716 protein-coding genes, 3 tRNA genes, 2 other RNA genes, 13 pseudogenes and 1 riboswitch (1 of these 735 running past the window's edge) are annotated in these 922,746 nt (G+C 71.2%); of the genes and pseudogenes, 377 read left to right on the top strand and 357 right to left on the bottom strand.

Annotated elements, in window-relative coordinates; translation table 11 throughout:
• Window positions 1-780 carry the 5' portion of a deoxyribodipyrimidine photolyase gene (locus WME75_RS33785; protein ID WP_437479465.1) on the bottom strand. It extends 747 nt beyond the left edge of the window, so only the first 780 of its 1,527 coding nucleotides appear in the window; it begins with the start codon at window positions 778-780; its stop codon lies off the left edge, out of view.
• 260 nt (window positions 781-1,040) lie between these two features.
• On the opposite strand from WME75_RS33785, the gene WME75_RS33780 reads away from it, so the two are divergent.
• From WME75_RS33780 to WME75_RS33770, 3 genes are all read left to right on the top strand, one after another.
• Entirely contained in the window at window positions 1,041-2,240 is a 1,200-nt protein-coding gene (locus WME75_RS33780) for a hypothetical protein (protein ID WP_437479463.1), read from the top strand.
• The gene (locus WME75_RS33775; protein ID WP_437479461.1) at window positions 2,237-2,995 is read left to right on the top strand and encodes a ferritin-like domain-containing protein; all 759 of its coding nucleotides are present in this window, start codon (window positions 2,237-2,239) and stop codon (window positions 2,993-2,995) included. Before WME75_RS33780 ends, WME75_RS33775 begins: the two co-directional genes overlap by 4 nt.
• Before the next feature lie 149 nt (window positions 2,996-3,144).
• Window positions 3,145-5,259, top strand: coding sequence for a S9 family peptidase (locus WME75_RS33770; protein ID WP_437479459.1), 2,115 nt, complete (start codon window positions 3,145-3,147; stop codon window positions 5,257-5,259).
• 79 nt (window positions 5,260-5,338) lie between these two features.
• Here the strand turns inward: WME75_RS33770 and WME75_RS33765 are convergent, their stop codons facing one another.
• Window positions 5,339-5,800 carry a response regulator gene (locus WME75_RS33765; protein ID WP_437479457.1) on the bottom strand — a complete coding sequence of 154 codons (462 nt, stop codon included), beginning with the start codon at window positions 5,798-5,800 and terminating at the stop codon, window positions 5,339-5,341.
• Between the two features lie 167 nt (window positions 5,801-5,967).
• A complete protein-coding gene (locus WME75_RS33760; RefSeq protein ID WP_437479455.1) occupies window positions 5,968-6,753 on the bottom strand; it encodes a TerC family protein in 786 nt (261 codons plus the stop codon).
• 509 nt (window positions 6,754-7,262) lie between these two features.
• Here WME75_RS33760 and WME75_RS33755 point away from each other — a divergent pair.
• Together WME75_RS33755 and WME75_RS33750 are read left to right on the top strand one after the other, a co-directional pair.
• Complete coding sequence (locus WME75_RS33755; protein WP_437479453.1) at window positions 7,263-9,410, top strand: hypothetical protein; 2,148 nt, start codon at window positions 7,263-7,265, stop codon at window positions 9,408-9,410.
• 41 nt (window positions 9,411-9,451) lie between these two features.
• On the top strand, window positions 9,452-9,832 hold the full coding sequence (locus WME75_RS33750) for an STAS/SEC14 domain-containing protein (protein ID WP_437479451.1): 381 nt from the start codon (window positions 9,452-9,454) through the stop codon (window positions 9,830-9,832).
• A gap of 30 nt (window positions 9,833-9,862) precedes the next feature.
• On the opposite strand, the gene WME75_RS33745 is transcribed toward WME75_RS33750, so the two are convergent.
• Window positions 9,863-12,193 (bottom strand): Rv1355c family protein, encoded by a 2,331-nt coding sequence (locus WME75_RS33745; RefSeq protein ID WP_437479449.1) that lies wholly within the window; start codon window positions 12,191-12,193, stop codon window positions 9,863-9,865.
• 81 nt (window positions 12,194-12,274) lie between these two features.
• Window positions 12,275-12,703, bottom strand: coding sequence for a hypothetical protein (locus tag WME75_RS33740; protein ID WP_437479447.1), 429 nt, complete (start codon window positions 12,701-12,703; stop codon window positions 12,275-12,277).
• A gap of 586 nt (window positions 12,704-13,289) precedes the next feature.
• Here WME75_RS33740 and WME75_RS33735 point away from each other — a divergent pair.
• The 6 genes from WME75_RS33735 to WME75_RS33710 all read left to right on the top strand — a co-directional run bounded on the left by WME75_RS33735 (window position 13,290) and on the right by WME75_RS33710 (window position 21,578).
• The gene (locus WME75_RS33735) at window positions 13,290-14,738 is read left to right on the top strand and encodes a CoA-acylating methylmalonate-semialdehyde dehydrogenase (protein ID WP_437479445.1); all 1,449 of its coding nucleotides are present in this window, start codon (window positions 13,290-13,292) and stop codon (window positions 14,736-14,738) included.
• Entirely contained in the window at window positions 14,738-15,610 is an 873-nt protein-coding gene (locus WME75_RS33730) for a nitrilase-related carbon-nitrogen hydrolase (RefSeq protein WP_437479444.1), read from the top strand. Before WME75_RS33735 ends, WME75_RS33730 begins: the two co-directional genes overlap by 1 nt.
• 184 nt (window positions 15,611-15,794) lie before the next feature.
• The gene (gene hydA, locus WME75_RS33725) at window positions 15,795-17,198 is read left to right on the top strand and encodes a dihydropyrimidinase (RefSeq protein ID WP_437479442.1); all 1,404 of its coding nucleotides are present in this window, start codon (window positions 15,795-15,797) and stop codon (window positions 17,196-17,198) included.
• 30 nt (window positions 17,199-17,228) lie between these two features.
• Window positions 17,229-18,632 (top strand): FAD-dependent oxidoreductase, encoded by a 1,404-nt coding sequence (locus WME75_RS33720; protein ID WP_437479440.1) that lies wholly within the window; start codon window positions 17,229-17,231, stop codon window positions 18,630-18,632.
• 3 nt (window positions 18,633-18,635) lie between these two features.
• Window positions 18,636-20,024 carry an NAD-dependent dihydropyrimidine dehydrogenase subunit PreA gene (gene preA / locus WME75_RS33715; RefSeq protein WP_437479438.1) on the top strand — a complete coding sequence of 463 codons (1,389 nt, stop codon included), beginning with the start codon at window positions 18,636-18,638 and terminating at the stop codon, window positions 20,022-20,024.
• 84 nt (window positions 20,025-20,108) lie between these two features.
• Window positions 20,109-21,578: an NCS1 family nucleobase:cation symporter-1 gene (locus WME75_RS33710; protein ID WP_437479437.1), complete on the top strand. Its 1,470-nt coding sequence runs from the start codon at window positions 20,109-20,111 to the stop codon at window positions 21,576-21,578.
• A 28-nt stretch (window positions 21,579-21,606) separates the two neighbouring features.
• Here WME75_RS33710 and WME75_RS33705 read toward each other — a convergent pair whose 3' ends face one another.
• Window positions 21,607-25,275, bottom strand: a complete 3,669-nt coding sequence (locus WME75_RS33705) for a DNRLRE domain-containing protein (protein ID WP_437479435.1) — start codon at window positions 25,273-25,275, stop codon at window positions 21,607-21,609.
• A gap of 502 nt (window positions 25,276-25,777) precedes the next feature.
• Between WME75_RS33705 and WME75_RS33700 the strand changes: the two genes are divergently transcribed.
• Window positions 25,778-26,200, top strand: a complete 423-nt coding sequence (locus WME75_RS33700) for a hypothetical protein (RefSeq protein WP_437479433.1) — start codon at window positions 25,778-25,780, stop codon at window positions 26,198-26,200.
• A gap of 178 nt (window positions 26,201-26,378) precedes the next feature.
• Here the strand turns inward: WME75_RS33700 and WME75_RS33695 are convergent, their stop codons facing one another.
• Window positions 26,379-27,602 (bottom strand): hydroxymethylglutaryl-CoA synthase family protein, encoded by a 1,224-nt coding sequence (locus WME75_RS33695; protein WP_437479431.1) that lies wholly within the window; start codon window positions 27,600-27,602, stop codon window positions 26,379-26,381.
• Window positions 27,603-27,910: 308 nt separating this feature from the next.
• Here WME75_RS33695 and WME75_RS33690 point away from each other — a divergent pair, with 308 nt between their 5' ends.
• Window positions 27,911-29,206 carry a hypothetical protein gene (locus WME75_RS33690; RefSeq protein ID WP_437479429.1) on the top strand — a complete coding sequence of 432 codons (1,296 nt, stop codon included), beginning with the start codon at window positions 27,911-27,913 and terminating at the stop codon, window positions 29,204-29,206.
• Between the two features lie 147 nt (window positions 29,207-29,353).
• Here the strand turns inward: WME75_RS33690 and WME75_RS33685 are convergent, their stop codons facing one another.
• On the bottom strand, window positions 29,354-31,039 hold the full coding sequence (locus tag WME75_RS33685) for a formylglycine-generating enzyme family protein (RefSeq protein WP_437479427.1): 1,686 nt from the start codon (window positions 31,037-31,039) through the stop codon (window positions 29,354-29,356).
• Between the two features lie 209 nt (window positions 31,040-31,248).
• The gene (locus WME75_RS33680) at window positions 31,249-35,106 is read right to left on the bottom strand and encodes a serine/threonine-protein kinase (protein ID WP_437479425.1); all 3,858 of its coding nucleotides are present in this window, start codon (window positions 35,104-35,106) and stop codon (window positions 31,249-31,251) included.
• Window positions 35,107-35,308: 202 nt separating this feature from the next.
• On the opposite strand from WME75_RS33680, the gene WME75_RS33675 reads away from it, so the two are divergent.
• From WME75_RS33675 to WME75_RS33655, 5 genes are all read left to right on the top strand, one after another.
• Window positions 35,309-35,920: a Dps family protein gene (locus tag WME75_RS33675; protein WP_437479423.1), complete on the top strand. Its 612-nt coding sequence runs from the start codon at window positions 35,309-35,311 to the stop codon at window positions 35,918-35,920.
• Between the two features lie 190 nt (window positions 35,921-36,110).
• Window positions 36,111-36,848 carry an enoyl-CoA hydratase/isomerase family protein gene (locus WME75_RS33670; RefSeq protein WP_437479421.1) on the top strand — a complete coding sequence of 246 codons (738 nt, stop codon included), beginning with the start codon at window positions 36,111-36,113 and terminating at the stop codon, window positions 36,846-36,848.
• A 490-nt stretch (window positions 36,849-37,338) separates the two neighbouring features.
• Entirely contained in the window at window positions 37,339-37,737 is a 399-nt protein-coding gene (locus tag WME75_RS33665) for a hypothetical protein (RefSeq protein ID WP_437479419.1), read from the top strand.
• A gap of 14 nt (window positions 37,738-37,751) precedes the next feature.
• Window positions 37,752-38,432, top strand: a complete 681-nt coding sequence (locus WME75_RS33660) for a hypothetical protein (protein WP_437479417.1) — start codon at window positions 37,752-37,754, stop codon at window positions 38,430-38,432.
• A 173-nt stretch (window positions 38,433-38,605) separates the two neighbouring features.
• Window positions 38,606-39,076: an ATP-binding protein gene (locus tag WME75_RS33655; RefSeq protein ID WP_437494975.1), complete on the top strand. Its 471-nt coding sequence runs from the start codon at window positions 38,606-38,608 to the stop codon at window positions 39,074-39,076.
• On the opposite strand, the gene WME75_RS33650 is transcribed toward WME75_RS33655, so the two are convergent.
• The 4 genes from WME75_RS33650 to WME75_RS33635 form a co-directional block, all read right to left on the bottom strand.
• Window positions 38,991-39,719: a DUF4336 domain-containing protein gene (locus WME75_RS33650; protein ID WP_437479415.1), complete on the bottom strand. Its 729-nt coding sequence runs from the start codon at window positions 39,717-39,719 to the stop codon at window positions 38,991-38,993. The two genes, WME75_RS33655 and WME75_RS33650, sit on opposite strands and share 86 nt — an antisense overlap.
• Before the next feature lie 87 nt (window positions 39,720-39,806).
• Window positions 39,807-40,202, bottom strand: coding sequence for a GFA family protein (locus tag WME75_RS33645; RefSeq protein ID WP_437479413.1), 396 nt, complete (start codon window positions 40,200-40,202; stop codon window positions 39,807-39,809).
• 98 nt (window positions 40,203-40,300) lie between these two features.
• Window positions 40,301-40,735 (bottom strand): ADP-ribosylglycohydrolase family protein, encoded by a 435-nt coding sequence (locus WME75_RS33640; RefSeq protein WP_437479411.1) that lies wholly within the window; start codon window positions 40,733-40,735, stop codon window positions 40,301-40,303.
• Entirely contained in the window at window positions 40,726-41,205 is a 480-nt protein-coding gene (locus WME75_RS33635; protein WP_437479409.1) for a hypothetical protein, read from the bottom strand. Before WME75_RS33635 ends, WME75_RS33640 begins: the two co-directional genes overlap by 10 nt.
• A 26-nt stretch (window positions 41,206-41,231) precedes the next feature.
• On the opposite strand from WME75_RS33635, the gene WME75_RS33630 reads away from it, so the two are divergent.
• Complete coding sequence (locus tag WME75_RS33630; RefSeq protein WP_437495096.1) at window positions 41,232-41,396, top strand: hypothetical protein; 165 nt, start codon at window positions 41,232-41,234, stop codon at window positions 41,394-41,396.
• A 28-nt stretch (window positions 41,397-41,424) separates the two neighbouring features.
• Here WME75_RS33630 and WME75_RS33625 read toward each other — a convergent pair.
• Window positions 41,425-41,619 (bottom strand): annotated as a pseudogene (locus WME75_RS33625) (hypothetical protein); the annotation flags it as partial.
• A gap of 336 nt (window positions 41,620-41,955) precedes the next feature.
• Here WME75_RS33625 and WME75_RS33620 point away from each other — a divergent pair.
• From WME75_RS33620 to WME75_RS33610, 3 genes are all read left to right on the top strand, one after another.
• The gene (locus WME75_RS33620) at window positions 41,956-43,605 is read left to right on the top strand and encodes a ricin-type beta-trefoil lectin domain protein (RefSeq protein ID WP_437479407.1); all 1,650 of its coding nucleotides are present in this window, start codon (window positions 41,956-41,958) and stop codon (window positions 43,603-43,605) included.
• A gap of 78 nt (window positions 43,606-43,683) precedes the next feature.
• On the top strand, window positions 43,684-44,949 hold the full coding sequence (locus WME75_RS33615) for a trypsin-like serine protease (RefSeq protein ID WP_437479405.1): 1,266 nt from the start codon (window positions 43,684-43,686) through the stop codon (window positions 44,947-44,949).
• A 528-nt stretch (window positions 44,950-45,477) separates the two neighbouring features.
• Entirely contained in the window at window positions 45,478-49,383 is a 3,906-nt protein-coding gene (locus WME75_RS33610; RefSeq protein ID WP_437479403.1) for a protein kinase domain-containing protein, read from the top strand.
• A gap of 223 nt (window positions 49,384-49,606) precedes the next feature.
• On the opposite strand, the gene WME75_RS33605 is transcribed toward WME75_RS33610, so the two are convergent.
• On the bottom strand, window positions 49,607-49,753 hold the full coding sequence (locus tag WME75_RS33605; RefSeq protein ID WP_437479401.1) for a hypothetical protein: 147 nt from the start codon (window positions 49,751-49,753) through the stop codon (window positions 49,607-49,609).
• A gap of 479 nt (window positions 49,754-50,232) precedes the next feature.
• Between WME75_RS33605 and WME75_RS33600 the strand changes: the two genes are divergently transcribed.
• Window positions 50,233-51,762, top strand: coding sequence for a serine/threonine-protein kinase (locus WME75_RS33600; RefSeq protein ID WP_437479399.1), 1,530 nt, complete (start codon window positions 50,233-50,235; stop codon window positions 51,760-51,762).
• Window positions 51,763-51,772: 10 nt separating this feature from the next.
• Here WME75_RS33600 and WME75_RS33595 read toward each other — a convergent pair whose 3' ends face one another.
• On the bottom strand, window positions 51,773-52,711 hold the full coding sequence (locus WME75_RS33595; protein WP_437479397.1) for a PEGA domain-containing protein: 939 nt from the start codon (window positions 52,709-52,711) through the stop codon (window positions 51,773-51,775).
• Between the two features lie 242 nt (window positions 52,712-52,953).
• Between WME75_RS33595 and WME75_RS33590 the strand changes: the two genes are divergently transcribed.
• The 6 genes from WME75_RS33590 to WME75_RS33565 all read left to right on the top strand — a co-directional run bounded on the left by WME75_RS33590 (window position 52,954) and on the right by WME75_RS33565 (window position 61,317).
• Window positions 52,954-55,659 (top strand): hypothetical protein, encoded by a 2,706-nt coding sequence (locus WME75_RS33590; protein WP_437479396.1) that lies wholly within the window; start codon window positions 52,954-52,956, stop codon window positions 55,657-55,659.
• Window positions 55,660-55,976: 317 nt separating this feature from the next.
• On the top strand, window positions 55,977-57,398 hold the full coding sequence (locus WME75_RS33585; RefSeq protein WP_437479394.1) for an AAA family ATPase: 1,422 nt from the start codon (window positions 55,977-55,979) through the stop codon (window positions 57,396-57,398).
• A 153-nt stretch (window positions 57,399-57,551) separates the two neighbouring features.
• The gene (locus tag WME75_RS33580) at window positions 57,552-58,619 is read left to right on the top strand and encodes a hypothetical protein (RefSeq protein ID WP_437479392.1); all 1,068 of its coding nucleotides are present in this window, start codon (window positions 57,552-57,554) and stop codon (window positions 58,617-58,619) included.
• A gap of 57 nt (window positions 58,620-58,676) precedes the next feature.
• Window positions 58,677-59,249, top strand: coding sequence for an RNA polymerase sigma factor (locus WME75_RS33575; RefSeq protein ID WP_437479390.1), 573 nt, complete (start codon window positions 58,677-58,679; stop codon window positions 59,247-59,249).
• On the top strand, window positions 59,246-60,175 hold the full coding sequence (locus WME75_RS33570) for a hypothetical protein (RefSeq protein WP_437479388.1): 930 nt from the start codon (window positions 59,246-59,248) through the stop codon (window positions 60,173-60,175). The genes WME75_RS33575 and WME75_RS33570 overlap by 4 nt, the downstream gene beginning before the upstream one ends.
• A gap of 59 nt (window positions 60,176-60,234) precedes the next feature.
• On the top strand, window positions 60,235-61,317 hold the full coding sequence (locus WME75_RS33565; protein ID WP_437479386.1) for a hypothetical protein: 1,083 nt from the start codon (window positions 60,235-60,237) through the stop codon (window positions 61,315-61,317).
• A 268-nt stretch (window positions 61,318-61,585) separates the two neighbouring features.
• Here the strand turns inward: WME75_RS33565 and WME75_RS33560 are convergent, their stop codons facing one another.
• Together WME75_RS33560 and WME75_RS33555 are read right to left on the bottom strand one after the other, a co-directional pair.
• The gene (locus tag WME75_RS33560; RefSeq protein ID WP_437479384.1) at window positions 61,586-64,519 is read right to left on the bottom strand and encodes a Kelch repeat-containing protein; all 2,934 of its coding nucleotides are present in this window, start codon (window positions 64,517-64,519) and stop codon (window positions 61,586-61,588) included.
• A gap of 334 nt (window positions 64,520-64,853) precedes the next feature.
• Window positions 64,854-68,021: a DNRLRE domain-containing protein gene (locus tag WME75_RS33555; RefSeq protein ID WP_437479383.1), complete on the bottom strand. Its 3,168-nt coding sequence runs from the start codon at window positions 68,019-68,021 to the stop codon at window positions 64,854-64,856.
• Between the two features lie 470 nt (window positions 68,022-68,491).
• Here WME75_RS33555 and WME75_RS33550 point away from each other — a divergent pair, with 470 nt between their 5' ends.
• On the top strand, window positions 68,492-68,695 hold the full coding sequence (locus WME75_RS33550; protein WP_437479381.1) for a hypothetical protein: 204 nt from the start codon (window positions 68,492-68,494) through the stop codon (window positions 68,693-68,695).
• Window positions 68,696-68,758: 63 nt separating this feature from the next.
• Here the strand turns inward: WME75_RS33550 and WME75_RS33545 are convergent, their stop codons facing one another.
• The 7 genes from WME75_RS33545 to WME75_RS33515 all read right to left on the bottom strand — a co-directional run bounded on the left by WME75_RS33545 (window position 68,759) and on the right by WME75_RS33515 (window position 79,593).
• Complete coding sequence (locus WME75_RS33545) at window positions 68,759-69,835, bottom strand: hypothetical protein (protein ID WP_437479380.1); 1,077 nt, start codon at window positions 69,833-69,835, stop codon at window positions 68,759-68,761.
• Window positions 69,836-69,996: 161 nt separating this feature from the next.
• On the bottom strand, window positions 69,997-71,445 hold the full coding sequence (locus WME75_RS33540) for a serine/threonine protein kinase (RefSeq protein ID WP_437479378.1): 1,449 nt from the start codon (window positions 71,443-71,445) through the stop codon (window positions 69,997-69,999).
• Window positions 71,439-72,494, bottom strand: coding sequence for a hypothetical protein (locus tag WME75_RS33535; RefSeq protein ID WP_437479376.1), 1,056 nt, complete (start codon window positions 72,492-72,494; stop codon window positions 71,439-71,441). The genes WME75_RS33540 and WME75_RS33535 overlap by 7 nt, the downstream gene beginning before the upstream one ends.
• A gap of 128 nt (window positions 72,495-72,622) precedes the next feature.
• On the bottom strand, window positions 72,623-76,393 hold the full coding sequence (gene hrpA / locus WME75_RS33530) for an ATP-dependent RNA helicase HrpA (protein ID WP_437479374.1): 3,771 nt from the start codon (window positions 76,391-76,393) through the stop codon (window positions 72,623-72,625).
• Window positions 76,394-76,562: 169 nt separating this feature from the next.
• Complete coding sequence (locus WME75_RS33525) at window positions 76,563-76,790, bottom strand: hypothetical protein (protein ID WP_437479373.1); 228 nt, start codon at window positions 76,788-76,790, stop codon at window positions 76,563-76,565.
• 142 nt (window positions 76,791-76,932) lie between these two features.
• Window positions 76,933-78,138, bottom strand: a complete 1,206-nt coding sequence (locus WME75_RS33520; protein WP_437479371.1) for an alpha/beta hydrolase-fold protein — start codon at window positions 78,136-78,138, stop codon at window positions 76,933-76,935.
• 804 nt (window positions 78,139-78,942) lie between these two features.
• Window positions 78,943-79,593: a glycoside hydrolase family 11 protein gene (locus WME75_RS33515; protein WP_437479369.1), complete on the bottom strand. Its 651-nt coding sequence runs from the start codon at window positions 79,591-79,593 to the stop codon at window positions 78,943-78,945.
• Window positions 79,594-79,630: 37 nt separating this feature from the next.
• Here WME75_RS33515 and WME75_RS33510 point away from each other — a divergent pair, with 37 nt between their 5' ends.
• Both WME75_RS33510 and WME75_RS33505 read left to right on the top strand, forming a co-directional pair.
• Entirely contained in the window at window positions 79,631-79,924 is a 294-nt protein-coding gene (locus WME75_RS33510) for a hypothetical protein (protein ID WP_437479367.1), read from the top strand.
• 433 nt (window positions 79,925-80,357) lie between these two features.
• Window positions 80,358-80,585 carry a hypothetical protein gene (locus WME75_RS33505; RefSeq protein WP_437479365.1) on the top strand — a complete coding sequence of 76 codons (228 nt, stop codon included), beginning with the start codon at window positions 80,358-80,360 and terminating at the stop codon, window positions 80,583-80,585.
• Window positions 80,586-80,752: 167 nt separating this feature from the next.
• On the opposite strand, the gene WME75_RS33500 is transcribed toward WME75_RS33505, so the two are convergent.
• A complete protein-coding gene (locus WME75_RS33500; protein WP_437479363.1) occupies window positions 80,753-81,094 on the bottom strand; it encodes a BP74-related protein in 342 nt (113 codons plus the stop codon).
• 667 nt (window positions 81,095-81,761) lie between these two features.
• Here WME75_RS33500 and WME75_RS33495 point away from each other — a divergent pair.
• Window positions 81,762-82,214 (top strand): trypsin-like serine protease, encoded by a 453-nt coding sequence (locus tag WME75_RS33495; protein ID WP_437479362.1) that lies wholly within the window; start codon window positions 81,762-81,764, stop codon window positions 82,212-82,214.
• Here the strand turns inward: WME75_RS33495 and WME75_RS33490 are convergent.
• A complete protein-coding gene (locus WME75_RS33490; RefSeq protein WP_437495094.1) occupies window positions 82,190-82,321 on the bottom strand; it encodes a hypothetical protein in 132 nt (43 codons plus the stop codon). The two genes, WME75_RS33495 and WME75_RS33490, sit on opposite strands and share 25 nt — an antisense overlap.
• Here WME75_RS33490 and WME75_RS33485 point away from each other — a divergent pair.
• The 3 genes from WME75_RS33485 (at window position 82,313) to WME75_RS33475 (ending at window position 87,169) form a co-directional block, all read left to right on the top strand.
• Window positions 82,313-82,465: a hypothetical protein gene (locus WME75_RS33485; protein ID WP_437479360.1), complete on the top strand. Its 153-nt coding sequence runs from the start codon at window positions 82,313-82,315 to the stop codon at window positions 82,463-82,465. The genes WME75_RS33490 and WME75_RS33485 overlap by 9 nt on opposite strands.
• A gap of 169 nt (window positions 82,466-82,634) precedes the next feature.
• Window positions 82,635-86,579, top strand: coding sequence for a protein kinase domain-containing protein (locus WME75_RS33480; protein WP_437479358.1), 3,945 nt, complete (start codon window positions 82,635-82,637; stop codon window positions 86,577-86,579).
• Window positions 86,580-86,914: 335 nt separating this feature from the next.
• Entirely contained in the window at window positions 86,915-87,169 is a 255-nt protein-coding gene (locus WME75_RS33475; protein WP_437479356.1) for a hypothetical protein, read from the top strand.
• Window positions 87,170-87,202: 33 nt separating this feature from the next.
• On the opposite strand, the gene WME75_RS33470 is transcribed toward WME75_RS33475, so the two are convergent.
• The gene (locus WME75_RS33470; RefSeq protein ID WP_437479354.1) at window positions 87,203-88,849 is read right to left on the bottom strand and encodes a mechanosensitive ion channel family protein; all 1,647 of its coding nucleotides are present in this window, start codon (window positions 88,847-88,849) and stop codon (window positions 87,203-87,205) included.
• 278 nt (window positions 88,850-89,127) lie between these two features.
• On the opposite strand from WME75_RS33470, the pseudogene WME75_RS33465 reads away from it, so the two are divergent.
• The 7 genes and pseudogenes from WME75_RS33465 to WME75_RS33435 all read left to right on the top strand — a co-directional run.
• Window positions 89,128-89,352: pseudogene (locus WME75_RS33465) on the top strand (Uma2 family endonuclease); the annotation flags it as partial.
• A complete protein-coding gene (locus tag WME75_RS33460; protein WP_437479352.1) occupies window positions 89,340-89,741 on the top strand; it encodes a hypothetical protein in 402 nt (133 codons plus the stop codon). The pseudogene WME75_RS33465 and the gene WME75_RS33460, both read left to right, overlap by 13 nt.
• Before the next feature lie 721 nt (window positions 89,742-90,462).
• Window positions 90,463-91,062, top strand: a complete 600-nt coding sequence (locus WME75_RS33455; protein ID WP_437479350.1) for a hypothetical protein — start codon at window positions 90,463-90,465, stop codon at window positions 91,060-91,062.
• A 588-nt stretch (window positions 91,063-91,650) separates the two neighbouring features.
• Window positions 91,651-93,066, top strand: coding sequence for an SOS response-associated peptidase family protein (locus tag WME75_RS33450; RefSeq protein ID WP_437479348.1), 1,416 nt, complete (start codon window positions 91,651-91,653; stop codon window positions 93,064-93,066).
• Window positions 93,067-93,096: 30 nt separating this feature from the next.
• Window positions 93,097-93,354 carry a hypothetical protein gene (locus WME75_RS33445; protein ID WP_437479346.1) on the top strand — a complete coding sequence of 86 codons (258 nt, stop codon included), beginning with the start codon at window positions 93,097-93,099 and terminating at the stop codon, window positions 93,352-93,354.
• A gap of 397 nt (window positions 93,355-93,751) precedes the next feature.
• Window positions 93,752-94,699: a hypothetical protein gene (locus WME75_RS33440; RefSeq protein ID WP_437479345.1), complete on the top strand. Its 948-nt coding sequence runs from the start codon at window positions 93,752-93,754 to the stop codon at window positions 94,697-94,699.
• A gap of 157 nt (window positions 94,700-94,856) precedes the next feature.
• Entirely contained in the window at window positions 94,857-96,038 is a 1,182-nt protein-coding gene (locus WME75_RS33435; RefSeq protein ID WP_437479343.1) for a DUF4185 domain-containing protein, read from the top strand.
• 321 nt (window positions 96,039-96,359) lie between these two features.
• Here the strand turns inward: WME75_RS33435 and WME75_RS33430 are convergent, their stop codons facing one another.
• Entirely contained in the window at window positions 96,360-96,680 is a 321-nt protein-coding gene (locus tag WME75_RS33430; protein ID WP_437479341.1) for a hypothetical protein, read from the bottom strand.
• 216 nt (window positions 96,681-96,896) lie between these two features.
• Here WME75_RS33430 and WME75_RS33425 point away from each other — a divergent pair.
• A pseudogene (locus WME75_RS33425) lies at window positions 96,897-97,151 on the top strand (DUF2382 domain-containing protein); the annotation flags it as partial.
• A 40-nt stretch (window positions 97,152-97,191) separates the two neighbouring features.
• On the opposite strand, the pseudogene WME75_RS33420 reads toward WME75_RS33425, so the two are convergent.
• Window positions 97,192-97,357, bottom strand: a pseudogene (locus WME75_RS33420) (PLP-dependent aminotransferase family protein); the annotation flags it as partial.
• Window positions 97,358-97,814: 457 nt separating this feature from the next.
• A complete protein-coding gene (locus WME75_RS33415) occupies window positions 97,815-98,309 on the bottom strand; it encodes an N-acetyltransferase family protein (protein ID WP_437479340.1) in 495 nt (164 codons plus the stop codon).
• A 260-nt stretch (window positions 98,310-98,569) separates the two neighbouring features.
• Between WME75_RS33415 and tgt the strand changes: the two genes are divergently transcribed.
• Entirely contained in the window at window positions 98,570-99,721 is a 1,152-nt protein-coding gene (tgt, locus tag WME75_RS33410; RefSeq protein WP_437479338.1) for a tRNA guanosine(34) transglycosylase Tgt, read from the top strand.
• Window positions 99,718-100,608 (top strand): MnmC family methyltransferase, encoded by an 891-nt coding sequence (locus tag WME75_RS33405; RefSeq protein ID WP_437479336.1) that lies wholly within the window; start codon window positions 99,718-99,720, stop codon window positions 100,606-100,608. The genes tgt and WME75_RS33405 overlap by 4 nt, the downstream gene beginning before the upstream one ends.
• A gap of 380 nt (window positions 100,609-100,988) precedes the next feature.
• Here the strand turns inward: WME75_RS33405 and WME75_RS33400 are convergent, their stop codons facing one another.
• Window positions 100,989-101,462, bottom strand: a complete 474-nt coding sequence (locus WME75_RS33400) for a hypothetical protein (RefSeq protein ID WP_437495092.1) — start codon at window positions 101,460-101,462, stop codon at window positions 100,989-100,991.
• On the opposite strand from WME75_RS33400, the pseudogene WME75_RS33395 reads away from it, so the two are divergent.
• Window positions 101,397-101,678: pseudogene (locus WME75_RS33395) on the top strand (ABC transporter ATP-binding protein); the annotation flags it as partial. The gene WME75_RS33400 and the pseudogene WME75_RS33395 sit on opposite strands and share 66 nt — an antisense overlap.
• 92 nt (window positions 101,679-101,770) lie before the next feature.
• On the opposite strand, the gene WME75_RS33390 reads toward WME75_RS33395, so the two are convergent.
• Window positions 101,771-102,394 (bottom strand): hypothetical protein, encoded by a 624-nt coding sequence (locus tag WME75_RS33390; protein WP_437479335.1) that lies wholly within the window; start codon window positions 102,392-102,394, stop codon window positions 101,771-101,773.
• 1,173 nt (window positions 102,395-103,567) lie between these two features.
• Between WME75_RS33390 and WME75_RS33385 the strand changes: the two genes are divergently transcribed.
• On the top strand, window positions 103,568-103,873 hold the full coding sequence (locus tag WME75_RS33385; RefSeq protein ID WP_437479333.1) for a hypothetical protein: 306 nt from the start codon (window positions 103,568-103,570) through the stop codon (window positions 103,871-103,873).
• A 420-nt stretch (window positions 103,874-104,293) separates the two neighbouring features.
• Here WME75_RS33385 and WME75_RS33380 read toward each other — a convergent pair whose 3' ends face one another.
• Window positions 104,294-105,637: a Kelch repeat-containing protein gene (locus WME75_RS33380; protein ID WP_437479331.1), complete on the bottom strand. Its 1,344-nt coding sequence runs from the start codon at window positions 105,635-105,637 to the stop codon at window positions 104,294-104,296.
• Window positions 105,638-106,068: 431 nt separating this feature from the next.
• Between WME75_RS33380 and WME75_RS33375 the strand changes: the two genes are divergently transcribed.
• Window positions 106,069-106,851: an AAA family ATPase gene (locus WME75_RS33375; protein WP_437479330.1), complete on the top strand. Its 783-nt coding sequence runs from the start codon at window positions 106,069-106,071 to the stop codon at window positions 106,849-106,851.
• A 757-nt stretch (window positions 106,852-107,608) separates the two neighbouring features.
• Here WME75_RS33375 and WME75_RS33370 read toward each other — a convergent pair.
• The 14 genes from WME75_RS33370 to WME75_RS33305 all read right to left on the bottom strand — a co-directional run bounded on the left by WME75_RS33370 (window position 107,609) and on the right by WME75_RS33305 (window position 125,607).
• On the bottom strand, window positions 107,609-108,532 hold the full coding sequence (locus WME75_RS33370; protein ID WP_437479328.1) for a hypothetical protein: 924 nt from the start codon (window positions 108,530-108,532) through the stop codon (window positions 107,609-107,611).
• 487 nt (window positions 108,533-109,019) lie between these two features.
• Complete coding sequence (locus WME75_RS33365) at window positions 109,020-109,244, bottom strand: hypothetical protein (protein ID WP_437479326.1); 225 nt, start codon at window positions 109,242-109,244, stop codon at window positions 109,020-109,022.
• Window positions 109,245-109,270: 26 nt separating this feature from the next.
• On the bottom strand, window positions 109,271-110,491 hold the full coding sequence (locus WME75_RS33360; RefSeq protein ID WP_437479324.1) for a PAS domain-containing protein: 1,221 nt from the start codon (window positions 110,489-110,491) through the stop codon (window positions 109,271-109,273).
• A 134-nt stretch (window positions 110,492-110,625) separates the two neighbouring features.
• Window positions 110,626-111,840: a radical SAM protein gene (locus WME75_RS33355; protein ID WP_437479322.1), complete on the bottom strand. Its 1,215-nt coding sequence runs from the start codon at window positions 111,838-111,840 to the stop codon at window positions 110,626-110,628.
• A 9-nt stretch (window positions 111,841-111,849) separates the two neighbouring features.
• A complete protein-coding gene (locus tag WME75_RS33350) occupies window positions 111,850-112,317 on the bottom strand; it encodes a hypothetical protein (RefSeq protein ID WP_437479321.1) in 468 nt (155 codons plus the stop codon).
• 994 nt (window positions 112,318-113,311) lie between these two features.
• Window positions 113,312-113,437 (bottom strand): hypothetical protein, encoded by a 126-nt coding sequence (locus tag WME75_RS33345; protein WP_437479319.1) that lies wholly within the window; start codon window positions 113,435-113,437, stop codon window positions 113,312-113,314.
• A gap of 257 nt (window positions 113,438-113,694) precedes the next feature.
• A complete protein-coding gene (locus WME75_RS33340) occupies window positions 113,695-114,573 on the bottom strand; it encodes a hypothetical protein (protein WP_437479318.1) in 879 nt (292 codons plus the stop codon).
• A gap of 459 nt (window positions 114,574-115,032) precedes the next feature.
• Window positions 115,033-119,781 carry a sigma 54-interacting transcriptional regulator gene (locus WME75_RS33335; protein ID WP_437479316.1) on the bottom strand — a complete coding sequence of 1,583 codons (4,749 nt, stop codon included), beginning with the start codon at window positions 119,779-119,781 and terminating at the stop codon, window positions 115,033-115,035.
• Window positions 119,782-119,791: 10 nt separating this feature from the next.
• Complete coding sequence (locus tag WME75_RS33330) at window positions 119,792-121,234, bottom strand: hypothetical protein (RefSeq protein WP_437479314.1); 1,443 nt, start codon at window positions 121,232-121,234, stop codon at window positions 119,792-119,794.
• A gap of 51 nt (window positions 121,235-121,285) precedes the next feature.
• A complete protein-coding gene (locus tag WME75_RS33325) occupies window positions 121,286-121,480 on the bottom strand; it encodes a hypothetical protein (RefSeq protein ID WP_437479312.1) in 195 nt (64 codons plus the stop codon).
• A 765-nt stretch (window positions 121,481-122,245) separates the two neighbouring features.
• Entirely contained in the window at window positions 122,246-122,419 is a 174-nt protein-coding gene (locus WME75_RS33320; protein ID WP_437479310.1) for a hypothetical protein, read from the bottom strand.
• A 187-nt stretch (window positions 122,420-122,606) separates the two neighbouring features.
• Entirely contained in the window at window positions 122,607-123,299 is a 693-nt protein-coding gene (locus WME75_RS33315) for a hypothetical protein (RefSeq protein WP_437479308.1), read from the bottom strand.
• Window positions 123,296-124,234, bottom strand: coding sequence for a PEGA domain-containing protein (locus tag WME75_RS33310; RefSeq protein ID WP_437479306.1), 939 nt, complete (start codon window positions 124,232-124,234; stop codon window positions 123,296-123,298). Before WME75_RS33310 ends, WME75_RS33315 begins: the two co-directional genes overlap by 4 nt.
• Window positions 124,235-124,245: 11 nt before the next feature.
• Window positions 124,246-125,607 (bottom strand): serine/threonine-protein kinase, encoded by a 1,362-nt coding sequence (locus WME75_RS33305; protein WP_437479304.1) that lies wholly within the window; start codon window positions 125,605-125,607, stop codon window positions 124,246-124,248.
• Between the two features lie 716 nt (window positions 125,608-126,323).
• Between WME75_RS33305 and WME75_RS33300 the strand changes: the two genes are divergently transcribed.
• The 6 genes from WME75_RS33300 (at window position 126,324) to WME75_RS33275 (ending at window position 135,056) form a co-directional block, all read left to right on the top strand.
• Complete coding sequence (locus WME75_RS33300) at window positions 126,324-128,036, top strand: DUF1592 domain-containing protein (protein ID WP_437479302.1); 1,713 nt, start codon at window positions 126,324-126,326, stop codon at window positions 128,034-128,036.
• A complete protein-coding gene (locus tag WME75_RS33295; protein WP_437479300.1) occupies window positions 128,033-129,643 on the top strand; it encodes a DUF1552 domain-containing protein in 1,611 nt (536 codons plus the stop codon). The genes WME75_RS33300 and WME75_RS33295 overlap by 4 nt, the downstream gene beginning before the upstream one ends.
• Before the next feature lie 155 nt (window positions 129,644-129,798).
• Entirely contained in the window at window positions 129,799-130,446 is a 648-nt protein-coding gene (locus WME75_RS33290) for an Isoquinoline 1-oxidoreductase subunit (protein WP_437479299.1), read from the top strand.
• Window positions 130,443-130,901, top strand: coding sequence for a (2Fe-2S)-binding protein (locus WME75_RS33285; protein WP_437479297.1), 459 nt, complete (start codon window positions 130,443-130,445; stop codon window positions 130,899-130,901). The genes WME75_RS33290 and WME75_RS33285 overlap by 4 nt, the downstream gene beginning before the upstream one ends.
• A 2-nt stretch (window positions 130,902-130,903) precedes the next feature.
• The gene (locus tag WME75_RS33280; protein ID WP_437479296.1) at window positions 130,904-133,177 is read left to right on the top strand and encodes a molybdopterin cofactor-binding domain-containing protein; all 2,274 of its coding nucleotides are present in this window, start codon (window positions 130,904-130,906) and stop codon (window positions 133,175-133,177) included.
• A 676-nt stretch (window positions 133,178-133,853) separates the two neighbouring features.
• Entirely contained in the window at window positions 133,854-135,056 is a 1,203-nt protein-coding gene (locus WME75_RS33275; RefSeq protein WP_437479294.1) for a hypothetical protein, read from the top strand.
• A 160-nt stretch (window positions 135,057-135,216) separates the two neighbouring features.
• Here WME75_RS33275 and WME75_RS33270 read toward each other — a convergent pair whose 3' ends face one another.
• A complete protein-coding gene (locus tag WME75_RS33270) occupies window positions 135,217-135,672 on the bottom strand; it encodes a GNAT family N-acetyltransferase (protein ID WP_437479292.1) in 456 nt (151 codons plus the stop codon).
• A 203-nt stretch (window positions 135,673-135,875) separates the two neighbouring features.
• On the opposite strand from WME75_RS33270, the pseudogene WME75_RS33265 reads away from it, so the two are divergent.
• From WME75_RS33265 to WME75_RS33255, 3 genes and pseudogenes are all read left to right on the top strand, one after another.
• Window positions 135,876-136,088: pseudogene (locus WME75_RS33265) on the top strand (5-oxoproline transporter, DUF969 family subunit); the annotation flags it as partial.
• Window positions 136,085-136,818, top strand: a pseudogene (locus WME75_RS33260) (5-oxoproline transporter, DUF979 family subunit). The pseudogenes WME75_RS33265 and WME75_RS33260, both read left to right, overlap by 4 nt.
• Before the next feature lie 77 nt (window positions 136,819-136,895).
• On the top strand, window positions 136,896-137,915 hold the full coding sequence (locus WME75_RS33255; RefSeq protein WP_437479290.1) for a DUF2891 domain-containing protein: 1,020 nt from the start codon (window positions 136,896-136,898) through the stop codon (window positions 137,913-137,915).
• A 43-nt stretch (window positions 137,916-137,958) separates the two neighbouring features.
• Here WME75_RS33255 and WME75_RS33250 read toward each other — a convergent pair.
• The 4 genes from WME75_RS33250 to WME75_RS33235 all read right to left on the bottom strand — a co-directional run bounded on the left by WME75_RS33250 (window position 137,959) and on the right by WME75_RS33235 (window position 142,266).
• Window positions 137,959-138,033: transfer RNA gene (locus WME75_RS33250), tRNA-Gly, on the bottom strand.
• A gap of 219 nt (window positions 138,034-138,252) precedes the next feature.
• Window positions 138,253-139,329 (bottom strand): AraC family transcriptional regulator, encoded by a 1,077-nt coding sequence (locus WME75_RS33245; RefSeq protein ID WP_437479288.1) that lies wholly within the window; start codon window positions 139,327-139,329, stop codon window positions 138,253-138,255.
• Between the two features lie 103 nt (window positions 139,330-139,432).
• Window positions 139,433-140,728, bottom strand: coding sequence for a hypothetical protein (locus WME75_RS33240; protein WP_437479286.1), 1,296 nt, complete (start codon window positions 140,726-140,728; stop codon window positions 139,433-139,435).
• Between the two features lie 137 nt (window positions 140,729-140,865).
• Window positions 140,866-142,266 (bottom strand): hypothetical protein, encoded by a 1,401-nt coding sequence (locus WME75_RS33235; RefSeq protein WP_437479284.1) that lies wholly within the window; start codon window positions 142,264-142,266, stop codon window positions 140,866-140,868.
• 468 nt (window positions 142,267-142,734) lie between these two features.
• On the opposite strand from WME75_RS33235, the gene WME75_RS33230 reads away from it, so the two are divergent.
• Complete coding sequence (locus tag WME75_RS33230) at window positions 142,735-143,601, top strand: carotenoid oxygenase family protein (RefSeq protein WP_437479282.1); 867 nt, start codon at window positions 142,735-142,737, stop codon at window positions 143,599-143,601.
• 232 nt (window positions 143,602-143,833) lie between these two features.
• Here the strand turns inward: WME75_RS33230 and WME75_RS33225 are convergent, their stop codons facing one another.
• The 4 genes from WME75_RS33225 to WME75_RS33210 all read right to left on the bottom strand — a co-directional run bounded on the left by WME75_RS33225 (window position 143,834) and on the right by WME75_RS33210 (window position 147,370).
• Entirely contained in the window at window positions 143,834-145,036 is a 1,203-nt protein-coding gene (locus WME75_RS33225; RefSeq protein WP_437479280.1) for a phosphotransferase family protein, read from the bottom strand.
• 282 nt (window positions 145,037-145,318) lie between these two features.
• The gene (gene lspA, locus WME75_RS33220; RefSeq protein ID WP_437479278.1) at window positions 145,319-145,795 is read right to left on the bottom strand and encodes a signal peptidase II; all 477 of its coding nucleotides are present in this window, start codon (window positions 145,793-145,795) and stop codon (window positions 145,319-145,321) included.
• A gap of 96 nt (window positions 145,796-145,891) precedes the next feature.
• Window positions 145,892-146,107, bottom strand: coding sequence for a hypothetical protein (locus WME75_RS33215; protein ID WP_437479276.1), 216 nt, complete (start codon window positions 146,105-146,107; stop codon window positions 145,892-145,894).
• 339 nt (window positions 146,108-146,446) lie between these two features.
• On the bottom strand, window positions 146,447-147,370 hold the full coding sequence (locus WME75_RS33210; protein WP_437479274.1) for an RNA ligase family protein: 924 nt from the start codon (window positions 147,368-147,370) through the stop codon (window positions 146,447-146,449).
• Between the two features lie 95 nt (window positions 147,371-147,465).
• On the opposite strand from WME75_RS33210, the gene WME75_RS33205 reads away from it, so the two are divergent.
• Entirely contained in the window at window positions 147,466-149,388 is a 1,923-nt protein-coding gene (locus WME75_RS33205; RefSeq protein ID WP_437479272.1) for a response regulator, read from the top strand.
• 42 nt (window positions 149,389-149,430) lie between these two features.
• On the opposite strand, the gene WME75_RS33200 is transcribed toward WME75_RS33205, so the two are convergent.
• Both WME75_RS33200 and WME75_RS33195 read right to left on the bottom strand, forming a co-directional pair.
• The gene (locus WME75_RS33200; RefSeq protein ID WP_437479270.1) at window positions 149,431-150,696 is read right to left on the bottom strand and encodes a hypothetical protein; all 1,266 of its coding nucleotides are present in this window, start codon (window positions 150,694-150,696) and stop codon (window positions 149,431-149,433) included.
• 1,251 nt (window positions 150,697-151,947) lie between these two features.
• Window positions 151,948-152,475, bottom strand: a complete 528-nt coding sequence (locus WME75_RS33195; protein ID WP_437479269.1) for a hypothetical protein — start codon at window positions 152,473-152,475, stop codon at window positions 151,948-151,950.
• Window positions 152,476-152,827: 352 nt separating this feature from the next.
• Between WME75_RS33195 and WME75_RS33190 the strand changes: the two genes are divergently transcribed.
• Window positions 152,828-153,334, top strand: a complete 507-nt coding sequence (locus WME75_RS33190) for a DUF1993 domain-containing protein (protein WP_437479267.1) — start codon at window positions 152,828-152,830, stop codon at window positions 153,332-153,334.
• Window positions 153,335-153,368: 34 nt separating this feature from the next.
• Here WME75_RS33190 and WME75_RS33185 read toward each other — a convergent pair whose 3' ends face one another.
• Both WME75_RS33185 and WME75_RS33180 read right to left on the bottom strand, forming a co-directional pair.
• Entirely contained in the window at window positions 153,369-156,158 is a 2,790-nt protein-coding gene (locus WME75_RS33185) for a hypothetical protein (protein ID WP_437479265.1), read from the bottom strand.
• The gene (locus tag WME75_RS33180) at window positions 156,155-158,326 is read right to left on the bottom strand and encodes a hypothetical protein (RefSeq protein ID WP_437479263.1); all 2,172 of its coding nucleotides are present in this window, start codon (window positions 158,324-158,326) and stop codon (window positions 156,155-156,157) included. Before WME75_RS33180 ends, WME75_RS33185 begins: the two co-directional genes overlap by 4 nt.
• A 346-nt stretch (window positions 158,327-158,672) precedes the next feature.
• On the opposite strand from WME75_RS33180, the gene WME75_RS33175 reads away from it, so the two are divergent.
• Window positions 158,673-162,698: a chemotaxis protein CheB gene (locus tag WME75_RS33175; RefSeq protein ID WP_437479261.1), complete on the top strand. Its 4,026-nt coding sequence runs from the start codon at window positions 158,673-158,675 to the stop codon at window positions 162,696-162,698.
• A gap of 118 nt (window positions 162,699-162,816) precedes the next feature.
• Window positions 162,817-163,644 carry an SDR family oxidoreductase gene (locus WME75_RS33170; RefSeq protein WP_437479259.1) on the top strand — a complete coding sequence of 276 codons (828 nt, stop codon included), beginning with the start codon at window positions 162,817-162,819 and terminating at the stop codon, window positions 163,642-163,644.
• A gap of 90 nt (window positions 163,645-163,734) precedes the next feature.
• Here WME75_RS33170 and WME75_RS33165 read toward each other — a convergent pair whose 3' ends face one another.
• The 3 genes from WME75_RS33165 to WME75_RS33155 form a co-directional block, all read right to left on the bottom strand.
• The gene (locus WME75_RS33165) at window positions 163,735-164,052 is read right to left on the bottom strand and encodes a hypothetical protein (protein ID WP_437479257.1); all 318 of its coding nucleotides are present in this window, start codon (window positions 164,050-164,052) and stop codon (window positions 163,735-163,737) included.
• A 461-nt stretch (window positions 164,053-164,513) separates the two neighbouring features.
• Window positions 164,514-165,152 carry an NADPH-dependent F420 reductase gene (locus WME75_RS33160; protein ID WP_437479255.1) on the bottom strand — a complete coding sequence of 213 codons (639 nt, stop codon included), beginning with the start codon at window positions 165,150-165,152 and terminating at the stop codon, window positions 164,514-164,516.
• Between the two features lie 28 nt (window positions 165,153-165,180).
• Entirely contained in the window at window positions 165,181-166,035 is an 855-nt protein-coding gene (locus tag WME75_RS33155; RefSeq protein ID WP_437479253.1) for an inositol monophosphatase family protein, read from the bottom strand.
• A gap of 113 nt (window positions 166,036-166,148) precedes the next feature.
• Here WME75_RS33155 and WME75_RS33150 point away from each other — a divergent pair, with 113 nt between their 5' ends.
• Window positions 166,149-167,057 carry a LysR family transcriptional regulator gene (locus WME75_RS33150; RefSeq protein WP_437479252.1) on the top strand — a complete coding sequence of 303 codons (909 nt, stop codon included), beginning with the start codon at window positions 166,149-166,151 and terminating at the stop codon, window positions 167,055-167,057.
• 20 nt (window positions 167,058-167,077) lie between these two features.
• Here WME75_RS33150 and WME75_RS33145 read toward each other — a convergent pair whose 3' ends face one another.
• A complete protein-coding gene (locus WME75_RS33145; RefSeq protein ID WP_437479250.1) occupies window positions 167,078-167,338 on the bottom strand; it encodes a hypothetical protein in 261 nt (86 codons plus the stop codon).
• Between the two features lie 443 nt (window positions 167,339-167,781).
• On the opposite strand from WME75_RS33145, the gene WME75_RS33140 reads away from it, so the two are divergent.
• Entirely contained in the window at window positions 167,782-170,037 is a 2,256-nt protein-coding gene (locus WME75_RS33140; protein WP_437479248.1) for a prolyl oligopeptidase family serine peptidase, read from the top strand.
• 57 nt (window positions 170,038-170,094) lie between these two features.
• On the opposite strand, the gene WME75_RS33135 is transcribed toward WME75_RS33140, so the two are convergent.
• Window positions 170,095-171,456, bottom strand: coding sequence for a trypsin-like serine protease (locus WME75_RS33135; RefSeq protein WP_437479246.1), 1,362 nt, complete (start codon window positions 171,454-171,456; stop codon window positions 170,095-170,097).
• 632 nt (window positions 171,457-172,088) lie between these two features.
• Between WME75_RS33135 and WME75_RS33130 the strand changes: the two genes are divergently transcribed.
• The 16 genes from WME75_RS33130 to WME75_RS33055 all read left to right on the top strand — a co-directional run bounded on the left by WME75_RS33130 (window position 172,089) and on the right by WME75_RS33055 (window position 189,657).
• The gene (locus WME75_RS33130; RefSeq protein WP_437479244.1) at window positions 172,089-173,456 is read left to right on the top strand and encodes an ABC transporter substrate-binding protein; all 1,368 of its coding nucleotides are present in this window, start codon (window positions 172,089-172,091) and stop codon (window positions 173,454-173,456) included.
• Entirely contained in the window at window positions 173,456-174,454 is a 999-nt protein-coding gene (locus WME75_RS33125) for a carbohydrate ABC transporter permease (RefSeq protein ID WP_437479242.1), read from the top strand. The genes WME75_RS33130 and WME75_RS33125 overlap by 1 nt, the downstream gene beginning before the upstream one ends.
• Window positions 174,447-175,289: a carbohydrate ABC transporter permease gene (locus WME75_RS33120; protein WP_437479240.1), complete on the top strand. Its 843-nt coding sequence runs from the start codon at window positions 174,447-174,449 to the stop codon at window positions 175,287-175,289. The genes WME75_RS33125 and WME75_RS33120 overlap by 8 nt, the downstream gene beginning before the upstream one ends.
• Window positions 175,290-175,375: 86 nt before the next feature.
• Window positions 175,376-176,008, top strand: coding sequence for a DUF6151 family protein (locus WME75_RS33115; protein ID WP_437479238.1), 633 nt, complete (start codon window positions 175,376-175,378; stop codon window positions 176,006-176,008).
• A gap of 562 nt (window positions 176,009-176,570) precedes the next feature.
• Window positions 176,571-178,079, top strand: a complete 1,509-nt coding sequence (locus tag WME75_RS33110) for an amidohydrolase family protein (protein WP_437479236.1) — start codon at window positions 176,571-176,573, stop codon at window positions 178,077-178,079.
• Between the two features lie 147 nt (window positions 178,080-178,226).
• Window positions 178,227-179,744 carry a porin gene (locus tag WME75_RS33105; RefSeq protein WP_437479234.1) on the top strand — a complete coding sequence of 506 codons (1,518 nt, stop codon included), beginning with the start codon at window positions 178,227-178,229 and terminating at the stop codon, window positions 179,742-179,744.
• Window positions 179,745-179,786: 42 nt separating this feature from the next.
• Window positions 179,787-180,866 (top strand): ABC transporter substrate-binding protein, encoded by a 1,080-nt coding sequence (locus tag WME75_RS33100; protein WP_437479232.1) that lies wholly within the window; start codon window positions 179,787-179,789, stop codon window positions 180,864-180,866.
• Window positions 180,867-180,955: 89 nt separating this feature from the next.
• Entirely contained in the window at window positions 180,956-181,813 is an 858-nt protein-coding gene (locus WME75_RS33095) for an ABC transporter permease (RefSeq protein ID WP_437479230.1), read from the top strand.
• A 22-nt stretch (window positions 181,814-181,835) separates the two neighbouring features.
• The gene (locus WME75_RS33090) at window positions 181,836-182,618 is read left to right on the top strand and encodes an ABC transporter permease (RefSeq protein WP_437479228.1); all 783 of its coding nucleotides are present in this window, start codon (window positions 181,836-181,838) and stop codon (window positions 182,616-182,618) included.
• 18 nt (window positions 182,619-182,636) lie between these two features.
• Window positions 182,637-183,404 (top strand): ABC transporter ATP-binding protein, encoded by a 768-nt coding sequence (locus WME75_RS33085; protein ID WP_437479226.1) that lies wholly within the window; start codon window positions 182,637-182,639, stop codon window positions 183,402-183,404.
• 292 nt (window positions 183,405-183,696) lie between these two features.
• Window positions 183,697-184,848: a sigma-54 interaction domain-containing protein gene (locus WME75_RS33080; protein ID WP_437479225.1), complete on the top strand. Its 1,152-nt coding sequence runs from the start codon at window positions 183,697-183,699 to the stop codon at window positions 184,846-184,848.
• Between the two features lie 23 nt (window positions 184,849-184,871).
• Window positions 184,872-185,735: an ABC transporter ATP-binding protein gene (locus WME75_RS33075; protein ID WP_437479223.1), complete on the top strand. Its 864-nt coding sequence runs from the start codon at window positions 184,872-184,874 to the stop codon at window positions 185,733-185,735.
• Complete coding sequence (locus tag WME75_RS33070; RefSeq protein ID WP_437479221.1) at window positions 185,728-186,561, top strand: ABC transporter permease; 834 nt, start codon at window positions 185,728-185,730, stop codon at window positions 186,559-186,561. The genes WME75_RS33075 and WME75_RS33070 overlap by 8 nt, the downstream gene beginning before the upstream one ends.
• A gap of 73 nt (window positions 186,562-186,634) precedes the next feature.
• Window positions 186,635-187,564 carry an aldo/keto reductase gene (locus WME75_RS33065; RefSeq protein WP_437479219.1) on the top strand — a complete coding sequence of 310 codons (930 nt, stop codon included), beginning with the start codon at window positions 186,635-186,637 and terminating at the stop codon, window positions 187,562-187,564.
• Between the two features lie 228 nt (window positions 187,565-187,792).
• Window positions 187,793-188,608: a class I SAM-dependent methyltransferase gene (locus WME75_RS33060; protein WP_437479218.1), complete on the top strand. Its 816-nt coding sequence runs from the start codon at window positions 187,793-187,795 to the stop codon at window positions 188,606-188,608.
• A gap of 86 nt (window positions 188,609-188,694) precedes the next feature.
• Entirely contained in the window at window positions 188,695-189,657 is a 963-nt protein-coding gene (locus WME75_RS33055) for a TauD/TfdA dioxygenase family protein (protein WP_437479217.1), read from the top strand.
• A 237-nt stretch (window positions 189,658-189,894) separates the two neighbouring features.
• Here WME75_RS33055 and WME75_RS33050 read toward each other — a convergent pair whose 3' ends face one another.
• A complete protein-coding gene (locus WME75_RS33050) occupies window positions 189,895-191,073 on the bottom strand; it encodes a hypothetical protein (protein WP_437479215.1) in 1,179 nt (392 codons plus the stop codon).
• Window positions 191,074-191,464: 391 nt separating this feature from the next.
• Window positions 191,465-192,388, bottom strand: coding sequence for a hypothetical protein (locus WME75_RS33045; protein WP_437479214.1), 924 nt, complete (start codon window positions 192,386-192,388; stop codon window positions 191,465-191,467).
• Between the two features lie 364 nt (window positions 192,389-192,752).
• Between WME75_RS33045 and WME75_RS33040 the strand changes: the two genes are divergently transcribed.
• The 3 genes from WME75_RS33040 to WME75_RS33030 all read left to right on the top strand — a co-directional run bounded on the left by WME75_RS33040 (window position 192,753) and on the right by WME75_RS33030 (window position 197,190).
• The gene (locus WME75_RS33040; RefSeq protein ID WP_437479212.1) at window positions 192,753-193,691 is read left to right on the top strand and encodes a sulfurtransferase; all 939 of its coding nucleotides are present in this window, start codon (window positions 192,753-192,755) and stop codon (window positions 193,689-193,691) included.
• A gap of 653 nt (window positions 193,692-194,344) precedes the next feature.
• Window positions 194,345-195,883 carry a protein kinase domain-containing protein gene (locus WME75_RS33035; RefSeq protein ID WP_437479210.1) on the top strand — a complete coding sequence of 513 codons (1,539 nt, stop codon included), beginning with the start codon at window positions 194,345-194,347 and terminating at the stop codon, window positions 195,881-195,883.
• A 617-nt stretch (window positions 195,884-196,500) separates the two neighbouring features.
• Window positions 196,501-197,190: a GNAT family N-acetyltransferase gene (locus WME75_RS33030; protein WP_437479209.1), complete on the top strand. Its 690-nt coding sequence runs from the start codon at window positions 196,501-196,503 to the stop codon at window positions 197,188-197,190.
• Between the two features lie 41 nt (window positions 197,191-197,231).
• On the opposite strand, the gene WME75_RS33025 is transcribed toward WME75_RS33030, so the two are convergent.
• Window positions 197,232-198,314 carry an RNA polymerase sigma factor gene (locus tag WME75_RS33025; protein ID WP_437479207.1) on the bottom strand — a complete coding sequence of 361 codons (1,083 nt, stop codon included), beginning with the start codon at window positions 198,312-198,314 and terminating at the stop codon, window positions 197,232-197,234.
• A gap of 353 nt (window positions 198,315-198,667) precedes the next feature.
• Here WME75_RS33025 and WME75_RS33020 point away from each other — a divergent pair, with 353 nt between their 5' ends.
• From WME75_RS33020 to WME75_RS33010, 3 genes are read left to right on the top strand one after another with little or no spacing between them, the layout of a single operon-like run.
• Complete coding sequence (locus tag WME75_RS33020; protein WP_437479205.1) at window positions 198,668-199,645, top strand: PEGA domain-containing protein; 978 nt, start codon at window positions 198,668-198,670, stop codon at window positions 199,643-199,645.
• Between the two features lie 43 nt (window positions 199,646-199,688).
• Window positions 199,689-201,329 carry a hypothetical protein gene (locus WME75_RS33015; protein WP_437479203.1) on the top strand — a complete coding sequence of 547 codons (1,641 nt, stop codon included), beginning with the start codon at window positions 199,689-199,691 and terminating at the stop codon, window positions 201,327-201,329.
• Window positions 201,330-201,367: 38 nt separating this feature from the next.
• Window positions 201,368-202,909: a hypothetical protein gene (locus WME75_RS33010; protein WP_437479202.1), complete on the top strand. Its 1,542-nt coding sequence runs from the start codon at window positions 201,368-201,370 to the stop codon at window positions 202,907-202,909.
• A gap of 241 nt (window positions 202,910-203,150) precedes the next feature.
• On the opposite strand, the gene tnpA is transcribed toward WME75_RS33010, so the two are convergent.
• Entirely contained in the window at window positions 203,151-203,639 is a 489-nt protein-coding gene (gene tnpA, locus WME75_RS33005; RefSeq protein WP_437479200.1) for an IS66 family insertion sequence element accessory protein TnpA, read from the bottom strand.
• A 305-nt stretch (window positions 203,640-203,944) separates the two neighbouring features.
• Window positions 203,945-204,526, bottom strand: coding sequence for a hypothetical protein (locus tag WME75_RS33000; protein ID WP_437479198.1), 582 nt, complete (start codon window positions 204,524-204,526; stop codon window positions 203,945-203,947).
• Window positions 204,527-205,497: 971 nt separating this feature from the next.
• Here WME75_RS33000 and WME75_RS32995 point away from each other — a divergent pair.
• Entirely contained in the window at window positions 205,498-206,256 is a 759-nt protein-coding gene (locus WME75_RS32995) for a hypothetical protein (RefSeq protein WP_437479196.1), read from the top strand.
• Between the two features lie 877 nt (window positions 206,257-207,133).
• Here the strand turns inward: WME75_RS32995 and ssrA are convergent.
• Window positions 207,134-207,477, bottom strand: a transfer-messenger RNA (tmRNA) gene (gene ssrA, locus WME75_RS32990).
• A 476-nt stretch (window positions 207,478-207,953) separates the two neighbouring features.
• Here ssrA and WME75_RS32985 point away from each other — a divergent pair.
• Window positions 207,954-208,244 (top strand): oxidative damage protection protein, encoded by a 291-nt coding sequence (locus tag WME75_RS32985; RefSeq protein ID WP_437479194.1) that lies wholly within the window; start codon window positions 207,954-207,956, stop codon window positions 208,242-208,244.
• A gap of 118 nt (window positions 208,245-208,362) precedes the next feature.
• Here the strand turns inward: WME75_RS32985 and WME75_RS32980 are convergent, their stop codons facing one another.
• Window positions 208,363-209,109 (bottom strand): hypothetical protein, encoded by a 747-nt coding sequence (locus WME75_RS32980; RefSeq protein WP_437479192.1) that lies wholly within the window; start codon window positions 209,107-209,109, stop codon window positions 208,363-208,365.
• Between the two features lie 491 nt (window positions 209,110-209,600).
• On the opposite strand from WME75_RS32980, the gene WME75_RS32975 reads away from it, so the two are divergent.
• The gene (locus tag WME75_RS32975; protein ID WP_437479191.1) at window positions 209,601-210,692 is read left to right on the top strand and encodes an esterase/lipase family protein; all 1,092 of its coding nucleotides are present in this window, start codon (window positions 209,601-209,603) and stop codon (window positions 210,690-210,692) included.
• 50 nt (window positions 210,693-210,742) lie between these two features.
• Window positions 210,743-212,518 carry a hypothetical protein gene (locus WME75_RS32970; RefSeq protein ID WP_437479189.1) on the top strand — a complete coding sequence of 592 codons (1,776 nt, stop codon included), beginning with the start codon at window positions 210,743-210,745 and terminating at the stop codon, window positions 212,516-212,518.
• A gap of 15 nt (window positions 212,519-212,533) precedes the next feature.
• Here the strand turns inward: WME75_RS32970 and WME75_RS32965 are convergent, their stop codons facing one another.
• Complete coding sequence (locus tag WME75_RS32965; RefSeq protein WP_437479187.1) at window positions 212,534-213,976, bottom strand: BamA/TamA family outer membrane protein; 1,443 nt, start codon at window positions 213,974-213,976, stop codon at window positions 212,534-212,536.
• A gap of 238 nt (window positions 213,977-214,214) precedes the next feature.
• On the opposite strand from WME75_RS32965, the gene WME75_RS32960 reads away from it, so the two are divergent.
• The gene (locus WME75_RS32960) at window positions 214,215-215,837 is read left to right on the top strand and encodes an NTP/NDP exchange transporter (protein ID WP_437479185.1); all 1,623 of its coding nucleotides are present in this window, start codon (window positions 214,215-214,217) and stop codon (window positions 215,835-215,837) included.
• Window positions 215,838-215,889: 52 nt separating this feature from the next.
• On the opposite strand, the gene WME75_RS32955 is transcribed toward WME75_RS32960, so the two are convergent.
• From WME75_RS32955 to WME75_RS32945, 3 genes are all read right to left on the bottom strand, one after another.
• The gene (locus WME75_RS32955) at window positions 215,890-216,585 is read right to left on the bottom strand and encodes a hypothetical protein (protein WP_437479184.1); all 696 of its coding nucleotides are present in this window, start codon (window positions 216,583-216,585) and stop codon (window positions 215,890-215,892) included.
• 268 nt (window positions 216,586-216,853) lie between these two features.
• On the bottom strand, window positions 216,854-217,366 hold the full coding sequence (locus tag WME75_RS32950) for a hypothetical protein (protein WP_437479183.1): 513 nt from the start codon (window positions 217,364-217,366) through the stop codon (window positions 216,854-216,856).
• Window positions 217,363-217,767, bottom strand: a complete 405-nt coding sequence (locus WME75_RS32945) for a hypothetical protein (protein WP_437479182.1) — start codon at window positions 217,765-217,767, stop codon at window positions 217,363-217,365. Before WME75_RS32945 ends, WME75_RS32950 begins: the two co-directional genes overlap by 4 nt.
• Window positions 217,768-218,137: 370 nt before the next feature.
• Between WME75_RS32945 and WME75_RS32940 the strand changes: the two genes are divergently transcribed.
• Window positions 218,138-218,278 (top strand): hypothetical protein, encoded by a 141-nt coding sequence (locus WME75_RS32940; RefSeq protein WP_437479181.1) that lies wholly within the window; start codon window positions 218,138-218,140, stop codon window positions 218,276-218,278.
• On the opposite strand, the gene WME75_RS32935 is transcribed toward WME75_RS32940, so the two are convergent.
• On the bottom strand, window positions 218,271-218,786 hold the full coding sequence (locus WME75_RS32935) for a hypothetical protein (RefSeq protein WP_437479180.1): 516 nt from the start codon (window positions 218,784-218,786) through the stop codon (window positions 218,271-218,273). The two genes, WME75_RS32940 and WME75_RS32935, sit on opposite strands and share 8 nt — an antisense overlap.
• 620 nt (window positions 218,787-219,406) lie before the next feature.
• Between WME75_RS32935 and WME75_RS32930 the strand changes: the two genes are divergently transcribed.
• Window positions 219,407-220,639, top strand: coding sequence for a flavin-dependent oxidoreductase (locus WME75_RS32930; RefSeq protein ID WP_437494974.1), 1,233 nt, complete (start codon window positions 219,407-219,409; stop codon window positions 220,637-220,639).
• Window positions 220,640-220,665: 26 nt separating this feature from the next.
• Here the strand turns inward: WME75_RS32930 and WME75_RS32925 are convergent, their stop codons facing one another.
• The 5 genes from WME75_RS32925 to WME75_RS32905 form a co-directional block, all read right to left on the bottom strand.
• Complete coding sequence (locus tag WME75_RS32925) at window positions 220,666-222,213, bottom strand: GDSL-type esterase/lipase family protein (RefSeq protein ID WP_437479179.1); 1,548 nt, start codon at window positions 222,211-222,213, stop codon at window positions 220,666-220,668.
• 49 nt (window positions 222,214-222,262) lie between these two features.
• Window positions 222,263-223,795, bottom strand: coding sequence for an FHA domain-containing protein (locus tag WME75_RS32920; RefSeq protein ID WP_437479178.1), 1,533 nt, complete (start codon window positions 223,793-223,795; stop codon window positions 222,263-222,265).
• A gap of 397 nt (window positions 223,796-224,192) precedes the next feature.
• The gene (locus WME75_RS32915) at window positions 224,193-224,879 is read right to left on the bottom strand and encodes a TIGR00266 family protein (RefSeq protein WP_437479177.1); all 687 of its coding nucleotides are present in this window, start codon (window positions 224,877-224,879) and stop codon (window positions 224,193-224,195) included.
• A gap of 16 nt (window positions 224,880-224,895) precedes the next feature.
• Entirely contained in the window at window positions 224,896-225,564 is a 669-nt protein-coding gene (locus WME75_RS32910; RefSeq protein WP_437479176.1) for a TIGR00266 family protein, read from the bottom strand.
• 24 nt (window positions 225,565-225,588) lie between these two features.
• Window positions 225,589-226,287, bottom strand: coding sequence for a TIGR00266 family protein (locus WME75_RS32905; RefSeq protein WP_437479175.1), 699 nt, complete (start codon window positions 226,285-226,287; stop codon window positions 225,589-225,591).
• A 170-nt stretch (window positions 226,288-226,457) separates the two neighbouring features.
• Here WME75_RS32905 and WME75_RS32900 point away from each other — a divergent pair, with 170 nt between their 5' ends.
• Complete coding sequence (locus tag WME75_RS32900) at window positions 226,458-229,043, top strand: protein kinase domain-containing protein (RefSeq protein WP_437479174.1); 2,586 nt, start codon at window positions 226,458-226,460, stop codon at window positions 229,041-229,043.
• 54 nt (window positions 229,044-229,097) lie between these two features.
• Here WME75_RS32900 and WME75_RS32895 read toward each other — a convergent pair whose 3' ends face one another.
• The 3 genes from WME75_RS32895 to WME75_RS32885 all read right to left on the bottom strand — a co-directional run bounded on the left by WME75_RS32895 (window position 229,098) and on the right by WME75_RS32885 (window position 232,871).
• Window positions 229,098-229,619, bottom strand: coding sequence for a hypothetical protein (locus tag WME75_RS32895; RefSeq protein WP_437479173.1), 522 nt, complete (start codon window positions 229,617-229,619; stop codon window positions 229,098-229,100).
• A 9-nt stretch (window positions 229,620-229,628) separates the two neighbouring features.
• The gene (locus WME75_RS32890; protein ID WP_437479172.1) at window positions 229,629-231,605 is read right to left on the bottom strand and encodes an AarF/UbiB family protein; all 1,977 of its coding nucleotides are present in this window, start codon (window positions 231,603-231,605) and stop codon (window positions 229,629-229,631) included.
• A 123-nt stretch (window positions 231,606-231,728) separates the two neighbouring features.
• Window positions 231,729-232,871: a serine hydrolase domain-containing protein gene (locus WME75_RS32885; protein WP_437479171.1), complete on the bottom strand. Its 1,143-nt coding sequence runs from the start codon at window positions 232,869-232,871 to the stop codon at window positions 231,729-231,731.
• Between the two features lie 141 nt (window positions 232,872-233,012).
• On the opposite strand from WME75_RS32885, the gene WME75_RS32880 reads away from it, so the two are divergent.
• From WME75_RS32880 to WME75_RS32845, 8 genes are all read left to right on the top strand, one after another.
• Window positions 233,013-233,888: a protein-L-isoaspartate O-methyltransferase family protein gene (locus WME75_RS32880; protein ID WP_437479170.1), complete on the top strand. Its 876-nt coding sequence runs from the start codon at window positions 233,013-233,015 to the stop codon at window positions 233,886-233,888.
• A gap of 272 nt (window positions 233,889-234,160) precedes the next feature.
• The gene (locus tag WME75_RS32875) at window positions 234,161-235,303 is read left to right on the top strand and encodes an AAA family ATPase (protein ID WP_437479169.1); all 1,143 of its coding nucleotides are present in this window, start codon (window positions 234,161-234,163) and stop codon (window positions 235,301-235,303) included.
• On the top strand, window positions 235,300-236,061 hold the full coding sequence (locus WME75_RS32870; protein WP_437479168.1) for a hypothetical protein: 762 nt from the start codon (window positions 235,300-235,302) through the stop codon (window positions 236,059-236,061). The genes WME75_RS32875 and WME75_RS32870 overlap by 4 nt, the downstream gene beginning before the upstream one ends.
• A gap of 440 nt (window positions 236,062-236,501) precedes the next feature.
• Window positions 236,502-237,719: a type II secretion system F family protein gene (locus WME75_RS32865; RefSeq protein ID WP_437479167.1), complete on the top strand. Its 1,218-nt coding sequence runs from the start codon at window positions 236,502-236,504 to the stop codon at window positions 237,717-237,719.
• Window positions 237,719-239,182: a sensor histidine kinase gene (locus tag WME75_RS32860; protein ID WP_437479166.1), complete on the top strand. Its 1,464-nt coding sequence runs from the start codon at window positions 237,719-237,721 to the stop codon at window positions 239,180-239,182. The genes WME75_RS32865 and WME75_RS32860 overlap by 1 nt, the downstream gene beginning before the upstream one ends.
• A gap of 230 nt (window positions 239,183-239,412) precedes the next feature.
• Window positions 239,413-240,018, top strand: a complete 606-nt coding sequence (locus tag WME75_RS32855; protein ID WP_437479165.1) for an MlaC/ttg2D family ABC transporter substrate-binding protein — start codon at window positions 239,413-239,415, stop codon at window positions 240,016-240,018.
• An 86-nt stretch (window positions 240,019-240,104) separates the two neighbouring features.
• A complete protein-coding gene (locus tag WME75_RS32850; RefSeq protein WP_437479164.1) occupies window positions 240,105-242,663 on the top strand; it encodes a tetratricopeptide repeat protein in 2,559 nt (852 codons plus the stop codon).
• Window positions 242,664-242,770: 107 nt separating this feature from the next.
• A complete protein-coding gene (locus WME75_RS32845; RefSeq protein WP_437479163.1) occupies window positions 242,771-244,063 on the top strand; it encodes an aspartate kinase in 1,293 nt (430 codons plus the stop codon).
• A 13-nt stretch (window positions 244,064-244,076) separates the two neighbouring features.
• On the opposite strand, the gene WME75_RS32840 is transcribed toward WME75_RS32845, so the two are convergent.
• Window positions 244,077-245,759, bottom strand: coding sequence for a hypothetical protein (locus tag WME75_RS32840; protein WP_437479162.1), 1,683 nt, complete (start codon window positions 245,757-245,759; stop codon window positions 244,077-244,079).
• Between the two features lie 421 nt (window positions 245,760-246,180).
• On the opposite strand from WME75_RS32840, the gene WME75_RS32835 reads away from it, so the two are divergent.
• The 3 genes from WME75_RS32835 to WME75_RS32825 are packed head-to-tail and all read left to right on the top strand — an operon-like array spanning window position 246,181 to window position 247,749.
• Complete coding sequence (locus WME75_RS32835; RefSeq protein ID WP_437479161.1) at window positions 246,181-246,447, top strand: DUF4911 domain-containing protein; 267 nt, start codon at window positions 246,181-246,183, stop codon at window positions 246,445-246,447.
• A 7-nt stretch (window positions 246,448-246,454) separates the two neighbouring features.
• The gene (locus WME75_RS32830; protein ID WP_437479160.1) at window positions 246,455-247,189 is read left to right on the top strand and encodes a hypothetical protein; all 735 of its coding nucleotides are present in this window, start codon (window positions 246,455-246,457) and stop codon (window positions 247,187-247,189) included.
• Window positions 247,186-247,749, top strand: coding sequence for a TlpA family protein disulfide reductase (locus tag WME75_RS32825; protein WP_437479159.1), 564 nt, complete (start codon window positions 247,186-247,188; stop codon window positions 247,747-247,749). Before WME75_RS32830 ends, WME75_RS32825 begins: the two co-directional genes overlap by 4 nt.
• 59 nt (window positions 247,750-247,808) lie before the next feature.
• On the opposite strand, the gene WME75_RS32820 is transcribed toward WME75_RS32825, so the two are convergent.
• From WME75_RS32820 to WME75_RS32805, 4 genes are all read right to left on the bottom strand, one after another.
• On the bottom strand, window positions 247,809-248,651 hold the full coding sequence (locus WME75_RS32820) for an SHOCT domain-containing protein (protein ID WP_437479158.1): 843 nt from the start codon (window positions 248,649-248,651) through the stop codon (window positions 247,809-247,811).
• Window positions 248,652-248,753: 102 nt separating this feature from the next.
• Entirely contained in the window at window positions 248,754-250,031 is a 1,278-nt protein-coding gene (locus tag WME75_RS32815) for an aminotransferase class I/II-fold pyridoxal phosphate-dependent enzyme (RefSeq protein ID WP_437479157.1), read from the bottom strand.
• A gap of 98 nt (window positions 250,032-250,129) precedes the next feature.
• Window positions 250,130-252,058, bottom strand: a complete 1,929-nt coding sequence (locus WME75_RS32810) for a 2-hydroxyglutaryl-CoA dehydratase (RefSeq protein WP_437479156.1) — start codon at window positions 252,056-252,058, stop codon at window positions 250,130-250,132.
• Window positions 252,059-252,132: 74 nt separating this feature from the next.
• Window positions 252,133-255,741, bottom strand: a complete 3,609-nt coding sequence (locus WME75_RS32805) for a BadF/BadG/BcrA/BcrD ATPase family protein (RefSeq protein WP_437479155.1) — start codon at window positions 255,739-255,741, stop codon at window positions 252,133-252,135.
• A gap of 318 nt (window positions 255,742-256,059) precedes the next feature.
• On the opposite strand from WME75_RS32805, the gene WME75_RS32800 reads away from it, so the two are divergent.
• Window positions 256,060-256,767 carry a TetR/AcrR family transcriptional regulator gene (locus tag WME75_RS32800; RefSeq protein ID WP_437479154.1) on the top strand — a complete coding sequence of 236 codons (708 nt, stop codon included), beginning with the start codon at window positions 256,060-256,062 and terminating at the stop codon, window positions 256,765-256,767.
• Between the two features lie 12 nt (window positions 256,768-256,779).
• On the opposite strand, the gene WME75_RS32795 is transcribed toward WME75_RS32800, so the two are convergent.
• The gene (locus WME75_RS32795) at window positions 256,780-257,547 is read right to left on the bottom strand and encodes a glutamine amidotransferase (RefSeq protein ID WP_437479153.1); all 768 of its coding nucleotides are present in this window, start codon (window positions 257,545-257,547) and stop codon (window positions 256,780-256,782) included.
• 78 nt (window positions 257,548-257,625) lie between these two features.
• Between WME75_RS32795 and WME75_RS32790 the strand changes: the two genes are divergently transcribed.
• Together WME75_RS32790 and WME75_RS32785 are read left to right on the top strand one after the other, a co-directional pair.
• Window positions 257,626-258,273: a YkgJ family cysteine cluster protein gene (locus WME75_RS32790; protein ID WP_437479152.1), complete on the top strand. Its 648-nt coding sequence runs from the start codon at window positions 257,626-257,628 to the stop codon at window positions 258,271-258,273.
• 34 nt (window positions 258,274-258,307) lie between these two features.
• On the top strand, window positions 258,308-259,567 hold the full coding sequence (locus WME75_RS32785; RefSeq protein ID WP_437479151.1) for an MFS transporter: 1,260 nt from the start codon (window positions 258,308-258,310) through the stop codon (window positions 259,565-259,567).
• Here the strand turns inward: WME75_RS32785 and WME75_RS32780 are convergent.
• Complete coding sequence (locus tag WME75_RS32780) at window positions 259,543-261,993, bottom strand: SUMF1/EgtB/PvdO family nonheme iron enzyme (RefSeq protein WP_437479150.1); 2,451 nt, start codon at window positions 261,991-261,993, stop codon at window positions 259,543-259,545. The two genes, WME75_RS32785 and WME75_RS32780, sit on opposite strands and share 25 nt — an antisense overlap.
• 195 nt (window positions 261,994-262,188) lie before the next feature.
• Between WME75_RS32780 and WME75_RS32775 the strand changes: the two genes are divergently transcribed.
• The 4 genes from WME75_RS32775 (at window position 262,189) to WME75_RS32760 (ending at window position 266,771) form a co-directional block, all read left to right on the top strand.
• The gene (locus WME75_RS32775) at window positions 262,189-262,746 is read left to right on the top strand and encodes a DJ-1 family glyoxalase III (protein WP_437479149.1); all 558 of its coding nucleotides are present in this window, start codon (window positions 262,189-262,191) and stop codon (window positions 262,744-262,746) included.
• 127 nt (window positions 262,747-262,873) lie between these two features.
• Window positions 262,874-264,613: a carbon starvation CstA family protein gene (locus tag WME75_RS32770; protein WP_437479148.1), complete on the top strand. Its 1,740-nt coding sequence runs from the start codon at window positions 262,874-262,876 to the stop codon at window positions 264,611-264,613.
• A 126-nt stretch (window positions 264,614-264,739) separates the two neighbouring features.
• Window positions 264,740-266,263, top strand: coding sequence for an AlkA N-terminal domain-containing protein (locus WME75_RS32765; RefSeq protein WP_437479147.1), 1,524 nt, complete (start codon window positions 264,740-264,742; stop codon window positions 266,261-266,263).
• Window positions 266,244-266,771 carry a methylated-DNA--[protein]-cysteine S-methyltransferase gene (locus WME75_RS32760; protein ID WP_437479146.1) on the top strand — a complete coding sequence of 176 codons (528 nt, stop codon included), beginning with the start codon at window positions 266,244-266,246 and terminating at the stop codon, window positions 266,769-266,771. The genes WME75_RS32765 and WME75_RS32760 overlap by 20 nt, the downstream gene beginning before the upstream one ends.
• Here WME75_RS32760 and WME75_RS32755 read toward each other — a convergent pair.
• The 5 genes from WME75_RS32755 to WME75_RS32735 all read right to left on the bottom strand — a co-directional run bounded on the left by WME75_RS32755 (window position 266,736) and on the right by WME75_RS32735 (window position 272,005).
• Window positions 266,736-268,046: a MopE-related protein gene (locus tag WME75_RS32755; protein WP_437479145.1), complete on the bottom strand. Its 1,311-nt coding sequence runs from the start codon at window positions 268,044-268,046 to the stop codon at window positions 266,736-266,738. The genes WME75_RS32760 and WME75_RS32755 overlap by 36 nt on opposite strands.
• Before the next feature lie 98 nt (window positions 268,047-268,144).
• On the bottom strand, window positions 268,145-268,846 hold the full coding sequence (locus WME75_RS32750; protein WP_437479144.1) for a thioredoxin-like domain-containing protein: 702 nt from the start codon (window positions 268,844-268,846) through the stop codon (window positions 268,145-268,147).
• Window positions 268,843-269,541, bottom strand: a complete 699-nt coding sequence (locus WME75_RS32745) for a hypothetical protein (RefSeq protein WP_437479143.1) — start codon at window positions 269,539-269,541, stop codon at window positions 268,843-268,845. Before WME75_RS32745 ends, WME75_RS32750 begins: the two co-directional genes overlap by 4 nt.
• A gap of 7 nt (window positions 269,542-269,548) precedes the next feature.
• Window positions 269,549-270,877 (bottom strand): vitamin K epoxide reductase family protein, encoded by a 1,329-nt coding sequence (locus WME75_RS32740; RefSeq protein ID WP_437479142.1) that lies wholly within the window; start codon window positions 270,875-270,877, stop codon window positions 269,549-269,551.
• A gap of 138 nt (window positions 270,878-271,015) precedes the next feature.
• Window positions 271,016-272,005 carry an L-histidine N(alpha)-methyltransferase gene (locus tag WME75_RS32735; RefSeq protein WP_437479141.1) on the bottom strand — a complete coding sequence of 330 codons (990 nt, stop codon included), beginning with the start codon at window positions 272,003-272,005 and terminating at the stop codon, window positions 271,016-271,018.
• A gap of 192 nt (window positions 272,006-272,197) precedes the next feature.
• Here WME75_RS32735 and WME75_RS32730 point away from each other — a divergent pair, with 192 nt between their 5' ends.
• The 6 genes from WME75_RS32730 to WME75_RS32705 all read left to right on the top strand — a co-directional run bounded on the left by WME75_RS32730 (window position 272,198) and on the right by WME75_RS32705 (window position 278,399).
• Window positions 272,198-272,776: a hypothetical protein gene (locus WME75_RS32730; RefSeq protein ID WP_437479140.1), complete on the top strand. Its 579-nt coding sequence runs from the start codon at window positions 272,198-272,200 to the stop codon at window positions 272,774-272,776.
• Between the two features lie 110 nt (window positions 272,777-272,886).
• The gene (locus WME75_RS32725; protein WP_437479139.1) at window positions 272,887-273,438 is read left to right on the top strand and encodes a hypothetical protein; all 552 of its coding nucleotides are present in this window, start codon (window positions 272,887-272,889) and stop codon (window positions 273,436-273,438) included.
• Between the two features lie 76 nt (window positions 273,439-273,514).
• The gene (gene ygfZ, locus WME75_RS32720; RefSeq protein WP_437479138.1) at window positions 273,515-274,495 is read left to right on the top strand and encodes a CAF17-like 4Fe-4S cluster assembly/insertion protein YgfZ; all 981 of its coding nucleotides are present in this window, start codon (window positions 273,515-273,517) and stop codon (window positions 274,493-274,495) included.
• 557 nt (window positions 274,496-275,052) lie between these two features.
• On the top strand, window positions 275,053-275,607 hold the full coding sequence (locus WME75_RS32715) for a contractile injection system protein, VgrG/Pvc8 family (protein ID WP_437479137.1): 555 nt from the start codon (window positions 275,053-275,055) through the stop codon (window positions 275,605-275,607).
• Window positions 275,608-275,730: 123 nt separating this feature from the next.
• Entirely contained in the window at window positions 275,731-277,557 is a 1,827-nt protein-coding gene (locus tag WME75_RS32710; RefSeq protein WP_437479136.1) for a hypothetical protein, read from the top strand.
• Window positions 277,554-278,399, top strand: a complete 846-nt coding sequence (locus WME75_RS32705) for a hypothetical protein (RefSeq protein WP_437479135.1) — start codon at window positions 277,554-277,556, stop codon at window positions 278,397-278,399. Before WME75_RS32710 ends, WME75_RS32705 begins: the two co-directional genes overlap by 4 nt.
• Window positions 278,400-278,570: 171 nt before the next feature.
• On the opposite strand, the gene WME75_RS32700 is transcribed toward WME75_RS32705, so the two are convergent.
• The 3 genes from WME75_RS32700 to uppS form a co-directional block, all read right to left on the bottom strand.
• Window positions 278,571-279,896, bottom strand: coding sequence for a Glu/Leu/Phe/Val family dehydrogenase (locus tag WME75_RS32700; protein ID WP_437479134.1), 1,326 nt, complete (start codon window positions 279,894-279,896; stop codon window positions 278,571-278,573).
• A gap of 146 nt (window positions 279,897-280,042) precedes the next feature.
• Window positions 280,043-280,864, bottom strand: coding sequence for a phosphatidate cytidylyltransferase (locus WME75_RS32695; protein WP_437479133.1), 822 nt, complete (start codon window positions 280,862-280,864; stop codon window positions 280,043-280,045).
• A gap of 3 nt (window positions 280,865-280,867) precedes the next feature.
• A complete protein-coding gene (gene uppS / locus WME75_RS32690; RefSeq protein ID WP_437479132.1) occupies window positions 280,868-281,761 on the bottom strand; it encodes a polyprenyl diphosphate synthase in 894 nt (297 codons plus the stop codon).
• On the opposite strand from uppS, the gene WME75_RS32685 reads away from it, so the two are divergent.
• Both WME75_RS32685 and WME75_RS32680 read left to right on the top strand, forming a co-directional pair.
• Window positions 281,760-283,142 (top strand): 3-keto-5-aminohexanoate cleavage protein, encoded by a 1,383-nt coding sequence (locus WME75_RS32685; protein ID WP_437479131.1) that lies wholly within the window; start codon window positions 281,760-281,762, stop codon window positions 283,140-283,142. The two genes, uppS and WME75_RS32685, sit on opposite strands and share 2 nt — an antisense overlap.
• Complete coding sequence (locus tag WME75_RS32680) at window positions 283,139-285,880, top strand: hypothetical protein (protein ID WP_437479130.1); 2,742 nt, start codon at window positions 283,139-283,141, stop codon at window positions 285,878-285,880. The genes WME75_RS32685 and WME75_RS32680 overlap by 4 nt, the downstream gene beginning before the upstream one ends.
• Window positions 285,881-285,935: 55 nt before the next feature.
• Here WME75_RS32680 and WME75_RS32675 read toward each other — a convergent pair whose 3' ends face one another.
• Both WME75_RS32675 and WME75_RS32670 read right to left on the bottom strand, forming a co-directional pair.
• Complete coding sequence (locus WME75_RS32675) at window positions 285,936-286,925, bottom strand: sigma-70 family RNA polymerase sigma factor (RefSeq protein WP_437479129.1); 990 nt, start codon at window positions 286,923-286,925, stop codon at window positions 285,936-285,938.
• Between the two features lie 107 nt (window positions 286,926-287,032).
• Window positions 287,033-288,220, bottom strand: a complete 1,188-nt coding sequence (locus WME75_RS32670) for a DUF882 domain-containing protein (protein ID WP_437479128.1) — start codon at window positions 288,218-288,220, stop codon at window positions 287,033-287,035.
• A 293-nt stretch (window positions 288,221-288,513) separates the two neighbouring features.
• Between WME75_RS32670 and pilM the strand changes: the two genes are divergently transcribed.
• From pilM to WME75_RS32645, 5 genes are all read left to right on the top strand, one after another.
• On the top strand, window positions 288,514-289,575 hold the full coding sequence (pilM, locus tag WME75_RS32665; protein ID WP_437479127.1) for a type IV pilus assembly protein PilM: 1,062 nt from the start codon (window positions 288,514-288,516) through the stop codon (window positions 289,573-289,575).
• Window positions 289,572-290,216, top strand: a complete 645-nt coding sequence (locus WME75_RS32660) for a PilN domain-containing protein (protein WP_437479126.1) — start codon at window positions 289,572-289,574, stop codon at window positions 290,214-290,216. The genes pilM and WME75_RS32660 overlap by 4 nt, the downstream gene beginning before the upstream one ends.
• Window positions 290,216-290,854, top strand: a complete 639-nt coding sequence (locus WME75_RS32655) for a type 4a pilus biogenesis protein PilO (RefSeq protein WP_437479125.1) — start codon at window positions 290,216-290,218, stop codon at window positions 290,852-290,854. Before WME75_RS32660 ends, WME75_RS32655 begins: the two co-directional genes overlap by 1 nt.
• Window positions 290,851-291,492, top strand: coding sequence for a pilus assembly protein PilP (locus WME75_RS32650; protein ID WP_437479124.1), 642 nt, complete (start codon window positions 290,851-290,853; stop codon window positions 291,490-291,492). Before WME75_RS32655 ends, WME75_RS32650 begins: the two co-directional genes overlap by 4 nt.
• Before the next feature lie 151 nt (window positions 291,493-291,643).
• The gene (locus WME75_RS32645) at window positions 291,644-293,908 is read left to right on the top strand and encodes a type IV pilus secretin PilQ (RefSeq protein ID WP_437479123.1); all 2,265 of its coding nucleotides are present in this window, start codon (window positions 291,644-291,646) and stop codon (window positions 293,906-293,908) included.
• A 107-nt stretch (window positions 293,909-294,015) separates the two neighbouring features.
• Here WME75_RS32645 and WME75_RS32640 read toward each other — a convergent pair whose 3' ends face one another.
• Window positions 294,016-294,954, bottom strand: coding sequence for a LysR family transcriptional regulator (locus tag WME75_RS32640; RefSeq protein ID WP_437479122.1), 939 nt, complete (start codon window positions 294,952-294,954; stop codon window positions 294,016-294,018).
• Window positions 294,955-295,143: 189 nt separating this feature from the next.
• Here WME75_RS32640 and WME75_RS32635 point away from each other — a divergent pair, with 189 nt between their 5' ends.
• From WME75_RS32635 to WME75_RS32620, 4 genes are all read left to right on the top strand, one after another.
• Complete coding sequence (locus WME75_RS32635; RefSeq protein ID WP_437479121.1) at window positions 295,144-296,481, top strand: wax ester/triacylglycerol synthase domain-containing protein; 1,338 nt, start codon at window positions 295,144-295,146, stop codon at window positions 296,479-296,481.
• 11 nt (window positions 296,482-296,492) lie between these two features.
• Entirely contained in the window at window positions 296,493-298,358 is a 1,866-nt protein-coding gene (locus WME75_RS32630) for an NAD(P)/FAD-dependent oxidoreductase (protein WP_437479120.1), read from the top strand.
• 123 nt (window positions 298,359-298,481) lie between these two features.
• Window positions 298,482-299,120, top strand: a complete 639-nt coding sequence (locus WME75_RS32625) for a hypothetical protein (protein ID WP_437479119.1) — start codon at window positions 298,482-298,484, stop codon at window positions 299,118-299,120.
• A gap of 92 nt (window positions 299,121-299,212) precedes the next feature.
• Window positions 299,213-300,805: a peptide chain release factor 3 gene (locus tag WME75_RS32620; protein WP_437479118.1), complete on the top strand. Its 1,593-nt coding sequence runs from the start codon at window positions 299,213-299,215 to the stop codon at window positions 300,803-300,805.
• A gap of 134 nt (window positions 300,806-300,939) precedes the next feature.
• Here the strand turns inward: WME75_RS32620 and WME75_RS32615 are convergent, their stop codons facing one another.
• The 5 genes from WME75_RS32615 to WME75_RS32595 all read right to left on the bottom strand — a co-directional run bounded on the left by WME75_RS32615 (window position 300,940) and on the right by WME75_RS32595 (window position 306,850).
• A complete protein-coding gene (locus tag WME75_RS32615) occupies window positions 300,940-302,802 on the bottom strand; it encodes a DUF885 domain-containing protein (protein ID WP_437479117.1) in 1,863 nt (620 codons plus the stop codon).
• Between the two features lie 57 nt (window positions 302,803-302,859).
• Complete coding sequence (locus tag WME75_RS32610) at window positions 302,860-303,951, bottom strand: hypothetical protein (protein ID WP_437479116.1); 1,092 nt, start codon at window positions 303,949-303,951, stop codon at window positions 302,860-302,862.
• A gap of 152 nt (window positions 303,952-304,103) precedes the next feature.
• Window positions 304,104-304,757: a DNA-3-methyladenine glycosylase gene (locus tag WME75_RS32605; protein ID WP_437479115.1), complete on the bottom strand. Its 654-nt coding sequence runs from the start codon at window positions 304,755-304,757 to the stop codon at window positions 304,104-304,106.
• Window positions 304,758-304,813: 56 nt separating this feature from the next.
• A complete protein-coding gene (locus tag WME75_RS32600; protein ID WP_437479114.1) occupies window positions 304,814-305,281 on the bottom strand; it encodes a peroxiredoxin in 468 nt (155 codons plus the stop codon).
• Between the two features lie 93 nt (window positions 305,282-305,374).
• Window positions 305,375-306,850, bottom strand: a complete 1,476-nt coding sequence (locus WME75_RS32595) for a sigma-54-dependent transcriptional regulator (RefSeq protein WP_437479113.1) — start codon at window positions 306,848-306,850, stop codon at window positions 305,375-305,377.
• Window positions 306,851-307,087: 237 nt separating this feature from the next.
• On the opposite strand from WME75_RS32595, the gene frr reads away from it, so the two are divergent.
• Window positions 307,088-307,645, top strand: a complete 558-nt coding sequence (frr, locus tag WME75_RS32590; protein ID WP_437479112.1) for a ribosome recycling factor — start codon at window positions 307,088-307,090, stop codon at window positions 307,643-307,645.
• 407 nt (window positions 307,646-308,052) lie between these two features.
• Window positions 308,053-308,916, top strand: a complete 864-nt coding sequence (locus tag WME75_RS32585) for a Stp1/IreP family PP2C-type Ser/Thr phosphatase (protein ID WP_437479111.1) — start codon at window positions 308,053-308,055, stop codon at window positions 308,914-308,916.
• A gap of 53 nt (window positions 308,917-308,969) precedes the next feature.
• Here WME75_RS32585 and WME75_RS32580 read toward each other — a convergent pair whose 3' ends face one another.
• From WME75_RS32580 to WME75_RS32565, 4 genes are all read right to left on the bottom strand, one after another.
• The gene (locus WME75_RS32580) at window positions 308,970-309,536 is read right to left on the bottom strand and encodes a hypothetical protein (RefSeq protein WP_437479110.1); all 567 of its coding nucleotides are present in this window, start codon (window positions 309,534-309,536) and stop codon (window positions 308,970-308,972) included.
• Window positions 309,537-309,623: 87 nt separating this feature from the next.
• On the bottom strand, window positions 309,624-310,799 hold the full coding sequence (locus WME75_RS32575) for a cystathionine gamma-synthase (protein WP_437479109.1): 1,176 nt from the start codon (window positions 310,797-310,799) through the stop codon (window positions 309,624-309,626).
• Window positions 310,800-310,895: 96 nt separating this feature from the next.
• A complete protein-coding gene (locus WME75_RS32570) occupies window positions 310,896-311,756 on the bottom strand; it encodes a protein kinase domain-containing protein (RefSeq protein ID WP_437479108.1) in 861 nt (286 codons plus the stop codon).
• A gap of 6 nt (window positions 311,757-311,762) precedes the next feature.
• Complete coding sequence (locus WME75_RS32565) at window positions 311,763-312,674, bottom strand: hypothetical protein (RefSeq protein ID WP_437479107.1); 912 nt, start codon at window positions 312,672-312,674, stop codon at window positions 311,763-311,765.
• 209 nt (window positions 312,675-312,883) lie between these two features.
• Here WME75_RS32565 and WME75_RS32560 point away from each other — a divergent pair, with 209 nt between their 5' ends.
• The gene (locus tag WME75_RS32560; protein ID WP_437479106.1) at window positions 312,884-313,522 is read left to right on the top strand and encodes a hypothetical protein; all 639 of its coding nucleotides are present in this window, start codon (window positions 312,884-312,886) and stop codon (window positions 313,520-313,522) included.
• Window positions 313,523-313,539: 17 nt separating this feature from the next.
• Here the strand turns inward: WME75_RS32560 and WME75_RS32555 are convergent, their stop codons facing one another.
• Together WME75_RS32555 and WME75_RS32550 are read right to left on the bottom strand one after the other, a co-directional pair.
• On the bottom strand, window positions 313,540-313,974 hold the full coding sequence (locus WME75_RS32555; protein ID WP_437479105.1) for a YqaA family protein: 435 nt from the start codon (window positions 313,972-313,974) through the stop codon (window positions 313,540-313,542).
• Between the two features lie 155 nt (window positions 313,975-314,129).
• On the bottom strand, window positions 314,130-314,633 hold the full coding sequence (locus WME75_RS32550) for a response regulator (protein ID WP_437479104.1): 504 nt from the start codon (window positions 314,631-314,633) through the stop codon (window positions 314,130-314,132).
• Window positions 314,634-315,024: 391 nt separating this feature from the next.
• Between WME75_RS32550 and WME75_RS32545 the strand changes: the two genes are divergently transcribed.
• Window positions 315,025-315,306 (top strand): hypothetical protein, encoded by a 282-nt coding sequence (locus WME75_RS32545; protein WP_437479103.1) that lies wholly within the window; start codon window positions 315,025-315,027, stop codon window positions 315,304-315,306.
• 79 nt (window positions 315,307-315,385) lie between these two features.
• Here WME75_RS32545 and WME75_RS32540 read toward each other — a convergent pair whose 3' ends face one another.
• Complete coding sequence (locus WME75_RS32540) at window positions 315,386-316,768, bottom strand: hypothetical protein (RefSeq protein WP_437479102.1); 1,383 nt, start codon at window positions 316,766-316,768, stop codon at window positions 315,386-315,388.
• A gap of 222 nt (window positions 316,769-316,990) precedes the next feature.
• Between WME75_RS32540 and WME75_RS32535 the strand changes: the two genes are divergently transcribed.
• Window positions 316,991-317,581 (top strand): Uma2 family endonuclease, encoded by a 591-nt coding sequence (locus WME75_RS32535; RefSeq protein ID WP_437479101.1) that lies wholly within the window; start codon window positions 316,991-316,993, stop codon window positions 317,579-317,581.
• A gap of 63 nt (window positions 317,582-317,644) precedes the next feature.
• Here the strand turns inward: WME75_RS32535 and WME75_RS32530 are convergent.
• Window positions 317,645-317,720 (bottom strand) — tRNA-His (locus tag WME75_RS32530).
• Between the two features lie 169 nt (window positions 317,721-317,889).
• The gene (locus WME75_RS32525; RefSeq protein WP_437479100.1) at window positions 317,890-318,981 is read right to left on the bottom strand and encodes a histone deacetylase family protein; all 1,092 of its coding nucleotides are present in this window, start codon (window positions 318,979-318,981) and stop codon (window positions 317,890-317,892) included.
• 81 nt (window positions 318,982-319,062) lie between these two features.
• Between WME75_RS32525 and WME75_RS32520 the strand changes: the two genes are divergently transcribed.
• Window positions 319,063-320,511 (top strand): MXAN_5187 C-terminal domain-containing protein, encoded by a 1,449-nt coding sequence (locus tag WME75_RS32520; RefSeq protein ID WP_437479099.1) that lies wholly within the window; start codon window positions 319,063-319,065, stop codon window positions 320,509-320,511.
• Between the two features lie 66 nt (window positions 320,512-320,577).
• On the opposite strand, the gene WME75_RS32515 is transcribed toward WME75_RS32520, so the two are convergent.
• Complete coding sequence (locus WME75_RS32515) at window positions 320,578-321,756, bottom strand: hypothetical protein (protein WP_437479098.1); 1,179 nt, start codon at window positions 321,754-321,756, stop codon at window positions 320,578-320,580.
• A gap of 73 nt (window positions 321,757-321,829) precedes the next feature.
• Between WME75_RS32515 and WME75_RS32510 the strand changes: the two genes are divergently transcribed.
• From WME75_RS32510 to WME75_RS32495, 4 genes are all read left to right on the top strand, one after another.
• A complete protein-coding gene (locus WME75_RS32510) occupies window positions 321,830-322,810 on the top strand; it encodes a hypothetical protein (RefSeq protein ID WP_437479097.1) in 981 nt (326 codons plus the stop codon).
• Between the two features lie 142 nt (window positions 322,811-322,952).
• The gene (locus tag WME75_RS32505; RefSeq protein ID WP_437479096.1) at window positions 322,953-325,283 is read left to right on the top strand and encodes a transglycosylase SLT domain-containing protein; all 2,331 of its coding nucleotides are present in this window, start codon (window positions 322,953-322,955) and stop codon (window positions 325,281-325,283) included.
• 131 nt (window positions 325,284-325,414) lie between these two features.
• The gene (locus WME75_RS32500) at window positions 325,415-326,731 is read left to right on the top strand and encodes a hypothetical protein (RefSeq protein ID WP_437479095.1); all 1,317 of its coding nucleotides are present in this window, start codon (window positions 325,415-325,417) and stop codon (window positions 326,729-326,731) included.
• Window positions 326,732-326,871: 140 nt separating this feature from the next.
• Window positions 326,872-327,570 (top strand): DUF4230 domain-containing protein, encoded by a 699-nt coding sequence (locus WME75_RS32495; RefSeq protein ID WP_437479094.1) that lies wholly within the window; start codon window positions 326,872-326,874, stop codon window positions 327,568-327,570.
• Window positions 327,571-327,942: 372 nt separating this feature from the next.
• Here WME75_RS32495 and WME75_RS32490 read toward each other — a convergent pair.
• From WME75_RS32490 to WME75_RS32480, 3 genes and pseudogenes are all read right to left on the bottom strand, one after another.
• Window positions 327,943-328,059, bottom strand: a pseudogene (locus WME75_RS32490) (SAM-dependent methyltransferase); the annotation flags it as partial.
• A gap of 108 nt (window positions 328,060-328,167) precedes the next feature.
• Complete coding sequence (locus tag WME75_RS32485; RefSeq protein ID WP_437479093.1) at window positions 328,168-328,365, bottom strand: hypothetical protein; 198 nt, start codon at window positions 328,363-328,365, stop codon at window positions 328,168-328,170.
• Between the two features lie 419 nt (window positions 328,366-328,784).
• Window positions 328,785-329,339 carry a dihydrofolate reductase family protein gene (locus WME75_RS32480; RefSeq protein ID WP_437479092.1) on the bottom strand — a complete coding sequence of 185 codons (555 nt, stop codon included), beginning with the start codon at window positions 329,337-329,339 and terminating at the stop codon, window positions 328,785-328,787.
• A gap of 712 nt (window positions 329,340-330,051) precedes the next feature.
• Between WME75_RS32480 and WME75_RS32475 the strand changes: the two genes are divergently transcribed.
• Both WME75_RS32475 and WME75_RS32470 read left to right on the top strand, forming a co-directional pair.
• Window positions 330,052-330,870 carry a hypothetical protein gene (locus WME75_RS32475; RefSeq protein ID WP_437479091.1) on the top strand — a complete coding sequence of 273 codons (819 nt, stop codon included), beginning with the start codon at window positions 330,052-330,054 and terminating at the stop codon, window positions 330,868-330,870.
• A gap of 38 nt (window positions 330,871-330,908) precedes the next feature.
• Window positions 330,909-331,019 (top strand): annotated as a pseudogene (locus WME75_RS32470) (DUF2306 domain-containing protein); the annotation flags it as partial.
• Here WME75_RS32470 and WME75_RS32465 read toward each other — a convergent pair.
• A pseudogene (locus WME75_RS32465) lies at window positions 331,005-331,226 on the bottom strand (xylose isomerase); the annotation flags it as partial. The pseudogenes WME75_RS32470 and WME75_RS32465 sit on opposite strands and share 15 nt — an antisense overlap.
• A 181-nt stretch (window positions 331,227-331,407) precedes the next feature.
• Between WME75_RS32465 and WME75_RS32460 the strand changes: the two are divergent.
• Entirely contained in the window at window positions 331,408-332,115 is a 708-nt protein-coding gene (locus WME75_RS32460; RefSeq protein ID WP_437479090.1) for a transposase zinc-binding domain-containing protein, read from the top strand.
• On the top strand, window positions 332,066-332,470 hold the full coding sequence (locus tag WME75_RS32455; protein WP_437479089.1) for a transposase: 405 nt from the start codon (window positions 332,066-332,068) through the stop codon (window positions 332,468-332,470). Before WME75_RS32460 ends, WME75_RS32455 begins: the two co-directional genes overlap by 50 nt.
• A gap of 151 nt (window positions 332,471-332,621) precedes the next feature.
• Here the strand turns inward: WME75_RS32455 and WME75_RS32450 are convergent, their stop codons facing one another.
• A complete protein-coding gene (locus tag WME75_RS32450) occupies window positions 332,622-332,900 on the bottom strand; it encodes a hypothetical protein (protein WP_437479088.1) in 279 nt (92 codons plus the stop codon).
• Window positions 332,901-333,559: 659 nt separating this feature from the next.
• Here WME75_RS32450 and WME75_RS32445 point away from each other — a divergent pair.
• From WME75_RS32445 to WME75_RS32430, 4 genes are all read left to right on the top strand, one after another.
• A complete protein-coding gene (locus WME75_RS32445; RefSeq protein WP_437479087.1) occupies window positions 333,560-334,222 on the top strand; it encodes a hypothetical protein in 663 nt (220 codons plus the stop codon).
• Between the two features lie 107 nt (window positions 334,223-334,329).
• Window positions 334,330-334,818, top strand: a complete 489-nt coding sequence (locus WME75_RS32440) for an RNA polymerase sigma factor (RefSeq protein ID WP_437479086.1) — start codon at window positions 334,330-334,332, stop codon at window positions 334,816-334,818.
• Window positions 334,819-334,876: 58 nt separating this feature from the next.
• Window positions 334,877-335,224, top strand: a complete 348-nt coding sequence (locus tag WME75_RS32435) for a hypothetical protein (protein WP_437479085.1) — start codon at window positions 334,877-334,879, stop codon at window positions 335,222-335,224.
• Window positions 335,225-335,363: 139 nt separating this feature from the next.
• Window positions 335,364-335,525: a hypothetical protein gene (locus tag WME75_RS32430; protein WP_437479084.1), complete on the top strand. Its 162-nt coding sequence runs from the start codon at window positions 335,364-335,366 to the stop codon at window positions 335,523-335,525.
• Between the two features lie 196 nt (window positions 335,526-335,721).
• On the opposite strand, the gene WME75_RS32425 is transcribed toward WME75_RS32430, so the two are convergent.
• The 3 genes from WME75_RS32425 to WME75_RS32415 form a co-directional block, all read right to left on the bottom strand.
• The gene (locus WME75_RS32425; RefSeq protein ID WP_437494972.1) at window positions 335,722-337,218 is read right to left on the bottom strand and encodes a glycosyl hydrolase family 28-related protein; all 1,497 of its coding nucleotides are present in this window, start codon (window positions 337,216-337,218) and stop codon (window positions 335,722-335,724) included.
• Between the two features lie 889 nt (window positions 337,219-338,107).
• Window positions 338,108-338,503 (bottom strand): sensor histidine kinase, encoded by a 396-nt coding sequence (locus WME75_RS32420; RefSeq protein ID WP_437479083.1) that lies wholly within the window; start codon window positions 338,501-338,503, stop codon window positions 338,108-338,110.
• Window positions 338,452-338,649, bottom strand: coding sequence for a hypothetical protein (locus WME75_RS32415; RefSeq protein ID WP_437479082.1), 198 nt, complete (start codon window positions 338,647-338,649; stop codon window positions 338,452-338,454). The genes WME75_RS32420 and WME75_RS32415 overlap by 52 nt, the downstream gene beginning before the upstream one ends.
• A gap of 76 nt (window positions 338,650-338,725) precedes the next feature.
• Here WME75_RS32415 and WME75_RS32410 point away from each other — a divergent pair, with 76 nt between their 5' ends.
• Window positions 338,726-339,250, top strand: a complete 525-nt coding sequence (locus tag WME75_RS32410) for a hypothetical protein (protein ID WP_437479081.1) — start codon at window positions 338,726-338,728, stop codon at window positions 339,248-339,250.
• Here WME75_RS32410 and WME75_RS32405 read toward each other — a convergent pair.
• The 4 genes from WME75_RS32405 to WME75_RS32390 all read right to left on the bottom strand — a co-directional run bounded on the left by WME75_RS32405 (window position 339,210) and on the right by WME75_RS32390 (window position 342,765).
• Entirely contained in the window at window positions 339,210-340,514 is a 1,305-nt protein-coding gene (locus tag WME75_RS32405; RefSeq protein WP_437479080.1) for a peptidylglycine alpha-amidating monooxygenase, read from the bottom strand. The genes WME75_RS32410 and WME75_RS32405 overlap by 41 nt on opposite strands.
• 628 nt (window positions 340,515-341,142) lie before the next feature.
• The gene (locus WME75_RS32400; RefSeq protein WP_437479079.1) at window positions 341,143-341,283 is read right to left on the bottom strand and encodes a hypothetical protein; all 141 of its coding nucleotides are present in this window, start codon (window positions 341,281-341,283) and stop codon (window positions 341,143-341,145) included.
• A gap of 127 nt (window positions 341,284-341,410) precedes the next feature.
• Complete coding sequence (locus WME75_RS32395) at window positions 341,411-342,166, bottom strand: SDR family NAD(P)-dependent oxidoreductase (protein WP_437479078.1); 756 nt, start codon at window positions 342,164-342,166, stop codon at window positions 341,411-341,413.
• Window positions 342,154-342,765 (bottom strand): LamG-like jellyroll fold domain-containing protein, encoded by a 612-nt coding sequence (locus tag WME75_RS32390; protein WP_437479077.1) that lies wholly within the window; start codon window positions 342,763-342,765, stop codon window positions 342,154-342,156. The genes WME75_RS32395 and WME75_RS32390 overlap by 13 nt, the downstream gene beginning before the upstream one ends.
• Window positions 342,766-343,529: 764 nt before the next feature.
• On the opposite strand from WME75_RS32390, the gene WME75_RS32385 reads away from it, so the two are divergent.
• Window positions 343,530-346,067, top strand: a complete 2,538-nt coding sequence (locus WME75_RS32385; RefSeq protein ID WP_437479076.1) for an RTX toxin — start codon at window positions 343,530-343,532, stop codon at window positions 346,065-346,067.
• A 262-nt stretch (window positions 346,068-346,329) separates the two neighbouring features.
• Here WME75_RS32385 and WME75_RS32380 read toward each other — a convergent pair whose 3' ends face one another.
• Complete coding sequence (locus WME75_RS32380) at window positions 346,330-346,485, bottom strand: hypothetical protein (protein WP_437479075.1); 156 nt, start codon at window positions 346,483-346,485, stop codon at window positions 346,330-346,332.
• 29 nt (window positions 346,486-346,514) lie between these two features.
• On the opposite strand from WME75_RS32380, the gene WME75_RS32375 reads away from it, so the two are divergent.
• Both WME75_RS32375 and WME75_RS32370 read left to right on the top strand, forming a co-directional pair.
• On the top strand, window positions 346,515-346,703 hold the full coding sequence (locus WME75_RS32375; RefSeq protein ID WP_437479074.1) for a hypothetical protein: 189 nt from the start codon (window positions 346,515-346,517) through the stop codon (window positions 346,701-346,703).
• A 172-nt stretch (window positions 346,704-346,875) separates the two neighbouring features.
• On the top strand, window positions 346,876-347,232 hold the full coding sequence (locus tag WME75_RS32370) for a hypothetical protein (RefSeq protein WP_437479073.1): 357 nt from the start codon (window positions 346,876-346,878) through the stop codon (window positions 347,230-347,232).
• A gap of 60 nt (window positions 347,233-347,292) precedes the next feature.
• On the opposite strand, the gene WME75_RS32365 is transcribed toward WME75_RS32370, so the two are convergent.
• The gene (locus tag WME75_RS32365; protein ID WP_437479072.1) at window positions 347,293-348,633 is read right to left on the bottom strand and encodes a CotH kinase family protein; all 1,341 of its coding nucleotides are present in this window, start codon (window positions 348,631-348,633) and stop codon (window positions 347,293-347,295) included.
• Window positions 348,634-349,253: 620 nt separating this feature from the next.
• Between WME75_RS32365 and WME75_RS32360 the strand changes: the two genes are divergently transcribed.
• From WME75_RS32360 to WME75_RS32345, 4 genes are all read left to right on the top strand, one after another.
• On the top strand, window positions 349,254-350,132 hold the full coding sequence (locus WME75_RS32360; protein ID WP_437479071.1) for a hypothetical protein: 879 nt from the start codon (window positions 349,254-349,256) through the stop codon (window positions 350,130-350,132).
• Window positions 350,133-350,255: 123 nt separating this feature from the next.
• Window positions 350,256-350,735 carry a hypothetical protein gene (locus WME75_RS32355; protein WP_437479070.1) on the top strand — a complete coding sequence of 160 codons (480 nt, stop codon included), beginning with the start codon at window positions 350,256-350,258 and terminating at the stop codon, window positions 350,733-350,735.
• Window positions 350,736-351,136: 401 nt separating this feature from the next.
• Window positions 351,137-352,072, top strand: coding sequence for a glycosyl hydrolase family 18 protein (locus WME75_RS32350; protein ID WP_437479069.1), 936 nt, complete (start codon window positions 351,137-351,139; stop codon window positions 352,070-352,072).
• Window positions 352,073-352,209: 137 nt separating this feature from the next.
• Window positions 352,210-352,869: a DUF4360 domain-containing protein gene (locus WME75_RS32345; RefSeq protein ID WP_437479068.1), complete on the top strand. Its 660-nt coding sequence runs from the start codon at window positions 352,210-352,212 to the stop codon at window positions 352,867-352,869.
• A 517-nt stretch (window positions 352,870-353,386) separates the two neighbouring features.
• On the opposite strand, the gene WME75_RS32340 is transcribed toward WME75_RS32345, so the two are convergent.
• The 10 genes from WME75_RS32340 to WME75_RS32295 all read right to left on the bottom strand — a co-directional run bounded on the left by WME75_RS32340 (window position 353,387) and on the right by WME75_RS32295 (window position 380,612).
• Window positions 353,387-359,800, bottom strand: a complete 6,414-nt coding sequence (locus WME75_RS32340) for a toxin TcdB middle/N-terminal domain-containing protein (protein ID WP_437479067.1) — start codon at window positions 359,798-359,800, stop codon at window positions 353,387-353,389.
• 298 nt (window positions 359,801-360,098) lie between these two features.
• A complete protein-coding gene (locus WME75_RS32335; RefSeq protein WP_437479066.1) occupies window positions 360,099-366,521 on the bottom strand; it encodes a toxin TcdB middle/N-terminal domain-containing protein in 6,423 nt (2,140 codons plus the stop codon).
• Window positions 366,522-366,537: 16 nt separating this feature from the next.
• Complete coding sequence (locus WME75_RS32330) at window positions 366,538-367,650, bottom strand: hypothetical protein (protein WP_437479065.1); 1,113 nt, start codon at window positions 367,648-367,650, stop codon at window positions 366,538-366,540.
• Window positions 367,651-367,663: 13 nt separating this feature from the next.
• Window positions 367,664-369,958, bottom strand: coding sequence for a hypothetical protein (locus WME75_RS32325; protein WP_437479064.1), 2,295 nt, complete (start codon window positions 369,956-369,958; stop codon window positions 367,664-367,666).
• Window positions 369,959-369,978: 20 nt separating this feature from the next.
• Window positions 369,979-371,487, bottom strand: coding sequence for a hypothetical protein (locus WME75_RS32320; protein ID WP_437479063.1), 1,509 nt, complete (start codon window positions 371,485-371,487; stop codon window positions 369,979-369,981).
• A gap of 60 nt (window positions 371,488-371,547) precedes the next feature.
• Complete coding sequence (locus WME75_RS32315; RefSeq protein ID WP_437479062.1) at window positions 371,548-375,339, bottom strand: hypothetical protein; 3,792 nt, start codon at window positions 375,337-375,339, stop codon at window positions 371,548-371,550.
• Between the two features lie 29 nt (window positions 375,340-375,368).
• Window positions 375,369-376,754 carry a hypothetical protein gene (locus WME75_RS32310; RefSeq protein WP_437479061.1) on the bottom strand — a complete coding sequence of 462 codons (1,386 nt, stop codon included), beginning with the start codon at window positions 376,752-376,754 and terminating at the stop codon, window positions 375,369-375,371.
• Entirely contained in the window at window positions 376,751-377,941 is a 1,191-nt protein-coding gene (locus WME75_RS32305; protein WP_437479060.1) for a hypothetical protein, read from the bottom strand. Before WME75_RS32305 ends, WME75_RS32310 begins: the two co-directional genes overlap by 4 nt.
• A 25-nt stretch (window positions 377,942-377,966) precedes the next feature.
• Window positions 377,967-379,973 carry a hypothetical protein gene (locus WME75_RS32300; RefSeq protein WP_437479059.1) on the bottom strand — a complete coding sequence of 669 codons (2,007 nt, stop codon included), beginning with the start codon at window positions 379,971-379,973 and terminating at the stop codon, window positions 377,967-377,969.
• Between the two features lie 468 nt (window positions 379,974-380,441).
• A complete protein-coding gene (locus tag WME75_RS32295; RefSeq protein WP_437479058.1) occupies window positions 380,442-380,612 on the bottom strand; it encodes a hypothetical protein in 171 nt (56 codons plus the stop codon).
• Window positions 380,613-380,885: 273 nt separating this feature from the next.
• Between WME75_RS32295 and WME75_RS32290 the strand changes: the two genes are divergently transcribed.
• The 5 genes from WME75_RS32290 (at window position 380,886) to WME75_RS32270 (ending at window position 385,757) form a co-directional block, all read left to right on the top strand.
• Window positions 380,886-382,442, top strand: coding sequence for an MYXO-CTERM sorting domain-containing protein (locus WME75_RS32290; protein ID WP_437479057.1), 1,557 nt, complete (start codon window positions 380,886-380,888; stop codon window positions 382,440-382,442).
• Between the two features lie 103 nt (window positions 382,443-382,545).
• Window positions 382,546-383,235 carry a helix-turn-helix domain-containing protein gene (locus tag WME75_RS32285; protein ID WP_437479056.1) on the top strand — a complete coding sequence of 230 codons (690 nt, stop codon included), beginning with the start codon at window positions 382,546-382,548 and terminating at the stop codon, window positions 383,233-383,235.
• A 120-nt stretch (window positions 383,236-383,355) separates the two neighbouring features.
• Complete coding sequence (locus tag WME75_RS32280; protein WP_437479055.1) at window positions 383,356-384,516, top strand: epoxide hydrolase family protein; 1,161 nt, start codon at window positions 383,356-383,358, stop codon at window positions 384,514-384,516.
• Between the two features lie 366 nt (window positions 384,517-384,882).
• Window positions 384,883-385,290 (top strand): hypothetical protein, encoded by a 408-nt coding sequence (locus WME75_RS32275; RefSeq protein WP_437479054.1) that lies wholly within the window; start codon window positions 384,883-384,885, stop codon window positions 385,288-385,290.
• Window positions 385,287-385,757: an SRPBCC family protein gene (locus WME75_RS32270; RefSeq protein ID WP_437479053.1), complete on the top strand. Its 471-nt coding sequence runs from the start codon at window positions 385,287-385,289 to the stop codon at window positions 385,755-385,757. Before WME75_RS32275 ends, WME75_RS32270 begins: the two co-directional genes overlap by 4 nt.
• Here the strand turns inward: WME75_RS32270 and WME75_RS32265 are convergent.
• Window positions 385,643-386,002 carry an FHA domain-containing protein gene (locus WME75_RS32265; protein WP_437479052.1) on the bottom strand — a complete coding sequence of 120 codons (360 nt, stop codon included), beginning with the start codon at window positions 386,000-386,002 and terminating at the stop codon, window positions 385,643-385,645. The genes WME75_RS32270 and WME75_RS32265 overlap by 115 nt on opposite strands.
• Before the next feature lie 625 nt (window positions 386,003-386,627).
• Window positions 386,628-387,323, bottom strand: a complete 696-nt coding sequence (locus WME75_RS32260; RefSeq protein WP_437494970.1) for a TetR/AcrR family transcriptional regulator — start codon at window positions 387,321-387,323, stop codon at window positions 386,628-386,630.
• Window positions 387,324-387,406: 83 nt separating this feature from the next.
• Between WME75_RS32260 and WME75_RS32255 the strand changes: the two genes are divergently transcribed.
• Window positions 387,407-388,543, top strand: a complete 1,137-nt coding sequence (locus WME75_RS32255; protein WP_437479051.1) for an FAD-dependent oxidoreductase — start codon at window positions 387,407-387,409, stop codon at window positions 388,541-388,543.
• A gap of 91 nt (window positions 388,544-388,634) precedes the next feature.
• Here the strand turns inward: WME75_RS32255 and WME75_RS32250 are convergent, their stop codons facing one another.
• A complete protein-coding gene (locus WME75_RS32250; protein ID WP_437479050.1) occupies window positions 388,635-389,408 on the bottom strand; it encodes a glutathione S-transferase family protein in 774 nt (257 codons plus the stop codon).
• A 93-nt stretch (window positions 389,409-389,501) separates the two neighbouring features.
• Here WME75_RS32250 and WME75_RS32245 point away from each other — a divergent pair, with 93 nt between their 5' ends.
• From WME75_RS32245 to WME75_RS32230, 4 genes are read left to right on the top strand one after another with little or no spacing between them, the layout of a single operon-like run.
• Window positions 389,502-390,803, top strand: coding sequence for a DUF2169 family type VI secretion system accessory protein (locus tag WME75_RS32245; protein WP_437479049.1), 1,302 nt, complete (start codon window positions 389,502-389,504; stop codon window positions 390,801-390,803).
• Window positions 390,804-390,823: 20 nt separating this feature from the next.
• A complete protein-coding gene (locus tag WME75_RS32240) occupies window positions 390,824-391,177 on the top strand; it encodes a DUF4150 domain-containing protein (protein WP_437479048.1) in 354 nt (117 codons plus the stop codon).
• A gap of 4 nt (window positions 391,178-391,181) precedes the next feature.
• Window positions 391,182-392,015, top strand: a complete 834-nt coding sequence (locus WME75_RS32235; RefSeq protein ID WP_437479047.1) for a hypothetical protein — start codon at window positions 391,182-391,184, stop codon at window positions 392,013-392,015.
• Window positions 392,012-393,058 carry a hypothetical protein gene (locus WME75_RS32230; protein WP_437479046.1) on the top strand — a complete coding sequence of 349 codons (1,047 nt, stop codon included), beginning with the start codon at window positions 392,012-392,014 and terminating at the stop codon, window positions 393,056-393,058. Before WME75_RS32235 ends, WME75_RS32230 begins: the two co-directional genes overlap by 4 nt.
• Window positions 393,059-393,080: 22 nt before the next feature.
• Here the strand turns inward: WME75_RS32230 and WME75_RS32225 are convergent, their stop codons facing one another.
• Window positions 393,081-393,500, bottom strand: a complete 420-nt coding sequence (locus WME75_RS32225; protein WP_437479045.1) for a peptidase inhibitor family I36 protein — start codon at window positions 393,498-393,500, stop codon at window positions 393,081-393,083.
• 427 nt (window positions 393,501-393,927) lie between these two features.
• On the opposite strand from WME75_RS32225, the gene WME75_RS32220 reads away from it, so the two are divergent.
• Complete coding sequence (locus tag WME75_RS32220; protein ID WP_437479044.1) at window positions 393,928-397,701, top strand: protein kinase domain-containing protein; 3,774 nt, start codon at window positions 393,928-393,930, stop codon at window positions 397,699-397,701.
• Between the two features lie 124 nt (window positions 397,702-397,825).
• Here WME75_RS32220 and WME75_RS32215 read toward each other — a convergent pair whose 3' ends face one another.
• A complete protein-coding gene (locus WME75_RS32215) occupies window positions 397,826-398,794 on the bottom strand; it encodes an NAD-dependent epimerase/dehydratase family protein (protein ID WP_437479043.1) in 969 nt (322 codons plus the stop codon).
• A gap of 26 nt (window positions 398,795-398,820) precedes the next feature.
• On the opposite strand from WME75_RS32215, the gene WME75_RS32210 reads away from it, so the two are divergent.
• Window positions 398,821-399,837: a fatty acid desaturase family protein gene (locus WME75_RS32210; protein WP_437479042.1), complete on the top strand. Its 1,017-nt coding sequence runs from the start codon at window positions 398,821-398,823 to the stop codon at window positions 399,835-399,837.
• Between the two features lie 143 nt (window positions 399,838-399,980).
• Window positions 399,981-401,009 carry a glycoside hydrolase family 11 protein gene (locus WME75_RS32205; RefSeq protein WP_437494968.1) on the top strand — a complete coding sequence of 343 codons (1,029 nt, stop codon included), beginning with the start codon at window positions 399,981-399,983 and terminating at the stop codon, window positions 401,007-401,009.
• 249 nt (window positions 401,010-401,258) lie between these two features.
• On the opposite strand, the gene WME75_RS32200 is transcribed toward WME75_RS32205, so the two are convergent.
• From WME75_RS32200 to WME75_RS32175, 6 genes are all read right to left on the bottom strand, one after another.
• On the bottom strand, window positions 401,259-401,837 hold the full coding sequence (locus WME75_RS32200; protein ID WP_437479041.1) for a helix-turn-helix domain-containing protein: 579 nt from the start codon (window positions 401,835-401,837) through the stop codon (window positions 401,259-401,261).
• Window positions 401,838-402,303: 466 nt separating this feature from the next.
• Complete coding sequence (locus WME75_RS32195; RefSeq protein WP_437479040.1) at window positions 402,304-403,434, bottom strand: alpha/beta hydrolase family protein; 1,131 nt, start codon at window positions 403,432-403,434, stop codon at window positions 402,304-402,306.
• 261 nt (window positions 403,435-403,695) lie between these two features.
• Complete coding sequence (locus WME75_RS32190) at window positions 403,696-404,319, bottom strand: RNA polymerase sigma factor (RefSeq protein ID WP_437479039.1); 624 nt, start codon at window positions 404,317-404,319, stop codon at window positions 403,696-403,698.
• Window positions 404,320-404,429: 110 nt separating this feature from the next.
• Window positions 404,430-407,357, bottom strand: coding sequence for an FG-GAP-like repeat-containing protein (locus tag WME75_RS32185; RefSeq protein WP_437479038.1), 2,928 nt, complete (start codon window positions 407,355-407,357; stop codon window positions 404,430-404,432).
• A 171-nt stretch (window positions 407,358-407,528) separates the two neighbouring features.
• Window positions 407,529-408,155 (bottom strand): glutathione S-transferase family protein, encoded by a 627-nt coding sequence (locus WME75_RS32180; RefSeq protein WP_437479037.1) that lies wholly within the window; start codon window positions 408,153-408,155, stop codon window positions 407,529-407,531.
• A 162-nt stretch (window positions 408,156-408,317) separates the two neighbouring features.
• Window positions 408,318-408,665 (bottom strand): winged helix-turn-helix transcriptional regulator, encoded by a 348-nt coding sequence (locus WME75_RS32175; RefSeq protein WP_437479036.1) that lies wholly within the window; start codon window positions 408,663-408,665, stop codon window positions 408,318-408,320.
• Between the two features lie 111 nt (window positions 408,666-408,776).
• Here WME75_RS32175 and WME75_RS32170 point away from each other — a divergent pair, with 111 nt between their 5' ends.
• From WME75_RS32170 to WME75_RS32160, 3 genes are all read left to right on the top strand, one after another.
• Complete coding sequence (locus WME75_RS32170; protein ID WP_437479035.1) at window positions 408,777-409,649, top strand: NAD(P)-dependent oxidoreductase; 873 nt, start codon at window positions 408,777-408,779, stop codon at window positions 409,647-409,649.
• Window positions 409,646-410,536 (top strand): NAD(P)-dependent oxidoreductase, encoded by an 891-nt coding sequence (locus WME75_RS32165; RefSeq protein WP_437479034.1) that lies wholly within the window; start codon window positions 409,646-409,648, stop codon window positions 410,534-410,536. The genes WME75_RS32170 and WME75_RS32165 overlap by 4 nt, the downstream gene beginning before the upstream one ends.
• A 214-nt stretch (window positions 410,537-410,750) precedes the next feature.
• Window positions 410,751-412,037 (top strand): serine hydrolase domain-containing protein, encoded by a 1,287-nt coding sequence (locus tag WME75_RS32160; RefSeq protein ID WP_437479033.1) that lies wholly within the window; start codon window positions 410,751-410,753, stop codon window positions 412,035-412,037.
• A gap of 212 nt (window positions 412,038-412,249) precedes the next feature.
• Here WME75_RS32160 and WME75_RS32155 read toward each other — a convergent pair whose 3' ends face one another.
• A complete protein-coding gene (locus WME75_RS32155; protein ID WP_437479032.1) occupies window positions 412,250-413,005 on the bottom strand; it encodes an SDR family oxidoreductase in 756 nt (251 codons plus the stop codon).
• Window positions 413,006-413,115: 110 nt separating this feature from the next.
• On the opposite strand from WME75_RS32155, the gene WME75_RS32150 reads away from it, so the two are divergent.
• The 4 genes from WME75_RS32150 to WME75_RS32135 all read left to right on the top strand — a co-directional run bounded on the left by WME75_RS32150 (window position 413,116) and on the right by WME75_RS32135 (window position 418,379).
• Window positions 413,116-413,874 carry a helix-turn-helix domain-containing protein gene (locus WME75_RS32150; protein ID WP_437479031.1) on the top strand — a complete coding sequence of 253 codons (759 nt, stop codon included), beginning with the start codon at window positions 413,116-413,118 and terminating at the stop codon, window positions 413,872-413,874.
• Window positions 413,875-414,243: 369 nt separating this feature from the next.
• Window positions 414,244-414,915 carry a tyrosine-type recombinase/integrase gene (locus WME75_RS32145; protein ID WP_437479030.1) on the top strand — a complete coding sequence of 224 codons (672 nt, stop codon included), beginning with the start codon at window positions 414,244-414,246 and terminating at the stop codon, window positions 414,913-414,915.
• A gap of 403 nt (window positions 414,916-415,318) precedes the next feature.
• On the top strand, window positions 415,319-415,498 hold the full coding sequence (locus WME75_RS32140; protein WP_437479029.1) for a hypothetical protein: 180 nt from the start codon (window positions 415,319-415,321) through the stop codon (window positions 415,496-415,498).
• 979 nt (window positions 415,499-416,477) lie between these two features.
• A complete protein-coding gene (locus WME75_RS32135; RefSeq protein WP_437494966.1) occupies window positions 416,478-418,379 on the top strand; it encodes a hypothetical protein in 1,902 nt (633 codons plus the stop codon).
• Between the two features lie 45 nt (window positions 418,380-418,424).
• On the opposite strand, the gene WME75_RS32130 is transcribed toward WME75_RS32135, so the two are convergent.
• The 18 genes from WME75_RS32130 to WME75_RS32045 all read right to left on the bottom strand — a co-directional run bounded on the left by WME75_RS32130 (window position 418,425) and on the right by WME75_RS32045 (window position 449,115).
• Window positions 418,425-420,002 carry a DUF6119 family protein gene (locus WME75_RS32130; RefSeq protein WP_437479028.1) on the bottom strand — a complete coding sequence of 526 codons (1,578 nt, stop codon included), beginning with the start codon at window positions 420,000-420,002 and terminating at the stop codon, window positions 418,425-418,427.
• A 237-nt stretch (window positions 420,003-420,239) separates the two neighbouring features.
• Window positions 420,240-420,917 carry a DUF7002 family protein gene (locus WME75_RS32125; protein WP_437479027.1) on the bottom strand — a complete coding sequence of 226 codons (678 nt, stop codon included), beginning with the start codon at window positions 420,915-420,917 and terminating at the stop codon, window positions 420,240-420,242.
• A complete protein-coding gene (locus WME75_RS32120; RefSeq protein ID WP_437479026.1) occupies window positions 420,917-422,518 on the bottom strand; it encodes an adenylosuccinate synthetase in 1,602 nt (533 codons plus the stop codon). The genes WME75_RS32125 and WME75_RS32120 overlap by 1 nt, the downstream gene beginning before the upstream one ends.
• Window positions 422,519-422,620: 102 nt before the next feature.
• Window positions 422,621-423,610 (bottom strand): trypsin-like peptidase domain-containing protein, encoded by a 990-nt coding sequence (locus tag WME75_RS32115; RefSeq protein ID WP_437479025.1) that lies wholly within the window; start codon window positions 423,608-423,610, stop codon window positions 422,621-422,623.
• A gap of 66 nt (window positions 423,611-423,676) precedes the next feature.
• Window positions 423,677-427,291 carry an AAA family ATPase gene (locus WME75_RS32110; RefSeq protein WP_437479024.1) on the bottom strand — a complete coding sequence of 1,205 codons (3,615 nt, stop codon included), beginning with the start codon at window positions 427,289-427,291 and terminating at the stop codon, window positions 423,677-423,679.
• Window positions 427,292-427,367: 76 nt separating this feature from the next.
• Window positions 427,368-430,625 (bottom strand): AAA family ATPase, encoded by a 3,258-nt coding sequence (locus WME75_RS32105; protein WP_437479023.1) that lies wholly within the window; start codon window positions 430,623-430,625, stop codon window positions 427,368-427,370.
• Window positions 430,626-430,703: 78 nt separating this feature from the next.
• Complete coding sequence (locus tag WME75_RS32100; protein WP_437479022.1) at window positions 430,704-431,666, bottom strand: hypothetical protein; 963 nt, start codon at window positions 431,664-431,666, stop codon at window positions 430,704-430,706.
• Entirely contained in the window at window positions 431,663-432,436 is a 774-nt protein-coding gene (locus WME75_RS32095) for a TfuA-like protein (protein WP_437479021.1), read from the bottom strand. The genes WME75_RS32100 and WME75_RS32095 overlap by 4 nt, the downstream gene beginning before the upstream one ends.
• Complete coding sequence (locus WME75_RS32090; RefSeq protein ID WP_437479020.1) at window positions 432,433-433,707, bottom strand: YcaO-like family protein; 1,275 nt, start codon at window positions 433,705-433,707, stop codon at window positions 432,433-432,435. Before WME75_RS32090 ends, WME75_RS32095 begins: the two co-directional genes overlap by 4 nt.
• A 19-nt stretch (window positions 433,708-433,726) precedes the next feature.
• Window positions 433,727-434,377 (bottom strand): hypothetical protein, encoded by a 651-nt coding sequence (locus WME75_RS32085; RefSeq protein WP_437479019.1) that lies wholly within the window; start codon window positions 434,375-434,377, stop codon window positions 433,727-433,729.
• Window positions 434,378-434,509: 132 nt separating this feature from the next.
• Entirely contained in the window at window positions 434,510-437,995 is a 3,486-nt protein-coding gene (locus WME75_RS32080) for a serine/threonine-protein kinase (RefSeq protein WP_437479018.1), read from the bottom strand.
• A gap of 316 nt (window positions 437,996-438,311) precedes the next feature.
• Window positions 438,312-440,201: a sigma 54-interacting transcriptional regulator gene (locus tag WME75_RS32075; protein ID WP_437479017.1), complete on the bottom strand. Its 1,890-nt coding sequence runs from the start codon at window positions 440,199-440,201 to the stop codon at window positions 438,312-438,314.
• Between the two features lie 681 nt (window positions 440,202-440,882).
• Window positions 440,883-441,572 (bottom strand): contractile injection system protein, VgrG/Pvc8 family, encoded by a 690-nt coding sequence (locus tag WME75_RS32070; RefSeq protein ID WP_437479016.1) that lies wholly within the window; start codon window positions 441,570-441,572, stop codon window positions 440,883-440,885.
• Window positions 441,573-442,150: 578 nt separating this feature from the next.
• Window positions 442,151-443,113: a hypothetical protein gene (locus tag WME75_RS32065; protein WP_437479015.1), complete on the bottom strand. Its 963-nt coding sequence runs from the start codon at window positions 443,111-443,113 to the stop codon at window positions 442,151-442,153.
• A gap of 332 nt (window positions 443,114-443,445) precedes the next feature.
• Window positions 443,446-445,968, bottom strand: a complete 2,523-nt coding sequence (locus WME75_RS32060; RefSeq protein WP_437479014.1) for a DEAD/DEAH box helicase family protein — start codon at window positions 445,966-445,968, stop codon at window positions 443,446-443,448.
• 174 nt (window positions 445,969-446,142) lie between these two features.
• A complete protein-coding gene (locus WME75_RS32055) occupies window positions 446,143-446,739 on the bottom strand; it encodes a hypothetical protein (RefSeq protein WP_437479013.1) in 597 nt (198 codons plus the stop codon).
• A gap of 168 nt (window positions 446,740-446,907) precedes the next feature.
• The gene (locus tag WME75_RS32050; protein WP_437479012.1) at window positions 446,908-448,065 is read right to left on the bottom strand and encodes a hypothetical protein; all 1,158 of its coding nucleotides are present in this window, start codon (window positions 448,063-448,065) and stop codon (window positions 446,908-446,910) included.
• A 204-nt stretch (window positions 448,066-448,269) separates the two neighbouring features.
• A complete protein-coding gene (locus WME75_RS32045) occupies window positions 448,270-449,115 on the bottom strand; it encodes a hypothetical protein (RefSeq protein ID WP_437479011.1) in 846 nt (281 codons plus the stop codon).
• Window positions 449,116-450,319: 1,204 nt separating this feature from the next.
• Between WME75_RS32045 and WME75_RS32040 the strand changes: the two genes are divergently transcribed.
• From WME75_RS32040 to WME75_RS32025, 4 genes are all read left to right on the top strand, one after another.
• Complete coding sequence (locus tag WME75_RS32040; RefSeq protein ID WP_437479010.1) at window positions 450,320-450,691, top strand: tyrosine-type recombinase/integrase; 372 nt, start codon at window positions 450,320-450,322, stop codon at window positions 450,689-450,691.
• Window positions 450,688-450,969 (top strand): hypothetical protein, encoded by a 282-nt coding sequence (locus WME75_RS32035; protein WP_437479009.1) that lies wholly within the window; start codon window positions 450,688-450,690, stop codon window positions 450,967-450,969. The genes WME75_RS32040 and WME75_RS32035 overlap by 4 nt, the downstream gene beginning before the upstream one ends.
• A 111-nt stretch (window positions 450,970-451,080) precedes the next feature.
• Window positions 451,081-451,166, top strand: a tRNA-Leu gene (locus WME75_RS32030).
• 688 nt (window positions 451,167-451,854) lie between these two features.
• Window positions 451,855-452,055 carry a hypothetical protein gene (locus WME75_RS32025; RefSeq protein WP_437479008.1) on the top strand — a complete coding sequence of 67 codons (201 nt, stop codon included), beginning with the start codon at window positions 451,855-451,857 and terminating at the stop codon, window positions 452,053-452,055.
• Window positions 452,056-452,223: 168 nt separating this feature from the next.
• Here WME75_RS32025 and WME75_RS32020 read toward each other — a convergent pair whose 3' ends face one another.
• Window positions 452,224-452,571, bottom strand: coding sequence for a hypothetical protein (locus WME75_RS32020; protein WP_437479007.1), 348 nt, complete (start codon window positions 452,569-452,571; stop codon window positions 452,224-452,226).
• A gap of 107 nt (window positions 452,572-452,678) precedes the next feature.
• Complete coding sequence (gene hutH, locus WME75_RS32015) at window positions 452,679-454,259, bottom strand: histidine ammonia-lyase (protein WP_437479006.1); 1,581 nt, start codon at window positions 454,257-454,259, stop codon at window positions 452,679-452,681.
• A gap of 207 nt (window positions 454,260-454,466) precedes the next feature.
• Between hutH and WME75_RS32010 the strand changes: the two genes are divergently transcribed.
• Both WME75_RS32010 and WME75_RS32005 read left to right on the top strand, forming a co-directional pair.
• Entirely contained in the window at window positions 454,467-456,254 is a 1,788-nt protein-coding gene (locus tag WME75_RS32010) for a hypothetical protein (protein ID WP_437479005.1), read from the top strand.
• Between the two features lie 18 nt (window positions 456,255-456,272).
• Window positions 456,273-457,262: a D-cysteine desulfhydrase family protein gene (locus WME75_RS32005; RefSeq protein WP_437479004.1), complete on the top strand. Its 990-nt coding sequence runs from the start codon at window positions 456,273-456,275 to the stop codon at window positions 457,260-457,262.
• A 36-nt stretch (window positions 457,263-457,298) separates the two neighbouring features.
• Here the strand turns inward: WME75_RS32005 and WME75_RS32000 are convergent, their stop codons facing one another.
• Complete coding sequence (locus WME75_RS32000; protein WP_437479003.1) at window positions 457,299-458,075, bottom strand: NTP transferase domain-containing protein; 777 nt, start codon at window positions 458,073-458,075, stop codon at window positions 457,299-457,301.
• Window positions 458,076-458,218: 143 nt separating this feature from the next.
• Here WME75_RS32000 and WME75_RS31995 point away from each other — a divergent pair, with 143 nt between their 5' ends.
• Window positions 458,219-458,992 (top strand): acyl-CoA desaturase, encoded by a 774-nt coding sequence (locus WME75_RS31995; RefSeq protein WP_437479002.1) that lies wholly within the window; start codon window positions 458,219-458,221, stop codon window positions 458,990-458,992.
• A 46-nt stretch (window positions 458,993-459,038) separates the two neighbouring features.
• Here WME75_RS31995 and WME75_RS31990 read toward each other — a convergent pair whose 3' ends face one another.
• A complete protein-coding gene (locus tag WME75_RS31990) occupies window positions 459,039-460,133 on the bottom strand; it encodes a hypothetical protein (protein ID WP_437479001.1) in 1,095 nt (364 codons plus the stop codon).
• Between the two features lie 138 nt (window positions 460,134-460,271).
• Here WME75_RS31990 and WME75_RS31985 point away from each other — a divergent pair, with 138 nt between their 5' ends.
• On the top strand, window positions 460,272-461,189 hold the full coding sequence (locus tag WME75_RS31985; RefSeq protein WP_437479000.1) for a TIGR01777 family oxidoreductase: 918 nt from the start codon (window positions 460,272-460,274) through the stop codon (window positions 461,187-461,189).
• A 556-nt stretch (window positions 461,190-461,745) separates the two neighbouring features.
• On the opposite strand, the gene WME75_RS31980 is transcribed toward WME75_RS31985, so the two are convergent.
• Together WME75_RS31980 and WME75_RS31975 are read right to left on the bottom strand one after the other, a co-directional pair.
• Entirely contained in the window at window positions 461,746-463,617 is a 1,872-nt protein-coding gene (locus tag WME75_RS31980) for a HEAT repeat domain-containing protein (protein ID WP_437478999.1), read from the bottom strand.
• Between the two features lie 147 nt (window positions 463,618-463,764).
• The gene (locus WME75_RS31975; protein ID WP_437478998.1) at window positions 463,765-464,850 is read right to left on the bottom strand and encodes an acyltransferase family protein; all 1,086 of its coding nucleotides are present in this window, start codon (window positions 464,848-464,850) and stop codon (window positions 463,765-463,767) included.
• A gap of 340 nt (window positions 464,851-465,190) precedes the next feature.
• Between WME75_RS31975 and WME75_RS31970 the strand changes: the two genes are divergently transcribed.
• From WME75_RS31970 to WME75_RS31950, 5 genes are all read left to right on the top strand, one after another.
• Window positions 465,191-465,778 (top strand): thioredoxin family protein, encoded by a 588-nt coding sequence (locus tag WME75_RS31970; RefSeq protein WP_437478997.1) that lies wholly within the window; start codon window positions 465,191-465,193, stop codon window positions 465,776-465,778.
• Between the two features lie 326 nt (window positions 465,779-466,104).
• Window positions 466,105-466,404, top strand: a complete 300-nt coding sequence (locus WME75_RS31965) for a hypothetical protein (RefSeq protein WP_437478996.1) — start codon at window positions 466,105-466,107, stop codon at window positions 466,402-466,404.
• Window positions 466,370-466,612, top strand: coding sequence for a type II toxin-antitoxin system RelE family toxin (locus WME75_RS31960; protein WP_437478995.1), 243 nt, complete (start codon window positions 466,370-466,372; stop codon window positions 466,610-466,612). The genes WME75_RS31965 and WME75_RS31960 overlap by 35 nt, the downstream gene beginning before the upstream one ends.
• A gap of 446 nt (window positions 466,613-467,058) precedes the next feature.
• The gene (locus tag WME75_RS31955; protein ID WP_437478994.1) at window positions 467,059-467,931 is read left to right on the top strand and encodes an STAS domain-containing protein; all 873 of its coding nucleotides are present in this window, start codon (window positions 467,059-467,061) and stop codon (window positions 467,929-467,931) included.
• A gap of 34 nt (window positions 467,932-467,965) precedes the next feature.
• Entirely contained in the window at window positions 467,966-468,721 is a 756-nt protein-coding gene (locus WME75_RS31950) for an SAM-dependent methyltransferase (RefSeq protein ID WP_437478993.1), read from the top strand.
• A 9-nt stretch (window positions 468,722-468,730) separates the two neighbouring features.
• On the opposite strand, the gene WME75_RS31945 is transcribed toward WME75_RS31950, so the two are convergent.
• Window positions 468,731-469,045, bottom strand: a complete 315-nt coding sequence (locus tag WME75_RS31945) for a hypothetical protein (protein ID WP_437478992.1) — start codon at window positions 469,043-469,045, stop codon at window positions 468,731-468,733.
• An 89-nt stretch (window positions 469,046-469,134) separates the two neighbouring features.
• On the opposite strand from WME75_RS31945, the gene WME75_RS31940 reads away from it, so the two are divergent.
• The 4 genes from WME75_RS31940 to WME75_RS31925 are packed head-to-tail and all read left to right on the top strand — an operon-like array spanning window position 469,135 to window position 478,262.
• Complete coding sequence (locus tag WME75_RS31940) at window positions 469,135-471,621, top strand: type VI secretion system Vgr family protein (protein WP_437478991.1); 2,487 nt, start codon at window positions 469,135-469,137, stop codon at window positions 471,619-471,621.
• 19 nt (window positions 471,622-471,640) lie between these two features.
• Window positions 471,641-473,083: a hypothetical protein gene (locus tag WME75_RS31935; protein ID WP_437478990.1), complete on the top strand. Its 1,443-nt coding sequence runs from the start codon at window positions 471,641-471,643 to the stop codon at window positions 473,081-473,083.
• 2 nt (window positions 473,084-473,085) lie between these two features.
• A complete protein-coding gene (locus WME75_RS31930; RefSeq protein ID WP_437478989.1) occupies window positions 473,086-477,189 on the top strand; it encodes a nucleic acid/nucleotide deaminase domain-containing protein in 4,104 nt (1,367 codons plus the stop codon).
• Between the two features lie 14 nt (window positions 477,190-477,203).
• Window positions 477,204-478,262 carry a WD40 repeat domain-containing protein gene (locus WME75_RS31925; protein WP_437478988.1) on the top strand — a complete coding sequence of 353 codons (1,059 nt, stop codon included), beginning with the start codon at window positions 477,204-477,206 and terminating at the stop codon, window positions 478,260-478,262.
• Between the two features lie 29 nt (window positions 478,263-478,291).
• Here WME75_RS31925 and WME75_RS31920 read toward each other — a convergent pair whose 3' ends face one another.
• The 3 genes from WME75_RS31920 to WME75_RS31910 all read right to left on the bottom strand — a co-directional run bounded on the left by WME75_RS31920 (window position 478,292) and on the right by WME75_RS31910 (window position 484,023).
• Window positions 478,292-480,103: a DUF2169 domain-containing protein gene (locus tag WME75_RS31920; protein ID WP_437478987.1), complete on the bottom strand. Its 1,812-nt coding sequence runs from the start codon at window positions 480,101-480,103 to the stop codon at window positions 478,292-478,294.
• 207 nt (window positions 480,104-480,310) lie between these two features.
• On the bottom strand, window positions 480,311-481,798 hold the full coding sequence (locus tag WME75_RS31915) for a hypothetical protein (protein WP_437478986.1): 1,488 nt from the start codon (window positions 481,796-481,798) through the stop codon (window positions 480,311-480,313).
• Window positions 481,799-481,809: 11 nt separating this feature from the next.
• Window positions 481,810-484,023 carry an SUMF1/EgtB/PvdO family nonheme iron enzyme gene (locus tag WME75_RS31910; protein WP_437478985.1) on the bottom strand — a complete coding sequence of 738 codons (2,214 nt, stop codon included), beginning with the start codon at window positions 484,021-484,023 and terminating at the stop codon, window positions 481,810-481,812.
• A gap of 496 nt (window positions 484,024-484,519) precedes the next feature.
• Here WME75_RS31910 and WME75_RS31905 point away from each other — a divergent pair, with 496 nt between their 5' ends.
• From WME75_RS31905 to WME75_RS31895, 3 genes are all read left to right on the top strand, one after another.
• Window positions 484,520-485,944, top strand: a complete 1,425-nt coding sequence (locus WME75_RS31905; protein ID WP_437478984.1) for a porin — start codon at window positions 484,520-484,522, stop codon at window positions 485,942-485,944.
• 276 nt (window positions 485,945-486,220) lie between these two features.
• Window positions 486,221-487,048, top strand: coding sequence for a hypothetical protein (locus WME75_RS31900; RefSeq protein WP_437478983.1), 828 nt, complete (start codon window positions 486,221-486,223; stop codon window positions 487,046-487,048).
• Between the two features lie 876 nt (window positions 487,049-487,924).
• On the top strand, window positions 487,925-488,302 hold the full coding sequence (locus WME75_RS31895) for a hypothetical protein (RefSeq protein WP_437478982.1): 378 nt from the start codon (window positions 487,925-487,927) through the stop codon (window positions 488,300-488,302).
• 23 nt (window positions 488,303-488,325) lie between these two features.
• Here WME75_RS31895 and WME75_RS31890 read toward each other — a convergent pair whose 3' ends face one another.
• On the bottom strand, window positions 488,326-488,511 hold the full coding sequence (locus tag WME75_RS31890; protein WP_437478981.1) for a hypothetical protein: 186 nt from the start codon (window positions 488,509-488,511) through the stop codon (window positions 488,326-488,328).
• Between the two features lie 9 nt (window positions 488,512-488,520).
• The gene (locus WME75_RS31885; RefSeq protein WP_437478980.1) at window positions 488,521-488,658 is read right to left on the bottom strand and encodes a hypothetical protein; all 138 of its coding nucleotides are present in this window, start codon (window positions 488,656-488,658) and stop codon (window positions 488,521-488,523) included.
• A 293-nt stretch (window positions 488,659-488,951) separates the two neighbouring features.
• On the opposite strand from WME75_RS31885, the pseudogene WME75_RS31880 reads away from it, so the two are divergent.
• Window positions 488,952-489,632: pseudogene (locus WME75_RS31880) on the top strand (IS1 family transposase); the annotation flags it as partial.
• Between the two features lie 140 nt (window positions 489,633-489,772).
• Here the strand turns inward: WME75_RS31880 and istB are convergent.
• Both istB and WME75_RS31870 read right to left on the bottom strand, forming a co-directional pair.
• Window positions 489,773-490,546, bottom strand: coding sequence for an IS21-like element helper ATPase IstB (gene istB, locus WME75_RS31875; RefSeq protein ID WP_437478979.1), 774 nt, complete (start codon window positions 490,544-490,546; stop codon window positions 489,773-489,775).
• Window positions 490,539-490,937 (bottom strand): hypothetical protein, encoded by a 399-nt coding sequence (locus WME75_RS31870; RefSeq protein ID WP_437478978.1) that lies wholly within the window; start codon window positions 490,935-490,937, stop codon window positions 490,539-490,541. Before WME75_RS31870 ends, istB begins: the two co-directional genes overlap by 8 nt.
• 86 nt (window positions 490,938-491,023) lie before the next feature.
• On the opposite strand from WME75_RS31870, the gene WME75_RS31865 reads away from it, so the two are divergent.
• Window positions 491,024-491,287: a hypothetical protein gene (locus tag WME75_RS31865; RefSeq protein ID WP_437478977.1), complete on the top strand. Its 264-nt coding sequence runs from the start codon at window positions 491,024-491,026 to the stop codon at window positions 491,285-491,287.
• On the opposite strand, the gene WME75_RS31860 is transcribed toward WME75_RS31865, so the two are convergent.
• Window positions 491,265-492,056: a formylglycine-generating enzyme family protein gene (locus WME75_RS31860; RefSeq protein WP_437494964.1), complete on the bottom strand. Its 792-nt coding sequence runs from the start codon at window positions 492,054-492,056 to the stop codon at window positions 491,265-491,267. The two genes, WME75_RS31865 and WME75_RS31860, sit on opposite strands and share 23 nt — an antisense overlap.
• A gap of 606 nt (window positions 492,057-492,662) precedes the next feature.
• Window positions 492,663-493,848: pseudogene (locus tag WME75_RS31855) on the bottom strand (IS1 family transposase).
• Between the two features lie 294 nt (window positions 493,849-494,142).
• On the opposite strand from WME75_RS31855, the gene WME75_RS31850 reads away from it, so the two are divergent.
• Entirely contained in the window at window positions 494,143-494,475 is a 333-nt protein-coding gene (locus tag WME75_RS31850) for a hypothetical protein (RefSeq protein ID WP_437478976.1), read from the top strand.
• 25 nt (window positions 494,476-494,500) lie between these two features.
• On the opposite strand, the gene WME75_RS31845 is transcribed toward WME75_RS31850, so the two are convergent.
• Window positions 494,501-494,905, bottom strand: coding sequence for a DUF6232 family protein (locus tag WME75_RS31845; protein WP_437478975.1), 405 nt, complete (start codon window positions 494,903-494,905; stop codon window positions 494,501-494,503).
• 53 nt (window positions 494,906-494,958) lie between these two features.
• Between WME75_RS31845 and WME75_RS31840 the strand changes: the two genes are divergently transcribed.
• Window positions 494,959-495,183: a hypothetical protein gene (locus WME75_RS31840; protein ID WP_437478974.1), complete on the top strand. Its 225-nt coding sequence runs from the start codon at window positions 494,959-494,961 to the stop codon at window positions 495,181-495,183.
• Between the two features lie 14 nt (window positions 495,184-495,197).
• On the opposite strand, the gene WME75_RS31835 is transcribed toward WME75_RS31840, so the two are convergent.
• Both WME75_RS31835 and WME75_RS31830 read right to left on the bottom strand, forming a co-directional pair.
• Window positions 495,198-495,677, bottom strand: a complete 480-nt coding sequence (locus WME75_RS31835) for a hypothetical protein (RefSeq protein WP_437478973.1) — start codon at window positions 495,675-495,677, stop codon at window positions 495,198-495,200.
• A 33-nt stretch (window positions 495,678-495,710) separates the two neighbouring features.
• Complete coding sequence (locus WME75_RS31830; RefSeq protein ID WP_437478972.1) at window positions 495,711-496,346, bottom strand: hypothetical protein; 636 nt, start codon at window positions 496,344-496,346, stop codon at window positions 495,711-495,713.
• 516 nt (window positions 496,347-496,862) lie between these two features.
• Here WME75_RS31830 and WME75_RS31825 point away from each other — a divergent pair.
• Window positions 496,863-498,455, top strand: a complete 1,593-nt coding sequence (locus WME75_RS31825) for a hypothetical protein (RefSeq protein WP_437478971.1) — start codon at window positions 496,863-496,865, stop codon at window positions 498,453-498,455.
• A gap of 38 nt (window positions 498,456-498,493) precedes the next feature.
• On the top strand, window positions 498,494-500,035 hold the full coding sequence (locus WME75_RS31820; protein ID WP_437478970.1) for a hypothetical protein: 1,542 nt from the start codon (window positions 498,494-498,496) through the stop codon (window positions 500,033-500,035).
• Window positions 500,036-500,119: 84 nt separating this feature from the next.
• Here the strand turns inward: WME75_RS31820 and WME75_RS31815 are convergent, their stop codons facing one another.
• Window positions 500,120-501,124 carry a hypothetical protein gene (locus WME75_RS31815; protein WP_437478969.1) on the bottom strand — a complete coding sequence of 335 codons (1,005 nt, stop codon included), beginning with the start codon at window positions 501,122-501,124 and terminating at the stop codon, window positions 500,120-500,122.
• Window positions 501,125-501,761: 637 nt separating this feature from the next.
• Between WME75_RS31815 and WME75_RS31810 the strand changes: the two genes are divergently transcribed.
• Window positions 501,762-502,220 (top strand): VOC family protein, encoded by a 459-nt coding sequence (locus WME75_RS31810; protein WP_437478968.1) that lies wholly within the window; start codon window positions 501,762-501,764, stop codon window positions 502,218-502,220.
• A 48-nt stretch (window positions 502,221-502,268) separates the two neighbouring features.
• Here the strand turns inward: WME75_RS31810 and WME75_RS31805 are convergent, their stop codons facing one another.
• From WME75_RS31805 to WME75_RS31755, 11 genes are all read right to left on the bottom strand, one after another.
• Window positions 502,269-503,537: a lactonase family protein gene (locus WME75_RS31805; RefSeq protein WP_437478967.1), complete on the bottom strand. Its 1,269-nt coding sequence runs from the start codon at window positions 503,535-503,537 to the stop codon at window positions 502,269-502,271.
• A gap of 156 nt (window positions 503,538-503,693) precedes the next feature.
• Complete coding sequence (locus WME75_RS31800) at window positions 503,694-504,386, bottom strand: NrsF family protein (protein WP_437478966.1); 693 nt, start codon at window positions 504,384-504,386, stop codon at window positions 503,694-503,696.
• Complete coding sequence (locus WME75_RS31795; RefSeq protein WP_437478965.1) at window positions 504,376-505,089, bottom strand: RNA polymerase sigma factor; 714 nt, start codon at window positions 505,087-505,089, stop codon at window positions 504,376-504,378. Before WME75_RS31795 ends, WME75_RS31800 begins: the two co-directional genes overlap by 11 nt.
• 243 nt (window positions 505,090-505,332) lie before the next feature.
• Window positions 505,333-506,061: a hypothetical protein gene (locus tag WME75_RS31790; RefSeq protein ID WP_437478964.1), complete on the bottom strand. Its 729-nt coding sequence runs from the start codon at window positions 506,059-506,061 to the stop codon at window positions 505,333-505,335.
• A gap of 502 nt (window positions 506,062-506,563) precedes the next feature.
• Window positions 506,564-507,475: a hypothetical protein gene (locus WME75_RS31785; RefSeq protein ID WP_437478963.1), complete on the bottom strand. Its 912-nt coding sequence runs from the start codon at window positions 507,473-507,475 to the stop codon at window positions 506,564-506,566.
• The gene (locus WME75_RS31780; RefSeq protein ID WP_437478962.1) at window positions 507,472-508,011 is read right to left on the bottom strand and encodes an RNA polymerase sigma factor; all 540 of its coding nucleotides are present in this window, start codon (window positions 508,009-508,011) and stop codon (window positions 507,472-507,474) included. Before WME75_RS31780 ends, WME75_RS31785 begins: the two co-directional genes overlap by 4 nt.
• A gap of 92 nt (window positions 508,012-508,103) precedes the next feature.
• Window positions 508,104-509,168, bottom strand: coding sequence for a hypothetical protein (locus tag WME75_RS31775; protein ID WP_437478961.1), 1,065 nt, complete (start codon window positions 509,166-509,168; stop codon window positions 508,104-508,106).
• 58 nt (window positions 509,169-509,226) lie between these two features.
• Window positions 509,227-510,159, bottom strand: coding sequence for an HvfC/BufC N-terminal domain-containing protein (locus WME75_RS31770; RefSeq protein WP_437478960.1), 933 nt, complete (start codon window positions 510,157-510,159; stop codon window positions 509,227-509,229).
• The gene (locus WME75_RS31765; protein ID WP_437478959.1) at window positions 510,156-511,037 is read right to left on the bottom strand and encodes a DUF692 domain-containing protein; all 882 of its coding nucleotides are present in this window, start codon (window positions 511,035-511,037) and stop codon (window positions 510,156-510,158) included. Before WME75_RS31765 ends, WME75_RS31770 begins: the two co-directional genes overlap by 4 nt.
• 31 nt (window positions 511,038-511,068) lie before the next feature.
• On the bottom strand, window positions 511,069-511,473 hold the full coding sequence (locus WME75_RS31760) for a hypothetical protein (RefSeq protein ID WP_437478958.1): 405 nt from the start codon (window positions 511,471-511,473) through the stop codon (window positions 511,069-511,071).
• 156 nt (window positions 511,474-511,629) lie between these two features.
• Window positions 511,630-512,454, bottom strand: coding sequence for a hypothetical protein (locus tag WME75_RS31755; protein WP_437478957.1), 825 nt, complete (start codon window positions 512,452-512,454; stop codon window positions 511,630-511,632).
• A gap of 390 nt (window positions 512,455-512,844) precedes the next feature.
• On the opposite strand from WME75_RS31755, the gene WME75_RS31750 reads away from it, so the two are divergent.
• Both WME75_RS31750 and WME75_RS31745 read left to right on the top strand, forming a co-directional pair.
• Window positions 512,845-513,480 carry a hypothetical protein gene (locus tag WME75_RS31750; RefSeq protein WP_437478956.1) on the top strand — a complete coding sequence of 212 codons (636 nt, stop codon included), beginning with the start codon at window positions 512,845-512,847 and terminating at the stop codon, window positions 513,478-513,480.
• A gap of 407 nt (window positions 513,481-513,887) precedes the next feature.
• Window positions 513,888-514,262 (top strand): hypothetical protein, encoded by a 375-nt coding sequence (locus WME75_RS31745; RefSeq protein WP_437478955.1) that lies wholly within the window; start codon window positions 513,888-513,890, stop codon window positions 514,260-514,262.
• A gap of 44 nt (window positions 514,263-514,306) precedes the next feature.
• On the opposite strand, the gene WME75_RS31740 is transcribed toward WME75_RS31745, so the two are convergent.
• The 4 genes from WME75_RS31740 to WME75_RS31725 form a co-directional block, all read right to left on the bottom strand.
• Complete coding sequence (locus WME75_RS31740; protein WP_437478954.1) at window positions 514,307-514,564, bottom strand: hypothetical protein; 258 nt, start codon at window positions 514,562-514,564, stop codon at window positions 514,307-514,309.
• Between the two features lie 86 nt (window positions 514,565-514,650).
• The gene (locus WME75_RS31735; protein ID WP_437478953.1) at window positions 514,651-517,278 is read right to left on the bottom strand and encodes an ATP-binding protein; all 2,628 of its coding nucleotides are present in this window, start codon (window positions 517,276-517,278) and stop codon (window positions 514,651-514,653) included.
• Window positions 517,279-517,419: 141 nt separating this feature from the next.
• The gene (locus WME75_RS31730) at window positions 517,420-519,042 is read right to left on the bottom strand and encodes an ABC-F family ATP-binding cassette domain-containing protein (protein WP_437478952.1); all 1,623 of its coding nucleotides are present in this window, start codon (window positions 519,040-519,042) and stop codon (window positions 517,420-517,422) included.
• A gap of 542 nt (window positions 519,043-519,584) precedes the next feature.
• On the bottom strand, window positions 519,585-520,337 hold the full coding sequence (locus tag WME75_RS31725) for a hypothetical protein (protein ID WP_437478951.1): 753 nt from the start codon (window positions 520,335-520,337) through the stop codon (window positions 519,585-519,587).
• Between the two features lie 324 nt (window positions 520,338-520,661).
• On the opposite strand from WME75_RS31725, the gene WME75_RS31720 reads away from it, so the two are divergent.
• Both WME75_RS31720 and WME75_RS31715 read left to right on the top strand, forming a co-directional pair.
• Window positions 520,662-521,018 carry an arsenate reductase family protein gene (locus WME75_RS31720; protein WP_437478950.1) on the top strand — a complete coding sequence of 119 codons (357 nt, stop codon included), beginning with the start codon at window positions 520,662-520,664 and terminating at the stop codon, window positions 521,016-521,018.
• A 183-nt stretch (window positions 521,019-521,201) separates the two neighbouring features.
• A complete protein-coding gene (locus tag WME75_RS31715) occupies window positions 521,202-522,086 on the top strand; it encodes a hypothetical protein (RefSeq protein WP_437478949.1) in 885 nt (294 codons plus the stop codon).
• A gap of 129 nt (window positions 522,087-522,215) precedes the next feature.
• On the opposite strand, the gene WME75_RS31710 is transcribed toward WME75_RS31715, so the two are convergent.
• The 4 genes from WME75_RS31710 to WME75_RS31695 all read right to left on the bottom strand — a co-directional run bounded on the left by WME75_RS31710 (window position 522,216) and on the right by WME75_RS31695 (window position 528,221).
• Complete coding sequence (locus WME75_RS31710) at window positions 522,216-522,929, bottom strand: hypothetical protein (RefSeq protein WP_437478948.1); 714 nt, start codon at window positions 522,927-522,929, stop codon at window positions 522,216-522,218.
• Between the two features lie 253 nt (window positions 522,930-523,182).
• Window positions 523,183-524,271 carry a hypothetical protein gene (locus WME75_RS31705; protein ID WP_437494962.1) on the bottom strand — a complete coding sequence of 363 codons (1,089 nt, stop codon included), beginning with the start codon at window positions 524,269-524,271 and terminating at the stop codon, window positions 523,183-523,185.
• A 118-nt stretch (window positions 524,272-524,389) separates the two neighbouring features.
• Window positions 524,390-525,916, bottom strand: coding sequence for a protein kinase domain-containing protein (locus WME75_RS31700; protein ID WP_437478947.1), 1,527 nt, complete (start codon window positions 525,914-525,916; stop codon window positions 524,390-524,392).
• 256 nt (window positions 525,917-526,172) lie between these two features.
• Window positions 526,173-528,221 (bottom strand): hypothetical protein, encoded by a 2,049-nt coding sequence (locus WME75_RS31695; RefSeq protein ID WP_437478946.1) that lies wholly within the window; start codon window positions 528,219-528,221, stop codon window positions 526,173-526,175.
• Between the two features lie 255 nt (window positions 528,222-528,476).
• On the opposite strand from WME75_RS31695, the gene gndA reads away from it, so the two are divergent.
• The gene (gene gndA / locus WME75_RS31690; protein WP_437478945.1) at window positions 528,477-530,009 is read left to right on the top strand and encodes an NADP-dependent phosphogluconate dehydrogenase; all 1,533 of its coding nucleotides are present in this window, start codon (window positions 528,477-528,479) and stop codon (window positions 530,007-530,009) included.
• Window positions 530,010-530,136: 127 nt separating this feature from the next.
• On the opposite strand, the gene WME75_RS31685 is transcribed toward gndA, so the two are convergent.
• The 5 genes from WME75_RS31685 to WME75_RS31665 all read right to left on the bottom strand — a co-directional run bounded on the left by WME75_RS31685 (window position 530,137) and on the right by WME75_RS31665 (window position 538,506).
• Window positions 530,137-530,604, bottom strand: a complete 468-nt coding sequence (locus tag WME75_RS31685; RefSeq protein WP_437478944.1) for a hypothetical protein — start codon at window positions 530,602-530,604, stop codon at window positions 530,137-530,139.
• Between the two features lie 359 nt (window positions 530,605-530,963).
• Complete coding sequence (locus WME75_RS31680) at window positions 530,964-532,106, bottom strand: hexokinase family protein (protein ID WP_437478943.1); 1,143 nt, start codon at window positions 532,104-532,106, stop codon at window positions 530,964-530,966.
• Window positions 532,107-532,235: 129 nt separating this feature from the next.
• A complete protein-coding gene (locus WME75_RS31675) occupies window positions 532,236-533,432 on the bottom strand; it encodes an AgmX/PglI C-terminal domain-containing protein (RefSeq protein ID WP_437478942.1) in 1,197 nt (398 codons plus the stop codon).
• 202 nt (window positions 533,433-533,634) lie between these two features.
• The gene (locus WME75_RS31670) at window positions 533,635-534,060 is read right to left on the bottom strand and encodes a response regulator (RefSeq protein WP_437478941.1); all 426 of its coding nucleotides are present in this window, start codon (window positions 534,058-534,060) and stop codon (window positions 533,635-533,637) included.
• Between the two features lie 318 nt (window positions 534,061-534,378).
• Window positions 534,379-538,506 carry a chemotaxis protein CheB gene (locus tag WME75_RS31665; protein ID WP_437478940.1) on the bottom strand — a complete coding sequence of 1,376 codons (4,128 nt, stop codon included), beginning with the start codon at window positions 538,504-538,506 and terminating at the stop codon, window positions 534,379-534,381.
• Between the two features lie 260 nt (window positions 538,507-538,766).
• On the opposite strand from WME75_RS31665, the gene WME75_RS31660 reads away from it, so the two are divergent.
• Complete coding sequence (locus tag WME75_RS31660; protein ID WP_437478939.1) at window positions 538,767-539,438, top strand: hypothetical protein; 672 nt, start codon at window positions 538,767-538,769, stop codon at window positions 539,436-539,438.
• 35 nt (window positions 539,439-539,473) lie between these two features.
• On the opposite strand, the gene WME75_RS31655 is transcribed toward WME75_RS31660, so the two are convergent.
• Window positions 539,474-540,088, bottom strand: a complete 615-nt coding sequence (locus WME75_RS31655; protein ID WP_437478938.1) for a hypothetical protein — start codon at window positions 540,086-540,088, stop codon at window positions 539,474-539,476.
• A gap of 101 nt (window positions 540,089-540,189) precedes the next feature.
• Window positions 540,190-542,691 carry a M1 family aminopeptidase gene (locus tag WME75_RS31650; RefSeq protein WP_437478937.1) on the bottom strand — a complete coding sequence of 834 codons (2,502 nt, stop codon included), beginning with the start codon at window positions 542,689-542,691 and terminating at the stop codon, window positions 540,190-540,192.
• A gap of 304 nt (window positions 542,692-542,995) precedes the next feature.
• On the opposite strand from WME75_RS31650, the gene WME75_RS31645 reads away from it, so the two are divergent.
• Window positions 542,996-544,261 carry a hypothetical protein gene (locus WME75_RS31645; RefSeq protein WP_437478936.1) on the top strand — a complete coding sequence of 422 codons (1,266 nt, stop codon included), beginning with the start codon at window positions 542,996-542,998 and terminating at the stop codon, window positions 544,259-544,261.
• 11 nt (window positions 544,262-544,272) lie between these two features.
• Window positions 544,273-545,739, top strand: coding sequence for an OmpA family protein (locus tag WME75_RS31640; RefSeq protein WP_437478935.1), 1,467 nt, complete (start codon window positions 544,273-544,275; stop codon window positions 545,737-545,739).
• Between the two features lie 96 nt (window positions 545,740-545,835).
• On the opposite strand, the gene WME75_RS31635 is transcribed toward WME75_RS31640, so the two are convergent.
• From WME75_RS31635 to WME75_RS31610, 6 genes are all read right to left on the bottom strand, one after another.
• Window positions 545,836-546,888 (bottom strand): tetratricopeptide repeat protein, encoded by a 1,053-nt coding sequence (locus tag WME75_RS31635; protein ID WP_437478934.1) that lies wholly within the window; start codon window positions 546,886-546,888, stop codon window positions 545,836-545,838.
• Window positions 546,866-548,410 (bottom strand): protein kinase domain-containing protein, encoded by a 1,545-nt coding sequence (locus WME75_RS31630; RefSeq protein ID WP_437478933.1) that lies wholly within the window; start codon window positions 548,408-548,410, stop codon window positions 546,866-546,868. The genes WME75_RS31635 and WME75_RS31630 overlap by 23 nt, the downstream gene beginning before the upstream one ends.
• A 120-nt stretch (window positions 548,411-548,530) precedes the next feature.
• A complete protein-coding gene (locus WME75_RS31625; RefSeq protein WP_437478932.1) occupies window positions 548,531-549,574 on the bottom strand; it encodes a TOMM precursor leader peptide-binding protein in 1,044 nt (347 codons plus the stop codon).
• A 22-nt stretch (window positions 549,575-549,596) separates the two neighbouring features.
• Window positions 549,597-550,379, bottom strand: a complete 783-nt coding sequence (locus WME75_RS31620; protein WP_437478931.1) for a SagB/ThcOx family dehydrogenase — start codon at window positions 550,377-550,379, stop codon at window positions 549,597-549,599.
• 11 nt (window positions 550,380-550,390) lie between these two features.
• The gene (locus tag WME75_RS31615) at window positions 550,391-552,529 is read right to left on the bottom strand and encodes a TOMM precursor leader peptide-binding protein (protein ID WP_437478930.1); all 2,139 of its coding nucleotides are present in this window, start codon (window positions 552,527-552,529) and stop codon (window positions 550,391-550,393) included.
• A 1,047-nt stretch (window positions 552,530-553,576) separates the two neighbouring features.
• The gene (locus WME75_RS31610; RefSeq protein WP_437478929.1) at window positions 553,577-554,665 is read right to left on the bottom strand and encodes a serine/threonine-protein kinase; all 1,089 of its coding nucleotides are present in this window, start codon (window positions 554,663-554,665) and stop codon (window positions 553,577-553,579) included.
• An 868-nt stretch (window positions 554,666-555,533) separates the two neighbouring features.
• On the opposite strand from WME75_RS31610, the gene WME75_RS31605 reads away from it, so the two are divergent.
• The 3 genes from WME75_RS31605 (at window position 555,534) to WME75_RS31595 (ending at window position 558,836) form a co-directional block, all read left to right on the top strand.
• Complete coding sequence (locus WME75_RS31605) at window positions 555,534-556,778, top strand: hypothetical protein (RefSeq protein WP_437478928.1); 1,245 nt, start codon at window positions 555,534-555,536, stop codon at window positions 556,776-556,778.
• 46 nt (window positions 556,779-556,824) lie between these two features.
• Entirely contained in the window at window positions 556,825-557,460 is a 636-nt protein-coding gene (locus WME75_RS31600; RefSeq protein ID WP_437478927.1) for an MBL fold metallo-hydrolase, read from the top strand.
• 257 nt (window positions 557,461-557,717) lie between these two features.
• Window positions 557,718-558,836 (top strand): branched-chain amino acid aminotransferase, encoded by a 1,119-nt coding sequence (locus WME75_RS31595; protein WP_437478926.1) that lies wholly within the window; start codon window positions 557,718-557,720, stop codon window positions 558,834-558,836.
• 48 nt (window positions 558,837-558,884) lie between these two features.
• Here the strand turns inward: WME75_RS31595 and WME75_RS31590 are convergent, their stop codons facing one another.
• The 8 genes from WME75_RS31590 to WME75_RS31555 form a co-directional block, all read right to left on the bottom strand.
• Window positions 558,885-560,279 carry a sigma-54-dependent transcriptional regulator gene (locus WME75_RS31590; protein ID WP_437478925.1) on the bottom strand — a complete coding sequence of 465 codons (1,395 nt, stop codon included), beginning with the start codon at window positions 560,277-560,279 and terminating at the stop codon, window positions 558,885-558,887.
• A 188-nt stretch (window positions 560,280-560,467) separates the two neighbouring features.
• Window positions 560,468-560,896 carry a CBS domain-containing protein gene (locus WME75_RS31585; RefSeq protein WP_437478924.1) on the bottom strand — a complete coding sequence of 143 codons (429 nt, stop codon included), beginning with the start codon at window positions 560,894-560,896 and terminating at the stop codon, window positions 560,468-560,470.
• Between the two features lie 214 nt (window positions 560,897-561,110).
• Window positions 561,111-561,569 (bottom strand): response regulator, encoded by a 459-nt coding sequence (locus WME75_RS31580; protein ID WP_437478923.1) that lies wholly within the window; start codon window positions 561,567-561,569, stop codon window positions 561,111-561,113.
• A 68-nt stretch (window positions 561,570-561,637) separates the two neighbouring features.
• Complete coding sequence (locus tag WME75_RS31575; RefSeq protein WP_437478922.1) at window positions 561,638-563,263, bottom strand: protoglobin domain-containing protein; 1,626 nt, start codon at window positions 563,261-563,263, stop codon at window positions 561,638-561,640.
• Window positions 563,257-563,790, bottom strand: a complete 534-nt coding sequence (locus tag WME75_RS31570; protein ID WP_437478921.1) for an adenylyl-sulfate kinase — start codon at window positions 563,788-563,790, stop codon at window positions 563,257-563,259. The genes WME75_RS31575 and WME75_RS31570 overlap by 7 nt, the downstream gene beginning before the upstream one ends.
• Complete coding sequence (locus tag WME75_RS31565) at window positions 563,787-564,902, bottom strand: phosphotransferase (RefSeq protein WP_437478920.1); 1,116 nt, start codon at window positions 564,900-564,902, stop codon at window positions 563,787-563,789. Before WME75_RS31565 ends, WME75_RS31570 begins: the two co-directional genes overlap by 4 nt.
• A 404-nt stretch (window positions 564,903-565,306) precedes the next feature.
• Window positions 565,307-566,398, bottom strand: a complete 1,092-nt coding sequence (xylF, locus tag WME75_RS31560) for a D-xylose ABC transporter substrate-binding protein (RefSeq protein ID WP_437478919.1) — start codon at window positions 566,396-566,398, stop codon at window positions 565,307-565,309.
• Between the two features lie 75 nt (window positions 566,399-566,473).
• Window positions 566,474-568,129, bottom strand: a complete 1,656-nt coding sequence (locus WME75_RS31555) for a glycoside hydrolase 5 family protein (protein ID WP_437478918.1) — start codon at window positions 568,127-568,129, stop codon at window positions 566,474-566,476.
• Between the two features lie 441 nt (window positions 568,130-568,570).
• On the opposite strand from WME75_RS31555, the gene WME75_RS31550 reads away from it, so the two are divergent.
• The 3 genes from WME75_RS31550 to WME75_RS31540 all read left to right on the top strand — a co-directional run bounded on the left by WME75_RS31550 (window position 568,571) and on the right by WME75_RS31540 (window position 571,534).
• Window positions 568,571-569,614, top strand: coding sequence for a sterol desaturase family protein (locus WME75_RS31550; RefSeq protein ID WP_437478917.1), 1,044 nt, complete (start codon window positions 568,571-568,573; stop codon window positions 569,612-569,614).
• Between the two features lie 473 nt (window positions 569,615-570,087).
• Window positions 570,088-570,984 (top strand): helix-turn-helix domain-containing protein, encoded by an 897-nt coding sequence (locus tag WME75_RS31545; protein WP_437478916.1) that lies wholly within the window; start codon window positions 570,088-570,090, stop codon window positions 570,982-570,984.
• Between the two features lie 55 nt (window positions 570,985-571,039).
• Entirely contained in the window at window positions 571,040-571,534 is a 495-nt protein-coding gene (locus tag WME75_RS31540) for a VOC family protein (protein WP_437478915.1), read from the top strand.
• A gap of 94 nt (window positions 571,535-571,628) precedes the next feature.
• Here the strand turns inward: WME75_RS31540 and WME75_RS31535 are convergent, their stop codons facing one another.
• Window positions 571,629-572,159 carry a response regulator gene (locus tag WME75_RS31535; RefSeq protein WP_437478914.1) on the bottom strand — a complete coding sequence of 177 codons (531 nt, stop codon included), beginning with the start codon at window positions 572,157-572,159 and terminating at the stop codon, window positions 571,629-571,631.
• A gap of 761 nt (window positions 572,160-572,920) precedes the next feature.
• Here WME75_RS31535 and WME75_RS31530 point away from each other — a divergent pair.
• Complete coding sequence (locus WME75_RS31530; RefSeq protein WP_437478913.1) at window positions 572,921-574,144, top strand: hypothetical protein; 1,224 nt, start codon at window positions 572,921-572,923, stop codon at window positions 574,142-574,144.
• A complete protein-coding gene (locus WME75_RS31525; RefSeq protein WP_437478912.1) occupies window positions 574,141-574,899 on the top strand; it encodes a ferritin-like domain-containing protein in 759 nt (252 codons plus the stop codon). The genes WME75_RS31530 and WME75_RS31525 overlap by 4 nt, the downstream gene beginning before the upstream one ends.
• A gap of 161 nt (window positions 574,900-575,060) precedes the next feature.
• On the opposite strand, the gene WME75_RS31520 is transcribed toward WME75_RS31525, so the two are convergent.
• Window positions 575,061-575,906, bottom strand: a complete 846-nt coding sequence (locus WME75_RS31520) for a hypothetical protein (RefSeq protein ID WP_437478911.1) — start codon at window positions 575,904-575,906, stop codon at window positions 575,061-575,063.
• An 880-nt stretch (window positions 575,907-576,786) separates the two neighbouring features.
• Here WME75_RS31520 and WME75_RS31515 point away from each other — a divergent pair.
• Window positions 576,787-577,863 carry a hypothetical protein gene (locus tag WME75_RS31515; RefSeq protein WP_437478910.1) on the top strand — a complete coding sequence of 359 codons (1,077 nt, stop codon included), beginning with the start codon at window positions 576,787-576,789 and terminating at the stop codon, window positions 577,861-577,863.
• A 115-nt stretch (window positions 577,864-577,978) separates the two neighbouring features.
• Here WME75_RS31515 and WME75_RS31510 read toward each other — a convergent pair whose 3' ends face one another.
• The gene (locus tag WME75_RS31510; protein WP_437478909.1) at window positions 577,979-578,920 is read right to left on the bottom strand and encodes a hypothetical protein; all 942 of its coding nucleotides are present in this window, start codon (window positions 578,918-578,920) and stop codon (window positions 577,979-577,981) included.
• A 619-nt stretch (window positions 578,921-579,539) separates the two neighbouring features.
• Here WME75_RS31510 and WME75_RS31505 point away from each other — a divergent pair.
• From WME75_RS31505 to WME75_RS31480, 6 genes are all read left to right on the top strand, one after another.
• Window positions 579,540-580,940, top strand: coding sequence for an RNA polymerase sigma factor (locus WME75_RS31505; protein WP_437478908.1), 1,401 nt, complete (start codon window positions 579,540-579,542; stop codon window positions 580,938-580,940).
• Window positions 580,941-581,341: 401 nt separating this feature from the next.
• Window positions 581,342-581,914 carry an RNA polymerase sigma factor gene (locus WME75_RS31500; RefSeq protein ID WP_437478907.1) on the top strand — a complete coding sequence of 191 codons (573 nt, stop codon included), beginning with the start codon at window positions 581,342-581,344 and terminating at the stop codon, window positions 581,912-581,914.
• A 106-nt stretch (window positions 581,915-582,020) separates the two neighbouring features.
• Complete coding sequence (locus tag WME75_RS31495) at window positions 582,021-582,944, top strand: undecaprenyl-diphosphate phosphatase (protein WP_437478906.1); 924 nt, start codon at window positions 582,021-582,023, stop codon at window positions 582,942-582,944.
• A gap of 390 nt (window positions 582,945-583,334) precedes the next feature.
• Entirely contained in the window at window positions 583,335-583,727 is a 393-nt protein-coding gene (locus WME75_RS31490; RefSeq protein ID WP_437478905.1) for an RNA recognition motif domain-containing protein, read from the top strand.
• 106 nt (window positions 583,728-583,833) lie between these two features.
• Complete coding sequence (locus WME75_RS31485; RefSeq protein WP_437478904.1) at window positions 583,834-584,016, top strand: hypothetical protein; 183 nt, start codon at window positions 583,834-583,836, stop codon at window positions 584,014-584,016.
• Entirely contained in the window at window positions 584,013-584,375 is a 363-nt protein-coding gene (locus WME75_RS31480) for a hypothetical protein (protein ID WP_437478903.1), read from the top strand. The genes WME75_RS31485 and WME75_RS31480 overlap by 4 nt, the downstream gene beginning before the upstream one ends.
• A 301-nt stretch (window positions 584,376-584,676) precedes the next feature.
• On the opposite strand, the gene WME75_RS31475 is transcribed toward WME75_RS31480, so the two are convergent.
• Window positions 584,677-585,036 carry a hypothetical protein gene (locus WME75_RS31475; protein ID WP_437478902.1) on the bottom strand — a complete coding sequence of 120 codons (360 nt, stop codon included), beginning with the start codon at window positions 585,034-585,036 and terminating at the stop codon, window positions 584,677-584,679.
• Between the two features lie 416 nt (window positions 585,037-585,452).
• The gene (locus tag WME75_RS31470) at window positions 585,453-585,653 is read right to left on the bottom strand and encodes a hypothetical protein (RefSeq protein WP_437478901.1); all 201 of its coding nucleotides are present in this window, start codon (window positions 585,651-585,653) and stop codon (window positions 585,453-585,455) included.
• A 563-nt stretch (window positions 585,654-586,216) separates the two neighbouring features.
• Between WME75_RS31470 and WME75_RS31465 the strand changes: the two genes are divergently transcribed.
• The 4 genes from WME75_RS31465 to WME75_RS31450 all read left to right on the top strand — a co-directional run bounded on the left by WME75_RS31465 (window position 586,217) and on the right by WME75_RS31450 (window position 592,457).
• A complete protein-coding gene (locus WME75_RS31465) occupies window positions 586,217-587,290 on the top strand; it encodes a DUF72 domain-containing protein (RefSeq protein ID WP_437478900.1) in 1,074 nt (357 codons plus the stop codon).
• 138 nt (window positions 587,291-587,428) lie between these two features.
• Complete coding sequence (locus tag WME75_RS31460) at window positions 587,429-590,725, top strand: hypothetical protein (protein WP_437478899.1); 3,297 nt, start codon at window positions 587,429-587,431, stop codon at window positions 590,723-590,725.
• A gap of 68 nt (window positions 590,726-590,793) precedes the next feature.
• Complete coding sequence (locus WME75_RS31455; protein WP_437478898.1) at window positions 590,794-591,897, top strand: deoxyhypusine synthase family protein; 1,104 nt, start codon at window positions 590,794-590,796, stop codon at window positions 591,895-591,897.
• 14 nt (window positions 591,898-591,911) lie between these two features.
• Complete coding sequence (locus tag WME75_RS31450) at window positions 591,912-592,457, top strand: hypothetical protein (protein ID WP_437478897.1); 546 nt, start codon at window positions 591,912-591,914, stop codon at window positions 592,455-592,457.
• Window positions 592,458-592,469: 12 nt separating this feature from the next.
• Here WME75_RS31450 and WME75_RS31445 read toward each other — a convergent pair whose 3' ends face one another.
• From WME75_RS31445 to WME75_RS31430, 4 genes are read right to left on the bottom strand one after another with little or no spacing between them, the layout of a single operon-like run.
• Window positions 592,470-593,630, bottom strand: coding sequence for a homogentisate 1,2-dioxygenase (locus WME75_RS31445; RefSeq protein ID WP_437478896.1), 1,161 nt, complete (start codon window positions 593,628-593,630; stop codon window positions 592,470-592,472).
• Window positions 593,630-594,781, bottom strand: coding sequence for a 4-hydroxyphenylpyruvate dioxygenase family protein (locus WME75_RS31440; protein WP_437478895.1), 1,152 nt, complete (start codon window positions 594,779-594,781; stop codon window positions 593,630-593,632). The genes WME75_RS31445 and WME75_RS31440 overlap by 1 nt, the downstream gene beginning before the upstream one ends.
• 37 nt (window positions 594,782-594,818) lie before the next feature.
• On the bottom strand, window positions 594,819-595,493 hold the full coding sequence (gene maiA / locus WME75_RS31435; protein WP_437478894.1) for a maleylacetoacetate isomerase: 675 nt from the start codon (window positions 595,491-595,493) through the stop codon (window positions 594,819-594,821).
• On the bottom strand, window positions 595,490-596,467 hold the full coding sequence (locus WME75_RS31430) for a fumarylacetoacetate hydrolase family protein (RefSeq protein WP_437478893.1): 978 nt from the start codon (window positions 596,465-596,467) through the stop codon (window positions 595,490-595,492). The genes maiA and WME75_RS31430 overlap by 4 nt, the downstream gene beginning before the upstream one ends.
• A gap of 140 nt (window positions 596,468-596,607) precedes the next feature.
• Here WME75_RS31430 and WME75_RS31425 point away from each other — a divergent pair, with 140 nt between their 5' ends.
• Window positions 596,608-599,034 carry a substrate-binding domain-containing protein gene (locus WME75_RS31425; protein WP_437478892.1) on the top strand — a complete coding sequence of 809 codons (2,427 nt, stop codon included), beginning with the start codon at window positions 596,608-596,610 and terminating at the stop codon, window positions 599,032-599,034.
• Window positions 599,035-599,069: 35 nt separating this feature from the next.
• Here WME75_RS31425 and WME75_RS31420 read toward each other — a convergent pair whose 3' ends face one another.
• Both WME75_RS31420 and WME75_RS31415 read right to left on the bottom strand, forming a co-directional pair.
• On the bottom strand, window positions 599,070-599,423 hold the full coding sequence (locus WME75_RS31420; RefSeq protein ID WP_437478891.1) for a DUF1801 domain-containing protein: 354 nt from the start codon (window positions 599,421-599,423) through the stop codon (window positions 599,070-599,072).
• 199 nt (window positions 599,424-599,622) lie between these two features.
• The gene (locus tag WME75_RS31415; protein ID WP_437478890.1) at window positions 599,623-601,029 is read right to left on the bottom strand and encodes an NAD-dependent succinate-semialdehyde dehydrogenase; all 1,407 of its coding nucleotides are present in this window, start codon (window positions 601,027-601,029) and stop codon (window positions 599,623-599,625) included.
• A 237-nt stretch (window positions 601,030-601,266) separates the two neighbouring features.
• On the opposite strand from WME75_RS31415, the gene WME75_RS31410 reads away from it, so the two are divergent.
• Both WME75_RS31410 and WME75_RS31405 read left to right on the top strand, forming a co-directional pair.
• The gene (locus tag WME75_RS31410) at window positions 601,267-602,271 is read left to right on the top strand and encodes a hypothetical protein (RefSeq protein ID WP_437478889.1); all 1,005 of its coding nucleotides are present in this window, start codon (window positions 601,267-601,269) and stop codon (window positions 602,269-602,271) included.
• Window positions 602,268-603,023: a metallophosphoesterase family protein gene (locus WME75_RS31405; RefSeq protein WP_437478888.1), complete on the top strand. Its 756-nt coding sequence runs from the start codon at window positions 602,268-602,270 to the stop codon at window positions 603,021-603,023. Before WME75_RS31410 ends, WME75_RS31405 begins: the two co-directional genes overlap by 4 nt.
• A 39-nt stretch (window positions 603,024-603,062) precedes the next feature.
• Here the strand turns inward: WME75_RS31405 and WME75_RS31400 are convergent, their stop codons facing one another.
• Together WME75_RS31400 and WME75_RS31395 are read right to left on the bottom strand one after the other, a co-directional pair.
• The gene (locus WME75_RS31400) at window positions 603,063-603,884 is read right to left on the bottom strand and encodes an alpha/beta hydrolase (RefSeq protein WP_437478887.1); all 822 of its coding nucleotides are present in this window, start codon (window positions 603,882-603,884) and stop codon (window positions 603,063-603,065) included.
• A gap of 137 nt (window positions 603,885-604,021) precedes the next feature.
• Window positions 604,022-604,837 (bottom strand): metallophosphoesterase family protein, encoded by an 816-nt coding sequence (locus tag WME75_RS31395; protein ID WP_437478886.1) that lies wholly within the window; start codon window positions 604,835-604,837, stop codon window positions 604,022-604,024.
• A gap of 295 nt (window positions 604,838-605,132) precedes the next feature.
• Between WME75_RS31395 and WME75_RS31390 the strand changes: the two genes are divergently transcribed.
• Window positions 605,133-605,996 (top strand): reverse transcriptase domain-containing protein, encoded by an 864-nt coding sequence (locus WME75_RS31390; RefSeq protein WP_437478884.1) that lies wholly within the window; start codon window positions 605,133-605,135, stop codon window positions 605,994-605,996.
• Window positions 605,997-606,492: 496 nt separating this feature from the next.
• On the opposite strand, the gene WME75_RS31385 is transcribed toward WME75_RS31390, so the two are convergent.
• From WME75_RS31385 to WME75_RS31365, 5 genes are all read right to left on the bottom strand, one after another.
• Window positions 606,493-607,014, bottom strand: a complete 522-nt coding sequence (locus tag WME75_RS31385) for a hypothetical protein (RefSeq protein ID WP_437478882.1) — start codon at window positions 607,012-607,014, stop codon at window positions 606,493-606,495.
• Window positions 607,015-607,380: 366 nt separating this feature from the next.
• Window positions 607,381-607,929, bottom strand: coding sequence for a hypothetical protein (locus tag WME75_RS31380; protein ID WP_437478880.1), 549 nt, complete (start codon window positions 607,927-607,929; stop codon window positions 607,381-607,383).
• 143 nt (window positions 607,930-608,072) lie between these two features.
• Complete coding sequence (locus WME75_RS31375) at window positions 608,073-608,540, bottom strand: peroxiredoxin (protein ID WP_437478878.1); 468 nt, start codon at window positions 608,538-608,540, stop codon at window positions 608,073-608,075.
• 110 nt (window positions 608,541-608,650) lie between these two features.
• Window positions 608,651-609,859 carry a serine/threonine protein kinase gene (locus WME75_RS31370; RefSeq protein WP_437478876.1) on the bottom strand — a complete coding sequence of 403 codons (1,209 nt, stop codon included), beginning with the start codon at window positions 609,857-609,859 and terminating at the stop codon, window positions 608,651-608,653.
• A 106-nt stretch (window positions 609,860-609,965) separates the two neighbouring features.
• Window positions 609,966-611,405 carry a hypothetical protein gene (locus tag WME75_RS31365; protein WP_437478874.1) on the bottom strand — a complete coding sequence of 480 codons (1,440 nt, stop codon included), beginning with the start codon at window positions 611,403-611,405 and terminating at the stop codon, window positions 609,966-609,968.
• A gap of 132 nt (window positions 611,406-611,537) precedes the next feature.
• Here WME75_RS31365 and WME75_RS31360 point away from each other — a divergent pair, with 132 nt between their 5' ends.
• The gene (locus WME75_RS31360) at window positions 611,538-612,272 is read left to right on the top strand and encodes a hypothetical protein (protein ID WP_437478872.1); all 735 of its coding nucleotides are present in this window, start codon (window positions 611,538-611,540) and stop codon (window positions 612,270-612,272) included.
• A gap of 21 nt (window positions 612,273-612,293) precedes the next feature.
• Here the strand turns inward: WME75_RS31360 and WME75_RS31355 are convergent, their stop codons facing one another.
• The 4 genes from WME75_RS31355 to recA form a co-directional block, all read right to left on the bottom strand.
• The gene (locus tag WME75_RS31355) at window positions 612,294-613,265 is read right to left on the bottom strand and encodes an HDIG domain-containing metalloprotein (RefSeq protein ID WP_437478870.1); all 972 of its coding nucleotides are present in this window, start codon (window positions 613,263-613,265) and stop codon (window positions 612,294-612,296) included.
• Window positions 613,266-613,439: 174 nt separating this feature from the next.
• A complete protein-coding gene (locus WME75_RS31350) occupies window positions 613,440-614,180 on the bottom strand; it encodes a hypothetical protein (protein WP_437478868.1) in 741 nt (246 codons plus the stop codon).
• 443 nt (window positions 614,181-614,623) lie between these two features.
• Window positions 614,624-615,127 carry a SixA phosphatase family protein gene (locus WME75_RS31345; protein WP_437478866.1) on the bottom strand — a complete coding sequence of 168 codons (504 nt, stop codon included), beginning with the start codon at window positions 615,125-615,127 and terminating at the stop codon, window positions 614,624-614,626.
• A 16-nt stretch (window positions 615,128-615,143) separates the two neighbouring features.
• Window positions 615,144-616,328 (bottom strand): recombinase RecA, encoded by a 1,185-nt coding sequence (recA, locus tag WME75_RS31340; RefSeq protein WP_437478864.1) that lies wholly within the window; start codon window positions 616,326-616,328, stop codon window positions 615,144-615,146.
• Between the two features lie 363 nt (window positions 616,329-616,691).
• Between recA and WME75_RS31335 the strand changes: the two genes are divergently transcribed.
• Window positions 616,692-618,059, top strand: coding sequence for a serine/threonine-protein kinase (locus WME75_RS31335; protein ID WP_437478862.1), 1,368 nt, complete (start codon window positions 616,692-616,694; stop codon window positions 618,057-618,059).
• On the opposite strand, the gene WME75_RS31330 is transcribed toward WME75_RS31335, so the two are convergent.
• The 3 genes from WME75_RS31330 to WME75_RS31320 form a co-directional block, all read right to left on the bottom strand.
• Entirely contained in the window at window positions 618,007-620,121 is a 2,115-nt protein-coding gene (locus tag WME75_RS31330) for an ATP-binding domain-containing protein (RefSeq protein WP_437478860.1), read from the bottom strand. The genes WME75_RS31335 and WME75_RS31330 overlap by 53 nt on opposite strands.
• Before the next feature lie 85 nt (window positions 620,122-620,206).
• Window positions 620,207-620,821, bottom strand: coding sequence for a TetR/AcrR family transcriptional regulator (locus WME75_RS31325; protein WP_437478858.1), 615 nt, complete (start codon window positions 620,819-620,821; stop codon window positions 620,207-620,209).
• Between the two features lie 72 nt (window positions 620,822-620,893).
• Window positions 620,894-621,628: a tyrosine-protein phosphatase gene (locus WME75_RS31320; protein WP_437478856.1), complete on the bottom strand. Its 735-nt coding sequence runs from the start codon at window positions 621,626-621,628 to the stop codon at window positions 620,894-620,896.
• 71 nt (window positions 621,629-621,699) lie between these two features.
• Between WME75_RS31320 and WME75_RS31315 the strand changes: the two genes are divergently transcribed.
• Together WME75_RS31315 and WME75_RS31310 are read left to right on the top strand one after the other, a co-directional pair.
• A complete protein-coding gene (locus tag WME75_RS31315) occupies window positions 621,700-622,242 on the top strand; it encodes a hypothetical protein (protein ID WP_437478854.1) in 543 nt (180 codons plus the stop codon).
• Between the two features lie 124 nt (window positions 622,243-622,366).
• A complete protein-coding gene (locus WME75_RS31310; protein ID WP_437478852.1) occupies window positions 622,367-623,593 on the top strand; it encodes an ArsA family ATPase in 1,227 nt (408 codons plus the stop codon).
• 73 nt (window positions 623,594-623,666) lie between these two features.
• On the opposite strand, the gene der is transcribed toward WME75_RS31310, so the two are convergent.
• Together der and era are read right to left on the bottom strand one after the other, a co-directional pair.
• Window positions 623,667-625,697, bottom strand: coding sequence for a ribosome biogenesis GTPase Der (gene der / locus WME75_RS31305; protein WP_437478850.1), 2,031 nt, complete (start codon window positions 625,695-625,697; stop codon window positions 623,667-623,669).
• Window positions 625,694-626,626, bottom strand: coding sequence for a GTPase Era (era, locus tag WME75_RS31300; protein ID WP_437478848.1), 933 nt, complete (start codon window positions 626,624-626,626; stop codon window positions 625,694-625,696). The genes der and era overlap by 4 nt, the downstream gene beginning before the upstream one ends.
• A gap of 621 nt (window positions 626,627-627,247) precedes the next feature.
• Here era and WME75_RS31295 point away from each other — a divergent pair.
• Both WME75_RS31295 and WME75_RS31290 read left to right on the top strand, forming a co-directional pair.
• Window positions 627,248-629,962, top strand: coding sequence for a glycosyltransferase family 39 protein (locus tag WME75_RS31295; RefSeq protein WP_437478846.1), 2,715 nt, complete (start codon window positions 627,248-627,250; stop codon window positions 629,960-629,962).
• Window positions 629,963-630,130: 168 nt separating this feature from the next.
• Window positions 630,131-630,592, top strand: a complete 462-nt coding sequence (locus WME75_RS31290; RefSeq protein ID WP_437478844.1) for a TIGR02266 family protein — start codon at window positions 630,131-630,133, stop codon at window positions 630,590-630,592.
• Window positions 630,593-630,617: 25 nt separating this feature from the next.
• Here the strand turns inward: WME75_RS31290 and WME75_RS31285 are convergent, their stop codons facing one another.
• Window positions 630,618-631,619, bottom strand: coding sequence for a zf-HC2 domain-containing protein (locus WME75_RS31285; RefSeq protein ID WP_437478843.1), 1,002 nt, complete (start codon window positions 631,617-631,619; stop codon window positions 630,618-630,620).
• 19 nt (window positions 631,620-631,638) lie between these two features.
• On the bottom strand, window positions 631,639-632,259 hold the full coding sequence (locus tag WME75_RS31280) for an RNA polymerase sigma factor (protein ID WP_437478842.1): 621 nt from the start codon (window positions 632,257-632,259) through the stop codon (window positions 631,639-631,641).
• 493 nt (window positions 632,260-632,752) lie between these two features.
• Here WME75_RS31280 and WME75_RS31275 point away from each other — a divergent pair, with 493 nt between their 5' ends.
• The 10 genes from WME75_RS31275 to WME75_RS31230 all read left to right on the top strand — a co-directional run bounded on the left by WME75_RS31275 (window position 632,753) and on the right by WME75_RS31230 (window position 647,173).
• Window positions 632,753-633,640: a hypothetical protein gene (locus WME75_RS31275; protein ID WP_437478840.1), complete on the top strand. Its 888-nt coding sequence runs from the start codon at window positions 632,753-632,755 to the stop codon at window positions 633,638-633,640.
• A gap of 26 nt (window positions 633,641-633,666) precedes the next feature.
• A complete protein-coding gene (locus WME75_RS31270) occupies window positions 633,667-636,075 on the top strand; it encodes a tetratricopeptide repeat protein (RefSeq protein ID WP_437478838.1) in 2,409 nt (802 codons plus the stop codon).
• Complete coding sequence (locus tag WME75_RS31265; RefSeq protein ID WP_437478837.1) at window positions 636,072-640,469, top strand: tetratricopeptide repeat protein; 4,398 nt, start codon at window positions 636,072-636,074, stop codon at window positions 640,467-640,469. The genes WME75_RS31270 and WME75_RS31265 overlap by 4 nt, the downstream gene beginning before the upstream one ends.
• Window positions 640,466-641,821: a tetratricopeptide repeat protein gene (locus WME75_RS31260; RefSeq protein ID WP_437478835.1), complete on the top strand. Its 1,356-nt coding sequence runs from the start codon at window positions 640,466-640,468 to the stop codon at window positions 641,819-641,821. The genes WME75_RS31265 and WME75_RS31260 overlap by 4 nt, the downstream gene beginning before the upstream one ends.
• 14 nt (window positions 641,822-641,835) lie before the next feature.
• The gene (locus WME75_RS31255; protein WP_437478833.1) at window positions 641,836-642,084 is read left to right on the top strand and encodes a hypothetical protein; all 249 of its coding nucleotides are present in this window, start codon (window positions 641,836-641,838) and stop codon (window positions 642,082-642,084) included.
• A 49-nt stretch (window positions 642,085-642,133) separates the two neighbouring features.
• On the top strand, window positions 642,134-642,724 hold the full coding sequence (locus tag WME75_RS31250; RefSeq protein WP_437478831.1) for a hypothetical protein: 591 nt from the start codon (window positions 642,134-642,136) through the stop codon (window positions 642,722-642,724).
• 190 nt (window positions 642,725-642,914) lie between these two features.
• Window positions 642,915-644,363, top strand: a complete 1,449-nt coding sequence (locus WME75_RS31245) for an AgmX/PglI C-terminal domain-containing protein (protein ID WP_437478829.1) — start codon at window positions 642,915-642,917, stop codon at window positions 644,361-644,363.
• A 211-nt stretch (window positions 644,364-644,574) separates the two neighbouring features.
• Entirely contained in the window at window positions 644,575-645,150 is a 576-nt protein-coding gene (locus WME75_RS31240; RefSeq protein ID WP_437478827.1) for a hypothetical protein, read from the top strand.
• Between the two features lie 95 nt (window positions 645,151-645,245).
• Entirely contained in the window at window positions 645,246-646,580 is a 1,335-nt protein-coding gene (locus WME75_RS31235) for a hypothetical protein (protein WP_437478825.1), read from the top strand.
• Window positions 646,580-647,173, top strand: coding sequence for a polysaccharide biosynthesis/export family protein (locus WME75_RS31230; protein WP_437478824.1), 594 nt, complete (start codon window positions 646,580-646,582; stop codon window positions 647,171-647,173). Before WME75_RS31235 ends, WME75_RS31230 begins: the two co-directional genes overlap by 1 nt.
• A gap of 50 nt (window positions 647,174-647,223) precedes the next feature.
• On the opposite strand, the gene WME75_RS31225 is transcribed toward WME75_RS31230, so the two are convergent.
• Together WME75_RS31225 and WME75_RS31220 are read right to left on the bottom strand one after the other, a co-directional pair.
• Window positions 647,224-648,135: a PPC domain-containing DNA-binding protein gene (locus WME75_RS31225; RefSeq protein ID WP_437478822.1), complete on the bottom strand. Its 912-nt coding sequence runs from the start codon at window positions 648,133-648,135 to the stop codon at window positions 647,224-647,226.
• Complete coding sequence (locus tag WME75_RS31220) at window positions 648,132-650,153, bottom strand: OmpA family protein (RefSeq protein ID WP_437478820.1); 2,022 nt, start codon at window positions 650,151-650,153, stop codon at window positions 648,132-648,134. Before WME75_RS31220 ends, WME75_RS31225 begins: the two co-directional genes overlap by 4 nt.
• A 167-nt stretch (window positions 650,154-650,320) precedes the next feature.
• On the opposite strand from WME75_RS31220, the gene WME75_RS31215 reads away from it, so the two are divergent.
• The 3 genes from WME75_RS31215 to WME75_RS31205 all read left to right on the top strand — a co-directional run bounded on the left by WME75_RS31215 (window position 650,321) and on the right by WME75_RS31205 (window position 652,866).
• Entirely contained in the window at window positions 650,321-650,980 is a 660-nt protein-coding gene (locus tag WME75_RS31215; protein WP_437494960.1) for a Maf family protein, read from the top strand.
• A complete protein-coding gene (locus WME75_RS31210; RefSeq protein ID WP_437478818.1) occupies window positions 650,977-652,518 on the top strand; it encodes a hypothetical protein in 1,542 nt (513 codons plus the stop codon). Before WME75_RS31215 ends, WME75_RS31210 begins: the two co-directional genes overlap by 4 nt.
• An 84-nt stretch (window positions 652,519-652,602) precedes the next feature.
• Window positions 652,603-652,866 (top strand): hypothetical protein, encoded by a 264-nt coding sequence (locus tag WME75_RS31205; protein WP_437478816.1) that lies wholly within the window; start codon window positions 652,603-652,605, stop codon window positions 652,864-652,866.
• Here the strand turns inward: WME75_RS31205 and WME75_RS31200 are convergent.
• Both WME75_RS31200 and WME75_RS31195 read right to left on the bottom strand, forming a co-directional pair.
• Window positions 652,847-653,905: an RluA family pseudouridine synthase gene (locus WME75_RS31200; protein WP_437478814.1), complete on the bottom strand. Its 1,059-nt coding sequence runs from the start codon at window positions 653,903-653,905 to the stop codon at window positions 652,847-652,849. The two genes, WME75_RS31205 and WME75_RS31200, sit on opposite strands and share 20 nt — an antisense overlap.
• A gap of 54 nt (window positions 653,906-653,959) precedes the next feature.
• Window positions 653,960-654,520 carry an SMI1/KNR4 family protein gene (locus tag WME75_RS31195; RefSeq protein ID WP_437478812.1) on the bottom strand — a complete coding sequence of 187 codons (561 nt, stop codon included), beginning with the start codon at window positions 654,518-654,520 and terminating at the stop codon, window positions 653,960-653,962.
• A 729-nt stretch (window positions 654,521-655,249) separates the two neighbouring features.
• Between WME75_RS31195 and WME75_RS31190 the strand changes: the two genes are divergently transcribed.
• Both WME75_RS31190 and sixA read left to right on the top strand, forming a co-directional pair.
• Entirely contained in the window at window positions 655,250-657,202 is a 1,953-nt protein-coding gene (locus WME75_RS31190; RefSeq protein WP_437478810.1) for a MopE-related protein, read from the top strand.
• Window positions 657,203-657,282: 80 nt separating this feature from the next.
• A complete protein-coding gene (gene sixA / locus WME75_RS31185; RefSeq protein ID WP_437478808.1) occupies window positions 657,283-657,804 on the top strand; it encodes a phosphohistidine phosphatase SixA in 522 nt (173 codons plus the stop codon).
• Window positions 657,805-657,829: 25 nt separating this feature from the next.
• On the opposite strand, the gene WME75_RS31180 is transcribed toward sixA, so the two are convergent.
• A complete protein-coding gene (locus WME75_RS31180) occupies window positions 657,830-658,864 on the bottom strand; it encodes an AAA family ATPase (RefSeq protein ID WP_437478806.1) in 1,035 nt (344 codons plus the stop codon).
• A 129-nt stretch (window positions 658,865-658,993) separates the two neighbouring features.
• Here WME75_RS31180 and WME75_RS31175 point away from each other — a divergent pair, with 129 nt between their 5' ends.
• The gene (locus WME75_RS31175; RefSeq protein WP_437478804.1) at window positions 658,994-660,538 is read left to right on the top strand and encodes a flavohemoglobin expression-modulating QEGLA motif protein; all 1,545 of its coding nucleotides are present in this window, start codon (window positions 658,994-658,996) and stop codon (window positions 660,536-660,538) included.
• Window positions 660,539-660,597: 59 nt separating this feature from the next.
• On the opposite strand, the gene WME75_RS31170 is transcribed toward WME75_RS31175, so the two are convergent.
• Window positions 660,598-661,446, bottom strand: a complete 849-nt coding sequence (locus WME75_RS31170; protein ID WP_437478802.1) for an RNA polymerase sigma factor — start codon at window positions 661,444-661,446, stop codon at window positions 660,598-660,600.
• Between the two features lie 113 nt (window positions 661,447-661,559).
• Complete coding sequence (locus WME75_RS31165) at window positions 661,560-662,351, bottom strand: enoyl-CoA hydratase/isomerase family protein (RefSeq protein ID WP_437478800.1); 792 nt, start codon at window positions 662,349-662,351, stop codon at window positions 661,560-661,562.
• Window positions 662,352-662,434: 83 nt separating this feature from the next.
• On the opposite strand from WME75_RS31165, the gene WME75_RS31160 reads away from it, so the two are divergent.
• The 5 genes from WME75_RS31160 (at window position 662,435) to WME75_RS31140 (ending at window position 668,463) form a co-directional block, all read left to right on the top strand.
• A complete protein-coding gene (locus WME75_RS31160) occupies window positions 662,435-662,701 on the top strand; it encodes a phosphopantetheine-binding protein (RefSeq protein ID WP_433927994.1) in 267 nt (88 codons plus the stop codon).
• 25 nt (window positions 662,702-662,726) lie between these two features.
• Window positions 662,727-665,039, top strand: a complete 2,313-nt coding sequence (locus WME75_RS31155; protein WP_437478798.1) for a beta-ketoacyl synthase N-terminal-like domain-containing protein — start codon at window positions 662,727-662,729, stop codon at window positions 665,037-665,039.
• The gene (locus WME75_RS31150; RefSeq protein ID WP_437478796.1) at window positions 665,036-665,947 is read left to right on the top strand and encodes a hypothetical protein; all 912 of its coding nucleotides are present in this window, start codon (window positions 665,036-665,038) and stop codon (window positions 665,945-665,947) included. The genes WME75_RS31155 and WME75_RS31150 overlap by 4 nt, the downstream gene beginning before the upstream one ends.
• Window positions 665,944-667,854: a beta-ketoacyl synthase N-terminal-like domain-containing protein gene (locus tag WME75_RS31145; RefSeq protein ID WP_437478794.1), complete on the top strand. Its 1,911-nt coding sequence runs from the start codon at window positions 665,944-665,946 to the stop codon at window positions 667,852-667,854. The genes WME75_RS31150 and WME75_RS31145 overlap by 4 nt, the downstream gene beginning before the upstream one ends.
• A gap of 123 nt (window positions 667,855-667,977) precedes the next feature.
• On the top strand, window positions 667,978-668,463 hold the full coding sequence (locus tag WME75_RS31140; protein WP_437478792.1) for a hypothetical protein: 486 nt from the start codon (window positions 667,978-667,980) through the stop codon (window positions 668,461-668,463).
• Window positions 668,464-668,512: 49 nt separating this feature from the next.
• Here WME75_RS31140 and WME75_RS31135 read toward each other — a convergent pair whose 3' ends face one another.
• From WME75_RS31135 to asnS, 4 genes are all read right to left on the bottom strand, one after another.
• Window positions 668,513-669,427, bottom strand: coding sequence for a patatin-like phospholipase family protein (locus WME75_RS31135; RefSeq protein ID WP_437478790.1), 915 nt, complete (start codon window positions 669,425-669,427; stop codon window positions 668,513-668,515).
• Window positions 669,428-669,468: 41 nt separating this feature from the next.
• Complete coding sequence (locus WME75_RS31130; RefSeq protein ID WP_437478788.1) at window positions 669,469-670,167, bottom strand: hypothetical protein; 699 nt, start codon at window positions 670,165-670,167, stop codon at window positions 669,469-669,471.
• A gap of 28 nt (window positions 670,168-670,195) precedes the next feature.
• Window positions 670,196-670,933: a class II glutamine amidotransferase gene (locus WME75_RS31125; protein WP_437478787.1), complete on the bottom strand. Its 738-nt coding sequence runs from the start codon at window positions 670,931-670,933 to the stop codon at window positions 670,196-670,198.
• Window positions 670,934-671,681: 748 nt separating this feature from the next.
• Complete coding sequence (gene asnS, locus WME75_RS31120; RefSeq protein ID WP_437478785.1) at window positions 671,682-673,022, bottom strand: asparagine--tRNA ligase; 1,341 nt, start codon at window positions 673,020-673,022, stop codon at window positions 671,682-671,684.
• A 100-nt stretch (window positions 673,023-673,122) separates the two neighbouring features.
• Here asnS and WME75_RS31115 point away from each other — a divergent pair, with 100 nt between their 5' ends.
• Together WME75_RS31115 and WME75_RS31110 are read left to right on the top strand one after the other, a co-directional pair.
• Window positions 673,123-673,923: a PDZ domain-containing protein gene (locus WME75_RS31115; RefSeq protein WP_437478783.1), complete on the top strand. Its 801-nt coding sequence runs from the start codon at window positions 673,123-673,125 to the stop codon at window positions 673,921-673,923.
• A gap of 13 nt (window positions 673,924-673,936) precedes the next feature.
• Complete coding sequence (locus WME75_RS31110) at window positions 673,937-674,464, top strand: TrmH family RNA methyltransferase (RefSeq protein WP_437478781.1); 528 nt, start codon at window positions 673,937-673,939, stop codon at window positions 674,462-674,464.
• A gap of 40 nt (window positions 674,465-674,504) precedes the next feature.
• On the opposite strand, the gene WME75_RS31105 is transcribed toward WME75_RS31110, so the two are convergent.
• From WME75_RS31105 to groES, 3 genes are all read right to left on the bottom strand, one after another.
• Window positions 674,505-675,038 (bottom strand): GNAT family N-acetyltransferase, encoded by a 534-nt coding sequence (locus WME75_RS31105; protein ID WP_437478779.1) that lies wholly within the window; start codon window positions 675,036-675,038, stop codon window positions 674,505-674,507.
• Window positions 675,039-675,158: 120 nt separating this feature from the next.
• A complete protein-coding gene (groL, locus tag WME75_RS31100) occupies window positions 675,159-676,787 on the bottom strand; it encodes a chaperonin GroEL (RefSeq protein WP_437478777.1) in 1,629 nt (542 codons plus the stop codon).
• Between the two features lie 33 nt (window positions 676,788-676,820).
• Complete coding sequence (gene groES / locus WME75_RS31095; RefSeq protein ID WP_437478775.1) at window positions 676,821-677,111, bottom strand: co-chaperone GroES; 291 nt, start codon at window positions 677,109-677,111, stop codon at window positions 676,821-676,823.
• Between the two features lie 452 nt (window positions 677,112-677,563).
• Here groES and WME75_RS31090 point away from each other — a divergent pair, with 452 nt between their 5' ends.
• The 11 genes from WME75_RS31090 to WME75_RS31040 all read left to right on the top strand — a co-directional run bounded on the left by WME75_RS31090 (window position 677,564) and on the right by WME75_RS31040 (window position 692,867).
• Window positions 677,564-678,169, top strand: coding sequence for a hypothetical protein (locus WME75_RS31090; RefSeq protein ID WP_437478774.1), 606 nt, complete (start codon window positions 677,564-677,566; stop codon window positions 678,167-678,169).
• The gene (locus tag WME75_RS31085; protein ID WP_437478772.1) at window positions 678,169-678,834 is read left to right on the top strand and encodes a hypothetical protein; all 666 of its coding nucleotides are present in this window, start codon (window positions 678,169-678,171) and stop codon (window positions 678,832-678,834) included. The genes WME75_RS31090 and WME75_RS31085 overlap by 1 nt, the downstream gene beginning before the upstream one ends.
• Before the next feature lie 118 nt (window positions 678,835-678,952).
• Window positions 678,953-679,864 (top strand): response regulator transcription factor, encoded by a 912-nt coding sequence (locus tag WME75_RS31080; protein ID WP_437478770.1) that lies wholly within the window; start codon window positions 678,953-678,955, stop codon window positions 679,862-679,864.
• Window positions 679,865-680,197: 333 nt separating this feature from the next.
• Complete coding sequence (locus tag WME75_RS31075) at window positions 680,198-682,135, top strand: hypothetical protein (RefSeq protein ID WP_437478768.1); 1,938 nt, start codon at window positions 680,198-680,200, stop codon at window positions 682,133-682,135.
• 79 nt (window positions 682,136-682,214) lie between these two features.
• A complete protein-coding gene (locus WME75_RS31070) occupies window positions 682,215-683,219 on the top strand; it encodes an AAA family ATPase (protein ID WP_437478766.1) in 1,005 nt (334 codons plus the stop codon).
• An 18-nt stretch (window positions 683,220-683,237) separates the two neighbouring features.
• The gene (locus WME75_RS31065) at window positions 683,238-684,191 is read left to right on the top strand and encodes a DUF58 domain-containing protein (protein ID WP_437478764.1); all 954 of its coding nucleotides are present in this window, start codon (window positions 683,238-683,240) and stop codon (window positions 684,189-684,191) included.
• Between the two features lie 2 nt (window positions 684,192-684,193).
• Window positions 684,194-686,101, top strand: a complete 1,908-nt coding sequence (locus tag WME75_RS31060) for a vWA domain-containing protein (protein WP_437478762.1) — start codon at window positions 684,194-684,196, stop codon at window positions 686,099-686,101.
• Window positions 686,098-688,920, top strand: coding sequence for a VWA domain-containing protein (locus WME75_RS31055; protein WP_437478760.1), 2,823 nt, complete (start codon window positions 686,098-686,100; stop codon window positions 688,918-688,920). Before WME75_RS31060 ends, WME75_RS31055 begins: the two co-directional genes overlap by 4 nt.
• Window positions 688,921-689,111: 191 nt before the next feature.
• Window positions 689,112-690,086, top strand: a complete 975-nt coding sequence (locus tag WME75_RS31050; RefSeq protein ID WP_437478758.1) for a homocysteine S-methyltransferase family protein — start codon at window positions 689,112-689,114, stop codon at window positions 690,084-690,086.
• Window positions 690,087-690,146: 60 nt separating this feature from the next.
• Window positions 690,147-691,490 carry a glutamate--cysteine ligase gene (locus WME75_RS31045; protein ID WP_437478756.1) on the top strand — a complete coding sequence of 448 codons (1,344 nt, stop codon included), beginning with the start codon at window positions 690,147-690,149 and terminating at the stop codon, window positions 691,488-691,490.
• 63 nt (window positions 691,491-691,553) lie between these two features.
• Window positions 691,554-692,867 carry a hemolysin family protein gene (locus WME75_RS31040; RefSeq protein WP_437478754.1) on the top strand — a complete coding sequence of 438 codons (1,314 nt, stop codon included), beginning with the start codon at window positions 691,554-691,556 and terminating at the stop codon, window positions 692,865-692,867.
• A 1,715-nt stretch (window positions 692,868-694,582) separates the two neighbouring features.
• On the opposite strand, the gene WME75_RS31035 is transcribed toward WME75_RS31040, so the two are convergent.
• A complete protein-coding gene (locus WME75_RS31035; RefSeq protein WP_437478752.1) occupies window positions 694,583-696,493 on the bottom strand; it encodes a HEAT repeat domain-containing protein in 1,911 nt (636 codons plus the stop codon).
• 188 nt (window positions 696,494-696,681) lie between these two features.
• Here WME75_RS31035 and WME75_RS31030 point away from each other — a divergent pair, with 188 nt between their 5' ends.
• The 5 genes from WME75_RS31030 to WME75_RS31010 all read left to right on the top strand — a co-directional run bounded on the left by WME75_RS31030 (window position 696,682) and on the right by WME75_RS31010 (window position 702,108).
• The gene (locus WME75_RS31030; RefSeq protein WP_437478750.1) at window positions 696,682-697,626 is read left to right on the top strand and encodes an XdhC family protein; all 945 of its coding nucleotides are present in this window, start codon (window positions 696,682-696,684) and stop codon (window positions 697,624-697,626) included.
• A complete protein-coding gene (locus tag WME75_RS31025) occupies window positions 697,623-698,261 on the top strand; it encodes a nucleotidyltransferase family protein (protein ID WP_437478748.1) in 639 nt (212 codons plus the stop codon). Before WME75_RS31030 ends, WME75_RS31025 begins: the two co-directional genes overlap by 4 nt.
• A 93-nt stretch (window positions 698,262-698,354) precedes the next feature.
• Complete coding sequence (locus WME75_RS31020; RefSeq protein WP_437478746.1) at window positions 698,355-700,700, top strand: xanthine dehydrogenase family protein molybdopterin-binding subunit; 2,346 nt, start codon at window positions 698,355-698,357, stop codon at window positions 700,698-700,700.
• A complete protein-coding gene (locus WME75_RS31015; protein WP_437478744.1) occupies window positions 700,697-701,176 on the top strand; it encodes a (2Fe-2S)-binding protein in 480 nt (159 codons plus the stop codon). Before WME75_RS31020 ends, WME75_RS31015 begins: the two co-directional genes overlap by 4 nt.
• A complete protein-coding gene (locus WME75_RS31010; protein WP_437478743.1) occupies window positions 701,173-702,108 on the top strand; it encodes an FAD binding domain-containing protein in 936 nt (311 codons plus the stop codon). Before WME75_RS31015 ends, WME75_RS31010 begins: the two co-directional genes overlap by 4 nt.
• Here WME75_RS31010 and WME75_RS31005 read toward each other — a convergent pair whose 3' ends face one another.
• Both WME75_RS31005 and WME75_RS31000 read right to left on the bottom strand, forming a co-directional pair.
• On the bottom strand, window positions 702,109-702,312 hold the full coding sequence (locus WME75_RS31005) for a hypothetical protein (protein ID WP_437478741.1): 204 nt from the start codon (window positions 702,310-702,312) through the stop codon (window positions 702,109-702,111).
• A gap of 177 nt (window positions 702,313-702,489) precedes the next feature.
• Complete coding sequence (locus WME75_RS31000) at window positions 702,490-702,681, bottom strand: hypothetical protein (protein ID WP_437478739.1); 192 nt, start codon at window positions 702,679-702,681, stop codon at window positions 702,490-702,492.
• Window positions 702,682-702,843: 162 nt separating this feature from the next.
• Between WME75_RS31000 and WME75_RS30995 the strand changes: the two genes are divergently transcribed.
• On the top strand, window positions 702,844-704,898 hold the full coding sequence (locus tag WME75_RS30995; protein WP_437478737.1) for a TonB-dependent receptor family protein: 2,055 nt from the start codon (window positions 702,844-702,846) through the stop codon (window positions 704,896-704,898).
• An 18-nt stretch (window positions 704,899-704,916) separates the two neighbouring features.
• Here WME75_RS30995 and WME75_RS30990 read toward each other — a convergent pair whose 3' ends face one another.
• The 6 genes from WME75_RS30990 to hisF form a co-directional block, all read right to left on the bottom strand.
• On the bottom strand, window positions 704,917-706,440 hold the full coding sequence (locus WME75_RS30990) for an HTTM domain-containing protein (protein ID WP_437478735.1): 1,524 nt from the start codon (window positions 706,438-706,440) through the stop codon (window positions 704,917-704,919).
• The gene (locus WME75_RS30985) at window positions 706,427-707,878 is read right to left on the bottom strand and encodes an imelysin family protein (RefSeq protein WP_437478733.1); all 1,452 of its coding nucleotides are present in this window, start codon (window positions 707,876-707,878) and stop codon (window positions 706,427-706,429) included. The genes WME75_RS30990 and WME75_RS30985 overlap by 14 nt, the downstream gene beginning before the upstream one ends.
• Window positions 707,879-708,018: 140 nt before the next feature.
• On the bottom strand, window positions 708,019-709,545 hold the full coding sequence (locus tag WME75_RS30980; RefSeq protein WP_437478730.1) for a hypothetical protein: 1,527 nt from the start codon (window positions 709,543-709,545) through the stop codon (window positions 708,019-708,021).
• Between the two features lie 383 nt (window positions 709,546-709,928).
• Complete coding sequence (locus WME75_RS30975) at window positions 709,929-710,312, bottom strand: TerB family tellurite resistance protein (protein WP_437478727.1); 384 nt, start codon at window positions 710,310-710,312, stop codon at window positions 709,929-709,931.
• A gap of 33 nt (window positions 710,313-710,345) precedes the next feature.
• Window positions 710,346-712,718, bottom strand: coding sequence for a hypothetical protein (locus WME75_RS30970; protein ID WP_437478724.1), 2,373 nt, complete (start codon window positions 712,716-712,718; stop codon window positions 710,346-710,348).
• Entirely contained in the window at window positions 712,715-713,518 is an 804-nt protein-coding gene (hisF, locus tag WME75_RS30965) for an imidazole glycerol phosphate synthase subunit HisF (RefSeq protein ID WP_437478721.1), read from the bottom strand. Before hisF ends, WME75_RS30970 begins: the two co-directional genes overlap by 4 nt.
• Window positions 713,519-713,700: 182 nt before the next feature.
• Here hisF and WME75_RS30960 point away from each other — a divergent pair, with 182 nt between their 5' ends.
• Both WME75_RS30960 and WME75_RS30955 read left to right on the top strand, forming a co-directional pair.
• The gene (locus WME75_RS30960) at window positions 713,701-715,713 is read left to right on the top strand and encodes a zinc ribbon domain-containing protein (RefSeq protein WP_437478718.1); all 2,013 of its coding nucleotides are present in this window, start codon (window positions 713,701-713,703) and stop codon (window positions 715,711-715,713) included.
• On the top strand, window positions 715,710-716,972 hold the full coding sequence (locus WME75_RS30955) for a hypothetical protein (RefSeq protein WP_437478715.1): 1,263 nt from the start codon (window positions 715,710-715,712) through the stop codon (window positions 716,970-716,972). Before WME75_RS30960 ends, WME75_RS30955 begins: the two co-directional genes overlap by 4 nt.
• A gap of 90 nt (window positions 716,973-717,062) precedes the next feature.
• Here WME75_RS30955 and WME75_RS30950 read toward each other — a convergent pair whose 3' ends face one another.
• Window positions 717,063-719,342 (bottom strand): alkaline phosphatase D family protein, encoded by a 2,280-nt coding sequence (locus WME75_RS30950; RefSeq protein WP_437478712.1) that lies wholly within the window; start codon window positions 719,340-719,342, stop codon window positions 717,063-717,065.
• A gap of 213 nt (window positions 719,343-719,555) precedes the next feature.
• On the opposite strand from WME75_RS30950, the gene WME75_RS30945 reads away from it, so the two are divergent.
• From WME75_RS30945 to WME75_RS30935, 3 genes are all read left to right on the top strand, one after another.
• Window positions 719,556-720,989, top strand: coding sequence for a DUF6986 family protein (locus WME75_RS30945; protein ID WP_437478710.1), 1,434 nt, complete (start codon window positions 719,556-719,558; stop codon window positions 720,987-720,989).
• A gap of 62 nt (window positions 720,990-721,051) precedes the next feature.
• Window positions 721,052-721,393 (top strand): hydroxyisourate hydrolase, encoded by a 342-nt coding sequence (gene uraH, locus WME75_RS30940; protein ID WP_437478708.1) that lies wholly within the window; start codon window positions 721,052-721,054, stop codon window positions 721,391-721,393.
• 276 nt (window positions 721,394-721,669) lie between these two features.
• Window positions 721,670-722,857, top strand: coding sequence for a formylglycine-generating enzyme family protein (locus WME75_RS30935; protein WP_437478705.1), 1,188 nt, complete (start codon window positions 721,670-721,672; stop codon window positions 722,855-722,857).
• A gap of 272 nt (window positions 722,858-723,129) precedes the next feature.
• Here the strand turns inward: WME75_RS30935 and WME75_RS30930 are convergent, their stop codons facing one another.
• Entirely contained in the window at window positions 723,130-723,810 is a 681-nt protein-coding gene (locus WME75_RS30930; protein WP_437478702.1) for a TetR/AcrR family transcriptional regulator, read from the bottom strand.
• 277 nt (window positions 723,811-724,087) lie between these two features.
• Here WME75_RS30930 and WME75_RS30925 point away from each other — a divergent pair, with 277 nt between their 5' ends.
• Window positions 724,088-724,525 (top strand): CHRD domain-containing protein, encoded by a 438-nt coding sequence (locus WME75_RS30925; protein ID WP_437478700.1) that lies wholly within the window; start codon window positions 724,088-724,090, stop codon window positions 724,523-724,525.
• A 91-nt stretch (window positions 724,526-724,616) separates the two neighbouring features.
• Here the strand turns inward: WME75_RS30925 and WME75_RS30920 are convergent, their stop codons facing one another.
• Window positions 724,617-726,170 (bottom strand): allantoicase, encoded by a 1,554-nt coding sequence (locus WME75_RS30920; RefSeq protein WP_437478697.1) that lies wholly within the window; start codon window positions 726,168-726,170, stop codon window positions 724,617-724,619.
• Window positions 726,149-727,504, bottom strand: a complete 1,356-nt coding sequence (gene allB, locus WME75_RS30915; protein ID WP_437478694.1) for an allantoinase AllB — start codon at window positions 727,502-727,504, stop codon at window positions 726,149-726,151. The genes WME75_RS30920 and allB overlap by 22 nt, the downstream gene beginning before the upstream one ends.
• Window positions 727,505-727,598: 94 nt before the next feature.
• On the opposite strand from allB, the gene WME75_RS30910 reads away from it, so the two are divergent.
• From WME75_RS30910 to WME75_RS30900, 3 genes are read left to right on the top strand one after another with little or no spacing between them, the layout of a single operon-like run.
• Entirely contained in the window at window positions 727,599-728,486 is an 888-nt protein-coding gene (locus WME75_RS30910; RefSeq protein ID WP_437478691.1) for a DUF3025 domain-containing protein, read from the top strand.
• A gap of 11 nt (window positions 728,487-728,497) precedes the next feature.
• Entirely contained in the window at window positions 728,498-729,202 is a 705-nt protein-coding gene (locus WME75_RS30905) for a glutathione S-transferase family protein (RefSeq protein ID WP_437478688.1), read from the top strand.
• Window positions 729,203-729,204: 2 nt separating this feature from the next.
• Window positions 729,205-729,459: a hypothetical protein gene (locus WME75_RS30900; RefSeq protein ID WP_437478685.1), complete on the top strand. Its 255-nt coding sequence runs from the start codon at window positions 729,205-729,207 to the stop codon at window positions 729,457-729,459.
• On the opposite strand, the gene WME75_RS30895 is transcribed toward WME75_RS30900, so the two are convergent.
• The 5 genes from WME75_RS30895 to metH form a co-directional block, all read right to left on the bottom strand.
• Entirely contained in the window at window positions 729,429-730,235 is an 807-nt protein-coding gene (locus tag WME75_RS30895; RefSeq protein WP_437478682.1) for a class I SAM-dependent methyltransferase, read from the bottom strand. The genes WME75_RS30900 and WME75_RS30895 overlap by 31 nt on opposite strands.
• Before the next feature lie 136 nt (window positions 730,236-730,371).
• Window positions 730,372-731,130: a DUF2306 domain-containing protein gene (locus WME75_RS30890; protein ID WP_437478679.1), complete on the bottom strand. Its 759-nt coding sequence runs from the start codon at window positions 731,128-731,130 to the stop codon at window positions 730,372-730,374.
• A 99-nt stretch (window positions 731,131-731,229) separates the two neighbouring features.
• Window positions 731,230-731,886 carry a response regulator gene (locus tag WME75_RS30885; protein WP_437478676.1) on the bottom strand — a complete coding sequence of 219 codons (657 nt, stop codon included), beginning with the start codon at window positions 731,884-731,886 and terminating at the stop codon, window positions 731,230-731,232.
• Entirely contained in the window at window positions 731,883-733,040 is a 1,158-nt protein-coding gene (locus tag WME75_RS30880; protein WP_437478674.1) for a sensor histidine kinase, read from the bottom strand. Before WME75_RS30880 ends, WME75_RS30885 begins: the two co-directional genes overlap by 4 nt.
• Window positions 733,037-736,780: a methionine synthase gene (metH, locus tag WME75_RS30875; RefSeq protein WP_437478671.1), complete on the bottom strand. Its 3,744-nt coding sequence runs from the start codon at window positions 736,778-736,780 to the stop codon at window positions 733,037-733,039. The genes WME75_RS30880 and metH overlap by 4 nt, the downstream gene beginning before the upstream one ends.
• Before the next feature lie 396 nt (window positions 736,781-737,176).
• On the opposite strand from metH, the gene erpA reads away from it, so the two are divergent.
• Window positions 737,177-737,500, top strand: a complete 324-nt coding sequence (gene erpA / locus WME75_RS30870; protein WP_437478668.1) for an iron-sulfur cluster insertion protein ErpA — start codon at window positions 737,177-737,179, stop codon at window positions 737,498-737,500.
• A gap of 425 nt (window positions 737,501-737,925) precedes the next feature.
• Window positions 737,926-738,777: a sigma-70 family RNA polymerase sigma factor gene (locus WME75_RS30865; RefSeq protein WP_437478665.1), complete on the top strand. Its 852-nt coding sequence runs from the start codon at window positions 737,926-737,928 to the stop codon at window positions 738,775-738,777.
• Window positions 738,778-738,843: 66 nt separating this feature from the next.
• On the opposite strand, the gene rnpB is transcribed toward WME75_RS30865, so the two are convergent.
• Both rnpB and proC read right to left on the bottom strand, forming a co-directional pair.
• Window positions 738,844-739,263: RNase P RNA component class A (gene rnpB, locus WME75_RS30860), an RNA gene on the bottom strand.
• 76 nt (window positions 739,264-739,339) lie between these two features.
• Window positions 739,340-740,197, bottom strand: coding sequence for a pyrroline-5-carboxylate reductase (proC, locus tag WME75_RS30855; protein WP_437494958.1), 858 nt, complete (start codon window positions 740,195-740,197; stop codon window positions 739,340-739,342).
• A gap of 255 nt (window positions 740,198-740,452) precedes the next feature.
• On the opposite strand from proC, the gene WME75_RS30850 reads away from it, so the two are divergent.
• A complete protein-coding gene (locus WME75_RS30850) occupies window positions 740,453-741,937 on the top strand; it encodes a Do family serine endopeptidase (protein WP_437478662.1) in 1,485 nt (494 codons plus the stop codon).
• A 37-nt stretch (window positions 741,938-741,974) separates the two neighbouring features.
• On the opposite strand, the gene WME75_RS30845 is transcribed toward WME75_RS30850, so the two are convergent.
• Entirely contained in the window at window positions 741,975-743,219 is a 1,245-nt protein-coding gene (locus WME75_RS30845) for a lysylphosphatidylglycerol synthase transmembrane domain-containing protein (RefSeq protein WP_437478659.1), read from the bottom strand.
• A gap of 326 nt (window positions 743,220-743,545) precedes the next feature.
• On the opposite strand from WME75_RS30845, the gene WME75_RS30840 reads away from it, so the two are divergent.
• The gene (locus tag WME75_RS30840) at window positions 743,546-744,670 is read left to right on the top strand and encodes a 6-phosphofructokinase (RefSeq protein WP_437478657.1); all 1,125 of its coding nucleotides are present in this window, start codon (window positions 743,546-743,548) and stop codon (window positions 744,668-744,670) included.
• 205 nt (window positions 744,671-744,875) lie between these two features.
• Window positions 744,876-748,103: a response regulator gene (locus tag WME75_RS30835; RefSeq protein ID WP_437478655.1), complete on the top strand. Its 3,228-nt coding sequence runs from the start codon at window positions 744,876-744,878 to the stop codon at window positions 748,101-748,103.
• 33 nt (window positions 748,104-748,136) lie between these two features.
• Here the strand turns inward: WME75_RS30835 and WME75_RS30830 are convergent, their stop codons facing one another.
• The gene (locus tag WME75_RS30830; RefSeq protein ID WP_437478652.1) at window positions 748,137-748,601 is read right to left on the bottom strand and encodes a cytidine deaminase; all 465 of its coding nucleotides are present in this window, start codon (window positions 748,599-748,601) and stop codon (window positions 748,137-748,139) included.
• The gene (locus tag WME75_RS30825) at window positions 748,598-749,449 is read right to left on the bottom strand and encodes a purine-nucleoside phosphorylase (RefSeq protein ID WP_437478649.1); all 852 of its coding nucleotides are present in this window, start codon (window positions 749,447-749,449) and stop codon (window positions 748,598-748,600) included. Before WME75_RS30825 ends, WME75_RS30830 begins: the two co-directional genes overlap by 4 nt.
• Before the next feature lie 101 nt (window positions 749,450-749,550).
• Here WME75_RS30825 and WME75_RS30820 point away from each other — a divergent pair, with 101 nt between their 5' ends.
• The 3 genes from WME75_RS30820 (at window position 749,551) to WME75_RS30810 (ending at window position 752,513) form a co-directional block, all read left to right on the top strand.
• Complete coding sequence (locus WME75_RS30820; protein WP_437478646.1) at window positions 749,551-749,937, top strand: hypothetical protein; 387 nt, start codon at window positions 749,551-749,553, stop codon at window positions 749,935-749,937.
• Window positions 749,938-750,291: 354 nt separating this feature from the next.
• A complete protein-coding gene (locus tag WME75_RS30815) occupies window positions 750,292-751,221 on the top strand; it encodes an RNA polymerase sigma factor (RefSeq protein WP_437478643.1) in 930 nt (309 codons plus the stop codon).
• On the top strand, window positions 751,218-752,513 hold the full coding sequence (locus tag WME75_RS30810; protein ID WP_437478641.1) for a FecR domain-containing protein: 1,296 nt from the start codon (window positions 751,218-751,220) through the stop codon (window positions 752,511-752,513). Before WME75_RS30815 ends, WME75_RS30810 begins: the two co-directional genes overlap by 4 nt.
• A gap of 44 nt (window positions 752,514-752,557) precedes the next feature.
• Here WME75_RS30810 and WME75_RS30805 read toward each other — a convergent pair whose 3' ends face one another.
• Window positions 752,558-752,863 carry a PilZ domain-containing protein gene (locus WME75_RS30805; RefSeq protein WP_437478638.1) on the bottom strand — a complete coding sequence of 102 codons (306 nt, stop codon included), beginning with the start codon at window positions 752,861-752,863 and terminating at the stop codon, window positions 752,558-752,560.
• 73 nt (window positions 752,864-752,936) lie between these two features.
• On the opposite strand from WME75_RS30805, the gene WME75_RS30800 reads away from it, so the two are divergent.
• The gene (locus tag WME75_RS30800) at window positions 752,937-754,112 is read left to right on the top strand and encodes a hypothetical protein (protein WP_437478635.1); all 1,176 of its coding nucleotides are present in this window, start codon (window positions 752,937-752,939) and stop codon (window positions 754,110-754,112) included.
• 51 nt (window positions 754,113-754,163) lie between these two features.
• Here WME75_RS30800 and WME75_RS30795 read toward each other — a convergent pair whose 3' ends face one another.
• The 3 genes from WME75_RS30795 to WME75_RS30785 form a co-directional block, all read right to left on the bottom strand.
• Window positions 754,164-754,727: a hemerythrin domain-containing protein gene (locus WME75_RS30795; RefSeq protein ID WP_437478632.1), complete on the bottom strand. Its 564-nt coding sequence runs from the start codon at window positions 754,725-754,727 to the stop codon at window positions 754,164-754,166.
• Window positions 754,728-754,861: 134 nt separating this feature from the next.
• Window positions 754,862-757,105, bottom strand: coding sequence for a hypothetical protein (locus WME75_RS30790; RefSeq protein ID WP_437478630.1), 2,244 nt, complete (start codon window positions 757,103-757,105; stop codon window positions 754,862-754,864).
• Between the two features lie 61 nt (window positions 757,106-757,166).
• Window positions 757,167-757,571 carry a PilZ domain-containing protein gene (locus WME75_RS30785; RefSeq protein WP_437478627.1) on the bottom strand — a complete coding sequence of 135 codons (405 nt, stop codon included), beginning with the start codon at window positions 757,569-757,571 and terminating at the stop codon, window positions 757,167-757,169.
• Window positions 757,572-757,619: 48 nt separating this feature from the next.
• Between WME75_RS30785 and WME75_RS30780 the strand changes: the two genes are divergently transcribed.
• The 3 genes from WME75_RS30780 to WME75_RS30770 all read left to right on the top strand — a co-directional run bounded on the left by WME75_RS30780 (window position 757,620) and on the right by WME75_RS30770 (window position 761,459).
• Window positions 757,620-759,359 (top strand): class I adenylate-forming enzyme family protein, encoded by a 1,740-nt coding sequence (locus WME75_RS30780; RefSeq protein ID WP_437478624.1) that lies wholly within the window; start codon window positions 757,620-757,622, stop codon window positions 759,357-759,359.
• A gap of 52 nt (window positions 759,360-759,411) precedes the next feature.
• Complete coding sequence (gene dnaJ / locus WME75_RS30775) at window positions 759,412-760,512, top strand: molecular chaperone DnaJ (RefSeq protein ID WP_437478621.1); 1,101 nt, start codon at window positions 759,412-759,414, stop codon at window positions 760,510-760,512.
• A 101-nt stretch (window positions 760,513-760,613) separates the two neighbouring features.
• Entirely contained in the window at window positions 760,614-761,459 is an 846-nt protein-coding gene (locus tag WME75_RS30770; protein ID WP_437478618.1) for a pyruvate, water dikinase regulatory protein, read from the top strand.
• Between the two features lie 321 nt (window positions 761,460-761,780).
• On the opposite strand, the gene larE is transcribed toward WME75_RS30770, so the two are convergent.
• Entirely contained in the window at window positions 761,781-762,641 is an 861-nt protein-coding gene (gene larE, locus WME75_RS30765) for an ATP-dependent sacrificial sulfur transferase LarE (RefSeq protein ID WP_437478615.1), read from the bottom strand.
• Window positions 762,642-762,767: 126 nt separating this feature from the next.
• Here larE and WME75_RS30760 point away from each other — a divergent pair, with 126 nt between their 5' ends.
• The gene (locus WME75_RS30760; RefSeq protein ID WP_437478612.1) at window positions 762,768-763,580 is read left to right on the top strand and encodes an OmpA family protein; all 813 of its coding nucleotides are present in this window, start codon (window positions 762,768-762,770) and stop codon (window positions 763,578-763,580) included.
• A gap of 23 nt (window positions 763,581-763,603) precedes the next feature.
• Here WME75_RS30760 and WME75_RS30755 read toward each other — a convergent pair whose 3' ends face one another.
• Both WME75_RS30755 and WME75_RS30750 read right to left on the bottom strand, forming a co-directional pair.
• On the bottom strand, window positions 763,604-766,018 hold the full coding sequence (locus tag WME75_RS30755; protein ID WP_437478609.1) for a fused MFS/spermidine synthase: 2,415 nt from the start codon (window positions 766,016-766,018) through the stop codon (window positions 763,604-763,606).
• 195 nt (window positions 766,019-766,213) lie between these two features.
• Window positions 766,214-766,744, bottom strand: coding sequence for a hypothetical protein (locus WME75_RS30750; RefSeq protein WP_437478606.1), 531 nt, complete (start codon window positions 766,742-766,744; stop codon window positions 766,214-766,216).
• Between the two features lie 108 nt (window positions 766,745-766,852).
• Here WME75_RS30750 and WME75_RS30745 point away from each other — a divergent pair, with 108 nt between their 5' ends.
• Window positions 766,853-768,055 carry a M14 family zinc carboxypeptidase gene (locus tag WME75_RS30745; RefSeq protein ID WP_437478604.1) on the top strand — a complete coding sequence of 401 codons (1,203 nt, stop codon included), beginning with the start codon at window positions 766,853-766,855 and terminating at the stop codon, window positions 768,053-768,055.
• A 34-nt stretch (window positions 768,056-768,089) separates the two neighbouring features.
• On the opposite strand, the gene WME75_RS30740 is transcribed toward WME75_RS30745, so the two are convergent.
• The 3 genes from WME75_RS30740 to WME75_RS30730 form a co-directional block, all read right to left on the bottom strand.
• Entirely contained in the window at window positions 768,090-769,292 is a 1,203-nt protein-coding gene (locus WME75_RS30740) for an MFS transporter (RefSeq protein ID WP_437478601.1), read from the bottom strand.
• Window positions 769,293-769,481: 189 nt separating this feature from the next.
• Window positions 769,482-770,084, bottom strand: a complete 603-nt coding sequence (locus WME75_RS30735) for an N-acetyltransferase family protein (protein WP_437478598.1) — start codon at window positions 770,082-770,084, stop codon at window positions 769,482-769,484.
• A gap of 243 nt (window positions 770,085-770,327) precedes the next feature.
• Window positions 770,328-775,283: a hypothetical protein gene (locus tag WME75_RS30730; protein WP_437478595.1), complete on the bottom strand. Its 4,956-nt coding sequence runs from the start codon at window positions 775,281-775,283 to the stop codon at window positions 770,328-770,330.
• Window positions 775,284-775,770: 487 nt separating this feature from the next.
• Here WME75_RS30730 and WME75_RS30725 point away from each other — a divergent pair, with 487 nt between their 5' ends.
• Window positions 775,771-777,789 (top strand): serine/threonine protein kinase, encoded by a 2,019-nt coding sequence (locus tag WME75_RS30725; protein WP_437478592.1) that lies wholly within the window; start codon window positions 775,771-775,773, stop codon window positions 777,787-777,789.
• Window positions 777,790-777,856: 67 nt separating this feature from the next.
• On the opposite strand, the gene WME75_RS30720 is transcribed toward WME75_RS30725, so the two are convergent.
• Entirely contained in the window at window positions 777,857-778,966 is a 1,110-nt protein-coding gene (locus tag WME75_RS30720) for a THUMP domain-containing class I SAM-dependent RNA methyltransferase (protein ID WP_437478589.1), read from the bottom strand.
• A gap of 319 nt (window positions 778,967-779,285) precedes the next feature.
• Here WME75_RS30720 and WME75_RS30715 point away from each other — a divergent pair, with 319 nt between their 5' ends.
• Window positions 779,286-779,627 (top strand): SPW repeat domain-containing protein, encoded by a 342-nt coding sequence (locus tag WME75_RS30715; RefSeq protein WP_437478586.1) that lies wholly within the window; start codon window positions 779,286-779,288, stop codon window positions 779,625-779,627.
• 164 nt (window positions 779,628-779,791) lie between these two features.
• Entirely contained in the window at window positions 779,792-780,529 is a 738-nt protein-coding gene (locus WME75_RS30710) for a pyridoxine 5'-phosphate synthase (protein ID WP_437478583.1), read from the top strand.
• 131 nt (window positions 780,530-780,660) lie between these two features.
• Here WME75_RS30710 and WME75_RS30705 read toward each other — a convergent pair whose 3' ends face one another.
• Window positions 780,661-781,047 carry a fucose-binding lectin II gene (locus tag WME75_RS30705; protein ID WP_437478580.1) on the bottom strand — a complete coding sequence of 129 codons (387 nt, stop codon included), beginning with the start codon at window positions 781,045-781,047 and terminating at the stop codon, window positions 780,661-780,663.
• Between the two features lie 660 nt (window positions 781,048-781,707).
• On the opposite strand from WME75_RS30705, the gene WME75_RS30700 reads away from it, so the two are divergent.
• The gene (locus WME75_RS30700) at window positions 781,708-783,177 is read left to right on the top strand and encodes a glycosyl hydrolase family 8 (RefSeq protein ID WP_437478577.1); all 1,470 of its coding nucleotides are present in this window, start codon (window positions 781,708-781,710) and stop codon (window positions 783,175-783,177) included.
• A gap of 81 nt (window positions 783,178-783,258) precedes the next feature.
• Window positions 783,259-783,843 (top strand): hypothetical protein, encoded by a 585-nt coding sequence (locus WME75_RS30695; RefSeq protein ID WP_437478575.1) that lies wholly within the window; start codon window positions 783,259-783,261, stop codon window positions 783,841-783,843.
• 58 nt (window positions 783,844-783,901) lie between these two features.
• Here the strand turns inward: WME75_RS30695 and WME75_RS30690 are convergent, their stop codons facing one another.
• Entirely contained in the window at window positions 783,902-784,672 is a 771-nt protein-coding gene (locus tag WME75_RS30690) for an SDR family NAD(P)-dependent oxidoreductase (RefSeq protein ID WP_437478572.1), read from the bottom strand.
• A gap of 118 nt (window positions 784,673-784,790) precedes the next feature.
• Between WME75_RS30690 and WME75_RS30685 the strand changes: the two genes are divergently transcribed.
• The 7 genes from WME75_RS30685 to WME75_RS30655 all read left to right on the top strand — a co-directional run bounded on the left by WME75_RS30685 (window position 784,791) and on the right by WME75_RS30655 (window position 793,107).
• Window positions 784,791-785,702 carry a LysR family transcriptional regulator gene (locus WME75_RS30685; protein ID WP_437478570.1) on the top strand — a complete coding sequence of 304 codons (912 nt, stop codon included), beginning with the start codon at window positions 784,791-784,793 and terminating at the stop codon, window positions 785,700-785,702.
• Window positions 785,703-786,037: 335 nt separating this feature from the next.
• Window positions 786,038-787,462 carry a pectate lyase family protein gene (locus WME75_RS30680; protein ID WP_437478567.1) on the top strand — a complete coding sequence of 475 codons (1,425 nt, stop codon included), beginning with the start codon at window positions 786,038-786,040 and terminating at the stop codon, window positions 787,460-787,462.
• 170 nt (window positions 787,463-787,632) lie between these two features.
• Window positions 787,633-787,698: riboswitch (guanidine-III (ykkC-III) riboswitch) on the top strand.
• Window positions 787,699-787,719: 21 nt separating this feature from the next.
• On the top strand, window positions 787,720-788,037 hold the full coding sequence (gene sugE, locus WME75_RS30675) for a quaternary ammonium compound efflux SMR transporter SugE (protein ID WP_437478565.1): 318 nt from the start codon (window positions 787,720-787,722) through the stop codon (window positions 788,035-788,037).
• Window positions 788,038-788,095: 58 nt separating this feature from the next.
• Window positions 788,096-789,121 carry a dipeptidase gene (locus WME75_RS30670; RefSeq protein WP_437478562.1) on the top strand — a complete coding sequence of 342 codons (1,026 nt, stop codon included), beginning with the start codon at window positions 788,096-788,098 and terminating at the stop codon, window positions 789,119-789,121.
• Between the two features lie 80 nt (window positions 789,122-789,201).
• Window positions 789,202-789,966 carry a class I SAM-dependent methyltransferase gene (locus WME75_RS30665; RefSeq protein ID WP_437478559.1) on the top strand — a complete coding sequence of 255 codons (765 nt, stop codon included), beginning with the start codon at window positions 789,202-789,204 and terminating at the stop codon, window positions 789,964-789,966.
• Between the two features lie 48 nt (window positions 789,967-790,014).
• The gene (locus WME75_RS30660; RefSeq protein WP_437478556.1) at window positions 790,015-791,274 is read left to right on the top strand and encodes an NAD(P)/FAD-dependent oxidoreductase; all 1,260 of its coding nucleotides are present in this window, start codon (window positions 790,015-790,017) and stop codon (window positions 791,272-791,274) included.
• A 63-nt stretch (window positions 791,275-791,337) separates the two neighbouring features.
• Window positions 791,338-793,107, top strand: a complete 1,770-nt coding sequence (locus WME75_RS30655) for a serine/threonine protein kinase (RefSeq protein WP_437478553.1) — start codon at window positions 791,338-791,340, stop codon at window positions 793,105-793,107.
• A gap of 35 nt (window positions 793,108-793,142) precedes the next feature.
• Here WME75_RS30655 and WME75_RS30650 read toward each other — a convergent pair whose 3' ends face one another.
• From WME75_RS30650 to WME75_RS30640, 3 genes are read right to left on the bottom strand one after another with little or no spacing between them, the layout of a single operon-like run.
• Window positions 793,143-794,006 carry a hypothetical protein gene (locus WME75_RS30650; protein WP_437478551.1) on the bottom strand — a complete coding sequence of 288 codons (864 nt, stop codon included), beginning with the start codon at window positions 794,004-794,006 and terminating at the stop codon, window positions 793,143-793,145.
• A complete protein-coding gene (locus WME75_RS30645; RefSeq protein WP_437478548.1) occupies window positions 794,003-794,890 on the bottom strand; it encodes a hypothetical protein in 888 nt (295 codons plus the stop codon). Before WME75_RS30645 ends, WME75_RS30650 begins: the two co-directional genes overlap by 4 nt.
• A gap of 8 nt (window positions 794,891-794,898) precedes the next feature.
• Window positions 794,899-796,974, bottom strand: coding sequence for a TonB-dependent receptor (locus WME75_RS30640; protein WP_437478545.1), 2,076 nt, complete (start codon window positions 796,972-796,974; stop codon window positions 794,899-794,901).
• A 307-nt stretch (window positions 796,975-797,281) separates the two neighbouring features.
• Here WME75_RS30640 and WME75_RS30635 point away from each other — a divergent pair, with 307 nt between their 5' ends.
• The 8 genes from WME75_RS30635 to WME75_RS30600 all read left to right on the top strand — a co-directional run bounded on the left by WME75_RS30635 (window position 797,282) and on the right by WME75_RS30600 (window position 805,448).
• Window positions 797,282-798,265 carry an MbnP family copper-binding protein gene (locus WME75_RS30635; RefSeq protein ID WP_437478542.1) on the top strand — a complete coding sequence of 328 codons (984 nt, stop codon included), beginning with the start codon at window positions 797,282-797,284 and terminating at the stop codon, window positions 798,263-798,265.
• A 5-nt stretch (window positions 798,266-798,270) separates the two neighbouring features.
• Window positions 798,271-799,524 carry an MbnH family di-heme enzyme gene (locus WME75_RS30630; protein ID WP_437478539.1) on the top strand — a complete coding sequence of 418 codons (1,254 nt, stop codon included), beginning with the start codon at window positions 798,271-798,273 and terminating at the stop codon, window positions 799,522-799,524.
• Entirely contained in the window at window positions 799,521-800,219 is a 699-nt protein-coding gene (locus tag WME75_RS30625; RefSeq protein ID WP_437478536.1) for a hypothetical protein, read from the top strand. The genes WME75_RS30630 and WME75_RS30625 overlap by 4 nt, the downstream gene beginning before the upstream one ends.
• Window positions 800,220-800,554: 335 nt before the next feature.
• Window positions 800,555-801,145 (top strand): hypothetical protein, encoded by a 591-nt coding sequence (locus WME75_RS30620; RefSeq protein ID WP_437478533.1) that lies wholly within the window; start codon window positions 800,555-800,557, stop codon window positions 801,143-801,145.
• A gap of 88 nt (window positions 801,146-801,233) precedes the next feature.
• Complete coding sequence (locus tag WME75_RS30615) at window positions 801,234-802,973, top strand: OmpA family protein (protein ID WP_437478531.1); 1,740 nt, start codon at window positions 801,234-801,236, stop codon at window positions 802,971-802,973.
• Window positions 802,974-802,976: 3 nt separating this feature from the next.
• Entirely contained in the window at window positions 802,977-803,498 is a 522-nt protein-coding gene (locus WME75_RS30610) for a Rab family GTPase (protein ID WP_437478528.1), read from the top strand.
• Window positions 803,498-804,688, top strand: a complete 1,191-nt coding sequence (locus WME75_RS30605; RefSeq protein ID WP_437478526.1) for a sensor histidine kinase — start codon at window positions 803,498-803,500, stop codon at window positions 804,686-804,688. The genes WME75_RS30610 and WME75_RS30605 overlap by 1 nt, the downstream gene beginning before the upstream one ends.
• A 1-nt stretch (window position 804,689) precedes the next feature.
• Window positions 804,690-805,448 carry a response regulator gene (locus WME75_RS30600; protein ID WP_437478523.1) on the top strand — a complete coding sequence of 253 codons (759 nt, stop codon included), beginning with the start codon at window positions 804,690-804,692 and terminating at the stop codon, window positions 805,446-805,448.
• Window positions 805,449-805,475: 27 nt separating this feature from the next.
• On the opposite strand, the gene WME75_RS30595 is transcribed toward WME75_RS30600, so the two are convergent.
• The 6 genes and pseudogenes from WME75_RS30595 to WME75_RS30570 form a co-directional block, all read right to left on the bottom strand.
• Window positions 805,476-806,210: a high-affinity nickel-transport family protein gene (locus WME75_RS30595; RefSeq protein ID WP_437478520.1), complete on the bottom strand. Its 735-nt coding sequence runs from the start codon at window positions 806,208-806,210 to the stop codon at window positions 805,476-805,478.
• A 397-nt stretch (window positions 806,211-806,607) separates the two neighbouring features.
• The gene (locus WME75_RS30590; RefSeq protein ID WP_437478518.1) at window positions 806,608-806,943 is read right to left on the bottom strand and encodes a hypothetical protein; all 336 of its coding nucleotides are present in this window, start codon (window positions 806,941-806,943) and stop codon (window positions 806,608-806,610) included.
• Window positions 806,944-807,006: 63 nt separating this feature from the next.
• Window positions 807,007-809,727: a vWA domain-containing protein gene (locus WME75_RS30585; RefSeq protein WP_437478515.1), complete on the bottom strand. Its 2,721-nt coding sequence runs from the start codon at window positions 809,725-809,727 to the stop codon at window positions 807,007-807,009.
• Between the two features lie 202 nt (window positions 809,728-809,929).
• The gene (locus tag WME75_RS30580) at window positions 809,930-810,556 is read right to left on the bottom strand and encodes a JAB domain-containing protein (RefSeq protein ID WP_437478512.1); all 627 of its coding nucleotides are present in this window, start codon (window positions 810,554-810,556) and stop codon (window positions 809,930-809,932) included.
• Window positions 810,553-811,203: an RNA polymerase sigma factor gene (locus tag WME75_RS30575; protein WP_437478509.1), complete on the bottom strand. Its 651-nt coding sequence runs from the start codon at window positions 811,201-811,203 to the stop codon at window positions 810,553-810,555. The genes WME75_RS30580 and WME75_RS30575 overlap by 4 nt, the downstream gene beginning before the upstream one ends.
• A gap of 346 nt (window positions 811,204-811,549) precedes the next feature.
• Window positions 811,550-811,618, bottom strand: a pseudogene (locus WME75_RS30570) (hypothetical protein); the annotation flags it as partial.
• A 417-nt stretch (window positions 811,619-812,035) separates the two neighbouring features.
• Here WME75_RS30570 and WME75_RS30565 point away from each other — a divergent pair.
• The 4 genes from WME75_RS30565 to WME75_RS30550 all read left to right on the top strand — a co-directional run bounded on the left by WME75_RS30565 (window position 812,036) and on the right by WME75_RS30550 (window position 814,101).
• Entirely contained in the window at window positions 812,036-812,458 is a 423-nt protein-coding gene (locus WME75_RS30565) for a hypothetical protein (protein WP_434046782.1), read from the top strand.
• Window positions 812,448-812,876, top strand: a complete 429-nt coding sequence (locus WME75_RS30560) for an HNH endonuclease (RefSeq protein ID WP_437478507.1) — start codon at window positions 812,448-812,450, stop codon at window positions 812,874-812,876. Before WME75_RS30565 ends, WME75_RS30560 begins: the two co-directional genes overlap by 11 nt.
• Before the next feature lie 193 nt (window positions 812,877-813,069).
• A complete protein-coding gene (locus tag WME75_RS30555; protein WP_437478504.1) occupies window positions 813,070-813,621 on the top strand; it encodes a hypothetical protein in 552 nt (183 codons plus the stop codon).
• 96 nt (window positions 813,622-813,717) lie between these two features.
• Window positions 813,718-814,101, top strand: a complete 384-nt coding sequence (locus tag WME75_RS30550; protein WP_437478502.1) for a hypothetical protein — start codon at window positions 813,718-813,720, stop codon at window positions 814,099-814,101.
• Window positions 814,102-814,160: 59 nt separating this feature from the next.
• Here the strand turns inward: WME75_RS30550 and WME75_RS30545 are convergent, their stop codons facing one another.
• Window positions 814,161-815,027: a hypothetical protein gene (locus WME75_RS30545; RefSeq protein ID WP_437478499.1), complete on the bottom strand. Its 867-nt coding sequence runs from the start codon at window positions 815,025-815,027 to the stop codon at window positions 814,161-814,163.
• A 669-nt stretch (window positions 815,028-815,696) separates the two neighbouring features.
• On the opposite strand from WME75_RS30545, the gene WME75_RS30540 reads away from it, so the two are divergent.
• The 3 genes from WME75_RS30540 (at window position 815,697) to WME75_RS30530 (ending at window position 817,945) form a co-directional block, all read left to right on the top strand.
• Window positions 815,697-815,822, top strand: a complete 126-nt coding sequence (locus WME75_RS30540; RefSeq protein ID WP_437478496.1) for a hypothetical protein — start codon at window positions 815,697-815,699, stop codon at window positions 815,820-815,822.
• Between the two features lie 648 nt (window positions 815,823-816,470).
• Window positions 816,471-817,226 carry a hypothetical protein gene (locus WME75_RS30535; protein ID WP_437478493.1) on the top strand — a complete coding sequence of 252 codons (756 nt, stop codon included), beginning with the start codon at window positions 816,471-816,473 and terminating at the stop codon, window positions 817,224-817,226.
• Entirely contained in the window at window positions 817,223-817,945 is a 723-nt protein-coding gene (locus WME75_RS30530; protein ID WP_437478490.1) for a hypothetical protein, read from the top strand. Before WME75_RS30535 ends, WME75_RS30530 begins: the two co-directional genes overlap by 4 nt.
• A gap of 251 nt (window positions 817,946-818,196) precedes the next feature.
• Here the strand turns inward: WME75_RS30530 and WME75_RS30525 are convergent, their stop codons facing one another.
• Entirely contained in the window at window positions 818,197-818,340 is a 144-nt protein-coding gene (locus tag WME75_RS30525; RefSeq protein ID WP_437478487.1) for a hypothetical protein, read from the bottom strand.
• A 191-nt stretch (window positions 818,341-818,531) separates the two neighbouring features.
• Between WME75_RS30525 and WME75_RS30520 the strand changes: the two genes are divergently transcribed.
• The 4 genes from WME75_RS30520 (at window position 818,532) to WME75_RS30505 (ending at window position 822,436) form a co-directional block, all read left to right on the top strand.
• On the top strand, window positions 818,532-819,059 hold the full coding sequence (locus WME75_RS30520; RefSeq protein WP_437478484.1) for a hypothetical protein: 528 nt from the start codon (window positions 818,532-818,534) through the stop codon (window positions 819,057-819,059).
• A 221-nt stretch (window positions 819,060-819,280) separates the two neighbouring features.
• Window positions 819,281-820,318 carry a hypothetical protein gene (locus WME75_RS30515; RefSeq protein ID WP_437478481.1) on the top strand — a complete coding sequence of 346 codons (1,038 nt, stop codon included), beginning with the start codon at window positions 819,281-819,283 and terminating at the stop codon, window positions 820,316-820,318.
• Window positions 820,319-820,485: 167 nt separating this feature from the next.
• Complete coding sequence (locus WME75_RS30510) at window positions 820,486-821,544, top strand: hypothetical protein (RefSeq protein WP_437478479.1); 1,059 nt, start codon at window positions 820,486-820,488, stop codon at window positions 821,542-821,544.
• Between the two features lie 16 nt (window positions 821,545-821,560).
• Entirely contained in the window at window positions 821,561-822,436 is an 876-nt protein-coding gene (locus tag WME75_RS30505) for a hypothetical protein (RefSeq protein WP_437478476.1), read from the top strand.
• Window positions 822,437-822,744: 308 nt separating this feature from the next.
• On the opposite strand, the gene WME75_RS30500 is transcribed toward WME75_RS30505, so the two are convergent.
• The 6 genes from WME75_RS30500 to WME75_RS30475 all read right to left on the bottom strand — a co-directional run bounded on the left by WME75_RS30500 (window position 822,745) and on the right by WME75_RS30475 (window position 835,022).
• Entirely contained in the window at window positions 822,745-823,059 is a 315-nt protein-coding gene (locus WME75_RS30500) for a DUF6968 family protein (RefSeq protein WP_437478474.1), read from the bottom strand.
• Window positions 823,060-823,575: 516 nt separating this feature from the next.
• Window positions 823,576-827,220 (bottom strand): FG-GAP-like repeat-containing protein, encoded by a 3,645-nt coding sequence (locus WME75_RS30495; protein ID WP_437478471.1) that lies wholly within the window; start codon window positions 827,218-827,220, stop codon window positions 823,576-823,578.
• A gap of 134 nt (window positions 827,221-827,354) precedes the next feature.
• Window positions 827,355-828,914 (bottom strand): hypothetical protein, encoded by a 1,560-nt coding sequence (locus WME75_RS30490; protein ID WP_437478469.1) that lies wholly within the window; start codon window positions 828,912-828,914, stop codon window positions 827,355-827,357.
• 8 nt (window positions 828,915-828,922) lie between these two features.
• Window positions 828,923-831,547: a TonB-dependent receptor domain-containing protein gene (locus tag WME75_RS30485; protein WP_437478467.1), complete on the bottom strand. Its 2,625-nt coding sequence runs from the start codon at window positions 831,545-831,547 to the stop codon at window positions 828,923-828,925.
• Window positions 831,548-831,802: 255 nt separating this feature from the next.
• On the bottom strand, window positions 831,803-833,548 hold the full coding sequence (locus WME75_RS30480; RefSeq protein ID WP_437478465.1) for a serine/threonine protein kinase: 1,746 nt from the start codon (window positions 833,546-833,548) through the stop codon (window positions 831,803-831,805).
• 220 nt (window positions 833,549-833,768) lie between these two features.
• Complete coding sequence (locus tag WME75_RS30475) at window positions 833,769-835,022, bottom strand: hypothetical protein (RefSeq protein ID WP_437478463.1); 1,254 nt, start codon at window positions 835,020-835,022, stop codon at window positions 833,769-833,771.
• A 299-nt stretch (window positions 835,023-835,321) separates the two neighbouring features.
• Between WME75_RS30475 and WME75_RS30470 the strand changes: the two genes are divergently transcribed.
• From WME75_RS30470 to WME75_RS30460, 3 genes are read left to right on the top strand one after another with little or no spacing between them, the layout of a single operon-like run.
• Complete coding sequence (locus WME75_RS30470; protein ID WP_437478460.1) at window positions 835,322-837,007, top strand: protein kinase domain-containing protein; 1,686 nt, start codon at window positions 835,322-835,324, stop codon at window positions 837,005-837,007.
• Window positions 837,008-837,022: 15 nt separating this feature from the next.
• The gene (locus WME75_RS30465) at window positions 837,023-837,661 is read left to right on the top strand and encodes a hypothetical protein (protein ID WP_437478457.1); all 639 of its coding nucleotides are present in this window, start codon (window positions 837,023-837,025) and stop codon (window positions 837,659-837,661) included.
• Between the two features lie 12 nt (window positions 837,662-837,673).
• Complete coding sequence (locus tag WME75_RS30460) at window positions 837,674-839,488, top strand: hypothetical protein (RefSeq protein ID WP_437478454.1); 1,815 nt, start codon at window positions 837,674-837,676, stop codon at window positions 839,486-839,488.
• On the opposite strand, the gene WME75_RS30455 is transcribed toward WME75_RS30460, so the two are convergent.
• On the bottom strand, window positions 839,445-840,491 hold the full coding sequence (locus WME75_RS30455; protein WP_437478451.1) for an FG-GAP repeat domain-containing protein: 1,047 nt from the start codon (window positions 840,489-840,491) through the stop codon (window positions 839,445-839,447). The two genes, WME75_RS30460 and WME75_RS30455, sit on opposite strands and share 44 nt — an antisense overlap.
• A 28-nt stretch (window positions 840,492-840,519) precedes the next feature.
• On the opposite strand from WME75_RS30455, the gene WME75_RS30450 reads away from it, so the two are divergent.
• From WME75_RS30450 to rbfA, 7 genes are all read left to right on the top strand, one after another.
• Window positions 840,520-841,704: a phosphoglycerate dehydrogenase gene (locus WME75_RS30450; protein ID WP_437478449.1), complete on the top strand. Its 1,185-nt coding sequence runs from the start codon at window positions 840,520-840,522 to the stop codon at window positions 841,702-841,704.
• Between the two features lie 292 nt (window positions 841,705-841,996).
• Window positions 841,997-842,629 carry a ribosome maturation factor RimP gene (gene rimP / locus WME75_RS30445; protein WP_437478446.1) on the top strand — a complete coding sequence of 211 codons (633 nt, stop codon included), beginning with the start codon at window positions 841,997-841,999 and terminating at the stop codon, window positions 842,627-842,629.
• Between the two features lie 30 nt (window positions 842,630-842,659).
• A complete protein-coding gene (gene nusA / locus WME75_RS30440; protein ID WP_437478443.1) occupies window positions 842,660-844,303 on the top strand; it encodes a transcription termination factor NusA in 1,644 nt (547 codons plus the stop codon).
• A gap of 46 nt (window positions 844,304-844,349) precedes the next feature.
• Window positions 844,350-845,501, top strand: a complete 1,152-nt coding sequence (locus tag WME75_RS30435; RefSeq protein ID WP_437478440.1) for a DUF448 domain-containing protein — start codon at window positions 844,350-844,352, stop codon at window positions 845,499-845,501.
• A 15-nt stretch (window positions 845,502-845,516) separates the two neighbouring features.
• Window positions 845,517-848,612 (top strand): translation initiation factor IF-2, encoded by a 3,096-nt coding sequence (gene infB / locus WME75_RS30430; protein WP_437478438.1) that lies wholly within the window; start codon window positions 845,517-845,519, stop codon window positions 848,610-848,612.
• An 8-nt stretch (window positions 848,613-848,620) separates the two neighbouring features.
• The gene (locus WME75_RS30425; protein WP_437478435.1) at window positions 848,621-849,016 is read left to right on the top strand and encodes a DUF503 domain-containing protein; all 396 of its coding nucleotides are present in this window, start codon (window positions 848,621-848,623) and stop codon (window positions 849,014-849,016) included.
• Window positions 849,013-849,387: a 30S ribosome-binding factor RbfA gene (gene rbfA / locus WME75_RS30420; protein ID WP_437478432.1), complete on the top strand. Its 375-nt coding sequence runs from the start codon at window positions 849,013-849,015 to the stop codon at window positions 849,385-849,387. Before WME75_RS30425 ends, rbfA begins: the two co-directional genes overlap by 4 nt.
• Window positions 849,388-849,426: 39 nt before the next feature.
• On the opposite strand, the gene aat is transcribed toward rbfA, so the two are convergent.
• The 5 genes from aat to WME75_RS30395 form a co-directional block, all read right to left on the bottom strand.
• A complete protein-coding gene (gene aat / locus WME75_RS30415; protein ID WP_437478430.1) occupies window positions 849,427-850,149 on the bottom strand; it encodes a leucyl/phenylalanyl-tRNA--protein transferase in 723 nt (240 codons plus the stop codon).
• A 68-nt stretch (window positions 850,150-850,217) separates the two neighbouring features.
• Window positions 850,218-851,219 carry a glycosyltransferase gene (locus tag WME75_RS30410; protein WP_437478427.1) on the bottom strand — a complete coding sequence of 334 codons (1,002 nt, stop codon included), beginning with the start codon at window positions 851,217-851,219 and terminating at the stop codon, window positions 850,218-850,220.
• A 128-nt stretch (window positions 851,220-851,347) separates the two neighbouring features.
• Window positions 851,348-852,667, bottom strand: a complete 1,320-nt coding sequence (gene egtB, locus WME75_RS30405; protein WP_437478424.1) for an ergothioneine biosynthesis protein EgtB — start codon at window positions 852,665-852,667, stop codon at window positions 851,348-851,350.
• Between the two features lie 63 nt (window positions 852,668-852,730).
• Window positions 852,731-853,465, bottom strand: coding sequence for a hypothetical protein (locus WME75_RS30400; protein WP_437478423.1), 735 nt, complete (start codon window positions 853,463-853,465; stop codon window positions 852,731-852,733).
• 86 nt (window positions 853,466-853,551) lie between these two features.
• The gene (locus tag WME75_RS30395) at window positions 853,552-856,488 is read right to left on the bottom strand and encodes a carboxypeptidase regulatory-like domain-containing protein (RefSeq protein WP_437478420.1); all 2,937 of its coding nucleotides are present in this window, start codon (window positions 856,486-856,488) and stop codon (window positions 853,552-853,554) included.
• A 183-nt stretch (window positions 856,489-856,671) separates the two neighbouring features.
• On the opposite strand from WME75_RS30395, the gene WME75_RS30390 reads away from it, so the two are divergent.
• Window positions 856,672-858,096 carry a sigma-54-dependent transcriptional regulator gene (locus tag WME75_RS30390; RefSeq protein ID WP_437478418.1) on the top strand — a complete coding sequence of 475 codons (1,425 nt, stop codon included), beginning with the start codon at window positions 856,672-856,674 and terminating at the stop codon, window positions 858,094-858,096.
• The gene (locus tag WME75_RS30385; RefSeq protein WP_437478416.1) at window positions 858,093-859,097 is read left to right on the top strand and encodes an ATP-binding cassette domain-containing protein; all 1,005 of its coding nucleotides are present in this window, start codon (window positions 858,093-858,095) and stop codon (window positions 859,095-859,097) included. The genes WME75_RS30390 and WME75_RS30385 overlap by 4 nt, the downstream gene beginning before the upstream one ends.
• Before the next feature lie 173 nt (window positions 859,098-859,270).
• Here WME75_RS30385 and glmM read toward each other — a convergent pair whose 3' ends face one another.
• From glmM to WME75_RS30355, 6 genes are all read right to left on the bottom strand, one after another.
• Window positions 859,271-860,713, bottom strand: a complete 1,443-nt coding sequence (gene glmM, locus WME75_RS30380) for a phosphoglucosamine mutase (protein ID WP_437478413.1) — start codon at window positions 860,711-860,713, stop codon at window positions 859,271-859,273.
• Between the two features lie 168 nt (window positions 860,714-860,881).
• A complete protein-coding gene (locus tag WME75_RS30375) occupies window positions 860,882-861,934 on the bottom strand; it encodes an SDR family NAD(P)-dependent oxidoreductase (RefSeq protein WP_437478411.1) in 1,053 nt (350 codons plus the stop codon).
• A gap of 84 nt (window positions 861,935-862,018) precedes the next feature.
• Entirely contained in the window at window positions 862,019-863,341 is a 1,323-nt protein-coding gene (locus tag WME75_RS30370; RefSeq protein ID WP_437478408.1) for a bifunctional folylpolyglutamate synthase/dihydrofolate synthase, read from the bottom strand.
• The gene (accD, locus tag WME75_RS30365) at window positions 863,338-864,195 is read right to left on the bottom strand and encodes an acetyl-CoA carboxylase, carboxyltransferase subunit beta (protein ID WP_437478405.1); all 858 of its coding nucleotides are present in this window, start codon (window positions 864,193-864,195) and stop codon (window positions 863,338-863,340) included. The genes WME75_RS30370 and accD overlap by 4 nt, the downstream gene beginning before the upstream one ends.
• 10 nt (window positions 864,196-864,205) lie before the next feature.
• Complete coding sequence (locus WME75_RS30360; RefSeq protein ID WP_437478402.1) at window positions 864,206-864,871, bottom strand: CoA transferase subunit B; 666 nt, start codon at window positions 864,869-864,871, stop codon at window positions 864,206-864,208.
• A gap of 25 nt (window positions 864,872-864,896) precedes the next feature.
• Window positions 864,897-865,655 carry a CoA transferase subunit A gene (locus WME75_RS30355; RefSeq protein WP_437478399.1) on the bottom strand — a complete coding sequence of 253 codons (759 nt, stop codon included), beginning with the start codon at window positions 865,653-865,655 and terminating at the stop codon, window positions 864,897-864,899.
• A gap of 125 nt (window positions 865,656-865,780) precedes the next feature.
• Here WME75_RS30355 and WME75_RS30350 point away from each other — a divergent pair, with 125 nt between their 5' ends.
• Window positions 865,781-867,133 carry a penicillin-insensitive murein endopeptidase gene (locus WME75_RS30350; RefSeq protein WP_437478397.1) on the top strand — a complete coding sequence of 451 codons (1,353 nt, stop codon included), beginning with the start codon at window positions 865,781-865,783 and terminating at the stop codon, window positions 867,131-867,133.
• Window positions 867,134-867,279: 146 nt separating this feature from the next.
• Window positions 867,280-867,906 (top strand): hypothetical protein, encoded by a 627-nt coding sequence (locus WME75_RS30345; protein ID WP_437478394.1) that lies wholly within the window; start codon window positions 867,280-867,282, stop codon window positions 867,904-867,906.
• A 21-nt stretch (window positions 867,907-867,927) separates the two neighbouring features.
• On the opposite strand, the gene WME75_RS30340 is transcribed toward WME75_RS30345, so the two are convergent.
• On the bottom strand, window positions 867,928-869,061 hold the full coding sequence (locus WME75_RS30340) for a hypothetical protein (RefSeq protein ID WP_437478392.1): 1,134 nt from the start codon (window positions 869,059-869,061) through the stop codon (window positions 867,928-867,930).
• 113 nt (window positions 869,062-869,174) lie between these two features.
• Here WME75_RS30340 and WME75_RS30335 point away from each other — a divergent pair, with 113 nt between their 5' ends.
• Entirely contained in the window at window positions 869,175-872,045 is a 2,871-nt protein-coding gene (locus tag WME75_RS30335) for an ATP-binding protein (RefSeq protein ID WP_437478390.1), read from the top strand.
• 63 nt (window positions 872,046-872,108) lie between these two features.
• Entirely contained in the window at window positions 872,109-872,600 is a 492-nt protein-coding gene (locus tag WME75_RS30330; protein WP_437478387.1) for an acyl-CoA thioesterase, read from the top strand.
• 9 nt (window positions 872,601-872,609) lie between these two features.
• Here WME75_RS30330 and WME75_RS30325 read toward each other — a convergent pair whose 3' ends face one another.
• Together WME75_RS30325 and WME75_RS30320 are read right to left on the bottom strand one after the other, a co-directional pair.
• A complete protein-coding gene (locus tag WME75_RS30325; protein ID WP_437478384.1) occupies window positions 872,610-873,359 on the bottom strand; it encodes a M15 family metallopeptidase in 750 nt (249 codons plus the stop codon).
• A 160-nt stretch (window positions 873,360-873,519) separates the two neighbouring features.
• On the bottom strand, window positions 873,520-873,915 hold the full coding sequence (locus WME75_RS30320; RefSeq protein ID WP_437478381.1) for a VOC family protein: 396 nt from the start codon (window positions 873,913-873,915) through the stop codon (window positions 873,520-873,522).
• Between the two features lie 431 nt (window positions 873,916-874,346).
• Between WME75_RS30320 and WME75_RS30315 the strand changes: the two genes are divergently transcribed.
• From WME75_RS30315 to WME75_RS30305, 3 genes are all read left to right on the top strand, one after another.
• Window positions 874,347-875,018 carry a DUF2378 family protein gene (locus WME75_RS30315; RefSeq protein ID WP_437478378.1) on the top strand — a complete coding sequence of 224 codons (672 nt, stop codon included), beginning with the start codon at window positions 874,347-874,349 and terminating at the stop codon, window positions 875,016-875,018.
• Between the two features lie 345 nt (window positions 875,019-875,363).
• Window positions 875,364-875,807, top strand: coding sequence for a gamma-glutamylcyclotransferase family protein (locus WME75_RS30310; protein WP_437478375.1), 444 nt, complete (start codon window positions 875,364-875,366; stop codon window positions 875,805-875,807).
• 139 nt (window positions 875,808-875,946) lie between these two features.
• Window positions 875,947-877,731, top strand: coding sequence for an ATP-binding protein (locus WME75_RS30305; RefSeq protein WP_437478372.1), 1,785 nt, complete (start codon window positions 875,947-875,949; stop codon window positions 877,729-877,731).
• A gap of 93 nt (window positions 877,732-877,824) precedes the next feature.
• Here WME75_RS30305 and WME75_RS30300 read toward each other — a convergent pair whose 3' ends face one another.
• Window positions 877,825-878,856: an isocitrate/isopropylmalate dehydrogenase family protein gene (locus WME75_RS30300; protein ID WP_437478370.1), complete on the bottom strand. Its 1,032-nt coding sequence runs from the start codon at window positions 878,854-878,856 to the stop codon at window positions 877,825-877,827.
• A gap of 253 nt (window positions 878,857-879,109) precedes the next feature.
• On the opposite strand from WME75_RS30300, the gene WME75_RS30295 reads away from it, so the two are divergent.
• The gene (locus WME75_RS30295; RefSeq protein ID WP_437478367.1) at window positions 879,110-880,165 is read left to right on the top strand and encodes a serine/threonine-protein kinase; all 1,056 of its coding nucleotides are present in this window, start codon (window positions 879,110-879,112) and stop codon (window positions 880,163-880,165) included.
• Between the two features lie 61 nt (window positions 880,166-880,226).
• Here WME75_RS30295 and WME75_RS30290 read toward each other — a convergent pair whose 3' ends face one another.
• Entirely contained in the window at window positions 880,227-881,093 is an 867-nt protein-coding gene (locus WME75_RS30290) for an oxygenase MpaB family protein (protein WP_437478364.1), read from the bottom strand.
• A gap of 360 nt (window positions 881,094-881,453) precedes the next feature.
• Between WME75_RS30290 and WME75_RS30285 the strand changes: the two genes are divergently transcribed.
• From WME75_RS30285 to WME75_RS30240, 10 genes are all read left to right on the top strand, one after another.
• Window positions 881,454-881,798 (top strand): sigma-70 domain-containing protein, encoded by a 345-nt coding sequence (locus WME75_RS30285; protein ID WP_437478361.1) that lies wholly within the window; start codon window positions 881,454-881,456, stop codon window positions 881,796-881,798.
• A gap of 249 nt (window positions 881,799-882,047) precedes the next feature.
• Complete coding sequence (gene hpf / locus WME75_RS30280) at window positions 882,048-882,416, top strand: ribosome hibernation-promoting factor, HPF/YfiA family (RefSeq protein ID WP_437478358.1); 369 nt, start codon at window positions 882,048-882,050, stop codon at window positions 882,414-882,416.
• Window positions 882,417-882,828: 412 nt separating this feature from the next.
• On the top strand, window positions 882,829-883,308 hold the full coding sequence (locus tag WME75_RS30275) for a PTS sugar transporter subunit IIA (RefSeq protein WP_437478355.1): 480 nt from the start codon (window positions 882,829-882,831) through the stop codon (window positions 883,306-883,308).
• Window positions 883,305-884,600, top strand: coding sequence for an HPr(Ser) kinase/phosphatase (gene hprK, locus WME75_RS30270; RefSeq protein ID WP_437478352.1), 1,296 nt, complete (start codon window positions 883,305-883,307; stop codon window positions 884,598-884,600). The genes WME75_RS30275 and hprK overlap by 4 nt, the downstream gene beginning before the upstream one ends.
• A complete protein-coding gene (rapZ, locus tag WME75_RS30265; protein WP_437478350.1) occupies window positions 884,597-885,658 on the top strand; it encodes an RNase adapter RapZ in 1,062 nt (353 codons plus the stop codon). The genes hprK and rapZ overlap by 4 nt, the downstream gene beginning before the upstream one ends.
• Window positions 885,655-885,939 carry an HPr family phosphocarrier protein gene (locus WME75_RS30260; RefSeq protein ID WP_437478347.1) on the top strand — a complete coding sequence of 95 codons (285 nt, stop codon included), beginning with the start codon at window positions 885,655-885,657 and terminating at the stop codon, window positions 885,937-885,939. The genes rapZ and WME75_RS30260 overlap by 4 nt, the downstream gene beginning before the upstream one ends.
• Window positions 885,936-887,957, top strand: coding sequence for a phosphoenolpyruvate--protein phosphotransferase (gene ptsP, locus WME75_RS30255; RefSeq protein WP_437478345.1), 2,022 nt, complete (start codon window positions 885,936-885,938; stop codon window positions 887,955-887,957). The genes WME75_RS30260 and ptsP overlap by 4 nt, the downstream gene beginning before the upstream one ends.
• An 86-nt stretch (window positions 887,958-888,043) precedes the next feature.
• Window positions 888,044-890,335: a bifunctional metallophosphatase/5'-nucleotidase gene (locus tag WME75_RS30250; protein WP_437478342.1), complete on the top strand. Its 2,292-nt coding sequence runs from the start codon at window positions 888,044-888,046 to the stop codon at window positions 890,333-890,335.
• Window positions 890,332-891,777, top strand: a complete 1,446-nt coding sequence (locus WME75_RS30245; protein ID WP_437478339.1) for a hypothetical protein — start codon at window positions 890,332-890,334, stop codon at window positions 891,775-891,777. The genes WME75_RS30250 and WME75_RS30245 overlap by 4 nt, the downstream gene beginning before the upstream one ends.
• A gap of 73 nt (window positions 891,778-891,850) precedes the next feature.
• A complete protein-coding gene (locus tag WME75_RS30240) occupies window positions 891,851-893,770 on the top strand; it encodes a hypothetical protein (protein WP_437478337.1) in 1,920 nt (639 codons plus the stop codon).
• 21 nt (window positions 893,771-893,791) lie between these two features.
• Here the strand turns inward: WME75_RS30240 and WME75_RS30235 are convergent, their stop codons facing one another.
• Both WME75_RS30235 and WME75_RS30230 read right to left on the bottom strand, forming a co-directional pair.
• On the bottom strand, window positions 893,792-894,598 hold the full coding sequence (locus WME75_RS30235) for a helix-turn-helix domain-containing protein (protein WP_437478334.1): 807 nt from the start codon (window positions 894,596-894,598) through the stop codon (window positions 893,792-893,794).
• Between the two features lie 489 nt (window positions 894,599-895,087).
• On the bottom strand, window positions 895,088-896,776 hold the full coding sequence (locus tag WME75_RS30230; RefSeq protein ID WP_437478331.1) for an acyl-CoA dehydrogenase family protein: 1,689 nt from the start codon (window positions 896,774-896,776) through the stop codon (window positions 895,088-895,090).
• Between the two features lie 295 nt (window positions 896,777-897,071).
• Between WME75_RS30230 and WME75_RS30225 the strand changes: the two genes are divergently transcribed.
• The 9 genes from WME75_RS30225 (at window position 897,072) to WME75_RS30185 (ending at window position 905,014) form a co-directional block, all read left to right on the top strand.
• Entirely contained in the window at window positions 897,072-897,551 is a 480-nt protein-coding gene (locus WME75_RS30225) for an RrF2 family transcriptional regulator (protein ID WP_437478328.1), read from the top strand.
• A gap of 10 nt (window positions 897,552-897,561) precedes the next feature.
• A complete protein-coding gene (gene cysK, locus WME75_RS30220) occupies window positions 897,562-898,620 on the top strand; it encodes a cysteine synthase A (protein WP_437478326.1) in 1,059 nt (352 codons plus the stop codon).
• Window positions 898,617-899,597 (top strand): HesA/MoeB/ThiF family protein, encoded by a 981-nt coding sequence (locus WME75_RS30215; RefSeq protein ID WP_437478323.1) that lies wholly within the window; start codon window positions 898,617-898,619, stop codon window positions 899,595-899,597. The genes cysK and WME75_RS30215 overlap by 4 nt, the downstream gene beginning before the upstream one ends.
• The gene (locus WME75_RS30210) at window positions 899,590-899,868 is read left to right on the top strand and encodes a MoaD/ThiS family protein (RefSeq protein WP_061612430.1); all 279 of its coding nucleotides are present in this window, start codon (window positions 899,590-899,592) and stop codon (window positions 899,866-899,868) included. The genes WME75_RS30215 and WME75_RS30210 overlap by 8 nt, the downstream gene beginning before the upstream one ends.
• Before the next feature lies 1 nt (window position 899,869).
• Entirely contained in the window at window positions 899,870-900,229 is a 360-nt protein-coding gene (locus WME75_RS30205) for a hypothetical protein (protein WP_437478320.1), read from the top strand.
• Window positions 900,226-901,176, top strand: a complete 951-nt coding sequence (locus tag WME75_RS30200; protein WP_437478318.1) for a PLP-dependent cysteine synthase family protein — start codon at window positions 900,226-900,228, stop codon at window positions 901,174-901,176. The genes WME75_RS30205 and WME75_RS30200 overlap by 4 nt, the downstream gene beginning before the upstream one ends.
• Window positions 901,170-901,742, top strand: coding sequence for a Mov34/MPN/PAD-1 family protein (locus WME75_RS30195; protein ID WP_437478315.1), 573 nt, complete (start codon window positions 901,170-901,172; stop codon window positions 901,740-901,742). The genes WME75_RS30200 and WME75_RS30195 overlap by 7 nt, the downstream gene beginning before the upstream one ends.
• A gap of 124 nt (window positions 901,743-901,866) precedes the next feature.
• Window positions 901,867-903,612, top strand: coding sequence for a sulfate adenylyltransferase (gene sat, locus WME75_RS30190; protein WP_437478312.1), 1,746 nt, complete (start codon window positions 901,867-901,869; stop codon window positions 903,610-903,612).
• A gap of 10 nt (window positions 903,613-903,622) precedes the next feature.
• The gene (locus tag WME75_RS30185; protein ID WP_437478309.1) at window positions 903,623-905,014 is read left to right on the top strand and encodes a hypothetical protein; all 1,392 of its coding nucleotides are present in this window, start codon (window positions 903,623-903,625) and stop codon (window positions 905,012-905,014) included.
• Window positions 905,015-905,021: 7 nt separating this feature from the next.
• Here the strand turns inward: WME75_RS30185 and WME75_RS30180 are convergent, their stop codons facing one another.
• The 5 genes from WME75_RS30180 to WME75_RS30160 form a co-directional block, all read right to left on the bottom strand.
• Window positions 905,022-906,995, bottom strand: coding sequence for a serine/threonine protein kinase (locus WME75_RS30180; RefSeq protein ID WP_437478307.1), 1,974 nt, complete (start codon window positions 906,993-906,995; stop codon window positions 905,022-905,024).
• Window positions 906,996-907,401: 406 nt separating this feature from the next.
• The gene (gene trxA, locus WME75_RS30175; protein ID WP_437478304.1) at window positions 907,402-907,725 is read right to left on the bottom strand and encodes a thioredoxin; all 324 of its coding nucleotides are present in this window, start codon (window positions 907,723-907,725) and stop codon (window positions 907,402-907,404) included.
• 153 nt (window positions 907,726-907,878) lie between these two features.
• On the bottom strand, window positions 907,879-908,325 hold the full coding sequence (locus WME75_RS30170) for an Rrf2 family transcriptional regulator (RefSeq protein WP_437478301.1): 447 nt from the start codon (window positions 908,323-908,325) through the stop codon (window positions 907,879-907,881).
• 81 nt (window positions 908,326-908,406) lie between these two features.
• On the bottom strand, window positions 908,407-910,149 hold the full coding sequence (locus WME75_RS30165) for a hypothetical protein (RefSeq protein WP_437478299.1): 1,743 nt from the start codon (window positions 910,147-910,149) through the stop codon (window positions 908,407-908,409).
• Window positions 910,150-910,341: 192 nt separating this feature from the next.
• Window positions 910,342-911,790 (bottom strand): PLP-dependent aminotransferase family protein, encoded by a 1,449-nt coding sequence (locus tag WME75_RS30160; protein ID WP_437478296.1) that lies wholly within the window; start codon window positions 911,788-911,790, stop codon window positions 910,342-910,344.
• Between the two features lie 155 nt (window positions 911,791-911,945).
• Between WME75_RS30160 and yedA the strand changes: the two genes are divergently transcribed.
• The gene (yedA, locus tag WME75_RS30155; protein WP_437478293.1) at window positions 911,946-913,247 is read left to right on the top strand and encodes a drug/metabolite exporter YedA; all 1,302 of its coding nucleotides are present in this window, start codon (window positions 911,946-911,948) and stop codon (window positions 913,245-913,247) included.
• 48 nt (window positions 913,248-913,295) lie between these two features.
• Window positions 913,296-914,372 carry an SMP-30/gluconolactonase/LRE family protein gene (locus WME75_RS30150; RefSeq protein ID WP_437478290.1) on the top strand — a complete coding sequence of 359 codons (1,077 nt, stop codon included), beginning with the start codon at window positions 913,296-913,298 and terminating at the stop codon, window positions 914,370-914,372.
• Window positions 914,373-914,409: 37 nt separating this feature from the next.
• Here WME75_RS30150 and WME75_RS30145 read toward each other — a convergent pair whose 3' ends face one another.
• Window positions 914,410-914,697, bottom strand: a complete 288-nt coding sequence (locus WME75_RS30145; RefSeq protein ID WP_437478287.1) for a hypothetical protein — start codon at window positions 914,695-914,697, stop codon at window positions 914,410-914,412.
• A 331-nt stretch (window positions 914,698-915,028) separates the two neighbouring features.
• Here WME75_RS30145 and WME75_RS30140 point away from each other — a divergent pair, with 331 nt between their 5' ends.
• Window positions 915,029-917,338 (top strand): hypothetical protein, encoded by a 2,310-nt coding sequence (locus tag WME75_RS30140; RefSeq protein WP_437478284.1) that lies wholly within the window; start codon window positions 915,029-915,031, stop codon window positions 917,336-917,338.
• Window positions 917,339-917,408: 70 nt separating this feature from the next.
• Window positions 917,409-919,697 carry a M20/M25/M40 family metallo-hydrolase gene (locus WME75_RS30135; protein WP_437478281.1) on the top strand — a complete coding sequence of 763 codons (2,289 nt, stop codon included), beginning with the start codon at window positions 917,409-917,411 and terminating at the stop codon, window positions 919,695-919,697.
• 132 nt (window positions 919,698-919,829) lie between these two features.
• Here the strand turns inward: WME75_RS30135 and WME75_RS30130 are convergent, their stop codons facing one another.
• From WME75_RS30130 to WME75_RS30120, 3 genes are all read right to left on the bottom strand, one after another.
• Window positions 919,830-920,693: a fibro-slime domain-containing protein gene (locus tag WME75_RS30130; RefSeq protein WP_437478279.1), complete on the bottom strand. Its 864-nt coding sequence runs from the start codon at window positions 920,691-920,693 to the stop codon at window positions 919,830-919,832.
• A 183-nt stretch (window positions 920,694-920,876) separates the two neighbouring features.
• Window positions 920,877-921,950, bottom strand: coding sequence for a pyridoxal-phosphate dependent enzyme (locus tag WME75_RS30125; protein ID WP_437478276.1), 1,074 nt, complete (start codon window positions 921,948-921,950; stop codon window positions 920,877-920,879).
• A 47-nt stretch (window positions 921,951-921,997) separates the two neighbouring features.
• Window positions 921,998-922,459: a PaaI family thioesterase gene (locus WME75_RS30120; protein ID WP_437478274.1), complete on the bottom strand. Its 462-nt coding sequence runs from the start codon at window positions 922,457-922,459 to the stop codon at window positions 921,998-922,000.
• Between the last annotated feature and the right edge of the window lie 287 nt (window positions 922,460-922,746).

Below are 922,746 nucleotides of genomic sequence, written 5' to 3'. Positions count from 1 at the left end.
GTAGCGCGGGAGCCGCTCCGAGACGAAGCGCGCGAGCTCCTTGCCCGCCGTCTCCGGGCCGCCCCGGCGCGGCACCGGCGGGACGGCGTGATCGATGGGGAGCGCCGAGAGCGCGGCAGGGTCGCCCCCGAGCAGCGCCGGCGAGGCCGCGGGCCACCGCCGCGCGATCGCGCGGGGGAGGGGAGCCGCCGGTCGGAGCTTCGCCTTCCTCAGCGGATCGACCGCCGGCTGCGCGCCGAGGTGCTCGCCGATCACCCGGTGCCAGAAGATGCGGAACGAGCGCGCGGTCGTGAACACCCGATCGGCCGCGCGGATCGGCAAGAGGCCGTTCGAGTCCACCTGCTCCAGGCGGACCGGCACCTGCCGCGCCGCCGAGGCGACCATCCGGGGGAGAAAGAAGCACGGATAGTCGTCCGTCACCACCACGCACGCCCGCGCCGCGAGCGCGCCGAGCAGCCCCTTGCCGGCCCCCGCGGCGGGCTCGACATAGGGGTGAGCCATGACGCCCGCCGCCGCGAGGCGGCGCGCGTTGTCGGCCATGCCGTCGATCACGAAGCGATGGATCCTGTCGCTCGCCCACCGGTGGCCGCACCGGAGCGCCTCCAGCACGACGAGCGGCCGATCGAGCTCCATCGACCAGGCGACCGCGCGCTCCAGACCGAAATTGTACCTTGTCCGGCGACTCGCGATCATCCAGTAAAGGACGTAGTCGCCGTCCTCGCGGACTGGCATCGCGTTGCGGGTGCGGAGCCGGAGCTCGGGGACGCTGCTCGAGATCACGCGACCTCCTCCACGGCCGGCCCCGCCGGCGAAGGTGGATGGGTGCTCTAGCACAGCCCGACCAGGGCGCGCAGGACACCGCCTGGCAGGATCACCTGGAACTCGCAGGATCACCTGGAAGAGGCCGCGCGCGGGCCCGGCCTCTCGGGCGTCGCCCGCGCTTGCGCCGCAGGGAGGGCGGCCTCAAGTACCGCCGCAGCCGTCATCGCTCGGCGCACGAGGCCTCGGCGCACGAGCCCGACGCGCGAGGAGGGGGCAACATGGCGCTCGATATCCTGAAAGAGCGGGGGATACCGCTCGACCGCCAGTCGTTCAACTGGCGTGATCTCGTCCAGGTGCCGTTCAGCAAGCTCGACGACGACGCCTTCACCCGGGTCCGCGTCATCCTGATGAACGGTATCGAGCTCGAGAGCGTGCGGTTCCTGCACAGCTTCGCGCGCATGAACCGGGATCTGCGGCGCGTGCTCGCCCAGGTGCGGCGCGTCGACCACCACCAGACCACGGTGGTGAACTGGCTCAACCCGCCGGATCAATCGCCGCTGGAGACCACCATCGGATACGAGCAGGTCGCCATCGAGATCACCGCGCACGCGGCGCTCTCCGAGCCGGACCCGTACCTCGCGCAGGTCTATCGTTTCGGCATGCTCGAGGACTACGACCACCTGTATCGCTACTCGGCGCTCCTGGACCGCCTGCAAGGCAAGGACGCGAACAACATCCTGCAATCGTACACCGACGTGACGGTCGGCCGCCCGACCGCGGTGGAGCACCGCGCCCCCGAGGACGACGTGCGCGCGCCCTACGACCGCCGGACCGCGAGCGCGATCACGAAGCTCAACGCGCTCACCATCATGGCCGCCGAGCAGCAGACGCACAACTACTACGTCAACGTCGGTCCGTTCTTCGCGGACCCGGTGGCGCGGCTGCTCTACGCCGAGATCGCCTCGATCGAGGAGCAGCACGTCACCCAGTACGAGGCGATGATCGACCCCGAGGAGACCTGGCTCGAGAAGTGGGTCCTGCACGAGGCCAACGAGGTCTACAACTACTGGAGCTGCCTCCAGCAGGAGCAGAACACCCGCGTGAAGCGGATCTGGGAGCGGTTCCTCGATTACGAGCTCGGGCAGCTCCACGTGGCCATCGACCACTTCAACCGGATCGAGCGGCGCGACGCGGCCGAGATCCTGCCCGCCTCGCTCCCGGACCCGGTCTCGCACAAGAGCCACCGCCAGTTCGTGCGCGACGTGCTCTCCAGGGAGGTGCACCTGCGCGCCGTCGGCGAGGCCATCGTCGACCCGAACGTGGTTCCGGAGAGCGCCGCGACGCTCGCTTACCGGCAGCAGATGAACTCCGCCGGCTCGCCCTCCGAGATCGTGGCCGCGGGATACCAGTTCACGCCGGGCACCGAGCTCTCGCGGCGCGCCGAGAAGATCGACGGACAGAAGGAGGCGACGCCATGAAGCAGATCACGATCGGGACGAACACCACCGGTATCGCGACCTCGCCCATCGACAGCAAGGAGCTCATCGAGTTCGCGCAGGCGATCCCGCCGAGCTCCCCCGGGAGCGAGGCCGACGCCGCGGCGGTCAGGGGTGAGTACGCGCGGGAGTCGGGCACCGTCGGCAGCGTGCCGCCGCCGGTGAGCCTCAAGGGCGTGGTCAAGGCGGCCGGGGAGCTCATCCAGGGCAGGCCGCCCGCGCTCCTCATCGACAAGCTCGGCGAGCGCCTCCAGTTCGAGCGCTCGGGCACGCGCCTCTACGAGGCGCTGATCGCCAAGTACGACGCGGAGGGGAGCTTCGAGGGAGGCCCGACCCGCGCCGACCTCGAGGCGATCCGCGACGACGAGCTCCGGCACTTCGCGCTGCTGAAGCGCGCGATCGAGCGGCTCGGGGCCGATCCGACCGCGATGACGCCCAGCGCCGATATGATCGGCCTGGCGTCGGCCGGCGTGCTCTCGGTCGCCGTCGAGCCGAGGATCAACTTCGGGCAGAGCCTGCAGGCGCTGCTCGTCGCCGAGCTCACGGACAACGACAGCTGGCGGATGCTCATCGACCTGGCGACCGCGTACGGCCAGGACGAGATGGCCGCCGAGTTCCGCGTGGCCGAGCAGCACGAGATGCGCCACCTCGAGCTCGTGCGCGGGTGGCTGTCCTGCAAGCTCGCGCTGGACGCGCGCGGCGAGCCCACCACCACGACGCCGCAGCAAGCCGCCTGACGCCGGCCAGGCGTGCTCCCCGGGCGATCGGGGGCGGTGGGAGGGACGCGGCCGCCGTAGACCGGCCTCCGGGATCTGGGTATGACGCTCGGGGCGCGGGCGCGGCGCATGCGGGGTGCAGCCGGCGGCTCCGCGCCCCGGATGAACCCATGGACCGACCCCTGAAGCTCCGATCGCTGTTCCTGCTGCCCCTCATCGCGCCGCTCGCCTGCGGCGGCGCTCCGGCGCCCGCGCCCGCGCCGCCCCAGCAGGCCGCCGCGCCGACCCCGGCAGCCCCGGCCGCCGCGGCGCCGGCCGCGCCGGCGAAGGCCGCGCCGCGCGCCGACGCGACGCTCCTGCCGCGGAGCATGCTCTTCGGCAACCCCGATCGCGCGTCTCCCAAGATCAGCCCGGATGGCCAGCGGCTCGCGTTCCTCGCGCCCTCGGAGGGCGTGCTCAACGTGTGGGTCGGCCCGGCCGGCGATCCGGCGGCGGCCAGGCCGGTCACGAAGGAACAGAGCCGCGGCGTGCGCACCTTCCTGTTCCCCTACGCGAGCGACTACGTCCTCTATCGCCAGGACAAGGGCGGCGACGAGAACTGGCATATCTACGCCGTCGAGCTCAAGACCGGGCAGATCAAGGATCTCACGCCCTTCGAGGGCATCGCCGCGACGTTCGAGGGGGTGAGCTCGAAGATCCCGGACGAGATCCTGATCGGCATGAACGATCGGGACAAGAAGCTCCACGACCTCTACCGCGTCTCGGTCCGCACCGGCGAGCGCAAGCTCGTGCGGCAGAACGAGGGGTTCGCGGGGTTCGTCGCCGACGACGACTTCAAGGCGCGGCTCGCGGTGCGGATGACGGCCGACGGAGGCCAGGAGTACCTCGACCTCACCGGCAAGGAGCCGAAGCCCTTCGTCGCGTTCGGGCACGAGGACGCCGCCACGAGCGACGCGATCGGCTTCGACGCGACCGGCAAGACGCTCTATTTCCGGGACAGCCGCGGCCGCGACACCTCCGCGCTCGTCGCACTCGACCCGAGGACCGCGAAGCCCGCGGTGCTCGCCGAGGACGCGAAGGCCGACGTCAGCGCGGTGATCGTCCACCCGAGGACGGGCAAGGTGCAGGCGGCGGCCTCCGAGCACGAGCGCAAGCGCTGGCACGTGGTCGACAAGAGCCTCCAGCCGGACCTCGACGCCCTCCGCGCGGTGGCCGACGGCGAGCTCGACGTGCTGAGCCGCTCGCTCGACGACAAGCGCTGGACCGTCGGTTACACCGTCTCCGACGGCCCGGCCCGGTACTACCTCTACGAGCGCGGAACGAAGAAGGCGACGTTCCTCTTCACGAACCGGACGGCGCTCGAGTCGCAGCCGCTCGTGAAGATGCGGCCCGTGGTCATCAAGGCGCGCGACGGGCTCGAGCTCGTGAGCTACCTGTCGCTCCCGCGCGCCGCCGACCCCGACGGGGACGGCACGCCGGACCGGCCGCTCTCGACCGTGCTCCTCGTGCATGGCGGCCCCTGGGCGCGCAGCTCCTTCCGCCTCGATCCGATGCACCAGTGGCTCGCGAACCGCGGCTACGCCGTGCTGAGCGCCAACTTCCGGGGCTCGACGGGGTTCGGCAAGAGGTTCGTCAACGCGGGCGACCTGGAGTGGGCGGGCAAGATGCACGACGACCTGCTCGACGCGGTGGCGTGGTCGATCGCGCAGGGCATCGCCGACAAGGATCGCGTGGCGATCATGGGCGGCAGCTACGGCGGCTACGCGACGCTCGTCGGCCTGGCCTTCACGCCCGAGACCTTCGCCTGCGGCGTCGACATCGTCGGCCCGTCGAACCTCGTGACCCTGCTCGAGTCGATCCCGCCCTACTGGGCGCCGATGCTCGAGCTCTTCGCCAAGCGGGTCGGCGACCCCCGCACCGAGGCGGGCCGCGAGCTCCTGCGCCAGCGCTCGCCGCTCCACCGCGCCGACAAGATCATGCGGCCGCTCCTCATCGGCCAGGGCGCCAACGACCCGCGCGTGAAGCAGGCCGAGAGCGATCAGATCGTCAAGGCGATGAGCAGCAAGGGGATCCCGGTGACGTACGCGCTGTACCCCGACGAGGGCCACGGCTTCGCCCGCCCGGAGAACTCCATGTCGTTCAACGCGATCGCCGAGACCTTCCTCGCGCAGTGCCTCGGCGGCTCCTACGAGCCGATCGGCGGCGACTTCCAGGGGGCGAGCGTCACCGTCCCCGTCGGCGCCGACGTCGTCCACGGCCTCGCCGCGGCGCTCCCCCGGCCCTGATCCCCCGCCTTCCGCGGCCCGCCTGTGCTCGCGCGGCGGGCCGCGCCGCGCGCCGCCGCGTCCCCGGGGCCCCGCCCCGCTACGTCTGCTGCGTCGACGCGGCCCGCGCGCGCCGCCGCGCCCCGGGCTCGTTCACCGGGGGCATGCTCGAGAGGTCGTCGAGCGTCTCCAGCAGCTGCTCCAGGTCGAACGGCTTGTTGATGATCCGCGTCGCGTCCGGGTGGTTCGGGTCGATGCAGAAGCCGGGATCGCTGAGCGCGGTCACGAGCACGACCGGCACCGCTCTCCCCTCGGCCGCGAGCGTCTCCATGAGGCGCGGCCCGTCCAGGAACGGCATCACGCAGTCGAGGACGATGACGTCCGGCAGCGCCTGGGAGCGCAGCCGCTCCAGCGCCTCGAGGGGGTCGGTGTACCCCTCGACATCATACCCTTCTGCCAGCAGCACCTCTTCCAGCGTCTCGACGATGGCGTCGTCGTCGTCGACGATGACGATGCGCCGCCGCCTTCCCCTTGTTGCTACGTCTCCCTGCTCGTCGCTCACGCTCACCTCGGTGGAGAACCCCGGTGTCACTTCTGGGACCGGCTGCTGTCGCCGTCTACCCTCGGACACAGCGTCTGTGCGAATTGTTTACAGGCTCTCCCGGAGCTCGCTCCGGCGGCCCCGGCTCCGCCCTCCACCGGCGCTCCCGCGGGCGACCCCGAGCGGCCTCAGCTCCTCGGCGGGGCCTGTCCGGACGCCTGCAGGAGGTCCGGAGAGCTCCCCATCCTCGTGTGCAGCTGGACGGGCTTCTGGCGCAGCCGGAGGCGCATGTTGACGAGCTCGACGCTGAGCGAGAACGCCATGGCGAAGTAGATGTAGCCCTTGCTGATGTGCTGGCCCATGCCGTCGGCCACGAGCACCACGCCGATGAGCAGCAGGAAGCTCAGCGCGAGGATCTTCATGCTCGGGTGGCGCTGGATGAACGCGCCGATCGTGCCGGCGAAGACGAGCATCACGCCCACCGCGATGAACATGGCCACCATCATGATCGAGACGTGCTGCGCCATGCCGACCGCGGTGATGACCGAGTCGAGCGAAAAGACGATGTCGAGCAGCACGATCTGCGTGATGACGGAGGGGAACGACGCCCTGGCCTTCGTCTGCTGCTCGCTGGGCTCCTCGACCTCGAGCTTGTCGAACATCTCGTGGGTCGCCTTGGCGATCAGGAACAGACCGCCGCCGAGCAGGATCAGGTCACGCCCGCTGAAGTCGTGTCCGAGCAGGCTGAACAGGGTGGCCTTGAGCCCCATCACCCACGAGATCGCGAGCAGGAGGAGCAGCCGCATGCCGAGGGCGAGCAGGAGGCCGATGCGGCGGGCGAGCGGCTGCTGCTCCGGCGGCAGCCTCGCCGTCATGATGGAGAGGAAGACGATGTTGTCGATTCCAAGGACGATTTCCAGCGCGCTGAGCGTCGCGAGCGTGATCCAGCCATCGGCGTGCAGAAAGGCGCTCATGTCGGGCATCGGGGTGGCCCTTTGTAGCATGACGCGGTGCGAATGCCCGCGACGTCTCCTGTGCATCGCCCGCTCCCCGCGGGTTCCGGGGCGATCTTGCTTCCGCGTTCAGGGCGCGCGGGCGGGGCGCCGCGCGCAGGGTACGCAGGGTAAAAGCCAGCGTCGCTGTGGGCGCGCCCATCCAGGTGCCCATCCAGGTGATCGACGCTAGCCGACGCTAGCCGACGCTAGCCGACGCTAGCCGACGCTAGCCGACGCTAGCCGACGCTAGCCGACGCTAGCCGACGCGAGCGCCATGCGTCGCTTGACGCAGGTTGTTGACATCCGGTACAGATGTTATGGAAGTACGATCAAGTGGATCTGCCTCCTTCCTGGCTTCCAGGTGAGCTCCTGAGGGGTGTTGGCGAGCTCGCCGAGGGGTGCTGTGCCTCTTCGCCACACGGGCGAAGCGGCGTGGTCGCCTGTTCTCCACCTGGAACAGGTAGTCTCATGGCGAGGGGGACGACCTCGTGACGCTGGTTCCGAAGGTCGGATTCGGGCAGGAGGCGAGCTGGGCTGCCCGGGGCGGCGCTGACGGGTTATCGCTCGGGCGAGCGCTCTTTGGGGACGATGCGCCGGCCGAGGAGCCGGAGGCGTGCTGGCTGGACGGAGACGAGGTCTGGCTGCGTATCGAGGGGCTCGACCCGAGCTATCCGGTCGTCCTGCTCGGCGCGATGGGCGCCTGGATCGAGCCCGATTACCAGACCTCGTTCCCCTTCGGCAGCGTGGCCTCCGTGCGCCTGTACTTCCGCGGCGTCGAGATCGGCCCGCTCCCCGCCCTGCTGGTGCTGCAGTCGATGGGCCTGCGGGGCCCGCTCATCGGGCTCTCGTTCCAGGAGGTGTCCGCGCGCGCGAGCGGCCAGATCCGCGAGGCGCTGCGCGCCCTCGTCGACGCCGGCGCGGCGAAGGCCGCGGCCTCGAGCCTCTTCAGGTCCTCGGCCGCGGAGGCCGGGCACGTGCGCGAGGTCATCGACGACCCGCGGCGGGTGCGCGACATCCTGAGCGTCCTCCTGCGCAAGAAGGGCATCGTCCGCCGCGCCGCCGAGAGCGCGCCGTCGCTGTGCGTGATGCTCAGCGAGGTGGAGGTCGGGACGGTCCGCTGGTTCGGCATCGAGGGCTGGAGCGAGGCGGCGGCGGTCGAGATCGCCGGGCACAGCTCCGTCTTCCGTTTCAACATCCGGGCGGAGCAGGTGCGCCCGGGCGAGATCGTGTCCGCGCTGCCGGCGCGGGTGGAGCGCCTCCGCCGGAGCCTCCATGAGCGGGGCGTCGAGGTCGAGCTCACCGCGCGCTTCCTGCACCCCGACTGGCTCCACCTGCCGCCGGTCGAGGCCGAGGTGGTCGACGTGTCCTTCGCGAGCCTCAGGCTCGCGCTCGGGGAAGGGCAGCCGCCGCTGCACGCGAGGCTCAAGCTTGCGCTGGAGCTCCCGGACGGCGACGACGGGGTGATTCACCTGAAGGGCGAGGTCCGGTCGGTGTCCGCGGGCGAGGGCGCCGCCGCGCAGCTCTGCAGCGTGCAGGTCGTCGCCGCGAAGCGCGAGGACGAGCGGCGCTGGCTGCGGCTCGTGTCCCGCATCCTGCACGCGACCACCTACGGGGGGACGGCCTGGCAGGCGGAGTTCTGGGATCTCTTCGCCTCGTCGGGCTACTTCAACCTCTCCGGGCGGCGCCCGGAGAACTTCGAGGCCATGAGGCCGAGCCTCATGAGGATGGCGCAGCGGGCCGCGGCGGTGCCGCACCTCCTGCACAACGTCACCTGCCTCTCCGAGCACGGCATCGAGGGCAATTTCTCGGTGATGAAGCCTTACCACAGCACGTGGATGTTTCATCAGCTCGCAAAGCGGCCCAAGAGCGCCTCCAACCTGAGCTCCCGGCAGGTGCTCCGCGACATCTTCACGCGCTGCTGCGAGTACGCGCTGGCCGACCCGGAGTGCCGGTGGGTCATCGTCTACGCCGAGGCGCACGTCGCGTGGAACGAGCGGTCGTTCTTCGAGTTCGCCCGCAGGCACGAGGCGACAGGGCTCGTGCTGTCGCTGCCGTTCCGCCTGATGGGCGTCGATGTCCCGGCGCTGCCCCCCGAGCCCTCCTGGGCGGACGCCGCGCCGTTCGAGATCGGCGAGGCGACCCCGCCGGAGCAGGCGGCGCTCCTCGGCCAGCTGTGCGCGACGTCGCCGCGCATCTACGCGGAGGCGCTCGATCTCGTGCCGGGCAGGCTCGCGCTGGGCCCCTGCATCGAGCGCTGGCGCAGCGCGGGGCTCGAGCGGGATCGCGCGCTGCTCGTGGCGCGCCAGCGCGGCGAGCCGGTGGCGGCCGCCATCCTCGAGCTCGGCGAGCTCGGCACGAACCTCTTCCGGCTGCTCGACTCGGTCCGTCTCGTCCCCATGCGCCCCGGCGGGGACGCCGCCTTCGCCCCGCTGCTCGACGCCGCGTGCGGCTGGTTCCGGAGCCACGATCGGCCGTCGTTCATCTGCTTCGGCGAGCGCGGTAGGGTGAGCTACGAAGGGACTGCCGGACTGAACGACCTCGGCGAAGGGCGGCTGTGGATCATCGCGAGGGAGCTCATTCCGGAGTTCGCAGAGCATGTCTACCAGCTCACCGAGCCAAAGCCGCCGCCGCGCTAGCTCGGTTCAGGTCCCCATCCCAGCTCCCTCACCGAGGCGGCATGTACCGAATCAAGATCGACAAGATCAACGCCCTCATCGAGGTCACGTTGCAAGGCGTCGTGCGCACGGAAGAGGCGCACGCGTATGCCGTCGAGTACGCGAAGGCGCTCGGCTCGCTCTGCGGCCGGAAGATCCGCGTCCTCGTGGATTTCCGGGGGTTCTCCATCGCCTCCGAGGAGGCGACGGAGCTCCTCCGCGACATCAAGGCGACCTCGGCCGCGATGGGGGTGATCCGGACCGCCGAGCTGGTCCAGAGCGACCTCGCCGCGCTGCAGGCGGGCCGCATCGCCCGGGAAGCGGGCACCGCGGAGCTCGTGCGGGTCTTCAAGGACGAAGGCGCGGCGCGCAGCTGGCTCCTCGGCGACCGCGCGGCGCCGTGAGGCGGGCGGCCGCCGGGACGGCGGCCCGGGTCAGCGCGCGACGAGCACGTCCTCGGGGGGGCGCCGGAGCGAGCGCGTCGAGGGCGGCCCCGCGAGCGACAGGCGGAAGAGCAGGATCTCCGCCGTCGCGTCGGTGACGTCGAACAGCCGGACGTACCGCTCCCGGAGCTCCCTCGCGACCGCCGCGGTCTCCGGCTCCATCCCCTCGCCGCCGCCGCGGATGAGCCGCGCGAACAGGTAGGGCAGCGTCGCCATCGGGTAGACGGCGATCCCCAGCTGCGTCGCGGTGAGCCACGCCCGCTCGAGCGCCCTGCCGCCCTGGAAGTAGTCGGCGAGCCCGGCGCGCGGCAGGGTGATCAGCGCGACGGCCATCGCGCCGGTGATCGCCTTGCGCGCCGCCTTCTCCAGCGCCCTTCCGCCGCCCCAGCGCCGCACGAGCTCCATCGCGCGATAATCCCGGCAGATCCTGAACCCCGCGAGATCGGCCGGCGAGAGCTCGAACGCGCCGACGAAGAGGCCGTCCCGGCGCGCCTCCGCCTCCGCCTCGGTCCAGCGGATCTCCTTCATCAGGTCGGCGTGCGTGCTCTGCGCGAGCAGCCGGAGGCGATCGCCGGCGCCGATGAGCGCGGCGATCTCCTCGAGCGCCGCCGGCGCTTCGAGCAGCTGGAGGTCCGCCCCGGGGACGGACCGGACCGCCGCGGCGAGGGCGGCCCGGTGCTCGTCCGCGAGCGCCGCCCGCTGGCTCGGGCGCCGGTTCGTGTGCCGGAGCCCGATGGAGTCCGCGAGGCGATCCATCGCGTGGCCCTCGGCGCCGCTCACCGGCGCGCCGAAGAAGTCGAACGTCGCCGCCAGGTCCTCGCCGCCGAGCGGGAAGGGCGAGAGGCGCACGCTCAGCCCCTCGCGGTGCGCGGCGAGGACGACGTTCTCGGCGGCCGCGCCGAGCGCGACCACGCCGCCCGCCCCCTGGAAGTCGGCGAGCGAATCGGAGCGCGCCCGATCGTGGAACAGCCCGAGGCGGCGCGCCTCGTAGACCCAGAGCCAGGGCTGGCAGTTGCCGCCCGAGGGCGCCGCGATCCCGGCCGCGACGAGCCGCCGGAGCCGCTCCGGATCGAGCGGGACGGCGCCGGCCTCTCCGCCGGGCGGGAGCGCGAGCGACGCGGGATCGAGCGCCGGGCCGCGCGGCGCGGGCGACGCGCCCGGACCTCCGGCCGGCGCGCCCTCTGGACCGCTGATGATCTGCTCCAGGTCGACGTAGTACCGGCCCGACCGCACCGGCTCTCCCAGGACGAGCCGGCGCGCCGTGTCCGCGGCCGCCGCCCCGCCGTGGACGACCGCCGACCCGAGCTGCGGCCACGTGCTCACCGTCTGCTGCACCTCGATGAGCGTGGCGCCGAACCGCGTGGAGAGCGTGTCTTGCCCGATGATCTGCATCACATAAGGCACCTTGTCCTCCGTCGACAGGCCGCGGATGCGCTCGGGCCTGAGGTCGCCGACGAGCCCGTGGAGGATCGGCCGGTCCGGCTCCAGATCGAAGCGCTCGACGTCGATGAGCCCCCTGTCGCTCGTGTCCATCAGGACCGGTATGCGGTGCGCGCGCGCCCTGAAGCGGATCTCCAGCTTGATATCGAGGCTGTCGCACTCGTCCACGACGAGATCGAGCTTGCCTTCGCCCTCGTCCTCGCCCTCGTTCCTTCCAAGCAGGAAGCGATCCATGTTGTCCGGAGTGACCCCTTCGGAAAAGCACTTTACTTTGAAGAACGGGTCGAGCTCGGCGATGTCGCGCGCGGTGGCGACCACCTTGGGCACGTCGAGGTTGTGCACGCCGGTCCGGATCCGGTTCATGTTCGAGAGCTCGAGGTGGTCGAAGTCGGCGATGCGCAGCTCGCCGGCGCTCCGCTCGAGCGCGATGGTCAGCGCCACCGACTGGCCGACGGAGAGCCCGACGACGCCGATCCGCCGCCCGGCGAGCGTCTCCTGCTCTTCGGGGCTGATCTTGTACCTGTTGCGGTTGGTCCTGAGCTCGACGAACTCGGCCTCATCGAGCAGGTGCACGAGGCGGTGCGACCACGGGTAGTGGACCCACACGCCGTACGCCTCCCGCGGGGCGCCGCGGAGGTGCTCCTCGACGAGCCGCGCGATCTCGCGCTCCTCGAGGGTGCGGCTCGGGTGCCGCGTCTTGACCAGATCCGCGAGCTGCCGGTCGATCGCGTCGAAGACCTGGACGCGCGCGTCGTCGCGGAGCAGGCGCCCGAGCTCCTCGGCGTCCGCCCCGCGCGCCGGCCGGAAGAAGCGCGGCCGCGACTCGGTCGATTCTGCGTCTCGTCGCCGAGGAGAAGAGATGAGCTCTTGCCAGCTGGTCATGGCCACCGTGGTATCACGGTCGCTCCCGGCGCGTCGCGGCGCCGGGCGCCGGCGCCGCCGCGGCCCCACGAGAGCCCCGGATCAGCGCGGCGTGCGGGGCGCCCGGCCCTCGATCTCGAGCCGCATCCGCGCGACCTTGTGGTGCACCATGGCGGCTTCGGGCCCGCTGATGTCGAGATAGCGCAGGGCGCCCGCGATGTCGTTGCCCCGGAACGACCTGACCCTCGGGTTGAACCAGCTGAGCGCTATCGTGATCTGCCGGACGAGCAGCGCATCGGTGCAGATCGCCACCGTGAGCGTGTGGTTGCTTACAAAATCGTTGACGGACGCGCGCTGCTTCGCGTTGGGGCCCCCTCCGGCGGTCACCACCAGAGTCCTGGAGCAGGTGGGGGGGAGCGCCAGCACCGTCTGCATGTAGAGCTCCCAGTCCTCGTCGTTCGGCGGTTCCCTGCCGTGGACGGCGATGAGCACGTGCTCCGTCGTGTCGAACAGCATGGTGGGTAGGGTCATCGTCTCACCGAGCGCACGCAGAGCTTACGTCGTCGCGCCGCCGAGCCGCCAGTTCGCGCAGGCATCGTCCTCTGACATCGCCGGGCGGCCGATGACAGGGCCAGGGTTCGTGAGATCCATGGCGTTGCACCTAGGACGGTTCGATTGACGCAGCAACGCTCGGGAGCGACTTTCGACGCGGTGCTGGCGCCATGCGGCGCGCAGGTCTCGGCGCCGGGCTGCGCGCGTCGCCGTGCCGGATCGGCCTGGAGGGCCGCGGTCGATGACGCCGCCCGAACGGGGCGACGTCATCGACCGCGCGGCCGGACCAGGGCGTACCTGAGTTGTTTCGAATGGATTTCATGACGTGCTGCTGGGCAGTTGCACCGGGGGCTGTCAGCTACGCTGTGGTCTATACTACGGAATGTGCGTGGAGGGTCTTTCGCACGGCGGCTGCGGCGCGGGCACGTCGCACCGAGGCTTGACGGAGGACCCCCACCGCATGTAGCGCTCGATCGGTGGGTTGTATTGTCCAGCGGACAGGGCCGGCGCCCTGCTTGCTGCGGATGTCAATGGGACCACCTCGCCGGGGGAAAGGTGTTTCGCGATGCGCGTGCTCGAAAACTTCGTCGGCGGCGCCTGGTCTCGCTCTTCGGGGACGACGCACCTCGAGGTGAAGAACCCGGCCACCGGGGAATCTCTCGCGAAGGTCCCGCTCTCGACCGCGGCGGACGTCGACGCGGCGGTGAAGGCCGCGCAGGCGGCGTTCCCCGGCTGGAGCGCGACGCCGCCGGTGCAGCGGGCGCGCTACCTCTTCAAGATGCGCGAGGTCTTCGACGCCCACCGCGACGAGATCGCGGCCATCTGCACCTCCGAGCACGGCAAGACGCTGGTCGAGGCCAGGAACGACTTCGGCCGCGGCATCGAGAACATCGAGCACGCGGCCGGCATCCCGGCCCTCATGATGGGACAGGCCCTCGAGGACGTGGCGTCCGGGATCGACTGCCACACGGTCCGCCAGCCGCTCGGCGTCTTCGCGGCGATCACGCCGTTCAACTTCCCTCCGATGGTCCCGCTCTGGTTCCTGCCCTACGCGATCGCCACGGGGAACACCTTCGTCCTCAAGCCGTCGGAGCAGGTGCCGCTCTCGCAGCAGCGCATCTTCGAGCTGATCGAGCAGGTCGGGCTGCCGCCCGGGGTCGTGAGCCTGGTCCACGGCGGCCGCGACGTCGTGAACGCCTTCTGCGCGCACAGGGACATCGCGGGCGTCTCGTTCGTCGGCTCGTCGACGGTCGCGCGCCACGTGTACAGGAGCGCCGCCGAGGCGGGCAAGCGGGTCCAGGCGCTCGGCGGGGCGAAGAACTTCCTCGTGGTGATGCCGGACGCCGATCGGCTGAAGACGATCGGCAACATCGCCGAGTCGATCTATGGCTGCTCGGGCCAGCGGTGCCTGGCGGGCAGCGTCGTCGTGTGCGTCGGCGACGCATACGAGGCCGTGCGCGAGGGGCTCGTCCGCCACGCGAAGGCGATCGTGCTGGGCGACGGGGCGACGCAGGGCGTGACCATGGGCCCGGTGATCTCGGCGGCGCACCGGGACCGGGTGGTCTCGTACATCGCCAAGGGCGTGTCGGAGGGGGCGACGCTCCTCCTGGACGGCCGGGACGCGCAGGTCGAGGGGTATCCGGACGGCAACTGGGTCGGGCCCACGGTCTTCGACGACGTGCGGCCGGGGATGGTGATCGCGACCGAGGAGATCTTCGGCCCGGTCGCCTGCCTGATGCGCGCGAACGACCTCGACGAGGCGATCGCGATCGCGAACCGGAGCGAGTACGGCAATGCGGCGTCGATCTTCACGTCGAGCGGCCGCGCCGCGCGCGAGTTCCAGCACCGCGTCGCCGCCGGGATGGTCGGCGTGAACATCGGCGTCGCGGCGCCGATGGCCTTCTTCCCCTTCGGCGGCCAGAAGGGCAGCTTCTTCGGCGACCTGAAGGCGCACGGCCCGACGGCCATCGACTTCTACACGGAGCGCAAGATCGTCATCACGAGGTGGTTCTGATGGCACGAAACGTACTTGGCGGGCTCATCCAGTGCTCGACCCCGATCCACGACGAGGGCGCCTCGGTCCTCTCGATCCGGGACGCGATGTTCGAGAAGCACCTCCCGCTCATCGACGAGGCGGGGAAGAAGGGGGTGCAGATCCTCTGTTTGCAGGAGGTCTTCAACACGCCTTATTTCTGTCCCTCCCAGGACGCGATCTGGTGCGACGTGGCCGAGCCCGTCCCCGGCCCGACGGTCGAGCGGCTCGCCGCCTACGCCAAGAAGTACAAGATGGTGATGATCATCCCCATCTACGAGCGGGAGATGGCGGGCGTCTACTACAACACGGCGGCCGTGGTCGACGCCGACGGCACGTACCTCGGCAAGTACCGGAAGACGCATATCCCGCACACGAACGGGTTCTGGGAGAAGTTCTTCTTCAAGCCGGGGAATCTCGGATATCCCACGTTCCAGACGCGGTATGCGCGGATCGGCGTGTACATCTGTTACGATCGCCACTTCCCGGAGGGGGCGCGGCTGCTCGGCCTGAACGGCGCCGAGATCGTGTGGAACCCCTCGGCGACGGTCGCCGGGCTCTCCCAGTATCTCTGGAAGCTCGAGCAGCCCGCGCACGCCGTGGCCAACGGCTACTTCATCGCCGCCTCGAACCGCGTCGGCACCGAGGCGCCGTGGAACATCGGCAAGTTCTACGGCACGAGCTACTTCTGCGACCCGCGGGGCAGCTTCCTCGCGACAGGGAGCGAGGACAAGGACGAGCTCGTGGTCGCCGAGATGAACCTCGACCTGATCGAGGAGGTCCGGCGGACGTGGCAGTTCTACAGGGACCGCCGGCCCGAGAGCTACGGTGAGCTCACGAAGCAGCTGCCCTGAGGGCCCTCGGCCGCGGCGATGAGGACGGCGGCGCTGGCCGAGCCATGCGACGTCCACCGCGAAGGCACCAGCAGCGCCGGGGCGCTGGTCGCGGCCGGCACTCTCCCCCGGCGTTTCCCTCGCCATGGCGGCGCCGTCCCCCGGAGGGGACCCGCCGCCCGGCGCGCACCCGCGGAGGAGCAACATGGGCATCCTGATCAAGAACGGCGAGATCATCACAGCGAGCGACCGGTTCATCGGCGACGTCTACTGCGAGGACGGGAAGATCGCGGCCGTCGGCGCGGGGCTCGCGAAGGAGCGCGCGGGAGACACGGTGATCGACGCCTCGGGGCAGCTCGTCTTCCCGGGCGGGGTCGACGCCCACGTGCACATGGAGCTGCCGTTCATGGGGACGGAGAGCTCGGACGACTTCGAGACAGGCACCGCGGCGGGCGTGGCCGGGGGCACGACGTCGATCATCGATTTCGTGATCCCGAGCCGCGGTCAGCCGCTGCTCGACGGGCTCGCGATGTGGAACGAGAAGGCGAAGAAGGCGGTGTCCGATTACGCCTTTCACATGGCCGTCACCTGGTTCGGCGACGACACCCTGAAGGAGATGGCCGCCTGCACGCGCGAGCACGGCATCCCGTCGTTCAAGACCTTCATGGCCTACCGCGGGGCCATCGGCGTCGACGACCCGGAGCTCATCCAGGTGATGGAGGCCGCCAAGGGCCTCGGCGCGCTCGTGACCGTCCACGCCGAGCACGGCGACGCGGTCGTGGCGCTCCAGAAGAAGCTGCTGAAGCAGGGCAAGACCCACCCGCGGCACCACGCCGAGAGCCGGCCCCCGCCGATCGAGGGGGAGGCGACGGGGCGCGCGATCATGCTCGCCCGGGTGCTCGGCGAGCCGATCTACATCGTGCACCTCACCTGCAAGGAGGCGCTCGCCGCGGTCGCCGAGGCGCGGGGCCGCGGTCAGGTGGTCATGGCCGAGACGTGCCCTCAGTACCTCCTGCTCGACGACTCGGTCTACGACAAGCCCGGCTTCGAGGGCGCGGCCTACGTGATGAGCCCGCCGATCCGGCCGAAGGGCCACCAGGACGCGCTGTGGGCCGCGCTGTCGACGGGGCTCATCCAGACCGTGGCGACCGATCACTGTCCCTTCAACCAGGTCGGCCAGAAGGACATGGGCAAGGACGATTTCTCGCGGATCCCGAACGGCGCCGCCGGCATCGAGCACCGGCTGGCGCTGCTCTGGACCTACGGGGTGCTCGCGGGGCGGATCGACGTCCACCGCTTCGTCGATCTCTTCTCCACGCAGCCGGCCAAGATCTTCGGGCTGTACCCGCGCAAGGGCTCGATCGTGCCGGGCGGCGACGCGGATCTCGTGGTGTTCGACCCGAAGGGGACGAGCACGATCTCCGCCAAGACCCACCATCACCGGTGCGACCGGAGCATCTTCGAGGGCTTCGAGGTGAAGGGGAGGCCGACGCACGTCGTCGTGAACGGCCGGGTGCAGTGCTCGGACGGCAAGCTCGACGTGGAGCGCGGCGCCGGGCGCTACCTGCCGCGCCGGCTCAGCCCGACCCAGGGCTCCCGGGCCGCGTAGTCGAAACCGCAGGAGCGCACGAGCACGAGCATGACCCGAGCCCCGACCCGCCTCTCAGCCCTCCCGTCCGGCCGGATCGAAGAGCGATTCGAGGACAAGAGCCCGCGCTACACCGAGTCCGAGGCGATCGCCGAGGCGAACCGGTGTCTCTACTGCGTCGACGCGCCCTGCGTGAAGGCGTGCCCGACCTCCATCGATATCCCGAGCTTCATCCGGAAGATCGCGACGGGCCAGGTGAAGGGCGCCGCCCGCACCATCCTCACGGCCAACCTGCTCGGCCAGTCGTGCGGGCAGGCGTGCCCCGTGGAGGTGCTCTGCGCGGGCGACTGCGTCTACAAGGCGTGGGGGCGCGAGCCGATCGCGATCGGCCGCCTCCAGCGCCACGCCGTCGAGTCGGCGCTCGCGCGCGATCCGCGGCTCTTCCGGGCGAAGCCGCCCACGGGCCGGAGCGTCGCGCTCGTCGGCGCGGGGCCCGCGTCGATCGCCGCGGCGGGCTACCTCGCCCTCGAGGGGCACCGCGCCGTGATCTTCGAGCAGCGGTCGATCCCCGGCGGCCTGAACACGCTCGGGATCGCGCCCTACAAGATGAAGGGGGACGAGGCGCTCCGCGAGCTCTCCTGGGTGCTGTCGCTCGGGGACATCGAGCTCCGCACCGGCGTCTCGGTGGTCGAGCGGGCGACCGCGCCGGGGGAGGTCTCGGCGCGCGACCTGCTCGCCGAGCACGACGCGGTCTTCCTGGGGCTCGGCCTCGGCGCCGACGCGCGCCTCGGCATCCCCGGGGAGGACGGCGAGGGCGTGGTGGGCGCGACCGCGTTCATCGAGCGGCTCAAGGCCGATCCGCGCCTCGATCTCGCGGGCGTGCGGCGCGCGGCCGTCGTCGGCGGCGGCAACACGGCGCTCGACGTCGCGCACGAGCTCGCGCTGCTCGGGGTCGACGTGGCGATCGTGTACCGCCGCTCCGAGGCCGAGATGTCGGGCTACGCGCACGAGCTCGAGGGCGCGCGGATCGCCGGCGCGCGGCTCGTCGAGAACCGGGTGCCGGTCGAGGTGGTGCGCGAGGGCGGGCGGGTCGTCGCGCTGCGGGTCGCGCCCGCGGACGCGCGGCCGGCGGCGCAGGGCCCCGCGCCGGCGCCGGTCGACGAGGAGCTCGTGCCGGCCGACCTCGTCGCGGTCGCGATCGGGCAGAGCCGGGCGACGCGGATGGCGCTCGCGTTCGAGGGCGTGGCGCTCGACGCGCGGGGGCGCGTGGTGGTCGACCCGGCGACGCACCGCACGGGCAACCCGAAGGTCTACAGCGGCGGCGACTGCGTGAACGGCGGCAAAGAGGTCGTCAACGCGGTCGCCGAGGCGAAGATCGCCGCGCGCGCGATGCACGAAGCGATGATGACGCGGCCGGGCGACGCGACGCCCGGGACCGCACCGCAAGGGAGCTGAGCGATGGCCGACCTCTCTATCGACTTCGCCGGGATCAAGAGCCCGAACCCGTTCTGGCTCGCCTCGGCGCCGCCGACGAACACCGGCGATCAGGTCCGGCGCGCCTTCGACGCCGGCTGGGGCGGCGCCGTCTGGAAAACGCTCGGAAACCCGATTGTCAACGTGTCGAGCCGCTTCGGAGGCATCGATTACGGCACCATGCGGCTCATGGGGCTCAACAACGTCGAGCTCATCACCGACCGCCCGCTCGACGTGAACCTCCGGGAGATGCGCGAGGTCAAGCGGCGCTATCCGGGCCACGCGCTCATCGCCTCGCTCATGGTCGAGACGAAGGACGAGTGGCGCGAGATCATCCGCAAGGCCGAGGACACGGGCGCCGACGGGCTCGAGCTCAACTTCGGCTGCCCGCACGGGATGTGCGAGCGCGGCATGGGCTCGGCCGTCGGCAACGAGCCGGCGGTCCTGGAGGAGATCGCGCGGTGGGCCGTCGAGTTCGCGACGACGCCGGTCATCGTGAAGCTCACGCCCAACGTCGGCGACATCGTCGAGCCGGGCGAGGCGGTGCTCCGCTCGGGGGCGCACGGCGTCTCGCTGATCAACACGATCAAGTCGCTGATGGGCGTCGATCTGGAGCGGATGGTCCCGCTGCCGCGGGTCGGCGGGGCGTCGACCAACGGCGGCTACTGCGGGCCCGCGGTCAAGCCGATCGCGCTCCACCTCATGAGCCAGCTCGCGCGCCACCCCGAGATCGGCCGGCTGCCCATCTCGGGCATCGGCGGCATCTCGAGCGCCCGCGACGCGGCGGAGTTCATCGCGCTCGGCGCGACGAGCGTGCAGGTCTGCACCGCGGTGATGCACCACGGCTACCGCATCGTCGAGGAGATGATCGAGGGGCTCGGCGACTGGCTCGACGAGCACGGGATGCGCTCGGTGAGCGAGCTCCGGGGCAGGGCGGTCCCGCAGGTGCAGGAGTGGGGCGATCTCGACCTCTCGTACCGCGTGGTCGCGGACATCAGCGCCGAGAAGTGCATCGGGTGCCAGCTCTGTTACGTGGCCTGCATGGACGGGGCGCACCAGTGCATCCACCTGCCGGGGAGGACGGAGGCAGAGGCGCGCGCGGCGGGCCACACCCACCTCCCGAAGGTGATCCCGGATCGCGCCGTGACGGCGAACCCGAGCGGGGTCGCCGCGCCGTCGCGCGTCCCGTTCGTGGACGAAGAAGAGTGCATCGGCTGCAACCTGTGCGCGCTTGTGTGCCCGGTCTCCGGGTGCATCACGATGAGGGAGGTGCCTTCAGGCAGGCCGCCTGAGACGTGGAACGACCGTGTCCAGAAGGGGACAGACTTCGTGCCTGGCGGGCTGGAAGCCACCGCCCGCGCGCGGAGCTCATGATCCCGGGCTCCTGACCCGCCGGCCTGGAGCCCGCGACGATCGCGAACGCGCACGCGCCGGCGGAGTTGGCAGGGAGGAGCATCGATGTCGCTGACGAACGAAGATCTCGCGCCCACCCCGGAGGCGGCGCGCACCTGGAAGCTCGGGCATTTCGCGGCGCTCTGGGTCGGGATGGCCGTCTGCATCCCCACGTACACGATGGCCTCGGGGCTCATCGATCAGGGGATGAGCTGGCGGCAGGCGCTCGCGTGCGTGGCGCTCGGCAACGTCATCGTGCTGCTCCCGATGATCCTGAACGCCCACGCGGGCACCCGGTACGGCATCCCGTTTCCGGTGTTCGCCCGCGCGTCGTTCGGCGTGACGGGCGCGAACGTGCCGGCGGTGCTGCGCGCGCTGGTCGCCTGCGGGTGGTTCGGCATCCAGACGTGGCTCGGCGGGCAGGCGCTCTGGCAGCTCCTCGTCGCGCTCCTGCCCTCGGTGGAGGCGCCGCTCACCTCGGCGGCGTTCAAGGGGGTGATCGGCATCCACCCCGGCGAGCTCCTCGGCTTCGCCGTCTTCTGGGCGATCAACCTCCATTTCATCCTGAAGGGGACGGAGTCGATCAAGTTCCTCGAGGCGTGGGCGGCGCCGTTCCTCATCGTGATGGGCCTCGTGCTGCTCGGCTGGGCGTACGCCAGCGCGGGTGGGTTCGGCCCGATGCTGTCGCAGCCATCGAAGATCCCCGAGGGGCAGCTCCTCAGCGTGTTCGCGCCGAGCCTCACCGCGATGGTCGGGTTCTGGGCCACGCTCTCGCTGAACATCCCGGACTTCACGCGGTTCGCGCGCAGCCAGCGCGATCAGGCGATCGGCCAGGCGCTCGGCCTGCCGGCGACCATGGTGCTGTTCTCGTTCATCGGGGTCGCGGTCACCTCGGCCACGCCGGTGATCTTCGGGGAGCTCCTCTGGGATCCGGTGAAGCTGATGGCCCGGATCGGCGGTCCGTTCATCACGGTCCTCGCGATGGTGGGCCTGTCGGTCGCCACGCTGTCGACGAACCTGGCCGCCAACGTCGTCTCGCCGGCCAACGACTTCTCCAACCTCTCGCCCCACCGCATCTCGGCGAGGGCGGGCGGCGTGATCACGGCCGTCCTCGGCGCGGTGATCCTGCCGTGGAAGCTCATCGAGTCGTCGAAGGGGTACATCTTCACGTGGCTCGTCGGCTACTCCGCGCTCCTCGGCCCGATCGGCGGGATCCTCATCGCCGATTACTTCCTGCTCCGGAAGACGCAGCTCGACGTGGACGACCTGTACCGGCGCGGCGGAGCCTACGAGTACCAGGGCGGGGTGAACTGGCGGGCGATGGCGGCCCTCGCGATCGGCGTGCTCATCAACCTGCCCGGCTTCCTGGCCGAGGCGATCCCGTCGATGAAGGACGCCGTCCCGGAGGTGATGCGGTCGATCTACACGTATGCGTGGTTCGTGGGGTTCTTCGTCTCGGGAGGGCTCTACCTGCTGTTCTCGCTGGCCGGCCGCGCGGAGCCCGCCGCGGCGCGGCGGGCGTCGCCGGCGCGCTGAGGCGGGAGGGGCGCCGCGCGCGCTCGGGTCACGGGGCGAGCTTCACGACGAACGCGTCCCCGTTGTCGTACGTGCCGGCGCCGATCACGTTGCCGGCGCTGTCCACGGCCACATCGAGGATCCCGCCGTTGCTCATCTCGTCGATCGGGTCGACCGACCACAGCACGTCGCCCGAGGGCGAGAGCTTCGCGATCGCGCCGTTCGGGTTGATGATCGCATTGCCGGCCCCGTCGACGGCGACAGCATGGAGGTTGTAAAAGACGCCTTCCGGGCCGAGGCCGGTCGTGTCGACGCTCCACAGAGGCGCGCCCGAGGCGGAGAACCTCGTCACGGCGCCGCCGAAGGCGACGACAAGGTCGCCGGAGGGGGCCACGGCGACCTCGGCCGCCTGCGGCGTGCCGGAGACGATCTGGCTCCACACGTGCTGGCCGGCCGCATCGAACTTCGCCAGGTACATGCCGTCCTCCGCCGGCGAGCTCGTGAGCGGCCCGCCGCCGAGGTCGAGGATGCCGGCGTAACTGCCGAGCACGATGACGTTGCCGGCGCCGTCCACGGCGACGCTCCGGGGGCCGCTCTGGTACGGGGCCGTCGGGAAGGTCTTGGCCCAGATCGGCGCGCCCGCCCCGTCGAGCCGCGCGATCAGCAGCTCGCTGCCCGGCCCGCCGCCGAGCGTGCCGGTGCCGAGATCCACCGTGTCCCGGATGACCGCCGCGAGCGCGGCGCCCGAGCCGGCCCGGGCGACCTCGATGTGTTCGAGGCCGTCGAGCTGCGCGACGAGATTGCCTGACGCGGTGAACCTCCGCAGCTCGAAATCCGCGCCCGCGAGCAGCTCGCCGGACCCGGACTCTGCGACGCTCAGGTAGGCGCTGATGCCGGCCGGGCGCCTGTCCCACACGTAGCTCCCGGCGGCGTCGAGCTTCGCGAGGAACCCGCTCGTGTACAGGTCGACGGACGTCGGGTTGCCCTGCCCGGCGAAGTCGATCGGACCATAGGCGTAGCCGCCGAAGATCACGCTGTCCCCGCTGCCGACCGTGACGGTGTACGCGCGCATCCCCTCGCCCCAGCCGTTCTCGAAGAGCCTGCTCCAGAGGAGGGCGCCGGGGGCGCACGGCGCGCAGCTCGGACCCCCGCAGTCCACGGCGGACTCGGCGCCGTTCCGGATCCCGTCCTCGCAGGTGTCGTGGTAGCAGACCGTGAGCGCCGGCCGCTCGGCGGCGCTGCCGCTCTCGCTGCTCCGCAGGGTGCTCCGGGTGACCGCGGCCTCCTCGAGCAGCACGCCGTGGTTGTCGGCCGCGCCGCTCACCCAGGCCTGCGCGAGCGCGGTCACGTCGACGGTGCGGAAGCCGGTGGTGCCGCCGGTCCCGCCGGTGACGAAGGAGGCCTCGATCGCCGGATCGAAGTGGCCGCCGGCGCCGAAGCTGCTCCACGTGACGGTCGACTCCGACCAGGGGGCGGTGGCCCGGTGGACGCGCACGGCGCTGCTCTCGACCTTGTAGGTCTGGTAGAGCGACAGCGTCGCCGAGGCGATCTCCGCGCTCGCCGGGACGCCCGCGAGGTCGAACCGGAGGAGGCTCCGCCGGACGCCGCCCGTGCCGGTGCCCGTCGTGAGCGTGGTGCTCGCGCCGTCGTTCCAGGAAGGCGATACCTGCCAGATCGTCGCGTCGGCCACCCCGCCGTCCAGGCCGCGCCGGAAGGTCACGCACTGCGGGTCGCACGCGTCGCCGAGGCCGTCGGCGTCGCCGTCCACCTGCGAGGGGTTCGCGGCGGCAGGGCAGTTGTCCTGCGCGTCGACCACCCCGTCCCCGTCGCCGTCCTGCGCCATCTCGAACGCGTAGGCGGGTGAGCCCACGAGGACCGAGCTCCCCGACACGGCGACCGCTTTGCCGAAGCCGCCGAAGGTCGGGCCGCTGCCGGTGAGCTTGGCCTGCTCGGTCTCGATCCACTCGCCGGACGCCGGCGAGAAGACGTACGCAGCCCCCGCGTCCGGCTGGCCGAAGCGATCGGCCTGGATCGCGCCGGCGACCGCCACGTCGCCGGAGATCGCCACCGCCCCTCCCAGGCCGTCGCCGGTCGCGCCGTCGGTCCCGATCAGCCTGGAATCCTGGCTCCAGCCGCTGCCCACGCGGTCGAACACGTAGGCCATGCCGCGCCCGTGCTTGTACCAGGGCATCGTCGGGATGACGACGCCCGGCGCGCCCACGAGGATGCGCGAGCCCGAGATGGCGACCGAGCTGCCGAACCGATCGTACGGCCCCTCCGTCGGTTGCGCCGTGAGCTTGCGCACGTCGCCCCAGTCGCTCGCGTCGAACACGAACGCGGAGCCCACGCCGTCTTCCTCCTGCCACCACGCGTTCCCCGGCGCGCCAACGACCACCGTGCTGCCCGCGATCGCGACGGGCGGGGTTGTCCAGGTGTTCTCCCCGGCCGGGGTGGTGAGCTCGATCTCCTCGTTCCAGGCGCCGCCGCTCCGCGTGAACACGTGGACCGAGCTCGCGGCGGACAGGACGGCCCGGTCGCCGTCGACCGCGACGGCCGCGCCGATGCGGTCCGACACCCCGCCGCTCGCGACGAGCTTGGCCTGCTCGGACCACGCGCCCCCGCTTCGCACGAAGACGTAGGCGGCGCTCACGCCGCCGGCGTCCCAGGGGTCCCTGGGCGCCCCGACCACGACCGTGTCCGCGGAGACCGCGACGGAGCGCCCGAAGGTGCTGTAGCCCTCGCCCCCGTCGCTCGGGACGAGCCTGGCCTGCTGCGCCCAGGCGCCGCCGCTCTTCACGAACACGTACGCGGCGCTCCCGGGCGCCCCGACGACCGCGGTGTCGCCGGACATGGCGATCGCCTCGCCGCCCAGGTGGACCTGGCTCGATCCGTCGACCGCGATGAGCGCCGTCCGCTCCGAGGCGGCGAGCGGATCCACCGTCACCGGGTACGCGGCCCCGGCGGTGTCCACGCGCAGCGACAGCGTGCGCTCGTCGACGCCGAGCTCCATCCACGCGGGCAGCGCCCGCCCCGCGGCGTCGCTGGCGTGGAGGTCCGTGTACCGGAGCGCCACCGCGCCCGAGGCGTCGCGCAGCGCGACCCCCTCGCCCCCGCCGAGCGGCGTCGCGTGGAGCTCACCGCCCAGGGCGAGCTCGATCACGAGGTCCTGGTCCCCGGGCGCGCGGCAGGGCGGCGCCGCGGGCACGGTGAAGCCCTGCTCCAGCCCGAGCGGTCCGTTCACGTACCACTCCACGAGCGCCTCGCCCGGCGATGCGCCCTGCCGGCGGAGCTCCACGCGGTTGTTCGCGGCGCTCGGCGCCGCGCTCGGCACCTCGCGCAGATCGCCCGGGCACCCGTACCGGGCGGGGGCCATCGAGAAGCTCCACCGCCCCTCGCCGTCGTCCGGCGCGATCCGCACGCCCGACGCGCTGAAATCGGCCGTGAGCCGGTGCGCCGGGTTCGGCGCGCGCAGCCCGGGCTCCTTCCCGCCCAGAGACACCTCGCGGACCCGGTAGGTCTCGGGCGCGCTCGACTGCACGGCAGCGATATACGCCGCCCGCAGGTGCGCGGGCGCCGCTGCGGCTTCCGGCGCCGCGGGCGCTGCCGCCGCGCCGTCGACCGACGAGGAGGGGTCTCGCGACGCCTCCGTGGAGGCGCATCCCCCCACCATGGCGGCTGCCGCCATCACCTGTTCAATCCTCCCCATTCGATATCCCATGGGCTGGTTCTCCATCTGGCTGGCGCTCCCTCGCGCGCGCGCACCGGGCGCCGGAGCGTTTCGTGCGGAAGGGCAGCGAGCTCGCGGCGCATGCTCGCAAGGATCGCGCCCCCGACCCGGGATGCGCAGCGCCGCCGGCGTCTCACGCGCCCGACCGCGCCACGCCGACGCGATGACTCCTTCGCCGCTCGCTCCTGGCCGCTGGCCGGCCATGGACCGGCCGCGCGACGGGCGAGGGCCGCGCGACGGGCGGGGGCCGCGCGACGGGCGGGGCACGGGCAGGGGCCTCGCTCCGGGGCGGCGCGGACCCCTGGTGCCGGATCGCGAGCTTCGCAGCGCTGCGACCGATTCCATGACACGCGCGGCGGAGTGACCGGAACAAACAACAGAGAGGGCAGGTGCCCTCGCTGGAGGCATATGGTCACGAAACACGCACCGACGGAAATCCGGCTGAATCGCGGTCTCACGACGCGCGCCCTCGCGAAGAAAGGGCAGGCCGAGCATGTCGTCTGATCACGACGAGCGCGCCGAGCTGCTCGACGACCACCGTCCGGAGCTCGGGCGCTTGCTGCGGAGCCTGCCGCCGCGCGGCGGCGCCACCGCGTCGCTCTCCGGGTATCTCCTCTCCTTGCGCGAGCCGACAGGCTATCTCATCGCGATCGGCCTGCAGGAGCGCGACCCGGATCTCGAGCCCGAGCGCACGCTCCGCTCGGCCCTGGCCTCGGGCGTACGCGCGCCGGTCCTGGCCGGCGTGATGGCGCGCTCGGCGCTGGCCGAGATCATCGCCCCGCTGTCGCCCGTCACGCGGGCGGTCGCCGCGGAGCTGAAGAGAGCGGCCCCCTCCGGCACGCTGCGGGTCGTCGTCGCGGCGGCCGGCGGGGCGGAGCTCTTCACCGTGAAGGTCTCGGACCTGCCGGACGGCTGAGCCGCCCGCTGCACCGGCGCGCCGGCGCGTCCGGCGCTGGCTTCAGGGGTGGCCGGATCGGAACATGAAGGCGGGAGGGCGCGAACAAAAGATCCACGATCTTCCCGCCTTCATGTGAATCACGCCGGGGCAAATCGGGCCACCCCCTCGCTGCTTACTCGTCTTACTCGCGCGGCGCTCACTCGTTCGCGTAGATGCGCCGCTCGCTCGAGTCGAGCCCCAGGTACACGGCCCGGCGGTTCAGGCTCGCGCCCCCGCGCTCGGCGCCCTCCGGCGCCGGTCGCCGGTCGGCGGCCTCGTCGCTCTGGCGCAGCGCCTCGTACTCGGCGACGGAGGCGTGGCGACACCCGTCGAGCGGGGCGTCGATCGCGAGGTCGGCGACGAGCGCCGCGGCCTCCGGCCGGACCCTGCCCGCGAAGAACTCGGCGCAGCAGCCCGACCCGTAGCTGAACAGCCCGATGCGCCGCCCCTCCAGGACGCGCGCCTCGGCGTTGAGCAGGGACGCGAGCGCGAGGTACAGCGAGCCCGTGTAGATGTTGCCGATGCGCGCCGGCAGGTCGAGCGAGGGCTCCACCTCGACGGCGAAGCTCTCGTCGGCGGCCTGCTCGGTCAGGCCGTCGATCGTCCGCCGGTGGCGGTGGGCCTTGCGGGCCATCTTGCCGTAGGGGACGTGGTAGCAGGTGCGCGCGAGCGGCTCGCCGTCGCCCGCCAGGCGGCGCCACTCGCCGTAGGCCCCGGCGAGGGCGTCGAGGTAGCACTGCACCGAGAAATGGCCGTCGACGAGCGCCTCCTTGTGGTGGAGCGGCCGCCAGAAATCGTAGACGTCGCGCGCGTAGGTGCCGGTCTGGCCGACCTCGATCTCGAGGAGACGCGGGCGCTCGCGCACGAGCAGCGCCACCGCGCCGGCGCCCTGGGTCGGCTCGCCCGCCGAGCCGAGCGCGTAGCGGGCCACGTCCGAGCAGACGACGAGGGCGGCGCGGCCGCGGGCCGAGCCGGACGCGATCCAGTCCACCGCGTTGAGCAGGCCGGCGGTGCCCCCGAAGCAGGCGTGCTTGGCCTCGAAGACCCGGCACGCGCTCGGCAGCCCGAGCAGGCCGTGGAGGAAGGAGGCCGCCGGCTTCGCGTGGTCCACGGCGGTCTCGGTGCCCACGACGCAGAGCCCGATGTCCGCCGGGCTCGCGCCCGAGCGCTGGAACAGGCGGCGGGCCGCGTTGGCCCCGAGGGTGATCGGATCCTCCTCGGGCGCCGCGATCGCCATCCGGCGGGTGCCCAGGCCCGTCAGGTACTTGGACGGCGCGATGCCCCGGGCCTCGGCGAGCTCGCTGAGCTCGACGTAGCGGCGGGGGACGGCGAGGGCGATCGCATCGATGCCGATGGGAGGAAAGTCATGACGTAGGCTCATGCCTGCATCCTAGGGGAGCATTGTGCAGAGACCATCGAGCCCGCGCGGAAGCTCGGAGGAGCCGGGCGCGCGGCGCCACCCGGCGCCACCGCGCCGCGGCGCCGAGAACCGCGCACAACGACCCTCACTCGGCCGATGTCATGCGGAGCAGCCAGCGAGAAAAAATCGCGTTCGGGTCAAATTCATCACCACATCTCGTTGCAACTGTGCAATCTGTAATGGCGCGTTCTTGCGCCCTTGCGGTCGAGGTTCATGTGAAGCTCTCCCGGTCTACGATGTTGGTTCCGCTTCTTGGGTTGGGTGCTCTGATGATGACCGGCGCCGCGGGATGCTCCTGTAGCTCCGGAGCGGAAGGCGACGCAGGCGCGGCGGCCGGAGGGAGCGGCGGTGGGAGCGGTGGAGCGGGCGGCGGCGGCGGGGGCGGCGGGGGCACCGCCGGCGGCGGCGGCGAGGGCGGCGACGACATCGGCGCGGGCTCGGGGCAGAACACGGGAGGCGCCCCCCCGGTCACGCCGGACACGGCGTGCGTCGCCACGGTCGCCGAGGCCACGCTCACGAAGCGGCCGGTCGACATCGTGTTCGTCATCGACAACTCGCCCAGCATGGCGAACGAGATCATCAGCGTACAGAACAACATCAACGAGAGCTTCGCCGCGATCATCGGCGCGAGCGGCATCGACTACCGTGTCATCATGATCTCCGCGCACGGCACCGCGGGGGTCGACGACTCGATCTGTATCGGCGCCCCGCTCAGCGCGGCGAGCTGCGAACCGGTCCCGGCGGCGCCCGGGAACAACCCGCCCGTCTTCTACCATTACAGCCACGAGATCAGGAGCAACGACGCGCTCTGCGTCCTCCTCGGCAGCTACAACGGCGTCATGCCCGACCAGCACGGCGTCGCGCCGTCCGGGTGGTCCGAGTGGGTGCGCGAGGACTCGCTCAAGGTGATCACGGTGATCACCGACGATCACGTGGGCTGCCAGTCGACGCACCTCCCGCGCAACATCTATATCGACGACACGAGGCAGCCCCCCGACGAGGTCGCCGCCGACTTCGAGGAGCTGCTGTTCGGCCTGGATCCGGCGGTCTTCGGCGACGTCACCGCGCCCAATTACGTCTTCCATAGCATCGTCGGGCTCCTCGAGAACACGCCCGCCACCGACGCTTACGGGCCCGACAGCGACGTGGTCGAGGAGACGTGCGGCACCGCCGTCGCGCCCGGCACGGGCTACCAGACGCTCAGCAGGAGGACCGGCGGCCTCAGGTTCCCGCTCTGCCAGACGAGCTCCTATGACGTGGTGTTCCGGGCGATCGCGGAGGGCGTCATCACCGGCGCGGTGGTCGAGTGCGAGTTCGCCGTGCCGGACCCGCCGGTCGGGGAGGTCATCGATCTCTCGACCGTGGTCGTCCAGTACACGCCCGGCGACGGGAGCGAGCCGCAGTCGTTCGCTCAGGTGCCGAGCGCAGAGGCGTGCGCGGCGGGCTCCTTCTTCATCGAGGACGACATGATCAAGCTCTGCCCCGACGCGTGCCAGGCGGTCCAGGCCGACGCCGGGGCGGAGATCGACGTCCTCTACGGCTGCGACCCCGAAGCGGCGGATTGAGCTCCGCGGCCGGTCGGCGGCGCCGGCGAGCGCCGCCGCCGCGCGATCCGGGCGCGGGGCGCGGCGAGCGCCCCGAGCGCCCGGCGCAGGCGCAGCGCCCGGGCGATCGCCCGGCGCGCTGCCCTGCGTGCCTTCAGGCGCGAACGATCAGAGACAGCACCGGAAGCTGATGTTCGGATCGGTGTTGTCGCGCCGGGGAGCGGACAGGCTCGCATCGCACCTGGCCGCCTTGAACGACCCGTTCTCGATCTCCTCTGCGTCCCGCACGGAGGCCCGCGAGCCGCCGCGGACAAGGCAGTTACCCTCCGTGTCGCAGGAGTTCTCCCACTCGGCCGCGTTGCCGCTCATGTGATAGAGGCCCTTGGCGCCTCCCTCGCACGTCGAGATCGGCGGGATCGGGTTGGGAGCCACGGACTTCAGTGCGAAATTGCCGGTCGGATCGTCGACCTTGCACTTCGACTCATACACGTGGCCGTAGGGATATTCGTTCACTCCCTGGCCGGAGCACGCGTTGTACCACTCGTTCTGCTCGGCGTTCGCGAGCTCGGCGGGCGAGCTCGCTCCACCGCCGATCCTGCCGCAGAGGTGCTTGCCCCTGTAAGCGCAGTACACGTACGCGTCGCACCAGTCGACGTAGTTGATGGGCGTTCTCCCCTCGGTGTAGGGCCACCCGTTCGAGGGCTGGTAGATGTTCCCGGCGCACTCGGCCGGCAGGCCGGGGGGCACCGGGGGGCTCGCCTGCATGAAGACGTCGTACTCCTGCTTCGTCACCTCGTACTGATCGATGCAGTAGCTCCCGCCGCCCGCCACGGGCGCGATCACCATCCCCTGAGGGCAGGCGCAGGTACGGGTCGTGCCGTTGCAGAGCGACGTCGCGCAGTCGGTGCTGGCGGTGCACCCCTGCCCCGCAGGGCACCGGGTCCTGCACACCGTCCCGCCGCAGTCGATGTCGGTCTCTTTGCCGTTCTTCACCCCATCGCTGCAGTTCGCCGACAGGCAGACCTGCTCGGTGCAGACGAGGTCGCTGCAGTCGGTCGGGTTGGAGCACGCCTCGCCGGCCGCGCAGCCGGCGCAGAGGTCGCCGCAGTCGGTGCCGGTCTCGTTGCCGTTCTTCACCCCGTCGCTGCAGGTCGGCGGCAGGCACCTGCCGGCCACGCAGCTCAGCGACTCGCAATCCGAGCCCACCGCGCAGTCCTGGAGGTCCGCGCACGGCGGGCACGCCGGGTTGCCGCCGCGCGGTGAGGCGCCGCGGCCGCAGTCGGTGTCGGTCTCGTCGCCGTCGATCACGCCGTTATCGCACTGCGCCGCCGCGCACGTGGTCCCGGCGCTGCCGCCGCTACCCCCGCTCCCGGCGCTGCCGCCAGCGCCGGCGTCCTCCTCGCAGCGCCGTGAGACGCAGTCCGTGGGCCCAGCGCACGCCTGGCCGTCGAGGCAGGGAGGGCAGGAGCCGCCGCAATCGAGGTCGGACTCGCCGCTGTCCTTCACGCCGTTGGTACAGCTTGCCAAGGGCTCACCACCGCCCCCGCCGGCGCCGCCGCCCTGTCCGCCGGCGCCGCCGCCGCCCTGTCCACCGGCGCCGCCGCCGCCCTGTCCGCCGGCGCCGCCGCCGCCCTGTCCGCCGCCGCCATCGCCGCCCTGTCCGCCGGTGCCGCCGCCGTCGCCGCCCTGCCCGCCGGTGCCGCCTTGCCCACCGCCGTCCCCGCCGGCGCCGGTCGTGGGGCTGCCGGTGGGCAGGTTCCCCGACGTCGGAGGGCGGCGCTTATCCTCGCTGCTGCACGAGAGGGCCACGGCGATGGCTGCGAGAGGAATCAGAATGACAGACGACCGGATCATGGAGCGGCCTCCCTACGTTCAATCACGAGATCAGAGGAAAGGCGCTCAGCTTACCTGCGATGTCGGCTGTCCAGCGTGAGAAAAGGATTCCACCCGCCGTCGGGCGGAGACCACCGCCGACGAATACGTGCTCCCCGGCGCGTCGTGCCGGTCTCGTTGCGCAGGCTCGCTGACGCGCAGACGCGCAGACGCGCAGGCGCGCAGGCGCGTCAGCGAGCCGCCTCGTCGAGCCAGTCGTGCGCGAGCGCGAGGATCCGCGCGTGGTCGGGGACATCGCTCAGGAAGCGCTCGCGCCAGGCCGGATCGCTGATCCTCCCGGCCCGCACGAGCAGCCCATTGCGGGCCAGGGCGATGGCGCCCTTGGCCTCGGCCCGCTGGCCCGCCGCCGCCAGCGCCTCGGCGTGGACCAGGCGCACCAGAAAGCCCTCCTCGTCGCGGCGGCCGGACTCGAGCAGCGACAGCGCCTCCGTCGTGGCCGCGAGCGCCTCGCCGGCGCGCCCGAGCTCGAGCAGCGCGCGCGCGCGCGCCGCGATGGCCGCGGGGAGCCGCTCCGGCACCGCCCGCGCGAGCGCCTCGGCCGCCTGCGACTCCACCTCGGCGAGCGCGGGCTCGCCCGCGAGCAGCAGGACGCGCGCGAGCTGGAGCCGGCTCTCGCACTCCCGGCGCCGGTCGCCGCGGCGCTCCAGCGCCTCGATCGAGCTCCGCAGGGCCGCCTTGGCGGCGTCGACCTCGCCCGCGTGGGCGAGCGCGAGGCCGAGGTTCTGCAGCGCGTTCGGCACCCGGTCGTCGAGCGCCATCCGCTCCGCCTCCTCGAGCCCGGCGCGGAGGACCTCCGCCGCCGCCTCGAAGTACCCGAACTGCACGTAGCAGAGCCCCATGTTGAGCCGCGCCCGGCACGCCTCGCGGCGATCGCCGATGTCCTCGAACGCCGCGAGCGCCGCGCTCATGCTCGCGATGCAGGCGCTCGGATCGCCGTTGTGCTGCCGGAGCAGCCCGTGCAGGTAGAGCAGCTTCGCCTCGATCATGAGATCGGCGGCCGACGCGTCCTCCGTCGCCTGCTCGACCGCGTCGATCAGCGCGTCGACGCACGCGTAGCGGCCGCCGAGCAGGAGCACGATCGCCCCCTCGATCAGGCAGGCGTTCCTCGCGATGAGCGCGCCGGCGAGCGGCGCGGTGCCGAGGACGACCATCATCCAGCGCTCGACGCGCTCGTAGTGGCGCTGCTTGTGCCCCGCCCCGGCGAGCTGCGTGAACGCCGAGAACCACGCCACGGAGCCGGGCGCGAGGTGTCGCGTCGCCTCGATCCCGCGCTGCTCGGCGAGGGCGGCCTCCCCGCGCCAGAGCAGCGCCTCGGCCTCGACGAGGCGGAGCGCGCCCATCGCGGCCTCACCGGGCCCGCAGGCGATGCCGCGCTCGGCGCACGCGATCGCCGCGGCGAGGTCGTTGCCGCGCAGCGCCTTGTCGGCGGCGCGCAGGTACCACTCGGCGGCCTTCTCGGGCTCCTCGCCGCGCTCGAAATGCTCGGCGAGGACCCTCGGGTCGCCCTCGCCGGCCGCCTCGAGGAAGCTGCCCGCGAGCGCGTGGCCGATGCGCAGGTCGCGCGCGGTCAGCATGCCGTAGGCGGCCTCGCGCACGAGCGCGTGGCGGAAGCAGTACTCGGCGCCGTCCCGCTGCCGCCCCTCGCCCCGCCGCACGATCACCTCGCGCCGGAGCAGCTCCGAGAGGAGCGGCGCGATGTCGATGCTCCCGAGGAGCGCCGCGACGGCGCTCGACCGGAACGTCTCGCCGAAGATGCTCGCCGCCCTGAGCAGCCGCCGCGCCTCGGCGTCGAGCGTCTCCAGCCGCGCCTGCACCATGGCCACCACCGTCTCGGGCTGGCCCTCGCTCTTGCCCTCCGCGGCGGCGCGGATCTGCTCCTCGAGGAAGAACGCGTTGCCGTCCGCGCGCTCGACGAGCCTCGCCACGAGGTCGTGCCCCGCGTGCGCGCCGAGCGCCTCGCGCACGAGCCGCTCGCTCGCCCGGCGCGGGAGCGGCGTCAGGTGGAGCTCGTGCGCGAGCCGGCCCTCCCAGAGCCTCGGGAAGAGCCGGCGCACGTCGGGCCGCCCCAGCGCCAGCACGAGCAGCGGCATGTCCTTGAGCTGGCGCAGCGCCCCTTCCACCATCGTGACGGTGGGGAGATCGCCCCACTGCAGATCCTCGAGCACGAGGAGCACGGGCCCGGTGCGGCACGCCGCCCCGAGGAAGGCCTCCCAGGCGAGGCGGAGCTGGTCGCCCATCAGCACGGCGTCGCGCCGCGCGAGCCGGAGCTGCACGTCGTTCTCGTCGGGGAACGGCGCGCCGGCGAGCTCGCCGAGGAAGGGCGCGACGCGGGCGGCGTCGAGGTCCGCGTGCTGCGCCGCGCGGCGGCGGATCTTGCGCTGCCGCGCCTCGAGCGGCTCGCCGTCGGCGAGGCCGAGGGCGTGGCGGAGCGCGCTCGCGAGCAGGCCGAAGGCCGAGCCCGCGCCCATGGGGTCGCCCTGGCCGATCCAGACCTCGATCCGGTCGCCCCGCTCGCGGAGCTTGCGGATGAGCTCCTGGCGCAGGCGCGATTTGCCCATGCCCGCCTCGGCGGTCACGAGCACCGCGCCGGCGGCGCCCTCGTCGATGCAGCGGTCGACCTCCGCCACGAGCATCGCGAGCTCGCGCTCGCGGCCGACGTACGTGGTCGGCCGGCCGAGCAGCTGCGCGGTCCGCTCGTCGCGCGCCCTGTGGAGGACGCGGCCGGCGGCGTCCTCGGTGACGTCGAACCGGGCGCCGATGAGGGCCGCGGTCACCTCGTCGATGCGGACGCCCGCGAGGGGGAAGCGGCCTTCGTCGCCGGCGAGCATCTGGAAGGCGCGGTCGATGAGCTCGCCGACGGGCACGCGCGCCGAGAGCTCCGCCCGGCCGGTGGCGAGGGCGACGGGCGCGCCGGCGAGCAGCTCCTTCAGCGCGAGCGCGCACCGGGCGGCCCGCGCCGCGAGATCGGTCGGCGTGCCTGCGCCCGACAGCACGATGAGCGGCGAGCGGCCCTCGAGGAGCTCGAGCTCCCCGCGGTACTGCTCGGCCACGTCGTGCAGCTGCCAGAGCTGCGCCCGGCGCGGCTCCTCCGCCGCGTCGCCCTCGGCGGGGTGCTCGCGGGTGATCACGAGGCACATCACGCGCCGCTCGCCGGTGGTGAGCTCCACGGCCCGCGGCGGGAAGGAGCGGGGCCCGCCGACGCTGCTCTCGGGCCCGTCGATCGTGGCGAGCTCGGCCGCGACGGCGTCGCCGTCGGCCGGCCGATCTTGCGGGGATTTCGCGAGCATGCGGGCGACGAGGTCGTCGAGGGCCGCGGGGGTGCCGGGCCGGAGCTCGCGCACGCGGGGTGGGTCCTCGAGGAGGACCTTCATCAGCACGGCGAGCCCGGCGTTCCCCTGGAAGGCGGGGTGGCCAGTCAGGCAGCGGTAGAGGATGCACCCGAGCGCGAACACGTCGACGCGGGCGTCGGCGCTGAGCTCTCCGCGCGCCTGCTCCGGGGCCATGTACCCGGGCGTGCCCACGACGAGGCCGGCGGCCGTGAGCGGCTCGTCGGTGGCGGCGCGCGCGAGCCCGAAGTCGATGAGGCTCACGCGCTCGAGCGAGCCGCCTTCGAGGATCAGGTTGCTCGGCTTCAGGTCGCGGTGGACGAGGCCGAGCCTGTGGACGGCGCCGAGCGTCCTCGCGACGTGCAGGCCGAGCTCCAGGGTCTCCTCGAGGGTGAGCCCCTGGCGGGTGAGCCGCTCGGAGAGCGTCTCGCCGTCGAGCCATTGCATGGCGAGGTACGGCTGACCCCACGCGGTGGTGCCGTGCGCGACGTACTGCACGACGCCGGGGACGCGGGCCGCCGCGAGCGCCTGCGCCTCGCGCGTGAAGCGGCCGAGGTGCTGGGTGCCCTCGGTGGTCAGGAGCTTTATCGCGACGGCCTCGCCGGTCTCCTGATCGCGGCCCTGGTAGACGGCCCCCATCCCGCCGGAGGCGGCCAGGTGCTCGATGGCGAACCGGCCGTCTATGATGTCTCCTGCCTGCATCGCTCACCGAGGACCCCGGCGAGGGGCCTCACCGGCGGCCAGCCTGCCAGCGAGGCGAGCTCTGCGTCCAGTGCTCATTCCGGGTGAGGGCGGCCGGCGGGGTGAGCGCGGCAGGCGTGCACAGGCGGCCTCACGGCGCTCGTGGAGGGTTGCCACCCGGCGGTTCGGACGCGAAGAAGGCATGGTGGTGAGAGGAGCGATCATGGCGATCATGACTCAGGTGCGTGAGCAGACGACCGGGGACGGCAGGCCGGGGCCCGAGGCGCAACCCATCCTGCGCCAGCGCGGGGAGGAGATTCAGCCGTACGGGGCGCTGGCGCGCTATCCGCTCGGCCTGAGCGACGACGTGCGCGCGGCGAGCGTCAAGGCGCTCAATCAGATCCTGAGCGACACGATGGTGCTGCGCGACATGTACAAGAAGCACCACTGGCAGGTGTCGGGGGCGACCTTCTATTCGCTGCATCTGCTGCTCGACAAGCACTATGAAGAGCAGGCCAAGCTCGTCGACGACCTGGCCGAGCGGGCGCAGACGCTCGGCGGGATCGCGATCGCGATGCCGCACGACGTCGTGGAGATGACGAAGATCGAGCGGCCGCCGCGGGGGCGCGAGGAGGTGCCGGTGCAGATCTCGCGGCTGCTCGAGGCGCACGAGCAGATCTTGATCGAGGCGCGCGAGGCGGCGGGCAAGGCGGCCGAGGGCGGCGACGACGGGACGAACGACCTGCTCGTGAGCCAGATTGTCCGCGTCAACGAGATGCAGGTGTGGTTCCTGTCCGAGCACCTCGTGGACACGCCGCTCGTCCGGGCGCGGTAGGCGGCGGGGGCGATACCGCCGCTCCTCGCCGTGCGCCGCGTCCCGCGAAGAAACGGTGTACGCCGTGAGCGGGGGCACGCTCGTCCTCGGCTCGCGAGGGCGAGCGCCGCGCGAAGGGGTCGGCGGGTCGGTGGATCGCCGCCGGACGCGCGTTCTTGCGCCGAGATCGGCCGTGCGCGATGCTCGCGCCATGCAATTCATCGAGGTGCTCACCAGCGGCGGTATCGCCGAGGTCGTGTTGAACCGACCCAAGGTCAACGCAATGAACCACGCGGTGCTCCGCGAGATGACCGACGTCTTCCGGCGGCTCGCGGAGGACGACGCCGTGAGCGGCGTCCTCGTCCGCGGCGCTGGCAAATGCCTGTCGGCGGGGCTCGACCTGCGCGAGGTCGCGTCGCTCGAGCGAGAGGCGCTCGCGGGCTTCCTCGACGATTTCGACGCCGCCTTCGGCGCGGCGTTCCGCTTCCCGAAGCCCTTCGCCGCCGCCGTGCACGGCCACGCGATCGCGGGCGGCGCCGTGCTCGCGATGTGCGCTGACTTCATCGCGCTCGGCGCCGGCGACTACAAGATCGGGCTCCCCGAGCTCGTCGTGGGTATCCCCTTTCCGCGCGTCGCCTTCGAGATCGTCCGCGCCGCCTGTCCCACCCGCGCGTTCCGGAGGCTCGTCTTCGGGGCGGACCTCCATTCCCCCGCGGAGATCTTCGAGATGGGCGTCGGCGACGCGCTCTCCGCCGATCCGCTCGAGGACGCGCGCCGCTGGCTAACCAAGGCGTGCGGCCGCCCCGCCGCGGCGTTTCGCTTCGTCAAGGCGAGCCACCGCAACGAGGCGTGGGCGCGGATCGCCGCGACGCCGGCTGCCGAGCGAGAGGCCCTGATCGACGCGCTCGTCTCCGCCAGACAGGCGTTGACCGCGCCGCTCTTCGGGTGAGCTAGCGGGAGATCACCACGCCGCGCGGGGTGATCAGCGACCGTTCCTCCTGACTCCCGCGCTGCTACTCCTTCTCCCGCACCCCGCGCGCGGCTCGTTCGCGCGCCCGGCCTTCGTCGAGCCAGCATGGCGCCCGCCGCGGTGACCTGGTGCCTGCCACCGCTGACCGGGGCAGCGCCAACCCTCAGGGGACCGGACGGCCGGTTCGCCGGGTCCTTGCCTCAGCTCGTCCGGCTGTCTCGCGCGGACATAATTTGTGATCCAAATTACCTGTTGACGCCGCGATGCGGTGAGAAAACCGTTACCGCCTCCGAATGCATAGGGCGGCCGGCTCTCATTTGCGATCTAAATTACATCTTTCTGGAGTCGCGCGTCGGGCCCAGACACAGCGCCGCTCCCTGGGACGACAGCGACCCGCTCATGGCTAAGCGTTGCCGCTCGTCGCGAAGCGTGCGGGGCGCTAGCTGAGCTTGACCCCACAGGAGACTCGATGAAACGATCCGTTTCGCATGCTGTGGTGCTTGTGTTTGCTCTTTGCTCGATCGGTGCCAAGAAATGTGCTCCTAGCAGCGGGCAGCCCAGTCAATCTCCAAACAATCCATTCTGTTATATGGACCCACCGGTCGGTTGCGCCGCGTATTGTAAAGCCAAGGATACGGTCGAATTCACGCCTGCATGCAGCCATGTCTCGGCCGGTGACAGAGAGCTCTTATTTGAGCTCACCGTGATGAATCGCGTGTCTGAGGAATATGCTCAGGGGAACCAATTATGCCCTGAAGCCGATCTGTCGTTTTTCTTGACACCGTGTCACATCGACATCGTTCCGCAGGAGTGGCCGAATCAAGATCATGAGTTTTGCCAGTCTGTACCCCCAGGCTGCCCGCTGTAGCAGCGAAATCTTGCATGACAAATCATAGATTCATTGCGCTCGCCCTCGCTACCGGCATCGTCGGCGTCTTCATCGGACGCGCCGTGCCGCGCGATGCATCCATCGCCCAGGCGCTCGAGAGCGCATCACCGGTGCCGTCGTCTACAGCATCCTCGCCTTCGGTTGCGGCGCCTACCGGAGGTAGCTGCAAGACTGAACGCACCGAGCTCGCCTCGACCAAGGCGCAACTGGCTATCTGTATGGCGTTTGTCGAGCGGGGTCCAAAGACCGAACCGTCCGACGTTCAAGCGCGATCTGAGCCAGATGCCCCAGAGCTCGAATCCGCCGACCCGCAACATACGCCAAGCGCCGCAGAGATCCGGCGGAATCGCGAGCTTTTGGACAGCTATTCCGAGGCTGTCATTGTCCAGCACCCGGACGGGACGACCGGCGTCTATAAGCCAGATGAATGGCCGATCGATGGTGATGGAGTAATTGTCGCACGAAAGCTGCCGAGCGGGAACATCGGATGGTATGCCGGGCCCGATGCCGGGCCGCGTTCGGACCCTGCCGCGTTCCGGCAGCTCGATCTTCCAAAGATAGCTCCACCAGTCATCGTGCGCGAGCCAGACGGGACGCTCACAGTGAACGGGAAGCCCGGTGCACCTGCCTTGCAGCGCATATTTCCCGGAAAGCCGAGACCGGCAACGCAGTAGATGCGCAAGTCCAGACTCGATCGCGCCAGCAACGACGATCCTCGACGTCGCAGCCGCGCCAGAGCCGAGTCGTGGTCGCGTTGGACGAAGCCGCTTCGCGGCAGCTGTTGTCACATCCTGAGACGCCGTCGTAGCGACACCGCGAGCCGCGCCCGGAGCGAAGGGTCCCGCGGCTGCTCGCCGAGCTCGCCATCGCCCGTGCCGACGGCTCCTACGGGGCCACGCTGAGCCGCCTGGCCAAGCTCGACGTGCTGGTGCTCGATGACCTGCTCATCGCGCCGCTCAAAGACACCGAGCGGCGCGATCTGCTCGAAGTGTTGGAAGACCGGTATGACCAGCAATCGACCGTGGTGACCAGCCAGGTGCCGACGAAAACTTGGCACGAGATGCTTGCAAACCCCACCGTCGCCGACGCGATCTGTGATCGCTTGGTCCCCAACGCCGTGGGGATGAGGCGAACAAAGTCGTCGCGGTGCATCGAGCGCGCCAGGAGCGCGAGCGTTTTGAACGGGACGGTGGCGAATGTCGAGCGAGGCGCGAGGCCAGAGTATCACGATGCTAGAGCGTGGCGCTGGATTGCCTCAGGTGAGGAGGAACAGCGAAGTCCCAGGCTTCGGCGAGCTGTTGAACGGGTCGGTCCGTGATCGGATCGGCATGGGCCACGAGGATTCGCTGGAGTGGCAGCGCGCGCATCTGCGCAATTGATTCAGCCACCGCCGTGCTCGCACGAGTACGCATCCTGACGTCCGGGGGCGTCCTGACCTTTCCGTAGCGTCCCCAGATGCGTGCTGCAATTCGCCAAGTCCAGTGGTCGTGTGCGCAGGCGGATATGAGTAGATCTGCAGCAATCAGGGAGCCGCTGGCCGCGTGGAAGAAGACTGTCTCGTCAAGAAAAGGAACGCCCCTTAGCTGAATAGAGGTCAGCTCAGGGGTAGAGCGGGTATACGCGGGATCGTCCGTGCCCACGGTCAAGCTGACGTGCGGGTTGCGCGACTGGGCAGACTTCGGTCCGACGACAAGTGCGTTTGGGTATCGGGCGGAAGTAGCTGGAGTTTGTAGATGATGGAACCGATTGGGCACCACGATCCAACGCACCTCGCCGAGCGCATCGAGCGCCGCGCATACATCGTCGGTGGGTGTGCAGGGGCTATGAACCCAGAGGGCATCACCCGAGAGTCGAACGACGGTGGTCCTCGCTCGTAGGCGAACACCGCCGAACCATATCGGACGTTCGATGACCCAGATATTGTCTGGCACGACGACTTCGAGAACGCTGGGAGCTTCCATTGGGGTAGATTGCCCTTCTTTGATGGGCGGCATGACCCGGCTCGCCGGGGCATGTCCGCTCGATGGAGGGGTCAGGTGCCTGATTGCTCATGGGATGTGCTCGGCGTCGGGAGGGGGAATGACCCAGCTGTGCATTCGATCCTCGTAAACAGAGACGAGCGGCGCTGGAAAGCTTGGATCAGCGAACGCCCCAACAGGGATCGCCAAGTATTCTTCCATTCCCTCCGACTCGTAGTAGACGGTCGATCCGCAGCCTGGACAGAAGTGGAATTTGCTATGAGAGCCTTCGTCGCCCACGCGGACGTACTCAGACGAGGCGCCAGAGAGCGAGACGTCCTCGCGTCGAAACCTGGCTTGCTGCCCGAAGACGCTGCCAGTTCGGCGCTGACAGGCCAGGCAGTGGCAAATGGAGACACGCACAGGCTCGCCGGTAACTCGAGCCTTGAGCTGACCACAACTGCAGGAGGCGACACGGTCGGGCATGTGAACTCCCCTCGGGCACCTGACGCGTTACCGGTCTGCCGCGGGCGCGTAGCGCCCGCCGGCGGCACCGGCATGTTAGCAGAGACCGGCCCCGCTCGTCATTGCAGAAGAGAGATGAAGGGGTCGAGCACCGGAGCGAGCTGCGGAGCCTCCGGAAGCCTCGCGATGAGGCCCTCCGGGACTGGCCGTCCCGAGGTGGCGGCGACCTGGGCGGCGATGGCGGCGATCGTGTCGGTGTCACCGCCCAGAGAGACCGCCGTCGCGATCACCGACTCGAGGGGCTCCCTCGCGGTCGTCGCCGCGACGAACAACGCGATCGGCACGGCCTCGACCGCATCGCCGGAGCACCCGAAGCGATACGCCCGATCCCGTCGCGGCGCTCGCCCTTCGGCTAACGAGTGGCCGCGCTGCCGAGGGGAGCGAGGCTGCGCGGCCCTCGGATAGCAGCGGCTCGTTCGGTCGCCGCCCGCTCGAAGGGGCCCGGGCCTGGGTCGGGGGCTAGGAAGCCGGGTCAAGGTTGACGTTAATACCATCTTGTCGAAATATTATGTAATGTTTCTTGAAGAGTATTAACAATCTCTTCTTTTTTAATGTCGACGTGAAATACTTTGCCCACCTCGCTCCTGGGTTCATGTCTTTCGTCCCAGTAGGAAAAGATTATGTAGCTGCTATTTTGAGAGTGGACGTAGTAACAGCGCGCAGACATGGTGGTCAAGTCCAACGATAGAATCCTGTGCTGAGCTGCGTCAGCCATTTCAAATTGGATAAATAGCGATTCGTCGCTTGAATTTTTGTCAATGCTTACATGCGTATGGTTCTTCAGTTTCTCGATGTCATTTTTTAGATTATGGTAAAAAGTCGGCAAGTACACCACGTCGTCAACGCTGGTTATGTCTTTCCCGCCTAACCAGACCTTTATGTGCTGGTTCTGCTTCGACCCCTCCCAGTAATCGCCAATGTCGACGGCTAGTTTGGTCCTGTCGCCGATCAGACCCATCGTCATCGTCTCTACTCTATTAGGATTTTAGGTTGAAATCTCTCCCGGACCCCTGGCGCGCGGAACTGGGCGCCGAGCTCACGACCCCCGAGGAGACCCTGTTCAAGGCGGCGCCGGGCACGGAGGCCACGCCGCGATCCACGGCCCGCGGCAGCCGCTCCACGGCGTCGAGGCCGGGCGCTGGCGAGCGGTCGTGACGCAGAAGCCGGGCGGCACGGGGAAGCCGGCGGCCGCCAGCGCGCCGAGGTTGGCCCCCTTGCCGCCGACGCGCGGAAGGTCGCGCGCCCGTACCTGCGCGAAGGGGATGACCCACGAGGCGGGGGCCTGGTCGGCTTGCCCCGAGATCTCCCCGGAACGCGCTCCGGAAAAAAACGATATGCCGTGGTCGAATCCATGAAGGCCGGCCGGGCCCGGCCGCATTCAAAGGGCACAGGTGAACGATCGCGCAGAGGAGGGTCCCGGGACGGGCTCGCGCCCGAGCGGGGCATCGACGTGTCTCTCGAGGTCCTCCCGCAGGGAGACCTCCGCGTCCGACCGAGGACCGCGGCTGACCCAGCGCTGCAGCCCGGATGACCTCCGCGGTCGCGACGAGAGCGACCGCCGATGATCCGCGGCCAGCGCCACAGGCATCCATGGATGCCTCCGGGCTCGCCGGAGCGCCGCTCGGATCCGAGGGCCGGGACGACATGGCTGCGCGGAGGGCGGAGCTCTCTCGACCTCGGCGCGTCGCTCACCCGTCGAGGAGGACTCATGATCATGCGAAACAGGTTCGGTGTTCAGGCGATAGTTGGTCTCGGGCTCGCGCTCCTCCCGGGGTGCGTCGGAGAGCCCGGCGCGGACGGGGAGGACGCCGAGAGCTCCTTCGACGCGCGCACGGAGCTCGCGTTTCCCGGCGTGCGCGGCCGCGTCGAGGAGCGCATCGTCGATCTCCCCAGCCTGGGGCCGCAGAAGGTGGTTTACGAGCGGATCGGCGGCGTGGCGGTGTTCGAGGGCGATATCCTCCTCGACGAGCGGGGCCGGCAGGAGCGCTCGGCGGCGCGGCTCGACGGCGCCTCCCGGTGGCCGGGCGGGGTCGTGCCGTACACGATCGACCCGAGCCTTCTCAATCAGGCCCGGGTGAACGACGCCATCGCTCACGTGCAGTCCGTGACGCCGCTCCGGTTCACGCCCCGCACGACCGAGATCGCTTACGTGACGTTCCGGCCGAGCACCGGGTGCTCGTCCGTGGTGGGGCGGAGCGGCGGCCAGCAGTTCATCGGCCTGAGCGACAACTGTTTGACCGGCAGCACCATCCACGAGATCGGGCACGCCGTCGGCCTGTACCACGAGCAGGCGAGGGCCGATCGCGACGAGAAGGTCACGGTGCACTTCGAGAACATCCAGCCAGGCCACCAGAACAACTTCCTCACGCACCTCGATCGCAGCGACGGCGTGGACCTCGGGCCGTACGACCTCGGCTCGATCATGCACTACAGCGCCTTCGCGTTCTCCGCCAACGGCCAGCCCACGATCACGAAGAAGGACGGGTCGACCTTCACGTCGCAGCGCGCGGCGCTGTCGATCGGCGACATCAGGGCGCTGGAGGCGATGTACGGCCGCCGCGTGCGGCTCCGGACCGGGGTCGCCGCGGACCGCTGCCTCGGCGTGTCGAGCGGCAGCACGGAGGAGGGGGCGACGGTGCAGACCCAGGGCTGCCTCCGCACGAGCGCCCAGGAGTGGCTGCTCACGCCGAGCGGCGAGCTGCGGAGCAGCGTGGCCCCGGACCGCTGCCTCGACGTGTCGGGCGGCGACCCGACGCCCGGCGCGGGGGTGCAGACCTGGGGGTGCAACGGCACGGACGCCCAGAAGTGGACCCGGACCGCGAGCGGCGAGCTGCGGAGCGCGCTGGCCGCGGACCTCTGCCTCGACGTGGCCGGCGGCAGCACCGCGTCGGGCGCGCCCGTACAGACCGGGACCTGCAGCGGCTCGAACGCGCAGAAGTGGACCGACACCATCGAGATCCAGAGCGACCTGCACTCGAACCGCTGCCTCGACGTCGTCGGCGCCAGCTCGACCCCGGGGACCAACGTGGCCATTCTGTATTGCGAGAGGGGCAACGGGCAGCAGTGGTTCATCTCGCCGACCAGCGAGCTGCGGAGCGCCGTCGCCGACGACCGCTGCCTCGAGGTCGCCGCCACCACGGGCAACGACGTCCAGCCCGGCACCAACGTCCAGATCGGCGTGTGCAACGGCAGCAACGCCCAGCGGTGGCTCTGGACGCCGGATGGCGCGCTGCGGAGCTTCGTCAACAACGAGCGCTGCCTCGAGGTGAGCGGCGGCGCGATCGATTTCGGGACGAACGTCCAGATCGAGGAATGCAACGGCACGCGCGCGCAGCGCTGGATGAAGCCAGGCATCACTTTCTGAGGCGGCGAGAGGCATTGAGGTGCCGAGACGGCGAGAGGCATTGAGGTGCCGAGGCGGCGAGAGGCGGTGAGGTTCACGATGTCGGCAAGGCGCCTTCGGCCCCTGTCGCTCCTCGCCCTCGCCGCCCTCTCCGGCTGCGCTCCCCGGGACGCGCTCGAGGGCGCGGCGGAGCGCGTCGGCGAGCGTCGGGCCGCGATCCTCGGCGGCGCGCTCGATGCGGCGCGCGATTACGCGGTCGGCGTCGGGGACGAGGGCGGCGCCTTCTGCTCCGGCGTCCTCGTCGCGCGCCGCGTGGTGCTCACCGCCGCGCATTGCCTCGAGCCCGGCGCCGGGCCCGGCGGAGGGATCACCCGGATCTACTTCGGCGAGGATCTCCGCCCGGGCGCGGCGCCGCCGCCGGCGGTCGTCCGCGCGGTCGCGGCGGTGCGGCACCCGGGCTTCGACGAGGCGACCTTCTCCAGCGACCTCGCGATCCTCGAGCTCGCCGCCGCGGCGCCGGTCGCCCCGGCGCCGCTCCTGCGCGAGACCCTGGACGGCGGCCCGCGGTACGTGGGCCCGCGCCTCGCCTTCGTGGGGCACGGCATCGACGAGGCGGGCACCTCGCTCGCGCGCCGCGTCGCCGCGTTCCCGATCGCCGCCGTCGGGCCCGCGGACGACGTCGGCCTGGACACGGACAGCGGCCCCATCGACGCCACCCAGCTCTACGCGCGGAGCCCCGGCGCCAACACCTGCTTTGGCGACTCCGGCGGCCCCGTGCTGCTCGCGCGGGGGGGCGTCGAGCGCGTCGCCGGCGTGATCTCCTACGGCGACGCCCACTGCGAGATCGACGGCGTGAGCGCCCGCGCGGACGCCCCGGCGATCGAGGCGTTCATCCAGCCCGAGATCGACCGCATCGAGGCGGGCGACCCGTGCCGCGGCGACGGGATCTGCGACGCGTCGTGCGACGTCGGCCCGACCCTGACCGATCCGGACTGCGCAGAGGCGCATTGCGGCGAGGATGGGATCTGCGCGGTCGCGTGCGTCGATCCCGTCGATCCCGACTGCGCCGGCCCGGACCGCTGCGGCCCCGACGGGGCCTGCGACCCGGGTTGCCCGGACATCGACGCGGATTGCGTGCCCCCGCCGGACGGCGAGGCCGCGGCGGGCGGGCCTGAATCTGGCGCGCCCGGGCAGCCCGGAGGATGCGCGCTCCGACCGCCCGGCGGCGACGGCGAGGCCGCGCGCCGGCGGCGCGGATGGCTCGTCGTGGCGGCGCTCGGGGCGTGGGCGAGGCGGCGCTCGGGGCGTGGGCGAGGCGGCGCTCGGGGCGTGGGCGAGGCGGGGCGTCGTTCCGCTTGTGCTTGAACGCCTCGTCGCGTCCACAGGAGTCAGTGCATCGAGGCCGTCCTTGAGGTCGAGAGCGACCTCGACCGAGCCGTTGCTGCAGCGGCGCCGAGTCCCTTGTCGATAGAGCGCTGCCGGCGGCGCGCCTTGATCGCGGCCTCCTTCATGCCTTGCGCCTGCTGCTCGGTCGACTGAACTTGCAGCCGTAGGCCCTTGGCCGAAGCGGCCGCTGCGCTCTGCGCATCATAGACCGTGCCTCCTGGACAGCCTCAGAATGGACGGCGTGGGGCGCACCCGCCGGGCACATCGTCAAACCTCCCCTGGAACGTGGTCGAGCAGCCCCAGCACTCGAATCCTGTGCAGGCCCCATGATGGAACAGCCTGGTGCCGCCCACGGCCGACCTGTCGCGTCCAGCGTGCCTGGGCCGCCGCTGCTTCCGCCGACATGGCCCTTGCCCTGCCCGGGGAGGTCGCGCCGCTCGCGCCTGCGCGGTGACAGATTGCGCCGCTCCTTGCCCGGCGATCGGGCGTGGGTGATCCTTGGCGCGCATGCTTCCTGGCAGGCTGCTCGACGGCCGCTTCGAGATCTGCGAGCTCGCCGGCTCCGGCGGGATGGGCGTGGTCCACCGCGCCGTGGATCGCGCGACCGGCGCGGTCGTCGCGGTCAAGCTGATGCGCGACGTGAACGAGCGCGCGGCCGCGCGCTTCGCCCGGGAGGCCCGCGCGCTCGCCGGGCTCGAGCACCCCCACATCGTACGGTACGTGGCGCACGGGATGACGCCCACGGGCGAGCCGTTCCTCGCCATGGAGTGGCTCTCCGGCGAGAGCCTCGCGGCCCGCCTGTCGCGGCAGGGGCTGAGCGTCGAGGACAGCGTCGCCCTCGCGCGCGCCGTGGCCGGCGCGCTCGGCGCGGCGCACGCGCGCGGGATCGTGCACCGCGACGTCAAGCCCAGCAACCTCTTCCTGGTGGACGGGGCGGTCGACCAGGTCAAGGTGCTCGACTTCGGCATCGCGCAGCTGCCGGACGCCACGTCGCGGTTGACGCAGACGGCCGCGGTGGTGGGCACGCTGGGCTACATGGCGCCGGAGCAGGCGAGGGCAGAGCGGGAGACGATCGACGCGCGCGCCGATGTCTTCTCGCTCGGCTGCGTGCTCTTCGAGTGCCTGACCGGGCAGCGGGCGTTCCGGGCCCAGCACCCGGTCGCGCTCCTGTCGAAGCTGCTCCTCGTGGACCCGCCGCGGGCGGCGGAGCTGCGGCCCGGGGTGCCGCCGGCGCTCGACGAGTTCGTCGCGCGGATGCTGGCCAAGGATCCCGCGGCGCGCCTCGCCGACGGCGCGGCGGTCGCGCGCTGCCTGGACGCGCTCGGCGCCCTGGAGCGGAGCGGCGCCTCGCGGGGCCTCACGGCCGTCGAGGTCATCACCACCGGGGAGAAGCGGCTGACCTCGGTCGTGGCGGTCCGGCCGGCGCAGGCCTGTTTGCTCGGTACGACCGAGACCCTGTCGCTCGACGCGCCGTCGCCGAGCGCGCTCGGCGCGGTCCGCCACGCAGCCCTGCCGCTCGGCGCCCAGATCGAGGTGCTGGCGAGCGGCGTGGTGGTGGCCATGGTGGCGGGCGCGGGCAACGCGATCGACCAGGCGGCGCTGGTGGCGCGCTGCGCGCTGCGGATCCGGGCGTCGCTGCCCGGCGCGAGCGTCGTGCTTGTCACGGGGCGCAGCGAGGACACAGGGAGGTCGCCGCTCGGCGAGGTGCTGGAGCGGGCCGCCACGCTGCTGGAGGTGGTCGACGCGCGCGCCCGCGCCGCCGGCCCGCGCGGGCGTGTCGGCGTCGACGCGATGACCGAGGCCCTGCTCCAGGGGCGCTTCGATCTCGCGGAGCAGGACGGGCTCTTCTGGGTGGAGGCGGAGCGGGACGTCGGCGAGGGGGCGCGCCAGCTGCTCGGCAAGCCGAGCCCCTACGTCGGGCGCGACTGGGAGCTGCGCGGCCTGGTCGAGCTCGCCGAGGAGAGCTTCGCCGAGCGCCGCGCCGCGGCGGCGCTGGTGACCGCGGCGGCCGGCATGGGCAAATCCCGCCTGCGTCACGAGGTCGTCCAGGCGCTGCGCCGGCGCCACGCCGACCTGGACCTCGGCGTCGGCCGCGGGGACTCCATGGGCGCGGGCTCGGCCTTCGCGCTGCTCGCCGGTTCGGTGCGGAGCGCGCTCGGGATCGCGGCGGGCGAGCCGCTGGAGGCGCGGCGGGGGAAGCTCGCGCGGGCGCTCGCTCCGCTGCTCGCGGGCGAGGAGCGGCTGCGCGTGGCCGGGTTCCTGGGCGAGCTGCTCGGCGTCTCCGTCCCGGACGAGGACCGGCCGGTGCTGCGGGCCGCGCGGCAGAGCCCGGCGCTCCTGGCCGAGGGGATCCAGCGCGCGTACGTCGACTATGCGCGGGCCGTGACCGGCGCGCGCCCCATGCTCGTGGTGCTCGAGGATCTCCACTGGGGCGACGCGCCCTCGGCAAGAATCTTCGACCGGGCGCTGCGCGAGCTCGGCGACCGGCCCTACACGGTGCTCGCCTTTGCCCGGCCCGAGGTCCACGAGCTCTTCCCCCGTCTCTGGGCCGAGCGCGGGCTCTCGGAGCTCCGGCTGCGCGTGCTGCCCGCCCGGGCCGCCGAGCAGCTCGTGCGGAGCGCGGTCGGCGCGTCGATCGCGCCCGAGGAGGTCACCGCGCTCGTCCGGCGGGCCGAGGGCAACGCCTTCTACCTGGAAGAGCTCATCCGGGCCGTGGTCGAGGGACGCGGCGGCGCGCTGCCGGAGACGGTGCTCGGCATGGTGGAGGCGCGCTTCGCGGCGCTCGGGACCGAGGCGCGGCGGATCCTGCGCGCGGCGAGCCTCTTCGGGGAGGTTTCCTGGATGCGGGGCGTGCGCGCGCTGCTCGGCGCGGCGCCGCCGGGGGCGAGCCAGGCGGAAGCCTGGGCCGAGCTCTTCGAGCGCGAGATCCTGGAGCGCCGGTCGGGCGCGCACTTCGCCGGCGAGGAGGAGATCGCCTTCCGCCATGCGCTCCTGCGGGAGGCGGCCTACGCGATGCTCACCGAGCGCGACCGGGCGCTCGGCCATCGGATCGCCGGCGAGTGGCTGCTCGAGGCCGGCGAGCAGGACGCGATGGTGCTGGCCGAGCACTTCGTGCGGAGCGACGACAGGCCGCGTGCGGCCGAGCTCTACCTGCGCGCGGCCGCGCTGGCGCTGCGCGGCGCCGATCTGCCGGCGGTGCTCGCGCGGGTGCAGGCGGGGTTCGCCTGCGGGGCCGCGGGGGAGAGCCTCACCGCGCTCCACCTCGTCTGGATGGATGCGCTCATCTGGAGCAGCGCCTACGCCGAGGGCCGCGCGGCCGCGTTCCGGGCGCTCGAGATCGCCGCGCCCGGCAGCCGGCACGACCGGCATGCCGTGGCCGGCGCGCTGAGCTGCGTCGTGCATTTCGAGGACCGGCAGGTCGTCAAGGAGCTGCTCCAGCGCCTTCCGCCCGAGGAGCTCCCCACCGACGTCCACGGGGCAGCGGTCATCTCCCGGATCCTCGCCGCCCTGCTCTGGGAGGGGCTGCCGGAGCTGGCGGAGCCCTACTTGCGGCGGCTGTACGAGGACGTCGCCGGCGCCAGCGAGGGCGACCCGTATCTCGCGATCCGCATCCACGTGTGCCAGGGCCTGTGGCTCCGCCACGCGGCGCAAGACCCGTGGGGCGCGCTCGTCGCGTACCTGGCCGCGGTGCGCCGCATCGAGGAGGTCGGCGATCACCTCCTCGCCCTGATGGTGTCGTCGTTCCTCCCCTTCGTCCACATGGCGCTCGGCGCGCTCGACGCCGCCGACGAGCTCAACGAGCGCGTGCTCGCGTCGGAGGGCGCGGCCATCTTCGCCTCCTCGAGCTCGATGACGTTCCGGGTCCTCTCGCTCCTGGAGCGGCGGCGGCCAGCAGAGGCGCTCGAGCGGGCCGGCGCGCTGCTCCAGTATGCGTCGACGCGCGACGATCCCAGGCTGGCCGCGATGGCGCGCCATCTCCTCGTCGAGTGCCATCTCCTCCGGGGCGACCTCGCGGCGGCGGAGGCGGCGCACCGCGCGGCCGGGGACACGAGCCGGCTGGTGCCCAACGTGCACGCCATGCACCTCTCGTTGCTCTCCGAGCTCCGGCTCAGGCAGGGGCGGGCGGCGGAGGCCGTCGCGCTCGCCCGCGAGGCGCTCGCGTGGAACCGGCGCGCCTGCGCGGGCTTCGCGCCTCGCCAGGAGCTGCTCCCCGCGCTCCACGCCGAGGCGCTCCACGCGAGCGGCGACGTCGAGGCGGCCCGCGCCGTCCTCCGCGAGGCGCGCGCCCACCTGCTCGCCCGCTCGGCCAGGATCGGCGACCCCGTGCTCAGGAAGAGCTTTCTCGAGAACGTCTCCGCGAACGCCCGCACACTCGCCCTCTCCCGCGCGTGGCTGGACGACGCCTCGCCGTGATCGCGCCTGTCGAGGCGAGGGCGGTCGTTGCAGGGACGAGCAGGCGGTCGTCATCCGCGGCGTCGCGCGTGACCTTACGAGCGTTGGCGGCATCGGTCGAGTCCTGGCCACGCAGCGTAGGATCGCGAGCGTGCGTGGAAGATGCGTGTTGGTCGCGGTTCTCGCGTGTGCCCTGGCTGCCTGCTCGGAGTCGCCGCCCGACGACAGCGCGGGCGGCGGTGGCTCAGATCCAGCCGGCCTCGATCGCGCCGAGCGCGCCCCTGAGGCTCTCGAAGTCGGACAGAGCCGCGTTGTGGACACGGAGCCTCCGGCGCGGCGGCGTCGAGCTCGGCGACGTCAGGAAAGGGCGGAAGGTAGGTGCGGTGAGCACGAAGAGCTGGTGCCGTGACTGAGGCGCACCTGTCTCAACACAACAACACGGTCCACGCCCATCTCCTCGACGCCCTGCCCACGCCCGCGCGATCCAGGAGCTCAGCCAGGTACAATCAACGGTACGCGACGCCGGTGCCGGAGGCTGAAGGCCGCGGCTCATCGACGTTCCACCTCTCATGGAACCAGGTGGATCGCAGAAGGGGCGTTACCTCCACCCGTGCGTACAACGAGGCTGTACGATGGTAGGCGGATAAGAGAGGCTTGACTTTCGGAGAGCGTTTGGACTTCTTAGCGGAGTTTTTGCGGCAGCTGCCCGCCCGCGAAGCGCCGTCGCCAGCTGTCGGTAAATGTAAGGAAGTGGGGGGTATTGGTGCGATGGTCGCAATTTGTCTCCGCCGTGTTTCTTATCGCTAGGCACTCGCTGGGTGTGGCCGCACACTCGTACAGTCAGGGAACGCAGCAAGCCTTCCGAGTAGCGTGAATCCTGCGCCGAACGTCCTACCCAACTCCCCGGCCGAGCTCGGGCCCGGCTCCGTGTTGGGTCGTTACGAGCTGCTGCTGCCGATCGCAGCAGGCGGCATGGCCATGGTGTGGGCGGCGCGGCTGAAGGGGACGCGCGGCTTCCAGAAGATCGTCGCCGTCAAGACGATGCTGCCGACGCTGACCGAGGACGACCAGTTCGAGCGCATGTTCCTCGCGGAGGCGTCGCTCGCGTCACAGATCCGCCACCCGCACGTCGTCGAGATCCTCGATCTCGGCGAGCAGGACGGCGTGCTGTTCCTGGCGATGGAGTGGCTCGACGGCGTTCCGCTCAACCAGGTGATGAAGACCGCGAAGCGGCGGAACGGCATGCCGGTCCCCATCGCCGTGCGCATCGTGGCGCAGGCCTGCGCCGGTCTGCACGCCGCGCACGAGCTCAAGGACAAGAGCGGCGCGCTCGTCGGCCTTGTGCACCGCGACATCTCCCCGCAGAACATCCTCGTCACGTACGCCGGCGTGTCCAAGGTGGTGGACTTCGGCGTGGCCAAGGCCACCGCGCTCAACGACAGCACGACGCAGGCCGGCCAGCTCAAGGGCAAGGTGAGCTACATGGCGCCGGAGCAGGTGCGCGGCGAGGTGATCGACCGGCGCGTCGACGTGTTCGCGATGGGCATCGTGCTCTACGCGCTCACCACCGGCAAACACCCGTTCCGCAAGGAATCCGAGGGCGCGACGCTGTTCGCCATCTCGTCACCGGACCCGGTGCCGGCGCCGCACGAGTTCGAGCCCGACTACCCGGCGTCGCTCGAGGCGGTGCTGCTGCGCGCGCTCGAAAAAGAGCGCGACCAGCGCTACGCCACGGCCAACGAGCTGCTGCGCGCGCTCGACAAGGCGCTGCCGCCCAGCCAGCGAGCCACCGACGAGGACGTCGCCACGTTCATCCGCGAGCTGTTCGAGGAGCAGCAAGAGCAAACGCGCGTGGCCCTGTCCGAAGCGCTGGAGCGCGCCGACCGCAATCAGCTGAGCAACAACCTCGGCATCTCCGACGTGACCGGCACGGGTCACTCGGCGGTGAGCGCCTTCAGGACCGTCAACCTCCGCGCCGCGACCCAGGGCGAGGCCGGAAGGAGCACGCCCGACGACGAGATCCCGCCGTTCGCGCGCTCCAGGAACCGCGGGCTGCGCGCCGTCGTGATCCTCGGTCTCCTCGCCGCCGGCGTGCTCGCCGTCCTGCTGCTCCGGAGCGCCGACGCACCCGCCCCTCTTCCTTCCGTCGCCGCGCCCGCCGCGCCCGCCGTCCCAGCGCCCGCGCCTCCCGAGGCAGCGCCCCCTGCGACCGAGCCCGGCGCGCCCCCGGGCGAGCCCTCTGCCTCCGTCTCGGCCAGCGCAGCGCCGGCTCCGCTCCCGGTGTCACCCGCGAGCGTGCCGCCCCGCCGTCAGAACAAGCCCGTCGAGCCGAGCCGGGCGCCGAGCCCGACGCCGGATCCCGCGCCGCCCAAGTCGTGGAAGCACGATCCGGGGTTCTGACCCGACTCCCTCAGAAGGTTCCTGAGAGACGCGCGCCGAGCTCGGATCCGCCCGCCACGGGCACGAGCTGGAGCGAGGTCTTCTCGGGCTCTTTTGGCTTCTTCTTCTGAAGGAGCAAGATCGCGGTCGCCGTGCCGACCGCGGCGACGCCGACGCCGAGCGCCACCTGCGCGCCGTAGTGATAGAGCTTGAGGTCGTCGTAGCGTGACTCCATCGAGGGCGGGCACGACTTGCCGGCCGGGCCGCAGGCGTCTTCCAGATCCTGGAGCGCTCCCTGGCGGAGCACGAACAGCACCCCGGAGCCGATCAGGCTCGCGGCGCCGACGCCCCCGATGACGTACGGCACCACCTTGGACGGCGGCTTCTCCGGCAAGGCGCCCGCCTGGATCAGCAGCTCTTGCGGCAACGCCTCGAGCGTCACCTCGACGCGCGTCACCCCCTCTTTCAGCTCCACCGTCGCCTGAAACGGCTTGTAATTGGGAGCCTTGGCGGTGAGCGCGTGAGGCCCGGGATCGAGCGGCACCTCGACGCCGATGGATGCACCGCCGAGGGCGATGCCGTCGAGCGCCATGGCCGCGGAGGCCGCCCCTTTGCCGCGCACGATGACGAGCTTCGGGATCCGGGCACGCAGCCGGTCGATCGACTGCTCGACCTCGGCCCGGAAATCGGGCCCCACGGCGTCGGCCTCGGCGAGCGCCAGCTCGTAGCCACCGAGCGCGGCCACGAGCCGCCCCAGCTTCTCCTCGCACACGGCGATGTGGAAGCGAACCTGCGGCGTCATCCGCACCTGACCGACTTCGCGGAACTGCTGCAGGGCCGCGGCCCAGTTGCCCGCTTGCTCGAGCTCGGTCGCCTGCTGGAACTGCGCGCGAGCTCGCTTGAGCTCGTCGGCGTCCTGGGCGAGCGCGGGCGCCTCGAGCAGCAGCAGCACCGCTGCGACGCGGAGCATTCGTGGAAAATTCCTCACCGCTGCGACGCGGAACATTCGTGGAAAATTCCTCATGCGACGCTTGCCATAGTGAGCTTGCCATAGTGACTTGCCGCCTCCGCTCCTGTCAACGTGGCGGCGCGACGCCGCGCCGCGTCGTGGCCGGAGGTGCGAGCGTGCCGGCGGAGCTCCGCGCGCGGATGCTGACGCTGGCTCGATTTGTGGCCGCGAAATCCGCCAGCGAATGATACTTTTGTCGTTGCATGTCGACCCCGAGCTTTCTGCGTTGCTTCGCGCTGCTCCGCGCGTTCTCGGCCGCCGCGCTGACGGCGGGGATCTCCGCCGCTTCGTGCAGCGTGCCCGACTTCGAGTTCGCGCCGGGGCCCAACCCCAACCTGCCGGCGCACTGTACCGACGGCGCCCTCGACGGCTCGGAGTCGGACGTCGATTGCGGCGGGAGCTGCGAAAAGAAGTGCGTGACCGACCAGGGCTGCGACCGGGCCAGCGACTGCGAGAGCGGCGTGTGCCAGGAGGGCCTGTGCGTCGGGGCGACCTGCTCCGACGGCGTGCTCAACGGCACCGAGAGCGACGTGGACTGCGGCGCCGACTGCGAGGGCTGCGAGGACGGCGAGATTTGCCGCTCGAGCAGGGACTGCCTCAGCGACGATTGCATCGGCGGGGCGTGCGGCCCCACCTGCTCGGATGGCTACGCCAACTGCGATCGCCTGGCCGAGGGGGAGTGCGAGGTGAACGTGCGCGTCGACGCGGACAACTGCGGCGGCTGCGGTCAGGAGTGCGCGCTGCCGCGCGCGACGGCCGAGTGCCAGGGCGGCGCCTGCAAGGTCAAGGAGTGCGAAGCGCCCTACGCCGACTGCGACGGCGATCCCGAGAACGGCTGCGAGGTGGACACATCGACGAGCTCGAGCCACTGCGGCGGGTGCGACGAGCTGTGCCCGGCCGCGAACGGAGACGCCTATTGCGAGGCGTCGGAGTGCAACGTCGAGTGCGACAAGGGCTTCACCGACTGCAACGGCCTGGTCGGCGACGGCTGCGAGAGGGCGACCACCCGCGACGTGTTGAACTGCGGCGGGTGCGGCGTCGAGTGCGTGCCCACGGCGGGCGGCAGTCCCTGGTGCCGCGACGGCGTGTGCGGCGAGACGATTTGCCCGGCCGGCAGGGGCGACTGCAACGGCGACCCCGAAGACGGCTGCGAGGTGGATCTGGCCGCCGATCCGGAGAACTGCGTCACGTGCGGCGGCCTGTGCACGGTCGCCAACGGCACCGGCAAATGCACGGCCACCGGCTGCGCCATCGACAGCTGCGAGCAGGGCTTCGCCGACTGCGGCGGCGGCTACGACAACGGCTGCGAGACCAGCACGGAGACGAGCCTCGGCCACTGCGGCGGCTGCGGCGAGACGTGCACCATCGCCGGCGGCACCCCCAAGTGCGAGGGCGGCGCCTGCGAGGTGAGGACCTGCGACAGCGGGATGGGCGACTGCGACGGCAATCCGGACAACGGCTGCGAGACGAACGTCAACTCGAACCAGACCCACTGCGGCGCCTGCGCGGCCGCCGGCGGCGTCAACTGCAGCAACATCTACGCGAACGCCACCGCGACCTGCCAGAGCGGCAGCTGCACCTTCGTCGGCTGCAAGGCGGACTACGGCAACTGCAACAGCTCGGTGACCGACGGCTGCGAGGCCAACGTCAAGACCGACGAGGGGAACTGCGGCAACTGCGGCACCCAGTGCAACACAATCCACACCACCAGCAATCAGTGCCTCGACGGCACCTGCAACCCGGTGTGCACGAGCGCGCAGTACGACGAGTGCGGGGTACCGAAGAACGGCTGCAATATCGACCTCTGGAGCGACGAGAGCAACTGCCTCGGCTGCAACCTCGTGTGCCAGAGCGGGGCCAGCGCCCACGTCGCCAGCAATCAATGCGGCTCGTCGGGCTGCAGCCCGGTGTGCAGCGGTCTGTGGCGCAACTGCGACGGCAACGGAATGAACGGCTGCGAGAAGGACACCTCCGGCGACATCAACGCCTGCGGCGCTTGCAACACCCGGTGCCTCCAGGCGAACGCGAGCGCCACCGCCTGCACGGCCGGCACCTGCGTGCCCACCTGCAACCCGGGCTGGAAGGCTTGCGGCGACGCCCGCGCCGGCTGCACGACCCAGCTCGGCACCGCCAGCAACTGCGGCGACTGCGGCCACGTGTGCTCGGGGACGAGGACCATCTGCTCGAACGGCAACTGCGTCGTCTCGCCGGACATCGTCGTCGTCAACTCGAGCACGACCGGCACCTTGAGCACCATCGGGAACTCGGCGCCCCTCATCAACGTGAACCACGCCCTGCAGACGCCGCGGGACCACGATCGCATGATCCTTGTCGGGGTCGTCGCCTCCGAGAACTCGCTCGTGCCGGTGAGCGTCACCTACGACGGCACGCCGATGACGCTCTTCAACACGCAGCGGGTGTCGGGCGAGAACAACGCCGCGGCGCACATCTACTACCTCCTGGACAGCCAGCTTCCGGCCGCCACCGGCAACAAGCCCGTGGTGGTGCAGCTGGCGAACTCGAACACCTGGGGCGTGTACTTCGCCAACGTGGTGGAGCTGAAGGGCGTGCACCAGTCGAACCCGTTCGCGAGCGCCACCTCGACAGGCACCCACGTCAGCGCGACGGACTGCGGCGGCACGGCGTCCCGAGCGGTCAGCACCAACTTCAGCGCGACCGGCTCGTTCGTGTACACGGTGATGGCGGCGCGCGCCGCCAATGCCAGCCCCACCATCGGCCCCACCGCGGCGACCGCCACCATGAACCTGCGCCTGACCGAGCCGGCGACCATGGTCGCGCTGGCCGGCTACCTCGTGGCCAACTCCAACACAACCCTCTCGTGGACGATGGGCGCCTGCTGGAGCACCGCCGGCGTCGGCGTCGCCGTGCGGCGCGCCAACAGCGGCTGAGCGCCTCGGGGCGCTGCGCTCCGCGCGGCGGCTCGCGCGGAGCGGCCGGCGGCGAGCGCGGCGCGTCGAGCGACGGCGCGGCGGGCGCCTGTGGAATCACCGAGTTGTTGTCAACCGTCGAGACGCTTCGATTTCCTGAATCGCTGGATTGGAGCTCGCCCAGCGAGCTGCGACGTCCAATCTCAGCGCTCGCGAACGTCCAGATGCCACATCCTGCGGGGCTTTCTCAGCCAGTTCGATAGGCATGTTCCGCGACGACCGGCGGTCGTCTTCACCCGTTCGTGATAGCTTGTCCACCCCACGCCGGTGACAGGACCATGGCCAACGACAAGCCCCAGAACCCCACCCCTTCTCTCACCGATCTGATGGGCGCGATGGCGGCGGCCCAGGCCGCGCAGGAGCCGTTATTCCTCGGCCTCCTCCGCGGGCACTTCGGCGCCGACCCCCGCGCCCTCCCCGTCGTCGCCGAGGAGTTCCCGGCCTCGGACCACCCGAACTTCCAGCTCGCGATCGAGACCCACCTCCGCAACGGCGGGTTCACCTCCGAGCTGCTCGGGGTCTCCGGCGGCGATATGTTCCGGGGGGTGAGCCTCCCCGATCTCCTCTCGCCGCCCGCGGCGATGCCCGGGTTCGGCGGAGCGCCGCCCTCGCAGGGGCCCGTGCAGTACCGCAACGTCCGCCTCGACGAGGAGCGCGTCATCGCCTGCGTCGCCGGCGGCATCTACCTCTTCGGCCAGGGGGGCGACAGCTTCGCGCTGCTGGTGCGCGGCCCCGGCGACGCCGGGTTCCGGCGCAGCCAGCTCACCATCGAGGTGATGGCGGGGGACAACGAGCGCGCCCAGCGCCTCCTCGCCGAGCTCCGCGTCCTGATGCGCCGGCTCAACGTCTACCGCAGCCGCATCGTCACCCTGAGCGAGACCACGGACGGCTTCTCGCCCGGGACAAAGATCGAGCTCCAGAGCCTCCCGCGGATCGAGCGCGACGCGCTCATCCTGCCCGAAGCGCTGCTCGCGCGGCTCGAGCGGTCGACCATCGGCTTCTCCCGGCACAGAGAGACCCTGCTCGCCTCGGGGCGACATCTGAAGCGCGGGCTGCTCCTCTACGGGCCCCCGGGCACCGGCAAGACCCTGACCGCGATGTACCTGGCGGGCCAGATGCGGGAGCGCACCACCCTGCTCCTCACCGGGCTCGGGGTGAAGCTCCTCCGGGAGGCCTGCGCGATGGCGCGGTCGCTCCAGCCCTCGCTCGTGGTGCTCGAGGACGTCGATATCATCGCTCAGGACCGCGACAGCGCGGACTCGAGCTGCCGCTCTCCGCTGCTCTTCGATCTCCTGAACCAGATGGACGGCCTCGCGGAGGACACCGACGTGATCTTCCTCCTGACCACCAACCGCCCGCAGGCCCTGGAGCCGGCGCTGGCGACGCGGCCGGGGCGGATCGATCTCGCCGTGGAGATCCCGCTGCCGGACGCCGACTGCCGGCGGCAGCTGCTCGCGTTCTACGGGCGTGGCCTCGCGCTCAGGGGCGACGCTCTCGCGCCGCTCATCGCGCGGACCGAGGGGGTGAGCGCGGCATTCATCCGCGAGCTCCTGAGGCGCGCGGCGCTGTTCGCGGCCGACGCGGGGCGCGGCATCTCGGTCGGCGAGGAGCACCTCAGCGAGGCGCTGCACGAGCTCCTCGTCGACGGGGGGCCGCTCACCCGGAGCCTCCTCGGCGCTCAAGCCCACCGCCCCTCGTGATCACCCCCGGACGCCGAGCTCGGCGAACGGCAGCATCAGCTGCTCGGTAGAGACCATCTGGCTCTTGCGGCCGTACAGCTCACGCAGCGCGCTCGCGAGCAAACCGTGCGCCGTTCCTTGACGGTCTCGACGATCGCCTGAATAAGCTGCCGCATGAGATCCGCGGCGCTCGCGCTCCTCGTCGGGGCTGCGCTGGGCACCTTCAATCGTCCTGCCGATGCGGGACCGCGCACCTCGTCGCTCGCATGGGTGCGAATGCCTGGGGCCGAGTCGTGCGTTGACGCGCGGACGCTCGCGCTCGCCGTGGAGCGGCGGCTCGGGCGGGTCGCGTTCGTGCCGCCCACCCTCGGCGAGGTGGCCATCGAGGGGTGGATTGAGCGCTCGCAGGAGGCCGGCGTCTGGCGGGCGGCGATCCGCGTGTTCGGCGCGGGCGGGATGGCGATCGGATCGCGGGAGATCGAGGCCGATCAGGTCGATTGTCGGGCGATCGACGATCAGCTCGAGCTCGTGATCGCGTTGCTCGTCGACCCCGACGCCTCGCTCGTGCTCCCCCGCGCCGCCGGCAGCCCGGCCGCGAGCGCCGGCGGGGGAGCGCCGGGCGCGGGCACGGCGGTGCGGCCCGCCCCGCTACCCCCTGCCGCGAAGGCGGCCGCCGCGCTTCCGGCGTGTCCGCCGGCTCCAGCGGCGCCGAGCGCTTCCTGGCGGGTGAGAGGCGCGGTGGAGGCGGTGGGCGGGCTCGGGCTCGTGCCCGGGCCCGCGAGCGTCGGGGTCGGGGTGCGCGCGCACGCGATGCCGCCGCGCGGGCCGGGCTTCGAGCTGGGCGGCGTGCTCTGGGCGAGCCCCGACGTCCGCGCGGCGCCCGGATCGCCGGCGTTCTCGCTCGCCTACGGGAGGCTGTCCGTGTGCCCCATCGAGATCGTGCGCGGCGGGACGGCGCTCTCGGGCTGCGTCGGCGCGATGCTCGGATCACTGCGCGTCGAGGGGCCCGCGGTGCCGCGCAGGTTCCGCCACGAGCGGCTCGTGTTCGATCTGAGCCTCGACACGCGCGTGCGGCGGCGCTTCGTGGGGCCGCTGTTCGGGGCCGTCGGGCTCGGGATCGCGGTGCCGACCGTGCGGGACGTCTATTTTTACACCGACGCGGCGGGGGCGCGACACGATATCTTCCAGATGTCGCCGGTATCGGCGATCCTCGATCTCGGCCTCGGCCTCGAGGTGCCGTGACCGGGCCGCGCCGATTCTTTCAAAACGCGTCCGCCGCGCGTCCACTCACCCCAGCGCATGTCCCTGCTCGCCACCGCGCGCGAAGGCCGGCCGCGCGCGATCTCCGCGCCGGGAGGCCCGGTCCCGCCCTTCGAGCAGCTCTTCTTCGAACACGCGCCGTTCGTCTGGCGCGCGCTGCGGCGGCTCGGCGTCCATGAAGCCGACGCGGAGGACGTCTGTCAGGAGGTCTTCATGATCGTCCACCGACGCCTCGCAAACTTCGAGGGGCGATCCTCGGTCCAGACCTGGATCTACGGCATCTGCATCCGGGTCGCGGCCGACTACCGCAAGCGCGCCCACCGGCGCCGTGAGTCCACGCGCGCCGAGCTGCCCGACCAGGTAGCGCCCGAGGACCAGCACGGGGCGCTCCAGGACCATCAGGCGCGCGCGCTCCTCGACGCGTGCGTCCAGACGCTCGACGACGACAAGCGCGCGGTGTTCGTGCTCTTCGAGCTGGAGGAGCTGCCGATGACGGAGGTCGCCGAGGCGGTGGGGTGCCCGCTCCAGACGGCGTACGCGCGGCTCTACGCGGCGCGCCGGGTGGTCGAGGCCGCCCTGCGACGCGCCACGGCCGAGAGGAGGATGCCTTGAGCAAACCGAAGGATCCGCCGCGGCTCTTCGATGCGTCCTCGGACACGACCGACGCCGTGCGCGCCGTCCTGCGCGCGGGTCAGCGCGAGCTGCCCGGGTCTTCCGACCTTGCCCGCCTCGCCGCGCGTCTCCCGCTCGGGCCGCTCCCGCCGCCGGGCGCCTCGCCGCCGGGCGCCTCGCCGCCGGCCGGGGCGCCCCAGGTCGCTTCGCTGCCCCCGTCGCCTCCGCTCGCGCCCGGGCACCTCACCGCGGCCGCCGCGGGGCCTTCCGTGGCCTCCAGCGCGCTCCTCGGCGCGCTGCTCGGCCTCGGCGTCGTGGGCGGCGTGTGGTGGCGCGACGCCGCCACCGCGCCGCGCGACGCCGCGCCCAGCGCCATCGCGAGCGCCGCTTGGCCGAGCGTCGCCGCGCCCACGCCCACCCCCCCGCCGCCCGCGGAGCCCGGCCTCGACGGCGCTGGACACGCTCGATCGGAGGCCGGCCGTGGCGCGGCGCGTGAGCCCTCGAGCGCGACCGCGCCGCACGACGAGCTCCTCCCGCGCGCGGGCACCGCCGCGCCGCGCGCCGAGGAGGCGGCGATCCCCTCGCCGGGCGCGCCGAGCGGCGGGGCTCCCCCGAGCGCGAGCCCGCCTTCCGCCGGCGCCGCCGAGGAGGCGGAGACCGAGGTTCAGCTGCTCCATCGCGCGCAGGACGCGCTCGCCACCGACGCTGGTTCGGCCCTCGCGCTCACGGTCGAGCACGCGCGGCGCTTCCCCACCGGCGCGCTCGGTCAGGAGCGCGAGATCATCGCCATCCGCGCCCTGCTCGCCCTCGGCCGCGCGGGCGAGGCGCGCGCCCGCGCCGCGAGCCTGCTCGAGCGGTTCCCCGGCTCCGCGTACCGCGGCAGGCTCGAATCGCTCGGCCTCGAGGAACCATCTCCAAAAAATTGAGCCGATCTCTCCACGTACCCAGTGACCGCACGATGCGGTCCTTTCGATGGAGATGACCCATGTCGAATCGCTTCTCCTCGCGCGCCTCGCTGCCGCGGCGCGCCGCGAACCTCTTCCTTCTCGCTTCGCTTGCGGCGGCCTCGCCGCTCCTCGGCGGCTGCGGGATGGAGCTCCAGATTGGCGACGCGTCCAGCGAGGGGGGTGGTCCCGATACCGGGACGGGCACGGGCGGCTCCCCGCCGGGCACCACCGCGACGGGCACGGGCGGCTCCCCGACAGGCACCAGCGCTGTGGGGGGCGGCGGGGACACCACCGCGACGGGCATGGGCGGGACAGAGGTGATCCCGCCCGAGCTTTGCCAAGACTACGTGGAGACCAACCAAGGACAAGAGCTGCCGGCAGAAGAGGAGTGTCCGGAAATCGGGATGGCGCTGAAGGCCGCGCACGACACGGCCCTCCAGAGCGCGGAGCTCGCCGTCGCGCCGCTCGCAGGAACATGGGTGACCGGCAGCGGCCCCGCGCGCGTCGAGATCGTGCTCGACGCGAAGGGCCAGGGCACGCTCCTCTTCGGGGAACCGACGGACCTTCCTCCGATCTCCGACCCTGACGAACCTTACCTCACGAGCAGGGAGGACAACGACGCCGAAGATATCTTCGGGCTCCGGTACCTGAAGAAATACCCTGGTTTCAAGTACTCCGTCGTCGCCGAGAGCGGTCACGGCAGCGAGATGTCGTTTCACGTCTGGGTCATGGAAGTGTGGGAGGGCTGGTGCGCAGCGCAGACGCCCGTCCCCTCTCCGCACTCACACCACTGCTATGCCTGCATGTACGACGACGGGGTCTACAGCTTCGTCACCGGCGAGACGGGCTGCGAGGAACCGGCGGGCTGCTACGCGGGCCAATCCCTGGATGAAGAGAAGCGGGTGGATTGCGGTCGCGTCGAGCTCTGCGTCATGCCCTACAACAACGTGTGCAACTGCACCGCCGACGAATGCTTCGCCAATCTGGGAGGGGCCCCGGGCCAGCTCACCGTCTATCCCTACACCGTGACGCTCGATCCCGTCGACACGGCCATCCTCCGCCTCAAGAGCCTCTCGGAGCTCGAGGACAAAACAACCTACTATCTCGACAAGCAGCCGTAGGCCCGGCGCAAGGGGGGTCCACGCCGGGGGCGGCGGGTTTGAAGGGTGCGTAGTCGAGCTCGACAAGCCAGCGGCCGTAGCGGGCCGCTGTCGCAACCTCCCCCCGAGGCCGCGGCCAGGCCTGCGGGGCTCTCGAGGCGGGCCTCGGTCTCGGTGGGCGTGAGGCCGGTCGTGGCGTCGGGTCCGTCTTCAGGGCGTTGTAGGTGGCGAGGGAATGCGGCGTGAGGACGAGGGCGGCCACTGCGGGCCATGGCGGGCCTTCTGCGTTTCAGCGCCTGCGGCGGCGCGCGAGGACGGCGCCCAGCGCCACGAGGGCCGCGAAGCCGCGCCCGCTGTTAGCCGCGGATCCGCCGGCAGCGCGGCAGCCACCGCCCGGCTCTTCGCCGCCGCCGGTGCCGCTCACGCCACCCATACCGCCCTGACCGCCGGTGCCGCCGGTGCCGCCGGTGCCGCCGGTGCCGCCGGTGCCGCCGGTGCCGCCGGTGCCGCCGCCGGCCTCGCCCATTCCGCCGGAGCCGCCCATTCCACCGGCACCGGCGCCGCCTCCGCCGCCGCTTCCTCCCTCGCCACCGGTTCCGCCGGTTCCGCCGGAGCCGCCCATTCCACCGGCACCGGCGCCGCCTCCGCCGCCGCTTCCTCCCTCGCCACCGGTTCCGCCGGAATCGCCGGAGCCGCCCATTCCGCCGGCGCCGCCCGCGCCGCCGCTTCCGCCGCTGCCCTCCGGGGTGACGCCGCCCTCGTAAATCTCCGCGCTTCCGTGCGCCTCGGGGTCGCCGTCTCCGGACGAGCAACCTGCCCGTAACCCCCCGAAGACAAGGACGCGATTGCCATCGAGCAGCACGGACGACGGCGCGTCCCGTAGCCTGCTCAGGTTCTGCACCGTCGACCAGCCGTTCGTCACGGGGTTGTACACAGCGGCGCTGCGGAGGGCGCACTCGCTGCCGCCCGTCCACTCCTTGCCGCCCGCGATGAGCACCATTCCATTTCCGAGCAGCGTGGCCGTGTGACGTCGGCGCGCGACGTCCAGGGGCCCGGTCACGGTCCAGTCATTCGTCGCCGGGTCGTAGACCTGCGCGTGGGGGACGTTCGGCGCGCCCGTGACCAGCACCCGACCATCGCCGAGCAGCACCGCCGTGAAATCGGCGGGCGGCATGAGCAACGCCTGGGTGGGCGTCCAGGTATTCGTGGCCGGGTCATACCGATCGGCGCCGTCGCCGCTCACCACGAGCACGCTGCCGTCGAGCAGCCTCGTCGCCCTGTGCCCGGAATGCGCGAAGGTCAGCGTCCCGGCCGGGGAGAACGTCCCCGTGGCCGGGTCGTAAAGCTCCGCCGTCGCCGGGCTGCCCGCGCCGCCGCTCACAAGCACCTTCCCGTTGTGCAAGAAGACCGCAGAGTGCCCCGAGCGCGAGACGCCGAGCGAGCCCGTCGCAGCCCAGGATTTCGTCGCCGGATCGTAAAGCTCGGCGACCGCCGTCCCGCCGCCCACGACGAGGATACGATCGTCGGAGAGCCGCAAGGGCGCGACGCTCGGAGCGTGGTGCGCGACCATGGCGCCGGTGAGCGTCCAGGTATCGCTCGCCGGATCGTAGGCCTCGGCCGTCGACGGAGAATCACCGCCCACGACGAGGATCTCGCCGGTCGAGACCCGGATCGACGCGGGCTTGCGGCGCGCGTGCGAGAGCGGCGCGACGTCGCTCCAGGCGTTCGTCGCCGGATCGTAGAGGTTCGCGGACAGGGTATCGTTCCAGTCGTTGTCGTACCCGCCGGCCACGAGCACGCGGCCATCGGTGAGCTCGGCCCACGTGCCGTCGTGTCGCGGCACGGGCATGTCCCCGGCCGGCGTCCACGCGGGCAGGCAGCCGACCGGCGCATCCCCGACGCAAGCGCCCGCCTGGCAGACGCCGTTCGCCGTGCAGCCGTCGGCGCTGCCGCACACGGCGCCGCTCAGCGGCGTGCAGGTGCCATTCGCCGTCGCGCCCGCGCTCACCGCGCACGCGTCACACGAGCCCGCGTCACACGCGGCATCGCAGCAGACCCCGTCGACGCAGAAACCGCTCGCGCATTCGCCCGCGAAGAGGCAAGAATCGCCCGGGACCGCGAGGGTGAGCCGCTCGACGCTCGTGCTCCCGCCGCCGGCCACGAGCACCCGCCCGTCCGCGAGCGCCGTGGCGGTGTGGCCGCTCCGGCCCGAGTTCAGGTACTTGCCGAGCGACCACCTCCCGCTCGCCGGATCGTAGACCTCGGTGAGCGCGCCGCCGCCGGCGACAAGCACCCGGCCATCGGCGAGCGGCGTGGCCGTGTGCCTGTGGTGGGTGACGTTCATCGGCGTCGCGGGCGTCCAGGTATTGCTCGCCGGATCGTAGAGCGACGCGCTGCGGTTCGCGGAGGTGAACCCCTCACCGCCGTAATCGGTGTAACCGCCGGCGACGAGCACCTTGCCATTGCCGAGGAGCGTCGCGGTGTGCCCTTCCCGGTTCTGGATCGAGCCCGCGGCGGTCCACGTGCCCGTGGCCGGATCGTAGAGCTCCGCGCTGCCGATGGGCTCGCCGGAGGCGTCCACCCCGGCCACCACGAGGACCTTGCCGTTCGGCAGGAGCGTGGCCGTGTGGGAGGAGCGCACCAGCGCCATCGACCCCGCGGCGGTCCACGTATTCGTGACGGGATCGAAGATCTCGCTCGACCTCATCACCCACTCTTCGTACTCGCCGGCGGCCACGAGGATCCGGCCATCCGGCAGGAGCGTCGCTGTGTGGCGTTCGCGCGGCGCGAGGAGCGGCGCGGCGAGCGTCCACGTGCCCGTGGTGGGGTCGTAGATCTCGACGGCGTCGGTCACGCCGCCGGCCACGACGACCCGGCCGTCCGGAAGGAGCGTCGCGGTGTGGTCCGTGTGCGGCGTGCTCATCGGCGCGACGAGCGACCATGTCGTCGTGACGGGGTCGTACACCTCGGCCGTGGCGCTCGCTCCGCCCGCCACGAGGACCCTCCCGTCGAGCAAACGTGTCGCCGTGTGCCTGCTCCGGGCGACGTTCATCGGCGGCGCCGCGTCCCAGCGTGGCGCGGTGAGCGCGGCGGCGGCCGCGCCGATGCCGTGCTCCTTTGCGCGGCTTCGTGGGACATCGGTGCCAGTGCATCCGAGCGGCGCGGCGAGCGACGCGACGAGGAGGACGGGGGCGAGGCGGTGCAAGAATGAGGTTGAACGCACATCAGACGATAGCGGCCTCGGCGACTTGGCTGTCAACAAAAAGCGACCGCCGCGGCGGACAGGGAACCGTGGAGTTTCCGTCCGTATCAAGCCCCGCGGGGACGCCGCCTGGCGCGTGATCGTGGGCCCATCCGGTCCCCGCGCCCTCTCCAGTGCTGTGGCCGTGGGAGCTAGAGGCGCGCGGGGGAGGCGGTTCGCGCGCGGGAGTGGGACGCGGGGGGTCGATGAGCGGTCAGCTCACGCGATGCCGGCGGAGCGGGTCAGTGCGCAGGGCTTGGGTGCGAGAGGATGACGTGGCGCGCGTCCACCGCAGATCTCGCGGTCCTACTCCGGCTCATTCCGCGTCAGGACACGAATAGCCGATCTCCCAATCCTGCACCTGAACTCCGCCCGTGCCGTCGCTCGTCGGATTGAGCCTCACCTGGAGCTCCAGGTAATTCGCTTGCGCCTCCGGCAGCTCTCCGAGCAGGTCGGCGAGATCGACCGCGCACGGCGGCGTTGACGTCTCATCGCACAGCTGGGTGTCGCCGGGCGTAGCGTGGGCGGTGGCGGCGAGCGTCACGGTCGCGGCGTCGAGCGAGGCGAGGTCGTCTGCCGATCGCACGAAGAGCTCGACGCTCGAGTCATCCGGGGTGACCGTCCTGTAGGTGAGGTATTCCCACCGGGCCTTGGTCCCCGGCGGGCAGACGCCGTGGTAGCGCTCCCAGCTCGTGGTGATGGGCGTGACGCTCGCGGCCGCGCACGGGACGGCCGCGCGGACCTTCCCCGGGCTGTCGCGGAGATCGGCGCACGTCTGCGGGCAGAGCTTGACGCTCGTGTTCGTCGCGTCGGCGAAGTACCAGCCGCTGCCGCAACTGCCCAGCCCGGCGGGCCGGGGAGTGAGGGGGGTCTCGGTGCCGGCGCCGTCCACATGCACGACGGACACCGAGGTGGGATCCGCGACGCCGGCGAGGGGGACCGTCACGTCGCAGGGGAGCGCCTCTCCGCGGATCGAGACGAGCGCGTCGAGGAGGCTGCCTTGCAGCGTCGTGCCTGCGGTGAGGTTGTACGCCTGTCCGCCGCCGCGAGCGGCGATGTTGTTGATGATCTCCGCGTTCGAATTGCCGAAGCCCACCGCGTGCACGCGGACGCCGTGGTTCTCGAAGGCGTTTCCCGCCAGGTCCCCGATGTGGTTCGGGACGGTGTCGCAGTGCGACGGGACGCCGTCGGTCACGAACACGACCGCGACCTCCTCCTCGGGGTGGGCGGTCTTGTAGTTGATCGCCCAGGTCGTGGCGCCGTCGAGCGCCGGGTACATCGGCGTATCGCCGTAGGCCGTCGGGAAATTGATGAACGCCTGCAGGAGCTTGAGCTCTTGCTGATCTCCCATCATCGCGGATTGCTCGGTCAACCTGTCGGCTGCGGCGCCGTTGAACGGGACGAGCGGCAGCGCACAGCCCTCGCCGCCGGGGTCCGGGCATTCGGGGTTGTTGTCGCAAGGGCCGGGGTTGGCGTGCGGCCAGAACCGGAACGCGACGCCGAGCCCCGCCGACGCCGGATCGCGGAAGAACTCCCTGAGGGCCTCGCGCGCCGGGTTCCATCGGGAGCCGCTCACGTCGTCTCCCGACGAGTTCTGCACCATCGAGGTGGATCGATCGAGCGCCACGAACAGGGTGGCCGGCCTGATCAGCGAGACGCTGGCCGTGGCGATGCAGCCCGGCGACTCGCACATGGCCGATTGATAGATGCTCCCGTTGTTGGCGCACTGGCACTCGGCGATGTGCCCCGGGCCCGGCGGGTTGACGATGAGCTCCATGTCGTCGACGACGCCCGTGCAGCCGGCCACGCTGATGCACTCGCCCGGGGCGATCGGCTGCGCGGTCGTGCAGGCGAGGGTGCCGCCGCTCGGGCTGCAGGAGTCGAGGACCTGGCTCGGGGCCGAGGAGGGGAGCTGGCCCGCGCCCGCGGCGTAGCGGTGAATCGCGATGCCCGCGGGCGCCGGCGTGTTGCCGCGGTTGCAGACCGGGATCGTCCCGCCGCAGGGCACGCCGACCGTGAGATCCACGCCGGTGCATGCGGGGTTCGTCTGGTTCGGCAGGTAGCCCTTGCAGAGGCCTCGTTGCTGGTCCGGATCGGCGCTGCAGGTGGTGCCGCACAGCTGGTCTACGAGGCCGACGCACGTGGCGTCCCAGACCTGGGTCGGTGGGGCGCACGTCTTCCCAGGGCACTCGGTAGCCACGAGATCGACGCACTCTGAGCTCCAGGTCCCCGCGCACTTGCCGTCGGAAGTGACGCTTCCCGGCGGGCACACGCCGCTGGGCGGCCTGCAACGTCGCGGGGTGCCGGGCAGCACGATAGGGCAGGTGAAGCCCGTTCCGAAGACGGTCGCGCACTGCGCGGTCGACGTGCACCTGAAGTCGCAGCAGAGCGGGTTGGCCGCGCAGATATTGGCGATGCACGGGTCACCGCACGTCGCGGTCATGTGGGTCGCGACGCCGGGGGCATCCTCGCAGGCGTCATGCCCGCAGTCGGCCGGGATGGTCGTCTGGGTGCAGCAGTTCGGGTTCGCCTCGCAGACCTTCGCGACGCAGCCGCTGCAGGTCGACAGGAGCGAGAGGCCCGTCTCGCACGGATCGTGGGCGCACGCGCCCTGCGCGGGGTGCTCGCAGTACTGGTCGAACTGGCAATCCTCGCTGGTCGTGCAGGGCTGGTGCGTGCCCTGCCGCGCGACGCCCTCGGGTAGCTCGTTGACGTCCCCGACCGACCACGGGTACGTCGCCCCGGTCCCCGAGAGATCGATCGGGCTCCCGCCCGGCGGTCCGTCGTACGACTGGCCGTCGCAGGAGGGACACGAGCCGCCGCAGTCGACGCCCTTCTCGCCGCCGTTCTGGATCCCGTCGTCGCAAGTGACATAGCAGAGGTCGAGCTTCGGCCGGTCCTCGACGACCGACTTCTCGCTGCTCCGGAAGTCGGTCCTCTGGACCGGATCTTCCTCGATGAGGACGCCGTGATTCTCGGCCTCGCCGCTCACCCAGGCGCGCGCGAGCTCGGTGATATCGGACGAGCGGAAGCCGGAGCCCCCGCCGGAGGTGAACGACGCGGCGACCGCCGGGTCGATGGCCTCGCCGAAGCTCGCCCAGGTCACGGCCGACTCTTCCCAGGCGTCGGTGACGCGGTGGACGCGGACCGTGCTGTCGACCCCCTTGAAGGTCTGCGAGAGCGACAGGCTCGCCGACACGACCTCGGCTCCCGCGGGCAGGCCGGAGAGGTCGAACCGGAGCAGGCTGCGCCGGAGCCCACCGCCCGCGCTCGTCCCCGTGCTGAGCGTCACGCTCGCGCCGTCGTTCCAGCTGGGCGAGCTCTGCCAGAGCACGGCGTCGGCCACGCCTGCCGGCCCAGCGCCGCGCTGGACCGTCGTGCACACCTGTCCATCGGTCGAGAGCGCCCACGCCGCTCGAGCGACGCCCTCGGCGCCACCGCCGCCGGGATCGACCGCACACCCGGCCGCGAGGGCGCCCGTCACTCCGGCGCATAATAGTTGGAATCTCTTCGTCTTGTTTCTCATGTGGAGATTTCCCCTGACGTTCGTTGTGGTGAGCCGCGCCAAGCCTCGCCGGGCGCAAGGCCGGCGTCGTGGTGCCCCACGGTCACGAGCGGTCGTTCGAGGCGAGCGCGCGGCGTGAATTGCTGAAAAGGATCAGGACAGAGATCCGCTCATCGTCGCGCGGCCAGTGCAGACATGTCAACTCTCACGCACGTACGCGACCTGATCCTCGACACGCGCCTTGTCCCTCGGTGACCTGACACGCGCGGCATCCACGAACAGTCCGCGGGCCTACGCGTGGTCGAGGAAGGCCGGACCCTTTCTGACAAGCGCCGGTGGGCCATCTCTGGCGAGCGCCGAAGGATGCCGGAGCGGTAATGTTTTCCACGGGGCGTATGCGCAGGAAGCGCGGGGGGGGGCGCTCGGGTATCCGTGATAGCTTCGGCCTCATGGGGGTATCGATCATCGGGCGGCCCAGGTGCGACGGGCGCGGGCTTCGGCAGCGGCGCGGGCCGTCAGCGAGCTGGTTCCTCGCGGCGGCGCTCGTGACGGTCGCCGTCTACCTCGCCGGCCAGCTCGACGGCCCCGGCGACTTTGGCTTCGGACCCGTCGGCGGGCAGCGCGAGCTCGTCGTGGTGCGGCTGGTCAGGTAGCCGCGCAGGTCCCGCAGGCACCCAGGGTTCGCCGCGCGCACGCCGCGTCCCCAGGCCGCCAGCTCACCGGCACGGCGCGCAGGCGCCGCCGCAATCCACGCCGGCCTCGCCGCCGTTCATCACGCCGTCGATGCACGAAGCCTCCCGGCACATGCCCGCCCAGCAGGCGCCGCTCTCGCACTGCGTGCCCGTCCTGCATCCTTGAGCCGCCGGGCACAGCGGGCAGGGCAGCGCCCCACAGTCGACCCCCGTCTCATCCCCGTTCTGCGCGCCGTCCTCGCACGTCGGCGCCGCGCAGCGACCCGCGCGGCAGACCTTGCTCTCGCAATCGGTGCCCGCTCCGCAGGCCTCGCCGGCGATGCAGGGACGACACGGACCGCCGCAGTCCCTCGCGGTCTCCCCGAGCGCGAGATCGACACCATTGTTCGTGCAATGCGAGGGCACGCACATCACGCCGAAGCACGCCAGGCCGTTGGGACAGTCGTTCATGGTCACGTCGCCGTCAAAGCAAGCGACGCACGTGCCCGCATGGCACATCCTCTGTTGCTCGCCAGGACACACCGCACCTTCGGTCATCGGCACATTGACGGGCCCGCTGGCACCGCAGCTATCATACGTACACTGCTCGCCGTCGTCGTAGACGTCGGACGGGTCCCCGAGCACGATGAGCTCGCCCGTGACCGTGCACTCCATCCGCTGGCAGTCGCCCCTCCGCTGAGAGGCGATCGGCCCCGGGTTGATCTCGACGGTGCACGCGCCCTCGACGCACCGCCCGGCGCCGCACTCGCGGCTCGGCGGCCCCGGGCACTCGGCGTCGCTCTTGCAGCCGGCGTCGACACCCCCGTCGGGCCCCACGTCAGGAGCGCACCCCGCCGTGCCCGGAGCGCACTCGGCGCACGGCCTGCACGAGAGAGCGCAGTCCGGATCCTTCGCGGCGTCAGGAGAGCAACAGATCCCTTGGCCCGGATCGACACACTGGCAACGATCGCCGACACAGGTGGCTCCGGGGATGTCCTGGTACTTCGTGTGGCAATCGGCCTTGTTCTCGCAGTAGCCTCCCAGAGAGGGAGAATCTCCGGCACAAGAGCCCACGAGCCACGCGGCGCCGGCGAGCACCACGCGGCGAAATAGAGTGTGCATGCGAACAGAGCCTCCGGGCGCCCACCTTCGCTCGCCGGCAAAAGGGCCAGCGAGGGCCGCGGACTGCCCTCTACACGACTCCTCCTATACAGCACCGCAGTCGCAGAGGCGCGTAAGAAATCGACAGAAACCGCTGCTAAAATGTGGAAACTTTGCGGGCGTCAACGGAAAGTGTTGGAACGCGCATCGGGCCAGGTGGCCCCGCACGTGTACCAGTCCGCGTCGCACGGCGGCAGCGGCTCTCCCGGTCGCGGCGGCTCCGGCACCGGAGGAGGGGAGGGGGCCATGTCCTCGCCGCGCGCGCGGGGAGGCGCCGGCTTCGAGCGGAGGGGGCGCTCCCGCGTGACGGCGGCCACCGCCCGGGGATCGGGGGGCGCCGGCGCAGCCTGCGGGCTCACCACGATGACGCGCGGGAGCCGCGCGACGGCCGGGGGGCGGGCTGCCGACAGCGCGCCGGCATGGAGGCCGCCGAGGAGCGCCGCCGCGAGGACCAGCCCGCCTGCTCCCAGGGCGAGCGCGACGCGAATCCGCCCCTCGCGCGGTGAGCGGGCCGGCGGGGCTTGCTCCGGGGGCGCCGACGCAGGCTCCGGCGAGGCCGGGGAGGGGGCGTCGCGCGGCAGCTCGGTCGCGAGCCCGGGTGTCGGATCGGTCGGCGGCACGCGCGGCGTCTCGTCCGCGGCCGGCGGGCTCGCCGCGCCCGAGGACCGCGCCGGCCGCTCGGCCGGCCGCTCTGGCCGCTCCGACCCCACGCCGCGCGACGCCGGGCTCGCGCCGCGCACCCCGGAGCCGACGTCCTGCTTCACCTCGCCTCGCCAGCGACACCAGCCCTCGAGCGCGCCGTGCAGCGCCGCGATGAGCTCCGCCATGTCGCGGTACCGGGCGTCCGGGTGCCTCTCGGTCGCGCGCCTCACGACACCCGCGACCACCGGCGGCAAGGGGACGAAGGTATCGAGCGGCAGCGGCGTGGTGTGGAGCACGCAGCGGACGAGCTCCTCGGGCACGCGCTCCGCGAACGGCCGGCGCAGCCCGATGAGCTCGTAGAGCACGAGGCCCAGCGCGTGGACGTCGGTCCGCTCGTCCAGGACCGCGGGCTCCGCGAGCTGCTCGGGGGCGCGGTACATCGCGGCGCTCGCCGCGTCCGCCGCGCTCAGACCGAAGAGCTGCGCGAGACCCAGGCCGGCGAGCTTGAACGAGCCGTCGTCGAGCAGGATCAAGGTCTCCGGGCAGAGATCCCCGTGGAAGATCCCCGCGGCGTGCGCGGCCTTCAAGACCTCGGCGAACTCGGCGACCTGCGAGAGCGCCCACGGCGGCGTGATGTCCCTGGGGCGCTCCTCGAGGACGGCGCGCAACGACGGGCCGTCGCACCGCTCGACCGCCACCCAGCAGAACGAGCCCCGGAGGCCGCCGCCGAGGACCCGCGGGACCTCCTCGATGCGCTGGCTGACGGCGCGCAGCCGAGCGAGGTCGTCGCGGAACCCGCCGGGCACCGCCTCGCTCACGTGGAGCAGCGCGTCCCGGCCCTCGCGATCGACGGCGGCATAGACGTCCACAGGGCCGCGACCCTGCAGCCGCTCGACGATCCGGTACCCCAGGCCAGACCCGTCTACCACGTCGCCTCCAGGTGGAGCCGCGTCCCCATCGCGGTCAGCCTGGGGCCGCGGCTCCTCGGGTAAAGGGCGTAGATCAGCGTCCCAGCGGCCAGGAGCGCGCCGGCCGTCAGCGCGACCGCGGCGCGCTCCTCGGCGAGCTCCATCGCGCTGTAGGCGCGCTGCGCGCGCTGGAGCTCCAGGCCGGCGATCCGGTAGCCTCCGTGGTTGCGCTCGAGCAGGTCGTTGAACCTGCGCTCGTGCTCGCCCGACCTCGCGAGCTGCACCGCGCCGAGCGTGACGCACCCGGCGGACGCGACGGCGCCCAGGACGACGAGCCCCGGCGAAGGCCCAGCACCCGGCTCGACCGGCGCCGGTGGGCGCGGCGCCGGTGCGCGCGGCGCGCGCGGCGCCACCGGCGCGCGCGGCTCGGCCCGCGCCGGCGCGCCCGGCTCGGCCTGCGCCGGCGGGCGCGCCTCCGCCTGTCCGGTGTCCGTCGCCACAGTGAGATCGAGGACGACCTCGCGCGCTTCCCCCGCGCGCACCTCCACGGCGGCCTCCTTCGCCGCCTCGCCGAGCGCCGCTCGAACGCGGTGCGAGCCCGGCGCGACGAACACCGCGCGCCCGAGCGGCGCCCGCCCCACAGGCCGGTCGTCGACCGACAGCTCCGCGCCCCGGGGCACGGCGAAGGTCAGCGCGCCGACCGCCTGCGTCGCCCGCGCGAGGTCCAGCGCCCGGCTCTGGTGCCGCTCACGCGCGCCGGCGTCCGCCGGCGCCGGCGCCCTCTCCAGACACGCCGTGAGGAACTCGGCCGCTCTCGGCATGTCCCCGATCCGGAACGAGAGCTGCCCGACGTTGCACGCGGCCATCTCCGAGGGATCGAGCTGCCAGATCTGCAACCACATGTCCCGCGCCTCCGCCAGGCGGCCCTCCGCGACGGCCCGGTCCGCCGAGCGCTGGAGTCGACCCTGGGGCCCGCTCGAGGGGCCGTCCGCGCGACCGACGGAAGGCACGAGGACCAGCGCCAGCAGGAGCAACGACCGGACAAGCGCTCGCAGGACCGTGATGTTCACCAGGAGCTACATACCAAAAACAGATCCCACGGAGGGGAGCTCGCTGGGAATCACGGAAAACATCAGGCGAGTGGAAAACCGAGCCGCCTCAACGTAATGCTTCTTGATTCTCTCTGGCTCCGCCCCCGCTACCCCAGCAGTCGCTTCCATTGCTCCGAGAGCCGCTGCGTCGAGACCGGGACTGCCGCCTTCAGCTCGGGCGCGAAGAGCGACACCCGGAGCTCCTCTATCAGCCAGCGGAACGACTCCAGCTCTTCCGCGGGCACCCCCTTCTCGCGGAGCGCCTGCTGGTGCTTGAGGTAATCCTGCCAGAACGGCAGCACCTGCGCGGCCTTGGCCTGGTCCTTCTGCGGCCCGTTGGGCAGCCGCTCCAGCCGGATCTGGATGGCGCGCAGGTAGCGCGGCAGGTGCGCGAGCCGGTCGAGCGGGGCGCGCGAGAAGAGCCCGACCGGCAGCAGGAAGTCGACCTGCGTGCGCGCGTCGTCGAGCGACGGCCTCGGCGAGCCCGGCTTCCCCGTCATCGACCGGAGCATCGACTGCACGCGATCGAGCTCGACGCCGATGTCGCGCGCCAGCCCCGAGAGCCTCCCCAGCACGCCCTGCAGCGACCGCCGGCCCTCGTCGAGGCGCGCCTGGAACGCGGCCCGGGTCCTCGGGAACGACGCGGGATCGCCGAGCTGGAACGCCTCGTCGAGCGCGCGCAGCGCGATCTGCCGGGCGAGGCCCGGCTCGCCCGGAGCCACCCTGGCGCCGAGCCCGCTCACGGCCACGGCGCTGCGCAGCGGCTGCTCGATCTGGCTCATCTTGCTCCCGAGCTGCAGCAAGATGAGCCGCCGCAGCCCGGCGCGCGTGGCCTCGGCGGCCGCCGCCCTCGAGGCGAGCACGCGCACCGAGACGGAGGTCTCGTTGTCGACGAGCGCCGGATAGCCGAGCACCCTCTGTCCCCCGGCGTCCACCTGCACGCCCTCGGGCAGCGCGTCGATCGCGAACGACGTCAGCCCGTCCCGCTCCAGACCCGCCTTGCCGACCTTCGCCCAGGCCTCGCGCGCCCGGCCGGACAGGCGCTCTTTCAGCTCCCGCAGGCCGCGCCCCTCCCCGATCACCCGGCCGTCCTCGCCGAGCACGCGGAAGTAGAAGCGCAGGTAGGGCGGGAGATCCTCGGGCCGGAACGCGTCCGCCGGCACGCGCTCGCCGGTGCGGTCCTCGACGGCGCGCGCGAGCGCGGGCCGCATCGGGCCCTGGAACGGCCGCAGATCCGCCGCGATCTCCCGGGCGGTCTCCCGGAGAGGGGCCAGCGCCTTGCGGAGCGACTTCGGCAGCGACTCGAGCAGCAGGGTGATCTTCTCGGCGTGCCACCCGGGGATCGTCCACTCGAGCTCGTCCGGATCCGCCTGCGGCAGGAGCACGAGCGGCAGAGACAGCGAGACGCCGTCGTCGTCCTCGCCGGGATCGAAGCGGTAGGAGAGCGGCACGGCCGCGCCATGGAGGTCGAGCGCGTCAGGGAAGCGCTCGGGCGAGAGCTCGGCGGCCTCGTCGAGCAGGACGTCGGCGAGCGACAGGTGCAGCACCCGCGGGTCCTTCTCCTCGGCCTCCTTCCGCCACGCCTCGAACGTCTTGCCGCTGTAGACCCCCTCGGGCACGCGCCGGTCGAAGAAGAGCTCGAGCGCGTGCTCGTCGGCCAGCATCTCGCTCCGCCTCGCCTTGTCGCGCAGCCGACTGACCTCCTCGAAGAGCTGGCGGTTCGCCTCCATGAACGCCCCGCGCGTCGTGTATTCCTGCCGGACCAGCGCGTGGAGCAGGAAGATCCGGCGCGCCGACCTCGGATCGATCGGCCCGTAATCGACCCTGCGGTCCTTCGCGATCGGCAGGCCGTACAGCGTCACCTGCTCCCTGGCCATCACGGCCGCCGGCTTCGCGGCCCAGTGAGGATCGCCGTAGCTGCGCTTGCAGAGCGCCCCGGCCGCGGCCTCGATCCACGCGGGATCGAGGCCCGCCGCCGTCCGGGCGAAGAGCTGCGATGTCTCGACAAGCTCGGCGGCCATGATCCACGCGGGCGGCTTCCTGGCGAGTCCCGACGAGGGGTGGAGCTGGAAGCGGGTCTGTCGGGCGCCGAGATACACCCTGTTCTCCTGGTTCCACATGCCGATCCGGCTGAGCAGGCCGGGCAAAAGCGCGCGGTGGATGGCGTCGCCCTTCGCGGGCGTGCCGTTCGGCGAGAAGCCCATCTCCCGCGTGATGCGGCTGAGCTGCCGGTGCACGTCGACCCACTCGCGCATGCGGAGGTACGACACGAATTGATCGCGGCACGCCTTCCTCAGCTGGTTCTGGGTCAGCCGGCCCTGCGCGTCCTGATAGAAGCTCCACAGCTTCAGGAGCCCCACGAAGTCCGAGGTCTCGTCCTTGAACTTCCGGTGCGCGTCGTCGGCCTGCCTCTGCGCGGAGAGCGGCCGCTCCCGCGGGTCCTGCACCCCGAGCGCGGCGGCGATGATCAGCACCTCGGCGAGCGCCCCCTCGCCCTCGCCGCCGAGGACCATCCGGCCGAGCCGCGGGTCGAGCGGCAGCCGCGCGAGCTTCCGGCCGATGTCGGTGAGCGCGCCCGCGTCGTCGAGCGCGCCGAGCTCCTCGAGGACCCGGTAGCCCTCGTCCACGGCCCGCTTCGACGGGGCGTCGAGGAACGGGAAATCCTCGATGGCGCCGAGCCCGAGCGACTTCATCGTGAGGATGACGCCCGAGAGGCCGACGCGCAGGACCTCCGGATCGGTATAAGAAGGCCTCGCCTGGTAGTCCTGCTCGGCGTAGAGGCGGAAGCAGACGCCGCTCTGCACGCGGCCCGCGCGCCCCTTGCGCTGATCGGCGCTCGCGCGCGAGATGGGCTCGATCTGGAGCTGGGTGACGCCCGTGCGGGCGCTGTACCGGTTCACGCGGGCGAGCCCCGAGTCGACGACATACACGATGCCAGGAATGGTCAGCGAGGTCTCCGCCACGTTTGTCGCGAGCACGATCCGCCGCCCCGGCAGCGACTGGAACACGCGCTGCTGGTCGCCCTGAGGGAGCCGCCCGTAGAGCGGCAAGAGGGTCGTGTGCGGCAGGCCGTGGCGCTCCAGCTCGGCCATCGTGTCGTTGATCTCCCGCTCGCCGGGGAGGAAGACGAGGATATCCCCGCGCGGATCGATCGCGGTGATCTCCTCGACCGTGTTGGCGACCGCGTCGGCGATCTCCGCCTCGCCGCTCTCGGGGGGACGGTGGATGACCTCCACGGGGTACGTGCGGCCGGAGACCTCGATGACGGGCGCGCCGTCGAAGAAGGCCGCGAACCGGTCGGTCTCGAGCGTCGCGGAGCTGATGATGACGCGGAGATCCGGCCGCCTCGGCAAGAGGCGCTTGAGGTACCCGAGCAGGAAGTCGATGTTGAGGCTGCGCTCGTGGGCCTCGTCGATGATGAGCGTGTCGTAGTCCGAGAGCCGCGCGTCGCCCTGCATCTCGGCGAGGACGATGCCGTCGGTCATGTACTTGACGTAGGTGGTCGGGCTCGTCCTGTCCGAGAAGCGGATCTTGTAGCCGACCTCCTTGCCCAGCTCGACGCCGAGCTCCTTGGCGACCCGGGCGGCGACGCTCGTGGCGGCGATGCGGCGCGGCTGCGTGACGCCGATCCGGGCGGTGAGCCCGCGGCCCATGGCCAGGCAGATCTTCGGCAGCTGCGTGGTCTTGCCCGAGCCTGTCTCGCCCGCGACGATCACCACCTGGTGCGCCTCGATGGCCCGGGCGATGTCGTGCACCCGCGCCGAGATGGGCAGCTCCTCGGGAAACCGCACCGGGCTCGCGCTCGGGGGCGGGGGAGAGGTCCGGCCGCCGGGGGCGGCCGGCGCGGGGAATGGCTCTTGCGGAACGCGGGTGCTCACGGTGCGCGAGGGGGTAGCACCTCCCGCCGCGGCGCGCCGTTCGAAGCCGTGCGCTCGCCGCACCGCACGCCCTATCGAGGGACCCCTGCGGACGACGAGGGGGCGCATCGGCGTGCCGCGGGCACACGTCGCCCTCCGGGCGTTGGTCTGGCCCGGGATGCTCTTGCGGCTACGCGGCGTCCCCGAGCGCCTTGCGGCGCAGGACGGTGCTCTTCAACGCTCGGGGCTCCGGGTCGCCTACGGCGCCCTGCGCCCCGAACCCCCAGCAGGTCGGCCCCCGGTTGGGAAAGCGGCCTGGAACGTCGGTCGGCTCGCCGAGCGCGGTGAGGAAGCGGGCGATGCTGCTCGGCTCGGTGAGCAGGGCGACGAGCTTCAATCCCCGCAGGCTGCGATCCACCACCTTCGGGGAAAGCGACGCTAGCTCAACCAATTGTTCCAGGCATCCAAGGCGCCGCCTTCACGCGCTGTGCCCTCCACGGGCCCTCCATGGCGCATCCGCCGTCTTCCACGCTGTGCGAGCTCGAGCGACGCTCGGCCGCTCAGCCTCGATTCCGTCTTGCTCGCGCTCCGAAGAGGACGGCTCCGATTGCGGCAAGAAGGATCCCGAAGCGCGAAGGCGGCGCTCCGGGTTCGGACCCGGGGACCGAGCAGCCGCAGCCAGAGTCTTCCGTCGGAAGCGTATCTTCGTCGGTGCCGCCGCTCGCGCTGCTCGAAGCCTGCCCGCCAGTCGCTGCAGAACCGCCTGTCGTGACGGCACCACCTCCGGTCACGCCCCCGCCGTCTCCGCCTCCGTCCCCTGCACTACCGCCGTTGCCCACGGCGCCACCGGCCTCACCGGCGCCACCGCCGCCACCGGCCCCACCGGCCCCACCGCCGCCACCGCTGCCACCGCCGCCCGTCGCGTCCCTGTCGAGGAAAATGCGTTGGGCGAAGTTGTACAAGCTGCGGTTCCAGACGGTCTTGGTATGGCCTTCGTTCGGCTCGATCTGGTAAATATGGTCGACGTTGTTCTGATCCAGGAAGTCGTGATAATTTTTGCTATTGCCGATCAGGCCGTCTGTACTGCCGCAAGAGATGAAGATGAGCTTCACGTTGTCCTTGACCGCAGCTACATCCTTGATGGTCTGACTTGGCTGCTGGGTATTGGGCGCAGCCGAGTACGGTCCGATGTAATGGAATACATCGGTATTGGGGAACCCGAAGTTGAAGGTCTGCCCCCCGCCCATTGACAGGCCGGAGATGGCCCGCGAATCGGCGTCGGTGGCGGTGGAATAAGTCTCCTCGACCCAGGGGATCAGGTCGTTGAGCAGGACGTCCCCGAAGTTTGCGAAGCGCGCGAAATCGTCCCCTCCGTCCATCTTGCCGCTGGGCATCACGACGATCATGGGTTTGGCCATCTGCTTCGAGTACAGATGATCCATGATGTTGTCGGCATTGCCTTCGTCGCTCCCCTGGCCGAGCCAGGAGACCTCATTGCCGCCGATTCCATGATGCAGGTAAACGACAGGATATTTCTGGCTCGTCGAATACCCCGGCGGCGTATAGACCGACACCTTCCGCATTCCGTAGTTTCGGGTCGGATAGCTGACGGAGACGTCCACCTTCCCATGGGGAATGCTGGCGTCCCTGGCATCGAAACCCCTGGGCGGGACGGGAAGACCAGCGGGGTCGCTGGCATACACCGCGGCGGGGAGGACAGAGATGACCGAGAACGAAAGGACAGCAGGCCAGTTCTTCAAGGGCATGAGGACCTCCAACGTGCGTAAAAGTCAACCTCGAGTTCCGTGGCCCGCGCTAGTTCCATGGACCGCGCTACAAGTGTTTTGGCGCATTTTGCATTGTCACCGTGGTGTCCCAAGCAAGCGACACGTGCCGACGCACGGGTCGCGCGCCGCGCTGCAGCTGGCATGCAAAACTACGCCTCAGGCGTTCCGAGGAGCAACAGGGCGAGGAAATCCAAACGCGATCGAGGGGCTAGAGAATCCAAACGCGATTCGAATGTCAAGCGCCGCGTTGTGAACGTTCCCATCGTACAGCCACGCCGTACGTGCCGGTTGATACAGGAAACCTTACTCGATTCGCCTCTGCGCAGAGATCAGGTGCACCCGGTGTTTCTGCTCGACGAGGCCCATCTGCTGCACCCGGACATGATGGCGCACTTGCATGTCCTCTTGAATCATGAGTGGGACAGCGACGCCCGCGATGGTCACCGGCGGCTGGAACCCTACCGAGCGGCCGCAAGATGGCCATCATCCAGGCGGGGCGCAATCCCATCAGCCAATCGGCTCGGTGACAGGACGTTGGTCTGGCCCGGGATGTTCTTGCGGCTACGCGGCGTCCCCGAGCGCCTTGCGGCGCAGGAGTTGGCTCGGCCGGCTCGGGGCACGACCCTGCACGTGCCGGAGTGCTCGCAGCTCGCCCGCTGGCTCAATTGAGCATGGAACCAGCCGAAATGATCGTGGCGGGTAAGGGGGGCGTGTGCCTTCGTGGCGCTCTGGGCGTCAGCTAATCACCCACGAAGCGTTCAGGAGTGCCACATTCTCTTTCGATCAGGGCGTCTCGTCCCAGACGCGACCCGATGCAGTTCCATTGCTACCGGGGTTGAACACCTCGACGGCCATGACCTGATAGGTGGGATCGTCGCTCGCGTCCAGGTTGTTCATGTTCGGAACAATCCAGCCGGTGTCGGCCCATGCCTTCACGTGATCGGCGAATATGATTTTGTGGTCCTGTCCGAGGGCCTGCTGCTGAGCAGGCTTGCTCCAGTATTGGTAAAACGTGGTGCGACCATTGATAGAGGGCTGCTGCTGCCGCGTTGAGCGGTAAGTGGAATAATCAACCCCATTGCTCGTGAAGGTCTTGCCAGCGGTAGCGCCCTGGCTGGGATCATAAGTCCACCGTTGCAGAATGTAATACTCCACCAGGTGCGCCGCGTTTGAAGTGGGCATGCTCTTGTCGTACCCCCAGCCGTACAAGGTGATATAGCTCGCGCCGCTGTCGCTATTGAAGCGGTAGCCGATCACCCTTTTCTCATCTCCGTAATGCCATCCTGGACCACCGACATAGTTGTAGCCACCGCCCTGCCAGGTCACGCTGAATTCGCCATTCGGGTCCACAGTCAAAGATGTCGAGCCGCCATCTTTCCAGTGAGTGAAGAAAAAATCACCGACATGGCCCGTCGCGTGATTTGAAGTGATCACCGTTTTCTCAGTGTACCTCTGAGTGTAGGCTGAGAACTTGGACAGATCGGGGACGGGTGTAACCGGTGTATCGCCACCAGAAGAACTGGAGCTGCTCGAAGACGAACCGGAGCTGCTCGAAGACGAACTAGAGCTGCTCGAAGACGAACCGGAGCTGCTCGAAGATGAGCTGGAGCTGCTCGAAGATGAGCTGGAGCCGGAGCCGGAGCTGGAGGATGAAGAGCTGCCAGAAGACGATGAGCTGCTCGAGGACCCTGTGGTATCGGCATCATCGCCACAGCCTGCCAGCGCGACTGACGCGAACGCCAGTATGAACCAACGAGAGAATTGATTCTGCTTTGAATTTATCATAGATGTTTTCCAATGTTGCTTACTGGCGATTGTGATCATATGCACGAAGAGCACCGGCGCTGAGCGTTTCCCGAAGATGCGCACGAAGCGACTCGCCTGTCATGGACTCTCTGTCGCGCATTGAGACCAGGGAAGACAACGACGTTCGCATAGGGTCACATGGGATCACGTGATGTCATTCGCAGCGTCCGAAATCTTATTCGGATACCCATGCTATCTCTGGAAAATTATGTGGTCATTTGACTAAATTTATACACCATGGAGCGGCCGCGACACAACCCCATTTGCACGGTCTATTGTTTTATGGATCGCATTTCTCACCCGACGTTGGCACAGAGGGGGCGGAAAATGCCAGCAGGCTTGAGACAGGCTTCCTCATCCTGGACGAGATCTCCGAGAGGCTCGCGCCGCTCGTGGTGGACCAGCTCGTCGAGGCGCTGAGGTCGCTGTCGCAGGGCGGCATCAGGATGCTGATCGTGGAGCAGCGGCTCGCCGTGGCGGCGGCGCTCGCGCGGCGCCTCGCGGTCATGGTCAACGGGCGGATCGCGCTCGAGGCGACCTCGGCAGAGATGATGGCCGACGCCGAGGCGCAGCAGCGGTATCTGGGCGTGAGGGGGGATCGAGGGAAGAGCGCGCGCTGACGGGGCGCGCGCTCACCGCTGAAGCCGCGGACCGAGGTGCGCGTCGCCCTCGCGCGAGACGTCGTCGCGTCGAGGTTCAGCAGGACATCGAGCGGTCGAGCAATGCATGGCTCCGATGGTGATCTGCTGAGCGCTTCAGACGCTCCCTGCTGCGACAGGTCTATCGTCTATCCCACTTGCACTTCTCGAACCAGCTTGGAGTCCCATGGACACCAGTGGCAGCCAGGAAGGAACGCGCCGCATGCTTCGTCGAGGTGGTCCTCGACATATTGCATGTTGGCATCGCACACCTCGATCGCCATCGCGAAGAACCTGATCGTCGCAGGATCGAGATGAAACGACCACTTCGGGTTGTATTGCGCCGTTCTCTTGGTGATCCTCCCGTGGACATGCACCTCCATTTTCTCTTCGCCAGAGAGGATCCGGCGCGCATGAGCGATCTGTGCGGGGTCGGTGAGCTCGAAGATGAACTCCTGGTCCTGCCGCTGCATGAAGGCGAAGTAGGGCATGGCGTATCCTTTCGTGGATGGGCTGCTGTGCTGGGAATGTTCGCCAGGGACAGAACCTCGACGAACGATGTCGAACGGTACAACCGCCGGCCCGGTGCCCGCAATGGGACCTTGGTCCTACAGACGACGGCATGCGGAAGGCGGCTCTCGGGCTCCAGCAGCGGTCATGAGGACGCAGTCCGGGTTGCGGCGCTACATCGACAACAGCACCGCGAGGTGAGCAGGCCCGTGCGTATCGTCGAGCCCGCGGCTCGCCCGACCACGAACCCATCACCTCCCCGCGCACGCGCGGCAAGAAACGCGGCAAGAAGAACGCCGCGGCCGTGCCTTCGCGTGAAGGACGCCCGGGGCTCGTGGCATCCATCAGGTGACAATCGAGCGGCGACGCAGGATCCCGCCGACCCTCGAGGAGCGAGGCCGCCCGAGCTGAGGGCAGGTGCCCATCGCTGGCCCGCGGCGGCCGGCGGCGCTGGCTCGCACCCTCCTGGACTGTTCATGATGTTTGACAATTTAACGGAGATTACCATGAAAAAATACATCCTTGTTGTGGCGGCAGCGTGCCTTTCCGCGTGCACGGCAGAGGTGGATGACCTGCCCCCGAGCGAGACGGACGCCGCTTCCGCAGCCATCATCGGATGGCGAGATCGACGAGGGCGATCCGGCCGTGGTGAAGCTGCGAATTTACCTGGATCCATCGGGCCAATCCACGTCGGCCCGCGGCTGCACCGCTGCGCTCATCGCTCCGAAGGTGCTCCTGACCACGGCCCACTGCATGGACTTTCCGCACAGGACCAGCGGGCCGGTCGGCGAGGCCTTCCTCGGCACCACGGTCTCAGCAGCAGGGTACTGGGTGAACGTCAAAGAGGCCCATTACGACCACGAGTGGGACAAATCAAACAAGGGCGCCGGGCACGACATCGCGGTGGCCATCCTCGAGGAGCCGGTCTACATCGAGCCGCTGCCCTACAATCGCACGCCGATGACAGAGGCCATGGTCGGCGCGCCGGTCCGGCTGATCGGCTTCGGCCTGGACGACGAGGGATTTGACGACGTCAGCGAGCGATGGGGCTCCCCGGCGCGCGCCGGCCGCTCGGCTCAGAAGCCCATGCAGCTCGCGTAGTACGCCACGGTGGCCGGCCAATCGGAGAAGACGCCGCGGACGCCCACGTCGCGCGCGAGCACGTCGAGCATCACACATCGTGTCGCCGTCGTTGTCGCGTGGTGCATACCGAGCGCTTCCGCTTCTTCGCGCCGTGGCGCTGGGTGATGGATCCGTTCCTGCGTGAGTTCCACCCGAACGAGGGCGGCGCCGGAGCGACGGCAGAGGCCGTCGTCGGCTCCTACGGGTGGCCGCCGCCCCGGTCCTCGTGACGGCGCCGGCCGCCGGAGCGGCGCGCGGGGCCGCGGCGCGAGGCACACCTCGAGACGCACGCCGACAGAAAGTCGCGTCGCCTCGGAATGCCCGTCGTTCACCGCGATCTCCTGCGCGCGGCGCGCCCGCCTTGCCAGGGGATCGCGTGAAGGAGCATCCTGTGCGCGCATGCTGGCTGGCAGGTTGCTCGACGGCCGCTTCGAGCTCGCGGAAGTCGCCGGGGCCGGAGGGATGGGTACCGTCTACCGCGCCATCGATCGGGCGAGCGGCGCGGTCGTGGCGGTCAAGCTGCTGCGCAACGTGGACCCGCGCGCGCAGGCGCGCTTCGCCCGAGAGGCGCTGGCGCTCTCGCGGGCGCAGCACCCGCACATCGTGCGGTACGCGATGCACGGGGTGGCGCCGACGGGGGAGCCGTACCTCGCGATGGAGTGGCTGTCCGGCGAGAGCCTCGCGGACCGGCTGTCGCGGCAGCGGCTGAGCGTGGGGGAGTGCGTCGCCCTGGCGCGCGCGGTGGCCGACGCGCTCGGCGCGGCGCACGCGCGCGGGATCGTGCACCGCGATATCAAGCCCAGCAACCTCTTGCTGGTCGACGGCGCGCCCGAGAAGGTCAAGCTGCTCGACTTCGGCATCGCGCGCCTGTCGGACGCCACGGCGCCGTTGACCCAGACGGCCGTGGTGATAGGCACGCCCGGGTACATGGCGCCGGAGCAGGCGAGGGCGGAGCGCGAGGTGCTCGACGCGCGCGCCGACGTCTTCTCGCTCGGCTGCGTGCTCTTCGAGTGCTTGACCGGACAGAGGGCCTTCCGCGCGCAGCACGTGATGGCGCTCCTGTGGAAGCTGCTGCTGGAGGACCCGCCGCCGGCGAGGGAGCTGCGGCCCGATGTGCCGCCGGCGCTCGACGAGCTGCTCGCGTGCATGCTGGCCAAGGATCCCTCGGCGCGCCCGGCGGACGGCGCGGCCGTGGCGCGCCGCCTGGACGCGCTCGGTCCCCTGGAGGGGAGCGGCACCGCCCTGGGGAGTCCTCAGGTCGCGCCTCTGGGCGAGGTCATCACCCAGGGGGAGAGGCGGCTGACGTCGATCGTCGCGGTGCGGTCACCGCGTCCTTCTCTCTCCGGAACGACAGAGTCCCTGGAGCTGCACATGTCATCGCCGAGCACGCCCGCCGCGGTGCGCCGCGAGGTCCTGCCCCTCGGCGCGCAGGTGGAGGAGCTGGCCAACGGGGCGCTGGTGGCGATGGTGACGGGCGCGGGCAGCAGCGCGACGGACCAGGCGGCGCTCGTGGCGCGCTGCGCGCTGCGCATCCGCGAGCTGCTCCCCGGCGCGGCGGTCGTACTGGTGACGGGGCGGGGCGAGCCCACGGGGCGGCTGCCGCTCGGCGCGGTGCTGGAGCGAGCGGCCGCGCTGCTGGAGGAGGCCGACGCGCCTGACGGCGTGGACGGCCGGCACGAGGGCGTCCACATCGACGCGCTGACGCGGGCCCTGCTCGACGTGCGCTTCCATGTCGTGGAGCAGGACGGGCGCTGCTGGATCCAGCAGGAGCGAGAGATCGGCGAGGGGGCGCGCATGCTCCTCGGCAAGCCGAGCCCCTATGTCGGGCGCGAGCGGGAGCTGCGCAGCCTGCTCGAGCTCGTCGAGGAGAGCTTTACCGAGCGGCGCGCCGCGGCGGCGCTGGTGACCGCGGCGGCGGGGATGGGCAAATCGCGCCTGCGCCACGAGGTCGTCGAGGCGCTGCGGCAACGCCATCCCGACCTGGATCTCGGCATCGTCCGCGGGGACGCCATCGGCGCGGGCTCGGCCTTCGCGATGCTCGACGGGTCGCTGCGGGGCGCGCTCGGGATCGCGGCAGGCGAGCCCCTGGATGTGCGGCGGGAGAAGCTCGCGCGGGCCATCGAGCCGCTCTTCGCGGGCAAGGACCGGCTGCGGGTGGCCGGGTTCCTGGGCGAGCTGCTCGGCATCGCCCTGCTGGACGAGGAGCATCCGGCGCTGCGGGCCGCGCGACAGAGCCCGGCGCTGATGGCCGGGGCAATCGAGAGAGCGTACCTCGACTACGCGCGCGCCGTGGCAAGCGTGCGCCCCGTGCTCGTGGTGCTCGAGGACCTGCACTGGGGAGACGCGCCCTCGGTGAGGATCTTCGACCGGGCGCTGCGCGAGCTCGGCGACCGGCCCTACGCGGTGCTCGCCTTCGGCCGGCCCGAGGTCCACGAGCTGTTCCCCCGGCTCTGGGCCGAGCGCGGGCTCTCGGAGCTCCGGCTGCGCGAGCTGCCGGCCCGGGCGGCCGAGCAGCTGGTGCGGAGCGCGCTGGGCGCGTCGATCGAGCCCGGGCAGGTCTCCGCGCTCGTGCGGCAGGCCGGGGGGAATGCGTTCTATCTCGAGGAGCTCATCCGGGCGGTGGCCGAGGGGCGCGGCGGCGCATTGCCGGAGACGGTGCTGGGCATGGTGGAGGCGCGCCTCGCGGCGCTCGGCCCCGAGGCGAGGCGCGTGCTCCGCGCGGCGAGCGTCTTCGGGGAGGTCTCCTGGGCGCGGGGCGTGCGCGCGCTGCTCGGCGCCCTGGCGCCGGGGACGAGCGAACACGACGCGTTGGCCGAGCTGTTCGAGCGGGAGATCCTGGAGCGCCGGCCGACCTCCCGCTTCGCGGGCGAGGAGGAGGTCGGCTTCCGCCACGCGCTCTTGCGGGAGGGCGCCTACGCGATGCTCACGGAGGGCGACCGGGCGCTCGGCCACCGGCTCGCCGGCGCGTGGCTGCTTCAGGCCGGCGAGCAGGACCCGATGGTGCTGGCCGAGCACTTCGCGCAGGGAGGAGACGGCGCGCGGGCGGCCGAGCTGTACCTGCGCGCGGCCGAGCTGGCGCTGCGCGGCGCCGATCTACCGGCGGTGCTCGCGCGGGCGCAGAAGGGGATCGCTTGCGGGCCCGCGGGCGAGACGCTGGCCGCGCTCCATGTCCAGCGGATGCACGCCCTCGTCCTGAGCGACGACCACAAGGCGACTCACGCGTCGGCGCTCCTGGCGCTCGATGCCTCCACGCCGGGCAGCTACAACTCCTGGCGCGCCCTGACCGGCGCGCTGACCTGCGTCGCGAACTTAGATGATCGACGGGATGTCGAGGCGCTGCTCCCGCGGCTGAACCCAGAGGATCTCCCCGTCGACGTCCAGAACGCGGAGTTCGCTTGCCAGATCCTGCTCGTCCTGCTGTGGGAAGGGGCGCCAGCGCTGGCAGCGCGCTATATGCACTGGCTCGAGCGCGATCTCGCGCCAGCTCTCCAGGGCGATCCCTACGCCGAGGCGTGCGTCCAGATCGCCCGGGGCGCCTGGCTCTGCCAGGCAGCGCGAGACCCGTGGGGAGCGCTCAAAGCCCACCTCGCCGCCGTGCGGCTCCTCGACGCCCTCGGCCATCACCTGCACTCCCTCTTGACGTCGGCGTTCGTGATCCAGGACTACCTGTCGCTCGGCGCCCTCGACTTCGCCGAGCAGCACATCGAGCGCGTGCTCGCCTCCGAGGGCGCGCCCGCCTTCGTCGTGAGCGGCGCGATGACGTTCCGGATCGCCTCGCTCCTCGAGCGGCGAAGGCTCACCGAGGTGCTCGAGCTGACCGACGCGGCGCTCCGGCGGATAGCGGAGATGCACATAGCGCCCAGCCGGAGCTGGCTGATACGCCTGCTCCGCGCCGAGGCCCACCTCCTCCGGGACGAGCTCGCCGAGGCGGAGGAGGAGCTCCGTGCAGTGGGGGACCCGGACGCGCTGGTGCCGCTGGTCCGGGCTACGCATCTGTCGGTGAAGGCCAAGATTCGGATCCGGCAGCGGCGGGCAGGGGAGGCCGTCGCGTTCGCCCGCGAGGCGCTCGACTGGCACCGTCGCGCCGGCGCGGACTTCGCACCTATCCAGGAGCCGATCTCCGCGATCTACGCCGAGGCGCTCCACGCGAGCGGCGACGCCGAGGCGGCCCGCGAGGTCATCCGCGCGGCGCGAGACGAGCTGCTCGCCCGCGCCGACAGGATCGGCGATCCCGCGTTCAGGAGGGGCTTTCTGGAGAACGTCTCCGCCAACGCCCGCACGCTCGCGCTCGCCCGCGCATGGCTGGGGGAAGGCCCTTCGCCGGCGCCGCCCCAGGCCGAGTAGGCGGAGCGCTTCTCGTGCGCGATCCTTGCGTGGACCGCCTCCGGTGGGATTTCCGCTCCCCGCTTCCATGACGAGCGTCGATGATCAAAGCTCCCCGGCGCGAAATGCCCACGGTCAACCCGTGCGGCGACAAGGAGCCATCATGCGAAATCCGTTGTTCTTGGGCCTCAGCTGGAACGTCGGTCGGCTCACCGAGCGCGGTGAGGAAGCGGGCGATGTTGCTCGGCTCGGTGATCATGGCGACGAGCTTCACCGAGGAGCGCGACCGGCTGCGGGCGGTGGTCGCTGCCTCGCACACGGCCCGCCCGGGGAACGTGGCCGCGTAGTACTTCTCGGTGATCCTCGGCGAGACGTGGCAGGGCCGCTTCGATCAGGAGGACCTGAGGCCCGGAAAGCGCGTGCTCACCGCCGAGACGACGTTCGACGAGGCGGAGGCGTTCGCGCTGCTCGCGACGCACGCGCTCGACGCTGGGGTGGCCACGCGGTTCTTCGACGAGGAGACCCGGCTCTCGCGCGACATCCTGGCCGACGCGGCGGAGCGGATCCTCGCCGGGATGTTCCCCAAGGAGCCGCAGCCGGTGGAGACGTAGGCCCGCGCAGGGCGCCGACGGCGCGCCGACGGCTCACGCCGACGCGATCCCCCCCGTCGGGCCCGAGGCGCCCCGCGGCTCGCCCTCTCCCTCGAGCGCCACGCGCGCCCGCGGCAGGTACCGCCCGCCCTCCAGCGACGTCAGCCGCTTGATGAGCCCCTCGCGCACCGCGCAGCGCAGGTCCCAGAGCTTGCCCGACTCGGCGGCCGAGACCAGCGCCCGGAGCGCCAGGGTCTGCGCCGTCGCGTCGACCACGACGAGGCCCGCGACCTTCCCGTCCCAGTTCGCGTCGGCCGCGCACAGCCGCGCGACCTCCGCGCGCATCTCGTCGATCGGGACCGTGTAGTCGGCGTGGACAAAGACCGTGCCGAGCAGATCCGGCGATTCCTTCGTCCAGTTCTGGAACGGCTTCTCGAGGAAGTAGGTGATCGGCACGACGAGCCGGCGCAGATCCCAGACCTTCACGACCACGAACGTCAGCGTGATCTCCTCGATCCAGCCCCACTCCCCCTCGACGATCACGGTGTCGCCGATGCGGATCGGCTGCGAGAAGGAGAGCTGCAGGCCGGCGAGCAGCGTGGCGATCGACTTCTGCGCCGCGAAGCCGACGACCACGCCGGCGATGCCGGCGGAGGCGAGCAGCGAGACCCCGACCTTCCGGACCACGTCGAACTGGAGGAGCACGAGCGCGACGGCCACCACGCCCACGAGGGCGTTGGCGATGCGCCGCAGCATGGCGACGCGCGTCTTGCTGCCCCGCGCGAGCGCCATGTCCGTGACGCTCGCGGTCACGCGCTCGGTCACCGTGTCGCCGGCGAAGCGCACGAGGCGCGTCGTGAGCCACGCCGCGGCGGCGAGGAGGAGGGTCTGGAGGAGCGTGTCGACGACCTCCTGCGCGGGGGCGGCCAGGCGCAGCGGCCTGACGAGGCCGCTCGCGAGCGCCAGCGTCAAGAGCGCGCGCAGCGGCGTCCGGATCCCGTCGAGGAGCCGGTCGTCCCATTGCACCTCCGTCCGCCGCACGAGCCTGCCGACGGCGACGGAGACGAGGCGGCCAAGCAGCAGGCCGCCGAGCGACGACGCGGCGATCGCCGCCACGAGGCCGAGCCACTGCCAGGCGGCGAGCCCCAGGAAGCGCACCCGGGAGAGCACCGCCGGCAGCCGCTCGGCGATCGGCCCCGGACCGAACGCCTCGTGCAGCTCGGGCACGGCCGCGATCGTCGACCGCGAGACGAGCCAGAGCGGCGCGCCGCCCGGGCCGGCCGCGCGGCTCAGGACGATCGGGATCGCGGTGTCCCCGAGCGGGATGCGCCCGACCTCGTCGCGGCCGGGCCCGTCGGCCGGGTCGCCCTCGGGCTCGTCCGAGAGCTCCTCCCACGCGTTCCAGAGCCGCTGTTCGAGCACGAACGTGAGCTGCGCGGCGAGCTCGGGCCCGCGCTCCGCCTGCGCGGCGCGCGGGATGGCGGACAGGTCGAGCGCGTACGCCGCGACGTCGCGGCGCCCCTCGCGCGAGGCGTCGATAAGCAGCCGCAGCGCGCGCCGGGGCGTCGAGCGGTCCGCGTCCGCGGGCGCCGGCGGCAGGCCGTCCTGCGGCCCCGCGACCGCGCGCGTCGAGAACATGAGCATCGCGGTCAGCAGCGCGAGCAGCGCCGCCGCCGCGAGCCCCGATCGGGTTCGCTTCACTTCGTCGATCTCCGGGATCTGGTGCCGAGCACACGGCGGCGGGACACGTGCTCGTCCCGGGCCGAACCGGCCGGGATGCTTCGCGCAGATTGCTTTGAAGTCAAACAAACTCGAGCGCGGCGCGCGCCGGCGCCGGTCCGGCGGGACGGCGGCTCACGCCGTCTGCGGAGGTGCCTGAAGCGGCTGTACGCCCGGCGACGGCGCGGCCGGCGATCGCGCGGCCGGCGGCTGCGTGCCCTGGGGCTGCGCGCCCGAGCACGAGAGCGCCGTGATGATGGCCCACGACGGAGGACGTCGACCGCGACGAGAAGATGCCGATCTACGCGCGCGAGGGCGTGCGGCACGCGTGGCTCGTCGACCCCATCCAGCGGACGTTGGAGGTCTTCTCCCTCGTCCCGGGCCGGGGCTGGGGGCCCGCGGTGGTCCACCGCGATGCCGCGAGCGTGCGCGTCGAGCCGTTCGACGCCATCGAGCTCGATCGCTCGGCGCTGTGGGCCAAGTAGCGGCGGCGCTTCCGAGCACGATCGTGGAGTTCGGCCGCGCGGTCCCGGTCGCTGGCCTGCATCTTCGCCTCGAGGGGGGTCAGTTCGGCCGCGATGGCGTCGAGGGCGGCGCCGGCCTCCTCGTGCTCGGCGGTCGCCTGGCGCTGGCGCTCCTCCGCAGAGCGGATCGCCTGGAGGATGGCCAGGGCAGGGGGCGCGGCGGTGCGGGCGGCGAGGGCGCGCCGCTCGGCCTCGAGGGCGGCATGGTGGCGCCGCTCGGCTGCTTCGAGCTCTGCCTCGAGCCGCGCGCTCCGCCTCGTGCTCGGCCTGGGCGAGGGCGCGCCGGGCGTCCTCCTGGCGCCGATACGCGCGGTCGCACTGGAGCTGGCTGCGCGACACATCGCGCGTGATGCGCTGTCTTTCGACGTGTCGAGCCGAGGCGTGGGCTTGCTTGGCCCTTTTGAGCGACACGGGCTCTCTCACGCGCACTTCGGCGCGCCGGATGCCGCGTTGAAAGCCGGATGCGTCGAGATGGCCGCGACGCGCGGCCCCTCGCGCTCCAGCGCGTGAGTCGCGGCATCTTCTTCGCGCCGATCGCGACAGGCGCGAACCGCGCCATGGGTGAGCTCCGGGTCACGGGGAACGTGAACGGGCCCAAGGAGATTCCGGGTGATCAACGGAAATCCATGGAGCTCCAGAATCAGCAGATAGAAGAGGCAGTGACGGCGGCGGGCGCCGAGGGCATGGTCATCACGCCCTTCGGCGGAGGCAACGTGGCCTCTCTCGACAAGGGCGCAGGAAGACGCCGCGGCGGCGCAGGAAGACGCCGCGGCGGCACAGGAATCAAATTATTGTTGCGCAGGACACGCGCGAGGGTGCGCAGGAGGACGCCGCCAGCGGCGCAGGACCTGTGCGACTGTCACAAAGGACACCGAAGTAGCTGCGCAGGAGGGACGTCGGGGCTGCCCAGGAGGGCGCCACGGCCGTTGACGGGGCGTTTGCGTATCGACGGTACTCCGATCGCTGGTTGATCACGCGAAGCGCGCCCCCTTGACCTGGCGTGCGCCGCCGCGTAACCATCGCCTTCGGTGGCTCCCGAGTGGAGCGTGGGTTCTCTAGGAGGAGATGGTCATGCAGCTGTATTACTTGATCCCGCTCGTGTTCATGGCGGCCGCTTTCGCGTACTCGATGCACGTCCGCAAGAAGGCCATGGCCGAGGCCGCCAACATGACCCCGGAGCAGCTCGAGCAAACATTCAGCGACCTCTACGCCCCGTATTACGAGCTCCAGCCCGGCGAGCGCATCATTGGCAACTGGAGCGGAGTCGAGTACCAGGTGCCCGCCGGCACGGCCCGCCGCATCGCCGGCGGAGTCCTCAACGCCGCATCTGCCGCCACGATCGGCGTCTCCAGCTACGTTCCCAACGTCCACGTCGGCCTCACCAGCAGCGGCCGCGTCCTCGTCTCTCGCGAGTACAGCGACTTCGGCAAACGCGGCAACTACAAGCACCACGCCGCCCTCGATCAGGGCACCCGCGCCTTCAGCCAAGACGCGACGTATCCCGGCCAAGACATCGGCTCCCGCCCCGGCAACCCCTTCAACCCTCTCGTGAGCCTCGAGTTCATCCAGCTCCGTTCGCCGAGCGGCGACACCTACGAAGCGTGGCTGTCCCCGCAGGGCACCCGCCCCGGCCAGCACGGATTCAGCTCGATTTTGCAGTCGCTCGGTTGAGCGCAGCGAGCGGGGCGACGCTGACCAAACCACTCATCCCTGCCAGTTTGCAGCCTCATGGGGCCACCTGACGGCGTTTTTTGCAGGGTCATGGGGCCACCCGCGCGGGGGCGTGACCCAGTTTTTTGCAAGGTCATGGGGCCAGCTTCCGAGGTTTTTTGCAGCCTCATGGGGCCAGCTCGGGACGCCGCGGTCGGGATCTGAGACGGGTTCCTTCCGACGACGGCGCGGGTCGCCGTCGGAAGGAGCCCGATGCCCTACCGAGAGCTGATCATGGTTGACATCAAGGAAATGCTCCGCCGTCGTGCGGCGGGGCAGAGCGCGCGTCACGTCGCGCGCGAGACGCGGTTCGATCGCAAGACGGTCGGCAGGTACTTCGAGGCCGCAGCGACGTTGCCACGCCGCCCGCGCTCCCCACCTGCTCGTGCGCCCCATGCTGGCTGTTGCCACATCCCCAGAGCGATGCCGCCCCGAACCACACCCACCTCACCGATGTCATGCCGACCCAGCCGGGCAAAGGGCGTGCTCGTCCTGCACAGCCGGAAAAATGCCGCCGGCCGCAGCCAGCAGTGAACGCGCCGTCACAACGTGACGCACCGCCGGCACACCACTCGTCCACGCCACGCTGACGCTCGCGCGGAGGATCTCGAACACAAGCCATTGTGGCGTGGCGCGATCGAGCGCTATCGTTGCTTTGTGTCAGCGACCGGTTGGCGAGAGTTCAAGGCCGAGGGGAAGAACGAGGGTAAGAAGACGATGAGCCTCCGGGCTCACGCGACCGTCGTCGCGATGGCATGGCTGGCCGCGTGCAGCAGCGGCTCGAGCGAGCCGCCTCTGCCAGCGCCGTCGGGCGGGGCAAGCGGTATGTCGGCGGCCGGCGCCTCGTCCGCGGCAGGAGGCTCGAGCGGGAGCGCAGCACAAGCAGGTGCTGCGGGAGGGAGCGGCGGCGCTGCGGCTGTCGCGGGCTCGGCCGGCGTGGCCGGCACCCCGAACGCTGGCGGCGGCGCCGGAGCCGGTGGAGCGAGCGCGGGGGCGGGCGGCGCCGGCGCGTGCCCGGCGGGCTCGACGCAGCTGTCGCCGTGGCCCGGCAAGGCCGAGGTACGCACGCTCGACAGGGAGGACGCGTTCGAGCGCGATCTGAGCGGGCTGACCTACGAGGCGCCCGGAGTGCTGTGGGCGACCGACAACCTCTCCGCCAAGCTGTTTCGGTTGTTGAAGAGCGGAGGGAGCTACGCGCCGGACACGTCCAAGGACTGGGCCTCCGGCAAACGGCTGCACTACCCGAACGGCAAGGGCACGCCCGACGCGGAGGGCGTGACGTTCGCCGCCACGAGCGCCGCGGGCGTCTATGTGTGCGCCGAGCGCGACGCGGACGATTCGTCCGTGAGCCGGCCGTCCGTGTTGCGCTACGACGTGACGGCCGCCGGAGCGACGCTGACCGCGACTCACGAATGGAACCTCACCGCGCTCTTGCCCGAGGTCGACGCGAACGCGGGTCTGGAAGCGATCACTTGGGCGGCTGACAGCTTGCTCACGGCGCACCACTTCTTCGACGAGAGCAAGGCCCGAGCTTACGTCCCGAGCGACTACGGCGAGCACGGCGCCGGCCTGTTTCTGGTGGGCGTGGAGGAGACCGGCAAGGTGTACGCTTTCGCGCTGAACCACGAGAGCGGCGCGGCCACCTTGGTGGCCAGCCTCTCGACGCCGCTCGGGGGCGTGATGGGGCTCGAGCTCGACCGTGACACCGGGAGGTTGTGGGCTACCTGCGACGACACGTGCGACAACCAATCCGCCGTGCTCGGTATCGACGACGCGCTCGGGCGCTTCGTGCTGGAGCGGCGTTTCACGCACCCCGGCGGGCTGCCGGACTCCAACAACGAAGGCATCGCGCTCGCGCCGGACGCGGAGTGCAGCGGCGGCGTCAAGCCGTTCTTCTGGACCGACGACGCCGACGCCGACGGCTTTTCGGTGCGCGAAGGCTCGCTCGCTTGCGGTTGCCTCTAGAGTTGCCGGTCGTCGGGGCGCCTCGGGTCGGTGACTATTTGTTCCGGACGGGGCCGCGCCCATGCTCACCCCTGGAGCGTCGCGGAGCTCTCGCCGGAGAAGCGATCCGCGCTGCTCCCCGCGATCGTCGGCTTCTCGATGGAGATCACGCGGATCGAGGGCAAGCTCAAGCTGTCGCAGAACCGCCGCCCCGAGGATCGCGATGGCGCCATCGCCGGGCTGCGCGCGCGGGGCACGCCCGACGACCTCGCGCTCGCGGAACGGATGGAGCGCGCCCGCCCCCGCTGAGCCGTCAGGCTTCGCGCGCTTGCGACCTCCTCGCGGAGGCCGCTCCGCGCCGCCCTTCCAGCCCGCCGCGCTCACGGCGGAGCGGCGCTCGACGTGAGGCGGCGCTTCCTCGATGCGCGCCCGGGCAGCCCCCACGCCGGCCGCATGGAAGCGGGCGCCGGGATCTGCGCGCGACGAATTTGTGATCGCGGGGACGGAACCCGGAGATTGTACGGCCGGAGGCCTTGTCATGAGGCTCTTCATTCCTTGCCCCTGGAGCTTGCTTCCCGGCAGCGCGGTCGGGCTTCGAACTCATCGGATTCAGGAAATTTTCAACCTGCTCGGCGCTCCGGGTGGCGGTCGTGGAGGGGCGACTCCTCCACAGGTACGGGAGATATGAATGTTCAAAAAATTTAGAATGAACAAGGTGTTGGCAGGGATGGGCTTGTTGTCGGTCGGACTTGCGTCCTGCGGCGACCCGGTCGCAGGTGATGGACCGGCGGTCGTCGAGATGGAGCTCGATGAAGCTGAACAAGGGCTAGCGAATGGAACGCTTGTCTCGAATCGCTGGGCAGGCGGCATCGTTGATATTGGTTTCTGGAACGGGAGTCAGTGGGTCATGTCCGGCTGCAGCGGGCAGGTCGTGTCTCGTGATGCGATAGTGCTCGCCGCCCACTGTGTTCGTCGCTGGCTGACGCCGGATACGGCCAATCCGCCGAACGTCAACTACAATCCGCCGGATACCGGGACCACGTCGTTTGCGGCCTACCGAATGAACGAAGACGGCACCTGGACTTGCATCACGGATCCTGCCGGTGGTTGTCAATTGCAGGCAAGCTGGGCGGTGCCGTCGACGTACCTGGGCGTGTACCACACGGCGACGCAAGCATGGACCGGTGACAACGCGGATCGCGATGTCGCCACGCTGAATTTTGGCACGAACTTCGCGAACGTCGTGCAGAAGGACGCAGCCTATCTGAATTCAGGCGGTGACTCGACCATCGGGACCGCCTACGGCTACGCAGACTCGCCGGCGAGCGACGCCAGGCTTCGCGGGGGAAATTTCTCTGGTATTGCCTTGAGCGGCGGAGCCTACACAAAGACTGTCCCACAGGCCGACCCGCACCTGTGCGCCGGCGATTCGGGCGGGCCGCTGCGCTTCCTGACCAGCGCAGCGACCACTCCAGATAGCACCGTTCGTTCGGGTGTCCTCCTGGGAGTCAACTCCAAGGGAGGGTGTACCGGCGCCAATGTGGACAACATCTGGGCGCCGATCAACAGCAACCGTACCTTCATCGAGAACAACATCGGCCGGGCATGTGCCACCGTGGTTCAGAACGGTTGGAGCACCCGCGACTGCTGGTGAGCTTCGGAGCGCCCCGGCGACCGTTCGTCATCGACCGGTGTTCCTGGCGGGACTGTTCCGCGGGGGCGACGCTCCGAACCCCCAGTAGGGCGGCCCTCGGTGGGGTGAGCGGCCTGGAACGTCGGTCGGCTCACCGAGCGCGGTGAGGAAGCGGGCGATGTTGCTCGGCTCGGTGATCATGGCGACGAGGAGCGGTCCGCCGCCGTGCGATGATGGCGTCATGTGCGATGTACGCCGATCCATCACGCGCTGCCGTTCTGTCCCCATTGCCCTCGCGCTCCTGGCCTTGACGGCATGTGGAGGGGAGCCAGGGCCAGGCGTCGAGTCTGCCGAGGAGATCAGCGTCATCGAGAAGAGCTCGTGGATCGAAGGACGCGACGGTGGGGACAGCGGTGCCGTGTGGGGCAAGTCGGTCTGGGCCTACGGCGATACCGTGCTCACGACGGCCGACGAGGCCGGGACCAACTGGCACCACAACTCGTTCGACATCTCGGACGATCTCGACGCGTCGGACGGCATCGGCGGCTTCTCGTCGCCGTCCGACGGCGTCGGGGCGCCGGGGTATCTGATCGCGCCCACCGCTGTCGAGCAGGCGTTCAACGACGCTCACGCCGGCGAGGATTGTGCCGAGGCGCCGTGCGGCGCCCGCTGGGCGGTGTGGCCGGGCGCGCCGGTGTTCGATGCGGCGCGCGACCGGGCGCTGATCCCGTATGGCCTGATTTACGCCGAGCCGGGCGACTTCAACTTCCGCGGCGTGGGCCTGTCGTTCGCGATCTGGGAGCACCTCGACGAGGCGCCGGTGCGGCCGGTCGTGGACGCGAGCGCGGAGCACCCCGACCTGCTCTTCACGGAAGGCGAGCCCGGCTGGGGTGCCGGGGTGGTCACCCACGGCGACGACCTCTACACCTTCGCGTGCGACGGCGGCCTGTCCAAGCCGTGCCGCCTCGCGCGCGTGCCGCTCGAGACGCCCGTCGACCGAGGCGCCTTCCGCTACTTCGACGGCGGCGGCTGGAGCGATGACGCCGCCGATGCCGCCGAGCTGTTCGACGGCGCGCCCATCATGTCCGTCTCGTACTGTGAGCACCTCGCGGCGTGGCTCGCGGTCTACGCGCCCCCGTTCGACCATCGGATCGTGGCGCGCACCGCCCCCGACCTCACCGGCCCCTGGTCGGACGAGGCCACGCTGTATACGGCCCCCGAGGAGCACGCGCCGTACGACGCGGTTCACCACGCAGAGTACGAGGAGGACGGCGGCCGAGTGCAGTACGTCACGTACTCGCGGCCGACGAGCGGCTGGTTCGGGTCGGAGTTCGCGCTCGTCCGTGTCGTGCTCCAGTGACGGGCGGGCGCTCACCCGCAGCGTGCTGCAATTGAGCTCTGGTGCTGTACTTTGGGACGAAGCGCAGCACCACCAGGCGTCTAGCTGTCCGTGGCGATTCCGCTCCGGCACGTCGAACATGGTCGTTGGATCAGCGACAAGTCGCTCCAGGTACTGAACGTCCAGGTCTTCCGGCATGGGTCCCTGCGATCGATACAGCGTAGGAGTGTTCCCTCGCTCGCCCGACGTTTGGTTGTTCAGCTGCGGCCCGCCCCAGCGTAGCTCGGATGAGAGGCTGATGGCGTTCGCGGCGCGCGCTCTCGTCGCTCGCGACGGGGTAGCTCAGGGGACGGCCATCTTGCGAAGGCGACCTAGAGAACGAGAGCACAGGAGGGCCATGGTGCCGAACCCAACAAAACAGACACCAGCATCAGACCAGTTCTTGAGGTCGAATGCAGCGACTTGCACAAGCAAGAGATACGCGAAGGCGAGGTTGACCAGCGCCCAGGCAACGTTCACCGTCGGCGACGACAGCCCCTTGAAGGGCGGTGATGCGAATGGGCTCTGCAACGGTAGGCCGGACACGCCCGCGATCAGGTGAGGGAGCGCATTGGCGAAGAACGCCCCACCGAAGAAGTGCGCGGGATAGACATACCATGGCATGATAATCTCCTCGAGCTGTTCGAGCGGGGACTGCTATCGCGCCAAGAAGGTACCCTGTGGCGGCTTTCACATGCAAGGAGGAAGAGAAGGCCACCTCGGACAGCCGCGTGGCGAAGCCGTCCTCGCCAGCGGCTGGTTCGGCGGAGCATCGCGCCCACAGACCAGCGCGCTCCCGGTCAGGACGAGTGCCCCAGCACATGCGCGGCCCGCTCGGGGATGTCGCCCGCGCGCGCTTGCAGCGCGCGGAGCCGCTGTTCGGCGTGGGGCGCGAACATCCCCGTCGGGGCCGCGATCGACGAGGGCGAGGAGATCCGCGTGCCGCTCGCGGAAGAGGAGATCGTGGTCGGGAAGACCGTGCAGGAGGTCGGCCGGGTCCAGATCACGAAAGAGGTGATCACCGAGGAGAAGCAGGTCACCGTCCCCGTGTCGCGCGAGGTCGTGCACGTCCCCGTGAGCGAGGAGCGGCCGGCCGCAGCCGGCACCCTGTTCGAGGAGGGGTCGCTCAGCATTCATGGCGCCTCAGCTGGCCTTGCTCGACGCGCAGCGCCGGCGCTCGTTTCAGCAGAGTTCAGCAGAGAGGGCGTGGTCCGTGTCGAGAGCAGCTTGATGTCGACCCACGGCGGCGGCGCGCCGTAGCCCACCCGCCAGTTGGGCGCAAGGACCTTCGCAAGACGGCTGGAAGAAGGCGACGCTAGCTCAACACCTCATCCATGCATCGAAGCGGCCGCCTTCACCCTCGATGAAAGTGCGGTTCTGGATCGTCAGGCGCGGGATGTCTTCAGCGGTTATCGATGGAGACGCGGCGGCGTCGGGCGAGGGCTGCGCAAGCCTCCTGCTAGCATGGTCGCTGGCATCGTGCTGACCGCGGCCGGACCAACGGTGTGGATCGTCGGTGTGCTCTCGTCGACTTGCCGGAACGACAACCCGGATGCTTCGACGTCGTGCGGGCCGGGCGTGGGTGGAGCTTGGCTGTTCTTGGGCGGCGCCGTGTTGATTGGCACCGGGATACCGTTGATCGTGATCGGCGCCAAGCGCGTGCCCGCGACGCGCGTGTCCGTCGCACCTTGCGTGTCGCCTCGCAACGCTGGTTTGGCGCTGCGGCTCGACATGTCGCCGAGCCACTCGAACGCGGGCTCAGGGCCCGCGCGAGAGCCCCTTGCGTAGCTTCGTGCTGACGGGAGAGTAGCCGAGCGCCTGATAGAATGCGCGCGCCTCAGCGTTGAACTCGTAGACACCCAGCTCCAGCCACCTGGCACCGCGACCGAGCGCCCACTGCTCGGCTGCGCGAATGAGCGCGCGGCCCACACCTCGCCGGCGCCAGGAGCTCACCACGGCAATGCTATCCAGCACGCCCCAGCTTTGGTTGATGAACACCGCAAAGTCTGGCGCGCTCCGCATGATCACCGTTGCGGCGCCCGCAAGCTCCCCCGCGGCATCGGCAATCAAAACAATCGATCCCTCGTTCGCCAAAAGCTCGTCGAAGAACTCCCGAGGCCGCGGGTCCGCCTCAGGCTTCTGAAAAATCCAAGGCGCGTTCACGCGATGCAGCTCGTCCACTTGCGCAAGCAGGGCGGCCATGTCGCTGTAGTCACCCGGTGAAGCGCTGCGAACGACGAACGGCTCCGTCACGGCTGATCAGCCACTCCGCTGCTCAATCTACCGCCGCTGGATAGTGCCCGCATCCGGAAACCAGCCAGCGTGGTGTAGACAATATACCACAGCCGAGTGAACTTGTTGGATCTGTTGGTTTTTGTAGGCGGATCAGTGGATCCGTACTTTTGTACGTTATGTCAACTGCCGGTCGTTGGCGGAAAATTCTTGACAGGCTGGAATGTCTTTGCGAGGGCTATCCTCTCCGACTCCGGTGCTCGGCATACACTTCGCCGTCCATGTCCTTCCACTTCACGGTGCACGCAGTCGACCCGGGCTCACGCGCGCGTCGCGGCGCCCTCCTGACCCCGCACGGACGCGTCGAGACGCCGGCGTTCATGACCGTCGGTACGCGCGCGACGGTCACCGGCCTCTCACCTGCCGACCTCAAGGAGGTCGGCGCGCAGGTGGTGCTCGGCAACACGTACCACCTGATGCTCCGCCCCGGCGTGGAGCTGTTTCGCCGCATCGGCGGCATCCATCGCTTCATGGGCTGGAGCGGCCCGGTGCTCACCGACTCCGGCGGCTACCAGATCTTCTCGCTGCCGGGCGACCGGGTCATCACGGAGCAGGGCGCGCGGTTTCGCAGCTACACCGACCAGCGCGTGCACATGCTCTCGCCGGAGCGCTCCATCGAGGTGCAGACCGCCATCGGCGCCGACATCATGATGGTGCTCGACGTCTGCGTCGACGCGCGCTCCGACCTGACCACCACCCGCGACGCCATGGAGCGGACCCACCGGTGGGCGCTGCGCAGCCTCGCCTCGCGCACCGATTCTCCGCAGGCGCTCTTCGCCATCATGCAGGGCGGGATCTTCCCCGAGCTGCGCCGGGAGTCGGGCGCGTTCCTCACCGATCACCCGTTCGACGGCTTCGCGATCGGCGGCCTCGCCGTGGGCGACACCCGCGCCGAGCGGGAGGACGTCACGCGCATGGCCGCCGAGCTGCTCCCCGCCGATCGGCCGCGGTACCTCATGGGCGTGGGGACGCCCCCCGACCTCCTGAACGCGATGCTCGCCGGCGTCGACATGTTCGACTGCATCCTGCCGACCCACCTCGCCTGGCAGGGCACCGCGTTCACGTCGACGGGCCGGGTGAAGCTCACGCGCGCGTCGCACGCCGCCGAGGATCGACCGCTCGACGCGGACTGCGCCTGCGCGACGTGCAGCAGCTTCACGCGGTCCTACCTGCACCACCTCTTCAAGTGCGGCGAGCCGCTCGGCCCGCGGCTGCTGTCCATGCACAACCTCCACCATTATCTCTCCCTGATGGCCGAGGCGCGCGCTGCGATCGTCGCCGGCAACTTCGCCGCTCACGCCCGCGACAAGCTGGAGGCCATCGACCGGCACGAGCACAGCGGCCGCCGGATGGGCGCCGAGGCGACCGCGTGAGCGCCGGCGATCCGCGCTGCGAGGTGGTGACCACCCGCGGCGGCGCGCGGGCGATGCTCGACCGAAAGACCGGCGAGGTGATGCACCCCGTGGTCGGACCGTCGATCGAATCTGCGCGGCTGTACTGCGAGCCGGCCCGGCTGTCGGCCCGGCTCTCAGCGCCGGTCTCCGGCGCGCGCGCGGAGCCGCTCGTGCTGCTCGACGTGGGCCTCGGCGCCGGGTCCAACGCGAGCGCCGCGTGGCGGCTGTCCGAGGCGCTGCCGGCGAGCGCGCGACGGCTGGAGATCGTCAGCTTCGATCACAGCCTCGACGCGTTCGCGCTCGCGGCTCGTCCCGAGCACGCCGCCGACTTCGGGCTCGACGGCGCGGCCGGGCTCGCCGCCCGCGCGTTGCTCGCCGCCGGACACCACGAGACGGCGCGCTCGCGCTGGCGGCTGGTTCACGGCGAGCTGCCGGCGGCCCTCGACCTCGAGGCCGCGGCGGCGGCGGACGTGGCGTTCTGGGACCCGTTCTCGCCGCGCGCCAACCCCGACCTCTGGACGCTCGCGGCCTTCACAGCGCTGCGGCGCTGCTGCCGCGCGGGCGCGACCGTGCATACGTACAGCGGCGCGACCGCGACCCGCTCGGCGCTGCTGCTCGCGGGCTTCGCCGTGGGCGTGGGCGAGTCGACGGGAAAGAACAAGACAGCGACCTGCGCGGCGGTGGATCTCCGGGACCTCGCGCGCCCGCTCGATCGGCGGTGGATCGAGCGCCTCGGTCGCTCGTCGGCCGCGTTCCCTCCCGACGCGCCGGCTGACGCGCTGGCGCAGGTCGCGTCGCTCCCGCAGTTTCACGCGGCTCGACCGGAGGTCGAGGGGAGCTGCCTCTCGTCGAGAAGGCAGATGTGATCGACGCGCAAGGCAACGCCGTGGAGGAGGGAAAGGCGACCCCACCGATCACGCGGCTCTCCTCGACGAGCGCGCCGCGCAGGGTTGTCCCCCGCGCGGTGCCACCTCGCGACAGGCACTCTCGCACGGCACCGCCGTAGGGCCGAAAGGACACCGCTCCTCCGGCAGGAGTGGCTGTGCAGCTCGTCATCGATCATGTGACAATCGAGCTGGCGGTCTTGCTTTGCCACGCCTTTCGAGCGGATAGGACAAGCAAACGCGTTCCGCAAAGTCAAGATTCTCGGAGCCGTTCCTGACTCGTGCAGTCCGACGGTACGAGCTCATTGACAGAACGGGCCTTGTGCGTTCAGGCAGGTCTTCCACGCCTGAAACGCCTGGGATTACCGCGACGTAGCACCAAGCGGAAGGCATCCTACCGTATAGCTGTACCCTACTGGGAAGCCGGGAACCTCCGCGTGCTCGAGGATGCCGCCCACGACAGCCGCCCAGGACTCGAACGAGTCGAGGGTGCGTTTCCCTGGCGGTCGTCCTGCGGCGAGCCAGGCGCGAACGAGCACCAGAACCGCGCGCACCAGCCGCACGCGGTTCGTCTTCGTCCATTCGCGCAGCGGCGAGTGCTTGAAGCCCGTGCGCGCCCACGGCCGGTCCGTCTTGGCGTCGAGCCGCACGCGCACGCAGCGCCGTGCGATCTCGAGCGACAGGTGCGGGTTGTTCGCGGTGACGATCCACGTCGCGCGGTTCGGCAGGTCGATCATCCTCGTCTGGCCGAGGATGCGGTCGGACCGAGCATCCAGTACTCGCGCCAGTTCTCTCAGCAGCTCGGCCAGCTCGCGTCCGTCACGAACGTCCTTCAATCGGGTGTTGCCTCCGCAGATCGGGTGTTCGAGCTGCTCGACGAACAGGGCCAGTCGCCCGACGCCACCCCGCCCGCGGCCCTGCCGAAGGTCACCGGCGAGGTCCGGTTCGAGCACGTGACGTTCCGCTACAAGCCCGACGAGCCCCTGATCGAGGACCTCGACCTCACGATCATGCCAGGCCAGACGGTCGCGATCGTCGGCCCGACCGGCGCCGCCGGCCCGAGGTCGTCTTCGGGTGACGGCGGAGCGCCTGACGGCTCGGGCGGTTCAGCGTCGACGGTAGCGGGGGGAGGATCAGGTCCCGCTCAGTCGCCGAGCGAGCGCACCGTGCCGCTGTAGCTCACGCCGTGGATCGGCTCGAGGTCCGCGAACGACAGATCGAGCGAGCCTTCGCGGAATGTCCCGCGCAAGTCCGCCGTATCGGCGGCGACGCCGGGCACCACGCCCGAGATCGTGCCCGTGAACACGCCCTCGGTCGCGATCTTTCCGGCGATCGTCACGTTCACGACCCGACCGGCCGACGTGCACGTGGTCTGCCCCGAGACCGCGGCGACCTCGTCGTAGGCGACATCGTAGAAATTCAGGTCGAGATCGAAGGCGCTGGCGCAGGTGAAGTGGCCCGGCGCGCCGGTGCTGCCCTGAAGGCGGACCTGGTGCGGGAGGGCCGCGCAGCCCACCCGCTGGTGGGCCTGGTAGCGCTCCCGGGCTCGTTCCCAGCTCGGGACGACGATTCGCTTCGTGGCCTCGTTCGACAGGTCGTTGGGCTCTGTCGGCCGGGCGTCGACGTAGAAGCCGAACTCGTTGAGCTCGGGGATGTGCAGCGTCGAGCGGATCCCGGAGGGATACATGTTCTGCGAGCCGACGTAGAAGCCGGCGCCGTCGAGCATGTAGAACTTCGCGTGCGAGCCTGGCTGCGAGTGTTCCGGCATGTGATCGAAGAAGGCGACATGAACGCCGCCTTGACCGCCACCTTGACGTTCCAGCGGCTCCAATCGGTCCCCAGGCGCTCGGTCAGCTTGTTGTAGATATCGTCGACGCCGTGGCGCCCCGGGATGTCGAGCAAGCCGTACATGAACCGGATCACCGGCTTCTGCTCGTCAGGTAGGACTTCGCCCCGCGCCGGGGCGAGGTCGTGGTGCAGCTTGAGCAGCCGGTCAGGGAAGCCGTACTCCTCGTGGAAGTAGAGCGACGAGTGCGAGAACGCCCTCCGCGTCTTCAGCAGCTCATCGCCGACGGCAGCGAAGTAGTCCTTGAACGTGTCGGTGCTGTTGTCGATGGCGTAAAGCCAGTGCTTGGGGAACTGCGCGCAGGGGGCGAGCCGGTCCCTGACGCCGGGGACACCCACCATTGCCCAGCCGGCCGACGACAGCGGCTCGGATCGGCACCGCTTCTTGGGGAGCTCTTTGACCTCCGGCGCGGCGAGCTCTTTGACCTCCGGCGCGGCGAGCGCTTCGACCTCCGGCGCGGCGAGCGCGCCGACAGCTGCTCCGGAGCCTGCGTCAGGAGAGACGCAGCCCCCGGCGAGCACGGGGACGATGGACAGGGCCATCGCGGGCAGGCGGTGCGGATTGGATTTCTTCAAGGACGATTCCTTTCGATGGACGTGAGAGCATGCGTCGTACCAGCTCGTATCGGCTCGTCCCGGCGTGGGCCGCAGCTCGCCCCGTCTCGCGGGCGACGGCCATTCGATGCCGGCCGGCGCCGCTGCCGTCGCGCTGCGCCGGGAGCAAACATTGCTCGAAGGAGCGCGCGGAGAACGCAAGTCTTGCTCAGGTCGGCAAAGCTTGCCGGAGCGGGAGCTGGGTGCTGGGAGGTGATGACCCGACCCTCGTCATGGGTCGGACCAAGGGCGGCGTGGCATCGCTCCCCTGCAGCGCACGGGGTTCGGCGACCGATCTGGAAACGCGTTCCGCAAAGAACTCATCACGCTTTCTTCCGATCCTGCCGCTCGAGTCTTTGCGACACACCGAATGGCAGAAATGGGCGCGCCGGCTCTGGCTGCCATACGATCGGTACTGGATGGCTCGGCAGTCAATCCTTTCGGGCATTCGTACCGGAGCTACGGGGAGGTCTACCGATGCGCTCTGATCTCCGCCCGACTCATGGGAGCGCAAGCCATCAGTCTAGAGCCTCTCCTGCGCGACGCCGCTCGCGATTCAACCGGAATTTGCTCGGCAGAAGCGATCCAGGCCCTCCGATGCATCGGCTGGAAGGACGACGAGACTCTATCCGTGCTTGCTGAAGCGCTCGATCGAGACATGGACACGGCAGCCGAGGCCGTGATTGCGATCGAACACGCAGGAAAGGCCGATCATCCGGCGGTGGCGAACCGGCTGAGCTCATCTCCGCGCGCCAGGGAAATGATGGCCCGGTTTGGTCGCAGGAACCGCCCCTGGCCAACGGAATAGCGCCTTCGCGGCGACCGAGAGGCGCTCGCGAATAGGCAGGTGTTCGCTTTGTGCGGATAGGACAAGCAAACGCGTTCCGCAAAGTCAAGATTCTCGGAGCCGTTCCTGACTCGTGCAGTCCGACTGCACGAGCTCATTGACAGAACGGGCCTTGTGCGATCAGGCAGGTCTTCCACGCCTGAAACGCCTGGGATTACCGCGACGTAGCACCAAACGGAAGGCATCCTACCGTATAGCTGTACCCTACTGGCACCGGCCTCGAAATCCGCGGAAATCCGCGGAAGAAGCTCGCCCCCATGTCTGCCTCCGCCCCCGCTGCCGCTGCCGCTACCGCCTCCGCTTCCGTTTCCGCCTCCGCCCCCCGCGGCGCTGCCTCGTGCCCTCACGCGAGAATGGCACGCGGTCGATGCCGCGGAGATGTCAACGTCGACGGCGGCGAAGAAGGAGGCCGATGCCGACGAGCGCGAGCCATCCGGCATTCCCCGAGGAGCGCGCGGCGACCCCGCATTGCCCGCCACCGCCACCGGGAGGAATCTCCGCGCCGCCGCTTCCGCCTGCGCCGCCTGCGCCGCCCACGCCGCCCACTCCGCCCGCTCCGCCGGCACCGCCAGCTCCGCCTGCGCCACTGCCATCCACGCACACGCCGCCCGTGCAATCGCCGCTCGCGCATTCATCGCCGATGACACATGCAGCGTCGAGCGCGGCATTGCCGAGCGGGTAGAGCTCCACGCTCACCTTGGGTTCGGAGAACGCGTACGTCTGTCCGCCGGTCACGAGCAGACCGTGCCCTGGCACGAACGTGGCCGTGTGTCGCCAGCGGTTCCCTGCCATGGGCGGGAGCAAGGTCCATGTCCCGGTCACGGGATCGTACACCTCCACGGACGTGAGCGCCGTGCCGCTACCTGCGCCGACGCCGCCGGTGACAATCACGCGCCCGCTCGGGAGCGACGTCATCGTATGCCCCCACCTCGCCTCGTTCATGGGCGCGATATCGACCCACGTATTCGCGGCCGGATCATAGACCTCTGCCGTCGCCGTGCTCGGAGAGCCTCCCGCGACGAGCACGTCGCCAGACGGCAAGAGCGCGGCCGTGTGCCGCTGGCGGCTCGCGTGCATGGGCGAAACGACGGTCCACGTATCGGTCGCGGGGTCGTACACCTCGGCCTCGACCAAAGATATCTGAATATCGTCGCCTTCCTCCGTCGGGGCCCACGCCCGGCCGCCCGCGACGAGCACGAGCCCGGAAGGCAACGTCGTCGCCGTATGGCTCGCGCGGCCTTGATTCAGGCTTCGATCGAGGAGTGTTTGGCCCATGCGATCATAACGGAGCGAGCTCCTCCCCGTGTCGAAGTCCATAGTTCCGCCCGTGAGGAGCACATCGCCGTCCGGGAGCACGCTGAGCGTCACATCGTCGAGAAAGATCGAGGCGAGCAGGGGTTCTGCGACCCAGGTATCGCTCACGGGGTCATACGTGTAGGCCTGCTCGAGGTCGCGGACCACCCACAGGCCATCTGGGAGCAGAGCCCCTGTCGTGAAATACATTACAGGCGCGGGGTCTCGCGGCGTCCACGTCCCGGTGTCCAGATCGAGCGCCTCGAACGAGGAGCCATCCCCCGGCTCCAGGTTCGTGTGCCCGCCCGCGGCGACCACGCCAATACCCGAGAAAAAAGCCGCCGCATGACCGTGGCGTGTCACGGCCATGTCCGGCAGGCCCTGCCAGACCGAAGCGAGCGCAGAGGACGAAAGCGAAAGGCAAAGCGGCACGATGCAAGCAATAGGGGATCGACGAAGGTGCATAGCTCTCCTGCGTTTGTCGAGATACGTCCCCCGTCCCTGGTACGACGAGCAACGATCGTGCATGAGATCTGTGATGTCGTCAACATGGGAGCAAGCAAAGAGCGGGAGCTTCCCCCTGCTTTCCCCTCGATCTCCTGCTGCTCTCGCCGCCCATTCCCGGCTGCGCTCTCCTCTGCTCATGCCGCTCGTACCGGTCCGGCGGCATGCAATTCGAACATGGCGACCGCCACACCTGGCAAGGTCCATGGCCCATCCGGCACTCGACCTGTTCCCCTTCCTCAACAGCGGTACTCGATCAGATTCCGGTTGCCGCCTCCGCCTCCGCCTCCGCCTCCGCCCCCACGTTTGCCCCCGCACCCTCCTCCACCCCGCGCCGCGCCCGTATACCGTCCCGCCCGATGGCTCGCCGTCGCGCCTTCGCCCTCGCTCTTCTCGCCGCCACCTTCGTGGTAGCGCCCGCGCGCGTGGGCGAGCGCTCACCCGAGGACGGCGCCGCCGCGATCGGCTTCGCCCTTGCGCGCTGGGGTCTTGAGCTCGTGACGGTGGCCGAGGTCCGGCGGTGCGTGAGCCCGGCCAAGATCCTCGGCGACAGCGCCGTTGCCGGCTGGGCCACGCTGCGCCGGTGGGCGCGCATGTCGCGCAGCGACATCCGCGACATCTATCGCCAGCTCTGCCATGCGCTCGGCCTCAACCCCGCTGCGACCGCGGCGGCCGCCTTCTACGCTGTCAGCGCTCATGTCGAACCCCTGGGCCGTGAGCGCATCCACCCGGTTTTCCTGCTGGACGAGGCGCACCTGCTCCATCAGGACACGCTCGATCATCTTCACATCTTGTTGAACTACGAATGGGACAGCCGCGCGCTGCTGTCGCTAATCCTGGTAGGGCTCTCTGACCTCCAAGGCCGGCTTGAGCTGCGCAAGAACCGCTCGCTGTACTCGCGCATCGAGCGGCGTCTGTCGATTGGTGCGATGGTCCCCGACGACACCGGCGAGTACGTGCGGTTACGGATGAGCCGCGCCGGCGCCGACCGCGACGTCTTCACCGCGACGTCTTCACCGCGGACGCTCTCAGCCTGCTCCACGAGGCGGCTGGCTCAAGCCTGCGCGAGATCGACCGCATGGCCACCGCCGCGCTGCGCGAGGCGGCGCGGCGGAAGAAGAAGCTCGTCGAGCGCGACGTGATGGCGCGGCTCGTCGGCGACCTGGGGACGGACGGCAGCTGACGCGGACCGAGACGGCACGCGCCCCCTCGGCGCCGGCGGAGGAACCCCTCGCCGGCGCCGATATCGGCGGTCACGAACGATGATGGCGATCGTCAGGCGCCCTGCGGTGCGCGCCCGAACGATGGCCGTCGCGAGTCCTGAACGCAACCGAGCACGCCCGCGATGGCCGTCAATGAGCCTGCTCGGCGGAGCATAAGCCAGCCTGATCGTCAACAGCTCGGTGCGCGCGGCCCGCGACGTCGCGGCGGTGAAGAGGCACCGCAAGGAGCTGGATCACTCCACGAGCTCATTGAGAGAACGGGCCATATGCGATCAGGCAGGTCTTCCACGCCTGAAACGCCTGGGATTACCGCGACGTAGCACCAAGCGGCAGGCATCCTACCGTATGGCGGTACCCTACTGGCTCGCCGATCTTTAGAACGATCTCGCGACCTGGTTCACCTTCGACGCTATACCGACGAACGGCTATGACCTTGTATTTTTGTCGAGCCACCCGCGCAGGATAGCTAAATCGAGCTGCTCTCGCCGTTTGCGAACTGGAGCGTCGGGCCGAGCGGCCGGGGAGCCGCCCGGAAGAACGGTAAACCCGAGGGCGAGGCCGCAGCGCCTGTTCCGCCCGGCGCGCCCCTGCCGCCCGAGGGGCAGAGCGCCGGGCCGTCGCCGGCTGGCTCCGATATCGGAAGCAGGCCCGAACCGCCGCGCCGCGGCTTCCGTTCTCAGTCGTTGAGGACCTTCTGGATCTCGCGCACGCCGCGCCATTCCATGTACATGATGAATCGGATGTGGTTGAGGGGCTGAATCACGTCGTCCGTGCTCACGAGCTGGCGCTTCGTCGTCTGCAGCGCCGGGTCCCTGACCCACGTCGCCGCGGAGGCGGGGTCGTACTGGCCGTGGGCCTTCTTGATCAGCCCCTTCTCGAACAGCCACCGGAAGCCCGCTTCTTGCTCCAGGATCTCGGCGATCGCCGCGTCGTAGCTCGGGCCGACGGCCGGGTTGGAGGGGGGCACGTCCAGGTGGTCGTCGTTCTTGGGCGGGTCCTGGTGCCGCCGCAGCTTGTCGCGGACCACCCCACGGACCTGCGCCGTGACCGACGCCCAGTTCACGGCGACGGTCTTGTCGGCCGGCTGTCCATTGTTGACCTTCTCCTTGTAGCGGACATTGCCGCTCAGCAAGCTGATCGTCCGCTCGCGCCAGAAGATCCCCGCGCTCATGGAGAGCAGGTGGAGCACCGCGCGTCGTGTGTACTGGCTGTTCAGGGCGAGCCCGTCGGCGAGCTGAATCTGGATGTTGTCGCCGTCGCCCATGCCTGGCCTGCGCCAGTTGGCGGGGTTCGTGCCGTCGAGCACGTATTCCTCGGCGAGCACGTCGAAGATCGAACGGCTCCCGTTCCATGCCACGAGGAGGTTGCGCAGCTCGTGCTTCTTGATCCGCAGGTTGTGGATGCCTTTTTCGAGCGTGACCTTGCCGGCGCGGCTGTTCGTCCACATGTCGTCGATGTTGTAGGAGACGTCGCCGCTCCCGAGGTCGAAGTGGATGTTCGAGTGAGGGATCTTGGACCCCGCGACGATCCCCTTGCCGCCTTCGCGCGTCTGGTTGTTGTAGTCGGTGGCGGCGACGATGGTCAGATTCCTGAAGGACACGGCCTGTGCGGCCTGGATGACGGCGCCGCCCGGCCCGCGCAGGCCCGGGGCGGCGGCCCGTGGCTGGACGACGGTGGCGGGGTGAGGCGGCAAGTCGGGGGCGGCATTCGGTCCGGGGGACGCCCTCCGCTGCGCGACGGTGGCTGGATGGGGAGGCAGGGGAGGGGTCCCGGCCCACCGTGGAGCGGCCTTCTTCTGCGCCACGGTGGCGGGGTGTGGTGCGCCCGCGACCCGCGATGGGGAGCCTGTCCACGACGAAGATCTGGCCATGGTCGTTTGCCGAGCATCCCATGTGCGCCCCGGCCCTCCAACAATTCGGCGCGCTTGGGACGACCTCCTGCAGGCGGTCGAAGTGTAAGGATGGCCCTTTGATGCATGGATAAGTCGTAGATACAGCGTCAGGTTCCCAGGAGGGGGGCGGATCGCGTAGCGCGGAGCTTCTCCGCGAAGGCGCGGATGCTCGCCTGGCTCGCGAGATCCAGCGCCATCACCTCCACGTGGCCACGATCGCCGCGCAGATCCGCGAGACCCGCCGGCACCTCGCCACGCGCCCGCTGCCCTTCGTGATCAACGGCATGCCGACGGAGCTCCTGTGGCCGTCGAGCACCGCCGACGACGACGCGTGCCGGTTCCTCCGCGGCAAGGTCGTCGAGATCGCGCGTTCCTCGTCGCCGAAGCCGAAGCGAGCCCAGGGCCAATGCCGGTCAGTCAAGGGGCGCGCCATCGAGCCCCCTCTCCTCACTTCACCGGCGCGCCGCCGGCCTCGCCCGTCGCCGCCATGCGCCGCATGCAGAGCTTGAGGCCCGCGCGGAGGTTGCCCACCGTCGTGACGCCGGAGAGGTCGACGCCGAGCGTGATCATCGTCTGGGCGACGTTCGACCGGATCCCCGTGACGATCCCCTCCGCGCCGAGGAGCCGGATGGCGTCGATCATCTCGATGAGGTGCCGGGCCGTGTCCGTATCGACCGCATCGACGCCGGTGAGATCGAGGATCGCATACCGAGCGTCCTTGCTCACGATCGTCGAGAGCAGGTTGTCCATCACCTCGGAGAGCCGCAGGCTATCCACCACACCCACCATCGGGAGGGTCAGCACCTTGTCCCACACCTCGATGATGGGCGTCGAGAGATCGCGGATGACCTTCTGCTGCTTCTCGATGAGCTGCAGCTTCGCCCGGAGCTCGATCTCTTTCTGCCTCGCCTCGGAAGCGTTCAGGGTGACGCTGATCGCGCCGTCGGGCTCCCCGCGAGCGTCGTGAACCGGGAGATACCATGTCTCCCAGCTCGCGCCCTGCACGTCGGAGACGTCTCGCGCGGCTTCCCCTGCGAGCGCGCGGCGCATTCCCCACGAGGCCTCCATGTCGCTGCCGTACAGCTCGAGTATGTTCGCGCCGAGGAACTGCCCCGGCTTGACCCCGGCGGCCTCCGTCCCCTTGCCGTCATGGAACGTGAAGACACCCTCGCGATCGTACTTGCACACGACGATCGGCAAATGGTCGAGGATGGCCTGGAGGAGCTGCTGCGCCACCCCGGGCTCCGCCTCGGCCGGGGCCCGCGCCGAGGTGCCCTGCTCTTCGTCACGCCCGACGCTGCGCCCCACGTAGATCGCGCGGGCCGGCCGCCCGGACCCGTCGCGGAGGGGATGCTGAGCCCACGCGACGACGACCTCGCTCCCGTCCTTCCGCGCGCTCTCGCAGCGATGCGGCGCGCCGCTGCCGTCCTCGGCGAGGCGCCGGAAGGCCTCCCGGCCGCCGCGGCCCGACAGCGTGTCGAGCAGGCTCTGCCCAAGGACCTCCTCCGCCGTGTACCCGAAGAGGCGCTCTGCGGCCTCGCTCCATCCGGCGATCACCGGATCGCGGAGATCGCCGGAGGCCTCGATCAGCGCGAGCGGCGCCGCCTCCCCGCGCGCGGCGCGGGTCCCCGCCCCAGCCACCTCGACCGACTTCTCATCCCCCATCATGAAACCACTCTACCAAGCGCGTACGCCGCGCGTCGAGCGTCAGTTCACCCTCACCGCGAAGCAGGGTCAGCCATGAGGGCAACGAGCCCACGCCGGAGTTCATGGATGAGCGGCCCGCGACCTCCGCCGCCCGCTCAGGTCCAGGGCTCCTCCACGATATCGAAGCGCCCGAAGTCGTAGGGGCGGTCCGGCGCGCGCTCAGCGAGCGAGAGGCGCTCGCGGATGCCTCGTTTCCTGAGCTCCACCACCCGGTGGTAGCAGAACGGGTTGTTCCCCCGCCGCCCCAGCGTGCAGTGCGCCATCCACGAGCACCCGCCCTTGCACACCTCGGCGTAATAGCAGGTCCGGCAGAACCCCCAGAGCTCGTCGAGCGAGCGCTCCCGGGCGAAGCGCAGCGCCTCGCTGTGATCCCATATCTGCTCGAGCGATAAGTCGCGCACGTTCCCGCCCGTGTACGGCGCCGTCGGGAGCGAGGGGCAGCCCTTGATCGTCCCGTCGGACTCGATGCCGATGACGTCGACGCCCGCCTTGCACCCGCCCCAGTGCTGCACGGCGCCGCCGGGCCGCGAGCGCAGGATCACCTCGTGCGGCCCGAAGTAGCCGAGGTTGTTCCCGCAGACCACGTTGAACGGCACCTCGCCCCACGGCTCCTTCGCCGCCTCGACCTGGATCTCCGCGAGCGTGCGGAGGACTTCGACCACCATGGCCGGCTCGATGATCCACTCCGGCCTGTCCGCGGCCCGCCCCATGGGCACGGTGAGCTGCACCTGCCACGACTGGATCCCGTGGGCCCTGAGCTCGGCGCAGACCTCCCGCAGCATCAGGTGATTGAGCCGGTTGATCTGCGTGTTCCCGGTGGTCACGAGGCCCGCTTCCCGGGCCACGTCGAGCGCGTGGATGGCCGCCCGGTGACTCCCGAGGTTGCCGCGCAGCCGGTCATGGACGCTCGCCGGTCCGTCCACCGAGATGCCCACCGCCGAGAGCCCCGCCTCCTTGAGCGCCCGCGCGCGCGCCGCCGTCAGCGTCCGCCCTCCCGATTGCATGACGACGCGCAGCCCGAGATGGACCAGGAACCGGATGATCTCGTGGATATCGTGCCTGAGGTACGCCTCGCCCCCGATGAGCGCGACCTCGCGGCACCCGAGCCGGGCGAGCGCCCTGCCGACATCGAAGCACTCCTCGGTCGAGAGCTCGCTCGACCGCGCCGGCCCCGCGCGCGACCCGCAGTGGTCGCACGCCTGGTCGCATTTCATCGTGACCTCCCAGACGGCGTGAAGGGGAATGTGCCCCTCCCCGTCCTCGGGACGCCGCATCCGGATCGGGACCGGCGGACGACCGCGCGTCTCCACGGAGCTCACCTAGCTGCCGCCGCCCGCGGTGCCCGCGGCGCCGCCTGTGCCTCCGGCGCCGCCCGTGCCCGCGGCGCCACCGGTGCCGCCCGCGCCGTCTGCACCGGCGGCGGCCCCCTCACCGCCGCCGCCCAGGGATCCACCGAAGCCCCCGCCGACGCTGACCGCGGAGGTGTAGCCGGCGACGACCGAGACCGTCGTGTCGCTGGTCGTCACGATGCCGCCGGCACCCCCCAGACCGCCGCTGCCGTCGATACCGCCGCTGCTGTCGAAACCGTCGCTGCCGTCCAGGCTGCCGCCGGTGACATTCTCGGTGCAGGAGGCGGCCGCGAGGCCCATGAGCACCATCGCGGCGGGCGCGATGGGGCCGGTCCAGCCCGCCGGCAAGCGCAGGCGCGCGCCGCAGGTGAGACAGTGGGACTCCGAGGGCTTGGCGAGGTTGGCGCACGAAGGGCAAACAATAAGGCGAGACGTCATAAAGAACGATTATGAGATGTCGCGATCGGGCGTCAAGCAGCAATTTCAGCAGAGAGCGTGCACCCGAGAATGGATTCGGCGACGCCGGCGCGAGCGTCGGAATCCTGCTGGAGCAGGAGGGGCTGAGCGCGGCAGGAGGAGCTCGCAATGCCCCGGGCTCGGGGCGCCGCTCGGCCAGGCCAGGTGGATGGTCTCCTCGCAATACCCGGACTCGTCAGATGGGCGGAACTCTGTAGCGGAGCAGGGGGCAAGCGAACACGAGGCGCCGCCGGAGACGAGCGTGTGACGCGCTCTACGTGGTCGGCGAGCGGAATGCTCGCTTCGAGAAGCTCGGCATTCAGGAGCACGTCGTCGGGGCGAAGGGCAAGATGGGTCAATACGGCGTCTACAGGACCGCGTCCGGCTCGTCTCCGAGGCGTTCGAGCGTGCAGGGGTCTGCGTGGCCGCGGTGTCGGCAGGACGAGCGCGTCGCTTCGCCTCCGAGCAGGAGATCCTCGCGTCGCTGCTGGAGCAGCTCGGCGATCGCCGTCGGGCTCCCAGTACTTCTTCACGAACGCCGCGGCGGCCACGCCTCGCGCCCGGCGATATCGTACGGAATGTTCAGCGGGTTGTCGGTCCGCCCCGTCTCGGCGGCGACCTAGACGCAGCGCTCGAAGTCCTTCCCCTGCTTTGCCATGATGACTGCTGGACCCCTCCTCCTGCGTCCCGCGCCCCTCGGGGCACGGCGCGAAGCGTCGAGGATGAGCTCGTTCGTGGAGACGTTCAGCACGGAACAGCGCCTGGACGCGGGTGGGGGGACCCGGGAGGCGAGGCCGAGGGGTGGGATGTCCAGATGGGCCGGGGGATGTCCAGATGGGCCGGGGGGATGTCCAGATGAGCGGCCGGGATGTCCAGATGGGCGAGGGGGCTGTCCAGATGAGCCGGAGGGATGTCGAGATGAACTTCGAGTAGGGAACGGGTAGGAGCGCCGACGAGCAACCGGTCGAGAGATCGCTCAGCCCCGCTCCACCAGAAACAGAAGCTCCTTCGCCTTCGGATCGTCCGCCGCGAGCTCCTGCTCCCACATCCCCAGCGCCACAGGCCTCGCCCAGACGAGGCTGAGCCCCGCCTGGCCGCACATCGCCGCGACGTCCTCGCGCGTGTAGCGCCGGTCGGCCGTCCTGGCAGCGGTTCCTCGGGAGACACCTCACGCCATCTGGGCCATCGCCCCCGTCCTCTGGTATCCCCATCCTCGCGCCCCCCGGCGCGTAGGTAAAAGAAGCCGGATCGCTGCGCGAAGGACTCCCCTCGCAAGATCCATCGCCGCCGGGAGGTGGCATTCCCGGACGCGCACCGCGTCGCCGAGGAGCCAGCCTGCGCGGCAGGTGGCCCTGTGGATCACCGCGGGATGCCGCGGAGCTCCAGCGCGCCGCCCGGCGAGCGCGCCCCGAGCACCGTGATCGTCGCCGAGGCCGACGGCCCGAACAGCTCGAGGCCCGAGAGCCCGGGGACCTCGACCGCAGGCGCCGAGAGATCGGCCGGCCTCCGCCGTAAGGACGCCTCGCCGCCCACCTCAGGCCGCTCCACCCACTCGACGAGCTCGCCACGGACCGCGGGAAGCACGAACGGCGCGCTCGCGATCGCGATGCTCGCCGCCACGGCGTCGCCGCTCCCTGGCGCAACGATGTCTCCTATCCGCAGCTCGAACTGCTCGAACTTGGGCTCCGGATGAGCCGGCGCCCATTCGAGATAGGCTATCCTCTCGCCGGCGCCGAGCATCGGGAAGGCCTGTTTGCCCTCCCGGGCGCGCAGGGTGGCGCGCCTCGTACGTCGATCATAGACCACGATGTCCGCGAGATCGCGCGCGTCCTCGTCGAAGCGGCCGTCGGGATCCTCGGAGAAGTCGGCCAAGGCGACGTGCGTCGCCGAGATGTCCGGGAAGCGCTGCTGCCCCGGGCCGGACGCGATGCGGACCGCCTCCGCCTGGCCGGTCTCGTACAGGAAGACGTCCGTGTCGCCCGCCTCGTCCGCGGTCAGCCAGCCCGTCAGCACCACCGCGCCTCCCTCCACGCGCGGCTCGCCCGCATGATCGAACGGGCCGGGGATCGTACCGGTCTCGCCGCCCCGGCGCGCGCGCACCACGCGTGTTCCATTTTCCGTCGCCTCCCAGACCACGACATCGCCGGCGAGCGCAGGCCGGCGGGGCGCCTCGGCGGCGGGCGCGAGGAGGAGCTCTTCACCCGTGCCGAGATGACGCAGCTTCAGATCGCCGCTCACGTCGCCAGCCTCGGGCGCCGCGACGTAGACCAGCCAGCAGCCGTCGATCGCGTAGGGGGGAGCTCCGGGCGCCTGCGGGACGCCTGCGTGGACGTACGAGGCGGAGACCGCGACACCGTCGGCCGCAGAGGCGTCGCATGCAGCGGGTGACGGCGGCGTGGTGGGGGCGCCACCTCCGCCGTCCGGCAGGTGAGCCGGCGAGTCGTCGACGACCGCGGGCGAGCAGCCCGCGATGAACAGCGCGAGAGCGAGCCGGCCGCTCGATCCACGGCGAGAGCTCGGACCTCGAAGACGGCGACACGGGAAGATCGGAGGGACGATTCTTCCCGCCTCGCGGCCTCGATGGTGATCCTCCCTGGGCCTCGACGTGTTCAGTGCTCCGGAACCGCTGCCCTTCATAAAGAGTCCTCCGATGCTGTCTTTGCCTGCTTCTCTGTCAGCAGAGCGTTCACGAGGGATTCACTCCGCTTTCCTCTGCGACCCGGAGGGGGCGCGCATGCCGAGGCGCGTCATGCGCTTCTTCAGACCGTGGCGCGTGATGCCGAGACGCTCGGCCGCGCGGCTGATGTTCCCGCCGGTCTCCGCGAGCGCGCGCCGGATCGGCTCGCGCTCGTCGTCCTCGGCCAGCACGCGGAGCGCCTCGCCCGAGCTCCTCCGCCCCGCGGCCGGCGGCGGGACGGGACCGGCCGGCGGTCGGGCCGGGGCCGCGGGGCGCTCCGCGGCGGTGGGCGTCCGGCGCGCGCTCGCTCGCATCGCCCGCGGGAGGTGCTCGCGCTCGACGCGGCCCACGCCGAGCGCGGCCAGGCGCTGGACCACGTGCACGAGCTCCCGCACGTTGCCGGGCCACGAATAGGCATCGAGCGCCGCCAGCGCGCCCGGCGCGATCTCGATGGGGGCGCCCGTCCGAGCCAGATACCCGTTGAGCAGCAGCGGTACGTCGCCCTCCCGGTCGCGGAGCGGCGGGACGTGGATCTCGAGCGCGTTCACGCGGAAGAGCAGGTCCTGCCGGAACGCCCGCTCGGCGACCGCCTGCGCCAGATCCCGGTTCGTGGCCGCGACGATCCGCACGTCGAACGGCCGTTCGTCGTCGCTGCCCACCGGGCGATAGCGCCGTGACTCCAGCGCCCGCAGCAGCACCGCCTGCCGCGCGAGCGGCAGCTCCCCCAGCTCGTCGAGGAAGAGCGTGCCGCCCTCGGCCCGGGCGAGCAGGCCTGGACGCGCGCGCTCGGCCCCCGTGAACGAGGCCCGCGCGTGGCCGAAGAGCTCCGCCTCGAAGAGCGCGTCGGGTATGGCGCCGCAGTTGACGGCGACGAGCTCGCGCGAACGGCGCGGGCCGAGATCGTGGAGCGCGCGGGCGAAGAGCTCCTTGCCCGTGCCGGTCTCGCCCGTGAGGAGCACGGGCAGGTCGCTGTCGATGGCCGCGTCGAGGCGCGCGAGCGCCCGGCGCAGCGCGGCGCTCTGGCCCAGGATGTCGGGGAAGCTCCTCCGCAGCGGGGCCGCGGGCACGACGGTCGTCTCGGCGCGCCGGAGATCGGGCGCGGGTTCGGCGAGCGAGGCGAGGCCGGCAGGCGCCAGGCCTTCGCGGCGGGGTTCGTCCGGCGCTCCGGGGCGGGCGATGCGGCGGGGCTCGTCCGGCGCTCCGGGGCGGGCGAAGATCCGCAGGAAGAGCCCCGCGAGCGACGCCCAGCGAGCGGCCTGCGCCTCCGTGACGGCGTCGAAGCACGCCGGGCGGAACCGATGCTCGATCACGACGAGCGCGCGCAGAGCGCCGGGGAGCGCCGGACCTGGCGCGGCCGCGCCCGCCGCCAGGGCGCGCGCGCCCATCGAGGCGTGGTCCGCGCCGCCACGCAGCAGGAGCCGCGAGCCGCGGCCGCCCGGCGTCTCCACGTCGCGCTGGTAGTGGACGGACGCGGCCCGGCTCAGCGCAAGCTGCGCCAGGTCCGCCGTGATGCGCCGGGCCGCCTCGGCGATCTCCATCCCGTCGATGTCGGCGCCCCAGGCCGCGGCCACCCGTCCCTGCTCGTCGACCACGGCGAGCAGCGCGCGCTCCGCCCCCGACTGCTGCACGAGGGCGCGTGCGAGCCCGACTGCGGCCTCCGCGGCGCCCTCCGCGGCCGCGTTCGCGCCGTCGCCCGCGGCCGCCACCGACCCGAGCCATGCCCAGAGCGCGTCGTCCTCCCCGCTCGCCACCGCCGTCATGCCTCGGCCAGCATACGCGCCGCCTACCGCGGCCGGTGCGCCCTGCGCCGCCGCCGGTGCGCCCTGCGCCGGGCGGGCGCCGCCCCGCGCCGCCGCCGCGGCCGGCGCCCGCCGCACGCCCTGCCGCGCCGAGCGCAGCACGTCGAGCGCCTGCGCTTCCACCTCCGCGAGCATCGCCGCGCGGGCCCGCCGCGCGGCCCGGATCGCCCCCCGCGCCGCCCGCCGGGGCTCCGCCGGCAGCTTCGTGAGGGACACCTGCGCCTCCGCCACCAAGGCCCGCGCGTCCACCAGCGGGTCGCTCGCCCGCACGCCCGGCTCCAGCGCCGCGAGCGCCGCGAGCGCCCGCGGACCGTCGCCGTCGAGCAACGCCACGTTCGCCCGCGCGATCACCAGATCGGCCTGGATCGCCGCAGGGAGCGACGCCGCGAGCGCCCACGCCTCCTCGATGCAACGCTCCGCCGCGCGCGCGTCGCCGCGGCGCACCTCGATGTCCGCGCGCGCCGACAGGCACCAGCCGCGCCCCGCCACCTGACCCAGCGACCGCGCGAGCTGCATCGCCTCGTCGAGCGCGCGGAAGGCGTCCTCGTAACGCGACGCCTTCCCGAGCGCGATCCCCAGGTTCATCAGGCACGACCGCATCCCGGCTCGGTCCCCGAGGCTCCGCTTGACCGCGAGCGATGCCTCGAACGTCCGCACCGCGTCGTCCACCTGGCCGCGGTAGAGGGCGACGATGCCCGCGTTGTGGTGGAGCCGCGCCACCTCTTCCACATCGTCGGCGCGCTCGCCCGCCGAGGGCAGCTTCGCCAGCGCCCCCGCGAGCCACGCCTCCGCCTCGCCCCAGTCGGCGCGCATCAGCGCCACGAGCCCCAGCGTCGACAGCGCGAACGCCTCGGCCGCCCCTCCGCCGAGCCTCCGCGCCGCCGCGAGCGCCGCGAGCGCCTGCTCCTTCGCCGCCGTCGCGTCCCCATCCCGCGCGCGCTTCTCCGCCCGCCGCCGCAGCGCGAGCACGAGCACCCGCTCGTCCCGCTGCGCCGCCTCGTCGAGCCACGCCACGACCTGCGGGTGCGCCGCGCCCACGCCCGCGTCCCGCGTCAGCCGCTCGAGCCTGCACAGGAGCCCCGGGGTCCTCCGGTCCGCGTCCTCGCCGAGCGCGAGCAGCGCGTCGATCTCCTCCGACCGCAGGCCGGCCTCGCGCGCTTGCGCCGCGGCCCGCTCGTGGAGCTGCGCGCGGCAGGCTTTCGTGCACGGCGACGCCGCCGCCGAGAGGAGCGCCGACGCAGGCGCGCTGGGATCCGCGAGCAGCGCCGCGGCGACCTCCTCGGCGACCTCGGGCGTGGCGAGCGCCGCGGCGAGCTCCCTCGCCAGGGCCGGAGCGGAGAGCGTGTAGAGCGCGCCGGCCGCCTCCTCCCGCCTCGCGATCAGCGAACCCGCGAGCAGCTCGCCGAGGGCCCGCTCGCCGGAGGCGGCCGGCTGCCCGCCGCTGCGCACCGCCGCACGGCCGCCGCGCCCGAACCCGGGACGGCAGAGCGCCTCGGGCAGGGCGCCGCCCGCGATCGCGATGGCCGCGAGCGTCGCGCAGGCGTCGGCCGACAGCCCGCGCACACGCTCGATCGCCGTGTCCTCCGTGAGCGGCACGCGCCCGAGCGACGCGAAGAGCCACCCCGGGTTCTTCCCCGACGCCGCGGCGGCCTCTCGCAGGCGCGCCTCGTCGTCCACGCCGAGCGCGCGGCACAGCGCGCCGAAGCTCCTGTCGCTGAGCGGATCGAGCGCCACGCACTCCGCGCCCTCGGGCGCGCTCCGGACCGTCGCGACCACCTCGATCGCCGCGCCGCCGGGCGCCGCCGGCCGGCACCGGTACGCGTCGAGCGCGGCGCGGAGCTCGGCCGGGGCCTGGTCCAGGTCGTCCAGCAAGAGCAGGAGCGGCAGCCCATCGCCGGGCGGCGTCACGAACGGCGGCGCGCGCTCGGCGCCCCGGAAGAACGCGATGAGCCGCGGCAGGAGCGGGTCGGCCTCGCGCGGGAACGCCACGTACCGAGCGCTCCGCCCGCCGAGCAGCGCCCGCGTCACGAGCTCGCGGCCGAGGTGGCTCTTGCCGGCGCCGCTCGGTCCGGTGATGTAGCGCACGCGTCCTGAAGGCGCCTTTTGCAGCGCCTCGAGCTCGCGTTCCCGCCCGATGGGCGCGGGCGGCGCCCCGACGGCGATACCCGCCTCCGCGGCCGCGACGCCGAGCTGCCGGAGCACCTCGCGGGCCTCGGGGGGGCGGTCTCGCGGGTGCAGGGCGAGGAGCGCCTCGATCACCTCGGCCACGCTCGGCTGGACCCACGGGGCGGCGTCGCGCAGCGGGCGCCGCGCGCGCCAGGGCCCGGGCGGGTGGCTTGCGGCCGAGCACCACGCGAGCGCCCCCAGGCTGTAGAGGTCGGACGCGGGCGAAGGCGTGCCCCCGGCGAGCAGCTCGGGCGCCGCGAAGGCCGAGGTGAACGCAACGGCGCCGCCCGGCGCGCGCGCCCTCGACACCGCCGCCCCGAGGTCGAGGAGCACGGCTTCGGCGCCGCCCCCGCCGAGAGGCCGCATCCTGACGTGCGCCGGCTTGAGATCGCTGTGCACGAACCCCGCGTCGTGCAGGGCGGCGAGGGCCATCGCGACGCCGCCGAGCACGCGCGCGAGCCGCGCCGGGCGTTCGACGGCCGGAGCCCCCTGCACCCACGCCGCGGCGTCGTCGCCGGCCACGTACTCCTCGACGAGGAAGGGGACTCCCGTCCGCTCGTCCCGCCCGAGATCGTGCGCCCGCACCACGCCGGGGACGCGCAGGCGCGCGAGCAGCGCGAACTCGCCGAGCAGGGTGTCCTCGCGGAAGGCGCCCTGACGGAACACCTTCGCGACGAGCTCGCGCCCCCGCGCCTCGCGGTCGATCACGCGCCCCACGACGCCCTGCGCTCCGTGTCCGAGGATCTCGCCCGGCTCGTACCGAGCATGGGCAACGAAGGGCTCGCGCCGTGGGGCGTGCAGCATGGCGGAGAGGTTACTCGCGCGCGGCGCTCGCCGTCGCTCCGGCTGCGATGCGCGCGAGCAGGGGCTCGCCGTACGCGGGCTCGCCGAGGAGCGCGAGCGCGCGGCGGAGGCGCGGCTCGGCGAAGCGCTCGAGGTCGTCGAAGTGGCGCTCGGCCTCGCCGGCGGTGGACGGGTCTGCGAGCCGCCGCGCCGCGCCGACGTCGGCCGCCTCGGTCTCGGGGGAGAGCACCTCGACGCGGAGCATCATCACGCGCACGACGGCGTCGGGCGTGGGCTGGACGAGGAGCGGGATCGAGGCGTCGGTCCACGCCTGCGGGGCGAGGTAGAGCACCCGCACGCCCGGCGTCCGGAACCACTGGCGCTTCCAGGTGTTCACCATGGCGACGGCCTCGTCATGGTACAGGCCGGTCGCGTCGAGGGCGTCGATCACGCTCGCGCCGAGCGCCTCGACGAACTCGTCGAGGGGTGGAGCTCCCTCGAGCGAGGGGGCATGCTCGACGAGCGTGCCACCGCTGGCGATCCCCTCGGGATGCGCGACGAACGCGCCCGCCGAGGCGCCAACATGGAGGACGAAGGCGGTGCCGATCGCCTCGCCGAGGGTGTTCTCGGCGGAGATCGCCCCGTCGACACCGGCCGTCACGCGGACGGGCAGGTCGAAGTTGCCGAGCCCTCGATAGAACAGGAAGCGCTCGTGCTGGGGCGCCTCCGTCGCGCCGGGCACGCCTGCGATGCGGAGCGGGTTGGCGCCGACCTGGCGCGCGTGGGCCCACGTGAACCGATCGAGCGGCGCCTCGGGCAGGGGGATGTCGCTGTCGCGCTCGAGGATGTCTAACGCACCCCACTCGAGATAGCCGTTCGCGTTCGGGCTGTACATCTCTGAGCACATCGGCGAGCCAAAGGGGAACTCGGGGTCGAACGCCGGGTCCTCGTACGTCGTCACGCCGGCAACGGTGTTGGGCGCGAAGATGGGCGGGTAAAACTCGCGGACGGCGGGGTACCACTGCGTGAAGATCCCTTTGCGGAACGCGACCTGGACGAACGCGGTGAGCGGCTCCTCGGCGTAGAAGTAGGTGACCGGCGTCTCCATTTTCACGTTGACGCTCGTCGACGTCGCGCCATCGAGCGAGCCGGCTTCGAGCCGGTCATAGACGAAGGCGGGGAGGTCCTCCTCTTCGTGGTGCAGCCCCGGTTGAAGCGAGCCGTCGGAGCCGACGACCACGGTGTCGGTGCCCCATTCGTGGACGATGAAGCCCTTGCCAGGGTACGCGAGATCGGGCGCCGAGTTCACGCCGGGCGCCGGCTGCTGGTCGGGGACCTGGCCAGGGTGAGGCGCCGGGTCGGGCGGCGCGCCGTCGTTCGAGCTACCGCTGTCGGTCGTTCCGGCGCACGCGACGATCAGGGTGGAGAGGAAGAAGGGGAGCGTGAGGTGGCGGGACGTCGATGCGGTTACCATGGGAAAGCCTCCTGCCCGGTCCTGAAGCAGCTCTCGGGCCATCGCGCCAAGTCATTGAATTTCAATGGATTGTGAGCGTCGCGACGAGGCCGTTACCAGGGGATGTGGTAACTGGAACGGCGGGGTGACCAGGAGCTGGTAACCCGACCTGACGACGACCGGCAGCGATTCGCGATCTCCGGCGGACACCTCGGCATAACGGCCGCGGATGGTCATCACGGCCACCGCCACCCCGGCCGACAGCACCGCTGGGCGCGTAGGTAAAAGAAGCCGGATCGCTGCGCGAAGAAGTGTGGCGCGGCGAATCGAAGTGGCGGGACCGCGAGCGTCGCGACGCGTCGTTCATGGGTCGAAAGAGTGGGTCGAGCGTGGCGCAGAGCGTGCAAAGGGGCGCATCGGCGTGCCGCGGGCACACATCGCCCTCCGGGCGTTGGTCTGGCCCGGGATGTTCTTGCGGCGACGCGGCGTCCCCGAGCGCATTGCGGCGCAGGGCGGTGCTCTTCAACGCTCGGGGCTCCGGGTCGCCTGCGGCGCCCTGCGCCCCGAACCCCCAGTAGGGCGGCCCTCGGTTGGGTGAGCGGTCTGGAACGTCGGTCGGCTCACCGAGCGCGGTGAGGAAGCGGGCGATGTTGCTCGGCTCTGTCGATCGGCGGCTCGGTCGAGTCAGGGGGAGGCAGCCGGCAGCCCTCCTGGCAACGGAAACGGTCTGGAGGAGGCAGCCGGCAGCCCTCCTGGCAACGGAAACGGTCTGGAGGAGGCAGCCGGCAGCCCTCCTGGCAACGGAAACGGTCTGGGGGAGGCAGCCGGCAGCCCTCCTGGCAACGGAAACGGTCTGGGGGAGGCAGCCGGCAGCCCTCCTGGCAACGGAAACGGTCTGGGGGAGGCTGCTGGGCAGCCCTGCCGGCAACGGCAACGGTCGGCCGCGAACCGCCACACGCGGATGGCATGGTGCGTGCTGACACCAACAGCTACCAGGCGCCGTAACGAGAGCAGCACACCCCTGCGTGCCGGTCAGGACCCCAGCTGCGCCTGGCCCAGCCGCTCGTGCTCCGCAAAGGCCGGGCTCGCCACCGGCACGTCAACCCGCCGCGCGACCGGCTGAACGACGGGACTCGGAAAGGCCCCCTCCTGCGCCTCCGACGGAGCGCAGTTGAAGACGAGCCGCATCGGCAATGGGGCGGTCATCGCTCCCATCTCCCTTCGCTGCGCGCGTGACGCCACCCCGCCGCGCGCCGGGCACATGACACCTCATCGCCGCCCGCCTCCGCGGCGAGCGCTTCCCGCTCCCAGGGATCGGCTGCCCAGGCGAACGCACCGGCGGAGAGCAGGCAGACTCCCCCGCTTGCGGTGCCGTTCGCGAGGCAGGATCGAGCTAGTCGCCGTCCGCGCACGCCGGGTGGGGGCAGCGGCCTTCCAGGATGTCGCGGCACACCTTGTCGCGCGCCTTCTTGTCGACCGCGCCGAGCGCTGCGTAGATCTGCTGCGTGCTGCACCCGAGCGAGCCCTCGGCCGTGAGCGAGCCGCACGCGTCGAACACCTGCGGCGCCGGCAAGATCGCGCAGAGGGCCTCGCAGGCCACGATGTCCGCGAGCTCGCGCGGGCACATGGCCCCGTAGAGCGTGCACATCGCCTCGCACCGCCCGACGCACCCGGCGCCACCCGCCGGGCCGAGCGGCCCGGCCGAGGTGCAGCCGGCGGGATCGCCGCTCTCCACCGCGCGGCACCCGGCATAGCCCGCGGGCGACGGCATCGCCTCGCAGACAGCGCAGCACGCCTCGACCGACGGATACTGCGGCGTGAGCTCGCAGAGATCCATCGACCGGGCGCAGTGCGCCGAGCACGCGGCGATCTCGCACGGGCCCGTCTCCTGCGTTGGCGGAGCCCAGCGCTCCTGGCCTCCATCGCCGGCGTCGCCCGCGTCCCTCGCGGCGGCGTCGCCGTCGACACCGGTGCGCTCGGCCGAGGGACCGCCGCCCTCGCCGTCCGCGCCGGGCAGCGGGGCGACGACCTGACACCCGGAGACCCACGCGGCGAACGCGCAGGCGGCAGCGCGGCGCGCCCTCACAGCGTCCCTCGTACGCCGATGTAGCCCGGACCGACCGCCCAGGTGACGCTCGACGCCGGCGTCTTCGAGCGCTCCAGCCCGAGGGCGAGCCCCCCGACGGCCGCGCCGGCGAGGGCGAGGCCGAACCCCACGTTCGAGACCCACCCCACCGCGTTCGCGCTGCCTCGCGCGTCGTCGGAGCAGCCCGAGGCGCGCTGCCGGCACGCCTCCTCGAGGTCGCTCCTCGCGCTCAGGTAGGCCGCGCCCGCGCCGAGCCCCATGGCCAGCCCGGCGCCCGAGGCGACGAACCCGCCGATGGCCCACGCCGAGGCGCCGCCCGAGCGAGCCTCCGGGGTGAGGGCGACGTCGAGCGTCGTGACCTCCCGCTCCGGGACATAGACCCGCTGCCGGGCGCCCACATAGCCGTCGGCCTCGACCTCGACCCAGTGGTTGCCCGGATCGATCAGGGACCCCTCGGCGGAGGTCTTCACCTCCTGGCCGTCGACCTTGAGCCGGGCGCCGGCGGGGCTCGGCGTGAGCCTCACCTTCAGCCGGGGGATGCGGTCGTCGAGCTCGCTGCGCAGGGCGTCGGCGCGGCGCCGCGCCTGCGTGAACGGCCAGGGCTCTCCGGGGGGCGCGCGCGACGCGGTGATCGTCGACGCGAGCTCGCGCGCCTCGCTGAGCCGCCCGATCGCGGCGAGCGTCTTCGCCACCTCGATCGAGGTCGTGGGCACGCAGACGAGCCTCTCGGCGCGCTGGTAGGTGCGGAGCGCCTCCGCGTACTTCTTCTGGGCGAAGAGCTCGTCACCCATGTACACGAGCTCCCGGGCCTCGATCCGCGCCTTCTCGTCCGCCTCGCCGCCGGCGGCGGCGACCGCGTCCTCGCCGGCGAGCGCCGGTGAAGCCGCGACGATCAGGCCGGCGATCATCATCAGGGTCCTGGGCCCGGAGTGCATGCATTCCCCCGTCAGAATCCGAGATCGCGGCGCGGGCGCGTCCGCGTGGCCACCTGCTTGACGGGCGCCACGCGCGCCGCCTGCGCGGCGCCCGGCGCCGTGGGGGCGGGCGGCGCCGCGGCCTGCACCACGGCGGCAGGCTGCACGTCGGGCTGCGGCGCGCCGGCTGTGGCCTGCGGCGCCGTGGCCGGGGGCGGCGCGCCGGCTGCGGCCTGCGGCGCGCTCGTCGCGCACTCGGCCGCGGGCTCGGCGGCGAGGGCGGGGGGCGCCGACGGCCCGGCCCCGATCATGGCGAGCGACGCGGCCTGCGCCGTCGGCGCCGTCGTCCGGGTGACGCCGGCCCAGGCGAGGGTGCTGATCCCCATCACGGCGGCCGCCGCCACGGCCCAGGTGCGCGCCCGCGTCCGCTGCTGCGGCGAGGTGGCGCCGAGGGTGCCGAAGGGCATCAGCGTGGTGACGAGGGACGAGAAGCCTTCGCTCGACGTGAGGGTGTCGCGCGGGGGCATGAGCTCGGTCGGGCCGGGGGAGGGCCGCGCGTCGCGCGGGGCGGCGACGGCGGCGTCCAGCGCATCGAGGACGGCGCGGGCGCTCTGGGCGCGGCGCGCCGGGTCCGGCTCGAGCAGCGAGAGGACCCAGGCGTCGATCGCGGGCGGCAGGCCCGGCGCGAAGCGGGACGGCGGCGGGGGCGAACCGCGGTCGATCGCGACCGCCACCGCCGCGATGGTGGCCCCGCCGAAGGGGATCTGCCCGGTCAGGCAGAAGTAGGCCACGACGCCGAGGGCCCAGAGATCGCTGTGCGGCCCGACCCGCGCTCCGCCCGCCATCTGCTCCGGCGACATGAAGTGCGGCGTCCCCAGGATGGCGCCCGTGAGCGTGAGCCGCTCGGCCTCCTCGACGGTGTTCTTGGCGATGCCGAAGTCGAGCACCTTCACGAACGGCTCGCGCTCGCCCTCCACGAGGAAGATGTTCTCGGGCTTGATGTCGCGGTGAACGATGCCCGACTCGTGCGCCTTGGCCAGCGCAGCGCAGGTCTGGCGCAGGATGGAGACCGCCTCGTCGAGCGAGAGCCGCTGGCGCCGCTCGACGAGGTCCTGGAGCGTCTCGCCTTCGAGGTGCTCCATCAAGATGTACGGGACCCCCTGGTCGGTGAGCCCGAGGTCGAACACCCGCACCACATGCGGGCTCTGGATCCGGGCGGCGGCCTCCGCCTCGCGCCGGAGGCGGACGACGGCGAGCGGGTGATCGACGTAGATGTCGCGGAGGAACTTCACGGCGACCTGCGTCCTGAGCGCGGCGTGCTCGGCGAGCCAGACGCTCCCCATGCCGCCTTGACCGAGCGCGCGGAGGAGCCGGAGCTGCGAGCTCACCTGCATCCCGGGCAGCGGCCCGCGTTCCGAGCTCGACGGCGCGCTGTGGCGGATTGCCTCGGATGGGGCGATCAGGCACGGCGATGGCTGTGTGGGCTCACCCATTCCTACCGTGTTGCTCATGCGGGAGCCGGCTTGCATGCGGCGAGCCAGCGTCTCGCTTGAGGGGTTACGGGGGCATGAGCTGGCGTCGGCGTGGCGCACCGTGGCGTGGGGCCGCGCTGCGCAGAGCCCTCGTGACAGTTCGCTACACCAAGGGGGGCCGCGGAGGGCACCACGCCCCGTCGAAGGTGGCGCACCACAGCGCGCGTGAGTCCTTGAAACCCTGATGAAATCAATCGATCTCGCGGTCGCACACCCTCGTCGACTCACCCTCTCGAAGCTGATCGAACTCCGCACGATGCGCGTGTCGTCCGGGCAAAAAGCGCACGGAGCGCACGGAGCGCACGGAGCGCACGGAGCGCACGGAGGCGGAGTACGGCGCGCGGTTCGACAAGGCCGGCCCCAAGACGTCAAGACGTCTCGCCCGAGGGAATTTCGTGGCAGAAGCAAACTTGCGCCACCACGAAAATACGAGAAAAATAGTGATCTGCGGCCCATGGCAGGGCATTCTATGTCTGGGCGATGGCCGGTGTAAGCGCCCCCCGGATGAGGTGAGTGCTATGAACACGTGGGCGAGACGGTTCATCGTTCCTGCGCTGCTCACGACGAGTTGTGCAGCCATGTCCGGTTGCACCGCAATGATCGGCGGCGGAGACGACGTAGAGGGAAGCAGCGGGCCTGGCAGCGGGCCCGGCGGCGGGCCCGGCAGCGGGCCTGGCAGCGGGCCCGGCAGCGGAGCCGGCACCGGCGGGAGCGGATCGACGGGTGGCAACCCCGACGTCGAGCCGACGGTGTGCGTGCCGGGGGTCCCGCGAACGTCGGCGCTGCCGCGTCTGACGAGGGGGCAGTACGACAACACGATTCGCGATCTGGTCGGCATCGACAGCCAGCCGTCGTCGATGCTCGCGCCGGACGGCGTCGGGAGCGTCGATCAGCGCGCGTGGGATGGGTACAAAACCGCCGCAGCGACGGTGGCGGCGGCGGTCATGGCAGACCCCAGCGCGCGAGCCAGGACCATCCCCTGCACCCCGGACGCCGACGGCACCGCGTGCGCGCACCAGCTCATCGATACGCTGGGACGGCGCGCCTTCCGGCGCCCGCTCACCGACGAGGAGAGAGGGCTCTTCCAGGCCCTCTACGCCCGCCGCCAGGCGCTCACGCCGACCGGCTCGTTCGCCGACGGCGCCCAGCTGATCATCGAGGCGTTCTTGCTCTCGCCCTCCTTCCTGACGCGAGCCGAGATCAGCGAGAAGGCCGAGGGCGAGTACTTCGCGCTGAACAGCCACGAGGTGGCGTCGCGCCTCTCGTACCTGCTCTGGGGGAGCATGCCGGACGACGCGCTGTTCGCCGCAGCCGACGAGGACGCGCTGCTCACGCCGGAGCAGATCCTCGCGCAGGCGCAGCGAATGCTGGCGGATCCCAGGAGCCGCGCGATGGTCAAAGGCTTCCATGAGCACTACCTCCACATGGGGCCCGGCACGCGCTGGTCGGACATCCAGCGTGATCCGGCCGCCTTCCCGGACTTCGATGCTTCGATGGTCCCCCTTCTGTCGGAGGAGACCGAGCGCTTCGTCGAGCACGTGGTCTTCGACCAGGCCGGCACGTTCCAGGAGCTCGTCACCACGCCGGTGGGCTTCGTCAACGCCTCCCTGGCGCCGCTCTATGACCTGGATCCTGCGCAGTTCAACGGCGCGGAGCTCGTCCCGGTCGATCTCGACCCGGCGCAGCGTTCCGGCCTCTTCACTCGCCTGGGCTTCCTCGTGTCGCACTCGGGGTACGACCGGACGTCGCCCATCTTGCGCGGCGCGTTCTTGCAGAAAGAGATCCTCTGCGCGAACATCCTACCGCCACCACCGATGGTGGAAGGCACGCCGCTGCCCACGGATGACAACCTCACGACAAACCGCGCTCGCGTCGACGCACAGACGGCGGGAGACACCTGCAGGTTCTGCCATCACCCGTACATCAACCCGACGGGCTTCGCGCTCGAGGCGTACGACGCCGTGGGCGCCTACCAGCAGACGGAGTCGTTCTCCGGCGCGCCCATCGACACACGGGTGAGCGTCGACATGGGCGAAAACGTGGTGGAGCTCGATGGCCCCGTGGCGCTCTCCGAGGCCATCGCGAGCTCCCCGGAGGCGCACAGGTGCTACGTGCGGAAGTGGGTCTCGTTCGCCTACCAGCGCGAGCTCAACAACGAAGACTCCTGCACCGTGGACGAGCTGACCGCCAAGCTCACCCAGGGCGGCTACACCGTGCTCGACCTGATCGCAGACCTCACGCAAAGTCAGTCGTTCCGATATCGTGCACTGCAGACGGAGGTGGCGCCGTGAACCGAAGATTATTCCTGCGCGGAATTGGTGGCGCAGCGCTCGCGGTTCCCTTCTTGAATTCGCTCGTCCGCTCCGCGCGAGCGCAGGAAGCCCCGTCGCCGCGGCGCCTGGTGATCTTCTACACAAACAACGGTTGCCTGACGAACCGCTGGTTCCCGACGATCGAGAACGGGGCGGGAAGCGTCACCGCGGCGTCCCTGGAGACGGTGCAGGCGGATGGGAAGCCTCGAACCCTCGCCCCGCTCGCTCCCTACGCGGCGAAGCTGCTCTTCCCGCGCGGGCTCGCGATGCCCCTGAGCGGCTTCAACAACAAGGTGGACGGCGCGGTGCATTTCGATCCCCACGATCAGGGCATGGGCAGCAAGCTGACCTGCGCGCCCCTCGATCCTGCCGGGGAGCACTGGGCGCTGTCGCACTCGCTCGACCACGAGATCGCGCGCCGCTTCAACCAGGGCACCAACAAGATCCCGCTCGTGCTCTCCGTCGGCAATGCCTTCACGAACGTCAAGGGCATCGTGTCGTACTCGGCGTCGAATACGCCGTTCGCCCCCGTGACCAACGCGCGCACGGTGTACAGCAGCCTGACCGGGCTCTTCGCGAGCGGCTCCGAGACCGAGGCGGATCATCGCGTGGCCCGCGGCGAGAGCATCATCGATCTCGTGACCCATGATCTGGACGCCCTCAAGGCCCGGAAAATGAGCGGCGCCGATCGGAGGAAGGTCGATGACTGGCTCGCCCTGCTCCGCGAGACGGAGCAGCGGGTCCTCCCCTCGGCTTGCACCGCGGAGGCTGCAGCCGCGCTCGGCGTCACGGACGCTGCCCTCACGGCGGCGGGCTACCCCGCCCGCGGCGGCGGCTTCGGTAACAGCGAGGCGGTGTACACCCTGGGCAGCGAGATGATGATCCGCCTCATCGCCCTCACGATGATGTGCGACAATAACCGATCGATCGTGCTCCAGTGGCCGGGCTTCGTGACGTTCAAGTGGGACGGCATCAGCCACACCCACGATCATCACGGGCTCTCGCACCGGAACGGGAGCGCCGCCACCGGCGGCCAGTGCGTGAGCGGCGTCCTCGAGCAGATCCACGAGATCGACCGCTGGTACGCGGGCCGCTACGCCAAGCTGGTCAAGACCATCGACAGCATCGAGGAGGGGGGCGGCACCCTGCTCGACAACTCCGCGGTCATGTGGCTGCCGGAGCTCGCCGATGGCAACGCGCACAACACAAACAACTTGCCCATCGTGATCGCCGGCGGCGCCGGCGGTTACCTCAAGCAGGGCGTCGCGGTGAACCTCGCGGGCGGGAACCTCGCGGTGGGCAACAGCGAAGCCAGCTGCGCGGGCGGCGGGGAGGCCGAGAACAACAGCGGCAACACCGGCTCATCGGGCGGAACCGTCCCGTTGAACAAGCTCTATACGACCTTGATCAACGCGCTCGGCGCCGGGACACCCGACTGGATTCCGGTCGATCGCTTCGGCGTGTCGGATGCGGTCTCGGTCGGCTTCGGTGGCACCGCTCCGTCGTTCACCACGGATGGCGCAGGCAACGTCACCGACGGGCCAGGTATCAGCAACCCGGGTGAGCTCGACGCCATCAAGGCGTGACGGGCTGCTTCAGGTCCTCGGGGGGGGACCACCGCGCTGCGCGGCATGTACCCGATGCGGAGGCCCGTTGCTCCAGGGATCCGAGCGCCGCGGAGCGCCGGGGCCGGAGGAAGGGCTTGTGCGGCGCGCCGGAAACCAGCAGTCTAGGCGCCGCGATGCAGCCTCTCTCTCTCTGCTTCCTGGCGGGCGTCGGCCTCCTCGCCGCGGCGTGCGATGCCCCTCCCGCGGAGGCGCCCAGGCCGGTCCAACTCCCGCCCGTGCCCGCGGGCGAGCTCCGCAGTCCGGAGGCGTTCGCGTCGATCCGGGACGACGGCGCGCGCGCGGCCACGATCTTCCTCGAGGCGAGCAAGGTGCTGCTCCATCCGCGCTGCGTGAACTGCCATCCGCACGATGGCGTCCCGCGCCAGGGCGACGTCGGCGAGCGCCACAGCCCGCCGGTCGAGCGCGGTCCGGCCGATCGCGGGTTCGCGGCGATGGAGTGCACGTCGTGCCACCAGGCGCAGAACCTCGATTTCGCCCGCGTGCCCGGGGCGCCGGGCTGGCACCTCGCGCCGGCCGAGATGGCGTGGCTCGGCCGCTCGCCGGCGGCGATCTGCGCGCAGATCAAGGATCCGGCGCGCAACGGCAAGAAGACGCTCGCGCAGATCGTCGAGCACTCCGCGCACGACGAGCTCGTCGCGTGGGGCTGGGCGCCCGGGCATGGCCGCACGAAGGCGCCCGGCTCGCAGGCGGCCTTCGGCGCGCTCATCGACGCGTGGGTGAAGGCGGGCGCCGCGTGCCCGCCCGAGGAGTCCCGACCATGATCATCCTGAAGGTGAACGGCGCCGAGCAGAAGCTCGACGTGGATCCGGAGACGCCGCTGCTCTGGGTGCTGCGCGACGTGCTCGGCCTCACGGGGACCAAGTACGGCTGCGGCCAGGCGCTCTGCGGGGCGTGCGTCGTGCACCTCGACGGCGAGACCGTGCGCGCGTGCGTGACGCCGGTGAAGCGCGCGGCGGGCGGCTCGGTGACGACCATCGAGGGGCTCAGCCCGGCCGGCGATCACCCGCTGCAGCGCGCGTGGGTGGAGCTCGGCGTCCCGCAGTGCGGCTTCTGCCAGGCGGGGCAGATCATGAGCGCGGCCGCGCTCCTGCGGAAGAACCCGCGGCCGTCGAACGACGATATCGACAAGTCGCTCGCCGGCAACATCTGCCGGTGCGGCACGTACACGCGCATCCGCGCCGCGGTCCGCAAGGCCGCCGGCCTCCCCACGGAGTGAAGATGGAACAGCAACGCGTCGTCCTCCTCCGCCGCTCCTTCCTCGCGGGGCTCGGGCTCGCGGCGGGCGGGCTCGCGCTCGGGCTCGCCGCGGGCGACGCCGAGGCCGCGCCGCCCGCGCCGCTCGGGCCCACCGCGCTGCCGGCGCAGCCGGGGCTCCGGACCGGGGTGTTCCTCCACATCGCGACCGACGGCACGGTGTCGGTCGTCTGCCACCGGTCGGAGATGGGGCAGGGGATCCGCAGCTCGCTGCCGGTCCTCGTCGCCGACGAGCTCGGCGCCGACATGGCGCGGGTGAAGATCGTGCAGGGCGACGGCGACAAGGCCTACGGCGATCAGAACACCGACGGCTCGCGCAGCGTGCGCGACGGCTACGAGCCGATGCGCCGCGTGGGCGCGACGGCGCGCGCGATGCTCGTCGCTGTCGCGGCGAAGAAGTGGCGCGTGCCCGCCGCGGAGTGCGTGGCCGAGCAGCACGCGGTCCACCACGCGAAGTCGAAGCGCTCGCTCGACTTCCGCGAGCTCGTGGCCGACGCGGCGAAGCTCCCGGTCCCCGACGCGAAGACCGTCGCGCTCCGCCCCGTCTCGGAGCTGAAGCGCGTCGGCGGCCTGCTCCCGCTGCTCGACGGCCCGGCCATCGTGACGGGTGCGGCGCAGTTCGGCGCGGACGTGCGCCTGCCGGGCATGCTCACGGCGGTGATCGCGCGCCCGCCGGTCGTGGGGGGCAAGGTCGTGCGGTACGACGGCGCGCGCGCGCTGGCCGTCGCGGGCGTGAAGAAGCTCGTGGAGCTGCCGGGTCCGCAGGGCGGCGCGGTCGGGTTTCAGCCGCTCGGCGGCGTCGCGGTCGTGGCGGACACGACGTGGGCTGCGATGCGCGGCCGGGCGGCGCTGCAGATCGAGTGGGATCACGGCGCGAACGCGGCGTACGACTCGGCGACCTACCGCGAGGCGCTCTCGGGCGCGGCGCGCGCGCCGGGCAAGGTCGTGCGGAAGGTCGGCGACGTGGACGGGGCGCTCGCGAAGGCGGCGCGCACGCTCGAGGCCGAGTACTACGTGCCGCACCTGGCGCACGCCGCCATGGAGCCGCCCTCGGCGGTGGCGCGGGTCGACGCGAACGGCTGCGAGGTGTGGGCGCCGACGCAGAACCCCCAGGCGGCGCGCACCGAGGTGGCGCGGGCGCTCGGGGTCGACGAGGCCAAGGTCACCGTGCACGTGACGTTCCTCGGCGGCGGGTTCGGGCGGAAGTCCAAGCCGGACTATGTGGCCGAGGCGGCGCTGCTCGCGCGCGCCATGGGGACGCCGGTGCGGGTGCAGTGGACCCGCGAGGACGACGTGCAGAGCGGCTATTTCCACAGCGTGAGCGCGCAGTACCTCAAGGCGGGGCTCGACGCGGACGGCAAGGTGAGCGCCTGGCTGCACCGGACGGCGTTTCCGCCGATCCCGTCGACGTTCGACGGGAGGGTGAAGACCCCGAGCGACAACGAGCTCGGCCTCGGCGTGCTCGACCTCGCGCTCGCGGCCCCGAACGTCCGCGCCGAGGCCTGCGACGCGCCGGCGCACGTCCGGATCGGGTGGCTCCGGTCGGTGTGCAACATCTTCCACGCGTTCGCGGTGCAGAGCTTCATCGACGAGATCGCGCACGCGCGGCAGGCCGATCCGCGCGAGGTGCTGCTCGAGGTGCTCGGCCCTGCGCGCCACGCGACGCCGGCCGAGCTGGGTGTCCAGAAGGTCCCGAACTACGGGGCGCCGATCGAGCAGCACCCGGTCGACGTGGGCCGCCTGCGGCACGTGATCGAGCGGGTGACGGAGATCTCGGGGTGGAGCGCCGCGCGCAAGGCGGGCCGCGCGGTGGGCCTCGCCGCGCACCGGAGCTTCCTCACGTACGTGGCGGTCGTCGCCGCGGTGTCGAAGGACGCGCTCGGCAAGGTGCAGGTCGACGAGGTGTGGCTCGTCGCCGACGCGGGCACGGTCATCAACCTGGACCGCGCGCGCTCGCAGATGGAAGGCGCGGTGGTCTTCGGGATGAGCATCGCGCTCCACGGCGCCATCACGGTGAAGGGCGGCGCGGTCGAGCAGACGAACTTCCGCGACTACCCGGTGGTGCGGACCACGGAGGTGCCGCAGCGCATCCACGTGGAGATCGTGAAGAGCGACGCGCCGCCCGGGGGCGTCGGGGAGCCCGGGGTGCCGCCTGTGGCGCCGGCGATCGCGAACGCTGTGTTCGCCCTGACGAAGACGCGCGCGCGCGAGCTCCCGCTGCGGCGCCTGGGGCTGTGAGGGGGGGCGGGGGGATCGAGCCGGAGGGGGTCGAGGGAGGGCCGGGTGAATTCCCAGCAATCTGGTCCTCCCAGGCGGGCAACATCAGGGCGCTCGAGGAGCGCGGTGCGGACGTTCACGTGACCTGTCGATGACGCGGCCCTCGCCAGCCCACGCGACGGCGACCGCGCGACGGCGCGCTCCTGTTCAACCCGAGCATGACCTCCATCGCGCGCAGGAGAGGATCGACGATGCCGGGGGCGGGCGGCACCTGCCGAGCCGCTCATGCCGCGCCCAGAGCTCCGGCCAGGCGCTCGCCGGTTCCCGGCGGGCTGCTGCCTCGAACGCTTCCCGGATGATCTCCACGTCGCGCTTGTGGGCAGCCATGTTCTCCGGCGTCGCTGGCGGCCGCACCTCCACTCGGCGGACAGCACCCGCGAAACGCCCCGCCCGGCACCCCGCTGCCGCCGCCGACGGCGGCTCGCGGGGCGCTTCCCAACACGCAGCTCCGCAACGACATCAATGCCGGAAATGTGGCCGACGCGAACCGCGCAAATACGGCGAGGTACGCGGAGACGCTGGACCAGCAAGTGGCCGCTGGACAGATGTCACGGGCCGAGCGGGACCGACGCGTGGGGCGGGTCGGCGCCATGAACCCGGGCACGTACGATTACGTGAATGGCCAATGGCAGCAGCTATGACCTCATCGCTGGAACCACAGGTGCTCGACTTCCCCGCGCTCCCCGGCATCCCGTCCAGGGACCGCGAACGGCTCCGCTCGCGTTTCGCGGGGTGGAACGACAGCTACCTCGCTTGCACGGGCGCCCCCACCGTCGCCCGCGACGAGATCCTCGACGCCGTACGCGCGCGGGGTGGTGACGTGCCGCCTGCCTCGGAGTCGTGTGGCTCCTTCAGGTGGTACGAGGGCTCGGTGCTGGTCACCGAGAACCGGGATACGTGGTGCCTTCATGCGCGAAGCGCCGAGCAGCTCGTCCCCTGGCTCCGGGCTTTCGGTGAGCGGCAGCCTCGCAAGCCGATCTGGTTCCCTGCCTACTCGGCCGTGCTTGCCGAGAGCGAGCCGCTGGAAGGCGAGGGGCTGTTGTTCGATGACCGGGAGCCGGGCGTCGAGGGGGCCTTCCTGGTGCGCAACGGCAGCGCGGCAGTCCGCTACCGCCTCCCTGGCGGGGAGATGTCGCTGGGGCTCGACAAACGAGCGACAGCGCGCTTGCACGACCCGTGGCAGTCGTCGTTTGACGGCGTGCCCACGGTCCCGGCATTCGTGGTCATCAACGACGAGGGCTGCCCCGCTTTCCTCGCATGGCTGCATGCACAAGGACCGTCATCGTGCCTCGTCGATGCCGTCTCGGACGCGCTTGGCATCGGGCGTGGCATCCGGCGGTTCGATCGAGCCGCCATGTGTGGTCCCGTCCTCTGCCACGCAGAGTTCTTCGCGGGCGCCGCTTCCGCACAGGCGTTCGAATCGCCGCTCCTGCGATCCGGTGACCCCTGGCTTCCGGCGGGTGAGTCATCGCGGCTGCTCGTCGGCTACTGGGACATCGGGACATCGGAAGCGTTCCTCTACCTCGGTGAGGACCGCCGCATCTACCGTTACACGTTCGAGGACGACCTGTGGTCCGTCTCGGCGTCGAGCTACGCCGCCTACGTCGAGCGTATCCTTCGTTTCGACGCGAAGATCGCGGCCACGCACGCTTCAGACCTCCCGATCGTCGAGCTCTGCGAGCGTCTCGGGCTCGTTGTCGACCCGATCGGAACCGATGACTGGGCGACCCTGGCGGTCTCCAGCGACCTCATAGCGTTCCAGCGGCCCGGTGAGCGAGCGTTCTTGAAATGCTTCACCCCCCAGGCTGAGGCAAGGGCGCGCGCGCTCCTCTCGGGGTAGGTCGTCCGCGAGCGGCTGTTCCCGTACCCGCCGAGGATCCGGCCCGCCAGGCAGGAGGAGGACTGGCAGCGCGAGGCGGCGATGCTCCGCAACCTGCAGTCCCTGCCGGTGGAGATCGCGCCCGCGGGGGACAGGGCCCCCGGATGGGCGCGCCCCTCGGCTAAGAGTTCCCCGCCTTTCCCTGCTGGTAGATGTCCTTGACGTTGATCTCCATGAACCGGTCCGGCTTCTCGAGCGGCGTGAAGCCGAACTGCCGGTAGAGCCCGTGCGCGTCCGCGGTGGCGAGCAGCGTCCGCCGCAGCCGGAGGTGACCCAGGGCCTCGGCGACGTGGGCGATCAGCGCCTTGCCGTATCCCTGGCGCTGCTCCGCCTCGACGATGAACACGTCGGCCAGGTACGCGAACGTCGCGTGGTCGGTGATCACCCGGGCGAACCCGATCTGCGCTCCCGCCTTGTAGACGCCGAAGCAGAGCGAGCCCTGGATGGCCCGCTCGACCACCTCCCGGGGGATGCCCGTGCTCCAGTAGGCAGACGCGAGGAAGGCGTGGATCCGCTCGACGTCGAGGAGCGCCTTGTCCGACGAGATGACGATGTCTTCAGCTGCCTCATGCTCCACTGTGGCGATCCTCCGTTCAGCCTGCGCGCTCGGGGTCCTGGTCCCTGACGGCTCCTCCAGCGACCCGTGTGTCCGTCGCTCTCCGGGAAGGGCATCCGAGGGACCGCGCGGCGTCAAGAGGAGGCGCCGGCGCGCGGTCCGGAGCGCGCTCGATCCAGCGCGCGCCCGTGGATCTGGCTGGTCCTGCCGGTCATCGGTCTCCTGGAGAGGACATCTTCCTCGCCATCGCGTCGATCCTGCTCATCAAGGGCTTCCTCGAGCAGAACGGGATTTTCGTCGAGCCGCTCCAGCTGTCGGTCTGGGCCATCCCCACGGCGGTGCTGGCGCTCCTGATCCACGGGACACGGCTCCTCCTGCTCGACCGGCGGCTCCAGCGCGAGCTCGCCGGCGCGGACGCCGGGGTGGCGCGCGAATGATCACGCTCGATGTCGGCTACATCGCGGCGGGCCTGTTCTTCGTGGCGGCGGCCGCCCTGAGCGCGGTCGACCGCGAGAACCAGAAGCGCTGGAAGAACACCCTCTTCTGGGCTCTCCTGGCGGCGAGCTTCCTCTTCGGCTCGCGCTCGAGCCCGGGCAGGCCACGCTGATCTCGCTCGCCCTCGGCGTGGTGCTCGCGCTCGCGGTCTCGGTGGCGTGGCTGCGCCCGCCGCTGCTCGCGCCGCTGCAGGAAGGCCGGCGCCTGCTCGACACGGTGGGCTGGGCGGCGATCTTGCCCCAGATGCTGGCCGCGCTCGGCGTCGTGTTCGCGGCCGCGGGCGTCGGCGACGTGGTCGGCGGGCTGGCCGGGAGCGTGCTCCCGCTCGGCGGCCGCCTCGCCGCGGTGACGGCCTACACCGTCGGCATGGCGGTGTTCACGGTGATCATGGGGAACGCGTTCGCGGCGTTTCCGGTCATGACCGCGGCCGTGGGGCTGCCGCTGATCGTGCGCCGGCTCGGCGGCGACCCGGCGGTCATGAGCGCCATCGGCATGCTGTCCGGCTTCTGCGGGACGCTGATGACGCCCATGGCCGCCAACTTCAACATCGTGCCCGCGGCGCTGCTCGGGCTGCCCGACCGCGACGGCGTGATCAAGGCCCAGCTCCCCACCGCGCTGCTCCTGCTGATCGGGAACACGCTCCTCATGTACCTGCTCGTCTTCCGGCGCTGAGGCCGCGCCCGTTCACCGCGTCCGGGTGGCCATCGGCTCGTGGACGTGCTCGTCTTCGGGCGCCGAGGTCTCCACCCATGACGCACGTCCTGACACCGGACATCGCCTCGCATTTCGCCTCCATCGCGCTCGGGCACGTGACGCGGGAGTATCCGAACAAGCTCGATCACGTCATGGCCGGTCCCGAAGACGTGAAGGGGCCGCGCGACCTGCACCCCATCTTCTACGGCAGCTTCGACTGGCACTCGTGCGTGCACGGCCACTGGCTCCTCGCGCGGGTCCACCGCCTCTTCCCCGGCGCCCCCTGCGCGGCTGCGATCCGCGGGCTGCTCGACGCGCAGCTCACGGCCGAGAAGGTCGCCGTCGAGCTGGCCTATCTGCGGCGGCCGGCGAGCCGCGGCTTCGAGCGGCCCTATGGATGGGCGTGGCTGCTCCTGCTCGCGGCGGAGCTCGCGCGGTACGAGACCGACGAGGGCCGGCGGTGGTCGGCCGCGCTGGCCCCGCTGGGCGACGCGTTCGCCGAGCGGTTCGTCGAGCACCTGCCGAGGGCCACGTACCCGGTCCGCGCCGGCGCGCACACGAACAGCGCCTTCGCGGTGGCGCTCGCGCTGGAGTACGCCGCCGTGAAGGGCGATGAGCGGCTGTCGCGGCGCTGCGCCGAGGCCGCGCGGGCGTGGTATGGCCGCGACGCGGATTGCCAGGCGTGGGAGCCCTCGCAGGACGATTTCCTCTCGCCCGCGCTCATGGAGGCCGAGTGCATGCGCCGGGTCCTGTCCGGGCCGGAGTTCGGCGGCTGGTTCGCGCGGTTCCTGCCGCGCGCGGCAGCGGGCGAGCCCGCGGCGCTGTTCGAGCCGGCGACGGTCAGCGACCGGAGCGACGGCAAGATCGTCCACCTCGACGGGCTCAACCTGAGCCGCGCCTTCTGCTGGCGCTCGCTCGCCGCGGCCCTGCCCGGAGCGGATCCGGTGCGCGCCCGCGCCCTGGACGCGGCGGAGCGGCACCTCGACGCCAGCCTGCCGCACGTGGCCGGCGATTACATGGGCGAGCACTGGCTGGCGAGCTTCGCGCTGCTCGCGCTGGGCGCCGGGGCGGACTGACGCGCCCTGGGCATGCGCGGCGCGCATTGCAGCGTCTAGGTCGTGGAGCGGGAGACGGGATTTGAACCCGCGACGTCAACCTTGGCAAGGTTGCACTCTACCACTGAGTTACTCCCGCAAACGTCGAGCACAGAAACCGAGGGATCTGGAGATCCACTCATCTCGGCGCCTCTCGGAGAAGACCCCGAGTGCGCCGAGCCGTCGTCGGATGGCTGTCTCCGTCGAGGCGGCGGAGGAATATCAACCGGCGCCGCCGTAGTCAAGCGCCGAGATGCGTGGTCCTGGTGCGATCGTGCGTGCCGAACGGCACGAGCCCGCCCGGCCGGTTTGCACCTCGTCAATGTGGCGAGGACGGGCCGGGGCCGGGCGCGGCTCGGAGGCTCCCCCGCAGCTCGCGCGGAGCGCAGCCGAACCATCGCTGGCACGCGTGGCTGAACGCTGTCGCGTCCGCGAAGCCGAGCTGAAGCGCGACCGCGGTCACGCTGACCGTCGCCTTCCGGAGCAAGCTGCCGGCGCGCTCGCGGCGCACCTCGTCGACGAGGCGCCGGAAGCTCGTCCCCTCGGCCTCGAGGTGCCGGCGCAAGGTCCGCTCCGTCGTGCCGAGCGCGCGGGCCACGCGCGGGAGCGACAGGAGACCGCCGTCGGCGCTCGACAGCTCGCGGGCGATCGCGTGCCGGACGGCGTCCTCGCGCGACCGCGGCGCGAGCTGCTCCGAGAGCGCTCCTGCAGACTTGCACAGATACTCCCAGAGCGTCCGGTTCGCGGAGGGAGGCACCGCGTCGAGGAGCTCGCGACGGAAGGAGAGCCCGTCGTGCGGAGCGTCGAAGCTCACGGGGCAATCGAAGAACGCGCCGTGCCCGCCCCGGCGAGGCGGCGCGGGATGGCGGAAGGTCACCTCGATGGGCGTGAGATCCGCGCCGGCGAGCCGCCGCAGACACCCGAGGCCCTGCGCGACGGCCGTCTCGTTGGACAAGCGGTGCCCGAGGGTGAGCGGCCGCGCGCGGTACCATCGGAGGTGGACGCGCCTCGCGACCTCCGTCACCTCCCAGCGACCCGAGTCGGTGAGCAGCGCGCCATGGCGAGCGATGGTGTCGAGCGCGTCGCGCACCGACGGCGCGGTCATCAGCGCGAAGCCGAGCACGTGCAGGTCCTCGATGGCCGCCGCTTGCGCTACCCGGAGCGGCAACGAGGGGTCGTCGAGCGTCCGACCCAGATACGCCCACAGCTCGATCAGGTGATCGAACTCGATGCGTCGCCCCGGGTCCTCGGCGAGCGTCGGCGGCAGGCGCGCCGCGCGGCGCAGGGCGTCCGGCCGCACGCCGTCCCGCAGCGCCTGGTCGACGACACGCTGGACCACCCTCGCCACGACCGTCGGTTGGGGGCGCACCATGCGCTCGGCCCCAGCATGCAGCATGCCAGGACCGATGCTCTTCGTGGACGGCACCCCGTGCAGCGGGAGGCTTCGTGGGCGCGCCGGGCATGACGCGGCGATCAGGGCGTGCGCTGTTCGTGCGGGCTCAGGGGCTCGTGAAGCCCAGGATCCCGTGCCCCGCCACGACATAGACCGTGTTCGGGGGCCCTGGCTCGGGGTTCGTGGCGCTCGCCACGCCCTCGCGCATGAACGCGGTCCGGATGCGCGTGATGGAGGACGCCTGGTGCGCCTCCTGGAGCAGCCTCATCGCCTCGGCCGGTACCGTGAGCGAGCCGTCTCCCAGCGTGACGCACTGGATCTCGACCTGCTTGCCGGTGGGGGGCGGCATCGCGAACGGCGATGCTCCCTCGACGCTGCCGTCGGTGGTGGTGATGCGCACCAGCGTGCCCTGCGCGGCCCCGCAGCTCCCGCCTTCCCCGCCGCAGCTCAGGGTCATCGGCGTGCCGTCGAGCGGCACCGCGCCGAGGAGGGACTGCGACGCCTCGTCGAGCTGGAACTCTCCCCCTGCCGCGAGGGGGCCCAGATCGGGGAACTCGAAGGCCATCGCGCCACCGGGCTCGATGCCCACGACGACCTCATCGCCGCTCGCGATGGGATCGTTCGGGTTACCGGGGATGGGCCCTGCGCCGGCGAGCACGACGTGGTTGGCCGCGAACGCTTCCTCGGCGGCGCGCGGATTGACCACGACCGCGGTCTCGCTCGACTCGACGGCGACGATGGGGAACGCCCCGTTGTTCTCGCCCATCGCTGCGCCGTCCACGCGCAGCGTGCGACCCACGTCGGCCGCGGAGAACATCGCGCCGCTGATCACGTACGCTGCGGTGCCCATCTGCCCGGGGGTCACGCTCGTCTGGCCCGTTCCGCTGTGCGTCGGGCAGACGTAGCCGCTACCCTGGAAGCGGCAATCGAGCGAACCGCCCGCGAGCCCGGAGATCGTGATGACGCCCTGATCCGTGAGCGGCGAAGGCGGATCGTCTTGCACGTCGTAGACCCATCCCTTGCACCCGGTGAGCTGACCGGGCATCTCCTCGTAAGTGGGACGCTTCGCCGCGGTGAACAGGACCTGCACCGTGAGGCCGTGACCCGCCTGCGGCGCACCGAGGATGGAGACATCCTGGATGGAGATGATGCCACTGTGGGTCGGGGCGAGGCTGTCGCCTGCGCCGCCATCTCCCCCCGAGCCTCCGCTGCCACCCGAGCCTCCGCTGCCGCCCGAGCCTCCGCTGCCGCCCGAGCCTGCGCTGGCCGGCGTGCCGCCGCTCCCGTCGTGGTTGTCGTCGGTCGGATTTGCGCAGCATCCAGTGAAGGCGAAGGCCGTGGCGATGGCCACCGCGAGCCGATGGCTCCTCGGGTTTCGCGCGAGTCGCATTCGATCGATCATGAGGTACCTCCAAGCATCGTGACGAAGCGCGTCGACCGCTACCCGGTGGACGCGTGCAAGGAGGTTAGGCGTGCCGCCGCGGCTCCGCCTGGTCGCGCCGGCCACGAACCTGGTCGAAGCGGCCGGCCCATCCCGTATCAGCGGTACCCGAGGGCCTCCCGGAGCTTCGAGGTGTCGATGAAGCCCCGGAGCGGGTCCTTCGTCGCGTCGGTGGTGCGCTTGTTCTGGGCGACCCCCTGCCACTTTCCCTGAGGAACCTCGATCTCCTTGCGCTCGTCTGGGCTGAGCTCCGCCAGCGCCTCGTTCCAGCCGGCCTCGCCGTCGGCGTCGCGGAAATCGAAAGACTTGCCGTCCAGCGTCGTGAATCGGTAGTGCGGATGCTGCTGTTGCTTGTCCGACGGGGCGTAGATCGCCTCGAGCTCACAGGACGCGACGATGGATATATGGCCTCCGGATTTGCGGTTCGCCATGAAGATGTCTCCCGGCTTGGGCGCATACCCGTCCCCCGGCGCATGCCAGACGAGGAGGCCGGTGGGCGTACCTTGCGCGTTCTGGTCCTCGCGGAATGCTTCCAGCGAGAGACCCTTCGCATAGGCCTCGACCATGTTCAGGTTCGCTCCGGGCTTCCACGCGCCGTTGAGGGCTTCACGGTTGAGGAACTTGCCGAGCTCCGCGCTCGTGATCTTGTCCTCCGGCTCGCCACGCAAGGCCCAGGCTTTCCAGAACACCCAGGTCACGAAGTCGCCGCACCAGGAGTGAAAGTCATTGTAAATCTGGCTGAATTCCTCGCGAGCCCTGGCCTGGGCGAGCTTTTCTTCCATTCCTTCTTTCTTGAGCCGCTCGAACGCTGCGGCGTACTTCGCCTCTCGCTCCGCTGCCATCGCCTGGTGCCGTAGCGGGCACTTCCCGTTCGCCTTGACCCCAGGGAACGTGGGCAGTATGCCAGGGCACGCAGCGCCGCTCTGGCTGCCGTGTCGGTTCTCGGTGATCTCGAGGATGAGCGGGCTCCACTCGATGCTGTTGACGGCCTGCCAGGCGATGTCGACAAGCCAGTCCTTCGGGCTGATCACGGTGACCTGCCCTGTCCCCGTGGGCAGGTGGCTGTTCTTCCCCGGCTCCTCCGGCTGCTCGGCCTGCGGCTGTGCCTGCGCGGCCCCGCCGGGCGCATCGGCCTCCGGCGCCGCCTCCTGCTTGCGGTCCACGACGTAGGTAGCGTTCACGTTGCTGCCCACCTTCGGGCCTTGCACCTTGGTGATGATGTAGGCGCCGTCCGGTGTGGCGCCGTAGTCGTTGCCGCCGACGAAGGGGTTGTTCCAGTACACAGTCACCGATCCGCTCGGGCCGCGGTAGGTCACGCGGCCTTCGGTCCCGGTCATGACGCCGTCGGACTCGGCCGACCAGACCGCCGTCGCTCGGCACGCCGGCGGTGGTTCCCGGCCCGGGGTGAGGATCCCGTGGTCGAGCCGAGGAGGGCCCACGAACGTGAGCGGCTCGCCCGTATAGTTCACCAGCGTGCACAGTACGCTTCGCGTCGCCATACCCCTGTTCCCCTCCCTCGACGCCCGTCCGCCGTCAGCTCGAAGAGAGCGTCGCTGACTCGCAGTGTACCAGGAGACGGGGGGCGGCCTGCAAGGAGCGGCGCCACGTGAGCACGCATTCGGCGATCGAGCGCTCTGCGGGACTGGCGACCGGCGACCGGCTACCGGTGCGTCCAATGCTCGTCCGGTAGCCGCAGCCGGAGCAGCGGCTCTCTGGGCGGGGCCGGCAGGCCCGTCATGCCCGCGTCCGTCCGGCTCGTCGCCGCGATCCCGAGGGCGCTGTGCTGGCGGGGGCGGGTGGGGCCGCAGGAGGAGACTCCACAGGAGGCTCCGCCGGCCGCGGCTGGAGCCCCTCCATGAGCCAACCGCTGACCAGGCCCGCGAGCTGCGCCGCCTCGACGGGCTTGTCGTACCGTCCGAGCTGCCCCTGCGTCAGGAGCACGGCCAGGCCGTGCGCTCGGCGGCGCGATGACGGCTCATCCGAAGATCTGTCCGCGCACCGGCGAGCTCCTCTTCTTCTCTCAGGCGCCCTCGCGCCCGCATCTCACCTACCACCGCGCGGACGCCGCCGGCCGCGTGGTCCATCGCGCGGCGCTCGACGTCCCCGCGATGACGTTCATGCACGATTTCGCCATCACCGAACGATACGTCCTCTTCTACGTGCTCCCGGTGCTCCTCGGGGACGTGCGATCTCCTGTGCCGCTCCGGTGGGACGACGACTTCCCCGCGCGCATCGGTGTCCTGCCCCGCGACGGCGGCAACGAGGACATGCGATGGTTCGATGTCGCGCCCTGCACGATCAGCCACACGGTCAACGCGTTCGAGGACGGCGGCGCGATCGTGCTCGACGCGGTGCGCGCGCCGCGGATCATGGCGCCGCACGCGCTTCACCGGTTCACGTTCGACCTCTCCAGCGGCCGTGTCGCGGAGGCGGAGCTGGATCCGCGGTTCCTCGACTTCCCCCGCGTGCACCCGGCGGTCGTCGGCGCCCGCCATCGCCGCGCCTACACGACCGAGCTCTGCGACTTCGGCCCCGACGTCGGCTTCTCGCGAACCGTCGCGCGCCAGCACGATCTCGAGACAGGCGCCGCGGCCTTGCACGACGTCGGGGGCGACGCGATGCCCGGCGAGTGCGTCGTCGCCCCGCGGCCGGGGAGCGCAGCCGAGGACGACGCGTGGGTCCTCCTGTTCGTCCACCGTCGCGACGGCTCCGCGACCGAGCTCGTCGTCCTCGACGCGTCGAGGTTCGCGTCGCCTCCCGTGGCGCGCGTCCGCCTGCCGTGCCGCGTCCCGCTGGGGCTCCACGGCGAATGGCTCGCCGACGCGGCGGCCTAGCTCAATAGGTTGCGCCACCCGCCGGATACGCCGGGGAGAAAGCTGGAGGGACACGGAGTGCGGGAAGGAGAGAGAGCGCAAGGGCGCGAGGCGCGCAAGGGAACAGAGAAAAAATCTGTTCCCCTCTTCCCCTTGCACCCCTCTTCCCCTTGCGCCCCTCGCGCCCTTGCGGTCCTCTTTCCATTCTCTGATCTTCCATGGACTTTAACGTGTTCGGTGCTCTCTCGGTGCTCTACGGGCGCGAGCGCACCATCTCGGCTGTTCGCTCGAGCCACTCCAGCGGATCCCCGGCGTGGTAGGGGTGCTCCGACGGCTCGATGCCGTCGAGGAACTTGCGGAAGATGACCGCATGGCGGGCAGCGGCGACGGGGGCGAGCAGCTCGGCGGCGCGCTCGGGGTCGGAGCCCGGGACCGCGGCGCGCCACGCGCGGCTCCAGAGGCTCCGGATCGGGTCGATGTCGCCGGGCGGGATCCGCTGGAGGAACCCCGGCTGGTCGAGCAGAGGGTGCCCGATGCCGCTGTCGCCCCAGTCCAGCAGCGCGACAGACGTCGCGTCGCCGCGGGCGTTGCCGGGATGGAAGTCGCCGTGGACGAGCGTGTCGGGCAACCCGGTCTCGGCCAGGCGATCGAAGCGCTCGGGCAGGCCATCGACGAATCCGCCGAGGGTCGCCCGATCCCCGGCGCACAGCCCGGGCGTCCGGGCCACCACGCCGGCGATGAGCCGTGTCAGGGCTGGCGCGCGGAAGTCCGGCAGCCCCAGCGCCAGGAGGTCGCCGACCTGCCGGCTCGCGCCGTGCTGAAGGTCGACCAGCAGCGAGACCAGCCGCTCCAGGATCGGCAGCTCGGCGTGATAGAGATCCTCGCCCGGGATCTCCGGCATGAGGATCCGCCGGCCGTCGTGGCCGAGGAGCGCCGGTACGGGCCCGCCCGCGAGCCGCGCGATGAGGGCCCCCTCGTGCCCCAAGAACGGCGGGACGTGCTTCAGCCAGACCGTCTGGCCGCCGGCCCGGAGCCGCCACACGCTCGACAGGTTCCAGCTCCGGATCTGCTCGGCGGGCGCCGTCCGCGCGAAGCCCCGAGCGCGCAGGACCGAGTCCGCCCAGGCGAGGTCGTCTGAAGGCCCGCCCGGCCGAGCCCACGGCTGCCGGAGCGGGTGATCGTCGAGCGCCTCGCGCCAGGGCTCGACGCCGGGCGGCGGCGGCGCCTCGGTCTCCGCGAGGTAGGTGACGGCGCCGCCGTGGGGAACCGGGAGCTCGGCGGCGAGCATCCGGAGGACCGTCACCTCGATGCCGTGGCGCTCGCGAGCTCCCTCGATGACCGATTGGGTCTCCTGCCACCACGGCATCGCGACCGGATAGGGCGGCAGCGCGCCCAGGAGCTCTCCCGCCCTGGTGACGAGGACGAGTCGAACGAGGCGCGGCGGTTCGGTCGGCACCGGGCGATGATAGCGAAGGGCCGACGTGGGTCGAGAGCTCAGATCCGTGGCGGACGGCGGTGCTCCGCGAGAGGAGAATGAGCCGCCAAGGCGCCAAGGCGCCAAGGCGCCAAGGACGCCAAGGACGCCAGAAGCGTACTGGGGTCGAAATGAAACCGACGCCGCCAGCCGCGCCGGCGTACCATTCCTCTCTTCCCTCTCTCATGGCGTCCTGGCGCCTCGCTGTCCTCGGGCGAGGAGGCGCGCATTGCGCCCGGGAACGCCGCCTCGTGTCAACGGAGCTCAGGACACCTCGCGCGGCTCCCGGCGCGCACGCTTGAACATCACGATCCCGAGCAGGATCCCGCCCGCCACGAGGGCGATGTCGGCGACGTTGAACACCGGCCAGCGATGAACGTGGATGAAGTCGATGACGTACCCGCGGACGGCGCGATCGATCGCGTTCCCGATCGCGCCGGCGACGATGAGCGCGTACGCGGCCTGCTCGGCGAGCGAGGCGCGGCGGCTGTGCCACCAGCCCAGGATCACCCCGCCGAGGACGATCATCGAGCACGCGAAGAGGAACGCCACCTTGGCCGGCGACTGGATGCCCCGGAGCAGGCTGAAGGCCATGTCGCGGTTCTCGGCGTAGCGGAGGTCGAGCACCCCCGGCACGATCGACAGGGGCGCTCGCCGCTCGAGCGCGGCCTGCGCGACCGCCTTGGTCGCGTGATCGCACCCCACCAGGGCCATCGTGAACAGGATCAGGACCCAGCTCATCACGCGTCGCGCCATGGCCGCCGGAACGCAGGGTCGCGGCGGGTCATTCCCGCTCTCTCCAGAGAGGACGGTGTGGGATGAGCTCGTCATCGTACTTCACGGCCGGGGCGATCGGCTGAGGGCGGGTCGGCCCTCCAGGAAGACGCCGACGAGGACGCCGAGGTAAGCGCCGGCGTGGAGCCCCCAGCAGACGAGGTAGCGCGTGGCGGCGCCGGGGGACCACGCGCCGAGGCTCGCCTCGCGCACGCCGAACGGATCGAGCGCCGCCATGACGGCCGGGCAGAGCGCGAGCGCCCCGGCGAGCGCCGCCATGATCCTCGCCAGCCAGGCGCGCCACGAGAACCGGTCGCTGCGCGCGGCGCAGAGCCCGAGTGCAAGACCGAGATCGGGGTCGGCTCAACTCGCACCGTGGGGTCGGCATGCACGAGAGACCTCGCTGAGAGCGCCGGGGGAGCGCACGGCGACGCGGGCGCGGGATCTTCGGCGGAGGAATCAAAGCCGCGAGCCGGGCGATGAACTCCATTGGACTCATGACGCGGTGAGTGCGTCGTCGCCGAGGTGTCTTCAGCAAGTACGCAATGCGCCCATCGGGCAGGAGCTTTGGCGGTTCTTGTTCTCCTGTTCTTCTTCTCGTCCGAGCACCGCTCTCGTCTAGAGCTGCTGCCCCGCGATAGCCGCCCTGACGGCGCGCTCGAGCGCATCGCCGTCCTCGGGCGAGAGGGCGCTCATCGCGCCCGGGAACGCCGCATCGAGGTCCACGAGCACGTCGAGGGCCGCCTCCTCGTCGAGGGTCGCGCGGTCGTGGCGCCCGACCTTCGAGGCAGCGGAGGCCAGGCGCGGGCCGTTCGCGAGCCGCTCGCCCCAGCGGACCAGGGTGGGCAGATCGACCGGGCGCTCCGGATCCCACGGCGCGCTCTCGTCGAAGCGGTCCTCCCGCATCTCGGCGATCTTGCGCTTCAAGGCCATGTAGGCGCCGGCGGGCATGCGGACATCGGGCTTGGCGACCAGCCCCTCCGCGAGATTGGCCGGACCGAGCGGCGGCAGCCCCAGGACGGACGCGACGCGCGACGGGAAGCGCTCGGACAGGGCGGCGACCTCCGCCTTGCGCCCGCGGGCGAGGAGCGGGGGCATCATGAGCCCGGCGGCGGCGGCGACGGCGGCCGCCTCGCTGAAGGCGAGGAACGCGTCCTCGCCTTCAGCGACGGCGCGGAGCTCGAAGAGCGCCCACCGCAGGTCGGGCGCATACCAGACGCCGGTCTGCACCGGGATCACGCCGCCCGTGGGGACGTCCGGATGGGGGTAGCCGCCGCCGAAGAGCTCACCGTAGAGGACGAGCCGCTCCGCGCCGACCGCCGCGAACGCCGCGCGGGCGGCGTCCCGCAGCGACGCGCGGAGGAGTTGCCAGCCGAAGAAGGGGTCGTCGTCCCGGAGCCACTCCTTGCGCTTGCCGAAGCGGACACCGGCCGCGTCGACACCGATTACGAGCTGCGCGCCGTGGATCTTCTCGAGCGCGACCCACGTCGGGGCATCGCTCGCGCCGAGGCACGGCATCTTGGGGAAGGGGAGGAACTCCATTCCCGCCGACGATAGCGCCGATGGCGCCGCCGCGCGTGCGAGACGCTTGACTTCCGGGAAGGCCTTTGAGCTCCTTAGACCCAGGGGGGTCACTCATGTCCGCCGAATCCAGCCGGGCTCCGCCAGCGCCGTGCTTTCGCCTCCTGCTGATCGAGGACAGCGCCATCGCCGCCTCGATCGTGCAGAGCCACCTCGACGCCGTGCCGTGGCAGCGCGCCGAGCTCGCACACGCGGAGACGCTCGCGGCAGGGCTCGCGCGCGTGAAGGAAGGGTGGGATGTCGTTCTCCTCGATCTCTCCTTGCCCGACGGGGAGGGCCTCGAGGTGGTCGAGCGCGTCCGGGACGTGGATCCCCACGTGCCCATCGTGGTGCTGACGGGCCACGACGACGTCCGCCTCGCGGAGCGCGCGCTCGGCGCCTCGGTGCAGGATTACCTCGTGAAGCGCAGCCTCGACACCGACACGCTGTGGCGCGCCATCCGCTATGCGGTCAGCCGCCAGCAGCTCGTGACGCAGCTCGCGCGCACGATGGCGGAGGCCCGGGAGAACGAGGCCAATCTCCACCAGCTCATCGCCCGGAGCGCCGACGGGGTGATCGTGCTGGACCCCGGCGGCACAGTGCTGTTCGCGAACCCCGCTGCAGAGGCGCTGCTCGGCGAGGGGCGCCTCGTCGCCGGGCGGGGCTGCCCGGTGGCGCTGCTCGCCGGCGAGACGAGCCTGGAGCTCGGCGGGCACACGGTCTTCATCGATGTTCGCTGGGTCGACGTGGACTGGCAGGGGCGGCCCTCGCGCATGGCGCTCCTGCGCGACGTGACCGGGCGGCGCCGGGGGGAGGAGCTGAGGCTCCGGCTCGAGCGCAGCGAGCGGCTCGCCGCGGTCGGGCAGCTGGCGGCGGGCGTGGCCCACGAGATCAACAACCCGCTCGCCTACGTGGTGGCGAACCTCGAGCTGCTCGCCCGCGAGATACGGCGCCTGGCCGGCAAGGGGGTGGCCACCGAGCAGCTCGCCCAGCCGCTCGACGACGCCCGCCACGGCGCGGCGCGGGTGATGCACATCGTCCGGGATCTCGGGGTGTTCGCGCGCAGCGAGGCGAACGAGGCGATCGGGCCGACGGACGTCAACGCGGTGCTCGAGAGCGCGCTCAACATCGTCCACGCCCAGATGAAGCACCGCGCGCGCGTGGTGCGCGAGCTCGCCCCGGTCCCGCGCGTGGGCGGGGCGGAGGGGCGCCTCACGCAGGTGTTCGTGAACCTGCTGATCAACGCGGCGCAGTCCATCCGGGAGGGGCGCGTCGCCGACAACGCCGTCGAGGTGCGCACCCGCGAGCAGGGGCGCGAGGTCGTCGCGGAGATCGTGGACTCGGGCTGTGGCGTGGCCGAGGAGCACATCCACCGGCTGTTCGAGCCGTTCTTCACCACGAAGCGCGCGGGGGAGGGGACGGGGCTCGGGCTCGCGATCTGCCGGAGCATCGTCGAGTCGTGCGGCGGGACCATCGAGATCCGCAGCACGGCCGGCGTGGGCACCTGCGTCCGCGTCCGCCTGCCCGCCTGGACGAGCGCGGAGCCCGCGGCGCTGCCCGCGCCGGCGCGCGAGGAGGGGCCGACGCGGCGCGCCCGGATCCTCGTCGTGGACGACGAGCCGCTCATCCTGCGGGCGCTGCGGGGGCTCCTCGGGACATCCCACGAGGTCGTGTGCGTGTCCTCGGGCGCCCTGGCGCAAAGGACGCTCCGGCTGGATGCGGACTTCGATGTCGTGCTCTGCGACCTCGTGATGCAGGAAGGCACGGGGATCGAGCTCCACGAGTGGATCGAGGCGGAGCTGCCGGCGCTCGCGGACCGGGTGCTGTTCATGACCGGAGGCGGGACGAGCGAGGCGAGCAGGCGGTTCCTGGCAGCACACGGGGGCCGCGTGCTGCCGAAGCCGATCGATCCTGCGGAGCTGATCCGCCGCGTGGAGGCGCTGCTGCCGGCGAGAGCGGTGGAGCCGGCGAGGGCGGTGGAGCCGACGGGGGGGACGTAGCCGGGGCTCAGGGCAGGCGTTGTCCCGGGTCGCTGCTACGTATCAGGGCGGGCCCGCGGCGCCGTCCTGGATCCACTGCCGCAAGATCGCGAGCTCGTCCTGGCTGACGGTCGGCCCGGCCGCGCTGGGGGGCATCACGCCCGAGATGCACTGTGCCGTGGCGGACGGCACGCAGCCGGCGGTCTCCGCCGTGCCGGCGGCCTTGCGGTAGAGCCAGCTGTTCTCGGGATCGCCCGGGACGACGAGCTTGTACTGGCCGCCGTCGCGGGAGGGCTTGTTGACCAGACCGTCGACGATCTTCCTGGAGCTGATGTGGCCACCGAGGATCAGCTTCGCATTGGCGCCCGTCTCGCCGTGGCAGCCGGTGCACAGGTTCTTGTTGGTCGCGAAGATGGGCCGCACCTTCTCGTGGAAGAACCCTGATTCCACCGGCAAAGGCTCGTTGGGATTGTTGACGTCGTCGGGGTCCAGGTTCTGCTTGATGATCTTGATGTGGGTGTCCATCTCGCGGCACTGCGCGACGAGATCGTCCTTCAACTTCTGATCCGTCGGCTGCATCCCCTTGGCGATGCGATACTTCTCCCACACGTTGTCGATCCAGCCGTGGAGCTTCCAGAACATGTAGTTGTCGATGTTCGCTTCGGTGTTGTTCACGCCGTGCGTGATATTGCCCGGCCGCGCCCACTTGGCGTGCAGCACGAAGTGGAGGCCTACCCACGGCATGTTGGTCGCCCCCCTCAGCGCCTGACCCACGTTGCACTGGAGCCAGAAGCCGAGCGTGCCTTCGTCCGGGAACCTCGCGAGGTTCTCGGGCTTGTCGATCTCGTCGCCGATCCTCCCGGCTTCGAGGGCGGACGCATCCCAGTCCCGCCACGCGGAGCGCCACTGGGGCGGCACGTCTTCGGCCGAGGTCGGGAACTTGGTGAAGCCCGTGAACTGCTCGCTATGATTGGGCCAGAGCTGCTTCAGCGCCTGAATCATGTGGCGGTGAAACACAAGGAACTGGTAGCCGTCGCCTGGGGTCTGACAGTTCTGATCCGCCGGGATCAGCTGCTTGAAGTCGCAAATGCCGACCTTGCTCCCTCCACCGCCGAAGGGGCCATTGCAAGTGCGGACCGCGTGCCACTCGATGTGGGCCACCTGCCAGGAGTTGTCGTACATCCACTTCAGGACCTCCGGCTGCACGGTGGTATCAACGATGTTCGGATCGTTGTTGCCGGGCGGAAAGAAGTCCGCGGCGCCATCCTTCATCGTGGGGCTCGAGTCGGTCTCGTGGGGAGGGTAGCCGTACACGCAGTGGTCACTCATGTCTTCATGGTCGGCCGTGCCGCCACTGCCACCGACACCGGCCGAGCCCGAGCCGGAGCCCGCGCCGGAACCCGAGCCGGAGCCCGAGCCGGAACCCGAGCCGGAACCCGAGCCAGGGCCCGAACCCGGGCCGCCTGCTCCGCCTGTCGTCGCCCCGGGGCCACCGGCGCCGGCGCCGCCCTCCGCCGCGCCGCTCAACGAGTTGTCGTCTTCACCACCGCATGCGCTAAGTGCCAACGCGGTCAGTGCCACGAGAGTGGCCAGGCGTCGTCGGGATGTACGGCGGTCGGTTGCAGATGCGTGGTGCAGGTCGTTAAATAGCATATCGCTCTCGCAGGCCGGTTAAGCTCAGTCCGTCAGACACGTCCACCCCACAGCGGGCGGGCAGCCGCACTCTACCAGTGGTATACATGCGCCGTCAACAAGAACGTCTGGTGTTACGGTGCCTGTATATTTATCAATCATTGGGCGAGATCTCCTTGTTGGTGTTTACCTCCAGGAGCTCACCGGTGGCGCGATCCTCACCATGAAACTCTTTGAATCAGGACTGTAGACACCACCGTTGGTGCCTCCGGTGCCATCACTCGCCATCAGCCCGCCAGTGGCGGGGTTCCCCTCGCCGCCACGGCTAGTACCGCCAGTTGGGGGGGGCTCCCCCAGCAGCAGCAGCGGCGGCCCCTCCCGTGCCCACGCTTGCGCCGCCGCCAGACGCGGATGTCCCGCCCGCCGGGCTGGGCATCTGGGGATCCTCTGCCGATCGGCATGCGAATCGCATGAGGGAGAGACCCGCTGCCAAGACTGTCCAGTCCGCCGCGCCTAGGCGCGCGATTTTTGCCATGGGTCTTGAGCAATTCCCGCGATCGCGAATTTTGATCTCAAGATCAGCATCCTTTTCGCCTCCAGTACCACCTGCTCAACTCCGCTTCCCAGAATCCAGAGGGACTGATCGTTTCTGTCTTCGATGCGCCCAGGCACGTGGGTATCGAGCCCAGCAGGCAGTGGAGTGAAGGCCGCCCCTTCGATGCATGGATATTTGATGCAGATTCAATTTTCCAGGAGGGAGGCGGGCGCGTAGAGCAGCGCCACGCCCGGAGTGGCGGGCAGCGAGAGCGCCGCGACCTCGACCCGGAGCTCGGCGCGCAGCGCGGCGTCGACGTTAGAGAGCGGCTCGTCGAGAGCGAGAATGGACTGGAGAGCATCGAACTGAACGCCATGCGGACGCGGCGCCCCCCGAGCGCCGCGCCGCGGCGCTCACGTCCCGCCGCAGGCCTCGTGCTGCGCCTTGCACGCGTCCATCCCTGCCTGCTGCACGCAGGGCGCGCAGTTCGCCGTGATGCCCCCGCCGGCGCACTCCACCTCGCACTCGTCCGCGCACACGCCCGCCGCGCACACGCAGTCGATGAGCGCGTCCGTCTCCGGATCCTGCTGCGGATCCGTGTTCGGATCGCAGCCTTGCACGCACGCGCAGCAGAGGCCGTCGCCCATACAGCAGCCGTCGCCGCGCCCCGGGGGACAGATGCAGTCGCCGCCGTCCTCGCCCATGCACGCCCCGTAGGCGCTGCCGTCGGGGAGGCACGTCGCGACGCCCGGTCCGCCGACGGCGTGGCAGGTGCACGGCATCGTCGAGCCGGGAACGCACGACGTCCCGGTGGCCGAGCTGGCGCTCGTCGAGCTGGCGGTCGACCCGCCGCTCCCGGTCGGATCGGGATCGGTCGTCGTGGAGCCGCACGCGGCCGCGAACGCCGCCGAGATCAAGCAGATAACAAGATGATTCCGCATGACCATCTCCTATAGCGCGCCGCCGGAGCGGCCGTCGAGGAGCACCGCAAGAAGGCCGGAGCCCCGGTTCGTCAATAGGTTTTACATTACTTCACAGGTCCTCCGCTCGTCGGAGCGCCTGCGGGGCGCGCTCGCGGCGCCGGAGTACGTGGTTTCCGGCGGACGAGGGCGGCGCTGGAGCGCCCGGGAAGGCACAGGTGATTTCTGTGCGGCGGAGCGCTTGCCTAGACCGCGGGGCGACCACAAGGTTGGCGCCTGCGCGCGTCCCCGCCGGCGGTGCTCCCGCACCGCGCTCCCCGTGACGTACCCGGGGGCCGCGCTTTCCGCACCGTGCGATAGCAAGGAGATAAAGATGGCGATCTCGATGTATCAGGCTTCGATTCCCGTGTTCGTGAGGGCGCTCGGCAACCTGTCTGCGATCCTCAAGAAGGCCGCCGCATACGCCGAGGCGAAGAAGATCGAGCCGCGCGTCCTGCTCGACGCGCGCCTCGCCCCGGACATGCTCGCGCTCACGCGCCAGGTGCAGATCGTCAGCGACACGGTCAAGGGCTGTGGAGCGCGATTGACAGCCGTCGACGTGCCGAAGTACGAGGACAACGAGGCCAGCTTCGACGAGCTGCAGGCCCGCATCGCCAAGACGATCGAGTTCCTGAACAGCCTGCGGCCCGAGCAGTTCGACGGCTCCGAGGACCGCGAGATCACGATCCCCACGCGCGATCAGCCGCTGAAGTTCAAGGGCCAGACCTACCTGCTGCACTTCGCCCTGCCCAACCTCTATTTCCACGTGACGACCGCCTACGCGATCTTGCGACACAACGGGCTCGACATCGGCAAGATGGACTTCCTCGGCAAGCCCTGAGGGAGCGGCGGTCGCCCGCTGAGGAGAGCGCCGCTCACTGGGGCGGCGCTTCGAGGAACCACGTCGGCGAGATGTACCCCTCCGTCGTCGCCCCCGACATCGGCGCCGTGCAGTCGTCTGCCGCCGTCATCGCGGTGAGGGCGACGGCGTCCTCGTCGGGCGTCTTGCACTCGTCGTAACCGTACGGCGTGCCCACGCTGCCGGTGAAGAGCTTGCACTGCTCGTCGGAGAGCACCGTGTAGTGCAGGTGCGAGTTGTCCCGCGGCCCGACGACGAGATCACAGTCGAAATCCTTCGAGGACGTCGGGCACTCCACCCACTTGTCGGCGAAGTTGAGGTTGTGCAGGCGAGGGATATCGTTCCAGCGCACCACCTTCCCGAGCACGTCGTCGGTCGTCACCTCCTGTCGCGCCACGAGGTCCAGGCCCAGCCCGTCGACGTCGAGGTGGCCATAGAAGGAGCAGTAACGCTCTCCGGTCTCGGCCTTGGGCGGGTGCTCCACGAGCGCCACGCCGAGGTACTGCGACCTGTTGATGCCCTTCCAGAGGAGCCTGCCGTTGGCCACGGGATGCACCTCCGCGCCCGCCGTGCCGCCCGAGATGACGAGATCCTCGCCGAGGTGGCGGCCGCCGTAGTCATCGGCCACGACGCCGAACCCCCGGACCACGCGGCTGTCACGGAGGGGAGCGCTCCGCTTCCCGCCCCCGGGCCGCTTGCATGCGTCGCTCTCCGGGTCGTTCTTCTGGCAACCGAACGCGCAGTACTCCGCGCGATCGAAGCGGTATTCGCGCGACCATGAGCGCGTGCCCTGGCCATCGCCCTCGACGCCGTCGCACGGCTTCGTGACGGTCTTCCCATCCTCGACGCTCGTGCAGTACGCCTTGCAGAAATACAGCATGTTGGGGTCGCCGGCGGCGCGGCCGGCGAGGTTGTGCCCGCAGTACGCCGGGTTGTTCTCCGTGACGTTCTGGTTGCCGTTCAAGCATGGATCCCAGCTCTGCCCGAAGCTCGCGTCATCGCACGTGAGGCCCTCCGCGCTGGCGAAGTACTCGCAGACGGGGGTCTGCGCGCCGTACGGGTCGGGGCTGCAGACGCCGCAGGAGGTGCCGCAGGAGATCCCCGTGGCGCGCCAGCCGTCAGGGCGGTTCAGCCGGCGCTCGTCGCACGCGAGCACCTGCCCGCCCGGGCCGCAGATCTGCGAGCCCAGGCGGAGCGAGCGCGCGGGCACCGGGTTCCCCTGGTAGTCGACGGTCGGATCACACTCCGACGTGATGCTCGGAGTGGGCGTGGGATCCGGCATGCCGAACGGCTGCTGCTCCGACTGCCCGTCGCACCGGTCGCTGTTGCTCCCGACATCCCTGAGCCCGCAGCCGCTCGAACACTCCTCGTACGGGACGGGGCGCCCCACGACCGCCGCCGTGTCCCCCGCCGAGGGCGGGCACGTGTACGAGGCACCGAACTCGTAGGCGCAGCGATAGAGGGTTCCGACGCGGCCGGTGATCTCGTGCTGGCCGCAGAAGAGATGCTGGCAATCGTTGTACCCGTTGTTCCCACCGGGGATGTGGAAGTACTTGAGGTCGCGCTCCCGCTTGCACGACCGGTCCTCCGGTGGGCACGGCTTGCTCACCGGCAGGCACGACTCGTCGCAGCGGTCCCAGTCACGGAGCTTCGGCGCGTTCGCGGCGGACTGGTAGCCCGTCACTTCATGGTAGCGCACGGGCGGGATCTCCCGCACGGGCATGCACGCGCCGCTCCCGTTCCCCGCGCCGCAGCTGCGGTAGGGCACGGGGCGCGCGCCGGGGCCCGGGCAGGAATAGAGATGATCCGCCCGGCCACGGATGCGGAGGTCCTGCTCGCCCGCGTTGATGGCGAGGTCCTTGTTGGCGCGGCCGCCGAACACCTGCTCTCCGCAGAAGGTCTGGCCCGGCTCGACGCCCTTCCACTGGCCATCGTTGTCGCGGAACTCCACCGGACACCGGCCGAGCTCCGCGCCCGCCTCTCCCGTCGACTTGCCGGGCTCGCAGGGGAGGTTGAGGTCGATCCAGCCTTCCTCCCCGCACACCCAGCGGCTGCGGTTGCCGACGCCGAGGCCGCACACCTCCTCGCCGCAGGCCGTGATCGTGACCTCGCGGCCGGAGCTGTCCTGCACGCCGCGGCACGCCGGGCAGGCGCCTCGCGGCTGATTGCACGAGAGCCCGAGGCTGCGCCAGCCCTCGGCCGAGCACACCTGCCTCACGCCGGCGTTGCCGACGCCCGTGGGAAAGCAGAGGGTCATCCCGCAGTGGAGCGGGATGCGATCGCCCCCCGGGATGGGCGGGATCGGGCACGGGCACTCGCCGCTCGCCGCGCCGGTGCAGGCGCCGTCCTCGCAGCCGCCCGGGCAGATGCGCCACGAGAGCGGGATCTGCCCCGCGCCGGGACACTCGTAGAGCGCGGCCGGCTCGCCGTTGACCACGTCCTCGCCGCAGAACGTCCCGTTGGCCGTACACGCGAGCTCGCCGCACCGGTTCTCGGGATAGCTCCGCCACGTGTCGGCGGCGGTGTCGCCGTCGAGGCACTGATAGGCGATGAGGTCGCGCCCGCACGCGAAGGCGTCGCAGCGGGTCTGCTCGGGCGGGATCGGCTCGTCGTTGTAATAGAAGCCCGCGGCGCACTCGCACGCGTCGCTGTCGGCCTGCGGCCCGAGCGCCGGCGGCGCCAGGGCGCCCGCCGGCGGCTCCTGACTGCAGCCCACGCCGATCAGCCCTCCGCCCACGAGCAGGAGGGCGGCCGCGCCGCACAGGCGCGCGAGCGAGCGGCGGCCGGGTCGATGAGCGGGGCTCATTTGGCGATCCTCCGCAGGTCGCCCGCCTGGGTCGCCCAGTAGACGAACGCCTCGTCCACGGCGATCGCGATCGCGCCGACCTGCCCCACGGCGAGCGTGTCCACGTCGCCGCCCGCCTTGGACACCTTGCGCACCGAGCCGACGCGGTTGACCCAGTAGAGGGCCCCGCCGCCCTCCGGATCCACCGCGATCCCCGCCGGACCGGGCTGTCCGTCGGCGAGCGCCACGAGCCCGGCGCCGTCCTTGTCGAGCCGGAAGAGATAGCCGCTCGGCGTGCTCCAGAAGAGGTGCGCGGCGTCGACCGCGAGGTACTGCGGCGTCAGGTTGGTGCGCTCGAAATCCTGCGCCGACGCGATCTGACGCGGCTCGGAGCCGTCCTTGCGGAGCTTCATGACGGTGCCGTCCGACCAGGTCCAGTAGAGGTGATCGGCGTCGGCGGCGAGCGCGCCGCCCACATCGCCGGCGGCGCCGCTGATCTCGGCGGCGACCTGCCCGGCGAAGAGCGCCTCGGCGCGGTACAGGCCGCCCTGGGAGAGCGACGTGAACCAGACCGCGGCGCCGTCGCTGACGACGGCCCACGGGTCGGGCACGCTCGCGGTGACCGTGGCCGCGGCGCCGGAGGGCGGGAACCGGAGCACGCCGGTGGAGCCGGTGACGAACGCGCCGGCGCCCGTCAGGGCGATGCCCTCGAAGCGCTCGCTCCCGCACGCCGAGGCGCCCGGCGCCGCGCCGGTGGCGAGGCAGGTCGTCGCGCCGGACGCCTTGTCGACGCGGACGGCGATGCCGCCGGCGGGCTGGAAGCCGACGACGTAAACGGACGCGGCGTCGACCGCGAGCGCGGAGGGGACCGCGAGGCCCGAGGCGAGCTGGAGCGCGCCGGGGCCGCACGTCCCGTCCTCGCAGGCGCCGCCGGCGCAGCTGTTGCCGCAGGCGCCGCAGTTGAACGGATCGGAGGCGAGCTCGACCTCGCAGCCCGTCGAGGGCGCGCCGTCGCAGTCGGCGAAGCCCGCGTCGCACGCGAGCACGCACGCGCCCGCCTCGCAGGCGGCCGAGGCGTTCCTGTCGCTGCAGGCCTCGCCGCAGCCGCCGCAGTTGCCGGCGTCGCTCTCGAAATCGACCTCGCAGCCGGTCGCGGCGTCGCGATCGCAGTCGCCGAAGCCGAGGTCGCAGGCGAGCGAGCAGGCTCCGGCCGCGCAGGAGGGCACGGCGTGCTGGTCGCCGCACACGTTCCCGCAGAAGCCGCAGTTGTCCACGTCGCTCGATGTGTCGCCGCAGCCGCCGCCCGCGCCGCCGCCGCCGTCGCCGAGGCACAGGCCGGCGGCCCGGGCGGCGCCCTCGAACACCTCGCAGCGCGCGCGGCTCCCGGAGAGCGCGCTCAGATCGCACTCGTGGGCGAGCGTGGGCTCGAGCGTGCTGCAGCAGGTCTCGAGCAGCGCGTCGCACGCGGCCGCCGAGGGCGGCTCGCCGCCGCCGAGCGTGGGGCAGCGGCCCGCGTCCGAGGCGCCGCTCAGGTAGTCCAGGCAGAGGTCGGTGTCCGCCTCGGCGGCGAGGTCCTCGCAGCGCTCGCGCGGACCTCCGGGGAGCGAGGGGCAGCATCGGTCGGCGAGGTAGCTGCAGCTCTCGGCCGCGTGATCGACCCCCTCGCAGAAGCCGCTCGCCTGGGCGTCCCGCTCGAGGAAGCCGTGGCAGAGCCCCTCATTGCCGCGGAAGCCGGTGGCCTGACAGGCGGACCCGAGCTGCGCGGGCAACGACGCACAGCAGTCGTTCAGCAGGCCGGCGCAGCCCGGGCCGTAGGGGACGCCGTCCGGCGCGGCGGCGCCGCCGCCGCAGAACCCGGCCGCGCTGGCGCTGCCGGCATAGTCGTCGCACGCGGCGTCGTTCGCCGCGGCCGCCGCCGCGTCGCAGCTCGCCCGGAGCTCGGCCGGGAGCGAGGGACAGCAGGCCTCGCTCAGGTGGCCGCACCCGCTCTCGAGCCCCCCCGGCGCGCTGCCGCAGGCGCCGAGCGCGGTGCCCTCCTCGTTGCATTGCTGCGCGCCGAGCCCCCCGTCGGGGAGGAAGCACACGGAGCGCGCGCCCGGGGCGCAGAGCTGGTCATCACCGCAGCCGGGGCCGCCGTACGCGAGCGCCGACAGCACCACGAGACACACAGACAGGGAAGGTCGACGCATGGCTGGAGCGCACGATGCTCGCGGCGCGCGCTCGCCGTGTCAACGCTCGCCCTGTCAACGCTCGCGACGAGCGCTGTTCCTGGAGGCCCGGCGGAGCTGCGAGGTGCCCGCCCGGCGGCGTGACGTGGCGCGCGGCCGTCACTTCCTCGCTCGTGTTGGACATCGACTCCGCAAGACCACCACAGGTGGCGCACAGCGTGACATTTTGTCACACCTCGGACGCCCACGGGCCGCCCAAATTCCGAGGATTTGGCCCCGGTGAGCGCATTCGCGAGCGAACACAGCCTGGGCATGCTTGCTGCCGTTGAGGTCGGCTATGTCGACCGAACGCGATGTGCGCGACCCCATGACGACAAGACCCCGCGCAGCCCGGCCCGCCGTGGCGCCTTACGTGGTGGGGATCGGCGCCTCGGCGGGGGGGCTCGAGGCGCTCGAGCACTTCTTCGACAACATCCCGAAGGAGAGCGGGATGGCCTTCGTCGTGGTCCAGCACCTGTCGCCGGACTTCAAGAGCCTGATGGACGAGATCCTCGGGCGCCGCACCGAGCTGCCCATTCACCTCGTCGAGAACGGCATGCTCGTCGAGCCCGACCACATCTATCTGATCCCGCCGAAGAAGGAGATGATCATCGCCGGCGACCGCCTCCTCCTCAGCGAGCGGGATCGCGACCAGGAGCTCGCGCTGCCGATCGACGTGTTCTTTCGATCCCTCGCGCAGGACTGCGGCCCGCGGGCGATCGCCGTGATCCTCTCCGGGGGTGGGAGCGATGGCTCACGGGGGATCCGCGCGGTCCACGAGGCGGGCGGGCTGGTCGTCGTGCAGGACGTCGACAGCGCGCAGTTCGATGGGATGCCGAAGACCGCGCGTGACGCCGGCGTGGCCGACTGCGTCCTGCCTCCCCAGGACATGCCGCGCGTCCTCCTCGAGCACGTGAGGTCCGAGGGGCGCCGGCCGGAGCGGGACGCGGCCGGCGCCGATCAGGGGATGAGCGCGGTCTACACGATGCTCGAGGAGCAGTTCGGCATCGACTTCACGCACTACAAACCGAGCACGGTCACCCGGCGCATCGAGCGACGAATCCAGCTCGCGCATACGGACGATATCGAGCAGTACGTCAAGCGCCTGAAGAGCGAGTCGAGCGAGCTCGACGTGCTCTACCGTGACCTCCTCATCGGCGTGACGCGCTTCTTCCGGAACGAGGAGGCGTTCGACCGCCTCGAGCAGGAGGTGCTCCCCGAGCTCCTGCGCGCGGGGCCGCGCGACGCGCCGTTCCGCGTGTGGGTCGCCGGCTGCGCGACGGGCGAAGAGGTGTATTCGCTCGCCATCCTCCTCCACGAGCTCACGTCCCGGAGCGGCCACCGTCCGTTCAAGATCTTCGCGACCGACGTGCACCACGGATCGCTCGAGATCGCGACGCGCGGGATCTACGAGGAAGAGGCGGTGGTGAACGTCTCGCGCGAGCGCCTCGACCGGCACTTCATCCGGCGCGGGCGCAGCTACCAGATTGTCCCCGATCTGCGCCAGGCGGTCGTCTTCGCGCACCACAACGTGATCAAGGACGCGCCGTTCACGCGCGTCGACTTCATCAGCTGCCGTAACATGCTCATCTACCTTCAGCCGGCGGCGCAGCAGAAGGTCCTGAGCCTCTTTCACTTCGCGCTGAACCGCGGGGGCGTGGTCCTGCTCGGGCCCAGCGAGACCCCGGGGCACCTCGCGCACGACTTCGAGATCGTCGACAAGCAATGGCGGATCTACCGGAAGTACAGCGACCGGCGGATGCAGGTCGAGCCCCGCTTCCAGCCGGCGTCGACGAAGGGCCAGAGCGCCCCGCGCTCGGGGATCAACGCGCCCGTCGCGCGCCACCCGGTGTCGCACTTGCTCGGGACCTACGACGCGCTGCTCGACGAGTTCATGCCCCCGAGCCTCCTCGTCAACGACGCCGGCGAGCTCGTCCAGGCGTTCGGCGGCGCGAGCCGGTTCCTGAAGGTCAAGGATGGCAGACAGGGGCTCGACGCCTTCGAGATGCTGGATTGCGACCTCAAGATGGTGCTGACGGGGGGCCTGCAGCGCGTCATCAAGGAGCGCACGGCGATCGTGTTCAAGGGGGTGCAAGCGGAGGGCGGCGTCTACAAGATCACGATGCGCCGGGTCGAGAGCCGGCGAGGCACCTTGCCCCACGTCCTGATCACCTTCGACGCGCTCGAGGGGGCGCCGCGGCGGGCGGCGATCCCGGAGAAGGAGATCGACCTGGACGACGTCTCGCGCGAGCAGCTCGGCGCGCTCGAGGCGGAGCTCGGCTACACGAAGCAGACCTTGCAGGCGACGACCGAGCAGCTCGAGGCGAGCAACGAGGAGCTGCAGGCGGCGAACGAGGAGCTCCTCGCCTCCAACGAGGAGCTGCAGAGCACGAACGAGGAGCTCCAGAGCGTCAACGAGGAGCTCTACTCGGTGAACGCGGAGTACCAGCGGAAGATCGCCGATCTCACCGAGCTCGGAAACGACATGGAGAACCTCCTGTCGAGCACGGACATCGGCACCATCTTCCTCGACAAGGAGCTCAAGATCCGGAAATTCACGCCGCAGATCGCGGAGAGCTTCAACCTGCTCTTGCAGGACGTCGGCAGGCCGATCGAGACGTTCACGTATGCGGTCGACCACCCGGAGCTCACCGAGGATCTCAGGCGCGTGCTCGCGACGGGGGAGCGCGTGGAGCGCGAGCTGCGCGATCGGCACAATCGCTCGTTCTTTCTCCGCATCCTCCCCTACCGCGCCAAGGGCACCGTCGCGGGGGTCGTGCTCACGCTCATCGACGTGAGCGGCCTGAAGGCGGCGGAGGACGCGCTCTTCCACGAGCGCTATCTCCTGAACAGCCTGCTCGGCAGCGTGCCCGACGCGATCTACTTCAAGGACGCGCGCGGCCGGTTCATTCGCACGAACCACGCCATGGCCGAGCGCCTCGGCCTCTCGGATCCGCGCGAGGCCGCGGGCAAGACCGGCTTCGAGCTGCCGGGGCACCTGGCGGCGCTCGCCGTTCACCAGCAGGACGAGGTGGTGCTGCGGACCGGCGAGGCGCAGCATTACAAGCTGGAGAAGCGCGTGCGGCAGGATGGCGGCGTGGAGTGGGACCTCGTCACGCGGCTCCCGCTCATCGATGCCGCGCACCGCATCGTGGGTATCATCGGGATCTTCAGGAGCGTCACCGCGCAGAAGCGGTCGGAGGAGCAGATCAAGGACGCCGTCCGGAGGCGCGACGAGTTCCTCGCCATGCTGTCGCACGAGCTCCGCAACCCCCTCGGCGCGATCGTCCACGCCACGGCGCTGCTCAAGGAAGACTGCGCCGCGTCGAACGGCGCGTCCGGGCCCGACGAGAAGGTCTTCCAGATCCTCGAGCGTCAGTCCGCGCAGATGGCGCGCCTGCTCGACGATCTGCTGGAGGCGAGCCGCGTCACGCAGAACAAGATCGAGCTGCGAAAGCGCGTGCTCGACCTCGGCTCCGTGGTGAAGGACGCCGCCGACGCGGTGAAGAACCTCATGGACACGCGCGGCGTCGATTTCTCGGCGGTGGTCGATCCCGAGCCGATCTGGGTCGAGGGCGACCCCGCGCGGCTCCAGCAGGTTCACGTGAACCTGCTGAACAACGCTGCGAAGTACACCTCGCGGGGCGGTCATGTCACCCTGGAGGCCAGGCGCGTGGACGGACACGCCGTGGTCCGTGTGAAGGACGATGGCGTCGGGATCCCGAAGGAGATGCTCGACACCGTGTTCGAGCTCTTCGTGCAATCGAGCCGCACCCTGGACCGGTCGGCAGGAGGGCTCGGCGTGGGGCTCACGCTCGTCCGGGGCCTCGTCGAGAAGCACGGCGGCACCGTGAGCGCGCGGAGCGACGGGGAGGGCAAAGGCAGCGAGTTCGAGGTGCAGCTGCCGATCACCGAGCGGACGTCCGAGAAGGAGGCGACGCGCGGCTCGCACCTCAAGAAGTTCCCCAAAGGATCGCGGCTCGTCGTCGTGGAGGACAACGCCGACAGCCGCGAGGCGCTCTGCGCGCTCCTGGCGCGCGCCGGGTTCGAGTGCCATTCGACGGACCACGGGATCTCGGGGATCGAGCTCATGGACGAGGTGCTCCCGCACATCGCCATCGTGGACATCGGGCTGCCCGGGATCGACGGCCTCGAGTTCGCGCGCCGCGTGCGCGAGAAGCCCCAGCACAAGGACGTCTATCTGATCGCGCTCACCGGCTACGGGCAGCAGGGCGACCGCGAGAGGGCGCGCGGCGCCGGGTTCGACGAGCATCTCGTGAAGCCCGTCGATCTCGCCACGCTCAAGCGGCTGCTCGCCGACGGCGAGCCGATGGCCGGCGAGAGCCGCGCCTGACGCGCTCGCCCTGATGGGTGTTCTGGCAGGCGCTCCGGGGTTTACCCGCCCGGCGGCGTGAGGGTCAATCGGGCGGTCGGCCTTGCGCTGGCCGCCAGAACCTGAGAGAGAGAACGGGATGAACGGGAAGGTCTGCGTCGTCACCGGCGGCAACACGGGCATCGGCAAGGAGACGGCGCGTGGGCTGGCGCAGCGTGGCGCGACGGTGGTGCTGGCGTGCCGCGACGTGGGCAGGGCCGAGGCCGCGCGCGACGATATCGCGCGCACCACCGGCCGCGGGGACGTGGAGGTGATCGCGCTGGATCTCGGGAGCAAGGCGAGTATCCGGGCCTTCGGAGAGAAGCTCCGCGCGAAGCACGATCGACTCGATGTTCTGGTGAACAACGCGGGGGTGTGGCAGCGCTCGCGCAGCACGACGCAGGACGGGATCGAGGCGACGTTCGGGGTGAACCACGTGGGCACGTGGCTGCTCACGCAGGAGCTCCTGCCGCTGCTGAAGCGGAGCGCGCCGTCGCGGATCGTGGTCCTGTCGTCGGCTGTGCACTACCGCGGGCAGATGGGCTGGGACGATCTGCAGTTCGAGCGGCGGAAGTACAGCTCGTTTGCGGCCTACTGCCAGTCGAAGCTCGCGAACGTGCTCTTCACCAAGGCGCTCTCGCGGCGGCTCGAGGGCACCGGCGTCACGGTCAACGCGGTCCATCCGGGCGTGGTCGCGACGGAGCTCTCGCGCGATTACCCGAAGCTCGTCCTGAAGCTCCTCAGCCTGTTCATGCTCACGCCCGAGCAGGGCGCCGCGTGCTCGCTGCACGTCGCCACCGCGCCGGATCGCGCCGGGGTGACGGGGGAGTACTTCGAGAAGAGCCGCATCAAGCCGGCGGCGGCGGCGGCGCTCGACGAGGCCGCGCAGGAGCGGCTCTGGAAGCTCACGGAGGCGCTGGCGGGGTAGTCGCCGCCGCGCGCTGGCCGCCTGGTCGCGCCGGTACCGTGCACGGATCGACGGGCGCGTTCAGCCCACCGGACCGGTACCTCATCCGACCTACTCCAGATCGGAGGACGAGCAAACCTCCGTACCGCCGAGGTGAGCCACGCGGGCCATGCGCATGGTTATCCACGTGGCGAGGTCGATCGGCCCTTCGGCGAAGTAAGCGCCGTCAGCCCGCTCGATGGCCGAGAGCGGCACGCGCAGCAGCTCTCCCTGGGTCACCTCGCCGTCGGCGTTTCCATAGGCCGGATCGGTGTCCGCCCCGGCGATGGGGTCGAATCGAACCTCGGCCGCCGCCTCGTCCAGCCGGTCGAAGAAGAGATGGTCGCCGCGGATCGCGAGGTCGACCCGCTCGGTCGCGCCGGAGCCCACACGAAACGTGGCGCCCGAGCCCTCGCCAGCGCCCTCATCGAACCCTGGATGGCAGAAATCCTGGGCGTGTACGAGGCGAATCCGCCGAGCTGCCGGGTGAGGCGTCGCCGCGCGTAGAGCTCGACCCCGTAGCTCGATCCGAGGCTCCGGGGCACGTTCGCGAGATCATCGTAGTCATCGTCCCACTCGTGCGCCACGGCGCCCAGCGCGTCCGTCATGTCGAAATACGCGCTGTAGAATGCGGTCGCGCCGGCGGTGACTCTCTCGGGGAGAGCCGCCTCGATGCCAGCGCTCCCCTGAGCGCTCTTCTGGAGCCCACCGCGGAGGCCCGCCACCTCGATGACCCTATTCCGCGTCATCCCCCGGGTCCTTTAGCGCTGGCTGACGAATTCTCGCGCTCGGCCCTGCCGCGCAGGCGGTATGCGCTCAGGTGCGCCGATCGCCGCCGCTCCTCGTGACGTTCACCGGGCAAGCGCGAGGGCGAACGGGGCGAGCCCTCGCTTTCTCAGCACGGAGGCGACGAGCAAGACGACCGCCTCGGGCCCGCGCGCGGTCGCGATGTCTCCGAGATCTTCGATCCAGTCAGCCGGCCACCCCAGGTCGCCGAGCAGGCTTCCGACGACCGCCTTCGCGCCCTCGTCGTTGCCGGACAGGAATGCGGTCGGGCGGACGCGGAGGCTCGTGGGATCCGCCATGACGGTGAACAGCATGGTGTTCAGCGTCTTGACCACGGCCGTCTCCGGCAGCGCTCCCTGCAGGCGCTCGGCGACGCTGCCGTTCGGGTAGAGCAGGCTGCCGGGCAGGCCGTCCTGGCCACGCACCGTCGCATTGGAGATGTCGATCAAGATCTTCCCCTTCAGCTCATCACGGAGGGCGCCGAGCCGCTCGACGCTCGTCTCTCCGGGCGTCGCGTTGACGACGACCGCGGCCCGGCGCGCGGTCTCCGCCGGATCCCTGAGCTCGACGCGCGCTCCCGGCCATTTCTCTGCTGCTCGCGCGGGGTCCCTGGTGCCGATGGTGATGGCGTGCCCGGCGCTTGCAAGCTTGTTGGCCAGGACCGTGGCGACCCGGCCCGAGCCGAGGATTCCGATATTTTTCAAGACGCGCTCCATGTTCAGACCCCCTCTCTCAGCGAACGGTTGACAGGACGGCGACCGCGCCGGCGTGAAGCCGCGGCGCTGCAGCCAGGAAGTCGTCGCTGGCCAGGCTCCAGCGGTTACCGCGTGTGTCGGTGACCGCGCCCCCGGCCTCGGCGACGAGCAGCGCGCCCGCGACGAGCCCGGAGCGGAGCTGGCTGTACTGCCAGAAGACGTCCATCCGGCCTGCCGCGACCTGGACGAGCAGGAGGGTGGCCGGGACCGACACGCGCAGCACGAGCGCGCTCCCGAGCATCGCGGTGACGGACTGGCCGATCCGCCGGTACGTCTGCTCGTCCTCGCCGGGCTTCGCCTGGCCGGTCCCGACGTAGGCCGCGTCGAGCGCCGCCTTCGCCGACACGCGAAGTCTCCTGTTCCCCAGGGTTGCGCCTGCGCCCTTCCGGGCGGTGTACGTCTCGCCGCTCAGGGGCAGGTGCACGACCGCCAGCACCGGCTCGTTGTCGCGGACGAGGGTCGCCGTGACGCACCAGTCCGCCATCCCGTGAACGTGGTTGATGTTCCCCTCGACGGTGTCGGTGACCCACCACTCCCCTTCCGGGAGCGGCCCGCACGCGAACTCGTCCTCCACCCACCCGGCACCCGGGCGAGCGCGCGAGAGCGGCTCGCGGATCGCGTCGAGCGAGACCGCATCGCGCTCGCGGACCGCGGCGAGGACGTCCTCGCGGCTCTCGAGGCGAGGCTCTGTCGAGAAGCGGCCGACGAGCCGCTCGCCTGCCGCGGACAGCGCCGCGACGACCGCGGGCAGCAGGGACTCGTCCTCCTCGTGGCCCGCGCTTCGGTCCCGCCGCGTCGCGCGGTCGGTCATCGGCTCGGAATGTGTCGACATGAATCCTCCTGAGTCGAGCGGCTCGCGCGTCCTCGCGAGCCCTCGCTCGCAGAAGTAAACGCTGGACGACGTATGTCGTCCAATGCATAGTTGGTATGCGAAGGATTACCGCCATGCATGTGGATCTGAACCTGTTGACGGCCCTGGACGCGCTGCTCGAGGAGAGGAGCGTCAGCGCTGCCGCGGCCCGGCTGCACCTCTCTCAGCCCGCGATGAGCCGGACGCTGGGGCGCATCAGGGACGCCACGGGGGACCCGATCCTTGTGCGCACCGGGCGAACGATGGCGCTGACGCCGCGCGCGCTGGCCTTGCGGCAGGAGGTTCAGGCGATCGTCCAGCGGGCGCATGCGGTGTTCGCGCCCGAGCGGGAGCTCGACCTCCAGAAGCTCGACCGCACCTTCACCGTCCGCTGCCACGACGCGCTCATGTCGGCCCTCGGTACGCGGCTGCTGCTCGCGGTGCAGGAGCAGGCCCCTCATGTGCAGCTCCGGCTCCTGGGCGAGCCCACGGGAGATACCGATGACCTGCGTCACGGGCGCGTCGATCTCGAGATCGGCGCGGCGGAGCCCGCCCTCCCCGAGATCCGCGGGGAGCTTGTCGGCCAGGACTGCCTCGTCGTCGCCGTTCGCCGGGACCACCCGCTCGCGCGCGGCCGGCTCACCGCCAGGCGCTATGCCCAGGCGCTCCACGTCATCGTGTCACGCCGCGGTCGCCTGCGCGATCCCATCGACGACGCGCTCGAGGCCCTGGGGCTGCGGCGGCGCGTCGTCGCGGCAGCGCCCACGAGCGCGGCCGCCATCCATTTCGTTCAGGAGAGCGATCTCGTCGTCGTGCTGCCGGCGCGCGTCTGCGGCCCGACTCTGCGGACGGTGGGCCTCAGCGCCCTCCCGCTGCCGCTCGATGTGCCGGAGCTCCGGATCGTCCAGCTGTGGCACCAGCGCTACGAGAGCGACAAGGCACACGCGTGGCTGCGCGGGCACACGCGCGAGATCGTTCAGGCCATCTGTCGTGGAGAGCGGTAGCTCGGGAGCACAGGCTCTTTCTATTCGTCCTCATCCGCCGGCGGGGGCCGCTCGCCCGCGGCGACCTGGAGCTCGCGGACGATCGAGAGCAGGGCCGGACAGCAGAAGCGCTCGACCACCGACCCGTCGGTGGCGAGCTCGAAGGTCGGCGGCCCGCCGTGCATCGGGCAGGCCACGTCGGCGTACTTCGACTCGAGATCCTTCAGGACGCCGTCATCGACCTCGCGGACCTCGGCGTCTGCGGTCAGGGTCGCTCCTTCTTTCTCGTAGGTCGTCGTCATGCGGCGCACGCTAGCACGAAGAGCGCCGCGCCCCGCGCGCTGCCCGCGGCGCCTGGGCGACCTCTGCCATTGACGCCGTGACGCCGGCGCCCGCGCGGCCGGCCCAGACCGGCTCCAGCAACTCGCGCGATCCTGGCCGCGCCCCTCGCTGCGCCCGCAACCACGAGGAGACGAGGGACGAGCTCCCGAGATCGGGAGACAAAATAGCAGCGCCGCCGGGCGCCTCGGGGGGTAGCGGAGGCCGCCGGCGGTGCTGGCCGGGGGATAAGCACCGTCCGTACCAGGTCCATCCCTACGGATTTCCCCGCATTTTTGTCTCGGACACCGACGCTGCGGTTTCGATCCTGCGAGGGCGGCCTTGCACCGTTGCAGGACCGCGAGGCGCCCGCCCGCTGGACCGATTCTCGTTCGCGGCGGCCGTGGCCGCGGCTAGCTTCGACGGCATGAACCGCCTGCGCACGATCCCCGCCATCACCCTGGCGCTGCCGCTGCTCGCGGCGTGCAGCGCGCCTGCGCCGAGGCCGCCGGACGAGCCGGCCGCGGCCCCCACCGCCGCGGCCCCGCCGCCGCTCGCCGCGCCTGCCGCGCTCCCGGCAGGGGGAGCTCGCCTTCCGTACCCGCAGACCGCGAAGCGGCCGGTCACGAACGAGTACCATGGCACAAAGGTCGTCGACGACTACCAGTGGCTCGAGGACGCGAGCTCTCCCGAGGTCCAGCGCTGGATCGCGGAGCAGAACCGGCTCTCGCGCGGCTACCTCGACGCGCTGCCCGCGCGCGGCGCCGTCCGGGCGCGCGTGCAGGAGATCCTGTCGGCGACCTCGGCGAACTACTACGCGCTCGACGACGCCGGCGGGCAGCTCTTCGCGCTCAAGGACCAGCCGCCGAAGCAGCAGCCGTTCCTCGTGGTCCTGAGGTCGGCGAGCGAGCCCGCCTCCGAGCGGATCCTCGTCGACCCGGAGGTCGTCGACCCGAAAGGGCACACGACCATCGACTGGTTCGTCCCCTCGCGCGACGGCAAGAAGGTGGCTGTCTCGCTGTCCGAGGGCGGCACCGAGAACGGCACCGTGCGCGTCTACGACGTCGCGACAGGCAAGGAGACGGGCGACACAATCCCTTACGCGAGCAGCGGCACGGCGGGCGGCAGCCTCGCCTGGAGCGGCGACGGCAAGGGGTTCTATTTCACCCGCCACCCGCGCCCCGGCGAGCGCCCGCAGGAGGACATGGGCTTCTTCCAGCAGATCTACTTCCACAAGCTCGGCGCGCCGGAGAAGGAAGACAGGTACTCGCTCGGCAAGGAATTCCCCCGCATCGCCGAGGTGGAGCTCACGACGAGCGAGAGCGGCAGGCTCGTGCTCGCCAGCGTGCAGAACGGCGATGGCGGCGAGTACTGGCACTACCTCCTCGACGCCTCGGGCCAATGGACCCGCTTCGCCGACCTGCCCGACAAGATCATCCACGCCGGGTTCGGCGCCGACGACCGGCTCTACCTCCTGTCGCGCAAGGACGCGCCGCGCGGCAAGGTGGTGCGCCTCGCGCCGGGCAAGCTGGATCTCGCGAAGGCGGAGCTCGTGGTGCCCGAGAGCGAGGCGGTGATCCAGGGCTTCTTGCCCACGAGGGGGCGGCTCTACGTCCGGGATCTGCTCGGCGGCCCGTCGCAGGTCCGCGTCTTCGATCTGAAGGGCAAGGCGCTCGGGACCGTGCCGATCCCGCCGGTCTCGTCGGTGCGGCAGCTCGTGCGCGCGACCGGCGACGACCTGCTCTTCCGCGGGGTCAGCTACACAGAGCCCGCGGCCTGGTTCGCGTACTCGGCCAGGGACGGCAAGGTGACGAAGACGCCGCTCGCGATGACCGCCCCCGTCTCCTATGCCGACGTGGAGGTCGTCCGCGAGGCGTGCGCGTCGAAGGACGGGACCCAGGTGCCCATCAGCATCCTGCGCCGCAAGGACACGGCCCTCGACGGGACCGCGCCGGCGCTGCTCACCGGATACGGGGGTTACGGGCTCAGCGTATCTCCCGGGTTCAACCCGATCTGGCGGCTGTGGTTCGACCAGGGAGGGGTGTTCGCGGTCGCCAACCTGCGGGGCGGCGGTGAGTTCGGCGAGGCGTGGCACCGCGGGGGCAACCTGACGAAGAAGCAGAACGTCTTCGACGACTTCGCGGCGTGCGCGAAGCACCTCGTCGACCGGCGCATGACGAGCCCGGACCGGCTCGCGATCATGGGCGGCTCGAACGGCGGCCTGCTGATGGGCGCGCAGCTCACGCAGCACCCGGAGATGGTTAAGGCGGTGGTCTCGCACGTCGGCATCTACGACATGCTCCGGGTGGAGCTGACGCCGAACGGGGCGTTCAACGTGACCGAGTTCGGCACGGTCAAGGACCCGGAGCATTTCAAGGCGCTCCACGCCTACTCGCCGTACCATCACGTCAAGGACGGGACCGCGTACCCGGCCACGCTGCTCCTGACGGGCGCGAACGACGCGCGGGTGGACCCGTTCCATTCGCGGAAGATGGCGGCGCGGATGCAGGCGGCCACGTCGAGCTCGGCGCCCATCCTGCTCAGGGCGAGCGGCTCGACGGGCCACGGGATCGGGACGCCGCTCTCGGAGGAGATCGAGGAGCAAGCCGACGTGTTCGCGTTCCTCTTCAAGCAGCTCGGGCTCGATGCGCCGCCGGCGAAGGAGAAGGCGGCGCTCCGGTGATCGAGCGTCCGCGGCCGCCGGGGGGGCGGCCGCGGACCGGTCATGACGCGGCTCGCCTCACCAGGTGGTGAAGTAGGCCCACGCCGGGTCGCCGGCGGCGGCCTGGAAGCAGTAGCCGCCGTTCCGCTCGGCGGGCGGCGTGACGTTGCCGCCGTTGCAGGTCACGGCCGCGCCGTTGATCGCGAGCGAGCGCCCGTTGATGAAGTTACCGCAGTTGATGCCGCTCAGGTTCGCCGTGGTCTCGAAGCAGCGCGCGCCGGTGCCGAGATTGCCCGAGCTGTAGCCCGGGCCTGTGAACACGGTGGGGCTCGTGCACAGGTTGCTGCACGGCGCCGTCCCGGTGCTGGGCTGGCAGATCCCGGCCACGCAGTTCTGGCTCGTGCAGTCCGCGCCTGTGTTGCACGTATCGCCGTTCGCGCAGTCGGCCGTGCACGTGCCGCCGCAGTCGACGTCGGTCTCGGTGCCGTTCTGCACGCCGTCGGTGCAGGTCGGCGCGGTGCCGCCGTTGATCACGCTCACCCCGAGGGCCTGGAGCCACGACGTCACCGGGTAGCGCGCCCCGGTGTCGAGCCGCGTGTGCCAGTTGGTCTGCGAGGGAGCCGGGCCGCTCCAGCCGGACGGGAACGTGTAATAGGCATTGACGCCCACGACCACGAGATCGGTCGAGCTCTGGCGATAGAGCGGGCCGCCCGAGTCGCCGGGGCACAGGCTGGCGTAGCTCGTGCTGCTGGCGTAGCCCGGCGTGAGCACGTACGCCGCCGCGACGTCGTTGATGGCGGGGCCGGAGACGTAGGAGCCGGGGTGATTCAGGATCGAGGAAGGCGACGCGCTGAGGTTCTGGAGCTTGAAGAGGCCGCCGCCCGAGCCGCTCGGGTCCTCGCAGCCGTAGCCGGTCGCCACGACGGGATCTCCCACCGCGACCGGCGCCCCGTCCACCACGGCCGCCGGGATCGTCGGCGAGAGCTCGTTGACGACGACGAGCGCGAGGTCGGGCGTGTACCCCGGGTTCAGGACGTTGACCGCGCAATCGGTCGCTCCCCCCGACAGCGCGGCGGCGCAGTCCTCGATCCACTCCGGGTGGAGGTACGTCTGCTGGATCGTCAGGTTGACGTACGGCGAGAGCGGGGGCGTGTTGTCGGTGGTGACCGAGTACGAGCTGCCCGGCCCGTAGGCCGGGTGCACGGTGGCCGTGAACTCGTCATCCACGCAGTGAGCGGCGGTCAGGAAGTGCCGTGGCCCGACCTTCGCCACGGTGCACCCCGGGCCGGCGACCGTCGACGCATACTGCGATTCGAGGGCCGGCTGCCCCCCGATCAGCGCGTCGTCCGTCGCGGCGATCTCCTCGGAGGTCTCGCCGTAGCCCTCCACGCTGCAGGCGACAAGGCACAATGAGAGCAAAGCATATACAGGTGCGCGCACGGGTTGCTTCTCCTGTCGCTCCGAGGATCCCGATACCCCGCGCTTCGTCGCCCGCCTTGCGCCGCGTGCCCGTGGGGCTGCGATCTCCGTCTGTCGGGCGCGCGCTCGACGCGATGGACACGTGCCGTGTCTCGCTCTGCGAGGCGCGAACGTCAGCGGAGGACGCGTCCCGTCGGGGTCCCACGTCGAGCGCAAGGGGAGGCGCGGCTGTCCAGCGGGACCGCCCGCGCGAGGTCGCGTGGAATCGGCGCGACGACGGGTGTTTAAATCAGCCGCCAGCGTCCTTCCAGCTCGAAGGCAGCATGGACGTTATGCATCGCGTGCATGAGGTCGCCCGGTCGCCATGGCGGCGTCACACGGCCGGGAGCCGGAGGCGCGGCGCTCCCCCCGTGCCGCCGGCCACGCCCGCGAGCCCGGGTCGGGTGGGGCGCGCCGCCCGCTCCTGGCCGTTGACTCTGAACCGATTAAGTGCTCTGCTCGCGCGCTCTGTCGTGAGCCCGCGATCGGGCGCCGAGCGGCGGCTCGTCCCGCCGCGCTGCCCGTTGCAAGCCCCGCCGCGCAGGGGGTAGCCTGCCCGGGCTCGCGCGACCCGCGCGGCAGGGTGTGAATCTTCAGAGAGAGAGGGAGTCACCGTGAGGTCACGCACGATCGATGCCGTAGCCGCATTTGCCCTGTTCGCCCTCGGAGCCGCCGCGTGCGGCAAGAGCGGGGGCGACGCGCCGTCGTCGTCGTCGTCCTCGCCGTCAGGGTCGGCCGCGGCGGCTTCGCCGGGGGCCGCGCCGGTGATGCTGTCGTACTGGGCGAGCAACCAGGCGCCCAGCGTGGAAGACGACAAGAAGATCCTGCAGCCCGAGCTCGACAAGTTCGAGAAGCAGACCGGGATCAAGGTCAAGCTCGAGGTCATCCCCTGGTCGGACCTGCTCAACCGGATCCTCGGCGCCACAACGAGCGGCAAGGGCCCCGACGTCCTCAACATCGGCAACTCGTGGTCTGCGTCGCTCCAGGCGACCGGAGCGTTCCTGCCGTTCGACGACGCCGCGCTGGCCAAGATCGGCGGCAAGGACCGGTTCATCCCGGCGAGCATGTCGGCCACCGGCGCGCCGGGCCAGCCGCCCGCCTCGGTGCCGCTCTACGGGCTCGCTTACGGGCTCTTCTACAACAAGAAGATGTTCGCCGACGCGGGCGTCGAGAAGCCGCCGGCCACGTGGGCGGAGCTCATCACGGTCGGCAAGAAGCTGACCGACGCGAAGAGCGGCCGTTACGGCCTCGCCATCATGGGCGCGAGCTACAGCGAGAACGCCCATTTCGCGTTCATGTTCGGCCGCCAGCAGGGCGCCAAGATCTTCGACGGCAAGCAGGCGCGCTTCGACGACCCGGAGATGGTCACCGGCGTCAAGCAGTACATCGACCTGCTCAGCGTCCACAAGGTCGTGAACCCGAGCAACGCCGAGTACGTGAACGACACGCAGATCCTCAAGGACTTCGCCGGCGGCAAGGCGGCGATGCTCATGATCCAGAGCTACGCCGCCACGGCGATCGAGCAGAACGGCCTCCCCCGCGACGCCTACGGCGTGGCGCCGATGCCGCTGCCCGACCCGCTGCCCGCGAACGGCAAGCGGGTGAACAGCCACGTCGCCGGCATCAACCTCGCCGTCTTCGAGGACAGCAAGAACAAGGACGCTGCGCTCAAGCTCGTCGCCTTCATGACCAGCGCCGAGGAGCAGAAGATCCTGAACGCCGCCTTCAACTCCCTCCCGGTCGTGACGGAGGCCTACTCGGATGAGCGCTTCAAGACCGCGAACATCCAGGTGTTCCAGAAGGTGCTCGCCGACACGGCGGAGTCGATGCCGATGATCGAGGAGACGGCGCAGTTCGAGACGCTCGTGGGCACGGCCATGAAGGATCTCCTGGCCGAGGCCGCCTCCGGCAAGGCGGTGGACGAGGCCGCGATCCGCGCCAAGCTGACCAGGGCCAACCAGCAGATGGCGAGCGGCAAGTAATGCAGGAGGGCAGCGCGGGGGGCGCCGGGGGGGACGCGCCCGGGCTCGCCGGGGCGGCCACCGCGGCGCGCGGCGTCGCGAGGCCGCGGGTGGGCTCGCGCTGGCCGCGGGCGTTTCCGTACGTCCTCCTGCTGCCCGCGCTCGTCGCCGAGCTCGCCGTGCACATCGTCCCGATGTTCGTCGGGACGTGGATGAGCTTCCTCCAGCTCACGCAGCGCCATATCCGCCACTGGGGCAAGGCGCCGTTCGCGGGGCTCGCCAACTACCGCATCGCGGTCGACTTCAGCTCTCCTGTCGGCGTCGAGCTCCTGCGCTCCTTCGCGGTCACGGTCGCCGTCAGCGTCCTCGTGGTCGGCGGCTCGTGGCTCCTCGGGACGGCCGCCGCGGTCGCGCTGCAGAGGCCGTTCCGCGGCCGCTCGGCGCTGCGGACGCTGTTCCTCGTCCCGTTCGCGATGCCGATCTTCACCGGCGTCATCACGTGGAGCTTCATGCTCCAGCGCGACACGGGCATCGTGAACACGGTGCTCGTCGATCAGCTCGGCCTGGTCCAGGAACGCCCGTTCTGGCTGCTCGGCGACAACAGCTTCGTCAGCCTGGTGGTGGTGGCGATCTGGCGGACGTGGCCGTTCGCCTTCCTCACGGTGACGGCGGGCCTGCAGGCCATCCCGTCGGATCTCTACGAGGCGGCCAGCGTCGACGGCGCCGGCCCGTGGACGCGCTTCCGGTCGATCACGCTCCCGATGCTCCGCCCGGTCAACCAGGTGCTGCTGCTCGTCCTCTTCCTGTGGAGCTTCAACGACTTCACGACGCCGTACACGCTCTTCGGGCGGGCGGCGCCGCCAGAGGCCGACGTCATCGCGATCCACATCTACCAGGCGTCGTTCATCACCTGGAACTTCGGGCTGGGCTCGGCGATGTCCGTGCTCCTGGTCGGCTTTTTGCTCGTCGTCACGACAGGCTATCTCTTGATCACCGGCAGGAGCGCTCGCCATGCGTGAGGCTGCGTGGGTCGTCTGGTTGCGGCGCGCCGTGCTCGCGGCGCTCTCGGTCTTCACCGTCATCCCGCTCTACGTGATGCTGATCTCGGCGATCAAGCCGCTGCGCGACGTCCAGGGGCCCTTCACCTGGGTGCCGACGGAGGTCACGCTGCAGCCGTTCGTGGACATGTGGCGGACCGTGCCGCTCGCGCGGTACTTCGTGAACAGCGCGGTCGTCGCGGCCGCCGCGACGGTGCTCTCGGTGACGCTGGCGATCCTCGCCGGGTATGCGGTGAGCCGTTACCGCTTCTGGGGCCGGCGCGTGTTCCTTACCACCGTGCTGTCGACGCAGATGTTCCCCGGGATCCTGTTCTTGCTCCCGCTGTTTCTCCTCTTCGTCACGGTCGAGCGGGCCACCGGGCTCGAGCTGCACGGGACGCGGCTCGGCCTCATCCTCACGTACCTGACGTTCTCACTGCCGTTCTCGATCTGGCTCATCGCCGGGTATTTCGACACCATCCCGCGCGAGCTCGACGAGGCGGCGCTGGTGGACGGCGCCGGGCCGCTCACCGCGCTCCTCCGGGTCGTGCTCCCGGCGGCCAAGCCGGGCGTGGTCGCGGTCGCGATCTATGCCTTCATGACGGCGTGGGGAGAGGTCCTGTTCGCCTCGGTGCTCACCGGCGACGACGGCCGCACCCTGGCCGTGGGGCTGCAGGGGTATGCGACGCAGTCGAACATCTACTGGAACCAGGTGATGGCCGCCTCGGTGGTCGTCAGCGTGCCCGTGGTGGCCGGGTTTCTCCTGCTCCAGCGCTACCTCGTCCAGGGGCTCACCGCGGGCGCCGTGAAGACCTGACCGCTCGGGGCGTGCGTTCGCGTCGATCCAGGTCGGCCATGACCAGGAGCCAGGACAGCTCCGTCGAGACATGGTATGCGAGCCCCATGTCCAGAGACGTCGAGCTCCAGTGTCGTTGCGGGAAGGTCCATGGATGGGTGCGCGATGCCGCGCCGAGCACGGTGAACCGCGCCGTCTGCTACTGCAACGACTGTCAGGCATTCCTGCACCATCTCGGCCGCGCCGACCTGCTCGACGAGCACGGCGGCTCGGACATCGTGCAGGTCGCTCCTTCGTCGATGTCGTTCGACCGCGGCAGCGAGCTCATCACCGCCGTGCGCCTCACGCCGAAGGGCCTCTATCGCTGGTACGCGAGCTGTTGCAAGACGCCGCTCGGCAACACGCTCACGCCGCGGCTGCCGTTCGTCGGCATCGTCACCGCGCTGTTCCAGCAAGCGCCGAGCGCACGCCCGTGCGACGAGGTGTTCGGCGCGCCGCGCGGCGGGATCTTCGGCAAGTTCGCGGTCGGCGAGCCGCCGCCCGGGTCGGTGAAGCCGAACGTGCGCCTCCTCGCGCGCACGATCCGAACGCTGCTCGGCTGGAAGCTCCGCGGCAAGGCGTGGCCACACCCGTTCTTCGACCGCGCGAGCGGCCATCCGAAGCACCCGGTCACGGTGCTTTCCCCGGCCGAGCGCGACGCGCTGCGCCCGCTGTGCGGCCCGCGCCCCGCGCGCGGATGACGCGCCGGAACGCCGGGGGAGCCCTCGCGGCGCCGCCGGAGCCGACGTCCCAGGGGGACTGATCCGGCGTGATCGGATCCGATCGGACGACAACCTCCCTGACCTGAGGCGGCGGCCTCACGCTGAACGGACGAGCGGGATGCTGCTGCTGGCGCAGCACCCCGGAAGCACGGAGCTGCTGCTGGCGCAGCACCCGCTGCCCGCCTCATGGGCGTTTCGTCCGTTAAAACGGATCCGGGCCTTGGCACGCCGCCTGCTATCCCCTGCAAGCACCAGCTGAGCACGCGTCGGCGAGGAGCGCGACCCAGGCTTCGAGGGCTCGATCACGAGCGACGCGACGCCAGCCGCACCCGCTTGTCCTCTTTCGCAATCCCATGAAGCACCTGTTGGTTCGCCTCGCCGCCGTGTCGCTCGCGCTGATCCGCCTCGTGGACCGCTGTCCTCCGTACGGGACAGAGGGCAACCCGAGGTAGCCGGCGCTCCGGCTCGAGAGCTCACCTTACCAGGCCAAGCGAACGCGGCCCGGCAGTCCCGCCGGCGACCGCGCGAGGAGAATACCGTCATGGGAACCACGCAGTTGAAGAAGCCGTCGCGCTCGAGGGCGCTCCGCGCCAACCTCGATTACCCGGTCATCGACACCGACCTGCACACCATCGAGTTCGCGCCGATCCTGGAGGATTACATCGCGAAATACGGCGGTGCGAGCGCGGTCGACGAGTTCCGCGAGGCCATCAACCGCGGCTTCGGCTACCTGAGCAACGAGTGGTACGAGCTCTCGCCGGAGCAGCGCGCCGCCCGGCGCGCGACGCGCCCGCCGTGGTGGGCTCTCCCGACGAAGAACACCCTGGACCTCGCGACGGTGTCGCTGCCCCGGCTGCTCCACGAGCGCCTGGAGGAGTCCGGCACGGACTACGCCGTTCTGTTCCCGAACGTCTCCACCTTCGCCACCCACGTGGGCAAGCAGGATCTCCGTCGCGTGCTCGTCCGCGCGGTCAACCACTATCACGCCGACGTCTACCGGCCTTACGCCGACCGGCTCACCCCCGTCGCCGCCATCCCGCTGCACACCCCGGAGGAGGGCGTGGAGGAGCTCGAGTTCGCGGTCCACCAGCTCGGCCTGAAGGTCGCGCTCATCCCGGGCAACCTCCGCCGGCCCATCCGGGAGATCGCCGACAAGTATCCGTCGCGCCACCATCCCGACGTCGCGCGGCACGCGAACTGGCTGGACACGTTCGGCGTGGACAGCGAGCACAACTACGATCCGTTCTGGGCCAAGGCGGTCGCGCTCAAGACCGTGTTGACCACCCACTCCGCCGGGATGGGGTGGACGAGCCGCAGCTCGGTCACGAGCTACATGTACAACCACATCGGCCACTTCGCCTCTGCCTCGGAGGCGCTGGCGAAGTCGCTCTTCTTCAGCGGAGTGACGCGGCGATTCCCGGATCTTCGCGTCGGCTTCCTCGAGGGGGGCGCGGCCTGGGGCGCGACGCTCTACGCCGATCTCGTCGGCCACTGGGAGAAGCGCAACGGAAAGGCCGTTCAGAACTACAACCCCGATCATATCGACGCCAAGCTGCTCCATGCGCTGTACAAGGAGTATGGCGGCAAGGAGGTCGAGGCGCGCCTCGGCGACATCAACGCCGTCCTCGGCGGCGCGCTCGGCGTGTCGAACAACTCCCGGAGGCAGCCGCAGGATCCGCGCGCGCTCGACGACTTCGCGGCGGCGGGCATCGAGCGGATCGAGGACATCCGCGATCGCTACGTGCCGAACTTCTACTTTGGCTCGGAGGCGGACGACCCGACCATCGCGTACGCGTTCAACACCAAGGTGAACCCCCTCGGCGTGCAGCTCAACGCCTTCTGGGCGTCGGACAGCGGGCACTGGGATGTTCCCGACCTCACCGAGGTGCTCGCGGACACGTGGAGCCTCGTCGAGCGCGGGGCGCTGACGGAGGCGAACTTCCGCGACCTCGTGTTCACGCACCCGTACAGCTTCTTCGCCGGCAAGAATCCGGAGTTCTTCAAGGGCACCGCCGTGGAGCAGAAGCTCCAAAAGGAAAAGGCGGCCTGACAGGCCGGGCGCCGCGCCGGGCTCGCCCCCATGAGCCCCGCGCGGCGCTGACGCGGAGCCGAGCCTCGAGCTCCGCAGGGCCCTGGTAGACCCGCCTGCGACACTCCAATCATGCGTGACGATACAACGAGCTTTCGGGATCGATGGATGACAACGTTTGACCCTTCCAGAAGAGCCTCATGGGCGGCCCTCGCGTGCGGGCTCGTCCTCAGCGCGGGACGGGCGCACGCGCAGGGCGCCCCCGGCGCTGCGCAGCCGGCGCCGCCCGGCGCTGCACCCGCCGCGCCCGCCGCGCCCGGCGCAGCGCCCCCCGCACCCGCCGCACCCGCCGCAGCGCAGCCGGCTGCGCCCGGCGCGGGCTCCCCTCCGGGGGACGCCGCGGCGCCGCAGCCAGGCGCTGGCGCGGCGGCGGCGGAGCCCGCGGCCGAGATACCGGACTACGATCCCAACGAGGTGACGCAGGACGATCTGCGGGGGTTGAGCTCCGATGTAGAAAACTTCAAGTTTCAATGGCAGCGCGAGCGTGACCTGCACACCGCCCGCACGACCCGCGGACTCCTCATCGGAGGGGTCATCCAGACGCGCGTCGGGTGGAGCGATGAGCCCGTGAGCTCTGCGACCGTCAATGACCGCAGGGTGACGTTCAGCATCGGCGCGGCGCTCCTCTCGTTCAACGGCTCGCTCTATCGAGACTACGAGGAAGGGCGCAACCTGACCTACCAGCTGCGCTTCGGCGCCTCGCCGCAGCAGGCCACGAACAACAGCTTCCTCAACCTCCTCGACGCTCAGATCTCGTACTCTCCGGTCCCCACGATCAGCCCGGAAGAGTCCACCCTCCTGATCACCCTGGGGCAGCAGCTCTTGCCGTTCGGCCTGGAGGTGCCGGCCAACGAGGAGCTCAAGCCGGTCATCACGAACGCCCAGTTCACGAGTCGGCTGGGGCTCGCCCGGCGCGACATCGGGCTCATCGTCCGCGGCGACCTGTTCCCTCAGGTCGACTACGGCTACGACTACCGCGTCGGCACGCTGGCGTACGCGCTCGGCGTCATCGATGGGAACGGCCCCAACACGACCGACGACAACACCGAGAAGGACTTCATCGGGCGCCTCGCGTTCACCGTCCCGACCGACTACCACTCGTGGCTCCGGCAGATCACGCTGGGCGGGAGCGTCTATTTCGGCTGGCAGAACACGTTCCTCAAGGACGAGAAGAAGACGCTGTCGGGGAAGGGGATCAAGCGCCGGTACGGCGCCGATCTCTACTACAACCACTTCCCGTTCGGGATCACGTACGAGTTCATCTACGGCCAGGACGAGGTGACGCTCGGCACGACGGCCGAGGACCCGCGGAAGACCGAGCTGAAGAGCGTCGCGCACGTGGCGACGTTCTTCTACAGCTTCGGCGCGCAGTTCCTGAAGAGCATGAGGAACCAGGGGAGGTACGACGACTGGTGGCCGAAGACCTACCAGCCGTTCGTCCGCATCGACACGTTCGATCCGGACCTCGACCAGGCGAGGAGCCGCGTCGACACCTACACGCTCGGTCTCAACGTGTTCTTCGCGGAGACGTCGAAATTTCAGCTGAACTACAACAGGCGGAACGACCGCGCGGACACGCTCGGGGCGGGGAACGAGGTGCTCGCTCAGCTCCAGGGCGGCTTCTAGACACCATTTCGCCCGTAGACAGATGCAGGAAGAAGGCAGTTCATGAAAAGACTTATCACGATACTGAAGCTCGCTTTTGTGGTGTTCCTGGCGCTCCCGGCGGGCGCGGCCCTCGCGGACGCGCCGAAGGTCATCCGGATCGGGTTCGCCAGCGTCGGCGTCGGCAACCGGCCCGTCGTCGGCGGGAGCAGCCTGAGCGTTGTGCACGGGCGAGGGCTCCTCGAGGAGGAGTTCAAGCGCGACAACGTGAAGATCGAGTGGTCGTTCTTCCGGGGGGCTGGCCCCGCGGTGAACGAGGCCTATGCCAACGGCCTCCTCGACTTCGCGCTGCAAGGCGATCTCCCGTCGACCATCGGGAGGGCCGGAGGGCTGAAGACCAAGGTCCTCGCGGGGACGGCCATCCGGCAGCACACGTACCTGGCGGTGCCCGCCGACTCCCCGGTCACGTCGCTGGCCGACCTGAAGGGCAAGAAGGTCGCGATCTTCAAGGGGACGAACATCCAGCTCGCGATCGCGAAGATCCTCGCGGGGAGCGGGCTGACCGAGCGCGACCTGCGCGTCATCAACATGGACACCGCGACCGCCAAGGCGGCGCTGGCGACCAAGGACATCGACGCTGCGTTCGGTGGGGCCGACCTCCTGTCGCTCAGGGACCAGGGGATCGTGAAGATCGTCTACTCGACGAAGAGCCAGTCGCCGACGTTCCTCCGGAACGCTCACCTGATCGTCACCGAGGAGTTCGCGAACAAGTACCCGGACGCGACGAAGCGGGTGGTGAAGGTCCTCGTCCAGGCGGCCCACTGGGTCTCGGAGAACGAGAAGAACCCGGCCGCCGTCTACCAGCTGTGGTCGAAGTCCGGGGTGCCCTTCGCGAACTACAAGGAGGACCACACGGGCGAGTCGCTGAAGGTCCGCTCGAGCCCGCTCTTCGACGAGTTCCTGGTCGCCCGCTACAAGAGCGCCGTCGCCGACGCGAAGAAGTTCGGGCTCATCCGGAACACGTTCGACGTCGACGCGTGGATCGATCAGCGCTTCCTGAGGGAAGCGCTCAAGGAGCTGAACCTCGAGCGCTACTGGCCGGAGTTCGACGCGGGCGGCAACCTGAAGCGCCCCGGCAGCTGAGCTCCGCTCGCGCTTCAGAGCCGGATAGCCGAGCGCGACCGCCGCCGTGAGCCAGGCGGCGGTCGCGCCGTGAGAAAGGCACTCAAGAGATGACTCAGTCCACAGTTCACAGCGATCAGCCGGACATTGCGTACAACCTCGCGCCGTCGCGGGCGGCGCTCCCCGGCACGGCGGTCTCGCGGCTCGGGTCGAAGGCGGCGAGCGCGGCGCTCGGGCTCTGCCTCCCGGCGGCGCTCTTCGTCGCGTGGAGCGTGGCGGCGGAGCGCGAGCTCGTCCCGCCGCAGATCCTCCCCGCGCCGGGCGTCGTCTGGGCGACCCTCGTCGATCTCGTGCGCACGGGGGACCTGCCCAGCAACATCGCCATCAGCCTTGGACGCGTGCTCGCCGGGTTCGCCGCGGGCAGCGCCGCCGGCCTGCTGCTCGGCGTCGGCATGGGGCTCTCGCGGCGCGTCGAGGACTACCTGCATCCGACGTTCAAGGCGCTCAGCCAGGTGCCCGTGCTCGGCTGGCTACCGCTGCTCATGATGATCGTGGGCATCGGCGAGCCGCTCAAGCTGATCCTCATCGCGCAGGCGAGCCTCGTCCCGATCGCCCTGAACACGCTCCAGGGCATCCGCGGCGTGCCCCGCTCGTACTTCGAGGTCGCGCGGGTCTATCGGTTCTCGCGCGCGCAGCTGCTCCGCAAGGTGGTGCTCCCCTCGGCGGTCCCCTCGATCTTCGTCGGGATACGGTACGGGCTCACGCAAGCGTGGCTCGCGCTCGTGACCGTCGAGCTGCTCGCGTCGTCCGAGGGGCTCGGGTACCTGATCGTGTGGGGGCGGCAGCTCTTCCAGCTCGACCTCGTGCTCGCGTCGATCCTCGTCGTGGGCGTCGTCGGCCTCCTGCTCGACTCGGGGCTCGGGAAGATCGAGGCGCGCCTCCTCCACTGGCGCCGCGGGGCGGTGTGACCTCTCGCGAGGTGGTCCTATCATGAACTCAAAAGCTCACTTCTCCATCGGCGCGAGGGCGCGCCGGGGTCTGTCGCTCCCGATCGCCCTGCTCGCGGGCTGGACGCTCGCCTGCGCGTATGGCCTCGTCAATACTCACATCCTGGTCCCGCCGCAGGCGGTCTTCGCGGCCGCGAAGGCGCAGCTCGCGAGCGGCGGTCTGCTCGAACACCTGCAGGCGAGCCTCGCCCGGGATCTCGCCGGGTTCACCCTGGGTACGACGCTCGGCCTCCTGGTCGGCGGCGCGATGGGGCTGTCGCGCCTCGCCGACAGGCTGCTCGGCCCGAGCTTCCACGCCGCGAAGCAGGTGGCGCTGTTCGCGTGGATCCCGCTCATGTCCGTGTGGCTCGGGTCCGGCGAGGCCGCCAAGGTCGTCCTCATCGCGCTCGCGGCGTTCTACCCGGTGGTCGTGAACACCCACGAGGGGGTCCGGAGCGTCGGGATAGAGCACATCGAGATCGCCCGCGTGTTCAGGTTCTCGCGCTGGCAGGTCCTGCGCAAGGTCATCCTCCCGGCGGCCACGCCGTCGATCTTCGCGGGCGTCCAGCAGGCGCTCATCTACGCGTGGCTTGGCACCATCGGCGCCGAGTACCTGCTGGAGCCCGCTCCGGGGGTGGGCAACCTGATGACCGACGGACGCGAGCGGTTCGCCATGGACATCGTGCTGCTCGGGGTGCTCGTGACGGGCCTCGTCGGGTTCGGGCTGAACACCGTCGCCTCGGTCGTGGAGAGCCGCCTGCTCCGCTGGCGCGTCCGCAGCGTGTGACAATTCAAGGAGTCGATCATGAGTGAGCCCGAAGTCATCAGCATTCGAGATGTGAGCAAGAAATACGTCGTCAAGGACGAGGTGCTCCCGGTCCTGGACGGGCTGAACCTGACCATCGAGCCCGGCGAGTTCGTGAGCATCGTGGGCACGAGCGGGTGCGGCAAATCGACGCTCCTCAAGCTGGTCATCGGCCTCGACGACGACTACCAGGGCGAGATCCTCGTCGGCGGATCGCGCGTCCGGGGGACGAGCCTCGATCGGGGCATCGTGTTCCAGGAGCACCGGCTTTTCCCGTGGCTCACCATCGAGCAGAACGTGGCGCTCGGGCTGGAGAACTCGACGTTGTCGAGCGACGAGAAGGCGCGGGCCGTCAAGGAGCACATCGCCCTCGTGGGCCTGTCCGGCTTCGAGCGCGCCTATCCGCACCAGCTCTCCGGCGGGATGGCGCAGCGGGCGGCCATCGCCCGCGGGCTCGTCAACAGGCCGAGCATCCTGCTCCTCGACGAGCCGTTCGGCGCGCTCGACGCGCTCACGCGCACGAAGCTGCAGCAGGAGCTCCAGCGCATCTGGCAGCAGGAGGGGATCACCATGGTCCTCGTGACCCACGACGTGGAAGAGGCGGTGTTCCTGGGCGACAGGGTGGTCGTGCTCCAGCCGCGGCCGGGGCGCATCAAGCGCGTCGTCCCCGTCGGCGTCCCGCACCCGCGCGATCGGACGGACCACGCGCTGAAGACCCTCGCGGACGAGGTCCGCAGCTACATCCTCGAGACGCCGAGAGGCTCGTAGAAGCTCGGGCGAGGCAGCGAGCTGCCCGGCCTCGGGTGGCGCGCTTCCTGGTGATCGTCTGCCGATCGCCGCAATCTCCGACAGTACCAACAGATTCCATTGTCAATGTAATGCGGGGCGCTGCGCTGCGCGGAGGTGAGCGTCCACCGCGGGCAGCCGCCGTGCCGCGCCGGCCCCCGATTTTCCCGGCGGGCCGCGCAATCGCCTCACCGATGCGAGTTGTCGCTTGGCAAGACCGACTCATCCGTTATAATGGATACGCATCCGTTGGTGAAGTACACGGCGAACGTCTATGACAATACCGCTGCTTGCGCTCCCTCACGTCGGTTCCACTCCTCCTTCGGTCCGCGCGAGGGCATTCGTCTTCGAGGACCCGCGATCGCGGGAGCTGCTCGAACGCATCCACCAGCTCGCGCCGAGCGACGCGACGCTGCTGATCACGGGCGAGACAGGGACGGGGAAGGAGATCGTCGCCCGCCACATCCATGAGCTGAGCCGCCGGAACAAGGAGCCCTTCGTCACCGTGAACTGCGGTGCGTGGTCCGAATCGTTGATCGAGAGCGAGCTCTTCGGTCACGAGCGGGGCGCGTTCACCGGGGCGATCGGGGCCAAGGCGGGCTGGTTCGAGTCGGCGGACGGCGGCACGCTGTTCCTCGACGAGATCGGCGATCTGTCGCTGCCGCTGCAGGTGAAGCTGCTCCGGGTGCTGCAGGAGCGCGAGGTCGTGCGGCTCGGGTCGCGCCAGCCGATACCCATCGACGTGCGGCTCATCGCGGCGACCAACGTCAACCTGGAAGAGGCGGTTGTCGCGCGCAAATTCCGCGAGGATCTGTTCTATCGATTGAATGTCGCGACGCTCGCGCTCTCGCCTTTGCGCGAGCGGCCCGGCGACATCCTCGCGCTCGCGCGTTACTTCCTCGACCTGTACACGACCCGGCTCGGCTCCGGCCCCGTCACGCTCTCGCGGGAGGCCGCGGAGCGCCTCGTGGAGCACCCCTGGCCTGGCAACATCCGCGAGCTGGAGAACGCGATCCATCACGCCCTCCTTGTGTGCCACGGCAGCCGGATCGCCGTGGCCGATCTGCGGCTCTCGACGCTCCTGCCGAAGACGCCGGCGCCGCCGCCCGGCAATGCGCAGCGGAGCTCGCTGGAGGACGCGCTGCTCGACCTCTTCGACCAGAATGTCCCGAACCTCTACGAGCACGTCGAGGAGACGATCATCCGCGCCGCCTACCAGTACTGCGAGCGCAATCAGCTCCAGACTGCGAGGTTGCTCGGCATCAGCCGGAACGTGGTGCGCGCTCGCCTCGCCCAGTTCGGCGAGCTCGCGCGGCGCTCGCGCTCGTGCAGCCCCGCCCCTGGCGCATCCGCGTGCGGGGCGGGCGGCCCCCTCAACCACGCCGGCAAGATCGAGACGGGCGCCGCCGCGGCCGCGCATGGATGAGCTCAGCTCAGGTAGGAGGAAGCATGAGCAACAAGATCGAGTTTCACAACGTGAGCAAGACGTTCGCCGTCAAGGGGCCGTCGGGGTCGAAGGAGGGCGCGCGGTTCACGGCGATCGAGGACCTCTGCCTCGACGTGAGGGCGGGCGAGCTGATGGTCCTCGTCGGGCCGAGCGGTTGCGGTAAATCGACGCTGATCGACCTGCTCGGCGGGCTGTCCAAGCCGAGCAGCGGGAAGCTCCTGCTCGACGGCAAGCCCATCACGGGGCCGGCCCTCGACCGGGGGATCGTGTTCCAGCAATATGCGCTCTTCCCCTGGAGGACGGCGCTCGAGAACGTCGAGTTCGGCCTCGAGGCCAAGGGCGTCCCGGTGGGCCAGCGCCGGGACATCGCCCGCAGCTACCTGGATCTGGTGAGCCTCTCGGGCTTCGAGGATCGGCATCCACACGAGCTGTCGGGCGGCATGAAGCAGCGCGTGGCCATCGCCAGGAGCCTCGCCTACGACCCGGAGGTGCTGATGATGGACGAGCCGTTCGCGGCGCTCGACGCGCAGACGCGGGAGTCGCTGCAGGCCGAGCTGCTCCGTATCTGGGAGAGGTCGCGCAAGACGATCCTCTTCATCACGCACAGCATCGATGAGGCGGTGTTCCTCGGTCAGCGGGTCGCGGTCATGACCTCGCGGCCCGGCCGCGTGAAGCGGGTCATCGACATCCCGCAGGAGCTCCGGGGCTACGAGGACGCGCGGTCGACGCCGGAGTTTGGCCGGCTGCGCCACGAGATCTGGACGCTCCTGCGCGAGGAGGTGCTCAGGGCAGAGGAGCAGGAGCGGAGCAAGAAGCTCAAGCTCGCCGTGGAGAGCCGCGCTGTCGCGGTGGCGGTCAATGGCTAGCCTGGAACAATCGCTCGATCTGCGCGACGAGGCGCAGCCGACGCACCTCCTCTCCGACGTGGGGAGGTGGCTCGGCCGCGCCGCCGCCCGCTCCGGGATTCTGCTCCTCGTGGCCGCCATCTGGGAGACGGCGCCGCGGGTGGGCCTCGTGGAGCCGGCGTTCTTGCCGCCGCTCTCCGAGGTCCTGGCGACCGGGTGGCAGCTCCTCCAGAACGGGCAGCTCCTGAGCCACATCAAGGCGAGCCTGTCGCGCTCTCTGCTCGGCTTCACCCTCGCGATCGTGATGGGCGTGCCGCTCGGGCTCGCGATCGGGTGGTACAAGGGGGTGGCGGACGCCATCAACCCGCTGCTCGAGGTGCTGCGCAACACCGCGGCCCTCGCGCTCCTGCCGGTGTTCCTCCTCCTGCTCGGGATCGGCGAGGCGTCCAAGGTGTCGCTCGTGATCTACTCGTGCACGTGGCCGATCCTCCTCAACACGATCAGCGGGGTGCGCGGGGTCGACCCGCTGCTCATCAAGTCGGCGCGGACCATGGGGCTCTCGCCCATCCAGCTGTTCCGCAAGGTGATCCTGCCGGCGGCCGTCCCGACGATCTTCGTGGGCATCCGCCTCTCGGGCGCGTACTCCCTGCTCGTCCTCGTCGCGGCGGAGATGATCGGGGCCAAGGCCGGGCTCGGTTACCTCATCATCTACGCACAGTACAACTTCCAGATCCCGAGCATGTATGTCGGCATCCTGACGATCACCGCGCTCGGACTGGCGTTCAATCACCTGCTCATGCGCGTCGAGCGGCGCTTCACGTCGTGGAAGGTCGCTCCGAAGGAGTGAGCTTGCGGCCGCGCGGGCGTCCCGCGTCGGGGCGCCACAGGGCTCACCCCCGCACACAGAAAGAGAGGACCACGTGAATCGCATCATCCTGGGTCGGACCGGCCTGGAGGTCAGCGTGCTCGGTCTGGGCGCCGGCGGCGACAGCCGGCTCGGCGCCGGGCGCATCGCCGAGGCCGACTCGCTCCGGCTCGTCCATGCAGCCATCGAGCGGGGCGTGAGCTTCATCGACACGGCGGAGGCGTACGGGACCGAGGCGCTCCTCGGGAAGGCGCTCCGCGAGGTGCCGCGCGAGCGCGTGGTGCTCTCGACGAAGAAGACGACTCGCCTCGATGCGCCCGTGCGGCCCGAGGACGTTGTCTCGTCACTGCACGCGAGCCTGGAGCGGCTCGGTACGGACCACGTCGACGTCTATCATCTTCACGGCGTGCTCCCGCACCACTACGCCGACCTGCGCGAGCGGATCGTCCCTGTCCTCCTGCGCCTGCGCGAGCAGGGGAAGATCCGGTTCCTCGGCATCACGGAGGCGTTCGCCGCCGACCCGTCGCACGCGATGCTCGAGCAGGCGCTTCGAGACGACTTCTGGGACGTCGTGATGGTCGGGTTCAACCTCCTGAACCAGTCGGCGCGGACGAGCGTATTCCCGCTGACGCGGGCGAAGAACGTCGGCACGCTGATCATGTTCGCGGTCCGGCGCGCGCTGAGCCGACCCGAGCGGCTGAGAGAGCTGCTCGCCGACCTGGCAGAGCGGGGCAAGGTGTCGCCCGAGCTCGCCGCCGAGGGGCTGGACGGCCTCCTGGAGGGGGAGGACATCTCCTCGCTGCCGGACGCGGCGTACCGCTTTTGCAGAGACGAGCCAGGCGCTCACGTGATCCTGTCGGGGACGAGCAGCGTGGCGCACCTGCTGGAGAACGCGCGGTCGATCGACGCCCCGCCGCTGGCGGCGAGGGCCCGCGAGCGCCTCATCGAGGCGTTTGCGCGGGTCGACGACGTGTCGGGTCATTGAGGGGAGTGGCCCGCGGCAGGCGAGATGCGGCCTGCGCAGCATGAGCTGCTGACCGCGTGCTCATACCGCAGCAATCGGCGCGCGAAGCCCCCAAAAGATCGCGCGGAGACGCCTGGCACGGCGCGTGCGATAGCGGGGAGCGCGGAGCGAGGCGAGAGGGCGAAGACGCCGAGCAGGGCGTCGCCTCGCCGACAACGTCCCGAATAACCCCTTCACCTGGAGCATCCCATGAGCGGACTCAGTCTTTCCTTCGACACACCGCAGCTCGCCCAGCAATACGAGGTCCGCAGCGCCGAGCGGCAGTTCCTCCACGGCCAGCGGCTGATCGCCGAGCTCGGCGTCCGCGCGGGCGAGCACGTGCTCGACGTCGGGAGCGGCACCGGGCTGCTCGCGGAGCACGTGGCGGGCCTGGTGGGGCCGACCGGCAGGGTGCTCGGGATCGACCCGCTCCCCCTGCGGATCGAGATCGCCCAGCGCAAGGCGCGGCCGAACCTGTCGTTCCAGGTCGGGAACGCCTACGCGCTCGGCGAGCTCCCGGCGGGCAGCTTCGATGTCGTGTACCTCAACGCCGTCTTTCACTGGCTCCCCGAGAAGACGGAGCCGCTGAAGCAGATCCATCGCCTGCTCAAGCCGGGTGGCCGGCTCGGGATCACCACGGGCGCGAAGGACCAGCCGAACCGGCTGCAGAGCATCAAGAAGCAGGTGCTGTCGAGGGAGCCTTACGCCCGGTACCCGGAGGCCCAGGCCGGCACGCCCCACTGGGTCACGGCGCAGGAGCTGGCCGACCTGCTCAGCGGCGCCGGCTTCACCGCGCAGAGGATCGAGGCCCAGGCGAACGTCCACCATCAGCCCGACGGCAACACCGCCATCGCGTTCTCGCAGGCGAGCTCGTTCGGCAACTTCCTCGGGCACCTGCCCGAGTCGCTGCGGAGCCAGGCCATCGAGGACATCAAGCGCGAGCTCGAGGCCTTCCGGACGCCCGAGGGCATCCGGCTCGAGGGAAAGAGGCTCTTCGCCATCGCGCACAAGCCCGCGTCGCACTGAGCCGGCCTGTCCGTCTGCCGACGGCCGTCCCGCGACGCCATCCCAGTTTGTCCATCGGCCGAATGGCCACGAGGAGAGAGAGCCGCATGAGCGCCCAGGTCAATCCCACAAGCAATGTTCTCGAGATCGTGCCGGTCGCCGGCCGGATCGGCGCGGAGGTGCGCGGCGTGCGCCTCTCGGCTGATCTCGACGCCGCGACAGTGAGCGAGATCCGCAAGGCATGGCTCCGTTACAAGGTGATCTTCTTCCGGAACCAGCAGCACCTCGACGACGGAAGCCAGGAGTCGCTGACCGCGCTGTTCAGCGGCAAGCCCGTCGCGCACCCGACGGTCCCGGTCGTGGAGGGCACCGAGTTCATTCATGAGCTCGACTCGCGGTACGGCGGTCGCGCCAACTCCTGGCACACCGACGTGACGTTCGTCGACGCGTACCCGAAGGCATCGATCCTCCGGGCGCTCGTGGTCCCGCCGTACGGCGGCGACACGGTCTGGGCCAACACGGTGGCCGCGTACGAGGACCTCACGCCCGCGCTCCGCGAGCTCGCCGACAAGCTGTGGGCGGTCCATAGCAATCAGTACGACTACCAGTCGCGAAAGCCGAAGTCCTCGGCGGAGGACGTGCGCCGCTATCACGAGGTGTTCACGTCGACCGTCTACGAGACCGAGCACCCCGTTGTGCGCGTCCATCCGGAGACCGGGGAGCGCTCGCTGGTGCTCGGGCACTTCGTGAAGAACCTCGTCGGCGTCTCGTCCCATGACTCCGCGCACCTCTTCCAGGTGCTCCAGGAGCACGTGACGCGCCTCGAGAACACCGTGCGGTGGCGCTGGGCCGTGGGCGACGTGGCGGTCTGGGACAACCGCGCCACGCAGCACTATGCGATCAACGATTACGGCGACCAGCACCGCGTGGTGCGCCGGGTGACGGTGGACGGGGACGTGCCCGTCAGCGTCGACGGTCGGCGCAGCGCCACGCGCAGCAAGGCGCCGCGCGCTTCCTCGACGAAGCGCGAGAGCGCCGGCGCCTCGGCGGCGGCCTCGGCCGAGGTCTGAGACCTCGGCGCCCCGCAACAGCGCAGCGCGGCGCGGCGCGGCGCGGCGTCAGCCTGCAGCGAACATCGCATGCCCTGTTGTCGGGTCGTTGCAGGTCAGCGCCGGGTCGCCGAGGTGCGCGGCCGGCTTGTACCATGTGCGTGTCGATGCTGGCGATTGTCTCGCCCTGCTTGGCGGCGGGTTGACCTGGCTTCGGGGGCGGAGATCGCATCGTTCCTCGGTGCGCTCGCGTGGTGGCTACCGCTGCGTCGTGTTTGCGAAAGGCGCGGCCTCGGCCAGGCGGTGGGAGCGGAAGAGAGCGACCCGGAGATCCTTCCCATGCTGCCCGTGGAAGCCAACGACCCAGACGTCCGAGAGCGACCGCGCCGCGATGCTCGCCGGGATGTACGCGGCCTTCACCGCCGCATCGACGGGCATCGGTATCCGCACCCAGGCGCCGCCTCGCGGGAGGGCCCACACCTCCTGCACCTCGCGCGCTTCGGAATCGCCTGGCGGCCTGCCGACGATCACCAGCGTGCCATCCTCGCCTCGGTCGGCATCCAGGATGACCTCGACCGGCGGGGCAGGCATCTCCGTCACGGAGATTCCGTCGAAGCGGAGGAGCAGCGGCAGCCATGAGATAGCTCCAGGAGGAGGGCCGTACCGTGGCACCTCGCCGAGCGCGTGATTGCCGACGACGTAAACGTCGGTCGGAGTGTTCCCGAGCAGATGGCTGTAGTACAGCTCGAACTTCCTTTTTTTGCGCTGGATCTCGGGCGGTAATGGGAGGACCACCTCCGCCCGGTTCGGCGATCCCGGTCGGGACAGGGCGAGGCGGGCCGGGACTGGCTCGCCCTCCTTCATCTCTGCATGCACCTCGAGCACCAGCATGTCTCCCGAGGGCCAGCCCCGCGCGGCGGCGACCCCGTACTCCTTTTGCCCTGTCGCCTTGAACGAGAGACGTGGCGGTGTCTGCCCCTTGCAATCCAGCACCTTTTGGTATGCGACCCAAGCATTCTGGGCGCGCTCATCGTCCGCGAGCAAGCCAACCAGGCATCCTGTGCCCTGATCCCACAGACCTTGATACACATGGTTGATGTATTCGTCGTGTGGCGCCTCATCGACCTGTTCCCAGTGATCGCCGCGAAGCCGGAATGCACGATCGTAGTACATGTCGTAAGGACGACTCCATCTGTCGACGGCGCGCCAGACCAGCCATACCGCATCGGGCCAGCGCCCGAGGATCGTCCTCACGGTCCCTCCCGGATCTGAGCTTGTCGGAGGCAATCCCTCGCCGAGCTCTTCCGTCGTGCCCAGACGGTCATTCTGGACCAACGCGAAGGAAGTCCCCTTGCTCTCCAGCAGGATCTGCCCGCTCTCCAGAGGCCAGAGATTGGCCGTGCGCGCGGGCAGATCTGCGAACTTGTAAAACGACATGTCTGGCCGCCGGGGGGATGCCTCCGCTGCATCCGAGGCACCTGGCGCGATGCCGCCGCCGGGCACAGGGGAACGTGGAGCAGCCCCGCCAAAACCGCAGGAGATCTGCGTGCCAGCCAGCGTCGCAGCACCCAGCAGAACGCCTACCATGAGCCTGAATGAGCGCATGAGCTTGACTCCCTTCCCTCGGATCCTGACGCAGTACAACTAGCAACACCAGCGATCCATCCTCTGCCAGGTTGGCGTCTCCGATGTACGAACCCGGCGATGACGGAAGCGGTGTGAAGGCGCGCCGCTGGCGCTGCGGTCGGGTTCCAGCGGGAGGACGACATCGCGGGGCGGGATGGTCGGGGGCCCAACGCGGCCAATTCGTCGGCCTCTCCTGCGCCGCTCACCCGATCCGCGGCACCCCGCGGCTCCAGTACGTGTGAAACTGAGAGCAGTCGCGAAACCAGCGCAGGCTCATTTCGTGGTCGGTCTCGTTCGCGAACCATTTGCGGTTGAGCGGTCCGAACGTCCCCTTGGCCTCGTCGAGCGAGTCGCGAGCGACCAGCTGCAGCACGGCTCGTATCTCCTCGAAGAGCAGCGCCGCGTCCCATCGGTCTCTGAGCCTCGCGGGGCGCTTCATGTCGTCTTCGAAGACGCCGGCGATCCACTCCCTCATGGTGTAGTGACCGAGGAACGCCTGATAGAGCATGCTCGCGCCGCCGACCTTGAGCAGCACGAACGCATGACCCCAGGAGGGCATCACCTCCCCGATCGAGATATCCAATCTGAAGACACCGTCTCCCCGCTCCCAGGCTCGCTCGAGACCGCCCCAGTCGTCCCGGCGCCCATCACGCATGCTCGGACCCTCTTCTCCGGTGAGCACCTCGAACGCCGCCACAGCGTTCCCCGAGCACTGGTCTCCAGAGATGGTGTTGCTCCGCTGCAACATGGCGTCGGCATCAGCGATGGCCCGCAGGTCGGCGAGCGACGGACCGATGGCCACGTTTCCCAGCGGCACATAGGCAGGGGCTGGCCGGAACCGATCGGTGCAACTGCCGAACATGGCGTCGAGGATCCACCACCGCTGAGCGACGGCGGGCGCCGGCGCCGTCCGGCCGGCCGGTGCGCCCGCCGCGCGCCGCTGCTGAGCCACCGCGGCGGCGTGGGGTGGCCGCTGCTGGCTCACCGTGGCGGGGTGCGGCGCCTTCGGCTGCACCACCGTCGCCGGGTGCGGCGGCAGCCCCTTGCGTTGCACCACGGTCGCCGGGTGCGGCGGGCGCGCGCCTGCCCCCCGGCCGCCTCCGCCCCCTCGTGTGCCATGGCTCACCGGCGAGCTCCAACCATTGCCGCGTAACGCTGCCGGGCGGCGCCCCCTCGGGCCAAGTTCCCTTCTCCCTCTCCCCCTCCCGCAGCCCGGGCGAGCATCGGGAGCGGGGGAGGGCGGAGCGCGCTCTCATGGGATGGCGAGATGGCGGCGGCGCCCCTCTCTCGGCCGGGCGAGCCCGCTCGCCGCCGGAGAGCGCCACACCGCCGCGACCGATCAGGGTCGGATCGCCGAGAGGGAGCCGCTCGATGAGCTCGTCCGCGCGGGCGGCTCTCGTCCGGATACGGCGGATGCGGCAAGCGCCGCGTCGGGCTCGTCCTCTGCGCCGCGCCGGCGCGGAACGCCGGTTGCTCTCCGCAGGTCCGCCATGAAGAGCGCATCCCGAAGAGCCACCCTGATCGCGGCTGCCCTCGGGCTGTCCGGCTGCGTGACGCGCGCCGAGGCCCTGGAGACCAGCGCCAGCGCGCCCCAGCCAGGAGCGAGCCTCCTCCGGTCGCCGGCCTGGGTCGCGGCGCACCTGGATGATCCGAGCGTCGTCGTGATCCACGTCGACCGCGATCGCCGCACGTACGACCGGGAGCACATCCCCGGCGCGCGCTTCCTGTCGGTCGACGCCCTGGCGATCGATCGGGACGTCCCCAACGAGCTGCCTCCGCTCGCGGAGGTGAAGGCCGCCTTCGAGCGCGCCGGGGTCGTCGATGGTTCCCAGGTGGTGCTCTATGGCGGGATGGACGGCCTCGCGCCCGCCCGCGCGTTCTTCGCGCTCGACGTCATCGGGCATGGCCATCGGGCCGCCCTGCTCGACGGGAGCCTCGGTGCCTGGCGGGCCGAGGGCCATCCCATCTCGTCGGAGGCCGCGGAGCCTCGGCCGGGCACGCTGACGAGCAAGCCGGAGCCCGAGCGCGTCGTGGACGCGGACTGGGTGGCTGCCCACCTCGACGATCCCGGCGTGGTGCTCGTGGACGCGCGCCCGCCAGACGAGTTCCGCGGCGAAGCAGGGAATGGGGACGTCGCGCGCCGCGGTCACATCCCGACGGCCCAGAACCTCTTCTGGCGCGACTTCTTCGTCGATCGCGACGCGCGTCGCCTGCGCCCCGCCGGCGAGCTGCGCGCGATGTTCGAACGGGCCGGGGCACGCGAGGATCGCACCGTGGTCGTCTATTGTCGCACCGGCATGCAATCGTCGTTCGCCTATTTCGTATCCCGCTACCTGGGCTACCGGACAAGGATGTACGACGGCTCGTACGTCGACTGGAGTCGACGCGAGCACCTGCCCGTCGAGCGCGGGCCGGCGCGGGGCACCTGAGGCGACGGCGGTGGGGCGCGGCGCAGACAGCTCCAGCACCCTCGTCGTCGTGCTCGGGACTTCGATACCTGCCTCGCCGGACCGTCGCCTCGCCATCGCGAGGCCACTCTACGCACTCGGCTTCCTTCCACAAGGATGCTCCGGAACGCGGTCCGCGGAGCGCCTACATCTCCCTGAGTCCTCCCATTCACCTTGCGTCATTGGATGCACGGCCAATTTGCGTCATCGAACGCGCGGAGTGCTTTCAAGCCCGCACTCCTGCGAGGCGAGGTCAGCCGCTTCTTCCTGAACATCAGCGCGCTCGACACCGGCGCGGTCCTGGGCAGCGGCGCCGCCCAGGTCGAGGCACACGTCAGGCTGCACGCCGTCGATCGCTCTCCGCCTGGCCGAGCACGGAGCGGCGCGGGCGCGAGCTCGGAGCGGCCCCGCTCCGCCGCTGCGGCCGCAGCGGTCGAGGCGCACGTCGGCCAACGCGGGGCCGTGGCGCGCATACTCGCCGCATTACGTCTGGCCGTCCAAGCCGTACCGTCCTTGCTCGACATGCAACATACACTTGACTGTGTCCTGGTACGGCCATAATCTCGCCCGGGATTCAAGCACCGACCGTTTTCGCGGCTCAGGGCGCGACGCCCCGACCAATGGCAGGCAGCGTCATGGACGCCGGCACATATGTCACGCCCACACTTCGACTCGTTCGGCCGCTCGGCAAGGGGGCGATGGGGAGCGTGTGGGTGGCACACCACCTCAGGCTAGAGACCGAGGTCGCGATCAAGTTCGTGTCGGAGCCGCTCGCGCGAGACAGTCAATTCGTGGAGCGGTTCCGGCGCGAAGCCATGGCTGCGGCGAGGATCAAAGGCCCGAACGTCGCCCAGGTCTTCGACCATGGTGTTACTAAGGAGGGGATTTCCTTCACCGTCATGGAGCTCCTCGAGGGGGAGGACCTCCGCACGCGCATTGCCCGTCAGGGGCGGATCGATCCCAGCGAACTTCGCGTGATCGTTCACCATGTCGCGAAGGCGCTGACGCGAGCCCACCATCTCGGCATCGTCCACCGCGACATCAAGCCGGACAACATCTTTCTCACGGAGAGTGATGGCGAACTCCTCGTCAAGGTGCTCGACTTCGGCGTAGCTAAGGTCGGGGTGGACGACGTCACGATGACTGCCACCGGCGCGATCATGGGCACGCCGCTCTACATGAGTCCGGAGCAGTTCCTGAGCACCAAGAACGTCGACTTCCGGACAGACCTCTGGTCGCTCGGTGCAGTCGCGTATCGTGCCCTCACAGGCCACCTTCCGTTTCCCGGCGAGACCATGGCCGCCGTCACGCTCGCGGTGCATACCGCGCCGGTTCCCAGGGCGTGCGCGGTCCGGACCGACCTTCCCCCGGACATCGACGCCTGGTTCGCGAAGGCGTTGTGCCGCGAACCAGCCGGCAGGTTCGCGTCCGCCAAGCAGATGGCTGAGGCGCTGGACCAGGTAATGCGCGGGAGCCGCGCTTCCCTGCCGAGCTTGTCACCGATGGAGGGTGCGAGCGGCACCGTGCGGCTCGAGAAGATTGCTCTTCCAACGAGCACCTCGTTGAACGGCGTGGCCGCTACCAGGGCACGAACGGAGCCGGACACGACACGTGCCGGTGCTCATCGGCGCAACGCCTGGATTCTGGCCACCACCGCTGCGCTCATCACCCTTGGAGCAGTCATGATCGGTCTCCACAGTTGGCTGGTCAGCATCGCGTCTTCGCCCGCACCAGCGATTCATACAGCCGAACGCTCGCAGCCTGCCCTCGTTCCGTCTATGCAGATAGCGACTGCACCAAGCGCGGAAGCCTCGCCCCATGCCTCCGCCAGCGAAACGGCGCCGCGAGCCGAGTTGCCCGGCTCCCAGCTGCTCCCCCAAGCTGCAGTGCCGCTATCCGCTACGGCAGGATCACCACCGATCCTGGGAGGCCAGATCGCGAAGCCAGGCTCGAGGGCACCTGCCGGCCCCGCGCGAAGCTCCGCGCCACCGAACGCTTCGGCATCTGCTGCGGCTCCGGCCACAGCGTCCTCGGCTGCCGAAGCGTTGACAGTGGCGCCCTTCCCGCCGGCAAGCTCGCAGGCGTCGCCGACGTCTCCCGCGCCGTCACCTGCTAAGCCGGCATCCTCCCCGCGACCCGTGCCCACGATGCCGTTTCACCCAGACGGCATCTGAGATGGACTCACGATGATAACTGGTGCACTGCGGTTGGTTACGACGCTGTTCCTGAGCGCGGTGCTCGCGCTCGCCCCCTTGCACGCGAGCACCTAGCCCTCGATCAAGCGCTTGGCGACCCTCGAAATGGAATCCGTCCTGTAGACCGCATCCTCGCGTGGTGCGCGCCGTCTCCGTAGATTCGCGACGCGATGCGAGAGCAAGAGCGGTCTGCGGCGAAGGGTGGCTGGGCCCAGCAGCGAGCGGAGGAAACGGCGGTCGACGCCGAGGTCGCCGCCCGCGTGCACGTCGCCCGCAGGCGCGCTGCGGCGAAGCCGCGTGCCGCCGATGGGGCAACTGCCTGCCCCGGGCGACGCGAGCGCCCGGAGGCGGTGACCTTCCCGCCTCCTCAGCCGATCAGCTCGTCGCCTCCACCACGCCCGAAACGATCTCGGTGACCCTGGGGGGTGACGAACGACTCACCCAGCGCTCGGGCTGTCCGGAATTCCGCGGTTTGCAGCGAGCGCCAGCATCCAGAGCTCTGGCAGTGCCGCGTCGGTGACCGGCTGCGGAGCCTTTCCTGACCGCTTCGACCCGTGTACGCTGTCAACGGCGGTCGTCGGAGCGAGGGGCGATTCATGCAGGTACGCAGCTATCGGCCGAGCGATCACCAGGCGTTGCTGGCCCTGTTCGCTCGCGCTGGCGAGGGCTCGCCCACCGCCACCCTCTGGCAGCATCCGGCGTCGGAGGCCGCCCTCTACCTCGAGCCGTACCTGCAAACCGACCCGGACTCGGTCTTCCTCGCCGTCATTGACGACGTGCCGGTCGGCTATCTCACCGGTTGTGTGGACAGCAGCGCGTTTCCGAACGCGACGGAGCGAATGACCCAGGTGATCAAGGAGTACCGGTTGATCATGAGGCGTGGCCCGGCGCGCTTCTTCGCCCGCAGCATGGTCGATCTGGTCTCGGCCAGGCAGCGGCGGGTCCCGACGGCTGCCGAGGGGTCCTCCGACCCGCGCTGGCCGGCCCATCTGCACATCAACGTCGCGCCCGAGGCCCGCGGCAGCGGCGCCGGACGGGCGCTGATGGAGGCCTGGTTCGACCGGCTGCGTGCCCATCGCGTCCCCGGTTGTTATCTGCAAACGGTGGTGCAGAACGAGCCCGCGATCGGGTTCTTCGGGCGGATGGGCTTCACCAGGCACGGTCCGACGCCCGAGATCCCCGGCCTGCGTTACCGGGGTGCGCGGGTGCACCAGCAGACGATGGTGCGTACGTTCAGCGCTGGTGAGAGCTCGGCCGGTTCGGCCAGCTCCACGGCGGTGCCGTAGGCGCGGCCGCCAGTCGTTGCTGTCGATGGGCAACCGACGATTCAGCGAAGCTGCCTGAGCAGCGTTTCGCGTTCGCGGGCGAGACGGCCTCGCGGGAATTCCCGCGCGTGGCCCTCGAGCAGCCGGCGCGCCTCGAGGTCGGCGAGGGCGTTGTGCGCGTCCAGCGCGCTCCGGGCGTCGAGGATCAGGCTCCATTCGCGCTGGCTGACCGTGCGGCGGGCGGCGCTCCCCGGCGCGGAGGAACGAGGAGCGGTCGTGATCGACGGCGCGGGCGTCTGGTGGACGGCGGCATCCGTGCGCAGGTCGGCCCGGGACGTCGGCGGTGAGACGTCGCGCGCGGCCGGCGCGACGTGCGCCGCGACGGAGCTCGCGCCGCCCTCCTGGGCGGACGCGGCTCCCTCCTGCTCCACCTGCGCCGTCCCCGGAGCGCGTACCGCCGCGGGCAACCGCCACGGCTCAAAGCTCGGCGAGACCCAGGAGACGAGCGTGCCGATCAAAACGACGAACGCGCCCTGCGCCATGATCCGGAGGCCCAGGCGGCGCAGCGTGGCCGGCCACGACGCGCGACGGTGCAGCCCGAACACCAGCGGCACGCACGCGTCCCCATCCCGTCCGCGCGCACGTTCCTCGGCGAGCCAGCGGCGCTTCTCGACTTTCAACCGCTCGAGGGCCCGGCGGTGTTGCGTCTTCACGGCCTCCGTCGTGAGCCCCAGCTCGGCGGCGATCTGAGCGAGCGGGATCCCCTCGAGGTCGTGCTGGATCAGCAGGTGCCGGTACTTCGGATCCACGCGGCCGATGAGGTAGCGCGTGCGCGCGGCCCGCTGCCGCCGGCGGAGCAGCTCCTCGGGGTTCGGGAGCTCGTCTCGCATCTCGCTCTGGTCGAACGACGTCAGGACCTCGCCTCGACGGCGCGCCCTGCGCACGTGGTCGCGCGCCTGGTTTGCAGCGATCGCGACGCGATAGGCCGCCGAGTCCCCACTCAGCTCGATCCGCGGGTCCGCTTCCAGCCCGCGAAGCAGCGCGTCCTGCGCGACGTCCTCGGCGTAGCGCGCAGGGACCCCGAGACGCCGAGCGATGCGCCGGAAGAGCTCGAAGCTGCTGGAAAGGCTCACGGGCTTATCCACGCCGGTAGCACGTCTGAGCCGCCCCCTCGGGGTCAGCAAAATGCACGGACGGGACTACTTTGGTGCGATAATGTGGTTAAATGTAACCAGGCCCCGGCTGGCTACAAGATGACCTGCACACGGAGTGAACGGATACTTTCCGCCATCCACCAAAAAATTCTCACCCAAAGCGCTGTTCGCCAGCGATTGGGTCTCGGTTGACGTCGTGCGCCAGGCGCAAGTAGGGTCCCTGCATGCGTTGCGGCGGGCACCTGCTCTTCATTTTTCTTTCGCTTGGCGCCTCAGCGGGCTTGGCCAGCGCAGCCGACGCGGAGGGACAGCCTTCGACCCAGGCACGAGCCGCTGATTCGGCGATGAAGGACCTTGTTCGCCGTGCTCGGAAGGCGCGGAACTTGGGGAAGTGGAACGAGGCCTATGACGCCTACAAGGCGGCCTTCGACGCCGCAGAGGCGGTGCCCAGCGCGATTCGAGAGCGCGCGGAGCTCGCCGGCGAGCTCGGCCTCTGCGCGCTCGCGCTCCGCAAGTACCGTGAGGCGGCGGAGCACCTGACCTGGAGCCTTGAGCAGGGCCATGCGCTCACCGACGAGGTCCGGATACGATTCGAAGCCGGACAGGCGAAGGCAGCGTTTTACCTCATCCGAGTCCTGCTGTCCGTCGATCCGCCGGACGCCGAGGTGTTCATCGACGGCAAAGCCATCGGTAGGACCGCACGGACTTACAAGCTGTTCCTCGATCCCGGACGACACATGGTGCGGGCCCGGGCGCCTGGCAGTGAAGACGCGCTGCACGTGGTCAGCGCCGACGCGGGCTCGGAGCTCGAGATCGCCATGCAGCTGCCGCGCCTGGCGGTGAGCAGCGCCAAGGAAGCGCCGGCGGCCCCGGCGGCGGTGAGCGCTTTGCCCGCTGCGCGCCCGCAGGCCACGAGCCCGTGGGCATCCTGGCCGGGGACGCTTCGCATCACCGGCATCGGCTTGACCGCGGCGACAGCATCGCTCGGCGCGGTGTTCATGGTCCGCGCGAGCACGGCGGATGGAGACCTCGAGGAGCGGAACAAGGAGCTCGACGCGGCGGGGGTCTCGCCGGGGGTGTGTCGGGAACCGCCCAAACCGGCGACGTGCGCCGAGCTGACGCGCCTCCGACGAGAGCGCGACCTCTTCGCCGGGCTCGGCACGGCGATGGTGGTGACGAGCGGCGTCGTCGGCGCCGCGACCCTGGCTTCGTTCTTCACGGACTTCTCTTTTCTGCGGGCCGAACCCACGAAAACGCGGATCGCGTTGACGCCGACGGTGACGCCGGCACAGGTTGGCCTCGTGGTCTACGGCGCGTGGTAACGTGGTAATCAGAGAGCAGAGAGCTGATCAGGGGAGCAAGGACATGCCTCGACCCGAATTGCGACGAATGGGGCTGCTGCTCACCGTGGCTACCCTCTCCACGGGCGGCGCGGGCGGCCTCTCCGGGTGCGGTTACGACGATAGCTGCTATGATGAACGCGTCTGCCTCTCGCTGTCTAAATCTCCCTGTGATGGTGACCCAGCGACGGCGCCGGCGCTGGACGAATGCGGGGTGTTCGTCAGCCGGTCGACGGGTGACGACAGGAGCCCTGGCACGAAGAGCGCGCCGGTGAGGACCTTGCAACACGCGATCGGGCTCGCCGCGAGCGGCCGGGGCGACGGCGAGGCGCCGAGCCGGCGCGTGTATGCGTGCGATGGGTCGTTCGTGGAGGAGGTCACCCTGCCTTCCGGAGTCGACATCTGGGGGAGCCGTCGCTGTGATGACGGCGATGATTGGTCGTACGAAGGGTCGTTCGGCGGACCGAATGCGTCGACCGTCATCGTGCCGCCCGAGGGGATCCCGATGCGGGTCCTCGGCGGGGGCGATGCGGTCATCGCAGGGAACGACGCGACGTCCGTGATCTTCGGCGTGCGCGCCGTGGCGGCGGACGCCTCGGCCAGCGACGGGAAGTCGTCGATCGCGATGATCTTGAGCCGGGGAGCGCGGGCGATCGTGAGGGACAGCATGATCGTCGCAGGCGACGGCAAGGAGGGGGAGCCGGGAGAGGACGCGTCCACCGAACGGGCGACGGAAGGCGAGCAGGGGAACCACGGCGCGGACGCCTGCACAACGGACTTCGTGACGGGCGCCCTCCCGGTCGTGACGGTGTGCGACGACGGTATCGAGTCCATCGGCGGATACGGCGGCGACGGTGCGCTTGACGTCGGCGGCGATGGCGCTCCGGGACAGCCGGGGCTCGCGGAGAATCCGGAGGGCAACGGCCTTGGAGGCGTCGGCGCGAACATCACGAGATGCGGCGAAGGGAGCAGCGGTGCCGCCGGTGCTTCCGCCGGTCGTGCGGCCGGCGCGGTGGGTCCTGGTCACCTCAGCATCGACGGATGGGTCGGCGTGCGAGGTGCAGACGGGAAGAAGGGCGGCATTGGCCATGGCGGCGGCGGCGGCGGTGGCAGCAAGGGGCGAGGCGACATGGGCTCGTGCCACACGGGTCGACCGCAAGGGGGTGCGTCGGGCGGCTCGGGAGGCAGCGGTGGCTGCGGCGGTCTGGGAGGCAAAGGCGGCCGCCATGGCGGGGCGAGCATCGGCATCATTGCGCTGGAGGGCGCCGAGTTGACGGTCGAGGCCAGCGACGTGCTCACTGGCAACGGCGGCCACGGTGGGGTTGGCGGAACCGGGCAATGGGGAGGTCGAGGCGCTGGAGGTGGCCGCGGCGGGTCTCATCCGTTTGACACGCTGTGGCCCGCCTGTCATGGCGGTTGGGGCGGCGACGGCGGTCGCGGGGGCGATGCCGGCGGCGGCTCCGGTGGGCATTCGCTCGGCATTGCATCGGTGGGCGCAACGGTCACCCTTGGCCAACACGCGAGCGTTAGTCACGGAAACGGCGGAAGCGGTGGTCCCGCAGGGAACGCGACCCCGGACGATGACGATGACGAGGGCGAGGGAGCTCCGGGATTTGCCTACTTCTGGTATCGGTTCGATGCACCCGACCCGGCGCCGCCTCAATGAACGGCTCTTGTGCAGGCGACTCACGGCAGGAGACATTTATGAGAATCACGGCCGCCACTGCCTTGTTCATCATCCTATCGCCATGGGCCATCGGCTGCGGCACGGCTCCGAACGTACCAGATGATGGCGGGACACCGTGCTCCGCCTCGTCATGCCCAGACGAGGCGCCGCCCGAGTCGGTCTGCCTTGAGCACCTGGCCGCCGATATCCTCGACGATGGCTGCGGCGTGTTCGTTGCCGGAATTGCGGGGAGCGGCGACGATGCCAACCCTGGCACGAAGGCCAAGCCTATCTTCTCCGTTCAATACGCCATCGATCTCGCGCGTCGCGGACGAGGCCGCGTGTTCATCTGCAGCGACGGGTTTGCCGGCAACGTGAGGCTACCCTCCGGCGTGGATCTCTTTGGGGGCTTCAACTGTTGGCATTGGGGACGCGCCAATAGTGGCAAGGTGTCCACCCTTCAGGTGATAACGAACTCCGACCCCTTGATAATCGTTGAACCGGCGAGCTCGAGCGATACGGGTGCCGCCGACGGCGTATCGACGATCGCCAACATCCGTATGCGGTCGAATGGTCCGATCTCGATGCTGATTCAGTCCGGCACCGTGGTGGAGATCCTCCGAAGCGAGATTTTCGCTTCCAACGCATGGGGAGGCCGCGACGGGGAGGAATGGCCCTGGCCGAATCAGGCGTCGGCGGGGCCTGACGGGCAGTATGGCGGGCACGCGTGCTCGGCGGCCACGGTCCCTGGTGGAGCGGCGGCGGTGAACCGGTGCGACGGCGGAATGCCGAGCATCAGCGGCAAAGGTGGCGACGGGCTGCCCGATGGCGCGGAAGACGGGGAGACCGGCTCGCCCGTCCCGGCGTCGGACCCCACGAACACAGGACGCGGTGGACGTGCGGAGCAGGACAACCTCGGCTGTGATCAGGGGTCCCCCGGGAGCGCTGGAGCCCTGGGAACGGTGGGCGCGATCGGCGAGGGCATCGGGCGAATCAGCGAGACAGGCTGGGAAGGGGGCAAGGCCGGCGACGGCGGCAGGGGCATGCCGGGCCAGGGCGGCGGCGGAGGTGGCGGTCAGCGAGGCGGATTCGCGCTGTGCGGCGTGGCCACCAAGGGAGGCGCCGGCGGCGGCTCGGGAGGCGCTGGCGGTTGCGGCGGCAGGGGCGGCCGAGGGGGCGAAAACGGGTACCCGACGATCGGCATCGTCGCGCTTCATGCCAAGGTGACGGTGCGCGATAGTCTCATCACCAGCCTCGAAGCAGGCCCAGGCGGCGACGGTGGGCCCCCCGAGGATGGCGGTGAAGGCGGCCGAGGCGCGCCGGGCGGCTCCTTCGGCGACGGCATGTGGTCCTGCCAGGGGGCCAATGGTGGCACCGGTGGCCCCGGCGGCTACGGCGGTCCCGGGCGCGGCGGCGACTCGATCGGCATCGCCTACCTCGACGAGGACCAGCTCAAGCTCGAGGGGGTCACGTACGAGCTGGGACCGCCGGGCAAGGGCGGCACGAGCTGGGATTGGTCTGACGAGATGGTCACGGGGCAGGACGGCAACAAGGTCGAGACGCTGCGTTTCCCTGAATAGGATGGGCGAGCGGGCGCGACAGGCAAGCACGGGCAACGCCTGAGGCCCTGGGCAGCGGCGCGATTCGTGTACGCAACGCTGACCCCGTGGGCGAGCTCGGGGCCGTCGAGGGGTTCGAGCGCGGCGCGGCGTCGAGGCACTGAGGCACTGCGGCGCGAGCTCGTCGAGCGCGTCGGCGTCACCGATACCTGCCCACGCTTGCGGGTAACGCTGGCGTGCGGGCGACGTCGTGCATCTATAGCTAGAGTGGAGCCTCCTCGAGATCGTCGTCAGCGCTCCGGAGAGCGGGTCCTGTCGCAGCACCTCGCGCACGACGGCAGCGAGACCATCGAGCGAGCGGCGCAAGTCGAGCGGCTCGGTGGCAACGTAGATCGAGACGCGGCCAGGGATCATCGCGCCCCCCGAGCGCACGAATCACGCGCGCTAGCGTAACCTCATCGAACGACGGCGGGACGCGGACGACCGCGCCGTCCGGCAAGACGATCTCCAGCGGTGCGCCCGAGGAGGGCGCCGTCGCCTCCGTGGAGGCTACCACTACCGGGAGGAATGAAGGCAGCTTCGCCGCGTCCGAGCGCTGTCGGTACTCGCTCCGCTTCATCCCCAGTCGCCGGCTCCAGGAGTAGAGCGTACCTGGGCTGACCCCCTCCTGCTCTGCGAACACGCGGGCTGAGTGCCCGCTCTTATGCCAGCGCGCCCCTCGATCGCGCCAGGTGCGTGTGCTCTCGTCCATCGATACCTCCGGCTCGGGGTTTTACGCAGCGCCGGCGCTCCAGGAAAGCATGCGGGTCGCCGAACGGATACCCGAACGCGCGCGGCCTTTTCCCCCTCGGCCGAACGAACGCGTTTCCCCGCGCCGTTCCCACTCGCGGCCTGAGCGCCATTTTAGCGACTCCTTCGCCACCTGCCGTCTCGTCATCGCCCACGTGCTGACCCGCTGGCTACCCCGGTGCCCCAGCTGCCACCATCGACACGCCGAGGTCCCCAGGCTCCAGTCCCTCCGGCTGTGACACAGTGGTGCTAGCGCTTCCTACCCGCTCAGCAATCGCCATCGCTCGCTTTCATGATTGTGACAGCTACCGGGCGGGCGGCCCCGACCTTCTCTTTGTCCTTCTTGCGGGCAGGGGCTTCGATGCACCTGTAGTAGATCTCGCTCAGCCCCCAATGGTTCTGCCGCACGAATGTGAGCACGATCTTCCGCCGCTCGTCGCAGTGGTTGTTGTAGTACACGGTGGTGGAGATATTGCCGTCACCCCACGAAATGTTGATCCTTTTTCCGCGCGGCGAGGCGCACTTGGCGGACTTCCGGTGAACATTGTCGGCCGACGCGACCTCGTCGGCCAGAGCTTCCGTTTCCAGGTGACTCACCGGGGTACAGGTCTCGCCCTCCGCCGCAGGTTCGCTCGAGATCTCCTCCGCGCCCTGCGCATCCTCGTCGGCCTCGGCCAGGGAGTCTTCGGTGACGTCCGCGCTCCCCAGGCTCATGCCGCTCTCCCCCGTCTCCGCGCTCACCTCCGGCGCTTCAGCGCCTTCGATGGGTTCGGCGCCGGAGCAACCGCCGATCAGCGCTAGCCCTGCGACGAGCGTGGATGAGAACACGGCCGATAAAATCCTTTTCATATCTCCCTCCCTATAAGAGCCTCACAGGGCGGCGAACTCGGCCAAAGGGCCGCGATTCTCATCGCGCCCAGGAGTGCGCCATCGAGCTCTGACACGATGAACATGGCGAAAGGGCGACATACGTCAACCGCCGCGCGGCGCATCACTGCCCCCGGCGCCTGCCGATTGCGGGCTGCTCTGCCGGGGCTTCGCGCGGCTCCGGTGCGAGAGCCGACCCGCTCCTTCTCGAGGGGCTTCAGCGGGCCCCGCAGCGGCCCGACCCGAGTGCCCATCAGCTCCAGGGCCGCTGAGATGGCGCGCGGCAGGTCGTGCGCGACGATGAACCGGAGGAAAGGCAGCTGGCGGTAGAAGGACCGCCGGGCGGCGTCGAGGTCGCCGCGGGTTGTCAACGCTCATCGAAAACCGCGCAATTCTGGGCGAGCCCGATCTGGAGGGGTTGAGAATCCGGAGTCCTGAGCGTCCGCCGGCGGCATCCGTCTGCCCCTCGCGTGCCCTCCACACTCCGGAGGGCGGAGCGTGGGTCAAGGGCGCGTAGCGCCGAGCTCGCGAGGGGACTCTTGACGCACGCGAGCACTCCGGCGCCTGCCTCCCGCGAGGGGCAGACGGCCTCGGGCTGTCCAAATTTCTGCGGGTCCTCAAGTTCGGCAACAGATACCGTCCCGTGTCAAGAGCAGGCCGCTCGGTAGCCCGCCTTCGCCAGCCGTACCGCCTCCGTCTTGAACTCGGGCGTGAACGCCCTCCTCCTTCTCCGTCCCATCCCTGCCTCCTGGTGCCTCCGGGGGTGTCCACGGAAGCGGGGGAGGACCACTAGCTAGAGCGGACCGTTGATGGGCACTGGATCTTCTCGAAATAAGCCCGGCGGGTCGCAGTAGTGCAAGCGCAGAGAGACGACTGAGGCGACATTGCGTCCACAGCGGATGCATCGACGCCTTCTTGACTACGGAGGCGCAAGAGGACGACGCTTGACCGCCATGGCAGGCTTGAAGTGGTCGCACGTGTCCGTGCTCCTGGGTGGGATTGCGATTTCCGGATCGGGCGGCTGTGCGTGGCTGATCGGCGCGGACTGGTCCAGCTATGGACCGGCCGGAGGGGCGGGCGATGACGCCGGCAGCACCGCAAGCGCTAGCGGCAGCGTAGAGCATGGGACCGGGGCTGGTGGAACCGGCGGTTCAGCGCAGGGCAGCGGCGGCACGGGCGGAGCGGGAGCGGGCAGCACCGGCGGCACAGATGGCGCTGGCGGCGCTGGCGGCACGGCCGGCGCTGGCGGCACGGCCGGCGCTGGCGGCACGGCCGGCGATATCTCTTACCAGATCCCCTGTGGGAGCGGCAACGTGGCTGTCGGCGTCCACGGCCGGAGCGGCGGCTCGATTGACCGTATTGGCCTGATCTGCGCGCCGCTCGCCAGCGACGGCACCCTGGGCACCGCGTTCCAGACCGTGACCGCCGGCGGCGACGGCGGCTCACCCGGCAACGTGATCTGCCCGGCGAGCCAGGTCCTGGTCGGGATCAACATCTGGGTCAACTCCCTGGTTTACCGGATCGAGCTGCTGTGCCAGACGATCGACGAGTGGAAGCTGAGCGACAGCAACCTCAATGTCGTCCCTGGCATCGGCACCGTCCACGGCACAGGTTACGCGGTCAAGTGCGCGGTGGGGACCGCCGTCGCTGAGATCATCGGCGACGCCGACCAGCTTGTACACTCCGTGAATACAAAGTGTCGCATGATATAACGGGCCATTCTCATTCCGGGGCTGCGGCTCTCGTGAGAGCGCCTCATAGAATCGGACCGAGCCAGCGATAGGAGACGCGAGCCGGCCAAGACTGCGAGTGCGGAGGACAACATCTCTGCAGCCACCCGACCTCGGCGCCGAGTACGAAACCGAACGCATCGCGCGCTGGGCGTACCATGCCGTCCAAAAGGCAGCAATGCGAATGCCTCATTCGCTCTTCACATCACCCCTCACGTCACGTAGCCGGCTCGATCATGACCTTGCGCCTGCGCTTCGTCCTCGTGGCCATACGTTGGGCGGTGTAGGCGCGTCGGCGCTGCCGAGCGTTAGCTCTGCCAACAGCGACAGTGCTCCTATCCTTACCAAGGTAGATGACAACGAGACGACCATTCCGCTGACGTCGCAGGCAGCTGCGGCGGAGCCTTCTGCTCGCGCGACCGGGCACCGCGTTCAGAGCGGTCTCTCTGGTCCTCGCTGCCGCTCCCGCTACCCTCATAGCTACCCCGCTCTGCAAGGGCAGCGGAGATGCCGTCCCGTGTCAAGAGGGCATGCGCTCGGCAGGGGGTCGCCGGCAGGGCGGAAGGGGTGGACCGCAGGACGGGAACCCTATGGTCATTCATATCCCCATGTGTAGCGCCCGCTCGCTCGGCCTCCGGGCTGCGCCAGCACGCAGACTCGGACCCGGGGTTCGCCCCGCCGGCCTGGTGCCCGCCGTGGAGCTTCGTGGAGCCCCGTACCCTGGCGTCACCCGCCGCGCCCGCTCCCGGCGGTGGTCCCGCCTACGTCCGGCTGCGCAGCAATCCACCCCTGCTGAAATCTATCAGGTCACACGCAGGGCACACAAAAGAAAAAAGACACGGTTCTCACCGTGTCTTTTTAGTGGAGGCGCCGGGAATCGAACCCGGGTCCGCAAGGCATCCAGTCTACCTTCGTTCACGTGCGTAGTCGCCTTACGCTGACGACGGCGTTCGTAGATTCGGCTACGACCTATCCCTCACTGAATCTCGGTCGCGTTATCGAGGGCATCCTCACGCGGCCCAGCCCTGTGGTTGACACCCTTAGAGTACTAGGACGACCTTCTCTTCGGATGGCTTAGCGGTTCTTAGGCCGCAACAGCGTATGCGTTGTCGTTCGCAATTGTACGTCCCGCTTGATAGGCGGAGCAGGAGCCGCCAGCACGCAGACAGACCTTCAGTCCCCACGTCGAAGCCGATCGCCCCCTCGTGGTTCGTTCAGACGGACCAAACATTGCTAGAAACTGCGCTGCCGTCAACCCCTCCGCGCCCCTCGGCGTCAGATCGCTCCGCCGCTGAGCGCGCTTCGCGTCCGCCGTCGGCCGTCCGCCGTCGACCGTCGATCCGCGGTTCTCCGGTTTTGCCGGCTCGGTTCGGGCGCTTCCAGCCAGCACGGCTCGTTCTCGGCTGCGTTTTTGCCTGCGTCCCGGCTCCACCGTGCTCCCGGTCCGCTCCCCGGCGAGCTCCTCGCGCCTGCCTCCGGACACGCCCGGTCCGCTCCCCCCACGCCGGTCGCACCCGCCGCTCCCGCCGCTCCCCCCACGCCGGTCGCACCCGCCGCTCCTCCCCACTCCGGCCGCCCCCGCTTCTTCCTGCCGACCTCGCCTGCCTGCCTGCTTCTCTCGACGGCTCCCCCTGGCTCGGCTAAGAAGCCCGCGAAAAGGAAAAGGAGACGGGCAACTTATGGCGAGGATGGTCCAGTGCGTGAAGCTCGGCCGTGAGGCGGAGGGGCTGGAGAAGCCGCCGCTCAAGGGCGAGGTGGGCAAGCGGATTTTCGACAACGTCTCCAAGGAGGCGTGGCGGATGTGGCTGGAGCACTCGAAGATGCTGATCAACGAGTACCGCCTCGATCTCATCTCCGAGGCCGGCCAGCGGCTCTGGATGACCGAGCTCGACAAGTACTTCTTCAGCGGCGGCAACGATGCCCCGCAGCTCCCGCCCGACTACGTGGCGCCCAAGGACAAGCAGGAGTAGCCGCTCCCCGCCGGCCCTGTCGCCGGCGGCGTTCCCGTCACCTGCCGGCTGCGGTCCTGCGCCCCGGCCCCCCTCCTCCGCACCGCCCGCCCCCCGGATCACCCCCCCCGCTCGCCTCTCACGGCAGCGACCCGGGTGCCGGCAGCGCTCCGCCGCCGCGCACGAACTCGATCAGCGCTGCGCCCATCTGCTTGTCGACCTTCTCGCACTTCGCGCTGACCGCCCCCATCGTCGCGCCCTTGCACTCCTTCCGCCGCTCGGTGACCACCTTGCCGACCTTCTCGTCGGCCTGGAACGCGTCGCGCGTCTTCTGATCGAGGCTCTTCCACGGGATCGGCGCGAACTTCGGCTTCGGCGGGACGTGCAGCCGGACCTCCTCCGTCATCAGCGACGCGCAGGTCCCGTCCCAGCGCAGGACGTCGTAGCCGCCCCCGGCGCCGCTCACGACCATGCCGCCCGTGTCGGGCACCCGCTGATAGAGGATCAGCACCTCCTCATCGAAGAGCAGCTTGTCGTTCGATGACGATCCGCCGGAGGCGTTCCATGCCTCGGTATCGCGGGTGAGGTACCCGCGCGTGAACGGCGTCCCCTTGGCGAACAGGTTGAGCGCCACGTCCGGATAGAACCCGCCGCAGAGCCGCTTCACGAACGCCGACGGCGGCAAGCACATCTTGTCCCGCTGCTCGCACGTCGTCGGGACCTGCTTCGATGCATCCGCCGCCGCGTCCTCCTCCTTCTTCCCGTCCCCTTCCTCCGCCGCCTCGCCGCCCGACGCCGCGGCCGGCGTCGCCGCCATCTCGGCGTCCGCAGGATCCGGTTCCGACGGAGGAGGCGTCGCGCCGCCGCAAGCGACCAGGGAACCCATCAGAACAAGCGCAAAAGAGCTCTGGACAGATCGCATGGCCCACGAACCTACCGGAGCCGGCGCGCCCCTCCGCATGGAAAAATAACATCACCCCGCGACGCAATGCGCCAGCGCATCCTCGAAGCCCCATGGCGCAATGCAGGAAACCCGCGCCCCCGTTCACAACGCAATGCGCCAGTCGTCTCGACGGCCTCCTCGGCGCCCTCGGCACCCTCGGCGCCCTCGACGCCCTCGACGTTCTCGTCCGTCTCGATCGTCGCTCTCGATCGTCGCTCTCCATCTCCGGTCTCGCCATACCCTCTCGCCATACCCTCTCAAATGGTTCAGTTTTCCGACAGTACTTGACATCAGAGCCTCATCAGCAGAGCCTGAGCTGATTCCGGCAGGAGGTGGTCGTGCTGGATCTTTCTTCATCCGCACTCTCATCATCGCGTATTGGCGGTTCGCGTAAGTGGAAGTCTCACACGGACGCTCGTCCAAGGGGACGACGGGTGTCCGCTGGTCTCTGGAGGTGTGCGACACTCGCATCCTGTGCGCTCCTCGCCGGCTGCGGCGCGGCCGAGGAGCAGTTCGATCCGTGGGGCACCGGCGAGGAGGTGATCACGGGGGCGGGCGGCAGCTCCGCCTCGGGCGGCTGGGAGAGCGCCGCGGAGGGCGCGGGCCCGGGCAGCGGCGGCGGCGGCTGGCCGTCGTCAGGGAAGCTCGGGCCGCCTTATCCCATCGTGCTCGCCCACGGCTTCTTCGGATTCGAGGACTTCGCGGGCGCGGGATACGTCAGCTACTTCTACAACCTCAAGCACTCCCTCGGTGAGGGCGGCGAGGTCGTCTTCACGCCCTCGGTCGATCCGTTCAACAGCTCCACGTACCGCGGCGCCCAGCTGCTCGCGCGGATCGAGCACATCCTCGCCGAGACGGGCCACGAGAAGGTGAATCTCATCGCCCACTCGCAGGGAGGCCTCGACGCCCGCGTTGTCGCGCACGAGCGGCCCGATCTCGTCGCCTCCGTCGTGACCGTCGCCACGCCTCATCTCGGCTCGAAGGTCGCCGACATCGCGCTCCAGCTCGTCGCCCACGAGCGGCTGCAGGACGTCCTCGACGATCTCCTCAATGCCATCGGGGCGCCGCTCTACGATCAGATAGGCAACGAGACGAGCGTCTTCACGTCGCTCGAGCAGTTCTCGACGCCCGGCATCGCGGAGTTCAACGCGAAGTACACCGACGCGCCCGGGGTGTTCTATGCCTCCTTCGGCGGCCGGACCGACCGCGCGCTCGGCGGCCGCGACTGCACCACGCTCGTCCCGGCGCCCTTCGTCGCGCAGTTCGACGACGGCCTCGATCCGGTGCACCCGCTGCTCTCGTTGACCGAGACGATCCTCGACGGCGGCTTCGGCGAGTCGTTTCCGAACGACGGCCTTGTGCGCGCGCGGGACGCGCGGTGGGGCCACTTCTGGGGCTGTCTGCCGGCCGACCATTTCGACGAGATCGGCCAGCTCTTCGGACAGAGCCCGGGCGACGGGAACCCCTGGCTCTATACCGACTTCTACCGCGCCGTGATCGAGCGGCTCCGGCAAGAAGGCTTCTGACGAGCGAAAGCCGCCCCGAACGGCGCCCCGTCCAGTACCCTTCCCGGCCGATGCTCAAGGCGCCGCTCACCTGCTCGCTCCCGCTGCTCGCCCTGCTCAGCGCGGCCTGCAGCGGCGACGTGCGCCGGTTTCCCCTGCGCGATCCGGTCTGGCGCGACGCCGACCTGAACCCCGTCTCGGTGCCCTGCAGCCCCGATCCCGAGGCGCTCAGGGACGATCCGCAGCACCGCCTCTGCACGCCTGCGCCGTACGAGTCGTCGTTCGCGTGGGACGCGGCCGACAACCTCGTCTTCCGGCCGGTGACGCGCTTCTTCGCCGTGGATCCGGGAGGGGAGGCCGTCAACGTCAACAGCCTCGACGAGGTGCCGGACTCGAGCTGGTTCACGAACCGGATCGGGAAGCAGCCGCTCTCCGCCGAGGAGCTCGTGCGCGGGCCGTGCGGCGACAGGACGCTGGACGACGAGGCGCCGGATGGCTCCTGGGTCATCGACATGGGCAAGCCGAACGGCGCGAACCCCGGCTTCCGGATCAAGGTCGAGGGGATCGGCAAGTTCATGCTCAAGGCCGATCCATCGGAACAGCCCGAGCGGGCCACCGGCGCCACGGCGATCGCGGCGCGCCTCTACCACGCCGCCGGCTTCTGGGCGCCGTGCGACTCGGTGGTCTACCTGAAGCCGTCGGTCCTGAAGCTCTCGCCCGGGCTCACCGTGACCGACAACAGCGGGACCACGAGGCCCTTCGACCAGGCGGCGCTCGACGGCGTGCTCGCCAAGGCCTCGAAGCGAGGGGACCGGGTGCGCATGGTCGCCTCGCGCTGGCTGCCGGGCCGCGCCCTCGGGCCCTTCAAGTACGAGGGGACCCGGGAGGACGACCCGAACGACGTCATCCCGCACGAGGACCGGCGCGACCTGCGCGGGGGGCGCCTGCTCGCCGCGTGGCTCAACCACTTCGACTCGCGCGAGCAGAACTCGATGGATGTCTGGCTCGCCGAGGACGGCGACGACAAGGACGCATCGCCGGGCCACGTGCGGCACTACGCCATCGATCTCGGCGACTGCTTCGGCAGCGAGTGGGAGTGGGAGGACATCTCGAAGCGCCTCGGCCACGCCTACTACTTCGACGTCGAGTACGCGCTCCTCGACTTCGCCACGCTCGGCATCCCCGAGCGGCCGTGGGACCGAGCGACCCGCGACCCCCAGGGCGACATCTTCGGCTTCTTCAGCGATCGCGACTTCCGGCCGGAGGACTGGCGCGGCGGCTACCCCAACCCGGCCTTCGCGCGCATGACCGAGCTCGACGGCGCCTGGGCCGCCCGGGCGCTCGCCCGCTTCACGCCGGAGCTCATCGAGGCGGCGGTGCGGACCGGCGACTTCACCGCCCCGCGGCACACAGCGTTCCTGATCGACAAGCTCATCCAGCGCAAGCGCGCGATCCTGGCGCGTTACCTCACGCGCCTGTCGCCGATCGCCGACGTCGCCCTGGCCTCGCCGGCGGAGCTGTGCGGCGTCGACCTCGCGCGGCGCACCGGCGTCGCGCGCGCGCAAGACCTCCGCTACGAGGCCGCGATGTACGCCGGCGAGGTGCTCTCCCCGCGCGCGGGGCCGGTCGTGCGCCCCTCGCCGGACGGCCGCGTGTGCCTCTCGCTCCCGCACATCGCCACGGACGGCGGCGCCCCCGACGACGCGCCCTCGCGCTACGCCATCGTCGACCTCCTGAACGGGCAGGCGCCCGGCCCGCTGCGCGCCCACCTCTACGATCTCGGCCCGCGCCGCGGCTACAAGCTCGTCGGCATCGAGCGTCCAGACGAGGCCGATCCGCCCGACTGAGCTCCCCCCCGCCGTTCAGAACCCGTGGCTGGCGCCGATCATGAGGCGCAGCTCCTGCAGACTGGCGCCCTGCTCGAACGTCTCGGTCGCCGAGCCGATCAGGAAGTCGAAGGAGTGGTCGCGCGAATCGCTCGTGCGCAGGCCGAGCACGAACGACATGCGCAGAAGGTCGAGATCGAAGTCGCGGAGGTGCTCGCTGAACACGTTGCCCGCGGCGACCTGCACCGTGCCGTCGACGAACGCCCAGACCGGGTAACGGTACTCGAGCGTCGCCGCGGCGGCGCTCCGCCCGCGGAGGCGCCCCTCGCGGAACCCATGCATCGGCGCGCCGCCGCCGAGCTCGACGAGCTCGGTGAAAGGGACCTCGGCGGGGCCGAGCGGGTCCGCGAAGGCCGCCGAGAGGGCGAGGCTCACGATGCGGTCGTGCCCGGTGAGATCGACGAACCCGCCCAGCGTGCCGCCGTAGCGGAGCCACCGGCTCTGCAGCGGTCGCTCCAGGTCGGCGGCGTGCTCCCCGGAGAGCTCCAGCCGGACGCCGTGGCCCCGCTCGGGGCGCGGCCGCCGCGAGTCGAGGGCGGCCTGGGCCCCGATCCGGTAGGCCGTGTACCCCGTGTCGAACGAGGGGGGCAGCGGGTAGCGGCCGTTCGCGACCCGCCAGCCGACCGTCGGCCCGCAGCAGATGTCGTCGAAATCGACGGTCTTCGCGCCGGTGTACGCCTCGACGAAGCTGAACGCGTCGAAACCGACGTGGACCGTCGCGCTCCCCTCGACGCTGCGGGCGCTGTAGCGGGCCCAGTCGCGCCCCACGGACCTCGGGCCGATCCCCGCGAACAGCCAGTCAGGCCGGGCGTCCGCCTCGCCGCGGAGCTTCACGTGCGCGCGCCCGTCGAGCGGGATGCGGTCGGCGATCGTGAGCCTCAGCCAGTCGTCCCCGCCGGTCGCCGCGTGCACGCGGAGCTCGTTGCCGGGGAAGAACAGGTCGTCATAGAAGATGTAAACACCGACGCTCTCGCGAAAGCCGAAATCGAGGAGCGCTGTGGGGACGATGCCAATGGTGTCGTTGGGCCCGAAGGTGAAGATGTCCTTGAGCTCCTCGATCCACTCGCCCTGCTCCGCCGCGACCGTGAGATAGCCGAGCGGCCGCCGGACCAGGTACTCGCTGACGAGGTAGGCGGGGAAGAACGCGACGCGCGGCACCCAGAGCAGCGCGTCGCCGGCGCTCGCCCCCTCGTCCGGACGACCATCGTAGTCCGGCAGAGCACGCTTCGCGCTGGGCGCCTGCTCCCGCGGCGCCGCGGCGGGAGATCGCCCCGGCGGGGTCGGCGCAGCGCCCCCCGCCTGCGGCGCGGCCAGCGCCTCGGCGCACAGCGACAGCACGGCGCAGCTCGCGAGCGCGGCCGTGCGCCGCCGCCAACCCGGGCTGAGCGCGCGCGTCCATCCCTTCTCGTTCGTGCCCAATCCGCCCGTCTCTCGCACGTCGCCACGCGGGAGCCTAGCGGAGTTCCCGGCCCGCGAGACTTTTGTCCGCGCCACGCGCGCGCCTGTCGAACGCCGAACCCCCCTGTACGGCGCTTCACACGGCCGGCGCCGAGAGGGATGTTGCCGGCCGGGACCAGGCTCGATAGCCTCCCGCGTTCGGGCATCGGTCCTGTTCCGGTGCCGCCTGAACGGCGGTCTACCCGGGATGGAGCGGCGCGTGGCGAGCACAGGCGAGAACGAGACACGATCCCGAGGGGGGCTTCACAGGCTCCTCTCCATCTTCGCCGAGGTGAAGCCGCGCGAGGTCTTCAGCGTCCTCGTCCTGACGCTGAACGTCTTCCTCCTGCTCACGGGCTATTACCTCCTCAAGGTGGTCCGCGAGCCGCTGATCCTCGCGGGCGGCGGGCTCGAGATCGGCGGACAGCGGCTCGACCTCGACGGTCCAGAGGTGAAGGCCTACGCGGCGGCGGGCCAGGCGCTGCTCCTCGTCGGCGTGGTCCGCGTCTACGGCGCCATGGCCAGGCGCTTCGGGCGCATGCAGCTCACCACCGCGCTGACGCTCTTCTTCGCCGGCAACCTCGTCCTCTTCTTCTTCCTCGCGCGCCTCGGCGTCCCCCTCGGGGTGCCGTTCTATCTGTGGGTGGGCTGCTTCAACCTCACGGTGATCGCGCAGTTCTGGTCGTTCGCCAACGATATCTACACCCCCGAGCAGGGCAAACGGCTCTTCGCGATCGTCGGTATCGGGAGCTCGCTCGGCGCCATGCTCGGCGCGCAGATCGCGAAGCGCGTCTACGTGCCCATCGGCCCCTACAACATGATGCTCCTCGCGGCGGGCGTGCTGCTCGTCTGCCTGTGGCTCACGCACATCGTCCATCGCAACGACCTCGCGCGCCTCGGCGGCGAGGAGGCCAGGGCCGACGCGCCGCCCGGAGGCGCGGCCGGCGGCTTCAAGATCATCGCGCGCGACCGCTATCTCCTCCTCATCGCCGGCCTGACGCTCGTCCTCAACTGGGTGAACTCGACAGGCGAGTACATCCTCGATCGCACCCTGATCGAGTCCGCCACGAGCGCGCTCAGCCCGGAGAGCGCGCCGCGCGCCGCAGACGAGGGGGAGCCGGCCCCCGCCGGGGCCGAGGGCGCAGACCCGGGCGCGCCGCTCGCGGCGGGCGCCCCGGTCTACCTCGTCGATCCGGAGGCGTCGCGCCTGCTGGAGGGGAAGGTCACCGCCGTCAAGGGCGGGGTGTTCGACGTCGAGGCCGGCGGCAAGGTCGTCGAGGGCGCCGGGAAGGGGCTCGTCCACCCGCGCACCGAGAAGGGGAAAAAGGCGGCGCTCGGCGCGATCATCGGCACCTTCAAGGGCGATTTCTTCTACTGGGTGAACACCTTCGGCGTCATCCTGCAGCTCTTCCTTGTCTCGCGCATCTTCAAGTACCTCGGCGTGCGGTTCGCCCTGTTCCTCCTCCCGGCCATCGCCGTCCTCGGCTACGCGTCTCTCGCCGTCCTGCCCGCGCTCGCCGTCGTGCGCGTCGCGAAGATCGCCGAGAACAGCACCGATTACTCGGTCCAGAACACGGCGCGGCAGGCGCTCTTCCTGCCGGTCGGCCGCGACGCGAAGTACAGCGCCAAGGCCGCCATCGACACCTTCGTCGTCCGCGCGGGCGACGTGCTCGCCGCCGTCGGGGTGATCGTCGGCCAGGTGCTCGCGCTCTCCATCCGCCACTTCGCGATGGTCAACATCGTGCTCGCGCTCGTGTGGCTCGGCGTCGTGATCGGCATCGCCCGGGAGCACAAGCGGCGCACCGCGGACGAGCCGGACGCCGAGGGCCTGAAGGCCGCGTAGCTCCCCCGGCGGGACTGTTCCGCGGCGCCGAACCGTCAGGGCTGAAGCGGATCTACGCGGCCTTCGCCGGCCTCGGGTTCAGCTGGAGGAAGCGGCGCTGGTAGGCGTACGAGCGAAAGCGGATCTGCAGCGGCGGCTCGTTGCCGCTCTTGATCTCGAGCTTCGCGCCGTCGTCGTGCTCGGCGCAGTGCGGGATGCGCAGCGTGTAGCTCGTGCCGCCGCCGGTGCGCACCGCGATGCTCCCGAGCGCGAGCCCGGCCGCGGCGACGGCCACGTTGGTCCCGGTCTGGCCGTCGTCCGCCTTCGCCTCGATGCCGCGAGTCGCCGGCTTCGCGCACACGCAGCAGCCTTCCGGCCAGCGGATCGTCTCGCTCGTCACCGGCACCGGAAAGCCCGGCTGCGGGTGGACGTAGTCGCCGGCGAGCACGGTGAGGACGCGCTTGTCGACGAGGTACGCGGCCTGGCACTTGTCGCAGAACGCCGGGTCGTCGGTGTGGTTGAGCTCGATCTCCGCGAGCGTCGCCTGGCAGCGCGGGCACGTCGCGGTGCCGGCCAGGTCCCTGGCGACAAGGAGCGACCCGAACGCGAACACCGCGAACCCGATGCCGCCGACCAGACAGAGCAGCCACAGCGGACCGGAGCGGTCGATCATCGCGCGGAAACAGAGGAACGAGAGGCCGGCGAGCACCGCCGTGATGACGGCGTACTTGATGGTGGAGCCGGTGTTGCGGGTGACGGTGGACGTCATGAGCGCGACCTTAGCGCCGGTCGACCCGCGAGCGCGCGCCGAACGCTGTCGCGGAAAGAGGGTAGGGGGTAGAGGGTACGAGGGCAGCGCTTCCAAACGCCTTCCGGCGGTCCAGTACCATCCTGCCCCACATGCCCGTTGACGTGATGCCCGGAGCGCGACGCCGTCTCGATGCGCCGGAAGCATGCACGAATTCGGTAAGTTGGCGGGTCCGATGGGGCCAGGAGGGCGTCGGAGTACGGGTCGCACGCGCAAACTGATCGGTGCTCTAGCCCTGAGCTTTTGCGGCAAGGGTCTCGAGTGGCTGCCTGAGTGCGCCGTATGCCTCGTCGGGAGTGGTATGGGCGAGCTCCTGGTGGAACCCTCCGTGTGCCAGTCGATTGCGTTCGTCACGAATTCGATTAATCTGACCCAACAACGATTCCGAGAAGCTCTGCGGCTCGAGGACGCGATACATCACTAGCCATGTTGAGATCGCGTCCGGCAGCGTTTCTGCAACTTGCTTCTTCGACATCCCGCTGCGCTTGGCGATGTACTCGAAGAAGCCATCCTTGAAGTCCGCCTCGAACCCTGCAAACAGTCGCATGAGGGCTACTCGGTACAGGTCCTCGCGCTCCTCCTTGAGCCGCGCCTTCCGCTCGCCCTTCTTGAAGCGCAACAGGTCGCCAAGCAGCGCTCGTAAGTGAGTCTGCTGGTCATGCTCTTCACTGAGTTCCTGGATATGTTTCAGTCGAGAAAGCTGGGTATCGTACCATGCTTTAGCCTTGTCGAGGTGATTCATCGTAGAAGCTCTGCGAGAACTTCGTCGCGGAAGGTTTCCTCGGTCAGAGGCTCGAGCGGGCCGTGAACCCCCTCCCAGGAATACATCCATCCGGACGCGCCAACATATTCCAAGAGGGCGGCGCGCGCGCCCGAGCTAACCTCGACCTGAGGTCGTCGCCCCGCTAGAAACGACCGCGGCTGCACGGTCACTTGGTCGTCTTTGAAGTGGATTGTTATCGCCGGTAGATTGAGACGTTTGTCGATGTGCTGCACGAGCACGCTCCACTCCTGTACCGATAGCGGCAACCCCTCCACCCACTTGCTGATGTCGCCCATCAGCGTTGTCACGACCTTCTTGAATTCCTCGAGGTCGGTCGCCTTCTCTTCCCCACGCTGTTTTAGAACGTCTTTCAGGCTCATTGATGCCATGTACCATGTTCCGGTCGGCGATGCCAGATCACGCGGCCAGAGTCCGCGCCCGGACGCCTTCGCGCCGGAACCACGTCAAGGGTCCTCTGCTGCGGGAGACGCAATGGGCTGCACAACATCGCATTGCAGCTGCCGTGGCCATCGGTCGCTCGCTCCCTCTGGACCACGCAGCTGAATGCGGGGACGTTGGGCGGGCGGAGCGGCGCGGGACGCCGGGGGGGCGACCCCATCGACGTCGCCAGGGATCGGGGACACTTCGTCGCGCCCGTCCTCCGCGCCGCCGGGAAGAGCACAGAGAGTATGCCGAGGTCGTCCGCTTGAACGACATGCTCAGCCTCCTCAAGCTTCAGGCAGAGGAGGTATGGCCCCTGCGCGCGGCCTCGTGAAGCTGCCGAGCAACACGCGTGAGCTGGTCCAGCGGCGCGCCCAGGGGGCATGCGAGTACTGCCACCTTCCGCAGGACGCATCCATCTTGCCCCACCAGGTAGACCACATCATCTGAAAGCAACATCGTGGTTCGGATGATGTCCACAACCTGTGTCTATGCAGCGTTCGCTGCAGCCTGAAGAAGGGGCCGAATATCGCGTCGATCGACCCCGAGAGCAGTAGGCGAACGACCCGCGCTCATCGAGGTGGTAGGCGGAGACGTCGCGGTCGATCTTCCGCCCGCCGGCGCTCGTGAACATGCGCCGGGGAAAGACGCGCACGCGGGCCTGCGCGGCGCCGGGGAGCAGCTCGAAGCGGCCGGCGCTGAAGCCATGGGGGCGGGTCACGCCGCGGCCGCCGGGGCCGTGGTGCTCCTCGAGACCGAAGAGGGAGGCGCCCTGCAGGGCGTGACGCGCGTGGCCGCCGCCGTGGGCGGTCGAGGTGGCGGTGCCCTCGTGCATGTGGCCGAAGAAGTGGGCGGCGAAGCGACCGGCCGGGTCGACCTCCTGGTGGAACTCCTGGCGTGCCTGCGGGTGGAGCCACTCGGGCGGGTGGTGGGTGAGCAGCGCTGGTGGTGGCTCCACCCGTCACGAGCACGCGGCCGTCGAGCAGCAGCGCGGCGCGGTGCCCGTCGCGCGCCGAATGTATCGACGAAGCCCAGGCCCACCGGGGGCACGGTCCCTGGTGGAACGCTGCTCAGCGGCCCGTCGGGCTCGGTGCTCCCCGGAGGAGGGGACTACCAGCTCCTCGGAACGAGCACGGTGCTGGATGCCAGATACGTGCTGTCCTCGATCCGACGGCGAGGTCATCGTGGTAAGGAGCTGTGGACCGCTCGGCGCGCTCGTGCCGGTCTTCGAGGCGCGCGCGGACGGCCCCTGCTCATCCTCGACACGAAGGAGTGCGTGAGCTCCGACCCGGGGTTCGCGTCGCGCGGGTGAGCCTCACCTTCCACGAGCGCCAATAGAACAAGGAGTCTGCAGGAACACCGGCGCCTGGCGCGGTCACAGACCGTGCGCTGTCACGGCATATATCCATGTCTCCGGTACACCATGTGGCGGCGCAGCACGGATGCTCGACCACGAGAATGGATATTTCAATGCACGACGGCTGCGATGATGACCCTCCGCGGCCGCCGTACCAGCGATCGAGAGGGCAAAGGCTTCAACAAGGGGCGGCGTCGAGCCGCGTATCCACGGGAGGACTTATGCAAGTGATCGTTGCGGGCGCCGGGATCGGCGGCCTGGCCGCGGCTCTGGCGCTGCACGCCTCGGGTCATGAGGTGACGGTGTTCGAGGCGGCGTCCAGCATCCTGCCGCTCGGGGTCGGTATCAACCTCCTGCCCCACGCCGTGGAGGTGCTGGGCGAGCTGGGCCTGCTCGAGGCCCTGTTGGCCCACGGGGTGGCGACCCGCGAGCTTGTCTATTTCAACCGCTTCGGTCAGCGCATCTGGGGCGAGCCGCGCGGCCGCTTCGCCGGGCATGCCGCGCCGCAGATCTCCCTGCACCGCGGCGTCCTGCAGGGCGTGCTGTTCGACGCCGCCGTCGAGCGGCTGGGCCCTGACCGGGTGATCTGCGATCGGCGCCTCTCGGGCCATCATGAAGAGGGCGAAGGCCGCATCGAGGCGCTCTTCCTCGATCGCGCGGGCGCGGCGTGGAAGGTTCCCGCCGACCTCCTGATCTGCGCCGACGGCATCCACTCGGCGGCGCGCGCCGGCCTCTATCCGGACGAGGGGCCGCCGATCTACGGCGGTCGCATGCTGTGGCGGGCGACCAGCCTGGCGGCGCCCTTCCTCACCGGCGCCAGCATGATCATTGCCGGGCATCAGGACCAGAAGTTCGTCGCGTATCCCATTTCCCCACCGGAGCCGGACGGCCGCCAGAGGATCAACTGGGCCGCCGATCTCGCGGTCGCCAGGAACCTGCGACGGGAGGACTGGAACCGGCTGGGCGACCCCGCCGACTTCCTGCCCAGGTTCGAGGCCTGGCGCTTCGGCTGGCTGGATGTGCCCGGCCTGATCCGGAGCGCCGAGGCGATCTACGAGTTCCCGCTTGTCGACCGCGATCCCCTGCCGCGCTGGAGCCATGGGCGCATGACGCTGCTGGGCGACGCCGCCCATCCCATGTATCCGAACGGCTCCAACGGGGCGAGCCAGGCCATCCTGGACGCCCGCGCCCTGGTCGGCGCGCTCGCCGCCCATGCCGATCCGGTGGAAGCGCTGGCCGCCTACGAGGCCGAGCGCCTGCCCCCCACCGCCGCCATCGTCGCCGCCAATCGCCGCAACGGTCCGGAGCAGGCCCTGCAGATCGCCTACGAGCGCGCGCCCGACGGCTTCGACCGTATCGAGGACGTCTTCGCCCCCGGCGAGCTGGAGGCCATCGCCGCCCGCTACAGGGTGCTGACCGGCCTGAAGGGCGCCTCGGAGCCCCTCGTGCGCTGACGGATCTCCGACGTACCGAACCCGCGTCAGGGCCGGCCCGCGGCCGCGCTCACCTTCCAGGCCTCGTAGGCCTCCATCAAGGCCAGGTACAGCCAGCGGCCGATGACCTCGGCCCCCGCGCCCGACGGGTGCGCGAGATCGGCGCCGCCGAGCCCCCGCTGGACCCAGACCCCCATCGACCCGGAGCCCCCCATCGCGCCGAACGTGTCGAAGTAGCCGCAGCCGACCTGCGCGGCCACCCGGCGCTGGATCGCCGCGAGCTTCGGGATCACCGGGCGGCTCCTGTAGACCTCGCCCTTCTTGTCGGCGCGGTCCATCGGGCCCACCAGCATGCACGACGACCCGGGCAGCGCCGCCGTCACCTGCTCGAGCACCGCCTTCATCGTCGACTCGACCTGATCGAGCGGGAACAGCTCGCCGTCCTCGCTCTCGTTCATGCCGTAGTGGAACACCGTCAAGGACGGGCTCCGCGCGCGCAGCTGCTCGGCGAAGTGCGCGTCGTCGCTCTTGTCGAGGAAGCGGATGCGGCAGCCCTGGATGCCGATCGCGTCGAGCACCACCCCCGGCTCGTCCCGCTCCATCCAGACGCCGAACGCGCGCACCCCCGGGCCGTGCGCCCGCACCTCGATCCCGTGCGGCCCGTCGGGCACCTCGTAGGTCGCGATCGCCGAGCCGGCCTCGGCGGCCCGGGTGTCGATCATCTCCCGGCTCTCGCCGTCGATCTTGATCTCCATCCGCCCCCCCTCGGGGTGCTTCAGGTAATCGACGGCGAACCGCGAGACCGCGCGCCCGTAGGTCCCGGTCTCCGCGGTGGCGAAGCGCGAGAACACCCCCGCGCCCTGCGAGCGGAACGACACGCCCCCGAGCCCGTAGAGCCCGTCCTTGGCGAAGGGGCCCACGACGCGGCTCACCTGCCAGCCGGGGACCGCGAGGCGAACAACGTCGTTGTGGAAATATCCAGGCCATGCGTTGGCCATCAGCATGAACCCGTGGCCCGCGTCGCCGAAGCGCTTCTGCAGCTTGCGCCGCAGCGTCGACGTCACGAAGTCGCTCGCCACGATGGAGTCGCCGAAGTAGGTGATGCGCGCGATCGAGCCCGGCGCCTTGCGCTCCACGGCGGCGAGCGCGCGGAAGAACGGCGTCATCGCCTTGCCGCTCGGGTCCTCGATCGGGCGCGGCGGCTTCCCCTCGGAGGCGACCGCGGCCGGCAAGAGCTCTGCGGCGGCGGCCGGCAGCGCGACCTCCTCGGGCTGGCGCAGCTCGGCCTGCTCGGTGGTCTCCGTGACGAGCGTCGTCTCCCCGATCGATGCCACGGGCGCCGGCGCCGGGACCACGACGAGCCCCTCGCCCTCGGGCAGCGGCGTGAGCAGCCGCAGCCGCGACAGGCCCGGGTGCGCGTAGGGCAACAGCACGAGCAGCGCGAGCGTCGCCAGCGCCCCGGCCGCCGACGAGACGAGCCCATTGCGCGGCGAACCCACCGGCGCGCCGCCCGCTGGAGGAGCGTCGCGCCCGCCGGGCGGAGGCATGTCATGGACGGCCGGCTCGTGGGCGCTTGTGCTGCTCGTGGAGGTCATCGACGCGCGCGGACGGGAGAGGGAGGCGCTCTGCGGCGACACGCCCCGCTCAGGGGGACGCATCCCGATCGGGAGGAGGCGGGCGCTTCTCCAGCTTGTCCAGGGCCGCGGACGCCCTGTCGCGGCAGCTCATGTCGCCCTGGTGGATGCAGATCGCGCGCAGCAGCTTGATCTCGCTGGCCGACGCGCGCCCGCCCCAGACCCTCGGCTCGAGCGCCTTTCGCTGCGCCGGGTACGCGGTCGAGTCGAGGGAAGAGCTCGCCTGCGGGGCGCCCGCGTCGGCGACCCTGGGCGTCGAGGCCGGCGGCGCGGGCGCGGGCGAGGGCGTGTGCTGCGGGGACCAGGACGTCGTCTGCGGGCTGCTCTGCTGCGGCGCGGGCTCCGGCTCGGGCGGCGCTTCGGGGTCGACCTGCCGCCGCATCTCGGCCACCCGCGCGCGGAGCGCCGTCGGGACGCTCGTCGTCTTCGCGATCTCGTTGAGCAGCGTGAGCTTCTCGTCCTTCGTCCCGGCCCGCTCGACCTGCTGGAACATCCCCTCCGCCCAGCGCTCCTCGATCTCCCGGAAGCGCTGCGTCTCCCGGACCGGCGCCGTCTCGGCGATCTCCTGCAGCTTCCGGTGCGCGGCGTCGATGTTCCCCGCGCGGAAGTGCTCCTGCGCCGCGTCGAGGATCTGCGCGTCGTTCCCCCCGAGCTCCGGCGCCGCGGGCCGCGCCTCCGGCTCGAGCGCCTCCGGCCCCTGCGAGCGGGCGCGGGTGACCGCGACCACGGCGAGGATGAGGATCACGACGACCGCAAGGAGGATCCCCATCGCCTTGCTCGTCCCGCCGAGCGAACGGGACGACGGCGTCGCAGCGGCCACGCTCCCGTACGACCCCGGCGCGGCCGTCGAGCCGGAAGCGCCGTCCGGCCCGGCGCGAAAGATCTTGCCGGCGGCGACGAAGCGGAGCCGCACGTCGCCGAGCTCGAGCGCGTCGCCCGCCTCGAGCAGGCCGCGCTTCAGCTCGACGCCGTTGATGCGCACGCCGTTCGCGCTCTGCTTGTCGACGACCTCGTAGCGGCCGTTGCCCAGGCTGATGAGCTCGGCGTGCAGGCGGCTCACCGAGCTGTGGTTGATCGAGATCGTCGCGTCCTCGGAGCGCCCGATCGTGAACCGCTCGCCGTCGAGCGGGAACTCGGCGCCGGGGGTCGGGCCGACGACCATGACGAGCCGGTTGGGGCGGGTGTGGAGCGGCAGGTGCGCCGTGCTGCGGCTGCCGGGCGGCGGCGTCGGGCTCGTCACCGCGGACGAGAGCGCCTCATCGACGATCTCGATGCGGTAGTCGCCGAGCTGCACGAGGTCGCCGTGGCGCAGGTGCTGCTCGCCGGTGACCCGCCCGCCGTTGACGTACGTGCCGTTGTAGCTGTCGAGATCGCGGATGACCCAGCCCTGGCCGTTCTTGGCCAGCGACGCGTGCTGCCGCGAGACGTTGCGGTCGGTCAGCCGGATCGAGTTCGACTCTCCGCGCCCGAGCGCATACTCCTCATGGGCGAGGGGGAGCCCCGTCTGTTTCCCCTCGTCATCCTCGATCGTCAGCTTCCACATAGCGGGTTCGGGGCATTCAGGCGAAGCCAGGCTCGCTCCGCGAGCGCCTGTCGATCCGTGGCATCCACCGCTCGCCGTGCGAGCCTCCTCAGCGAGGCCCGCCTACTTTAGCGAGTCCGCCTCCGGGAAGGCAACGACGGCGCACCACCCCATGGCGGGCGGCCCGGACCGCAACGTCCCACCGGCCGCCGGCCAGCCAGCGCCGGGCAAGCACCGGGCGGGCCAGCCTGCCGGCGCGGCCGCCGGGGCGCGCGTCCCCGCGCGGCGAGCCGCCCGCAGCCCGCCGGCGGGACGCGGCGGCGCCGGGGCCGCGCGCAGCCGCAGCGGAAGATCGCGGCCGTCTGGCGATCCGCCGGCCATCCGCCCCGGGTCCGCGGCCTCCGTGATGCGCAGCGGGCTAATGGCTGCCTCCCACGGGCCGGAACGGGTGGAGGAACGCCGAGAGCGCCCCCGGGTTCCGGGTCTGCAGCCAGAGCCGCCCGTGCCCCTGGAACTCGCAGACGAGCCCCTCGCCGGACAGGAACAGGCCCTTCAGGCCGGCCAGCTTGCGCACCTGATACCGCAGGCCCTCGGTGAACGCGAGCAGGTGTGTGTTGTCGCAGAGATATCCCTCGTGCTGGCGGCCGACGTCGATCGCGTGGATACCGCCGTAGCTCGAGAACCAGATCAGGCCCTCGCCGTAGGCCCGGAGCAGCGACAGGCCGCCGGCGAAGAAGCCCTTGGCCCCCTGCCACTTCGCGTCGAGCGTGATGCCGGGCGAGGAGGCGAGATAGGCGCCCGACTGGAGGAAGACCTCCATCCCCGAGCGCAGGACGATGCGCTCGATCGACCCCTCGGGCGCCGGCGCGAGCCGCATCGACTGCATGGGCGCCGTCGCGGTGAAGGTGTTCTGGAAGAGGCTCTCTCCCGCCGTCAGCCTGCGCTTGACCGCGCTGGCGAGCCCCCCTTGCACGCTCGTCTTCATGTCGATGGCCGCGTCGCGCGCCACCATCGCGCCGCTCTCGGCGATGATCTGCTCGCCGGCGTGCTCGAAGGTCACGTGGAGGACGCCGAACTCGGGGTTGTCTCGGATCTCGTCGCGCACGCCGTCCCCTGGATCTCTAGGGTTGCCGCGGGGCGAGCCGCGCGCCGATCGCCGCGCCGTACCTGCCGGCGTTGCGCGACTGGACCCACAGGCTGCCGTGCCCCTCGACGTGGCAGACGAGGCCCTCGCCCGAGAGCCACGTGCCGAGCCACGTCGGCGTGCTCTTGCCGATCCGGCAGGAGAGCGTCGACTCCCACGCTGCGAGGTGGCCCGTGTCGACGACGACGTGGCCTCTCACCGGGAGCTCCTCGAGCGCGCCGAAGGCGCCGATGATCATCTGACCTCGCCCCGCCGTCTCGAGGGCGAAGAGCCCCGCTCCCGAGAAGAAGCCGCGCAGGCCGCCCGAGCGCGTCTTCACCTCGACCTCGGGGCTCGACGCGACATAGGCGCTGCTCTGGACGCACCATTGCCTGTCGCCCACCTCGAGCACCGTCATGTCCCCGGAGAGCGGCGTCGCCAACAGCACCTCTCCGCCGCCGCCCTCCGCGGCGAACGCGTTCCGGTAGAGCGACTCTCCGGCCAGCATCCGCTTCAGGCCCGACATGATGCCGCCCGCCTGCGTCTCCATCCGCACGTGGGTCGACATGCCCACGAGCGCGCCGCTCTCGGCGATCACGCGCTCGCCCGGCGCGAGCCAGCACTGCGCGAGGGCCTGGGAGGGACGGTAGAGGAGATTCACCTGCATCGGACGTCGGTCTCCGTCGCCCGCTCAGGGCGGGAGCAGCGGCGCGAGCCAGCCCACGAGCGCGTCGGCGCTGCGCGACTGGATCAGCACGCGGCCGCGGCCGGTGAACTCGCACACGACGCCTTCGCCCGAGACCATGAGGCCCATCAGCCCGCCGCCGGGGCTCCTGAGCTCGAGCGCGAGGGACGCGTCGAACCCGACGAGGTGCCCGCCGTCCACGAGGAGCGACCCGTCGCAGACGAGCTCCTCGATCGCGCCGTAGCTCGTGATCCAGAGATCGCCGACACCGGAGGCCTCGATGAAGAACACGCCCTCGCGCGCGAGCACGGCGCGCAGCCCACCCCAGCGCACCCTCACGTCGATGTCGCCCGCGCTCGCGAGGTACGAGCCCGCGCTGAAGAGCATCGTCTCCCCCTGGAGGGGGACGTGCCTCACGCGGCCGCTGAGCGGCGGGGCGAGCCACACCCACCCGCCGCCCTCGGGCGCCTCGATGTGGTTCACGAAGAACGTCTCGCCGCCCGAGAGCTTCCGGAGCAGCGCGATGACGAAGGCCTTGAGCCGCCCGAGGAGCCCGGCCCCGCGGCCCGCGTTGAGCCGGACCACCGTCCGCAGGCTCGGCGAGCGCGCGACCATCGCGCCCGCCTCCGCGAGCAGCGCCTCGCCCGGATCGAGGGTGACCTCCAGCAGCGAGGACGACGGCTCATGCTTGGTGCGATGCTGCATTCGTCCACCCGCGGGGCACGTACATATAACGGACCCACGCCGGAAGCGGAAGCGGGAAGGAAGCGGGAAGAAGGTGTGTCGAGGTGAGCGGGATGCGGCGTATTTCATGTTTTCTGTCCAGCCGCTCGCTCGCGCTGACTTCTACCCTTCGCCGTGGGTAGACTGAGCGCGTGAGCGACAGGCGACTTACGGCCTCCGAGCCGACGTCCCGCGCGGAGCCGCGCAGCGAGAGCCAGAGCTCCGGCTTCGTCGCCGCGCCCCAGCGCATCGCCGGGCGCTACGAGATCCTCGGCCTGCTCGGCACCGGCGGCATGGGCAGCGTCTACCGCGTCCGCGACGTGGAGCTCGACGAGGTGGTCGCCCTCAAGATGCTGCGGCGCGATCTGGCGAGCTCGGCCGGGATGATCGAGCGCTTCCGGCAGGAGGTGAAGCTCGCGCGGCGCGTGACGCACCGGAACGTCGCGCGGACGTTCGACTTCGGCGACCACGAGGGCGAGAAGTTCCTCACGATGGAGTGCGTCGAGGGCGAGTCGCTGCACAGCGTCCTCGCGCGGACCGGCCCGATGCCGGCGCAGCAGGCCATCGGCATCGGCTGCTCGCTCTGCGATGGGCTCGGCGCCGCGCACGCGGCGGGCATCGTGCACCGCGACCTCAAGCCCGAGAACGTGCTCCTCGACAGGGGCGGGCGGGTCGTCATCACCGACTTCGGCATCGCCCGCACCTCGTCCGGGCCGAGCGCCGGCGAGTCGGCGGGCTTCGTGCTCGGCTCCCCCGCGTACATGTCGCCGGAGCAGCTGACGGGCGAGCCCGACATCGACGCGCGCACCGACATCTACGCGCTCGGCATGATCCTCTTCGAGTGCCTGACCCACCGCCGCGCGTGGCCGGGCGCCGGCGCGATCGCCGCCGCCATGTCCCGGCTGCGGTCCCCGCCGCCCGACCCGCGCTCCGTCCGTCCGGACGTGCCCCTCGTCGTCGCGGACGTCGTCCTGAGGTGCATGGCGATCCGGCGCGAGGACCGCTACGCCAGCGCGGCCGAGGCCCACCGCTCGCTGCTGCTCGCGCGCTCGCGGGTGTCGATCGCCCCGCAGCCGGCGCAGTCGCTCGTCTCGGTCATCGCCGCGTCGTCGGCCACGGCCGCGCCGACCGCGCCGCAGCCCGTCGAGCAGAGCCCGACCCGGGTCGCCGCGTCGGCCGAGGCGATCACCGCGCCGCAGCCGCGGCTCGTGTCGCCCGCGCTCTCGGCGCCTGTGCTCACGCCCGCGCCGGCGCCCTCGTCCGCGTCCTCGCCGGCGCTGAAGACCGTCGCCGTGCTCCCGTTCCGCAACGGCGGCGCCCCGGACGACGACTACCTCGCCGACGGCTTCACCGAGGAGCTCACCGACACCCTCTCGATGACCGCGGGCCTCAAGGTGCGGCCGCACGCCGCGGTGTCCCGGGTGCGGCTCGACAACCGCGACCCGCGGGACATCGGCCGCGAGCTCGGCGTGCAGGTCGTCGTCGAGGGATCGATCCGCCGCACCGGCGGCGCCGGCCACGGGCTCGACGGGCCGCGCTCGCAGCCTGCGGCGCCGCACTCGCGGCCGGGGCCGCGCCTCGCGCCCGGCGTGCGCGTGACCGCGCGCGTCATCAGCGTCGAGGACGGGTTCCAGCTCTGGGCGAAGCGGTTCGACAGCGCGCCCGAGGCGCTGCTCGAGGTGAGCGACGAGGCGGCGAGCGCCATCGCCGGGGCGCTCACCGTCGACGCGGCCAGCCGCGACCGCGAGGCGCCGAGCGACCCGCGCGCGATCGACCTGTACCTGCGCGCGCGCCACCAGCTGCGGCACCTCTGGTACGGCGACGCCGCGCCGGCCGTGGCGCTCTTCGAGGAGGCGCTGTCCTTCTCGCCGAACGACCCGAACATCCTGTCCGGCTACGCCGTCGCCTCGGCGCGGCTGATGGCCGCGCGGGGCGACGGCAGGGCGCAGCTCGCGAAGGCGCAGCAGGCCGCCGAGCGCGCGATCGCGCAGGCCCCCTCGCTCGGCGAGCCGTGGGTGGCGCTCGCGACGGTCCGCTTCAGCGCGACCGACCCCGTCGGCGCCGTGCCGGCGCTGCGCAAGGCGCTCCAGTGCGCGCCGAGCCTGGCCAAGGCGCACGAGCTGCTCGGCCGCATCCTCCTCGAGGCGGGGCTCGTCAACGAGGCGGTCTTCCGGCTCGAGACCGCGCTGTCGCTCGACCCGGGCGAGCTGTTCCCGCGCTGGGAGCTCGCGCGCGGCCGCGCGCTGCTGGGCGACTGGGCCGCCGCCGGCGCGCTGCTCGATCTGCCGGCCGAGGACCCGTCGAGCCGCTTTCACAAGGCGATCATGCGCGCTCGGTTCGGGCTGTGGCACCGCGCTCCGTTCGTCATCGACGAGCTGCCGCACGGGATGGAGAACGTCCCCGTCCAGTACGCGCGCCTCTACCGCGACGTGCTCGCGACGTCGCGGCTGTCGGACGAGCAGCGGGCGTTCCTGCGCTCGACGGCGGACGGCTCCGAGCCGGGCAGCCGCCTGCGCCCGCTCTTCCTCCAGATGTACGCCGAGATCCTCGCCTTCCTCGGCGAGGACGACGCGCTCTTCCGCACGCTCGCGAGCGCGGTGGAGGCGGGGCTCTTCGACGCCCTCTGGATGCAGCGCTGCGCGGTGCTCGACCGCGCGCGGGCCGACGCGCGCTTCGCCCCGCTCCGCGCGCGGGTCGAGGAGCGCGCCGCGGCGGTCATCGCCGCGTTCAAGGCCTGAGCGCCCATCGCCGCGTTCAAGGCCTGAGCGCCGCGACGACGGGGCGCGCGGCGCTCAGCTCCTGCGCGCGTTCTTGGCGTTCCTGGAGATGGCGGGCATCAGCACGTCGCCCTCCACGTGCCCGCAGACGTCGAGGACGGTGCGCCCCTCCGCGTCGCGCCCGGGTCGCTCCCGCGTGTAGCGCTCCGCCGGGGCGGCGAGCACCACCCCGACGTCGCGCGCCGCGCCCGTGAGCTCGGCCGCCAGCGCCTCCTCGATGAGCCGGACCCGCGCGCCGCTCGTCGTGCCGGCGGGGATGGCGATGGCCACCGAGCCCAGGACGAACCCCTCGCGCGCGAGCAGCCCGTGCGGCGAGCCGGTCGTCTCCGCGAGCTTCAGCGCCACGCGCGCCATCTCCAGGCGGTCCCGCGCGGCGGCGAGCGACGCCGCGCCGCGGCGCAGGATCTCGTGCGCGCCGTGCGCCCGATCGCCGCGGTGCTCCTCGGCGAGCTCCGCGTTCGCCGCCCTGATCCGCGTGACCTCGGCCTCGGCGGCCGCGACCTCGGCCTCGTACTGCGACAGATCGATCGAGCTCATGGCGTGTCGTCAACCTCGGTTCGTGAACAGGATGCTCCCAGCGAGCAGCGCCCCGGCCGCCGCGGCGCCGTAGAGGCAATAGCGCGCGAGCGCCGCGTGGCCAGCCAGGTAGAGCTGAAGCCCCGCGAAGCCCGCGGCGATCGCGAGCGCCGCGTAGACGAGCTGGCGCACCCCCGTATAGACCAGCGACGCGGCCTGGGCGAGGCCCCGGACCTTCACCTCGGCCTCGCCGCGGTTGGCGCGCGTGAGGTACTTGCGCAGGTCGTCCGGGATCGTCAGCGCCTTGATCCCCATGTCCTTCGCCGCCTCGAGGGCGATCTGGGCCCAGTCGCGGCTGCCGAGGACGAAGTCCTGCAGGTACGGGCGCACGACATCCATGGGGTTGAGGTCGGGATCGAGCTGCGTGCAGACCCCGGTGAGCAGGAGGAGGGTGCGCTCGAGCAGCACGAAGTCGCGCGGCACGTGGAACGCGGCGGAGAGCTCCTTCAGGCCGATGTTCATGCGCCTGAGGTCGATCAGGCTCTCGATGCCCTTCTGCGGATCGAGCTTGATGTCCTTCAGGTTGAACGACTCGAGCTTCACCTCGTCCTGGAAGCGCTGGTGGAAGAACTCGACGACCTTCTCGCTGATGTCGACGGCGTCGCGCCGCGAGAAGAAGCGCATCTTGCGCAGCGCCTTGATGATCCCCTCGGTGTCGCGGCGGATCACGGCCTCGAGGAACTCGGGGATGCCCTCGCGCATCTCCTGGGAGAGCTCGGCGACCGCGCCGAAGTCGAGCAGGATGAGCTCCCCGCGCGGCCCGACCAGCATGTTCCCCGGGTGCGGATCCGCGTGGTAGACGCCGTCGATGAAGATCTGCTGGCAGAAGACCTGCACGATGTGCCGGGCGAGCGCCTTGCGGTCGATGCCGTGCGCGTCGAGCGCCGCGACGTCGCCCACCTTGATGCCCTCGACGAACGTCGTCGTCATCACGCGCCGCGTGCAGTAGGGCTCGATCGGCCTGGGGAACTGGACCTGCGGTTGCTTCGCGAAGTTGTCGGCGATGCGCACGATGTTCCTGGCCTCGCGCACGAAGTCGAGCTCCTCCAGGATCATCGAGCGGATCTGGTGGTAGTAGGCGTCGAGCCCCTGCACGGGGACGAACTTCGCGACGATCGCCATGATGCGGCGGATGGTGAGCAGGTCGAGGCGGACGATCTCGTCGATGTCGCGGTGCTGCACCTTCACGGCGACGCGCGTGCCGTCCATGAGCCACGCCTCGTGCACCTGGCCGAGCGAGGCGCTCGCGAGCGGCTCCTTGTGGAAGCGGGCGAAGACCTTGTCGATGGGGCGCCCGAGCTCCTCGGCGATGCGCTGCTCGATCTCCTCGTAGGGCCGCGGCGGCACCTGGTCCTGCAGCCCCTCGAGCCCCGCGCGCAGCGTCGTGGGGAGGAAGTTCGCCATGATGCTGAGCATCTGGCCGACCTTGATGAAGAGGCCCTGGAGCTCGACGATCGTGCGCTCGATGCGCCGAGCGTTGCTCGCGTGGACCTCGTCCACGCGGCTCTGCGCCCACGCGTCGCCGAAGAGGCGGCGCAGGAAGAAGAACCAGAGGTAGCTCGCGATGACGGTGAACGTCGTCAGGTAGGCGCGGATGAAGCGGCCGCTCTGCGCGGCGTTCTGCCGGAGCGAGCGGGGCTGCGCTTCGGGGCGCTGCGACGGATGGAGCGCCGCGGGCGGCGGAGCAGCGCCTGAGCTGTCGGGCGGCCTCGGCGCGCTGTCGGGCGGCCTCGGCGCTCTGACTGCGCCGCTGGACGGCAACGTAGCGTCCGCGTCGTCGAGCGGCCTCGGCGCGCTGTCGGCGCTGCCGAGCGGCCTCGGCGCGCTGTCGGGCTCGAGCTCCACCGCGCCGGGGCGCAGCTCGCCGGGCGCGCGCGCGGGCTCGGCGGGCGAGCGGAGCGACCCGGAGGACGGGCCCAGCGGTTCGGAGGCGGCGCCGTGTGACACCGCGGCAGCCTAGCATCGCTCGGCGTCAGCCCGCGAAAACGCGGGCTCGATGCGGCGCGCCATCGCCTCCTCGCGTCTCCTCGCGTCTCTTCGCGTCATCGCGCGCGCCATCGCCTCCTCGCGTCATCGCGCGCGCGCCATGGCCTCCGCGATCGCATCGTAGACGGCGGGTCGCGCGCGTCGGATCGCGTCGGATGCGCGCGTCGGGTGGACGCGGTTCGTGAGCAGCACGCCGACGAGCTCGGCGTCCGGGTCGATCCAGAGGCTCGTCCCGGTGAAGCCGAGGTGGCCGAAGGTCCGCGGGCCGAAGCGGGCGCCGGCGCTCGGCCTCTCGCCGCTCTTGCCGTCGAACCCGGCGCGCAGCGACCCGCCCGGGCGCGGCTCGATCAGCCGCCGGACCTCGTCGCGCGAGAGCCACTCTGGCCGCTCGCCCGCGAGCGCCTCGAGCAGCGCGACCCCGAGCCTCGCCACGGACATCGCGTCGCCGAAGAGGCCCGCGTGCCCGGCCATCCCGTCGCGCGCGATCGTCCAGGCGTTGTCGTCGTGCACCGCGCCGCGGATCACTCCCCCGCGGAACCCCACGTCCTCGGTGGGGACGACGCGCTCGTCGAACCGCGGATCGTGGCGCCGGAGCCGGCTCGGCGACGCGACCGCGAGCCCGAGGGGGCCTGTCACCTCGCGCGCGACGATCTCGTCGAGCTCGGCCTCGCCGCGCCGCGCGACCGCGGCGCCGAGGAGCAGGTAGCCGAGGTCGCTGTACACCGGCGGGAACCCGCCGTCGGGAGGATCGCCCGCGCACGCCGCGCGGCGCTCGTCCGCGCAGGCGAGCAGCGCCTGGAGCGGATCGATCGGCGCGCTGTCGCCGGGCGGGTGGAGCGGGCGGTGCGCCTCGAGCCCGGCCCGGTGCGCGGCGAGGAGCTCGAGCGGCACGCGCGCCGATCGCGTGCCCGCGAGCTCGGGGAGCACCTCCCCGAGCGGCTCGTCGAGCCTCATCCTGCCGGCGCGAACGAGCCGGGCGAACGCGAGCGCGGTGAACGGCTTCGTCACCGACGCGAGATCGAAGATCGCGTCGCCCGTCGCTGCCGGCGGCGTCGCGCCGCGCGCGCCGGCCGGCGGGCTGTCCTCGAACCACAGCCGTCCTGCGGCGCCGGATCCGTACCGGACATCGTTTCGCGTGCGCACCGCGGCGGCGACGCAGGCGCAGGGCGCGGCGCGGTGCTCTTCGATCGCGATCGCGGCGATCGGCGTGAGATCGGCGAGGGCCATGGCCGAGGATGAAGAGGCTCGTGCGCCCTTGTCAAACGAGCTCTGGCGGTGGGCCGGATGGGCCCGGAGAAACGCGGAACGATCCCCGGCAGGTCCCCGAAATATCGAGCGGTGCGGTCGGTCCTGCTTCAGGATCTCGCCGTGGCTTCTCCCCCGAGCATCGACTCCCGCGCCGCCGTTGCGCCGCTTGTTGCGCTCGCGGCGAGGTACGACGATCGCCGCCCCGATCGCTGGGCACAGGTCCCCGAGCCGCTCGACGCCGCCATCGCGCAGGACGTCGAGCTCGCCGAGGCCGGGCGCGTCGCGCGAGCGCCGCTCGTGACCGAGCTCGCGCGCCGCTTCGAGTTCCCTGCGCGCTACCTCGACGCGATCCTGCTCGTGCCGCGCGAGCGCTTCGTCCTGCCGGAGGACGTGGCGGCCTCTGCGGACGACACGCCGTTGCCGCTCGACCGTGCCGGGCACGCGACCGTGAGCGCGCCGCACGCGTACCTGCTCACGTACAGCCTGCTCGGCCTCGTGCCGGGCGATCATGTGCTCGAGCTGGGCACGGGCACCGGCTACGGGGCGGCGCTCGCGCGGCGCATCCTGGGCCCGACCGGGCACGTCACCTCGATCGAGATCGATCCTGCCCTGCACGCGCGCGCGGCGCGGCTCCTCGGCGCGCGGCCGGATCGCCGGGGCGACGACGAGGCGCTCGCGAGCAGCAGCGCCGGCCCTTCCGACGAGGGCGCGAGCGTCGCGCTGCTGTGCGGCGACGGGCGCTCGCTCGCCGAGCGGGCGCTCGCGTGCGGCCGGACGCCGCCCTCGGAGCGCCCGTGGAAGGTCGCGGTGACCTACGCGCTGACCGAGCCGCCGGCCGCGCTCGAGGAGCGGCTGGCCGACGGCGGCGTCCTTGTCGCGCCGGTCGGCGCGTGGGAGGGCCACCAGGAGCTCATGCGCGTCGAGCGCCGGCAGGGCGCGCTCCTCCGCGAGGTGCACGGCGCGGTCCGCTACGTGGCGGAGCGCGGGCAGCCCTAGCTTCGCGGGTCAGAAATCCTGCCAGGAATCTGCCTCGCGAGCGGAGAGAGATTTCAACGCAAAGTCGCCAAGAACGCAAAGTCGCAAAAATGAACGAGATTTGTTCTTATTGCGCCTTTGCGCCTTTGCGTTGAAATCTCTCTCCGGATCCCTGGCCGGACTCCTGGTAGGTGGAACTCGCTTCGCTTCGGCCGGCGCCGGGGTCCGTGGCGGTGGAGAGGGAGACGGGGGCTCCTGTACCCGGCGCTGATCGCGGAGTAAGGGAAGCGGCGATGCTCGCGGAAGCAAATTTCAAGAATTTCAAGCTGCTTCGAGACGTGAGGCTGCCCCTCGGTCGGCTCAACGTGCTGGTCGGCCCGAACGCCGTGGGCAAGAGCACCGTGCTGGAGGGGATGCACTACCTGCTCCAGCTTGCCTCCGCGAAGCTCGGGTCCGCGAGCACCCGTCCGGGCTCGCTCTTCTTGGGCAGACGCGCGGTGGAAGACCTTGTCGCGAAGCCGGACGCCACCGAGCTCGAGCTGGAGACCGTCCTGGCGGACGGCAGGCGGTTCGGTCTTCGCGCAGGGGCCGCGAAGGAGGAGCCGGAACCTGAGTGGTTGCACCTGTGGTTCGGCAAGGAAGGGCAGCAGACGGAGCTCTCTCTGCCCTGCGACGACCAGGAGGAAGAACGGCTCTTCTTTCGAGGTCCCCGCGAGGCGAAGCTCGGATCGGTCGTCCGGCTCAAGCTGCACGCCGAGACGCTCGCCGCGGAGCACTACTCTGAAGAGGAGATCCCAGGCGTCGGACACGACGGTGAGGGTCTGGCTTCCGTGTTGCAATACCTGCAGGGGCTACGTGACGGAACCCTGGAAGCGATCGAACGGGATCTGGCGACCATCGTCCCCGGCGCGCGGCGTATCCGCGCGCTCCCCGCCCGCGTCCGGCGCCGGGAGAAGCAACGGATCTCCGTCGGTGGCCAGGACTTCTGGGCCGATCAGTCGCGCGAGGTCACCGGCGCCCGCTTCGAGATCGAGTGGGAAGGGCTGGGGTGGGTGCCGGCCGGTCAGCTCTCCGAGGGGACGCTGCTCGCCCTCGGCCTCATCACGGTCGTGCGCTTCGACGCGCCGCGCCTCGTCCTGCTCGACGATCTGGACAAGGCGCTGCACCCCGTTGCGCAGCGCAGGCTCGTCGCGCACCTCCGTGGCGTGCTCGACGCGACGCCTCACCTGCAGATCGTGGCGACGAGCCACTCGCCGTTCCTCCTGGACGAGCTGCGTATGGACGAGGTCCTCGTGATGAGCCGCGGCCGTGAAGGGGGCTCGGCCCTGCGCCGGCTCGACGAGCACCCGACATCGCAAAAGCGCGGCGGATATCTCCGGCCGGGGGAGCTGTGGAGCCTCGTCGGCGAGGGATGGGTGAGCGAGGGACGAGAGTGAGCGCTGTTGGCATCGGGATCGCTGCCGAGGGCGCCGGTGATACACGGATCCTCGAGCAGCTCGTGGATCGCATGCTCATCGACGGGATCGGGTGGGTAAGAGAGACCTTCGAGGCGTGCCAGGGATCGACGGCTGATCCTCTTTCAGCGTGCCGGATTTGGCGAGGCGTGGAGGGCTCAGGCTGGCTCGACCTCCACCGCGCCTCGGATCTCGCCCGCGAGCGCGGGCTCCGCATCTACGGCAGCTTCGCGGGGGATCCGGGGGAGGCCGATGCGCGGATGCACCGAGCCGCGCTCCTGCTCTTCGCAGAGGAGGCCGAGCCCCCTGTAGCCGTGGTGATCGCGCGCGATCTGGACGGCAGAGCGGAGCGCGCCGAGGGCTTTGCGCAGGCGGTAGCGGCCGGGAGCTGGCCGTTCGAAGCCGTCATCGGCGCCCTTGCGCAGCCCGAGATCGAAGCCTGGCTGATCGCAGCGTGGATCCCCGAGGACGACTCGGAGCGTGAGCGGCTCGCCGCCCTCCGCGGCGAGCTCCACTTCGACCCCTGCGCGAAGCCGGAGCGGCTCACCTCGAAGAACCCCGCGGATCGCAAGGACGCGAAGCGGGTCCTCACGGTGCTGACGAGCGCGGGGCGAGGTGCGGACGCGCGCTGGGCCGACGTTCCCGTCGAGCGCCTCGAAGCCAACGGCGTGGCGTGCGGCCTCGCACGCTTCGTGCGCGAGGTGCAGGAGCGTCTCGTGCCGGTCGTGCAGCGCGGCTGAGGCGTCGCCCTTGACCTCGTGGCGATCGTCGGGCTTCCGACCCGGTGCTGCGATGTCTCGACCACGGGGCCGTCGCCCTCCCTGGTCGCATTGAGGGCTGTGTTGTCCAGATGGCCCACCTCGATGTCCAGATGGCCCACCTCGATGTCCAGATGGCCCACCTCGATGTCCAGATGGCCCACCTCGATGTCCAGATGGCCCATCCCCCTGTCCAGACGACGCGCTTCCGCGTCCTGGTGGCACACCTTTCAGGCGCGAACTGCTACGATGTGTGCCATCCGCTCACGTCGGGGCGCACCGAGCGCCGTGCCGGATCAGAGAACGCCCCACCGTCTTTGACCCTGGACCGCCCGGAACTTTATCCTGGCGTTCCCGGAGGCGGGACCGCCCCGGCGCGTCGGCTCGGACCGCCGTGGACCAGGGAGAAGACCGGAAGCACTATGGCGGAGTTCGTTTGGGAGGCGCGCGGCCGCTCCGGAGAGATCCGGAAGGGCACGATGGAGGCCGAGAACGAGGCGGCGGTGCAGAACCGGCTGCGCGCTCAGCAGCTGAGCCCGACCCGGGTCAAGAAGAAGGGGGCGCGGTTCAGCTTCAACCTGAGCCTCGGCTCGGGGGTCGAGGCCAAGGACCTCGTCAAGTTCATCCGCCAGTTCGCGACGATGATCGACGCCGGCCTCCCGCTGGTCCAGTGCCTCGAGATCCTGTCGAACCAGGAGCCGAACAAGGTCTTCCAGGCGGCGCTGCGGGACATCAAGAACACGGTCGAGCAGGGCGCCACGTTCAGCGACGCGCTCCGGCGCCACCCCAAGATCTTCGACGACCTGTTCGTCAACCTCGTCCAGGCCGGCGAGGTGGGCGGCATCCTCGACAGCATCCTGAACCGGCTCGCGATCTACATCGAGAAGCGCGTCAAGCTCGCGCGCCAGGTGCGCGGCGCGCTCGCGTATCCGATCGCCGTCATCCTGATCATGATCGTCGTCATGGTCGTGCTGATGTCGTTCGTCATCCCGTCCTTCGAGACGATGTTCGCCGAGTTCGGGGCGAAGGACGCGCTCCCGCAGCTCACGAAGATCGTCATCGCGACCTCGAAGGGGTTCGTCACCTACCTCCCGCTCATCGTCGTGCTGACCGTGGCCGGGGTCGTCGGCGCCACCTACTTCTACCGCTCGCCGGCCGGCAAGCGGATGGTGCACCGCCTCGTGCTCCGGCTCCCGATCCTCGGCCCGGTCATGCAGAAGATCGCCGTGGCGCGGTTCTCGCGCACGCTCGGCACGCTGCTCGGCTCCGGCGTGCCGATCCTCGACGCGCTCGACATCGTCGCGAAGACGGCCGGCAACGTCGTCGTCGAGGAGGGCCTCATGTACTCGCGCCAGAAGATCTCGGAGGGGAAGAACATGGCCGAGCCGCTCGGCGAGATGCAGGTCTTCCCCGGCATGGTCGTGCAGATGGTCGCGGTCGGCGAGCAGACCGGCGCGCTCGACACGATGCTGAACAAGATCGCCGACTTCTACGAGGAGGAGGTCGACGTCGCCGTCTCCGCGCTGACGTCGCTGCTCGAGCCGCTCCTCATGGTCATCGTCGGCGGCATGGTCGGCGTCGTGCTCATCTCGATGTACCTGCCGATCTTCGATCTCGCCGGCAAGATCAAGGCGGAGTGATGCCGCCCTCGGCCTCGCCGGCGAGCCCGGGCGGCGAGGCCCTCGCGCGGCGAGACCGGATCGAGGCCGGGCCGTCGATCGACGCCCGCGGCTCGCCCGACGCCCGCGGCTCGCCGGTCGCGACGCCGCTCCCGTCCGGCGCTCCCGGCGGCGCCGAGACGCCGCTCGCGAGCCGGCTCACCTGGCTCATCGCGCTGCGCCTCGCGGTGCTCACGGTCTTCCTCGTCGTGACCGCGGCGGTGTACCTCCGCGGCTTCACCCCCGGGGGCTTCTCCAGCATCGTCGCGCTCGTGACGGTCGCCGCGGCGTACGGCGTCTCGGGGATCTACGCGGTGTTCCTGCGCATGAAGCGCGCCCTCCGCGCGATCGCCAGGGCGCAGCTCGTGACCGACCAGATCACCTGGACCGCGCTCGTGTACATCACCGGCGGGGCCACGAGCGGCGCCACGTCGCTCTACGGCCTCACCTGCCTGACCGGGGCGATCCTGCTCGGGCTCCCCGGCGCGATCGTCGCCGCCGCGTCGGGGGCGGCCGCGTACCTCCTGCTGTGCGCCGCGCTCGGGCTGCAGCTGCTCGGCGTACCGCCGGACCAGCCCTCCGGCGCGTACGTGACGCAGTGGGACGAGCTCCGGTACCCCATGTTCGTCAACCTGCTCGCGATCGTGGTGGTCACGCTGCTCGCGAGCTACCTGGCGGAGCGGCTGCGCGCGACCGGCGGCCGGCTCGTGCAGGCCACGGCGCGAGCGGAGCAGGCCGAGCGGCTCGCGGCGCTGGGCCGCCTCGCCGCGGGGCTGGCCCACGAGATCCGCAACCCGCTCGGCTCGATCGCGGGATCGATCGAGCTCCTGCGCACGGGCGGGACGCTCTCCGACGAGGACCGGAAGCTCTGCGAGATCGTCGAGCGCGAGACGGCGCGCCTGAACGACCTCGTGGGCGACATGCTCGATCTGTCGCGCCCGCGGGTGCCGGCGCTCGAGGCCGTGGACCTCTCGGCGACGGCCCGCGACGTCGTCGTGCTCGCCGCGCGCTCGGGCCGCGGCGGCGACGTCGAGGTCCGCTTCGAGGGGCCGCCGTCCGCCCCCGTGATCGCCGACGCCGCCCAGATGCGCCAGGTCGTCTGGAACCTCGTGCGGAACGCGATCCAGGCGAGCTCGGCGGGGGCGGGCGTGACCGTGCGCCTCTGGCGCGACCCGAGCGCCTGGCTCCTGGAGATCCGCGACCAGGGGCGAGGCATCCCCGCGGCCGCCCGCGACAGCCTCTTCGATGCGTTCTTCACGACCCGCACGCACGGCATGGGCATCGGCCTGGCCGTGGTGAAGCGGATCCTCGACGATCACGGCTTCGCCATCGAGGTCGACAGCCGCGAGGGCGAGGGCGCCGCGTTCCGGGTCCGGGTCCCGGACCGGCCGCCGGCGGCCGGGGAGCGGGAGGTGGCCGCGGAGCCCGCCCCCGCGCGTGAATAGCCGGCGGAGATCGTCGTCTGCCCCTGGAGCGCGGCCCAGCGCCGGCGGATTGCCGTGTCGTTTCGCGGCGTTCATGGAGAGCAGGACAGGACGTCACCGGGCCGCCGTGGCCCTCGTCCGACGTGGCAGGCCGCTTGCCTCGTACTACGTAGAGGGCGCGGCCCCAGGGCGCGCCGTACAAGCGACGCGAGGCTCGCTCGCAGCCCGCAGGCACAGAAGGAGAACCCTACGTGACACGCACGATGACCCATCTCTTCGCGGCGGCGTTCTCGCTGCTCGCGCTCACGCTCGGCCCGGTGGGCCTCGCGAACGCCGGGCCGGCGACGGACGTCGTCAAGGCCAAGCAGACGGTCCTGTTCGACCTCCTGAAGAAGGGAGGGGGCGAGAGCCAGAAGCAGGTCGGCTCGGTCTTCGACGAGATGCTCGACTACTCGGCGCTGGCGGAGAGCTCGCTCGGCAGCGAGTGGGCGGCCCGGACCGACGCCGAGAAGAAGCAGTTCAGCGATCTGCTCAAGCAGCTCGTCCGCAGGTCCTACGAGCGCAACCTGAAGAAGACGCTCGGCTTCAACATCGAGTACACAGGCGAGACCGAGAGCGGCGGCGTCATGACGGTCAAGACGAAGGCCGTCTCCAGGACGAACGCGCGCGAGGAGCCGGTCGAGATCGCCTTCAAGCTCTCCCAGAAGGGCGGCACCTGGCTCGTGCGGGACATCGTCACCGAGGGCGTCAGCCTGGTGGGGAGCTACCGCGCCCAGTTCACGAAGATCATCAAGAAGGATGGGTTCCCCGCGCTCATCCAGAAAATGAAGGACAAGCTCGCCAAGGGCGATCTCTGAGCGCCCGTTCCGTCACGCCGCGCTTCGTCCGGCGTGATCGCCGCTAACTCGCCTGGATCGCCGCAGGGTTGATACCCTTGGCGGGTATGGCTGCTGGACAGAGGCGCGGCCGGCCGGCGCGCGCGCTGGGCCTGGCGCCGTCGCTCCGCGCGCTCGCGCCCGGCGGCGGTGCGGCCCCGCGCCCGCCCGATGACCGCCCCGTCCTCCGGCTCGCCGTCAGCAAGGGGGCGCTCGCGATCGAGCTCGGGGAGCCGTTCGCGCTCGGTCCGCTCCGCGTCACCGAGCTCGTCGTGCGGCTCGCCGGGATCCGGTTTCCCGTCGACCTCTCCGGCGGGGTCGCGCGCTTCCGGCACCGGCGCGGCCAGCTCGCGCGGCTCGCCGTCGAGGCGCAGGGGACCGAGCTCGCCGGCTGGGCCGCGCCGCGGCTCCGCGGCTTCCTCGGCGACGGCACGCCGCAGCTGATCATCGCGCCCATCGAGGAGGGCGCGCTCGTCGCGCTGCGGTCGGGCGAGACGGCGCTCGCGTTCGACGTCGCCGTCGCGCCCGGTGAGCGCGCGCTCAGGCTCCTGCCGGAGCGCGCGCGCGGCGTCGGCCTCGGGGCGCCGCCGCACGCGCTCGCGCTCCAGGCGCTCTCGATGATGGCGGGCGCGCACGGCCGCATCGTCGAGGGCGCGATCGTGCTGGACGCCGCGGTCGAGCGGATCGTCCGCCTGCTCCTGCCCGCCGCCGGCGCGAGGGCGCCCGACGTGGCCGGGGTGCAGTGGACGGCGGTCGTCGCGGAGGCGGGCCGCTTCCGCGCCGAGGGCGCGCTCGACGCGGCGCCGCCGGCGCTGGGCGACCGGGCGCTCCGGGCGCTCGAGGTGGCCGAGCTCGCGGGCGTCGCCGACGAGCTCGCGCTCGCGGGCGGCCTCGACGACGCGCGCCGCGCCTACCTCGCCGCGCTGGAGCGCGCCCCGCGGCACCCCGAGATCTCCTCGCGCCTCGCCTGGATCGACCTCGTGATCGGCGAGCGCGCCGAGGGGGCGCTCTCGACCGTCGTCGACGCCATGCCCGCCGTGGACGCCGGCCTCCTCGGCGGCGCGCTCCTCGAGGCGGTCGGCGATCGCGACGGCGCCTTCTCGGCGCTCGCGCGCGCCGCGCACGCGGAGCCGTACGGCCCGCTCGCCGCGCTCGCGTGGCTGCGCGCGGCGCGGCTCGCGGACGCCCTCGACGTGCGCCTCGACGCGCTGAACCTCGGCGTCGCGCGCGCGCCCGGGATCGAGGCGCTGCGCTGGGCGCGGCTCGCGGCGCGGCTCGACGTCGCCGACGTGCGCGGCGCGCTCGCCGACGCCGAGCACCTCGAGGCCTCGGCGCGCGGGGCCGAGGCGCGCCACGCCGTCTCGCGCGGGGCCGCGGAGGCCTTCCTCGCGCGGGGCCACGCGGCCGACGCGCGGGTGCTCTTCGAGCGGGCGCTCCGTTACGCCCCGGAGAGCCCCGACGTCGTCGCGGGCCTCGGGCGCTCGCTGCGGGCGGCCGGGGAGGGGAGGCGCGCGCTCGACCTGCTCGCCCGGGCGCGCGCGCTCGCCGCGCGCAGCGGGGCGCCCGCCGGCGCGCTCGACCTGGAGCTCGGCCGCGGCCTCGCCGAGATCGCCGGGGATCTCCCCGCGGCGGTCGCGCGCGTGCGGGCCATCCCGCCCGGCGCGCCGGAGGCGCTGGAGGCGCGGCTGCTCGAGGGCCGCTGGTGCGCCGAGCTCGGCGATCTCGGGGGAGCGTCGGTCGCGCTCGGGCGGCTGCGCGACGCGGTGGAGCTCGCGTTGCAGGGCCGCGCCGCCGGCGACACCGGAGCCGCCCGCGCCGCGGGCTCGCTGCTCGACGGCGGCCCCGCCGCCGTCGCGGCCATGCTCGCCGAGGCCGCCGAGATCGAGGAGCGCTCCCGGGGGGATCTCCTCGCCGCGCAGCGCCACCTCGGCCTCGCGCTGCGCCTCCGCCCGCGCGACCCGGCCATCACCGCCGCCTTCCGCCGCGTCTCGGGCGAGCTGGCGCCGCCGATCGCGCCCCCGCCAGCGGCGCCGTCGAGCCCGGCCCGGCGGCCCCGCGCGACCGAGCAGCGGATCGAGGTCCACGTCGCTGTGCCGCGCCGGCGCACGCTCCCGCCCGAGCCCGTGGTGATCGCCCCGGCGCCCCCTCCGTCGCCGCCGATCGCGCCTGCCCGTGTCGCCCGGGCGCCGGCTGTCGCCGCGCCGATCGCGCCGGGCGACTCCGGGCTCCTCGACGAGATGCCCACGCTCGACGGCAGCGACACCGCGACCGACATGGCGCCCGTCCCGAACAGCGTCACGCTCGCGGAGGGGCAGGTGCCGCTGGCCCGCGCGTTCGGCGTCGACGACGAGCTCCTGGCCGAGCGGCTCGCGGATCGGGTCCGCGCCGATCCCACCGACCAGGCCGTGGCGATGGCGCTCGCCGACGTGCTGGAGCGGCTCGGCCGCGATCTCGATCTCCTGGCCCTGCTCTCCGCGCGCCTGGAGGAGGGGGACGAGGCCGCCCGTCTGGAGGTCGCGCCGCGGCGGCGCGACGTGCTCGCGCGGCTCGCCAGGAGGGCGCGGGCCGAGGGGCGCGACTCCGAGGCGGAGCTCTACGAGATGCTGCTCCACAGCGAGCTCACCTGACGGCGTCAGCGCGGAGCTCGCCCGGCGCCGCCGCGCGCTTGGCCCGCGCTCCGCGCCCGTGATAGCCGGATCTCCTGCGCAGCGCGCGCTGCGCCTGGAGGTGCAGCATGGCCGAGCCCGAGCAGCCGCCGAACCGCGTCCAGCAGGAGGGCTCGCCGTGCGCGTCGGGCGCCTCGCCCGCGAAGCCCGGCCGTCCGATCATCGTGCAGAAGTACGGCGGCTCGTCCGTCGCCGACGTCGACAGGATCGGCCAGGTCGCCGAGCGCGTCGTCGCCGCGAAGCGCGCCGGCAACGACGTCGTGGTCGTGGTCAGCGCGATGGGCAAGACGACCGACGGCCTGCTCGCCCTCGCCCGGCAGGCGGCGAGCGCGGGCGCGGCCGCGGATCCTCCCCGGCGCGAGCTCGACATGCTGCTCTCGACGGGCGAGCGCGTCTCGATGGCGCTCCTCTCGATCGCCATCCAGGCCCGGGGCTTCGAGGCGATCTCGTTCACGGGCTCCCAGTCCGGCATCCTCACGAACGATCGCCACTTCGACGCCCGCATCATCGAGGTCCGCCCGTTCCGGATCGAGGACGAGCTCGCGCGTGGCCGCATCGTGATCGTCGCCGGCTACCAGGGGATGAGCTACCGCCGCGAGATCACGACGCTCGGCCGCGGCGGCTCCGACACCACGGCGGTGGCGCTCGCGGCGGCGCTGGGCGCCGAGCGCTGCGAGATCTACAGCGACGTCGACGGCGTGTACTCGGCCGACCCCCGGGTCGTCCCGGACGCGCGTCACCTGCCCGAGCTCGACTGCGCGGTCCTCCAGGAGATGGCCGAGTGCGGCGCGAAGGTCGTCTGCGCCCAGGCGGTCGAGTGGGCGCGGCGCTCCGGCGTCGCCCTCACTGCGCGCTCGACCTTCGACGCCGGTCCCGGCGCGCGGGAGACGGTGGTGCGCCGCTTCGCGCCGGGCTCGGCGTCCTCGACGCTCTCGGCGCGCGCGATCGTCGCCGAGGGCAACGTCGTCCTCGCGCGGGCTCACGGCGGGCTCCGGCTCGACGAGCTCCTCCGCGCGGCCGGTGAGCTCGGGCTGGGCTTCCGTGATCTCTCCTTCGGCCACGGCGGCGGGGCGTTCGTGCTCCCGCTCCTCAACGTGCCCGACTGGCAGGGCGCGAGGCGAAGGCTCGCCGCGCTGCTGCCGTCGATCGAGCTCGTCGAGGGCCTCTCGGCCGTCAGCGTCGTCGGCGACGGCCTCACCGCGACAGCGGAGCCGCTGGCCCGCTTCGTCGAGGTCCTCGGCCGCGCCGGCATCGCCTCCCGGCTCACGGTGGCCGGCCCCCTGCGCCTCGGCGCCCTCGTCGACGCCGCGGACGCCGCGCCCGCGCAGCGCCTGCTCCACGCGTCGTTCGTCGAGGCCTGAGCCCCGCGCTACGCTAGTGCTTGCGCTGCCGCGTGAGCGCGACGAGCCCTGCCCAGCAGGCGACCCAGACCACCTCGCGCGACGGGTCCCACGCGATCGCCGCCGGACCGACGGACGCGGCGTCCTCCTCGGCCGCGCCGTGGGGCGTCGCCCCGATCTCGGCGACCACCGTGGGGGCGGCGTTCGACGGCACGTGGACAAGCTGCGCCCGGCGCTCGCCCTCGCGGGCGACGAGCGCGAGCAGCGGCGAGCCCTTGGGGTCGCCCGCGAAGGCGAGCGCGACGACCGCGGGGAGGCCCTCGAGCACGCGGAAGTTCTCGCCCCCGTCGCGCGACACGCACAGGAGCCCCGCGCCCGACAGCGCGATCGAGCGCCCGCCCGCCGCCGCCGCGAGCTGGCCGTCGTCGGCCTCCGCCGCGCGCCGCGCCGCCCCGGACAGCGGCACGACAGGCGAGCCCTCGTCGTCGCCGCGGAGCCGCTCGAGCTGCGGGCCCCCGGCCGCGATCGTGAGCGCCACGATCACGCCTTCGCTCGCGCTCATCCGGAGCACGCCGTCCCGCAGCGCGGGCCCGGGCGACAGCGACGGGGCGCCCCGCGACGGCGAGGCGTCGCGGCGCGGCGAGCCAGGGGGCACGGCGGAGCCGGTCTCCGGCGGGACGGCGACCGCGCCGGTCGCGGGCGACCACAGCGTCTTGCCGGCCAGCACCCAGAGCCGCCCCGGCGTCGTCGCGAGCGTCACCGGCGCCCCGCCCGACCCCCACGCGCCGAGCGGGCTCGCGGTCTTCCCCCGGTCGTCGCTCAGGAGCAGGTTGCCGCGGCGCGTGGCGATGAGGAGCGCGCTGTCCGACAGCGCGATCGACGACGCCGACGTATCGACGCCGGCGCGGCGCGCCGACAGCGCTCCCGCGTCGACCACGAGCACGGTCCCGCGATCGCCGCCCGCCCGGTCCGCGCGGCGCGAGCGGCCTGCCGCGCGCGGGGCCGGCTCGTTCGCCAGCGCGGGCTCGGCGCCGGCGCCCCCGGCGACGACGGAGCCGCCGGCCACCGCGAGCGTGCTGCACGGGACCGCGGCCCCGGCGCCCTCGACGACGGTCCACGGCAGCGCGTCCCAGACCGGGGCCGGGTCGTCCGCGAGGTCGGGCAGCTCCGCGAGCAGATCCTCGCCCTCGTAGGTGCCGTCCTGGTCCGCGTCGAGCGCGGGCAGCTCGCCCTCGTCGACGTCGTCCGACGGATCCTCTCCCGTCCCTTCCGCGCCGCCGTCGTCGCCGTGCCCCTCGCCGTCGTCGAGATCGTCGTGCTCGGCGTCGTCGTGCTCGGCGGCCTCGTCGGACAGCCACGAGCCCGCGTCGGCGTCCGCGATCCCCTCGTGGAGCGCCCCCACGTCGACGCCCTCTTCCGCGGGCTCGTCCTCCCCGCTCGCGCCGTCGTCCACGGCGAGCTCGACGCCTACCTCGAGGTCGTTCGCGTTCGCGTCGTCGAGCCCGTGCTCCGCGTCGTCGAGCGTCTGCAGGAGCTCCTCGAAGCTCTCGTCGCCCGCCTCCTCCTCCTCGTGTCCGAGCGGCGGCAGGTCGATCAGCTTGTGGTCGTGCTCGTCGTGCTCGCGCTCATCCTCGTCGATCGCGGTCTTCGGCTGCGGCGCCGGGCACGTCTCGCGGCGCGGCTCCGTTCGCTCGCTGCAGGCTCGTGAAGCTGACATCGGCGGGAGTGTAGCGCCCCTCGCGGCGCTTTCGCCCCTCGCGGCGCTTTCACCCCGCGCGGCGCTTCCTCCACGCGCTCCGTCGCCCTCCGGAGCCCGCCTGCCGCGGCGCGCGGAGCGCCACCGCCGCCCGACTCCGGCCCGTGCCCCGCCGCGCCCCGAGCTCGGCTCGTTCGAAGGTGAGCGCCCCGACGATCTCGCGAAGCGTTTCGGTTGGCTCGAGAGCGGCTCGGGGTCCGCGGATCGAGGGACGACCGCGGCCTCTTGACGCGGCGAGGGCCCTGGTCATCCCCGCCCTGTATGCCCGCTGGATCCCTCCGGCGAGCGGTGCTTAGCTCCGCCGTCGATGGGCCGGCGCGACAGCAATTCAAGCCGAGTCGCCCCCGCGTCTCCGGCCGATGGACACTCTTCGGTGGCGGGCGTGGGGCCGCTCGGGCCCGCTCGCGGCCCGCTCTCGATCGCGGAGGCGAGCGTCGGCATGCTGGTCCAGGATGTCCTGGTCCACCCAGCGGACGTCGTGTTCGTGAAGGGCATCGTCGAGGCGAGCGAAGGCATCGCGCTCCTGTTCGCGGAGCGCGGCGGTGAGATCACCCTCGCGGCGCCGCTCGGTCGGGGCGACGAGTTCGCCGAGCTCCTGCGCGATCTGGAGCAGGACGTCGGCGCGCGGCGCCGCGGCGCGCAACGCTGAGGCGGGCATGACGGAGCACCGCGATCCGAGCTCGGTCGATCTCGTCCAGGACGCCTCGCTGGATGTCGCTGCTCACGACGGCGCGGCGCAGGGCCTGCCGGCGTCCTCGAGCGCGCTGCTCGATCCGCGCATCCTCGCCGCCTGGCGGGAGTGGCTGGCCGCGCTCGCGACGGACGCCGAGGCTGCCATCGCCGCGGCGCACGTGTACGGCGAGCTCGGCCCCGAGGCGCGCGAGGCGTGGCTCGACGTGCTCGCGGAGGACGCACCCAAGCTGCAGGTCCCGACGGTCGCGATCTACGCGCCGCTGCTGTCGGTCGAGAGCGACGCGGCGCGTCGCGAGCGGATCGAGATCGCGATCGCGATGGGCGAGGAGGACGGGGAGCTCGCCCCGCGTCCGGCCGGGGGCTTCGCGCTGCGCGGCATCGCCGCGGGGGGCGATCGGGTGGTGGCGCTCGTGACGCCGCTCTACCTGCGCTTCGTGCGGGTGCTCTGGTGTCGTTACCTCCCCGAGGACGGCATCGCCTGGGCGCGGCACGACCCGATCGTCCGGGCCGAAGAGGCGCCCGGCCCCGGGATGCTGCTCGACGGCGCGCAGATCGAGGTGACGCCGATCAAGCTGGTCATCGAGGAGCTGTGCCATGCGATCCTCGCGCAGCAGCGCAAGGGGGCCGAGCTCCCGCCGTCGCTGCAGCTCTGCGCCGATCTCTTCGACGCGCACCTGGAGGGGGATCCGCTGCCATGAGGTCGCTGGCGCCAGTCTGCTTGCCGCTCGTTCTGCTCGCGAGCGGCTGCGCCGGCGGGGGGGACGCGGTCCGGGAGCCCGCGGCGGCGCCGCAGGTCGCGGCGGCGGCCCCGGCGCGTGGCCCGGTGCGGAGCTTCTCGTACGAGACGCTCGACGGGGGCGAGCTCTCCACCGCGTCGCTTGCGCGCAGGTTCAGCGTGATCGCCTTCGTCGCGACCTACGACGTGGCGTCTCAGGTGGAGGCGCGGTTCCTCGCGGGGCTGTTCCGCGATCACACGCCGCGCATCAACGCGGCGCTCCTCGTCCTCGAGGCGCCCGAGAACCGGCCGCTCGTCGAGGCGTTCGTCGCCACGCTCAAGCTCCCGTACCCGGTTGCGCTCGCGGACGCCCCGACGATCGCCGGGGAGGGGCCTTTCGCCGGGCTACACCACGTGCCGAGCGTCGTCATCCTCGACCCCGAGGGGCGGGAGGCGTTCCGACACGTAGGTCTCATCACCCAGGAAGCGCTCGAGGAGGTCCTCCGCGGGCTGGAGCGCGAGGACGCGCGGTTCGCGAGGTAGGTTCCTTCTCGCCTTCTTCTTTCTCGCCCTCGGCGATCGCGCGTCTCGCGGGCTCGCGTTCAGAGCCTGTTCAGGAGATCCGTCTTCTTCGCAGCAAACTCCTGCTCGGTGAGGATCCCCTTCTGCCGCAGGTCCGCGAGCCGCTCGATGGCAGCGAAGATGTCCGCCTCCGGAGCCGACGAGGAGCGGGGCAGGGCGGCGTCGGCCTGCGCCGGAGCGGGCGCCTGCGCGGGGGCAGCGCTCGGCGCCTGCTGCACGGCGAGGTCGCCGGAGATGATCGGCAAGCTCAGCACGCTCACCACGCCGTACTGGCTCGTGAACGTGACCGACGACCCCGACCCTTGCTGCTGCGACACACCGCTGATCTGATGATCGAGCGTGTCATAGACGCTGACTCGCCCGTTGACATCGACCGCCACGCGGCGCGCTCCGGGGAAATAGGCATACCGGATGTTGTTCTGCGACCCGCTGGAGCTCGGCACGCCGAGCTCCCCGGGCCACCAGCTGCCCGAGCCGCCCCCCGACGCCGGAACGAACAGGCTGACCGGCGAGCCCCCGAAGCCGCCGCTGCCACCCTGCTGCTGCTGCTGCCCTCCGTGCGTCTGGGACTGATAGCTCGCAGGCGCCGGAGCGAACGGCTGGTTCGCCAGGAGACTCGACAGCTCGGCACACAGGCCCTCCACCTTGGCCTTGAGGGAGCTGTTGAACATGTCCCCGATCATGGTCATGCCGCCCTGCATCCACTGCCCTCCACCGCCCAGCTCGGGGTGGTAGAACTGCGCCATCGTTCCATGACCGTTCACGAGCGCCTGCAGGAGCGTCATCACCGCGTCGGTGCTGACGAAATAGCGCTGTGACAGGTCGGAGACTCTCCGCTGACCTTCGGGGGTAAGTTGCTGCATGATGAGGCGCTCCAGGAGGAAGCGGCGAGCCTGGCACGGGGGTCCGCCGCTCGCAACGCGCGCGAGCGGCAAGGAAGATGGCGATGAGGGGGATAAGGGCGCTCAGCCAGCGAGCTTGCGCACGCTCGCGAGCTGGACACAGACCGTGACAACGTCCATGGCGACGCGGATCTGATCGAGCGGCGGCATCGACGGCGCGATCCGGATGTTGCGATCGCGAGGATCGCGGCCGTACGGGTACGTCGCCCCGGCGCCGGTGAGCTTCACGCCCGCCTTGCTGGCCAGACGCACGACCTCCTTCGCGCAGCCGTCGAGGGTGTCGAGGCTGGCGAAGTAACCGCCGCGCGGCGAGGTCCAGCTGGCGATGCCCTTGCCGCCGAGCTCGCGCTCGAAGCTGCTCGTCACCGCCTCGAACTTGGGCCGCAGGAGCTCGGCGTGGCGCTGCATGTGGCTCAGCAAGCCCTTGTAGTCCTTGAAGAACCGCACGTGCCGCAGCTGGTTCACCTTGTCCGGGCCGATGGTCTGGATGGCGAGGTGCTTCTTCGCGTCCGCCACGTTCGCGGGGCTCGACGCCATGGCCGCGATGCCGCTGCCCGCGTACGAGATCTTCGACGTCGAGGCGAAGACGAACGGCCGGTTGGGGTTGCCCGCGGACTGACACGCCGATACGATGTCCGCGAGCCGATCGCCCTCGGCGTAGAGGTCGTGGACCGCGTAGGCGTTGTCCCAGAACAGGCGGAAATCCGCGGCCGCCGTCTTCATGCTGGCGAGCCGGCGGACGACCTCGGGAGCGTACGTGGCGCCGGTCGGGTTGCTGTACTTGGGGACGCACCACATGCCCTTGATGGCCGCGTCCTCGGCGACCAGCCGCTCGACCTGATCCATGTCCGGGCCGGCGTCGTTCAGATCGACCGTGATCATCTCGATGCCGTGGTGCTCGCAGATCGCAAAGTGACGATCGTAGCCGGGGCTCGGGCACAGGAACTTGACCTTCGGCTGCTTCGACCAGGCGCCGTTCCCGTCGGGCACGCCGTGGACGAGCGCGCGGACCACCGCGTCGTGCATCATGGTCAGGCTGCTGTTGCCGCCGACGATGACCTGCGCCGAGGGCACCTCGAGCAGCTCGGCGAAGAGGGCCTTCATCTCGGGCAGCCCGTCGAGGCCGCCGTAATTGCGCGTATCCGAGCCGTCCGAGGCGACGAGATCGCTCGCGTCGGGCAGGCCGAGCATGCCGTTGGCGAGGTCGAGCTGCTCGGACGACGGCTTGCCGCGCGTCATGTCGAGCTTGAGGCCCCGGGCTTCAAAGGCAGCATAACGTGCCTCGAGCTCCCGGGTGAGCGAGGCAAGAGCCTCGGGGGACAACGAACGCAGTTCAGTCATGGCGGGCGATGTCTAGCAGAATTTCGCCGCCGCGTCGCGACCCGAGTGGATCCGGAGAAGCCGAGGTGACCGCCGGGCCGAGCCCGGCGGCGTCCACCTCACTCGGCCGCGATGGCCTCCCCGCTGTAGGCCGCGGGGCTCACCTCGGGGTTGTTCTCGAAGTACGCCTTGCCGGCCAGGCGCTTGACGAGCGGCTTGAAGCGCTCCGAGGCCTTGCCGCCGAGGATGTCACGGAGGAGCGCGACGTCCTCGCGCGCCTTGGAGAGCGTCTCCGGGTTCGTCAGGAACGCCCTGGCGGCGTTCGCCTTCGCCGGCGCGGACATCACCGCCTCGCGGAGCGCCCCCGCCGCCGCCTTGGCCTTCACCACGGCGCGCTCGGCCGCCGACTGCTTGATGAGCGGCGCCACCTCGTAGACAAGGTTGGCGGCCGACCCGGCGACCCGGTGCGGCGCGTGGTGGAGCGGGCTCGCGTACTTCGGGTTCTTCTCGAGGAACGCGCGCACCTCGGCCTCCGTGACGCCCGTCTCCTCGTAGACGCGGGCGAGCTCCTGCTCGGCCAGGATGCGCGCCTTGAACATGTACATCTGCACGCGGGAGTAGAAGTTCGTCGCGCCGTCGCCGCTCGTCTCGACCGCGCAGAAGATCGTGCCGGGGTAGCGCGACGTGATCAGCGACTGGACGCCGTCGGAGACGCCCGACGAGGGCATGCACCCGAACGGCTTCACGCTCACCGTGACGTGCGCCTTCCCCTTCACGGCGTTCACGATGAGCTTGCCGACCTCCATGTGCCCCTCGCCGCCGCGGAGGTCGTTCGAGTAGTAGTCCTTCGCCACCTCCGCCACGAGATCCATGTCCGGAAGGTGGTAGTCGAGCAGGCCGAGCGGCAGCGCGAACGCCTGGAATCCGACGCGGAGCGCCCCCTCGGCGAGGCGCATCGTCGCGAGGCGCTTGGCGACGCCGAACTCGTCCAGGCTGGCGAGGCCGTAGTTGCCCTCGTCGGCGCCGCGCAGGTCGCGCCGCTCGCGGGTGTCGCGGGCGCACTCCCAGATGTTGTAGAGGAGCCACGCGGTCGTGAGCTGGATGTCGTTCTCGCCGCCCTCGCTCTCGAGGAACTTCTGAAGGGCGTAGTTGCCGTCGCCCTCGGTCGTCATCGCCCAGAACTCGCCGATGATCGACGTCTTCGCCTTGGGCCGGAGCTTGTCCACCCGGACGCCCTCGAACTCCTTGCGCGCGTCGTAGAGCGCCCGGAAGATGTTCGTCTGCTCGAAGAGGGCCTTGTAGAGGATGCGCTTCGCGCTCTCCATCGCGCGGTTCGTCGCGCCGGCCTCGATCTCGTAAGGCCGGATGCGGTAGCCGAGCGCGTTCAGCGTGTCGCCGCACACGATGGCCTTGATGATCGCGATGAAGAAGGCAGGGTTCATCTCGAGGCCGACGTCATCGCCCGTCGCCTGCGAGAGGCCGCCCGTCTGCTGGAAGAGCATCACCCGGAAGCCGTCGAAGCCGGCGTCGCGGAGCGCCTTCCGGTACTCGGTCACGTACATGCCGAACCGACACGGCCCGCAGGCGCCCGCCGTCAGGAACACGTAGTTCTTGATGATGTCCTCGGTCGACATCCCCTGCTTGTCGCGCAGGTCGATGAGGTGCTTCACGAGGCCGCCGACGGTGAAGTACGTCGGGTTGCACTGCCCGCGATTGCCGAACTCCTTGCCCGTCTGGAGCCCGGCGTTGTCGCTCATCCCGAAGTAGGTGACGTTGTAGCCGAGGCCCTTCAGCGCGCCCTCGCACAGGAAGTCCTGCGCGGCGGTGAGGCCGCTGATGAGGAGCGTCACGTTGTCGCGCTCCTTCTTCGTCATCTTCGGCTTGAGCATGCCGTCGACCCACTGCCGCCGCTCGGCCTTGATCCCGAGCCGCTCGCGCTCGGCCTCCTCGAACGCCCGGAGCTCCGCCTCGATGTCGATGTCCGTCTTGCTGGATCTCGTCTCGCCCACGAGAGGAAGGCGCGTCTTCTGCGTGATCGTCTGTTCCATGGCGTGGCTTCCCTTCACTTGGATGCTGGAAGGGGGCCGGCCGCGCCGCCCCCCCCTCGACCTCGGTCGTGTCTTCAGGCTTCCAAGGGGACGACGGTCCCGTCGGACTGCTTCTTCTTGAGCTGCACGAGCCCCGTCTTCGGCACCTCGGGCGGAGACACCGGCGCGACGTAGCTCCTCACCTTGTCGGCGAGCGCCGCGATCTCCCGCTCGAGCGTGGGATCCGTGATCTTGCGCGCCGCCTGCTGCTCCCGCTTCACCTGGAGCAGCTCGAGGCGCTTCTCGTCGATGCGCTGGACGAGCTGCGCCTTCTTCTTCGCCGAGTCCTCGAGCGCCTCCTCGTGCAGCTTGAGGCTGTGCGCGTAGGTCTTCACGCGGATCTTGATCGAGCCGCCCGGCTTGTTCGCGTCGATGTCGTGCAGCGCGGCGTACGGGGTGGCGCTCGAGGTCACGATGCTGTCGATGATGCCGTACGTCGGCGCGTCATGGCCGCACTTGAAGCTCGAGAGGTCGAGCAGCACGACGTTCGGATGGCGGGCGGCGAACTTGACCGCCCAGACCTTCTGCGCGCTGTTCGCCGAGTAGTTCTCCGGCCAGACGTCGTTGATGTCGAGCGGGTGCTGGCCCGTCGCGATCTCGTCCTTGAAGTACCGCGCGAGGTAATCCATGTCGCGCGGGATCGACCGCACCGAGAGGACCGGATAGCCGAGCACCTGGAACTCCTCCGGGATCCCGTGGTTGAGGCCCGGATCGGAGTGGTACGGCCGCCCGACCATCAGGATGGCGACGCGGTTCTCGGCCTCGACCGTCTCGAGGATCGCCCGCCCCTTGTCCTGCAGATCGCGCTCGAACTGCGAGAGCGCCCGCATCCCCTCGCGGTGCGCGTGATCGCTCTCGTCCTCGGTGATGCCGAGCCGCGGGCCCCATGTCTCGAACATCCGGCGCGCCGTCAGCGTCATCTCGGAGAACGTGAGCGCCGGATCGAGGTACTCGATCCCGCGCGTCTTGAAGAAGTCGACCTCCTTCGTGAACGCCGCCTTCATGACATCCGGCACGCCCGCGACGATGGGGCAGCTCGTCTTGTCCATCACCCCCTCGCCGAAGCTCGGCACGTGCGTGAGGATGGGGAAGAAGATGTAATTGAGCTTCTTCTCGTCCGTGTGGTGGTGGAAGAGGAGATTGTGGACGTGGGCCTGCGCCACCTTGGAGGGGAAGCACGGATCGATGGAGCCGTACTTGCCGCCCTCGACCCACATCTCCTCGCTCGTCGCGTCGCTGAAGACGACGTTCTGCTTCGGGACGCCGAGCGCCTCGAAGTAGGACCGGTAATACGGGCCCGTCGAGTAGATGTTGAGGACGCGCGGGATGCCGATGCGGACGCGGCGGAGGCGCTCGCGCGTCTCGGGGCCGCTCCGCAGGAACGGGCGCGTCGTCTCCACGCGGCGGATGCCGAGGAAGCCCTTCTTGACGACAACGTCCTTCACCGGCGCCCCGCCCTCGGGCAGCGGCGCCGTGTCGTAGAAGTGGCGGAAGGCGAGCTTCGACTCGTAGTCGACGAGGTTCGGGAACTGCTTCGCGATCTTCTTCCGCTCGGCGACCAGCGCGAGCATCGCCTGCTCGCTCTCGACCGTGCCCTTCTCGCACGAGAAGCCCGAGATGTAGCGGCTCGTCGAGCCGTCAGGCCGCGTCGTGTCGATGAACGTCCGCTTGCACTCGTTCGGGCAGAAGTGACAGACGGTCTCCGCGTCGTTCTTCGTCGTGTACTCGAGGGCGATCGCCGCATCGATGCCGATGAACGTCGACCGGCCCCTGCGCTTCACGACCCGGAGCGTCTCGAACGCGGCGCCGAGCGCGCCGGCCTCGCCGGTGTGCGGGTGGACGAACACCTCGGCGCCGGGGACGCGCTCCTTGATGTAGTCGACCTGCGCCTTGACCGCGGCGAGGTTGTACTGCGTGCCGCCCTGGAGCACGTAGCGCGTGCCGAGCGCCGCGAGCCGCGGGATCTGCACGACGTACTGCCACACGTTCTTCGGCAGCACCTGGGCGAGGCCGGCGAGCAGCTCCTCCTTCGAGAAGCCCTCCTTCTGGAAGTTCACCCGGTCGGTGTCGAGGAAGACGGCGCAGCCGTAGCTGAACTTCGGCGCGAGCTCGGCGCCGAACGCCGTGTCGGCGTACTCGGTCACCTTCAGGCCGAACTGGTCGGCCATCGCCTGGAGCAGCATGCCGTTGCCCGCAGAGCACGAGTTGGAGAGGCGGAAGTTCGCGATATCGCCGTTCTTCATGAACAGGACCTTGATGTCCTGTCCGCCGATATCGCAGATGACGTCCACGTCGCCGAAGAACTTCACCGCGCTCATCATGTGGGCGACGGTCTCGACGATGTTGACGTCGGCCCGCATGCACTCCTGGAGCACGTCGGCCGCGTACCCGGTGCCGCCGAACCCGATCACCTCGAGCGTCGCGCCCTCGTCGAGCACGTACTGCCGGAGCTGGGCGAGGAGCTCCTTCGCGTCCTGGATCGGGTTGCCCTTCGAGAGCTGGTAGGCCTTGCAGACGATGCCCCCGTCCTCGTCGATGAGCACCGCCTTCGACGAGGTGGAGCCGCCGTCGAGGCCGATGACCCCGCGCACGACCTGGCCGGGGGTGAGCTTCATCGGCGTGAACCGCGGGATGCTGTAGAGCTTGCGGAACTCGTCGACCTCGTTCCGGGTCTTCACGAGCGGCGGGCCCGCGCTCTCGCCGAGCCGGGCCTTCCTGCCGTTCGTCATGTACTCGATGAGCCCCGCCTTGCCGGCGTAGAGGCCGACCTCCGCGGCCTCCTTGAGCCCGTAAACACAGGCGCCGAACGCCGCGTAGTACTGCGCGTTCTCCGGGACGAAGATCGTCTCCTCGACCGGCTGGTCCTTCGGCCAAGCGTAGCCGCGCTCGTCCCAGGTCTCGGGGATCCGCTTGCGCCAGCACTCCTGGAGGAAGGGAAGGTAGGTGTTGGGGCCGCCGAGCAGGAGGACCTTGTGCTTCAACGTCGAGCCGCGCGTCAGCACCGACAGGTTCTGGAGGACGATCGCGTCGGCGAGCGAGCAGAGGATCTCCGTCGGGGGGATACCGCTCTTCACGAGGTTCACGATGTCCGTCTCGGCGAAGACTCCGCACTTCGCGGCGACGTGGTGGAGCTTCGAGTCGTCGAAGTGGATCTTGACCACCTCGCTCGACGGCAGGCCCACCTTGATCATGCACTTGTCGATGGTGGCGCCCGTGCCGGAGGCGCACTTGTCGTTCATCGACGGGGCGGCGGTCTTGTCGCCCGTCTTGGCGTCCCGCTGGAAGATGATGATCTTCGCGTCCTGCCCGCCGAGCTCGATGACGCTGCCCACGTCCGGGTGCAGGTTCTCGACCGCGAGGGTGACCGCGTTGACCTCCTGGACGAACTTGGCGCCGAGGCCGGCGCAGAGGGGCGCCGCGCCGGAGCCCGTCATGAACACCCGCCAGCGCTCCCGGGGCGAGGCAGGGAACGACGCCTCGATCACCTCGAGGAGCTCCGCCACCTTCTCCGGCTGCTTCGTCTGGTGCCGCTGGTAGTCGCTCCAGAGAATCTCGAGCGTCTGCGGATCGAGCACGACCGCCTTCACGGTCGTCGAGCCGACATCGATGCCGACCACGACCGGATCCTGGATCTGCCTTCCCATCGGAGCTCCTCCCACCGCCGTCGCCGGTCACCAGCGTCCGACTGACTGGCTGGTCAGTCGTGATGGCTACAACGAGATGCCCCGAAAATCAAATGATTCGGTGTGTCTCGGCCGGGTCTGGAGATCGCGGAACGCGGTTTTCCGGGGATCTGCGTCCAGGGTGCACGATTTCGTCGCTGGGCTCGGCACGGCATCCTGCGCAAAGCGTCCGCCTGCCTCCGATCTTTCCAGGCGCTTTTCGGGCGGCCCGTCCGCGCGACGGCGGTGGGAGACATCGAACCCCAGGTGACGGGCCGGTGATGGTAAAGCGACCGACCCATGAACAAGTCCGAGCGCCGCCAAGCCCTCCTCCGCGCGGCGCGCACCGTGTTTTCCGAGAAGGGGTATCACGAGGCGAAGGTCGATGACATCGTCGCGCTCGCGAAGGTCGCGAAGGGGACGTTCTACCTCTACTTCCCGGACAAGCGCTCGGTGTTCGGCGAGCTCGTGGGCGGGCTGTTCTCGCGCCTCGGCGGCGCCATCCTGCGCGTGGATCCGTCGGCGGACGTGGAGGCGCAGATCAAGCACAATATCCGCGCGATCGTGGCCGTCCTGCTCGACGATTCGGCGCTGACGAGCATCCTCCTGTCGCACGCGGCGGGGCTCGACCCGGCGTTCGTCAAGGAGCTGCGCGCCTTCCGGCAGGAGGTGAAGCTCTTGCTGGAACGGAGCCTCGCGGAGGGGCAGCGGCTCGGCATCATCGAGCCGGGAGACACCGAGCTCTACGCGACGTTCACGATCGGCGCGCTGAAGGAGGTGCTCTTCGAGAACGCCCTCGAGGACCAGGCCCGCCCGCGCGAGCGGATCGTCACGGCGCTCTACGATCTCCTGCGGCGCGGCTACCTCCGGATGGACGCCGCGCCCGGGCAGCCGGCGCCGCGCGGGGAGGGCGAGCGCGGGGCGCCCGCGCCGGAGGACGCGGCGCCCGCGCGGGCGGAGCGGTCGAGCCCGCCGCGCGCCCGCCGCGCCAGGCCGAAGGGGGACTGACCGGCGCGTCAGTCAGGGCCGTGACGATGCCGGTCCGGTGGACGGCGTACGGCCGAGGCGCGGCGCGACGATGTGCGCGATGAAGTTGAGCAGGGTCCGGGTGCCGAGCTGATCCGGCGAGATGCGGGCGAGGAGCGCCGGGACGTCGAGGCCCTCGGCCTGCAAGACCTCGCGGCGCCAGGCGATGTAGCCGGCGATGACGTCGTGGTCCATCTCGGGGTGGAACTGCACGCCGTAGCAGGTGTTCGTGAAGCGGATGACCTGGTGGTCGTCGAGCCCGGTGAACGCGAGGCTGCAGGCGCCCTCGGGCAGCGCGCCGACCGTGTCGATGTGGGTGGCGTGGGTCTCGAAGCTCGACGGGAGCCCGTCGAAAATGACGTCGTCGGCGCGGCGCTGGACGCGGATCCGGCCGATCTCGCGGCCGCGCGGGTTCCGGATGACCTCGCCGCCGAGGGCCTGGGCGAGGATCTGGTGGCCGAAGCAGATGCCGAACGTGGGGGCGCCGGCGCGGACGACGTCGCGCAGCCACGCCTCGCAGCGGAGCATCCAGGGCTCGCGGTGGGGGACGTTGGCCGAGGAGCCGGTGAGGACGAAGGCGGCGGTCCCGGGGGCGTCGGGCGCGGGGAGGTCGCCCGCGCGGGCGTCGAAGGTGGCGTATCCGCCGCGCCACGCGGCGCCGATCGTCTGCTCGATCAGGGCCGCGAAGTCGCCGCGCCGCTCGAGGACCGGGGGCACGGGCTCACCGGTCTTGACGATGACGATCTTCTTCGGATGTCCCACCCTTTCAACATAGCAGAGCGGCCGGCGGGCGAGAGCGGGACTTGGCAGCGCGGGGCCGGGGCGCGAAGATGCTCCCCGATGTCCTCCTATGTCGTGCCGCGCCCGGTGTGGCGGCGGTTTCGCCCGCGTTTCCTGCCCCGCGCCGCCGCGCACGTGAGGGCCGGCGGACACGCGGCCATCGTGCTGCCGGACGAGCGGGTCGATCTCCTCCTCTCCGTCGACGCGCAGGGGAAGCTGACCGAGCTCGGGCTGTGGTCGCTCCTGTCGATCGAGCAGCAGCGCTTCCGGCGCGTGAGCGAGGGCCCGGCCCTGGGGCTCGCGACGGCGCGGGTGAAGCGGGAGTACGAGGGCTCGGTCCTCGACTGGTGCGAGCGCGACAGCGTGCACCCCGGGGCGATCCGCGAGGTGGCGCTCGACTGCCTCGCGTGCGGGGCGTGCTGCCACGACGCGCACGTGGTGCTCGACGACGTGGACCTGTCGCGCTTTCGGGACGCCGGGCGGGGCGACCTCACGGCGCGCGCCTACGTGCGGCGGGCGCGCGACGGGAAGATCACGCTGCGCTTCGCGGCGAGCGGGCGGTGCCAGCACCTCGGCGAGGACCTGCGCTGCGCGATCTACGAGCTCAGGCCGGACAACTGCCGTGCGTTCGTGGTGGGGAGCGAAGCGTGCCTGTCGGCGCGCGAGGAGACGCTCGGGCTACGGGACGGGGCGCCGGTGGAGCGGTGAGCGGCGAGATCCCCGCACGGGCCGCGGTCTCGTGATGGCAGCGCGCGACGTGGAGACCTCCAGGGAGGACGGGCAGCGGACGCCCGCCGCGCGGCTCAGGGCGCAGCGCATCGCCGGGCTCCTGATCTTCCTCGCGAACGGCTTCTGCATCGGCACGTGGGTGACGCGCATCCCCGACTTCAAGCGGGCGCTCGCGCTGAGCGAGGCGACCCTGGGCAACGTGCTGCTCGCGCCGGCGCTCGGCGCGTTCGTGGGGATGCCGATGGCCGGGTGGCTCGTCGCGCGCCTGGGGAGCCGGGCGGTGGCGGTGTCCTCCGGCGCGGCGTTCGCGGTCAGCCTGTTCGGGCTGGCGCTCGCGCGGACGCCGGTCGAGCTGTTCCTGGCGCTGACGTTCTTCGGCGTCTCGAACGGCGTGATGGACGTGTCGATGAACGCCAACGCCGCCGAGGTGGAGCTCGCGTGGGGGCGGCCGATCATGTCGTCGTTCCACGCGCTCTACAGCGTCGGGGGGCTCGCCGGCGCGGCGGTCGGCGGGGGGCTCGCGCACGCGGGGGTGGCGCCGGCCGCGCACCTCTCCCTCGCGGCGGTGGCGGCGCTGCTCCTCGTCGGGCTGCTCTCGGCCTGGGTGCGGCCCGGCGTCCCGGCGCGGGAGCCGCCGGGGAACCCCTTCGCGCTGCCGCCCCGCGCGATGTGGCCGCTCTGCGCGATCGCCTTCCTGTGCATGTTCGGCGAGGGCGCGATGGCCGACTGGAGCGCGGTGTACCTGCGCGACACGCTCGGCACGTCGGCGGCCTTCGCGGCGACGGGGTTCGCGGCCTTCTCGGTGGCGATGGCGGCGGGCCGCTTCCTCGGCGACGGGGTGAGCACCCGGCTCGGCCCGGTCGCGGTGGTGCGGGGCGGGGCCGTCCTCGTGACGCTGGGGCTCGCCGCGGCGCTGCTGATCGGCCGTCCGATGGCCGGCCTGCTCGGGTTCGCGAGCGTGGGGCTCGGGCTCTCGTGCGTCGTCCCGACGGTCTTCAGCGCGGCCGCGCGCACCGGCCCCACGGGCACCTCCATCGCGGCCGTCGCGACGTTCGGGTACCTGGCGTTCCTCGGCGGTCCGCCCGTGGTCGGCCACATCGCCGCGGCCACGAGCCTCCCTGTGGCGCTGTCGCTCATCGTGGTCGGGGCGCTCGCCATCGTGCTGCTCGCCGGGGCCGCGGGCGGCCCGGCGCCCGCGCCGCGCCTCGCCGGGGCCGCGGGCGATCCGCCGCCCGCGTCACGCGGCGATCACGGGGCCGGCGCGTCCTCCTGAGCCGGGGCGGCCTCGGGCGCCGGGGCGGCCTCCGGCGCCGGAACATCCATGGCGCAGCGGAAGCCGATCCAGGCGTGCGCCGTCACGGGCGCCGCGGCGGTGCGGTACGTGGTGGAGAGCTTCTCGGGGCCGTCCAGGAAGTTCGCGCCGCGCACCACCTTGAGCGGGAAGGACGGGTCGCCCTGCGGATCCTCGCCGCCGGGCGGCGGAAAGACGAGGCCGTCCGAGACCCACTCGGACACGTTGCCGGCGAGATCGTAGACGCCCTCGGGCGTGCGATCGCTCGGGTGGGCGCCGGACGCGCAGGTCGCGACCTCGGTGCCGCGCGCGAGGCAGGCCTCGTTGCGGTCGTAGCAGGCGCGCTCGCAGGTCGGCGCGTCGTCGCCCCAGACGAAGGCCCGGCCCGCCGCGCCGCGCGCCGCGACCTCCCACTCCGCCTCTGTGGGCAGCCGCCGGCCCCGGAAGCGGCAGTAGCTCTCGGCCTGGGAGTAGTCGACGCAGTTGATCGGGTGCCCGGTCGCGTTGCGAGGCTCGTTGCAGCGACGCGACCACAGGTCGGCCTCCTTCTGGTCCTCGGACGCCGCCGGCGCCAGCGCGCCGGGCAGGAGCTCGGGGGTCAGCGAGACGTGATCCGCCGTGGAGCACATGCGCTGCTGCATGCAGGCGCGGTAGGCGCGGACGGTCACCTCGTTGCGATCGATGTAGAACCCGCGGGTGAGCGTCACCTGGCGGGCCTCGCCCGCGGCGCCGATCGTGGTCGTGAGCGGCCCGATGAAGACCATGTCGGCCGGCGGCGCCGTCACGGCGGCGGGCACGGCGGCCGACGCCGCCGCCGAGGCGCTCTCCGCGGGCGCAGCGGTGGCGATCGCCGGCGCCGCGCCCGCGGGGGCCGCCGCGGCGCGCCCGGTGGGCGACGCCTTCGCCGGGGCGCGCGCGGCAGGCGCCCGCGCCGGCTTCTTGCCGTCGGGCGCCTGCGTCAGGAAGTACGCCGCCGCGCCGGCGCCGCCGAGCAGGAGCGTCGCGAGGAGCCAGGGCAGCGCCGCGCGCGCAGGGCTGCGGCGGTGCTGCGGCGGGGCGACGGGCGGCGCGGCGTGCGGCGGCTCGCCCGCCGCGGGCGGTGGGGGCGGGGCGGCGCCGGGCGGCGGGGGCGGCGGGCGGGCCGCGGGGTAGGCGGCGGGCGCGACCGTCTCGATCATGGAGTCGTCGACCTGCGCGGTCCGGGAGCCCCCCGTCGCCAGCGCGGCAGCCGCGGCAGCCGCGCCGGCCGCGCCGCCCGTCGGATGCCCGCTCGCGCCGTGGCTCACCTTGACCACGGCGGGCCGCGCCGGGGCGGGCGCGAGCGCGTCGGCGAGCATCGTCGGCTCGATCGGCAAGCCGGCGTGTCCGGTCGCGAGGCCGAGCCCGCGCGAGGCCGCGTACTCCGCGGTCGACAGCCCGCCCGCGTGCTCCGCGCCCGGGGCGTCGAGCCCCGCGCCCGACCCGGCGCGCTCGCCGCGCGCCGCGGCCGACAGCGCGTCCCAGAACTCGCCCGCGTTCGTGAAGCGGTGCTTGGGCTCGATGGAGAGCGCCCTGTCGAGCACGCGCTCGATCGCCTCCGGCGCGTCCGGGAGCCCGCGCGCGCGCAGCGTCGGGCGCACCGCCGGGTCGGCCGAGGCGATGTAGAGCTGCGTGGGGTCGTCCCCCTCGAGCGCGCGCTTGCCGCTCACGAGCTCGACGAAGATGAGCGCGAGCGCGAACACGTCGGTCCAGGGGCCGGTCGCGCCGCGGGCCCTGTTGAACTGCTCGGGCGCCCCGTAGCGCGGCGTGAACGCGCTCGGCCCCTGCCGGGTCGCCGCGAGCGCCTCGGTGAACGTGGGGTGGTCGGCCAGCACCTTCGCGATGCCGAAGTCGAGCACCTTCAGCGTCCGCACCCCGCCGACGTCGGTGAGGAACAGGTTGGCCGGCTTCACGTCGCGGTGCGCGACCTTGTGCGCGTGCGCGACGGCGAGCGCGCGCGCGGCCGGCGCGAGCAGCTGGATCGCCTCGGCGATCGACATGCCGAACTCCCCCCGGTCGCGCCGGTCCCGGAGGTGCTGCCCGAGCGTCTGGCCCTCCAGCCACTCCAGCACGAGGTAGGGCACCCACACGCCGGCCTGGGTCGTGAACGCGCCGACGTCGAGCGCCTGCACGATGCCCGAGGTGGCCCGCGACAGCCGGTGCAAGATCCGCCCCTCGCCCCGCAGCGTCTCGAGCAGCGCGTCGCGCTGCTCGGCGTCGAGCGAGGTCGGCATCTTCAGGCACTTGATCGCGATGAGCTCGCCAAATCCCTCGTGAACCCCGCGGTAGACGACGCCGAACCCGCCATCGCCGATGACGGCCGCGACGCGGTACTTCCCCTCGATGGTCTGCCCCGAGAGGCCGAAAGGATCGTCGGACGGCTCCACCATGCCCCGCTCCTAGCGCGTCGCCGTTCGCAGGCAAAGGGGCTTCGGCGCCGCCTGCCCAGGTTCTCTGTTCCCTCTGCTTCCCTCTGCTTCCCTCTGCTTCCCTCTGCTTCCCTCCGCTTCCCTCTGCTTCTTCCCTCTGCATTCCCTCGTCACGTCCGCTTGCATCCGGTGGCTCGCGGCGCCATGGCGGCGCTCATGAAGACACCGCGAGCGCTCGTGATCCTGGCCGAGGGAGCTGAGGAGATGGAGACGACCATCCTTGTCGACGTCCTCCGCCGCGCCGAGGTCGAGGTCGTCCTCGCCGGGCTGGACGGCCCGGGGCCGGTGCGCTGCAGCCGCGGCGTGCGCCTCGTGCCGGACGCGGAGCTCTCGGCGGTGGCGGGCGACTTCGACGTCGTGGTCCTCCCGGGCGGCAAGGGCGGGGCCGACCGTCTGGCCGGCTCGCCGGCCGTCGGCGAGCGCCTCCGCGCGCAGGCGCAGGCGGGCCGCCTCGTGGCGGCGATCTGCGCGGCGCCGATCGCGCTCGCGGCGCACGGGCTCTTCCAGGGGAAGAAGATGGCGTGCCACCCGTCCGTGAACGACGTGGTGTCGGCGCACGGCGCGCTCGTCGCGAGCCCGGTCGTCGAGGACGGGCAGCTCGTGACAAGCCAGGGGCCCGGCACCGCGATGGCGTTCTCGCTCGCGCTCGTCGCGCGGCTCCGCGGCGAGGAGGTCGCCGCGAAGGTGCGCGCGCCGCTGATGCTGCCGTCCTGAGCCTGCGCCGTCCAGGAGGGCCCCGCGCTCGCGTCCCGGAGCGGCGCGCGTCCCCCCTCGCCGCCCCTCGGGGTTCGGACCGTTTGCAGGATCACAGCGGCGCGCGGTTGGACTTATACTCCGCCGCGTGCTGCCGCTGCTCGCCCTGACCGTCATCGTCGTGCTGTGCCTTGGCTACCGCTTCTACGGGAGGCTCGTCGCGCGCAACTACGCGCTCGACGACGACGCGGTGACGCCCGCGGTCAAGGTGAACGACGGCGAGGACTACGTGCCCACGAAGCCGTTCTACCTCTTCGGGCAGCACTTCAGCGCCATCGCCGCCGCGGGGCCGATCGCCGGCCCGATCCTCGCCGGACAGGCGTTCGGGTGGCTCCCGTGCGTGCTCTGGATCGCGATCGGCGTCGTGTTCATCGGCGCGGTGCACGACTTCTCCGCGCTCATCGCGAGCGTCCGCCACGAGGCCGAGAGCGTCGCCGAGATCGCGAAGCGGCACATCGGCCGGCGCGCCTGGCTGTCGATGATGATCTTCATCTGGCTGGCGCTCTCCTACGTGATCGTCGCCTTCACGGACATCACGGCGAGCACCTTTGTCGGCAAGACCGAGGAGTTCGAGGGAGGCACGTTCCAGTTCAACCCCGGCGGCGCCGTGGCGGCGGCGAGCATCGCCTACCTCGGCCTCTCCCTCACCATGGGCGTGGTCCAGCGGTACCTCAGGCCGCCGCTCTGGCTCACCACCCTGCTCTTCGTCCCCGCGACGCTCGCCGTCGTCTGGCTCGGCACGAAGATCTCGACCTCGTTCGTGCTGCCGGTCGACAACCCGCAGCGCGCGTTCGGCCTCATCATCCTCGTCTACTGCTTCCTGGCCTCGCTCCTGCCGGTCTGGCTGCTCCTCCAGCCGCGCGGCTACCTGGGCGGGTTCGTCCTCTACATCGCGCTCGCGGTCGGCGTGATCGGGATCTTCTTCGGGAACCTCCGGTACCCGGGGGAGTTCGAGCTGCGGCAGCCCGCGTTCACGACGTGGGACGCCGGCGGCGCGACGGGCATGCTCTTCCCGTTCCTGTTCGTCACCATCGCCTGCGGCGCCTGCTCCGGCTTCCACGGGCTCGTCTGCTCGGGGACGACGTCGAAGCAGATCTCGAAGGAGACGCACACCCACTCCGTGGGCTACGGCGCGATGCTGGCCGAGGCGTTCGTCGCGCTCATCGCGCTCGCGACGCTCGTCATCGTGGCGCAGGGGACGAAGCTGGGCGGCCCGGGCAAGATCTACGGCGACGGGATCGGCAAATTCCTCACCGTGATCATCGGCAAGGAGCACTTCCTCTTCGCCGCGACGTTCGGCGCGATGGCGTTCTCCACCTTCGTGTTCGACACGCTGGACGTCTCGACGCGCCTCAGCCGCTACATCCTCGAGGAGCTGTTCCACTGGAAGGGGAGGGCGCTGTCCGCGGCCGCGACCGCGCTCTCGCTGGCGCCGCCCACGCTGTTCATCATGACCGCGCGCCCGCCCGCGCCCGGCGTGCGGCCCGCGTACCTCGACTTCTGGACGCTGTTCGGCACGAGCAACCAGCTGCTCGCGGCGCTGACGCTCCTCTCGGTCACGGTCTGGCTGCACTGCGAGAAGCGGCGCATCTGGTACACGGCGATCCCGATGGTGTTCGTCATGACGATCACCCTGTGGGCCCTCATCCTGCAGGTGCGGAGCGCGCTCGTCACCGTGCGGGCCGAGGGGCTCACGCTGAGCGCGACGACGCTGAACGGCCTCGTGGGGCTCGCGCTGATCGGGCTCGCGGTGTCGCTGATGGTCGAGGCGGTGAAGGCCCTGAAGAACGGCCCGGCCGTCGAGCCGGCGCCCGGCCCGGCGCGCTGAGGGGGCTGGGTCGCGGATCGGGAGCGGCGGGCAGCCGGGGGGCGATCGGGAGCGGCCGGTACCGTCCGCTCTCCCAGGTCCGAAAAGCGCCAGAGGCGCGGCGGCGCCTGCGCTACGACGCTTTGCATGCGGCTCGACGAAGACGCTTGTTATCGCGCGATCGAGACCCGCGACCTCCGCTTCGACGGTCGCTTCTTCACGGGCGTGCAGTCGACGGGCATCTACTGTCGCCCGATCTGCCCGGCGCGGACGCCGAAGCGGGAGCGCTGCGTCTTCTTCCCCTCGGCGGCCGCCGCGCAGGAGGCCGGCTACCGCCCGTGCCTGCGTTGCCGCCCCGAGGCCTCGCCCGGGACGCCCGCGTGGCTCGGCACCTCGGCCGTCGTCTCGCGGGCGCTGCGGCTCATCGCGGAGGGCGCGCTCGACGACGCGGACGCCCCGGAGCTCGCGGCGCGGCTCGGCGTGGGCGAGCGCCACCTGAGGCGGCTCTTCCTGCGGCACATCGGCGCCTCCCCGCTCGCGGTGGCGCAGACGCGGCGCCTGCTCTTCGCGAAGAAGCTCCTCGACGAGACCGCGCTCTCCATGACCGAGGTGGCGCTCTCGTCGGGGTTCTCGAGCGTCCGCCGCTTCAACGACGCGATCCGCGCCACCTACGCGCGGACGCCGCGCGAGCTGCGGCAAGCTGCGTCGCGGCGGGGCGGCGGCGCGGCGCGAGCGGACGCCAGCGCGCCGGACATCGCGCTCCGCCTCCCGTTCCGCCCGCCGCTCGACTGGGACGCCCTCGCCGGCTTCCTCGGCGCCCGCGCCATCCCGGGCGTGGAGTCGGCGGGCCCCGGCGCGTACCGCCGCACGGTGCGCGTCGCCGGCGGGCACGGCGTCGTCGAGGTGCGCCCGGTGCCCGGCGAGGCCTGCCTCCTCGCGCGGCTGCGGCTGCCCGGCACCGAGGGGCTGATCCACTGCGCCGAGCGCCTGCGGCGGCTCTTCGACCTCGGCGCCGATCCCGACGCGATCGCGGCGCACCTCGGGGCCGACCCGCAGCTCGCCCCCCGGGTCGCGGCGCTGCCGGGGGTGCGCGTGCCGGGCGCGTGGGACGGCTTCGAGCTCGCGGTGCGGGCGATCCTGGGCCAGCAGGTGAGCGTGCGCGCCGCCACGCAGCTCTCGGGCCGCCTTGTCGAGCGGCACGGCGAGCCGCTCTCGCTGCCCGGCGGCCCGTCCGAGGGCGCCGAGGGCCTCCGCCTCGTCTTCCCGACGCCCGAGGCGCTCGCCGCGGCCGACCTCTCGGACCTCGGCGTGCCGCGGGCGCGCGCGGCGGCGATCACCTCGCTCGCGGCGCACGTGGCGCGCGGCGAGGTCGCGCTCGACGCCTCGCGCGGCCTGGAGGAGACCGTGCGCGCGCTCTGCCGCGTGCCGGGCGTCGGCGAGTGGACCGCCCAGTACGTCGCGATGCGGGCGCTGCGCGAGCCGGACGCGTTCCCGGCCACCGATCTCGGCCTGCGGCGCGCGCTCGGCGGCGTCTCCGGCGCGGATCTCCTGGCGATGGCGGAGGCGTGGCGCCCGTGGCGCGCCTACGCGGCGATGCTCTTGTGGATGGCGGACGCGCGGGGCGCGCGGCCCGCGGAGAGGGAGGTATCGAATGGATCTCTTGCTGGATGAGATCGAGTCGCCGCTCGGGGTCATGCTCCTCGCGGCCGGGGGCGGCATGGTCCACGGGCTCGAGTTCGCGGATAACGGGCCCCGCCTCCGCGCCTCGCTGGAAGCGCGGTACGGCGCGGTCACGCTGCGCAGCGCCGCCGATCCTCACGGCTTCTCCGGCCGGCTGAGGGCCTACTGGCGGGGCGATCTCGGCGCGCTCTCGGGCGTCCCGGTCGAGCCCGGCGGCACGCCGTTTCAGCGCCGCGTCTGGGCGGAGGTCCAGCGCATCCTCCCGGGCGCGACGCGCGCCTACGGCGAGGTCGCGGCGTCCCTGGGGCAGCCGTCGGCGTCACGCGCCGTGGGCCTGGCCAACGGTCGGAACCCGGTCTGTCTGGTCATCCCTTGCCATCGCGTCGTGGGCGCCCGCGGGGACCTCACGGGCTACGCGGGCGGCCTCCCGCGCAAGCGGTGGCTGCTCGCGCACGAGGGCGCCTCAGGGAAAACAGGAGCGCGGCTCCTCCGCTCGTAGGAAGAAGCCGCAGTCTGTCGCGTCGGAGCAGCGATAGTACTCGTCGAGCTCCACGGCGCATCGGTCCTCGCACGCGCTGTCGAGGGTCCCGCCGCAGCGCTCCTCGATGCAGCAATACGCCGCAGACAGGCTCGGCTGGCAGCTCCGCGCCGCGCAGGCCTGGACCTGATAGTCGACGCAGCCGGCGCAGTCGACCCATACCCCGTCGAACATGCGAGGAATCGTGGTGTCCGCTTCGAAGCAGTCGTCGACGCACGAGCTCACCGTGCACGCGTCGATGCACGGCAGCGTGTCGGCCGAGCACCGCGGGAGGTGCGTGTCCGGCAGCGGCTCGGACGGCTCCGCGCACGCCTTCGCGGCGCACGTGCCGCCCGGCCCGCACTCGCCGAGATCGCCTCTGCAGCTCACGCCGCCGCAGCAGGGCTCGCCGACCCCGCCGCACGCCGTGCAGACGCCGTCGATGCAGTCGTTCGCGCCGCACGACTCGCCGCACGCGCCGCAGTGGAGCTCGTCCTCGGAGAGGTCGACGCACGTGGACCCGCACAGCGCGAGGCCCTCCGCGCACGTGCACTGCCCGCCCACGCAGGTCGTGACCCCGGGACACGAGCGCCCGCAGGCGCCGCAGTTCTCCGGATCGGACTGCACGTCGATGCAGTGAAACCCCGAGGCGGTCACGAGCGGACAGTAACCCTGCCCGGCCGGGCACTCGCAGCGCCCGCTCACGCAGCGCGCGTCCTCGGCGCCGCAGAGGGCGCTGCCCTCGCCCTCGTCGGCCGCGCCGTTGCAGTTGTTGTCGGCGCCGTCGCACAGCTCGCCGAACGTCGGGGCGTTCCGTGGATCGTCGTCGTCGCAGTCCGCGCCGCCGCAGATCACGGGCAGCGCGTCGTCCCCATCGCCGTCCAGCCCCTCGAAGACGCACTGCCGGAGCGAGTCGTCGCAGCGCTCTTCCTGGGTGCACGGATCCGCATCCACGCAGTCGGCCGGCGTCGCGCACGCCTTCTCGTTGACGCAGCCACCCCTCGCCCGATCACAGCGCCCGCCCGGACAGCGGGTGTCGTCCGCCACCGACTCGCACCGACCGCCGGAGCAGCGGTCGACGGTGCAGGGGACGCCGTCCGCGCAGTCCTTTGCGCTCTCGCAGGGCTCCCCTGACCCCTGCTGCGGTTGCTGCGGCGCGCCGCCGTCACAGCTCGCGAAGAGGAGCGCCGTCGACGCGATCAGCGAGGAAAGGCGAAAGAGAAAGGCGACAGGATGTCTTGGCAGGGACGTTCTCACGAGGGCGCTTCTTCGAGCATAAGCGCGATCGCGACTGTCCAACAAGCCGCGCGAGCGGCGCTTTCTTGCTCTCCGGCCGCCTCGAAGAGAGCCGCTGCCTACTTCTTCGCCCCGAGCAGCGCCGCGAGGGTCGGATAGTCGCTGTCCTCCACGGCCCCCTGGATCACGCACGTCACCTGTCCGCCCGGCGCCGCGAGCGCGTGGATCGGCAGCTCGGTCGTCTCCTTCACGCCGAGCGCCCGCAGCCACCCCGCCCGCTGGGGCCCGTCGGGCAGCCAGTACGAGGCGCGCACCCCGGTGCCCGGCTGCGCCTCCAGGAACCGCGACAGCTGCCGCTCGTCGTCGTCGATCGAGATGAACGCCAGATCGACGAGCACGCCGGCCGCCCGCAGCTTCTGCTGCCACGCGAGCAGCCGCGGCATCTCCTCCAGGCACGGCTTGCACCACGCCGCCCAGAAGTTCACCCACACCCACTTGCCGACGCCGAACCCGATGTTCGCCGGCAGCGGCTCCGCGCCCTGGGCCGCGACCGCCGTGAGCCCGCCCGACGAGGGCGCCGGCCGCGGCGACTGCCCCGCGCACAGCAGCCGCGGCGCCGCCGGCGCCGCCGGCGCGGCCGCGCTCGCGGGCGCCCTGGCGCTCGCCGTCGCGGCCGCGCCCGGCGCCGTCACCGCGTTGCTCCGCCCCTGGCCGGGCGTCGGGGGCAGCGGCAGATCCGCCTTCTCCCCGTCGCACCCGCCCGCGAGCCCCGCGGCCACGGCGAGCGCGACGAGCGCGAAGCTCCTCCTGACGGCGCTCACAGCTGGCAGTCCACCCAGGAGACGAACGCGCTCCGGTTGATGGCCTCTGCCGTACATGCCTTGTTCTTGCGCGAGACGTTCCATTGGCAGTATTCCGCGCCGAGCTGGGCAAACTCGTTCCCGAGCCACAGCATCCCGACCTTCTTGTCCAGGTCCTGGTCCTTGAACTTGTCCGAGATGTCGAAGAGCACGCTGTTCGCGCGCTTGTGCGACAGCGTCCGGTTGAACTCCGGCGTCCCCGTCTTCGACGCCCGGGCGACGATGAAGAAGTAGCGCGCCCCGCGCCGATCGAGCCACATCTCCTCGACCATCTTCCTCGAGTCGTCGTCGAGCTTCTCCGAGGCGTCGTCGAACATGACGACCCCGCCGCGCGTCTTCAGCGGCGTGAAGAGCGCGTTGAAGTCGTCGTCGCTGATCGACGCGAGCGTCTTCACGTCGGCCGGCTGGCACCCGCGCCGCGCCTCGGCCCCGACCAGGCCGCACGCGTTGAGCACCCGCTGCAGCACCGTCTTGAACGCCGGCGTGCAGTACGGCGCCTCGGCGTCGTTGGCGATGGCCACCGCCGGCCTCACCGCCGCGGCCACCCCCGTCTTCAGGCGCTGCGAAGCGGCCTGCACCTCCCCGTGCACCGTCACGCCGGACGCGACAAGCATCGCGCACCCCGCCACGATCCCGATGATCCCTGCGCCTCTCATGACCACCTCACCTCGTCCGGAGGGCCGGCGCGAGCTGCCTTATGGCATACGACAGCCCGATGTCCGTGTCCTCGTCACAGAGCCGCGTCGTGCCCAGGAACATCTGCGGCGTCGAGACAGGGAGCTTGTTGTCCACGATGTAGCGGAGCATCCGGTTCAGCCGCAGCGCCGTCTCCTTCGAGTCCATGCACGCGTCGAGCCCCGGCCAGCGCTGCCGGATCGCCGCCTGCACGTTGGCTGTGCCGGCCCCCGCCTTCGCCCCCTCGAGCAGATCCTCCTGGTTGTCGTAGGCCCACTCGAGCACATCCATCGCCCGGTGATCGCTGCAGAGGATGGCCTTGGAGAGCAGGCACGCGCCCGGGTGCACCGGCCGGTCGAGCATCCAGTTGCACTCGCTGTCCAGCGGGAACAGCACAAGCGTCGTGTCGAGCTTCTCGAACACCCCTTCGGACACGAGCCGCTGGTGGAACGCCTTGCACGTCGGGCAGAGCGGATCGACGAAGATCGTCGCCGGCTGCACCGCGCCCGGCGGCTTCACGTGGAGCAGCGCGCCGTTCGGCTCGGTCGGCCTCTCCAGCTTGCCGCAGCCGGTCAGGTAGCGCGCGTAGCTCGGCAGCGCGCTCGCGTAGAGCAGCGCCGGCGTCACCGTGCACACGCCGAGCGCGACGAGCCACCCCGGCAGGAGCAGCTTCGAGCCCATGCGGCGCGCGGGCGCGGGGGCCGCCCTGCCCGGCCCGTCGACGCCCAGGGGCGCCATGGGCACCGTGGGCCCCACCCCGGCCGCCCCGGCCGGGCGCGGCGCCGCGCTGGACCAGGCCGCGGCGCGCGCCGCCCTGCGGTCCTCGACGAACGCCCAGATGCCGCCGGCCGCGAGCAGCGCCGACGAGACGTACATGCCGACGCACGTCTTGCAGAACACCCCGAGGCGCAGCGCCGAGATGAGCGCCATCAGGATCGACACGGCGAGCGGCGTCAGGCCCGCGACGAACAGGAAGTGCGCCGAGCGCCGCGGCGCGTGCTGGCCCGAGAGCAGCACGTAGAGCGCGAACGCCGCGAAGAACGCGAACGCGCCCAGCGCGAACAGCGAGATCGGGATACCGCCCCAGAAGCTCTCGCGGAACAGCGCGGAGTAGGGGCTGTACATGGCCACGCGGCACGCGGTGTCGGCGCCCGCCTGCGCGTCGAGGCCGGGAATGAAGCTGCAGTGCAGATCGTGGACCTGCCGGTCGAGGTGCCGGATGTAGTCGAACGTCGACGAGGCGCTGAACGCCAGTCCCAGCAACGACCCGCAGAGCGCGAGCGCAGCAGGCCCGCGAGGACTACGACTGCCTGACATGACCGAGTGGATTACGCGACGCCGGGCAACGCGTCAAATTAGGATGCCTGTGCGTACGGCCATTTCCTGATGGCGCATGACGCGCGGCGCGCCGTGTCGCGATCCCGCCGGACGGCGCGCCGCGCTGAGCCTGCTGGCTCATCGGCTCCCCGCGCGCTCCTCGGCGAGGAGCAGCGTCGTCGAGAACCGCCCGATCGGCTCGATCCACTGCTTGGAACAGCGGAAGCCCGCGCGCTCCCCCATGCGCACGACGTCGTCCGGCTCGTACTTGTACGAGCTCTCCGTCCAGATGGATTCGCCCTCCTCGAAGGCGACCTCGAGGTCGAGCGCGCCCACGCGGATCGACTGCCGCCGGCGGCTGACGAGGTGCATCTCGACGCGCGAGCCCTGCGCGTTCCACGTCGCGCGGTGATCGAACGAGCGGAGGTCGAACGTCGCGCCGAGCTCCCGGTTCATGCGCGCGAGCAGGTTCTTGTTGAAGGCGGAGGTCACGCCGAGCGGATCATCGTACGCGAGCACCAGATCCGCCGCGGGCTTCACGAGGTCGGCGCCGAGCAGCAGCCCGTCCCCGGCGCGGAGCGAGGCGCGCAGCGCCGCGAGGAACGCCGCCGCGGTCGCCGGGGCCAGGTTGCCGATGTTCGAGCCGAGGAACAGCACGAGGACGGCGCCCTCGCCGCCCCGCGCGTCGATCGCGCGCCGCGCCGTCGCGCGGGACAGGCCTTCCTCGTACCTCGCCCGGTGGGCCGAGGTCTCCACGCGCGGCAGGCGGCCCAGGGTCCGGCGCGAGAGGTCGAGCGCCGTCTCCGACACGTCCACGAGGTGTACGCTGAGGCGAGGCACCCGCTTGCAGAGCGGGGCCGCCAGCAAGGCGAGCTTCTCCCCGCTGCCACAGCCGAGCTCGACGATCGAGGCGCCGGCCCCGAACGGCGCGACCATCTCCTCGGCGTGCCGCTCGAGCAGCGCCCCCTCCGCGCGCGTCAGCGGATACCACGGGAGCTGACAGATCGCCTCGAAGAGGTGCGAGCCGAGCGCATCGTAGAAATACTCCGGCGAGAGGTGCTTCGGCGACGCCTTCAGGCCCGCCCGGACATCCGCCATGAAGCGGTCGAGGGAGTCTGTCGTGTGCATCACAGAACCTTAGCCGCAGACCTTCGATAGAGCGCCTGGAAATCCCTGGAGCTCCAACGATTTCCAGCGGCACCCCCCCTTGGTCCATTCCGATGAGCCGCCGAATTTTCTCCGGCTCGTGACGACCGTTGCCCACGCGATCGGCCGCTGCTAGGGAGCTGCCTCGGGGATCCGGGATCCCGGAGCCAACCGATGACGACCTCTGCACCCGGCGCGGCGAGCGGCGCGCCCCCTCCTGTGAAGCTGGGTCCGTTCGACGCCGAGTTCCTCGCGGACCTGCCCTACGACCCCTCGGTCCTCTTCTTCGACGAGCTCCTCGAGGTGGACGCCGGGAAGAGCCTGGTGCGCTGTCGCATGCCGACCGACCGGCCGATGCCGCTCGTCGACGCGCAGCGGGCGCACCCGCTGCTGCACCCGCGCCACGTCGCCGGCGCGATCTTGGTGCACGCGACGGGGATGCTCGGCTTCGTGCACGCCTACCACCTGCTCGGCCTGCGGCACCGCGAGGGCTGGATCGGCTATGGCACAAACATCCACCGGGTGGTCTTTCGCAAGCTGGTCCAGCCGGGCGCGCCCATCGAGGCGACGTGCGTGGCGACGCGCTCCCGGCTCGGCGAGAAGCGGCACATGATCCGCTATGCGTTCGAGTTCCGGCACGAAGACCGCGTCTGCTACGAGGGCGATCAGACGGCGGTGTGGATGCGCGCGCAGGACGTTCCAGCCATGAATTCCCGACCCGCGCTCGAGGAGATCGAGCGATCCCTCGCTTGACCCGCGCGTTCGGCTCGTCTACCGGCCCTCCCATGCCGGATTTCGATGCGGGATCGATCGTCCCGTCCACACGCGATCTTCTCCAGGTGATCTCCACCCGTAGAAAGAACATGGCTCTGGTCGGGCTCGTCGGCTCGGAATCGCCCGCGGAGGATGCGCTGCGGCTCCATGAGCTCAACATCTCTGCCCTCGCGTTTGCCGAGGCGGGGCCCGCCATGCAGGGGGCTGCGCGCGCGACGAGGACCGTGCCGTCGCTCTGCCTGTCCCGGGTGGGTGATCGCGACGGCGCGCTCGCGGCGCGCTACCACGGGGCGGACGGGGTCTGCATCGACGCGCTCTTGCCGCTCGACGAGTGGGACCGCCTCGCGAAGGGGGCGAGGACGATGCGCATGCTGCCGCTCGCCCTGGCCGAGAGCCCGGAGGGGGTCGAGGCCGCCGCGAAGGTCGGCGCGCGCGCGATCCTGGTCCGGGGCGCCACGGCGGAGGCGGTGATCGCGTCGATCGCGTCGCTCCCGAGGGCGCTCACCGTCGTCGCCGAGGTGCTCTCGGCCGACGCCGACGCGCTCCGCCGCCTCGCGGGTCACGTCGACGCGGTGATCGTGCCGCCGGCCGTCCACACGTCGGCCCAGTTCCCGGCGCTCGTCGCCGAGGTCGATCCCTGAGCGCGGGCGGAGCGGCCGCCGAAATGTCGGGCTGCCCCTCGACGCCCCGGGCTCCCGCCTCCACGATCTGGCTCTGATGAACAACGCCCACGAACTGGACGAGCAGCGGCACGCGCTCCGCGAAGGGGCGCTCGTGCAGGCCATGCCCGAGCTCGGGACGCTGATCGTCACCGGCTCGGACCGGCAGACCTGGTTGAACGGCCTGGTCACCTGCGATCTCGCCCCGCAGAAGCCGCTGCCCGCCGGGGCGAAGGTCCCGCCCCCCGCGGGCGGGGCGTACGGGCTCAACGTGGTGAAGACCGGGAAGATCTTCGCCGAGGTGTGGCTCGTGATCGCGGAGGACCGCATCTACGTCGGCGCGCTGCGGGATCGCATCGAGGCGCTGCGCGAGAGCTTCGAGCGCTACCTCATCATGGAGGACGCCGAGCTCGCGGACGCCTCCGGCGAGCACGCCTGGGTCTTCGCGCACGGCCCGCGGGCGGCCGATCTCTCCGTGGCCGGGCGCGCGGCCGGCGCGGACGCCGCGATCGTCGACTGGACCGGCCTCGGGGGTGCGCTCTTCGTCGCGCCCCGGCAGGCCGAGGACGCCGTGCTCGCGGCGCTCCTCCAGGCCCCGGGCGAGGCGGGCCCCGTCCTGCCCGCGACGTCGGCGGCGTGGGAGGTGCTCCGGGTCGAGAACAATGTCCCGCGGTTCGGCGTCGACTTCGACGACCAGAACTTCCCGCAGGAGGCCTCGCTCGAGGAGCGCGCCGTCTCGTTCAACAAGGGCTGCTACCTGGGGCAGGAGACGGTGTTCATGCTCCAGATGCGCGGCCACGCCAAGAAGCGGCTCGTGCAGCTCGCCGTCGAGGGGGAAGGCGACGTGCCCGCGGGCGCCGAGATCGCGCTGCCCGACGGCGCCGCCGTGGGCGCCGTCACGAGCCAGGTCAAGGATCCGCGCGGGCAGCGGGTGCTCGCGCTCGGCTACGTCAAGTACAAGCACGCCCTCCAGGGCACGGCGCTCCGGGTCGCCGGCCGTGCGGCCGAGATCACGCGCGCCCCCGCCGCGAAGCCCTAAGACGAGCGGCGCGGCGCCAGGGCGGTAGTTTCCGGCAAGCAGGGGGCGACCGGGCGCGTGTAGGCCGCGTGAGCGGACGGATCCGCCGACGCCCTCGTTCGCGGCGCCGGGGTTCCCCGGTCGCTCGTGTTCCTGGTGCTTCCTCGGGCTGCCCTTGCAGCTCACCATGTGCGCGCGCGCGAAGCTTGGTTCGCCCGGCATGCGCACCTCTCCGAGCGGCCGAGGTCATGGCAACGCGGCAACGGCGAGTGTTCCCCCCGGGAAGGCTGGAGAGCACATCCCGCACGCTGCTCATTGTGTATGACAGAATTAAATTCTCATTCCGATGAGAAAAAAATGCCCATGGAAAGCCTTTGCCCCACAAAAAAATTTGCTGCGTGAATGAGAATTATATTCGTGAATTTGCAATGCAAAGAAACTTCGCTGACAAGCATGCTGGGCTCTCTTGACATGGATCGTCCTCTTGATACGGTCGTGGCGTTCGGCGTTCCCTGGCAGACGGGGAGAGGCGCGGAGGGCTCGCGATGGCTCAGCGTTCCGTTCGCCTGGAGTCAACCGTGTTGGCCGGCGTCCCCTTCGTCTTGTGCAGGACGCGGCCCTCGATCGACGGCCATGGCCTGTATCGTTATGACGTCGAGCTCGCGGTGGACGATCCGGCGAGCCTGCGCGGCCGTGCGATCTGGAAGAGCCGCGCGACGCTCGTATTCGTGGTGAACGGGGAGGAGTCCTTCGTGCAGGGAATGATCGCGGAGCTCTCGCAGGTCCAGCATGCGGACCGCGGCAGCATCAGCCTTCATTTCGCCCTCGTTCCGCGTGTCTGGCAGATGACCCGGGCGCCTGCGAGGGGGACGTTCCTTGACCTCACCGTCCCCGCGCTCATCGTCCAGAAGCTGCAAGCCGCCGGGTTCGCGGAGGGCGACGACTTCGTCCTGCGCTTGAAGCGTGAGCACCAGCCGCGCGAGCGCATGGTCCAGCACGACCGCAGCGACTTCGACTTCATCCAAGAGCTATGCAGGAGCGCCGGGCTGTCCCTCTCCTTCGCGCACGGCGACGGACGCGACGTGCTCGTCATCTCGGACACGGAGGGTGCTCAGGGCTCGCGCGGCCCTTGACTTCCACGGGCTGCGTCGGGGTCCGCCGGGGTCGGTTTGAAATCACGACACCGCCTCGTGTATGTTCGGCCACGTGCTGACCATCACCGCCCGGCCTCGCCGCGCCCGAGGCCCTTCCTCGCCATGAGCGCCGACGTGGGCTCGCGCATCGAGATCCCCGGGCCGATGTCCGCGGCGTTCCACCGCCTCTCGCGTGGCTTTCTGCCGGGTTCGGTGCTGCAACGCGAGCTCATCGAGCTCCGGGCGGTGGGCTCGGAGCGGAGCCTCATCCCGAGGAGGCTCCGTGTGGAAGGCGACATGCTCCTCGTCACGGCCGAGGTTGACAGCCCGGACGTCTCGTTGCGCGGCACCGTGCTGGAGGACCTGCGCGGCCTTCACCTGGAGGGGACCTGCGAGGACGGCACCCGGTTCTCCGCGCGCGTAGCGGCCATGCTGTCCCTGGAGTGGAGGACGGCGCGCATCGTCCGCGCGGTGCTCTCGTGCGACGACTGGACCATCGACAGGCCCGCGGCCAGGCCGATGCTCTGGCAGGGGATCACTGACGCGGAGCTGCATTCCGGCCGCGGCAACCTCCGCCTGACCACTGCAGAAGGACACGTTTCAGAGGACGATCACTGCCTCCGGGGGCAGCTCTATACCTACTACCTGATCCGTCAGCAGCGCGATCGCCGCGATGTCCGCTGGCTCCTCGCCGTGGATCCGCGGGGCGCGACGGAGCTTGACCGCGACGTGTTCCGCCGCGACCTGAGGAGCATCGCGTTCTGCTTCGGACGTCCATTTCGCGTCGGCGTGCTTCACGGACTGCGCGAGGACGGCGGGCCGGCAGGCCTCGTCAAGATCGGCGCTGAGGAGCACCTCTCAGGGCGCCGCCGCGCGCTGTCTCCCGTCCCGCAGAGGCAGGGCGCCGCTGAGGCTTCATGGCCAGTGGCCTTGTTCGAGGCCATCTCGAGCTACATCGCGCGCCCCGGCGCGCGCGAGGCCGCGCTCGCAGAGGCGCTCGCGAGCTTCGTCGAAGCGCTCCACGAGACCTCGGCTGACGGCGCTGCGCTCAAGCTGCTGCGCGGGGCGCTCGCGGCCGCGAAGCTCGTGCTCGACGGCAAGGCCGTCCGGGCAGCGGACAGGAAGCGCTGGAAGAGCTGCGTGCAGCACGACGACATGATCAAGGCGCAGGGCAGGGCCGCGCTCTCGAACGAGCTGCTCGACGCGCTGCGGCGCACAGAGCGAGCGCGGGCGAGCGCCTTGATCAGCGCTGCCTTCTCCGCTGTCGGACTGACCTTGCTGCGAGAGATGGATGAAGCGATCCTCTCCGCCGCGAGCAGCGTCCTCGGAGAGGACGACGTGGCGCGACCGGACGAGAGGTGCACGGCGATCCTTGGGTCCGTCCTGGTAGCGCTGGTGGCGAAGGCCGTGGGGTACGAGGGACCGATCTGCGGATGGGAGAGGTCGCCCTCCGAGGATTCCTGTGATCCCGCCGGCGCGTGGTGGCGTGTGAGGACGAGCGCTGGCGATCTTGTCGGGCGCTTCTCCGCGGATGCCCCGGGGCACACGGGCCCGCGCGACGTGCGCGCGCTGTGGCCTCACGTCAGCGAGTCGATGGTGCCCATCGAGGGGCCCATCGCGACGATCGCCTCCTTCGCGGAGGGGCTGGAGGCGAGGACCGACGGCCTGGTCATCGCGAGCGTCAAGCCGCTCGGTCACGTCCCGGGGGAGCCTGCCGCGTTCGATTTCGTCCTCGCGCCGGTGGGCAAACCCAGGTCGGAAGTTCGGCTCCTCGCGATCCGCGAGATCGGGAAAGGGGAGATCCGGATCACGGACTGGGACAGCGAAGAGCACGTGCTGAGCGAGGAGGAGCAGATCGTTACTTTCCTGGGTGAGCTCGCGCAGCGCAAGAACACGCTCGAGCTCGTGCGGCGGCTCCGGGCCGCTGCGCGGGAGCCGCCGGAGCCGTGAGGAGCCGGCCGTATACCGCCCTTCAGTGGAACATGGGCATCTACCATGATCCTGAGCTCTCCGAGCGCGTCCGGCTCTCGCGGCTCTCCGTCTTCAGGACGCTGATCGCCATGTACGCTCCGAGCTTTGTGGCGCTCCAGGAGGCACCCGACGATCTCGGGCAGCTCGAGCTCGGCCCCAGGTATCGGGTCATCTCGGACCTGAGTGGCATCACGACCGCGGTCCTCCAGCCGGCGTGGAGGGTGCGTGATCACGGCACGATGGAGGGCTGGAGGGGGCTCGTCGTCAAGGTCGATCCTCTCGCCGGGGGGCTCGGCCTCTGGCTGTGGAACCTGCACCTGCCGATCCTTTTCAAGGACTCCGAGGAGCGGCGGACCCTCTCGCGGTGCGAGCCGCGCGATGATCTCCGCAGGTTCAGGGCGCGCGATCCCGGCCGGGGTGAGATCGTGCTCGGCGACTTCAACCTGGAGCCCCACGACCTCGCGATGGTGGGCCGCGATGGCTTCTACGCGCGAAGCTGCCCTGAATGGGTGCTGTCGAGGGCGAGCCGGCGAGACATCTCGTATCGGCCTCTCTACAACGCGACGCCGACACCCTCCGCCTCGCAGCGCGACGACCCGCCCTACGGGAGCTACTACCGCGACAAGAGCAAGGACGGCGCGGGGCCCTGGTCCAGGCCGGATCAGGTGCTGATGTCGGCCGAGCTCTTGCTTTGCGGCGATCTGAGGGTGACGCTCTTGCCGTGGGCGGGCGGGACGGACCTCTGCGATCAAAAGCATCGGCGTCCCGATCCGAAGGTAGGCTCGGACCACCTCCCTCTGCTCATCGAGTTCATGGCCTAGGGTGTCGCCCACGGCACCGGGACACGGACACCCGTGTCCCGGAAGGGCAGCTCCGTGTCCCGGAAGGGCGGTTCCGTGTCCCGGAAGGGCAGCTCCCGCTCCCCGCCCCGGAATCCTCCGCCCCACCCCGCTCCGCGGCTCAGCCGCGCGCGGCCCGCGCCGCGCCCCGGCTCACGGGAAGATCTCGCGCTCGCCGTACACGGCGGCGAGCCGCTGAAGCGCCACGGCGTAGGCGGCGAGGCGCAGCGTGCACTTCTTCTGCCGCGCCATCTCGGTCACCTCGCGGTAGGCCCGCTTCATCGCCTTCTCGAGCCGGGCGTCGACCTCCTCAAGCGTCCACGTCTCGGAGCGCTTGTTCTGCACCCACTCGTAGTAGCTCACCGTGACGCCGCCCGAGTTGGCGAGGACGTCCGGCAGGATGTCGATCCCGCGCTCCAGGAGGACCTTCTCCCCCTCGGGCGAGCACGGCCCGTTCGCGCCCTCGGCCACGAGCCGGACCTGCAGCCAGCTCGCCTCCTCCACGCCGACCTGGTTCTCCAGGGCCGCCGGGATGAAGATGTCCGCCTTGAGCCGGAAGAACTCCTCGCGGCTGATCGGCTTGCCGGCCGGGTAGCCCGCGATCGAGCGGTGCTTCTTCACGTAGTCCTGCAGCTTGTGCGGATTGAACCCCTCCGGATTGTAGAGATACCCGGTGTGGTCGCCGACCGCGATCGTCGAGGCGCCGAGCTTCGACAGGAGCACGGCCGTGTTCGAGCCGACGTTGCCGAACCCCTGCACGAGCAGCGTCGCGCCGCCGAGGTTCACGTCGTTGTCCTCGGCCCACTCGGTGATGCAGTGGACGACCCCCTGTCCCGTGGCCTTCTCTCGACCGTACGTGCCGCCCGACGCCACCGGCTTGCCCGTCACGACGCCCTTCACCGCCTGCTTGAAGAGCTGTCCGACGGTGTTCATGTACGTGTCCATCGCCCACGCCATGGTCTTCGCGTCGGTGCCGACGTCGGGAGCAGGGATGTCCGTCTCCGGGCCGATGTTCGAGCCGAGCGCATGGAAGAAGCGGCGCGTGATGCGCTGGAGCTCGGCGCGCGACACCTCGTTCGGGTTGAACTTGATGCCTCCCTTGCCGCCGCCGAGCGGCAGGTTCATGAGCGCGCACTTCCACGTCATCATCGCGGCGAGCGCCTTGAGGTCGTCGAGCGACACCGTCTCGTGATAGCGAACGCCCCCCTTGAACGGCCCGAGGAGGTTGTTGTGCTGGATCCGGTAACCCTTGAAGAGCCGGATGCTGCCGTCATCCATCCGCACGGGGAAATTGACGATGACCTCGTTCTTGGGCTGGCTCAAGATCGTGGTGATGTAACCCGGCAGCTCGATCAGGCGGGCGGCCTCGTCGAGATAACCCTGGATGACTTTGAAGAACTCGTATTTGTGCTTCGGGCCCGGCGCAGGAGGCGTGCTCACCGACGCCGTCGTGACCTTGGTACTGACTTGATCTTCCATGGCTCTGTAACTTTCTAGTGCGCCGCGCCCACCATTTCAATGCCGGTGGGCGCAATCATGCGCTGCGTCATCGCGACTCCAGACGGCCGGGACAATGCGTCAGCCTGGCAGTGCGCGATGCGGCGCCGCGCGACGCGAGGCGCCGTTCATGATCGCGACCACAGGACGTACAGATACGTGAGGGTCCCGGTGACGAGCAGGGCGTCGACCCGGTCGAGGATGCCGCCGTGGCCGGGCACGATCCCGCCAGAGTCCTTGATGCCGAAGGACCGCTTGAACAGGGACTCCCCGAGGTCCCCCGCCTGACCGAGGCCGCCCGCGACGATCGCGAGCGCGACGGCGTCGACGAGCGGCAGCGACCGGAGGAACCAGACGTGGGCGAGGAGCGCGCCGAGCACCGCGAACAGCAGGCCGCCGAGGGCGCCGGCGACGGTCTTCTTGGGGCTCACCGCCTCGTAGAGCTTGCGCCGGCCGAGGAAGCGGCCGGCGAAGTAGGCGCCCGTGTCGGAGAACCAGGAGAGCAGCAGCGCCAGCACCACGAACGAAGGGCCGTCGGCGCCGGCGTCGCGCCGGAGGAGCGCCAGCGCGCCGAGCCCGCCGCCCACGTAGAGCGGGCCGAAGGTCATCGCCAGCACGCGCAGCGCCGCGGTGCGCATCTCGCCGAGGCGCACGAGCGTGACGAGCATCGCGACGAGCGGGAGCAGGAAGATCAGCGCGAGGAGCGCGCCCGGCGAGCCCCCGAAGCGCCAGAGCACGCCGACGACGGCGAGGGTGAGCGCGACGCCGGCGACGCGCGACGCGCGGTCGTCGGCGTGCGTCATCGCGAAGAACTCGAGCGCGCCGATGGCCGCGGCGGCCGCGATGAGCGCGGCCCACCCCCAGCTCGGGCCGAGGTAGAGCAGCGAGAGGAGGATCGGAGCGGCCACGATCGCGGTGATGATCCGCATCGTGAGGTTGGAAGCAGCCAAGCGTCAGACTCCCGTTCGTGAACCGTTGTGAGAGGCGAGATCGAGCGCGCGCCACGGCCGTCCCGCGCCGAGCGCGCCCTTCGCGCGGGCCGCCTCGCCCTCGCCGCCGCCCTCCGCCCCTTCCGCGGGCTCGTCGGCGTTGTCGTGCAGCTGGTAGGCCGCGATGGCCGCGAAGAGGTCGTCCTCGGTGAAGTCCGGCCACAGCCGCTCCGTGAACGACAGCTCGGCGTACGCGGCCCCGTAGAGCAGGAAGTTGGAGAGCCGCTGCTCGCCGCCGGTGCGGATGATGAGATCCGGCTCGCCCACGCTCAGGCTCGGCAGCCGCGCGGCGAGCAGCGCCCCGTCGATCGTCTCCGGATCGAGCCTGCCGGCGACCGCCTCCATCGCGAGCTCGCGCGCCGCGGCGGCGATCTCCTCGCGCGCCCCGTAGGACAGCGCCAGCGCGAGCGTCATCTGCCGGTTCGTGGCGGACGCCTTCCGGAGCGGGTCGAGCACGTCGCGCACGGCCTCGGGGAGCCGGCTGATGTCGCCGATCGCGACCAGGCGGATGTCGTTCTCGAGGATCTCGCCGCGCTCGGTCATCAGGAACTCGCGCAAGAGGCCCATGAGCGCGTCGACCTCGTTCTGAGGCCGCGCCCAGTTCTGCTCGCTGAACGCGTACAGCGTCAGCGCCTCGACGCCGAGCCTCCGGCAGACGCGCACGATCCGCCGCACGGCGGCGCTGCCGGCCTTGTGCCCGGCCTCGCGCGGCTCGCCGCGCAGCTCCGCCCAGCGGCCGTTGCCATCCATGATGATTCCGACGTGGCGCGGGAGATTTCTGGCTTCTACGAGGTTCATCGGCAGGGGGAGTTTCCCTTGTTGACTAACGACTGTCGACTGTTGAGTCTTCACGCCCATGAGCACTGGGGTTGGTCTCACGATCACGCTGCGCGTCAGGATGGGCGCGCACGACGCACATTACGCGGGGGAGCTGTGCGATGGCGCGCGTATTCTCGCGCTCTTCGGTGACGTCGCCACCGAGCTCCTCATCCGTCTGGACGGCGACGAGGGGCTCTTCCGTGCGTACGAGGCGGTCGAGTTCCTTGCTCCGGTCCGAGCAGGCGACTTCATCGAGGCGACCGGGGTGGTCACGAAGGTCGGCGCCACGTCGCGCGCGATGGCCTTCGAGGCGCGCAAGGTCGTCGCCAGCGTCCGCGAAGCCGGGGTAGCGCCCTCGGCGGCGGACGCGCTGGCCGAGCCGATCATCGTTTGCCGGGCGCTCGGCACCTGTGTCGTCCCGAAGGAGCTTCAGCGAAGGCCGCGCCTCGTCCTGCCGGCGCTGTCGGCGCCGCCCCCGGACCACGCGCAGCTCCCGGAGCCGCGGCCGATCATCACGCCGCCCCCCCGGATCATCGTCACGCCGCTGCAGAGCGCCCTGATCCTGACGGCGGCGATCGTCGGCGCCGAGACGACCCGGGCGCAGACGCCGCACCTGCCGGTCACGGCGCGCGAGCTCGCCGACGAGGCGGCGCGCTGCCGCGACGCGGGCGCCGCGGTGGTCCACCTGCACGTCAGGAACCCGGACGGGACGCCGAGCCAGTCGCGCGCGCTCTTCGCCGAGGCGATCGCCGCCATCCAGGAGACGACGGACGTCATCGTCCAGACGTCGACCGGCGGCGCCGTCGGGATGAGCGTCGACGAGCGCGCCCAGCCGCTGCTCTGCAACCCCGAGATGGCCACCTTGAACTGCGGCACGCTCAACTTCGGCGACGGGATCTTCGACAACACCCGGCCGCTCATCCGGGACATGGCAGCCCGGATCCGCGCGGCGGGGAGCATCCCCGAGCTCGAGTGCTATGAGGTCGGCCATATTCATGAGGCGCTCAGCTTGCTCGCCGAGGGGCTCCTCGCCGAGCCGCTCCACTTCCAGTTCGTGCTGGGGGTGCCCGGCGGCATCGCGGCGCGCGAGGACGTGCTCCGGTTCATGATCAGCCAGATCCCGCGAGGCTCCAGCTGGGGAGTCGCCGCCGTCGGCCGCCACCAGCGCCCGATGACCGAGCTCGCCATGCAGCTCGGCGGGCACGCGCGGGTGGGGCTGGAGGACAACATCTACCTGGACAGGGGCGTGCTCGCCGAGGGGAGCGCGCCGCTCGTCGCGCGCGCCGCCGCCTTCGCGCGGAGCATCGGCCGAGAGGTGGTCGATCCGGACCGCGCGCGCCAGCTCCTCGGGATCGGACCGCGCGCCGCGGCGACCCAGGCCGGCGCGGCTGCAGGGGGGAGCGCGCTCGCGCAGGAATGACCGAACGGCCGCTCTCCACATGGGTCGATCACCTCCGGGGCCGGCTCCCGATCGCGCTCGGCGTCGCCCTGCTCGGGGCGGTCGCGCGGCTCTCGACGCCGTCCCCGCCGGCGCGGACCGCCGACGCCATCGCCGGGATGCTCGGGGAGGCGATCGGCGGCGCTGTCAGCCCCGACGATTTCGTCTGGGAGGAGCGCGGCGGGTTCCTCTCCGACGCGCTGCTGGGCCGCCGGGTGCTGTTCCTGGGCGTCCCGCGGCCGCCGGCCGGTGAGCCCGCGGCGGACGGGAAGCCCGCGGCGGACGGGAAGCCCGCGGCGGACGGGCGCGGCGCCGCCGACCTGTACCGCGCGCGCGTGCGGCTCACCCGCTCCGGCCGGCCGGTGAGCCTCGGCGGCGTCCACAACCTGACCGAGACGCCCCTCGGCGACGATCGCAGCCTGGTCGCCCGCGGCCGCCGCGTCGCGGTGACCACCTCCGCCTTCGGCGTCGTGCAGGGGATCTCGCTGCTGGATCTCGGCGGCGGCGCGCCCCCGGGGCCTCGGCCCCTCGGCGAGCGGCTCCGCGCGGCCGTCGACGGTTGGCTCGAGACCGGGAGCGTGGACGGCGCGTCGCGCAGCGAGATCGTCTTCGAGAGCCCGCCCGCGTCGGCGCGGCTCGATCTCGTCGACGAGGGCCTGGTGATGGCCCTCGGACCCGAGGCGGTGCCGGCGGCGCTCAACGCCGCCACCGGCGAGGTCGACACGGGCGGGCGCGATGCGTTCGGCGCCCGCGTGCACCACGTCCCGCGCCGCGTGCCGTCGTTCCTGGAGCTCGCCGGGCCGTCCGCCGGGCGCCTGCTCGGTCCGGGGGCAGCCGCCGCGGTCGAGCGGCTCGCGCTCGCCGCGGACCGCGCCGCGGCGGGCCTCCGCGCCGAGCCGGCCGCCGCGTACCTGACCTACGGCGCCGCGTCGCCGGAGCCCGCGCCGGAGGGGTGGCCCTCGCTCTGGCCGCCGCCCAAGGTGCTGCCGGCGGTCGAGCCCCCGCTCCCGGGGGAGGGAGACTGGGTGCTCGTGGCGCCCTCGCTCCCGCGCGTGCTCCCCGGCATCGAGGGCGACCCGCAGCGCCCGTCCAGCCCCTTCGCCGCGACGACGATCCGCCCGGATCCGCAGCGGGAGCAGGTGCGCGTCCACCTGTTCGCGATCGACACGCGGCACATCAAGCTCACCCTGCAGGCCGGCTTCGAGGCGCCCAGTCCGACCGTCGGTCCGCACGGCACGGGGCAGCTCCCCGACGCCTCGACGCTCCGTGGAGCCATCGGCCTCGGCGTCGGGCGGCACGACCCGGCCGCGCCCCCCGCCGGGGCGGAGGCGCTCGGCATGGTCGTCGTCGGCCGCGCGCTCGTGCCGCCGCGCGACGGCGCGGCGACGCTCGCGGTCGACCTCTCGGGCCGGCCGTACTTCGGCGCCTGGCCGTCGGGCGGCGACGTCGATCGCGTGCCCTGGGCGCTCTGGCAGCGCCCGCCGGCCGCGAGCCCCCGCGAGCTCGGCGACGCGGGTGGCAAGCGCTTTCCCTGGGCGCTCTGGCAGGGCCCTTCCCTCTTCGAGGCGGCGAGCCCCGCGGCCGCGCTCGCCGCCCTCGCCGGCCCCCTCGCGGAGCGCGCCCCGGCCGACGCGACGCTCTCGCCCGGCGACGGCGACGACCTCGTCGTCGAGCGCTCGGCGCTGTGCATGACCGATCGCGGCCTCGTGGTCCACGCGTGGAGCAGCGCCGCCGACGCGGCCGCGATCAGGGCGGCGCTCGAGCGCGCGCGGTGCCTCGCCGGCGTCTCGCTGGGCCGGGCGCCGGAGCCCCTCGGGGTCGCCTTCCTGAGCCGCCAGCAGGACGGCAGCTTGACCGCGGAGCGCCTCGCGCCGGCGATGTCGCTCGCGCCGTCGGCGCACGTCGCGTCGGCCTCCCCGCGGCCCTTCCTCTACTTCGAGTCGCGCTCGGCGGACGGCCCGCCGGCGCCCGATCTATCGCTCCCGGGCGAGCGCGTCGGCTGGACCGCGGACAGCGGCGCGCAGCCGCCGCCGGCGTGGAGCCCGGCCGTGTACGCCGCCGACACCGTGCACCTCGGCGCGCAGGTCCGCGTCCACGCCCTCGCTCCGGATCGGTTCCTCTTCCGCCTCCGCGCCGGCTCCCGAGAGATCTCGCCGCGGAGCGCGCCGAAGCTCGACGCCGACGTGCCGGCCGACGAGCGGCCGCGCGTCATGGCGGCGATCGGCGTCGGCACCGGCCGGCGGCGCGGCCCGCGCGGGCTCGCCGTGGACGGCACCGTCGGGCTCCGCTTCCGGGGCGAGGGGGGCTTGCTGCTGGTCCGCCGCGGCCGCGTCGAGATCCGCCCGGCCGGCGGCGTCGAGGTCGCGCCGGGCACGGACGCGACCGAGCTGCCGCTCACCGCCGACGAGGGCAGGCTGCGGCCCGAGGCGCGCGAGATCGGCACCATGCGCCGGCGCAGCGCCGCCTGTGTGCTCGAGGACGGGACGTTCCTCGTGGCCACGACGACGTTCGACAGCGACGAGGCGACGACCGAGGCGCTGCTCGACCTCGGCTGCGCGCGCGTGGTCGCCCTCGATCGCGGCGCGCACCGCAACGCGTTCGTGCACCGCGCCTCCGGCGACCCCGCGCTGCAGCAGGCCTACGAGGAGACCGCGCTCTTCGCGGTCGGCCTCGCGATGCCCGGCCGGGCGCGGTGGCTCATGGAGGGGGCGCGCCCCTGATCGGCGGCGGTCGGGTCGGGCGGCGGTCGGGTCGGGCGGCGGTCGGGCGCGGCGGTCAGGCGTGGGACAGCATGCCGCGCAGCATCCCGAGCGCGCGCGTGTGCAGCTGCGACACGCGCGGCTCGCCGACCCCGAGCTCGGCGCCGATGTCCTTCAGCTTGGCCCCCTCGAAGTAGTACATGCCGATCACGCGCCGCTCCCGCTCGGGGAGCTGCGCGATGGCGAAGGACAGGGCACGCCGGGTCGCCTGCGCCGCGATCACCTCGATCGGGTCGTCGCCGCCGGACATGTGCGCCGACTCCTCCGTGGGCGTCACCTCGCTCAGGCTCACGAAGACGGTCGTTCCGCCGACCTTGCCGGCCGCCTCGGCCTCGACCGCCTCGCGCGCCCGCCTCGAGAGCCAGTCCTGCGCGCGGAGCTCGTCGACGATCGCGCCACGGATCCGGAGCTTCGCGTAGCCGGCGAACGTCTCGCCGTCGCTGCCGCCGTTCTTGCGGAGCGAGTCGACGAGCCCGAGCATCCCTGCGCTGAGCAGATCGTCGCGCTGCACGTTGGGCGGCAGGTGCCGCGACACCTGGCGCACAAGCTTGCGGACGAGCGGGAAGTACCCCTTCAGCACCTCCGGACGGAGCGGCGCGCCCGGCGGCTCGCGGCGCTGCAACCCGCTCGCGCAGGCCGCCTGGGTACAGCACGGCGGGCAGCTCGCGCCGCTGTCCGGCTCCGCGGCGGGCCACCCCTCCTCGTACGCGCAGGGGGACGGGGTCTCCGCAGATTCCCAGATGTCGTGCGCGCAGCTTGACGTGACCTCTACGGACTCCCACGCATCGCGCGCCGCGACGGGCTCCTGCGCCGCGGCGCCAGGCACAGCGTCCAGCGCGTCGAGGTCGACCGCGCCGGGCGCCTCGATCAGCGCGCGATCACACGTGACGACCGGGCACGTCGTGCCCAGGATGACCGGCTGGACAAACTCTTCCCCGTCACAGCACGGGGGGAGTGGCCTGGGAGGAGCAAACTCCTCCCGCTGCAGTCGGGTCGATTGCTGCACGTGAGGTGGATTGGTGCCACAACTCTCGCAGCGTGCAAGGTAGAGCCGTGCAATTGTGTCTGGTGCGGATGTTCAGTGTGTGGAAACTAGCCAGCGACCTGGGCAGCTCACTTTCCCGTCGCTGACGTGGCAGGAGCCGGGGTGGGTGTTCCTGCACCCACGCTCTTCGGCGGCGCGCTACCGCTGCGCCCCGCGTCCGAATTTGCCCCTGTAGTATTCGATGGTTGCGCCGGAGTGGCGCGGGGCTCACCTGACCCATACACCTCCTCCTCCGCCGAGACGGGGACATCGCGCGCTGCCTCGTCGGCCGCGACAGAGCCCTTGGCGCCCTCGTAGCGCGGCGCCTCTCCAGGCCTCGAGTAATCCACCCAGTAGACCTTGTCTGATCGGACGTCCAGGTGAACAAAAGTCGAGTTGGGATAATATCCGACACCCGCGTTGCGAAAACCGCGGCAGAAATCGCGGACCACGGTGTTGGGCACGCCCTCGACCATGAAGTCGACCGCGCGACCGAAGTTGTGGTTGGAGTGCGGGGTGTACTGGGTCGGAGAGTAGGGGCGATAACCGCTGACGACGCGGACGGTCCTGCCGCCGAAGTGGTCGCTGACCATGCCGATCAGCGTGGCCAGGCGCGGATCGATGGGAATCGAGGCGGTGGGGGACGCGCGCATCAGCCGGCTCAGCTTGGGGAGGGCCTTGGGGACGAGGCGCCCTTTCGGCGTGAGCACCCGGAGCTCGAGCCGCTCGGCGCCGCGCACCAGGCGGACCCATCCGGGGCGCTTGGGCCGCTGGGTGTAACGCTTGTTCGGCGGCAGCGACCGGGCATCTGCCTTCGCGTCCTGCTTCATCGACCCCTTGCCGAGGGGACGGGTCTCGGCGACCCGCTGCTTGGCGCTGGCGCCGCGGCCCCGCTCCGGCTCGTTGCGCAGCGAGGCCGCCGCCCGGCCGGGCGTGGCCCGCGTGGAGCGCGCGACGGGCTTGCCCCGCTCGGGGATCACGAGGACGAGGCCCGGGTGGATCCGCTGGCCAGGCTTGAGCCCGTTCGCCTCGCGGAGCGCGTCGACCGTGATCCGGTAGCGCTTCGCGATCTTGCCGAGCGTCTGGCCGGCGTAGACCGTGTGCTGGCCGTCCTCGGCGCGCTCGGCGAGCGCCGCGCCGGGGGCGGCGCTCAGGAGAAAGGCCGCCGCGAGGGCGGCGACCATGGACCGCAGGCGCGACGGCCGCGGGCGGGGCTCCATCGCGGTCCCGGAACGGAGGCCGCCGGTGCCGCACAAACGGGAGATCTCCGGATGCATGAGGGGACTCTGACCTGACCTCATCCGTGCCCGACGACCGAGCCCCGGACGGTGCTACCCTGGGCTGGCGCGCGCCTGCCGGCTCGACCGGCGGCGCCGTGCCGCATATCGAGCTTCGATAGGCGGGCGAGAGGCAAGCGTAAAGCGGTTTTTTGCCCCGCGATCGGCTGGGGTGCGAAGCTTCGCCAGAAGCGGCCAGAAGCGATCAGAGGGGATCGGGCGCCCGGGAGACCGGGCAACGCGGCCCGGCCTCCCTTTCTTCATCGAGGCGGGCGCGGATCAGGACGGACGGGATGTCGGAAGGCAAGAACTTGATCGGGGTCGACATCGGATCGAGCGCGATCAAGATCGCTCAGATCAAGGAAGGCCGTAAGGGCTACGGCCTCGTGCGGCTCGGTTACGCGCCGCTCGCACCGCAGGCCATCGTCGATGGCCATGTGATGAACGCGCAGGCCATCGTCGAGGCGCTCGGCCGCGCCTTCTCGGAGGCCAGGATCCGCCAGCGCGAGATCGCGCTCAGCATCAGCGGTCAGGCGGTCATCATCCGCAAGATCACGGTGCCGCTCATGACCGCCGCCGAGCTGGACGAGCAGATCCAGTGGGAGGCCGAGCAGCACATCCCCTTCGACATCAAGGACGTGCACGTCGACTACGAGGTGCTGCGCCGCCGCCCCGAGGCCGGGCAGATGGACCTCTTGCTCGTCGCCGCGAAGCGCGACGAGATCAACGACTACACCCAGATCGCCAGGAACGCGAAGCTCAAGCCCATGGTGGTCGACATCGACGCGTTCACCGTCCAGAACCTGTTCGAGGTGAACCGCGGCGTCCCGCCGGACCAGACGTTCGCGATCATCAACGTCGGCGCGAGCCTCGCGTCGATCAACATCGTGTCGCGCGGCGCGAGCGCGTTCACCCGCGACATCGGCAACGGCGGCAACTACATCACCGAGCAGATCCAGCGGAAGCTCGGGATCAGCTTCGAGCAGGCCGAGGAGTTCAAGTGCGCCAGCGTGACCTCGGGCCCGGGCGGCGTGCCCGCCCAGGTCATCGAGACCATCGAGCAGGTGTGCGACTCCATCGCCGGGGAGATCCAGCGCTCGCTCGACTTCTTCCTGGCCACGAGCGGTGAGGGCGACATGCACCGCATCTACCTGACCGGCGGCTCGTCCAACCTGCCGGCGCTGCCCGCCGCGATCGGGCGGCGCGCCCGGGTCGCCGTCGAGCTGATCCAGCCGATGGAGCGCATCACCGTGGAAGCGAAGGAAGTCAACCAGGAGCTGCTCCGGCTCCGGGCGGCGCAGTTCTGCGTCTCGCTCGGGCTCGCGATGCGCAAGGACCGGGAGAAGCGCTCGTGATTCGCGTCAACCTGCTCCCGCAGCGGCGCGGCGCGCGCGGGGCCGCTCCCCAGGCGAGCCAGCGGTGGCTGCTCGTCACGCTCGGCGTCGTGATCCTCGAGATCGTCGCGCTCTTCCTCTTCCACCAGACGAAGGTCGAGGAGCTCGGGGAGCAGACGCGGAAGAACTCGGTGCTCCAGAGCCAGATCCAGGACATCCGCACGCTCGTCGCGAACCACGAGGAGATCAAGAAATCCCTCGAGGTCCTCCGCGCGCGCGAGGACGCGATCGCGAAGCTCCAGGCGGCGCGCAGCGGGCCGACGGCGGTGCTGCTCGAGCTCGCGCAGCTGCTCACGAACGGCAAGGGACCGACCGCCGACCCGGACAAGCTCGCGCAGCTCCGCAAGGAGAACCCGCTCGCCGTCTACAACCCCTCCTGGGACAGCCGGCGGCTGTGGCTCTCGAGCTACATCGAGTCCGATCGGACCGTCCGCGTCGAGGGGCTCGCGCGCGACGGCACCGACGTCTACGAGCTCGCCCAGCGGCTCAAGCTGTCGTCGTACTTCCACGACGTGCAGCTGCTGCCGGGGAAGAAGGAGAACGAGAAGGCGTCGCGGCTCGAGCTCGTCTCGTTCGCGCTGCAGCTGAAGGTGAGGTACTGATGGCCACGAAGCCCCAGCCCGTGCAGGCCGGCTCGGCGCTCGACCGGCTGCCGCCGCTCGCGAAGGTCGGCGTCGGCGCGCTCTTCGCGGCGCTCGTCGGCATCCTGTACTTCGTCGGCTTCTACGCCGAGGTGGACTCGCAGATCGAGAGCGCCGTCCAGAGGCAGCAGTCGCTCCAGGCGGAGCTCACCAAGGCGCAAGCGTCGAAGGCCGCCTACCAGAAGGACCTCGACGAGAAGACCCGCCGCGAGCAGCTGAGCCGCGAGCAGAAGAAGATCCTCCCGGACGAGTCCGAGACGCCGGCCTTCCTCTCCGCGATCCAGGGCGTCGCGACCGTCTCCGGCGTCAACCTGACGTCATGGAGCCCCACCGACGAGGTCGCGCAGGAGTTCTTCTCCAAGGTGCCGATGAAGCTGACGCTCTCCGGCAAGTTCCACCAGGTGGCGAAGTTCTTCCACGGTGTGGGGCAGCTCGACCGCATCATCAACCTCGAGGAGGTCCAGATCAAGGAGCCGAAGGTCGTGGGGTCCGACGTGGAGGTCGAGGTGGAGTGCCTCGCGACCGCGTTCCGCGCCGTGCGCGCGGGGGAGACCCCGACGAGCGGCGTGAAGCGGCGCGGCCCCGGAGGTGTGCGGTGAACGCCGGCCGGATGCTGCTGCTCGCCCTCGGGGCGATCACCGCCGCGGCCCTCTCGCTCACGGGGTGCGAGGACGAGCCGGTCGTCACCTCCAGCCAGACGGGCGCGAAGGCCAAGCCGCAGGCCAGCGCGTCGCCGCCGCGCACCCCCGCGTCCGCCGCCGCGGACGCCGGCGTGCCCGAGCTGCCGCCGCTGCCGCTCCGGGAGTTCCAGGAGGCCGATTTCTCCGAGAGCGACCGGAGCCGCGACCCGTTCCGGAGCTTCGAGTCGCTCTTCGCGACGCAGGTCCGGGGGCGGGTGACGATCCAGCGGCAGGTCCTCGTGGATCGCTTCGCGCTCGACGAGCTCAAGCTGGTCGGCGTCGTCTCGCGCGCGCCCGCCCGCGCGCTGCTCACCGATCCGACGGGGCTCGGGTGGGTGGTGAAGGTGGGCGACTTCGTCGGCAAGGCCGAGATCGTGCACGCCGGCGGCCCCACGGGCGTCGACGTGGCCGTGAACTGGCGCGTCGATCGGATCCGCGACTCCGACCTCGTCTTCATCCGCGAGGACCCGTCGCACCCGGAGATCCCGCCGACCACGCGCGTGATCGCGCTGAGGCCGCTCGGCGAGGCGAACGAGCCGACCTTCGGCTCGCCCTGACCGCCACGAATTGGGCCCGGCCAGGGCACCCGAAGTAGCTTCCCGGCAGCGTGACGCAGATCTCGCGTCACCGCGAAGCGGGAGTGCAATGAAGAGCAATCGAGACTATCGCCCGAGGCGGGGCGCGCTTCGCCGTGCTGCGGCACTCGGGATGATGTTGACCCTCGGCGCTCCTGCGGGAGACGCAGACGCGGCCGCCCCGATCCAGGTCAGCGACGTCAGGCTCACGGCGCCCTCAGAGGGCAGGGCCGAGATCGTGGTCGCGACGAGCGGGGCGCCGCGCTTCTCGGCGCGCGTGGCAGACGGCGGCAAGCGGCTCCTCGTCGACCTGGAGGGCGCGGAGTCGTCGGCGGGGGCCCCCGGCGCGATCACGGACGGCAACGCGATCGTGGCGGGGGTGATGACCCAGGGGTTCGGCAAGGCGGCGCAGCGCACCACGCGGGTGCTCGTGCAGCTCGCGCGCCCGGCGGCTTACCGGATCCGCGCCGAGCAGGGCGCGCTCGTGATCGAGCTCGCCGCCGCCGACGCGACCGCGCCCATGGCGGCGCGGGCCCCGGCCTCGCCCCAGGCGGCGGCGCCGGCGCGCGAGCCGGCGACGATCACCGACGTGCGCTTCGAGCACCAGGCGACGCTCGATCGGGTCATCATCGAGCTCTCGTCGATCCCGAGCTACCGCGAGTCGACCGGCAGGGCCGGCCGCCGCGTCATCGAGCTCAGCGGCGTCCGGCTGCCCGACGCCCTCCAGCGCAAGCTCGACGTCGGCGCCTTCGGCGGCCCGGTGCGGGCGATCTCGACGTTCCGGCGCAACAGCGACGGCTCCAGGGTGGTCGTCGAGGTCGAGCAGGCCGAGGGCGCCGCGGGCGCGCTGGCGCGCGAGGGCAACGCGCTCGTGCTCAGCGTCGCGAAGGGGGCGCTGCCCTCGACCCTCTCGGGGATCGGCGTCGACGGGGGCGCGGCGCGGCGGACCCGCACGGTCGCGCGCGAGGAGCTCCCGGGCGCCGGGGCGCCGGAGATCGAGACCTCGTTCGAAGGTGCCGCGAGCAGCCAGGAGTCGCTCGTCGAGCCGGACCAGGCCGGCGCCTTCACGCCGGCGCTCGCCGGGCAGCAGCGGCGGTTCACGGGGCGGCGCATCGACCTCGACCTGAAGGACGCGGACATCCACAACGTCCTCCGGCTGATCTCCGACGTGGGGCGGGTCAACATCGTGACCGCCGACAACGTGAGCGGGACGGTCACCATCCGGATGCGCAACGTCCCGTGGGACCAGGCGCTCGAGACGGTGCTCCAGGCCAAGGGCCTCGGGGTGGTCCGGCAGGGCAACATGATCCGCGTCGCCCCGATCGCCGATCTCAACAAGGAGCGGGAGCTCGCGATCGCGCGGCGCAAGAGCGAGCTCCAGCTCGCGCCGATCGAGACGCGGCTCATCCCGATCAACTACGCGGACGCGAAGGACCTCCAGGATCGCTCGAAGGACATGCTCTCGCCGCGCGGCTCGCTCGCGGTCGACGAGCGGACCAACGTGCTCATCGCGCGCGACGTCGCGGGCAACCTGAACCAGATCGAGGAGCTCGTCCGCTCGCTCGACACGCAGACGCCGCAGGTGCTGATCGAGGCGCGGGTGGTGGAGGCGACGAGCCGCTACGTGCGCGACATCGGCATCCAGTGGGGCGGCGACGGGACGTTCAGCGCGGCGACCGGCAACCCGACGGGGCTCGTGTTCCCCTCGGCGATCGGCGTCGCCGGCGGCGCGACCGACTCGAACACCCCGACCGGCGGCCTCTCGCCGTTCGCGAGCCAGGTCGCGAACCCGAACTTCGCGGTGAACCTGCCGGCCATCGTCGGCGCCGGGCAGGGCGGCGCGCTCGGCTTCACGCTCGGCTCGATCAACAACACCGTCAACCTCGGCGTCCGGCTCTCCGCGGCCGAGGCCAGCGGCATGCTGCGGATCATCTCGAGCCCGCGCATCCTCACGCTCGACAACCGGGAGGCGCGGATCAGCCAGGGCACGCTGATCCCGTTCTCGCAGATCAGCGCCCAGGGCGTGCAGACGACGTTCCAGGAGGCCAAGCTCCAGCTGCTCGTCAAGCCGCACGTCACGTCGGACGGCAGCGTCGCGATGCACGTGAAGATCAACCGCGACGAGCCCGACTTCAACCAGACCTCGGCCCGCGGCGATCCCACCATCCTGAAGCGCGAGGCGGAGACCGACCTCCTGATCATGGACGGGCACACGGCGGTGATCGGCGGGATCTTCACCCGCAACACCGGCCGGAACCTCGACCAGGTGCCGTTCTTCGGGGACATCCCCGTCCTCGGCCTGCTCTTCCAGCGGCGCCGCGCGAGCGACACCCGGAGCGAGCTCGTCATCTTCCTCACGCCGCGCATCGTGAACCGCGCCGAGGCCCTCGGTCGCTAGCGCTCCCGCCGCCGCGCGTTCGCCGCGGCGCGCGGTTCCACGTCAGAGTTCCCCGTCAGCGTTCCCCGTCAGCGTTCCCCGTCAGAGTTCCCCGTCAGAGTTCCCCGTCAGACGCGCTTCCGCCGGGCCGCCTCCCGCATCGTCGGGACGGCGGCCGTCACGACGTCGCGCAGCCATGCCCGCGCGGGGTCGTCCTCGGTCCGGCCGTTCCAGGCCATCGCGATCTCGATGGGCGGCAGCTCGAACGGCAGGTCGAAGGTGCGGAGCGGCAGCAGGCTCGAGAACGCCCTGCCGAGGCGCGTGGCCACGGTGGCCACGAGGTCCGACGCCGTGACGACGTGCGGCAGGAGGAACACGTGCGGCACCACCATGGCCTCGCGCCGCGCGATGCCGCGCGCCGCGATGAGGTCGTCCGCGGCCCCGTCGTGGGCGCCGTGCCGGGGGGCGACGACGTGCCCGAGGGCGGCGTAGCTCTGGAGGTCGACGCGCCCGCGCGCCGTCGGGTGGCTCGCGCGCGCGAGCCCGGCGAAGCGATCGTCGAAGAGCGCCGCGCGGCGCAGGCCGGACGGGAGGGTGTCCTCCGGAAAGACGCCGATCGCGAGATCGATCTCGCCGTTCCGGAGCGCGTCGACGGCGCGGGCGTCGAGGGGGAGCAGGTGGAGCGCGAGCTTCGGTCCGCCCTCCGCGAGCGCCGCGTTGAGCTGCGGCAGGAGCAGGAGCTCCACGTACTCGGTCGTGGCGATCCGGAAGGTGCGCCCGCTCGTCGCCGGGTCGAAGGCCGGCCTCGTCCCGCCGAAGAGGCTCGCGAGATCGTGCAGGATCGCCGCGACCTGCGGGGTCATCGCCTCGGCGCGCGAGGTGAGCGCCATCTGCCGGCCGACCCGGACGAGCAGCGGGTCGGAGAAGAGCTCGCGCAGCCGCGTCAGCGCGTGGCTCATGGCGGGCTGGCTGAGCCCCACCCGGCGGGCCGCGAGGGTCACGCTGCGCTCCTGGAGCAAGGCGTCGAGCGCGATGACGAGGTTGACGTCGATCGCCGATAGATTCACCCGTGGAATATAGAATCAAATGTATATCCACAGGATGGATACTTACGTTTTCTTGCGCGCGGGGTGTGCCGGAGCGCACGGGCGGCCCGGAACGTGCGCGGCCCGGCGCCTGCGGGCGCTGTCGTGCGGCCGGGGTGGCTGCTAGGGTCGCCCGCGGCTCCACCTGACCGGCGGCGCCCCGCGGAGACCATGACATCGACCGTTCTGCTCGGGGGGATCGACCACTTCCACCTCATGAACGATCGCGCCATGCGATCGCGTGGCCAGGCGGGCAACCACTGCCTGTTCGTGCTCGAGCTCGACGGTCGCCTCGACCTCGGCCGGCTCGCGGCGCGCCTCGATCGCGCGACGCGGGCGCTGCCCGAGCTGCGCTTCCGGCTCGACAACAGCGTGCTCGGGCGGGTGGGGCGGCCCCGCTGGGTGGTCGATCACCACCGGCGCGCCCCCGAGCCGCGCCTCCACGAGGTCGCCGGCGAGCGCGAGCGCGCGGCGCGCATCGAGGCGCTGCTCGCCGACCGGACCTCGGGCGAGCGGCCGTGGGCGCTCGACGTCGTGCGCGGGGCGGGCGGCGGCGATACGGTCGTGCTCCGCCACCACCATGCGCTGACGGACGGCAGGGGCGCGGATCGGCTCGTCGCGTGGCTCGGCTCGGGCAGCGGCGACGCGCCGGACGACCCGCCGCTGCGGCAGGAGCGGCACGACGCCCCCGAGCGCCTCCTCGCGGCGATGGACCGCGACGAGCGGCTCGCGCTGGCGCGCGCGTACAAGGCCCACGTGCTGGCGCTCGGCCGCGCGCCCATCCTGTCGCTCGCGCGCGCCTGTCCGGGGGTGCGGGCCGCGACCTCCCGCGTCGTCCGGCTCACGCTCTCGGCGGAGGAGACCCGCGCCTTCGATCTCCGGGTGCGGCAGCGCGCGCGGCTCGCCGAATCGAGCCTCCTCTTGATCGCGGCGACGCGGCTCGCCGATCGCGCGCTCGTGGCCCGCGGCTTCGCCCCGCCGCACCACGTGGTCCCGCTGCCCCTCTCGCTCGACGCCAAGGCGGGCGCGCGGCGGCTGTTCGGCAATCACCTCACGATGGTCCTGCTCTCGCTCGGCCGCGACGAGCTCCACGACGACGCCCGCGCGGTGGCCCGCCTGGCCGAGCAGCAGCGCGCGATGGTGCGCGACCGGCTCGATCTCGGCATGGTCGCCGCGCTCGATCTGGCCCGCTGGCTCCCCGGGCCGGTCTACCGCTGGCTCGGCGACCAGCCGTTCCATGGCGAGCTCGCCTCGCTGATCGTCTCGAACCCCGGCGCGGTGACGGTGGACCGGTTCGCGGGGCTGCCCGTGCGCTCGGCGTACCCGCTGCCTGCGGTCGTCACGCCGCCGGGCTTCCAGGTCATCTTCAGCCGCTTCGGCGGGCGCCTCTCGGCGTCGATCGTCCACGGCGACGGGCTGCTCCGCCCGGACGAGGCGGCGGCGATGCCGGGCGCGCTCCGCGCCGAGCTGCTCGGAGAGCCCGGGCCGCCGGCCCGCGGCGGGGTATAAGGGCCGGCGTCATGCGCACGTTCGACGTCGTCATCATCGGCAGCGGCATCGCCGGCGGCTTCCTCGCGCGGCAGCTCCGCCTCGCTCGCCCCGACCTCGGGGTCCTCGTGCTCGAGGCCGCCGCGGCGATGAAAGACTACAAGGTCGGGGAGAGCACGGTGGAGGTCGCGGCGAACTACATGATTCGCCGGCTGAACCTCGGCACGTACCTGTATCAGCACCAGCTGCCCAAGAACGGGCTCCGCTTCTTCTTCGATTCGCCGGGCAAGGATCTCCCGCTCCCCCGGATGAGCGAGATCGGCTCCGACCACATGCCGTTCCACCCGAGCTTCCAGCTCGAGCGCGCGCGGCTGGAGCGCGATCTCGTCGCGATGAACCGCGCGGCGGGCGCCGAGGTCGAGCTCGGCGCCAAGGTGGTCGACGTCGCGATCGACGGCCGCGGGCGGCACAGGGTGGTCTACGAGCAGGGCGGCGAGCGGCGCGAGGTCGCCTGCCGCTGGGTGTGCGACGCCTCCGGTCGGCGGCACGTGCTCCTCCGCAAGCTCGGCGTGAAGGTGCACAAGGAGACGCGGCTCAACACGGCGGCCGCGTGGGGGCGCTACCGCGGCGTCGCGGGGCTCGATGCGGTCACCGACGCGGCGTGGCGGTCGCGGGCGCGGTACACGTCGCGCCACCTGTCGACGAACCACTTCATGTACGACGGGTACTGGATCTGGTTCATCCCGCTCGCCGGAGACCTGGAGGGGACCGCGAACGCGGATCCCCGACCCGCGTTGATGAGCGTGGGGGTGGTCTTCGACAAGGACCGGATCGGCGAGGGGAACGCGCCGGCCGGCGCGCTGCCCGGGCCGCGCACGCGCGCCGACTTCGAGCGCTTCCTGGGCGCCCACCGCGCCGTGCGCGAGCTGCTCGAGGGGGCGGAGCTGGAGGACTTCCAGAGCTATGCGCACCTGCCGTACCACGCGGATCGGTACTTCTCGACCGACCGTTACGCCGTCACCGGCGAGGCGGGCGCGTTCACCGATCCGTTCTACAGCCCCGGCTCCGATTTCATCGCGACCGCCAACGAGTTCATCACGCAGATGATCCTCGCCGACGTGGGCGGCGACCGGTCCGGGTTCGAGGAGAGGGTGGGGGCGTACGACGCGTACTACCGCTTCAAGTACGACAGCACGCTCCGGCTCTACGAGCGCATGTATCCGGTGTTCGGCAGCTTCGAGCTCTACCGGCTGAAGTACCTGCTCGATTTCAACAACTACTACAACCTCGTCGCCTGGCCGTTCATGGCCGACCGTGTGACGGACGTGGGCTGGATCCGGGAGGAGCTCCGGTTCACCGATCTCGTGCTGCGGGCCCTCTCGACGATGGGCGAGCATTTCGCGTCGCTGGCGTCTGACCTGCGCGCGCGGGGCGAGTACTTCGCGCAGAACGAGGGGCGCTTCGCCAACGGGCTGAACGGCGTCGCGCAGCTGGAGACGCGGCTCGGTCCGGCGATCGACGAGCGGTTCCGGCGCGAGCAGGTCGACCGGGCCTACGGGAGCGTGTTCGCGGCGCTCGTCGAGCGGCGGCTCGCCGAGCGGGGCCTGTCCGATCGCGCGCCTCTCGTCTCGGAGCTCAAGCTCCCGCAGGTGCTCATGTTCCGGGACATCACGCCCGACCGGCTCGCGCGTCTCCTCGAGCGCATCGGCGAGCGGATGACCAGGGAGCTCCGCGGCGAGTTCCCGGACGCCGGGGTCGAGCGGGTGGAGCTCGGGCCCGGCGGCGAGGTCTCGGTGACAGGTCCCGCCGCGGGGACCGAGGCGCACGCGGAGGTCCTCGCCCGCGCCCGGGCGCTCTGGGACACCTCGGCGGGCTCGCTCGCGCAGATCGCCCTCTGATCCGGGACAAAAAAGCGCCGTTTCCGCTGTACGCGCGCCCGTTCCGCAGTATCACAGCGGCCGATGAGGTGGCGAGCAGCAGGTGGGCGTCTGGGTCAGTGGCTGGTCTCCTTGGCGCTCTCGATGAGCGCCATCGGCGCCTGCGTCGGCGCGGCGACCGAAGGCGGCGCGCAGGCCGCGTCGCCGCAGGATCCGCCGGCGCAGGGGTGGATCACCGCCGCGACGCCTGACGCGGATGCCGGCCCGCGGTGTCCGCACGGCGCGCTGGAGGACCCGCACCGTGGCTTCGTGCGGTGTCTCGAGCCGGGCGAGGCGGACGCCGGCTGGCTGCCGCCGTCCCCGCAGCCCGAGCCCCCTCCGGACGACGCCGGCGCCCCGCCGCCCGACGGCGGCCCCATCGACGGCGGCGCCCCTGACGCCTCGATCGTCTCGGCCCCGCCTCCTCTCGTGGAGGTCAAGGAGCCCGAGTTCATGAACGGCGACGTCCCGAACGTGGCCAAGCGGCTGGAGAAGGTCTCCCCCGAGCTGGCGAAGTGCGTCGCCGATCATGGCGGCCTCTCCGGCGTGACGGGCACCATCAAGCTCCAGTTCCTTGTCCGCGTCCGGGGCCGAGCCGAGGGCGTCGAGATCCTCGATTCCCGTGGCGTGACCCCCGACGCTCAGCGCTGCATCCGTCAGTTCCTCAAGAACCGGCACATCGGCACCCCCAGCGCCGACCCCGTGGGCGTCACCGTCACCCTCTCCCTCCGCGCCCCCAGATAGCGCCCCCACCCCCTCCCGCCCCGGGTCCGTCGCCCGTCGGGTTGACGCAGCCCTCCCGGACTCTATCCTGCCGCGCCGCTGTGCCCGATCCCATGCTCACCCGCGAGATCGCCCGCCGAAAGACGTTCGCGATCATTTCCCACCCCGACGCTGGCAAGACCACGCTCACCGAGAAGCTCCTGCTGTACGGAGGCGCGATCCAGCTCGCCGGCGCCGTGAAGGCGAAGAAGGCGCGGGCCCACGCGGTCAGCGACTGGATGGAGATGGAGCGCGAGCGCGGCATCTCGATCTCCACCAGCGTCCTCCAGTTCCCTTACAAGGGCCGCCTGCTGAGCCTGGTCGATACGCCCGGCCACGCCGATTTCAGCGAGGACACGTACCGCGCGCTCATGGCGACCGACGCGGCCATCATGATCCTCGACTGCGCGAAGGGCGTCGAGGTGCAGACGAAGAAGCTCTTCCGCGTCTGCAAGCTCCGGCAGATGCCGATCTTCACCTTCGTCAACAAGCTCGACCGCCCCGGGCGCGACCCGTTCGAGCTCATCGGCGAGGTCGAGGAGGTCCTCGGCATCGGCGTCTACCCGGTCACCTGGCCCATCTCGGTGGGCGGCAAGTTCCGCGGCGTGTACCACCGCGAGCGCAAGCAGGTGTTCCTCTTCGAGCTCGTCGCGCACGGCGCCGAGATCGCCCCGATGGAGGTCGTGTCGCTCGACGCGCCCGAGCTCGTCGAGGTGCTCGAGGAGGAGGGGGCGCGCCAGCTGCGCGAGGACATCGAGCTCATCGACGCCGCCGGCGACGCGCTCGATCGCGACAAGCTCGCCCGCGGCGAGGTCACGCCGATGTTCTTCGGCAGCGCCATCACCAACTTCGGTCTGCCGCAGTTCCTGGACGCCTTCATCGAGCTCATGCCCCCGCCCGCGCCGCGCGGCAGCGACAAGGGCCCCATCGCCCCGGACGACGACCGCTTCACCGCGTTCGTCTTCAAGATCCAGGCGAACATGGACCGGGCCCACCGCGACCGGATCGCGTTCCTCCGCGTCTGCTCCGGCCGCTACGAGCGCGGGATGAAGGTGCACCACGTGCGCCTCGGCCGCGACATCCGGCTCACCAACCCGGTGCAGTTCATGGCCCAGGAGCGCACGCTCGTGGACGACGGCTTCGCGGGCGACATCATCGGCGTCTTCGACCCCGGGCTGTTCCTCATCGGTGACACCCTGTGCAGCGGCCCGCCTGTGAAGTACGCCGCGCTGCCGCAGTTCCCGCCGGAGCAGTTCGCCCGCGTCCTCATGATCGACCCCATGAAGCGCAAGCAGCTCAAGAAGGGGCTCGATCAGCTCGCGCAGGAGGGCTCGGTGCAGCTCTTCCGGCCGCCGGAGGGGCGGGAGGGCGAGGCCATCCTCGGGGTCGTGGGCGAGCTCCAGTTCGACGTCGTGAAGCACCGGCTCGCGGCCGAATACGGCGTCGACGCCCGGCTCGAGCGGCTCTCGTTCAGCCTGGCCCGCTGGGTCGAGGGCGAGCCGGTGCCCCTCGCCGAGCTCGAGTCGAGCCTCTACGGCTACGGCGCCCGCGACGTGCACGGCAACGCCGTCGTGCTCTTCAAGGGCGAATGGCAGCTCGACGCCTGCGCCAAGGCGTTCCCCAAGACGCGCTTCGTGGAGCTAGGCGGCTCGATCAGCCCGGTCTGAGCGGCGCGCGCCCGCTTCGGATACGGGCCCACCTCGACGTTTTCGGTGCTCGGCGTACGAGAGTACGCCTGCGCGCCGAAAACGCCGATCTGGGCCCGTCTCCTGTGCGGGTGCGTGCCGCTCGGAGCGGCGCGCTACTGCGAGAGGAGCGCCTTGAGGTGGCGCACGGACGGCGAGCCGTGGCTGAGCAGGCGGTCGTGGTAGGCGCGCTCCGAGAAGCCGGGCTTGGCCTGGTGCTCGGCGCGCAGGCGCATCATCTCGGTGAAGCCGTGGAAGTACGTGGTGAGCTGCGCGCTCGTGAGCCGGGCGCGCCGCCACTTGCCGACGGCCTCGCCCTCCTCCTGGAACGCGTCCTTCGTCATGAGCGCGAGCGCCTCCTTCTCGTCCATCGCGCCCGCGTGCACCCCGTGGTCGATGATGGCGTTCGCCGCCATGCGCAGCACCATCTTCTGGCGCTGCATCCGCACCTTCGGGCCGCCAAAGCCGTGGTGGGCCATCAGCCACTCGGTGTAGACCGCCCACCCCTCGACGAACGGGCCGCTCGAGAAGACCGCGCGGAGCTTCGAGGGGAACTCGTTGTTGTGCATGAGCTGCAGGAAGTGCCCCGGCATCGCCTCGTGGATGGTGAGGTCGGCGAGCATGCTCGTGTTGTACTCGCGGTAGAACGAGTCGACGCGCGCCTTCGGCCAGTCCTTCGGCGTCGGCGCGATCGCGAAGAACGTCTCCTGCTTCGCCTCGAGCGGGCCGGACGCGTCGCAGTAGGCGATCGCGACGCCGCGGCGGTACTCCGGCATCTCGATCACCCGGCAGGGCTCGTCCGGGACGCGCACGAGGTCGCGCTTGCGGACGAAGTCGGTCGCCTCCGCGAGCAGCTTCTCCGACGCCTTCACGATGGTGGCGTTCGTCGGGCGATCGGCCGCGATCGCGTCGAGGACCCTCCGGATCGCCGCCATCTTCTCGTCCTGCGTCTCGACCCGCGGGAACGGCTGCTTCCCGAAGAGCTCCGGCCAGAGCTCCCTCGAGGTCTCCAGCATCTCGGCGTGCGTCGCCGCGAGCAGCGCGCGGGCGCCCGTCACCACGCCGTCGATGTCGACGGACGCGTCGTCCAGCGCGAAGCGGAGCTTCCCCTCGAATCGCGCGCGGCCCAGCCGGAAGTCGCCGTCGCTCCGCGGGAGCAGGTCCTTCTCGAGGAACGCCTGGAAGCCCTCGAGCGCCGCGGCGGCGGCCTTCGCGGCCGCGTCGAGCTCGGCCTTCTGCGCCGGCGCGGACGCGAACAGCGCCGGGAGCTCGGCCTTGCAGAGCGCGATGAGCCCCTTGTTCTGCGCGATCGCCGTCTCGGTGTGGATGCGCGGCGGCGCCGCCGTGAGGCGCTGCTGCGCGCTCCGGACGAGCGCGGGGATGCCCGAGAGGCGGCCGCCGAGGCTCCGCAGGCGCTCCTCGAGCGGCGCGAAGCTCCTCGTGATCAGCGGGTCGAGCCCGTCGCCGATGAGGCCGGCGGTGACCATCGGGTTCCACGTCGCCTCGCGGAGCTCGTCGATCGCGAACAGCCAGGAGCGCAGCTGGTTCTCGATCATCGCCGCGTCGACGCGGCTCTGGAGGCCGAGCTGCTCCAGGGGCAGTGCCCGGAGCTCGGACAGCGCGGCCTCGATCGTGCGCCGGCGCGCCGCCTCGCCCTGCTCGGTGACGTCCGGCCACGCGCCGTCGTACCGGTGGTCTCCCGCCTCGGTGGCGCGGACCGGCTCGTCGCGCAGGTACTCCTCGAGCACGCGCGTCGACAGCGCCGCGAGCGCCCGCTCGGCGCCCGCCTCCGCGCCCGCGGCGCCGGGCGGCGCGTCGACCGCGCTCACGACGGGCCCCTTCGCCCCGGGCTGCGCGGGCGGCGCGACCGTGGGCTCGGCCGACCCGCACGCGCAGAGCAGCGCGACGAGCAGGGGAAGGCCGCCACGGTGCGACCTCTGGACGGTGGAGAGCTCATCGAGGAGACCATGGTGTCGCACCTGCGCCTTCTAGCGAAAGCCCGCGGAGAAGGGAACGCGCCCCGGGAAGCGACGGCCTCACGGCGGGCTGCCGAGCGCGGCCTTCGCGAGGCTCACGATCGCGTCCATGTCGGTCTGCACCGCGTCGAGCAGCAGGCCGAGCGCGAGCCGCAGCTGCTTCGAGTTCGGGTGCCGGAGGATGCGCGCCACGCTCTCGGCCGCCAGCTCGCTCAGATCGCGCTCCACGTAGCGAACGATGTGGGCGCTCGACAGCGCGAGGCCCGGGAAGGCGGTGCGGCAGAGCGCGTCGACCAGCTCGCCCACGAGGCCCGGCGCGATGGCCGCGGTGCTCAGCGCCATCCGGGCCTTCTGCGCGCTGATCGTGCACGACTCGGTGCGCAGCTGGCTGATCACGGGCGAGCCGAGCGCCGCGTGCCAGCGAGAGAGCTCGGCGGCCCGGCTCGCCTCGAACTCGCCCGGCGGCGCCTCGGAGACCGGCAGGAGCGCCGCCAGGTGATCGGCCGAGCCGGGGTCGATCGCGACGCGGCGCACGATGATCAGGTCGTGCGCCCGCAGACATCCGAGGAGCAGCCGCGCTGACGCGTCGCGCAGGAGCGGCGCGAGCGCGGCGGCGATCACCGTGGGGGGCGAGCCGATGAGCCCCGGGCTCGACCCCCGCCCGTTGCCCGCCCCCGCGCCGCGGAGGCGGTACGCGCCCGAGCTCGGCGGTGAGCGCACGCTGTGGGGAGGGGGGATGCTCGACGGCGGGTTGGGGTCGACGACCGGCGATGCGCCGGGCACCGGCCCGAAGCCGCGGCTGCTCGGCGGCGCCGCGCTGGTGGGCCGGCCGGCGCCGCCCGCCGGCGGCCGGCTCGACGGCGCCTCCTGGAAGAGCGGCGGCACCGGGGTCGGCCCGCTGCGCCGCGACTGCGTGGTGCGCTCGGCCACGACGTGCAGGGCCGCGAGCTCGATCGCGCGCAGCGCCGGGACGCCGCGCGGCGCGCGGGCCGCGATCGTCGCGGCGAGCTCTGCCTCCCTGCCGAGGAGCGGCGCCTGCTCGCCGGTCTCGCGCAGCAGGTTTCCGGCGAGCTGCGCGCACCGCTCCGCGGCCCTCTCGGCGGCGCTCTGCGTCTGCGGATCCTTGAAATAGAGCGTTAACTTTCCCCTCACGGTCTCGCGGCGCATGGCTGCCGTGACGACCTGCGAAGCGCTCTCGACGTCGGCAGGTTCGCGGCTCCCGAAAGGCCAGAATCCCATGCGGCCATTCTCGCGCGATCCGTGGCCCGGGCGCGAGCGCTTCGAGCGCGCGCCCTCACGCCCGCTCAGTGGCGAGGCGGAACCGATACATAGCGATTGCCGCGCTCGTAGAAGCGCCACGGTTTCTTCGCCCACACACCTGCGTAGTCCACGTTGATGCGAGGCGACCTGCCGATGGGCCCAGCCGCGCCGGGGAGCAGCGAGAGCTGGGCTCCGCAGACATCCATCCCGTAGGCGGAGCGGTCGAGCCCCAGGGCCTTGCAGAGCTTACCAGGGCCGTTGGTCAGCTCGACCCGCCCGGGCGCGACGCCCCGCCGGCGGCTCATGAGCGTGAGCCCCAGCACGGGCTCGATGGCGCGCACGAGCACCACGTGCGGCTCCCCCTCCGAGGCCACGACGAGGTTGAACGCCCAGTGCATGCCGTAAAGCATGAACATATAGGCGTGGCCCGCCGGGCCGAACATGACCTCCGTCCGCACGGTCCGTCGCCCTCCGGCGCTGTGCGCGGCGAGATCTTCCGGGCCGCGGTAGGCCTCGGTCTCGACGATCCGTCCGGCGGCGATGCCCTCGGGGCTCCTGTGGACGAGCACCTTGCCGATGCACGCCCGCGCGACGAGGAGCGGGGGTCGAGCGTAGAAGTCGCGCGGCAGCGGCGCCGCTCCTTCGAGGAGCGCGGCGACTCCGTCGCGGGGCGTGTGAGGCTCGGGCGTGGGGCGCATGGCGGGCTCTCGGCTCTCCGGCGGGGCGTCCGGCGCGCGGGGCGAGCGCGCCCCGCTCAGGGGGGGCGCGCCGCCCGGAAGCGCTCGTCGATGAACGAGAGCACGTCGTCGCGGTGCTTCGTGGCCCGGAGCTCGTGATGGAACACCGCCGCGATGCGCATGCCGGGCTCGATGACGTAGGTGACCCGCCGGGCGACGCCGAGGATCGGCCAGAGGACGCCGTAGGCGCGGCTCACGCTGCGGTCGTCGTCGGCGATCATCGGGAAAGGGACCTTGTTCGACCCGGCGAACCTGCACTGCGTCCTGTGATCATCGGTGCTGATGCCGACGATGCTCGCCCCGGCGAGCACGAGCTCGGCGTGGTTGTCGCGGAACTGCCGGGTCTCGACGGTGCATCCGGGCGTGAACGCCTTCGGGAAGAAGAACACGACCGTGCAGAGCCCGCCCTGCCCGGACAGCACGAAGCGCTGGCCGTCCGTCGCCAGCTTGTCGATCTCCGGCGCGAGCTCACCGACCTTCAGCATGTCGCCGCAATCTGCCGCAAGTCGCCGCCCGCGTCGACAGGCGAGGCGGCGCGGCGCGCTGACGCCGCGCCGCCGCGCTCCGCCCGCGCGACGTCACGTGTCGATGCCGAGCCGCTTCAGCCGGTAATAGAGGGTCGTGCGCTGCATGCTGAACTGCCGCGCGACCTCCGCCTTGTTCCCTCCGCAGCGCTCGAGGGCGGCGAGGAGCTCCCGCCGCTCGATGTCGTCGAGCTGCGAGCTCAGGTCGAGCTTCGGCCGCGACGACGACGGCGAGGCGAGCGCCTTTCCGGTCGCGTCCGCCTCCGGGTCCGCGGCCTTCGGCGCGCGGGCGGGCGGCTCGGCCGGCTGGGGGCGCGCGGTGAACGCGAGGTGCTCGGGCAGGATCACGTCGCCGCGGGAGAGGATGGCGGCTCGCTCGACCACGTTCTCCAGCTCGCGCGTGTTCCCCGGCCACGCATAGGCCGTGAGCTTCGCGATCGCCTCGTCCGAGAGCGCCGTGGCCGCGCGCGCGTTGCGGCGCGCGACCTTGCGCAGGAAGTGCTCGGCGAGGGCGAGGATGTCCTCGCGCCGCTCCCGGAGCGGCGGCAGCCGCAGCGGGAACACCGAGAGCCGGGAGACGAGCTCGGGCAGCACGCCCGCGCGCGCCCACGCCTCCTCGATGCCGGGCGTGAGCGACAGCACGACGCGCACGTCGACGCGGGTGGTCTCGGTCGACCCGAGCCGCTCGACCTCGCCGTCGGTGAGCACGCGCAGCAGCCGCGCCTGGAGCGAGGGCGTGAGCGGCGCCGGCTCGTCGAGGTAGATCGTCCCCCGGTGGGCGAGCTCGAGCCGGCCTGCTCGCTCGGCGAACGCGCCGTCGAAGGCGCCTCGCCGCCAGCCGAACAGCTCGCGCTCGAGCGCGTCGCCCCGGAACGCGGCGCACGTCACCTTGACGAACGGCTGCTCTTCCCGCGGGGAGCCCACGTGGATCGCCCGGGCGACGACCTCCTTCTCCGCCCCCTCCTCGCCCTCGATCAGCACGTGCGTCGCGGCCTTCGCCACCTCGCCGATCCGGGCGGCGACCTCGCGCATGGCGCCGCTCTCGCCGGCGATCTCCCCGAAATCGATCGGGTCCCGCTGCTCGCGCTCGAGGTAGCCGGCGTAGTGCGCGAGCTGCTCGCGCAGCCGCCGGTTCTCCCGGAGGGTCGCGACCCCGCCGATCGCCTGCCGGAGGATGACGGCGAGCTCCTTCGAGTTCCAGGGCTTCTGGACGTAGCGGTCGACCGCGCCCGAGTTGACCGCATCGATGAGCACCGCCATGTCGGCGTGGGCGGTGAGCAGCACGCCCGCGGCGTCCGGCCGCCGCTCCTTCGCCTGCTTGAGGAACTCGATACCGCTCATCCCCGGCATCCGCTGATCCGCGACGATCACCGCAGGATCGAGCCGATCGAGGAGCGAGAGGGCCTCGGCGCCGCCCAGCGCATAGTGGAGCTTGAACGACTTCCTGAAGGCGAACCGGAACGCATCGAGGTTGTCCTGCTCGTCGTCGACGACGAGGACGTCGAAGCTGTTCCAGTCCAGATCGCGCATCGGGTCGCCCTGCCTCCCAGAGTTACTACAGCTCGGCGCGACCGTGACAGCCGAGGTGGCGCGCCCGGCCGCGCGCGCCTGCGCCGCGCCCGGACGGGGGCGAGCGTTCGTCCGACCGCGACGCCGGCGGCACCGGGGCGGATTGATTTCTCCGCCGGCCCAGAAATACGCGGTAAGCTCCGCGCCCGCCCGCGAAGAGGGCGGGCTGGGCGAGCCCCCCACGGAGGAAGCCGGATCATGCTCGAGGACGTCATCAAGGAGCTGCGCGAAGGGATCGACAAGGCCATCGAAGCTCTCCGGCGAGACCTGTCGAAGGTGCGCACCGGGCGCGCGAACGCGGCCATGCTCGACGGCATCCGCGTCGATTACTACGGCGTGCCGACGCCGCTCGTGCAGATGGCCACCGTGTCCGTGCCGGAGCCGCGGCTCATCACGGTCAAGCCCTGGGAGAAGAACCAGGTGAAGGCGGTCGACAAGGCGATCCGGGAGAGCGACCTCGGGCTGAACCCCCAGGTCGACGCGGATCTCATCCGGCTCCCGATCCCGCCGCTGACCGAGGAGCGGCGCCGCGAGATGGTGAAGCTGACGAAGAAGAACGGAGAGGACTGTAAAGTTGCCATCCGGAAGCATCGTCGGGACGCCAACGAGATGATCGACGCCCTCGAAAAGGACGGCGAGGTCAGCGGAGACGAGGCCGACCGCTCGAAGAAGAAGGTCGAGGACGCGGTGGCCGAGGGGACGAGGCAGGTCGACGCGGTGATCGCCGCCAAGGAAAAGGACATCCTGGACGTGTGAGCGGGGTCCGCGGCAGCGTGGCGCCGGCCACCGAGCTCGAAGACCGAGGGGCGGTGGCGGCGCGTGCGGCTCGTGCGACGCGTGCGCCTCGTTGAACACGCCCCGGAGGCGCCTCGCCGTGCTGTCGGCGCGCGACCCGAGGCTGTGCCGGGACCAAGGCCCGGGCCGACAATAAAGCGTTCAATGAAAAAGAGGCTTGCGGTCCCCCCGGTTCGAGTCGGTAGGATCAGGAAGGTCGGCGAGTGGACTTTGGTGGACTTTGGTGGACTTTGGGTGGAAGACGCCCATTGCGGTGCGAGAGGCCCTGCTTGACAGGTTTTCGGTAGCATGAAACGGTTGGTGTTCGAAGCCGAAGGCCCGGAGCCGTCTCAAGGATTCCCGAGGTTATGCGAGCGATCGCTTCAGGAATGACGGACGTTGGTCTCCAACGCGACCACAACGAGGACAGCTACGCCGTCCTGTCGGAGTACGATCTGTTCATCGTCGCGGACGGCATGGGGGGCCACCGCGCGGGGGACGTAGCCAGCAGGCTGGCGACCGAGTCGATCGCGGACTTCTTCCGGTCCACGTCGCGGGAGGACGCCACCTGGCCGTTCCACTTCGACACGAGCCTGTCGGAGGAGGAGAACCGGCTCCAGGCGGGCATCCGCGTGGCCAACCGCCAGATCTTCGAGCGCAGCATCCGGTCGCGCGACTGCGCCGGGATGGGCACGACGATCGTGGGGGCGCTCTTCTCGAAGAAGAAGAACCGCATCTACGTCGGCCATGTCGGCGACAGCCGCGCGTACCGCGTCCGCAAGGGCTCGATCAGCCAGCTCACGCGCGATCACTCGCTGTTCAACGACTACATCATGGCGATGCCCGAGCTCACCGAGGAGCAGCGGGCCGAGCTCCCGCGCAACGTCATCACCCGCGCGCTCGGGATGAACGACAGCGTCGCCGTGGATCTGATCAACGACGAGCCGCAGCCCGGCGACGTCTACCTGCTCTGCTCCGACGGCCTGAGCGGGATGCTCTCGGACGACCAGATCCTCCAGATCGTGAGCTCGACCGTGGAGGTGCCGGAGATGTGCCGCCGGCTCATCGCCAAGGCCAACGAGAACGGCGGCGAGGACAACATCACGGCGCTCGTGATCCGGATCGACGAGCAGGACGAGGCCGCGCTCCCGAACAGCGCGACCCTCGGCCCGCCCGCCGACTCGCAGCAGGTCAACCTGGGCGAGCGCTCGACGGTCCCGGCGGCGTCGAGCTCGCGCTCCCAGAAGAGCTGACGCCCGGGGCGCGCGGTCAGCGCGCTGTCAGCACCCCGGGCGTCCCGGTCGGCTCAGGCCCCGCAGCTGTCGAAGGCCAGGGTGCCCAGCCTGATCTCGCAGGTATCCCGGCCGCCCTTCACGGCCGTGCACTCGAAGGCGACCCAGATCTTGCCTGCGTCGACCCCCTGATCGCTCCCGGGGTCGAACCAGAACGTGCACTGTTCCTCCGTCGTGGAGGTGAAGGCGATGCCGCTCGTCTTCGCCGACGAGAAGCTGACGCTGCCGGTGGCGGGCATCTCCTTCGTCGCGGTGGGGCTGATGCCGTCGATCTTGACGCGGATCTCCGTGGCGGTGGCGCTGTTCTTGGCCTTCCCCGTGACGTCGAAGGTGCCCGATCCGGTCACGGAGCAGTCGACCGTGGCGCCTTCCTCGCCGTCGGCGAGCATCCGGGTCTTCTGGTCGGCGGTGACGTCGCCGAGGAGCTCCGAGTGCCCTGACACGTTGCAGGCGCTGCCTGGGTCGACGAAATTCAGGGAGTAGGCGCCGCGCGGGATAGGCGCCTCGGCGTCGCTGCAGCCGAGGCCGAGCAGGGGTAGGAGACCGAGCACGGGCACGAAGCCGAGGCGGGCGAGACTCATGGCAAGCTCCGGTGGTAGATGGCGGCCCCGAGGCCGCACCTCGCTTCTATCGTACTCGGGGGTCCGCGATCAAACGGCGGCCGCGCCTCACGCGTGCGCGTCCCCCAGCGCCTGCGCGATGTCGTTCCAGAGGTCCTCGCTGGCCTCCAGGCCGACCGAGAGCCGGAGGAGGCCGTCGGCGATGCCGAGCGCCTCCCGCGCCGCCGCGGGCACGGAGGCGTGGGTCATGAGGGCGGGGTGCTCGGCGAGCGACTCGACGCCGCCGAGGCTCTCGGCGCAGGAGAAGATCGCGAGCCGCTCGAGGAACCGCGAGGCGACGGGCAGGCCGCCGCGCACGACGAGCGAGATCATCGCGCCGGGCGCGAGCATCTGCCGCGCGGCGAGCGCGTGGCCGGCGTGCGTGGGCAGGCCGGGGTAGTGCACCGCCTGGACGGCGGGGTGCTCGGCGAGCTTCGCGGCGATGAGCGCGGCCGACGCGCACTGCTGGCGCACGCGCACGCCGAGCGTCTTGATCCCGCGGAGCACCATGTAGCAATCGAACGGGCTCGGCACGGCGCCGAGCGCGTTCTGCAGGAACCCGATCCGCTCGGCGAGCGCGTCCTCCGAGGTGATGAGCGCGCCGCCGACGACGTCCGAGTGCCCGTTCAGGTACTTCGTTGTCGAGTGCGCCACGACGTGGGCGCCGAGGTCGAGCGGCCGCTGGAGCACCGGCGTGGCGAACGTGTTGTCGACCACGAGCAGCGCCCCGTGCGCGCGCGCGATCCCGGCGATCCCGGCGATGTCGGAGATCTTGAGCATGGGGTTCGTCGGGGTCTCGATCCAGATCATCCGCGTGGCCGGGGTGAGGGCCCTGCGGACGACGTCGAGGTCGCTCATGTCGACCGAGGTCGAGCCGATGCCCATCGGCCGCATGACCTTGTCGAAGAGCCGGAAGGTGCCGCCGTAGACGTCGTCACCCGAGAGCACGTGATCTCCGGGCCGGAGCGTGTGGAGCAGGGTGGCGGTCGCCGCCGAGCCGCTGCCGAAGGCGAAGCCGTGGCGCCCTCCCTCGAGCGCGGCGAGGCACGTCTCGAGCGCCTTGCGGGTGGGGTTGCCGCTGCGCGAGTACTCGAACCCCTTGTGATCGCCCGGCCGCTCCTGCGCGAAGGTGCTCGCGAGGACGATCGGCGTCATGACCGCGCCGCTCGTCGGATCCGGCGGCTGTCCGGCGTGGATGGCGAGCGTGTCGAGGGCGAGCCTGTCGTGACCTAGGTGGGGCTTCATGCGAGCGAGACTTATCCCATGGGCCGCGTGCGTCCACTCCTGGCGGGCACGAGGGCCGGGCGCGCGCGGGGTCCTCCCCCGCTGCCGCGGGCGGAGCTAGCCCCGCGGAGCGCCTGCGTCGAAGGCGTCGAGCAGCGCCCGCGCGCTCTCCACGCGGCGCGCTGGATCGTGATCGAGCGCGCGAACGAGCGCGCGGCGCTGCCCCGGCGAGAGCGCCTCCGCCGCGGCGAGCGCCTCGAGGCGGAGGCCCGACTCGCCGATCTCGACGAGCATCGCGGCCTGCTCGCGCGCGCGCGTGAGCGGCGCGCCGGTGGCGAAGGCGACGAGGGTCGCCGCCATCGCGTAGACGTCGCCGCGCGCGGTCGGCGGCGATTCGCCGCGGGCGATCTCGGGGGCAACGAACGGGAGGGTGCCCCGGTCGGCGGTCTCGAGATCCGGATCCATGCCGCGGAACCGCGCGGCGCCGAGATCGACGAGGCCGATGTCGCCGAGCGGACCGAGCAGCACGTGATCGGGGCCGAGATCGCCGTGGACGAAGCCGAGCGGCCCCCCGGCGTCCTCGATCTCCTGGAGCTCGGCGAGGGTCTCGATCGCGGCCCGGACGACGTGGACGACGAGCGAGGCGGGCGGCGGCCGGCCGCGGCCGCGCCATCCGTCGAGCACGTCGCGCAGGGAGGCGCCCTCGCGCCGGCTCTCGAGGAGGAAGGGGCCGTGGCGGTCGGCGCCGACGCGCGCGAGCGCGGGCAGGGCAGGGTGCCGGGCGAGAGAGAGCGCCTTCGCCTCGCGGACCATGGCGGCCCGCCCGGCGTGCTCGTGGAGGACGCGGGGGACGAGGCGCTTGCACACGAGCGCGGGACCGCGCGGCGGGCCTCCGAGCCGGACCAGCGCCACGTCGAACGTGGCGCCCGCGCCGAGGTGCTCGACGAGCTCGGTGCCGTCGGGAGCGGGGTAGGGCATGGGCCCTCAGCCGCCCTCTCCCTGCGCCGGGGCCAGCTCGTCGCACTCGCGGAGCCACCGCAGCGCCTCGTCCGCGCCGTCGCTGCCGCGCATCGCGAGCGTCCACCGCGCGTCGCGCCAGCGCGCCGCGAGCTCGGCCCAGCGCGCCGGCGCGCCTTCGCGCGCGGAGAGGGCGGCGATCCGGTCATCGAGGCTCTGGAACGGAAACACCGGGTTGCCGAGCCCGAACCGCGCCTGCGTCCAGTGGACCACGCCGATGAGGAGGCCATACCGGCAGCGGCGGGTCGCCTCGTTCACGCCCACCACCGGCGATCTCCAGTCGAGGTGGATGTCATCGAGCTCCGGCAGCCGCGGCTCGCGCTTGCCCACGCAGACGTGCACCGCCTCCTGATCGGGCCGGTGCACCTCGCGCCAGCTGTCCGCGTCGAGCGGCTCGCCGCCCCGGAGGAGCGAGCGGATGCTCCCCGCGAGGGCGCCGAGCAGCGCGCCTCGCTGGTGCTCGATCCCCCCGAGGATCGTGTCGCGCGCCATGCGGCGGCCGCCCGTCCCCGCGAACTGGCCGTCGAGGCGTTCGCGCATCGCCGCCGGCTCGGCGTAGACCACCTTGAATCCCGCGCTCCCGCCGACCCACACGTTGCGCAGATACCTGATCTGCGCCCACAGCCCGAGCGTAGGGTCGATGTCGCGAAACCGCTCGAAGACGCGCGCAACGACGTTGACGCACGTCGGCCCGAGCCGGGTGAGCGCCTCGCCGAGGTCGCGGGGCGCGGGGGCGCCCCAGAACGCGTTGTCCAGGTTGAGCTCCGCCCCGGGGCTGCCGGCGAGCCGGTCGGCGAGGCTCCGCTCCAGCGCCTCGCGCAGCGGGCCTTCCAGCCAGGCGAGGTGCGGGCCCGCCCCTGCGTCGCGTGAGCCGGTCATGCGAACATCGTATCCCCCGGGCGCGCCGGGCGCGATGGCGCGGCGAGCTCGCCGGCGAGCGCTGCGCCGCGGCTGCCTGTGGGATGGCGACGCACCTGCACGGGGGGAGGGAGGTGGCCAACTTTTCTTCGCGTCATGCGGCATATCTCTGCGTTCCGCGCGAACGTGCTAGAAGTCTTGAGAACGGCATGGATCCCAAGATCTTGGAGATGCTCTTCATCGCTGTTAGCAACGGCGTCGCCCTCTTCATCGGCGCTTACCTGGCGCGCAGATCGGCCGATCTCAGCGCGGAGCGGCGGGCCGAGCACGAGGAGAGGGCGGAGCTCAAGAGACAGCGGCGGGAAGCGCTCCTGGTGCGACTGGCCCTCCAGCGGCGCGCGCTCGACGACTACGCGCGGACGATCGTCCGGTGGTCCTCGGCGCCTGCGGCCGGGGCGCCGCGCTCGAGGGAGGAGGACCTCGCGGCGGACCAGGAGTCCATCGCGATGTACGCGCACATGGCCAACGCGTTCGGGAGTCGCCAGTTCGCCGAGCAGGCCGCCGCGACGCTGCACGCGGTGCGCGCCGGCCGGGGCAATGCCCAGGTCTTCCCGTTCTCCGTGCAGATCGCCTCCGCCTGCTACCAGGAGATGATCCGGGCGATCTCCGAGCTCGAGAAGGAGATCGGCCTGCCGGCGCCGCGGTCGCCCGCGCGGCCGTTCCTCCCGGACGAGGAGCTCGCGAAGGAGGCGACTCGGCTGTTCTCCAGGAACGTCGTCGAGCGCTCCGGGATCGATCTCGGCATGGTCGATCAGATCCTGGAGCGCGTCCGGGTGAACCCGTCCGAGGAGACGGACAGCCCCAGATAGGGCTCACGCCTCCGGCGTCACTGGCTCCATCCCAGCCGGATGAGGGCGTAGAAGACCAGGAGGCGAGGCACCCGGAACAGCACCATAAGGAAGAAGTACCGCGGCGGGATCCGGTACAGCCCCGACATGTAGCAGAGCATCGAGAAGGGGATCGGCGAGAGGCTCCCGACGGCGATCGCCCAGTACCCGTAACGGTCGAAGAGCCGGTCTATCCTGGGCCGCGTCCGCTCCAGGCGCGCGGCGAAGATGCGGAGACGCGCGAGGTGGCCGGCGAGGCGGTACCCCGTGCAGCCGGCGAGGAGCGAGGCCGCCGAGATCGTGATCATGGGCGCGACCTGCGAGCCTCCCGAGGAGATCGCCGTCAGCATGTAGAACTGCGGCGGGATCGGGAAGGAGAACGCATCGGCGAGGTAGGTGCCGACGAACATCCCGGCGAGGCCGAAGCGCTGCACGAACCCGCGGCCGAGCGCGTCGAGCTGGTCGCGCGCGAGGTGCGCCGCGAGCGCGATGAGCGCGAAGAGCGCGCCCAGGCTGAGCGCCAGCTGGACCAGCGTGCGCCACAGATCTCGCCGCTCGTCGCGCCGGCGCGGCCCGCTCGTCTGCGGCGTCAGACCGCCTCCTGCCGGCGGCGCTGGAGCCGCTCGATGATCCGCCTGCTGCGGAGCGTGCTCTGAAAGATCCGCGTCGCCTTCTCGAGGGCGTCGAGGAGCCTCTGCGCCGCGCCGTGCTTGTCGACGTAGGCGAACGGCCGGTGCGCGTGGATGACCTCGAACGAGTCCTTCTCGTCCTGATACGCCGAATAGAAGATCACGGGCACTTCCGGCTGCACCTTCCGGATCTGGTCGCAGACCCAGAAGCCGTCCTGCCCCGACATCCGCACATCGATGATCACGGCGCAGGTATCCTCGGTGAACGCGGCGACCCCGTCCAGGGCCGAGGTGCACACGACGAGGTGATATCGCTCCGAGAGGAGGGCGCCGAGCGGCTGCCAGAGGCTCCTGTCCTCGTCGACCACGAGCACGAGAGGGAGCCGCGTGGACTCGGGCTTCTCGCGATCCGGCCGCTGGGCTGGGTCGGCCTCGAGCAGGGTATCGGATTCCTTGGAGGACATTCGGCCTGGGACGTGGAGGCGCGTCGGGGCGCCCATGCCACGATGTACCACGTCCTGCGCATCGAGCCAGCGCTGCGGTGCGGCGAGGTTTCCATGCGCGCGCGTTGCCGGGCGCGCGCGTTGCCGGGCGCGCGCGTTGCCGGGCGCGCGCGTTGCCGGGCGCGCGCGTTGCCGGGCGCGCGCGTTGCCGGGCGCGCGCGCCGTGGGCGGCGGTCTGGGATTCGTCTATGCTGGGCGCGGCGGCGTGGCCTCATGGTGAGGCCTGCAGGCCTGTTGCGGAGCGCTGCGATCGTGCCGGGTCGAGCGCTCGTCTTCTCGTGCGCTGACCGGGGCTGCCGGCCGGCAGCCGGTCGCTCGCCGGGAAGAGCCCTACAACCGAGATGAGCTGCCCATGAAGAACGCAGGACTCCGATCGATTCCCCTCGTCATCGCCGCCGCTCTCGGCCTCTCTGCCGCGGTCGCCGCCGGGTGCAAGGGAGAAGAGAGCTTGCACGCGTGCAGTGAGCTCTGCAAGCACCGCATCCTCTGCGCGGAGGAGCAAGAGGCACCGCCGCCGAGCCAGACCACCTGTGAGACCGCGTGCCTCGGCATGGAGGGAGCCGATCTCGTGGAACGAACCGAGGCGTGCGTGAACGAAGCGTCCTGTGATTATGTCGCGTGCGCGGACCCCTGAGCCCGTCGCGCGCCCGCGCGGGAGGCGGGGCGCGCCGCGCCTCCCGGCCGGATAGCGGGCGCGAGGATGTCCGGCGCGATCACGGCTCGGCGTCGCACTCGGGCGCGTCGCGGAGCTTGCCCGAGGTGTGCGGTCCGTCGAAGCGCAGGAGCTCGAGATCGACCAGATCGAGGCTCTTGAACGTCAGGTCCAGCGGGCCGACCGACACGCCGGCTTCCGCCTCGGCGTAGGCGCGCACGCCGCCGTCGACCCGCGCGTCGTACGAGCAGTAGGGCGGCGCGGTCTCCGCGCTGACGCGCGCATACGCCTGGACTCCGATGTTCGGACCGAGGATGCCGTAGAGGCGCGCTCGGAGCTCGGCGCCGGCGCTCACCTTGCCGGACGCCGTGATCGGGCCGGGCGCCCCGATCGAGGCTGTCCCCGAGGCCGAGCACGAGGGCTCCCAGATCGTGCGCCACGTCTCGTTCTTGTACTCGACCCCGGCCCTGAGCTCGGCGGTCGTCTGCGCCTCGGCCACCACCTCGGCGGCCGTGAAGGACAGCCCCACATCGGCCTTCGCCCTCGGCACGACGTTCGTCGTGACGACGATGGGCACGGGGCCCACCCAGAACGTCAGCGTCGGCAGCGGCACGCTGGGGACGCCCCCGGCGAGCTCGAGGAGATCGACGGTGCAGCGCCCCGTGATCGTGCCGGCGCCGTGGAGCTCGGCGCTCACGTCGAGCCTGCCCGACGCGACGAAGCGGAGCTGCTTCAGCTCCGGCACCGGGTTGACGGTGCCCCGCGGGCCGACGTGGACCTCGAAGTCGAGCACCGGAGAGAGCTCGGCCGTGACGTCGAGCGCCGCCGTCCCGTGCGCGCTGACCCCGCACGAGGCCGGGAGCGAGGCCGAGGAGAGCTCGAACAGCTTCATCGAGGCGCCGGACGAGATCTTCAGGGCTTCCGCCTGGCTCGCGATCTGCTCGCCGTCCTCCACGCCGATCTCGCGAGCGCGCGCGAGGTGCTCGTCGATGGCCTGCGCGTACTCGCGCGCGTCGTAGTGGACGTGGAAATGCCCTTCGGTGATGAACTCCGTGAGGTCGGCGGGCGTCGTCTCGAGCGCGACCCGCGCCGCGTCGAGCACGCGGACGCGCACGACGCGGGCGAGGTAGCCGCCGCCCTGCGTGCCGCCGAGCACGTCGCCCGCCGCGAACGGCGGCAGGCTGCCGTCGTGGGTGATGACGAGCTCGTGATCCCCGAGCTCCGCCGCGACGAACCCCGGCTCCTTCTCGGGGACGCGGGCGCGCTCGGACAGCTTGAGCGGCTGGACGACATCGACAGCGCCGGGGGCCGGCAGCTCGGCAGGATCTGCGACATCGCCCGGCGGGGCGGCGCACGCCGCGAGCCCGGGCGCGGAGGCCGCGAGGAAGACGGCAGAGAGGAGGCGCGCGGCCAGCGCGCGGCTCCCAGGGAGAGTGGTTTTCATGCGCGCCGACGCTACGCAGGTACTGTGGCGAACGGGTTACAGAGGCGAGACTTGCTGTCTCCGGGAGAGGGGATAATGGCTCACCGCGATGGGGGGATATCCATGAATCGAGCTCTGCGGTCTGCCAGATAGAGAGGCACCCGGCGGCCGGCTCCTCGGCGCCCTCCCCACCGCCCGCCGCCTCGCCTTGCCCCGCCGTGCGTCCCCGGGCAGGCTCCGGTCATGGGCCAGCCCGCCGAGAAGCCGCGCCGCGCCACGGTCGCCGACCTGGAGGCCGTCCCGCCGAACAAGGTGGCGGAGCTCGTCGGCGGCCAGCTGCACGTGATGCCCCGGCCAGCGCCGCGCCATGCGAACGCGAGCGCCGCCCTCATCATGGAGATCGGCGGCCCGTTCCATCGCGGTCGCGGCGGCCCAGGCGGCTGGTGGATCCTCAACGAGCCCGAGTTGCACTTCCCGGACCCGGCGGCGCCCGGCGAAGCAGAGGCGATCGTGCCGGATGTCGCTGGCTGGCGTCGCGAGCGCATGCCCGAGCTGCCCGAGACGGCCTACTTCGCGCTCGCCCCGGACTGGATCTGCGAGGTCTTGAGCCCGTCGACGGCGGCCTTCGACCGCAACGAGAAGATGCCGATCTACGCGCGCGAGGGCGTGCGGCACGCGTGGCTCGTCGACCCGATCGCACGGACGCTCGAGGTCTTCTCGCTCGGCCCGGGCCGGGGCTGGGAGCGCGGCCCCGTCCACCGCGACGCGGCGCGGGTTCGGGTAGAGCCCTTCGACGCCGTCGAGCTCGACCTCTCGGTGCTCTGGTCGACGTAGCGAAGGGGAACCCCGACGAGAGCGGCCTGACGGGGTTCGCTAACGATTTCGGGCTGTTCTACCTGGGGTGAGTAACGGGAATCGAACCCGCGACAACTGGAGCCACAATCCAGTGCTCTACCAACTGAGCTATACCCACCGTTCTTCACGGCCCGAGGGCTGCGAAGGCCTGGCAGAATACTCAGCCCCGCGCAGAGTGCAATCGGGTAAACGCTCCGCGCGTCGCTCTTTCCCTCCGGCGGCCTCCGGCGGCCTCCGGCGCCCGGAGGATTTGCGCCCCCCCGCCCGCCCCCCCGGACGCCTCCCGCTCAGAGCGTCGCCCACCGGCGCAGCGCGACCCGGCGGGCGCGGTCGAGGTCCGCGCGGTGGCGCGTCGAGATCGGCGCGCGCTGCGCCGGCGGCCCGGCCGCGCCGGTCGGCTCGTCCGCCGTCTCGCGGCCGGACGCCGCGAGCAGCGCCGCCGTGAGCGAGCTCTCGAGGGCGGCCAGGTCGTAGCCGCCCTCCAGGAAGATCGCGAGCCGCCCCCCCGCCTTCGCCTTCGCCATCGCCGCGAGCCGGCGACCCATCGCCGCGTAGGCCGAGCGCGACAGCTTCATCGCCGCCATCGGATCGCGCTCGTGCGCGTCGAACCCGGCCGAGACAAGGATGAGCTCGGGCGCGTACTCGTCGAGCACCGGCAGGACGAGCTCGTCGAACGCCGCCTCGTAGACCGCATCCGTCGCCCCGTCGGACAGCGGCACGTTCACCGTGTAGCCGGAGCCCTCGCCGCCGCCGAGCTCCTCGGCGGCGCCGGTGCCGGGATAGAACGGCCACTGGTGCAGCGAGCAGAACAGCACCCGCGGGTCGTCCCAGAAGATGTCCTGCGTGCCGTTGCCGTGGTGCACGTCGAAGTCGATCACCGCCACCCGCGAGAGCCCGCTGTTCAACGCGGCCCTCGCCGCCACGGCGACGTTGTTCAGGAGGCAGAAGCCCATGCCCGCGTCGCGCGTCGCGTGGTGGCCGGGCGGCCGCAGCAGCGCGACCCCGAGCCGGCCGGGGCCGGCGAGCACCGCCTCGACAAGCGCCACCGCGGCGCCGGCGCCGCGCCTCGCCGCGTCGACCGAGCGCGGGACGACGTACGTGTCGGGGTCGAGCGCCGCGTAGTGCCCGCTGACCCGACCCAGCGACTCCAGGTACCGGGGGGCGTGGACCCGGGCGAGCTCTTCCTCGGTGGCGTCGCGCGTCGCGACGCTCTCGAGCGAGAGGCCGGACGCCGCGCAGCGCTCGATCGCCCGCCGGGCGGCCTCGAGGCGCTCCGGGCGCTCTGGGTGGGCGCCGCGCGCGCGATGTTGTTCAAACAGCGCGTCGTCGACGACGTAGAGGCGCGGGGCCTCGGAGTGCGGCTGATTCAAGTGCACCATGAGCTGGGTGGAGAGTTGTAGCAGCGCCGCAGCGGATGGTAGCGTGCCCTGGGCCCCGGAAAGAAGGAGTGGAGACGCAGGATGCGCGGAAAGATCATCGCAGTCTTCGCCGTGATTGTCCTCATGGTCGGAGGGCTCTCGTACGCCCTCACGCGCGCCTCCCTCGGGGAGATCGGGCGTCCGGGCGAGGCGTCGCGCGCGCTCGCGGCCGCCATGGCGCAGCTTCAGGTGGACGGCCTCGTGCTGGAGCGGTGGCTCGCCTCCCACGCGAGCGACCCGAAGCTGCGCGAGCCGTTCAACGCCGGCACCGCCCCGGCCCGCGCCGAGGCGGCCACGAGCGCCGCCAACGCCATCCGGGAGGCGGTCGCCGCCTCGCCCGAGCTGGCCAGGACCCCGCCCTCTCTCGTGGTCCTGGTGGACACGAAGGGCGTGGTGCTCGGGCGGAACGCCTCGGCGCTCATGCGCGGGGACAACCTCGGCGCCGTCTACCCGTCGCTGAAGCGCGCGATCGAGCAGGGCGTGACCGGCTCGGACGTGTGGGTGAGCCGGGCGCGCAACGAGCAGCTGCTCGCGTCGTACGCGCCGATCCGCAATGACGCCGGGCAGATCATCGGCGCCGTCGCGGTGGGCACCGCGCTGAACGACGAGCGGCTGACCAACGCGAGCGAGCGCACGAGCGGGCGGCTGCTCGTGGTCGCGATGCAGTCGGGCGACGGGCTCGACGTGGTGGCGAAGTCGCGCGACGCCCGGCCGCAGCTCGTCGCGGCGCTCACGGCGTCGCCGGCGAAGGACAGCGCCCTCCAGGCGCTGAGCTCCGGGCGGTCGATCGACATCAGCGGGCTCTCCGGCGAGTACAGCGCGGTCGGGCACGCGCTCGACGGGTACGGCGACGGGCGGCGGGCGGTGCTCCTCAGCATCGCGCAGCTCCAGACGCCGGGGCTCGCCAGCTCGCTGCTCTGGCCGCTGCTCGGCGTCACCGCGCTCGGGCTCGTGCTCGTCGTGATCGCCGCCTACTTCCTGGACGCGTACATCTCGCAGCCGGTCTCCGAGATCGAGGACGGCCTGCTCGCGATCATGAACGGCCGGACCGACCTCCGGTTCGAGATCGAGCACGCCGAGCTCGGCGGGCTCGTGTTCCGGCTGAACTCGCTCCTGAACCAGCTGCTCGGCGTGCAGGAGGACGAGACCGACGCCGAGGGGCGCCCGTCGCGCGCGCCCACGTCGGCGTCGTTCCGCGACGCCCTCGACGTCGACGAGCGGATGGCCGCGCTGTCCCCCGGCGAGATCCCGGCCGACGCCAAGGCGCTCCTCGAGGAGCCGGAGGACGCCTACTACGCGCGCATCTTCGCCGAGTACATCGCCGCGAAGAGGTCGCTCGGCGACCCGGTGGATCACATCACCCGCGACGCGTTCGTCGCCCGCCTCAAGTCGAGCGAGCTCGAGCTCGGGCAGAAGCACGGCAAGCCCATGCGCTACAAGATCGAGGTCCGCGGCAAGGAGATCGTGCTCCTCGCCGTGCCGCTCGCCTGACGCGCGCGGCGCCCGGACCCGGGGGCCAGGGGAGAGGCGGCGCGCGCAGCGCCGCCGCCGCGCGGCTCAGTGCAGCACGGCGTCCGGGCCCTCGTGCAGCTCGACGCGCCCCGACGAGGGCTCGCGGCGGAGGGCGATCACGTCGGAGAGCTCGCAGCCGAGCGCGATCGCGGGCGACGACGTCGTGACGATCCACTGCACGTTGGGCAGCGCCGCGCGCAGGCGCGCGGTGAGCGATCGCTGGCGGTGCACCGGCTGCTGCGCCTCGATGTCGTCGATCAGCACCACCCCCTCGGCGAGCCGCGGATCGCCGGTCGGGTGCGCGGAGGCGAGCGCGCGGAGCGCCAGCGCGCCGAACGCGATGGTGTGCCGCGCGCTCCGCCCGAGCTCGTCGAAATCGACGCGCTGGCCGTCCGCGCGCTCGAAGAGCGGCTCGAGCCGGAGCGGATCGACGCCCGCGTACGTCACGTCGTGGCCCTCGAGCAGCGCCTCGAGCACGTCCTTGAGCGCGCGCTCGAGCGCGCCGAGCCGCTCTCCTTGTGCGTCCGCTCGCGCGGGAGGCCGCGCCTCCGGCTGGCTCTTCGCGCGGTCGCGGGCGATCGCGGCCGCGACGGGGATGAACGAGAGGACCTGCTTCGTCTCGCGGGCGAGATCGGTGCGCGTCGCGTCGTCGAAGCTCGCCGCCGCGCGCACGTCGTAGCGGAGGACGCTGCGCTCGGGCGTCGTCAGCAGGATCGACGTGCGGGAGAACCAGCGCGCGCCCGAGAGCGCCACGAGGACAAAGCCCCCCTCCGCCGCGCGCCGCTCGAACAGCGCCTGCTCCCTCCGCCGCACGAGCGCCGCGTCCTCGGGCTCGTCGAGGCGCGCGTTCGGGCTCGCGACGCGCAGCGGGTGCGCGCGCGCCGGGTCGTCCGTGCCGAGCATCCAGTCGGTGACGACGAGCGGGGGCGAGCCGTCGTCTCCGCGCGATCTCAGCTGTGCGACCGCGTACCCGGGCCGCGTCGACGCGATCGCCGACAGGATCGAGGTCTTGCCCACGCCGTCTCCGCCGAAGAGGACCACGAGCCGGCGGGGCGCGCCGGCGGCGTCCTCGAAGGAGAGCGACAGGTCATCGAACGGGCCGACATGGGCGAGGCGGACGCGGGAGAGCAGCACCGCCCGCGAAGTTATCACCGCCTCGCGCGCGGGGTCGCGCGGGGTGGGGTGGGGTGGGGTGACGACGGCAGCGCCCGCCTGCGCCATCATCCATCCCGCCATCCCGCGCGCGGGGCGCGCCCGCGCATCCGGTGGCGCGCGGCGGCGCGGCAGCCTAGAGTCGTTGTCCGGGGTCGTCACCGTGCTGCGCAAGCTGCCTCCGCCGGATTTCCGCTACGTGGGGCTCCATCCGGGGCCCGGCTCGCCCGGCGCGCTCGCCGCGGCGGGGACCGCGGGGCTCGCGGGGGCCTCCGCGGCGATGTGGAGCGCCGGGAGCCAGGCGCTCTCGCTGGGGCTCATGGCGATGGGGAGCGCGCTCGGCGTGCTCGCGCTGGCCCGCGCCGAGCAGCGCCTCCGGGTCCAGCGCGGCGCGCGCGAGGTGGCGATGGCCGTCGTGCCCTGGGGGATCCTCGTCGACCCGGACACCGAGCCGCGGGTGCTGCGGTGGCCCGCCGTGAAGCGGGTGAGCGTCGACGTCTCGCACACGATGCGCGGCGGGACGCCGGCCGTCGTGTCGAGCCTCGTGACGGTGCACACCGCGCGCGACGTGCTGGCCGGCCGCGCCGCGGGCGCGGTGGATCTCGATCGGCTCCTCGCCAACCTCGAGGGCTATGCGCAGGAGGCGGCGCGGCCCGTCGCCGGCGACATCGACGGGCTGACGGTGCTCGGCGACGGCGTGACCGAGCCGATCGCCGCGGCGCTGCTGCAGGCGGCGGACGGCGTCTGCGCGACGAGCCGCGGCGCCGCGCAGCTCGTGCTCCCGGGGGGCGGCTACCGCACGGCGGCGGCGCGCGCGGCGGCGCCCGAGACGATCGCGGTGCTGCGCTCGGCGCTGTCGTGGAGCTACGACTGCCCCGCCGATCCGCGGCCGCTGGCGGCGATCCTCGCGGGGGTGCTCGGGGCCACGGAGCTCGTGCCCGAGCTCCTGCGGCTCGCGAGCTCGCCGCACCCGGTGGTCGCCGCGTTCGGCAAGGCCGCGGCGCTCCGCCTCGGTGCGCCGCCGAACCGCGCCGGCTCGCTCGACGAGGTCGAGGCCTTCCTGTTCGAGGAGGACGTCGAGATCGGAAAGCGGTGGATCGCGTCGGGCCCGACACTTTGTTTGTGACCTCGGGCCGAAGCTTGCTAGCTAGAGGGGTCGGCAGCGCGAGCGCTGCGGTGCGAGCGGCCTGCGCGCGGAGGCCGTCGTCCCGCGGGGCCCGGTCCTCGAGGCGCGCTGCCGGTGGGGCGTCCACCGCGCCGGGTCGGCTATGAAACGGGCTCCGTCGCCATCGAAGCCGTCGCGGGAGGCGCGCCGCCGGCTGGCCGCCGCGTGTCTCCTCGGCACCTCGCTCGTCGCGTGCGCCGAGCACCATGCGTCCGGGCCGCCGCCTTCGCAGAGCACCGCGCGCGCCGCGCCCTCGGCCGCGCCGCCTGCCGCGGCCGCCGTCGCGCCGCTCGCGCCGCTCACCCCGCTCATGCCCGACGGCGCGTGGGTCGAGGCGGTGCGGCTCGAGCGCTGGGCCGAGGCGGCGGAGCGGCTCGACGCGCTGCCGATGGCGCAGCGGGCGCTGCCCGCGATGAAGTACGCGCGGGCGCGCGTCGCGTTCGAGCGCGGGAATCACGGCAAGACGGTGGAGCTGCTCCACGGCCTGGAGCAGGAGCTGCCGCTGCTCGCCCGCGAGGTGGCGCGCTACCGCGCGGAGGCGGCGTTCGAGGTGGGGCCGTTCCTCGCGGCGGCGGCGCACTTCGAGGCCTCGAGCGCCGCGCCCGGCCTCGCGCGCGCGGCGATCGCCTACATGAAGGGCGGCGATCTCCAGCAGGCCCGCGCGCTCGCCGATCGGGCCGTGACGGCGGCGCAGCGCGCGCGGAGGTCGCGCGACGAGGCGGCGGCGCGGCTCTCGCGGGCGCGCGTCCAGCTCGGCGTGCGCGACGCCGCCGAGCGGCCTCAGGACGAGGGCGGCGCGAAGGCGGCGGCGGCGGCGCTCGCGCTCGCGCTCGCCGACCTCCGGTGGATCGTGAAGAACGCTCCGTCGTCGCCCGACGGGCGCGAGGCCGCGGCGCTCCTCGCCGCGATGCCGGGGCAGCTCTCGCAGGAGGACCGGCTCCAGAAGGTCGACGCCATGGTCGCCGGGGGCAGCGCGGCCGAGGCGATCGCCGAGCTCGACAAGCTCTCGGGCGTGCCGGCGTCGGAGCTCCGCCACCGCAGGGCCACGGCGCTGTACCAGGCGCGCGACTACGCGGGCGCGGCCGAGGCGTTCCTCAAGGTCGCGGCCTCGCCCTCGGCGCGCCAGGCGGAGCAGCTGCACCTCGCGGCGCGCTCGCTCTCGCGGCTCCACCGCGAGGCCGAGGCGATCGAGCGGCACCTCGCGGTCGCGCGCAGGTTCCGGAAGACCCGCTGGGGCGAGCTCTCGAGCCTGCTGTCCGCGCGCCTCCTCATGCAGGTCGGCCGTTACGCGGAGGCGGTCGCGCAGTACGGCCGGTTCATCGCCGCCTACCCGCGGAGCGAGCGTCGCGGCGACGCCGTCTACGAGCGCGCGCTCGCGACGCTCTCGACGAGCGGCGCCGCGCGGGCGCGCCAGCCGCTGGAGCAGCTCGCGCGCGGCGCGCGCGCGGTCGACGCGGCGAGGCTGCGCGAGCTCGCGGGGCTGGCGGCGCTGCGCGGCGGCGATCGCGCCGGCGCGGTGCGGCTCTGGACGCAGGTGATGAAGGAGCAGCCGCTCTCGTGGGGCGCGCTGCTCGCGCGCTCGCGCCTCGCGGCCGTGGGCGCGCCCATGCCGCCGCTGCTCGTCCCGGGGTCGCTCCCGGACGCGCCGCCTGCGGAGGTGAAGCTGCCGCCGGCCGCGGCGCTGCTCGCGTCGATGGGGCTCGACCGCGACGCGGAGAGCTACCTCGCCGACAACGAGCGCGAGGTGACGGCGGCCTATGCGGGGCAGGAGAGCGAGGCGCTCTGCAGGATGTACGGCATGCTCTCGCCCGCGAAGCGTCGCTACCGGGTGGGCACGCAGGCGGTCTCCGCCGCGGCGCTCCAGCGCGCGCCTTCGGGGGCCGATCGCTGGACGTGGGAGTGCGTCTATCCGGAGCCGTACGTCGGCGAGGTGCGCGCGCTCGAGGCGCAGCACGGGCTGCCGAAGGGCCTCGTTCACGCGCTGATGCGCCAGGAGAGCGCGTTCGATCCCGTCGTGGTGAGCCCTGCGAGCGCGGTCGGGCTGATGCAGCTCATGCCGGCGACGGCGCGGAAGGCGGCGGGCGAGCTCTCGCTCGGCTTCGAGCTCGGGCAGCTCAAGAGCGCGCCGATCAACCTGCGCCTCGGCGGCTTCTACATCGGCAAGCTGCTCCGGACGTTCGAGGGCAGCCTGCCGCTCGCGACGGCGGGGTACAACGCCGGCCCGAAGGCCGTGTCGCACTGGCTCGAGGGGAGCATCGACCGGGACACCGACGTGTGGGTGGCGCGGATCCCGTATGACGAGACGCGCGGCTACGTGGGCCGTGTCCTCTCGAACCTGGCGCGATATCAGTGGCTGGACGGCGGGGATGCGGCCGTGGGGATGCTCCCGCTCACGCTCCCTGCGGACGCGCGCGCTCCGGCGGACGCGTACTGAGGGCGGCCGCCGCCGCGGCGGCGCACGGGTGCTTCTTGCGTTGGCTTGCGTTGGAATCGCGCTGTGCGCTTGAACTTGCGGGCGGGGGAGCTCACCGTGATGGGGTGGCAGGGACCGCTGGAAGGGACGGCGTGTTCAAGCGTTGCGGGGTGCTCATCCAGCCCTACGCGGACGCGCGCTTCGTCGGCCGGATGCTCATGTCGGCGCTCGCCTGGCTGCTTGTCGTCTTCTCGGTCGCCTCGCTCGTCGAGCCCATCGCCGGCCCGCTGGCGACGGTGCTCCTGACGCCGTTCGTGCTGCTCGGCTTGCTGCTCGCGCTGCTCTGCGTCGCGTGCATGCTGTACACGCCGATCGCCTGGCTCTGGGCGGCGGTGGGCTCGTCCGGCGCGTCGGTCGTCCGGGTGAGCAACGCGCTGTGGATCGAGCGTCCTGGCGATCGGAGGTCGTTCTCGCTCCTCTCGCTCACGCGCGCGGGGCTCTCGAGCTCCGGTGGCGAGGTCACCTTGAGGACCGACGACGGCGATGTCATCCGCGTGCGCGTCGACGACCCGGTCGACGCGGAGCGGCTGGTCGGCGCGATCGCCGCCGGGCGGGCGCGGGGCACGTGGAGCGCTCGGCTGTATGACGACGTGTCGCCGCTGCTCCGGCGCCGTCTGTTCGTCGGGGTCGCGACGCTCGTGTCCCTGATCTGCTGGGCGGTGCTCGATTTCGACCTGGCGCTCTCGCTCGGCGTGATCACGGGCGGCTCGGCGTGGGCGCTCGCGGCGCTGCTCAGGGAGGGCTCTGCGCGCCGCGTGCTCGTGGCGGGCAGCGACGGGCTCTCGCTCCGGGACGAGGCCGGCGAGCGTTTTGTCTCGTTCGGTTGCATCGAGCGGGTCGACGAGACCGCGCTCGGGGTCGAGCTCTTGCTCACGGGGGGTGAGGAGCTCCCGCTCACCCTCGTGTCGCCGCAGCTGCTGCGCGACCCCAGCGAGACGGGGCTCAGCATGGTGCTCGCCGAGCGGCGCCGCGAGCACCTGCTCGCGTTGCTGCGCGAGCGGAGCGGGTGCGGCGCGCGCGAGGTGGGGCGCGCCGGCGCGCTCCTCGAGCGCCGCGGCCTGCCTGCGCCGGCCTGGCGGGCGGCGCTGCACCGCCTCCTGAGCGAGGCCGGCGCCGATTACCGGACGGCGAAGCTCACGCGGGAGCAGGCGTTCGCGGTGCTCGAGGACGGCGGCGCGCCGGCCGAGCTCCGCATCGGCGCCGCGCTCGCGCTCTCGTCGTCGCGCGACGTCCAGACGGCGGAGCGGCTGCGGATCGCGGCCGAGGGCTGCGCGAACCGCGACGTGCGGCTCGCCATCGAGCAGGCGGCCGAGGGCGAGATCGACGACGGGATGCTCGAGCAGGCGCTCTCATCCTCGGCCGCGCGGCCGGTGATGTCCGCGCCGCGGTGCGTGACGCGGGCGGCGTGAGGCCGGCAGGTCGATTCTTCTCGCCTTCCGGCCTTCGTGTTCTCAGAACTCTGTCCCGAGGACGCGCGGCTCCTCGGGTCTGTGTCCAGCCGAGCTGCCGTGGGCGCGTGCGCGCCTGTGGTCCTCCGAGGTAGCCCCCGATGGAAGGCCCGCTCCAGGATCCTTACGCTTCGGTCGCCGTTCACGCGCCCCGCCCCCCCGCGCAGGCCGGCCGCGCCGCGCGGATCGCGCTGCTCGTCGTCGCGTCGCTCGCGTCGATCGGGTTCGGCGCGCTCGTCGTGGCGCCGCGCCTCCGCGCGCCCGCGCCGGAGAGCGGCGTGGTCGTGCGGCCGTCTCCTGCGATCCTCGTCGCGATCCGCGACCTGTCGCGGCTCGAGACCACGGAGGTGCACGTCGAGAAGGTCGTGGATCTGGCCGACCGCCAGAGCCGCCTGTTCGGCCTTGTGCAGGCCAGCGACGCCCTCCTGCTCGTCGCGGTGGGTCACGTCACGATCGGCGTCGATCTCGCGCGGCTCGGCGAGGACGACATCGCGATGGATCCGGAGACCGGCGTCGCGCGGATGACGCTGCCGGCGCCGGAGGTCTTCTCGACGCGGCTCGACGAGGACGGGACGTACGTCTACACGCGGTCGACGAGCTTGCTCGCGCGGCGCAACGAGCAGCTCGAGTCGCGGGCCCGGAAGGAGGCGACGGAGGCGATCGAGAAGGCCGCGCTCGAGGGGGACGTGATGGTGCGCGCGAGGGCGCAGGCCGAGCGGCAGCTCACGGCGCTCGCGACCCAGCTCGGGGCGAAGCGGGTGGACATCCGCTGGCGCGAGGTGGGCGTCGGGGGGGACTGACGGGGCTGACGGGGACTGACGCCGCGGCGGGTGCGACCCATCTTTTCTTGGAGGCACGTCCACCGGGAGATGGGTGCGACCCATCTTTTGTTGGAGGCACGTCCACCGGGAGACGGGTGCGACCCATCTTTTCTTGGAGGCACGTCCACCGGGAGATGGGTGCGACCCATCTTTTTTTGGAGGCACGTCCACCGGGAGATGGGTGCGACCCATCTTTTCTTGGAGGCACGTCCACCGGGAGATGGGTGCGACCCATCTTTTGTTGGAGGCACGTCCACCGGGAGATGGGTGCGACCCATCTTTTGTTGGAGGCACGTCCACCGGGAGATGGGTGCGACCCATCTTTTCTTGGAGGCACGTCCACCGGGAGATGGGTGCGACCCATCTTTTTTTGACCCACTCGGGCGCGCCGTCAAGGCCCTCGACGGACCGGCGAAGCTGGCTGTAGGCCTCGAAGAATCCGGGATCGTCGTAGATGTTCCGGGTCACGGCGCATGCCTCCGTGAACCATGCAGATAGCCGGCCCGAGCTTCGCCGCCGCCGGTTTTCGGGGGCGTCAGGCAGGTGGTTCGGGGTCGCGCTTCGGGATGGACCAGCTCAACGCAGCCCTCTCTCCCGTTCCCAGCGCTCCTGCGCCGTGATCGCGTCCTCTGCGGCACGGACACCCGAGACGAAGAGCTCCGCGTCCGCAGGGTCGTCCAGGTTCACGCCTAACCCGAGCAGCACGGCGCGGTGGCGCCGCGGGACGGTGCGGAGGATCTCGGCCGCGGAGCGGGGATAGCGGGCGGAAGGCACTCCGCGAGCCTACCAGACGTTGCGGGCAAACTGCGCGGTCACGCGACTGGGTCGAGCCTGGCTCAAGCTGACGAGAGCGCGTCCAGGCGAACGGTGTGAGCGCGCCACCGCGCGGCTGGGTAGCCGCGTGGTCGCTGTACGGGCGTGAGCGGTAGGCATCCGGGTGACAGGCGTCGCGCTACATGGTGCCAGAGCAGAATGGTGCCAGAGCAGGCAGCACGGCCGCGGCGTCGAGATGGACGCCGGCGAGCTCGGGACCCTCGATGTCCGTCTGGCTGATCGCGGAGCGGCCGCGTCGATATCCACTCGGGTCAGGAACGGCTCCGAGAATCTTGATTTTACGGAACGCGTTTGCTTGTCCTATCCGCAGCTCGATCCTCGCCAAGGCGCAGCGACGAGGACCGCCCGGCCTGATCGGGTCATCCCTCTTTGCGGCGGTAATGCAGCGCGACCTGGCCGGACTTCATGCGGCTCGTCGAGACGAGCTCGAGGCGCCGCGAGGGCTCCAGGCCCTGAAACAAGGTTGGCCCGTGGCCGGCGAGGACGGGGTGGACGACGAGACGGTACTCATCGATCAGCCCCAGCCGTTCGAGCGCCGTCGAGAGCGTGGGACTGCCCACTAGCACGCCTTGCGGGGTCTTCTCCTTCAGCTGCGTTACGGCCTCACGCAAATCCCCCTCGACGCGGAAGGTGTTGTTCCACGGGAAGTCGCGGCGCGAGGCCGAGACCACATACTTCGGCTTGGCCTCCAGCTTGCGCGCCCACTCCCGCATCGCGCGTGGCGCGTTCTCGTCGCGCGCCACCGCCGGCCAGGCGCTCTCCATGAGCTCGTACGTGACGCGCCCCCACAGCATCGCCCCGGCTGCGTCCATCAGCTGCGTGAAGTAGTCGTGCAGCTCGTCGTCCGCGATCCCCTCGCGATGGTCGCAGCACCCGTCCAGCGTCACGTTGAGTCCGAAGGTCAAGAGGCCCATGGCGCCGATGTACCACGGCGGAGCGGGCGGCGGCAGACTTCCGGTCGCTGGCGCTCAAGCGACGCGACTCGGCAGCGGGATGTGGGATCGCGACATCCCGCACGACATCCCGCAAGGAAAGCCGAGCAACGGCGGGGGCTTTCGGCGACTGCGGGATGTTGCGGGATATTTTCTCCTCCCCTTACGGGCGCGCACGCACGCACGCGCGCTCAGTAGGGTACAGCTATACGGTAGGATGCCTTTCGCTTGGTGCTACGTCGCGGTAATCCCAGGCGTTTCAGGCGTGGAAGACCTGCCCCATCGCATAAGGCCCGTTCTGTCGATGAGCTCGTATAGTCGGACTGCACGAGTCAGGAACGGCTCCGAGAATCTTGCCTTTGCGGAACGCGTTTGCTTGTCCTATCCGCCTCCCGGGCTGGTGATCCTGGGGCCGTACGACGGCAGGTGACGCTGCGCCGTCGCGCGCCCAGGCTCGCGCGGCTCGATGCCGCCGCTTGTTCGGGACGCGCGACGGGGGCATTCCGGCGCGGACGGAGGTAATCGAGGTCGTTGCAGGTCGCCGTCGCCTCGAGCGCCGTTGCGGGCTTGACGCTTCCGAGAGGTTTCGATTTCCTCCTCTCTCATGAATGGTGTGAATTCAGCTCCCGGAACTGCCGGCGAAGGCGCAAGAATCCGACGGTCGGCTCGATCGTGGCTCGACCGGCTGACGTCGATGGCCGCGGTGTCGTTGCTCGTCGCGTGCGGTTCGGGCGATGGGAACAGCGCCAGCGCGGGCGACACGGTCACGGGGGGCTCGGGCGGCGCAACGAGCGGGGCCTCTCACGGTCCGTCGGGAGGTCTGGGCGGAGGCGGCGACGGCGGCGGGGCGGGGGAGGGCGGCTCGGGCGGAGACTCGGACCCTGGCGCGACGTCGGGCGCTTCTGCCGGGGGCGCAGGGGGGGCCGGAGAGGGCGGCGCTGGAGATTGCGAGAGCGGCCCGGAGGCGCTCGAGGGCAGCGTCCATCAAGGCGATCTGCTCATCGCGTCGGACGCGGACGCCCTCGCGGCGCGCGCTTACTCCACGATCAACGGCACGATTTCGGTCAGCCCCGACTTCGCCGGAACGCTCGACTTGCCCAGCTTGCTCGACGTGGGCGGTATCCGGGCCGAGGGCAGTGCCTCGAGCGGGGAGCTGGTCACGGCGCAGATCAAGGCGATCCGCATGCCGAACCTGGTGCGTGTTCGCGGTACGTTGTGGATCTATCTGGCGTTCGAGCTGCTGGAAGCCGACTTTCGCAAGATCGAGGCCGTCGACGAGCGGCTCTGGATCCATCGAAACACGGAGCTCGCGGCGCTGCGGCTCGATGCCTTGCGCAGCGTAGGCGAGGACGTACAGATCACCGACAACTTCAAGCTCCAGGCATGCGCCCTCGAGATGATCGAAGCCAACCTGCGCGCGGCCGGCACCACCACCAGCATGAACATCTCCGGAGGCGTCCAGGAGACCGGCTGTGAATGCAGGCTCGTCTGCGGACAGGGGCTCTGCCTGTAACTCTTCGCTGCGCCACTTCCCGTCGTGCTGCACATTTTATCGGCCTGGGCGAGGGGACTCAGGTGCTGACCCACATGCCGTGGGTGCTGCTCTTCGGCGCGCCGGGCGAGGGCGACAGAGCGCTCCTGATGGGCGCCGGCTGGGTGATCAAGGATGAGCATCACCTCGACCGTCTCGTTGATGTTGTAGGGGAGCTGATCGGTGTCCCACGCGTTCTGGTAGTCGCCGCGGTTGGCGTCGATGCTGCCGAGCATGCCGTTGTCCGCGGCCACCTGCATCTCGTGGTCCATGGTGTGGCCGGCGAGCGTCGCGTGGTTCGTCTCGAGGTTGAGCTTGAAGTCCTTGTCCAGGCCGTGCCAGTAGGGCACAGCTATACGGTAGGATGCCTTTCGCTTGGTGCTACGTCGCGGTAATCCCAGGCATTTCAGGCGTGGAAGACCTGCCTGATCGCACAAGGCCCGTTCTGTCAATGAGCTCGTACAGTCGGACTGCACGAGTCAGGAACGGCTCCGAGAATCTTGCCTTTGCGGAACGCGTTTGCTTGTCCTATCCGCTGCGCGGTGCGGCGACGAGATGCTCGTGGCCTATTCGTGCAAGTGCCGCGGCGCGTGCCCGAGCTGCTCGGCGCGGCGAATGTGCGGGAGCGCGGCGCACTTGGTCGACCACGTGCTGCCCGACGTGCCGCTCCGGCAGTGGGTGCTCACGGCGCCCTATGAAGTGCGTCGGGTGCTCGCGCTGCGGCCTGACGCGCTCACCGCGCAGAACCGCTTCTTCGTCGAGGAGATCGCGCGGTGGCAGAAGCAACGCGCGGCGGCGTTCGGGGTGCAGGGCGGGGAGACCGGGGCGGTCACGTTCGTCCAGCGGTTCGATTCCATGCTCCGGTGTTTCGTGCACCTGCACGTCGTGGCGGTCGACGGCGTCTTCACGAAGGCGGACGACGGCGCGCTCGTCTTTCACGAAGGGCGGGCGCCGTCGCACGAGGAGATCGCGCACGTAGCGGCGCGCGTCGAGAAGCGGATGGTGCGGTGGCTCCGGCGAAGGAAGCTCATCGACGAGCGACCCGCCGAGGAGCGCTCGAACGAGCCACGCGAGGTCGAGCCGCTCGAAGCGTGCATGCAGATGGGGCTCTTCGACGGTGTGTTCCTGCGACTCGGCGACGGCGGCGCGCAGCTCGGGAGCGACGACGACGAGCCGCATGCGCCACGAGGCAAGGTGCCGTGGCGGAGGTCGGTGGCTTCAACGTGAATGCGGGTATCACGGTGCGCGCCGACGATGCGAGGGACGCGAGCGACTCTGCCGCTACGGTGCGCGTCCGCCGTTCAGTTTGGAGCGACTGTCGCTCCTGCCGGACGGCCGTGTGGCGTATCGGTTGAGAAGGCCGAGGCGCAACGGGGCGACGCACCTGGTGATGACGGCCCGTTTGCTTCGCCGCGTGTACCTCGAAGATGTCCTCGCCTGCCCTTGTGGCGGTCGGCGTCGGGTGATCGCGGACCTTCACGATCCCGAGGTGGTGACCGCTATCTTGGTCCACCTGGGGCTGCCGACCGAGGGGCCGGCCGTGGCCCGAGCGCGCGACCCAACGGGGTGCGAGGCAGCGTGACGCGAGCGCGAGGAAGGGGGCGAAGGGGACGTGTGCCCGCCGGAGGCCACACGCCGCCAGCGCTGCGCCTGGAGCGGGCAAGCTGCCGCGGTCCGTGCATCGGCGGCGGAGCGCCGACGGGGGGCTCCGCAGCAGATCGCCCTTGGATGTCCTAGCCGCTCGCCGAGTCCTCACCCCGTCGTGGGCGCGAGCGTCGCCCGGCGCAGCGGGCGCGGCACCGCGAGCTCCGCCGGGGGGCGCTCTGGGGGCGCTGCCCTGCCCAGGTCGAGACGCACCTCGAGCGCGGCGGCGCCATCCTGCCCAGGTCGAGCGGCACCGCGAGCCGCATCGCGAGCTCGAGCACGAGGGCGGCGAGGGATGACCCTCCCTGCCCCGGCGGCGGGGCGCTCGCCGTCATCCGGACGTCGCCCGTGTGCACGAGGACCGGCACGACGGCGGCACCTCCCTGCCCCCGGCGGCGGGCAGCGAGGCGGACGGGGCGAGCGGCACCGCGAGCGCTCCGGTGCTCCGCCGGGGAGCGCGGCGGCGAGGAGGCGAGCTACGCCTCGAGAGCGAGCGGCGCTTACGGACGCGCCCGATTTCGTCTCGCGAAATCGACACCCACCGGCCGGAAGCCCTGGTAGCCTTCCGCGCTCGGCCGGCTGCCCGCCGGCGGCGCCGTCACGGCGAGGCCTCGCTCGAGCGCGACTTCCCGCTTGACGCTGCGCCGGTCCCTCGCGCGGGCGCGCGTGCCACAGGCGGATCCATCGGGCCAAGAAAGCGGACGACATCCACGGGCCGGCCCTGGTAGCCTCGCGGCCATGCTCGCCATAGAACCGCCTGATCCCCACATCGTCTCCCATTGGTTCGCGCAGTTCCTGGCCGTGTTCGGCTTCGGGCTGGGCCTCGTGCGCCGCACCGTGAGGCGCACGCGCTCCTGATCCACCTCTCCTCCGGCCGGTGATCCGGCAGCCGCCCGAATCGCTCTCCCCTCGCCGTCGCCGCTGATCAGCGCCGGGTTTTTGGACGCCGTGGGCAGCCAAGTAGCCTCGCCCGCATGTTGCTTCACATGTCCGGCCGGGTGCCTGCGGCGGGGCGGGAGCGCGGGCCATGAACCTCGTGCTCCTGGCCTACGCGGCGACCGCAGCGGCGGCCGCGCTCGCGTGGGCCATCGCCCGTCGGAAGCCTGATCACCGGCCCATCGCCTGGCTCCTCACCCTCTACCTGTTCGTGAACCTTGGCCGGCGCGCCCTGCGGGAGCTCGTCATCGCGCCCGCGCGCGACGCGATGCGGGCGCAGGGCCTTGAACCCGCGGCCATTCCCTTCACGGGTTGGGAGCGCGTAGCGGTCGATGTCGACGGCGCGCTGTTCATCGCCTGGCCCGCCGGCGTCGCCGCGCTCGCGATCTGGATCTTCGCCAAGCGCAGGCCATTGGGTGTCTTGCTGGCCTACGCGGCCGCCCTGGCCTTCATGGTGGCGACCTACCCACGCGGCGCAGACCTGCAGCGCTTCTACCTGGCCGTCGAGCTCGCGGCGATGTGCGCGTCGCTCGGCTGTCTCCTCATCTGGTTCCGGTCGCGTGAGCCGCTGTCGCTCCGCGCGCTTGCGGCCGGCATCATCGTCTCTGTTGAGCTCGCGATGGTCACGGGTGGACCCTACCGCGGCAACATCTTCCTGACCTGGCAGAGAGCCCAACAAATCCTCATCGTGATGTTCATGGCCCTTATCGCGGTACACGTGGCGAGCATATGGCGATCTCGGGATTCGACGTAGCGCTGTGTCATCTTGTCCTCTTTGCGCTCGCGGCCATCTACCGATCGGGGCGGGACTTTGCCGCAAGGCGCATCACCCCCGCCGAGCTCGTCGGACAAGCGCGCCTCGTGCGAGGCCTCATCGCCCGCGCCCTTCGAGGGAAGGCGACGAGGGAGGACGTCAAAGACCTCGCGCAAGACGTGCTCCTCGCAGCGTGGGAAGCCTCGGAGCAGGATCGCTACTGCCCCGATCCGGACGTGCAGCCGTCGCGCGCGCTGGCGTGCTGGCTCCGGAGGCTGGCCTATCACCATGTCAGCCATCACCTCGAGTCTGCTCGGGTGCGGCGCGAGGAGGTCGTTGCAGATCCGCCGGTGGCCGCGCACTCGCGGCCGGACGTCGAGCAAGCCGTCGAGCGCCAGGAGATGCGCGTCGCCCTGCTCGAGGCGCTGCGCCAGCTGCCCGAGCACGAGAGCGCGGTGATCATGGCCCACGACCTCTACGAAATGTCGATGGATGAAGCGGCGGAGCAGCAAGACGCGCCCCGCAGCACGGCCTACAAGTGGCGTGCTCGCGGGATCGATGCGCTGACACGGGCGCTCCGCCCGCGGCGAGGGTGAGCGGCGGCGGCACCGCCATGCCCTGCCCAGGCGAGGGCGACCGGCAGGGCGGCACCTCGTGCCCGAGATCGGGGAGGGCGACGCCGGCCAGATCGGCGAGCGCGTGCTCGACAGCGACACCGGGGGCGCGGGCGGCGGCACCTCCCTGCCCCACGGCGAGCTCGTGTTCGACGTCCTGCCCTGCGATGCCCATGGGGCGACCGGCGGCACCGGCGACCGGCACCGGCGGCGAGGGCGTGCGCGCTCAAGATCGGCGACCGGCGACCCCCACCGGGGGCGAGCGCTGGCCAGGGCGGGCGGCGACGGGGCGAGCCCCGGCGAGGGCGACGCCAACGAGGGCGACCCCTGCCAGGGCGGCCGCGTGCCCCACCGCGAGCTCGTGCTCGCGCTCGCCGGCGAGCTGTAGCTCGTGCCGCGCGACCCGGGGGCGACATCGGCGACGGCGACGCCGGGCGAGATCGGTGGCACCGGCGGCGCTGCCCTGCCCAAGGCGGGTGTACCGGCTCACGTCTTCACGGCTTGTCGTCCGGATACACTGGCACGACGTGCTGCAGGGCCGCTGGGCGGCGGCGATGCTGCTGAAGAACGCGCGCAACGACGCGCTGGCGCGGCGCGAGTACGAGGACCTGCTGGAGCTGTCGGTGCGGCTCGGGGATCCGCTGCTGGAGAAGGACGCGCGCGCGTGGCTCGACCGCACGGAGCGGTGAGGGGCGGCGGGGCGGGCGGGTGGGGGCCGAGTGACGCTGCGTGTGCTCGGACGTTTCCAGGAGAGCGTCCGGGGTGACACGACGTGTGCCAGGACGTTGGGGCTGCCCGCCCGCGTCGAGCGCTCGCAGCAGGAGCCCGGGGCGTCAGACCTCCCGCCGGGGCTTGATGACGCGCAGAACCCGTGGACTGCTCGACTCAATCATAAGGACAATCCCCTATCTCTGGCTCGGACGTGGTGGTCGCGATCACGCCCGACACGACGTTGCCCACCGGGTAGAAGAGCGTATCCTCCGGGCCCGCCCTCCAGCACATCTGTTGGACGGACTTGCCCTGCACCTCGCCCTCCTCGGTACAAACCGCGACCTCGCCGCCGAGGACGGTGACGTCGCTGGCCTCGATCCTGATACCCGCGTTGTTGGTACCCGACCCGAACTTGAGATGGTTGTCGAAGACGAGCGGGTCCTCCAGGAGTACGTCGCCGATCCGGAACGTGCTGGCGGGCAGCGACCCCTTCGCGGTCAGGTACATGCCGTAAGATCCGTTGCCCCAGGCCCAGACGTCCTTCATCTCGACGTCCGTGCCCGCCTGGATGTTCACGCCATAGTACTGGTTGTAAGCGGACTTGACCCTATAGAACCGGATCCCCGTCGGGACGTAGCCCGGCGTGGCGCTCGCCAGCACGACGCCGGAGCCGGCGTTGTGGTGAAAGTAGGTGTTCTCGATCCGGATGTCTGCGGGCACCGCGACTGGGGCGTTGAGCGGCGCCTGAGTGAAGATTTGTACTCCGTGCCCACCATTGGCCCATGATCCACTGGCAGGATGAATCTGGTTGTGGTGGATCTCGCAGTTCCTCACGGTCACGTTGGCGGCGATGATCTTGAGCGCGGTGGCTCCGACCGGACCGTTGATGTTCTTGAGCTCGCAGTTCTCCACTTCGATCGACGGCGTGCCATGCAGGGCGGCGTCCGACGCCAGGTAGATGCCGCCCTTCGGTACGCCGTCCACGATGACATTGCGGATCGCGCCCCCGGATCCCACGGCGAACGTGATGCCATCCAGGTTGGACGGCTTGCAGGAAGGCAGCTCTTCCACGAGGGGCTCGTATCGCATGATGACGTTCTCCACCAGGCAGTCCGAGCATTTGTTGACGTGAATGCCGCTGTTGGCCCTCGACCGTGGACCGTCCGTGAGCGCGACCTGGAAATTGCGAATCCAGACCTCGTTGAGGACCTCGGGGATGGTGTCGTCCGCCCTGAGGGCCGTGTCGACCTGGATTACCCCGGGAAATTGCTCCGGATTGCAGGGGACCGCCACCAGGGTCGCGGTGTCGGGATCGCCAGAGACGGCGTCCGCGGACAGCTCCGGTCCCGTGAGGGTCAGATCGTCGTAATGAGGTCTGATCGGAGTGCGCACCACGTATCGCCCGGCAGGGAAATAGACGGTGCGCCTCAGGGTCGAGAGCGACGCTGCGCATTCGATGGCCGTCGCGATGCCCGGGCTGTCGTCGACGGTGCAGCTATCGTCGACGTCGGGGTCGGCAGAGAACGGCCATTCCGCCGGCCTCTCCAGGTAGGGCAGGACATTCACTACACCATTCAAATAGTCGACGGACCCCGGCTTACAGCAGTCCTCCTCATCATCGTCATCCTCATCATCCTCATCATAACCACAGCCGTTGTGCCTTTCATGCACCTCCAAGGTCCCCGGGCACTTCTGGGTCGTGGTGACAGGCGAAGTGCAACACTTCTGTTCGCATGTGGAGGGCGCCTCGTTGGGCTCCGCGCAGGGAGAGCACGTGACCGTGGGGCAGAAAGGTCCCTCGCACGTCGGCGATATCGGAGGAACACCAGTACATCCAACTCCAGTGAAAGAATCTCCTTCGAACGGCCCTTCTTCTTCGTCGTGGTGGCTGCACATTGCCTCGTACGTGGTGCTTTCCACCGTGGGAGGGTCGTAGCCCCAGGGGGCCGGAGGCGGGTCCGCCCCGGCTGGGGCGGAGGCGAGCGCGAGCAAGGCTCCGGCGCAGATCGTTGCAAGCCGCTGCGTCAAGCGCATAGGTCCTTTGGTTCCTTGATGAGGGTCGTACGGTTATCGTCAACATCACGGCAGGGAGCACCGACGAGCCGGTGCACGGCGACCGTGCGCCGCGACCATGCCGCGGTGCATGGGCGGATGGCCCTGGCATGAGCAGGCGGCACCCCAGGCCGTGGCGCGCGCTTCGCGGCGCGCAGACCATCCAAGGTCGGCTTATTTCTGTCCTCTGGCATCGCCCGGAGGGCTCGTCTGGCAACGATGATGCCATCCGACGCGGCCTGGCATCGCGGCGGTGCCCGGCGCATGAGCGTAAAGCCCGCGAGGCAAGGGCCGCCGCGAACCCAGCCTGAGAGCACGGTTCCAGCGCGGCAGCGCGCTGCCGATGTCTCATGTCACGTGACATGTCACGCTGCCGATGTCTCATGTCACGTGACATGTCACGGTAGGCGCTGCCGGTCTTTCTGCTGAACCGGGGCGACTTCCCGCAGCAGCGCTGGCGCGTCCTCGCGCCGCCTGCGGAGCGGCCGGGTCGCAGCCTCCCGGAAGGTCACGCGCTGGCGCTGGAGCCGACGTCGGCCGCGCGCGCCGCCTCGGCGCTCGCCTTGGGCAGCTCGAACCAGAAGACGCTCCCCTCGCCGACGACGGTGCGGAGCCCCACGCGGCCGCCGTGCGCCTCGGTCAGGCGCTTGACGGTCGCGAGGCCCAGGCCCAGACCCGGCACTCGAGCGCCTTGCGCTCGGACGTGAGGCTCGAACACCAGCTGCTCGACGGCTGGCGCGATGCCAGGCCCCGTGTCCTCCACCTCGATCCGCACAGCATCTCTGTCGTCGAGCACCCGGACGACGACGCGACAGGTCGCCGCGTCGCCGAGGTACTTGAGCGCGTTGCGGATCAGGTTGGCGAGGATGCTGTCAGCACGCCGGGGCTCGCGGCCACCGCGCACGGGGCGAAGGGGTCGACGCGGAGCTCCGCGCCGAGCTCCACCGCGACAGGGACGAGCTCGACCATGAGGTCGTCGATCACGGGGCGCACCTCGGCGCGCGCGCCCGGCTCCGGCCTCGCGCCCGCGCGAGCGAACCCCAGGAGCATGACGCCTGTCTCTTTCTTGGCCCGCGTTGCAGGGCTGATTCCTCCGCCGAGATTTTCGCTGCTGAGGCTCAGCGGCGTGCTCGGGCCGAACGCGCCGTGGCGCGCCGCCGTCGTGGTGTACGGCCGCGGAGGCGTTGCGGCGGCGAAGGCAGCCCACGACGCCCCGAAGCGGAAGAGGCGCAAGGGCAAGGAGAAGGAGGACGGCAACGCGGCGGCGAGCCTCGTCGATGGGGGCGCGAGGCGTGACGAGGTGCCCGAGGAGGGCGACGTGCCGCGCTGGAGCCCAGGCAGGACCCGCCTCGGCAGCGGCGTGGTGCAGGTCGTCGGCGCGCGGTTCGACTGGGCCCGTTTGCTTCGCCGCGTGTACCTCGAAGATGTCCTCGCCTGCCCTTGTGGCGGTCGGCGTCGGGTGATCGCGGACCTTCACGATCCCGAGGTGGTGACCGCTATCTTGGTCCACCTGGGGCTGCCGACCGAGGGGCCGGCCGTGGCCCGAGCGCTCTCACCGAACGGCGCGCGCCTCCGCTCGGGCACAGGCCGCGCGTCTTGCACGAGCTGGTCTATTTTGTCGTCACACAGGACGCGTCGTCCGTCGGAGTAGTCAACTCTATCTCTTGAGACGGATAGTACATCACGAAATTATAACACATCTCATCCTCCGTCCGCTCCCCGAATTCCACGGCCCTGTTGCCCGGGTTGTCCCACGCGCAACGCGTCCTCACGGTGTCGCCGCCTCGAAGGATAGTATCGTTGTCGTACCAGATCTGGTTGTCGAAGTCCCACGGATCGGCGAGCCCCAGGTTGCTCGGCTCGCTGCCGTCCGTGGGCACCGTGTTGCTCGACAGGTGCTTGCCGAGATCGTGCATGTGCGGCATAACACCGATGACCGAAATCGCCCCCATATCCCGCGGGAACTGGTAATCGCAGCTCACGTCGAGCGAGCCGTGAGGCGGGATGTCGATGTCTTCTGTGCCGAACGAGAAGATGCCGGCGTCGTTGGGGCGGAGCTCCGTCGTCGTGCAGACGTTGAAGCCGGTGCTGTCTTGCTGCCCGTCGAGGCCCTTGATGTTGCTGTAGTGCACCTGGACTACGAAGTGTGCCGTGCCTTCCAGCGGGAAGCCCGCCTCTAGCGGCAGCTCCGTGGCCTCGCCGCCGGGCGCCCAGACGGACAAAAGAGCCCCCTGGATGTCGCCCCCCTCACAGGGCGTGGGCGTCGAGGGAGACGCCTCATCCGCCTTGAAGAGCAGGATATGGTGTACAATGGTGCTGTTGTCGATCTGGGGTGCGATCCCGACGAGGTGTCGTTTCTGGCCGATCTCTACATCGACCCCATAACACATATACTGGTCCTGGACGTCCTTCGGCATGACGTAAGGCGCGGACGGCGCTAGCAGGATATCCGGTGTGCAGCTCAGGGTCGGAGGGTCGATGGTTCCGCCGCCGCCCGGGTCGACGCACGTGTCTTTACCGGCCGGCATGCCGGCGGCGATCCATTGATCGAAGATCGCGAGCTCCGCGGCGGTCAGGCGCTCGTTTGGGGGCGGAGGCATGGGGCGCGCGGTGTCGCGGGCGCGTGCGGCGACGAGCTCGTAGACCTTCTTGTTGGGATCGCTCACCGCGGGCGCGAGCAGATCGCTCCGGTCGACCAGCGGGAACGCCGCGCCGAACATCGGGGACGCCCCGTGACAGGTCTGGCACTTCGTGGAGAGGATCTTGTCGACGTCGCACGGCAGCGCTTCCGCGTTGCCGTTCTCCGGACCGGAGCCGGATGAGCCGCTGCTGCCCTTCTCGGCGTCGCTGCACGCGACGACCACGAGAGCGGACAGGAAGGGCAGCGCCGAGAACAAATAACGACTACGATTCATGCGAGCTCCTCGGGGAAAAGTGCGACCTGAATCGGCGTTCGAGGGTATCGAGCGCTGATCTGCAGCTTTTTGAAAGGGCGGTCGAAGACCGAGATTCCGAAAAACGCCGTCGAGTCGGGTGGAAGAAGAACGCGCGCCGCGAGCTCCCGAGAACAGCGGGAGACCTGGCGCGTGAGAGCACCGGCGACCCAGGTCTACGGACGGGCCGGCGACCTGGCGTCGGTGCTACTTCGCTGAGTGCCCGCCCGCTCTGAGATCGTTCAACGGTGCGCTCACGCGGAAGGTATCGAGGCGCTCGCGTGCCAGGAGGCGCGGTGCCGTCTGGTCAAAGCTCGGCTGCGGACCAGGGTCGCGCGCGGGGATCCATCTACGGGGCGCGTCCGAGCCCGCTGCTGAGGCGCAGCGGCGTGCTCGGGCCGAACGCGCCGTGGCGCGCCGCCAGTAGGGTACAGCTATACGGTAGGATGCCTTCCGCTTGGTGCTACGTCGCGGTAATCCCAGGCGTTTCAGGCGTGGAAGGCCTGCCTGGTCGCATAAGGCCCGTTCTGTCGATGAGCTCGTACAGTCGGACTGCACGAGTCAGGAACGGCTCCGAGAATCTTGACTTTGCGGAGCGCGTTTGCTTGTCCTATCCGCCCGACGCGGTGGTGGAGTGGCCGCGGTACTCCGCCGCGCGCACCAGCTGGTACTGGATGGGCTGGTGCGACAGCGCCTGAGCCTCCGACTGCACGGGCGCCCAGGCCTCCGACGGCTCGGCGTCCGTCGCCATTTCGGTGGCGCAGCCGCACGCGAGAATGACCTATGCGAGGCTCGCGCCGGCGATCTGCCTCGTGGTTGCGAACATGGTACCTCCTCGAGTTGGTTGCCCCGGCCGGGGCATCGGTCATGGGAATGGCTCAGGCGCAGGTGTAGCCGCCGTCGACGAGCAGCTCGGTGCCGGTGATGTACGAGGCGCCGTCGGAGAGCAGGAAGACCACCGGCCTGGCGAGCTCCTCCGGCCGGGCATAGCGCTTCATGGGCGTGGCCGCCGCGAATCCCTGGAGCATCTGCTTGCCCTGCTCGGCGTGCGGATCCCAGATCTCCGTCTCCACCGGCCCGGGGCACACCGCGTTCACCCGGATCCCCTCCGCCGCGTGGTCCAGCGCCGCCGCCTTGGTCAGGCCGATGATGCCGAATTTCGTGGTCACGTAGACGCCGAACCCGGGCGCCCCGACCTTGCCGCCGATCGAGGAGCAGTTCACGATGCTCCCGCCCTGCCGCTTCAGCTCCGGGATCTGGTACTTCATGGACAGGAAGATGGAGCGCAGGTTCAGGTCCAGGACCTTCTGGTAGCTCTCGGAGGAGATGGCATCCAGCGTCCCCAGGGCGTCCAGCGCCCCGGCGTTGTTGAACGCGCCGTCCAGCCTCCCGTGCTCGCGCACCGTCCGGGCCACGAGGTTCTCGATGTCCTTCTCCTGCGTGACGTCGGTCCGCACGAATGTCGCCGTGCCGCCCTGATCGCGGATCCGGGCCACGAGCGCCGCGCCGACCTCCTCCCGGCGCGCGGCCAGCACGACGGACGCCCCCTCCCTGGCCGCCTCAATGGCCGTCGCCGCCCCGATGCCCGAGGTGGCGCCCGTGATGATGATCACCTTGTTCTTCAACAATGCCATGATGACATCCTTCCGATGTGGCCCGGTATGCCCGCAGCTCCAGCGGGAGGGCTGGCTATCCCCGGGTGAGGGAGCGGCGGCGCGAGGCGCCGCCGCTGATCAGGGTTGGGTGACGGACAAATCGTCGAAGTACGCGGCGAGCCCGTGGTGGAGAGCTCCAGGTTCCCGTCGACGTAGAGCTCGAGGCTGGTCCCCTCGACGAGCGCCTCGAAGGTGTGCCACGTCCCCGGGGTCAGGGTGAGCGACTTGCTCACCGAGGACACCACCACGTCGTTGTCGCGCACCGCGATCTCCAGCTCGCCCGTGCTCTTGTACATGAAGGTGTAGCGGTCCAGCGTGTGGATGTTGTAGCGGGCGTTGAGCCCCACGCTGCCCGCGCCGGACCAGCTCGGAATCTTGATCCGGGCCTCGACGCTCGAGTCCTTCCAGTTGACCGCCTGGGGGAAGAGCTTGGCGTTCGAGTTGCTGTACGAATACGTGAGCACCTTGTTGGCGCCGTCGGTCGCCACGGTGAAGCCGGCGTACGACTGGTCCCAGCCGTTCAGGTTGCCGTCCTCGAAGTTGTCGCTGAAGGTCACGAACGGCTCGGCCTCGAACACGACGTCGCGGAAGTAGTTGCTGCTCTGGTACGTCTGGGTGGGCCGGGCGCCGGCCGAGGTGCTGTAGACGCCGCTGCCGACGAAGGTGACCAGGTTGCGGTTGTTGATGGCGAATTGAAGCCGCCGTTCGTGGCAGCGTACCAGCGTTCGCTGCTGTTCGACACCGAGACGGTGTAGGTCATGTTGGCCTGAACCCGGAGCGGCGTGGGGAGCGTGAGCGGATAGGACAAGCAAACGCGCTCCGCAAAGTCAAGATTCTCGGAGCCGTTCCTGACTCGTGCAGTCCGACTGTACGAGCTCATCGACAGAACGGGCCTTATGCGACCAGGCAGCTGCGATGACACGTGCGACAACCAATCCGCCGTGTTCGGTATCGACGACGCGCTCGGGCGCTGGGTCGGACCTCACATGTCACGGTGCGAGCGTGACATGTCACGGTGCGAGCGTGACATGTCACGGTGCGGGCGTGACATCCCACACCCGGCGGACAGCGCCTCGGCCGGTGCTAACGCCAGAACCGGGCTGAGCGACCGCTTGCGAGCCTTGGCGCGAGGATTGCCACGCGATGGCCCCGGCGCCTCGTCACCACCGGCGAGGAGCCTCGTAGGACGCTCGCGGGCAGCGACAGCGCGATCGGCAGGACGCCGCAGCGCGGACGTGCAGCGTCGAGCGGCCTGCGGATCCAGCTCTCGCGGCGGTCGCGTTCTTGGGTGTCAAACAAGGTAATTTAACGATCTATGTTGAACCACGTTCCTAGAAGAGGCTTGACTTCGTGCCTGCGCGCGAGGGGCGGCGAGCGTCTCTCGACCCTGGCCGCGCTGAACGTCCTGGCGCTGTTCTTCCTCGGGTGTGTCGGCGAGATGCCGAGAGAGCCGGAAGCGGACAGCAGCGAGCTCACCGCGGTCTCGCAAGGTCTCCGCGACGACGACGCGCCGATCAACGCCATCCCCGACGACACCATCCTGACCGCCGGCGCCGGGCACGCCTGCGCGCTGAGACCGGACAGCACCGTGCATTGCTGGGGGAACAATGACCACGGCCAGGCGACGGCTCCCGAGGGCACGTTCGTCCAGATCAGCGCCAGTTGGCACCACACCTGCGGCGTGAGGACAGATGGGATCGTGGACTGCTGGGGGTGGAACTTTATCGGCGAAGCGGACGATCCCCCGGGCGTGTTCCTCCAGGTCAGCGCCGGTTCATCCCACACCTGCGGGGTGAGGACGGACGGCACGGTTCACTGCTGGGGGAACAACGCCCACGGCCGCGCGACCGCTCCCACCGGCACCTTCACGCAGGTCAGCGCGGGCGGCGAGTTCACCTGCGGGGTGATGACGAGCGGCTCGCTCTCGTGCTGGGGGGCCAACGACGTCGGACAGACCATCGAGCCTACGGGCTTGTGGGTCCAGGTCAGCGCCGGCTCGAAGCACGTCTGCGCGCTGGAGTATGACGCCTCGGTGCGCTGCTGGGGGGACAACAGCTATAACCAGCACGCGGAGTCTGCAAGCAGCTTCTTCCAGATCAACTCGGGCTACAACAACACTTGCGGGGTGAGAACGAACGGCACGGTGGCCTGCTGGGGGTCTAACAACGAGGGCGGCGCGACGGACCCCCCGGGTGGTTTCACCCAGATCAGCACACACGCCGGCATGACGTGCGGCTTGAAGGCGGACGGCTCGGTGGACTGCTGGGGTTCACTTTCAGTTGACCCGAGCCCGCAAGCCTTCGGTCCCGTCGCTGTCTCTGCGGGGGGCGCGCACACCTGCGGGTTGAGGACGAACGGCACGGTGGTCTGCTGGGGCAGCAACACCTATGCCCAGTCCACGGAACCGAGCGACGCCTACCGGCAGATCAGCGCCGGCTCTTACCACACGTGCGGCGTGCGGCAGGACGGCTCGGTCAACTGCTGGGGGGACAACACCACAAATCAGTCCACGGATCCCCCGGGCACCTTCGTCCAGGTCAGCGCGGGCTACTACCACAGCTGCGGAGTCAAGACGGGATGGGGCTCTGTGGACTGCTGGGGGCTCAACGGAGACGGCCAGGCTGAGGACCAGACCGTCGAGTTCACCCAGGTCAGTGCCGGCGGCTTCCATACCTGCGGAGTGAGGCACAACGGCAACGTGCTCTGCTGGGGGCGCAACGGAGAAGGCCAGGGCACGGACCCGCCGGGCACTTTCACCCAGATCGGCTCGGGCATGTACCACAGCTGCGGGCTGAAGACAGACGGCACGATAGGATGCTGGGGGCGCAACACAGAAAACCAGTCCTCGCCGCCGTACGGCACCTTCACGCAGATCAGCATCGGCAATTACTACGGCTGCGGGCTGAGGGTGGGCGGCACGGTGACGTGCTGGGGAAGTAATACCTCCGGCCAGTCGTCACCGCCCAGCGGGATCTTCCTCCAGATCAACGCCGGCGCCACGCACGCCTGTGGCATCACGGCGGACGGGCGTGTGGCCTGCTGGGGAGATAACTACGCGCAGAAGGCCGCGCCGCAGACGGACACGTTCACGCAAATCAGCGCGGGTCTCGACCATGGCTGCGGGGTGAAGACGGATGGCACGAGCTACTGCTGGGGGCGCAACGATTACGGGAAGGCCACGCTGCCTGCCGGCCTCACGCCGCCCCCGAGCTTCACCCAGTTCAGCGCGGGCAACCTTCACTCCTGCGGGCTGACGTCCAACAACAAGGTGTACTGCTGGGGCGATAATAACTGGAACCAGGCCACCAATCCGCCTGGAGACTATGCTCAGATCGATTCGGGCTCGTTTCACAACTGCGGCGTGAAGACGGACGGCACCGTGCACTGCTGGGGAAGCAACGGCAGCGGAATGGCCACGGCTCCGTCGGGGACCTTCACCCAGGTCAGCGCGGGCTGGAGCAACTCGTGCGGGGTGAGGACGGGCGGGGCGGTGGACTGCTGGGGAAGCAACAGCAACGGAATGGCCACGGACCCGCCGGGGACCTTCACCCAGGTCAGCACGGGCTGGTACCACTCGTGCGGGCTGAGGAGCGACGGCACGGTCGACTGCTGGGGGAGCAACGCTGCTGGCCAGGCCGCGGAGCCCGCGGGCACCTTCATCCGGATCGGCGCGGGTAGAGATCACACCTGCGGGCTGAAGGCGAACGGCACGGTCGATTGCTGGGGGAGCAATTCGTACGGCCAGTCCATCGACCCCACGGGCACCTTTGTCGAGATCAGCGTGGGTACCAACTTCAACTGCGGGCTGAAGACGGATGGTACGGTGTACTGCTGGGGGGATCACGACCACGGCCAGCTCTGGCTCTCAATGGCACATTAGACCCTCTCCACGGCTGCAGTCGACGCTCCTCGGAAGGCGCGTGAAATTGGGCAGGCCGACCCCTGGGTCCCCGGGCCCGAGGCGGGGCGAGCGCGGAGGATCTATATCGTCCGCCACATCCGCGGTCAGGGGGTCACGACCCCGATGCTCGAGCACCTCATGCACGCGACGATGATCCTCTCCGATCGCATCGTGGTACTGGACGATGGCAAGCCCATCGCCGAGGGGAAGCCGCGGGAGGTCGCCGGCGGATAGCACCTCTTCATCGTTTTCTCCCCTGATTGTTCGACCACCAGCACGCGAGCAGCACCATCGGCAACGCCAGCAGGTCGCGTGAGCCCCGTAGGCTGAGGAAGCTCACGAGCTCGGGCTCGGTGAGCGCGACGCCGTCGACCCGGGCCGCCAGGAGGTCGCTCACGAGATCGTCCCGCGCCGCGGCGCGGCGCGATGACCTCCAGGAGGTACTGCTCGAGCTCGACGATGGTGGCGCGGATGCCCGGCCTCATCTCCGGCGTGGCCGCGGCGGTGGCGACGACGTCCGCGGTCCAGCGCTGGAAATGGGCGCGCAGCGCCGGGTCGAGGCCGAGGAGTTCGGCGATGGCCGCCGCCGGGATGGGCATCGCGAGCTCGGCGTAGAAGTCGAGCTCGCGCCAGGGGCGGGGTGACGATTCCGTGATCCCGGCGCTCGGCGCCGAACATGGCGCCGGGAGACCACGATCAGCGCGAGCGGAGCCGGCCACCCTGCTCGCGCGAGGTGGACATCTCACCACGTCGCGCTCCTGCGAGCGCTCATCAAGGAGGAATCGCCATGCGCAACATTCTTGTCTTCGTGTTCGTGCTCGTCGTTGGATGCGGCGGTGATGATCAGGCCGCCGGCAAGGTCGCCTGCGAGCTCAGGTCCTCCAACGCGAGCGGTGTGACGGTCCATAGCTGCGGCGAGATCGAGACCGACGACATCGGCGAGCAGGAAAGCCAATGCAAAGATTCCGCAGACCTCGAGGCCACGCTCGTCGATAGCTGCTCCACGGACGACGTGCTGGGTACCTGCGTCCTCACCCGCGGCGAGGAGACGATGACGATGTACTATTACCGTGCGGAAGGGTTCACGGAGGAGGCCGCGAGGCTGATCTGCGAGGCAATGAACGGCACCTGGACAGCGCGCTGACCGGAGGCGGTGTCAGAGCGCCCTGAGGCGCCGAGGCGCTCCGCGCGCGCGGCGGACCCCTCAGTCGCCGCGCTCCGCGCGGGCCGCGTCGTCGAGGAGGCGCTCCATGCGGCTGCGCATCTCCGATAGTTCCCGCGTGAGGCTCGCGACGTCCTCGTCCCACGTGAACAGGGGGAGCCCGCGCGCTTCTTGCGCGAGGGAAGGGCGAATCAGCTCGGCGTAGCGGTCCACCTGCTCCTCGAGCCGCCCTTCGCGGAACGGGCCCTCGAGCAGGTCCCGGACCGCGCTCCGGTAGCCTGCGAGGTCCTGGTTCAGGGCGCTGAACAGCACGTCGCAGCCGGGCGCGCGCACGTGCGAGCTGCCATCCAGGACCGCGATGTCTTCGTCGCACGGGTCCGGCGTCTCCGTCCAGTGAGGCACCGTGCCGAAGTAGCGCCGGCTCCACACGCTCATGGTGTTGTCGAGATCCCACGGGACGAGGCGGAACCTGCCCGACGAGGGCTCTTCATAGACGAAGTAGTTGTGGTTTGCTGCGGAGCCCTCCTCGTCGACGTAGAAGGTCGTGACCCCGTCCCAGTTCAGGATGGCGTCGTCGACCGCCATGTAGCGGTGCAGCTCCTCGACATCCATCCGCGTCGACAGGGCGGCGAGGCGCTCCGCACCCTCGGTGGACGCGAGCTCCTCCGCGAACGCGCTGAAACGATCGTGCTTGGCCTTTTCTTCGTTCGTCGCGATCTTCTCGGCGTAGTAATCGGGGTCGACCGTGACCGGCCAGGCCGCCTCGTGGAGGCTGCCGTCCGGATCCTCGGGAAACTGGTTCTCCGTGAAGCGGCCGTCGGCGTCCTCCACCATCGAGAAGAGGCCCAGCGGCTCGCCGTTCACGTACAGCGTGGCCCACGCGCTCCTCGGGGCGACCACGCCCATGTCCCTGTAGAGATCGTAGCCGAGCCGCTCGTGGAGCTTCGTGGGGTCGCGAATCATGGAATGGAAGTTCAGGCGCTTCTGTCGGTAGAAGCGCTTTCCGTCGACGTACTCGTCGAACCTCACCTTCATGCTGAGCTTCGGGCAGGGGAGCCTTTGCGGCTCCTCGAAACACAGCTCGAGGCTGCCGTAGCCGCCCTTGAAGCGCGGGCCCACGAGGCCCAGGCTGCTCTCTTTATAGCAAGCCTCCGCCTCGACGTACTCCTCATCGAGCGCGTTCGCCTGGAGCTCCGCCCAGGTCTCGTCGCGAAGTCGGAAGTCGAAGCGCGCGACGTCGATGGCTGCGTACAGCGCGTTCGGGTCGCCGTCGGCCACCGCGGCGTTCGGCGGATAGCACGGCAGCGTCGCTCCCCGCCCGCCGTTATCGGCCGCTTCGTCCCCGCAGCCCGCGCCCAGCGTGGAGAGCGCCAGCGCGAGCAATCATGTTGCCGCGCGGCGTGCAATAGCGAGGCTGTCGCCGTCTCGCGGTGAGACGCTCGTGGCGAACGGCGTGTGTCGAGGGAGCTCGTGGCGGAGGCGTGGAGGTCCCCGTTCGGAGTGGCCATGGCAGAGGTGTCGCGGTCGGCACGCCCCGCACATTCCGCGGGCACCCAAAATGGTAGCTTGGTCCGGCGGGGGCCTCTGGCCTCTTTCGCAGAAGATATCTTACGTTACCTGTCCTTGACCGTGCGATGCGCCTCGCATTTCCTTCCCGCTCACGGCGAGGGTCGAGGAGCACGACGGCGGCTTCGACGACTCGTGGAACCTCGTCGGAGAGAAGACGCTCGTCTTCGGCCCCGACGAGCACTGGGGAATCGGCGCACATCGCATCGGGCTCGAGAGCGACGAAGGCAAAGTCGAAGTGCTGCTGCAAATCACCCGCGAGACGCTGCCCATCGCCGCAGACGCAGGACAACCGACGTAAGCGACCGAGGTGTGGCGCCCCGTTCACGCGTCGCGTCTCGCGCCACGATTTAGGCGGAAAATTCGCATGGATCGGGGAGGTACGAGCTTTGCTTCCCACCGCCGTCATGAGTCACTGCTTTCGTTCGCTGGTTCTCGTGGGGGCTCCTTTCATCTTCGTCGCGGGCTGCGGCGGATCGGACGGCGACACGATCGCCGAGCCCACCGCGGCGCCGGCAACCCCGTCGACTCCGGCGGAGGTAGACACCACCTATGAACAGATCGGGCGCGGCTGCGGCGACAACGGCTCCCTCGTTCGCTCGCTGACGCACGTCCCCGCGCTCACCACCAACAACCTCTGGATCGCCCCAGACAACGACGCCGCCGGCCTGGCCGCGTCCAAGAACGACAATGCCTGGGGAGCGAGCGTGGGCGTCTACGAGCTCGGGTTCGAGTCGAGCGGGGGCAACATGGAGAGCCGCTCCGCCGAGCAGGCCGCACGATGCGACGCGGTCAGCGAGATCTTCGACCCCGCCGGGGACGGTGCGCGGCAACGCTTCCTCAACGTCCTCGTCTACGCCGGCGATCACCCGCACGCCGAGGCGATGCCCGCCGAGGGTCTCCCCGCCGCGGTCGAGGCGCCGGTCCGCCTGAAGGGCTATCTGGACGTGGCCGCGGGCACGCGCGAGGAGATCGAAGACGGCGTCGTGTACCGGGACGCGCAGCACCAGTACCTGCCCATCTACGTTCGCTGCGAGGAGCCCATGAAGATCACCTACGAGGAGCGCCTGTTTTCGCGCGAGGAGGTCGAGGCGCTGAAGATCGACACCCGCATCTGTCGCCCCGTCGCCGAGGACGGCTACGGCTGCCTCTTCGAGCGCCCGCAGCCGATCGAGGGTGCGTGCACGTTCGTGGCGGCCGACGCGAAGTACGTGGCGACGAGCGGCGAGGAGCACAACATATCGCTCGGTGGCCGAATCGAGCGCGGCGAACAGCTCAGCTACAAGATCACGGTCGACCGCTTCGCCTTCCGCTGAACGAGGGTCCTCGGTCAGGGAGCGTAACGTCGGAGCGCGTGCACGTGCACCGGGATGCGCTCGAGGGCGCACCGACGAGAAAGCTTCACCCTTGATGTGCGCGAGGGCGGGGTGTCCCAGCGCGTGATCGAAGAGGCGGCGCCACGGCGCGATGCCGGCGACAGCGGCGTGACCAGCGACCAGTTCACCCAGCATAACGGCAATGCGTTGTGGCACATCCCCGACGTGGTGGTCGACAGCCCCTCCGTCGATAGCTTCAGCCCAGTAGTGTACAGCCATACGGTAGGATGCCTTCCGCTTGGTGCTACGTCGCGGTACGCGCCGGCCATGGAAGGCTCGGAGGAGATCGTGACGGACCCGGGCCTCTGCGACCCGCAGGCAGACATCGCGGCCGGCAGGCTCACCGGGTCCGGGATCAACCCCGATCTCGAGGAGCAGGTCACCTGCGATCCCGAGATCGCGCCCTGCGTGCTCAAGGAGCTGCCGGAAGCGCTGCGCCAAGGCCGCTCATCGGCACGCCACCCCGGCGACCGCCGCGCTTCGTACCTCCAGCGTCAACACCGCGTCACCCAGGTAAATCCGTGGTCCCGCGACCACGGATGATTTCGTCGCGGCAGGAAATACCACGCCTCGGTACATGGTTAACCCGTTCGTAACCGCATCATCACGCGGCGGACAAGCGAACGGGCTGAACACGCCCTGATCAAATAATCTGAAGGGCTGGTCCCCGTCGCGCCATCAAGTCCATGAGCTGCCCGGATCCGGGAGGCGAGCTGTCCTGTGTGCTCTGGGCCGATGTGCGAAAGGGTTCTACCATGCTGCATAATTCTATCTTCACTGCTGCCAGAATGTCTTTTCTCCTTGTCGCCATCGCCGCGGGCGGAATCGGATGTTTCGATTCCGGGTCGTCGCAGGGCGAGGCCGATGTAGGGCACAACGAATCTGCCGTGTGCGCTGGCTCTCCGGAATGGCAGGAAGGGCAATGGTACGAGGAGGGTACCATTGTGAATTACCAGGGATCGGCCTACATCGCCGAGCACGGCAATCCCGGCTATATCCCGACGGTCAGCACGTACTTCTGGGACCCGCACCCCGGCTGCACTGACACCCCCGAGCCCGGCGCGGTCGGCGCGCTCCCCGCGAAGGTCGTCGCCGGCTACTACCCCAACTGGACGCCGTCGCCCGTCCGCATCCGCGACATCAACAGCAATTACAACCTCATCTACCTCTTCGCCGCGCATCCCGTGGGAGGGCAGCCCGGCACCACCGGCGCCGTCACCTGGACGCCGCCGGGCGACGGCATGGGAGCGGCGACGCACCTCAAGGAGGACATCCAGTACGCCCGGACGACCCAGGATCGCAGGATCATCCTGTCCATCGGCGGCGCCGGCCAGGGAATGAGCTTCCCGGACCGCGGGAAGTCGCAGACGTTCGTCGACAGCGTGGTCGGCATCTACAACGATCTGGGTGGGTTCGACGGGATCGACTGGAACACCTTCGAGGCCAACCAGAACCCCGACACCGAGGAGATGATCTGGATCAGCCTGGAGCTGAAGCGGCGCTTCCCCGGCTTCATCATCACCGCGCCTCCGGCGCCCTGGAACCAGCGCGACAAGGATTTCTGCAAGGTGATGGTGGACGCCGGCGCCATGGACTACGCCGCCCCGCAGTACTACGACGGTCCCGACCTCGACCAGCAGTCCTACATCGTGGACAACGTGGACCAGTGGGTCCGGCTGCTCGGTCCCACGCACGTCGTCGTGGGCTTCGGGATCTGGGACGCGGAGCACTACATGTCGATCGACGAGGCGATCCCCACGTGGAACGAGGTCGAGGGCAACCACCCGACGCTCCGCGGGGCGTTCGACTGGCAGATCCACACCGACGAGAGCCAGGGGTGGCCGTTCGCCGACCGCATCGGGCCTCTGGTCACGGACTGAAGCGACGCCGCGCGGCCCCTCCGGGGGTAACTCGTGCGTGACAATCTCCTACGGTCTGCGGGCGACGTGTGTCGCACGAATCGATAGCTCAGAGCTGCATGTCGCGCCGGCTTGTCCGGTCACCATGAGAGGACGTTATGAGACGATTTCAACTTGCCAACGAGCTTTTAAACCGTCATGTTCGGTCGTGTCTTGCGATGCTGCTTTGCTCCTCCCTGTGCGTCGCGTGCGCCGACACCTCCGACGAAGTCGAGATAGTGGAGAGCCAGCCGGCCGCCCTCGACGACGGCGACGTGCCTGACCCGAGCCAGGTCTCGATCAAGGCAACTGCCTCCGGCTGCGGAACTATGAATACGCAGGTCGGGGCTATCAACACGGAATACGCACTCACGTTCGATGACGCTCGCGGGGGCCGCGACGACTTTGGCACATACGACGTCGCTTGTGACGTCGAGGTCACCTATACGTTTCCAGCGGGCTACACGTTCGATGCGCCGTCCTTGGATGTGTTTGGTGACGTGTATACCGAAGACGCAGCTGTCGTCACGGTTCAAGCAAGCCAATCACTGGCCGGCACGGCCAGCGTCTCCAAGACGTTTGAGAACATCGACACGGACGTCGAAGGGGTGTTCGAGCTGCTCTCTATGCCTGCCGGGGGACAAGCGGGCAGCGCCCCGTGTGGTGCCACCTCGGCTACGGTCAACGTGCAACTCCGCGCCACGGTCGGTGGCACGGGAAGAGCGTCCGTCGAGTTTAACTATATGGATGGGCTGATCCCCTGGCGCCGCTGTCAATGAACCGACCCAGGGCCTGCCGTCGCGTCAACCGCTCGCGCTGTCTTGTCACCCTGCAATCAGGCCGCGCTCAAGTCCCAGCGAAAACCCTTCCCGGGAAGCACGCCAGTAGGGTGCGGCTATACGGTAGGATCCGCGCTGCGTTCTCCTACGAGGACCGCCCGGGGCGACAGGCGAATTGAAACCGCCAGAAAGAGCGGAGTTCGATCCACCGAGGCGCCAGGCTCCTCGCGCGCCTTTGGACGAGCTCCCGCAGGCTGTGGCGTGGAGGCGGACACTTCGATCTGTGTGTAAGCTGTTGATATGGCGTCGCTTTTCCAGGGGGCGTGCCGCGACCACCCTCCAGGGCGTGTCGTGGGGAGCGGGGTCCGCGATCCGTCGCACGGCCCGAGGCCGGCCCGCACGGCCGGGCGCCAGCGAGCTCGCGCTCGCCAGCGCCGCTGTCGATGGGAACGCCGGCACCCACGCTGCGCGGCACGGGCCCCCTCGATAGCGACCTCGGCCGCCATGAAGAACCCAGCTATTCGCCGTTCGTGCTGGTGGCGGCCCTGAGAATGGCGTCCCAGCTCCGGCGGCCGTTCGGTCGCGGATCGACGCTGGCGCCGAGCGACGCGTCTCTGGCCCCTTGATTGCGCTGCCCGAGCGACGCGAACCTCCTCGCGACGCGCAACGTCCGCTCGACCCAACGCAACGGGCCGGAAGTCGCGCGGGCGCTCCTCTCCCTGGTCTCACTCAGGTTCCGCTGAGGCCGCGCCTGCGTCGACAACTGGAGCCGCGCTTGCGTCGACGATGCGCCAGCCTCGGTGGTGCGATCCATCGCAGCCTCCGGCCCGTTCATTGGCCAATTCGTAGGTTCGGCGCCGTGCTTGAGCTCGAAAATCGCGTGCTGGATGTAGTTGTGGAGCCATCTCCTCAGGAATGAGCCCACCTTGCTGGGCCCGCGGGGCGCTCGCATGGGTTTGCTCAGGGTCTGGCGCCGCGCCACCGCCGATGAGCTGGTCGGCGAGCTCTTCGCGAGGCCCGACTCGTCGATGAAGGTCAGGGGGTCGTGCGCCGCGTAGGCGTACGCATGGCACTCGAGCAAGCGCGTCACGCAGAGCTCGGGCTCCACGAGCGCGTACGGGTCCGGCGTCGCGAAGCTCGCGAGCGACGGGACGTACTCGCGCGCCCCCATGTGCACGAGCCCCGTGTCGGGATCGCGCAGCTGCCCCGTGAACCCGAACACCATCTCGGTGCTGTCGAGCCCGGACGACCTGTCCTCGATGCCCTGAGCGAGCGCGCCAAACGGCGTCGGATCGGCCGAGAGGACCGCCTCGCCGCGCTCGTCGACCACGCGCCGCACCACCCCGAGCTGGTCGTCGACGAGCCCGAAGACGCGCGTCTCGTTCACGAGGAGGGCGACGCGCCGATCCTCGAGGCGCACGAGGCTCTGGCGCTCCACCCCGTCGTCGCGCGTGGTCCGCGTGGGGTACACGACGAGCGACGCTGGGACTTCGCGGTCCCCTTCGCGACGGAGCGCGCGCCTGGAGATCCGCTCGCCGAACGCGTCGTACCCGTAAACGACGGCCCCGCCGTCGACCTCGACGCGCCTGAGCCGCCCCCAGGGGTCGTACGCGGCGCGGCGGAACGGCCCGAAGGAGACGAGCCGCCCGAGCTCGTCCAGCTCGCCATGGCCCCCGTCCGGCAGCGGCAGCACGTCGCGCCCTGCCTCACCGACGAAGGGGTGCGCCTCCGTCCCCTCGCCGAACGCGTCGACCTGGCCGGACGGCGTGTACCCGTAGGTGTGGGCCACGCCTGGGGCGACCGCCCCGAGGAGCTCACCGCGCGCGCTGTACGTGTACGAGGTGACGCGAGGAGCGTGGCCGCCGACGTCGCCGGCGCGGGGGGCGGCGTCCCGCGCCGCGACGATGCGCCCGTCCGCGCGGCGGTCGAAGGTCACGTCCTGCAGGGCCCCTCGATCGCACGGAGCCGGGCCGTCGCCCGCGCACGCGCCGAGATGCGTGAGCTGCCCCGAGCTCGGGTCATGGCCGACTTGACGGTGCAGGCGGGCGGACGGGACGCGGTAGCCCGCGAGCTCGCCGCGGGCGTCATAAGCGATGTCCGCGAGGAGCGGGACGGCCGCGCGCCCGCCGGCCGACCACGCGATCGACGAGGGGGCGCCACCCGGGGTGCGCGCGAACTCGAGCGTGTTGCCGAACGGATCGCGGTACGAGGCGAGCGTGCCGTCGAGGCCGTACGAGAGCCGCTCGTCGTAGGCGCGGCGCGTATCGTCGGCCTCGAAGGTCGTGCGCCGGCCCGTGACGCGACCGTCGCGCCCGTACTCGAACGCCGTGTACAGGCGGTGCCCGCCCACGCGATCGATCACCGTCGCGCCGACGAGGCGTCCCACGAGCGCGGGCTCTTGCGGTTCGCCGTCGCGCGCGTCGTAGGCGAGCTCGATCTCATCCCAGCCCTCCGGGCGCGAGGAGGACGACGCGAACAGGGTGCTTGTGCGGTCGAGCGCGTCGTAGGTCGCCTCGATGCTCTCCGAGGCCGTGAACGCGCGATCCCAGGTGCGCTGCTCGATCACGCGCCCGCGCGCGTCGCGGATCCACATCCGCGTGATGCCGCCCGGCAGCGACGTCATCGCGATGTCGCCAGCCGAGTCGTAGGCCACGCGGCGCGGCGCCGCGGAGCCCGCGAGCACGATCGCGCGCAGGCCCCCGCGCTCGTCCCGCTCGTAGCGATGCACCTGTCCGAGCTCGTCGACGATCGCGTGGACCTCGTCCCCCTCGCGCGCGATCGTGAGGCGCGTCTCGACCGCTGCTCCCTGTCCTGCGCCGAGGTCCCTCTCGACGCGCTGGCCCCACGGCTCGTGGGCGATGCGCGTGACGAGGCGCGCCGCGTCGGTGCTGGCCACGACGCGCCCGAGCCCGTCGTAGACGGTGCTCGTCCCGCGCGCCGCGCCCTCGGGCGGCGAGGGAAAGCGCCCCTCGTCAAAGGCCGTGCCGATGCCCACCTCGCTGGAATACGGGAGCGCTTCGAAGACGCGGTCGCCGCGGCGCCCGTGGCGGGCGAACGAGACGATGCGTTCGCCCCCCGCCTCGTGCGCCACCGCCTCGCCGAGGACGAGGCCGTCGGCGCGGAAAGCGACGAGGCGCTCCACGAGCGCGCCGTCTGCCGCCGCCGCTGCGCGCCGCTCCGCGAGGCGAAGGAGCGCGGGGCCCTTGTCGCGCGCGTCCCGGTACGAATACCTCGCCTCCGCACCGCTGGAGCGCGCCACGCGTACAGGGCGATGGAGGGCGTCGCGCTCGGTGAGCTCCACGTCGCCCTGCGGCGTCCGGACATGCGTGGGCAGTAAGCTCCGCGCCGGGACGACCCCCTCGGCCTGCGGGGCGAGCGTCGTCAGCGCGCATCCCGCCGTGCCGTAGCAGGTGTGCGTGGCGTGGCCGAGGGCATTCCGCGTCTCGACCAGCATGACGCCGGTCGCGTCGTAGACGCTCGTGTCCAGGGGCCCGAGCGCGTCCGAGGTCTCCACCACATTGCCGAAGACGTCGTACCGGGCGACCTGCACTCGCGCGCGCGGCGCCTCCAGCGGCGCACGCACCGCGGCGGGCAGTGCGGCGAGCGCCTCTGCGTCGACGAGGAGAGGCTGGGTCGTGCGGATCGGCAGCGGAACGTCAGGGCCATATTCATAGGATGTCCTCCCCAGCACCCGCCCCGACGGCCCCGCGAGCAGCGACTGCTCCCGCACCGCCGTGAGCACGCCGCGCGCCTCCCAGCCCGCGTCGTACGCGAAGGTGCTCACGTAGCGCCGCGCCGGTACCTCCGTCCCGCTCGGCCCGGCGAGCGCGGGCGCCGAGTCCTCCTGGCGGACGAGCCGGTTGTAGGTCGTGTCGTACGTGAAGGTCTGCGTCACGGTCGCCGCCTCCGCGCACGGCCCCGCGGCGCACGCGGGCGGGCAGCCCGCCCCGCTGCACTGCGTGTCCCGCGCGCTCGTCCGCCGCAAGAATACCGGCGTCTTCGGCCCGGGCGCCGGTGGCACCAGGGTCCAGGTCTCCTCGCGCACCCCGAGCAGCGCCTCGACCTCGTAGGGCTCCTCGCTCCAGGTCTCCGCCGTGTGCGACACCCCCTCGATGCCGCTCGGCCACATGCCCGCGCCCGCCGCGATCCGCGCGGCCTGCGCGCCCGAGAGCCGCGGGTGAAAGACCTCCTCGGTGCGCAGCTTGCCGGCGAAGAACCGCCTCACTTGCGCAGCCGCCGAGGAGACCTGGTAAGCGCGCCGGCGAACGACGCTCGCCGAGCTGTCGTCGCCCACATCGAGCTCCTCGCATTGCCCGAAGCCCGCGAAGTTGCGCTCTCGCTCGTTGAAGTAGGGCGCGTGGTACTGAAACTGCTGCGCCCGCGGCGGCTCTGCCCCCACCGCCGTCAGCTGCCGCTTCACGACCGTCACCGGATACGGCAGCGCCCGCACCCGCGCGTCGTCCCGGCCGAAGCGGCGGGCGTCGCGGATCAACTCATCCGTGCTCGTCGCGTACTGCACCGCGTGTCTGAGCCCAGGGCCCTCCTCCGCCTCCGACAAGAGGTCAGGGCCGATCAGGTTCTTCACCCCGTCTCGGTTGAAATCGATGACCTTGATCCGGCCTCCGCCCGCGTTCGGCTCATAGACGAGGATCTCCTCCGCGCCGTCGGCGTCGATGTCCAGGACCCGGGTGTTCCACTTGTTCTCCGGATCGACGGACACCCCTTCGTCCAGCGGCACCCGCCGCTCGGCGGCGAAGCCCTCCTCCCCTCGTCCGAGCCACACGCCGAGCTCGTTGGCCGCCGCCGTCACGTTGACCAGGTCCATGTCCCCGTCGCCGTTGACGTCGATCAGCCACATCGCGTTGATGTTCTGGCTCGCCGAGAGCCCAGGGACCGACACGAAGCGGCCCTGCGCGCACACCGGATCGTTCGCGCTCGGGTCCCCGAACAAGAGCGATCCGGTCGCGAGCTTCGCCACCGACGACGAGCCTGCTGCGTACGCGGTCACCTTCCCCTGGTTCTCGTAGACGCAGATGCCCTTCTCTCCGGCTCCGCTCGACCGGATCACCGCAAGGTCGATCAGCCCGTCGCCGTTTGCGTCCAGGAAGCGATAGGCCGGGTTGTCGAGCTCCGTCCCCGCCCCTTGCCGGTACGGGAAGGTCAGCTCCTTCAGCGCCTTGAACGACAACGCGCTGGCGCTCGGCTGCGTCACGTTGATGAACGCCGTCCACGTGCTGTCCGTCGACCCGGCCACCGTCGTCAACAGGTCCGCCTTGCCGTCGGCGTTCAGGTCGACGGCCTGCGTCCGGCCGCGCGCGAACCGCGAGAGCTCGACATCGACCAACGTCGAGCTCGGCGCCGCGGCGAACGGTCGCGTCCGGTCCCCACGGCCCGCATGGTGCGCGAGCTCCGTTCGCGTGCCCGACGCCGTCGCCTGCACGAGGTCCGTTCGACCGTCGCCGTCGAAGTCGCCGGGGAGGAACACGCCCGTCGCCTGCGCCGCTGCGTCGAACCGCGGAACGTCGCTCCGCGACACCCCGCCGACGGTCCGCTCCACCGTGAGCGGCGCGCCGCTGGTCGTGAACAGGCTCGCCTCGGCGAGATCACCGCTGTTGTACGACGGCACGCTGGTCGCCTCGCGCGCCGAATACCGCACGATGTCCGCGAGGCCATCCGAGTTGATGTCCATCAGCTCCGAGCCGCCGCTCGGACCGAAGCCGGAGACGTCCGGCACGTCCATGTCATAGACCAGCTCGTGGCCGGAGAGGTCGTCGGCTGCCCACGCCGTGTAGCGGAACCGGATCAGCGGCTCGGCCGGCGTCGGCCGATCGAACGGCGCTTCGCTGCGCCCGAACCGGTACACGCCCAGCAGCTTGCTCTCGCTGCTGAGGGCGGCCGCCGTGCGCTGCCAGTCCGACTCGAAGTCTTCGCTCGCCAGCGCCTGACAATCCGCGTGCGTCACCACCTCCGGGCCGCCCTCGCCGTGCACCGCGTGCACGAAGCACCACGTGTACATCGGCTCGCCGTCGAAGCTCGCCGTCAGCTTCGTGTAAAGCTGCCCCGGCCCCTGCGGATAGCCCATCAGATGGCTCACCCGTCCTTCGGTCCGCGGCACCGACTCCAGCGTGTACACCGAGCGTCCCCCGGCGAACCGCACGCTCCTGAGGTACGAGCGCTCGCCTTCCTTCGTGTACTCGTACGACACCGCGTCGCCCGTCGGCGAGATGGCGCGGATGAGCGGCCACCGCGTCGGGAAGAACCCCTGCGCGACCGCCACCCCCTCCGCGACGCTCGCGTCCTCGCTGTAGATCTCCCGCCGGCCGTCCGGATACACCACCTCGAATCCGGTGAACGCCACGCTCTGCAGCGCGCCCGACGCATCGCGCATCGCCACGGTCCCGCCTTGCGGATACCGGTAGAGCCGGACGGTCGTCTCCGCGGCGTCGAGCCGGTATTCGATTTTCGTCTTGCCGCTCACCGTCTCCTTCTTCACCCAGACCAGACGCTCGGCGCCCAGCGACAGGCGCGCCGTCACATCCTGCGTGTCCGCCTCGCGGCCCCGGTACGGCACCCCCAGGTCCGTCGTCATCTGGATCGAGGGCACGCTCAGGCTGAACCCCACGCCGAACCCTTGCGAGAGGTCGGCGGGCGCTTGCGCATACGACAGCGCCACCCCCGCATCGGAGGATACGCGCCTCGGCAGCACCGGAAACGAGAGGCTCGCCGAGAGCTCACCGCGATCCGGCGAGACCGTGACGCCGAGCCCGAGCTGCGGCCCAAGCGCCGAGACATCGCTGGGCGACCCGCCCGCTGACGACGCCTGGCGCGACAGCTCCTCCTCGGAGCTCGTGACGTCGTCCCCGGGAACGTTGCCCCCGCATGCGGCCAGCGCGAAGGGGAGGCCAAGAGACCACAAGATTCTTCGTTTCATCGTGCGTCATCCATCGAGGTGTGCCCCCGGCACGCGCTCGGCATGAGGGGCAGGAAAGCACGAGGCGGATCCGATGCATCGGACTTGACCCTTCTGACAGGCGCGTCCGAGTGACCCGATCCGCCGTCGTGCTCACGCTGGCATCACCGCCTACGACGAGGACCTGCGAGCGGTATTGATGTCAAAAGGACCAGCACCGGTACCGGTCGTACGAATCGCGCGATGCGGCGCGCCGGACCCGGGGCAGGGGGGAGCTCTCGGCTCCCCCCTGGCGATACGACCCAGGCGCGTGATGCGCTCACTCGAACGGATTGCTCGAGTCGACATTCGGCTCGGGGAGGCGCTGCGCGAATGCGTAAGACAGCCACCCTCGGATACGCGGATCGACGCTCGCTATGCTGCGAGACACCGTATCGAAGTTTTGAATCTCTGAGCGGAATATCTCCACCTCTGCGTGCTGTGCTTGGACGTGCGCGCCCAGCGTCGTTGTGTTGTACAGGCGACTACGGAAGTCGGGATTGGTTTGCGTTTCCCGAGCAAGCAGCGCAGCCGGCCTGTCGGAGACACCATACGGGTGGAGCGTGTCGAGCAATTGATTCACCTGTCTCACGGCAGAGGCATAGTTTCCGTCGACCGCCAGAACTGACAGTTGTCGATCGAGCTCTGCGCGGATCTGGGAGTTCCACCCATTCGATGGAGCGTGCGAGGTCGTGCTCGAAGAAGCCGCCCCCGACCCGGAGTGCGACGTCCCCTCCGTCTGCTGGTGATTCGTCGACGACTGGCCGTGCTGGCGGTGGTGCGACCGGTGGTGGCGCGACGAGCGGTGTTGGCTGCTCTCTCCATTGCCCATGAGACCGGCTTCATCGGTGAAGTTGACCGGATCGTGCCCCACGTACGTGTACGGGTGGCACTCCAGCAGGCGGTCCACGCAGAACTCCGGTCGCATGAGCGCATACGGATCGGGGGTCGCGAAGCTCGCCAGCGTCGAGACATACTCGCGTGCGCCCATGTGCACGAGCCCCGTGTCAGGGTCGCGCAGCTGGCCGGTGAAGCCAAGGACCATCTCGGTGCTGGCAAGCCCCGATGACGCGTCACGGATACCCTGCGCGAGCGTCCCGAACGGCGTCGGGTCGGCCGAGAGGACCATCTCGCCACGCTCGTCGACCACGCGCCGCACGGCCCCGAGCTGATCGTCGACGAGCGCGAGCACGCGCGCCTCGTTGACGACGAGCGCGACGCGCCGCTTGTCGAGGCGCACGAGGCTCTGGCGCTCCACCCCATCGTCGCGTGTCGTCTGCGTGGGATAGACGACGAGCGACTCCGGGATCTCGCGCTCTCCCTCGCGGCGGAGCGAGCGCCTCGAGACCCGATCGCCGGCGACTTCATAGCCGTAAACGATGGCCCCGCCGTCGACCTCGACGCGACGGAGCCGCCCCCAGGGGTCGTACTCGGCGCGGCGGAACGACCCGAACGCGGCGAGGCGCCCGAACTCGTCCACTTCGCCAGGGCTCCCCTCCGGAAGCGGCAGCCCGCCGCCCGCGACATCGACGCTGAACGGGCGCGCCTCCGCCGCCTCGCCCAGGGCGTCGACCTGGCCGGACGGCGTATACTTGTAGGTGTGCGCCGCGCCTGCCACGACAGCCCCGGTGAGCTCGCCTCGCGCGCTGTACTCATACGACGCGACATCCGATGCGTCTCGCGCGGCGATGATGCGCCCGTCCGCGCGACGGTCGTAGGTGATATCCTGGAGCGCTCCGCTCGCGCACGACGCCTCGCCCGCGCACGCCTTGAGCTGCACGAGCTGCCCCGAGCCCGCGTCATAGCCGAGCTGCCGGTGAAGCCGCGCTTGCGGGATACGGTAGCTCGCGAGATCGCCGCGCGCGTTGTACGTGATGTCCGCGAGGAGCGGAACGGCCGCGCGCCCGCCAGCGGACCACGCGATCGACGAAGGAGCCCCCGATGGAGTGCGCTCGAAGGTGAACTCACTGCCAAACGGATCACGGTACGAGGCAAGCGTCCCGTCGAGGTCGTACGTGAACCGCTCTTCGTACTCGCGGCGCGCGTCCTCGGCTTCGAAGGTCACCCGCCGGCCCGTGAGCTGACCATCGCGGTCGTAGGCGAAGGCCTCATGCACGCGGTGCCCGTCCACGCGATCCAGGATCGTCGCCTCGCCGAGGCGCCCGATGAGCTCGGGGCGCGCCTCATCCCCGTCGCGACCGTCGTAGGTGAGCTCGATCTCGTCCCAGCCATCCGGGCGCGACGACGACGACGTGAAGACAGAGATCGGGCGATCGAGCGCGTCATAGGTCGTCGCGATGCTCTCCGAGACCCTGGACGCGCGGTCCCAGGTGCGCTGATCGGTCACGCGCCCGCGCGCGTCACGGATCCACAGCCGCGTGAGGCCGCCGGGGAGCGACGTCATCACGACGCTCCCGGCCGAGTCGTAGGCCACGCGGCGCGGCGCCCCGGAGCCCGCGAGCACGATGGCGCGCAGACGCCCGCGCTCGTCCCGCTCGTAACGATGCCCGTGCCCGAGCTCGTCGACGATCGCGTAGATCTCGTTGTTGCGCGCGACCTCGCGCCGCGTCTCGCGGCCCGCTCCGTGCCCTGCGCCGAGGTCCCGCTCGATCTGTCGGCCCCAGGGCTCCATGGCGACGCGCGTCACCAGACCCGTCGCGTCCGTGCGGGTCGTTCGGCGCCCGAGCCCGTCGTAGACCGAGGTCTCCCCGCGCGCCGCGCCCTCGGGCGGCGAAGGGAAGCGACCCGCGTCGAACGCCTCGCCAACGGACATTTCGCTGGAGTAAGGGAGCGCGTCGAAGGTCAGCTCGCCGCGGCGCCCGTGGCGGGTGAACGAGACGATGCGTGCGCCCCCCGCCTCGTGCGCCACCGCCTCGCCGAGGACGAGGCCGTCAGCGCGGAAGGCGGCGAGGCGCTCGACGGGGGGGCGCCCCGCCTCCGCGCCTTTCACGACGATGCGGACCAGCGCGGGGGTTTGCGCGCCGGCGTCGCGGTGAGCGTAGCGGCTCTCTGCGCCGCTGGAGCGCGCCACGCGCACGACACGATGGCGAGCGTCATACTCGTTGAGCGTCACGTCGCCCTGCGGCGTCCGGTGATGTGTGGGGAAGATGCTCCGCGCCGGGACGACGCCCTCGGCCTGCGGGGCGAGCGTCGTCAGCGCGCAGCCCGTCGTGCCGTAGCAATACTGCGTCGCGTGACCGAGCGCGTTCCGCGTCTCGAGCAGGAAGACGCCGGTCGGGTCATAGATGTTCGTGCTCAGGAGCCCGTGCGCATCCGAGCTCTCCACCGCGTTGCCGAACGCGTCGTAGCGGTACGCCTTCACCTGCGTGCGCGGCGCCTCCAGCGGCGCCCGCACCGCGGCGGGCAATGCGGCGAGCGCCTCCGCCTCGATGAGGAGGGGCTGGGTCGAGCGGACCGGCAGCGGATGGTCGGCTCCATACTCGTAGGACGTCTTGTCCAGCACCCGCCCCGACGACCCCGAGAGCAGCGCGATTTCCCGTCGCGCCGTGAGCACGCCGCGCGCCTCCCAGCCCGCGTCGTACGCGAAGGTGTTCACGTGACGCCGCGCCGGCACCTCCGTCCCGTTCGGCCCGGCGACCGCGGACGCCGACTCCTCCTGGCGGACGAGCCGGTTGTAGGTCGTGTCGTACGTGAAGGTCTGCGTCACGGTCGCCGCCTCCGCGCACGGCCCCGCGGCGCACGCGGGCGGGCAGCCCGCCCCGCCGCAATGCGCGTCCCGCAGGCTCGCCTGCTGCAGAAACGCCGGCGTCTTCGGCCCGGGCGCCGGTGGCACCAGGGCCCATTTCTCCTCGTGCACCGCGAGCAGCGCCTCGACCTCGTAGGGCTGCTCGCTCCAGGTCTCCGCCGTGTGCGACACCCCCTCGATGCCGCTCGGCCACATGCCCGCGCTCGCCGCGATCCGCGCGGCCTGCGCGCCCGAGAGCCGCGGGTGGAACGACTCCTCGGTGCGCAGCTTGCCGGCGAAGAACCGCCTCACTTGCGCAGCCGCCGAGGAGACCTGGTAAGCGCGCCGGCGAACGACGCTGGCCGAGCTGTCGTCGCCCACATCGAGCTCCTCGCACTTACCGAAGCCCGCGAAGTTGCGCTCTCGCTCGTTGAAGTAGGGCGCGTGGTACTGAAACTCCTGCACCCGCGGCGGCTCTGCCCCCACCGCCGTCAGCTGCCGCTTCACGACCGTCACCGGATACGGCAGCGCCCGCACCCGCGCGTCGTCCCGGCCGAAGCGGCGGGCGTCGCGGATCAACTCATCCGTGCTCGTCGCGTACTGCACCGCGTGCCTGAGCCCCGGGCCCTCCTCCGCCTCCGACAAGAGGTCAGGGCCGATCAGGTTCTTCACCCCGTCTCGGTTGAAGTCGATGACCTTGATCCGGCCTCCGCCCGCGTTCGGCTCGTAGACGAGGATCTCCTGCATGCCGTCGGCGTCGATGTCCAGGACCCGGGTGTTCCACTTGTTCTCCGGATCGACGGACACCCCTTCGTCCAGCGGCATCCGCCGCTCGGCGGCGAAGCCCTTCTCCCCTTGTCCGAGCCACACGCCGAGCTCGTTGGCCGCCGCCGTCACGTTGACCAGGTCCATGTCCCCGTCGCCGTTGACGTCGATCAGCCACATCGCGTTGATGTTCTGGCTCGCCGAGAGCCCAGGGACCGACACGAAGCGGCCCTGCGCGCACACCGGGTCGTTCGCGCTCGGGTCCCCGAACAGGAGCGATCCGGTCGCGAGCTTCGCCGCCGAGGATGAGCCTGCCGGATACGCCGCCACCTTGCCCTGGTTCTCGTAGACACAGATGCCCTTCTCTCCGGCTCCGCTCGACCGGATCACCGCAAAGTCGGTCAGTCCATCGCCGTTTGCGTCCAGGAAGCGATAGGCCGGGTTGTCGAGCTCCGTCCCCGCTCCCTGCCGGTACGGGAAGGTCAACCCCACGAGCGGCTTGAACGACAGCGCGGCGGCGCCCGGCTCCGTCACGTTGATGAACGCCGTCCAGGTGCTGTCCGTCGACCCGGCCACCGTCGTCAACAGGTCCGCCTTGCCGTCGGCGTTCAGGTCGACGGCCTGCGTCCGGCCGCGCGCGAACCGCGAGAGCTCGACATCGACCAACGTCGAGCTCGGCGCCGCGGCGAACGGTCGCGTCCGGTCCCCACGGCCCGCATGGTGCGCGAGCTCCGTTCGCGTGCCCGACGCCGTCGCCTGTACGAGGTCCGTTCGACCGTCGCCGTCGAAGTCGCCGGGGAGGAACACGCCCGTCGCCTGCGCCGCTGCGTCGAACCGCGGAACGTCGCTCCGCGACACCCCGCCGACGGTCCGCTCCACCGTGAGCGGCGCGCCGCGGGTCGTGAACAGGCTCGCCTCGGCGAGATCACCGCTGTTGTACGACGGCACGCTGGTCGCCTCGCGCGCCGAATACCGCACGATGTCCGCGAGGCCATCCGAGTTGATGTCCATCAGCTCCGAGCCGCCGCTCGGACCGAAGCCGGAGACGTCCGGCACGTCCATGTCATAGACCAGCTCGTGGCCGGAGAGGTCGTCGGCTGCCCACGCCGTGTAGCGGAACCGGATCAGCGGCTCGGCCGGCGTCGGCCGATCGAACGGCGCTTCGCTGCGCCCGAACCGGTACACCCCCAGCAGCTTGCTCTCACTGCTGAGGGCGGCCGCGGTGCGCTGCCGGTCCGACTCGAAGTCTTCGCTCGCCAGCGCCTGACAATCGGCGTGCGTCACGATCTCCGGGCCGCCCTCGCCGTGCACCGCGTGCACGAAGCACCACGTGTACATCGGCTCGCCGTCGAAGCTCGCCGTCAGCTTCGTGTAAAGCTGCCCCGGCCCCTGCGGGTAACCGATCAAGTGGCTCACCCGCCCTTCGGTCCGCGGCACCGACTCCAGCGTATACACCGAGCGTCCCCCGGCGAACCGCACGCTCCTGAGGTACGAGCGCTCGCCCGCCTTCGTGTACTCGTACGACACCGCGTCGCCCGTCGGCGAGATGGCGTGCACGAGCGGCCACCGCGTCGGGGAGAAAGATGATGCGCCCGCCACCCCCTCCGCGACGCTCGCGTCCTCGCTGTAGATCTCCCGCCGGCCGTCCGGATACACCACCTCGAACCCGGTGAACGCCACGCTCTGCAGCGCGCCCGACGCGTCGCGCATCGCCACGGCCCCGCCTTGCGGATACCGGTAGAGCCGGACGGTCGTCTCCGAGGCGTCGAGCCGGTATCCGATCCTCGTCTTGCCGCTCACCGTCTCCGTCTTCTCCCAGATCAGACGCTCGGCGCCCAGCGACAGGCGTGCCGTCACATCCTGCGAGTTGCTCAGGCGAGCACGGTAGGGCACGCCCCAGTCGGTCGTCATCTGGATCGACGGCACGCTCAGGCTGAACCCCACGCCAAACCCCTGCGAGAGGTCGGCGGCCACGGCCCCATACGACAGCGCGACCCCCACTCTGGAGGATGCGCGTGACGGCAAGGCGGGAAACGGAAGGCTCGCCGAGAGCTCACCGCGATCCGGCGAGACCGTGACGCCGAGCGCCGGTCGCGCCCCCAGCGCCGACAGATCGCTGGGCGATGGGGCCGTCGACGACGGCTGGCTCGAGAGCTCCTCCCCGGAGCTCGTCACGTCGTCCTCTGGTAGGTTACCTCCGCACGCGATCAGCACGAATGCTAAGCCGCCAGGCCATAAACTTCTTCGCTTCATCGCCAATTCACTCCTTTCAACGAGTAACCGCCAAGACCTTCTCGACGAGCGCCCGCGCGGCGCCCTCCGCGCCGATGCGCCCATCGGCAAACTCCGCCCAGAGGGGAGCGAGGGCCGTCTCCGCGGCGCGCACGCTCGCCCGATCCATCGAGACCGCGGGTGCGCGCAGCGCGCTCTCCTGCTCCACCTGCTCGGGCGCCCTGGCGTCCGCGCCGCCCTCGGCCCCGCCCGGCGGCTCCGACAGCGGCACCTTCCCGAGGGCGGCGAAGACGCGCTTCTGCCCGTCGCCGCGGAGATAGGCGATGATGCCGACCGCCGCGCTCGCCTCGCGATCCTTCAGCGCCGGCGCGCGCTGCACGCCGTACGTGCGCCGCACGCCCCTGAGCGGCGGCCCCCCGCGCGCGAGCGACGGCAGCGGCGCCACGCCGAGGCGCTCGCCGAGCGCGCGCCGGAGCTCGGGGATCCGCCACTCGCCGAGGATCGCGAACGGCGCCTGCCCCTCCACGAGCAAGCGCGCCGCGCAGCCCGACGCGCACGCGTGAGGCGAGAGGCCGTACGTGAAGCGCAGATCACCGAGGAGCGCGAAGGCGTCCTGCGCGATCGTCTCTGCTGCCTGGGACGGCGCCTCAGGCCAGAAGACGTCCGAGAAGAACGGGAGCAGGTGATAGGCCTCCTCGGGGAGCGCGAGGCCATACGCCACCTCCCCCTTCGCCTTCATCGAGAGCGCCTGCGCCACGAGATCCGGAAAGCTCGCCGGCGGCTCGGCGACGCGGCTGCGGTCGTACGCGAGCACCGCATAGTCCGCGGCGAAGAGCGGTGCGACGGCGCCCGCCTCCGCGGGCTCGAAAGGACGCAGGACGAGGTGCGCGCCGCGGGCCCCCGCGAAGCTCTCCTCTGCCGCGAGGGGCCTGTAGGTCACGCGCACGCGCACGCCCGGCTGCCCCTTCAGGTAAGGCTGGAGGAGGTCCTCGACGCGCGCCCCGAAGTCAGCGCTCACCGACTGCGCGAGCTCGAGATCGACCCCTCGATCGATCTCGGCGCGGCGCAGCACGACGTACGCGAGCGACAGCGCGAGCGACACGATCCCCACCGCCGCGGCCGCGGCGACGATTCTCTTTCTCTTCGTCATGGTCCTTCTCGCCTTATTCGCCCGTGGGATCCCACAGCGTCGCCGATTCAAAGGTGCAGGCGCCCTGCCTCAGGCCATACGTGATCTCGTCGAACTCCGGCCTGTCGAAGGTGATCCTCGCCGTCCCTCCCGAGAGCCGCGAGGGACAGCGGAGCACGTGTCCGAAGTTGACGACCTGGGTGTTCACGAAGTTGAGCTGGCCTCTGCCCGCCACCGAGAGCATGACCGACTCACGATCGAAGTAGCCGGGAGCGCTCGTGAACGTGCTGTCGACCGCGAGGAGCCCATCCTCGGTCCACGTCGCGCGGTCGTCGCTCCACGCCACCGCCATGGGCCCTGACACGTGCATCCCGACGACGAACGCCTGCACATCGGCGCTGAGCGTCAGCGCGCGGAAGTTCGAGACCGAGCCCCCGATCCACTCCCCCCGGAGATCCACGAGGTCATCCGCCGTGAGCCCAGGCTGGGCGAGCGACTCGATGGTATGGGCCCCGGCGACCGGCCACGAAACAATGGATACGCGTGCCCGGTCGGCCGACACCCCATCGGTGAAGGCGCGCACGCTCGAGCTGTGGAGCGCGAGCGTGCCTCCCGAGAACACGATGCCTTTGTAGAACACCGGCGCGGTGTCGCCGCCGATGACCACGTCGCGGACCCGCAGGACGAGCCCTCGCGCAGGGCTGCCCGTCGCCTGCACGGCCACGCGCGCGAGCGGCGCCGGCGGGCCCGCGGTGCTCCCGGTGGGGGCGCGCGACACGAGCCGGAGATGCTCGAGATCGATCGTCAGATCCCCCTGCACCTGGACGGCCGGCTGCGCTTCGGTGCACGCCGTGCTCGATCCGAAGCCGCAGGTCGGTTGCGCCACGCTGATGATCGAGCCCTCCGGCTCGCCGACCATGCGCACCCTGCGCATCCTCGCGGGGAGCGCCGCCGCGTCCAGGGTGAACGGCGGCCGGCTCAACGTGGCGCGCTTGCCCACGCGGACCTCCAGGGCCTCGGCGTCCACGGCGCAGTTCCGCGTCAGGGTGGCGACGGTCGTGGTCGACAGGTCTGCGCCCTCGCGGAGCGTGACCGAGCACGTGCGGTCCGGCACGAGGCATGGAAGCGAGACCAGCGGCGGCGCCGTGTCCCCGCTCTTGCCGGCGTTGTAGGCTGCGATGAGCCGCGCCAGCCACGTCCCGCCGCCGTCGTGGCCCGCGAGGCCGAAATGGCGCTCCCAGGTCTCGCCCGCGGTGCAGATGGGCAGATCCAGGACGACGCCGCCGAGCGGCGCGCGCCGGCTCGTCGTCCCGTTGAGCTCGAGGCGGTCCGTATAGCCCTTTCGCTCCGCGTCCAAGCACCCGCCCGTGCTCGGATCGAGCGAGCCGCTCTCGCACTCGAGATAGCCGTCCCTCAGGACCTTGTGCGCCGGGACCCAGTCCGCCGCGCCACACAGCGACAGGCACACGTCGAAGAACGGCATGTCGGGCCGGATCTCTTCGTCTTCCGGGACGACGTTCGTCGACTCCCACGAGCTCGGCACGGCAAGGAGCTTCCGGAGGTCGCCGAGCGCCTTGGCGCGCCCGGCGTCGGTGAGGTCGTTGTAGGGCTGTCCGTCGAGCGACTCGACGAAGAACGACGTATTCCCCTTCTTGACGAGCACCATCCACCGGAACTCCACGCTCGGCAACCAGGCCGAGTGAACCTCCCAGCCGTCGTAGGGCTCGGCCGCGCGCTCGTTCGCGCACGAGAGCTGGATCGGCGTGGCGCCCGGCTCGGGCGTCCAGCCGGGGCTCCCCAGAGGAGGGGCGGGCGCGCGCCGCGCGCGCTCGGCGATCCCGAGGTGCTTCATCAGCCCCCCGCAGCGGTTGGGGATGACGAGATAGCGCCCGGGCCCGCTCGCGGGGGGCTCGCCATCGAGCCGGTACTCGAGGCGCGACAGGCCCTGCGTCCTCGGCTCCGCGTAGACATTCGCATCCGCGGCGATCCGATCCGGACACGCGATCATCGGCGCCGTCGCGTCGATGACGACGTCGGTCCTCTCGGCGATCGCGCTCCGCCTCACGCCGAGGAGCTCGCGCACGACGCGCTCTTCGAGGCACCCCTCCAGGCGGAGCAGGATCGTCGTCCCGTCATCCTGCGGCAGCTCGGCGGCATACCGCATCTCCGAGCCCGCCGCGCCGAGCGCGCGGTAGCGAAACAGCGTCGGCTTGGCGGCCGCGAGGGCATGCTCGCTCTGTATCACCAGCTCGCCCGCATCTCCGCCCGCATCTCCGCACGCGCTCGCAACGACCGGAACGAGCGCCCATAACCATCTTCGCGTCATCATCTTGGCCTCGCTCCGTAACATCACGGGTGGAACTCGCTCATGCAGGTGTCGACCGCCCTCGCGTTCATCGCCGTGTTGGAGACGTACGACGCCGGGAGCCCCGCGCCCGTGCACAGCGCGGCGGCCGTCCGCGTGCCGGCGACGACGGTCCCAGCGACGTCGGCCGCGCAGAGCGCGTTCACGTCCTTCACCGGGCGGCCGGCGACCGCGTCGGTCTGGTTGCAGGCGTTCGTGAAGAACGTCCGGTTGCGGTTCCGGATCTCGCAGAAGTAGATGCTGCACTGCCGCTTCAGGGTGTCGTTCTCCACCGCGCTCCGGTTGGCGAGGAGCGCCATGTCGCGCTTCATGAGATCGAGCTTCTGCAAGAGGGTCATCTCGTTCGGGACCGCCGGCAGCTCGGCGCGCGCGAGCATGTCGCGCAGGCCCTCATGGCTCCTCTGCAGCTCGACGCGGACGTCCTTGCCCTGGTGCTCGTAGAGACCGCTGACCCAGCGATCGACGAAATCGAGGACCTTCTGGCTCCGCAGCACCGCGCGCTCGTACCCATCGTGAAGGCCCGCCACGGCCGAGGGGAGCGGCCCCGAGCAGAGCCCCGTGGTCTCGCTCCCAGGGAGGCAGAACATCGAGGCCATCCCCTCGTAGGAGGTGACGAGGAGGTCCTTCTTTCGCACGAGGCCGTCGAGGAGCGCCGCCGAGTCCCGGAGCGAGCTGTCGGCCATATCGATCTTGCGCGCCAGCATCGCCTTGAGCGGCGGAATCGCCCTGTCGCCGGGCGGGGCGTCCTCCGTCGCGCTGCCGAAATAATCCGTGAGGATGTCGCGGGAGACGGTCTCCGCCGCCGCGTCGATGGCCGCCGGCGAGGGCGACGACACGACACCGCACGTGGCGTCGTACCCCCCGTGCAGGTGCTCCGCGTAGCACTGCGCCATGCTCTCGGCGTGCCCCGTCAGGCTGAAGTCCGAGGTGTCGTAGCTCATCTCGAGCCCCTCCCACCGCACGCGCGTGAAGCTCGCCTTGGCCATGCCCCGGTGCATGCAGAACGCCTCGCGGGGAGCGAGCCTCGTGGTGAGCTCGGCCTGATACCGATCTTCGAGCTGCGCGAGCTTGCGGCAGTGGAGGAGCCCCTCGAGCAGCGCCGCCGTGTTCCTCTGCGACGGGAGCAGGCCGACCGTCGCGGCCTTCTCGAGCTCGTGGAGGCCGTGGTCGACGTCGCCGTCCCGACGATGCGCCTCGCACACGCCGTTCAGGAAGTGCACCGGCGCGCGCGGCCCCACCTTGATCTTCTGATCCCCATCGACTCTCTCGAGGGGATAACCCTGCCGCGGGAGCGCGTCCCACCGCGACGGATCGCATGGACCGGACCAGAGCTGCGCCCGGAGGTGCGTCTTCCGCTCCTGCAGGTCGCAGGACGCGAGGTTGCGCGAGCACTCGTCGTCCTCCTGGGCCGCCGCCATCCTCGCCCCCGGGAGCGTCGCGAACACCGCCGCGACGACCAGCGGGATGTAGGACGCCAAATCCTGTCGAACCATCGGCCAGACTCCTTCTCTCATCAGATGAAACGCATCAGCTCGCCGGACTGCGCATGGAGGTCAGCGCACCGGCTTGCGCACGAAGATGAACCCGAGCTTCAACGACGGAGCACCCTGACTCAGGCAGCGCACCAGGTTCTCGTCCGCGGTGATCTCGTACGTCCCCACGAGCGGATGGCCCACGAACGGATACGCGTTCTGGATCAGGCCGTCGGTCAGGCGCCGCTCGAGCCCCTCCGCGGTGTACGGGCCGCGACGGAAGCGGAGGTACTCGTCGTTCATGAGATCCATGTCCGAGCCGCCGTACACCGGGATCAACGCCGTGACCGGCCGCTTCACCACGAGGCTCGGCACGATCTCGCTGCTGTCTCTCGACAGGCGCGAGAAGACGGTGCCAAACCCGAGGTGGGTTATCTGCATCTGCTGAGAGCGGCACGACGTGCTCGAGATCCCGGCCAGCACGTGCACGAGGCGCATCGGCTCGCTCTCGTTCATCGTCATCTCGTCCCAGAGGACGAAGTTGCCGAGGTTCCGGCTATCCTCCTGCGAGGCAGCGAAGGGCGAGATCTCGAAGCGCGCGCGTCCATTCTCGAGGAGCTCGGATACGAACCCGCTCGTCTTCTCCAGCGTGAATTCGGCCACGCTGCCGGCCATCGTCTCGGTGCTCCAGGCGAGCGAAGAGGGCCGGCAGACCTCGCTCGTGCCGACCGTCCCGCAGTCGCTGAGGAACGAATCCAGCTCGGCCGCCGTCCCGATGAACGTCCTGTCCGGAGACAGGTGCCCGACGTCGCCGGCGAAGTCGCTCAGCACGTTGTAGCGGTTCCGATAGAGATTGTAGGTGAAATTGACGTTCTCGACCACGCGGCGCTTGGCCTCGAGGAACTCGCTCGCTCCCCGCGTGAGCTCCGCCTGCATGTTCTCGAAGTCCCAGAAGAGGACCTCGGCGGCGTGGTTCACGGGCGCCATCTCGACGAGCCCCATGATGCGAGCGCGGCTCGCCAGCACCGCGTCGCGCATCTCCCGCTCGATAGCCAGCAGCTCGTGCTCGAGATCTTTCGCCTCTTCCACCATCCGGATCTGCCGGCGGAGGTCGTCGATCTGGACGAAGGTCGCCGCCCTCTCGTCCTCGATGACCGACGTGAGGAACGCCATCTGACCCTCCGAGATGTTGATGGTGTTCTGCCGGATCTTCTCCCGGATGTCGTTCAGCACCTCGCGTGTCGCGTCGTAGTGCCCCTCCAGATCGTGCACCTTCCCCTGGTAGTGGCTGATCCGACCGATCTGCGCCTCGATCGACGACCGCATGGCGAGGAGGTTCCGCTTGTCCTGCTGGATCTTGCTCACCTCGATGTCGAGCTCCCCGAGCGCGAGGGTGAGCCGCTGGATCTCGATCTGGGCCTGCTCGCGCACGTTCTCCTGCTCGTCGATGTCGAAGTCGACGAGCGCCGACTCGTCCGACTTGGTCTGGAGATCGGCCACGAGCGCCGCGCGGTCGGCCTGCAGCTTGGCGACCGTCGCCGCGATCTCTGCCCGGTCCAGCCTGCACTGGATCGCGTGCAGCTTCTCCTCGCCGGTGATCTCGACGACCTCCTTGTCGAGCTGCGCGAGCTGGACCGAGATCTCGGCGAGGGCCCGCTTCTTTGTCCACTCTTCGATGAGCCTGTGGATGTCGAGGGCCGCGATCTCCCTCCTGAGCTCCTCGACCCGAACATCGAGCTCGTGCCTCTCCTGCGCGATCATCTCCTCGAACTGCAGCTCTCCGAACTGCCAATCGTAGACCTGCGCAGCCGTGTCGGCCGCGACCTTCGCCGCCGCCGCCGCCGCCTCGACGATGCGGAACGTCTTGACGGGGAATATGCCCATGATGCCCGTGTCGCCGTCCGGGATGGCCGCGAGGACGGCCGCCGTGGCCGAGAGCGCGAGCGCGGTCCCCTTCACCGCATCAAGGCTGTTTTGTTCGGCCATCGCGTCGTCGAGCGCGCGCATGCGGGTCTTGATCTGATTGATCGTCGTTTGCCACATATCGCGCTGGTGGTCGTAGATCTTGAGGTTCTGCTTGTAGAGCTCCTCTGCGACCCGCTTCAGGTTCTCGTCCTTCGTGGAGCAGCTCGTGCCAGAGCCGTCGATGCATGCCCTGATCTTGTCGATCTCCTCCTTGGTCTTGGTGGAGAGCTCCTTGCGCGCCATACAGATCTCATCGAGGAGCGCCGGCTTGGGCGTCTCGATGGACGGCGGATTCGTGCACGAGGCGCCGGAGATCGGATCGGTGAACCCTTGCGCCGCCCCGGTGTAGAACGCGAGCTCGGCGTCGACCGAGCAGATCTGGTGCACGACGGGGACGCGCATCGATTCAAACACCGTCTCCTGCGAGCTCCGTAGCCGGCTCGTGATGATCTCGGAGCCATCGATGCGCTTCTGCTCGAGCGCGATCTGTCGGTCGATCTGCGCCTTTCGGTTGTCGACGAGCTCGAGCTCCTTGTCGTCGGACGCGATACGGTTCGAGAGCTCGTCGATCTGCAGCTCGAGGCCGTCGCGCTGCATCTCGAAGTTGAAGGCGGCGAGCGTCATGTCGATGTTGAACTGGATCTCGGCTATCTGCTCGCGCACCGCGTCCTGGTCGAGCGCGAGGAGATCCTGCTCGCGCTGGCCCCTCAGGAGCACGATCTGGTTCTGGAGCTCCTTCGTCTCGCGCTTCAAGGCGAGCTCGAGCACGCGGATCCTCTGCTCGAGCTCGAACGTCGATATATCGCTCTGGAGCGCGCTCAGCTTCTGCTGCACGTTGTTCTTGAGCTGCTCGGCCATGTCCTGGATCTGCGCCACCTTGTACACCTCGAGCTCGATAGCCCGAGAATGCTGCAGGTTGGCCATGTCGAACTTCTGGTTCTGAAGATCGGTGTATTTCCGCGCCCACGCCTCGAGCATGTTCTGGATGTTCAGGTCCTGCTGCTCGATCGCGGCCTCCTGCAGCCGCAGCTGCTGGCCGAGCCGCTCGATGCTGACGAGCGGGAGATCCTCGGGATCGATGTTGATGTACAGATAGCCTTTGCGCACCGAGTCGAGGCGGAGCGTCACGTCCTTCTCGACCGTGGCGAGCGTCGCGAGCTCGGCGGTGAAGAGGTCCCGATCGGGGAGCGAGTACCTGGCCTCGAGGACGAGCCAGAACGCTTGATCGTAATACGTGGACGCCTTGTAGTACTCGCTCCCTTTGTCCCCGTCCGCCGCGGGCGCGTCGCCGAGCGCCTCGCCGACCAGGTAGCTCATGTGGTCGAGCCGCGCGACGGACGCCTCGCGGTACCAGACGTCGCCCGCCGCCACGAGCAGCTTTGCCTTGAGCCCCTGGAGCTGCGCCATCGCCTTGAGATATCGGTTGAAGGCGATGTTCTTCTGCTCCTCGCCCGTCCCCGAGCTCGTCTGCCGCGGCAGGCGCGCGATCCCCTGCTCCACGATCTCGAGCCCCTTCGTGGCCTGCGTGAGGAGCTCTGCGGGGCTCGTCAGCGCGTCGTCGGGCGTCCCGCCCCCTTTCGCGTTGAGGAGCGGCAGCCCCGTGGCGCGGAAGCGATAGACGTTCGCGCGCTGGTAATAGCACTCGACGTCACAGACGCGCACCGTCATGGACTCGGGGCACGTCCCCCTCGCGCCGACGAGCGCTTCGAGATCGCCGAAGCTGTCCTCGAGGAGCGCCATGTTCGCGCGGTACTGCGCGATCTTGAGCTCCGAGACGAGGCGCCCCACCTCCGCGCGGACCGCGGCCTCGTTCGAGGGGACGCACTCGATCTCCTGCGCCTCCTGCGCGCGGGCGGGCGAAGGCAGCAGCAAGATGCCAAGGGCGAATGAAGACAGCAGTCGTTTCATGCGTTGCTCCAACAAGCTTTGCCGCGGGACTAAAGGCTATTGATGTACCCGATATAAGCCTTCGAGAGCCCCGAGACTCTCTCGACGAAGGCCATCTGGGTCGGGTCGCTCGCGCCCGCCGCGTCCTTGAGCGCGCCGTACGCGCGCGCCGCCTCGGTCAGACAGGCGTCGACGCGTCCGGCGTAATCGGCGAAGTTCTCCGGCGTGAGCGCGTCGGGGATCGTCGCGCACGCGCCGAGCCTCTCCTGGGTCGCCCAGTCGAGCCCGGGCGTATGCGCGATCGCGCGGAGGGTCTCCACCACGGCGCCGAGGAGCGCCGCGTGGCGCTCGAGCGTGGCGCGCGCCGCCGCCACGTCGGCGTCGACCCCGGCGGCGCTGGCGTTGTTGCGGATGCGATCGATCTCGCCGCGCTTCGCGCGGAGGCGCGAGATGAGCGGCTGTCCCGGCGGCGTCGTGGCCGGCGCCCGCTCCAGGCCGAGCGTGTCGCGCTCCACGAACTCGTAGAGCGAAGCCGTGTCCTCTACGGTCTTCTTGAGCAGGAAGATCTCGCGCGTCGGGAGCTCCACGGCCGAGTCCCGGAGGGCCGCCGCGTACTGCCGCTCTTTCTCGGCGAGGCTCTGCGACGTCGCGTCGATCTCCGCCTCCACGCGCAGGCGTATCCGCTGGTCGATGCCGGCGCGGACCATCGACTCGACCTCGGCTTTGCGCACCGCCTTGCGCATCGCGCAGAGGTTCGCCGGGATCTGATCGGCGAAGGGCCCGGCGTGGAACGTCCGGGCCTCGTCGAGGAGGGTCTCCCAGCCGGCGCGAACCGGTACGGGGAGGCCGAAGTCGGCGCCGAACCCGACATAGCGCGCGTGCTCGATCGCCCGCTGGTACGACAGGCACTTCTCCTCCCGCGTCTGCCCTTCGAGGTACGCGAGGCTATGGGCCACGAAGAGCTCGAGGTGCGCGGTGTTCGCCATCTGCAGGACCTCGTCGCTCCGGCCCGCCGCGGCGCCTTCGGGCTCGCGGTAGCTCCGGAGCGCCCCGACGAGGAGCTCGAGGAGCGCGACGCGGCGGTGGAGGTCGCGCGCCGTCTCCGGCGCGACGCCGGCGATGGGCAGGAGGCGCACGGTCGTGGAGGATCCGGTGACCTCCTCGATCGGCATGACGTCTTCCTCGATGATGCCGCCGCCCGAGCTGCCGCCGCCCGACGCGGGCGGGCGCAGCTCGTTCGAGGCGAAGGAGAGGAGCGCCGTATCGAGCGGCCGCCCCGCGGTCGCCCGGCGAAACGCCTCGTCGACATCGATGAACGACGGCACCTCGATCGCCGGGCCGCTCGGGGTCGGGAGCGAGGCTGCGTGCGAGGCGAGCGACGCGAGCGCCGAGAGCGGCACGATGGCCAGGACGACATGCCAAGCGCGCTTCTTCACGGCGTCCTCCTGCAGTACCAGGCCGGCCTCGAGGCATTGCAGTACCTCGCCATCCCTTCCTGCCAGAGCGTCTCGACGTGCGCGGCTGTCCGCGCGAGCTCGTCCCGGTTAGGCTTCGAGAGGGCGTCGTTCAGCGCGGCCCTGCCGGTCTGCTCGGGCGCCTCCATCGCCGTCCAGAAGTTCGTGGCCAGGATCAACGACGTCGAGACATCCCTGAGCTCAATCACCGTTCGTTCCTTGCGGCTCACGTAATCCTCCATCGACATGCCGCCGATCGCGGCGATGATCTCCGCCTCGATGACCGCGATCTCTCCACGCTTCTCCGGCGATATGAGATCCGTGAAGTGGGTCTTCTTGGCGCCGATCGTGCCGAGGATCTGCGATTTCCACGTCGCGTCGTACACGAAGCTGGGGAACGACTCGTCACCCCCGACGGGCTGCTCTGCCACCTTGACCGCACCGGCTCCGAAGAGGCCGTTGATGCGGTCGCGGATCCCGAAGAGGTATTGCCGCCCCACGTCGACCTCTGTCAGGTTGAGGCCGTAGCGCGTCTCCACGCTGGACGCCGTCGCCACGAACGCCTTCATCTGGTCGCCGAGCTGCGTCATCTTCTCGCCGAAGCCATCGCGGAGCGCGTCCGGCCCCGACGTCTTGTAGAAGAGCCCCCGCAGGCGCTCCACCGCGTACCGCCGGCCGTAGCGCTCCAGGCTGGCCGGCGTGTGCGACGAGTCCTCGCACCCTTTCACCGACTTGAGGGCCGCCATCATCTTGGTCGCGTGGTACGAGTACTTCATGTCGTCGGACGTGCCGAACGAGTGCTGCTCGCGGTAGAGCACCTGCTGCTCGGTCAGGAACGCCTCGAGGAGCTCGCTGGCGCGGACCGCGGCGTGGCACCGGAGGCTGTCGGCGCCCGTCCGGTTCGACAGCCCGAAGTAGGCCGTCCCGAGGAAGTACCGCTCCTGCGGCGTGAGCCCGAGGCTCTCCACCTCGATGAGATCGACGATCTCCTGGTAGTTCCCGCGAGCGGCGAGCATCTCGTAACAGAGGCGCTTGTTCTGCGTGAACACCGACCCTTCCGAGGCCGCCGCCCCGCACGCCGGAGGCGGGGCGATGGCGGCGTGCGCGGCGCCGGCCGAGCCGACGACGCAAGCGGCGCCGGCGACGATGCTTAGATAGCGGATCTTCATGATGTTACTCCCATCGGGGCGGGCGTCAGCGCTCTCTGCGGCAACCCGAGGCATCGGCCCCAGGGTTGCCGCCGGTCTCCACGAGGCAGATGACGGAGGCGTAGTTCGCGGGGATCCAGCCATCACGGATCATCGCCGCGATGTAGTCCGCCCAGCTCGCGTCTCCGACGCACGATCTGCCGCTCCTGTGGCAGGCGCGCGAGGTGACGTTCTCGATCTCGTAGAAGCAGCCGCTGGCGCGATCAGAGCACTTCTTGAGATATTTCGCGTGCTCCGCCTCCAGTGAGCGTCGCGTATAGTTCTTGTCCTTGTTGGCGGGCTCGTAGAACTCGCTGATCCACCACGCGACCCCTTCAGGCGCGGGGCACGCGCCGACGGTCACGGGCGTCTGCCCGCATCCGAAGGCCCAATCGTAGCTCGCGTTGAGCTCGTCACGCGACGGGGGCGTCGCGTTCACCACGCGGTCGTTCACCCACCTGTAGAGTCCGTACCGGGACGCCTGATCTGCGCTTTCGTTGATCTCGTTCGTGAAGTACGTCCGCTCCTCGCCGAAGACACGCCCGCCGTCCAGGTTCGTGCGGCGCGGGTTGCTCCTCTTCCCGTTGCCGACGGCGCGACCGAGGATGTCGTTGAGCGGGTCGGTGAGGCCGGCGGCGACGCCGAAGGCGAGCGACGCCATCGTCTGGGCCTCGGCCTCTCTCGGGTCGCCCGTGCCGCTGTGCAGCTCCTCGTAGAGCGACGTCGTGCTCTCAAGCTCTCCGTCGCTCGGCTCCCGCCCGAACACCCAGAAAAAGAGCTGCGCCATCCTGGCGCGCCCGGGGCCCCAGCACCCGACCTCCAGCATCCGCGACTGGCTGGCCGGGGCGTTCGGGTCGACGAAGAGATACGGCACGGCCGCCCTCGGGATCGACTGCGCCGCCGGCGCCCCTTCGGCGAAGAAGCTCGCCGCCCTCGGGCACGTGAAGCGAACCAGCGATTTGCCGCCGTCGAGCTGAAGATAGCGCGCCGAGGGCGACTGGTCGGCGGTCTGGAAGATCTTCACGCTCCTGTCGCAGGCGAGGTGCGGCTGCCGGTCGGGATCCGAGGCGGTGAAGCGCGGGTCGCTCGTCGAGAGCTCCTCGAGCGTCGCGGCGGGGTCGAAGCCGAAGGCCTGCTTCATCATGTCTGCGTTCGAGCCGCAGTTGATCGCGTAGCCCTTCCCGCCGGCGATCAGGTAGGGCGTCACGCGCGTCCTGATCCCGGTGAACGGGTAGCGGACCAGGTAGAGCTCCGCCTCGGCGGTGTAGCTCTTCTCGCTCGGCTGCTGCGGGAGATCGCGGCGTGCCCGCGGGAGCGCTCGCCCGGTGATCGAGTGGCAGTTGATCTCCCGCGCGGCGATCTCCTGCGCCTTCCAGACGTCGAGGACGGCGCGGTTGATGGGGATGCTCACCTGTTCGAGGTTGCTGCCGTCCGCCTTCGTCCACGAGAGCGCCGAGAGCACGTTGCTGCAGCCGACGCTGTAGATCGTCCCGGGGTCGTCGCGGAGACGGAGGTAGTACTCGGCCTCGCCCTTCCCCAGATCGGCGTCGACGCGCCGGTAGACCTGGAAGATTTGCTGGCGCGTGACGTTGGGATCTGCGTCGCAGCGCAGCGTATGGATGGGGACTTGCCCGCCCGCGTCGCGTTCGATCTGCGCCTTCATGGCGTCAAACGAGTCGTAGAACGCGGCCTGGTTGAGGTCGAGGGTCCGCGGATACCCGAAGCCCTCCAGCAGCGGCCCGTAGTTCGAGCCGCAGCCGATCTGGAACACCACGTTGGGCTTGTTGTCTTTGAAGCTCACGACGACCGGCACTTCTCGCGGCAGGTCATCTGCGAGGTCCGGATTGTCGTAGACGAGGACCTCGGTCACGTTCGCCCCGATGATCGCCGGCGCGGCCGTGCCCGTGATCGACTCATCTACCAGGGACTGCGCCTCGGTGGCGCAGCCAGACACCCAGCCCAGCGAGGCGGCCGCCAGCGCCGCCACGCACCGTTGTTGTACGATCTTCACCACGTCCACCGCCTTTTCGTCCTACCCCGGAGCGTCGGACTGACCGGCGCAATCCGAGCCGATGCCCGATCGCGCGGAGCCGATCGATTCCAGATTCTAATTATCTATAATTATTCTACGTAAATGCACTATGAGCGCCTCTCAGAACCTCCCGTCGCCGGGTAGCCGAGGGCTGCCTGGCGACGGGAGGTTTCAAGAGGCGTTCTAAATGAACGTGTGGACCCTGCGAGCGCGGCGCGAACTCCAGGTTGTTGCTTCGCGTCGACGGCGTCGACGCCCCGCGGGCATGGATTCGCCGAGTAGAATTAGAGTAAAGTTACGCCTGAGCTCGCTGATGGCGCGCTCCCCGCCGCCCGATTCGGGGAGCTCTGCGCACTTCATGCCGCCACGGGGAGTGACCCTTCAGATATTTTCAGATTATTTTTCTGTGACGTCCCGACCCGTTCGCTTACCCGCCACCCGAGCGTCGCTCTACCCACGCGATCCGCGCACCATGCGGAGCGGACGCGTGGCCTGCGCCGCGCTGGCCATGCCGAGGACCGTGACGGCGGCCGAGAGCGATGCGAGCCCCTTCACGAGCGCGCCGGTCACCCCTCGCGCGCAGCTCCCGCGATAGAATTTTTCATACCGGGCGGCGGTCATGAGGGTGATGACGCTGCACGCCGTGGTCGGAGAGGTGGAAATTGGTAAAGGCGGAAATCATCAACGGCCGCCGGCGGCCTCAGGATGCCGCTCTGTGGCGGGAAATCGACACCGGCCTACCCGACTGGCTGTCGACGGACAGCCGATACGTCAGCGAATCTGCCTGAGCAGCGCTTCGCGCTCCCGAACGCGAGCGGCACGCAGGCGTCCCCATCCCGTCCTCGCGCACGTTCCTCGGCAATCCAGCGGCGCTTCTCCGCTTCCTACCGCTCGATGGCCCGGCGGTGTTGCGTCTTCACCGCCTCCGTCGTGAGGCCGAGCTCGGCGGCGATCTGGGCGACCACCGGCTTCGGGCGGGCGCGTGTGGCTGACCCGGGCGGAGCCACGGCAGCGTCGGCCTCCCAGCTCGCGGTGCTGGACGCCTTCGACGGCGTCTCCTGCGCGGCCGCAGGCACCGAGGCCGCGCCGATCGTCGTGCGCGCCGCCGAGCCGCTCGGCGTGATCCTCGAGCTGTCGGGCCTCGAAGGCTTCAAGGTCAGCGGCCCGAACTGGCACTTCGAAGACCTCGACATCCGCGGCGTCTGCGCCGACGACTCGGACTGCGAGCATGCCTTCCACGTGTTCGGCGCTGCCAGCCGCTTCACCCTCCGCCGCTCGAAGGTGCGGGACTTCAACGCCCAGCTCAAGATCAACGCCGCGCAGGTGGACGGCGTCTGGACGGCCCCCGACGACGGGCTGATCGAGCGATCGGAGCTGTTCGACACCCACCCGCGCAGGACCAGCAATCCCGTCACCAAGATCAACATCGACGGCGGCAAGCGCTGGAGCGTGCGCGACAGCTACCTGCACGACTTCCAGAAAGACGGCGGCGACGCTGTCAGCTACGGCGCGTTCATGAAGAGCGGCGGCTCGGACGGGCTCTTCGAGCGCAACCTCGTCGTCTGCACCACCAGCGGCTCGCCGGACGGGGTGCGCATCGGGCTGTCGTTCGGCGGCGGCGGCACGGGGGCGCAGTACTGCGCCCCGACCTACGACCCCGACGTGCCCTGCGAGGTCGAGCACACCGGCGGAACGATGCGGAACAACATCATCGCGAGCTGCTCGGACGTCGGGATCTATTTGAACCGCGCGACGGACACGCGGCTCCATTTCAATACGCTGATCGCGACGAGCGGGATCGACTTCCGCTTCGCGACGATCAGCGGCGTCGCGCGCGGCAACGTGCTCACGGGCAAGATCCGCGACCGCGACGGGCGCACGCATCAGGAGAGTGACAACCTGGCCGAGGTAGGACTCGCGACGTTTCAAACGTGGTACGAAAATCCAGGTCTCGGCGACCTGCACCTCAAAGGGGATGTGGCGTCGCTCGTCGGCCAAGCGCCCGCCGAGGCCGCGGTGACCGACGACTACTGCGCGCGCGGGCGGCCGGGCAGCGGGAGCTTCACGCTCGGCGCGCTCGAACATTCGCTCGGCGACTGCGCGACGGTGCCACCGCCGGGGCCCTCCGGTGAAGGGGGCGCGGGCGGCGGCACCACCGGCTCGGGCGGGATGGGCAGCGGCACCGGATCTGCGGGTGGGATGGGCAGCGGCACCGGATCCGCGGGCGGGGGTGAGGCGGGCGGCACAGGCGGCACGGGCGTGGGCGCAGGCAGCGGCAGCGGCAGCGGCGCGGCCGGCGGGGGTGGCGACGCCTCCAGTGACGGCGAGGGCTGCGGCTGCCGTGTCACGGGCGTCGGCGGGGATGACATCCTTGGCCTCCTGACGGCGGTCCTCGCCGCGTTCGCCCTCCGGCGACGACAGGCCTCCTCATCGCGGAGCGACGCCAGTTAGGCAGCTGGGGTCGGACCGAGCCGTCCGCCCGCGCCCGGCGTAGGAATTCCCCTTGCGGCGCGGGTCGCGCCATACTGCGCAGCATGACGAAGGGAAGCTGCCCATGAGGACCACGCGCTCCATCCGCGGCAGCGACCATGCGCTGGTGCAGCGGATCACGCACGTCGCCTATGGCGACGACACGCAGGACCAGTCCCTGCCCGACGGCTGCTGGGACCTGGTGTTCATGAAGCACCGCGGCCGGCTGCAGGTGCTGCATACCGGTCTGATCACGCACCCGGTGACGCTGGGCTACGAGACCGGCGACGAGTACCTGAGCATCGCCTTCCGGCCAGGCGTGTTCATGCCGGGGGTGCCGGCGATGGGCATGCTGGACCAGGGCGTGCTGCGCCCGCTGGCGAACCCGCGCTCGTTCCTGCTGGGGCCGCAAGCCTTCGAGGTGCCCGACTTCGAGAACGCCGACGATCTGGTGGCACGCATCATCGGAGCCGGCCTGCTGGTGGCGGACCCGGTGGTGTTCCGCGTGCTGCAAGGCGATCCCGCCGGCACCAGCCTGCGCTCGGTGCAGCGCCGGTTCCTGAGCGCCACCGGTCTCACGGCGAAGCAGCTGTCACAGATCCACCGTGCGCAGGCGGCGCTGCAGCAGCTGATGCATGGCGATGCGCCGGCCGACGTGGCTGCCGCCTGCGGCTACGCCGACCAGGCGCACCTGGGCAATTCGCTGAAGCGGATCATGGGCAGGACGCCCGGCGAAGTGGTGCGTGCTGCGGCCCGGCCCGGGCCTAGGCGCTGAGGGCCCAGACGGTCCGTCGAGGCCTGAGCCTGTCGTTTTCTTCCAAGACCGGGCCCACCCCGGTGGATACGGTGGCGCCGCCGGCTCGCACCGGCGATATCGACCAACCCGAGGGCCCCCATGCACCGCGACTCCGAGATCCACCCCTTCCGCATCGACATTCCGCAAGCCGACATCGACGACCTGCGCGAACGCCTGGAGCGCACGCGCTGGCCGGCGCAACTGCCGGGCGGCGACTGGGTGAGGGGCGTGCCGGTGGCCTACCTGCAGCGGCTGGCCGCGCACTGGCAGCACAAGTACGACTGGCGACGCTGCGAGGCCCACCTGAACAGCCGCCCGCAGTTCACCACCCGGATCGATGGCCAGACGATCCATTTCGTGCACCTGCGCTCGCCCGAGCCGGACGCGCAGCCCCTGTTGTTGCTGCACGGCTGGCCCGGCAGCTTTGCCGAGTTCGACCGCGTGGTGGACGCGCTGTCCGACCCGCGCCGCCACGGCGGCGACCCCTCGCAGGCTTTCCACCTGGTGATCCCGTCGATCCCGGGTCACGGGTTCTCGATGCCGCTGGCCGACGCCGGCTGGAACCACGGCCGCTGTGCCCGTGCGTTGGCGGCGCTGATGCAGCGCCTGGGCTACACACGCTACGGCGTGCAAGGCGGCGACGTGGGCGCGTTCATCGCGGTGGAGCTGGGCCGCATCGACAGCGAGCATGTCAGAGGCCTGCACTGCAATGCGCTGGTGACGTTTCCATCCGGCGACCCCGCCGAGCTGGAAGGCCTGACGGCCTCGGAGCAGCAGCGCCTGGACCGGCTGCAGAACTTCCGCGACCGGATGATGGGCTTCGCGCAGATCCAGGGCACGCGGCCGCAGACGCTCAGCTACGGGCTGCACGATTCGCCGGTGGGCCAGCTGGCCTGGATCGTCGAGAAGTTCAAGGAATGGACCGATCCCGCGGCCGCGCTGCCGGAGGATGCGGTGGGCCTGGACGCGCTGCTGGACAACGTGAGCCTGTACTGGTTCACCGGTACCAGCGGCCCCTCGGCCAACCTGTACTATGAAGCCTTCAACGACCCGTCCGCCTGGGCGCCCAGGCCGCGCGGCACCGTGCCCATGGCCGTGGCCGTGTCGCTGACGCAGGACGTGGCGGTGCGCCGGCTGGCCGAACGCGACCACCACATCGTGCGCTGGACCGAGCTGGCGCGCGGCGGGCATTTCCTGGCGACGGAGACGCCCATGGCGCTGGCCGTCGATCTGCGGGAGTTCTTCGGTTCGCTGTCCTAAGGGCCAGCCTGTCCACACGACTTGCGCGCCCACGCCGGCGGGGGGAGCCGGGCCGCCGGCCTGCCATCACGGCTGCGCGTCGAACCCGAACGCCATCGGCTCCCACGTCGGGTCGCGTGCGGGTGCTGCCATTCGCGGGTCTGAGGGGAGGTTGCTCGGTCTCGTTTCCTGGCTCGGCATCGGAGTCACTGCGTGTCTGCGTGCGAGCCGAGTCCGGAACTACTGACACGATGAAGCCCTGCGGCTTTTCACGTTGCGGGTTACGAAGTAGTTCGGATTGAGCGACGCCGCAGCCAGCTGCTCGGCGGTGCTTTGCTTCAACGTGTGCGCCCGGCCGAGATCGACCCTGAAAGTAATCCGGCCTGATTGGTCGGCTTGAACCAGGTGCCCAACAATGCGGCGGGCGTTACTTTCACCCACTCGTTCGGCTGGAAGAGCGGCGGCGTCGTCGTGATGGAGGTCCGCCCGGAGCCGGTAATCTGCAATCTCGTGATCGAGGCACCGCGCACGTTGAGAAACTCCATGCGCGGCTTCACGGGCGTCTGCGCGGGCTTCGTGGCGCGGCTTCAGGCCGAAGGCGCACTGGCCGACGAATGGTCGGCGTCGGGTGTGGCGGACTTCTTGGCCACCATCCTGTCGATCGGGAACTGGCAGGAGCTCATCGAGGAGCGGAGCTGGTCCCGGCCGCGCTACGTCCACGCGATGCGTCGGAGCGTGGAGCAGAGCCTGCTCAGGCCGATGGAGATCAAGACGGCACCGAGGAGGCGCTCGTGAGCGGCGCGCAGCCGGAGCTTTTGGCGCAGGGCTCGGTGGAGATCGGCCGGCCCCTGCACGAAACGTTCGCGTACGTGTTCAACATGGAGAACTTCCCGGCTTGGTTCCCGGGCGTCGCAGCCATGCGTGAGCTCGACACGCTGGACCACGGGCAGGTCGGCAAGCGCTACCGGGAGACCGTGCGCATGCCCTTCGGGCGCACCGGCACGATCGACATCGAGGTGAAGGAGGCGCGCGTCGGGGAGCGTCTGATGACCGAAAGTGAGGGCTTCCTCTTGCCCCGCATGAGTGTGGATTTCGCGGCGCTCTCCGACGACGAGACGCGCGTCGAGTGGCGCATGGTCAGCCGCGATCAGCGGTGGTGGTTTCGCTGGCTTGTGGTCCCACTCCTGCGCCGCGTGATGCGCGGCCGAGCGCGCGACGGACTGCGTAAGCTGCGCGAGAACCTGGAGCGCGAGCCGTCGTGAATGGTGCCGACGTTCGAGCGCACGATCGCGACGACGTGAGCGCTGACGTCTCCCAGAATGGCGTCGCCGCCTGGCGCGAGCATGGTGGGCGCGGTGATCCGCTCGCAGTTCACCCAGGTGCCGTTGGTGGAGTCGAGGTCCTCGACGAGGACGTGGTCGTCGACGAGCGTGAACCGCGCGTGCAGGTGGGAAATCCGCTTATCGGGGATGCGCAGACCCGCGGGCGCGCGCCGGCCGACGACCATCCTCGGCTGGCCAGGGTCGAGCCGCATCGCTTCGACACCGCCGCGATGAAAAAACAAGACGGAGACGCCGTGCGGCCGCGGGCGCGCGGGCGGCCCATCCCCGCCGCCCGGGAGCCTCTCGGTGCTCGTGTCGTTCCGTCCGTCGTCGTGCCGCTGGTCGGCCATGGCTGCTCCCATCGCGAAGAAGAGTAGAGGCGCAACCCGCCCGACGTCGATGCTCAACATGCCCGATGGGCTCCCCGCCGCGCTCGCCTCCGGCGGCGATGCTCTGCCCACCCTATCCTCCACTGCGGGCCCTCTCTCGAAGGCGTCCCAGGCGTGGGCGCGACCAGCGGCGCGGCGAGGCCGGCCTTCTGTGCGAACACTCCGGAGCGGGCGCCGATCCGATCGATGAGCGCGCCGAGCGCGGCTTGCACCGCGGCGTCGGCTCCGTGGAGCCTGTCGAGACGGCGCATCCAGCGCAGCGGCGGCAGCGCAGGCCCGGCGCATCCTTATTCTGGGACCGCACTGGCTACGTGATTGTGGCGAAGTAGCCGCGCATGTCCGCGTTGTCGTTGGCGACGATGCGCGTCTTCGCGCCCTCGGAGGTTTCACCGACCGGCGCTTGCATCGCGACGTCCGCGGCTTACTCCGAGCCCGCGATTCCGGCGAGGATCAGGTCGATCCCGGCGAGGAACTCTTTGCGGTCGTCGTGGCCGGGGAGGTGGGCGGCGACGTTTCGCGTGAACGGGTACTCACGGGCGTCGAGCTCCCGCCACCGCGCCGCTGCCGCATCGAGGAAGTCGACGCGGTTCGTCGACGGCGCGAGCTCGCGGCGCGCGAACTGGCTCGCCATGGCGTTCTGGATGCTCACGCCGATGACGTAGCCGAGCAGCGTCGACGCCGCGGTGAACTGGGCGCTCCCGCGAACGCCCAGCGCCTCGACTTGGCGGCCGAGGCGTTCGTAGATCCGCAGCATCGCCGTCTCCCACGGAGCGCGTGAGAGCTGCGCACCCACCCACGGATGCGCCTCGATCGCGTCGAACACGCCGAGCGCGATGCCATGGATCGCTTCGTGCGGCTTGGTCGAGCCGCGCACTTCGCCCATCGTGCGCGCGACCACGGCGTCGGTCGCGGCGACGAGGAGCTCGCTCTTGTTCGTGACGTGCCAGTAGATTGCGCCCGGGCCCGTCGCCAGGCTCGTCGCGAGCGCGCGGAACGTCAGCCCATCCTCACCGTCCGCGTCCAGCAGCGCGATCGCCGCTTCGACGATCCGCTCGCGCGAGAGCGCGTCCTCGCGGCGTCTCTCGCGTTCCGGCCCTCGCGTCGCCTTCTTCGCCAAGGCTCCATCTTGACAGTTCTGGAGCGGCGTTCCAAGTAAATGAGTGGAACGGTGTTCCACGCTGAAGACTGAGAGGAATCACGATGACTTCTATCACCATCATTGGCGCCGGACCGGGCGGGCTCACCCTCGCACGCGTCCTCCACGTCCACGGAATCCGGGCGACCGTGTACGAGGCGGACGCCTCCGCCGAGGCGCGTACCCAAGGCGGGATGCTCGACATCCACGACTACAACGGCCAGCTCGCGCTCAAGGCCGCCGGCCTCTTCGACGAGTTCCGCCGCATCGTCCACGAAGGCGGTGAGGCGATGCGCATGGTCGATCCGCAGGGCACGGTCCTCCTCGACCAGCCGGACGACGGCACCGGCATTCGCCCCGAGGTGCTCCGCGGCGACCTCCGGCGCATCCTCCTCGACTCACTCCCGCCTGACGCCGTGCAATGGGGCCGCAAGCTCACGGGCGTGCGCGCGCTCGGCGACGGAAAGCACGAGCTCACCTTCGCGGACGGGTCGACCGTGACCACCGGCCTCGTCGTCGGCGCCGACGGCGCGTGGTCGAAGATTCGGCCACTCCTCTCCGACGTGAAGCCCGAATACGTCGGCACCGCCTACATCGAGACGTACCTGCTCGACGCCGACGCGCGGCATTCCGCCAGCGCCAAGCTCGTCGGCGGGGGCGCGTTCTACGCGCTCACGCCCGGCAAAGGCATCATCACGCACCGCGAAACGAACGGCGTCCTCCACACCTACGTCGCGCTCACGAAGCCAAAGGCGTGGATCGAGAGCATCGACTTCACCGACCCGAAGACGGCGCGGGCGCGCGTCGCCGCGGAGTTCGAAGGCTGGGCCCCGGCCCTGACCGCGCTCATCACCGACGGCGAGACCGATCCGGTCCCGCGCATCATCCACAAGCTCCCCGCCGGGCATCGCTGGGATCGCGTGCCCGGCGTGACACTCCTCGGCGACGCCGCGCACCTGAGCCTGCCCGACGGGGAAGGCGCAAACCTCGCGATGTACGACGGCGCGGAGCTCGGCAAGGCCATCGCCGCGCACCCGGATGACCTCGAAGCCGCGCTCGCCGAATACGAAGAAGAGATGTTCGTTCGTGGAGCGAAGGCCGCTCCCGAAGCCGCGGCGACCTTCGAGCTTTGCTTCGGCGAAACCGCCCCGCACGGCCTCATCGCATTTCTGTCGGGCGGGGAAGCGCGGTCGAGCGGCTGAGATGTGTAGCTGCCGTCGAAGCGCTGTTAGAGCACCGATCCGTTTGATTTTGTGATAATTGGGGGCGCTTCGATCGAAGGCTCCTATGCCATCAGATCTCGATCGGCCAGCCGAGGTGGCGCTCGTACATCCGGCTCCGGTGCTCGACGAGCGCGCGCGGCACCGCGTCGCCGATCGCCTCGCACGCGGTCCCGAAGGCCTGGCGGAGCAAGGGCTGCAGACGGGGGCAGTCGCTCTCCGGGATCGGGCAGAGCGGGGTCAGGAAGGTGGCGGCGTAGACGTCGAGCGCATTCGGTCGGTCGCCGTCGAGGTAGTCGCGGCCTCCGTCGAGGCGGGCGGCGAGGGCGGAGAGCGTGGTGACGATGCGGGCGCGCACGCGGTCGACGTCGCTCGCGGGGGAGTAGCCGTAGCGCGCCGCGAGGTAGTGCGCGACGGGCAGCGGAAAGCCGCGCTTGCCCCCGCTCGTCATCGAGGCGTGGATCATGAGGAGGCGCGCGTTCCAGCCGAGGCCCTCCTCGCCCGCGATCTCGTGCAGCAGGCCGACGATGCGGACGCGGTGATCGAGGTCGTCGGGGAGCAGGGCGCCCGGCGGGCCGAGGCGGGCGGCGAGGGTCGCGATTGCGGCCCAGTGGACGCGCGGGGGCTCGTCGTCGTGGAAGACGGCGGGCACGTTGTCGGCGCGCATCCACGCCGCGAGCTCCGCGTCGTCCCGCGAGGACCGCACCACGCGCACCGGCACGCCCTGAAGCCGGAACAGCCCCTTCGCGGCCTCCGACCAGGGGCTCGGGACCATCCCCGACGCGACAACGCGGACGCCGCGGGCCGCCTTCGCGGTCGCGACGTCGACGAACTCGATAGGATTCATGCGCCCGATGCTGCCCCCAAGCGGCCTCGCCTTTCAAGCCGCACCGGCCGATTCCACGCCGATCCCCGCCGCGAGTCCCCGCTGCGAGCGGCCTTGCTCCGCTCCGAAGCGGTCGGGTATCCTGCCGCGGCCGCGATGGAGCTCGAGAACCGCACTCCGTTTTCTGCGCTGGAGTACGACGTCGTCGACCCTCGGGGCGACGAATCGCACGTCGTCGTCGCGCGCGGCAGCTACGCGCTGCGCGCCGCGCCGAAGGCGGGCGAGAGCGACGGCGCGAGGATCACCCACGTTGCCGCCATCACCGAGGGTGAGCTCGTATTCTCGGATGTGGTCCACGGCGAGATCAACCGCAGCAGCGTCAAGTACGAGAGCGATCTCGCGCAGAGCAAGCCGAGGTGCGACGTCATCGTGATCGGCTCAGCGCACGCTCCGGCCGGCGAGGCTGTGGCGCGCGTGGACGTGCGAGCCCGCATCCGGCGCCTGGCCGCGATCGCCGACCTGGCGGAGGCCGGCACGCTGCTGGATCACCACCTGGCCGTCCGCGGGGCGCGGGCGTTCGAGCGCAAGGACGATGGATGGGCGCTGACGGATCCGGAGCCCTTCGTGGCGCTGCCGCTGCGCTACGAGCACGCCTTCGGCGGCCAGCTCAAGGTGTACGCCGAGGACGAGGCCGCGAAGCGGGTCGACGACGCGCACCGGCTGAGCGAGGAGGCGCGCCGGGCGCACCCGGAGGCGGACGCTGCCCCGGTGGCGCACGCGACCTGCGCGTACAATCCGTTCGGCGTCGGCTTCCTCGAGGGCTGGTACGCCGACGCGGTCGAGGTGAAGCGCTGGCCGGCCCCGCAGATCGAGGCGCCCGGCGCCGAGATCACGGCGGAGATCTTCGCGCGGATGGTGGCGGGCGAGGTGCGCGCCGGCGAGGTGCCGGAGCTGTCGCCGCGCGGGGTCGGCGTCATCGCCAAGCCCTGGCAGCCGCGGCTGAAGCTGGCCGGCACCTTCGATGCTCGCTGGCTCGCCGAGCGCTGGCCGTACATGCCGCCCGACTTCGACATGGCCTACTGGAACGGCGCGCACCCCGACATGCAGTGCGACTACCTGTTTGGCGGCGAGCTCGCGGAGCTGTGGAACCTGCTGCCGTCGAGCGCGCCGGGCGTGGCGCCCGAGACCGCGGGCACCGCCTGCCGCTTCCACGTGCCCGAGGCCGCCGTGGTCGTCCGGCTCACCGGCAAGGACGACGCGGTGAGCTTCGCCGCCGTGCCCATCGATACGGTCATCGTCGACCTCGAGCAGATGCGCCTGTCGCTCGTGTGGCGCGCGCGCATCCCGGCGTCGCTCGAGGTCGAGGGCATGAGCCTCCTGGCGCTCGGGTACATGAAACAGACGGGCGCGGCCTAGTCGAAGCACGGAGGAAGAACATGCCGATCGGAGCTCGAAAGGACAGCAGCTTCTACGCGGTGACCCTCGCCCCGGACGTGTGCTTGACCCCGGTGGGCGGCGCGATGGTGCCGGTCCCGTACATGCTCTACGCCAGCTTCGACAGCAGCATGAAGTGCATCGAGCACGTGAACCTCAACGGCAAGCCCACCTACGTCTACGATCACAGCCTGGCGCCGACCGTTCAGGGCGACGAGCCCGGCACCGGCGGAGGCGTCAAGTCGGGCGTGAACCAGGGCAAGGTGTGGTCGCACGAGGCGTCGACGAACGTCCGCGCCGACGGCCGGCGCATCGTGCGCAGGGGCGATCGCTGCTGGATGAACGTGAAGGCCTGACGCCGTGGCCCTCCCTCCCAGCGCGCAGATCGACGCCTCCGTTCGGGGCGAGACGCCCGGCGACGGCAACCCAGCCGCCAACGCGCTCGGGCGCGTCTACACGACGCAGAGAGAGGGAACGCAGGTGGCGTTCCTCGACGAGGAGCTCGCCAGGCAGCTCGCGGCGGAGGCCGCCAGGAGGGCGGCGCCGGGCGCCTTGTCCACCCTCGGCCCGGCGGCCGGCGGAGCGGCCGTCGGCGCGGGGGCGTGGGGCGCCATCGCCGGCGGCATCGGCCTGATCGGCATCTCGCGGACCCGTGCCCTCACCGAGGACGCGCTCACCGATCCGTCTCAGCGGCCGATGCGCACGCCCTTCCTGGGCCTGGACATGGGCCTCGGCCCCCGCGCGTCGCCGAGGCTCGACACAAACGTCCGGGTCACGCATCCCCGGTGCATCGTGGGGCGGCACGGCGAGCTCAAGAATATCTGCAAGCTGCTGCCGGGCGAGGGCTCCCAGTCGCACCACATCGTCCCCGACGAGTTCGTGCGATCGGGCACGCGCAACGGCTCCCAGTACCGGATCCTCTCCGAGGACGACGGCGCCGCCATCTGCATCCCCGGAAACGCCTTCATCAAGGGCACGCTGCACAACGCCATCCACGCGGACCTGAACAGCCTCCTCAACAACAAGGTCGCCGCTGGCCTGTCGACCGACGGCACCCTCCCGCTCTCCGACGTAATAGGATCGGCGCTCCGCGTGACCATCGCGTACAAGCCGGAGTGTACTGCCCAGATCCTCCGCGAGGTGACCAGGGCGTTTCAAGGGATCGACACCACCCAGCGAGTGAAGATCAGATGAACTCGAGCGGCGCGGATCCCCGAGCAACGCCGGACGATCCCGGCGACACCCCGATGACGATCACGGGCGCGCTCGCCCTGAGCGCCTCCAGCGTCTATCTCTCGGCGACCTTCGCCACGCCGGGCGATTATACCCCGCATACAAGGCTCTTCCTGTACGACGAGGGCGGCGCCCCGCCGTGGACGGCGCACGATGCCGGCTTCTTCACGGTCGGGCTGGAGCAGCATGCCGCCCCCGGGGAAGATCTCACGCTGTTCGCGCTCTCCCTGGACGGCGAGGTCGAGCTCCTGCCTGCGCGGGGCGCGGTGATCGAGCAGATCCCGGAGGCCGGGCTCTACGGGCCGACGTCGAAGGGATACGGTTTCCTCACGGCGCTGCGCCGCGTCGGCGATCGCCTGTTCGCCTGCGGGAGCGCGGGGCAGGTGTACCGGAGGCTCGGTCCCGGCCGCTGGGCGCACGCGGACGCGGGCCTCCTCCAGGCGCCCGGCGTGGACTTCAAGGATCTCGTGCGGCCCATCGACCTCCAGGGGCCGGCGGAGGACGACATCTACCTGGCCGCGCAGCAGCTCGGCCCGCTCGGGCTCGAAGGGAGCCTGTATCACCTAAGCGGCCCGCGGTGGCGCCGCCTCGAGGCGCCGCCGAGCGGCGGGCTCAACGCGGTTCACGTCGAGAGCGCGCAGCGCATCTGGGTGTGCGGGCACGAGGGAGCGCTGCTCGTCGGCAATCACCGTGACGGCTTCCGGAGCGTGTCGAGGGAGAGGAGCCCGCACCTCTTCCACGCCGTCGCCATGTACCAGGAGACCCTCTATCTCGGGTCGAACTACGGTCTCTTCCGCTACGACCTCGAGCGCCGGCGCGCCGTGCGGGTGCGCACCGGCCTCGAGCAGGAGCTGCGCTACATCCACACGATCGAACAGGCCGGCGGCGTCCTCTGGTGCGTCGGCCCCACGGACATCGCGCGCTTCGACGGCGAGACGTGGACCCGCGTCCATGCCCCGGAGGCGCCGAAGGGAACGACAGCTCCGAGCTCAAGCTCGACGTGATGGACTTCGCCCGATCATGGCGTCAGAAGACGTAGACGCTCTTCGGGATGAACGGCAGCGGGCTCAGGCCGCTCTCCGCGTAGATGGGATACGGATAGCCGATGCAGTCCTCGTTCTGGAACATCGCGGCGCCGACGCCGTTGGTGTTGTAGGCAGAGTGTGCCTTTCCCTCCCAGCCGTGCTCCGGAAGGTTGACGCACGTGCCCACCTGCGGGTTCAGCGCCCGGACGTTGAAGATTTCCCCGCCGTAGCCCTCCTCCTCGAAGAGGCAGAGGACGCCGTCGAAGGGGCAGGGAATGGGGTCCTCCTCCTGCGCCGAGGCCACCTCGGGAAGCAGCAGGCCTGCCCCCGCGAGGAGGCCGACGCCCACCAGGGCACGCAAGCCCAGGGAGCGGGACGGAGTGAAACGACGGAGGTTCTGAGCGCGATCGAGCCAGTGCATGTGGTTTCCTCCTCCTGCCCACCCATGGGCAGGTACTGCGGAGGCACCAAGCACGGAGGCTATTCACGCATTCCCGGCCTTCGACTGCTGTGGACAGGATGTGACATAAAAGGCACGCGGGGTCGCATGTCCCTGGAAATATCTTATCCTCCCGGATGACGGTTTCATGGACATGGAAGTTCTCCGCAAAGACTCACCATGTATGCCAGAAGGAGCGGCGGGTGGACTTCTGGAGGCTCATCGGCGGAGCCCGCGAAGCGCACGGTCAACATGAAGGGAGCATGAAGGGAGCGAACTACCGCGGTAACGAGTCGCACCGGTGACAACGTCCTCGGGGGCGAAACCACCCCTCACACCCGCGCTCGCGCCGGCGGAGCCTGACTCGTCAAGCGCGCCCGCGGTATGCTCCTCCCCCAGGAGCCCCTGCTTGTCCCGCGAAGGCCACCGATCCGAGCCATCCTCCGGCGTCACGGACGACGCCGACAGCCTCTCGTGCGGCGGCTCCACCGCTTCCTCGCCGTCCCTCGCGTTCCTCCGCCAGATCGCCCGCGTGCCCGAGGTCGTCCCCGTCGCCTCCCTCGACGCCGACGAGAGCGGCGCCTTCCTCGCCGCCGGTGAAGATCCGCCGCGCTTCGCGCTCCGCCGGCGCCTCGGGAGCGGCGGGTTCGGCACCGTGTACGAGGCCTTCGACGGAAAGCGCGGCGCGCTCGTCGCGCTCAAGGTGCTGCGGCGCCCGGACGCCAGGGCCATCTACCTGTTCAAGCAGGAGTTTCGCGCGCTGGCCGGGATCGTCCACCCGCGCCTGGTCCGGCTCTACGAGCTGCACCGGGACGACGCGCGCTGGTTCTTCACCCTGGAGCTCGTCTCGGGCACGGACGTGATCACCCACGTGCGCGGCGAGGAAGGCCCGGACGAGGCGCGCCTGCGCGCGGCCTTCCGGGAGATCGCCGAGGGGCTCTCGTTCCTGCACGACGCGGGCAAGCTCCACCGCGACATCAAGCCGTCGAACGTGATGGTCGACGCGGCCGGCGCCGTGAAGGTCCTCGACTTCGGGCTCATCGCCGATCTCGACGCCCCCACGGCGCCCGTGCGGGCGGGGACACCGAGGTACATGGCGCCGGAGCAGGCAGCGGGGCTCGCGATCGGGCCGGCCGCCGACATGTACGCCGTCGGCGTGATGCTCCACCAGGCGCTCACCGGCCGCCTGCCGGCGCAAGGCGGCGCAACACCCGCGCCGCGACCGGCCGCGACGGCTCTGCCCGAGGATCTCGACCGCCTCTGCCGCGAGCTCCTGGCGCACGACCCCGCGCTCCGACCCACGGCCCGCGAGGTCGCGGCGCGGCTCCTCGGCCAGGCCGCCGGCGCGCCGATCGCGCGACCCCCGGCGCCGGCGGCTCCCTTCGTGGGGCGCGCGGCCGAGCTGGGGCGGCTCCACGCAGCCCTCGACGAGGCGCGCGCGGGGCGCACGGTGGTCGCGCTGCTCCGCGGATCGTCGGGGATCGGAAAGAGCGCGCTCTTGCAGCGGTTCCTGGAGTCGGCGGGAGGCGGGCCCCCGGCCGTCAGGCTCGCGGGGCGCTGCTTTCAGCAGGAGTCGGTGCCGTACAAGGCGCTGGACGGCGTCGTCGACGAGCTCGGCCGGCTCCTCGCCCGCGCGGCGCCGGAGGACCTCGCCTTGTGGCTGCCCGACGACGTTGTCGAGCTCGGGCGCGTCTTTCCGGTGCTCCGGGAGGTGCCGGCGATCGCGGCGGCCGCGCCGCGCGAGGGGGCGGCGCCGGACGCCGCGGAGCGCAGGCGCCGGGCCTTCGCCGCGCTGCGCGGGCTGTGCGCGCGCCTCGGCCGCGCGCGCACGCTGGTGCTCGCGGTCGACGATCTCCAGTGGGGCGACCTCGACAGCGTCGCGCTGCTCGTCGAGCTGATGCGCCCTCCCGCGGCGCCGCCTTTGCTCTTCATCGGCTCGTACCGCGTGGAGGAGGCCGCCACGAGCCCCGTCCTCCGCGCGCTGCTCGCGGCGCTGCGCGAAGGCCTCGCGGCGGACGTGCGCGTGCACGAGATCGACGTCGGCGAGCTGCCCCCCGCCGACGCCGTGGCGCTCGCGGGCGCGCTGCTCGCGGGCGCGGGCGCGTCAGGCGGCGCGGCGGCGCGGATCGCGGCGGAGGCGCACCGCAGCCCGCTCTTCATCACCGAGCTCGCGCGCCTCGCGGGCGAGAGCGGCCCTCCGGGCGGCGGCGCCGCGCCCGACCTGTCCGCGTTGCTCGCGGGGCGCATCCGGCGGCTCCCCGCGCCGGCGCGGCGGCTGCTCGAGGTGGTCGCGGTGGCGGGGCAGCCGATCGCGCGGCGGACCGCGGCGCGCGCGGCGGAGGTGAAGGGCGAGGCGCTGGACGAGCCCGAGGCGCTCTCGCGGCTCGTCGCCGCGCAGGTCGTGCGCGTGCGGGAGGCGCACGACCGCGAGGAGCTCCTGCCGTACCACGACCGTGTCGGCGAGGCCGTGCTCGCCGCGCTGCCGCACGCCCATCGCCGCGAGCACCACCTTCGCCTCGCGCGCGCGCTGCGGGGTGAAGGCGGCGCCGAGCCGTCCCTGCTCGTGCACCACCTCCGCGGGGCCGGGCTCGACGCGGAGGCCGCGGCCTGCGCCATCGAGGCGGCCGCGCAGGCGCAGGCGGCCCTCGCCTTCGATCAGGCGGCGCGCTTCGCGCGCGAGGCCCTCGCGCTGGGCGAGCGTGACGCCGCCGTCGCCCGCGACGCCCGCCTCGCGCTCGCCTCCGCGCTGGCGAGCGCCGGCCGATCGCGCGAGGCGGCGGAGGCACACCTCGATCTCGCGTCGCGCGAGCCGCCGCGCGAGGCGCTCTCCCACCGGCGGCAGGCGATGCAGCTGCTCCTCGCGGGCGGCTACGTGGACGAAGGGCTGTCGGTGCTCGACGGCGTCCTTTCGGAGCTGGGGCTCTCCAGGCCGGCGTCGACGCTCGAGGCGCTCGCGCAGACGGCCGCCCTGCGCGCGCGGCTGTGGGCCCGTGGCCTCGCGTTCCGCGAGCGCGCGGAGCGCGAGATCCCCGACCGGGACCTGTTCGCCATGGACGCCTGCCACTCGGCCGCGAGCCTCGCCGTGGCGGCGCCCGTCCAGAGCGCGCCGTTCGCGGCGAGGCACCTGCTCCTCGCGCTGGACGCCGGCGAGCCGCACCGCCTCGCGCAGGCGCTCACCCGCGAGGCGATCCATGCCGCGGTCCGCGGCGGCCGGCGCGACGATGGCCGGCGCGCCGCCGCCTTGCTGGCGCTCCTCGAGCAGGTGGCCGCGCGCTCGCCGCGCCCGGAGACGCGCCATTTTCACCGGATGGCCGGGGGCGTGGCCGCGTTCGTCCGCGGGGAGCTCGAGCGCGCCGAGCTGCTCCTGCGGCAGAGCAGCGCGGCGCTCGGGGCGCACGGCGGCGACGGCGGGAGCGCCGCCAGCTTCGCGCACGCGCTGCTGGCGACGGTGCTCTGGCTCCAGGGCAAGATCCCCGGCCTCGCCGCGACAACGGCCGATCGCCTCGCCGAGGCGCGCGAGCGCGGCAACCGCTACCGCGAGACGATGATCCGCCTCAACGGCGCGTACCTGCTCGACCTCGCCGCCGATCGGCCGGCCTCGGCGCGCGCCACGGTGGACGCCGCCATGGAGCGCTGGTCGCGCGCCGGCTACCACCTCCAGCACTTCCGCGAGGTCCTCGCCCGCGGGCGGATCGCGCTCTACGAGGGCGACGCGGCCGCGGCCCTGCGCTTCGTCCTGGCAGGGACGCCGCCTCTCATCGGCTCCGGCATGGTCGCGATCCCGGTGGTGCGGGGCGAGCTCCACTACCTGCGCGCCCTCGCGTCGCTCGCGGTCGCCGCGCGCGGCGGCGCCCGGTCGATCGCCTTGCGCGTCTTCGCCCTCGCCGACGCGCGCGCGCTCGATCGGCGCGACGTCTGGTGGGGCCCGCCCGTGGCCGCGATGATCCGGGCCAGCGTCGCCGGGCAGCGCGGCCGCGCGATCGAGGCGGCCGAGCGCATGCGCGGCGCCGAGACCGCGCTCGACCGGCAGGGCGCCGCCCTCGTGGCGGCCGCCGCGCGCCGCGTGCGGGGGACCTGGCTCGGCGGCGACGAGGGGCGCGCGCTCGTCGCCTCGGCGGACGCGTGGATGGAGGCCCGCGGCGTGCGGCGCCCCGCGCGCCTCGCCGTCACGCTGGCGGGGTAGCGTAGGTGGTGGCCGGGTTTGAGCATGAAGGCGGGAAGGCGCGAAGAGAAGCTCCATGATCTTCCCGTCTTCCCGCCATCATGTGAATCACTCCGGGGCAAATCCGCTGGCAGCCACGCTCTTCTCACATGCGCGCCCGAACCCAGGCCCAGGTCCGGGCCAGGCACGGCTCGAGCGGCGAGACGCGGTAGCCGAGCTCCGCTTCGGCGCGCTGCGACGAGTAGCGCCGGTCGCGCGACGAGATCTCGGCGAGCTCGGGCGTGAACTCCGGCTCCTTGCCGGTGAGCGCCCCGCGGATCAGCGCGAGCCTGCCGTACCAGCGCAGCAGGGACGGGGAGAGGACGCGGGCTTTCGCGGGGCGCCCAAGGATCGTCGCGATCCGCTGATAGAGCTCCTGGAAGGTCAACAGGTGGCCGCCGAGCACGTAGCGCTCGCCAGGGCGTCCGCGGACGAGCGCCGAGAGGTGCCCCGCGACAACGTCTTCGATCGTCGCGACCGTCGTGGCTCCAGGCGGACAGCCGAGCGGCCCCCCGCGCGCTACCTGAAGCAGCATGCGGCTCGCGTTCATGTGGACGTCCTGCTCGCCGAACGTGATCCCTGGGTTGACCGAGAGCCCCTCGATGCGCGGCTCGGTGCGGACCATGGCCTCGGCCTGCGTCTTTGTGTCGAAGTAGCCGATCCCGGCGGACTGCCAGTTGTACGGCGTCTCTTCGTCTCCCGGCGCGGCGGAGGTCACGAACCCGAGCGTGGCGATCGAGCTCGTGAAGAGGAAGCGCCGCACGGAAGCCTCGATCGCCGCGTCGAGGAGCGCCCGCGTGCCGAGCACGTTCACGCGATGGAGCTCGTCGCGCCGCGGCGCCCAGTACGAGACGACGCCGGCTGTGTGCACGACGGCCTCCATGCCGCGCACGGCCCGCCCGAGCGATCCGGCGTCGCCGAGATCCCCGAGCACGACCTCGACCGCGGGTCCGAGAGCCTCCGCCCGCTCGGCGGGGCGTCGGACCAGGCAGCGGACCGCATGCCCCTCGGCGGCGAGCGCGCGCACCAGGTGCGAGCCGATCATCCCGGTGCTGCCTGTCACGAGAACCCTCACGAGACCCTCTCCGCTGGAGGACCGCGATGAAGCACCCGGAATGGCTGCGGCAGGCCATCGCCGCTGGGCGAGAGCTGCACTCTACTCGACAACCTCGGATCCGGCACAACGCGATCAACCTCCTGAGCCTCGCCGCGCTGATTTGCGGCGGTGGGCTTGTGGGGGCAGCGAGCGAGAGCGTGCCTGTCTGGCTCTACGTGCCCATCGGCAGCCTGCTCCTCGGCTGCATGCTCTTCGGCCTGTTCATCCTCGTGATCCACGAGTGCAGCCACGAGATGTTCGTGCTCCTCGCCGATCCCAGGCGCTCGCGCGCGCTCAACCACCGGATCGGGTGGCTCTTCGGCGTGATGCTCTTCACGGACTACGAGAACCACTGGGAGAAGGGCCACCTCCCGCACCACCTCCACCCCACCGACCCAGATCGCGACCCGCAGAACCCCGACCCGCTCGATGGCCGGCGGCTCCTCGCGCGGATGCGCTGGCTGTTGCTCCCGGGCGGCGCGCTCGCGCTGAACCCCTCGCGCCGCTACCCGGTCAGCCTGCCGCGCCTCGGCGCAGGGCTCGCGATCTGGGTCGGCCTCGGTGCGCTCGGCGTCAAGCTCGCGGGCTTCCAGGTGCCCGTCGTGATGGTCCTTTCGTTCAACGTCACCGCGCTGCTCAACCTCATCAAGATCGCCCAGGAGCACGGCTCGGGGCTCTCCCGCGAGGCCGATCCCTATCTGCGTACGCGGACGTATTTCTACGCAACGTCGATCCTGACCTCCCCCTTCAACATCAACTACCACTTCGAGCACCACGCGAGCTTCGGCGTGCCCTGGTACGCGCTCCCGGCGTTCCACCGGCGCGTGATCGAGCTCATGCCGAGCGAGCTCCACGCGTACTACGTGACCCGCGGCTTTCGCGCGTTCTGTGCCCAGCTCGCCGGCCGGCGCCCGCTCCCGCCCGCCGAGCTGCGGTCGCTGACCCATGCCCGTCGCACGATAGGGCGTGACAGGAGCGCCGGCCCTCGAGCGATCGACGCCGCGCGGGGGCGACGATTGTGAGGTGAGCGGGGACCTTGATCCTCACTCGGCAGTGTCGGGCGCGACGAAGTGAAGTGGATGTTTGCGCGGGTCTGGAAACTTCTGCCCGATGCACCAACCCGACGACGAGCCATCCTTCAAACGGTTCGCCTCGCTTGATCAAAATGTGCAGACCCTGGCATGCTCCGACCATGAAGCTTCTCGTTCCGTCCCCCTGGTCGCTGGGTACTCTCGTCGCTTGCCTGGCTGGCGCGGCCTTCACGGGCTGTGCCGGCTCCGGGGAGGTGAAGGACGAAGCCGGGAGCGGCGGATCGATCGCAGGATCCACCGGCGGGAGCGGAAGCGGTGGCCCACCGGGCGCCGGGGGCGCGGGCGCTAGCCCGGCTACCGGTGGCGTCACGGGGAGTGGCGGCGCGAGCAGCAGCGGTGGGCTCCCTGGCGCGGGCGGCGCGACGGGTGGAGGTGGCTCCACCGGCGACGGCGGCGGCGGCGGGTCCACGGGCGCCGGCGCGGACACCTGCCCGCCAGCGACACCCCTGACCGGAGGCATGGAGTATTGCTCGAACAGCCGAGGCAATGCGGGCAGAGGTTACGGTTATGAGCTCTGGGCGGAAGGAGGCGGGTCGGGCTGCATGACCGTGCACGGCGTCGACGCCACGTTCAGCGCGGAATGGAACAACGTCGAGGATTTCCTGGCGCGCGTCGGGCTCGACTTCAACCAAACCCAGAAGCACACCCAGATCGGCACTTTCTCGGCGGAGTTCGCGCACACAAAGACGGAGGAGGCCGGCGGCTTCACGTACATCGGCATCTACGGCTGGACCGTCAACCCGCTGCGCGAGTTCTACATCCTCGACGACTGGGGGAGCCAGAAGCCGGGAGGGTTTTCTTCCGACGGGACGCCGCGGGACGAGGTGGGCACGCTCACTGCCGATGGCGAGACCTACGACGTGTGGAAGAAAACCCGCGTGAACAAGCCGGCCATCACGGGTTCGAGTGAAACGTTCGATCAGTACTTCAGCATCCGGCGGACGGCTCGCACGTGCGGCACCATCTCCGTCTCCGAACACTTCACCCAGTGGGAAGCGCTCGGCCTTCCCCTGGGGAATCTGCACGAGGTCAAGCTGTTGCTCGAGGCCCAGTCCAACAGCGGGACAGTCAAGTTCACGACGGCGAAGGTCGTCGTGGATTGAGCGGGCAGGAGACGACGATCCAGCTGTACTTCAGCTGAAACTTGTCGTCTCGAGCGCGGGGCGAGTCCTACGCGCCAGCCCGGACATCACGGTGCGGAACCGCGCATTGCCCCGGCGGGTGGGGTCGAGCGCCCTGTTCGCCCCGGCCATGGAGAACAGCTCGACGGTGGGTTCGAGCGCGTGCTGCGCCGTGAAGGCCAGCCTCTGCGTCGTCTCGCAGATCCAGGGACGAACTCGGGGAACGCTGTGCTAGGCGGCCGCGCTCCCGCGGCCGGCTGCGCCGTTTCGCCCTTCGGTGAGCTTCGCTTCGTGCTTTGCGACCCACTTGCGGAGCCGCTGCGACAGCGGTGACCGTCCGTTTTCGTAGTTGGCGACAGAGCTGCGCGCGAGGCCGAGCTTTTCGCCGAGCTCGGCCTGCGAGAGTCCGAGCTTCTCGCGAAGCATCTTCAGCGCCGTCGAGCCCGTCGCCGCTTGCGCGCGCGCCGGTGCGCTCGGAGCCGGTGCGCTCGGAGGGGGAGGCGGCACGACCTCGATCGCGCGCCCGGCCCGCTGCGCGCGCTCAGCCACCACCGGCGGCGACTCGGTGCGGGCGCCTACCGAAGCGGTGCGCCGCGCGACGGGCGCTCGGACGCTCCTCGCGCTCCCCGCAAACTTCTCGCCGCAAAACGGGCAGTAGTCGAACGCGAGGAGCTTGCCCGAGTCGGTGCGGAGCTCGACTCCCTGGATCGAAGCTGGAAGCCCTTGCGCGCGGCGCTCCTCGCTCGACCACCCGTACACGAGCGTGAGCCCGGGCTCCTCTTGATTCACCGGCAGATCGGTCTGACTCATCCGAAGGCAGACCGTCCTGCCATCGCGTGTGCACTGTCGTCCGATCATGGGCATTGTCGTCTCCTCGTTCGAAGGGGGTGCGGGCGCAGGGCATACCCGGTCGAACTTTTGCGCAGTACTGTTCACCTGTCAAGGTGGAACAACGGAGCGCGAGCGCGCGAGGCGCAGCCTGGGCGAGGAGGAGGCGATGATGTAGGACAAGCCGCGCCGCGCGCGCGCCTGTCAGCGCCCGACGGTCCTGCTCCCGCTCGCGGTCGTGCCAGCTTGCGGCCTCATGGGGCCAGCCCGTGAAGGGCGGGGGCGGCCCCCTGGCCCGATGACCCTGCAACGGGGGGCCCCATGACCCTGCGACGTGGCAAACAGCTTATCCACGCATCGACGGGCGCGTTCACGCCACGGCTCGCGGGGCCCGCCTTGCCGGTCAAACCGCCCTGCTCCTCGGAGCAAGGCGGTTTGGCGATCCACTCTAAAGCAGATTGGCAGAAGAGATATTCCAGCTTCTGTCGCTGCAGAAGCGGCAGCTCGCGCCGACGAGCATGCCCTTGCCGGTGGCCGATTCGTCGCCCTTGAGCCACCAGTTGAGCCACGCCAGGTTGACTTGAGTGAACTCGCCGCCGTTCCGAGCCCACAGATCGCCCCCGTGATCCGCGCCTACCTTGGCGAACATCATGACCGGGATATCACCCAAGGCGGCGATGTTCTCGAAGTCTCTCGCGCCGTTCTCGTCCGCGCCCAGGCTATCCTCGGTGCCGGTGACGATCAACACGGGCGTATGAATCGAGTCGTAGAATGCCTGATTCGCCGAGAAAGAGCCGCTGCTCGTGTGTCCCCAGGTCGTCATTCTGGGATCTGCAGCGGTCCCCGCCGCCATCAAGCCGCCGCAGGAGAAGCCGTTCGAGGCGACCTTCGTGGCTTCGATACGCTGGTAGTAGGCGCTGCAAGGCTTCCCGTTCTCGGCGATCACCCAGTCGATGTAGGCGAGCAGCACGTCGCCTCCGCCCCCGAGCTCGCGGTTGGGCTCCGTGTTTCCCGGTGTCCCGTCCGCCACCACGAAGTAGCCGTGCGAGGCAATCTCGGCCATGGCCGCCTCAGTCGCGAACCCGTCTCGCGAACATCCGCCCTGCCCCCAGACGAAGATCGGATACCTGGCGTCTTTACCGAGATCCGCCGGACGAAATATGGTGCCCTGGTTGATGCCCGGGTCTGAATTCGTCTCGACGACCACCTCATGAGGGCCGCTCCCCGACATGTTTTGACGAGCCGATTGTGACTCGGTGCACGTGCCGGTAAAGCCGCCGCCGCCGCCGCCCGAGCCTCCGTTCCCGCCCGCCATTTCCCCGCCGCCGGCAGGCGCTCCTCCGCCCGAGCCGGAGGGCTCAGACCCTCCGGTCGTGCTCTGTGAGCCACCCGAGCCCGTAGGCAGAGGCCCCCCGGTGGCGCCCGCCTGCTCGCCGCCCGAGCCGCTCACGCTCCCTCCTGTGGCCGCCGGGGCTCCGCCGCTTCCCCCGAGGTTGCCGTCGTCAATTGAGCCGCCGCAAGCGCCGACAATCATGCCCAGCGCGGCCCAGGTGAAAGCCCAACTCGATTTGGTTTTCATAGCGACTCCATACGGACCCCGGCGGCACGCCGTCGATCGCCCAAGCAAAAGGATGCCCTTTCCGGCCAATGTGAGCGTTCACATGTTGGATGTCAATTCCAATCGACCGGCCTGCGGCTGTCCTCGATCCCGAGGGAGGACGAGGCTGGCGGGTCTCCTTTGGAGCGCCGCGTCGAGCGAGGGATGAAAATCTCGACTGTTTCCGGCGACCGCTCGTCATCGACCGGTGTTTCCGGCGAGATTTCTGACACGTGAAGCCAGTCACCCCTCGCCGAACAGCCCCGCGCGCCGGCCCGCCTCGACGAGCTGATCTTTCACCGTCTGGAAGCGCTTGCGCAGCCGCTGCGCCTCCCGCTTCAGCGCGACCTCGTCCACCACCGCCTCTTCATCGAGCATGACCCGCGCCACGTCCTTCCACTCCAGCCCCTTGTCGAGGCGCAGCACGAGCAATATCCGATCGTCCGGCGGCAGCGCCTCGCGCAGCTCCATGAGCTTGTCCTTCGCGTCGGTGCGCAGGTAGGGCCGCGTCTCGGTGCGCACCTGCTGCTCGATCGCGCTCAGCTCCGTCGTCCCGACCGAGGGGCGCACGCGCCTGTCGCGGGCGCGCCTGTCGCGGGCGTGGTTCTTCGCCGCGTTCCGCGCGATCGTATAAGCGAAGGTGCGTAACGAGCACTCCCACGCGAAGGTCGGCAGCCCGCGCAGGATGCGCTCGCACCACAGCGAGAAGACGTCGTCGGGGTCCTCCTCGCGGCGGAGGAGCGCGGTCAAAAAGCCGAGGATCTCGGGCCCGTAGCCGCGGATGGCGAGCTCGGCGGCCCGCGTGACGGCGCCGCTCTCGCAGTGCTCGCGGACCTCGCGCTCGAGGTGCTCTCGATCGACGGACATCGTGGCGCCGAGGATATCATCGTCCGCCGACCCTCCGCGGTCGACGAGCCCGCCGCCGTGCGACGGCGCTCATCGTGATCGGGATCGACGCCTCGACCGTGGACACCGCTTCACGGCGCGAGCGCGCACCAGAGGCCGTCCGACGCGCGGCCGCACAGATCGGCGCGGCCGTCGCCGTCGACGTCGCCGAGCTGCACCGTCGCCCCGTACCGCGCGGGGAGCCACCCCTGGGCATCGCCGAAGGCGCCGAGCGAAGCGGGGCGCGCCGCGCCGAAATCGAGGCGGTTCGACATGGCGCACAGCGCGCCGGAGGTGCCGCGGCCACAGAGGTCGGCGTCGCCGTCGCCGTCGACGTCGCCGAGGCCGAGGCTCCCCCAGTGGCCCGGCGCCGCGTCGAACTCGGACGCGTCGCCGTAATCGGGCGCGCCGCCGCGGCTGTACGACCAGACGTGCGGCCGCACGAACCCGGGGCCGGAAGCGCTCGCCACGGCGCACACAACGCCCGACGGCCCGCGGCCGCAGGCGTCCGCCGCGCCGTCGCCATCGATGTCGCCGAGCTGGAGCGTGGCGCCGTAACGCTCCGGCAGCCAGCCGTTCGCGTCGGACATCTCGGCGAGCCAGAGCGTCGCCGCCCCGAAGCTCCCGGCGCTCGTGTTGATCGCGCAGCGCACCCCGTCGGCGCCGCGGCCGCACACGTCGGCGTGGCCGTCGGCGTCCACGTCGGCGAGGTGGATCGAGCGGTAATGGCTCGGTGCGTCGGCGAATCCCTCCGCGTCGGAGAAGCTGTATGTCCACCAGACGCCGCCGGAGGTCACGAAGGCGTCGCCGGCGGCGTTCGCGACCTGGCAGAGGATGCCGTGGATACCGCGGCCGCAGACGTCGGCCTTGCCGTCGCCGTCGATGTCGGCGAGCTGGATCGTGTTGCCGTATCTCGCGGGCTGCCAGCCGTTCGCGTCGGAGAACTCCGTCGTGTACCGCTGCGCGGGGAGGAACCCGCCTGCGCCGTTGCTGCGCGCGCAATACACGCCGTCGGCGCGCCGCACGCACGCGTCGGCCTTGCCGTCGCCGTTCACGTCGCCGAGCCGGACCGTGCGGGTGGTGGACTCGCTCGTGCCGATCTGGGCGTCCGAGAAATCGTTGCCGGACGACCAGCGCGTGGGCGCCGAGAGCTGAATCGCGAACCGCTGTGCCTCGCCGCCATTGCAGTCGATCATCTGCACCGGCGCGCCGTTCGCGGTGTTGCCGCCGGCGACCGCGAGGCACCTCCCCTGGAGGCCGCGGATCTGGCCGCCGTCCAGCATCGTCCACCCCTGGCCCGCGGTCTCGGCGCAGTTCTCGAGCACCACGAGGGCGCCGTTCGCGGTGTTGCCGCCGGCGACGCCGAGGCAGCGCCCGCCGATGCCGCCGATGCGGCTCTCCGCGACGGTCCATGGCTGCGCCGAGGCCGTGGAGCAATCGGCGAGGACCACGGGCGCGCCGTTCGACGTGCCGACGGCAGCGAGGCATTTGCCCCCGGGCGCGCCGAGGCGGCCCGAGACGCCCGCGATGGCCGATCCCACGTACCGGCGCCGCGCCCAGGCGCGATAGTCCGGCTTGTCCGGGTCGCAGGTGGTCCCGGTGCCGCACGCGCTCATGTCCGTGCAGGTGAACCGGTCGCATTGCGCATACCACCGGAATGCGTCCCAGGTGATGTCGAACTCGGCGTCGGCGACGTTCGCCTGCTCGTTGGAGATGTCGTAGCCCCGGTAGGTCTGGAGCGCGTGCCCGGCGGCGTAGGCCTGGTGCGCGGCGAACGCGAACATCGATGTATAGTAATGGTCGGTGTGGTCGCCGGCGTGGCCGTGGTCGCTGTTCAGCGTGCCGACGCGGCTCGCGCGGTAATCGAGCATCAGGCGCGAGAGGACGGCGATGAGCTCCTCGCGGGTGTAATCGACGGGGACCTCGCCGGCGGGGTCATCGTCGGTGCGGTCGACGCGCGGCACGGTCGGTGCGCCCCCATTCCAGAGGTCGCTCAGGAGCGCGGTGTCCGGGGACGAGGGGAGCCGCAGGAACACGAGCCCGACGCGGCCGGCGCTCCCGTCGAGCGCGCAGCGCACGAGCTCCTTGTCCAGCACCGCGGCCTCGGCGCAGCTCCAGCCATTGGCGAGGCCAGCCATCGCCGCATAGGCGGCCTTCATCCCGGCCTCCCGCTCGTCCATGACGGGCAGGCCATTGCCGCCGAGGCCCGCGGTGACGTAGACGGTCTGCACGAAATTCCCTGCCTGGATCGAATCCGCGATATCGGGGTTCATGAAGAGCAGATCGTCGTCCTGGTGCGCGACGACGTAGAGATCGCGCTCGGGCGCGGCGAGCGCCTCCCGGGCCGTTGTGGCGACGCTCTCGCGCTCCACGAAGAAGATGTTCTGGGCGTCGCTCTGCCCGGAATAGAGGCTGTCCAGCGTTGTGTCGGTGAGCGTGCGGACGACGGCGGGCGGCGCCCCCGGATCGATGCGGCGACCGGCGCCGGAGCCGGCCCAGATGCTCACGGTGGCGCCGTGACGGCCGCTCGCATTGGCGGGGCCGAAGACGTACCGCGCGAGCCATGTCTGCTGCGTGGTCCCGGCGATGGCGCTCGTCGGGCCGGCGCCGTCGACGAGCAGGCCCGCGGGGCTCGACGTGTCGAAATGGAGGCCGTGGTGCTGGTGGGCGGTCGTCCAGGAGCTGACGCCCATGGGCACGTGGTACGCGTAGCCGGCGGACGGCGCGGCCATGCGCCCGGTGACGGCGATCCACCGGGTGGCGTGCGCGGCCGACAGCGGGGCCGCGAACCGGCGCCGCCAGTAGCCGTAGGTCTGCGCGAGCTCGCCGCCCGCCCGCGCGAAGGGCCAATCGTCCGTCCAGCCGACGGCGCCGCCCGCCTCGCCGTCGTGCTCGTCGTAAGCGAGGATCTCGGCGCGCGCGCTGGCCGGGGCGGCCGCCCCGGCCAGCAGGGCGCCCAGCGCCGTCAGGGTCCGCGCCGCCTTGGTCCACAGGTGTGCTCTCGGATCGATGCGAGTCATGGCTCTGCTCCTCGGGTGAGGCCGGCCCTCCGCCGGCGTTCCTCGAGGCAGACCCGCGCCGGCGCGGGTGTGAACAGAAATCCACCGGCGAGGCGTCGTTCACAGAGACCTCAAGCCCGCAAATGCTGCCGGCGATGGCGAAGGGGCCCGCGTGGCGCGGGCGAAGGCGACCTACCTGGCCGCGAGGCTCGCCACGGCCTGTGCGATACGCGGCGGTGCGCTGGGGCGAGCGTACATTCGCTCCATGTAAGAGATGAGCTTGGGGCAATCGCCCAGCAGCTTGACCTCGTTTCCCCAGTCGAGCGTGTAGGCGAGCACGAAGTCGGCGACGGTGACGCCGTCGCCCACAACGAACTGGCGGCCCTGCATGTGCCCCTCGAGCACCGCGGCCATCTCTTTGAACTCGCGGCCGGCGAGGTCGACCTCGGAAGGCAGGCGCAGCGCCTCGGGGTAGAGCGACGTGTGACTGACGATGCGCTGGAGCGGCTGCTCGAGCTCGGTCACGGTGAACAAAAGCCAGCGGTCGACCTCGGCCCGCTGCCGTAGATCGGTGGGCAAAAGGCGCTTTTGCGGGTACTTCTCCGCGAGATAGAGCGCGATCGCCACCGACTCGGTGACCACGAAGTCTCCGTCGACGAGCGCGGGCACCTTGCCGACGGGGTTGATCTTGCGAAATTCGGGGCGGTGATGATCGCCCGCGACGAGGTTGACTTCGATGGCTTCGAAGTCGACCCCCAGCTCCTGCAGCGTCCAGCGGGCACGAATGGATCGCGTCGGCGCAAATTCGTACAGTTTCATCGTCGGTGCTCCTGTCGAGGTGGGTGCCCCAGGCTTCGAGGCACGTTCCCCTTGAGACCGGGGCGGCGGCGAAAACTCATCGGTCGCCCTCGTTTTTTTTAGACGCGGCTTCCGGGAAGTCGGCGGCGATCTCCGAGCCCTCTTGCCCAGATCCCGGCGGGATCATCGCTGGCCGGCCTCGAGGCGCTTCACCCGCTCGGCGCCCCAGTCGCCCAGCGGGCGGAGGGCTTCATTGAGCGTGCGGCCGTGCTCGGTGAGCGAGTACTCGACCTTGGGTGGCACCTCGCGGTACACCTCGCGATGGACAAGTCCGTCCTCCTCCATCTCGCGCAGGTGCTGGATGAGCATCTTCTCGCTGACGCCCGGCAGGCCACTCTTCAGCTCGCCGAAGCGGCGGGTGCCGTAATTGTTCAGCTCCCACAGGATCAGCGATTTCCACTTGCCTGACACCACGTCCATCGCGGCGTCGATACCGCAGATGTACGGACCACGTCTCGCTGTCGTTGCCATCGAGCTCCTCTGTGTCATGACTGCGTCCGCTCGATCCTTACCAAAAGGTGTGTATCCAACAAAAAAGTAGGTACTTGTCAGCTCGGGGGTGCGAGCAAAGGATGGCTTGCCATGAGCAACGACACCACCCCGACTACGGTGCTCGGCCTCGGCGCGATGGGTTCCGCTCTCGCTGCCGCGCTGATCGACGCCGGGCACCCCACCACCGTCTGGAACCGCTCTCCCGCCAGGGCACGGCCCCTCGTCGCTCGCGGCGCTGCCGCAGCGGGCTCCGCCGAGGCTGCCGTCTTCGCCAGCCCCCTCATCGTCGCCTGCCTGTTCGATCACGCCTCGGTCCACGAGGTGCTCGGCCCGACCGCAGGGAGCCTGCGCGGGCGCACCCTCGTGAACCTCACAACCAGCACACCGAACCAGGCTCGTGAGCTGGCGGCGTGGTCGGCGTCCCATGGCATCGACTACCTCGATGGCGGGATCATGGCCGTCCCCGAGATGATCGGCGGCCCGGGTTCGGCGATCCTCTACAGCGGCTCGCAGACCGCGTTCGACGCACACCGGGCGCTGCTCGACCTGTGGGGTGAGAGCACCTACTTTGGGGCCGACGCCGGCATGGCCTCGCTCTACGACTTGGCGATGCTCGCCGGCATGTACGCGATGTTCGCCGGCTTCCTGCACGGCGCGGCGATGGTCGGCTCCGAGGGGGTGTCGGCGAGCGAGTTCGCCGCCCGCGCCACCCCGTTCCTTGCCGCCATGACGGGCGCGTTCGCCGGGTTCGCCGCCACCATCGACGCCAAGGACTACGCGGGCGAGGGTCAGCAAAGTCTGGAGTTCTCCGACCTCACCAAGCTCGTCTCGGCGAGCACCGAGCAGGGCGTGAGCGCCGAGGTGCTGCAACCGGTGCACCAGATGATCCGCCGCCAGATCGCCGCCGGGCACGGCAAGGAAGGCTTCGCCCGCATCTTCGAAGAACTGAGGAGCACCCGATGAACGCATCTCACGATCTCGCCCCGGTGACCGTCATCGGCCTCGGCCCGATGGGTCGAGCGATGGTGACCACGCTGATGAACGCCGGGCACCCCGTGACGGTATGGAACCGCACGCCGAGCCGCGCCGATGAGCTCGTCACTGCGGGAGCCACGCTGGCGCCCACGCCGGCCGACGCCGTTGTGGCCAGCGAGCTGATCCTCCTCAGCCTCACCGACTACCCGGCGATGTACGACATCCTCGGTGGTTTCACCGGCGCGCTGGCCGGCAAAGTGCTCGTCAACCTCAGCTCCGATACACCGGGGGCCTCGCGTGAGGCCACGGCGTGGGCCGCCGAGCACGGCGCCAGCTTCCTGACCGGCGGCGTGATGGTGCCCGCCCCGATGGTCGGCACCGAGGCCGCGTATGTGTACTACAGCGGTCCAGAGGCGCTGCTCCGGGAGCACGACTCGGTGCTCCGACTCCTCGGCGCACCGCGCTACGTCGGCGAGGATCCCGGTCTGGCCCAGCTGTGGTACCAAGCGCAGCTGACCGTCTTCCTCACCGCGCTGTCGGGACTCCTCCAGGCGGCGGCGCTGGTGAGCGCGGCGGGCGTGCCGGTGGGCGACTTCTTGCCCGACGCGTTCGACACGTTCACCGGCATCCCGGTGATGATGGAAGGCGGGCACGAGCTGGCCAAGAGCCTGGAGACCGGCGTGCACCCCGGCGACCTGAGCACCGTGCGGATGATGGGCGCCACCGCCGATCACATCGTGCGCACCAGCGAGACGCTCGGCATCGACCTCGAGGTGCCCAAGGCGGTCAAATCGCACTACGACAGGGCGATCGCCGCCGGGCGCGGCACCGACAACTGGACCGCCCTCTACGAGGTAATCAAGTCCCTGCGCTGACCCCATGAAACGAAGCGGTCAGCGGTCGCCGCCCGGCAAGCCCGTGCGGGTCCTCCGACGTTGCTGATGTTGTGGTAGCGCGGCGTACCTTGGCCACCCAGCGGCGATCGTCTCGGCACCGATGATTTTTTCGGGCGCGGGCAGTCAGTGCTTTCGCAAGGGACAGGCGTCCCCGCTCGGAGAGGCATCGATGATGATGAGAAGGAGAGAGTTCATGGGAGTTCTGGGCAGCATCGTGGCGCCGGCCTGTGGGGGGGACGTGGAGCGAGAGGAGGCGCGGCCAGGGCAGAGCGGAGGGGCCGGCGCGGGGCCGGCTGCCGCGCTGGCGCCCGTGCGCGAGGTGATGGGGGCAGAGGTCGCGGCGGGGCAGATGCCGGGAGCGGTCTGGCTGATTGCGCGCGGCGGCGACGTGCACGCGGACGCGGTGGGCGTGACCGAGATCGGCGGCAGCACACCCATGCGGCGGGACACGATTTTCCGGATCGCCTCGATGACGAAGGCGGTCACCGCGACGGCGGTGATGATGCTCGTCGAGGAAGGCAAGCTCGACCTCGACTCCCCCGTCGACCGCTGGTTGCCGGAGCTCGCGAACCGGAGGGTGCTGGCACGCATCGATGGTCCGATCGACGAGACGGTGCCCGCTGAGCGGCCGATCACGGTGCGCGACCTGATGACGTTCACCATGGGCTTTGGACTCCTGTTCGATGCTTCGTCGCCGATCCAGCGTGCCATCGACGAGCTCCAGCTCGTCAACGGGGAGCCGGTACCGATGACGCCGCACGGGCCAGACGAGTGGATCCGGCGGCTCGGGACGCTGCCGTCGATGCATCAGCCGGGCGCGCAGTGGATGTACAACACGGGGAGCCTGGTGCAGGGGGTGCTCGTGCGGCGCGTGGCCGACAAGGATTTCGATGTGTTCGTGCGCGAGCGCATCCTCGCGCCGCTCGGGATGCGGGACACCGACTTCCACGTGCCGGCGGACAAGCTCGATCGGTTCGCCGGCTGCGGTCACTTCACCGACCCGGAGACGATGGCGAAGACGCGCATGGATCGCGACGGGGCCGAGAGCGCCTACGCCAGCCCGCCCGTGTTCCCTTCGGGCGCTGCCGGGCTCGTGTCGACGGTGGACGACTACCTCCTGTTTGCGCGCATGCTCACGAACAGCGGCGTGCACGAGGGCCGGCGGATCTTGAGCGCCGCCTCGGTGCGCGAGATGACGACCGATCATCTCACACCGGCCCAGAAAGCGGCGTCTTCATTTTTCCCGGGCTTCTTCGAGACGCATGGCTGGGGTCATGGGATGGCCGTGCTCACCGCGCCGGACGCCGTCTCGGAGGTGCCTGGGCGCTATGGATGGGACGGCGGGTTCGGGACGTCCTGGATCAATGATCCGAGCCGCGAGCTAATCGGGATAGTGATGACACAATCCTCCGATTTTCTGTTCTCGGGAGCTCTCGAACGCTTCTGGCGCAGCGTCTACGTCGCCACCCCATCGAGGTGAGGCGCGGCCCTCCAGGTTCAGAGACTCGCGAGCGCGCGCGACCGATCGGCCCACGAGCGCTTCGTGACGTCCGCGTCGGGCGCGATCGACTCGAATCCGTGCGGCGCTCCTGGGTGCACATGCAGCTCCGACGATATGCCCGCGCCCGCGAGCTTGCGCCGGATCGATCTATCGTGTCATCGAGACCTCGTTGCCGGCGCGCGCTCGTCTCCTCACCAGGGGATCGGGCCTGTGTCGTCCGAGAAGGTGCCAGTCGGTCCGTCGGGACCGAGCAGCGCGAGCCGCACCGGCTCGCGCGCGCCTTCGGCGACGGTGCGCGCTCCGCTGTGGTTGTTGAGATCGGTCGCGACGTAGCCGGGGCACACCGCGTTGACCTTGATCGCGGTGCCGGCGAGCTCCTGCGCGAACGCGATCGTCACCGCGTTGAGCGCGCTCTTCGACGGGCTGTACGCGACGCCGCCGACGCCGCGGACCGGAGTGGCGGGATCGCTGATCCAGGTCATCGAGCCGAGGCGGCTCGACACGTTGACGATTCGCCCGGCCGGCGCCTCGCGGAGGAGCGACAGCATCGCCTGGGTCACGGCGATCACTCCGAACACGTTGGTATCGAACACTTCGCGGACGTCGGCGAGCGAGGCCACGCTCGGCCTCCCGCTCTGGGCGATCTCGTCGACCGTGACCCCGCTCTGCGCTCCGCCTTTGGCGATGCCAGCGTTGTTGACGAGGACGTCGAGCCGGCCGAGCTCGCGACGGATCCGCGCTGCGGCGGCGGCGATCGAGTCGGCGTTCGTGACGTCGAGCGCGATCGCGCGAGCATCGCCGGTGATCTGCTTCGCCGCGGCCTCGCCGCGCGCGAGGTCGCGCGAGCCGACGAGCACGGTGTGGCCGCGCGCCGCGAGCTCCTTCGCGATCGCGTGGCCGATACCTTTGTTGGCCCCGGTGACCAGGGCGACGGGTCTGTCTTGCATATCCCCTGGCTAGAGATCTCCGCGGGCGCTGCCTTGGTGATTCTTGGCCGGTCGAGAGGGCGGCCAAGAATGCCCAAGCCGAGGGGGCGCGTCGGTCATAAGATGGGGGCGTGGCGACCCGTGCCGACCTCGTTGCTGTCCCCGTGCCCGGCGTGCGCGTTACGCGCTGGTCGACCGACGAGCTCTACGCCGGCATGAAGGAGATGTACGCGATCGCTCGCGTCGAGGTTGGGCGCCTGGAGTGGTGGAGCCGCGGAAAGGTGTGGAGGTGCGGCCCGGGCTCGTTGCAGATCCTGCAACCCGGCGACGTGCACCGCGACATCTCGCGCGACGGCCCGGGCACGGGCCAGTGCGTCGCGTTCTCGGCGCAGCTTGTCGAGAGCGTGATCGGCAAGGTCTGCGTCCTTCCACTGCTCGCCGCCGGTGACGAGCGGGGCGCGGCGTTCCACCGCCTGCATCACGCGGTGCGCGCCGGCGCCGATCGTCTCGAGCTCGAGGTCGCGGTTGCCGAGGCGATCGGCGCGCTCGCGGCGGTGGGTGACGCGCAGTGCGAGTACACGCGACCGGTGCGCCGCGCGATCGAGCTCCTGCGAGGGCAGCTCGCCGAGCCGGTGACGCTCGACGACCTCGCTGCGCACGCGGGCCTCGAAAAGTTCCACCTGTGCCGCGCGTTTCGCGCGCAGGTCGGCATGTCTCCGTACGCGTACCTGACGCGGCTGCGGATCATGCGCGCGAAGGAGATGCTCGTCGCCGGCGTGAGGCCGCGCGACATCGCCCCGCAGGTCGGCCTCTACGACCAGAGCCAGCTCAACCGGCACTTCCGGCGCATCGTCGGCACGACGCCAGGCCAGTACGCGCGCGGCGTCTAGAGCGGGGCTGCGATCGCCTCACGCTCCTCGTCGGTGATCTCTTGCTCTCGACCACGGGCGCGAACTCGGCGGCGGAGCGGGGATAGCGGGCGAAAGGTACCTTGCGAGCATACCAGACGTTGCGGGTAGACGTTGTAAACGAGAGGTACACTAAAGGGCTGCTCGTCATCACCCAGCTCCCGTGCATGAGAGCCGTCCTCGGCTGCCCGTCTTTCGGGTGCAACAGCGGAATCCTCAACAGGACAACCGGTCTTCCTCCTTGAGAACTCCGGGCGGCTAAGCCGCAGCTCCATGCACATCAGCTGTCGGCCGGTCAGCGAGCACCTCGCAGCGAACCCGCCCCAACTGCCGGCATGGCACCCAAGGCGCGTGTCCGCGACGCCGCAGGCTCCGGGGTCGACGACGGTCCGGTCGCGCCGTCACATCGCGCAGCTCCAGCACCGGCTCATGGCGATGGCCGTCTTCCCCTGCCGGCTCCTCGCGACGAACCCGCTCCCCCGCGGCTTTCTCCCGAAGCTCGGCGCCGCGAAGGCGAAGGCATGCCTCTACCCCGACGAGGGCGCGCGCCTGCTGGCCAGCACCGCGATCCCGCTGTGGTGGCGCGTCCTCTGGGGCCTCTTGAACCGCGAGGGCCCACGCATCAGCGAGGCGGCGCGCCTGCAGGTGCAGGACGTCGATCTCGATCGCGACGCCCTGCGCCTCGAGAAGAACAAGACGAACGACCCCCGCGCGTGGGCGCTGTTCCCCGGCGTACCGCAGGCGCTGCGCGCCTGGCTCGCGCTCCGCGGCAACCCGGCGCCCTCCGCGCCGCTCTTCATCGACGAGGACGGCGCTCTCTTCAGCCTCGAGCACGCCGCCGAGCGGCTCCGCGCCACCTCCAGCTCGCCGGCATGGGCCGCCCGGAGCTCGTCGAGGCCATGGACGAGCGGCAGCAAGTGCGCGCGCACGACACGCGCGCGACCGGCATCCCCGTCGCCCTCGCGAACCGCCGGAGCGAGACCCGGCACGCCGACCGGCCCCGGCATCGGGGCTCCGTCGTGACCCGAGGTACCGCCGAGCCGCCAGGACGTTTGCAGAGCTGGGCCTTGGCGAGCTAGCTTCCCTCGCCGAGGCGATCCCCCAGCTCGCCGGGAGCGTCACAGGAGGCGGCACAGAAGAGGGAGAGGGCGGGGCGCCAGAGACAAAAATAGAAGCAAAATCAAACATTTGTCCCCGTGGCGAAATGGCAGACGCGGTGGATTTAAAAGGCGCTCTGGGGCGGGGGAACGGGGGCGAAGCGGGATAATTGCCGGGGAAATCGGAGGGGGGTGGCGACGGATCGACGCGGTTGGAGCGGGGGTGTGACGATTCAGAGGGGGCGCGTGGCGATTCGATCGGGGGGAGTGATGCGGGGGGAGAGCGGGGCGGAGAAGGGGCGGGGGCGAGGGGGGCGTCGGTGAGGGCGATGCTGCTTGTGCAGCTCGGGGAGGGGCTGGCGGCAGCTGTTGCGGCAGGCGATGTTGAGACGGCGCGCGTCGCGCACGAGGCGATCGGGCGGCTGCTCGGAGGGCCGACGTCACCGCAGGGCGAGGCCGCGGCCGAAGTGCTCGACCTGGCCCGGGAGCGTGAGCGGAGGGGACGATGAGATCCGGCGCGGCCTTGAATGCGGGGGCATCGCGATCAGATGCCGTGCCGCCAAGCGGTTACGAGGAGGAGTTCCGGATGAAGCGCCACGACTCCATAATTGGTGTCGTCGTTCGCATGTGAGCGCTCGAACATCGGAATCAACATACGTCGCGCTGCCACGGGCAACCTCTTGAGATGCCGAGCAGGCGTGTACAGCCCTCAGCATCCTCATGCCAGGGGCCACGAGGAACTCGGACGAGCGCGGCGGCTTCCAGGCGTTCAGGACGCGGATCTTGTCGTACGGGAGACCGAGTGCATCGCGGACCGAGGTGATGGGGAGGCTCTCGCCAGGGGGGCGAGCGGCGGAGAGGCCGTCGAAACGGAGTCGAGCAGGGTGGGGACAGGTCGACCAGTGCAGGAAGGGGCCTACCACGGCGAAGGGGCCGCTCGGGGCAGCTGGTGCGCGATGGTGGGAGTCTATCGCCTACCAGTGGCGCGGCTGCCGGAGCGAGGCGCGCGTGGCCGAGCTTGGGAAGGTTAGCGGCGGTGGGCGGCGGGTGGGGTCGGTCCCGCTGGCGTCCACCCGGTCGAACTCAGGGGCGCCTCCGCGCCGAGGAGCCTAGCCCGCGACCTCGACCGCCCGGCAGGGTCGCCGAACCAGGAACACGCGGCGGAGAGGATCGAAAAGAGGGTCGGGGCGACGACGCCCATGTGGCGGGCCGCGGTGATGTCGACGGCGAGGGCGTCGGCGCTCCCCGTTCGTCTTATTCCCTTCGCGGACTGAGCGGCAACGAACTCTCCGCCCGCGCGCTCCTGCCCGGCGGTCATCCACGGCTTGGTTCTATCACCTCGTGAAGCTCTGAGCGTGGGTTACAAACTCGTCCTGAGTGCGGTATAGTTCGGCTACTCACGGGATACGAGGAGGCTAGGGCCAGGTGCCGCGTGGAGTTCTTTCCTGTTCTGGAGGTGCGCGGGGCGGCGACGAAGCCGGCGACGTGATGCTGCCCTACGGGATGGCGCCAGATGGCCGACTCTTGCACATCTCGGAGGTGAGCTCAGGGCTCGGCTGCGGCTGCGTTTGCCCAGCTTGCAGGGGCCCGCTGGTCGCCAATAAAGGTACGAAGAAGACGCATCACTTTGCTCATCATTCGATCCGTGACTGCGTCGAGGCCTACGAGACGATGCTGCACCTGCTTGCGAAGCAGGTGATCGCCGAGAGAAAACTGGTGATGCTGCCCGCGGTTCAGGCCGAGTACAAAGGCCTCCGTTCGGCCGTGCATCCCGGGAAGGAGTTCAGGCCCGACGAAGTCGTCGTCGAGGTGTGGCTGAAGGGCATGCGCCCTGACGTGGTCGCCCGGATCACCCGAAAAGGGCAGACCAAGGAGCTCCTCATCGAGGTCGCGGTCACGCACTTTTGCGAGTCCGAGAAGATCGGCTTGATCCGTGCGCGCAGGATGGCGGGCATCGAGATAGACCTCTCCAGAATGCCCCGGAACGTCTCTCGTAAGGAGATGGAGGACGCCATCATCGCCTCCGCTCCTCGCAGGTGGTTGTTCAACAACGTCCAGGAGCAGAGGGTCGAGCAGCTGCGCGCCGAGTTCGAACGCAGCGTCGCGGAGGAACGCGAGCGCGAGCAGAGGATACGTCGCCTCCTCGATGCGCAGGCGAGGGAGCTCGTTGCGTACTTCCGCGAGACCGCGGCTGCGCTGCCACGACGGAGGGCACCGGCTGAACAGAAGCACATCGACCGCGTCCACAGCGCCGGGCTGGCGGGGCTCGTCGGAGTCGAGCTCGCGGGGGGCGCTTGCTTCGCCGTCGTGAGCGAGGCGTGGCAGTCGTTCCTCTTGGACCGGTTCATCCTTGGCGATAAATCCCTGTTCGATACCGTTCTCACCAGTGCGGAAGCGTTGAGCCTTTTGCGACGCCGCGGCCTCGTGCATCCCCGGTTTGTCAGGCCGATCAGCGATAACCTAGCCAAGGCTACCCGCGCTCTGGAACCCGGGTTTCAGTCTCCCGAAGAGGTCGTTAAAGCCTATCTCGGCTCTCTCACCGAGCGGCACATCCTGCGGCAGCAGCGTTACGGGTGGTCTCGCGACACGTCGGCTGCGCAGGAGGCCCAGAAGCGCCTGCGCAAGATCGACGATGGACTTCTCCGCGTGGCCGAGCTCAAAAGGCAGCTGAACGTGCTGCGCTCGCTTCCAAGCGGGTGCTGGGTAGACGTGAGATGGTGGCTGCAGACCGCACATCACGGCCTCGAAAAATCACCTGCCGCGCTGGCGATGGCCGGCGGATGGGCTTACGACTCACTGATCGAGCACCTCGATCGGCTGAAGCGGATGAACGAGGCAGGCGCTCCCGTAGAGAAGAACCTCCTGGGTCTACCGCTCGAAGAGCAGCAGGAGCTGCGCCGCGAAGAGCATCGCCTCGCGCAAAAGGCGGCTCGCCTCGCGGCAGAGGAGAGGGCGAGGAAAGCTGCCGAAGAGAGGCGTGAGGTGGAGGCGCTGAGGAGGAGCGCGCTCATCAAACACGTGATCGACGCACTCGGAGATATGGACGGTGCAGCTTGGCTGGAGCGACCACTGCGTTCGCTGGGCAATGCTGCGATCAGCGCCCTGGGAGGACTAAGTGAGGAGCAGGACCGCTCGGCCCGTCTCGAGCTCCTGACGGAGCAGGAGCGCCGGTCCGCTGTGGCGCACCAGAAGGCGGATATCCAGACCCTCCAAGACGAGCTGCGCAACGAGGCGATCATATACCGAGATCCGCGCTGGGCCGATCACTGGATGAACGCGATTAACCGAGGACTCGACAGCAGGCGCCCGAAGGACGTCTGTGTCGATGCCGCCGGACTGGCGAAATGTCGAGCAGCGCTCAAGCAGGAAGGTCGGAGGAGACGAGCATAGCGGCGATCAGGGCCGCGATGCTCGTTCCGCCGCTCTAGACTAGGGTCACGGTACGTCAATTCTCAGTAACGAAACCTTGTAGCTCATTCGCCGCAAGATTCTTGCTGCGTTTGCGAGGTTGAGCTGGCTCAGGAATGGGAGAGATGCGGGCCAGGTGGCCGTGCGCTTGGTGATGACGGCGTATACGACCTCGAACGACGCGGCGTTGAACGTGGGAGCTGCGAGCAGGGCGGCATGGGCGGGGTGGCCTGTCAGCAGCGAGACGATCTCCTTGCGGTACCTATCGTCCCAGAAAAGCGCCTCGGCTGAGGCGACGCCTTGCGAGAACAGGTGGCTGAGCGTCGAGGACCGGTTCTTCCTCTTCACGTGCACGAGCTGTCCACTGAGCGTGAGAAGGTCGCAGCATTCGATCGGAGCGTTGGCGCCAGTCACTCTCTTGTTCCCCCGATCGAGGAGCGCGATGTCCTTCATCGTGGCGGAGACGCGCTTGTTGTAGTCATTCTCCACCTCGTTCGGATTCGCTGCGGGCAGCTTCAGCCCGGAACCGGGAATTTGCTTTATGTCGCTCTCTATCTGACGCGCGTAGCTTTGCTCGATGACGTACCACTCTCCGGCTGATAGCGCGTAAAGATCATCCCTGTGTGCCGTCTCGTACACCAGCGCGTCATACACGGACCATTTCTCTCGAGTGACGTCGGCGTCGGCGTACTTTATTCCTATGCGATCTTTCCTCAGTTTGTTGATGGAGAGCGCGCCGATGTCTATCGTGTCGAGGTAGTGCGCGAGCTCCAAGTCCGGGTGATCGTCCGCGTGGCCCTCGGTAGAGTAATTGAAGGCCGCGAACCGATCCCATTCGATGGGCTTCGGGGCGGCGAGGTAAGCGCTCTTCGAGGTGCCAGCGCGTAGATCCTGGACTAGTAGCTGGTCGAGCTCGTCTCCTAAGTTGGAGTCGCGAATCTTCCGAACGTGATCGATGAATGCGAACTCTTTGAGATAGTCCTTCTTGCCATACTCATGGAGCAGCCGGTCGCACTTGGCGCCGAGGCCGGTGAACTCGATCTCCGCGTTGAGAGCGAGGGCGTCGCCTCCTGTGACCTGCCTGCCGATGTTTGCGTCTCTCGGCCGACCGGTGACGGATCGCATGAGATCCCGGGTGATGTCCACTCCGAACGTCGACAAACGAGAGCCCGTGCTTGCTTGACGTCTCGTGTGCAACGTCAGGTCTTCCATGGTGTGCATGTCGACGCTGCGAAGCGCGTCGGGGTCGACTGCGTTGAGGGCCACCTTTAGACCGAAATCTCGCTCGATGAGCTCCTGGCGCAGCAGGTTGCTCCCATATCCGAAGCTTATCGCGAAGAACCGGCTGCTGGTCTCCACGATCAGCACCGCCGACGAGAATGCGTTGACCAGGGAGAGGGGTGACACGACCCCTTCGTTGAGCAGGTCGACCCAGGCGGGCGGCTTGTGTGAAGGAACGGCGGGGAGGAATAGGGAGCCTTTGAAGCCGATGTTCTTCTTAAGGGGGTGTTTGGTCAGCGACGTCGGATCTCGAAATGCGTCTTTGGCGGCGGCCATGCTGGGCTTGAGAAGTCTGATGTTCATTGGGCGGACCTTCGTTTTCATGGCGCTGATCCTTGCCGTCCGGCGTTGGGAGCTGCGTGCTTCGTCCGCTGCATTGGTGGTGAGGGGCAGCGTGTGCTACGGTAGCTTCTTTTCATATTTTTGCATCGCGTGGGTTTTGATGAATGTGTTTAGCGGTCCGGGGGCGGTGACGATCGCATCCCGGGACAAAAAGACGTGCATCGCATCCCACTCGTGCAGCTCCAGTACGACGCACTTTCCCAGAGGCTTGCCCGCGAGCTACTTCTTAACCGCAGCCATCGACAACACCGACGGGGGGCGTCCGCCGCCAGTCTCCTCGACGTGCAAGACGACGTCGCGAATGTCCGGGACCGAGTATTCCACGGTGAGCTCGACGGCAGGCTCAAGGCGGCGCATCCTTCTTGATTCGAAGGGGTACTCCGAGAGCGGAAGAAAGGTGTCGCGTCCGCGAGGGTGGGGATAGGGTCTCGTGTTTCCGCTGTTCATCGGCGAGAGCCGCACGCGATGCCCGTGACGCTCGAGGAGCCGCGCTGTATCGATCGTGAGCACTGTCTGTCGTTTGTCACGATATTCTACAGCTTCGAGCAGGCGCTTGAGCCTCTTCTCGGTCAGCCAGAAGAAGACCATTCCATTCAGAAGCCGGTACCACTCGGCCGGTGAGAGGCTGCCCCCAAGGGCGCGCCGGAGCGCTTTGTCGCTCATGGGCTTCTGGTCTCGTATGACCGCCGCCCCGTGCATCGGGTGCGTGATCGTGAGCGATCCGGGCCGGTGCGTGGACTCGATGGCGTCTCGGTCCGGTCCACGAACCTCGAAGAGGTCCAGGAGCGCGCTTGTGCTCAGCAGCCCGTTGCGCATGATCCCAGGCCAGCTTCCGGCCTCGGCCATGTGATAGAGGCGAGGGTAGTGCATCGCGAGTGTTTCGCGGGTCACTCCCATCACCACCTCCTCCGGTCGACGATGCCGCGCAAGTGGAACCTAGTTGTGATGAGCGATACGGGCGCTGATGTCACGCGCTCAACCTCGTCGATGAAGCGGATGGTTTCCGGTGTGAGTTGCTCGAAGCGATGGGCGTTCTTGTTTGCGATATGGATGTAGTCGACGAAGGTCAGCGCGATGTCGGTCGGTCCGTTGAGGCTTGCCGCGCTCCGCAGAAGGGCCCAGTCGAACTCGCCCACGCGCCGGTTGCGCTTCGTCGTCGAGGTCTTCTCAGCCTTTCGCAATTCCTCGACGTCGATGCCGGAGCGCCTCGCGATCTCGTCCCAGTCAAGCTCGCCTACCAGCGTTCCGGATGTCCCGCCGCTCGGGTTCTGTACCCGGATGGGATAGGTTCGGCAGACCATGATCGTCTTGCGTACCCGGCTCGGAGCGATGCCAGCCTCGGCGAGGCAGCCGCTCACCGTCGTATCACGTGAGGTGACGAATGGGTACTGGCCGTGGTGCAGGCTCAGGCCCGTGCCCTGGGTCCCTTCAAGCAGTATCCGGCTGGCCGAAGAGAACGCGTCATCCAGGACCTCCCGCGTCGGCCGGATGTAAGGCGCAAGTTCCGGCACGTCGAGAGCGCGACGGACCGGCGGGGCCGCCGCCGTCCGCAGGACCTTGCGCGATGTTGCCGCCCCCACGCCTCGTCCGGTCGAGCCGATCGAGCCCGTGAGCTTCTCTGCCTCGAACGTGATGTCTGCCGCCTCGATGACCATGGCCTGCGGATCGATGAAGAGCCGGCCCTGTGGCACCCGGCAGTCCGCGATCTCTTTGCGCAGCGTATTCACATCGAGCGTGGCGCCGGGACCGAGCACGAGTTTCGCCTCGGAGCGCCGGGTGCCCGAGGGGAGTAGGTGGAAGGTATACGGCTCCGGCTCCTCGTACACGGTGTGCCCTGCGTTCGGCCCGCCAACCCGGACGAGGAGATCGTACTCGGGCGCGAGATACGACGCGATGTGCCCCTTGCCCTCGCTGCCGTACTGACCGCCCACGATCACGTCGACGACCTGCTCAACGCCTCGGCCGTAGAGCCCGAGGTGGCTCGCGACGCGGACGAAGACGTCCTCAGGAGAACTCCGCGCGGTGTCAATCACGACATCGGCGATGTCTTTGAGCTTCTCGATCCCGCTCTCTGTCGCGTTGGCGCGCACCTCGTTGTAGGACGTGAACTCTTTCACCGCACGGTTTCGGTCTCGGTACCGCTGCGCGAGAATGCCGTCGGAGGCCGTGAGGTGCACGTGCGTAGTACGGAGGCCAAACGCCCTCCGAATGGCGTCGACCTGAGCCTCGATGCGCACCGCGTCCACGACCACCGTCACGTTCTCCCCAAGCTGCGAAACCGACCTGGTCAGCGCCTCGGCGACCCACAGCCCGCCAGTCTCGCGATCCAGCCGCTCTCCGGCCTCCTGGAGCGCGCCCCGCTCCGCCGCCGTCCCCGCCATCGCGTGGATGAGATCGCGGGTCTTGAGCCGCTTGAACCGGTACCGGTTCACCAGGGCATCGCTGAGCGTCGTCTTGCCGGACGCTACAGGCCCCGAGAGAAGGATAACTCGATTCATTATCGTGTACCTCCTGAAGGAAGATCGATTGCGAGCTTCATTGAATTTTACCTCGCGGATGAAGCTTTCTGGTCTGGCTCGGCAGCTGATGAGCTCCGTACCTCAACGGCACCTGCGGAGCACATCCACCACCCGATCGACATGGATCCCTTCATTGCGGAAGAAGCGGTCCTCGGTTCCTGGCTCGAGGAGCCATCCGCCGCTGTGATGCAGCGCGACGAGCTCCCAGTGCTTGTTGAAGACGGGCGAGCCGGATGAGCCGGGCAGCGTGTCGGTCAGGTACTGCACGCGGCCCTCGCCCACGTAAACAACCAGGTTGTGGAAGAACGAGAGCTGCTTCTGATCGCCGCCGGGGTGCTGGATGATGTTGACCCGTTCGCCGACTTCGACCCGGGCCGGCTGGAGCGCGATCGTCCCCCAGTGTGCGGAGGGCTCGCCCGCGACCTTGACGATCGTGCAGTCGTCGTCGCTGGAGGTCACGAAGAAGGCGTCGGGGTCGAAGCACAACTCCACCGGTTCTGCGTCGCGGTCCTCGACCGTCTTCTGGTAGTTGAACTGGACGGTGGCGTCGGCAGCGGCGTCTCGGTCCCCGAGGATGTGGTGATTGGTGACCAGGAGGTCACCGGGGATGAGAAAGCCCGTTCCGAGCGAGCCGTCGGAGACCTTGACGCGCGCGACCGCCTGCTCTCGGCGTGTGCCGATCTGGAGGAAGTTCACCGGGACGAGCGCGCTCTGGGCGCCGAGGATCTTCTCCAGCGCCCGACCGCCGCTGCCCCGCCACGGAAGCGAGGTGATGCTCGGCCCTTCGGCGTAGCGCACCGCGGCGCCCTCGCGCAAGCGCCTGAGGATCTCGTCCTCGGGGTACTCCTCGATGGCGCGGTCGAGCACCGCGAAGACCCACCGCGCGCCCCGCTTCTGCGCCTCGTCGAGGACGCTGTGCCAGGTGAGGTCCGCTCGGTTGTGGAAGGCGATGCGGGTCGCGTCAAGCTTGATATCAGCGAGGAACCGGCGCACCTCGGCGTCGGACGGGTATTTCCACGAAAGAGCCTCTCGCAAGGTGCGTATCGCTTCGGGGGAAAGAGCCTGGTTCATCATCTCCTCGTTCTCCGGTGGAGCACGCCGGCGTCGTCGCCGCGTTCAAGCCGCAACGTGCGTCTCTCAGCGAGCGAGCTCTAGGAGATCGTCGTCGTCGGGGTATTCTCTCAGCGCGCAACGCACGATATCTGCGAGGCGATGCTGTTTTTTTGCCTCCTCGAGGATGGCGTCCCAGATGTCGATGATGCTCCCGGAAATCTTAACCAGAAGCAGGCTGATTCCCGCCTCCCTGGCGATGCGCCGCGCGGTGTGCTCGGTGTCGTAGAGCGCAGCGAGCGTGTCTCGGAGGCGGAATCTGTCGCTGTCGGACAACGTGGGTCGCCGCCTCTCGCTCCTTCTCGCGCGGGGGTCGACAACGGCCAGGCCGTCGACGATCATCCAGAGGTTGCCCTCCTCGTCCCCGGCGCAGAGCAGCCCGGAGCACGCTGCGACGCACCGGAACCACGAGGTCCCGACCAGAGTTCCCAGAGGCCGCCCCGTTTCCAGGCTGAAGGCCCGCACCGTCTCGTCCTCGGCTGCCGTGAACACGCGCGCGCCGTCGGGCGAGACGGTGCAGCCGAACACTCGCCGGGTGTGACAGGGGATCTGGCGCACATAGCCAAAGCTCGGCAGCTCGCGCACCTCGATCTGGCCGTCGGCGCGGGCGAGCACCGCGCGCCCGCCGTCCGGCGTTATCGCTCCGGCGAGGAGCCCGCCCGTGAGGCGGATCGACGAGGGGGCACGTGAGGGGTCGGTGAGGTGCCAGAGCTTCACCGCGCCGTCTCGAGAGAACGACAACAGCCGCTTTCCGTCGGGGGTCAGCGCGATGCCGTTGATCTGCCCATCGTGCGCGCCGAGCTGCGAGGGCTGGTCGAGCGCCGCATCGGAGCGGATCCAGAGCGCGCCGTCGTGGGAGGCGGTGATCATCCGTCCGTCGGGCAGGAACGCGCAGCCACTCACCAGCTTCTGGTGCGCTTTGGCGGTCTCCACGCGCACTTCGGCGCGCTCGAGATCCACGTGGAATAGCAGCACGCCGCCGTCCCGCGCGCCGGCGAGCACGCGACGCCCATCGGGGGAGATCGCGCAGGCAGTCACCAGGTCGGCGTGCCCCGTCAGCGTGGCGCGGCACACGCCGGTCGCGGTGTCCCAGAGCTTGAGCAGCCGGTCCTCGGATGCCGAGACCGCGAGCCGGCCGTCGAGGGTCACCGCGGCCGCGGTGACCGGCGCGGCGTGCCCGTCTTGGGCCATGAGGCTCTCCGGACCTCCGAGCTCCCACAGCCTGGCCGAGCGGTCGTGCGACGCGGAGAGCATCCGGCGGCCGTCCGACGTCGCGGCGCACGCGGACACCGCGTTCGCGTGCGCCGCGAGGCGCAGGATGCGGCGCTCGGCGGCGAGATCCCAGACGGCGATCGCGCCGTCTGCCATCCCGCAGAGCAGGTGGCCACCCCACGGGAGGATCGCGAGCGCGTCCACGCGGCCCTGTCCCGAGCCGACGCGCTGGAGGCATTGGCCGAGGGCGAGATCCCAGCGCGAGAGCGTGCCGTCTCCGCTCGCGGCGAGCACCTGCTCGCCGCCCGGCATCAGGGCAAGCGCGGTGAACCAACCCTGCTCCGAGGCTGCCGGCGAAGGCGAGCGCGCCTCGCCCGTCGGGGAGAGCTCAAACAGGCACTCTCGGGACGCGAGGTCCCAGACGCGCACCGAGGCGTCCCGCGAGCCGGAGATGAGCTGACCCGCGGGGGTCGTGATGCACACAGTCACGTAATCGCCGTGACCCTCCAGCGTGCCGATGATCTGGAGCGAGCCTCTATCCCAGAGCGTGAGGGCGCCGTTGTCCGAGCCGATCACGAGCGTCTGGCCGTCGTGGCTGATCGCGCAGGTCGTGGCCCAACGACCGCGGTTGTCGAGCACGCCGATGCAGCTGCCTGTCGCGAGGTCCCAGAGCCGCGCCGTCATGTCGACGGACGTCGACAGTGCGAGCTTGCCGTCCGGCGTGAGCGCGCAGCCGGTGAGCTCGTCGCTATGTCCTTGCATCGTCGCGAGCACCTCGCCGGACACGAGCGCCCAGTAGCGCAGCGAGCGATCGGCCGAGGCCGACACGGCGCAGCGGCCGTCCGGGCTCACGACGCATGCGACGATCGCCTTGGTCGGCTCGCAGAACGTGCGCAGGGGCGTCGGTCCGAGACGCACCCCGTGCAGAAGGCGCAGCGGGGGCAGGTTCCCCTCGAAGTGGAGCATGCGCGCGATCTCCTCGGAGGGCCATCCGGCGCAGCGCAGGCGGTTGTAGAGCAGCGAGGGGAGCAGCCCCTGATCGCGGTAGGCGGACAGCCGGGTCGCCTCCGCGCGCACCGCGGCGAGCACGGCTGTGAGATCGAAGGTCGCGCTGCCTTCCGAGGCGCCGATGACCGCCTCCAGATCCCGCTCGATGGAGGTGACGTCGAGCTCGCGGCACTTCGCGTCCAGATAGCCGACGTCGACGCACAGGCGCTGCGCGCCGTCCACGTCGCCCGCTTCGATTCGGTGCATCACCGCATGCCGGAGGGCGTAGCGCCGTCCGGCCGGGTCTCCCTCGTCGGGCGGCCACGCCGCGAGCCCTCCGAGCAGGTGCAGGTGATGATTACGGATCACCCGCTCTCCGAGCTCGTTGACGAAGACCTCGCGCACGTGCTCGTGACGCAGCCGATAGCCGAACTGGCTGTGGTCGTGCCAGTGCGCCGGCTCCTTGCGCAGCAGGTGAAACGTGGCGCGCAGGAACTCGTCGCCTGCGGCGATCGTCGGATCGCTGCCGAGCAGCTCGCCGAAGACGTGCGGCGGGAGCGCCTCGCGTGCGGCGCAGGCGAGGCCGAGGCCCTTGAGGATCAGCCTGCGTCGCGCTTCGTCCAAGTCGCGGAGCTCGTCGAATATCTGGCGGAGAAAGGGGGTGAGCCCCTGCATGATGCGCGCCGCTGTGCGTTGCGCCAGCGGCTGGCCGGCGAGCCAGTCGCAGATCCCGCTCGCGTACAGCATGTTTCCTCGCGCGCTGCGCACGATAACGTCGATGAGCGAGGCGTCGAACGGCGCGGCGAGCGAGCGCGAGCGCTGCTCGCAGATGGCTCGGCACACGGCATCGTTGGAGGGCGCCCACTCCTCGTCGTCGAGGTCGAGCGTGCGCGCGTGCTCGAGGACGCCGGGCCAGTCGTGCCGGCGGTACATCGGCCGCGAGGCGCCGAGGAGCACGACGCCCTTTGGCGGCACGCGCGGCAAGAAGCGCGGCAAGAGGCTCTTGCCGCTTCGGTCCTTCGCCGCCTCGTCGAGCCCGTCGATGACGACGACGAGCCTGTCGCCGCGAGGCACGAGGTGGCGCTTCGAGACGCGCCGCAAGAGCTCCCCGAGCCGGGTCTCCGCGGGCTGCTCGGCATCCGCCAGCTCCGGGTGGATCCGCTCGATCTGCGCGCAGAGGTTGTGCGCCACCGCGTCGGGTCGATCCCAGTCGTCGTGATCACGCCGGATGAAATGGTGCGGCGTGTGCGGGGGCAACAGGTCCAGAAGGCGATTGATGATGGCGCTCTTGCCGGCGCCGGCGCTCCCCAGGAAGAGCACCCACCCGCCACGCGGCGCGCTCTCCTCGATCAGCCAGAGAAGCCTCTCGACCACGTTGTCGCGCCCGAGCAGCTCGCCATGCCTGGATCGCTCTTCTTCGAAATCGCTGATTGCGCTGCTCACTGTGTCACTCCTCGCGCCGATCGACACCGATGAATCCAACGATAAAAACGTGCGCCTCGCCGTCGCCCGCACCGGCTCAGCGGGCGGCGTCGCGCGGGCGGCGCCTCGCGAGCTTCAGGATCTCGCTCTCTGGCACCTGCTCGGCGCGGAGCAGCGGGACATCCCTCTTGAAGGCCGTCACCCGTCCGTCCTGGAGCAGATGAAACTCGCCTGCTTCCTGGCCGGGGATGCGGGCGCTGACGTCGACCCGGGCGTCGCTCAGGAGCGGCTTCATCTTGTCGAGCGCCGTCTGCTGGGTCACCCGACCAACGAACCAGCTCCGGAGATTGTCACGACACCTGTAGTCGAGGTCGCCCGGGCTCTGGGTCGCCAGCAGGACACCAAGGCCGCCGGAGCGCGCGCGGCGCAGGAGGTTCTCCATGGGCGCCTTGGTCGCTGGTTGCGACTGCGCCGGCAGGTACATGTCGGCCTCGTCAAGCAGCACCACCGCGCGCAGGTGGGGCGACGGCGCGCGGCCCACCCAGCGGCTCAGCGCGAGCAGGAGCTGCGCGACCCAGAAGAGGACACGCGCGCTGTCGCCCAGGAACTTCGTGCTGACGATGCTGAGCCGCGTCTTCCCAGGCTGCGCGTGAGGCCCGAGACCGAAGAGCAGCTCGACGTCGAGCGCCTCGCCGTCCATAGAGAGCAGGTCCGAGGTGTTCAGCTTGAGCACCTCGAGGTCGTGCACAAGGTCCTTGAACAGCCGTGTGTCGAGCCGCCCGAGGGTAGCGACGAGGGCCGGGTCCTCGTTCGCGATGAGCTCGATCAACGACGCGACGTCGAGCTTGCGCGAGGCGCCGTGCGCGGCGAAGAGCTGGAAGGCCTGGACGAGGACGGTACGAAGACCCTTGTCCTTGCGCGTCTGCTTGTAGCCGAGCATGTCGCCGAGGGCGTGCGCCGCATAGCCGGCGGCCTGATCGCGCTCGAGATCCGGGAGCGCCTCGATGCCGCTCGGCATCAGCGAGAGCCCGAGCTGGCGGCCGCCGGGGTGGCCCGGCGTGAAGAGGGCGACGTCGAGCCGCTCCGCGAACGCCTGCCGCCGCACGTCGAGCGCCGCCTCCGGGGGCGCGCGGGTGAAGAGCGTCTGGCGCGCATAGCCGCAGAGATCCCCCTTGCGGTCGATGAGGATGGCGGGAACGCCGTGGAGCAGGAGCTGCTCGATCAGATTCAGCGCCAGCGTGGTCTTCCCGCTCCCGGTGCTGCCAAGGAACGCGGCGTGCGCCGTGAGCTGCCCGGCGTCGAGCGTCAGCTTGTGGGAGACGAGCTCCCCCGTCGTGCCGAGCGCGAGGGAGAGGGCCTCCCGCGGCGCCGCTCCGTCAGCGCTGCCTGGCGTCGCGTCGCCGGTACCGGCGGCCGGGGACGGCGCGCCCGGGCTCGCAGGCGACGAATCGAAGGTCGACGGCGCGGCTCCCCGCGACCGAGGCGCCGGGGTGGACGGTGGGAGCTCCTGCTCGAAGCGGTCGAGGCGGTCGAGATCCAGCACGTGGATGAGCGGTAAGAGACGCGAGATGTGGTTCTCTTCCCTGAGCCAATCGCGGAAATGCTCGCGTCGCGCGTGGGTCTCGTGGAATCTGTGGAACGCGGCCAGCGTGCGCTGATCGCTCTCCTCGAAGACCGCCTTGCGGCCGCCGTTCTTGAGGATCTCGGCGAGCACCGAGTGCACCTGCGTGTTCGGATTGCGCGGGAACTCGCCGCAGCGGAGCAGCGCGAGGGTCCGGCGCCCGGCCCGCTTGCGCGCATTCTCGAACTGGATTCGAAGCCCGCCGCCCTGGGGTGCCTGGTTGCAGACCACGACGAGGATCTCCTCGACGACGCGAGTCGCTCCGCCCGGGAGCGGGACCCGGATGTCGATCTCGATCGCTTTGTCGCGTGGCCGAGCATCGAAACGAATGCCACTCTCGATCTCCTCGGCGCAATGGTTCACCGCCCACCCAAAGAGGGCGGCGATCTCGGCGTCGTCCCCGGACGGGTCGTCCTCGAACTGCGCCAGGAAGTCGTTCCACTCCTGCTCGATCTTCTCCTTGGCCGCGCGGATGTCTTGATCCGCGGGTGCCCGGGGCCGTGCGCTGGGAGGAGCGCTCGTGCCCCACTGCGCCACGATCCGGCGGGCGTCGATGCACGCATCCCGAAAGATCTGGCACTCGTTGAGCGCCGCGCGGACGCTCATCCCCGAGAGCTGCTCCACGAACTCTCGGGGGATGGGGTAGAGGGGATCGGCCGCGCCGTCCGCCGGCGCATGCCCCGCCGTCTCGTACAGGTAGGCGAGGCGTTTCTGGATGATCTGCTCAACCTCCTCCTTGCTTCTCTCCGCGACCAGAAGAGCAGGCGCCGGGTCGCGCTCGACCCGATCGAGCGTCGACCGGGTGAGGCGGACGCGCATCGTGTCGTAGTAGTCCTTGAGGCAGGCGATCACGATGATTGACGAGGGCACCTGATCCGCGACCGCGCAGAGCGAGGACATCACCCGCCGGAACAGGGACTCGGCATCGTTGACACGGTACGCGTCCTCGAACTGGTCGACGCAGAGGACCAGAGCGCGGGAGTCGCACGCCCACATCAATCGGCCGAGCTCCTCGACGACGCGCTGGGCGTCCTCGTCCTCGCGCTTCGGCGATAGACCCCCGAGGAGCTTCTGTTCCCGCTCCGAGAGCAGCTCGCAGCGCAGGTACTTCACGACCCGCTTCTTCAGCGCCGGATCTTGCCGCTGCAGATAGAGCAGGGCGCGGATGAGATCCAGGTCGAGGTCGGCGTAGCGGGGGTGCCTGATGAGCCTGTCGGCGGTGCGCTCGACGAGATCGACGACCTCGTCCTCGTCCAGGTCCTCGCGCTCATTTAAGGAGCGGATCGACTCCGGATCACCGCACCTCGCCGCGACCGCGTTGGAGAGCCGGAGCAGCCCCGAGCCGGTCCCCAGCGCCTCGTAGTAGGTCTGGTCGAGCGAGTCGACGAGGTTGCTCACCAGGTAACGGCTATAGCTCGTGACCGACGTGGTCATCTGCATATACCCGACGAAGCCGAGCCCGTTGAGGTGAACGTGGTTTCGGAAAGCGCGCACGAGGTGCGTCTTTCCGCTGCCGGACTCGCCGAGTAGCAGGAGGATTCGGCCCGCATCGAGGCCCGGCGGGGTCGTCACCTGGGTGAGCAGCCGCTGGAAGGCCGTGCGGGCCTCATCATGTACGGAATCGACGTCGAACGGATCCTCGCGCCAGATCTGCCCGCGGTGCTCCACGGAGTGGAACACTTCTTTCTTCGCTGTCGACAGGAACACGTCGAGCAGGGCGTCCTGCTTCGTCATGGTGCACCCCTTCTCCCTCTTGCTCGTCGACGCCGGCGGTGCGCGCCCTGCGCGCGCACCTCGCCGGCGCTCCCCACGTCAGATGCGCACGAAATGGAACGTCGTGCTGAGATACCGGGTCTCCGAGGCGTCGACGTCGGCCGGATCCATGGCCTCGACCAGGTCGGCGCGGTTGAGCGCCAGGAGCCCACGGCGATGCGCGGAGACCAGCCGGGCCTTGAACGCGTCAGCGTCGCCGGTCGCGACGCCGTCCTCGGCGAGGCGCCGGAGCACGTGCGAGATGAAGACCTTGTTGTCCCCGAACCGCCCGCTCTTAGACGCCTGCGCCGCCTCGAGCACGCGCGCGGCGAAGGCAGATTCGTCCGCGGGCAGGGGGGCTGCCTGCGGAGCGAGCAGGCCGCGCGCTTCCGTGCCGAGGGCCGACGCCTTTCTCACGAGCAGGTCGATCGCCTGCTTCAATGTCCCCTGAGGAGGCGCGTCGGCCTGACGGCTCAGCAGGACCCGCATGCCTGCCTCCAGCGTGAAGGGATCTGCCGTCGTGACGCCGATGGCGCTCCAGGCGACCGCGCCGAGCACGCGTGAGAGCGATGGGGCCTGGCCAAGATTGAGGTGGAAGGCGCTGGCGAGGCGCGTCGCGATGCTCGTGGCCTCCACGGTGGGCATGTCAACGGCGATCTCCCTCTGGCCCCTCGCCGCTGACGTCTCCTCGTCGAGCATTCGGGCCGCTACGAGATCCTTGATCTCCGGCCAGGCTACCTTTTTGTGGTGCGCCAGGCGGAGGGTCGCGCGGATGGCCCTTTGACCGTCGCCGGTGATCTGATAGGCAGATCTCCTCACGCGTATGGCGAAACCGGATTGCACGAAGTCGATGAGTTCGTTCTCAATGAGTCGGGTCGTGTCGTTTTGACCTCGCCTACCTTTGAAAAGAAACATCAGCATCTGGGCGATCTCGTGCGGGGTGAAACCCTTGAGGCTGCAGAGGAGCCGGCCGAGGACGTAGGTGCCCAGGCCGGAGAGGGCGACATGTTCGCTGGAGCTCATCGGCCTACCTCCATCGCCCTCGCGGTGGGCTTCGCGGCGCGGCGGTCCACGCGCTCGCGGATCAGTTCCCACGCGTCGGTCGGCTCGAAGTGATAGCGCACCTGCTTCGGCTCGACGGCACCCGTGAAGTGACCGCGCAGGACCTCCAGGAGCGCCAGCGCGTCGGCGCGCTTCTGGTCCACCCGGCCATCCCGCAGGAACTCCCGCAGCGCCGCGGTCTGCTCGCGCGGCACGCCCTCCTCTTCGGCGCGCCGCAGGAGAATCGGATAGCAGCGGTCCGGGTAGAACAGCTGCTGGGCCAGCGCCTCCAGCGGCTCGCGCGTTGCGCCCGGGATCACGCTGGCTCGCTCGGCGGCGCGCAAGGTGGCGCGGATGTTCACCAGCGCCTCGCTCAGCGGGCGATAACCGTCCTCTGCGGGCGCGTGGGCCACGGCGACCTCGTCGTCGGCGTCGAGATCGCCGCGCGCGTACGCCTCGTAGATGGCGCCCACGCCCTCCATGCCGAAGAGCGAGAGCTCGGCGGCGCGCAGCGCCCCCATGCTCGACGCGCCGAGGACGTGGACTCCCTGCGCCATCGCCCAGAGGATCTCCTTGTGGGACACGGACGGGACGCGCTCGAAGTAACCGTCGATGAGGCCGATGGCGACGGGTCTGTTCAGCGCCGCGCGGTAGATATCGCCCTGGGCCGCGGGCGGCAGGAAGATGGCGTCGATCTGCTGCTGGCCCTCCGCTGCCGGGAGGGTGGGACCTGTGAAGATGCAAAGGTTCATGGTCTGCGCTCCGAAAGGCGCCGCTGCGCGCGCGCGCCGGGTATGTAACCGGGGACATCGTCGAGCGGCTCGAGGCCCGGGATGACCACGCGCACCACCGGGATCTCGAGCTCAGGGCGGGTGAGGTCGACAGCGACGATCTGGTGGAGCCCCGCCGTGCGCAGGCGTTCGATTTCCCAGGCGACGTCGTCGTCGAAGGTTTCGCCCGCGTAATCGGGCGCGTCGTCGAAGCCGCGCTGGGGCGGCTCGCCCGCGTGCTCCTCCAGGAAGCGGCTTGCCGCTCGGAGATCGTCGTCGGGCCCGTTGCCGCGGGCGCGGACGTCGTCGCGCACGCCGGTGACGACGGTGAGCCGGCTCTGCGCCGCCTCGGTGATCGCGCGCAGTAGCGCCACGCCGCGGGCGGGGTGACAGCCGAAGCCGACCATCGGCGCGATAGGCCGGTGCAAGTTGGGCGCGCGGTCGACGAGCGTGCAGCAGAAGGCCGGAACGTCAATATCGGATGTGATTTCCCAAACAAATGCGCGCACGTCGGCGCGCTCCACCTGTTCCAAGAGGGCGCGGCATGTCGGATCGTCCACCGTGGACAGGTCGACCCGGGTGCGGCGCTGCTGGTCCCGGCTCGAGAGCTTCCAGAGCGTGGCTGCATCGCGCTCGATGAGCTCGCAGATCGCGTGACTCACGGCCTCGATTGGGTGGTTGCCGGAGGCGAGCCCGTTCGAGCTCATCACGAAGGCTCCGCTCGCGGCGAGCAACGGCAGCGCGTAGTCCGTATGGACGACCTCGAACGGGACCCAGGTGGGCGCGCCCGTCACGAGATCCAGGCCAGCCACCCAGAAGAGGCGGAGATGTTCATGGAAGTCGACGACGGACAGGCGCGGCAGATTGTGAACGTCGAGGAGGCGGTGGCGGTGGCGGAGCTCGCTGACGGTGCCGAGCTTGAGCGGGAGCTGGATGTGCTCGGCGTGCCATTGCTCGATCGACTCCATCACGCCAGAGGCGCGCGCGGCGGCCAGCGTCGAGCCCTTGCCTTGCGAGACCGCGATCGATCGCGCGTTGGGGCGGATGACCATGACCACCGGCACACCGAGCGTGTCGAGGCCGGTGACGTCGGCGATCCGTGTGATGCCCATCGCGGGCAGGAGAGGCCGGACCCTCTCCACCGTCTCATCGGGAGAGACGAGGCGGTGGGTGCCCGCGAGATAGTGCTTGGGCACCGGCGGCGGAGGGCCTGATCGCTGCTCGGCGCTGGCGCGGTTCGTGGAGGTGGTCATGGAAGCCCCGGCTCTCCGCTCAGCGCTTGAAGCGCGACAGGTTGAGGACGTAGCAGTTGATCCCGACGGGGACGGCTGTCGGCTGCGCGAAGTCCGGGGGCAGCCGCTCGCCCGTAGGGTCGGGGCTCATGGAGAGGAAGTTCTTGCGGTGCAGTCCCTCGAGCAAGAGCAAGACCTCTTTGGTCGTCTCGACGAACCCGGGTCTCAAGGAGGGATTCAGGACGAAGCGTCCCCACGATTGGCAGTGGACGACGTAGTAGTCGCCCTCGCGGGTCTCGAAGGTTTCGCCGCTCTCTGCGCGGATCGTGCCTTTCTTGGCGCAGATGACCAGATCATAAGCGGCGAGCCCTCGCGCGCTGCTCAGCTTCGCGCGCGCCTCCTGGACGACGAGATCGTCGCAGGCCGTCTCGGGGAGGTTCTTGATGTTCTTTTCGCATATGACATAGACACCGACGTCGCCCTGGAGAAACTGCACGAATGCTCCAGGCTTGCCGGTCTCCTTGAGGGAGGCGACCTTGGCGCGAATTTCGGGTGGGATATCGCACTCGTTCCAGCGGTTATCTGCGCTCGCCCACGCGCTGGACTCCAGTTGGTAAACGGGGTTCGACTCGCGATCGATGGTGAAGACAAGGCCTCTTTGATCGTTGATGCACTGGATCTCGTCGGACATGGCTCGGCTCCGTTCTCGTTTTGTCATCGCAACTTCACACGCGGTGTGCGCGAGCGCGGACCGGGCGCGGACGGGGGCCGCGCGGCGGGCCTCGGCGCGCCGTCAAGAAAACCGGTTGAGTCGAGGGTCAGCTCACGTGTAGCCGCCGTGGCGGGCGCCGTGGAGCGCCAGCGCGAGCGGCCGGCAAGCGCGGGCCTCGCGGCCTGCTGCGAAGGCGCGAGCTGCCGTGTCGAGCAGCTTGGTGAGCCGCCCCGGCAAGCGTTGCTGCCGCGGGTCGAGCACCGCACGTACCTGCGCGATGGCGCCCTCCAGGCGACCACGCGCGAGCTCCACCCGGCAGAGCGGCAGTCTGGCCAACCACTCGAAGGGGTAGACGAGGGGGAGCGGCTCCCAGCAGGCGAGAGCCTCCCGGCCTGCCTCCTCCGCCCGCGCGAGGTCGCCGCGCTGGAGCGCGCACCACGCGAGGGTGCCCAGGGCGGCTCCGGCGTACTCGCGGACGTTCTCAGCCCTTGCCAGCTTCAAGGTCCGCTTGGCCAGGTTCTCGGCACCCTCGACGAGGTTCCGCCTGCGCTGGATGACCGTGAGATAGGTCAGGCAGCGCGTCATGACCTCGAGGTCGCCGCTCCGCTCCGCGATCGGAAGCGCGTCGCGCATCTCGGCTTCGGCCTCGTCGGGATCGCCGTACAGCATGCGGACGATCGCGAGGCTGCAGCGAGCGGCCAGGGCCCAGTGGCCTTCGGGCGGCGCGTCCGCGGCGTGGTACGCCGCGACGCACTCGTCGGCGTAGCGCAGCGTATCGGCGGACGCGACGAACCGATCGCGCTGGATGCCCCGCTGCGTCAGCGCGTGGAGGTAGTGGGCGCGGTGCAGCGGTGTCCCCCTCTGCTCCAGCACGGGGCGGACGGTCTCGATGAGGGCGTCCAGCCGGGCGAGATCGGCGAGCCAATAATGCACGGAGATGCGATCCAGATGGATCTGGATCCACTCGTTCCACCACGTCTGGGCCTCGCCTGAGGCTCGCTCGGTTTGCTCACCGAGGGCGGTCTCCGCCTGCCCATAGCACTCGAGCGCCCTGGCGTGCTGGTGGTGCATCTCCCAGGTCTTGCCGACCTTGCGGTGGAGCCGAGCGTGGTCGACGCGGGAAGTGGCCGAGCCGAGCGCCGCGCCGTAGGCATCGCGGGCCTCTGCCTGATGCCCGATGAGCCCGAGCACGTCGCCCAGCCCCTCGTGGAGGTCGGCGAGCGCTGCGGGCGCGACGCCAGCGGTCGAGAGGGCGTCGATGGCCAAGCGGTAGAAGCGGACGGCGTCGCGGTTCGCATAGACCTCGGCGGCGCGCTGCGCGGCCTGCGCGAAGTGCGCGCCGGCCTTGCCGTGGAGGCCTGCTCCCGCGAAGTGGTGCGCGAGCACCGGCGCCTGGGCGCCGCGCGCCTCGAGCGCCTCGCCGGCGCGCCGGTGCAGCGCGGCCCGCGCTCCCGGGTCGAGCCGGCTGTAGACCTTCTCGCGCAGCTTGTCGTGCACAAAGCGCAGCCGTGCTGTCTCCGTCTCCTCGAGGATTCGCCGCGCCCGGAGTTCCGCAACTGCCCTGGTGGCTGCGTCTTGTCCGCGTGGGCCTGCGAAGAGGAGCTCGTCGTCGAGCTCCTGTCCCAGCACCGCCGCCCACGCCGCGACCTCACGCGCCTCCGCATCGAGCAGGTCGAGCCGCCGTCCGAGCAGCTCGTCCAGCGTGTCCGGGATCTGGAGGGACGCGAGCGCCGCGGCGCCGCGCCCCTTGAAAGAGAAGCTGCCGCCCTGGTCCCGCTGGAGTTCCCCTGCGTCGAGGGCCGCGCGAAGGTACTCGGCGACGAAGAAGGGGTTGCCGTTCGCGTTGCAGATGAGCGCGTCGAGCACGGTCCGGGGCGGCATGCTCGGCGAGAGCATGCCCACGACCATGTCCTCGATGTCGCGAGCGGCCAGCTTGTCGAGCCGGATCGAGGTGGCCCCCGGGACGTGCGCGATATCCTCGAGCTCCGGGCGCGTCTCCTCCATCCGGTAGGTGCCGATGATCAGCACGCCACCGCGCTCGTCGGGCTCGGCTCGGGCAAACGCATCGAGCAGGGCCAGGGTGAGATCATCGGCCCACTGCAGGTCGTCCAGGAGAAGGCAGAGCGGCCTCGCCTCGGCCAGCGCCCGAAGGGTCTCCCGCAGCGCGGAGACGACACGCTTCCGCGCCTGCGAGGGCGGCAGGGGCGCCGGCTCCGACGGGCACCCGAGCGCTCGCAGCTCTGGCACGTAGGCTGCGAGCACCTCGCGGCGCCCGCCGAAGAGCCGGTCTGCTTCGGCCTCGGATGCGCGCGCTTGATCGACCGCGGCCAAGAGCGTCGTACGCAGCGGTTGCAGCGGGGCGGCCATCGCCGCCGTCGCACCCGCCTCGCCGGCCCCAGGCGCAACGCACAGGCCCGAGAACACCCGGAGCGGCAGGCCCTTCGCCAAGACGGTGCGGCTCACCTCCCGCACGAGCCGCGTCTTGCCCGAGCCGCTCTCCCCGCGCACCAGCGCGATGCCGCCTCGCCGCTCGGAGGCGGCGCGCTGGGCCAGCACCTGCAGCTTGCAGACGGCATCGGTGCGGCCTGCGAGCACGGGCCGGTACAGGTACACGCGCGGCGGCGGACCGTCGTCGCGCTCGGCCGCCGCGCCCAGCGCGACGAGCTTTGTGGCGACGTCGGCGGCGTACTGGACCCGACGCTGTGGATTCTTCGCCATGAGCGCGAGGATGAGGTCGTCGAGTGCTGCGGGGAGGGCCGTGACAAGAGCCGAGGGGCGCTGAGGCGGGGCGGAGCGGTGCTGCTCGCAAAGGGACGAGGCGTCGCCAAGGAAGGGAGTTCGTCCCGTCACGCACTCGTAGAGGATGCAGCCGAGCGCGTAGAGATCGGCGCGCGCGTCGACCGGTTCCCCCTGGAGCTGCTCCGGGGCCGTGTAGGCCAAACTGCCGGCGAGCGGATCCACGTCGAGCTCCTCGCGGCCGGCGCCGCCGAAGTGAACAGCGATCCCCAGGTCGACGAGGACAGGGCGTCCGTCGTCCTGGAGGACGATGTTCGCGGGCTTGAGATCGCGGTGCACCAGGCCCTCGCCATGCAGGTAGGCGAGCGGCGCGCAAAGGCGACGGAGCAGCGTGAGCATCGGGCCGAGCGGGCGCGCGTCCGCGCTCGCTACGGGCCCATCGGTGCGCAGGCGGACGCTGGCCGCAACGGACCCCGAGGCTTGCGCGGGAACGGTGATCGCCGCCCCCATGCCGGCGTCCTTCGGAAAGGCAGCCGCGATGTGATCCCGGAGCGTGCCGCCCCGGAGGAGCGGCATCGCGACCCAGGGCACCCCGCCGGTGACATCCTCGTCGAGGAAGCGAACGATGCCAGGGTGGTTCAAGCGGCGGAGCACCCGCGTCTCACGGCGTATCGCGGCGAGGTGGTCGGCGTCGTTCACGCCGCGCACCGTCTTGATGGCCACTTCCTCGCCTGTCAGGGCGTGTGCGGCGCGGAAGACGACGCCCATGCCGCCTCTGCCGAGGTGTTCGATGATCCGGTACGGGCCGAGCTGGCGAGGCTCGTCCGGTGCGTCGCTGGCTGTTCCCTGCTTGTCGCTCATCCGAGAGCAGGAGGCTACCGCAGCTTCGACGCCGGCCTGGGGTCCTATCCTCCGGGGAGACCTCGCGGCAGACGCGAGCCCTTGGAGGCATTCCCCCTCAGGTCTCCTCTGCGGCATCGTCGTGCTGCCTTCGCTCTTCGCGCTCACGTCGCGGACACTCAGCACGTTGCATGCCGAGCCAGGCGCGTCGCGGATCCCTGCGAAAATCCGCATCGTTGCTCATCGCCTGCGCGGGGCGCTGGCCAAGGTTCGCCACCGGCGGGCCAAGGTTCGCCACCGACGGGCCAAGGTTCGCCACCCGGTCGCCAACGATGGCCTATCGCTTCGGGAGCTTGATGCCGAAAACCTTGATCTTGTGCCTCAGCGTACCGCGCGGGATTCCGAGTCGCTCCGCCGCTCTCATCACATTCCCCCCCGTCTTTAGGAGCGCATCCTTGATGAGCTGTGCTTCCGTACGATCCCGCTCTGACCGGAGTTTGCCGCCGGTCGTTTGTTTCTCGGCGAGATCCGGCTGCAGAACTGCCATAGGGGCACCTTCGGCTCCCGCCGGTAGGGCGTTCGCGAGCAGACGCGGCGGCAGATCCTCCAGCTGGATTTGATCGCCCTCGGCCAACACGACGGCGTGATCGATGGCGTTGCGGAGATCGCGTACGTTCCCCGGCCAGCTGTACGCGCGGAGCAGCGCCATCGCCTCGGGGGCGATGCCACGCACGCTGCGGCCGTTGTCATTGTTCGCGCGTTTCAGGAAGCGCTCCACAAACGCCTCAATTTCATCAGACCGCTCGCGCAGAGGACGCATCTCCAGCTCAATCGTGTTCAGCCGAAAAATTAGATCCCCGCGAAACTGGCCGTCCTCGACCATCGCCTTAAGGTCGCGGTGCGTGGCCGAGATGACCCGCACGTCGATTTTCGTCTCTTGGGTCGCGCCGACCCGGCGGATGCTGCGCGTTTCGAGCGTTCGGAGCAGCGTCTTCTGCACTTCCGGGTCTAGCTCGCCGACCTCGTCGAGGAACAATGTCCCTTTGTCAGCTGCCTCGAAATAGCCTAGCTTTGACTGATCAGCACCGGTAAAAGCGCCCTTTTCGTGGCCGAAGAGCTCGCTCTCGACGATGTTGCTAGGGATAGCGCCGCAGTTTACTGCGACGAAGGGCTTGCCTGAGCGCGGACCGCGCTCATGGAGAAAGCGCGCGAGCACCTCTTTGCCCGCACCGGTCTCGCCCTTGATATGTACGGGAACGCGCGCCGAGGCCACGCGCTGGGCCTTGCTGAACAGCTCTTGCTGAGACGCGCCGATGATCGGGGCGTCGAAGATGTCCACGTCCCCCTCCGACCTTCGGCTGGTCGACGCATCAACGACGGGACGCTCCAGGGTCGCGCGGCCCGCCGCCTCGCGTGCTCGGTCGACGAGCTTCTGTGCCGAGCTTCCGGCTTTTTTGTAGACGGCCAAGCCGACGCGGCGAACTCCGCCTTGACCGGCGCCGTAGGCGACCCCGCTTGCCATCCGAACGGCGTCCTCCGCGCTCGCCTCGGGTAGCAGGATCAGCGCGGTATCCGGCCTGCACAGATGCACACGATCAACAGCCCGCAGATTCGCCGGGAGCTGCATGGCCCACGATCCGGACCTGGCGCGGGCTATCTCCGTTTCGCCAGGGCGGACTGCAAAGATCGCAAAACTTCGGTTCAAGCACTGCGCACGCGCGAGCTCCACGTCGAGCTCCCGATAGAAGGCCGCTTCGCCCAGCACAATCGGCGTGGCGACGGGACCGAGAGCGACGACATGAGCGCTGACGTTTCCGAGCATGGCCTCGCCGCCCGGCGTGAGGATGGCAGGCCTGTCGATCCGCTCGCGGTTCACCCAGGTTCCGTTCGTGGAGTCGAGGTCCTCGACGAGGACGTAGCCGTCGACAAGCGTGAACCGCGCATGCGGCTGGGAAATGATGGGGTCGGGGATGCACAGATCCGCGGGCGCGCGCCGGCCGATGACCATCGACGGCTGGTCAGGCTCGATCCGCATCGCTTCGACACCACCGCGATGGCAAAACAAGACGGAGACGCCGCGCGGCCGCGGTCGTGAGGGCGGCCCATCCCCGCCGCCCGGGAGCTTCTCGGTGCTCGTGTCGTTCCGTCCGTCGTCGTGCCGCTGGTCGTCCATGGCTGCCCCCATCGCGAAGATTAGACGCGCAACCGGCCCGACGTCGACGCTCAAGATGACCGACGGGCCCCCCGCCGCGCTCGCCTCCGGCGGTGATGCTCTGCCCGCCCTATCCTCCGCTGCAACAGGATTTCTCCGCGCTGCTCCGACATGGAATCCGCGAACAGCGCTCCCCCTCGGACCCGGCGGAGCGGGTGGACACGTCGCGGCGGGGAGGCAGCAGGCCCACACGGCGGGCGAACCGCACGGAACTGCCGAGCGCGCCGGCGGCATGGCGCGACGCGTCCCGTCTGTCCTCGATCGGATCGCTTCCTGGCAGCACCACGGCGCTGTGCTGTCCGCGGCGCCGGCACGTTTCCTCGACCGAGAGAGGCCGGGCGAAAAGAAGGCGACGGAGCCCGCGACGCTGTCGCCGGCCCCGTGATCGCGGAGCGCCTTCTCGGGCGCGGGCGGCGCATCTACCAGCGCGAGGCCCCTGCGGCGCATGGCGCGGGCGAGTCGCGGCCCGATCAGCACCCGCACGCCGGGCCTGGCGTCGTAGGCATCGGCGGAGCGTTCTCGCGTCGATCCTCGACGGTGCTGATGATTGTGTCGGCGGTGGCGAATTGCTCGCCGCACCGAGCGATGCTGGGGCAGGTGAGCCCGGCGCGTAGGACAGCGCGGCGCCCGGGCGGTTTGCTTCCAGCAGTGACCGACGTCAACTACTCTGGCTCTCTCGCACTTTTGCGGAAAGGTTCAGTTGAGCCGGCTCGCCACCTCTGGGATCCGCGAACAAACCGATGGAAGAGGCCGGCTGCTCTCGCGTCGTGTGCAGCAAAAGTGCGGGAGAGCCGAAGTTACTGTCGCTTGACAAGGCGCATCGCTCAGGACGAGCCGGCTCAGCTCGACTCCCGCGCGCCCGCTGTCCTCGCCGTGTGCGAAGCAGAACGAGATGCCCGCCTCTTCGAGCAAGCGGCTCAGGAAGGCGAAGTCGGTCTCGCCGTACTGGACGCGGTACTCGTACGCCGGATATTTCGCCCCGAGGAGGACATCCGGCTGGATCTCCCACTCGCCAAGGATCCGGAGAACGATGTCCGGGATCGTGAGGTGCTGAAAGATGCGGCTGCTGCTCCGGAGCGTCGTACGGAACAGCCAGGGCACGATGTGCAGCCGGTAGGTGGAGAGCCCCGTCGGCTCGGCCTTCACCTGCTCCATGTCAGCGCCCAGGCCGGCCCAGACCGGCGCTGGCGAGAGGGGGTGCGCCGTACCCGACTCGGCCTTGAAAGCAGCGGCCTTGCCGACGATGCTGTCGAAGTCGAGATCGTCACGTTCGGAGGCGGCCAGCACGCAGACCTCGAAGAGCGATGACATCCGCTCCCGGACCGAAAAGCGGCGCACGGAGAGCGACGCTTCCTTCGAGGCGAACGAGAGGGAGAGGTTCGGCATGATCTCGGCGCAAAGGATAGAGCCCGCCGCACGAGACCGGCAATTTGCCGGGATCGGCCGTGCCCGAGCGCCATGACGTGGGCGCCCCGTTGAGAATCAAGCTGGTTGATGCTATCTCGCTCGGGCTCGTTGATGGTCATCGCGCCGGTGAGCGGGCCTCGGTCGCGCGCATGATGGTTAGCCCATCGCCGGCCTGAGGTGCCGGGGTGCTCGGACGCGCCAAGGGTTCCCTCGCAGGATTCGGCGGCTGCGCACCGGCGGGCGCGTCGCGTGGGCGATGGGAGGACGGAGCCTCTGGCGGGGGGGCCGGACACCGGATGGGCGATGGCCATCGCACGCGTGAGCGAACCATCGTCCTACCTGAGCGGGCAGGGGGCTCCACCGATCATTCACCGGTAGCGCTAACAGCCTGGCACGACCGAATCGACAGGGCCCCGGAGCTGGTCGCGAACTCCGAACGGGGCCGCTCGTGAAGAATTTGCGACCGAGTCGCGCATGTCGTGCATCTCTCCGCAAGCCGGCCCCGGCGACAGTCGCGCCAAGACGCGAGTGTTCGTGTCCGCCGAACGGATGGGGCCTCACCCGCGGCGCGGAGCGCTGCCGGGTGCAGGCCCTTGTTGGGCAGGCTTCCTCCCAACAAGGATGGATCTATCGCAATATGGACGGTACGCCTTCCACCAGATTCCCCCGTTCTCATGTGGCGTCAGCTGCAGCGATATCACTTGAAGCGGCTTCGGAATCCCGAGCCATTCCATGACTACCGCCGCCTTTGCGATCATGTCTGATGCCCCCTGATCTGTGCCGCGATGGTACTCCAAGATAGCCGCTGCGAGTAAATCGGGCACTGAAAGGAAGTCACGAAGCGCGGATGTGCCGAGAGCTGCTTCAGTGGTGATCTCAACAATCCGTTTAAACCCCGAATACTTTTCAATAATTGCGGGCAGCAGGCGGCTCGCAGATGTTCGTCGAAGCGTTCCATCGAGGATGTCATCATTGTCACAAATCCATCGTAAGTCGCTTCGCCCGCCAGTGAGTAGCGCATGCATGAACCCTATGATGTGCATCGTCCGTAAGGCGTCCTCGAGCAGTCGTCCTCCACTTCGTGTCTCCGACCAGTCGCCGAACCCCGAGTCGGCGATCTCTCTGAGAATATCGAGGCGTTCCTGCGGAGTGTTGACCTTGAACGCGGACACCACGTCGATATCGGCGACGAGGATCACCACTACCCCTCGCAACCTACCAAGCATCCGAAGCCATTCATCGAGCACACGCCAGCGTCTCTCGTCGCGGAGGGACTTGTACTCAAATCGCCGTCCGTCCTGGAGACCGTGCTCTTTACGGAATCTCCGAATGGTCTTCGTGAGGCTTGTGGCAGCCTTCTCAGAGGTGAACAACAGCACGGAGGTTGCCCAGCGGCCGGACGCTCTTGCGGAGAAGTCCGAAAAGACCATCAGCTTCTTCGTGCGCGACTCATCCAAAATCCGGAAGTGCTCGGTCCGGCGAGCTGCTTCAATGCCCTCCAGGAGCCCCTTGACGAACATGGGTAGCTCATCTTCCGGGGGTAATGTTCCAGGAAGGCGCACGAGTTCACTTGTAGTTCGTACTCGGACACCGGCCCCGGCAGGGTTTGCGAGCTTGGCGAGGACGCTGCCAATCACTGGTAGCCGCATCTTTGGTCCTAGTTATAGACGAACTGACGGCGCGAAGCAACGCTCTCTCTCCCTCAAGGCACAGGCATCTGCGCGGCTCCGGAACTCGCGAGCTGCTCAACGACTCGCAATCAGCCGCGGGGCGTGCAGCCGCGCGAGGCGCGGCTGCACGGATCGCCGGCTGCATTGCGGAGTTGAGAGCCGATGGATGCCGTCGAGATCGCCTACTTCGTGAGAACCTTGGTGTATGTACCGGAAAATTGATTAGCTGCGAGTTTGTGAGCCATCAACAGTTGCCCAACCTCCTCCGCGGTCCAGAGGATGGGCTCCTTCTGAACCAGGGCTGCAACAAATCGATCGAGATTATCGACGAGGAGCGTCAAGCCTTCGGGCGTGATGACTCTCGTTCCTTCCGGGAAGTACGCGTCGCGCTCCATTTGCGTCTTGCGTGCCACGACGATCGGAAAGCCAAGCCGTTCGGCGTAGACCTCCTGGAACCATTCCATAGAGGAAAGAAGTTGCCCACCGTCCACCTTAGGCAATTTGTCCTGCCGATCATTCTTGGCCTCAATGATCCAAGAGAATTCAGGCCAATCCCACAGGTCATCAGGGCCTCGCCGATAGGTCTTTTCAGGGCGAGTACCATTTGCACCAAAAATCGCCGCCACATCCATGAGCGCCTCCTCCAGAACGCGAGGCTTCGCGTCGAATGACAGGCCAGCCTTCAGTTCGGCGAGCGCAGCAATTGCCCCATTGGGATGATCGAATGCGCTGTACCAAGCGAGGACAACGTTGCCGACAGTGGCACCACCCTTAGCTTTTTTGATAGATACTCCACCGGGTGGAGTGCACATGTCGTTATTGTACTCGAACGCAGCGACTTGAACTTTGAGGCCCTCAGCCGGATCATAAGAGTACGCGTAGTTCGCCTTTCGCTGCAGAAGCCAGCCCACCTGCTCCGGCGGCGGCTTCAACGTGTTGATGGCTGCACCGAGAATCGAGACGGCCTTGCGTGCCGCATTCGACATGGCGGCACGCTGAGCCGCCTGCTCGGCGGCGGCCACTCCAATCTGCTGAGCGTCAGGCTTGTCTGCGGTCTTCGAAATCTTCTTCTTAACTTGCTTCTCGTAAAAGCCCTTCCAGCCAGAATATCGATTCAGACATTGAAGAGCCGTCTCGTGCACGACCACGTGGGCACCGCGCTTGTCATACTTGGCCATGGTGGTCAGCTTCTCAGACGCCTTGAGTTGCTCCCTTGTGGAAGAGCCCATGAGTTCAACAACGTCTCGCTTCGCGAGAAAGTGCACGAGGTCCGGTCCCGTCAACACGACGACGGCGTAGTCTACTTGTGAACGAACGGCCCGTCCCATTCCCTGTTCGACTCGATAGATCCAACGCCGGTATGCCCCACCCGTTCTCCCCGCAGTCTTGCGATCCAGGTCCTCGGTAATGCCCTGACCGACGGGCATTCCGTCAAGAACAAGGATCCGGCACGACTCGTCGGGTAGATCCACACCGTCATACCGCTGAGCGAATGCGGCGAAGGAAAGCGTTCCAGCGCGGAGGCGTTCGACTGATGCGCCCACTTCGTCGCCGATGGCGACGGTGGCTCCGACTGTCTCCCAAACCTTCGCGATCTTCTCGCTGGGGGTCAGCACGACGACCCGATAGCTTGAAGCCAAGCCTTTGCACCATTCCATCACCCACTTCCGGTCGAGCCTCGGATCGATCAATGATGGGGCGAGAACCATACGTTCGCCAACGCCTTCATCTGAAGGCGCCACGATGGGGGTCGTTGCCGCATCCGGATCGCATCCCAGTTCGCGCACCAGTGCAGAATCATCAGACAACGTTGCCGACATGAATAGGCGATGCGAAGCCTGCGCATACGGTTTCGCGAACTGTACGGCCGGTACGTCCGGAAGGATCTCCACGGCGTTGCCCGAGATAACACAGCGACACCAACGCAGACAGTCGCGAAGGTACCCCCACTTGAAGAGCAGGGCCTTCTTTTCTCCCTTAGCGCTCGCTTCGAGCTGATATCGCTGTTCGAGGATCGGCCGCAGCTGATCGACGATGGGTGCCCACAGCCAGAACGGTACCTCCAAAACGGCTTGGTCGTCTTCCTGTTCGATCCCTTCCCACACTCCAGGTTGATTTCCCTTACAGGGTGCCTTGAGAACGGCGAACACGTTCTTGTACAACTCAGCGTGGTCAACTCGACCGATCCGAATGGTAAACGCGTCGCGCACCTCCTGAATCCCAGAATGGGCGTCGTCGAGAACGATCGCCTCCGGCACGATATTGACATCGTTGCGATCGAAGGTGGTCTTGGCATTGAATAGCTTATCGTACGTGCAGACGATGATCGCCTTGCCCGCCGTTGCGTCCGGATCAGGATGAGACTGTTTGGGCGGGTAGTACGACGCCTTGATGGATAGGTTGTCAGCCTCGCGAAGCACCTGGTGGACCAGTTGCGTCGTAGGGCACAAATAGACAACCGGTCGACCCGTTCGCAGCATATGAGAGTAGAGAAAGACCAAGGCGACGGTGGTCTTCCCGTACCCAGTGCTCATCTTGAGCACCAGGTCGCGTTTCTGGAGTTGTTCCGTCAGGCCAACGAGCGCCTCCTTTTGCGGGTCCCGCGGAGTAACGTGTGATGCCTTTCGATCGAGAGAGCCGAAGAGTGCCTTGAGATCGGAAACGTCAGGCTTCGAATCGTCATCAGTGTAGGTGCTAAAGTCCATGTCTTCCTCCAAGGCCCACCATCGGGTCGTTTGTGCCGGCTGTGGTTCTGGCTCGCGGCGGCTCGGTCGCATGGCTCGGCTGTCCAACGACCTGCGGGTGTGCTGAGGGGCGCCGTGCCGAGCGCAGCGAGGCTCGGCGCACCGTCAGCACCAGCCGCTTGTTGGGCGGCTGCGTCACGTTCGATCAACCTTGATGCCAACCTCCATTGCCGTCTGAGCAACGATGGCGAGCATCGGCTCCTTCAGCTCATCCGGCGGCACGAGACGGCGCAGGCGTCTCCAGTCACCGCGCCGAGTCGACATCGCGTGGAGAAGGTCACGTCGTCGAAGCCACTCGTCGACCTTGCTCTTCAGGAGCTTTTCCACCTCCTTCGTTGCTGAACGCGTGAGGGTACGGTCGTTCGTGAGATCGAGAACGAGGGCGAGCTTGAGGCACTCTCGATAGGTGTGCCCAAACTGGTCTTTGCGGGTTCGGTGCAGATGGTCAGCGTCCTGTCTTCGTCGTCGGAGGAAGCCATCCTGAAACTTCCCGGGTTTTAGAGAGGCTCCGTGTGGGTCGATAAGCAGCATGCCTTCGCCTCCACGCGCGAAGTTTCGGTTCTTGTCGTACACCGGCAGCGCTGCGTCATTTTCGAAGTACTGAACGTAGAGGCCGTGGCCAATGCCACAGACCCAGGGCTCGAAATGCGCCGTGATCGCAGATCCACTGCTACTCCACGGAATCTGTGGATTCAAGAGCGCTTGGGTTAGGTCATAGATCATCGGCGCCATTACTTTCGCATCGACGTCCGCGCTTAGTGTACCCGCGGTCGGCCGGCGCTGCCGCCCAACGGCCAGGCTTGTGCCGCAAGCGTGTGCGCGCAGCGCATCCGCTCGTCGGAACCAAGCGCTGGTTAGCCGGCGCAGTTGAAAGTCTATGAAAATACTTTGAAGTATTCGTCATAATACAACCAGGTCAACGGGACGAAAGAACTCGATAGGGCCGGTCACTGTGCCGTCTGCAAGCCACGTCAGCTGACTCGGCCTTGATTGGTCAAAGTCAAGGACAGGCAGTTCATTCAAACGCGGCCAGTCGCCACGGACAGCAGCAGAGAGTCCCTGAGCCACGTCAAGCTTCAAACCGACGAAAGGCGCGTGACCTTGGCCGAGTTCGAACGTGTCATGTGCCCAACCATTTTTCACCAGCTTGGGCGGGCGGTGGCCGGCACGCAACATGTACCCACCAATAAAGCGCACCCCATCCAGCGGCGGCACAAGACACTCCCACGCCACCACTTGAAACACGAGCTCATCGGGCATCACGAAACCATGGCTCAGGGCGGCAGAAAGCAGAGGAAGGTCCAACTTTGACATTACTCTGCCATAGTGTATTGCGATTGCTCCCCTATGAAGCCCTGCGTCCCGTTGTGGCTCGTAGTCGCGCTCACCGATCGTGGGTGGGTCTTCAAGATAGATGGCACTGCGCGTCGAGGCGCGATTTTCTACTGTAGCGAAGCGCGTTCCGGCAATAAAAGTCTTCAGCCGAAGCGTCCCTGCATGCTGGTCTACAACTCGAATGCGGCCGAGCTGAGCTCGCCACTCAGAAAACTCTGCGCTATCGAAGGAGATCGCGGAGAACCGACCCTTTGCCTCGGCGATGCAGGGCCGGTCCACCTTCCTTGCGCACAGATAATCTGGGACGTCACCTTTGACTACACGCCGGATCGACATGCCGCCAAAGGCGGGATGCGTTGGCTTGTCGAGCACGTCTCGCATGTGGGCAAAATAGACCATGCCAAAGTGGTCATGAAGAATCCATCGACAAAATGCCTGTCCCAGTTCTGTAGAAATCGCGTGTTTTCGCGTCGTGCTCGCATCGGAAATGAAGGTACCGAAGCGAAAGTCCGGGCACTCGCAACTCAGCAGTTGGGCGTACTCAAAACATGTTGGGTCCGGATCCGGCGGCGCAGCGCCGTAGCCATCGAAGAAGTAGTGATGGTAGAGCCTTCCAAGGTCAACTGGCACAGCAGTCGCGGGCGTATTCGACGCAGGCGAATCTCTGAGACCGGCCGGGACCTGGCTGACGTCCTTAAGATGAATTGAGATTGTTCGCTGCATGCTCAGAGTTCCAAAGCCACATGGTTGTGAGCGACGCCCGGCTGCTAACGGGCGTCACGATCCGTCGGAGTCGAAGGAAGAGGACGGTGCCTTGCGGAAATGCAATGCGTCGCTTCGTCCGTAGCCATGGCGTGATGCAGATAATTTCGGCTAACGGCCCGTCCATCTGCTGCCGCGCGAAACGAGGTCAGCAGTATGGGCTTGTTAGGCATCTCTGTTCGCCGTGAGTCGCCTCTGCCGCCGACATACCAATGATAGCGCCCAGCAAAGTTCAAGAAAATGGTACGAGATCTCTTTTAGCTGGTCCCAGGAAATGGGACCAAGTGTCTCGCGGACACCGCGACGGTTCTGGTTTGCGAAAGTTACTGTGAGGTTCACGAGATCGAAGTCGGTCTGGCTGTGAGCTACTGAATTTCGAATGATCCTGACGTGGTCCGATAGAATCGAGAGCGGCACATCGTGAGAGTCGCGGCATGCCCTCATCAGGGCACCAAGTTCATCCGGTGCAACAGCGTCGGTTCGACCCCGAACACGATAGGATACCTTCAGAGCGCACTTCAATATGGGCTTGTACCAGTTCTCAGCCGTATTTTTCAGAACATCGGACAGGACGCGGGTCCGCCGCTCGAAGCTTGCTGATGGGTCGGGCTGCGTCGCTTCGATCAGCGCCGCCCGCAGAATGCCCATGTCGAAGTTGAGTGCCGTCGAGATGAGCTCGTTAATCACTTGAGGAGAGGAGCCTTCTACGCCGCGCCGAAAGAAGTTAAACAAGTCGTGTGCGGAAGGGAAATAGTCGAAGTCATTACTCGGCGGATGAGGGATCTCAAGCGCGATCTCTAGAAGATGACGCACGAAGTCGGCCGACAGTTCCGGCTGAGCGTGCATCTGTGTAATCTCGCGGCGAAGAGAGCTCGGCTCTACGATTGCCATCTGTTTGTAAAGTTCGGCCTGCCGACGAACGCGTTCCGCAAAAATGGGATCTTGCTCGCTCAGGGAACGCAGCGCCGCAGCGATGCGAACGAAAGCTTCGATAGGATCGTAGTCGGCCATAGGGGACTCCATCATCGTCTGCCTAACGTCGCAATCAGCTGTGACGCACGTCCTATCTCTGTGGTCCAGCATCTGGGCCGCGACCTGTTGCTGCCCATCTTCGTATTCCAGCGGATGAGCCGCATCTCCCAGCAGCCTATCTCCGTATCCCAGGAGATAGGCCCGGACCCTCGCGACATCCGGAGAGAGATAGGCCGCCGGTGCATAACCACGCATTCCCCTCGTTAGGTCGCCGACGCCCCAGCTGATCGCGCCACAAGATCCGTGCCGATGGTACCGCACACCGCGCGACCGGGATCCGGTCGAAGCATCCTCCAGTCGCCTCATCTTGCGCACTCCCACTCCGATGGTTGATTCCGGGAGTTCTGCCTCGCTTGTTCCGGAGCGTCTGGCTGGATGATCGACCTGGCTGGGGATGGCGGCCCTGGACGCGCGCGGCTCGCCACGGCTGGGCGCCCGCGCGCCCTGCGTTGCCGGTCTCATGGGGGCCCATCGAGTTTGAGGGGGCGCGTGCGCTCGGCCGGCCCGTCGATCCGCAGCCAGCGCGTGCTTGAGGATGCGGTCAAGGCCCTCCTCGATCGCGGCCAGCTGGGCGTCATCAGGCTCCGGGTCCGCGGATCGTCGTTTCTGCGTGGACGGCCGATAGATCCAATCCCACCCCTCGTGCCCCTCCTGCGCATCGTAGGGAGGTAGCGTAGCCGACGGCCAACCCGACATGTCAAGCCTTCGGTAGGAGTCGATAAGGCGACTCGATCGACGCACTGTTGCGACGCGTCGTAGGCGGCGGCGACTCCGGAGGTGGCGAGGTCAGCAGCGGAGGGCCGATGCCCTTCGGCAACGGGGCGGCATCGCCTCGTTGGCGCTTGAGGAGAGCCCCAAGCCTTAGCAACGGCCCGAGGGGCGCCCTCTTGCGCCGTCGCCGTGTGCTCCGACGTGATCCGAACGGCCGTTCGGACCCGATCCGAGCGGTCGTTCCGACGGCACCCGGGCAGATGTTCAGGTGACCCGAGCGGTCGTTCTGGTGACGCCCGAGCACCGGTACCGGAGACCCGGGCAGCTGCCCCGACGACACTCGGGCGGTGCGACGGCGCACGTGACCGCGCTCGCGGCATAGTGAGACTGTCCGCGCAAGCGGGGGAGGACCACGCTCCCGCCGATGCCGCCCGCGTCGCGCCGTCACATCGCGCAGCTCCTGCACCGGCTCATGGCGATGGCCGTCTTCCCGTGCCGTCTCCTCGCGGCGAACCCGCTGCCCCGCGGCTTCCTCCCAAAGCTTGGCCCCACGAAGGCGAAGGCGTGCCTCTACCCCGACGAGGGCGCGCGCCTGATGGCCTGCACCGCGATCCCGCTGTGTTGGCGCGTCCTCTGGGGCTTCCTAAACCGCGAGGGCCCACGCATCAGCGAGGCGGCGCGCCTGCAGGTGCAGGGCGTCGACCTTGATCGCGGCGTGCTGCGCCTCGAGAAGAACAAGACGAACGATCCGCGCGCATGGGCGCTGTCGCCCGGCGTGCCGCAGGCGTTGCGCGCATGGCTCGCGCTCCGCGGCAACCGGGCCACCTCCGCGCCGCTTTCGTGAACGAGGACGGGGAGCGCTTCAGCGTCGAGCACGCGGCCGAGCGGTTCCGCGCCCACCTCAAGCTTGCCGGCATCGACCGCCCCGAGCTCTTCGAGGACTCCGACGAGCGCCAGCAGGTCCGCGCCCACGACACGCGCTCGACCTTCATCCCCGTCGCCTTCGCGAACCGCCGGAGCGAGACCCGGATCGCCGACCGGCCCCGGCACCGGGGCTCCGTCGTGACCCGAGGTGCCGCCGAGGCCCCAGGACGTTTGCAGAGCTGGGCCTTGGCGAGCTAGCTTCCCTCGCCGAGGCGATCCCCGAGCTCGCCGGAAGCGTCACAGGAGACGGCACAGAAGAGGGAGGGGGCGGGGCGTCAGAGACAAAAACAAAAATAAAATCAGCATCTTGGCCCCGTGGCGAAAAGGCAGACGCGGTGGATTTAAAATCCGCGGCCCTCTTGGGCGTGCCGGTTCGAGTCCGGCCGGGGCTACCACGCGAATTCGTTGGCTTTCTTGGATGGTGCCCCCGTGGCACGTCGCCCCCGATGAGCCGTTGCCGCCCTTTCCCGCCGCCCTTTCGGCGCGGAGCTCCGGGATCGCGGCGTCGAGCGGGGCGAGCTCTCCGAGGCCGAGCTCGCCTGCCGTCCTCGCGTCGCGTCGCGTCCGCCAGGCTCATGGCCATCTTGCAGCTTCGTCGCAATCCCTTCTCTCCTCTCTCCTCTCTCCTCTCTCCTCTCCCTCCCTGCCAGGGGCGCTCGGCCGGGACCCCACCGGACACGCCCTCTGCTGCCGCTCACGGCACCTCACACCCTCCGCTGCTGCGGAGCGCTTCCCCCTCACCCTCTCTGCGGTGAGCTCGTGACCTTGCCCTGACATCATGCGTCACGACGGGCGGGAACGACGACCGGGGACCGAGCGGCAGCGGCGGATCCACCTCCCGCGGCAGCAGCTGACCTGAGCTGCTTGCCCGCCTCGATGCCCGCCTCGATGCCCGCCTCGAACGGGACCGGGTCGCTCTAGGTCGCTCTGTGTCCCTCGTGGCGCTGACGTGCCCGAGACGCCGCGCCCCCGTCACGGGCTGATGGCGCCTGTCACGGTCGAAGCCACGCCGGCGCGCAGCCGTGCCCTGTCTCCTCTGGGCTCGACAAACCAAGTCGACTCTAGTAATGGGAGCGCCACTACATGGATCTGGATATCGATTGTCTGCGCGAGGCGAAGCTAGAGAACGTCGAACGTCTTGCACACGCGCTGGGGGTCAAGCTGCCCGAGCACAAGCGGCATGACAGGCGTGCTTACAACCGCGAGCTCATCCGCATGGTGATGCAGGGCATCCGGCGCGACGCCGAGCGGTCCCGCGGCCGCAGGTTTTTCGGTCGCAGCTGACGATTCCACCCCTGCGGTGCGTTCCTCGAAGCGCGCCGGCCGGCAGCCCGTTCCTGCCCGCCTCCGCTCCCAGCGTCTCCGCTCCCAGCGGCCCCGTCCCTGCCGCCCCCGCTCCCGGCGCCCCCGCCCGGACGCCTCGCCTTCGCCCCCGCCCTCGCCCCCAGCCCCCTACCGTCCCTGAGGCTTGCTCCGCACGGCCAGCCGGCTCCCCGTGACGCGGCTCCGCGCCGCCAGCAGGAGCGGCGCCGCCGGCGTCAGCGGATCGACAAGGTCGTTCACCTGGAGCATCGCCTTGTCCGTCACCTTCCACGCCGTCGAGTGACCCGACACCCCCTGCTGGGGCGACCCCGCCAGGTCCAGCGCTCGGCTCAGCTCCCGGCCCACCCGCTCGATGCGCGCGAGCTGCTCCCGCGACGCCCCCCCGTCCTTCGCCGCCGCGTAGATCGCCCGCACCACGCCGAGCAGATCTCGAACCGCATCGAATGGAAATGGCGGGGTGCTGACCGGAATGGGCACTGAGCCAATGTACAGCAACTCGCCCTGCGATGGAGCATTTGCATTCCGATGAGTCGCATCAGATTTCCACAGGATCGTCTCAGTTGTAATTATAACAACAGAAATAATCAGTTGAGCGAACCCACCGCCTCCTCCACCGCGGCGATGAGCGCGCCGCTCCGGATGAGCTCGGTGGCCGCCGCGATGTCCAGGTAGAGGGGACGGTCCTCGAGGAGCTCCGGCACCACGCGACGGATGGCGGCGTGGGCGGCGGCCACCCCCGCGCTCGGGCGGAGCGGGCGCCGCTGGTCCACCCCCTGCGCCGCCGTGATGAGCTCGATCGCCAGCGAGCTGCGGACGTTCTCGATCACCTGGGAGAGCTTCCGGGCGCTGATGCTGCCCATGCTCACGTGGTCCTCGCGGCCGGCGCTCGAGGGGATCGAGTCGACGCTCGCCGGGTGGCAGAGCACCTTGTTCTCGCTGACCAGCGAGGCGCTCGCCACCTGGGCGATCATGAACCCCGAGTGCAGCCCGCTGCGCGGCGCGAGGAACGGCGTGAGGCCGGTCGAGAGCGCAGGGTTGACCAGCTGCTCGACCCGCCGCTCGCTGATGTTCGCGAGCTCGGCCGCCGCCATCGCGGCGAGATCCAGGGCCAGCGCGACCGGCTGCCCGTGGAAGTTGCCGCCCGAGAGCAGCTCGGCGCCCCCCTCGCCGAGGAACACCGTCGGGTTGTCCGTGACGCTGTTCACCTCCCGGGTCAGCACCTCGGTGGCCCAGGCGAGCGCGTCGCGCGTCGCGCCGTGCACCTGGGGCATGCAGCGGAGCGAGTAGGCGTCCTGCACCCTCGGGCAGTCGGCGTGGCTCTGCATGATCTCGCTGCCCCCGAGCAGCGTGCGCAGGTTGCCGGCCGTGCCGGCCTGGCCCGGGTGCGGGCGCACGCGCATGAGCCGCTCGTCGAACGGCCGCTTCGAGCCCATCAGCGCCTCGAGGCTCACCGCGCCGGCGATGTCGGCGACCGTGCAGAGCGCGGCCGCGTCCCGCAGCGCGAGCGCGCCGAGCGCGGTCATGTACTGGGTCCCGTTGATCAGCGCGAGCCCCTCCTTCGCCGCGAGCGCGAGCGGCGCGACGCCGGCCTTCGCCAGCGCCACCGCGCTCGGCATGAGCTGCCCCTCGAAGCGCGCCTCCCCCTCGCCGATGAGCGAGAGCGCGAGGTGCGCGAGCGGCGCGAGATCGCCCGACGCGCCGACCGAGCCCTGGGCCGGGATGCGCGGGCACACGCCGCGCTCGATCAGGGCGGCGAGCAGGTCGAGCACCTCCGTGCGCACCCCCGAGTGCCCCAGCGCGATCACCTGCGCGCGCAGGACGATCATCGCGCGCACCTCGGCCTCGCCGAGATCGGGCCCCACCCCGCAGGCGTGGCTCCGCACGAGGTTCCGCTGGAGCGCCCGGATGTCGTGATCGGCGATGCGCGTCTCCGCGAGCGCGCCGAAGCCGGTGTTGATCCCGTACACCGCAGGCGCGGCGTCGCCCGCCGCCACGATCGCGTCGATCGCCCGGCGCGAGGCCTCGGCGCGCTCGCGCGCCTCGGCGCAGATCGCCACCGGACGGCCGCGTCGCGCGACGTCCTCGAGATCCGCGAGCGAGAGGGGGCGGCCCAGGAGCAACGGAGAGGGAGCGACAGCGGCGGCGCGCGGTGTGGAGAGGGTCACGGGGACGCACGCTAGAGCGGTGGATGCCTCGAGAAAAGCCGCCCGAGCGGCGATCCGCGGCGCCGCTCGACCGCTCGCCGGCGGCCAGCGGGGCCTCGGCAGCGCCCCGGCTGGAAAGCGCAGAATCCAGTGCCCTGCGGGGATCGATCCGCCTATCCTCGCCGGCGCGTTCCCGGCCGCGCGCCGGCGCGCGGTTGCTTGCTTCCGATGCGCTTCACCCTTGCCCTCCTCGCCCCCCTTGCGTTTGCTGTCGCGCTCGCCTCGCCAAGCGCCGCTCAGCCCGTCGATGACGCGAGCGCAGACGCCGCCAGCGCGGAGGACGCGAGCGCAGACGCCGCCAGCGCGGAGGACGCGGACGGCGCCAGCAGCGCGGGGTCGGGCGCGCCGCCGTCCGCGCCGTCCGCCGACCGCTTCGATCAGCGGCTCGTCCTGGACACCGGCCGCTCGCCGCCGCCCCCGCCGGACCCGACCCGGTCGACGTTCTCGCTCCAGGGCGAGTACCAGCTCCGCTACCGCGCCATGAGCGATCTCCGGCTCCGGGCGCCGCGCCGCTCGGCGCCGGGCGCGACGACGCTCGGGCAGAACCAGTACATCGCTCACTGGCTACGCCTCTCGCCGCGCTTCCACTACAAGGACAAGGCGTCCATCGTCGCGCAGATCGACGTCGTCCGCGGGCTCATCGCCGGCGACGTCACGCAACACGTCGAGCAGGTGCGCGACGCGCGCGCCTCCCTCGCCTGGTACGAGGTGCACCCGCGCTACCTCTACCTGGAGCTGCCGTCGTCCGTCGGCGTCTTCCGGCTGGGCCAGCAGGGCGCGCACTGGGGGATGGGGCTCGTCGCCAACGACGGAGAGCGCGCGACCCTCTTCGGAGACTACGAGCGCGGATCGCTCGTCCAGCGCGTCCTCTTCGCGGCGACGCCGATGGGCCCGACCGGCCCGCTCCTCGTGACGATCGCGGGCGACCTCGTGTTCGAGGACAGCGCGGCCGACCTGCTCGGAAACGACGTCGAGGGGCAGGACGAAGGCGAGGGCGATCGCGCGCTCCAGGCGGTCGTGTCGGCGCTCTGGCGCGAGCGGCGCGGCGAGGTCGGGATCTACGGCGCCCTGCGGCAGCAGGCCCGCGAGCGCCGCGCGAAGACGAGCCCGGCCCGGTCCACCGAGACGCTCGCCTCGGCCGTGATCGACGTGACCGGCAAGTTCGACGCGCCGGTGCCGGGGGGCGGCGCCCACGTCTACGGCGAGATCGAGGCCGCGGTGATCCTGGGCTCGACGTCGTTCATCCCGCGCGGGCCCGCGCCGCCCTCGGGCGCGGCGGCAGGGCGCGCGCCCGTGGCCGTGCGCTCGATCGGCGGCGCGGCGACGCTCGGGGCCGTGCACGTCGCGGGCCGCGGTCGGCGGCCGGCCGATCGATGGGGGCGCGTCGTCACGGAGATCGAGGCCGGCTACGCGTCGGGCGACGACGACCCCAGGGACGGCGTGTCGCGGCGGTTCACCTTCGACCCGAGCCACAACGTCGGGCTCCTCCTGTTCGACCAGGTGCTCGCCTGGAAGACCGCGCGCTCGGCCACGATCGCCGAGCGGGAGCTCTTCGCCGCGTCCCCCGAGCCCGGGATCCGGTCGCTGCCCTCCAAGGGAGGCGTGTTCGGCGCCGCCTACGTGAACCCGCGGGTCATCGTGCGGCCGGCGCGCTGGCTCGACCTGAAGGCAGGGGCGATCATCGCCGAGGCGACGACCGATCTCGTCGACCCGCACAGCACCCCCCGGGCGGGCGGCCACCTCGCCAACTACGACGGCGGCCCCCCGCGCCGCCGCGATCTCGGCGTCGAGCTCGACCTCGGCGTCGACGCGCGCATCGCGATGGGCAGGCTCGTCACCATCCAGTTCGGCACCGAGGCCGGCGTCCTCTTCCCCGGCGGCGCGTTCGACGACGCCTCCGGCACGGAGCTCGCCGACCAGTACCTGCTCACGCTCAAGCTGGGCGTGATCCATTGACCGCATGGGAGAGAAACGATGCGCAAACGACTCGCGCTGAGCCACCTTCCGACCCCGATCCAGCGCCCGCAGCGGCTCGCCGAGGCGCTCGGCGTCGACCTTTACGTGAAGCGCGACGACATGACGGCGGGCGCGGAGGCCGGCAACAAGATCCGCAAGCTCGAGTACCTGCTCGCCGCCGCGCGCGAAGAGGGCGCCGACTGCGTGCTCACCTGCGGCGGCCTGCAGTCGAACCACGCGCGCGCGACCGCGCTGCTCTGCGCCTCGCTCGGCCTGCGCTCGGTGCTGTTCCTGCGCACCGCCGAGCCGTCGGCCGGGGCGCCGCTCCAGGGCAACACGCTGCTCGACCGGCTCGCCGGCGCCGAGATCCGGCTGATCTCGCCCGAGGCGTACCGGGGCCGTGACGCCGTGATGGCCGAGGCGGCCGCCGAGCTCCGCGCGGCGGGCGGCCGGCCGTACGTGATCCCCGAGGGCGGCTCGAACGGCCTCGGCGCGCTCGGCTACGTGCGCGCGATGGAGGAGATCCGCAAGCAGCTCGACCTCGGCCTCGCGGGGGGCAAGCCGTTCGACGTCATCGTGCACGCGTGCGGCTCGGGCGGGACGGCGGCGGGCACGGCGCTCGGCGCGGCCCGCTACGAGGTGGCCGGCGAGGTGCGCGCGATGGCGGTGTGCGAGGACAGGGCCACGTTCGCGCGCATCGCGGTCCAGATCATGGACGACGCGCGCGCGCTCGATCCGCGCCTCGGCGCGCCCGCCCACCTCGTGATCGACGACTCCGCGAGGGGGCCGGCCTACGCCGTCTCCACGCCGGAGCAACGGGCGCGGATCCTGAAGGTGGCGCGGCTGTCGGGGCTCATCCTCGACCCGGTGTACACGGGCAAGGCGTTCTCCGGGCTCTGGGACATGGCCGAGCGGGGCGAGCTCTCGGGCAAGCGGGTGCTCTTCCTGCACACCGGCGGCCTGCCCGGCCTCCTCGCGCAAGGCGCCGACTTCGCCGACGCCTTCTAGGGCGGCGCGAGCCGCCGCGCGCGCGCAGCGGCCGCTTCAGGTCGCGCCGCGCCACCACGCGTCGGCCAGCGACGCGTCTTCCAGGGTGTCGATCTCCATGTAGCCGCCGTGCGTGTCGATCTTGTGGAGGGCCGCGCCGGACTCGAGCATGTGCTGGAGCAGATCGATGAGGTAGGCGCGCCGGAACGAGCGCCCCTCGCGGAACTCCGGCCGCTCCGAGAAGGCGGCGCGCGCGGCGTCGAAGGCGGTCAAGAACTGCGCGGCGCCCCGCGCGGAGAGCTTCATCACCCCGATGAACTCGCCCGCCGCGGCCTCCGGCGGGATGCGGCGCGAGAGCTCCACGACGCGATCCGCGCTGGCCGCGTCGGCGCGGAGCTTCTCCGCGTCGGTCTCCGGGTGCTGCGAGCGGCCCACGTAGCGGCGCCGCCAGTCCGTGTCGCAGGCGAGCGTGATGTCGTGCGGAGAGCGCACGAGATCCGCCACGATCTCGGGCCGATAGACGATGTCCGCGTACGTCGAGACGAAGCCGCCCTCGAGGTGCTCGCGCGCGCAGAGCAGCGACAGCAGGATGTTGTTCTGCTCCCAGTCGCGGTTCTCGACGTACGTCAGATCCGGGTAGGCAGCCCGGATCACGTCGGCCTTGTAGCCGCAGACGAACACGACATCCGACCGCTTGAAGCCGCCCGCCGCGAGCGCGTCGAGGATGCTGTCGAGCATCGGGCGGCCAAGGATCGGAACCAGCGTCTTCGGCAGCTCTTCGGTCAGGTGACGCAGCCGGCTGCCCCGGCCCGCACCGATGATCACGGCCTTCACGACGCCGCCGTTACCACGAACGGGCCCGGGAGAGCCCAGGGACGTCGAAAGCAACCCGAAAACACGCGGGATCCAGGCCCCCGTTACGGAAACGTGACGGTGCCCTGACCCCTCCCCGCCGAGCGCCGGGATACGACCGGAGCATGGAGATCGCGATCGTTCTCATCGCCCACTCTACGTTTTCGGTCTTTTTCCAGACCTTCTTCCTGCACCGGTACGCCTCGCATCGGATGTTCACGATGTCGAAGCGGTGGGAGCGGACTTTTCACTTCCTGACCTACCTCACGCAGGGCTCGTCGTACCTGGTTCCGTGGGTTTACGCGATCTTGCACCGCATGCACCACGCCTACAGCGACACGCCGAAGGATCCGCACTCGCCGCGGTACTACTCGGGGGTCGTCTCGATGATGCTGGACACCGCGAAGCGCTACGACGCGATCTACGAGGGCAAGGCCGACGTGGAGCCGCGCTTCCTCGGCGGCTACCCGGAGTGGCCGACGCTCGATCGCATCGGCAACTCGTGGATCAGCCGCCTCGCGTGGGGCACGGGGTACACGCTCCTCTACGTGGCCTTCGCCTCGCACTGGTGGCAGTTCCTGTTCCTCCCGCTCCACTGGACCATGGGCCCGCTGCACGGGGCGATCGTCAACTGGTGCGGCCACCGCTACGGCTACCGCAACTTCAACAGCGACGACGACTCGCGCAACACGCTGGTCCTCGACGTCGTGACGCTCGGCGAGCTCTTCCAGAACAACCACCACAAGTACGCGATGAGCCCGAACTTCGCGGTGCGGTGGTTCGAGATCGACCCGGCCTACCAGGTCATCCGCGTGCTCGGCTGGGTGGGCATCCTCCAGATGTCGGACAAGCGCCAGATCGCCCGGCTCGAGCCCGAGACCGCGCGGGCCGAAGGGTAGGGGCGCGCCGGCCGCGCCGGCCCCCCGCGCGCGGCCCCCCTCGACGCTACGTGAACAGCAGCCGGAACGCGCCGGGGACGTCCTTCGGCCCGAGCTGATCCTTGCGCTTGTTGAACTCCGGAAGACAGGCCTGATAGGCCGCGTCCACCCGCAGATCGCTCCCATCCCAGCCCGGGCGCCAGATCTCCATCGTCTCGCCCGCGAGATCGATGACGTCCTTGAACTGCCCGCGCTCCTTCAGGATCTGCGTGCTGAGCCCGAACATCAGCAGCCCCCCCGGGATCGCCCCGAGCGCCGTCGTCGCCAGCGCCGGATAGCAGATGCGCGCTGTCCGCACCCCGAACCGCTCCTGGATCTCCGCCATCGTCTTGCGCTGCAGCTGCTTCGCGCCGGCGAGCGGGCCCATCGCGTAGACCGGATCGTCGCTCGGGTAGTCGTAGTCGCAGAACGACACGACGCTCTCGCCCTTCGCGAGCAGCCCCGCCGCGGCGAGCGGCTCGGCCCACAGGAGCGACGAGGTGCCCATGAACTTGTTCGTCCGCTCGATGTCCGCCTCGTTCGCGACGTCCACCTCGACGAGCCCGAGCTTGCGGACGTTCTCGGGGCGCGAGAAATCAGGCACCTGGAGCACCGCATCGAACGCGACGTCGAGGTCCTTCACCTTCGTCGGCCCGTGCTCCGCGTAGCGCTTCATCGCGCCGGCCGCGATGCCGTTCACGAGGTGCACCGCCCGATACCGCTCCTTCAGCGCGGCGACCACCTCGTCGATCACCTGCGGCTTCGTGGCGTCGCTGTTCCAGAAGCGCGCCGTGAGCCCCTCGGCCTCCGCCGCGTCCGTGATCGCCTTCACGTGGTGCGGGCCGATCTGCATCTTCTCGCTGTCGAAGTGCACGGCGAAGACGGCGGCCCGCTCCCCGAAGAGCAGCTGCAGCGCGAGCGCCCGGGTCATGCCGTTCGAGCCGCCCAGGATCAGCACCGCCGCGTCCGGGGCGATCTTCGCGCCGGCCGGGCGGATGCGGGCGCGGTGCGCCGCGAGCTGCTCGGTCGCCACGCGCGCGCCGTGCTCGGCCAGCGCCCCGACGAGCGAGCGGCGATCCAGGCCGCCGAGAGGAAGCTTCTTGAAGGTCTCTAGGTCATCCATCACGTCCGGCGTCTTACCGTCTCCCGCGCTCCGCGTCACGACTGGACAGCTGCCGCCTGTCCGGCGCGCCTCCGTCGTGGCGCCCGAGGCGCCCGAAGGGAAGCCCCGCCTCCGTCCGAGCCGTGATAGAACGAGCTCGTGAAGACGGTTCTTGTCACCGGCGGCAGCGGGTTTATCGGTCGTGCTCTCGTGAAGGAGCTGCTCGCGCGGGGGGATCGGGTGACGGTGCTGACGCGCGACGTGGGGCGGACGCAGGCGACGCTGCCCGGGGCGCGCGTCGTGTCGTGGAGCCCCTACAGCGCGGGGCCGTGGTTCGAGGAGCTCGACGGGGTGGACGGGGTCATCCACCTCGCGGGCGAGTCGATCACCAAGCGCTGGACCGAGGACGCGCGGCGCGAGATCGTGAACAGCCGCGTCGACACGACCCGCCTCATGGGCGAGGCGATCGGCAAGGCCAGGCGCAAGCCGGCCGTGTTCCTCTGCGCCTCCGCGGTCGGCTATTACGGCCCGCAGCCGGGCGAGAAGGTGCTCGACGAGGGCGCCCCGCCCGGGGAGGGCTTCCTCGCCGACGTCGTGGTCCGCTGGGAAGAGTCGGCCCGCGCCGTCGAGGAGCAGCACGGCGTCCGCTCGGTGCAGCTGCGGATCGGCGTGGTGATCGGCGAGGGCGGCGGCGCGCTCGAGAAGATGATCGCCCCCTTCAGGTTCTTCTTGGGCGGGCCGATCGGCGACGGCAAGCAGGTGATCTCGTGGATCCACTGCGACGACGTCGTGGCGATGACCCTGCTCGCCCTGGACAGCGACGCGGTGCGGGGCCCCTTCAACGTGACCGCGCCGCACGCGGCGACCGGCGAGGAGGTCGCGCAGGCGATCGGCGCCGTGCTCCGCCGGCCGTCGTGGCTCCGGGTGCCCGAGGCGGTGGTGAAGCTCGGGATGGGCGACGCGGCCGAGATCGTCACCACCGGGCAGCGCGTCCATCCCAGGCGGGCGGAGGAGCTCGGCTACACGTTCCGCCACGCCCGCCTTGTGCCTGCGCTCGAGTCGATCTTCCGCCGCTGAGCCCCGCTCGCCGCCCGCGCGCGCCGCGCTCGAGCCGATCGTCGGCCGCCGAGCGCCCGCGGCGGAGCCGGCGCGCGTGCGCCCCGGCGGCGCCGTGTCTGCCAGGGCAGCTGGGCGCCGCGCGACGGCGCCCAGCTGCTGCCCACGCAAGAAGAGCCGCCGGTGGCGCGCTGAGAAGTCGACCGTTGTCGAGCAGCGCACCACCGGGAGCCCGGACGGCGGTTTCCCAGCGCTCCCCCAAGCGCTCCGTCCGCTTCAATGCTTACGACATTACGCGCCGAGCGGCTCTCGGGATGAGTTGGATTGGCGCGTGCAGGGTATCCCGACTGGAAGGTGCCGTGCACCCCCCCATCGCGACGCCAGACACAAAGTCGTTAGGGGAATCCCCTTGCCGCGGCGCACAATCGCGGGGTTACTCGTCTGATCCGCTTTCCAGCGCATGAGCGGGGGTGGGGACCGGGCGCAGTCTGCTGTTGACGTCCGGACAGGCCACCACCCCGGCGCTGTCCGGCGCGGGGAGCCGGCGACCGGTGGGCGCGCAGGCGCGCTTGTGCGCTCACGGGCTGATGCCGCGACTCTGGAGGATCTCGCGCACCACCAGTTGCGCGGAGCCTGGCAGCTCGGCGAGCGAGGCGCGGGCGAGCTCCACGAATTTCATGCCGCGCGCGCGCTTCAGCGCCTCGACGGCCGCGGCGCGCTCCTCGGCGCCCTCGTGCTGGAGGATGCCGAGGAGCATCTCGCCGGCCTCGAGGGTGTCTATCTTCGCGATCGCGCGCACGGCGCTGGCGCGGACGGCGGGCGCCTGCGACTCGCGGTAGATGCGGGCGAGCGGCTCGAAGGCGTGGGCGAAGCGGAGCTCCTCGAGCGCGCGCGCGGCCTCGTGGAGCACGGTGGGGTCGGGGTCCACGAGCGCGTCGCGGAGCGTGATGAACGTGCGCTTGTAGAGGAAGCGGGAGAGGGCGCGGACCACGGCCACCCGGATCTTCGGCTCGGGGCGGCGGAACAGGTGCTCGAGCGGCGAGAGGATCGTGTAGAGCTCGACCGTCGCCAGCTGCTCGGCGAGGCTGATGAGCTGCTGCGCGGGCGACCGCTGCGCCGGGGCGGCCTCGGGCGTCGCGCCCTCCACGGCGAGCGCGGTCAGCCGGGCGAGCATGGCGCGGCGGCGGGTGACCTCGGACCACTGCGCCGGGTCGAGGACGATGTCGCCGCACGCCTGGCTGGCGCTGCCGGCCTGCTCCCACTCGACGAGATCGATGTGCCAGACGTCGGGGAAGCCGAGCTCGTGGCGGAGGTGCGCCGGCAGCGGCGACGCGTCGATCGGCAGGTCCTGCGCGCTCACGTAGCGGCCGCCGGCGCGGGCGTAGTGCTTCTTCCGGGTCTCCGCGAGCGGCAGCTGCGTGAGGGCGCGATAGAGGGTGCCGACCTTGCTGTACTGCCCCGCCTCGCCGAGCGCGATCACGGCGGCGAGCAGCGCGTTCTCGGCGATCTCGGGCGGGGCGGCGCGCTTCTGCGAGACGGCGGACACCTCTTGCCAGAGGCGGGCCTGCGTGAGCACGGCGAAGTTGGCGACGGCGGTGAGGCCCTCTTTCCGGGCGTACGTGGCCATCTCGCGGGCGAGCGTGGCGGCGGCGGAGATCTCGCCCTGCTTCTCGGCCGCGGCGACCGCCTCCTCGTAGGACTGGAGCGCGTAGTAGCGCAGGTGGTCCTCGCGCAGGATGCGGATGACGTTCACGTAGCCCTCGAGGACGTGCTCGAAGGCGCGGCTCTCGCGGCCGACGGCGATGAGGACCTGGTAGCAGTCGAAGGCGCGCTCGCGCTGGCCGATGGTCTCGTAACGGTCGGCGGCCTCCTCGAGCAGGTGGACGGAGGCGAAGACGGCCTCGCGCGCGGCCGCGGCGTCGCCGGTGCGGAGCGAGGTGCGGGCGAGGTTGAAGCGGGCGAGGCCGGCGGCGTAGAGATCGCTGCCCGACGAGGAGAGCAGCTGGGCGAGGCGCGACCAGAGGGCGCGGGCGCGGGCGAAGTCCTGGCCGCGCTCGCGGGCGATGGCGGCCTGCGCGACGAGGCCGGCGGCCTCGTACTCGTCGGCGGCGCGGGCGTGGAGCCGTTTCTGCCGCTCGGGGTCCTGCTCGCGCTCGGCCCAGGCGAGCAGGGTGCGCGCGCGGTCGATGGGCGGGACGTGCGCGATGAGGGGCCGCTGGCTGTGCTCGCTGCCCGCGTACCAGGCCACGGTGAGGGCGCTCCTTGGTTCGCCCAGCCGGACCAGCACGTCGCGGAGCTCGTCCGTCATGGCGACGTAGTCGTCCTCGCGGGCGATTGTGTGCTGGAGGGCGCTGAAGAGCGCGTCGCGCGCGCGGGGCAGATCGCTCCTGGCCAGCGCGGAGCGGGCCTCGTCGCGGAGCTCGTGCAGGGGGCGGACGCCTTGGGTCATGCGGGGAGCGAGCGTAGTACACCACGGCAGCGGCCGCTGGAGGGGGCGGCGCGCGCGGGCAGGAGCGCGGGAAGCGCGTGGGAAGACGGAGCGCGGGCGCCGCTCCCCGGGGTGAGCGCGGCGCTCGATCCTGCCTGCCCGCGCGCCTCAGACCTTGAGGAAGATGCCCCTGCGGTGGAGGGGGTAGAGGAGCGCGAGCCACAGGGCGACCACCGTGAGCGCGAAGGCGAGGGAGGCGTTCAGCGGCGAGAGCCACGGCGCGAAGAGGCGCGCGTAGAGGAGCTGGAGCGCGCTCGTGCTCGCGCCGTCGTCTCCGGTCACGCTCGAGTGATAGAGCAGGCGCCACATCATGGTCGAGCCCACGTAGGCCGCGATGGGGTTCGCGCCGAAGATCAGGAACGGGGCGCCCCATCGCCGCCATTGCTTCACGTCCACGATCCACATGCAGGCGGCGAGGACGACCGCGGCCACGCCGGCGGTGAACAGCGCGAACGAGCTCGAGTACACGCCGCGGTTCCACGCGAACCACTGGCCCCAGACGAGGCCCAGCGCGATCGCCGCGGCGCCGGCGGCGAGGAGCCCGGCGACGCGCGTGCGGAGCCCCGCGGTCGAGGTGAGCCAGCGGCCGCCGAGGCCCCCCAGCATCACCGTCATCGCCGCGGGGACGGTGGCGAGGATGCCCATCGCGTCCCACCCCTTGGGCGCGATGTGGGCTCCGAGGAAATACCGATCCACCCGGGCCGTCAGCGTCTGGAGCGGGTCGTCGAGCGGATAGAGCCGCAGGAGGAGCCAGTAGCCGATCAGGGCCGCGGCGATGATGCCCGCCTGCTGCCGCGCCGTCGTCTTGAGGCTGACGAGCGCCGCGAGCACGTACGCGAGGCCGATGCGCTGGAGAACGCCCGGGATGCGCAGCTGCGTGAGGCGCCCTTCGGGGTAGAACGGGAACGCCGAGAGGAACAGCCCGAGGAGGACGAAGATCGCGCCGCGCCTGACGACCTGGAGGACGATCTCCCCGTCGGTCGCCCCGCGCGCGCGGCGGGCCGACATGGAAATGTGCAGGGTCACACCGATGATGAACAGGAAGCAAGGAAATATCGTGTCTGCGGGGGTGCAGCCATCCCAGTACGAGTGGACAAGGGGCGGGTAGACGGCCGGAAAGCTGTCCTGGAAATTGACGAGGAGCATCGCGAAGATCGTCATCCCGCGAAAGATGTCCAGCGATTGGAGTCGCATCCGATGAATGTAGTGCGCGTGGACCAATGAGGCACGAGAGCGTCTGTTTATAGTGCGTTCTCGTGCGTTCTCGTGCGCTGTCCGTCAGCCGTCTCGCGGAGGTGTGCATTCGTCCCGGGCTGTCTGGCGTGCCCGGTTGTCCGGGGGCTCATGGCGTCGGCGCGCCTGCCTGGGGTTGCCCGCCCGCCGCCTGCGGCTCGGCGCGGCCGCGGCCGGCGGCCGGCGGCCGAGCCGCAGGCGGCGGGGGCGGGGAGCGGCGACGCCCGTGCGCGCGGCGCGGGCGTTCCTGCCCTCCCGCGTGGTAGGGTGCGCTCCGTTACAGCGAGAGGAGAATCCTGTCATGGCACGCACACCGTCCACGATGCTTGAGCTGGGCACCCCGGCGCCCGATTTCAGGCTGCCGGACTTCAACGGAAAGCAGGTTGCGCTGTCGGATTTCACCGGGGAGCGGGCGCTCCTCGTGATGTTCATCTGCAATCATTGTCCGTTCGTCAAACACGTCCGCCACGAGCTCGCCAGGCTGCGGCGCGATTATCGCCCCGAGGAGGTGGCCATCGTGGCCATCAACCCGAACGACATCGCTGCCTATCCGGCGGACAACGCCGAGGCGATGGCGAGGGAGGCGCGCGAGGTCGGCTATACGTTCCCGTACCTCCTCGACGAGTCGCAGCAGGTGGCCAAGGCCTATCGGGCGGCCTGCACGCCGGACTTCTACCTGTTCGGCCCCGATCGCCGGCTTGTCTATCGCGGTCAGCTCGACGACAGCCGTCCTGGCAACGACGTCCCGGTGACTGGCCGCGACCTCCGCGCCGCCATCGACGCGGTGCTCGCGTCGGCGCCCGTCCCCTCGGATCAGCGCCCGAGCATCGGTTGCAACATCAAGTGGAAGCCCGGCCAGGAGCCGGCGTATTACGGTCAACAACCCTAGGCATCACGGGATGCTGGAGCCGAGGCCTACCGGCCTGCTCGGCGGGGCAGGCCCGCGTCCGTGCCCCGCCGCCGCTCCGCCGCCGAGATCCTTCGCTCGGTCCCGCCGCGCGACCGCGCCGTACTGCTTCGGCTCGGCCTGGACTTGAACGACCCCGCGGACGCGGCGCTCTTCGTCGGGGGCGTCCGAGCTGCCGACATGGCGATCGCGGAGCAGGAGCGCTGCGAGCGGGAGCAGCTCGGCCGAAGCGCATTCCCTTCAGCTGTCGGCATTTTCCACGCCGAACGCCGTCGATCCGACGAGGGTGCCGTAGTAACCTCTCGGACATGAGCCCGCGACGAGATAGCACCGCCCCCGCTCGGCAGCCGGTCATCCCCGAGAACGACCCGGTGTGGCAGGCGTTCCTCCACGCGCCCGTCGATGACGAGCCGCTCACGGTGGAGGAGCGCATGGCGATGGCGGAGGGGGCTGCCGGGCCGATGATCCCCGGCGAAGTGGCGACGGCTGAACTCAGGAAGCGGGCGGAGGCCGAAGGCGCCGGTGCCGAGTTCGACGAGATCTACGCGCGCGCGCGCCGACTCGACGCCCTCGATGAGCTGGGAGGTCGAGTGGACCCCATCCGGTAGCGTCTCGCTGCGCCAGATTCACTGGCTTGACGCCGGCAGGGTCGATGCGGCTGTGCAGCTCTTCGCGGCGACAGGCGAGGGCAACGTCCGCCACGTCCCCGCTGACCCTACCGGCGTCATGCGCCTGCGTGTCGGGCGGTATCGCGTCCTCGCCACGCTCGACCCCTGGGACGGCGTGATGCGCGTCTGGTGGGTGTACCGGCTGTAGCGCCCGTTCGCCGATAGGGCGGCGCGAGCGCTGTGGGATGCGCGTCGCTCCGAGCGCCAGAACGGCAGTCGGTCGCCTCCCGATGCTGGTAGCCTGGTTGCATCGGAGACGGAGCCCTCGCTCATGCCAGATCCGTCCCTGCAAGCCGCGCTGCGGGCCCACCGGGTGCCGTGGTTGCGCCGCTGCACGCCGCGTTTGTCATGGAGCACAGACGGCCAGGATACTGGTATGTAGAGAGACGGCACGGGGGCGTGAGGCCGCATCTCGGTAGGGGGAGCGCCTTGCGAAGTCACGACATTCGTCTGCATGACGAGCAGATCGCGGCATGGCGCCGAGATCCGCTCCAGTCTGGCGCACAGACAAGCTTGCGCGGCCCAAGGGTGATCTATTTCTCTACTTCGTGAGCATTCATACGACATGGCCAAGGCCAGGGAAGCGGAGGTCCTATGCAGAGCTGGATCGACCCGGAGCGCCAGGCGCTGGCGAAGAGCGCCGCGAAGGTGCTCAAGGACAACGTCGTGCACAACCGCAGCGGCCTCCCGCCGTTCCGGTTGCCGCAGGTCGCGCAGCAGCTCCTGGACGCGCTGTTCCAGTTCATGTCCGCCGGCGACACGGCGCCCGTCCTGTCGCTCGGGCACAAGCTCGGGCAGCAGGGGCTCGGGCTGCGCGCCCTCCTCGGGCTGAGCCGCGCTCTTCTGCGCCAGGTGCTGGCGCGCCTGCCCGGAAACGCGCCCGGAGCGCTGGAGGAGGCGGCGCGCGTGAACGACTACCTCACGCTGCTCGTGGACGCGGTGGCGGAGCAGGAGAGGCGCGAGATCGGCGTCCAGCGCGACGAGATGCAGCTCGCGCTCGAGCGCGCGATACAGAACCGCGAGCGCGAGCTGCGCCGCGTGATCCTGGAGCTCTCGACGCCGATCATGCCGGTGTACGACCACATCCTGGTGCTGCCGCTCATCGGAAAGCTCGATACAGAGCGAGCGAGCAGGATCACCGAGTGCCTGTTGCGTGACGTGGTGGACCGGCAAGCGCGCACCGCGATCCTCGACGTGACCGGCGTGCCGGCGATGGACGCGGAGGCCATCGACGCGCTCGTGCGCACCGCGCGCGCGGTCGACCTCCTCGGCGCTCACCCGGTGCTGGTCGGCATCCGCCCCGAGATAGCCCGTGCGCTGAGCGAGCAGGGCGCCCACCTCGCGGGCATCGTGGTCCTGGCCAACCTTCAAAGCGGTATCGTCTATGCGCTGCGGCGCGAGGGGCTCGAAGTGTGCGCCAGTCCGCTCGCGCAGCGCGGGGCTGCTCGCCTGTCCCGCGGCCGCTGACGAGCGCACCGCGACATCGCTCTAGGAGGGGACCATGGAGATCGACACCACAAAGCCGCATATCGGTCGGGTTTACGACTACGTCCTCGGAGGACACCACAATTACGAGGTCGATCGCCGCGCTGCCACGGAGATCATGAAGCTCGTGCCGACCTATCCGAAGTGGGCGAAGCTCAACCGCTGGTTCATCCAGCTCGTGGGACAGCAATGGTCCGAGGCGGGTATCACGAGCGTGCTCGACGTCGGCTCGGGGCTACCGACGCAGGGCCACCTCAACGACTATCTGCCCGAGGCGCGCATCCTGTTTTCGGACATCGACCCGGTGAGCGTGATCTACGGCGAGGAGATCCTCGCTGACAAGCCGAACATGCGCTACCTCCAGGCCGATCTGCGAGATCCGTCGCCGCTCCTCGCGGCCGCGGCGCAGTTCTTCGGCGCAGACCGCCGCATCGCGCTCGGATGCATCGGTATCATGTACATGATGGACGAGGAGAGCTCGCGCGACCTCCTGCGGAAGATGCACGCGTTCTGCGCCCCTGGCAGCGTGCTGGCCCTCAGCTTCCTCGTGCCACGCGGCGCCTCCGCGGCGCACCACCTGAACAGCGCAGGGGCCCTCGCCGGGATCAAGGTCTACCCGCGCACGCCCGAGGAGATGGCGGCGCTCATCAAGCCATGGAAGGTGCATGCGTGCCGGCCCCTCGCGGCGTGGCTCGACCTCGAGGACTTCCTGACCCAGGAGGAGTACGAGTCGAGCCCGTTCGACATGCTGGGCCTGATCGCGCACCACTGAACGTGGATTTCACGCCCAGGGGAGCACGAGCAGAACGAACGCTTCAACGGTGTCGTCAAGGGCCATCAGCGCAAATGCAGCGCCCAGGGACTTCTGAAGGCGCTTGATGACTACGAACGCCGTCGGAAAGCTGAGGACAAGAACGAGCGGGAGCAGGTCCGTAAGAGCCCGCCGAGGATCGCAATTGCCTCGCGTTCTGCTGCGACACGCCCCTCGTCTCGACTGGATCGGGGCGCCGGCGGCCTTCCGACGAGCGCCGCCCGGCAGCCCCTCACGGACAATGCACGGGTTCAGCTTGACGAGCGCGCAGCAATCGTTTTTCATGGGTCGAATCACCGGACCGATGCCCGGGGGAAGCATCCGGTCCGCCCGACGTCCTGCTGCCCTCATGAGCCCCGAGGAGTGGACCCGCCGTGAGCAGTACGGATTTCACCTTTGCCTGGGAGGGCGCCTCCGGCGTGGAGGGGCCCTGGAGCCACCTGCGCGTCGCTGCATTCCGCGGCTTCGAGTCCATCTCGATCCTTTACCGCTACGAGATCTCCTGCCTGGCCCGCGAGCCGGCGCCCGAGGTCGACCCTGGCGAGCTCATCGGCGCGAGCGCGACGCTGCGGGTCTCGACCTTCACGACCCCGGCGTACCGGGTCGTGCACGGGATCGTGGTCGAGGCCGAGGAGCTCGGCCAGGTGCATGACGGAGTGCTCTACCGCCTCGTGATGATGCCCCCGATCGCGCGAGCGCTGCACCGGACGCGCTGCCGCATCTTCCTCGAAAAGACCACGCGGCAGATCATCGAGGCGGTGCTCCAGGGCGATCCTGACCTCTCGCTGGCCGGGGGCGCTTCGGTGCAACCTGACGGAGGCGATGACACCGCGTTCACGCCAGCGCGCGAGCTCTTCATCTGGCGTGTCATGGACGCGGCGCGCATCGATAACGTCGCCACACGTCCCTACTGCGTGCAGTACAACGAGAGCGACTTCGCTTTCGTGTCCCGCCTCCTGGAGGAGGAGGGCATTTCCTACCACTTCGAGAACGGCGACGGCACGTGCTTGCTCGTGCTGTCGGACAGCGATGGGGGCCGCGCGCGCCTCGATCCCTTCATGCCGGTCGGCCCCGGCCTCTCTGGCCGGTCCGTCTCCTCGATGAAGCTTGGAGCGCGCCTGCGGCCTCGCAAGGTCTCCCTGGTCGACTACAACTGGAAGCAGCCCGCGCTCGACATGTCGGTGCTGGTCCCCGGCAGGCCATCGGCGGTGGATCTGGTCGATCACGAGTATCCGGGCCGCTACACCGAGGCGCCGACCATGGGTCAGCCGCTCGCCGCTGCGAAGCTGGAGCGGCTCGGCGTCGAGGCCAGCTATGCGGTCGGCGAGGGGACGTGCCGGACGCTCGCAGCGGGCAGCGTCTTCGAGCTCGATAACGTGCAACCGCGGCATGAGGGCGAGTATCTGGTCACAAGGATCGAGGCGCAGGGCGAGCAGCAGGGCGTCCTGTCGCCGGGCATGGTCGCCGCCATGCCAGCGATGGGCGTTCCCTACGCCGTGAGGTTCGAGTGCGCGCGGCGCGGGAAGAAGGGCGCCGTCTCCGAGTCGGGCTTTCGACCGGCGCGCATGACGCCGCAGCCGCGGATCCAGGGATCGCAGACGGCGTTCGTCACGTCCGAGCCCGGCTTCAAGGGGGCGGAGATTCACGTGGGAGGGCCGCCAGGCGCGGAGATTGGCTGCGTCCGGGTGAAGTTTCACTGGGACCAGGATACGGCGCGGCACGCAAAGGAGCCGACATCGTGCTGGGTGCGCGTCAACCAGGTCTTCGCGGGCGTCGGGGAAGGCGCGGTGTTCCACCCGCGCGTGGGGGTCGAGGTGATCGTCGACTTCGAGGAGGGCGACCCCGACAGGCCCATCATCGTGGGTCGCGTGTACAACGGGAAGAACCGGCCCCCCGGAGGGGCGCCCACGGTGAGCACATTCAAGACGATGTCGAGCCCGGCGACGGGGGCGTTCAACGAACTCACGTTCGACGACACCGCAGGCAAAGAGCAGATCAAGATGCACACGCCGTACAACTGGGACTCGGATGCCGGAAACGATCGGACCGAGAAGGTCGGCAACAACAGCGCCTCGACGGTCGGCGTCGACAGGAACGAGAGCACCGGGGCGAACCGGAGCACGATGGTCGGCGCGAACAACACGGAGGTCGTCGGCGCGAACGAGTCGGTGATCGTCGGCGCGAATCGGAGCGTGGCGGTCGGCTCCAACCAGAGCAGCACGATAGGGTCCAGCCAGAGCACGAGCGTCGGCGTGGACCAGACCACCGAGGTCGGAAGCAACCAGAAGCTGAAGGTCGGCGCCGACCAGACCGTCGACGTCGGAGCCAACCAGACCACCACCGTGGGCGCGGATCAGACGCTCGCGGTCCACGCCAACCGCACGGAGACCGTACACGGCGATCACAGCGAGGCCGTGCAGGGAAGCCACACCGAGCGCGTGAGCGGCGACGGCGAGCGGACCGTCGGAGGAAACCAGAAGACCCACGTCGTGGGCAACGTCGACGAGACGGTCGATGGGAGTCGTTCTGTCACGGTCCGCGGGACGATGAACCACGACGTGGACGGCGACGTGATCGTGACGGCCAAGGCAGCGATGACGCAGCGTGTGGCGGCCGCATACACCGTCGAGGCCAGCGGCGACGGCAAGATCGACGCCGGCGGCAAGCTCGATCTGCTCGCGGGTGCGGACGGGACCCTCCAGGGCGCGAACGTCTCGGTGACCGCGCAGGGGGAGATCGTGCTCTCGGCCGGCGGGGCAGCCATCAAGATCAGCGGAGCCGGCGTGGAGATCAGCGGCCCCTCGGTCAAGGCGACCGGCGGCTTCGTGGACATCAGCGGCGGTGTCGTGAAGATCAATTGAGCCGCGGAGCGAACGCGCGATGCAATCCATATCCGATGCGCTCAGCTGTTTGCACGACGATGCCGCGTGGTTCACTCGTGCGCGCGAGCTGCGGCTGCTCGTCGTCCGCACGTCCGGCGACCTCCGCGGCGCCGTCCTCGACCTGCTTCCCGGGTTCGAATTTCACGCGGACAACCGGAGCCCCTGGATCGTCCTCGACGACGCGAGGGTCGGGGAGGACGCCGGCTGGATGGCCCGTTCGAACCGGCTCGCGGCGGCGTGGGAACGACGGCGCGAAGCCTACGCGCGCGACGGGATCGAGGTCGGAGCGGTCCCGCTCCCCGCGACTGCCTCGTTGAGGCAATCTGCCACCGCCGGACCGAGCCCGTACCTCTCCGTCTTCGAGCTCATGACGGGCGCCGTGCTGCGCGCCTCGCGTGAACCCCTGCGGGGGCTCGTGCTCGTCGTGGCTCCGACGATCGTCGACGACGCGAGGGCGCTCGACGAGGAGGTCGCGCGGCTGCTCGCTGCGCGCGAGCTGGCGGCGTGTCGCATCGTCCTCGTGCTCGATCTGGACGAGCCTCCGCCGAGGCGAGCGATGGCGGTCGCCGGACCGCTCGCCGTCGAGACCCGCTGCGCTGTCGAGCCTCGGCAAAAGCAGGCGGATTTCACGGCGTTCCTGGCGTCGGCGCCCGACGGCGCGCGCGCCTCCGGGGGCGTCGTCGGGCCGCGCGGCGTGGCGCCGCCGAGGCGTGTCGACGCTCCCCCCGAGCTCCCGCGCGAGCAGCGCGATGCACTCCTGCGCGGCGCGGGGATCAACCCCGCGTTCGTCGACGAGTCGGCTCGCTTCCGCGATCAGATCCTCGGCGCGGCCCTGGCCATGCAGCAGGGGCGTGGCCCTGACGCCATCGCGCAGCAGCGGAGCGCGTGCGACCTGGCGGCCAGCCTCGATCTTGCCGTGGTCGAGGTGATTTGCCGCGTCACCCTGGCGAGCTATCTATCGGCGCTCGGCCGCCCCGAGGCTGCGGTCGACGAGCTCGAGCGGGCCGTGAGCGTCGCGCGCGCGCACCGGCTCCCGCAGCAGGAGAGCCAGGCGCTGCTCGCGCTGGGGCTCGTCCATGCCCTCGGGCAGCGGTTCACGGACGCGGCCCGCGCGTACGTGAATGCGGCGCGGACCGCGGAGGCAGCCGGCTCGCCCCTCCTTGCCATCGAGGGCTGGCGGCTCGCAGGGCAGCTCGGGCTCCTCATCAACGCGGAGGAACAGGCCATCGACTGCCTGAAGGAGGCCGTCCGGGTGGCTGCAGACAGCGAGCCAGACGTCGCGCAGCTATCGAGCGGCCCCGAGGCGGCGCGTCGCCTCGCTGCGCTCTGCCGCGCGCGGGGGTGGCGCGTCCAGGCTGCGTCCCTGGAGGAGCAGGCAGATCGCCTCGAGAGGGGCCGAACCACAGCCAGCCCGACGTCCGTCGGGACATCCGGAGGTTGAGCATGCTGGCCAGCAGCTTCTTCGACCTGGTCCTCGGCCTGGACATCCATTTCGAGATGGTGCCCACGCCGGCGCCGCTGCCGTTGCCCATTCCCAATCCGTTCACGGGCATCATCTTCGACCCGATGGGGCTCGCCGCCGGCCTCGTGCTGGGCAACCTCGTGGGCGCCGTCTGTGGCGCACCGCCGACGGGCCCCGTCGTCTACTGGGGCTTTTTCCCTGCGACCAACACGGGCACGGAAGCGATCCACATCCCTGGCCACATTCTCTTCCCGCCTGGTGTCGCGTGGGCGCCGTTCCCGAAGACGCCGAAGCCCGTGATCCACCCTGGTGAGGTCCCGGCGCCTGCCCTCCCCATCAAGCCCGAGAACGACGCCATCTGCGTCTTCGGCTCGAAGACCGTGACCGTGATGGGCTCGAACGCCGTGCGGTTCGGCGACATCTTGCTGAGCTGCTCCGAGCCGATCCGGCTGCCGTCGTCCATCGTGCTCGCGATCCCCAAGGGAGCGCCGATCCTCATCGGCGGCCCGCCGTCGCTCGACCTCATGTCCGCGGTCATGGCCTCGCTGCGCACTCGCTTCGTCAGCGATTCGCTCCATGCCCTTGTCAGCCGGCTCCGCCCGAGCCGGTTTCGCAATTTCCTGCACCGCGCGGTGTGCTTCTTCACTGGTCACCCCGTCGATGTAGCGTCTGGCAAGGTCCTCACGGAGGCGGTGGACGCCGAGCTCGGCGGACCGATGCCGCTCCGCATCGAGCGGATCTATTCTTCCGCGTGCGCCTCACGGCGTGGCCCCTTGGGCTACGGATGGAGCCTCTCTCTGGATCAAGCGATCTGGACCGAGCGCGGCAAGGTGGTCCTGCTCGCTGAAGACGGCCGGGAGATCGAGTTCGACACGTTCGACCACCCTGGTCACACGCTGCCCCCCGGCGAGGCGGTATACCATCCCATCGAGCGGCTGAGCCTGCGCTGCCTGGGCGGTAGCCGCTGGGAGCTCGAGGCCCGGGACGGGACCGTGCGCGAGTTCGCCCCGGTGCCGGGGCGCCCGGAGGCGAGGGCCGCCTTGCAGCGGATACGCTCGCGGTGTCGCAACCACGAGATCCTTCTCGCATACGACGCCAGAGGGCGACTCGAGTGGGTGCGAGACTCGGCGGGGCGGCTCGTCGGATTGGAGCACGATGACGAGGACCGCCTGGTCGCTCTGAACCTGCCGCTCCCGCGCGGCCGCGGCTTCGCGGCGCACCGGCGGTACCGCTACGACGGCCAGGGTGACCTGGTCGCGGTCAGCGACGCGCTCGGCCACCAGTGGCTCTTCGAATACGTGACGCACCTGCTCGTGCGTGAGGCGGATCGCAACCGCCTGTCGTTCTATTTCGCCTACGACGGGCTCGGCGACGACGCCTTCTGCGTTCGCACCTGGGGAGACGACGGGATCTACGACCATCGTCTCCAGTACGACAAGCGCGGGCGGGTGACCGTCGTGACCGATTCGCTCGGGAACACGACCCGTTACTACATGAACGTCGTCGGCCTGGTGACGAAGGTCGTCGACCCGCTCGGTGGAACGACTGAGTATCAGGTCGATCCCATCACGCTACAGCGCACCAGGGAGGTCGATCCTGCAGGCGTCGCCATCGAACGTCGCTACGACGATCGCGGGAACCTCGTCGAGCTCGGCGACGGGGCGGGCTCGAAGGTGCAGCTGGAGTACAACCGTGGCGATCGACCCGTCCGTGCAGTCGACGCCCTGGGCGGTGAGTGGCGGTGGGAGTACGACGAGGACGGCAACCTCGTGCGTCGCGTGAATCCTCTGGGCGAGGCGACGCACCTGACCTGGGACCGTGGCTTGCTGGTGGCGCTGGCGCTCCCGGATCGCCGCAAGATCCACGTCGAATACGATGAGCGCAAGGAGATCTGCGAGGTACGCTCGAGCGGCGGCGGGAAGAGCACGTGCGAGCGCGACGAGCGGGGGCGCCTGATCTCCGCGTGCGATCCCCGTGGCGCCGTCGTGACGACGTCCTACGATGCCGAAGGGCGCGCGCTCGAGCGGCGAACCCGGAGCGGCGCCGTGCAGCGACATCGGTACGATCCCGAGGGTCACCTCGTCGAGATCGACAGCGACACGCGGCGGGTGAAGCTCGAGTACGGTCACTTCCACCGCCTCGTTCGACGGAGGGAAGGCGGCGGGGAGATCAGCTTTCGCTATGACAGCGAAGGTCACCTGCTGGCGGCCCGGAACGAGTTCGGGGAGCAGTACCTGTTCACCTACGATGCAAGCGGCAACGTCGCGACAGAGACGCGCTTCAGCGGCGCGACATGGCGCTACCGCCGCGACGCCGCCGGACGCGTGAGCGCCCTCGTCGACCCGACGGGGCTCACGTCCACGATGACCTACGACGCCGCGGGGCGCCTCGCCCGGGTCGGCCACGGCGACGGCACGTTTCTCGAGTTCCGTTACCGCGTCGATGGCGAGCTCGAGTGGGCCAGGAACGAGCACTCCGAGACGTCGTGCCACCGCGACGCCATGGGACGTATACTCGCCGAGGCGCAGCCAGCCGGACGCGTCGTGTCCACGTATCTCCCCGGTGGCGCGCGGCATCGAATCGAGTCCTCGCTCGGCGCCAGGTGCACCATCGTCCACGAGGCTGGGCTGGGTGCGCGCGCGCTTCACCTGGGTGATGGAGCGTCGCCTGAGGCGGTCATCGCCTTCACCCGGGATCCCATGGGAGCAGAGCTATCCCGCACCCTGCCAGGAGGCATCGAGCTACGGTGGGACCGTGACATCGCGGGGCGGCCGCTCGCGAGACGGACATCCCGGGTCGACGGCGGCGCCGAGCGTCTCGACGCCCGCGCTTACCGGTGGCGAGGCGAGGACCAGATCGCCGCGATCGTGGACGAGGCTCGTGGGGTACGCACATTCGAGTATGATGGTGCAGGCCGTCTGCTGAACGAACGCTCGCCCCGGGGCGACGTCGCGCGACCTGTCCGGAGCTTCACCGCGGATGCGTTCGCCAGGGAGCCAGGCTCTGCGCGCTTCGGGCCCGGCAGCCGGGTCACCGAGCGCGCGGGCGTTAAATACACCTACGATGCGGCTGGCCGCCTGCAAACGAAGGAGCGTGACGGCCTGCGGTGGTCGTTTCACTGGAACGGGCACGGTCTGCTCCGACGCGTTGAGCTGCCGGACGGGCGGGCAGCGCTCTTCGAGTACGATGCGTTCGCACGGCGGACGGCGAAGCGGATCCTCCGGCGCGGGGGCTCGGGAGAGGAGGTGGTCGACTCGGAGACACGGTTCCTGTGGGACGGCCATACCCTGCTCCATGAGATCACGAGCGATCACGGCACGACGACCTGGTACTGGGAGCCGGGACAGTTCGCGCCGGTCGCCCGCGAGCGTCATGGCCAAGTATGGAGTGTGATCCCCGATCACCTGGGCGCCCCGACGACCCTGTTCGACGGCAGGGGCGTCCAGGTATGGGCTGCCGAAGCGGACACAGTCGGACGGGCCGCCGTCGAGCGGGGATCCCCGGAGGACTGCCCCTGGCGGTGGCCCGGGCAATACGAGGACCCGGAAACCGGCCTGTATTACAACCGCTTCCGCTACTACGATCCCGACGCGGGGAGCTACGTCTCCCCCGATCCCCTGGGTCTACTCGCCGGGACGGGGGAGTATGCTTATGCTCCCGACAGCCTGGTGTGGTTCGACCCGCTCGGTCTGATCGTGCTGAAGCAAGCTCCGTACGACGACCACCCCTTGTTCGGCGCTGTCAGTGAGTTCATCCAGGGGAAGAGCCGGAGCGACCTTCGCGGTCGTAACGTCGCTGCCGTGCTGCTCGACGACGGAACGGTCATTGTGCGCGCCAGCGAGGGGGGCGGCAATCACGCCGAGCGGGTGCTCATGGGTTTGTCGGAGGTGGACGCGGCGAAGGTCGTGGCCGTTTACACGGAGCGGGCCCCTTGCACGGGCCGCATCAACTGCCACGATCTGCTGGACTCGAACCTGGGCGCGGATGTGCCGGTGTACTACACGCACGAGATGATCCGAGGTCAGGAAGGCAAGACCGCTCAGCAGATCGAGGCAGACCGCAACCAATTTTGTCGAGGAGGGTAGGGCCTGTGCGCGTCGTGACCGATGTCAAGATCGGCAGTCCAGTGCGCTGCGTGCGCTTCGACGCGTCCGGTCGGTACCTCGCGGTGCTGCCCGCCTCGACCGACAACGTGGCCGTCTTCGAGCTCGACGGCACGACGCTTCGCCCCCGGGGCCATCTCTCGACCGCCATCGCCGTCGATGTTCCCATGGCCACCCTGGCCTTCCACCCGCGCGACCCGATCGTCGCGCTCGCGAGTCAGGACCGGCTGCTGGGATTGTGGGACGTCGCCCGCGCGACCTCAGCCGCAGCGCTGGGCGATTTGCAGCAGGCGGATGCGACCCGGGAGCGCGGGTACTGGGGCCTGAGCTTCTCGGCGGACGGCCAGTTCGTGGAGTCGCACTCCCTGGGGCGCGGGGTCGGGGAGCGATTCGACTGGGCGACCGGGCAAAGGACGTCCACCAGGTTCGGCCCTGGGGGGCCGATGGCATTGCACTCCGAGGGGCGCATCCTCGCTGTCTGCAGCGTCGCGGAGATGGCGACGACCACCTGGTTCGCCGAGTGGCTGGCGAGCGGTGTCCGGTGGTACTCGGCGGAGCTCGTGTGCTGGTTTCCGGTGACGCGCGTCGTCTTCGGGCCGGGTGCCGTGGCGTTCGTCGGCGGCTCGGGCGCGACGGCGGTGCAGGTCCACGATTTCCCCTCATGCGACGTCCGCTTCGTCACAGAGCTCGATCCGAATCCGGACGACGTGGAGTTCCCCTGGGGCGTGAGCGAGGCGCTCGCCTTCACTCCGGGCGGGGAGCGCCTCTTTGCTCCCGGCGCATCAGGCGAGGTACTGGCGCTGGACGCCTCGACGGGCGCGCGCCAGACCACATGGCAAGCTCACGCGGGCCTCGTCACGACCCTGGACGTGCACCCCCACGCGCCGCTCGTCGTCTCTGGCGGCGCGGATGGAGTGGTGGCTCTCGCCCACGACCCAGGGCTCGCCTGGACGCGACGGGCGAACCCTGGCGAGTCGGACGCGTTCATCTCCCGGTTCGCCCCGCTGTTGGGCAACGAGCCGAACCGAGGCCCGTGCACGGTCATCGAGCCCTGAAAGCCGGCAGCACTCCATCGAGACGCCGCTCAGCCCATTCTCGCCGCTCGTAGCGCGTCTGGCGCCTTGCCCGCCATCCTCGTGTCCTCCGCCACTCTCCTCGTCCAGCACCGCACGATGGGCATCAGCGCTGGCCTCTGGATCCGCAGCGCATCCAGCGCTGCGTCCGCCTTCCCTCTCTCGAGGCCCACGACGATCCGCAGGTACTCTTCCATCGTGATCGGCCCGCGAAAGGCCTCGACGCGCGCCAGGTAGGCGTCGTCGTACGCCCTGCGCAGCGCCTGCTTTCCGGCTCCGGCCTCCTCCGCGATCGCCGCGCGCCACCGCCGCTCGTTCTCGCGCCACGCGCGCTCGCCGAGTCCATGTGCCTCCAGCACCCCGGCGCGCTCCGCGCGTCCCTCGGCGATCTCTGCTGCGATCGCTGCGCACTGCTCGATCGAGAGCTCCACCTGCGTCGGTTCAGGCGCCGCCGCAGGCGCCTCGGAGGCAGGTCTCTCTGCGACCGCGACGCCTGGTTTGCTCGCGAGGACCGCCACCTCGGCCCCCGCCAAGGGTCCGAGCATCGGCGGCTTCTTCACGACCCGACCTGCAGCTGCCTGTATCTCTTCGACCATGGCCGGCGGAGGTACGTCGACGTGCGCGCGCGCCACGGGGCCGAGCGCGCCGCGCGCGTGGTCATCCAGCGGTGAGGCAGGAGTCTCCGTCGCGCGCGGTAGCTCCTGCCGGAACGGCATCACTGGCTCGAGCGTCGTCTGGACGTCCGCATACCGCAAGAAGGTCGTGCCCGTGCCCGCGTCCTCCTCGCTGTCGGTCGGCCACGGTGCCCGGGATGCATGCCGTTCCTCGTCAGGGCTCACGGATGCGTCGTCGAGGCTTGCTGGCACAAAAGGGAGCGCCGGTCTCGCGCTTCGCTGCGCTTGAAGCGGCATCATCGTCATGGCGACCCCCTCGCTCGAGGGCTCGGTGGAAGCACCGGAGACGACCGCGTCCCCGCCTTCTGCGCCTAGCTTGCCCATGAGGAACGGCGGCGCCGGCGCGGCCAGGGACAGCGTCGAGCACGCTTCCTCGTCGTCGCTCTCCGCCGTCACGGCTACGCGCCCGTCCTCCCCGGCGTGCGCGAGCACCACCACGCCGCGCCAGACCAGCATCGCCAGCCCTCGATCGGCGTCGATGGTCAGCGTGTCGCAGCGCAGCCGCAGCTCCTGCGGGGCCGTGTTCTTTCGCTGCACGAGCGCCCTGGGCACGACGCGCGAGAGGCGCGTCGCCAGGCGCGCATGTCTCGGGTGCAGGAGCTCGATCACCATCGGTTCGTCGCCCGCGAGCTCCGGGAGCTGCTGATCCATGGAGGCCGCGTTGAAGAACGCGCCGTCCACGTCCTCGGGCAGCGGCTGCGTGTTCCACGCCCGATGATCCCATGTCGCAGCGTGGCGCCCGAGCATCGCGGTACGCGCGGATCGTTTCGGCGCGATCGGGCCGAGTCCGAGCAGGTCTGCTTCCGCCCGCTCCGCGCGAACCTCGACCGCCTTCTCGAGTCGTCCAACGACGAGCCGCGCCACGGCCGCGTGCGTAGAGGGTCCACGAGGCGCGTGCGTGTGCCCGACCACGAGGACGTCAACCCTCCGCTTGAACGGCGCGAGATCGTTCGCAGCGCGTATCCGCGAGGGATCGTCGTCCCTGTAGACGTCGTCCTCCCACGGCGGTTCCTGCTCGGCGGCGAGCGCCGATGTCCCTGGATGAAGCTCGTAAGTGGCTTTGCACACCACGGTGAGCGCGTGCGCGCCCGGGCGTGGCTGCCAGGGCACACTGGACACGCGGAGCGGGCAGAGCGAGACGACGTCCATGTGCGGTGAAGGCTAGCAGCTAGCCCGCGCCGATTGCGGCCGGGTGGTCGGCGGGCGACGCTCTCGCGATCGCGTCCGCTGTCGTCGCGCTCCGCGGAGAGGAGGGCAAGCTCGGTGGTGCGGCGATGCGCGCGCCGCTGCCGCTCGCACAGCTCCTCGCTGCGGTAGAGCCGGAACAGCGCCGGCAAGCACCACGTCTCGTGGAACCTAGCTCGGCGGGGCCCCCGGGCGCCGCGCGGCGGGGCCTCCCTCCTCGGGCCGGTCCTGCCGGTCTTTCTCCCCGAGGATCGCCTTGGCCGCGCTCGTCCTCGCCGCCCCGCTCGCCACCGTCGCGTGGTCGACCACCCAGTGTGCGTCCAGGAGGTCCAGGTACTCGAGGTCGAGCTGCCCCCCGGAAGGCAGCATGAACACCGCCGAGATGTGCGCGTGATGGAGCACCGCCTGCACCATCTCCCGCGGGATGTAGAGCGCCGCGTGCGTGAAGAGGTGCACGACCGGCGTGCGCGGGTCGTGGTGCCGCGTCAGATCGAGGTCCGTCGCGAGCTCGGCGAACACGCGCGCCGGGTTCCTGCCGCGCTCCCCCTTGAACGACAGCAGGTGCGCCGTGGGGAGCTGGCCGTTCTTCGCGCGGTGGAGCTCGTAGAGGCGCGCGTCGAAGAAGCGGAACGCCACGTCCTCGCCCTCGAGCAGCAGCCGCTTGCCCGTGGCGATCGCCATCCCGCGGGCGAACGTCTGGCGGTCGCCGCGCATCGAGGCCGACGCGTCGATGAGCAGATAGTGGATGCGCCGCTGCTCGTCCCGGCTCTGCTCCCGGGCGAAATAGAGCACCTCGTTGTCCGCGATCCGGCGCGCGAGCTCCACGTCGTCCCAGGCGAGCTCCGTCAGCACCATGCTGTCGATCGAGCCGCGCGTCCCGAGCCCCGAGTAGCCGTGCGCCGCCGTCGTGCCCGCCGCCGGGCGCGTCTTCGTCTCGAGCACGCTCGGCAAGATCTCCAGCGAGAAGTTCACGATGTCGTTCGCCTCGGGCGACGAGAGCGCCGCGAGCAGGTCGACCTGGGCGAGCGCCCCGGCCGACGCCTCCGAGCCCAGCATGCCGAACAGGCGCAGCGTCTCGATGTCGAGCGCGTCCGACATCGTGAGCACGTAGAGCCGCGAGACCTCGAGCGCCTCCAGCGCCCGCTGCTCGAACTCGCGCCGCGCCGACAGGAACAGGCCGCGGAGCTGCGGCTCGATCCCGTCGAACAGCGCCGCGTCCGCGGGGAGCATCGCGCGGTAGGCCGGCGCCGCGTGGGTGCGCGCCGCGACCGCGCTGAAGAGCCGCGAGAGCACCACCGTCACGAGGTCGTCGCTCATCCGGAGCTGCGCCGCGCAGCGCGAGGCCTCGCTCTCGGCGAGCTCCCGGAGCACCGCCCGGTACCCGTCCAGGATGCGCTCGGCGTCGCGGAGCCGGCCCGCGAGCTCCCTCGCGTCGCAGCGCGGGCCGATCTCGATCTGCTCGCGCGGCGTCGAGAAGAGCAGGCCCGCGTCGTGCACCAGCGCGAACGGCAGCACCACCCCGAGCCGCTCCAGGCTCTGGTGCCAGCGGATCGCGCGCAGCGCGAGCGACGAGCTCAGGGGCCGGACCTGCGAGAACGCGAGCGTGCCGAGCGGGCCGGCGATCGAGGGGTTCGCGAGCTGCGAGGCGGGGACCGGCACGGCGGGTTCGCCTACAGGTTCGTCACGCAGCGGAGGCCGATGCCCGGCGCGCTCGCCGTCGCGAGCTGGTGGTAGCGGAACGCCGGGTTGAGCCAGAGCGAGACGCCGCCGTTGTAGCCGCCGCCCCGGATCGCCTTGCGATCGCCGGCCGGCGCCCCCTTCGGGTTCACCTGCTCCTCGTCCTTGTAGGTCTCGAACCAGTCGGCGGTCCACTCCCAGACGTTGCCGACGACGTCGTCGGCGCCGAACCTCGTCTTGCCCTTCGGGAACGAGCCGACCGGCGCCGTGCCGAAGAAGCCGTCGTCGCCCTCGTACATGCGCGTGCTCGGCGTGAGCCCGCGCGCCTTCTCCCACGCCGTGCACTCGGTGCCGCACGCGTTCATGAAGGTCCGATCGCCGGGCGCGTCGCCCCAGGGGAACTTGCGCCCGTCGGAGCCGCGCGCCGCGTACTCCCACTCGGCCTCGGTCGGCAGGCGCTTGCCGTGGACGTCGCAGTAGGCGTCCGCGAGGCTCCACGGCACGCAGTTGATCGGGTGCTTCTCGAGCTCGGGCTTGCCGAAGGTGCAGAGCTCGGCGAGGGCCGTGAGCGTCTTCTCGTGCTCGGCGTCGGACACCCCGTCCGCTCTCGGGAAGTCGGGCGTGGACGGCGGCCGCTTGCACTCCCCCTTGTCCGAGCACGCCTTGTAGTCGCCCGCGGTCACCTCGTGGATGTCGATGCAGAACGTGTCGAGCGTCACCTTGTGCGCCGGCTGCCACAGCTTGAACGCCGGCTCGTCGGAGCCCATGAAGAACTTGCCGCCCGGGACCAGCACCATGCCGGAAGGGCACTCGGTCCGCCGCGCGGGCAGCGCCGCCGGCGCGGCCGCGGCGCTCGCCGTCGGGGCCGCCGCGGCGGACGCGGTGGCGACCGGATCGATGCGCGACGCCTCCGGCGCGGGCGGCTCGGAGCGGAGCAGGCTCCAGGCGATCGCGCCGCCGGCCGCGAGCGCGATCGCGCCGCCGCCGAGCGCCAGCGCGCCCCTCGACCTCGGCGCCGCCGTCGCCGACGACCGCTGCGTCGACGCGTCGTTCGCGGTGCCGCTCGTGGTGCTCGGGCCGACCGCGGCGACCGTCGGCGACGTGGCCGCGCGCAGGGACCCCGGCGCCGTGGAGGGCGCCGCCATGGTCGGCGCGATCTGCGGCCAGGACATCCGCGGGGCGGAGCCGCGGGCCGCCGTCGCCCCGGAGGGGGGCGCGAGCGAGCCGCCGCCCGTGGCGAGCGCCCAGCCCGGATTGTCGGGGAAGACGGCCTGGTGCAGCGCCGCCCAGAAGCGGCCCATGGTGGGGAAGCGTTCCGCCGGCGCGACGGCGAGCGCCTTCGCGAAGACCGCCTCGACCTCGTCGCTGACCGTGAGCCCCAGGGTCCGCGGGGTCGGCCGGCGCGACGGATCGCGGCTCGCGACGGCGAGCTGGAGATAGTCGTCGCCTTGCAGCGCCGGCGCTCCGCCCAGCATCACCTCGACCATGATGAGCGCCATCGCGAACACGTCGGTCCAGGGCCCGGTCGCCCCGTGGGTGCGGCTGAACTGCTCGGGGGCGCCGTAGCTCGGGGTGAACGCGGTGATGTCCTTGCCGGTGTGGGCGAGCGCCGTCGCCGCCGCCGCGTGCTCGGCCATCACCTTGGCGATGCCGAAATCGAGCACCTTCACGAAGGTGGAGGCGTCGCGCGGCGGGCCGATGACGAACAGGTTCGCCGGCTTGATGTCGCGGTGCGCGATGCTCCGCGAGTGCACGAGCTCGAGCGCGATCGCCGCCGACTCGAGCAGCGCGACCATCGCGTACAGATCGCGCGGCGGCGCGTCCTGGGTCGTCTCCTCGTGGAGGACCCGGTCGAGCGGCTTACCGTCGAGCCACTCGAGGACCATGTAGGGCAGCCATTGCCCGTCGGGCGCGTTGAACGTGCCGATGTCGCGCGCCTGGACGATGGCGGCCGATCGGCTGGAGAGCTCTGCCATGAGCTTGCCCTCCTGGATGAACGCCTGGAGCAGCTGCTCGCGCTGCTCGGCCGGCGCGTCCGCGAGGAGCGTGAAGCACTTGAGGGCGACGGGCTGCTTCCAGATGATGTGCTCGGCCCTGTAGACGACGCTGAAGCCGCCTTCGCCGACGGCTTGCTCGATCCTGTACTTGTCGGCGATCAGGCTGCCGGCGATGTGGAGCGGATCGCTGCGGTCCGGGTTCTGGCTCATGAGCTCTCTACGCGCCGCGACGGGGCGCCGATCGGAGCGCCTCGTGCGTGGTCGGGGCCATCTTAGTGGCCCCGCGGTCGGTTGGAACTCTTTCGCGCGATCCGGCGTCCGCGCCGCCCCGGCGCCGCCCTCCACCGCCGCGCCCGGCGACTGCCGGCGAGCGCTGCCGGAGACGGTCCTCGGTGTCCGGCATGACGGATGTTTGAAGCAGGTGTTGGCGCGTACATTCCTGCGTTTTGGCGCTGCTAGTGCCATCTTCAGGATGTCTTGACAGCCTCGACCGTCCGTTATATTGGACAAGGACACGGTGGCTCCCTGCTGGCGTCGCTGATCCCAGCGGGGCGCTCGTGGCTGCTGTCCGGTGTCTGCGCGTGTGGCGTGAAGCGCAGGCCTGGGAGCGAGGGTCCGCCGCCTGCGAGGGCGTGGTGCGCCTTCGCGCCGGCGGCCTGTGCCGGCTGGACGCGCAGCAGAGGGTCTGATCCGAGGATAAAGACGCTTGAAATCGATCAACCGAACGAAGTCGCACACGGTCCGCGCGGCGGCAGCGCTCTCGCTCTTCGCCGCCGCGCTCCCCTTCCAGGCGTCGGCTCAGGAGCCCTCGGCGCCGCCACCGGCACAGGCGGCTGCGCCGGCGCCTCCGGCGGCGCAGGAGGCCGGCGCGGCGGCTGCTGTCGAGCAGCTGAGTCGCCGGGTCGCGGAGCTCGAGCAGCAGCAGCGCGCGCTGGAGGAGCGCCTCGCCGCGGAGCGCCGGGCGGCCGCCGAGAAGGAGGCGGCTGCCGGGCAGAAGCGGGAGGCGAAGGACAAGGGCGGCGGCGTCAAGGTGACGGCGGCCCCCGGAAAGGGCTTCACCGTCAGGGCGGCGGATGACAGCTTCTCGTCCACGATCCGGGCCCGCGTGCAGATCCGCGAGACCCTCACGCACACGGCGGAGGACGACACAAACGAGATCAACATCAAGACGGTGCGCCTCACGACGAGCGGTCATGTCGTCTCGCCCGACCTGAAGTACAACGTGCAGCTCGCCTTTGGCGGCAACGATTTCGAGAAGGACAGCGCCTCTCCGGTCTTCGACGCCTTCGTCGAGTACACGGGGATCCGCGATCTCAACGTGCGAGTCGGCCAGTTCTTCGTCCCGTTCGACCGGGCGCGGACCACGCGGGAGTTCACGCTCCAGCTCGTCGATCGCCAGATCGCCGTCCGCGAGCTGACCCTCGATCGCGACGTCGGTCTGATGCTCTCGTCGCCCGATCTCTTCGGCCTCGGAGGCCGGATCTCCTACAATCTCTTCGTGGGCGGCGGCGAGGGGCGCAACCGCTTCGGCGGCCAGAAGCACGGCCCGCTGTTGGCCGCGCGGCTCTCGTTCCGCCCGTTCGGCGCCTTCGACGACGACCAGGAGGGCGACCTCTCGCGCGAGGCGAGGCCCCGGCTCGCGATCGGCGTCGCGGGCGCCTACAACCACCAGACGAACCGCCAGAACAGCACCTACGGCACGACGCTCTCGCTCGGCGCGGCCGACTACCTGCATGGCGCGGCCGATCTCGTCTTCAAGTACGCCGGCTTCTCGCTCTCGGCCGAGGCGGTCGCGCGCCACGCCGAGAGGGACTCCTTCGAGGGTGAGATCGACGGCGCGCCCGCGCGGCAGTGGACCCGGTCGGGCTACGGCTACTTCGTCCAGTCGGGCTTCCTGCTGACCGAGCGGGTCGAGGTCGCCGCGCGATGGGACCAGATCTTCGCCGAGCGCGGCACCGATCCGAAGCTCGTCGAGCTCGTCGACACGCAGGGAAAGCAGGTCGGCGGCGGGCTCAACTACTACCTGAACGGCTATGCCCTGAAGCTCCAGGGCGACTATTTCTACATCTTCGGCAAAGACGCCTCCGAGGGCCGCCACGTCGGTCGCCTCCAGCTCGACGCCACGTTCTGAAGGGGGGAAGGGCCGCGCCTGGGGAGCGCGGTCTCCGGAGGCCTGGAGAGCTCGGCGCGTCGCGCTCGTGGCGACTTGCGCGCTGGCCTGTGCGCGGCCAGGCCGGCCTGGTCTGGCCGGCCAAGACAGGCCGGTCCAGGTCGGTCCAGGCCTGGTCAGAGGCATGCACGGGGCATTGGAGAGCGCGAAACCCGAGGTGTCGCGCGTGGCTCCGTTCTTGCCATGGCGCGCCTTCCCGGCGCAAACGATTGTGCCGTTTCAGGGAAGGAGTTCACCATGGCCCGTTCATTCACCTCCCAGGATCTCGTCGCGCTCCCGCGCCTCAACGCCGCCGAGTCGGTCGTGCTCGCCACGGAGCTCATCACGGTGGCTGACGCCAGGGAGCGGCGGCTCAAGCCGAAGAAGCTCCCGGAGGCGATCGGGCGCTCGAAAGGGCGCCTGGTCGCCGCGGTCGCCACGCTCGAGGCGCTCACCCGGCCGCAGGGGGGCGACCCGGTGGAGACGAAGACAAAGCCGAAGGCCGATCGTCTCCTCGACGGCGCGTGGAGCGCGACGTTCGACTGGCTCGGAGGCTGGTGCAAGCTCCCGCCGGAGCGGAACCCGAGCCTCGATGAGGCGAAGGATCTCTTCAAGATCCTTTACCCGGACGGCCTCTCGTTCACCCGGCTCCCGTACAAGCTCGAATGGAAGGAGTCGAAGGCGCGCCTCGACGCGCTCCGCGGCGCGCGGCACGACAGGACGTTCAAGAAGCTCGGCGGCGAGGGGTTCCTCGCGCACCTGGAGGAGGCGCACGAGGCCTACGGCCGGGCCCTGCACATCACCGCGCCGAAGCCCGAGAGCGCTCCGACCGGCGACGTGCGCGCCGCGTTCATGGCCACGCTCGCCGGGCTTCGCGACTATGCGACCCGCGTCGCCGCGCACGCGGACCCGGACGTGCCCGGCAGCGAGGAGGTCAGCGCGGCGCTGCTCGAGCCGCTCGCGGCGTGGCAATCGCGGCCGGTGGGCTCGAACAGCGGCGCCAGCGATGTCCCCGAGACGCAAGCCGAGCCTGCCGCGCCGCCGGAAGCGGAAGCGGAAGATGAGCCCCTGGCCGATCCGGCGTGAGTCGTGCCTGAAACTGTGATTCGGCTCACGTTGTCATAAAAAGTCAAGCAATCTTCATAAGATCCATCTCCGCGGACCAGGACGCGTTGTGGTCGTGGGCGAGCGCGCTCGCGATGGACCAGGACGCGTTGTGGTCGTGGGCGAGCGCGCTCGCGAGGGGACCAGGACGCGTTGTGGTCGTGGGCGAGCGCGCTCGCGGGGGGACCAGGACGCGTTGTGGTCGTGGGCGAGCGCGCTCGTGAGGGGACCAGGACGCGTTGTGGTCGTGGGCGAGCGCGCTCGTGAGGGGACCAGGACGCGTTGTGGTCGCGGTCGAGCGCGCTCGCGAGGGGACCAGGACGCGTTGCGGTCGCGGGCGGGCGCGCTGGTAGTGGTCAATTTTGACCAACCGGCCCGCCGCAACCTTGACGACTGGACGCCGAAAGGGTGGTCAGATCTTGATCCATGACAGGACTGTCATGTGGCGCGCCGTGAGGCGGTCGGGCAGACCGCTCCGGCATGCCCCTGTACGGCACACCGTACAGTAACAGTGTACGCGTATGCGTAGACTGGGCACGACCCGTGCCAAGAGGCCCACCTACTTGGGTTCGCTCGATGGCGCTAGCGCAAGTGGATTTTTGATACGTCGTGACGTATATGCAGTTGTAGACACTAGCCAAGAGGTAGATCATGGACGGCAGCACGAGGACGGCGGCCACAGGCCAACGACGGGACAGTGCGACTAGCGCTGTGGAGGACTCCCCTGAACGACGTCGTCCGCGCAACCACGCCGCGATCGCTCGCCTAGATGCCATGTTCGCCGCTGCACCTCCGGAGTGGCAGGAGTTCTTCGACGAGCTTGACCGGCGCGATCCGAAAATGAGATAGCGCGCATGGATGCTGGAACTCGAGGAGTTGCATGATCTCTGCGACCAGGCCGAGTCCCGGTCGAAGTCTCCATGGGATAAGTACCCGTCCAGTGCAGACCTCCGCAGATGCATCGACGAGTCGGAGAATCTAGCCGGCTTTGCGCCCACGGTTACGGAAGAGGTCGCGGCGCTGTTCTTCGCTCTCAGCTTCAACGCGGGCCTGCTAGGCGATGCCGCCGGTCAGTTGCCGGGTCGCGCGTTCTACCAGCAGGCAGGCGTAAACGGCATGTATTTGATGCGAGCCGATTTCAAGCGGCTCCGCGACATGCAGGACGAGATCGCCGCTGGGGATAAGACCTGGGAGCAGGTGCGCGACTGGTTTGAGGCCCATCTCCGCGCTCGCTAACCTCACCGAGCGCAGGGTACTGCTCAATTTTGAGCAATGGTCACTTCGTCGTCCTGTCGGTCGATTACATGCCCGAGTTCAACGCGTAGCACCGTCTCTTCCTCCATATCACACCCGTCCCGCTTCATGAGCTCGATGTGCGCCAGGTGCGCCTCCGGGATGACCTGCATGGACAGGTCGTCGCCATCCTCTCGCAGGCAGACGTCCACCTCGCCGCACTAGGCGACGCGCTCCACGCTCACCACCATCCCCGCGCGCTCCGCAAGGACGAAAGAGCCCACGGCGGGCACTTCCGAGAGGTGCAGCCGCTTGGTGATGGCGCGACCGCCGTTCTCCAGGATGAGCCGTACGCGCATGCCGCGACCCTACCACGCGCACCGCGCGGGCCGCTGGCGCTCGCGACCCACGACGCGAAAACGCCGTCAACAGGCTGTAATCGCGCATGCGGGCTAGGACATCCACTGTTCGAGCCACACCGAAACGCCGAGAAAACAAGTCGTTTAGTGCTATCTTGCAGGGTACTTAGCAAAGCGCCCTGCCCCCGGCTGGAACCCGGAGACAGGGCTGCAACACACCCTGTGTGTGGCCCGCAGAGCGCTCGTCGCAAGGCGCAGCATGGGCCGGCCGAGGGAGAGAGGCAAGCCCCTGCATGGCACACGTGCTGCCCATGGCGAAGCGCGTCGAGGTCGTCGCACATCTCGTTGAAGGCGCGGGCATCCGGCCCACGTCGAGGCTAACCAGCGTGAGCCAGCCGGCGATTCTGTCGCTGCTCCTCCGCGTGGGCGAAGGCTGCGAGCGGCTGCACAATCGACTCGTGCGCGACGTCGACTGCCGCACGGTCCAGGTCGACGAAATCTGGTCGTACGTGCAGAAGAAGCAGGCGCGCTTTCAGCCGGCCGACTCGCCCGACGTGGGTGAGGCATACACCTTCGTCGGCATGGCGAACGCGGCGAAGCTCGTGATCGCCTACCGCGTCGGCAAGCGCGACGAGGAGAACACCAGCGCGTTCATCAAGGACCTCCGGGCTTGACTGGTGAGCGTCCCGCAGCTCTACAGCGACGGCTGGGCGCCGTACGTCGCCGCGGTCGGCGCGTCGTTCCCGGGCTCGGCCGACTACGCCCAGGTCATCAAGCGCTACAACCGCAAGGCCCGCAAGGACGACGATCACCGCTACGAGCCGCCGTGAGACCCCTTCATCACGAAGATGCCCGTCTTCGGCGTACCCGACATGAAGCGCGCCAGCACGAGCCACATCGAGCGGCAGAACCTTACGATCCAGATGCACATCCGCCGCTTCACCCGGCTCTGCAACGGCTTCAGCAAGCGCCTGTAGCCGGCCATCGTGATCCGTAGAATTTGTCGATCTCCTGAGCCACGAGATCGAGCCGGGCGCGGCGAGCGCAGGCGGCCACGGACACGAGGCCGCGGTAGCGGACCAGCCTGCCCCCGCGGCGGGAGGTGGTGGACGCGTCAGCCGTTGTCGGTGCGAGGCAGCGGGGAGCGGCTGGGGGAGCGGCGGAGAGAGGACTTCTGACGCCAGGAATCGGCGTCGATGTCGAGCGTATGACAGTGCTGGGCGAAGCGGTCGACGAGGGCGTCGAGGCAGGAAGCATCCTTGAAGACCGACGTCCACTGCTTGTAGGCGAGATTGGTCGTGAGCACGATCGGCTTGTGCTCGTGGCGACGGCTGACGATGTGGAAGAAGAGATCCGCGGCGCGAGCGTCGCAGGGCACATAACCGAGCTCGTCGAGGATCAACAGATCCAAGGATGTGTAGCGGCGGAGACGCCGCTCGACGGCTGGGAGCGACTCCTGGCGCATCAGATCGGCGAGCGCCGCCGGAAGCGTGGAGAACAGGACCGTATGGCCACACGCGAGCGCGCGCAGGCCGAGGTTCTGGGAGAGCGTGGTCTTGCCGACGCCCGCCGGGCCGCGGAAGAGCACATTCTCACCTCGGCGCAGAAACTCGAGCGTGGAGTAGAGGTGCTCGTAAAGCTCGCGATCGATGGCCCGGGGGTGGTTCCAGTCGAATCGATCGAGGCCCTTGGGTGATCCCAGCTTTGCGTGTTTTGCGCGCCGCGCCAGGTTGCGGGCTTCGCGCTCGCGCTGCTCGATGGCGGCCAGCCCCTCGAGAAGCTCGGTGGGGGAAAGCTTGCTCTTCTGGGCATGGATGAGCAGCGCGTCCAGGGCCTCTTTTGGCACGCGAAGACCGAGGCGCGACAGGCCCTCGTGCAGATCACTCATCGTAATCTCCAAGGTCGTGTGGGATCACGTCGCGCTCACGGACGTGATCGCCGAAGTGGATCGCAGCGGGCGGTCCGACGGGACCTCGACGGCGCTGCTCACAGAGGATCGCCAGGGCACCGGGGTCGTGGGTGCCGCGTGCGATCATCTCCGCGACGGCCTCGGTCGTGATCGAGGGGCCGTAAGCGTCGAGCAGTTGCAGCGTCCGCGCGGCGAGGCTGCCGACGTTGCGACCGGCGTCAAACCAGCGCGCGAGGAGGACTTCGGCGCCGGGGACCTCGACGCGCAGCCGGTCGCGGCTCTTACATCCCCCGTCCATTCTGTCCCTCTCCCGCACCGTTCTGAGGGGTTTCCCCGCTGAAAAGTCGTATGATCTGAGGATCTTAGACAAAAACGTCCCGCCTCCGGTTGCGACCCGGAAGCGAGGCGGCAGAAGCCGAGCGGTGCGACCCGTCCGACGACCCGGGAGAGCTGATCGTGGAGCGCCTGCTTGTGCGACACCGCCTAGTCTGGATCGTCGATGATCCACTAGCAAGCCGCGATCACTCGGCCTCGCCGAACAAGCTCAGCTGCACCATCCTGCGCGGCCCCGGCGCAGGCGGCGGCTCCGGCGACGCCTCGACGAGCGCCACGGGCCGCGGCTGCGAAGCGGAGGGCGCCGACGGCGCGGACCCGCGCGGGATCACCCTGAACCAGCCCCGACGACTCAGCGCGTGGCCTACAGGCTTCTCGCGCATCTGACCCCGGCACTCGCGTAGCGGTTCGACGGATTACCATCGCTGCGAAAGTACGATAATAGATACGACGCAGCATCACCGTAAGCCCCGCTCCGGAGCACCCGGCTTGACGCGCCTGATATGGTAGCACAGTCCGTGCAGGCGTCGGTGTAGTCCCCATACCCGTCCAATCCCCATTCCCATAGACTACCCGCGAGGTCCGCTTGCCCCCACCTCCCATCTCCCTTCGGCGACCGCGACCCGACGGGTTGGATATCGTTTAACATACAGTCGTTGGACCCATCCACCTCGCCTCTGCAGTAATGCGCCGCATAGCTGGAATCGATCGTGGCCGATTCGGGCGGAATTGACCACGGATATACGCGTTGCTCGGGCCCTCCGGCCGCTGCGTAGTTCCACTCGGCTTCCGTGGGCAACCGGCCCCCATCCCACGCGCAAAGTGCGAAGGCGACGTACCAGCTCATGCAGTTCATCGGCCGATGCTCACGATCTGCCGCTTCATCCGTCCACATCTGGTACGTGTCGTGGCACTTCGCCGCAGCCACCAACGCGGCAGCGTCCGCAGGCAGGTTGCTGTCCCAGTCCGGATCCCACCCGCTTCCATCGATTCTTGGATGCGCGCCTGCCCCAGCCGCAGGCCGGCTTTCGGGATGCACCTCGACGAACCTACGAAACCGACCCACCGTCACCTCGAACCGATCCAGGAGGAAGCTGCTTACCGTCGCCGGATATGCAGGGTCGTTGCTCCGGTTGAAGCTGCCACCGGGAACCATCGCGGTCGCGCAGCAGCTCTCATTGCCCAAAGGACCGCACGTCGGAGGTAATCCATTACAGCTCGGCGGGGTCGTGCACACCCCTGCACTACATACGGGCGCTGCCGCCGGACAAGGCTCCGCGTCCGCCCACGCTCCGCGCTCATCGCACCGCTGGGCACGGTTCTCCGAGCAGCGCGTCTCTTCCGGGCCGCACTCCCCGGTGCACGTCCCATCCACGCACGTCTGCCCGGCGCACGCTTCCCCGCTCTCCCACCGCCCATCTGCACAGCGCTGAGGCGTGTTCTCGGAGCATCTCTTCTCGTCAGGAGAGCACTCGGCGCCGCCCGCGCCGCCACCGGTTCCCGCCAAGCCTCCAGCCCCACCGCTGCCGCCAGCGCTTCCGGCGCCTCCGCCGCCGCTGCTGGTGGCGCCCGACGATGTGTCGCGTCCTCCCGCGCCTCCGCCGGACGTGTCGCGCTCGACGTCATGGATGCCGAGGATGGCTTGGCAACCGAGCGCCAGACAGGCGGCGCACGCGAAGCCAAAGGGGGCAAGCAGCGGCAAGCGCTGTTCATAGAGTAGGGCCATGACCGCCATTTTACGACATTGTGTCCAGCAATTCACCTACCTCGATGACGGTGCGGGTGACGGCGGATCCACGAACAGCGACAGCTGCACCTGCGTTCTCGGCTTCGGACGCCACGCGAACAGGTCGAGCTGGCGGGAGGGCTCGCCCGGAACTGCGGCAGGCTCGACGGCAGACGGCGCCGCTGGTGCTGCGACGGGCGCGAGGGCCGGCGGAGGGACCGCCACCGGGGCTGGCGCCACGGGCGGGGGCTGCGGATCAGTGGGCGCTGACGGGGCTGACCCGCCCGAGACGAGGCGGAGCCACCCACTGCCCCCTGGGAGCTCTCGCGCTGGCGCAGGCTCCTCACCAGGGCGCGGCTCCAACTTGAGCGGCTGCGCTACGGGCGGCGCCGTCTCCTCCTCCGCGAGGGCCGCCGTGACGAACTCGGCGAGGGTCCACGGGCGCTCTGCCAAGCCCGCCGCAACGGCCGGGGTGGTGCCGAGCGTGCCGTGCGTGCGTGTAGGAGGCGATCCCCAGGCCGATCGCGGCGCGGTGCCCGCGAATCGTCTTTGAGAACGCCAGGCACAGCCGGCGCGTGCGGCCGACCGTGTGGCGCGTGGTCAGGTTGAAGCGCTCGACGAAACTCGTGCTCATGAGTTCGTCCTTGGGTGCGCCGAAGACGGGTGTCTTGGTGACGAAGACATCCCTGCTAGGCTCGTACCGATGATCGGGCGAGCGCTGCGGCCCGCCGCGGTAGTTTTTGACGCATTGGGCGTAGTCCGCCGAGCCGCGGAAGTTTGCGAACATCGCTTCGATGTACGGCTGCCAGCCGTCGCTCGTGACGTGCGGGACTACCGTGAGCTGCGCGCGAAGGTCTTTGACGAACGTCTCTGTGCTCTCGCCGTCGCGCTTGCCAACGTGGTAGGAGATCGCCAGCTTCGTGTTCGCGTCCAGCGCGACGTAGAGGTACGCGTCGCCATGCTCGGCGGCGTCCTTCGCGGTCACGCGCGCCTGTTTCTTCTGCGCATAGCTCCACATCTCGTCCATCCGGATCACATGCGCCGCTAGATTCCGCACCTTGCGGCTGTGGAGCCGGATGCAGCCCTCGCCGAGGCGCAGGGCGAAGTCCAGCACGGTCCCCCGCGCCACCTCGACCATGCGTGCGGTGGCGCGCAGGGAGTTGCCTTCTACCAGGGCGGACGCGATGCGGACGCGCGTCTCCAGCAGGAGCGGTGCGGGCATGACGGGCCTTGTCTCTCTCCCCGGGCCGGCCCATGCTCGCGGTGCGACGCGCGCTCTGTGGGCCACCACAGGGTGTGTTGCAGCCCCGCTCTCAGGTGCGAACTGAGGGCGGGGCGCTTTGCTAAGTATTCGCGAAAGATAGCACCGAACGCCTATGTTTCTCGGCGTTTCCGTGTGGCTCGGACGCGCGATGTCCTAGCCCGCATGCGCGATTACAGCCTGTTTGACGGCTCTTTCGCGCTTTCGGTTGCTGGCGCGCGCGGGCTCTCGATGCGCTCGTGGTAGGGTCGCAGCATGCGCGTGCGGCTCATCCTGGAGAACGGCGGTCACGCCATCACCAAGCGGCTGCACCTCTCGGAGGTGCCCGCCGTGGGCTCTTTCCTCCTTGCGGAGCGCGCGCGGATGGTGGTGAGCGTGGAGATCCATGCGGAGCGCGGAGAGGCGGACGTCTACCTGCGCGAGGACGCCGACGACCTCTTGATGCAGGTGATCCCGGAGGCTCACCTAGCCCACATCGAACTCATGAAGCGGTACGGGTGGGACGTGGAGGAGGAGGCCGCGCTGAGGGCATGGCTCATGCTCCGGATCGACCGTCAAGACGAGGACGAGCCGGCCGACCAGAACTGACTGTTGCCCGCATCCACAACCCACATCAGCGCCGCATGACGATCACCTGCGTGAGCGCTCCCGCGATCTTGGCCACGGCCGCCATGTCCGTGGACACGAGCGCGCGGACCTGCCCCCCAGACGTGCCGATGCTCACCGCGTACTGGGCTTTCAAGACCAGGACGTATGCAGCGACCATGGCGGCACCCACAAGCAACTGTAGAACCCCTAGCGTCGATGCGCCGCCTCCGCTCGACGAAGCGCCGATGCCAACGCACGACACGCCACACAAGGCCACGACCACACCCCAGATGAGTAGACGCGTGCTCTTGGGGATGGCTACCGTGGTGACGCTTGTAATCTGAGACATTGCGTACGTCGAAGTCCCCACGACGAACCTCGTGGATGTCACCAGAGTTCCACCGTCGCTATACAACGTGAGTTCGTCCATGCGCCTCCCTCTACCCCGGCCAGACGTCGGAGAAAAGTGACGAGTATCACGGGATGCGACCACGCTGCAACCGTGCCCTGTGGCCGCTGTCGCGCCACGTCGCGCAGATGTATGCCCATGCGAGCGCACAGGCGCTGCTCAACCGTCGGCCGCGCGCGCTCGTCGCGTCAGATTCGCTTCAGTGGATGCAGGTGTCCGGGATGCGCCTGGCGAGCGTCCGGAACGCGGGTGGCACCGATGTGGTTCCGGACACAACCGACGTGAGCCCGGACACGTGACCGCATCGAGTGGCTCAAACGCCGATTTCGAGTGGCCCAGATGCGAGGTTCGCGGGGCTATTCGGGCCACCACCTGCGCGCTCGCGGGGGGACCAGGATGCGTTGTGGTCGCGGGCCACGTGGAGAGCGACCCCCTTCGGTCGCATGTCGGGGATCGTGATGGCCGTCAGGGAGCCGCTGCCCTCATGGATGATGCACTTGGCCATTGTCTCCTGCTGGCCGGAGCTGGGCAGGGATGCATCACAGCGCCGCGTCACGCCGTCCAGCTCCACCTTGAACTGATAGTGACCGGGCGCGGTCAGTCCGGGCTCGAGCTTGATTTCTAGCTCATCGCGGCAAGCGGCTTCCGTGCACCTCTCGGTGCCTCCGGTCCGGCACGAAGCCAGCCCGATGAAGATGATGGCGGTCGTAGCGCGACGGATCTTTCGCGCCGAGGCCCGCGACCGCCGGCGGACCGCGCGGAGCCTGTGGTAGCACTCGTGGAGTGCTACCACGGCTCATCCTGGAGACCGGCGGGGGGAGCGCACTTACGGGCAGTTGCCGCTCGGACAGAGGTTGCAGGTGACGCTGATGCCGCCCGCGGAATCGTCGACCCTGCATTGGCCACAGCCCGGGCTGGCACATTCGCAGGTGACGGGGCCCGTTCCGCAGGGATTGGGAATGCACTCCCCCCAGAAGGCGCCGCCCGAGTAGACCGAGCAGATCTCGCCGGGCATGCACTCCTCGCTGATGGCACAGAGGAACGTGCTGCAGGGGCGCGTCTCGACCGTCCACCTCGATGCCATGCAGGTCGCGACCGTACGCTGGCCGTCTTCGCAGTCGCCATAGAAACAGGACCCGCCTTGCGTCGGGCACTCCGCCGCCGGCACAGGAATGGTCTCCGGGCACTGCGCGGTGAGTGGAGCTGCGCCGGTGCCGCTGGTGGTCGTGCCAGCGGTCTCCGAGCCTCCGGTCGTCGAGCCGCCGGTGCTCGCGCCGCCCGAGCCAGCGCCGCCGTCATCCAAACCACCGCCGGATCCAGACGTCGCTCCTGCGCCCGCGGCTCCGATGCCCCCCGATCCGCTTTCGGCGTTACGGCTCTCTCCGCCACAGCCCGACAGCGCGGCGAGCACCAGCATCAGCAAAAAACTATTACGAACGTGGACGAGCGCAGCTCTTGACATGGGCGCATGTATTGGCAAACAGTGTGCCGGGCGCCCAATTCGCGGAAATTGGAGCAGGTTGTGCCACTCCTGCTACGGCCGACCGGATCGAGGTGCCCGGGAACGACGATGTCGTGGCACACTCGAGCGCTGCGCGTGACGGTTTCTTTGAGCACGGTGGGAAAGACCCATGCTCGAGACGATGGTGGCCAAAATTTGCCAGGGATTGTTCGTGCCCCCTGGCGTCGCTTCAGATTCGCTTCAGTAGAGCGGGGGGTCCGGGATGCGCCGCGCGAGTATCCGGAATGCGGGTGGCGCCGATGTGGATCCGGACATCACCCGTCCGGTCGCGATGGACCAGGACGCGTTGTGGTCGCGGGCGAGGGCGGTCGCGAGGGGACCAGGAAGGTCCCCCCGATCCCCGGGGGACCGCCGATAGCTTTACGGCATCAAGCGATATTTTCTCGCGCAAAAGGGCCGGTTCTTGCAGATTTATGCCGCTTGACGCTGTGCGGCGGCGGTACGTAGCGTCCGTGCATGCGTTCCCTTGCGCGCGCTCTCTCACTTCTTGTCTTCTCGTCGAGCGGCGCGGGTGGGCTCTCCGGCTGTATGTACCCGGAGGACTGCTGGGACGAGCGGATGTGCCTCGCACCCCCGGCGTCGCCCTGTGACGGGCTCGAGCCCAGCGTGGGTCCCGTGATGGATGAGTGCGGCGTGTTTGTCCGCTCCAGCGCTCCCGGGGATGCCCCGCGCACGGGCACGCGGTTCGAGCCGTTCAGCTCGTTGCAGCAGGCGATCGTGGAGGCGCAAGCGCGAGGCCTGCGCCACGTCTACGTCTGTGGCGAGACGTTCGAGGAAGAGGTGACCCTGATCTCGGGTGTCCACCTCTGGGGCGGCCGTCGCTGTGATGACGGCGACTGGTCGTACGGGGCGTCGTTCGAGGGGGCCGGGCGGTTGACCACCATCGCGCCGGGGCCGGTGGGGATCCCGGTGCGGGTCGTCGAGGGAGGAGGCGCGGCGTCGGTGATCTTCGGCGTGCGCGTCGTGGCGGCGGACGCCTCGGCGAGCGATGGGAGGTCGTCGATCGCGATGATCCTGAGCCAGGGGGCGAGGGCGATCGTGCGAGGGAGCGAGATCATCGCGGGCAACGGCAAGGACGGGGAGCCGGGAGCGGACGCCGCCCGCGACCCGGCGAAGGACGGGGTGAAGGGGAACAACGGCGCGGACGCCTGCACGGCGGACGTCGTGACGGGCGCCCTGACGGTGGCGACCGTGTGCGACGACGGCATCGAATCGACGGGCGGATACGGAGGTGACGGCGGCGTCGACGAGGGGCGCGATGGCGCTCCGGGGCAACCCGAGCCGGCGGAGAATCCGGTGGGCAACGGCCTTGCAGGGACCGGCGCGGGCAGCACGCCGTGCACACCGGGAGAACCGGGCGCAGGCGGTGTCGACGCCGGGCGCGCTGCGGGCGCCGTCGGCGCAGGCTACCTCGGGCTCGATGGCTGGATCGGCGTCCGGGGCGAGGACGGGCGAAAGGGCGGCGTCGGCCAGGGAGGGGGCGGCGGTGGCGGCAGCAAGGCCCGAGGGAACATGGTCACGTGTCGAGCCGGTAGCCCCGAGGGCGGCGCGGCCGGCGGCTCTGGAGGGAGCGGCGGTTGCGGTGGCCTGGGCGGCAAGGGGGGCGGATATGGCGGATCGAGCATCGGCATCGTCGCGTTGTACGGTAGCGCGGTGACGCTCGAGGCGACGGGGGTCACCACGGGCAACGGCGGCAACGGCGGGGTCGGCGGAACGGGTCAACCGGGCGGCGGTGGTGCGTGGGGCGGCCACGGGGGAACGCCCCCTCCTGGCAGCAGTGCCATGTGGCCCGCGTGCCCCGGCGGACACGGAGGCGACGGCGGTCGCGGCGGCGACGCCGGCGGCGGCATCGGCGGTTCCTCCTACGGCGTTGCGTCCGCCGGCGCCTCCGTGACCTTCGGGCCGGGCGCCACCGCACACACGGGAGCGCATGGCGACGGCGGCACCGCAGGCAATGCATCTTCTGGCCATAACGTGGGCCAAGGCCAGGATGGCGATGCCATGCCCTACCGTCAGTTCGATGTGCCGGATCCAGGACCACCGAGTTAAAGGGCCGTGTGCGCGGCACGCGGTGTCGAGCGAGAACCATGCGCATTCCCCGAGCGACCTGTCCGTTTCTCGTCCTCCCGATCCTCGTGGCCGGGTGCGGCACCGCCCCTGTCACAGGCGACGCTGGCGGAGCACCGTGCGACGGCGCCTCGTCGTGCCAGGATGCGGCACCGCCGGAGTCCGTCTGTCTCGAGCGCCTCTCCGCCGGTGTACTGGAGAATGGATGCGGCGTGTTCGTGGCCGGCGTCTTCGGCAGCGGCGATGATGCGAACCCCGGCACCAAGGAGAAGCCGGTGCGCACGCTCCAGCGCGGCGTCGAGCTCGCGCGCACCGGGCGAGGGCGCGTGTTTGCGTGCACCGATGGCTTCTTCGGCCCCCTCACGTTGATCTCCGGCGTGGATCTCATCGGGGGGTTCTATTGCCTGGATTGGATGCGCATACCTGATACGGTCACTCTCCTTCAGGACGAACGACCGGACGATGTTCTCCTCACCGTCGAACCGGCGAGCGCGGGGGACACGGGCGCAGCGGACGGGGTCTCGACGATCGTCGACGTGAAGTTCTCTGCGAGCAGCTCCCTCGCGATCCTGGCTCGATCCAACACCGCGGTGGAGATCACCCGGAGCTCGATTCGCGCCGCTCGCGGATGGGTGGGCGAGGATGGCGAGCCGTGGCGCGGGCTGAATCGCGCAGCAGATGGCGCGCACGGCATGTACGGCGGGGACGCGTGCTCCGCGGAGACCGTGGCCGGCGGGGCTGCCGTGGTGAACCCGTGCGACGGCGGGATCCCGAGTGTTGGCGGCAAGGGCGGTGATGGACTGCCCAGCGGCGCCGAGGACGGGGCCGACGGCGAGCCGACCCCGGCCCCCAACCCGCGGAGCCACGGACAGGGAGGACGCGGGAACGCGGCAGACGTCGGCTGCACGGACGGGCACTTCGGGATCTATGGCACGCCAGGCACCCCCGGGGCGGCGGGCGCGGGCCTCGGGCGCATCAGCGAGGCTGGCTGGACAGGAGACAAGGCCGGCGACGGCGGCCGGGGCATGCCGGGCCAGGGCGGCGGCGGGGGCGGCGGCCGTCGGGGCGGGCTCGGCGTGTGCGACGTGGCCTCCAGGGGAGGCGCCGGAGGCGGATCGGGCGGGGCCGGCGGCTGCGGCGGCCGAGGCGGACGAGGCGGCGAGAACGGCCATCCGGTGATCGGTGTCGTCGCGCTGCACGCCAGGGTGACCGTGCGCGACAGCGTGATCGAGACGGTCCACGGCGGCCCGGGCGGCGATGGCGGGCCGCCCGAGCAAGGCGGCAGGCCCGGCCGAGGCGCGCCGGGAGGTGCGCTGGGCGATGGCACGTACGGCTGTGACGGGGGCAATGGGGGCGACGGCGGTCTCGGCGGCTACGGCGGCCCAGGGCGCGGCGGCGACTCGATCGGCATCGCCTACCTCGACGAGGACCAGCTCACGGTGGAGGGCGTCACCTTCGTGCTGGGACCGCCCGGCGTGGGCGGGATCAGCTGGGATCAGGCCGGCAACATGACGACGGGAGCGGACGGCGTCGCCGTGGAGACGCTTCGCTTTCCTGAATAGGCGGAGACGAGCTGAGGCGCTCCCCCTGGCGCGCGCGATCGAGATCGTCCTCGGCTCGCTCTCGGACGCGACGGAGATGTGCGCTCACGGGTTCCAGCGCATCAAGGCCTCGACGCCGTCCGCGAGCCTGTCGTGCTGCTGCCTCCGGAGGACCGAGACCAGCGCGGCGGCGAGCGGTTCTGGGGCGACGATCGGTCCGGCGAGCTCGTTCATCCAGACTGCCATGATGTCGCACGGATCGCGATCGATGACGGCGCCCCGCAGCAGCAATGCGATGGTGTCCGCGAGCTCCCCGCGTCCTTCGACGCGGAGCTGAGCGACAAGGTCGGCCGCGAGCCGTGCCGGGTCGACGATCGGCCCGGCAATACCGCGCGCCCAGAACATCATGAGCGAGCCTGCGAGCACGTCGCGGCCCTCGGAGCGAAGCTTGGTGACGAGCGCACAGGCCAGGACGCCCGCGGGGTGGGTGCGGCCGAGCGCGTCGGCGAGGGCCCAGCGGGCAGCGACATCGGGCGGGGGCTCGTGCTTCGTCGCCGGTACGGGCGGCTGGCCCGGAGCCGGCGCTCCTGTTTCGCTGCGCTCCTGTTCTTCGTAGGCATAGGTCGCCCTCGAGATGGCATCCGCGAGGTCGCGGCGCCCATCGGCGCAAAGCCGCTCTCTCAGCGCCACCCGGAGGTCGAGCGACAGGGTGTTCTCGACCAGGCTCGCCATCTCGTGGTGCCCGCGGGCGCGGTGCGCGGCGGCCGTCTGGCTCCTGACGGCGATCTTTCCTTGAACCTCGTTGAGCCAGAGCATCGGGTCGGCGTCGATCGGACCGCCGCCCAGCAACGACACGATCGCGTCCGCGAGCTCGCCTCGCCGGTCGACGCGCAACTTTCCCACCAGGGCCGTGGCGAAGCGTCCCGAGTCGCAGATCGGGCCCGTGGTCTCCTGCCTCTCGCTGTGCCGGATGAGCCCTGGTAGACCCTCGCGCTCGTCGAGGGAAAGCCTCACCTGAAGCGCGTGGCTCAGGACGTGCCAGACGTGGGTGCCGGCGAGCTCGTCGCCGACCGCGGCAACGGTCGCGCGCTCGGTCGATTCAGTGGGCATGACCATGAGTTCCTGCTTCGGTTCCGACGTGTCCCACCGTCCATGCTCGGCGACCTCGAACGTCCGCCAAGCGCTCGCGTTCATGGGGCGTCTCCGGCGAACGGAGGGGCCCCGACGCCGACGTCTTTCGCGCCGCTGGGCGGCGCGCGGTCTGTCGAGTCGGCGCCGAGAGCGCCCGGGCTCGGGCACAGCGCCTGACAGGCGTCGTCCAGGCACGAGGCTGCCTCCGTGAAGACCCGATCGGCGGGGCCGCAGTTCTCGGGCAGGGTGCAGATAGAGACTGGGTTGTCACCGGCCAGGCAGTCGACAAGGCAAACACAGCGAGCATCACCGGCGCACGTGTCGTACTCGTTGCAGCACGAGGTCTTTGCGCAGCTCACGCAATTGTTGTGAGTGGGCATACGTGTGGATGACGCTTGCGTCAAGGAGCACTGGGCGATGGGGGCAGCGGAGAGCCATGGGTGAGATGACGGGGACGCGACCGGCGCCGACCGAGAAGGCGGGCTCACCGGCATCCAAGGCGCGCAGGTAAATTTCTTCCAATACGTCGGCGGCGCGATCCTCTAGGCAGGAAGGCGACATCCGTCGTTCCCCAGGGAACGATGGCGATGCGATTCGAGCACCAAGGAGCGCGACGATGACGAAGAGCCAGGTACCCCCCATCCCCGAAGGTCAGACGTGCTTTCCCTACCTGAGCGCGCGCAACGCCGTGGAGGCGATCGATTTCTACAAGCGCGCTTTCGGCGCGCGCGAGGACTGGCGCGTCACGATGCCCGATGGGCGGATCGGCCACGCCGAGCTGTCGATCGGTCGAGCCCGGTTCTTCCTGTCGGATGAGTATCCCGAGCTCGGCGCCGTCAGCCCCGAGACGCTGAAGGGCACCAGCGCGAGCATCGTCGTTTACGTGGAGGACGTGGACGCGCTCGCCGCGCAGGCCGCCGCGGCGGGCGCGACGATCGAGCGCCCGCCGCAGGATCAGCCGTTCGGAGACAGGATGGCCTGGCTCCGCGATCCGTACGGCCATCGCTGGGGCCTCGCGCACCGGATCGAGGACCTCTCCCTGGAAGAGAAGCAGAGGCGCGTCGCGGCGATGTAGCGAAGCCCCCGGAGGGCCCGGGAACGTGCCCAGGGGAGGGCGCCCCGGTCACCGGCCAAGCTCGGTCACGATCCCGACATAGGTGGGCGCGGGGACCTCCGTGACCCGGCCGGTCGGCTCGAGGGCGCCCGTCGCGTCGTCCACGTGAAACGCGACGATGTTCCCCGAATCCTGGTTCGCGACGAGCAGCAGCTTGCCTGTCTTCGCGATCTGGAAATGGCGCGGCGTCTTGCCCCGCGTCGGCGCGTGGCCGGCGGGCGTGAGCGTGCCCCGCTCGGGATCAACCGCGAAGATAGCGATGCTGTCGTGCCCCCGGTTCGACCCGTAAACGAACTTGCCCGACGGGGACACCTGGATCTCGGCGCACGTGTTCTCCTCGCCGCTCACGCCGTCGGGGAGCGTCGAGACGGTGTCGAGGGCGGACAGCGTCCCGCGCGACGGATCGTAGCTCAAGGTGGTAATCGAGTCGGCGGACTCGTTGATCACGTAGGCGAACCGGCCGTTCGGGTGGAATTCGAGGTGCCGGGGCGCCGTGCCCGCGGAGAACGAGAGCGCCGGCGGGTCGTTCGGCTCCATCCGGCCCGTCTCCGCGTCGAAGGTGAGCTGGGCTATCGCGTTGCTCCCGAGGTTCGTGACGAAGGCGAACCTGTTGGCCGGATCGGTCACGGCGTGGTGCGACCTCGTCCGGCGCCCGAAGGACACCTCGGAGGCCGCCTGGCCGAGCGCGCCCTCCTGGCCGACAGGGAGCACCGCCGCCGTCCCGCCGCCGTAGTTGGCGACAAGGACGAAGCGCCCGGACCGATCCGTGGACAGGTGAGCAGGGCCCCGGCCCTTCGACGAGATCCGGTTGATGAGCTCGAGCGTCCCGTCCTGCGGGTGGATCCGGAACGCGCTGACCGCCCCCGACATCTCCCCGTCCACCTCGCTCAGCTCGTTCACCGCGAAGAGGCGCTGGCGCGCGGGATCGACGGCGAGGAAGGTCGGGTTCATCTCGGCGTCGAGCGGGCCCTGCACGGCCGAGAGCGCGCCGTCGGCGTCGTCCAGGCGAAAGACGAAGATGCCCTCGTGGCCCCCGACGTACACCAGGGGCGCGCCGGTGGGCTGCGCGCCGCCGCCGCCGCCGGTGCCGCCGCCGGTGCTGCTCGCGCTGTTGCCGTGGCTGCCGGTGCCGGTGCTTGTCGTGCCGTTGCCTTGGCTCATGCTGTCACCGCCGCTCCCGGAGGTGCCCGTCGTCGCGCCGTTGTTCGCGGTCCCGGCACCGGATCGGCCGCATCCGAGCCACAGTCCGGCCGCCAGGCAGAGGAGGGTGCGCTGCATCGTTCGATCCACGTTCACCTGGACCTGGGTTATCCCCGGACCGCGCCGCGGGGCAAGCGCCACGGCGCTCCCCGTCGCGACGCGGGGCGAGGCGTGCTCGGCCGATGCGCCCCGCGCGGCGCTTTCCGGGGAGGGCGTACGATGCGGCGCGGCGCTTCAGGCGCGCCCGCGCAGCGCCCCGGCGGCGGCGCCGAGGAGCGCGCCGGCCGCGATCGGGAGGCCGTGGGCGACGGCGACGTGGAGGAGATCGTCGAGCGCGCAGTGGGCCTCGAGGCCAACCACCACCCCGAGGCCGCACAGGGACCCGATCGCGGCGCCGCGCCACGCCGGCGCCGAGAGGAACGAGCGGCGCAGCACGAGCGCCGCCAGCGCGAACGGCACGAGCGCCGTGCAGAGGGCGCTCGCGACGCACCGGAGGTGCAGCTCCAGAGGCACCGGCGGGTCGGCCACGCCCGACCTCACGACGGCCGCGGCCAGGAACCCGACCGGCACCGCGACGGCGAGCGCCTGGATCGCCCTCACGCTCGCCGGCAGCCCCCGGGCGCGCGGCCTCAGCGCGAGCAGCAGGCCGAGGCCCGAGAGCACCGCCGCGACGGCGAGCGGGACGGCCACCCGGGGAGACCCGAGGTCGTCGCGGAGGCCCTCGCCCCAGCTGAAGAGCAGGATCCAGGCGAGCCCGGCCAGGGTCGCGCTCAGGGCGCGGCGCTCGCGCGCCGGGCGCGTCAGCGACGGCTCGGCCGGCGCCTCGGCCGGCGCCTCGGCCAGGGCGGGCGGCGGGCGCGCGGCGAGGTGGGCCGCGGGATCCGGGATGTCCTCGATCCCCCTCAGCAGGTCGTGCTCATTCGCCATCGGCACCTCCCCGGACGCCCGCCTGCCCCTTGCCACGGCGGCCGCTCCGCTCCGGCCTCGCGGCCGCGGGCCTGTCGCCCTTCTCCATGCCCTTCTCTACGCTCTTGTTCTCTACGCTCCTGCCGGCGCCTCGTTCCGCCTCGGGCCGCCGCTTGAGCTCCTCGAGCGCGGCGCGCAGCGCCTCGTAGGCGCGGAATGCGCGGAGCTTCACCGCGGTCGCGGTCGTCCCCAGGACCGCCGCGGCGTCCTGCACGCTCAGCCCCTCGTACCGGAGCAGGATGAACGCCTCGCGCTGCGACGCCGGGAGGCACAAGAGCACGCGCTCGACCGCCCGCGCCGTCTCGGAGGCGATCGCGACCGCCTCGCCGTCGGCGCCGTGCGCGTCCGGCGGCTCCGCGCCCGGATCGCTCGGGAGGCGCTCGGTATTGCGGTGCTTCTGGGCGCGCGCGTGGTCGAGGTAGGCGTTCCGGGCGATGGCGTACGCCCACGGCGCGACGGCGCCGCCCCGGGCGAAGGTCGATCGGGCGCGGTGCATCCGCAGGAACGTCTCCTGCGTCAGGTCGCCCGCGAGCGTCTCGGAGCCGCACATGCGGGTGAGATACGCGAGGAGGCGCGCCGAGAGCGCGCGGTGCAGCTCCGGGAACGCGCGCGCGTCGCCGCACGCGTACCGGTCCATGGCTGCATTGAGAGCGGGCTCATCCATGACGGCTCCGCCGGTATACACCCTCCGCGCGGTGGCGCGTAGCGCGGTGCGCGAGAGGCCAGGAGAGCCGTCGCGCTCGGTCCGTCGTCGGCCACGCGCAGGTCGCCCGGATCCACCAGCACCTCGCGACGGCGACATGCCTGCCCGACGTTTGCCCGGGCGTTCGAGGCCTCGATGGCCGCTCGGGCCTGGCCGCTCAGGCTCCTCTCGCGCTCGCGGGCCGGCGCGCATTCCGCGCGCGGCTCAGCGGCATCGAGCTGCGGTGTGTTCGCCGTTGGCGTTGAAATGGAGGGTATCGGTGCCGCTCAGCCGGAGCACGACCTCCGCGGCGTCGATGCTCACGATCTCGAGCGTGCCGGACACGAAGTCGCCCTCGCCCGACCAGCAGCCGCCTCCGCTGTCGGGGCTGCTCGCAACGTAGTACGACCACACCTCCGGCGCGCTCAGATCGATGATGCCGGGCACCTGCAGCGCAGGGGGAATGCTGATGCCCAGCTGCCAGTCGCCGCAGCGGGGGCCACTGGATAGCTCCGCGCAGGAGCTCACCGGGACGCCGATGGCGAAGAAGAGATCGTACGGATCGGTGCCCGGCCCGCCGCCCACGGAGGCACTGCTCCCGGAGTCGTTCGGCTGTTCGCCGGGGGTGTCAATTCTGAAGAACGCGATCGCGCCGACTGTCGGCGCAGAGCCGCCCCCGCCGGAGCCGACCGCAACGTTGCTCCCCGAGGTGGAGCCGCCCCCGCCGGCCCCGACCGCAACGCTGCTCCCCGAGGTGGAGATGAAGCCGCCGGAGCTGACCGCAACGCTGGTCACCGAGGTGGAGGTGACGCCGCCGTCGGCGCCGCCGCTGCCGGCGGACGACTCGACCACTCCGGCGGCGCCATGGGACCCGACCTCTTGATCGCCGCTGCCGCTGTCATCGCCGACCTGCACCCGGGCGGTGCATCCGGCGGCGAAGGTCTGGAGCATCATGAGCCCGAAAAACAAGGAAATGGATGTGTCCACGAGATGTCGCATTCATATCTCCCCGGGCTTGTAAGCGCAGCCCGTCGTCACTCGATGAATGGCGTCAATCGTATGTTTTTATGATCCCCCGATCGATTTCTCGTCCGGGTGCGACGGTGGCTCTGCGCGAGGCGGAGGCGGTGGCGCCGCGCGAGGCAGCAGCAGCGAGAAGGACGAGCCGCAGCGCCGCGCGAAAGCGGCCGGCGGCGCTGCCGCGGGCAGCGGGGCGCGGTGTGGACGCCGCTGACGTCGATCTCGAAGGTGCATGTCCCCTCGATCCTGATCACGAGCTCCAGTGCATCGACACTCACGATCTCGATCGTGCCTCGGATGAAGCGGCCTCCGCCGCCAGGAGAGCAGTCGCCTCCTCCGACGTCGGGGGGCGGCAACGCTCGTGGATCGAGATCTCGAGAGATCCACCGCCTTTCGCCCCGACCTCGCTGCGGCCATGGCGGCCCGCTGCCTCCTGTCAGCGCTGCTCGCCTCTCAGCTCCGGAACGAGGATCTCGAGCCTGCGGCGGTAGGCAGAGCTCGGGTGCTCCGCAATGAAACGGTGCGCGCGAGCGAGCGCCTCGCCGCCGCGGCCGAGCGCCTTCAGGGCGCCGACCGCGATCACTTCGCGCTCCTGGGCGAGCGCGCCGCCCGGGAAGCGCCCGCGGTGGGCGTCGGCGAGCGCGAGCGCCTCCGCAGGGCGCGCCGCGAGCGCCTCCTGCGCGCGCTGCAGCAGGCCGAGCTCCGTCTCCGCGTCGGGCAGCGCCGAGCCGCCCGCCGCCGGCGCGCCGGTCGTCGAGGCGGACGCGCGCGCGGGCAGCGGCGCGCTCGCTGGCTCCGGAGCAGGCGCGCGGGGCGGCTCCGGAGCAGGCGCGCGCGGCGCCGTCGCAGGGGGCGCTTCCGCGGGCATCTCCGGCGCTTCCGCGGCAGGCGCTGCCGCGGCCCCCCTCGGCGTTGCGGTCGCGACCACCGCGGCCCCTGTCGGCGCGAGCGGCGCGGGCGGCGGCTGCGAGCGCGACGGCATGAGCCACACCGCCCCGACGAGGACGACGCCCAGCGCAGCGCCGACCGCCAGGCCGGAGAGCACCGACGGCGGTGCGCCAGCCCCCGCCGCGGCGATCCCTGCCGGAGCGAGCGCCGCCGGCGCGCCCGCGCCACCGCCGATCGCCGGCGCGCCCGCGCCGCCGCCCTCCGCCGGGCCGCCGCCCTCCGCCGGGCCGCCGGGGTCCTTGCCGCCTCCCGGTCCGCCCGGCAGGCGGAGCGGCAACCGCGCCGCGAGCCGCGCGAGCTGCGCCTTGTCCGGCGCGTCGCGCCGGGCCGCTTCGAGGGCCACGCCGAGCGCGTCCGGGCCGCCGCCCGAACCGCTCATCTTGCGAGGATCGCCGCTCATACGCTGCTCCCCTCGGTCATCCGCGCGGCCCCGGCCCGCGGCGCGCCGAGCTCGTGCCGGCGCATCGCCGCCTCGATCTGCGCCCGCGCCGCGCGCAGCCGCGAGTACGCCGTCTGCAGCGGGCACCCCGCCGCCTTCGCGATCTCCGCCATCGGCAGCTGCTCGATCTCGTGCAGGACGAACACGGCGCGCTTGTCGTCGTCGAGCTGATCGAGCGCCGCGTCGAGCCGGTCGAGCGCGCGGCGGCGATCGAGGGTCTCGTCCTGCGGCGCCGCCATGACCTGCTCGGGGACGGTGTCGGCCACCTCTTCGCGCCTCCGGTGCGGGCGCCTCCGGTACTCCGACGCGAGCCGCAGGCAGATGCCGTAGAGCCACGTGCGCAGCGCCGAGCTGCCGTCGAAGGTGTCGAGCTTCCGATGGACCATGAGGAAGACTTCCTGGCAGACGTCCTCGACGTCGGCCTCGCCGACGCCGAGCCTTCGCAGCACGCGCCACACGTACGCCGCGTTCTCTTCGAAGATCTCCTCCAGGGTCATCGCGCGAGGCCGGGGCCCAAGGAAGGCCGGCTCCAGCCCTTCATGGCCGCAAGGACGAGTTTTTATGAAAGAAAAGCGATGCCGAGCGTCGATCAGGGGAAATCGACGCCGAGCAGGACGTCCGCCGTCCCGGCGAGCGGCGCCATCTGGAAGACCTCGCGGCTCCGGCCCTGCCCATCGATGTAGTAGAAGGTGTCTCGCACGAGCGGCACGATCAGCCCGAGGCCGCCGCCGGCGGTGAGCGGGCCGATGAGCCGCCGGGAGAGACGAACGTCGAGCGTGCCGCCCGCGGTCAGGCGCTCGTCGGTCCGGTCGACGCCGAACCCGATGCCGTTGACGCGGAGCGCGCCGAGGCGGGCGCCCGCACACGCGGAGAGCCGCGTGGCGCTCCCGATCGAGACGGGGCACACGGACACGAACCCCTCGCCCCAGGAGAAGCGCGTCGTGAAGGCGCCGGCTGTCGTTTCGTTCGGGGCCCAGACCGCCCCCCCGACCTCGAACGACCAGGACCCGGGCGGCGTGAGGCGCGCGCGGATCACGGCGGCGACGCCGGGCGCGGGCAGGAGGCCGAGCCCGAAGAGCGGACCGGCCCCGACCTCGATGCGCCACGGCGCCGGCGGCGGAGGCGGAGGCGCCGGCGGGGGGGCCGGCGGGGGGGCCGGGATCAGGATGCGCTGCACGATGACCTGCGGCGGCGGCGGCGAGGGCGCGGGCGATGGCGTCGGAGGCGGCGCCGGCGTGGCCAGAGGAGGCGGCGCGCTCGGGGACAGCTTCGCGCTGGGGTCGATCATGAGCGCGATGGCCAGGGCGAGCTCGTCGTCGATCGCCCTGCAGCGCGGCGACGTCGTGGCGATCTCGCGCGTCCCGAGCAGCGCGTCTTCCGCATCGGCGACCGCGATCACCGCGCGCCACCCGCCGGAGCCGCCCGGCTCGATGCGCCCCTCGATCGTGAGGTCGGCCCGGGCGGCCGAGACGAGCGCCGCGCGCCCGAGGCGCGCCTCCACCGCCTGCGCGAGCGCGCGCGTCCCGACGCACGCCTCGGCGCCAGCGAGCCGGACCCAGCTCAGCGATGCCGTCTGCTCCCCGGAGGACGCGCGCGCGGGGCGCGCCGCTGCGATGAGCGCCGCAGCGACGAGCGAGAAGAGTGTGCGCTGCATCGACCGATCGACGTCCTCCGAGCATGCGTTACCCCCGGCCAGCGCCGCGGGGCAAGCGTCACGGCGCGGCGGTGCCGAGGAGCGCCCCGCGCTCGGCGAGGTCGCTCAGGAGGGCGGCGGTGCTCTCCAGCACCGGGCCGTCGACAGGGCGGCCCAGCGCAGCGCAGCCCTCGACCACAGCGTCCCGGAGCGCGGCGCCCGCGAGGAGGCGGCCGAGGATCTCGGCCGCGAGGGGCGTGAGCTCCAGGAAGCGGACCTCGTGCCCGGCGTCGCGGTACACGAGCAGGCGCGTCGGCTCGCGCGCCGGCACGTCGCGCGCCGACTCGCCGCCTTCCAGCCTGTGGACCGCGTGCTCGTAGCGCACGAGCGCCGCGGCCCGCTGGAAGCGCACGCCCCGGTCGAGCGAGAGCTCCTCGCGGGAGGCCGGCGCGCCCCGCGCGTCCGCTGCGTCCGGCGCGTCCGCTGCGTCCGCTGCGTCCGGCGCGTCGGCCTCCTCCTCGTCCGGCTCGGCGAACGACGCCGCGAAGGCGGCGAGCTCATGGCGCGCGAGATCCGCGAGGTAGGCGGGCACCTCCGGGTCCTCGGCCCAGCGCGGCGCCGCGAAGCCCACGAACTCGAAGGCGACGTCGCGGAGGTAGCGCGAGCGGGGCAGCTCCACGTCGAGGAAGCGCGCCGCGTCCGCCTCGAACCGGGCGCCGAGGCGCGCCGCGGTCCGCGGGATCCCGGCGCGGATCGCGCCTGTCAGCCCGCGGCGGATCAGGCTCCGGTAGAGCAGCAGCCGCTTCGGCGGGAGCGCGGCCATCGCCTCGAGGTCCGGCCCCTCGAGCCCGGCGCGGGCGAGCCACGCGCGCGGATCGGCCGCGATCGCCTCGCCGTCCGGCGCGCTCACGCTCTGCTGGAGCGCCCGCTGCAGCGCCGCGAGCTCCGGCGGCGGCTCGTTCAGCGCCGCGCGCGCCGCGCTCACGCCCGCGTCTCCGCGCGCCGCGCTCACGCCCGCGCCTCGCGCGCCGCGAGCCCGCGCCGGTACGCCGCGTCGACCTCGGCGAGCTCCGCGAGCAGGGCATCGAGCGGCGGCACGTCGTTGTCGCGCTCCAGCACCACCGGCACCGGCCCGGTCCGCGCGACCGCGCGGGCGAGCAGGTCGAGCACGGGCTCGATGACCGGCGCGCCGTGCGTGTCGACGAGGACCTCCGCGTCGTCGCGCCATTCGTGCCCGGCCACGTGCATCGAGACGACCCGTGCGGGTGGAATTTTCTCCAGGTACGCGGCCGGGTCGAAGCCGTGGTTCCGGGCGTTGACGTAGACGTTGTTCACGTCGAGCAGGAGCCCGCAGCCGGCGCGCTCGAGCACCTCGACGAGGAAGTCGGCCTCGTCGAGCGAGGCGCGGCCCGGGACCAGGTAGGTGGTGATGTTCTCGATCGCCATCGGGCGCTCGAGCCGATCCGCCGTCTCGCGGATGCGGGCGGCGGCGTGGGCGGCGGCCGCGGAGGTGAGCGGGAGCGGCAGGAGGTCGTGGAGGAACCTGCCGTCCACGCCGGAGAAGCACAGGTGATCGCTGTGGAAGGGAGGATCGAGCCGATCGACGAACCCCCGCAGCGCGCGCAGGTAGCCGTCGTCGAGCGGGTCGACCCCGCCGACCGACAGGGTGAGCCCGTGCGTCAGGATCGCGCGGTGCTCGCGGACGCGCTCGATCGCGGCGGGGAAGTAGCCGCCGCGGCGCATGTAGTTCTCGGGGGAGAGCTCGAAGAAGGGGACGGGCAGCGCCGCCCCGCGCGCGCCCTCGCCGGGCGCATCGAGCGCCGTGAGCACCTCGTCGAGGAACTCCCATCGGAGCCCGAGGCCGACGCCGGTGAGCGCGCTGCCGGTCATGGGGGGGCGGGGCGGGCAGGGCCGATCGGGATCAGCCGCAGGTGCCCTGGCCGCAGCCCGCGTGGCCGGCCTTCTTGGCGCCCGCCTTCTTCGCGGCGGGCTTGGCCGGGGCGGCGGTCGGCGTGGGCGGGACGGGCGCCGGGGTGGCCGTCGGGGCGACCAGCGGCGCCGTCGCGGCGGACTGCACGTCGCTCGCGGGCGCCGGCGCCGGGGCTTCCGGCGCGGCCGGGGCCGCGGGGACGTTCGCGCCCGCGGCGGCGTCGCCGGAGGTGGTCTCGGCCGGCGCGGGCTCGGCCGGCGCGACCGGGGTCGCCTCCTGCTCGGCGGGGACCTCGGTCGCGTTGACCGGCGCCTGCGCGCCGCCACAGCCGCTCATCAGCATGGCACCCGCGCTCAGCGCGGCGAGCGTCTCGTAAATGCTCTTCTTCGACAGCATCGTGTGGCTCCTCTGGTTCTCGTCATCGACGGGCCTGCACCCCCTACGGGCGCGGCGTGATCCGGTTTCCCGGCGGCGTCCGGAGCGCCATGTCTCTCAGACCCGCCACGGCGCCGCAACGGCTCACTGGGGGCTCGCCGGCGGCGCGCGCGGCGCTCACCGCGCGGCGCCGCCCGCGGGCGCAGCGCCGGCGGTCGCGGTGAGCTCCAGCGACACCATCGCCTCTTTGGCGACCTTGGGCGACAGCACCTCGAGCGTCTTCTGGGCGAGCTTGCCGAACGCCTCGCGCGGGCGGACGTCGTGCTCGGCCAGGCCGACCGAGAACGGCTTCGCCGTCTTCACGGTGACGGCGGCGGGCCTGTCGCCCTCGTACCTGAACGTGGCGATGAGCTCCACGGTCCTCGGGGTCTGCCGCTGGTGCAGCAGGAGATCGCCCGACGCGGTGACGGTCACCGTCCGCTCCGCGCCGGACAGCTTCGAGAGGTCCTTCTCGCCGGCGGTCGAGATCGACCGGATCGCGAACTGGGCCTTCTCGTTCTTCGCTCGGACGTCGTCGGGCGTGTCCTTCGAGATCTCGAGCCAGGTGCGCGCGTGCTCGTTCTGCAGGTCGCTCTTCTTCTCCTCGCCGGGCTTGCCGTCGTCGCCCACGGCGGTCTGGAAGAGCTCGAGCGTGGCGAGGTCGACCGTGATGAGGCCTGTCGTCCTCGTGATGTCGGCGGGATCGACCTGCAATGTTCCCCCGGCGGCGCCCTCGATCCGCCCGCGGATCTTCTCCCGCGGCGCGTCCATCGCGAGCTCGAGCTTGCTGCCCGGCCTGTCGATCGCGAAGGCCGCCGCGGCGGGCGCCTTCGGCTCCGGCGCCTTGAGCTCGGTCGCGGCGGGCGCGAGGGGCGGCGGCGGCTCCCCCTGGCATGCGGCCGCGCCCGACCCGACGGCCGCGAGCACGAGGAGGAGCAGGGGCCTTGTTCGCATCGTCGTCATGATCGTCTCCTGGATTCCATCGGTTGATGCGCGGTCGCCCCGGTCGCGTGGCGCTCTCCACTTGAACAGGATGGCAGGAGGACGGGAAGGAGGATCGGGGCTGCCCGTCCCCCCATCCGCTCGCGCGATGTGGCCGTCGATCCGAGCTGGTTCGAGGCCGCAGGCGGCGTCCGATCCGGGCGAGCGGCCGCTGGAGCGCGCCGCGCTTCACTTCCACGTACGGGTTACGTGCGAGCGGCGGCGCGGTTTCGCCGGCGGGCGCGGCCGCGCGAGGGCGGGCGTGTGGCGCGGGGTGGGGCCGCCGGGCCCGCGCTGCACAGCCGCGTGTGGCCTGCGGTGTGCACGAGGCGGTCGTCGACGACGGAACCGGTCTACCGGGGGAGAACAGCAATGAGCACGCAACGATTCGCGGCGCCGGCCTTGGCCGCCGCCGCCATGATGGCGCTCGCCGGCGCGGCGGAAGCGCAGGGGGCGGCGCGACCGGAACAGCGCGATCGGCCGTTGGGCAACGTCCCTCCGGCGGATCAGCCGCTCATCCGGCGCATCCCCGAGCCCTCGATCGCGGTCGAGGGCGGCTTCGGCATGCTGGGCTACCTGGGCGGCACCGCGGGCGTCGGGCCCACCTGGAACGTGCGCGTGACCGGGAGCATGTCGCCGCGGGTGGCCGTCGAGGGGAACTACATCGGCTCGGTGAACCAGCGAGCGACGCTGGGGAGGTCGCTCGTGATGACCTCGCTCGATGCGGGGCTGCGCTACAACGTCTTGCGCGCCGACGAGGCGATCGTGCAGCCGTTCGTTGTCGCGGGGGTGGGTTACACGGGCTGGGCGGGCGAGGGCGGCGACGCGTTCGCGGTGTCGGTGCCGCTCACCGCGGGGGTGGAGCGGCTTGTCACGCGCAACGTCAAGCTGGGCGCCCGGCTCAACTTCCGCCCTGCCTTCTTCGACGACCTGACCGTCCGCGGCGCGGCGAGCCAGACGGGCGGAGACAGCTGGGCGCTGCTCGCGCACGGCGGCGGCGCGTTCTGACCGGGGTTGGGGCGGCTCGACCGGGGTTGAGGCGACCCGACCGGGGTTGAGGCGACCCGACCGGGGTTGAGGCAGCCCGACCGGGGTTGAGGCGACCCGACCGGGGTTGAGGCAGCCAGGCGGCCCGACCGGGTTGAGGCAGCCCGACCGGGGTTGAGGCGGCCAGGCGGCCCGACCGGGGTTGGGGCGGCCCGACCGGGGTTGGGGCGGCCCGACCGGGGTTGAGGCGACCCGACCGGGGTTGAGGCGGGCGGACGGCTCAGCTCGTTCCGACCGTGGTTGAGGTGCGCGGGCAGCCGGCAAAAGCGCCCGGACGACGTCATTCCGTGGAGTAGTCTGCCGGGCGCGCCGGGCGGCGACCTGCCTTTCGGGTTCCCGGCTCGACCTCACCCACGGAGAACGACCGCATGAACACGCGCAGCAGCTCGCCCCGCCGGGGCCTGCTCTTCCTCTTCACGGGGCTCACGCTCGCCGGGAGCGCCGCCTGCACGCCCCGGCAGCAGGCCACCCAGGGGACGTCGACAACAGCGACCGACCCGACACCGGAGAGCGACTGCTCGGTCGGGCCGCTCCTTACATGCCCCAAGGGGCAGCTCGACGGCTGCGCCAACGGGACCACCCCGGTGCACCGGTGCGTGGAGGCGGGGCCGGGGAAGTGCCTCGACATCCGGGCGGCGCTCGTGAAGTGCCAGGAAAACGAGATCCTGACCCACGAAGGCTGCCCCGAGCCCGCCTACATGCAGCGGTGCGCGCCCAGGCCGACACAGCAGCAGCAGCCGTGAGCCGGCGGCCGCCGCGAACCGAGGCTTCGCTAAAATATATGTAATTACGAAGGTTTGCGGCCAGAATTCCCCGCGGGGAGCTTCGTGTCCGAGACGACCGCCCCCCCCTCGTACACGCCGGCGCCGCCCTCGCTGCCCCAGGTCTCGACCTCGCCGGGGGGAGCGTCCTCCCGCTCCCCGGACGACGTGATCGGCCCGCGGACGCCGGGGACGTCCGCCTGCGGGTGGGGCCGCTTCTCCTCGCTGACCTCGCGCGCGGCCCGCGGCGTGCCCAGCTGGTCGTGCGTTGTCTCGTCTCCCATGTTTCCTCCTTCCGGAGGCCTCTGGGGCCGGCGCGCGCGATCGTCCACTCCTCCGCGGAGGCCGTGCCGGCGCGCTCGCCGCGGGCTCACCCCCCGGCGGCGCGACCCGCCGCCGGCCGCTCCTGCCCGGCGGCGCGACCCGCCGCCGGCTCAGCCTCGGCGTTCCCCACGGGGATCGTGAACCGGAAGGTGGTCCCCACGCCCACGCGGCTCTCCACGTGGATGGTCCCCCCGTGCGCGACAACGAGCTCCCGGGCGATGGCCAGCCCGAGCCCGGTGCCCTTGTAGCCGTTCCGCTGGCCGCGCCAGAACCGCTCGAAGAGATAGGGCAGCTCGTCCTCCGGGATCCCCGGCCCCGTGTCCGCCACCGAGAAGAGGACGTGCTCCTGCCGATGCTCGCACCGCACCGTGACCGACCCCTGGGCGCCCGTCACCTTGACCGCGTTGCTCAGGAGGTTCGAGAGCACCTGGAGCACGCGATCGCGATCGCACACGACGAGCGGGACGTCCTCCGTCGACGACACGACGCCCAGGTGGATCCCCTTCTCCTGAGCCTGCGGCTCGAACGTCTCGACCGCCTCCCGGCCGATCTCCCGCGGGTCCTGCGGCTGCCGGCGCAGCGCCAGCCGGCCGGCGCGGAGGCTCGCGAAGTCGAGCAGGTCGTGGAGCAGCCGATCCATCCGGTGCGCCGAGCGCTGGATCGCCTGGATCGCCTTCGAATCGCCCGTGTCCCCGCGCACCGCCGCGCGCTTGGTCATCACGGCGGCCGCGGTGATGATCGCGCTCAGGGGGTTCCTGAGGTCGTGGGACACCGTGGCGAGCACGTTGTCCCGGAGCTCGATGGCGCGCTGCGCGGCCTCGTAGACCCGGGCGTTGTCCGCGGCGAGCGCCGCCCGCTGCGCCAGATCGTGCGCGACCGCGAGGTCCGCCTCGTCGTAGATCCGGCCGGACTCCGCGGTCGCCAGGGTGATGCAGCCGAACGTGCGGCCCCGCGCGACCATCGGGACCACCATGGCCGACGTGATCCCGAGCTCGCCGACGAGCCGGCGGAAGGCGGCGTGCTCGCCGAGCGAGGCGAGCAGCGGGTGCGACAGGTCCCGGACGAGCTCCGGGCGCTCGATGCAGGGGGCCTTCTCCATCAGCGCGGCGAGCCCCGGAGGCGGATCCACCTCGCGGAAGAGCGCGCGCGCCCTCCGGACCGCCTCCGGGTCCGCGTGCGTCACCGTGATCCGCCGCGCCGCCTCGAGCTCCGGGAGCGTCTGGATGATGCACCAGTCCGCGAGCTCGGGGACCGTGAGGCGGCCGAGCCGGTCGAGCGTGCCCTGGAGATCGAGGCTGTCGCTCAGGGCGGCGCTCGCGGCGGCGAGGAAGCGCTGCCCCTGCTCGGCGCGCGTGCGCTCGGTGATGTCGAAGAAGGTCACGACCCCCGCCGAGACGCGCCCGCCCGGATCCCGGACCGGCGACGAGCGCACGAGGATCCGGCCCCAGGTGCCGTCGCCGCGGAGCAGGTCGATCTCCTCGTCGTTCACGACCTCGCCCGTCGTGACGGTGCGCGCGAGCGGCCACTCCCACGTCTCGTACGGCTTGCCCGACCGCGGGTGGAAACCCCGGTAGCGGTTGTAGCCCTCGACGCTCTGGATGCCGGCGAGCGACCCCCGGAAGATCGCCGTGGCCTGCTGGTTCGTGAGCAGGACGCGCCCCGTCTCCCGCTCGCCGATGATGAGCCCCGCCGGCATCTGCTCGACCACGGTCGCGAGCAGCGCGCGGGCGTCGTCCGCCTGGTGCCGCGACGCGCGCTCCTTCGCGACGAGCTGCGCCTGCACGATGATCCCGGTCGCCCGGCTGGTCATCGTGCGGAGCATCAGCAGGTCCTCGTCCGAGAACTCCTTAGCGCTGCGGGAGCCGAGGATCGCGACGCCGATCGGATGCCCCTGGTGGAGCAGCGGCACCCCGTGGACGGCGCGCAGCCCCCTCGACCGGATCTCCCGCGCCGTCACGGGCAAGGTCGGGAGCGCGGCGTCGAGCGAGGTGGGCCCGCGCAGCGCGAGGACCGCCCGGGCGAGCTCCCGCGTCGCCTCGAGCGGCGGGCCGAGCAGCGGCCCGTCGTCGAGGCCGGCGGTCGCGTGCACCTCGAGGCTGTCCGCGTCCCCGAGCAGGACGATCGCCACGTCCACGGCGGCCGCCGCCTCCCGCGTGGCCCGGATGAGCGCGTTCAGGAAGGTGTCCAGGTCGCTGCTGCCGAGGGCGGCCGCCGAGATCACGTCGAGCGCCTGGAGCAGGCGCACGCGCGCCTCCTGGTAGCGCGACACGGCGTCCGCGATCGCCTCGTCGATCGCCGCGTTCAGCTGGATCAGCTCGCGCCCGCCGTCCCCGCCGCCGTCCCGCTCCCACATCTCCAGGATCACGGCGCGGAGCGCCGCGTATTCCATCACCACGTCGGCGAGGTCGTACCCGTGGGCCAGCCGGCTCAGCGCGTGATACCCGGGCATGTCCTGGAGCTTCCGGTCGACCGCGGCCCCCGTGCTCGCGCTGCCCGTGACCTCGGCGATGTAGGCGAGGACGTGCGGGACATGGTCGATCAACATCGGATCCGACAGCCGCCGCGCCGGGCTCGTCGCGCGGACTCGCTGTTTCCATGCCTCCAGGACCGCGTCGCGGTGGCGCTGGATGAAGCCGGAGAGCCGCTCTGGGCTCGGTCTACCGAGCTGATCCATCTAGGCCCTTACGATAGCGCGAAACCTTGAGCGTGTGTTCACCTCGCGCCGCGCGGTGAATGGAGCCGACGAGCGGGAGTCTGGCTCAGGTGCAGCCCGCATGGCCGGGCGCGCCCCGCGCGGCCATGCGCGAGGTCCCCGTCAGCTCCGGATGCCTGGCGCCTCGTGTCCGCTCTGGGCGACATACTCCAGGTATCCGCCGCCGTAGACGCGCGGTCCCTCGGGCACGAGCTCGAGGACGCGGTTCGACAGCGAGGCGAGGAAGCGGCGATCGTGCGAGACGAACAGCATGGTGCCCTCGAACGAGGCGAGCGCCCCGACGAGCATCTCCTTGGTCGCCATATCGAGGTGGTTTGTCGGCTCGTCGAGGACGAGGAAATTCGGCGGATCGTAGAGCATGATCGCGAGCACGAGGCGCGCCTTCTCGCCGCCGGACAGGATGCGACAGGGCTTTTCGATGTCGTCGCCGGAGAAGCCGAATGCGCCGGCGAGCGTGCGGAGCGAGCCGATGGAGGCCTGGGGGAAGCTCGCGACGATGGACTCCCAGACGGAGCGGGTCGGGTCGAGGAGCTCCATCGCGTGCTGCGCGAAGTACCCCATCTTGACGCTCGCGCCGACGCTCACCTCGCCGGCGTCCGGCGCGGAGGTCCCCGCGACGAGCTTGAGGAGGGTGGACTTGCCGGCGCCGTTCACGCCCATGACGCACCAGCGCTCGCGGCGGCGGATCAGGAGATCGAGCCCGTCGTAGATGGGGCGGCCTCCGAACGATTTCCTGACCCCGTCGAGGCGCGCCACGTCGTCGCCCGAGCGCGGCGCGGGCTTGAACTCGAAGCGGATGGTCTTCCGGCGCTTCGGCGGCTCGACCTTGTCGATCTTCTCGAGCTTCTTCACGCGCGACTGGACCTGCGCCGCCTTGGCGGCCTGCGCCTTGAAGCGCTCGATGAAGCGCATCTCCTTCGCGAGCATCGCCTGCTGGCGCTCGTACTGGGCCTCGGCCTGCTGCTCGTTGATGGCGCGCTGCTGCTCGTAGAACTCGTAATTGCCCGAGTAGCTGGTGAGCTCGCCGCCGTCGATCTCGATGATCTTCGTGACGATGCGGTTCATGAACTCGCGATCGTGCGAGGTCATGACGAGCGCGCCTGGATACTGCTTCAGGTACCCTTCGAGCCAGATGATCGACTCGATGTCGAGGTGGTTGGTCGGCTCGTCGAGCAGGAGCGCGTCAGGCCGCATGAGGAGGATGCGCGCGAGCGCGACGCGCATCTTCCAGCCGCCCGAGAGGGCGCCGACGTCGCCGTCCATCGTGGCCTGGCTGAAGCCGAGGCCGGCGAGGATCTCGCGCGCCTTGGCGTCGAGCGCGTAGCCGCCGAGCTCCTCGTAGCGGGCCTGCGCCTGCCCGAAGCGCTCGATCAGGCTTTCCATCTCGTCCATGCGCTCGGGGTCGGCGAGCGCGGCCTCGAGGTCGCGGAGCTCCGCGGCGACGGTGGAGACCGGGCCGGCGCCGTCCATGGTCTCGGCGACGGCGCTCCTGCCCTTCATCTCGCCGACATCCTGGCTGAAGTAGCCGATGGTGACGCCGCGGTCGATCGCGACCTGGCCGCCGTCGGGCGCCTCCTCCTTGGTGATCATCCGGAAGATCGTCGTCTTGCCGGAGCCGTTCGGCCCGACCAGGCCGATCTTCTCGCCGCGGTTCACCGCCGCGGAGGCCTCGAGGAAGAGGATCTGCTTACCGTGCTGCTTGCTGATAGAATCGAGGCGGATCACGAGGGTCGCTGCCGCGGGGGGGCGGCTCCTTTCCGCGCACGTATACCAGACGGCCCGTCGCGCGATGTGGCAATTCTTGCGCCCTGCGCGGCGGCCTGGGCGCGCCGCCGAGCCCTGATCGAGCCGCGTCGATCTGCGCTTTGCTCGCTGCCGGACCGAGGTCTTTGCTTATGAGAGCTAGGTCCTCTCTCCGGCTATGGGGAATCTTTCCAGCGCAGCCCTTGGCTGTGGCGCGGCTGCATTTCTCCTGCATTTCCTCGGAGGGTGACGGCGCTTCGGGCGGCTCGACCGGCGGCGGGGCGCCACGGTTGTAATCGGCAGCACAGGCGCAAGCGGCGCGACGGGCGGCGCCATGGAGAGCGGGAGCAGCGGCGTTGGGAGCGGCGGAGGCGACAGCGGCGGGCAAGCTTGCTCGCGATCTGCGCCCGACGCCGCTTCGCTCTTGCGGATCGCCGGCACGAGCGCCTCGGAGCCCCACGGAAGGGCTCGAACGACGCGCAGGAGCGCACGCCGCCCGACGCATCAGCTGTCAGGTTTGCTGTTCACTCGAGGGACCAAATCGGATCGACTTCGACCCGGAGACTCGTGCGCGTGTAGGCAGAGCAGCCATCTGCGAGGGCGCAGTAGTATGCCCGCGCCGCGACTCGAATCTTGTGCACTCCATCAACGCGCGGTAGCGTGCCCGAGGAGTCATAGCTGCAAGAGGTCCCGCTCCAGACACCATCCTGGACATGGGTGTAGATGGTGGGGTCGGTCGTGGTGCTGGTAGGCCAGACATACGTGCCCGTCAACAGGTGCGACCGCTCGCAGTCGATCTCGTTCGTGATGTCGTCGAAATGACTGCCGTCCAGAAACCGAGGATAGGCCCGGAGCGCTTGGTTGGGGCTTGTGGGTAGATTCGTGTACTCCACGATGTACTGGTAAGGACAACCCACTGGGTTGTAAGTCCAATCCGGGCTCGCTTGCGCGCCGACGGTCGAGCGGGTGATCCCGTTCTGGTCGCCTGAGCTCGACAGCCCGACGGTTGCGCATGCCGCCTCGCCGAGCGCCAGCTGACTCTCGCCGATAGCGTCGCTCTCATCGCCGGACAGGCCCGGCCCGTGCGGTTCGCCTTCGACGCAGCCGACGGCAAGCGCGGATATCGTTGCCAGAGCAATCGAAAGAAGATGTCTCATGGGTTCTCTCAAGGGTTCGAGGATACTGCGATCAAGGCGATCGATCTCTTCAGAAGACGGAGCGCGCGCCGCATCTTGCAGCGATCGTGCCGAACCCATGGTGCCAGGAACGCTGACCATGGGCCCGGCCACGCCTCGACGGTCAATGAGAGAATCCCGCCAGATCGCCGCACGCGAAGGGACTAGCGCTTCACGGGCAGTTCGAGGAGCGCACGGTGCTCGTCGCCCTGCAGCCGTGACATGTCACGCTCGGGCGTGACATGTCACGGGACATGTCACGCTTGGGCGTGACATGTCACGGGAGCTCACGTCGCCCTGCCGAGGGTACCGTTCTCTCGTGGAGCTCGCGGCGAGCAGTGATTCTCCGGGCTCGGCGTCATCCCAGCAGGCCGCCCGGGCCCGTCGGGGCTTGCCTCCCCACGGCGGAGACGGCAGAAGCCCGCCATGAGCAAGGTTCAGATCCTCTCCTATGCCGGCTGCAGCACCTGCAAGAAGGCGCTGAAGTGGCTCGGCGAGCGCGGCGTGGACGTCGCCGTCCGGCCCATCGTCGACGAGCCCCCGACGGCCGAGGAGCTCGCCCGGTGGGTCCCGGCCAGCGGGCTCCCGGTGCGCCGGTGGCTCAACACGAGCGGGCAGAGCTACCGCGCGCTCGGCAAGGCGCGGGTGGACGCCGCGAGCGACGCGGAGGTCGCGCGGTGGCTCACCGAGGATGGGAAGCTCGTCAAGCGGCCCGTGCTGGTGAAGGGCAACCGGGTGCTGGTGGGCTTTCGCGAGGACGACTACGCCGCGCTGTTCGGTTGAGCCGGCGCCGCTCCCCTGCGGGCCCCGGATGCGCGGCAGCGCGCCGCCGGGGGATCTGCGGCGACCGGCTCCTCGGGGGCAGGGCGGCGGCAGGCGGTAGCGAGGCGCCCCGGCCATGTCTCCCATTTCATTTGGGCGGTCACCGTCCTACCCTCGTCCATAAAAGATGTCGGGAAGACTGCCATGAGAAGGAAGACAGGGCTGTTTTTCGTTGGGTGCGCCGGCGCATGTGCCATCGCGATGCTCGGGCTCGGATGCGCGCAGATCTTCGGCTTCGACAAGAGCTACTACGACACCGTGGGCGGGGCCGCCGGGGCCGGCGGCGCAGGAGGCGGTGACGGCGGGGGCGCGACCGCAAGCAGCGGCGCCGGGGGCGCGACCGCCAGCAGCGGCGCCGGGGGAGGGGGCGCTGGGGGCGGCGGTGCGGATCCGGAGTGTGAGGTCCTCGAGGTGTTGCCGGGGGAGAGCCTGGACCTGTCGATCATCGACGACATGGAAGACGAGGACCTCTGGATCCTCGACGGGGACGGCCCAGCCCCTCGGGAAGGGATCTGGTTCATGGACCACGACGAGTCCGAGGACGGGATCCACGAGCCTGTCAACGAGCCTGACCTGATGACCCCCCTCGACCCTCCGCGCGGCGATAGCCTCGTGGCCCTGCACACGAGCGCCAATAACGGCTTCCGTGTCTGGGGAGCCGGTGTCGCCGTCTATTTGTACCACGATGACTACGGCGATGCCTCCGAGTACCGTGGCATCACCTTCTGGGCCCGCGCCGCGGAGGGCTCGTCCAGGAGGCTGAAGGTGATGTTCGTCGAGCGGCAGACCCGTCATACAGGGGGCATCTGCGACAACGCGAACGACAGATGCAACGACCATTTCCACAAGCGCGTCGTGCTGGCGGACGACTGGAAGCGTTTCAAGATTCCAGCGAAGTGCCTCGAACAGGAAGGGTTCGGTCAGCAGTTCGACGCGCCCGCCATGGATCAGCTCTGGGGTTTCTATTTCAGCTTCGATCCGAGGCAGGCGTTCGATATCTGGGTCGACGACGTCGCCTTCTACCGGTAGGCGCAGATCTCGACGGGCTGACCCGTGCTGGTGATGGGGACCGGATGCTGGTGGGCCCTCGCGAGGACGACCGCCCCGCGCTGACGCCGGGGAGGCGCCGCGCGAGGGGGGAAGAGGGCCGGGGGCGCGTCAGGGCGCCGAGGTGAAGCGGCCTTCCCGGACCTGGCTCAGCTCGAACGAGCTCTCCGGGTCCAGGACCTTGTCCGTCGTGCCGCCGCGCGTGCGGCTGATCACGACGTCCACATCGCAGCTCTCGGGCTCCTGCGAGCTCGTCGGGTCCAGCTCGCCCGCCTTGATGGTGTACGTCCCCGTGTCGCCCCCCACATCGAACGTCTTGGAGAAGATGCAGTCGCCGTCCACGCGGATCACCATGTCGTCCCCCGAGGCGCTCGGCGACCACGCGATCGTGAGGTCCTCGGCGCGCGAGACCGGCTCCTTGGGCAGCGCCTCGAGCTCGAACGGGTCGGGGAGCGTCCCGGCGTTGTCCGGCGCGTCGTCGTCGTCCTCGCGGTCGAGCCGCACCGTGAACTCGGTGCCTCCCTCTCCGACGTCGAAGTCGGCCACATAGACCCCGGCGCTCTCGGAGCGCATCTCGACCTCCTCGTCGTCCGCCGTCGCCGAGATCCGGTCTCCCGCGCTCAGGATGACGTACGTGTTGCTCTCGTCGCCGCCTGCCTTGAGGATGGCCTTCAGGCTCGTCGACGACGCGCTCTCGGCGGTCGCCTCCAGGGTCGCCGAGATCCCTCCAGTGCGGATCTGCTTCGAGTCGAGCGTCTCCGTGCAGCCCGCGAGCAACCCGGAGGCGGCGAGCCCGAACATGGCCATCGTGGTCTTCGTGATCATGAGTTGTCCTTTCCTCATCGCCAACTACCACCCGGGCACGCGGGCCTGTAGTTTTTTATGGATACTATATCCGATCGCGTCCCACGACGAGGCGCACGATTTCGACGAGTCGGGGAGATCCCGTCATGGATTCGCCGTGCACCGCCTGTGGCAACGTGAGCGCGAGGACACGTGAGCGCGCGCAGCGCGAGCGGCGCCGTGGGCGCGCAGCGCTACCGGGCGTACGCGCCGGCGGCGACGGGCGCGGGCTGGCTCACCACCGGCCGTGGACCGCGACGCCGCCGCCGTTCGGTCCGGCGAGCAGCGACCAGCTCACCGCGCCGGCCCTCGGGCGGGGTGCGGCGCTGGCTCGCGAGCGGGCCGCCGCGGCCGCCCGCGGGCCGGGCGGGGACGGCTCCGTCAGAAAGAGCAGCACCGCCGCGCCCGCCAGCACCGCCCCGGCGCTGAAGCCGATCGTGCTCACCTCCCCGAGGTCCTTCGCGCGCTCGCCGGCGGCCTTCCCTTCGGGGCTGCATATCGCCGCGCCGGGGCGGTCGCGGTCGTTCTTGCACGCCTTGGCCGCGCGGCTGCTCTCGTCGAGCGCCATCCATCCGGTCACCGACCCGAGGACCAGCCCGCTCACGGCGAGCCCGCCCGCCACGTAGGTCACGACACGGCGGCCGCTGGGCCCGGACGCCTCCGTGGACGGAGCGGGTCCCTCGATGGGCTTCACGGGCGGCCCGACGACCTGGCTGGGCGGCCGATCCATCGGCCTCGCGCGCGGCGGCTCCTCGACGGGGAGCTTCACCTCGAGCTCGATCGTCCTCGACGCGGACTTGTCGATCGTGAAACGCGCCTCGTGCACGGGCCCCCCTGGCGCCCTCGTCGTCACGACGTGCTCTCCCGGGTTGACGGGGAGCGCGATACCGAGGGAAGGCCGCTCCAGGGTGATGCCGTCGCGCTGCACGACCGTGCCCGCGGGCGCGCCGCTCGGCAGCGACAGCGTGAGTTGCGGCACGAGCGGCGCGAGCCCGTTGCGCTGCTCGAGCGCGACCTTGTAGCGCTCGTGCTGCTGGAGCTTCTCGGCTTCCGACATGCGGGAATACAGCGCCAGATAATCGTTGTAGCGCGCAACGGCGGTGGCGATGCGCCCCCACCGGGCCTCGCACTCGGCGAGCGTGAACAGCCGCCCTGCGCGAGGATCGAGCCGATAGCTCTCGGCGAGGGCGGGGCAGCCCGCCGGATATCGGCCCGCCAGCATGTCCGCGAGACCGCGGTTGAAGAGCGACTCGGCCACGGCGATGGCGTCGGGTTGCGCGCTGGCCGGAGCGATGAGGGCGATGCTCAGCAATCCGCTCAACACGGGCGCAGGCCAGACGAATCGCATTGGTGGAGCAGGAGATATCATCCCCGGGTTCGCCCCAGGCAAGAAAAGCACCGCTCTGCTGCCGCTGCATCCGGCCGCCGCAGAGGCCGCGACGTCAGTCCGCCGAGTAGAGCGACTCCCGGGGCCTGGCCGAGGAGGAAGCGGATGGCTCCGCGGCCGGCGTGGGGCCGTGCCCCGCGTCGGGCGAAGGCGCTGCGCCGGGCGAAGGCGCCGCGCCCGGCGAAGGCGCCGCGCCCGGCGAATGCGCTGCGGCGGGCGAGGGCGCTGCGCCGGGCGGCGGCATCGAGGCCCTCGCGCTCGCGGACGCCGCTGCGGGGGCGGGCGTCCGGTCGCCGTCCTCGCGCGACGCGGAGGCTTTCGTCGCGGGCGTCACGAGGCCGGGCGCTCCAGGCGTCCCGGAGGCCTCGGGGAGAGCGGGAGCCGGCCCGGCCCAGGTCGGCGCGGGGGTCGGCGAGGCGGCTGCAGCCACCGCCGCCGGCACGTCCTCCGCAGCGCCGGGAGCAGGGGGCACACCCCCGCGCAGCGAGGCCAGCGCGATGGCGCCTCCGCCGGCCAGGGCGAGGGCCGCGGCAGCGATCGCGGACCGGCCCCGCGGCCTCGCGGCGACGACGATCCTGGTCTCCACGCCCGTGCTGGAGGACTGGGCGGCCGCAGGCACCGACGACGCGGGCCCCTGGCCCCCACGCGGGTCCGGCGTGTCCACCCTGGACAGGAGCGACGAGCTCATCGGCGCGGGCACGATGTCGAAGATCTCGGCGAGCGCCGCCACGGCGGCCGATGCGGTCGAAAAGCGCGCCGTCGGGTCGCGCGCCGTCGCCTTCGTGAACCACGCGTCGAAGGCCGGGGGCAGCGTCACCCCGTCGGCCTCCGCGCGCGCACACGGGGGCTCCTGCGGGCCGTACATTGCGATCACCGCGAACGCGAGCGTGTTGCTGAACTCCCGCATGTCGTTCAGCCAGTAGGCCTTGCCGACGAGGAGCGTGTACGCGATCATGCCGAGGGCGAAGAGGTCGGCGGCCTTCGAGATCGACGCGCCGCTGAACTGCTCGGGCGCCATGTAGAGCGGCGTCCCGAGGGCCGCGGTCGTCGCCGAGTCGAGCGACGTCTCGGCGACGAGCTTGGCAATGCCGAAGTCGAGCACCTTGATGCGGAGCTCGTCGTCGTCGTCGCTCGCCGCCAGGAAGAGGTTCGCCGGCTTGAGATCGCGGTGGACGACCCCGGCGGCGTGCGTCTTGTCGAGGGCGACCGCCGTCTGGCGCAGGTAGGCGATGACCTCCGCCGGCGACAGGCGCCCGGCGCGGCGGAGGCGCTTGTTGAGCTCCTCGCCGCGGAGCAGCTCCATGACGAGGAACGGCATGCCGGTCTCCTCGTCGATCCCCGCGTCGAACACCTCGACGATGTGCTCGGTCGCGATGCGGGCGGCGATGCGCGCCTCGAGCTTGAACCGGGCGTGAAATTCGGGGTTATCGGCGAGGTGGGGGTGCATCACCTTGAGCGCCCGCCGCCGCTCCGTCTCGACGTGCACGACCTCGTAGACCGCGCCCATCGCGCCGGTCGCGATGCTGCGCACGATGCGGTACCTGCCTGCGAACAGCCTCCCCTCGTTGAAGTTCAGCGACATGGGTCCACCGCGTCGAACGAGCTTACACCTGAGGTCGGACGGCTGCACTCAGGAACTGAACGTCGCAGGCCTCCCTACAGCGACGGCGAGGTGTGGGGGCTGCGCGTTCGACCAGCGCTGTCTGCGCTGTCTGCGCTGTCTGCGTGTTTACGCAATCTGCGCCTTTCGCGATGCGTTGTCGAGGCTCGTTGTCGGCGCCGGCCGTGACCGCGCGACATTCCTCGATAGACAGGCTCAGGGCGACGGCAGATCCAGCTCAGAGCACGAGCACCGCGAGCAGCCGGGGCCCGTGGAACAGGTCGAAGCCGCCGATATCGAGCTTGCGGCCGACCGTGTAGGTCGTCTCGTCTCCGCGTCTCGTCGCGTGGATGCTGGACACGATGCCCTGGCCGATCGCCTCGACGTTGTAGGACAGCTCGGTCAGCAGGCGGAGCCGGCTGAGGTTCGAGGTCAGCCGGAGCCGGAGCCCCAGGGACAGGTTGCCGGAGAGCGCGATCATCGTCGCCTCGTCGGCCTCGGGCGCGCCGCCCGGGACCGCGGGATCCGCCGGGAAGGCGTAGCGCACCGGTCCGGCGCCGCCGTAGAGGCCGAGGTCGCCGAACGGCGCGAGCCGCGGCCACTCGCCGTTGCCCATCCGCAGGCTGAAGCCGCCCTGGTAGAAGCGCGACGTCACGCTCTGGGCAGGGCTCTGCCGCTCGAAGACGTAGACGTCGCCCGTGCCCGGATCCCGCTCGCGGAGCGCATAGAAGATGCGCGGGAGCTTGTAATCCATGTACCGGAAGCCGACGAGCAGCTCCTCGAGATAGAGATCGTCCGCGGCCTCCGGGAAGAGCTTCGTCACGTCGAAGCCGACGTCCACCTGGCGGACCAGGAGCTGGAATGGCGCGCTCGCCACGGCGCCGGCGTCCCGCCCGGTCACCGGATCGACGGCGAGCTCGGTCACGTTCCCGGCGGTGAACCGCGCGATCTTGAGGCTCGTGCTGATGCCGGCGAGGTCGGCGCCGATGTCGAAGACGTCGCTCGCGAAGCCGTTCAGGCCGATCAGCCTGCCGAGCGAGTTATCGTACGCGATGTCGCCCCCCGACGAGAACAGCCGGTCGGTCTTGAACCCGGCGTTGAGGCGCGCGGCGTTGCGCACGTGCTCGAAGTCGTACGTGAGCAGCGCCCGCCCGCCGACCATGAGCACGGGATCGACGTCGTAGGCGAGCCGCCGCGTCCTGCCCCGGTAATCGTTGATGCCGCCGGAGGAGCTCGGGCTCGCGAGCTGGTGGAAGAAGAGGAGCTCGACGTCGCTCTTCAGCTGCAGGTGGACGGCGTCGAGGCTGATCGCCCTGCCCTGATCGAGCAGGCTCTCCTGCATCTCGAAGCCCGCCGTGTCCTCGAGCGGCGTCCGCGCCGGCACGGCGAGCGCCTCGGCGCAGGCGGAGAGCGCCTCGCGCTGCTCCTCGAGGACCCTGGAGAGCGCCTCCGCGCGCGCCACGGTGGCCCCGTAGCCGGGCTCGCCCCGCGCGACGCGCCGGGCCTGCTTCACGACGTAGGGCGCCACGGTGAGCGCCTCGGTGTGCATCCGCAGGAGGAACGACGTGACGCGGAGGGCGTCGCGCGCGAGGGTCGCGGCGGGCTCCTGCCCCGCGCTCGCCGCGCGGAGCGTGGCGGCGGCGCCCGCGATGTCCCGCTGCGCTCCGGCGAGCGCCCGCCGCCGCGCGGCGGCCCTCCCCTTCGCGGCGGCGATCTCGGGCGTGTCGGGGGCGCCGAGGGGCCTTCCGGCCGAGAGCCGCTCGACGTTCCGCTCCTCGGCGGCGAGCGCCCGCGCGTGCTCGGCGAGCGCCTGCCACGCGGCCGGCAGGCGGCTCGCGGCGCTCTCCCCGGACGCGGACGCGGGCGCCGCGAGCGCGGCGAGCGCGTCGAAGAGCCGCGCGAACGCGGGCGGCGCCGGCCGGGGCGCCGCCGCGCGAGCGAGCGCCTCGTCGAGCTTCACGCGGTAGAGCTTTGCGAGCGGGACCTCGTGCTCCCCGTCGTACGGCGCCGCTTCCTCGAAGCGCTCGCGGAGCCGCTCGCCCTCGTCGTCGTCGAGGCGGAGCGCCGCGACCCACGTGTCTCCCGGGGAGTAGGGCGTGTTCGCGAGGGCCTCGTCGGCCAGCCAGGCCGCGCGCTCCAGATCGGCCGCGCGGTCGTCGATGATCGCGCGGCGGGCGTCCTCGTTGGCGAAGGCGCGCGCCGCGCGGACGTTGTACGTGGCGGGGCCGCAGGCCGAGGCTGCGGCCGCGGCAAGGAGGAGGCCTACGAGCGCCGGGCCCGGTCGCACTGGCGCGAGCCTACCACGGCGCGCGAGCGCGGCTCCACGCCGGCGGCGCGGCGTCCAGCGCGAGCGCATGCGGCGGCCGGTCGTGAGCGCACTGGACGCCGCGCCGCCGGCCTGCTCAGAATGCGCGGCCGTGGCTGCCAGCCGACCCAACGAGATTGACGGCGCGCGGACCGAGGCCTTGCTGAGCCCTCCGATGCGCGCAAGACAAGCGGTCGCTGACGGAGCATGAGCAACGCGTGAAGGAGAAGAACCGGGATGAATGATGCCACATCCAGCTGCGACATCGGCATGATCGGCCTGGCCGTCATGGGCGAGAACGTCGCGCTCAACATGGCCGACCACGGGTTCAAGGTGGCCGTGTACAACCGCACGGTGCAGGTCGCGAAGGACTTCGTCGCGAGGAACCCGAGCACCCCCGGCGGCCTTGTCTACTGCGAGACGCTGAAGGACTTCGTCCGCGCCCTGAAGAAGCCGCGCAAGGCGGTGATCCTGGTCAAGGCCGGTCCGCCGGTGGACATGGTGGTCAAGCAGCTCCTCGAGGCGGGCGTCGAGCCGGACGACATTGTCGTCGACCTGGGCAACTCGCTCTGGACCGACACCATCCGTCGCGAGCAGGAGTACGCGAAGCAGTGCAAGTTCTTCGGCTCGGGCGTCTCCGGCGGCGAGGTGGGGGCGCGCTTCGGCCCCTCGCTGATGCCCGGCGGCGACCCCGGGTCCTGGAAGCACCTGGAGCCGATCTGGCGCGCGATCGCCGCCAAGGTGGACCCTGCGACCGGCAAGCCGCTCGAGGACGCGTCCCCTGGCAAGCCGGTGGAGGGCGGCGTGCCGTGCACGGCGTACATCGGGCCGAACGGCGCGGGCCATTACGTGAAGATGGTCCACAACGGCATCGAGTACATCGACATGCAGCTCATCTGCGAGGCGTACACGCTCCTCGACGGGCTGCTCGGGATGTCGAAGGACGAGATGTCTCGGGTCTTCGCCGAGTGGAACAGCGGCGATCTCGACTCGTACCTCATCCAGATCACCGCCGATATCCTCCAGCAGAAGGATCCTGTCCAGAAGGACAAGCCGTTCGTCGATTTCGTCCTCGACACGGCGGGGCAGAAGGGCACGGGCAAGTGGACGAGCAGCAATGCGCTCGATATGGGCATTCCCGCGAACGCCATCGCCGAGGCGGTGTTTGCCCGTTGCCTGTCGGCGCTGAAGGACGAGCGTGTCGAGGCCTCGAAGCAGCTCGTCGGACCGACCCCGACCCCGGTCAAGGACCGGCAGGGGACGATCACGGCGATCCGCGACGCGCTGTATTGCTCGAAGATCTGCGCCTACGCCCAGGGGTTCCAGCTCATGGCGGCGGCCCAGGCGGAGTACAAGTGGAAGCTTGATTTCGGCACGATCGCGAGCATCTGGCGCGGCGGCTGCATCATCCGCGCCCGGTTCCTCCAGAAGATCACGGAGGCGTACACGCGCAATCCTGGCCTGACGAACCTCCTGCTCGATCCGTACTTCAACGATCAGATCAAGCTGGGTCAGTCCAACTGGCGCAAGGTGGTCTCGATCGCCGCGCAGAACGGCGTCTGGGCGCCTGCGTTCATGTCGGCCCTGTCGTACTACGACGGTTACCGCGCGGCCCATCTGCCCGCGAACCTCCTGCAGGCGCAGCGCGACTACTTCGGCGCCCACACCTACGAGCGCACGGACCAGCCGCGCGGCAAGTCCTTCCACCTCGACTGGCCGCATCCCTCCCGTCCTCAGCTCGAGATCAAGGGGACCGGCGGCGGGCACTGACCTTCGCCGGCTCCGCACTCCCCTCCTGATAGCGCAGGGCTGAGCAGGTCCAGCCGAGCCGGCCGGACCTCCCCCCTCGGGCCGGGCCTCCAGGAGGGGGCCCAGGGCCCTCCGAGAGGAGCACCCTTCAGGTGAGGCTGATCCGCGGCCGCAGGTTCCGCTCGCGCAGGAACGGCTCGAGGTCGTCCGTGACGTCGAGCTGCACCCCGGCCAGGCTCATCGCGGCCGCGATCGTCTGGATCCCCATGCGCCCAAGCTTGTTCATCTCGGGCGGCGGGCGGACCACGATGTGCTCGATCTTGTCGCGCACGCTGAGCCCCCACTGCGTCAAGACCACGCGCGCCTCGGTCTCGTATCGCACCATGAGCGCCATGTCGTAGATGAAGTACGCCCGCTCCCCCGGGCGCATGACGCCCACGAGCTTCTGGTACGCGTCGACCGAGATGAACCGCGCCAGGTCGCCTGTCGCCGCCGTCTCCCGCAGGAGCTGCACGACCATGCCCGACGGCTGCGTGATCCACACGCCGACGCTCCCGCTGTCGTCGAGCAGGTGCGGCTGCCTTCGGAACGCGAGTCTGCGGTTCGACGGGAGCATGTCTCTAACGACAATAGCCATTCCGGCTGCCAGGGCCCGCCCGCGACGACCGGAGACGTCCCGCCGGTCCATCCGGTCCGGCAACGCCGAAGCATGCTGCTGTTCCACACATCACCGGCCGAGCTCCTCCGACGGGGTCAACGCTGCGCCATGGTGGTCCCAAACGGCGGATACGGCCAGAAATGTGCGATCCTGCCGCCACAGGATGCCCGAGGCACGGTCGCGCCGCCAGGCCGGACGCAGCGGTCGCTCTGGACAGACAAGCGGAAATCCTGGAAATCTGTACGCTTCGCGCCGCCGGCAGCCCGTTCAGGCTTCGCGCTGCGGGTTCCGGCGCGCTCCTCGCCGCGCGCGGCCGATCAGGCGAACAGCGCGGCGCAGGCCGACCCGATCAGGTTGACATGGTCGAGCCGGGCGATCCGCGGCTCGACGCGCGCGCCGACGAGGGAGCGCAGCGTCTCCTGGACCCGCGGCGCGTAGCGGGGGTCGCCCCAGAACAGGCTGCCCTCCGCGAGGATGCCGATCCCCGGGGGGCTCTCGAGCACGTCGGCGACCGCCGCGAGCGCCGAGGCCACGAGGTCGGCCGAGCGCTGGAGCAGGTCGCCGGCGACCCGCCCCGCGTCCCCCGCGCCCTCGTCGCGGAGCCGCACGAGATCGGCGGAGCTCGTCAGGGGGGCATGGTCCGGGCACAGCCGCGCGAAGAGCCGCGGCAGGTAGGCCCCGGACACCGCCTTCTCGAAGCGCTGGGCCCCCGGGTTCTCCGAGCTCGCGTCGACCTCCGCGTCGAAGGGCTGGAGGTGCGGAGGGTTGAAGTTGCCGTTCTCCAGGTTGACCGCCATCGGCGCGACGAAGTGCCCCGTCTTGAGCTTCGGGATGCGGCCGGCGGGGAAGAACGTGGCCATGTTGGTCCCCGTCCCCACGATGAGCCCGATGAACGCCGCCGCCTGCGACCCGCCGTGCGCGAAGGCGCCCCCGAGCAGGCTCGCCACCGTGTCGTTCAGCACCCGGACCGGGCCAGGCCGGAGCCTCCGCGCGCCGAGCGCCCGGCCGAGCCGCTCGCCCACGCACGTGCCCTCGACCCCCGCGACCTGGACGCCCTTGGTCCAGCGGAGCAGCCGCGCATCGAGCGACGGCAGCGTCTCCGAGGGATACGAGAAGCAGTACCCCACCGGCAGCCCGTGCACCGCGCCGAGGCGCTCGACAAGCTCCGCCTGCACATCGAAGAAGGCGTCGCCCGCGACCTCCGGTCCGCCCGGGAACTTCGCCGGCTCGGGCCCCGCGACGATGCGCGACACGCCGCCCGGCAGGAGCTCCACGACCGCGGCGCGCAGGTTCGTGCCGCCGGCATCGACCACCACGGCGCGGCCCGTCATCCCGTCCGGCGGCGGCGCGAGGTAAGCCGGGAGCGCGGCGATCTCGGTGCCGGGCGTGGAGAGGCCGAAGACGATGCGGGCCGCGAGCGTGCGGCGGATGTCCTGGAGCTCGGTGAGCGAGAGCTTCATCAGGGAAATGCTTACCCTCTGGCCCCTGAGAAGGAAATAACTTTGCACGTCAGGCCGCGAGCATGCTTGGCGCCGGCCCCGCTCGGACGGTAGATGTTCACCGCCTCGCCGCGGCGATTGCGCTCTGCGTCACCTGGCGGACGTGGCCGAAGGGCGGTTGTCGTCCACACCGAAGACGACGGGATAGACCACCGTGGCGACGCCCTTGCGGTCCGCGGGGGAGGGGAATCGGAGGCCGCGGAAGACGTCGAGCACGCAGCCGACGACCTTGGGGTCGTGGAGCGGCGGAGCGGTCGACGAAGGCGCCGATGCGCCGGGCGAGGGGAGCGCGATGAGGAGGGGCGCGTCCGCGGGGGGGTGATCGGCGTCCCCCGCGTACGTCACCTTCCCCTGGCCATCGACGGCGAGGTGGACGGGAATGCGCCCTTGGAGCTTCGGGTTCTGGCGAAGGCCCTTTTCGTAGCAAGCGCGCATCGCGCCGAAGTTCTCCTGGACGACGCGCCGCACGACCTGGGGTGGAATGTGGGCTTTGCCCTTGATCGGATCATAGGGGTTGCTCTTGCAACGGCCGACGATGCTCCGGACGACCTTCCCGTCCTGATCGAGCTCCCGCTCCAGCCCGGCGCGGCTGACGCCGGCCTTCTTGCGGTCGCGCGCGACGAGGGACGCCCGGAATTTGCGGACCGTGGCGCCGGTCCGGGCGAAGCTCTCCCGGAGCTCCTTGGCCGCCTGGGCGAGCTTCGGATCCGAGGCCTGCACCGCGGGCGTGCGGGCCCAGAGGTCGAGCCGGTCCGCGATCCGCCGGAGCACGTCGGGCGGCGTGCTCAGATCGGATTGCCGGAGCACCTCGATCATCCGTGAGGCCTTCTGTACCTCCGGCCCGAGCGCCTTGCAGTCGGCCTCGAGCGAGCGGGCGGCGCGTCCCTTGTCGGCCGAGCGGACGGGCGTTCGCTCCTTGTCGGCCGAGCGGACGGGCGTTCGCTCCTTGTCGGCCGAGCGGACGGGCGTTCGCTCCTTGTCGGACAGGGGAATCGGGGCGCGCTCCTTCGGGGCGTCAGGCGCGCTGTCGCGGGCGCGCTCGCTTCCAGGCAAGCGCAGGGCGGCGCGCTCCTTCTCCTCGGGCGCGCGGAGGGGGGCCTCCTCGGGCGAGGGCAGGGCGGCCTCCTCGGGCGAGGGCAGGGCGGCGCGCGTCTCTCCGAGCGAGCCGTGCAGGGCGGCGCTCCGGACGTGCGCGGGACCCGCGTCGGCTGCCGGCTCTCTCCGCGACGCCGCCCCGCAGCCCAGCAGGGCATGAACTCCGACGAGGACGAGCAGCGCGCTTCGCATCGGTTCCTCCGAGGTGCGTCGGACGTACGGTCCGCCGTTTTGATACAGTACACCGGTCCGAACAACCGCTGCACGCGAAAGCTGCACGCGAAACGGCGGCGCCCTTCCGGAAAGTGCGGCAGGCGGGGCAGCGCGTCCCCCTCACACTCCCGCACCTCGCGCACCTCGCGCACCTCGCGAGGCCCGCCCCGGAGCGCGCGGCTCAGTACGGCGAGGAGCGCGTGCGGTCCGCCTTGTCCGGCTCGGGGGACGGGGCCTTCGACGAGGCGGCGATGAGCTCGCGGATGCTGCGCTCCAGCTGCTCTATCCTGATCGGCTTGCTCAGGAACATCGCGTTCTCCACCTGGCGGAGGCTCTCCTGGATGGCCGGGTCGCGCGTGCCGGTGAGCAGGATGATCGGGAGGTCGGTGCGGACCTTCCGGACCATGGAGACCAGCGTCAATCCATTGATGTCGGGTAAGTAATAGTCCGTGACCAGGACGTCGGCCTGCAGGATGAGCGCCCGGTTCTCGAGGGCATCCCTGCCGTGGAGAAAGCAGTGCACGTGATGGCCGTCGAGCGTGAGGATGTCCTGCCACCCTTCACACAGCTCCTCGCTGTCCTCGACGATGATGATGTTCAGGAGCATGCTCCCACCACCGCATGGGCCCGCGTGCCAACATGCACGCAGGACATTCACGACGGATTAGCAGCTCGTGCGACGGACGTCGAGGTTTCCAGTCCCAGGGGCGCGCCCTGGTCGAAGCGCCGAAGCGCGGGCCGTCTCCGGCGCTCCGAGCAGACGTAAGCGCAGGCGTAAGGCTCGACCTTACATGAAGTCATGTATTCTACGCAAAACGCCCGCCGATTCAAGGGGGCCGGCCCCGGGAACGAAGCCCGGGGCGCCGCTCGGCGGCCCGCCCGCGCCTGCGGCGACCCCAGGTACGCACCAGGTGCGCGGGCGGCCTCAAGCTTGCTTCCGGGGCAGCTCCAGCTCGAAGCAGGTATTCTTGTGCTCCGTGACGAGCTTCAGATCGCCTCCGTGGTGCTGCGCGATGTTCCGCGAGAGGCTGAGGCCGAGTCCGGTGCCGTGCTCTTCCTTCTTCGTCGTGAAGAACGGGGTCATGATCTTCTCCGCGAGCGCGGGATCGATCCCCTTTCCGCTGTCGATCAAGCGCACGTAGACCTTGTCCTCCGAGGAGCGCGCCTCGATCCGGATCCATCGCTCCCGGAGCGCCGAGATGGCGTCGACCGCGTTGTTGATCAGGTTGATGAGGATCTGCACGATCTGGACGGGGTAGCAGTCGATGACGAGCTCCTCCCGCGGTAGATCGAAGCTCAGCTGAACGCTCGCCGGCTGGAGCCGGAAGCCGCTGACGCGGACGGCTTCCCGGATCAGCTCCTGGACGTTGTGAGGGCGGAGCTTCTCGGACTCCATCCGGGTGATGGACTTGAGTCCGGAGATCACGTTGGTGATGTTCTCGACCATGCCGTCGATGTCGGTCGCGAGGCGGGCGAGGCGCTCCTTCTCCAGCTGTCCCCGCTCCGCGAGCCTCTTCAGGAGATCGGTCTTCGTGGTGATCACGTTGAGCGGCGTGTTGATCTCGTGGGAGATCCCGGCCGCGACCTCGCCGAGCGACGCGAGCTTGCTGAACTTCGAGAGCTCCTCCTGCTGGGAGAGGATGACCCGCTGCGCCTGGACCCGCTGCGTGATGTCGAAGATCAGGAGGATGAGGTAGCTCGGCTCCTCCGCGCCGAAGCTGACGGTGGCGCTCCGGAGCTCGATCCAGAGCTCGCCGCCCGTCCGCTCTGCCAGGTTGATGGTGAACGACGCGAGCGGCTTCTGGCGGGCCGCCTCCGAGACATCGGCGATGCGCGGCGACCCCGCGCCGCGAAGGACGACGCCGAGCAGCGCGTCGAGCGCGAGGCCGTGGAGCTCGGCCTCGCCCCTGCCGACCTTGTCGGCGAACTCATTCGAAGCGAAGGTCACCCGGTAGAGCCCCTCGTCCGACTCGAGGATCGCGAGGCCCGCGTTGGACGCGGAGACGACCTTCTTGAAGACCTCGAGGTGCTGCTCGTGGAGCACCCGCTCCGTGATGTCGAGCGCGATCGTGCAGACGGACTGGGCGTTGCGCCTGTCGTCGAGCAGGGGGAACTTCGACGACAGCCAGTAACGGAGCCTGCCGCCCACATGCAGGCTCTCCTCCAGCCACGTGGGCGACCGGCTCTTCAGCACCTCGAAATCGCGCTCCCGCAGCGCGCTGCCGGCCCTCTGGCCGAACAGCTCCTCGTCCGTCCTCCCCAGCACGTCCTTCTCGGCGCGCCCGAGGACGTCGCAGAAGCGCTGGTTGACGTAGACGTAGGCGCCGATCGAGTCCTTCATGGTCACGAGCGCCGGCGTGTTGTCGAGGATGGCGGAGAGCCGCTCCTTGCTGACCCTGCTCTGGGTCAGCGCGTGCACGAGCTCGGTGTTGTCGACGAAGCTCACGACGGCCCCGTCCACCTCGCCCTTCGGCCCCTGGATGAGCTGGATGCGCGCCTCGAAGTGCCGGTCGAGGACCTCCAGCTGGAGCCTCATCGGCCGCCGCTCGCGCGCGCTCTCGATGATCATCTCGAGGACGGGATCGACGTTGATGTGCGCGAGGGCGGCGCGGACGTGCTGGCCGCGATCCACCTCCGAGATGCGGAACAGGTGGCGGGAGGCGGGGTTGTAGTCGGTCAGGCGGAGGTTCTTGTCGATGACGAGGAGGGGATAGGCGATCACGTTCTGGATCGCGACGAGCCGCTGGTTGAGCGTCATGAGCTCGGACGACTTGACGTTGATCTCCTGGTTCAGCGTCGTCAGCTCCTCGTTCGCCGACTGGAGCTCCTCGTTCGTGGTCTCCAGCTCCTCGTTGGTGGACTGGAGCTCCTCGTTGGACGACTGGAGCTCCTCGTTGAGGGCCTGGAGCTCCTCGCTCGCGGTGTCGTGCTCCTCGACGAGGGTCTGGAGGTGCTCCCGCGTCGCCGCGAGCTCCTGCTCGAGCCGCCGGATCTGCTCCCCCGGCGCGAGGCGGGAGGCGCTCGCGGGCGCCTTGACGGGGCGGGGCGGGGCGTGCGGCGCGTGGCTGAAGCGGATGATGAACTCGGTCCGGCCGTCGGACGGGAGCGGCACGACGGTGAGCTGGAGCCTCGTCTCCTCGCGGTCGACGACGAACGCGTGCCGCTGGTCCCCCTTCGCGGCGTGACCCGACCGCCCGGCCCGGTGGAGCAGCGCGGTGAGCTCGATCGCCACGTCGGGCGGGAGCAGCTTCTGGATCGAGACGGTGGGCTCGCCCTTGGGGAAGTTCAGGTACCGGTTGGCGTTCCCGAACACGTGCCGCACCCGGTGGTCGTCGTCGACAAGGACCGAGTCCGGGGCGAAGCCGTTCACCATGGCGTTGAAGAGATCGATGGCCGTGGTGGACTGGCGATCCTTCGTGATGAGCGCGCTCTCGCGGTTGAACTCCTGCCTCGAGTACGACCGCGGGAGGTCGCCCTTCCTGGCGGACCGGACGAAGATCTTCGCGTTCTTGTCCGCGAGCTCGAACAGATCGCCCACGGTCGTCGCCGCCTCGGATTTGCCGAGGAAGAGCGCGCCCTGGTCGTCCATCGCGAAATGGAACGTCTTGAGCGTGTGATCCTGCAGGTGGGGGTTGAAATAGATGAGGACGTTGCGGCACGAGACGAGATCCAGCTTGAGAAAGGGCGGATCCTGGGCGACGTCGTGGCGCGCGAAGACGATGGCGTCGCGGATGTAGTCCTTGATCCTGAACGACGGGTCCTGCTCGTCGAAGTATCTGGACCGCAGCCGGGAGGGGATGTCGGCGACCGAGGCCTTCTGATAGAGCCCCTTGCGCGCGACGGACATCGCCTGCTCGTCGATGTCCGTCGCGAAGATCTGGACGTTGAGCTGCTTGTTCGCCTTCGCGAGCGCCTCGAACACGAGGATGGCGATCGAGTACGCCTCCTCGCCCGTGGCGCATCCGACGACCCAGGCGCGGAAGCTGTCGCCCGGCCGCTTCCGGTCGATCCGCTCCGCGATGGCGGCCGCGAGGGCCCTGAACGAGGGCTCGTCGCGGAAGAACGACGTCACCGAGATCAGGATGTCCTGGAAGAGGATCCTGCCCTCCTCGGGGCGCACGCGGAGGTAGTCGGCGTAGGCCTCGATGGACTCGCAGCGCGTGGCGATGACGCGCCGCTCGATCCGCCGGCGGACGGTGGTCTGCTTGTACTGGGCGAAGTTGACCCGGCTCGCCTTCTCCAGGAAGGTGAGGATGCTGTGATAAGGATCCTGCTGGCTCAGGCTGAGCTGCCTGAGCGAGGCGTCCGGCTGGTCGGAGCGGCCGGCGAGCTCGTTGAATTGGCTGAGCTGATTGGCCATCTCCTCCAGGCCGAGCTCGAGGTCGACGGCGCCGGTCTGCTTCGCGGCGCGCGGCATCCCGTCGTACTTGGCCGACTCGGGGGTCTGGCAGAGGGTGACCCCGCCCGCGGCCTTGATGGCGCGGACGCCCTGCGCGCCGTCGGACCCCGTCCCCGAGAGGACGACGCCGATGGCGTTCTCGCCGTAGTGCTCGGCGATCGACCTGAAGAACAGGTCGACCGAGGGCTTCGGGCCGACCTTTGTCTCGGGCTGCCGCAGGAGGAGGACGCGGCCGTCGGCCACCACGTCGGCGTTGGGCGGGGTCACATAGACCGTGTTCGCGCAGAGGACCTCGCCCTCGGAGACCTCTTTGACGCTCAGGGCGGTGGAGTGGCTGATGATCTCGACGAGCCGACTCCGATGCTGCGGCGCGAGGTGCTGCACGATGACGAGGCTCATCCGGTCGGCGGCCTTCAGGCCACCTATCAGGATCCTGAGCGCCTCGAGGCCGCCCGCGGAGGAGCCGATCCCGACGACATAGGTGGGGCTCGCATGGACGAGCGGCTCGCGGGGGGGCGGCGCTCCGGTGTTCGCCGCGCTCTCGGCGACCGGGCCAGGCGTACGAACATCCAGCCTGGGTGTGACCTGCGCAGTCGCTGGCTTCTTCTTCCTGCTCGATGGCCGCCTGGCGCGGGTGCTGTTCTTCGTGCTCATGGACAACAACAGACCGCGAGGGGATCGGGGTCGCGAGGATACCGGACGCGGGCGTAGGGGGCCATCCGGTACCACGCTGCCCGGGCCGGCGCAGGGGGGCCGCAGGCGCCGGCGCGCCCGCGACACGCCCGTGGCGGCGGCGCCGCTCGGCCGGGATCGCGCGCCGGGCGAGAGCGGGGGCTGCCGCGCGGGCCGGGGATCGTGCAGGATGCAGGGCGCCTCACGCGGACGGACGCAAGGGGCGGTCGAGAGTGCACAACGTGAACAAGCGCGAGAAGAACGGCCGCGGCGGGGGCGGGAAGGACGATCACGGCAAGGGCGGGGGCGAGCTCGCCGAGGCGGCGCGCGCGCTCGAGCGCGAGCTCATCCGCTTCGAGGAGCTCGCGGAGTCGGCGCGGAGGCTGCCCCTCGACACGCGCAAGGGGCTCGAGCGCGCCGCGAGGTCGACGACCGAGGCCGCGGAGGCGCAGCAGCGCGTGAGCGTGGCGCTCGGGTCGCTCATCGCGGCGATCGCCGCGGCGCGGGATCGCCACGAGGCGACGGCGACGGGGCTCGCGGGGCGCGGCGAGGAGATCAAGCGGCGGGCAGAGCAGCTCGGGGAGCTGTTCCAGCGCTTCGCGGCGCTCGGCGAGGAGGGGCGGAACATCAACCAGCTGGTCCAGGAGGCCGCGGCGCGCCAGCGCGAGGCGACGAGCCCCGAGCAGATCGGGGAGGTGGTGGCCGCCATGGACGAGGTCGAAGGGCGCATGGGGCGCCTCGCGGACGAGGCGCGCGGGCTGGCTCAGGCGGCGACGGAGGCGGGGATCGTGGACCTCGCGGAGCAGGCGGACGGGATGCGGCAGCAGGTGACCGCGATGCGGAACAAGGTGGGGCTCCTGAGAAAGGGGATGATCGCGCGGCTGTCGGGGACGGGCGGGGCGGGGCCGAACTAGGGAGCGGCGGATACGCCTTTGGGAAGTGAGGGGGGCTAGGACGACGGGGACCGACAGAGCGTGAAATAATGATCGAGCGACTTCTCACCCTTGAACGCGGCGCCGATGGACACGTCCTTTGAAACCCGGCGCATGAAGTCGCGCGTTCCGTTGTAGACAAAGAATTGGAGGCCTTTGCCGTTGGGAACGACCGGGGGCCAGCCGTCGGGCACGGGGCCGTCCGGGACCTGGAAATAATCGATCACGACCGCGCCGCGCTCCTGCCACGCCAGATTGCCCGCCGTCGGGAGCGCGACGAAGAAGCCAGGGCCAATCCAGGAGCGCGTGAACCCCTCGTTGTAACCAAAGAGCCGCGCGCTGCCGTCCTCGGGCAAGGCAAAGCGCTTCTCGAAGAAGCGGAGCAGGGACGGGAGAGGAAGACTGTTCCTGCCCTTGTGATGAACTGCAACACGACGCGGGGTGCCGTCCGGGACGAAGAAGTCGAGCGTGAGCGGGGGGGCGTGGAGCGCGGCGGTGTAGAGCGACCGCTGATCCGCGCGGGTCGTGGTCGACAGGGCGTGGAGGCGCTCGTCGTGCGTCAAGCCATCCAGGTGCTCCGCGAGGCGAGCTACCGGGGCGTTCTGGCGAAGAAGTTGGATGAGCTCCGACATGGGCAGAGGAGCCTAGCAGCGTTCCGCTTCGGCGCAGGCGGCCAGCCTCGCCTTGAAACGAGGCCGGCCGGGCGAGGCGCCATGTCGCGGCGAGCGATGCCTCAGCCGCAGTCGGAGGGAGTACGCAGCAAGGCCGCGGCGAGATCCGTCAAGTCGGCGCCGTCGAGACCCGCGGCGAAGCGGCGGAACGCCTGCTCGTCACCGCCCGTCAACGCATGGGCCGCGCAGACGGCGCGGGGGTGGACCGAGCGGGCCGCGGGCGCGCGGAGCACCCGAGTCAGGCCCTCCAGCGCCTCCTCGTTGCCTGCCGCCGTGGGCGCGGCAGAGGCCACCACGGCGCCAAGATCCGCGGTGAGGACATCGGAGACGTCGGTCCCGCGGAGCACGCCGGCGAAGAAGGCGCGCCACGCGGGGAGGGCGGCAGGGTCGAGCCCCTCCAGGTACGCCGCGAGGTGCCGGAGCGCGAGCACGCGCGCGCGCACCGAGCTCGACGCCAGCGCGACCTGGCCCCACGTGCGGAGCGCCGCGTCGGGCGGCAACCTGAACTTGGACAGGTACTGGAGCCGCGCGTCCGAGACGCCGCCGGTCGCGAGCCCGGTCCGCAGCGCGGACCAGTCGTCGGCGAACAGATCCTCGGGCGAGACGACGCTGCTGCACGCCGCGTAGCTGTCGACGTAGTCGAGCCCGTAGCTGTAGGGAGCCCCGGCGAAGATGCCGGTGAGCACGCTCGACCACGCGCCGCGGACCTCGACGTCGAGGCCCGGCGCGCTCGCGGCGTCGCACGCGGCGGCGAGCGCGACGGCCCGGGCCGCCTCGGCGTCGAGGCCGACCACGAACGCCTCGAGCTGCTCGGGCGCGAGCCCCGCGGGCAGGCCGCCCTGGAGCGCGGCGAGCTGGTGCGCGCCGCCGACGTCGAGGAAGCGCGAGACCGCGTCGGGATCCGACGGCATGCGGCGCGGGGCGAGCGTCGCGGCGTAGGCGTCGAGATCGCGCTCGGTGCTCAGGAAGGCCCACTCGGGGTGGCGATCCAGCGGATCGACGACGAGGAGCTCGGAAGGCGCCCCGGGCGCGACCTCGACGCGCTCGGCGGGCGCGAGCGTCTGCACGCGGGTGAGGCCGTCCCCGGCCACCCAGGCGAGCTCCAGCGGGGCGACGAGCGCGCCGTCCGGGTCGTGCAGCGTCACGAACGCCCCGCCGGAGGCCGCGGGCTCGACCGTGAGCCAGGGAAGCGCCCTGGCCGCGACCGCGCGCCGCGCGCGGGCCAGCGCCTCCGGGCCGAGCGCCGGCGCGAAGGCGTCGAGGAACTCGTCCGTGCCGATCGTCCCGAAGCGGTGCTCCTCGAGCACCCCGCGGAGCGCCGACCAGAAGGCGTCCTCGCCGGTGAGGCTGCGGATCTGGGTGAGCAGCCAGGCGGCGCGGCCGTAGGGGCCGCTCGTGTACTTCTCGCCCGGCGCGAGCGATGGATCGCGGACGGCATCGCCCGCGTGGGGGCCGAGCTCGTCGCCGTTCAGCGTCCCCGCGCCGCTCTCGTCCGTGTAGGCGCGGACGCCCTCCTGCTCGAGCAGCGTCGCCATGCCCTCCTTGATCCAGAGGTCGTCCCAGGTCTCCACCGTCACCAGGTCGCCGAACCACTGGTGCGCGAGCTCGTGCGTCGTGAGCAGGAGATCCGAGGCGAGCGCAGGCTCCGTGCTCCGCTCCTCGCGCTGGAAGCTGATGCTCGCGTGCTCGATCCCGCCCACCGAGAAGTCCGGCAGGAGCACGAGCGCGTACTTCTCGAACGGGTACGGCACGAGCAGCTCCTCGAAGCGGCCGATGGCGCGCGCGATCTCGTCCAGCATCTTGCCGTGATCGCCGGGCAGCCCGCGGCGGCGCCAGATCGCGATGGGGAGGTCCCCCTTCGCCCCGCGCTCGACCTCGAAATCGCCGATCGCGAACGCCATGAGGTAAGGCGGCAGCGGATAGGCGGTCTCGTAACGGACGAGGCGGCCCGAGGCCCCGAGGTCCTCGTCGCTCACGAGATCGCCGTTCGCGATCAGCGACTCGCCGCCGTCGACCCGCATCGCGACCGAGAACAAGGCCCGGTCCGAGGGCGCGTTGTGACACGGCATCCACCGCGACGCCCCGAGCGGCTCCGACACCGTGTAGACGGCGCGCACGGCGACGGGATCGCCCATGCGCGCCGGCACCGCGCGGAGCGCGTCGCCGGAGAGCGCCTCGTAGTCGATCTCGATCGCGATCGGCTCGCCGCGCGTCGCCTCGGGCACGCTCGAGAGATCGACCGCGAGCGCCGCGCGCGTCGGATCGAGCTCGTGCGGGAGGGCGCCGCCGTCCCTCTGCCGGACCTCCTTCACCTCGGCGACGGCGCTGTCGAGCACGACGACGCGCGGGCCGTCGCCGGTGACCGACAGCGTGAGGCCCAGCGTCGCGACGAGGCGGCCCCGCTCCCAGTCGAACTCGCCCCGGAGATCGTATCGCTCGACGTCGAACGCGCTCCCCTCGAGCGGCGCCGGGCCTTCCCCCGAGCACGCCGCGACGAGCGATCCAAGCAGCAGGCAGGCCACCCGGAACGCTCCGGGGCGGTGTTTCTGGACAGTGCAGTGCATCCGGTCTCCTTCGATCGGAAGAGGCGCTTCATCTCGCCCGCCGGAGGCCGCAGCCCGGTAACCCGAGCCCAGACAGGCGCAGCGACGCGTAACTGACCTATGGACAGTTACAGAACCCGCGCCCGCGGCCAAGCGGAGGTGACGCGCCGGAGATCGCGGCGTGGAGGGCCAGCGTTGAAAAAGCAGGGCGCTCGGTTGCGTGCGCCACGGCGCGCGCACCCTTGCGTACCCTGGGCGCAGCGCGTCTGCGTTTCGCCGTTCATTTGCAAGGGTTGCAGCGACCTATGCGAGGATGCTGCCCGCCATGGCACATCATCGAGAGGGGTGGAGGAGGGGGCGTCGGCTGGCCGCGCCCCTGGCTGTGAGCGCGGCGCTCGCCGTCGCGCTCGTTCCGAAGAGCTCGTCGGCTCAGACGTGGACCGGCGGGCGGACGACGCCGGTGCTCGACGAGATCGTCGCGATCGACAGGACCGGGGAGCCGCGCTGGCCCTACGGCGACGAGGACGTCGCCGAGGACGGCGCGGCGACGTTCGCGGAGCCGGAGCAGTCGATCGATTTCCGCACCGCCTACGCGGTCGCCGACGCCGGGCGGCTCTGGGTGCGCGCCTACGTGTCGGGGACGACCGCGATCGGCGCCCAGACGACGCTCTTCGTGTTCATCGACGCCGACAAGAACCGGGGGACCGGCGGCACGGCGAGGGCGCCCGAGATCGACCCGAAGTTCACGGCCGATGCGTCGATGGGCGGCTACGAGTACGTGCTCGGCGTGAAGGGCGACGGCACGCTCTCGGACGTCTGGAGGTTCGTGGAGCCGCCGGGGAGCTACGAGCGCGTCACGGTCACCGACATGCAGGTGGCCACCGAGGCAAGGACGGACGTCGATCCCCTGTTGCTCGGCGACGCGACGCGGGCATACGTGCAGGGCTCCATCGATCTCGCCATCGTGGGCGTCAGCGTGGCGTGCGCGGCGAACCTGTACTTCCGGTCGGTGAACGACGCCGCGGAAATCGGGCCGGGCGATCTCGACATCGGCCTCTCCGCCTCGTGCGTGGCCGACGACGGGGACGGCGACCGCGTGCCCGACGTGATCGTCCCGTCGTCCGGCTGCACCCGCGATGCGGACTGCGCCGGCGCGGGCGTGTGCGTCGCAGGCGACTGCGTGCTGCCGGTGTCGTGCGTCGACGACACCGACTGCGCCGGGGACGAGGACTGCTCGCCGGATCACCGGTGCATCCCCGCGCCGTCGGGCAGCTGCACGTCGAACGTCGATTGCGGCGGCCTCGTGTGCGTGGGCGGGCAGTGCAGCCCGTGCTCGCTCGGCGGCGACAGTTGCGGCCCGGACGCGCGCTGCGCGCCGACCGGGCGCTGCGTCGACGGCGCTGCGTCGAGCGGCGCGGGCGGGCCCGGCGAGCCGGATTTGCTCGAGGGCGATGCGGTCCAGGGCGGCGCCTGCGCTTGCACGACGGGGCCCGCGCCCCTCGGCGGCGGCGCCCTCTCGCTGCTCGCCGCCGGCGGGCTCGCGCTCGCCTGGCGCAGACGTCCCCGCCGCGGACCGGGGGCTGGCCGATGAAGAGGAGACCCATGCGCGCACGGACCACCGCCGCCACCACCTGCACGATCTTCACGATCCTCGCCGCCGCGACGGGCGCGTCGGCGCAGGAGACCGACATCGACATCGAGCGCTTCAAGCCCGCCGTCACGCACGACGCCTTCGTGGTCACCGAGGGCTCCGGCGTCCGGGAGCCCGAGGACCCCTGGGAGTTCGGGCTGCTGCTGAACTACGCGCGCAACCCGCTCATCGTCGCGACGGGCGACGGGGACCTGCGGACCCAGATCGTGAGCGGCCGCCTGGGCGCCGATCTCATGGCCTCGGTCACCATCGCCGAGCCGTTCGCGCTCGGCCTCGACATCCCGTTCTTCCTCTTCCAGTCGGGGGAGGGCTCGCCGTCGTTCGGGGGCATCGGCGACATCCGGCTCGTGCCGAAGCTGCGCATCCTCGACGACCGCGACTCCATCGGCCTCGGCCTCGTGGCCGAGCTGCGCGTGCCCACGCACACCGGCGATTTCTCGGGCGGCGCGCGCAACGTGGTGTTCTGGCCGCGCATCATCCTCGATCACCGGTTCGCGCCCGGCCTGCGGTTCGGCGTCAACGCGGGCGTCGCGATCCGCGAGCGGACGGCGTACGCGAACGTCGAGGCGGGGAGCGAGCTGACCTACGCGGCGGCCCTCGGTTACCGCTTCGGCGGCATCGACGGGAAGGTCGAGATCGGCGCCGAGGCGAACGGCGGCATCGGCTTCACCGCGGACGACCTGAAGGAAGAGGAGACGCCGCTCGAGGCGCTCGGCTACGTGAAGATCAACCCGAGCGAGGAGTGGGAGATCGTCGCGGGCCCGGGCATCGGCGTGCTGGCCGGCTACGGCGTGCCGATCTTCCGCGCGTTCGCGGGGGTGAAGTACACGCCGACCTCGCACGACCGCGACAGCGACGGGGTCGACGACGAGCGCGACCAGTGCCCCGACGTGCCCGAGGATCGCGACGCCGACTACGACAGCGACGGCTGCCCCGAGGAGGACGCCGACGACGATCAGGACGGCGTGGCGAACGCGGATGACGAGTGCCCGGACGAGAAGGAGACGATCAACGGCGTCGAGGACGACGACGGCTGCCCGGACAAGGGCGAACCGCAGGTCACGTACGAGCAGGGCCAGATCGTGATGCGGAATACCGTCCGCTTCCGGACCGGGTCGGCCGAGCTCGAGCCGGAGTCGTACAGGACCCTCGACCAGGTGGCGCTCGTCATGAAGGCGAACCCCGAGGTCGAGCGATTGCGGATCGAGGGGCACACCGACGAGACCGGCACGCGCGAGCTGAACCTCCGGCTGAGCCAGGAGCGCGCGGACACGGTCCGGAAGTACCTTATCCAGAAGGGCGTCAGCCCTGGCCGGCTCACGGCGGAGGGCTTCGGCCCGGACAAGCCGCTCGCGGAGGGCGACGACGACGCGAGCCGGGCGAAGAACCGCCGCGTGGAGTTCGTGGTCGAGAACTGAGGCGGGCTCCTCCTCGCGCGCGCGCTCTTCCACGAGGGCGCCGCGCGGGCGGCCGCCGCGCGTCAGACGCGCGTCAGAGGCGACCGCTGCCGCCCGTCAGAAGCGGCCCTGGATCCCCAGGCCGCCTCCGGTGGTCCCGACGGCGGGCGTGACCATGATCCGCGCCGCCGCGGGCTCGGCGTCGCCGAGCGACGTCACGAACAGCGCGACGCCGGCCGCGAGCCCGACCCCGCCGACCACGAAGCCGATGTTGGACAGCGTCGCCGCGCTCCTGGCGTCGCCGACCAGCGCCACGCCCTGATCGTCGCAGAGCGTCGCGGTCCGGCAGTGGTCGTCCTGGGCCCGGCCCCACCGCGCGCTGGCGATGAGCCCGAAGATCGAGCCGGTCACGACGCCCGCGACGCCGACGCCGCCGGCCACGAAGGCGAGGGTGCGGCGGGTGCTCGCGCCGTCATCGCCGTCGCCGCCCGCGACCGGCCGGAGCGGCGCCCCGGGCGCCGGCGCGGATGGCCCTCCGGGCTGCAGCGGGGCCGCCGCGGTCGCCCCGGCCGCCGCGGGGTCGTCCTCGAGCGGCGGGACCGCCACCGTGACGACCTTGCCGGGGCCGGCGGTCTGCGCCTCCACCGAGAACGGCTTCTTGCCGGGCGCGGTCGCCTCGATGCGGTGCGTGCCCGGGTCGACCGGGAGCGGCGCGCTCCACGCGCCGGCGTCGAGGACCGCGCCGTTGCGCCGCACGACGAGCCCGTCGGCCGGCGCGCTCACCGCGATGGCGAGGCGCTCGAGCCGCTTCTCCAGATCGGCCGCGCGGCGCGCCGCCTTCGCCTCGCGGTCGGCCTGGCCAGCCCGGCTCGCCATGTCCGCGGCCTCGCGGAACGCGGCCCAGGCGCTCGCGGTCCGGCCGAGCCGCTCGAGGCAGTCCGCCAGGTTCCACTGGGTGCCGTAGCCCGGGTCGAGCCGCTGGCTCGCCGCGAACTTGGGGCACGCCTCGACGAGCTTGCCCTGCGCGACGAGATCGCGCCCCTGGCGGAAGAGCGCCTCGGCCGCGGCGGCCTGATCCGCCGAGGGCTCCGCGCGGGCGACGCCCGCGGAGAGCGACAGGAGCGCGGCGACACACCACGCGACGCGGCTATTTCCTCGATGTCTCGTCATCATCATTCCTCGGGGGCCTGGGAGTCGACGGCGGCCTGGCCGCGGGCGGCCTCGGCGCGGGCGGGCGCGCGAGGGCGCCCGCGCTCGCCGACGCAGCGACGCGCGCGGTCGCCGAGGGCGGCGCCTCGGGCGTCGATGACGCCGCGGCCGGCGCGTCCCCCGGCGCCGGCGCGTCGGCGCGCGGCGGCTCGGCCTCGGCGCGAGGCGCCGGCCTCGTCTCGGCGCCCGCGGACGGCGGCGGCGGCTCGGCCTCGGCGCGCGGGGGCTCCGGGGCGGCCGAGGGGGCGGCCGGGGGCGACCCGCTGCGCACCGCGAGGTAGACGCCGGCCCCGCCCGCGATCGCGGCGGCCAGCACGCCGCCGGCGACCAGGGCGATGGGCGCGCGCGACGCCGGGCGCTCGCTGCGGCTCGACAGCCCCATGCTCGTGGCGGGCGCCGTGCCCGACAGCGCGTGCGGCCCGGCCGGCGCGCCCGACAGGCGGGGCGGGCCCGACGCGGTGTCGAACGGCGCGCCCGACAGGCGCGGCGGGGTCGACGCGGCGTCGAACGGCGCGCCCGACAGGCGCGGCGGTCCCGAGGAGGCCCCGAACGGCGCGGCGGCCCCGAACGGCGCCCGCGACGCGCGCACGGCGGCGTCGAGCGGCACGAGCATCGCCTCGACGATCGCCTCGCCGTGCGGCAGGAACGCGCGCAGCGCCGCCGCGAGCTCGCCGGCGCTCGCGGTGCGGCCGGCCGGATCGATGATCAGCGTCCGGTGCACAACGTGGGCGACCTCCGGCGGCACCCACGGCGCGATCTCCTGGATCCAGCGCACGGGGGTCGTGCAGATGGCCAGGACGAGCTCGCCGAGGCCGGTCAGGTGCTGGTTGGGACGCTGCCCCGACAGGGCGTGGTACAGGCTGATCCCGAGCGACCAGAGGTCCGAGCGCGCGTCGATGGCGCCGCTGCCGCGCGCCTGCTCGGGCGACATGTAGAGGGGCGAGCCGAGCAGCGCGCCGCTCTTCGTCATCCCGCCGTTGCCGAGGCTCTGGTCGGTCATCTTGGCGACGCCGAAGTCGAGCAGCTTGACGATGCGCTGGCCGCCCTGCTTCCGCGCGAGGAACAGGTTCGCCGGCTTGATGTCGCGGTGGACGACGCCGGCCTCGTGCGCGCGCTCGAGCCCGAGGCACGCCTGCAGGCCGATGCGCAGCGCGAGATCGACCGGCAGCGGGCCGAGCCGCTCGATGAGCGCCTGCACGTCCTCGCCGTCGAGGAACTCCATCGCGATGTACGGCGAGCCGGTCTCGCGGTCGCGCCCGGTGTCGAACACCTGCGCGATGTGCTCCGACTCGACCGCGCCGACCGCGCGCGCCTCGCGCTGGAAGCGGCGGAGGAGCTCGTCGTCGGCGGCCTGGCCGAGGATGACCTTCACCGCGACGCGGCGGCCGGTGCCGGTGTGCCGCGCCTCGTAGACGGCGCCCATGCCGCCCTGGCCGAGCAGCCGGAGCATCGCGTAGCGGTCGTCGAGGACTCGACCGATCATGACGGGAGGCCCGGAGCGTCGGCGACGGCCGCCTTGGCGAGCGCGTCGGCGGAGCGTGAGGCGGCGGCTTGGGGGCGAGCCCTCTTCACGGCTGCAGGCTAGAGCACCTCCGCCCCCGCGTCATCCCTCGCCGCAGCACCTGCACCACGGCAGCCTCACGAGCGTGTGGCGCGACGTCTCGAAGGTCGAGAGGTCCTGGATCAGGAGCCGGCCCCCGAGCCTCGAGGGCGTGTACGCCGAGAGCACCTTGAGGGCCTCCATGGCCACGAGCTGGCCGAGCAGCTGCCCCATCGCGCCGGCGTGGGGCGCGGGCTCGGCCCGGAGGGCCGCCGCGGGCAGGGGGCTCAGCGCCTCGGCCATCGCGCAGACCCGGCAGGCCGTCTCGCCCGGGAACACGAGGGGGCCGAGGACGGCCGTCGCCCCCGCGAGGTGCGCGAAGAGCGAGGTGATCCGCGCGCGATGGCCGAACTGCGCGACGCGCGAGAGGAGCTCCGCGTCGTCGCCGCGCACCGCCGCGACGAGGAGGTGGGGGCGCTCGTCGGGCGCGAGGAGGTCGTCCGAGAGGAGCGCGGCGGCGGGGCTCTCGTCCACCCGGCACAGCGGCGCGCGCTCGCGGATCAGCGCCGCCACGGCGCCGCGGCGGGGCGCGCCGAGCGCCGCTTGCCCCCGCGCCTGGACGACCGCGACGTCGCGCGGGTCGATCGCGCCGCCGCGCGCGTCGATCAGGCGCAGCGCCGAGACCCCCGCCGCCGCGAGCGCGAGGGCGGCCGCGGCGCCCCAGGGCTCCGGGCCCACGACGAGCACGCGCGCGCTCGCGATCCGCTGGGCCGCCTGCTCCGGGGCCGAGGACCACCTGCGCAGGAACTCGCCTTGCCCGCGGAGGCGCTCGCGATCGACGGACGGCGGCGCGTCGGGCGCCGGCTCGACAAGCCCGCGCGCCTCGAGCAGGTCGAGGAACGCGGTCACGCTCCGCGGCGAGTAGTCGGCGAGCGCCTCGACGAGCGCCTCGCGGTCGCGCGACCCGTCGAGCAGCGGCGCCATCCGCTCGAGGAACGCGCCCACGTCCGCGCCGGTGAGCTGGAAGCTGCCGAGATCGGAGCGGAGGATGACGCCCACGTCCGTGGGCGTGATGCTGGCCGAGCGGCTGAGTCGAATGCTGGGCATGGTGCTCTCCGACGATCCCTGTTCAGGCCTGCTGGGCCCCGGTCCGGCCCTCTGCCGGCGCGGGCTGACCGATGCAGACGAGGTACATGGCGTCCTCCTCGGCGGGGAGCGCCAGGAAGCGCTTGAGCTCCTCGTCGTAGAAGCCGCCGATCGCCACCGGGCCGAGGCCCATGGCCGTCGCGACGAGATAGAGGTTCTGGCCGAGGTGCCCCGCGTCGAGCCACAGGAAGCGATAGCCGCGCTGGCCGTACTTCCACATCGTGCGGAACGGGACCGCCGTGATGACGACCACGACGTTGGCGTTCAGGACCATGTCCTGGTCCACGGCCAGCTCGGCGAGCGCCGCGTGGGTGACGCCCTCCCGGCGGAGCTCGAGCTCGTGCGCGCGCGCGTCGTAGTGGTGCAGGCCGTCCGGGACCCCCTCGACGGCCTGCGTCGCCACGTAGATCTCGAGCGGGTACCGGGCGCCGGCCGAGGGAGCGGGGCGATCGTGGCTCCACTCTCCCTCGATTTTTCGCATGCCACTGACGCCGTAGCTCGCGTGGAGGAGCCGCCCGAGCGTCGCCGCCGGCATCGGCCCGAGGGCGAAATCGCGGACCGATCGCCGCCGCTCCAGCACCGCGCCGAGCGGGGCGTCGATCGAGAAATCGCGCCCGGGCAGCGGCGTGCGCGTGGAGCCGGCGTACGTGCGGAAGCGGAGCGGCTGGAGATCCTTGTCGAACGGCGGCTCGATCCCCCGCGATCTCACGTGGGAGGACTGGAGATGATAGAGCCGCGCGACGTCCGCCTCTTTGCTCCTTGCCATGGTGTCCTCTCTCAGGCCATCGGGTGAGGGTCAGGGTTGATCCCGCGGGGGGCCATCGCGCGGAGGCGCGGATTGCCGAGCCGCGCGCGCTCGTGGCCGAAGTGGATCTGTTGGAAGTCGGGCCCGAGGGCCCGGGCGACGCGGAAGGGGGTCGGCGCGAGATCGGGCGACGTCACGTCCACGATCGCGATGCGCAGCCCCGCGGCCTCCACGCGCCGGGCGAGCTCGGACAGCGAGACCTCCTCGGGCTCCTCCAGCTCGGCGGCGGTCACCGTCCCTCCGCGGCGGAGGAAGTCGAAGGCCGCGGCGCGGCTCGGGGGAATGTAATAGACCGCGTGATCCTCGAGCGAGCGCACGTCCTCCGGCCGCTCGGGGACGGCGACCGCCTCGCCCGTCATGAGACGGAAGACGTAATGGCCTATCTGTCCCTGCTCCAGGATGGCTTTCCTGATCGCGGTGAGGGGGCTCAGGTGGGCGGAGACCGAGACCACCGCGCCGGGCCAGCGCTTGCCGTCGCCGTAGCCCACGCACATGACCACGGGCACCGCGATGCCGGCGTCGAGGAGGTACAGCTCGATCCGGGCGCCGCGCTCCTCGAGCTGCCGGGCGATCTCGTGCACCTCGCGGTCGACCGTGTCGTCGGGCAAGATCCGCTGCCCCGGCCGGCGAGCGAGCCACGAGATCATGAACGCGTCGCGCTCGATGAGCTCGAGCGCGGCGCCCATCGACGCGGCCTCGAGCGTCGCGCCGGCGGCGAGCCCGTTCGAGGTCACCTCGCAGAAGGTGTCGGGCCCTGCGCAGTAATTGTAGTAGGTCGGGAGCGCCGGCACGTACACGGGTGCGTGGGTGTCCAGCCAGCGCCCCACGGCCCACGCGATGGGCGTGGCCGGATCGAGCCGCGCGAAGGGGAACTCGGGCCTCGCGTACTGCTCGTCGGCGTAGAGGCTGAGCCGCTCCGGAGCGATGAAGTCGCCCTTCATCTCGGCGACCGGGGCGCGGAGCAGCGCCTGCTCGTCGAAGATCCCGGCGGAGTAGCGCTCGACCGCCTCGCCGGTCGCCCGGACCAGGGCCTCGACGGCCGTGAGGCCCTTTCCGGTGCCGACCTGCCGCTCCTCGCCGCGGTGAGCGTGCTCCGAGCCGTCGGTGAAGTCGCTGAGGACGGCCATGGCCGTGACGGGCGCTTCGGGGGCGAGCGCCGGGCTCGTCGCGCTCAGGGCGAGGTGCTGGACGATGCCGACCCGCGCGTCGACGATGCCGGCGAGCATCCGCCGGAGCGCCGCCGGGTCGCGCGCGTCGCGGAGGTGCACGCGCGGGCGCCTCCGCGCGCTCCCCCTGCGCAGGGCGCTTTCGGCGCCGCCGCAGACCGGGCACCAGGGCATCTGCAGGACGGCGTGGAACGACGCCTCCAGGTCGATCAGGTCCTGGACCAGGAAGCGCCCCGCGAGCGGCGAAGCGACTCGGGTGACGAGCAGATCGAGGGCCGCGAGCGCGACGGCGTGGCCCAGGAGCGCCGGCACCGGCGCGAGGTAGGTGCGCGCGCGGCGCCCTGGGCGCCCGGCGAGGAGCGACGCCTGGAGCGCGTGATCCGCCTCGGGTTGAGCGCTGGTGGCGAGCCTCCGGAGACGGCAGCAGTCCCAGCACGCTGTATGGCCCGGCACGACGGCCGGGCCGATCACGGCCTCGAGCCCCTCGAGGTGCGCGCTGAGCGAGACGACGGAGGCCTCGTGAGCGAAGCGGGCGACGCCCTGAAGGACGAGGAGATCATCGCCCGGGACGCACGCGAGGATCAGGTCCCATCGGGTGTCCTCCAGGGCGAGCGGCCGACCGGCCTCGGCGATCAGCGTCCCCGGCGTGACCGCGCAGCCGGGAGCGAGCCGCGACAGCGCGACCGAGAGCGAAGCCGCGCGATCCTCCCCGAGATCCCCCTCGGTGAAGGGGCCGAGATCGTCCGCCGTGACCTCCCTGTCGTCGAGGACGTGGAGCGCGCCGACGCCGGCGGACGCGAGCTCGGTGGCCGCGACGGCGCCCCACGGCTCGAGCCCGACCACGAGGACACGCGAACGCGCGAGCTTCTCGTGCGCCTCCGCCGGCGCGGCGGTCCCCCCGAGCGACGAAGCGGCGATCGATGCGCTGGGCAGTTGGATGGTCACCCGAGATCTCCAGGAAAGGGCAGCGCGGCGGCGTCTCGACCGGCGCCGCGCTGCACCTTCGGTAAACAGGTTCAACAGGTTCAACCCTGGCATTCGCGGAGCGGCGCCCCGACAAGCAAAGGAGAGGGGAACCTCGCGCGCGGCTGGCGCGCGAGCTCGCGTGATCGTGGCGAGCCCAGGAAGACGGGAAGATGCTTTTGGGGTCCCCCGCGCTCCTCGCCTTTCCCGGGAGCTCGATAGCTCGGCCTCGCCGGCCTTCGGGCTAACTTCAGCGTTACCTGTGGCCGCACCTGTGGCCGCCGCAGTTGTGGCCGCCGCAGCGGTGGCCGCCGCAGCGGTGACCGCCGCAGTTGTGGCCGCCGCAGCGGTGGCCGCCGCAGTTGTGGCCGCCGCAGCTACAATTGCAGCTCCAACCACAGCTCCAGCCGCAGTTACAGCTACAGTTGTAGCTGGCCGGATTCGCTATTTCCATTTCCTCCAGCCTGCTCGACAAATCGTCGATGGCATTGCGGAGCTCCTTTATCGATACATCCAGGTCCTTCGGCGCGCCATTTTCGTTGTTCGAATCACTCATCGCAGAGCCTCCCACGAGTAGGTGAGGCACGCAAAGGGTGTTCGTCAATCCGATGGCTCATTGCCTGACGACGGAAGTCGAGGTGATTCCCTGTCATCCAGGCCCGTCGGGGTCGTGGGCCGCTGATGAATCTGCGGGTCAATCGCGGTGCTCGGGAGAGAGGGATTTGAACTGTAAAGGCGCCAAGGACGCCAGGGAGAAAATAGTCTCGGCTCTCTTGGTGTCCTCGGCGTCTTGCGTTTTTCTCGTCCGGGCCGCCGTGCCAGATTTTGGCGAGCTCGCCTGTGATCCGGAGCGACCACGCGCGCGGGCCGCAGCGCCGAGAGGGGCGCCCGGGACGGAGCGCTTACCTCGCATCCACCCCGCTCGCGGGCCGCGGCGCCGCGGAGGGCTCCTCGGCGCTCGCCGCGGCCGAGATCACGTGTTCTGGCTGCTCCGTGCTCGAGAGAGGTACGGTGTTCGCCGGCGCGCGCTCAGCGCGACACGAGCAGCCAGGCGATCACGCTCCCCAGCGTGAAGAACAGGATGCCAGCGCCGGCGAGCACGGCGCGCGACGTCCGCCGCTCGATGAAGCTGGCGGCCGCCCGGAGGCTGGCCGGAGCGGCGATGCCGAGGCTGCTGTCCCGCGCGCCCACCTTCTGCATGGCGGCGTCGAGCGCCACGAGCACCGCGCGCGCGTGGGGGAAGCGGTGATCCGGATCCTTGGCGAGCAGGCGCATCACGACCGCCTCGAGCGCGGGCGGGACGACGATGCCGGGGGAGCGCTCGGCGATCGGCGGCGGCTCGGTCGATCGGTGCTGCGCGAACAGCGCCGAGGGCTCGACCGCCGTGAAGGGGTGCTGGCCCGCGAGCATCTCGTAGAGGATGATGCCGAGCGCGTAGAGATCGGCCCGCCGGTCGACCGAGCGCATGCCGAGCGCCGCCTCGGGCGCCATGTACGCCATCGTGCCGAGCAGCACCCCGGCGTTCGTGAGCGAGCGGCGCGAGCCCTCGTCCGTGAACGAGAACTGCTCGATCGGGACCTTGGCGAGGCCGAAGTCGATGAGCTGGACGCGCTCCTCCGGCCCGTCGAGGACCATGATGTTGAGCGGCTTCACGTCCCTGTGCACGATCCCGAAATCGTGCGCCGCGTTCAGCGCCGTCGCGATCTGGCGCGCGATGTTCGCCGCGCGCGGCGGGGGGATGGGGCCCTGGTCGATGAGCTTGCGCAGCGTGATGCCGCGGATGAACTCCATCACCATGAACCACGCGCCGTCGTCGAGCTGGTTGATCTCGTAGACCGCCGCGACGTTGGGGTGGAAGATGTGGCGGCCGGCGATGGCCTCGCGCTCGAACCGCTCGATGAGCTCCGGCAGCTCCTCGGCGTCCGGGTGGAGCACCTTGACGGCCACGTCCTCGCCGGTCGCGAGCTTCGTGGCCCTGAAGACGGCGGCGATGCCGCCCATCGCGATGAGCTCCTCGATACGGTACCGGTGGAGGAGCGTGCGCCCGATGAGCGTCATGGCCCGCTCGTGCGCCGCGGAGCTCGCCTGACCACCCGCGAGGACCATGGGCCCGGTCATGCGGCGGCGCCTCCAGGCCGAGCCCCTCGCGCGCAGGCCGCGCCGCCGCGCAGGGCGGGCACAGCCGCGCCGCGCCCACAAGGCGTCTCGCGGTGGAACGGCCGTTCCACCCTTGCTGACATCATACGCTCACGCACCGGGCGTTCCGAGGGTAGCGCCCCTCCGTGCCCAGCGCCATCGCCACGGTTCGGCGCTCGCGCGGGGGCGCTTCCCGCCCGCGCGCCGAGGCTGGAGCTCACGGAGCACGGGTGAGCCGCGCCTCCCGAGCGAGCCCGGGAACGGCAGCGCTCGCCGCCCTCGGCGGGGGCTGCCCGCGGATCGTCGTGCCCTCGTCGCCACGCGCCCGGGATTCGACCGCTCCGCCGTGACGGAGAATCGCCGGGCTGCGCCGTCTCCTGCTCTGAAGGCACAGGCGCATCGTGCCTCCGGCCGGACAGCGCGCCAGGAGCCCTCATGGCCTGTGGCCCGCGGCGGCGCGAACAAGGAGAGACGCTGGAAGAGACGCTGGATACGAGATGCGGAGTCGCGCCCGCACCCCCGTTGAGAGAGGCCCCATTGCGCGCCGGGCGGCGCCCGCCCGTCGCCGGCGGAGCGCGACCACCTCTCGGCAGATCCCGCGACCTCGCCGGAGCTCCGGCCCCGCGCGCCGGCCGGACGGCCGAGCCGGCTCTGGCGGGCGTGCGCCCGCTGTTCTGCCACGAGCAGCCCACATCGGCGCCCGTCGTGCGTGGACGAACGCCGTTTGAGCAACACGCCAAGTTCGCAGATGCGTTTTCTCGACGGGCTCGTGTAGCCTGTATTCGTGGAGGTTTCCATGCAGAGCACAATGCGTCGCACCGTTCTCCTCGCGCTCTTCTCCGGACTTTCCGTGGCAGCTTGCTCCTCTCCCGATGCGTCGAGCCTCTTCGCTACCGGCGGCTCCGGACCGGGGAGCGCGACCTCCGCGAGCGGAGGCGAGGGCGGCGCCCCGGGCGACGGGGGCGCGGCGGGCGTGGGCGGCGACGGCGGCGGGGGCGAGGCGGGCGCGGGCGCGGGCGCGGGCGCGGGCGCGGGTACCGGGGGCGCCGGCGCGGGGCCCGTCATCGTCGACGAGCCGCCGGTGTGCGGCGATGTCTACGTCGACTGCGACGCGGACGAGGAGCACAGCTGTGAGATCAACGTGACGAACGACGCCCTCCACTGCGGCACGTGCCCCGTCGTGTGTGACGGTATCTGCCGGGCCGGCGTCTGCGCCGGCACCACAACCCACGTCTCCGGCCAGCAAGATCCGCTGTACATCGCGGTCTCCCGCGGCACCGTGTTCTGGACCAACGGGGAGCAGGGCGTCGTCAGGCAGTGGTCGCCCGGCGAGGCCGTCGCGATCAACCTCGCCATCGATCAGCCGGAGCCGGCCGACATCAAGGCCGACGACACCCACGTCTTCTGGGCCAACCAGGGTCGGAGCGGCATGAACGACGGCCAGGTGATGAGGGCGCGCATCGGCGGCGAGGAGGCGCCGATCGCCCTCGCCGCAGCGCAGGCCGCCCCGTTCGGCGTCGCGCTCGACGACGAGTTCGTCTACTGGACGAACCGCGAGCGCGGCGGCTCCGTGGTCCGCGCGCGAAAGGACTCGGACGGCAATGGACCGTTCGTCACCATCTCGAACCGCGGGGGGACGACCCACGCCCTCGCGGTCGACGCGACCCATGTCTACTGGACGGTCCGCGACGAGATCGGCCGGGTGATGTCCGCGCCCAAGGACTCCACGGGCGAGGGTCCGTTCAACGAGCTGGCGACCGAGCAAGGCGAGGTGCGCGAGATCGCGATCGACGCGACGCACGTGTACTGGACGACCAGCAGGACCGGCACGGTCATGCGCGTGGCCAAGACCGGAGGAGAGCCGCCGGCGATCATCATGGAGCAGGAGAACCCGAGGGGCATCGTCGCCGACGCGACGGGCGTCTACTGGACCGACCCGACGTCGCCGCACATCATGCGGATGCTGCCGAACGGCATCATCGGGGCCTTCGCCGCCAGGGAGCTGTCGCCCTTCGGCATCGCCCTCGACGCGAACCGCGTCTACTGGACCAACGGGCTCGGCATGGGCGGCACCATCGTGAGCGCCCCGAAGTAGAGGTCGCGCGTGGAGGCCGGGGCGCGGCGTGCTACAAGCCCGCCCCGTGCTGCTCGAGACGTTCGCCGTCGGTCCGCTGGGTTGCAACTGCTCGATCGTCGTCGACCCGGCCAGCAAGGCCGCGGTCGTCATCGACCCCGGGGGCGATTTCGACAAGATCCGCGCGCGCCTCGAGCGGGCCGGGGCGACGGTCGCGGCCATCGTGCACACGCACACCCATATCGATCACGTCGGCGCCACCGCGCCTCTCCAGCGCTGGTCGGGCGCCGCGGCGCGCATCCACGAGGCCGATCGCTTCCTCTATGATCTGCTCCCCGACCAGGCGGCGCTCCTCGGCATCGCGCTGCCGGAGCGCTGCGAGCTCGACGGCGACCTGAACGACGGCGCGGTCGTGAAGGCCGGCGGGCTCGATCTGCACGTGCTCCACACGCCGGGGCACACGCCGGGCAGCGTGTCGTTCCTGGCCCTCTCGACGACGGGCGCGGTGGCGTTCACGGGGGACACCCTGTTCCGGCGCAGCGTCGGCAGGACCGACCTCTGGGGAGGCGACGCGCAGGCGCTCTTCACATCCATCCGGGGCAAGCTGCTCACGCTCGACCCGTCGACCCGGGTGGTGACCGGACACGGCCCCTCCACGACCATCGGTGAGGAACGCGACACAAACCCTTATTTGCGTGCGTGATCCGCCGCCGGCCGATCGCGCTGTCGCTGGGGCGAAGACGTGTAAAGCGGGAACGCTGGAACTGGAACTGGAACTGGAAGAAGAGCCCCGGCATCTTCGCGCCTTCCCGCCTTGAACAGCCCGCGCGCCGGCGCCGCTTTCTCGCGAGAAAGTGCTTGCATCCTGGCAGGATTCTTCCGAAAAATGCCGCACGACGAGAGCGCGCACCGGCTCCCTTGAGCCGGATCGATCGCCGTCCGTCGCGGAAGTCGAGCACGATGAGCACCGAAAGCGCGTCCGCCACGAAGGTCGATCTCGAGATCCTCCCCACGCAGCACCCTCTCGGCGACGCGGAGCGCGCGCAGCGCATGCAGAACCCTGGCTTCGGGCGCGTGTTCACGGAGCACATGGTCGTGATCCCGTACGCCGCGGACAGGGGCTGGCTCCGGGGGCAGCTCAAGCCGTACGCGCCGCTCACGCTGGATCCCGCGGCCATGGTGCTGCACTACGGTCAGGCGATCTTCGAGGGGTTCAAGGCGTACCGCCAGCCGGACGGGCGCATCAGGACGTTCCGGCCGGAGGCGAACGCGCACCGCTTCAACAGCTCTGCCCGGCGGCTCGCGATGCCGGAGATGCCGGTCCCGCTGTTCGTGAGCTCCGTCGACGCCCTGATCCGCCAGGATCGCGCGTGGGTGCCCGCGGCGGTGGGCGAGAGCCTGTATATCCGACCGCTGATGTTCGCGACCGAGGTGGCGCTCGGGGTGAGGTCGTCACGCGAGTACGATTTCCTGGTGATCGCGTCTCCCGCGGCCGCGTATTTCCCCCAGGGCGTGAAGCCGGTGACGGTCTGGATCTCGGAGGATTTCGTCAGGGCGGCGCCGGGCGGCACGGGCGCGGCCAAGTTCGCCGGCAACTACGCCGCGAGCCTGCTCGCGCAGATGAACGCCGCGGCGGAGGGCTGCGCGCAGGTGGTCTGGCTCGATGCGGTGCATCGCAAGGTCGTCGAGGAGATGGGGGGAATGAACATCTTCTTCGTCTACGAGGAGGGCGGGCGCACGGTGCTCGTGACGCCCGAGCTGACAGGCACGCTCCTCCCGGGCATCACCCGCGACAGCATCATCCAGCTCGCCCGGGATTTCGGCTATGGCGCGGAGGAGCGCAGGGTCACCTTCGACGAGTGGCGCGCGGCGGTGCGCGAGGGCCGCATGACCGAGGCGTTCGCGTGCGGCACGGCCGCGGTCATCACGCCGATCGGCGCCGTGAAGTCCCGAGAGGAGAGCTTCGCCATCCACAACAACGAGACGGGGCCGGTGGCGGCGCGCTTCCGCGAGGCGCTGCTCAACATCCAGCACGGCCTCGCCCCCGACCGGCACGGCTGGATGCACGACGTGGTCTGACGAGGATCCCGCGCGGGCGTCGCGCGGCGCGGGCTCCTCGCGCGGCGCCTACTCCGTGGCCGGCGATCGCTTGGATTTCGCCGTCAGGCCGTACTCGTGCAGGCGGTACTGGATGGTGCGTATGCTGATGTCGAGGAGCTCGGCCGCGCGCGTCGTCGAGCCGTTCGTCGCCTCGAGCGTCGACAGGATCGCATAGCGCTCGATCTCCGCCATGGTGGCGCCCGGGACCCGCAGGGCTCCCTTGGCGACCGGCGCCGCGTCGATGGGGAGGTGCTCCGCGTCGATGCGCGTCTCGTCGCAGAGCACGACGGCCCGCTCGATCGCGTTCTCGAGCTCGCGCACGTTCCCCGGCCACCGGTGCGCGATGAGCTTCGCCCGCGCCTCATCGGTGAACCCCTCGATCTTGCGGTGGTTCTCCGCGGCGAACCGGCGGAGGAAGTGATTCGCGAGGAGCAGCACGTCGGTGTCGCGGACGCGCAGCGGAGGCATGTCGATGTGGACGACGTTGAGCCGGTAGTAGAGGTCCTCCCGGAAGTGGCCCTCCTGCACGGCCGCCGCGAGATCGCGGTTCGTGGCCGCGATGAGCCGCACGTCGACCGACACGGTGTCGTTCCCGCCGACGCGCTCGAACTTCCGCTCCTGGAGCACGCGGAGCAGCTTCACCTGCGTCGACGGCGCGATCTCCCCGACCTCGTCGAGGAAGAGCGTCCCGCCGTGCGCCTGCTCGAACCGCCCGATGCGCCGCTTGTCGGCGCCGGTGAACGCGCCGCGCTCGTGGCCGAACAGCTCGCTCTCGAGCAGCGACTCCGCGAGCGCCGCGCAGTGCAGCGTCACGAACGGGCCCTTGACGCGCGGGCCCTTCGCGTGGATGGCGCGCGCGAGCTCCCCCTTGCCGGTGCCGCTCTCGCCGGTGATGAGCACCGTCGCCCGCGCGCCCGCCACCTGCCGGGCCATCCGGTAGACCTTCTGCATCGCCGGGCTCGTCCCGATGAGCCCCTCCACGCCCTCGCCCTCGCGCTCGCGCAGCTGCCGGCGGAGGTTCTCCGCCTCGACCCGGAGCGCGCTCCGCTCGAGGGCGCGCTCGAGAGAGAGGAGGAGCGCGTCGAAGTCGACCGGCTTCGTCAGGTAGTCCTCGGCCCCGGCCCGCATCGCCTGCACCGCCGAGCTCACGTCGCCGAACGCGGTGACGACGATCACCGGCAGCGATGGGTCCTGCTCGCGGAGCTTCCCGAGCAGCGTCACGCCATCCATGTTCGGCATCTTCAGATCGGTGACCACGACGTCCGGCGGCCGCTCCGCCGCGACCTCGAGCGCCTCGACGCCGTCCGCCGCTGCGTCGACGGCGTAGCCCTCCTGTCGCAGGAGCTTCTCCAGCCCCGAGCGCGCGCTCGCCTCGTCGTCCACGACGAGCACCCTCGAGCCCTGCCTCTTCTCAGCGTTCATGTCGTCCCTTCCGAAGACCGCCAGAGGATACCGCGCCGCGGTCGATGGAGGCGCGTCGCGGCTCTCCTCCGGCTGCGGCGCGCCTCCGTCGGCGACGGCGCGGCAGGCAAGCACCGCCCGGAGGGTGGCGCAAGGGCCGCGGGGCGAGCGGCGCGTCGCGTGGGTCTGCTGGAGAGGACGAGGCGCCGTCAGCGGCTCTCGGTTGCGTCGACGTTGTCGCGGATGCCGGCGCCGAGGTCCGCCAGCTCCGCGGCGAGCATCACGGTGAGATCGTCGGCCGTGACGATGCCGGTCACGTTGCCGTTGTGACGGACGATCGGCAGCCGCCGGACGCCGCGATCGCGCATCAGGCGGAGCGCCGTCTCGATGCTGTCGGTCTGCTGGAGCGTCGTGGGATCGTACGTCACGATCTCGGACACGAGCGTCTTCCCGGGGTCGCGCGCGTCGGCCATCACCCGCATCACGAGATCGCGATCGGTGAGGATGCCAATGGCGCGCGCGCCCTGCGTGACGACGACGCAGCCCACGCGGAAGTCGCGCATCCTGCGCGCGACGTCGATTGCGGTCTCGGTGAGCTCTGCGCACACGGCGCCATGTTCAAATCGGCACAGGGACATGCCCGGACCTTGTGCACGAGGCGCGCCACGCCGGCCCCCGCCCGGCTCCCTGCCCCCTGCGTCGCGCGCCTGCGTCGACGGCGCGCCGCAGGCCCGGGATCCATGGCGGAGAGAGGCCGCGCCGCGGCCTGCCCGCCGGCCGCGGCGGGGTGACGGATCGCAGCGGTTGCACGGGGGCGCAAGCCGTTCGCCCGGGCGGGCGCTCGCCGGGGGCTCAGGCCGGGATCGGGGACGGGAGCGGACCGGGGGCCGCAGCGCTCGGCTGCGCGCGCGCGGCGCTGGAGGACACCGCCTCCACGCTGGAGCGCAGCTCGGCGCTCAGGGCGGAGTAGTCCACCGGCTTTGTGTGCACCACCGCCTCGGGGACGAGCCCTCGCCCGAGCCGCGCCACGAGCTCGGGGTAGCCGGTGAGCACGAAGAGCGGGAGATCCGGCCGGAGCGACCGCGCGAAGCGCGCCACCGCGATGCCGTCGGCGTGGGGCATGCGGAAGTCGGTCACCAGGATGTCGGGGACCGGCGTCCGCGCGAGCCGCGCGATCGCGAAGGCGCCGTCGGTGGCCAGCTCCACCCGGAAGCCGTCGTCCTCGAGCAGGCGCGCGAGCAGGCGAGCGGTGCGGATGTCGTCATCCACGAGGAGGATCAGCGGCTCTTCGATGATGCTGCGTGGTTCCACGCCGGGCGATCTACCAACTTGCGTGCCAGCGCCGGCGTGCGGCCCGCGCGCCGCGGACGGCGGGGAGCTCAGCCGGAGAGGCGGATCGGCAGCGTCACGCGAAACAGCGTCTTCCCCGGGCGGCTCTGGAAATCGAGGGTCCCGTCGTGATCGGTGATGATGCGGTGTGCGATGGCCAGGCCGAGCCCGGTGCCGTCCGGCTTCGTCGAGTAGAACGGGTCGAAGATCGGCGCGTCCGGGCTCGCGACCCCGGGGCCGTCGTCCTCCACCTCGAGGAGCACGTGGCGCGGCTTCCGGCGCGCGCGGAGGGTGACGGTGCCGCCTCCGGCCGCCCCCGCCGCCTCCATCGCGTTGCGGAGGAGGTTCAGCAGGACCTGCTCGATCCTGGCGGGATCGAGGTCGAGCACCATGTCGGTCGAGGGCAGATCGACCTTCACCTCGGCGTGCGCGCCGGCGCCGTCGCCGTCCGACGCCACGGCGACGCGCGCCGCCCGCTCGCAGAGCGAGACGACCGACGTCGGCTTCACGACCAGCGGCCTCGGCCGGGCGAAGTCCAGGAACTCGCTCACAAGCTCCGACAGGCGGCGGATCTCGTCGCGGACGACCTGGATGGCCTCCACGGTGTCCGGGTCGTTCATGCCGGCGCGCGCGAGCCCCCGCTCGAGGAAGGTCACGTGCAGCTGCGCGCCGTTGAGCGGGTTCCTGATCTCGTGCGCGAGGCCGGCCGCGAGCGTCCCCACCGCGGCGAGCTTCTCGCTCTGACGCACGCGCGCGGCGAGCGCGTTCTCGTCGGTCGTGTCCTGGCCGATGGCGAACAGCACCACCTCGTCATCCGCCGCGGAGGGGGCGTACGCGAGCTGCCATCGCACGTCGCGGATCTTGCCGGCGCGCGTGCGGAGGCTGCTCTCCAGGAGATCGGCGCCGGCGCGGCGGCCCGCGGCGACGTCCTCCACGAGCGCGCCGTGATCCGCGCGGAGCTCCTCGGGCAGGAGCATCTCGACGAACGGCATCCCGAGGATGTCCTCGCGTCCGAGCCCCGTGATCCGCTCGGCCTCGCGGTTGAAGAGCCGCACGACCGCGTGCGCGTCGAGGCCCACGACCAGGACGCGCGCGAGCTCGACCGCGCTCTTGTACCGGTGCTCCGTGCGCGCGAGCGTGCGGCCGACCTCCTCCCGGTCCAGGCGCTCCGCGCGCTGCGCGCGCGCGAGGAAGTCGTCCCGGTACGTCTCCAGCATGATGGCGAGCTCGAGATCGAGCACCTTGCTCACCGCGGATCGGACCGGGATCGCCTCCGCGCCGAGCGCGCCCTGGGCGATCTCGTAGAACGCGAGCCGGATGAGCGTCATCGCCGTGAACATGTACCGCTGGGGCAGGCCGACCCGGACGTGGATCCGCCCGATCTTCGCGGTCTCGTCGAAGTACGCGCCGTCGTAGGGCCCGGTGCAGATCCGCGTCATCCAGCGGACGAGCGATCGCTTGAGGCGCTCGACCTGCTCCTCGCCGGTGAAGACCTCGTGCGCGCCCTCGTGCTCGCGGATGCGATCGTAGAACTCGTCCGCGATGCGGGGGAAGTGCGGCGCCGCGTGCGCGCGAAAGGCGGCCAGCCAGCCTGCGTCCTCGTCCTCGAAGCGAACGTAGCGCTTGATCTCGTCGAAGAGCGTCTCGTGCGCGGGCACGGCGCGGGAGCCTACCATGAGCGCGCTTCCGCGGCGGCGGACCACGATCTCGCGCGCTCCAGGATCGCCCCGAGCGCCGCTTCATCCTCGCCGCCGCGCGCGACGATCTCCGGCGAGGGCGGCGCCTCGTAGTCGGGGCCTGCGCCGGGGAGCGCGTCGATCTCGCCGGCGCCGGCCGCCCGGTAGAGCCCCTTCGGATCGCGCTCGCGGCAGACCCCGGGAGGGACATCCATGTACACCTCGACGAGCCGCGGCGCGAGCGCGCGGGCGCGCTCCCGGTAGGCGCGGCGGTGCGCGGTCGCCGCCACGATCACGAGCGGCCCCTGGCGCGCGATCAGCGCCGCGAGCCGCGCGAGGGTCTCGTAGAAATCGTCGCGCTCTCGCGGCGCATACCCGGGCCGCGGGACGAGCGCGTCGCGCACCTCGTCGCCGTCGAGCAGGCAGCTCGCCCGGCCCTCGCCGAGGAGCTCGCGGTGCACCCGCGCGGCCAGGGTGGATTTGCCCGACGCGGGGAGCCCCGTGATCCAGACGACGCCGCCGCTCACGCGAAGAGCCTCTCGGCGTCGGCCGGATCGAAGCGCGGGGCGTCGAGGGCGCGCTCCACGAGGCCGAGCAGGGCGTCCCTCGCGCTCGCCGTGACCGCGGGGTACCAGCCGGGGTTGGCCAGCACGAGCGCGCGCCACGCGAGGAACGGCGCCGCCACGTCGAGCACGCCCGCGGAGCCGCTCCAGCCGAGGTAGACGTCCCAGAACCGCTCCCACAGCGCGCGGAAGCCGCCCTGCCACGCGCCGGGCGCGCCCAGCGCGAAGAAGACGTAGTTGATGGCGAGGCAGGTGACGTCGTCCGCGGGGTCGCCCTGGGACCCGCGGCTCGTGTCGAGCAGCGTGAGCTGCGACGCCTCGTTGAACACGATGTTGAACGGGTGGAAATCGCCGTGCGTGCGCGCGAGCCGCTGATCCCGGCCGCGGAGCTTCCAGCGCCATTCCACGCAGCGCCGCTCGATGGCCTGGAGCCGGGCGGGCGGCGCGCCGGGCACGTCGTCCGGGTAGCCGTCGATGATACCGAAGATGCCCTCGCCGTGGCCCACGAGGTCGCGCACCGCGCGGCGGTAGCTGCCCGGCTGCGCGCCCTTCGCGCCGTGGAGCGCGACGAGGTAGTTGGCGAGCGCCTCGCAGCGCCTCCGATCCTCCGGGCGCGCGCGGCGCTCCTTCGCGATCCGCCGCAGGTCCGCGGCGTAGACGTCGCCCTCGGCGTACGTGGTCAGGACGTAGAACTCGCCCGCGTCTCGCAGGGACAGGAAGCGCCCGTCGCGGGTCAGCGAGCCGACGTCCACGACCTCCACGTGCGCCGGGATCGACCCGAAGGTGTCGAACGCGAGCAGCATCTCCGCCGCGCGATCCGACCGCCTGTCGTGTCCGAACGCGTTGGCGGTCGACGTGTGCAGGACCAGCCTCTGCGTCGAGCCGTCGGGCCTCACCACCGTGATCCGCCGGGGGACGCCGTAGCCGGCGGCCTTCTCGGTCAGGTCGTTGCCCGGGCCGCCGTCCGGTCCCAGGGTGGTGACGTCCTCGACCCGCGCGTCCGGCAACACCGCCTCCACGAGCTGGCGGACCTGGCGTGAGGGATCGGATTCAGGCAGGGTCTGCGGGGCGTTCATGGTCTCCTCGGGCGTGCGGGCGTCGTGGCCTGGGCGCGATCTGCGAGAGACTTGCGAGAGTCGGGCCACGTACCTGACGAGCCCGGTCGCGCTGCGCCGCGGTCACCGCCGGGCCCGGCGCCGACCGGGATCCACAGGGGCGGCCGCGCGTCGGCCCGGCCGCGGTGCGCTTGCAGAACCTGCGTCGCCGCGCGAGGCGTGCGCCGCGCCGCAGCGCTCGGGTGCAGCTCGGCGTACGGGCGAAGCTCCGGATTCGCGAGCGTGCATGACCACGAGGAGGAATCCGGACTTGCCGGACCCTCAGCGCGACGGGCGTGATTGTGTCCTGGGAGGGAGCGCGGCCGCCGCCGGCGAGCGCGGCGGCGGGGGCGCCTGCCGGGCGGCGCGGCCCGGCCTGAGGGCGACTACTTGCCCGTCGCGGGCCACTGGTCCTTGGGGAGGTCCTTGTAGACGTCCTCGACCTTGTGGAACCCGTCCGCGATCACCGTGGACGCGAGGTTGTCCTTGTCCACGGCGACCGGCGTGATGAGCACGCTCGGGACGTCCTTCTTCCCGTTGTTGACCGTCTGCGTCTTCTCGCCGACGGGCTCCTTCTTCGCCAGCTTGACGGCGAGCTCGGCGGCCTTCTCGGCGAGCGCCTTGAGCGGCTTGTAGACGGTCATGCTCTGGGTGCCGGCCGCGATGCGCTGGCAGGCGGCGAGCTCGGCGTCCTGCCCCGAGACGACGACCTTGCCGGCGAGCTTCTGCTCGCCGAGGGCCTGGACCGCCGCGCCCGCGAGCCCGTCGTTCGAGGCGACGACCGCCGTGACGTTGTTGTTGTTCTTTGTGAGGGCGTTCTCGGTGATCTTGAGCCCCTCGACCGGCTGCCAGTCCTTGGCCCACTGGTCCGCAACGACCTTGATGTCCCCCTTGTCGATGAGCGGCTTCAGGATGTTCATCTGCCCATCGCGGAAGAGCTTCGCGTTGTTGTCGGTGGGGGAGCCGCCGATGAGGACGTAGCTCCCCTTCGGCTGCTTCTTCACGAGGTAGTCGGCCTGGAGCTCGCCCACGCGGACGTTGTCGAAGGACACGTAGAGATCGAGGTCCGAGTCGAGGATCAGCCGGTCGTAGGCGATGACGGGCACGCCCTGCTTGTGCGCCGACTCGACGATGGTGGCCGACGTCTTGGCGTTGTGGGGCACGACCACGAGCACGTCGACGCCCTGCGTGAGCAGGTTCTCTGCCTGCGAGTTCTGCAGGGCGTCGTCGCTGTTCGCGGACTGGACGAGCACCTGCGCCCCGAGCTGCTCGGCCTTCGCCTTGAACAGGTCGCGGTCGCGCTGCCACCGCTCTTCCTTGAGGGTATCCATCGAGAAGCCGATGGTGATCTTCTTCTTCTCCGGACCCTTGGCGTCCGCGGTCTTTGCGGCTTTGTCCTCGGTCTTGGCCGCGCCCGGCTCGCCTTCGGAGGCCGGCTTCGAGCAGCCGGCCGAGAACGTGAGAGAGAGCAGCGCCATGAGAAAGGTGGAGCGACGAATCAAGGTGACCTCCGAGTCAGATGATGAGAAATGTGGGCTGTGTTGGGGCCGGAGCTACTCGATCGCACTGATGTTATCGGCGTAGCTCATGATGACGTTCAGCGTTTCCGTGTCGTTGTCGTACACCGAGTACCACCCCTGCAGCTCGTGGGGCGGATCGCCGATGTAGTCGTTTCCGAGGAGCCAGTACTCGTTGTCGTCGTCCGACGGCCTTCCGGTCCCGCCCCAGGCCCAGAAGTTGACGCCGGCGAGCTCTGCGTTGTTGACGACGGCGTCGAAGACGGACGAGTAGTACTCGTTCCTCTTGGCGACGGGCGACCCGACCGGCTCGGACTTGTCGTCCCGCGCGAGGCCGAACTCCTCGACGACGATTGGCTTGTTCAGCGCCTTGGCGTGCGCGATCTGCAGCTCGATGTACTCGTCGCTCTTGGTGATGGCCGACCGGAGCGACCTGTCGGCGGAGCTGTCGATCGGGAGCGACGGGTCGTACCACTCCCAGTTCTCCGGCCAGACGTGGAAGGTGAGGTAATCGATGCCGGGCACGTTGTGGAAGTCCCGGAAGTCGCTGTTGGCGTAGTCGCCCCAGTTGTAGGAGAGGTCGCCCTCCGAGCCGATGGAGACGAGGTGGTTCGGGTCGATGTCCTTGATGAACTTCGCGTTCCTCTCGACCCAGAGCTTGAAGAGCGGGCCCCAGCCCTTGAAGGAGCGCGGCTCGTTCCCGAGCTGCCACGCCATGATCCCCGGGTGATCCTTGAGCTTCTCGATCACGACCTTGGCCCGGCTGAAGTAGAACTCCTGGGCCTTCTTGTTGCAAAAGAAGAGGCTGGAGAGGTCCATCTGGTCGGGCCAGGGGTTCGTGGCCGGGTCGAGGGTGCCCGAGTGCGGGATCGCCCACTCGTTGATGGCGACGGCCTGGCAGTCCTCGCCGGTGCCCTCCTCGAACCGGATCGAGCCGGCGAACGGCACGTGGTGGCCGGCCTCGAGCAGATCGGCGCCCGTCTCGGGGTGGGTCAGGCCGACCTGGTACGCGCCGAAGTCCTCTCCGCAGGAGGAGTCGGCCTCGTCGTGGGCCCACTTCATGTACTGGGGCATCCCGCCGGACCAGTGCCAGAAGTCGTTCAGGGTCATGACCGCCTTCATGCCGCGGCTGTGGATCTCGTCGAGCACCGTCGCCAGGTTGTCCGCGAACGTCTCGAGCTCCGGATCCGCGCACGGCTCGTTGGACGACGCGGGGTAGATCCGCTGCGGGCCGTACTGCTGGTCGTTCTGCTGCGCCTCGGGGATGTCGCCCTCGCTGAGCGCCATGAGCCGGAGGTTCATGACGCCATGGGCCTCGAGGATGTCGAGCTCGAGGCGCAGGCGCTCGAGGCTGATGTAGGGAGCTGACCAGAAATTCGTGCCCATGTACTTGTACGGTTTCCCGTCGAGCGTGAGCATACTCCCATCGGCGCGGACGTAGCACTTTTCGGGTTGCTCGGCGCAGTCGAGCGGCTCGCCGCCGCCGGTTCCGTCCCCGCCGCCGCCGGTGGCGTCGCTGCCGCCGCCGCCGGTGGCGTCGCTGCCGCCGCCGCCGCCGGTGGCGTCGTTGCCGCCGGACCCGCCGGTGCCGCCGGTGCCGCCGGTGCCGCCGGTGGGCCTGGGGTCCGTCGTGTCGGAGGTGCACGCGGCGAGGGAGAGCAAACCCAAAGCGAGCAAGAAGGTCTTGTTCATGGTCGGTTCCTTATCTGGTACGAGGTTCGTTCCTCAAGAGTGGTTGAGCTCTGCCGCCTGGAGCCCACGGCCGGCGTGGGGCGACGTGCCGGGCTGTCGCGTCGCCGTCGTGGTGATCGTGTTGCCGTGGCCACAGCGAGCTCCCCGGTTTTCGCGCCGATGCAAATCTCCACGCGGGGTGTCACCCTCGCACCGGTGCGCGTCGTGGCAGACCACTTAAACGGTTCAGCGTCAACAGAGAAGAGCGTGTGCGGCAGCGCCGCTTTGGCTCGTACGCGCGGTGCTCGGCGGGGTGGCAGAGCCCCCGCAGGCGCGAGGGTGGCGCGTGGCGAGGCGAGGTCGGCCGGTGGGATGCGTCACCGGGCGTGCCGGGGGCGTTGAGGCTAGAATGGGTGAGCGTGAGCTCAGCCGCTGCGCGGTGGCTCCGCGGAGGACGGGGGCATGTCTCCGACGTTGATCCTGTTTGCGGTGCCGGCTTTTTTCGCGCTCATCGGCATCGAGCTCTGGCTCTGCCGCCGCCGCGGGCGGCGCGATTACCGCTTCTCGGACGCGCTCGCCAACCTCTCGTGCGGGGTCGGGCAGCAGGCCATCGTCTCCGTCGTGAGCGGCGGCGTGCTCGTCTATCTCTTCCTCTTCGAGCATGCCGCGCTCGTGCGGCTGTCGCCGGGCGCGTTGTCGAGCTGGCTGGCCTGCTTCGTCGCGGTCGACTTCTGCTATTACTGGGCGCACCGCGCGAGCCACCGGGTGAATTTCCTGTGGGCGGCGCACGCGGTCCACCACCAGAGCGAGGACTACAATCTCTCGGTCGCGCTGCGCCAGAGCTGGCTCCAGCGGGCGTTCTTCTGGCCGTTCTTCTGGCCGCTCGCTCTGCTCGGCTTTCCGCCGGGGATGCTCGTCACGACCTATACGTTGAACATCCTGTACCAGTTCTGGATCCACACGCAGCTCGTCGGCCGCCTTGGTCCGCTGGAGTGGGTGCTGAACACGCCGTCTCATCACCGGGTGCACCACGGCGTCGACCCCGAGTATCTCGACAGGAATCACGGCGGCGTGCTCATCGTCTGGGATCGGCTGTTCGGCACCTTCCGTGCGGAGAAGGCGCCCCCGCGGTACGGCGTGGTCCAGCCGCTCGCGAGCTTCAGCGCGCTGCGCGCGAACGTCGACCCGTGGCGGAAGCTTGTGCGCATGGCGGCGGCGGAGCCGCGCCTCTCTGGCAAGCTGCTCGTCTGGCTCCGTCCGCCGGACTTTCGGTCCGGGGTGGCCCTACCCGAGGAGGGCCCGCTGCGCACCGACCCGGGCTACGTCCTGCACGACGTGGAGCGCCCCCCCGCGGTGCGCGCGCTCGCGGTGGCGCTCTTCCTGGCGGCGCTGCTCGGCGCGATCGCGTTCCTCGACGCGGCGCCGGGCCTCGCCGCAGGCCCGCTGTGGGCGGGGGCGGCGGTCCTCCTCGCCGCGCTCGCCGCCGTCGGCGCGCTGCTCGATTAGAGCGGCGGGCACCCGCTGCGGATACGAGCCCATCTCGACGTTTTCGGTGCTCAGCGCACTGGAGTGCGCTTCCGCGCCGAAAACGCCGATCTGGGCCCGTCTCCTGTGCGGGTGCCCGCCGCTCTGGGCCGCATGTGCGAGCGACGTCGGAGCGCAGCGGGAGAGCGCCGGGCAGCTCGGAGAGAGGTGTCGGGGGCGTGACGTCGTCGGGGGCGTGACGTGATGTCTGCGGTTCTGAGTCGTGGCTGCCAGCCTGGCGCGCGGGGGAGCGTGACTGAATGGGATTGCCGACTTCCCGCGATCGATCCCGTGGATGCGGCGGCTCGGCGCGCGGCTCGCGCGGGCGCTCCGCGGCGAGGACGGTAGCGCCGCGGAACGCCCGCGCGGCCTTCGAAGGGCAGCTCGGCGGCCATGCTCCATCGTCGAGGAGTTGATGCTCCTCAAAGAGGCCCGTCCTCCGCTCCTCTCGTGGCATGCTGCCTCCCACGGGCCGCCCCATGCGCTTCGTCACGTACGCCCCGCCTCCACCGCTCGGCCGCTTCGTCCGCCTGCTCTGGTACTACGCCGCCCCCGAGCTCCCCGACCTGCTCGAGCGCGTGCTCCCCACCGGCGCCATGAGCCTCCTCATCAACCTCGCCGAGGACGAGCTGCGCTGGTACGAGGCCGCGCCTGCCACCCCCGCCGGCGCCACCGCCGCCACCGCCGCCACCGCCGCCGCCCGCTGCCACCGCCTCTCCGGCATCGCCGTCTGCGGCGCCCACGCCGAGCACTTCGCGATCGACACGGCCGAGCAGCGCGCGATCGTCGGCGCCGAGCTCACGCCGGGCGGCGCCTCCCCGTTCTTCGGCCCGGACACCGAGCCGCTCAGCGGCGCCCATGTCTCGCTCGACGCGCTCTGGGGCCGCGAGGCCGCCCTCGTCCGCGAGCGCGTCCTCGAGGCGAGGACCCCCGACGCCAGGCTCCGCGCGCTCGAGGCCGCGCTCACGGCGCGGCTCCTCCGCCGCCCCGCGCGCCCGCTCGCGCGCGACCCCGCGGTCGACTTCGCGCTCGCCGCGTTCGCCGACCCGTCCCGCGCGACCACCGTGGCCGACGTGACAGGGCAGCTCGGGATGAGCTCGAAGCGGTTCATCCGCAGCTTCACCGAGCAGGTCGGCCTCACCCCGAAGCGCTACTGCCGCGTGCAGCGCTTCCAGCAGGCGATCTCGGCGATCGCGCGCGACGAGCGCATCTCGTGGGCGGGCGTCGCAGCCGCGTGCGGCTACTACGACCAGGCGCACTTCATCCACGACTTCCGCGCGTTCGCGGGCCTCACCCCGACCGAGTACGTCGCGAGGCGGCGCGAGCGGAACCACGTCCCGCTCGACGGCTGATCCGGCCGGCACGTTTTTACAATACCCGCTCGGGCCGCGTGGGCATCCTCCGCCCATGACCCAGCGACCTCACCCCATCGCCCCGCCCCCGTACCACACCGTCGTGCCGCACCTCGTCGTCGCCGGCGCGACGGACGCCATCGCGTTCTACAAGAAGGCGTTCGGCGCGACCGAGAAGATGCGCCTCGCCGACCCGAAGCTCGGCGGCGCCATCGTCTGCGCCGAGCTCGTCCTCGGCGACTCGGTCGTCAGCGTCGCGGACGAGGCCCCCCAGTGGAACGCCCGCGGCCCGAAGGCGCTCGGCGGCTCGCCCATCGTCATCACGCTGAACGTCGAGGACCCCGACGCCGTCGCCGCGCGCGCCGTCGAGGCGGGGGCCAAGATCATCTACCCGATCGACGACCAGTTTTACGGCCGGCGCGAAGGCAGGATCGAGGACCCGTTCGGGCACCAGTGGATCCTCTCGGCCGTCATCGAGGACGTCTCCGTCGAGGAGATGCAGGTGCGCATGGCGAGGTGGTGGGACGAGAAGGGCCCGAGCGGCGCCTGAGCCGCGCGGCCTCCTCCCGGGCCGCCCCGCCGCCGATTCGCCGATTCGCCGCACGCGCCCCTGCGGGCCGCGGCGCGTACCGCGGCCCGCGGGCTCACCGGGCCGGCCGTCGCAGGGCGCGGGACGAGAGCGCGGCGGCCCGCGACGGCTCCGGCTCCTGCAGACCGAGCGCGGCACCGCGCGTCACGCGGGCCTCGAACCTCGTGGATCTCGGCGCCCGCGACGACGACTCCGGCGCCGCCCCGGCGTCGGAGCCGTCGCACGAGATGAGCTCGCCCCCGGGGTCGGTCGGCGTGAGCGAGTCCGCCATCGAGTGAACCGAGCGCTTCATCTCGGTGAGGCGCGCCAGCTGGAGGACGATCGCCATCAGCCGCTCAGGATGGAACGGCTTGAGCAGCACATGGAGAACACCCGCCTCCTTCGAGCGCGCGTACTCCTCGGCCCCGGTGATCAGGAGACAGCTCGTGTAAACGGGCATGCTCGTGACCTTCCGGAGGAGCTCGTCTCCCTTCATTCCAATCATCATGAGATCGGCGCAGACCAGGTGGAACTCCTTCGTTTCGAGCAGCGCGAGCGCCTGCTCCGCCGACGTACATTCCACGACGTCGACATCCGTGGAGAGCACCGCAGAGATGCTGCTCAGCGCTTGCTCATCATCCTCGACAACGAGGACGCAGTATCTCCTCCGGGACGATGAGCATACGGCGCCTCTGTGTTGACCCTCCGAAGAGGTGCGATGAGCTCTTACGGTCGATGACACGGTGGCTGCCTCCTGCGACGATCGCGGGTCCGCGTCCTGTGCCGCTGGTCGCGGAGGAGCGCGAGCGCGCTTGCGTGGTGGTGAGCGCCTGCCCGGCGCCCCCCGCGCCGACGGCCTCTGCTTTGGAGATCTACACGACCCGGTTTGTTGGAGTCAACACCGCAACACGCCCTCTCAACAGGCCAGCACGGAGATCTCGAGTTCCGTTCGGCCTGCGTGAACTGGGGTATTCCAGGTAGCCGGGACGTCAGGGATGTAACGTGAACGAACGGGCTCATCGCGGCTGCGGAAGCGCGCCTCGGGCTCGCGACCGCGGATGCACGATAATTAACAAATGTCCGATGTTCGAATCTTCACAGTGAGGTACGTCTCTACCCTCATGGAGCCTGCCAGTCGTGCGCGCCCCGGACCTCCGCTGAGCCCGTCAGGCAAGGAGCGCGGGGCGATTTTGCGACAGCTGTGGCCGAGTGCCCCATCCGGCGCTCGCCTGTCGTGGACAGGGCAGGCGCCTGCGTGGAGCGCGCTTTGCAAAGGCGCGGTAAGGCGCGGTAAAGGCGCGGTAAAGGCGCGGTAAAGGCGCGGTAAAGGCGCGGTAAAGGCGCGGCGCCAGGGGACTGGAGGTCAATGTGGCACTTGATTTGTTGAACGAGCGGGGCACACCGCTAGACAAGCAGCAGTTCGACTGGCGGGAGCTGGTCAGCATCCCGTCCAGCAAGCTGAACGATGACGCGTTCACCCGCGTCCGGATCATCTTGATGAACGGCATCGAGTCCGAGGCCGTGCGCTTCTCGCACGCCTGTGCTCGCATGAACGGCGCGCTCCAGCAGGAGCTCGCCCGCATCCGCCGGATCGAGCACCACCAGCAGACGATGGTGAACTGGCTCCTGCCGGGCGACCTGTCCGTGCTCGAGACGACCATCGGGTTCGAGCAGGTGGCGATCGAGGTCACCGCGGCGGTCGCGATGAACGAGCCCGACGAGTACCTGGCCCAGGTCTACCGGTTCGGGATGCTCGAGGACTTCGACCACCTGTATCGCTACTCGGCGCTGATGGATCGCGTGCACGGCAAGGACTCGAACAACATCCTGCAGTGCTACACGGACATCTGCCCCGGCAGGCCCACGAGCGTCGAGCACCGTCACCCCGACGACGACCTGCGCGCCCCCTACGACCGGAGGACGGCGACGCCGCTCACCAAGCTGCACGCGCTCACGATCATGGCGTCCGAGCATCAGACGCACGACTACTACATGAACGTCGGACCGACGTTCGCCGATCCCATGGCCCGGCAGCTCTACGCGGAGATCGCCTCCATCGAGGAGCAGCACGTCACGCAGTACGAGTCGATCATCGATCCCGGCGAGAGCTGGCTCGAGAAGTGGCTCCTGCACGAGGCGACCGAGGTCTACACTTACTACAGCTGTGCGAAGGCCGAGTCGAACCCCCGGATCAAGGCCCTCTGGGAGCGGTTCGTCGACTACGAGCTCGGGCAGCTGCACCACGTCCGCCGCCTCTTCGAGCGGATCGAGAACAGGGACTCGGCGGAGCTCCTGCCGGCGGAGCTGCCCGATCCCATCGAGTTCAGGAGCCACCGCGAGTTCGTGCGTCGCGTCCTCCAGGGTGAGGTGCACCTGCGCGCCGTCGGCGAGAGCATCGTGGATCCCGCGCAGGTGCCGGAGTCCCCGCAGACGCTCGCCTACCGCGAGCGGATCAACAGGAGCGGATCGCCGTCCGAGGCGGTCGCCGCGGGGTACGTGTGGGTCCCCGGGACGGAGCTCGCGGTGCAGGCGGGTCCCGTCAAGGGAGCGAACGGCAACGGCGCCAGGCGTGTTCAAGTGAGGTCAGCATGAAGACCGAGACGACCGCGGGGATGAACCGCACCGGGATGGACATGTCACCGATGGATTCGAAGGAGGTCGTCGTGGGAGCGACGATCCTGCCGCCGAGCAGCGTGGGCGACGACTCGGCCATCGCCACCCTCATCGCCCACTACGCGCGGCGGGAAGAGCGGGTCGGGACCATGCCTCCTCCCGGCACGCTCAAGGGGGCCGTGAAGACGGCCATTCACGCGCTGAAGGGCGACGCGCCGCTGGTCCTGCTCGACAAGCTGGGCGAGCGCCTCGCCTTCGAGCGGGCGGGGAGCCGGCTATGGAAAGGGGTGCTCTCGAAGTTCGACGCGCTCGGGTCGTTCGAGGGCGGCCCGACGCGCGCGGAGATCGAGCAGATCACCGGGGACGAGGCGGAGCATTTCCTCCTGGTCGCCTCCGTGATCCGGATGCTGGGCGCGGATCCCACGGCCGAGACGCCGCTCGCCGACGTCCACGGGGTCGCCTCGTGTGGCCTGATCAAGGTCGTCACGGATCCGAGGACCAACCTGGCCGACGCGCTGGAGGCGATGCTGATCGCCGAGCTCACGGACAACGACGCGTGGGACGTGCTCATCGGCATGTGCCAGGGGCTCAACGACCCGCAGGTCCTGGCGCAGTTCCAGGCGGCGCGCGCCGCCGAGGCGCGCCACCTCACGATGGTGCGCTCCTGGGTCAAGGCGTCGGTGCTCGCCCGGGGCAGGGGGGATGGCGCGCCGAGCGGCACGACCGCGAGCTGAGCCGAGCTGCTTCAATGCACGCCTGATCCAGGCCCGCGCGCCCGCCTTCCCGCCTTCCCGCCTTCCTGCTCAAACAGGACCACGACCCGAATCTGGCCCTGCTTGCCCAGGTCCTCGAGCGCCTCGATGACGGCCCGCTCGGATCGTCGGGAGGGTCCGTGTCAGACCGGCGCGCTCAGCGCTCCGCCGCCGTCGGTGCCCGTCCCTGGCGTCCCCGGCGCTACCGGCGCCCCCGGTCCTGCCGGCGCGGCCGGCGCGCTGGTCGCCGCCTCGCCCTTGGCGCCGCCCTGCCCCCGCCGGGCGCCGGCCTCGCGGTGCGCGTCGAGCGGGCGGAGGGCTTTCCGGACGGCCTCGATCGTCGCGGGCTCGTCCTCGTCGACCATGCCGACCACCTTGGTCGCATAGCTCACGATGGCGGACTGGATGGCGCGCATGACGGTGGCGAGGTTCGATGTCGCGGCGACTTCCTTCTGCAGCCTGTCTCGCACCATCACGTCGTAGCGCGGCAGGACGTTGCCGATCTGCTCGAGGAACTCGGGCCCGGCGATCGCATCGATCTCCGGCTGGAGATCCGCTTCCTGGATGTGCTCGACGATGGAGGTCATGACGGTGTTCTGCACGGAGTACTCGGCGGTGAGGAACGATAACCCGTCGTCACCGAAGAGCTCCTTGACGAGCTCCCCGGCGCGCCGCGCCTGCGGGTAACGCTCGGCGGGGAGCATCGAGGTCGCGATGAGGCGCATGCGCAGCGCCCCGAAGCTGCCGTCGGCCTCGCGGTCGAGCCCCCGCACGTCCTCCTCGGACAGGGCGCCGTTCTCGCGGCGGCGCGCGGTGAGCGCCTTCTGGCCTGCCTCCCCGGCGGCCTTCAGCTTCGTGCATGCCTTGGCGACGTTCTCCGGCGCCGCCTCGGGACAGGCTGCGACCAGCGCGTGGGCGAGGGTCACGCCGTTGGCGATGTTGATGACGGGAGCGCGAACATAGATGGAAGCATCGAACGTGGGATCCATGGTCGCATGGTATGAACGATGGTATCCCCGAGTCCAGCGCACCGGCCGTCGGCAATGTGCTCTCGGCGCCATGGCACGTGCGGATGGAGGCGGGCGGGTGGATGCCGGGGAGCCTTCACGAGGAGGGGAAGAGGAAGAGAATCATTGATGTCTTTCGCCCCTGCAGGTCCGTCTCCCTGTTCGGAATGCGGCGACCGCCGGCGCGGGCGGGGGAGGGGGAGGGCCGCGCGACGGTGAGCCCTGCCCGGGGGCCGTCCGGGGTTCCCGGACGGGTCGTCGTCCCGTCGGCGATGCCCGGAGGGTTCCCGGACGGGTCGCCGTCCCGTCGGCGATGCCCGGAGGGTTCCCGGACGGGTCGCCGTCCCGTCGGCGATGCCCGGAGGGTTCCCGGACGGGTCGCCGTCCCGTCGGCGATGCCCGGAGGGTTCCCGGACGGGTCGCCGTCCCGTCGGCGATGCCCGGAGGGTTCCCGGGCGGGTCGCCGTCCCGTCGGCGATGCCCGGAGGGTTCCCGGACGGGTCGCCGTCCGGCCCGGAGACACCCCCGGGCTTCCGGGATCGGGTCGCCGTCGTGCTGGCGCAGGCCGATCGGGTTCTTTCCAGGGGTCGGCGACCTGTTTGAGAGGCCGGTGGGCTTTCCGGAACGGGGGATCGACCCGTTCCGCAGACCTCGAGGTCTTCAGCTCCCGTCAGGGTGGGCGCGGCGGGTGGCTCCGGCGCGGAAAAGTCCGTTGTCGGATCCCGGTCGTGTTCCGTAATTCCATTCGGTGCAGGGCGCAGCCGATCGTGACCCCTCGGCGCTGGCCTGCATCCGGTACCTGACGCTCGAGCGGAGTCCCTTGCGCTATCCACGTCTGAACGCCATCGGGTGCAGTCTTGCCGTGTCCCTGGTGCTGGCGGCGCCCCCGGCCCAGGGTCAGGCCCCGACGGGCGGCGCGCGGCTGTCCTATACGCGCGGCCCCGGCGCGGAGGGGTGCGCCGACGAGCAGGCGCTCCGGGACGTCATCGCCGCGCAGCTCGGCGGGACCGACCCGTTCGTGGACGGCGGCGGCCGGCAGGTCGAGGTGGTCCTTCGGCGCAAGGGACGCCATTTCCTGGGAGAGATCGCGCTGCTCGACAGCGACGGCCGGCGGCTCGGCGGCCAGGAGCTCACGAGCGCGACCTGCGGGGCGCTCGTGGAGGACGTCGGCACCGCCCTCGCCATCGTGCTGCGCCCTGTGCGATCGGCGCGGGAGCCGGCCCCGTCGCCCCCGGCACCTCCGGCGCCGGCGTCTCCGGCGCCCCCAGCATCGGCGCTATCGGCTCCGGCGCCGCCGGAAGCAGCCTCCGTACCAGCGCCGAAAGACGCCTCTCCGCGCGTGCCGGCTCCGGCGCCGCCGTGCCCGCCCGCCGCTCCGGCGCGGCCCGTGGAGCGCCGCAGCCCCGCGCCGGCCTGGCCACGGTTTCAGATCGGCGTGGGGGCGCCGCCGGCCTGGCCACGGTTTCAGATCAGCGTGGGGGCGCTGATCGCCGGCGGGTTCGCGCCGGCCCCGGCGGTCGGGTTCTCGGGGGTCGTTGGCGCCCGGTGGGAGGCGTTCTCGCTCTCGCTGGAGGGACGCATCCATTTGCCGGTCGCCGCCCAGCTCGACGGTGGGGCGCTCTTGGAGGTGTCCTGGCTCGGTGGCTCGATCGTCCCCTGCGGGCACGTGGCTTGGTTCTTCGGCTGTGGCCTCGCCACCGCAGGCCGCGTGCGGCACGCCGGCACGGTCAATCTCATGGGGGAGATGGCACTGCCCTATGCAGAGCTCGGGCTCCGCACAGGCCTGGAGGTGCCGATCTCGCCCCGTCTTGCCGCGCAGCTCAGCGGCGAGCTTTTCACCCACGTGATCCGCCCGATCATGCACATCTCCGGCGCTCCGAGCTGGTCCGCAACCGCGATCTCCGCGGCAGGCGATCTGCGCCTCGTCGCTTCGTTCTGAGCTGGATGCGATCTTTCAACGAGCGTGGCGCGCTCGCCGGGAGCGTCGCGCTCGCTGGAAGCATGGGAGCAAGGCGGCGCGTGGACGCAGCCGTGAGCACCCAGGTCGGCCTGCTTCAGGTGGGTACCGGCTCAGGTACCGACGCAGGGCGGCAGCAGAACGTCGCCGCGCCGAGCAGCGCGACGCCGCCCGTTGGTTCGCCGCCCGTTGGCTGGCATGCACCGGGATCGCGCTGGACCACGCTCGCTGATTTGCTCCCGAGCGCCGTGCCGGGGACGATGCCAACGCAGATCGGAGCCTCGGAGCTCACCACCACGCTGACGACGAGCTGCGAGCACGCCTCAGTGCTGAACGCCGACGCCAGGATGCTGCACGTGCCTCCGATGGGTTCCGAGCAGCCACAGGGAGCGCAGCCGCGCGTGTCCTCGACCCCTGCGTGGAAGACGTGCCGGTCCGGGTAGGTCGCCGGGCAGTCCTGCTCTTCTTCGTGGTGGATGCACGTCAGGAACCCCTCGGGCGGCGCGCCCTCGCCGGTCGGCGGCGACGGCGTGCACGTCATCCCCGGATCGGCGCACGGGGCGACCACGGTGCCGGTGCACGCCCGGGCGAGGAGCGCGAAGCTCCCGCCGGGCTCGGGCTCTCCTGGTTCCTCCGGCGCCTCGGCGCTCCTCGCCGCGCAGCTTCCGGGGAGCACGCGCGGTGGCGGGATCTCGAGCGATTGCGCGCACAGGGCGCCGTCGCACACCTGCCCGGCCCCGATCACGTTCGTGGAGGTGCACGCGCCGTCCCACCCGTCCGGTGCCGCGAACGAGGTCTCGGCGGCGCCGGGCCTACCGCAAGGAAAGCTCGCGTGCGCCCGCCATCCGGCCGGCAGCTCGCACGAGGCGTCCGGCGCGTCGCACAGGCAGGCCGGGCACGCGCGCGGCGGTGGCGCCGTGAAGTCCGCATGGCCCTCGTAGCCGATGCTGGGCGCGGCGGCGGGGCAGTCGGGCGCCTGGTCCGGCGGGCCGATCCAGAGCAGCACCGGCTCGGACCAGCCGAGCGGCTCTCTCGGCACGCACTGTTCTGGGCAGAGCTCCGGCTGGGCAGGGTCGAACCCGGGGGCCGTGGCGGTGTCGGTCTCGGTGTCAGCGCCGGCGTCGGCGCAGTCGTCGCCCGCGTCCGGGCCGGCATCCCCGCACGCGGCCGCGTCGGTCCCGGCATCATAACAGGCACCACCGGGATCCGTGGCACCTGGGAAGGTCGGATCCTGACAAACGACCTCTAACCCGTATCCATGGACCTCGCACCCGCCAGCCAGGGCCCCCAGGCCAAGCGACGCGGCGCCCCATGCTGCCACGACCGCGTGCTTCATGCGCCGAGTCATCCTGCTCATCGTCCCATCTCCTTGCCGCGCTCGCGGCCACATCGACCGGAGCCACCCGACGCGATCGCGCGCCAGGAGACCATGAGGCGAGCCTCGTGAGAAGACCTCAGCCCACGAGAACCTGGTCGCATGGCATTGCGGAATCCGATCGATGTTTCTCAGGCTCACTGCCCGACAGGGCCATGTCCCGTCCTTGCCGGCGCCGGGCGTCGGGCGGGAGCCCCATCGTGGCAGGGCCAGGCCTCCGATTTTTTTCTACCCCGCGGACGATTCCGCCACAACCCGGCCCATCTCGGCGGAATAAGTATTGATGACGGACTCTCGACCCCGCCAGCCTCCGCCGCCTCCCGCCGCTGACGCCACCCCCGAACCGGCGGCAGCGCCGCCACGGCCGTCCTTCGAGGAGGTTTACACGGGCCTGCTCGGGTATGTCCTCCGGGTGCTCTGGCGGATGGGGGTCCCGGCGCGGAACCTCCGCGATGTGGCCCAGGACGTGTTCCTGGTCGTCCACCGCCGCTTCGGGGACTACGACCCTCGCTTCTCCATGAAGGCGTGGGTGGCGAGCATCGCGTCGCACCTCGCCCTGCGGCACCTGCGGCTGTCCAGGAACCGGCGGGAGCTGCTCGCGCGCTCCGAGGCCGAGCGCGTCGACGCCGCGGATCCGGCGGGCGACGCGGAGGCGCTGCTCGCGCAGGCGGAGGCGCAGCGCGTCGTCCGCGCGCTCGTCCAGCGCATCCAGGACGACCGGCGTCTCGTGTTCATCCTGTACGAGATCGAGGGCGTCCCGATGCGCGAGATCGCCGAGGCGCTCCAGATCCCGGAGAACACCGCCTGGGATCGGCTGCGGCGGGCCCGCAAGGAGCTCGCGGCCGCGGTCCGGCGGCTGAGCGCCCGCGACCGCGACGCGCTCGGCGTGCTCGGCGCCCGGCTCGCGCTGGCGCCGCTCGCCCTGGCCGACAGGCCGCTCCTGCAAGAGCTCGGGGATGTCCGGCTCGACCTGCCGGAAAACCTCGGCGATTCGCTGTGGGCAGAGCTTCAGGCGCTGCTCGCCACCGGGGCCGGCGAGGGGGACACGCCGGCCAGCGAGGCGGTGCAGGCCTTGCCGCGCCTGGATGGCGCAGCGGAGGCGCTCCCCGGGTGGGTGGCGCGCCACGCCCCGGCGCGCTTCGCGCGGGCGGGTATCGAGATCACGCGGGCCAAGCTCGTCGCGGCGAGCACAGCGTTGTTCATGGCCGGAGCCGGCACCGGCGCCGCCGCCGCACGCCACGCGGCCTTGCCGCGCGCTGCCCCGCCGCCGGAGGTCGCCCTCCTTCGCGGCGACACGCTCGCAGCCGTCCCGATCGGCTCCGGCGCGACAGTCGCGCTCGATGACGTGCCGGCGGCTCCTCCCCGGGCGGCGCCGGCGTCGCCGGCCGCGACGAGCGCGCAGACGGTCGTCGCGCCGATGGACACGGACCTGGCCTTGATCCAGCGCGCCATCGCCGCGCTGGGGACGGGGAAGGCGACCGCGGCGCTCGATGCGCTCGACCGCCACGCGCGGAGCCACCCGGGCAGCCCGAGAGCGCAGCAGCGCGAGACCCTGGCGATCCAGGCCCTCGCCCGAGCCGGCCGGCGCGCCGAGGCCGCAGCCCGCGCCGCCCGGTTCCGCGAAACCTTCCCTGGCAGCGCGTACCTGCCCGCCATCGAGGACGCACTCGATGATCGGTGGTGAGGAGCGGGACGCTCCCCCCGCGACGGCCCGCGGGCTCGCCTGACGCGCTGGCCGAAGTATGGCCTCGTGCAGACTCGTGCCCTCGCCTCCACGGAGACATGGCAGATGTGGAAGGAATGACCCTCGCGACCGAGACGGAGGCAGTCGTGCAGATTCACATCAAGCTCTCGCGACGGAACGGGCCGCAAAGGCCCTGTGCGCCGGGTCGATTTCGCAGCGACATGCAGGCCTGTCCGGGAACCCGCGGGCATGCAGACGCCGTTCAGCAGACAGGATTGGATCACCGGGGTTGCGCTTGGCCGCGTGTTCCTGCATGCCGCCAGCGCAGACCGCTCCGAGGAACGGTCCGTTGCCCGCAGCCCCCCGCCGGTCGCCCGAGCCCCGGTGTGCCGGAGCTCCCGGTGAGCCGTCGCAAGCGCGGCGCTCCGCCCGCTCCGCCGCTCTCGACGCCGCTGCGCCCTGCGGTCTCCCCATCCCTTGACGCTCTCGTCGCGGAGCGACGCCTCATCGCGGCCAGGCTCATTGCGTGCGGCGTCCCCGCGCGCGATCGCGAGGACCTGCTCCAGATCGTGCTCATCGCCGCCTGGGAAGCCATCCAGTCGGGCAGGTACCGCCCCGATCCGCGGGCCGCTCCGCGGCGCGCGCTCCAGTCGTGGCTGCATGGCATCACGTGGCGACAGGCGGGCCATCACCTGGGGCGCGCCTGCGTCCGCCGCGAGATTCCGGTCGACGAGCCGCGCGCGCTGGTCGATGAGGGCAGCATCGACCCGGAAGGCAGGCTCCTGGCCCGCGCCGCGCTCGATGCCCTCGCCGAGCTGTCCGCCCGCCATCGCGAGCTCCTCCGCGTCGCGGCCGGCCCTCGGACCCTCGCCGCCCACGCCAGGGCGCATGGCCTGAGCCCCGCCACGGCCGCCAGCAGGCTGCGGCTCGCCAGGAGCGCGCTCGCTGGCCGGATCGCGCGCCGGAGCTGGTGAGCCAGGGCTCCACCCTCACGCCGGCCTCCGGCGCTCGCCGCCACGCCGGTCGATCCTCTGCGCGCTCTCGATCCGCCGCGCCCGGGGTGCGGTTAGACTCCGCGCAATGTTCTGGTTCGATGCCGTCCTGCTCGGGGTCCTCGAGGGCCTGACCGAGTTCCTCCCCGTCTCGTCCACCGGTCATCTCATCCTGCTCGGCGCGTGGCTCGGTCACCAGAGCGAGGCGGCGAAGACGCTCGATATCGTGATCCAGCTCGGCGCGGTCCTCGCCGTCGTCGTCTATTTCCGCGAGCGCCTCGCCGCCACCGTGCGCGGCGTCTTCCGCCGCGACCCCGACAGCCTCCGTCTCGCGCTCGCCCTCGCGGTCGCCTTCATCCCGGCCGCGGTGGTCGGCCTGCTCTTCCACAAGGCCATCAAGGCGTACCTCTTCGGTCCGGGCCCCGTGGCGGTCGCGCTCATCGCCGGCGGCCTCCTGATGATCGGCGTCGAGTCCGCCCGCCGGCGCCGGCCCGACCAGGGCGCTCCCCGCGTCGAGGACGTCACGCTGCGGCGCGCGCTCGCGATCGGCGTCGCGCAGTGCTTCTCGCTCTGGCCCGGCGCGTCGCGCTCGATGGCCACCATCGTCGGCGGCCAGCTCTCGGGCCTCAGCACCGCCGCGGCCGCCGAGTTCTCGTTCCTCCTCGCCATCCCGACGCTCGGCGCCGCGACCGTCTTCGACCTCGCCCAGAATGGCCGCGCCCTCTTCGAAGCGCCCGGCGGCGCTGCGGCCCTCGTCATCGGGCTCGCCGTCTCGTTCGTGGTCGCCCTGCTCGTGATCGCGGTCTTCCTTCGCTACCTCAAGCGCTACGGCCTCGCGCCGTTCGGCTGGTACCGCATCGCGCTCGGCGCCGTCGTCGTGTGGCTCTGGTTCGCGAGCCGCACCGCCCCGGTCGACGTCGGCGCCGCCGCGGCCGAGCCCGCACCGCGCGGGAACGTCGCGACCGCAGAGGACGGCCTCGCCCGCGCCGACGATCCCCCGAGCCGTCCGTAAGCGAACAGCCAGCGGGCCGAGCGGAACCGAGCGGAACCGAGCGGAACCGAGCGGAACCGAGCGGAACCGAGCGGAACCGAGCTCAACCAAGCGCTCGCAGCGCCGGAAGCAGGCTCCGCGACGGAAGACGGAACGGCCTGCTTGCGAAAGACGTCGCGTCGGGCTAGGATGCTCCTCCTCACGAACGTCCCTGGCCCTCGATACGACGCTTTCCCTCTTCCCTCCTTCGTGAGGGAGACTGCAGCTCGCTCGGACGACTGGACGACGCACCGTGTGACCGCGCGGGGGTTCCGCGCGGCACGTCTCCGTTCGATCCGATACGGCTTCGTCGGATGGCAGGCCGAGAGCGCCGCATGGCGCACCAGAAAGCCGTAAAAAAAGCAGGATGGCATGGGAAATCGTCTCTACGTTGGAAACCTTTCGTTCAGCACCACCCGCGAGACCCTCGAGTCCGCGTTCGCCGCAGCCGGCGAGGTCCGTGAGGTCGCGATGCCGACCGACCGCGAGACCGGGCAGCCGCGCGGCTTCGCGTTCGTGACCATGGGCTCTGCCCAGGCCGCGAACAGCGCCATCTCGCAGCTGAACGGCGCCGTCCTCGACGGTCGCGCGCTCAAGGTCAACGAGGCGCAGGAGCGCCCGGCGCGCAGCTTCGGCGGCGGCGGCGGCGGTGGTGGCTTCGGCGGCGGTGGCGGCGGTGGCGGCTACGGCGGCGGCGGTGGTGGTGGCGGCCGCGGTGGCTACGGCGGCGGTGGCGGCGGCCGCGGCGGTCGCGACCGGTACTGATCACCGGCGCGGCGCGGCGGAGCTCGTGCGCCGCCGCGCCTGCGCCTTCAATGCGCCATAGGGCGCTGAAGAACGCGCCCGAAGGCGCCGAAAGGCCTGGTTCCGCATGCAGAAGCAGGGAGCATTGAAGCGGCAAAAGGAACGCGCGCGCCAAGAAAAGCAGCGCGAGAAAGACGCGAACCGCGTCGCACGCCGCAAGGAAAAGGGCCCCGGCGACAACGGTTCACCGGGAGAGGATCCGGACATTGCGGGGATCATCCCGGGGCCTCAGCCTCCGGTCGTAGAGTGAAACGCGTCGCGCCGAGCCAGGGCGCCGAGAGCGCCCCGTCCGAGCCAGAGACTGATCCGGAAAACTCGGCGCAGACCACCGCAAGGCGACGGTTCATCGAGCAGAGCGCGACCACGCTGGGACAGGCGTGGGCCAAGCAGTGGCGTCAAGACCTTCATCGCGAAGGCCGCCCCGCTGCTGGCGGATGGCCAGGCACGCTGCGCGAAGCGCGGACTCAGGTAGAGATCAACCTCCCGAGCGAGCTGCTGCACCGCAAGATGCCCGCCATCACCGGCGTGGAGCGTGAGCTCGCCGCCCGGACCGCGTACGCAAGCGCACGGAACGAGTGGCGCAGACACCTCGAGCCCGAGACGCCGTAACGTAACATCACCGCTCTCGATCGGTGCACCGGCTTCATCCGGTGCAACGACTCAGAAAAGAAGACCGCCAGGACGCCAAGGGAACCAAGAAGGTCTCTTCTTGGGGCCTCGGCGGTTCATTCTTCTTCGTTCAAGCACCGCTCTGGCCCGGGTACAGACGGTACAGACGGCCCGCAACGTCGATCGCCGGGGCTCGGGCCGCTCGCGGCGTCCGTCGAGCAATGGCCTCATCACCCGAGACACGCCATCAGGTGATGGCGTGATGACGGGGCGATAGACGAGACGCTCGCCCCCCCAGCCTCTACGCCTCGGGGCCCGACCGGTACGTGGCCGTGGCGACGTAGTGGAGGACCCTGGAGCAGAACTCGCCACCACAGCTCCCCCGACAGGCGCATTCACCCTCGAAGCGCGCCGCGCGCGAGGCGAGGGCGTTCAGGACCTCTCGTGTCACGTCGTAGCCGCCGTTGTCGCAGGAAGAGTACGAGCACGGCATTTCGAACAGCGCATGGGCGTGCTCCACGACGACACGACGGATGTACTGCGTATCGTTCGTGAGTCCGTTGGGGCGGCTCTCGCGGATCTCCAGGTTCAAGCTCGTCAGATCCGGCACCTTCTGAAGGAGCTTGCCTGCCGCCTGTTCGCGCTTCCCGCGGAGGAGCATGCGCTCCTCCCGCTCGATATTCCTGCGACGATTCGCTGAATACATCTACCACCTCGGTCGCGCAGGAATGCACCAAGCCCCTGCCCTTGTACAGTATAGCGCAGTCGACGGCGCGGTGCATGCACAATCTGGGCTCTCCTGGATGGCGCCGATCGGCCACGAGAGGGCGTAACGGGAGAGCGCCTGCATCGAAGTCACATCAGCTGAGGACAGCCAATCACAGGCCAGCACGCCGCGCTGGCCGGCGGGCGCGAGGGGATGTGCAGAAGAGCTCGACGCGGATGCGCTGGACGTGGAGAGGAGCGCAGGATCGCGCGCGGCGAGCTCCTCCATTCCGTGCCGAGCGCGCCTCGTACCGAGGTCGGCGTCGCCGCTCGTTCCTCCCGTGCTTCCGTGCTTCGGTGCTCCCGCGCGGCTCAGTCCTCCTCGCTCATGACGAGCCGCTCCAGCTCGGTGAGGTTGACCCTCGCGGCCCTCAGCTTGGTGAACGCCTCCTGGACGACCTCGCTGACGGCCATCTTGTCGGCGCGCGGCGCGACCTGTATCTCCGCGAGGGCCTGCTCGAGGTTGCCCTCCGCATCGGTGATCTCCTGCTTCGCCGTCGTTAACTTTTCCAAGAGAGTTTTCTTCAGCATCGGCTTGCGCCCTTTCGACTAGCTGCGCGCTTCCAGGAGCACCTCGCCGCGAGGTGCGGCGAGGCAGGGCAGCGATTGCCCTTGGGTCCGGGGAGCAAGGCAGCATAGGCGAAGGCCCGGCGGAAGGGGACCAAAGCTCGCGCTCGCCGCGCCGGAGGAGCGGCGCGCCGCCGGCGACCGCGGCCGGCGCGGCGACCCGAACCGGCTGCCGCTGCGGCCCGTCGCAGGCGGCGGTCGCGGGACGGCTCGGCTCGGTCCGCCGGGCGGGGACGGCGACGCCCGCCGCGCAGGGGCCGCCCGCCGGCGGCTTCGTCGCGGCTCCCTCGTGAACCACAGGCGCCCTGCGACCCGCTCGCGACCCCGCCGAGCGCCCGCAGAACGTGTGAGAACTCCCCGATGTCGACGGAATGTGCCGAGGGCGGCGAGCGGGCGCGGGCGGTTGCACAGGAGGCGAGAGCGGACCGTCCAAAGACACGTTGACCCTTCGCCATCTCTTCCCGGAGAGCGCTTCCGTCGATGCGAAGAAGCCTTAGAGTGTTCTCGAGATGCACGAAGCAGCCCTGCGCGACCCGCCGCGGTCGCCTTCAGAGGAGACTCCACACGAGGACGAGGAGCGGCTCGCGCGCGCCATCGCCCTCGCGGCGTGCGCGCCTGTGCCCGCCCGCCTCGATCGCGTCTTGGCCGGGACCGCCGGGTGGACCGATCCCACCCTGGTGAAGAGCCGGCGATTCTACCCGAAGGGCGTGTCGAGCCCGGAGCAACGGCTCAAGTTCTACGCGTCCCAGTTCCCGGTCGTCGAGGTCAACTCGACCTATTACGCCCTCCCCCGCCCGGCGATGGTGGAGCAGTGGGTCCAGCGGACGGCGCCCGATTTCGTGCTCAACATGAAGGCGTTCGCGCCGCTCACCCAGCACCCGGTGGAGCCCGCCCGCCTCCCCGCGGACGTCCAGCGCGCCCTGCCGGCAGGGCTCGTCGACAGGCGGCGCCTCTATCCCGGCGACCTGCCGGCCGAGACCATGGACGTGCTCTGGGAGCGCTTCCGGCAAGCGCTCGATCCGCTGCGACAGGCGCGAAAGCTCGGGTACGTGCTCTTCCAGTTCCCTCCGTGGTTCACGGCGACGCGCGGTAACGTGCGGGTCATCGAGGACTGCCGCGGCCGCATGGACGGGATCCCGTTCGCCGTCGAGCTCCGGCATGCGTCGTGGGGGGCGCCCGATCGCATCGAGCGCGTCGTCGACTTCCTGCGAGATCTCGGCGCCTTCTATGTCGTCGTCGACGAGCCGCAGGGCAAGGAGAACAGCATGCCTCCCACCCCGCTCGTCGCCGATGCGCGCCTCGCCGTGGTGCGCTTTCATGGCCGGCGCGCGGAGACCTGGGACGCCTCGGTCAGCGTGAACGAGAAGTTCAGGTACGTTTACGACCCCGCAGAGCTCGATCCGTGGGCCGGGACCGTCGCGCGGCTCTCCCAGGAGGCGGAGCGGGTACACGCGATCTTCAATAACTGCGTGTCCGACTACGCCGTGCTCGGGGCCAAGGGGCTCGTGGCGCTCCTCGCCCGCAGGGCCGAGTCGCCGGACAGCGAGGCTGCCCCGGTCCAGGCCGCCTCGACCGTCCACTGAGCCTCCGTCGCCCCCGCAGCGTCCGTGGACACCCCGCATCCGGTGAACGCCGGTGGCCGCTCGCCGAGACCGCCGCGCGGGCGCCTGCGGCCGGTCGCGGCGTCGCCACGGCCGCGGATCACGGTAGGCTCCGCCGCGATGATGCAGCCCAGAGCGGCGGGCGCTCCCCGCCTCGCAGCTCCCCCGCGCCGGTCTCGGCGAGCGGCCGCGCTCCTCGCGGCGCTCGCGCTCGCCCGCTGCGGGGGCGCGCCGCCCCGACCCGCGCCGCCGCAGGAGCGCCGCGCGCCCGCGTCGGCGCACCCCCCGCGGCCGGCGCCGGGGCTCCTGCGCGCCCGCTGGGTCGACGCGAGCGGCGCGACCGCGGTCGGTCCCCGGGTCGCCGGCGGCACCATGGCCCTGCTCGGCGGCCGGCGCTTCCTCGTCGGGAGCGACGGCGCAGCTCGGCCGGAGACCGCGGCCTGCCCCGAGCCCCTGATCGAGCTCGCCCTCGTGCCGTCCGCCGCCGGCCCGCGGCTCGTCGGGCGCGGGGTCCACGGCGTCTACCGGTTCGATGATCCGCTCGGCGCGCCCGCGCTCCTCGCCCGGTCCGAGACCGAGCTCCTGCGCCTGGGCGGCGGGCCCGCCGTCGTCGCGGTGTGGGACGCCGCCTCAGATCTGCCGAGCTTTCTCGACATCGAGACGGGGCAGCCGCGCGCGCTGCCGGGCTTGCCCGCGCTGCCGCTCCGCGCCGTCGCGTTCCGGGATCCCCGGCAGGGGGCCGGGCTCTTCGAGGCGGCAGGGCTCGCGGTCACGGCCGACGGCGGCGCGTCGTGGCGCCCCGTCGCCCCGGCGCTGCGCGACGACGGCCAGGAGGCAGACCCCGCGGCCCTGCTCCACATCGCCGGCCTGCGGCTGCGCGGCGACGAGCTGCTCGCCGTGACGCACGGCGCGGCCGCGCCGCCCGGGCAGCGCGAGGCACGGATCCTTGTCGCCGAGGCGCGGCTCGCGCCGGCCGGCGGCGCGCCCGAGCCCGGCGCCGGCTCCCCGCTGCTCCGCTGGATCCGCGCGACCGGACGCCACCCGCTCGAGGCCGCGATCGCGAGCGGCGCGGCGTGGACGGGCCCCGCGATCACGGCGAGCCACGGCCTCCTCGCGCGCGTGGACCTCGCCTCGGGCGCGCTGCACGAGGTCGCCCCCGTGGGCCGCGGCGACCGGTGGCTGAACGCCTGCGGCGTCGGTCGCGCGGGGCGCTCGGCGTGGGTGGCCTGCGCGCTCGGCGAGGAGGGAGCCGACAGGCGTCACGATCCGTTCGGCGTGCTCCAGGTCACGGCCGCCGGCGCCCTTGGCGGCGTGCCCCCGGTCCTGCTGCGGAGCGGGGAGGCCGAGCTGCGCGTGTCGCCGAGCGGCGGCGCCATGCTGCTCGCGCCGTGCGACGCGGACGAGGAGGGCAGCGCGTGCGTGCGCCAGCCGAGCGGGCAATGGATCACGGTCCGCCCGGGCACCGACATCCACTGGCGCGGCGCCGGGCCGCTCGCCGATGGCCGGATCGCGATCGTGCGCGGCCTCTGGAACAGCGACGTGGCGCCGCGCGAGGACGCCGCGCCCCGCGGGGAGCCCGCGCCGCGCGGCGGCCAGGGCCGCGAGGGCGCCGCGGCCGGCGCCCACGTCGCGGTGATCGACGCCCGCGGCAGGGAGGCGCCGCTGATCCCGCTCCGCTGGCTGCGCGACGGGGGCGGCGACATCCACGTGGTCAGCCCGATCGAGGAGGGGCACGACGGCGCCCTGTCGTTCGTTGTGGCCGACGAGGCCGGCGAGCTCACCGCGGTGGTCCTGCCCCCCGGCGGCGAGGCGTCGCGGGCTCGCCTGGCCGGCGCCGCGCACGCCCTGATCCACGGCGGCCATGGCGTCGCCGTCGGGGAGGGGAAGGTGCTCGCGTCGGCCGACGCCGGCCGCTCGTGGGCGCCCATCGAGGTCCCGCCCCGCGCCCTGGATGCGGCCGCCCAGCTCGGCGATCTGCTCGCCGAGCCCGGGGTGCTGGCCGTCAACGAGGTCGGCCTGAAGATCGACGCCCACCTGCGCGTCGGCTGGGGGCCGGCGTTGCCAGCGCAGGGGGCGCCCGCCGCCGGGCCGGCGCTCGAGGCCGCGCCGCTCCTGCCGCACCGCCCGCCGCCGGCGCCGGGGCTCCCGGAGCGCGCGCTCGCCTGCACGACGCAGCCGGGCCCGCCGCCCGCGCCGCCGGGCGTGCCGCCGCCGAGCAGCGCGCAGGAGGCGCTCGCGCTGCTCGCGAGCGACGCGAAGCCCGCGCCCACGGGGCAGCGGCACGTCTCGTCGGTGAGCGATCGGCGCTGGGGCCTGCTCTCCACCGTCGCCGTGCTCGAGGCGCGCGCGCCCGACGGCGCGGCCAGGAGCGCCGGCCCGGGGGGCGGCGCCGCCGCGGCGCCGCGCGTGACGTGGACGCTGCGCTGGCTCGACCCCACGGAGCTCCAGGCCAGGGTCCGCTCGTGGACGGGCCCCGCGCCCGAGGGCGTCGGCCGGGACGCGATCCTCACGCGGTTCGCGGCGTCCGGCGACCGGCTCGTCTTCGGGGTGCGCGCCCCGGGCCGCGACCTGCTGATCCGGGCGAGGCCCGGCCGCGGCCCCGAGGTCGTCGAGGTGCCGCAGGAGCTGATGCCCGAGGCGGAGGTCGCCTTCAGCGAGGCGCCGGACGGGCCCATGGCGTGGCTCCGCGGCACGTCGCTCATCGCCTGGCAATCCGGCGACGCCCCGCGGCCGATCGCCTCGCTCGCGAGCCGCGGCGCGCGCGCGCTCGGGCAGCCGACGAGCGCCGGCGTGCCGCTGCTGCTCGGCTTCCGCGACCTGACCCTCGGCCGCACGGTGCCGATCCCGCCCGCGGAGAAGACCCAGCCGGCAGCGCCCGCGCAGCGAGGCGCGCAGGCAGCGCCCGCGCCGGGAGCACCTCCGGAGAAGAGCGCGCCGGCAGCGCCCGCAAAGGTCCCGCCGCTCCTGCCGCTCGACGGCTGGGAGATCGCCCCGAATGTCCGCACCGAGCTCACCCGCCTGCCGGCGTGCCCCGCGCGCCCGCGCGGCGCGCGCTTCGTGCTCGACCGCGCGAGCGCCTCCGTGGCCATCGACGGTCACGGCGCGATCGCGAGCACGGTTGTCTATGACGTTCGTGTGTCAGGCCATGACGCTTGCGTGGCGAAGGTCGCCGCGCTGATCGATGTCGATCGCCGGACCGAAGGCGAGCCCAGCGCCGGCGCCGGCGAGATCGCGTTCGTCCGCGCCGATCTCGCGGCCCGGCGCGCCGAAGGTGGCGAGCGCGGGATCGGGGAAGGCGTTGGCAGGGGCGGAGGAGCGGTCCGCGGAACAGCACGCGGGACAGCGCGCGGAACAGCACGCGGAACAGCACGCGAGACAGCGCGCCGCCTCGCGTGCTCCCTGCCTGTCCGGCCCTGAAGCGCCGCTGCTGCGAGGACCTTCGTGCTCGACGCCCCACCCCCAGGGCGGTTATATGTTCGCGCGCCATGTCCTCTCCGAAACACCCGAGCTCCTCGCACCGACATCTCGGCGATGGGGTCGAAGACAAGCTCGTCCCGCTCGAGGCGCTCGACCCGCTGAAGATCGGGTCGTTCGACGACCTGCTCCGCGCGATGAGCCGGACCGCGTTCGGCGGCCGCGCGCTCGGCGAGGCGTGCGACGTGCTCGAGGCGATGGTGCGCGACGAGGACTGCCTCGTCGTGGCGACCTTCTCCGGCGCCATGACGGTCGCCAAGATGGGCGTCGTCATCGTCCGGATGATCGAGGCCGGCATGATCGATTGCGTCATCAGCACCGGAGCGCTCATGGCGCACGGGCTGAGCGAGGCGGTCGGCCTGACCCACTACAAGGCGAACCCGGGCATCTCGGACGAGACGTACTTCGACAAGGGGTACAACCGGGTCTACGACACGCTCGAGATGGAGAAGAACCTCAACGCCATCGAGGTCTTCGTCCGGAAAGAGCTCGACCAGCTGGACCCCGGGTCGCCCTGGTCGAGCGAGATCATCTGCCGCCAGCTCGGCAAGGCGCTGGCCGAGATGGGCGACTCGCCCGGCGTGCTCCGGAGCGCGTACCTCCGCGACGTCCCCGTCTACGTGCCGGCCTTCACCGACAGCGAGATGGGCCTCGACGTGGCGACGTGGATGCTGCGCAAGGTGAAGGCGCAGCACGGCGACAAGCCCGACTTCGACGTGTGGCGCGAGGCCGTGCCGCCCTCGTACAACCCGTTCCTCGACCTCCTGAGCTACGCCCGCCTGGTCCGCACGAAGAAGCGCCTCGGCATCTTCACCATCGGCGGCGGCGTCCCGCGCAACTGGGCCCAGCAGGTCGCGCCGTTCTACGACATCGTGGGCGATCGCCTCGGGATCGAGGTCGAGCACCCGCGGTTCCAGTACGGCGTCCGCATCTGCCCCGAGCCCGTGCACTGGGGCGGCCTCTCCGGCTGCACCTACTCCGAGGGCGTGAGCTGGGGGAAGTTCACCCCGCCGCGCGAGGGCGGCCGCTTCTCCGAGGTGTACGCCGACGCGACGGTCGCCTGGCCGCTCCTCGTGCGCGCCCTCCTCGAGCGGCTCGGCAAGATGCCGAAATAGCGGAGCGGGCCAGCGTGCTTCCCGCCACACCCCGCCCGCCGCGCCTCCTCGAGGTGCTCCTCTCCCTGGTCGCCGCCGGCGGCGCGCTCCTGTCCGCCGGCTGCCCCTCGCAGGAGGAGCGCGCGTGCGATCTCCTCTGCGACTGCACCGGCTGCAGCGAGGCGCGGTACCTCGACTGCGTCGACAAGACGGAGACCGCGAAGACGGCCGCGGCGGAGGCGAGCTGCCCCGCCGCCTTCGACGAGTACCTGGCCTGCCTCGAGGAAGAGAGCGAGTGCAAGGACGATGCGTTCTCCTCGGACGTCTGCGAGGACCAGGACAGGAGCCTCCGCCAGTGCGGCGTCTTCGTCTTCCGCACCGCCTGCGAGCACGCCGAGGACCACCTCGTGGCGTGCGGGCAGGGGGGCTTCTTCGCGCCCGGCGCCGAGGCGTGCTCCGAGCAGATCGCGTGCAACGCCGAGTGCATCCTCAGCGTGTCCTGCGACGGGGTGAACGGGACCAGTTTCGACGAGGTCCAGCGCTTCAACGAGTGCAATAACCTCTGCTTCCAGGGTCGCTGATCGCCTGGGCCCTCAGGGGCCCGCGATGAAGCTGTCCTGGTAGCCCGGGTCCTCCACCTCGAGCGCGGCCGGGGTGGCCGCGAGCGGGCGGAGCGTGTCGAGCATGACGGCGAGCTCGCTCGTCTCGCGGCTCCCGAGGCTCGCCTCGTACGCGCCGGGGTGCGGCCCGTGCGGGACGCCGGCCGGGTGGTGCGAGATGCTGCCGGGGCCGACGCCGCGGCGCGAGGTGAAGTTGCCGCGGCAGTAAAACAGGAGCTCGTCGCAGTCGACGGACGAGTGAGGGTAAGGGCAGGGGATCGCCTCCGGGTGGAAGTCGACAGGGCGCGGCACGAAGCTGCAGATGAGGGCGCCCCGCGCCGCGAACGTCCCGTGCCAGTCCGGCGGCAGGTGCACGAGCCCGACGCGCGCCTGGAAGCTCTGGATCGGGAACGCGAACGGGTACACCGTCCCGTCCCAGCCGACGACGTCGAGCGGCGAGCGCTCGCAGGCGAAGCCGTGGAACGCGCCGCCGCGCTTCACGACGAGCGCGCGGATGCCCTCGTCGAGGGGGCCGACGAACGTGGGCCGCCGGAAATCGCGGTGGGAGTAGGGCGCGTCCATCCGCAGCTGGCCGACCTCGTTGCGCCATTTGCGCGGGAGGTGGATGTCCGCCGCCTCGATCGAGAGCCACAGCTGGGGCGCGGCGTCCGGGAGGAAGCGGTGGAAGAGCCCCTTCGGGACGACGACGTAGTCGTCCTGCTCGAAGCGGAGATCGCCGAGCATCGTGCGCAGGACGCCGCCGCCGCGGAAGACGAAGAGCAGCTCGTCGGCGTCCGCGTTCGCGAAGTACACCGGATCGTCGTCGTCCGGCTGGGCGATCCCGATCACCACGTCGTCGTTGAAGAGCAGCGGCACGCGGCAGTCGATCGCGGGCCCGCCCCGGCGCGGCAGGTCCTGCGACCGGTAGTGCCGCTTCGCGAGCGGGCGCGCCGGCGCGGCGACCGGCAGCGCGAAGCCGTGCGCGGCGCGCGCGACCCGGTGCTCGTGCGGCCGGCGCTCGTGGTAGGCGATCGTGTAGGGGCCGTCGAAGCCCTCCCGCGTCAGGCACTCCTCGTAGCGGAGCTCCCCCGCCTCGCTCCGGAGGGCGATGTGGTGCTTGCGCGGGACGCTCCCGGCGACGACGCGATCGAGCATCAGCCGCGCCCCTCCCCTTTCTGCTGCCGCTCGATGCTCTCGAACAGCGCCCGGAAGTTGCCGGCGCCGAAGCCGCGGTCCCCCTTGCGCTGGATGAGCTCGAAGAAGAACGGCCCGGCGTCGGGATCGCGGTGCGTGCCCGACGACTCCTTGAGGAAGATCTGGAGCAGGTAGGACCTCTCGCCGTCGCCGTCGACAAGCACCTCGAGCTCTCGCAGCGCCGCCACATCCTCGTCGAGCTGCCCGACGCCGAGCTGCTGCAGGCGCTCGGGCAGCAGGTCGTAGTAGGCGGCCGGGGTCGGCATGAACTCCACGCCGCGCGCGCGCATCGCCCGCACGGCCGCGAGGAGGTCGTCCACGGCGAGCGCCACGTGCTGCACCCCGTCGCCGCGGTGCTCCTCGTTGAAGACGTTGATCTGCGAGCTCTTGAAGTAGGGCCGGTAGGGCTCGTTGTTCGCGAACTTCACGCCCGAGGCCGGGTCCCACATCACGGCCGATCGCAGGCCCGAGCCGTGGCCGGCGCCCTTCGCGACGTCGTCCGTGTGGAACGCGATCTTCCAGAACGGCTCGAGCCCGAGCACGTGTTCCATCCAGAGCAGGGCGGGCGCCATCGTCTGGAAGTTCGAGGTGATGTGATCGAACCGGGCGATCCCGAAGCGGTTCTCGCCGCCGCGCGGCGCGTCGTGGGCCACGCAGCCGGGGAACAGCGCCGGGTAGCCGTGCCGCTCCACGAAGCGGAAGGTGGTGTCGCCGAACGGCGTCGTGATCGAGAACGACGCGAACGTGCCGCTCCCCTCCGCCGCCCGGTGGATCTCGTCGATCGGCGTGCCCCCGCGGCCTTCGAGCAGCCGGAAGGCGCGGTCCACGTCCTCCACCTCGAAGATGATCGTGCCCACCCCGTCGGGGTGCTTGCGCAGGTAGCGCCACGCGCGCCCGCCCTCGCCGAGCGGCTGCGAGCAGACGATGGCGCACTCGCCGGCCTGGAAGACGACCGACCGCTGCGCCGCCGCCGCCGTGAGCTCCGGCGAGCTCGCGGCGATCTCCTGGAAGTCGAGCTTGTCCGTGTAGAACCTGCGGCTCCGCTCCAGGTCGCGCACGTAGTAGTGCAGCGCCTCCACCCGCTTGATGCCGATCGACTCCACCTTGGCCATCCGGTCCTCCGTCGCGAGGGGGTACGCAGGGAGCGAGCTACGCGCCCGCGGCGACCGCGTCGGCCTGGCGGTCGGCGTGGGCGGCCTGGAAGGCGGGCAGCGCCATGCATGCCGCCTCGATCCGCGTGAGGGTCGAGAGCGGCGCGAGGTCGACCCCGTGGCGTCGCGCATTGTAAAGCTGGGGCACGAGGAACACGTCCGCCACCGTGACCTGATCGCCGACGCAGAACTGGCCGCAGAGCTCGACCGCCGCGGCCTGGAATGCGGCGAGCCCCGACGCGATGAAGCGCCTCGCGAACGCCTTCTCGTCACCGCCGAGCTCGCTCTGCACGTATTTCAGGGTGGCGGTGTTCTGCATCGGCTGCGTGCCGGAGTTGACCATCTCGACGAGCTGCCGCGCCTTGGCGCGCAGGTACGGATCCGCGGGCAGGAGCGGCGGCGCGGGGAACAGCTCCTCGAGCAGCTCGATGATCGCCACCGACTGCGACACGCGCCGGACGGCGCCGCCCTGCTCGAACTCGAGCAGCGGCACCTGCGCCATCGGGTTCTTGGCCCGGTAGTCGTCGCGGAGCTGCTCGCCGCCGTCCCGGACGAGGTTCACCGGCCGGTACGCGTGCGGGGCGCCCTTGTGGGCGAGGGCGATGCGCACGCGCCAGCTGCACGAGCTGCGCCAGTAGCCGTAGAGCGTGAGCCCCTGGATCGCGGCGCTCATCCGGCCACCACCCGCTGCGCGATGCGCCCGAACAGGCTCTCGCTCGAGCGACTCAGCATCTCGATCATGATCGTGTCTCCTGGCTTCATGAAAGGCGTCCTCGCCGCGCCGTGCGAGAGGATCTCGAGCATGCGCTGCTCGGCCAGGCACGACACGCCGCGCGCCGGATCCCGGTTCGAGACGGTGCCGCTGCCGAGGAGGGTCCCGGCCGTGAAGCTGCGGGTCCTGGCGACGTGCTCGACAAGATCGAAGAACGAGAAGTGCATCTCCGGGCCGGCCTCGGGATCGCCGATGAGCGCGCCGTTGTAGGTCGAGCGGAGCCGCAGGTGGACGCGCCCGTCGCGGAGGGCGTCGCCGAGCTCGTCCGGCGTGATCGCGAACGGGGAGAACGCCGTGGCGGGCTTCGAGCAGAAGAACCCGAACCCCTTCGCGAGCTCGGCGGGCACGAGGTTGCGCAGCGTCACGTCGTTGGCCAGCAGGAAGAGGCGGATGTGCCGCTCGGCCTCGTCACGGCGCGTGCCCTGCGGGGTGTCGCCGAGGACGACGCAGACCTCGGCCTCGAAATCGAGGCCCCACGCCTCGTCGCGCAGGACGATGTCGTCGGTCGGCCCGAGGAGGACGCCGGAGCCGCCCTGGTACACGAGCGGATCGGTCGTGAGCGTCTCGGGGGGCTCGGCGCCGCGCGCCTTGCGCACGAGCTCGATGTGGTGGACGTAGGCGGATCCGTCGATCCACTCGTACGCGCGGGGCAGGGGCGCGGCGAGCTCTTCCATGACGAGCGGGGCCACCGCCGCGTCGCCGCGCTCGATGTCGTCGGCGATGCGGCGGAGCGAGGGCTCGGCGCGCTCCCAGTCGTCGAGCGCGGCCTGGAGCGTCGGGAAGGCGGCGCCGGCCGGCGCACAGGCGAGGCCGTCGCGGCGGACGACGACGAGCGTACCATCGCGGCCGGGGCCGCGGAGAGAGGCGAGCTTCATGCGGGGGCGAGCTCCTCGTGGCGTTACGGTGGTCTCATCGTCTTCGCTTGACAAGCACGACGCGGCTCACGCCTGCTAGCGCTCGTGCTCTCTTGCGCCGTGCGCAACGTGCGACCGGGTGACCGGCTGAACGGATCTGCATGAATACCGGACTCGATGTTTTCTCGACGCTCCACCACCTGGTGCAGCGCGCCATCGCCAGCCTCCCCGGCGCGCAGCGTGGCAGCCTGCTGGTGCGCGCTGGACGGCGGCTCGTGTACAGCGCGTCCGTGGGGCTCGATGGCATCCTGCCGGGCCGGGTGCACATGCCGTCGGACGGCGGGCTGCTGAGCGCGTCGGCGCCGTTCGGCCCCGCCGCGGCGCCCGAGGCGGCGCGCGGCCCGTGCCTCGTCCCCGCGGCCGTGTGGTACCGGGCGCACCTGCCCGAGGTCGCGCAGCGGCCCGGCTGGCCTCCGGAGGGGGCCCACGTGCAGGTCGTGCCGGTGCACCTGTTCGGCGCGCCGGGCGCCTACTTCGCGCTGGAGCAGCCGGACGACGCGCCGCTGTCGGGCCCTTACCGCGCGCTCGTGGAGTCGGTCGCGGAGAGCGCGGGCGCCGCGCTCGAGCGGCGCGGCCTGTTCGAGGAGAAGGCGCAGGTCGCGCAGGAGCTGCGGCTGCTCGAGGAGGTGCTGAGCTCCGTCGCCGAGTCGGTCGATCTCCTCGAGCTCATCGAGACGCTCGCGGACGGGATCAGGAGCGTGCAGACGGGCCCGCGCTGGGGCACGATCGACCTCGCCATCCTGGAGGACGCGGGGCGAGGCTCCGCGGCGGATGCGCGGCGGACGCTGCGCCTCTACCGGGCTCCCCGCCGGCCCATGACGGCGTACTGGAACAACGTGCGCGACGGCGTGCAGGCCGCGGGGCGGGACCTGCGGGTCGCGGTGGGGTTCAGGAGCGGGGTGGGCGCCGATCCCGCGTCCCAGGAGGCGCTGTTCGAGGAAGGGCTCCGCCGGGGCGTGAAGGGGATCGCCGTCGCCCCCATCGATCCGGTCGCGCTCGAGCCGCTCATCCGCCGCGCGGTCGCGGCGGGGGTCGCGGTGGTCGCGATCGACTCGCCGACCGTGGAGGGCAGCGCGGCCCCGGTCTACATCGGGACCGACAACCGGGTCGCCGGCAGGCTCGCGGGCGAGATGATGCAGCGGCTCTTGCCGCAGGGCGGGCAGGTCGTCGCCCAGGCGCCCTCGTTCGCCGTGTCCAACGCCAGCGAGCGCCTCGAGGGCTTCCGCGAGGCCGTCGCCGCTTCGGCGACCCGCCTCGACGCGCCCCTGGAGAACCATTTCGACCCCGCCCGCGGGATCGAGCTCGCCCTCTCCACGCTGCGCGACAAGCCCGGGATCGCCGGCGCCTTCGGGGTGTGCAGCGAGAACGGCCCGAGCTTCGGCACGGCGTCGATGACGCTCGGCAGGGCCGGAGACCTCAAGATCCTCGCCTTCGATCTCATCACGTCCACGGTCGCCATGCTCCAGGACGGCGTGATCCACGCCGCGATCGTGCAGCGCGAGTACGACATGGGGTACCGCTGCGTGCAGGTGCTCTACGAGATGGCCACGCGGGGCGCCGAGGCGGCGCTCTCGGAGCTGCCGGCGTCGCGCTTCATCGACACGGGCGTCGACGTCGTGACCGTCGAGCGCACGCCGTTCTCGGTGGCGCTCTCGGATCACCTCGCCATGAGCTCTGCCCGCCGGGTCGCGAACCGCAGGCTGGGCGCGGCGAGCCGCGCGCGAGCGCTCGAGTTTCTGGTGATCGGCATGGCCGAGCGCGAGAGCCTCGTCGACGACGAGCGCGCGCCGGTCGTGGACGACTCCCTGGTGGGCCGGGTGATGAGCTCGTGCTGCTCGCTCGTCATCGACACCGCGTCGAGCGAGTACCAGCACTTCAGCGATGTCGTCGAGGCCCGCTGGAACGGCGCGCGCACGCTGGTCGGCGTGCCGCTGCTCTCCCGGGACGCGGTCCTCGGGGTCCTCGTCCTGAGCAGCCCGCAGCCCGACGCGTGCTCGGCGAACGACCTGGCGCTGCTCGAGCGCGTGGCCTCGGTGGCGGCCGTCGTGCTCGAGAACGCGCGGCTGCTCTCGCGGATCAAGGAGCGCACGAGGGAGCTCGAGTCGCTGAGCAGCCGCCAGGTGGCGCTCCTCGACACGATCGCCGTGATGTCGAGCCCGGTCGTGCCGATCGCGCCCGGCGTCCTCGTCATGCCGATCGTCGGCGCGCTGGACGCAACGCGCTCCGGCCGCTTCATCGAGGCGATGCTGAAGGAGATCTCCGAGCACCAGGCGCGCGTCGTGATCATCGACGTCACCGGCATGGCGGTCGTCGACGCGAGCGCGGCGAGCCACCTCGTGCAGGCGGCGCGCGCCGCCGCCATGCTCGGGTCCGAGGTGGTGCTCGTCGGGATCGCGCCCGAGGCGGCGCGGCTCATGGTGGAGCAGGGGCTCGATCTCGGGGACATCGTCACCCGCTCCACCCTGGAGCTTGGGTTCTCGTACGCGCTCGGCAAGACCGGCGGGCGGGTCGTCTACCGTCGCTCCTGAGCCCCGTCGCTCCCGAGCCGCGGGGCCCCGCGCGATCAGCGGTCCCGGTGGAGCGCGATGGCGGTCGCGACAAGCGCGGCGATCTTGGAGACGTCCAGGTCCTTGGCGGAGCGGATATGGACGTTCCTGGCCGGCTTGGGGTTGCCGGTGAGCACGCGGTTCGGATCGGGCAGCTCGGCGCCGTGCTCGAAGCCGAGGTTCACGCCGAAGCGCTGCGGGGCGAGCCAGCAGATCTGGTGCTCGTGCCCGTCGCCCATCCGGAAGCTGATGATCCGCCACCCTGGATAGACGTGCTCGTGCACGTCGGGGATGACGCGGAGGAGCAGCTTGCGCACGCGCAAGGTCAGCTGCTGCGCTGCGGGTGGGTACTCGCTCAGCAGAGCGGCCACGGCCGGATCTTCCGACACAATCGCCCACGCTAGGTCCACGCCCACGGGGACGCAACCGGCTGCGCGTGGCGACGCGACGTTCCGGTTCGGGCGCTCTCTTCCTCCTGTCAGGCTCCTGTCAGGTCAGCGCAGGCCAGGTCAGGCGCACGCGCTCGCTGTGGGATGGGTCACTCGGTCACTCGGTCACTCGGTCACTCGGTCACTCGGGCGCGGGCACGCCTCGCTGGCGTTCGTCCTTGGCGATCCAGACGGTCTTGATGTTCACGAACTCGCGCAGGCCGTAGGACGAGAGCTCGCGGCCGTGGCCGGACATCTTGATCCCGCCGAACGGCAGCCGCGGGTCGGACACGACCATCCCGTTGATGAACACCTGGCCGGCGTCGAGCTCGTCGATGAGGCGCTCGCGCTCCTGCGGGTCGCGGGTCCAGGCGCTCGCCCCGAGGCCGAATCGGGTGGCGTTCGCGATGTAGATGGCCTCATCGATGTCGGCGACGCGGATGACGGCGGCGACCGGGCCGAAGAGCTCATCGTCGGCGGCGGGGGAGGGGCTCCGGACGTCGGTGAGCACGGTCGGCGGGAAGTAGTTGCCCGGGCCTCTCAGCCGCTTGCCGCCGGTGAGGAGGAGCGCGCCCGCGGCCACCGACGCCCGCACCTGCTCCTCGAGCTCCGTGACGATCTGCGCCGTGGCGAGCGGCCCGACGTCGACCGACGGATCCATCGGATCGCCCACCCGGAGGCGCCGCATGGCCGCGACGAAGCGCTGCTCGAACTCCGGAACGATCGACTCGTGCACGATGAAGCGCTTCGCCGCGATGCAGGACTGCCCGTTGTTGATGATGCGCGCCTTGATCGCGGTCCCGACGGCGGCGTTGAGATCGGCGCTCGGGAGGACGATGAACGGATCGCTGCCGCCGAGCTCCAGCACCACCTTCTTGAGGTGCTTCCCCGCGTGGGCGCCGACGCTGCGCCCCGCGTTCTCGCTGCCGGTGAGCGTCGCGGCCACGACGCGCGGGTCGGCGAGCAGGCGCGGCACCGCGTCGGTCCCGATGAGCAGCGCCTGGAAGACCCCTTCCGGGAAGCCGGCCCGGCGGAGGATGTCCTCGATGGCGAGCGCGCAGCGGGGGACGTTCGCGGCGTGCTTGAGGAGGCCGACGTTGCCGGCGATGAGCGCCGGCGCGGCGAAGCGGAAGACCTGCCAGAACGGGAAGTTCCACGGCATGATGGCGAGCACCGGGCCGAGCGGGTGGAACGCCACGTAGCTCCTGTCGGCGTCGGTCGCGACCTCTTCGGGGGCGAGCAGGCGCTCGGCGTTGTCGGCGTAGTAGCGGCACACGGTCGCGCACTTCTGGGCCTCGGCGATGGCGGAGCCGATGGTCTTGCCCATCTCGACCGTCATGAGCTGCCCGAGCTGCTCCTTCTCCCCTTCCAGGATCTCGGCCGCCCGGCGCAGCTTCTGGGCGCGGTCGGCGACCGGGGTCTGCCGGAAGCTGCGGAACGCGGCGTGCGCGCGCGCCACCTTCTGCTCCAGCGCCGCCGACGAGAGGGGCTCGAAGGTTTCAAGCGTCTCTCCCGTCGCTGGATTGATCGTCGCGATGGCCGTGTTCACGGATGTGCCTCCTCTTCGAGCTCCGGGGGCCGCGCCCTGTCTCCTGCCTGCGCAGGGCGCGCCGAGCGATCCCGGCAGGCGAGCTTGAGCCAGACCTGCCTCTCCTTGCAATGGTCAGCGAGGACGAGCCCGCCTATGTTCCCGTTCCCGCGGTTTTCGTCCCTCCGCCGCAGCTCGCGGTCGCATGGGGGCGGAGGGGGGTCGCCATCGCACGTTCTGTTCATTACGCAGAGCGGGATGGCCCGCAGCGGATCCCCTGCCGTTGACGACGCGGAGCGCGCGGTCTCTGCCCGGGCGATGCGGGCCGGCGAGCGCGCGACGCTCCCTCCGCCGACCGTCGACGATGCCGCCGGCCCGCTATCCCGTGCGGGCGAGCTGGAGGTGAGGGTCAAGGCGCTGGAGTCGCTCCTGTGCGCCGGTGTGCCGTTCATGGTGGCGGGGGCGTATGCCTTCTTTGCGTACACCGGCATCTTCCGCGACACGAAGGATCTCGACGTGATGCTGCACGAGCGGGAGGTGCCGGCGGCGTTCAGGGCGCTCGAGCGGGCCGGCTTCCAGACGGAGGTGCTCGATCCGCGGTGGATCGCGAAGGCGTATGCCGGCGACAGGTTCATCGATCTCATCTTCTCGTCGAGCAACGGCCTGGGCGTGGTGGATTGCGGCTGGTTCGAGCACGCGCGTCCGGCGACGATCCTGGGGCACAGCTGTTTGATCGCGCCGGTCGAGGAGATCATCTTCACGAAGGCGTTCGTGGACGAGCGGGAGCGGTACGACGGGGCCGACGTGAACCACCTCATCTACGCGTGCGGCGACGAGATGGACTGGGAGCGGCTCCTCGGCCGGTTCGGCCCGCACTGGGAGGTCCTGTTCGCGCACCTCACGCTCTACCGTTTCGTCTATCCCGGCGCGCGGAGCCGGGTGCCCGAGTGGCTCGTCGAGGAGCTCTGCCGGCGCACGCTGGAGCAGTCGCGGGCGGGCGACGCGCCGCACCGGGTCTGTCGGGGGAACCTGATCAGCCGGCGGCAGTACATCCATGATTACGAGAAGCTCGGGCTCATGGCTGCGCCCGCCGGGCCCGAGCCCGAGGTGATGCGGGGGGCGCTGTGCCGGAAGCGCCGGCCGCCCGCGGCGGCGCGGCGGCCCCTCGGCAAGGGGGTGCCGATCCGCGAGGGGGCTCCGGGCGGCGCGGAGCGTCTGGGGGCGGAGGTCGAGGCGGCGCGGCTCCGCAAGCCGGGATCATGAGCGCCGGGGCCGGCGGGAACGGGGACCGCGGGGACCACGGCAAGCGGCGCGTCGCGGCGGCCTCGGACCTGCACTGCCGGCCGGAGCACGGCGCAAGGATGCGCGAGCTCGTGAAGGCGGTGAACGCGGAGGCCGAGGTGCTCGTCCTGTGCGGCGATCTCACCGATCGCGGCCATCCCGAGGAGGCGAAGGTGCTGGCCGACGCGCTCTCCGGGCTGTCGGTGCCGTGCGCCGCCGTGCTCGGCAACCACGACCTCGACCGCGGCGCGGGCGCCGAGGTCTCGAGGCTCCTGGGCGACGCGGGCGTCGAGGTGCTCGACGGGGATCACCTGATCCTGCGCGACGACCTCGGCGTTGCCGGCGTGAAGGGGTTCATGGGCGGGTTCGGGAACGCGACGCTGCAGGCGTTCGGCGAGGGCCCGCTCAAGGCCTTCGTCCAGGAGGCCGTGACCGAGGCGCTGAAGCTCGAGGCGGCGCTCTCGCAGCTCGACAGCGACAAGCGGATCGTGATCATGCATTACACGCCGATCCTGGAGACGACCGTCGGCGAGAACGTGGAGATAAGGCCTTTCCTTGGGACGAGCCGGCTTGTCGCGCCGATCGATCTGTACGGCGCCGACGTGGTCTTCCATGGCCACGCGCACCACGGGGCGCTCGAGGGGCGCACGCCGAAGGGGACTCCGGTCTACAACGTGGCCATGCCGCTGCTCAGGAAGCTGACGGGTAAGTCGTTTCTGCTGTTCGAGGTGTAGCGGGCGAGCGCCGCTCGGTGGTTCTGCGCCGCGCTTCTGTCAGTGCTTCTGCAGGAAGGCCCGTATCGCTCCGAAATAGGCAGACGCGAAGTTGAGGATATCGTTGTGCCCGGCGCCGTCGATGAGGTGCAGGGCTTTTCTGTCGTGGGGGACGGCGGCGTGGTTCTCGCGGGCGTGGTCCGGCGGGAGCAGCGTATCGCGCGCGCCGTGCAGGAAGAGGACCGGGATGTCGACCTGTCTCAGGAGCTCCGGGTTCGAGAAGCGGCGGTGCGCCTCGTCGCGCAGATCGCCGAGGTCGATCTCGAAGAGGGCGAGCAGGTGCCGCACATCGCTGAACCCGCTCTCGAGGACGAGCGCGCGGTAGGCGTCGCCGCGGTGCGCGGCGATGCGCGACGCCGGGGAGCTGCCGAGCGATCGGCCGAAGAGCAGCGGCTTCGGCGGCCGGTCGAGGCCTGCGGCGCGGCTCGTCTCGGCGAGCTCGCGCTCGAAGAACTCGGAGACCTTCAAGGGATCTTCATGGAGCGAGCGCAGCGTCGGCTGCCCTCCGCTCCAGCCGTAGCCGCGGTAATCGACGATGAAGAGGTTGAGCCCGATGTCCTGCCAGGCCTCGGCGAGGTCGTCGTAGTCGGGGACGGTCTCGCCATTGCCGTGGAAGGCGAGCACCGTCGGGTTGTCCGGGGCGGATAGGTGCCAGCGCGCGCCGAGCGTCACCCCGGGGGCGACGGGGATATCGTAGTCCGTCGCGCTGGCGGGTGGGCTCGTTCTCACCTGCGTGGGATAGAAGACGTCGGCGGCGCGAGGGTTTGCGTCGAGCGCGCGAAGGAGCTCGTCGAGCTGGCTATCGGGGTCGTTCGTCGGCATGGCTCACCGTTCTGCCGAGGTCGGCGGGGGCAGTGCGCGCGCAGGATACGTCGGATGGGGGTAGGAAGGCACCTGGGATGGACGCCCGCGAGGGTGGCGAGGCGGCAGGAAGGCGGGGTGCACGGCGCGATGATAGTCTATACGGTCGCGATGATGCCTTGCACCGCGGGCTCGCCGTACTCGGCGCCGCCGGTGCGCACGACGAGGTTCGGGAGGATCTCCGCCACGCCGGCGCCGTGGGTGTGGCCGCAGAGCACCTCGATCTGCCGCTCCGGGTGCCGCTCGGCGGCCTCGCGGATCGCCTCCCCTGTGGCCTTGCAGGTGAAGTGGGGGAGCCAATCGTCGTTGGAGATCTGGCCTTCGTGCCAGCAGGCCTCCTTGAACGGGGGGACGTGCGTTGCGACGATGACGCGCCGGTACCGCTCGAGGGCCAGGGGCAGGACGCGACGCAGGTACGCCGCGGCCTCATCGCCGAGGCGGTGCAAGGCCTCTCTCCGGCGGCGCCGGTCGAGGGAGGCGAGCTCCTGGATGAGCACGTAATCGTTGAGCTCCACGGGCGATCTCTCGTAGTTGCCGAGGCGGGCGTCGGCCCAGCCGTCGTGGCCGACGAGGGCGGTGTCCGGGCCGAGCTCGACGTGGGGAATCGACGGGAGCCACCTGAGCCAGGGGGAGGTGGCCGAGAGCTCGGCGGCCGTGGCGCGCACGGCGGCGATGCTCCCGCGGTAGAAATCGTGGTTCCCGAGGACGAAGTAGAGCGGGCGCTCGATGGCCTGGGCGACGGTCTCGAGGAGGGGGCCGAGGCTCGCGGCTTCGGCGATGTCGCCGGTGAAGAGGACGGCATCGGAGGCCGTCGCGGCGAGGGTGGAGCAGAAGGCGGCGAGCTCCTTGCGGGAGAGGAAGTTGAGGTGGACGTCGGTCGCCCAGGCGAGGCGGAGCGGGGTCGGCGCGGCCATGAGGGCAGGATAGGCGGGGAGGCGAGGGGGAGCCAGCGAGGTGGTGCGAGCTCCCATCCCCCGTTCCACGTTGCGGCTAGAACGCCGATCACATTGAAATTCCGCTAAAATCGACTCATGGGAAGAGGACCGCAAGGACGGATGCGCCGGTCAAGACCGGCATGAGGGAGCAGGTGAGCAACGAGGAGCAGCACCAGCAAATCGAGCAAGTCCTGCCCCGGGAGGAGTCCACCCCTGGGAAGGCCAACCCTTGCGCAGCGTGGGGCGACCCACGAGGCGAAGCGTAGGGGGACGAGTGAGCGGGCCGGGTGACGTGCGGCTGCTGATGAAGTGGCTGCACGCAGGCGTCATGGAGGGAGGCGAGCTACGTGAGGTGAAGGAAGGAGTGCCGCAGGGCGGGAGCATCAGCCCGCTGCTTGCGAACGCCTACCTTCACTATGCGTTCGACCTGTGGGTCAACCAGTGGAGGAAGCGGCACGCGCGCGGAGAGGTGTACATCGTGCGCTACGCCGACGATCTCGCGATGACCTTCCAGTACGAGCAGGACGCGCGCGCGATGCGGGAGGCCTTGGCCTCCCGGCTCGCGAAGTTCGGCCTGGAGCTGCATCCGGAGAAGACCCGGGTGATTCGGTTCGGGAGATTCGCCCGGCAGGACGCCGAGCGCGACGGGCGCCCACGCCCTGAGACGTTCGACTTCCTGGGGTTCACGCACATCGCCGGCGTAAGCCGGCGAGGCGAGTTCCAGCTGAAGCGTCGTACCTCGCGGAAGAAACGGAACGCCAAGCTGGCGAGCCTGCGCGAAGAAATGCGCGAGCGTCGGCATGAGCCCGTGCGAGCCCAGCACGCATGGCTCTCCAGCGTGCTCGAAGGGCACTTCCGGTACTACGGGGTGCCCACAAACTACCGGGCGTTGCAGCAGTTTCGGGAACGCGTGCGCGCAAGCTGGCACCGCCAGCTTCAGCGGAGAAGCCAGCGCGCGCACTGGTCCCGGCAGCAACGAACGGGGTTCGAGCAGCGGTTCCCTCTCCTGCAGCCCCGCATCCATCATCCCTGGCCGGCTCTACCGCGAGCCAGTCCGTCGACCCGAGGTGGGAGCCCGGTGCGGGAAATCCGCTCGCCGGGTTCTGTCCGGGGGGCGGTCCGGGTTGACCGAAGGTAGGTCAGCACGGGCCGTCCCTACCGGGACCAAGGGGCGCAAGGGGGAGAAGAATATAATTCTATCTCTGTTCCCTTGCGCCTCTCGCGCCCTTGCGGTCTCTCGTCTGACTGGGTGCCGTGCCCTTCCAGCGTGCTCCTCGGCGGCTCCGACGGGCGCCACAATCTGTTGAATTTAGCTGAATTTTAACCTGTTCGACGTTCTAGCTGCGCGCCGCTGCCGATGGCTGCGCGCCGCTGCCGATCCTGTGCGCTCATGGCGTCATGGCCCGTATGTGGACCGGCCGATGGCGCCCGCGGAGCGGGAAATCGTCACGCGCGTGGCCGTCGAGCGGCATGTCGGTCCGGGTGCGGTGACCGGCATCGGGGTTTCGATGGGTGGGGCGTCCTGAGCGAGGGTACGGTGAGCTTGTGGCCCGCGCTCGACGAACTCCAGGATCGCCGGCAGGGCGAGCGCGCGGGCGGCCCTCGGACGGACGGCTCAGCCGCGCGAACGGCCGCTACACATCGCCGTCCACCGGCGCCGCGGGCCGCTCGACAGGCTTCTTGTCCGCGGGCTGCTCGACGGGCTTCTTGCGCCGCCCGATCGCGAAGAAGTCGACCGCGGGCTTGAGGGAGCGCTCGAGCTTCGCGTCCGCGGCGGCCATCCGGGAGAGCGTGGTGTAATAGGCCGTCGCGGCCCACCATGCCTCGCTCTGGGCCTGCAGGATGGTGTCGGCGATCCGCTGGGAGAGGTCGTCGAGCGCGGCCTGGAGCGGCTTCATGCGCTCGATCAGGAGCAGATCGGCCTTCATCCCTTCCACGTTGATCTTGGGGAGCGCGACGCCGTTCGCGTCGGCCAGCTCCCCGACGAGCCTCGCGATCGGCTCGCCGCCGGTGCGCATCTTCGTCGTGGCCTTGCGCTCGTCCCCTGTGAGCTCGACGGTGAACGCCTTCACCTTGCCCTCGATCGACGACAGCTGCTCGACCAGCCCCTGGATCACCTTCTCCGACGGTACGACGTTTCCTACCTTGTTCTGCACGCGAAAACCTCCCGCTTGAAAGGGGAGACCGTACGGGGACCGAGCGAGCTCGTCAAAGCGAGAGCAAGCTCCCGACGCTACGCGGTAAGTCCGCGTCCAACCCTTGGTTTTTCGGAGTTGTATGCGCCGGTGGCGGAGTCGCCTGCGCCGGCGTCGGAGTCGCCTCTGGCGCTGCCTCGGAAGGCCGACACGCGGGCGGAGCAGACCGAGACGCCCGCAGAGCAGACCGAGACGCCCGCGGAGAACGCTCCGAGGGCGACGAACAGCAGCGAGGGACAGGCGCGGTGCGGTTCGAGCGGCGCAGATGCCGCCGATGCTCGCGCGGCGCGAACATCGAGGACCTCGCCCCCCGAGGCCTCCCGCCGGCTACTCTTCGCTGTCCCCGTCCACCGCCGGCACGAGCTCGATGTCGATCTCCTGAGGAACGGAGTCCTCGCAGTCCTCGCTCATGACGGGCGTGAGCGTCTGCTCGAAGTCCTCATAGCCTGTCCCCGAGATCTCCACCTGCGTCACCCCTGCTGTCCACAGCTCGCAGACGAGCGCCTCCAGCGCGTCCGGAGGCGGCTTCGCGCGATCGACGGCGCACACGAGGTTGGCCTCGTCGAGCGTCTTCCAGGTGGTCGGGTCGTTCAGGACGAAGGTCGGCTCCTCCGCTGCGCTCCACGCGACGTGAACGGTGGTGTTCGGCGGGACGGGGGCGCCTTTCGCGCGCACGGTGATGGTGAACATCGCCTCTCGCGGCCCCATCGGGCAGCCATCGGCGCCGCCCATGCCCGAGCCGCCGCCGGCCCCGCCGACTCCGGGGTCCTTGCAGGCGCCCACGGAGGCGGCGGTCGCGAGCGCCGCCGCGGCGAGCGCCGCGAAAGCCGTGAGCGATACGACTCGACCTGGCGTGAAGGGAAGGCGTGCAGCCACAAAGGCGACAGGGTAGGGGGGCAACGCTGGCAAATCCAGCGGGAGCAGGCTTTGCGCAGGACGCCCCGCTCACCTCCCGGATTCCCGGACTCCCGGATTGCCGGATCCCCGGCCCCCGGGACGCGCCGCGGGCGCCTTGCAGCTCAGCCCTGGGCCTTGAGCTCCGCGATGTCCTGGAGGAGCGTCTGCTCGTGCCCCTCGGGCTTCACCTTCAGGTAGGTCTTCCGCAGCGCGCCCTGCGGATCGACGACGAACGTCGTCCGGTCCCAGTACAGGTTGCCTTTCCACTCGCTCTGCCCGACGCCTGCGGCCTTGAGGAGCTCGTGATTCGTGTCGGCGAGCAGATCGATGGTGAACGCGAACTTGTCGCAGAAGCTCTTGTGCGACGCGACGTCGTCCGCGCTGACGCCGACCACGGTGACATTGGCCTTGTCGAAGTCCTCTTTGGAGGCGGTGAACGACTTGCCCTGGATGGTGCAACCCGGCGTGTCGTCCTTCGGATAGAAGTAGACGACGAGCCATTTGCCCGCGAAGTCCTCGAGCTTCACGGTCTTGCCGTCCTGGTTCGGCAGGGCGAAGCTCGGGAACGGCTTTCCAATCTCGACGCTCATCTTCTCTTTACCTTTGCTGTGGGCCGGAGGAAGGCTCCTCCTGGCCGGTGGCCGCTCGTGGGACGATGGAGCGGTGCGGCGCGGGTGTCAACGTCGCTGCCCGCGCGGGATCAGCGCGGGATGAGCCCCCGGAACCAGGCCGCCACCGACGAGGACGACTCGTCCTGGTGGAGCGAGTCCGGTCCTTCCAGCTCGTCGGCGAGCCCGCCGAGCGGCGCCTCGCTGCGCGGGGGCGAGGAGCTCGGGTGCGCGTGCCCGTGCGTCAGGCCCGTGGCGCCGTCCAGGGTGGGCAGCAGGCTGAGGCCGCTGCCGCCCGCGGTCGGATCCTTCGTGAGCGACTTGAACTCGAGGAGCATCAGGTCGATGAGCTCGGCGATCTTCTGCGTCCCGTCGATCGTCCGCGCCGGCCCGCCCTTCGTGCGCTCCACGAGCGCGGCGACGTCGTCCTCGCTCACCGGGCGGCCGTAGCGGTAGAGGAAGCGGGTGAGGTCGCGCCCGAGGTCGCGCGCGTTGCGGTAGCGAGCCCCCGGATCGCGGGCGAGCGCGCGGCGGATGATCTGCTCCAGCTCGCGCGGCACCTCGCTGTTGACCTGCTGGAGCGACGGGACCACCGCGTCGCGCACCAGCCGCACCGTGATGTAGTCCGAGTCGCCGAGGAAGAGCCGGCGCCCGGCGAGCATCTCCCAGAGGATGATCCCGAGCGCGAAGATGTCGACGCGCTGGTCGACGCCCTGCTCGAGCACCGTCTCGGGCGCCAGGTAGCCGAACTTCCCCTTGATGATGCCCGCGTCGCTCTCGGCGAGCTGGCTCGACGCCTTCGCGAGCCCGAAGTCCACGATCTTCACCTCGCCGTAGCGGGTGATGAGCACGTTGGCGGGGGTGATGTCCCGGTGCACGATCTGGAGCGGCTTTCCGTCCGCGGTCGCGAGATCGTGCGCGTAGGCGAGGCCCTGGCACATCTTCGCGGCCATGAACGCGGCGACCTCGACGTTCATCGGCCGGCCGACCTTCTTCTGGTGCTCGAGGAGGGCCCTCAGGTCGGCGCCGTCCACGTACTCCATGACGATGAAGTAGGTGCCGTCGCCGACGCCGATGTCGAACACCGACACGACGTTCGAGTGCGAGAGGTGCGCCGAGAGGCGCGCCTCGTCGAGGAACATCGCGATGAACTGCTCCTTCTTGCTGAGCTGCGGCAAGACGCGCTTGATCGCGACCTGCTTCTTGAACCCTTCGATCCCCGCGCTCTCGGCGACGAAGACCTCCGCCATGCCGCCGGAGGCGAGGCGCTTGATGACCCGGTAACGCTGCTGCTCGGACATGCCCTGTCTGTCGTCCTCCCGCCCCGTCCCGTCTGCCTGCCCAGTCTAGCGGCTCGGGCCCCCGCAGCGGATGAAAACCATGCGGTGCCGCCTCGCGCCTGCCGGGTCAACGGAACGTGGCGAGCGCCGCAACCGCCGCGAAGGAGAGCCCGACGAGCGCGGCGAGCGCGAGCACCGACACGAGCGGCTCCGCCCGCACGGCGGCGAGCAGCCGGCCGCGATCTTCCCTGGACAGCGGTGCCCCGTCGGTTCCGTCCTCGCCCTCGCCGCCCGACGCGGCGGCGAGGTGGGCCTCGAGGCGCCGCCGCGCGGTCCGGGATCGCAGCGCGAGCAGCATCATCTGTGCGATCCCGGCGGCGCCGAGCACCAGGAGGCCTGCGCGCCGCGCCTGCGAGGCGCGGCCCTGCTCGCGCGCCTCGGCTGCCGGCATCCCGTCCGCGAGCAGCGCCACGCGCCGCGGCAGGGCCGGGCCTGCGGCTGGCGAGAGCGGCCAGGCCACCGTCCCCGCGCCCTGCTCGTAGGGGTCGCTCGCGACGACCGCCCAGCCCGCTGCGCCGGGCGAAGGCCCCTCCGGGAGCGCCAGCGTCCCCGAGAAGAAGCCTGCGCCGTCGGCCGCGAGCGGGACGACCGCCCCGAGCAGGCGGCCGTGCGCGCCTCCGATCGAGACGTAGGCGCGCGGCCTCGGCGCCGGGGAGGTGAGCCGGAGCTGCGGCCGCTCGCCCGCGAGCCCGGCCGGGTCGAGCCAGATCGCGCCCGGGATCACGGGCAGCCTCCCTTCCCAGGTGCCGCTCGTCCCCCGTGACCCCGGCGGCCCCGGCGCCGCGCTCCCCGGGCGCGTCGCGCGCAGCGTGAGCTCGACGGCGTGCGCCAGCGGCCTGATCGTGAGCTCCGCGGCGCCGCGCGCATCGGCCGCGAGCTGCACCGGCCCGCTGCCCTGCCCCTCGAGATCCGCCCCGACGGCGCTCGCCTCCACGCGCGCCCCCGGCACCGGCGCTCCGTTCTCGGTCTCGACCGCGACGCGCACCGGCTCCGGGAACGGCGCTGCCAGGGCGCCCCGCGCGGCCGTGACCCGGAGGCGGAGCTCCCCGTCCGCCGCGCCGGGCAGCGCGCTCGTGTGCGCCGCGCCGGGCAGCGCGCTCGTCTCTGCCGCGGGCAGCGGAGGCAAGAGCGGCAGCTCCTGCTCCAGGAGCGTGTCGCCGCCCCGCGCGATCCGCACCACGACCGGCTCCTTCAGCCCGTCCCTTGCGCGCAGCAGCGCCTCGCCGATGCCGTCCTTCCCGGTCGAGCCGATCCATCGCTCGAGCGGTGTCCCCGCGGACGTCGCGCTCACCTCGAGCTCCGGCAGCGCAGCTGGATCGTCGGCGCCGTGGAGCCGGCGCACCCCTTCGATGCGGAGCGCCAGCGCCTCGCTTCCGGCGACGGGCGCTCCCCACACCCGCACGCCGGTGGCCATGCGCTGCGCTCCTGGTCCCAGGATCACGAGCGCTGCGAGCCCGATGCTGAGCGCAGGCAGGACATAGGTCGCCGCGTTGGGCATCGAGATCATGGTTGCCCCAGCATACCTCTCCGTCCCTGCGGCGCGGTCGGGGCTCGGATCGGGCTGGCTGCTCGTGCGGAGCGCTGTCGTTCGTGCCGAGCCCCTTTGCGTCCGGGCGTCTCCTCCGATAGGAAGCCGCCGATGGCAGGCGACAGACCGGTGAAGCGCAAGCGCAAGGGCTCGGGGGCCACGGGGCAGGGGGGCGAGGTTCTTCTGCGGCAGCGGACCGATCCGCGGAGCGAGCGGCGTTTCGAGCCGAAGGCCTCGCTGGAGCTCGGTCTCACGTTGCTCGGCATGTCCGTCGCGGCGCTGCTGGCGGGGGCGGGTGTCTACGGCCAGTGGTTCCGGGGCGAGGAGGCGGGCTCGCACCCAGCGGCTCCGTACCTGCTCGTCGGCGCGCTGCTCCTCGGCGCGGCGGCGGGTCTGTTCGGTCAGTGGTCGATGAAGCCCGTCCGTGTCGGTGATGCCGGCGTGGCGATCGAGAACGCGCCTGGCGAGATCGAGCGTGTCGGCTGGCACGATGTCACGGGCCTGTTGCTCACGGAGTCTTCACTCACGGTTCAGGGTGGCGGCACCGTGCTCGCCATCCCGCTGCGCGCGCATCTCCCCGCGGCCTCCCGCGTCCTGGCGGAGGCGAGGAAGCGCGTCCCCGGGCGAGTCGTCGACATCAAGGAGGGCGCGTTGCCTCCGCCCGACGACGCAGCCGGCGAGGTGCGCCCGCTGGACCCGCCGCAGGTCGCCGGGCTCCACTGCAAGGCGACCGACAAGCTGATCTCCTTCGAGGCCGACGCCCGCCTGTGCGGCCGTTGCGGCGAGCTCTACCACAAGGACGGCATCCCCCCCCGCTGCGCTACCTGCGACGCCCCCCTCCGCTGAGCGGCCGCCGGCCGCCGCCTCTCAGATCCCGAAGCGCGCCGCGTGCTCCCGGAGGAACGCGATGTAGACGTCCGCCTCCTGGTGCGACGGCACCTCGCCCGCCTCGACCGCCTCCTCGAGCGCCCGCTTGACCTCGCCCACCCGCCGCGACGGCGGCAGCCCGAACGCCCGCATGATGGCGTCGCCGATGCCGCTCGGCAGCGGCGGCACCACCGCGTCCTCGGCCTGGACATGCAGCACCCGCTCGGCCAGGTCGCTGATCTGCTTCAGCCCCTTCCGCTTCTTCTCCGGCCGCTTCGTCGTGATGTCCGCCCGCGACAGGTCGAGCACGTCGTTCAGACAATCGCCCATCTCCTTCGCGAACCGGCGCACCGCGCTGTCGGTCCACGACGGTTCGTACTGGCTCGCCCGCAGGTGGTGCAGGATCAGGAAGCGGATGCTGCCCTTCAGCGCCTCCTCCTTCGCGAAGAGCGGCAGCCGCCGGTCGATCTTGTCGAACATGCGCGCGCCGACCTCGGCGTGACCGAAGAAATGGACCTCGCCCGACGGCGAGATCGAGCGCGTCCTGGTCTTGCCGATGTCGTGGAGCAGGGCCGCCCAGCGGACCTCGAGCCTCGGGACCGCCTGACGCACCACCTGCTTCGTGTGCTTCCACACGTCCTTGTGACGCCACTCTCCGTCGCCGAACCCCACCATCGCCTCGACCTCGGGGAGCATCGCCGCGAGGGCGCCCGACTCGAGCAGCGCGTCGAGCCCGGCCTCGGCGTCCTTGCTCATCATGATCCGGTCGAGCTGCTTGCGGACGTCAGGCAGGTAGATCGCCGCCGCCGCCTTGAAGTCGGCGGGGCGCCCGGAGATCACCCTGGCCGAGGAGCGTGGCTCGTCGGCCGCCTCGGGCTGCGCGGGCTCCGCCGTCTCTGATCGCTGAACGGCCCATTCGAGCGCCTCCATGGCCCGCTTCGGGCTCGCTTCCTGGGTGAGAATCTCCTGCACGCTGGCCTTCCACACTTTCGAGGTTACGGGATCGCCCGTGGCGCGCCGGTTCGCGCGGCCCGCACGGGGTCCGCCGGTTTAGAGCCAGCCGGTACTCCGCGCAATGGTTCGTCGCTCGGCGCGGGTTCGTCGCTCGGCGATGCCGGATGGCGAGCGTCCGCCGGAGACGGCGCCTCAGGTGCGGAGGAGCCTGACCACGTGGTCCTTCTCCCAGGAGAGGGCGCGCTCGTAGTCGCGGAAGAGCCGCTCGCGGGCGAGGAACTGGGGCGGGTGGAGCATCCGGCGCCCGTTGCCGTGGCTCGCGGGCATCACGTGGTGGATCATCTCGTGGTAGATGACGTAGGAGATGAAGTAGCGGGGGACCCAGGGCCGGTCGAGCACCGGGTGGATGCGGATCAGCCGCTCCACCGCCGAGTAGCTCCCGAGCTTGATGGTGCGCCGCGGCTTCCGCGCCCTGGTCCGCTTGCCCCAGGTGATCAGCGCGTCGACAACGCCGCCGAAGTACGCGTGGTTGAGCTTCTGGAACAGGGTCAGCAGATCGTGCGTCTGCCCCTGCGTCGAGAGCGGCGTGCTCACCGGCTGGCTCGCCCGGATGCGGTGGCCGTTCTCGTCGATGTACTGGCCGACCACGAGCGACGCGGCCCGGTCCTGGGTCACCACGTACCGGACGAGCGCCTCCTGAACGACCGCCGGCGCATCCAGGAACATGTGGTGGACGCGCGCCTGCAGGATGCCCTCCCGCAGCGACGAGGAGATCATCTGCCGGTAGTTGTCGGTCACCGAGAGGAGGACCGGCCGCTTCTGGGCCAGCTCGAGGCGCCGGATGAGCGCCTGGCGCGCCCCCTCGTGCACGTAGATCTGCGGCTGGCCCGACGGCAGGCCGATGTGGAGCGGATGGTGACGGGGGTCCGGCACCCGGACGACGGCCCGGGAGAGGCGCGGCCACAGGGAAGAGGGTGCTGCGCCCTTCCCACCGCTGCGCGACAGACGGCCTGGAGGGGGTTGAGCGAAGGGGAAGGCCATCTGTCCCGCCATCTCAATCCTCCTTATTTGGGCGTATTCTCGGGTGGGATCCTTGTCAAGCGAGCGGCCGAAATCATCGAAATCGTTTGGCTTTATGATTACGTAAGCAAGAGGCCGACCTCGCCGGAGGGGGTTGGCGGGAGTCGCCGTCGCCGTCCGCCCGCCATCCGGATTTCTGATGTATTTTCATGAACTTGCATGAGCCGCCGCGGCTCGTCGCGGGACCGCTCCGGTCGAGCTGGCTCGGGTCGAGCCGCCTTCCGCCTCGGACGCGTGCCGTCTGCTCCTGCTCCCTCTCCATGGCACGGCGCGCCCTCGCTCACGGCGCGCCCTCGCTAGGTGAGCGCGCGGGGGTCGACGATCTGCGCCACGCGCCAGCGGTCCTGCGCGCGCGGCGCCGGCTCGGGCTCGAGGGCGACGACCAGGGCCGTGCAGAAGCTGGCGAGGAGCAGGCCCGTCGCGCCCCGGCCGGGTGAGTCGATGAGCGTCCTGACGAGGTGCTCCACGTTCGGCTGGTGGCCGATCAGGAGCGCGTCGGCCCCGCCTCGGGCGAGCGCGGCGACCAGCGCGAGCGGGAGCTCTGCGTCGACCGAGAGCTCGTCCCGGACCTCGACCTCCGGCGCACCGCAGAGGGGCGCAGCGATCTCGGCGGTCTCGCGGGCGCGCGCGAGGGGGCTCGCGAGCACCCGCGACAGGGGGGCGCCGCCCCGGAGGCGATGGAGCTCGATCGCGACCCGCTCCACGCGCGCGCGGCCCTCGGGGGTGAGCCTCCGGTCCGCGTCGCGTCCGCTCGCCGACCGGTCCTCCGCCGGGCCGTGCCGCATCACGTAGAGGTGCATGGCGATGGGGCGATCGTCAGTTCGTCTTGCCCGGGGTGCGTCGGGCGTCCGGGCCGGCCGGGGCTGCCTCGCCGCGACCCTTCGCCTGCGCGGGGGGCTCGGCCGCGGCCGCGGTCGCGCCGCCCTTCGTGCCGGCGGCTGCGGCGCCGTTCGCCGCGGCGCCCGCGCCGGTGCGGGAGATACCGTGCTTCGAGAGGACCATCGACTCGATCTTGTCGAGCACCGCCGGGTGCTGCTCGAGGTAGGTGCGGGCGTTCTCCCGGCCCTGGCCGATGCGCTCGCCCTGGAACGAGAACCAGGAGCCGCTCTTCTCGATGATGCTCGCCTCGGTCGCGAGGTCGATGACGTCGCCGCTGTGGCTGATGCCGTGGCCGTAGAGGATGTCGAACTCCACCTCGCGGAACGGGGGAGCCATCTTGTTCTTCACGACCTTGACGCGGGTCCGATTGCCCACGACCGCCGGCTCCTTGCCGCCCGCGGCGGCCTCCTTGATGGCGCCGATGCGGCGGATGTCGAGCCGGACGGAGGCGTAGAACTTGAGGGCGTTGCCGCCGCTCGTCGTCTCGGGGCTGCCGAACATGACGCCGATCTTCATGCGGATCTGGTTGATGAACATCAGCAGACACTGCGAGCGCGAGGTCGTCCCGGTCAGCTTGCGGAGCGCCTGGCTCATCAGCCGGGCCTGGAGGCCGACGTGGCTGTCGCCCATGTCGCCCTCGATCTCCGCCTTGGGGACGAGCGCCGCGACGGAGTCGACGACGATGATGTCGACGGCGTTCGAGCGGACCAGCATGTCGGCGATCTCGAGCGCCTGCTCGCCGTAGTCGGGCTGCGAGATGAGCAGCTCCTCGGTCTTCACGCCGAGCCGCTTGGCGTAGTTCACGTCGAGGGCGTGCTCGGCGTCGATGAACGCCGCCGTCCCGCCCGCCCTCTGGACGGCCGCGATGGCGTGGAGGGTGAGGGTCGTCTTGCCGCTCGACTCCGGCCCGTAGACCTCGACGATGCGACCGCGCGGGTAGCCGCCGATGCCGAGAGCGATGTCCAGGCCGAGCGACCCGGTCGGCACGGCCGCGACCTCTTCGTGCAGGCTCTGCCCGTCCTTGAGGCGCATGATCGCCCCTTTGCCGTACTCCTTCTCGACGCTGGCGATCGCGAGCTCGAGGGCGGCAGACTTCTGCTTGGTGTTCTTCTCGTCACTCATGCGTACCTCGGAGAGGGGGCCAAAGGGAGGGGGAGACCGAAGGGGATCGCGCCGGCGAACCCCCGACGCGCGGGCCAACAGTTTCCGGCAGCTTTACTGTCCGGCTGTTCAGGAAGCAAGACTCCCGCACCCAGGATAGGACCGAAAACGTCCGCGCAGCGACCCGGCCGGGCCGGACCTGGCAGCGGGCGCGCTCGGCGGCGCGCCGGGCCGCGACCCGGGCTCGACCCCCGGACTGGCCGCCTCCGAACAGGGCGATCCTGTCGCGGTCGGAAGCGCGATTTCCCGGCTGATGTGGAGTCTCACAATCCCGGCAACAATCGTGATCGTCGCACACGGGGAGCGCTGGCGGACTCTTCATCTGTGGGCCACACCTTCCAAGTGGGGGGTGGGGGCCGCTTTTTCCCGGGGTTTTCCCTCGGTCGGTACGAGCTCGTCCTGCGGGTGGCCGCAGGCGACATGGGAGAGATCTGGGCGGGGCGGCTCCGGCGGGAGCACGGGTTTCAGAAGCTCTTTGCCATCAAGGTGCTTCGTCCCGAGCTCTCGCCCGACCCCGACGCCGTGCGGATGTTCCTGGAGGAAGCCGCGCTCGCGGCGCGCATCCGGCACCCGAACGTTGTGCCCGTCGTGGATCTCGGCGAGGAGGGAGGCACCCTCTTCTATGTCATGGAGTGGGTGAGCGGGGAGCCCCTCTCGTCGGTGCTGCGCGCCGCGCGCGGGCGCCCGGCGCCGGTGCTCGCCGCGGCCAGGCTGGCCTACCAGATCTGCGCGGCGCTCGACGCCGCGCACGAGCTGCGGGACGAGGTCGGCAACCCCCGGGAGCTCCTCCACTACGATGTCTCGCCGGACAACGTCCTCATCACGTCCGAGGGGCTCGTCCGCCTGGTCGATTTTGGCATCGCGAAGTTCGAGGAGGAGCGGCTATCGGAGCGCCGGCCTCCGTCGCTGCGGGGCGACGGCAGGCGCGCCTTCGCCGCGGCGGCGGGCGGCGAGGGGGGCGCGTTCCTGTTCAGGAGCAGCGCGCCGTACATGGCGCCGGAGCACATCCGCGGGCAACCCTGCGACCGGCGGGCCGATCTCTTCGGGGTGGGGGTGCTGCTCTACGAGCTCCTGTCGGGCGCGCACCCGTTCCAGGCCGACGACAGCGAGAGCACGATGACCCACATCGCGAGCGAGCGGCCCGCCGCGCCGCTGTCGTCGCGCGCCGTCCCGTCCCGTCGCGGGTTCGCGGAGCGACTGAGCTCGGCGCCGCCGCCCGAGTTGATCCCGTCCGCGCTCGATCGCCTCGTCTCCGAGGCGCTCGCCAAGTCGCCCACCGCGCGCACGGCGACCGCCGCGCAGCTCATGCGCGCGCTCGAGGAGGCGGTCCCGGGCGCCGCGCACCCGGGCAACGACGTGCTGGTCGCGAGCTGGATCGGACAGGTCCTCGGGGACGCGTCCCACCTCCGCACGCAGCAGCTGCGCGCCGCGCTCGAGTCGCTCGATCCGGGGGGCGGCACGGTCGACGAGACCGAGCCTTCGGGCTCCCCGCGGCGGTGGGCGCAGGCGGCGTGGGCGTTCGGGGCAGCCGTCCTCGGGGTCGCGCTCGCCGGGACCTCGGCGGTGAAGGACAGCCCGCTCCCGCCGGCCGCGTTCACCGCCCCGGCCGGGCCGCGCGCGGAGAGCGCCGCGAGCAGCGTCAGCTCGCCCCCACGTCGCCGAGGAGCGGCGACCACGCCGCACCGGAGATGAACCAGAGCTGGTGCGACGTCCGCGTCGCCGCGACGTGGAGCCGCCGGCGGGCCTCGTCGGTCATCGGGTACGCCGCCGCGGTCGCGTCGGGCACGACGACGTAGTCGAACTCGAGCCCCTTCGCGCTGTCCACGTCGGTGACGTCGATGCCCGGCTCGAACGAGAACTCCCCCTCCAGCACGAGCCGCGCCTCCGGCAGCTCCGCGACGAGCGCGTGGAACTGCCGCGCGGCGGCCTCGTCCCGCGCGATGACGGCCACGGAGGCGCGGGGCTCGCGGTCCGCGAGGTCGCGGAGCGCGCCGGCGAGGAACAGGTGCGCCTGCGCCTCGCTCGGGAAGCGGAAGAACCCGATCGGCGCGCCGTCCCGCGCCGCGCGCGCGGGCGCCTCGGGCGCGAGCTTGCCGAGGAGCCGCCGCGCGAGCTCCGTCACCGGCCGCGGGCACCGGTACGACACCGCGAGGCGGCAGGTCGCCGCGTCGCCGACGCCGAGCGCCGAGCGCGCCCCGTCCCACCCGGCGAAGCTCGACGACGTCTGCTGCGCCTCGTCGCCGGCGAGCGTGACGCTGCGCGCCTCGCCAAGGAGCTTCCCCAGGACGAACAGCTCGAACAGCGAGACGTCCTCGGCCTCGTCGAGCACGAGGTGCGACCACCCCGCCCCGTCGAGGCCGGCGCGCGAGGCGCGCAGGAACAGCAGGATCGGCAGATCATCGACGTCGAGCGTCCCGGCCAGCTCGTCCGGGGTCCCCTCGGCGATGGCGCGGCCGTCGAGCGCCCGCTTCATCGAGGCCACGGTGATCGAGGCGAGCTGCCGGTCGAGCGGCTCGGCGATCTGCAGCAGGGTGTGCCGGACGGTCACCTCGACGGCGCTCCGCGGGACGTCCCCGCCCGAGGCGGCGACGACGCCCTCGAGGAACCCTCGATCCGTGAAGACATCGGCGAGGCGGCGGCGCAGCCGGGGGAGCGTCGTGCTCGCCCGCGCGAGCTTCGCGAAGCGGTCGCGAAGCGCGCGGTAGAGCGCCGGGTGGCGCTTGAGGCTCGAGACGAGCGCCGGGGGGTCGGCGCAGAGGGCGATCGGCTGGCCGAAGACCTCGCGCGCGGTCGCGGACGACCAGGCGTCGAGCGTCTTCACCTGGGCCTCGCCCGCGCCGAGCGGGGCGAGCAGGCGGCGCGACAGCCGCGCGAGCCCCTCTTCGGGGACGACGACGCTCATGGCGGCGAGGGGGTACCGCGCCGGATCGAGCGCGGCGATCCTGGCGAGGCGGTGCAGCGCCACGGTCGTCTTGCCGCTCCCGGCGCTGCCGAGCACGAGCAGCGGCTGCTCCGGCGGCGCGCACACCGCGGCGTACTGGTCGGCGTCGAGCAGGGCGGTGACCTCGGCGGCCCGCGCGCGCTCCTGGGCGCCGGCGCCGACGCCCAGGCTGCCGGGGCGCGCGGCGGTCCCGGCGCCTCCGGGCTGCAGGGCGAGCGCGGCGCGGTCCGCCACGGTCCACCGCCCGTCGCCGCCCTGCGTCAGGACCAGGCCGTCGCCCACGATCCGGGTGAGGGCGCCGCGCTCCACGACGACGATGCGGCGCGCCTTCACCACGCCCTCGGCCACGCGGCCCGGGAAGGCCTCCTCGTACTCGTCGCCCTCGCGGTACCGGTAGAAGATCTGCGCGACCGGCGCGACGCGCCAGTCGAGGATCCGCACGTCGGCCGACGGATCCAGGAACGTCGCGTGGCCGAGCAGGTAGTCCTTCGCCCCCTTGCCCTCGTCGACCCGGAGGTGGGCGAGGTAAGGGCAGAGCGGGTCGGGCAGCGCCTCCCCGGTCTCCTGCGCGATGAGGCGCTGGCGCACGCTCATCTCGAGCAGCACCGCCGGCAGATCGTCGACCGAGGCAGCGGCGGCCTCGTCGCGGAGCTCCCGGAGCGCGGCGACGGACCTGAGCTCGCGCGGCGCGGCCGGGCGCGCGGCGCGCTCCCGCGCCCGTTCCAGGGCCGCGCGCACGCGCTCGAGGAGCGCCTCCTCTTCCTCGATGACGGCGCGCGCTTCGACCGGCAGATCAAGCCTGCTTTGCAGCATGGTGGGCCTCCGTGCGCCCTCGCCGTGGCGAGGGGCTGAGCTCGCATTGATGAACGATATATTCACTTTTGAGACGAAAAAAATCTCATGCAAAGAAGCACCTGAGCCCGGCGAGGTGGTACTTCGTGTAGCCGTGGATCGCCTCGCGGATGGCGGCCTCGTCCTCGAAGCGCGCGAGGGCGCCGACCATCGTCCTGACGAGGCTCTGGTAGATCTGGTCCAGGTTGAACCGCATCGCCTCGGTCACCGACAGGCACGGGTTCACGGAGCGGAAGTGCTCGATCGAGAGCGCGACGAGGCGCTCCACGGTCTCCTCCGAGAACCGCTCGTACCTGGAGCCGCCGGCCCGCCCGAGGACGATCACGACGCGCAGCCTGTGCTCGATGCAGAAGCGGAGGAGCTCCTCGGCGACCCGGTGGTACGGGGCCGTCGGCGCGAGCGTCCGGAGGTCCTCCACGCCGTCGAGCGCCTTCATCCGGCGGCGGAGCAGGAGCGTGAGGGCGCGGGCGAAGCCGTCGTCCACGACCGCGTAGAAGAGCGCGTCCTTGTTCGCGTAGTACCGGTAGATGTTGCCCGTGGACACGCCGGCCGTGCGGGCGATCTCGGCCATCGTCGCGCTCTCGTACCCCTTTCGCGCGAAGACCGTCAGCGCGGCAGCGGCGATGCTCTCCTGGACGTCGTCCTTGAGTACCTGTGCCATGGCAAATAGTGAACGGTTGGTTCACTTATAGCGGGGCGCGCGGTGCCGTCAAGGGAGCGGGCCCTCGTGGGCTCAGGGCTCGATCTTTCCTTCGAGGATCGCGCGCGGGCCGTCGATGAGCATGAAGGTCGCTTCCTCCTCGCCGACCCTGGCGAAGAGGGCGTCGATGCCGCCGCGCACGGCGGCGACGTCGCTGGCGGCGTGGGCGTCGCTGCACGCGGCGTAGTAGTAGCCTGCCTCGATCAGCTGCTCTGCGGCCCGGCGGGGGGCGCGCCCGTACTTGCCGGTGAGGGCCGCGACGTCGAGGAGGAGGACCGCGCCGGCGTCGATCAGCGGATCCAGCGAGGAGCAGTCGTCGAGGACGGGCTCGTAGCGCTCCGGGTGGGCGATGACGGGGCGGAGCTTGCGGCGGCTGAGGTCGAAGAGCCGCTCGGCGATGCGGACGGGGAAGCTCCGGGTCGGGAACTCGACGAGCGCCGCGCGGCCGCCGGGGTAGGGGAGGGCGCTGCCGTCGAGGAGGCGCTGGAAGACGACGTCGTCGAAGAAGTGCTCCGACGAGAGGTCGAGCGCGGGCAGGTCGCGCGCGCCGTCGGCGCAGCGCAGCGCGGCGCAGGTCGCGTCATAGGCGGCCCGGAGGCTCTGCTGGGTGTTGTCGAACATCCCGGGGCGCATGTGCGGCGTGGCCACCACGGTGTCGAACCCGGCGCCGCGGAGGGCGATGAGGAGGGCGAAGCTCTCCTCGACGGTACGGACGCCGTCGTCGATGCCCGCGACCCAGTGGCAGTGGAGATCGATGAAGCCGCGCATCGTGGCCTCGAACTTAGCAAAGTTGGCCGCCGTCGTGCGCTACGACCATCCTTCGCGTCGAGGAGGTGTTCGTGTCGCTCTCGTTATCGAACCAGCAGCTTGTGCCTCAGCCCGGGTCGGATGGCTGCGCGGGGGGCCTGCGCGGCGACCAGCACGGAGGCCGCGCTCAGCGGCCGGTCGACCCAGGCGCGCTCTCGGCCGAGGGGGGCGCGAACGCCTCGGAGGAGGCGGTCCCCGCCTCCGAACGGCGGCGCCGTCGCAGCGACGACCCGATCACCGCGCTGCATTATCAGCTCTCGACGACGCGCTCCGAGGCGAACCTGGACGTCGTGGTGCTCGTGGACGACAGCGGCTGCCTCGTCGCGGGGGCGGGCGCATGGCCTGCGTGCGAGGAGCTCGCCGCCTATGCCCCGCTCCTCGTCAACCCGGACGCCGTCCAGAGCGCGGCGCTCGGCTCGCGCATCGCCGCGCTCACCGCGGAGGTCGAGGTCCAGAGCCTCTCCGTGGCGGGCAGCGAGGTGCTGCTCTGCGGCCGCGGCGGCACGGCGGAGCGCGGCGCCTCCATCGCGCGGGCCGCCGCCGGGTGCCTGCGCATCCTGCGCACCGCAGCCTGAGAGCTCGCCCGGCCGCAGGCTGAGCGCTCGCCCGGCCGCAGGCTGAGCGCTCGCCCCGCAGCAGCCCGAGCGCTCGCGTTCCCCGGTTCGTGCTACAAGGGGCCGCGGCCTCAGGTCGCGCGCCATGCCCGGCCCGCTCGCACCCCCTCGGAACACCCCGCCCGCCGTTCACGCATCCCTCCTGGCGGACGACGCCGGCCTCGCCCCGCTGCTCGCCTCGCGCAGGGTGATCCTCTGCGTCGGCTGCGGCGGCGTCGGCAAGACGACCACCACCGCGGCGCTCGGCCTCGCCGCGGCCCGCCGCGGCAAGCGCGTCCTCTGCCTGACGATCGACCCGGCGCGCCGCCTCTCCCAGAGCCTCGGGATCGAGGAGATGAAGACGGAGGCGCAGACGATCGAGCCCGCCCGGTTCGAGAGGGCGGGGGTCGACGTGCCCGGCTCGATGACGGTGATGATGCTCGACACAAAGTCGACGTTCGACAGCCTCGTCGCCTCGCTCGCCCCGTCGCCCGAGCAGCGCGACCGGATCCTGGGCAACGTGCTCTACAAGTACATCTCCACGTCGCTCGCGGGCACGCAGGAGTACATGGCGATGGAGAAGCTCTACGCCGTGAGGAGCGACCCGAGCTACGACCTCGTCCTGCTCGACACGCCGCCCACGGCGAACGCGCTGGATTTCCTCGACGCGCCGGAGCGGCTCGTCGGCGCCATCGACAGCGCGGCGACGCGCTGGTTCGTGCAGGCCTTCCAGAGCTCCGGCAAGGTGTCGCTCAACCTGCTGGCGCGCTCGACCGCGGCGGTGCTGCGGGGCATCGGCAAGCTGACCGGCAGCGGCTTCCTCGAGCAGATCGCGGCGTTCATCCACGAGATGAACGCGGTCTTCGGCGGCTGGAAGCAGCGGGCGGACGCGGTGGCCTCGGCGCTGCGCGGCCCCGACGTGGCCTACGTGCTCGTCACGACGCCCGATCCGCTCTGCGTGCGCGAGGTGCTGTACTTCGCCGATCGCCTGCGCGAGCAGGAGATGCGGCGCGACGCGTTCGTCGTGAACCGCGTCCACCCGGTGTACGGCGCGATCCCCGGCGCCGCCGAGATCGCCGCCGCGCTCGACGGGAGCGGCCTCGCGCTCGGCCCCGGCGCCGCGGCGCGCCTGCTCCAGGCCGCCGAGGACGAGAGCCGCATGGGCAAGCTCGATCACCTGAACCTCATCGCCCTCGATGCGGCGCTGGAAGACGAGCAGACCGGCGGCAGCGTCCGCGTCGACGTCCCGGCCTTCCCCTACGACATCTACGATGTGGCCGGCCTCGCGAGGATCGCCGACGTGCTGGCGCCGCTGCCCGGGGCGGCGGGGTAGCCCCCACCTCTCCTGTCGACGTGCGGCGCTGCGCGCGCCTGCGGTGTGGCCACAGGCGCGCCCGCGGCGCCGGCTATCTGCTGCCGCGCCGGCGCTCCTTGTACTTTACCCGGACCGGAACGCCCTCCAGCCCGAACGTCTGCCGGAGCTGGTTCGCCACGTAGCGCCGGTAGCTGAAGTGGAGCTTCTCGGGGTCGCTCGCGATCACGACGAACAGCGGCGGCGACGTCTCGGCCTGCGTGACGAAGAACAGGCGGGGCGCGCGACCGCCGTGCGTGGGCGGCGGGTGCGTGAGGAGGATCTGCTCGAAGAAGCGGTTGAGCTCCCCGGTGGGCACGCGCTTCCGGTAGGCGTCGGCCACCTGGACCACGGTCTCGAGGAGCTTCGTCGCGCCGCGCCCGTTGCGCGCGCTCACGTGCGCGATCGGCGCCCACGACACGAACGCGAGCTTGTCGCGGGCGTCCTGCTCCGCCTTCGCGAGGGCCTTCCGGTCGAGGAGATCGATCTTGTTGAGGCCGATCACGATGCCGCACCCCCGGTCGACCGCGAGGCCGAGGATCTTCGCGTCCTGCTCGGCCACGCCCTCGGCCGCGTCGCAGAGCAGGAGCACGACCTCTGCCCGCTCCATGGCGCGGATCGCGTGCATCACGCTGACCGCCTCGACGGCGCTGTCCTCCTTCGTCACCTTCGCCTTGCGCCGGATGCCGGCCGTGTCGATGAGCAAGAACCGCTTCCCATCGCGCTCGGCCAGGGTGTCGATCGGATCGCGCGTCGTGCCCGGCTGCGCGTCGACCAGCATGCGCTCCTCGCCCGCGATGCGGTTGACGAGCGACGATTTCCCTGCGTTCGGCCGCCCGACGATGGCGATGCGGAGCGCCCCCTCGGCCGACTCCTCGGGCGCCGTGGGCTTCTCGGGCAGCGCGGCCTCGATGGCCATCTCCAGATCCGAGATGCCGCGGCCGTGGAGGGCGCTGATCAGGATGAGCCGCTCCATCCCGAGGCGGTACAGCTCCGCCGCCTCTGCTTCGGCGCGCGTCGAGTCCGCCTTGTTAGCGACGTAGATCACGGGCTTGCCCGCGCGGCGCAGGAGGCCGAGCTCGGCGTGCTCGGACGGCGTGACCGGCGTCACGGCGTCGAGCACGCACACGATCACGTCGGCCTCGGCGATGGCGAGGTCGATCTGGCGCTTGATCCCCTGCCGCATGGGATCGCCGCTCTCGGGGTCGAACCCGCCCGTGTCGACGAGCGCGAAGCGCCGTCCCCGCGAGATGACGTCGCCGTAGTGGCGATCGCGGGTCACCCCGGGCTCGTCGTGCACGATCGCGACGCGCCTGCCGACCAGCCGGTTGAACAGCGTGCTCTTCCCGGTGTTGGGCCGCCCGACCAGCGCGACGATCCCGGCCAAGGGAAGCGGCGCAGGCGCATCGGCCGCGGCGTCCTCGGCGGCCGCGAAGGCCTCATCGGCGAGCTCCGCCGTGAGCTCCTCCCTGTCCTCCGTCGGATCGTGGCTGCTCTGCTCGGAGGGAGCACGCCCCTTGCTCGGGCCCGATCCTCTGCCCTTCTGTGAACCGGCGGCGCCCTTGCCGGACGCGGTAGCGCCCTTGCCGGACGCGGTAGCGCCCTTGCCGGACGCGGCCGCGTTCTTTCTGGGAGCGACGGCGCTCTTGCTGGAGACCGCGGCGCCCTTCGTGGGGGCGACGCCGCGCCTCTTCTCGGGGGCAGCGCCCTTCGTGGGGGCGACGCCGCGCTTCTTCTCGGGAGCAGCGCCCTTCGTGGGGGCGACGCCGCGCCTCTTCTCGGGAGCAGCGCCCTTCGTGGGGGCGACGCCGCGCCTCTTCTCGGGGGCAGCGTCCTTCGTGGGGGCGCCGCCGCGCCTCTTCTCGGGAGCAGCGCCCTTCGTGGGGGCGACGCCGCGCCTCTTCTCGGGGGCAGCGCCCTTCGAGGAGGCGACGCCGCGCCTCTTCTCGGGAGCAGCGCCCTTTGTGGAGGCGACGCCGCGCCTCTTCTCGGGGGCAGCGCCCTTCTTCGTCGCCCGACCCCCTCCGGCGGCATCCTTACCGCGCCTGGTCGTCGTCCTTGAAAGAGCTGATTTTGCCGCGCTCACGTGGTCTCTCCCTTGTTGTAACCGAGCTCTTCCAGTCGCTGGAGCGACTCCCGCCACTCCGGTGTCACCCGCACCCAGAGCTTGAGGTTCACCTGCCGCCCGACGAGCTCCTCGATCCGGAGCCGAGCCTCCGTGCCGATCCGCTTCAGTTGCTCCGCGCCGGCGCCGATCAAGATCTTCTTCTGCCCGGGCCGCTCCACGTGGATCGTCGCGTCGATGTGCAGCACGCCGTCGCCCGTCGGCTCGACGTAGCGCTCGATCTGCACGGCGCTGGCGTGCGGTACCTCGGCCTTCGTCGCGCGGAGGATCTGCTCGCGCACGTACTCGGCGGCGAAGAAGCGCGTCGGCTTGTCGGTGAGCTCATCGGGCGCGAAGCCCCAGTCCCGCTCGGGACAGAGCTTCGCCACCTCGTCCAGCACGCGCTGAACGCCGTTCTCGCGCAGCGCCGAGATGGGGACGATCGCCGCGAAATCGCGGAGCCTGCCGAACGCGTCGAGGAGCGGCAGCAGCCGCGCCTTGTCCCGCATCCGGTCGACCTTGTTGAGCACGAACACCACCGGCGCCTCGCTCCCCAGGTCCGCGAGCAGCGTGAGGTCGCCCGGATGTGGCACGAGCGGCGGGCCGTCCTCGCCTTCCTTCGCGCGCCGCGGAAGACGCGCAGGATCCGGCGCTTCCGTCACGAAGACGATGACGTCGGCGCTCCGCGCCGCTTCGCGCGCCGCCTGGTTCATCACGCGCCCGAGCTCGGTGCGCGGCCGGTGCAGCCCGGGCGTGTCGAGCAGCGCGATCTCCGCCGAGCCGTGGTGCACGACCCCGAGGATCGCGTCGCGCGTCGTCTGCGGCATCGGCGAGACGATCGCGAGCGGGTGGCCGAGCGCCGCGTTGAGCAGCGTCGACTTGCCCACGTTGGGCCGCCCTACCAGGGCCACGCGCCCGGATCGTCGCGGCAGAGAAGCGTCCGGCTCCTCCGTCCGCCTCGGTTCGGCGCTCTTCCTTCGCTGTTGCTGCCCGCCGCCTCGCGCGCCCGCCGCCCGTTCGGGGAGCGGACGCCCCTTCGCGTCGCCAGCGGGGCGGGGCTCACGTCCTGCCTGGCCGCGGGCTGCGCCGGAGGAGCGCGCCGCGGAGCTCCGGCTCTTCCTGGCGCCCCGTTCGGTATCCCCTGCCTTGGTGGCAGCGCGCTCGGCGCCGCCCCGCCCGGCAGCGCGCTCGGCGCCGCCCCGCTTACCCGCGCCTCGCGACCTGTCGTCGGCGTGCGCCTCGTCTTCACGCCGGGGCGGGCGCGCCGGCGGGGTCGCCGCCTCGCCCGCCCGGTGCTCCTCGCCGGATTGCGCTTCCCGGCGGCTGCCTCGGCCACCGTTCCTGGCTGGACGGGGGCCGGCGGCAGCCGGGGAGGGCTTCGACGCCTGCTGGCGCGCTTTCGCGCCCTTGGGCGCACTCTGGGGACGGCCTTTTACCACGCCGCGCGCGATAGCAGACGCCCAGGGGGGCTACAAACGCTTCCCTACGATCCGTGGTCAAGCGCGCGCGAAGGCGGTAAGGGGATGCCTCGCATGTCGAGCGTCCACCGAGGGGACCCCCAAAGCGGAGCCCCGCCCGCCGCCCCCGACCCGCACGCGACCGGAGCCCCGTCCCACGACGAGGCGCCACCCCGCGAGGACCGCTCGGCCGCGACCGACAGCGCGCCGGCCAGGGTCCGCGCCGGCGCGGTGGACGGCGGCTGGAGAGCCGGCCCTGCGCGGCTCGCGGCCCTCGCGCTCGCGGCCCTCGCGCTGCTGCCTCTTATCGGCACGAGCGGGATCTGGGACCCCTACGAGCTCGACAACGCCGACCTTGCCCGCCGTATCGCCCTCCACATCTTCGGCGCGCGCGGCGTGGATCTCGCAGCGTCTGTCGGGCAGCTGCCGACCCTGACCGACCTCGGGATGGGCGAGCTCGGGTTCACCTCGATGGCGCTCGGCTTCCGGCTGTTCGGCCTGCACGACTGGGCCGGGCGTCTCCCGCTCGCGCTGTGGGGGCTGGCCGGCGCGCTCGTGCTCTACGAGTTTCTCGCGCGCCTCGTCGACCGCAAGGCCGGCCTGTACGGCGTCGCGGTGCTCGTGACGATGCCGCTCTACGTGATGCAGGCCCGCACCATGCTCGGCGACATCGTCACCATGGCCGCGCTCACGATGGCGTTCTGCGGGCTGACCGGCGCGCTGCTCGAGGGCGGGCGACGAGCGCAACGCGGCGCCCTGCTCGCGCCGGCCGCGTGGCTCGCGGTGGGGATCCTCGGCCTCGCCGCCGGATACCTCAGCCGCGGCCTGCTGATCGGGGTCGCCGTCCCCGCGCTCGGCGCCGGCCTGACCTGGCTCGTGCTCCGGACGTCCGGCGCCTGGCCCGGGCCGGAGGGCCCGCGCCCCACGCTCGGCGACCTCGTGGGCTGCGCTGCGCTCCTGCTCGGCGTCGCCGCGGCAGCGAAGGGCCTCCTCGTGCTCGCGAGCTCCAGCGCCGACGCGCCGCTTCCCCGCGCCCTCGGCGTCGCGCTCCTCAAGAAGCCGCCGGTCGAGTCCACGTTCGACCTCACGCTGCGCCAGCTCGGACACGCCCTCTTTCCGTGGAGCGCCTTCCTGCCGTTCGCCATCGGCCGGATCTTCCGCGCCCCTGCCGTGGAGCCAGGGGCCGCGGCCGTCGCGCCCCGCCTCGATCGCGAGGCAGGCGTCCGGATCGCCCTCGTCGTCACATCGGCGCTCGCCTACGGCGCCTTCGCGCTGCTCGCGCCGCACGCCGGGGCGCTCCCGTTCAGCGGCCCCGCGCTCCTCGCCGCGCTCGCCGCGCTCGCCATCCGCGATCTCGAGCGCGGCGCTCCCTCCTCGCGAGCGCTCGCCGTCGGCTGCTCCGTGCTCGCGTTCGTCCTCTATCGCGACCTCGTCCTCTCGCCGGACAGGGCCCTCAGCGTCTTCTCCGTCGACAAGCCGGTCTTCCCGAAGAGCTTCGAGGAAGAGGCGGCCTCCGCGATGCGCTTCGTCCTGATCGCGTTCGCGGGCCTCGTCGCGCTCACCTGGTTCGAGGAGCAGCCCCGCGCGCTCGATCGCACCTTCAAGGCGTGGGCGCGGCGCCTCGCCGACGAGCTCCACGCCGGCGCCGGGGAGCTCGCCCGCATCTGGGGCGGCAACCTGCTCTTCCTGCTGATCGTCCTCGAGGCGGCGCTCGTCGGCGTCGGCGCGATGCTCTTCGTCGGCAGGCGCATCGGATGGGGGACCGTGGCGCGGATGCCGAACCACCTCGCCGCCTACGGGATGAACGCGTGGTGGGCGCTGCCCTTGCTGCTCGCGGCGGGGCCCGTGGTGCTCATCGCGGTGCGCGACGCGTTCCGCTTCGTCGTCGCGCGCGCCGCCATGCCCCGCGCCCTCGGCACGCCGCTCGCCGGCCTCCTCGCCGGCTTCGCGCTGAGCTTCTGGTACTACCCGGCGCTCGCGGCTCAGCTCTCCCCGAAGGCGGTCTTCGAGTCGTACGGGTTGCTGCGCAGACCCGGCGAGCCGCTCGCGACGCTCGGCGTCCGGAGCCGCGCGGCGGCCTACTACCAGGGCGGTGAGATCGCGTCGTTCGACGACGTCCCGCAGGCGTTCGCCTGGCTCACCGCCACGGCGGACAGCGCTGCGGAGGGATCCGCCGCTCCCGGGGCTCGCCGCTGGCTCGTCGTCAAATCCGACGAGCTCCCCAGGTTGAACAGCCTCTTCCGCAAGCACCACAAGCGCAACCTGCCCGTGCTCGACGGCCGATCGAGCCAGATCCTCCTCGCGTCGAACGAGCTCGGCGGTCGACCGAACGAGAGCTGGCTCAGCCGTGTCGTGCTCGACGAACCCGTCGCGCCCGCGAACCCGATCGACGTGATGTTCGAGGATCAGCTGGAGGTGCTCGGCTGGGAGCTGACCGACGACGATGGCCAGAAGGTCTCGAGCGTGGTCCCCCAGAAGACCTACCACTTGCGGACCTACTTCCGGGTCCACCGGTCGATCATCGGCAACTGGAAGATGTTCGTCCACATCGATGGGTTCCAGCGCCGTTACAACGGCGACCACCCCGTGCTCGAGGGGCGCTACCCGCTGAGCCTGTGGCAACCGGGCGACGTCATCGTGGACGACCATGAGCTCCGGCTCGAGCCCAACTTCACCCCGGGCGACTACGCGTTCTACTTCGGTCTTTATGCCGGCGAGGCGCGCTTTCAGGTGACGCGCGGGCCTGAGCACGAGAACCGCATCCGCGGCGGCGTCATCCGCGTGCGGTGAGCCGCTCGTTGTGGGGTTCCCGACGCATGCCGCGGCGCGCGGGTTCCCCTGGGCGCCGGGCGACGCGCGCGCGGTCCTCGTCGTCGAGCGCCCTCGACGCGCGTGCGGAAAGCGGCTAGTCGCAGAAACATGACCGGGGGCCGTGGTGATTCAAACCATCCGCCCGACGTGCCTGGCGGTTCATCGGCATCCCCCGCGCAGAGCGGCGCCTACGGGGATGAACGCCACGCCGGCGGGGAGGACGAGCGCGAGGGCTCCGCCCCGGACTCGCTCAACCGACGCTCGTCCGAGCGCCTCGACGTCACGTGGCTCGTGGACTGCGAGACGGAGGAGACGTTCCTCTACGCATCCATCACCAACATCTCGGAGATGGGCATCTTCGTCCGCACGACGCAGCCGCTCTCGATCGGCACGCGGCTCACGCTCCGCTTCTCGCCGCCGGGGGCCGAGGGCTCGTACGTGCTCGAGGGGACGGTGCAGTGGATCAACGAGGTGCGCCCTCTCCATGACAACCCGAACCCGGGCATGGGCATCCGCTTCGTCGATCTCACGCCCGACGCTCGCGAGCGCATCGTCGACACGATCAGGACGATCGCCTACATCCGCGAGGCGCCGGTGAGATCGAACTGACGCCGGCGCGTGCGCCCGCGGCCCGTCAGCGTCCCATCACGTCGTCGGCAGGTGCCGCCTGCGCCGGCTCCTGCGCGTCGTCTGCGCGCGGCGGCGCCGCGGGCTTCGCGCTCGGCGCGGCGCGGCGAGGTGGGGCTGCCGCGGCGGGGCGGGAGGCCATGGGGATCGCGTTCTTGGCCTGCGAGCGCCCGACGTTCGTCTCGAGGCCCGCGAGCACCTGCTCGGCGCGCTCGCCATACCCCTTCGCGGCGCGGAGCGCGAGCAGCAGCTCCCGCGCCTTCTCCGTCTCCCCGGCAGCCTCGTAGCACCGGGCCGCCTCCCACATCGCCGCGTGCGCGGCCGGCGTGCCCGGGTACCGCGCGCCGACCTCGTCGAGCTTGCCGACGGCGGCCGCGCAGCCCGATTTCCGTTGCAGCGCCTGCGCCTCCCGGAGCGCGGCGCTCGCGCTGTCCTCGGGGTCCGCGGCCGCGCGCGCGCTCTTCTCCTTCGCCGTATCTTTCGTCGCCTCCACCATCGCCCTCGGTGGCTCCCCCGCCTTCGCTTCGGCCAGGCGCCGGGCATCGCCCTCCTCCGTCGGCGTGGCCAGGGCGGCCGGCGCGGGGACGCTGGGCGGCTCCTGGTGAACCGACGCAGGCTGGCCCCACTCGGTGACCCGCACGGGAGCCACGCCGGTCTTCGGCCGCAGCAGCAGCAGGCTCGAGCCGATGACGAGCACGAAGAGCGCCGCCATCGCCAGCTGCGGCCGCATCGCATGGCTGCCGGCCCAGGCGAGCGCGCGGAGCGCCTTGCGCCGGAACGGCGTCTTCTTCTGCGCGACCTCGACCGCATCGAGGATCCGCGCCTCGAGCTCCTCGCTCGGCTCCTCGAGCGGCAAGGGGCCGGCGTCGCGGGCCGCGCGCAGCCCGGCGAACGCCGAGGCGCACCGGCCGCAGCTGTCCATGTGCCGCTTCATGGCCGCATGCGTCAGCTCGTCGAGCTCGTCGTAGAGCGCGTCCATCACGTGCTGGTCGAACTTCTCGCAGTCCATAGACAGCTCTTCCGGCGCGCTAGCGCAGCGCCCTCGCGTAATCTTCGTACTCCGAGAGCGCCTCCTGCAGCCGCTCCAGGGCGTAGCGCATCCGGCTCTTCACCGTGTTCTCGGGCACCCCCACGATCTGGGCGATGTCCTTGAAGGGCACGTGCCCGATCTCCCGGAGCAGGAAGACCTCCCGCTGCTCGTGCGGCAGGCCCTCCACCGCGCGCACGATGAGCTGCCCCATCTCGGCGCCGATCGCGACCCGGTCCACCGCGGCCTGGGGCGCCGGGTCCGCGGTCCGCTCGCCGAGCGTGGGCCCGTCGCCGCCGTCACCGGAGCCCTGGTCGAGCGACGGGTGGCGCCGGAGCGACATCTTGCGCAGGTGATCGATGCTGACGTTGCGCGCGATGGCGTAGGCCCAGGTGGTGAACCTCGCCTCATGCTTGAAATCGGACGCGCTCTGCACGATCTTCACGAACACATCCTGCACCAGATCCTCGGCGATCGCAGGCCCGCGGACCTGCCGCAGGATGAAGTTGTAGATGGGCGTCTTGTGCCGCCGGACGAGCCCGGCAAATGCGGCGCGGTCGCCGCCCTGAAAACGCATCATCAGGGCTTCGTCGGTGACCTCCTCGCGAGAAATCGGGACCATCCTAGCTCCCGGAGCGGCCGAGCCTCTGCGGCGCTCCTTCGGCGGCCCGATCGGCGGGGTGTTCGTGGCGACGACCGCGGCGTCGGATCGGACGCGCAGCGCGGCTCGAAGATCTGAGGCGCTCTCCTTCCCCTGACACAAGCGCACCTTAGCGGATCCGCCCCCGAGCGAGCGAGCCTCCTTCGCGCGCGGCGAGGGGAGGCTCGCGGGCGTCCGGAGGGGAGCCCGCTTTCGGTCGCGTGACGTCCTCGTGGCAGCGCATCGCCGACCGGCTGAGGACGCCGGGGGCGTGCGCTGGGTGAGGGCCCCAGCACGATTTCCGCTGCACGGTTCGCGCCGCCGTTGCGCCGCGAGCGGCGGCGCGCTCTGCGGGGTGATGAGGAAGCTGTCCAGGTCGTTGCGCTCGGAAGCCCGCCGCCACTAGACTCCCCGGCACCGGGCGTGAGGTCGCCCCCCTCTGCTGACGAGGGTAAAACCACGAGGTTACCTTTCGATGCGACTTATCAGGATGCTGGCTGTGGGGGTGGGGGCCTCGTTCTTGATGGCCATGCCCGCCCTCGCGCAGAGCCCCGGCGGCGCGTCGGGCAAGGCCGCTGCTCCTGCCGCCTCTGCGGCGCCGGCCGCCTCAGCGCCTGCGGCGGGAGCGCAGGCCGCCCCTGCGCCCGCCGCCACGACGGGCGCCGCAGCTGCATCGCCTGCCACGACGGGCGCCCCGGCTGCGGGCACGGCTGCATCGCCTGCCACGACGGGCGCCGCGGCTGCATCGCCTGCCGCGACGGCCGCGCCGGCTGCGGGCACCACCGCCGCCCCGGCGATGGACGGCCCGACCTACGCGGTGCGGCTACGCGATCTGGAGCAGCGCATCGATGAGCTCAAGGAGCAGATCCGCCGCAGCCATACGCGGCTCTCGCTCCTCAGCGACACGATCCTCTCCGGGGGCGGCGCCGGCTCGCGCGCCTCGATCCGGTTCAACAACGAGCTGTCGAGCGCGTTCCGCGTGACCCGCGTGCTGATCGTCCTGGATGGTGCCGTCCAGTACAACAAGACCGATCAGTCGGGCGCCCTCGCCGAGCAGACCGAGATCCCGATCTTCAACGGCTCGGTTCCGCCGGGGGATCACACCCTCCAGGTGCTCGTGAACCTGCAGGGCAACGGCTACGGGGTGTTCTCCTACCTCCGCGGCTACCGCTTCGAGGTGCGCTCCAGCCACTCCTTCACGGCGGTCGAGGGGAAAACGATGAACCTCCAGGCGGTCGCGTTCGAGAAGGGGGGGGTCACGACCCCGCTCGAAGAGCGCCCGGCGGTCCGCTTCGTCGAGAAGATTGTGAGCGGCCTCTCGGATGCTTCCGGGCAGCCGGCCGCCGCCGCGGGTGGCAAGTAGGTTCGAGCTCGTTAGGACAAGTCGCCATGACCTGGGACTCCGGATCGCGGGTTACCCCTGCCTTGCTTGGCCTGCTCCTGCTCGGCGCGGCCACGACCGTGGCCCCTGCCGACGCGTGGGCCCTGGACTCCGAGCGCGCCTACACGAGCGCGTCTCAGCAGATCAGCGGCGTCGCCTCCGGGCTGGGCGCCATCCAGGCGGCGATCCAGAAGTCCCGCGGCGAGCAGCGCACCCCGGCGCAGCGCATCGCGGACGCCGTCCTGCTGATGGGCTCCAGGGACTACGAGCGCGCGGCGAACGTGCTGAACCAGGTGGTCGAGAAGTACCCTGACCATCCGTCGGCCTTCCCGGACGCGCTCACGCTGCTCGGCGAGACGTACTTCCGCTCGAAGCAGTACCTCTCGGCCCGCCGCGCGTTCCAGCGGATCGTCGCGAGCAGCGCCGAGCCGCGCTTCGCCGCTTACCAGGCGAAGGCGCTCGGACGGCTCGTGGACATCTGCCTCCGGATCAAGGATTACGACGCCCTCGACGCCATCTTCGCGTCGATGAACAACATCCCGTCCTCCGCGGCGGGGAGCGCCCTCTCGTACGCGCGCGGCAAGGGCCTCTACGTGAAGAAGGACTTCGCCGGCGCGAAGGCTGCGCTCGGCGCGGTCGACCCGCGGAGCGAGTACTTCCACCAGGCGAGATACCTGCTCGGCCTCATCGCGGTGAAGGAAGCGACGCCCCCGCCGGAGCCGCTCAAGGAGGGCGACGTGCCCCCGGCGGTGCCCAAGACCCGCTACGTCGCCGCGATCGACCTGTTCCAGAAGGTGACGCAGCTGCCGGCCGACACCCCGGAGCACCGGCGCGTCATCGACCTTGCGTGGCTCGCGATCGGGCGGCTCTTCTACGAGGCCGACCAGTGGGCGCAGGCCGTGCAGGCGTACGGCCACATCGACCGCGTCTCGCCCGAGTTCGGGACCATGCTCTACGAGCTCGCCTGGGTGTACGTCCGCCTGGGCGACGTGGATCGCGCCCAGCGATCGCTCGAGATCCTCGCCATCGCCGAGCCGGACAGCCAGAACATCGCGGACGGCTCGCTGCTCCGCGGCGACCTGATGCTGCGCGCCGGCCGCTTCGAGAAGGCGCTGAAGGTGTACGAGGGCGTCCGCGCCACCTACGACCCGATGCGCGCGCGCGTGGACGCCTTCCTCGGCTCGACGAGCGATCCCGCAGTCTACTACGACAAGCTGAGCCAGGAGCAGCTCGAGGCGCTCGACACGACCTCCGCGCTCCCGCCGCTCGCGGTGCAGTGGGCGCGCGAGGCCGAGGATGGTCCGGCTGCGTTCGCGGTCATCGACGACATCCACTACTGCCGCGAGCTGATCAAGCAGTCGAACGAGCTCATCGAGAAGCTGAACGCCGTGCTCAGCTCGCCCAACCGGGTGCGCGCGTTCCCGGAGCTCAAGGCCGGCGAGGAGAGGGCGCTCGCGCTGCTCAACCGGGTCGCGCTCGCGCGCCTCGCGCTCGGCCAGGGCATGGACGACGTGGAGGACGGCTCGCTCTCGGGCGAGATCGGCAGCGTCCGCGCGCGGCGCCGCGCGCTGGAGAAGCGCCTCTCGCGGGTGCCCGTCACCGACGGTGACTTCCAGGATCGCGAGACGCAGGCGCTCAAGCAGTGGAACACCCAGTCGCAGCGCCTCCAGCAGCTGACGCTGCAGATGGACACGCTGCAGGCGACGGTCAACGGGCTCAGGCGGCTGCTCCGCGAGGGGCCGCACGCCGGGGTCGTCCGAGATCCCGCGAGCATCGCCCGGTTCGAGCACGAGCTCGCGCAGAACGAGCGCGACCTCGCGCTCTACCGCCAGCAGGCGGACGTGCTCCGCAAGCAGGTGAGCGCGGGCCGGGTCCAGGTCGGCTTCGGCGATCAGCGCTTCATCGAGGACGCGCAGACGCGCAAGGCGCACCGCGACGCTCTGACGCGCGAGGTCGCGCTGGCCGCGGCGGGCGCCGGCGGCCCGGATCTCGCGGCGTACGCGCAGCGGATCACGCCGGTGCTCCGCGCCGGCGACGCGGCGGACGCAAAGGTCGAGGCGGCGCTCCGCGAGATCGAGGGAGAGGTCGCCCAGAAGTCCTCGGGCCTCCGGCAGATCGTCAGCCGGGAGACGGCGAGCGTCGTGCATTACTCGGTGCAGCTCGACGCGCTCGACCGGGAGGCGCGCCTCGTCGTCGGCGAGGTCGCGATGCGAAACTTCGGCCTCGTCCGCGACAGGCTGAAGAACATCATCCTCCGCGCCGACGTCGGCATCACCGAGGAGGCGTGGGAGGTCCGCGAGGAGCAGATGACGCGTGTTCGCAGCCTGCAGGTCGAGCGCGCCCGTGAGGATCGGCTCCTCAAGGAGGAGCTCAACGAGGTCCTCGACGACAGCGGCGATCCGGAGGACGAGAAGTGAGCAAGGAGCAGGGCGGCGCGAGCGCGCCGCAGAACGCTGACGCGCCGCGCGCAGGGGCAGGGGCGCAGATCCTCGAGCCCGGGGGGGCGCGCGTGCCGCTCGGCGACGGCGTGAGAACGGGGCGCCGTCGCCCGCGCGGCGCGCTCGGGGTTGCCAGCCTTGCCCTGGTGCTGGCGGTCGCGCCCCTCGCGCGCTCGCAGCCAGGCGGCCAGCCGTCGCCCGGGCCGGCGACCTCCGCCGCTCCTGCGACCGCGCCGACCACGGCCTCGCCGGGGGCCGCGGCGCCGGCCTCGCCTGGGGCCGGGGCGCCTGCTGCGCAGGCCGGAGCCGCCCCTGCCCCCGCGCCGGCGGCGCTGACGCCGGCGCAACCCTTCGCGCCGCCCATGTCCGTCGGGCGCAAGCAGGCGCCGCCGCCTCCACCTCCGACGTCCGCGCAGCTCGCCGCGCTCGCCGCGCTCGAGAAGGAAGCGTCCGCCTACGAGAGCGCGGCCCGCGACTACCGGAGCGCCATCACGCGCATCGTGCAGCACCACTACGAGGACAGGCGCCGCCGCATCCTCTCGTCGCTCGACCGGGAGATCGAGACGGAGCGGAAGGGCCTCCGCGACGCCCGGGAAGAGGCGATCCGCCGGCTCGAGGTGTTCGTCCAGCGCTACAGCGGCCCGAACGCTCACCCCGAGAACACCCCCGACGCGATGTTCCGCCTGGCCGCGCTCTACGAGGAGCGCGCTCGCACCGACACCGACGCGAGCGAGGATCTCAGCCTCGCGCTGCTCCCGGCCATCGCGCTCTACAAGCGCGTCATCAACGAGTTTCCTCAGTACCGCGAGCTCGCCGGGATCTATTACTACCTCGGCCATGCGCTGAACGATTCGGTCCGGTTCCCCGAGGCGCAGCAGGTGTGGCGCTCGCTCGTGTGCCACGACAGGTATCCCTATCCCGTCGCGCCCGACCCGAAGGATCCGGCGCGCGACACGGTCGGCAAGCTCCCGCAGGACCACGACGACGATTACTGGACCGGCTGGGAGGCGCGCCACCCGACGCCCATCGGCTCCACGCCGGGCGGCCGGGCGATCCAGCCCGCCCGCAGGGCCGGGAGGGGGACGGCCCCCGTCGTCGAGGACGAGACGGCCTACGTCGCTCCGTATCCTGACGATTGCCAGCCGATCCCGCAGAAGACGGCGCTCGGCGCCGAGCCCCGCTACATCGCCGAGGTCTGGTGGCAGATCGGCGACTACCATTTCAACGAGATCGACCGCGCCGGCGGCCCGTTCAACTACAACAGGGCGGAGTCGTCCTACCGGCAGTCCATCAAGTACAAGAAGCCTCCTGTCCACGGCGTCGCGATGTACAAGCTCGCCTGGACGTACTTCAAGCAGCAGCGCTACGAGACCTCGGTACGCCAGTTCATCGAGCTGCTCCGCTACACCGACGAGCAGGAGAAGCTCACGGGCGATCCAGGCGCGGATTTCCGGGCGGAGGCGTACACCTACATCGCCGGCTCGCTCACGTACCTGGACTTCGTCGGCCCCGGGCCGGAGGAGCCCTACATCCCGCGCAACGACGTCCTCGACGTCGAGACCGACCCGCGCATGGCCGAGCAGAAGATGCGGATCGCCATCGAGCGCGTCCAGGATCCCAAGCTGATCCCGCAGGATCAGAAGTGGACGGTCGAGATCTACAAGGCGCTCGCGCTGGAGTTCAAGGAGCTCAACCAGTACCGGAACACGGTCGAGGTGAGCGAGATCATCCTCCAGAAGTGGCCGATGCACCGCGACGCGCCCGTGATCCAGAACCAGATCGCGGACATCTACGACACGCTCACGTCGCAGTCGCGCGAGGGGACGGCCGAGCGGGCGATGAACTCGGCGAAGGCGCTCGAGGCGCGGACGAAGCTCGCCCAGTACGTCGGCACGACCCCGTGGGTCGAGGCCAACAAGGACGATCCTGAGGCGATCCAGACCGCCGAGCGGCTCGTGCGCGGCGGGCTCCGCCGGGCTGCCGCCGATCACACAAACGCGGGCAGCGCCCTCGTGCAGCAGGCGCTGACCGTCAGCGAGAAGGAGACGCGCGACCCGATCTTCGAGCGGGCGCTCGGCGAGTATCGCCTCGCCGCGCAGGGCTGGGCCGGCTACCTGGCCCAGGACGAGAACGCTCCGGACGCGTACGAGAGCCGGTACTGGCTGGCCGACGCGCACCACATGGTCGTCGTGATCGCGGTGGCCATGGATCGCTCGCCCACCCCGCAGGAGGTCGAGCTGGCGAGGAGCTCTGCGGTCAGCGTGCGGGACTCCAACGAGGACGACAAATACCTGCAGCCCGCGGCGTACATGGTCGTCGACACCGCCCACCAGGCGCTGCTGGATCGGCACAAGCTCTTCCAGCGGACGAACGGCGCCGAGGGGCTCGAGCCGCGCGAGAAGGTCAAGATCGTCGGCGAGGGCGACGAGCAGCGCGTGATCGCCGAGCCGCTGCCCCCGCAGGTCCAGGCGTCCGTCACCGCCCGGGACGAGTACATCCAGCGCGTCCCGCCCGCGCTCGACGCCCCGAAGAACATCGATCTCTATGCGTTCCAGGCGGCCGACTACTACTTCCTTTACGGCCAGTTCGCCGAGGCGCGCAGGCGGCTCGAGCCCATCTACAACGCGCAGTGCGGCAAGACGGAGTTCGGCTACAAGGCGTGGGAGCGGCTCACGACGATGTCGAACCTCGAGAACAACGTCGAGCAGAGCCGCAAGCTGGCCGAGGCGGCGCTCACGCGGAGCTGCGCTGTCAGCGAGGAGCAGAAGCTGAAGGAGGGCGACATCGCCCGGCCGACGATCTCGCGCGGCTACTACCTCGACGCTGCCCGGGCCTTCGAGAAGGCCGAGAAGATGCCGGACGGCCCGGCGCGCGTCGCCGCCTGGCGCGAGGCTGCGGCGCTCTACAAGGTCGCGCTCGAGAAGGCGCCGGCCCGCGACGAGGCGCCTGAGGCCGCGATGAACGGCGCCTACTGCTACAAGCAGGTGGGCGACTACGACCAGGCCATCGCGATGTACTCCCTGTTCATCAAGGAGTACGGAAACGAGGAGAACCTGGCGAAGCTCGAGAAGGGCGATCCGGACGCGAACCCTCCGAAGAACCCCGATCCGAAGCGCTACGCCGAGCGGGTGACGTACCTGAAGCAGGCCTACGACGCGCTCTCCGCGGCGTATGTCCTCTTCTTCAACTACCGCAGCGCGGCCGAGACCTACGACACCATCGCGCGCAACACGCGGTTCGAGCAGGCGGCGCGCCGGGACGCAGCCCGGAACTCGGTGCTGCTCTACGCGAACATCGGGGAGCGCGACAAGATGACCGCCTCGCGCGCCACCTTCATGAGCCTGAACCCGCCCCCCGAGCAGAAGGCCGACATCGACTTCCTCGTCGCGTCGGCCGACCTGAAGGCCTGGGACGAGCAGGGGTCCGACGAGGGCCCGAACCGCGCTGCGCGCACCAAGGCCATGCAATCGATGGAGGCCTATTATGCGGCCAACAAGAACAACCCGGCCGCGCGCGGGTATGTCGTCCAGGCGGCCTACCACGCGTCCAAGATGCGCAGCGCCGCCGCCGATCCGAAGGCGCGGGACTGGTGCAAGAACACCATGACGGCGTTCACGTCGTTCCGGAGCTCGGCGACCGGCGACAAGGTGAAGCCCCTGGGATCGGTGCAGGCCGACATGGCCGCGGAGTGCGCCTACAAGGCCATCGATGATCGCATCAAGGCCGAGTTCGACTACGACACGGGGCACCACCGCTACGAGGGGGTCATCGATCAGGTGAAGCGGGCCTTCGAGGCCGACATCACCAAGGCCAACGACCGGTACTGGAAGGAGCTCCAGGAGGTCATCGCCGCCTATGAATCGCGGCAGTGGTCGGTCGCCGCGCGCGCGCGGCAGGGCTCGCTCTACGACTCCTGCCGCACGGGCCTCTACAACGCGCGCCCGCCGGGCCTGAGGCTCTACACGGACAAGGAAGAGAAGCTGCTCAAGCTCGCCGAGACGAGCGATCGCGAGGATCTCCAGGAGACGGCCGACGCGCTCCGCCAGAACCGGCGCGAGCAGTGGCGCGCGGCGCGCGAGCGGCTCCTCACCGACGCCGACAAGGCGATGGTCAAGTTCTACGTCGAGTCCGTCATCTGGGCGAAGGCGTGGAAGGTCCGGAATCCGGCGGTGGATTATGCGATCCAGCGGCTCGCGTTCTTCACGGACATCCTCGGCGACGCCAAGCTCCGCGAGTGGAGCCAGGGGATCATCGACCCCGAGACGAAGCGTCCGTTCGAGTACAAGGATGGCCTTTTCCTCCGGACGCGGCCCGGCATGACTCCGCCGCTCGCGCCCGACGGCCTCCCCCTGCCCCTGCCGGTCGTCCCATGAAGCGCCGCCTCTCTGTCACCCTCTTCGTCAGCCTGCTCGCGGTCGTGTCGCCGTTCGTCCTCGCGTCCTGCGGCGATGAGGCGACGCCGCCGCCCAAGGTGCCCACCCGCCCCATGACGGGTCCTGGCGCGGCTCCGCCCGTCCAGGCGCCGTACGGCATGAACGACGCGCCGAGCTCGACGCGGCCGTACGACCAGCCTGCCCAGGCCACGCATCCGGCCATGAACGCCCGGGCGGCGGCGTTCTACCAGGGCGGCCTGCAGTCGTTCGCGATCGGCGACCTCGCCAGCGCGAGGGCGCAGTTCGCGCAGGCAACGCAGGCCGATCCGCGCGCGCACCAGGCCTTCTACTCGCTCGGCGTGGTGCAGGAGCGGCTCCGCGACGAGGGCGCCGGCGCGAGCTACCGCCAGGCGTTCACGCTCGTGCCGGCTTACGAGCCCGCCATCATCGCGTACGCGATGCTCCTTGCCCGGAAGAACCAGCTCGGCGAGGCCGAGCGGCTCCTCAACGAGAAGCGCGGCCAGATGCCGAAGTCGGCGGCCGTCGCGGCGACGCTCGCGGAGGTCAAGTCGCTCCAGAAGGACACCGGCTCGGCCCAGCGGATCGCGCAGGAGGCGCTGAAGATCAACCCGGACTACCGGCCGGCGATGGTCGTCATCGCCCGCGATCACTACAGAAACCGGCGCCTCGATCTCGCGCTGTACGCGCTCCAGGCGATCCTGGACGGGTTCGAGCCGGTCAACGAGAACCCGCCGCGCGACAAGGACAACGCGGAGGCGCTGCTGCTCCGCGGCCTGATCTTCCGGGAGCAGGGGCAGCGCGCCGCGGCGCTGGAGGAGTTCCGCAAGGCGGTGACGCGCCGCCCCGATCTCGTCGAGGCGCGGGTGCAGCTCGCGACCTACCTGCTCGAGGCGGGCAACGCCCAGGAGGCGCTGCCTCTCCTCGAGGGCGCCGTCCGCTTCGACGCCGAGCACGTGGCCGCGCACCTCAACCTCGGGGACGCCTACCGCCTGCTCGAGCGCTACGGCGACGCGAAGCGCGAGTTCGACTGGGTGCTCGCCCGGAATCCGAACCTGCCCCAGGTCCACTACGACCTCGGCCTGCTCTACCTGTTCGCCCCCAGCGTCCCCGGCATGACGCCCAAGCAGCAGGTGGCGGAGGCGATAAAATCGCTGACGAAGTTCCAGGAGCTGCGCAACAAGGGCCAGCGTGACGACTCGGAGGAGCTCCTGAACCGCGCCAAGCTCAAGGAGGGCGAGCTCAACGCGGCTGCAGCCGCAGCGCAACCCGCGGCTCCTCCTCCTGCCGCCGCGGCGGATGGAGGCGTCGCCGACGCCGCGACCGACAGGTGAGGGAGGCCATGAGCATGTACAAGACACTTGCGCTGGGTTCGGTCCTGCTCGCGATCCTCTGCCACGGCGAGCGCGCGAGCGCGCAGGAGAAGGGCAAGCAGCGCGGGGTCATCACGCTCGCCGAGGTGACGATCACCGGCCGCATCCAGAAGCCCATCGCGGCCGTCGACGTCAGCCGGATCCAGCCGAAGCTCACGCTCGCCGAGCTGCGTCAGCCCTTCCTGGACCGCATCGAGCAAGCGATCTTCAAGGAGCCGTTCTAGTGCCTCGCGCCGCCGGCGGCAGCTCGCGCGCCGAGCGCTAGGCGGCGGTGTGTCCGCCGCGCTCTTCATCGCGGTGTCGCTCGCGGCGAGCGGCGCGTGCGTCGCGATGGCGTGGAAGCATCCGGCGCAGGTCGCGCGCGCGACGGGCGGCGACCTGACGGCGCTTGCGCGCTCGCTCCGCGCGCTGCCCGGCGAGGCGCGGCTGGCCGAGCTGGCGAGGCGGTCGCCGCCGGAGAGCTGGGAGCGCCGGCTCGCGCTCGAGGTCATGTCCGCCGCGGACCCGCGCGCGAAGATCGCGGCGGCCAACGATCTCCTCGTCGAGCTCGAGCAGCGGCTCGACGCGGGCGCGGGCTGGCCGCGCGCGGCGGCGCGTCTCTCGGCGCTCGCCGCGTTGCTCCTGGCCACGCTCTCCTTCCTCGCGCAGGCCGGGCCATCGGTCATCGCGCTCGTCCTTGTCGCGGGCGCCGCCGGTGCGATCGCGTCCGCGGCGGCCGGGCGCGCCGGCCGCACCGCCGCCTCGCGAAAGCGCGAGGCCGTCGATGCGCTCGTCGGCGTCGCTCTGGGACCGCTCGACAGCGTCGTCCGGGCCGCCGGCGCGCCCTCTGCATCACCGCGGCGATCGCGCCGCGCGCGCCCCTGAGCGCGGCGCGCTCTCCTGGACCGCCCCCACCTGTCCGTGTACCCTCGCGAGCTGTGGTGCCCTCCGCCGTGCAGCGCTCCTTCCGCGGTTCGAGGCCCGGGGCCCACCGGGCCCGGGGGCGCGGCTCTGCCTGCTGCGCGCGATCGGCGGCGGCCCCTGCAGCGTCCCCTCTCTCCCGGAGTCCCTTGGAATGACCCAGCAGCACCCGCACCCCACCCCGTCGCGCCCCGGGCAGCCCGGGCAGATGACCGCGGTCATGCGGGCGGTCGCACCGGTGACCGGCCCGAAGGTCCTCAGGATCGGCCTGGTCCAGGGGGGAAAGGTGATCGAGGAGCGTGTCATCAAGCAGCGCACCCACGTCACCATCGGTCCCAGCGAAAAGAGCATGTTCGTCATCCCGAGCAAGAGCATCCCGCCGAGCTTTCGGCTGTTCGAGCTCGTGGGCGGCGAGTACTTCCTCAATTTTCTGGACGGGATGACCGGCCGGGTCGCCTTCAAGGCCGGCGTCTCGGAGCTCTCCACGCTCAAGTCGTCTGCCAAGCGCGCGGCCGTGGGCAATGCCCAGGCCTATCAGGTCCAGCTCAGCGAAGAGGCGCGCGGCAAGATCGTCGTGGGGGAGACGACGTTCCTGTTCCAGTTCGTCGCGCCGCCGCCGGTGCAGCCCAAGCCGCAGCTGCCCGTCTCGGTGAAGTCAGGGATCGCGAACGACATCGACTGGACGACGACGATCATCGCCGCCTTCTCGTTCCTGTTCCACTTCGGTGCCGTGGGGTCGATCTACTCCGACTGGATGGACCCGGTCGTCGACGATGAGGTCGACGTCGCGGCGCTCCTCGAGTCCGTGAGGCAGCTGCCCCCGCCGCCGGCGGTCGAGCAGCCGAAGGAGAACGCCGAGGCGACGGCGGCGACGGCGGCGCCCACCGCCGAGGCGCCCAAGGCCGCGAGCGGCGGCGGGAACAAGGGCGCGGCTGCCAGCCCGGGGAAGGGCTCCGGCGGGTTGAGCGACGCTCGCGCCTCGGCGCTCACCAACGAGCTCGCGCAGCTCGACATGCAGATGCTGGGCGCGCTCAACTCGAGCGCGAACGCCACAGCCAGCGTCCTCAGCTCGGGCGATGTGCCGACCGGCCTCCTCGAAAACGCGGCCGCCTCCGGGTCCGGCGTCGGAAAGGGCGGTGTGGCGGGATTGAACATGGGCGCCGCCGGTGGGGGCACAGTGCGACCTGGCTCCGCCGGCGGCGGTGGCCTTGCGAGCATCGGCAACACCGGGACCAGCGGCCCGGCGACCGCCGGCTCGGCGCAGACGGTGAAGGGACCGGTGGGCAACGCCCAGGTGGGCGGCGCCGCGGTCTCCGGCGGGAGCGTCTCGAACGCACCCTCCGTCGTGGCAGGGATGACGGCTGGCTTCCGTCGTTGCTACAACAAAGGTCTTCAGGAGGACCCGAGCATGAAGGGGTCGGTCCGGGTCACCGCGAAGATCGGCCCCAACGGTGAGGTGCTCTCGGCGACTCCCTCCGGCGGCTCCGGCCTGTCCGGGACCGTGGTCTCCTGCGTCGTCGCGCGCGTCCAGAGCGCGCAGTTCGCGCCGCCCGAGGGCGGCGGCGCGACGGTTGTGATTCCTGTCACCTTCGTGAGCCAATAGACCCGATGCCACCCGACTCCGTGGACAAGGCGCAATCCTCTCGCTTCGCCTGAAGGTGAATGGCGTGCTGGCGTCGCGCATCCAATGGGGAAGAACCTCGTACGGGTCCTCCCGATGGGGTGAGCTGCTGGATGCCCGGCATGTTCATTGCGTTTTGACAACCGCGTCTGCCCGCACTTATACTGCGCGGGCCTGACTTTCGGAGGCTTCGATGAAGCGTGAACAGATCCCCGGCTTCGCAGCAGTCGCGCTGATCTCGGTCGTGATCGGCCATGGCATCGCTGCTGCGCAGGCGCAGACGGCGCCTCCGCCGGATGCGTCCGCGGGCCTCGCGCGACAGGTGACGCTCTCGCCTGCCGAGCAGCTCGCGCAGAGCGAGACCTTCCTTGCCCGGATGGACGGGGCCCGGACGTCCGTTCGTCGCCAGCTCGAGACGGCGCGTTCGCAGCGAGACGTCGTGAAGACGCTCTGCCTGAACGACAAGCTGAATCAGGTCGACGTCGCCATCCGTTCCGCCCGCGAGCGGCGGCAGGGCCTGGAACTCGCCGTGAATCGGCAGGATGCCGATCTCTCCAACCACGAGTTCACGATCCTGACGGTATTGCGGCAGCGGACCGAGCAACTGACGGCTGAGGCCAACCAGTGCATCGGCCAGGAAGCGGGCTTCGTCGGCGACAGTGCCGTCACAGCCACGATCGATCCGAATCTCCCCAAGGAGGATCCTTCCGAGTATCCCGTCAACCCGATCATCATCGAGCCGCCTGCGTGCAGCAGCTGTTTTCGGTAGGCGACCGCCTCTCTCGGATTGCCACTGCCCAATAGGCGATGAAACTTCGTGAAACCATAGTCGCTGCCGTATTGACACTCACTCTGTCCCCGGCGTTGGCCCTGGCGCAGGATCAGCCCTGGCTCAAGGATCGTCGCTACACCGAGGGCATCGGGATACGCACCGGCGACCTCGAGCTGCACCCGGGGGTCGCCGCTGAGCTCGGCTATGACTCCAACTTCTTCCGCAGGGCCGAGAGAGACCAGGCCAGCCCGGACGACATCGGGCCTGTGGGCTCGATGCGGCTCCGGATCACGCCGTCCTTCTCGCTCTCGACGCTCAGCCAGCAGCGCCAGGAGGCGACGCCCGACGCGCCGCCGCCAGATGTCGAGTTTCGCGGCGGCATCGCCGCGACCTACGATGAGTTCATCCCGGTATCCGGGTCGGAGCTCGGGCAAGAGCGGCTGAGTCAGCAGCGGAACATCGGCGGCATACTCGACGCCAACCTGACGATCCTGCCCCGACGCCCGTGGTCCGCGATCCTCGATGCGTCGCTCGGCCGGACCATCGCTTCCTCCGATATCGGGATCTCCAACCAGAGCTTCCGGCGCGTCAACGCGGGCGCGGGAGCAGAGCTGGTGTGGACGCCGGGCGGGGGGCTGCTCGATTGGCGGTTGGGCTATCGCTTCATGGGCACGTTCTTCGAGGTCGATGAGCACGACAGCCTGACGAACATGCATCACATCGTCCGGACGCGGGGCCGCTGGCGCTTCTTGCCGCGCACCGCGCTCATCTACGACGCGTCGCTCGGGTTCGTCGATTACCCGAATCCGGGTACTCAGCTCGCCTCTCATCCTCTGCGGGCCCAGATCGGGATCAACGGTCTTGTGACGTCGTCTTTCGGTCTCCTCGCGATGGCCGGCTGGGGCGCGAGCTTCTACACGCCAAACGACGCCGGGGACGTCGTGCACGACTTCGACAGCGTCATCGGCCAGCTCGAGCTGAAGTGGTTTTTGACGCCGAACCCGTCCACCGATCCTGAGGCGGCGACGCTCGCGCTCTCGTCGCTCTCGGCTGGCTTCACGCGCGATTTTCACGACAGCTTCCTCGCGAGCTACTTCGAGCGCGATCGCGGGTACCTCAAGCTGACCTACTTCTTCGGCGGCCGGTTTCTGCTCATCGTCGACGGCGGCGTGGCAGCCCACGTGTTTCCCGAGATCCCGGCGGGCAACGGACGCCTGGTCGAGCCTCAGGCGCCCTGGACGGACGTCCGTATCGATGCCTCTCTGTTCGGCGAGTACCGGATAGGGGACTCTCTGGGGATCAACTCGACCCTGCGGTACGGCAATAACGTCAGCAGCACCGCGCTGAGGATCCTCGACGATAACGCAACGAACTATCTCGGATGGCAGCAGCTCGAAGCCTACCTGGGCGTGCGCTGGTTCATGTGATGCGGCGTTCCGGTCGGTGGGCTGCCGCCTTCCTCGCGCTGGTGATCGCCGCCTGCTCGTCGCGTCAACCTGGGCCGGTGAACCTGCCCCCTCCGGTGGAGGCGACGACCATCGGTGTCGGAGATGTGTTCGAGCTCCGCATCGTCGGGGAAGACAAGCTGCCCACGGCGTTCACCGTCGCGCCGGATGGCACCGTCGACTTCCCCTACGTGAAGCGGCTCAAGATCGCAGGCCTGGAGCCTCAGGAAGTGGCGGAGCTCGTCCGCGCGAAGCTCATGGAGGGGCAGGTCCTCACCGACCCCAGCGTGAGCGTGAGCATCAAGGAGTACAACTCGAAGCGGGTCGAGGTGCTCGGCGAGGTGCAGAAGCCCGGGTCCCTGCCGCTTCAACCTGGCATGACGCTGCTCCGCGCCATCTCGATGGCGGGGGGATTCAACAGCATCGCAAATAAGGATCGCGTCACGATCCGCAGGAAGTCCCAGGGCAAGACCGTGTTCGCCACCGTCTCGGTCGAGGACATCATCGACAACAAGATCCCCGATGTGCCGCTCCAGGCAGGGGACTCGATCAACGTCGCGCAGCGCGTCTTCTGAGCGACGACGCGCAGCGCGCCACCTCTCGAGCGAGGTGGCGCGCAGTGCGCTCAGTTCTTCCGTGCGAGGCGGAACTGCTTCCTGCCCGTCGCCGGATCCACGGTGTGAGGCTCGATGCGGAGCATCGTCAGCGAGACCTCGCGCACGCGCCCGTCGCGCTCCTGGCGGAGGCGGATCCGCTCGCCGTCGGAGCTGATCACGGTGCACTCGCCGAAGTGGAAGTGGGTCACGCTGTCGCCGACTTCCGGATAGCTCTCCTCCTCCTGGCGAGGGCGGACCGGGCGGTGCGGTACCGGCAAAACGGCGGGCTCCATGACGGAGGTCGTCGCCGCGCGGGCGGGCTCGGCAACTGAGGCCGCCGCCGCGCGGGGCGGCTCGGCGGCCATCGCGCGGGGCGGCTCGGCGGCCATCGCGCGGGGCGGCTCCGCGGCCTGCGCCGGAGGCGCCGCGCGCGTCGGCTCGGCGGCTTGCGCCGGCGGCGCCATCCGGGGCGGTTCGCTCACGGTCGCCGGGATGCCGGTCGACTGGGCTGCGAGCTGCATGAGGCCCGTTCGATCGTCGAACGTCCGCACGAGGGGCAGATCGTCGAACGCTGTGACGCGGAGCTCGAGCCCGTAGACGCGCGCCCAGACGAGCTCGCCGGCGGCGAGCTGGAGACCGACGCCGGACTCGCGGGCGAGCGTGGCGGACAGGCGAAGCGAGGTCTCGCCTTGCTGGAGCGCGACGCTCCCGGAGAGCGCCACCACGTCGCAGGGCCCCTCGAGGACGCGCGTCTTCGCGTAGGTGCGGGAGGCCTGATCGAACAGCGCGACCTCCGCCTTCTCGAGTGAGCCTGTCCCCTCGATCCAGCCGGCGCGCGCCTCGGCCTCGTCAAGGGCGCGCACCAGCGCTGCTGGGAGCTCCTCGCCTCGATCGAGGCGAATGATCAAATGGCGGGCACGGCGTGCCTCGAGAACGTTCATCGCGGTTTCTTCTCTCCGGGGGTCGAGGAGGCTGCGCCCGGCGCACGGGGGGCTTCTTCCGAGCGCCGAGCACGGGTCGCCGTCACCTCGATCTGGGGCGCGTCTTTCGCGCGCATGGCTGATGTGTCGCCAGCGGCGGCCGTGATCCGGTCCGCCGGGAACCCTGCGCTTGCGAGGAGCTCTTTGACGGCGCTCGCGCGCGCGCCAGCGAGCTCGATCGCGCGCGTCGACTGATCGCCCTGACGATCGGGGTAAGCCTCGACGATGACGACGTCGAGGGGCATGCGCCCGCGCATGAGCTGGGCGATCATGCTGATCTGAGCCGCCAGGGCCGGCGGTACCCGTGCGCTCCCCGCAGGGAAGCGGACCAGGCCGTCAAGGAGGATCCGGTCGCCGGACCACTGCGGCAGCGACCTGGCCGCCGGCTCGGGGCAGCCGTCGGCGTCGTTCGTACCGTCGATCGTCTCGGCCGTCACCGGGCATGCGTCGGCCGCATCGGCCACGCCGTCCTCGTCGTTGTCGGGATCGGGGCAGCCGTCGTCGTCCTGGAAGCCGTCGCGATCCTCGGGCGCGTCCGGACATCGATCGCGGGCGTCAGGGACCTGGTCGATGTCGTTGTCGGGATCGGGGCAGCCGTCGTCGTCCTTGAAGCCGTCGGCGTCCTCTGCGCCGTTCGGGCACGTGTCGCGCTCGTCCGGGATCCCGTCGCCGTCGTTGTCGGGATCGGGGCAGCCGTCGCTGTCCTGGAACCCGTCGCGGTCCTCGGCGGCGTTCCGGCAGGTGTCGGTGTCGTCCGGGACGCCGTCGTCGTCGTCGTCGGCATCGGGGCAGCCGTCGCCGTCCTGGAAGCCGTCGATCGTCTCGGCCTCGTCCCGGCACCTGTCGCGCCCGTCGGGGATCCGATCGCCGTCGTTGTCGGGATCGGGACACCCGTCGCCATCCTGATACCCGTCGCGATCCTCCGCGATGAGCGGGCACGCGTCGTCGCGATCCAGGACGCCGTCGGCATCCGCGTCGCGCCCCGTCGGCGCATAGCGCAGCCCCAGGTTGAACCGGAAGCGCGGCGCGGTGAGCGCGCCTTCGGAGGAGAACGGGATGGCGCCCCCGCCGCCGGCGGACAGCGAGACGTCGCCGGCGAGCAGCGGGGCGCTCGTCATCGAGACGATCCACTCCGCCGGCACCGGCGCCGCGTTCCGGACGGGCTGCTCGGCGAGCGTGTAGAGGGCGAACGCCTCTGCGGACGCCGTGAGCCAGCGGTCCGGGAGCACGTCGACCGCGGCGCCGAAAGCGCCGAGGAGCTGCGAGCCGATCGCGACGTCGATCAGCGCGCTCGATCCGCGGAGCCTGGCACCGACCTCGGCCGCGAGCCGGAGCTCGCCGAGCTGGTACGCCGCGGTGACGGTCGGCGCGAACGTGACGGTCCCGGCGCTGGCGAACACGGTCTCGTCGCCGGTGGGCAGACCCAGCTCCAGGCGCGCTGCGAGCGAGAAGCCGTCGAGCGGACCCTGCACGGGCGGCGGCACGATCGCGAACGCTGCGCCGAGGCGCGTGTCGCGCATCACGCTGCGCTGCAGCTCCGTGTCGGTGCCGAGGACATCGGAGAAGCCTGCGCCGTCCTGGTACAGGGTGACGGGAGCGGCGACCGTGACCTCGAGGCGATCGGTGAGCCCGAGCGACCACAGGAAGGTCGCGTCGAACATGTTGTCGAGCACGTGGACGACGGTCCCGTCAGGGTCGGGCGAGGGGTAGCGCAGGGCCACCGGCCGCGACAGGTAGCTCGCCACGAGGCCGAACGAGGCCTTCGCGCTCGGAGCTGTCCCCGTGCTCCCCACGGCGAAGAAGGGGCCGCCGCCCGCGTGGGGCCAGAGGTTGTCGGCGTCGATGCAGCCCGACAGCCCGTTCGCTGGCGCGCACTCGTCCGCGCGTGCCAGCGCCGGAAGGAGCGCCGCCATGAAGATCCCGGAGGCCACCAGCAGCGGGAGGCTTGATCGTGCCGGCACCCTGCAGTTGGCGCGCATCGCGCCCGACCCTCTACTACTGCCGGGGTGAGAGTCAAAACAGCAATCGTCTCGGCGCGATCCGGGGGGCACCCGACGCTCCGCGGCGCGCTGCGTCCCGCGGTCGCTCTCGCGCCGTGCTACGACCACGCCCGGCCGGGCCCGGCACCGCCGGCGTCCGCACGACCATGATCGACGACGCGCATCCGCTCCTGCTTGGCTCCGGCTCGCCGCGCCGGCGAGAGATCCTGACCACGCTCGGCCTGCCTCTCCGCGTCGCGGCGGCCGAGGTCGACGAGGCGGGGCACCCCGGCGAGGGGGCCATGGCCTACCTGGAGCGAGTCACCCTGGCGAAGCTCGCGGCCGCGCGGCGCCTGCGCCAGGCGGCCGGGACCGGCGCGATCCTCGTCGCTGACACCTCGGTCATCCTCGATGACTTCATCCTCGGCAAGCCGCGGGACGAGGCGGACGCGCGCGCCATGCTCCGCGCCCTCTCGGGCCGCGAGCACCAGGTCTGGACCCGGTTCGCGATCGCCGGCGGCGGTCACGCCGATCTCGCGCCGGCGGCCGTCCCGGGCCGCGCCGAGGCCCTCCACGCCGAGACGGTCGTGTCGCGGGTGCGCTTCCGCGAGCTCGACGACGACGAGGTGGCGTCGTACGCGGCGACCGGCGAGGGGCTCGACAAGGCCGGCGCCTACGCGATCCAGGGCGTCGGCGCGTTCGCCGTCGCGCGCATCGATGGCTCCTATTCCAACGTCGTCGGCCTGCCCGCGTGCGAGGTCGTCGCGGCGCTGCGCGCCACCGGCTTGCTCGCGCGCTTCCCGCTGTCGCCCGCGCGCTCGTCATGAGCGACGACGTCTCGATGGCCGCGCGCCCGCGCGACGGGGGCGCGGTCTTCGTCCTCGCCCTCGCGGTGCGGATCGCCGTCGTCGTCTGGGCGGCCGGGCGCTTCCCGCCCGCGGCCGACGGCGCTTATTACCAGCGCATCGCCGAGCGGATCGCGGCGGGGCTCGGCTACACGTGGCTGTGGCCCGACGGCGTCGTCACGTACGCCGCGCACTATCCGGTCGGCTATCCGGGCGCCGTCGGGGCGCTGTACGCGCTGCTCGGCGCGCACCCTGCGGTCGCGATGCTGCTGAACGCGGTGCTCGGCGCGCTCGCGGCGCTCGCCGTCCACCGCCTGGCAGCCCGCGCCGCGCCGCGCTCGCGCGCCGTGCCGGCGCTCTCGGGCGCGCTCGTCGCCCTCCACCCCGGGCTCGTCGCGTACACCCCGGCGCTCATGACCGAGGGCGTCACCGGCTCGCTCGTCGCCTGCGCGGCGTGGTCGTCTGCGTGGGCGCGCGAGCGCCGCCCGGCGCTGGCTCCGTTCGCCGTCCTCGGGTTGCTCGTCGGCGTCGCAACCCTCGTCCGCCCGCAGGCGCTCCTGCTCGCGCCCCTCTTCGCCGGCCTCGCCCTCCTGGGCTCTCCGCCCGGCGTCGGTGCCCGGATCGATGGGCCCCTCGCCGCGCGCGCGGCGCGACGCGCGGCGCCGGTCCTGGTGACCGTCATCGCGGCGCTCCTCGTCTGCGCGCCCTGGACCGCGCGCAACTGCGTGCGGATGAACCAGTGCGCGCTGGTCAGCGTGAACGGCGGCTGGAACCTCCTCATCGGCGCGGACCCGGCCTCCACCGGCGCCTGGGCGCCCATCCAGGTGCCCGAGGCGTGCCGCGAGGTCTTCGACGAGGCCGGCAAGGACGCCTGCTTCGGCCGTGAGGCGCGCCGCTACATCGCGGAGCACCCCGGCGCATGGCTCGGGCTCGTGCCCCGCAAGCTCGCGGCGACGTTCGATTACTGCGGCGCGGCCGGGTGGTACCTGCACGCCTCGAACCCGGCGGCGTTCAGCGAGGAAGGCAAGGTCGCGCTCGGCGCCGTCGAGACCGTGTTCGAGCGGTTCGTCCTCCTCTTCGCGCTCATGTGGGCAGCGCGTAAGCCCGCGCAGACGCCCGTCGCTTCTCATGATCGCGCTCGCCGTCGCCGGCTCGCGCAGCGCGCGCTCTTGCTTGCTCGGCTCGCGCTGTTCGCGCTGGGGGTCGTCGCCGCGCTGCACGTGCATGCGTGGGTGGGCTACCTCGCGCTCCTCGGCCTCGCGCTGCTCCAGGGCCGCGCGCTCCTCCGGGCGCCGGTGCTCGCGGTCGCCGCGCTCGCCGTCCTCGCTGCGACCGCGGCGACGCACGCCGTCTTCTTCGGCGCGGGGCGTTACGCGCTGGTCGCGTTCCCCCTCCTCTCGGGGCTCGCCGCCCTCGCCGCGGCGCGCCAGAGCTCGGAGCCGCCTCGCGCCGGCGCGCCGCACCCCACGGGCGAGGCGGCCTCCGCGCCTCCGAGCGGGCCGGAAGACGAGCTACTTTGACAGCGCCGCCCGGGCTGCTGCATTCTAGGCGCCCGCCGGCTCGGGAGCGCGTGCCCCCGGCCGGCGAACCTGGAGGAGAGACGGATGCCCTTGATTGAAACCGAAGAGGCGGCGCGACGCCTTGCGCGCGCCATCGCAAGCGATCTCTCGCTCTACAACGAGGAGAAGATCGTGCAGGGCATCCAGCAGGATGACCTCTTCACGGTCCTGTCCGAGGAGGTCGAGGAGGGTCGCGCCCTCTACAAGAGCCGCGTGTCGCCGGATCTCTTCCAGAAGAATTTTTACGACCGCGCCCTCGTGGACATCCTGGTCAAGTCCAAGGGCCACATCAAATCGAAGATCTGGTAGCGAGCCTGCGCAGCTGGTCGAGCGCCTTGCGCATGTCCGCTGGCAGGGCGCTCTCCCAGCGCATCGGCTCTCGCGTGGCGGGGTGGATGAACCCGAGCACGCGCGCGTGCAGGGCCTGCCGGCCGAGCTCCTCGGCGATCGCCCGTACCGCCGGCTTCTTCGGCGGCTTGCCGTAGAGGGGGTCTCCGAGGACCGGCGTCCTGCCGCGCTCGGCGAGGTGCACCCGGATCTGGTGGGTGCGGCCCGTCTCGAGCGAGCACGCGACGACCGTCGCCGCGTCGCCGAGCCTCTCGAGCACGCGGACGTGCGTCACCGCGCGGCGCGGCGCCGTGGCGCGCGCACCGGGCGCGCCGGCGTCGCTGCGGCCGGCGTCGCTGCGCATCCAGGACGTGTAGCGGAGCCTGTCGGTCGGGTGGCGGCCGTGGAGCGTGTCGTAGGTGGCGTCTCGCGCCTCGCCGGCCACGATCGCGGCGTACTCGCGCTCGATCTCGTGCCTGGCGAACCGCGCTTTCAGCCCCTCGCGGGTGGGCTCGTCCTTGGCCACGACGAGCAGGCCGCTCGTCCCTCGGTCGAGCCTGTGCACGATCCCGGGGCGGACATGGCCCATGGGATCGCGCGGATCGGCGGGCGCCAGCGCGAACCCGGGCAGGGCGAGCAGCCCGTTGACCAGCGTGCCCGACTCGTGCCCGCGCGCCGGGTGCACGACGAGCCCTGCCGGCTTGTCGATCACGAGCAGGTGCTCGTCCTCGTACACCACCGGGATGGCCACGCTAGGGTCGGCCGCCGCGGCGGAGGGCGCCGGCTCTTCTGGCCGGATGTCGACAAGCGCGCCCGAGCGCACCGCCACCGACGCGCGCGCCGGCTCCCCGTCGACGAGGATCCGACCGGTGGCGATCCACCGCTGCACCGCCGCGCGTGAGGTCGCGCGGCCCGCGCGTTCCAGCAGGTGGACGACGAGCTTGTCGAGCCGGTCACGCGGGTCGCCGTCGCCCACTCGGAAGTGGAGCGCTTCCCCACCGGCAGCCATCGCGTTCGTCACGGGCGTCGTTCGCGGCCGAGCGGCGCCAGCGCGAGGGCGTCGCTCGCCGTGCGATCAATACTCCGTATCGCCCTCGTCGTCCTCTTCCGCGGTCCCGAGCTCGGGGTTGAGCGCGATGTGCGACTCGAGGTCCTCGAGCCGCTGCGCTTCGGACAGCCTGGCGAGGCCGCACTGCTCGACGAGGTACAGGTCGAACGCCGTGTAGCGAGGGAAGACCCGGACGTTCGTGTCCTCGTTGTCGAGGCCGAGGATGACGAGCTCGCCGTCCCGCCTGGCCTCCCCGAGGTAGAGCGCGTTCCACGGCTGACCGGGGAGGTTGGGCAACCGCACGACCTTGCTCCGGAGGCGCGACTCGGTCCAGCCGAGGTCGGTCTTCGCCTCGGCCAGCTTGCGGACCGAGGTGAGCTTCGGTCGAGGCGCCGACGGGTCCTGGCCGAAGCGATGCCGCCCCTTGAACCGCGGGCCCAGGCTATCGAGGGCGAAATCGAACTCCAGGAACGCCCGCAGCGTGGGCGGCAGCTCGACCATCAACTTCGACTCGAGCGCATCGAGCGCCGCCTGGCTCGCTCCCACGGCGGCATGGCTGGAAGGGCGCTTCTTCAGTTGCGCGACCACCCGATGCACAAGCTCAACGCCACGTTCGATCGGTGCCATGTATCCACGGGCCGCAGTTGCGCGGCGTTCTTCAGGAACCAAAGGGCCTCACTAGGCCGCGTTTTCGGCCCCGGTTGTTGCGGGCGCGTCGCGCGCTCGGGCGGCACTCTACATCAGCCGACCGGGAGCGCGTCCCTCTATGGTGCCTACCGGTCCGGTCTGCTCGGTGTCAACCTGCGATCGCACCTGCTGTCGATCATTCATCCGCCGGGAGCGAGCGACCGGCGTTTTCCGCGTCACCGGTGTCCCGCCGAACGCGGCCCGCCTCTCTCTCGTGAGCGGGAGGCGCGCCGCGCTCGCCAGATCAGGACGGCGACCGCCCCGAGCACCACGGCGGCGCCGACCGCCAGGATGACCCATTGTGGCGCAGGGTAACGGCCGCGCTGAAGGCCGGCAGGCGGCCGCTCGTACTCGATCTGGAGCTGCGCGCCCACCGAGCCTCGTTACACGCGGATGCGTCGACCCGCAACTTGATCCGCGGCGCGAGCCAGCCTGATCGGCGCACCACCCCGCCCGTCAGCCGTCCTGGCACCTCCTCGTACTCAGCCGCGCAGCTCGAGGCGGCGGGCCCCGGGGCCGCGCAGACCGACCGGACAGCGTCAGGGGATCAAGACTTGCCTTCCTGGAAACCCGGGCGTGTAAAGTGAATCGACGCGTGGGCACCATGCGGCCGGTCCGAGAGGGTGAGAGATGAAGCCGGGCTCTTCAGCATGGGTCGGGGAGGCGTGTCCGCGGTCCCCCGGGATTCGACGATCCCTCTTCGCGCTCGGGGCGTGGGCGGCTTTCGGCGCGCTGGTGGGGGCGTGCGGCCGGACGAGCCTCCTCGAGCTCTCGGATGCCGGCGCTGGCGGGGCCGGCGTCGGAGGTGGGCTCGTCAGCACGACCAGCGCGTCGTCGAACGGCGGCGACGGCGCCGGAGGCTTCGCGGCCTGCGGCGGCCCCACGGACTGCGACGACGGCGACGCCTGCACAAGCGACGACTGCGAGGACGGGCGCTGCGAGCACCGTCCCCGCGACGACGACCGGGACGGCCTGGGGCCGACGATCTGCGGCGGGAGCGACTGCAACGACTTCAACCCGTCCGTCTTCCCGGGCGCTCCGGAGATCTGCACGGACGCGGCGGACAACGACTGCAACGGCGTGGGCGACTGCTTCGATCCCGCGTGCGCCGCAGGGCAGGACTGCGGCTGTACCCCGAGCCACGCCGGCGAGCGCTGCGAGAACGGCGTCGACGACGACTGCGACACCCTCGTCGACTGCTTCGACGCGGACTGCTCGGGGACCCCCGTCTGCGGCTGTTCCGCCTCGGAGATCGGGAAGTGCGGCAACGGCGTCGACGACGACTGCGACGGCGTCTTCGACTGCGATGACGGCAACTGCGGGGCCGACCCGCTGTGCGCCTGCAGCCTCCAGGGAGAGCTCTGCGACAACCGCGCGGACGACGACTGCGATCTCCTTGTCGACTGCGCCGACCCGGACTGCCGCAATTTTTTCCCTTGCGTGTGCGAGCCGCCCGGCTCGCTGGAGCGGTGCGAGGATGGCCAGGACAACGACTGCGACGGGAGGATCGACTGTGCGGACCCGCAGTGCATCTCCGCGCCGGCCTGCGATCGTTGCGTGCCGGAGATCTGCGACGACGGCTTCGACAACGATTGCGATGAGCACATCGACTGCGCCGACGCCGCCTGCGTCTTCGCGCCGAACTGCGAGCCGACGCCGGAGCAGTGCAACAACGAGCTCGACGACGACCGCGACGCCCTGATCGACTGCCGGGATCCGGACTGCGCGAGCAGCCCGGTGTGCGTGCTCGCGCAGGCGAACTGCCTCTCGCCGAGGCGCATCGGCGGGACCGGCACCTACACGGGGGATACCACCGGCCACGTGAGCGAGACCCTGGGCGCGTGCGGCGGCGACGCCGGCGAGGCGGTCTTCTTCTTCGTGCTCACCACGCCGTCGCGCGTGCGCCTCGACTCGCGGGGGTCGAGCTTCGACTCGGTGCTCTACGTCCGCACCGGCATCTGCAACGCCGGCCGGGAGATCGGCTGCGACGACGACAGCGGCGGCGAATCGGGGTCCTCGCTGCTCGACTTCAGCATCCTGTACCCGGGCACGTACTTCGTCTTCCTCGATGGCTACACGATCGATCCCGGGAGCGGCGCGAACGAGGGCCCCTTCGTGCTCAACGTCGAGATCGTCCCGAACCCGAGCGAGCGCTGCGACGACGATCTCGACAACGACGGCGATCACCACGTCGACTGCGCCGATCCCGACTGCGCCGCCTTCGGCCCCTGCCGGGGCTGCGCGAACGGCGCCGCGCCTGGCCCCGAGTTCGGGTCCGCCGCGTGCACCGACGGGATCGACAACGACTGCGACGGCACGCTCGACTGTGCTGACGAGGACTGCAGCGCAAGCGACTTTTACGTGACGGAGTGCTGCGACGGCCTCGATGAAAACGGCAACGGGATCCCCGACGACTTCAACTGCCGATGCGCCTCGGACGCCGACTGCGACGCGGGGCAGATCTGCTACGCGCACACGGCGTACACGTGCGGTTTGCCGTGCAACAGCTTCTTCGGGAGCGTTTGCCCCTTCGTGGCACCGGGCTCGCACTGCAACGACGCGACCAGCCAGTGCGAGTTCTGAGGGCCCGGAGGCCGGCGCCCTCGCCTCGTCCGCGCGCACGGCGCTCCCCTGCTGGCGGTCACCCGGGCTAAGGTCACGGTATGGAGATCCTCATCATTCGCCACGGCCAGGCCGTGGATGACGCGCCCGACCTCGGTGACGCCGGTCGCTGGTTGACGGGCAAGGGTCGCAAGGTGACCCGGCGCGTCGCCAGGTGGCTCGCGAAGCAGAAGGGCCGATGTCCTGCGGCGCTCTGGACGAGCCCCCTCGTGCGCTCGGTGCAGACCGCGGAGATCATCGCCGAGGCTGCCGAGCTGACCGATGAGGTCTCGGTGGTCGCCGAGCTCTCTCCCTCGCGGGACACCGCCGACATCCTCCGCCTCCTCTCGCAGTATCAGGGGCCGCAGCCGCTGGCGCTCGTGGGGCACGAGCCCTCGCTGTCGGCGCTGGTGACATCGCTGCTCGGCGACGTCGGCTGGACAGGCCTGAAGAAGAGCGGCGTCGTTGCGGTGAGCTGGGACGGGCGTGGGCCGGGGACGTTGCGCTTCGCCCTGGATCTGAAGACCATGAAGGCGGTCGACCCGGTGAAGGAAGCGCAGCAGCCGGCGCCTCGCTCCCGCTGAGCGGCGGGGAGGTACGGACGCGCGCTCAGCGCGCCGATCGCTCCACGGCGCTCAGCACGTCGACGTCGCGCACGCCGTCCGCTTCGGCGCGGTACGACAGCACGATCCGGTGCCGCAGCGCCGGGATCAGCAGCGCCCTCACGTCGTCGACGTCTGCAGCTGCCTCGCCGCGGAGCGCTGCGCGCGCCTTGGCGGCGATCACGAGCGCCTGGCTCCCGCGCGGCCCCGCGCCGTAGCGCACGTAGTCCCGGACCTCCTGCGCGGCGCGCTCCGTCCCCGGCCGCGTCGCCCTGGTGAGGCGCACCGCGAGATCCACGGCCTCGTCGGTCACCGGGATCCTCGGGATGAGGCCGCCGATCGCACGCACCTCTGCCGCCCGGAGCACCGCCGCGATCACCGGCGGCTTCCCCGAGGTCGTCCTCCGCGCCACCTCGCGCTCCTCGGCCTCGCTCGGGTACGTGACGTGGATCTCGAGCAGGAAGCGGTCGAGCTGCGCCTCTGGCAGCGGGTACGTTCCTTCCTGCTCGATCGGGTTCCGCGTCGCGAACACCTGGAAGGGGTCGGGCAGGGCGTGCGTGGTGGTCCCGACGGTCACCTTGCGCTCCTGCATCGCCTCGAGCAGCGCCGCCTGCGTCTTCGGCGGCGTCCGGTTCACCTCGTCCGCGAGGACGAGGTTGTGGAAGATGGGGCCGGGTTGGAAGCGCAGGCTCCGGGACCCGTGCTGCTCGTGCAGCACGTCGGTCCCCGTGATGTCGGCGGGCAGCAGATCCGGCGTGAACTGGACGCGCCCGAAGCTGAGGTCGAGCGCCTTGGCGAGCGACGACACGAGCAGCGTCTTGGCGAGCCCCGGGACGCCGACGAGCAGCGCGTGCCCGCGCGCGGCGAGCGTGATCAGCATGGCCTCGACCACGTCGTCCTGCCCGACCACCGCCGCCGCGATCGCCGAGCGGAGCCGCTTGGCTCCTTCCGCTGTGCGCTCGAGGAGCGCGGCATCCGAGAGGGAGCTCGACGCCTCGTCGGCGGTCGTCTCGGCGTCGTTCGTGTGCTCGGGATCGCTCATACGGGCAGGGCTCGTACCCCGAGGCCGCGATGCCGACAAGGACCCGGCGGAGCCAGCGCTCGCCGCGGCGCGGTTCTGCTCCGTGGAGGTTTGCTCCGACCGGTGAGCCAGTGTTAGCAATCGATTGTAATGGCGCAGAGCTCTGAGGCCCGGGAGAGGAGGGGGACGCACGCGGCGGACGGGGAGGCGCAGCGCGAGCTCAAGGTGAGCGAGCCAGCGGACGAGCCGTCCAGCGGCGGCACCGGCGCGGCGGAGGACGGCATCGAGGCCCCCGCGGCGGGTGGACAGGGCGGCCCTGACGAGGACGGTGGGGCAAACGGCGAAGCGCCGTCGGCGCCGCTGGAGTCGCTGAGCCTGCACGACGGACCGATCCCGCACGCGCCGCTTCCGCCGGTCGCGGGGCCGTGGCGTTCCTACAAGGAGATCCTCGCGACCCTGGCCCAGCGGGTGCTTGAGGCGCAGCGCCCGATCCGGATCCTCCAGGCGCTCCGGTGGGAAGCCGAGGTCGAGGAGCAGTTTTTCCGCTCGAAGCAGCGCGAGCTTCCCAGGGTGACCTACTTGGACGACCTCGGGTTCGACCCGGCGGCGAAGCAGCGCGAGCTCGAGGAGATCCTCCGCGACGCCGAGCGGGAGCTCGGCAAGCGCGATCGGCTCGGCCAGATCCTCCGCACGACCGCGGACGAGTACAGGAAGGTCGTGACCATGCTCATGGGGCGGGGAACGAAGGCGTTTTACACCCTGTCCCGCGAGCTTTACGGCTCCCCCAAGGACAAGCTGCCCGACGGGAAGACGAGCGTTCGGGACATGGGGTTCGTGCTCTATGATCTTCTGACGGCGATCGGCGGTGAGCGGCTCGGCCCGTCGCAGCAGCGCGAGATCACGGCGGAGATGGCGGCGCTCGAGCTGAACGGCCGCTTCGACCGCTTCTTCGGCGGCGCGTCGATCCGCGTGCACGTGGACGACTCGCTCCTCGCGGACGCCGCCGCTGGCAGCGACTATGTGAAGATCAGGAGCGGCGCGATGTTCTCCAGGAGCGACGTCGACATCCTCGAGGCGCACGAGGGGTGGGTGCACGTCGCGACCAGCCTGAACGGTCAGGCTCAACCTGTGGCGCGCTGGCTGGCGAAGGGGCCTCCGCGCACCACGGCGGTTCAGGAAGGGCTCGCCGTCCTGCTCGAGATCCTCACCTTCAGGAGCACGCCGCGTCGCGCGAAGAAGCTGAACGACCGCATCCTCGCGGTGGACAAAGCGGAGGACGGGGCGTCCTTCCTCGACGTGTTCGAGTGGTACCGCACCGAAGGTTACGAGGAAGAGGAGTGCTTCCAGAATGCCCGGCGCGTCTTCCGCGGCGGCGTGCTCGCCGGGGGAGCGCCGTTCACGAAGGACGCCTGCTACTGCAAGGGGATTGTCCTCAACTACGCCTTCATGCGCGCTGCCATCCAGAACGATCGAGCGATGCTCATTCCCTTCCTGTTCGTGGGGAAGGTCGCGCACGAGGACGTCCCCGTTCTCCACGCGCACGTGACCGACGGGATCATCCGCCCGCCCCCGTATCTCCCGCCGCTCTTCGACGACATGAACGGGCTGGCGATCTGGATCTGCTATTCATCCTTCTTTTCCCGCCTCGGTGGGGCGGCGCTCGCCGAGCACTACGGCAGGATGCTGGAGCACTGATCGCGCCCGATCCGCGCGCCGCTCCCGGCGGCGCCCGTCTCGACGTGCTCGGTGCTCGCTCAAAGGGGCGGCGCGGCGGCTGCCTGCGCGCTCGATCCGGCCGTGTGCGCGTGGGCGAGCGCGCGCGTCACCGCGATCCAGAGCCTGCGCCGGATCGCATCCGGCACCTCGGGGACGAGCCTGGCCGCGCTCATGAGCGCCTCTCCGTCCACCGCTCGTGAGCGCTCCGCGACCGGGAGGCTCAAGGGATCGCGGAGCGCGCGCCGGTCCTCGGCGTTCATGCGCTTCACCGCCACGCGGAAGTCCTCGCGGGCGAGCCGGAGGCGGTTGCGCACCGTGTTCTCCTTCACGTCCAGATCGCGCGCGATGTCGGCGGTCGTCACGTCGAGCAGGTCGTGCAAGATCAGGACGACCCGTCGTTCGAGGTCGATCGCTCCCAGCAACCGGCCGACGAGCTGGCCGCTCTGCTCGCGCGCGAGCAGCTGTTCCGAGCTCAAGCCTGGGTCGGCGAGGTCGAACGGCCAGCTCGTCCCCGCGCCGACCGCGATCTCTCGGCGGCGATGGGCTCGCCCACGGTAGTGGCCTACCTGTCGCCACGCGATGCCGAACAGCCAGCGCTTGAGGGGTTCGCCGAGCGGGATCGCTGTCTGCGGCGCCCTGCGCTCCGAGCTGGGGTCGTGCCCGGAAGGGGGGTGGCCGGCGCGTGCCCCGTCTGTGCTGCGCCTCGGATCAAAGCTTTCCAGGGCGTGGTACGCAGCGATCATCACGTCTTGCAGGACGTCGTCGATGTCGCGCTCCGCCACCCCGAGCCAGCGGAGCGCTTGCCGGAGAAACGACAGGCCAACCGTGTACACGGTCTCGAAGCTGGGCCGCTCCAGGAGCGGCACGTGCCCAAGAGGCTCTTGCATGCCTGAACTTACGTGCAGCAGCCCCCACCGATTTGAAAATCGTCAGACCACCCCAGGGAGGTTGCTCATTTGTAGTATAAACTACAAATTTCACTGGTACGTGCAACGTGAGCTCACTTGCCCTGGAACACCGGCTTCCGCTTCTCCATGTATGCGGCGAGCCCCTCGCGAGCATCCTCCGATGCGAACAGCTCCGCCTGCAGTTCTCGCTCGAGGGCGAGCCCCTGTTCGAGTCCGACCTCGAAGCCTGTCTGCACCGCGCGCTTGATGCGTCCGACCGCCAGGGCCGCGCGATCCGGCAGCGTGAACGTGTGGCTGTACGCGAGGATCCGGTCCATGAACTCGTCGTGGGAGGCCGTCTCCCAGACGTCGTTGACCAGGCCGACCGCGAGCGCCGTCTCGAAATCGAACGTCTGGCCCTCGCAGATCAGCTGGATCGCCCGGGATTTACCGATGAGCCTGGCGAGGCGCTGGGTGCCGCCCGTGCCGGGAAGGACGCCGAGCGCTACCTCTGGGAGGCCGATCTTTCCGGCGTTCTTGCGGGCGATGCGGAGGTCACAGGCCATCGCGATCTCGAGGCCGCCGCCTACGGTGTGACCGTTCAGCGCCGCAATGCAGAGCTTTGGCGTGTGCTCGAGGCGGCTCAGCGTCTCGTTTGCGTGGAGACAGAAGTAGTATTTGAACGTCGGATCCGACTCGCGGAGCATGTTCATGTTCGCTCCGGCGCAGAAGAACTTTTCGCCGTGCCCGGTGATGACGATGACATGTACATCGTTGTCGAAGCGGGCCTCGAGGATGGCCGCGTCGAGGTCCTTCATCATCTCGTGGGTGTACCCGTTGACGGGCGGATCATTGAGGGTAAGCAGCGCGACGCCTGCAGAGGTGGCGTAGTCGACGAGAGCCATGGGCCTCTTTACCAAACCGTCAGAAAAAGCGCTGCCCCCTGGTAGAATGGCGCGAGATTGTGCTACCCCGCAGGGACGTGCTCATGAACGCGCAGGACGTGCGGCAGAAGTTAAAAGAACTCATGGTCGAGGAGCTGAACCTCGAGGGGAAGACGCCGGCCGACATCGACGACGCCGCGCCGCTGTTCGGCGAGGGGCTGGGCCTCGATTCGCTGGACGCGCTCCAGCTCGCCATGAGCGTGGAGGAGCGCTTCGGCGTCCGCATCCCGGAGGGCGACGAGGCGAGGCCGATCTTCGCATCGGTGGACGCGCTCGTGGCCCACATCCTCAAGTCGACCGCGGCCGCGTGATCCCGCCGCAGAGAGCCGTTCGAGCGTGCGAATCTGGGTGACGGGCATCGGGGTCGTCTCGCCTCTGGCGCGCGGGGCGAGGGCGACGATGGACCGGCTCATCGCAGGCGACCGGGCCTTCGCGCCGCTCTCCTTGTTCGAGATCCCCGGGACGCGCGCGCGCATCGCCGCGGAGGTCCGCGATCTCTCCGCCGAGGAGGTCGCTCCGCCGGGCGAGGCGGAAGGGTGGTCTCGGACCGACGCGATGGCCGTGCTCTCGGCCCGCGAGGCGCTCGCACACGCGGGCGTCGACCCCGGGGCCATGCCGGTCGACCTGGTGGTCGGCGGGACGACCGCCGGGATGTTCGAGACGGAGGAGCTGCTCGCCTGGCTCTCGCACGATCCCAGCGCGATCGCTCCCTTGAAGCGGATGCTCTCGCACCCGCTCTCGTCGACCGCCGATCACGTCCGCGCCGTCGTCGGCCCGTTCCGCCGGGTGAGGAGCGTTTGCAGCGCCTGCTCGAGCGGCGCCAATGCCGTCTTGCTGGGCGCGGCCTGGCTCCGCGCCGGCCTGTCCACCCGCGTGCTCGCGGGGGGCGCCGACGGCCTGTGCCGGCTGACGTACACCGGCTTCGGCGCCCTCGCGGCCGTCGATCCGGATCCGTGCCGCCCGTTCGATCGGCGGCGCGCCGGGCTGAACCTGGGCGAGGCTGCGGCGTTCCTGCTGCTCGAGTCGGAGGATGCCGCGCGCGCGCGGGGAGCGGAGCCGATCGTCGAGCTCCGCGGATGGGCGACCGGCGCCGAGGCGCATCACATCACGAACCCCGAGCGCGAGGGGCGCACCGCCGCCCGCGTCATGCGCGACGCGCTCCGGTGCGCGGCGCTCTCGCCCTCGGATCTCGACTACGTCAACGCGCACGGCACCGCGACGCCGCTGAACGACGCCATGGAGAGCGCCGCCCTGCGCGCCTGTCTCGGCGCCGAGGTGAGCCGCATCGCCGTCTCGTCGTCCAAGGGGCAGATCGGGCACACGCTCGGCGCTGCGGGCGCGGTCGAGGCGGCGATCACCGCCCTCGCCATCGCGCGCGGCGTGATGCCGCCGACCGGCGGCCTCGAGGAGGTCGATCCGGCGTGCCAGCTCTTGCACCTCAAGGAGGCGCGCGAGGCGCCAATCCGGGCGGCGATGTCGAACTCCTTCGGCTTCGGTGGCACGGACAGCGTGCTCGTGTTCACGCAGCCCGATCGGTTTCCGCCGCCGCTCGGCGTCGGCAGCGCGCCTGTGCGGCGCTCGGTCGTCGTGACGGCGGCCGCGACGATCGGTCCGCTCGGCGTCCTCGCGTCCCGCGGCGGCGCCGCGTACCTCGAGCCCGGCCCTCCGCCACCGGAGGGCCCCATCGCCTTCAACACGGGCGCGCACCTCGATCTCGCGCGCGCGAGGCGGCTCGATCGCGCCGGCCGCCTGGCGACGTCCGCGATCCTCACGGCGATCTCGGATGCCGGCCTCGGCGGCGCGGCTCAGGGCGCTGCCGGCGCGGACGACCCGGCGGCTGACGTCGCGCCGAGCCGCACCCTGCCCGGCGCCATCGTCGGCGCCTCCTTCGGCAGCGTCGACGCCTCGACCGCCTACATGCGGCGCATCTACGACAAGGGGGCGAAGTACGCGAGCCCCGCCGATTTCCCGAACCTGGTCCCCTCGTCACCGGTCGGGCACGCCTCCATCTACCTGGGCCTCCGCGGGCCGGTGTTCGCCATGGCCGATCTCGGCGCGACCGCGGAGGCGGCCATGGTCACGGCCATCGAGCTCATCACCGCCGGGGAAGGGGAGGTGCTCGCCGCCGGCAGCGTCGAGGAGGCGAGCCCCATGGTCGAGCGGTGCCTCGGTCCGATCTGCTCGCAGGTCGTCAGCTGCGGCGTGCGCAGCGAGGGCGCCGCCGTGCTGCTCTTCGAGAGCGCCGCGCGAGTGCGCGAGCGGGGGGCGCGCCCGATCGCGACGGTGGCCTGGTGGAGCTCCTGGCGCGGCGACGGCGCGGGGATGCTCGCGGGAGCGCCGGCGCCGGCGCCCCCCGGCCCTCCCGAAGCTGTCGCGCAGCGCGTGCAGCCCAGCGTCCCGACGCCCGCCGCCGTGTTCGTCGGGCGGAAGGCGGAGCGCATCGTCGCCTGCCTGCGGGGCTCGCCGTGGGCCGAGGTTCCGTGCTCCACGCTGGCGCCGCGCGCAGGCGATCACGAGGGCGCTGGCGGGTTCGCTGCGGCTGCGGCGGTCGCGGCGCTCGCGAGCGGCGCCCTCGCGAGCGTGCTCATCGTGGGTGGCGCACCCGACCGCGGATACGCCATCCTGCTGGTCGCTCCCGGCGACGCGTGACGACATCGCTGCCTGCGCCCGGCCGTCGTGTGCGCCGCCTCGTGCGCGCCGCGTGCTTCCTGCTCTCGCTCGCGTGCGCCCCCGCCTGCGCCGCCAATGTCGCGCGGCGCGGCAGCCCGCTCGACGCCGAGTTCGCGCGGATGCTGCCTCTCCCGTCGCCGGGCACGTCCGCCGCGCGGCTGGATCGATCGGCGTGGCGCGAGGGGCGAGCGCGCCTCGCAGAGCTCCGCCGCGAGGTCGAGGGGGCCGGCCCGCGCACGCTCCGCGTCCGCCTGGCGCTGCGAGAGCCGCGCACCGGCCAGGTGCTCGAGGCCCGCGGCGCGATCGCGATCGCACCGCCAGCGTTCGACGGGAGCGTCCGCGCGGCGGGTAGCGCGGTCCTCGAGCCGGAGGGCGCGCTCCGGATGATCCTCCTCGGGCCGGGCGGCACCACCGCGCTCGATTTATGGGCACGCGGCGACCGCTTCCGCTTCGCCGTCCCCGCGCTCGATCTGCTGAAGCGCGGCGATGCAGCGACGCCACGGGCATCGCTCCGCGGCCTGCCGGTAGATTTCCTGCGCTGGTGGATGCTCCACCCGGCAGCGGGGACGCTGCTCTGGTACGAGCGCGCCGCGAGCACGGCCGCCTTCGTCCTGCGTGACGGCGACGCCGTGATCGATCTGCGGATCAACGACCGCGGCTTGATCGGCGCGCGCCGCACGACGTGGTCGGCGGAGGGCGCGCGCCGGCGCCGGCTCGATGAGGAGATCGTGATCGCCCAGGGCATGGGCTGCGGCCACGTCCGCTACGCGCAGGCGTCGACCGGGCTGCTCGTCACGGTGCTCTGCGAGGCCGAGGAGCGGGACCGCGCGCCGGATCCGCGCGCCTTCGTCGATCCCGATGCGACCGGGCCGGGGGACGACTCATGAGCGATGCCTGCGTCATCGCTTCGGGCGCTGTCTCCGCGCTCGGCCTCGGCCCTCTCGCCTACCGCGTCCCCGACGCTGGCGAGCCCGCGCCTGTCGCGATCGCGCGCGACGAAGCGCTCGTGCGTGCCGGTCTCCTGCGGCCCTTCGCCGCTCGGGCGCCCGCAGCGCTCGGCGTCGCTCCGGGGACCGATCGCGCCACCGATCTCCTGAAAGCCGCGCTCTCGCAGACGCTCTCGGCGCTGGAGGGCGTGCGCCCGGGCTGGCGGGGCGAGCGCATCGGCATCGCCCTTGGCACGTCCAGCGGCGGCATGCTCACCGCAGAGCGGTTCTTCGCTGCCCGGGCCGAGGGGGCCGACGCCGCCTCGCTCGCCGTGCTGGCCGCGGGCGCGACCTATTTCGCGCCGTTCAACGATGCGCTCGCCGCGTTCGGGCTGGAGCGGACCCCGCGGCGCACGCACCTGCTCGCCGCGTGCGCGGCGAGCACCCTGGCCATCGGCCTCGGCCTCCGCTGGCTCGATCGCGACGCCTGCGATCTCGTGCTCGCCGGCGGCTACGACGCCCTCAGCACCTTCGTCGCCGCCGGCTTCGAGGCGCTCCGCGCGACGACCGCGTCCAGGTCGCGGCCCTTCCGCCTCGGCCGTGACGGCATGGCGCTCGGCGAGGGCGCGGCCGTCGTCGCCCTCGTCCGCGAGGATCGCCGCCGCGGCGCCCCGGTGATGGTTCGCGTCGCCGGCTTCGGCGCCTCCACGGACGCGGTGCACATCACCGCCCCGGATCGGACGGGCTCGGGGCTCATGCGCGCCGGCGCTGCGGCGCTCGCCGACGCCGGGTGGCCTGCCTCGCGCGTCGGCCTCGTCAGCGCCCACGCGACGGCGACGCCCTACAACGACGCGATGGAGTCGCGCGCGATCGCCGCGCTGCTCGCGACGCCCTGCCCCGCGGAGGGCTCGGGCGAGCCGCCGGGCGCCCATCTCCCACCGCCCGTGGTCCACCCGTTCAAGGCGCAGATCGGACACACGCTCGGGGCCGCGGGCGTGCTCGAGACGCTCTCGGCCGCGGCTGCCCTCGCGGCGTCCATCGCCCCGCCGGCGGCGTCCGAAGGCGAGCTCGATCCCGACGCTCCGGCCCTCCTGCTCGAGCGCGCCGAGCCGCGCCCGCTCGCTGCGGCGCTCAAGCTCTCGGCGGCCTTCGGCGGCGCCAACGCCGCGCTCTTGCTCACGTCCTGCGCGAGCGGTCGAACGCCGCGGCGCGCTCGCCCGGTGTACCTTCGCGCAGAGGCGCGCGTGACGGGCTTCGATCTCGGACGCCTCGCCGAGGCGACCGGCATCGCGCGCGACCGCCTCGCGCGCCTCGACGCGCTCTGCCGTCTCGGGTTGACCGCGGTGGCGGCCCTCGCCGACGTCGTCGGCGCCGACTCGTTGCGGGGCGCCGGCATCGTCGCGGGTCATGCGCTCGCGACGATCGACACAAACGACGTCTACGACGCCCGCCGTCGCGCGCGCGGCGCCCGTTTTGTCGAGCCGCGCCTCTTTCCCGCCACGTCGCCGAACGCGATCGCGGGTGAGTGCGCCATCGCGTACCAGCTCACCGGGCCGAGCTTCGCGGTCGGCGCCGGGCTCGGTGGCGCGCTGGAGGCGCTCCGCGCCGCGGCAGAGCTCGTCGCGTCCTCCGACGCCGATCGCATGGTCGTCGTCGCGGCCGACGACGCGGGGCCGGTCGCGCGCGAGCTGCTCGGCCTCACCGGCGCGCAGCACCGCGCGCTCGCCTGTGGCGCCGTCGCGCTCCTCCTCCAGGCGGCACCCGGCGACGCCGGGCGCCTGCGCCAGGTTGAGCTCGACCTCCCTGTCGACCACGAGGGGCCGGTCGGTCATCTCGCCCTCCTCCGCTGGCTCGATGAGCACGGGTAGCGGGTACGCCCGTCCGTGTCATCCGCCGTGGTCTTGATCGCTTCGCTTGCCGATCTGCACCTCGATCTGGCAAGGTCCCCGGCTGGAATCAGCTACTTCCACTGAGCGTTGTCCTGCCCGCGTATGCTCTGCCGCCAAACAAAAGCTGTCGCCTCGTTCCTCGTCGTCGCTTCGACCGTCCTCGCCGGCTGCGCGACCCACTACATCCCGAACACGGACGTCGAGGACAACGACGACAACCGCAAGATCATCTCGTTCTGCGAGAAGTACCGCAACGCGGTGGAGAGCAAGAACGTCGGTGCGCTGCTCCAGCTCGCCTCGCCCAAGTACTACGAGGACGGCGGCAACATCGACGCGGCGGACGACCTCGATTATGCCGGCCTGGGCGAGTACCTCAACGGCAAGTTCCAGGACGCGCGCGCCATCCGCTACGAGATCCGCTACCGGCGCGTCCTCAGGGAGGATGACCTCATCTTCGTCGACTACACCTTCAGCGCCAGCTACCGCATCCCGGGTCGCAAGGGCGAAGAGTGGCGCCGCAAGGTGGACGACAACCGCCTCGAGCTGGTGGAGCACCAGGACGAGTACCGCATCGTCGCGGGGATGTAGCCGCTCGGCCGCTGCCCTGTGGCGCCGTCGAGCGACGCAGGGGGCGGAGCTAGTTCAGCGCGCTCTTCGATGAGGGGGCATCGAAGACGCCCTTCTCCTTCGCGGCGGCGAGCACGCGGAGCGCCGTGCGGTAGCCGCGCAGGACGAGCGGCTTCGCGGCGAACCGGTTCATGTAGCTGTATCGGCCGATCGCGGGCGCCACGTCGAGGAAGGTGACGCTCGGGTAGAGCTTCGAGAGGAGCTCGACGCCGCGGCGCTCCTTCTCGGCCAGGAGGATGCTGAGCGACTGCCGGACGACGCCGGGCGCGCCGCTCCTCGCGATCGAGCGCTGCGACTCGTCGCGCTCCTCGGGACGGTAGATGTTGGAGATGATCACGATGTTCGCGCCAGCGTTCACGGCCACGTCGGCGGAGAGCGTCCGGATCACCTCGCCGCTCAGGTGATAGCGGCCGTTGATGCGGTAGGGCCGGAACAGGCCGGGCACGCAGCAGCTCGCGGCCACCGCCTGGCTGATCGGCGTGGCCTCGTCGTAGCCCGGTCCGAACACGACGCGCTTGGCGCTGTCCACGTCGACCGCCGTCACGTAGACCGCGTGCGGCAGCTGCCGGAAATCGTTGATCGGCAGCGTCCGGCGCACGTAGCGCTCGAGCCGATCGATCGAGAACACCCCCGAGCAGAGGTACCCCGGGTCGAGCAGATCGCGCAGCGCGGGCGGTCCGAAGAAGCTCGAGACGTGGAGGCGAGGTCCGCGGTGACGTCGTCTCCACGGGAGGCGGTAGGCGTCGAGCAGCACATCGAGCGGGATGTCCTGCCCGTACGTCGCGCTGACCAGCGCGCCAGCTCCCGCGCCCACGTAGATCTCTGGGTGGATCCCGAGCTCCTCGCAGGCCTTCAGCACGCCGAGGTGCGCCAGGCCTCGCGCCGCCCCCCCGGAGCCAACGAACGCGATCTTGAGGCGGCTCATCGAGCCCTGATCTTGTCGGAGATGTGGCACAAGCGCAAAGCCTACTGTAGCTGGAAGTCCTCGAGCAGCCGATAGATCTTGAATCTCGGTCCGTCTCGCCGCAGCCAGACCACGAGCTCGTCGCCGAGCAGCCGATCCGCCGCGATCCGAGCCGTCATGATCGGCACGCGGATCACGATGTCCTGGTCGTCGAGCGTCTCGGGCTGGATCGCTGGGTGTTGCGGCGTCGCGAGCACGTCCTCCGCCCGGAAGATCTGGAGCTCCGATTCCCGGTAGACCGGCTCTCCGGCGAGCTTGCCGTACTCGAGCCGCCGGAACCGCTGCTCCCACCAGAGCCCGGCGCTCGGCGGCTGCCCTGATCCGCCGGAGCCGGTGTGGATCGCGAGGGCATCGCGCGTCAGCAGCTCGCTCAGCGCCTCGCTGTCCTCGGCGATGATCCGCTTGAAGAACTCGGCCACGACGTCCAGCGCCAGGCCGACGCCGAGCGGCGTCCGGAGGGTCACGACGCTGTCGCTGGCGTCTGCCTGGTTCGCGGGTTGCGGCGGAGCGCTCGTCGGATCGATCGCCACGCCGTCCGGGCGGCGACGCTCGTCGGGGAGCTCGGAAGCGGTGGGAAACGAGGCCGTTCCTCCAAATTCGCACCCCAGGAGGGATGAGGCGATGAGCACGGCGATGAGCAGCGAAGGGAGCGCCGGCGGCGCTTGCGAGGCGTCGGGGACGCCGGCCGGCCATGCATGCACCCCGGCCCCCTGCGGGCCATGGGGGCGGTCAGATCGGCTCGATCGCTGGAGCATCGGCGCGCGTGAACGTCACGATCGCACGCTCGCCGACGTCGGTCCACCCCGCGGGGGCCTGGTCGTCGTCGAAGTCCGACGCGACGAGCGTCAACCGGCTCGCGGCGTAGTCGGGCATGCGCATCCGGCCGAGGCCGCCGTCGCTCAGGAGCCGCTCCATGTCGTCGCTGCCCTGGTAGATGCGGTACGCCATCGGCGTGCCGCCGTGGGCCGCGAGCAGGTACTCCGGGTTCGTGACCACGATGTTCATCGCGCTCGGTCCGGCCCCTTCCTCCGCGCAGAGCCGATCGACGAGCGATACGGAGGACCGGAGGGCCGCCCGCGCGCTCGCCGCGTCCACGTTGGGCCGATCAAGCTGGCCGCTGTCGTGGAGGAACGACAGGAACAGGTGGAAGAGGATCTCGCTGTCCGTCTCGCCGCGGACGTCGCGCTGGAGAAACTGCGGCAGCGAGTCGCTCAGCTGGCTCCGCAGTCGGGCGAACCCTTCGACCGTGCCCGTGTGGGCGAACAGCCACTGCCGGTAGCGGAAGGGGTGCGTGTTCTCGGTGCGCAGGCTGCCGACCGTCGCAGCCCGGACATGCGCCACGAGGATGTCGGCGCGCACATCCTTGGTCATGTCGACCAGGCTGATCTCGGGTCGATCGTCGATCGGCCGGCGCTTGAGGAGAATCTCTCCTCCCTGGTAGAAGCCGACGCCCCAGCCAGGGATCACGCCCTCCCTTCGCCGGACCGTGAGGGCACGGTCTTCAAGCTCGATCGCACGCGCGCCGAGATCCGGACGGTTACCGATAAAGCCGACGAGACGAGCCATAGCTTTGTCCTCGCGAGTTGGGCCGGGGGGCGGGGCAGGGTCCGGCTCGCCGGTAGAGCGCTCCCTCATCTGCAAGCAGGGGTGGCTCCGTCGGTCGGCCGAGTGAGCGTGGGTCGCGGGTTGCGCCCTATGCTTTCTTGATACGACAGAGTCGCCCTGCAAGCGGAGCAAAAACGGATCCCCAGCGGCGACGCTGGTCGCGGGCACGGCTTGACCACACTGCCCGCCGCTCGTTCTCGTTCTCGTTGTGCCGGTGGTGCCGGTCGCGTTACCTCTTACTCACGCTCCTCGCACGACGCGCTCCTACCTGCCGCTCCTTCCCTCTCCTCCTCGCTCCTTCCCCCGCGAGCGGCTAGCCTCGTCTGCTCTGCTCTGCGCGTCGGCTCATCGCGTCGAGGCCGTGGCGCATCGCGCCGTGGCGCGCGTCCTCCAGCGCTCGGCCGCCCCGCCGGTAGCTCGCGCTGGCGTCGCGACGTGCGGCCGGCGCAGGCGGCGGCTGCTGCGCCGCGGGCCGCTGCGCAGCGGCAGCTGTGCATCCGCGGCCTCGGGGCAGAGCGCGCGGCCGAGACCCGAGGAGCAGCCCCGCGCGGGGTGCGAGGCGCGGCAGAGCGGCGGCAAGACATACCGTCAGGAGCTCTGACGCGCGGCACTAAGGCGAGAGCCGATTCAGCATACGCGGGAACGGGATTGTCTCGCGCACGTGGGGCAGGCCGCAGATCCAGGCGACGCTCCGCTCGACACCCAGCCCGAAGCCCGCATGCGGGAAGGTGCCATACCGGCGCAGATCCAGGTACCAGCTGAACGCCTCGGGGGGCAGCTGATGCGTCTCGATTGCCCGCTCGAGTGTGGCGAGATCGTCCTCGCGCTGCCCGCCCCCGATCACCTCACCATAGCCCTCAGGCGCCAGGACATCGACGCAGAGGGCGAGCCGGTCGTCCGTCGGATCGCGCTTCATGTAGAAGGCTTTCACCTGGGCCGGATAGCGGTGGATCATGACGGGGCGATCATACCGGCTGGAGATGATCGTCTCGTCCTCGCCGCCGAGGTCCTCGCCCCAGGGAAAGTCCGGAACTTCAGACTCTGCCGCTATCTTACGTTTCTCCACGCGCGCCTCGTTCAGGAGGGCGACGGCCTCGTCATAACGAATGCGCGGGAACGGCTTCTTGACGGCCTCGAGCTTCGTGACGTCGCGCTCGAGCACGGAGAGCTCGGGCCGGCGCCGCTCGAGGACGCGCTCGACGATGAAGCAGAGGAAGTCTTCGGCGAGGTCCATATCCCCCTCGAGGTCCATGAACGCGACCTCGGGCTCGACCATCCAGAACTCGGCCAGATGGCGGCGGGTCTTGGACTTCTCCGCGCGGAACGTGGGGCCAAAGCAGTACGCCTTCCCGAACGCGGCCGCCGCTGCCTCCATGTAGAGCTGTCCCGACTGGGTGAGGTACGCCTTGTCGCCGTGGTAATCGGTCTGGAAGAGCGTGCTCGTCCCCTCGCACGCGTTCGGCGTGAAGATGGGCGCGTCGACCAGCGTGAACCCTCGCCCGTCGAAGAAGTCGCGGATGGCCTGGATGATGGTGTGACGCACGCGCAAGATCGCGTGCTGCCGCCTCGATCGCAGCCAGAGGTGGCGGTGATCCATGAGGAAATCGGTCCCGTGCTCCTTCGGGGAGATGGGGTACTCGCCCGAGGTGGGGCCGAGCAGGCGGAAGCCGGACGCGACGACCTCGACCACCCCGGCGCGCTTCGGGTGCGCCTTCACCTGACCCGTGACCTCGATCACGCTCTCCTGGGTCACCCTGTCCGCCGCCGCGAAGACCTCGTCGCCGACGTCGCTCTTCGCCATCACGCACTGGACGGTGCCGAAGCCGTCGCGGAGCTCGAGGAAGTGGAGCTTGCCGCTCGAGCGCTTGTTGTAGAGCCATCCCCGGAGCACGACCCTGCTGTCGACGTGCTCGCTGAGGTCGCTGGTAGCGATGACGGGCGAGTCCTGCATGGGGGCCCGAAATAGCACGGTTTAGTTGCGGCTGACGCCGGCACCGGCCAAAAATGGCGCCATCGTGGCCTTCCGAAAGCGTCGCGCGCTCTGCGCGCCTGTGTTGTCCAAGCTGCTCGCCGCAGGGAGCATCCTGCTCGCCGCAGGTGGCTGCTCGTTCCTCTACCCGGAGCTCGCGACGCGGCTCCACGAGCCCCCTCCAGGGCAGGAGCTGCATCCTCCGCCGCCTGAGGACGTCCGGTGGCTCCGGATCGTCCAGGCCAGGATCCCGGAACGCACGCGGGACGGTCGAGCCTGGGATCCAGAGGCGGGCGGCCTCCCCGACCCCTATGCCCGCGTCCTGGTCAACGGCGAGGAGATCTTTCGGACCAAGGTGCAATCGGACACCCTGGACCCGACGTGGCCCGACGCTCCCAGCGGAAATTTTCATATTTCACCCGAGGATCGGCTCCGCGTGGAGGTCTGGGAGTCGGACGCGCTCCTCGACACGCCGATCGGGGTACGCGACATCGGCCGGCCGACCGATGCGCAGCGCGCCGGCGCGGAGATCGAGGTCGAGCTCGACGGGGGCGGCTGGCTCACGCTGGCGTTCGAGCCGGCCCACGCCAAGCTCGGCCTCGGCTTCTGGTACGAGCTGCACTCGGGCTCCGCGTTCATCGCGCGGACCGTGGAGGGAGGGCCCGCCGAGCGCGCCGGGCTCCGCAAGGGCGACGAGGTGCTCGAGATTGCGGGGCGGCCTGTGCGACGCCTGTCGGTCGCCGCGATCCGGGGCGTGTTCGACGCCGCGCCGCGCGCCGGGCTCGTGCTCCTGGTCAAGCACGCCACAGGCGCGACCGAGCGGCTCAGGGTCCACGAGGGGCCCATCTATCCGCTGTTCGATCGCTTCTCTGCCGCCGAGTAAGGGAGCCAGCGCCGTGAAGATCCCGCCGTTCGGGCTCACCACCCTGGAGATCCGCGAAGAGCTCGCCCCCCTGCGGAATGACTTCTCGATCGCCGTCTGCCGCGCGAAGAACCCGTTCAACATCGGCGCCATCATCCGCGTCGCGCACTCCTTCCTGGTGCGGGAGATCTTCCTGATCGGGACCGAGCCCTATTACGAGCGCGCCTCGATGGGCATGCAGAAGTACGAGACCCTCGTCGAGTGCCCCGACGAGGCGGCCTTCCTGGAGGCGGCGCGCGGCCGCCCGCTCATCGGCGTCGAGCGCGATCACGCGCGGCGGACCCTCTGGGAGGCGCCGTTGCCCCACGGGCTCGTCTTCCTCTTTGGCAGCGAGGACGACGGGCTGCCGCCGGTGCTGCTCGACGCGTGCGAGGACGTGATCGCGATCCCCATGTACGGGATCAACCACTCGTACCCGGTGGCGATCGCCGCAGGCATGACCCTGTGCGAATGGGCTCGGCGGCGCGACCCGCGCGGCGGCGTGAGCCGCGCCGGCGGCTGAGCCGCGCCGCCGCGCGGTGTCCGCGCGGGGCGAGGGGCCGTTACTCGCGGAAGCGCTCGAAGACGAGGAGCTCGCCCAGGAGGTCGTGATCGAGCGTCCCGGCAGGGCGCATCCCGAGCTTCTCGATCACCCGGAGCGACGCGCGGTGCCAGGCCGGCGTGGTGGCGATCACGCGCCTCACGCTCGCCTGCTGCAGCGTCCAGCGAAGGACGGCGCGCGACCCCTCGGTCGCGTAGCCCTGTCCCTGGGACCTGCCCTCGACGCCGTAGCCGATCTCCACCGTCCCGGTCGCGTCGGGCCGGCCGTTCAGCACCACGCTGCCCACGACGACGCGCTCTTCTTGCCCGCGCGTCACCATCAGCCGCGTGCCCCACAGGAAGGCGTCCGGATCCTCGCGCAGCCGGTCGAGGGGCGAGCTGAAGGCGCGCTCGACGAGCGCGCGCCCGGGCCAGGCGTCGGGGAAGCGCGCGCCGGAGATCGCCTCAGCCTCGAGGCGATCTCCGCGGATGACCGCCTCGAGCAGGGGCAGCGAGACCGGGGTCAGATCTAGGCGCTCGGTAGTCAGGGTGCTCATCGCGGACCTGCGCGGATCAGATCACGCGTCGCGGCCTGCCGGAAGTCGAAATGGCGAAGGGCCGACTTCCCCAGGGGGAAGCCGGCCCTCGCCCGCCGGGCTTAGCTGCCCGCGCCGCGATCAGAAGTCGTGGCCGTGGCCCGCGTGGGCCCCGCCGGCCGCCGCCTTCTCGTCCTTCGGCCGCTCGGCGATGAGCGCCTCCGTGGTGAGCATCAGGCTGGCGACGCTGGCCGCGTTCTGGAGCGCCGACCGGACGACCTTGACCGGATCGATGACGCCCATCTCGAGCAGGTTGCCGTAGTTGCCCGACGCCGCGTTGTAGCCGAACGAGTCCTTGCCCTCGCGCACCTTCTGCACGACGATCGAGCCCTCCTCGCCGGCGTTGGCCGAGATCTGGCGGAGGGGCTCCTCGATGGCGCGGCGGATGATGTTCACGCCGAACCGCTGCTCGTCGTTGACCTGGATCTTCTCGAGCGAGCTCTGCGCGCGGATGAGCGCCACGCCGCCGCCCGGGACGATGCCCTCCTCGACGGCCGCGCGGGTCGCGTGGAGCGCGTCCTCGACGCGGGCCTTCTTCTCCTTCATCTCGGTCTCGGTCGCAGCGCCGACCTTGACCACCGCGACGCCGCCCACGAGCTTCGCGAGCCGCTCCTGGAGCTTCTCGCGGTCGTAGTCGCTCGTGGTGTTCTCGATCTGGGCGCGGATCTCCTGCTGCCGGGCCTTGATCTTGTCCTTCTTGCCCTGGCCGCCGACGATCGTGGTGTTGTCCTTGTCGATGATGACCGTCTTGGCGCGGCCGAGATCGCTGATCGTGACGTTCTCGAGCTTGAGGCCGAGCTCCTCCGCGATCACCTGACCGTCCGTCAGGGTCGCGATGTCCTTCAGCATCTCCTTGCGGCGATCGCCGAAGCCCGGCGCCTTCACGGCCGCGCAGTGCAGCGTGCCGCGGAGCTTGTTCACGACGAGCGTCGCGAGCGCCTCGCCCTCGACGTCCTCGGCGATGATGAGGAGCTGCTTCTGGCTCTTGGCGATCGCCTCGAGCACGGGGAGCAGGTCCTTCATGTTGGAGATCTTCTTCTCCGAGATGAGGATGTAGGCGTCCTCGAGGTTCGCCTTCATGGCCTCGGGGTCGGTCACGAAGTACGGCGAGAGGTAGCCGCGGTCGAACTGCATGCCCTCGACCACGTCGAGGGTCGTGTCGGAGCTCTTGGCCTCCTCGACCGTGATCACGCCCTCCTTGCCGACCTTCTCCATGGCGTCGGCGAGGAGCTTGCCGATCGTCTCGTCGCCGTTCGCGCTGATCGTGCCGACCTGCGCGATCTCCTTCGCGTCCCTCGTCTGCTTGGCCGTGCTGTGGAGGTGCGCCACGATCGCCTCGACCGCCTTGTCGATGCCGCGCTTGATCTCCATCGGGTTGTGGCCGGCCGCGACGAGCTTGGAGCCCTCGCGGTAGATCGCCTGGGCGAGCACGGTCGCGGTGGTCGTCCCGTCGCCGGCGATGTCGCTCGTCTTCGAGGCGACCTCGCGGACCATCTGGGCGCCCATGTTCTCGAAGCGGTTCTCGAGCTCGATCTCCTTGGCGACCGTGACGCCGTCCTTGGTGACCGTCGGCGAGCCGAAGCTCTTCTCGATGACGACGTTGCGCCCCTTCGGGCCGAGGGTGACCTTGACCGCGTCGGCGAGGGCGTTGACGCCCGCGAGGATCATGCTGCGGGCGGACTCGTTGTAGATGATTTCTTTGGCTGCCATGGTGTCTCTCCTAAGTTCCTGCTGTCGCCCGCGTCACTTCTCGATCACGCCGAGGATGTCGTCCTCGCGGAGAATGAGGTGCTCCTCGCCGTCGATCTTCACCTCGGTGCCCGAGTACTTGCCGAAGAGGATGCGATCACCCTCCTTGACGTCGAGCTTCCGCACGGTGCCGTCCTCGCCGACCTTGCCGTTGCCGACGGCGATGACCGTGCCCTCGATCGGCTTCTCCTTCGCCGTGTCCGGGATGTAGAGACCCCCCTTGGTCTTCTCTTCTTCCTTCACGCGCTGAACGATCACGCGGTCCTGGAGCGGTCGAATCTTCATCTTGCGAATCCTCCGGGGACGAGCGGCCGCGTCCCTCGAGACGGCGGGACCCAGACAGCCCGCCTGAGCTGCCGCAAGGTCCCATACGATTGCAGTCTGGGCACTTTGCTAGCACTCACCTCATGGGAGTGCTAGCGAGCGCGCGGAAGATAGCCACCCTCTCCGGGGTGTCAAGCGCGGGCCAGTCCGGCACTTTGCGGGCTGGCAGCCAGGCGCTGGGGTGGCTGTAAATGCTGAAGATCCCAAGGAAAGGTGCGGGGCGTCAGGCTGGGCTCGGTCAGGGTCATCGGCTAGAGTGAGCCTATGAGGGCGGAAATGCGGCAGCAGCGTGACGCGACGCCCTCACGGTCTCCAGCCCGATGGAGGCCGACAGGACGTGTCTGGTTGGCCTGAGCGCGCGGTGGCCCGGGTTACGTCGGTATCCAGGGCGCCCGCGCAGGTGAGGTGCCCCCGTGAGCCAAGCGATCTCTGTGTCCCCGAGCATGACCCGCTACTTCCAAGAGGTTGTGGACGAGGCGCTCCGAGTTCGGAACGTCGCCGCGACCGAGGCGGCGTCGAGTTACCTGGTCAGCCTGCTTTGTGCTTTCGCTCACCCGGACGAGCACGCCGAGTCCGCCTTCAACCAACCCCTGACCTTTCTCCTGCGCGATGCCCTGGAGGCCTCCGGAGCCGAGCGCTTCCGCCGGCTGCGTAACCTCGGCGACGGCGTCCTCTATGTGGTCGGCTTCTTCGGCGGCCACATCGAGCTCAAGGGCGTCGATCGCGGCTACGTGGTCGGGGTCGGGTCGACCGCCTACCACCATGCCGCCGCTATGCTGCGCCTCAACGCGCGCGTCGGCCAGGGCCCGGATGTCCTTTCGGAGATGGCCGAGAAATTCGAGCGCTTCGTGAGCGTCTTGAACGATGTGGCCGACGGCACGCTCGCGTCCGGTGCTCGGGACGAGCGCTCGGTGCTCCGGCTGTACGAGCGCTGGGTCCGCACCGGCTCCAGCCGCCTCGCCGAGGAGCTCGGGGCGCGTGGGATCGTGCCGGGCCGTGGCACGGGCGGGCTCAACTGATGCCGGGCGCGACCTTCCCCGGTCGGATCCAGCAGCACCTCGCGCGCACCTACGCGCTCGACGACGCGCCCGCCGTCGACGATTTCATCCGGCCGACGGACGGAAGGGCGCGCGAAGCGCTGCTGATCCGGCACGCGGACGGGGACATCGAGGTGGCGCTGCACCTGCCCCGCCGCGCGATCACGCGGGGGCGAGAGGGGACGTTCGACGAGATCTGCCAGATCGTCGAGGGGGTGAGCCACTTCATCTATGTGGCCGAGCGGGCGCGCAGGGAGCTCCCGGCGACCCAGCTCGAGCTCGAGCTCCAGGCCGAGGTGGACAAGTACGTGCTGCTCGTCCACGGCGGCCTGGCCGAGGAGGTGGAGCCTCCGGGCCCGCCGCTCCGGCGCCGCCGCGAGGTCGCTCCACCGGGGCCCGCGTGCTTCGAGCCCGAGCGCGCCGCGCGGATCCGCGCCCACCTGTTCGAGCGCGTCACCTTCATGGATCCCCCGGGCACGGAGACCGGCGATCGCTACCGGATCGCGAACGACCTCGCGGCGCGGTTCGCGGGCCGGCTGGAGGCCGAGTTTGCCCGCCGCGGCCGGCACGCCGAGCTGTTCGCCGCGCTTCGACGCTTCTACGCGGCGGGGCAGACGGAAAAGATAGCCCTCGCGCGAGCCGCTTGATCGCGTCCTCGCCGGCGCTCGGGGCGTCCTTGGGGGGACGGCTCCGAGCGCCCGTCGCGGCCGCGGGATCGTTCTCTCTTGACCGGTTCGCGCGCACGTACTCTCATCCGCATCCACGATGCCTTCCGCGAGCATGATGCCGCCCCGTGTGCTGGTGGCCGAAGACGAACCGGCGATGTTGAGCCTCGTTGCGCGTCACCTGAGGAACCTGGGTTTCTCCGTGATCGAGGCCTCCGAGGGCGACTCCGCCTGGGATCTCGCGCGCGAGCACCAGCCGGACCTGGTGATCCTCGACGTGATGATGCCCGGCATGAGCGGCTGGGAGATCTGCAAGCGGCTGAAGAGCGACACGTCCGACGGCCGGCCGTTCGCGAGCACCGGCGTCATCATGCTCACCGGGATCGGCGAGAACCTGAACGAGATGACGTCGCCGCTCTTCGCCGCGGACGCCTGGTTGAACAAGCCGTTCGACTTCGCGGATCTCGATGCGCGGGTGCGCGAGACGCTCGCGCGTTACGCGAAGCAGCTGCCCGAAGCGAACGGCAGCAAGGTCCAGCCGAGCGCAGCAGGCGAGGAGCGCGAGGCGGATGCGCCGCACGCGCAGCAACCGTCCGCAGCGCGCGCGACCGGGGCGAAGAAGTCGGCGGCGAACGGCGCTGCGACGAACACGGTGGCCGCCAAGCCGTCGGCGAAGAAGCCGGCCGTGAAGCAAGCGGCGCCCAAGAAGGCCTCGGCGAAGAAGCCGGCCGCGAAGCAAGCGGCGCCCAAGAAGGCTGCGGCGAAGAAGCCGGCCGCGAAGCAAGCGGCGTCCAAGAAGGCCGCGGCGAAGAAGCCGGCCGCGAAGCAAGCGGCGTCCAAGAAGGCCGCGGCGAAGAAGCCGGCCGCGAAGCAAGCGGCGTCCAAGAAGGCCGCGGCGAAGAAGCCGGCCGCGAAGCAAGCGGCGTCCAAGAAGGCCGCGGCGAAGAAGCCGGCTGCGGCGAAGAAGACAGCCGCCACGAAGGCGGCACCCAAGAAGAAGACGGCGAAGTAACCACCCTGGGATCCGCGCCGTGCGCGCGCCCGGTCACGTCGTTCCATAGAACGCACGCGTTCGCCTGCTGGCGCCGGGGCGCCGGAGATCCATCCGGTCGGAAATCGGAGGAAGAGCCCTCGCGCACTCCCCGGAGCGCGATCGATGCCGGAAGGCCGCTGAGCGCAGAGGCTGTCCTGCGCGGGAATGATCGAGGTTCGCCGCGCGTCATGCCCTCACGCGTCGCGCGCAGCCTCCCAGGAACTTTCGGGCGCCTGACCCATCAGCGGGTACAATGCTGCGACGTTTCCTCTTCGAGGGCCCCCGCGGGGGGCGTCCGGAGCGCTGAGCACCGTGAGCGACTCTCGCACGAAGCATCTCGACCGTATCCGCAGCGCCGCGCTTGCCGTCGAGCTGAGGCTCCGGTTCGGACGCGCGCTGCGCGCTCTGCCGACCGCGCTGACCCTCGCGCTGGCGCTCGCAGCCGGGACGCTGGCGGTCCACAAGGCGCTCCCCGCGCACCTGAGCGAGCCGCGTACGCGGCAGATCCTGCTCGGCGCGGGGCTGCTCGTGCTGGCCACCCTCGCGCTGGCGATGCTGCGCCGCCTGCCTCCCCGCGCCGGCACGATCGCCCTCGACCGGCACCACGGTCTTCACGACCGGCTGACCAACGCCCTCGCCTTCGAGAAGCTGCCCGCGGCGCAGCGGACCCCCCTGATGGAGGCGGCGATCGACGACGCCTGCGAGCACGCGGCGACGCTGCGCCCCGCCGGCGCCGCGCCGCTCGCGTTCCCGCGCGAGCTCTGGACCTCGGCCGCGGTAGGCCTCGGCGTGCTCGCGGTGGCGCTGCTCGAGGTGCGCATCCCGCGGAAGCAAGCGCCTGTCGCGCAGACCATCGACGCGCTCGCGATGTCGCCCGACGACCTCGAGCTCTTCAAGGACGCGGCGAAGGCGCTCGACCGGCAGGACCAGAGCCCGGAAATGAAGTCCGCGGTCGAGCGCTTCAACCAGCTCATCGAGGACATCGCCAACAAGCGCCTCGATCGGACCGAGGCGTTCCGCCGCATGGAGGCGCTCGAGCGCGAGCTCCTCAAGGGCGCCGAGGCCGACCTGAAGGCGCTCGAAGAGGCGCTGAAGGAGACCGGGATCGATCTCAAGAAGAGCGACCTGGCGAAGGGCGTGGGGGAGTCCCTCGAGAAGAAGGACCTCGAGAAGGCGAAGAAGGACCTGAAGGAGCTCGCCGAGAAGCTCCGCGACAAGAAGCAGAAGTTCAACAAGGCCGAGATCGAGCGGCTGCGCAAGGCGCTCGCCGAGGCGGCCTCGCGCCGCAAGGAGGCCCTCGCCGCGATCAACGAGAAGCGGGCCGAGGTGCGCGAGCAGCTCCTCAAGCAGAAGCAGAAGGCCTCCGCGAACGAGCAGCAGAAGTCCGAAGAGGAGCGGCTGCTCAAGAAGAAGGAGCGCGAGCTGGAGCGGCTCGACCGCGACGCCGAGCAGAAGGAGCGGACCGGGCGCCAGCTCGACCGGCTCGACCGGGAGCTCGCCAAGGCCGCCGAGGATCTGATGCGCGATCTCGGGATGTCAGCGGACGATCTCGAGCAGGCCGCCGAGGACATCAACCGGATGCAGCAGGAGGAGATGTCCGAGCAGGAGAAGGAAGAGCTGCGCCAGCGGCTCGAAGAGCTCCGGGAGCTCGTGCGCCAGCAAGGGCAGGGCGGCAAGCAGCGGATGGCGAGGATGCTCCGCTTCGGCAAGCGCGCGCGCGGCAACCAGGGCAGCGGCGAGGAGCAGCAGGGGCAGGGCCAGCAGGGGAAGGGCGACGGCGAGCAGGAAGGCCAGAACGGTCAGCAGGGCCAGGGCGGTCAGGGCCAGGGCGGTCAGGGCAAGGGTCAGGAGCTGGTGATCGGGCCCGGCGGCAAGAAGATCCTGATGCCCGGCGGGCAGGGGCAGGGGCAGGACGGGCAGGGGAGCGGCCAGGGCAACAGCAACGGCGGCAATCAGCCCGGGGGCGACGGCGCCGGCTCCAGCCGCGGCGGCGAGGTCGCAGGCAAGCGCACCGACCCGAAGATGGGGACCCAGGACGTCCAGGCCCAGGGGCTCGACACGCAGCAGGGGCCGTCGAACAGCGAGGTGATCCTCAGCGCCGCCGAGCGGGGCTTCAAGGGGACCGGCTACAAGAAGGTCTTCACGGACTACCACACGGTCGCGGAGCAGCAGATCAACAAGGACCAGATCCCTGATGGATACCGGTTCTACGTGAACCGGTATTTCCAGCTCATCAGGCCGCGCGAGTGAGTCGAGCCGGCGGCTCGAACGCGACCGCGCCTCTCTACTCTAGCGGCGCTCCGCGACAGCGGGCACGAAGCAGGAAGCTATGGCCGAGAAGACGAAGGAAGCAGCGCGGGCCGAGGTAGACGAGTTCCGCGCGAGCATCGGAGGGCTGCGCGAGGAGGTGGGGAAGGTCATCGTCGGCAACCGCGAGGTGATCGATGGGGTGCTCACGTGCATGCTCGCAGGCTCGCACGCGCTGCTCGAGGGCGTGCCGGGGCTCGGCAAGACGATGCTCGTCCGCACCATGGCGGAGGCGCTCGAGCTCCAGTTCTCACGCATCCAGTTCACGCCCGACATGATGCCCGCCGACATCATCGGCACCACGGTCATCGATGAGAGCGCGGGCGGGCAGCGGTCGTTCTCGTTCCGCAAGGGGCCGCTCTTCGCGAACATCGTCCTCGCCGACGAGATCAACCGGGCGACGCCGAAGACGCAGAGCGCGCTCCTCGAGGCCATGCAGGAGCACCGGGTCACGGTCTCGCGGCAGAGCTACACGCTGGAGGAGCCGTTCTTCGTCCTGGCGACGCAGAACCCCCTCGAGAGCGAGGGGACGTACCCGCTGCCCGAGGCGCAGCTCGATCGGTTCTTCTTCAAGCTGCACGTGCCGTTCCCGAGCCGCGACGAGCTGAACTCGATCCTCGAGCGGACCACCGGGACCGACGCGGTCGCTGCGCGCCCGGTCCTCAACAGGGAGCGGATCGTCGCGATGCAGCGGCTCGTCCGCGAGGTGCCCGTGGCGAAGCACGTGCAGGACTACGCGGTGCGGCTCCTGCAGGCCACCCACCCCACCGAGGGAGACAGCCTCGACGAGGTGAAGCGGTTCGTGAAGTTCGGTGCGTCGCCGCGAGGGGCGCAGGCGCTCCTGCTCGCCGCGAAGATCCGGGCGCTCTTCGAGGGGCGGTTCGCGGCGTCGGTCGACGACGTGCGCGCGTGCGCGCTGCCCGCGCTGCGCCATCGCGTGCTCCTCAACTTCGAGGGAGAGGCCGAGGGGGTGAAGACCGACCAGGTGCTGCAGGCGATCCTCAAGCACTTGCCGGAGAGCAAATGAGGCGCCGTCTAGGGTAGCATGGGGCTCTTCGACGCGTTCAAGAGGGCCGCCGCGCCGCTGCGCCGGCTCTCAGCGCTCTCCGCCGGCGCCCCCGACGAGGAGCTCTTCGACGACGAGTTCCAGCGCAAGCTCGACTACCTCGCCATGGTGAGCCGTCGCGTCTTCTCGGGAGCGATGCGCGCGGAGCGGCGGACCAAGAAGACCGGCTCCGGGGTCGAGTTCGCCGATCACCGGGACTACGCCCCCGGCGACGATTTCCGGTACCTCGACTGGGCCGCGTACCAGCGCTTCGACCGGCTCCTCATCCGGCTCTACGAGGAGGAGGAAGATCTCTCGATCTACTTCATCCTCGACACGTCGGCGTCGATGGCGTTCGGCGACGGCGCGAAGCTGCGCCACGCGAAGCGCCTCTGCGCGGCGCTCGCGTATGTGGGGCTCGCCAACCTCGACCGCATCGCGATCGTCACCGCGACCGACGAGATCAGCGGGCGCATGCAGTCGACCCGCGGCAAGGCGCGCATCTTCAGGATCTTCCGCTTCCTCGGGCAGGCGCGCAAAGGCGGCGCGACCGATCTCGGGGAGGCGATGAAGACCTTCGTGGCGCAGCACAAGCGGCGCGGGCTCGCCGTCATCCTCAGCGACCTCTACGATCCGGTGGGCTTCGAGCGCGGCATCAACGTGCTCCGGTACAACCGGTTCGAGCCGTTCGTGCTCCACATCGTCGACCCGCGCGAGGCGCGGCCCGCGCTGCGCGGCGACGTGCGCGTCTACGACTGCGAGACCGGCGACGAGCGCGAGGTCACGGTGACCGCGAAGGTGCTCGATCGCTACGCCGAGGCGTACGAGCAGTACCTCGACGAGATCCGCCGCTTCTGCACGTCGCGGCAGGTGAGCTACTTCCGCGCCGACGTGTCCGTCCCCTTCGACGAGCTGATCCTGCGCGTGTTCCGCAGAGGCGGCTTCCTCCGGTAGCGATGCTGCACTTCACCGGCGTCCCGCTGCAGACCCTGCTCCAGATCGGCGCCCTCGCCGGCGCGGTGGTCGTCGTCTTTTACATCCTCAAGCTGCGCCGGCGGCCCGTCGCGGTCCCCTTCTCGAAGATCTGGGAGCGCGTCCTCCGGGACAAGGAGGCGACGAGCCTGTTCTCGCAGCTGAAGCGGCTCCTCTCGCTCCTGCTGCAGCTCGCGCTCCTCGCGCTGCTCCTGCTCGCGCTCGGGGATCCTCGCCCGCAGGCGAACCTCGTCGAGGGGCGCAACATCGTCGTCCTCGTCGACGCGAGCGCGAGCATGCAGGCCATCGACGTCGCGCCCTCGCGGATCGAGCTCGCGAAGGAAGAGGTCAGGAAGATGGTCCGTGGCCTGTCCGGCAGCGACCGCATGCTGCTGGCCCAGATGGACGCGGCCGTCACGCCGCTGTCCACGCTCACCGGCGAGATCGCCGATCTCGAGGCCGCCGTCGCGGCGGTGAAGCCGACCGACGCCACGGCCGATTTTGCGCGCGCGCTCCGCTTCGCGGGCGATACCCTGAGCGGGCTCCCGTCGCCGGAGGTCATCGTCGTGAGCGACGGCGCGCTCGGCGAGCCGGCCGACGCCGGCGGGCCGGTGCACCTCGGCGACATCAAGCTCTCGTTCTTGCCCATCGGCACGGGCCAGAGGAACGCCGCCATCACCGAGTTCTCGGTGCGGCGCTACCCGCTCGACAAGAGCCGCTACGAGGTGATGCTCGAGGTCACGAACACGAGCGACGAGCCGCTCGATCTCGAGCTGTCGCTGCTCGGCGACGGCCAGCTCACGGATCTGACGCGCATCCGGCTCAAGCCCAAGGAGAAGCTGCCCCGCTTTTACCCGAACCTCTCCGGCGCATCGAAGACGCTCGAGGCGAAGCTCGCGCTGGCCGACGGCAGCTCCGATGACCTCCCGGCGGACAACCGCGCGTACGCGCTCCTCCCCGAGCGGCGCCGCGCGCGCGTCCAGGTCGTCTCCGCGGGGAACATGTTCCTCGAGGCGGCGCTGCTCCTCGACGAGTACCTCGACGTGACGTACGTCGAGCCGCAGCGTTACCCGACGGCGTCGTCGTTCGACGTGACCATCTTCGACGGCGTGGCGCCGAGCGTCGCGCCGGGGAGCGGGAGCCTGCTCTACCTCGACCCGACCGGGACCACCCTCCCGTTCGAGGTAGGCAAGGAGATCCTGGACGACGACCCGAACTACCGTCTGGGGTTCGACGAGCTCGACGCGAAGCACCCGCTCCTGCGCTACACGGCGCTCAGCGACGTGAACATCGCGCGCGCCCACGTGCTCAAGGGCAACAAGGAAGACAGGGTCGTGGGCCGGAGCTACAAGGGCCCGCTGCTCATCGCGGGGCGGCGCGGCGGCGTCAAATTCGTCGCGCTCGGCTTCGACGTCCGCGAGAGCGATTTCCCCCTCCGCATCGCCTGGCCGCTCTTCCTGCTCAACGCGATCAACGACTTCGTCGAGGAGGACACGAGCTACATCTCCTCGTTCCGCACGGGCGCCGTCTGGCACATCCCGGCGTCCTCGTCCGCGGAGTCAGCCAGCCTGGAGCTGCCCGACGGGACGAAGCGGGCGGTCCCGATCCAGGACGGGCGCGCCGTCTTCCTCGGACAGCACGCCGGCTTCTATACGCTGCGCGTCGGCGCCGCCGGCGCGCAGGAGGAGAGCATGTTCGCCGCGAACCTCTCCGCGCCGCAGGAGAGCGCGATCGCTCCCGCCGCCGAGCTCAAGGTCGACGGACGCGGCGCGGGCGCGGTGAGCGAGTTCAAGATCGGCGTTCGCCGTGAGCTCTGGGTCTACCTGCTCGCGGCGGTGCTCCTCGTGACCGCGATCGAGTGGTTCACGTACCACAGGAGGGTGACGGTGTGAGCGCGTTCAGTGGCCGCAAGTTCCGCGTCGTCGCGTGGGCCATCACCTGCGCCGCCCTCGGTGGGATCCTGTTCTGGGCGTACCGGAAGTACGTCATCTTGCATCCGGATCCGACGCTCACGTGGGTGCGCGAGGGGGTGAAGTACGAGCTCCTCAACCCGAAGATGCTCGGCGCGCTCCTGCTCGCCCCCTGGTTCGTGGGCGTCCTCGCCGGATCGCTCGCCGACCTTCCCCTCCCGCAGCGCGTGCTCTCCGTGCTGCTGAGGATCGCCTTCGTCGCGCTGATCGCGCTCGGGCTGTCGCGGCTCGCGAGGACCGCGACAACGGAGAAGGTCGCCACCATCTATCTCATCGACGTCTCGGAGTCCGTCACCGACGAGTCGCTCGGCGACGCGCGCGCGGCGGTCGACAAGGCGTTCGCCGAGAAGCCGGAGGACGGCGTGATCAAGGTGATCACGTTCGCGCGCCGGCCGCGGCTCGTCGAGCACGCCGCCGGCGAGGCGGCCGGCCGCGACGCAGAGCGGCGCGCGCCGGCCATCGGCCGCCACCTCGACGAGAAAGGACAGCGCGGCGATCTCGGCGCAGGCTCGAACCTCCAGGCGGCGCTCCAGCTGGCCTACGGGCTGTACCCGCCCGGCTATCTCAAGCGCGCCGTGCTGATGTCGGACGGCGTCCAGACCGACGGCGACGTGCTGGCCGAGGCCAACCGGGCGCGCGATTTCGGGGTACGGCTGTTCTCCATCCCGTACCGGCGACCCGCGCCGCCCGAGGTCGCGGTGCGCGAGCTCAGGATGCCGGACCGCGTCAAGGTCGGCGAGACGTTCGAGATCCACGCCGACATCTATGCCAGCCGCGCCACAAAGGCCCGCGTGCGGCTGTTCCAGGGGGAGGCGCTGAACGGCCTCGAAGGCATCCGGGATCTCGAGCTCAAGGCGGGGCCGAACGACGTCGTGTTCAGGAGCGTCGTGCGCATCGCGGGGCAGGTGACCTACGCGCTCGAGCTCGACCAGATCGCCGACGACAAGTTCAAGGAGAACAACCGGTACGCGACCACCATCGACGTGCCCGGACGCCCGTCGGTGCTCTATATCGAGGGGACGCCGCAGCACGCCGGCCCGCTCTCGAGCGCGCTCACCGCGCAGCAGCTCGACGTCGACGTCAGGCCGCCGGCCGGCTTCCCCGGCTCCCTCAAGGAGATGGAGCGCTACGACTTCCTGATCGTGTCCGATACGCCGAAGGAAGCGCTCAGCCTGCAGGGGCAGGAGATCATCGAGAGCTACGTGCGCGATCTCGGCGGGGGGTTCCTCTTCGCCGGCGGCGAGTCAGGGTACGGCCTCGGCGGCTGGTACCGCACCACCATCGAGCGGATCCTGCCGGTGCGGATGGACAACGAGCGGAAGAAGGACATGCCGAGCGTCGCGATGGCGCTCGTCATGGATCGCTCGGGGTCGATGACCGGGCTGCCCCTCGAGATGGCCAAGGCCGCGGCGAAGGCGACCGCCGGGGTCCTGTCGTCCGACGACCTGATCGAGGTCATCGCGTTCGACTCGGCGCCGACCCGGTACGTGAAGATGCAGCCCGCGCGCAACCGCTCGCGGATCGCCGGCGAGATCGCGCGCATCCAGCCGGGCGGCGGGACCGAGATCTTCGCCGCGCTCGACGCCGCCTACCAGGACATGACCGTGACCCAGGCGCGCAAGAAGCACGTCATCCTCCTCACCGACGGCAAGGCGTCGACGGGCGGCATCCGCGACCTCGTGTCCGCGATGATCGCGGAGTCGATCACGGTGACCACCGTGGGGCTGGGGAACGACCTCGACGAGCAGCTGCTCAAGATGATCGCCGACGTGGGCGGAGGGCGCTTCCACGCGGTCCCCGATCCGAACAACCTGCCGCGGATCTTCACCAAGGAGACCGAGATGGTCGCGCGCGCCGCTGCCGTCGAGGAGTGGTTTCCGGTCACGCAGGTCGGCGACGCGGCGTTCCTCCGCGGCATCGACATCCGCACGGCGCCGAACCTGCACGGCTACGTCTCGACCAAGCTGAAGCCGTCGCCGGCCCAGGAGCTGCTCACGAGCGACACCGAGGAGCCGATCCTCGCGCGCTGGCGGGTCGGCCTCGGGTGGACGCTGGCCTGGACGAGCGACGTCAAGGCGCGCTGGGCCGTGGAGTGGCTGAGGTGGCCGGGCTTCGAGAAGTTCTGGGGGCAGCTCGTCCATGAGCACATGCGCCAGAAGCACCGGCGCGAGCTCGACATGAAGGCCGAGATCGTGGACGGAGACCTGCGCGCGTCCGTGGACGCGTTCGGGGCAGATGACCGCTTCGAGAACAACCTGACCTCCCGGCTCAGCATCATCGGGCCCGAGCCGGGCGGGACGACGCGGGTGGTCGACATGCGTCAGACCGCGCCGGGCCGGTACGAGACGGCGCTCGCGCTGGATCGGTACGGCTCCTTCCTGCTGCGGGCGGAACACCTTCGCGAGGCCGAGGACGGCTCGCTCCGGCCTGTCGCCGTGAGCTACGGCCACGTCTCGAACCCGTACCCCCGCGAGTACGCAAGCTTCGAGCCCGAGCTCACGACCCTCGAGAAGGCCGCGACGTCTACCGGCGGCGTGGTCGATCCGAACGGCGTGGCGGCCATCTTCGACCCGGCCGGGGAGAAGGTGACCTTCCACGAGGAGCTCTGGCAGCGGTTCATCTATGCCGCCATGCTCGTCTTCCTGCTCGACCTGTTCGCCCGGCGGGTGCGGCTCTTCGACCGGAAGTTCGTCGCGCGTCGCGGCCGCGGGGTAGGAGGCCGGAGCCTCCCCGCCGTATGACGGCCCGCGGCACAACCGAGCCCCGATGATCGCTGATCCCCCGTTTCGCGCCGCCATCACGCCCAGCACCGGTGAGCATCCGTCAGGTTGCCCCCGACTCCGCTGCATGGATCGCTGTGCTCCAGACCGCTGGCCCGCACCATTTCGCGACGCGGAGGGGCTGTCTTGGGCTAGTTTCCCCTTATAGACCGGTGGTAGAGGAGCCCTGGAAAGCAGCGAAGGACGTGAACGCGCTCGAGGCCTCCACCTTTCGGCCTCCGGTAGGTCGTCCGCTCATTATCAGCGGCGATCCGCTCGCCTCGCTCCGCGGCCGGGGCGCCTCGGTCTCCTCCAGCACCGCCCTCGGCCGGCTGCTCCGCGAGTCGCCTCGGACGATCGCGGAGCTCCACGAGCAGGAGATCGCGCTGGGGATCGACGTGGTCCGGGCCCTCACGTCCGCGACGACGACGCGTGCCCTGGCGCCCATCGGCATGGGGTTCCGAGCCGCCGCGCTGACCGGAACAGCGGTCGAGCTCGCGGCGGAGGCGGCAGGCGCGGCCGCACGCCGCGTGGCGGTGGCCGGTATCCTGGGGCACACTGCCGCCGCGCCCATGGCCGACCGGATTGCGGAAGATTACGCGGTCCATGCGGCCAGGCTGGCGGCCGCCGGCTGCGAGATCCTCGTCGCTTGCGGCTTCGATCCCGTCCAGGCGGCGTGCGTCTCCCCCGCGGTCGCGCGGCTCGCGCGCCGCGCGGCGGTGGTCAGCGCCAGCACGACGCAGCTGGCGACGTGGGCGCTCGTGGAGCTCGACGGGGCCGGACGTACCGCCGACGGCGAGGGCTTCGAGGAGGTCGCCCGGGGGGCGCTCGACAGCGGCGCGGACGCGCTGCTCTTCGAGATCGCGTCGGTCGACCTCGGGCTCAACATCCTCCGGCGCCTCGAGGGCGTCGCCCACGAGGCCCAGGTCGGCGTGCTGCTCGGCGTCGGGCCCGCGCACGGAGAGGGGGCCGAACGCCCCTCGCCCGCCGAGGCGTGCGACGCCTGGGCCGTGTCCGCGGCGCGGCTCATCGAGGCGGGCGCGCGAATGCTCGGGGGAGGGACGGGGACAACGCTGGCGCACCTCGGTGCGCTCGCGAAGATGCTCCGTACGACGCAGCGCGCGCCCCTGCTTAGGCGTGCGCTCTAGGCGAGAACGAAACAAACCGGAACCGTGATGATGGCCGATGCAAGCCACGCGAGCGAGTCGATGTCTCAACCGTTGAAGACGTTCGACGATCTGATGTTTCCCTTCCACGAAGCGGTGAAGCCCGAGTCGCTCCACCGGATCGGCGCCGAGGCGGAGAAGTTCGGGGTCGATGCCAGGACGGGCGCCGCCATCCCCTACGAGGGTGAGCGGAGCATCCTCTCCGTGCTCCAGGCGCTCGTCGAGCGGCACGGCTGGACGCCCGAGCACGAGACCCCCGGCGGTCCGCTGATCGCGCTCGCCCGGGCCGGCGCCTCGGTGACCCTCGAGCCAGGCGGGCAGCTCGAGCTGTCCGGGGCGCCCCTCGAGAACATCCACCAGATCTGTATGGAGATGAGCGGGCACCTCGCGGAGCTGCGCGACATTTCCGCCGAGCTCAGCTTCGCGTGGCTCGGCATCGGGTTCCACCCGTTCGCGTCCCAAGCCGAGCTCTCCTGGGTGCCCAAGGGGCGCTACGCGATCATGCGGCGCTACCTGCCGACGCGCGGCGCGCACGGCCTCGACATGATGCGCCGCACCGCCACGGTGCAGGCGAACTTCGACTACGCCAGCGAGGAGGCGGCGATGCGCGCGCTCCGCGTGTCGCTCCGGCTCTCCCCGCTGGTGACGGCCATCTTCGCGAACTCGCCGTTCTACGAGGGCGCGCTGTTCGGCGGGCGGAGCTACCGCGCCAAGGTCTGGCTCGACGTCGACCCGTCGCGGCAGGGGCTGCTCCGCAACGTGCTCGAGCGCGGCCGCCGCTTCTCGGACTACGTCGCGTGGGCGGTCGACGCGCCGATGTTCCTCATCAAGCGCGACGGCGAGGTGATCGAGAACACGGGGCAGACGTTCCGTGAGTTCCTGGAGCACGGCCGCGAGGGGCACCGGGCCACCCGCGCCGACTGGGAGATGCACCTCAACACCCTCTTCCCGGAGGTCCGACTGAAGCGGACCCTCGAGGTCCGCGGCGCGGACTCGCTGCCGGGCAACCTGGTCTGCGCGCTCCCGGCGCTGTGGACGGGGATCTTGTACGACGCGCGCGCGCTCGACGAGGCCGACGCCCTGTCCGAGAGCTTCAGGTTCGATGAGCTCGAGGCCGTGCGCCCGATGATCGCCGAGCGCGCGCTCCGCGCTACATTCCGCGGCAAGCCGCTCGCGGCGATGGCCGAGCAGCTCGTCTCGATCGCCTCGGGCGGCCTCGAGCGGCGCGCGCGCCTGAACAAGAGCGGCAAGGACGAGCGCGTCCACCTCGACCGGCTCAGCGCGCTCATCGCCAAGGGGCAGTCCCCGGCCGATGCTCTCGTCGATGGACTCAGCAACGACGACCCGGACCTGCGAAGCAAGATCCTCGATCGTGCGCGGATTTAAGCGCGGTTCGTCGCCGGGGAGGCGCGGGGGGGCAGGCGCCCCCACGGGGGGACGTCGACCGGCATGACGTTTGTCTATCTCCTGGGCACCGCGCTCCTGGTGCTCCTCAACGCGTTCTTCGTCGCCTCCGAGTTCGCCATCGTCAAGATGCGGCCGACGCGGCTGGAGCAGCTCGTGCGCGAGGGGGATGCGCGCGCGCGGCTCGCGCTGCAGATGTCGCAGCGGCTCGACGAGTACCTCTCGGCCAACCAGCTGGGTATCACGCTCGCGTCCCTCGGGCTCGGCTGGATCGGCGAGCCCGCCATCGCCCACCTGATCGAGCCGATGCTCGCGCCGATCGGCGCGTGGTCGGGCGTCGGCGCGCACGCCCTCGCCGTGGGCATCGCGTTCATCGTGATCATGGCGCTCCACACGGTGATCGGCGAGCTCGCGCCGAAGTCGCTCGCCATCCAGCGGACGGAGAAGGTCACGCTCTGGGCGGCGCGGCCGCTGCACGGGTTCTTCGTCCTGATGTGGCCGGTGATCTGGGTGCTCAACTCGATGGCGAACGGGTTCGTCCGGCTCTTCGGGCTCCGGCCGGTCGGCGAGGCCGAGATCGCGCACACCTCGGAGGAGCTCCGGCTGCTCCTGACCAAGAGCCCCGCGGGGCTCGATCCGGCGCTGCGCAGCATGCTCGTGCGCATCTTCGACCTGCGCCGGCGCACGGCGAGGCACGTGATGTCGCTCCGCTCCGACGCGGCGATCCTGCGCGCGAACATGACGATCGAGGAGGCGGTGCGGACCGTGGCGGACGCCGGGTACTCCCGGTACCCGGTGCTCGACGAGCAGGGCAAGAACGTGCTCGGCTACCTGCACCTCCGCGATCTGTTCGACGTCCTGAGCCACCGACGCCGCGCGACGCGCGTGGCCGAGCTGCTCCGCAAGCCGATCTTCGCGCGCGAGAACACCTCGGTCGAGCGCCTCCGCCTCGAGATGCAGGCGCGCCAGGTGCCGGTGGCGATCATCACCTCGGCCTCGGGCGAGTTCATCGGGCTCGTCACGATGGAGGACCTCATCGAGGAGATCGTCGGCGAGATCCGCGATGAGAACGACGAGGAGGTGCCGCCCATCCACCGCCGCGGCGGCGGTATCGTCGACGTCGACGGCCGCGTGCTGCTCGCGGACCTGGAGCGCGACGCCCATATCGTGCTGCTGCCCGAGGTGAAGACCGTCGAGACGGTCGGCGGCTATATGCTCGGCCGGCTCGAGCACCCACCGGAGGCCGGTGAGCGCGTCGAGTGCGAGGGCTACACGCTGGTGGCCATGGACGTGGCTGGCCGGAGGGTGCGCCGCGTCCGCATCGTCCCGACCGACGCGACCGGAGGCGAGCGGTCGTGACGAGCGCGTCCCCCCGCGCCGCAGATCCGCGCGCCGGCGCCGTCCGTCGGGGGCGCCGCCCCCGAGGAAGGTGCGCGGCTGGACGCGCATCCCGGAATTGGTCGGTCCCTGTGCGAACTGCACGCGGATCCCGGTACAAAGTTCAGCGAACCGGTACTACCCTGGCTTCGTAAGTGGAAACGCTTGCAACTCGGATCTTGCGCGATGGCCCGCTGAACGAGCTCGACGCCGTCGGCTGGGCCATCCGTCTCGCGAAGCGGATCGAGGCGCTGCACGCCCTCGGCGTTGCGCACGGGGCCATCTCGCCCGAGTGCGTGCTCACGACCGCGGTCGACCGCACCTCGAGGGCCATCCTGGCCGATCTGCGCCAGACGCCGAGCCGCGCCGCCTACCAGTCGCCCGAGCGCATCGCGGGCGGGACGCTCTCGCCCGGCGACGACGTGTGGGCCATCGCGGCGACGCTCTACGAGGTGCTGACCGGGACGAGCGCCTTCGGCGGCGGGAGCGACGCCGAGACGCGGCAACGGATCGCGAGCTCCTCGCCGGCGCCGCTCGCGGTCTTCGACGTCGGCGACGACGATCTCCAGCGGGTCCTCGACGACGCGTTCCAGCGCGATCGCTCCGTCCGCACGACAAACGCCGCCGCCTTCCGGCGCGCCCTCGAGGAATGGCACCCCGACCCCGCGGTGCGCACGCTGCTCCCGCTCGACGACGAGGACGCGACGAACGACGAGGACGACGACGAGGTGCGGACGCTGATGCGCGTCGCGCCGCTGAGCTCGAGCCAGCTCGACGCGATCATCGCGCAGCGCACGGCGGCAGCGGCCGCAGGGCAGCCGCCGCCGCAACTTCCGCCTGAGCGCCCGCAGCCTCCAGCGGCGTACCACGGCGCGTCGCCGCCGCGGCTGGGTGCCGCCCCCGTACCCAGGGCGCCCGTGGCCGCGCCAGCCGCTCCAGCAACGCGAGGCCGCGCTCCGGCCGCGCGCGGGCGGCTCCCGGGCGTCGGGGCGGTCCCGGTGACCCAGTCGTTCGGCGACGAGGGCGAGAAGCCGATGACGCTCACGCGGGAGGGGTCGCCCCTGAACCTCCGCGGAGCGGCGGGGCCCGCGGCCGCAGCGCCGCCACCCTTCGGAGGAACGCCCTCCGTCGCGCACCGCGTGAGCAGCGCCGGGCGGCCCGGAGCGAGCGCGGGGTTGCCCGCCGGAGGTCCTCGCGAGCCGTCGGCGCTCGGGGTGCCGGCCGCGGCGTTCGCTGGGCGCGAGCGTCCGGGCGCGGAGCACGGCGCGCAGGCGAGGCCGCATCCGCAGCGCCACGACGACATGCCCTTCCTGGGCGATCTCGACGACGACCTCCACGACGAGCTCACGCTGGATGCGCCCACGATCGTCGACGACGAGGACGACGAGGACGACGTCCCCACGCGGACGCGGGAGGCATCCCAGACCACGTCCGACGCGCCGCTTCAGGTCACGGCGGCAGCGCCGGTCAGCACGCCACGGGCGCTCGCCGACGCGGCGGCGAGAGGCCGCCCCGCTGGAGCGCCGGTCGATCGCGCGCCGAGGGGGCCCCTGGCCCCTGCGTCCGGGAACCCCGACGCCGGGAGCGGCGGGCTCCCCGGGCCGCGCGCCGCTGCCGTCAGCCCGCCACAGCCAGCATCGCCGCCCCCGCAGAACGCCCTCGCCGCGCAGCCGAGCGCGGCTCCGGTGCAGCAGGGCTCAGCCGCGTCGGCGTCGCCGCCCTTCGGCAGGCTCGACGGCATGACCAGCGACCCGCCCCCCGATCGCTCGGGGCGGCTTGGGATGATCATCGCGGTGCTCGTGGCGCTCCTCCTGGCGGCGGGGGCGATGCTGTTCGCCGCGCAGCTCGGCCTGCTGGGGGCCGCGCCCGGCGCGCCCGGGGAGGGGACGGTCGAGCCGATCCCCGCGCCGGCCGTCGCCTCGGTCGAGGCTCGCCTGCGGCTGGACGGCCGCCTTGTGAAAGCTCTGGATCTGGGCGTCGAAGCCGCCCAGGTCCACGCGCTGGAGCGCCTCGGGCCGGAGGCCTGAGCGGCGCGCGACCGCCTCGGTCCGCTCGGGGAACGGCGAGATCCACACAAGCCTGCCGCCGGGGGCGAGCGCGCGCGCGGCGCCCTCGACGAAGCGGTCGAGCAGGGCGTCGAGATCTCCCGTGCGCTCGACGCGCCTGCCGAGGGGCGGGTTGGTCAGGATCAGCGTGGGGGCGTCGCCCGGGGGCGGCCCGCCGTACGCGTCGCGCTGGAGGAGCTCCGCGTCGCGCGCGCCCGCGGCGTCGAGGTTCTCCCGCGCGATCTCCAGGGCCCGAGGATCGCGATCCGAGCCCACGAGCCGCCGGTACGGCCCGAGCAGGGCGCGCTCGCAGAGCTCCAGGCCCGAGCCGACGAACGGATCCCAGACGACGTCGTCGGCGCGCACCCCCGCGATGCGCGCGAGCGCCGCCGCGATCGTCGGGTGCGACGCCGCGGGCACGTCGCCCTGGCGGTACGCGAACCTCGGGTCGGGCAGGCGCGGCGCGAGCTCGACCCGGACGCGGCCCGCGCCCTCGTAGACGACCACGTCCCACGTGCTCTGCGTCGGATCGTTCACGAGCTCCGGGGCCCCTGCCTCGACCGCCGCCGCGGCGCGGAACACCGCTGCCCGGCGCTTGCCGCCGCCGGCCCAGTCGATGCGGTAGCGGATCGCGCCGAGCGTGAAGCGGCGCAGGATCTCGAGCGACTCCCGCGAGAGCAGGCGCTCGGCGACCGCCGCGGCGAGATCGGCGCCCGGATCGAGCTTCCGCAGCGGCAGCGGCAGCGCGATCGACAGCATCGTGCGGGCCCCGAACAGGACGTCGAGGCGGCCGCTCAGCATCACCTCGACGCGCGTGCCGCCGCACGGATCGCTCCGGAGCTCGGGGACGAGCGCCCCGCCGGGAGAGCCCTTGTCGAGCGTCGCGAGCTCCTCGGCGAGGATCGCCTCGAGCCCGCGCCGGCAGCGCACCGCCACGCGGACAGGGAGCTCCGGCGCGCGATCGCCGGCGATCTCCGACGGCTCGCCGCGCGACAGGGTCCTCCTGGCCAGCAGCTCGGCGCGCGCGCGCACGCCGGCGACGTCGTCGCCGCCGAGCTCGGCCAGCACGTCGAGCGCGACGCCGCCGCCGACCTTGCCGAGCGCGTCGATCAGCGCGCGGCGGACGTCGGGCGAGCGCTCGCTGCGCGCCGCATCGGCGAGCGCCTGCTCGACGAGCGGGCGACCGAGATCCGCCGCTTTCGGCTTGCCGAGCGCCACCGCCGCCATCCGGCGCGTGCGGCGATCGTCGTCGCGGAGGCAGGCGAGCAGGTAGTCGCGCGCCCGCTCCGAGACCTCGGGATCGAGCGGCGCGGCGGCCATCAGCTTGCCGATGAGCCGGGTGAGCGGCGCGCGCAGCGACGGCGCCGCGCCGGCGGCCCGCTCGAGCGCGGCCGGCAGCGCGGCCGCGCCGGCGCGCCGCAGCGCCCGCTCGGCCAGCTCGGCGGGCTCGCCGGCCGTCTCGAGCAGCGAGAGGAGGGCGGTGAAGTGGCGGCGCCCCGGCGTGAAGCCCGGGTCCGAGAGGGCGCGCTGAAGGTCGGGGTCGGGCGTGGCGGGGGAGCTCATCGAGTCTGGGATCTCCACGTTTTCATTGGGGATCCCGGCGGATGCAGCCGGCCGGGATCCAGGGGGTGCCTGCGTCGCTCGCCGCGCGCGCTCGACTTTCGCGACAAGCGCGCCGTTCCGGCAAGCTCTTTCAGCGTGGGACCTCTCGGCGCTCTCGTTTTCGGTCCCCGGGTCGCTAGAGTTCCACCATGCCGGATCTGAGCCAGGTCATCCCGCGGACGGCGTTGCCGCACGACGTGCTGCGCGCGGCGCTCGGCGCGCTCGAGGCGGGGCGGCGGGTGGTGCTCGCCTCGGTGGTGGCGCGGCACGGCTCGGCTCCGTCGACGCCGGGGCAGAAGCTCTGCTTGCTCGAGGATCTCACCGCGATCGGCACGATCGGCGGCGGCGCCGTCGAGCGGGCGGCGCTCGGGATCATGGGGCGCGCGCTCGACGAGCTCGCCAGCACCCCGAAGCTCGAGACCTTCCGGCTGGGCCCGAGCCTCGGGATGTGCTGCGGCGGCTCGGTCGAGGTCCTCATCGAGCCGATGCTGCCCGCGGTGCACGTCCTCGTGATCGGCGCCGGGCACGTGGGCGCGTTCGCGGCGCCGCTCCTCGCGTCGCTGGGCTTCCGGGTCACCCTCTGCGACGCGCGCGCCGCCGCCGCCGATCCCGCCCGCGTGCCGCCGTCGGCGCCGCTCGCCGGCGTGCCGCCTTTGCACGACGGCGCGCCGCAGGGGCCCCTGCCCGCGCTCGCGGAGCAGGTGCGGCTCGTGCTCGCAGATCACGACGACCCCGAGGTGGCGGCGGGCCTGCCGAGGGATCTCGGCGAGGCGGCGGCGCTCGTGATGACGCACGACCACGGGCTCGACCAGGCGGCGATCGAGTGGGCGCTCGCGCGCGGGTTCGGCTACGTCGGCGGGGTCGGGAGCCGGGCGAAGGCGGCGCGCACGCGCGCGCGGCTCGAGTCGAAGGGGGTGTCGGAGAGCGACGTCGCGCGGGTCCGGATGCCGGTCGGCGTCGACATCGGGGCGCGCACACCGGCCGAGATCAGCGTCGCCCTCGCCGCGGAGCTGGTCGCCTGGCGCTCGGGGCGACAGCGCGCTCGGGGGTCGCCCGCCGCGGCCGCGCTGGCGGGGGAGGAGCAGGCTCGATGAAGACCGTGATCACGATCGTGCTCGCCGCGGGCGCGGGCAAGCGGCTCGGGGGGCCGAAGGCGCTCCTCGCCTGGCCCGCGGGGGCGAAGGGAGGGGTCGAGCGGCCGCTGGCCATCGCGCACGCGGAGGCGCGGCTCGCGGCCGAGAGCGCGCGGGTGCTCGTGGTGGTGCGCACGTCCGTCTTTCACGCGCTCCTGGCCCACGTGCGGCCGGGCATCGACCTTGTCTCGTGGACCGCCCCGGACGACCTCGGCCCAGCGGGCTCGCTGGCCGTCGCCGCGCCGCGCATCGGCGACGCCGATGCCGTCGTCGTGACGCCGGTCGACGTGCCTCCCGCGAGCGCCGCGACGGTGGCGCGGCTGCTCGCCCGGCTCGACGCGGGCGCGCCGTCCGAGGCGCCGCCGCTCGCGGTGCGGCCGCGGCACCTCGGCCGCGGCGGCCACCCGGTGGTGCTGCGCGCCGAGGCGCTGCAGCGCTACCTCGAGCCGGATCCGCCGCCGCTCCGGGAGCACCTGAGGGCGCTCGGCGACAGGTGCGTGGGCGAGGAGGTGGACGATCCGAGGGTGCTGCACGACCTGAACATCCCGGTGGACGTGATCCGCGTGCTCGGGGGGCCGCCGCGCTTCCTCACCTGAGGGCGATCGGCGCTCGTCGACGACGTCGCGCAGCGCGCCCGGGTCGACGTCACCCGGGCGACCGGGCTATCGTCAGCGAGGAGGAGCAGAAGAATGGCGACGAGCCCTCCAGCCTCAGCAAGCGCCGTGGGGAGCAGCGTGCCCCGCGCCGACGGCCCCCCCAAGGTCACGGGGGCATCGCGCTACGTCGACGATCTCCCGGCGATGCCGGGCGAAATCTTCGGGCGCACCGTGCGGAGCCCGGTGCCGCGCGGGATCCTCCGAGGGGTGCGGCTCGACCCCGCGTTCGACTGGAGCGACGTCACGGTGGTGCTCGCCGAGGACGTCCCGGTCAACGTGGTCGCGCTGATCCTGGACGATCAGCCGATCCTCGGGACCGGCAAGGTGAACCACGCCTACGAGCCGATCGTCCTGCTCGGCTGCGCGGACCGGCTGAAGCTTTCGCGGGCGCTCCAGGCCGTCACGCTCGACATCGATCCGCTGCCGCCGGTGCTCGACATGCGCGCCGCGCTCGAGGGCGAGGAGATCCTCTGGGGCACCGACAACGTCATCAAGCGGTACCTCATCACGAAGGGGTGCGCGGACGCCGAGCGTGAGCGCAGCGAGGCCGCCATCGACGCGGCGCTCGCGCGCTGCGAGGTGGTCGTCACCGGCACGTACGCCTCGCACCACCAGGAGCAGCTCTACATCGAGCCGCAGGGGGTCATCGCCTGGTGGGACGAGGCAGGCGCGCACGCGACCGGCTCGATCCAGTGCCCGTTCTACGTGCAGAAGGCGTTCCTGAAGGCGTTCGGGCTGCCGGCCGACCGGATACACATCACGCAGTCGGTGACCGGGGGCGGCTTCGGGGGCAAGGAGGAGTACCCGTCGATCATCGCGCTCCACGCGGCGCTCCTGGCGAGGAAGAGCGGCCGCCCGGTGCGGATGATCTACGACCGGACGGAGGACATCGAGGCGACGACGAAGCGCCACCCGGCGTCCTGCGAGATCACGAGCGGCTGCGATCGGGACGGGACGCTCCGCGCGCTGAAGATCCGGGTCCTCATGGATGGCGGCGCGTACGCGACGCTGTCGCAGGTGGTCCTGTCGCGCGGCGCCCTCCACGCGTCGGGCGCCTACCGCTGGGACGACGTCTGGATCGAGGCGACCGCCGTCGCGACGAACACGCCGCCGAACGGCGCCTTCCGCGGCTTCGGCGCGCCGCAGACGATCTGGGCGATCGAGCGGCACCTCGACCGCGTCGCGCGGGAGCTCGGCTGCGATCCGCTCGACCTGAAGGCGAAGAACGTGCTGCGCCCCGGCGACTCGACCGCGACGGGGCAGGTGCTCCGCGAGAGCGTCGCGGGCGAGGAGTGCATCGCGAAGGCGATCGCGGCGAGCGGCTACCGGCAGAAGCGCGCGGCCGGTCCGGTCGTGCGCGGGCGCGTGGCGCGCGGGATCGGGCTGTCCGTGTTCATGCACGGCGCGGGCTTCACCGGGTCGGGCGAGCGCTACTACAAGGGCAAGATCGCGGTGGACCTCGCGCCCGGCGGGCGCCTCCGCATCCGCACGGCGTCGACCGACATCGGCCAGGGGACGGAGACGGTGTTCCGGCAGATCGCCGCGGACGCGGCGGGGCTGCCGATCGACCGGGTCGACTTCGAGGTGCCGTGCACGACGACGGTGCCCGACTCGGGCCCCACGGTGGCGTCGCGCACCGTCATGGTGGTCGGGTCGATCCTCGAGGCCGCGGCGCGCGAGCTGGCGAGCCGCGTGCGCGAGGAGCAGGAGGCGGCGCGGCAGCCGCGCCCCGCGCAGGAGGGGCAGGCGAGCAGCGCGGCGCCTCCGGCGCTGAGCTTCGAGGAGGCCGCCGACCGCCTGCTCGCCCGCGAGGGGAAGGTGACGTCGCTGAAGCAGTACGAGCCGCCGAGCTACGTGCGCTGGGACGACGAGGCCTACAAGGGAGACGCGTACCCGTGCTTCGGCTGGGCGTGCGACGTGGTCGAGGTCGAGGTGGACCTCGACACCTTCGAGGTGACCGTCGTCGACTTCTGGTCGGCCGCGGACGTGGGCAAGGCGATCCACCCGGTGATGTGCAAGGGGCAGATCGAGGGCGGCAGCCTCCAGGCGATCGGCTGGGCGCTCTCCGAGGAGATCGTCTGGCAGGGCGGCAAGATCAGGAACCCGAGGATGACCAACTACATCATCCCGACGTCGCTCGACGCGCCGCCGTTCCATGTCGTCCTTGTCGAGGCGCCGTTCCCGTTCGGTCCGGGCGGCGGGGCCAAGGGCATCGGCGAGATGCCGATGGATGGCGGCGCGCCCGCGGTGGCCGCGGCGGTCGAGCACGCGACGGGGATCGCCGCGCGCGCGCTGCCGCTCACGCCGGAGCGCCTGTTCGAGGCGGCGCGCGGCGCCGAGGCGCCGCGGACGGCGGCGGGGAGAGGGGAGCGCGCATGAAGGTATCGCTCGTCGTCAACGGCTCGCCGCGCGAGGTCGATCTGCCGCCGCTCTCGCGGCTGCTCGATGCGCTCCGGGGGCCGCTCGGGCTCACGGGCACGAAGGAGGGGTGCGCGGAGGGCGAGTGCGGCGCGTGCACGGTGCTGATCGACGGCGACCCCGTGAACGCGTGCCTCGTCGCGATCGGGCAGTGCGAGGGGCGGCACGTGACGACGGTCGAGGGCCTCGCCGCCGCCGGGCACCTGTCGCCGCTGCAGCGCTGCTTCGTCGAGGAGGGCGGCGCGCAGTGCGGGATCTGCACGCCCGGCATGCTCGTCTCCGCCGAGGCGCTGCTCGTGCGGAACCCGGATCCCTCGGAGCTCGACGTGCGCGAGGCGCTCGCGGGCAACCTGTGCCGCTGCACCGGCTACCAGCGGATCGTCGAGAGCGTCCGCGCCGCGGCGGCGTTGCGCCGGGGAGGGGGGAGGGCCCCGTGAGCATCGCGGATCTCCCCCTGTTCGAGATGCGGCGCGTCTCCGGGCTCGGCCCCCTGTGCGAGCTCGTGGCGGAGCAGGCCGCGCGCGGCGCGCCGGTCGCGCTCCTGGCCGGCGGCACCGACTGGGTCGTCGAGCAGGAGCTCAGGCCTCCGCTCGGTGTGCCCACCCCGGCCCCGGCGGCGCCGCCGGCGAGCGCCGATCCGGCGGCGCCGCCGATCGTCGTCGACGTGTCCCGGCTCCCGGACCTGCGCGGCATCTCGATCTCGGGCGACACGCTCCGGGTGGGCGCCGCGACGACCTACCTGGAGATGCGCCGGAGCGACGCGATCGCCCTGCGGGCGCCGCTCCTCGCGCGGATGAGCCGCGACGTGGGCGCGGTGCAGATCCAGGCGCGCGGCACGCTCGGCGGCAACCTGGCCACCGCGTCGCCGGCGGCCGACGGCGTCGCCGCGCTCGCCGCCTACGACGCGATCGTCGTTGTGCAGAGCGTCCGGGGGGAGCGGCGCATCCCGATGAGCGCCCTGCAGACGGGCTACAAGCGCACGGCGCGCGCGCCGGACGAGGTGATCGTCGCCGTGGAGATCGCGCTGCCGGAGCCCGGATCGCCCTGGTACTGGCGGAAGGTCGGCGCGCGCCGGGCTCAGGCGATCTCGAAGGTCGCGCTCGCGGGGGTGGCCGAGGTGCGATCCGGGCGGCTCGTTCGGCTCGGGCTGGGGATGGCGTCGGTCGCGCCCACGACGGCGCTCCTGCCGAGCGTGCGCGCGCTCTGCCTGTCGCGCCCGCTCGACGAGCTCACCGCGGCGGAGCTCGACGCCGCGGTGGCGCAGGACATCTCGCCCATCGATGACGTGCGCTCGACGCGCGCCTACCGGGAGCACTGCGCTCGCGGGGTGGTGCGAGAGCTCCTCCGGCAGCTCGGCGCGCCGGTCTGATCACTCCATCCAGTCGAGCTGCGCGGCCTCGACCCGGCGGCTGCGCCCGCCGGAGCACGCCGGCCGCTCGCGCGACGGCAGCGCGGGCGGGGGATCGATGTCCACGTCATCGCAGCGAGCGCATCGCCGCGGGGTGTTGGTGCCGGCCTGGAAAATGGTGACGCAGCCGCAGGCCTGGCAGATCATGCCGATATCGTATTTCATGAGCACTCCTCGACGACGAACGCTCCGGGACGGTCCGAGCGGCGGGAGGATGCGCTGGAGGGGCGACGCGCGCGCGACGGCGCGGCAAACATCGCGCGGAAGCCTCGGCTCGTGGCTCGAAGGACGGGCCGCGCCGACGTTCCAGGCATGCCGTACCCGACGCGGTAGAGCGCCGCCTTAGTTGATGTTGACTTTCATTTTGCGCGGGCCCGTGATACCCGCGCGCTCGAGACGCTGCGAGCCCGCCGAGCGCGCAGCACGGTAATTTTCTAGTTTGTAAATTTTGTACATTTGATGCTGCTCCGTACCTCCCTGCGCGGGCTTGGCCTCGCCGCGCCCGTGCTTCTGCTCATCCTGGCCCGCGCCCATGCGCAGTCTCCTGAACCGAGCCCAGGGGCCACAGGGGACCCATCCGCTTCGGGTTCCCCTCCGGATGCCGGAGCGCCGACGGAGGCCCAGGGCGCTGCTGCGCCGGAGCAGGCGGCCTCTCGCGACGAAGCGCCGGTGGAGGTCACGGTCGCGGGAACGCGCGTGACGAGGACCGCGGGCTCGGCCCACGTGATCAAGAGCCGCCAGCTAGAGCGCTTCGAGCACGACGACCCGCACGCGGTGCTGATCAGCGTCCCAGGCGTGTACGTGAGGGGCGAAGACGGGCTGGGCCTGCGGCCGAACATCGGTGTGCGCGGCGTCAACCCCGATCGCAGCAAGAAGGTGACGCTCATGGAGGACGGCGTCCCCATCTCGCCTGCGCCGTACTCCGCGCCAGCGGCCTATTACTTTCCCCTGATCACGCGCATGTCGAACGTGCGGGTGATCAAGGGGCCCGGCGCCATCGCCTATGGCCCGCAGACCGTGGGCGGCACGGTGGACCTCATCACCCGCTCCGCCCCGTCGCTCGCCTCGGGCGCGCTCGACCTCGCCCTCGGCGAGTACGGCTACGGCAAGGCGCACGGCTATCTCGGGTCGAGCGACGGTCAGATGGACTTCCTCGTCGAGGGCGTGCACCTCCGGAGCGACGGGTTCAAGGAGCTCCCGGGCGGCGAGGACACCGGGTTCTACCGCAACGAGGTGATGCTCAAGGGCAGCTACGTCGTCGACCCGACCGCGCGCATCAAGAACGAGCTCCGCCTCAAGCTCACGTACTCGGAAGAGCTCTCGAACGAGACGTACCTCGGCATCACGGACGAGGACTTCGAGGAAAACCCGCTCCGCCGCTACGGCGCGAGCGCGCTCGACCGGATGCGCAACCACCGCACCGCGGTCGCCCTGACGCACGTGATCGAGCCGTCCCCGGACGTGTCGGTGACGACGACCGTCTACCGGAACGACTTCTCGCGCGCGTGGCGCAAGGTGAACGGCTTCCGCGGGGCCAACCTGTTCGACGTGCTCGCCGCCCCCGACACGCCGCAGAACGCGGTGTACTACGCCGTGCTCACCGGGCAGCTCGACAGCTCGACGCCGGGAGAGGCGCTGCTCATCGGCCCCAACGAGCGCGACTTCGCCGCCCATGGCGTGGAGACCCGCGTCCGCTGGAACACGACCACGGGGCCGGTCTCGCACCGCCTCGAGTACGGCCTGCGCCTGCACTACGATCGGGTCGAGCGCCGCCACAGCGAGAACGGGTTTCACGTGCTCGGGGGCACGCTCGTGCCGGACGGCGGCCCGACCGTGGTGACCCAGTTCAACGAGGCGTGGACCGAGGCGGCCGCGCTCCATGCGAGCGACGCGGTCACGTGGAGATCGCTCACGGTGACGCCCGGCGTCCGGATCGAGATGCTGCGCTCCGCGCTCGTGGATCGCGCGGCCGGGAGCGAGCAGACGCGGCTCGCGCGGGCGCTCCTGCCCGGCGCCGGCGCCTACTACGCGCTCACCGAGGCGCTCGGGCTCCTGGCCGGCGTCTACCGCGGCTTCAGCCCGCCGGCGCCGGGGAGCGACGAGCACGTCCAGCCCGAGCTCAGCGTGAACTACGAGGGCGGCGCGCGCTTCGCCGACGGACCGCTGCGCGCGGAGCTCATCGGCTACTACAACGATTACTCGAACATCACGGACGTCTGCACGCTCTCGAGCGGCTGCCTCGACGCGGATCTCGACCGCCAGTACGACGCGGGCGAGGCCAGGATCTACGGCGTCGAAGCCTACGCCGAGCACGAGATCCCGCTCGGCCAGCTGAAGCTGCCGATCACCGTGGCCTACACGCTCACCCAGACCGAGTTTCTCGCGAGCTTCACCTCGGACGACCCCATCTTCGGCCGGGTGGCGAAGGGGGACGAGATGCCCTACGTGCCGCGGCACCAGGCGAGCCTGTCGGTCGGGGTCGAGCACGAGCGCGCCGGCGTCGTCGTGGGCGCAAGCTACGTGTCGGCGATGCGCGAGAAGGCCGGCGGCGAGCCCATGGCCCAGGCGCTCGCCACCGACGAGCAGCTCCTGATCGACGCGAGCGCCAGGGTGCGTGTCGTCGGGCCGATCGTGCTCTACGCGAACGCGCGGAACCTCCTCGGCTCCGAGTACATCGTCTCGCGCCGGCCGTTCGGCGCCCGGCCGAACGCGCCGCGCTGGATCCAGGTCGGGGCCAAGGCGTCGTTCTGACGCGGAGCCCGGCGTCGATCAGAGCGGCCGGAGGTGCGGCGGAGGCTCCTCCGGGCCGGGGAGGATGTAAGACGCCGGGCCGATGCCGTCGCGGACCGAGGCGAGGTCGACGCCGGGATCGATGAGGCGCGCGATGCGGCGGCCGTTGAGCGAGACGAGGGCGTCGGCGCGCACCTCCACGGGCCCGCGGCCGCGGCGCTCGAAGTCTTCCCGGATGTGGCGAGAGAGCTGCAGGATGAGGTCGGGCTGGCCCGCCATCTCGCGCTCCTGCTGGCGGGTCAGGTACTCCCGCGGGCTCACGTGCCACGTACGGCCGGTCTGCGTGTTGCGGACGATGAAGGTGACGCTCCCGTTCTTCTCGCGGACCATCACGCGCCAGGAGAAGCGCATTCCCTGCTCGTGCCAGCGCACGTTGCCGCCGTACGCCAGGAAGCGGAGCGGCAGCGCGAGCTGGACCGCGCAATACGCGGCGCCGAGCGCGAGCCCGAGCGCGCGCAGCCGTCGCGAGGCGGGCGCCGCCGGCGAGGCGGCAAGGTCGCCCGCGAGCGCGGGCCGCTCGCCGGCGCTGCCGTGGCCGCCGGCGCTGTCGTGGCCGCCGGCGCTGTCGTGGCCGCCGGCGCTGCCGTGGCCGCCGGCGCTGCCGTGGCCGAGGAGCGCGCGCGCCCGGGCGACGAGCCGCCTGGGCCACGCCGGGGGAAAGAACACGAGCGCGGACAGGACCATGATCACCGGGAACATCCCGATCGGGAACAGGGCGCGCGTGACGGCGTGGAACAGGATCACCGCGACGTAGGCGAAGGGACGGACCCTCCGGACGAGGAGCAGCCAGACGATGCTTGTGTCGAACAGGAACCCCGCCCAGCTCATGAGCGGCGCGGCCCACGGGTCCGTGAAGAGCGGGCCGAGGACCGGCATGTCGGTGCGCGAGCCGAGCCATATCCTGAGCGGCTGCGCGTGCAGGAGCCAGTCGGCGTGCGCCTTGGCGAGCCCCGCGAACGTGTAAACGACGCCGACCTGGAAGCGGAACAAGGTGAGCCACGCGGCGGGGACGGAGCGCTCGCGGCGCCGGGAGAACCGCGCGTCGACGGACCAGGCGCGGTGCGCGGGCGACACCGCGAGCAGGAGGCCCAGCAGGCTCGCGAGGTAATAGTGGTTGAGGTACGTCGTGACGTCGATGACCTGCAGGTAGGTGAAGCCGACGACGAACAAGGGCGCCGCGACGCGGAACAGGAGGCCGAGGGCGATCGCCAGGGCGAGCGCCGCGAGCGCCCAGAACAGGGCGTGCATCCCGGCCGGCGGCAGCGGCTCGACCCAGGCGAAGCCCCAGTACTTGAAATGAAAGCTCGGCTTGACGAAGAGCTCGTCGATCCAGCCGTACGCGATGAAGCGCGCCATGCTCACGCACATCGTGAGCCCGAACAGGGCGCGGAACGCGGCGAGCCAGGCGATGTCGATCGGGCGAGCCAGCGCCCAGGCCGCGCGCGACCACGCCGCCGCGAGCCCGCGGGGGGGCGCGCGGTCAGGGAGCTCAGTCGTTGTCACCTTCCGACGACTGGGGCAGCTCGAGGTTCAGCGCGCTGACGAACTCGGTCTTGAGCAGGTCCGTCAGGGCCTTCACGGCGTTGTAGACCCCCTCGACCTTCGTCCGATCGGTCGCGAGCGCCTGCTCCATCGGCAGGTCGAGCACGTCCACGGCCGCCTGGGCTCCCGAGAGCGCCTCCAGCATGCGATCGGCGAGATCGCCCGAGCGGATCTCGCGCAGCCAGTCGTCGAACCCGACGCCCTCGCCGCCCTCGCCGCAGCCCTGAAACAGGCGCCGGAAGCCCCTCAGGTTCGCCCGGAGGTGCGCCGTCGAGACCAGGGCAAAGCGGGACTCCAGCGCTTCCGGGCAGGTGGGCGTCACGCAGTCCGCGGTGAAGCCGAGCGGCCGCCCGAGCTTCCAGTCCTTGAGCTCCTTCTCGATATAGAACATCGCGTCGCTCACCGCGTTGAGCGCGTCCTGCTCGGTCGCGAAGACGGGGCTCCCGTGGCCGGCCTGGGTGAGCTTCTCCCGGAAGCTCCCCGCCTCGGGCGCCCAGACGCGCGCGAGCGCGCCCGCGCGGGTGAGCACGTCCGCGGCCACCGCGGCGGCATAATCGGCCTTGCGCTGCGCGAGCTCTCCGGCGCCGAGCGCCGCCCAGGTGCCGTTCGCGTTGATGGTCGAGAACTGCGAGCAGGCGTTGTCGCCGCCGCCGTGGAAGACGAGGTACTCGAACGCCGCGAGGCCGCGGGCGTTGATGAGCGACGAGGAGAAGCCCGGCTGCGCGTAGGCCCGGCTCACGATCTGCTCCTCGATCTTGCACCGGTTCACGAGGGGCCAGGCGTAGATCTGGTCCCGGAGATCCTGCCCTCCGGGCTGCGCGGAGCTCGCCGCGGGGCCGAAGCGGAAGATCTCTGCCTCCTGCCAGACCGTCATGGCGGCGAGCCAGGCGCCGCGCGCGGCGGAGGCGCTCGGCTCGCCCGGGGCGCTGGCGAGGGCCGAGGCGCTGTCGTTCAGCGCGCGCGCCTGCGCCTCGAACTCGCAGGCGCGGTTCAGCGCGCAGTCGGCGGCCGCCGAGAGCAGCTTGGCTTTGGTGAAGGGGCCTTCCGCGATGGGGACCGGGGCGCAGACGTCACCGACGCCCGACTCGCCGCCCCCCGCGCCGCCGGTCGCGGCGCTCGTGGAGGCGCCGGTCGTGGCGCTCCCCGTCGTGGCGCTCCCCGTCGTGGCGCTCACGGCGCCGCTCCCGGTCGAAGGCGCGGGCGCGGCCCCGCCGCTGCCCGATGGCTGCGCGCCGCCGGGGTCCGCGTTCTGGCCGGTGTAGACCACCTCGTTCGGGGGAGGCTTACGACACGCGACGACCGTGGCGACGCCGGCGAGCGACAGCAGGAGCGCCGTCGGGAGGCGGCGGGCTGCGCTCCCGTTCCGGGCCCGGTTCATTCTCGGCCTCACGCTGTTCATGCTGCCTTCCTGGGGTACGGCCACTCGCCCGGGCCCCGCGGCGTCGCGGCGGCACCAGGCTCGTTTCGCGGGAGGATCGTCGGTCGCCCCCCGTCCGTCAACACGAGGCGGGGAGCGCGCTGCCTCTCGTATCGGTCGTGTCAGTCCCTCGGGGCCGGGACCGGCAGCAGGACCAGCGTCGCGTCGTCATCCTCGGGCCCATTGCCGTCGGACCGGTATCCGGCGGCCGCGATCCAGGCGCCGTTCGGCGACACCGCGACGCCGTAGAGCGCGTCATCGGAGCGCTCGAAGCTGTAGAGCCGATGTCCGCTCGGAGAGAAGCGGGTGTCCGGGGCGCCGTTCCGATCGAGCAGGGCGATCATGGCATCGACATTCCCCGTGGCGGGGGTGGCGCTCCCGACCATCACGACGCGATCGTCGGGCAAGGCGAGGAGGTTGCGCCCGCGATCGTTGTCGCCGGCCACGTCGAGCAGGAAGCCGCCGCCCACGCCCCAGGAGGCGTCGAATCCGCCGGTGGCCGTGACGCGGAAGGACACGAGATCCACAGGGCCGCTCTCCTCGGCGCGCCCGTATCCGGTGGTCACGTACTTGCCGTCCGACTGGCGGGCCGCGCCGTAGGCCTCGGCCATGCCGACCGGGAACGGCGCGAGCCTCACGACGCCGTCCGACGAGAAGGTCGTATCGGGGGTCCCGTCGTCGTTCAGCCGCAGCAGCACGATCTGGTTCCTGCCGCCCACGCTCGTGTAGCCGGAAGAGAAGATCTTGCCGTCGGGCTGCACGAACCCGTTGCGCGGGTTGTCGCCCAGGTTCAGCCCGTCGATGTCGAGCGTGTGAACCCCCTCGGTCGCAAAGGTGGTGTCCAGATCGCCGTCCGCGGTGAGCCGCACGATCGCGCGGTCTCGATCGGTGCGGCCTTCCGCCTTCTTGGAGGCGAAGAGGACCAGCTGATCGTCGATGTCGCGGTCGACGCCCCAGAGCATGTCGCCCGTGTTGCCCTCGCCGGCGCCGAGATCGTGGATGGCGATGCCGTCCGTACCGAAGGTCGTGTCGAGCGTGCCGTCGGTGTTGAACCGTACGACCGCGATATCCGCGTCGGGGGGCGTGGCGCTCGGATCGTGCTCGACATTGCCTGCGAGCACGACCTTCCCGTCCGACTGCAGGACGATGCCGCGCGCGGTCTCTGCGGTGCTGCCCGCGACCACGTTGACCTTCGCTATCCCGTTCGTGCCGAAGGTGGTGTCGAGCGAGCCATCGGTGTTGAAGCGCGCCACCACCATGTGGGTGTCGCCCTCCACGGCCACGTGTCCCGCGGCGTAGACCTTCGATTCGGCGTCGAACGCCACGGCCCAGAAGCGGTCGTCGGCGGCCTCATCGAGCGCCACGACCCCTGCGAAGCCGTCCGCCCAGGGCTCCTCACCGGTGCCGCCACCTTCGCCCGCGCCGCCCGTGCCGCCGCCGGTGCCGCCCGCGCCGCCGGTGCCGCCCGCGCCGCCGGTGCCGCCCGCGCCGCCGGTGCCGCCCGCGCCGCCGCCGCCTTCGCCCGCGCCGCCCGCGCCGCCGCCCTCGCCTGCACCGCCCCCGCCGGTGCTGCTCGAGGTCGCGCCGCCTGTGCCCCCGCCGCCTCCAGAATTCTCCTGGCCGTCGGTGTCGTCACCGCATGCAGCCACCCCGCCGAACAGCACGCACCAGGAAATTCCGAACGTTGCGAGAACGGTCCGATGAGCGGACGGCCAGGTTCTCCTCGAAGGCATGATCGACGACCCTTTCATGAAGATGATAATGAAAGTCGCTAGCTGAGGCGGCTATGTACGTGCAGAATGACCGCCCTGTCAAGAGATTCCGCTGGACCCATCGCGTCGATGGCCGGTGATTGCCGGGGATCTCGCCGGGACGGGCAGCGCGGCGTTGCCTCCACGCCCGTTCTCGAGGCGCGAATCGCCTGGATCGAAGCGGTGCCACGGCGATCCTCGGCGCATGCGTGCTGGCTGGTCTTCCGTCCGCCTCGATCGCGGCGGTCTCGACGTCGTGCCGCTCGGGCTCGCGTCGGGCTTCAGAGCAAGGTGAGGAGGCGCCGGGCGCGGGCCTCGGCCGACTGGATGATCTGCTCGGACTCGAGCTCGGCGATCTCGAGCTTCTTGCTCAGCGCGGTGAGGTACTGCTTCTCCGCGTCGTGCTGCTCGCCGTCGACGAAGGTGAGCAGCACCGCGTGCTGGAGCAGCGTGCGGCGGTCGTCGCCGCCGAGCTCGCCGAGGGGCACGTCGTCCAGGGTCCTTCGCTCGGCGGCGTAGGCGCGGATCTCCTTGGCCTGGTCCTCGCTCGCCTCGAACGCCGCGATCAGCCCCTCCACCATCTCGCGCTCTGTGTCGTGGAACTCGCCGTCCGCCCACGCCACGCTCACGAGCGACTTCACGATCGCCATGCTCTGCTCTTGCATGGCGACGAGTGTCGTCGCTCCTCCGGGGCAACGTCAATCGTGAGGGGACGGCGTCCTCGCCTCCGCGTGCGGCACGACGTGGAGGGCGCCGCGCGCGAGCGGCCCGGCCAGCGAGGCGAAGAGCTCCGGCCGCAGCGTCCCGGCGAGCCCGGCGAAGAGCAGGGCGAGCGCGACGAGCGCGAGCCACAGGGACAGGCCTCTCCGGCGCCGGGTCACAAGGGGCGCAGGCGGCCTGCTGCCCTCGTCCAGCGCGACCGGCTCGGCTTCGGGCGCGGCACGCTCGGACAGAACGGGACGCCCCGCCCGGGGGACGGGCGAGCGCACGCCCGCGATGGCGAGCGCGGAGCTCGCGGGGAGGGCCGCGACCGGGGGAGGCGTGAGGGTGAGGTCGAGGCCTGCGAGCGCCTTCATGCTGCGCGCGGCGCGGCGCTGCGTGCTGTGCTCCGACTGCGCCACGAAGCGCGCGACGAGGTCGTCGACCCGGGAAGCTCCGGCGCCGTCCGCCGGGGGGCGCGCGCTCCGGGATCGACGCGAGGCGCTCCACACGATGGCGTCGATGGGACCGAGGCCCGCCGGGCACGGCTCCTCCGCCGGGGCTGCGTCCGCGGGCGGGTCTGCCGGCGCAGCGTCCGCGGGCGGGTCTGCCGGCGCAGCGTCCGCGGGCGGGTCCGCCGGGGCTGCGTCCGCGGGCGGCACGGCGTCGAGCGCCGACAGCGGGGCATCCGCCTCCACCGCCGGCGAGGACTCGGCCGGCGCAGGCGGTGCCGCCAGGGCCGCCGCGGCAGGAGCATCGTCGCCGCGCTGCGCCGGAAGGGGCCAGGGCAGCGTGTGTCGCGCTTCCGGCGTTTCTTCGAGCGACGCGACGGGCGCTCGAGGACCCGCGGGCACGGCGCCGAGGTGCTCCCGACGGACGAGCGGCCAGCCGCCGTAGGCCGGGGTGACCTGGAGAGCTGCCGCCTCCTCGACCTTGAAATGGATGGCGGGGGCGCGCGCAGTCTCGACGGCCTCCGCCGGAACCTCGGTCGCCCCGGCGGGCGTCTCCGCCAGGCGGTTGGCCGCGGCGCACTCGGGCGCCATCCTCTCCGCCCATACGGCCGTGGACACGGTAGGCGTCGGCTCCGGCGAGAGCGGGACGACGCCGGCGGGATCCGGCGAGAGCTCGACGAGGATCGAGTCGGTCGGCGTGGGCTCCCGGGGAGGCGGCGCGACGCCGGCGGGGGCAGGGGAGAAGTCGACGAGGAACACCTCGATCCCCTCGGGGCTCGTGAGCGCCTCTCCGTACCCCGAGGCGCAGGCGACGGGCGATGAGGCTGCCACGGCGCGCGTCTCTTCAGGCGCGACGGCCGCCACCGCCGGCGCGATCGGCGAGCGCGACGCGATGAGCGCCACGGGCGCGATCGACCGCACAGGCTCGATGAGCTCCGGGATCACCGGGACCCCGGCCGGCGCTCCGGCCGTCTCGATCTCCACCACCGCCTGCACGATGGTGGGCGTCGGCTCCGGGAAAGCCTCGGCTTGCGCGCCGGCGTGCGTGGGGGGCTCGACCGCGCCGGTCTGCGCCTCGGCGCGCGGAGGGGGCTCGGGCGCGCCGGTCTGCTCGCCGGCGCGCGCGGCATGCTCGGGAGACGGCGCGACGGCCGCGGTCCCGGTGACCTCGCCCGCCACCGCAGAGGCCGGGAGCGGCGGCCCGGCGGTCTCCCACGCGACCGGCCCGGGACTGAGGGTGAGCTCCACGATCGCCGGCGCGATCGGCCCGGGGCTGAGGGTGAGCTCCACGATCGCCGGCGCCGGCGGCGCGGCCTCGTCGCGCATCGCGGCTGGGTCACGCGGCGCCACGGCGGCCTGGTCACGGGGCGCGACCGCCGCCTCGGCGCGCGGCTCGTGCTGCGATCGCGCGGGCGGCGGCTGCACCCTCTCGTTCGCTTCCTGCGCCGCGGGCCTCGCCTGGACCTCCGCCCGCGCGCGCTTCAGCCGGCCGGCCTCCTTGGCGCGCAGCGTCTCGCGGGCGAGCCGCGCCAGCGCGCGCCGGGCGGCGTTGCGGTTCACCGGGATCAGCGCGGCCTCGAGCTCGCGCGCCACCGCGTCCGGGTCGTGCTCGGACGCGGGGCGCGGGCGCGCCGTCGCCGCGAGGCTCGGCATGCTGCCCGCGGACGAGGCGAGCAGCCGTGCGAGCAGATCGCGCAGCAGCCGCGCCGCCTCCGTGGGCGCCACCGCCTCGCCGCGCGAGCGCAGCGTGACGGTGCCCTCGGTCGTGAGCAGCACCGCGCGATGATCGAGCCGGAGGGGCAGGCGCGACGTCGCGTCGCTGACCGCCAGCGCGAGGTAGCCCGAGGTCTCGGGCACCAGCGAGGCGCACCGCGCGTGCGCCGCCGCGAGCACCTCCTCCAGCGTGACGCAGGCGCTCACGAGAGCCCCCGCGCCGCCGCGTCGCTCGCGCGCGCCGGCCTGACCGGCACCCCCGCCGCCTCGAGGTACGCCTTCGCCTCGCCGATCGTGTACTCGCCGTCGTGGAAGATCGACGCGGCGAGCGCGGCGTCGGCGCCGCCCTCGACGAGGCCGGCGCGCAGGTGATCCAGCGTCCCGACGCCGCCCGACGCGATCACCGGGACCGGCACGGCCCGCGCGATGGCGGCCGTCAGCAGGAGGTCGTACCCGTCCCGCGTGCCGTCGCGGTCCATGCTCGTGACGAGCAGCTCGCCGGCGCCCGCGCGCGCGATCTCCTCGGCCCACGCGACCGCGTCGCGCCCCGTATCCCGCCGGCCGCCGTGGGTCACCACCGTCCATGCCACGCGCGAGGGATCCGCGATCCGGCGCGCGTCGATCGCGACCACGATCGCCTGCGCGCCCCACCGGTCCGCGGCGCGGCGCACGAGGTCGGGATCGTTCACGGCCGCGGTGTTGATCGCCACCTTGTCGGCCCCGGCGTGGAGGAGCGCCTCGATGTCCTGCTCGGACTTGACGCCGCCGCCCACCGTCAGCGGGGTGAACAGCACGTCCGCCGTGCGCGCGACGACGTCCAGGATGATGCCGCGCTTCTCGTGCGACGCGGTGATGTCGAGGAACGTGATCTCGTCCGCGCCCTCGGCGTCGTAACGGCGGGCGGCCTCGACGGGATCGCCGGCGTCCCGCAGCCCCACAAAGCGGACGCCCTTCACGACGCGGCCGTCCTTGACGTCGAGGCACGGGATGATGCGCTTCGCGAGCATACGTGGGCGTTAGCGTACCTGCCGCGCGTGGGCCAACTGTTGCGCCGCGCGCTTTCGCCGGCGAAAACGCGCGAGCGCCCTCCCGCGCTTTCGCCGGCGTTTCTGTCGCGGCGACCGGGCCGCGCGTGGGACCGGACGCCCGGAGCCTGACCGCGCCGCGGTTCCTCGCTACCATGGCGCCCATGCATTGCCCGCACTGCGGGAAACCCATCTCCGAGGGCTCGAACGCGTGCCCGCACTGTGGCGCCGCGCTCATGCCGCCGGGCGGAGCGGCGGGCCATCACGGCCTGAAGCCCGCGGCCCGCACCATGGTCGGCGTCGCGCTCCCCGACCTGCTCCGGCAGACGCCGCCCGCCCCGGCCGATCCGGGCGGCGCGGGTCACGGCAAGGCCGCGCTGCCGCCCATGGCCGGCGCGCCGAGCGCCGCCTCGCGCACGATCGTCGGCATGCCCGCCGCGATCTTCGGCCAGGCGCCCGTGCAGGCGGATCCGCGCCTGTCCGGGGGCACGCTTGCCGTCGGGACCCCGGGGGCAGTCGCGTCAGGCGCGCGCTTCGATGCGCCGGCGCCGCCGGGCGCGCCAGTGTACCCGCCACCGGGCGCGCCGGCGTACCCGCCGCCGGGCGCGCCGGTGTACCCGCCGCCGGGCGCGCAGCTCCTCGACCATACCGTGCCGCTCGCCCCGAGCCTCGCCGCGGCGCGCGGTCCGGCGCCGCCGCCGGCCGCGTCCCGCACGCTGGTCGGCGTCGCCCGGCCCGGCATCGCGCCGCTCGCGCCCGGCGCTCCGGCGGCCGAGCCCGGGCCCGATCCCGAGCTCGAGGCGCGCTACCAGCCGGCCGGCGAGCTCGGCGCGACGATCGCCCCCATGCGCTTCCGTGCCCCGGCGCTGCGGAACCCGGAGCTCATGCGCCCGCAGCGCCTCAAGCAGCGGCTGGCGCCGGCGCCGCCGCGCGCGCGCACGTCCCGCCGGGCCGTCGTCGTCGTCGCCGCGGGCGGCGTGCTCGCGCTCGGCGCCGTCCTGTTCGCGCTGCTCTGGCCGAGCGCGCCCCCGGTGACCGCGCGCGCCCGCGCCGACGCCGGCGGCCGCGAGGTCATCGAGCTCCGGTGCGACAGCTGCCCCGACGGCACGGCGGTCTCCACCGGCGAGGGCCGCGCGACCATCGCCGCCCGCGTCGCGCAGATCCCGCTCGCGAGCCCGCTCTCCGTCGGCGAAAACCGGATGAAGGTCGCCATCGACCGCCCCGGGAGGGGGCGCGACGAGACGGTCGGCGTCTCCATCCACGTCGCCTACCGGATCCGCCCCGACCTCGGCACCCTGCAAGGGGAGCGCCCCTCGATCCAGGTCGTGGTCGAGGCGAGCAAGGGCACGCAGGTGATCCTCGACGGCAAGGAGGTCGCGCTCACGAGCGGCCGGGCCATCGAGTCGATCGACGTCACCACGGCGGTCACCGGGCTCTCGGACGAGACGAAGACCTTGAGCCGGCAGGTGCCGTACACCGTCGTGCCGCCCGACGGCCCGCGCGAGCAGGGCATGGTGAGCGTCGCGGTCGGCATCGTCCCGCTCGGCATCGAGGCGCCCGGCCCGAGCGTGGTCATCGACAAGGAGAGCTTCGTGCTCGCCGGGCGCACGGCCCGCGGGGCCCAGCTCTTCGCCGGCGCGCACCCGATCGCCGTCCGCCCCGACGGCACCTTCGCGCACGTGATGAACGTCTCGTCCGTGGGCGCGACCCAGTTCGAGGTGCGCGCGAAGATGCAGGGCATGGCGCCGCGCATCGCGAAGATCGCGGTGCGCCGGGTCGACCGGCTCGCCACCGCCGCGAAGGAGTTCGCCGGCCGCGGTCCCATCGGCTACGCCGAGCTCGCCGCGGGCGGGAAGGACCACATCGGCAAGCCGGTCGCGCTGACCGGCGAGGTCCTCGAGGCGCGCCGGCAGGGGTACTCGACGCTGATCCTGCTCTCGGTGCCGCCCGCCTCCGGCTGCCAGGAGGCCGGCGCGACCACCGCGAGCGCGAGCCCCGGCGCCGCGGCGCGCTCGCCGGATGCGTGCAAGGTCCGGCTCGTCCACGGCGCCGACAACCCCGCCCAGCGCGGGGACGTCCTCACCGCCTACGGCAGCGTCGCGCCCCCGTTCGCCGCGCCGGGCGGCGCCGAGATCCCCGAGGTGTGGGTCGAGTTCACCCTGAAGGGCGCCCGATGAGCGTCGCGCGCGCGACAGAGCGCCGGCCGCGCCGGCCGCGTCGCCTCTGGAGGGCGGGCCTCGCCGCGGCCGCGGCCCTGCTCCTCGCCGCGGCGCCGCTCGCCTTCGCCGACGCGGTGGACACGAGCCGGCCGCACACGATCGTGGTCGGCGCGCCCCGCGGCTTCGCCCCGAGCGACCGGCTCGACGCGCGCCGCACCGGCCGCTCCGCGGCGCGGCTGCCCTTCCCCGCGCGCGAGGCGTGGCGGAGGCAGCTCCGCGGCGGCATCGACGCGGCGCCGCTCGTCGACGCCGACGGCGACCTTCTCCTCACGCTGACCGTCCCCGAGGTCGTCAAGCTCGGCGCCGACGGTCGGGAGCGCTGGCGCGTGCGCATCGGCGACAGCGCGCCGCTCGCGCCCGCCGCGATCACGAGCGACGGCACCCTCGCGCTGATCACCTCGTCTGGCCTCGCCGTCGGGCTCACGCCTGCGGGGAGCGTGCGCTTCGCGGTCCCCCTTGGCCTCCGCGGGCGCGACGCCGACGTGACGCCGCTCGCGCTCGACGACGGCGGGCTCGTCGTCGCCGCGGGGCGCTCCCTCGTCGAGCTCGCCGCGGACGGGAGCGTGCGCGCCCGCGCCGAGATCCCGGATCGCGCGACCGGCGCCCTGCTCGCGGGCCCCGGCGGCACGCTCGTCACCACCGAGTCGGGCGCGGTGCTGACCTGGCGTCCGCCCAGCGCGCCCAGGCGGCTCGGCTCTTTCGGCGGCCTGCCCCGCCGCGGCGCCGCGCTCGCCGACGCCCGCACGCTGCTCGCGGTCATCGACGGCCGCCGCCTCGTCGCGCTGGATCTGCCGACCGGGACCACCGGGGTCCGCCTCGGCGGCGCCTTCGGCGTGCTCGACGGGCCGCCCGCCGTCGGCGTCGGCGGTGTGGCCGTGGTCCTCTCGACCGTCGGCCTGCTCCTCGGGGTCGACGCCTCGGGCAACGAGGCGCTCCGGGTCGCCATCGACCGGCCTCTCGCCGCCCCGCCCGCCGCCGGGCTCTCCGGCCTCCTGGGCCCGGTGGACGCGAAGCCGAGCCCGCCGGTCGTGATCGATCGCACGGGCCGCGTCGGCTTCGTGCGTGCGGGAGGCCGCGCCGGCGTGGTCGAGGCGGACGGCAACGTCTCGATCGCCGCCGAGCGTGTCTGCGCTGCCCCGGTCGCCGTCGTCCCTGCGGGCGAGGAGCGGATGGCGATCGCTTGCCGTGACGGCACCGTGGTGATGCTGGCGCGCTGAGCCGCGCGCCCGGGCCCTTACGCCCCCCGCTGCCTGCCGCGCGCGGCTGCGGTCAGCGCGCCCGCGCGGTGCTCCGGGGACGGCCGTGGGTCAGCCGTCCTGGCTCGCCGTGTTCGGGGTCCACTTCTTCCAGGTGCCCTGCTCGTCCAGGTACAGCTCCGACTCGCCCGCGGCCGTCCTGAACCGCGTGATCGTGATCTGGTCATCGAGCGTCGCCGCGTCGGCCTCCTCGTACAGGGGTTTCGCGAGCGCGTCGGCGGGGAGCATGTGCATGCTCACGACGAACTCCTCGGCGTTCGCCTCGGCGATGCAGAATCCGTTGCTCTTTGTGTTGCTGAAGGCGAGGTACGGATTGATCGTCGCCTCTTTGGGATTGAAGGGGTCGACTTCGATGAGCTCGGCGATGTTCGCCATCTCGTTGACGTTCTTCAGCAGCGGATGGCTGGCCACCTGTTTCTGCAGCCGCGATTGGTACGTCATCGACGAGATCGCGGCGCCGGCGAACTCCACGATCTTCGGCGGGTCGGCGTCGGCGCTGTCCACGGCCGGCGTCCCTGCGAGGAAGGCGTGGGGATCGCCCGAGATCGCCACCACGTTGCGGGCCGCGATCTCGCCGATCAGCGCGTTCCGCTGCTCGCGGAAGCCGTCCCAGCCGTCGCAGCTCAGGTAGAAGCGCCGGTTGAGCGGCTCTGTGGCGGACATCGTTATATCGATGGCGAGCTGTGAAAGGCAGTACTCGTTTCCCCACACCTTCCATGTGCTCTTGGACCCGTTGATCTTGTCCTTGAACCACGCCAGCTGTGCCTCCCCCATGACCATGGCCTCGGCGGGGCGCCCGGTGGGCGAGTTGAACGCGATCAGCGAGGCCGCATCGAAGGTGTCCTTGACCACGAAGTAGCGCGACCCGAACGCGCTGTAGTAGTCGGGCTTCTCGAGCGCGAGATCGACGTACTTTCCGAGGTCGACGTAGGCGAGCCCAATATCCAAGAAGGCGCTCATGGTGCTGTCGATGAGGCGCAGCGGCGGCTCTGCCCCCTGCTCGTTCAGCTTCTCCACGATCGCATTGATGAAGGCGACGCTGATGGAGCGGGTCCGCTCGTCCTGCGTGTACCCGAGGTTCGGATCGAAGCCGAACACGGGCGCGGCCTCCTTCAGCACGTTCGCGTAGTAGCCGTCGTAGTCATCGATGTCGATGTACTTGCCCGCTACGTCGGGCACGCTTCCGCCCGCGCTCACAATAGCGCTATCCGTCGCGAAGACCTTGCCCGGGAAGCCCTCCTCCGGGATCAGGTGATCCGCGCGGTAAGTGCGGAGATCCGTCATCACGAGGTGGACGTGCTTCCCGAAGGTGAAGTCCCGGTAGATGGTGATGTCCTCAGGGTACTCGACCGTCTTGTTGTAGCGGAAATCGTCGCCCGCCGTGTAATCGACCGGCATGTACTCGAACCAGGCCTGGTTCGCCGCCTTGCGCCGCTCCTCGTCCGTCTCCGGCTGCCGGCCGTTGAAATAGGTCGCTGTCGCGCCGTGGCAGTCGCCCGAGAACTCGTGATCGCCCCAGACGGCGATCATGGGAAACAGCTCGTGCACCCTCTGGAGCGCCCGGTCGGACCGGTACGTCCTGTAGAGCTCCCGGTAGTTGCTCAGCGACTTGGCGGCGTGGTACGGGGCGCCCTGCGCCGGCTCGAAGGCGATGGCGCCGTTCACGTCCGAGAAGGTGATCTTGCGCTCCTCCGAAGGGGCCTGGAAGCTCGGATCGCCGGTCGTCTCGACGATGTAGTCCCCGAGGTGGACGATGAAATCGAGCTGCTGTCTCGCCAGGGCCGCATACGCGTTGTAGTAGCGACCGACATAGTCCTGACTCGACACGAAGGCGAAGCGCACAGGCACGTCCGCGTCGGGCGCCGGCGCCGTCCGCGTCCGGCCGATGCGCGAGCTGACACAGCCGTCTCCCGTCGTGTAGTAAAAGCGGTAATAGTAGGTGGTCCCGGCGCTCAGGCCGCTCACCTTGACCTTGACGCAGTGATCGAACTCCGCCCGGGCGGTCACGGGGAACCGCGTGCTGTTCGATCCCACGGTGGCCGCGTTGCCGGAGGTCGCCTTGAGCGTCACGAGCCGCGTGAACCCCTCGTCGAGCGCGACGACGAGCGACAGGCTGAGATCCGTCTTCTGGTCGCTGTCGACGAGCCGGGTCCACAGCACGACGCTGTCGGGCTTCGGGTCTCCGGAGGCCACCGACTGGGGAAAGGACGCGTCATCCTCTTGTACGTCGCAGGCGCCGGGCCCGCCCTCTTCGTCGGTGCAGGCCGTCGACACGACCACCGAGCCGGCGGTCACCAGGGTGGCGCGAAGAAAGTCTCGGCGTCTCATCATCGATTGAAGTCCTCCAACGACGGATACACCCCGGGCGCTGCGCGCGCAACGGCGGCGCCGGGCCCGCCCTCGCGCCGCGCGCCCGCGCGCTCCTCGGGCTCGCTCGGGCGCCGCGGGCCGCAGCATGGCGCTTCCGCGCGAAGGGCGCGAGGGCTACTTGACGTGCCGAGTAAGGCGGCCTCTCGTGCGGGCTCGACCCGCTGAAAGCATGTCATGTTCCAGACCCACCTCTCCCCTGAAGCGCTGCGCGGCGCCCTCGCGCGCCTCCGCAGCGGGCCTCCCGAGCGGGGCCGCGCCGGCGCGCGCCAGCCGGTCCATACCGTCTACGGCGGCGCCCACCTGTTCAAGGCCGACACGGCCCGGAAGCTCGGGGCGGTGGCGCTCCGCGTCGTCGAGGAGCACGCCCCCGACTTCGCCGCCTTTGCCCGGGCGATCGGCCTGCCGGGGGCCGACGGGCTCCCGGAGGAGCACGCCGAGGCCCTCGCGCTCTCGGCCGCGATCGAGGCCGGCGGCGGCGCGGCGGCGCGCGCCTCCGGGCCGGCGAGGCTCGCGCACGCGGTGTACGCGCGCGTGCTCGACAAGCTCCGCCGCGAGCCCGTGGAGGACCTGCGCATCGACTTCGAGGACGGCTACGGCGTGCGCCCAGGCCACGAGGAGGACGCGCACGCCGCCGCCGCCGCGCGCGAGGTCGCCCTCGGCATGGCCGCGGGCGGCCTGCCGCCGTTCCTCGGGATCAGGATCAAGTCGCTCGGCGACGAATGCGCCGAGCGCAGCCTGCGGACGCTCGACCTCTTCCTCTCCTCGCTCGTCGCCGCGTCGGGCGGCGCGCTCCCGCCCGGCTTCGCGGTGACGTTGCCGAAGGTTGTCGCGCCCGAGCAGGTCTCCGCGCTGGCCGACGCCCTCGACGCGCTCGAGGGCGCCCTGCGCCTGCCCGCCGGCTCGATCCGGATCGAGCTGATGGTCGAGACGCCGGCGTCGATCCTCGGCCCGCGCGGGGAGATCGCGTTGCCCGGGCTGGTCGAGGCGGCCCGCGGGCGGTGCGCGGCGGCGCATTTCGGTGCTTACGATTACACGGCGAGCTGCGAGATCACGGCCGCGCACCAGCACCTCGCCCACCCGGCGTGCGATTTCGCGCGACACGTGATGCAGAGTGCCCTGGCCGGCTCGGGGGTCTGGCTCTCCGACGGCGCGAGCAACGTCCTGCCCGTCGCGCCGCACCGCGCGCGGCCCGGCGGAGCGCCGCTCACACCGCAGCAGGTGGAGGACAACCGCCGCGCCGTCGTGGGCGCATGGCGGCTGAAGTACGAGCACGTCCGTCGCGCGCTCGGGAGCGGCTACTACCAGGGCTGGGACCTGCACCCGGCCGAGCTCCCGGTGCGCTACGCGGCCACCTACGCCTTCTTCCTGGAGGGCGTCGAGGCGACCTCTGCCCGGCTGCGGGGCTTCATCGAGCGGGCCGCCCAGGCGACGGTCGTCGGGACGGTGTTCGACGACGCCGCGACGGGGCAGGGGCTCCTGCGCTTCTTCCTGCGCGCGATCAGCGCGGGCGCGATGACGGAGGTCGAGGCGGCGGAGAGGACCGGCCTCACGCCGGACGAGCTCAGGGGCCGATCCTTCCATGCCATCGTGGCGCGCCGGAGCGTGTGATAGGAGAGCATCGGAACGGACGAATCGCACAGGGGCACGGGCCGCGGGCCCGAGGAGAACCGATGAGCGCGATCACGACGCACGTGCTGGACACGTCGCGGGGCTGCCCGGCGAGCGGCGTGCTGGTGGTGCTGGAGGTCGGCGACGGCGGCGGTTACCGGGAGGTCGGCCGGGGCACGACCGACGACGACGGCCGGCAGAGAGGCCTGCTCCCGCCCGGCGAGCGGCCGCTCGCGGGCACCTACAGGCTCACCTTCCACACCGGCGCCTATCACGCCGCGCTCGGGGTCGAGAGCTTCTACCCCACCGTGTCGATCTGCTTCGAGATCCGGGACCCGGCGCAGCACCATCACGTCCCGCTGCTGCTCAGCCCTTACGGTTACGCCACGTACCGCGGAAGCTGAGGCGGAAGCTGAGACGGAAGCTGAGAGCTGAGCGCGCCCCCGCGGGCGGTGCGACGGAGCATGGGCGCTCGAGCGTCGCGCGCTGGAGCGCGTGCGCTTGTCGCGCCTGATGCGGAGGCGATCGAGGGGCCCGCGGCGGCGGCTCCCGCGTGACGCATGGCGATGGAGCTCATGATACGATGGACGCTGCCCGGTATTGGGGCAGCTGGAGGGGAAACGGTGGGCTCTCTACGAACTCGCTCAGGTGAAGCGCGGGATCGCCGGCGCGGTGCTGGCTTGCTCGTCGTCGCGATGGTCGCGCCCTCGCCCGGGTGTGCGCCGGAGGAGCGGCGCTTCGTCGATCCAGGCGCGACGGGAGGCGATGGCGCCGCCGGTGGTGCAGCAGGTGGATCCGCCGCTGCGGGAGGCGGTGGCGGCGGCGAGGCTGGCGGCGGCGCTGGCAGCGGCGAGGCTGGCGGCGGCGCTGGCGGCGGCGAGGCGGGTGGCGGTGGCGCTGGCAGCGGCGGGGGGAGCCCCGTGGCGTGTTCTCCCGCGGAGGCGCGGTGCGCCGGCGATCTCCTGGAGGAGTGCGGCGGAGACGGGCAGTGGCGACCTGTCGGTTGCGCCGGGTGGTGCGGCGCGGGCGCGTGCGTCGTGCCGCGGAGCTGCCAGGGCGGCTCGCCCGGAGCAGGCGAGGCCTGCGGTCCGGAGCGGAACCAGCCTTGCTGCGCGAGCCCGCGCGTTCCGGGCGGCAGGTACAACCGGAGCAACGACGAGGCCTATCCTGCGGAGGTGAGCGATCTTCGCATGGACCGGTACGAGGTCACGGTCGGACGGTTCCGCAGCTTCGTCGAGGCGTATCCCGAGAGCCGACCTTCCGGCGGCGCCGGAGCTCACCCGACGATCCCGCAAAGCGGCTGGGACGGCGGGTGGGGCTCCCGTTTGCCGGCGACCCAGGCCGAGCTGAGGGAAGCATTGAAGTGCAAGCCGGGATTGCACACGTGGACGGACGACGCGGGCGAGAACGAGGCGAGGCCGATCAGCTGCGTGAGCTGGTTCGTTGCGTTCGCGTTCTGCGCCTGGGATGGCGGGCGGCTCCCGACGGAAGCGGAGTGGAACCATGCGTCTGCCGGCGGGGGCGAGCAACGGGACTATCCGTGGGGCAACGCGTTTCCCAACGCCACGTACGCCGTGTACAACGCGGCGGGCAGCGCGGTTGTCGGCTCGAAATCGCCGAGAGGCGATGGCCGGTGGGGGCAGGCCGACCTCGCGGGGAACCTGTGGGAGTGGACCCTGGATTTCCATGGGCCGTACCTCGCCCGGTGCTCCGATTGCGCGAAGGTCGAGGGCGGCTCCACGCGGGTGATCCGCGGCGGCAGCTGGTGGCAGCCCGACGCGGAGGACATCTCCACTCGCCTTCGGGAGAGCTGGGACCCGGCCGATCTCACGGACGCGCTCGGGGTCCGCTGCGCAAGGTCGCTGTAGCGCCGGCCGCGCTTCGTGAGGCGACGCTGGCCAGCGCCGTCAGGCGCCGCGGTCAGGGGGAGATGAGGTAGATGACCGTGAAGGCCACGGTGAGCGTCGCGGCTGCAAGCGCGATGAGCTTGGGCATGGTCCAGTCGTCTTCGATCTTCGGGTTCTCTGTGCTCATCGTGGTCCTCCGCCGTGCTCTCCGCGCGCGTCGCGCGCGCCCGTCTCCTGGCAGAACGCGGACTCGCCGTCAACCCTGACCCCCGGCCGCGACGGACCGGGCGATCTCATGCGGGCGCCTCCGCCGCTGCTTTGGCCGCGCCCTGTCCGCCCGCGTGCAGCAGGGCCAGCCTCACCACCTCGGGCAGCAGATCGGCGAGGAGATCGCGCAGCGACGCCCGGTCGAGCTCGTGGCGCTCGATCCAGTCGAGGCTGGTCGCTTCCACGAACCCGATCCACCCGCGGAGCGCCACCCGGAGCGCCGGGGGCCGCTCGGCCACCGGCGCATCGGCGAGCAGCTTGTCGAGGAACCGGCTGCGGGTCTCCTCGATGATCGCCAGCACCTCGGCGTCCGAGCCGATGCCGCCCCGGAAGATGGCAGCGTAGGAGATCCCCTGTTGCTCGACATACGCCAGATAGGCGTCCAGCCCGGTGCGCAGCCGCTCCGGCTCCGGCACGTCGTCGACGTCCAGCGACCGCTCGACGAGCTCGCGCGCCGCTTCACGCAGGACGTCGATATAGAAATCGCGCTTGGTTGGAAAATAGTGGTAAAGAAGCCCTTTCGAGATGCCTGCGGCCTGCGCCACCTCGTCGATGGATACGTCGTCGTAGGCTCGCTGGCTGAAGAGCTCGAGCCCCAGCGCGAGCAGCTGCGCGCGGCGCGCGTCGAGGTCGAGCCGCTGCCGGGGCGGCTTGCCCTCGACGCGCCGGGACGTCGCGGCGCGGGACGGCTTTCGGGTCGAGATCATGAGAGGCGGACACCCTACGCTTCCGTCGATCCGGGTTCAATCTCGGCAGAAGCGGCGACTCCGGTTCATGCATTGGGCCGCTCTCGCTGCGCTCTTGTTCCGCTGGCGTCCTCTCTTCGGCTTGCCGGACGCGACCGGTGGAGAAAGCGTGTCCGTCGCAGCCCTCGCCGGGCGCCGCCGCTCGACGTGCCGGGCGTGCGTCGCGCGGGCCCGGCGTCGTCTTTGCTCCTTGTGGCGCCCTTGCATGGCGCATCCCTGGGATGTGCAGGAGGGAGACATGCAGCATCTCACGATGTCCGCTCTGGGCGCCGTCCTGCTCGCGACGGCGCTCTCGCGCGCCGCGTTGCCTGTGCGCCCGGCCCGCCCGCTCACAGCCGCGCTGACCGGGCAGGATGAGGTGCCCGGTCCCGGCGATCCGAGGGGGAGCGGCACGGCCCGCCTCACGTTCGATCTCGTCCGGGGCGAGGTCTGCTTCGACCTCACGGTCGCCGGCATCGCGCCGGCGGTCGCGGCGCGCATCCACGAGGGCCCTGCCGGCCACGCGGGCCGCGGTGTCATCACGCTGATGCCGCCGACGGGCGGCAGCTCCAGCGGCTGCGTCAGCGCGGCCCGCGACGACCTGAGCGCGCTGCTCACCGCGCCGGAGCGGTATTACGTCGCCGTCCGCACCGCCGATTTCCCCGACGGCGCCTTGCGAGGCCAGCTCTCGCGCTGATCGCCCCGCCCGAAGCCCGGACACCCCGGCAGCCCGGACAGGCGCCGTGCCGAGGACGAACTCCCGCCCCGGGGGCCGTGCGTCCCCGGATCTACCCGCCCCACAGCAGCTTCTTCAGCCGGATCTCCGTGATCTTCCGCTGCTCTTCCGCCGCGATGTGCAGCTCCTCCTCCGGCGTGTGCTCGATCCGCTCGCGCAGCATCTCCAGCATCTCGTCCGCGCTCTTCCCGGTGGCGCACACGATGTAGATGAACCCGAACTTCTCGTCGTAAGCGAGGTTGTACTGCGCGAGCGCCTCCCGCAGCTCCTCGGCCGCGGCGTTCATCCCCGCCTGTTCCTGGCTCGAGAATCGCCTCGCCGTCGCGCTCGCCTCCGCGGCCTCCGCCTGCGACCAGGTCTCCCCGATGCGGGGGTGCGCGCGGAACGCCTCGAGCCAGTCGTCCGGACCGAGCCGCGCGAACACCTCCGACGCCGTCGCGAGCAGCGCCTCCTCGACGCGGAACGGCCGCGCCGCCGCCATCTGCGACGCCCACGAGGACGCCCCGCACGCCGCGCGGAGCTCCGCCTCCGCCTCCCGTTCGGTGAGCGCGTTGAGCCAGCGGAGCCGCTGCTCCGCCGCCCCGCTCCGGGTCGCCTTGCCGAAGATGCGGAGCCGGCTCACGCCGCCGTCAGGATAGATGTTCAGGCGGACGTGCGTGAACGGCCCCGCCGCGCGCAGCTCGTCCTCGAAGAGGTGGCGCGTGTGCGCCTGGAGCTTCGTCTGCGGCACGATCTCCCGCCAGTCGCCCGCGCCGGCGAGCTCTTCCACGGGGCGCCCCGCCGCGTCGATCCCCTCGATCATGCAGCTGTCGGGGTAATTGCCCTTGAAATGGTTCGTGTCGACCTCGATCCGGCGGATCTCGCCCTGGGCCGCGAGCGCCACGAGCGCCCAGTCGTAGCCGGGCCCCCTCCGGCGGCGCGTCTCCCAGCCCTCTCCCATGTTCGCCGCCCGGCCGGGCAGGATGAGGTTGTGGCGCACCCCGAAGAACATGTCGCTGCACGAGAGCACCCGGGCGCCGTTCTCCGCGGCCCCGAGGTCGAGCTCCGCGCCCGGCCGGTCGAGCCGGCGCCAGTCGGGGACGGCATCGCCGTGCACCCGGAGCCGCGCCACCCCGCCGTCCGGATAGATGTTCAGGCGGAGGTGCGTGAGCCGGGAAGGGCAGCTCACCGCAAACGCGTTCTGCGCGTCGCCGGCGAGCGCCGAGCGCGTCAGGATCTCGACCCAGTGGGTCCGCGGATTCAGCAGCTCCTCCACCCGCGTATCCGGCCGCGCCGCGCACGCCTCGATGGAGCAGTGCTCGGGGTAGTTGCCCCGGAAGAACGCCGTGTCGATGACGACCCCGCGGATGATCCCGGGCAGCCCCAGCCGGACGAGGCACCAGTCGAACCCGGGAGTCCGGCGCCGGCGCGTCTCCCAGCCATCCATCCACTTCCCGCGATCTGTGTACTCGTGCTCCAGGAACACCGGTCTCCCGGCCTTGAGCAGGTTCTCCTTCGGCGCGAAGAACTCGTCGTTCGCCGAGATCACCGCGCCGCCCAGGCGCTCCGAGGCGAGGTCGAGCGCCTCCGCGAACGCCGGCCCCGTCACCCCTCTCTCTTCAGCCATCGCCCCCTCGCCTCCCCGGAGAAGCTCCCGCGGTCATAGACCCTCTCGCCGCGGAGGTAGGTGGCCTGAACGACCCCCTGGAGCTCCTCCCCGGCGTACGGCGTCACCTTGTGCCGGTGCTCGAGGAGCGGCGGCTCGACCCGGAAGGTCGCCTCGGGATCCCAGATCACGAGATCCGCGTCGAACCCTCGCCGGATCTCCCCTTTGCGGCGCAGCCCGGCGAGCCGCGCCGGCCCCCGGCACAGCCAGTCCGCGAGCCGCGCGAGCGGGATGCCCCGGCGGCGGGCGTCGGTCCACACGATCGAGAGGCCGAGCTGCAGGCTCGAGATCCCGCCCCAGGCGGCGTCGAAATCGCCGGCCTCGAGCCGCTTGAGCTCGGGCGTGCACGGGGAGTGGTCGGAGACGACGAGATCGATGAGCCCGCCCTGGAGCGCGGCCCAGAGCTCCTCGCGGTTCTCCCGCTCCCGGATCGGCGGAGCGCACTTGAAGGGCGTCGCGCCGTCCGGGATCTCCTCGGCGGCGAAGTGCAGGTAGTGCGGCGTCGTCTCCGCGGACAGCGCGGCGCCGCCGTCGCGCGCCCGCCTCAGGATGCCGAGCGCCGTCGCCGACGAGAGGTGGACCACGTGCGCGGCCGCGCCCGTCGCCTGGCAGAGCGCCGCGAGCAGGGCGATCGCCTCGTCCTCCGCCTCGCGCGGCCGCGAGCGCAGGTAGGCGGCGTACGTCCGCGGATCCAGGCCGGCGAGCGCCGCGCGCGCCGCGTCGATGGGGCCGGGGAGCTCGGCGTGGACGAGCAGCGGCGCCCCCGTGCCCGCGAGCACCTCGAGCGCCGCCCGCAGATCCGCCTCGGCGACGTGGCCGAACTCCGCCACGCCGGAGTCGACCATGAAGCACTTGAAGCCGAGCGCGCCGGCCTCGAGCAGCGGAATCAGCTCTCCCGCGTTGCCCGGGACGGCGCCGCCCCAGAAGCCCACGTCGACGAGGCACCGGCCCTCCGCCGCGCGCGCCTTCTCCTCGAGGTGCGCGACCGTGGTCGTCGGCGGGATGCTGTTGAGGGGCATATCGACGAGCGACGTCACGCCGCCCGCGGCCGCGGCGCGCGTCGCCGTCTCGAACCCTTCCCACTCGGTCCGTCCGGGCTCGTTGATGTGCACGTGCGCATCGACCAGGCCGGGCATCACCACAGCGCCCTGCGCGTCCACGACGGGGCAGCCCTCCGGCACCTCGTCATGTCCGGCGACGGCGACGATCGAGCCGCCCAGGATGTGCACCGAGGCCGGCCGCACGGCGCCTCCGGTGACCACCCGCAACCCGCGAACGATGAGGTCCGGCGTCATCGGGATGCGACGATACCACGGCGCCGGGCGGACCGCCGAGGCGGCGCACCGTCGCGGCTTGAGCTCTCGCCGTCCTGCTCCTACGCTGCCCGGCGTGAGCGCCGACGGCCGATCTGCGCCGCGCCAGGGCGGCGCACCGGGGCGCAGCCCCGTCCCCTGGGAGCCGCTCTTCCACGAGAAGAGCCGTCTCTACTGGTCGATCCGTCCGCGGGCCGAGGCGTTCGCGGGGTGCGTCGACTGGCCGCCGGTCGAGGACTACAACCGGGCGCTCGGCGAGGGCTTCCCCGTCCGCTTCGTCGAGCAGCCGCCGAGGTCGCGCCGCCGCGGGCGGCACGGGCCGCTGGACCTCTCGGCGCTCTACGACGCGCGCATCCACGTCGAGGGTTGCGTGCCCACGCGTCCGAGGAACTGGCATGACTTCCTCAACATGCTTGTGTGGGCCGCGTTCCCGCGCGCCAAGGCGGCGCTCCACGCGCGCCAGCACCGGGCGATCGCCGCGCGCCTCGACCCGTCTGCCGAGGCGCTCCCGCCGGCGCGCACGCGCGAGCTGGACGGGCTCGCGCTCCTCGACGAGGGCGGGCTCCTGCTGCTCTACGACGACGCGCAGGCGCGCGCGGCGCCCCTGCTCGTCGACGCCTCCGATCTGCGGCGCTGCGCCGGCGAGGTGCAGGGCGCCGTGCAGCGGGGCGAGGCCGCGGCGCTCGTCTTCGGCCACGCGCTGTACGAGAGCCTCCTCCGGCCCGGTCCGACGGTCTACGCGCTGGTGCACGCCATCGCCTGCGAGGGCCCGCTGCCGGCGACGCCGGACGCGCTCGTCTCGCTGGCCGACGTGCGCCTCAGCGACGCGCTGCGATCGCCCGGCAGCTTCGCGCACCCCGAGCGCAGTCCGCGACTCCCGGTCGACGAGCGCGTTCTATGCGGCGGAGCGCCGCTCTGTGTTGCGACGATCGGGGTTGCTGCAGATGCCGTGGGGAGGGGATAAGAGGCGAAACGATGAGCACCCCCGCGCTTCACCTCTACATCGGCAGCAAGAACCTCTCGTCCTGGTCGCTCAGGCCGTGGCTCGCGATGTCCCATGCGGGCGTCCCGTTCGAGGAGCACGTGATCCCGTACGAGCTCCCCGACTGGGTCGACCGCGTGGCGCAGCGCTCGCCGACGCGCAAGGTGCCCGTCCTGTGCCACGGCGAGCTCGTCGTGTGGGAGTCGCTCGCCATCTGCGAGTACGTGGCCGAGGCGTTCCCCGGAGCGCGTCTGTGGCCCGAGGGGCGCGAGGCCCGCGCCGTCGCGCGCGCGGTCAGCAGCGAGATGCACTCCGGCTTCGCCGACCTGCGCCGCGAGCTGCCGATGGACATCGCGCGGCGGCACCCGCGGCGCGCGGTCTCGGACGCTGCGGCCCGCGACATCGCGCGCGTCCTCGGGATCTTCCGCGACTGCCGCGCTCGGTTCGGCCAGGGCGGCCCGTTCCTGTTCGGCGCCTTCTCGATCGCCGACGCGATGTTCGCGCCCGTGGTGACGCGCCTGCTCTCGTACGATGTCGAGATCGATGACGTCGCGCGGGCGTATGCGGGCACCCTCACGTCGCTCCCGGCGATGGCGCGCTGGTCCGCGGCGGCCGCGGAGGAGGTCGAGAGAAACCCGCACCTCACCGCGCCGGCGGGCAGCTCGTATACGAAGGCGGCCGGCGGCGCGGCGCCCTGAGCGTGCGCGAGGCTTGCGCCCGCGAGCGGGTTGCCTTCGGCCGCACGCTCGAGGAGCTGGCCAGCGAGCGCGCGGAGCGCATCGAGGCGGCGCGCGCGGGCTTCGACTCGGTCCGGCTGACGCTCAAGGGCGGCGCGCCGTTCCTCTCGGTCGACCCCCGCCCAGCGACCCGGCCCAAGGCCAGGCTGTACGGGGGTCGAACCCCGTCGCGAGCCGGTGAACCCCGTCAGGACCGCCGCCGCGCCGCGAGCGCATAGACCAGCGGCAGGCGGCGCCCGAACCTCCTCATGCGGAACTGCCCGGACGGCCCCTCCGCCATGTCCGGGAAGATGTCGTACGGAGACCAGTCGATCTCCCGGAGCCGCTCCAGCGTGAGCCCGGCGTCGAGGAGCGCTGTCACAACCGTCCCGATACCGTGGTTCCAGCCGACCTCCTTGAGCCTCACGGGCGCGTCGCGGTCGGCGTACGTGCCTGTCTCCTCGGTGAGGATCGGCTCTCCGTGCCCGTCGTACGGATAGACGATGTGCTCGAACGCGTCGTCGAACGTCCACACGACGGGGTGGAACTCGACGAGGTGCAGGACGCCCCCAGGCTTCAGGCACGCGGCGGCCGCGCGCGCCCAGCGCGTCATGTCGGGAAGCCAGCCGAGCACACCGTACGATGTGAACACGATGTCGAATGTCTCGCCGCCGACGGCCGCTGGAGCGTCATAGACGTTGGCCTCCACGAACCGCGCGTCCAGCGAGAGCTCCTCCGCGAGCGCGCGCGCGGCGAGGATGGCCTTGTCGGAGAGGTCGAGCCCGGTCACGCGCGCGCCCAGGCGCGCCCAGGACAGTGTGTCCTGACCGAAGTGGCACTGCAGGTGGAGGAGAGACTTGCCGCGTACGTCGCCGACCTGATCGAGCTCGATCGGCTTGAGCGAGCTCGCGCCGGCCCGGAACGAGGCCAGATCGTAGAACTTGGACGCCACGTGCACGCGGGTGCGCCCGTTCCAGGCAGCGCGGTTCATGTCAAACCATTCGGCCTCGATCATGGGAGCCTGTCTATCACGGCTCCTGCCGCGCCGCATCGCGCCGCATCGCGCCGCATCGCGCCGCGGCCTCCCGCGGACGCTGCCGTGATCGCGCGTGCGCCAGGTCGCGCTACGTCGCCGGTGGGGCGCGCCTTCATCATGGACCTCCGAGCGCGCGGGACCGCGCCGGAAGGGCGGGTCGCCTGCGGAGGATCCATTCGGCCACGGCGAGGTTGATCGCCCAGCCGGCCGCCATGGCGAGCGCCCGGCTGAGCTCGCCCTGGATGCCTCCGAACAGGAGCCAGGGCACGTGGGTCAGCACCTGCGTGCCGGCGCCGAGGCCGAGCGCATAGCCACGCACCATCCAGGCGCGGTGCCTGGCGATGTCCCGGCGGCGGATGGCGACGAAACCGAGGCAGATGAACAGGGCCATCGCCGAGCCCACCACCAGCCGGATGGCATGAAGGAGCGGGCCGTCATGGTCGGCAGGCGGGTAGGTCCGGGTCAGCCACAGACCCGAGAGCGCGGCGGCAAGCCCGAGAGGAACCAGCACCCGTCCAGCAGCGCGGTGCCAGCCGGGGCTCCGGCGGCGCAGGCCGGAGGAGAACTGGAACGCACCCAGGACGCACCACGCGCTGACGCTGACGATGTGCAGCACCGCGGGCAGGGGGGCCGCGAAGAACCGCGCGTTTTCCGGTGTGATCTCCGCGCCGCCGGCCAGCCCGACCAGGCGAACGATGCCGGCGACGACCGGGACCGCGCTGAGCGCGATCAGCAGCGCGGGCGCTCGCCACACCCCCTTCTCCGAGGGGATCGTCGTGCTCGACCGTCCTTGTTGTCCGCCCTCCAGGCGCCTGCCGCTCGGCGGCGACAGGGAGGGCGAAGCACAGGACGCCGCAGCGCTCTCATTCATCATGCGCTCGAGCGTAACGATGGCTCCGGTCGCAGAACATCGGCAGAGCGGCCAGATCTGAGCTGGCCGAGAGTTCGACCGTGAAGTCGTACTTTCGGCCGATCAGCTCCGGACGCGATGGGTCTCGTACGCCCAGATGGCGATCTCGACCCGGTTGCGCGCGCCGAGCTTGGTCATGAGGCTGGCGATGTGGCTCTTGACGGTGCTGAGGCTGATGTGGAGCTCGTCGGCGATCTCGGCGTTGGTTCGCCCGCGGGCCACGGTGAGGAGGACCTCCTCCTCCCGGTCGGTGAGGGCCTCCCTCGGTTGCGCTCGCGGCAGGTCGCGCCGGGAGTCGGCGAACGCAGCGAGCAGCCGTGCGGTGATGCTCGGGGCGATCAGGGCGTCGCCGCTCGCGGCGGCGCGGATGGCCTGGGCGAGCAGGTCAGGGCCGGCATCCTTCAGCAGGAAGCCGCGGGCGCCGGCCTTGAGGGCGGCATACACGTAGTCGTCGTGGTCGAAGGTGGTGATCACGACGACGCCGACGGGCCGGTCGACGTTCGGGCCGGCGAGCCGTCGCGTGGCCTCGATGCCATCCATACCGGGCATGCGAATGTCGAACAGGCACACGTCGGGGTGAAGGTCGAGCGCCAGCCGCACGGCCTGGAGTCCGTCGGCGGCGACGCCCACGACCTCGATGTCGGGCTGGGCGTTGAGGATCATCGTGAGTCCGGTGCGGACGATCTCCTGATCGTCGGCGATGATGATTCGAATGCTCATGTGGCCGGTCCTTGTCGAGGCAGCACGGCGGTCACCGCCCAGCCGCGCTCCGGGTTGGGGCCCGCGTGGCACGTGCCGCCGAGCAGCTCCGCTCGCTCGATCATGCCGAGGAGCCCGTAGCCCGCCGAGGCGGGCTGCCGAGCGTGCGTGGGGTCGCCGTCATCGCTGACACGCAGGCGCACCGAGGCACCGTCGACGGTGACTCCGACGTCGATCCGCGTCGCGTGCCGCGCGTGTCGCCGAGCGTTGGTGATCGACTCCTGCGCGAGGCGGTAGATGGCGGCTGAAACAGACGGTGAGAGGTCGTCGAGGTCCCCGGAGATATCGACATGGATCTCGGGGCCTTCGGCGGGCCGCTGGGTCAGGCGCTCGAGGTCCGCGATGCGCGGGTTGGGAGCGAGATCGGCGGATTCGTCTCGCCGCAGGAGCCGGACCATCGCACGCATCTCGGTGAGGGTGCGCGATGCCTCGGTCGCGATGACGCGGAGCGCGTCGAGCGCGGCCTCCGGGTTCGTGGGCGCCGTGGCCAGGCCGGCCTGCGCGCGGATGGCGATGGCCGACACGTGGTGGGCGACCGTATCGTGGAGGTCGCGGGCGAGCTGCTCGCGCTCACGCATCTTCACCTGCTCGATCTCGTGAGAGCGCGCGCGAGCCCGATAGCGGACCGCCGCGCCGAGCGCCATGGCGGAGAGCAGGACGGCGAAGCCCCCGATGACATCGCTCACCTTCGCCTGTTCCGAGAGGAAACGCAGCGACGCCGAGGCCAGCATGAGGGCGGCGCCCATCATGACCTCGCGTCCCGCGCCCCACCGGAGCAGGGAGTAGGGGAGCAACAGCAGGAAGACCGCCGTGTACAGCGAGGGGAGGTCGCTGCCGGTCAAGAGCCGGGCCAGCGCGATGGCTGCGGTCGCGCCGAACAGGATCGAGATCATCAAGAGCGGCCGCGATCGCCGCCACAACACCGTGGGCATGAGCGCGACGCCGACCACCAGCGAGGCGGACGTCCACGACTGTTCCAGCCTCGCGGCCACTTCGAGCAGCCCGATCGCGACGAGCACGCCGAGCAGCCCCCAGTCTCGCTTGCCCGGACCAGGCGGATGCGGTGCGCTCGGCTCGGGCCCTGCGGGGCGAGGAAGATCGCGCGCCTGCCTCATGCGCTTGCAGCCGCCTTCGGGTCATACCCGAGGCTCGGCGACAGCCACCTCTCGGCCTCCTCGACCGTGATCCCCTTGCGCTTCGCGTAGTCCGCGACCTGGTCCCTGCCGAGGCGCCCCACCATGAAATACCGCGCCTCGGGGTGCGCCAGGTAGATGCCGCTCACGCTCGCCGCCGGCAACATCGCGAAGGTCTCGGTCAGCTCGATGCCGACCGCGGGCGCGTCGAGCAGCGCGAACAGCTTGCGCTTCTCGGTGTGATCCGGGCACGCCGGATACCCGAACGCCGGACGGATCCCCCGGTATTTCTCCTGGATGAGCTCCTCGTGGGTCAGCGCCTCCCCCGCGCCGTACCCCCAGTCCTTCCGCGCCCGCGCGTGGAGCAGCTCGGCGAACGCCTCCGCGAGCCGGTCCGCGAGCGCCTTCGCGATGATCGCGCTGTAATCGTCCTTGTCCTTCTCGTACGCGCGCACGACCTCGTCGAGCCCGGTCCCCGCCGTCACCGCGAACGCGCCGACGTGATCGGCGAGCCCGCTCTCCCTCGGCGCCACGAAGTCGGCGAGCGACAGGTGCGGCTTCGCCCCGAAGGCGGCCTTCTCGCCGTCCTCCTCGGCGCCGCCCGCGGCCTTCACCTGCTGCTGTCGCAGCATGTTGAACCGGAGGAGCTCCCGCGAGCGCGCCGCGTCCCCGTAGAGCACGATGTCCCGCTGCTCGCCGCTCGCCGGCCAGAACCCGTAGACGCCCCGCGCCTCGAGCAGCGCGCCGTCGATGATCCGCTGCAGCACCTTCTGCGCGTGCTCGAACAGCTCGCGCGCCGCCTCGCCGTACTGCGGGTGCTCCAGGATCTGCGGATACGGCCCCCTGAGCTCCCACGCGGTGAAGAAGAACGTCCAGTCGATGTACTTGGCGATCTCGGAGAGCGAGAGGTCGTCCACCACGCGCCGCCCCGTGAACGACGGCGCCGCGACGTCCTCGGGCCGCCACGCGATCTTGAGCCGCCCCTCGTCCGCCGCGGCGAGCGTCACGAGCGGCTTCGCCCGCTTCCTCGCGAACAGCTCGCGCAGCCGGGCCTGCTCCTCCCGGTTCTGCGCGTCGAACGCCCGGTGCTTCGCCGCGTCGAGCAGGCTCGACACGACGCCCACGGCCCGCGACGCGTCGAGCACGTGCACCACGGTCCCGCCGAGCTCCGGCGCGATCTTCACCGCCGTGTGCTGCCGGCTCGTCGTCGCCCCGCCGATGAGCAGCGGCAGCCGGATGCCCCGCCGCTCCATCTCGCGCGCCACGCTGACCATCTCGTCGAGCGACGGCGTGATCAGCCCGCTCAGCCCGATCATGTCGGCCTTCTCGTTCAGCGCGGCCTCCAGGATCCTGTCCTGGTGCACCATCACGCCGAGGTCGACCACCTCGTAGTTGTTGCACCCGAGCACCACGCCCACGATGTTCTTGCCGATGTCGTGCACGTCGCCCTTCACGGTCGCCATCACGATCTTCCCCTGATACGACGACTCGCCCGCGGCCTTCTCGGCCTCCATGAACGGCATGAGGTACGCGACGGCCCGCTTCATCACCCGGGCGCTCTTCACCACCTGCGGGAGGAACATCTTCCCGGCGCCGAACAGCTCGCCGACGATCTTCATCCCGTCCATCAGCGGCCCCTCGATGATGGAGAGCGGCCTCTCGTACTTCTTGCGCGCCTCCTCCACGTCCGCCTCGATGAAGTCGACGAGCCCCTTCACGAGCGCGTGCGACAGCCGCTGCTCGACCGGGGCCTCGCGCCAGGCGAGGTCGAGCTCCTTCTTCTTCCCCTTGCCCTTCACCTGCTCGGCGAACTCGACGAGCCGCTCGGTCGCGTCCGGGCGCCGGTTGAAGAGGACGTCCTCCACCCGCTCGAGCAGGTCCTTCGGGATGTCCTCGTAGACCGCGAGCTGCCCCGCGTTCACGATGCCCATGTCCATGCCCGCCCGGATCGCGTGGTACAGGAAGGCCGAGTGCATCGCCTCGCGGACCGCGTTGTTCCCGCGGAACGAGAACGACAGGTTCGACACGCCGCCGCTCACGCGCGCCCCCGGGCAGGTCGCCTTGATGATCCGCGTCGCCTCGATGAAGTTCTTGGCGAACTCGTTGTGCTCCTCGATGCCCGTCGCGATCGCGAGGATGTTCGGGTCGAAGACGATGTCCTGCGAGTCGAAGCCGGCCTCCTCGATGAGCAGCCTGTACGCGCGCTGGCAGATCGCGACCTTCCGCTCCACCGTCTCGGCCTGGCCGAGCTCGTCGAAGGCCATCACCACGACCCCGGTCCCGTAGCGCCGGACGACGCGCGCCTTCTCGAGGAAGTCCTCCGGCCCCTCCTTGAGGCTGATCGAGTTGACGATCCCCTTGCCCTGGATGCACTTGAGCCCCGCCTCGATGACCGACCACTTCGAGCTGTCGATCATGATCGGGATGCGGGCGATCTCGGGCTCGGTGGCGATGAGGTTCAGGAACGTCGTCATCGCCTGCTCGGAGTCGAGCATGCCCTCGTCCATGTTCACGTCGAGGAGGTTCGCCCCGCCGCGCACCTGGTCGAGCGCCACCTCCAGCGCGGTCGTGAAGTCGCCCTTCTTGATGAGATCCATGAACCGGGCCGAGCCCGTCACGTTGGTCCGCTCGCCGATCATCATGAAGTTCGTGTCGGGCCGGAGGACGAGCGTCTCCAGGCCGCTGAAGCGCCCGAAGCCGTCGCGCTCGGCGGGCAGGGGCCGCGGCCTGAGCTCGGCCGTCGCCCGGGCGATCGCGCGGATGTGGTCCGGCGTCGTCCCGCAGCAGCCGCCGACGATGTTCACGAGCCCGCTCTCCGCGAACTCCGCGAGCAGCCGCGACGTCGTCTCCGGCAGCTCGTCGTACTCGCCGAACGCGTTGGGGAGGCCGGCGTTCGGGTGGCAGCTCACCCGCGCCCGGGCGAGCTTCGCGAGATCCGCGAGGTACGGCCGCATGTCGCTCGCGCCGAGGGCGCAGTTGAGGCCGACGCTGAGCGGGCTCGCGTGCTCGACGCTCGTCCAGAACGCGTCGATCGTCTGGCCGGAGAGCGTCCTGCCGCTCCGGTCGGTGATCGTCACGCTGAGCATGATCGGCAGGCGCCGCCCCTTCTCGGCGAAGACCTCCTCCATCGCGACGATGCACGCCTTCAGGTTCAGCGTGTCGAGGAACGTCTCCGCGAGGAGCACGTCGGCCCCTCCGTCGACGAGCCCGCGCGCCTGCTCGGCGAACGCCCGCCGCAGCTCGTCGAAGGTCACCGCGCGGAACGACGGGTCGCTCACGCTCGGCGAGATCGACAGCGTCTTCGGCGTCGGTCCCAGCGAGCCCGCGACGAAGCGCGGCTTGCCGGGCGTGCGCGCCGTCCACGCGTCGGCCGCCTTCCGGGCGATCTGGGCCGCGGTCACGTTGATCTCGTAGGCGAGCGACTCGAGCCGGTAGTCGGCCTGGGCGATCGAGGTGCCCGTGAAGGTGTTCGTCTCGATGAGGTCGGCGCCGGCCTCGAGGTACGCGCCGTGGATCTCGGCGATGACGTCCGGCCGCGTCAGCACGAGGAGATCGCTGTTGCCCTTGAGGTCGATCGCGTGGTCGCGGAAGCGCTCGCCGCGGTAGTCGGCCTCGCCCAGGCCGTAGCGCTGGATCATCGTGCCCATCGCGCCGTCGAGGCACAGGATCCGGGCGTCGAGGAGCTCTTCGATGCGCGCGGCGGGGGGGTCGCTTCCGTTCATGGTCCTGCTCTATGTATCTACTAATCCGGATGAACGGATTAGAGACTGGCGGACCTGCGGGCACGCGTCAAGCGCCGCCTGCGGTCGGCGAGGGCGGCGGTCTTCCTCTGGATCCGAGGCCTCACCTGGTGTGGCCTCACCTGGGACGAGGGGGCGGGCCCCGGGGCGAATGGCGGCTACACCTCGACGGGCGGCGTCGGGTCGATCGCGTACCCCGTTCCGGCTGAGGCACTGGCGGACATCGCTGGAGGTGCGTATCTTTGGCTAGCCCTGAGCACCCCACCCCAGGGCACGGCCGGCCGGGCTCACCGCGCGGTTCGCCTCCAGCGGGGCGAGCGCCCCCTCGGGCAGGGCAGCCGCCCCCGGCCGGACAAAGCACGCAGAGGAGATTTCAGGATGATCACGATCACGCAGAAGGCAGCCGAGAAGGTGATGGAGATCGCGACCGCGGAGGAGCTGATGGGGCAAGGGCTGCGCCTGCGCGTCGTGGGCGGCGGATGCGCAGGCTTCTCCTACGACCTGTACTTCGAGGACAAGCCGACCGAGTTCGACGAGGAGTTCGAGGACCGGGGCATCAAGCTCTACATCGACCCGCTGAGCTACCAGTACCTCGACGGAACCGAGATCGACTACGTCGAGGGCCTCCACGGCTCCGGCTTCAAGTTCAGCAACCCGACGGTGAAGAGCACCTGCGGTTGCGGCTCCTCGTTCTCCGTCTGATCGCGCGCTCGCACTCCGCCTGAACCTCGCGTCCGTCCTGGCTCGCTCCGTCCTTTGGCGGAGCGGCCGACGTGAGATGCACACGAGCCCCTGGGCGTGTCCGCCCGGAGCATCGAGACCTTCCCGGCTCTCTCGTCCCTCCTTTTTGCCTCGGTGCTCGCGCGCGCGAGCCTGAGCGCCGTGCGCTTTGGCTTCGCAGCCACGGTGTACAACCTGCCCGCCCGGGGCGGCATGCCAGCTGCATCGCAGCCTGGGTGGGCTGCTCTCTTCGGTATCTCGAACCAACCACTTCGGCGGCAAGTGCCGGCGAAGCGATCAACGCGATCGAGGCCCGGCGTCGGCCGGCCTCGACAGCAGGAGCCGAGGTCCGGCGTCGGCCGGCCTCATCAACCGAACCGGGGTCTTCGGACCTCGAAGGAAACCCTGTGCAAACGTCCCGAGATCAGGCCAGCGCGGTTTCGCGCTACATCACGCATGTTCGGCAGATCCCGGAGCTGTCGCGCGAGGACGAAGTCGAGCTCGCTCGACGGTGGCGGGACCACGGCGACGAGCGGGCCGCGGCCGCTCTCGCGCTCGCGAACCTGAGGCATGTTGTCTCGATCGCGATCAGCTACCGGCGTTACGGGATCCCGCTCGCCGATCTCATCGCCGAGGGGAACTTCGGGATCGTCCACGCGATCCGCAAGTACGACCCGGACCGTGGAAATCGCTTCGTGACCTACGCGGCCTACTGGATCCGGGCGTACATACTGAACCACGTCATTCACTCCTGGAGCCTGGTCGGCGTGGGCTCGGGCCCGCTCCGCTCGAAGATGTTCTTTCGCCTGCGGCGGGAGCGGGCGCGCATCGCGGGCCTCGTGGGCGAGGGGGAGGAGGGCGATCGGCTGCTGGCCGAGAAATTCGGCGCGCCCGCGGAGAAGGTGCTGGAGATGGCCCACCGGCTCGAGGCCCGGGACGTCTCGCTCGACACGAAGGTGTTCGAGGACGGCGCCCGGTCGCTGGTCGATACGCTGCCGGCGGACGACCAGGACCAGGAGGAGCGCTTCTCCCGCGCGGAGGAGGGGGCGCTGCTCCGCGAGCGGCTGACGCAGGCCGTGGAGAACCTCGACCCGCGCGAGCGGTACATCGTCGAGACCCGGATGATGGCGGATCCGGAGGAGGAGCTGTCGCTCGCCGAGATCGGGCGCCGCCTCGGGGTGTCGCGCGAGCGAGCTCGGCAGCTGGAGGCGCGCGCAAAGAAGAAGCTGCGCGACCGTCTCCAGCCGCTCGCAGCGTAGCGACTTGCCACAGGTGAGCGGCGGGCGAGCACAAAAGCACGGAGCCCCGCCGAGGCGAGGCTCCGTGGTCGCAGGGGACGTAAGCCGAGTTCTGTTGCGCGGGGGGTCGCCCCCCTTGCGCCGGCGATCATTCCTCTAGGACGCGCGTTGCCACGCGCCTCAAGCAGCCAACCCGGAGGCATGGGGCGGGCAACCCTTGCCGCGGCGGCGGTTGCCGCCGCGGACGCCTCCCTACGCGGCCTTGCTCCAGGTGGGGTTTGCCGTGCCGCCCTTGTTGCCAAGGGCGCGGTGGGCTCTTACCCCGCCGTTTCACCCTTGCCGCGCGGCGAGCCCCTCACGGAGCGCGCGGCGCGGCGGTCTGTTCTCTGTGGCACTTTCCTCGAGATCGCTCTCACCGGGCGTTACCCGGCACCCTGCCCTGCGGAGCTCGGACTTTCCTCCCGCGACCGGGCTTCCCCGGCCGCCGGCGATCGCCTGTCCCGCTGCGACGCGGCGAACATAGTCAAGAGACGGCCGAACGCCAACACCTCCGCGCGGCGCCCGCCACAGGCTGCCCCTTCGCTCAGGTGCGGCGGAGCTTCTGCGCCATCTGGGCGCCCAGCTCGGCCGAGCGGTTCGACGCGGTCTCGACCGCGTCGATCAAGGTGCGCCGGAGCCCGCCTGCCTCCAGCGTGTGGAGCCCCGCGATCGCCGTGCCGCCGGGGCTCGTCACCATGTCCTTCAGGCGGCCGGGGTGCTCGCCGGTCTCGAGCTGGAGCTTGGCGGCGCCGTACACCGTCTGCGCCGCGAGCAGCAGCGCCACGTCCCGGCCGAGGCCGACCTTCACGCCGCCGTCGGCCAGCGCTTCGATGATCAGCATGATGTACGCGGGGCCGCTGCCCGACAGGCCGGTCACCGCGTCGAGCAGCGACTCGTCGAGCACGACCACGCGGCCGACCGCCTGGAACAGGGTCCGCGCGATCTCGATGTCGTCGCTCGTGGCGTGGCTCCCGGCGGAGATCGCCGTGGCGCCGGCCAGCGCGATCGCGGCGGTGTTCGGCATGCTGCGGATGACGCGCGCGCCCTCCGGCAGGCGGGCCTCGATGGCGTCGATCGGCACGCCGGCCGCCACCGAGATGACGACATCCGTGCGGCCCAGCCCCGACGAGAGGGGGGCGAGGATGCGATCGACGATCTGCGGCTTGACGGCGATGACGAGGACGTCGGCCCACTGGCAGAGCGCCTCGTTGTCCTCCGTGGTCTCGATGCCATACCGCGTGTGGAGGAACGAGAGCCGCTCGCTCTTGAGATCGCTCGCCCGGATCTGCTCCGCGCCCACGGCGCCCCCCTGGAGCAGGCCTCGGATGAGCGCCTCTGCCATGTTCCCGCCGCCAAGAAACCCGATCTTGCGCCCTCGCAGCCGGCCGTCGTCGCTCCCCATCGCCAGGCTCACCTCCAAGTGCGCGCACCCTAGCAGCCCTGCCGAGCCCGCGGTTCAAATCTCGACGGTCATCGCCGCCGGCGCGGCGTGCTGCCATGGACGGGCGGGCGGACGCGCGGCGCGCCTTCCCCCCGCGCGCGGCGAGCGCCCTTGTCAGCGGACGCCGTGGCGTTATCTGTGCGGCGGAATGAACGCAGTCGGCTCCCTGTTCGCCGAACGCAGGACGGGACCTTTCGACTGCCCGACGGAGATTCCATGATTCAAGCGGTTTCCTATCGCTCTCGCGCTTCGGCCTTCGCGCTGCTCTCGATGGCGGCGCTGGCGTTCGGTGGGTGCGGCCAGCAGGCGCACGCCACGCCCCCCTCCACCCAGGCTGCCGCCGCCTCGCCCCCCGGTGCAGCGCCGCCGCCCGTCTCGACCGTGACGCTTCCGCCGGCGCCGGTGCCGGCCACCTTCGATGTCGCGGCGCTGTCCGAGCGGGTCAGGCCGATGGTCGTCAACATCACGACGATGCATGAGTCGCGCGGTCCCGAGGGGCTCGATCCCTTCGAGTACTTCTTCGGCCCGCAGGGCGGCGGCCGGCTCAACCCGCGGGGCCCGCGGCCGCCGCAGACGGCGCTCGGGACCGGCTTCATCATCGATCCGAGCGGCTACGTGGTGACGAACGAGCACGTCATCCACGACGCGTCCGGCGTCCGCGTGCGGCTCGCCGACGAGCGGGAGTTCGAGGCCGAGGTCGTCGGGCGCGATCCCAAGCTCGATCTCGCGCTCCTCCGGCTGAAGGGCGCGAACGGCCTGCCCGTGGCGCCGCTCGGGACGAGCGAGCAGCTGCGGGTCGGCGAGCACGTGCTGGCGGTCGGCAACCCGTTCGGGCTCGGCCACACGGTCACGCTCGGCATCGTCAGCGCGAAGGCGCGCGCGATCGGCGCGGGGCCGTACGACGACTTCATCCAGACCGACGCCTCGATCAACCCGGGCAACAGCGGCGGGCCGCTGTTCAACTGGCGGGGCGAGGTCGTCGGCATCAACACCGCGATCCGGGCGGGCGCGAACGGCATCGGCTTCGCGATCCCGGTCGACGCGCTGAAGGACGTGCTCCCGCAGCTCCGCGAGAAGGGGCACGTCGAGCGCGGCAAGCTCGGCCTCCTGTTCCAGCCCGTCACGCGCGAGCTCGCCGCGGCGCTCCAGCTGGACGCGCCCAGGGGGGCGCTCGTCGCCGAGGTCGAGCCGGGCGGCGCCGCCGCGCGCGCAGGCATCAAGCCGGGCGACGTGATCGTGGACGTGAACGGCGTGCCGATCCACCACGCCGAGGAGCTTCGGCGCAACGTGGCGCGCAACGCGCCCGGCGCCGAGATCGAGGTGACCGTGGTGCGCGCCCAGAAGCGGCACGAGCTCCGGGCCAAGCTGGACGCGCTGCAGGACGAGGAGGGCGACGCGGCCAGCCGCGCGCGGCCGAGCCAGGGCGCCCGGCCCGAGCGGCAGCAGAGCGACGAGAAGCTCGGCATCCAGATCTCGGACGCGCCCGGCGGCGGGGTGCGGGTCGACGGGTTCGCGTCGGGCAGCAACGTCCAGGATCTCCAGGTGGGCGACGTGATCGTCGAGGTGAACAGCACCCCCATCAAGGACAGCGCCGGCCTCCGCGTGGCCATCACCAAGGTCAAGGAAGGGTCGACGGCGCTCCTCAAGGTGCGGCGCGGGAAGGTCGTCCAGTTCGCGGCCGTGCCCATCCCCGCGCGCTGATCCTGCGGCGCGGCCGGCGCGCGCCGGTCTTTCCCGATCACCCCACGCCTTGCCGTCGGCCGGCGGTCTCTTCTCCTCCCTCGGGCGCGTTCGCAGGCGAGGCGTCCGCGGCGCGCGCCGCCTCCATGAGCGCGCGCTTCTCCGCCTCCGTCTGCTTCACGCGCTCCTCGAGCACGTCGGCGCCGAGGTAGCGGAAGACATAGATGCCCCCCACGAACATGCAGAGGAACAGGGCGAGCACCCGCCAGATGACGATGTACGGCACCACGAACGCGCCCTGGACCCAGGGCGACATGAGCGCGTTCGAGCCGAGCTCGGCGACGCCGCTCGCGCCGGGCGTGGGGCTCATGTAGAGCGCGAAGTTGAGCAGCGTCTGGGTCAGGACGACCTGGACGATCGGCGGGCCCACCGAGACGAAGGTCGAGGGCGACGTCGGGATGCCGAGCCCGAGCAGGATGAAGTAGGCGACCGCGAACCGCGACCAGAAGAAGCCGAACGTGAGCAGCAGCGCGGCGGCGTAGGCGCGCTTGCCGCGGCGCATGTAGACGCGGAAGCCCTCGTGGAACTCGTCCACGCTCCGCAGCAGGCGCGCGGTCATGGCGCCGGGCGCGGCGAGCGCGGCGTCGGCGCGGGCCCGCAGCCGGGGCACGCGCCGGGCGCCGAGCAGCGCGGCGCGCAGGAGCCCCCCGAACGGCACCGACAGCGCGCGCACGATCGCCTTGAGGAGCGGCGGGTACGCCGCCGCGACGATCAGCGCGACGAGCGCCGAGCCGAACATGGTCACGGTGAAGAAGAGCAACCACTCGATCTGCGGCCCCCCGTGCATGACAAGCATCCCGTTCTGCCGCAGCGCGAAGAGGGTCAGGGCCGAGAGGAGAAAGAACGAGACCGTGCACGAGGCGGTGAGCAGCTCCGCCGTGGCCACGTCGACGAGCCGCATGCCGCCGTGGACGAGCACGGCGGCCTGCGAGGGCGCCGCGCCGGCCTGCCCCGGGGTCACGCCGGCGCAGAACATCAGCACGAACTCCGAGGTCACCGCGGTGCGGAAGCTGAGCCCGGGCCAGAGCACGCGCCCGAGGACCCAGATCCTGAGGCCTCCGAACACGCCCTCTTGCAGCGCCAGCACGGCGCCGACGAGCAGCCAGCCCGGCCGCACGTGCGCGAGCCCGGCGGCGAGGCTCTCCTGCTTGTCGTGGATCTCGCTGTAGAGCACGTAAGCGAACGACGCGAGCGTGAGCGTGACGACGACCTGGATGCCTCGGATCAGGGTGGCGCGGTTCATACGGGGGCGCGCAGCCGGGGTGATCGCTGCGCATGCCCCCTATACCCTGTCGCCGGCGCTCGCGACCGTCATGCGGCGCTCCGCCCGGCGCGCGAGACGCGTCCCGGGGCGGCCTCGACCGCAGGACGAGCGTGGCCGATGCGAATGACGCTTCGCGGGAGCGTTCCTTGGGTTGTCCAGCGCTCGTCCGGCGCGGCGCGCGTCGACGTTCGTGGTCGCCGCGAAGCGCGGCTCTCGCGCGCGTTCCGCGGCTCTCGAGACCGGGGCGAGGAAGATGTCTATTGTCTATTGCGTCGCCGAGGAGGGCTCGCGATGCTGGCCGCCTCATGGCGGCACGTAAGATCGCTATCAATACCGGAGGCGGCGATGCGCCCGGGCTCAACGCTGTGATCCGCGCGGCCACGCTCGCCGCGATCGAGCGTGGCTGGGAGGTCTGGGGGATCCGGCAGGGCTACCGCGGGTTGCTCGACGACTCTCCGGACGGGCTCATCCGGCTGGACCGCGAGCGGGTGCGGGGCATCGCGCACCTCGGGGGCACCATCCTGGGCACCGTGAACCGCGGCGATCCGTTCCACTATCCGATGCCGGGCGAGCACGGGCTCGTGCCGCGGGATCGGTCCGAGGATCTCGTGCGGCGGTTCCGCGCGCTCGGGTTCGACGCGCTCATCGCGGTGGGCGGCGACGGCTCGATGCGGATCGCGCACCAGCTCCTCGAGCGCGGGCTGCCCCTCGTCATCGGCGTGCCGAAGACGATCGACAACGACGTCTGCTGCACCGACGTCACGTTCGGCTTCGACACGGCCGTTTCCATCGCGACCGAGGCGCTCGATCGGCTCCACACCACGACCGAGGCGCACGAGCGGATCATGGTCGTGGAGGTGATGGGGCGGCACGCGGGCTGGATCGCGCTCAACGCCGGGATCGCCGGGGGCGCCGACGTCATCCTGATGCCGGAGATACCGTTCCAGTACGAGCCGATCGCCGAGAAGATCCGCCTCCGGGATTCGCGCGGGCGGCGCTTCTCCATCGTGGTGGCGGCGGAGGGGGCGTGCTCGCAGGGGGGAGAGCTGGTCATCAAGGACGCGGGCGACGCCTTCCGCCGCGCCGCCGTCCTCGGGGGCGTGGCGGAGCGCGTCGCCAAGGAGCTCGCCACCCGCACGGGCAAGGAGGCGCGCTCGATGGTGCTCGGCCACCTGCTGCGCGGCGGCGGACCCACGACGGCGGACCGCTTGCTCGCGCTCCGCTTCGGCGCGGCCGCGATGCGCGCCCTCGTCGAGGACTGCGGGAGCGGGATGGTCGCGCTGCGGGCGAACCGGATCGAGCTGGTCTCCCTCGACGACGTGGCCGGCAAGACGAAGACGGTGCCGCTCGATTCGGACGCGGTCGTCACGGCCCGTGAGATGGGCCTGTGCTTCGGAGACGAGCCGTCCGACCATTTCGCCGCCACCTGATCCGGGGCGCGCGGGTGTGCTGCTGTCGGCCGTCGGCCCGGCAGGAACCGTGGCGGATTGTCCAGATTCGCCCGCCGCCGGGGGTCCTTCGCGCGGCGCGCCGCCGGCCGGACGGCCCGAGCGTGGCGACCCGCCTCGTGTTTGACACTCGTCGAAGGGGGCCGATATCTTGGGTTCCCCTCCGAACCCGCGCACACCCCGGAACATGACGAAAGTCCTCGTATTTGAGAGTGATCCGGCGTTTGCCGGGGAGCTCCGCACGGAACTGGGCCGCCTCGGCTGCACCGTTCAGGTCGTCGACGACGGCAACGTCGGCCTGCAGGCAGCCGCGGCCGATCGCCCCGACCTCATCCTGCTGTCGATCGAGCTGCCGCGCATGAACGGCTTCTCGGTCTGCAACAAGCTCAAGAAGGACCTGCAGCTCAAGGACGTCCCGCTCGTCATCATGTCGAGCGAGTCGAGCGAGGAGACGTTCGAGCAGCACCGAAAGCTCAGGACGCGCGCGGAGGACTACATCCACAAGCCGATCGCGTTCGGCGAGCTCCTCGAGCACATCCGCAACCATGTCCCGCTCGACGGCGACGACGCGGAGGCCGATCCGATCATGATCGATGAGGCCGAGGTGCTCGAGGCCGACATCGACGAGGACTCCGGGGATCCCACGATCATCACCGCGGCGGTGGGCTCGAACGGCACGCCCGCGAGCGTCGCGCCGCCGGCGCCGTCGGCTGTGCCGAGGCCGCCATCCGTCGCGCCGAGGCCGCCGTCCGTCGCGCCGAGGCCGCCGTCCGCCGCGCCGAGGCCGCCGTCCGCCGCGCCGCCGTCGCCGTCCGCCGCGCCGCCGTCCGCCGCCGCCCAGGAGCGTGGGCGGGCGCCAGGACCGACGAAGCCTCCTCAGGCCGCCGTCGTGAGGTCGGATTCCCGCAGGTCGGATGAGGACATCGAGGAGTTCATCGGCGGCGCGTTCACCCGGTTGATCCGCGACGAAGAGGAGGAGCCGACCGACGTCAGGCCCTCGGTCGCGCCGTCGACGCGGACGCCGTCGGTCGCGCCGTCGACGCGGACGCCCTCGGTCGTGCCGTCGACGCGGACGCCCTCGGTCGTGCCGTCGACGCGGACGCCGACGTCCACCGGCACGCCCCTGCCAGCCTCGGTGCCCCCGCCGGTGAGCTCGTCGCCGGTGGCCACCTACCGCGCCCCGGTCTCCGAGCGCGGGGGCGCCTACCGCGCCCCGGTCTCCGAGCGCGGGCGGCTGACCCCGGCGCCGCCGGCGCCGCATCGCTCCGACGCCGACGCGGGCGAGATCGAGCGCCTGCGCGCCGACCTGGACAGGTCCAAGAGCGAGATCGTCCGCCTCTCCAAGGAGGTGGCCGCTGCGCGCGCCACGTCGCTCCGCCTCGAGGGCGAGATCTCCACGGCGAACGACGGCAGCCAGGAGGCGGTCCGCCTGCGGCGCGAGCTCGACGAGCTCAAGGCGAAGCTCGCGGCCGGCGGCAGCGGCTCCAGGCCCGGCGGCGTGTCGAGCCGCGAGTTCCTCGATCTGCGCGAGGCGCTGAACAAGAAAGACAAGGAGATCCTCGCGCTCCGCGACCAGATGTCGCGCAAGGACAAGGAGCTCCTGGAGCTCCGGGATCAATCGCTGTCGCTCGATCGGGAGAAGGCCGATCAGGTCGACAGGATCCTGGAGCTCGAGCGTGCGAGCGAGGACCTCGACGGGCAGCTCGCGTCGCTGCGCGCCGACAAGGAGCTCGCGGCGAAGCGCGCCGACGACTTCAAGGCGCGCGCCGAGAAGATGCAGGCGCAGGTCGTCGCCCGCGACACGGAGGTCTCGGCGGCCCGGCAGGCCCTGATGAGCGCGGAGGCCGCGCACACCGAGGCGCTGCGCTCCGCGGCGGACGAGAGGGCGCAGGCGATCGCGGCCGTCGAAGCGTCGGCGCGGCGCGAGATCGAGGAGAGCGCGCAGGCGGAGCGGGAGCGCTTCGAGCAGGCGACGGCGGCGCACCGGACGGAGGTCGAGAGGCTGAACGCCGAGCACGCCGCCCGCGTGGAGCAGCAGGCCGCCGAGCAACGCGCCGCCGCCGACAGGCTGGCCGGCGAGCACGCCGCGGCCATCGACAAGCAGGCGGCCGAGCATGCTGCGGCGCTCGATCGGGTGAGGGCCGAGCATGCGGCGCTGGCGGATGGCCTGAGGGCCGAGCACGAGGCCGCCCTGGACGGCGTGAGGACCGAGCACGCCGCGGCCGTGGATGACCTGAGCACGGAGCACGCTGCGGCGCTGGACCGGCTGCGGGCGGAGCACGCCGCGGCGGTCGAGGTCTCGCAGGGCGAGCACGAGGCCGCCGTCGAGGCGCTCCGGCGCGAGCACGCGGGCGAGACGGAGCGGCGCGACCGGGAGCACGCCGCCGGGCTGGACGCGGCGCGCGCCGAGCACGCGGCCGGGCTGGACGCGGCGCGCGCCGAGCACGCCGCCGCCGTCGAGCGGATCAACGCGGAGCACGCGGCCGCGCTGCAGGGGGTGCGCGCCGAGCAGGTCGCCGCCGTCGAGCGGCAGCAGGCCGAGCACGCCGCCGCGGTGGAGGCGCTGCGGGGCGACCACGCGACCGCCGTCGAGGCGCTGCGGCGCGAGCATGCGGAGGACGGGGAACGGCGCGATCGCGAGCACGCGGCCGCGCTGCTCAGCCTGCGAACCGAGCACGCCCGCGCCATCGAGGGACAGGCGAACGAGCACGCGCAGGCGCTCGAGGCGGCGCGAGACGACTTCGCGGCGCGGCTCGCAGGCCGAGAGCGCGAGCTCATCGAGGAGCGCGAGCAGGCCGTCCGCGCCGCCGAGCACGCGCATGCGGCTCGGGTGTCCGAGCTCGAGGCGCGCGCCGCCGACCGGCAGGCGCAGATCGAGGCGGCGCACGCGCAGGCGCTCGCCGACCTCCGCGGCGTACACCAGGCCGAGATCGCCGAGCGCGAGTCCGCCTGGACGGCGCAGAAGCACGAGCTGGACGAGATCGCCCGCGGGCTCTCCACCGAGCTCGGGCAGGCGCGCAACCAGGTGGCGCACCTCGAGGCCCGCTCGCGCGACCTCGAGCAGCAGCTGGAGCAGCGCACGGGCGAGCTGTCCACCCGCGTCGAGGAGCGCGATCGCCTGCTGGGCGAGCTCGCCGAGCGGGCGCGCGCCGTCGAGGCGCTCCAGGGCCGGCTCACCGAGGCCGAGCAGCGGGAGAGCGAGCTCGGCGCGCAGCTCTCGCACCGGACCGAGGAGCGCGACACGTTGAGGACGCAGGGCGAGCAGCTCGCCGAGCAGCTGGCCGTCGAGCGTGCCCGACTGCAGAAGGCGCGCTCGAAGTGGGGCGAGGACCGCGCCTCGCTGGAGCGCGCACGGGAGGCGCTCGCCTCCGCGCTGTCGCAGATCGATCAGGGCGAGGCGCTGTCGATCGAGTGAGCCGGCGGCGCTCGCTGGCGGGGCGGGGGGCGGTCAGCGCGAGAGCGCGGCCGCCCCGAACGCCTCGGGCAAGAGCGCTGCCAGCGAGGTGAGCCGAGGCGCCACGCTGCCGCCCCCGGCGGCGATGAGGCGGATCGGGAGATCGACGGCGAACTCGGCGAGGGTCTGCCGGCACATGCCGCACGGGCTGCCGAGGACGGGCCCGCTGGTGGCGACGGTGAGCGCGATCGGGTCGCGCTCGCCGGCCGCGACCATCTGCGCGATGGCCGAGCGCTCCGCGCAGAGGGTGAGCCCGTACGAGGCGTTCTCGACGTTGCAGCCGGCGAACACGCGGCCCGACCGCACGAGGATCGCCGCGCCGACCCAGTAGCCCGAGTACGGCGCGTGCGCCCGCTCCCGGACGGCGAGGGCCGCCCCATCGAGCGTGTCCCAGTCGATCGCCTGCGCCGCCTCGGTCGCGGCGGGCGCCTCGACGGCGTCCTGCGGAGCGCGGCTCACGACGCGGGGCTCCCGGCCGCGGCGCCTTCGCCGGCGCGGCGGACCCACGCCGAGAGCAGCGCCGTGAACCGGGCGCGCGCCTTCCGGGCGGTCTCCTCGACCTCCTTGTGGTCGAGCTCGCGCTGCGTCAGGCCCGCCGCGAGGTTCGTGATGCACGAGATGGCCGCGGCCGGCACGCCCATGTGTCTGAGCGCGATGATCTCCGGGACCGTGCTCATCCCGACCGCGTCTGCCCCGAGCGTGCGCAGCATCCGGATCTCGGCGGGTGTCTCGTACGTCGGCCCGAGCAGACCGGCGTAGACCCCCTCGCGCAGCGAGACGCTCGCGTCGCTCGCCGCCGCCCGCGCGAGCTCGAGCAGCCTGGGATCGTGCGCGTAGGTCATGTCGGGGAAGCGCTTGCCGAGCGCGTCGTCGTTCGGCCCGAGGAGCGGGTTCACCCCCATCAGGTTCAGGTGATCGGTGAGCAGCATGAGGTCGCCGGCGGCGAAGCCGGGGTGGATGCCGCCCGCCGCGTTCGTCAGGAGCACGGCGCGACAGCCGAGCCGCGCGAGCACGCGCACGCCGAACGCGACCTTCGCCGGCGGGTGCCCCTCATAGAGGTGCGCGCGCCCCTGCAAGCAGGCGACCGGCACGTCCCCGACGCGCCCGGCGCAGAGGAAGCCGGCGTGCCCCTCGACGGCGGGCCGAGGCATGCCGGGGATCTCCGCGTACGGGACCTTCACGAGCCCGGAGAGCTCGTCGCCCCAGCCCCCGAGCCCTGATCCCAGCACCACACCGATGCTCGGAGGCGCCGGAATTCGTTGGTGAATGATGCGCGCTGCTTCGTCGAGCTCGGCCAGGAGGGTCACCGCGACAAGCTAGCCGAGGGCGACGCGGGAGGTAAACGTCGCAGATGCACAGCGGCACCGAGCGTGGTAGGGTCGCCGCCCTTTCGGGGCAAGTGACGACGATGGGCACCAAGATCGAAAATTTCTTGAAGGAACAGAAGATCGACCCCCGCCGCATCATTGCGGTGTCGGTCAAGATCGAGCGGCTGCAGCCGGAGGATCGGGCGATCCGCCTGACCAAGCGGCTGGCGCGCAGCAGCGAAGACGCTGCGAAAAAGAAGGAGGCCGCAAGCACCAAGAAGCCGCGCAGCGGCCGCCCGGTGACCGACCGCACGCTGGGCGCGGCGCTGCAGGGCAAGCCGATCAGCGGCCCTGCGAAGACGCGCCTGCTGCGCGCGGTCAACCGCATCCTGGAGCAGAAGAAGCAGGAGAAGATCGAGCTGTCGGCGCTCTTCGAGCTGCCGAAGAAGGCTGGCGCCGCGGCGGAGGGCGCCGAGGCCGCGGGCTGACCCGGCCGGACGACCCGGGCACCCCCACGGTTTTTTCCGTCGCCCGGCTTGAGCGCACGTCGGCCTGAGGCCGAAGCGGGCTCAAGCCGGGCATTTTTTTGTCCAGGGCCTGAAGCCGGTCGCTACGCGCGATCGCGGCGTCGCGAGCCCAGCTCGAGCAGGTCAGCGGCGACGAGGGCCACGGTCAGCGACACGGCGATGAGGATCATGCGCCGGAAGGTCGCGCCGATGTGCCCGGAGGAACAACTTTTGTGCGTTTCCGGGCGTCATCGCGGCCCGGGGCGGCGCTGCACGGGCTACCGGCGCTTCGCAGCGCCATGAATGGTCCGGCTGCTCGGTGCATCGGAGACCTTCGTGCATACCGTGGCGGTCGAGACGGGGGCGTTCTGGGCGCACCTCCCGCGGTCGTTCTTTCCCCTCTGGGGGGCGCCGAACGGCCGCGCGGACGCCCCGGCCGCGCAGGACGCGCGCGTGGCGCTCGACGCGGCGCTCGCGCGCCATGACCTGTCTCGCCGTCCGGCGCTCGTTGTCTCGCCATCGAGCTCCATGAGCGCCGAAGGGGCGGATAGGCTTCCGCCCGTGATCGAGCCCGACGACGTGGGCGAGTGGATCCGTCGCTTCCAGAGCGGTGACCCCACGGCCTTTGCCGAGATCTTCCGGCGTTATCGCCGCGACGTCGCGCGGCTCGTCTTCAGGATGCTCGGGCCGACCGCCGACGTGGAGGACGTCATCCAGGAGGTGTTCATCCAGGTGCACCGGAGCCTGGGGGACTTCCGGGGGCAGTCGAAGTTCTCGACGTGGCTCCACCGGGTGACGGTCAACGCGGTGCTGATGGCCCGGCGCGCGGCGCGCTCCCGGCCGGTGTTCGCGGGCGAGCCCAGCATCCATCTCGAGGCCGACCGCGGCATGCTCCCGGACGAGGACGCCGCTCGCGCTCGCAGGATCGACGCCTTCCGACGGGTGCTGGAGCGCCTCCCCGAGAAGAAGCGGGTCGTCTACGTCCTCCACGAGCTCGAGGGGATCGCGCCCACCGAGATCGCGGAGATCGTCGGCGCCCCGGTCCTGACCGTCCGGACGCGGCTGTTCTATGCGCGCCGGGAGATCGAGGCGATGATGCGCGCCGAGCCCGCGCTCGCCCAGCTCGCCGTCGAGCTGGCCGAGGGCGGCGCGGACAAGGTGGACGCCACAGGTCCGGAGGCGACGCGCGAACGGGTTTCGATAGGGGCCGCCGCTGTGGGGTATCCCGCGGCGGATCAAGCGGCTGTCGACGCGGAGGACATGTGAGCGGCGCAAAGCAGTACGAGCGGGCACGGGAGCACATGGACCGGCTGCTCCGCGCCGAGGAGCCTCCGGAGCCTCGCTGGGACGCCATCGAGCGCGAGCTGTTCGCGCGGATCGATCGGCCCTCTTCGGAGCGTCGCGTGCGTCGCGCCGCTCCGCCGCAGCGCTCGCCGCTCGGGCGCGCGCTCGCGTTCGCGGCGGCCGCGGCGGCGATCGCGTTCGCGGTCCTCGCGGCCGGGCGCTCCGCCCCGCCCGTCGTGGCGACGTCGACGCCGCCGCGCGCCCGCGATCTCGCGGACGTGCCCAGGGCGGCCGGGGCGGCCGACGACCTGGATTTTCGCGCCCTCCGGCCAGGCGACTCCGTCGAGACGGCGACCCACGCGATCTCCTTCGCCGATGTCGGGTCGGTGCGCTGGACGCTCTTGCCGGACAGCCGCGCCGTGGTGCGCGTCGTGGGCGCGGCGGGGGTCGGCCACGTGATCGCGCTCGAGCGGGGCTCGGTGCGGGCCGACGTCGTCACGCGCGCGCCCGAGGAGGGGCTCGTCGAGGCGTTCGCCGTCGAGGTGGACGGCACCCGCGTCGCGGTGCACGGCACGCTCTTCACCGTGACCCGCCTGGAGGATCGCGTGGAGGTCGACGTGGAGCACGGCACCGTCGCGGTCGGTCCCGCGGCGTACCGCGGCGCGACCACCGCGCACCTGCTCGTCGGTCCGTCGCGCGGCACCTTCTCGCTCGACGGCGGCCGCGAGGCGCGCCTCCTCCAGCGCCCCGCGCCGCAGGACAGCGCCCCCGCCGCGCCCCCGGAGCCGGCGCGTCCGCCTGCGTCGCCCCGGCCGACCGCCGGCGTGCGTCCGCCGAGCGGAGCTGCTGCGGCCCCCGTGGCCGTCGCTCACGTGGAGGAGCCCGCCGCGCCCGCCTTCTCGGCGGTCGCCGAGCCGGCCGCCCCGGTGGTCGACGAGCCGCCTCCGCCGTCGGCGACCGAGCCGTCGCTGGCCGTCGCAGAGCCGGTCCCCGACCCGCAGGCGACCTCTCACCCGCCGGCGCTGACGTCAGCGTCCGTGCAGTCGCTGCTGTCGAGCTGTTTCGCGCGCGAGAGCGCTGGCGGTTCGTCCTGGGTCCGCAGGTCGATCGTCTCGACGCTGCGCATCTCCGTGCACCCGGACGGCAGCGTCGCCGCCCTGCGCTTCGACCCGCCGCTCCGGCCCGCGCTGCAGGCCTGCGCTGCAGGCCTCTACCAGGGTCGCTTCGCGGAAGGCCCGAGGCAGCTCGCCATCCCGTTGACGATCGAGGACTGAGCGCGGCCGTCGCGCGGAGCGCTGCCCGTCGTCCGCGCGGAGGCTCAGAGCGAGCCGAGGAGCTGCGTGAGCGCGTAGGTCTCCCGCGCGCCCATCACCCCGAACTGCACCCCCATCCCCTCGGAGGTGGTCCATCGCACGACCGACGGGATCGCGGCGGCCTGCTTCAGGCCCGCCAGGGACAGCAGCACCTCGATGGTCGCTCCGAAGGGAGCGGGTGAGCTGGTCTTGATGAACATCCCGCCGAGGCTGATGTCGCGGCATGTCGCATCGACGCGCGGGCCGTCGCCGATCCGGAACGCGATCGAGAGCTCGATGGGCTTGCGCGGGTGCTTGCGGTGATCTGGCACGTGCCTCGCTGGCTAGGTGCGCGGCGCTGGAGGTCGCCGCGTGGGGTATTCTGAAGCGCAGAGGAGACGATCAATGTCGCGAGCCGAGAGCGTCGCTGTCAAGCGCCGGGAGCCGCGCTCGGCTCGGTCGAGCCGCAGCCGGGCCGTCGCGTCTTCCGCCGCATCTTCCGCCGCGTCGCCGCGCGCGGAGGGCGCCGCGGAGCGCCGCGGCTGGAAGCGGCACCTCGAAGGCTGGGAGCCGGGGCTCGTGGCCATCTTCATCGCGGGCTCCGCGGCCATCCTCGCGGTGCCGCGATCGGTCGAGCCCGCCGAGCTGCCGCTGCCGCTCGCCGACGCGCAGGCCCTCGCGCGGGCGCGGGACGCGGACATCGCGCGCGCCGGCGAGGCCGAGCAGCTCGGGCTCGACGCCGAGGTGCGCGAGCTCGGCTCCGCCATCCGCGCGTTCGGGGTCGTGGACGCCGACGCGGATCACACCGAGGCCGAGCTCCTCGCCGCGCGCAAGCGCGTGCTCGAGGCCGTGGGCCCCGCGCTCGCCCAGGGGGACGAGGCGGTGCTCCGGCTGCGGGCCTACCAGATGAGCTCGTTCGTCCGCGAGGTGCGCCGCTTCGAGGCGACTGGCGAGGAGTCCGACGAGCTCCGCGAGCTCGGCGGCAATTTCATCGGGCTGCTCCGCCGAAACACATGGCTGAGGCGAGGGGAGGCGGGGCTGCGCGGCGGCGGCGAGGCGCGCCGCATCGCCATGGATGGCGCGGTGCTCGGGGTGCTCTTCAAGAAGCGCTGGGGCGCCATCGTGGGCCTCCAGCGCGCTCCGTTCGGGGTGGCGCTCGACGAGGAGCGCGCGCTGTTCAAGTTCCTGCTGTCGCACCCGCTCGGCGGGGGCGGGAGGAGCGCGCAGGATCTCGCGGCGCCTCCCGCCGCGGAGGCGGCGGAGCGCCCGGAGCAGCAGGCCGGCGAGCCGGGGCCGCGCTCGCCCGCGGCGGCGCTCCGCGCGGCGGCGCTCCGCGCGGCGGAGGCGCAGCGCGCCGAGGAGCACTATCGCCTGAAGAAGATCGACGAGCTCGCCGCGCTCGACCCGGAGTATCCCAGGCACCTCGCCCGCGGCGTCACCCTCTACCGGCTGGGGAAGTTCGTGCAGTCGGCGGAGGCGTTCCGCAGCCACCTGGAGCAGCACCCCGACGGGGCGTACACGCTGCGGGCGCAGAACCACCTGCGCGCGGCGCTGGAGCGCGCGAGCGAGGAGACGTTCTAGCGGACCGAGCGCCGCGCTCGAGGAGCGACTCGAGCAGGCGGCGCCGAGCCGCTACGGGCCCCTGCGCATCCCGCCTGGGCGGTGAGGGCGCCCGCTGATCCCCTTGGCAGGGTTGCCTTGCGCGCCGCGCCCCCGGCGCGTCTCCATCTCGTTCATGATCCCCTGCATGGCCGAGGCCTGCAGGAACCGACGAGCGGCCGGAAAGACCTCCTGCTCCTCGCAGGCCACGTGGCTCTGGTACGCGGCGCGCAGGCTCTCGATGAGCTGGGGGAGCACCTCCACCGCCTCGGGGCCGCCGTCGCGCTCGATCGCGGTGCGCAGCGCGTTGATCGCGCGCTGATGCGCCTTGTGCTCCTGCCGGAGGCGATCGAGGGTCGGCGCGATGGCTTCGAGCACCGCGAGCCGCGGGAACAGCGAGCGCTCCTCGTCCTCCTGGTGCCGGCTCATCGACCGCTCGAAGTAGGCCACCACGCCGGAGAGACCCTCGAGCGCTGCGGCGCGCCCGGGGGCATCGTTGAGCGCCCGCGCGGCGCGCGCGAGGTCGTTCAGGTTCTCTTCCAGGCTCCGGTGAGCGGCGGCGAGCTTCTCGAGAGGATCGTTCCGGTCATCGGGCATCCATCGATGATCGAGCAAGTGCGCAGAGGCGTGGGAGCTTTTTTCTCTCCGCGCGCGGTTTCGCGCGCCCGCGCGCTGGCCATCCGATCACCTCGCCGCTTGCCCAGCGCGGGGGACGACCTCCCACCTTGCCTTCACGGAAGGCCCGCGTTGCGGGGCAGCTCGATCCGCAGCTCGGGCGCCAGCATCTCGCGCGCGAGGTGCACCTCGAGCAGGTCGATCACGGGGCTCTTCGACACCGCCCGGAGCCGCTCGTCCGCGCCCGCGTCGCCGGCCGCCTTCTTGGCCATCGCCGTGTAAAATTGCGTCTCCACGCGCTGCGCCGCGCTCTGGGCGAGCTTGCCGAGATCCGCGTCGCTGAGCCTGCCGTTCGCCCACGCCGCGAGCTTCCCTGTCCAGGACGCGCGATTCGCCGCGCTGTCCAGCGCGCGGCCCGCGGTGCCGTCCGTCGCGACGCCGAGGGCGCGCTCCAGCAGGAGGACCCAGAGCCCGCCGTAGACGAGATCCTCCTCGTCCACGTTCGCCTCGAGGCCGCGCTTCAGCGCCCGCCGCGCGGCGGGGAGATCGCGCTCGACGAGCGCGCGCCCCACGGCGTCGAGCATCGTGGCGCCGAGCTGCGGCGGCTCGGCGGCCACAAGGGCGAACGCCCGCTCGTAGGCGCGGGTCGCGCCCTTCTCGTCGCCATAGCCGTCGAGGATGCGCCCGAGCAGCCGCTCCGTCCGCGCCTTCGTGCCGGGATCCCGCGCGCGCTGCCGGGCGTCGAGCGCGGCGGCGAGCGCCGCGTCGAGCGACTCCTTGGCCCGCTCCTGCGTGCCCGCCTCGCGGTGGAGCTCGAAGGCGAGCAGGTGCGCCTGGATGATCTCGAGCGGCGCGGTGCGCGCATCCGGCGCTCCCAGCGCCCGTCGCACGTCCTCCAGCGCGGCCTGGAGCTCGCCGGACTGCCGCTCGGCCATCGCGAGCAGCGTGAGCCCGTTGACCGTCGGCTCGGCCGCCGTGGCGGCGCGGAGGAGCGGCAGCGCGCCGGCGAGGTGGCCGGCGCGCAGCTCGAGCGACGCCATGAGCGACCGGACGCGCGCGCCCGACGGATCGAGCACGGCGCCGCCGCGCGCCGCCCGGTCGGCGAGCGCGAGCAGCGGCCCCGCGGCGCTGTAGGTGCGCCGGGCGGCCTCGAAATCGTCGGTCGACGCCTCCTCCGAGAGCGCGCCCAGGAGGAGCCCCAGCGCGGCCCCGAGCGCGCCGGGGCTCGGCCGGTCGCCGAGCGCGCCGGCGACCACGAGCGGCGTCGCCTCCGACATGCCGAGGCGGATCATCACCTGGGAGAGCAGCGTGGCGCTGTCGTAGCTCAGCGGATCGCGCCGGTAGGCCTCCAGCGCCGTGCCCCAGATCGCCCCGTTGAGCAGGTCCTGCAGCATCCCGGTCTCGGCGTCGCGCTCCTGCGTGTCGTGGAGGGCGAAGGCGGTCGCGAGCGCCTGCCACGAGACCGCGTCGTCGCTGGACGCGGCGGCCTTGATCCGCTCGTACAGGCCGGGCGGGATCACCCGGCGCGCGCTCGTGCGGTCGATCTGATCGAGCGCGCCCTTCGCGTCGCCGTAGCGGAGGAGCAGCGCGGCCATGCTCGCGCCGCCCGACTCCAGCGCGCGCGCCGCCTCGACCGCCTCCTCGCGCTCCGGCCGCTTCCCCCCTTGCCGGTACTCGATGTTGAACTCGATCGCCCGGTCAATCCACGCCGCGGTGGCGGCGGCGGCGCGCTGGATCGTCTCCGGGCGGCTGTCGATGAGGGCGCGCGAGACGGACGCGCGCTGCTCCATGCCGAGCTGCTCGAGCGGCCCGCCGGTGCGCGTCTCCTTCATCCAGCGATCGAGCGCGGCCAGGTGCTCGTCGACCTCGGCGCGGGCCCGGCTGCCGCGCGGCAGCGCGGCGGCGCGGAGCTCCATGAGCGCCCGCACCCGCCCCTCGTCTCCGCGCGGGCTCATCCGCTCGATGGCGCCGGCGAGGGCGCGCTCGCCCACGGCGTCGATCATCTCGGCGTGGCCCTCGCCGGGACGGACGAGGTAGAGCGCGCCGAGGACGCTGTCGACGGCCCGGTCGGGTTGCCCGGCGTGGAAGCGCGCCGCGGCGTGCGCGAGCTGCCTGCGGACCACGCCGATGAGCAGGCCCGTGCGCTGCGGGCTCTGCTTGCCGTCGCGCACGATCGTGTAGAGGCTGCCGGAGAAATCGGCGTCGCGGACCTCGACGACCGCGACGCGGCCTTCGGCGCCGGGCGGCCCCTTTGCCCCCGGCGTGCCGGAGGCCCCGCAGGCGAGGGGAGAGAGCGCGAGGGCGAGCGCGGCGAGACCCCGGGCGAGACGGCGCCGGGGGAACAAGGTCGGCAGCGACATTGGGGGGCAGTGTACACGGGCGAAGCGTGCGCGCACCCCCCGGGGCGCTCTGTCGCCGGCGCTACCGCGAGGCGTCGCCGAGCTTGCGGCCGAGCAGCTTGGACGCGAGCGTCTCCCCGAGCTCGCTCATCATCAGCTGCTCGACCACCGCCTCGGTCGCGGCGCTCTCCGCCTCGCTCGCATACTGGAACTCGATGCCCATCCCCGCCGGCGCCTCCTCCGTCGCCTCGGCCGGCATCACGATCCACTTCACCCGCCCGCGGAGGCGGAGCGGCTCGGCCAGGTTGCGGATCGAGAGGGCGAAGACGAACTCGGTGCCGATGGCGAGCGGGCGATCGGTCCGGATGAAGGTCCCGCCTTTCGAGATGTTGCGCGTGTAGTCGGCAAAGAACGTGTTGAGTCGCTTGTACTCCACGCTCAGCTCTATCGCGGCCCGGTGGGCTGAGCGGCGGTCCGTCTCCGTCACGGCACCACCCTACCACGGCGCGCGCGGCCCAGAGTAAAGTCGCCGGCCATGGAACTTGGTGGTGCCAGGGCCGCGGTCGCGCGCGGGCGGCGCAGGATCGGCGCGCTCACGGACGGGGCGCTCGTCGCCGGGCGGGCGGTGACGCAGACGGGGCTCCTCGCCGCGCTGCGTTGGCCGGGGCTCAAGGTCCTCGCGCGCGAGCTCGCGAAGGGGAAGGCGAACCCGTCGCTCCTGTTCCGGTTCTACGCCGAGAACAGCCCGCACCGCATCGCGGTGGTCGACCCGCGGCGCCTCGCGCGCGGCGCGGCCGAGGGCGACGTGAAGGCCCCGGCCGAGGATCGGGTCTACTCGTTCTTCGCGCTGAACGAGGCGATCGAGCGGCTCGGCTACGCGCTCGACCGGCGCGGCGTCGGCCCGGGCGCGACCGTGCTGCTCGCGCTCAAGAACCGCCCCGAGTTCGTGATGAGCCAGATCGCGCTCGCCCGCGTCGGCGCGTCCGTCGTGACGGCCTCGTGGCGATCGACCCCCGCCGAGCTCTCGTACCTCGCCGGCCACTCCGGGGCGCGCCTGCTCGTGTTCGACGCCGACATCGCCGACGTGATCCGCGAGGCCGCGCCGCGGCTCGAGGGGATCCCGCGCGAGAGCATGATCGCGGTCGGCGAGCGCGCCCCGGGCTTCGCGCACTTCGACGAGCTCATCGCCGAGCGCGGCGCCGCGCCGGATCGGAGCGAGCGGGCCGCGGTGGTGATGTACACCTCCGGCACCACCGGCAAGCCGAAGGGCGCGGTGCGCGGCTTCGGCGGCGGGGTCGTCGCGTCGGCGCTCGGGGCGATCGGCGCGACCCCGATGCGCGCGGGGGACGTGCACCTCGCCGTGTGCCCCCTCTACCACCTCACGGCGCTCGGCTTCGTGAACCTCTCGCTGGTCCTCGGCGCGACGATCGTGATCCTCCCGGAGTTCCATCCGGAGCTCTTCCTCGAGGCGATCCAGCGTTATCGCGTGACGACCACGGCGGTCGTCCCGACGATGCTCCACCGCGTGCTCGAGCTCGGCGAGGCGCGCATTCGCGCCCACGACACGTCGTCGCTCACCGCGATCTTCACGGGCGGCGCGCCGCTGCCGCCGGCGCTCGCGACGAAGGTGATGGGGGTGTTCGGCGACAGGCTCTTCAACTTCTACGGCGCGACCGAGACGGGCATCGTGACGATCGCGGGCCCCGAGGATCTGCGCGCGTCGCCGGGCACCATCGGGCGCCCGGTCGCCGGCAGCGAGCTCATGCTGGTGGGCGAGGACGGGGAGCCGTGCCGCGACGGCGAGGTGGGCGAGCTCTATGTGAGGAGCCCCCTGCTCGTCTCCGGCTACCACAGAGATCCGGACGCCACGCGCGAGTCGATGCTGGACGGCTACTTCTCGGTCGGCGACCTCGCGCGCCGCGACGCGCGCGGCTGCTACCACATCGAAGGCCGCAAGCGGGACCTGATCATCTCGGGCGGCGTGAACGTGTACCCCGCCGAGGTCGAGTCGGTGCTCCACGATCACCCGGCGGTCGCCGAGGCCGCCGTGGTGGGCGTCCCGGATCGCGCCTGGGGGGAGCGCGTGCGCGCGTTCGTCGCCCTGCGCCCCGGCGCGGCCGCGAGCGAGGACGACATCCAGGCGCACTGCCGCGCAGCGCTCGCGGGCCCGAAGGTCCCGCGCGAGATCGTCTTCGTCGACGCGCTGCCGCGCAACCCGACGGGCAAGGTGATGAAGCGCGACCTCGCCGGACCCGAGCCGAAACCAGCCGAATAGGCGCGCCGGTAGCCGCTGTCCCGGGAAGGCGATCGATGCTATTTCGCACCTCGTGCGGGATCCGTACGAAGTGTTGGGCGTCGAGCGTTCCTCGACGCAGGATGAAATCAAAGGCGCTTTCCGGCGACTGGCCGCGCAGCACCACCCCGACAAGAACCCGGGGGACCAGGGCGCGCATGTCCGCTTCAAGGAGCTGAACGCGGCCTACCAGATCCTCAGCGATCCGCAGAAGCGCGCGGCGTTCGACCGGTTCGGCCCCGCCGCCGTCGGCGCCGCCGCCGGCTCGGGCTTCCAGGGCGTGCCCTTCGACATGCAGGACCTCAACCTCGACGCCATCTTCGGCGACCTGCTCGGCGCCCTCGGCATCAAGGTGGGCGACCGCGGGACGCTGCAGAAAGAGGTGCGGATCAGCTTCGAGGAGGCGGCGTTCGGCTGCACGAAGCAGATCACCTACGATCGCGTCGAGCCGTGCGGCGACTGCGCCGGCTCGGGCTCCGCGCCCGGGGCGTCGACCGAGCGCTGCGCGGCGTGCGCGGGCCGCGGCCGGGTCCGGATGCAGCAGGGGATGTTCCCCATCGCGATCGAGCGTCCCTGCGGCCGGTGCCGCGGCACGGGCCGGATCGTGACCGACCCGTGCAAGACGTGCCGCGGCGCCGGCCTCGCGGCGAAGCAGAAGACCATCGAGGTGACCATCCCCGCGGGCGTGGAGAACGGCGCGACCCGGCTCGTGGAGCGCGGCGGCAACGCCGCCCGCCCCGATCGCGGGCCGGGCGATCTCGAGCTCACCATCCGCGTCGCGCCGCACGAGCTCTTCCGCCGCATCGGCGACGACGTGGTGTGCGCCGTGCCGATCTCGTTCGCGCGCGCGGCGCTCGGCGGCGAGCTGGAGATCCCGACCCTCGACGGGAAGGGCAGGCTGCGGATCCCCCCGGGCACGCAGCCCGGCTCGGTGCTCCGGATCAAGGGCAAGGGCATCCCGCGCCGCGTCGTCGGCGGGCGCGGCGACCAGCTCGTCGAGGTGAGCGTCGAGGTGCCGACGCAGCTCACCGCCTCGCAAAAAGAGCTCATCGCCCAGCTGGCGAAGGACCTCGGCGAGAGCGTGCAGCCGCAGCAGGCCAGCTTCATGGACAAGCTCAAGGGCCTGTTTGGTTGACCTGCCGCGCGCCCGCGGGCGATCCTTTGCGTCCCGCTGAACGCCGAGGCACGAGCGCTGCCTCGAGCGCCTGAGCCGACATGGCGAAGGAGGCATCGGACATGGACAAACCGAAGTTCATCGACGTCCTGAGCGACTCCACGGGGGAGACGGCGGAGAAGGCCGTGCGCGCCGCGCTGCTCCAGTACCCGGACGCGGGGGTGCAGATCCGCCTCCACACCCGGGTGCGCACGCCGGACATCGCGCGGCCGGTGCTCGAGCGCGCGGCCAGGGAGGGCGCGCTCGTCGTGTTCACGGTGGTGAGCCCCGAGCTGCGCGAGTTCGTGCACGCCTCGACGGCCGAGCTGAACATCGAGGCGATCGATCTGATCGGCTCGCTCATCGGCCGGCTCGGCACCTTCCTCGACCGGGAGCCGATCAACCTGCCGAGCGCGATGCTGCCGCTGAGCGAGGAGTACTTCCGGCGCATCGAGGCGGTGGAGTTCGCGGTCAAGAGCGACGACGGCAAGGAGCCGAGGAACTTCAAGCGGGCGGACATCGTCCTCGTCGGCGTCTCGCGCACGTCGAAGACGCCGCTGTCGACGCTGCTGGCGCAGCGCGGCCTCAAGGTCGCGAACCTGCCGCTCGTGCTCGGCGTGGCGCCGCCGCCCGAGCTCGTGGACGCCCCGCAGGACAGGGTCGTCGGCCTGACCATCGGGCTCGACCAGCTCTGCGAGATCCGGCAGGCGCGCCTGCGCCAGCTCGGGATGCCCTCCGAGACGAACTACGCGATGCGCGAGCACGTCCGGCAGGAGCTCGACTACGCGCGCCGGCTCTTCGCCGCGCACCCGGAGTGGCCGGTGGTCGATGTCACCGGGCGCGCCATCGAGGAGACGGCGGTGATCATCCTGGAGCACCTGAAGGAGCGCGACGAGCGCGCGAAGGCGGCGCGCTCGTCGCTGATGTGAGGCCGCGCGGCCGAGCGGGGCGCGCGACGCCGCCGCACGGCGCGAAGGCAGGAAAGCGGCGTGTCCAGATGGGCGTGCGGCGTGTCCAGATGGGCGTGCGGCGTGTCCAGATGGGCATGCGGCGTGTCCAGATGGGCGTGCGCGTGTCCAGATGGGCGTGCGGCGTGTCCAGATGGGCATGCGGCGTGTCCAGATGGGCGTGCCGGTCGCCGCCGCGCCCGCTCAGCGAGCGAGCGCCCGCGTCTCTCCCGGGTCGAGGATCCAGAGCGCGTCGGCCGGGAGCTCGCGCTCCTGCCAGCTCCCGGCGGGGCGCGCCGCCGGTCAGCTCACGATCTTGAGGGCGCGACCGACGAGGACCTCGTTGTGGCTGCCGGTCCTGTACCCGCCGAGATCGAGCGTCACGTACCGGAAGCCGTGCCGCTTGCCGGCGGCCACGATCTCGGCGCGCAACGAGGGCTCGGCGGCGCGCGCCAGCTCGCCCGCGTCGAGCTCGATGCGCGCGAGGTCGTCGTGGTAGCGGACGCGGACCTGACGGAACCCGAGGCCGCGCAGCGCGGCCTCGAAGCCGCCGATCTGCGCGAGCCGCTCGCGGGTGACGCTGGTCCCGTAGGGAATGCGGCTGGAGAGGCAGGCGGCGGCCGGCTTGTCCCAGATGGGCAGGCCGACGCGCGCCGCGCCGGCGCGCACGTCGGCCTTGCTGAAGCCGAGCTCGACGAGGGGGCTCAGCACGCCGGCCTCGCGCGCCGCCTCGAGCCCGGGGCGGTAGTCGCCGAGGTCGTCGGTGTTGGTGCCGTTCAGGATCGCCGCGAGCTCCCACTCGGACCGCTTGTGCACGGCGATCCGGTAGAGCTCGCTCTTGCAGTGGAAGCAGCGGTCGGGGTTGTTCGCCACGTAGCGCGGGTCGTCGATCTCGGACGACGCGACGAGGCGGTGGTCGGCGCCGATCCGCCGGGCGATCGCCGTGGCATCGTCCTTCTCGGCGGGCGCGAGGCTCGGCGAGACCGCGGTCATGCCGACGGCCCTCGGGCCGAGCTCCTGGTGGGCGACCGCGAGGACGAAGGCGCTGTCGACCCCGCCGGAGTAGCAGACGAGGACGGAGCCGAGCTCCCGGAGCCGGGCGCGCAGCCCGGCGAGCTTGAGGTCGATGGGGGAGCCCTCGGGCGTGAGCGACGGCGCGGACATGGGGATCCTCCCTTTACCACAAGCCGTCTGGCGCGCCGGTCGGCCCGGCGCCCGCGCGGGATCCGCGACCGATGCCGCCAGGTTACTTGCGGTTCGAGCGCCGGTTCTGACACGCTGAACGGCGAGATGGACTCGAAGAGGAAGCAGGCAGGCCGCACCGCCCTGCCGTTCGCGGTCGCGGTGGCGCTCGCGGTCGCCGCGCAAGCTGGCCAGGGGTGCGGAGACAACCGGCTGCCGCCGCGGGATCTGCCGCGCGCGGACGATCAGCGGCCGCTCCCGCGCTGGTATCCGGAGCGAGCCTGGTCGGAGCAGGGCGGGGAGAGCCAGGTCTACATCGAGGGCAAGATCGTCTTCGACACGAGCAAGGCGGTGATCCGGCCGGGCAGCGAGAAGACGCTGGAGACGCTGCTCCAGTTCCTCAAGGAGCACCCCGAGGTGACGCGGCTGCGGATCGAGGGGCACACCGACGCGCAGTCGAGCGAGGAGCGCAACCAGGAGCTCAGCGCGCGGCGCGCCCTCGCGGTCGCCGACTGGCTTGTCGACCGCGAGGTCGAGAACCTCCGGCTGATCGCGGTCGGCTTCGGCGAGTCGCGCCCGCTCGGGCCGAACGAGATCGCGGCAGGTCGCAGCGAGAACCGCCGGGTCGAGTTCCACGTGGCCGAGGTGAACGGGCGCCCCTTCCAGGGGCAGGACCCGTACGCGGGCGGCCTCGCGCTGGAGGTGCTGAGCCTCGAGGAGCGCAAGCTGCGCGCAGCGCAGGCGGCGCCCAAGGCGCCCCCGCCCCGCAAGGCGTTCGTGGCGACCGGCGACGAGATCAAGCCGGTGCCGGTCAAGCCGCCGGTCGAGACCGGGGGGCCGGAGGGCGAGCCGCTCAAGCCGAGCGCGCCCGCCAAGGAAGCGCCCGCGAAGGGCGGGGCTCCGCCGGCGGGCGGGGGCTGAGCGCCCTCAGGGCGTGAGCGCCCTCAGGGCGCGAGGTGCCGCGCGCGCGGCGACGGCGTGCGGTACCGCTCCAGGAACGCGAGCGCCGCCTCCAGCGATGCGCCGTACGGGAGCACGTTGCCCTTCGGCGTGGCGTACTCGAGGTAGAGGTTGTCGTCGGTGGACAGGATCGGCCCGCCGTCCTCGGCCGCGTCGGCGATGAGGCGGTCGAGATCGTCGCCGGAGGCCACGAGATCGTCGAGGAGATCCGCGAGCCGCGCGCCGGCGAGCGTCGCGCGGAGCGCCGGGCGCGCGTCGAGCGCGGCGAGGCGCGCCTCCGAGGCGGAGAGCGGCGCGGCGCTCGCGACAAGGATGCCCTGCGCGCCGCCCACGAACAGCGCCACGTGCGGGAAGGCGCTGCGCATCGTCCGGATCACGACGGCGAGCTCGCGCCGCCGGATGTGGTGGAGCTGCACCCACTGCTGCAGGACGCCGCCCTCGGTGAGCCGGGACCGGGCGAGCTCGTAGAACTCGCGGCTGTAGAGGCTCGCGGCCCCCGCGAACCAGACGCTGGTGAGCTCGATCGCGATGAGGTCGTAGCGGCCCTCGGGCGCGACGAGCAGCTCGTTCCTGCCGTCGTTGAGCGAGAGGCGGACGCGCGGGTCGTCGAGGGCGTGGAGGCTCGGGCCCGCGAAGAAGCGGCGAGAGGCCTCGACGATCGCGGGCGAGATCTCGGCGACGTCGATGCGCTCGAAGGGGTAGGCCGCGATGGTGCCGGTCGTCGTGCCCGTACCGAGGCCGATGACGAGCGCGGCGCGCGTGTCGCGGACGAAGAGCGAGGGGAAGTGCGCGAACCGCCGCTGCGCCGTCATCTCGGGGCCGTCGTCGCCCTGGAACTTGCCGTTCGTGTACATGGTCGTGACGCCGGCGCGGCGCGCGACGGTGGTGACGCCGCCGTGCACGTCCTCGCGCACGAAGTCGATGCGCTCGGGGCGCGGCCCCATGGCGAAGTAGACGTTCGCGCCGCTCGTGAGGCGGGCCATGTCCCAGCGGGGCGACAGCGCGACGAGGGCCGCCGCGGCGGCGGCCACCGCGAGGGCGCGGGGGAGCTCCGCGCGGACGCGCGCGGCGGCGAGGACGGCCGTGAGGGCGAAGGCGAGCGCGATCGCGAGGAGGGCGCGCTCCGAGCCGAGCGCGGGCAGGATCAGGTAGCCGGTGATGATGGAGCCGGCGATCGTGCCCAGGGTGTTCGCGGAGGTCAGCTTGCCGACGCGCGCGGCGACGTCGGCGTGCGCGGCGGCGCGCGCGAGCAGGAGGGGGAAGGTGATGCCCATGCACAGCGTGGGCAGCGCGAGGATCGCGAGCGCGGCGAGCGCGCGGCACGCCTCGCGGCCGGCCCACCCGTCGACGTGCTTGCCCGCGAAGGCGAAGAGCCGCGGGAGCTGGTCCCACAGCGGGATCGTGGCGGCGAGCGCGAGGGCGGCGGCGACGAGCCCGCGCCAGAGCGCGCCCTCGCCGTGACGGCGCGCGAGGGCCGGCGAGCGCGCGGCGCCGGCCGCGAGGCAGACGAGGAAGACGGCGAGCATCAGCCCGAAGGCGTAGGCGCTGTTGCCGATGAGCAGCGCGAGCAGGTGCGTCTGGACCACCTCGGCGGCGAAGACAAGGAAGCCCGAGGCGAACGCGAGCGGCAGCAGGAACGGCGGCTCGGCGCGGCCGATGGCGGGCGGGAGAGGGGCGCTCGAGGAGCGAGCCTCGGGAGAGCGAGCCTCGGGGGCGTCGGTCGCGACGGCGGTGGACGGGACGGGCGCCGGGCCGCGGAGCCCGGCGACGATCGCGACGGCGCCGAGGACGAGGTTGGCGATCGCCGCGGACCAGAGCGCCCCGCGGATCCCGAGGTGCGGGAGGACGACGTAGGCGCCGGCGAGCGCGCCGGCCGCGCCGCCCGCCGTGTTGATGGCGTAGAGCGAGGCGAGGCGGCGCGCGGCCTCGTGCTCGGCGGGGAGCGCGCCCCCGTCCGGCGCGGCGCCGGCGCGGAGGATGCGCGAGAGCACCGGGAGCGTGGCGCCCATCGCGACCGTGGGGACGACGACCACGAGGGCGGTCAGCGCGGCGCGCGCCGCGGTGAGCAGCGCGAGCGAGTCCGGCGCGGCGCGGGCGACGGCGACGTAGGCCGAGGTCAGCGCCTCGAACACGAACGGCGAGACGGCGCAGATGACGCCGACGATCGCCTCGAGCACGCCGTAGACGACGAGCGGGCGGCGGGCGGCCGCGGCGTGGCGGCCGCCGAGGTGCGCGCCGAGGGCGAGGCCGCCCATGAAGGCGGCGAGGACCGTGCTCACGGCATAGGCGGTGGCGCCGAAGACGTAGGCGAGCAGCTTGGAGAAGGCGACCTCGTAGAGGAGGCCGGTCGCGCCGGAGACGAAGAACAGGGCGACCACGAGCGGGAAGCGGGTGCGCACGGGCGCGCAAGCTAGTACAGGCGCGCGACAAGGAGGCACCTTAGCGGCGCGATAGGGGCGGGCGGCGGCGCGATAGGGGCGGGCGGCGGCGCGATAGGGGCGGGCGGCGGCGCGATAGGGGCGGGCGGCGGCGCGATAGGGGCGGGCGGCGGCGCGATAGGGCGCTCCACGGAACGAGCGTCCCGCGCCGCGCCGTCACCAGCCGAGCCGCTGCAGCCGCTCCCGAGCCCCCTTCACCCCGAAGATCGTCTCCTCGCCGGGCGGCACCACGGGCGCGAGCAGCACCGCCGCGAGGACCGCCGTCACGACCAGCGGCGCGCGCGCGTCGTCGCCGCCGACCGGCGGCTCGCGCACCTGCCAGGCCCGCCGCGCCCGCGCGAGCAGCGCGTCGAACCCGCGCCCGCCGATCGCCCGCACCCCCGCGGCGGCCGCCGCCCGCAGGAGCGGCGCGCGATCCAGCGGCGCCGTCAGCACGAGCACCCGGCTCGGCGCGCCGCCGGCGCGGGCGATGTCGACCTCCACGGCGTCGACCATCGGCGTGGCCCCCGACGGATACGCCTTCTTCTGCACGACCGCGAGCTCCGCTCCGAAGAAGACGCGCGCCTGATGCGCCCAGCGGTGCTCGTCGATCCGCGCCTCCGGCTCGGGCGACAGCAGCGACCAGCCCCGGCCCGGCGGCAAGAGCTCGATACGTCCTTCCGCCCACCCGTTGCTATCGAATTCCATTCGCGCGCCCGCTGCCACGGTAATCCCGGGATCGGCCTGGTCCGGGTCGCGCGAAGGCGCGACCGGTGCTCTATAGTTCATGTCATCTCGGGTAAAGGTGAGCCCTGCATGCCGAAGTCCGATCCGGCGTCGGAAGAGCAAGGTCGGGCCGCCCTGAGGGCGGCCCTCTTCGTGCATCGCCGCGCGCCCCTCTCGCGCCTGCTCGCCCGCCGCGGCCTCGGCCCCTACCGCGGCTACGGCGAGCTCCTCGAGGCGATCGAGCGGCTCGCCGACCGGGGAGCGCAGCTCTCCTTGATCGGGCGCTCGGTCCGCGGCGAGCCGCTGCTCGCCGTTCACCTCGGCGCAGCCCGCCCGGCCGCCGACGGGGATCGGCCGGGTAGGGGGCGCCCGGCGCTGCTCTCCCAGGGCGGGCGGAGCTCCGCGAACGGCGCCCCGCCCCGCGGCGCCCACGGGGGCAGCGGCGCGCCGGGCGGCGCGGACGAGCCGTCGGCGAGCGACGCCGCCGCCGCGGAGCCTCCCGTGCGCGCCGGTCCGCTCGACCCGCGCGGCTCCGCGGGCGCCGGGCCGCGCGGCCGCGGGCGGACCACGGTGATCCTGTCCGGGATCCACCCCCTCGAATGGGTCGGCATCGAGGCGCACCTCGCGCTGCTCGACCGGCTCGCGACCGAGGACCTCGGCGGCCGGTCGATCTTCGCCGTCCCGATCGTGAACCCCGACGGGCTCCTCCGCGTCGAGATGAACCTCCGCTCCGGCCGCCACCGCTACGTGCGCGGCAACGCCCGCGGCGTCGACCTCAACCGGAACTTCGACGCCGGGTGGTACGAGCGTGGCCTCGTGCAGCGCCTCATCGGGCTCGTCGTCTCGCCCGGCAGCCGCCCCGCCAGCGAGCCCGAGGTCGAGGCGATCGCGCATGCGCTGTCCTCGCGCCGGATCGACCGCGCCCTGTCGCTGCACAGCGCCGGCGGCGCCGTGCTGTACCCGCCGGCGCACAGCCTCTGGCCCGTGGCCGACGCCGCCGAGCACCGCGCCTTCGCCCTGCGCGTCGCGCGCGCCGCGGACCGCAGGCCGTACCGCGCCATGTCCTACGTCCGCTTCGCCTGGGGCATCCGCAAGGCGGGCCTGGAGATCGACTGGCTCCACGATCGCCACGGGGCGCTGTCGCTCCTCGTGGAGTGCTCGCGCGGCAAGCTCGGCCTGCGCCCCTCGCGGCTCGTCGAGCCGTTCGCCTGGTACAACCCCCGGAAGCTCGACGACGCCACGCCGCCGCTCGTCGAGGCCGTCCTGCCCTTCGTGAAGGGCGCGCGCCCCTGAGCGCGCCGCCCCGGGGTCGGTCCGAGCGCCCCGCTCAGGACTCGACCGGCTCGCCGACCGGGATCTTCTGCAGGCCGAGGACGACGCCGAGGGCGGCGAAGCTCGCGGCCATCAGGCCGTACGCCGCGAGCGCCCGGTGCTCGATCAGCCAGCCGGCGCTGATGGGGCCGACGATCTGCGAGATGCTCGCCAGCGACTGGCTCACGCCGAGCGCGGCCCCCTGCTCGTCGCGGCCGACGCTCTTCGTGAGCAGCGTGGTGACGGCCGGCCGCACCACCGCCGAGCCGAACGCCCCGATCGCCACGAGCACCAGCAGCGTGGGCAGCGCGGACGCCACGCCGAGCAGCCCGTAGCCGACCGCCATCGCGCCGAAGCCGATCAGCGCGAGCCGCTCCTCGCCGTACCGCTTCGCCAGCCGGCCGATCGCGCCGCCCTGGATGCTCCCGCCGATGAGGCCGGAGAACGCGTAGAGGTAGCCCGTCTCCTTGATGCCGAACGCGAAGCGCCGCTCGAGGAAGAGCGCGAGGCCGCCGATGAGCGTCGAGAACGAGAGGGTGAAGGCGAAGAACTCGAGCAGCCGGCGGCGCGGGAGCGGCCGATCGAAGAGCCGGCGGAAGGCGTCCCCGCGGCCGGTCGTCGCCGCGCGAGCAGGCGCGGCCGCGGCCGCCTCGGGCGAGGCCGCCGGCACGATCGGCTTCGCCGGCAGCAGCGTGGCCGTCAGGACGATCGACAGCAGCGACAGCACCGCCGCGCCGTAGGCCGGGGCGCCGTAGCCGAACCGGCTCGCGAGCTCCCCCGTGACGGCCGGGCCGAGCAGGAACCCCGAGCCGAAGGCGATGCCGATCAGGCCGAACGCCCTAGTGCGCTCCTCCGGCCGGGTCACGTCGCTGATGTACGCCTGCGCGATCGTCAGGTTCCCGGCCGTGAGGCCGTCGATGATCCTCCCCACGAAGAGCATCGACAGCGAGCCCGCCGAGCCGAGCACCAGGAACCCGAGGAACGTGCCGGTCTGGCTCGCGAGCAGCGTCGGCTTGCGGCCCACCCGGTCGGAGATCCGCCCGAGGATCGGCCCGGAGATCAGCTGGCAGACCGCGTAGCTCGCCGCGAGCACGCCGACCATGAGCTCGCTGGCGCCGAAGTGCTCGGCGTAGAACGGGAGCAGCGGCAGGACGAGCGTGAGGCCGAGGACGTCGACGAAGACGGTAAGGAAGATCGGCAGGAGCGGCGAGCGGAGCATGGTGGCTTTCGGTGGCGATGACGGCGGTGAGGACCGCGGAGATCCGCGCCGGAGGTGGCCGGATCGGCAGACGGGCGCCCGGACGGCGGTGTCCTCATGACCCATCTGCGGCGCGGTGGGTACCCTCCAGCGCGCCTCGGCGGCCCCGCCCGGCCGGCGCGCCGGCCCGGGGCGCCGCTGCGCCGGGGGTCAGCGCCCGGCCTGTCTGGCCCCGCGCGCGTCCGGACGCGGGCCGGGATCCCGCAGCGCGAGCGTCATCTGGATGTCGTTCAGGATGGCGCCGTCGACCCGGAACGCGTCCTCGCGGGTGCCGATCGGGACGAAGCCCATCCGCGCGTAGAGCCGCAGGGCGCGCTCGTTGTTGGAGAAGACCCCGAGATCGAGGTACGAGAGGCCCGCCTTGTCGCGCGCCCAGGCGATCGCCGTCTCGAGCAGGCGCCGGCCGTGGCCCTGCCCGGTGTAGGGGCCGAGGATGCCCATCGCGAGGACGGCGCGGTGGCTCTCGGACCAGACGCGGCCGCCGCGCAGCTCGATGTGCCCGATGACGCGCGCCCGCGGCTCGGTCGATCGGAGCAGCCAGGCCCGCCCCCAGAGCGGCTCGTCGAGCGCCTTGCTCCAGCGGTCGCGCGCGCTCTTCTCGACCTCGTCGGGGGCGAGCGACGTCACGACGGCGAAATGGGGCACGCCGCGGCGGCCGGACTCGGCCATGTGCTCGACGAGGTAGGTCATGAAGGCCCGCGCGTCCGAGTGCTGCGCCGGGGTGATGGCGGGGAGGGCGGGAGAAACGTCCATGCCGTGGCGCGCGCTGCGCCGCGGGGAGCGTAATGCCGCCGCGGCGCCCGCGCGACCTCCAACGGCAGCGGGGGCGGGGTCCGGGCGGCCCCCGGCTGAGCCGGGCTGAGGGCCGGCGACGGCCGCGCGCGGGGCGAACCGCGAAGGCCGTGGTCCGCGCGCTCGGGTTGCTGGAGCTGGAGCTGGAAGGGGAGAGGAGGGCGGGGGCCCCGGCGAGGGGCCCCCGGCGCAGCGAGGCGCGGATCAGTCGGGGTACACGCCCAGCTGGTCAGGATCGGCGAGGCCGAACCTGGCCATCATCTGGAGCATGTAGTCGGGCACCGACTTGTAGCTCTTCAGCTCGTACGCGTAGTGGTTCTTGTAGATGGTGAGCTGCGCGCAGTTCGGGTTGATGTTCTGATCGCACGCCGGCACCTCCTTGAGATCGCCGAGCGGGGGCACATCCCTGACGGCCGGATCCGGGATGATGATCGCCGTGCCGTCGGGGTGGTACGTGACCATCGCGCGACCGTACCTGTTGAAGCCGGGGCCGTACCCGCCCACGTACGCCGGATCCGCGGGGATGCTGTCGGTGGGGTTGCCCGGCTGCGCCTCGTGCCTCGGGTCGAGCTGGTACCCCTTCGCGGTGAGGGCGTTGGCGTACTCGAGCACGCGCGCCGCGATGCCCTTCTGCACCCACTTGCCGCCGGTGCCCTCGCAGGCCGCCCTGTCCTTGCCGATCCCGAAGAGGCACTCCATGCCGTACGTGCGGGCGTAGTAGACCTGCCCGGACGTCGGATCCTGCCACTCGATGCGCTGCTCGATCCCCGGATCCGCGTCCCTGCCGAGCCGGTAGACGCGCAGCATGTCCATCCAGTTCGTCTTGCCGTTCGCGGGGATGTACGCGAGCGTCCAGGCGATCAGGAACTTCTGCACCTCCCAGCCGATCTGCGGATCGACCGCGACGGTGCGGGGGACGGTCTCCGGGTTGAAGTCGCCGCCGAGGTAGTTCGAGCAGAGGTTCTTCCCGTCCGTCGGGAAGCAGACCTTCGGCCCCTCGTTCGGCCACCAGCTGACCCAGCCCATCGGGCGCGCCGGGAACTCCTTCGCCAGCGGGTCGGGATCCGTGCTGTCCGCGTCGACCACCGGGAAGCCGTTCACGTCGGCCTCGAGGCGAGGCGCGAGGAGCGAGCGATCGCCGGTGAGGGCGTTGGCGAGCAGGCGGCGGTAGCCCTCGGGCAGCACGTCGGCCATGCCGACCGCGCGGAAGCGGGCGTCGTAGAAGTCGCGGCGGGAGCTGCTCACGAACCGGTCCTCCGACTCGGAGAGCAGGATCGCCGCGTGGATCTTGTCGTAGTAGCTGCCCGCGTTGATCGTGAAGTCGGTGTCGAAGTCGCCGTTGTCCTCCGAGTTCGCGTTCTCGAGCGGGTGACCGCCGAACCCGACGTCCTTCAGGTAGCCGGTCGAGCCGTTCGGGATCTGCACAAGCACGGGGCTGTTGACCGTGCCGCCGAAGCCGCCGAAGTTGGTGCCGGCGCCGTAATCGTCGCCGTCCTTGTTCGAGCGGAGGACCGGGTCGTTGAACAGCGGATCGCGCAGGTAGTGCGGCCCATCCTCCGGGCGAGAGAGCTGCCGGGCGAAGTGGTCGAAGGCCACCGTCGCGGCCACGACGTTCTCCTCCAGGCCGCCGTCGATGAGGAGCGGCCACAGCGTGTCGAACGACAGGCCCTGGTTCGTCGCGAGATCCTGGTAGATCGTCCCGAAGAACCCGATGCCGCCCGCGATGCCGAGGAGCTTCTCGCTGTAGCGGCTGTAGGACCGATCCGCCGCGCTGCGGACGCTGAACGTCGTGCGGTCGCGCCGGAAGTTGTCGAAGATGTGCCTGTTCTCCTGGGAGGTGAGCAGGAACATCAGCTGCTCGTACGGGTCGGCGCCGTTGTCGTGACGGAAGACCGAGACGTTGCCGGTGTCAGCCCAGTTGTCGCTCGCGAACGCGTACGGCACGCGGACCCGGCTCTGCTCGTCGACCGCCGGACCGCCGCGGAAGCTCCCGATCGCGGTCTCCTTGTCCGTCGGCTTGCGCAGGTGCTTCCAGCCGACGTAGTCGACCGGCTGCTGGCGGCAGCGCTTCGTCTCGTTGCCGACCGTGACGATGCCGCCGTCGATGACCTGGTGCCACTTGCCGTCGACCGCCTCGTTCCAGCTCGCGGGCGGCTCCGTCGGCACGTCGTAGCAGTCGCGGATCATGCCGTACTGCGAGTGCAGCTGGGAGTAGTGGAAGTCCGTGACGCTGGCGTTGCCCTTCGCGAACGTGCCGTACTTGATGCCGGCCAGCCCGCCGAAGGAGTCGGTCGCGGCGAGGAGCGCGCCGCCGACCTTGCCGCCGGCCGCGTAGTTGCGGTCGCCGTTGTCATAGACGCTCACCGTGTCGCCGTAGAAGAAGCGCGCGGCGGCGAAGTCGTAGACGCCGAGGCCGACAAGGTCCTGCGAGACGTCGCCCGGGTAGTCCATGACCGTGGAGTGCTGGAACATCCAGATCATGTTCTTCTGCTCTTCGTCCGTGATCGCGTCGAAGTAGCGGGGGCCGACGCACTCCTCCGGGTTCTCGCCCGCCTCGCCGGTGCACGCCGCCTTGATCGCGCCGTTCTTCGTCCTGAGCTGCCAGTACTGGGGCCGGAAGAAGAGCGAGGCGTAGGTGCTCACGAAGTTGTGCCGGAGGCCGATGGAGTGCCCCATCTCGTGCGCGATGACCGCGTACTGGTAGCGGCGCTGGATGTACTTGAACATCCGCTCGTAGCGCCCCCGCTTGTCCGCGTCCGTCTCCTTGGCGCCCGCGGGGAACTTCTCGCGGAGCGCCTCCGCGAGGCCCGTCATCGCCGAGGCCTCGGGGGCCTCGTGCAGGATGCAGGCGCCGCGCTTGGCGAGCGCGTTGTCGTGCATGCGGCGGAGCTGCGACTGCACCTTCGGGTTGTTCATCCCGAACGGCGACGCGGCGTCGGCGAGCGGGCCCTCGACGGGCATGCCGGCGGGGATCCCCGCGCGCTGGAGCATCGCCGGGTTCATGAGCTCCGCCTCGGCGAGGCTGCCGCGGGCGGCCTTCATGCGGGCGCTCACGACCGCCTGCTGCGGCGAGGCGATGTCGCCCCGCACCGCGATGTCGGCGACCTGGGCCTTCATCGGCTGGATGATCGCCTTGAGCGCGGGGGAGGCGCCCTGCGCGACGAGGGCCTTGTACGCCTCGGGGTCGAGCTTCGTGGCGCTCGCGAGCCGCGAGGTGACCTCGTCCTTCGTCATCGTGGGCCCCTGGCCGCCGCCCGAGACGCGGCTCGCCTGCGACCAGTCGCGGATGTACTTGCCCTCGGTGATCTCGGCGGTCGGGATCTCGCCGTTGATGTAGCGGACGAGATCGAGCAGCCCCTGCGCCGCGGAGTCGGTGACGTGGCTCCAGATGTTGATGCTGGCGGCCAGCTTCTCGCCCGTGATCGGGTCGTCGGCGTCGGCCATGATGCCCCACGGCGAGGGGGTCTGCGGCTTGTCGACGATGAGGACGCTGTTGTAGCGGAGGTCGCCGAGCCGCGGGGAGAGCCCCTCCTCGCCGCAGGCCGGGTGATCGCCCGCGATGACGGGGTTGTGGCAGAGGACGATCACGGGCGGCTGCGTCACGACGCTGCCGATCGCGAGCGTCGCCTGGTCGTTGCCGCGCCGCGCGGAGAGGTCCTGCACGGCCGCCCTGGCCGCCTCGTCGCACTGCGGCGCGTCCCAGCCGTTCGCCCGGCGGCACGCGTTCAGGTCGCGCGAGATCGTGGTGGCCTCGTCGATGTCGTCCTGCTGGCCTCTCCACATCGGGAACCGCGCGTCGCAGTCGGCGCCGGCGGTCTTCCTGCACTCGACGAGGCGCGACGTCTGGATCGCGGTCTTCATCGCGAGATCCCACTCCTCGGCGGCCCAGTGGGTCGCCTCGAAGAGGTCCTCCGACGTGTTGCCGCCGAGGTACCAGGGGATGACGACGGCCTCGCGCTGCGCGTAGGGCAGCGTGCACTTCTGCTTGTACACGTCGCACTGCGAGCCCGGGCCGGCCGCGGCGCACTCGTCCGCGGTGCCGTCCTTGTCCTCGTCGCGGTTCGGATCGGCGGTCACGTCGCCCGAGCCCTGGGTCGTCTCCCGGGTCGCGCAGGCGATCGCGCCCTCCATCGTCTCCGGGCTCGTGTAGAAGTGGCTGCGCTTCCAGAGGTTGTAGCGGGCCGCGAAGCGCCGCCACTGGTTGTCCAGGATCCCGTAATTGCGCTCGTAGCCGTAGCGGTAGTCGAAGTTGAAGATGCCGAACGCCTGGAACCGGACGCCGTCGAAGTCGACCGGCTCGTAGTCGGTGTCGACCACCTTCTTGAACGACTGCCGGATCGTGATCTCGACCGGGTTGCAGTTGCCGTACGGGTCGGTGCCGCCGGCGAATTCGCCCGGGAGCATGCAGGCCGGGAACTTGTCGATGCCCCAGCCGAGGCTGGAGAGGTCGAGCATGGCGGGCGTGGCGAACGCCTTCGTCGTCACGTCGAAGTAGCCGTTCGTGGCGTCGAATTTCGGGGCGTCGGCGGCGTTGGGATCGTTGACGTAATAGGCGAGCGGCTCGTACTCGACGCCTCCGTAGAGGCCGAGCATCGAGAGGGTGTCGAAGTCGTAGGCGTCGGTCGCGAGGTTGCGCGACCAGTCGACGCGCATGTACTCGCGATCGAACCAGAGCTTGTCGGTCGTGTTCTCGACGATGACGTTCGACTCCTCGCCCGTCGCCGGGTTGTAGTCGCGGCGGATGTCGAAGTGCGACTCGATCGCGTAGCTCGCGACGATCTGGCCGTCGTTCGTCGTCTTCTTTGTGAGCCCGTTATAGGTGTTGCCCTTTGTGTCGGTGCCCTCGATGCGCTCGTAAGCGAGCCGGGCATTGAGCTGGCGCTCGGTGACCTCCCACTTGATGCGAGAGACGGGCTGGGCGTACGTCGATGTGAAGAGGCCATCTTGGGCGGCGCCGTACCCGACGTCGACGACCGTGCCCCGCATGTAGAACTCGGGGTCGTCGGCGATGTCGCCCAGGCTCCCTCCGACGAAGAAGGACTTGGCCAGCGCATCGCTCTGGACCTTTCTGATGGACTGCCGCTCCTCTGCGCAGCCCGCCCCCACGACGGTCAGCGCAACGGTGCCAAGGAGCACCGCGCGCCTAAAAATTCGATTCATCAACGATCCTCCGGAAGCTGCCTGTCGAGATCGATGCACAAGCCGGCCCTTCGCGACGCACCCGGCGCGGCGCGAGGCGTTTCCCCCAAGCAAAAATGTTGCCAACGCTCGAAGGCGAACCCTTTCGATAAGTTAAGCACCTGTCGCACATTTGCACCTGGGGTGGCGTTAAAGAGTTAACTGCCGTCGGTCGAGCCTGCGACCGGCGCCGTGTCCGGGGTGACGGTGGTCGGGAACGGTGGTCGGGACGGCCGATGGCGCGCTGGGAGGCGGCTGTGTTCGCCGCCGGGGGCCGACAAGTCGTCCCCTGTCACGTTCTTTGGTATGGTCGCCGCGTGCACTCCCCCTCGCATCGAGCGCGCGGGTCGCGCAGGCGCGCGGACGGCCCTGGTGGCGGTGCGCTTCTGCGCGGGCGCCCGCGGGCAGGTGGGCGGTACGGCGGCCCGGTGACGAGCGAACGTCGCAGGCGCGGGCGGGTGCCAGGCGCATGAGGCATGACGCTCTCCTCGGCCGCAAGGTGGCCGGGCGGTTCACGATCACCCGCTTCCTCGGCGAGGGCGGGATGGCCAGCGTCTTCATCGCCGAGCGCGACGCCGAGCCCCGCCGGGTGGCGATCAAGATCATGAACCCGGAGTTCACCGCCGACCGCGCGTTCGTCCGGCGCTTCCAGCGCGAGGCGAAGGCGGCGGCGCGGGTGAAGCACCCGAACTCCGTCAAGATCTTCGAGTACGGGATCGAGGGCGCGCTCAGCTACATCGTGATGGAGCTGCTCGCGGGCGACGACCTCTACGTCCTCCTCGAGCGCCACGGCGCGATCGGTCAGGCGAGGGCGGTCCGCATCCTCTCCGAGGTGTGCGAGGCGCTCGCGGTCGCCCACGAGATGGGCGTCGTGCACCGCGATCTCAAGCCCGAGAACATCATGGTGGTCCCGGACCTGACGCACCCTCACGGCGAGCGGGTGAAGGTGCTGGATTTCGGGATCGCGAAGATCCTCGACACCGCCTCCGCGGGCGACGAGCCCGAGCTCCACGCCGATCCGCTGTCGGTCGTCACGCGCGCGAACACGTTTGTGGGCACGCCGGCTTACATGTCCCCGGAGCAATGCGGGCTGCTGCCGATCGATCAGCGGGCCGATCTGTACACGTGCGGGGTGCTGCTGTTCCAGCTCGTCACGGGGCGGCTGCCGTTCGAGGGGGAGACGCCGCTCCACACGGCGACGCTCCACATCCATGCGCCGGTGCCGGTGCCGAGCAGCTGCGCGCCGGGGATCGACCCTCGGCTCGAGGCGCTGCTCGTGAAGGCGCTCGCCAAGCAGCCGACGGACAGGCATCAGACGGCGCGCGAGCTCGGCTATGCGCTGCACACCTTGCTCGCCGATCTGCCCGATACGGCCGTGGGGCTGGGGCCGATCTCGCGCCGGCAGCCGAGCTCGGTGCTCTCGCGGGACGTGCCGCCGCGGCCGCAGTCGTCGCTCCCGCCGCTCACGTCGCTGCCGAGCTCGACGTCGGTGCCGCTCTTCGGCCCGGAGCCGCGGGCGGAGGCGTCGATCGAGTCGGCCCGGACGCTCGTCTCCGGGACGGTCGCGCCGGAGACGGGGCCCCCGCCGCCGGTGCAGCTCCGCACGCCGTCCCTGGAGTTCCCGCCCACGCTCGATCCGCCGGGCGTGTATCCGTCGATGGGCGCCGAGCCGCAGCGCTGGGCCGCGGAGTCGGTGCCGGAGATCTCGCTGCAGCTCCCGTCCTGGTCCCACAGCGAAAGCGAGGCGCTGCTCTCGGGGAACGGCCTGGCTGGGCCGGGCTCCTCCGACGATGCGGGCGATGCGGGCGATGCGGGCGAGGACAGCACGTTGACGATGGTCCGCCGCGACGAGCTGCTCGGTCCGGCGAGGGTCCGGGTCCACACCGGGTCGTACGATGCGTATGACGAGGGCGACGAGCTCGACCTCACGCCGCCGGGGCGTGAGGTGAAGGCGACGCTCCGCTCCGCAGAGGATTTCGGGCTGGGCACGCCGGAGAAGCGGGCCGAGGTCGGCCTTGTGCGCGTCGATTCCGCGCCGACGCCGCCGACGCCGCCGAGCCCGCAGTTCGACCCGGACGCGGCGGCGTGGGAGAGGCGACCGAAGCGCGTCGCCAACACGCTCCGGCTTGTCTCGTACCCGCCGCCGGCCGACAGCCAGATGCCCACGGTACAGCCCGGCGATCTGCAGGCGGCGAGCCCGTCAGGGCTGGGTGCGGCGAGCGAAGACGTCGCCGGGAGCGCCGCGCCGGGGGCCGCAGCAGAGTCGCTGCCGCTCGGGCTCGCCTCGACGCTCACAGCGGAGCGCACGATCCTGGAGCGCAGCGCGACGATGCCGGATCATTTCCTCGTGCCGCAGGCGCCGCCGGCGCGGTCGCCGGCGCGGGAGCCGAGCTGGCTCGCCGGCAAGCGCGGGCTCATCATCGGCTTCGTCGCGGGGATGATCCTCACGGCGGCGGCGATGGCGCTCCTGATGCGCCTCTTCTCCTGACGCGCTTTCGCCGGCGCGCGCCGCGCCTGCCCGCGCGACCGGCGCGCGCCGCGCGGGCAGGCGCGCTTCAGGGGATGTCGTACGTGAGCAGCCGGCACTCGATCGGGCCGTTGAACACGACGAGCGACCGCTCCGGCCGGCGGCGCATCGCGTGCTCGATGTCCTCGGTGCCGGCGAGGATGGCGACGCGGTGGCCCGCGAGCCGCGAGAGCGCGGCCGCCATGTCGCGGTAGAGGTCGAGCGTCCCCGGGAGGCGCTCGCCGTAGGGCGGGTTGGTCAGCACGTGGCCCGGCGGCGCCGTCGGCGCGAGCACGGAGATGGGCTGGCAGCGCACGTCGAGCTGCACGCCGGCCATCCGGGCGTTGCCGCGGGTGATCTCGACGGCGCGGGGATCGATGTCGGCGGCGAGGATGGGCGGGCCCTCGGGCCGGATCCGCGCGCGGGCGGCGTCGCGGAGGGCGGTCGTGCGCTGCGCGGCGGCCTGATCGTGGCAGGCCCACCGCTCGAAGCCGAAGCGCTGCGCGCGCAGGCCGGGGGCGATGTCCCGCGCCCAGAGCGCCGCCTCGAGGGCGATGGTGCCGGCGCCGCACATCGGGTCGACGAGCGGGCGGGCGCGGTCCCAGCCGGAGAGGCGGAGCAGCGCGGCGGCGAGGGTCTCCTTGAGCGGCGCCCCGCCGATGTGCGTGCGGTAGCCGCGGCGGTGGAGCGCGGCGCCGCCGAGATCCGCGTAGAGCGTCGCGTGGTCGTGGACGAGGTGGACGAAGAGGGCGAGGTCCGGGTCCTCGAGGTCGACCGACGGGCGCGCGCCGACGCGGCGCCGGATCTGGTCGACGATGGCGTCCTTGGTCCGCTGGGCGATGAACTGGGTGTGCGTCAACGCGCTCGAGCGGCACGACGAGCGGACCGCGAGCGTGTGGACCGGGCTCAGGTAAGGCGCCCAGTCGACGCGGGAGACGCCCTCGTAGAGCGCGTCCCCGCTGGGCGCGTCGAAGGAGGCGAGCTCCGCGAGCACGCGCACGGCGGTGCGGAGCTCGATGCAGGCGCGGAAGCCCTCGTCCGGCGCGCCGGCGAAGTGGACCCCGCCGCGATCGGCGCGGACGCCGCGGAACCGGAGCTCGCGGAGCTCGTCGCGGAGGGCGGGCTCGGTGCCTTTGGCGGCGGTCGCGAAGAAGTCCATGGCGACCGGGCTTGTAGCCGAACCGCCGCGCGGCGGCCCTCACGAACGGCCCTGCGGCTACCGGGCGAGCCGGATGGGCCGCGCGGGCCGCGGCGGTGGCACTGGATTCGCACGGAGCTCGGCGAGCTCGTTGATGTGTGGGTCGGGCGCAGGCACGCCGGCGCTCGGCAGAGGGGGTGAGCGGACTCGGCCCTTCCGGGGCCGCTCGGGGGCGTGACGCCTGCGCGCGGGCCACGGCGAGCGGGCGGGGGAGCGAGGGAGCGGGAGCGCCGCACGGCGGAGAGCGCCGGCACGGCGACAGGACAGGAGGGGGGAAGCCATGCAGAGTCGGACGGCGACCGTGCGCGGCATCAACATCGCGCTCGGGGTCTGGTTGGTCATCTCCGCGTTCCTCTGGCGGCACAGCCAGGGGCAGTTCACCAACACCTGGGTGGTGGGCGCGCTGTGCGTGCTCTTCGCCGTGCTCGCGATCTGGGCGCCCCGGGCGCGCTACCTCAACGCGATCCTGGCGCTCTGGCTCTTCGTCAGCACCTGGTGGATACCGGCGCTGTCGGCGGGGACGGTGTGGAACAACGCGCTCGTCGCCATCGGCCTCCTCATCGTGTCCTTCGTCCCCACCGAGGTCGCGGTGCGGGGGTCGCGGACCGTGCCGCGCCTGTAGGCGCTGTCGGGCCCGGCGAGCGGGAGCGCGCGGCGCGGCGTCCGGTCCGGCGTCGCCGGCAGGCCGCGTCCCCGCGGCCGGCTCGTGGCGTGTTCGCCTCGCGGCGTCGATCGTGTATAGCGGCGTCGCGAGCGCCGCGCCCGAGCCCGCGAGAGGATGCCCCCATGAAGCTCAGCGTCAACGTGAACAAGATCGCGCTCCTGCGGAACTCGCGGGGACACGACGCCCCGAGCGTCCTCTCCTTCGCCCGGAAGATCGTGTCCTACGGGGCGCACGGCATCACGATCCATCCGAGGGCCGATCGGCGGCACATCACACCGGACGACGCGCGGGCGGTGACTCGCCACATCACCACCGTGGAGACGAACTTCGAGGGCGATCTCCGCGAGGAGTTCCTGGACCTCACGCTCGAGCTCCGGCCGACGCAGTGCACGCTGGTCCCGGTGACGCCCGGAGAGCTCACCTCGCACCGCGGCTGGGACGTCGTGAAGTGGCGCTTCCTCCTCCAGCCGGTGGTGAAGCGGCTCAAGGAGGCGGGGATCCGGACAAGCCTCTTCGTCGAGGCGGACCCCGCGGTCGTCCCGGTGGTCGCGGAGATGGGGGCCGATCGCATCGAGATCTACACCGGGCCTTACGCAGAGGCGTTCGATCGCGGCGATCACCGCGCGGAGCTCGACAAGATCGTCGCGACCGTGCGGGCCGCCGTGGCGGCCGGGGTCGGGATCAACGCGGGGCACGACCTCACCGTGGAGAACCTCGCGCCGCTCGTGAGCGAGGCGCCGCAGATCCAGGAGGTGTCGATCGGCCACCACCTCGTGGCGCTCGCGCTCGAGGTCGGCATGCAGCAGTCGGTGCTCGACTATCTCACGGCGGTCGAGGGGCGCCGCGCCCCGGCGCGGTGATCGAGGGGCCTCTCGACCCGACGAACTTGACCGGGACGAAGCACGGTATCGAACGGAAATCGAACGAAAATAGGCCGTCGGGCGCCGCCCGCTGACCCCCCGGCGCCCCGTCTCCGGAGCTCCGGACAGTGCTACGTGGGCGTGTTCCAGCTGAATTCAAGGATGCCATCGTTGTAGTCGCCGTCGTCTCCATTTTCAGCGACGATCACCATGAGATTGTAGTGGCCTATCGTATAAGGACCGCCAGATTTCAGCTGGCGGGACTTGATCCATTCTGCGTTGATGTCCGTTTGATACTCGAACTTCGCTTGCAGCTTCGCTCTTGAATTGGAGACGATGGTCGACTGGCCCGTCATCGCGTTGCGCTCACCAGAGCCCGCGAAGACGCACAGCACCTCATCGTTGCGAGTCACGGTGATCTTTTGAGTGTGCCTCGAGTTGGTCGTGACTTTGATGGTCACGGTCACACCATCCGGAAGCTCATCGATTTCACAGGCGTTGCCGGTCAATTGAGGCATGTGCTCATGGTCCTTCCTATGGATCGCGCCCCGCGGCCGGGAGAATGACCGTCGAGAACGGGGACGGTCTCGCGGCGTCAGAGGATGGCTATCAAACCTGCCGCAAGCGTGCAACGACAAACATCTTCCTGTGCTGGAAGCGGTCATGGGCAGACCGAGCTGACTTAGCCAAGCACGGCGCGCCGTTCTTCGTGCTCGGCGGTCGCTGCGCCGTCTCCGGTGCGCCGTCCGGCGCGGGCGCGACGCCCGGCGGGCCGTGGGGTCGCGCCTCGAGCGGCGCTCGCGCCAGGGCGTCGTTCCCAAGGGCGCGCGCCGGGGCGGCCATCCTCGGGCGCTCCTGCTCCTCGCCCGGCGCGCCGGGCGAGGGCCGCGGCTGCCGGGAAGATGGATCGAGGACGAACCGGCCTGCCGTCGTGGCTCATCGAGGCCGCCATCGCTCCTGGCGAAGGTGGCTTGTCGCTCGCGGCTGAAGACGAGAGCTCGCTGGCTCACCCTCTCCGCGCCGCCATCGAGGCCGCATGGGGGCGCGCCGCGACGGAGGAGCCCCGCAGGCTGTAAAGTGAAGGCGGCACTTTGCGAGCATGGCACACGTGAGCTCGTCAATGATGTTGACGCGGAGCACGTTTCCGATAGGATGCGAGCTCGCTAAAGAGGACAGTGATGAACTTGAGAATGCTAAAGTTTCCGGTCGCATCGTCATGGTTTGCGCTCACGGTGATCGCCTGCGCGCCCAGCAACCAAGGCAACCAGGTTGGCTCTCCCAATCAGGTGAGCGCTACAAATCAAGCCAGCAGCGCCGCTCCGGCCGGCACCTCGAGCCAGAGCGGCACGGCTCAGGCGTCCCCGGCGGCGGAGCCTGCGCCCCTGGGTCCCCCGCTTCAGCCGGCCGCCAAAGGGGCGTACTTCACGGGTGAATATCGCAATCTGTTCGCCGAGCTGGGGCACAAACCCGCCGAGATCGACGCCAAGATCGCGAAGGCCTACGCGCAGCTGTTCCATGGCGATCCCAAGGAACAAGCCGTCATGTTCGCGGCGGGGAAGAACGCGAGCGGCCCCAAGGCGTACATCATGGACATCGGCAATAATGACATCCGCTCCGAAGGGATGTCGTACGGCATGATGATCGCCGTGCAGGTCGATCGAAAAGATGACTTCGATGCTCTGTGGAACTGGGCCAAGTCTCACATGTATCATGCGGATCCGCGTCACCCCGGGTTCGGCTATTTCTCCTGGCAGATGCGCCCGGACGGCACGGCCATCGATGAGAACCCTGCCGCCGACGCGGAGGAGTATTTCGCCACGGCATTGCTGTTCGCGTCCCATCGCTGGGGGAACGGCAAGGGGATTTACGACTACCGGAAGGAGGCCTTGAGCCTCCTCGATGCGATGAAGAACCGCAAGTCCATCACCGGACCGGTCAACGCAGACAAGCGCAAGACCACGCTGCTCTCGCTCTTCAATGCCGAGCACAAGATGGTGCGGTTCACGCCTGACTCGGATAACTTCTCGAAGAACGGCGATCATACGGATCCGTCGTATCACCTGCCTGCGTTCTACGAGATCTGGGCGGTCTGGGGCCCCGAGGCGGATCGCGCGTTCTGGGCCGAAGCGGCCAAGGTGAGCCGCGATTACTTCGTCAAGACGACCCATCCGAAGACCGGGCTCGCTCCGGATTACTCCAATTTCGATGGCACCCCCAAGGCGGCTTCCTGGGACGCGGGGACCGCCAACTTCCGCTACGACGCGTTCCGTACCGCGATGAACTGGTCGGTGGACGCGGCGTGGTGGGCGAAGGATCCGCGGGAGACCGAGCTGAGTGATCGACTTCTCGCCTTCTTCGAGTCACAGGGCCCCAAGTACCGGGCCAACTTCACCCTCGAAGGGAAGCCCATCGTCGAGCACGACTCGCTCGGACTCGTGTCGATGAACGGCGTTGCGGCGCTGGCTGCCACCCATCCGCGGGCCTGGCGCTTCGTCGAGGACGTGTATCAACGTGAGGCGCCCACGGGCAAGTGGCGGTACTATGACGGCATGCTCTACACGATGTCCCTGCTGCACCTGAGCGGGAAATTCCGCGTCATCATGCCGCCCGCGCAGGCCTCGGCGTCGACCGCTTCAGGTAAGCGCTAGTCCGGCAGGTGTGGGGGCGGCATGGCGTGGGCGCTCGGATCACTCCTGTGATTGCGGGCGCCCAGTGCTGATCTGGCCAGAATGAGCCCGTGCAACTCACCCGCGAGACGCGCCCTCGCCGCCGCGACCGTGGCCGCCGCGCTCCTGTCTCCGGCCTCGGCCAGCGCCTCGAGCTCGGCGCCCGCGTTCACCGGCCTGGGCTCCGCCGTCGTCGAGGCGCTCAATGAGCTCCGCTTCTGGGGCCAGGCCCAGATAGGCGCCGCAGCCGCGATCAGCGATTGGGAGGATCCGGGCGGGGTGAGCCTGCGCGCCTCGATGAGCGTGCGCGGAATCGGTCTCGCCGGCGCGATCCGCTATGAGCAGGTGGAGGGGCGCGGCGGCGGCGTGCTCGCGCTCGGCGGCCAGCTCCGGCCGCTCGCCTTCGCCCGGAGTGCGACCTACGAGCGGATTGACCCTTTTCTGAGCCTGGGCGGTGAGGTCGGCGGCGAGCAAGGCGCGCTTCGCGCCGACCTCTACGTGGGCGCTGGCCTCGATTTCGCGCTCTTCCCCGAGGAGGACGCGCAGCCCACGCTCGTCATCGAATACCAGGTCCGCCCCCTCCGCACGCCCTCGGACACGCCGCTCCAGATCCTGCACCTCGGCGCCGCCATGCGAGGCGTCTTCTGACGCTACCGCGAGAAGTCGGGCTGCGAGGGGGACCGCCATGGCCCCAAGGGCGCGCGCCTCAGAGCTGCATTCCGCCGGCCGCCTCGATGCGCTGGCCGTTGATCCACTGGCCCTCGGGCGACAGCAGCAGCGCGACAAGGCCGCCGATGTCGTCGGGGAGCCCGACCCGGCCGAGGGCGGTCTGGGCGGCGATCATCTTGTTGAGCTCGGCGTTGTCGCGCACGGCGCCGCCCCCGAAGTCGGTCTCGATCGCGCCCGGCGCGAGCACATTGACCGCGATCTTCCGCGATCCGAGCTCCTGCGCCATGTAGCGGGTGAGCACCTCGACGGCGCCCTTCATCGCGGCGTAGGCGGCGTACCCGGGCAAGGAGAACCGCGTGAGCCCCGACGAGACGTTGAGGATCCGCCCCCCGTCCGCGATGAGCGGAAGGAGCTTTTGCGTGAGGAAGAACGTCCCCTTCAGGTGGACGTTCATGAGAGAGTCGAACTGCTCCTCCGTCGTCTCGGCGAAGCTCGCGTGGGCGCCGATGCCGGCGTTGTTCACCAGGTAATCGAGGCGATCGCGCCCGAAGCGGCCGGCGAGCTCCGCCTTCACCGCCCCGGCGAACGCGTCGAAGCTGCGCGCATCGCCGGCGTCGAGCGCGAGGGCCGCTGCGGTGCGCCCCTTGGCCTCGATCTGCTTCACCACGTCGGCCGCCTCGGCCGCGGCGCTGCGGTAGGTGATGACGACGCCCACGCCGCGATCGGCGAGGTGGAGGGCCATGCTCTTTCCCAGGCCGCGGCTTCCGCCGGTGATGAGGGCGACGGGATTGCGCTTCGATGTGCTCATGATCAGGTCCTTTCGCGGGTGACGCGGCCGCTCGCCGCTGTCTGCGAGCATGAATAGCGCTCCGTTCCGTGTTGATAAAGACCGGAAGATCCGACACACTGTTTCGCCAGGCGAAACAATGAGCGTCGATCTCGAGTCGCTGAAGGTCTTCGTGAAGGTGGCGGAGCTCGAGAGCTTCACGCGCGCCGGCGAGCACCTCGGGATGCCCAAGGCGCGCGTGTCGCTGCGGCTCAAGGCGCTCGAGGCGGAGCTCGGCAGCCGGCTCCTCCAGCGCTCGACGCGCGTCGTGCGCCTCACGCCGGACGGGGAGGCGCTCCTCCCGCGGGCGCGCCGCCTCGTGCTCGAGGCCGACGACATCGGCGGGATGTTCCAGTCGGCGAGGGCCCTGCGTGGGCGCGTGCGGATCGATCTGCCGGTGAACTTCGCGTGCAACGTCATCATCCCGCGCCTGCCCGAGCTGCTCGCGCGCCACCCCGAGCTCGAGATGGTCGTCAGCACGACCGACCGGCGCGTCGAGCCGCTCCGCGAGGGCTTCGATTGCGTCGTGCGCGTCGGCGCCCCGGGCGACGCGGAGCTCGTCGGCCGCAGGCTCGGCGTCCTGCGGATGATGAACTGCGCGAGCCCGGCGTACCTGCGCAAGCACGGCACGCCCCGCCGGCTCGAGGATCTCGACCGGCACCTCGTCGTGCATTACTCGTCCGCGCTCGGCGCCGAAGCGCCGTCGTTCGAGTACCCCGACGACGGCGGCTACCGCGAGCGGCCGATGCGCAGCGTGGTGACGGTCAACGGCGCCGACGCCTATCGCGCGGCGTGCGTGGCGGGCCTCGGCATCATCCAGGCGCCGCGGGTAGGGGTGCTCGAGAGCATCACCGCAGGTGTGCTCGTCGAGGTCCTGCCCGCCCTCACCTGCGCGCCCATGCCGGTCTCGCTCCTCCACACGCACGGCAGGGGCGTGCCGCGCCGCGTGCGCGCGGTGATGAGCTGGATCACCGAGGTGCTCTCTCCGCACCTCGACGCGCTCGACCGCTGAGCGCGCGGGCGTGTTCAATCGATCTGCGTGATCGTCGAGACTGGCAATCTACCCTCTGCCCATCTCCGCGCGCGCGTTGTTCGGTGTTTGTCTATTCTTGCGTGTGCCCACTGTCGTCGCAGGTGGGAGCGTCTCGGTGTGTCATGAGCCCGCTTGTGCGCTTCACGTGCAGGATAACCAAGCTCGCTTCATATGGCGAGTTGAAATTGCCAGATCGCTTTTGGTGTGCCCTGTCGCACAGATTGGCAATTGTCGATTGCCGTCGATGAAGTTGGTCCTGTAGGGTCATCACACTACGGCTTGCGGTTAAGACGTACGAAAGGGGAGCGAACGTCATGACATACCTTCCTACTTGTTCTTCCATTGGAGCACAGGGGCTTCGCCGCTTCGGCTGCGCGATTGCAGCGGTGTCTGCGCTCACGGCGCTGTCGGCTCCGGCGAGCGCGCTCCCGGCGTTTCCCGGTGCAGAGGGCTTTGGCGCCGTCGCGACCGGCGGGCGCGGCGGGCGCGTCATCAAGGTCACCAACCTGCGGGCGAGCGGGGCGGGGAGCCTCCAGGCGGCCCTCGACGCGAGCGGGCCGCGCATCATCGTCTTCGACGTGAGCGGCGTGATCGAAGGAGATGCCGTCATCCGCAATGGAAACGTCACCATCGCGGGCCAGACGGCGCCGGGCGCGGGCATCACCGTGCGCGGCCGCCTCCTCGCCAGGTACTCGAATGCGGTCAACAATGTCATCGTAAGATTCCTGCGAGTCCGCCCTGTGTTCGGCGGCTCGGCCGGAGAGCAGTTCGACGGCGCGCAGTTCTCGCTGAACTCGAAGCTGATCCTCGATCACGTCTCCATCGCCTGGGGCGTCGACGAGACCCTGGATCTCTATGAGGCAGATGACGTCACGGTGCAGTGGTCCACCATCGAGTCGTCGTCGATCACGGGCCATCCAGAGGGGGCGCACAATTACGGTCTCATCAACGGCCCTGATGGCCATCGGATCACGATTCATCACAACCTGTTCGCGCATCACAAGGCGAGGTGCCCAGCGGTCGCGAACGGCCCCGCCGATATCCGCAACAACGTGGCCTACAATGTCAGGCACGGGTTCGTGCATCACAACCGGGCGAGCGGCCAGTTCAACATCGTGGGGAACGCGTACATCAAGGGGCCGAGCGATCAGCTGATCCCCTTCTATTTCGACGGCAGCGCCGGCGCGGGGCTCAAGTACTTCCTCGCCGACAACTACATCGACGATCCTGGCAAGTTCACGGGGGTGGTGAACAACCCCTGGCAGAAGCCGTACCTCCATCCGAGCTTCAGCCGGCTCAACAAGCCCGAGTCGCACCGCGCGTCGTCGCAGTTCAACTTCTCGCGCGACGTCCCGGGGTACATCCCCGTGACGACGCACAGCGCGGCGGACGCCTCTCGGCTCGTCCTCGCGCAGGCGGGCGCGCTGCCGCACGACGTCGTGACGAGAGGCGTCCTTCAGAACATCGAGCGCCGCGACGGCGCGTGGGGCGCTCGCTACGCGAAGAACCTGATGGAAGGGCTCACCCCCGGGACGGCGCCCGCGGACGCCGACCGCGATGGCATGGCGGACGCGTGGGAGCGCGCGCACGGCCTCAGCCCGTCCAACGCGGACGATCACAGCAGGGTGATGTCGTCCGGCTACACAGCGGTCGAGGAGTACATCAACGAGCTCGCCGCCGCGCTGATCAGCGATGCAGAGAGCAGCCTGGCGATGCTCGAGGGCGACGAGCTCGACTAGCGACCTCGTCGCCCCGGCTCGTGATAGGCCTCGATAGGCCTCGTTCGCGGTGCCCGAGGAGGAGGTGCTCGACGGCTCGACAGCGCGTCGTGGCCCCGGTGCGTCCTGTCCGCGCCGCGCCGCGTCGCTGACCAGCTCGTTGCGCAGCCCGTCCTGCCTGCTAGGTTCCCCGCGGCGCTCCACAAGAGCGTCCCGGACGAGACGCGCCGTACCCGGTCAGGACAAGACGACGCAGCCACACCACGAGGAGATTCGTCTTGTCCTGGCTGCTGTTGCTGTTCGCAGGTCTGCTCGAAGTCTGCTGGGCTGTCGGGCTCAAGTACACACAGGGCTTCACGCGCCCGCTGCCCACCGTGCTCACGATCTCGGCGATCGTCGCGAGCCTCGTGCTCCTTGAGGCCGCCTCGCGGACCCTGCCCATCGGCACGGCCTACGCCGTCTGGGTCGGCATCGGGGCGTTCGGGGCGGCGATCGCCGGCATCTTCCTGTTCGGCGAGCCTGCCACGCCCGCGAGGCTCGGCTTCCTCGCGTTGCTCGTCGTGTCCATCCTCGGCCTCAAGCTGTCGAGCTCCTGAGCGATCGCCGCCCCCGGCGCGCACGACTGACCGCCTCGGGTCGACTAACCTTCCCTCCATGCACGGAACCCCCGAAGCCCGCGCCCTGCACGCGCAGTTCCCCGCCATCGATCTCCACGCCGACAGCCTCATGTGGGCGCGCTGGGTCGGCTACGATCTGCACGAGCGCCACGAGCCGCCGTTGCCGCTCGCTGCCCTGGCCGGGCACGTCGATGTCCCCCGCCTCGTCGAGGGCGGCGTCGGCGCGCAGTTCTTCGGCCTTGTCTCGGTGCCCATCGGGCAGCGGCGCGGGCTCGCCGCCGTCGTCGACGAGCAGATCGACCTCCTGGAGCAGGCCGTCCGCGCGCAGCCGGGCCGCCTCCTGAAGGCGCTCACCGCCGAGGACATCGAGGCGGCGAGCGCCCGCGGCGCCGTCGCGGCGCTGCTCGGGATCGAGGGGGCGCACGCCCTCGAGGGCGACCTCGACACGCTCGATCGCTTCGCGCGGCGCGGCGTGCGCTACCTCGGGCTCTGCCATTTCAGCGCCAACGACGTGTGCTATCCCGCCTACGGCCGCGGGCGCAGGGACGGTGAAGGCCTCACCCCGTTCGGCCGCGAGGTCGTGCGCCGCGCCGAGGATCTCGGCGTCATCGTCGACCTCGCGCACATCAACCGCGCTGGCTTCCTCGAGGCATGCGCGCTCGCGCGCCGGCCACCCATGGTCAGCCACACCGGCGTTGCCGGCGCGTTCGAGCACTGGCGCAACATCGATGACGAGCAGCTCCGCGCCCTCGCCGACCGCGGCGGGTGCGCCGGGATCATCTTTTGCCCGCTCTACCTCGGCGGCAACGGCCTCGCCCCCGTGGTCAAGCACCTCCTGCACATCATCAACGTTGCCGGCGAGGACACCCCCGCGCTCGGATCCGATTGGGACGGCTTCATCGTTCCCACACGTGAGCTGTGCGATGCCGCCCATCTTCCGCTCTTGACGGATGCGCTGCTCCAAGCTGGGTTGAGCGAGCGTGTCATCGGCAAGTTGCTGCGCGGTAACGTAATGCGCACCTTGAGCGATAATCCGCTTCCAACGAGGCTCCAGGCTGCGTAGTCTCTCTCGACAGGGCCGTCGGGGTGGGTGGTCCCTCCGGCGCTGCACGAACTCATCCTCACGCGGAGCGGATGCAGGCCATGACTCTCCATCGCCTCGCTGCACAGGGCTATGCCACTGCAGCGGATGCCTACGAGAAGGGGCGCCCCGACTACCCGCGCGGCGCGATCGAGCTCCTGCTCGACACCCTCCGCATCGACGCCGCGAGCACCGTGCTCGATCTCGGCGCGGGGACCGGCAAGCTCACGCGCCTCCTGGTGCCGACGGGCGCCCGGCTCCTCGCGCTCGAGCCGGTCGAGGGGATGCGCCGCAAGCTCGGCCAGATGGTCCCGTCGGCCATCCCGCTCGACGGCGTGGCCGAGGCGATCCCGCTGCCCGAGGCGTCGGTCGACGCCGCGGTCGCCGCGCAGTCGTTCCACTGGTTCCACGGCGATCTCGCGCTCACCGAGATCCACCGGGTGCTCCGGCCGAGGGGGCGCCTCTCCCTGCTCTTCAACCTGCGGGACGAGCGCGTCGACTGGGTCGCTCGCATCTCCCACATCCTCGACCGCTACGGCCGGGATGCCCCGGTCCACCGGTTCGGGGCCTGGCGCCAGCCGTTCTCCGACTCCCGCCTCTTCGCGTCGATCCGAGAGCACGAGCTCACCCACACGCAGGAGCTCGATCTCGACGGGCTCCTCGAGCGCGTCGCCTCGATCAGCTACATCTCCGTGCTTCCCCTGAAGGAGCGGTACGCGGTCCTGAACGAGGTCCGCGAGCTGGCCGGGAACCACCCGGACCTCGCGGGCAAGAGCGTGTACCTCTTTCCATACCGGACGCTGGTGGCCTTCTACGAGCGGCGCTGAGCGTCCCGCACGCCCGCTGCGGGAGGCGCCGTGCTAGAGCGGCGCCTCATGTCGGCGCATGAAGTCGTGATCGTCGGCGGCGGGCCGGCGGGCCTGAGCACGGCGATCTTCCTTGCCCACCATCGCCCGGCCCTCACCGACAGGATCGTGGTGCTCGAGAAGGAGCGCTACCCGCGGGACAAGTGCTGCGCGGGGGGGCTCGGCGAGCGAGCGGACAGGGCGCTCGCGGCGATCGGAGTGACGATCGACGTGCCCTCGGTCGTGGTGCACGGCGTCAGCGCGGCGTTTCAGACCGGCGAGATCGCGCTCCGCGAGGGGAACATCGGCCGCGTCGTCCGGCGCGTCGAGTTCGATCGCGCCCTCGCCCTCGCCGCGCGGGCGCGAGGCGTCCGGATCGTCGAGGGGGCGCGGGTCACCGGCGCCTCCCTGAGCCCCCACGGCGCCCGGATCGAGAGCTCGGCCGGGGCCTTCGACGGCCGCGTCGTCGTCGGCGCGGACGGGGTCGGCAGCGTCGTTCGCCGCGCGATCGGGCTGCCGTTCGGCAGGCTGCGCGCGCAGGCCGTCGAGGTCGACACCGAGCCCGTCGCGGGGGACCGGGCGCGCGACCTCCTGCACTTCGAGATGCGGGACCGCTCGTTCCCCGGCTACTTGTGGGATTTTCCCACGATCGTGGGCGGGCGCGAGCTCGTCTGCCGGGGAGCGTACGTGCTGCACGAGGGCGCCCTCGGCGCAGCGCGCCCCGCGCCCGACGCCGAGCGCGTCCTCCGGAGCCGGCTCGCGGCGCTCGGCCTCGACCCGGACCGCTACCGGCGGAAGCGCTTCGCCGAGCGCGGTCTCGACCGGAGGGCCGCGGTCGCGCGGCCTGCGGCCCTGCTCGTCGGCGAGGCCGCGGGCATCGATCCGATGCTGGGAGAGGGGATCGCCCAGGCGATCGCGTACGGCGCCCTCGCGGGCGAGTACCTCGCCGAGAAGCTCGAGGCCCGCGATCTCGGGTTCCACGACTGGGCCCGGCGCGTCGAGCGCTCGCTGCTCGGCCTGGACATCCGGTTCCGGCGCCGGATGATGCGCGCCTTCTACGGCGCGCCGCGGGAGCGCGTCGAGCGCTATCTCCTCGGCGAGCCGTCGTTCCTGCGCTTCGGCATGCGCCACTTCGCCGGCAGACCCCAGGTGGCGTCCGACGCGCTCCGCGCCGCGGCGACGGGCGCGCTCGTCGTCGGCCGGCTCGGGATCGAGCGCTTCGTCGCGTCGCTCCCGCCGAGGGGCGTACATGGCGCTGGCGATGGCGATGGCGCTGGCGCGCACCCGTAGCGACCCGCGCCGCGCCCGTGCGCGCCGGCCCCCCCCGACAGCGCCATGCTAGCATCGCCGGCCATGATCGCGCCGATTCAGCCGGCGGCCGGGATGCTCTTCGGAGAGTTCCGGATCGTTCGACCCCTCAGCGCCGGGGGCATGGGCGCCGTGTACATCGCCGAGCAGGCGAGCACCGGCAAGCTGCGCGCCCTCAAGCTCATGCACCCCCAGCTCTGCGCCGACACCCGGCTGCGCGAGCGCTTCGAGCAGGAGGCGCGGGTCGGCGCGCTCGTCGAGAGCGATCACATCGTGCAGGTGATCGGCGCCGGCATCGACCCGGCGAACGGCGTGCCGTGGCTCGCGATGGAGCTGCTCGAAGGGGAGGACCTCGCGCAGCGCATGAAGCGCTGCGGGCTGCTCCCGCCCCAGGAGGTGCACGAGATCTTCCGGCAGCTCTGCCACGCGCTGGGCGCCGCCCACCGGGCGGGCGTGGTCCATCGGGACATGAAGCCGCAGAACGTCTTCCTCGCGAGGACGCACAGCGCGACGGCGCCGTGGTCGGTCAAGGTCCTCGACTTCGGCATCGCGAAGATCGCCGCGGAGGCGAGCACGATGGCGACCGCGTCGCTCGGCACGCCGCTCTGGATGGCGCCCGAGCAGACGGACACGCGCGGGCAGATCGCGCCGGCGACCGACGTGTGGGCGCTCGGGCTCATCGCCTTCGCGATGCTCACCGGCCGCACGTACTGGCGCGCCGCGAACGACCCGATGGGCACCGCGATGCCGGTGCTGCTCCGCGAGATCCTCTTCGAGCCGATCGACCCGGCCTCGACGCGCGCGACGGCGCTCGGGAGCGCCGGCAGCCTCGTGCACCCGTTCGACGCCTGGTTCGCGCGCTGCCTCGCGCGCGAGCCGTCGGAGCGCTTCCAGACGGCGCAGGAGGCGTTCGACGCGCTCGGGCCGGCGCTCTTCGCCGACCCGCGCAGCGCGCGCCCCGCCGGCGCCGTGATCTCGGCGGCGCCGCCCGGCATCGGGGCGGCGGCGGTCACCTCCGCGGGGACGGCCTCGCGCCTCTCGATGACCGGCCCGACCGAGGTGGCCGCCGACGCGCAGCGCCCGCCGTCAGCGGCCCCCGGCGCGCGCTGGGGTGCGCCGCCTTCCTCGCAGCCGGCGGATGGGTCGCGGCAGGGCGCGTCCTTTGCGCCGGCGAGCGCGCCGGCCCTGGCCAGCAGCGCGCCGGCGGAAGCCCTCCGGCGGCCGGCCCGGTGGAGGCCCATGCTGCTCCTCGCGGGCGGCCTGCTCGGCGGCGCCGCGGCGGCGGCGGCGCTTGCGTTCGCCACCGCCCGCACGCCGCGCGATGTCGAGCTGGTGCAGCGCCTGCCCGCGCCGGCGCGCCCCACGGTGGTCAGCGCGGGCCGCGGCGACGGGGCGCGCCCGCCGGCCGCCGGCGCGGACGGCGCGGACGCCCAGCAGCCGGCGCCCGGCCCTCGCCACGGGCTGGTGCCCCTGCCGAAGGCCCCGCGCCCCTCGCGCGAAGGCGGCGCGCCCGCGCCCTCGACCACGGCGCAGCCGAGCGCGGCGAGGCCGTTCGATCACGCGGCGGCCCACGCCGCGCTGCAACGCAAGGGGTCGACCGCGCCGGTCCACTGCAAGGGCAGGGAGGGGCCGAAGGCGGTGACGGCGCGCGTGTTCTTCAACCCCGCGGGCGCGGTGCAGCGCATCGGGATCGATCCGAGGGTCGCGATGACCCCGGCCGGGAGCTGCGTGCACATGGTGCTCGGCTCCACGCGGGTGCCGCCGTTCGACGGGAACGAGCTCCAGGAGGTCTCGACGACCGTCGCGATCGAGTGAGCTCCGCGGGCGGAGCTAGCGGCCGGCCGGTCTGGTCAAGGGTCTTCGGAGACGCACTCGCCCTCGCCGCGGAAGTGCCCGAGCGTGCGCGAGAGCGCCGCGACGAACGCACCGAGATCATTGATATTTCCGGCGCTGCCCGTGCCGTAGCCGCCCTCCTCGATCGCGACGAGGCGCACCGCGGCGAGCTCCTCCAGGGTGACGGCGCCGTCGCCGTCGGCGTCCGCGGCGGCGATCGGCGCGAAGCGGCGCGCCGCGGTCGCGGACTGGAGGTCGTCGTAGAAGAAGTGGTCGCCGTGGATCGTGAGCTCCACGGTGTCGGTGCCGCCGTTCGTGACGAGGACGCCCTCGGTCTCCTTGCCGGCCTTCTCGCCCTGGCAGTCGGCGTAGCGCGTCGCGAGCGAGAAGGTCCAGTCGAGGCGCTTCTCGTCGCCGCCGTCCCCCTTCCGCGCGATCGCCTCGATGTGCACCGACGCGCCCGCTGCCAGCATCAGCGCCTTGTCCTCTCCGGTCGCCCCGTCGAGCGCGGTGTCCGCGTCCGCCGGGCTGATCTCGTAGGAGACGCGCTCCCAGGGCTTCGCCTCGAGGCCCTCGAACGCCACCACCGGCTTCACGCCGGGCTTCGTGTGGTCGACAAGGATCGAGCCCTCCATCCGGGCCCCGACGTTCCCCTCGCGATCGGCGACGGTCACGTTCCGGAGGACGAGCAGGAACTTCTCGTACCGGATGCTCCAGCCGTCCTCGAGATCCGCGGCCGGGATCTCCTGCTCGATGTACTCTTCTCCCCACGTCGAGAACGCCACGCTTCCGGCGCCCGACGCGCCGTCGTCGCCGCAGCCGGCGAGCGCCGTCGCGGCGAGCGACAGCGCCGCCGCGCACAGTCCTTCGATGATCCTCATCGCTCCTTCTCCTCCTCCTGCGGGGCGCCGGGCGCGAACGAGAGCGCGTAGGCCGTCCCCTTCTTGAGGCCCCGCACGAAGCCGCGCCGGGCCTGGCTCTCCGGCTCGAGATCGGCCGGCGCGCCGTCGTCGCTCCCGGCCACGTCCTCGAAATCGACCTGGTCGAGCCAGACCGCCGGCTTGACCACGAGCGTGACGACGCCGGGCCCGTCGAGGTAGACCTCCTCGAAGACGCACCCTTCCACCGCCGGCTCGCCGGTCGCGTCGCTGACGACGTCCGCGAGCAGGGCGCGCGCGCGGAACACGCGCGCGACGTCGCCCTTCTCGGCGCGGCCCTCGAGGGCGACGACGTGCCCGTCGAGCTCCGCGGCGAACGGGCCCGCGGGCGGCGCGCCGAACGTGAAGCGCGCCGATCGCACGACGCCGCTCACCGCGTCGGCGTCCGCGAGCGCGGTCGCCCCTTCCAGCAGGTCGACCGAGGTGGGCTGCGTCATCTGGCCCCGCGCCTCGCCGGCTTGATAATGGCCCGGGTGGGCGTGCGCCTCCGGAACGGCCCACCGGGCGAGCCGGTCGAGCAGCGAGGGCGCGCCGCCGCCGCCCGGCGCCCCGCGCCGCGCCGTGAACGGGGCGCCCTCGAAATAGTAGAGCGGCCCGACCGACAGGTGCGCCTTCGACAGGGTGATCGTCCAGCCGAGCGCGTTCGTGAACGGCTCGGCCGGCGCCGTGTCGGCGGCGATCTCGGTCGCGAGCGTGAGGCGCTTGCCGGCGGTCGAGTCACCGTCCGCGGCGCCGCACCCGGCGGCGAGCGCGCCCGCGGCGAGGAGCCCCGCCGCGGCGAGCGCGGCGCGCCGGCGGGGCCTTTCGTGTGCTGTGGTGGACGTCATCGAGGACCTCATCCGAGAAAGAGAGAGAGCGAGACGAGGAAGCTGCGCGGGGCGCCGACCGTCACGTGCCGCGCGGGCAGGAGGTCGGGCGCCGCGCCCCGGGTGAAGCTCGACGGGTAGACGAACTCGCCGTCGAACCAGGCCGCGTCGAGGAGGTTGTAGACGTCGAGCCCGAGCTCGACGCGGTGGTAGCGGAGGTGCGCCGTCACGTCGGTGAGGAGCGCGTCGCGGCCGAGCTCTCCGTACGGCAGCGGGCGGCCGTGGAGCAGCGTCACGCCGGCGCCCGCGCGGGCCTCGAGGCGCCGGCCGAACAGCGCGCCGAGGCGCGGCGTCACCGCCAGATCGGCGCGCGCGACGACCTGCGGCACGAACGGGAGGAGATCGCCCGCCGCGTAGCGCCCGCCCGCGGCGGTGAAGGCGGCCCGCGTGTACGTCAGGCCGACGCTCGACACGAGCCACGGCGCGGGGCGCGCGACGGCGTCGAGGGCCACCCCGGTGCGGGCCGTGGCGGGGACGGGCTCGTTGCGGCCGATCGCCTCGTCGAAGACGAGATCCTCGCTGAGGCGCGCGTGGAACAGCGCCGCCGACGCCCTCACGAGCTCGTCCGCGTAGCGGAGCCCGGCCTCGGCGGAGAGCGCGCGCGTGAAGGGGGTCCGCTCGCCCTCGCCGAGGCTGCGCGCCTGGGGCGAGCGGAACCCCTGGCCCACGCTGGCGAGCGCGTGCAGCCCGGGGAGCAGCGTCACGTCGATCGTGCCCTTGCCGCCCACGTGGACGCCCTGCGCGCTGCGCGCCTGCGCGCCCTCGCCGGCGTGGTCGACGACCTGGTAGGCGAGCCCGTCGGCGCGGAGCCCGCCGCGCACCGTGACCCGCCGCGCCGGCCGGATCGACGCGTCGAGGTAGCCGGCGAGGTCGGTCGCGCGCACCTTCGCGTCGACGAGCGTCGCGGTCGGCCGGCCGTCGACGGCCGCGAGGCGCCGCTGCGACTGCTCGATCCAGTCGGTGCGCGCGACGATGCCCGCCTCGAACGTGTCGCGATCCGACAGCACCGGGAACCTGAGCCGGTACGAGGCGGTCGCGCCCGCCGTGATCGCCTCGTTGAGCTGCTGGGTGGCGTCGCCGGAGGTCGGATCCGTGAGGTAGCCGGTGAAGTTCGAGCGCAGGCGGAGCGCGCGCAGCACGACGAACGGCGCGAGCGAGAGGCCCTCGCCGCGGGCGGTGTCGCCGCCGGACGAGCGCAGGTCGACGACGAGCTGCGCGCGCGACGAGTCGCCGCCCTGATCCGGGTCGTACGAGGCGAAGCGGTCGACCTTGCCCGCCTCGAGGTCGTCGAGGCGCAGGACGCCGGCGGAGCCGAAGCGCGAGGCGAACGCCGACACCATCACGCGCGCGCGGACCCCCGCGAGGGGCTCGTAGACGCCCTGCGCGATGGCCGAGGTCCGGCTGGCGGCGCGGGCGGGGCCGAAGCCGTCGGTCGTGTACGCCTCGAAGGCGGCGAACGTTGTCTCGTCGGCGTGCTCCGGGTGGTAGGCGAGGAAGAGCCGTCGCGCGCCGAACGAGCCGGCGGAGGCGGTGGCGGTGATCCCCGGCTCGTCGTAGCCGAGCTCGAGGCGCACGGTGCCGGCGACGGCGAAGTCCCCCTGGCGCGGGTCGTACGACCCGGGTTGCGCGCGGAGCTCGCGGATCACCTCGGGCATCACGAAGTGCAGATCGGCGTAGCCCTGCCCGTGGACGTTGGACACCTCGTTGACCGGCGCGCCCGCGATCCAGATCTCGAGGTCCTGCCCGTGGACCGCGTCGAAGCCGCGGAAGAAGATCTGGTGCGCCTTGCCCTCGCCGCTGTGCTGGGCGGCGAACACGCCCGGCACGAGCTGCAGCACGTCGCTCGCGGTGCGGTGGGGCGCGGCCCGCACCTCGGCCCGCTCCCGCACCGTCTCCGAGGCGCTGCGCGGCGGCGGCGCGCCCTGCACCACGACCGCGACCGGCGCGGCGTCACCGGCGCGCGCCGGGACGGCGGCCGTGGTGATGACGGCGGCCGTGGTGATGATAAGGAGCGGCGCGAGCGCCGTGCGCAGGGAGAGGGTCACACCGGGACCGCTCCGTAGCACGTTTTTATGAATTCGTGCTACGCAGCTGGATGCGCTCGCTCGCCTGGGACCCCACCGGCGCGCCTGCTAGAGGTTTCAGGCGGCGGGCGCGGGGTGTCCGCGGCGTTCCTTGTCGCTGGCCGCCGGGCGCCGCTCCTGGACGAGCGGGGGTTACTTTTCAGCGCCCGCTCGATTCGTGCGCTGGAGCGGATCGCGACAGCGATCGCGACAAGATGACGCATTCAGGTTGGTGACGACGCGGCCTATCGTGGCGCGCGTTGTTCCTTGGTTCCTCAGGAGGACTCTCATGAAACGCGGTCTTCGTGCATCACGGCTCTTGTTCCCGCTGGTCGGGGCGGCGCTCTCGCTCACGGCGTGCGGCAGCGATGGTGGGGTGAACCCTGTCGATGGCACCTCATCGACCTCGACGGGCGCCGCCGGCGGCGGGGCCGGCGGGGACGGCGGGTCGGGCGGCGAGGGGGGGAGCGGCGAGGCCGGCGGCGGCGGGGCCGGCGGCGGCGACGCGGCGGTCGCTGTCGAGCTGCAGTTCGAGGGCCGCGTCGGCGACGAGGTGTTCTCCTGCAGCGACACCTACGCTGTCGGCACCGCGGCGACGGACGTGAAGCTCAACGACTTCCGCCTGTACATTCACGATGTACGCCTGCACCGCGCGGACGGCGAGGAGGTGCCGCTCTCGCTCGAACAGGACGGGCTGTGGCAGCACGAGGACGTCGTGCTCCTCGATTTCGAGGACAGGTCGGGCAGCTGCGCCAACGGCACGCGGGAGATGAACGGGCTCGTGCGCGGGACGGTTCCGGCCGGGGAGTACGATGGCCTGTCGTTCAAGCTCGGCGTTCCGTTCGAGCTCAACCACGGCGACGCCTCGGTCGCGCCGTCGCCGCTCAATCTGTCGGGGCTGTTCTGGAGCTGGAACGCCGGGTACAAGTTCCTGCGCCTCGACAGCGTCTCCGAGGTGGGCGCGAGCCCCTTCCTCGTCCATCTCGGGAGCACCGGCTGCGTCGCCGGCGACGGCGGTGAGATGACCGCGTGCGACCGCCCCAACGTGGCCGAGATTGCCTTCCAGGGCATCGACCCGCTCACGACGAAGGTGCTCGTCGACTATGCGGCGCTCGTGACGGACAGCGACGTGTCCGGGAGCCCCGACGACACGCCGGGTTGCATGTCCGATCCGACGGATCCCGAGTGTCCGCCCCTGTTCGTCCATCTCGGCGTCGACATCGCCGACGGCTCGCCGCGCCCCGAGCAGCAGTCGTTCTTCAGGATAGACTAGGAGCCATGACCATGTTCGCTCTGGTGACCGCCCTCCGCCGCTCCGCGCTCTCCTCTGTCCTGGCCGCGCTGGCGGCCCTCGCCTGTGCCTGCGGCGACGACGTCGTCTCGCCGGGCGCGGGCGGGCCTTCGGGGGAGGGCGCCGGCGGCCAGGGCGGGGGCGATGGTGGAAGCGGCGGGGGAGGCGACGCGGGCGCGTACGTCTGGGGGCTGCCGCCGGGCTTCCCGGTGCCGAAGGTCCCCCAGGACAACCCGATGTCGTCGGCCAAGGTCGAGCTCGGCAGGCGGCTGTTCTACGACAGGCGCCTGTCCGGCAACGGCACGTACTCCTGCGGCTCGTGCCATGTCCAGGAGCTCGCGTTCACCGACGGCCTCGCGAGCGCCGAGGGCTCGACCGGCCAGCTGCACTCGCGCGGCTCGATGGCCCTGGTCAACGTCGCTTACCTCACGACGCTGACCTGGGGGAATCCGCTCCTCGACACGCTCGAGGAGCAGGCGCTCCTTCCCATGTTCGGCGAGACCCCTGTCGAGCTCGGGCTCGCGGGCATGGAAGAAGAGCTGTTCGAGCGGCTCCGGGACGAGCCGCTGTACCAGGAGCTCTTCCCCGCGGCCTTCCCCGGCGACGAGGCCCCCATCGACCTCGCCAACATCACGAAGGCGATCGCGGCGTTCGAGCGGTCGCTGCTCTCGTACCGCTCGCCCTACGACCGGTACCGCTACGACGGCGACCCTTCGGGGATGCCGGACGCGGCGCTGCGCGGCATGGATCTCTTCTTCTCCGAGAAGCTCGAGTGCTTCCACTGCCACGGCGGCTTCAACCTGTCGGACTCGGTGCAGCACGACGGGACCACCTTCACGGAGGTGATGTTCCACAACACGGGTCTCTACAACATCGGCGGGAGCGGGGATTACCCCGAGGGCAACGCCGGGGTCTACGAGATCTCCGGCAACGAGGCGGACATGGGCCGGTTCCGCGCGCCCACGCTGCGCAACATCGCCCTCACGGCGCCGTACATGCACGACGGCAGCGTCGCGACGCTCGAGGAGGTGCTTGACCATTACGCCGCGGGAGGGCGTACGATCGAGGACGGCCCCAGCGCCGGTGTGGGGAGCGAGAACAGGTATAAGAGCGAGCTCATCACCGGGTTCGATCTCACAGCAGAGGAGAAAGCAGACGTGATCGCCTTCTTGCAGAGCCTGACCGACGATGAGTTTCTGAAGGACCCGCGCTACGCGGATCCGTGGGCGGAGGCGCCGTGAGCCGGGCCCCCATCCTCCAGAGGGCGCTCCTCGTCCCCGCGCTGGCGGCGCTCGTGTCGGCCGGGATGTACGCCGGGGCGTGCGGCCACGACCACGACCACGGGGACACGTCGAGCGGGACGTCGTCCGGGCCGGACGTGGACGACGTCATCTACGAGGGCGGCGCGACCGACGAGGCGCTGCTCGCGCTGCTCGCGGCGGCGCCGAAGGACGAGCCGTCGCAGGGGACGGTGTTCGATGCGCCCGCGGAGGGCGCGACGCTCGCCGGCGACGCCGCGCCGGAGCTGACCTTCCGTGTCGCGGGCGCGGCGCAGTGGAGGGCCCCTGGGGCCGCGCCGGCGCTGCGGTTCGCGGGCGCCGCGCCGGGGGCGGGGGATTCCGGCGCGGCGGGGGCGTCGCTCTGGGCGGAGGTCGGCGCGCTCCTCGGGCCGGTGCGCGCGGCGCGGGCGCACGGGACGCCCATCAACGGGCGCGCCTACTTCCTTGTCTTCTCGACTGCAGAGCGCGAGGGGCTGCTCCGGGTGTTCACGACGAAGCTGAGCTACACGCCGGACGCGGCGGCCTGGGAAAAGCTCCGCGCTGCCGGCGCGCCGATCACCGCCAGCGTGATCAACGCGGTGTTCGAGAACAACCGCATCGTGCAGGGCGGCGGACCGTTCCCCGGCGAGCCGGTCTCCTTCTCCGTGGCGCCCTGAGGGCCTCCGTGGCGCCCAGAGGGCCCTCCTGAGCCCTCTGGCGCCCCGAGCCCTTCTCCGGCCCCGAAGGCCCTCCATGGCGCCCCGAAGGCCCTCCGTGGCGCCAGCGTCCCACGGCGGCGGTCCGGCGCGCGATCCTCGCGACCATGGCTGTCACCGCGTCCGTCCCCGCGCGCACGCCTCTTCCCGCGCTCCGGGAGCCCCCGTGCGCTGTGCGCCGCCCCGGAGCGGCCGAGCGGCTTCTCGGCCCGCGCCGTGGCCAGCCCCGACGGCCTCCCGAGGGCTACCAGCAGCCGCGGCGCTGACCCATGTAGCGCGTCGGGGGGATCTTCATCATGACCATGAGGACGAGCGGGCGGACGGAGCTCGAAGCAAGCGCCGGGCATGCGGAATCCGCGATCACCAACAGCCTGGAGCAGGTGCGTGACATCCTGTGCGGCGCCCAGCTCCGCGAGCTCGCTCGCCGGCTCTCGCACACCGACGCTCAGGTCGCCGCCCAGGCGGAGGAGCTCCGGATCGAGGCGCGACGGCGCCTGGACGTGCTGGAGGCGCACGTGCGCAGGGAGATCGAGGCGCTCAGCGCGTCGATCGAGGCCCACCGCGCGGCCGGCGTCGGCGCGCTCGGCAACATCGCGCGCGATTCGCGCGAGGGGCTCGAGCTGCTCGAGCAGCGGGTCCAGCGGCTGGAAGATCTCGTGGCGCGCACGCAGCGCGAGCTCCGGCAACAGCTGCTCGAACAGTCCAACTCGTTCCTCGACGAGACGCGGCGTACGCGGAGCGAGCTGAGCAACCTGCTCGAGCGCGAGCTCGCCGCCATGTGGACCGACAGCGCCGACGCGGGCGCGCCGGACACGCCGACGCGCGAGGGGGCCGCGGAGTCCGAGCGGTACCAGAAGACGGAGCGCCGCTCGGACGAGGCCGCGTGAGGCGACGGCGCCGCTCCGGCGAGCGGGCGCGGAGGTTCGGAGACGAACGATGGGACAGCCGAGAGCGCGTCGCGGGGCACCCTCGCCGGTGAGGACGCTCGAAGAGCTCCGCCCCCTGCTCGTGGGCCCCGAGCAGCGCCGCATCCGGCGGATCGAGGAGCGGCTGGACCAGTCCATGGCCGAGATGGTCGCGGGGGCGCTGCCCGAGGCCGTGATCGAGAGCCGCAAGAAGGGCGAGGCGCTCTCGTGGGCGCTGGAGCCGCTCATCACCGCCGCGATCCACGAGCGCGTGCGCCGGGACCCGGGGTCGTTCGCGGACGCGATCTCCCCCGCCATGGGGCCGGCCATCCGCAGGGCCGTGGCCTGCGCTCTCCGCGCGATGATCCAGCGCCTCAACGAGGCGCTCGCCCTCGGCCTGTCCTGGGAGAGCCTGCGCTGGCGCCTCGAGGCGCGCCGCACGGGGCGGTCTTTCGCCGAGGTGGTGCTGCTCCGCTCGATGGTCTACCGGACCGAGCAGCTCTTTCTTGTCCACCGCGGGACGGGGATCGTCCTCGAGCACGTGACCGCCGAGGACATCCCCTACAGGGATCCCGATCAGGTCTCGGCGATGCTCACCGCCATCGACGCGTTCGCCCACGACGCGTTCCGGACCGATGCGCGGCTGGAGCGCTTTCGCGTGGGAGATCTCACGGGGTGGGTGGAGCATGGCCCGTCGGCCCTCCTCGTGGCCATCGTGCGCGGCGTGGCGCCGCCGGCGTACGGGACCGTCCTGTGCGAGACGCTGGAGCGCGTTCACCTCGCGTACGGGGGCGAGCTCGCCGGCTTCCGCGGCGATCGGACGCCGTTCTCCGGCGCCCGCGAGCTGCTCTCGCGCTGCCTGCAACAGCAACGCAGGTCGGCCCCGGGCCGAGGTCGGGCCGCGCTCGCGGCGGCCGCCGTGCTGGCAGCGCTCGCCGCGACCGCCCTCGTCTTCTGGATGCGCGCCTCGCGGGAGGACGAGCGCCGCTTCGCCGGCTGCGTCGAGGCGCTGCGGCGCGAGCCCGGCCTGCTTGTGACCGCGGCGGAGCGGCGCGACGGCCAGGTCGTGCTCACGGGGGTGCGCGATCCGCTCGCCGCCGATCCGAGGGCGGTCATCGAGCGCGGCGTCCCCGCGCCCCCGGCGGTCACGCTGCGCTTCGAGCCCTTCTATTCTCTCCACCCGCAGATCGTCGAGCGCCGGGCGGCGCGCGCGCTGGAGCCGCCGCCGGGGGTCTCTCTTTCGCTGCGCGACGGCGTCCTCGTGGCCAGCGGGGTCGCGCCCGAGCGCTGGATCGAGCGCGCGCGCTGGTCGGCGGCGGTGCTCCCGGGCGTCTCGGGGTTCGACGGCGAGCGCCTGCAGGCCCAGGAGTCGATCGACCGGGCGCGCGCCGCGGCGAGCTCCCTCGAGGGGGTGGAGCTCCTCTTCCGCCGCGGCGCTGCGCGGCTCTCCTCCGAGCAGCGCGCGCGCGTCGACGAGGCCGCGGCCGCGGCCGATCGACTGCTCGCGCTCGCGCGCGAGGCCGGCATGACCGCCGAGATCCGCGTGATCGGCTACGCGGATCCGGTCGGATCGGAGGCGTCGAATCGCGCGCTCAGCCTGGCCCGCGCGGAGCACGTCGCGGCCGAGCTCGGCGCGCGCGGGGTCCCGGCCGACCGGCTGCGCGCGAGCGGCGCGGGCCTGCGGCGCGAGCTCCTGTCCCCGTCCTGCCCCGGGGGAGCGGCGCGGACAGGGTGTATCGCCGGCGCGGACGAGCGGCGCGCGCGCAGCGTGATCTTCCTTGTGGACCTGCGCGCGGCGAGCAAGGAGTGAGTCATGGCGGAGAAACGCAAGGTCTGCGTGCTGGGCGCCACGGGGGTCGGCAAGACGAGCCTCGTCGCCCGCTTCGCGCGCAGCATCTTCTCCGAGTCTTACCTGACGACCATCGGCGTGACGATCGAGACGCGGCGCGTGAGGTGCGATGATCGCGAGCTCGACCTCCTCCTCTGGGACCTGAGCGGAGAGGACGAGTTCCAGGACGTCCAGATATCGTACGTGCGCGGCGCCGCGGGCTTGCTCCTCGTCATCGACGGCACGCGGCGCTTCACGGTGGAGACGGGGCTCCGCCTCCACGCCGCCGCGCGGGCGACGGCCGGGGAGCTCCCGTCCGTCGTCGCCCTGAACAAGGCCGATCTCACGGCAGCGTGGGAGATCGACGAGGCCGCCGAGGCCAGGCTGAGGAGGGCGGGCCTCCTTGTCACGAGGACGAGCGCCAAGACCGGCGCCGGGGTCGAGGGCGCGTTCAGCGCGCTCGCGCGCGCCATGCTGGGGAGCGATGCTCCCTTGTGGCGGGGTTGATGGACGTGGACACCTGGCTCCTCTCGGCGCTGGACAAGCTCGTGCTCGAGCGCCTGCGCGACGGCACCTTCGTCGTCCGCGGCGAGCCGCCGCCGTGGTTCCTCCGGCTCGGGATCGCGCCGCCGTGGCGCGATACGCCGCTCCGGATCGATCGCGCGCTGCCGTTCCTGGAGGTGTTCCTCCCCGAGGCGGAGCGGGCCTGGTCCACGGACGCATCGCGGAGCGCGCGACCCGGCGGCTGCACGCAGGGGAGCGTGCGATCCGACGGCTGGACGCAGATGACCGAGGACGACGAGGCGCTGCACCTCGAGGCGACGGCGCTCTGCGTGGGCTCCTCGCGGCTGCTCGTGATCACCCGGAACGACGCGCTGTTTCACGAGCGCCGCCGCGTCCTCCAGCGGGCGCGCGAGCTGCGCCTCGTGCACGAGGCGCTGTCGCGCGAGGTCGAGCGGAAGGACGTCCTCGTCCACTGCATCGTCCACGACCTCTCCGGCCCGCTGAACAGCCTCCTCGGCGCCCTGTCCCTGCTGCAGGAGCAGCCGCTCCCCGAGAAGAGCGGCGCGCTCGCCGCGGTCGCGCTGAAGGCCGCCCTGCGCCAGCGCGAGCTCATCCGGGAGATCCTCGACACCTTCGCCGCCGAGGGGGCCGCGCTCGATGCCTCCGGCGGCGAGCTCGCCGAGGTGGCGGACCTGCGCGGCACCATCGCGCAGGTCATCGAGGCGCTCCTGCCCATGGCGTGCAGCCGGTGTGTTCGCCTGGAAGGGCCGCCGGAGAGCGGCGGGGGACAGCCGTGCTGCGTCCTCGGCGAGGGGCGCAGGCTCGCGCGCGTCGTCTCCAACCTCGTCGAGAACGCGCTCCGCTTCGCGCCTGCGCGCACGTCGGTGCGGGTCCTCGTGCACGAGGACGAGCCCGGGTGGGCTCGCGTGACGGTGGAGGACGAGGGCCCGGGCGTCTCGCCTGCCATCGCGCCGCGCCTGTTCCAGAAGTTCGCGTACGGCCGCGACCCGGGGGCGGGCAGCGGCCTCGGGCTCTACGGCGCCCGGATCGCGGTGGAGCGGTGGGGCGGGGCGATCGGCCACGAGGCGCGGCCGGAAGGCGGGGCGAGGTTCTGGGTCCGGCTGCGGCGCGTCGGCGCGGCGGGCGAGGCGGCGGGCGGCGAGGCCCAGCGCGAGACGCCAAGGGAGGGATGACATGGCCAAGCTCTTGCTGGTCGACGATGATTCGGGGACGCTCGCGTGGATGGCCGAGGCGCTCGGCGGCGCGGCGTACGACGTCCGGACCGTGAGCGGCGGGAGCGCGGCGCTGGAGCTCCTCCGGACCTGGACGCCGGACCTCATCCTCACCGATTTCCTGATGCCCGAGATGGATGGCTTCGCCTTCAACCGGCTCGTGCAATCGCGCGAGCGGGTGCCCGTGATGCTCGTCTCCGTCGTGAACAAGCCGGCGGAGGCGATCCTGCGAGGGGTCGCCGGCTACGTGCGGAAGCCCGTCACCGCCCCGGAGCTGCGCGCCGCCGTCGAGCGCGTGCTCGGCGCCGTCGAGGGGGTCGCCGTCCTCGTCGTGGACGACGACGCGGACATCCGCGAGTGCTACCGGTTCATCCTCGAGCCGCGCTTCACCGTGCTCGAGGCCGAGAACGGGCGCGACGCCCTCGCGCTGCTCTCGAGCGAGCCCGTGGCGCTGGCCATCGTGGACGTCCACATGCCCGTCATGAACGGGATGGAGCTCATCCGCGCGATGCGCGCCGACGCGAGGTTCTGCACGATCCCGGTCGTGGTGCAGACGAGCGATCGGGCCGCGGCGCGCGCGCCCGTCTGGACCGACCTGCACGTGGCGCAGACGATCCTGAAGGACGAGTTCATGGACTGGCTGATGACCCAGATCGACGCGCACCTCGCGCCGCCGCCGCCGCGCGAGGCCGAGCGCGCGTGGTCGACCGCGAGCCGGTAGGCGCCCGGTGGCCCGCGGCGGGCGCCGTCAGCCGGGCGTCCACTGCGGGTTGGCCGTGAACAGCCCGGACCCGATGCTGATGTCGTAGGCGAGGAACAGGCCGAAGCCCACGCTGAGCAGGCCCGCGGCCGCGCCGAGCGCGCGGTGCATCCCGCCGAAGCGGGCGTTCGTGTACGCGAATGGCACGGCCAGCATCCCGGTGATCAGCATCATCCCGGCGATCGTGCCTGCGCCGAACAGCGCGATGTACCCGAGCCCCCACCGCGGATCGTGCACCGTGGTCAGCACCAGGAGCGCGACCGCCGCGGAGCCCGCCACCCCGTGCACCACGCCGATGAGCAGCGGCCGGAAGCTCACGTAGAGGCGCGACCGGCCGAACACGCGATCCGCCCAGCCGACGCCGTGCCGGTGGCCGTCGTGATGCTCCGCCCCCTGCGCCTGCGGCTCGCCCCGCCGGACCGACCGGTAGAGCCGCAGGAGGTGGTACGTGCCGAGGCCGATCAGCATCAGCGCGACCGTGAGCTCCATGGCCAGGCCCACGTGCGGCGGCACAACGAGCCCGAACAGGAGGATGCCGCCCCCGATGACCATCAGCGTGAGGGTGTGCCCCAGACCCCACATCGCGCCGATCAGCAGCGCCACCCCGAGGCTCCGGACGCGGCTCACGATCGTCGCCACCGCGATCACGTGGTCCGCGTCGGTGGCGTGGCGCATACCGAGCGAGAAGCCGAGGAGCAGCAGCGGAAACGCCGAGGCGAACATGGCCCGTTGCGTAGCACGGACCACGCGCCCCGTGCTACGCCGGCGTGGGGCGGCTCCCTGCAGCGCCCGCGGCGCATCGCCCCCCCGCGCGCGCGGGGGCGATGCGCTCGGCCTCGTCTCGTCCGACCCGCGGAGCTCCCTGGACTCCCGGCAGATCCGGTGAAGAATGCCCTCTTGACTCGGCCCAAGAAAGTCGGTTTGTCGGGCTCGGCGCGGAGAGGCGTGACACCCGAACAGCGCAGCCTGACGAGGCGCGCTCATCCATCAGCAGTCGGTCAGCAGTCCATCCACAACCATCGTCCCACGCCGCGTCGCTTCCAGCGTGGTTCGAGGAATACAGATCTCTTGTACGAGCGCGCGGTCCCCAGGACCCCCGACGCCGTTTCCTCCCGGCGTGTCAGTTGGCGTGGTCTCGACTCAGCGCGTCGATGGCCTCTTGCATCCAGACCGCGTCCTCTTCGGCCTGCTTCAGCCCGTGCATCATCTGCTGGCGCAGCATCCCCGAGGTCTCGCGGATGCCCCGACGAAAGACCTCGGCAGCGCGTTCGTGGACGACCTTGAGCCACGGGGCAAGGACGCGTTTGTCAAGGGGTCCGGGAGCGTCCAGGACGGTAATACAGGCTTCGATGGCCTCGCGCATGGCACGGGATTCGAGCGCGTCGGCGAAGGCGGAGAATTGGAGCAGCGACTCTCGCAGCGCAGCGCGGCCGGTCGATGAGACTCTCTCTGTCATGGCCGCGCTCAGCCTACCACCTGGGCGACGCCTCCGCCCGTGCGCGCGCTGCGATTGCGCGCGTCAGCGCAGGTGGGATCGGCCCGCCGTCTCCAGCAGCATCGCGAGCACGAGCGGGTCGCCGAGGCCGTGCTCTGCGCCCATGTGCGAGCGGAGGCGCGCGAGGCGCGCAGCGTCCTCCAGGAACAGCGGCTCGTTCAGCCGGGCCGCGGCCTCGCGCAGGATGCCCTCGCGCTCGGCGAGGAGCGTGGCCGCGCCGCTCGGGTCGCCTCGCCCGACGCGGGCGGCGGCCTCGGCGAGCGACTCGCCCGCGGCGAAGCCCTGAAGAGTCCGCGTCATCGAGGCGTCGACGGACGCCGCGCTCGCCGCGTCGCTGTCCGCGTAGCGCACCTCGATCGGGATCTCCTCGATCACGTTCTTCCTGGAGAGTCGGTCCTTGTACTTGAGCTCGACGGTCGCCAGGGTACGCTTCCCGGTGCCGGGCTCGGCGCTCAGCTTGAGCAAGAGGGCGTGCCGGTCATCGCGGGCGAAGATGGGCAGGAAGAAGCGCATGCCGCCCTCGGCATCGTCGCGCCGGTCGACCGCGATCCTGTCCCGCGACAGCGCGGCGACGTCGGCGGCGATCTCCTGGGCGCGGACGCGGGAGGCCTCGGCGTCGTTCAGCCGGCGCGAGCCGTAGACGCGGAGCAGGTCGACGCCGCGCTTCAGGCGGACGCGCACCTCGACGGCGGTCGCCACCGGGTCGAGGCGCTTGTCGAGCTCGGTCGACAGCGCGGGCGCGATCTGCGCCGGGTCTCGCAGGTAGTAGTAGCCGCCGGCCCCGTCGCTCGCGATCGCGCTCATGAGCTGGCCGTCGTAGTCGTCGCCGAGCCCGAGCGCGCTCGTCTGGACGCCGCGCTGGAAGGCGCCCCGCGCGAGCCCCGCGAGCCGCTCGCCGTGGGTGACGCCGCTCGTCGCGCGGCCGTCGGAGACGAGGAGCACCACGCGCACGGCGTCCTCGGGGATGCCGGGCCGGCTCGCCTGCGCGTAGCCCAGCGTGAGCCCCGCGCCGATGTTCGTGCCGCCGCCCTCGCGGATCTCCTCGATGGCGCCGCGGATCGCCGCGCGGCGCGGGCCGACCGGGCCGTCCTCGATCGTCACCTCGGCGTCGCTCGAGAAGGTGGTGAGCGAGAAGTCGTCGGTGGGCGCGAGGCGGTCGACGAGCGCCTGCGCCGCGCGGCGGGCGCTCTCGATCGGCGCGCCGGCCATCGAGCCGCTCGTGTCGAGGACGAGGTGCACCGAGAGGTGCGGCCGCGCCGCCGCCGCCGCCGCCGCGGAGCGGAGCGCGAGGCGCAGGTGGAGGGCGCCGCCGCCCGGTCCGAGCGCGGCGCGCTCCAGGTCGGTCCGCAGGCCGAGCGCCTTGCCGGGCGCGAGCGGGACCTCCGGGGCGTAGCGGGCGCCGACGTCGCTGACGAGCTCGCGCTCCGCCTCGGGCACGACGCCGCGCGCGAGGGCGGCCTCGAAGGCGGCGAGGTGACCGCCCCCGGGCCGGTACGTGGTCGCGAAGCGGCCGTTCGGATCGAGCGGGACCTCGGCCTCCGGAGCGTAGGCGGCCGCGCCCCGCGGCGATCCTGGCGGCGCGGCGGCGCCGGCGCGCCCGTGACCGCTGCCGAACCCCTGGCCTGTCCCGGCGCCCGCGCCGTGCCCGATCGTCCCGATGGCGCCGAGCCCCAGCCCTCCGCCGCCTGAGTCCCCGAGGCCGCCGGCGCCGTCCCCGAGCCCGTCCAGGGGGAGGCCGGATCCGCCGGCGCCCGCGGGCGCGCTGGGGTGGCCCCACGCCGTCGCCGGCGCGCTCGGCTGGCCGCCGGCGCCGTGGTGGAGCAGGCCGATCATCCCGAACTCCGCGGCGTCGCGCAGCGCCTCCTGCGGCGTCCCGTGCGGCGCGGGGCGATCGCTCGGGCCTGCCACCCCCCACAGGTTCCCCATCGCCGTCCCGGGCGGGGGCGGGTTGCCCATCGAACCTTCCTCGCCCTTCGCCCTCGTTCCCGTGCCGCCCTCCTTCGCGTCCGCGCTCCGCTTGCCTTCCTCCTCGTGCGAAGCGTGCAGCTCGCGCTCGTCCGCGGACGCGAGGTACCGCTGCACGAGCGCGATCCGATCGGCGCTCATGCCGGAGGACGGGTCGACGAGGGGCGGGGCCCAGCGCGCGAGCGCGCCGAGGAGCCCGAGGTGCAGGGCCGCCGAGGCGGCGTGGAGGGCGAGGCTCTTCCGGTTCACGAGCGACCGGCGCGCGCGCTCGCCCGCGGCGACGTCGGCGCCGACCTGGATCCGGACGCCCGCGATCTCGACGTCCACGCGGGCGTGCGCGGGGAGGGGGACGCGCACCGCGCCCGGGATCTCCGCGTGCGCCGCGCCGGCGTGCCGCTCCCGCGCGGCGGCGGCGGACAGGGGCGCGCCGCCCAGGGTGAGCGTCCCCGTCGCGGCGCCGAGAAGGACGAAGCGGACGCGCCCGGCGCGATCGACCTCAAGGAGGGGCGCGCGGCGCGCGCCGAGCACGCGCTCGGGGAGGAAGCCGTCGCACGGGCGCTCGTCGTCGCGCCCTTCGCCGACGTCGAACGCGCGGGGCGGCGCGAGGTGCTGGACGAGGAGGACGGTCGTGCCCCAGGAGATGAGGATCTCCACGGAGCGCACCGCGGCCTCGGCGGCCTCGCCGGTGCTCGCCGCGTCGGGAGGCCCCGCGGCCGTGAGGTCTGGATCGGTGGCGGCGGTGGCGCCATCCCCGGCGTCCGTCGTGTTCGCGCTGGGCATAGATCTCCCCTGTGCGCCGCGCGGAGCGGCGCGCTCACGTCATCAGGAACCGCGCCGAGGACGCGCGGATCCGCGTCCTTCAGGCGGGCGCTCGGCCGCGCTGGCCGGCTGTCCGTCGTGCCTGCGGAAAGACAGCGGCGCCGCGCGGAGGTTCCGGGGACGAGGGGGTCAGGTGAGGCGGGAGCGCCGCCCCCACGATGGCCTACTCGAGGACGGCGTGGTACCGCCCGCTGGGCGTGACGATGACGTGCGCCTGGAGCGGGACGTTCAGCGCGCAGGAGAGATCGCGGAGCTCCTGGGTCATCGCTTGGTCCTCCCCGGTCGGCGCCGGATCGCCGCTCGGGTGGTTGTGGGCCAGGACGAAGCGGATGGCTGCCATGTCCAGCGCCGTGCGCAGGATGGTCGCGCGGCCTGCGTACAGGGCGTCGTCGACACCGCGGGCGAGCATGCGCGTCTCGCGGATGCGGCCGTGGCTGTCGAGCGCCGCGATCCAGAGCTCCTCGTGGACGAGGGGCGCGAGCCTCGGGCCGAAGTACCGCGCCACGCGGGCGGCGTCGGTGAGGAGCGCGCCTCGGCGAGCGCGCGCGGCGTGGGCGCGGCGGCCGAGCTCGAAGGCCGCGGCGAGGCGGGTCGCGTCCACGAGCGCGATCTGGGTTCGCTCGGCGATGGCCGCCGGAGAGAGGCGACCGAGGGAGGGGAGGGCGGCCGTGCCGAGGATGCGCGGCCCCACGGCCGGGATGGCGAGCACCATCTCGATCAGGCCGGCCTCGGTCGCGGTCGGGATCTCGGCCGCCGTCTCGGCGGGGGCGTCGGCGGGTGCGCTGCTCATCGGGGCCACCTCCGCCGGCGGGTGAGGGACCGGGCGAAGAGGCGCCGCGCGAGGCGGAGCCGCGTGGCCACCGTCGGCCTCGGGATCGCGAGCGCCGCCGCGATCTCGCGCATCGTCAGGCCGGAGGCGGTGAGCGCCAGGACCTCGCGGAGCTCCGCGCGGAGACGGTGGAAGCCACGGAGCAGCCCGCGCGCGACGATGCGCTCCTCCGGAGAGGGAGCCGCGAGGGGAGCGAGCCGGTCAGGATCGACCGCGGGCACCTCGTGCCGCCGGTGCGCCTTGTCGCGGTAGTGCGATGCCTGTCGCAAGGCGACACCGGCGAGCCAGGTGCGGAGGGCGTCGGCCGGCGGCTGTCCCGGAGACGGCCGGAAGCGGCCGGCGCGCAGGCTGCGCCAGGCGCCGAGCACGGTCTCCTGCGTGACGTCGTCGAGATCCGCGGCGCGAACGCCGCGGGCGCGGAGCGTGCTGCGGATGAGCGGGCGCTGTTCGAGGAGCGCGGCGGCTTCGAGGTAGACCGCGGGGGGCGGCGATTCTCGATGGGGCTCGGGCGGGCGGACGAGCCGGCCGCGCGCCGTGGAGCGCGGGCGGCGGCGTGAGGGCGGATCGATCTCTTGGCCCTGTTCGGGGCGTGGACGTACCGTTTCCATGTCGGACCTCGTTTGCGCGGGGTTCGGCCACGCTGCCCGGACGGTTGGCGCCGTCGCGGGCAGCACTTGCTTGTTGCACTGCCGATATTTGTCGTCGATCGAGGTCGACGTCGTTGACGCGAATCGAAAGCGCTTCGAGGAGCCGGAGGCCGTTTCCGTAGAGGAGCTCGCCGATGAGCCGAAAAGGCGGGACGAAGTCTTCGAGCAAGGTGAGCGTCTCCTGCCGCGAGAGGACCGAGGGGAGGTGCTCCGGCCGGCGTGTGCGTTCGAGCGCTTCGAGCCGGGGTATCTGCAGGTCGAGAACCCGCCTGTAAAGGAAGAGGCGCGCGCACAGCGCTTGGTTCTGCGTGGATGCCGCGGTGCGGCGTGCGACCGCAAGCTCGTCAAGGAAGGCCGTGACCTCTTCCGCGCCCATCTGCCGTGGGGGGGTTGCCGCTGTGGAAGCGGATGGGTACCCAGCCATCGGCGCGAATCTTGCGCGACGACACTCCGTCGCCGTCCGGGACCTAGCAACGGGAATACGTAGGTACGCAGCGGCGGCCTATCTCCGCAATCCCGCAGATAGGCTGCGGAAGGTCGCGGCCTATCTGCGGGATTGCGGAGATAGGCCATGATGGGCCGCGACTTATCCTCGGGAATATGGAGATAGGGTGCCACGGTTCGCGGCCTACATGTGAAAATGCGTAGATATGTCATGCGTCACAGCTAATTGCGACGTTGGGCAGACGATGGTACCGATCATGGCACGGCAGAGGAGACTGGCCGGCTGCGCGTCGGCGCTGCCTTGCACCGCCGAGCTTGCTTGCCTCGACGGCTCATCGTAAACTAGGACATGGCCGTTCAAGCCGTTACCGTGAACCTGCCCGAGCCGCTGTACGAGCGCCTGGCTCGCCGCGCGCAGACGACGCAACGAACCGTCGAGGCCGAGCTCGTCGATGCGGTGGCAACCTCCCTCCCTGACGAGCCCGATGGGCTGCCGGCCGACATGGCGGAGGCCATCGCCGCGCTGCACTTGCTAGGTGACGAGGATCTATGGCGGGCCGCCAGGCAGAGCCTCGCCCCGGAGAAGGCCGCGGATCTCGAGGAGCTGCACATCAAGCGCCAGAGTGAAGGGCTCTCCGCGTCGGACATCGAGGCGCTCGCGACGCTCATGAAGGAGTACAGGCGGATCATGCTGGTTCGTTCCCGATCTGCCGCGCTGCTCAAACAGCGAGGTCATGACGTCTCGGGGCTTCACCAAGGACATGAGCCGTAGCTACATCGGGAGGGCGCTGCGTGAGCAGGTCGCCAGTGAGGCGCGCCATCGCTGCGGCTACTGCCTGACCTCGGCGCGTATCGTCGGCACGCCGATGGAGATCGACCACATTATCCCTGAGTCGCTGGGCGGAGCTACGGCCAGGGAAAACCTCTGGCTCGCATGCTCGATGTGCAACGATCACAAGGGCAATCGAATCGCTGCTCCCGACCCGTACACCGGGGAAGTCGTGCGTCTCTTCAACCCACGACAGCAGACCTGGCTGGATCATTTCAGCTGGAGCACGGAGGGATCTCTGATCATCGGCAAGACGCCAACTGGCCGAGCCACGATCGCTGCGGTTCGCCTGAACCGCGCCGAGGTCGTGGAAGCCCGGCGAGGCTGGGTCATTGTGGGTTGGCATCCGCCCGATGATTGAACCATGAAGCTGCCCAACCAGCCGCTGCTGCCGGCGGCGCTGCGCGCCGCGGCAGACCGGCAGGGCGTTGGGCGGGCGGACCGTGATGCCGATGAGAGCTACGCAGACGCGCCAGCCCGCGCAACCCCGGGCCGCTCCACACGGTTAACGCGGCGTCGGCTCTGCGGTTCCCTTGCGCTCATTGGGTGACCAGATGCAGGCCAATCACGAACCTCCTTGTGGCATTACGACTCTGCTCCGCGATCAGTTCGATCGGTGGAAGTCAGACCCGAAGCACCTCGGCCTCGATTGGGGCTACTACTCGCCCGATTGCCCGCCGTTGCTGTTCATTGGCGGCGGTGGGGTAGCCGCCACGGCGGTGCCTCTCATCACCGTCAGCATCGAGCCGTTGCGGACGCACCACTTCGAGGCGCAGATCGCGCAAGCAGCGCCGTCGGTTCGGCCGTACATCGACTGGAACTGGTCGTACTTCGACGTGTTCCCGCGGGTCGTCAGCGGCGTCGTGCAGCCCTACTGGCGCAACATGGTGGAGTTCGGCGAGGGGTGGTCATCAGCCCGCATTGACCCGACCTCACCGTGGGCGTCATTCCGCGACTTCATGATCGAACTGCCGTACATCCCGATGCATGCATGCGAGCACGTTCCGCGCGCGTCCCGGGCCGCCGGCGATGCTCTGAAGGGTCTGTTTGCCGCTCGTGTGGAGGCGCTGGTGAAACTCTGGCCCGACGCGACGTTCGTGGTATGAGCCGCCCAACCACGTCATGCACCCGACGGCGCTTCGCGCCGCGGGTGCATGGCCAGGCCGTTCGGCCCGCACCCGCCAGGGGCGACTGCGCGCCTCGTGATCCGAGCGCGGCGGCCGCACAAGGAGGCCGCCGCGGCGCGGCGCGCGTCGCTCGCCGGCCGCCCGCCGTCGCGCGGAGTCGCGAGCCCTCGCGCAGCGGCGCGCCGCTTCCACCGAGCGCGCTCGCGGCGCGCGCCCTCGGCGCAGGCGCGGTCTCCCCGCCGCTCCCGCCCGCGCCGCGCCCAGGCCGATGACCCGCGCCGCAGCCCCTCGCAGGCGCTCCCGAAACGGCCAGCGCGCGCCGATGAGAACCTCGCGCGGCTCGCCGGCTTCGTGCGGTGCCTCGCGCGGGGCGCGGAGCAGGTCAACCTGATCTTCCCGGAGGAGAGCCCGGCCCTGGCGGAGCGCGACCGGCTGAGTCAGGCGCTCCTGCCGGAATGACGGAGGGGTTGCGGCGGGTCCGCAGCGCTAGCGTGCCGCGTTCTCGATCCGGCGCGGCGTCAGACCTGTGCGCCTGTCGGCTCGCCCGGCGCAGGCTCGGGCGGCGCAGGCTCGTCCGGCGCGGCGGCGGTGCCCCGGCGCTTCGGGCGGAGCCTCCGCAGGGCGTTGCGGAACGAGGTGGCGCTGAAGCGGCGCTTGCCCTCGGGGATGTCCCAGCAGGCGTTGACGCCGGCGGCGCGCGCCTCGTTCCCGAGCAGCGTGGCATAGGTCACGATGGCGTTGCGGAGCACCATCGCCTCTTCCCGGTTGCGCAGGCCGAGGATGCCGAGCAGGTCGCGGCCGCTCACCTCGTCGAGCAGGGCGCTGCCTTCGCGCAGGAAGACCTCGGTGAGGCCGACGGGCGAGAGGCGGGTCTGGTGCTGCTGGGCGAGCCGGAGCAGCATGGCGAGATCGCTTGTCTCCTCGGTGAGCGTGCCGCTCGTGTTGACGTCGGCGAACTGCTCGGCGACGTCCGGCTCGAACGCGAACGCCTGGTCGGCGAACGCCTTGAGCCGCGCGCGCCACGGCCGGCTCGCCTTGATCACCTGGTCGACGGGCCGGACCTGGTAGGCGCCGGTGCGCTTGCCCTCGCCGAACCAGAGGTTCGCCGTGTCGAGGAGCTGGATGGCGCCGCGGAGCAGCGCGCGGCGCTCGGGGCCGTAGGCCTTGCTCGCGAGCGGCGCCTCGTACTGGACGACCGACAGATAGAGGTCCCGGAGCTCCGTGAGGGTGGTCGAGATGGGTTGGCTCGGCTCCATGACCTCGCGGACGATGCGGTCCATCTCGGGGCGCGCGGTCTCCAGGAAGGACTGGAACTCTGCGGGGGTAGCGACGGCGCGGGTCTCTTTCAGGACCGCGTGTTGTTCTTGCGACAGTTCGATTCCCATGAACCTACCTCCAGTGGGGGTACCGAGCGGGCGAGCGTAACACCACGGCAGAGCTCGGAGCAATCCAATCCAGACGGGCTCGGCCGTCCGAAGAGCCCGTTGTCAACGCCGGCTCGGGGCAATCCAATCCAGACGGGCACGGCCGTCCGAAGAGCACGTTGTCAACGCCGGGCAGCTGCTGGGGCGCGCCCGGGACGCGCCCCAGCAGGCCGGGGCGCGAATCCAGCAGACCGCGGAGCGCGGCCGGCGGGCCGGGGAGCGGGGCCAGCGCCGCCGAGACGACCCGGAACCGTGTCAGCAGGTCCGAGGAAGCGTACCAGCAGGTCCGAGGAAGCGTGCCAGCAGGTCCGAGGAAGCGTACCAGCAGGTCCGAGGAGGCGTACCAGCAGGTCCGAGGAAGCGTACCAGCAGGTCCGAGGAAGCGTACCAGCAGGTCCGAGGAGGCGTACCAGCGGGTCCGAGGAGGCGTACCAGCAGGTCCGAGGAGGCGTACCAGCGGGTGCTGGCACGCGTCCCGGGGTTGCTGGGGCAGCCGCCGGGAGGTGCTGGCACGGCGACGCGGCGTGGACAGGGGAGAGAGCGCTTCGTTGCCGGCCCGGATGGAGGTAGCGATGACGACGCCCCGGACGCGCGGGGCGATCCCGACCCCCGAGCTCCCGGAGTGAGACCATGCGACGCCTGCTCTATGGCCCGGTCCTCGCGCTTGCGCTGCTGCTGGAGTGTCCGTCGCCTGCCGCGGCAGGGCCGCCGCTGCCGCAGCGCCCCCCGCCGAGCAAGGCGGAGCACGACTTGTAGCAGCAGGCCGAGCGGCTCGGGTGGCTCGCCGCTCGACGAGGGGATCATCTCCTCCAGGTAGAAGCGCCGCGTGAGCTCGGGGCCGTCGCCGGCGAGTTCCTCGAGCGCGCGCCCAGAGCCCATGCCGTTGCCCACACCGTGTCCTGCCCCAGGCGACGAAGCAGCCGCACCCGCTTGTAGCCGTCGATCACCAAGGGCCGCTCGGACGAGGCCGGGCTCACCACGACGATCGGCGCGCCGGCGCGCCGTCAACCGCGGCGGCGGCCCGCCCAGGGCGTCGCGGCGGGTCGCGTTCGCTCGTGGCGCTGGCACGCGGGCGACGTCGTGCAGCCCAGGGCGCACCGCCGTCCGTGCGCTCTCACGGCTACATGGACTGACCGCCGGTGCCAGCAGCTTGACGAACACTGGCGCCGCGGACAGCTGCGCAGTGGCCCACGCTCTGGACGGTACGACCAATGGAAACACCTTGTGTGGACAGGTTGCCGGGATGGCGGTAGGCGGACATGCGCAAGCCAGCGCGTACGTTATGGGGCCGCTGGGCATATCGGCGAGCGCTAATGTGGATTGGATCGGCGGAAGAAGTCTTGTGCTCCCAGGCCATGCATCCGTCGTTGTCGTTGCCGGCCCTGTGGTGCGATGGAGTGCCAAATGAGCTCAAGAAGGAGTCTGTTTTTATTTGTAGCCATCGCGATCTGGGTGTTGGCGGCATGCAACTGGACGGTGGGAGACTGCTACCCTCGCGAGGAATGGACCTCGGGCGCAGGTGCGGGTCCAGGTTCAGAGCCCATCCCGGTCTTCAGCTCCAGCGCATCCGGTGACTTCGGAGATGCGCCATCGGGAGAACGGCAAGACGCCAGTGAGCAAAAGATCCAGTGCAACAAAACGGATAGCTCAGAAGAAGAGGAAGAAGAGCACCCGAAAGACAGCTCGGAGAGTCCGACAAACGGCACATGCTCAGGTCCCGGTGACACCACCGGAGACGGCCATACTTATGTATTCTGTAGTGACCGCTGCAGTTCGAAGTGCCCGCCGGCCGGAGTGAACGGCTTCTCGCCAAACATCTTCAGGTTCGTCACGACGATCACCGACGACGGAACAGGCGAATCGGGAGGCTGGCAGAAAGCCTCCGTTCGTCTGAAGATCAAGCGGTGGGTCGAGGTGTATCCGGAATTCTGGGAATGTCCACAGATGACGTTTGGGATGCCACTGCGAAACAGAGCTCAGGGGCAGATCTCAGCGGACGAGGCCGCGCGTATCAGTGCCGACGTAGCAAGCAAAGCTACGCGTAAAGTAATGAGGGCAAACCCCACTATTCCGCAAGGGATCTACTGCGCTATGTTAAAGGATGAGATGGACATCAGCCTCCGTAAGCGCGTGGGTGGATCCAGAGTCACACAGCCATGAAGCACGCGGTCGAGGAATTGTTCAACGTCGTACATCGTTACTATCCTCGGCGGGTTCCGTACGAGGATCTTGGCCGCGTGCAAACAGAAGAGGATCGACGGCTGGTGGACGCCCGTCGCCGAGCCGGCGCCGATTGCGAACGGTGGCTTGGCATGTTGCGGCGCCTGCGTGAGCAGTTCCCCGAGAACGAGGTCGACAATTTCTCGGTCCATCTCGCGACGGGAAGTCACGATGCCTGCTATTCCGGCTCTCTCTATCTTCCGAAGGCCACCGGAGAATACCGACATGCAATTGAATTGAGGGTGAGCTTCCTGGTTCCTTATTACATCGTCTACAGCTCGCGCCTCGTTGATGATCTCGAGGAGATCGAGAGGGAGAAAACGCTCCGCGCGACGCCACCTCGCGCCGTTACGATCTTCGTCCATGATACGGTCTACATCCTGCCCGCCTGGGTTGGCAAGCTGATCAGGCTGGTCAAGCCCGAGCTTGTTGAGCCACCTTCGATGGAAGATAAACCCACGCGGCAGGTCATCTGCTTCAATCTATCGCCCGAAGAGCAGCCGTACGCTGCGGGAATCGCCCAGGAGATCGAAGCGACATGGGGATACGAGCGCATGCCACCGGAGGTCGGCAACGTGGTCGTGCCGGACGTGGCGACCAATCTACGACGGTTGGGAGAGGCTAGGCTATACGATTGCCTTTTTTCAGACGCATGGTAAGCCGGTGATGCTCTCAACCTCGGCGCTCACCGGCACCCCAAGCGATCTGGCAGAGCATGAAGCGCAGCGGACCGGGCTCGAACCGTCCAGAGCGGGCCGAGCTCGCCGACGTGACCGTCGACCTTCGCGCCCGGTCCTATCGAGCCGGATAGCTCGCCGCAGTGAGCTTCAATCCATTTACTCAGGAAAGCGCAGCGTCTCTACCTGAATGCCATCCTCCCCCGTGATCGTCTCGCCCGACCAGTCCCAGCTCACGCCGCCCTCTCCCGGCCCGGCGGTCCCAGCTCGTAGGTCACGCCCGCCAGCGTGAGTTGGTCCTCGTCGAGGTAGGCGATGCCGATCGAGTCGCCGCCGCGCCCGGGGCCGCCGTAGCCACCGGGACCGTCGATGTCCACCTGGCCGGGGGGCGGAGCGGCGCGCGAGGTCGCTATGGGTGACGCCCAGCTCGGCCGCGACGGCGGCCGGGCGGACCGACTTGGCCAGACGATCGCAAACGACCAACAGCAATGTTCTGCAGAGAATTCCGGGAAAAGATGGAAGAACTGTTCGCGCTTCGCTACCCAAAGCTCGGCGCCAGGGTCAAATAATGGCCGTGACACGCTCCGATCTGTTTGACGTAATCTACCGCTTTTACCCAAGTGGTATGCCTAGACACGATCCCGGCTACGACGCTACGGAGGAGCACCGCCGGTTGGTGGACTCCGCAAAACGCGGACGGGCAGAATACGGGACGTGGGAGACGATGCTCCGCCGGTTGGGGGCTCGATACCGCCTGCAAGACGAGTCGCTCCATATCTTGGCAGGGTGGGTCGACCCAGCGTACTCGGCCCACATCATCCTTCCCACGCACTCGCTCGGTTTCCACGTGAGCTTCCTCGGTCCCTACTACGCCGTCCATCGCACGGACGACCCCCACGAGGAGCCGGTGACGAGCGACATCGCTCAGGAAATCGAGGACACCTATCGCGGCTACCAGCCAATCCCCCCGGCGCTCGGCAATGAGGTTGTTCCTGACGTGGACAAGATATGGAAGGGGACAGCTACGATCTACCTCTGTCTCTTCTCGGTCGTATGGGGGCACCATCCGTTTCATACCAACAGCTGCAGGCCCTGACGGAACCGTCCAGAGCAGCGCGAGCGCGAAGGTGTGTACGCGGCGGAGCGCTGCTGGCACGCGTCCCGGGGTAGCTGGGGCAGCCGCCGGGAGGTGCTGGCAGGGGCGACGCGGCGCGGACAGGGGAGAGAGCGCTTCGCCGCCGGCCCGGATGGAGGTAGCGATGACGACGCCCCGGACGCGCGGGGCGATCCCCACCCCCGAGCTCCCGGAGTGAGACCATGCAACGCCTGCTCTATGGCCCGGTCCTCGCGCTTGCGCTGCTGCTGGAGTGTCCGTCGCCTGCCGTGGCGGAGCCGCCGCTGCCGCAGCGCCCCCCGCCGAGCAAGGCGGAGCACGACTTGCAGCAGCAGGCCGAGCGGCTGGTCGCCGAAGGGCGCATCGCCGACGCGCGTGACGTTCACCTGACGCTGTGGCGCCTCACCGGGAGCGCCTCTGACGCGTTCAACGTGGGGATGCTGTCGTTCAGGCTCCGCGAGTTCGCGACCGCGGCGGAGTTCCTGACGATCTACTTCGACAGGGTCGGTACGCCCGACGCGCCGAAGATCCAGGTTCCGCCCGGCCACAAGGACAAGTACGGGGCCGCGCGGGCGAACTTCGCCGAGGCGCGCCGGCACATCGGCGCGCTCGAGGTGCGCGTGAGCGACCCTGGCGCTGACGTGCTCGTGGACGGGCGTCAGGTGGGCGTCTCTCCGCTCAAGCACCCCGTCTTCGTGGCCCCTGGCCAGCACCAGGTGGCGGCGCAGCTCGGCGGCGCGAAGGTCGGCGATGTCGTCGCTGTCGAGGCGGGCGGGGAGCGGACCGTGCGGCTCATGTTCGTCCCCGCCCAGCCGGCGGCGCCGCCCTTGCGGCCGGTAGCGAGCGGCGGACGCGGCTTGCCGCCGGCGGCGCCGCCGCGTTCCCAGCCCGGCCCCACGCTGCGCTGGTGGACCACGGGCGCGCTGGCCGCCAGCTCCGCGGCGCTGGGGGTGCTCGGGGGCGTCTCGGTCGTCAAGGCCAACGATGCGGGCGACGACCGGACCGCGGCCCTTCACCATGTTCGATGGGAGAACGCGCACGGCTGCCCCGGCGCCTCCGCCTGCGGCGAGTTCACGGCGGCCGACGGCCGCGCGACGACCTGGACGGCGATCTCCGTCGGCGCCTTCATCGGTGCAGGGCTGGCTGCCGCCAGCGCCGGGGCGGCAGCCTACCTGCTGGCGCCGGAGGCGCCGGTCCGGGTCGGGAGCGCTCCCGGGGCGGGGGTCTCCGTCTCCTGGTAGGCCGCGGAGCAAGGCAGAACGCCACTCCACCCGCTCTTCGCCACCTTTGCGTGGAAAAATATCGGTGCTGTGCGTAATGGGGTCGTGCTCGGGGTTTCGCCTCCGCGCTCGAAGCCGGTCCACCATGTCGGCTCTCGCTCGCCTGCTGCTCTGGTACCCTCCCGCGCATGCGGAAGAAGGCCGGCGCCTGCTGTCTGATGATCGTGGCGATCCCATTTCTCTGGGGAGCCTGCGCCGGGGAGACGTTCGTCGATGCTCGGCTCAAGCTTCCATGTGACACAACGGACGAATGCCCCAGCGGCGAGTACGAGGATGGAACGGAGTGCATCGAGGGGTACTGCGAGTGCCCCAACCCCGACGAGGAGGCGTGCTGCGAGCCCGGCGCGGCGTTCAACGAGTGCGAGCGGAAGTGCCGTCCGGCCGCCGAGTGTCACGTGGATCTCTGCACGACGGCGGAGGACTGCGCGGGACCGGTCGACTCGCGGTGCGGCAACGCGCGGTGCGTTGGAGGGGTGTGCCGCCTCGAGATCACCAAGTCGCTTGTCCAGCTTGATGGCGACTGCAAGAGCAGGGTCTGCGACCCAACCGGCCGCATCCTCTTCGAGGAAGATCCGACAGACGTGTTCAATGATGCCAACGAGTGCACGTTTGACACGTGCATGGGCTCTGAGAGCGCGAACACTCCTTACAGCGCGGGACGATCACCAGGCAGCGCCGCGCGATGCGACGGAGCTGGACGACGCGTCGAGTGCGTTGCCGACGACGACTGCGGCGACCCCGCGATCTTCTGCTCCTTGCAAGGGAGCTGCGTTCCATCGTGGTGTACCAACGGCGTCAAGGACACCGTTGGCGGCGAGACCGCCATCGACTGCGGAGGCCCGTGCGACCCGTGCGCGGTGGGCGTCGCCTGCGAATCCGACTCCGACTGCATCGAACAAAAATGCGGAACGAACAAGAAGTGCACGGCGCCAGAGTGCGACGACCGCATCAGGAACGGCAGCGAAACAGATGTCGACTGCGGCTCGCCTAGCTGTCCGCCGTGCGCTGCTGAGCTGAAGTGCCATGCGCACGACGACTGCGAAAGCGGCATTTGCAGAACAGGCCAATGTTGGCTGGCATCGTGCAGCGACGGCGCCCAGAACGGTCACGAGACAGAGATCGACTGCGGCGGCACGTGCCAGCCCTGCCCGCTCTACCTCAACACCGGCGCCGACGAGCGCCCCTGAACCGCAGAGACACCTGATGAAGCCACTTCGCTCAGCCCTCGCCGCAGTCGCCGCCGCGGCCTTCTGGTTCGCTTGCTCGGCCGAAACACCACCGACCGTCTTCAATCCGTGGGCTCCAAAGCCATGTCAAACCGAGGAAGACTGCCCCGCGGCGTTGACCCACTTGTGCGGCATGCGCTCGTGCGTCGATGGATTTTGCAAGCTGGAAATCTACACGCAGAGCCGGAGCGACCTCCGCGGAGACTGCCACGTCGAGATGTGCGACAGCGCCGGCTACGGCGTGGACAGACCGGCGCTCGAAGACTTCTACGACGACGGCAACCCGTGCACGCGAGACTACTGCGGCGAGACGGGTAACAGCGTAACCCCTCGCCACGATCTCATCGATCCAGGACCGGTACCGGACGGTACTGGGTTCTGTAACGACAGCGGACGCATCGTTGACTGCCTCAACGCCGAGGATTGCGAAGACACGTCTTTGACGTGCTCTCGGGATGGCCGCTGCGTTCCCCTCGCGTGCGCGAACGAGGTGCGCGACGAGTCACTAGGAGAAACAGGTAGAGATTGTGGCGGTCCATGTGACGGATGCATCGGCACAGATCCTTGCAACAGTGATGCGGACTGCTTCAGCGGAGTTTGCGGCGATGACAAGAAATGCGTCTACGAACGCTGCGGCGATGGCGTCAAGAACCGCACTGAGACGGACCTGGACTGCGGCGGCCAGTACTGTGGCCCGTGCAATGACGGGCAGGGCTGTAAGGTCAACGACGACTGCGTGAACAAGGTTTGCTTTGCCGGAGAGTGCCAGCCCAGGACGTGCGACGACGGCATGAGAAACGGCGACGAGGAGGACATCGACTGCGGCGCGGACTGCCTGCCTTGCCAGTTCTGACGAGGGAGCAGCGGGGTGCCGCCCGGACTCGCCGTGGTCGTCGACGCCGGCGCGCTCCAGGGCCGCGAGCGCCGTCAGCGGCAGCACGGGCGCGCGGGGGAGCTCGGGTGGCTCGCCTCTCGACGAGGCGATCATCTCCTCCAGGTAGAAGCGCCGCGTCCGCTGGGCTCGGCTGCCTTGGTCCACGTTGACCGTGCCGGCGCGGCTCGGAGGACGCGCCGATCGGGGTTCGCGCTCACCGCATGCGAGAGCTGTAAGCGAAGCGCCCTGAGCGCCCGGAGCCGCATCGCACCGGACGGACTTCTTGACTATTGGAGGCAGAACAGGTCCTTGGGGATGAAGCGCCAGCGATCTGGCTCGCCGTCCGAATCCAGCGCGCCACGCATCGCGAGTGAGCCGAGCTCTGTATCGAGGCAGTTCATTGCGGATACGATCGCGTGCGCGGCATCGGTTCCGCCCGCTTTACGAACGGTCCCGGGGTTCTCGGCCCCGATGACCTGCCAATCGACCCACCACATGCCATCGTCCGCCTGGTAGGGGTACCCGAAGCGGGCAACCACGACCTCGGCCTGACCGCCGGGCGGAGTGAAGTTCAATCGTCGTTCACCTAGATTTTTTTTCATGCATCGTCAATGCATGTTTCCCGCATGTCGTCAACCAAGCAGCCTCTGCTATCGCAGTTTCTAAGACAACGCGGATATACATAATTCAGTATACGATCGAAGCAGGCTCGCCGCTCATTCACCGGAAGCTTGGAACACTTATACAGCTCCAAGTTCCTCTCAGCGTCACAGGCTCGCTTACATTCCTCCCGAGCTTCCGGGTCCCTGTACGCACGAGCGTCAACGCTCATGAACGTCGTCAGTGTGGATGCAGCAACAAACAGTCCACGAACAATTGCTGCCATAGAGCATCTCCTGTTGGCGTGAATGCTGTCTTGCGAACGCCAGGCCAGCCGAAGCGAGCACGATGGGGACGTGCTTGCTCGCGCGTCCGTGAAGTGCACGCACGTAGGACTCGGATTTCTACGCTGCGCGCTTCCAGCCCGCCCCGGACAGAGATTCCAGGCGCCGAGTTCGGTGACGCGCCGAGAGGCCGCACCGAGCTCCCGCGCAGGCCTCGCCGCGGCCGGGCCGCCCTTACGCCCCCCGTCGCCGCCCCCACAGCGCCATCGCCCCGAGCAGCGCCGCCCCCAGCGCCGCGCGCTCGCCGCCCCCGCCGCCCCCGCGCTGCGGGTCGCCCGCGGTCGCGCAGGCGCAGCCGCCGCCTGGACGGAGGAGGACCGGAGCCTGCTGCGCCCCCTCGCACAGGTCCACGGTGAGCGGGCGCGACGCGCGCCGCCCGCTGCCCTGATCGAGCGGCGTCTCGAGGTTGCCTGTGTTCCGGTTGTCGTGGTGGAAGCTCTCCCAGGCGATGACCGCGCTTGTCGTCGCCTCGGTGTGCCAGGCGAAGAGCCAGCCGTCGCGGGTGCCCACCACGACCTCGAGCGTCCCGTCGCCGTCGAGATCGCCCACGGCAGGCGTCGTCGCGATCGACTGGCCGGTGAACTTCGGGAACCCGCGCGGCTGCCGGCCGCACCCGTCGAAGGCGTGCAGGAAGTAGCCGCTCGAGCCCGTCAGCACCTCGGGATAACCGTCGCCGTTCAGATCGACCACCGCCTGGCTGCTCCCGAGCGTGTGATCCTCGAGGACGAACGGCGCGCGCGGCAGCATCGCGCCCGACCTGCCGCTCCAGACCGCGAGCAGGTGAGGCCCCGCCTGCTCCGCGCCGGGCGCGCCCGCCAGGGCCAGCGCGGCCGTCTCCGAGGCGCCGGCGGCGATGACGTCGGGCGTGCCGTCCTGATCGACGTCGCCGAGCGCGGGATGCGAGAGCAGCGGGAGCATCGTCCGCGCGCCCGCGGCGGGCGAGAGCGGGCCGAACGTCGGGTCGAGCCCGGCCTGCGAGCCCCCCCGCGCCGGCGGCAGCGCGCCCGCCGGGGTCGAGAGGAGCGCGTCCTGTGCGCCAGGCGAGGCCGGGAGCACGAGCGGCGCGGCGCCGTTGCCCTGGAGGACGCCGGCCAGCGCGCCGTCGAACCGCCCGACGACGCCCGAGGCCGTGATCCCCCCCGCGACGAGCGGGGCGAGCGAGAGCGACGGCATCGTGACAGGCCAGCCCGCGAGCACCGGCCCGGAGGGCGTGGCCGTGCCGCGCGCGTCGAGCACGTAGACCGCCCCGGCCTCGCCGTCGTCGCCGAGCCGCTCGCTCGACCCGACGAGCAGGTCGGGGAGGCCGTCGCCGTTGAAGTCGGCGACGGCCGGCGTCGCGAGCAGGCGGCTCCGCGCAGGCTCCGCGGCCAGCGGTCCCGTGTAGTGCACCTCCACGGGCCAGCCGCGCAGCGCGCCGCCGTTCGCGTCGAACGCGTAGACCTTGCCGTCGAAGGCCGCCTGGATCACGTCGAGCCGGCCGTCGCCGTCGAGGTCGGCGATGACCGGCGAGGCGGAGGCCCCCCGCGCGATCCGCGCCCCCTCGGACATGCACGGCGCGCTCGCCGGCGCGCCGGGATCGAGCGGGCACGAGGGGATCTCGGGCAGGCGTACCGGCCACCCGCCCCGGAGGCGGCCGTCCGCGCCGACCACGTAGACCGTGCCCGGCCAGGTGGAGACCGCGATCTCCTGCGCGCCGTCGCCGTCGAGATCCGCGATCGCGGGCGCGCCAAGGATCGGCTCGCGGCCGAGCGCCCAGGCCACCTCGTCGTACGCGCGGGCGCTCCGGTAGAAGGGCGTGGCCGGCGACGGCGCGGGATCGAGCAGGCCGTCGGCGAGCCGCGTCTGGAACGGGAACCCCGGCAGCGGCTCGGGTCCCTTCGGCGTCATCGTCAGCACGTGCAGCTCGCCGCCGGCCGTGGGGTAGATGAGCTCGCGGGCCCCGTCGCCGTCGAGGTCCGCGAGCTTCGGGCTGCCCTCGCCGCTGTCGCCGATGAAGCGGGGGAAGCCCTGGACCAGCGTCGGATCGCTGGCGACGTAGTACGTGCGCCGCGCCTCGCTCTCCACGTCGCCGGTGGCCCCGTCGTAGTGGGCGACCGCGTGGATGCGCACCGTGATCGCGCGGTCGTTCTCGCCGTGGGGGCTGTCGGCGTCGCGGGCGTGGGACGTGTCGATGGTGCGCACGTCGAGCGAGGCGATCGGGCCCTGGCCGCCGATGGTGACCGTCGGCGCGACGTTCACCTCCCGGTGGATCACCTTGAAGTCCGCGGCGAGCGGCTGCACGCCCGGCGCCCACGCGACCGAGTAGTCGTACGCCGTCGCCCGCTTCGCCGAGACGGTGCCCTCGATCGGCACCGGCACCTGGACCTGATCCTTGTAGAGGACCTCGAACCACCGCGGCGACGTGAGGTCGATGGCGGGCGGCACGCGCCCGTCGCTGAGCGCCTCGACGGCGCGGTTCGCGTTGACGCGGCCGTGGCCGAACCGCTGGTCGAACCCGGGCTGCGAGGCGCGGTACGGCGACCCCGGCTCGCGCGACTCCGGCACGGCGATGTCGTCGGCGCTCGCGATGAGCAGGCCCCGCACCTCCCCGGGGGACAGGGTCACGCCGCGCTCCAGGGCGGCGGAGTACAGGAGCCCCGCGATGCCGGAGAGCTCGGCGGTCGCGTCGCTGGCGCAGCCGGCGCTCGACACGGCGAGCAGGTTGTTGCCGCCGAAGCTCGAGCACGGCGAGGCGTCGAGGAACGAGGTCGACGTCGTGACGCTCTGGCCGTCGTGGCGGACGGCGCTCACGGGCAGCGCGTGGTTGCTCGCCGCGGGCGCGCTGTGGTGGCGCGAGCCCTCGTTGCCCATCGACACGACGACGAGCGTCCCCCTGGCGTGGGCGTGGTCGAGCGCCGCCTGGAGGAAGGCGGTGCTGTCGACGGCGGTCACCGGGCACTGCACGACGTCGGCCCGGAGGTCGGCCGCGTAGAGGAGCGCCTTCGCGAGGTCCTGCGCGTCGGCGACGTGGCTGTCGCCGACGCGCAGCGGGACGACCCTGCACCGCGGGCAGACGCCCGCGCCGCCCCGCTGGTTGTTCGTCTGCGCCGCGGAGGTCTTCGCCCCCTCGGTGCCGTGGCCGTTCCGGGTGTCGTCGAACGGATCGTTGTCGTTCTTGAAGAAGTCCCAGCCCGCGATGTCGTCGACGTAGCCGTTCAGATCGCCGTCGGCCCCGTCCGAGAAGTGCAGGATGAGGTCACCGGCGTCGAGCTGGCCGTTCGCGTTCCGGTCGCCCTGCGGCCGCCCTTCCGACGCCGCGGGCGTGAGCCAGGATGTGTCTTTGTAGTCCGAGACGGACAGGACCCCGTCGCCGTTGCAGTCGAAGCCGGCGAGCTCGCCGTCGCCCCCGCACGGCGCGCCGTCCGCGTGCAGCGGCGGGTAGGGCGCGAGCTCGCCCCGGTTGATCCACACCTTCTCGAGGAGATCTTCCTCGCCCCAGAGGATCCCGGAGTCGGTGACGGCGATCCTGACGCGCGGGTCCCCCTGGGTGAGCCGCCACGCGAGATCGATCGCCATGCCGGCGGCGGTCTCCTCCGGGCGCGGGCGGACGCCCTCGCTCGGGGCCGGGAGGAAGGAGTAGAAGCTCCACTGCCCGCTCTGCGTGGCCGAGGTGCCGTACTCGGGATCGCTCGGCCAGCTCTCCGGATCGGCCATGTCCGCTGCGCTGGCCGAGGGGGGCGGCGGCCAGCCGCCGGACGCATCGGAGGGGACGAGCGCGCCCGCCGCGGCGCCGCCGAGCGCCCCCAGAAAAGCAAGCGAGGAAAAGCGAATGCAGCGCATATGCCGGGACCCTACCATCGGTCCATGCGCGCGAGGCAACCGGCGCTCGCCGCAGGAAAGCGGCGCTTTCCCCGCGCCCGAGCCCGGTTCGCGGAGGTCTGCGCGCCGCGGTGGACCGGGCGCGGCGGCGGCGCTCAGGGCGAGGGCGGCGAGGGCGTGCAGGCCGCGGGGGTGGGGTGCTGGGCGCAGTACGTCGGGTCGTCCGGCGGACCGATGCGGAGCACCATGTCCTGCGACGCGAGGCGCGGTCGCGCGCCGCATGTGTCGGGGGACGCGCTCTCCGACGGCGCGCACACGCCGGCCTCGTTGGGCACGGTCCAGGCCTGGCCGGTGCCGTAGATGAGGTTGAGCGCGTAGCGCCCCTCGGGCAGGCAGCCGTAGACGACCTCGATCGTGCGCCCGAATTGCCGCGTGAGCGCCTCCTCGACGTCGCGGACGCCCCATGCGCCGGCGTCCTCGTCCTCCGGCCCGGGGAGGATGGCGTTGCCCGCCGCGTCCGTCTCGTGGCTGATCACGAGGACGCCCTTCGGCTCGGTCGGGTGCAGGCAGAGCGCAGCGGGCCGGACGCCGACGAGCACGCTCTCGCGCGGCTCGTCCAGCGGCGCCGCGCCGAGCATGGCGGTGGTCACGAGGTCGTCGTAGATCGTGAGCCCCTGGAGGAGCACCGCGGGCGCGGCCTGGCGGACCAGCGGGTCGTGGTCGTCGAGCTTGGCGAACACCGAGATCGGGAAGAGCGCCGGGATCTGGGCCGAGTCGGGGACGTGGTCGTCGGCGTCGATCGCCCCGTCGCGGTTCACGTCCTGGCGCGCGTACGTGAGGGTCGGCGCGGGCTCGCCGCCCACCGGCAGCGAGATCGGGGGCTTCGCCGCGCTCGCGACCTCCCTGTCCGGCACCCCCGCGGCGAGCCGCAGGCGCAGGAGCGACGCCTCGGCGCCGACGGGATCGGCCAGGGTGAACGTCTCCAGCTGGAAGTCGGACGCCATGACCACCTCGCTCGAGCTCTGGCCGACGCCGGAGGCCGGCGCGAGGACCTCGGCGACGTGAAAGATGGGCCGCTCCAGCGGGAGCGGGAGGCCGAGGGTGACCGCGATGCCGCTGACGCGCGCGCCCGTCGCGGGGATGGGAGCGGCGAGCGTGATCTCGCGGTAGCGCGGGGCGGCGCCGCCGAGCACCTCGGTCGCGTTCTCGATCGCGCCGCCGGCCACGTCACCCCGGCTCGGCAGGTTGGCGATGCTGAAGGTCGGGTCGAAATCGCCGTCGTGGTCGTAGAAGCCGCGGATCTGGTAGGTGCCGGCGGGCAGCGGCGACAGCCTCCAGGTGGCGCTCACGGTCACGGGCGGATCGTCCGGCTCGGGGCAGCGGAGCACGCCGTCGCTCGTGAGATCGAGCGCGGCCCCCAGGCCCCCGAACAGCTCGTCGCCGAGGATCACGTCGAGGCTCGCGGCCGAGGTGCCGAGCCCCTCCGGCGGCGGCAGGAGGCGCGTGTCGAAGCCGAGCACGACAGCGGCGCCGACGACGTGGCCGTCCTTCGTGCAGGGCCGGGGGCCGGCGTACGTCACCGTGCCGTCGAGCACCCCGGCGGGGCCGCTGTGGTCCGGCAGCGGGATGAAGACGTCCACCGCCTCGCAGCCCGGGAGGGCCGCGAGGAGTGCGCCGAGCAGGGAGAGACCGGTGCGGGGGGTGGGTCGGAGCATGGGGGTGCCTAGAGCGAGTACCTGAGGAATCCCATGAAGCGCCGGCCGATGCGGTTGCCGAACGGGTGCATCTGCAGCGGCTGATCGCCGAGCCCGTCGAGCGCGTTGAAGACGGTCGCGGAGATCTCGGCGCGGTTGTTCAGGAAGCGGTAGCCGAGGCGCGCGTTGAGCAGCGTGTACGCGGGCAGAGCGTAGATGTGCGTGTCGATGACCGTCCCCGCCGGGACCTGCTCGGCCCACTCCTGCTTGGACTGGTAGTGGAGCGTGACCTCGCCGTCGACGCCGACCGGGGTGCGGACCTGGACCCCCGCGTTCACCTTGTGCTGGCTCGTGCGCCCGTCCCTGAGGGCGCTGCAGCCGGCCGGGAGCTCCTGCTCCGACACGTTGAGCGCGTAGTTGGCGAAGACGTCGAGCCCCTCGGCGGGGTAGACGCGGCCGCCGAGCTCGCCGCCGAGCACGTGGTAGATGTCGCACTGGTTCTCGAAGCCGCCGAGGCCGGAGGTGTAGCGCCCCGTCTCCGGGTTCAGCCCCCCGAACCCCTGGGCGCGCTGCGAGAGCGTCGTGCGCTGCGGCTCGGCGAGCACGATGAGGTTGCTCACGCGGTTGTAGTACGCGGTGACCTCGAACTCGAATTGGTCGCTCTGCTGGTTCAGGTAGCTCGCCTCGGCGGTGATGATCTGCTCGGGGTCGACGATGACGTCGGACCTGACCGGCGGCCGCGTGGTCGAGAGGAACTCGAGGCCGGGCAGCGCGAGCTGGATCGGCAGGTCGACGTAGGCCTCGAGCGACGTCGGCGAGCGGAACGCGGTCGAGCCGGAGACGCGGATCGCCTGGCGCGGGGTCGGCTTGACGATGACGGAGCCGCGCGGCGACGGGATGAGCCGCTCCAGGTAAGGCACGTAGTCGAGCCTGCCGGAGGCGACCAGCGTGACGCGCTCTCCGAGCTTCATCGAGTCCTGGAGGAACACCGAGCCGTGGTGCTCGATCGGCATGTCGTCGTCGAGGTAGCTCCAGTCGGTCGCCTTGAGCCGGTAGCCGAGGCCGATGTGGAAGTCGTGCACGACGGGCGCGGGCGCCCGGAGCGTCTTCACGAACTCGAGCTCCGCGTTCACGATGTGCTGCCGCGGCCTCCCCGCGTACAGGGGGTGCCCGAGGTACGCGGCGTTGAGCTGCGAGTACCCGTCGATGTGCGAGTAGTACGTCCGCGCGTTGACGTTCTCGCTGCGGTACGCGACCGAGGCGTCCGTGTTGGCGGCCTCCAGGTTGTAGTCGTTGAACGGGCCGATGCCGTAGACGTCGAGCTCGCTCCGCGAATAGCCGGCGCCCACCGCGAGCTCGCGCTGCGGCCCGAGCCGCTGCGTGGCCCGGAGGTCGATGCGCACGTTCTGCGCGCCGAGATCCTGGCTCTGGCCGCTTGTCTCGAGGTCGATCCGGTCGTCCGCGACCTCGCGCGTCCACCGCGGGTAGCGCGTGTAGCCCGCCGACAGGCGGTACGCGAAGTCCCCCTCGCGCGCCGAGGTCCACACCGAGCCGTAGCCCTGCTGGTGATCGCCGTAGCCGGCGCGGAAGCCGCTCTTCCCGACGCCGGGCTCGATCGTGATGATGTTGACGATGCCGGCGAACGCGTCGGCGCCGTAGAGCGCCGAGCCCGGGCCGCGCACCACCTCGATGCGCTCGATCTGGTCCACGTCGATCGAGAGCGCCTCCCAGAAGGTCGAGCCGAGCACGTCGTTCTTGACCGTGCGCCCGTTCACGAGGACGAGGAGCTTGTTCGCGAGGCGGCTGTTGAAGCCGCGCATCGAGACGTTCTCGTCGCCGCCCGTGATCTGCATGACGTCCATGCCGGCGACGCGCCGGAGCAGCTCCGGGATGCGGGTCATCCCGGAGAGCCGGATGTCCTGGCGGGTGACGATGGTCGTGGAGTTCGGGGAGTCGAGCGGGCTCTGGGCGCCGCGCGACGCGGTGATGACGGTCTCCTGGTAGACGTCCTCGGTGCGGGCCGCGCCGACGATCCCCGCGGCGTCGACGGGGGCCGCGCTCGACGCCGGCGCCGGCGCCGGGACCGCGGCGTTCGCGGGCGCGCCCTCGGCGGTGGGCTGGGCGGGCGCGTCGCCGGGGGCGGCCTGCTGCGGCCCGGGCGGCTGCGGCTCGGGCGCCGGCGGCTGCTTCGGCTCCGGGGCCGCCGCGGCGCGCTGCGCGGCGAGGCGCTGCTCCAGCTGCTCCACGACCCGCGTCGCCAGCTCCCTGTCCGGGGGGTCGCTCGCGATGTACTCGCGGTACGCGGCGATCGCCTGCTCGAGGTGGCCGGCCTCGGCGTGCGCGCGCGCGATGTTGAAGACGACGTTCGGGTGCGGGAGGATCTCGTTGGCCTTGTGGAGCTGGCGGATGCCCTCGTCGAACTGCTTCTGGGCGATGAGGTCCATGCCTGCCCGGAAGTGGACGCGCGCCTCGGTGCGGGCGTCGGCGAGCGCGCCTCGCGCGGCGGTCATCGCGCCGAGGGCGACGGCGCAGGCGAAGAGCCTCCGCCCGAGCGCGGCCCCGCTGCGCGGCCGCGCTGCGCGGGCGTCGTTCGTCGGGGCGGGCGCCGGGACGGCGTCGCGGAGGCCGTGCGAGCAGGAATCGGAAGACGACATGCGTTCGCCCTGTCCTCATCGGGGCCGGGGGCGCGACCGCGAGCCTCCGGCGACAAAGGCCGGGTCGCGACGGCGATCCCGGCGAGAGCTCGGGAGCGCGGACGGCGCTGCTCCCCACATCACACCGAACACTTCATCGACGCGAGGAGCGCCCGCCACGCCCCTCGCGCGAGCCCACCGCGGTCATGGTAAGAGGTTCTGGCCGCGAAGGGGCGGCGATTCTAGCAAAGCGGCGGGCGCGCGTCCGCGCGCTCGTCAGTACGGGTTGCTCTTGTACGGCTCGGTCTTCCGGGCGTTCGTCCTGGGCTTGCCCGGCGCCTCCGGCGCCGTGATGGGGGCCGGATCGAGCTTCGCGCGCACCTTCTCCTCGGCGCCGGAGACGCGCACGATCGCGGGCTTGTAGCCCTGCTTCTCGAACACGAGCTCGTGCTCGGACGCGAGGGCGGCCGCCCTGCCGCGCCAGATGATCTCGCACGGCGTCTCGGTGCAGAGCTCCTTGTTGCCTTCCCTGACCGCCGCTCCGGGCGGCGTGCTCTCGACCTGGAGCGGGCGCGCCGGGGGCGCGTTCGCCGGGGGCGCGCTCGCCGCCGGGGCCGCCTCGTCCGCCGGCGTGCTCCCTGCGCCCGGTTCGGGCGCCGCCGCGCTCGTCTCCGCCGCCGGCGCGCGCGTCGTCATGACGGCGGCGACGCCGACCACGGCCGCGAGGGCCGCGGCGATCGCCCAGGGGACGACCCTCCGACCCGGGCTCGCGCCGTGCTGGGTCGACGCGAGGCCCTCCGCGTGCGGCGCCGGGCGCGGCCCCATCGAGTCGGTGATCGACGGGGCGACGAAGAGGGGCGCCGCCGGCGGCCTCAGCGCGCTGTCGGTGGCGAGGGGGCCTGTATAGGTCACGGGCGCGCTCGTGGGAGGTGACGAGTTCGGCGTGGAGAGGCGCGTGAGATCGCCCGTCGTCGAGTACGACGGAGCCGACGGATACGAGGGGATCGGCGGATACGACGAGGCCGACGGATACGAGGGGGCCGACGCGCGGTAGCTCGTCGCGCCCGGCAGCATGGGCGCGGTCTCGCCCGTGTCTCGCGTGGAGATGCCCCCCGCGGCGAACTTGAGCGCGGTCACGAGCTCGTTCATCGAGGAGAAGCGCTGCGCCGGGTCCTTCTCCAGGCAGCGGTAGACGATCCCCTCCATCGTCTGAGAGATGGAGAGCGTCGGGTTGTGCACCTGCATGGGCGGGACCGGGTCGTGGACGTGCGACATGAGCGTCCCGACGCTCGCGCCCTTGTCGAAGGGCACCTGTCCCGACAGCATCTCGTACATCATCACGCCGAGCGCGTAGATATCGGTGCGCGCGGACACGTCGCAGCCGGCGATCTGCTCGGGCGCCATGTACTTGGGCGAGCCCATGAACAGGCCCTGTTGCGTCAGGTCCTCGCCGCTCTGGGTGTCCTTGACCAGCCCGAAATCGAGCACCTTCACGTGGTCCTGCTCGTCTTCGTGGTCGACGAGCAGCACGTTGCCCGGCTTGAGATCGCGGTGCACGACGCCGAGCGCGTGCGCCTCGCGGAGCGACCGGCAGATCTGGCGGGCGATGTGCGCCGCGCGCACCTCGGCGAACGGCCCTTCCTCGCGGAGCACGCGGTGGAGGGTCTTCCCCTCGATGTACTCCATCGCGATGTAGTAGATATCGTCGTCGCTATGGCCGTAGTCGAACACGGTGACCGTGTTCGGGTGCGAGAGCTTCGCCGCGGTCGACGCCTCGAGGAAGAAGCGCCTGTGGAACTCGGGATCGTGGTCGCCCTCGTACTTGGGGCTCAGCACCTTGAGCGCGCAGATGCGGCCGAGCGGCGCTTGCTCGGCCCTGTACACCTTGCCCATGCCGCCGCGGGCGATGACGCTGACGATCTTGAAGCGGCCGTTGATGACACGCCCTAGCAGCGGGTCCGGCGCGGCAGACCTCGATGCCCTCGAGCTGCCGTTTACCTCTCGCTGTCGGCCATCAGGCATGTCGTGCCTCTCCTCGGGCAGCGTGAGGAGGTGAAGATTGGACACACAGCAGCCGCCTCGGGAGCAGTGTGACTGAGGCGACTCTGACGTGTCAATCTGCAGTGCCACGATACACGCAGGAAATGCGCGACGTGTGGTGCGCTGCCGTCCGGACGGTCGGTGAGCCGCGGTGCGGTGGCTTCCCGGCGCGGTGATCGCGCCGAAAGCCGCCGGAGGTGGCTCAGCGGCGGACGGCGACAGCGAACAGGAACCCGCCGCTCGGCAGGGGGCCGCCGATCCAGAGGCGGTTCGCGTCGTCGGCGAGGAGCGCGAGCGACGTGCCCGCCGTCGCGAGCTCGAGGAGCGGGGCCGGGGAGCCGTCGGCGCGCACGCGACCGCCGTCGTCGCTGAAGGCGACGGCGACCGGCGCGAGCGCCTCGTAGGTCGCGGGGTCGCTCGGCTGGAAGACGAGGAGGCCCGGCGCGCCCTGCTCGGGCGCGAGGGCTGCCAGGCTCATGCCGCTGCCCGGGAGCGAGAAGAGCACGTCGCCCTCCGCAGGCCCGGCGCCCCGCGCGATCGCGCTGGCCGCGAAGCCGCGCGCCTGCTGCGTTCCGTCTGCAGACGGGAGGACGGCGAACACGTTGCCGCGGAGGTCCGCGGCGACAGGGCCGGAGCTGTCGCCCCACGCCGCGACGGCGGCGGGCTCGGCGCAGCTCGCGTCGCCCTCCGGTACGAGCCGCGCGTCCTGCCCCGCCGCGCCGCAGCGGTCGGCTGCATAGAGGCCGTTCGGGCCCGCGGCGGGATCGCCGAGCGGCGAGAGCCCGGTGTGGAGCAGGCGCCCCTCGACGGCGGCGGCCGCGAAGAAGCCGTTCACCTCGTAGCGCTTCGCCACCGCGCGGTCCTCGATCAGGACCAGCTCCCCGCGCGTGTCGGGGAACGCGCGGGTCCACGAGATCGCCGTCCAGCCGAAGAAGGGCAGGTCCACGGCCTGTCCGCCGAGGAAGGCGCCGTCGGGGAGGCCGGCGTCGACGGTCGTCCGCGCCGCGGCGAGCGCCCCGTCCGCTTCGTCCGGCGGCGTGAGCCGCACGATCTCGACCGCGCCCTCGGCGTCGCTCCGTGCGAGCATCGGTCCGCCGTGCCGTCCCCACGTCACCGAGGCGAAGCCGAGCTCCTCGTCCGTCCTGTAGACGGCGACGGCGCACCACGCGGGGTCGACAAGCGAGAAGAGCGCGTCGTGGGATCGCGCGTCCAGGCACCCGGCGCCGTCCGCGCCGCCGCTCCCGCCCGACGTCGCTCCGGCGCTCCCGTCCGTGTCGTCGCCGCAGCCCAGCGCGAGCGCCGCCGCCGCGCAGAGCGCCGCCGCGGCGAGGCGCGCTCTTCCCTGTTGGATCCAGCCGTCCCAGCGCATCGATGCCTCCGAGGATCCGCGGCGCTGCGGTCCGGTGATCGCGTCCGTCCCGGGCTCCGGGCCGGCGGGGGCGCTGCGCCGGATCACGGCTCCACCGGCTCGCTCAGCCCGGCGCACCGCGCGTCGCCAGCGCCGGCGCGCGGCGGTCGCGCCGGGCTGACCGAGGCGCGTAAACAAATCAGCGGCCATCGTCAAGAAATCCCGGCGCCCGGGGCGTCCGGAGGGGCGATCTCGGCACAAACCAGCGGGCCGGCGGCTGCCGCGGCGCGGTGTCCTGCCTGTCCCTCAGAACGACCGTTGCGCTCCACGTTCAGATGGACGACGCTGTGCGCCGCAGCCGGTGTCGGGCACGCTCCGGTTCGCGCTCCTTTTATCCACCGCGGGCCGTGACCAAGACACCCCCTCCTCCCATTACTGCCGGAACGGTCATCAACGATCGTTACGACATCCGTCAAAGCCTCGGTAAAGGCGGCATGGGCGAGGTCTTCCTGGCCTTCGATCGCTCGACCCAGCAGACCGTGGCTCTGAAGGTGGTCCGCGAAGAGTCGCGCATGCCGGGCGACGACGAGGCGCTCCGCCAGGAGCTCCTCCTCGCGCGCTCGGTCGGCCACCCGAACGTCTGCCGCGTGCACGACCTCGCGCCGAGCCCGTGGGGCCCCATCCTCGTGATGGAGCAGATCCCCGGGCAGACGCTCCACACGCACATCCGCAAGCGCAAGGCCCAGGGCGGCTACACGGCGGACGAGTTCCGCAAGATAGCGAGCGAGGTCTGCAACGGGCTCGCGGCCATCCACGCGCAGGGCCTCGTGCACGGCGACCTGAAGCCCGGCAACGTGATGGTCTCCGAGGGCCGCGCGGTGATCCTCGACTTCGGCTTCGCGCAGGAGCGCGCCCGCGCCTCGGCGCGCCGCCCCGGCGCGCCGCCCGACGGCGGCACGCCGAACTACATGTCTCCCGAGCGGCTGCGCAACGGCGGCGCGAGCCCCGAGGACGACGTGTACGCCATGGCCCTGACGCTCTGGGAGATGTGGACCTGCCGCGTCCCTGAGCCCGGCTACAAGCCGCGGCTCAAGACGATGAAGCAGCAGATCATGTTCGACGTCCCGGCGGGCCTGTCGATCGACGAGGTGCGGCAGATCTTCCGCGGCCTCAACGAAGATCCGTCGATGCGGCCGCAGGCGCGGCACATGCGCTTCTTCAACCCGTCGCAGCTCACGACGAGCCCGATCCAGCTGCCGCGCGAGCGCCTCGATCCGGGGCCGCCGCCGGGCGGCGCGCTCAAGCTGAACTTCACCCCCGCGGCGCAGTCGCTGCTCGTGACGTACGCGACGAACGCGCCCGAGATCGTCGGCTCGCTGCTCCCGCTGCACGACACGAAGCTCGCGCTCGGCCGGCGCAGCGATCAGAGCCTGTGCGTGCCCGAGGCGACCGTCTCGGGGGCGCACGCGATCCTGAAGTGGCAGACGGGCTCGTGGCTCATCGAGGATCAGGGCAGCACGAACGGCACCTACGCCGACTTCAACTACGAGCGCAAGTCGCAGGTCTCGCTGCTGCATGGCGGCGAGGTGCAGGTCGGCGAGTGCCGGATGAAGCTCGTGACCTTCGGCCCGGACTCGCCGCAGCACCGGCGCGCGAAGCAGTACCTCGCGAAGCGCGACGGCCTCACCGGCCTGCTCGTGCGCGAGCACCTGATGAAGGCGATCGACGAGGACGGCCTGTTCGCCGACTGGGCCGAGGTGCCGATGCAGGTCGCGCGCTACGAGCTGCGCGGGCCGAACCGCCAGGTCAGCGAGCGCCCGACCATCCTGGAGATGCTCGCCCTGCGGAAGGCGGCGCAGCGGGTGATCGATCTGACCGAGATGCTCCTGCTCAGCCTCACCCCCGCCGTGGCGGGGCGGACGGGGCCGCTCAAGTTCGTGGTCTCGATCGTGGGTCCGAGCATCGACGAGGCTCGCCACGTGGTCGAGCAGGTGGTCGCGCAGGTTCAGGGGATGCTCCCCGAGACGCTCGAGCTTGGCGCGACGCTGGTGAAGGGCGAGCCCGGGCGCCCCGCGCGGACGCTCATCGATTGAACCTGAACGCGTCCGATGAACAGCCGGCCTCCGTTCCCGTCCAGCCCGCCGTCTCAGCCCTCGCCGTACCGTTACCTCGGTCGCGGCGGCGGGGACCGCCCCGTGCGGCTCCAGATCATCATCGCGCTCGTCGCGGGGCTCATCCTCGTGGCGGTGCCGCTCTACCTCTGGCGCCGCCCGAAGCCTGAGTCGATCCCGTCCGCCGACGCCGCGACGGCCGACGCCGGCGCCTACGCCTGGGACGCGGGGGCGCTCGCCGACGCGGGCGCCGCGCTGGCGGAGGGCGTCAAGCTCTCGCCGTTCACCACGATCAAGTGCGAGAACCCCGGCCCGGGCACCACGCCGCCCGAGCGCTGCGATCACGTCACCTTCTTCGAGGACGCCCTCGCGCGCGCGATCCGCGACAACGTCCAGTGCGCCCCGACCGGCAAGGCGAGCATCACGGTGAGCTTCGTCTTCGAGATGGATTTCCGGCGCAAGCGCACCAACGTCTACGCCGGCAAGTCGACGACGGTGAACCGCGCGAAGACGAAGGAGCTGCTCCGCTGCGTGAAGCGCGCGATGCCGACGCCCGACTGGGGGACGATCCCGCACCAGTACGTGAAGTACAAGATCAACGTCATGGCGACGTACCCTGCCAGCGACTCCTTCTGAGGCGAGCGGCTCGTGCGGCGCGCATCGATCGTGCTGATGCGCTGCGCGCCCTCGCTCCTCGGGGCGCTCATCGCGATCGCGTCGCAGGCGAAGGCGCAGCAGAGCGCGCCGGCTGCGCCGGCCGAGCCTCGCCAGCACGAGGGCTACTCGAGCTACGAGAGCGCCACGATCGAGCGCGCCCTGGCGCGGCTCGGCGCGACGCTCGATCCCGCCCCCGAGGGCAAGATCGTCGAGGGGATCGACGTGGTCCCGTTCGAGGTGATCGAGGACCGCGATCCCGCGCCGTCCTTCCTGAACTGGTTCCACGCGCTCTCGCGGCCGTACGTCATCCGGCGCGAGGTGCTGCTCGCGGTCGGGCGCCCCTACGCGCAGGCGCTCGCCGATGAGTCGGCGCGCAACCTGCGCGGCCTGAGCCAGGTGTCGCTCGTCCTCGTCTTCGCCGTGCGGGGCAGCGCGCCGGATCGGGTGCGGGTCGCGGTCGCCACAAAGGACGTCTGGAGCCTGCGCCTCAACACGGACTACCGCATCGCCGAGGGGGAGCTCGAGAAGCTCTTCCTGCAGGCCGCCGAGCAGAACCTGCTCGGCATCCACCACGCCGTCGCGGCGCAGCTCACGCTCGATCCCGGCGCGCTCTCGCTCGGCGTCGCCTACGCGATGCCGGGCATCGGGGGCAGCCACGTGCGGATGCGGACCGAGCTGAACGCGATCGTCGATCGGAAGACCGGCGAGCTCGAGGGCACGCGCGGCGAGTTCGTGTACGGGCAGCCGCTCTACGCGACGGCGGCGGAGTGGGCCTGGGACGCCGAGGTCACCTGGCGCGACGAGGTGACCCGCCGCTTCATCGGCACGAAGCTCGCCACCTTCGACGCGAGCGCCACGACGGAGGACGATCGCATCCCGTACCGCTACCGGAGCGATCTCCTGGTGGGCGGCTACGCCGTCACGCGCAGCTTCGGCGCCGCCGCCTCGGCCGTGAAGCACGATTTCTCGGTGGGCATCGAGGCGAGCCGCAAGGTGTACCGCCTCGACGCGCCCGCGGGCTTCGCTCCGGCCGCGATCGCCGAGTTCGAGGCGCGCGTGATGCCGGTGAGCGACACCCGCGTCGCGCCGACGTTCAAGTACTCCACGTACTCGACCCGCTTCTCGCGCGTGCTCGACTTCAACACGCTCGCGCTGCAGGAGGACTACCGGCTCGGACACGAGCTCTCGATCCTGCTCTACCCGGTCACGACCGCGCTCAACTCCACCCGGAGCTTCCTCGGCGTCTCCGCCGCGGCGGCGTACACCGTCGCGCTCGGCGACGGCCTCGCGCGCGCGGTGGTCGAGACCGTCACGGAGCTCGACGGCTCCCGGATCTTCGACGCCTCGATCGAGGCGCGCGCGCGCGTGCACACGCCGAGCTTCGGCGTCGGGCGGCTCGTGCTCGACGTGCGGTTGCTCGACCGCTACCGGAATTACCTCAACAGGCAGTCGCCGCTCGGCGGCGAGACGCGCCTCCGCGGGTACAAGTCGGCGGCGTTCATCGGCGAGGACGTGCTCTCCGCGAACCTCGAGCTCCGCACGCGCCCGGTGGAGATCTGGTCGTGTCAGCTCGCTGGCGCGGCCTTCTTCGACGCCGGCGACGCGTTCGACGGCTACGACGAGCTGCGCCTCAAGCAGTCGGCCGGCTTCGGGCTCCGGGCCCTCTTCCCGCAGTTCAACCGCATCGTCACGCGCGTCGACTGGGGCTTCCCGCTCACGCGCGGCTACAGGGGGCCCGGTGCGATCCCGGGCATCATCGTCCTCAGCGCCGGTCAGGCGTTTCCGATGCTCCCCGCGGACGAGTAGGCGCGCCGTCGCGCTCGCGTGGCTCCTCCCCGGCCGGGGCGCCCCTCGGGGCCGCCGGGGCCGCGCTCGCCACCCGCGCGCGGTGGGCCGCGAACGCCCCCCGGAGCGCGGGCGGCACCGGCTCCCGGTCGAGCGCCGCGAGCGTCTCCGCCGCCGGCCTGCCCGCGAGCAGCGCGTGCCAGGCCTGCTCGAGCGCGCCCCTGAGCCGCGCAGCGTCGTCCTTCGGCGGCTCCTGCCGCTTGCTCGGCCCGGCCGCCTCCGCGCCCGGGCCTCGCGCGCGCGTCTCATGAAACGCCTGCGCCGCGCTGCCCCGGTGCGTGTAGCGATCGCCCTCGAAGCCCGCGACGTCGAGGAGATCCGGCGCGATGGGATCCTCCTCGGCCACGCGGATCCGACCGGCGAGCTCCAGCGTGCCGTCGTGGTCGACGTCGAGCGCGAACCGCGGCGGCATCGCGAGCTCGACGGCGTACCGGGTCGCGCCGAGCGGGTGTACGCCCCAGATCTCCAGCTCTCCCGCCTCGTTTCTGAGCACGACGTCCGGCGCGCCGTCGCGGTTGAGATCGGTCCCCGAGCGGAACGCCCCGAGCTGCTCCGTCGCGTCCGGCTGCGATCCCGGGAGGAGCGACGGCATCAGCTGGGTCGCCTGGCTGCGGTCCACGCGCCCGCTGTCGAGGGGCCCGGCGGCCATGACCACGCCGCGCGGCGTCGCCACGCGGACCGCCGAGGTGCGGCGCCCGAGCGCGTCGGTCCCGCGGTAGCCGCGCAGCACCACCTCGCCTCCGCGGCGCGGGAGCGCGCCGCGGAGCTCGACCTCGAGCTTCAGCCCGAGCTCGGCGGTCTCCACGTCGATGGCGCGCAGCTGAGCCTCGAGGTCCGGGGGCGTGACGTACGCGCCGAGGGGCGGCCGGCGCGCGGCGCCCCAGGGCGAGACCTGATGATCGCTGGCGCAGGAGATGAGCAGAACGCACATCGTCAGCGAGAGCTTTTCTGTTACCGTTCCCATCCGCATGCGCCTGCTAGTCGCCGATAAGATGGATCTCTCGGCTCTGGAAGAGCTCAAGGTACTCGGGATCCAGATCGAGTCCCGGCCCGAGCTCACCCAGGACACGCTGCCGGCGGCCCTGGACGGCATCGGCATTCTCGTCGTTCGCTCGACGGAGGTCACGGCGAAGGCGATCGAGGCTGGCCGTCAGCTCAACTTGATCGTGCGGGCCGGGGTCGGCGTGGGCACGATCGACGTCGCGGCGGCGAGCGCGCGCGGCGTCTACGTGGCGAACTGCCCCGGCAAGAACGCGACCGCGGTGGCAGAGCTGACGATGGCGTTCATCCTCGCGCTCGACCGCCGGCTTGTCGACGCGACGTCCGAGCTCCGGGCCGGCCGCTGGGAGAAGACGAAGTACTCGGCGGCCCGGGGGCTGTTCGGCCGGCGGATCGGGATCGCGGGGCTCGGCGCGATCGGCCGCGAGGTGCTTGTGCGCGCCCGCGCCTTCGGGCTCGAGCCGCACGCCTGGTCGCGCTCGCTGACGCCGGGCCGCGCCGCCAAGCTCGACGTCAGCTACGCCCGGACCCTGGAGGACCTGGCTGCCCGCTCGGACATCTTCACCATCCACCTGACGGCCACCCCGCAGACGCGCGGCATCGTCGGCCGGAGCGTCCTCGAGGCGCTCCCCGACGGCGCGATCGTCGTGAACGCCGCGCGCCCCGAGGTCCTGGACTACGCCGCGCTCGAGGAGCTCATCCCGCGCAAGGGGCTGCGGGTCGGGCTCGACGTCTTCGCCGGCGAGCCCGACAAGGGGTCGGCGTCGTTCGAGTCGCACCTCCTCGCGCGGGGGCTCGTCTATGGGACACCGCACATCGCCGCGCAGACGGAGCAGGCCCAGCGGGCCATCGCCCTCGAGACGGCCCGGATCATCCGCTCCTTCATGACGGAGGAGGAGCTGCCCAACGTGGTCAACATCTGCGCTACCTCGCCCGCTCGCTACGCGGTCGTCGTCCGGATGCTGGACAAGGTCGGCGTGCTCGCGAACACGCTCAGCGTCATGAAACGGCACGGGATCAACATCGAGGAGATTTCAAATACCGTCTTCGAGGGGGCCACTGCCACGTGCACGAAGATGCGGGTCTCCGGCCGGCCGAGCGAAGCCTGCCTGAAGGAAATCGCGGCGTTTGAGGAGGTCCTGCACGTGGATATCGTCGCGCTGCCGAATCTGGCGTAAGGCAGCCCGCCCTCCGGCGGTGACGCGGCGCAGGCCAAGGCGGGGGCGAACCGGCGGGGAGATCCCCGGCCACGGGGGGGCGGTTTGCCCGTATCCCCCCTTGCATGAGGTCCAGCATTCGACTAGGTTGTCCGCCGACAACTAGGCGGATCCGCGAGCCGGGTTCCCAGTTCGGGAATCGGCTCTTTTTTTTTGGCGCAGGGGCGCCGGGCACCGTCGCTCGGGGTTCATGGCGCTGAAAGTTCCCGGATCCGCCAAGGGTGACGTCTCTCCCATGCCGCAGCCGCAACCGATGGAGCCTTCGACCAGAGCTGTGTTCGATCTCGGGCGCGTTCGCGACGCCCTCGCGCCGGTGCTTGCCACGCACGGGGTCACGCTCGTCGACCTGGAGTGGACCACCGAGCGTGCGGGCTGGACGCTGCGGCTCACGATCGAGCGCGAGGGGGCGGCCGAGGTGGGCGGCGGCGTCACGCTGGAGGACTGCGTGGATGTGTCGCGCGACGTCTCGTCGGTCCTCGACGTCGAGGATCTCATACCCAACCATTACAACCTCGAGGTCAGCTCTCCGGGCCTCGACCGGCGGGTGCGCACACCGGCCGAGTTCGTTCGCTTCCTCGGCAAGACGGCGAAGGTGAAGCTGTCGCGCCCGGCGCCGGACGGCCAGCGGCTGCTCCGGGGCGAGCTCCTCACGGCTCCGGAGGGGCAGGTCGCGGTCCTGGTCGACGGCAAGCGGATCGAGGTGCCGTTTTCGGATGTCGTGGAGGCGCGCCTCGTCTTCGAGCTCTCGTCGCAGCCCAAGCCCAAGAAGGGGCAGCGGCAGGGCAAGGAGACCGCTAAGGAGTCGGGGCCGACGAAGCGGCTCGCGGAGGCGGCTCCGCGACCTGCCTCAATGCGGAGCGCGCGCGGTTCCGAGAAGCGCAAGTAGAGAGAAGAAAGATCAGGAGACAGGGACGTCATGGCAACGATGGCAGCGATGCCGACCTCGGAGACGAGCCTCGGCAGCATCCTCGATCAGGTCGCGAAGGAGAAGGGGATCGACAAGAAGATCCTTGTCGAGACGATCGAGGCCGCGATCTTGAAGGCCGCGCAGAGCGTCTTCGGCCCCACCCGCGAGCTCGAGGCGCGCTTCAACGAGGACAGCGGGCAGATCGACCTCTTCCAGTACATGACCGTGGTCGAGGCCGTGACGGAGCCGGAGCGCGAGATCTCCATCACTGACGTGGACAAGCTCAAGCTGGACGCGACCCTGGGCGAGGAGCTCGGCTTCCAGGTCTTCTGGCGCCCCGAGGACGCGGAGAAGGCGCGCGATCAGGACAAGGAGTACGGCGACATCCTGAAGCTGAAGCACGGCCGCACGACCTTCGGGCGCATCGCCGCCCAGACGGCGAAGCAGGTCCTGCTCCAGCGCGTGCGCGACGCCGAGCGCGATCTCATCTTCAATGAGTACAAGGATCGCAAGGGCGAGCTCATTCGCGGTATCGTGCGGCGGTTCGAGAAGGGCAACAACATCATCGTCGACATCGGCCGCACCGAGGGTGTGCTCACGTTCCGCGAGCAGACGCCGCGCGAGACGTACCGGCCGGGGGACCGCATCGTCGCGTACGTGAAGGACATCGATCGCGAGGCGCGCGGCCCGCAGGTCATCCTCTCGCGCTCCGATCCTCGGCTCGTCGAGAAGCTCTTCGAGGCCGAGGTCCCCGAGATCTACGAGGGCATCGTGCGGATCGTGTCGGTCGCCCGCGAGCCGGGCGCCCGCTCCAAGATCGCGGTGACCAGCCGCGACGCGGACGTCGACCCGGTGGGCGCGTGCGTGGGCATGAAGGGCTCGCGCGTGCAGGCCGTGGTCCAGGAGCTCCGCGGCGAGAAGATCGACATCGTGCCGTTCGATCGGGATCCGGCGCGCTACGTCATCGCCGCGATCCAGCCGGCCGAGGTGCACAAGGTGATCGTCGACGAGGCCGACGGGCGCATGGAGCTCGTGGTCCCGGACGAGAAGCTGTCGCTGGCGATCGGGCGCAAGGGCCAGAACGTGCGGCTCGCCGCGCAGCTGACCAACTGGAAGCTCGACATCATCAGCGAGACAAAGTTCAAGCAGATGGAGGAGGAGGCGATCTCCGCCCTGCAGCAGATTGACTGGGTGACCGAGCAGATCGCCAAGTCCATGTACCGGCTCGGCTTCCGCGCCCTGGAAGAGGTGAGCGAGGCCTCGGTCGAGGAGCTCGCCGCCATCCCGGGCCTCGGCGGCGCCGAGGCCGCCGAGCGCATCAAGGCGCAGGCGGACACGACGATGGAGCGGCTGCGTCAGGAGCGCATCCGTACCGCGAGCTCGCGCACCGAGCCCCTCACCGACCGCGAGCGGCTGATGTTCATCCGCGGCGTCGGCGAGCGGACGGTGGTACTGCTGGAGGAAGCCGGGTACCGCAGCGTGGAGGACCTGCTGCGAGAAGACGAGGATCGGCTGGCGATCCGCACGGGCCTTGGCATCAAGAAGGCGCGCGCCATCAAGCAGGGCGCGCGGGACTTCGTGGAGAGCGAGCAAAAGGTGCTCGATGCAGCGCGGGCGGACATTCGTCGCGCCGCCGAAGCGAGACACGTGTAACGCGTTTCAAGGAGCGGGGTTCAGAGGACCGAGGATGGAATCAGTGGTGAGCAGACAGAACGACGCGGGTGAGCGCGAGCCCTTCGAGAGGGGGCGGGTGCGCACGTGCGTCGGCTGCGGGGAGCGCGTCGGCGTCGATGACGTCCGCGGCGCTCGTCCGCTCGTCCGGCTCATCCTCGGTCCCGGCGGCGTGGTCGCGGTCGATCCGGGCGACGGCGGGTTCGGGCGGGGCGCGCACGTCCATCCGCAGCGGGACTGCGTGGCGGCCGCGGTCGCCCGGGGTCTCGCCCGTGCCGCCAAGGGACGGGTCCACGCGATCCTGGGAAATGCAGGCCCGGGCGCGGAGGGCGCCGGCGATCAGGCCGCCCCGGGCGCGGAGCCGCTCACGGCCGTCTCGCTGGCGCGGGCGATCCGCGAGGCGACGGAGCGCCGGCTCCAGCGGTTCCTCCGTGCGGCCGTCCGCTCTCAGAGCGTGGCGATCGGCGCCGATGCGGTCGTGGGGTCGTGCGAGCGGGGCGAGGCCGCGCTCCTGCTGGTCGCGTGCGACGCGCCGGCAGGCGCGGATCGGCCGGAGGTGCGGCGGGCGATCGCGGAGGGGCGCGCTGTCGCATGGGGCACCCAACAGGTGCTTGGCTCCCTGGCGGGCGGCCCGCGCGAGCGCGGCGTGGCGGTGATGGCGATCTCCTCGGCATCGCTCGCGGCCGCCGTTGCGCACGCAGCGCACGTCGTGGACGCCTGCGCCCGCATCGAGCGGGGCGAGGGCGCGGCGGAGGGCGGGCGCGGCAGCTCCGGTCGAAGGGGGCGGTCGGCGCGCAACGCGGCTGTCCGGTCGGAAGCAGGTGGGGTCCCCGAGCGACGGAAGGCTGCGTCCGGCCATGCTGGCCCGGCCCCTCGCCGTGGTTCGGGGAGGGCTGGGGTGGACGTCGAGCACGTCGAGCACCTCAGCCCTGGCGCTCGGCCGGCGTCCGAGGGGGTCAGGGAAAAACCTGACAGCCCGGCGGGCGGGCTTGCTGGCCGCGACGAGCGGCTGGCGTCAAAGAGTGGGTCCGGTCGGCTTCTTGCAATTGCGCGGGGCACCGGGGAAGGCGGCCCTGTCGGGGGCACGGTGGCGATGTCCGGTTCGACCGGACGCTCCACGACGGTGGACAGAGTGGCCGCAACGGGTCGCCCGCGCGGATGGGTGAAGCGGATTGGTTAACGTGGAGCGAGGTGCATGAGCAAAGTCCGGGTCTACGAGGTCGCCAAGCAGCTGAACATGGACCAGAAGACGCTGGTCGCGCTCTTCCAATCCATGGGTATTGGCGACGTGCGCAATCACATGAGCGCCGTCGAATCCGACGTCGTCGAGCGGGTCAAGCGGCACCTCGAGCGGCAGAAGTCGCCTGAGGTGGTGGAGGAGCGGATCCGCCCGACGGTCGTAAAGCGCCGCGCTCGGCCGGGGGCCGATCCCGAGCCGTCGTCGCCGGGCCGCGGGCCGGACCCGGAGGCGCCGGTGCACGCCGCTCCGGAGCCGGCGCCTTCGCGGCCTGCGGCTGCGTCGGTTCCAGCTTCCCCGCCGAACGAGCGCGTTGCTCAGGAAGAAGCGCCGGTCCATCGCCCCGCTCCGCCGCCGCCCGCCGCTTCCATCGCAGCGCCCCCGGCGCCGGCGCCTGAGCCGGTGGTCGCCGCGAGCCCGCGCGAGCCAGCGCCCGCGCCCAGCGCACCTGCCCCGGCAGCGCCGCCCGTTGCGGTAGCGCCGGCAGCGCCGCCGCCTCCGGCGGCTCCCGCTCCCGCAGCACCCGCGTCTGCCGCGGCGTCCGCGCCCGCGCTCGCGGAGGAGACGAAGGTGACCTCGCCCGAGCCGAAGCCTGCTCCGCCCGCCGCCGTCGCGGCGCCATCTGCCGCCGCCGTCGCGCCGGCCCCCGCCGAGTCGGCGCCTGCCGCGCCGGCCCCCGCCGCGGTTGCGCCCTCACCGGTGCAAGCGCCTGCTCCCGCCGCGCCGGCAGCGCCCGCGTCCACCGCGGCGCAGGCGTCTGCGCCGGCTCCGGCGAAGCCTGCAGCGCCCGCGTCCACCGCGGCGTCTGCGCCGGCCCGGACGCAGGCTGCGCCCTCGGCGCCTGCCCCGGCGCAAGGGGCGTCACGGGCGACGCAGCCGCCCCATCGGCCTTCCGGTCCGGCGCACCACCCTGCGTCGTCCGCGGCCCGCCCGGGATCCCGGCCGACTGCGCCGCCCGTATCGGCGTCCGCGGCCAAGCCGGACGACCCGGCTGGCGCGAACCAGGCGCCGCGCCGGCCGTCCTCGCCGCCGAAGACCGGCATCGAGGTGTGGCAGGGGCGCCCCGGCGTCACGATGCCTGCTGCCCGCACCGGCACGCCGCCGGCGCGGCGCACGACCTACGATCCGCGTGCGAACGCCCAGCAAGCGCGCCCCGGCGGTCCCAGCTTCGGTCCAGGCGGCCGGCCCATGGGCGGCCGGAACACGCGCCCGGGGATGTTCGGGCGGCCGCGCCCGGGCTCTATGCCGCGCAAGCCGGTCCAGGTCTCCACGCAGGAGATGGCCTCGCACAAGAAGGTCATCAAGATCGAGGAGCAGGTCACCCTTCAGCAGCTCGCCGCGAAGATGAGCCTGAAGGCCACGGATGTGCTCATGCGGCTCCTGTCGATGGGCATGACGGGCGTGAACATCAACAGCACGCTCGACGCCGAGACGGCGAAGATCCTCGCGAGCGAGTTCGGCTGGAGCGTCGAGGACGTGGCTGTCAGCGAGCAGGACACGCTGACCGCCGCCATGCAGGCCGGCACCGAAGCCGACGAGGAGTTCGAGAACCGTCCGCCCATCGTCACCGTCATGGGTCACGTCGACCATGGCAAGACGTCGCTGCTCGACAGGATCCGGAAGGCCACCGTCGCCGAGGGCGAGGCGGGCGGGATCACCCAGCACATCGGCGCTTACCGCGTCGACACGCCGCGCGGGACGATCGCCTTCCTCGACACGCCGGGCCACGAGGCGTTCACGGCGATGCGCGCCCGCGGCGCCTCGCTCACCGACATCGTGATCCTGGTGGTCGCGGCCGACGACGGCGTGATGCCCCAGACCAAGGAGGCGATCTCGCATGCGCAGGCCGCGAAGGTGCCGATCATCGTCGCGGTGAACAAGATCGACAAGCCGGGCGCCGACGAGGACAAGATCAAGCGCGACCTCGCTGCGCTCGGGCTGCAGCCCGAGGAGTGGGGCGGCGAGACGATGTTCTGCAGCGTGTCGGCGAAGCTGGGTCAGGGCATCGACCAGCTCCTCGAGTCGGTCCTGCTCCTCGCCGAGGTCCAGGACCTCCGCGCCAACCCGAAGAAGCGCGCCAGCGGCACCGTCATCGAGGCCTTGCTCGATCGTGGCCGCGGACCGGTCGCGCGCGTCATGGTCCAGGACGGCACGCTCCGCACGGGCGACATCCTCCTGGCCGGCGCCGCGTGGGGCAAGGTCCGGGCGATGACCGACGAGCTCGGGCGCTCCGTCGCCGAGGCGGGCCCGGCGACACCCGTCGAGGTCCTTGGCCTGGCCGAGGTGCCGAGCGCGGGCGATCCCGTCCACGCCGTCAAGGACGGGAAGACCGCGGAGGAGATCGCCGAGACCCGCCGCAAGAAGGCGTCGAAGACGCTGATCCCGCAGGACTCGCGCGTCTCGCTCGAGTCGATCACGAAGAACCTGCAGGAGGCCGATCAGCTCGAGCTCAAGCTGATCATCAAGGGCGACGTGCAGGGCTCGGTCGAGGCGATCACCCACGCGCTGGCGAAGCTCACGACCGAGAAGGTGAAGGTCACGATCGTGAACGGCGCCGTCGGTGGCATCACCGAGGGCGACGTCAACCTGGCGGTCGCGTCGAAGGCGGTCATCGTCGGCTTCAACGTCCGACCGGCCGGCAAGGCGGGCGCTCTGGCCGAGAACGAGGGCGTCGAGATCCGGCTCTACAACATCATCTACAACGCCGTCGATGACATCCGAAGCGCGATGGAGGGGCTCCTCCCCGCGACAAAGGTGGAGAAGGTCCTCGGCCGCGCCGAGGTTCGCCAGGTCTTCAAGATCACGAAGGCGGGCACGGTCGCCGGCTGCATGGCCGTGAGCGGCTCGGTCAAGCGCACCGCCGAGGCGCGCCTGATCCGGGACAACGCCGTCATCTGGACGGGGCGCCTCTCGGGGCTGCGCCGCTTCAAGGACGACGTGAAAGAGGTGGTCGAGGGGTTCGAGTGCGGTATCTCGCTCGATGGCTACTCGGACATCAAGGAGCGCGACCTCATCGAGAGCTTCGAGATCGAAGAGGTCAAGACGAGGCTCTGAGCCGCTAGATGTTCGTCGGCGTTCTCCGTCTCCGCCTCGATATCGTCGGGGCCCGCTCCCTCAAGGACAAGCGCAGCGTGGTGCGCTCCTTGAAGGAGCGGGCGCAGAGCCGGATGCGCGTGTCGATCGCCGAGGTCGGCGTGCTCGACGATCCGAGGCGGGCGACGCTCGGCGTCGCGGTCGTCTCGAACTCGGCGGCCATGTGCGACAAGGTCCTCGCGGACGTGGCCGCGATGGCCGGATCGCTGCCCCACGCCGTCCTCACCGACCGGGCGACCGAGATCGTGTCGTTCGGTGAGGGAGGAGCGGGGGTGCAGGGCGGCATCGAGCAGGCGCTCGGTCGCGAGGATGGGGATCTGGGAGCGCCCTCCGACAGGTTCGAGGACGCAGAGGACGACGAATGAGCGGCACGGTGAAGCGGGCGACGCGGGTCGCCGAACGGCTCCGCGAGGACCTGTCCAACCTGCTCCGGGATATGCGCGATCCGCGGATCGCCGGCGTGCTCGTGTCGCGCGTGGAGATCACCGACGATCTGCAGAGCGCGAAGATCCACGTGCGCCACGAGTTCGGGGCGGAGGACGCGGCGTCGCGTCGCGCCCTGCTCAAGGGCCTGGAGGCGGCGTCGGGTCGGCTGCGCAGGGACGTCGCCCGCACGATGGGCCTGCGCGTCGTGCCGACGCTGCGCTTCTTCTACGACGAGGGCCCCGACGCCGAGCGGCGGATCGATGAGCTGCTCCGGGAGATCAAGGACGAGCCAGGAGACCCGCGCTCGTAGCGCCGGGGCCGGGCAGCGCCGCGCGCTCCCCGGGCGCGATCACCGCGGGATGAGCCGCTCGATCGCCTGCGCGGGCTCGAGGTCGAAGCGCCATGGTCCCACCTTCGTCGGGGCGTCGAGCGCCGTCGTCAGCGCGCGGAGGAACTCGCGCCGCGGCCACTCCACGGCGCCGAAGCGCTCCAGGTGGTCCGTGTACACCTGGCAGTCCACCAGCGCGAAGTCCCAGGCGACGAGGTTCCCGAGCAGCGTCGCGAACGCGACCTTCGACGCGTCGGGCGCGCGCGCGAACATCGACTCGCCGAAGAACATGCGCCCCAGCGACACGCCGTAGAGGCCGCCGACGAGCTCGCCGTTCGACCAGGCCTCGATGCTGTGCGCGATCCCGGCGGCGTGCAGCGCGGAGTATCCGTCGACGAGCTCCTCGGTGATCCACGTGCCGCTCTGCCCGGGCCGCGGCGACTCGCTGCAGGCCCGCATGACGTCCGCGAACGACGTGTCGGTCCGCACCTCGAGCTCGCCCCGGCGCACCTGCTTGCGCAGCGAGTGCGGGATGTGCGCCTCGCGCGGCGGCAGGACGAAGCGCGGATCCGGGGAGAACCAGAGCAGCGGCAGCCCCTCGTGGGGCCACGGGAAGATGCCCCGGCGGTAGCCGGCCAGCAGCCGCTCCGGCGAGGCCTCGCCGCCCACGGCCACGATCCCCTCCGGGGTCGCGCGCTCGGGCGGAGGGAAGTCGAGCTTGCTCGTGAGCACCGGGACGCGCATCGCTGTGGGGCCGAATCCTCCCACCAGAGCCCGCGGTTGCAAATAGCCGCTCTGCGCGCGCCGCGCGCTCAGGACGCGCACACATAGTCGGAGCCCTCGACGAAGCCGCGCGCGGCGAGGTGAGCGCGGATGAGCGCGCGCGCCCCCCGCGCCCCCACGGCGACGACGAGGGTCTGCGCGCCCCGCGAGAGCCGCGACGGGTCGACGATCGGCGCCCCCTGCGCGATCCGGCCGATCTTGCGCGGATCGATGTCCACGAACCGCTCCGGCGTCACGCCGTTCCGGGCGAGCGCCCTCGCCAGCCGCCGGCCGGTCTTGCCCGCGCCCCACACCGCCACGGGGCGCGCCGAGCCGAGCTTTCTCGCGAGGTAGTGCGCCTTTGCCTCGAGGAAGCGCGCAATCGCGTACCGCGGATCCGCGAACGTCGCCCGGCCCTCGCGGTGCCGCCAGCGCAGGCCGAGCTCCGGGAGCTTCGCCATCCGCGCGCCGGCGGCGTCGAGGCGCAGCCACAGGTCGTAGTCCTCCGCCCAGGGGGTCTCTCGGAACCCGCCGACCTGCTCCAGCGCGCTCCGCCGCAGCATCACCGACGGGTGACACAGCGGGGATTCCACGAACATCTCCCGCGCGTGGTCCTCGGGCGTGAGGATCGAGTTCAGCCAGTCCACGTAGCGGAGCATGCCCTCGCCGATCGGCCCCGCCGCGAACGCCTCGACGCGGGCCCCGACGACGCCGAGCCCTGGATCCCGCCGGAGCGCCTCGACCTGGCGCGCGAGGCGCCCGCCGACCGAGATGTCGTCGCCATCCATGCGCGCGAGCAGCTCGCCGCGCGCGGCCTCTGTCGCGCGCGAGAGCGCCCGCGCGATCCCCACGCCGCCCGTCGCGACCGGAACGACACGGGGGTCGCGACGGGCGATGCGCGCGACGCTGGCCGGGCCGGCGTCGGTGGAGCCGTCGTCCACGGCGATCACCTCGAGGTCGACCTCGCGCTCGGCGAGCACGCTCTCCAGCGCCTCCTCGATCGTCGCCTCTGCCTGCCGGTACGGGAGCAAGACGGAGACGAGCGGCGCCACGCCGAGACCATGGCGGCGCGCCGGCGCAGCGTCCACAGGAAGGGAGCGCCGCCGGCGCGTCGCCGGCGGGGCGCGTCGGCGCGGCGAGTCGCGATGGCGGTACCGGGCGCGCGCCGATACGGCCCGCGTCAGAGGTCGCGGGCCAGCCGGATGCCGCTCATCTGCCACCGCGCGTCCGGCGGGAAGAAGTTCCGGTACGTCGCGCGGACGTGCGTCGCCGGGGTCGCGCAGGAGCCGCCGCGCAGCACGAGCTGGCTGCTCATGAACTTGCCGTTGTACTCGCCGAGCGCTCCGGGCCACGGGCGAAACCCGGGATAGGGCGCATACGCGCTCGACGTCCATTCCCACACGTCGCCGAGCAGCTGTCGCGGGGCTCCCGGTCGCGACGGCGCGCTCGCAGGCTCCGGGTGAAAGCGCCCGCGCTCGGCGAAATTCCCCGGCCGCGCCTCGCCCGGCGCGGCGCGGCCGGGGACCTCCTCCGCGCCGGAGAGCGCGCCCTGCGCGGCCGTCTCCCACTCGGCCTCCGTCGGGAGCCGCGCGCCTGCCCAGCGGGCGTAGGCGTCGGCCTCGTAGTGGCTCACGTGACAGACGGGCTCGTCGACGTCCACCTCGCGGAGCCCATGGAGCGTGAACAGCTGAACCCCTCCGTCCCGAGGCTCCCAGTAGAGCGGCGCCTCCCACCGGTTCGCGACGACCGCGTCCCAGCCGCTCGATAGCCAGAGCTCCGGCCGTGCGTACCCGCCGTCCTGCATGAACCTGAGGTACTCGCCGCACGTCACCGGCCGCTCCGCGAGCGCGAACGCGCCGACGAACACGCGGTGCCGCGGCGTCTCGTTGTCGAACGCGAACGCGTCCCCGCCGTGGCCGATCCAGCGAACGCCCTCGGCGTGCTCCACGAAGCGGAGCTCCCCGGCAGCTCCGCCGCTCCGGCCCGGCGGCGCGCCGCCGAAGATCGCCGGGCGCAGCGGGTTCTGCGCCATCGCGTGCTTCAGATCGGTCAGGATCAGCTCCTGGTGCTGCTGCTCGTGGTGCAGCCCCACCTCGATCGTGAAGGCGAGATCGAGGTGCCGGCCCGCGCCAATCTCGTCGAGGAGCTCGCGCATCCTCTCGTCCACGTGGCGCCGGTAGCGGTAGGTCTCCTCCACCGTCGGGCGCGACAGGACCCCTCGCCGCGGGCGGCAGTGCCGCTCGCCCACGCTCACGTAATACGAGTTGAAGAGGTACCCGAACCGCGGGTGAAAGGGTGTGTATCCGGCGCGCTCGCCGAGCACGAACGTCTCGAAGAACCACGTCGTGTGCGCGACGTGCCACTTCACCGGGCTCGCGTCCGGCATCGACTGGATGACGTAATCCTCGGCGCAGAGCGGCGCGCAGAGCGACTCCGTGAACGCCCGGACGGCGTCGTACCGCGCCCTCAGCCTGCTCGCGACGCGCTCTGGCTGTTCCATCGCGTTCCCCTGGGGTCCTTCGTCTCCACGAGAGGTGTCGCCGCGGCGACCGGGAGCGGGCACCTAGCGCCTCTTGAAGTCGCCGAGGTGCGTGATGTACCAGCGACCCTGCCACGAGATGATCGTGTGGACATCGAGGCTCGCCGGCTTGCCGTCGATCTCGTACTTCAGCTTGCCGTGGAAGGAGCGGTAATAGCCGATCTTGTTGACCTCGTCGCCCGGAGGCACCCACTTCGCCCTGGAGCCGACCTCGAAGCCGACGAAATGCGCGCCTTGCCAGCTCTTGCGCTTCCGGTGCATCGCCTTCACGTCGTTCGCGTAGGCGGCGTGGAGGTGGTCCCAGTACTTGCCAGGATCCTTCACGTCCTTGAGCGGGATGAACGGCTCTTTGGGGAACCAGAAGGGATCGGCCAGCGCCGGCTCGTTCCTCACGATGGCGTCGAACAGCGCCCTGGCCCGCGCCGTGAGCTCCTCGCTCTCGAGCGGCGGCAGGATCTTGTTCGTCGCGAGGGCGGTGGCCGTGGCGCCGGTATCCGCGCCAGGGACAGGCGGCGATCCCGGCGGGGGCGACCCGTCCGTCGCTGCCGCCTCGGCCGCCGTGCGAGCGCCCCCATCCTGCGGCGACCCCAGCGCACCTGCGTCCTCCGGCCGCGGCGCCGCCTCGGCCGCGCCCGCCGCCGCGGTGGGCGCGGCCGAGGCGGGCCGGGCGCTCTCGGCGGGCCGGGCGTCCGGCGCCGGGGTGGGCGCCGCGCAACCCGTCATCACCGCGAGCGCGCCCACGACGACCTGCTTCATCATGCGCGTGCCCTATCGCACCGCCCCGGCGCCGACAAGCGACCCCGGGGCGCGGCCGTGCGCCGGATCCGCCCGACGGCGAGCCAGGCTCACTTCTCCACGATGATGAACTGCACGCGCCTGTTCTTGGCCTTGTTCGCGGGCGTGACGTTCGGCGCGACCGGGCGGTCCTGCCCGTAGCCCTTCGCGAGCAGCCGCGAGGCGTCCACGCCGGCCCTGGCCAGCCAGGCGCGCACCGAGTTCGCCCGGGCCTCGCTGAGCGTCTGGTTGTGCTCACGCCCGCCCGTGTTGTCGGTGTGCCCCTGGATCTCGACCTTGCGGATGTTCGGGTTCCGCTGGAGCACGTCCGCGATCTCCTCCATCAGCGCGTTCGAGTCGCCCAGGATCTTCGCCGAGTCGGTCTCGAAGTGGATCTGCCGCGAGATCTTGATCTCGTTGCCCTGCACCTTCACGAGCGAGACCTTCGGCCGCTTGTTCACCGTGAGCGCGGCGCGCGTGTCCTCGCTCGTCCGGACGTCGGCCTGGTTGACGTGGTTCATGTATCCCTGCGCCTCGACCTTGAGCGTCACCGCGCCGGCCGGCAGATCCGGGAAGCGGAAGGCGCCGCTCGCGTCGGCCGTCGCCGTCTGCTCGCGGCCCGCCACGTCGACCAGCCGGATCGTCGCGCCGGCGACCGCGTCCCCGCTCTCCGCGTCCTTCACCGTCCCGACGATGTTGCCCGTCTTGGGCAGCGCTTCGAGCGAGCAGTCGACGTCCACGAACGTCGGCCCCTGGGGCTGCGCCGCGCTCGGTGCACCGCCGGGCAACCCCGGCTGCGGGCCGAAGGGCCCCGGCTGCCCGGGCTGCGGGCCGAAGGGGCCCGGTTGCGGACCGAAGGCGCCGGGCTGCCCCGGTTGCGGACCGAAGGCGCCGGGCTGTCCGGGCTGCGGGCCGAAGGCGCCGGGCTGCCCCGGTTGCGGACCGAAGGCGCCGGGCTGCCCCGGTTGCGGACCGAAGGCGCCGGGCTGTCCGGGCTGCGGACCGAAGGCTCCCTGTTGCGGACCGAAGGCGCCGGGCTGTCCGGGCTGCGGACCGAAGGCCCCCTGTTGCGGACCGAAGGCGCCGGGCTGTCCACCGAAGGTCCCCTGTTGCGGACCGAAGGCGCCGGGCTGCCCCGGTTGCGGGCCGAACATGCCGGGCTGCCCGGGCGCCGCCCCGCCGGCGGGGAGGGTCGCCTGGCAGGTGCCCGGCTTGTAGCCGTTCGCCCGGATGTTGAATGTGTATGTCCCCGGCTCGAGGTGCCGCGTGAGGAAGCGACCATCCGGGCCGGTCGCGTACGGCGGCTGGGGCGCGCCCTCGACCGTCACGATGGCGTCGGCCACCGCCGCGTCGGGCCGGTTCTGCTCGTGCACGAAGCCGCGCACGAAGCTCTGCGGCGCCGGCACGAGCTGCGGCGGCTCCTTGATGATCTGCGGCGCAGGGGCCGGCGGCGGCGCCTTCTGCTTCGTGTCGTAGGCGTAGCCGATCCCGAGATACAGCGTCCACGGCGCCTGAGGCGCGACCTCCTCGATGAACACGGAGGTCGCCGACAGGCCGAGGTCGAACGCTGCATGCCCGGAGAGACCGCGGAACGCCTTCTCGAACGGCGTCACCCGCACGCCGAGCGACAGCCGCGACGGCGCCGCGGCGTAGCCCGGCCCGCCCTGGCTCTGGGGGTCGGGGGACGCGAAGTCGTCGAGCCCGAGACAGACGTCGCCGCGCGACACGCGGCTCGTGTGGCACTCGTAGCCCTGCCGGTTCACCGGGATGTCGAGCGTGTACTCGAGGTACGGCTGCACCTTCGGCAGCGGCACCTCGACGCCGAGGTGGGTCTGGAAGAAGTCGACCCGGTTGATGCCGAGCCCGAACCGCTCGATGCGCGAGATCGGCTGCCGATCGCGCTCGTCAGTGAACGCCTTGGCCCGCTCCTTCTCGACCTCCTCCACGAGCTTGCCGGAGTTGTCGACCTTGTAGCCGAGGTTCACGTTCACCCGCAGCGGGAACCCCTTGCCCTGCGGCTTGCGCAGATCGAGCGTCGCGAGCCCGCGGAAGACCGCGCTCGTGCCGCCGCCGGCGAGGCCCACGTCGCCCGTGCCGTTGAGCAGCAGCAGCTGCGCCTCGCCGCCGAAGGTGAACGGCTTGCCGATCTTCGGGGGCGTGAACGCCTTCACGCCGAGCGTCGTGTCGCCGAGCACCTGCAGCAGCCGCGGGCGGCCCTGGTCGTTCGCGTTCGCGAACGTGCGGATCGACGCGTAGCCCTCGAGGAAGGGCAGGGGGGTCGCGTTCAGCGTGAAGAACGCCCCCACGTGGCTCGCCGAGTCCTCCTGCGCGTCGGGGCCGCAGGTGATCGGGTGGCCGGCGAGCGTCGACTCGGCCGGATCGCAGAGGAAGCCGCTCGTCGAGAACCAGTCGAGCAGGAACGACACCCGGAAGGTGCCCGGCGCGCCCGAGCCCGCGTACGACGTCCTGAGGAGGCCGGTCGACCCCCACAGGTTCGGCTGCGCGGTGAGCGAGAGCGCGCGCTCCTCCTCGTCCCACGCGGTGGAGCGCGGCGCCGTCGCGCCGGCCTGGAGGCCCTGATCGCCGGCGGACGCCTGCGCGCCGAAGGAGAAGCTCGCGTCCGGCGGCGGCTGCCCCGGCTGCTGCCCGAACTGCGGCGGGGCGTCGCCCGGAAAGCCCGGCTGAAAGCCCGGCTGCGGGCCGAACTGCGGCGGGGCGTCGCCCGGAAAGCCCGGCTGAAAGCCCGGCTGCGGGCCGAATTGCGGCGGGGGCGCGTCGCCCGGAAAGCCCGGCTGCGGCCCGAAGGGGCCGGGCTGGGCGGGAGGAGGCTGGGGCCCGAACGACCCAGGCGGCTGCGCCGGCTGGCCCGGAGGTGGCTGCGGTCCGAAGGGCGGCTGCGGCTGCTGCGCCTCGGCAGCGCCCGCGAGCGTGAGCGAGCCGACGAGCGGCAGCGCCGTGAGCGCAGCGCGCCGGAGCCTGTCGGCAAACACCTTCCGAAGCGTATGCATCGAGCCTCATCCGCGAGATCGAACAAGGAAACGCCCGCCAATCGGGACGGTGGAGACCTCGCGCGCGGCCCGTTGTATCACTCCGGGCGGCACACGAAACAGCGGTTTTCTTCGGCAGCAGCTCCTCGACAGGCCGCGCCGCACGCCAATTCTGCGGGCGCGCATGCTAGGAAGGCCATCACCATGGCATCCCGCGGGCGCATCCTGATCGTCGACGACGAGGCCAACGCGCGCGCGGCGCTCTCCGAGATCCTCCGCGAGGAGGGGTACACGACCGAGACCGCGGCCGACGGCTTCAAGGCGCTCGGCAAGCTCGAGGAGTTCGCGCCCGATGTGGTCCTGACCGACCTGAAGATGCCGGGGCTCGACGGCATCCGGATGATGGAAAAGGCGCAGCTCGCGCTGCCGGACGCGACGTTCGTCGTCATGACGGCGTTCGGCACCATCTCGAGCGCCGTCGAGGCGGTGAAGAAGGGCGCGTACAACTACCTGACGAAGCCGCTCGATTTCTCGGTGCTCGCGGTCGTGGTCGAGCGCGCGGTGGAGCGGGCGCGGCTGCTCCAGGAGAACTCGCGCCTGCGCGAGCGGCTGCGCGAGCGCAACGCGTTCGGCCACGTGATCGCGAGCCACCCGAGCATGGCGAAGCTCCTCCGGATGGTCGAGCAGGTGGCGCCGAGCCGCGCGAGCATGCTGATCGTGGGCGAGACGGGCACGGGCAAGGAGCTCATCGCCGAGATGATCCACCGCGCGAGCCCGCGGGCGAAGGCGCCGCTCGTCCGGCTGAACTGCGCTGCCCTGAGCGAGTCGCTCCTGGAGAGCGAGCTGTTCGGCCACGAGCGCGGCGCCTTCACCGGCGCCGTCGGCCGCCGCGAGGGCCGCTTCGAGCAGGCGAACGGCGGCACCCTGTTCCTGGACGAGGTGAGCGAGATCCCGCTCGCCACGCAGGTGAAGCTGCTGCGCTTCCTGCAGGAGCGCACGTTCGAGCGGGTGGGCGGCAACGAGACCCTCAAGGTCGACGTGCGGATCCTCGCCGCGTCGAACCGCGACCTTCGCCAGCGCATCGCCGAGGGCCTGTTCCGGGAGGATCTCTATTACCGGCTCAACGTCGTCACCCTGGAGATCCCGCCGCTCCGCGAGCGCCGGAGCGACATCCCCGAGCTCGCGACGTTCTTCCTGGGCCGCTATGCGCAGGAGAACGGCAAGCGGATCGATGGCTTCACGGACGAGGCGCTGTCGGCGCTGACGAGCTACTCGTTCCCCGGCAACGTGCGCGAGCTGGAGAACGCGATCGAGCGGGCGGCGGTGCTCTGCGACGGCGCGCGCATCGAGCTCCGGCACCTGCCGGCGCAGATGGGGTCCGAGCCGGCCGAGGCGTCCGACGCGATGCCGCGCGTCCCCGGGAGCACCATCTACGACCTGGAGCGTTACGCGATCCTGCGCACGCTCGAGGCGTGCAAGGGCTCGACCTCGAAGGCGGCGACGATCCTCGGGATCAGCCCGCGCAAGATCCAGTACAAGCTGCACGAGTACAGCGCGGCCGGGCGTGGCCGGGCGCGGCCGGGAGACGGCGCATCCGGCGAGAGCCCCGAGGGTGAGGAGGGCGCATGAGCAGCGGTGCCGGATCGATCGTCGAGGAGCGCGGCGAGCGCGCCGTGCCGGCCGGCGCCGGCGGGGAGGCGCTGGACGGCGAGCTGCTGATCGACGTCCGTGGACTCCTCAAGACGTTCCAGGTGGGCTTCTTGCGCCGGAAGGCGGTCGAGGCGGTCAAGGGAGTGAGCTTCGGCGTGCGCCGCGGCGAGATCTTCGGCTTCCTCGGGCCGAACGGCGCCGGCAAGACCACGACGATCAAGATGCTGACGGGCCTCATCGCCCCGACCGGCGGTGAGGCGTACCTGTTCGGCGCGCGCGTGCCGTCGCCCGAGGCGCGCCGGAAGATCGGGTTTCTGCCGGAGAACCCGTACGTGTATCCCTACCTCACCCCGCGCGAGTTCGTGGAGCTCTGCGGCCGCCTGTCCGGGATGCGGGGCGCGGCGCTGCGCAGGCGGACGATGGAGGTGCTCGATCAGGTGAAGATCGCGTATGCCGCGGATCGGCAGGTGCGCCGGCTGTCGAAGGGGATGCTGCAGCGCACGGGGCTGGCCGCCGCGCTGGTCGCCGATCCCGAGATGCTGATCCTGGACGAGCCCATGAGCGGCCTCGATCCGGTGGGCCGCAAGGAGGTGCGCGATCTCATCTTTGCGGAGCGTGATCAGGGCCGGACGATCTTCTTCTCGACGCACATCCTGAGCGACGTCGAGGCGATGTGCGATCGCGTGGCGATCCTGCGCGAGGGCCACGTGGTGGTGAGCGGCGCGATCCGGCAGCTCCTGCGGGGCGACGTGCTGCGCACCGACGTCACGCTGGCGGGCGCGAGCCCGGCCCTCCTCGAGGAGCTCGGCGCGCTGGGCTTCGCGACCACGCGCCGCGGCGACGTCGTGATGGTCGACGTGGAGGGCGAGGCGCGCGTGCGCGAGGTGCTTCAGCGCTCGCTCGCCGCGGGCGCGCAGGTGGTCGAGGTGACGCCGCGCCGCGAGACGCTCGAAGACCTCTTCATGCGCCGCGCCCTCTGAGCGAGCCTCGCTCTGAGCGAGGCCCGCTCGCTTCGGATACGGGCCCATCTCGACGTTTTCGGTGCTCGGCGTACGAGAGTACGCCTGCGCGCCGAAAACGCCGATCTGGGCCCGTCTCCTGTGCGATCGGGCCTCGCTCTGCGCCGTGGGTGGGGGGGGAGAGAGGGGGGGCGCTAGGCCGTGGCGCCGGCGACGTCCTGCTTGGCCGCCTCGATGATCTCGAGGGCGTACGCCTCGATGGTCGACGCGTCCTCGCCCTCGACCATGACGCGCAGCTTCGGCTCCGTCCCGCTCCACCGCACGAGGATGCGCCCCTTGTCCCCGAGCGTCTTCTCGATGCGATCGACCGCGATCCGCGTCCGCTGCATGCTGTCGAGCGGCAGCCGCGTCGAGAACGTCGCGTTCTCCAGCACCTGAGGCACCCGCTGCATCGCGCTCGAGGCGAGCTCGCTCAGCGGCTTGTCCTCCTCCATCATGATCGCGAGCACCTGCAGCGCCGCCACGATGCCGTCGCCCGTCGTCGCGTGGTCGAGGAAGATGAGGTGCCCCGACTGCTCGCCGCCGAACGAGTAACCGCCGTTCCGCATCGCCTCGACGACGTAGCGGTCCCCGACCGCCGTCCGCACCACGTGCCCGTTCTGGGCCTTGAGCGCGCGCTCCAGGCCGAGGTTCGACATCACCGTCGTCACGATCGTGCTCCGCGGCAGCTTGCCGATGCGCAGCATCCTGAGCGCGCAGAGCGCCATGATCGCGTCGCCGTCCACGACCTGGCCGCGCTCGTCGACCATGATCACCCGGTCCGCGTCGCCGTCGAGCGCGATGCCGATCGCCGCGCCCCGCTTGAGCACCTCGGTCGTCACGTTCTCCGGGTGCAGCGCGCCCGTCTCGCGGTTGATGTTGCGGCCGTTCGGCTTCACGCCGAGCGCTGTCACGTGCGCGCCGAGCTCGGTGAACACCGAGGGCGCCACGCGGTAGGCCGCCCCGTGCGCCGCGTCGACGACGATCTTCACGCCGTCGAGCGACAGCGCCGTGGGGAACGTGCTCTTGCAGAACACGACGTACCGCCCCCGCGCGTCGTCGAGCTTCACCGCGCTGCCGATCGCCGCCCCCACCACCCGGGCCTCGTCGAGCTCGTGGCTCTCCATGAGCCGCTCGATCTCCTCCTCGGCGGAGTCGGGCAGCTTGTAGCCGTCAGGCCCGAAGATCTTGATGCCGTTGTCCTGGTACGGGTTATGGCTCGCGCTGATCACGACCCCGGCGTCGGCCCGCATGCTCTGCGTGAGCTGCGCGACCGCCGGCGTCGGGATCGGCCCGCTCAGCATCACGCGGCCACCCATGGCGCACACGCCGGACGCGATCGCGGTCTCCAGCATGTAGCCGGACAGCCGCGTGTCCTTCCCGATCACCACCCGCACCTGCCGCGACTTCCCGTGGCTCGCGACGAAGGCGATCGCCCGCCCGAGCCGCAGCGCCATCTCGGGCGTCATCGGCGGCTGGTTCGCCACGCCGCGCACCCCGTCGGTGCCGAAGAGCTTGCGCCCCGCGGAGGCCTTCTGTGGTGCGCCCGTCGCCGACGGAGCGCCCTCCCTATGATCCTTCTTGGTGTGCTTCGGCACGGTCCCTCTCTGTGGGTCTGGGCTGAGGAGACCACCCTTAGCAACCTTTGCCAAGACAGCCTACGGCCAACTGCCGGCGCGGCGACCCTGGGCTCATCGTTCCGCTTTTGTGACGCGGTCGCTCATCGCGCCGCTTCCGTGTGACGCGGTCGCTCCCCGCGCCACCGGTCACCGCGCCGCTTCCGGCGGCGCCTCGTTGTTGCGCCGCGCCGCCTCGTTGCTCAGCCGCAGCAGGACCGACCCCTGCGCCGGCGCGTGCAGATCCCGCCCGCGCGTCGTCCCCTCGCCGCCGCGGGGCGACGGCAGGAGCGCGTTGATTAGGCCCATCAACCGCACCGTCGTCTGAGGCGCGATCCCGTGCGCCCAGCTGAGCAGGTGCGAGGACAGCCCGAGCTTCACCTCGGCGCGCCCCTCGCGCGCCGCCGCCACCACCTGCCGCGCCGCGCGCCGCGCGTCGATCGTCGCGATCGGGATCGACGAGGCCAGGCTGAACCAGCCGAACTCGCGCTGCGGGCTGCCGCCGAACTCGGCGTTGTAGATCGACCCCGTGCGCATGGGCCCGGGGATCACCGTCGTGACGCGCGGGCCCCGCGCGCTGCCGTGGGAGAGCTCGGCTCGGAGGCTCTCCGAGAAGCCCATCATCGCGAACTTCGACGCGTTGTACCCGAGCAGGTGCGGCACGGCGACGCGCCCGCCGATGGACACCACGTTCACGATCCGCGCCGCGCGCCCCTGCCGCTGGAGGTGCGGCAGCGCGCGCAGCGTCGTGTAGACCGCGCTCCAGAAGTTCGAGCGCATCGCCTCGTCGAGCTGCTCCACGCCGAGGTCCTGCATCGGCGCGACCTGGATCACGCCGGCGTTGTTCACGAGCACGTCGATCCGACCGAACACGCTCGCCGTGCCGTCGATGAACGCCTCGGCGGCGGCGCGATCGCCGAGGTCGCACGCCACCGCGTGCACCTCGATGCCGAGCGTCCGCAGCCGCTGCTCGGCCCGGTCGAGCGCCCCCGCGTCGCGGCCGGCGATCGCCACCCGGGCGCCGTGCCGGCCGAACTCCTCGGCCAGGAGCAACCCGAGCCCGCGGGAGCCGCCCGTGACGACCACGACCCGGCCGCGCAGGTCGAGCCGCCGCAGGGCGCGGAACGCCGTCCGCGCGAACGCGGCCGCCCCGAGGGCTGCCGCAGGAAAGAGCACCGGAGAACGCCGCTTCCTGAATGCCATGCCGCCGGACCGGCATCGCCCGTGCCAGACCGGCGCGCCGCCACGCAGCGACGCGCCTGCACATCGCGCGGCGGCGCGCTCGCTTCAGAGCGTCACGACAGGGTCCGGCACGATGCCGAGCAGCGCCGACCGCACCTCGCCGACCAGGTAGATCGAGCCGGCCACGACGACGAGCCCACCCGGCCCGGCGACCTCGATCGCCCTCGCCACCGCCGCGCGCGGATCGCCGATCGGCTCGCCCGGCGCGATGTCGCGCAGCGCATCGAGCGGGGCGGCCGCGCGGCCCTGCGGCGTCGCGTAGAACCGCCGCTGCGCACGCGGGGCGAGCATTTGTAGCATTTCGCCCCACCCCTTGTCGCCCATCGCTCCGAACACGAGCGCGGTGCGCGCCGCGCCCGGACCCTCCTCGTCGAGCCACGCGGCGAGCGCCTGCGCGCCGTGCGGGTTGTGCGCAGCATCGAGCAGGACCTGGGCGGCGCCCGCGTCGAGCCGCTCCAGCCGGCCGGGCCAGCGGGTCGCGGCGAGCCCCTCCGGGAGCGCCCGCTCGATCTCGGGCCACCGGCCCGCGAGCTGCCACGCGATCCCGCACGCCACGCCTGCGTTCTCCGCCTGGTGCGCCCCGCGGAGGCCGAGCTCCACCTCGAGCGCGCGGCGCCCCGGCCCGGCGATGCGCGTCGCGCGCGCTTCAGGCCCCGCGCGCCCCACCGCGATCTCGCCCGCGCGCCCGCCGTGCTCGGCCCGCGCAACGCGGAGGCGCGGCCCCGCCCCGATCGCCTGTGCGACCACCTCGATCGCGGCGTCGGCCTCGGGATCGAGCGGGCCGAGCACCACGGGCGCGCCCGGCTTGAGGATGCCGGCCTTCTCCCGGGCGATGTCGGCCAGCGTCGGGCCGAGCAGGTCCACATGGTCGAACGCGATCGATGTGATCGCCGTGCAGAGCGGCGCCGCGATCACGTTGGTCGCGTCGAGCCGCCCGCCGAGGCCGACCTCGAGGAGCGCGAGGTCGACGTCCGCGTCGCGGAACGCAACGAACGCGGCCACCGTCAGCGCCTCGAAGAACGTGAGCGGCGAGGGGACCCGCTCCAGCGCGGCCGCGAGCGCGCGCTCGAGCGCAGCGTCGCCGATCGCGTCGCCGCCGATGCGGATGCGCTCGGCGAAGCGGGACAGGTGCGGCGACGTGTAGAGCCCGGTCCGGAGCCCGGCCGCGCGCGCGACCGACTCGACCATCGCGCACACGCTCCCCTTGCCGTTGGTGCCGGCGACGTGCACAGCGGGGAGATGGGCCTGGGGGTCGCCGAGCGCCGCGAGCGCCTCGCGCACCCGGTCGAGCCCGAGCACCATGCCCCGCGGCGCCCGCTGCCCCAGCGCCGCGAGCAGCGCCGGGAGCCGCGGCGCCGCCGAGCTCATCGCCGCGCCTGGCGATGGCCCACGAGGTGCTGGAGCAGCGTGCCGATGTACGCCTTCATCTCGGGGCGCGGCACGATGGCGTCGACCATCCCGTGATCGAGCAGGAACTCGGCCCGCTGGAAGCCCTCCGGCAGCGTCTGCCGGATCGTGTTCTCGATGACCCGGGGGCCGGCGAAGCCGATGAGCGCCTTCGGCTCGGCGATGTTCACGTCGCCGAGGAAGGCGAAGCTCGCCGCCACGCCGCCCGTGGTCGGGTGGAGCAGCACCGAGAGGAACGGGAGCCGCGTCTTGCGGTAGCGCTCGAGCGCGGCGACGCTCTTCGCCATCTGCATCAGCGAGAGGATGCCCTCCTGCATCCGCGCGCCGCCCGACGACTGGAGGAGCACCACCGGGAGCTCCTCCCGCGTCGCGCGCTCGAACAGCCTCGTGATCTTCTCGCCGACGACGGAGCCCATGCTCCCGCCCATGAAGGCGAAGACGAAGGCGCCGTACGCGATGTCGCGGCCGTCCAGCCTGGCCCGGCCGATCTCGATCGCCTCCTTCGCGCGCCCCTTCTTGTGGAGCGCCGCGACGCGGTCCCGGTAGCTCTTGCCGTCGCTGAACCGGAGCGGATCGTTGGGGACGAGGTGGTCGTCCCACTGGGCGAGCTCGCCGTCGTCGAGCAGGAGCCTCCGCCACCCCTCGGCGTCGAGCTTGTGGTGGTGGCCGCACTGCGAGCACACCTCGAAGGTGCGGGCGAGCTCGGAGGCGTCGTGCGTGTGCGAGCAGCCGTCGCAGCGACGGAACACGCCCGCTCCCAGCGAGCGCTTCTCGCTCGCGTCGGTCGTCGGCAGGGTCTTTTCGGGCCAGGTCATCGGCGAACCCTCAGGCGCCCCGCTGGCCCATCTCCTGGACATCGGAGGGGACCCGGAGCGTTGGTTGTGTCTTCTCCTGCACCTCTCGGGCGCTCACGCCGGGCGCGAGCTCGCGCAGCACGAGCCCCTCGGGCGTCACGTCGAGCACGGCGAGATCGGTGATGATCCGGTGGACCACGCCGCGCCCGGTGAGGGGCAGCGCGCACTCGGTCAGGATCTTTGGCGCGCCGTTCTTCGCCGCGTGATCCATGATCACGACGACGCGCTTCGCGCTCACCACGAGATCCATCGCCCCGCCCATCCCCTTCACCATCTTGCCGGGGATCATCCAGTTGGCAAGATCGCCCTTCTCGGAGACCTCCATGGCCCCGAGGATCGCGAGGTCGATGTGGCCGCCCCGGATCTGCGCGAACGACTCGGCGCTCGAGAAGATCGCCGAGCCGGGGAGCATCGTCACGGTCTCCTTGCCGGCGTTGATGAGGTCCGGGTCCTCGGCGCCCTCGACCGGGTACGGGCCGATGCCGAGCAGCCCGTTCTCGCTCTGGAGCACCACCTCGACCCCGGCGGGGATGTAGTTGGCGACGAGCGTCGGCATCCCGATGCCGAGGTTGACGTAGTAGCCGTCCTTGAGCTCCAGCGCGGCGCGCTGCGCGATCTGTTCCCGCGTGAGTCCCATCGTCTCCCCTGTCCCGGCGCCGCGCCTAGGCGGCCGACGCCTTGCGCACCGTGCGCCGCTCGATCCGCTTCTCGTGGCGCTCGCCCTGGAAGATCCGGTGAACGAAGATCCCGGGCGTGTGGATGTGGTCCGGGTCGAGCGAGCCGACCTCGACGAGCTCCTCGACCTCGGCGATCGTCACCTTCGCGGCCATCGCCATCATGGGGTTGAAGTTCATGGCGGTGTGGCGGTAGACGAGGTTGCCGAACCGGTCGCCCTTCCAGGCCTTCACGAGCGCGAAGTCGCCGCGGATGGCCGGCTCGAGCACGTAGTCGCGGCCGTCGAACTGCCGCACTTCCTTCTTCTCGGAGTACCTCTTCACCGTGCCGTCGGGGTTGTAGAGCACCGGCAGCCCGCCCTCGCTGATGGCCGTGCCCGCCCCGGTCGGGGTGTAGAACGCCGGGATCCCGGCGCCCCCGGCGCGGATGCGCTCGGCCAGCGTGCCCTGCGGCGTGAGCTCGACCTCGAGCTCACCGCTCAGGTACTGCCGCTCGAACTCCTTGTTCTCGCCGACGTACGACGAGATCATCCTCCGGATCTGGCGGTTCTGAAGGAGGATCCCGAGGCCGAAGCTGTCGACCCCGCAGTTGTTGGACACGACCACGAGATCCTTCGTGCCGAGCTCGCGGAGCGCAGCGATGCAGTGCTCCGGGATGCCGCAGAGGCCGAAGCCGCCCGAGAGGATCGTGGCGCCGCCGGGGATGTCCCTCACGGCATCCAGAGCGCTCTTGTAGACCTTGTCCATGGCCGACCGAGAGGTACCCCAACTGGCCGCGAGGCAAAAGCCTCCGCTGCCGCCGCAGCGCGGCACGGGGACCGGGCGGCGCCGGCTTTTTGGCCCTGCCCGCCGAAACCCCGTAACGCACCGGTGTGCCTCGACCGCTCTCCTTGCTGTTCACGATCCTGGCGCTCTCCTTGCCCGGCGCCCCGGCGGCCGCGGCGCCGGACGCGCAGGCGCGCTCTGCCGCGGAGACGCCGGCGGGCTCGAAGGCGCGCTCTGCGGCGAAAGAGCCGGCGGGCTCGAAGGCGCGCCCCGCCGCGGGCACACGGGCGCGCGCGGGGTCGCCGCGCGCGCGGGTCACGAAGGACGCCGGCAAGGGCCACCGTCCCCGCGCCGGCGACGCAGGGGCGAGATCGGCCGAGCCGGCCAAAACCAAGGCCGCGCCCAGGGCGCCCACCGCGTCGGTCGGCCACCCCAACGAGGGGCGCCTCGAGGGCGGCGTGCGGCTCGACACCTCGCGGAAGGACATCCGCGTCGTGCCCGCCTACGCGCACGCCGACGTCCGCTGGGGGGTGCCGGCGCTCGTCGGCATGATCGAGCGCGCGGCGCGCGGCGTGGCCAGGCGCTTCCCGGGCGCCGTGCTCGAGGTCGGCGACCTGTCGCGCCAGCGCGGCGGCGACGTCCACCGCCACAACTCCCACGAGAGCGGCCGCGACGTCGACCTCGGCTTCTACGCGCTCGACGGCCGCGGCAAGCAGGTCCACGCGCCGCGCTTCCTGCAATTCAACGCCCGGCTCGCCTCGACCAGCCTGCCCGGGGCGCGCTTCGACGTGCCGCGCAACTGGCTGCTCGTGCAGCACCTGCTCACCGACCCCCGCGCTCACGTGAGCCACATCTTCATCTCCGATCCGCTGCGGCACGCGCTGCTCGCCCACGCCAAGCGCATCGGCGTCTCCCGCGCGCTGCTCGTCCGCGCGCAGCTCGCCATGATGCAGCCGACGGGCGCCGAGCCGCACGACGACCACATGCACGTGCGCATCTCCTGCCCGCGCGCCATGCGCGGCAGCTGCATCGAGCTCGCGAAGAACGCGCCCTCGTTTCGCACGCGCGGGCGCATGGCGAAGGCGGACAAGGCGCTCCGGACCCCCTCCGCCCGCGCACGGGCCGCGCGCCCGCGGGCGGCGACCGCGACGCCCGCGCCGGAGCGGCCCCGCGAGGCCGGAGCGAGCCGGCGCGATCCCGCGAAAGGCTCGCGCCGCGAGGAGCCGCGCCGCGAGGAGCCGCCCCCTGAGAAGGAGGGGCGCCGCGCCGCGCCGCGCGCAGGTGAAGCCGACGCGCTCCCCGCCGCCGCCGCGCGCGCGGCAGCGCAGCAGCCCATGGGCGGCCTCGACCTGTCGTTTCTGCGGAAGTCCACGTCCCAGGACGACGTCGAGGCCGACTCGGACGGCGCCGACGCGAGCGGCGCGCTCGACGACAGCGGGGCGCTCAAGATCACGGACTGAGACCCGCCTCCCCGCGCACCGCCACGGTCAGGCACCTATGACGCAACGCGTTACAGGTGGTTCCTCAATCTTTGACCGGGGCGCCATCGCATCTGGACCGCGAGAGAAATCCTCGTGCAGACTGGGGTGGATAAAGGGGGGTGTTCATGCGCCAAGCTGACTCCCACACCTCGATTCCCACGCTTCCATCGGCTCCGTCGCTCGTCGCCAGCGGTCATGATCGGCGCGCGCTGCTCGCGGCGCTCACGTTCATCGACAAGCCTCCCCAGAGCGGCGTGGCGCTCGCGCGCTGGTTCGAGAAGCACCTCGTGGCGCCCGGGCGGATGCCGCGCCCGGCCTACGTGACCGAGGGCTTCTCCAAGCAGGTGGCGCTCGGCCCGCTCGCCCCGGCAGAGCCGGACGGGCCCGAGCTCCAGGAGCTCGTCGAGGCGGCGCGGTTCCGGGTGCTCGCCTCGCTCCGCGCCTTCATGCCGCCCGCCGCGGACGATCGCTTCCTCGCCGCCGCGATCGACGGCGGGCGCGTGCGCCGCGCCGGAGACGCCGCGCTCTGGGAGTCGTGCCCGCGCGAAGAGGACTTGCTCAGCGACATCGTCCTCAGCCTGTTCGCTGCGGACATGCTGAACTACCGCGAGTTCTACGACGCCTATCTCTGCGTCTGCAAGACCTGCCTCCGCATCGACTTCGACCCGAACCGGTCCGGCCGCACCGGCTGCCCCGAGCACCAGCCGACCGACACGGTCAGCGTGATGCGCCGCAGCCGCCCGCCGCTCTGACGCTGGCGAGCGGGAGGCAGCTCAGAGGCAGCCGAGGCGACACCTGGACGCCTGCTCCAGGCACGTCGACAGGCAGCTCTGGTAGCGCTGGTACTGGCTGCTCTGCGTGGGCTCCTTGCCGCATTTCGTCGCCCTGCACGCCTTGTGTCGCCGCTCGCACGCCCCCACGCACCCAGCGTTGCCGCCGGCGGGCGCGTTGCCGGCCGCGGCGGCCGCGCGAGGCGCCGCCCCTGCAGCGGCCGGCGGCAACGCCGGGCGCTCCGCCGCCGGCGCATCGCTCCCCTGCGCCGGGGCCGTCCGTTGCGCCGCGTGGGCGGGCGCCGGTCCGCAGCGCTCGAAGGCGCGGCGCATCACGTCCTCCGCGGAGCCCGGAGGGATCTCGCACGCCCGCGCCACGCTCTCGAGCCGGCGATCGATCGCGGCGGCCGCGCGCGCCGCCACCCCGTCCGGTCGGGCCGCCGGCGGCGGGGCGCTCGCGGGAGCGGCGCTCGCGGGCGCGGCGCTCGCCCGCGCCGCCGCGTCGTCCGGCGCGCTCGACGCCCTGCCGATCAGGAAGGCAACGAACAGGCTGACCGCCACGAGCCCCAGGGCGGCGAGCAGGAGCCGCGAGTCGATGCGGCGCGAGGCGCGGGACGGCGCGCGCTCGGCGGCGCCCGGAGGGCCGGCCGCGCGGTACGCCGGCCCGGCGGCGCCGGGCGACCGCGGCTGCGCTGGCTCCGCCATGGGGACGGTCGGCGTCCGTGTGGTCGGCGGGATCGGCGGCGGCGCCAGCGTCGGGACCTCCGTGGGAGGCGAGGGGACCTGCAGCGGCGCGAGCTTCGGCAGCGGCGCCGGCCGCGGGATGTCCGTGTGCGCCTGCGCGATCGATGTGGCCGGCGGCACCATCGGCATGTCGGGCCACTCCACGAGCGGCCGCACCGCGCGGAGCTGCTCGACGAGCGACAAGAGCTCGCGCCGCTGCTCGAAGCGGCGGACGAGCTCGTGCGCCGCCCCCTGGATCCCCCGATCCCAGGGGATGTCGGGCACGCCGAGCTCTTCTGCGAAGCGGCGCAGCTCGGCCAGGCTGAAGCAGGCCGTGATGCGCCCGCGGATCTCCGCGGCGTTGCGCGCCGTGTTGCCGGCGCTCCACGGCGTCCCCGTGACCTCGTCGTCCACGCCCGCAGCTTACCGCACGCGCCACCGAAGCCGAACCTGGTATAGGCTCGGGACATCGTGTCCCCGCGCTGCGGCACCCGGGGACGCAGAGGCAGGGAGATGAGCCGAGGGGAATGTCCCGCGCTGCGGCCCCCGGGGACGTGGAGGCCATGGAGATGAGCCGAGAGGACAGTGCAACTGGCGCAGCGACGCCCGCCCGCGCACCGCTGATCGGGCGCGAGGCCGAGCTGTCGGCGCTGGCCCGCGCCCTCGACGCGGTCGAGCGGGAGCGCTCCACCCGGACCGTGACGCTCGTCGGCCCGCCGGGCATCGGCAAGAGCAGGCTCGCGCGCGACTTCCTCGAGCGGCAGCGCCAGGGCTCCGCCGCGCTGCGCGTCTACGCGGGCAGCGCCGGCGACATGGCGTCCGCGTACGGCATCTTCACGCGGCTCCTGCGCGCCCGCTTCGGCCTCTCGGACGGCATGGACAAGGACGCGGCCCGCGCCGAGGTCCGCGCGCAGGTCGCGCACGTGATGGGCGACCGCAAGGTCGGGGACGTCATCTACTTCCTCGGCCAGTTCATCGGGCTCGCGTTCGGCGACAGCCCGCTCACCCGCGCGGTGCAGGACGACCCGGCGCAGGCCGACCTCATCCGCCGCGCCGTGCTGAAGGCGTTCCTCGAGGCGGACGCCGCCCAGGGCCCCGTGTGCCTCGTCTTCGAGGACATCCACGCCGCCCACGACGACTCCCTCGCGCTCCTGCGCTACCTCATCGAGTACCTCGCGGGCCCGGTCCTGATCGTCTGCGCGGCCCGCCCGGAGCTGCTCACCCGCGAGGACGACTGGGGCAAGGTCGGCGAGCGGCGCCACGCGCTTGTCGAGCTCACGCCGCTCGGCGAGGCCGAGGCGGCGGAGCTGGCGAGGGCGCTGCTCGCGCCCTGCATGCCGCGCGGCGGCGAGGACGTCGTCGTCGTCGACGCCGCGGGCGCGGAGTCGCAGGGCCGGCCGGGCGCGCCGCCCGAGCTCGTCGAGGCGGCCTGCTCCTTCGCGAACGGCAACCCGGCGCTCATCGAGCAGATGGTCCGCATCTGCCACGACCAGGGCGTGATCGAGGAGCTCGCGCCCGACTCGGGCGGGCCGCGCTGGCGCGTGCAGCTCGGCAAGCTGTCGACGGCGCACCTCCCGATGACGGTCGAGGACGCCGTGAACGTCCGCCTCGCCGCGCTCGATCACGACTGCCGGCAGCTGCTCGAGCAGGCCGCGACCATCGGCCCGGCGTTCTGGAGCGGCGCGCTGTTCGTGCTCGGCCGGGCCGGCTGTCAGGCGCCCGAGCTGTGGGGCGAGGAAGAGAGCGACAAGGACCTCGACCGGATCAACGCCGCGCTCCGCTCGCTGTGCGACCGCGGCTACCTGCGCAAGCAGAGCGAGTCGAGCTTCGCGGGCTCGGACGAGTTCGTGTTCATGCACGACAAGGAGCGCGAGGCGCTCCAGAAGCGCATGAGCGCCGCGGCCCAGCGGCGGTACCACCACGCGATCGCCGAGTGGCTGGAGCAGCAGGTGGCGGTGCGCGCCAGCGAGGAGTTCCTCGCCGAGCTCGCGACGCACCGCGAGCGCATCGGCGACGCGGTGCGGGCGGGGCTGTCGCTGCTCGACGCCGGGGACGTGGCGCGCGGCCGCTACTCGAACGCGAAGGCCGCGGAGTATTACGCGCGCGGGCTGTCGCTGCTCGGCGACGCGCACGTCGCGCGGCGCATCGACGCGCTCCACGACTACGGCGACGTCCTGCAGCTCGCCGGGCGGATCGACGACGCGCTCGCCGCCTTCCGCGAGATGCTGACGCTCGCCTACCGGCTCGACAACCGGCGCAAGGGCGGCGCCGCGCACAACCGCGTCGGGCGGCTCTACCGCGACAGCGGCTCGCTCGACGAGGCCGGCAAGCACCTCACGACCGCGCTCCGCCTCTTCGAGGGCGCGCGGGACGAGCGGGGGATCGCCTCGACCATCGACGACATCGGCAAGCTGCACTGGCTCCGGGGCGAGTACCAGGAGGCGCTGAAGTGGCTGCGCGACGCCCTCTCCCGCCGCGAGCGGATGGGCGACCGCCGCTCGATCGCGCTGTCGCTGAACAACCTCGGCCTCGCCCTGCAGGACTCGGGCGAGTTCAAGCAAGCCCTCAACACGTTCGAGCGGTCGCTCGCGATCCGGCGCGAGATCTCGGATCTGCTCGGCGTCGTGGTGACCCTGAACAACCTCGGGATGATCGCCCAGGATCAGCGCGACCACCGCCGCGCCCTCAAGCTCTTCGAGGAGGCGCTGGAGGTGGCGCGGCAGGTCGGCGATCGCAACCGGACGGCGCTCATCCTGACGAACATCGGCGGGACGCTCTACCGGAGCGGCGATCCCGACGAGGCGGTGCGGGTGCTGCAGCAGGCCGAGGAGCTCTGCGACGAGCTCGGCGACCGGCTCGGCCTGGCCGAGGCGCGGCGCGCCCTCGGGAAGGCCTACATGCTCCGGGGCGATCTGGAGAAGGCGCGCGACTCGATCAGCCGGGCGGTGGACCTGTTCGCCTCGGTCCGGAGCAAGGTGCACCTCGGCATCGCGCTGCGGACGCTCGGCGAGATCACGGCGGCGGGCGGCTGGGGCAGCGCGAACACGAAGAGCGCGCGCGCCTACTTCGCGCGGTCGGTGAGCATCTTCGAGGAGACGGGGAACGAGCTCGAGCTCGCGCGCACGTTCCAGGCCTACGCGCGGTTCCTGACGACCGACCGGAGCTTCCTGGCGAACATGGCGGCGCGGCGCGAGGCGGTGACGATGAACGAGCGGGCCGAGGCGATCTTCGCGCGGCTGAAGGTCACGTCGATGCGCTTCGAGGACGAGCCCACGCTCCCGACGGGGCCGGCGGGGCTCGCCATGCCACCGGTCTCCTCGTCGAGCCCGGGCCGCGCGCCCACCCCGGAGGAGCCGGCGTTGTTCCCGAGCCCGGGGCGGGTCTCCTCCTCCAGCTAGCTAGCGCCGCGTCGTCCGCGCGCTCGAGGACGAGCGCGGGCGGCGCGGTGATACATCTGGCGGGTGAAAGCACAGCACGAGAAGCGCGCCTCCGATTCGGTCACGACGATGACCGAGTACGTCCTGCCGACGCACGCGAACGCGCTCGGGTCGATCTTCGGCGGGCAGGTGCTCGCCTGGGTCGACCTGTGCGCCGCGATCTGCGCGCAGCGGCACACCGGCAGCACGGTGATCACCGCCGGCATCGACGATCTCTCGTTCGATCGCGGGATCAAGGTCGGTCAGGTCGTGCGCCTGTCCGCGCGGGTGACGGCGACCTTCCGCACGTCGCTCGAGATCCTTGTGTCGGTCGAGGGGGAGGACGCGACGACGGGCGACGTCTGGCCCACGGTCACGGCCTTCGTGACGTTCGTGGCCGTCGACGCGTCGCTGCGGCCGACGGCGGTGCCGCCGCTCCGGCTGGAGACGGACGAGGATCGCCGCCTCGCCGACGCCGCGGCAGAGCGGCGCGCGCGCCGGCTCTCCCGGCGCGGGGGCGGCCGCGACGGGGCGTGAGCGCGGGCGCTACCTCTTCTTGAACCGGTCGGGATCCCCGAGGAACTCGAAGTGCATCGTGTCCTCGAGGTCGTCGTGGCCCAGCCAGTCGAAGCCGTAGCGCTCGAACGCCTTGATCCAGCAGCGGGAGAGGGCCGTGCGCTCGTAGGCGGTGCGCTTCTTCTCGTGGCACAGCGGGCTCGTGGGCCACGGATCGACGCAGCCGCAGCACGGGTTCCGCTCGGGATCGATGTCGATCGCGGTGCCGAAGAGGTGGTTCGAGATCTCCGCGCCGCGGTAGCTGTTCGCCGTGCGGAACCCGCCGACAGCGCGCGGCGTGTAGCGGCGGGACTTGCTGTTGCACGTCGCGCGGATCCGCTTCTCGACGCAGTGGAGCGCGGGCGCGACCTTCTCGTGGATGGAGAGCGGCAGGCCCATGAACCGCACGGTCGTGGCCTGGGCGTGGGCGCTCTCGGTGTTGTAGCGCCGCGTCTCCTCGGTATCGACGTGGCCGTAATGCTCGGCGAGGTAGCGGACCGCCTTGGCGTGCTTCTTCGGGTTGAGCATGCCCTTCTGGACGAAGGTGCGCCGCTTCAGGAACTTCTGCGGGCTCTGCGGGCGGCACTCGTACTGCGGCGCCTTCTTCTTCTTGCTCTTGCCCCCGGCGGCCTCCTTGGCCTCCGCGACGGGCCCGCCGCCGAGCCCCGAGGGGCCGGCCGCGAGCAGGGCGATCGCCGCTGCCACGAGCAGATGCACCCGTGTCCGACCGTTCGCGTTCACGCGCGGAGGTTAAGCAGGCCGCGTCAGGCGCGGCAAGGACTTGCCGCAGGCGCCTGTCAGGAGAGCGCTGTCAGGTGACAGGGCGCACCCGCGCGGCAGGCGGCGCACTGCGTCGCAGCGACTGCGTCACCCCGATGGCGCCGCGGCGCAGCGGTCGATCTCATGGGGTGGTCCACGGTGAGCAGATCTCCACCAGCACGCCGTTCAGATCGCGCACGTACGAGACGCGCTGGCCCCAGGGCATGTCGTGGGGCTCCGTGACGGGCGCGGCGCCGGCCTGAACCGCGCGCGCGAACGCCGCGTCCACGTCCTTGCTTGTGACGACGATCTCGAACCCGGCGGGGTGCGCGCCGGACCGGTTCTTCACGAACTCGGGCAGGTGCTTCTGGACGTAGTCCTCCTGCACGAACCCGAGCGGCACGTCTCCGTGCATCTCGCAGTAATCGTTGCCGTCGGAGACGAACTTGCGCTCGAAGCCGAACGCGCGCTCGTAGAACGCCGCGGCTTCCACCGCATCGGGCACATAGACGATCACACCACCCAGTCCTGTCTTCATGAGGTCCTCCTCGCGGGACTTCCGCCCGCGCGCACTGGCAATCTACGACGGCCCTCCTGACAGCGTGCTGTCAGGAGACATGACGCGGTGTCCCTTCGCCCCGGGCGCTCTCGGATGTGTGTCTCCGCCCACGCGCGCTCGAGGCCGGAGCGGAGGTCGGTGCCGTCCGGGCCATCGCCCCCGGTTGCACCGCTGAAGCGGCGTTTCATCCATGCAAGGGAAATCCGCCGTGAACCCCCGTGTTCGTGCGGTGACTCGTGTCGACATCGGGCGGCATGGCCGTTGCAGTAGCGGGGGTGTTCCCTCTGCTGCGGTGGTTACCGCAAGCGGCCCCGTGTCGAGGATTTTCCGCGGCGAGCACCATGATGAAAGAGGTCCGCAGCGACCAGCAACGGCAAGCGAACGAGACGCCGATTCCCAGAAGCGGTGTCATGCGCACCGTGCCTCGAAGCGTCATGCCGGCGAGCGCGCCGGCCGCCGAGGGGCCGCTCGTGGGACCGAACGGTGCGTCCTTCGACGTGCGTCCGTCCGACCCGCTCCTCGGCAATATCGACATCGACGCCGTGGTGGCGGGGGTCCCCGAGTTTTACGCGATGAAGGGGATGTTCTTCAACGCGCTGGCGGCGACGCTCGGGGAGCGGTTCGTGCAGGTGGTGACGACGCTGTCGAGCCCGCCGCGGGGTGGGCTTTACCTGCCGTTCTCGGACTATCCGATGCGGGACTTCCTGCGTGTCTACGACGCGGCCGCGCGGCTCTCGCACCCGAACCGGAGCTCGCGCGAGGCGTACCGGCGCCTGGCGCGGCAGCAGGTCGCGGCGTTCAGGGAGAGCGCGCTCGGTCGGATCACGATGCACCTCGCGACCGACCCGGGCGCCGCGCTGATGCGCTACACGGGCAGCCTCGGCGCGCTCGTGAAGGGGCCGTCGGCCAGGGCGCGGCAGCTGGGTCCGTCGGAGGTGCAGATCGACATCAGCAGCTTCCGCGGCACGCTGGAGTACCCGCTGGGCAATTTCGAGGCGCTCGTCATGGGATACGGCGCCAAGCCGACGATCTCCGTGGATGTGCGAGGGCCGGACGCGCTGCAGTTCGTGGTGAGCTGGTAGGGCCGCGCGCGGGGCGGTAACGGGCGGTCAATCCGGTCGCAAAGCCGATCGCGAGAGCCCGTGGCGAGATCGGGTGTCGCGGAGACCGACGTACGCGAGGCGCGTTCGTCGACGCGCTGACCGACAGCTCACGAGTCGATGAGCCATCTCCCCTCCTCGCGGCACCCCCTCTTCCGAGCCTCATCCCCGAGTCGCAGCTCCCCGAGCGGGCAGGTGCAACGTTCCCATGGCGCTGCATCTCCCGCTGATTCCCCGCCCGCGTCCTCCCGGCCGACCTTGCGCCCGCCCCCTCCCTTTGCGAGGGTCTCTGCCGGGCCGCCGAGCCCGTCCCGGGGACCACGCCAGATGACCACCAGCGAGATCGCGCTCTTCGTCTACGACAACCTCATGAAGGGCGAGGACCAGCACGAGTGGCTCGCGGCGGCCCGCCCGCTCGGGGAGGCGAGCACGACCCCCCAGTACGCGCTCGTCGATCTGGGCACGAGCGGCGCCCTCGTCGAGGGCGGGTTCGTCGCCGTGACCGGCGAGCTCTACGCCATCGCGCCCGCCGCGCTCGCCGCGCTCGACGTGCACCGGGGACACCCGATCTTGCACCGCCGCGCCGCCGTTCGCCTCGCCGACGGGCGGGAGGCCCAGGCCTACCTCCTCTCGATGGAACAGGCCGCAGGCTGCCGCCGCGTCCGCGAAGGCGACTGGCGGAAACGCCGCGGCGCGCCCGGCGCCGCGCGGACCCGCGACAACAGCCCGCTCGTGAGCTGGGCCAAACGCCGCTTCGATCCGTCCCGTTGACCGCCGACAGCTCGGCCCACAGCACGGACCGGCCGCCTCAGTCCGCTCGCTCACGCCGCCCGAACGACGTCGACGCGCCCTCCGCTCCAGCGGCACCTTCCTCCGCAGGTGCTAGGCCAACGCCCGAGGACGCGTGACGATGATCTCGGCGCATGACCGGACCCCGGGCACGAACGGAGAGCCCGCAGCGGCCTCCGCCCAGCTCGCGGAGGCGATCGTCGAGGCGTCCGCCGCGCTCTCCGGGAAGCTCGATCCGCAGCAGATCCACGACACCATCGCCGCGCAGGCCACCCGGCTGCTCGGCGCCGACCTCTCTCTCCTCCACGGCACGCGCGTGCGTGTGTGGGGGCCGAAGGATCGCCCGCGCCCCCTCCGCCTGCTCGCCTCCTCCGGCTTGCCGGGCGCGCTCGCCGGGGCGCTCGACGACCTCACGAGCACCCCGTCCCTCGCCCTGAGCGCCGCAGAGAGTCGCCGCGTCGAGCACGCAGCGGCGGATGACGCGGCCCTCGAGCGCTTCGCCGATGTCCGCGCGATCGAGACCTGCCTGAAGGCCTGCTGGGTGCTGGCCGCCCCCCTGCTCGGCGCAGGCCGGCTGCTGGGCGTCCTCACCTGCGCGTTCAGCGGCCGCAGCGCACCCTCGCTGGAGCTCCTCCCGCGCGTCCAGGCCCTCGGCGCGCTGTTCGCCCTTGCCCTGGCGGCCGCCGAGCGCGAGGTCGAACGGGGCGCCGAGCGCCGCCTCCACGGCGCGCCCGTCGACGACGCCGACGCGTGCGCGCAGGCGGAGCAGGGCGCCGAGGCGCTCCACCGGGACGCCCGGGCCGCGGCCTGCGAGGCGGACGCCCGCCTCGCGGCGGAGCGGCGGTGGCTGCGCAGCATCATCGAGGACTTCCCCGTCGCGATCGCCGTCTTCGACGAGCGCGGCGGCCGCTCGCTCCTCGCGAGCCGCCGCTGCGAGCAGCTCTGCGGCGGCCCGCACCCCCTCACGACGCCCGCGCCCGCCCAGCGCGTGCTCCTCTGCGCGCCGGGCGGGGAGCCCCTTCCGCACCACGAGATGCCCCTCGTCCGGGCGGCGCGCGGCCAGGGGACGACCTGCGCGGAGCTGTGGTTCCGGAGGACCGACGGGAGCCACGTCCCCGTCGTGGTGAGCGCCGGCCCCATCCGCGACGGCCAGGGCACGATCCTCGGCGCCATCGCCAGCTACGAAGACGTCACCCATTTCATGGAGCGCGAGCGGCTCCGTGAGGAGTGGATCACCCTCGTGGCGCACGACCTCAAGCAGCCGCTCACCGCGATCACCGCGTGCGCGGGCATCCTGTCGCGAAGGTCCGAGGCCGCCGATATCAGGCCGTGGAGCCAGAAGATCCTGGCCAGCGTCCAGCGCCTCGAGCGGATGACAGGGGATCTGCTCGACGCTTCAAAGATCGAGGCGCGGCGCTTCTCCCTCGACCGGCGGCCGACGGACCTGCGCGCCCACCTCCGCGACGCCGTCGAGCTCGCCGCCGCGGAGCGGCCGGGGCGCGACGTCGTGCTCACCGCGGACGACGACGTGCCGCTCGTCCACGTGGACGAGGCGCGCATCGAGCAGGTGATCGGGAACCTCCTCCTCAACGCCGCCAAGTACGGCGACCCCGCCGCGCCGATCCGGGTGACGCTCTCGCGCCGCGACACCGAGGCGGAGATCGCCGTCGAGAACCGCGGGCCGGGCATCCACCAGGACGATCTGCCAAGGCTCTTCCAGCGCTTCCAGCGGCTCTCGTCAGCCCCGTCCAGGCGGAGCCCGCCCGGGACGGGCCTCGGGCTCTACATCTGCAAGGGCATCGTCGAGGCGCACGGCGGTCGCATCTGGGCGCGGAGCAAGCCGGGCGAGACGACGGCCTTCCACTTCACGCTCCCGCTCCCGGCCGCGACCTCGGGCGGCGACTGATCCCGCGCCCGCGGCGCCCTCCGCGGCGACGGCCGACACGCGAGCGCCGCGCCCGCCCGCGGCGACGGCCGACACGAGGTCCGCCGCGGCCGCTCAGCCGTTCTGGATGCGCGCCACGATGGCGTCCGTGAGCGCCTTCGTGTTTGACTTGCCGCCGAGGTCGCCGGTGCGCACCCCGTCCACGTTCAGCGCCCCGTCGATCCCGGCGCGCAGGCGGCCGGCGAGCTCCTGGTGGCCCACGTGGTCGAGCATCATCGCGGCGGCGAGCATCAGCGCGATCGGGTTCGCCACGCCCTTGCCGGCGATGTCCGGCGCCGAGCCGTGCACCGCCTCGAAGATGGCGGCGTGCTGGCCGATGTTGGCCCCCGGCGCCATGCCGAGGCCGCCGATGAGGCCCGCGATCTCGTCCGAGAGGATGTCGCCGAAGAGGTTCGTCGTGACGATGACGTCGAACTGCCACGGGTTCAGCACGAGCTGCATCGCGCACGCGTCCACGATGCGCTCGTCGGTCGCCACGCGGCCCTCGTAGCCCTTGCCCACCTCGCGCGAGGTCTCGAGGAAGAGGCCGGTGAGGGCCTTCATGATGTTGGCCTTGTGGACGATCGTGACCTTCTTGCGGCCGTGCTTCTCGGCGTAGTCGTAGGCGAACTCGGCGATGCGGCGCGAGCCGACCCGGGTGTTCACGCCCGAGCCGATCGCCACCGCGTGCTCGTCGCTGCCGATCGGGATGTAGTGCTCGAAGCCCACGTAGAGGCCCTCGAGGTTCTCGCGCACGAGCACGATGTCGATGTTCTCGTAGCGGCCGCCCGGGACCAGCGTGCGCGCGGGCCGCACGTTCGCGAAGAGCTTGAACTCCTGCCGCAGGCGCACGTTCGAGGAGCGGTATCCCCCGCCGATCGGGGTCTCGAGCGGCCCCTTGAGCGCGAGCTGCGTGCGGTGGATGCTGTCGAGCGTGGCCCGGGGCAGGGGATCGCCGGCCTCCTTGACGCCGGCCATGCCGGCCACGCACGTCTCCCATTCAAAAGGCGCGCCGAGGGCGTCGAGGGCGCGCAGCGTCGCCTCCACGATCTCGGGGCCGATGCCGTCGCCGGGGATGAGGGTCGCAGGGTGCTTCGGTGAGGTCACGGTCTGTCTCTTCTCGGGCTCGAGGTGATCGTCGCGTTGACGAGGAAAGTCGCACACATAGCCGAGGTGCGCGCCGCGATCTACCTCGCCGGAGCGGCGGAACGCGCCGCCGCTCCGGCGAGGTAGATCGCGGCCTCACCCCCTTGGCCCGCCCTCTCGTCTCGTCGGCCGCTCGTCGGCCCTCGCGAGATTGCCCGCCGGGCGCAAGTTCTCTTGAGGTTCCCCGTTCGCGCCGCCATCATGACGCGCGTCCATGATTTGCCCGCGCTGCCACCGCGCGTACGCCGACCGTTCTTACGGCTTCTGTCCCGACGACGGCGCCCGCCTCGTCGAGTCCTTGTCGTCCGCGCCGCCCGCGCACCCGACGCGGCAGTTCGGCGCCGTCCTCGAGGATCGCTACGTGATCCAGGGCTTCATCGGCGCCGGCGGGATGTCGCGCGTGTACCTCGCGGTGGACAGCCGCACGAAGGAGCAGGTCGCGATCAAGATCCTGAACCGCAACTTCGCCGCGGACCGGACCCAGCGCGAGCGGTTCCTCCGCGAGCTCGAGGTGGCGGCCGAGCTCGGGCACCCCAGCATCATCCGGGTCCTCGACGCGGGAGAGCGCAAGGACGGGTCCCCCTTCATCGTGCTCGAGCTCCTCACCGGCGAGTCGCTCGGCGTCCTGCTCCGCCGCGAGGTGGCCGTGAGCGAGGCCGTCGCGCTGCCGCTGATACGGCAGGCGGCGTCGGCGCTCGCCGACGCGCACGCGGTCGGGATCATCCACCGCGACGTGAAGCCGGACAACATGTTCCTCGTCCGTTCCCCGAGCGGCCCGCGCGTGCTCAAAGTGATGGATTTCGGCTTCGCCAAGCTGAGATCGGGCCCCGTGACCGCGGCCGGCCTCGTGCTGGGCACCGTCCCCTACATGGCCCCGGAGCAGGCCCTCGCCGATCCGGTCGACGGCCGCACCGACATCTACGCCCTCGGCATCACGATGTTCCGCATGCTCGCCGGCCAGCTGCCCTTCTCCTCGCCGGACGACGTGGTGGTCGTCGCCCAGCACGCCTGCACGCCGGCCCCCCGGCTGAGCACGATCCGCCCCGGCATCGACCGGCGCCTCGAGGCGCTCGTCGCCACCGCGCTCCGCAAGCTGCCCGGGAACCGCTTCGACTCGATGCAATCGCTCCTGGAGGACGTCGAGCGCATCCTCGGCGCCCGTCCCGGCGAGCCGATCGGCGCGCCGCTCCGGAAGACCCCCGACGTCTACGAGCCGGTGAACCCGGCGGCGCGCGAGGCGCTCAAGTTCCTGCGGCGCCAGCTGCCCTGAACGCACAGGCGGTGTCCCCTCCGGCGCGGATGCGCCGATGCGCTGAGGGGTCGATGCAGGGTCACCGCGCGCCGAGGTCCTCGACGCGGTAACCTTCCGGATACGTGCGGCTCTTCATCCTGGTGAGCAGGCGCGGCGAGCGCCGGCGCGGCATCGCCCGCAGCAGCGGGCCGCGCGCGCGGAGCGCCGCCGCGACGATGCGGCGCAGCGCGGGCGGCGGCCGCGGCAGCCCGACCGCGTCGAGCAGGGGATCGTCGATGAGCGCGTGGATGACCTGCGCCCCGAGCGGCCACAGGGCCTTCGGCAGCACCCAGCCGAGCATGAGGTCGCGCGTCGCGACGGCGAGCCGATGGTTGTTCTCCGAGAACCGCAGGTGCTCCGCCTCGTATTCGAGGTTGAAGCGCTCGAACGCCTCGAAGCTCGGCGGGATGTCCCGGATGTTCATGAGCGTCCCGACCTGTTTCCAGTAGTGATACCCAGCGAGCTTCTCTTTCCGGGTCAGCGGCCGCCAGCCGAAGCGCTCGTTCCAGCGGACGGGCTCGAAGATGAAGGTCGACAGCGTGTGCAGGTACTCGTCGTTCGGGATGGTGTAGCGCCTGTGCTGCTGGTTCATGCGCCGGAGCGCCGCCCGGCCGCGCTCGCTGTCGTATCCGTTCTCCAGGATCTCGGAGAGGATGAGGGTCGTGTCGTCGTAGCGCTTCTGGGTGCGCTGCAGGAGCTCCCCTGTCTGCACCAGGAGCGGTGTGCCCTTCGCGATGCCGAAGACACGGAGCAGCGCGAGCTCGAGGGCGCGCTGCGTGTCCCACGGGAAATCATAGCATGTCGTGAGAAACGCGATTTCTTGATGGTCCTTGACCGGATCGAGGTTCGCCTCGATATGGTCGCGGATCGCATAACGGGATCGCGATTCGGGAGGAGCCCAGCGCATGGAGAGATCTCCTGATATGTATCCGCTCGATGACGCCACTGTGTCTATCATATCTCCGCGGTTCCTGGCGGAAACGTTGTTGAGCCGGTGCGGGTGCTGCCAATGCGCCGAGGTGGAGCAGGCGAGGTGAGGACGGAAACCAGGCGCCGTGGCCATGACGTGGGGACAGGCGAGGCGGCCCGCGCCCCCGCGAGCCAGCTGTTCAGGCCTTTGCGAGCGCCCCGGCCGCCGGGGCGGTCGGCGAGGACGGGCCGGAGCGCTCGGGCGGCTCCGCGGTGCGGGCGCCGGCGCTGGGGCGGCCTGCGCGTGCGCGGCCTGCCTGCGCGTGCGCGGCCTGCGCGAAGGTGGCACCCTGGCTCCGTGCGGCCTGTCATTGACGATGTGATCCAGGAGCTCCTTACGCGCCATCGGTCGACCGGTCGGGTGGACCTCAACGACATCGCCGACGTCATCGACCGCCGGCCGGTCTCGTACGAGGAGGTGGAGTACATCATCGACCAGCTCGAGTCCGAGGGCCTCCGCGTGGCCGAGCCGCTGGACTCGGGCGACGTCGAGGTGCTCCGCGCGGTCCTCGCGAGCGCGAGGCGGCTCGCGGCCGAGCTTGGACGCACACCCACGATCGGCGAGATCGCGCTGGCTTCTGGCCACGCTCCGCACACGGTGCGCCGGGCCCTGGAACAAGCCGGGCGTGCCAAGACTTGTTGAAGAGGACGCGTGGAGGCCACGCCGGACGCGGCGCGGCGCGGCAAGACGCAGCAAGACGCGGCAAAACTCGGCGAGACCCAGCAAGGGCATGCAGAACGAGCAGAACGAAACGGAGCCAAACAAAACGAAAGCGCCGCGCCGTTGAGGGCAGACCGGAGCTCTACAGCAGTGTTACTATGGTGATGGAGGGGTGCTCTGTAGCCGTAGTCGATTGTTTCCTCTACGCGTCAGGGAAGGAAGGCTGGCCTGATGAACATTACGATCACGTTCCGGCACATGGTGGGTACCGAGGCCGTCAAAAAGTATGCTCACGAGAAGGTCGCCAAGCTCCAGAAATTCCTTAGGCAGGCGATGACGGCGCAGGTCACCCTCTCCGTCGAGGGCCTGACCCACGTCGCCGATGTCCGCCTCTCCTCGGGCAGCCTGGCCTTCCAGGCGACCGAGCGGGGTGAGGACATGTACGCGTCGATCGACATGGTCCACGACAAGATCGAGCGGCAGATCCGCGATGGAAAGGGGCACACCATAGCGCGCAAGCGCGGCGGCACGAGCGCCGGAGAGTACGCCGCCGAGGTGGAGAAGGAAGCGGTGGCAGGAGCGGGACGCACCCGATCCTGAGCCGCCGAGTCGGCGGGGCGCACCCCATCCGAGCCGCCGCGCTCGCTGCCGCGGTGGCTGCGGCTCCCCGCAGGTGAGCCGCAGCGCTCGCGGTCGCGGCGGCGGCGGTCTCCCGCAGGCGAGCCGCCGCGGCGTCGAACGGCGACCGTCGCCGCGGGCCTGATCCCGCACGCGTGCGCGCAACGCGCCCGAGGATCCCGCCGCCCGCGCTGCGGCGGTCGCCTGCGATCACGAGGCGAAGGACGGTCCCTCCGGGGCCGCTGGCCGCGATAGCGTCCTTGAGTCGCGTACCCGAGGTCCCCAGGGTACGATGGCCACCGTCGGCGCGCCTGGCCCTGGCCGAGCGCCGCGCCGTCCGTGCCACGGGCGCCACTCCAGAGCCCTCTCACCTCTCCCGAGCGCCGAAATCAGCATGCAAGTCTGCGACATCTTGACCGCGCACCAGGTATCCGTCGCCAGTGAGCAGGAGGGGGTCGTCCGCTCCAAGGGGGACGCGCTCCACCGGCTCGCCGCCCTGCTCGCGGCAGCGCAGCAGGGGGTCAAGACCGAGGACATCGAGCGCGTCCTCGCCGAGCGCGAGCGCCTGCAGTCCACCGGCGTCGGCAGCGGCGTGGCCATCCCCCACGGCGCCATGGAGGGCATCGAGCGGCTGATCGGCGCCGTGCTGCTCTGCCCGAAGCCGATCGACTTCGACGCGATCGACGGGGCGCCGGTGTCCATCCTCGTCGCCGTGATCGGGCCGAAGCGAGCCACCGGGGAGCACCTGAAGACGCTGGCGCGCATCTCCCGCCTCCTGCGGGACGAGGCGTTCAGGAGGCGGCTGCTCGGCGCCTCGACCGGGCGGGCGGCGTTCGAGCTCATCGCCGCCGAGGAAGGGAGGTCGGTATCATGAGCAGCTCGCGCGGCAGCACACAGGAAGGGGACGGAGGCGGCCGGGTGCCCCCCACCGGCGCAGGGCGGCCCGACCGCCCCGCCCTCACGGTGCGGAGCCTGACGGCCGATGAAGGGCTCGGCATCGAGCTCACGCTGATCGCCGGGGCGGCGGGCCTCGACCGGCCCATCATGAACACCCGCATCCAGAAGTCGGGGCTCGCGCTCGTCGGCCACTTCCACGGCATCGTCCCGACGCGGGTGCAGATCCTCGGACAGACCGAGCTCTCGTTCCTCCACAAGCTCACCCGCGAGGACCGGCTCCTGTCGCTGCGCGGCTTCTTCGAGCTCGGCCTCTGCTGCGTCATCATCACGCAGGGCGACCAGCCGTTCGAGACCAACGGCTCCGGCATCGGCTTCGTCCCCGTGCCGGAGCTCGCGCAGTGCGCCGAGGAGAGCGGGACGCCGCTCCTCGTCTCGGCGGTGCGGTCGAGCGTCACGATCACCGCCCTGCACGCGCTGCTCGACGATCGCCTGGCGCCGCGCATCCGCCTGCACGGCGTGCTCGTCGACGTCTTCGGCGTGGGCCTCATGCTCGTGGGATCGAGCGCGATCGGCAAGAGCGAGTGCGCGCTCGACCTCGTGATGCGCGGCCACCGGCTCGTGGCCGACGACGCCGTGGAGTGCGACTACCGCCCGCCCGGCATGGTATTCGGCGCCCCGGCGGAGCTCCTCCGGTACCACCTCGAGGTGCGCGGCCTCGGCATCCTCAACGTGAAGGACCTCTTCGGCGTCACCTCGATCCGCGAGCGCAAGCGGATCGACGTCGTGGTGAAGCTTGTCGAGTGGTCGAAGGACACCGAGTACGACCGGCTCGGGCTCGACGAGCGGTACCACACCATCCTCGGCGTGAAGATCCGCGAGCTCGTCATCCCGGTGCGCCCGGGCCGCGACATGGCGTCGATCCTCGAGGTCGCCGCCCGCAACGAGCTCCTGAAGAACGCCGGGTTCCACGCGGCGCGCGAGTTCTTCGGCGCCGTCGAGGGCGAGCTGCTCCGCGAGCGCTCGGCCGAGGAGTCGTCGGTCCCGCCGCCGGTGCGGCTCGCGGAGGAGGGGGCCCCGCGCCACGCGGCGCCGCACGGCCCGCCCCGGCCGCCGCGGCCGGGCCACGGGGACCTGCAGAGCCCGCCGAGCAGCGCCTTCCGGCAGCCCGTGGAGCGGGGGAGGCCGCCCCCGCTCCCGGAGCGGCCGAGCCCCGGGTTCGACGCCACGGAGTCGTCCGTGAGCCTGCCGCGGCCGAGGAGGCGAGGGTGAGCGGCGGAGGCGATCCGCAGCCGCCCGCGCAGCCGCCGTCCGACGGCGCGACGTCGCGCGTCGTCGTCGTCACGGGCCTCTCGGGCGCGGGCAAGTCGACGGCGCTCCACGCCCTCGAGGATCTCGGCTTCTTCTGCGTCGACAACCTGCCCACGTCGCTCGTCCGGCCGGCGGTCGAGGCGTGCGAGGCGGGCGGGATCACCCGGATCGGCCTCGGCATCGACGTCCGGGTGGGCTCGTTCCTCGCGGGCGCCACGGCGGCGCTCGACTCGATCCGGGTCGGCCGCGACGTGGTGATCCTCTTCCTCGACGCCTCGGACGAGACGCTGCTCCGGCGCTTCAGCGAGACCCGGCGCCCGCACCCGCTGACGACCGGCGGCAGCGGCGCCATCGCGATGCTCGACGGCGTCCTCCTCGAGCGCGAGCGGCTCGCGTCGCTGCGGGCGAGGGCGACCATCGAGCTCGACACGACGCGGCTGTCGACGCACGACCTGCGCCGCGTCGTCATCGAGCGGCTGCGCCCGACGAAGGTCGATGTGCCCCGGATGTCCACCCGGTTCATCTCGTTCGGCTACAAGTACGGCATCCCGCTCGACGCCGACCTGCTCTTCGACGTCCGCTTCCTCGACAACCCGTATTTCGTCCACGGCCTCCGCGAGCTGACGGGCAACGACGAGCCGGTGCGGGAGTACATCCTGAAGAACGCCGATGCCCTCGAGTTCATCAGCAGAACGGAGGGGCTGCTCTCGTTCTGCATGCCGCGCTACGCCAGCGAGGGAAAGAGCTATCTCACGATCGGCATCGGGTGCACCGGGGGCCGGCACCGCTCCGTCGTGCTCACCAACGTGCTCAGCGACAGCCTGCGGCGGAAGACGGGGCTCCCGATCACGGTCGTGCACCGGGACGTCGCCCGGGTGAGCAGTAGTGTAGTACCCTCGGGGGCGGGTGAGGGCATGGCCGGGACGCCCAGCGTGGATTTCCGGCGGGTTCAGCCGGGAGCGGCCGCGCCGGAGTCTCGCCCGGCGTCGGACAAGAGCGTGACGGGGGGCGAGCGGTGACGACCGAGCCGGTGACGATGCGGTTCACCATCATCAATGTGCGCGGGCTGCACGCGCGCGCCGCGACGAAGCTGGTGCAGCTCGCCGGCCGTTACGACTGCGAGATCTCGCTGATGGGGCCTGACGGGCAGTCGGCCAACGCGAAGAGCGTGATGGGCGTGCTCCTGCTCTGCGGCTCGATGGGCACCGTGATCGAGGTCCGCGCGACCGGCGATCAGGCCGCTGAGGCGGTCTCCGCCATCGGCGCGCTGATCGCCTCGCGCTTCGGAGAGCCCGAGTGACGCGCGGCCGGAGCGCGTTCTCCGCGGGGGCCCCGGGCTCTCCTACCGCCCCGGCGGACGCCGTCCGCGGCGACGCGACGGTGTCCGGCGTCCGGAGCGACCCGGAGCCGCCCGGGGCCCAGGACCCGGCGGCGCCCGGCGCCCGCGGGAGCTCGCTGCCGCCCGGCGCCCGGACCGAGACGCTGCGGGGCATCTCCGGGTCGCCCGGAGTCGCCATCGGCGCCGCCGTCGTGATCGGCGGGCACAGGACGGATCACCCGCGCCGCCGCGTCAGCTCCGGCGAGATCAAGGCAGAGATCGAGCGCTTCGAGGCCGCGGTCGAGCGCGCGCAGGACGAGCTCCGCGACATGGCGAAGCGCGTCGGCGATCACCGCGCCGAGGCGTCGATCCTCGAAGCGTACCTCTTGATGCTCGGCGACGAGGTGCTCGCCGACGCCGTGAAGCGCCAGGTCACCGAGGAGCGGCAATGCGCCGAGTGGGCGGTCGCGACCGCGTGCGAGGCGATCGCCGGCCGCTTCGCCGCCCTCGACGACCCGTACCTGCGCGAGCGCAGCCATGACGTCATGTTCATCGGCGAGCGCCTGCTGCGCGCCTTCAGCCTCCCGCCCCAGGAGCCGCCGTCCTCGCGGGACACCTCGCCGCTCTCCACCCGCAGCCTGATCGAGCTGCAGAACTCGATCGCCATGCCCGCGACGCTCGGCGCAGCGCTGCCGCGCTTCTCCGGGCCGACCATCCTCATCGCGCACGATCTGTCGCCGGCGGACACCGCGGCCATGGTCGACGAACCGGTCGTCGGCTTCGTCACCGAGGTCGGCACCCGCACGAGCCACACCTCCATCATGGCCCGCGCGCTGGAGATCCCGGCCGTGGTCGGCGTCAGCGACGTGCGGCAGCGCGTGATCACGGGCGACCTCGTCGTGATCGACGGCCTGCGCGGCTCGGTCATCGTCCGCCCCGGGCCCGCCGAGCTCGCCGAGGCGCGCGCCCGCGCCGAGCGCCTCGGCGCGCTCGCCAAGGCGCTCTCGGAGTCCCGGCACCGCGCGGCCCAGTCGAAGGATGGGGTCAAGGTGTCGCTCCGGGCCAACGTCGAGCTCCCGGCCGAGGCGATCCTCGCGCGCGACCAGGGCGCCGACGGCATCGGCCTCTACCGGACCGAGTTCCTCTACATCGATCGCACGTCCCCCCCGTCGGAGGACCAGCAGTTCGAGATCTTCCGCGCCGTCGTCGAGGCGCTCCGCCCGAAGCCGGTCACGCTGCGCACGTTCGACATCGGCGGCGACAAGTTCGTCTCCACCTTCCAGGTGCCGCCGGAGATGAACCCGATGCTCGGCCTCCGCGCGGTCCGGCTCGCGCTCTCGCGCCCCGACGTCTTCCTCGAGCACCTCCGCGCCATGGTGCGCGCCTCCGCCTACGGCGACGTGCGGATCATGATCCCCATGGTCGCGGGCCTCGGCGAGCTCCGTCAGGTGCGCGCGCTGCTCCACCGCGCGCAGGAGCAGGTGCGCGCCCGCGGCCAGCCGTGCGCCGACGAGATCCCGCTCGGCGTGATGATCGAGGTGCCCGCGGCGGCGATCATGGTCGACCATTTCGCGCGCGAGGCCGCGTTCATGAGCCTCGGGACGAACGATCTCATCCAGTACGCGCTCGCGGTCGACCGGACCAGCCGCTCGCTCGCCTACCTGGCCTCGCCCTTCGATCCGTCGATCCTCCGGCTGATCACGAAGGTGATCCGGGCGGGGCAGGAGTTCGGTCGCCCGGTCTCGCTCTGCGGCGCCATGGCGAGCGACCCGCTCGCCGCCCTGCTCCTGCTCGGCCTCGGGCTCCGCGATTTCTCGATGGAGGCGGCGGCGATCCCTGAAATCAAGGAGACGCTCCGGCGCGTGACGGTCGCCGAGGCCGAGTCGGTCGCGGCGGAGGCGCTCGCCTACGCCACGGCGGAGGAGGTCGAGTGCTGCGTCGCCGCGGCGTTCGCGCCGGATCTCTACGATCTGCTCACCGGAGAGCGCGACGCGCGGTGACGTGCGCCGCGGGTCGACCGCCTCGCCGCCTTCACCTCCTTTTCGCTTGAGCTCGCGTGGAGGGCTTCCTAGCGTGATGCCGCTCCATGAAGTCCCGTAAAGCCATGGGCGCGGCGCCGGGGGCAACGACACGGCCCTCCGAGGCTCTCCTCTCTCCGGCGCGCGGCGTGACGGGCGCGGCGGGGCGTTCGCCCGCGGCGCCGGCCGCGTCGCGCGTGTCGCGCGCGCTGGCCGCCGGCGCGGTGACGCTCGGCCTGTGCGCGGCGGGCTGCGAGCAGGAGAATCCGCCCACGCGGCTCGTGGGGCAGGTGCACCTGACGCTGCTCCACACGTCGGACATCCACTCGCGGCTCTTCCCGTACAACCTGCAGCTCGGCCAGGTGGACGCGGGGCTCGGCCTCGGCGAGGCGACCTCCATCGCCAACGTCGGCGGCGCCGCGCGCATGTCCCATATCATCGGCCGCGAGCGCGCGCGGTCGTCGCGCGCGCTGCACCTCGACGGCGGCGACTGCTTCCAGGGGGCGCCGATCTTCAACTTCTACTCGGGCGAGGCGGAGATCCGCACCCTCGGCGCGATGGGCGTCGACGCCATGATCGTCGCCAACCACGAGTTCGACCGCGGCGCGCTGAACCTCGGCATCCAGCTCCAGCAGAACGCCGGCTTCCCCATCCTCGCGGCGAACTACCTCCTCGAGGACCCCGCGCAGCCCGGCGCCTCGCCGCTCGGCGCGATCCTGCAGCCGTTCACGGTCTTCGATCTGGAGGGCCTCCGGGTGGGCGTCATCGGGATGGGCAACCTCTCCAGCCTGACGTCGATCTTCGAGGCGCCGAACCGGCTCGGCGTCACCCCGCTGAACACCACCGAGGTCGCGCAGTTCTACGTCGATCTGCTCCGCCCCACGGTGGACGTCATCGTCTTCGTCACCCACCTCGGGCTCGACGTCGACGAGCGGATGATCGAGACGACGACGGGCATCGACGTCGTGCTCGGCGGGCACAACCACATCGTGCTCCAGCCGCCGAAGCGCGTCCGCGACTGCTCGCGGTACTACGACGAGGACAAGCAGAGCCATTACATCCTCCTGAACGACGAGCGCTCCCCGGAGGAGGGCGAGAAGCGCCGGCGCTACTGCGCGCCGCGCGACGTGGTCCTCGCGCACTCCGGCGCCTTCGCGAAGTTCGTCGGCCGCCTCGACCTCGTGCTGTCCAAGGACGCCTCGGAGCTCGGCAAAGACCACGACCCGCTGAACGGCTTCGAGGTGATCTCGAACCGCTACGAGCTCTTCCCGGTGACCGAGAGCGTGCCCGCGGATCCGATCGTCGCCTCGGTGCTCGAGCCGTACGCGCAGGGGCTCGACGCGCTCGCCAACCTCGATCTCCTGGTCGGCTACGCGCTCGACGGCTCGCGCCGCTTCTCGACGAGCGGCGGCGACTCGCCGCTCGGCAACATGATCGCCGCGGCGATGTGGCTGCGCCTCGGCATCCAGACCGACTTCTCGCTCACCAACACGACGGGCATCCGCGCCGACCTCGTGCCCGGCCCCGTGACGGTCGAGCAGATGTTCAACATCTTCCCCTTCGACAACTCGATCTCGAAGATGCAGCTCTCCGGGCTCGAGGTGCAGGACCTCTTCGACTTCGTGGCGCGCCGATCGAGCGGCCGCGGGTGCGTGTCGCAGGCGCAGATCGCGGGCGCGCGGGTCGTCATCGACTGCGCCGGGCGCGCCTCCGAGGGCGCCGCGCCCGGCGTCGCGACCCACGTCTACATCGGCGCCCACGACCCGCCGATCGCGTGCCCGGACGGCGACGCCGACTGCCCGGGGGGCCTCTCGGGCAGCTGCGACGTCGAGGCCGGCCGGTGCTGGCAGCCGATCGATCCGATCTCCACCTACGAGCTCGCGACGTCGAACTACCTCGCCCAGGGCGGCAGCGGGTTCCGCGTGCTCCAGCGCAACACCACCCAGTTCGACACCCAGGTGCAGCAGCGCGACGCGCTGATCGACTACATCCGCGCCGGCCGCCCGTGCGGCGCGGACGACCGCGGCGAGCTCGCGTCGTGCCAGCGGGACGCCGACTGCGCGGGCGTGGGCGAGGGCTACATCTGCGCGTGCCCCGAGTCGGTCGTCGAGGGGGCGGTGTGCACGACCGGCGACGCGCCGTGCGCCCGGGGCGCGTGCGTGCTCGCGCGCTGCCGCGACGACGTCGCCGCCTACCAGCGCGACGTCTGCGCCGCGGCGCCGACCGCCGAGGTGCGGCGGCAGTGCGAGAGCGCGCTCGCCCCGTGCAGCGCCGCCGGCGAGCAGTGCAAGTACCTGCCGTGCGTCGACCGGCGGCTCGGCAACTTCTCCGACGGCCGCCTGCGGATGGTGGGCCAGTGACGCCGCGGGCGCGGCTCCGGGCGGCCCTCCTCGCCGCGGCGCTCGCCGGGTGCGGCAGCGACGCCGGACCGCCCCGGGGCGTCTCGAGCTTCTGGGTCCAGGTCGTTCAAGTGAACGGCGAGGCGCCGCCTCCCGCCGACGCGCCCTTGCCGGCCAACCGCGGCGACGCGGTGGATTCCTGGGCGTTCCGGGTCGAGGCGCGCGATCCCGCCGGTCGCCGGGCGCCCTTCGACGGCATGGTCCGGCTCAGCGTCGAGCCCGGGGCCGTGGTCGACGTCGAGGCCGACGACGAGGGGCTCGCGGTCGGCCGCAACCTCCGCCTGCGCGGCGGGGTGGCGGAGGGCGTCGTCCACGTGACGGCCGTCTACGGGCCCACCCGGCTCTGGGTCGAGGACGTCGGCTACCTGCCCGCGCCCCGGGACGGCCAGCCCGCGTGCGCGAACGGCGCCAACGACGACGCGCCGGGCGACGTGCTCATCGACTTCCCCGCCGACCCCGGGTGCGCGTTCGCCGACGACGACACCGAGGAGGGCGGCACCTTCAGCGCGGGCGCCTCGAAGCCCGTCGCCTACGCCCTGCCGCGCGTCGCCGATATCCAGGGGGGCGGCTCGGCGACGCCCTACGCGTTCGAGGGGATCGAGGTCAACACCGCCGCTCCCCAGCGGGTCGTCGTCACGCGCGTCGCGAGCGATGGCTTCTACGTCACCGACCTCGGGGGCCAGGACGGCGGGTACAACCACCTCTTCGCGTACAACTTCAACACCCCCGCCAACATGCGTGTCTGCGATCGGCTCGAGTACCTCGCGGGCACCGTGAACGAGTTCTTCGGCTTCACCGAGCTCTCGTTCCCTTCCTACGAGATCGCGCCCTTCGAGGAAGGGGCGGAGTGCCAGGTCCCGGAGCCGAGGGCGCTCGACGCGCGGACGATCGCCGACGCCTCGGCCATGGAGCGCCTCGAGAGCGGGCTCGTGCGCGTCGAGGGGTTCCACATCAGCGAGAACTTCGGCCCGAAGCCCGCGAGGAACAACGTCTTCGGCCCGGAGCAGTCGAGCTGCGATCTCAACGGCGACGGCCAGGTCGATTTCGAGAGCCCGGCCGAGGGGAGCTGCGGGAACGCGTGCTCGCGCGACCCCGAGTGCAGCGAGTGGACGGGTTATTCCGCGCGCGGGAACTACAAGGTCACGGACGGGTCGAGCATGATCCAGATCCAGACGGGCACGGTGAGCGCCTTCGATCCGACGTCTCACCGGGGTGAGGTGCTCGGCGCCGCGACGGGCACGCTCCGGAACTTCTCGGGCGGCTCGCTGAACTGGACGATCGAGGCCCGCTGTCCGGACGATCTCGTCTGCGAGGCGCCGGGCTGCGCGCCCGCCGCGAAGCCCTCGAACGAGGCCTGCGTGCGGCGGCGCAGCCTCAACGACAACGACGCGGAGACCAACTAGCCGCCACCTCCCTTCGCCGCGGCCGCGCCGCGCCCGCCGGATCCCCCTGGCCCAAGGAAGCCCACCGCCCGCCATGCACCGAAGCGCGCTCCTCGCCCCTGCTGTCTCCGCGGCCCTGCTCGTCACCCTCGTGCGGCCGGCGCTGGGCCAGCCCCAGCCGGCCCCTGGCCAGGCCGCGCCGGCGCCCGCTGCGCCCGTCCAGACCCCCGTCGCGCCGGCGCCTGCGCCGCCGGCTCAGGCTCCCGCCGCGCCGACCCCGGAGCCCGCCGCGCCGGTCCAGCCCCCCGCCGCGCTGGCCCCGGAGCCCGCGGCAGCGGCCCCGGCCCCCGCCGCGGTGGCCCCGGCCCCTGCTGCGGCGGCCCTGGCCCCCGCCGCGCTGGCCCCGACCGCGTTGCCCGCGCCGGCGCAGGCCCCCGCCCCGACCGCGCTGCCGCGGTTCGAGCGCCGCGTCGCGGCCGAGGAGCTGCCCGTCCGGGTGGGGGACGCGATGGACACGCGCCTCACCTGGACGCTCGGCGACGACGACCTGCTCCACGACACCGGCCAGGCGCAGCCGCTCTCGCCGAACCTGAGCATCGGCGATCGCAAGCAGTACCGGCTCTTCTTCGACAACCTCAACTCCCGCTTCAGCGGGCGCGAGAACCTCACGCACCTCGCGCTCTACAAGAAGATGCCGGGGTTCATCGAGGGGCTGGACACCGAGGCCTCGCTCGTCCTCCGCGTCGATCTCGCCGCGCTGTCCAGGAACAACAACAACGTCAATCAGGCGTTCTACGACTCCGGAACGTTCGTTCGCGCCTTCTATCACACGGACGGCAGGGCCGACGGCAAGACCGGACTCGGCATCACGCTCTGGCCGCTCGACACGGACCGGTTTCGCCTCGGCTACCTCTACGACATCTCGTGGGGCGGCACGAACGCCTCGATCAACCAGTCGATCTTCCCGCGCATCATCGGCGCCGCGCCCGGCGCGAAGGTCCAGTACGACGCCGAGCGGTTCAGCGTCTTCGCCGGGTTCAAGGTCGCGAGCCTCACCCAGCTCCAGCGGGTGCTGACCCCCGGGACGAGCGAGGTCGAGGAGATCCGCGTCGCGCAGACGAACTACGGCTTTCTGATCGGCGGCGGCGCCGATCTCCACCCCTACGTGCACGCCGACCTCGGCGCCGGTTACTTCCAGCAGGGCAGGTTCGACTGGCCCGACGTCGCGGGCGATCCGGTCTACACGCTCGGCGCCTCGGCCCGCGTCGTCGCGCACACGAAGGGCGAGCCGATCCCGCAGTCGGTGGACTTCCTCCTCTACCGCAACGACCCGGACCGGCCGCAGATCCTCTTCAAGCCCGAGACCTACACGCCGGGCAAGACCACCTGGGCGGTGAGCCTCGAGGCGTCGAACCTCTACCAGAACCTCAAGGACTTCGAGTCCGCAGGCGTGACCACCCTCCAGTCGGCCCGCGCCGCCGCCCTCCAGGCGGTCCTCAAGTCGGGGTACGCGCGCGCGAGCGTCACCGGCATCTACCGGGATCTGCCGTTCGTGCTGCGCAACCAGCCGAGCTTCATCCCGTTCCAGACCATCCCGGAGACCGGCGGCGCCTCGACGGCGGACGAGCTCTTCTTCGCCCTGGCGGCCGACTACTACATCGCGTCCGCGCGGCTCACCCCCGGCATCGGCGCGGGGCTCCAGCTCCCCGCCACGTTCAAGACCACCTCCTTCGACATCATGAGCGCGCCGATCGCCCGCACCGTGGTCGTGCGCGAGCAGGGCAACCTGTCCATCCTCCCTTACAACCGGTCCGCCGTGCCCATCTTCCAGGCCCGCGCGAGCCTCAAGTGGGATATCAGCCGGATCCTCTCGGCGGTCGCGTGGGTCCAGTACGTGCGCGACAACAACGGCACCTTCATGGAGCGCGATCCCTCCGAGGGCACCCTGGCGCTGCGCACCTTCGTGAACCCCGACTTCTTCGGCATCGGCACGAGCGTCCAGGCCCGCTTCTGATCCGGCGGGCGCCGCCCGCGCTCACCGCGGCTGGAAGCCCTTGAACGCCGCCACGGCCCGCTGCGTGCTGCTCACGGTCTCGACGATGCGGAAGCCTCCGCGGACGTAGAATCCCTCGAAGTGCAGCACGCTCTCCCCCTCGGCCGGCTCGATCTCCCAGTAACGCGAGCGATCCTTCGACGTGCCGAGGACGGCGATGCGCCGCCACCCCGCCGGGATCCTGCCCGTCCATTCCGGTCCGCGCTTCTCCGTCAGCTCGAAGTCGTCGCGGCTGTGCTTCACCCGGAAGCTCGCGTCCGGGCCTGATCCGATGCGCGCGTCGAGCGTCCCGCCGGGCGGCCCCTTCGCGTCCTGGTCCTGCCGCCGCGGCCCGCGCTTGCTCACCCGGTAGCCCGCCACCGCGTGCGGATCGAGGTAGTAGGTGCCGCCCTCCTTGCTCGCGCCCAGCCGCCCCGCGTAGATCGCCTGGCGCACCGCGCTCTCCGAGATGCCGAGCTGCTGCGCGGCCTCCGGCACCGTCATCGTGTAACGCGTCCGCGGCGTGGCCACCGCCGACTCGGGCGGCAGCCGCTTGCGCGCCAGGCAGTCGAGCATCACGTGGAACGCCGGATCGCGGTACACCTCCGCCGTCGCGACGCTCCGCCCCGCCACGGCGGTCCTGTCCAGCAGCGGGTTCTCCGGACCGAGGACGAGATCGGCCAGCTCGGCCTCGGACACCGACGGATCCCGGGCCGCCGCCAGCACCCGGCACAGGAAGGTGCCGAGCTCGCCGGTCGGCGTCGCGAACTCGACCGTCTCGCCGGACAGCAGCGTGTATTGCGTCTTCATCTCGCCTCTTCGCAGCTCGTCGTGTGCGCTCGCCAGCACCGCGCGCCGCACGCGTGCCCGGGGCCACGCGTGCCCGATCCGTCCACGAGGCGGACGAAGTCCCTCGCGCGCCGGAGCGGGCGCGCGCAGGCGGATCTCACCCCTCCGGGGACGCCGCGCCGGCGGCGCCCGCCCCAAGGGACAGGACCACCCGCACGCCACCCCCGTCGGGCACGTGTTCAGCGCCGCAGCTACGGATTACTGTATGCCCGTTCAGTTAGTTCCGTCTAGTGCCTTCGCGCGCCGGTAGGACAAAGGTCGTCCGCCTCCGGGCCGCCGCCGCGTCCGCAACTATCTGAAACCAATCATTTATTCTGTGATCTTAGAACGCATGTAACCCGAGGAAAAATCGTCGTAGGCTCGCGAGGCAGGACGGATCGGGCCGCTGAAGCCGGCGCAGCACCCGGGTTGGGCGGGGCGCTGTTCAGTGCCGTGTGCGGCGTCGTCGGGTCAGGTGGCGGGCTTCTGCCGCGTCTCGGCGAGGGCCTCGATGGTGTCGGGGTCGTGGTCGCGGATGCAGTCGACCCCGTTGCGCTCGAACTGGACCGCCGCGGCCAGCGCGGTCCGGCTGCGCTCGCGGTCCATGGCCCACGCCGCGTGGCGCACGAGCAGGGCGAGCTGCAGCGCCCGGCCCAGGGTGATCGCGACCCGGCGCGCGCCCGCCTCGAGGCCGGGGCGGTCCTTGGCGGCCATCTCCTTGATCCACGCGCGGGCGTGGGACACCGCGCGCGACGCGGCCGTCTCGGCCTCGGCGAGCTTCGGCTCGACAACGCCGGTCAGGAGGCGCGCCACCTCGGCCGCGAGGACGTCGAGCGAGCCGTCCTTCTGGATCACCCGCAGCGCGTCGAGGGCGAGCACGTTCGTCGTGCCCTCCCAGATCGTGAGGACCTGCGCGTCCCGCAGCAGGCGCGGCAGCCCCGTGTCCTCGACGTAGCCGGCCCCGCCGAACGCCTCGAGCACCTCGCTCAGCACCGACACCGCCTGCTTCGCGGTCGTGAGCTTCGCGAGCGGGATCATCAGCCGCAGGAGCTTCGCCTCCGAGTCGGTGAGCGAGCCCGTCTCCTCGCGCCCGAGCAGCTCGATCGCGCGGAAGGTGATGTGGAAGGCGCCCTCGAACTCGGCCTGGAGCTCGGCGAGGGTGTCCATGTGCAGCGGCTTCTCCGCCAGCGTCGTGCCGAACTGGACGCGGCTCTGGGCGTAGGAGCGCGCCAGCGAGAGCCCCCGCCGCATCCCCGCGATGGCGCCGACCGCGTTCCAGGTGCGCGTGACGTTGAGCATGGGCGCGATCGCCCGGACGCCGTTCGTGAGGCCCGCGACCGGCGTCGCGAGGACGCCGTCGAGCGTGAGCTCGGCGGTCGGGACCTTGCGGGTGCCGAGCTTGTCCTTCAGCCGGTTGAGCAGCACGCCCTCGCGGCGCCCCGCCTCGCCCGCGAGCTCGACGTAGAACAGCGCGAGCCCGCGGCTGCCCTCCGGGTTGCCCTCGGGGCGCGCGAGCGCGAGCGCCATCTCGGACGTGGCGGCCGAGGCGAACCACTTCGTCCCGTGGAGCCGGTAGGCCCCGTCCGGCCCGGGCCGCGCCACGGTCTCGCTCCGCCCCACGTCCGAGCCGCCGGTGCGCTCGGTCATCCACTGCCCCGACGTCCAGGCGAGCGCCGGGTCGCGGCTCGTCAGGCGGGGCACCGCGCGGTCGATGAGCGCGCGGTTCTCGCTCGCGAGGAGCGCCCGCGCGGCGCCGTCGGTCATCGCGAGCGGGCACGTGTACACGTCGCTCGACGCGTCGAAGAGGTACGCGAGCGCGAACTGATGGACACGGGAGAACGCGCCGTGCGCCCGCTCGTACGCCGTCGCGACGACCCCGTGCTCGCACGCGATCCGCGCCGCCTCCTTCCAGAGCTGCGTCACCTCGATCTGGTCGACGCGCTTGCCCCAGGCGTCCCACGACGTGAGCTTCGGCTCGTTCGGGCGATCGGCGAGCTGCAGGCGGTAGAGGCGGCCGCCCGCGAGCTCGCCCATCTCCCGCAGCGAGGGCGTGATCGACGCGGCCACCTCGCGCGGCAGCACCCGCGCGAGGTAGGACCGCAGCACGCGGTCATCGTCGTACTGGTTCCCGAGTGATGGGGGGTCTTGATAGAAAGCCACCGGCCGACTCCTGGGTTGGTGCGCCGCAGCCCGAACCGTCCGACGCGGACGCGTCGATCCGGTTCCGCGCGCCCATGCGGGCAGGCGCGGCGACTCGCAGCCTCATCGACTCGAAGCTACTGAACACGTCCCATCCGATTCAACAGGAAGCCGAGCGACGCGTCGCGGTGACGCAGCGGACGGTGAACCCCGGCTGTCAATTTCGGCGCGCCGGCCGGTTTCTGTGCGCTGTTCGGGTGCCGTGTCGCACGGAAAGAAGCGCAAGTCGCTCTTTGTGGGGTTCTTGACTTCTCCGATGCACCAATGCATATGGCTGCCGGTGAAGCTGTCGAACAAGGGTCGCTACGGTGTGCGCGCATTGTTCGATATCGCGTTCCACAACGACGGGCGGCCGACGCAGATCCGCGAGATCTCGGAGCGGGAGCTCATCCCGGCCCGGTTCCTGGAGCAGATCTTCCAGGATCTGAAGAGGGCCGGGCTCATCAGCTCGAAGCGGGGCCCGCGCGGGGGCTACCACCTGGCGCGGCCGGCGAGCGAGATCAGCCTGGGCGACGTCGTCCGCGCCCTGGAGGGGCCGGTCGCGGTGCTCGTGCCGGACGACGACGGCAGCCCGGAGAGCTCGCCGCTCGATCCGCCCACGGCGGTGTTCCTCGATCTGGCGCTCGCGATCGAGCGCTGCTTCGACTCGGTGTCGATCGCCGACGTCTGTGAGCGCGGGGTCGAGCTCGGCGTGCGCCGCAAGGGGCGGCCGGAGCGATCGACCTACGTGATCTGAGCTGACAGCCATGAGAAGCCCCGACCGAGCCGACCTGTCCCCCGGCGTCCCCCGCGCACCCGCGGCGGGCGCGGCCGAGCTGCCCCCGCTGCCCTCGCACCCGCGCGTCGTCGACAGCGTGCTCGACCTCGTGGGCGACACGCCGCTCTTCGAGATCTGCCGCGTCGACGCGGCGACGCCCCGGGGGCGCGTCTTCGGGAAGGCCGAGCAGTACAACCCGGGCGGCTCGCTGAAGGACCGGATCTGCCTCGCGATGGTCGAGGGCGCCGAGGCGCGCGGGCGGCTCGGCGCGGGCGCGGGCGGCGTGGTCATCGAGCCGACGTCGGGGAACACCGGGATCGGGCTCGCGATCGTGTGCGCGGCCAAGGGGTACCGGTGCATCCTGACGATGCCGGCGAGCATGAGCCTGGAGCGGCGCCAGCTGCTCGAGGCCTACGGCGCGGAGGTCGTGCTGACGGAGCCCGAGCTGCAGATGGAGGGCGCCATCGAGCGGGCGCGCGCGCTCGCGGCCGAGATCCCGGGGGCGGTCATCCTCAGCCAGTTCGACAACCCCGACAACCCGCGCGTCCACGCGGAGACGACCGCGCGGGAGATCCTGCACGCGATGGCCGGCCTCGACGGGCCCGGGCGATCCGGCCCGCGGCAGTCGCTGGCGATCGACGCGTTCGTGGCCGGCGTGGGGACGGGCGGCTCGGTGAGCGGCGTCGGGCGCGTGCTCAAGCGGCTGCGCCCCGCGACGCGCGTCATCGCGGTCGAGCCCGAGTCGTGCGCGACGATCTCGCGCGGCGAGCGCGGGCCCACGAAGATCCAGGGGCTCGCCGCCGGGTTCGTCCCGGCGAACTACGATGCGGGCGTGGTCGACGAGGTGCGCACGGTCAGCGATCGCGCCGCGTACGAGACGAAGACGGCGCTCGCCCGGCAGGAGGGGCTGCTCGTCGGCATCAGCGCCGGCGCCGCGGTGCGGGTGGCGCTCGACGTCGCCCGCGAGCTCGGCCCCGACGCCAACGTCGTGACGGTCCTCTGCGACACAGGCGAGCGGTACTTCAGCCTGGACGAGTATTTCCGATGAGCGGCGGCGACGGCGAGGCGATCCGCGGGTGCGTGCTCCTCGTCGGGGCGGGGGGCATCGCCGCGCCCGCCGCGCTCGCGCTCGCGGCGGGGGGCGTGCGGGAGCTCCGGGTGGTCGACGACGACGAGGTCGATCTCACCAACCTGCACCGGCAGATCCTGTTCGACGCCGACGACGTCGGCCGCCCGAAGCTCGACGCCTTTGCCGAGGCGCTGCGCCGCCGCTTCCCGGGGCTCCGGGTCGATCGCCGGCACGGCCGCTTCGCGCCGAGCGCGGCGGCGGGCCTGCTGCCGGGCGTCTCGGTCGTGGTCGACGCGACCGACAACTTCGCGTCGCGGTTCCTGATCGCCGACGTGTGTCGCCTCACCAGGACGCCGGTTGTGCACGCGGCGGCGATCCGCTGGTGCACGACGGTGATGGCGGTCGCGGCGGAGGGGGGGCCTTGCTACCGCTGTCTGTTCGAGGACCTGCCGACCGGGGACGCGCCGGACTGCGCCACGGCCGGTGTGGCGGGCCCTGTGTGCGGCGTGGCCGGCGCGCTCGCGGCGGACCGGGCGCTCGCGATCCTCGCGGGCGACACGTCGGTTTACGGCCGGATCGCGACCTACGACGGCCTCTCGGACACCCTGCGGAGCGTCCCTGTCGCTGCGCGCCCCAGCTGCGCCCTGTGCGGCGAGCGCGCCGACATCGCGACCATCGACGCGTCCCGCTACGTGATCTCGTGTGGTGCAGAACGAGGGGACCGCGAGAGCGGATCCCCGACCCACGTTGAACAGGACCGCGAGAGCGGATCCCCGACCCACGTTGAACAGGACCGCGAGAGCGGATCCCCGACCCACGTTGAACAGGACCGCGAGAGCGGATCCCCGACCCACGTAGAAACGGGACGCGAGAGCGGCTCCCCGACCCACGCTGAAACGGACCGCGAGAGCGGCTCCCCGACCCACCTCAACACTGGAGACCAAGACCATGGCTGACACCGCGACCGTCCGCATCCCGACCCCGCTCCGCACCCTCACCGGCGGGCAGGACGAGGTCAAAGCCGCCGGCGGCACCGTCGGCGAGCTGATCGAGAACCTCGAGAAGAGCTACCCGGGCATCCGCGACCGCCTCCTCGACGAGAAGGGGGTGCGGCGCTTCGTGAACATCTTCGTGGGCGACGAGGACATCCGCTTCCTCGACGGGCTGAAGACGCCCGTGAAGGGCGGCGATCAGATCGCGATCGTGCCCGCGATCGCCGGGGGCTGAGGTGGACGACCCGCGCTATCTCCGCCAGGTGCTGCTCGCGGAGATCGGTCCAGAGGGACAGGCGAGGCTCGGGGCGGCGACGGCGCGCGTGCTCGGCGGCAGCGGCGGCGCGCCTCCGCTCGCGCACGAGGTGGCGGAGCGCTACGCGCGCGGCGCCGGCTTCGGCGCGCTCGCGGAGGGCGCGATCGACGTCGCCGCGCTCGCGCCCGCGGAGCTCGTCGCGTCGCCCGCCGCGCGGGCGGTGCTCGCCGGGGCGCGGGCGGCCCTCGCCGAGATGCGGGCCGCGCTCGGCCGGGGCGGCGCCGGGGCGGGGCAGGGGAGCGCGCCGGAGGGCGGGCTGCCGGAGGGCGGGCCGTCATGAGGCGCTCCCTCGCCCGCTCGATCCGGCTCGGGTCGGTCGTCGACGCCGTGGGCGACACGCCGCTCGTGCGCCTCTCGCGCATCGGCCGCGAGACGCCGTCGGTCGAGGTGTACGCCAAGCTCGAGTTCACGAACCCCGGCGGCTCGGTGAAGGACCGCGCCGCGCTGCGGATGATGAGCCGCGCGGCAGCCGATGGTCGCCTGACCAGCCAGAAGACGCTCATCGACTCGACGAGCGGCAACACCGGCGTCGCCTACTCCATCTTCGGCGCGGCGATGGGCTTCAAGGTGGCGCTCGTCATGCCGTCGAACGTGTCCAAGGCGCGCAAGGACATCGCGCGCGCGTTCGGCACGGAGCTCATCTTCAGCGACCCGATGGAGGGCTCCGACGGCGCGATCCGCCACGTGCGCGCGCTTGTCGAGAAGGACCCCGAGAAGTACTTCTACCCGGACCAGTACTCGAACGAGGACAACCCGCTCGCCCACTACCACGGCACCGCGCGGGAGATCCTCGAGGCGGTCGGCGACCGGATCACGCACTTCGTGGCCGGGGTCGGCACGAGCGGCACCATCGTCGGGACGAGCCGCCGGCTCCGGGAGCACCACCGGCCGATCCGCTGCATCGCGGTCGAGCCCGCGGACGCGCTCCACGGGCTGGAGGGGCTCAAGCACCTGCCGAGCTCGCTGGTGCCCGCCATCCACGACGCGGGCGCGTACCACGAGACGATGCGCATCATGACGGAGGACGGCTGGGACATGTCCGACCGCCTCGCCCGCGAGGAGGCGCTGCACGTGGGGCACTCGGGCGGCGCGGCCATCTTCGCGGCCTTCGAGGTGGCGAAGCGCCTGCACCTCGAACAGAAGGGAGGGTGCGTTGTGGCGATTGTCCCGGACCGGGGCGACCGCTATTTTGCGCCCATGAAATGGGAGAAGCGTTACCTATGGTGATGTCACCTCACCCGTGGACCGCCGGCGGGGTCGTCCTGAAGGCGGGCGTCCTGAAGGCGGTCGAGGACGAGGCGCTCGCCGGCTACGCGCGCGACGAGGAGGCCTGCGGGTACCTGAAGGGGCCCGCGGGCGAGTCGTTGCTCTGCGACGAGCACGTCCGGATGGACAACATCGCGAACAAGCTCCACGCCGTCGATCCGGAGCGGTACTTCCGGACGGCGCGGACGTTCTTCGACTTCAACGGGAAGCGCTTCTCCGATGCCGTCGAGAAGGGGGCCGCGGAGGGGCGCCCGGTGAAGGTGCTGTACCACTCGCACCTCGATGCCGGCGCCTACTTCAGCCCGACGGACGCCGCCATGATGAGCGGCGGTGAGCCGCCGGCCGAGGAGGGGGCCCAGATCGTGATGGGGCCCGGGCCGGCGTTCCCGCTCGCGTTCCTCGTCACAAGCGTGCGCGGCGGCTCCGGCGACGGGGGCCCGGAAGGGAAGCCCCGGATCGCCGAGCACCGCCTCTTCGTCTGGGACGGCGCCGCGTTCGTCGCGTCGACGTTCACCGTCGTCGATTGAGCTCATCGCGCCGGGGCGCGTCCGCCGTCCTCGCGCTGCCCGCACCCGCTTGCAGGGATCGACTCCCGAGGCCCAGCGAGGCTGATTCTGTAGTTGTCACTTGATCATCGAAGGAGTTGCCTAAATGTCAGGTTTTGTTGTCTGGTTCACCGGTTTGAGCGGCGCAGGCAAGAGCACGCTCGCGGCGATGCTCTCGGCCGAGCTCCGCGCCCGCTCCGTCCACGTGGAGGTGCTCGACGGCGACGAGGTGCGCACGAACCTCTCGAAGGGCCTCGGGTTCTCGAAGGAGGACCGCGATACGAACATCCGGCGGATCGGATACGTGGCGAAGCTCATCGCCCGGTCGGGCGCGTGCGCGATGACGGCCGCCATCAGCCCGTACAAGGCGATCCGTGACGAGCAGCGGGCCCAGATCCCGCAGTTCGTCGAGGTGTACTGCTCCTGTGCGATCCCCGTGCTCGCCGAGCGCGACGCGAAGGGGCTCTACAAGAAGGCGCTCGCGGGCGAGATCAAGAACTTCACGGGGATCGACGACCCGTACGAGGCGCCCGAGAGCCCCGAGGTGGTCGTCTACACCGACAAGGAGACCAAGGAGGAGAGCCTCGCCAAGATCCTCGCCAAGCTCGAGGAGGTCGGGTACGTCCCGCGCCGCGGCGCCGCGGTCGCGGTGTCCGGCGCTGCTGCCGCGGGGGCGGCGGCGGGCGGCGGCCGCGGGCTCATCGCGCCGCACGGCGGCGAGCTCGTGAACCGGTGGGTCGAGGGCGCGGAGAAGGCGTCGCTCGCCGAGCGGGCGAAGGGCCTGCCGGTCATCGAGCTCGACGAGCGGACCGAGAGCGACGTCGAGATGATCGCGGTCGGCGCGTTCTCGCCGCTGCGCGGCTTCATGAACTCGAAGGACTACCTGCGCGTGGTGCGCGAGATGCGGCTCGAGAGCGGCCTGCCGTGGTCGATGCCGATCACGCTCGCCGTCTCGGAGCAGGCGGCGGAGGGGCTCCGCGTGGGCTCCGAGGCCGCGCTCCGCGCGCGCGACGGCCGCATCGTGGCGGTCATCGAGCTGAGCGACAAGTGGCGGCCCAACAAGGAGATCGAGGCGCAGGAGGTGTTCCGGACGACCGAGACGAAGCACCCGGGCGTCGCCTACCTGATGAGCACGGGCGCCGTGTACGTCGGCGGCGAGATCCGCGTGCTGGAGCGGCCGGTCGAGTCGCCGTTCCCGTCGTACGACCGGGGCCCGGCGGTGACGCGGGCGTACTTCGCCGAGAAGGGGTGGCGCCGCATCGTCGGGTTCCAGACGCGGAACCCGATCCACCGGGCGCACGAGTTCATCACCAAGACGGCGCTGGAGAGCTGCGACGCGCTGATGATCCACCCGCTTGTCGGCGCGACAAAGTCGGACGACATCCCGGCGGACGTCCGGATGCGCTGCTACGAGGAGCTCATCGCGAAGTACTATGTGAAGGACCGCGTGCTCCTCTCGATCTACCCGGCGGCGATGCGCTACGCGGGCCCGCGCGAGGCGATCTTCCACGCGCTCGCGCGCAAGAACTACGGCTGCTCCCACTTCATCGTGGGGCGCGATCACGCCGGCGTCGGCAGCTACTACGGCACGTACGACGCGCAGGAGATCTTCAATGTCTTCAGCCCCGGCGAGCTCGGCATCGCCACGCTCAACTTCGAGAACGCGTTCTACTCGACGGTGGTCGGAGCGATGGCCACCGCGAAGACGGCGCCGGGCGACGCGTCGACGCAGGTCAATCTGTCCGGGACGAAGGTGCGCGAGCTGCTCCAGCGCGGCGAGCTGCCGCCGCCCGAGTTCTCCCGTCCGGAGGTCGCGCGCATCCTCATCGAGGCGATGCGCAGCTCGTCGTAGCCCTGGCGCCGTGATGGCGGCGGCGCGCGGCCTCGTCGAGCGGGGCCGCCGCGCGGCCGCCGGCGCCGCGCGCGGCGCGGCCCTCGCGCTCCTGACCGCGCTCGCCGGCCTCTCCGCGGGGGCGCCGGCGCGCGCGGACCTCAGCGACGATGCCGCGCGCGTCGCGCGGATGTGGTCGCTCTCGGGCGCGCGCGTCGCGCGCCTCCCCCCCTTCTTCATCGAGCATGGCCGCGTCAGGGTAGTGGCGGTGGATCCGCCGCCGGCGGGCGTGTCCGGCGCGGCCGGCGCGGCTGGACCGAAGGCCGAGGAGTGCCTCACCGTCGTGTTCCTCGCGCCGCGCACCGTCGAGTTCACGCTGGAGCCGGACTCTTTCGCGGGCGAGCCCTCCGCCCTGGAGGGCCTCGTGCACCGGCTGCGGGGCCCGGATCCCGAGGACGAGCGCCGCATCCACAGCGTCGCCGGGGCCGCGGCGATCCTCCGGTGCGGGGCCGCGCGCGAGGGGCTGCGCCGCGTGGCGGTCGAGGTGCTCTCGACGCGAGGCGCCTTCGATGTCGTGGTCGCGGCGTCGAGCGGGCCGCCGGAGCGCCTCGAGTCCATCCTGCCCGAGCGGGTCTCCGGGCCCATCGCGCCGCGCGGCGACCCGGGGCGGCCGGCCGAGCCGGGGCCGCTCGACGCCCGGGTCGCGCGCGCCGCGCGCCGCGCGCGCGCGGAGGGCGCGCCGCGCGTCGCGCCGATCGACATGCGCGCCTCATCGGTCGGGACCGGACAGTTCTCGGTCAAGCTCAGCGAGGGCTGTCACCGGCTCGATCTGATGGCCGAGGTCCCGGGCGTCGCGGTGCGCCGCGCGACCGACCTGGACGCCGAGGCGCGCGAGGCGGGCACGGGGAGGCTGCTCGGTCGCGACCGGTCCGACGCGCCCGACACGCGGCTCGACTTCTGTCTCGGGGAGCCCGGGGTCGTCGAGGTGCCGTTCCTCGGGGCGGCGGGCCCGGTGAAGGTCGTGCTGTCCGACGCGCAGTGGCCGATGCCCCCGCACGTGCCGGGGCATTTCGGCGCGCGCGCCCGGGGCAACCTGGCCTTCGCGCTGCAGCGCCGCCGCGCGCCAGCGCCGCGCGCGCAGGCGATCGTCGAGGCCGTCGGCGCGCAGGGCGACACGCTCGTCCCCGTCCAGGTCGAGCCGGGCCGCTGCTATTTCGCGGCGGCGGCGCTGGTCCGGGGCGAGATGCGCGCGCTCCGGATCTCGGTCGAGCTGGGCGATCGCGCCGCGCGCGACGACGCGGGCGAGCACGGCGAGGGCGCCGGCGTGGCCTTCTGCTCCGAGATCGAGGAGAGCGCCGCCGTCCGCGTGTCCGCGCGCGGCGGCTCGCCGGTCTGGGTCCTCTCGGTCTGGCCCATGGACTGACGCCGGCTCACCCCTCCGTGCGGGGGCGCCTCGGGCGGCGCGAGGTGATCGGCTCCGGCGTGGGCCTTGTCACGGCGCCCGACTGGGCCCGCTCCGGCAGGAGCTGGCGGAGCTGCCACGCCTGCAGGAACGCGCGTCGCTCCGCGTCGCGGAGCGCGTGCTGGTGCTGGCCCATCATGAACGCCGGCACGACAAGCATGAACAGGGTGGTCAGCGTCAGCGCCGTGATCGTCGGGACCATCGAGTGCTCGACGGCCTGGGGCAGGATGACCATCGCGCCGCCCGTGAACTCGTAGGAGCGGGGCAGGATGCCCGAGTACTCGATCCACGCGGCGGCCAGCACCGCGACGCAGCCGGTGACGACGACGGCGACGCGGTAGGCCGTCCGGTACGTGAACGAGTTGCCGTACGTGAAGATCACGAGGAGCATCGGCATGAAGAGCAGCGGGCCGAAGCCGCGCGCGATGAACAGGAAGCTGAGCACGTTGAAGACGAACCCGGCGTAGGCGTACCACTCGGCGGACCGGCGGTGGACGAGGCGCGCCGCGATGAACTTCATCAGCGCCGCCAGGGCCGTGAAGCCCAGGATGAAGCCGAAGACCTGCCACTCGCGGATGCCCAGCCACACCGCGGCCACGAGCGTCGCGATCGCCGTCGCGAGCAGCTCGGCGCGGATGCCCGCGTGCAGCTGCAGCCGGTGCCGCGTCGCCGCGGTCGCGTCCAGCTCGGCGAGCACCTCCTGCGGCATCTCGCGCGGCGGCTCGGTCAGGATGCGCCGGAGCGTCTCCAGGGCGCGCTCGTTCTCCGGATCGAGGGCGAGGGCCTGGCCGACCTCGCTGAGCAGCGCCTTGCGGGCGCTCTCGGCCTCCCTCCCGCCGGCGAGCGCCATCGCCACCTTCTCCTCGGCCAGGCCCGCGTGCCGCGCCGCGAGGCCGCGGCGGAGCTCCACGTCCTTGTCGCCGTCGAGGAACCGCTCGACCGCCTCGTAGAGCGAGCGCGCGGTCGGGTACCGCTCGGACGGCTCGCGCCGCGTCGCCCGCACGCAGATGGCGTCGAGCTCCGGGGGCACCTCGCGCTCGGGCGCGCGCACCGACGCCCGCGCGTCGGCCCCGTGGATGAGCGAGTCGAGCATCTCGCCGCGATCCTTCTTCGGGTGGAGCGGCTTCAGCGTGAGCAGCTCGAAGAGGATGGCCCCGAGCGAGTACACGTCGCTGCGCACGTCGAGCGTGTCGACGCACCCCTGCGCTTGCTCCGGCGACATGTACCCGAGGGTCCCGAGCACGTCGCCGGGGATGGTCCTCGTGCTCATGGGATCTTCCCCCATGTCGATCGTCTGGTGCGGCGAATCGATGAGCTTCGCGACGCCCCAGTCGAGCAGGTACACCTCGCCGAAGTCGCCGAGCATGATGTTGGCGGGCTTGAGGTCGCGGTGGAGCACGCCGCGCGAGTGGGCGAAGTCCACGGCGATGCAGATGGACGAGAACGCGGTGAGCAGCTTGCGGCGCGAGAAGCTCTGCAGCGCCGTCGCGTCGCCCTCGCGGAGCTCGTTCAGGATCCTCGCCAGCGTGAGGCCCCGGAGGCGTTTCATCGTGAAGTACGCCGAGCCCTTGGCGTCCAGGCCGAGGTCGTAGACGGGCACGATCGAGGGGTGCTCGAGCTGGCCCTGGACCCGGGCCTCGCGGAGGAACCGGTGGCGGAGCGTCGTGTCGCCCTGGTGCTCCGCGCGGATGACCTTCATGGCCACGTCGCGGCCGATGCGGCGGTCCCTGCAGAAGTGGACCTCCCCCATCCCCCCGACGCCGAGGAGCGAGCGCACCTCGTAGCGGGGACCGTCGCTCGTGAGATCCGAGAGCTCCGCCCGGGCGCGGCCGGGGTTCACCGGCGTGGGGCTCTGGCCGTGCGAATCCCCGCCCTTTCCGCGAGATTTTCGCATCTCGGGGAGCTGCTCGAGCGTCTCGAAGTCGTCGTCGAACAGAGCCATGGCCTTCGGGAAGCCAGGCTGAGTCGCGCCATGCCAGCAAAACCCCACACCGGCAGGGCTCCGCGTGGCGACCCCGGACCTCCTTGACGGACGGCCGCGAGCAGCGCTGCGGAATGCTGGGCTTCCTTGCCGAGAGGATCTCGTATCGGGGGGTGATGTCAACGGGATGCTGCGTCCGTCGAAGACAGCGGACGAGCGATGCAGCGTCGCACACCACGCGCGCCGCTGCGGTGAAGGCGCGTGACTCGCGTAAATGAAGGTCGATGTCGGAAACCCGCGCACGGCGCCGCGGCGGCATCCGCGTCATGTGTGGGGAGCATCACGACGCCGGCGATCGGCGGTGAGGCGCCGGCGAAGGCCCGGCGCGCTCGATGCGCTCAACGCGCGCTCGATGCGCTCAACGTGCTCAACGGCCGAGGAGCGCGAGCAGCGTCTTCTTGTTCGTGAGGCCGATGTGCCGCCCCAGAGGCTCGCCGTTCTGGAAGGCGACCACGGTCGGTAGACCCCGGATCCCGAAGCGCTTCGCGGCCGCGGGCGACGCGTCGACGTCGAGCTTGACCACCTTGACCTGGCCCGCTGTCTCCGCCGCGATCTCATCGACGATCGGCGCGAGCCGCTTGCAGGGGGCGCACCAGGACGCGGAGAAGTCCACGAGCACCGGTGTGTCCGTCTCCAGGACCTCTCGCGCGAAATTCAGGTCGTTGACTTCAATGACGTTGCTGCTGCCCATGGCGCTGTCCTTTCAGTTCTTCTCGGAAGCGAGCGCCCCTGGCCGCGCGCGCCGGCTCGACGCCGGCCTGGTCGCGACAGCGACGCTCGCATGAACTGTTATAGGCACGGTTTCAGTTTCTGCCAGGGGCGGGGAGACCGCCGCGCGGGCCGATCAGCGGGCCTTGACCGGCGCCGGCGCAGGGCGGCCGAGGTGCTGCGCCCGGAGCGCGATGTCCGCGACGGTCTTCTGCGAGAGGCCGCGCAGCAGCCCTTCGTTGGCCGCGTCCGCGACCTCGTCGAACGCCCGCTGGATCCCCGCCCCGATCGGGCACTTCGCGTTCGGCTCGCACGGGCTCGGCGCGATGGCGCCCTCCGGCTCCACGGCGGCGTACACCTCGCTCAGCCGGATCCGCTTCGCCGGCCTCGCCAGGCGATAGCCGCCCGCGCGGCCCTCCCGCGCCTCGATGAGCCCGGCCTGCGACAGGCGCGCGAGGATGCGCCGCAGGAACGCGGGGTTCGTGTTGATGCTCGCCGACAGCTCGTCGCTCGCGCAGCTCTCACCGGTCTGCGCGAGCAGCGCCAGGGCGTGCGTGGCGATGGCGAAGCGACCCGACGACATGAAAGGGCCTCTCGGCCGTATCTGAGGGCTCCGAGGTGTCCGCTGTCAAGCCTGCGGGGGCGCCGCCCCGCGGCGGCGGCCTCAGGGCGACGGCGCTCGGGAGGAGGTGCGGGTCAGCACGAGGGCCTCGCCCTTGCCGTCGGCGAGCCGGAGCTCGATCGACGCGGGGACGGGCGAGGCGCCGGCGCAGCGGCTGTCGGACACGATATGGCGCGCGCGGGCGAGCGAGCTCTCCCCGGTCGAGGTGTCGACGAGCCGCAGATCGACGCCGGCGCCCCCGGCGTCGAGCGCCGCGATCACCTCGGCGCACGTGTTGGCCGGGATCTGGAGCGGGAGGATCTTGAGGCGCGAGGCGTCGAGCGCCACCGTCTGGGCGCCGGAGGCCGCCGCGGCGTCGACGAGGCCGGCGGCGCTCATGCGCCCGAGCAGCCTCGCGGCGGCGAGCGGGTGCGCGACGAGCGCGGGCGGGGCCTTGGGCTCCTTGCGGACCTCCACGGCGAACGGGCCGGGCTGCGCCATCGACTCGACGTCGATCCGGGCGGGGCCGCCGCTCCCGCAGGCGAAGAGCGTCGCCCGGGCGCCGCCCCGGGCGCGGCCGAGGAGGGCGTGGGCGTCGCTCCAGAGCTCCGCGAGCACGTCGGCGAGCGGCCTGCCGGCCAGCACGTCGATCCGCGCGCAGCCGGCCGGCAGCTCGATCGGGAGCGTCGTGCGGCTGCCGAGCCGCGCGGCCCCGGTCGACACGCGCGGCGCGCCGTAGCCCCGGCCCGCGAGCGCGCGGCCGTGGGCCGCCCGCGCCTCGGCGAGGTCGCGGCTCTCGGTCACGCGCTCGATCGGCGTGGCCCCGGAGATCTCCGCCTCGGCGCCCGGCTGCGAGCGGCCGACGACCACGGCCACGAGGCCCTGGGTGCCGCGCGAGCGGACGGCGATCGAGAGCTCGATCGAGATCGTCGAGCAGAGGAGCAGCAGGCGATCCTGGCCCCGCTCGCGGGCGCGCGCGACGATCCTGCCGGTCTCGTCCTCCGCGACCACCTCGAGCGAGGCGACCTCGTCGCTCGGCGAGACGAGCACGTCGATGCAGCGGCCGCCCTCGAGGGTGGCCCCGATGCGGCTCGCGGTCCTCGAGCCGACGGGCAGCGCGACGCGCCGGACGTCCTCCCAGCGCGCGCCGATCGCGCCGCGGTGCGCCCGGACCTTCGCCTCGAGGCCGGGCCACGACTCCAGCCGCCCGCTCTCGTCGCCGGCCCGGCCGCGCGCGCCGACGGCGCGGGCGACGGCGTCGGCCGCCTTGAGCGGGACGCCCTGCACGCCGACGCTGACCGCCCCGGCGCCCGACATGACGCGCGCCATGACATAGAGCCGCCGCGGGTGCGGCGGGCAGACGAGGATGGAGGCGCGCGCGTCGGCGGCCTCGTCCGTGGAGAAGGCGCTGCCGTCGTCCTCGAAGGCGAACAGGTCGACGTCGCCGATCGTGGGCGAGACGCGCGCCATCGCGAGCATGCACTCCCCGGCGGGCACCTCGACGAAGGCGCCGACCCGATCGCCGTCGGACGCCATGTCGGCGCCGATCACCCGGAGCGGGCCCGCGCCGGCCTCGGCGGCGCGCTGCGCGTCCCTGCCGAGCAGGGTGCTGCCGTCGATGCGATCCGGCAGCGCGCGCAGCGCCTCGGGCGTCGGCGCGCCCGGCGAGGCGGTCGCCCCGGCGCTGCAGGCGGGCGCGACCGCCAGCAGGGCCGCGAGCGCCCAGGCCGCGCGGGCGGGCGACGGACGGGTCGCGCACGCGGGCCCGGAGGGACGGAGCCCGGGCGGCGGCGGGGGCGCGGGCAAAGGAAGGGACGCGGGATGTCTGGGACGCAAGGTCGTGGGCTCGTCGGAGGCGCTCGTGGCGAGCGACGAGGTTCTACTTCAGGGCGGGTACGGCATCCAGGGCGCCGCCATCAGGGATCAGCCGCGCCGTCCGCCGCGGCACGCCGTCGCCGTCCCGACGAGCGGGCGCCCCTCGCCGTCTCGGCGGGCGGGTCACGCCTCCGACGCCTCGGCGCAGAGCCGCCCGAGCGTCCGGATCGCGTGCTCGGTGAGGTCGGTGAACGGGTAGCCGCAGTTCACCCGGATGTAGTTCGAGAACCGGTGCTTGGCCGAGAAGATCGGCCCCGGCGCGATGCTGATGCCGTGCTCGAGCGCGCGCTCGTGCACGTCCAGCGCGCTCGTGCCGGGCGGGAGCTCGACCCAGAGCACGAAGCCGCCCGCCGGGCGCGAGACGCGGGTGCCGGCGGGAAAGTGCTCGGCGATCGCCTCGCTCATGCGTGCGACCTGGGCGGCGAGCCGGCGCCGGAGCGTCCGCAGGTGGTGGTCGTACCCGCCGATCTCGAGGAACTCGGCGACCGCCATCTGCGGCAAGGTCGCGCACGCCACGCTCTGCCCGAACTTGAGCTGCTCGACCTCGTCGAGGAAGCGGCCGGGGGCCGTCCAGCCGACCCGGTAGCCCGGCGCCATCGTCTTCGAGAACGATGAGCAGAGCATCACGAGGCCCTTGCGATCGAACGCCTTCGCCGGGCGGGGGCGGACGTCGCCGAAGTGCAGGTCGCCGTAGATGTCGTCCTCGATGAGCGGCACCTCGCGGCGCGCGAGCATCGCGACGAGCCGCTCCTTCGCCTCGTCGGGCATGGCGCTGCCGAGGGGGTTGTTGAAGTTCGGGATCGCGAGGCACGCCTTGATGCGGTGGCGGCCCAGCATCTCCTCGAGGACGTCGAGGTCCATGCCGGTGCGGGGGTGCGACGGGACCTCGAGCGCCTTGATGCCGAGGCTCTCGATGAGCTGGAGGAGCCCGTAGTACGCCGGCGACTCCAGCGCGACCGTGTCGCCGCGGCGCGCGACCGCGCGCAGGCAGAGGTGGAGCCCCTCCATGGCGCCGACCGTGGTCACGAGGTCGTCGGCGGAGAGCGCGACGCCCCACTCGACCGAGCGCCGGGCGATCTGTCGCCGCAGCGCCGGCAGGCCGGGTGGCGGGTCGTACGAGACGCCCGCGCCGCCCGCGCTCCGCGCGATCGCGCTGAGGATCCGGTTCAGCTTGTCGGTGGGCAGGAGCTCGGGGCTCGGGCAGGCCGCGCCGAACGGGACGATGTGCGGATCCCGGGAGGCCCGGTACACCTTCGAGACGAGGCTCTTCACGCTGACGCGCGAGGCGGTTGTGCAGGCGCGCGCGGCCCGCGGCTCGGGGAGCGCCGAGAGGCGCCGGGCGCGGACGTAGTGCCCCGACTGCGGGCGCGCCTCGATGATCCCGCGGTTCTCGAGCTGCAGGTACGCCTGCAGCACCGTCGCGACGCTCACCCCCTGCTGCCGGCTGAGCCGCCGCACCGAGGGGATCCGGTCGCCCGACCGCAGCGCGCCGCGCGCGATCAGATCGGCGATGTGCGCGGCGACGCGATCGTAGAGATGGGCCTCGGCCTCCGCTTCGATGGGCACCAGCACGAGGGACGAGTGTACAGCCGGGCGGGCGCTGCGGTACCGGTACAGCCGGCGAGCGTGAGGACCAGCACAGTTGCCGGTTTCGCGAACTGTGCTGGCCTCAATGTTGGGCGGACTGCCTCTGTGCCGGTCGCTCGCTTGAGCCCAAGCTGGGCGGCATGAAATTGACCTCACTTGTTCCGGAGGCGCGCTCGCGCCTCCGAGAGTCGTCGCGGATCGAGCTGGGGAAGGGGGGCCTGTGGACGCACCGCCTCCGGGGCGGGCCGCTCCTCCTGAGCTGCACCGCCGGCTCGGTCTGGCTCACCCGGGAGGGGGAGCCGGACGACGTGGTGCTGGAGGCGGGGGCCAGCTATGGAGGCGAGGGGCGCGGGCTCCTCGTGGTGGAGGCGCTCGAGCCGGCGCAGATCGCGGTGGCCGCGGGCGAGGCGCAGAGGACGGTGCGCGCGGCGAGCGAGAGGGCGCGGGCGGCGCTCGCGAGGGCGCGGGGGAGCTGGCTCGTGCTCCTCTCGCTCGCCGCGCTGTACCTGATCTGGGGCTCGACGTACCTGGCGGTCTCGATCGCGCTCGAGACGCTGCCGCCGTTCCTGCTGGCCGGGGTGCGCTTCGTGACGGCGGGCGCGCTGCTCTACGGGGGGCTCCGGCTGCGCGGCGTCCCTCGCCCGACCCTGCGGCAGTGGGGCGCGGCGGCGCGGGTGGGGGTGCTGCTGCTCGTCTTCGGCAACGGGCTCGTCGTCGTCGCGCAGCAGTGGGTGAGCTCCGGCGTCGCCGCGGTCGTGGTGTCCACGATGCCGCTCTGGCTGGCGCTGTTCACGACCGCGCGCGGCGCGCGCGGCGCGTCCGCCGGGGCCCCGGAGGTCTCCCGGGGCGAGTGGCTCGGGCTCCTCGTCGGGTTCGCCGGCGCGGCGCTGCTCCACCTCGGCGGCGACCTCCACGCGGCGCACGCCGGGGCGCTGCTCATCGTGCTGGCCCCCGTGGCGTGGGCGCTCGGCTCGCTGTACAGCCGCTCGCTGCCGCTGCCGGAGGGGCCGATGGCGGTCGCGGCGGAGATGCTGGCGGCGGGCCCGGTGATGCTCGGGATCAGCGCGCTCACCGGCGAGCACCTCGCGGCGCCCCCGTCCGCGCGATCGCTCCTCGCGCTCGGCTACATGACGGTGTTCGGGTCGATCGTGGCCCTCAGCGCGTACACGTTCCTGCTCCGGAACACGCGCCCGGCGATCGCGACGAGCTATGCTTACGTGAACCCGATCGTCGCCATCGCGCTCGGCATCCTGCTCGGCGGCGAGCGCGCCTCCGCGACGACGTGGGCGGCGGCTGCCATCGTCGGCGCCGGCGTCGTCCTCGTCTCCTGTGCCGGTGGCCCCCGCTCTGGCGCCGCGTGGGGCAACGCGGGGCGCCGCGGTGGTGGTCTCCGGACGGGGCGCCGGATGGATGCCGCGCTGCACGAACGCCGTCGACCGTAGGCAATGCGGGGGGCGACGTGTAGTGTGCGCCGCGAGGAGGCGAGGTAGATGAGGAGAGGTTACCGGCTGCTCGGATGGGCGCTGCTCCTTTCAGGTGCGCCCTCGGCCTGCGGCGGCGACATCGGCGAGACGACCGGCGCGACGTCGGGCGGCGGGGCCGACGCGACGTCGAGCAGCGCGAGCTCGGGCGGCGGTGAAGGCGGCCGCGGTGAAGGCGGCGGCGGGGCGGCGGGCAGCGGCGGCGTGGGCGTGGGCGTGGGCGTGGGTGCGGGCGGGGGCCCGACGGGCGAGTGCGCGGCGGTCGCGCCAGGGCCCTTCGAGCCGACGCTGGTCACAAACGTGTTCAGCGGCAGCGAGGACTTCGCGTTCGATGGCCAGGGTTACCTCGTCGCGAAGCAGGGGCCGAACCTCGTTCGCTTCGACGCCACGAGGCACACCTCGAATTTCGCGTCTCTGCCGGGCGACGTGCTCGGGCTGCGCTATCGGTCCGACGGGACCCTCGTGGCGGCGCGGCCCGACCAGGGCGACGTCGTCCAGATCTCGGCGACCGGCATCGTCTCCGAGTACGTCGAGGATCTCCAGGACCCGAACGGTCTGTCTCCGGACGCGGACGGCAACGTCTGGGCGACGGACCTCGCCGGCGGCCGGGTGCTCCGCCTCAACCCCGACGCCACGGTCGACGAGATCGCGAGCGGCGCTCCCGAGGTGAGCCAGCCGAACGGAATCGTCTTCGACCCGGCGCGAAGGGCGGTTTTCTACACGAACTCCTCGGCGGGCGAGATCCGCAGGATCGACCTTGCCGCCCCCGACGCGCGGCCCGCGCTCGTGGCGACGGTCGCGTCGGCCACGCTCGATGGGCTCGTCCTCGACACGTGCGGTCACCTCTACACGCTCGATAACAAGGACAGAGCGCTCTATCGCGTGCGGCTCGATCGGGGCGGTGCGGCCCTGGGAGGGCCGGAGCTCCTGGCGAGCTTTCCGACCGGGGTCGCCAATGCGCAGTTCGGATCGGGCCCCGGCTTCGATACAAGGACCCTTTATGTCGGGGGCGCAGCCGGCTCGATCTACGCTGTTGCGGTCGGCATCATCGGCGCGCCGGTCCCCGCGCCGCCAGAAGCGCCGTGATGAACGCTCCTCGGCGGCGCGCCGGATCAGTGGCAATTCAGCGGGCGCCCTCGGCCGCGGCCACGTCGCCCTTCTTGAGCTTCCCTTGAAGCTCGCCGAGCTTTCCCGCCGTCCGGTCGAGGGTGCGCGCGGCGTGCTCGAGCGCGATCCGCCCATACCCGATCGCCACCTCTGCCCAGGAGGTGCCCAGCTCGCGCAGCGTCTCGACGAAAGGCGGCTTTGTCGCCGGCGCCGCGGCGCCCGCGTCCGCCGGAGTTGCGGGGGCGGCGCTCCCGTTCACGCTGTTTCCGGCCTTCGGCTCCGTGATGCTCTGGGTCTCACTCATGCTCTGCCTCCCACTTCGGTTTGTCCTCCCGCGACGGCCGCGGGCGTACAGAAAGGATCCAATCGAGCGCAGACCCCCCGGTCCCGCGCGTCGCCGCAAGACGCGATGTGCACTGGAGCGAGGGGCCTCGCCGCGCGGCCATGCCAGCCAACCGCGCCACTCGGTGGGCCCGTCGGAGGCACAAGCGCGACGTCACGACACTGCGACGCAATGCGTTAACTGTCAAGGGTTCATGTCGATTTTGTTGCAGTCGTTTTTCACTAGGTTGTTTGATGAGGACGCTGCGGCGGCCATCGCGTTCGCTCGGCAGGTCAAGGAAGGGAGTTTCCCTATGTCGCTAGCGCGCTGGAACAAGGCGGCGCCTTCAAGGCTCTTCTGGCTCCTCGTGGTGCTGCTGCTGCTCGCCGTTCCCTTGCCTTCGCGGGCGCAGGGGCCGGGCGAGCCGACGGCGGCGCCTGCCGCGGGCGCGGCGCCCGCGCCCGCGGCGAAGGCGGCCGCGGCGCAGGCCCAGGCACAGGCGCTTGGGCCTCCGCCGGACTCGTGGGCAGGCCAGCTGGAGATGCTCTCCCGCTGGGTCGACCAGCGCCGCGGCGCGGGGCGGTGCGCGGAGCGTTGTTACGCGCTCGACCGGCTCCGCATCACCGGCGCGGTGGGCGAGGGGCCGCTCCAGTTCGAGCTCTCGGGCGGCGTGCTCGCGGACGGCCCGGTGGCGATCCCGCTCTTCGGGCCGCCGGCGCACCTCCGCATCGAGGCCGTGCTCGACGATGGAAGGCCCGCGTCGCGCCGCGAGGCCGCGCCGATCAGCTTCGCGGAGGGCCATTACTACCTCTGGACGGCCGCGCGCCGCTTCGTGCTCCGAGGCTCGCTGTGGCTCGAGGGCGACCTCACGCTGCTCGTGGCCGGTCCGCTCAACACATTCGAGGCCGACGTCACCGGCGGCTCGGTCGCGGAGGGCGCCCAGCTCTCGGGGCTCTCGGGGGCGACGCTCCACTTCACCCGCGACGGGGGCGCGACGGCGCAGAGCGCGGGCCCCACGGTCTTCCAGCTCGCGCGCGCGGTGCGCGTCGGGCGGGAGGTCAGCTTCGAGTACCGGCTCGTCCTGCGGTCGGGCAGCGACCTCGGCGTGGTGCGCCTGCCGCTCGCGTTCGGCGAGAAGGTGCTCGACGTCACCGGCGCGAGCGGCTTCCGGGTCGAGGGCGGGGAGCTCGTGCTGCCCACGTCGGGCCGCACCGCCGAGATGACGATCTCGGGCACGCTCCCGAAGGTCGGGGGCTTCTCGCCCGATCCGCGCTCCGCCTACGAGTGGTGGCTGTTCGAGTCGGACGTGGAGCACCGCCTCACGGTGAAGGGCGACATTCGCCAGGTCGACGCCGCCGAGTCGCCGATCCCGCGGACCCAGGCGACGTCGCGGCTGCTGCTCCTGAAGCGGGGGCAGCGCGTCGAGGTCGAGGTCGAGCCGCTCGCGGGCGTCGACGTGCTCGCCGCGGTGGTGCGCGAGCACCGCCGCACCCTGATCCTGACCGAGCGCGGGGATCTCGTGGCCGACGACGCGCTGACCTACGAGAACAACGGCATCGATTACCTGACCTACGCGCCCGGCGGGCGGCCGATCTTCCTCGCCACCGACGGCAAGGCCCAGCGGATCATGCACCAGGGCGCGGCCGCGGAGGAGGTCCTCGTGCCCCTGCAGACGGGGAGCCACAGGATCCAGGTGCAGTCGCTGGCGCAGGCGGTGGTGCGTCCGCTCGGCGGATCCATGGAGCTGCCGATGCCGAGCTACCCGCTCACCGCGAGCGAGGTGGCGCTCACGGTCGGGCTGCCCGAGCTCGTGGTGCCGCTCGCGCTGCTCGGCGGGGACCGGCCGGTGTGGTTCGCGGACTCGGGCGACGCCGTCGCCGTGGTGTTCGGCTTCGTGGCGGCGTGGATCGCCGTCCGCCCCGGCGGGGCCCCGGGCCGCGGGCGCCTGCGCGCGCTGCGCGTGCTGGGCGGGCTGATCATGGCGGGCCTGTGGTTCGTGGCGCCTGCCACGTTCGTGGCGCTCCTTGTCGGGATCGCGACGGCCGGGGCGGCGTGGCTCGTGGGGCGGCTCTTCAAGGGCACGAGCCGCGCGGTCGCGATGGTGGTGCTGCTCGGCATGGGCGGCGTCGCGCTGCTTGTCGGGCTCTTCGCGGTCTCGGCGGGGCGCTACCGGGGCGAGCGATGGAACTCCTCGTACGAGACGTCCATGGCGCCGTCTTCGTCCGCGCGCATCGCCAGCACGGAGGACCAGGCCAAGGCCAAGGGCGGAGGCTCCCTCGCGCCCGGCGGCGCCGTGCTGGAGGGGGTGACGCCGGTGGCGCTGACGCTCCCGGACTACGACCGTGCCGTCCAGGCGAGCCGCGAGCTCGTCACGCGCGATCGCGTCTTCCACCCCGTGCTCATCTACACGACGTCCTCGGCGCTCGTGCCGCTCGCGCTGCTGTGGCTGGCCGGGGCGACGATCCTCCTCGCCGCGCACCGCGCGCCGCTCACCGAGCTCTACCGGCGCGCGGCGATGCGCCTGTCGCGCCGGCCCGAGGACGACGGCCCGGACATCGACCGGCCCGGTGGGGGCGGCGGCAAGCCGCAGGGCGGCGCGAGGCACGCGCCGCCGGTGGGCTGACTCGGAGCCCGGGCGAAGGCGGGCGAGCTGTGCGCTCTGCGCCGCCGCACAACGGTGATACGACCGCGGCATGGCGCGGTCGCCCCGTCTCGCCCTGGCCCTCGCGCTCCTCGCGCTCGTCGCGCTGCGCATCGCGCAGCTGAGCCCTCCCAGCGTCGTCCCGGCCAGCGCCCCGCCCGACGTGTTCTCGGCCGAGCGGGCCAGGGCGCACCTCCTGGAGATCGCCGCGGAGCCGCGCCCCACGGGCTCGGCGGGGCACCGGCGGGCGCGCGACTACCTGCTCGCGCAGCTCTCGCAGCTCGGCGTGCAGGCCGAGATCCAGAGCACCTCGGTCCTCAGCCGGCAGTGGGGCCTGCCGTACGACGCCGCGCACGTCGAGAACCTCGTGGCGCGGCTGCCGGGCGCGGACAGCACCCGGGCGGTCGCGCTCGTGGCGCACTACGACACGGTGCCCGGCAGTCCGGGGGCGGGCGACGACGGCAGCGGGGTGGCGGCGCTGCTGGAGACGCTGCGCGCGCTGAAGAGCGGCCCACCGCTGCGCAACGACGTGCTGCTCCTGTTCACGGACGCGGAGGAGGGAGGCGTGCTCGGCGGCAAGGCGTTCATGGACGAGCACCCGCTGAGCGGCGAGGTGGGGATCGCGCTCAACTTCGACGCCCGCGGCGCCGGCGGCGTGGTCGCGATGTTCGAGACCGGGCCCGGGGACGCGTTTCCCGTCCGCGAGCTCGCCCGCGCCGCGCCGTTCCCGATCGCGTCGTCGCTCTTCCCCGAGGTCGCGCGGCGGCTGGGCCACAGCACCGATTTCAGCGTCTTCAAGCGGGCCGGCATCCCCGGGCTGAACTTCGCCTTCAGCGACGACGCCGCGCACTACCACACGCCGTCCGACACCCTGAGCAACCTCGACCTCCGGAGCGTGCAGCACGCCGGGGACTACGCGCTCTCGCTCGCGCGCCGCTTCGGCGGGCTCGACCTGCGGCACCGGGACGGCGAGGACGCGGTGTACTTCAACACCTGGGGCGCCCACGTCGTCTCCCACCCGATCGGCTGGGCGCTCCCGATCGCCGCGCTTGTCGCCGGCCTGTTCGCCGGCGCGGTCGTTGTCGCGCGGCGCCGGAGGGTCGCCTCGCTCGGCCGCATCTCCGCGGGATTCCTCGCCTTTCTGGCGCTGCTCGCCGGCGCCGCCGTGGCGGTGGGCGGGCTCGGGTGGATCCTCCGGCGCGTCCACCCGGTGCTGCGGGCGATGCCGTTCGAGCCGTACAACGCGCCCGCGTTCCGGCTCGCGCTCGCCCTCGCCGCGCTCGCGGTCTCCGCGGCGGGCTACCGGCTCTTCCGGCGGCGCCTCGGCGCCTGCGAGCTCGCCCTCGGCGCGCTGCTCCTGTGGCTGCTGCTCCTCGTCGGGGCGAGCCTCTTCATGCCGGGCGCGAGCTTCTACTTCGCCTGGCCGCTCGCGTTCGCCCTGCTCGGCCTCGCCGTGACGATCCGGCGCGGCGACGCCCCTCCCACGCTCGCGGACGCGGCGCTCCTCGTCGCGGCCGCGGTGCCGGTGGTCGCGCTGGCCGTGCCCGGCCCGTACTTGCTCTTCGTCGCGCTGGGGCTGCCGATGGCGGCGGCGCCGGCCCTCGCCGTCGCGCTCGTGTTCGGGCTCTTCCTGCCGCACGCCGAGCTGCTCGGCGGCGGCCTCTCGCGGCGGCTCGCGCTCGCCTTCGCCCTCCCGGGCCTCGCGGCGCTCGCCGTCGCCTGCGCGCCCCTCGGCTTCACCGAGGCAGAGCCCCGGCCGGCGAGCCTCGCGTACGCGCTCGACACCGCCGCCGAGCAGGCCCACTGGCTCTCGGCCGACCGGGACCTCGACCCGTGGACCGCCGGGTACTTCCCGGCGGAGCGCGAGCAGTCGCCCTCGTTCACGGTGCCGTTCGTGAGCGTGACGCACCAGAGCGAGGCGCCGTCCCTCGCCCTCCCGCCGCCCTCGCTCACGGTGCTCGACGACGCGGTGCGCGGCGGCGTCCGGTCGCTCCGGGTCCGCGTCGCGTCGCCCCGGGGAGCCCCCTGGCTGCTCGCCGAGGTGGCGTCCCCGACCGAGGTGATCCGCGCGGAGGTGGACGGGCGGCGCGTGGAGGAGTCGGCCCGCGGCGCGGCGGCGGGGAGGAACGTCCGCTGGGGATTCACCTACATGGGCTTGCCGCCCGGAGGCATCGAGTGGTCGCTGGAGGTCGAGGACTCCGGGCCGCTCGAGATCCGGCTGATGGACCAGACCTATGAGCTCCCGCGCGAGCTCGCGCGCGGGCCGCGGCCGAGGGAGATCATGGGGGTGCCCTACCGGCTCGCGGATTCGACGTTCGTCAGCGGGTCGTTCCGGTTCTAGCGCCGCGTCGCCACGCCGTCCGTGGGTTCATGAGAGTTCGAACCACAGAGGCATGGAGGACACAGAGGAGAGAACAAAGAAGCTCTGTGTCCTCTGTGACTCAAATTCTTCCGGGCGCCGCGCGCGCCGTGCTCAGTCGACGAAGATGGGCTCGCAGTTCGTGAACGCGAGCGTCGACTGGATCACGAAATTCGACTCGCTCGTGTGCCGCTCGGCGTGGAAGAAGTCGAGCGGAACCTCCTGGCCGGGCACGATCCCGAGCTCGGAGGCCATGGCATCGAGGTCGAGCTCGTCGGACTGCGGGCTGTGGAGGCCGCCGAGATCGATGGCGAGCCGGTTGTTGATGAACACCCAGAGATCGTCGTCGCCCCTGAACGAGAACACCTCGCCGCCGTTGTAAACGAACTTCATGTGGAGCTCGAACGTGAAGTGGAAGTTGTGCTCCCTCCGCTCGTTCCCGAAGCCCTCCCCGTCGATGGGGAAGAACGCCCGGTTGTCGTAGGTGGCAATGCCGTCCGCGTCGACCGTGGGCGTGATGGTGAACTGGATCGGCATGTTCACCCCTTCCACGTCGCGATACCACTGCTCGAACTCGGCCGGCCCGGTCGTGTGCTCGGTGCCCCCCTGGTGCGCATAGACGGGCTTCTGATCCGGCCCCAGCTCGCGCTCGACGATGCCTTTCAGGCCGCTGCCCGTGAACGTCTCGAAGTCGGGGTGCCCGTCGCCGCGGTCGTAGGCGCGGAAGTCGCGCACGATGCCCGTGAGGTTCGCGTCGCAACCGCTGCCGCTGCCGCTGCCGCTGCCCGCGCCCGGCCCCGTCACGCCGCTTCCGAAGTCGTCGCCGCTCGAGCCCGCGCCCGCGCCCGCGCCAGCCCCGGCGCCGGAGCTGTCCCCGGAGCCGGTCGACTCACCGTCGCCGCCGCCACAGGCGACCCCGGCCAGGACCAGCATCATTGCGAGCGGAGCACACCAATTCGATTGCAGCGGCTGAAGCATGCGAAGCCTCCTTCTGAGCGTGAGTTGCGCGGACACGCGCCAGGGCAGCCAAACCAAACGCCGGCCCAGGGCGCAAGGGAGAAAACGATCTTATCCCGCCATCATAGCGGGTCGAAGCACAAAATTGTGACGACGCGACAGCGGCCGGTCCACAGGAGACGCGCTGGTAGGTAGGTAGGTTTTTTATCGAGAGCTGCCGCCACAGTAGGTGTCGAGCCGCCGCGACAGCGCGGGCGGGAGCCGCTCGCAGAAGTCGGATGGGCGGGGCAGGGGCTCGCGCCGCGCGGTCTGCCAGAACAGCACCGGGCCGAGCCGCCGATCCCGCGCGTCCGCCATGAGCGCGGCCATGGCCTTGCCGGTGTAGACCGGCTCCAGCGAGATGCCCTCGGCCGCGAGCGCCTCGCAGGCGGCGAGCGACGCGGGGGTCGGGGAGCCGTACCCGCGGCCGAGGTAGCCGTGGACGAGGTCGATGGGCGCCGCGGGGGGCAGGGGCGCGACGCCCTTGCGCGCGAGCAGGGCGCGCAGCTCGGCCGTCAGGGCGCGGAGGCGGAAGCGTGAGGCGAGGAGGCGCTCGACCACGGCGACGGCGACGACCCGCGACCGCAGGCCGCCGAGCGCGAGCCCGGCGGCGAGCCCGGCGGCGGTGCCGCCGGAGCCGAGCGGGACGTAGACGCGCTCGGGCTCGGGGAGCTCGCCTGCGCGGACCTGCGCGCACAGCTCGAGCGCCGCGCGCACGACGCCCACCATGCCGAGCGCCGACGTGGCGCCGAGCGGCACGATGGCCGCGCCGTCGCCGTCCCGCGCGCGCAGCGGCAGGAAGAGCGAAGGGCGCGCGAGCGCGAGCTCGAGGCGCGAGGGATAGAACCGGATCGAGGTCGGCCCCGAGGCGATGAACGCGAGGTTGTCGATCACGCTCCTGGACGGGTCGGTCCAGAACAGGTGCGCGTGCACCCGCCGGCCGAGCCGCGCCGCCGCGGCGGCGAGCGCCGCCACGTTGCCCGAGCCGATGCCGCCCGCCGCGGACCACGCCGCCGCGGTCGAGAGCGGGGGCGCGGCGAGCACGTAGTCGAGCTTCCGCATCTTCATCCCGCCGTGGAGGGGCTCGCAGAGGTCGTCGCGCTTGATCCCGAGAAAATCGAGGCCGAGCGCGGAGGCGAGCCGCGGCAGCGCCGCGACCGGCGAGGGCGCGCCGACCCACCCGAGCCGGGGAATGCGATCGATCATCCGGAGGGCGGCTGCGTCGCGCAACGGGGGCACCTCGCGAAGGCGGCTGCGATCAGGCGGCCGGGCGGCGTCAGGCGGCGTCAGCCAGGCGTGCCGGCGCGCTGGCCCGCGAGCACGGCGTCCGGCTCCAGCACGAGGAGGCGCACGCGGCCCGTGGCGCAGAGCCGGCCTTCCTCGTCGTGGACCGAGCCCTCCCAGACCTGGGTGCGCCGCCCGCGGTCGAGCGGCCGCGCCGTGGCGCGGAGCCGCCCCGACCGGACCGCGCGCAGGAAGCTCGTGTGGTTCTCGAGCCCGACGACCGAGCGGCCGTCCGGCAGGGCGTGGAGCGCGGCGCCGACCGACGCCAGCGTCTCGATGAGCCCCGCGTGGACGCCGCCGTGCACGATGCCGTAGGCCTGCCGGTGCTGCGGTCCGATGTCGAGCTCGGCCTCCACCCCGTCGCCCGTGGCGCGGATCAGCCGGAGACCCATGGCGCTGACCCAGCCGTCGATGCTCGCGGCGTTGAGCGCCGCGGCGAAGTCCTCGGATTCCCCTTCGGCCATGGCGGCAGCGTAGAGCACCGTTCAGGTGGATTGGTGACAATTCCGGGCGCTTCGATCGAAGGCTCGACGGTCTCGCCAGGCCATGATCTCGTCCGCGTCCGGAGGTCCCTGCATCGAGGCCGGGCTCGACCTCGACTGGAGCGACCCGAAACAGAAGGCGGCGGCGATTCAGATCCTGGCGCGGCGGGTCACCTCGCCGCAGCAGTCTTGTGTGCTTCGATTCACAGGCTTATCCGCTTCTTCAAGTTCGCGCCGTGACGCGTCGTAAGCCGTAAGCCGTAAGCCGT

Source organism: Sorangium sp. So ce1014 (assembly GCF_051521505.1).
Lineage (GTDB): Bacteria > Myxococcota_A > Polyangia > Polyangiales > Polyangiaceae > Sorangium.
Note: the sequence above shows the minus strand (reverse complement) of the source record. Positions and strands in the feature narration are given on the sequence as shown.

Coding starts and splice junctions, on each gene's coding strand:
- WME75_RS33150 (WP_437479252.1), top strand. CDS start 166,149: ATGCATGTGGATCTGAACCTGTTGACGGCCCTGGACGCGCTGCTCGAG.
- WME75_RS32345 (WP_437479068.1), top strand. CDS start 352,210: ATGAGACGATTTCAACTTGCCAACGAGCTTTTAAACCGTCATGTTCGG.
- WME75_RS33050 (WP_437479215.1), bottom strand. CDS start 191,073: ATGTCGTTTTACAAGTTCGCAGATCTGCCCGCGCGCACGGCCAATCTC.
- WME75_RS33635 (WP_437479409.1), bottom strand. CDS start 41,205: ATGACGATGGGTCTGATCGGCGACAGGACCAAACTAGCCGTCGACATT.
- WME75_RS32645 (WP_437479123.1), top strand. CDS start 291,644: ATGATGTTGACCCTCGGCGCTCCTGCGGGAGACGCAGACGCGGCCGCC.
- WME75_RS31540 (WP_437478915.1), top strand. CDS start 571,040: ATGACCCAGCGACCTCACCCCATCGCCCCGCCCCCGTACCACACCGTC.
- WME75_RS32850 (WP_437479164.1), top strand. CDS start 240,105: ATGGCTGCTGGACAGAGGCGCGGCCGGCCGGCGCGCGCGCTGGGCCTG.
- WME75_RS31650 (WP_437478937.1), bottom strand. CDS start 542,691: ATGCACTGCACTGTCCAGAAACACCGCCCCGGAGCGTTCCGGGTGGCC.
- WME75_RS31625 (WP_437478932.1), bottom strand. CDS start 549,574: ATGCCCAGCATTCGACTCAGCCGCTCGGCCAGCATCACGCCCACGGAC.
- WME75_RS30745 (WP_437478604.1), top strand. CDS start 766,853: ATGCCGAAGTCCGATCCGGCGTCGGAAGAGCAAGGTCGGGCCGCCCTG.
- WME75_RS31930 (WP_437478989.1), top strand. CDS start 473,086: ATGCTGGCCAGCAGCTTCTTCGACCTGGTCCTCGGCCTGGACATCCAT.
- WME75_RS31015 (WP_437478744.1), top strand. CDS start 700,697: ATGAAGGTATCGCTCGTCGTCAACGGCTCGCCGCGCGAGGTCGATCTG.
- WME75_RS31070 (WP_437478766.1), top strand. CDS start 682,215: ATGGCCGAGAAGACGAAGGAAGCAGCGCGGGCCGAGGTAGACGAGTTC.
- WME75_RS31005 (WP_437478741.1), bottom strand. CDS start 702,312: ATGAAATACGATATCGGCATGATCTGCCAGGCCTGCGGCTGCGTCACC.
- WME75_RS33735 (WP_437479445.1), top strand. CDS start 13,290: ATGCGCGTGCTCGAAAACTTCGTCGGCGGCGCCTGGTCTCGCTCTTCG.
- WME75_RS30250 (WP_437478342.1), top strand. CDS start 888,044: ATGAAGTCCCGTAAAGCCATGGGCGCGGCGCCGGGGGCAACGACACGG.
- WME75_RS32945 (WP_437479182.1), bottom strand. CDS start 217,767: ATGAGCCTGAAAGACGTTCTAAAACAGCGTGGGGAAGAGAAGGCGACC.
- WME75_RS31765 (WP_437478959.1), bottom strand. CDS start 511,037: ATGACCGGCAGCGCGCTCACCGGCGTCGGCCTCGGGCTCCGATGGGAG.
- WME75_RS31955 (WP_437478994.1), top strand. CDS start 467,059: ATGCAGAGCTGGATCGACCCGGAGCGCCAGGCGCTGGCGAAGAGCGCC.
- WME75_RS32970 (WP_437479189.1), top strand. CDS start 210,743: ATGCTCAAGGCGCCGCTCACCTGCTCGCTCCCGCTGCTCGCCCTGCTC.
- WME75_RS33335 (WP_437479316.1), bottom strand. CDS start 119,781: ATGCTGCACGCCCCACGGCGCGAGCCCTTCGTTGCCCATGCTCGGTAC.
- WME75_RS31190 (WP_437478810.1), top strand. CDS start 655,250: ATGAAGCCGGGCTCTTCAGCATGGGTCGGGGAGGCGTGTCCGCGGTCC.
- WME75_RS31455 (WP_437478898.1), top strand. CDS start 590,794: ATGTCCTCTCCGAAACACCCGAGCTCCTCGCACCGACATCTCGGCGAT.
- WME75_RS33255 (WP_437479290.1), top strand. CDS start 136,896: ATGACGCACGTCCTGACACCGGACATCGCCTCGCATTTCGCCTCCATC.
- WME75_RS33060 (WP_437479218.1), top strand. CDS start 187,793: ATGAGCGGACTCAGTCTTTCCTTCGACACACCGCAGCTCGCCCAGCAA.
- WME75_RS33185 (WP_437479265.1), bottom strand. CDS start 156,158: ATGAGCCCCGCTCATCGACCCGGCCGCCGCTCGCTCGCGCGCCTGTGC.
- WME75_RS30180 (WP_437478307.1), bottom strand. CDS start 906,995: ATGGCTCTGTTCGACGACGACTTCGAGACGCTCGAGCAGCTCCCCGAG.
- WME75_RS30760 (WP_437478612.1), top strand. CDS start 762,768: ATGGACTCGAAGAGGAAGCAGGCAGGCCGCACCGCCCTGCCGTTCGCG.
- WME75_RS32415 (WP_437479082.1), bottom strand. CDS start 338,649: ATGCTCCTGGGGTTCGCTCGCGCGGGCGCGAGGCCGGAGCCGGGCGCG.
- WME75_RS33490 (WP_437495094.1), bottom strand. CDS start 82,321: ATGCACCACGCGACAACGACGGCGACACGATGTGTGATGCTCGACGTG.
- WME75_RS33070 (WP_437479221.1), top strand. CDS start 185,728: ATGGCTAGCCTGGAACAATCGCTCGATCTGCGCGACGAGGCGCAGCCG.
- WME75_RS33565 (WP_437479386.1), top strand. CDS start 60,235: ATGTCGAATCGCTTCTCCTCGCGCGCCTCGCTGCCGCGGCGCGCCGCG.
- WME75_RS32400 (WP_437479079.1), bottom strand. CDS start 341,283: ATGGCGACGGACGCCGAGCCGTCGGAGGCCTGGGCGCCCGTGCAGTCG.
- WME75_RS32515 (WP_437479098.1), bottom strand. CDS start 321,756: ATGATGGCGCAGGCGGGCGCTGCCGTCGTCACCCCACCCCACCCCACC.
- WME75_RS33035 (WP_437479210.1), top strand. CDS start 194,345: ATGGACGCCGGCACATATGTCACGCCCACACTTCGACTCGTTCGGCCG.
- hprK (WP_437478352.1), top strand. CDS start 883,305: ATGAGCAGCTCGCGCGGCAGCACACAGGAAGGGGACGGAGGCGGCCGG.
- WME75_RS33240 (WP_437479286.1), bottom strand. CDS start 140,728: ATGATCGATCGAATGCGACTCGCGCGAAACCCGAGGAGCCATCGGCTC.
- WME75_RS33075 (WP_437479223.1), top strand. CDS start 184,872: ATGAGCAACAAGATCGAGTTTCACAACGTGAGCAAGACGTTCGCCGTC.
- WME75_RS32025 (WP_437479008.1), top strand. CDS start 451,855: ATGGATCTGGATATCGATTGTCTGCGCGAGGCGAAGCTAGAGAACGTC.
- WME75_RS31135 (WP_437478790.1), bottom strand. CDS start 669,427: ATGAGCCGCCTCAAGATCGCGTTCGTTGGCTCCGGGGGGGCGGCGCGA.
- WME75_RS33305 (WP_437479304.1), bottom strand. CDS start 125,607: ATGCAGGTGAGCTCGCAGCTCCGGCTCCTCCGCGCGCTCGGTCAAGGC.
- allB (WP_437478694.1), bottom strand. CDS start 727,504: ATGACGCCGGACCTCATCGTTCGCGGGTTGCGGGTGGTCACCGGAGGC.
- WME75_RS30680 (WP_437478567.1), top strand. CDS start 786,038: ATGACATACCTTCCTACTTGTTCTTCCATTGGAGCACAGGGGCTTCGC.
- WME75_RS31325 (WP_437478858.1), bottom strand. CDS start 620,821: ATGGCACAGGTACTCAAGGACGACGTCCAGGAGAGCATCGCCGCTGCC.
- WME75_RS32520 (WP_437479099.1), top strand. CDS start 319,063: ATGCGCGGAAAGATCATCGCAGTCTTCGCCGTGATTGTCCTCATGGTC.
- WME75_RS31220 (WP_437478820.1), bottom strand. CDS start 650,153: ATGCGCGCCAACTGCAGGGTGCCGGCACGATCAAGCCTCCCGCTGCTG.
- WME75_RS32800 (WP_437479154.1), top strand. CDS start 256,060: ATGAACAAGTCCGAGCGCCGCCAAGCCCTCCTCCGCGCGGCGCGCACC.
- WME75_RS33780 (WP_437479463.1), top strand. CDS start 1,041: ATGGCGCTCGATATCCTGAAAGAGCGGGGGATACCGCTCGACCGCCAG.
- WME75_RS31670 (WP_437478941.1), bottom strand. CDS start 534,060: ATGCTCCTGAACATCATCATCGTCGAGGACAGCGAGGAGCTGTGTGAA.
- groES (WP_437478775.1), bottom strand. CDS start 677,111: ATGAAGATTCGACCGCTCCAGGACCGCGTGATCGTTCAGCGCGTGAAG.
- WME75_RS30425 (WP_437478435.1), top strand. CDS start 848,621: ATGTTCGTCGGCGTTCTCCGTCTCCGCCTCGATATCGTCGGGGCCCGC.
- WME75_RS32780 (WP_437479150.1), bottom strand. CDS start 261,993: ATGGTGGAGCCGTCCGACGATCCTTTCGGCCTCTCGGGGCAGACCATC.
- WME75_RS33360 (WP_437479324.1), bottom strand. CDS start 110,491: ATGATGGGGGATGAGAAGTCGGTCGAGGTGGCTGGGGCGGGGACCCGC.
- WME75_RS30500 (WP_437478474.1), bottom strand. CDS start 823,059: ATGAAAAAAAATCTAGGTGAACGACGATTGAACTTCACTCCGCCCGGC.
- WME75_RS32925 (WP_437479179.1), bottom strand. CDS start 222,213: ATGACCTCCACGAGCAGCACAAGCGCCCACGAGCCGGCCGTCCATGAC.
- frr (WP_437479112.1), top strand. CDS start 307,088: ATGCTCGAGGACGTCATCAAGGAGCTGCGCGAAGGGATCGACAAGGCC.
- WME75_RS33105 (WP_437479234.1), top strand. CDS start 178,227: ATGACAACGTTTGACCCTTCCAGAAGAGCCTCATGGGCGGCCCTCGCG.
- WME75_RS32080 (WP_437479018.1), bottom strand. CDS start 437,995: ATGAGCGACAAGCAGGGAACAGCCAGCGACGCACCGGACGAGCCTCGC.
- WME75_RS33345 (WP_437479319.1), bottom strand. CDS start 113,437: ATGTGCGGCCAGGCGGGGCTCAGCCTCGTCTGGGCGAGGCCTGTGGCG.
- WME75_RS32045 (WP_437479011.1), bottom strand. CDS start 449,115: ATGGCCGACTACGATCCTATCGAAGCTTTCGTTCGCATCGCTGCGGCG.
- WME75_RS32205 (WP_437494968.1), top strand. CDS start 399,981: ATGTGCAGACCCTGGCATGCTCCGACCATGAAGCTTCTCGTTCCGTCC.
- WME75_RS31910 (WP_437478985.1), bottom strand. CDS start 484,023: ATGAGCCAGAACCCGGACCGCAGCGATCCGCTCCACATCGCCGGCAGC.
- WME75_RS30905 (WP_437478688.1), top strand. CDS start 728,498: ATGAGCACCCCCGCGCTTCACCTCTACATCGGCAGCAAGAACCTCTCG.
- WME75_RS32685 (WP_437479131.1), top strand. CDS start 281,760: ATGAGCACTGGGGTTGGTCTCACGATCACGCTGCGCGTCAGGATGGGC.
- WME75_RS30750 (WP_437478606.1), bottom strand. CDS start 766,744: ATGGAATTCGATAGCAACGGGTGGGCGGAAGGACGTATCGAGCTCTTG.
- WME75_RS33235 (WP_437479284.1), bottom strand. CDS start 142,266: ATGGCGACGCGAAGCGTACTGTGCACGCTGGTGAACTATACGGGCGAG.
- WME75_RS30975 (WP_437478727.1), bottom strand. CDS start 710,312: ATGCAAGAGCAGAGCATGGCGATCGTGAAGTCGCTCGTGAGCGTGGCG.
- WME75_RS32910 (WP_437479176.1), bottom strand. CDS start 225,564: ATGCAGGTGAATCTCCTCTACCGTCCCTCCCAGGCCCTCGCGCAGTGC.
- WME75_RS32115 (WP_437479025.1), bottom strand. CDS start 423,610: ATGAACCAGGCTCTTTCCCCCGAAGCGATACGCACCTTGCGAGAGGCT.
- WME75_RS31990 (WP_437479001.1), bottom strand. CDS start 460,133: ATGGATGACCTAGAGACCTTCAAGAAGCTTCCTCTCGGCGGCCTGGAT.
- cysK (WP_437478326.1), top strand. CDS start 897,562: ATGAGAAGCCCCGACCGAGCCGACCTGTCCCCCGGCGTCCCCCGCGCA.
- erpA (WP_437478668.1), top strand. CDS start 737,177: ATGATCACGATCACGCAGAAGGCAGCCGAGAAGGTGATGGAGATCGCG.
- WME75_RS32125 (WP_437479027.1), bottom strand. CDS start 420,917: ATGGGAGTGACCCGCGAAACACTCGCGATGCACTACCCTCGCCTCTAT.
- WME75_RS32995 (WP_437479196.1), top strand. CDS start 205,498: ATGGCAGGCTTGAAGTGGTCGCACGTGTCCGTGCTCCTGGGTGGGATT.
- WME75_RS33140 (WP_437479248.1), top strand. CDS start 167,782: ATGAACCGCCTGCGCACGATCCCCGCCATCACCCTGGCGCTGCCGCTG.
- WME75_RS33710 (WP_437479437.1), top strand. CDS start 20,109: ATGTCGCTGACGAACGAAGATCTCGCGCCCACCCCGGAGGCGGCGCGC.
- WME75_RS31425 (WP_437478892.1), top strand. CDS start 596,608: ATGAATACCGGACTCGATGTTTTCTCGACGCTCCACCACCTGGTGCAG.
- WME75_RS33620 (WP_437479407.1), top strand. CDS start 41,956: ATGCGAAACAGGTTCGGTGTTCAGGCGATAGTTGGTCTCGGGCTCGCG.
- WME75_RS30945 (WP_437478710.1), top strand. CDS start 719,556: ATGTTCCAGACCCACCTCTCCCCTGAAGCGCTGCGCGGCGCCCTCGCG.
- metH (WP_437478671.1), bottom strand. CDS start 736,780: ATGAACGGAAGCGACCCCCCCGCCGCGCGCATCGAAGAGCTCCTCGAC.
- WME75_RS33435 (WP_437479343.1), top strand. CDS start 94,857: ATGTTGCTCGGCTCGGTGATCATGGCGACGAGGAGCGGTCCGCCGCCG.
- WME75_RS31645 (WP_437478936.1), top strand. CDS start 542,996: ATGGCACATCATCGAGAGGGGTGGAGGAGGGGGCGTCGGCTGGCCGCG.
- WME75_RS33610 (WP_437479403.1), top strand. CDS start 45,478: ATGCTTCCTGGCAGGCTGCTCGACGGCCGCTTCGAGATCTGCGAGCTC.
- WME75_RS30315 (WP_437478378.1), top strand. CDS start 874,347: ATGCGCACCGTGCCTCGAAGCGTCATGCCGGCGAGCGCGCCGGCCGCC.
- WME75_RS33520 (WP_437479371.1), bottom strand. CDS start 78,138: ATGCCCTTGAAGAACTGGCCTGCTGTCCTTTCGTTCTCGGTCATCTCT.
- WME75_RS31505 (WP_437478908.1), top strand. CDS start 579,540: ATGACGGACTCTCGACCCCGCCAGCCTCCGCCGCCTCCCGCCGCTGAC.
- WME75_RS33590 (WP_437479396.1), top strand. CDS start 52,954: ATGTCGACCCCGAGCTTTCTGCGTTGCTTCGCGCTGCTCCGCGCGTTC.
- WME75_RS33760 (WP_437479455.1), bottom strand. CDS start 6,753: ATGAGCGCCTTTCTGCACGCCGATGGCTGGATCACGCTCGCGACGCTC.
- WME75_RS32940 (WP_437479181.1), top strand. CDS start 218,138: ATGGCCCCTGCGCGCGGCCTCGTGAAGCTGCCGAGCAACACGCGTGAG.
- WME75_RS31715 (WP_437478949.1), top strand. CDS start 521,202: ATGAGAAGGAAGACAGGGCTGTTTTTCGTTGGGTGCGCCGGCGCATGT.
- WME75_RS30735 (WP_437478598.1), bottom strand. CDS start 770,084: ATGGACGTTTCTCCCGCCCTCCCCGCCATCACCCCGGCGCAGCACTCG.
- WME75_RS30150 (WP_437478290.1), top strand. CDS start 913,296: ATGAGGAGAGGTTACCGGCTGCTCGGATGGGCGCTGCTCCTTTCAGGT.
- WME75_RS32745 (WP_437479143.1), bottom strand. CDS start 269,541: ATGAGAGGCGCAGGGATCATCGGGATCGTGGCGGGGTGCGCGATGCTT.
- WME75_RS33180 (WP_437479263.1), bottom strand. CDS start 158,326: ATGCGTCGACCTTCCCTGTCTGTGTGTCTCGTGGTGCTGTCGGCGCTC.
- WME75_RS31935 (WP_437478990.1), top strand. CDS start 471,641: ATGCAATCCATATCCGATGCGCTCAGCTGTTTGCACGACGATGCCGCG.
- WME75_RS31410 (WP_437478889.1), top strand. CDS start 601,267: ATGGCCCGCAGCGGATCCCCTGCCGTTGACGACGCGGAGCGCGCGGTC.
- WME75_RS31140 (WP_437478792.1), top strand. CDS start 667,978: ATGCTCTGCCGCCAAACAAAAGCTGTCGCCTCGTTCCTCGTCGTCGCT.
- WME75_RS30580 (WP_437478512.1), bottom strand. CDS start 810,556: ATGAGCAGCGCACCCGCCGACGCCCCCGCCGAGACGGCGGCCGAGATC.
- WME75_RS31680 (WP_437478943.1), bottom strand. CDS start 532,106: ATGAAGCTCTCGCTCACCGAGCTCCAGGACATCCGCCGCACGCTCGCG.
- WME75_RS31860 (WP_437494964.1), bottom strand. CDS start 492,056: ATGGTTCCCGGTGGCAGCTTCAACCGGAGCAACGACCCTGCATATCCG.
- WME75_RS30690 (WP_437478572.1), bottom strand. CDS start 784,672: ATGAGCACATCGAAGCGCAATCCCGTCGCCCTCATCACCGGCGGAAGC.
- WME75_RS33750 (WP_437479451.1), top strand. CDS start 9,452: ATGTACCGAATCAAGATCGACAAGATCAACGCCCTCATCGAGGTCACG.
- WME75_RS33015 (WP_437479203.1), top strand. CDS start 199,689: ATGCCTCGACCCGAATTGCGACGAATGGGGCTGCTGCTCACCGTGGCT.
- WME75_RS30275 (WP_437478355.1), top strand. CDS start 882,829: ATGCAAGTCTGCGACATCTTGACCGCGCACCAGGTATCCGTCGCCAGT.
- uppS (WP_437479132.1), bottom strand. CDS start 281,761: ATGGGCGTGAAGACTCAACAGTCGACAGTCGTTAGTCAACAAGGGAAA.
- WME75_RS31575 (WP_437478922.1), bottom strand. CDS start 563,263: ATGGTAGGCTCCCGCGCCGTGCCCGCGCACGAGACGCTCTTCGACGAG.
- WME75_RS32775 (WP_437479149.1), top strand. CDS start 262,189: ATGAAGACACCGCGAGCGCTCGTGATCCTGGCCGAGGGAGCTGAGGAG.
- WME75_RS32100 (WP_437479022.1), bottom strand. CDS start 431,666: ATGAGCTCCAGCGAACATGTCGCCCTCTCCGGCCTGGGCACCTACGTC.
- WME75_RS31320 (WP_437478856.1), bottom strand. CDS start 621,628: ATGCGCGGCTTCATCGATCTCCACTGCCACTGGGTCGCGGGCATCGAC.
- yedA (WP_437478293.1), top strand. CDS start 911,946: ATGAAATTGACCTCACTTGTTCCGGAGGCGCGCTCGCGCCTCCGAGAG.
- WME75_RS31175 (WP_437478804.1), top strand. CDS start 658,994: ATGGCGCAGAGCTCTGAGGCCCGGGAGAGGAGGGGGACGCACGCGGCG.
- WME75_RS31490 (WP_437478905.1), top strand. CDS start 583,335: ATGGGAAATCGTCTCTACGTTGGAAACCTTTCGTTCAGCACCACCCGC.
- WME75_RS32090 (WP_437479020.1), bottom strand. CDS start 433,707: ATGACCACCTCCACGAACCGCGCCAGCGCCGAGCAGCGATCAGGCCCT.
- WME75_RS32165 (WP_437479034.1), top strand. CDS start 409,646: ATGAACGCATCTCACGATCTCGCCCCGGTGACCGTCATCGGCCTCGGC.
- WME75_RS33030 (WP_437479209.1), top strand. CDS start 196,501: ATGCAGGTACGCAGCTATCGGCCGAGCGATCACCAGGCGTTGCTGGCC.
- WME75_RS32580 (WP_437479110.1), bottom strand. CDS start 309,536: ATGAGTCTCGCCCGCCTCGGCTTCGTGCCCGTGCTCGGTCTCCTACCC.
- WME75_RS33205 (WP_437479272.1), top strand. CDS start 147,466: ATGTCCGCCGAATCCAGCCGGGCTCCGCCAGCGCCGTGCTTTCGCCTC.
- WME75_RS32535 (WP_437479101.1), top strand. CDS start 316,991: ATGGGCCAGCCCGCCGAGAAGCCGCGCCGCGCCACGGTCGCCGACCTG.
- WME75_RS32195 (WP_437479040.1), bottom strand. CDS start 403,434: ATGAAAACCAAATCGAGTTGGGCTTTCACCTGGGCCGCGCTGGGCATG.
- WME75_RS32480 (WP_437479092.1), bottom strand. CDS start 329,339: ATGGGCCTCTTGACCTTCGGACTCAACGTGACGCTGGACGGGTGCTGC.
- WME75_RS30620 (WP_437478533.1), top strand. CDS start 800,555: ATGACCATGAGGACGAGCGGGCGGACGGAGCTCGAAGCAAGCGCCGGG.
- WME75_RS31295 (WP_437478846.1), top strand. CDS start 627,248: ATGTCGAGCGTCCACCGAGGGGACCCCCAAAGCGGAGCCCCGCCCGCC.
- WME75_RS31475 (WP_437478902.1), bottom strand. CDS start 585,036: ATGCTCCTCCGCGGGAAGCGCGAACAGGCGGCAGGCAAGCTCCTTCAG.
- WME75_RS32885 (WP_437479171.1), bottom strand. CDS start 232,871: ATGGCCCTCGCCGATCTCACGCCGATCGCCGCGATCGCGATCGAAGAG.
- asnS (WP_437478785.1), bottom strand. CDS start 673,022: ATGCAGGACTCGCCCGTCATCGCTACCAGCGACCTCAGCGAGCACGTC.
- WME75_RS30565 (WP_434046782.1), top strand. CDS start 812,036: ATGGCCGTTCAAGCCGTTACCGTGAACCTGCCCGAGCCGCTGTACGAG.
- WME75_RS30465 (WP_437478457.1), top strand. CDS start 837,023: ATGAACAGCCGGCCTCCGTTCCCGTCCAGCCCGCCGTCTCAGCCCTCG.
- WME75_RS32130 (WP_437479028.1), bottom strand. CDS start 420,002: ATGAAAACGAAGGTCCGCCCAATGAACATCAGACTTCTCAAGCCCAGC.
- WME75_RS31825 (WP_437478971.1), top strand. CDS start 496,863: ATGCGTTCCCTTGCGCGCGCTCTCTCACTTCTTGTCTTCTCGTCGAGC.
- WME75_RS32525 (WP_437479100.1), bottom strand. CDS start 318,981: ATGGTGCACTTGAATCAGCCGCACTCCGAGGCCCCGCGCCTCTACGTC.
- WME75_RS31210 (WP_437478818.1), top strand. CDS start 650,977: ATGAGCGACGACGTCTCGATGGCCGCGCGCCCGCGCGACGGGGGCGCG.
- WME75_RS33745 (WP_437479449.1), bottom strand. CDS start 12,193: ATGACCAGCTGGCAAGAGCTCATCTCTTCTCCTCGGCGACGAGACGCA.
- WME75_RS31225 (WP_437478822.1), bottom strand. CDS start 648,135: ATGAACGTTCTCGAGGCACGCCGTGCCCGCCATTTGATCATTCGCCTC.
- WME75_RS32095 (WP_437479021.1), bottom strand. CDS start 432,436: ATGAACCTTTGCATCTTCACAGGTCCCACCCTCCCGGCAGCGGAGGGC.
- WME75_RS32980 (WP_437479192.1), bottom strand. CDS start 209,109: ATGGGTTCCCTGGTCGCTTGCGGCGGCGCGACGCCTCCTCCGTCGGAA.
- WME75_RS32895 (WP_437479173.1), bottom strand. CDS start 229,619: ATGAGCTCGATCGATCTGTCGCAGTACGAGGCCGAGGTCGCGGCCGCC.
- WME75_RS30920 (WP_437478697.1), bottom strand. CDS start 726,170: ATGGCTGAAGAGAGAGGGGTGACGGGGCCGGCGTTCGCGGAGGCGCTC.
- WME75_RS31330 (WP_437478860.1), bottom strand. CDS start 620,121: ATGCTGCAAAGCAGGCTTGATCTGCCGGTCGAAGCGCGCGCCGTCATC.
- WME75_RS32600 (WP_437479114.1), bottom strand. CDS start 305,281: ATGCTGAAGGTCGGTGAGCTCGCGCCGGAGATCGACAAGCTGGCGACG.
- WME75_RS32805 (WP_437479155.1), bottom strand. CDS start 255,741: ATGGGAAGGCAGATCCAGGATCCGGTCGTGGTCGGCATCGATGTCGGC.
- WME75_RS33195 (WP_437479269.1), bottom strand. CDS start 152,475: ATGCGGAATCATCTTGTTATCTGCTTGATCTCGGCGGCGTTCGCGGCC.
- WME75_RS31655 (WP_437478938.1), bottom strand. CDS start 540,088: ATGTCGGAGCTCATCCAACTTCTTCGCCAGAACGCCCCGGTAGCTCGC.
- WME75_RS33215 (WP_437479276.1), bottom strand. CDS start 146,107: ATGGCGGCGCTCGCCGGGGCGCTCGCGCTCTGCCCGGCCGTCATGGCG.
- WME75_RS31165 (WP_437478800.1), bottom strand. CDS start 662,351: ATGGCTCTCGTCGACTACGCCACCTCTGCAGGCGTCGCGCTGCTTACC.
- recA (WP_437478864.1), bottom strand. CDS start 616,328: ATGAGTGACGAGAAGAACACCAAGCAGAAGTCTGCCGCCCTCGAGCTC.
- hydA (WP_437479442.1), top strand. CDS start 15,795: ATGGGCATCCTGATCAAGAACGGCGAGATCATCACAGCGAGCGACCGG.
- WME75_RS32635 (WP_437479121.1), top strand. CDS start 295,144: ATGACATCGACCGTTCTGCTCGGGGGGATCGACCACTTCCACCTCATG.
- WME75_RS32820 (WP_437479158.1), bottom strand. CDS start 248,651: ATGCAGCAACTTACCCCCGAAGGTCAGCGGAGAGTCTCCGACCTGTCA.
- WME75_RS31920 (WP_437478987.1), bottom strand. CDS start 480,103: ATGGACGTCGTCTCGCTCTGCCCGCTCCGCGTGTCCAGTGTGCCCTGG.
- WME75_RS30140 (WP_437478284.1), top strand. CDS start 915,029: ATGTCGCTAGCGCGCTGGAACAAGGCGGCGCCTTCAAGGCTCTTCTGG.
- WME75_RS32950 (WP_437479183.1), bottom strand. CDS start 217,366: ATGAATCACCTCGACAAGGCTAAAGCATGGTACGATACCCAGCTTTCT.
- WME75_RS30450 (WP_437478449.1), top strand. CDS start 840,520: ATGGATCTCTCGGCTCTGGAAGAGCTCAAGGTACTCGGGATCCAGATC.
- WME75_RS30355 (WP_437478399.1), bottom strand. CDS start 865,655: ATGGACAAGGTCTACAAGAGCGCTCTGGATGCCGTGAGGGACATCCCC.
- WME75_RS33705 (WP_437479435.1), bottom strand. CDS start 25,275: ATGGGATATCGAATGGGGAGGATTGAACAGGTGATGGCGGCAGCCGCC.
- WME75_RS31430 (WP_437478893.1), bottom strand. CDS start 596,467: ATGAAGCTCGCCTCTCTCCGCGGCCCCGGCCGCGATGGTACGCTCGTC.
- WME75_RS32210 (WP_437479042.1), top strand. CDS start 398,821: ATGAAGCACCCGGAATGGCTGCGGCAGGCCATCGCCGCTGGGCGAGAG.
- WME75_RS33645 (WP_437479413.1), bottom strand. CDS start 40,202: ATGCCCGACCGTGTCGCCTCCTGCAGTTGTGGTCAGCTCAAGGCTCGA.
- WME75_RS32700 (WP_437479134.1), bottom strand. CDS start 279,896: ATGGAAGATCAAGTCAGTACCAAGGTCACGACGGCGTCGGTGAGCACG.
- WME75_RS31850 (WP_437478976.1), top strand. CDS start 494,143: ATGCGCGTGCGGCTCATCCTGGAGAACGGCGGTCACGCCATCACCAAG.
- WME75_RS30135 (WP_437478281.1), top strand. CDS start 917,409: ATGGCGCGGTCGCCCCGTCTCGCCCTGGCCCTCGCGCTCCTCGCGCTC.
- WME75_RS33040 (WP_437479212.1), top strand. CDS start 192,753: ATGAAGAGCGCATCCCGAAGAGCCACCCTGATCGCGGCTGCCCTCGGG.
- WME75_RS32120 (WP_437479026.1), bottom strand. CDS start 422,518: ATGAATCGAGTTATCCTTCTCTCGGGGCCTGTAGCGTCCGGCAAGACG.
- WME75_RS32445 (WP_437479087.1), top strand. CDS start 333,560: ATGAACCTCGTGCTCCTGGCCTACGCGGCGACCGCAGCGGCGGCCGCG.
- WME75_RS30720 (WP_437478589.1), bottom strand. CDS start 778,966: ATGGACTTCTTCGCGACCGCCGCCAAAGGCACCGAGCCCGCCCTCCGC.
- WME75_RS33200 (WP_437479270.1), bottom strand. CDS start 150,696: ATGAGTGACCACTGCGTGTACGGCTACCCTCCCCACGAGACCGACTCG.
- WME75_RS30820 (WP_437478646.1), top strand. CDS start 749,551: ATGGGCACCAAGATCGAAAATTTCTTGAAGGAACAGAAGATCGACCCC.
- WME75_RS30200 (WP_437478318.1), top strand. CDS start 900,226: ATGAGGCGCTCCCTCGCCCGCTCGATCCGGCTCGGGTCGGTCGTCGAC.
- WME75_RS32860 (WP_437479166.1), top strand. CDS start 237,719: ATGCCGCCCTCGGCCTCGCCGGCGAGCCCGGGCGGCGAGGCCCTCGCG.
- WME75_RS31610 (WP_437478929.1), bottom strand. CDS start 554,665: ATGACCGGGCCCATGGTCCTCGCGGGTGGTCAGGCGAGCTCCGCGGCG.
- WME75_RS31685 (WP_437478944.1), bottom strand. CDS start 530,604: ATGCTCCCGTCGAACCGCAGACTCGCGTTCCGAAGGCAGCCGCACCTG.
- larE (WP_437478615.1), bottom strand. CDS start 762,641: ATGTCCGCGCCGTCGCTCACGCCCGAGGGCTCCCCCATCGACCTCAAG.
- WME75_RS32815 (WP_437479157.1), bottom strand. CDS start 250,031: ATGACTGAACTGCGTTCGTTGTCCCCCGAGGCTCTTGCCTCGCTCACC.
- WME75_RS31700 (WP_437478947.1), bottom strand. CDS start 525,916: ATGTCGCTGAACTTCAACGAGGGGAGGCTGTTCGCAGGCAGGTACCGC.
- groL (WP_437478777.1), bottom strand. CDS start 676,787: ATGGCAGCCAAAGAAATCATCTACAACGAGTCCGCCCGCAGCATGATC.
- WME75_RS32550 (WP_437479104.1), bottom strand. CDS start 314,633: ATGTCCTCCAAGGAATCCGATACCCTGCTCGAGGCCGACCCAGCCCAG.
- WME75_RS30655 (WP_437478553.1), top strand. CDS start 791,338: ATGATCGCGCCGATTCAGCCGGCGGCCGGGATGCTCTTCGGAGAGTTC.
- WME75_RS30635 (WP_437478542.1), top strand. CDS start 797,282: ATGAAACGCGGTCTTCGTGCATCACGGCTCTTGTTCCCGCTGGTCGGG.
- rimP (WP_437478446.1), top strand. CDS start 841,997: ATGGAGCCTTCGACCAGAGCTGTGTTCGATCTCGGGCGCGTTCGCGAC.
- WME75_RS30395 (WP_437478420.1), bottom strand. CDS start 856,488: ATGCATACGCTTCGGAAGGTGTTTGCCGACAGGCTCCGGCGCGCTGCG.
- WME75_RS32010 (WP_437479005.1), top strand. CDS start 454,467: ATGCGCTTCACCCTTGCCCTCCTCGCCCCCCTTGCGTTTGCTGTCGCG.
- WME75_RS33500 (WP_437479363.1), bottom strand. CDS start 81,094: ATGCCCTACTTCGCCTTCATGCAGCGGCAGGACCAGGAGTTCATCTTC.
- WME75_RS33680 (WP_437479425.1), bottom strand. CDS start 35,106: ATGCAGGCAGGAGACATCATAGACGGCCGGTTCGCCATCGAGCACCTG.
- WME75_RS33300 (WP_437479302.1), top strand. CDS start 126,324: ATGTCCGGTTGCACCGCAATGATCGGCGGCGGAGACGACGTAGAGGGA.
- WME75_RS30600 (WP_437478523.1), top strand. CDS start 804,690: ATGGCCAAGCTCTTGCTGGTCGACGATGATTCGGGGACGCTCGCGTGG.
- WME75_RS33175 (WP_437479261.1), top strand. CDS start 158,673: ATGACGACAAGACCCCGCGCAGCCCGGCCCGCCGTGGCGCCTTACGTG.
- WME75_RS31675 (WP_437478942.1), bottom strand. CDS start 533,432: ATGCGAAGCGCGCTGCTCGTCCTCGTCGGAGTTCATGCCCTGCTGGGC.
- WME75_RS33455 (WP_437479350.1), top strand. CDS start 90,463: ATGCAGCTGTATTACTTGATCCCGCTCGTGTTCATGGCGGCCGCTTTC.
- WME75_RS30960 (WP_437478718.1), top strand. CDS start 713,701: ATGCATTGCCCGCACTGCGGGAAACCCATCTCCGAGGGCTCGAACGCG.
- WME75_RS30650 (WP_437478551.1), bottom strand. CDS start 794,006: ATGAGGATCATCGAAGGACTGTGCGCGGCGGCGCTGTCGCTCGCCGCG.
- WME75_RS32810 (WP_437479156.1), bottom strand. CDS start 252,058: ATGGAACAGACGATCACGCAGAAGACGCGCCTTCCTCTCGTGGGCGAG.
- WME75_RS30520 (WP_437478484.1), top strand. CDS start 818,532: ATGGCCGTGACACGCTCCGATCTGTTTGACGTAATCTACCGCTTTTAC.
- WME75_RS31030 (WP_437478750.1), top strand. CDS start 696,682: ATGCCGGATCTGAGCCAGGTCATCCCGCGGACGGCGTTGCCGCACGAC.
- WME75_RS32175 (WP_437479036.1), bottom strand. CDS start 408,665: ATGGCAACGACAGCGAGACGTGGTCCGTACATCTGCGGTATCGACGCC.
- WME75_RS31080 (WP_437478770.1), top strand. CDS start 678,953: ATGCCTTCCGCGAGCATGATGCCGCCCCGTGTGCTGGTGGCCGAAGAC.
- WME75_RS32985 (WP_437479194.1), top strand. CDS start 207,954: ATGGCGAGGATGGTCCAGTGCGTGAAGCTCGGCCGTGAGGCGGAGGGG.
- WME75_RS32655 (WP_437479125.1), top strand. CDS start 290,216: ATGGCCACGAAGCCCCAGCCCGTGCAGGCCGGCTCGGCGCTCGACCGG.
- WME75_RS31790 (WP_437478964.1), bottom strand. CDS start 506,061: ATGATGCTCCAGACCTTCGCCGCCGGATGCACCGCCCGGGTGCAGGTC.
- WME75_RS30560 (WP_437478507.1), top strand. CDS start 812,448: ATGAGCCGTAGCTACATCGGGAGGGCGCTGCGTGAGCAGGTCGCCAGT.
- WME75_RS31725 (WP_437478951.1), bottom strand. CDS start 520,337: ATGGTCAGCGTTCCTGGCACCATGGGTTCGGCACGATCGCTGCAAGAT.
- WME75_RS32240 (WP_437479048.1), top strand. CDS start 390,824: ATGCCGATCGGAGCTCGAAAGGACAGCAGCTTCTACGCGGTGACCCTC.
- WME75_RS30740 (WP_437478601.1), bottom strand. CDS start 769,292: ATGCTCCGCTCGCCGCTCCTGCCGATCTTCCTTACCGTCTTCGTCGAC.
- WME75_RS31145 (WP_437478794.1), top strand. CDS start 665,944: ATGAGCGATGCCTGCGTCATCGCTTCGGGCGCTGTCTCCGCGCTCGGC.
- WME75_RS30575 (WP_437478509.1), bottom strand. CDS start 811,203: ATGGAAACGGTACGTCCACGCCCCGAACAGGGCCAAGAGATCGATCCG.
- WME75_RS31485 (WP_437478904.1), top strand. CDS start 583,834: ATGCAGAAGCAGGGAGCATTGAAGCGGCAAAAGGAACGCGCGCGCCAA.
- WME75_RS30170 (WP_437478301.1), bottom strand. CDS start 908,325: ATGTCGTCGGGTCGCTTCGCCATCGCCACGCACGCCCTGGCGCTGCTC.
- WME75_RS30515 (WP_437478481.1), top strand. CDS start 819,281: ATGCAACGCCTGCTCTATGGCCCGGTCCTCGCGCTTGCGCTGCTGCTG.
- WME75_RS30345 (WP_437478394.1), top strand. CDS start 867,280: ATGCGCCAAGCTGACTCCCACACCTCGATTCCCACGCTTCCATCGGCT.
- WME75_RS31960 (WP_437478995.1), top strand. CDS start 466,370: ATGAGCTGGGAGGTCGAGTGGACCCCATCCGGTAGCGTCTCGCTGCGC.
- WME75_RS33020 (WP_437479205.1), top strand. CDS start 198,668: ATGAAGGACCTTGTTCGCCGTGCTCGGAAGGCGCGGAACTTGGGGAAG.
- WME75_RS31840 (WP_437478974.1), top strand. CDS start 494,959: ATGCGACCACGCTGCAACCGTGCCCTGTGGCCGCTGTCGCGCCACGTC.
- WME75_RS33670 (WP_437479421.1), top strand. CDS start 36,111: ATGCAATTCATCGAGGTGCTCACCAGCGGCGGTATCGCCGAGGTCGTG.
- WME75_RS33090 (WP_437479228.1), top strand. CDS start 181,836: ATGAACTCAAAAGCTCACTTCTCCATCGGCGCGAGGGCGCGCCGGGGT.
- WME75_RS32625 (WP_437479119.1), top strand. CDS start 298,482: ATGAGCGCCATCGGCGCCTGCGTCGGCGCGGCGACCGAAGGCGGCGCG.
- WME75_RS32710 (WP_437479136.1), top strand. CDS start 275,731: ATGAGCGCCGACGTGGGCTCGCGCATCGAGATCCCCGGGCCGATGTCC.
- WME75_RS32905 (WP_437479175.1), bottom strand. CDS start 226,287: ATGCAGCATCGCACCAAGCATGAGCCGTCGTCCTCGCTGCTGGAGGTC.
- proC (WP_437494958.1), bottom strand. CDS start 740,197: ATGGGGAGCGACGACGGCCGGCTGCGAGGGCGCAAGATCGGGTTTCTT.
- WME75_RS30925 (WP_437478700.1), top strand. CDS start 724,088: ATGCAGCATCTCACGATGTCCGCTCTGGGCGCCGTCCTGCTCGCGACG.
- WME75_RS30800 (WP_437478635.1), top strand. CDS start 752,937: ATGTCGCGAGCCGAGAGCGTCGCTGTCAAGCGCCGGGAGCCGCGCTCG.
- WME75_RS32825 (WP_437479159.1), top strand. CDS start 247,186: ATGAGGTCGCTGGCGCCAGTCTGCTTGCCGCTCGTTCTGCTCGCGAGC.
- WME75_RS30390 (WP_437478418.1), top strand. CDS start 856,672: ATGGCATCCCGCGGGCGCATCCTGATCGTCGACGACGAGGCCAACGCG.
- WME75_RS30320 (WP_437478381.1), bottom strand. CDS start 873,915: ATGAAGACAGGACTGGGTGGTGTGATCGTCTATGTGCCCGATGCGGTG.
- WME75_RS32585 (WP_437479111.1), top strand. CDS start 308,053: ATGACGGACGTTGGTCTCCAACGCGACCACAACGAGGACAGCTACGCC.
- WME75_RS30535 (WP_437478493.1), top strand. CDS start 816,471: ATGAGCTCAAGAAGGAGTCTGTTTTTATTTGTAGCCATCGCGATCTGG.
- trxA (WP_437478304.1), bottom strand. CDS start 907,725: ATGGGCAGCAGCAACGTCATTGAAGTCAACGACCTGAATTTCGCGCGA.
- WME75_RS30510 (WP_437478479.1), top strand. CDS start 820,486: ATGCGGAAGAAGGCCGGCGCCTGCTGTCTGATGATCGTGGCGATCCCA.
- WME75_RS33575 (WP_437479390.1), top strand. CDS start 58,677: ATGTCCCTGCTCGCCACCGCGCGCGAAGGCCGGCCGCGCGCGATCTCC.
- WME75_RS30490 (WP_437478469.1), bottom strand. CDS start 828,914: ATGCTCCGACCCACCCCCCGCACCGGTCTCTCCCTGCTCGGCGCACTC.
- WME75_RS33720 (WP_437479440.1), top strand. CDS start 17,229: ATGACCCGAGCCCCGACCCGCCTCTCAGCCCTCCCGTCCGGCCGGATC.
- WME75_RS33740 (WP_437479447.1), bottom strand. CDS start 12,703: ATGACCCTACCCACCATGCTGTTCGACACGACGGAGCACGTGCTCATC.
- WME75_RS31240 (WP_437478827.1), top strand. CDS start 644,575: ATGAAGCGTGAACAGATCCCCGGCTTCGCAGCAGTCGCGCTGATCTCG.
- WME75_RS33480 (WP_437479358.1), top strand. CDS start 82,635: ATGCTGGCTGGCAGGTTGCTCGACGGCCGCTTCGAGCTCGCGGAAGTC.
- WME75_RS31665 (WP_437478940.1), bottom strand. CDS start 538,506: ATGAGCACGAAGAACAGCACCCGCGCCAGGCGGCCATCGAGCAGGAAG.
- tnpA (WP_437479200.1), bottom strand. CDS start 203,639: ATGGACGAGAGCACACGCACCTGGCGCGATCGAGGGGCGCGCTGGCAT.
- WME75_RS31995 (WP_437479002.1), top strand. CDS start 458,219: ATGGAGATCGCGATCGTTCTCATCGCCCACTCTACGTTTTCGGTCTTT.
- WME75_RS33275 (WP_437479294.1), top strand. CDS start 133,854: ATGACCTCATCGCTGGAACCACAGGTGCTCGACTTCCCCGCGCTCCCC.
- WME75_RS33080 (WP_437479225.1), top strand. CDS start 183,697: ATGACAATACCGCTGCTTGCGCTCCCTCACGTCGGTTCCACTCCTCCT.
- WME75_RS31585 (WP_437478924.1), bottom strand. CDS start 560,896: ATGTCCCTGTGCCGATTTGAACATGGCGCCGTGTGCGCAGAGCTCACC.
- WME75_RS32455 (WP_437479089.1), top strand. CDS start 332,066: ATGCGCCACGAGGCAAGGTGCCGTGGCGGAGGTCGGTGGCTTCAACGT.
- WME75_RS31950 (WP_437478993.1), top strand. CDS start 467,966: ATGGAGATCGACACCACAAAGCCGCATATCGGTCGGGTTTACGACTAC.
- WME75_RS32565 (WP_437479107.1), bottom strand. CDS start 312,674: ATGACCGGCTCACGCGACGCAGGGGCGGGCCCGCACCTCGCCTGGCTG.
- WME75_RS30310 (WP_437478375.1), top strand. CDS start 875,364: ATGACCACCAGCGAGATCGCGCTCTTCGTCTACGACAACCTCATGAAG.
- WME75_RS32670 (WP_437479128.1), bottom strand. CDS start 288,220: ATGCATCCGGAGATCTCCCGTTTGTGCGGCACCGGCGGCCTCCGTTCC.
- WME75_RS31805 (WP_437478967.1), bottom strand. CDS start 503,537: ATGCAGCGCACCCTCCTCTGCCTGGCGGCCGGACTGTGGCTCGGATGC.
- WME75_RS32200 (WP_437479041.1), bottom strand. CDS start 401,837: ATGAGTCAGACCGATCTGCCGGTGAATCAAGAGGAGCCCGGGCTCACG.
- infB (WP_437478438.1), top strand. CDS start 845,517: ATGAGCAAAGTCCGGGTCTACGAGGTCGCCAAGCAGCTGAACATGGAC.
- WME75_RS33210 (WP_437479274.1), bottom strand. CDS start 147,370: ATGGAGTTCCTCCCCTTCCCCAAGATGCCGTGCCTCGGCGCGAGCGAT.
- pilM (WP_437479127.1), top strand. CDS start 288,514: ATGTCGGAAGGCAAGAACTTGATCGGGGTCGACATCGGATCGAGCGCG.
- WME75_RS31280 (WP_437478842.1), bottom strand. CDS start 632,259: ATGGTCCCGATTTCTCGCGAGGAGGTCACCGACGAAGCCCTGATGATG.
- WME75_RS30145 (WP_437478287.1), bottom strand. CDS start 914,697: ATGAGTGAGACCCAGAGCATCACGGAGCCGAAGGCCGGAAACAGCGTG.
- WME75_RS31345 (WP_437478866.1), bottom strand. CDS start 615,127: ATGCACCTCTACGTGATGCGGCACGGCCCGGCGGAGGACCGGTCGGCG.
- WME75_RS30845 (WP_437478659.1), bottom strand. CDS start 743,219: ATGAACCGCGCCACCCTGATCCGAGGCATCCAGGTCGTCGTCACGCTC.
- WME75_RS31025 (WP_437478748.1), top strand. CDS start 697,623: ATGAAGACCGTGATCACGATCGTGCTCGCCGCGGGCGCGGGCAAGCGG.
- WME75_RS30790 (WP_437478630.1), bottom strand. CDS start 757,105: ATGTCGCTGCCGACCTTGTTCCCCCGGCGCCGTCTCGCCCGGGGTCTC.
- WME75_RS31365 (WP_437478874.1), bottom strand. CDS start 611,405: ATGATCTCGATGCCCAACGCGGCGACCTATGTCCTGCCTGCGCTCAGC.
- WME75_RS32055 (WP_437479013.1), bottom strand. CDS start 446,739: ATGGCGCCGATGATCTATGACCTAACCCAAGCGCTCTTGAATCCACAG.
- WME75_RS32290 (WP_437479057.1), top strand. CDS start 380,886: ATGGCCCGGCGGTGTTGCGTCTTCACCGCCTCCGTCGTGAGGCCGAGC.
- WME75_RS31710 (WP_437478948.1), bottom strand. CDS start 522,929: ATGATCACGAAGACCACGATGGCCATGTTCGGGCTCGCCGCCTCCGGG.
- WME75_RS33730 (WP_437479444.1), top strand. CDS start 14,738: ATGGCACGAAACGTACTTGGCGGGCTCATCCAGTGCTCGACCCCGATC.
- WME75_RS33770 (WP_437479459.1), top strand. CDS start 3,145: ATGGACCGACCCCTGAAGCTCCGATCGCTGTTCCTGCTGCCCCTCATC.
- WME75_RS33615 (WP_437479405.1), top strand. CDS start 43,684: ATGTCGGCAAGGCGCCTTCGGCCCCTGTCGCTCCTCGCCCTCGCCGCC.
- WME75_RS33580 (WP_437479392.1), top strand. CDS start 57,552: ATGAGATCCGCGGCGCTCGCGCTCCTCGTCGGGGCTGCGCTGGGCACC.
- WME75_RS30505 (WP_437478476.1), top strand. CDS start 821,561: ATGAAGCCACTTCGCTCAGCCCTCGCCGCAGTCGCCGCCGCGGCCTTC.
- WME75_RS30895 (WP_437478682.1), bottom strand. CDS start 730,235: ATGATCGAGGCCGAATGGTTTGACATGAACCGCGCTGCCTGGAACGGG.
- WME75_RS31180 (WP_437478806.1), bottom strand. CDS start 658,864: ATGAGCGATCCCGAGCACACGAACGACGCCGAGACGACCGCCGACGAG.
- WME75_RS31040 (WP_437478754.1), top strand. CDS start 691,554: ATGACGTTTGTCTATCTCCTGGGCACCGCGCTCCTGGTGCTCCTCAAC.
- WME75_RS33330 (WP_437479314.1), bottom strand. CDS start 121,234: ATGGTAACCGCATCGACGTCCCGCCACCTCACGCTCCCCTTCTTCCTC.
- WME75_RS32620 (WP_437479118.1), top strand. CDS start 299,213: ATGCTCACCCGCGAGATCGCCCGCCGAAAGACGTTCGCGATCATTTCC.
- WME75_RS32180 (WP_437479037.1), bottom strand. CDS start 408,155: ATGAAACTGTACGAATTTGCGCCGACGCGATCCATTCGTGCCCGCTGG.
- WME75_RS33310 (WP_437479306.1), bottom strand. CDS start 124,234: ATGCACTCCGGGCCCAGGACCCTGATGATGATCGCCGGCCTGATCGTC.
- WME75_RS32605 (WP_437479115.1), bottom strand. CDS start 304,757: ATGCGCCCCACGCCCGAGCCTCACACGCCCCGCGACGGAGTCGCCGCG.
- WME75_RS30495 (WP_437478471.1), bottom strand. CDS start 827,220: ATGCGCTGCATTCGCTTTTCCTCGCTTGCTTTTCTGGGGGCGCTCGGC.
- nusA (WP_437478443.1), top strand. CDS start 842,660: ATGGCAACGATGGCAGCGATGCCGACCTCGGAGACGAGCCTCGGCAGC.
- WME75_RS31525 (WP_437478912.1), top strand. CDS start 574,141: ATGAAGACCGAGACGACCGCGGGGATGAACCGCACCGGGATGGACATG.
- WME75_RS32305 (WP_437479060.1), bottom strand. CDS start 377,941: ATGAAGATCCGCTATCTAAGCATCGTCGCCGGCGCCGCTTGCGTCGTC.
- WME75_RS32070 (WP_437479016.1), bottom strand. CDS start 441,572: ATGCCGAACCTCTCCCTCTCGTTCGCCTCGAAGGAAGCGTCGCTCTCC.
- WME75_RS33675 (WP_437479423.1), top strand. CDS start 35,309: ATGGCGATCATGACTCAGGTGCGTGAGCAGACGACCGGGGACGGCAGG.
- WME75_RS32250 (WP_437479050.1), bottom strand. CDS start 389,408: ATGAATCCTATCGAGTTCGTCGACGTCGCGACCGCGAAGGCGGCCCGC.
- WME75_RS31275 (WP_437478840.1), top strand. CDS start 632,753: ATGCGACTTATCAGGATGCTGGCTGTGGGGGTGGGGGCCTCGTTCTTG.
- WME75_RS31550 (WP_437478917.1), top strand. CDS start 568,571: ATGTCTCCGACGTTGATCCTGTTTGCGGTGCCGGCTTTTTTCGCGCTC.
- WME75_RS31980 (WP_437478999.1), bottom strand. CDS start 463,617: ATGACCCAAGGCGTCCGCCCCCTGCACGAGCTCCGCGACGAGGCCCGC.
- WME75_RS30890 (WP_437478679.1), bottom strand. CDS start 731,130: ATGATGAATGAGAGCGCTGCGGCGTCCTGTGCTTCGCCCTCCCTGTCG.
- WME75_RS33230 (WP_437479282.1), top strand. CDS start 142,735: ATGACGGCTCATCCGAAGATCTGTCCGCGCACCGGCGAGCTCCTCTTC.
- WME75_RS31285 (WP_437478843.1), bottom strand. CDS start 631,619: ATGGACTGCGAGAAGTTCGACCAGCACGTGATGGACGCGCTCTACGAC.
- WME75_RS30290 (WP_437478364.1), bottom strand. CDS start 881,093: ATGCGCTGGGCTCCTCCCGAATCGCGATCCCGTTATGCGATCCGCGAC.
- WME75_RS31755 (WP_437478957.1), bottom strand. CDS start 512,454: ATGACGACGATGCGAACAAGGCCCCTGCTCCTCCTCGTGCTCGCGGCC.
- WME75_RS33125 (WP_437479242.1), top strand. CDS start 173,456: ATGCAGGAGGGCAGCGCGGGGGGCGCCGGGGGGGACGCGCCCGGGCTC.
- uraH (WP_437478708.1), top strand. CDS start 721,052: ATGAGCGCGATCACGACGCACGTGCTGGACACGTCGCGGGGCTGCCCG.
- WME75_RS33000 (WP_437479198.1), bottom strand. CDS start 204,526: ATGAAAAGGATTTTATCGGCCGTGTTCTCATCCACGCTCGTCGCAGGG.
- WME75_RS31060 (WP_437478762.1), top strand. CDS start 684,194: ATGCTGCACTTCACCGGCGTCCCGCTGCAGACCCTGCTCCAGATCGGC.
- WME75_RS32330 (WP_437479065.1), bottom strand. CDS start 367,650: ATGACGAAGAGAAAGAGAATCGTCGCCGCGGCCGCGGCGGTGGGGATC.
- WME75_RS31205 (WP_437478816.1), top strand. CDS start 652,603: ATGCCCTTGATTGAAACCGAAGAGGCGGCGCGACGCCTTGCGCGCGCC.
- WME75_RS32630 (WP_437479120.1), top strand. CDS start 296,493: ATGCGCACGTTCGACGTCGTCATCATCGGCAGCGGCATCGCCGGCGGC.
- WME75_RS32155 (WP_437479032.1), bottom strand. CDS start 413,005: ATGCAAGACAGACCCGTCGCCCTGGTCACCGGGGCCAACAAAGGTATC.
- WME75_RS30240 (WP_437478337.1), top strand. CDS start 891,851: ATGCACCGAAGCGCGCTCCTCGCCCCTGCTGTCTCCGCGGCCCTGCTC.
- WME75_RS32295 (WP_437479058.1), bottom strand. CDS start 380,612: ATGACCGCCGCCCGGTATGAAAAATTCTATCGCGGGAGCTGCGCGCGA.
- WME75_RS31395 (WP_437478886.1), bottom strand. CDS start 604,837: ATGGCCGCGCCGACCCCGCTCCGCCTCGCCTGGGCGACCGACGTCCAC.
- WME75_RS30555 (WP_437478504.1), top strand. CDS start 813,070: ATGCAGGCCAATCACGAACCTCCTTGTGGCATTACGACTCTGCTCCGC.
- WME75_RS32340 (WP_437479067.1), bottom strand. CDS start 359,800: ATGAAACGAAGAATCTTGTGGTCTCTTGGCCTCCCCTTCGCGCTGGCC.
- accD (WP_437478405.1), bottom strand. CDS start 864,195: ATGACCTGGCCCGAAAAGACCCTGCCGACGACCGACGCGAGCGAGAAG.
- WME75_RS31065 (WP_437478764.1), top strand. CDS start 683,238: ATGGGGCTCTTCGACGCGTTCAAGAGGGCCGCCGCGCCGCTGCGCCGG.
- WME75_RS33085 (WP_437479226.1), top strand. CDS start 182,637: ATGAGTGAGCCCGAAGTCATCAGCATTCGAGATGTGAGCAAGAAATAC.
- WME75_RS32265 (WP_437479052.1), bottom strand. CDS start 386,002: ATGGTCGTCGGCCGGCGCGCGCCCGCGGGTCTGCGCATCCCCGATAAG.
- WME75_RS32765 (WP_437479147.1), top strand. CDS start 264,740: ATGCGGCTCGACGAAGACGCTTGTTATCGCGCGATCGAGACCCGCGAC.
- WME75_RS33550 (WP_437479381.1), top strand. CDS start 68,492: ATGGGGGTATCGATCATCGGGCGGCCCAGGTGCGACGGGCGCGGGCTT.
- WME75_RS30695 (WP_437478575.1), top strand. CDS start 783,259: ATGAGCCCGTGCAACTCACCCGCGAGACGCGCCCTCGCCGCCGCGACC.
- WME75_RS33115 (WP_437479238.1), top strand. CDS start 175,376: ATGTCCAGAGACGTCGAGCTCCAGTGTCGTTGCGGGAAGGTCCATGGA.
- WME75_RS30610 (WP_437478528.1), top strand. CDS start 802,977: ATGGCGGAGAAACGCAAGGTCTGCGTGCTGGGCGCCACGGGGGTCGGC.
- WME75_RS31885 (WP_437478980.1), bottom strand. CDS start 488,658: ATGCGCGTACGGCTCATCCTGGAGAACGGCGGTCGCGCCATCACCAAG.
- WME75_RS31720 (WP_437478950.1), top strand. CDS start 520,662: ATGAGCAAGGTTCAGATCCTCTCCTATGCCGGCTGCAGCACCTGCAAG.
- WME75_RS32335 (WP_437479066.1), bottom strand. CDS start 366,521: ATGAAGCGAAGAAGTTTATGGCCTGGCGGCTTAGCATTCGTGCTGATC.
- WME75_RS31810 (WP_437478968.1), top strand. CDS start 501,762: ATGACGAAGAGCCAGGTACCCCCCATCCCCGAAGGTCAGACGTGCTTT.
- WME75_RS33055 (WP_437479217.1), top strand. CDS start 188,695: ATGAGCGCCCAGGTCAATCCCACAAGCAATGTTCTCGAGATCGTGCCG.
- WME75_RS31245 (WP_437478829.1), top strand. CDS start 642,915: ATGACCCAGCAGCACCCGCACCCCACCCCGTCGCGCCCCGGGCAGCCC.
- WME75_RS30455 (WP_437478451.1), bottom strand. CDS start 840,491: ATGGGAACGGTAACAGAAAAGCTCTCGCTGACGATGTGCGTTCTGCTC.
- WME75_RS32545 (WP_437479103.1), top strand. CDS start 315,025: ATGAAGAACGCAGGACTCCGATCGATTCCCCTCGTCATCGCCGCCGCT.
- WME75_RS31970 (WP_437478997.1), top strand. CDS start 465,191: ATGGCACGCACACCGTCCACGATGCTTGAGCTGGGCACCCCGGCGCCC.
- WME75_RS31495 (WP_437478906.1), top strand. CDS start 582,021: ATGTTCTGGTTCGATGCCGTCCTGCTCGGGGTCCTCGAGGGCCTGACC.
- WME75_RS33375 (WP_437479330.1), top strand. CDS start 106,069: ATGGCTCGCCGTCGCGCCTTCGCCCTCGCTCTTCTCGCCGCCACCTTC.
- aat (WP_437478430.1), bottom strand. CDS start 850,149: ATGCGCGTCCCGGTGCTCACGAGCAAGCTCGACTTCCCTCCGCCCGAG.
- WME75_RS33640 (WP_437479411.1), bottom strand. CDS start 40,735: ATGGTATTAACGTCAACCTTGACCCGGCTTCCTAGCCCCCGACCCAGG.
- WME75_RS32730 (WP_437479140.1), top strand. CDS start 272,198: ATGACGACCTCTGCACCCGGCGCGGCGAGCGGCGCGCCCCCTCCTGTG.
- WME75_RS30335 (WP_437478390.1), top strand. CDS start 869,175: ATGTCCCGCGCTGCGGCCCCCGGGGACGTGGAGGCCATGGAGATGAGC.
- WME75_RS31520 (WP_437478911.1), bottom strand. CDS start 575,906: ATGGATCCCACGTTCGATGCTTCCATCTATGTTCGCGCTCCCGTCATC.
- WME75_RS30955 (WP_437478715.1), top strand. CDS start 715,710: ATGAGCGTCGCGCGCGCGACAGAGCGCCGGCCGCGCCGGCCGCGTCGC.
- preA (WP_437479438.1), top strand. CDS start 18,636: ATGGCCGACCTCTCTATCGACTTCGCCGGGATCAAGAGCCCGAACCCG.
- WME75_RS31085 (WP_437478772.1), top strand. CDS start 678,169: ATGCCGGGCGCGACCTTCCCCGGTCGGATCCAGCAGCACCTCGCGCGC.
- WME75_RS32190 (WP_437479039.1), bottom strand. CDS start 404,319: ATGTCCGTCGATCGAGAGCACCTCGAGCGCGAGGTCCGCGAGCACTGC.
- WME75_RS33700 (WP_437479433.1), top strand. CDS start 25,778: ATGTCGTCTGATCACGACGAGCGCGCCGAGCTGCTCGACGACCACCGT.
- istB (WP_437478979.1), bottom strand. CDS start 490,546: ATGAGTGATCTGCACGAGGGCCTGTCGCGCCTCGGTCTTCGCGTGCCA.
- WME75_RS32105 (WP_437479023.1), bottom strand. CDS start 430,625: ATGACGAAGCAGGACGCCCTGCTCGACGTGTTCCTGTCGACAGCGAAG.
- WME75_RS32370 (WP_437479073.1), top strand. CDS start 346,876: ATGCGCAACATTCTTGTCTTCGTGTTCGTGCTCGTCGTTGGATGCGGC.
- WME75_RS31760 (WP_437478958.1), bottom strand. CDS start 511,473: ATGCTGTCGAAGAAGAGCATTTACGAGACGCTCGCCGCGCTGAGCGCG.
- WME75_RS33120 (WP_437479240.1), top strand. CDS start 174,447: ATGCGTGAGGCTGCGTGGGTCGTCTGGTTGCGGCGCGCCGTGCTCGCG.
- WME75_RS31640 (WP_437478935.1), top strand. CDS start 544,273: ATGCGCGCACGGACCACCGCCGCCACCACCTGCACGATCTTCACGATC.
- WME75_RS30370 (WP_437478408.1), bottom strand. CDS start 863,341: ATGAGCTCGGCGGCGCCGCGGCTCCCGGCGCTGCTCGCGGCGCTGGGG.
- WME75_RS32785 (WP_437479151.1), top strand. CDS start 258,308: ATGGCAGCGCGCGACGTGGAGACCTCCAGGGAGGACGGGCAGCGGACG.
- WME75_RS32040 (WP_437479010.1), top strand. CDS start 450,320: ATGGCGATGGCCGTCTTCCCGTGCCGTCTCCTCGCGGCGAACCCGCTG.
- WME75_RS30780 (WP_437478624.1), top strand. CDS start 757,620: ATGGAACTTGGTGGTGCCAGGGCCGCGGTCGCGCGCGGGCGGCGCAGG.
- WME75_RS32135 (WP_437494966.1), top strand. CDS start 416,478: ATGCTGCCCTACGGGATGGCGCCAGATGGCCGACTCTTGCACATCTCG.
- WME75_RS30225 (WP_437478328.1), top strand. CDS start 897,072: ATGCACCAATGCATATGGCTGCCGGTGAAGCTGTCGAACAAGGGTCGC.
- WME75_RS31775 (WP_437478961.1), bottom strand. CDS start 509,168: ATGCAGCGCACACTCTTCTCGCTCGTCGCTGCGGCGCTCATCGCAGCG.
- lspA (WP_437479278.1), bottom strand. CDS start 145,795: ATGAGCTGGGTCCTGATCCTGTTCACGATGGCCCTGGTGGGGTGCGAT.
- WME75_RS30730 (WP_437478595.1), bottom strand. CDS start 775,283: ATGAATCGAATTTTTAGGCGCGCGGTGCTCCTTGGCACCGTTGCGCTG.
- WME75_RS30885 (WP_437478676.1), bottom strand. CDS start 731,886: ATGAGCATTCGAATCATCATCGCCGACGATCAGGAGATCGTCCGCACC.
- WME75_RS31820 (WP_437478970.1), top strand. CDS start 498,494: ATGCGCATTCCCCGAGCGACCTGTCCGTTTCTCGTCCTCCCGATCCTC.
- WME75_RS31900 (WP_437478983.1), top strand. CDS start 486,221: ATGGCCCGTTCATTCACCTCCCAGGATCTCGTCGCGCTCCCGCGCCTC.
- WME75_RS33280 (WP_437479296.1), top strand. CDS start 130,904: ATGGAACAGCAACGCGTCGTCCTCCTCCGCCGCTCCTTCCTCGCGGGG.
- WME75_RS31800 (WP_437478966.1), bottom strand. CDS start 504,386: ATGGCGAATGAGCACGACCTGCTGAGGGGGATCGAGGACATCCCGGAT.
- WME75_RS32875 (WP_437479169.1), top strand. CDS start 234,161: ATGCTCGCGGAAGCAAATTTCAAGAATTTCAAGCTGCTTCGAGACGTG.
- WME75_RS32280 (WP_437479055.1), top strand. CDS start 383,356: ATGCACCGCGACTCCGAGATCCACCCCTTCCGCATCGACATTCCGCAA.
- WME75_RS31945 (WP_437478992.1), bottom strand. CDS start 469,045: ATGAAAAACGATTGCTGCGCGCTCGTCAAGCTGAACCCGTGCATTGTC.
- WME75_RS31590 (WP_437478925.1), bottom strand. CDS start 560,279: ATGAACGCTGAGAAGAGGCAGGGCTCGAGGGTGCTCGTCGTGGACGAC.
- WME75_RS31830 (WP_437478972.1), bottom strand. CDS start 496,346: ATGTCAAGAGCTGCGCTCGTCCACGTTCGTAATAGTTTTTTGCTGATG.
- WME75_RS30700 (WP_437478577.1), top strand. CDS start 781,708: ATGAACTTGAGAATGCTAAAGTTTCCGGTCGCATCGTCATGGTTTGCG.
- WME75_RS33430 (WP_437479341.1), bottom strand. CDS start 96,680: ATGCCATGGTATGTCTATCCCGCGCACTTCTTCGGTGGGGCGTTCTTC.
- WME75_RS32395 (WP_437479078.1), bottom strand. CDS start 342,166: ATGGCATTGTTGAAGAACAAGGTGATCATCATCACGGGCGCCACCTCG.
- WME75_RS32540 (WP_437479102.1), bottom strand. CDS start 316,768: ATGAAAACCACTCTCCCTGGGAGCCGCGCGCTGGCCGCGCGCCTCCTC.
- WME75_RS31360 (WP_437478872.1), top strand. CDS start 611,538: ATGGCAGGCGACAGACCGGTGAAGCGCAAGCGCAAGGGCTCGGGGGCC.
- WME75_RS30660 (WP_437478556.1), top strand. CDS start 790,015: ATGTCGGCGCATGAAGTCGTGATCGTCGGCGGCGGGCCGGCGGGCCTG.
- WME75_RS31785 (WP_437478963.1), bottom strand. CDS start 507,475: ATGAGCGGCGATCCTCGCAAGATGAGCGGTTCGGGCGGCGGCCCGGAC.
- WME75_RS32140 (WP_437479029.1), top strand. CDS start 415,319: ATGCTGCTTGTGCAGCTCGGGGAGGGGCTGGCGGCAGCTGTTGCGGCA.
- WME75_RS32740 (WP_437479142.1), bottom strand. CDS start 270,877: ATGTCAGGCAGTCGTAGTCCTCGCGGGCCTGCTGCGCTCGCGCTCTGC.
- WME75_RS31795 (WP_437478965.1), bottom strand. CDS start 505,089: ATGGATGAGCCCGCTCTCAATGCAGCCATGGACCGGTACGCGTGCGGC.
- WME75_RS31105 (WP_437478779.1), bottom strand. CDS start 675,038: ATGAGCACCCTGACTACCGAGCGCCTAGATCTGACCCCGGTCTCGCTG.
- WME75_RS32225 (WP_437479045.1), bottom strand. CDS start 393,500: ATGCACTGGCTCGATCGCGCTCAGAACCTCCGTCGTTTCACTCCGTCC.
- WME75_RS33245 (WP_437479288.1), bottom strand. CDS start 139,329: ATGCTGCATGCTGGGGCCGAGCGCATGGTGCGCCCCCAACCGACGGTC.
- WME75_RS31745 (WP_437478955.1), top strand. CDS start 513,888: ATGAACACGCGCAGCAGCTCGCCCCGCCGGGGCCTGCTCTTCCTCTTC.
- WME75_RS32375 (WP_437479074.1), top strand. CDS start 346,515: ATGACCTCCAGGAGGTACTGCTCGAGCTCGACGATGGTGGCGCGGATG.
- WME75_RS33285 (WP_437479297.1), top strand. CDS start 130,443: ATGATCATCCTGAAGGTGAACGGCGCCGAGCAGAAGCTCGACGTGGAT.
- sat (WP_437478312.1), top strand. CDS start 901,867: ATGTCAGGTTTTGTTGTCTGGTTCACCGGTTTGAGCGGCGCAGGCAAG.
- tgt (WP_437479338.1), top strand. CDS start 98,570: ATGTCCTTCCACTTCACGGTGCACGCAGTCGACCCGGGCTCACGCGCG.
- WME75_RS31895 (WP_437478982.1), top strand. CDS start 487,925: ATGCTGGAACTCGAGGAGTTGCATGATCTCTGCGACCAGGCCGAGTCC.
- WME75_RS33320 (WP_437479310.1), bottom strand. CDS start 122,419: ATGACCGCCCCATTGCCGATGCGGCTCGTCTTCAACTGCGCTCCGTCG.
- WME75_RS31255 (WP_437478833.1), top strand. CDS start 641,836: ATGTACAAGACACTTGCGCTGGGTTCGGTCCTGCTCGCGATCCTCTGC.
- hisF (WP_437478721.1), bottom strand. CDS start 713,518: ATGCTCGCGAAGCGCATCATCCCGTGCCTCGACGTCAAGGACGGCCGC.
- WME75_RS30545 (WP_437478499.1), bottom strand. CDS start 815,027: ATGGGAATCGAACTGTCGCAAGAACAACACGCGGTCCTGAAAGAGACC.
- WME75_RS32560 (WP_437479106.1), top strand. CDS start 312,884: ATGCTCTTCATCGCTGTTAGCAACGGCGTCGCCCTCTTCATCGGCGCT.
- WME75_RS31000 (WP_437478739.1), bottom strand. CDS start 702,681: ATGGGCGCGGGCCAGGATGAGCAGAAGCACGGGCGCGGCGAGGCCAAG.
- WME75_RS30360 (WP_437478402.1), bottom strand. CDS start 864,871: ATGGGACTCACGCGGGAACAGATCGCGCAGCGCGCCGCGCTGGAGCTC.
- WME75_RS31160 (WP_433927994.1), top strand. CDS start 662,435: ATGAACGCGCAGGACGTGCGGCAGAAGTTAAAAGAACTCATGGTCGAG.
- WME75_RS32050 (WP_437479012.1), bottom strand. CDS start 448,065: ATGCAGCGAACAATCTCAATTCATCTTAAGGACGTCAGCCAGGTCCCG.
- WME75_RS33690 (WP_437479429.1), top strand. CDS start 27,911: ATGATGACCGGCGCCGCGGGATGCTCCTGTAGCTCCGGAGCGGAAGGC.
- WME75_RS31170 (WP_437478802.1), bottom strand. CDS start 661,446: ATGCAAGAGCCTCTTGGGCACGTGCCGCTCCTGGAGCGGCCCAGCTTC.
- WME75_RS30385 (WP_437478416.1), top strand. CDS start 858,093: ATGAGCAGCGGTGCCGGATCGATCGTCGAGGAGCGCGGCGAGCGCGCC.
- WME75_RS32325 (WP_437479064.1), bottom strand. CDS start 369,958: ATGATGACGCGAAGATGGTTATGGGCGCTCGTTCCGGTCGTTGCGAGC.
- WME75_RS32230 (WP_437479046.1), top strand. CDS start 392,012: ATGAACTCGAGCGGCGCGGATCCCCGAGCAACGCCGGACGATCCCGGC.
- WME75_RS30930 (WP_437478702.1), bottom strand. CDS start 723,810: ATGATCTCGACCCGAAAGCCGTCCCGCGCCGCGACGTCCCGGCGCGTC.
- WME75_RS30295 (WP_437478367.1), top strand. CDS start 879,110: ATGATTTGCCCGCGCTGCCACCGCGCGTACGCCGACCGTTCTTACGGC.
- WME75_RS30215 (WP_437478323.1), top strand. CDS start 898,617: ATGAGCGGCGGCGACGGCGAGGCGATCCGCGGGTGCGTGCTCCTCGTC.
- WME75_RS30595 (WP_437478520.1), bottom strand. CDS start 806,210: ATGTTCGCCTCGGCGTTTCCGCTGCTGCTCCTCGGCTTCTCGCTCGGT.
- WME75_RS30210 (WP_061612430.1), top strand. CDS start 899,590: ATGGCTGACACCGCGACCGTCCGCATCCCGACCCCGCTCCGCACCCTC.
- WME75_RS31215 (WP_437494960.1), top strand. CDS start 650,321: ATGATCGACGACGCGCATCCGCTCCTGCTTGGCTCCGGCTCGCCGCGC.
- WME75_RS32170 (WP_437479035.1), top strand. CDS start 408,777: ATGAGCAACGACACCACCCCGACTACGGTGCTCGGCCTCGGCGCGATG.
- WME75_RS33010 (WP_437479202.1), top strand. CDS start 201,368: ATGAGAATCACGGCCGCCACTGCCTTGTTCATCATCCTATCGCCATGG.
- WME75_RS33170 (WP_437479259.1), top strand. CDS start 162,817: ATGAACGGGAAGGTCTGCGTCGTCACCGGCGGCAACACGGGCATCGGC.
- WME75_RS33440 (WP_437479345.1), top strand. CDS start 93,752: ATGAACAAGGTGTTGGCAGGGATGGGCTTGTTGTCGGTCGGACTTGCG.
- WME75_RS31035 (WP_437478752.1), bottom strand. CDS start 696,493: ATGAGCTCCCCCGCCACGCCCGACCCCGACCTTCAGCGCGCCCTCTCG.
- WME75_RS30400 (WP_437478423.1), bottom strand. CDS start 853,465: ATGATGAAGCAGGTCGTCGTGGGCGCGCTCGCGGTGATGACGGGTTGC.
- WME75_RS31460 (WP_437478899.1), top strand. CDS start 587,429: ATGATGCAGCCCAGAGCGGCGGGCGCTCCCCGCCTCGCAGCTCCCCCG.
- WME75_RS32405 (WP_437479080.1), bottom strand. CDS start 340,514: ATGAATCGTAGTCGTTATTTGTTCTCGGCGCTGCCCTTCCTGTCCGCT.
- WME75_RS32725 (WP_437479139.1), top strand. CDS start 272,887: ATGGCTCTGGTCGGGCTCGTCGGCTCGGAATCGCCCGCGGAGGATGCG.
- WME75_RS30770 (WP_437478618.1), top strand. CDS start 760,614: ATGGACAAACCGAAGTTCATCGACGTCCTGAGCGACTCCACGGGGGAG.
- WME75_RS33190 (WP_437479267.1), top strand. CDS start 152,828: ATGGCGATCTCGATGTATCAGGCTTCGATTCCCGTGTTCGTGAGGGCG.
- WME75_RS31780 (WP_437478962.1), bottom strand. CDS start 508,011: ATGACCCTGGAGGAGATCTTCGAAGAGAACGCGGCGTACGTGTGGCGC.
- WME75_RS30235 (WP_437478334.1), bottom strand. CDS start 894,598: ATGAAGACGCAATACACGCTGCTGTCCGGCGAGACGGTCGAGTTCGCG.
- WME75_RS32285 (WP_437479056.1), top strand. CDS start 382,546: ATGAGGACCACGCGCTCCATCCGCGGCAGCGACCATGCGCTGGTGCAG.
- WME75_RS31735 (WP_437478953.1), bottom strand. CDS start 517,278: ATGGATCAGCTCGGTAGACCGAGCCCAGAGCGGCTCTCCGGCTTCATC.
- WME75_RS31750 (WP_437478956.1), top strand. CDS start 512,845: ATGAGCACGCAACGATTCGCGGCGCCGGCCTTGGCCGCCGCCGCCATG.
- WME75_RS30840 (WP_437478657.1), top strand. CDS start 743,546: ATGGCGGCACGTAAGATCGCTATCAATACCGGAGGCGGCGATGCGCCC.
- WME75_RS30710 (WP_437478583.1), top strand. CDS start 779,792: ATGAAGCTCAGCGTCAACGTGAACAAGATCGCGCTCCTGCGGAACTCG.
- WME75_RS31405 (WP_437478888.1), top strand. CDS start 602,268: ATGAGCGCCGGGGCCGGCGGGAACGGGGACCGCGGGGACCACGGCAAG.
- WME75_RS31815 (WP_437478969.1), bottom strand. CDS start 501,124: ATGCCCACTGAATCGACCGAGCGCGCGACCGTTGCCGCGGTCGGCGAC.
- WME75_RS31630 (WP_437478933.1), bottom strand. CDS start 548,410: ATGATCGGTCGAGTCCTCGACGACCGCTACGCGATGCTCCGGCTGCTC.
- WME75_RS32955 (WP_437479184.1), bottom strand. CDS start 216,585: ATGACGTCCACCGTCACCCGCAACACCGGCTCCACCATCAAGTACGCC.
- WME75_RS31045 (WP_437478756.1), top strand. CDS start 690,147: ATGTCTCAACCGTTGAAGACGTTCGACGATCTGATGTTTCCCTTCCAC.
- WME75_RS30305 (WP_437478372.1), top strand. CDS start 875,947: ATGATCTCGGCGCATGACCGGACCCCGGGCACGAACGGAGAGCCCGCA.
- WME75_RS32160 (WP_437479033.1), top strand. CDS start 410,751: ATGGGAGTTCTGGGCAGCATCGTGGCGCCGGCCTGTGGGGGGGACGTG.
- WME75_RS32315 (WP_437479062.1), bottom strand. CDS start 375,339: ATGAAACGACTGCTGTCTTCATTCGCCCTTGGCATCTTGCTGCTGCCT.
- WME75_RS33095 (WP_437479230.1), top strand. CDS start 180,956: ATGACTCAGTCCACAGTTCACAGCGATCAGCCGGACATTGCGTACAAC.
- WME75_RS33685 (WP_437479427.1), bottom strand. CDS start 31,039: ATGATCCGGTCGTCTGTCATTCTGATTCCTCTCGCAGCCATCGCCGTG.
- WME75_RS32475 (WP_437479091.1), top strand. CDS start 330,052: ATGGCCGCGGTGTCGTTGCTCGTCGCGTGCGGTTCGGGCGATGGGAAC.
- WME75_RS31440 (WP_437478895.1), bottom strand. CDS start 594,781: ATGGCCAAGGTGGAGTCGATCGGCATCAAGCGGGTGGAGGCGCTGCAC.
- hpf (WP_437478358.1), top strand. CDS start 882,048: ATGAACATTACGATCACGTTCCGGCACATGGTGGGTACCGAGGCCGTC.
- WME75_RS33595 (WP_437479397.1), bottom strand. CDS start 52,711: ATGCTCCGCGTCGCAGCGGTGCTGCTGCTGCTCGAGGCGCCCGCGCTC.
- WME75_RS31400 (WP_437478887.1), bottom strand. CDS start 603,884: ATGCCGACGAACGACCCCGATAGCCAGCTCGACGAGCTCCTTCGCGCG.
- WME75_RS32790 (WP_437479152.1), top strand. CDS start 257,626: ATGTCCTCCTATGTCGTGCCGCGCCCGGTGTGGCGGCGGTTTCGCCCG.
- WME75_RS32735 (WP_437479141.1), bottom strand. CDS start 272,005: ATGCACACGACAGACTCCCTCGACCGCTTCATGGCGGATGTCCGGGCG.
- WME75_RS30540 (WP_437478496.1), top strand. CDS start 815,697: ATGCGACGCCTGCTCTATGGCCCGGTCCTCGCGCTTGCGCTGCTGCTG.
- WME75_RS31965 (WP_437478996.1), top strand. CDS start 466,105: ATGAGCCCGCGACGAGATAGCACCGCCCCCGCTCGGCAGCCGGTCATC.
- WME75_RS30950 (WP_437478712.1), bottom strand. CDS start 719,342: ATGATGAGACGCCGAGACTTTCTTCGCGCCACCCTGGTGACCGCCGGC.
- WME75_RS32255 (WP_437479051.1), top strand. CDS start 387,407: ATGACTTCTATCACCATCATTGGCGCCGGACCGGGCGGGCTCACCCTC.
- WME75_RS30375 (WP_437478411.1), bottom strand. CDS start 861,934: ATGGCATTCAGGAAGCGGCGTTCTCCGGTGCTCTTTCCTGCGGCAGCC.
- WME75_RS30880 (WP_437478674.1), bottom strand. CDS start 733,040: ATGAGGCAGGCGCGCGATCTTCCTCGCCCCGCAGGGCCCGAGCCGAGC.
- WME75_RS32760 (WP_437479146.1), top strand. CDS start 266,244: ATGGATCTCTTGCTGGATGAGATCGAGTCGCCGCTCGGGGTCATGCTC.
- WME75_RS32830 (WP_437479160.1), top strand. CDS start 246,455: ATGACGGAGCACCGCGATCCGAGCTCGGTCGATCTCGTCCAGGACGCC.
- WME75_RS31260 (WP_437478835.1), top strand. CDS start 640,466: ATGAAGCGCCGCCTCTCTGTCACCCTCTTCGTCAGCCTGCTCGCGGTC.
- WME75_RS33290 (WP_437479299.1), top strand. CDS start 129,799: ATGCAGCCTCTCTCTCTCTGCTTCCTGGCGGGCGTCGGCCTCCTCGCC.
- WME75_RS31845 (WP_437478975.1), bottom strand. CDS start 494,905: ATGGACGAACTCACGTTGTATAGCGACGGTGGAACTCTGGTGACATCC.
- WME75_RS32495 (WP_437479094.1), top strand. CDS start 326,872: ATGGAAGGCCCGCTCCAGGATCCTTACGCTTCGGTCGCCGTTCACGCG.
- WME75_RS30485 (WP_437478467.1), bottom strand. CDS start 831,547: ATGTCGTCTTCCGATTCCTGCTCGCACGGCCTCCGCGACGCCGTCCCG.
- WME75_RS30585 (WP_437478515.1), bottom strand. CDS start 809,727: ATGCCCAGCGCGAACACGACGGACGCCGGGGATGGCGCCACCGCCGCC.
- WME75_RS32060 (WP_437479014.1), bottom strand. CDS start 445,968: ATGGACTTTAGCACCTACACTGATGACGATTCGAAGCCTGACGTTTCC.
- sixA (WP_437478808.1), top strand. CDS start 657,283: ATGGAGATCCTCATCATTCGCCACGGCCAGGCCGTGGATGACGCGCCC.
- WME75_RS30195 (WP_437478315.1), top strand. CDS start 901,170: ATGGTGATGTCACCTCACCCGTGGACCGCCGGCGGGGTCGTCCTGAAG.
- WME75_RS31465 (WP_437478900.1), top strand. CDS start 586,217: ATGCACGAAGCAGCCCTGCGCGACCCGCCGCGGTCGCCTTCAGAGGAG.
- WME75_RS31370 (WP_437478876.1), bottom strand. CDS start 609,859: ATGTCCGAGCAGCAGCGTTACCGGGTCATCAAGCGCCTCGCCTCCGGC.
- WME75_RS32930 (WP_437494974.1), top strand. CDS start 219,407: ATGCAAGTGATCGTTGCGGGCGCCGGGATCGGCGGCCTGGCCGCGGCT.
- WME75_RS30795 (WP_437478632.1), bottom strand. CDS start 754,727: ATGCCCGATGACCGGAACGATCCTCTCGAGAAGCTCGCCGCCGCTCAC.
- egtB (WP_437478424.1), bottom strand. CDS start 852,667: ATGGAACAGCCAGAGCGCGTCGCGAGCAGGCTGAGGGCGCGGTACGAC.
- WME75_RS31635 (WP_437478934.1), bottom strand. CDS start 546,888: ATGACGAGACATCGAGGAAATAGCCGCGTCGCGTGGTGTGTCGCCGCG.
- WME75_RS30645 (WP_437478548.1), bottom strand. CDS start 794,890: ATGACGTCCACCACAGCACACGAAAGGCCCCGCCGGCGCGCCGCGCTC.
- WME75_RS31740 (WP_437478954.1), bottom strand. CDS start 514,564: ATGGGAGACGAGACAACGCACGACCAGCTGGGCACGCCGCGGGCCGCG.
- xylF (WP_437478919.1), bottom strand. CDS start 566,398: ATGGCGCTGCTCTCTCTCACGTTCTCGGCCGGCTGCTCGAAGCCGGCC.
- WME75_RS33145 (WP_437479250.1), bottom strand. CDS start 167,338: ATGACGACGACCTACGAGAAAGAAGGAGCGACCCTGACCGCAGACGCC.
- WME75_RS33695 (WP_437479431.1), bottom strand. CDS start 27,602: ATGAGCCTACGTCATGACTTTCCTCCCATCGGCATCGATGCGATCGCC.
- WME75_RS32570 (WP_437479108.1), bottom strand. CDS start 311,756: ATGCCCTACCCCGCTCCCGACGGCACCGAGCTCGTCGAGCACCTCGGC.
- WME75_RS30670 (WP_437478562.1), top strand. CDS start 788,096: ATGCACGGAACCCCCGAAGCCCGCGCCCTGCACGCGCAGTTCCCCGCC.
- WME75_RS30605 (WP_437478526.1), top strand. CDS start 803,498: ATGGACGTGGACACCTGGCTCCTCTCGGCGCTGGACAAGCTCGTGCTC.
- WME75_RS31445 (WP_437478896.1), bottom strand. CDS start 593,630: ATGCTCGATCGCGTCGTCGCCGGGAGCGTCCCGCGCAAGCACCACATC.
- WME75_RS33110 (WP_437479236.1), top strand. CDS start 176,571: ATGGGAACCACGCAGTTGAAGAAGCCGTCGCGCTCGAGGGCGCTCCGC.
- WME75_RS32505 (WP_437479096.1), top strand. CDS start 322,953: ATGAAACGGGCTCCGTCGCCATCGAAGCCGTCGCGGGAGGCGCGCCGC.
- WME75_RS30850 (WP_437478662.1), top strand. CDS start 740,453: ATGATTCAAGCGGTTTCCTATCGCTCTCGCGCTTCGGCCTTCGCGCTG.
- WME75_RS33665 (WP_437479419.1), top strand. CDS start 37,339: ATGAAACGATCCGTTTCGCATGCTGTGGTGCTTGTGTTTGCTCTTTGC.
- WME75_RS30665 (WP_437478559.1), top strand. CDS start 789,202: ATGACTCTCCATCGCCTCGCTGCACAGGGCTATGCCACTGCAGCGGAT.
- WME75_RS32845 (WP_437479163.1), top strand. CDS start 242,771: ATGGCCGAGCCCGAGCAGCCGCCGAACCGCGTCCAGCAGGAGGGCTCG.
- WME75_RS30120 (WP_437478274.1), bottom strand. CDS start 922,459: ATGGCCGAAGGGGAATCCGAGGACTTCGCCGCGGCGCTCAACGCCGCG.
- WME75_RS32680 (WP_437479130.1), top strand. CDS start 283,139: ATGACCGAACGGCCGCTCTCCACATGGGTCGATCACCTCCGGGGCCGG.
- rbfA (WP_437478432.1), top strand. CDS start 849,013: ATGAGCGGCACGGTGAAGCGGGCGACGCGGGTCGCCGAACGGCTCCGC.
- WME75_RS33385 (WP_437479333.1), top strand. CDS start 103,568: ATGGGAGCGCAAGCCATCAGTCTAGAGCCTCTCCTGCGCGACGCCGCT.
- WME75_RS32085 (WP_437479019.1), bottom strand. CDS start 434,377: ATGTCCGACGAGATCCAGTGCATCAACGATCAAAGAGGCCTTGTCTTC.
- WME75_RS30630 (WP_437478539.1), top strand. CDS start 798,271: ATGACCATGTTCGCTCTGGTGACCGCCCTCCGCCGCTCCGCGCTCTCC.
- WME75_RS33585 (WP_437479394.1), top strand. CDS start 55,977: ATGGCCAACGACAAGCCCCAGAACCCCACCCCTTCTCTCACCGATCTG.
- WME75_RS31555 (WP_437478918.1), bottom strand. CDS start 568,129: ATGAACAAGACCTTCTTGCTCGCTTTGGGTTTGCTCTCCCTCGCCGCG.
- WME75_RS31310 (WP_437478852.1), top strand. CDS start 622,367: ATGCCCGGCCCGCTCGCACCCCCTCGGAACACCCCGCCCGCCGTTCAC.
- WME75_RS33100 (WP_437479232.1), top strand. CDS start 179,787: ATGAAAAGACTTATCACGATACTGAAGCTCGCTTTTGTGGTGTTCCTG.
- WME75_RS31620 (WP_437478931.1), bottom strand. CDS start 550,379: ATGGCAAGGAGCAAAGAGGCGGACGTCGCGCGGCTCTATCATCTCCAG.
- WME75_RS33545 (WP_437479380.1), bottom strand. CDS start 69,835: ATGCACACTCTATTTCGCCGCGTGGTGCTCGCCGGCGCCGCGTGGCTC.
- WME75_RS33155 (WP_437479253.1), bottom strand. CDS start 166,035: ATGTCGACACATTCCGAGCCGATGACCGACCGCGCGACGCGGCGGGAC.
- WME75_RS32865 (WP_437479167.1), top strand. CDS start 236,502: ATGGCGGAGTTCGTTTGGGAGGCGCGCGGCCGCTCCGGAGAGATCCGG.
- WME75_RS32840 (WP_437479162.1), bottom strand. CDS start 245,759: ATGTCAGCTTCACGAGCCTGCAGCGAGCGAACGGAGCCGCGCCGCGAG.
- WME75_RS32065 (WP_437479015.1), bottom strand. CDS start 443,113: ATGTTCGTCAAGGGGCTCCTGGAGGGCATTGAAGCAGCTCGCCGGACC.
- WME75_RS30130 (WP_437478279.1), bottom strand. CDS start 920,693: ATGCTTCAGCCGCTGCAATCGAATTGGTGTGCTCCGCTCGCAATGATG.
- WME75_RS31975 (WP_437478998.1), bottom strand. CDS start 464,850: ATGCGACTCCAATCGCTGGACATCTTTCGCGGGATGACGATCTTCGCG.
- WME75_RS30705 (WP_437478580.1), bottom strand. CDS start 781,047: ATGCCTCAATTGACCGGCAACGCCTGTGAAATCGATGAGCTTCCGGAT.
- ygfZ (WP_437479138.1), top strand. CDS start 273,515: ATGAACAACGCCCACGAACTGGACGAGCAGCGGCACGCGCTCCGCGAA.
- WME75_RS30985 (WP_437478733.1), bottom strand. CDS start 707,878: ATGAACAGCGTGAGGCCGAGAATGAACCGGGCCCGGAACGGGAGCGCA.
- gndA (WP_437478945.1), top strand. CDS start 528,477: ATGAATGATGCCACATCCAGCTGCGACATCGGCATGATCGGCCTGGCC.
- WME75_RS30480 (WP_437478465.1), bottom strand. CDS start 833,548: ATGCCTGATGGCCGACAGCGAGAGGTAAACGGCAGCTCGAGGGCATCG.
- WME75_RS30715 (WP_437478586.1), top strand. CDS start 779,286: ATGCAGAGTCGGACGGCGACCGTGCGCGGCATCAACATCGCGCTCGGG.
- WME75_RS32185 (WP_437479038.1), bottom strand. CDS start 407,357: ATGACTCGCATCGATCCGAGAGCACACCTGTGGACCAAGGCGGCGCGG.
- WME75_RS30685 (WP_437478570.1), top strand. CDS start 784,791: ATGAGCGTCGATCTCGAGTCGCTGAAGGTCTTCGTGAAGGTGGCGGAG.
- WME75_RS32595 (WP_437479113.1), bottom strand. CDS start 306,850: ATGCGCGATCTGGACTGGAACAGCTTCGACGTCCTCGTCGTCGACGAC.
- WME75_RS31595 (WP_437478926.1), top strand. CDS start 557,718: ATGAGCACCGAAAGCGCGTCCGCCACGAAGGTCGATCTCGAGATCCTC.
- WME75_RS33775 (WP_437479461.1), top strand. CDS start 2,237: ATGAAGCAGATCACGATCGGGACGAACACCACCGGTATCGCGACCTCG.
- WME75_RS31270 (WP_437478838.1), top strand. CDS start 633,667: ATGACCTGGGACTCCGGATCGCGGGTTACCCCTGCCTTGCTTGGCCTG.
- WME75_RS30725 (WP_437478592.1), top strand. CDS start 775,771: ATGAGGCATGACGCTCTCCTCGGCCGCAAGGTGGCCGGGCGGTTCACG.
- WME75_RS32005 (WP_437479004.1), top strand. CDS start 456,273: ATGCGCAAACGACTCGCGCTGAGCCACCTTCCGACCCCGATCCAGCGC.
- WME75_RS30835 (WP_437478655.1), top strand. CDS start 744,876: ATGACGAAAGTCCTCGTATTTGAGAGTGATCCGGCGTTTGCCGGGGAG.
- WME75_RS31375 (WP_437478878.1), bottom strand. CDS start 608,540: ATGAGCGTCGAGATTGGAAAGCCGTTCCCGAGCTTCGCCCTGCCGAAC.
- WME75_RS33350 (WP_437479321.1), bottom strand. CDS start 112,317: ATGACGTCTCGCCTTATTGTTTGCCCTTCGTGCGCCAACCTCGCCAAG.
- WME75_RS32920 (WP_437479178.1), bottom strand. CDS start 223,795: ATGTGGAAGCTGACGATCGAGGATGACGAGGGGAAACAGACGGGGCTC.
- WME75_RS33660 (WP_437479417.1), top strand. CDS start 37,752: ATGACAAATCATAGATTCATTGCGCTCGCCCTCGCTACCGGCATCGTC.
- WME75_RS31230 (WP_437478824.1), top strand. CDS start 646,580: ATGCGGCGTTCCGGTCGGTGGGCTGCCGCCTTCCTCGCGCTGGTGATC.
- WME75_RS32575 (WP_437479109.1), bottom strand. CDS start 310,799: ATGAAGCCCCACCTAGGTCACGACAGGCTCGCCCTCGACACGCTCGCC.
- WME75_RS30530 (WP_437478490.1), top strand. CDS start 817,223: ATGAAGCACGCGGTCGAGGAATTGTTCAACGTCGTACATCGTTACTAT.
- WME75_RS31020 (WP_437478746.1), top strand. CDS start 698,355: ATGGCGACGAGCCCTCCAGCCTCAGCAAGCGCCGTGGGGAGCAGCGTG.
- maiA (WP_437478894.1), bottom strand. CDS start 595,493: ATGAGCGCCGCGATCCAGGGGCTCACGCTCTACGGCTACTGGCGCAGC.
- WME75_RS33650 (WP_437479415.1), bottom strand. CDS start 39,719: ATGGAAGCTCCCAGCGTTCTCGAAGTCGTCGTGCCAGACAATATCTGG.
- WME75_RS33390 (WP_437479335.1), bottom strand. CDS start 102,394: ATGCCGGAACACTCGCAGCCAGGCTCGCACGCGAAGTTCTACATGCTC.
- WME75_RS30590 (WP_437478518.1), bottom strand. CDS start 806,943: ATGACAGAGAGAGTCTCATCGACCGGCCGCGCTGCGCTGCGAGAGTCG.
- WME75_RS31545 (WP_437478916.1), top strand. CDS start 570,088: ATGCTGCCTCCCACGGGCCGCCCCATGCGCTTCGTCACGTACGCCCCG.
- WME75_RS32320 (WP_437479063.1), bottom strand. CDS start 371,487: ATGGTTCGACAGGATTTGGCGTCCTACATCCCGCTGGTCGTCGCGGCG.
- WME75_RS31565 (WP_437478920.1), bottom strand. CDS start 564,902: ATGAACGCCCCGCAGACCCTGCCTGAATCCGATCCCTCACGCCAGGTC.